At 73.6% G+C, this 922,746-nt stretch carries 617 protein-coding genes, 6 tRNA genes, 13 pseudogenes and 2 riboswitches (1 of these 638 only partly in view); of the genes and pseudogenes, 372 read left to right on the top strand and 264 right to left on the bottom strand.

What is annotated here, in order from left to right; genetic code table 11:
• From OG559_RS04280 to OG559_RS04265, 4 genes are all read right to left on the bottom strand, one after another.
• Window positions 1–167 carry the 5' end (the start) of a hypothetical protein gene (locus OG559_RS04280; protein WP_405112686.1) on the bottom strand. The gene continues 724 nt to the left of window position 1, outside the view, so only the first 167 of its 891 coding nucleotides appear in the window; its start codon is at window positions 165–167; its stop codon lies off the left edge, out of view.
• 391 nt (window positions 168–558) lie between these two features.
• On the bottom strand, window positions 559–762 hold the full coding sequence (locus tag OG559_RS04275) for a hypothetical protein (RefSeq protein ID WP_405112684.1): 204 nt from the start codon (window positions 760–762) through the stop codon (window positions 559–561).
• A gap of 461 nt (window positions 763–1,223) precedes the next feature.
• Entirely contained in the window at window positions 1,224–1,427 is a 204-nt protein-coding gene (locus OG559_RS04270; protein ID WP_405112682.1) for a hypothetical protein, read from the bottom strand.
• A gap of 978 nt (window positions 1,428–2,405) precedes the next feature.
• Window positions 2,406–2,615, bottom strand: coding sequence for a helix-turn-helix transcriptional regulator (locus OG559_RS04265; RefSeq protein ID WP_405112679.1), 210 nt, complete (start codon window positions 2,613–2,615; stop codon window positions 2,406–2,408).
• 532 nt (window positions 2,616–3,147) lie between these two features.
• Between OG559_RS04265 and OG559_RS04260 the strand changes: the two genes are divergently transcribed.
• Window positions 3,148–3,426, top strand: coding sequence for a hypothetical protein (locus OG559_RS04260; protein ID WP_405112677.1), 279 nt, complete (start codon window positions 3,148–3,150; stop codon window positions 3,424–3,426).
• Window positions 3,427–3,443: 17 nt separating this feature from the next.
• Here OG559_RS04260 and OG559_RS04255 read toward each other — a convergent pair.
• A pseudogene (locus tag OG559_RS04255) lies at window positions 3,444–3,653 on the bottom strand (ATP-binding protein); the annotation flags it as partial.
• A 464-nt stretch (window positions 3,654–4,117) separates the two neighbouring features.
• Here OG559_RS04255 and OG559_RS04250 point away from each other — a divergent pair.
• Together OG559_RS04250 and OG559_RS04245 are read left to right on the top strand one after the other, a co-directional pair.
• Entirely contained in the window at window positions 4,118–4,309 is a 192-nt protein-coding gene (locus tag OG559_RS04250; RefSeq protein ID WP_405112675.1) for a hypothetical protein, read from the top strand.
• A gap of 312 nt (window positions 4,310–4,621) precedes the next feature.
• The gene (locus OG559_RS04245; RefSeq protein WP_405116375.1) at window positions 4,622–5,428 is read left to right on the top strand and encodes a hypothetical protein; all 807 of its coding nucleotides are present in this window, start codon (window positions 4,622–4,624) and stop codon (window positions 5,426–5,428) included.
• A gap of 228 nt (window positions 5,429–5,656) precedes the next feature.
• Here OG559_RS04245 and OG559_RS04240 read toward each other — a convergent pair whose 3' ends face one another.
• The 4 genes and pseudogenes from OG559_RS04240 to OG559_RS04225 form a co-directional block, all read right to left on the bottom strand.
• Window positions 5,657–6,172, bottom strand: a complete 516-nt coding sequence (locus OG559_RS04240; RefSeq protein ID WP_405112673.1) for a DUF4145 domain-containing protein — start codon at window positions 6,170–6,172, stop codon at window positions 5,657–5,659.
• 373 nt (window positions 6,173–6,545) lie between these two features.
• Window positions 6,546–7,175: pseudogene (locus OG559_RS04235) on the bottom strand (magnesium chelatase domain-containing protein); the annotation flags it as partial.
• A 15-nt stretch (window positions 7,176–7,190) separates the two neighbouring features.
• Window positions 7,191–7,550, bottom strand: a complete 360-nt coding sequence (locus tag OG559_RS04230) for a YraN family protein (protein WP_405112670.1) — start codon at window positions 7,548–7,550, stop codon at window positions 7,191–7,193.
• Window positions 7,551–7,702: 152 nt separating this feature from the next.
• Window positions 7,703–9,421, bottom strand: coding sequence for a sialidase family protein (locus tag OG559_RS04225; RefSeq protein ID WP_405112667.1), 1,719 nt, complete (start codon window positions 9,419–9,421; stop codon window positions 7,703–7,705).
• Window positions 9,422–9,821: 400 nt separating this feature from the next.
• On the opposite strand from OG559_RS04225, the gene OG559_RS04220 reads away from it, so the two are divergent.
• From OG559_RS04220 to OG559_RS04185, 8 genes are all read left to right on the top strand, one after another.
• Entirely contained in the window at window positions 9,822–11,009 is a 1,188-nt protein-coding gene (locus OG559_RS04220) for a hypothetical protein (protein ID WP_405112665.1), read from the top strand.
• Window positions 11,010–11,213: 204 nt separating this feature from the next.
• Window positions 11,214–12,149: a 30S ribosomal protein S2 gene (rpsB, locus tag OG559_RS04215; protein ID WP_405112663.1), complete on the top strand. Its 936-nt coding sequence runs from the start codon at window positions 11,214–11,216 to the stop codon at window positions 12,147–12,149.
• A 134-nt stretch (window positions 12,150–12,283) separates the two neighbouring features.
• Entirely contained in the window at window positions 12,284–13,111 is an 828-nt protein-coding gene (tsf, locus tag OG559_RS04210) for a translation elongation factor Ts (protein WP_405112660.1), read from the top strand.
• Between the two features lie 160 nt (window positions 13,112–13,271).
• Window positions 13,272–14,039 (top strand): UMP kinase, encoded by a 768-nt coding sequence (gene pyrH / locus OG559_RS04205; protein ID WP_161687936.1) that lies wholly within the window; start codon window positions 13,272–13,274, stop codon window positions 14,037–14,039.
• Between the two features lie 82 nt (window positions 14,040–14,121).
• On the top strand, window positions 14,122–14,679 hold the full coding sequence (gene frr, locus OG559_RS04200) for a ribosome recycling factor (RefSeq protein ID WP_405112657.1): 558 nt from the start codon (window positions 14,122–14,124) through the stop codon (window positions 14,677–14,679).
• Between the two features lie 370 nt (window positions 14,680–15,049).
• A complete protein-coding gene (locus OG559_RS04195; protein WP_405116373.1) occupies window positions 15,050–16,426 on the top strand; it encodes a phosphatidate cytidylyltransferase in 1,377 nt (458 codons plus the stop codon).
• A gap of 104 nt (window positions 16,427–16,530) precedes the next feature.
• Window positions 16,531–17,682 (top strand): 23S rRNA (adenine(2503)-C(2))-methyltransferase RlmN, encoded by a 1,152-nt coding sequence (gene rlmN / locus OG559_RS04190; protein ID WP_405112655.1) that lies wholly within the window; start codon window positions 16,531–16,533, stop codon window positions 17,680–17,682.
• Window positions 17,683–17,713: 31 nt separating this feature from the next.
• Entirely contained in the window at window positions 17,714–18,976 is a 1,263-nt protein-coding gene (locus OG559_RS04185) for a DivIVA domain-containing protein (protein ID WP_405112652.1), read from the top strand.
• A gap of 108 nt (window positions 18,977–19,084) precedes the next feature.
• Here the strand turns inward: OG559_RS04185 and OG559_RS04180 are convergent, their stop codons facing one another.
• Window positions 19,085–19,306: a DUF2631 domain-containing protein gene (locus tag OG559_RS04180; protein WP_161687946.1), complete on the bottom strand. Its 222-nt coding sequence runs from the start codon at window positions 19,304–19,306 to the stop codon at window positions 19,085–19,087.
• A 236-nt stretch (window positions 19,307–19,542) separates the two neighbouring features.
• On the opposite strand from OG559_RS04180, the gene OG559_RS04175 reads away from it, so the two are divergent.
• Complete coding sequence (locus OG559_RS04175; RefSeq protein WP_405112648.1) at window positions 19,543–21,105, top strand: Rieske 2Fe-2S domain-containing protein; 1,563 nt, start codon at window positions 19,543–19,545, stop codon at window positions 21,103–21,105.
• Window positions 21,106–21,172: 67 nt separating this feature from the next.
• Here the strand turns inward: OG559_RS04175 and OG559_RS04170 are convergent, their stop codons facing one another.
• Window positions 21,173–22,774, bottom strand: coding sequence for a phytoene desaturase family protein (locus OG559_RS04170; protein ID WP_405112646.1), 1,602 nt, complete (start codon window positions 22,772–22,774; stop codon window positions 21,173–21,175).
• A 176-nt stretch (window positions 22,775–22,950) separates the two neighbouring features.
• Window positions 22,951–23,781 carry a YhjD/YihY/BrkB family envelope integrity protein gene (locus tag OG559_RS04165; RefSeq protein WP_405112644.1) on the bottom strand — a complete coding sequence of 277 codons (831 nt, stop codon included), beginning with the start codon at window positions 23,779–23,781 and terminating at the stop codon, window positions 22,951–22,953.
• A gap of 104 nt (window positions 23,782–23,885) precedes the next feature.
• Here OG559_RS04165 and OG559_RS04160 point away from each other — a divergent pair, with 104 nt between their 5' ends.
• Window positions 23,886–24,431 carry a GNAT family N-acetyltransferase gene (locus tag OG559_RS04160; protein ID WP_405112642.1) on the top strand — a complete coding sequence of 182 codons (546 nt, stop codon included), beginning with the start codon at window positions 23,886–23,888 and terminating at the stop codon, window positions 24,429–24,431.
• Window positions 24,432–24,673: 242 nt separating this feature from the next.
• Here the strand turns inward: OG559_RS04160 and OG559_RS04155 are convergent, their stop codons facing one another.
• The 4 genes from OG559_RS04155 to OG559_RS04140 all read right to left on the bottom strand — a co-directional run bounded on the left by OG559_RS04155 (window position 24,674) and on the right by OG559_RS04140 (window position 29,189).
• Window positions 24,674–25,990 carry a family 43 glycosylhydrolase gene (locus tag OG559_RS04155; RefSeq protein WP_405112640.1) on the bottom strand — a complete coding sequence of 439 codons (1,317 nt, stop codon included), beginning with the start codon at window positions 25,988–25,990 and terminating at the stop codon, window positions 24,674–24,676.
• A gap of 140 nt (window positions 25,991–26,130) precedes the next feature.
• A complete protein-coding gene (locus OG559_RS04150; protein WP_405112638.1) occupies window positions 26,131–26,490 on the bottom strand; it encodes a hypothetical protein in 360 nt (119 codons plus the stop codon).
• A 9-nt stretch (window positions 26,491–26,499) separates the two neighbouring features.
• Window positions 26,500–28,272: a hypothetical protein gene (locus tag OG559_RS04145; protein WP_405112636.1), complete on the bottom strand. Its 1,773-nt coding sequence runs from the start codon at window positions 28,270–28,272 to the stop codon at window positions 26,500–26,502.
• Window positions 28,272–29,189 (bottom strand): hypothetical protein, encoded by a 918-nt coding sequence (locus OG559_RS04140; protein ID WP_405112634.1) that lies wholly within the window; start codon window positions 29,187–29,189, stop codon window positions 28,272–28,274. Before OG559_RS04140 ends, OG559_RS04145 begins: the two co-directional genes overlap by 1 nt.
• Before the next feature lie 422 nt (window positions 29,190–29,611).
• Here OG559_RS04140 and dxr point away from each other — a divergent pair, with 422 nt between their 5' ends.
• Genes dxr through ispG form a run of 3 tightly spaced genes read left to right on the top strand, consistent with a single transcriptional unit; the run spans window position 29,612 to window position 33,255 of the window.
• Window positions 29,612–30,823, top strand: coding sequence for a 1-deoxy-D-xylulose-5-phosphate reductoisomerase (gene dxr, locus OG559_RS04135; RefSeq protein WP_405112632.1), 1,212 nt, complete (start codon window positions 29,612–29,614; stop codon window positions 30,821–30,823).
• Window positions 30,823–32,073 (top strand): M50 family metallopeptidase, encoded by a 1,251-nt coding sequence (locus tag OG559_RS04130; RefSeq protein ID WP_405112630.1) that lies wholly within the window; start codon window positions 30,823–30,825, stop codon window positions 32,071–32,073. Before dxr ends, OG559_RS04130 begins: the two co-directional genes overlap by 1 nt.
• Before the next feature lie 9 nt (window positions 32,074–32,082).
• Entirely contained in the window at window positions 32,083–33,255 is a 1,173-nt protein-coding gene (gene ispG, locus OG559_RS04125; RefSeq protein ID WP_405112628.1) for a flavodoxin-dependent (E)-4-hydroxy-3-methylbut-2-enyl-diphosphate synthase, read from the top strand.
• Between the two features lie 189 nt (window positions 33,256–33,444).
• Here ispG and OG559_RS04120 read toward each other — a convergent pair whose 3' ends face one another.
• Entirely contained in the window at window positions 33,445–34,047 is a 603-nt protein-coding gene (locus OG559_RS04120) for a PadR family transcriptional regulator (protein WP_405112626.1), read from the bottom strand.
• A 185-nt stretch (window positions 34,048–34,232) separates the two neighbouring features.
• On the opposite strand from OG559_RS04120, the gene OG559_RS04115 reads away from it, so the two are divergent.
• Complete coding sequence (locus OG559_RS04115; RefSeq protein ID WP_405112624.1) at window positions 34,233–35,072, top strand: GNAT family N-acetyltransferase; 840 nt, start codon at window positions 34,233–34,235, stop codon at window positions 35,070–35,072.
• Between the two features lie 182 nt (window positions 35,073–35,254).
• The gene (locus tag OG559_RS04110; protein ID WP_405112622.1) at window positions 35,255–38,824 is read left to right on the top strand and encodes an ATP-binding cassette domain-containing protein; all 3,570 of its coding nucleotides are present in this window, start codon (window positions 35,255–35,257) and stop codon (window positions 38,822–38,824) included.
• Window positions 38,825–38,905: 81 nt separating this feature from the next.
• Here the strand turns inward: OG559_RS04110 and OG559_RS04105 are convergent, their stop codons facing one another.
• The 5 genes from OG559_RS04105 to OG559_RS04085 all read right to left on the bottom strand — a co-directional run bounded on the left by OG559_RS04105 (window position 38,906) and on the right by OG559_RS04085 (window position 47,843).
• Window positions 38,906–39,973 (bottom strand): NADH:flavin oxidoreductase/NADH oxidase, encoded by a 1,068-nt coding sequence (locus OG559_RS04105; protein WP_405112619.1) that lies wholly within the window; start codon window positions 39,971–39,973, stop codon window positions 38,906–38,908.
• Between the two features lie 113 nt (window positions 39,974–40,086).
• Window positions 40,087–41,376 (bottom strand): dicarboxylate/amino acid:cation symporter, encoded by a 1,290-nt coding sequence (locus OG559_RS04100; RefSeq protein WP_405116371.1) that lies wholly within the window; start codon window positions 41,374–41,376, stop codon window positions 40,087–40,089.
• A 288-nt stretch (window positions 41,377–41,664) separates the two neighbouring features.
• Entirely contained in the window at window positions 41,665–45,987 is a 4,323-nt protein-coding gene (locus OG559_RS04095) for a LamG-like jellyroll fold domain-containing protein (protein WP_405112616.1), read from the bottom strand.
• 169 nt (window positions 45,988–46,156) lie between these two features.
• On the bottom strand, window positions 46,157–46,885 hold the full coding sequence (locus OG559_RS04090; protein ID WP_405112614.1) for a DUF998 domain-containing protein: 729 nt from the start codon (window positions 46,883–46,885) through the stop codon (window positions 46,157–46,159).
• Complete coding sequence (locus OG559_RS04085; protein WP_405112611.1) at window positions 46,878–47,843, bottom strand: glutathione S-transferase family protein; 966 nt, start codon at window positions 47,841–47,843, stop codon at window positions 46,878–46,880. The genes OG559_RS04090 and OG559_RS04085 overlap by 8 nt, the downstream gene beginning before the upstream one ends.
• A gap of 114 nt (window positions 47,844–47,957) precedes the next feature.
• Between OG559_RS04085 and pcaF the strand changes: the two genes are divergently transcribed.
• The 5 genes from pcaF to OG559_RS04060 all read left to right on the top strand — a co-directional run bounded on the left by pcaF (window position 47,958) and on the right by OG559_RS04060 (window position 60,795).
• A complete protein-coding gene (pcaF, locus tag OG559_RS04080) occupies window positions 47,958–49,163 on the top strand; it encodes a 3-oxoadipyl-CoA thiolase (RefSeq protein ID WP_405112608.1) in 1,206 nt (401 codons plus the stop codon).
• A gap of 159 nt (window positions 49,164–49,322) precedes the next feature.
• On the top strand, window positions 49,323–50,135 hold the full coding sequence (locus tag OG559_RS04075; protein ID WP_405112605.1) for an SAM-dependent methyltransferase: 813 nt from the start codon (window positions 49,323–49,325) through the stop codon (window positions 50,133–50,135).
• 6 nt (window positions 50,136–50,141) lie between these two features.
• The gene (locus OG559_RS04070) at window positions 50,142–52,319 is read left to right on the top strand and encodes a putative bifunctional diguanylate cyclase/phosphodiesterase (protein WP_405112602.1); all 2,178 of its coding nucleotides are present in this window, start codon (window positions 50,142–50,144) and stop codon (window positions 52,317–52,319) included.
• Window positions 52,316–52,816 carry a DUF456 domain-containing protein gene (locus OG559_RS04065; protein ID WP_405112599.1) on the top strand — a complete coding sequence of 167 codons (501 nt, stop codon included), beginning with the start codon at window positions 52,316–52,318 and terminating at the stop codon, window positions 52,814–52,816. Before OG559_RS04070 ends, OG559_RS04065 begins: the two co-directional genes overlap by 4 nt.
• 1,040 nt (window positions 52,817–53,856) lie before the next feature.
• On the top strand, window positions 53,857–60,795 hold the full coding sequence (locus OG559_RS04060; protein WP_405112596.1) for a LamG-like jellyroll fold domain-containing protein: 6,939 nt from the start codon (window positions 53,857–53,859) through the stop codon (window positions 60,793–60,795).
• Between the two features lie 144 nt (window positions 60,796–60,939).
• On the opposite strand, the gene OG559_RS04055 is transcribed toward OG559_RS04060, so the two are convergent.
• The 3 genes from OG559_RS04055 to OG559_RS04045 all read right to left on the bottom strand — a co-directional run bounded on the left by OG559_RS04055 (window position 60,940) and on the right by OG559_RS04045 (window position 62,208).
• Window positions 60,940–61,140: a DUF397 domain-containing protein gene (locus OG559_RS04055; protein ID WP_405112594.1), complete on the bottom strand. Its 201-nt coding sequence runs from the start codon at window positions 61,138–61,140 to the stop codon at window positions 60,940–60,942.
• 91 nt (window positions 61,141–61,231) lie between these two features.
• The gene (locus OG559_RS04050) at window positions 61,232–61,414 is read right to left on the bottom strand and encodes a DUF397 domain-containing protein (protein ID WP_405112591.1); all 183 of its coding nucleotides are present in this window, start codon (window positions 61,412–61,414) and stop codon (window positions 61,232–61,234) included.
• Window positions 61,405–62,208 carry a helix-turn-helix transcriptional regulator gene (locus OG559_RS04045; protein ID WP_405112588.1) on the bottom strand — a complete coding sequence of 268 codons (804 nt, stop codon included), beginning with the start codon at window positions 62,206–62,208 and terminating at the stop codon, window positions 61,405–61,407. The genes OG559_RS04050 and OG559_RS04045 overlap by 10 nt, the downstream gene beginning before the upstream one ends.
• A 488-nt stretch (window positions 62,209–62,696) precedes the next feature.
• Between OG559_RS04045 and OG559_RS04040 the strand changes: the two genes are divergently transcribed.
• Genes OG559_RS04040 through OG559_RS04030 form a run of 3 tightly spaced genes read left to right on the top strand, consistent with a single transcriptional unit; the run spans window position 62,697 to window position 63,530 of the window.
• Window positions 62,697–62,942, top strand: coding sequence for a hypothetical protein (locus tag OG559_RS04040; protein ID WP_405112585.1), 246 nt, complete (start codon window positions 62,697–62,699; stop codon window positions 62,940–62,942).
• Window positions 62,939–63,211 (top strand): hypothetical protein, encoded by a 273-nt coding sequence (locus OG559_RS04035; protein WP_405112582.1) that lies wholly within the window; start codon window positions 62,939–62,941, stop codon window positions 63,209–63,211. The genes OG559_RS04040 and OG559_RS04035 overlap by 4 nt, the downstream gene beginning before the upstream one ends.
• Window positions 63,204–63,530, top strand: coding sequence for a hypothetical protein (locus OG559_RS04030; RefSeq protein WP_405112580.1), 327 nt, complete (start codon window positions 63,204–63,206; stop codon window positions 63,528–63,530). Before OG559_RS04035 ends, OG559_RS04030 begins: the two co-directional genes overlap by 8 nt.
• Window positions 63,531–63,562: 32 nt before the next feature.
• Here OG559_RS04030 and OG559_RS04025 read toward each other — a convergent pair whose 3' ends face one another.
• Entirely contained in the window at window positions 63,563–64,426 is an 864-nt protein-coding gene (locus OG559_RS04025; protein WP_405112577.1) for a haloalkane dehalogenase, read from the bottom strand.
• A gap of 97 nt (window positions 64,427–64,523) precedes the next feature.
• Here OG559_RS04025 and OG559_RS04020 point away from each other — a divergent pair, with 97 nt between their 5' ends.
• The 6 genes from OG559_RS04020 to OG559_RS03995 all read left to right on the top strand — a co-directional run bounded on the left by OG559_RS04020 (window position 64,524) and on the right by OG559_RS03995 (window position 73,206).
• Complete coding sequence (locus OG559_RS04020) at window positions 64,524–65,006, top strand: MarR family winged helix-turn-helix transcriptional regulator (RefSeq protein WP_405112574.1); 483 nt, start codon at window positions 64,524–64,526, stop codon at window positions 65,004–65,006.
• An 86-nt stretch (window positions 65,007–65,092) separates the two neighbouring features.
• Entirely contained in the window at window positions 65,093–66,457 is a 1,365-nt protein-coding gene (locus OG559_RS04015; RefSeq protein ID WP_405112571.1) for a glutamine synthetase family protein, read from the top strand.
• 48 nt (window positions 66,458–66,505) lie between these two features.
• Window positions 66,506–67,861 carry an aldehyde dehydrogenase family protein gene (locus OG559_RS04010; protein ID WP_405112568.1) on the top strand — a complete coding sequence of 452 codons (1,356 nt, stop codon included), beginning with the start codon at window positions 66,506–66,508 and terminating at the stop codon, window positions 67,859–67,861.
• A 4-nt stretch (window positions 67,862–67,865) separates the two neighbouring features.
• Window positions 67,866–68,633: a 3-oxoacyl-ACP reductase gene (locus tag OG559_RS04005; RefSeq protein ID WP_405112566.1), complete on the top strand. Its 768-nt coding sequence runs from the start codon at window positions 67,866–67,868 to the stop codon at window positions 68,631–68,633.
• A gap of 106 nt (window positions 68,634–68,739) precedes the next feature.
• Window positions 68,740–69,291 carry a pyridoxamine 5'-phosphate oxidase family protein gene (locus tag OG559_RS04000; RefSeq protein ID WP_405112563.1) on the top strand — a complete coding sequence of 184 codons (552 nt, stop codon included), beginning with the start codon at window positions 68,740–68,742 and terminating at the stop codon, window positions 69,289–69,291.
• A gap of 231 nt (window positions 69,292–69,522) precedes the next feature.
• Window positions 69,523–73,206: a SpoIIE family protein phosphatase gene (locus OG559_RS03995; RefSeq protein WP_405112560.1), complete on the top strand. Its 3,684-nt coding sequence runs from the start codon at window positions 69,523–69,525 to the stop codon at window positions 73,204–73,206.
• A 36-nt stretch (window positions 73,207–73,242) separates the two neighbouring features.
• On the opposite strand, the gene OG559_RS03990 is transcribed toward OG559_RS03995, so the two are convergent.
• Window positions 73,243–73,557 (bottom strand): STAS domain-containing protein, encoded by a 315-nt coding sequence (locus OG559_RS03990; RefSeq protein WP_405112557.1) that lies wholly within the window; start codon window positions 73,555–73,557, stop codon window positions 73,243–73,245.
• A gap of 128 nt (window positions 73,558–73,685) precedes the next feature.
• Between OG559_RS03990 and map the strand changes: the two genes are divergently transcribed.
• Window positions 73,686–74,543 carry a type I methionyl aminopeptidase gene (gene map / locus OG559_RS03985; RefSeq protein WP_405112554.1) on the top strand — a complete coding sequence of 286 codons (858 nt, stop codon included), beginning with the start codon at window positions 73,686–73,688 and terminating at the stop codon, window positions 74,541–74,543.
• The gene (locus OG559_RS03980) at window positions 74,540–75,253 is read left to right on the top strand and encodes a VIT1/CCC1 transporter family protein (RefSeq protein ID WP_405112551.1); all 714 of its coding nucleotides are present in this window, start codon (window positions 74,540–74,542) and stop codon (window positions 75,251–75,253) included. The genes map and OG559_RS03980 overlap by 4 nt, the downstream gene beginning before the upstream one ends.
• A gap of 37 nt (window positions 75,254–75,290) precedes the next feature.
• On the opposite strand, the gene OG559_RS03975 is transcribed toward OG559_RS03980, so the two are convergent.
• The 7 genes from OG559_RS03975 to OG559_RS03945 form a co-directional block, all read right to left on the bottom strand.
• The gene (locus tag OG559_RS03975; RefSeq protein WP_405112548.1) at window positions 75,291–76,001 is read right to left on the bottom strand and encodes a nucleotidyltransferase domain-containing protein; all 711 of its coding nucleotides are present in this window, start codon (window positions 75,999–76,001) and stop codon (window positions 75,291–75,293) included.
• A gap of 64 nt (window positions 76,002–76,065) precedes the next feature.
• Entirely contained in the window at window positions 76,066–76,563 is a 498-nt protein-coding gene (locus tag OG559_RS03970) for a nitroreductase family deazaflavin-dependent oxidoreductase (RefSeq protein WP_405112545.1), read from the bottom strand.
• Window positions 76,564–76,660: 97 nt separating this feature from the next.
• Window positions 76,661–79,486 carry an FtsX-like permease family protein gene (locus OG559_RS03965; protein WP_405112543.1) on the bottom strand — a complete coding sequence of 942 codons (2,826 nt, stop codon included), beginning with the start codon at window positions 79,484–79,486 and terminating at the stop codon, window positions 76,661–76,663.
• Window positions 79,483–80,250: an ABC transporter ATP-binding protein gene (locus OG559_RS03960; protein WP_396674726.1), complete on the bottom strand. Its 768-nt coding sequence runs from the start codon at window positions 80,248–80,250 to the stop codon at window positions 79,483–79,485. Before OG559_RS03960 ends, OG559_RS03965 begins: the two co-directional genes overlap by 4 nt.
• Window positions 80,247–80,846 (bottom strand): PadR family transcriptional regulator, encoded by a 600-nt coding sequence (locus OG559_RS03955; RefSeq protein ID WP_405112540.1) that lies wholly within the window; start codon window positions 80,844–80,846, stop codon window positions 80,247–80,249. Before OG559_RS03955 ends, OG559_RS03960 begins: the two co-directional genes overlap by 4 nt.
• Before the next feature lie 90 nt (window positions 80,847–80,936).
• On the bottom strand, window positions 80,937–81,386 hold the full coding sequence (locus OG559_RS03950) for a ferritin-like domain-containing protein (RefSeq protein WP_396674729.1): 450 nt from the start codon (window positions 81,384–81,386) through the stop codon (window positions 80,937–80,939).
• On the bottom strand, window positions 81,383–81,835 hold the full coding sequence (locus OG559_RS03945; RefSeq protein WP_405116369.1) for a hypothetical protein: 453 nt from the start codon (window positions 81,833–81,835) through the stop codon (window positions 81,383–81,385). The genes OG559_RS03950 and OG559_RS03945 overlap by 4 nt, the downstream gene beginning before the upstream one ends.
• A 229-nt stretch (window positions 81,836–82,064) precedes the next feature.
• Here OG559_RS03945 and rimP point away from each other — a divergent pair, with 229 nt between their 5' ends.
• From rimP to OG559_RS03895, 10 genes are all read left to right on the top strand, one after another.
• On the top strand, window positions 82,065–82,748 hold the full coding sequence (gene rimP, locus OG559_RS03940) for a ribosome maturation factor RimP (RefSeq protein WP_405112537.1): 684 nt from the start codon (window positions 82,065–82,067) through the stop codon (window positions 82,746–82,748).
• The gene (gene nusA, locus OG559_RS03935; RefSeq protein WP_405112534.1) at window positions 82,745–83,788 is read left to right on the top strand and encodes a transcription termination factor NusA; all 1,044 of its coding nucleotides are present in this window, start codon (window positions 82,745–82,747) and stop codon (window positions 83,786–83,788) included. Before rimP ends, nusA begins: the two co-directional genes overlap by 4 nt.
• A gap of 16 nt (window positions 83,789–83,804) precedes the next feature.
• Complete coding sequence (locus tag OG559_RS03930) at window positions 83,805–84,137, top strand: YlxR family protein (protein WP_350887882.1); 333 nt, start codon at window positions 83,805–83,807, stop codon at window positions 84,135–84,137.
• Window positions 84,138–84,230: 93 nt separating this feature from the next.
• Window positions 84,231–87,272, top strand: a complete 3,042-nt coding sequence (gene infB / locus OG559_RS03925; protein WP_405112530.1) for a translation initiation factor IF-2 — start codon at window positions 84,231–84,233, stop codon at window positions 87,270–87,272.
• 90 nt (window positions 87,273–87,362) lie between these two features.
• On the top strand, window positions 87,363–87,659 hold the full coding sequence (locus OG559_RS03920; RefSeq protein WP_117666457.1) for a DUF503 domain-containing protein: 297 nt from the start codon (window positions 87,363–87,365) through the stop codon (window positions 87,657–87,659).
• A gap of 137 nt (window positions 87,660–87,796) precedes the next feature.
• Entirely contained in the window at window positions 87,797–88,288 is a 492-nt protein-coding gene (gene rbfA / locus OG559_RS03915; RefSeq protein WP_405116367.1) for a 30S ribosome-binding factor RbfA, read from the top strand.
• Window positions 88,289–88,314: 26 nt separating this feature from the next.
• Entirely contained in the window at window positions 88,315–89,346 is a 1,032-nt protein-coding gene (locus OG559_RS03910) for a bifunctional oligoribonuclease/PAP phosphatase NrnA (RefSeq protein ID WP_405116365.1), read from the top strand.
• Between the two features lie 64 nt (window positions 89,347–89,410).
• Window positions 89,411–89,818 carry a hypothetical protein gene (locus OG559_RS03905; protein ID WP_405112525.1) on the top strand — a complete coding sequence of 136 codons (408 nt, stop codon included), beginning with the start codon at window positions 89,411–89,413 and terminating at the stop codon, window positions 89,816–89,818.
• Window positions 89,818–90,027 (top strand): DUF6186 family protein, encoded by a 210-nt coding sequence (locus tag OG559_RS03900; protein WP_396674774.1) that lies wholly within the window; start codon window positions 89,818–89,820, stop codon window positions 90,025–90,027. Before OG559_RS03905 ends, OG559_RS03900 begins: the two co-directional genes overlap by 1 nt.
• Window positions 90,028–90,718: 691 nt before the next feature.
• A complete protein-coding gene (locus OG559_RS03895) occupies window positions 90,719–92,041 on the top strand; it encodes an MATE family efflux transporter (protein ID WP_405112522.1) in 1,323 nt (440 codons plus the stop codon).
• 122 nt (window positions 92,042–92,163) lie between these two features.
• Here OG559_RS03895 and OG559_RS03890 read toward each other — a convergent pair whose 3' ends face one another.
• Both OG559_RS03890 and OG559_RS03885 read right to left on the bottom strand, forming a co-directional pair.
• Window positions 92,164–93,234 carry a hypothetical protein gene (locus OG559_RS03890; protein WP_405112519.1) on the bottom strand — a complete coding sequence of 357 codons (1,071 nt, stop codon included), beginning with the start codon at window positions 93,232–93,234 and terminating at the stop codon, window positions 92,164–92,166.
• A 97-nt stretch (window positions 93,235–93,331) separates the two neighbouring features.
• Window positions 93,332–93,631 (bottom strand): hypothetical protein, encoded by a 300-nt coding sequence (locus OG559_RS03885; protein WP_405112516.1) that lies wholly within the window; start codon window positions 93,629–93,631, stop codon window positions 93,332–93,334.
• Between the two features lie 90 nt (window positions 93,632–93,721).
• On the opposite strand from OG559_RS03885, the gene truB reads away from it, so the two are divergent.
• From truB to OG559_RS03850, 7 genes are all read left to right on the top strand, one after another.
• Window positions 93,722–94,606, top strand: coding sequence for a tRNA pseudouridine(55) synthase TruB (truB, locus tag OG559_RS03880; protein WP_405112513.1), 885 nt, complete (start codon window positions 93,722–93,724; stop codon window positions 94,604–94,606).
• 59 nt (window positions 94,607–94,665) lie between these two features.
• Complete coding sequence (locus OG559_RS03875) at window positions 94,666–95,595, top strand: bifunctional riboflavin kinase/FAD synthetase (RefSeq protein WP_405112510.1); 930 nt, start codon at window positions 94,666–94,668, stop codon at window positions 95,593–95,595.
• Between the two features lie 227 nt (window positions 95,596–95,822).
• Window positions 95,823–96,092 (top strand): 30S ribosomal protein S15, encoded by a 270-nt coding sequence (gene rpsO / locus OG559_RS03870; protein ID WP_007075299.1) that lies wholly within the window; start codon window positions 95,823–95,825, stop codon window positions 96,090–96,092.
• Window positions 96,093–96,324: 232 nt separating this feature from the next.
• On the top strand, window positions 96,325–98,730 hold the full coding sequence (locus OG559_RS03865; RefSeq protein ID WP_405112507.1) for a polyribonucleotide nucleotidyltransferase: 2,406 nt from the start codon (window positions 96,325–96,327) through the stop codon (window positions 98,728–98,730).
• Between the two features lie 137 nt (window positions 98,731–98,867).
• On the top strand, window positions 98,868–100,238 hold the full coding sequence (locus OG559_RS03860; RefSeq protein WP_405112505.1) for a M16 family metallopeptidase: 1,371 nt from the start codon (window positions 98,868–98,870) through the stop codon (window positions 100,236–100,238).
• A gap of 87 nt (window positions 100,239–100,325) precedes the next feature.
• The gene (dapB, locus tag OG559_RS03855; protein ID WP_405112502.1) at window positions 100,326–101,093 is read left to right on the top strand and encodes a 4-hydroxy-tetrahydrodipicolinate reductase; all 768 of its coding nucleotides are present in this window, start codon (window positions 100,326–100,328) and stop codon (window positions 101,091–101,093) included.
• Window positions 101,094–101,229: 136 nt separating this feature from the next.
• Window positions 101,230–101,712, top strand: a complete 483-nt coding sequence (locus OG559_RS03850; protein WP_405112500.1) for a GNAT family N-acetyltransferase — start codon at window positions 101,230–101,232, stop codon at window positions 101,710–101,712.
• Window positions 101,713–101,803: 91 nt separating this feature from the next.
• Here the strand turns inward: OG559_RS03850 and OG559_RS03845 are convergent, their stop codons facing one another.
• On the bottom strand, window positions 101,804–102,388 hold the full coding sequence (locus OG559_RS03845) for a GNAT family N-acetyltransferase (protein ID WP_350885384.1): 585 nt from the start codon (window positions 102,386–102,388) through the stop codon (window positions 101,804–101,806).
• 35 nt (window positions 102,389–102,423) lie between these two features.
• Between OG559_RS03845 and OG559_RS03840 the strand changes: the two genes are divergently transcribed.
• Window positions 102,424–103,734, top strand: a complete 1,311-nt coding sequence (locus OG559_RS03840) for a glycosyltransferase 87 family protein (protein ID WP_405116362.1) — start codon at window positions 102,424–102,426, stop codon at window positions 103,732–103,734.
• On the opposite strand, the gene OG559_RS03835 is transcribed toward OG559_RS03840, so the two are convergent.
• Window positions 103,633–104,184 carry a GNAT family N-acetyltransferase gene (locus OG559_RS03835; protein ID WP_405112497.1) on the bottom strand — a complete coding sequence of 184 codons (552 nt, stop codon included), beginning with the start codon at window positions 104,182–104,184 and terminating at the stop codon, window positions 103,633–103,635. The two genes, OG559_RS03840 and OG559_RS03835, sit on opposite strands and share 102 nt — an antisense overlap.
• 78 nt (window positions 104,185–104,262) lie before the next feature.
• Here OG559_RS03835 and OG559_RS03830 point away from each other — a divergent pair, with 78 nt between their 5' ends.
• The 5 genes from OG559_RS03830 (at window position 104,263) to OG559_RS03810 (ending at window position 109,984) form a co-directional block, all read left to right on the top strand.
• Complete coding sequence (locus OG559_RS03830) at window positions 104,263–105,492, top strand: winged helix-turn-helix domain-containing protein (protein ID WP_405112494.1); 1,230 nt, start codon at window positions 104,263–104,265, stop codon at window positions 105,490–105,492.
• The gene (locus OG559_RS03825; RefSeq protein ID WP_405112491.1) at window positions 105,489–106,130 is read left to right on the top strand and encodes a DUF2752 domain-containing protein; all 642 of its coding nucleotides are present in this window, start codon (window positions 105,489–105,491) and stop codon (window positions 106,128–106,130) included. The genes OG559_RS03830 and OG559_RS03825 overlap by 4 nt, the downstream gene beginning before the upstream one ends.
• Window positions 106,131–106,525: 395 nt before the next feature.
• On the top strand, window positions 106,526–107,263 hold the full coding sequence (gene thyX / locus OG559_RS03820; protein ID WP_405116359.1) for an FAD-dependent thymidylate synthase: 738 nt from the start codon (window positions 106,526–106,528) through the stop codon (window positions 107,261–107,263).
• A 53-nt stretch (window positions 107,264–107,316) separates the two neighbouring features.
• Window positions 107,317–108,243: a 4-hydroxy-tetrahydrodipicolinate synthase gene (gene dapA, locus OG559_RS03815; RefSeq protein ID WP_405112488.1), complete on the top strand. Its 927-nt coding sequence runs from the start codon at window positions 107,317–107,319 to the stop codon at window positions 108,241–108,243.
• 52 nt (window positions 108,244–108,295) lie between these two features.
• Entirely contained in the window at window positions 108,296–109,984 is a 1,689-nt protein-coding gene (locus OG559_RS03810) for a ribonuclease J (protein ID WP_405112485.1), read from the top strand.
• A gap of 76 nt (window positions 109,985–110,060) precedes the next feature.
• Here the strand turns inward: OG559_RS03810 and OG559_RS03805 are convergent, their stop codons facing one another.
• On the bottom strand, window positions 110,061–111,755 hold the full coding sequence (locus OG559_RS03805; protein WP_405112482.1) for a YbjN domain-containing protein: 1,695 nt from the start codon (window positions 111,753–111,755) through the stop codon (window positions 110,061–110,063).
• Window positions 111,752–112,231 carry a YbjN domain-containing protein gene (locus OG559_RS03800; RefSeq protein ID WP_405112480.1) on the bottom strand — a complete coding sequence of 160 codons (480 nt, stop codon included), beginning with the start codon at window positions 112,229–112,231 and terminating at the stop codon, window positions 111,752–111,754. The genes OG559_RS03805 and OG559_RS03800 overlap by 4 nt, the downstream gene beginning before the upstream one ends.
• A 112-nt stretch (window positions 112,232–112,343) precedes the next feature.
• Here OG559_RS03800 and OG559_RS03795 point away from each other — a divergent pair, with 112 nt between their 5' ends.
• Entirely contained in the window at window positions 112,344–114,821 is a 2,478-nt protein-coding gene (locus tag OG559_RS03795) for a DNA translocase FtsK 4TM domain-containing protein (protein ID WP_405112477.1), read from the top strand.
• A 54-nt stretch (window positions 114,822–114,875) separates the two neighbouring features.
• Here OG559_RS03795 and OG559_RS03790 read toward each other — a convergent pair whose 3' ends face one another.
• Window positions 114,876–115,190: a DMT family transporter gene (locus tag OG559_RS03790; protein WP_405112474.1), complete on the bottom strand. Its 315-nt coding sequence runs from the start codon at window positions 115,188–115,190 to the stop codon at window positions 114,876–114,878.
• Window positions 115,191–115,247: 57 nt separating this feature from the next.
• Window positions 115,248–115,320, bottom strand: a riboswitch (guanidine-III (ykkC-III) riboswitch).
• A 75-nt stretch (window positions 115,321–115,395) separates the two neighbouring features.
• Between OG559_RS03790 and OG559_RS03785 the strand changes: the two genes are divergently transcribed.
• From OG559_RS03785 to pspM, 7 genes are all read left to right on the top strand, one after another.
• Window positions 115,396–116,319, top strand: a complete 924-nt coding sequence (locus OG559_RS03785) for an ornithine cyclodeaminase family protein (protein ID WP_405112471.1) — start codon at window positions 115,396–115,398, stop codon at window positions 116,317–116,319.
• Window positions 116,320–116,424: 105 nt separating this feature from the next.
• Window positions 116,425–118,029 (top strand): 30S ribosomal protein S12 methylthiotransferase RimO, encoded by a 1,605-nt coding sequence (gene rimO, locus OG559_RS03780; RefSeq protein WP_405112468.1) that lies wholly within the window; start codon window positions 116,425–116,427, stop codon window positions 118,027–118,029.
• Window positions 118,030–118,106: 77 nt separating this feature from the next.
• Window positions 118,107–118,700, top strand: a complete 594-nt coding sequence (pgsA, locus tag OG559_RS03775) for a CDP-diacylglycerol--glycerol-3-phosphate 3-phosphatidyltransferase (RefSeq protein WP_405112465.1) — start codon at window positions 118,107–118,109, stop codon at window positions 118,698–118,700.
• Window positions 118,701–118,850: 150 nt separating this feature from the next.
• Window positions 118,851–119,432, top strand: a complete 582-nt coding sequence (locus tag OG559_RS03770; RefSeq protein ID WP_405112462.1) for a CinA family protein — start codon at window positions 118,851–118,853, stop codon at window positions 119,430–119,432.
• 158 nt (window positions 119,433–119,590) lie between these two features.
• Entirely contained in the window at window positions 119,591–120,046 is a 456-nt protein-coding gene (locus OG559_RS03765) for a helix-turn-helix domain-containing protein (protein ID WP_396674761.1), read from the top strand.
• A gap of 317 nt (window positions 120,047–120,363) precedes the next feature.
• Complete coding sequence (locus tag OG559_RS03760) at window positions 120,364–121,230, top strand: PspA/IM30 family protein (protein WP_405112459.1); 867 nt, start codon at window positions 120,364–120,366, stop codon at window positions 121,228–121,230.
• 94 nt (window positions 121,231–121,324) lie between these two features.
• Window positions 121,325–122,110 (top strand): phage shock envelope stress response protein PspM, encoded by a 786-nt coding sequence (gene pspM / locus OG559_RS03755; protein WP_405112456.1) that lies wholly within the window; start codon window positions 121,325–121,327, stop codon window positions 122,108–122,110.
• A gap of 4 nt (window positions 122,111–122,114) precedes the next feature.
• On the opposite strand, the gene OG559_RS03750 is transcribed toward pspM, so the two are convergent.
• Together OG559_RS03750 and OG559_RS03745 are read right to left on the bottom strand one after the other, a co-directional pair.
• Entirely contained in the window at window positions 122,115–125,759 is a 3,645-nt protein-coding gene (locus tag OG559_RS03750) for a multicopper oxidase domain-containing protein (protein ID WP_405116356.1), read from the bottom strand.
• Between the two features lie 224 nt (window positions 125,760–125,983).
• Window positions 125,984–126,838 carry a DNA-formamidopyrimidine glycosylase family protein gene (locus OG559_RS03745; RefSeq protein WP_405112453.1) on the bottom strand — a complete coding sequence of 285 codons (855 nt, stop codon included), beginning with the start codon at window positions 126,836–126,838 and terminating at the stop codon, window positions 125,984–125,986.
• Between the two features lie 108 nt (window positions 126,839–126,946).
• On the opposite strand from OG559_RS03745, the gene OG559_RS03740 reads away from it, so the two are divergent.
• Window positions 126,947–128,230 (top strand): hypothetical protein, encoded by a 1,284-nt coding sequence (locus tag OG559_RS03740; protein WP_405112450.1) that lies wholly within the window; start codon window positions 126,947–126,949, stop codon window positions 128,228–128,230.
• A 121-nt stretch (window positions 128,231–128,351) separates the two neighbouring features.
• Here the strand turns inward: OG559_RS03740 and OG559_RS03735 are convergent, their stop codons facing one another.
• Entirely contained in the window at window positions 128,352–128,594 is a 243-nt protein-coding gene (locus OG559_RS03735) for a CPCC family cysteine-rich protein (RefSeq protein ID WP_350885352.1), read from the bottom strand.
• 117 nt (window positions 128,595–128,711) lie between these two features.
• On the bottom strand, window positions 128,712–129,497 hold the full coding sequence (locus tag OG559_RS03730) for an S-adenosyl-l-methionine hydroxide adenosyltransferase family protein (RefSeq protein ID WP_405112447.1): 786 nt from the start codon (window positions 129,495–129,497) through the stop codon (window positions 128,712–128,714).
• An 80-nt stretch (window positions 129,498–129,577) separates the two neighbouring features.
• Between OG559_RS03730 and OG559_RS03725 the strand changes: the two genes are divergently transcribed.
• From OG559_RS03725 to OG559_RS03685, 9 genes and pseudogenes are all read left to right on the top strand, one after another.
• Window positions 129,578–130,105: an RBBP9/YdeN family alpha/beta hydrolase gene (locus OG559_RS03725; protein WP_405112445.1), complete on the top strand. Its 528-nt coding sequence runs from the start codon at window positions 129,578–129,580 to the stop codon at window positions 130,103–130,105.
• Between the two features lie 302 nt (window positions 130,106–130,407).
• Window positions 130,408–130,629 (top strand): hypothetical protein, encoded by a 222-nt coding sequence (locus tag OG559_RS03720; protein ID WP_405112442.1) that lies wholly within the window; start codon window positions 130,408–130,410, stop codon window positions 130,627–130,629.
• Window positions 130,630–130,945: 316 nt separating this feature from the next.
• On the top strand, window positions 130,946–132,157 hold the full coding sequence (locus OG559_RS03715; RefSeq protein WP_405112439.1) for a helix-turn-helix domain-containing protein: 1,212 nt from the start codon (window positions 130,946–130,948) through the stop codon (window positions 132,155–132,157).
• Between the two features lie 395 nt (window positions 132,158–132,552).
• Entirely contained in the window at window positions 132,553–132,723 is a 171-nt protein-coding gene (locus tag OG559_RS03710) for a hypothetical protein (protein ID WP_405112436.1), read from the top strand.
• On the top strand, window positions 132,713–133,918 hold the full coding sequence (locus OG559_RS03705; RefSeq protein ID WP_405112434.1) for a helix-turn-helix domain-containing protein: 1,206 nt from the start codon (window positions 132,713–132,715) through the stop codon (window positions 133,916–133,918). Before OG559_RS03710 ends, OG559_RS03705 begins: the two co-directional genes overlap by 11 nt.
• Window positions 133,919–134,240: 322 nt before the next feature.
• Window positions 134,241–134,858 (top strand): hypothetical protein, encoded by a 618-nt coding sequence (locus OG559_RS03700; RefSeq protein ID WP_405112431.1) that lies wholly within the window; start codon window positions 134,241–134,243, stop codon window positions 134,856–134,858.
• 39 nt (window positions 134,859–134,897) lie between these two features.
• Window positions 134,898–135,584: an RNA polymerase sigma factor gene (locus OG559_RS03695; protein ID WP_405112428.1), complete on the top strand. Its 687-nt coding sequence runs from the start codon at window positions 134,898–134,900 to the stop codon at window positions 135,582–135,584.
• Window positions 135,585–135,586: 2 nt separating this feature from the next.
• Window positions 135,587–136,624, top strand: a complete 1,038-nt coding sequence (locus OG559_RS03690; protein ID WP_405112425.1) for a CU044_5270 family protein — start codon at window positions 135,587–135,589, stop codon at window positions 136,622–136,624.
• Window positions 136,625–136,663: 39 nt separating this feature from the next.
• Window positions 136,664–136,858: pseudogene (locus OG559_RS03685) on the top strand (hypothetical protein); the annotation flags it as partial.
• 299 nt (window positions 136,859–137,157) lie between these two features.
• Here the strand turns inward: OG559_RS03685 and OG559_RS03680 are convergent.
• The 3 genes from OG559_RS03680 to OG559_RS03670 form a co-directional block, all read right to left on the bottom strand.
• Complete coding sequence (locus tag OG559_RS03680) at window positions 137,158–138,219, bottom strand: DUF3068 domain-containing protein (protein ID WP_405112422.1); 1,062 nt, start codon at window positions 138,217–138,219, stop codon at window positions 137,158–137,160.
• Between the two features lie 107 nt (window positions 138,220–138,326).
• A complete protein-coding gene (locus tag OG559_RS03675; RefSeq protein WP_405112420.1) occupies window positions 138,327–143,255 on the bottom strand; it encodes an alpha-(1->3)-arabinofuranosyltransferase family protein in 4,929 nt (1,642 codons plus the stop codon).
• Window positions 143,252–144,973, bottom strand: coding sequence for a substrate-binding domain-containing protein (locus tag OG559_RS03670; protein WP_405112417.1), 1,722 nt, complete (start codon window positions 144,971–144,973; stop codon window positions 143,252–143,254). The genes OG559_RS03675 and OG559_RS03670 overlap by 4 nt, the downstream gene beginning before the upstream one ends.
• A gap of 101 nt (window positions 144,974–145,074) precedes the next feature.
• Between OG559_RS03670 and OG559_RS03665 the strand changes: the two genes are divergently transcribed.
• Window positions 145,075–146,256, top strand: a complete 1,182-nt coding sequence (locus OG559_RS03665; RefSeq protein WP_405112414.1) for a glycosyltransferase family 4 protein — start codon at window positions 145,075–145,077, stop codon at window positions 146,254–146,256.
• Window positions 146,257–146,311: 55 nt separating this feature from the next.
• Here OG559_RS03665 and OG559_RS03660 read toward each other — a convergent pair whose 3' ends face one another.
• Genes OG559_RS03660 through OG559_RS03650 form a run of 3 tightly spaced genes read right to left on the bottom strand, consistent with a single transcriptional unit; the run spans window position 146,312 to window position 150,756 of the window.
• The gene (locus tag OG559_RS03660; protein ID WP_405112411.1) at window positions 146,312–148,117 is read right to left on the bottom strand and encodes a hypothetical protein; all 1,806 of its coding nucleotides are present in this window, start codon (window positions 148,115–148,117) and stop codon (window positions 146,312–146,314) included.
• 3 nt (window positions 148,118–148,120) lie between these two features.
• Complete coding sequence (locus tag OG559_RS03655) at window positions 148,121–149,998, bottom strand: hypothetical protein (protein WP_405112408.1); 1,878 nt, start codon at window positions 149,996–149,998, stop codon at window positions 148,121–148,123.
• On the bottom strand, window positions 149,995–150,756 hold the full coding sequence (locus tag OG559_RS03650) for an FkbM family methyltransferase (RefSeq protein ID WP_405112405.1): 762 nt from the start codon (window positions 150,754–150,756) through the stop codon (window positions 149,995–149,997). Before OG559_RS03650 ends, OG559_RS03655 begins: the two co-directional genes overlap by 4 nt.
• Before the next feature lie 113 nt (window positions 150,757–150,869).
• On the opposite strand from OG559_RS03650, the gene OG559_RS03645 reads away from it, so the two are divergent.
• The 5 genes from OG559_RS03645 to OG559_RS03625 all read left to right on the top strand — a co-directional run bounded on the left by OG559_RS03645 (window position 150,870) and on the right by OG559_RS03625 (window position 156,552).
• Window positions 150,870–152,075: a nucleotide sugar dehydrogenase gene (locus tag OG559_RS03645; protein ID WP_405112402.1), complete on the top strand. Its 1,206-nt coding sequence runs from the start codon at window positions 150,870–150,872 to the stop codon at window positions 152,073–152,075.
• Window positions 152,072–152,866 (top strand): glycosyltransferase family 2 protein, encoded by a 795-nt coding sequence (locus OG559_RS03640; RefSeq protein WP_405112399.1) that lies wholly within the window; start codon window positions 152,072–152,074, stop codon window positions 152,864–152,866. Before OG559_RS03645 ends, OG559_RS03640 begins: the two co-directional genes overlap by 4 nt.
• A gap of 11 nt (window positions 152,867–152,877) precedes the next feature.
• Window positions 152,878–153,903, top strand: a complete 1,026-nt coding sequence (locus OG559_RS03635; protein WP_405112396.1) for an NAD-dependent epimerase/dehydratase family protein — start codon at window positions 152,878–152,880, stop codon at window positions 153,901–153,903.
• Window positions 153,904–153,976: 73 nt separating this feature from the next.
• The gene (locus tag OG559_RS03630; protein ID WP_405116353.1) at window positions 153,977–155,131 is read left to right on the top strand and encodes a polysaccharide biosynthesis protein; all 1,155 of its coding nucleotides are present in this window, start codon (window positions 153,977–153,979) and stop codon (window positions 155,129–155,131) included.
• Window positions 155,132–155,295: 164 nt separating this feature from the next.
• Window positions 155,296–156,552 carry a PP2C family protein-serine/threonine phosphatase gene (locus tag OG559_RS03625; RefSeq protein ID WP_405112394.1) on the top strand — a complete coding sequence of 419 codons (1,257 nt, stop codon included), beginning with the start codon at window positions 155,296–155,298 and terminating at the stop codon, window positions 156,550–156,552.
• Here the strand turns inward: OG559_RS03625 and OG559_RS03620 are convergent, their stop codons facing one another.
• Window positions 156,553–156,918: an STAS domain-containing protein gene (locus OG559_RS03620; RefSeq protein ID WP_405112391.1), complete on the bottom strand. Its 366-nt coding sequence runs from the start codon at window positions 156,916–156,918 to the stop codon at window positions 156,553–156,555.
• Between the two features lie 201 nt (window positions 156,919–157,119).
• On the opposite strand from OG559_RS03620, the gene OG559_RS03615 reads away from it, so the two are divergent.
• Window positions 157,120–157,518, top strand: coding sequence for an ATP-binding protein (locus tag OG559_RS03615; RefSeq protein ID WP_405112388.1), 399 nt, complete (start codon window positions 157,120–157,122; stop codon window positions 157,516–157,518).
• A gap of 91 nt (window positions 157,519–157,609) precedes the next feature.
• Here OG559_RS03615 and OG559_RS03610 read toward each other — a convergent pair whose 3' ends face one another.
• Window positions 157,610–158,440, bottom strand: coding sequence for an arginase family protein (locus OG559_RS03610; protein ID WP_405112385.1), 831 nt, complete (start codon window positions 158,438–158,440; stop codon window positions 157,610–157,612).
• A 94-nt stretch (window positions 158,441–158,534) separates the two neighbouring features.
• On the opposite strand from OG559_RS03610, the gene OG559_RS03605 reads away from it, so the two are divergent.
• On the top strand, window positions 158,535–159,101 hold the full coding sequence (locus tag OG559_RS03605; protein WP_405112382.1) for an Lrp/AsnC family transcriptional regulator: 567 nt from the start codon (window positions 158,535–158,537) through the stop codon (window positions 159,099–159,101).
• Here OG559_RS03605 and OG559_RS03600 read toward each other — a convergent pair.
• Complete coding sequence (locus tag OG559_RS03600; protein ID WP_405112379.1) at window positions 159,049–163,695, bottom strand: ATP-dependent helicase; 4,647 nt, start codon at window positions 163,693–163,695, stop codon at window positions 159,049–159,051. The two genes, OG559_RS03605 and OG559_RS03600, sit on opposite strands and share 53 nt — an antisense overlap.
• A 168-nt stretch (window positions 163,696–163,863) precedes the next feature.
• Between OG559_RS03600 and OG559_RS03595 the strand changes: the two genes are divergently transcribed.
• On the top strand, window positions 163,864–164,277 hold the full coding sequence (locus tag OG559_RS03595; RefSeq protein ID WP_405112376.1) for a hypothetical protein: 414 nt from the start codon (window positions 163,864–163,866) through the stop codon (window positions 164,275–164,277).
• 15 nt (window positions 164,278–164,292) lie between these two features.
• Here the strand turns inward: OG559_RS03595 and OG559_RS03590 are convergent, their stop codons facing one another.
• From OG559_RS03590 to OG559_RS03580, 3 genes are all read right to left on the bottom strand, one after another.
• The gene (locus OG559_RS03590) at window positions 164,293–165,201 is read right to left on the bottom strand and encodes an aminoglycoside phosphotransferase family protein (RefSeq protein ID WP_405112373.1); all 909 of its coding nucleotides are present in this window, start codon (window positions 165,199–165,201) and stop codon (window positions 164,293–164,295) included.
• Window positions 165,202–166,021: 820 nt separating this feature from the next.
• Entirely contained in the window at window positions 166,022–166,207 is a 186-nt protein-coding gene (locus tag OG559_RS03585; protein WP_405116351.1) for a DUF397 domain-containing protein, read from the bottom strand.
• Complete coding sequence (locus OG559_RS03580; protein ID WP_405112370.1) at window positions 166,204–166,968, bottom strand: Scr1 family TA system antitoxin-like transcriptional regulator; 765 nt, start codon at window positions 166,966–166,968, stop codon at window positions 166,204–166,206. Before OG559_RS03580 ends, OG559_RS03585 begins: the two co-directional genes overlap by 4 nt.
• Before the next feature lie 254 nt (window positions 166,969–167,222).
• On the opposite strand from OG559_RS03580, the gene OG559_RS03575 reads away from it, so the two are divergent.
• The 11 genes from OG559_RS03575 (at window position 167,223) to OG559_RS03525 (ending at window position 177,765) form a co-directional block, all read left to right on the top strand.
• On the top strand, window positions 167,223–167,501 hold the full coding sequence (locus OG559_RS03575; protein ID WP_405112367.1) for a hypothetical protein: 279 nt from the start codon (window positions 167,223–167,225) through the stop codon (window positions 167,499–167,501).
• A complete protein-coding gene (locus OG559_RS03570; RefSeq protein WP_405112365.1) occupies window positions 167,501–167,764 on the top strand; it encodes a hypothetical protein in 264 nt (87 codons plus the stop codon). The genes OG559_RS03575 and OG559_RS03570 overlap by 1 nt, the downstream gene beginning before the upstream one ends.
• Before the next feature lie 139 nt (window positions 167,765–167,903).
• Window positions 167,904–170,747 carry a Na+/H+ antiporter subunit A gene (locus OG559_RS03565; RefSeq protein WP_405112362.1) on the top strand — a complete coding sequence of 948 codons (2,844 nt, stop codon included), beginning with the start codon at window positions 167,904–167,906 and terminating at the stop codon, window positions 170,745–170,747.
• A gap of 17 nt (window positions 170,748–170,764) precedes the next feature.
• The gene (locus OG559_RS03560; RefSeq protein WP_405116348.1) at window positions 170,765–171,217 is read left to right on the top strand and encodes a Na(+)/H(+) antiporter subunit C; all 453 of its coding nucleotides are present in this window, start codon (window positions 170,765–170,767) and stop codon (window positions 171,215–171,217) included.
• Window positions 171,214–172,728 (top strand): Na+/H+ antiporter subunit D, encoded by a 1,515-nt coding sequence (locus OG559_RS03555; protein ID WP_405112359.1) that lies wholly within the window; start codon window positions 171,214–171,216, stop codon window positions 172,726–172,728. Before OG559_RS03560 ends, OG559_RS03555 begins: the two co-directional genes overlap by 4 nt.
• Window positions 172,725–173,474 carry a Na+/H+ antiporter subunit E gene (locus OG559_RS03550; RefSeq protein ID WP_405112357.1) on the top strand — a complete coding sequence of 250 codons (750 nt, stop codon included), beginning with the start codon at window positions 172,725–172,727 and terminating at the stop codon, window positions 173,472–173,474. Before OG559_RS03555 ends, OG559_RS03550 begins: the two co-directional genes overlap by 4 nt.
• Window positions 173,471–173,734, top strand: coding sequence for a monovalent cation/H+ antiporter complex subunit F (locus OG559_RS03545; protein ID WP_350885291.1), 264 nt, complete (start codon window positions 173,471–173,473; stop codon window positions 173,732–173,734). The genes OG559_RS03550 and OG559_RS03545 overlap by 4 nt, the downstream gene beginning before the upstream one ends.
• Window positions 173,731–174,069, top strand: a complete 339-nt coding sequence (gene mnhG / locus OG559_RS03540) for a monovalent cation/H(+) antiporter subunit G (RefSeq protein ID WP_396673395.1) — start codon at window positions 173,731–173,733, stop codon at window positions 174,067–174,069. Before OG559_RS03545 ends, mnhG begins: the two co-directional genes overlap by 4 nt.
• 142 nt (window positions 174,070–174,211) lie before the next feature.
• Window positions 174,212–175,567 (top strand): hemolysin family protein, encoded by a 1,356-nt coding sequence (locus OG559_RS03535; protein ID WP_405112353.1) that lies wholly within the window; start codon window positions 174,212–174,214, stop codon window positions 175,565–175,567.
• Window positions 175,564–176,631 (top strand): hemolysin family protein, encoded by a 1,068-nt coding sequence (locus OG559_RS03530; RefSeq protein ID WP_405112350.1) that lies wholly within the window; start codon window positions 175,564–175,566, stop codon window positions 176,629–176,631. Before OG559_RS03535 ends, OG559_RS03530 begins: the two co-directional genes overlap by 4 nt.
• 204 nt (window positions 176,632–176,835) lie before the next feature.
• Window positions 176,836–177,765: a sporulation protein gene (locus tag OG559_RS03525; RefSeq protein WP_405112347.1), complete on the top strand. Its 930-nt coding sequence runs from the start codon at window positions 176,836–176,838 to the stop codon at window positions 177,763–177,765.
• Between the two features lie 35 nt (window positions 177,766–177,800).
• Here the strand turns inward: OG559_RS03525 and leuE are convergent, their stop codons facing one another.
• Window positions 177,801–178,469, bottom strand: coding sequence for a leucine efflux protein LeuE (gene leuE, locus OG559_RS03520; protein ID WP_405116346.1), 669 nt, complete (start codon window positions 178,467–178,469; stop codon window positions 177,801–177,803).
• Window positions 178,466–179,710 (bottom strand): bifunctional pyridoxamine 5'-phosphate oxidase family protein/GNAT family N-acetyltransferase, encoded by a 1,245-nt coding sequence (locus OG559_RS03515; protein ID WP_405112344.1) that lies wholly within the window; start codon window positions 179,708–179,710, stop codon window positions 178,466–178,468. The genes leuE and OG559_RS03515 overlap by 4 nt, the downstream gene beginning before the upstream one ends.
• Before the next feature lie 38 nt (window positions 179,711–179,748).
• Between OG559_RS03515 and OG559_RS03510 the strand changes: the two genes are divergently transcribed.
• From OG559_RS03510 to rny, 8 genes are all read left to right on the top strand, one after another.
• Window positions 179,749–181,200 carry an aminotransferase class I/II-fold pyridoxal phosphate-dependent enzyme gene (locus tag OG559_RS03510; RefSeq protein ID WP_405112341.1) on the top strand — a complete coding sequence of 484 codons (1,452 nt, stop codon included), beginning with the start codon at window positions 179,749–179,751 and terminating at the stop codon, window positions 181,198–181,200.
• A 200-nt stretch (window positions 181,201–181,400) separates the two neighbouring features.
• Complete coding sequence (locus OG559_RS03505) at window positions 181,401–182,105, top strand: UdgX family uracil-DNA binding protein (RefSeq protein ID WP_405112338.1); 705 nt, start codon at window positions 181,401–181,403, stop codon at window positions 182,103–182,105.
• Between the two features lie 447 nt (window positions 182,106–182,552).
• Window positions 182,553–183,869 (top strand): MFS transporter, encoded by a 1,317-nt coding sequence (locus OG559_RS03500; protein ID WP_405112335.1) that lies wholly within the window; start codon window positions 182,553–182,555, stop codon window positions 183,867–183,869.
• Window positions 183,860–184,060, top strand: coding sequence for a DUF3046 domain-containing protein (locus OG559_RS03495; protein ID WP_350885271.1), 201 nt, complete (start codon window positions 183,860–183,862; stop codon window positions 184,058–184,060). The genes OG559_RS03500 and OG559_RS03495 overlap by 10 nt, the downstream gene beginning before the upstream one ends.
• Before the next feature lie 187 nt (window positions 184,061–184,247).
• The gene (gene recA, locus OG559_RS03490) at window positions 184,248–185,294 is read left to right on the top strand and encodes a recombinase RecA (protein ID WP_350885269.1); all 1,047 of its coding nucleotides are present in this window, start codon (window positions 184,248–184,250) and stop codon (window positions 185,292–185,294) included.
• 14 nt (window positions 185,295–185,308) lie between these two features.
• On the top strand, window positions 185,309–186,004 hold the full coding sequence (locus OG559_RS03485) for a regulatory protein RecX (protein ID WP_405112331.1): 696 nt from the start codon (window positions 185,309–185,311) through the stop codon (window positions 186,002–186,004).
• A gap of 101 nt (window positions 186,005–186,105) precedes the next feature.
• Window positions 186,106–186,810: a 3-keto-5-aminohexanoate cleavage protein gene (locus OG559_RS03480; protein WP_405112328.1), complete on the top strand. Its 705-nt coding sequence runs from the start codon at window positions 186,106–186,108 to the stop codon at window positions 186,808–186,810.
• A 784-nt stretch (window positions 186,811–187,594) separates the two neighbouring features.
• The gene (gene rny, locus OG559_RS03475) at window positions 187,595–189,361 is read left to right on the top strand and encodes a ribonuclease Y (RefSeq protein WP_405112326.1); all 1,767 of its coding nucleotides are present in this window, start codon (window positions 187,595–187,597) and stop codon (window positions 189,359–189,361) included.
• An 89-nt stretch (window positions 189,362–189,450) separates the two neighbouring features.
• On the opposite strand, the gene OG559_RS03470 is transcribed toward rny, so the two are convergent.
• The 4 genes from OG559_RS03470 to OG559_RS03455 form a co-directional block, all read right to left on the bottom strand.
• On the bottom strand, window positions 189,451–190,323 hold the full coding sequence (locus OG559_RS03470; protein ID WP_405112323.1) for an amino acid ABC transporter permease: 873 nt from the start codon (window positions 190,321–190,323) through the stop codon (window positions 189,451–189,453).
• A gap of 97 nt (window positions 190,324–190,420) precedes the next feature.
• Window positions 190,421–191,077: an amino acid ABC transporter permease gene (locus tag OG559_RS03465; RefSeq protein ID WP_405112320.1), complete on the bottom strand. Its 657-nt coding sequence runs from the start codon at window positions 191,075–191,077 to the stop codon at window positions 190,421–190,423.
• 77 nt (window positions 191,078–191,154) lie between these two features.
• Entirely contained in the window at window positions 191,155–192,090 is a 936-nt protein-coding gene (locus OG559_RS03460; RefSeq protein ID WP_405112317.1) for a glutamate ABC transporter substrate-binding protein, read from the bottom strand.
• Window positions 192,091–192,149: 59 nt separating this feature from the next.
• Window positions 192,150–192,905, bottom strand: a complete 756-nt coding sequence (locus OG559_RS03455; protein ID WP_405112315.1) for an amino acid ABC transporter ATP-binding protein — start codon at window positions 192,903–192,905, stop codon at window positions 192,150–192,152.
• A 203-nt stretch (window positions 192,906–193,108) separates the two neighbouring features.
• Here OG559_RS03455 and selD point away from each other — a divergent pair, with 203 nt between their 5' ends.
• Together selD and OG559_RS03445 are read left to right on the top strand one after the other, a co-directional pair.
• Window positions 193,109–194,098 (top strand): selenide, water dikinase SelD, encoded by a 990-nt coding sequence (gene selD, locus OG559_RS03450; RefSeq protein ID WP_405112312.1) that lies wholly within the window; start codon window positions 193,109–193,111, stop codon window positions 194,096–194,098.
• A 324-nt stretch (window positions 194,099–194,422) separates the two neighbouring features.
• Window positions 194,423–194,902 (top strand): hypothetical protein, encoded by a 480-nt coding sequence (locus tag OG559_RS03445; RefSeq protein ID WP_350885252.1) that lies wholly within the window; start codon window positions 194,423–194,425, stop codon window positions 194,900–194,902.
• A gap of 129 nt (window positions 194,903–195,031) precedes the next feature.
• On the opposite strand, the gene OG559_RS03440 is transcribed toward OG559_RS03445, so the two are convergent.
• A complete protein-coding gene (locus tag OG559_RS03440; RefSeq protein ID WP_387016254.1) occupies window positions 195,032–195,265 on the bottom strand; it encodes a DUF2277 family protein in 234 nt (77 codons plus the stop codon).
• Window positions 195,266–195,316: 51 nt separating this feature from the next.
• On the opposite strand from OG559_RS03440, the gene miaB reads away from it, so the two are divergent.
• Window positions 195,317–196,822 (top strand): tRNA (N6-isopentenyl adenosine(37)-C2)-methylthiotransferase MiaB, encoded by a 1,506-nt coding sequence (gene miaB / locus OG559_RS03435; protein ID WP_405112308.1) that lies wholly within the window; start codon window positions 195,317–195,319, stop codon window positions 196,820–196,822.
• Between the two features lie 49 nt (window positions 196,823–196,871).
• Here the strand turns inward: miaB and OG559_RS03430 are convergent, their stop codons facing one another.
• Window positions 196,872–197,837, bottom strand: coding sequence for a polysaccharide lyase family 1 protein (locus tag OG559_RS03430; protein WP_396673378.1), 966 nt, complete (start codon window positions 197,835–197,837; stop codon window positions 196,872–196,874).
• Window positions 197,838–198,261: 424 nt separating this feature from the next.
• Entirely contained in the window at window positions 198,262–199,470 is a 1,209-nt protein-coding gene (locus tag OG559_RS03425; RefSeq protein WP_405112305.1) for a DUF349 domain-containing protein, read from the bottom strand.
• Window positions 199,471–199,619: 149 nt separating this feature from the next.
• Between OG559_RS03425 and OG559_RS03420 the strand changes: the two genes are divergently transcribed.
• The 3 genes from OG559_RS03420 to dapF are packed head-to-tail and all read left to right on the top strand — an operon-like array spanning window position 199,620 to window position 202,163.
• The gene (locus OG559_RS03420; protein ID WP_405112302.1) at window positions 199,620–200,393 is read left to right on the top strand and encodes a class III extradiol dioxygenase subunit B-like domain-containing protein; all 774 of its coding nucleotides are present in this window, start codon (window positions 199,620–199,622) and stop codon (window positions 200,391–200,393) included.
• Window positions 200,318–201,319 (top strand): tRNA (adenosine(37)-N6)-dimethylallyltransferase MiaA, encoded by a 1,002-nt coding sequence (gene miaA, locus OG559_RS03415; protein WP_405116343.1) that lies wholly within the window; start codon window positions 200,318–200,320, stop codon window positions 201,317–201,319. The genes OG559_RS03420 and miaA overlap by 76 nt, the downstream gene beginning before the upstream one ends.
• Before the next feature lie 7 nt (window positions 201,320–201,326).
• On the top strand, window positions 201,327–202,163 hold the full coding sequence (gene dapF / locus OG559_RS03410) for a diaminopimelate epimerase (protein ID WP_405112299.1): 837 nt from the start codon (window positions 201,327–201,329) through the stop codon (window positions 202,161–202,163).
• Window positions 202,164–202,248: 85 nt separating this feature from the next.
• Here the strand turns inward: dapF and OG559_RS03405 are convergent, their stop codons facing one another.
• Window positions 202,249–203,715 (bottom strand): NAD-dependent malic enzyme, encoded by a 1,467-nt coding sequence (locus OG559_RS03405; protein ID WP_405112296.1) that lies wholly within the window; start codon window positions 203,713–203,715, stop codon window positions 202,249–202,251.
• A gap of 206 nt (window positions 203,716–203,921) precedes the next feature.
• On the opposite strand from OG559_RS03405, the gene hflX reads away from it, so the two are divergent.
• Together hflX and OG559_RS03395 are read left to right on the top strand one after the other, a co-directional pair.
• Entirely contained in the window at window positions 203,922–205,376 is a 1,455-nt protein-coding gene (gene hflX / locus OG559_RS03400; RefSeq protein ID WP_405112293.1) for a GTPase HflX, read from the top strand.
• Between the two features lie 197 nt (window positions 205,377–205,573).
• Window positions 205,574–207,289, top strand: coding sequence for a hypothetical protein (locus tag OG559_RS03395; RefSeq protein WP_405112290.1), 1,716 nt, complete (start codon window positions 205,574–205,576; stop codon window positions 207,287–207,289).
• Window positions 207,290–207,421: 132 nt separating this feature from the next.
• Here OG559_RS03395 and lexA read toward each other — a convergent pair whose 3' ends face one another.
• Window positions 207,422–208,207 carry a transcriptional repressor LexA gene (lexA, locus tag OG559_RS03390; protein WP_161688192.1) on the bottom strand — a complete coding sequence of 262 codons (786 nt, stop codon included), beginning with the start codon at window positions 208,205–208,207 and terminating at the stop codon, window positions 207,422–207,424.
• 576 nt (window positions 208,208–208,783) lie between these two features.
• Between lexA and nrdR the strand changes: the two genes are divergently transcribed.
• From nrdR to OG559_RS03355, 7 genes and pseudogenes are all read left to right on the top strand, one after another.
• Window positions 208,784–209,299, top strand: coding sequence for a transcriptional regulator NrdR (gene nrdR, locus OG559_RS03385; RefSeq protein WP_405112287.1), 516 nt, complete (start codon window positions 208,784–208,786; stop codon window positions 209,297–209,299).
• Between the two features lie 66 nt (window positions 209,300–209,365).
• The gene (locus OG559_RS03380; protein ID WP_405112284.1) at window positions 209,366–212,251 is read left to right on the top strand and encodes a vitamin B12-dependent ribonucleotide reductase; all 2,886 of its coding nucleotides are present in this window, start codon (window positions 209,366–209,368) and stop codon (window positions 212,249–212,251) included.
• A 114-nt stretch (window positions 212,252–212,365) separates the two neighbouring features.
• Window positions 212,366–213,307, top strand: a pseudogene (locus OG559_RS03375) (DUF2332 domain-containing protein); the annotation flags it as partial.
• A 70-nt stretch (window positions 213,308–213,377) separates the two neighbouring features.
• The gene (locus tag OG559_RS03370; RefSeq protein WP_405112282.1) at window positions 213,378–213,872 is read left to right on the top strand and encodes a DinB family protein; all 495 of its coding nucleotides are present in this window, start codon (window positions 213,378–213,380) and stop codon (window positions 213,870–213,872) included.
• Window positions 213,873–213,923: 51 nt separating this feature from the next.
• Window positions 213,924–214,580: a class I SAM-dependent DNA methyltransferase gene (locus OG559_RS03365; protein ID WP_405112280.1), complete on the top strand. Its 657-nt coding sequence runs from the start codon at window positions 213,924–213,926 to the stop codon at window positions 214,578–214,580.
• Complete coding sequence (locus tag OG559_RS03360; RefSeq protein ID WP_405112278.1) at window positions 214,577–215,560, top strand: asparaginase domain-containing protein; 984 nt, start codon at window positions 214,577–214,579, stop codon at window positions 215,558–215,560. The genes OG559_RS03365 and OG559_RS03360 overlap by 4 nt, the downstream gene beginning before the upstream one ends.
• Window positions 215,561–215,687: 127 nt before the next feature.
• Window positions 215,688–216,239, top strand: a complete 552-nt coding sequence (locus OG559_RS03355) for a hypothetical protein (protein WP_405112275.1) — start codon at window positions 215,688–215,690, stop codon at window positions 216,237–216,239.
• Between the two features lie 57 nt (window positions 216,240–216,296).
• On the opposite strand, the gene OG559_RS03350 is transcribed toward OG559_RS03355, so the two are convergent.
• Window positions 216,297–216,977 (bottom strand): metal-dependent transcriptional regulator, encoded by a 681-nt coding sequence (locus OG559_RS03350; protein ID WP_405112272.1) that lies wholly within the window; start codon window positions 216,975–216,977, stop codon window positions 216,297–216,299.
• A 97-nt stretch (window positions 216,978–217,074) separates the two neighbouring features.
• Here OG559_RS03350 and OG559_RS03345 point away from each other — a divergent pair, with 97 nt between their 5' ends.
• From OG559_RS03345 to OG559_RS03335, 3 genes are all read left to right on the top strand, one after another.
• Window positions 217,075–217,923: a sulfurtransferase gene (locus tag OG559_RS03345; protein ID WP_405112270.1), complete on the top strand. Its 849-nt coding sequence runs from the start codon at window positions 217,075–217,077 to the stop codon at window positions 217,921–217,923.
• Between the two features lie 80 nt (window positions 217,924–218,003).
• Window positions 218,004–219,185 carry an acetoin utilization protein AcuC gene (locus tag OG559_RS03340; RefSeq protein ID WP_405112267.1) on the top strand — a complete coding sequence of 394 codons (1,182 nt, stop codon included), beginning with the start codon at window positions 218,004–218,006 and terminating at the stop codon, window positions 219,183–219,185.
• A 30-nt stretch (window positions 219,186–219,215) separates the two neighbouring features.
• A complete protein-coding gene (locus tag OG559_RS03335; RefSeq protein ID WP_405112264.1) occupies window positions 219,216–221,774 on the top strand; it encodes a GNAT family N-acetyltransferase in 2,559 nt (852 codons plus the stop codon).
• Window positions 221,775–221,841: 67 nt separating this feature from the next.
• Here the strand turns inward: OG559_RS03335 and sigB are convergent, their stop codons facing one another.
• Entirely contained in the window at window positions 221,842–222,846 is a 1,005-nt protein-coding gene (sigB, locus tag OG559_RS03330) for an RNA polymerase sigma factor SigB (protein WP_405112261.1), read from the bottom strand.
• A gap of 255 nt (window positions 222,847–223,101) precedes the next feature.
• Between sigB and OG559_RS03325 the strand changes: the two genes are divergently transcribed.
• On the top strand, window positions 223,102–223,890 hold the full coding sequence (locus OG559_RS03325; RefSeq protein ID WP_350885214.1) for a sporulation protein: 789 nt from the start codon (window positions 223,102–223,104) through the stop codon (window positions 223,888–223,890).
• 119 nt (window positions 223,891–224,009) lie between these two features.
• Here OG559_RS03325 and dtd read toward each other — a convergent pair whose 3' ends face one another.
• Window positions 224,010–224,432, bottom strand: coding sequence for a D-aminoacyl-tRNA deacylase (gene dtd / locus OG559_RS03320; RefSeq protein WP_396673351.1), 423 nt, complete (start codon window positions 224,430–224,432; stop codon window positions 224,010–224,012).
• Window positions 224,432–225,916 carry a methyltransferase gene (locus OG559_RS03315; RefSeq protein ID WP_405112258.1) on the bottom strand — a complete coding sequence of 495 codons (1,485 nt, stop codon included), beginning with the start codon at window positions 225,914–225,916 and terminating at the stop codon, window positions 224,432–224,434. The genes dtd and OG559_RS03315 overlap by 1 nt, the downstream gene beginning before the upstream one ends.
• Window positions 225,917–226,056: 140 nt before the next feature.
• Between OG559_RS03315 and OG559_RS03310 the strand changes: the two genes are divergently transcribed.
• The 3 genes from OG559_RS03310 to OG559_RS03300 all read left to right on the top strand — a co-directional run bounded on the left by OG559_RS03310 (window position 226,057) and on the right by OG559_RS03300 (window position 228,117).
• A complete protein-coding gene (locus OG559_RS03310) occupies window positions 226,057–226,641 on the top strand; it encodes an HhH-GPD-type base excision DNA repair protein (RefSeq protein ID WP_405112256.1) in 585 nt (194 codons plus the stop codon).
• A 286-nt stretch (window positions 226,642–226,927) separates the two neighbouring features.
• On the top strand, window positions 226,928–227,197 hold the full coding sequence (locus OG559_RS03305; protein ID WP_405112254.1) for a hypothetical protein: 270 nt from the start codon (window positions 226,928–226,930) through the stop codon (window positions 227,195–227,197).
• Window positions 227,197–228,117: a hypothetical protein gene (locus OG559_RS03300; RefSeq protein ID WP_405112251.1), complete on the top strand. Its 921-nt coding sequence runs from the start codon at window positions 227,197–227,199 to the stop codon at window positions 228,115–228,117. Before OG559_RS03305 ends, OG559_RS03300 begins: the two co-directional genes overlap by 1 nt.
• Before the next feature lie 18 nt (window positions 228,118–228,135).
• Here the strand turns inward: OG559_RS03300 and OG559_RS03295 are convergent, their stop codons facing one another.
• Together OG559_RS03295 and OG559_RS03290 are read right to left on the bottom strand one after the other, a co-directional pair.
• On the bottom strand, window positions 228,136–228,447 hold the full coding sequence (locus OG559_RS03295) for a hypothetical protein (RefSeq protein ID WP_387016213.1): 312 nt from the start codon (window positions 228,445–228,447) through the stop codon (window positions 228,136–228,138).
• 12 nt (window positions 228,448–228,459) lie between these two features.
• Window positions 228,460–228,747, bottom strand: a complete 288-nt coding sequence (locus OG559_RS03290) for a hypothetical protein (RefSeq protein ID WP_405112248.1) — start codon at window positions 228,745–228,747, stop codon at window positions 228,460–228,462.
• Between the two features lie 106 nt (window positions 228,748–228,853).
• Here OG559_RS03290 and OG559_RS03285 point away from each other — a divergent pair, with 106 nt between their 5' ends.
• On the top strand, window positions 228,854–229,210 hold the full coding sequence (locus OG559_RS03285; RefSeq protein ID WP_350885392.1) for a DUF3099 domain-containing protein: 357 nt from the start codon (window positions 228,854–228,856) through the stop codon (window positions 229,208–229,210).
• Window positions 229,211–229,235: 25 nt separating this feature from the next.
• On the opposite strand, the gene OG559_RS03280 is transcribed toward OG559_RS03285, so the two are convergent.
• Together OG559_RS03280 and OG559_RS03275 are read right to left on the bottom strand one after the other, a co-directional pair.
• Complete coding sequence (locus OG559_RS03280; protein WP_405112245.1) at window positions 229,236–230,135, bottom strand: carbohydrate kinase family protein; 900 nt, start codon at window positions 230,133–230,135, stop codon at window positions 229,236–229,238.
• Entirely contained in the window at window positions 230,132–231,064 is a 933-nt protein-coding gene (locus tag OG559_RS03275; RefSeq protein ID WP_405112242.1) for a pseudouridine-5'-phosphate glycosidase, read from the bottom strand. Before OG559_RS03275 ends, OG559_RS03280 begins: the two co-directional genes overlap by 4 nt.
• 88 nt (window positions 231,065–231,152) lie before the next feature.
• Here OG559_RS03275 and OG559_RS03270 point away from each other — a divergent pair, with 88 nt between their 5' ends.
• The 3 genes from OG559_RS03270 (at window position 231,153) to OG559_RS03260 (ending at window position 234,004) form a co-directional block, all read left to right on the top strand.
• A complete protein-coding gene (locus OG559_RS03270; RefSeq protein ID WP_161688218.1) occupies window positions 231,153–231,371 on the top strand; it encodes a DUF3039 domain-containing protein in 219 nt (72 codons plus the stop codon).
• 40 nt (window positions 231,372–231,411) lie between these two features.
• The gene (locus OG559_RS03265) at window positions 231,412–232,062 is read left to right on the top strand and encodes a trimeric intracellular cation channel family protein (RefSeq protein WP_405112240.1); all 651 of its coding nucleotides are present in this window, start codon (window positions 231,412–231,414) and stop codon (window positions 232,060–232,062) included.
• A 208-nt stretch (window positions 232,063–232,270) separates the two neighbouring features.
• Window positions 232,271–234,004: a DEAD/DEAH box helicase gene (locus OG559_RS03260; RefSeq protein ID WP_405112237.1), complete on the top strand. Its 1,734-nt coding sequence runs from the start codon at window positions 232,271–232,273 to the stop codon at window positions 234,002–234,004.
• A gap of 164 nt (window positions 234,005–234,168) precedes the next feature.
• On the opposite strand, the gene OG559_RS03255 is transcribed toward OG559_RS03260, so the two are convergent.
• Both OG559_RS03255 and OG559_RS03250 read right to left on the bottom strand, forming a co-directional pair.
• Window positions 234,169–234,402 (bottom strand): hypothetical protein, encoded by a 234-nt coding sequence (locus tag OG559_RS03255; protein WP_405112233.1) that lies wholly within the window; start codon window positions 234,400–234,402, stop codon window positions 234,169–234,171.
• A gap of 245 nt (window positions 234,403–234,647) precedes the next feature.
• Entirely contained in the window at window positions 234,648–236,216 is a 1,569-nt protein-coding gene (locus OG559_RS03250; RefSeq protein WP_405112230.1) for an RNA polymerase sigma factor, read from the bottom strand.
• Between the two features lie 848 nt (window positions 236,217–237,064).
• Between OG559_RS03250 and OG559_RS03245 the strand changes: the two genes are divergently transcribed.
• Entirely contained in the window at window positions 237,065–237,883 is an 819-nt protein-coding gene (locus tag OG559_RS03245) for an inositol monophosphatase family protein (RefSeq protein ID WP_405112227.1), read from the top strand.
• A gap of 7 nt (window positions 237,884–237,890) precedes the next feature.
• Here the strand turns inward: OG559_RS03245 and OG559_RS03240 are convergent, their stop codons facing one another.
• A complete protein-coding gene (locus OG559_RS03240) occupies window positions 237,891–238,406 on the bottom strand; it encodes a LytR C-terminal domain-containing protein (RefSeq protein WP_396673438.1) in 516 nt (171 codons plus the stop codon).
• Window positions 238,407–238,840: 434 nt separating this feature from the next.
• Here OG559_RS03240 and OG559_RS03235 point away from each other — a divergent pair, with 434 nt between their 5' ends.
• Together OG559_RS03235 and OG559_RS03230 are read left to right on the top strand one after the other, a co-directional pair.
• Window positions 238,841–239,137 carry a DUF4193 domain-containing protein gene (locus tag OG559_RS03235; protein ID WP_007075406.1) on the top strand — a complete coding sequence of 99 codons (297 nt, stop codon included), beginning with the start codon at window positions 238,841–238,843 and terminating at the stop codon, window positions 239,135–239,137.
• A 264-nt stretch (window positions 239,138–239,401) separates the two neighbouring features.
• A complete protein-coding gene (locus tag OG559_RS03230) occupies window positions 239,402–240,253 on the top strand; it encodes a hypothetical protein (protein WP_405116341.1) in 852 nt (283 codons plus the stop codon).
• Between the two features lie 16 nt (window positions 240,254–240,269).
• On the opposite strand, the gene OG559_RS03225 is transcribed toward OG559_RS03230, so the two are convergent.
• Window positions 240,270–240,764 carry a DUF3093 domain-containing protein gene (locus OG559_RS03225; RefSeq protein ID WP_405112225.1) on the bottom strand — a complete coding sequence of 165 codons (495 nt, stop codon included), beginning with the start codon at window positions 240,762–240,764 and terminating at the stop codon, window positions 240,270–240,272.
• An 84-nt stretch (window positions 240,765–240,848) separates the two neighbouring features.
• Here OG559_RS03225 and dut point away from each other — a divergent pair, with 84 nt between their 5' ends.
• The 4 genes from dut (at window position 240,849) to OG559_RS03205 (ending at window position 243,316) form a co-directional block, all read left to right on the top strand.
• The gene (gene dut, locus OG559_RS03220) at window positions 240,849–241,355 is read left to right on the top strand and encodes a dUTP diphosphatase (RefSeq protein WP_405112222.1); all 507 of its coding nucleotides are present in this window, start codon (window positions 240,849–240,851) and stop codon (window positions 241,353–241,355) included.
• A gap of 25 nt (window positions 241,356–241,380) precedes the next feature.
• Window positions 241,381–242,055 (top strand): DUF3710 domain-containing protein, encoded by a 675-nt coding sequence (locus OG559_RS03215; protein WP_405112219.1) that lies wholly within the window; start codon window positions 241,381–241,383, stop codon window positions 242,053–242,055.
• Between the two features lie 159 nt (window positions 242,056–242,214).
• Entirely contained in the window at window positions 242,215–242,598 is a 384-nt protein-coding gene (locus OG559_RS03210; protein ID WP_350885180.1) for an OB-fold nucleic acid binding domain-containing protein, read from the top strand.
• Window positions 242,599–242,629: 31 nt separating this feature from the next.
• Window positions 242,630–243,316 (top strand): DUF3159 domain-containing protein, encoded by a 687-nt coding sequence (locus OG559_RS03205; protein WP_396673334.1) that lies wholly within the window; start codon window positions 242,630–242,632, stop codon window positions 243,314–243,316.
• Between the two features lie 25 nt (window positions 243,317–243,341).
• Here the strand turns inward: OG559_RS03205 and OG559_RS03200 are convergent, their stop codons facing one another.
• Together OG559_RS03200 and OG559_RS03195 are read right to left on the bottom strand one after the other, a co-directional pair.
• Entirely contained in the window at window positions 243,342–244,031 is a 690-nt protein-coding gene (locus OG559_RS03200; protein ID WP_405112216.1) for a potassium channel family protein, read from the bottom strand.
• Window positions 244,032–244,033: 2 nt separating this feature from the next.
• The gene (locus tag OG559_RS03195) at window positions 244,034–244,699 is read right to left on the bottom strand and encodes a TrkA family potassium uptake protein (protein WP_350885174.1); all 666 of its coding nucleotides are present in this window, start codon (window positions 244,697–244,699) and stop codon (window positions 244,034–244,036) included.
• 173 nt (window positions 244,700–244,872) lie between these two features.
• Here OG559_RS03195 and OG559_RS03190 point away from each other — a divergent pair, with 173 nt between their 5' ends.
• The 4 genes from OG559_RS03190 (at window position 244,873) to dxs (ending at window position 251,471) form a co-directional block, all read left to right on the top strand.
• On the top strand, window positions 244,873–246,945 hold the full coding sequence (locus OG559_RS03190; protein ID WP_405112213.1) for an APC family permease: 2,073 nt from the start codon (window positions 244,873–244,875) through the stop codon (window positions 246,943–246,945).
• Entirely contained in the window at window positions 246,942–248,273 is a 1,332-nt protein-coding gene (locus tag OG559_RS03185; RefSeq protein ID WP_405112210.1) for a class I SAM-dependent RNA methyltransferase, read from the top strand. Before OG559_RS03190 ends, OG559_RS03185 begins: the two co-directional genes overlap by 4 nt.
• A 6-nt stretch (window positions 248,274–248,279) precedes the next feature.
• Window positions 248,280–249,443 carry an anhydro-N-acetylmuramic acid kinase gene (locus OG559_RS03180; protein WP_405112206.1) on the top strand — a complete coding sequence of 388 codons (1,164 nt, stop codon included), beginning with the start codon at window positions 248,280–248,282 and terminating at the stop codon, window positions 249,441–249,443.
• 72 nt (window positions 249,444–249,515) lie between these two features.
• The gene (gene dxs, locus OG559_RS03175) at window positions 249,516–251,471 is read left to right on the top strand and encodes a 1-deoxy-D-xylulose-5-phosphate synthase (RefSeq protein ID WP_405112204.1); all 1,956 of its coding nucleotides are present in this window, start codon (window positions 249,516–249,518) and stop codon (window positions 251,469–251,471) included.
• Window positions 251,472–251,594: 123 nt separating this feature from the next.
• Here dxs and OG559_RS03170 read toward each other — a convergent pair whose 3' ends face one another.
• Window positions 251,595–252,788 carry a hypothetical protein gene (locus tag OG559_RS03170; protein ID WP_405112201.1) on the bottom strand — a complete coding sequence of 398 codons (1,194 nt, stop codon included), beginning with the start codon at window positions 252,786–252,788 and terminating at the stop codon, window positions 251,595–251,597.
• A 343-nt stretch (window positions 252,789–253,131) separates the two neighbouring features.
• On the opposite strand from OG559_RS03170, the gene OG559_RS03165 reads away from it, so the two are divergent.
• From OG559_RS03165 to OG559_RS03150, 4 genes are all read left to right on the top strand, one after another.
• Window positions 253,132–254,931: a hypothetical protein gene (locus OG559_RS03165; RefSeq protein ID WP_405116338.1), complete on the top strand. Its 1,800-nt coding sequence runs from the start codon at window positions 253,132–253,134 to the stop codon at window positions 254,929–254,931.
• Window positions 254,889–256,829: a hypothetical protein gene (locus tag OG559_RS03160; protein ID WP_405112198.1), complete on the top strand. Its 1,941-nt coding sequence runs from the start codon at window positions 254,889–254,891 to the stop codon at window positions 256,827–256,829. Before OG559_RS03165 ends, OG559_RS03160 begins: the two co-directional genes overlap by 43 nt.
• A 140-nt stretch (window positions 256,830–256,969) precedes the next feature.
• The gene (locus OG559_RS03155; RefSeq protein WP_405112195.1) at window positions 256,970–257,398 is read left to right on the top strand and encodes a hypothetical protein; all 429 of its coding nucleotides are present in this window, start codon (window positions 256,970–256,972) and stop codon (window positions 257,396–257,398) included.
• A gap of 70 nt (window positions 257,399–257,468) precedes the next feature.
• On the top strand, window positions 257,469–257,876 hold the full coding sequence (locus OG559_RS03150; protein WP_405112193.1) for a spore-associated protein A: 408 nt from the start codon (window positions 257,469–257,471) through the stop codon (window positions 257,874–257,876).
• Window positions 257,877–257,946: 70 nt separating this feature from the next.
• On the opposite strand, the gene OG559_RS03145 is transcribed toward OG559_RS03150, so the two are convergent.
• Entirely contained in the window at window positions 257,947–259,908 is a 1,962-nt protein-coding gene (locus OG559_RS03145; RefSeq protein WP_405112190.1) for a hypothetical protein, read from the bottom strand.
• Between the two features lie 97 nt (window positions 259,909–260,005).
• On the opposite strand from OG559_RS03145, the gene OG559_RS03140 reads away from it, so the two are divergent.
• On the top strand, window positions 260,006–261,301 hold the full coding sequence (locus OG559_RS03140) for a PQQ-binding-like beta-propeller repeat protein (protein WP_405112187.1): 1,296 nt from the start codon (window positions 260,006–260,008) through the stop codon (window positions 261,299–261,301).
• Between the two features lie 9 nt (window positions 261,302–261,310).
• Here the strand turns inward: OG559_RS03140 and OG559_RS03135 are convergent, their stop codons facing one another.
• Window positions 261,311–262,507: a C39 family peptidase gene (locus OG559_RS03135; RefSeq protein WP_405112184.1), complete on the bottom strand. Its 1,197-nt coding sequence runs from the start codon at window positions 262,505–262,507 to the stop codon at window positions 261,311–261,313.
• 159 nt (window positions 262,508–262,666) lie between these two features.
• On the opposite strand from OG559_RS03135, the gene OG559_RS03130 reads away from it, so the two are divergent.
• The 4 genes from OG559_RS03130 to OG559_RS03115 all read left to right on the top strand — a co-directional run bounded on the left by OG559_RS03130 (window position 262,667) and on the right by OG559_RS03115 (window position 268,147).
• Window positions 262,667–263,335 carry a response regulator transcription factor gene (locus OG559_RS03130; protein WP_405112181.1) on the top strand — a complete coding sequence of 223 codons (669 nt, stop codon included), beginning with the start codon at window positions 262,667–262,669 and terminating at the stop codon, window positions 263,333–263,335.
• Window positions 263,336–263,406: 71 nt separating this feature from the next.
• Window positions 263,407–264,591, top strand: a complete 1,185-nt coding sequence (locus OG559_RS03125) for a sensor histidine kinase (RefSeq protein ID WP_405116336.1) — start codon at window positions 263,407–263,409, stop codon at window positions 264,589–264,591.
• Between the two features lie 382 nt (window positions 264,592–264,973).
• On the top strand, window positions 264,974–267,514 hold the full coding sequence (locus OG559_RS03120) for a malectin domain-containing carbohydrate-binding protein (protein ID WP_405112178.1): 2,541 nt from the start codon (window positions 264,974–264,976) through the stop codon (window positions 267,512–267,514).
• A gap of 249 nt (window positions 267,515–267,763) precedes the next feature.
• On the top strand, window positions 267,764–268,147 hold the full coding sequence (locus tag OG559_RS03115; protein ID WP_405112176.1) for a VOC family protein: 384 nt from the start codon (window positions 267,764–267,766) through the stop codon (window positions 268,145–268,147).
• A 103-nt stretch (window positions 268,148–268,250) separates the two neighbouring features.
• Here OG559_RS03115 and OG559_RS03110 read toward each other — a convergent pair whose 3' ends face one another.
• The 4 genes from OG559_RS03110 to OG559_RS03095 all read right to left on the bottom strand — a co-directional run bounded on the left by OG559_RS03110 (window position 268,251) and on the right by OG559_RS03095 (window position 273,962).
• Complete coding sequence (locus tag OG559_RS03110; protein WP_405112173.1) at window positions 268,251–268,964, bottom strand: hypothetical protein; 714 nt, start codon at window positions 268,962–268,964, stop codon at window positions 268,251–268,253.
• 153 nt (window positions 268,965–269,117) lie between these two features.
• A complete protein-coding gene (locus tag OG559_RS03105) occupies window positions 269,118–271,187 on the bottom strand; it encodes a 3-hydroxyacyl-CoA dehydrogenase NAD-binding domain-containing protein (protein WP_405112170.1) in 2,070 nt (689 codons plus the stop codon).
• Window positions 271,184–272,404: a thiolase family protein gene (locus OG559_RS03100; protein WP_405112167.1), complete on the bottom strand. Its 1,221-nt coding sequence runs from the start codon at window positions 272,402–272,404 to the stop codon at window positions 271,184–271,186. The genes OG559_RS03105 and OG559_RS03100 overlap by 4 nt, the downstream gene beginning before the upstream one ends.
• Before the next feature lie 235 nt (window positions 272,405–272,639).
• Complete coding sequence (locus OG559_RS03095) at window positions 272,640–273,962, bottom strand: HRDC domain-containing protein (protein WP_405112164.1); 1,323 nt, start codon at window positions 273,960–273,962, stop codon at window positions 272,640–272,642.
• 202 nt (window positions 273,963–274,164) lie between these two features.
• On the opposite strand from OG559_RS03095, the gene OG559_RS03090 reads away from it, so the two are divergent.
• Window positions 274,165–275,406: a trypsin-like peptidase domain-containing protein gene (locus OG559_RS03090; protein ID WP_405112161.1), complete on the top strand. Its 1,242-nt coding sequence runs from the start codon at window positions 274,165–274,167 to the stop codon at window positions 275,404–275,406.
• Between the two features lie 77 nt (window positions 275,407–275,483).
• On the top strand, window positions 275,484–276,461 hold the full coding sequence (locus OG559_RS03085; RefSeq protein WP_405112159.1) for a hypothetical protein: 978 nt from the start codon (window positions 275,484–275,486) through the stop codon (window positions 276,459–276,461).
• 114 nt (window positions 276,462–276,575) lie between these two features.
• Here OG559_RS03085 and OG559_RS03080 read toward each other — a convergent pair whose 3' ends face one another.
• Window positions 276,576–277,151, bottom strand: coding sequence for a DUF3000 domain-containing protein (locus OG559_RS03080; protein WP_405112156.1), 576 nt, complete (start codon window positions 277,149–277,151; stop codon window positions 276,576–276,578).
• Window positions 277,152–277,283: 132 nt separating this feature from the next.
• Here OG559_RS03080 and hemE point away from each other — a divergent pair, with 132 nt between their 5' ends.
• The 3 genes from hemE to hemQ are packed head-to-tail and all read left to right on the top strand — an operon-like array spanning window position 277,284 to window position 280,493.
• Window positions 277,284–278,375, top strand: a complete 1,092-nt coding sequence (gene hemE / locus OG559_RS03075; RefSeq protein WP_405112153.1) for a uroporphyrinogen decarboxylase — start codon at window positions 277,284–277,286, stop codon at window positions 278,373–278,375.
• A 10-nt stretch (window positions 278,376–278,385) separates the two neighbouring features.
• Window positions 278,386–279,795: a protoporphyrinogen oxidase gene (gene hemG / locus OG559_RS03070; protein ID WP_405112150.1), complete on the top strand. Its 1,410-nt coding sequence runs from the start codon at window positions 278,386–278,388 to the stop codon at window positions 279,793–279,795.
• Window positions 279,792–280,493 (top strand): hydrogen peroxide-dependent heme synthase, encoded by a 702-nt coding sequence (gene hemQ, locus OG559_RS03065; RefSeq protein ID WP_405112148.1) that lies wholly within the window; start codon window positions 279,792–279,794, stop codon window positions 280,491–280,493. Before hemG ends, hemQ begins: the two co-directional genes overlap by 4 nt.
• A 246-nt stretch (window positions 280,494–280,739) precedes the next feature.
• Here the strand turns inward: hemQ and OG559_RS03060 are convergent, their stop codons facing one another.
• From OG559_RS03060 to msrB, 4 genes are all read right to left on the bottom strand, one after another.
• Window positions 280,740–281,840: a lytic polysaccharide monooxygenase gene (locus OG559_RS03060; protein WP_405112145.1), complete on the bottom strand. Its 1,101-nt coding sequence runs from the start codon at window positions 281,838–281,840 to the stop codon at window positions 280,740–280,742.
• A gap of 128 nt (window positions 281,841–281,968) precedes the next feature.
• Complete coding sequence (locus OG559_RS03055) at window positions 281,969–282,424, bottom strand: GNAT family N-acetyltransferase (RefSeq protein WP_405112142.1); 456 nt, start codon at window positions 282,422–282,424, stop codon at window positions 281,969–281,971.
• Between the two features lie 101 nt (window positions 282,425–282,525).
• Complete coding sequence (locus OG559_RS03050) at window positions 282,526–282,786, bottom strand: Prokaryotic metallothionein (RefSeq protein ID WP_161692252.1); 261 nt, start codon at window positions 282,784–282,786, stop codon at window positions 282,526–282,528.
• Between the two features lie 210 nt (window positions 282,787–282,996).
• Window positions 282,997–283,404 (bottom strand): peptide-methionine (R)-S-oxide reductase MsrB, encoded by a 408-nt coding sequence (msrB, locus tag OG559_RS03045; protein WP_405112139.1) that lies wholly within the window; start codon window positions 283,402–283,404, stop codon window positions 282,997–282,999.
• 47 nt (window positions 283,405–283,451) lie between these two features.
• Between msrB and ligD the strand changes: the two genes are divergently transcribed.
• Window positions 283,452–284,480 (top strand): non-homologous end-joining DNA ligase, encoded by a 1,029-nt coding sequence (gene ligD, locus OG559_RS03040; protein WP_405112136.1) that lies wholly within the window; start codon window positions 283,452–283,454, stop codon window positions 284,478–284,480.
• 80 nt (window positions 284,481–284,560) lie between these two features.
• Here ligD and OG559_RS03035 read toward each other — a convergent pair whose 3' ends face one another.
• Complete coding sequence (locus tag OG559_RS03035; protein ID WP_405112133.1) at window positions 284,561–284,857, bottom strand: hypothetical protein; 297 nt, start codon at window positions 284,855–284,857, stop codon at window positions 284,561–284,563.
• A 167-nt stretch (window positions 284,858–285,024) separates the two neighbouring features.
• Here OG559_RS03035 and OG559_RS03030 point away from each other — a divergent pair, with 167 nt between their 5' ends.
• The 4 genes from OG559_RS03030 to OG559_RS03015 all read left to right on the top strand — a co-directional run bounded on the left by OG559_RS03030 (window position 285,025) and on the right by OG559_RS03015 (window position 292,807).
• Complete coding sequence (locus OG559_RS03030) at window positions 285,025–288,213, top strand: FtsX-like permease family protein (protein WP_405112131.1); 3,189 nt, start codon at window positions 285,025–285,027, stop codon at window positions 288,211–288,213.
• A gap of 190 nt (window positions 288,214–288,403) precedes the next feature.
• Window positions 288,404–291,094, top strand: a complete 2,691-nt coding sequence (locus tag OG559_RS03025; protein WP_405112128.1) for an FtsX-like permease family protein — start codon at window positions 288,404–288,406, stop codon at window positions 291,092–291,094.
• A gap of 1 nt (window position 291,095) precedes the next feature.
• Window positions 291,096–292,088 carry an ABC transporter ATP-binding protein gene (locus OG559_RS03020; protein ID WP_396673298.1) on the top strand — a complete coding sequence of 331 codons (993 nt, stop codon included), beginning with the start codon at window positions 291,096–291,098 and terminating at the stop codon, window positions 292,086–292,088.
• Window positions 292,085–292,807: an ABC transporter ATP-binding protein gene (locus tag OG559_RS03015; RefSeq protein ID WP_405112125.1), complete on the top strand. Its 723-nt coding sequence runs from the start codon at window positions 292,085–292,087 to the stop codon at window positions 292,805–292,807. The genes OG559_RS03020 and OG559_RS03015 overlap by 4 nt, the downstream gene beginning before the upstream one ends.
• A 156-nt stretch (window positions 292,808–292,963) precedes the next feature.
• Here OG559_RS03015 and OG559_RS03010 read toward each other — a convergent pair whose 3' ends face one another.
• Window positions 292,964–293,416: a GNAT family N-acetyltransferase gene (locus tag OG559_RS03010; RefSeq protein ID WP_405112122.1), complete on the bottom strand. Its 453-nt coding sequence runs from the start codon at window positions 293,414–293,416 to the stop codon at window positions 292,964–292,966.
• A gap of 75 nt (window positions 293,417–293,491) precedes the next feature.
• Between OG559_RS03010 and OG559_RS03005 the strand changes: the two genes are divergently transcribed.
• Window positions 293,492–293,980 carry a potassium channel family protein gene (locus OG559_RS03005; RefSeq protein ID WP_405112119.1) on the top strand — a complete coding sequence of 163 codons (489 nt, stop codon included), beginning with the start codon at window positions 293,492–293,494 and terminating at the stop codon, window positions 293,978–293,980.
• Between the two features lie 4 nt (window positions 293,981–293,984).
• On the opposite strand, the gene OG559_RS03000 is transcribed toward OG559_RS03005, so the two are convergent.
• Complete coding sequence (locus tag OG559_RS03000; protein WP_405116333.1) at window positions 293,985–295,547, bottom strand: alpha/beta hydrolase; 1,563 nt, start codon at window positions 295,545–295,547, stop codon at window positions 293,985–293,987.
• A 56-nt stretch (window positions 295,548–295,603) separates the two neighbouring features.
• Window positions 295,604–296,716 carry an ATP-dependent DNA ligase gene (locus tag OG559_RS02995; RefSeq protein ID WP_405112116.1) on the bottom strand — a complete coding sequence of 371 codons (1,113 nt, stop codon included), beginning with the start codon at window positions 296,714–296,716 and terminating at the stop codon, window positions 295,604–295,606.
• A 135-nt stretch (window positions 296,717–296,851) separates the two neighbouring features.
• On the opposite strand from OG559_RS02995, the gene OG559_RS02990 reads away from it, so the two are divergent.
• On the top strand, window positions 296,852–297,070 hold the full coding sequence (locus OG559_RS02990; protein WP_405112113.1) for a hypothetical protein: 219 nt from the start codon (window positions 296,852–296,854) through the stop codon (window positions 297,068–297,070).
• 192 nt (window positions 297,071–297,262) lie between these two features.
• Complete coding sequence (locus OG559_RS02985; RefSeq protein WP_405112110.1) at window positions 297,263–298,024, top strand: SRPBCC family protein; 762 nt, start codon at window positions 297,263–297,265, stop codon at window positions 298,022–298,024.
• Here the strand turns inward: OG559_RS02985 and OG559_RS02980 are convergent.
• Window positions 297,999–298,493 carry a GNAT family N-acetyltransferase gene (locus tag OG559_RS02980; protein WP_405112107.1) on the bottom strand — a complete coding sequence of 165 codons (495 nt, stop codon included), beginning with the start codon at window positions 298,491–298,493 and terminating at the stop codon, window positions 297,999–298,001. The two genes, OG559_RS02985 and OG559_RS02980, sit on opposite strands and share 26 nt — an antisense overlap.
• Before the next feature lie 80 nt (window positions 298,494–298,573).
• On the opposite strand from OG559_RS02980, the gene OG559_RS02975 reads away from it, so the two are divergent.
• A complete protein-coding gene (locus tag OG559_RS02975; RefSeq protein ID WP_405112104.1) occupies window positions 298,574–299,080 on the top strand; it encodes a DUF1990 family protein in 507 nt (168 codons plus the stop codon).
• Between the two features lie 150 nt (window positions 299,081–299,230).
• On the opposite strand, the gene OG559_RS02970 is transcribed toward OG559_RS02975, so the two are convergent.
• The 8 genes from OG559_RS02970 to OG559_RS02935 all read right to left on the bottom strand — a co-directional run bounded on the left by OG559_RS02970 (window position 299,231) and on the right by OG559_RS02935 (window position 309,987).
• Window positions 299,231–300,157, bottom strand: coding sequence for a DNA-3-methyladenine glycosylase family protein (locus tag OG559_RS02970; RefSeq protein WP_405112101.1), 927 nt, complete (start codon window positions 300,155–300,157; stop codon window positions 299,231–299,233).
• A 118-nt stretch (window positions 300,158–300,275) separates the two neighbouring features.
• A complete protein-coding gene (locus OG559_RS02965) occupies window positions 300,276–301,133 on the bottom strand; it encodes a spermidine synthase (RefSeq protein ID WP_405112099.1) in 858 nt (285 codons plus the stop codon).
• A 64-nt stretch (window positions 301,134–301,197) separates the two neighbouring features.
• On the bottom strand, window positions 301,198–302,151 hold the full coding sequence (locus OG559_RS02960; protein WP_405116332.1) for a hypothetical protein: 954 nt from the start codon (window positions 302,149–302,151) through the stop codon (window positions 301,198–301,200).
• A 71-nt stretch (window positions 302,152–302,222) separates the two neighbouring features.
• Window positions 302,223–304,697 (bottom strand): AAA family ATPase, encoded by a 2,475-nt coding sequence (locus tag OG559_RS02955; RefSeq protein WP_405112096.1) that lies wholly within the window; start codon window positions 304,695–304,697, stop codon window positions 302,223–302,225.
• The gene (locus tag OG559_RS02950; protein ID WP_405112093.1) at window positions 304,697–305,845 is read right to left on the bottom strand and encodes an exonuclease SbcCD subunit D; all 1,149 of its coding nucleotides are present in this window, start codon (window positions 305,843–305,845) and stop codon (window positions 304,697–304,699) included. Before OG559_RS02950 ends, OG559_RS02955 begins: the two co-directional genes overlap by 1 nt.
• A 12-nt stretch (window positions 305,846–305,857) precedes the next feature.
• On the bottom strand, window positions 305,858–307,609 hold the full coding sequence (locus tag OG559_RS02945) for an ATP-binding protein (RefSeq protein ID WP_405112090.1): 1,752 nt from the start codon (window positions 307,607–307,609) through the stop codon (window positions 305,858–305,860).
• Window positions 307,610–308,610: 1,001 nt separating this feature from the next.
• Window positions 308,611–309,210: a hypothetical protein gene (locus tag OG559_RS02940; protein WP_405112088.1), complete on the bottom strand. Its 600-nt coding sequence runs from the start codon at window positions 309,208–309,210 to the stop codon at window positions 308,611–308,613.
• A gap of 9 nt (window positions 309,211–309,219) precedes the next feature.
• Window positions 309,220–309,987 (bottom strand): pyrimidine reductase family protein, encoded by a 768-nt coding sequence (locus OG559_RS02935; protein WP_405112085.1) that lies wholly within the window; start codon window positions 309,985–309,987, stop codon window positions 309,220–309,222.
• 409 nt (window positions 309,988–310,396) lie between these two features.
• On the opposite strand from OG559_RS02935, the gene OG559_RS02930 reads away from it, so the two are divergent.
• From OG559_RS02930 to OG559_RS02910, 5 genes are all read left to right on the top strand, one after another.
• The gene (locus OG559_RS02930; RefSeq protein WP_405112083.1) at window positions 310,397–311,710 is read left to right on the top strand and encodes an ABC transporter substrate-binding protein; all 1,314 of its coding nucleotides are present in this window, start codon (window positions 310,397–310,399) and stop codon (window positions 311,708–311,710) included.
• A gap of 152 nt (window positions 311,711–311,862) precedes the next feature.
• A complete protein-coding gene (locus OG559_RS02925) occupies window positions 311,863–312,849 on the top strand; it encodes a carbohydrate ABC transporter permease (protein WP_405112080.1) in 987 nt (328 codons plus the stop codon).
• A 12-nt stretch (window positions 312,850–312,861) separates the two neighbouring features.
• Window positions 312,862–313,761 carry a carbohydrate ABC transporter permease gene (locus OG559_RS02920; protein ID WP_405112077.1) on the top strand — a complete coding sequence of 300 codons (900 nt, stop codon included), beginning with the start codon at window positions 312,862–312,864 and terminating at the stop codon, window positions 313,759–313,761.
• Entirely contained in the window at window positions 313,758–315,191 is a 1,434-nt protein-coding gene (locus tag OG559_RS02915) for a GH1 family beta-glucosidase (protein ID WP_405112075.1), read from the top strand. Before OG559_RS02920 ends, OG559_RS02915 begins: the two co-directional genes overlap by 4 nt.
• A gap of 83 nt (window positions 315,192–315,274) precedes the next feature.
• Entirely contained in the window at window positions 315,275–316,321 is a 1,047-nt protein-coding gene (locus OG559_RS02910; protein WP_405112072.1) for a LacI family DNA-binding transcriptional regulator, read from the top strand.
• Between the two features lie 46 nt (window positions 316,322–316,367).
• Here OG559_RS02910 and OG559_RS02905 read toward each other — a convergent pair whose 3' ends face one another.
• Together OG559_RS02905 and OG559_RS02900 are read right to left on the bottom strand one after the other, a co-directional pair.
• A complete protein-coding gene (locus OG559_RS02905) occupies window positions 316,368–317,579 on the bottom strand; it encodes an acyl-CoA dehydrogenase family protein (RefSeq protein ID WP_405112069.1) in 1,212 nt (403 codons plus the stop codon).
• Window positions 317,579–318,673: a phosphotransferase family protein gene (locus tag OG559_RS02900; protein ID WP_405112066.1), complete on the bottom strand. Its 1,095-nt coding sequence runs from the start codon at window positions 318,671–318,673 to the stop codon at window positions 317,579–317,581. Before OG559_RS02900 ends, OG559_RS02905 begins: the two co-directional genes overlap by 1 nt.
• A gap of 149 nt (window positions 318,674–318,822) precedes the next feature.
• Between OG559_RS02900 and OG559_RS02895 the strand changes: the two genes are divergently transcribed.
• A complete protein-coding gene (locus OG559_RS02895; protein ID WP_405112063.1) occupies window positions 318,823–319,530 on the top strand; it encodes an amino acid-binding protein in 708 nt (235 codons plus the stop codon).
• Between the two features lie 32 nt (window positions 319,531–319,562).
• A complete protein-coding gene (locus OG559_RS02890; protein WP_405112060.1) occupies window positions 319,563–320,624 on the top strand; it encodes a GNAT family N-acetyltransferase in 1,062 nt (353 codons plus the stop codon).
• Window positions 320,625–320,665: 41 nt separating this feature from the next.
• On the opposite strand, the gene OG559_RS02885 is transcribed toward OG559_RS02890, so the two are convergent.
• Together OG559_RS02885 and OG559_RS02880 are read right to left on the bottom strand one after the other, a co-directional pair.
• Window positions 320,666–321,085: a VOC family protein gene (locus OG559_RS02885; protein ID WP_405112057.1), complete on the bottom strand. Its 420-nt coding sequence runs from the start codon at window positions 321,083–321,085 to the stop codon at window positions 320,666–320,668.
• A gap of 74 nt (window positions 321,086–321,159) precedes the next feature.
• Window positions 321,160–322,725: an aldehyde dehydrogenase family protein gene (locus OG559_RS02880; protein ID WP_405112054.1), complete on the bottom strand. Its 1,566-nt coding sequence runs from the start codon at window positions 322,723–322,725 to the stop codon at window positions 321,160–321,162.
• A gap of 341 nt (window positions 322,726–323,066) precedes the next feature.
• On the opposite strand from OG559_RS02880, the gene OG559_RS02875 reads away from it, so the two are divergent.
• Window positions 323,067–325,991: a glycoside hydrolase family 9 protein gene (locus tag OG559_RS02875; RefSeq protein ID WP_405112051.1), complete on the top strand. Its 2,925-nt coding sequence runs from the start codon at window positions 323,067–323,069 to the stop codon at window positions 325,989–325,991.
• Between the two features lie 66 nt (window positions 325,992–326,057).
• Here OG559_RS02875 and OG559_RS02870 read toward each other — a convergent pair whose 3' ends face one another.
• Genes OG559_RS02870 through bioB form a run of 4 tightly spaced genes read right to left on the bottom strand, consistent with a single transcriptional unit; the run spans window position 326,058 to window position 328,536 of the window.
• The gene (locus OG559_RS02870; protein WP_405112049.1) at window positions 326,058–326,780 is read right to left on the bottom strand and encodes a hypothetical protein; all 723 of its coding nucleotides are present in this window, start codon (window positions 326,778–326,780) and stop codon (window positions 326,058–326,060) included.
• Window positions 326,781–326,819: 39 nt separating this feature from the next.
• The gene (locus tag OG559_RS02865; protein WP_405112046.1) at window positions 326,820–327,332 is read right to left on the bottom strand and encodes a GNAT family N-acetyltransferase; all 513 of its coding nucleotides are present in this window, start codon (window positions 327,330–327,332) and stop codon (window positions 326,820–326,822) included.
• A 5-nt stretch (window positions 327,333–327,337) separates the two neighbouring features.
• Window positions 327,338–327,529, bottom strand: a complete 192-nt coding sequence (locus tag OG559_RS02860; RefSeq protein WP_350885700.1) for a hypothetical protein — start codon at window positions 327,527–327,529, stop codon at window positions 327,338–327,340.
• An 11-nt stretch (window positions 327,530–327,540) separates the two neighbouring features.
• A complete protein-coding gene (bioB, locus tag OG559_RS02855; protein ID WP_405112043.1) occupies window positions 327,541–328,536 on the bottom strand; it encodes a biotin synthase BioB in 996 nt (331 codons plus the stop codon).
• 226 nt (window positions 328,537–328,762) lie between these two features.
• On the opposite strand from bioB, the gene OG559_RS02850 reads away from it, so the two are divergent.
• The 4 genes from OG559_RS02850 (at window position 328,763) to OG559_RS02835 (ending at window position 333,086) form a co-directional block, all read left to right on the top strand.
• Complete coding sequence (locus OG559_RS02850) at window positions 328,763–329,899, top strand: 8-amino-7-oxononanoate synthase (RefSeq protein ID WP_405112040.1); 1,137 nt, start codon at window positions 328,763–328,765, stop codon at window positions 329,897–329,899.
• Between the two features lie 41 nt (window positions 329,900–329,940).
• Window positions 329,941–330,645 (top strand): dethiobiotin synthase, encoded by a 705-nt coding sequence (gene bioD, locus OG559_RS02845; RefSeq protein WP_405116330.1) that lies wholly within the window; start codon window positions 329,941–329,943, stop codon window positions 330,643–330,645.
• A 102-nt stretch (window positions 330,646–330,747) separates the two neighbouring features.
• Window positions 330,748–332,400, top strand: coding sequence for a sensor histidine kinase (locus tag OG559_RS02840; protein WP_405112037.1), 1,653 nt, complete (start codon window positions 330,748–330,750; stop codon window positions 332,398–332,400).
• Window positions 332,397–333,086 (top strand): response regulator, encoded by a 690-nt coding sequence (locus OG559_RS02835; protein WP_405112034.1) that lies wholly within the window; start codon window positions 332,397–332,399, stop codon window positions 333,084–333,086. The genes OG559_RS02840 and OG559_RS02835 overlap by 4 nt, the downstream gene beginning before the upstream one ends.
• A gap of 31 nt (window positions 333,087–333,117) precedes the next feature.
• On the opposite strand, the gene OG559_RS02830 is transcribed toward OG559_RS02835, so the two are convergent.
• From OG559_RS02830 to OG559_RS02815, 4 genes are all read right to left on the bottom strand, one after another.
• A complete protein-coding gene (locus OG559_RS02830; protein ID WP_405112031.1) occupies window positions 333,118–333,918 on the bottom strand; it encodes an ABC transporter permease in 801 nt (266 codons plus the stop codon).
• Window positions 333,915–334,877, bottom strand: a complete 963-nt coding sequence (locus OG559_RS02825) for an ABC transporter ATP-binding protein (RefSeq protein WP_405112029.1) — start codon at window positions 334,875–334,877, stop codon at window positions 333,915–333,917. The genes OG559_RS02830 and OG559_RS02825 overlap by 4 nt, the downstream gene beginning before the upstream one ends.
• Window positions 334,878–334,961: 84 nt before the next feature.
• On the bottom strand, window positions 334,962–336,125 hold the full coding sequence (locus tag OG559_RS02820) for a cytochrome P450 (RefSeq protein ID WP_405112026.1): 1,164 nt from the start codon (window positions 336,123–336,125) through the stop codon (window positions 334,962–334,964).
• 9 nt (window positions 336,126–336,134) lie between these two features.
• Window positions 336,135–336,803, bottom strand: a complete 669-nt coding sequence (locus OG559_RS02815) for a class I SAM-dependent methyltransferase (RefSeq protein ID WP_405112023.1) — start codon at window positions 336,801–336,803, stop codon at window positions 336,135–336,137.
• Window positions 336,804–336,959: 156 nt separating this feature from the next.
• On the opposite strand from OG559_RS02815, the gene OG559_RS02810 reads away from it, so the two are divergent.
• A complete protein-coding gene (locus OG559_RS02810; protein WP_405112020.1) occupies window positions 336,960–338,198 on the top strand; it encodes an alkane 1-monooxygenase in 1,239 nt (412 codons plus the stop codon).
• Between the two features lie 194 nt (window positions 338,199–338,392).
• Here the strand turns inward: OG559_RS02810 and OG559_RS02805 are convergent, their stop codons facing one another.
• Entirely contained in the window at window positions 338,393–339,064 is a 672-nt protein-coding gene (locus OG559_RS02805) for a TetR/AcrR family transcriptional regulator (RefSeq protein WP_405112017.1), read from the bottom strand.
• Window positions 339,065–339,488: 424 nt separating this feature from the next.
• On the opposite strand from OG559_RS02805, the gene OG559_RS02800 reads away from it, so the two are divergent.
• The 6 genes from OG559_RS02800 to OG559_RS02775 all read left to right on the top strand — a co-directional run bounded on the left by OG559_RS02800 (window position 339,489) and on the right by OG559_RS02775 (window position 354,781).
• Window positions 339,489–339,561: transfer RNA gene (locus tag OG559_RS02800), tRNA-Gly, on the top strand.
• Window positions 339,562–339,598: 37 nt separating this feature from the next.
• Window positions 339,599–339,669 (top strand) — tRNA-Cys (locus OG559_RS02795).
• 14 nt (window positions 339,670–339,683) lie between these two features.
• Window positions 339,684–339,758, top strand: a tRNA-Val gene (locus OG559_RS02790).
• A gap of 508 nt (window positions 339,759–340,266) precedes the next feature.
• A complete protein-coding gene (locus OG559_RS02785; protein WP_405112014.1) occupies window positions 340,267–350,007 on the top strand; it encodes an RHS repeat-associated core domain-containing protein in 9,741 nt (3,246 codons plus the stop codon).
• A 68-nt stretch (window positions 350,008–350,075) separates the two neighbouring features.
• Window positions 350,076–352,421 (top strand): hypothetical protein, encoded by a 2,346-nt coding sequence (locus OG559_RS02780; RefSeq protein ID WP_405112011.1) that lies wholly within the window; start codon window positions 350,076–350,078, stop codon window positions 352,419–352,421.
• A gap of 362 nt (window positions 352,422–352,783) precedes the next feature.
• Window positions 352,784–354,781 (top strand): tachylectin-related carbohydrate-binding protein, encoded by a 1,998-nt coding sequence (locus OG559_RS02775; protein ID WP_405112008.1) that lies wholly within the window; start codon window positions 352,784–352,786, stop codon window positions 354,779–354,781.
• A gap of 47 nt (window positions 354,782–354,828) precedes the next feature.
• Here OG559_RS02775 and OG559_RS02770 read toward each other — a convergent pair whose 3' ends face one another.
• A complete protein-coding gene (locus tag OG559_RS02770; RefSeq protein WP_405112005.1) occupies window positions 354,829–357,723 on the bottom strand; it encodes a BTAD domain-containing putative transcriptional regulator in 2,895 nt (964 codons plus the stop codon).
• Between the two features lie 302 nt (window positions 357,724–358,025).
• Between OG559_RS02770 and OG559_RS02765 the strand changes: the two genes are divergently transcribed.
• A complete protein-coding gene (locus OG559_RS02765) occupies window positions 358,026–361,400 on the top strand; it encodes a BTAD domain-containing putative transcriptional regulator (RefSeq protein ID WP_405116328.1) in 3,375 nt (1,124 codons plus the stop codon).
• A gap of 203 nt (window positions 361,401–361,603) precedes the next feature.
• Entirely contained in the window at window positions 361,604–362,623 is a 1,020-nt protein-coding gene (locus OG559_RS02760) for a ParB/RepB/Spo0J family partition protein (RefSeq protein WP_405112002.1), read from the top strand.
• Window positions 362,624–362,674: 51 nt separating this feature from the next.
• On the opposite strand, the gene OG559_RS02755 is transcribed toward OG559_RS02760, so the two are convergent.
• Window positions 362,675–362,914: a DUF6458 family protein gene (locus OG559_RS02755; RefSeq protein WP_161692301.1), complete on the bottom strand. Its 240-nt coding sequence runs from the start codon at window positions 362,912–362,914 to the stop codon at window positions 362,675–362,677.
• Between the two features lie 202 nt (window positions 362,915–363,116).
• Here OG559_RS02755 and OG559_RS02750 point away from each other — a divergent pair.
• The 4 genes from OG559_RS02750 to OG559_RS02735 all read left to right on the top strand — a co-directional run bounded on the left by OG559_RS02750 (window position 363,117) and on the right by OG559_RS02735 (window position 366,375).
• Window positions 363,117–363,189: transfer RNA gene (locus OG559_RS02750), tRNA-Gly, on the top strand.
• A gap of 62 nt (window positions 363,190–363,251) precedes the next feature.
• Window positions 363,252–363,326: transfer RNA gene (locus OG559_RS02745), tRNA-Val, on the top strand.
• A gap of 116 nt (window positions 363,327–363,442) precedes the next feature.
• Entirely contained in the window at window positions 363,443–365,278 is a 1,836-nt protein-coding gene (recQ, locus tag OG559_RS02740) for a DNA helicase RecQ (protein WP_405112000.1), read from the top strand.
• Window positions 365,279–365,376: 98 nt separating this feature from the next.
• Entirely contained in the window at window positions 365,377–366,375 is a 999-nt protein-coding gene (locus tag OG559_RS02735) for an NAD-dependent epimerase/dehydratase family protein (protein WP_405111997.1), read from the top strand.
• Between the two features lie 71 nt (window positions 366,376–366,446).
• Here OG559_RS02735 and OG559_RS02730 read toward each other — a convergent pair whose 3' ends face one another.
• A complete protein-coding gene (locus tag OG559_RS02730; protein WP_405111994.1) occupies window positions 366,447–367,421 on the bottom strand; it encodes an Acg family FMN-binding oxidoreductase in 975 nt (324 codons plus the stop codon).
• Between the two features lie 188 nt (window positions 367,422–367,609).
• Here OG559_RS02730 and OG559_RS02725 point away from each other — a divergent pair, with 188 nt between their 5' ends.
• Both OG559_RS02725 and OG559_RS02720 read left to right on the top strand, forming a co-directional pair.
• Window positions 367,610–368,248, top strand: a complete 639-nt coding sequence (locus OG559_RS02725) for a response regulator (protein WP_387024908.1) — start codon at window positions 367,610–367,612, stop codon at window positions 368,246–368,248.
• A 239-nt stretch (window positions 368,249–368,487) separates the two neighbouring features.
• On the top strand, window positions 368,488–369,903 hold the full coding sequence (locus OG559_RS02720) for a sulfatase (protein ID WP_405111991.1): 1,416 nt from the start codon (window positions 368,488–368,490) through the stop codon (window positions 369,901–369,903).
• A 39-nt stretch (window positions 369,904–369,942) separates the two neighbouring features.
• Here the strand turns inward: OG559_RS02720 and OG559_RS02715 are convergent, their stop codons facing one another.
• Both OG559_RS02715 and OG559_RS02710 read right to left on the bottom strand, forming a co-directional pair.
• The gene (locus OG559_RS02715) at window positions 369,943–371,643 is read right to left on the bottom strand and encodes a GAF domain-containing protein (RefSeq protein ID WP_405116326.1); all 1,701 of its coding nucleotides are present in this window, start codon (window positions 371,641–371,643) and stop codon (window positions 369,943–369,945) included.
• A gap of 88 nt (window positions 371,644–371,731) precedes the next feature.
• Window positions 371,732–372,736: an Acg family FMN-binding oxidoreductase gene (locus tag OG559_RS02710; RefSeq protein ID WP_405111988.1), complete on the bottom strand. Its 1,005-nt coding sequence runs from the start codon at window positions 372,734–372,736 to the stop codon at window positions 371,732–371,734.
• Window positions 372,737–372,947: 211 nt separating this feature from the next.
• Here OG559_RS02710 and OG559_RS02705 point away from each other — a divergent pair, with 211 nt between their 5' ends.
• Window positions 372,948–375,269, top strand: coding sequence for a heavy metal translocating P-type ATPase (locus tag OG559_RS02705; protein WP_405111985.1), 2,322 nt, complete (start codon window positions 372,948–372,950; stop codon window positions 375,267–375,269).
• Here the strand turns inward: OG559_RS02705 and OG559_RS02700 are convergent.
• The 4 genes from OG559_RS02700 to OG559_RS02685 form a co-directional block, all read right to left on the bottom strand.
• Window positions 375,248–376,123, bottom strand: coding sequence for a universal stress protein (locus OG559_RS02700; RefSeq protein WP_405111982.1), 876 nt, complete (start codon window positions 376,121–376,123; stop codon window positions 375,248–375,250). The two genes, OG559_RS02705 and OG559_RS02700, sit on opposite strands and share 22 nt — an antisense overlap.
• A 39-nt stretch (window positions 376,124–376,162) precedes the next feature.
• On the bottom strand, window positions 376,163–378,565 hold the full coding sequence (locus OG559_RS02695) for a phosphoketolase (RefSeq protein ID WP_405111980.1): 2,403 nt from the start codon (window positions 378,563–378,565) through the stop codon (window positions 376,163–376,165).
• A gap of 147 nt (window positions 378,566–378,712) precedes the next feature.
• On the bottom strand, window positions 378,713–379,576 hold the full coding sequence (locus tag OG559_RS02690; RefSeq protein ID WP_405111977.1) for a universal stress protein: 864 nt from the start codon (window positions 379,574–379,576) through the stop codon (window positions 378,713–378,715).
• 163 nt (window positions 379,577–379,739) lie between these two features.
• Window positions 379,740–379,958 (bottom strand): helix-turn-helix transcriptional regulator, encoded by a 219-nt coding sequence (locus OG559_RS02685; RefSeq protein WP_405111975.1) that lies wholly within the window; start codon window positions 379,956–379,958, stop codon window positions 379,740–379,742.
• A 512-nt stretch (window positions 379,959–380,470) separates the two neighbouring features.
• On the opposite strand from OG559_RS02685, the gene OG559_RS02680 reads away from it, so the two are divergent.
• The 8 genes from OG559_RS02680 to OG559_RS02645 all read left to right on the top strand — a co-directional run bounded on the left by OG559_RS02680 (window position 380,471) and on the right by OG559_RS02645 (window position 387,015).
• The gene (locus OG559_RS02680; protein WP_405111973.1) at window positions 380,471–380,788 is read left to right on the top strand and encodes a hypothetical protein; all 318 of its coding nucleotides are present in this window, start codon (window positions 380,471–380,473) and stop codon (window positions 380,786–380,788) included.
• A gap of 92 nt (window positions 380,789–380,880) precedes the next feature.
• A complete protein-coding gene (locus tag OG559_RS02675) occupies window positions 380,881–381,117 on the top strand; it encodes an HTH domain-containing protein (RefSeq protein ID WP_007075500.1) in 237 nt (78 codons plus the stop codon).
• The gene (locus OG559_RS02670) at window positions 381,117–381,695 is read left to right on the top strand and encodes a Clp protease N-terminal domain-containing protein (RefSeq protein ID WP_405111968.1); all 579 of its coding nucleotides are present in this window, start codon (window positions 381,117–381,119) and stop codon (window positions 381,693–381,695) included. Before OG559_RS02675 ends, OG559_RS02670 begins: the two co-directional genes overlap by 1 nt.
• A gap of 135 nt (window positions 381,696–381,830) precedes the next feature.
• Complete coding sequence (locus OG559_RS02665; RefSeq protein ID WP_405111965.1) at window positions 381,831–382,835, top strand: diacylglycerol/lipid kinase family protein; 1,005 nt, start codon at window positions 381,831–381,833, stop codon at window positions 382,833–382,835.
• On the top strand, window positions 382,828–383,829 hold the full coding sequence (locus OG559_RS02660; protein WP_405111962.1) for a YihY/virulence factor BrkB family protein: 1,002 nt from the start codon (window positions 382,828–382,830) through the stop codon (window positions 383,827–383,829). Before OG559_RS02665 ends, OG559_RS02660 begins: the two co-directional genes overlap by 8 nt.
• A 79-nt stretch (window positions 383,830–383,908) precedes the next feature.
• Complete coding sequence (locus OG559_RS02655; RefSeq protein ID WP_405111959.1) at window positions 383,909–385,399, top strand: phosphatase PAP2 family protein; 1,491 nt, start codon at window positions 383,909–383,911, stop codon at window positions 385,397–385,399.
• A gap of 7 nt (window positions 385,400–385,406) precedes the next feature.
• A complete protein-coding gene (locus OG559_RS02650) occupies window positions 385,407–386,210 on the top strand; it encodes an endonuclease/exonuclease/phosphatase family protein (protein WP_405111956.1) in 804 nt (267 codons plus the stop codon).
• A 76-nt stretch (window positions 386,211–386,286) separates the two neighbouring features.
• Window positions 386,287–387,015: a hypothetical protein gene (locus tag OG559_RS02645; protein WP_405111954.1), complete on the top strand. Its 729-nt coding sequence runs from the start codon at window positions 386,287–386,289 to the stop codon at window positions 387,013–387,015.
• Window positions 387,016–387,334: 319 nt separating this feature from the next.
• Here OG559_RS02645 and OG559_RS02640 read toward each other — a convergent pair whose 3' ends face one another.
• Both OG559_RS02640 and OG559_RS02635 read right to left on the bottom strand, forming a co-directional pair.
• Window positions 387,335–388,138, bottom strand: coding sequence for an alpha/beta fold hydrolase (locus tag OG559_RS02640; RefSeq protein WP_405111951.1), 804 nt, complete (start codon window positions 388,136–388,138; stop codon window positions 387,335–387,337).
• A gap of 44 nt (window positions 388,139–388,182) precedes the next feature.
• Window positions 388,183–389,145 carry a TIGR03557 family F420-dependent LLM class oxidoreductase gene (locus tag OG559_RS02635; RefSeq protein ID WP_396673234.1) on the bottom strand — a complete coding sequence of 321 codons (963 nt, stop codon included), beginning with the start codon at window positions 389,143–389,145 and terminating at the stop codon, window positions 388,183–388,185.
• A 517-nt stretch (window positions 389,146–389,662) separates the two neighbouring features.
• Between OG559_RS02635 and OG559_RS02630 the strand changes: the two genes are divergently transcribed.
• Window positions 389,663–391,036, top strand: a complete 1,374-nt coding sequence (locus OG559_RS02630) for a cellulase family glycosylhydrolase (protein ID WP_405111948.1) — start codon at window positions 389,663–389,665, stop codon at window positions 391,034–391,036.
• A 511-nt stretch (window positions 391,037–391,547) separates the two neighbouring features.
• Here OG559_RS02630 and OG559_RS02625 read toward each other — a convergent pair.
• On the bottom strand, window positions 391,548–392,618 hold the full coding sequence (locus OG559_RS02625; RefSeq protein ID WP_405111945.1) for a MerR family transcriptional regulator: 1,071 nt from the start codon (window positions 392,616–392,618) through the stop codon (window positions 391,548–391,550).
• A gap of 295 nt (window positions 392,619–392,913) precedes the next feature.
• On the opposite strand from OG559_RS02625, the gene OG559_RS02620 reads away from it, so the two are divergent.
• On the top strand, window positions 392,914–393,672 hold the full coding sequence (locus OG559_RS02620) for an SDR family NAD(P)-dependent oxidoreductase (protein WP_396673231.1): 759 nt from the start codon (window positions 392,914–392,916) through the stop codon (window positions 393,670–393,672).
• 310 nt (window positions 393,673–393,982) lie between these two features.
• Window positions 393,983–394,999 carry a sporulation protein gene (locus OG559_RS02615; RefSeq protein WP_405111942.1) on the top strand — a complete coding sequence of 339 codons (1,017 nt, stop codon included), beginning with the start codon at window positions 393,983–393,985 and terminating at the stop codon, window positions 394,997–394,999.
• A gap of 72 nt (window positions 395,000–395,071) precedes the next feature.
• On the opposite strand, the gene OG559_RS02610 is transcribed toward OG559_RS02615, so the two are convergent.
• Complete coding sequence (locus OG559_RS02610; protein ID WP_405111939.1) at window positions 395,072–395,467, bottom strand: hypothetical protein; 396 nt, start codon at window positions 395,465–395,467, stop codon at window positions 395,072–395,074.
• A gap of 235 nt (window positions 395,468–395,702) precedes the next feature.
• Between OG559_RS02610 and OG559_RS02605 the strand changes: the two genes are divergently transcribed.
• Complete coding sequence (locus OG559_RS02605) at window positions 395,703–396,110, top strand: hypothetical protein (protein WP_387024857.1); 408 nt, start codon at window positions 395,703–395,705, stop codon at window positions 396,108–396,110.
• A gap of 99 nt (window positions 396,111–396,209) precedes the next feature.
• Here OG559_RS02605 and OG559_RS02600 read toward each other — a convergent pair whose 3' ends face one another.
• On the bottom strand, window positions 396,210–398,426 hold the full coding sequence (locus OG559_RS02600; RefSeq protein ID WP_405116324.1) for a HelD family protein: 2,217 nt from the start codon (window positions 398,424–398,426) through the stop codon (window positions 396,210–396,212).
• A gap of 224 nt (window positions 398,427–398,650) precedes the next feature.
• Here OG559_RS02600 and OG559_RS02595 point away from each other — a divergent pair, with 224 nt between their 5' ends.
• Window positions 398,651–399,277 carry an SGNH/GDSL hydrolase family protein gene (locus OG559_RS02595; protein ID WP_405111936.1) on the top strand — a complete coding sequence of 209 codons (627 nt, stop codon included), beginning with the start codon at window positions 398,651–398,653 and terminating at the stop codon, window positions 399,275–399,277.
• A 111-nt stretch (window positions 399,278–399,388) separates the two neighbouring features.
• Here OG559_RS02595 and OG559_RS02590 read toward each other — a convergent pair whose 3' ends face one another.
• A complete protein-coding gene (locus tag OG559_RS02590; RefSeq protein ID WP_405111933.1) occupies window positions 399,389–401,041 on the bottom strand; it encodes a tetratricopeptide repeat protein in 1,653 nt (550 codons plus the stop codon).
• Window positions 401,042–401,101: 60 nt separating this feature from the next.
• Complete coding sequence (locus tag OG559_RS02585) at window positions 401,102–401,563, bottom strand: MarR family winged helix-turn-helix transcriptional regulator (RefSeq protein ID WP_396673221.1); 462 nt, start codon at window positions 401,561–401,563, stop codon at window positions 401,102–401,104.
• A 47-nt stretch (window positions 401,564–401,610) separates the two neighbouring features.
• On the opposite strand from OG559_RS02585, the gene OG559_RS02580 reads away from it, so the two are divergent.
• Window positions 401,611–402,132, top strand: coding sequence for a VOC family protein (locus tag OG559_RS02580; RefSeq protein ID WP_405111930.1), 522 nt, complete (start codon window positions 401,611–401,613; stop codon window positions 402,130–402,132).
• 49 nt (window positions 402,133–402,181) lie between these two features.
• Window positions 402,182–403,102: a hypothetical protein gene (locus OG559_RS02575; protein ID WP_405111927.1), complete on the top strand. Its 921-nt coding sequence runs from the start codon at window positions 402,182–402,184 to the stop codon at window positions 403,100–403,102.
• 92 nt (window positions 403,103–403,194) lie between these two features.
• Here the strand turns inward: OG559_RS02575 and OG559_RS02570 are convergent, their stop codons facing one another.
• On the bottom strand, window positions 403,195–403,377 hold the full coding sequence (locus tag OG559_RS02570) for a DUF4236 domain-containing protein (protein WP_405111924.1): 183 nt from the start codon (window positions 403,375–403,377) through the stop codon (window positions 403,195–403,197).
• A gap of 249 nt (window positions 403,378–403,626) precedes the next feature.
• On the opposite strand from OG559_RS02570, the gene OG559_RS02565 reads away from it, so the two are divergent.
• Entirely contained in the window at window positions 403,627–403,704 is a 78-nt protein-coding gene (locus tag OG559_RS02565; protein WP_405103913.1) for a putative leader peptide, read from the top strand.
• Between the two features lie 211 nt (window positions 403,705–403,915).
• Window positions 403,916–404,470 carry a flavin reductase family protein gene (locus tag OG559_RS02560; protein ID WP_405116322.1) on the top strand — a complete coding sequence of 185 codons (555 nt, stop codon included), beginning with the start codon at window positions 403,916–403,918 and terminating at the stop codon, window positions 404,468–404,470.
• An 85-nt stretch (window positions 404,471–404,555) separates the two neighbouring features.
• On the opposite strand, the gene OG559_RS02555 is transcribed toward OG559_RS02560, so the two are convergent.
• Together OG559_RS02555 and OG559_RS02550 are read right to left on the bottom strand one after the other, a co-directional pair.
• A complete protein-coding gene (locus OG559_RS02555) occupies window positions 404,556–405,011 on the bottom strand; it encodes an RrF2 family transcriptional regulator (RefSeq protein WP_405111921.1) in 456 nt (151 codons plus the stop codon).
• A gap of 184 nt (window positions 405,012–405,195) precedes the next feature.
• Window positions 405,196–406,245 (bottom strand): annotated as a pseudogene (locus tag OG559_RS02550) (helix-turn-helix transcriptional regulator); the annotation flags it as partial.
• A 260-nt stretch (window positions 406,246–406,505) separates the two neighbouring features.
• Here OG559_RS02550 and OG559_RS02545 point away from each other — a divergent pair.
• On the top strand, window positions 406,506–407,282 hold the full coding sequence (locus tag OG559_RS02545; RefSeq protein ID WP_405111918.1) for an SDR family oxidoreductase: 777 nt from the start codon (window positions 406,506–406,508) through the stop codon (window positions 407,280–407,282).
• An 89-nt stretch (window positions 407,283–407,371) separates the two neighbouring features.
• Here OG559_RS02545 and OG559_RS02540 read toward each other — a convergent pair whose 3' ends face one another.
• A complete protein-coding gene (locus tag OG559_RS02540) occupies window positions 407,372–407,803 on the bottom strand; it encodes an SsgA family sporulation/cell division regulator (RefSeq protein ID WP_007457244.1) in 432 nt (143 codons plus the stop codon).
• A gap of 273 nt (window positions 407,804–408,076) precedes the next feature.
• Between OG559_RS02540 and OG559_RS02535 the strand changes: the two genes are divergently transcribed.
• From OG559_RS02535 to OG559_RS02525, 3 genes are all read left to right on the top strand, one after another.
• Window positions 408,077–408,643 carry a TIGR02611 family protein gene (locus OG559_RS02535; protein ID WP_405111916.1) on the top strand — a complete coding sequence of 189 codons (567 nt, stop codon included), beginning with the start codon at window positions 408,077–408,079 and terminating at the stop codon, window positions 408,641–408,643.
• A 50-nt stretch (window positions 408,644–408,693) separates the two neighbouring features.
• A tRNA-Val gene (locus tag OG559_RS02530) sits at window positions 408,694–408,765 on the top strand.
• A gap of 1,111 nt (window positions 408,766–409,876) precedes the next feature.
• Window positions 409,877–410,008, top strand: coding sequence for a hypothetical protein (locus OG559_RS02525; RefSeq protein WP_405111913.1), 132 nt, complete (start codon window positions 409,877–409,879; stop codon window positions 410,006–410,008).
• A gap of 72 nt (window positions 410,009–410,080) precedes the next feature.
• On the opposite strand, the gene OG559_RS02520 is transcribed toward OG559_RS02525, so the two are convergent.
• Together OG559_RS02520 and OG559_RS02515 are read right to left on the bottom strand one after the other, a co-directional pair.
• Window positions 410,081–410,332 (bottom strand): hypothetical protein, encoded by a 252-nt coding sequence (locus tag OG559_RS02520; protein WP_405111910.1) that lies wholly within the window; start codon window positions 410,330–410,332, stop codon window positions 410,081–410,083.
• Between the two features lie 74 nt (window positions 410,333–410,406).
• Entirely contained in the window at window positions 410,407–410,631 is a 225-nt protein-coding gene (locus OG559_RS02515) for a hypothetical protein (RefSeq protein WP_405111907.1), read from the bottom strand.
• A gap of 152 nt (window positions 410,632–410,783) precedes the next feature.
• Between OG559_RS02515 and OG559_RS02510 the strand changes: the two genes are divergently transcribed.
• The 6 genes from OG559_RS02510 to OG559_RS02485 all read left to right on the top strand — a co-directional run bounded on the left by OG559_RS02510 (window position 410,784) and on the right by OG559_RS02485 (window position 416,152).
• Window positions 410,784–411,260 (top strand): hypothetical protein, encoded by a 477-nt coding sequence (locus tag OG559_RS02510; RefSeq protein ID WP_405111904.1) that lies wholly within the window; start codon window positions 410,784–410,786, stop codon window positions 411,258–411,260.
• Between the two features lie 88 nt (window positions 411,261–411,348).
• The gene (locus OG559_RS02505; RefSeq protein WP_405111902.1) at window positions 411,349–412,179 is read left to right on the top strand and encodes an IS5 family transposase; all 831 of its coding nucleotides are present in this window, start codon (window positions 411,349–411,351) and stop codon (window positions 412,177–412,179) included.
• The gene (locus tag OG559_RS02500; protein WP_405111900.1) at window positions 412,176–412,583 is read left to right on the top strand and encodes a hypothetical protein; all 408 of its coding nucleotides are present in this window, start codon (window positions 412,176–412,178) and stop codon (window positions 412,581–412,583) included. The genes OG559_RS02505 and OG559_RS02500 overlap by 4 nt, the downstream gene beginning before the upstream one ends.
• Window positions 412,584–412,627: 44 nt before the next feature.
• Window positions 412,628–413,557: a trypsin-like serine protease gene (locus OG559_RS02495; RefSeq protein WP_405111898.1), complete on the top strand. Its 930-nt coding sequence runs from the start codon at window positions 412,628–412,630 to the stop codon at window positions 413,555–413,557.
• A 1,498-nt stretch (window positions 413,558–415,055) separates the two neighbouring features.
• Complete coding sequence (locus OG559_RS02490) at window positions 415,056–415,454, top strand: hypothetical protein (protein ID WP_405111896.1); 399 nt, start codon at window positions 415,056–415,058, stop codon at window positions 415,452–415,454.
• 131 nt (window positions 415,455–415,585) lie between these two features.
• Complete coding sequence (locus OG559_RS02485) at window positions 415,586–416,152, top strand: NUDIX hydrolase (RefSeq protein ID WP_405111894.1); 567 nt, start codon at window positions 415,586–415,588, stop codon at window positions 416,150–416,152.
• A 3-nt stretch (window positions 416,153–416,155) separates the two neighbouring features.
• Here the strand turns inward: OG559_RS02485 and OG559_RS02480 are convergent.
• Window positions 416,156–416,767 (bottom strand): annotated as a pseudogene (locus OG559_RS02480) (XRE family transcriptional regulator); the annotation flags it as partial.
• 130 nt (window positions 416,768–416,897) lie between these two features.
• Window positions 416,898–417,245 carry a pentapeptide repeat-containing protein gene (locus tag OG559_RS02475; protein ID WP_405111892.1) on the bottom strand — a complete coding sequence of 116 codons (348 nt, stop codon included), beginning with the start codon at window positions 417,243–417,245 and terminating at the stop codon, window positions 416,898–416,900.
• 352 nt (window positions 417,246–417,597) lie between these two features.
• On the opposite strand from OG559_RS02475, the gene OG559_RS02470 reads away from it, so the two are divergent.
• The 3 genes from OG559_RS02470 to OG559_RS02460 all read left to right on the top strand — a co-directional run bounded on the left by OG559_RS02470 (window position 417,598) and on the right by OG559_RS02460 (window position 421,819).
• On the top strand, window positions 417,598–417,720 hold the full coding sequence (locus tag OG559_RS02470) for a hypothetical protein (protein ID WP_405111890.1): 123 nt from the start codon (window positions 417,598–417,600) through the stop codon (window positions 417,718–417,720).
• A 2-nt stretch (window positions 417,721–417,722) separates the two neighbouring features.
• The gene (locus tag OG559_RS02465; RefSeq protein ID WP_405111887.1) at window positions 417,723–417,962 is read left to right on the top strand and encodes a hypothetical protein; all 240 of its coding nucleotides are present in this window, start codon (window positions 417,723–417,725) and stop codon (window positions 417,960–417,962) included.
• Window positions 417,963–418,504: 542 nt separating this feature from the next.
• The gene (locus OG559_RS02460) at window positions 418,505–421,819 is read left to right on the top strand and encodes a beta-N-acetylglucosaminidase domain-containing protein (protein ID WP_405111885.1); all 3,315 of its coding nucleotides are present in this window, start codon (window positions 418,505–418,507) and stop codon (window positions 421,817–421,819) included.
• A 20-nt stretch (window positions 421,820–421,839) separates the two neighbouring features.
• Here the strand turns inward: OG559_RS02460 and OG559_RS02455 are convergent, their stop codons facing one another.
• Window positions 421,840–422,613, bottom strand: coding sequence for a GntR family transcriptional regulator (locus OG559_RS02455; protein WP_405111882.1), 774 nt, complete (start codon window positions 422,611–422,613; stop codon window positions 421,840–421,842).
• 159 nt (window positions 422,614–422,772) lie between these two features.
• Here OG559_RS02455 and OG559_RS02450 point away from each other — a divergent pair, with 159 nt between their 5' ends.
• The 8 genes from OG559_RS02450 to OG559_RS02415 all read left to right on the top strand — a co-directional run bounded on the left by OG559_RS02450 (window position 422,773) and on the right by OG559_RS02415 (window position 431,237).
• Window positions 422,773–424,053 carry an ABC transporter substrate-binding protein gene (locus tag OG559_RS02450; RefSeq protein WP_405111879.1) on the top strand — a complete coding sequence of 427 codons (1,281 nt, stop codon included), beginning with the start codon at window positions 422,773–422,775 and terminating at the stop codon, window positions 424,051–424,053.
• 104 nt (window positions 424,054–424,157) lie between these two features.
• The gene (locus OG559_RS02445; protein ID WP_405111876.1) at window positions 424,158–424,982 is read left to right on the top strand and encodes a carbohydrate ABC transporter permease; all 825 of its coding nucleotides are present in this window, start codon (window positions 424,158–424,160) and stop codon (window positions 424,980–424,982) included.
• Entirely contained in the window at window positions 424,983–425,879 is an 897-nt protein-coding gene (locus OG559_RS02440) for a carbohydrate ABC transporter permease (RefSeq protein WP_405111873.1), read from the top strand. It abuts the gene before it with no gap.
• Window positions 425,876–426,811, top strand: a complete 936-nt coding sequence (locus OG559_RS02435; RefSeq protein ID WP_405111870.1) for an N-acetylglucosamine kinase — start codon at window positions 425,876–425,878, stop codon at window positions 426,809–426,811. The genes OG559_RS02440 and OG559_RS02435 overlap by 4 nt, the downstream gene beginning before the upstream one ends.
• A 47-nt stretch (window positions 426,812–426,858) precedes the next feature.
• Complete coding sequence (locus OG559_RS02430; RefSeq protein ID WP_405111867.1) at window positions 426,859–428,043, top strand: hypothetical protein; 1,185 nt, start codon at window positions 426,859–426,861, stop codon at window positions 428,041–428,043.
• Window positions 428,036–428,785: a sugar isomerase domain-containing protein gene (locus OG559_RS02425; RefSeq protein ID WP_405111864.1), complete on the top strand. Its 750-nt coding sequence runs from the start codon at window positions 428,036–428,038 to the stop codon at window positions 428,783–428,785. The genes OG559_RS02430 and OG559_RS02425 overlap by 8 nt, the downstream gene beginning before the upstream one ends.
• Window positions 428,786–428,977: 192 nt before the next feature.
• Window positions 428,978–429,511 (top strand): GNAT family N-acetyltransferase, encoded by a 534-nt coding sequence (locus OG559_RS02420; protein WP_405111861.1) that lies wholly within the window; start codon window positions 428,978–428,980, stop codon window positions 429,509–429,511.
• Between the two features lie 139 nt (window positions 429,512–429,650).
• Window positions 429,651–431,237, top strand: a complete 1,587-nt coding sequence (locus OG559_RS02415; protein WP_405116320.1) for a mucoidy inhibitor MuiA family protein — start codon at window positions 429,651–429,653, stop codon at window positions 431,235–431,237.
• A gap of 56 nt (window positions 431,238–431,293) precedes the next feature.
• Here OG559_RS02415 and OG559_RS02410 read toward each other — a convergent pair whose 3' ends face one another.
• Window positions 431,294–433,558: an ATP-binding cassette domain-containing protein gene (locus tag OG559_RS02410; RefSeq protein WP_405111858.1), complete on the bottom strand. Its 2,265-nt coding sequence runs from the start codon at window positions 433,556–433,558 to the stop codon at window positions 431,294–431,296.
• 62 nt (window positions 433,559–433,620) lie between these two features.
• Between OG559_RS02410 and OG559_RS02405 the strand changes: the two genes are divergently transcribed.
• Window positions 433,621–434,595 (top strand): helix-turn-helix transcriptional regulator, encoded by a 975-nt coding sequence (locus OG559_RS02405; protein WP_405111855.1) that lies wholly within the window; start codon window positions 433,621–433,623, stop codon window positions 434,593–434,595.
• A 277-nt stretch (window positions 434,596–434,872) separates the two neighbouring features.
• Here OG559_RS02405 and OG559_RS02400 read toward each other — a convergent pair whose 3' ends face one another.
• Complete coding sequence (locus OG559_RS02400; protein ID WP_405111852.1) at window positions 434,873–435,358, bottom strand: peptidase inhibitor family I36 protein; 486 nt, start codon at window positions 435,356–435,358, stop codon at window positions 434,873–434,875.
• Between the two features lie 221 nt (window positions 435,359–435,579).
• Between OG559_RS02400 and OG559_RS02395 the strand changes: the two genes are divergently transcribed.
• The 7 genes from OG559_RS02395 to OG559_RS02365 all read left to right on the top strand — a co-directional run bounded on the left by OG559_RS02395 (window position 435,580) and on the right by OG559_RS02365 (window position 443,903).
• Complete coding sequence (locus tag OG559_RS02395) at window positions 435,580–436,803, top strand: helix-turn-helix domain-containing protein (protein ID WP_405111849.1); 1,224 nt, start codon at window positions 435,580–435,582, stop codon at window positions 436,801–436,803.
• Between the two features lie 164 nt (window positions 436,804–436,967).
• Window positions 436,968–437,288 (top strand): putative quinol monooxygenase, encoded by a 321-nt coding sequence (locus OG559_RS02390; RefSeq protein ID WP_396673119.1) that lies wholly within the window; start codon window positions 436,968–436,970, stop codon window positions 437,286–437,288.
• Entirely contained in the window at window positions 437,285–438,511 is a 1,227-nt protein-coding gene (locus OG559_RS02385) for a cytochrome P450 (protein ID WP_405111845.1), read from the top strand. The genes OG559_RS02390 and OG559_RS02385 overlap by 4 nt, the downstream gene beginning before the upstream one ends.
• A gap of 202 nt (window positions 438,512–438,713) precedes the next feature.
• Window positions 438,714–439,397 carry a TcmI family type II polyketide cyclase gene (locus OG559_RS02380; protein ID WP_405111842.1) on the top strand — a complete coding sequence of 228 codons (684 nt, stop codon included), beginning with the start codon at window positions 438,714–438,716 and terminating at the stop codon, window positions 439,395–439,397.
• A 97-nt stretch (window positions 439,398–439,494) separates the two neighbouring features.
• On the top strand, window positions 439,495–442,380 hold the full coding sequence (locus OG559_RS02375; protein WP_405111839.1) for a M48 family metalloprotease: 2,886 nt from the start codon (window positions 439,495–439,497) through the stop codon (window positions 442,378–442,380).
• Between the two features lie 144 nt (window positions 442,381–442,524).
• Entirely contained in the window at window positions 442,525–443,010 is a 486-nt protein-coding gene (locus tag OG559_RS02370; RefSeq protein WP_405111837.1) for a hypothetical protein, read from the top strand.
• Window positions 443,007–443,903, top strand: coding sequence for a hypothetical protein (locus OG559_RS02365; RefSeq protein WP_405111835.1), 897 nt, complete (start codon window positions 443,007–443,009; stop codon window positions 443,901–443,903). The genes OG559_RS02370 and OG559_RS02365 overlap by 4 nt, the downstream gene beginning before the upstream one ends.
• A gap of 122 nt (window positions 443,904–444,025) precedes the next feature.
• Here OG559_RS02365 and OG559_RS02360 read toward each other — a convergent pair whose 3' ends face one another.
• Window positions 444,026–444,649 carry a TetR/AcrR family transcriptional regulator gene (locus OG559_RS02360; protein WP_405111832.1) on the bottom strand — a complete coding sequence of 208 codons (624 nt, stop codon included), beginning with the start codon at window positions 444,647–444,649 and terminating at the stop codon, window positions 444,026–444,028.
• Window positions 444,650–444,869: 220 nt separating this feature from the next.
• On the opposite strand from OG559_RS02360, the gene OG559_RS02355 reads away from it, so the two are divergent.
• The gene (locus tag OG559_RS02355) at window positions 444,870–447,767 is read left to right on the top strand and encodes a BTAD domain-containing putative transcriptional regulator (protein WP_405111830.1); all 2,898 of its coding nucleotides are present in this window, start codon (window positions 444,870–444,872) and stop codon (window positions 447,765–447,767) included.
• On the opposite strand, the gene OG559_RS02350 is transcribed toward OG559_RS02355, so the two are convergent.
• The 15 genes from OG559_RS02350 to OG559_RS02280 form a co-directional block, all read right to left on the bottom strand.
• The gene (locus tag OG559_RS02350) at window positions 447,682–448,860 is read right to left on the bottom strand and encodes an NADase-type glycan-binding domain-containing protein (protein ID WP_405111827.1); all 1,179 of its coding nucleotides are present in this window, start codon (window positions 448,858–448,860) and stop codon (window positions 447,682–447,684) included. The genes OG559_RS02355 and OG559_RS02350 overlap by 86 nt on opposite strands.
• Window positions 448,857–449,381, bottom strand: a complete 525-nt coding sequence (locus tag OG559_RS02345) for a phage tail protein (protein WP_396673110.1) — start codon at window positions 449,379–449,381, stop codon at window positions 448,857–448,859. Before OG559_RS02345 ends, OG559_RS02350 begins: the two co-directional genes overlap by 4 nt.
• Window positions 449,382–449,412: 31 nt before the next feature.
• The gene (locus OG559_RS02340) at window positions 449,413–451,368 is read right to left on the bottom strand and encodes a putative baseplate assembly protein (protein ID WP_405111823.1); all 1,956 of its coding nucleotides are present in this window, start codon (window positions 451,366–451,368) and stop codon (window positions 449,413–449,415) included.
• On the bottom strand, window positions 451,368–451,778 hold the full coding sequence (locus OG559_RS02335) for a GPW/gp25 family protein (RefSeq protein ID WP_405111820.1): 411 nt from the start codon (window positions 451,776–451,778) through the stop codon (window positions 451,368–451,370). The genes OG559_RS02340 and OG559_RS02335 overlap by 1 nt, the downstream gene beginning before the upstream one ends.
• Before the next feature lie 5 nt (window positions 451,779–451,783).
• Entirely contained in the window at window positions 451,784–452,065 is a 282-nt protein-coding gene (locus OG559_RS02330) for a PAAR domain-containing protein (RefSeq protein ID WP_405111817.1), read from the bottom strand.
• A 26-nt stretch (window positions 452,066–452,091) separates the two neighbouring features.
• Complete coding sequence (locus OG559_RS02325) at window positions 452,092–453,933, bottom strand: VgrG-related protein (RefSeq protein ID WP_405111815.1); 1,842 nt, start codon at window positions 453,931–453,933, stop codon at window positions 452,092–452,094.
• Window positions 453,917–454,687, bottom strand: coding sequence for a LysM peptidoglycan-binding domain-containing protein (locus OG559_RS02320; RefSeq protein ID WP_396673106.1), 771 nt, complete (start codon window positions 454,685–454,687; stop codon window positions 453,917–453,919). Before OG559_RS02320 ends, OG559_RS02325 begins: the two co-directional genes overlap by 17 nt.
• Before the next feature lie 3 nt (window positions 454,688–454,690).
• Entirely contained in the window at window positions 454,691–455,128 is a 438-nt protein-coding gene (locus tag OG559_RS02315; RefSeq protein WP_350888479.1) for a phage tail protein, read from the bottom strand.
• Between the two features lie 59 nt (window positions 455,129–455,187).
• A complete protein-coding gene (locus OG559_RS02310) occupies window positions 455,188–457,797 on the bottom strand; it encodes a hypothetical protein (RefSeq protein ID WP_405111811.1) in 2,610 nt (869 codons plus the stop codon).
• Window positions 457,798–457,834: 37 nt separating this feature from the next.
• Window positions 457,835–457,993 (bottom strand): DUF6760 family protein, encoded by a 159-nt coding sequence (locus OG559_RS02305; RefSeq protein ID WP_405111809.1) that lies wholly within the window; start codon window positions 457,991–457,993, stop codon window positions 457,835–457,837.
• Window positions 457,990–458,439 (bottom strand): hypothetical protein, encoded by a 450-nt coding sequence (locus tag OG559_RS02300; protein ID WP_405111806.1) that lies wholly within the window; start codon window positions 458,437–458,439, stop codon window positions 457,990–457,992. The genes OG559_RS02305 and OG559_RS02300 overlap by 4 nt, the downstream gene beginning before the upstream one ends.
• 4 nt (window positions 458,440–458,443) lie before the next feature.
• Window positions 458,444–458,887: a phage tail protein gene (locus OG559_RS02295; protein WP_405111804.1), complete on the bottom strand. Its 444-nt coding sequence runs from the start codon at window positions 458,885–458,887 to the stop codon at window positions 458,444–458,446.
• A 24-nt stretch (window positions 458,888–458,911) separates the two neighbouring features.
• Window positions 458,912–460,441 (bottom strand): phage tail sheath family protein, encoded by a 1,530-nt coding sequence (locus tag OG559_RS02290; RefSeq protein ID WP_405111801.1) that lies wholly within the window; start codon window positions 460,439–460,441, stop codon window positions 458,912–458,914.
• 307 nt (window positions 460,442–460,748) lie between these two features.
• The gene (locus tag OG559_RS02285) at window positions 460,749–461,414 is read right to left on the bottom strand and encodes a hypothetical protein (RefSeq protein WP_405111799.1); all 666 of its coding nucleotides are present in this window, start codon (window positions 461,412–461,414) and stop codon (window positions 460,749–460,751) included.
• 24 nt (window positions 461,415–461,438) lie between these two features.
• A complete protein-coding gene (locus tag OG559_RS02280) occupies window positions 461,439–465,293 on the bottom strand; it encodes a hypothetical protein (RefSeq protein WP_405111796.1) in 3,855 nt (1,284 codons plus the stop codon).
• Between the two features lie 707 nt (window positions 465,294–466,000).
• Here OG559_RS02280 and OG559_RS02275 point away from each other — a divergent pair.
• The gene (locus OG559_RS02275) at window positions 466,001–467,866 is read left to right on the top strand and encodes a hypothetical protein (RefSeq protein WP_405111793.1); all 1,866 of its coding nucleotides are present in this window, start codon (window positions 466,001–466,003) and stop codon (window positions 467,864–467,866) included.
• Between the two features lie 50 nt (window positions 467,867–467,916).
• Here OG559_RS02275 and OG559_RS02270 read toward each other — a convergent pair whose 3' ends face one another.
• Together OG559_RS02270 and OG559_RS02265 are read right to left on the bottom strand one after the other, a co-directional pair.
• Complete coding sequence (locus OG559_RS02270) at window positions 467,917–468,678, bottom strand: DUF4157 domain-containing protein (RefSeq protein ID WP_405111790.1); 762 nt, start codon at window positions 468,676–468,678, stop codon at window positions 467,917–467,919.
• A gap of 613 nt (window positions 468,679–469,291) precedes the next feature.
• Window positions 469,292–469,441: a hypothetical protein gene (locus OG559_RS02265; protein ID WP_405111787.1), complete on the bottom strand. Its 150-nt coding sequence runs from the start codon at window positions 469,439–469,441 to the stop codon at window positions 469,292–469,294.
• On the opposite strand from OG559_RS02265, the gene OG559_RS02260 reads away from it, so the two are divergent.
• Window positions 469,440–469,799, top strand: a complete 360-nt coding sequence (locus OG559_RS02260; RefSeq protein WP_405111784.1) for a hypothetical protein — start codon at window positions 469,440–469,442, stop codon at window positions 469,797–469,799. The two genes, OG559_RS02265 and OG559_RS02260, sit on opposite strands and share 2 nt — an antisense overlap.
• A gap of 44 nt (window positions 469,800–469,843) precedes the next feature.
• Here OG559_RS02260 and OG559_RS02255 read toward each other — a convergent pair whose 3' ends face one another.
• The 4 genes from OG559_RS02255 to OG559_RS02240 all read right to left on the bottom strand — a co-directional run bounded on the left by OG559_RS02255 (window position 469,844) and on the right by OG559_RS02240 (window position 477,010).
• Window positions 469,844–471,940, bottom strand: coding sequence for an ATP-binding protein (locus OG559_RS02255; protein ID WP_405111782.1), 2,097 nt, complete (start codon window positions 471,938–471,940; stop codon window positions 469,844–469,846).
• Between the two features lie 3 nt (window positions 471,941–471,943).
• Entirely contained in the window at window positions 471,944–472,570 is a 627-nt protein-coding gene (locus tag OG559_RS02250; RefSeq protein WP_405111779.1) for a DUF4255 domain-containing protein, read from the bottom strand.
• A gap of 4 nt (window positions 472,571–472,574) precedes the next feature.
• Entirely contained in the window at window positions 472,575–476,273 is a 3,699-nt protein-coding gene (locus OG559_RS02245; RefSeq protein WP_405111776.1) for a VWA domain-containing protein, read from the bottom strand.
• A 113-nt stretch (window positions 476,274–476,386) separates the two neighbouring features.
• Complete coding sequence (locus tag OG559_RS02240; RefSeq protein ID WP_387024591.1) at window positions 476,387–477,010, bottom strand: LuxR C-terminal-related transcriptional regulator; 624 nt, start codon at window positions 477,008–477,010, stop codon at window positions 476,387–476,389.
• Window positions 477,011–477,164: 154 nt separating this feature from the next.
• Here OG559_RS02240 and OG559_RS02235 point away from each other — a divergent pair, with 154 nt between their 5' ends.
• The 10 genes from OG559_RS02235 (at window position 477,165) to OG559_RS02190 (ending at window position 490,806) form a co-directional block, all read left to right on the top strand.
• Window positions 477,165–478,496 carry a hypothetical protein gene (locus tag OG559_RS02235; RefSeq protein WP_405111774.1) on the top strand — a complete coding sequence of 444 codons (1,332 nt, stop codon included), beginning with the start codon at window positions 477,165–477,167 and terminating at the stop codon, window positions 478,494–478,496.
• Between the two features lie 122 nt (window positions 478,497–478,618).
• Window positions 478,619–479,617 carry a dTDP-glucose 4,6-dehydratase gene (rfbB, locus tag OG559_RS02230; protein ID WP_405111771.1) on the top strand — a complete coding sequence of 333 codons (999 nt, stop codon included), beginning with the start codon at window positions 478,619–478,621 and terminating at the stop codon, window positions 479,615–479,617.
• 60 nt (window positions 479,618–479,677) lie between these two features.
• Complete coding sequence (locus tag OG559_RS02225) at window positions 479,678–480,481, top strand: TetR/AcrR family transcriptional regulator (RefSeq protein WP_405111768.1); 804 nt, start codon at window positions 479,678–479,680, stop codon at window positions 480,479–480,481.
• Between the two features lie 170 nt (window positions 480,482–480,651).
• Complete coding sequence (locus OG559_RS02220) at window positions 480,652–481,965, top strand: hypothetical protein (RefSeq protein ID WP_405111765.1); 1,314 nt, start codon at window positions 480,652–480,654, stop codon at window positions 481,963–481,965.
• A 16-nt stretch (window positions 481,966–481,981) separates the two neighbouring features.
• The gene (locus tag OG559_RS02215; RefSeq protein WP_405111763.1) at window positions 481,982–483,085 is read left to right on the top strand and encodes a transporter substrate-binding domain-containing protein; all 1,104 of its coding nucleotides are present in this window, start codon (window positions 481,982–481,984) and stop codon (window positions 483,083–483,085) included.
• A 13-nt stretch (window positions 483,086–483,098) separates the two neighbouring features.
• On the top strand, window positions 483,099–484,178 hold the full coding sequence (locus tag OG559_RS02210) for a hypothetical protein (RefSeq protein ID WP_405111760.1): 1,080 nt from the start codon (window positions 483,099–483,101) through the stop codon (window positions 484,176–484,178).
• A complete protein-coding gene (locus OG559_RS02205) occupies window positions 484,175–486,412 on the top strand; it encodes a tetratricopeptide repeat protein (protein WP_405111757.1) in 2,238 nt (745 codons plus the stop codon). The genes OG559_RS02210 and OG559_RS02205 overlap by 4 nt, the downstream gene beginning before the upstream one ends.
• A 70-nt stretch (window positions 486,413–486,482) precedes the next feature.
• Window positions 486,483–487,955: a VWA domain-containing protein gene (locus tag OG559_RS02200; RefSeq protein WP_405111755.1), complete on the top strand. Its 1,473-nt coding sequence runs from the start codon at window positions 486,483–486,485 to the stop codon at window positions 487,953–487,955.
• On the top strand, window positions 487,952–489,757 hold the full coding sequence (locus OG559_RS02195) for an NACHT domain-containing protein (protein ID WP_405111752.1): 1,806 nt from the start codon (window positions 487,952–487,954) through the stop codon (window positions 489,755–489,757). Before OG559_RS02200 ends, OG559_RS02195 begins: the two co-directional genes overlap by 4 nt.
• Before the next feature lie 188 nt (window positions 489,758–489,945).
• Complete coding sequence (locus tag OG559_RS02190) at window positions 489,946–490,806, top strand: S1 family peptidase (protein ID WP_405111749.1); 861 nt, start codon at window positions 489,946–489,948, stop codon at window positions 490,804–490,806.
• Between the two features lie 115 nt (window positions 490,807–490,921).
• Here the strand turns inward: OG559_RS02190 and OG559_RS02185 are convergent, their stop codons facing one another.
• From OG559_RS02185 to OG559_RS02150, 8 genes are all read right to left on the bottom strand, one after another.
• Complete coding sequence (locus tag OG559_RS02185; protein ID WP_405111746.1) at window positions 490,922–492,016, bottom strand: TAXI family TRAP transporter solute-binding subunit; 1,095 nt, start codon at window positions 492,014–492,016, stop codon at window positions 490,922–490,924.
• Complete coding sequence (locus OG559_RS02180) at window positions 492,013–492,405, bottom strand: roadblock/LC7 domain-containing protein (RefSeq protein ID WP_396673080.1); 393 nt, start codon at window positions 492,403–492,405, stop codon at window positions 492,013–492,015. Before OG559_RS02180 ends, OG559_RS02185 begins: the two co-directional genes overlap by 4 nt.
• Window positions 492,402–494,840, bottom strand: a complete 2,439-nt coding sequence (locus tag OG559_RS02175; RefSeq protein WP_405111744.1) for a nitrate- and nitrite sensing domain-containing protein — start codon at window positions 494,838–494,840, stop codon at window positions 492,402–492,404. Before OG559_RS02175 ends, OG559_RS02180 begins: the two co-directional genes overlap by 4 nt.
• 169 nt (window positions 494,841–495,009) lie before the next feature.
• Window positions 495,010–496,029 (bottom strand): TAXI family TRAP transporter solute-binding subunit, encoded by a 1,020-nt coding sequence (locus tag OG559_RS02170; RefSeq protein ID WP_405111741.1) that lies wholly within the window; start codon window positions 496,027–496,029, stop codon window positions 495,010–495,012.
• On the bottom strand, window positions 496,026–498,278 hold the full coding sequence (locus tag OG559_RS02165; RefSeq protein WP_405111738.1) for a TRAP transporter fused permease subunit: 2,253 nt from the start codon (window positions 498,276–498,278) through the stop codon (window positions 496,026–496,028). Before OG559_RS02165 ends, OG559_RS02170 begins: the two co-directional genes overlap by 4 nt.
• A gap of 587 nt (window positions 498,279–498,865) precedes the next feature.
• Complete coding sequence (locus OG559_RS02160; RefSeq protein ID WP_405111736.1) at window positions 498,866–499,843, bottom strand: ROK family protein; 978 nt, start codon at window positions 499,841–499,843, stop codon at window positions 498,866–498,868.
• A gap of 6 nt (window positions 499,844–499,849) precedes the next feature.
• On the bottom strand, window positions 499,850–500,203 hold the full coding sequence (locus OG559_RS02155; protein WP_350888582.1) for a DoxX family protein: 354 nt from the start codon (window positions 500,201–500,203) through the stop codon (window positions 499,850–499,852).
• Between the two features lie 100 nt (window positions 500,204–500,303).
• Window positions 500,304–500,735 carry a type II 3-dehydroquinate dehydratase gene (locus OG559_RS02150; protein WP_387024624.1) on the bottom strand — a complete coding sequence of 144 codons (432 nt, stop codon included), beginning with the start codon at window positions 500,733–500,735 and terminating at the stop codon, window positions 500,304–500,306.
• Between the two features lie 359 nt (window positions 500,736–501,094).
• Between OG559_RS02150 and OG559_RS02145 the strand changes: the two genes are divergently transcribed.
• The 3 genes from OG559_RS02145 to OG559_RS02135 are packed head-to-tail and all read left to right on the top strand — an operon-like array spanning window position 501,095 to window position 504,145.
• Window positions 501,095–502,258 (top strand): DegT/DnrJ/EryC1/StrS family aminotransferase, encoded by a 1,164-nt coding sequence (locus OG559_RS02145; RefSeq protein WP_405111732.1) that lies wholly within the window; start codon window positions 501,095–501,097, stop codon window positions 502,256–502,258.
• The gene (locus OG559_RS02140; protein WP_405111729.1) at window positions 502,255–503,391 is read left to right on the top strand and encodes a Gfo/Idh/MocA family protein; all 1,137 of its coding nucleotides are present in this window, start codon (window positions 502,255–502,257) and stop codon (window positions 503,389–503,391) included. The genes OG559_RS02145 and OG559_RS02140 overlap by 4 nt, the downstream gene beginning before the upstream one ends.
• Before the next feature lie 37 nt (window positions 503,392–503,428).
• The gene (locus OG559_RS02135; protein ID WP_405111726.1) at window positions 503,429–504,145 is read left to right on the top strand and encodes an HAD-IA family hydrolase; all 717 of its coding nucleotides are present in this window, start codon (window positions 503,429–503,431) and stop codon (window positions 504,143–504,145) included.
• A 252-nt stretch (window positions 504,146–504,397) separates the two neighbouring features.
• Here the strand turns inward: OG559_RS02135 and OG559_RS02130 are convergent, their stop codons facing one another.
• From OG559_RS02130 to OG559_RS02120, 3 genes are all read right to left on the bottom strand, one after another.
• Window positions 504,398–505,111 (bottom strand): VOC family protein, encoded by a 714-nt coding sequence (locus OG559_RS02130; RefSeq protein WP_405111723.1) that lies wholly within the window; start codon window positions 505,109–505,111, stop codon window positions 504,398–504,400.
• Between the two features lie 280 nt (window positions 505,112–505,391).
• Window positions 505,392–509,114 (bottom strand): non-ribosomal peptide synthetase, encoded by a 3,723-nt coding sequence (locus OG559_RS02125; RefSeq protein WP_405111719.1) that lies wholly within the window; start codon window positions 509,112–509,114, stop codon window positions 505,392–505,394.
• Window positions 509,115–509,222: 108 nt separating this feature from the next.
• Window positions 509,223–513,020: a non-ribosomal peptide synthetase gene (locus OG559_RS02120; protein WP_405111716.1), complete on the bottom strand. Its 3,798-nt coding sequence runs from the start codon at window positions 513,018–513,020 to the stop codon at window positions 509,223–509,225.
• A 690-nt stretch (window positions 513,021–513,710) separates the two neighbouring features.
• Here OG559_RS02120 and OG559_RS02115 point away from each other — a divergent pair.
• On the top strand, window positions 513,711–514,901 hold the full coding sequence (locus tag OG559_RS02115) for an ATP-grasp domain-containing protein (RefSeq protein ID WP_405111713.1): 1,191 nt from the start codon (window positions 513,711–513,713) through the stop codon (window positions 514,899–514,901).
• A gap of 129 nt (window positions 514,902–515,030) precedes the next feature.
• On the opposite strand, the gene OG559_RS02110 is transcribed toward OG559_RS02115, so the two are convergent.
• Window positions 515,031–516,080 carry a 3-dehydroquinate synthase family protein gene (locus OG559_RS02110; RefSeq protein ID WP_405116317.1) on the bottom strand — a complete coding sequence of 350 codons (1,050 nt, stop codon included), beginning with the start codon at window positions 516,078–516,080 and terminating at the stop codon, window positions 515,031–515,033.
• A gap of 1,118 nt (window positions 516,081–517,198) precedes the next feature.
• Between OG559_RS02110 and OG559_RS02105 the strand changes: the two genes are divergently transcribed.
• From OG559_RS02105 to OG559_RS02085, 5 genes are all read left to right on the top strand, one after another.
• The gene (locus tag OG559_RS02105) at window positions 517,199–532,096 is read left to right on the top strand and encodes an SDR family NAD(P)-dependent oxidoreductase (protein WP_405111710.1); all 14,898 of its coding nucleotides are present in this window, start codon (window positions 517,199–517,201) and stop codon (window positions 532,094–532,096) included.
• An 84-nt stretch (window positions 532,097–532,180) separates the two neighbouring features.
• Window positions 532,181–533,755, top strand: coding sequence for a bifunctional 3-(3-hydroxy-phenyl)propionate/3-hydroxycinnamic acid hydroxylase (locus OG559_RS02100; protein WP_405111708.1), 1,575 nt, complete (start codon window positions 532,181–532,183; stop codon window positions 533,753–533,755).
• A gap of 30 nt (window positions 533,756–533,785) precedes the next feature.
• Entirely contained in the window at window positions 533,786–534,673 is an 888-nt protein-coding gene (locus tag OG559_RS02095; protein ID WP_350889260.1) for a methyltransferase domain-containing protein, read from the top strand.
• A 171-nt stretch (window positions 534,674–534,844) separates the two neighbouring features.
• Window positions 534,845–535,084: a hypothetical protein gene (locus OG559_RS02090; RefSeq protein ID WP_405111703.1), complete on the top strand. Its 240-nt coding sequence runs from the start codon at window positions 534,845–534,847 to the stop codon at window positions 535,082–535,084.
• Window positions 535,051–535,575 carry a class I SAM-dependent methyltransferase gene (locus OG559_RS02085; RefSeq protein WP_405111700.1) on the top strand — a complete coding sequence of 175 codons (525 nt, stop codon included), beginning with the start codon at window positions 535,051–535,053 and terminating at the stop codon, window positions 535,573–535,575. Before OG559_RS02090 ends, OG559_RS02085 begins: the two co-directional genes overlap by 34 nt.
• Window positions 535,576–535,683: 108 nt before the next feature.
• Here the strand turns inward: OG559_RS02085 and OG559_RS02080 are convergent, their stop codons facing one another.
• The gene (locus OG559_RS02080) at window positions 535,684–536,637 is read right to left on the bottom strand and encodes a VOC family protein (RefSeq protein WP_405111698.1); all 954 of its coding nucleotides are present in this window, start codon (window positions 536,635–536,637) and stop codon (window positions 535,684–535,686) included.
• A 67-nt stretch (window positions 536,638–536,704) separates the two neighbouring features.
• On the opposite strand from OG559_RS02080, the gene OG559_RS02075 reads away from it, so the two are divergent.
• Window positions 536,705–537,316 (top strand): TetR/AcrR family transcriptional regulator, encoded by a 612-nt coding sequence (locus OG559_RS02075; RefSeq protein WP_405111695.1) that lies wholly within the window; start codon window positions 536,705–536,707, stop codon window positions 537,314–537,316.
• A gap of 463 nt (window positions 537,317–537,779) precedes the next feature.
• Here OG559_RS02075 and OG559_RS02070 read toward each other — a convergent pair whose 3' ends face one another.
• Together OG559_RS02070 and OG559_RS02065 are read right to left on the bottom strand one after the other, a co-directional pair.
• Window positions 537,780–538,610, bottom strand: a complete 831-nt coding sequence (locus tag OG559_RS02070; RefSeq protein ID WP_405111692.1) for an RNA methyltransferase — start codon at window positions 538,608–538,610, stop codon at window positions 537,780–537,782.
• Between the two features lie 98 nt (window positions 538,611–538,708).
• Complete coding sequence (locus tag OG559_RS02065; protein ID WP_405111689.1) at window positions 538,709–539,542, bottom strand: phytanoyl-CoA dioxygenase family protein; 834 nt, start codon at window positions 539,540–539,542, stop codon at window positions 538,709–538,711.
• Window positions 539,543–539,695: 153 nt separating this feature from the next.
• On the opposite strand from OG559_RS02065, the gene OG559_RS02060 reads away from it, so the two are divergent.
• Window positions 539,696–540,190, top strand: a complete 495-nt coding sequence (locus OG559_RS02060) for a GyrI-like domain-containing protein (protein WP_405111686.1) — start codon at window positions 539,696–539,698, stop codon at window positions 540,188–540,190.
• Between the two features lie 138 nt (window positions 540,191–540,328).
• Here the strand turns inward: OG559_RS02060 and OG559_RS02055 are convergent, their stop codons facing one another.
• Complete coding sequence (locus OG559_RS02055) at window positions 540,329–541,090, bottom strand: thioesterase II family protein (protein WP_405111684.1); 762 nt, start codon at window positions 541,088–541,090, stop codon at window positions 540,329–540,331.
• Between the two features lie 285 nt (window positions 541,091–541,375).
• Between OG559_RS02055 and OG559_RS02050 the strand changes: the two genes are divergently transcribed.
• The 5 genes from OG559_RS02050 to OG559_RS02030 all read left to right on the top strand — a co-directional run bounded on the left by OG559_RS02050 (window position 541,376) and on the right by OG559_RS02030 (window position 620,620).
• Window positions 541,376–547,015: a type I polyketide synthase gene (locus OG559_RS02050; RefSeq protein WP_405111681.1), complete on the top strand. Its 5,640-nt coding sequence runs from the start codon at window positions 541,376–541,378 to the stop codon at window positions 547,013–547,015.
• 43 nt (window positions 547,016–547,058) lie between these two features.
• Window positions 547,059–566,462 carry a type I polyketide synthase gene (locus OG559_RS02045; protein WP_405111678.1) on the top strand — a complete coding sequence of 6,468 codons (19,404 nt, stop codon included), beginning with the start codon at window positions 547,059–547,061 and terminating at the stop codon, window positions 566,460–566,462.
• A 238-nt stretch (window positions 566,463–566,700) separates the two neighbouring features.
• Window positions 566,701–567,558: a metallophosphoesterase family protein gene (locus OG559_RS02040; RefSeq protein WP_405111675.1), complete on the top strand. Its 858-nt coding sequence runs from the start codon at window positions 566,701–566,703 to the stop codon at window positions 567,556–567,558.
• 335 nt (window positions 567,559–567,893) lie between these two features.
• On the top strand, window positions 567,894–590,483 hold the full coding sequence (locus OG559_RS02035) for a type I polyketide synthase (protein ID WP_405111672.1): 22,590 nt from the start codon (window positions 567,894–567,896) through the stop codon (window positions 590,481–590,483).
• A 26-nt stretch (window positions 590,484–590,509) separates the two neighbouring features.
• Window positions 590,510–620,620 carry a type I polyketide synthase gene (locus OG559_RS02030; RefSeq protein WP_405111669.1) on the top strand — a complete coding sequence of 10,037 codons (30,111 nt, stop codon included), beginning with the start codon at window positions 590,510–590,512 and terminating at the stop codon, window positions 620,618–620,620.
• A 454-nt stretch (window positions 620,621–621,074) separates the two neighbouring features.
• Here OG559_RS02030 and OG559_RS02025 read toward each other — a convergent pair whose 3' ends face one another.
• Window positions 621,075–621,374 carry a hypothetical protein gene (locus OG559_RS02025; RefSeq protein WP_405111666.1) on the bottom strand — a complete coding sequence of 100 codons (300 nt, stop codon included), beginning with the start codon at window positions 621,372–621,374 and terminating at the stop codon, window positions 621,075–621,077.
• A 377-nt stretch (window positions 621,375–621,751) separates the two neighbouring features.
• On the opposite strand from OG559_RS02025, the gene OG559_RS02020 reads away from it, so the two are divergent.
• Window positions 621,752–623,068 carry a PP2C family protein-serine/threonine phosphatase gene (locus tag OG559_RS02020; RefSeq protein ID WP_405116314.1) on the top strand — a complete coding sequence of 439 codons (1,317 nt, stop codon included), beginning with the start codon at window positions 621,752–621,754 and terminating at the stop codon, window positions 623,066–623,068.
• Window positions 623,069–623,454: 386 nt separating this feature from the next.
• Here the strand turns inward: OG559_RS02020 and OG559_RS02015 are convergent, their stop codons facing one another.
• Complete coding sequence (locus OG559_RS02015; RefSeq protein ID WP_405111663.1) at window positions 623,455–623,820, bottom strand: hypothetical protein; 366 nt, start codon at window positions 623,818–623,820, stop codon at window positions 623,455–623,457.
• Window positions 623,821–624,157: 337 nt separating this feature from the next.
• On the opposite strand from OG559_RS02015, the gene OG559_RS02010 reads away from it, so the two are divergent.
• Window positions 624,158–624,760 carry an SMI1/KNR4 family protein gene (locus OG559_RS02010; protein ID WP_405111660.1) on the top strand — a complete coding sequence of 201 codons (603 nt, stop codon included), beginning with the start codon at window positions 624,158–624,160 and terminating at the stop codon, window positions 624,758–624,760.
• Between the two features lie 220 nt (window positions 624,761–624,980).
• Here the strand turns inward: OG559_RS02010 and OG559_RS02005 are convergent, their stop codons facing one another.
• The 3 genes from OG559_RS02005 to OG559_RS01995 all read right to left on the bottom strand — a co-directional run bounded on the left by OG559_RS02005 (window position 624,981) and on the right by OG559_RS01995 (window position 626,945).
• On the bottom strand, window positions 624,981–625,493 hold the full coding sequence (locus tag OG559_RS02005) for a VanZ family protein (RefSeq protein ID WP_405111657.1): 513 nt from the start codon (window positions 625,491–625,493) through the stop codon (window positions 624,981–624,983).
• A gap of 63 nt (window positions 625,494–625,556) precedes the next feature.
• The gene (locus OG559_RS02000) at window positions 625,557–625,940 is read right to left on the bottom strand and encodes a hypothetical protein (protein WP_405111654.1); all 384 of its coding nucleotides are present in this window, start codon (window positions 625,938–625,940) and stop codon (window positions 625,557–625,559) included.
• Window positions 625,941–626,015: 75 nt separating this feature from the next.
• Window positions 626,016–626,945, bottom strand: coding sequence for a LysR family transcriptional regulator (locus OG559_RS01995; protein ID WP_405111652.1), 930 nt, complete (start codon window positions 626,943–626,945; stop codon window positions 626,016–626,018).
• A gap of 88 nt (window positions 626,946–627,033) precedes the next feature.
• Between OG559_RS01995 and OG559_RS01990 the strand changes: the two genes are divergently transcribed.
• The 4 genes from OG559_RS01990 to OG559_RS01975 all read left to right on the top strand — a co-directional run bounded on the left by OG559_RS01990 (window position 627,034) and on the right by OG559_RS01975 (window position 631,932).
• The gene (locus tag OG559_RS01990) at window positions 627,034–627,585 is read left to right on the top strand and encodes a sugar O-acetyltransferase (RefSeq protein WP_405111649.1); all 552 of its coding nucleotides are present in this window, start codon (window positions 627,034–627,036) and stop codon (window positions 627,583–627,585) included.
• Window positions 627,586–627,887: 302 nt separating this feature from the next.
• Window positions 627,888–628,787, top strand: coding sequence for an ABC transporter ATP-binding protein (locus OG559_RS01985; protein ID WP_405111647.1), 900 nt, complete (start codon window positions 627,888–627,890; stop codon window positions 628,785–628,787).
• 50 nt (window positions 628,788–628,837) lie between these two features.
• Entirely contained in the window at window positions 628,838–629,845 is a 1,008-nt protein-coding gene (locus tag OG559_RS01980; protein WP_405111644.1) for an iron-siderophore ABC transporter substrate-binding protein, read from the top strand.
• Entirely contained in the window at window positions 629,842–631,932 is a 2,091-nt protein-coding gene (locus tag OG559_RS01975) for an iron ABC transporter permease (protein ID WP_405111641.1), read from the top strand. Before OG559_RS01980 ends, OG559_RS01975 begins: the two co-directional genes overlap by 4 nt.
• Here the strand turns inward: OG559_RS01975 and OG559_RS01970 are convergent.
• A complete protein-coding gene (locus tag OG559_RS01970) occupies window positions 631,896–632,672 on the bottom strand; it encodes an alpha/beta fold hydrolase (protein WP_405111638.1) in 777 nt (258 codons plus the stop codon). The genes OG559_RS01975 and OG559_RS01970 overlap by 37 nt on opposite strands.
• Before the next feature lie 607 nt (window positions 632,673–633,279).
• Here OG559_RS01970 and OG559_RS01965 point away from each other — a divergent pair.
• From OG559_RS01965 to OG559_RS01955, 3 genes are all read left to right on the top strand, one after another.
• Window positions 633,280–635,025: an N-6 DNA methylase gene (locus tag OG559_RS01965; protein ID WP_405111635.1), complete on the top strand. Its 1,746-nt coding sequence runs from the start codon at window positions 633,280–633,282 to the stop codon at window positions 635,023–635,025.
• An 80-nt stretch (window positions 635,026–635,105) separates the two neighbouring features.
• Entirely contained in the window at window positions 635,106–636,272 is a 1,167-nt protein-coding gene (locus tag OG559_RS01960; protein WP_405111632.1) for a restriction endonuclease subunit S, read from the top strand.
• Window positions 636,272–639,409, top strand: coding sequence for a type I restriction endonuclease subunit R (locus tag OG559_RS01955; protein ID WP_405111629.1), 3,138 nt, complete (start codon window positions 636,272–636,274; stop codon window positions 639,407–639,409). The genes OG559_RS01960 and OG559_RS01955 overlap by 1 nt, the downstream gene beginning before the upstream one ends.
• A gap of 274 nt (window positions 639,410–639,683) precedes the next feature.
• On the opposite strand, the gene OG559_RS01950 is transcribed toward OG559_RS01955, so the two are convergent.
• From OG559_RS01950 to OG559_RS01940, 3 genes are read right to left on the bottom strand one after another with little or no spacing between them, the layout of a single operon-like run.
• Complete coding sequence (locus OG559_RS01950; RefSeq protein ID WP_405111627.1) at window positions 639,684–639,839, bottom strand: DUF397 domain-containing protein; 156 nt, start codon at window positions 639,837–639,839, stop codon at window positions 639,684–639,686.
• 31 nt (window positions 639,840–639,870) lie between these two features.
• A complete protein-coding gene (locus tag OG559_RS01945) occupies window positions 639,871–640,077 on the bottom strand; it encodes a DUF397 domain-containing protein (RefSeq protein ID WP_405111624.1) in 207 nt (68 codons plus the stop codon).
• A gap of 20 nt (window positions 640,078–640,097) precedes the next feature.
• Window positions 640,098–640,958, bottom strand: coding sequence for a helix-turn-helix domain-containing protein (locus OG559_RS01940; RefSeq protein ID WP_405111622.1), 861 nt, complete (start codon window positions 640,956–640,958; stop codon window positions 640,098–640,100).
• A gap of 219 nt (window positions 640,959–641,177) precedes the next feature.
• Here OG559_RS01940 and OG559_RS01935 point away from each other — a divergent pair, with 219 nt between their 5' ends.
• The 16 genes from OG559_RS01935 (at window position 641,178) to OG559_RS01860 (ending at window position 727,308) form a co-directional block, all read left to right on the top strand.
• Entirely contained in the window at window positions 641,178–641,609 is a 432-nt protein-coding gene (locus tag OG559_RS01935) for a DivIVA domain-containing protein (RefSeq protein ID WP_405111619.1), read from the top strand.
• Entirely contained in the window at window positions 641,602–641,943 is a 342-nt protein-coding gene (locus OG559_RS01930) for a hypothetical protein (RefSeq protein ID WP_405111616.1), read from the top strand. The genes OG559_RS01935 and OG559_RS01930 overlap by 8 nt, the downstream gene beginning before the upstream one ends.
• Entirely contained in the window at window positions 641,927–642,097 is a 171-nt protein-coding gene (locus OG559_RS01925) for a hypothetical protein (RefSeq protein WP_405111613.1), read from the top strand. Before OG559_RS01930 ends, OG559_RS01925 begins: the two co-directional genes overlap by 17 nt.
• Complete coding sequence (locus tag OG559_RS01920) at window positions 642,084–642,440, top strand: helix-turn-helix domain-containing protein (RefSeq protein WP_405111610.1); 357 nt, start codon at window positions 642,084–642,086, stop codon at window positions 642,438–642,440. The genes OG559_RS01925 and OG559_RS01920 overlap by 14 nt, the downstream gene beginning before the upstream one ends.
• A gap of 35 nt (window positions 642,441–642,475) precedes the next feature.
• On the top strand, window positions 642,476–642,610 hold the full coding sequence (locus OG559_RS01915) for a hypothetical protein (protein ID WP_405111607.1): 135 nt from the start codon (window positions 642,476–642,478) through the stop codon (window positions 642,608–642,610).
• Window positions 642,601–643,299 carry a hypothetical protein gene (locus OG559_RS01910; protein ID WP_405111605.1) on the top strand — a complete coding sequence of 233 codons (699 nt, stop codon included), beginning with the start codon at window positions 642,601–642,603 and terminating at the stop codon, window positions 643,297–643,299. The genes OG559_RS01915 and OG559_RS01910 overlap by 10 nt, the downstream gene beginning before the upstream one ends.
• A gap of 535 nt (window positions 643,300–643,834) precedes the next feature.
• Window positions 643,835–653,914 carry a type I polyketide synthase gene (locus tag OG559_RS01905; RefSeq protein WP_405116312.1) on the top strand — a complete coding sequence of 3,360 codons (10,080 nt, stop codon included), beginning with the start codon at window positions 643,835–643,837 and terminating at the stop codon, window positions 653,912–653,914.
• 43 nt (window positions 653,915–653,957) lie between these two features.
• The gene (locus tag OG559_RS01900; protein WP_405111602.1) at window positions 653,958–668,711 is read left to right on the top strand and encodes a type I polyketide synthase; all 14,754 of its coding nucleotides are present in this window, start codon (window positions 653,958–653,960) and stop codon (window positions 668,709–668,711) included.
• A 45-nt stretch (window positions 668,712–668,756) separates the two neighbouring features.
• Window positions 668,757–679,928 carry a type I polyketide synthase gene (locus OG559_RS01895; protein ID WP_405111599.1) on the top strand — a complete coding sequence of 3,724 codons (11,172 nt, stop codon included), beginning with the start codon at window positions 668,757–668,759 and terminating at the stop codon, window positions 679,926–679,928.
• A gap of 43 nt (window positions 679,929–679,971) precedes the next feature.
• Window positions 679,972–694,296, top strand: coding sequence for a type I polyketide synthase (locus tag OG559_RS01890; protein WP_405111596.1), 14,325 nt, complete (start codon window positions 679,972–679,974; stop codon window positions 694,294–694,296).
• A 50-nt stretch (window positions 694,297–694,346) separates the two neighbouring features.
• Window positions 694,347–705,296 (top strand): SDR family NAD(P)-dependent oxidoreductase, encoded by a 10,950-nt coding sequence (locus tag OG559_RS01885; protein ID WP_405111594.1) that lies wholly within the window; start codon window positions 694,347–694,349, stop codon window positions 705,294–705,296.
• Between the two features lie 36 nt (window positions 705,297–705,332).
• Complete coding sequence (locus OG559_RS01880; RefSeq protein ID WP_405111591.1) at window positions 705,333–710,327, top strand: type I polyketide synthase; 4,995 nt, start codon at window positions 705,333–705,335, stop codon at window positions 710,325–710,327.
• Between the two features lie 46 nt (window positions 710,328–710,373).
• Window positions 710,374–719,826, top strand: a complete 9,453-nt coding sequence (locus OG559_RS01875; RefSeq protein ID WP_405111588.1) for a type I polyketide synthase — start codon at window positions 710,374–710,376, stop codon at window positions 719,824–719,826.
• Window positions 719,827–719,851: 25 nt separating this feature from the next.
• The gene (locus tag OG559_RS01870; protein WP_405111586.1) at window positions 719,852–725,335 is read left to right on the top strand and encodes a type I polyketide synthase; all 5,484 of its coding nucleotides are present in this window, start codon (window positions 719,852–719,854) and stop codon (window positions 725,333–725,335) included.
• Window positions 725,336–725,422: 87 nt separating this feature from the next.
• The gene (locus OG559_RS01865) at window positions 725,423–726,469 is read left to right on the top strand and encodes an ABC transporter ATP-binding protein (RefSeq protein WP_405111583.1); all 1,047 of its coding nucleotides are present in this window, start codon (window positions 725,423–725,425) and stop codon (window positions 726,467–726,469) included.
• The gene (locus tag OG559_RS01860) at window positions 726,466–727,308 is read left to right on the top strand and encodes an ABC transporter permease (RefSeq protein WP_405111580.1); all 843 of its coding nucleotides are present in this window, start codon (window positions 726,466–726,468) and stop codon (window positions 727,306–727,308) included. The genes OG559_RS01865 and OG559_RS01860 overlap by 4 nt, the downstream gene beginning before the upstream one ends.
• Before the next feature lie 61 nt (window positions 727,309–727,369).
• Here the strand turns inward: OG559_RS01860 and OG559_RS01855 are convergent, their stop codons facing one another.
• Both OG559_RS01855 and OG559_RS01850 read right to left on the bottom strand, forming a co-directional pair.
• Window positions 727,370–730,216 (bottom strand): ATP-binding protein, encoded by a 2,847-nt coding sequence (locus OG559_RS01855; protein ID WP_405111577.1) that lies wholly within the window; start codon window positions 730,214–730,216, stop codon window positions 727,370–727,372.
• 474 nt (window positions 730,217–730,690) lie between these two features.
• A complete protein-coding gene (locus tag OG559_RS01850) occupies window positions 730,691–733,525 on the bottom strand; it encodes an AAA family ATPase (protein ID WP_405111575.1) in 2,835 nt (944 codons plus the stop codon).
• A gap of 1,589 nt (window positions 733,526–735,114) precedes the next feature.
• On the opposite strand from OG559_RS01850, the gene OG559_RS01845 reads away from it, so the two are divergent.
• Complete coding sequence (locus OG559_RS01845) at window positions 735,115–736,497, top strand: AMP-binding protein (protein WP_405111572.1); 1,383 nt, start codon at window positions 735,115–735,117, stop codon at window positions 736,495–736,497.
• A gap of 33 nt (window positions 736,498–736,530) precedes the next feature.
• On the opposite strand, the gene OG559_RS01840 is transcribed toward OG559_RS01845, so the two are convergent.
• Window positions 736,531–736,965 (bottom strand): cold-shock protein, encoded by a 435-nt coding sequence (locus tag OG559_RS01840; RefSeq protein ID WP_405111569.1) that lies wholly within the window; start codon window positions 736,963–736,965, stop codon window positions 736,531–736,533.
• Between the two features lie 157 nt (window positions 736,966–737,122).
• On the opposite strand from OG559_RS01840, the gene OG559_RS01835 reads away from it, so the two are divergent.
• Complete coding sequence (locus tag OG559_RS01835) at window positions 737,123–737,785, top strand: 4'-phosphopantetheinyl transferase (protein ID WP_405111566.1); 663 nt, start codon at window positions 737,123–737,125, stop codon at window positions 737,783–737,785.
• 21 nt (window positions 737,786–737,806) lie between these two features.
• Here OG559_RS01835 and OG559_RS01830 read toward each other — a convergent pair whose 3' ends face one another.
• The gene (locus OG559_RS01830) at window positions 737,807–739,216 is read right to left on the bottom strand and encodes an acyl-CoA synthetase (protein WP_405111563.1); all 1,410 of its coding nucleotides are present in this window, start codon (window positions 739,214–739,216) and stop codon (window positions 737,807–737,809) included.
• 263 nt (window positions 739,217–739,479) lie between these two features.
• On the opposite strand from OG559_RS01830, the pseudogene OG559_RS01825 reads away from it, so the two are divergent.
• The 4 genes and pseudogenes from OG559_RS01825 to OG559_RS01810 form a co-directional block, all read left to right on the top strand.
• A pseudogene (locus OG559_RS01825) lies at window positions 739,480–740,142 on the top strand (HAD-IA family hydrolase); the annotation flags it as partial.
• A gap of 263 nt (window positions 740,143–740,405) precedes the next feature.
• On the top strand, window positions 740,406–741,353 hold the full coding sequence (locus OG559_RS01820; protein WP_396674121.1) for an ATP-binding cassette domain-containing protein: 948 nt from the start codon (window positions 740,406–740,408) through the stop codon (window positions 741,351–741,353).
• Entirely contained in the window at window positions 741,350–742,087 is a 738-nt protein-coding gene (locus tag OG559_RS01815; RefSeq protein WP_405111560.1) for an ABC transporter permease, read from the top strand. Before OG559_RS01820 ends, OG559_RS01815 begins: the two co-directional genes overlap by 4 nt.
• Window positions 742,088–742,387: 300 nt before the next feature.
• A complete protein-coding gene (locus tag OG559_RS01810; RefSeq protein ID WP_405111558.1) occupies window positions 742,388–742,699 on the top strand; it encodes a DUF5988 family protein in 312 nt (103 codons plus the stop codon).
• Between the two features lie 88 nt (window positions 742,700–742,787).
• Here OG559_RS01810 and OG559_RS01805 read toward each other — a convergent pair whose 3' ends face one another.
• Window positions 742,788–745,043 carry an ATP-dependent RecD-like DNA helicase gene (locus OG559_RS01805; RefSeq protein ID WP_405111555.1) on the bottom strand — a complete coding sequence of 752 codons (2,256 nt, stop codon included), beginning with the start codon at window positions 745,041–745,043 and terminating at the stop codon, window positions 742,788–742,790.
• 34 nt (window positions 745,044–745,077) lie between these two features.
• The gene (locus tag OG559_RS01800; protein ID WP_405111552.1) at window positions 745,078–745,593 is read right to left on the bottom strand and encodes a 2'-5' RNA ligase family protein; all 516 of its coding nucleotides are present in this window, start codon (window positions 745,591–745,593) and stop codon (window positions 745,078–745,080) included.
• Between the two features lie 81 nt (window positions 745,594–745,674).
• Here OG559_RS01800 and OG559_RS01795 point away from each other — a divergent pair, with 81 nt between their 5' ends.
• Window positions 745,675–746,184, top strand: a complete 510-nt coding sequence (locus OG559_RS01795; protein ID WP_405111549.1) for a mycothiol transferase — start codon at window positions 745,675–745,677, stop codon at window positions 746,182–746,184.
• Window positions 746,185–746,224: 40 nt separating this feature from the next.
• On the opposite strand, the gene OG559_RS01790 is transcribed toward OG559_RS01795, so the two are convergent.
• Entirely contained in the window at window positions 746,225–747,274 is a 1,050-nt protein-coding gene (locus OG559_RS01790; RefSeq protein WP_405111547.1) for an NAD(P)-dependent alcohol dehydrogenase, read from the bottom strand.
• A gap of 185 nt (window positions 747,275–747,459) precedes the next feature.
• Between OG559_RS01790 and OG559_RS01785 the strand changes: the two genes are divergently transcribed.
• The 3 genes from OG559_RS01785 (at window position 747,460) to OG559_RS01775 (ending at window position 749,981) form a co-directional block, all read left to right on the top strand.
• Window positions 747,460–747,918 carry a hypothetical protein gene (locus OG559_RS01785; protein WP_405111545.1) on the top strand — a complete coding sequence of 153 codons (459 nt, stop codon included), beginning with the start codon at window positions 747,460–747,462 and terminating at the stop codon, window positions 747,916–747,918.
• A 4-nt stretch (window positions 747,919–747,922) separates the two neighbouring features.
• A complete protein-coding gene (locus OG559_RS01780; RefSeq protein ID WP_405111542.1) occupies window positions 747,923–748,963 on the top strand; it encodes a polyprenyl synthetase family protein in 1,041 nt (346 codons plus the stop codon).
• Window positions 748,964–749,069: 106 nt separating this feature from the next.
• A complete protein-coding gene (locus OG559_RS01775; RefSeq protein ID WP_405111539.1) occupies window positions 749,070–749,981 on the top strand; it encodes a DUF72 domain-containing protein in 912 nt (303 codons plus the stop codon).
• Here the strand turns inward: OG559_RS01775 and OG559_RS01770 are convergent.
• The 5 genes from OG559_RS01770 to OG559_RS01750 all read right to left on the bottom strand — a co-directional run bounded on the left by OG559_RS01770 (window position 749,965) and on the right by OG559_RS01750 (window position 753,949).
• Window positions 749,965–750,360 (bottom strand): hypothetical protein, encoded by a 396-nt coding sequence (locus tag OG559_RS01770; RefSeq protein ID WP_405111536.1) that lies wholly within the window; start codon window positions 750,358–750,360, stop codon window positions 749,965–749,967. The two genes, OG559_RS01775 and OG559_RS01770, sit on opposite strands and share 17 nt — an antisense overlap.
• A gap of 86 nt (window positions 750,361–750,446) precedes the next feature.
• Window positions 750,447–751,076, bottom strand: a complete 630-nt coding sequence (locus tag OG559_RS01765; RefSeq protein WP_405111533.1) for a hypothetical protein — start codon at window positions 751,074–751,076, stop codon at window positions 750,447–750,449.
• A gap of 179 nt (window positions 751,077–751,255) precedes the next feature.
• Window positions 751,256–752,131 (bottom strand): alpha/beta fold hydrolase, encoded by an 876-nt coding sequence (locus OG559_RS01760; RefSeq protein ID WP_405111530.1) that lies wholly within the window; start codon window positions 752,129–752,131, stop codon window positions 751,256–751,258.
• 60 nt (window positions 752,132–752,191) lie between these two features.
• Window positions 752,192–753,403 carry a glycosyltransferase gene (locus tag OG559_RS01755; RefSeq protein WP_405111527.1) on the bottom strand — a complete coding sequence of 404 codons (1,212 nt, stop codon included), beginning with the start codon at window positions 753,401–753,403 and terminating at the stop codon, window positions 752,192–752,194.
• 333 nt (window positions 753,404–753,736) lie between these two features.
• Entirely contained in the window at window positions 753,737–753,949 is a 213-nt protein-coding gene (locus OG559_RS01750; protein WP_161691721.1) for a DNA-binding protein, read from the bottom strand.
• A gap of 631 nt (window positions 753,950–754,580) precedes the next feature.
• Here OG559_RS01750 and OG559_RS01745 point away from each other — a divergent pair.
• Window positions 754,581–754,736, top strand: a complete 156-nt coding sequence (locus OG559_RS01745; RefSeq protein WP_405111524.1) for a hypothetical protein — start codon at window positions 754,581–754,583, stop codon at window positions 754,734–754,736.
• Window positions 754,737–754,787: 51 nt separating this feature from the next.
• Here the strand turns inward: OG559_RS01745 and OG559_RS01740 are convergent, their stop codons facing one another.
• Window positions 754,788–756,011 carry a globin domain-containing protein gene (locus tag OG559_RS01740; RefSeq protein WP_405111521.1) on the bottom strand — a complete coding sequence of 408 codons (1,224 nt, stop codon included), beginning with the start codon at window positions 756,009–756,011 and terminating at the stop codon, window positions 754,788–754,790.
• 175 nt (window positions 756,012–756,186) lie between these two features.
• Here OG559_RS01740 and OG559_RS01735 point away from each other — a divergent pair, with 175 nt between their 5' ends.
• Window positions 756,187–756,612: an RrF2 family transcriptional regulator gene (locus OG559_RS01735; RefSeq protein WP_405111518.1), complete on the top strand. Its 426-nt coding sequence runs from the start codon at window positions 756,187–756,189 to the stop codon at window positions 756,610–756,612.
• A 48-nt stretch (window positions 756,613–756,660) separates the two neighbouring features.
• Here the strand turns inward: OG559_RS01735 and OG559_RS01730 are convergent, their stop codons facing one another.
• Window positions 756,661–757,917 carry a hypothetical protein gene (locus OG559_RS01730; RefSeq protein WP_405111516.1) on the bottom strand — a complete coding sequence of 419 codons (1,257 nt, stop codon included), beginning with the start codon at window positions 757,915–757,917 and terminating at the stop codon, window positions 756,661–756,663.
• Between the two features lie 409 nt (window positions 757,918–758,326).
• Here OG559_RS01730 and OG559_RS01725 point away from each other — a divergent pair, with 409 nt between their 5' ends.
• From OG559_RS01725 to OG559_RS01710, 4 genes and pseudogenes are all read left to right on the top strand, one after another.
• A complete protein-coding gene (locus tag OG559_RS01725) occupies window positions 758,327–760,366 on the top strand; it encodes a type IIA DNA topoisomerase subunit B (protein WP_405116310.1) in 2,040 nt (679 codons plus the stop codon).
• Between the two features lie 77 nt (window positions 760,367–760,443).
• Window positions 760,444–761,070: pseudogene (locus OG559_RS01720) on the top strand (DNA gyrase subunit A); the annotation flags it as partial.
• A gap of 138 nt (window positions 761,071–761,208) precedes the next feature.
• Window positions 761,209–761,745: pseudogene (locus OG559_RS01715) on the top strand (LAGLIDADG family homing endonuclease); the annotation flags it as partial.
• 143 nt (window positions 761,746–761,888) lie between these two features.
• Window positions 761,889–764,220 (top strand): annotated as a pseudogene (locus OG559_RS01710) (DNA gyrase subunit A); the annotation flags it as partial.
• Between the two features lie 106 nt (window positions 764,221–764,326).
• Here OG559_RS01710 and OG559_RS01705 read toward each other — a convergent pair.
• From OG559_RS01705 to OG559_RS01695, 3 genes are all read right to left on the bottom strand, one after another.
• Window positions 764,327–765,673 (bottom strand): uracil-xanthine permease family protein, encoded by a 1,347-nt coding sequence (locus tag OG559_RS01705; RefSeq protein WP_405111513.1) that lies wholly within the window; start codon window positions 765,671–765,673, stop codon window positions 764,327–764,329.
• A 133-nt stretch (window positions 765,674–765,806) separates the two neighbouring features.
• Entirely contained in the window at window positions 765,807–766,442 is a 636-nt protein-coding gene (locus OG559_RS01700) for an alpha-ketoglutarate-dependent dioxygenase AlkB (RefSeq protein WP_405111510.1), read from the bottom strand.
• A gap of 51 nt (window positions 766,443–766,493) precedes the next feature.
• Entirely contained in the window at window positions 766,494–767,816 is a 1,323-nt protein-coding gene (locus OG559_RS01695) for a polysaccharide pyruvyl transferase family protein (protein ID WP_405111507.1), read from the bottom strand.
• A gap of 305 nt (window positions 767,817–768,121) precedes the next feature.
• On the opposite strand from OG559_RS01695, the gene OG559_RS01690 reads away from it, so the two are divergent.
• The gene (locus OG559_RS01690) at window positions 768,122–769,345 is read left to right on the top strand and encodes an acyltransferase family protein (RefSeq protein WP_405111504.1); all 1,224 of its coding nucleotides are present in this window, start codon (window positions 768,122–768,124) and stop codon (window positions 769,343–769,345) included.
• A 350-nt stretch (window positions 769,346–769,695) separates the two neighbouring features.
• A riboswitch (cyclic di-AMP (ydaO/yuaA leader) is annotated at window positions 769,696–769,838 on the top strand.
• Window positions 769,839–770,062: 224 nt separating this feature from the next.
• Window positions 770,063–770,917 (top strand): C39 family peptidase, encoded by an 855-nt coding sequence (locus OG559_RS01685; RefSeq protein WP_405111501.1) that lies wholly within the window; start codon window positions 770,063–770,065, stop codon window positions 770,915–770,917.
• A gap of 147 nt (window positions 770,918–771,064) precedes the next feature.
• Here the strand turns inward: OG559_RS01685 and OG559_RS01680 are convergent, their stop codons facing one another.
• From OG559_RS01680 to OG559_RS01665, 4 genes are all read right to left on the bottom strand, one after another.
• Window positions 771,065–772,765, bottom strand: coding sequence for a CDP-glycerol glycerophosphotransferase family protein (locus OG559_RS01680; RefSeq protein WP_405111498.1), 1,701 nt, complete (start codon window positions 772,763–772,765; stop codon window positions 771,065–771,067).
• A gap of 43 nt (window positions 772,766–772,808) precedes the next feature.
• Window positions 772,809–774,311 carry a D-ribitol-5-phosphate cytidylyltransferase gene (locus OG559_RS01675; protein WP_405111496.1) on the bottom strand — a complete coding sequence of 501 codons (1,503 nt, stop codon included), beginning with the start codon at window positions 774,309–774,311 and terminating at the stop codon, window positions 772,809–772,811.
• Window positions 774,312–774,453: 142 nt separating this feature from the next.
• Window positions 774,454–775,254, bottom strand: coding sequence for an ABC transporter ATP-binding protein (locus OG559_RS01670; RefSeq protein ID WP_405111493.1), 801 nt, complete (start codon window positions 775,252–775,254; stop codon window positions 774,454–774,456).
• Window positions 775,247–776,149, bottom strand: a complete 903-nt coding sequence (locus tag OG559_RS01665; protein ID WP_405111490.1) for an ABC transporter permease — start codon at window positions 776,147–776,149, stop codon at window positions 775,247–775,249. The genes OG559_RS01670 and OG559_RS01665 overlap by 8 nt, the downstream gene beginning before the upstream one ends.
• 164 nt (window positions 776,150–776,313) lie before the next feature.
• Here OG559_RS01665 and OG559_RS01660 point away from each other — a divergent pair, with 164 nt between their 5' ends.
• The 4 genes from OG559_RS01660 to OG559_RS01645 all read left to right on the top strand — a co-directional run bounded on the left by OG559_RS01660 (window position 776,314) and on the right by OG559_RS01645 (window position 780,869).
• Window positions 776,314–777,015: a TetR/AcrR family transcriptional regulator gene (locus OG559_RS01660; protein ID WP_405111487.1), complete on the top strand. Its 702-nt coding sequence runs from the start codon at window positions 776,314–776,316 to the stop codon at window positions 777,013–777,015.
• Window positions 777,016–777,106: 91 nt separating this feature from the next.
• On the top strand, window positions 777,107–778,216 hold the full coding sequence (locus tag OG559_RS01655) for a DegT/DnrJ/EryC1/StrS family aminotransferase (protein ID WP_405111484.1): 1,110 nt from the start codon (window positions 777,107–777,109) through the stop codon (window positions 778,214–778,216).
• Window positions 778,213–779,241: a Gfo/Idh/MocA family protein gene (locus OG559_RS01650; RefSeq protein ID WP_405111481.1), complete on the top strand. Its 1,029-nt coding sequence runs from the start codon at window positions 778,213–778,215 to the stop codon at window positions 779,239–779,241. The genes OG559_RS01655 and OG559_RS01650 overlap by 4 nt, the downstream gene beginning before the upstream one ends.
• 29 nt (window positions 779,242–779,270) lie before the next feature.
• A complete protein-coding gene (locus OG559_RS01645) occupies window positions 779,271–780,869 on the top strand; it encodes a glycosyltransferase family 4 protein (RefSeq protein ID WP_405111478.1) in 1,599 nt (532 codons plus the stop codon).
• 181 nt (window positions 780,870–781,050) lie between these two features.
• Here OG559_RS01645 and OG559_RS01640 read toward each other — a convergent pair whose 3' ends face one another.
• From OG559_RS01640 to OG559_RS01630, 3 genes are all read right to left on the bottom strand, one after another.
• Entirely contained in the window at window positions 781,051–782,115 is a 1,065-nt protein-coding gene (locus tag OG559_RS01640) for an IS110 family transposase (RefSeq protein ID WP_405116308.1), read from the bottom strand.
• 224 nt (window positions 782,116–782,339) lie between these two features.
• Window positions 782,340–784,487 carry a glycosyltransferase family 1 protein gene (locus tag OG559_RS01635; RefSeq protein WP_405111476.1) on the bottom strand — a complete coding sequence of 716 codons (2,148 nt, stop codon included), beginning with the start codon at window positions 784,485–784,487 and terminating at the stop codon, window positions 782,340–782,342.
• On the bottom strand, window positions 784,484–785,851 hold the full coding sequence (locus tag OG559_RS01630) for a glycosyltransferase (RefSeq protein WP_405111473.1): 1,368 nt from the start codon (window positions 785,849–785,851) through the stop codon (window positions 784,484–784,486). Before OG559_RS01630 ends, OG559_RS01635 begins: the two co-directional genes overlap by 4 nt.
• Window positions 785,852–786,292: 441 nt before the next feature.
• Here OG559_RS01630 and OG559_RS01625 point away from each other — a divergent pair, with 441 nt between their 5' ends.
• The gene (locus OG559_RS01625; protein WP_405111470.1) at window positions 786,293–788,239 is read left to right on the top strand and encodes a hypothetical protein; all 1,947 of its coding nucleotides are present in this window, start codon (window positions 786,293–786,295) and stop codon (window positions 788,237–788,239) included.
• Window positions 788,240–788,245: 6 nt separating this feature from the next.
• On the opposite strand, the gene OG559_RS01620 is transcribed toward OG559_RS01625, so the two are convergent.
• Window positions 788,246–789,406: a hypothetical protein gene (locus OG559_RS01620; RefSeq protein ID WP_405111467.1), complete on the bottom strand. Its 1,161-nt coding sequence runs from the start codon at window positions 789,404–789,406 to the stop codon at window positions 788,246–788,248.
• Between the two features lie 342 nt (window positions 789,407–789,748).
• Between OG559_RS01620 and OG559_RS01615 the strand changes: the two genes are divergently transcribed.
• The 4 genes from OG559_RS01615 to OG559_RS01600 all read left to right on the top strand — a co-directional run bounded on the left by OG559_RS01615 (window position 789,749) and on the right by OG559_RS01600 (window position 796,135).
• Window positions 789,749–791,323: a glycosyltransferase family 4 protein gene (locus OG559_RS01615; protein ID WP_405116306.1), complete on the top strand. Its 1,575-nt coding sequence runs from the start codon at window positions 789,749–789,751 to the stop codon at window positions 791,321–791,323.
• Window positions 791,320–792,888 (top strand): glycosyltransferase family 2 protein, encoded by a 1,569-nt coding sequence (locus OG559_RS01610; RefSeq protein ID WP_405111464.1) that lies wholly within the window; start codon window positions 791,320–791,322, stop codon window positions 792,886–792,888. Before OG559_RS01615 ends, OG559_RS01610 begins: the two co-directional genes overlap by 4 nt.
• Before the next feature lie 4 nt (window positions 792,889–792,892).
• Window positions 792,893–794,176, top strand: a complete 1,284-nt coding sequence (locus OG559_RS01605; RefSeq protein ID WP_405111461.1) for a nucleotide sugar dehydrogenase — start codon at window positions 792,893–792,895, stop codon at window positions 794,174–794,176.
• A gap of 210 nt (window positions 794,177–794,386) precedes the next feature.
• The gene (locus OG559_RS01600) at window positions 794,387–796,135 is read left to right on the top strand and encodes a CDP-glycerol glycerophosphotransferase family protein (protein ID WP_405111458.1); all 1,749 of its coding nucleotides are present in this window, start codon (window positions 794,387–794,389) and stop codon (window positions 796,133–796,135) included.
• 74 nt (window positions 796,136–796,209) lie between these two features.
• Here the strand turns inward: OG559_RS01600 and OG559_RS01595 are convergent, their stop codons facing one another.
• Together OG559_RS01595 and OG559_RS01590 are read right to left on the bottom strand one after the other, a co-directional pair.
• The gene (locus tag OG559_RS01595; RefSeq protein ID WP_387018632.1) at window positions 796,210–796,749 is read right to left on the bottom strand and encodes an acyltransferase; all 540 of its coding nucleotides are present in this window, start codon (window positions 796,747–796,749) and stop codon (window positions 796,210–796,212) included.
• 159 nt (window positions 796,750–796,908) lie between these two features.
• Complete coding sequence (locus OG559_RS01590) at window positions 796,909–797,247, bottom strand: DUF952 domain-containing protein (RefSeq protein WP_396674081.1); 339 nt, start codon at window positions 797,245–797,247, stop codon at window positions 796,909–796,911.
• A 153-nt stretch (window positions 797,248–797,400) separates the two neighbouring features.
• Between OG559_RS01590 and OG559_RS01585 the strand changes: the two genes are divergently transcribed.
• Both OG559_RS01585 and OG559_RS01580 read left to right on the top strand, forming a co-directional pair.
• A complete protein-coding gene (locus OG559_RS01585) occupies window positions 797,401–798,057 on the top strand; it encodes a response regulator transcription factor (RefSeq protein ID WP_387018637.1) in 657 nt (218 codons plus the stop codon).
• 6 nt (window positions 798,058–798,063) lie between these two features.
• Window positions 798,064–799,581 (top strand): ATP-binding protein, encoded by a 1,518-nt coding sequence (locus OG559_RS01580; protein WP_405111453.1) that lies wholly within the window; start codon window positions 798,064–798,066, stop codon window positions 799,579–799,581.
• A gap of 4 nt (window positions 799,582–799,585) precedes the next feature.
• Here the strand turns inward: OG559_RS01580 and OG559_RS01575 are convergent, their stop codons facing one another.
• The 4 genes from OG559_RS01575 to OG559_RS01560 all read right to left on the bottom strand — a co-directional run bounded on the left by OG559_RS01575 (window position 799,586) and on the right by OG559_RS01560 (window position 803,912).
• Window positions 799,586–800,539, bottom strand: a complete 954-nt coding sequence (locus OG559_RS01575; RefSeq protein WP_405111450.1) for a TAXI family TRAP transporter solute-binding subunit — start codon at window positions 800,537–800,539, stop codon at window positions 799,586–799,588.
• 79 nt (window positions 800,540–800,618) lie between these two features.
• A complete protein-coding gene (locus OG559_RS01570) occupies window positions 800,619–801,302 on the bottom strand; it encodes a hypothetical protein (RefSeq protein ID WP_405111447.1) in 684 nt (227 codons plus the stop codon).
• Window positions 801,303–801,433: 131 nt separating this feature from the next.
• The gene (gene yaaA, locus OG559_RS01565) at window positions 801,434–802,231 is read right to left on the bottom strand and encodes a peroxide stress protein YaaA (RefSeq protein ID WP_405111444.1); all 798 of its coding nucleotides are present in this window, start codon (window positions 802,229–802,231) and stop codon (window positions 801,434–801,436) included.
• A 67-nt stretch (window positions 802,232–802,298) separates the two neighbouring features.
• The gene (locus OG559_RS01560; protein WP_405111441.1) at window positions 802,299–803,912 is read right to left on the bottom strand and encodes a hypothetical protein; all 1,614 of its coding nucleotides are present in this window, start codon (window positions 803,910–803,912) and stop codon (window positions 802,299–802,301) included.
• 130 nt (window positions 803,913–804,042) lie between these two features.
• Here OG559_RS01560 and OG559_RS01555 point away from each other — a divergent pair, with 130 nt between their 5' ends.
• Window positions 804,043–805,083: an App1 family protein gene (locus OG559_RS01555; protein ID WP_405111438.1), complete on the top strand. Its 1,041-nt coding sequence runs from the start codon at window positions 804,043–804,045 to the stop codon at window positions 805,081–805,083.
• A gap of 67 nt (window positions 805,084–805,150) precedes the next feature.
• Here OG559_RS01555 and OG559_RS01550 read toward each other — a convergent pair whose 3' ends face one another.
• Entirely contained in the window at window positions 805,151–809,530 is a 4,380-nt protein-coding gene (locus OG559_RS01550) for an FG-GAP-like repeat-containing protein (protein WP_405111436.1), read from the bottom strand.
• Window positions 809,531–810,058: 528 nt separating this feature from the next.
• Between OG559_RS01550 and OG559_RS01545 the strand changes: the two genes are divergently transcribed.
• The 6 genes from OG559_RS01545 to OG559_RS01520 all read left to right on the top strand — a co-directional run bounded on the left by OG559_RS01545 (window position 810,059) and on the right by OG559_RS01520 (window position 826,952).
• A complete protein-coding gene (locus OG559_RS01545) occupies window positions 810,059–816,415 on the top strand; it encodes an RHS repeat-associated core domain-containing protein (protein WP_405111433.1) in 6,357 nt (2,118 codons plus the stop codon).
• Window positions 816,416–816,498: 83 nt separating this feature from the next.
• The gene (locus tag OG559_RS01540) at window positions 816,499–817,011 is read left to right on the top strand and encodes a DUF6346 domain-containing protein (RefSeq protein ID WP_405111430.1); all 513 of its coding nucleotides are present in this window, start codon (window positions 816,499–816,501) and stop codon (window positions 817,009–817,011) included.
• Between the two features lie 275 nt (window positions 817,012–817,286).
• Entirely contained in the window at window positions 817,287–817,589 is a 303-nt protein-coding gene (locus tag OG559_RS01535) for a hypothetical protein (RefSeq protein WP_405111427.1), read from the top strand.
• 160 nt (window positions 817,590–817,749) lie between these two features.
• Window positions 817,750–819,777, top strand: a complete 2,028-nt coding sequence (locus OG559_RS01530; protein ID WP_405111424.1) for a family 10 glycosylhydrolase — start codon at window positions 817,750–817,752, stop codon at window positions 819,775–819,777.
• Between the two features lie 194 nt (window positions 819,778–819,971).
• Window positions 819,972–820,205, top strand: coding sequence for a hypothetical protein (locus OG559_RS01525; RefSeq protein WP_405111421.1), 234 nt, complete (start codon window positions 819,972–819,974; stop codon window positions 820,203–820,205).
• Window positions 820,206–820,535: 330 nt separating this feature from the next.
• Window positions 820,536–826,952: an RHS repeat-associated core domain-containing protein gene (locus OG559_RS01520; protein ID WP_405111418.1), complete on the top strand. Its 6,417-nt coding sequence runs from the start codon at window positions 820,536–820,538 to the stop codon at window positions 826,950–826,952.
• Between the two features lie 790 nt (window positions 826,953–827,742).
• On the opposite strand, the gene glgB is transcribed toward OG559_RS01520, so the two are convergent.
• Together glgB and OG559_RS01510 are read right to left on the bottom strand one after the other, a co-directional pair.
• Window positions 827,743–829,845: a 1,4-alpha-glucan branching protein GlgB gene (glgB, locus tag OG559_RS01515; protein WP_405111415.1), complete on the bottom strand. Its 2,103-nt coding sequence runs from the start codon at window positions 829,843–829,845 to the stop codon at window positions 827,743–827,745.
• The gene (locus OG559_RS01510; protein WP_405111412.1) at window positions 829,833–831,926 is read right to left on the bottom strand and encodes a maltotransferase domain-containing protein; all 2,094 of its coding nucleotides are present in this window, start codon (window positions 831,924–831,926) and stop codon (window positions 829,833–829,835) included. Before OG559_RS01510 ends, glgB begins: the two co-directional genes overlap by 13 nt.
• 673 nt (window positions 831,927–832,599) lie before the next feature.
• Here OG559_RS01510 and OG559_RS01505 point away from each other — a divergent pair.
• The 4 genes from OG559_RS01505 to OG559_RS01490 all read left to right on the top strand — a co-directional run bounded on the left by OG559_RS01505 (window position 832,600) and on the right by OG559_RS01490 (window position 836,943).
• A complete protein-coding gene (locus tag OG559_RS01505; RefSeq protein ID WP_405111410.1) occupies window positions 832,600–833,424 on the top strand; it encodes a DUF6531 domain-containing protein in 825 nt (274 codons plus the stop codon).
• Entirely contained in the window at window positions 833,425–835,884 is a 2,460-nt protein-coding gene (locus OG559_RS01500; protein ID WP_405111407.1) for an RHS repeat-associated core domain-containing protein, read from the top strand.
• Between the two features lie 107 nt (window positions 835,885–835,991).
• On the top strand, window positions 835,992–836,300 hold the full coding sequence (locus tag OG559_RS01495) for a hypothetical protein (RefSeq protein ID WP_405111404.1): 309 nt from the start codon (window positions 835,992–835,994) through the stop codon (window positions 836,298–836,300).
• Between the two features lie 97 nt (window positions 836,301–836,397).
• A complete protein-coding gene (locus OG559_RS01490; RefSeq protein WP_405111401.1) occupies window positions 836,398–836,943 on the top strand; it encodes a transposase in 546 nt (181 codons plus the stop codon).
• Here the strand turns inward: OG559_RS01490 and OG559_RS01485 are convergent.
• From OG559_RS01485 to OG559_RS01475, 3 genes and pseudogenes are all read right to left on the bottom strand, one after another.
• Window positions 836,827–837,446: pseudogene (locus OG559_RS01485) on the bottom strand (transposase family protein); the annotation flags it as partial. The gene OG559_RS01490 and the pseudogene OG559_RS01485 sit on opposite strands and share 117 nt — an antisense overlap.
• 54 nt (window positions 837,447–837,500) lie before the next feature.
• Window positions 837,501–837,800 (bottom strand): annotated as a pseudogene (locus OG559_RS01480) (transposase); the annotation flags it as partial.
• Between the two features lie 231 nt (window positions 837,801–838,031).
• On the bottom strand, window positions 838,032–838,880 hold the full coding sequence (locus tag OG559_RS01475; protein ID WP_405111398.1) for an SDR family oxidoreductase: 849 nt from the start codon (window positions 838,878–838,880) through the stop codon (window positions 838,032–838,034).
• Between the two features lie 282 nt (window positions 838,881–839,162).
• On the opposite strand from OG559_RS01475, the gene OG559_RS01470 reads away from it, so the two are divergent.
• Window positions 839,163–839,771, top strand: a complete 609-nt coding sequence (locus OG559_RS01470; RefSeq protein ID WP_405111395.1) for a dihydrofolate reductase family protein — start codon at window positions 839,163–839,165, stop codon at window positions 839,769–839,771.
• A gap of 693 nt (window positions 839,772–840,464) precedes the next feature.
• Here OG559_RS01470 and OG559_RS01465 read toward each other — a convergent pair.
• Complete coding sequence (locus OG559_RS01465; RefSeq protein ID WP_405111392.1) at window positions 840,465–840,692, bottom strand: winged helix-turn-helix domain-containing protein; 228 nt, start codon at window positions 840,690–840,692, stop codon at window positions 840,465–840,467.
• Window positions 840,693–840,891: 199 nt separating this feature from the next.
• Between OG559_RS01465 and OG559_RS01460 the strand changes: the two genes are divergently transcribed.
• Window positions 840,892–841,089: a hypothetical protein gene (locus tag OG559_RS01460; protein WP_405111389.1), complete on the top strand. Its 198-nt coding sequence runs from the start codon at window positions 840,892–840,894 to the stop codon at window positions 841,087–841,089.
• Between the two features lie 16 nt (window positions 841,090–841,105).
• Entirely contained in the window at window positions 841,106–842,257 is a 1,152-nt protein-coding gene (locus OG559_RS01455) for a helix-turn-helix domain-containing protein (RefSeq protein WP_405111386.1), read from the top strand.
• Between the two features lie 94 nt (window positions 842,258–842,351).
• On the opposite strand, the gene glgA is transcribed toward OG559_RS01455, so the two are convergent.
• Window positions 842,352–843,566: a glycogen synthase gene (glgA, locus tag OG559_RS01450; protein ID WP_405111383.1), complete on the bottom strand. Its 1,215-nt coding sequence runs from the start codon at window positions 843,564–843,566 to the stop codon at window positions 842,352–842,354.
• A gap of 62 nt (window positions 843,567–843,628) precedes the next feature.
• Between glgA and glgC the strand changes: the two genes are divergently transcribed.
• Window positions 843,629–844,861, top strand: coding sequence for a glucose-1-phosphate adenylyltransferase (gene glgC, locus OG559_RS01445; RefSeq protein WP_405111380.1), 1,233 nt, complete (start codon window positions 843,629–843,631; stop codon window positions 844,859–844,861).
• Window positions 844,862–844,927: 66 nt separating this feature from the next.
• Window positions 844,928–846,571, top strand: a complete 1,644-nt coding sequence (gene pgm / locus OG559_RS01440; protein WP_405111377.1) for a phosphoglucomutase (alpha-D-glucose-1,6-bisphosphate-dependent) — start codon at window positions 844,928–844,930, stop codon at window positions 846,569–846,571.
• Here pgm and OG559_RS01435 read toward each other — a convergent pair.
• From OG559_RS01435 to OG559_RS01420, 4 genes are all read right to left on the bottom strand, one after another.
• Window positions 846,558–847,331, bottom strand: coding sequence for a GNAT family N-acetyltransferase (locus tag OG559_RS01435; protein ID WP_405111374.1), 774 nt, complete (start codon window positions 847,329–847,331; stop codon window positions 846,558–846,560). The two genes, pgm and OG559_RS01435, sit on opposite strands and share 14 nt — an antisense overlap.
• Window positions 847,316–847,960 carry a sugar transferase gene (locus OG559_RS01430; RefSeq protein ID WP_405111371.1) on the bottom strand — a complete coding sequence of 215 codons (645 nt, stop codon included), beginning with the start codon at window positions 847,958–847,960 and terminating at the stop codon, window positions 847,316–847,318. Before OG559_RS01430 ends, OG559_RS01435 begins: the two co-directional genes overlap by 16 nt.
• A gap of 278 nt (window positions 847,961–848,238) precedes the next feature.
• Window positions 848,239–851,349 (bottom strand): M14 family zinc carboxypeptidase, encoded by a 3,111-nt coding sequence (locus OG559_RS01425; RefSeq protein ID WP_405111368.1) that lies wholly within the window; start codon window positions 851,347–851,349, stop codon window positions 848,239–848,241.
• A 114-nt stretch (window positions 851,350–851,463) separates the two neighbouring features.
• Window positions 851,464–852,486 (bottom strand): RimK family alpha-L-glutamate ligase, encoded by a 1,023-nt coding sequence (locus OG559_RS01420; RefSeq protein WP_405111365.1) that lies wholly within the window; start codon window positions 852,484–852,486, stop codon window positions 851,464–851,466.
• A 272-nt stretch (window positions 852,487–852,758) separates the two neighbouring features.
• Between OG559_RS01420 and OG559_RS01415 the strand changes: the two genes are divergently transcribed.
• Entirely contained in the window at window positions 852,759–853,463 is a 705-nt protein-coding gene (locus tag OG559_RS01415) for an acyltransferase (RefSeq protein ID WP_405111362.1), read from the top strand.
• Here the strand turns inward: OG559_RS01415 and OG559_RS01410 are convergent.
• Complete coding sequence (locus OG559_RS01410; protein WP_405111359.1) at window positions 853,349–854,641, bottom strand: glycosyltransferase; 1,293 nt, start codon at window positions 854,639–854,641, stop codon at window positions 853,349–853,351. The genes OG559_RS01415 and OG559_RS01410 overlap by 115 nt on opposite strands.
• A gap of 108 nt (window positions 854,642–854,749) precedes the next feature.
• On the opposite strand from OG559_RS01410, the gene OG559_RS01405 reads away from it, so the two are divergent.
• The 5 genes from OG559_RS01405 (at window position 854,750) to OG559_RS01385 (ending at window position 861,054) form a co-directional block, all read left to right on the top strand.
• A complete protein-coding gene (locus OG559_RS01405; protein WP_405111356.1) occupies window positions 854,750–855,877 on the top strand; it encodes a glycosyltransferase in 1,128 nt (375 codons plus the stop codon).
• Between the two features lie 3 nt (window positions 855,878–855,880).
• Window positions 855,881–857,215 carry a glycosyltransferase family 4 protein gene (locus OG559_RS01400; protein WP_405111353.1) on the top strand — a complete coding sequence of 445 codons (1,335 nt, stop codon included), beginning with the start codon at window positions 855,881–855,883 and terminating at the stop codon, window positions 857,213–857,215.
• A gap of 143 nt (window positions 857,216–857,358) precedes the next feature.
• Complete coding sequence (locus OG559_RS01395; protein ID WP_405111350.1) at window positions 857,359–858,291, top strand: NAD-dependent epimerase/dehydratase family protein; 933 nt, start codon at window positions 857,359–857,361, stop codon at window positions 858,289–858,291.
• Window positions 858,291–859,700 (top strand): lipopolysaccharide biosynthesis protein, encoded by a 1,410-nt coding sequence (locus tag OG559_RS01390; RefSeq protein WP_405111349.1) that lies wholly within the window; start codon window positions 858,291–858,293, stop codon window positions 859,698–859,700. Before OG559_RS01395 ends, OG559_RS01390 begins: the two co-directional genes overlap by 1 nt.
• Window positions 859,681–861,054 carry a glycosyltransferase gene (locus OG559_RS01385; RefSeq protein WP_405111348.1) on the top strand — a complete coding sequence of 458 codons (1,374 nt, stop codon included), beginning with the start codon at window positions 859,681–859,683 and terminating at the stop codon, window positions 861,052–861,054. Before OG559_RS01390 ends, OG559_RS01385 begins: the two co-directional genes overlap by 20 nt.
• 37 nt (window positions 861,055–861,091) lie before the next feature.
• Here OG559_RS01385 and OG559_RS01380 read toward each other — a convergent pair whose 3' ends face one another.
• A complete protein-coding gene (locus OG559_RS01380; protein WP_405111345.1) occupies window positions 861,092–862,432 on the bottom strand; it encodes an O-antigen ligase family protein in 1,341 nt (446 codons plus the stop codon).
• Window positions 862,433–862,905: 473 nt separating this feature from the next.
• On the opposite strand from OG559_RS01380, the gene OG559_RS01375 reads away from it, so the two are divergent.
• From OG559_RS01375 to wecB, 4 genes are read left to right on the top strand one after another with little or no spacing between them, the layout of a single operon-like run.
• Window positions 862,906–863,946 carry an SDR family NAD(P)-dependent oxidoreductase gene (locus OG559_RS01375; protein WP_405111342.1) on the top strand — a complete coding sequence of 347 codons (1,041 nt, stop codon included), beginning with the start codon at window positions 862,906–862,908 and terminating at the stop codon, window positions 863,944–863,946.
• On the top strand, window positions 863,940–865,067 hold the full coding sequence (locus tag OG559_RS01370) for an NAD-dependent epimerase/dehydratase family protein (RefSeq protein WP_405111339.1): 1,128 nt from the start codon (window positions 863,940–863,942) through the stop codon (window positions 865,065–865,067). The genes OG559_RS01375 and OG559_RS01370 overlap by 7 nt, the downstream gene beginning before the upstream one ends.
• A complete protein-coding gene (locus OG559_RS01365; RefSeq protein ID WP_405111336.1) occupies window positions 865,064–866,302 on the top strand; it encodes a glycosyltransferase family 4 protein in 1,239 nt (412 codons plus the stop codon). Before OG559_RS01370 ends, OG559_RS01365 begins: the two co-directional genes overlap by 4 nt.
• Window positions 866,299–867,423, top strand: coding sequence for a non-hydrolyzing UDP-N-acetylglucosamine 2-epimerase (gene wecB / locus OG559_RS01360; protein ID WP_405111333.1), 1,125 nt, complete (start codon window positions 866,299–866,301; stop codon window positions 867,421–867,423). The genes OG559_RS01365 and wecB overlap by 4 nt, the downstream gene beginning before the upstream one ends.
• Window positions 867,424–867,448: 25 nt before the next feature.
• On the opposite strand, the gene OG559_RS01355 is transcribed toward wecB, so the two are convergent.
• Window positions 867,449–868,504 (bottom strand): GNAT family N-acetyltransferase, encoded by a 1,056-nt coding sequence (locus tag OG559_RS01355; protein WP_405111330.1) that lies wholly within the window; start codon window positions 868,502–868,504, stop codon window positions 867,449–867,451.
• The gene (locus tag OG559_RS01350) at window positions 868,501–869,634 is read right to left on the bottom strand and encodes a DegT/DnrJ/EryC1/StrS family aminotransferase (protein WP_405111327.1); all 1,134 of its coding nucleotides are present in this window, start codon (window positions 869,632–869,634) and stop codon (window positions 868,501–868,503) included. Before OG559_RS01350 ends, OG559_RS01355 begins: the two co-directional genes overlap by 4 nt.
• 301 nt (window positions 869,635–869,935) lie before the next feature.
• Here OG559_RS01350 and OG559_RS01345 point away from each other — a divergent pair, with 301 nt between their 5' ends.
• Entirely contained in the window at window positions 869,936–870,901 is a 966-nt protein-coding gene (locus OG559_RS01345; protein ID WP_405111324.1) for a DUF389 domain-containing protein, read from the top strand.
• 127 nt (window positions 870,902–871,028) lie between these two features.
• Here OG559_RS01345 and OG559_RS01340 read toward each other — a convergent pair whose 3' ends face one another.
• From OG559_RS01340 to yidD, 3 genes are all read right to left on the bottom strand, one after another.
• Window positions 871,029–871,460, bottom strand: coding sequence for a hypothetical protein (locus OG559_RS01340; protein WP_405111321.1), 432 nt, complete (start codon window positions 871,458–871,460; stop codon window positions 871,029–871,031).
• Window positions 871,461–871,501: 41 nt separating this feature from the next.
• Window positions 871,502–873,967, bottom strand: coding sequence for a Tex family protein (locus OG559_RS01335; protein WP_405111318.1), 2,466 nt, complete (start codon window positions 873,965–873,967; stop codon window positions 871,502–871,504).
• Window positions 873,968–874,136: 169 nt separating this feature from the next.
• Window positions 874,137–874,649, bottom strand: coding sequence for a membrane protein insertion efficiency factor YidD (gene yidD, locus OG559_RS01330; protein WP_405111315.1), 513 nt, complete (start codon window positions 874,647–874,649; stop codon window positions 874,137–874,139).
• Window positions 874,650–874,770: 121 nt separating this feature from the next.
• Here yidD and OG559_RS01325 point away from each other — a divergent pair, with 121 nt between their 5' ends.
• Entirely contained in the window at window positions 874,771–876,282 is a 1,512-nt protein-coding gene (locus tag OG559_RS01325; protein WP_405111312.1) for a deoxyguanosinetriphosphate triphosphohydrolase family protein, read from the top strand.
• An 87-nt stretch (window positions 876,283–876,369) separates the two neighbouring features.
• On the opposite strand, the gene OG559_RS01320 is transcribed toward OG559_RS01325, so the two are convergent.
• From OG559_RS01320 to OG559_RS01310, 3 genes are all read right to left on the bottom strand, one after another.
• The gene (locus OG559_RS01320; protein ID WP_405111310.1) at window positions 876,370–877,509 is read right to left on the bottom strand and encodes an MBL fold metallo-hydrolase; all 1,140 of its coding nucleotides are present in this window, start codon (window positions 877,507–877,509) and stop codon (window positions 876,370–876,372) included.
• Between the two features lie 161 nt (window positions 877,510–877,670).
• Entirely contained in the window at window positions 877,671–878,681 is a 1,011-nt protein-coding gene (locus OG559_RS01315) for a serine hydrolase (RefSeq protein ID WP_405111307.1), read from the bottom strand.
• 127 nt (window positions 878,682–878,808) lie between these two features.
• The gene (locus tag OG559_RS01310; protein ID WP_405111304.1) at window positions 878,809–879,993 is read right to left on the bottom strand and encodes a zinc-dependent alcohol dehydrogenase; all 1,185 of its coding nucleotides are present in this window, start codon (window positions 879,991–879,993) and stop codon (window positions 878,809–878,811) included.
• 222 nt (window positions 879,994–880,215) lie between these two features.
• On the opposite strand from OG559_RS01310, the gene OG559_RS01305 reads away from it, so the two are divergent.
• Window positions 880,216–881,184, top strand: coding sequence for a peptidoglycan DD-metalloendopeptidase family protein (locus OG559_RS01305; protein WP_405111302.1), 969 nt, complete (start codon window positions 880,216–880,218; stop codon window positions 881,182–881,184).
• A gap of 240 nt (window positions 881,185–881,424) precedes the next feature.
• On the opposite strand, the gene OG559_RS01300 is transcribed toward OG559_RS01305, so the two are convergent.
• The 3 genes from OG559_RS01300 to OG559_RS01290 are packed head-to-tail and all read right to left on the bottom strand — an operon-like array spanning window position 881,425 to window position 884,854.
• The gene (locus OG559_RS01300) at window positions 881,425–882,186 is read right to left on the bottom strand and encodes a succinate dehydrogenase/fumarate reductase iron-sulfur subunit (protein ID WP_405111299.1); all 762 of its coding nucleotides are present in this window, start codon (window positions 882,184–882,186) and stop codon (window positions 881,425–881,427) included.
• Window positions 882,183–884,120: a fumarate reductase/succinate dehydrogenase flavoprotein subunit gene (locus OG559_RS01295; protein ID WP_405111296.1), complete on the bottom strand. Its 1,938-nt coding sequence runs from the start codon at window positions 884,118–884,120 to the stop codon at window positions 882,183–882,185. Before OG559_RS01295 ends, OG559_RS01300 begins: the two co-directional genes overlap by 4 nt.
• A 2-nt stretch (window positions 884,121–884,122) precedes the next feature.
• Entirely contained in the window at window positions 884,123–884,854 is a 732-nt protein-coding gene (locus OG559_RS01290; protein WP_405111294.1) for a succinate dehydrogenase cytochrome b subunit, read from the bottom strand.
• 29 nt (window positions 884,855–884,883) lie between these two features.
• Here OG559_RS01290 and OG559_RS01285 point away from each other — a divergent pair, with 29 nt between their 5' ends.
• Both OG559_RS01285 and rfbB (OG559_RS01280) read left to right on the top strand, forming a co-directional pair.
• Window positions 884,884–885,819 carry a LysR family transcriptional regulator gene (locus OG559_RS01285; protein ID WP_405111291.1) on the top strand — a complete coding sequence of 312 codons (936 nt, stop codon included), beginning with the start codon at window positions 884,884–884,886 and terminating at the stop codon, window positions 885,817–885,819.
• Window positions 885,820–886,016: 197 nt separating this feature from the next.
• Window positions 886,017–887,057: a dTDP-glucose 4,6-dehydratase gene (gene rfbB, locus OG559_RS01280; protein WP_405111289.1), complete on the top strand. Its 1,041-nt coding sequence runs from the start codon at window positions 886,017–886,019 to the stop codon at window positions 887,055–887,057.
• A gap of 84 nt (window positions 887,058–887,141) precedes the next feature.
• Here the strand turns inward: rfbB (OG559_RS01280) and hrpA are convergent, their stop codons facing one another.
• The gene (gene hrpA, locus OG559_RS01275; RefSeq protein ID WP_405111286.1) at window positions 887,142–891,218 is read right to left on the bottom strand and encodes an ATP-dependent RNA helicase HrpA; all 4,077 of its coding nucleotides are present in this window, start codon (window positions 891,216–891,218) and stop codon (window positions 887,142–887,144) included.
• A 98-nt stretch (window positions 891,219–891,316) separates the two neighbouring features.
• Here hrpA and OG559_RS01270 point away from each other — a divergent pair, with 98 nt between their 5' ends.
• Window positions 891,317–891,760, top strand: coding sequence for a cytidine deaminase family protein (locus OG559_RS01270; protein WP_405111283.1), 444 nt, complete (start codon window positions 891,317–891,319; stop codon window positions 891,758–891,760).
• Between the two features lie 43 nt (window positions 891,761–891,803).
• Here the strand turns inward: OG559_RS01270 and OG559_RS01265 are convergent, their stop codons facing one another.
• Window positions 891,804–892,163: a YciI family protein gene (locus OG559_RS01265; RefSeq protein WP_405111280.1), complete on the bottom strand. Its 360-nt coding sequence runs from the start codon at window positions 892,161–892,163 to the stop codon at window positions 891,804–891,806.
• Between the two features lie 138 nt (window positions 892,164–892,301).
• On the opposite strand from OG559_RS01265, the gene OG559_RS01260 reads away from it, so the two are divergent.
• The 5 genes from OG559_RS01260 (at window position 892,302) to OG559_RS01240 (ending at window position 898,504) form a co-directional block, all read left to right on the top strand.
• A complete protein-coding gene (locus OG559_RS01260) occupies window positions 892,302–894,362 on the top strand; it encodes a multicopper oxidase family protein (RefSeq protein ID WP_405111277.1) in 2,061 nt (686 codons plus the stop codon).
• Window positions 894,363–894,415: 53 nt separating this feature from the next.
• On the top strand, window positions 894,416–895,462 hold the full coding sequence (locus OG559_RS01255; protein ID WP_405111274.1) for a FecCD family ABC transporter permease: 1,047 nt from the start codon (window positions 894,416–894,418) through the stop codon (window positions 895,460–895,462).
• Window positions 895,459–896,523, top strand: coding sequence for a FecCD family ABC transporter permease (locus tag OG559_RS01250; protein WP_405111271.1), 1,065 nt, complete (start codon window positions 895,459–895,461; stop codon window positions 896,521–896,523). The genes OG559_RS01255 and OG559_RS01250 overlap by 4 nt, the downstream gene beginning before the upstream one ends.
• Window positions 896,524–896,699: 176 nt before the next feature.
• A complete protein-coding gene (locus tag OG559_RS01245) occupies window positions 896,700–897,551 on the top strand; it encodes an ABC transporter ATP-binding protein (RefSeq protein WP_405111268.1) in 852 nt (283 codons plus the stop codon).
• Between the two features lie 11 nt (window positions 897,552–897,562).
• A complete protein-coding gene (locus OG559_RS01240) occupies window positions 897,563–898,504 on the top strand; it encodes an ABC transporter substrate-binding protein (RefSeq protein ID WP_405111265.1) in 942 nt (313 codons plus the stop codon).
• Window positions 898,505–898,727: 223 nt separating this feature from the next.
• On the opposite strand, the gene OG559_RS01235 is transcribed toward OG559_RS01240, so the two are convergent.
• Window positions 898,728–899,627: an endonuclease domain-containing protein gene (locus OG559_RS01235; protein ID WP_405111262.1), complete on the bottom strand. Its 900-nt coding sequence runs from the start codon at window positions 899,625–899,627 to the stop codon at window positions 898,728–898,730.
• Window positions 899,628–899,852: 225 nt separating this feature from the next.
• Window positions 899,853–900,500, bottom strand: a complete 648-nt coding sequence (locus OG559_RS01230) for a hypothetical protein (protein WP_405111259.1) — start codon at window positions 900,498–900,500, stop codon at window positions 899,853–899,855.
• A gap of 275 nt (window positions 900,501–900,775) precedes the next feature.
• Between OG559_RS01230 and OG559_RS01225 the strand changes: the two genes are divergently transcribed.
• Window positions 900,776–901,432, top strand: a complete 657-nt coding sequence (locus tag OG559_RS01225; RefSeq protein WP_405111256.1) for an HAD family hydrolase — start codon at window positions 900,776–900,778, stop codon at window positions 901,430–901,432.
• Window positions 901,433–901,481: 49 nt separating this feature from the next.
• Window positions 901,482–902,111 (top strand): DinB family protein, encoded by a 630-nt coding sequence (locus tag OG559_RS01220; protein ID WP_405111253.1) that lies wholly within the window; start codon window positions 901,482–901,484, stop codon window positions 902,109–902,111.
• A 170-nt stretch (window positions 902,112–902,281) separates the two neighbouring features.
• On the opposite strand, the gene OG559_RS01215 is transcribed toward OG559_RS01220, so the two are convergent.
• From OG559_RS01215 to trmB, 5 genes are all read right to left on the bottom strand, one after another.
• The gene (locus OG559_RS01215; RefSeq protein WP_405111250.1) at window positions 902,282–902,902 is read right to left on the bottom strand and encodes a dihydrofolate reductase family protein; all 621 of its coding nucleotides are present in this window, start codon (window positions 902,900–902,902) and stop codon (window positions 902,282–902,284) included.
• Window positions 902,902–903,408: an SRPBCC family protein gene (locus OG559_RS01210; RefSeq protein ID WP_405111248.1), complete on the bottom strand. Its 507-nt coding sequence runs from the start codon at window positions 903,406–903,408 to the stop codon at window positions 902,902–902,904. Before OG559_RS01210 ends, OG559_RS01215 begins: the two co-directional genes overlap by 1 nt.
• A gap of 3 nt (window positions 903,409–903,411) precedes the next feature.
• On the bottom strand, window positions 903,412–903,753 hold the full coding sequence (locus OG559_RS01205; protein ID WP_128376371.1) for a metalloregulator ArsR/SmtB family transcription factor: 342 nt from the start codon (window positions 903,751–903,753) through the stop codon (window positions 903,412–903,414).
• A 154-nt stretch (window positions 903,754–903,907) separates the two neighbouring features.
• A complete protein-coding gene (locus OG559_RS01200) occupies window positions 903,908–906,421 on the bottom strand; it encodes a DEAD/DEAH box helicase (protein WP_405111245.1) in 2,514 nt (837 codons plus the stop codon).
• 148 nt (window positions 906,422–906,569) lie between these two features.
• Entirely contained in the window at window positions 906,570–907,283 is a 714-nt protein-coding gene (gene trmB / locus OG559_RS01195; protein ID WP_405111242.1) for a tRNA (guanosine(46)-N7)-methyltransferase TrmB, read from the bottom strand.
• A gap of 128 nt (window positions 907,284–907,411) precedes the next feature.
• On the opposite strand from trmB, the gene OG559_RS01190 reads away from it, so the two are divergent.
• Genes OG559_RS01190 through OG559_RS01180 form a run of 3 tightly spaced genes read left to right on the top strand, consistent with a single transcriptional unit; the run spans window position 907,412 to window position 909,392 of the window.
• Window positions 907,412–908,092 (top strand): hypothetical protein, encoded by a 681-nt coding sequence (locus OG559_RS01190; RefSeq protein WP_405111240.1) that lies wholly within the window; start codon window positions 907,412–907,414, stop codon window positions 908,090–908,092.
• 8 nt (window positions 908,093–908,100) lie between these two features.
• Window positions 908,101–908,778: a class F sortase gene (locus OG559_RS01185; RefSeq protein ID WP_405111238.1), complete on the top strand. Its 678-nt coding sequence runs from the start codon at window positions 908,101–908,103 to the stop codon at window positions 908,776–908,778.
• 56 nt (window positions 908,779–908,834) lie between these two features.
• Window positions 908,835–909,392 carry a hypothetical protein gene (locus OG559_RS01180; RefSeq protein ID WP_405111236.1) on the top strand — a complete coding sequence of 186 codons (558 nt, stop codon included), beginning with the start codon at window positions 908,835–908,837 and terminating at the stop codon, window positions 909,390–909,392.
• Between the two features lie 72 nt (window positions 909,393–909,464).
• Here the strand turns inward: OG559_RS01180 and OG559_RS01175 are convergent, their stop codons facing one another.
• The 3 genes from OG559_RS01175 to OG559_RS01165 form a co-directional block, all read right to left on the bottom strand.
• Window positions 909,465–909,776: an antibiotic biosynthesis monooxygenase family protein gene (locus tag OG559_RS01175; protein WP_405111234.1), complete on the bottom strand. Its 312-nt coding sequence runs from the start codon at window positions 909,774–909,776 to the stop codon at window positions 909,465–909,467.
• A 110-nt stretch (window positions 909,777–909,886) separates the two neighbouring features.
• A complete protein-coding gene (locus tag OG559_RS01170) occupies window positions 909,887–910,684 on the bottom strand; it encodes an exodeoxyribonuclease III (protein ID WP_405111231.1) in 798 nt (265 codons plus the stop codon).
• A gap of 37 nt (window positions 910,685–910,721) precedes the next feature.
• The gene (locus OG559_RS01165; protein ID WP_396673985.1) at window positions 910,722–911,642 is read right to left on the bottom strand and encodes a proteasome assembly chaperone family protein; all 921 of its coding nucleotides are present in this window, start codon (window positions 911,640–911,642) and stop codon (window positions 910,722–910,724) included.
• A 410-nt stretch (window positions 911,643–912,052) separates the two neighbouring features.
• Between OG559_RS01165 and OG559_RS01160 the strand changes: the two genes are divergently transcribed.
• The 3 genes from OG559_RS01160 to OG559_RS01150 all read left to right on the top strand — a co-directional run bounded on the left by OG559_RS01160 (window position 912,053) and on the right by OG559_RS01150 (window position 914,100).
• A complete protein-coding gene (locus OG559_RS01160; protein ID WP_405111228.1) occupies window positions 912,053–913,039 on the top strand; it encodes a peptidase M23 in 987 nt (328 codons plus the stop codon).
• Between the two features lie 105 nt (window positions 913,040–913,144).
• The gene (locus OG559_RS01155; RefSeq protein ID WP_201754126.1) at window positions 913,145–913,291 is read left to right on the top strand and encodes a hypothetical protein; all 147 of its coding nucleotides are present in this window, start codon (window positions 913,145–913,147) and stop codon (window positions 913,289–913,291) included.
• Window positions 913,292–913,338: 47 nt separating this feature from the next.
• Window positions 913,339–914,100 (top strand): EcsC family protein, encoded by a 762-nt coding sequence (locus OG559_RS01150; RefSeq protein ID WP_405111225.1) that lies wholly within the window; start codon window positions 913,339–913,341, stop codon window positions 914,098–914,100.
• Window positions 914,101–914,206: 106 nt separating this feature from the next.
• Here the strand turns inward: OG559_RS01150 and OG559_RS01145 are convergent, their stop codons facing one another.
• Window positions 914,207–915,055: a GDSL-type esterase/lipase family protein gene (locus OG559_RS01145; protein WP_405116303.1), complete on the bottom strand. Its 849-nt coding sequence runs from the start codon at window positions 915,053–915,055 to the stop codon at window positions 914,207–914,209.
• A gap of 184 nt (window positions 915,056–915,239) precedes the next feature.
• On the opposite strand from OG559_RS01145, the gene OG559_RS01140 reads away from it, so the two are divergent.
• The 5 genes from OG559_RS01140 to OG559_RS01120 are packed head-to-tail and all read left to right on the top strand — an operon-like array spanning window position 915,240 to window position 919,787.
• On the top strand, window positions 915,240–915,503 hold the full coding sequence (locus OG559_RS01140; RefSeq protein ID WP_405111222.1) for a DUF6343 family protein: 264 nt from the start codon (window positions 915,240–915,242) through the stop codon (window positions 915,501–915,503).
• Window positions 915,504–915,516: 13 nt separating this feature from the next.
• The gene (locus OG559_RS01135) at window positions 915,517–916,929 is read left to right on the top strand and encodes an NADP-dependent succinic semialdehyde dehydrogenase (RefSeq protein ID WP_405111219.1); all 1,413 of its coding nucleotides are present in this window, start codon (window positions 915,517–915,519) and stop codon (window positions 916,927–916,929) included.
• A 38-nt stretch (window positions 916,930–916,967) separates the two neighbouring features.
• A complete protein-coding gene (locus OG559_RS01130; protein ID WP_405111216.1) occupies window positions 916,968–917,930 on the top strand; it encodes a TIGR03885 family FMN-dependent LLM class oxidoreductase in 963 nt (320 codons plus the stop codon).
• A 28-nt stretch (window positions 917,931–917,958) separates the two neighbouring features.
• Window positions 917,959–919,530 (top strand): Na+/H+ antiporter, encoded by a 1,572-nt coding sequence (locus OG559_RS01125; protein WP_405111214.1) that lies wholly within the window; start codon window positions 917,959–917,961, stop codon window positions 919,528–919,530.
• Window positions 919,530–919,787, top strand: a complete 258-nt coding sequence (locus OG559_RS01120) for a UBP-type zinc finger domain-containing protein (RefSeq protein ID WP_405111211.1) — start codon at window positions 919,530–919,532, stop codon at window positions 919,785–919,787. The genes OG559_RS01125 and OG559_RS01120 overlap by 1 nt, the downstream gene beginning before the upstream one ends.
• A gap of 76 nt (window positions 919,788–919,863) precedes the next feature.
• On the opposite strand, the gene OG559_RS01115 is transcribed toward OG559_RS01120, so the two are convergent.
• The gene (locus OG559_RS01115) at window positions 919,864–921,138 is read right to left on the bottom strand and encodes an MFS transporter (protein ID WP_405111208.1); all 1,275 of its coding nucleotides are present in this window, start codon (window positions 921,136–921,138) and stop codon (window positions 919,864–919,866) included.
• Between the two features lie 343 nt (window positions 921,139–921,481).
• Between OG559_RS01115 and OG559_RS01110 the strand changes: the two are divergent.
• Together OG559_RS01110 and OG559_RS01105 are read left to right on the top strand one after the other, a co-directional pair.
• A pseudogene (locus OG559_RS01110) lies at window positions 921,482–921,889 on the top strand (snapalysin family zinc-dependent metalloprotease); the annotation flags it as partial.
• Between the two features lie 3 nt (window positions 921,890–921,892).
• Complete coding sequence (locus OG559_RS01105; protein ID WP_405116301.1) at window positions 921,893–922,612, top strand: S1 family peptidase; 720 nt, start codon at window positions 921,893–921,895, stop codon at window positions 922,610–922,612.
• Window positions 922,613–922,746: the final 134 nt, after the last annotated feature.

The following is a 922,746-nucleotide window of genomic DNA, read 5'->3' as shown; positions in this document are numbered from 1 at the left end:
TTGAGTCGGAGCATGACCCTCTTGGTAGTTGGGGCATCGAGACACGTCCGCAGCCAGTCACGCAGCGGCTTATCAAGCCACCCCGGCACCCCATCGTGAAGCGTTGCGTCCAAGGGATTCCCCGCGAGCCGGTCGGCCAGGGACTGGAACGAGCGCACTTCGGTCACGCCGCGAGGGTACCGGTCAGGTGCGACAGGCTCGAACCACTTATACGCCCGCCAGGACGTGAACCGACACGCCGGTCACGGAGGCAGTAGCGGTTACTACTCCTCGGCGTGCTGGTGCGGTCGGTTCGCCCTGATCCACGCCTCGACCGCGTCCCGGTCCCAGATCCGCATGCGGCCGTTGCCGACCACGTCCACCGGCTCAGGGAACCCTGCCCTCCGGACCAGTTCCGCTCGCCCTGCCCTCCGTCGTCCCGGCGGGGTCCGGCCCACCAGCCACCCCGGGGCGGGGCGCGACGCCGCAGGAGGACAGGGGAGGCGACGACCCGTCTATGCTGGCTGCCGGCCCCGGGCGACTCCAGCCCCGGCCAGGGATCGCCCGGGTGGCGGGGCATCAGGCGTCGCTTCGAGTCAAGAAGTTGAACGTCACGAGGAGGAGCGCCAGAGTTCCGCCGAACGCGGTGCCACCGGCGAGCAGGGCCTTACCGATACTCTGCTCGATCTCCGAAGTGACCCAGCCGGCGACGGTCCCGGTCAGGGTGGCCGCCAAGATGGCGATGACCAGCAGCAAAACCCGGTTGGCGATGTTGTTGCCCATCGAGCGAGAACCTCCACCTAGTTACAGTGATCCCTTTTGGACCTCAGGTGGGTTCCAGCCCTTGTGCCTCGCCTTGCTTCGCAAGATGCCAGCCGGACTTGGGGCATGTCAAGGTGCGGACGGTCAGTGGTTCGATCGTGTGGTCCACGCCATATAAGGGAGCCCGGCTGCCGGGCGTGGGGTGGAACTCCCACCCCACCCATCGGTGTCGCTGCCCGCCCGGCAGCCCGGTTTCCTGGGTGGATGGTGGCCCGAGGCGCCCCCACCAGATGCCTGCCCTGTACGTGGGTGGCCGCCCGATGAAGAGGACCAGCCGACCCCGTACCGCCCCGGTTAGCCCGGTTGCCCATGCTGCGCCGGACCCAGGGACGTCAAGCGGCGGATTACCCGAGGTTGGATGTACCGACCCCGGGGGCGCTGGTCCATTCGTTAAAGAACCGCATCGCCCGGGTGCCGAGGTGTCAGGCGTCGCTTCGAGTCAAAAAGTTGAAGATCACGATGGAGAGTGCCAGCGTCCCGCCGAACGCGGTACCCCCGGCGAGCAGGGCCTTACCGATACTCTGCTCGATCTCCGAAGTGATCCACCCAGCGATGGTCCCGGTCAGGGTGGCCGCCAAGACGGCGATGACCAGCAGCAAAACCCGGTTGGCGATGTTGTTGCCCATCGAGCGAGAACCTCCACCTAGTTACAGCGATCCCTTTTGGACCTAAAGTGGGTTCCAGCCCTTGTGCCTCGCCTTGCTTCGCAAGATGCCGGGCCGGGGTCGCTGCGTCAAGGGCCTGGCGCGATTGGCTGTACGGTCAAAATTCGAATGTACGTATAGGCCGAGGCGCTGACCAGCCTGAACGTCAGCAATGGGCCCCGGGCGGCCTCTGGCTAGGGCTGAGGTCGCCCGGATGCCGCAGCGTCAGGGGTCGTGTCTTATCAGGTAATTGAGAGCCCCGTGAATGAGGGGAGCGGAGCCGGCGAACGCGACGGCTCCGGCGATCAAGGTCTTGCTGAAACTAGACTCCGCCGACCATGTGACCCAACTGGCGACGGTCGCGACCTGGCTCGACCCGAGGGTGACAACGGCCAGGCACAGCAGGCGAACGGGGAACGGACTTCCCATCTTTAATCCTCCACTCGACGGGTCCTCCCTTGTGGAGGTGCCGTGTCGAGGAGCCTCACGGTCAGGGGTCGGTGGCCATTTGGCAAGTTTTTGTGATATGGGCCGCATTGTTCGATCTTCAGCCCTCGGGCAAAGATGGGAATCCCACCGGCTAACCCAGTGAGGCTGCGCTCGATCCGCATCACCTGCGAGATAAGCAAGCTGGCTAGACGTCGGCGTTCCTCATGCCATCGGGCGGCCGACTCCAATCGGTGACGCCTGTCTTCGGCCCTTCGAGTTAGAACTTGGTTTAGCCCCGCCCCGAGGAGCACCGAACCGGCCGCGATTCCTGCCGCTGCGAGTTGCGCTGTCGATGCGTCCACGGGCCGACTGTAGGGAGTGGCGGCCCCAGGGGCGGATCAAGGCTTGCCCGTGTGCCGCCGGCCTAGCGGGAGTCGTTCCGCCAATTCACCGGAACGCCGACGAGGTCCGGGGGTAGCGACACCCGCATCCGGGTCTCTCCGTCCGCTGGCGGCCACGGGAGACCGGTCGTCAGTCTTCGTCCGCTGGCGGCCGGGGGCGACGGTGCTCGGCGATCCACGCCTCGACGTCGACAGCCAACCACACCTTGGTGGCCCGCAGCTCCTGATACGGCCTCGGGAACGAGGGACGTAGCGCGATTTGCTGGAACCGCGACCGGGAGACACCGAGTCGCTGGCAGATCTCCCAGGGGCCCATCAGTCGGCCCGGCCCTGCACCCATGGTCTGAACGTAGGCACGCCCGTGCCTCTCCGGGCGGGGATACCCGGTCGTGGACGCCGTCGCGGGGGTCCCCACATTGACAGGGGGTAAGCGCTGGTGTGGGATCGATAACGCGGTACCCCCGCCCTGGTGGAGCTGGGCTCGGCGGGGCGGGGTGCCGCAGTAAAACCGCACCCGGCAGGCCCGTGGGAGGCACCGATGAGGTTGCGAGACGCCCGGCACCTTGAACTCGTGAAGCTGCGCCAGACGTTCCCTTGGGACTCCTGCGCCTCATGGCTCTGGAGGGACCGGCATCGACTCGACTCCGCCCGTGCGGCGGGCACGTCCGGTGCGGCCGGATCGGTGGTACGCCGGAGCCGTGGGAGGACGGAGTGACCGCCCGGCGGCTGCCCCTGTTGATCCTGGATGCCTGGCGCACCCTCGACTGGCATAAGCACCGACGGTGTGCCGTCTGCAGCCCGAGCGGGTGGTGTCCCCTGGTCGAGGCAGCCAAGACCCGGATCAGGGCATGGCGTCGGTACGGCCCCCGCCGATGATCGGACTCAAGGCGGGCGACGTTCTCCATATAACCCGGGCCTGCAGCGTCCAGTTCATCCGGCCGATCATGTTCAGGCTGATCAAGGCGAGGACCGACCTGATTACCTACGACGGCTGGGTCTGGTTAGAGGGGTACGAGTTGGATGCCAAGGGCGATGCGGTCGCCCGGCGGGAGTTGTTCCTTATTAAGGAGGGCCTCCGGAAGATGAACCCGCCGGCCCGTCCCACCCTGGTCCAGCGTGGCCGCCGGCCCGTCAACCAGCGCCCTGGCTGAGACACCACCCACCGACGAAGTGTCGCCACCGTCGCGGTGTGGTGCGGCGCCTGGAACTGCGGCCGGCGCAGCAGCCGGCCGCCCGCCGGCAGCAGCCCGGCGATCGAGTGCAGCGCGGTGACCTCCAGCGCCGCCTCGTCGTCCAGCTCGGGCAGGATGGACGGCAGCCGCTCGGCGAGCATGGTCTTGCCGGCCCCGGGCGGCCCGAATAGCGCCAGGTGGTCCCCGGACTCCGGGGACGGCCTGGCTGCGAGTCCAGGCCCGGACCTTCCTGGCCTGGGCCACCCGCAACCGGCACGCGCAGAAGGTCAAGATTCCCGCCCGGCAGCAACGCCTGTCCGGAGTCGGCATCCACACCGACAAGCGCTGGAACCTGATCCGCCGGCTACTGCATGACGACGCACTCGACCTGCGCGACCGGGTCGCCGGCCTGCTCCTACTGCTATTCGCTCAGCCGCTGACCCGGATCAGCACCCTCACCATCGACCAGATCGACGACGCCGGCGGCGAGCTCACCCTCACGCTGGGCGCGGAGCCGATCCAAATCCCGCCGCCGCTGGACGATCTGCTCCGGGCACTTCGGGACCACCGGCAGGGTAACGTCGCCATCGGCCGCGCCGACTCAAACCCGTGGCTGTTCCCCGGCGGGGTTCCCGGAGGACACCTCAGCAGCCACCAGCTCCTGCGCAACATGAAGGCCCTCGGCGTCCACGCGCGGCCCGCCCGGAACACCACCATGATCGACCTCGCCGGGGACCTGCCCGCGGTCGTCCTGAGCCAGCTGCTCGACCTCCACCTGAGCACGGCGACCCGGTGGACGGCCGCAGCGGGATCTCCGGCCGCGGACTACGCGGCTGACCTTCTCCGCCGCGCTGACCGGTGAGCCGGGGCCGGCGCCGGGCGGAATCCACCCCGGCAATGGGATGAAGGGCGACAAAACCCCCGCGCTCGTGGATCTCGATGAAATGGCTGGCCTTCCGCGCCGAAGTGGCAAGCAGGGCCCGCCCCAACCGCCAGGGCCCGCCGCTGGCTTGGCCCAGCTGCCTACCATTGGGTTATCGCACGGTCCTCGCAGTGGGTGCTTGCATCACGGCTCTTGCACTATAGGTATCACTATTACACCCGCTGGAACGGTCAGATCCAGGGCAGCTATCGCGGTTGGGTTCGGCGGGCTGCATGACCTACCTTGACGGCCATGAACAACACACGCAGCGGTCAGCCGAAAGTCGAGAAGCCGGAAGTCACCGGCGAGGCGACCCGGGCAGCACTTCTCAAGCGCGCCATCCGATCCACCGTCCCACTCCGCCGGGTCTTCGTCCAGCGACCACCCGGAGAGGATCCACGCCACGGGCCTCTCAAGGAGTTCGTCGCCAACGGTGACGCGCGCGGCACCCGCGCCTACTTGATCACCGTCGCCGCGAACAGCCAGGTGAACGAGGACGGCTGGACCACCGAACTGGACAGCCTGGTCTGGGCCCGGCTCTTCGACGCCCACCTCTTCACCGGCACCGAACAGGGCGCCCGGACCACGGCTTGGCGCATCCTGAACCGTCTCGCGGACCGCGACCTCGTCAAGCTCACCCGGGCTCGCGGCAGCCGGAAGATCTCGGTGACCCTGCTCCGTGAGGACGGTTCCGGCGACGACTACACCCGGCCCGGCATCGCCGACAAGGACGCCTACCTCCGCCTTCCCGTCACGTTCTGGACGAAGGGCTACGACGCGAAGGTCGGCCTGCCCGGGCTGGCGATGCTCCTCGCGATCGCCGCGGAGAAGCCCTGGCACGCGTTCCCGGCCGAGCGCATGGACGAGTGGTATGGGTGGTCGGCCGACACCACCCTGCGCGGGCTGAAGAGGCTCCGCGAGCTGGACCTGGTCGAACGGCGCGAGGTCTTCAAGGAAGCGCCGCTCACCCCGACAGGATCAACGAGTTTCTATCAATATCGGCTCGCCCGCTGGATGCGTCCGAAGGCTCAGCCACGACCCGAAGCGAGCGCAGCGTGAACCAGCAGCAACCACCCAGCCCGTCTGACCCGATCTTCCGACTCAAGCTCGACCTCCGCATGTCCCGCCGCCTCGGCTGGATCGCGGTCGGCATCGGGATCGGGAACCTCCACAGCCTCGGAGACTTCCTCCGAGTCATCGGGAACGTGATCAGCGCACTCCCGCAATAACACCGACCCGGCCATGCCTGGCGCCACCTGCTCCGCGGTGCCAGGCCGCCCGGGACGATCACGGACGAGCAGTTCGAGCCCGCTGGACCTTCGCCGGCATCACATACAGGTAATCCAGCAGCGCGTTCACCAACCGCAGCAGCTCCTCGGCCTCCTCCATAGAGACCGGCGCGAGGGTGCTCGGGTGCGCGCCCGCGTTGCCCAGGACGCGAATGTGACTGGCCCAGTCCGACAAGGCCGGAACGAGATCGCCGTCGTCGGTCATCTGCTTGAGCTGGGCGAAGAGCGTGTTCTTGCCCTTCGCCGTCTCCGAGCCACGGTCATGGACGATCTCCGCGAGAGCGCCGCGGAACATCACCACCGCCGCCCTCGGCGCCTGAACCGCCAAGCAGCGACTTCCCTCCGCGACCTCGCCGGCGACGCTGACCGGCACGTCCGGGTTCGGGGCCGTCATGCCCGGCGTCGGCCACCAGTGAATGCCTCGCCACTGGACCCGGCCGCCGTTTGCTCCCGGTCCGTTGCCCGTTCGCGCCACATACATGGAGGCGCCGCCGACGAACTTGTCCTCGACCACGACGACACCTTGACCGCAGCCCTGACACTCCAGCATCGCGACCCGTTGATCGAAGTCACGATTCTGCCCAGGCATGGCCATTCGGCTGGTAAACGAGATCGGCGAGTGGGACCTCACCGTGAAGCTACTGACCCGATCACACCGCGGGCACGGACCATGCGGCTCCTCGGAATCGGGCAGCGCGTCCGCCGACTTCGGCGGCAACTCCTGGGCATTCCTGCTCGCAGACACCATCGGACGCCACATCCCCCTTGCCCCGTCGCAACGCGTCCGATTATCGCCACCCACGGAGAGAAGTCACCGAGGCCATGCCGTCACCGAGGCCGCCGGCATTCACGTGATTCCTCAACCTCTAACAGCACGGCTTACCGATACCGGCGGCGGCTACCTCCAGGGCACGTCGGCCCAGCGCCTGCCCGGCCACGTCGGCCAGGTCCGGCCCGTCGGGGCCGGCGGACGGCGTCGGGGCGGGCGGCTCGATCAGCGGCGTGCCGTCCCGGACGAACTCGACCAACCGGTGGAGCGTGTCCACGGCGCGGACCCGGACGCCCGGGACGACCGCCGCCTCGGCCGCGTTGTCAGCCGGGACGATCACCCGCTCCAAGCCGGCCCGCGCTGCGGCGGCCACCATCGGCAGCACCCCACGCACCGGCCGGACGGTGCCGTCGAGGCCCAGCTCGCCGAGGACCACCACCCGATCCAGCGCCAGCAGCGGCAACTCCCCGGAGCCGCCGAGCAGCGCCACGGCGATCGCCAGGTCGAAGGCCGAGCCGAACTTCGGCATCGTGGCCGGGAGCAGGTTCAGGGTGATCCGCCGGTTCGGCCACCGCTGGCCGGAGTTGACGACCGCGGCGCGGACCCGGTCGCGCGCCTCGTGCAGGGCGGTGTCGGGCAGTCCGGAGATCACCACGGCCGGCAGCCCGGGCGCGAGGTCCGCCTCCACCTCCACCACGTGCCCGGCCACCCCGACCAGGCCGACGCAGAGCACCTTCGCGTAGCTCATGCCTGGCAGCCCATCTCAGAACGCACCCTTGAGGTGCTCGACCAGGGCCGCGCCCGCGTCGGGCAGTTCGACCGACAGCACGTCGAACCGCACCTCGTCAGCGGTGGTGCGGGTCTCCGCGAGCCACCGGGCGGCCAGCCCCCGCAGCCGCCGCGCCTTCGCCGGCACGACCGCCTCGGCCGGCGTGCCGAAGTCGGCGGTGCGTCTCGTCTTCACCTCGCAGAAGGCGAGCACCGCGCCGTCCCAGGCGATGATGTCGATCTCGCCGGCCGCGCAGCGCCAGTTCTGGGCGACCGGGCGTAGCCCCGCCCCGATCAGGTGCCGGACGGCGCATCGCTCCCCGTACGCGCCGACCGCCTGGTTCCGCTTCGTCATGCGTCGCACCATGCCGGGCCCGGCAGTCCGCCGGGGGGAGCCTGTGGACGACGAGGGCCGCTGTGGACAACCGGACGATCATGCCCCCTGCGTGCTATGGACGGCCGTGCCGCCGGTCCCCGTGACGGGGTCCCGGCGGCCCGGTGTCCGGCTCAGAAACCGAGCGGGCCGTACGTGTGGATCGCCTGGTCGAAAGCCTGCCCGGCGGGCGGTGCCTGGCCGACCGGGAAGGTCGCCACGGCGCTGCCGTTCGCCACCGACAGGCCCAGGTACTCGCCGAGCATCCGGCCGAGCCCGCTGTTGGCGAGCTGGTCCGTCCGCATCGTCGCGAGCGTCTGCGGGTAGCGCCGCCAGGTGTGCCCGCCGTCGACGGACGAGGTGAACTGGGTGTTGATCCGGCCGTTGAGGTAGCTGTTCCAGAGGATGCCGATCCGGGCCGGGTCGTTCGGGTCCACCGCGACCGTCGGGGCGAGCCGGTCGGTGGCGGCGCACAGCCCTTGGTCGGGGCAGTCCACCGGCACCTCGGCCGGGTACGTCCAGTTCACCCCGTCGGGCGAGGTGCTGAACAGCACGTCGTTGACCTGGCACGGGTAGCCGGCCCGGCAGCCGTGCCAGGTGGCGACGATCCGGCCGGAGCGGTCGGCCTCGGCCGAGACCACCGAGACGGACCGTACCCCCGGCACGGGGTGGTAGGTGCCCGCGTGGATCGTGCCGCTGTCGTTCCACACCGCGCCCGCGCCATCGACGGTGAACGCCCTGGTAAACCCGTTCAGCCCGTACGCCACGACCAGCCGCCCGTCGGGCCGTACCACGGGGGCGGTGCCGTTGCCGGTCGGCGAGGAGGCCGCCCCGCGCGGGTTCGGCACGGTGGCCCAGGTGAGGCCGCCGTCGGTGGACCTGGCCAGCTCGATCCGGCCGCTGGCGCTGAGGTTCGTGATGGTGAGGTAGCAGGTCCCGTAGTGGGGGCTGGCGGTCCAGTTGTCGCAGACCACCCACTCCTTGTCCCGGTCCTGCCCGTCGTTGCCGATCGCCCAGCCGGGGGCCGACCAGGTCTGACCGTCGGTGGACCGGTTGACCAGCACGCCGTCGTGCAGGTCGTTGATCACCAGGCTGGCCGTCAACCAGACGCCGTGCCGGGCACTGTAGGCGACCACCGGGTCGCTGGCCCGCAGGTGCGGTCCGCCACCGGCCAGGGTGATCCCCGGCAGGGTGCCGCTGGTCCAGGTCAGCCCCGCGTCGTACGAGGTGGCGAAGCCGATGTTGGTGGCGCCGCCGGGCGCGTCGGCGTCCCGCCCGACCTGGTACGCGGACACGATGGTCCGCCCCCAGGCGAAGGAGTCGGGTTCGACGGCGGTGGCGTGCTGGGTGTCGCCGGTCAGGTACGGGTCGCCGCCCACCCGCTGGCGGCCGGCCACGTAGTCGCGGCAGCCCAGCGACTTCTCGGCCGGCTGGCGCGGGAGGCCGCCGTAGACGTTCACCGCGGCCACGCAGACGGTGTGCCGGCCGTCCGGGGCGGCCGGTAGCAGCCGGTCGAAGCCGTGCGGCCCGACGTCGGGACGGGACCTGTCGGCGGTGGCGGTCAGGACCAGCACGCCGTCCCGGCGGATCTTGACGGTGACCGCGCCGGCGGTGTCCCCGTCCGTCGCCCAGCCGACGACCCGGATGCCGCCGTCGCGGTGCTCGATCGCCTCGAACGAGCCGGTCGGGGCCTGGTCGGGCTCTCCCTGTTCGGAGCAGACCGGCGGCGGGTCGGGGACGTCGCAGCCGGGGGCGGCGGTGGCCGGTGTGGCGGCGAGCGCCGAGCCGGCCACCGCGAACAGGGCGGTGACGGTGGCGGCGAGCCGGCGCCGGGCCGGGGATGTGAGTCGCATGGGACCTCCGTGGATCGGTTTCTCCGAAGGCTGCCGGCGCCGCCCGGGCGCGGCTGCCGTCGATCCGACCGACGATCGTGACAACCGGAGGCGGTTGCCGGGGCAACTGCTGGTCGGGCCGCCGGTGGTCGGGCCGCCGCCCGCGGCGGCCCGACCGGAACGGTCCGGGCGGGGGAGCGTGGCCCCGCCCCGCCGTCCGGCGGCCGTGACCGGCCGTCGCGCGCGCCACGCCGGACGGCGTCGCCCGGTCCCGGCCCCAGGACGTCCGACCCGCCGCCCCGGGCCGTCCTGTGTCCCGGCGCCCGGGCCCCGCGTCGTGGGTGGGACGTCCGGTGCCGATCGGGGGGAAGCCGATCATCCGGATGGCGCGGGGGTGCCCCTGTCACATACGGTGCCCGTCGTGAACGCACGACGGAGCTTTCCCGATGATCAGGAGTCGAGCTGGTACCCCGGCGAGCGCGGGTACGGCGAGCCGGACTGGCGCCCGCCGGGCGACGACCGCTATCCAGCGGACGAGTTTCGCGTCTCGGACCAGCGCGGGGACACCGGTGAGCGACGCTATGACGAGCTGACAGACCCGCCCGTCGGCCGGTATGCCGAGTCCGGGCGGCACGGGGCGGACGACGCGTTCGGGCTCACCGACACCGACACCGACAGTTACCGGCCGTCGCGGTCGAGGCGGGCCGACGCCGGGTCGTTCGGGGTGTCGGTGGACGAGCTCGCCGCGGAGCGGGAGGCGCGCCGGGCGGCCCGGGCCGCCGAGACCGGGCTGTCCGCCGGGTCGCGGGGTGCGGACCCCGTCCTGTCGGGTGGCCAGAACCCCGGCACGTTCCCGCCGCCCGCCGTCGAGCGCGCCGTCGAGTTTCCGCTGACCGTCGGCCAGCGGCCCATGCCGGTCTCCGGCGCCCCGTACGACGCCGCCCCCCGGGACATCTCGCCCGAGTCGGACCCGCTCGGCGTCGACCCGGTCGGGCGCAGGTCGGAAGCCGGCCGCCCCGTGCCGCTCGGCAGCTACCCGATCGTCGACCCGAACCGCCCCGCGGAGGCGGACCGCCCGGGTGGGGCGGACCGGGGTGCGGGCCCCGGCCCGGCGGCCGAGGCGGGGCGCTCGGCTGAGCCCGTACGCGGGGCCGAGGCGGGACCGGCGGCCGGGACGCCGCACCCGCTGGAGATGCCGACCGGACCGATGCCCTCCATGGCTGTCCGACCGGATCTGTCCCCGCCGGGCCTGGACCCGGCGTACGCCCCGGACGGGCTGCGCCGCCCCGGCCCGCCGCCGTCCGACGGCGTCTACCGGACCCGCCGCCCGGCGCTGGCGGTGTTGATCGCGTTGCTGGTGGCGGTCTTCGAGGTCCCGGCCCTGCGGGTGCTGCGGCACGGCGTGCTCGGCGATCCGCTCTCCGCCGCCGACGTCGTGGTGGGCATCTTCCTGGTCGCCGGGCTGCCGATCTTCGGCGTCGGGCTCTACGGGCTGCGTACCGGTGGCCTCGCGCTCGCCGACGGCAGCCGGGGCTGGCTGCGCCCGCCGACGGCATACCTCACGGTCGGCCTGGTGCTCTTCGTCGCCGCGGCCCTCGCCACCCGCTGACCGGAGGGCCGCGCAGAGGCGTACACTGGTCGACTGGCGACCGCCGCACGCGGTCGACCTCGCGCGCCCTCCCCACGCCCCGTCGTGGGGCGGCGGCCTCCCTGGTCCCGATCTTGGTCGGGCCCGCCATGGCCGGCGACCGGGCGCCAGGACGCCCGGCCGCCGGCCGGGCGGCACAACCAGGGATCACAAGGAGTACCCACCATGGCCGTCGTGACCATGCGTCAGCTGCTGGAGAGCGGTGTCCACTTCGGGCACCAGACCCGGCGCTGGAACCCGAAGATGAAGCGCTTCATCTTCACCGAGCGCAACGGTATCTACATCATCGACCTGCGCCAGACCCTCGACTACATCGAGAAGGCGTTCGAGTTCATTCGCAACACCGTCGCCGAGGGCGGCAGCATCCTCTTCGTCGGCACCAAGAAGCAGGCCCAGGAGGCCATCGCCGAGCAGGCGACCCGGGTCGGCCAGCCGTACGTGAACCACCGCTGGCTCGGTGGCATGCTGACCAACTTCCAGACGGTGTACAAGCGGCTGCAGCGGATGAAGGAGCTGGAGGCGCTGGGTGACCTGAGCGGCACCACCGCCGGTTACACCAAGAAGGAGACCCTGCAGCTCTCCCGCGAGAAGATCAAGCTGACCCGCACCCTGGGTGGTCTGCGGGACATGCAGAAGCTTCCGGCCGCAGTCTGGATCGTCGACACGAAGAAGGAGCACATCGCCGTCGACGAGGCCCGCAAGCTGGGCATCCCGGTGATCGCGGTGCTCGACACCAACTGCGACCCGGACGAGGTCGACTTCCCGATCCCGGGCAACGACGACGCGATCCGCTCGGCCGAGCTGCTGACCAGGGTCGTGGCCGCCGCCGTCGCCGACGGCCTGATCGCCCGTTCCGGCCGTCGCCGGGGCGGCGACGAGAAGCCGGAGCCGGGCCAGGTCGGCACCGACGAGCCGTTGGCCGAGTGGGAGCGCGAGCTGCTCGAGGAGCCGAAGAAGGCCGACGAGCAGCGCGCGCAGCCCGCCGAGCAGCCGGCGCAGCCCGCCGCGCAGTCGGCCGAGCAGCCCGCCGAGCAGCCGGCGCAGTCGGCCGAGCAGCCCGCGCAGCCTGCCGAGCAGCCGGCGGCCGCCGCCGCGGAGTGACCGCACCGCCGTTCCTCGCCGTCCGGGAAACCGGACGGCGAGGAACGGCAGGTACGCCGGGCACAGCCGGCCCGGATCCGGGTAACCGGGACCCAGAACATCCCACCCGCTGTCTCAAAACCGAAGAGAGAGTCATGTCCAACTTCACCGCCGCGGACGTCAAGAAGCTCCGCGACCTCACCGGCGCCGGCATGATGGACTCCAAGAAGGCGCTGACCGAGGCCGAGGGCGATTTCGACAAGGCCATCGAGATCCTGCGCGTCAAGGGCGCGAAGGATGTCGGCAAGCGGGCCGGCCGGACGGCCGCCAACGGCCTGGTCGCGCACTCGGGCAAGGCGCTGCTGGAGCTCAACTGCGAGACCGACTTCGTCGCCAAGAACGACGCCTTCATCGTGCTGGCCCAGCAGCTCGTCGAGCACGGCGAGGGCAGCGGCGCGAGCACCGCCGAGGAGCTGCTCGCCAGCACGATCGACGGCAAGCCGGTCGCCGACCTGATCCAGGAGCAGTCCGCCAAGATCGGCGAGAAGCTGGTGCTCAACCGCTTCGCCAAGCTGGACGGCACCGTCGCGGTCTACCTGCACCGCAAGAGCCAGGACCTGCCGCCGGCCGTCGGTGTGCTGGTGGAGTACGCCGGCAAGACCGACGAGGCCGGTGACGCCGACGCCCGTGGCGTGGCCATGCAGATCGCGGCGATGCGGCCGAAGTACCTCACCCGCGACGAGGTTCCGGCCGACGTCGTCGAGGCAGAGCGGCGCATCGCCGAGCAGACCGCCCGCGAGGAGAACAAGCCCGAGGCGGCGCTGCCGAAGATCATCGAGGGCCGGGTCAACGCCTTCTTCAAGGACTACGTCCTGGTCGAGCAGGCATCGGTCGCCGACAACAAGAAGGCCGTGAAGCAGCTGCTGGCCGAGGCCGGCATCGAGGTGACCCGCTTCCTGCGGTTCGAGGTCGGCCAGGCCTGAGCCGCCGGTCGGGCGTGACGCGCCCGCGGGCAGGGAACGTCGACGGGGAGGCCGCTGGTGTACGTGACAGGCACCGCGGCCTCCCTGTCGCATAGGGTCAGCGACGGCAGGTACGCGGTAACCGGCGCACGTTTGGTGCGCGTGGGGAGGGACGGGGCGGATGACGCAGGTTGTTGGTGACCGGAGCCTGGAAGCGGATGATCCGACTGCCCCACCGCCCGGCCGGGCTCGTCGGGTGGTGCTGAAGCTTTCCGGCGAGGTCTTCGGCGGCGGGGCGATCGGCGTCGACCCGGACGTCGTGCAGGCCATCGCCCGGCAGATCGCCACCGTGGTCCGCCGCGGTGTGCAGGTCTCGGTGGTGGTCGGCGGCGGCAACTTCTTCCGCGGCGCGGAGCTGCAGAAGCGCGGTATGGACCGGGCCCGCGCCGACTACATGGGCATGCTGGGCACCGTGATGAACTGCCTCGCCCTCCAGGACTTCCTGGAGAAGGAGGGCATCGAGACCCGGGTGCAGAGCGCGATCACGATGGCCCAGGTCGCCGAGCCGTACATCCCGCTGCGCGCCATCCGGCACCTGGAGAAGGGCCGTGTGGTCATCTTCGGCGCCGGCGCGGGCATGCCGTACTTCTCTACCGACACCGTGGCCGCCCAGCGCGCGTTGGAGATCCGCGCCGATGTGGTGCTGATGAGCAAGAACGGCGTGGACGGCGTCTACTCCGCGGACCCCCGGATCGACCCGACCGCCAGCAAGTTCGACTCGATCACCTTCTCCGAGGTGCTGCGCCGTAACCTGCGGGTGGCCGACGCCGCCGCGTTCAGCCTGTGCATGGAGAACGGCCTGCCGATGCTGGTCTTCGGCGCGCAGGGCGAGGACACGATCATCCGTGCGGTGGGTGGCGACAAGATCGGCACCCTGATCACCGCCTGAGCGTCCGGCGGCCGGCGAGCGACGGTCCTCCGGACACGACAGCACAGACCACCACGAACACAAGAAGGAGGCGAGGAGACCGGTGATCGACGACACCCTCCTTGAGGCCGAGGAGAAGATGGAGCGTGCGATCGAGCATGCCAAGGAGGAGTTCGGCGCCATCCGCACCGGTCGCGCCAACGCCGCCATGTTCTCCAAGATCATCATCGACTACTACGGCACCCCGACGCCGCTGCCCCAGATGGCGTCCATCGGGGTCCCCGAGCCACGCATGGTGATCATCAAGCCGTACGACAACTCGCAGATCGGCGCCATGGAGAGGGCGATCCGCGACTCCGACCTCGGCCTCAACCCGAACAACGAGGGCAACCAGCTCCGCATCCTCGTCCCGCAGATGACCGAGGAGCGGCGCCGCGAGATGATCAAGGTCGCCCGGCACAAGGGCGAGGAGGCCAAGGTGGCCATCCGTAACATCCGCCGCAAGGGCAAGGAAGAGCTGGACCGGCTCGTCAAGGACGGCGAGGTCGGCGAGGACGACGGCCGCCGCGCCGAGAAGGACCTCGACGACCTGACCCAGAAGTACGTCGCAAGCGTCGACGATCTGGTCAAGCACAAGGAGACCGAGCTCCTGGAGGTCTGATCCGCGACCGGCCCGGGCCGGTCGCGTGACCTGCCGTGGCACCGGTGTGCCGTCGCCGTCGGGCGGCGGGACGCCGGTGCCTTCGTCGTCGCGGGCCGCTGCCGCCCCTGTGGGCGGCCACCAGGCCACCACCCGGGCCTTCGCCGGGCGGGGGAGTCGGCGCACCGTCGCCGGCCGGCGACGGTGGCCCATCGTCCGCCCGGCCCGGGCGGCCAGTGCAGTAGGCTCGGCACGATTCCGACCACCACGCGGTGAACGGTCGGAATCGGCCGGCCGTCAGGCCGGTCAACCGGACGGAACTGTTGTTGTAGGGGATGGTCTTGGTCGTACGTCATGTGGTGAACCCCGTACCGCTTCCGCTCGGTGCGTGATGTCCCACCTCGACCCCTACCGCAGCGCCGAGCCCCGAAGCTGGGACCGGCCGGACGCCCCTGCCGCGCTTCCCTGGCCCGACCGTGACCTCGAACCAGGGCAGTGGGCCCACAGCGCCGCCACCGACGCGTACCCGCCCTCGGCCCCCGACATGCTCGGCGCCACCACGACCGACCCGATCGCGCCGGCCGCGATCGGTACGTCCGAGCCCGAGGTCCGGGCCGAGTCGCGCCGGCTGGGGCCGCTCGACGCGGACCGCACCGACCCGTACGGCGCCCGCCCGCTGCCCGGCGGCGACGAGCCGGTCTGGCCCGGCCTCCCCGATGTCGGGAACCCTGGTCACCCCGACCAGGACCGCTCGGCCGGCCCCGGTCACCCCGCCTGGCCGGTCGACGAGCCCGTCGCCGGGCGCGAGTCGGCCCCGCCGCCGTACCGGCCGGAGGAGCCCTCCGCGACGGTGGCCGGCGTCGGCGCGGAGCCGGGGCGGCCCCGGGGCAGACGGCAGCCCGGGCGCCGGCGGGCCCGCGCGGACCGTCCGCCCACCCAACAGGCGCCGCCCAGCCGCGGGGGGCGTAACCTGCCCGCCGCGATCGGGGTGGGCGTCGGTCTCGGCGCGGTCGTGCTGGTGCCACTCTTCTTCTACCTGCCCGCCTTCCTGTTCGTGCTCGCCGCCGCCATCGCGATCGGCACCTGGGAGATGGCCCGAGCGGTTCGCCGTGGCGGGGCCCACCCGCCGCTGGTGCCGCTGCTCACCGGCGGCGTGCTCACGGTCGGCCTGGCGTGGTTCGCCGGCCCGGACGCGCTCAGCCTCGGCCTGCTGGTGACCGTGCTGGGCACGATGGTCTGGCGGCTGGGCGACGGCCCGGGCAACTACCAGCGCGACCTGACGGCGGCCACCCTGATCGCGGTCTACGTGCCATTCCTCGGCGGGTTCGCGGCGATGCTCGCCGCGGCGCCCGGCGACGGGCACCTGCGGGTGCTGGTCACCCTGGTCGCGGTGGTGCTCTCCGACACCGGCGGGTACGCCGCCGGGGTCAACCTCGGCAAGCACCCGATGGCCCCCTCGATCAGTCCGAAGAAGTCCTGGGAGGGCTTCGCCGGGTCGATCACCGCCGCCGCCCTCGGCAGCGCCCTGCTGATCTGGCTGCTGTTCGACGTGGCCCCATGGTGGGGCGCGCTGTTCGGGGTGGCCGTCTCCTGCGCGGCGGTCCTCGGCGACCTGGCGGAGTCCATGATCAAGCGGGACCTCGGCGTGAAGGACATGAGCAACCTGCTGCCCGGCCACGGTGGCCTGATGGACCGCCTTGACTCGATTCTGTTCGCGGTCCCCACCGCGTACCTGCTGCTGGCCGTGTTCGTCCCGGTGGTGGGCTGAGGCATGGATCACGCCGGGCACCCCGTGCCGGCCGCCCGGTCGGAGGCGATTCGGCACCTCCGGCCAGGCGCGTCGTCCGTTCGGCGTGGGAGACTGGGAGCGCCATGACGAGCCTTCCGCTGATTCCCGTCGCCCCGGACGCCCCCGCCGCACGCCGCGCGGCCATGCCGCCCCGCCACCTCGCCGACCTCGATCTGGCCGGTCGGCAGGCGCTGGTCACCGAGCTGGGCGAGCCGGCGTTCCGCGCGAAGCAGATCTCCACCCACTACTTCGGCCGGCTGGTTCGCGACCCCGCGGAGATGACCGACCTGCCTGCCGCCACCCGGGATCGGCTGGCCGGCGCGCTGTTGCCCACTCTGCTCACCCCGGTTCGCGAGCTGGCCTGCGACGACGGGGCCACCCGCAAGGCGCTCTGGCGGCTGCACGACGGCTCGCTGGTGGAGAGCGTGCTGATGGGCTACCCGGACCGGGTCACCGTCTGCATCTCCAGCCAGGCCGGCTGCGGGATGGCCTGCCCGTTCTGCGCGACCGGCCAGGCCGGTCTGACCCGTAACCTCTCCACCGCCGAGATCGTCGACCAGGCGGTCTACCTGGCAGGCGTGGCCGCCTCCGGCGCGGTCGCCGGCTCCCCGTCACGGCTGTCCCACGTGGTGTTCATGGGGATGGGCGAGCCGCTGGCCAACTACTCGCGGGTGATCGCGGCGATCCGCCGGCTGGTCGCCCCCGCCCCGGACGGGCTCGGGTTGTCCCAGCGGCACATCACCGTCTCCACGGTCGGCCTGGTCCCGGCCATCCGCCGCCTGGCCAGCGAAGACCTGTCGGTGACCCTTGCGTTGTCCCTGCACGCGCCCGATGATGAGCTGCGCGACGAGCTCGTGCCGGTCAACCAGCGCTGGAAGGTGGCCGAGGTGCTGGACGCAGCGTGGGACTACGCCGCCCAGACGGGACGCCGGGTGTCCATCGAGTACGCGATGATCAAGGACGTGAACGACCAGCCGTGGCGGGCCGACCTCCTCGGCCGGTTGCTGGCCGGCAAGCTGACCCACGTCAACCTCATCCCGCTCAACCCGACCCCGGGCAGCCGGTGGGACGCGAGTCCCAAGCCGGTCGAGCGGGAGTTCGTCCGGCGCCTGCGCGCCGCCGGGGTGTCCACGACGGTGCGGGACACCCGGGGGCGCGAGATCGACGGCGCCTGCGGGCAGCTCGCCGCGGCCGAGGACAACGACACCGACGCGCCGCAGGAGGCGACGGCGTGAGCGGGCGTAGCGAACGAGACCAGGAGACATAGTGGCGAGTCAGGGTCAGCGTTTCCGGCGTAAGGCGCTCCGTCGGGGCTACAAGGTCGACGAGGTGGACGCCTTCCTGGACCGGGTCGAGGCGACGCTCGCCGGACAGCCGGTCGGCGCGCCCGTGGCTTCCCAGGAGGTCCACGACGTCGTCTTCCGGGTCCGCTTCAACGGCTACGACGAGTGGCAGGTCGACCTGCACCTCGACCGGGTCGAGCGGCAGCTGGCCGAGCTGGAGGAGCGCGGCGGCGTGGTCAGCCGTGGCACCGACTCCGGGATGTCCGACCGACTCGGCCCGTCGAACCGGATGGGCCCGCCGATGCGCGATGACCGTGGCCCGGTCCCGATGCGCGATGACCGTGGCCCGGTCCCGATGCGTGACGACCGTGGCCTGCGTGATGACCGTGGCCCGGTGCCGATGCGTGACGACCGTGGCCCGGTCCCGATGCGTGATGACCGTGGGCCCGGGCCCGTGCCGCCCCGACCGATGCCCGCGCAGGCCGGTCCGCCCGCCGACCGGTACGGCCGCTACGACGAGCCGAGCGGCGCCTTCGCTGCCGGTGGCTACGACGAGCCGAGCGGCGCCTTCGCCGCCGGTGGCTACGACGCCCCGCGCGGCGGATACGACACCCCACGCGGTCCGGGTGGCCCGATCGGCCCCGGCCCCGGCCCCGTTCCCGGCCCCGGCCCCGGCGTGGGCCCTGGCCCGGGCGTGGGCCACGGCCACGGCGGCCCCCCGCCGCGAGGACTGCCCGCCGGGACGGGTGGCTACGGCCCAGACGGCCGGTTCGACGGCTTCGAAGCGGGCCGACACGGTCGGGCCGACATGACCGCCGAGATCCGGATGCCCGAGCGGGACCTGCGTGAGCTGCGCGGGCGCGGCCCGGCCGGGCCGCCGCCCCTGCCGCAGCAGCCGCACGGTGGCCCGCCGATGGGCGGGCCGTCCCCGGTCGCCGGGCCGCCGGTGGGTGGCCCGCCGCCGATGGCCGGCCCCCCGATGGCCGGCCCCCCCGGCGGCGATCTCCACCGCGTGGACCAGATTCGCCGCGGCTTCCAGGTGCGCCGCTTCGGCAGCGGGTACGACCCGGAGCAGGTCGACCGGCTCTTCGACGGCATCCTCGGCGGCATGACCGGCCGCAGCCCGATGCCGGTCAACCCGAAGGACCTGGACACCCTGCGATTCGGCCTGGTGCCTGGCGGCTACTTCGAGGCGGAGGTCGACGCGGCGCTGAAGGATGTCCAGGACATCCTCTTCGGTCGCTGACCGGCAGCGGGCGGGTTCCGACGCAGACGTACGACGAGGGCCCGTCCCCTGCTCAGCAGGGTGACGGGCCCTCGGTGCCTGACGTGGTCGGCGGACCGCCGGTCGTGGTCAGGAGCGCAGGCCGTTGCGCCGCAGCACCGCGTCGCCGATGACAACGGCCAGCAGCAGCACGGCCAGGCCGACCAGCCAGATGTCCTCGACCCTGCCCTCGTGGTTGCCGCACAGCATCGCCAGCAACGCCAGGGCGGAGAGCACCGCGCCGATCCGCCCCGCCTTCCGGTGCCCGGGCTTGTGCTGATCTGGCGACGTCACCGGCTCGCTTCCTGCCACTGTCGGTCCTTCCCTCGCGATTCGGATCTCCGGTTAGTCTGGCACGCCCCACGCCTGTCCTCGTCCGGTGGGGGTTTCCCGGTGCGCGTCCGCTGTGGGGTGCGCGTCCGTCGTCGGGTGCCGTCCGGCCCGGCGCTCCGGGCCGGACGGCACTACCGGCGTCGCGGGTTGCCGACGACACTGCCTCCGGTAGCGTTCTGACGTACACCTTGATTGCCTGTTTGAGGGGGACTGCGGTGCGAGTGACCGGTACGGGACATGCCAGCATGCGGATCGACACGGCCGCGGGCAGCATCCTGTGCGACCCGTGGGTCAATCCCGCCTACTTCGCGTCCTGGTTCCCGTTCCCCGACAACTCCCTGCTCGACTGGGAGGCCCTCGGCCAGGTCGACTACCTGTACGTGTCGCACCTGCACCGGGACCACTTCGACGCGGCGCACCTCAAGCGGTACGTGTCGAAGGACACGACCGTCCTGCTGCCCGAGTTCCCCACCTCGGAGATGGAGGACGAGCTGCGGGAGCTGGGCTTCACGAATTTCCTCCGGGCGCCGAACGAGCAGGTCGTCGAGCTCGACGGCGGTCTTAAGATCATGATTCAGGCGTTGACCAGCCCCACCGACGGCCCGATCGGCGACTCGTCCCTCTGGGTCGAGTACGACGGGGTCCGGCTGCTCAACCAGAACGACGCCCGCCCGACGGACCTGAGCGTCTTCACCGAGCTGGGCCACGTGCACGCGCACATGCTCCAGTTCTCGGGCGCGATCTGGTACCCGATGGTCTACGAGCTGCCGCAGTCGGCGAAGACCGCGTTCGGCAAGCAGAAGCGGGAGCGGCAGTTCGACCGCACCTGGCGCTACATCGCCGACCTGAAGGCCGACCACGTCTTCCCGATCGCCGGCCCGCCGTGCTTCCTCGACGACGCGCTGTGGCAGTTCAACGACATCCACGGCGACGAGGGCAACATCTTCCCCGACCAGTCGGTGTTCCTGTCCGAGTACGCCAAGGTCGGCGGCACCAACGGCATCGTGCTGCTGCCGGGCAGCGTCGCCGAGGTCACCACCGAAGGCGCGACGACCACCCACCCGGTGCCGATCGAGGAGTTCTTCGCGAACAAGGTCGCCCACCTGGAGGAGATGCGGGAGCGCAAGCGCGGCGTCATCGAGGCGGAGAAGGCGTCCTGGCGGCACCCCGAGGTCGACGTGCTGGCCGGGATGAAGCGCCGGATCGAGCCGCTGCTGGAGGAGTCGATCTACCTGGCCAAGGGGGTCGGCGGTCCGGTCCGTTTCGACCTGGTCGGCTACGACGGCGAGAGCGTCGAGTCGATCGTGGTGGACTTCCCGGGCAAGGAGGTACGCCCGTACGCCGAGGAGAAGGTCCGCTACCGGTTCCGCACCGACCGGGCGCTGGTCGAGCACCTGCTGCACATCGACGAGGTGGACTGGGTCAACTCGCTCTTCCTGTCCTGCCGGTTCTCCGCCGCCCGGATCGGCCAGTACAACGAGTTCGTGTACGCCTTCTTCAAGTGCCTGTCCACCGAGCGCCTCCAGTACGCCGAGGGCTGGTACGACGAGCACGAGCGGAGCACCGACGCCGAGGACGTCACCCTTGGCGACTGGGTGGTGCAGCGCCGCTGCCCGCACCTGAAGGCGGACCTGACCCGGTTCGGCATCGTCGAGGGCGACCAGCTCACCTGCCAGCTGCACGGCTGGAAGTTCGACCTGCCCAGCGGCCGGTGCCTGACCAGCGTCGGTCACAAGGTCCGCGCCCACCGCGCCACCGCCGAAACCCCCACCCCCTGACCGCCACCGCCCCACCGCCCACCCACCCCCACGATCGACGGGGTGGGTGGGCGGTGGGGCGGACGGGTCAGCGACCCAGGTCGGTGAGGATGCGGCGGGCGGCGTTGTGGCCGGCGGCGCCGATGACGCTGCCGGCCGGGTGGCAGCCGGCGCTGCCCGCGTACACGCCGTCGACGCCGGTGGCGTAGGGCATCCGGTCGGTGAAGGAGACCGTGTTGTCGACGTGGTGGATGTGGCCGCCGGTGATGCCGAAGTGTGCCTCGATGCCGGGCGGGGGGAGCGGGACGGCGTCGGCGATCAGGTCGGCGGTGCCGGGGGCGTACCGCTCGCAGATCTCCACCAGCCGCGACACGTACCCGGGCAGGGCCTCGTCCCAGGTGGTGCCGGCCAGCTCGTAGGGGACCGACTGGACGAACAGCGCCGAGGAGTGGTGGCCGGCGGCGTCGGACAGCGACGGGTCGACGGTGGTGTGCAGGTACCACTCGATGGTCGGCTCGTCGGGCAGCCGTCCGGCCTGGACGTCCGCCCACATCGCCCGCAGCGCCGCCATCGGCGGCTCGCCCCCGCCGCCGACCAGCGACGCCGAGCCGGGCAGCAGGTGGATGGTGGAGCCGAACGGGCTCGGCGCGCCCTCGGGCAGGCAGGTGAAGCGGGGCAGCCCGGTCAGCGCCAGGTTGAGCTTGAGGGTGGTGCCGGGGCGGCGGACCGCCGCCATCCGCTGCGTCAGCGGCGCCGGCAGCGCGCCGTCGGGCAGCAGGTCGATCAGCCGGTACGGGTCGCAGGCCCCGAGCACCACCCGGGCGGGCACGTGCCGGCCGTCGGCCAGGGTCACCCCGCCGGCCGCGCCGCCGTCGAGGGTGATCGCGGCGACCGGCGTCCCGGTGAGGATGCGGGCCCCGGCGGCGCGGGCCGCGTCGGCGAAGGTGCGCGAGACCGTGCCCATCCCGCCCTCGGCGATCATCCAGGTGCCGTCGGAGCCGGGCAGCCGGCACATGTTGTGCGCGAGGAAGTTGTGCCCGGTGCCCGGGTCGTCCGGGCCGGCGTTCAGCCCGGACAGGCCGTCGGTGACCGCGTACATGCTGACCAGCAGCTCGGAGCGGAAGTCGAAGCGGGCCAGGTGGTCGGCGACCGAGCCGCGCACCAGGTCGACGAAGACCTGCCGCAGCGCGGGCCGGACGTGCCGCTCGGCGGTCTCCTCGACCGGCAGCGGCTCGGCCAGCCAGGCCGGTGCCAGGTCGTCGCGCAGGGCCGCCAGTTCGGCTTGCATGGCGTCGTCGGCGGCCACGTCGGCGGGGGAGAAGAACTCCGTGAGCTGCCGCCGGGTCGCCGCGTGGTCGCTGCCCATCAGCAGGTACGGCGATCCGGCGCCGCCCGGGGTGGGCAGGAAGTAGTGCGGGTCGCGGCGCAGCACCGGGATGCGCACGTCGAGCGTGGCGAGCAGCTCCGGCGGCATCAGCCCGAGCAGGTACGACCCGGTGGAGTGGCGCAGCCCCGGCACCTTCGGGAACGGGTTCTCGGTGCGGGTCGCCCCGCCGATCACGTCGGCGGCCTCCAACACCAGCACGTCCAGCCCGGCGCGGGCCAGCAGGATCGCCGAGACCAGCCCGTTGTGCCCGGACCCGACGATCACCACGTCGGCCCGGGTCGGCAGCTCGCCTGCCCCGCTCATGCGGCTGTCACCGTTGCACTCGCCCCGCTCATGCGGACATCATCGCTGCGCTCGCTCATGCTCGGGCAGCCTAGCGCCGCGCCGCCCCCGGCGGGAGACCGTCGCCGGTCCTGTTCGGGCCGGGAGCGCCCCGAGAGCCCGTCACCCGTTCGGGCCGGGAGCGCCCCGGAGAGCCGTCACCTGGGCGGGCGGGTGCGCCAGCGGGACAGGGCGAGGGTGGCGGAGTAGCCGGCCAGCACGATCACGTGGAAGAGGTAGAGCCAGAGCAGGACCGCCACCCCCGCGCCGATCTCGTCGAAGCCGCCGAACGGCACGCCCAGGTCGATCGGGAGCGAGGCGAAGAGGACGAAGCCGTGCAGGAATCCGGAGAGGTTGGCGGCGGTGAACGACCCGATGCCCAGCGCGGAGAGCCAGTCCGGCGAGGCCGGGCCGACCACCCGGAACAGCCAGAGCAGCACCGGGGTGAGCACCAGCCAGACCGCCAGGAACGACAGCACCACCCCCAGCGCGCCGCTCCATCCGCCCTGTCGGACCAGCCTGGTGGTCGTCGGCAGCGCGAGCAGGATCGACAGCAGCAGGGCCGGGGCCGGCGCCAGCAGGGGGAGCAGCAGCAGCCGGCCCCGCCAGCCGACCAACGACTCGTCGCTGCGCGGCATGGCGACCGAGACGAACGCGCGGCGCAGCCCCTCGCCGTAGAGCGACGCAGGCAGCAGCGACGCCAACGCCGGCAGCGGGGTCAACCCCACCCCCGCCTCCACCAGCGCCTGCACCGCGTGGGGCGCGCCGATCGCGTCCGGCAGCGTCTCCACGGCGTACGAGGTGAGCCGGCGCACCCGGTCGGCTCCCGCCAGCAGCGAGGTGAGCCAGATCGCCAGCAGGGCCACCGGCACCACGGCGATCGCCCCGTAGAAGGTGATGGCGGCGGCGTGCAGGGACAGGTCCCGGCCCCGCAGCGGGCGGAACGCTGCACTGGTGATCCGCTTCGCCCGTTGCCTTCCGCTGCCCATCGCGGCTTCTTTCCCCGTACCGCCCCGCGTCACTCACGACAGCGCAGGCCGCGCAGGTCGGCCGTCACCAGCCGGGCCGTCCGCCGCTCACTAGGATCGCCGCCATGGGAATCCTCGCCACGGAACGCCTGGTCCTGCGGGACTGGACCGCCGACCCGGCCGACCTGACCCGGATCTTCGACATCTACTCCCGGCCCGAGGTCACCCGCTGGCTGGGCGCGCCCGGCCAGCCGTTCACCGACCCGGCGCAGGCGGCCGACCGGCTCGCGATGTGGCGGGATCGGCACGCGGAGCACGGCGACCGGTACGGCACCTGGGCGATCGAGGTCCGCGACACCGGCGTGGTGGCCGGCACGGTGCTGCTCAAGCCGCTGCCCGGCCGGGACGAGAGCGTGCTGACCGAGGACATCGAGGTCGGCTGGCACCTGCACCCGGACTCCTGGGGTCACGGGTACGCCACCGAGGCGGCCCGGTCGCTGGTGGCCCGGGAGCTGGCGACCGGCACCCCGCAGGTCTGGGCGGTCGTGTCGCCGGGCAACGCCGCGTCGATGGCGGTGGCCCGCCGGCTCGGCATGACCCACGTGGGCCGACGCACCGACTGGTACGGCGGCGAGGAGGTGGAGGCCTTCGTGCTCCGCCTCGCCGCCTGATCGGTTTGCGGTGCCCGCCTCGTGCGGGCACCGAAAATCAGGCCGTCAGCCGACCGGCAACCCGCGCTGCCGGTCGAACGACCTGCCGTCCGACCCCCGCGACCAGATCTTGGAAGGAAACGGCCCCTCCAGGGGCCGTTTCCTTCCAAGATCTGCCCAACGCCCGTCCAAATAGCAGCATCAAACGGTCAGGAAGCTGTGTTGATCTTGGTGTAGGTCCATGATCCTCGTGGACGAGTGCGTTATGCCACCTCGACGAAGTCAAGTTCCGCCCAGCGGCTCAGGTACGTGAATCGCAGCGTGTTGTAGCCCGCGTTGAGCGTCACGTCGACGCCCACCTGCCGCCAGACGTCCCAGCCCGTGTTGGGATAGCTGACGACCTTCGGGTTCGCGCCGTTGACGGTCAGCGTGTGCTGGGCGTCGCCGTAGCCCGCCGCGTAGGCGACATTGGCGCGGTACCCGCCGGCCCGGGGCGCGAAGACCGTCATCTCGACCCAGCTGTCCGCATAGTCCATGTACGCCACGACCTGGCCCTGCGACGTGTTCGGGGCGGCGCGGGCCGCACAGTGGTTGAGCGTGCCGCGCTCGGTTTCGTACCGCACCCGGCTGCCCCGCACCACGGGGTATCCGCCGGACCAGCCCAGCGCCGCCACGTACATGCCGCGCGCCGAGTAGTTGTTGATCCAGCCGTGGAAGACGATGTGGTCGCCGCCCGCCTCGCGTACCACGTCGGCGCCGCCCGGCCCGCGCACCGCCGAGTCGAGCGACGCGGTGGTCAGCAGCGAACGGTACGCCTTCGTGTACGGCCCGGTCAGCGAGGTCGACGTGGCGTAGCTGGTCTGGTAGCCGTCGCCGCCGTAGCCGCCGAGGGAGTAGAACAGCACGTACTGCGCGCCCACCTTCGTCAGCGCGGGCGCCTCGATGATGCCGGCCTCCTCGGCGCGACCGCTGCGCAGCAGCTCGACCCGGCCGCCCTGGAGGGCGACACCGTCGGCGGCGACCTGTTGCAGCCAGAGGCTCGTCGGCTGGCCGATGGCGTTGCCGTCGTCCTTGTAGAGCAGGTAGCGAAGCCCGGTGCTGTCGGTGAAGCTCGCCGCGTCGATGTCGCCGCCCTCGCCGGCGTTGCAGACCAGCGGCTGGGTGCCGACGGCGCCGAACGGGCCCAGCGGCGACGTGGCCAGCGCCGCGCCGAGGCACTGCCGGCCGGTGGCCCGGCTGCGGGCGGTGTAGTAGAGCAGGTACCGCCCGTCGGCCCGCTGGGACACGTCGGGCGCCCAGGTCAGCCCCCCGTTCGCCCAGGCGCCGAGCGTCGGCATCGCGTCGGGCCGCCGGGTCCACGGGCCGGTCAGCGAGCCGGCCGTGGCGACCGGGGCGTTGCCGTTGCCGTTGTTCGTCGAGTACGCGTAGTAGGTGCCGCCGAACTTGACGACGTCGGGGTCGGGGAAGTCGCTGGCGATGACCAGCGACGGTGTGGCGGTGGCGGCCCGGGCCGCTCCCGGGCTGACCAGCAGCGCACCGAAGACGAATGTGACGGCCAGCCAGACGAGACCTCTTCGCATGACGAAATTCAACCATAGTCATCGATGCATTGAAACATTCCTCCGGCGGGGCGCCATCGGCACTGATCGCCGGCGTCGGAGAGAGTGTGCGGTGCTGCGCGGCGCGGGGACCCGGCGGCCCTGACGGCGCGCGTCGTGGTTCAGAGCGGCCAGTGTTGTGAGACCAGTTCGATCACTGCGCCGACCGCGTTCGCCAGCGTGCCCCCCGCCGTGGTCAGCGCGGCCAACGTCTCCAACGAGTTCAGCACAGGCTGGCGGTCCGGCTGCCGCTGCACCCGGGCCGTCTCGATCGCCGCCACCTCACGGCCGGCCCGATCCGGGTCCTCGAAGTCGGCGACGTGCTCCTTCAGGGTGCGCAGCAGCGCGTCGAACTTCTCCGCGAACTCGCTCGTCCCGTTGTACTGGACGAAGACGGGGTTGTCGCTGGCCATCGCCTGCTGGCCACCGCTGATGGTGGTGTGGAACACGATCGAACGGGACGGTTGATTCGGACCTGCCACGGGGGCCTCCTAGTTGTGCTGTTCGAAGGTGGCGTTGGAGCTGGCGAACGCCTGCTGGCCGCCGAAGATGTTGTTGACGTTGCCGAAGATGTTCTGCACCTCGTACGCCTGTCGCGCCAGTTCGCCGGGGTCGAGGCCGCGTTCGGTCAGGAATGACACGACAGCCTCCAGCACCACCCGCTCCAAGAGCTTGATGTACTTCCACTCGTCCAGCAGTTGCAGGTGCTTGAACGTGGCCGGCTCCGCGACGAGCTGCCGCACGCTGACCCTGGCCCCGTAGTCGTGGGTCCGGAACTGCGTGCTCGCCACGAGCGCGTCGGCCATCCGGCGCTTCATGCTCCAGTGGTACTTCAGTCGCCTGGCCAGCCGCCAGCCGCTGAGCACCGAGGCGGTCAGCATGTGCGACAGCGCGGCGCTGGTGTTCCGGGCAGTCGACTGCTCGGGGCGCAGCCGGTCGACCAGCGCGTATCGGGCCTGGATGGGAGGCATCACGGTGGTGATGAACTCGATGTAGAGCAACCCGCCCTCGACGGCGACGTGGACGAAGGCGGAGATGTCGATGCCGAGGCTCTGCTCCGGCAGCACCAGCCGTCCGTCGGCGGTGTGCAGCGGCTTGCCTGCGCCGCTGACCACGATCCGGTCGTAGTAGCGCAGCCCTCCCTGCGGATGCCGGATGATCGCCTCGATCACCTCCTTGGAGGCTCGACTCCGCGGAATGCCGGTGGCCGGGTCGAGCAGCGGGTCGCCCTGGTACCGCACGCCGTCGGCGACGATATGCGGCACCAGGGACAGACCGGGCACCCGGGCACCAGGCGGCAACGGATCTTCCCGCATCCGCTTGACCGCCGCCCTGACGTGCGCGGTCAACGCCGGACCCAACTCCGCGTGGTCGATCGGTGCGGCGCTCGGTGCGGCCTCCTGACCGGTGGTCCGACCGGGGACGGGCCGCACCGGGATCGCATACGACCAGCCGTGCTCCGCCGGCCCGCAACCCAGAAAGGGGTTCCGTTCCTGGACGTTGATGTTGCCGTACTGGGCGCGGGCCACCATGGCGAGCCGGCGGGCCACCCGCGCGCTCGGCACGGGCGGTAGGAACGGCGTGACGCCGGGTCGCAGCTCGTGGGCCAGGATCTGGTGGGTGGTGCGCTCGAACCGGACCAGCACGGTCAGAGTGGCGATGCCGAGCAAATAGGGCGTCCACGCCAGGAACTGAAACACCCCGACGAAGGCCGAGATCCCCGACGCTCCCATCAGCGAGCCGGAGTAGAGGGCGGGGGCGCCCAGCAGCCCGTAGCCGATGCTCAGGAACCTCCACAGCGGCGCCATGAGCGCCCCACCGCCACAGAAGAGCGCGACGGAGAGGAGCGCTCCGATCAGCGGGATGCGGACGAGCAGCGATGACCGGCGCCACTTCCGGGACCGGACGAACAGCACGGTGACCCCGAGCATCAGCCAGCCGATGGTGGTGCTGGGCGCGATCACCAGGCCGAGGACGAGCAGCCCGAACAGGATGCCATCGCGGGCCAGGTAGCGGCTCCGCGCCCGGAAGCAGTGCCGGACGACCGCGTTGAGGTCGAAGCCGAAGGAGAGGGCGACGGCGCGGCGTTCGTCCTCCACCACCTCCCTGATCACCTTGTCGGCGAGCTCCTCGTCGAGGTAGACCGCCCCGCACAGGCGCCGGGTGGTGTCGGACAGTCTGGGCGGCTCCTGGTAGGGCGGAAAGTCGAAGTGATCAGCTTGTGGCTGGTCGGTCACCGTCGCGTCACCATCTCTCAGGTCCATCAGATGTCCCTCACCGTGCGGGTGGGCAGCTCGCACGACCTGGCGATCGGGTTCCATCGACGGAGGAATTCGGTCTTGGCCGCCTGTGCCTGATTGGAGAGCCGGTTGCCTCGCCGCCAGTTGGCGTCGAGCGAGCAGCCGGAGCTGATGGAGTGTTGTGCCCAGGCGGCGTAGGCGTCGTCGGCGTCTCCCGAGTGCGCGAAAGCGGACACCAGGTGGCCCCGCATCGCCGGCCCGTCGGCGAGCGCGTCGACCGTCAACGCCTCGGCCCGGTCGCGCTGTGCGCGACGCTGCCGCGCGACGCTCTGCAGCAGTGTGAGCGATCGGTTCAAGTCGCGGCACTGCCCCACCGCCGCGAGGGCGGCGGCCAGGTCGTTGCGCGAGGTGACCGACCCCGCGAGCAGGGCGTCCACCCCCTCGGCCTGGGCGCGCAGTGCGCCCGGGTCGTCGCTCGGCATCGGCGTCTCGACCCCGGTCGTCGAGGACGATCCGTGCGTCGACGACGCTTCGACCGGCACCCCGTCGTCGGCGCGCGGTGGCGCGGAGGTGGCCTCGGGCCAGGGGACGGTCGCGGGCAGCGGCACGGTCATGCCTGCGACGAATGCCACCGCGAGAGTCACCACCAGGGTGGGCATGAGGAGTCGGACCATCCGCGCCAGGTCGCCGGCGAGCCCAACGCCCCGGGTGGCGCGAGCCAGCAGGTGCCCGGGTGTCTCGTCTGCGCCCCAGACGGTGGTCGCCAGGTAGACGGCGACGGCGAGCACGGCGAGCAGGTGATGCCACGGCCTCAGCCCACCCGGCACCAGGGACGCGTTCGGAGCACCCCGTGCGAGCGCGAGGAGGAGCACCACCAGCAACCAGCCGACGACCAGGACCGCGCAGAGCAGCAGGTCCCACAGCAGGACCGGTGCCGCCACGGCCGGCGACGGCCCGGCCGCCTCGACCGGTGGCCCCGGCGCGCCGGGAGGTGCCGGTGACCGGGGTGTCACGGTGTGCGCCGGCGGCTGCTGTTCTTGCGGGGCGGCGGTGCCGAGCAGGGCCGAACCGCAGCGTTGGCAGGTGGAGGGCCCCGCATCGGTGTCGGTGCCGCAGGTGCCGCAACGCATCATTCACCGCCTTCCCCGGTCAGCGCTTGTCACGGTGGATCGTATCGACGACAGCGAACTCGGAGGTGCTCCGTCGCGGGCGCCACCAACAGACGCGGATATCCGACAGTCCTCTGTGGAGCAACGGATTGCGCGGAACGAGCCGATGGCGGCGACAGCCCGCACCGGCGGACCAGACGCCGAGGGTTGAGGCTCCCAGCGGGCGCTCAGCGAGGCTGGGGAAGAATGGGCGGGTGACAACTCCCCGCGATCTCGTCCTGCTCGGGTCGACCGGTTCGATCGGCACCCAGGCCATCGACATCGTCCGGCGCAACCCCGACCGGTTCCGGGTGGTGGCGCTCGGTGCCGGCGGCGGCAACGTCGAGCTGCTCGCCGCCCAGGCCCTCGAACTGCGCGTCGACGCGGTCGGGGTGGCCAAGGCGTCCGCCGCGCAGGACCTCCAACTCGCCTTCTACGCCGAGGCGAGCCGGCGCGGCTGGTCCAGCGGCGACTTCAAGCTGCCCAAGATCGTGGCCGGCCCGGACGCGATGACCGAGCTGGCCCAGTGGCCCTGCGACGTCGTGCTCAACGGCGTGGTCGGCTCGCTCGGGCTCGCGCCGACCCTCGCGGCGCTGCGCGCCGGCCGTACCCTCGCCCTGGCCAACAAGGAGTCCCTCGTCGCCGGCGGCCCCCTCGTCAGGGCCGCGGTGACGCGGCCGGGGCAGATCGTGCCTGTCGACTCCGAGCACACGGCGCTGGCCCAGTGCCTGCGCTCCGGGTCGCGCCCCGAGGTGCGGCGGCTGATCGTCACCGCCAGCGGCGGCCCCTTCCGAGGCAAGCGGCGCGACGAGCTGACCGAGGTCACGCCCGAGCAGGCGTTGGCCCACCCGACCTGGAACATGGGGCCGGTCATTACGATCAACTCGGCCACCATGGTCAACAAGGCGCTGGAGGTGATCGAGGCGCACGAGCTGTTCGACGTGCCGTACGCCGACATCACCGTGACGGTGCACCCGACCTCGGTGATCCACTCGATGGTGGAGTTCGTCGACGGTTCGACGATCGCCCAGGCCAGCCCGCCGGACATGCGGCTGCCGATCGCGGTGGCCCTCGGCTGGCCCGACCGGGTGCCCGACGCCGCCGCCGCCGTCGACTGGACGACGGCCCACACCTGGGAGTTCGCCCCGCTGGACGACGAGGCGTTCCCGGCGGTGGCGCTGGCCAAGGCTGCCGGGGAGGCCGGGCGCTGCCGTCCGGCGGTCTACAACGCGGCCAACGAGGAGTGCGTGGCGGCGTTCGTCGCCGGCCGGTTGCCGTTCCTCGGCATCGTGGACACCCTCCGGCGGGTGTTGGAGGACACACCCGATTTCGCCGAACCAGGTACCGTCGAGGACGTGCTCGCCGCCGAGTCGTGGGCACGCGCGCACGCGCAGGAGATCATTGTGGCGTCGGTGGAAGGATCTTGATGGCGTACCTGCTCGGGGTGGTGCTCTTCGCCCTGGCCATCCTCATCTCGGTCAGCCTGCACGAGGCGGGGCACATGCTCACCGCCAAGGCGTTCGGGATGAAGGTCACCCGCTACTTCGTCGGCTTCGGCCCCACCCTCTGGTCGGTCAAGCGGGGCGAGACCGAGTACGGCGTCAAGGGCATCCCGCTCGGCGGCTTCTGCAAGATCGTCGGCATGACGCCGCAGGACGACGACGTCGACCCGGCCGACCAGCCCCGGGCGATGTGGCGCTACCCGGTCTGGAAGCGGACCATCGTGATGTCCGCCGGCTCCATCACCCACTTCGCGCTCGCCCTGGTCGCGACCTGGATCATCGCGATCTCCGCCGGCCTGCCGAACCCCGACTTCCCGACCACCGACGCCGAGGTCCGCCAGGAGCCGGCGGTGATCGCGCTGTCCCCCTGTGTGGTGCCGGAGAACGCCATCCGGGCTTGCACGGCGACCGACCCGGCCAGCCCCGCCGCCCAGGCCAACCTGCGCGACGGGGACCGGATCAGCTCGTTCAACGGCGCCCCGGTCAACAACTACGGCGACCTGCTGACCGGGCTGCGGGCCGCCAAGCCCGGCGACAAGGTCGCCATCTCGTACGTCCGTGACGGCCAGCCGGGCACCACGAGCACCGTGCTCGGCCAGACCCAGCGCCCCCCGCTGGACAACCCGAAGGGCCAGCTCGGCCCGGTGTCCGCGCTCGGCATCGGCCTGCGATACAGCACCCCCACCCGGGTCGAGTACGGGCCGGTGTCCGCGTTCGGCGGTACCGCCCGGTTCACCGGCGACATGGCCGTCGGCACGTACGAGGCGATGAAGCGCATCCCGCAGAAGGTGCCCGCCCTGTGGACGGCGATCACCGGCGGCGAGCGGGACATGGACACCCCGATCAGCGTGGTCGGCGCGAGCCGGCTCGGCGGGGAAGCGGTGGAGAACAACGCCTGGCTGATCTTCTTCATGCTCTTCGTCTCGCTGAACTTCTTCATCGGCGTGTTCAACCTGCTGCCGCTGCTCCCGCTCGACGGCGGGCACATCGCGATCGCCTGGTTCGAGCGGGCCCGGTCGTGGCTGTTCGCCCGCTTCGGCAAGCCGGACCCGGGCCGCGTCGACTACCTCAAACTCATGCCCATCACGTACGCGGTGATCCTGATCGGCGGCGTGTTCACGCTGCTGACCATCACCGCGGACGTCGTCAATCCCATCACGCTCTTCTCAAGGTGAGTGCCTGAAGTGACCGCAGTCAGTCTCGGTATGCCCGCCGCGCCGCCCCCCGCGCTCGCCCCCCGGCGGCTCAGCCGCCAGATCATGGTCGGCTCCGTGCCGGTCGGTGGTGGCGCGCCGGTGTCGGTGCAGTCGATGACCACCACCCTCACCTCCGACGTCAACGCCACCCTCCAGCAGATCGCCGAGCTGACCGCGTCGGGGTGCCAGATCGTCCGGGTGGCCGTGCCGAGCCAGGACGACGTCGAGGCGCTGCCGGCGATCGCCCGCAAGTCGCAGATCCCGGTCATCGCCGACATCCACTTCCAGCCCAAGTACGTCTTCGCCGCGATCGACGCCGGCTGCGCCGCCGTGCGGGTGAACCCGGGCAACATCCGGCAGTTCGACGACAAGGTGAAGGAGATCGCCAAGGCAGCCGGCGCCGCCGGGGTGCCGATCCGGATCGGGGTGAACGCCGGCTCGCTGGACAAGCGGCTGCTCGCCAAGTACGGCAGGGCCACCGCCGAGGCGCTGGTCGAGTCGGCGCTGTGGGAGTGCTCGTTGTTCGAGGAGCACGGCTTCCGGGACATCAAGATCTCGGTGAAGCACAACGACCCGGTGGTGATGATCCGGGCGTACCGGCAGCTCGCCGAGAAGTGCGACTACCCGCTGCACCTCGGCGTGACCGAGGCCGGGCCGGCGTTCCAGGGCACCATCAAGTCGGCGGTCGCCTTCGGCGCGCTGCTGGCCGAGGGGATCGGCGACACGATCCGGGTCTCGCTGTCGGCCCCGCCGGTGGAGGAGATCAAGGTCGGCAACCAGATCCTGGAGTCGTTGGGGCTGCGCGAGCGGGGCCTGGAGATCGTTTCCTGCCCGTCCTGCGGCCGGGCGCAGGTCGACGTCTACAAGCTGGCCGAGGAGGTCACGGCCGGTCTTGAGGGGCTGCCGGTGCCACTGCGGGTGGCCGTGATGGGCTGCGTCGTCAACGGCCCGGGCGAGGCCCGCGAGGCTGACCTCGGCGTCGCCTCCGGTAACGGCAAGGGGCAGATCTTCGTCAAGGGCAAGGTCGTCAAGACCGTCCCGGAGGCGCAGATCGTGGAGACCCTGATCTTCGAGGCGCTCCGAATCGCCGACGAGATGGGCGCGGAACTCCCCGAAGACCTCCGGGGCCTGGTCCCAGGCCCCACGGTCACGGTCCACTGACCCACCCACCCGGGCACGTCGCGCCCCGGGTGGACACGCCCCTGCCCGGGCGGCAAATTCAAGGAAAGAGTGGCCATTCCCCGCGGAATGGCCACTCTTTCCTTGAATTTGCGCGGGAGGTGGGCGCGGGAGGCGGGCGTGGCGTAGGAGGCGGGCGTGGGAGGTGGGAGTAGGCGGGGGTGGGGTGGGTCAGTCGGATTCGGCGAGGATGGCGTAGAGCTTGCGGCGGGTTTCGGCGAGCACCTGGGCGGCCCGTTCCCGCTGGTCGTCGGTGCCGGTCGTCATCACCTGGCGTAGCGCCTGCATCGCCTGGTTGCCGGCGTCGCGGATGTCGTGCCAGCTGTTGACCGTGTCCTCGGCGAACTCGCCCCACGGCGGGGCCTGCGCCGCTTCGTCGGCCTCGGCGCGGCCCGCCTCGGTGACCGTGAACCGCTTCCGGCCGCCGCCGGCCTCCTCGGTCGCGACGGTGACGACGCCCTCGTCCTCCAGGAGTTGGAGCGTCGGGTAGATCGACCCGGGGCTGGGCCGCCAGGCCCCGCCGGTGCGGGAGTCGATCTCCTGGATCATCTCGTACCCGTGCATGGGGCGTTCGGTGAGCAGGGCCAGCACGGCGGCCCGCACGTTGGGCCGGCGTCCCCGGCCGCGTCCCTGGTGACCGCCCCGGCCGCCCCCGTGCCCGTGCGGGCCGGGTGGGAACGGCGGCCCGGGGGGACCGGGCGGGAACGGCGGGAAGCCGAAGCCGCGCATCCGGGCCTCGTGCTCGTGTACGTGCATCCGCTGGTGGAAACCCATCAGGGTTCTCCCTTCAATGTTCTGTCGCTGATGCATCAACGATATATCGCCAACGTGTCGGCGACAAGGTTCCGTGCTGTCGGACGTGCGTCGGGGACGCCCCGGCTCGATGTCCGGCGTGCCCATCCCGGTGGGCTCGGCACTCGGCCGGCGAGGCGGCGGGGTGATCTGGCAGGCTGGTAACCGTGCTGACGGTGCCGGTACGGCAATTGGGGGAATCGGAGCGCCGCGCGGTCGAGCGGCTGCTCGACCTCGACCCGTTCGCGGGAGCGCAGGTCGCCGAGCGAATCGCCGCGCGAGGGCTGGCCTGGTGGCGGGCCGAGGGGCGGATCCTCGGGTACGGCGCACGCCGTAGCCTGGAGTCGATCTGCTGGCTCGGCGGCAACCTCACACCGGTGCTCGCCTCGGAGCCCGCCGTCGCCGCCTACGCCGAACTGCTCGCCGCCGAGGAACGCCTCTGCTCCTCCATCGTCGGCCGGGCGGACGCGGTGCTCGGGCTGTGGGATCGGCTCTGCGGGCACTGGGGGCCGGCCCGGGACGTCCGACCCAACCAGCCGCTGCTGGCCGCCGACGCGCTGCCGGCGGTGGTCGTCGACCCCGAGGTGCGGCTGGTACGCGCCAACGAGATCGACCTGCTCTTCCCGGCGGCCGTGGCCATGTACACCGAGGAGGTGGGCGTCTCGCCGTTGGCCGAGGACGGCGGGCACGGCTACCGGCGGCGGGTCACCGACCTGGTCCGGGCCGGTCGGGCGTACGCCCGGTTCGTCGACGGCCAGGTGGTGTTCAAGGCCGAGCTGGCGGTGGTGACCCGGCGTACCGCACAGGTCCAGGGGGTCTGGGTGTCGCCGCAGTGGCGCGGCCGGGGGCTCGCCACGGCGGCGATGGCGGCGGTGACCAGGGACGCGCTGCTGCGGGTCGCCCCGACGGTCAGCCTGTACGTCAACGACTTCAACCTGCCCGCCCGCCGCGTCTACGAGCGGTGCGGCTTCCGCCCGGTCGGCACCCTCGCCACCGTGCTGTTCTGAGTGTGCGGGGAAGCTCCCCTCGCTGACACCCGCGCCTGACCGGGCTCCCTCCGGCGGCCCCGGCCCTCCGGCGGCCCGGGCATGGCCCCGGCGGCGTACCCCGATGGGGTAAATGCGTTGAACGGCGCGGCCGGATCACGCAGGGTGGAGGCACCGCCGCCCCGGAGTCCGGAGGGACCGACATGCGCCTTTTCCGTGACCTGTGGGCCACCTCGGCCCGCCGGATGACGGTCGTCGCCGTGCTGATCGTGCTCGGCGGCACCGGCCAGGCCGCCGCGGCGGCGCTCGCCGGCCCGGTGCTGGTGCACCGCTCGGGGGTGCTGTTCGCCGTCCTCGCGGTGGCGCTCTGCGCCGCGGTCGTCACCGACCTCGCCATCGGGCTGGTGATGGCCGGGCTGACCGCGGACTGGTCCGCCGACGTCCGGCGGCGGCTGTGCCGGGTGGCGTTCGGGCAGGACCTGCCCACCCTGGAGGGAACCCCGGTCGGGGAGCTGCTGGACCGGATCGACGGGGACGTCTACCAGGTGGCCTCCGAGGTGCGCGGGCACGGCGTACGGATCGCCCAGATGTCCGCCACGGGCCTGCTCTCCACCGTCGTCGCACTGGTGGTCTGGTGGCCGGCCGGCGTGAGCATGCTCACGCTGACGGCGTTGCTCGTGGTCGTGCTGCGCCGGCCGACCCGGCGGATCGCCCCGGCCCGGATGGCCGAGGAGGAGGCCTGGACGGACCTCGCCGCCGTGATGGAGGAGGCCGTCCACGGCCAGGACGACGTGCGCACCAGCCTGGCCCGGCCGTACGTGCTGCGGCTCTACGCCCGGCGGGCGGCCGAGGTGCTGGCCCGGGGGCGGCCGGTGTGGCGGATGTCGGCGGAGGTCACCGCCGTCGGCGCCGGGATCATCCGGGTCGGCATCGTCGGGGTGGTCCTCGGCGGGGCCTGGGCGCTGGCCTCCGGCCGGATCGACGCGGCCCGGCTGACCGCCGTCTGGCTGCTGGTGCTCGCCTTCGGCGCGACCGTCGAGCACATCAGCCGGATGGTGCCCGAGTTGCAGTACGCGCTCGGCGCCTGGGGGCGGGTGCAGCTTCTCCAGGACTCCCGGCAGGAGCCGACCGGCGGCCGGGAGCCCGCCGAGGGCGACCTGGTCGTGCGGAACCTCACCTTCCGCTACCCGGAGGGTGGGGCGGAGGGCGACCGCGCGCCGGCGCTGCGCGACGTCTCGCTGAACTTCGTCCGGGGCCGGTCGTACGCCCTGGTCGGGCGGACCGGGTCCGGTAAGTCCACCCTGGCCAAGGTGCTCACCCGGGCGGTGGACCTGCCGCGCGGCACCGTGCTGCTCGGCGGGGCGGACCTGCTCGACCTGGACGTCGAGCGGCTGCGCCGGTGGGTGGCCGTGGTGCCGCAGCGCACCGAGATCCTGGCCGGCACGCTCGCCGAGAACGTCGCCCTGTTCGACCCGGCCCTGCTCGACGACGCCGCCCGGGCGCTGCGCGAGCTGGGCCTGGCCGGTTGGGTCGCCGAGCTGCCCGACGGCCTGGACACCCGGCTCGGTGAGGGCGGGCACGTGCTGTCCGCCGGGCAGGAGCAGCTCGTCGCGTTCGCCCGGATCCTGGTCCGCGACCCGCACGTGGTGATCCTCGACGAGGCCACCGCCCGGCTGGACCCGGTCACCGAGACGCTGGTGCAGCGGGCCACCGAGCGGCTGCTCACCGACCGGATCGGCATCGTCATCGCCCACCGGCTCTCCTCGGTCCGCGGCTGCGACGAGGTGGTGGTGCTGGCCGACGGGGCGGTGGTCGAGTCCGGCCCGCTGCGCTCGTCGGAACGGTTCGCCGAGCTGCTGGCCGTCAGCCACGCTTCCGCGTATGCCGAGGCGGGAGCGGCCGGGCGGAGCGGCGGCACGGCGCTGCTGACCGATCCGCCGCCGGCCCCGGCCCCGGGTGCCGGTCCCGGTTCCAGTTCCGCCGGGGCGAGCGTGCCGGGTGCCGGTCCTGCCGGGGCGAGCGTGCCGGGCGCCGGTCCCGGCGTGCCGGTCGGCGCGGCCCGGACGAAGGTCGAGCCGCCCCCGCTGCCGCCGACGCCGCCCGCCCGGACGATGCGGGAGATCCTGCGCCTGACCACCAACGACCCCCGGTACGGCCTGACCGCGATCGCGCTGTTCGGGTTCGGGGGGCTGCTCGGCCTGGACGGCTCGGTGCTGCCCTGGCTCTGGGCCGACATGGTGGACGGCTCCGGCGGGCCGTGGTGGCCGGCGGTCGGGATCGTGACCGCGCTGCTGGTGACCACGCCGGTGCCCTACTTCACCAGCTACTGGTTCCCCAACTGGTGGGTCCGCCAGATGCTGCGGATCAGCCTGCGGCTGGTGCACGGGCAGACCGGCCCGCGCCGGATCAGCGGACACACCCCGGCCGAGGTGGTCGCCCAGGGCGGCGACACCGAACGGGTGGTGATCCTCGCCGACAACCTGCTCGACCAGGCCATCGCCCTGCTCATCGTGGTCACCATGACGCTGGTCTCCGGCAGCCTGGTGCCGGCCGCGTTCTTCGCCGGGACGATGGTCGTCTCCGGGCTGGCGGCGACGCTGTTCGGGCCGCGTCTGGAACGGTCCGCCCGGGCCACCGTCGCGGCCCGGGCGGCGTTCGCCACCTCGCTGGTGTCGTCCCTGTCGGCCGCCCGCACGGTGAAGCTCGCCGGCGCCACCCGTCCGGTGCTGGCCCACCTCGCCGACCTCGACGCCACCCGCAGCGAGCAGCAGCGCCGGGAGATCTCCGTGCTGGTCTGGTCCCGTTCCACGCCGGCCCTGGTCAGCGGCCTGCTGCCGATCGGCGCCTGGGCGCTCTACCTCAGCGGCGGGCTGTCCGCCGGGGCCACCCTGGTCGCGGTGTCCACCCTCGGCGCGGCCCGCTGGTTCGCGTGGACCACGGCGTCCCTGGTCTCGCAGCTCCCGTCGGCCCGGGTGTGGACGCGTCGGACGGTGGCGATGGCCGGGGTGGGGACGTACTCGGCGCCGGTGGACGGGGTGGACCTGGCCGCCGGGACCGCGTCCGCGCCCGAGCCCCCGCCCCGGCACCCACTGCGCCGGCTGGACCTGGTCGGCTTCGGCGCGCTGCACACCGACGGGACGCTCGCCGTCCGGGACGTCGACCTGACCGTCGAACGCGGCCAGCTCGTGCTCGTCGTCGGGCCGGTCGGCTCCGGCAAGTCCTCGCTGCTGCGCGCCCTGGCCGGGATCGTGCACCACACCGGCGCGCTGCGCTGGAACTCCGAGCCGGTCACCTCACCGGAGCTGTTCCTGCGCCCCCAGCAGGTCGGCTACGTGGGCCAGCTCCCCCGGGTGCTCTCCGGCACGGTCTGCGACAACGTCGCGCTCGGCCACGACGTGGACGCGGCCGGCGCGGTGTCGACCGCCCAGCTCGACCACGACCTGGCCGCCGCCGGGGGCGGGCTCGGGCTGCTCATCGGGCACAAGGGGACCCGGCTCTCCGGCGGGCAGCTGCAGCGGCTGGCGCTGGCCCGGGCGCTGGCCCCGCGTACGGAGCTGCTGGTCGCAGACGACGTGTCGTCGGCGCTGGACGTCACCACGGAGCTGGAGCTGTGGGCGGCGCTGCGGAAGAACGGGGTGACGGTGGTCGGCTCGACATCGAAGCGGGCGGCGCTGGTCCGGGCCGACCAGGTGGTGGTGCTGATCGGCGGGACGGTGGCGGCCCGGGGCCCGTGGCGGGACCTGGAGGACGACTGGGGTCACCTGGCGGGCTGACCGGCCCTTCCCCGCGCGCCCCCGCCGGACCTTGGACAGTTGCCGTTGCATGCGAACGGCAACTGTCCAAGGTTCCCGACGTCAGAGGGCGCGGGCGTACTGGGCCGGCCAGGACGGTGCGGCGCCGAGCTTGGCCGCCGCCCGGCGGGGCCAGTACGGGTCGCGCAGCAGCTCCCGGCCGAGCAGGACCAGGTCGGCCTCCCCGCCGGCCACGATCTGCTCGGCCTGCTCGGGCTCGACGATCAGGCCGACCGCGCCGGTCGGCACCCCGGCCTCCCGGCGGATCCGCGCGGCCAGCGGCACCTGGTAGCCGGGGCCGACCGGGATGGCGGCCCGGGCGGAGGCGCCGCCGGAGGAGGCATCCACCAGGTCGACGCCGGCCGCCGCCAGCTCACCGGCGAGCACCACGCTGTCCTCGACGGTCCAGCCGTCCTCGGTCCAGTCGGTGGCGGAGATCCGGGCCAGCACCGGCACGTTCTCGCCGACCGCCGCGCGGACCGCGCGGGCCACCGCGAGGGTCAGCCGCATCCGGCCGGCCCGGTCGCCGCCCCAGCCGTCGGCGCGGTGGTTGGTCAGCGGGGACAGGAACTCGTGCAGCAGGTAGCCGTGCGCGGCGTGGATCTCCACGGCGGCGAACCCGGCGTCCACCGCCCGTCCGGCGGCCGTGGCGAACGCCTCGACCACGCCCGCGAGCCCGGCGTCGTCGAGCGCGGTCGGCACCCGGTACTCGGGCACGAACGGCTTCGCGCCGGGGCCGACCGGGGTCCAGCCGCCCTCGGCGTCCGGCACCCCGCCGCGATGCTCCGCCCACGGCCGGTACGTCGACGCCTTGAACCCGGCGTGCGCGAGCTGGACGGCCGGCACCGCGCCCTGCGCGGCGACGAAGGCGGTGACGGGCCGCCACGCGTCGACGTGGGCGGCGGACCAGAGGCCGGTGTCCTGGGGGCTGATCCGGCCCTCGGGCACCACGGCGGTCGCCTCGGTGATCACCAGGCCGACGCCGCCGACCGCGCGGGCCCCCAGGTGCACCCGGTGCCAGTCGGTGGGCAGGCCGTCCGGGCCGGCGCTGTACTGGCACATCGGGGCCAGGGCGACCCGGTTGGGCAGGGTGACGGCCCGTAGGGCCAGCGGGGTGAACAGACTGCTCATGTACGGATCCTCTCCGGCCCAGGCGCAGGCGCGGGCTTCAGGGACGCGTGATCAAGAGGTCTACGTCAGGAACGATCTCCGCGGTGACGCAGACCTCTTGATCAACACGGGTGTCAGGCGGGGACGGGGCTCGGGTCGTCGGTGCGGACGGGAACGTCCGGTTCGGTCAGGTCCCGGCGGCCGGCCGAGTCGTACGCGGCCCGGTCGAGGGTGCCCTCGCGGGCGGCGACGATGGTCGGGACGACGGCCTGACCGGCGACGTTGGTGGCGGTGCGGATCATGTCCAGGATCGGGTCGATGGCCAGCAGCAGGCCGGCACCGGCCAGCGGCAGGCCCAACGTGCTCAGGGTCAGCGTGAGCATCACGATCGCGCCGGTCAGGCCGGCGGTGGCCGCCGAGCCGACCACGGAGACGAACGCGATCAGCAGGTAGTCGCCGACGCCGAGGTCCACCCCGAAGACCTGCGCCACGAAGATCGCCGCGAGGGCCGGGTAGATCGCCGCGCAGCCGTCCATCTTCGTGGTGGCGCCGAACGGCACCGCGAACGAGGCGTACTCGCGGGGGACGCCGAGGCGCTCGACGGAACGCTGGGTCACCGGCATCGTCCCGACCGAGGAGCGGGAGACGAAGGCCAGCTCGATGGCCGGCCAGGCGCCGGCGAAGAAGCGCAGCGGGTTGAGCCGGCCGGCGACGGCCAGCAGCAGTGGGTAGACCACGAACAGCACGATCGCGCAGCCGACGTACACGGCGGTGGTGAACTTCGCCAGCGGGGCCAGCAGGTCCCAGCCGTACGAGGCGACGGCGTGGCCGATCAGGCCGAGGGTGCCGATCGGGGCGAGCCGGATCACCCACCACAGCGCCTTCTGCACGATGGCCAGCAGCGACCGGTTGAGCGCCACGAACGGCTCGGCGGCCTCGCCGACCAGCAGCGCGGCGGCGCCCACCACCAGGGCCAGGAAGACGATCTGGAGCACGTTGCCCTCGACGAACGCGCCGACCGGGTTGGTCGGCACGATGCCGGTCAGGAAGTCCGTCCACGAGCCGGTGGCCTTCGGCGGGGCGGCCCCGCCGACGTCCAGGGTGACGCCCCGGCCCGGGTCGGTGAGCAGGCCGATGCCGATGCCGATGCCCACCGCGATCAGGGCGGTGACGCCGAACCAGAGCAGCGTCTTCAGCGCCAGCCGGGCGGCGTTGGCCACGCCGCGCAGGCTGACCACGCTGACCACGATGGCGGTGAAGACCAGCGGCGGCACGGCCAGCTTGAGCAGCTGGACGAAGAGGCCGCCGACGGTGTCGAGGGTGCTGGCCAGCCAGCTCAGGTCGTTGGCGCGGGCGAGGAAGCCCAGCGCCACGCCGAGGACGAGGCCGAGCAGGATCTGCAGGGAGAAGGGGAACTTGCGCAGGGCGGAAGCCATGAGGATGCGTCCAGGGGTCTGGGGGCGGTCGGTCGGGCGGGCGTCAGGAGACGGGCCGCGCCGGACAGATGCCGCTGGCCTGCCGTCGGAGGTCGACGTACAGGCGCACGGTGAGGTGCCAGACGTTGGTCATCGCCTGCCGACGATACGCCGGTCGGTCCTCTGCTGGAAGGACCGACCGGCGTGAGATGCCTTACCGGCGTGAGTCGTCGCCCGGCCGGGACGCGGGGCGTGGTGGCCGGCGGGGAGGGCGCACCGTCCCTCCCCGCCGGCGGGCTAGCCGAGGGCCCTCGGCTGCGCGGCGAGCAGCACCTCCGTCCAGCCGGACGCGTCCACCGGGTCGGTGGTGAAGGAGGCGATGTCGGTGCCGATGCCGTCGTACGGGTTGGCGTCCAGGTAGCGGTAGAGGGAGGTGTTGGTGTGCTGTCCGTAGATGACCCCGCCACCCGGCGAGGCCAGGTGGGTCATGACCTGCCAGGTGCTGGGGCGCAGCTCGTACCGGAGCCAGTCGCCCGGACCGTTGATCTTGTAGGTGAGCAGGGCGCCCGCACTGGTGGTGCCCATGATCCATCCAGGGCCGGTGGACGTCAGGGTGTGCAGGGCGAAACCGCCGTCGATGAGCGTGTTGTTGATGATCGTCGCGTTGGTCGGCTTCGCGCTGGTGACGTCGTACCGGCGCAGGTAGCCGTCGGCGATGCCGAACAGCTTCCCGGCGCCGTCGTAGGTGAGGCGCTCGTGGGTCCAGCCCCCGCCGATCTGCGTCAGCGGCCCGAAGGTCAGGTCACGGTCGTTGGTCAGCACGTCGAGCCGGTACAGCACGCCGCTCGGGGACGTCACCAGCAGCGTGTTGCCGTTGAGGACCGCCATCGCCTTCGGTACGAAGGTCAGCGGCGATGCCGAGACCAGAGTCTTGGTCCGGTTGCCGGTGCCCGCATCGATCTGTGAGTAGGTCAGCCGTCCGTCGGGACGCACGCCGTACAGGGTGACGTTGCCGATGAAGACCTCGTTCCAGGTCTGCACCATCGCCATCTCGCCGGAGAACCAGCCGCCGTGGGCCGTGGCCGACGTGCGGTGGCTGCCGATGCGCATGTTGCCCGTGGCGTTGAAGACGGTGCCGTGCGTGGCGTGGCCCACGTTGGTGCCGTTGACGTACAGCGTCATGGCATCGGTGTTCGTGTTGAAGGTCGCCGTCACCTGCGTCCACACGCCGGGCCGGAGGCTGCCCGCGCCGGAGGTGACGGTGTCCCAGACCGGGGCCGCGACGTCGGTGCGGGGCATCGCGAAGCGCCAGGACTTGTCACTGCCCTCGGCCCAGAGCCGGTATCCGGCGGTGTTGACGCCGTTCTGGGACATTACGGTCCCACCCGCCGAGGTGGGCTTCACCCAGGCGGAGACGGTGAAGTCGGCGTTGGTGGCGAAGGCCGGACCCGTGGTGGTCAGCGTTCCGCCAGTGCCGTCGAAGACCACGTCGGGGTCGAACATGTCGCCGGTGTTCCAGGTGGCCCCGGCGGTGCCGGTGGCGTGCAGCGTGCCACCGGTGTCCCGGGCCGTGCTCACGGTGCCGCCCGTGCTGTCGTTGAGCTGCCAGGTGTGGTCCGAGGTGACCAGGGTCTGCGCCGGTTGGGCGGCGATCGTCCCGGTGCCGCCGGTCAGGCCGGAGACCAGCCAGGCGGTCCCCGTCGCCGCCGCGCCCGTCGCCCAGAGGTCGGGGGTGCCGTCGCCGTTGATGTCGGCGGCACGCAGGGTGATGGCGGCTCCGGTGTTCCAGGCGGTGGAGAGGGCGTAGGGGGTGTAGGTGAGTTCGCCAGTGTCGGGGTTGACGGTGAGGTCGGTCCACAGGTGTAGGGCACCGGTGGTGCGGTTCCAGAGGAACATGGCGGTGCCGGTGGTGAGTTGGGCGGTGGCGATGGTCCAGTTGTTCCAGTCGGTGCCGCCGGTGGGGGTGGTGGCGGTGGTGTGGAATGCGCCGAGGTAGCCGCCGGGTGCGCCGAGGTTGGGGTGGTAGGTGAGGTGGTAGCCGGTGGTGGGGTTGCCGCTGGTGCCGATGAGGTCGGGGTAGGGGGAGGCGAGGCGGCGGGTGTCGCCGGCGTTGGCGAGTTGGAGAGGGCGGTTGTCGTCGGGGTCGTGGAGTTGGCTGGGGTCGATGGTGTACTGGTTGCCGCTGAGCTGGGCCTGGATGATGGAGCCGTCGCCGTTGGCGCGCAGTACGCCTGCTCCGCCTGGGTTGACGCCGCCGGGGTAGTAGACGAGGACGTCCTGGAGTCCGGTGCCGGTGAAGTGGCCGGTGATGGCCTGGGCGCCGTCGAAGTCGGCGGGGGCGTTGTTCCCGGTGACGCCGTTGCCCCGCGCGCCGATGTCGGTCGCGGCGGCCAGCACCCCGGCGCTGCGGCCGGGCAGCAGCCAGAGCCCCGACGGCATCGAGTTGCTCGCACCCACCTTGAGCAGGTCGGCCGCGCCGTCCCCGGTCAGGTCGGCATCGAAGGCGGCGGTGGCGGCCGGATTGGAGTTGAACGTGACGCTGGCCGACTCGCCGATGTTGCCGCCGGTGGACACGCTGGTGACGGTCAGGGTGTTGGTGAACCGGGTCGGAGTGAGGTCGACGGTCGCCGCGCCGTTGGCGTCGGCTGAGACGTCGACCGGCGGGCCGGCATTGAGCTGGTAGACGTAGCCGCTGGGCGCGGTGCCGGTGGCCGGCGGGGCGACGGTGAAGGTGGCAGCCTGGCCGATGGTGGTGCCGCCCGGCGGGGTGACCTCGGGTGGGCCGGCGCGGGTGGGGTCGAAGGTGAGCTTGCAGGTGGCCGACCAGGTGCTGGGGGTACGGAAGTCGGTCGCCTGGACCTTCCAGGAGAAGCCGGTGACCACGCCGGCGGCGGCGGTGCGCAGGGTCGTCACCGGGACGACGAGCACGGCCGTCGAGCCGGAGGAGTAGGTCAGCAGGTTCGGGTTGGAGGAGGCCAGGGCGGTCTCGGTGGTGTCGGTGGTCTTCCAGAGTTTGAAGGTGACGCCGAGGGTGCCGCCGTTGCGGTCCGAGACCGGGGCGTAGAGGGAGACCGCGCCGTCGCCGACGACGGTGGGGGTGGTGGCGGTGCAGGAGGTCTTGGGGGAGGTGGTCATCCCCGCCGGGGTGTCGGTCTTGTGGTTGTAGCGGATGGTGAGGGTGGGGCTGGTTTCGAGGAATTCTTTCCAGCTTTGGGTGTCGCTGGCGTCGTTGGCGGCGATCATGCGCAGGGTGCGGGTGGGTTTCTTGGCGGTGACGTCGGTTTCGATTTGGTTGGTGATGTCGAAGGAGACGGCGGTGGCGTTGCAGCCGCTGTAGCCGTGGGCGAAGCTTTTGGAGGCGGCGAGGGGGCCGTTGGCGATGCCTTCCCAGTGGTTCCAGGTGGCGTTTGAGGAGGTCAGGGTGGTGGCGGGGGCGTAGACGTTGACGGTTTTGGCGGTGCAGTTCCAGGATCGGGTGTTGGTGATTTTGAAGATGGCGTCGTAGATCTCGGCCCCGGCGAGGGTGCTGTAGGGGATGGGGAAGTTGATCAGGGTTTGGGAGCGTTGGCTGCCGGAGTTGCCGACCTGCATGCGGTTGAGTGGGTCGGGGGTGTTCTTCCAGTAGTTGGTGGACTGGTGTTGGTAGGAGATGGTGGCCCAGCCGGACATTTTCGGCCCGACCGGTGTCCAGGTGAATGTGGGGTCGATGTGGACGGGGTAGATGGTTGCGGGATTGTCGAGGAGTTTCCGGTCCGGGGTCAGGCGTAGTTTCCCGGGGCTGATGGCCACGCCGATGGTGGCGCTGCGGGCGGCGCGGCCCGGCTCGGTGGGGTTTGAGGTGGTCGTGCCGTGTTGTGTCGGGCCTGTCGTGGTGGTGGCGGAGGAGTCCCGCATGGTGGGGGTGGGGGCGGTGAGGACGGTTTGGCCGGTGCGGTCGTGGCCGGTGATGTTTCCTGCCGGGTCGGCGGTGAGGGTGATGCCCTTGGTCGATGTGGTCAGGTCGAGGGTGGTGAGTTTCGGGTTGGTCGCGGCTTGGCGGTTTCTGACGACGAAGACGTGGGAGAAGGCGCCTTCGCCGGTGATGGTGACGGTGAGGTCGATTCCGGGTAGGACGTTGGGGTAGGTGGCGGTGGGGCCGGTGAGGGTGGGTGTGGGTAGGGGCATGGGGGCGGTGAGTGTCAGGGCGCGGTCGCCGCTGGTCAGTTCGGCGAGGGGGCCGGTGCCGCCGGGGGAGAGGCGGACCTGGTTGGTGGTCACGGTCGGGGTGATGCTGCCGTCCGGGTGGCGGACCAGGGTCGGGTCGAGGGTCTTCCAGGCCCCGTCGACGCGGGTGCGGGTGGGCACCGCGGTCTGGGTCAGCTCGATGGTGCCATCGGGGCGGGCGGTGAGGGTGGCGGTGGACGTGCCGGCGGCGGTGGCCTCGACGGGCTTACCGGTGCGCCGGGCCTGGGCCACGGCCTCATCGACGCCCATTGAGGCCGGTGCCGGCTTGGCGGCTGCGGGAGCGGCAGGTGCGGCGGCGACTGGTGCGACGTGCAGGGCGACCCCGGCGGTGCCGAGGAACAGCGTGGCCGCCGCCGTGGACGCGATCAGAGGTCGTGGTGATCGTCTTTTGGGCATGACGAAGTGAACTCCCCCGTGCGGGGACGCGCATGGCGTCCGATGAGCGGCCAGTGAAGCAGCCATGACCGACTTCGGAAAGCGTCTCCGTAACCGTCGGTTGTCCCTTTCGAACTGGCTGCGATGCTTTTGCTCGCCTCGCCGGACATTCATCGTTACTGATTCGTGATCAGTCGAATCGCCTCGGACGCCTCCGGCCAGGGCCACCCCCCGTGTCCGGGCGCCGGGCGAGGGCGAGGGCGGTGGCCAGGCCCCAGGCGGCGCAGACCGCGAGCAGCACCCGCTCCAGCACGCCGACCAGGGTGCCCCGGCCGACGACGAGCATCGCCAGCCCCACCGCCCCGGCCAGCGGCAGCGACACCGCCGCGCCGCAGGCGGCGAGCCGCCGCAGCCGGGGTCCCGCGGCCGGGTTGAACAGCACCGCCAGCATCGCGAACACCACGGACGCCGTCGCCGCGATGCTCGCCCCGCCGTGCACCAGGTCGGCCACGGTGGCCGGCTCGAACGGCGGCAGCGGGCAGCCGGCGCTGCACGTCACCGCGCCGGAGAGCGCCGTGCACGCGCCACCGGCGGCGAGCAGGCCGGCCGCGATCCGCAGCGCCGCCGGCAGCGCCGCGGCGAGCAGCAGGAGCGCGCCGGCAAGGGCGAACACCCCGATCCGGTACGTCGGGGCGTACCCGCTGTCGGTGACGCCGGCCTCGCTGACGTACCCGGTCAGGCCGGGGCCCGGACCGGCGACCACGGCGACCGTCACCGAGACCACGCCGGCCAGGATGCAGCCGGCGGCCGACGCGGCGGCGACCCGGGACGCGGGTGATGCCGGGGCCGTGGCGGGACCGCCCGGCCGGCGTCGGGCACCGGCCTGCTCGGCCGGTGCCGGCCGGCGCCGGTCAGCCACGCCCGTGCGGCGTGGTCCAGCCGGAGGTGTCCGGACCCAGCGGCACGATCCCGGTCGGGTTGATCGCCGGGTGGGTGCCGTAGTAGTGCCGCTTGATGTGGTCGAAGTCGACCGTGTCGCCGAACCCGGGGGTCTGGAACAGGTCCCGGGCGTACGCCCACAGCACCGGCAGCTCGGTCAGCTTGTGCCGGTTGCACTTGAAATGCCCGTGGTACGCCGCGTCGAACCGGACCAGCGTGGTGAACAGCCGCACGTCGGCCTCGGTGATCGCGTCACCCGTCAGGTAGCGCCGGCCCGCCAGCCGCTCCGACAGCGCGTCGAGCCGGCCGAACAGCGCGGTGAACGCCTCGTCGTACGCGGCCTGGGAGGTGGCGAAGCCGCACCGGTAGACGCCGTTGTTGACGTCGCGGTGGATCTCGGCCATCAACGCGTCCAGCTCGTCGCGCAGCCCGGCCGGGTAGAGGTCCGGCGCGCCGGGGCGGTGCAGGCTGCGCCACTGCGTGGACAGGTCCAGGGTGAGCTGCGGGTAGTCGTTGCTGACCACCCGCCCGGTGAGCGTGTCGACCAGGGCCGGCACGGTCACCCGGCCGGTGTATCCCGGGTCGGTCGCCAGGTACGCCTCCGACAGGTACGAGATGCCGAGCGCCGGGTCCCGCCCGCCGGGGTCGAGGGTGAACCGCCAGCCCCGCTCGTCGCGGATCGGGTCGACCGTGGCGAGCGAGATCGCGTCGTCCAGGCCGAGCAGGCCCCAGACGATCCGGGCCCGGTGCGCCCACGGGCAGGCCCGGCACCAGACGAGGCGGTACCGGCCGGCTTCGAGTGGCCACCGGCCCTGGGCGTCCGGCCCGCCGCCGGGCGGGGAGTCGGAGTCGGGGGTGACCCGCCCGGTGAACCGGTTGGGTTGGCGGACGAACTCCCCGCTGCCGGAGGTCTCTGCGCTGAACTGGGCCCGGGCCATGCCGACAACCTATCGGCTCTCCGCGCGGATATCCTGGCCCGCGTCGCCGTGACCCGGCGGCCCCGTGACCCGGCGGCTTCGTGCCGGCCTTCCCACCCCCGAAGGACTACGTCGATGACCGTGGCATATCTCGTGGCCGGTGTCCGCACCCCGATCGGCCGGTACGCCGGCGCGCTGTCCGGGGTACGCCCCGACGACCTCGCCGCGCACGTGATCCGCGAACTGGTCGCCCGGCACCCGTCGGTCGACTGGGCCCGGGTCGACGACGTGGTGCTCGGCTGCGCCAACCAGGCCGGCGAGGACAACCGCAACGTGGCCCGGATGGCCGCGCTGCTGGCCGGGCTGCCCGGCGAGGTGCCCGGCAGCACCGTGAACCGGCTCTGCGGCTCCGGCCTGGACGCGCTGGCCACCGCCGCCCGGCAGATCGTCGCCGGGGAGGCGGAGCTGGTCGTGGCCGGCGGGGTGGAGAGCATGAGCCGCGCGCCGTTCGTCATGCCGAAGGCCACCTCGGCGTTCTCCCGGGCCCCCGAGGTGTTCGACACCACGATCGGCTGGCGGCTGGTCAACCCGCTGATGGAGAAGGAGTGGGGCATCGACTCGATGCCCGAGACCGCCGAGAACGTGGCCGCCGAGTACGGCGTCGACCGCGCCGCGCAGGACGCGTTCGCGTACCGCTCGCAGCAGCGGGCCGCCAGGGCGCAGGCCGGCGGCCGGTTCGCCGAGGAGATCGTGCCGGTGACCGTGCCGGCCGGGCGGCGCGAGACGAGGCTGGTCGAGGTCGACGAGCACCCCCGGGAGACCTCGCTGGCGAAGCTGGCCGCGCTGCCCACCCCGTTCCGGGCCGGCGGCACGGTGACCGCCGGCAACTCCTCCGGCGTCAACGACGGCGCGGTCGCCCTGCTGGTGGCGAGCGGGGCGGCGGTGGCCCGGTACGGGCTGACCCCGCTGGCCCGGGTCACCGGCGCCGCCGCCGCCGGGGTGCCGCCCCGGGTGATGGGGATCGGGCCGGTGCCGGCCACCCGCCGGCTGCTCGACCGGCTCGGCGTCGGCCTCGACCGGGTCGACGTGATCGAGCTGAACGAGGCGTTCGCCGCCCAGTCGGTGGCGGTGCTGCGCGAGCTGGGCCTGCCCGAGGACGCCGAGCACGTCAACCCCAACGGCGGCGCGATCGCCCTGGGGCACCCGCTGGGGGCCAGCGGCGCCCGGCTGGCGCTCACCGCCGCGCTGGAGTTGCGCCGCCGGGGTGGCCGGCGGGCGCTCGCCACCATGTGCGTCGGGGTGGGGCAGGGCATCTCGCTGATGCTGGAGTCAGTCGGCTGACCGGTACCGGGCGGCCGAATCGGATCTCGCCTACCGTGGAGTCCGCGGCTTAGAGTGTGGACCACCACAGACCTGCGGGTCGGCCGGCCACCGTCCGGGTGCGGCGCACCCGGCGGCCGGCGCGGCCCGTGGCGCGGCGACGATTGGCGGGAGCGACACATGCCGGACGGACTTCCCACCGAGATCGACCTGAGCCGGCCGAGCGCGGCCCGGGTCTACGACTACTTCCTCGGCGGCGCGCACAACTTCGAGATCGACCGGAGGCTGGCCGAGCAGATCGCCGGCATGACGCCGAACCTGCCCGCCACGATGCGCGCCGGCCGGGAGTTCCTGCGCCGCGCGGTCCGGGTGCTGCTCGACGCCGGCATCGACCAGTTCCTCGACATCGGCTCGGGGATTCCCACCGTGGGCAATGTCCACGAGGTGGCCCAGGGCGCGAACCCGAAGGCCCGGGTGGTCTACGTCGACATCGACCCGGTGGCCGTGGCGCACAGCCGGGAGCTGCTGGCCGGCAACGACCTGACCGGCGTGATCCATGCCGACCTGCGGGAGCCGGAGCGCATCCTCGCCGAGTGCCGGGCCTCGGGCCTGCTCGACTTCGGCCGCCCGGTCGGCATCCTGCTCGCCGGGGTGGTGCACTTCGTCCCGGACGCCGACCGTCCCGCCGACGTCCTGGCCACCCTGCGGGCCGCCGCCGTCCCCGGCAGCTTCCTGGTCGTCTCCCACTCCACGTTCGAGGACCAGCCGCAGGAGATGCTGGACGCGCAGCGGCTGTCGGCGCGCACCGACACCGAGATCACCCTGCGCTCCCGCGCCGAGGTCACCGGCTTCTTCGGCGACTGGACGGTCCTGGAGCCGGGCGTGGTGCACATGCCGCTGTGGCGACCCGACTCACCGTCCGACGTGGACGACCATCCCGAGCGGTTCGGCGCGTTCGGCGGCGTCGCCCGGTACGACCAGCCAGCCGGCTAGGCGGACATGACAGCCGTGCCGGAGCCCGGGGGCGAGCAGCTCAGCCGGGCCGGCGCCCAGGCGTACGCCGCCGGGTGGACCCGCGTGGCACGCCGTGTCGGGTTCGTGCCGCTGAGCGCCGACGAGACCGAGCGGCTCCTGCTCGTGCACACGGTACGGCTGGCCCAGGCGCTCCTCGCCGAGGCGTTCTCCGCCCAGCCCGCCGAGGACGTCGGCCGGGCGCTGGTCGAGGCGCACCTGACCGAGCCCGGGCTCCTGGACTGGTCGGTCACCGCGCTCGGGGAACGGTTCGCGGCCCAGGTGCTGCCGGGCCACGAGGCCCGGCCCGGCACGGCCGACCGGGTCGCCGCCCTCCAGGGCGCTCTCGCCGGGGGGTTCGCCCGGGCGCTGCGCGCCCGCACCTTCGCCCAGCAGGAACGCATCGCCCGCAGCGCGTGGCAGGCCCGGGACGAAGTCGAACAGGCCCTGCGGGACAGCGAGGCGCGGTTCCGGGCGCTCTTCACCGGAGCGGCGATCGGGATCGGCATCGCCGGCACGGACGGGCAGATCATCGAGGTCAACCAGTCCTTCGCCGACATGCTCGGCTACTCCGCCGAGGAACTGCGGCACACCAACGTGGCGGGGCTGTTCCACGCCGACGACGCCGCCGGGATGTGGGAGCTGTACCAGGAGCTGATCGGGGGCAAGCACGACTCGGCCCGGGTGAAGAAGCGCTACCACCGCAAGGACGGCAGTGTGGTGTGGACGGACCTGGCCGTCTCGCTGATCCGGTACGACGACGGACGGCCGCGCTTCACCGTGGCGATGATCGAGGACATCACCGAGCGGTACGAGCTGGAGCAGCGGCTGCGCTTTCAGGCGCTGCACGACCCGCTCACCGGCCTGCCCAACCGGACGCTGTTCTTCGAGACCCTCGGCGAGGTGCTCGGCGACGCCGGCCCGGACCACCGGATCGGGGTCTGCTTCCTCGACCTGGACGGCTTCAAGGCGGTCAACGACTGCCTCGGGCACGACCTCGGCGACCGGCTGCTGGTCGTGATCGCCCGCCGGCTGGCCGAGTGCGTCGCCGGGCACGGCCACCTGGTCGCCCGGATGGGCGGCGACGAGTTCGTCATCCTCGTCGACGGCGGCGACGGCATCGACGACGCGGTGGGCGTCGCGGAGATGGCCCTCGCGGCGGTCTCCGCCCCGGTGCACGTCGGTGACCAGCAGCTCGCGGTGTCGGCCAGCATCGGCATCGTGGACTGCCTGTGCGCCGAGACCAGCGCGTCGGAGCTGATGAAGGCCGCTGACACCACCCTGTACTGGGCCAAGGCGGAGGGGCGCGGCCGGTGGGCGGTCTACGACCCCGAGCGCAGCGCCCAGGACATCGCCCGTTCGGCGCTCGTCGCCGGCCTGCCCGCGGCGCTGGACCGGGGCGAGTTCGTCGTCCACTACCAGCCGATCGTGTCGCTGCGGAACTCCTCGATGGTGGCCGTCGAGGCGCTGGTCCGCTGGCAGCACCCGGAGCTGGGGCTGGTCGGGCCGGACCGGTTCATCGGGCTGGCCGAGGAGACCGGCCTGATCGTCCGGCTCGGCGAGTGGGTGCTCCGGCAGGCGTGCCGCGACGCCGAGGCGTGGCACCGGGAGTTCCCGGAGGCGAAGCTGGTGGTCAGCGTCAACCTGGCCGCCCGGCAGGCCGACGATCCGGGCATCGTCGACACGGTGGCGAGCGCGCTGAGCCGCACCGGGCTGCCCGCCGGCCTGCTCCAGTTGGAGCTGACCGAGAGCGCCGTGATGGGCACCCCGGGGGAGCCGCTGCGGTCGCTGCGCCAGCTCGCCGACCTCGGCGTACGGCTGGCGATCGACGACTTCGGCACCGGATACTCGAACCTGGCGTACCTGCGGCGGCTGCCCATCCACTGCCTCAAGCTGGCGGGGCCGTTCGTGGAGGGGATCCGGGCGGACGACCCGCTGGACCCGGCCGACCACCGCGACGAGCGGATCGTGGACGCGCTGGTCCGGCTGGCGCACGCCCTGGAGCTGTGGGTCACCGCCGAGGCGGTGGAGACCCAGGAGCAGGCCGAGCGGCTGCGCGGGCTGCACTGCGACACCGGGCAGGGGTGCTGGTTCGGTGCCCCGGCCCCGGCCGACGTGATCACCGCCCGGCTGCGCGGCGACGATCCCCCAGAGGGAGTGGCATGAGCCTGACGGACTCGCAGACGGTCGTCTCCGTGGTGGCCGCGCTGGCCATCGTGGCCGGGCTGGCCGGGGTGGTGGTGCCGGGGCTGCCCGCGCTGCCGCTGTGCTGGGGCGGGGTGCTGGTGTGGGCGCTGTTCGGCGACGCCGGGGCGGGCCGCTGGCTGGTGCTGGCCGCCGCGACCGTGGTCGCCGTCGGCGGTGCCGTGGTCAAGTACCTGTGGCCGGGGCGCAACCTGAAAAGCGCCGGGGTGCCGACGTCGTCCCTGCTGGCCGGCGGCGTGCTGGGGCTGGTCGGGTTCTTCGTGATCCCGGTGGTGGGGCTGGTGGTCGGCTTCGTCGGCGGGGTGTGGGGCGCCGAGCGGCTACGGCTGGGCAGCAACCAGCTCGCCTGGCCGTCGACGGTGCAGGCGCTCAAGGCCGCCGGCCTGTCGATGCTGGTCGAGTTCCTCGCCGGCCTGGTGATCGGCGTGCTCTGGGTCGCGGGCCTGCTGTTCGCGTGAGCAGACGCGGGCCTGCTGTTCGCGTGAGCGTCGGCGGTCGTCGGGTGCGCCGGGTGCGGCCGGGGTGGCGGCGCGGGGCGGATCGCCGTACGTGAGAGAGAGGTGAACGCCCCGCGCCGCCGCGCGGACCGGGCGTTGCCGAGCGCCCGGCCGGTGGCCCGTCCGGATCGGGCCTGGTCACAGGCTCAAGGATGCGCGTCGCCGTCTCCCGGGGGCAAGGCAATTAGGCGGTACGGAAGCGGCGGCGGGCTGGCCCCTCCCTCGGACCGAGGCGAAGCGGCCGGACAGCGCCGGCCCGGCAGCCGGCGGCACCTCGCTCGTCGACCGCTGCACCAGGTATTCCGGGGGTCGGTGAGCGATCGAGGAATGCTCTTCCAGAACGTGTCAGGACCGAGGTTGGTCTCGACCACTGCCAGGTCCGGTCGGTGCGCTCGTTTCGCCCGACTGCCGATATTCCCAGCGGCGGGAATGCCGTGTTATTGCGTTTGATCGGCACGAGAAGCGGCGTGATCGTTGACTGAATCCAAAGGCTGAAGCCTTTGCCGGAGTTTCCACTGCTGCGTCCGCTTTGTTGGAGCCACTATCGGTCGGACATCTCCCGACATGCTCTATTCCTGACATTATGGCTGACGCCGAGTCAGGAATGCGAGCCACCCCTTGACGTATACAACGCGGCATCCGAGAATCATGAATGCCACTGCGGGGAAGGGGTGGAAATCAGGGCCGACCATCGAGGTGGGTGGCGAACGACGCCACAGAAGGCAGCGGACCGATCAGCGCCGCAATTCCCAGCCATGGCAGCGTCGACGACACCGTGCGGGCCGCCTGAATAACCTCACAGGGGCCCCTGTTCGCTCGAAGAATGGGGGCAGGTCCCGGCGTCGATTCCGGCGCCGATTCGTCGTAACTGCACGGGTTCCGGACAGGTGATATGGAATCCGAGGTAGACCATGTTCCGAAAGGAATCGGCCCGGTGTGCGTCCGGGCCGATTCCGCAGTTTCTTGCGCCCAATGTGTGATTCATCGACTTGGGGGAGTGAATGCCGAACAAGAATCTGGTCAGGGTTTACAGCGACAGGAACTACGTGTACACGACGATGGTGCGTCACCAGGGCACGACGGTGGCGTTCGCGATGGACGACTCCCGGCGCATCTACTACAACGTGTTGAACCTGGACCTGGGCAGCCGCGAGCGAGGCGAGATCGACAGTTCGTACTGGAACGACAACCCGCCACTGCTCACCTTCCCGAACGAGATCACCGAGGTCGGCTTCGGTGGCGGCGAGACGGTCGGGGTGCCGGCGGTGCGGCTGGGCGGGCGGGCCGAGGTGGGCACCGGGACGCAGCTCCAGCCCGAGGACCTGGACGCGTTCCTGTCCACGACGGCCCGGCTGGGCGGGCAGGCGCCGTTCCAGGTCGTCTCGGACGGCAGGTACCTGATGCTGTTCCGCCAGTCGGTCGACGAGACGCACCCGGACGCGCTGTTCCGGCTGGCCGGCGGCGGTGCTTCCGGGGACGGGAGCCGGACGGACTACGCCCAGGCGGGCGGGGTCAAGGTGCCGGTGGTGGCCCGCACGGTCCTGTGCGACCGCTTCGTGCAGGTGGGCGCGACGGTCAAGCCGGTGCTGGAGGTGCGCTACCGGCGCAGCCGGACCAAGACCTCGCCGGCCTCCACGGGTGACACCCTGGGCACCCGGGACCTGGACGGCAACCCGTTCTACGAGCCCACCCGGCAGTTGTCGTTCGTCCGTAACGTCACCGACGGCGAGTTCGCGGTGATGCTGCTGCCGACCCAGGTCAACGATGTGTCGCGGTGGCAGTTGTTCGCCGTGAACGCGGTGACCGGCCGCATCGACGGGTTCAACGTCGAGCGGGCCGACGACGGGCTGTTCAACCTGGCGGGAACCCAGTTCTACACCAGCCCGGACCCGAGGTACGCGGCCTCGGTGCTTGAGCGTGAGCCCGGGGCGGACCCGTTCACGAAGAAGCCGCTGGTGCCGGTGCCGCTGCCGACCGACCGGGCGGGGACCGCGCTGCGGCTGGACGGCCAGGACGACCACCTCGACCTGGGGAGCGCGCCGAGTGCGCGGCTGCAGGGGGCGTACACGGTGGAGGCGTGGGTCAATCCGGCCGCCGCCGGTGGGGTCATCGTGGCCGCCGGGGACGGGACGCAGGCGGGGTCGTTCACGCTGCGGCTGACCTCCGCCAAGGCGCTGGTGTTGACCCATCCCGGTACCGGCAACACGGTCACCTCGCCGGATGCGGCGGTGTCGACCAGTCGTTTCGCTCACGTCGCGGCGGTGTTCACCGGCGGCACCGGGGCCAAGGGCCGGTTGTACGTCGACGGCGTCGAGGTGGCCAACGGCTCGATGTCGTTCACTCCCTCTTCCGCCGGGGTGGTGACGTATGTCGGTGCCCGGCGGTCGGGGACCGCCGCCGCCGAGTTCTTCCGTGGTGATGTCGACGAGGTGCGGATCTGGAGCCAGGCGCGGACGGCCGCCGATCTGGCCCGCGACTTCCGTCGCCGTCTCGCCGGCGTCGAGCCCGGCCTCGTCGCCTACTACCGCTTCGACGAGGGCGGTGGGACCAGCGTCGCCGACCACACCGACAACGGGTTCAACGGCACCGTGCGGGGCGGCGCGGCGTGGGTGACCTCGGGCGCGCCGGTGGGCGACAGCCCGGGGCTGTCCCGGGAGACGTTCGGTTTCGCGGGCCGGTCGCTCACCTCCGGGGTGGCCGCAGCGCTGTACTTCCAGCAGGAAGAGACCACCGCCGGCTACGCCGAGCAGCCCAGCCCGGCGAAGCGGCAGGCGCGGGTCCTGCTGGCGTGCCCGACGGTCGACGCCGCCGCCCCGGGCGGCAATCCGCTGCTCGCGACCCTCGACCTCGCCCTCGCCGCCGACGGCCGGCTCGCGCAGGTGCCCCGGTCGGTCACGCTGTCCACCATCGGGCGTCCCGACCCGACCAAGGACATGGACGTGCTCAGCGCGGCCCAGGACGCGGTCACGGCCACGCAGGCGAAGCTGGTTCTCGACCAGCATCTCCTCGACCAGGCAGACCAGGCAGTACGGGACACGAACCCGGGGTACCGGTACTGGAACGACAGGTACTCGGCCTTCGTGAACTCCGGCTACTGCTACGACGAGGGAGGGTTCGTCTGGCCCCACCAACGTTCGGGTCGGGCGAACGACCTGCTGGGGGCGCTGAACTCGGCGTCCTCGACCTACAACGCCGCCGTGCGGTCCCAGGAGGACGCGAAGGCGCAACTGGCCCGGGACCAGACGCTGCTGGCGGACCGGCAGGCCGCGCTGGCCGCGCTGAGCGGCGGGTTGCAGGGCGGCGACGACGTGGTGTTGGCGATGCCGACGGTTGCCGTCGACAACGCCGGGCTGAGCATTTTCGGCGCGGTGCTGGCGTTCGCGTGGAGCCGGGACGCCCCGGTTCTGCTCGACAGCGCGACCGGCGAGGTGGTGCTGTACTTCCGCGGTGTGGACGGGCAGTTCTTCTCCGTCTACTACGACGTCACCGCCTCCCGGGCGGCCAAGCAGATCACGCTCCCGTCCGATCGGCTGGCGCTGACCAGCCGGGACACCGGGGTCGCTCTGCCCGAGCTGGGTATCACCGTGTCGGCGGGTCCGGACGCCGATCGCTGCACGGTGGTGGTCACCCGTACGGCGAACAACACGACCCACACCGAGACGTTCAACGCGGTGCCCCGGCGCGCCGACCAGTTCGCGGCGGTGCTCAACGGCACCCCGGCCGGGGACCTGCTGGGGACGGTCGCCTCGGTCCAGGGCAGCACCGTCACCCTCACCGCACCGCTGGCCGCGTCACTGGCAGCGGGCACCAAGGTCAGCGTGGCCGGGGCGGTCTACCAGCTTCAGGGCTCCGTGCCCGCCGTCTCCAGCTTCACCCTGACCACGGCCCCGGGCACGGTGGTGGCGGGCGCACAGGTGCGGACGGTCGTCTACGACTACGCCTCGGCCACGTCCAGCCGCCCCGGGACGCGACTGGGCGGCGGCTCGCTGCTCGTCGCGGTCGACGCCGGTGCGGCCACCGGCGCGGTGCCCAACGGCACGGCCGCCGATGTCGTAGCGGGGCGGGGCAACCGCTGGCAGGGCCACGCCCCCGGGCGGGCGTTCGGGTTCGACGGCACCAAGCGGCTCGCTCTTCCGGCCGCCCAACAGCCTCGGGCGGCGATGACCGGCGATCTCACCCTGGAAGCCTGGGCCAACCCGGCCGGCACGCAGAGCCGCATCGTGCACGCCAACCTGCCCGGCAGCCCCACCACCCGGTACACCCTCGGCGTGTCCGGCGCGTCCTACCCCTCGGCGCTGGAGTTCAACGGGAGCAACGACTACCTCGACTGCGGCACCGGCATCGACCTGAGTGGCACCTCCTTCACCGTGGAGTTCTGGGCCAAGCGCCTGACGACCGGCCGGGACGACTTCGTCGTCGGCCTAGGCTCCACGGGCGCGACGGACCAGTACCTGCACATCGGTTTCCGCTCCAACAACGTCTTCTCGATGGACTTCTACAACGACACCGTGAACGCCTCGTCGTCCAGTGACCAGAACTGGCACCACTGGGCGTGCGTGTACGACCGGGAGGGCACCAACCGTCTCCAGATCATCTACCGGGACGGCGTGGAGGTCGGCCGCCACACAGCCACCGGGCACTTCGCCGGCACCGGCAAGCTCCTGCTCGGCCGGATCGCCTGCCAACACTGGGACCTCAAGGCGTACGTCCAGTTCGACGAGGTGCGGATCTGGAACCGCGTCCGTACCGCCGAGGAGCTGACGGCGGACAAGGACCGTCGGCTGACCGGGCGGGAGACCGGCCTGCTCGGCTACTGGAACTTCATCGGCCGCCGGACCACGGACCTGACCGGACGGGGCAACGACGCCACCATCGCCGGAAACCCCAGGGTGGTCGGTTCCCAGTTCCCCGGCTACAAGATCCTCGCCGGAGTGGGCGACCAACTCGTGCGCAGCCGGGACGTCTACCCGGCCGGTCAGTGGGGCCACCTGGCGGCGGTCTTCGAGCAGGACTGGGCGCTGCGCTTCGACGGCACAGCGTGGCTCGACACCGGCCGGGCCGACGCCCTCGACGTCACGGGCGACCTGACGATCGAGTTGTCCCTTCGGCTCGACGCGTTGGGCCACACCCACGGACTCGTCTGTAAGGGCGGGCTCGCCGACGGCGTCGGCGGCACGGTGCCGTACGCCTTCTACGTGCAGCCCGACGGGGCGCTGGCCTTCACCTACGAGAACACCGCGAGCATCCAGCCGGGCACCGCCGTCTCCACGACCAAACTTCAGGCAGGCGGGTTCACCCGGGTCGCGGTCGTCCGAAAAGCCATCTCGAACGGCAGTGCGTCGGAGATCCAGTTCTACGTCAACGGCGCGGCGGCAGGCTCCTCTAATCTCCTCGGCCCGGCGCCGACGGGCAACGACGGGCTCCTCGAAATCGGCCGCTACCGCAGCGGCCAGACCGGGTACGGGCTGCGCGGCGTGCTCAGCGAGGTACGGCTGTGGAACATCGCCCGGGAGGCGGCAAAGATCGGCGCGGCGGTCAGCGAGAGCGCGCCGGGACTGGTCGCCCAGTGGACGTTCCCGGAGGATGCCGGGAACACCACCGCCGACGTCACCGGCACCTACAGCGGCAGGCTGCACGGCTCCGCCTGGGTGAAGACACCGGACCCGAACGGCAACCTGTTCCGGCTCTACTGCAACGGCGACGCGACCCCCGCCGACCCGATCCCGGCCACCGACGCCCTCGTCACCGCCGGCTACGGGCCCGAACAGTTCACCATCGGCGGCTACACGACCACCGGCAACGTCCTGCGCGACGCCTACGCCGGCACCCTCGACGAGATCCGGGTGTGGCAGACCGCACGGACCGGCGAACAGATCCTCGACAACGCCTTCACCCGACTGCGCGGCGAGTCCGAGGACCTCGTCTGCTACTACCCGTTCGACGCCGCCTCGACCGCCACCGGCGCACCGGTCCTCGACGCCGGACCGCGCGGGAACAACCTGGTCACCGCCACCGGCAGCGAGCCCACCATCGTGCTCTCCACGGCACCCGTCTCCACCGACACCGCGGAGGTCCGCTCGGCGCTGACCGGCATCCGGACCGCCTTCCACGACTTCATCGGCAACTCTCCCGCCGTCGCCGAATACGCCGACGTCCAACGGATTCCGCACCGTGGCATGCAGGGCGTGATGAAGCGCTCCTACACCTACCAGCAGGCCGGACGCTGGTACCTCATCACCGGTTACAAGGTCGGCAACCTGGTCAGCAAGTGGGTCGGCCAGGCCCAGTTCGACCCGCAACTCGTCGGCTACATCGAGGGTGCGCCGCCGGTGCCGTCGGAGAACCTCGTCAAGCGTCCGGGCACCGACGACTACATCGACGCCGCCACTGTCTCCTTCGTCCAGGCCGAGGAGGTCACCAACACGCTGTCGTCCAGCAAAGAGACCAGCATGGACGTCTCGGCGAAACTCAAGTTCTCCTGGGAGGTCTCGGCCGACATCCTGTCGATCACCGCACCCCTCGGTGTGGGCACGGCTCAACCGCTCGCCAAACTCTCCATGGAGGGCAACCTGGAGTTCGGCCTCGACTACTCCAACGGCTGGACCAGCGAGGCCGAGGTGTCCGAAGGCAGCAACACCACCCGCACCAGCACCGTCGCGCTCAGCGGCGCGTGGGAGGACCCGAACCGCCCGCTCAACCCGGCCGCCGGCCAGCGCTGGGTACCGGCCAACACCGGCTACGCCCTGGTCCAGTCCGAGACCGCGGACGTCTTCGCGCTGCGCCTCGAACACACCGGGGCGCTGGTCGCCTACCGGATGATGCCCAACCCCGACATCCCCCGGGACTGGAACATCATCGAGTTCCAGATCAACCCCCTGTACACCAAGCAGGGCACCCTCGACGGGCTCGTCGGCTACGGGCTGGCTGGCCCCTTCCCCGACCCCGCCCACTACCCGACCGCCGGTGACGGCGCGGAGTACAGCTACTTCAAACCCCGCGAGGCGTACGCCCTCAAGCGCCGCGTCGAGCGCCAGGCCCAACAGTTGCAGAGCTACTACGACTCGGTGTCCACGGAGACCCACGCTCCCGACCGGACCGCGGAGAAGGCCAAGGAGGTCGCCAACAGGTCGTCGGCCCGCCGCAACCTGGCCAACACCTACGTCTGGACCGCCGGCGGCGGCTTCTTCGCCGAATCCACCGAATCCACCGACTCGGTGACCGAAACCACCGGCGGCTCCTACTCGATCAAGGGCACCCTCAGCGGCGGCGGCATGTTCGAACTCGGCGGAGCCGCCGGCGGCACCAAGATGGGTTTCGAGGCCAGCATCGGCGGCGGCACCAGCGTCACCCGCACCAGGTCCAAGTCCTCCAGCAGGACGTTCGGGCTCGACGTCGCCTGCACCGGCGGCCGGGACCTCCAGCGCTACAAGGACGGCGCGACCCCCGTCTACGACCCCGCCACCAACCAGCCCGTCACCAGCCCCGGCAGGGTCGACGCCTACCGGTTCATGACCTTCTACCTCGACGTGACCAAGGACAACTTCGAGGACTTCTACGGCAAGATCGTCGACCCGATCTGGCTCGCCACCTCGCCCCAGGCCGCCGCCCTACGCCAAGCCAATCAGGCCGACCAGAAGCCACCCTGCTGGCGGGTCTTCCACCGGGTCACCTTCGTCAGCCGCCTGCTCGACCCCGCCACCGCCTCTTCCAGCGCCCCGCCGTCGCTGGCCAAGGCCCTCCAGGGCGAAGGCTTCAGCAGCATCTACGACCTGATCCAGACCCTCGAACCCGAGATCAGAAACAACCCGGCCAACCTCGACAACCTCGCCAATCTGACCGCAGCCACCACAGACGTGCTCACCAAGAAGCTGTACCGGCTCACCCCGTACGCCCAGGAGATCACCGTGCACGTCGCCCGCTACTTCGGCATCGACCGGTAACCTCGCGACCTCGGCCGAGGTGATCGGCCCCTAGGTACCTCAAGGCCGGCGGCCCCCGGCGCAGCCAATCGGTGCGCCGGGGGCCTCGAACGAGGAAGTCCCCCAGCTCGACTTCGCGCTGGGGGACTTCTCTTCGTCGGAGGATCAGGCCACAGGGCCGATCTGCTTCGCCAGGTCGACGAAGGACTGCCAGGTGCCGGGGGTGAGGTGGAGGGTGCCGCCGTCGCGGTCCTTGGTGTCGCGCACCAGCACGACACCCGGCATGTTGTCCGCGACCTCGACGCAGGATCCGCCGTTGCCGCCGGACCTGCTGGACTTCCGCCACTTCGGGGTAATCACGTCCATGACTTCGCCACTTCCTTGATCAGCTCGATTGACTGCCAACGGGGGAGAAGGCTCCTAGCATTGTGCTCAGGGCCTTTTCCGGGTTGCGGTGTCAGGACCGCTTGGCGTGCTCGATGAACGCGTGCCATGTCTGCGGGTTGAAGGCGAGGACTGGACCGGACGGGTCCTTGCTGTCGCGGACAGCGACCACCCCGGGCAGGTTGTGGGCCACCTCGACACAGTCGGTGTTACCGCTGCGGCGGGCCTTGCGCCAGTTCGCGCTGTTCAGGTCCATGACGTCACTACTTCCTTCAGGAGGTCGATCGACTGTCGTCGAGGCAGGGCTTCGTTCCGGACCGTCTCCCACCTCGACATGAGCGTAGCCAACTCGCTTTCGCTGTCGATGACTGAGCCGTTGAGCTGCGTCTCCAAGCTGCCGATCCAGCCGCCATCAGCACCTCGCGCCAGGGCGAATGGTCCGGACATGCCGACGTGCAGCCCGACGTGGACCGGGATGACGTGCACGCTGACCTGTGGTCGCTCGGCACTGACGATGAGGCGGTCGATTTGCTGCGCCATCAGTCCGCGGAAGCTCTCGTCGGTGCGGCGCAAGATGCCTTCGTCAATGACCGCGATGAGTTGTGGCGGATCAGGCTGTGCCAAAATCGCCTGGCGATCCATCCGTGCAGCCACGCGCTTTTCTACTTTGTCGTCGCTGAGTAGATCGTCACAACGGATGACTGCTCGGGCATAGTTCTCGGTCTGGAGCAGAGCCGGGATGAGGGTGGGATGAAAGCACCGGAGCTGCCGTGCGCCGCGTTCGGCGTCCAGCCAGGGGCGGAACCACGAGGGCTGGCCTTCACGCTCGGCCATTCGTAGCAGGGACTCGAACAGGCCGCCCGTGTCCAACACCTCATCCATTCGCCTCATGTACGGAATGTCTATCGGCCGGGTGCCGGTCTCTACGGCGGAGATCGTCGAGGCCGAGTAGGCCGCACGCCGGCCGAACTCCTCCTGACTCATGCCTGCGGCCGTCCGCATACGACGAAGCTGTGCGCGAATCAGGTCGGCGGTCTGCTCACTTTCCATGGTTCCTCCAGAGATTCGTCAAGATCACCAAATGTTGTCCAGTTCCACCAAGTGCGGCCAGCTGCGGTGTCCTGTCACCGAATGTGCTCCGGGACCAGGCTCGGTGACTTCTCAGGGTAATTGCGCCATCACCAGACTGTCACTCATGCGGGCCGGCTCCATGTGATGGACGGCCGGGGCTGATCCCGCGTGGGGCCGCCCTGCTTCTTCAGCCCGGCGGCCCTCTCCAATCTTCGAGGCAGGGGGTACCACATGTGTAGCCATCGTGGAGGGTCGCGCCGACCGAGGCCGAAGCCGGACCCGAAATCGAAGCCGAGTCAGCCATCCAGGCCCGCGCCGTACATCTCTGGCCCCATCGGGCCCGTGGTTCCAGCCCCGGTCGTACCGAAGATCGGTGTTGTGGCCGAAACCCCGCTGATCGGTACGGGCGAGCCGGCCACCACCGGCCGCCTCCTGGATGGGGGCGGGTGTCGAGAGTGAATCCGCTGGTGGCTACGGGCGATGTGCTGACTCTTCAGCCGTGTGACTACTGCATCGGGCAGACGGTGCTGTGGTTGAAGGTCACGTACGTCCCCCGGTACGCGAACTTCCTGGCGTCGCGGTGGGTGCGGCTGGAAGGGCTGGAGCTGCGCCCCGACGGCACGCCGTGGCGGGAGCGCGTCGTCATGGTCCGGGTGCAGGCGATCGTCGACGACCCGCCGGTCCGGCTGGAGCCCGGGGTACGGGAGCGGTGACGGGTCGGCATCCGCCGAGGTACGCCGGCGGCCCGTGTCTCACCTGCGGCGAGCCGTGGCCGTGCTTCGAGCGGCAGGTGGCCAGCCTCGTCGAGTTCGCCGGCCGGGGGGACCTGCTCGTGGCGTACCTGGGTGACTGGTACCGCCTGGGGGTTGGTGAGCGGGAGCGGCGCGGCCTGCCGCCCGACCCGGACATGGAGCTGCGGCACCTGGGGTGGGTCGACATGGTCCTGCCGGCGCAGGGCGAGCAGCGCAGCGGCGATGCCTGAGGCCGGGCCCAGGAAGCCGCAGTGCGGGGATCTCCTGCAGGTCACCCGGGCCGCCAGCGTCCAGTTCGTCCGGCCCATCGTCTTCCGCGTCATCCGCGTCCACGACGACTGGCACACCTACCACGGGTGGCTGTGGCTCGACGGATACGAGATCGACGCCAAGGGCGACGCCGTGGCCCGCCGCTCGATCTATGTCCAGCCGCCGGGGCTACGGTGGCTGACCTCCAAACCGAGCCCACCGGCAGCGCCTCGGGGCGCTCCCGGCGTGCCCCGGCGGCCCGGCGTCGCCCGGCGGCCCGGCGTGACCGGCAGGCGTTGAGAGTGCGGGCCCCGCCGGCCGCCGGGGCGTGGTCAGCGCGCCAGGTCGCCCCCCAGGGCGTGCCGTCGTGCCCAGCGGGCGATCGCGGCGGCGATGGCGTCGGGCCGGTCCTCGGGCGCGTGGTGGCCGGCCGGGCCGCAGTGCTCCGTCTCCAGAGCCGCCAGGTGGGCCGCGCACCAGGCGGCCTGCTCCGGGCCGATGAGCAGGGTGGGCGAGGAGTCGAAGGTCAGCAGCAGCTTCGGGACGTCGCTCGTGGCCAGCCAGTTGCCGTACCCGGCCACCCGCTCGGCGACGTCGGCCGGCTCGCCGTCGAGCGGCAGCGAGCGGGCCCACTCCAGCAGCGGGCGGCGGCTCTCCCGGGTCGGGTAGGGCGCCCGGTAGGCGTCCAGCTCCGCCTCGGCCAGCGGGTGCAGCACCCCGCCGGTGTAGGCCGAGTCCAGGAAGAAGTTGCTGTCGAGCACCAGGGCCTCGCCCTGCGGCCCGCGCATGGCCTCGGCGCGCGCCCGGGGCCCCTCGCCCAACTCGGCCCAGGACATCGGCCGCACGATCGTCTCCAGGAAGGCCACGCCGCGCACCCGGTCGGGGTGCCGGGCGGCCCGGTCGAAGGCGAGCGCGCCGCCCCAGTCATGACCGACGAGCACCGCCTCGTCCAGGCCCAGCCGGTCGAACCAGGCGTCGAGGTAGCGGGCGTGGTCGGCGAAGCGGTACGGCAGGTCGGGCTTGCCGGAGCGGCCCATGCCGATCAGGTCGGGGGCGAGCAGCCGGGCGGGCAGGTCGAGTGCGGGCAGCACGTTGCGCCACAGCCGGGACGAGCCGGGGTTGCCGTGCAGGAACACGAAGGCCGGGCCGCTGCCGGCCTCCTCGTGGTACATCGTCGAGTCCAGAACGGTCGTCACCGGCACGGCGGGGCCTCTCAATCGTTCGTCTCACTAACGGTTCTGCCCGCCGAAGCTAATTCGTTAGTGTGACTAACGCAAGGGGTATGCTCGTGGCATGAGCGACAGTGGGTCCGAGCCGACGCGCGCCGCCGACCGGTCGGCCGCCCCCGCGCGGCTGCGCAACCTGCCGACCCGGCTGCTGTCCCTGGCGGCGATCCACTCGGACCGTCGGGTGAACGAGGAACTGGCCCGCGTGGACGCCCGCAAGTGGCACTACGCGGTGCTCGCCGCTCTGGACGAGGCCGGCCCCGCGAGCCAGGCGGAGCTGAGCAGCCGCACCGGCATCTACCGCAGCGACATGGTCGCGGTGCTCAACGAGCTGACCGACCGGGGACTGGTGGACCGCGCGCCCGATCCCGCCGACCGCCGCCGCAACGTCGTCACCCTCACCGGGTCGGGCCGCCGCCAGATCCGCAAGCTGGACGGGCTGCTCGCCGACGTGGAGGACGAGGTGCTCGCACCCCTGACCCCGCCGGAACGCGAGCAACTCACCCGGTTGCTCGCCGCCCTGGTGTACGGCCGGGGCCGAAACGGGTGAACAACCGCGGTGTTTGCCGGCGCGTCGCGGCGGGGCATTGACGGTGATCCGGTCAGGCAGTAGACCTTGGTGATGGAGGCCCGCGCATGAGCAAAGCCCCACTGTCCCTCGAAGAGTTACGGGCCGCCGTCGCCGCAGGCAAGCTCGACACGGTGGTGCTCGCCCTGGTCGACATGCAGGGCCGGTTGCAGGGCAAGCGGTTCCACGCGCCGTTCTTCCTCGACCAGGTGGTCGAGAACGGCAGCGAGGGTTGCGACTACCTGCTCGCCGTGGACGTCGACATGAACACCGTCGACGGGTACGCGATGTCGAGCTGGGAGCGCGGCTACGGCGACCTCGCCATGGTGCCCGACATGGATACGCTGCGCCGGGTGCCGTGGCAACCGGGCACGGCGATGCTCCTGGCCGACCTGGCGTGGCCGGACGGGTCCGGGCCGGTGGTCGCCTCGCCCCGGCAGATCCTGCGCCGCCAGCTCGACCGGCTCGCCGCGCACGGGCTGACCGCGTACGCCGGCACCGAGCTGGAGTTCGTCCTCTACCGCGACTCGTACGAGGACGCCTGGCGGCGCGGCTACCGCGAGCTGACCCCGGCGAACCAGTACAACGTGGACTACTCGCTGCTCGGCACCTCCCGGGTCGAGCCGCTGCTGCGCCGCATCCGCACCGAGATGGCCGGCGCGGGCCTGACCCCGGAGAGCGCCAAGGGCGAGTGCAACCTCGGCCAGCACGAGATCGCCTTCCGCTACGACGAGGCGGTGGCCTGCGCCGACCATCACGTGATCTACAAGAACGGGGCGAAGGAGATCGCCGCCCAGGAGGGCATGTCGATCACCTTCATGGCGAAGCCGAACGAGCGGGAGGGTAACTCCTGCCACATCCACTTCTCGTTGCGCGACGCCGACGGCCGCTCCGCCATGCTCGGCGAGGGCCCGGCGCACCTGAGCGTCACCGGGCAGCGGGTGCTGGCCGGGCTGCTGGACACCATGCGCGAGTTCAGCCTGCTGTTCGCCCCGAACATCAACTCGTACAAGCGGTACCAGCCCGGCTCGTTCGCCCCGACCGCGCTGCGCTGGGGCACCGACAACCGCACCTGCGCGCTGCGGCTCGTCGGCCACGGCGAGGGGATGCGGGTGGAGAACCGGGTGCCCGGCGCGGACGTCAACCCGTACCTGGCGATCGCCGCGCTGGTGGCCGGCGCGGTGCACGGCATCGAACGCGAGCTGGAGTTGGGTGCGGAGTGCACCGGCAACGCGTACGACGACCCGGCCGCCGAGCGGGTGCCGGCCACCCTGCGCGACGCCCTGTCCCTCTGGGAGTCCTCGACGATCGCGAGAGCCGTCTTCGGCGACGAGGTCCACGCCCACTACGCCAACCAGGCGCGCGTGGAGCTGACCGCCTTCGACGCCGCGGTCACGGACTGGGAACTGACCCGTGGCTTCGAACGCCTCTGACCCCCGCGATCTTGCACTTTGGACCCCGACCGAGAGAGAGGGTGGGGCGTGACGGAGGTGGTTAATCCCGCTAGCGGGGTTGTGGTGGGGGAGGTGCCGGCGACCTCACTCGTAGCGGTCGATGCGGCCGTTGGGCGGGCACAGCGGGCGTTCGAGTCGTGGCGGAAGGTGGGGCCGGGGGACCGGGCGCGGGTGCTGCGGCGGTTCGCCGGGCTGGTGGACGCGCACCTGGAGGAGCTGGCCGAGTTGGAGGTGCGCAACTCCGGGCACACCATCGGCAACGCGCGGTGGGAGGCGGGCAACGTCCGGGACGTGCTCGACTACTACGCGGGCGCGCCCGAGCGGCTGACCGGCCGGCAGATCCCCGTGCCCGGCGGGCTGGACGTCACCTTCCACGAGCCGCTGGGCGTGGTCGGGGTGATCGTGCCGTGGAACTTCCCCATGCCGATCGCCGCGTGGGGCTTCGCCCCGGCGCTCGCCGCCGGCAACACGGTGCTGCTCAAGCCGGCCGAGCTGACCCCGCTGACCGCGCTGCGCCTGGCCGAGCTGGGCCGCGAGGCCGGGCTGCCCGACGACGTGTTCACCGTGCTGCCCGGCGAAGGGCCGGTGGTGGGGGAGCGGTTCGTCACCCACCCGGCCGTACGCAAGGTGTGCTTCACCGGCTCCACCGAGGTCGGCACCCGGATCATGGCCGGCTGCGCCGAGCAGGTGAAACGGGTGACCCTGGAGCTGGGCGGCAAGAGCGCGAACGTGGTCTTCGCCGACGCCGACCTGGAAAGGGCTGCGGCCACCGCGCCGTACGCGGTCTTCGACAACGCCGGCCAGGACTGCTGCGCCCGGTCCCGGATCCTGGTCCAGCGCCCGGTGTACGACCGGTTCCTGGAGCTGCTGGAGCCGGCGGTCAAGAGCTTCCGGGTGGAGGACCCGGCGCTGGACACCGCCGAGATGGGCCCGCTGATCTCCGCCGGCCAGCGCGACCGGGTCGCCGGGTACGTCGACGGGGCGAAGGTCGCGTTCACCGGCTCCTGCCCGGAGGGCCCCGGCTTCTGGTACGCCCCGACGGTGCTGCTCGCCGACTCGCCGGCCGACCGGCACTGGCGGGAGGAGGTCTTCGGCCCGGTGGTGTCGGTGCTCCCGTTCGACGACGAGGCGGACGCGGTCCGGCTGGCCAACGACACCGAGTACGGCCTGTCCGGCTCGGTCTGGACCAGGGACGTGGGCCGGGCGATCCGGGTGGCCCGGGCGGTGGAGGCGGGCAACCTGAGCGTCAACTCGCACTCCTCGGTGCGGTACTGGACCCCGTTCGGTGGGATGAAGCGTTCCGGGCTCGGCCGCGAGCTGGGCCCGGACGCGCTGCACGCCTTCACCGACGTCAAGAACGTCTTCATCGCCACGGAGGAGTGACAAGGTGCAGGGTCGGTTGGAGGGGCGCGTCGCGGTGGTCACCGGGGCGGGCAGCGGGATCGGGTTGGCCACGGTGCGGCGGTTCGCCGCCGAGGGGGCGCGGGTGGTCTGCGTCGACATCGACGCGGCGGCGGGCGGAAGGGCCGCCGAGGAGGTCGGCGGGGAGTTCGTCGCCTGCGACGTGGCCGACGAGGCGGCGGTGCGGGAGCTGTTCGACGGGGTGGTCGACCGGCACGGCCGGGTGGACGTGGCGTTCAACAACGCCGGCATCTCCCCGCCCGAGGACGACTCGATCCTGGAGACCGGCCTGGACGCCTGGGAGCGGGTGCTGCGGGTCAACACGACCAGCGTCTACCTGTGCTGCAAGCACGTCATCGGCCACATGCGCCGGCAGGGCAAGGGGTCGATCATCAACACCGCGTCGTTCGTGGCGCTGATGGGGGCGGCCACCTCGCAGATCGCGTACACGGCTAGCAAGGGCGGGGTGCTGGCGATGACCCGGGAGCTGGGCGTGCAGTTCGCCCGGGAGGGCATCCGGGTCAACGCGCTGTGCCCCGGCCCGGTGGCCACCCCGCTGCTGCTGGAGCTGTTCGCCGCCGACCCGGAGCGGGCCGCCCGCCGCCTCGTGCACGTGCCGATGGGGCGGTTCGGCCAACCGGAGGAGATCGCTGCGGCGGTGGCCTTCCTGGCCAGCGACGACTCGTCGTTCATGACCGCCGCGCAGTTCGTCGTCGACGGCGGGATCACCGGCGCGTACGTCACCCCGCTGTGACCGGCCGCTGGCCGGGGTCGACGACCGCCCGGGTCCGGGCCGCCGCGCGTTCCGACTGACGGGAGGGCCATCCCACTTTTCGGTAGGTGGTGCGAGGATGGGCGGCATGGGGAAGGTCTATCCGGCGATCGACGGGCGGCTGCGCGACTTCATCGAGGCGCAGCCCGTCTTCTTCGTGGCCACCGCGCCCTCCGGTGCCGACGGGCACGTCAACCTCTCGCCGAAGGGGATGCGCGGCACCTTCGTCATCCTCGGCCCGCACCGGGTGGCCTGGCTCGACTTCCACGGCAGCGGCGCGGAGACCATCGCCCACCTGCGGCAGAACGGCCGGATCACGCTGATGTTCTGCGCCTTCGCCGGCCCGCCAAACATCGTCCGGCTGCACGGGCGGGGCACGGCGGTGACGGTGCAGGACGCCGGCTTCGCCGACCGGCTCGGCGACTTTCCCGACCCACCGGACCTGCACTCCGCCCGCGCGGTGATCACGGTCGACGTCGACCGGGTCAGCGACTCCTGCGGGTACTCGGTGCCCCTGATGGACTATCAGGGTGACCGGGACCTGTTAGTCAGGTCACACTCTCGGCGCACCACCGATGACCTGGTCACCTACCGGGCCACGAAGAACGCCGCGAGCATCGACGGCCTCCCGGTCTTCTGACGCCGGCCGTCCCCCCTGTTCCGCCGGCCGGCGGTGGCTGCCCCCGCACCGATTTCCGCCGGCGGCCGGCGGTGATGTGTGGTGAGACCCGGGTTACCAGCGTCGCGCCGGGCGGATGCGTTACGTTGCTGGTCCGTCTGGGTAGAAGGCGGGGCACGGCGGCGATCATGTGGTCGGCAGGGGACGACGATCGTGCGGTCGTCGGGGGGAACGGCCGGTGCGGGAGGGTCTATGAGCTCGGCCCAGGGGGGCGAGGACGGGCTGCATCCGTCCGTCCGGAACGTCGACGAGACGATCCCGCCGCTGCTCACGGCCGCGTTCGCCGCCGGCGGCGAGATGGGGGAGCGGCTGGGCGGGTTCGACTGGACGACCAGTCCGCTCGGCTTCCCGGCCGGCTGGCCGGCGGCGCTGTGTCACGCGGTCGCCACGATGCTCTCCTCCCGGGCGCAGATCGTGATGTTCTGGGGGCCGGAGCACCGCACCTTCTACAACGACGCCTACCTGCCGACCATCGGCGCCAAGCACCCGCACGCGATCGGCCAGCCCGCCCGGGAGCACTGGGTGGAGACCTGGGACGTGCTCGGGCCGCTGCTCGCCTCGGTCCGGGAGACCGGCGAGCCCTACCGGGGCGAAGACCACCCCTTCGTGCTCGACCGGCACGGGTTCCTGGAGGACGTCTACTTCGACGTCTCCTACGACCCGATCCGGGACGCGGACGGTGGCATCAGCGGGGTCTTCTGCATCGTGAGCGAAACCACCGGCCGGGTGCTCGGTGAGCGCCGGCTGCGGGCCCTGGCCGAGCTGGGCGCCGGCCTGGCCGAGGCGGAGCAGTCCGGCGAGCTGGCGACGGCCGCCGCCCGGGTGCTGGACCGGTACCGGGCCGACGTCCCGTTCGGCCTGGTCTATCTGCGTGACGACGCCGGCCGGCTCACCCTCGCCGGCCGCAGCGGCACCGCGGCGGTCGCCGCGCCGCCGCTCGGCGGGACCGCCGCGGCCGTGCTGAGCCGGGTCGCCGACGGCGGGGTCGCCGCCACGGTCGACGTCGCCGACCTGCTCGCGGAGGTGCCCGACGGGGTCGCCGGGCAGGCCCTGGTGCTGCCGCTCACCGCCACCAACGAGCCCGCGGGGGCCTTGGTGGTGGGGGTGTCCGCCCGGCTGCCGTTCACCGACGAGTACCGCACGTTCTTCGACCTGATCGCCGCCCAGCTCTCCCGCACGGTGGGCCGGCAGCGGGCGTACGAGCAGGAACAGGCCCGGGCCGCCGAGCTGGCCGCGCTGGACCGGGCCAAGACCAACTTCTTCGCCAACATCAGCCACGAGTTCCGCACCCCGCTGACCCTGGTGCTGGGGCCCCTGGAGGACCTGCTCGCCGACCCGGCGCTGCCGGTGCCCTACACCGACCAGCTCACCATGATGCACCGCAACGCGCTGCGCCTGCTCAAACTGGTCAACACGGTGCTGGACTTCTCCCGGCTGGAGTCCGGCCGGCTGGCCGCCCACTACGAGCCCACCGACCTGGCCGACTACACCGCCCGGCTGGCCAGCACCTTCCGTTCCGCCGCCGAACGCGTCGGCCTGCGCCTGGCGGTCGACTGCCCGCCGCTGCCCGGGCCGGTCTTCGTCGACCGGGACATGTGGGAGAAGATCGTCCTCAACCTGGTCGCCAACGCGGTGAAGTTCACCTTCTACGGTGAGGTCCGGGTCCGGATCCGGGCGGTCGACGGCGCGGCCCGGCTGGAGGTCACCGACACCGGCGTCGGGATTCCCCCCGAGGAGCTGTCGCGTGTCTTCGAGCGGTTCCACCGGGTTCCCGGTGCCCGCTCCCGCACCCACGAGGGCACCGGGATCGGGCTCGCGCTGGTTCGCGAGCTGGTGGAGATGCACGGCGGGCGGGTCGAGGCACACAGCCGGGTCGGCGCGGGCAGCACCTTCACCGTGACGCTCCCGTTCGGCTCCGCCCACCTGCCCGCCGACCGGGTCCCGACCGACGTCCCGGCGGCCCCTTCCGCCCCTGCCGAGCTGGCGCAGGCCCGGCTCTTCGCCGCCGAGAACGCGCTGTGGGCCGATGCGGCCCCGGTCACCTCGTCGGCCGTGCCGGCCGGCCGGATACCGGCCGGCCGCATCCTGTTCGCCGACGACAACGCCGACCTGCGCGAGCACGTCGCCCGGCTGCTCTCCCCGTCCTGGGAGGTGGTGGCCGTGCCGGACGGCGTCGAGGCGCTGCGCCAGGCCGTGCAGTCCCCGTTCGACCTGGTGCTGACCGACGTGATGATGCCCCGGCTGGACGGGTTCGGCCTGGTCACCGCGCTGCGCGCGGAACCGCGTACCCGGCATGTGCCGATCGTGTTGCTCTCCGCCCGGGCCGGCTCGGCCGAGGCGGTCGCCGGCCTGTCGGTCGGCGCGGACGACTACCTGACCAAGCCGTTCTCCAGCGAGGAGCTGATCGCCCGGGTCCGGGCGAACGTCGAGCTGGGCCAGCTTCGCGGGCAGGTCATCCGGCGACTGCGCGCGCTGGCCGACGCCGCCGTCGCGGTCAACACCGCCCGCACCACCGCCGAGGTGCTCCAGGTGTCCGCCCGGCACGCGCTCGGCCTCGCCGAGGCCGCCCGGGTGGTGGTCACCGCGACCGGGGCCCGCTCCGAGGCCGACGGCGGCGGCACGGCCGCCGCCGAACCGTCCATCGTGCTGCCGCTGACCGGCACCACCGGGGAGCAGCTCGGCGAGCTGCTGGTCTGGGGGCGCGGGGAGGACGCCACCGACACCGCCCAGGCCGCGTTGACCCAGCTCGCCCGGCTGATCGGCGTACGGCTGGAGAACGCCCAGCTCTACGAGGCCGAGCACCGCATCGCCAGCACCCTCCAGCACAGCCTGCTGCCCCGCACGCTGCCCCGGCTGCCCGGCGCGGTGATGGCCAGCTGCTACCTGCCCGGCAGCGCCGACGTGGAGGTCGGCGGCGACTGGTACGACGTCGTCGAGCTCGACGATGACGAACTCGTCCTGGTCATCGGCGACGTGGTCGGCAAGGGCGTCCGGGCCGCCGCCGCGATGGGCCAGCTCCGCAACGCGCTGCGGGCGTACGTCCTGGAGGGTTACGACCCGGGCAAGTCGCTGACCCGGCTCAACCGGCTGGTCGGCTCGACCGAGCAGTCCTCCTTCGCGACAGTGGTCTGCCTCCAGTTCTCCCCCCGCACCGGGCGGCTGCGCTACGCCAGCGCCGGGCATCCGTCCCCCCTGCTGATCCAGGGCGACGACGTGGGATTCCTGCACGACCACGCGCTCGGGCCACCGGTCGGCGCCATTCCCGCCGCGTCGTACCGGACGGTCGAGGACGAGTTGGCCCCCGGGGCCCGGCTGCTGCTCTACACCGACGGCCTGATCGAGGACCGCCAGCTCGGCATCGACGCCGCCCTCGGGCAGTTGCGCGACGACGCCACCCGGCACGTCGGACACGTCGCCGACCTGGTCGACGCGGTCGTCGAGCGGGTGGCCTCCCAGCCGCGCCGCGACGACGTCGCGGTCCTCGCGCTGGAGGTGACCGAGCCGAACCGGTTCGCGCTGCGGCTGCCGGCCGACCCGACCCGGCTCAGCGTGCTGCGTCGTCGGCTGGAGGACTTCCTCGTCGCCCACCGGGTCGATGAGATCGACCTGTTCGACCTGACAGTGGCGGTCTCGGAGGCCGCCGCCAACGCCATCGAGCACCCGGTCGAGCCGGCCGAGCCGACCATCGGCGTGGAGGTGACGATCGCCGACCGTACCGTGGTGGCCACCATCCTGGACAGCGGGCAGTGGCGGGAGTCGACCGGCGCGGGCTTCCGTGGCCGAGGGCTGGAGCTGATCAAGGCGCTGGGCGACCTGACGGTGCGCCGGACACCAGAGGGGACCGAGGTGACGCTGCGCCGGCGGCTCAAGGACTGATCGCCCCGGCCCGTCGGGCGGGGCGGCTCGTGGGGCTCAGGCCGGCGCGACCCAGGACTGGTCGGCCAGGCCGGAAATCTCCAGCACCCGCCGGACCTGACGGGACGGCAGCACGGTCAGCGCGTCCGGGTACCGCTGGGAGAGCTGGACCGTGGCGTGGATCGCGGCGGAGTCGAAGAAGGTGACCGCCCGCAGGTCGAGGGTGACCCGCCCGGCCGGCTCGCGCAGGACGGTCTGGAGCATCGTGTCGGCCGTGGCCATGTCCACCTCGCCGGAGACCACCACGCGGACGTGGTCGCCGTCGGTCTCCGCCCGGGCGGCGAAGACGGGCGCCGCTCCCCCTTGATCCACGCAGAACACGATGGCACAGCGGAAGTTGCCCGGCAACAACCACCCGGTCGGCGCCGTGGTGGAGGTCACCGCCGCCGCCGGGCACCGCGCCGACGGGCCGCGAGTCGGGCCGGCGATAGGCTTGCGCCATGACCGTCCGTGCGCCGCTGACCCCCGGCACTCTCTCCCCGATGCGACCGGTGCCGGGTCACATCGTCCGACCGGAGTACGTGGGCAAGAAGCGTCCCCAGGAGTGGCGCGGCTCGCACGTGCAGACCCCGGAGACCATCGAGAAAATGCGGGTCGCCGGCCGGCTCGCCGCCCAGGCCACCCAGCTCGCCGGGGAGCACTGCAAACCCGGCGTCACCACCGACGAGATCGACCGGGTGGTGCACGAGTTCCTCTGCGACCACGGGGCCTACCCGTCGACGCTCGGCTACAAGGGCTTCCCGAAGTCCTGCTGTACCAGCCTCAACGAGGTGATTTGCCACGGCATCCCGGACTCGACGGTCCTGGCCGACGGCGACATCATCAACGTCGACGTCACCGCGTACCTCGACGGGGTGCACGGCGACACCGACGCGACCTTCTGCGTGGGGGAGGTCACCGAGGAGGCCCGGCTGCTGGTCGAGCGGACCCACGAGGCGATGATGCGGGGGATCAAGGCGGTCGTCCCGGGCCGGCAGATCAACGTGATCGGCCGGGTCATCGAGTCGTACGCCAAGCGGTTCGGCTACGGCGTGGTCCGCGACTTCACCGGCCACGGCATCGGCGAGTCCTTCCACAGCGGGCTCTACGTGCCGCACTACGACAGCCCCCGCCCCACGGACGTGATGGAGCCGGGGATGACCTTCACCATCGAGCCGATGATCACCCTCGGCACCTACCAGTACGACATGTGGGACGACGGCTGGACGGTGGTCACCAAGGACCGCAGGTGGACGGCCCAGTTCGAGCACACCATCCTCGTGACGGAGGACGGCCACGAAATCCTGACCCTGCCGTGACCGAGACCCCCGCGGCGCTGCGTGAGGCGCACCACGCGGACGTGTCCGGCGGCTGGCTGCGGCCGGCCGTCTTCGGCGCGATGGACGGCCTGGTCACCAACATCGCCCTGATCGCGGGCGTCGGCGGCGGCGGGGTGTCGCCGCGCAGCATCGTGCTCACCGGCGCGGCCGGCCTGGTCGCCGGGGCCATCTCGATGGGCCTCGGCGAGTACACCAGCGTCCGGTCGGCCAACGAGCAGGTGGCGGCCGAGGTGGCCAAGGAACGCCGGGAGCTGGAACGGCACCCGGAGGCGGAGGCCCGCGAGCTGGCCGACGCGTGGGTTGCCCGGGGCCTGTCCCGCGACCTGGCCACCCAGGTCGCCGAGGCGGTGCGGCGCAACCCGGAGGAGGCGCTGCGGGTGCACGTCCGGGAGGAGTTGGGCGTCGACCCGGACGAACAGCCGAGCCCGTGGACGGCGGCGATCTCGTCGTTCCTGTTCTTCTCGGTCGGGGCGCTGGTCCCGCTGCTGACGTACCTGTTCGGCGCGACCAGCCTGTGGTCGGCGCTGGCCGTCGGCGGGGTCGGGCTGTTCGTGGCCGGGGCGGTCGTGGCCCGGTTCACCAGGCGCCCCTGGTGGTCCAGCGGCCTGCGGCAGCTCCTGCTCGGCGCGGCGGCGGCCGGCGCGACGTACCTGATCGGCACCATGATCGGCGTCCAGGGCGGCCTGTAGGCCGCTCCCACCCGCGCGGGCGGCCCGAGGGCGCGGGTCAGCCGGCGAACAGGTCGTCGATGGTGCCGTCGACGGGCCGGCCCCGGGCGGTCAGCTCCTCGGCCTGCCGGGCCAGCACCGCGCCGACCTCGGTCATGTCCGCCCCGGCCAGGCCGGTACGCCGGACCGCGTCCCCCGGGTCGCGGAAGTAGGTGCGGCTGAGCAGCCCGTTCACCGTGGCTGCGGCCAGCCGGGCCTCGCCGAGCATCAGCAGCGCCTGGTCCGTCTCGTACCACCCGGCGAGCCGGGCGGCCCGGGAGTGCGCGGCGCAGCCCCGGTACCACGCCTGCCGGGCGGGATCGGTGAACTCCGCCGGCCGGGCCCGGGCCAGCCGGGCCAGGTGCTCGTCGCGCAGTGCCGGCAGCCAGCCGGTCGGGTCGTGCACCGGCCGGGTGGTGACGTACCGGTCCGCGGTGAGCGGCCACAGCGCGGTGATCGCCCGAGCCCGGCGGAGGTGCTCGTCGGCGGCGGCGACGCTCAGGTCGACCAGGACGCCGTCCACCCGGCGGGTCGCCGGGGCCGGGCCCACGCCGGCCCGGTACGTGGCGATCAGCAGCCCGACCTCGCCGTCCCCGCCGCCGTCGTCGTCACCGTGGGCCAGCGGGCCGTGCACCGCGACCGCGAGGACGTCGGCCGGGAAGCGCCGCCGCGCCGCGTCCGCGACCCGCTCCGCCACCGACCACCGGGGATCGTCCTGGTACGGGTCCACGAACCACCTCTGCCTCGCCGACTGCCCGCCGGACCGGCCGCCGGGAGGGCCGGCTCCACCCTAGTCACCGGTCGCCGACGCCGCCCGGACCGCCGCGCCCGGCCGGCACCAGCCGGAAGATGCGGATCTCCCGCCCGCCGGCCCGCCCGACGTACGTCCGGTACGCCGGCCACTCGGCGACCAGCAGCGTCCAGAGCCGGTCGCGTTCCGCGCCGGTGGCCGCCTCGGCCCGGACCGCCACCCGCCGGCCCTTGACGTCCACCTCCGCCTCGGGGTGCGTGAGCAGGTTCATCGCCCAGCCGGGCTGGTGCTGCTGCCCCCAGTTGGAGCCGATCACCACGTAGGCGTCGCCGTCCGGGACGTACAGCAGGGGGTTGCTGCGCGGCAGGCCGGAGCGGCGGCCGGTGGTGGTGATCACGAGTGAGGGGATCAGGCCGAGTGCGACCACCCGGCCCCGGGTGAGCCGGCCGACCACCCGGTCGGCGGGGACGAGCAGCCGGGCCGCCGCGCCGAACCAGCGGTGGTGGCCGAAGCGACGGGTGAGGGTTCCGAGAGCGGACACGCGACCAGTCTGCCGCCCCGGCCCCGGGGCGGCACCCCCGAGGCCCGAGGTGGGCGCGGGAACGTCCCGGCCGGCAGTCCGAACGCCGTCCCGGGCGTCAGTCGAGGCGGCGCTCGACGGCCAGCCGGGACCGGGTGAACAGGCCCGCGCCGAGCATCGCCACCAGCGGCACCACCACCAGCACCCCCAGGGTGAGCCAGGGCACCACGACCGGGTACGGCTCCTCCACCGGCCAGGCCTCGGCGTACCGGCGGTTCGTGGCGGCCAGGACGATCACGGCGGTGCCCAGCCCGGCCGCGATGCCCAGGGCCGAGCCGAGCCCGGCGATCACCCCGGCCTGGCAGAGCGACAGCACCCGGCGTACCCGGGGGCTGGCGCCCACGGCCGCCAGGGTGGACAGGTCGGCCCGTCCCTCGGCCGCGGCGAGGCCGGTGGCGACGGCCGCCGCGCCGACGGTGACCAGGCCGGAGACGATGGCCAGCAGCAGCAGGATCGGCCGCTGGTCGGTGTCCGGGCGCCCGCGCTCGACGACCACCCGCAGCGGGGCGAGGCGCCGCAGCTCGGCGTCGAAGCGGTCCTGCTGGTCGGGGGTCGGCACCGCGTCGGTGGCCAGGACATAGCCGACCTGGGACGCGGCGAGCCCGACCCGGGCGGCGGCGGCGTGGGACAGCACGAGCTGGTCCACCCCGGTCTCGCCGCGCAGCACGTACCCGGGCACGGTGGCCCGGACGGTCCCCGTCGACTCCGGTTCGTCGCGTGTCCGCGTCGCCGCCAGGGTGACCCGGCCGTCGAGGAAGTAGCGCGGGTCGGTCACCACCGCGCCGCCGGCCCGCAGCACCCGGCGGGCGGCGGCGATCTCCTGCGGGGCGGCGCCGGTGAGCGCGGCCAACGCGTCGCCGTCGTCCACCACCGACGACAGCGAGTAGCTGCTGTATCCGCCCGACAACCAATCGACGCAGCGTGGGTCGGCCCGGACGCGCAGCCGGACGGCGGCGTCCCGGGCCTGCCGCGCCTCGTACGGGCAGGTCTGTCCGGGTGGCAGCTCCGCCTGGACATCGCACCAGTCTTCGACGGTGGTGGCGGCGGGGGCGGCGGGCGCGGAGCAGACCGGGGCGTCGATCCGGGTCACCGCGCTGGGCGGCAGCTCGGCGGCCGCGACCTCGGCGACCCGGGCCACCGGCGGCAGCGTCCCGGTCGCGGCGTCGGAGCCGACGACCAGAACGTGGCCGTACGGCAGGCCCGGCCGGTAGTTGGCCGTCGTCCGCGCGTCGTCGCTGGCCACGTACACGCCGATTGCGACGCTGCCGGCGACCGCGGCCATCACCGCCGAGATGGCCGGGGCGGCCGAGGCGCGGTTGCGGCTCGCGTCCCGCAGCGCGACCCGGGGGGCCAGCGGCAGCCACCGGCCGGCCCGGGCGAGCAACCCGACCAGCGTCGGGGTGGCGAATACCAGCCCCAGCTCGCCGAGGACCAGGCCGGCGAAGAGCACCGGCGTGACGCTGCGGGCGGCGCCCAGCGCGGCCACCGCCGCGCCGCCGGCGGTCAGCGCCGCCCCGAGCAGCGGCCAGCGCCGCCGGTGCGGCGGCGAGGTGCGCCGGCCCGCCAGCCCGGCCAGCACGTCCTGGCGGGCGGCGGTCCAGGCCGGCGCCAGCGCCGCGAGCACCCCGGCCAGCACCGCGACCGCGGCGATCGCCGCCAGCGCGGCCGGAAAGATGTGGTAGGCCCCGAAGCGCGCCTGGAAGACGTACTCCTCCGTCAGGGGCCGGGCGGCGATCGCGGCGACGACGCCCAGCGCCAGCCCGGCGGCGGCCCCGGCGCAGCCCAGCACCACCCCGTCGGCCAGCACGATGCGGCGCAGGTGGGCGGCGTCCCCGCCGGCCACGGCGACCAGGGCGAGATCCCGGCGTCGGCGGCGCACCCCGACGGCGAACGCCGGCCCCACCAGGAGCACGACCTCCAGCAGGCCGAGGCCGCCGATCAGCACCGCGTTGCTGGCGTCCTCGGCGCTCACCGAAGCGTTGAGCATCCCGGCGTCGACGCCGGGATTAGGTGCCGGGGTGCGGGCGGCCACCGTGATCCCGCGCGCGTTGAGCCGGTCGGTCAGGCCGGGGTCGACGCCGTCCGGCAGGTCGGCGAGCCACCTCATATCGCCCTGCGAATCGACCGGCATGGGTGCCGTCGGTGGCAGGGTCACCATGGGGCCCAGGCTGTCGGGGAACTCCACCACCCCGACCACGGTCCGGTCGCCCGAGCCGTCGGCCGGGGTGACCCGGTCGCCGGGCCGGACGTGCAGCCGGCGCAGCGCCGCCCGGTTCAGCCCGATCTCGTCGGCGGCCGTCGGCGGGCGGCCGGCGAGCTGCCGGGCCTGCCCGCGCAGCAGCGGGTCGGTGAGGTCGAGCTGCCGGCCGTCGAACGGCACGCGCCGGTTGCCGACCCGCGCCTCGAACATCACCCACCACCGCACCTCGCCGACCCGGCTGCCGGCCGGGAGCTGGGCGGTCAGTTCGGCGGCGGTGACCGGCCGATTCCGGTGCCGGACGCCCTCGCGGGGATAGCCGGTGTCGCCCCAGGCGTCCTGCACCAGCGGGCCGTCCGCCCGCCAGAACAGCTCCACGTCGGCGGTGCCGAGCTGACGGTCGATCCGCTCGGCCCGGGTCAGCCGGGACATGTCGTAGCTGACGGCGGCGAAGGCCAGCGCCAGCACGGGCAGGGCGATCATCGCGAGCACCAGCGCGGTGCGACCCCGGGCCCGCCCGGCCTCCCGCCGCGCGATGCGCAGCGCGGTCCGCCAGGAGCGCAGCGCCGCCACGATCCGCCGCTGCCGGGGACCGCCGTCGATCCCGCCCGCCGGGGCCGGCGGCGGCACGTCGGCCGGGCGCCGGTCCCGCCGCGCCGGGACGGTGGCCGCCCGCTTCCGGCTCACCGCCCGCTGCCGGCCAGGAGCTGCTCGACGCCGCCCAGCGGCGCCGTCGAGTCCACCATGACCCCGTCGCGCAGGAACACCACCCGGTCGGCCCAGGCGGCGTGCCGGGCCTCGTGGGTGACCAGCACGGCGGCGGCGCCCGCGTCGACCCGGCGGCGCAGCAGGCGCAGCACCGCCTCGCCGGTCTGCGAGTCGAGCGCGCCGGTCGGCTCGTCGGCGAGGACGAGCCGTCGCTCGCCGACCAGGGCCCGGGCGATGGCCACCCGCTGCTGCTGCCCGCCGGACAACTGGTCCGGGAAGCGTCCGCCCAGCTCGGTCAGCCCCACCTCGTCGAGCGCGACCCGGGCAGCCCGCCGCGCCTGGCGCACGCCGACGCCGTCCAGTTCGAGGGGGAGCGCGACGTTCTCGGCGGCGGTGAGGCTGCCCAGCAGGTTGAGGTTCTGGAAGATGTAGCCGATCCGCCGGCGGCGCACCCGGGCCAGCGCGCGGCGGTCGAGCGCGCCCAGCGGCTGCCCCTCGACGACGACCTCGCCCGCGGTCGGCCCGTCGAGCCCGCCGGCCAGGGCGAGCAGGGTGGACTTGCCGGAGCCGGAGGGCCCCATCACCGCGACCAACTCGCCGGGGCCGACGGTGAGGCTGACCCCGCGCAGGGCGTGCACGGTGGCCTCGCCGCTGCCGTGGGTGCGGTGGACGTCGCGCAGGTCGAGCACCGCCGCTCCGGGCGCGGTGGGGCCGGTCCCCGGCGCGTCGTCCGGTCCGCTCACCGCCGTGCCTCCTCGCCGTCCCGACCAGCCGCGTCCGTCGGCCAACCGACCTCCCCCGCCCGGCCGTCGGGCCGCGGTGCCGGCCGGTACCGCACGAGGCTCGTCTCGCAGTGGTCCAGCCAGCGGACCTCCGCCTCGGCCTGGAACACCATCGCGTCCAGCACCAGCCGCCAGGGCAGGTCCTCGGGGCGGTCGCTGGCGTACTTCAACCGGGTCAACTCCTGCAAGGTCCGCATGGTGGCGGTGCGTTGGGTCTGCACCACCGATCGCACGTCCACGCCCGGGGTGGTCAGCGCGAGGGCCAGCTTGATGGCCAGCTCGTCGCGGGGGCGGTCGGTCCGGCTGAGCGGGGTCGCGAACCACAGCGCCAGGTCCGCCCGCCCGGCGTCGGTGATCTCGTACGGCCGCTGCCCGCCCTCGTGCTCCGGCAGCGGGCGCACCAGCCCGTCCCGTTCCAGCCGGGACAGGGTGGTGTAGACCTGCCCGATGTTCAGCGGCCACGTCGAGCCGGTCGACTCCTCGAACGCGGCCCGGAGCTGGTAGCCGTACATCTGGCCGCGTTCGAGCAGCGCGAGCAGGCCGTGACGGATGGACATGGTCCGGAGTATGCATACCTGGTATGCCACCCGCAACCGGGGGCGGCGGGCGGCGGCTGTCCGGCGGGCGGCAAACCGCTCCGGGGCCGGTCAGTCGGGCCGACCGGGGAACGCGACGGTGACCGGAGTCACCCCCGCGGTGCGCCGCCAGCGGGTGGCCCGCACCGCGCAGTCGGTCAGCGCCGCGAGGGCCCGATTGCGGTCCGCGCCGGTGGTGTGCGGCAGCGCCGCCCGCCAGAACGCGGCGGTGCGCTCCTCCACCTCGACCGCCAGCCGCAGCGCGCTGGCCGCGTCGGTGACCGGGAAGGGCAGCGCGTACCCGGCCTTGTCGGCGGGGACCGGGTCGCCGGCCGCGCTGAGCTGGAGCACCAGCGCGTCGCGCCGGGCCCGGTGCGCCCCTTCGGCCCGGCGGGCGGCCGTGCGGGCGGCGTCGGTGAGCCGGACCCCGATCGGCGCGTACGCGTAGACCGCGGCGTACTCGGCGGCGAGCGCGTCGGCCAGCGCCTGGGCCGGCCCGGACGGTGTCTGTCGACGGATCACTTCAGCGCCTCCACGTGGGTGGCCCGGGCGGCGGCGATCGAGCCGAGCAGCGCCGCCCGCTCGGCCGGCGCCCCGGCGCAGAGCTTCGCGGCCGACTCGCGCCCGCGCTGCTCCGCCTGCCGCAGGTTGGCCAGCGTGGCCGTCCGGTCGCCGCCGGCGCTGGCCCCGGCCGACGGCGTGCCCGGGGACGCGGACGCCGGGCGGCCGAACAGCTTCGCCAGTTCGGCCGCGTGTGCCTCGTGGGCCTCGGCGATCGGGGTGAGCCTCTTGGTCAGGTCGGGGTCGGCGGCCAGCGCGGCGCGGTGCTGGGCGGCCAGCTCGCGCGCCTCGGCGGCGAGGGGTTCGAGCGGGTCGGGGGCCGGGTCCGGCTCGTCGCCGCCGAAAAGATCACAGCCGGTCAGCGGCGCGGTGGCACCACCGAGTGTCAGCAGCGCGCCGACCCGCAGCAGCTTTCGCCGGGAATGTCCCTGTGCCGGGTCGTGCCATGTCGTTCTGCCCTTCGCCACCGGGCAAGTCAACACCATTCGAGCACGGACGTGGGCGACCGGCGTCGGTGCGCCGCCCGGCCCGCCGCGCGGTGGGCGCGTTACGCTCTGCGCACCACCGGAGCGGAGCGCCGGTGGTGCGCCGGCATGGTGCCCGACCGGGGGCGCCGTCGATCACGAGAGGGTGCGCCAGATGACGCAGCGTGGCCGTGCCACCAGGTCGACGGGGTCGACGGGGAGACCCCGGCGCGCCGACGGCCCCCGGAGCGGTGACCGCGTCGGCAGCCCTCCCCGGGGCGACCTCGCGGCTCGGCGAGCCCGGTTGCGCGCGGTGATCGAGCCGGTCCTCAACGAGGCCGGGTGCGACCTGGAGGACCTCTCCGTCTCCCCGGCCGGCCGCCGGCACGTGGTGCGGGTGATCGTGGACGCCGACGGCGGGATCAGCCTGGACGCGGTGGCGGACGTCTCCCGGGCCGTCTCCGCCGCGCTCGACGCGGCCGAGGAGGCCGGCGGCGACATCCTGGCCGGCGAGTACCAGCTGGAGGTCAGCTCCCCCGGGGTGGACCGCCCGCTCACCCTGCCCCGGCACTGGCGGCGTAACGTCGGCCGACTGGTGAAGGTGACCGCCCGGGGCGCGCTGCCCGAGCAGTCCGGCGGCGACCGCCAGGTCACCGGCCGGGTGATCGAGGCCGACGACGAGCGCGTGGTGCTGGAGACCGATTCGGGCCGCGCGGAGTTCCGCCACGCCGAGCTCGGCCCCGGCCGGGTTCAGGTCGAGTTCAACCGCCTCGACGAGGTGGGCGACGACGAGCTCGGCGACAACGAGGACATTGACGACATCGACGACGAAGATGATGTGGAGGACGAGGAGAGGTGAACATCGACCTCGCGGCGCTGCGCGCACTCGAGCGCGAGCGGGAGATCCCGTTCGACACGATCCTCGCGGCGATCGAGACCGCGCTGCTGACCGCCTACCGGCACACCGACGGGGCCGAATCGCACGCCCGGGTGGAGATCGACCGGAAGTCCGGCGGGGCCCTGGTCTACGCCCAGGAGGTGGACGAGGACGGCAGCGTGGTGCGGGAGTGGGACGACACCCCGCACGACTTCGGCCGGATCGCGGCCATGACCGCCAAGCAGGTGATCCTCCAGCGGTTGCGGGAGGCCACCGACGAGGTGCACTTCGGCGAGTACGTCGGCCGCGACGGTGACCTGGTCACCGGCGTGGTGCAGGCGCACGAGGCGCGGTCCGAGAAGGGCATCGTCAGCGTCGACCTCGGCAAGCTGGAGGGCGTGCTGCCGCAGTCCGAGCAGGTCCCCGGCGAGCGGTACACGCACGGCGAGCGGATCCGTTGCGTCGTGGTGCACGTCGCCAAGGGGATGCGCGGCCCGCAGATCACCCTCTCCCGGTCCCACCCGGCGCTGGTGAAGAAGTTGTTCGCGCTGGAGGTACCGGAGATCGCCGACGGCACCGTGGAGATCGGCGCCATCGCCCGCGAGGCCGGCTACCGCACGAAGATCGCGGTGCGTTCCACCACGCCGGGCGTGAACGCCAAGGGCGCCTGCATCGGCCCGATGGGCCAGCGCGTCCGCGCGGTGATGAGCGAGCTGCACGGTGAGAAGATCGACATCATCGACTGGTCGGACGACCCGGCCACCTTCGTCGGCAACGCGCTGTCGCCGGCCAAGGCGCTGCGGGTCGAGGTGGTCGATCTGGCCACCCGCACCGCCCGGGTGACCGTGCCGGACTTCCAGCTCTCGCTGGCGATCGGCCGGGAGGGGCAGAACGCCCGACTGGCTGCCCGGATGACCGGTTGGCGAATCGACATCCGGTCGGATGCGGAGCAGGCCACCACGCCCGCGCGGGGCGGGGCTGATCACGTCAGGGAGCCGGGCGGAGCGATCTCGGGCAGCTAGGGGTAGACTTCTTCCGGTGGTACGACACGCGCTGCCGGAGCGCACCTGTGTGGGTTGCCGGCGACGTGCGCCGGCCAACGAATTGCTGCGAATGGTCGCGGTCGGCAACGAGGCTGGTCACAGCCTCCGTCCCGATCCGGCTCGCAGGCTGCCGGGTCGGGGAGCGAACATGCACCCAGATCCGGCCTGCTTCGCGCTGGCGGTGCGGCGGCGTGCCTTCGGGCGTGCGCTGCGGGTCACCGGGGTCGTCGATCACGGTGAGCTGGCCGAGCATCTCGATGCGCCAACCACTACGTCAGGTCATCCCGACCGGGCGAGGGTCGCTAGCAAGGTAGGACGACCGACATGAGCACACGATGAAGTCCCTGAAATGACCAGGCTTCAAGTGCACGAGTGAGGTTGCTGCGGGTGCTGCCCGCACGACCTCGGAGTGAGGAGTGCAGTGGCAGGTAAGGCCCGCGTACACGAGCTTGCTAAGGAGCTCGGGGTCGAAAGCAAGACCGTTCTCGCCAAGTTGAAGGAAATGGGCGAGTTCGTGAAGTCCGCGTCCAGCACCGTCGAGGCGCCCGTCGCCCGGCGGCTGCGTAACGCATTCGTCGCCTCCGCCGGTTCGCCGGCGCCGTCCGCCCCTCCGGCGGCCGCCCCGAGTGCGACGCCGACCCCGACTCCGTCCCCGTCCCCGTCCCCGGGTGCTCCCCGGGTCGCGGCGAAGCCGATGCCGCCGCGGCGGCCCGGTCCGCCGACCCCCGGCCCGAAGCCCAAGGGGCCAGTTCCCGGCCTGTCGCAGCCGGTGGCCCCGGTCGCCAAGCCGGCGAGTGCCCACGACATCGAGGTGGCGGCCGCCGAGGCGCGTGCCGCCGCGCTGAAGGCCGAGCAGGAGGCCGCGGTCAAGGCCGCCCAGGCCGCCCGGCAGCAGCAGCGAGAGAACGTCCGTCGGGAGCCACCCACCGAGGGTGGTCCCCGTCCCGGCCCGCGCCCGAACACGGGTCCGGGTGCGGGTGCGGGTCCGGGTGCGATGCCGCCCCGGCCGGGCTCCCCGGCCGCCGGTCGCCCCGGTACGCCGGCCCCGGGCCCGGGTGCCCGTCCGGGCGGTCGTCCGCCGGCGCGCAGCGCTGGTAACAACCCGTTCGGTATCCAGGGCGGTCAGCAGCGGCCCCCGGCCGCCGGTGGTGGCGGTCCCCGCCCGAACCCGGCGTCGATGCCGCCCCGGCCGAGTCCGGCCTCCATGCCGCCCCGGCCCAGCCCGGCCTCCATGCCGAGCCAGCGCCCCGGTCGTCCAGGTGGCGGCCCCGGCGCGGGTCGTCCCGGCGGCGGCGGTGGCGCGGGTCGTCCCGGCGGCGGTGCCGGCGGCGGTGGCTTCCGCGGCGGTCCCGGCGGCGGTGGCGGCGGCGGTGGCTTCCGCGGCGGTCCCGGTGGTGCCGGTGCCGGTGCCGGTGGCGGTGGCTACCGTGGCGGTCCCGGTGGCGGCGGCGGTGCTCCCGGCGGCGGTTTCCGCCCGGGTGCACCGGCCGGTGGCGGCGGTCGTCCGGGTGGCGGCGGCCGTGGCCGTGGCGGCGGTGCCGCGGGTGCCTTCGGGCGTCCGGGCGGTAGGCCGACCCGTGGCCGCAAGTCCAAGAAGCAGCGCAGACAGGAGTTCGACAACCTGTCGGCCCCGACCATGAGCTCGGGTGCCCCCCGGGGTCAGGGTCAGGTCGTCAGGCTCTCCCGTGGCGCCTCGCTGTCGGACTTCGCCGACAAGATCAACGCCAACCCGGGTTCGCTGGTCCAGGAGATGTTCAACCTGGGCGAGATGGTCACGGCGACCCAGTCGTGCTCCGACGAGACCCTGCTGCTGCTGGGTGAGCACCTCGGCTTCGACGTGCAGATCGTCAGCCCGGAGGACGAGGACCGCGAGCTGCTCGCGCAGTTCAACATCGACCTCGACGCCGAGGTCGCGGAGGACCGCCTGGTCAGCCGTGCGCCGGTCGTGACCGTCATGGGCCACGTCGACCACGGTAAGACCAAGCTGCTCGACGCGATCCGCAAGGCGAACGTCGTGGCCGGCGAGGCGGGTGGCATCACCCAGCACATCGGCGCCTACCAGGTCCACGTCCCGCACGAGGGGATCGACCGGGCGGTGACCTTCATCGACACCCCGGGCCACGAGGCGTTCACCGCCATGCGTGCCCGTGGTGCGCAGGTCACCGACATCGTGGTGCTGGTGGTCGCGGCCGACGACGGCGTGATGCCGCAGACGATCGAGGCGTTGAACCACGCCAAGGCGGCGGACGTGCCGATCGTGGTCGCGGTCAACAAGATCGACAAGCCGGACGCCAACCCGGACAAGGTCCGCCAGCAGCTGACCGAGTACGGACTGGTCGCCGAGGAGTACGGCGGCGAGACGATGTTCGTCAACGTGGCCGCGAAGCCGGGCATCGGCATCGAGGAGCTCCTCGAGGCCGTCCTGCTCACCGCCGACGCGTCGCTGGAGCTGACCGCTCCGATCGACGGGCCGGCGCAGGGTGTGGCCATCGAGGCGCACCTGGACAAGGGCCGCGGTGCGGTGGCGACGGTGCTGGTGCAGAAGGGCACCCTGCGGGCGGGCGACTCCATCGTCGCCGGCGGGGCGCACGGCCGGGTCCGGGCGATGCTCGACGAGAACGGCAACCAGGTCGCCGAGGCGGGTCCGGCCCGTCCGGTGCTGGTGCTCGGTCTCACCGCGGTCCCCGGGGCGGGCGACACCTTCCTCGCCGCGGCGGACGACCGCACGGTGCGTCAGATCGCCGAGCAGCGGCAGGCGCGGCGGCGGGCGGCGTCCTTCGCCAACTCCCGTGGCCGGGCCACCCTCGAGACGCTCATGGAGCAGCTCAAGGAGGGCGAGAAGACCTCGCTCAACCTGGTGCTCAAGGGCGATGTCTCCGGTTCCGTGGAGGCCCTCGAGGACGCCCTGTTCAACCTGGACATCCCGGAGGAGGTCCAGCTCAGGATCATCCACCGGGGCGTGGGTGCGATCACCGAGAGCGACGTCATGCTCGCGAGCGCCTCGTCCGAGGCGGTCACGATCATCGGCTTCAACGTGCGGGCCGCCAACAAGGTCCGCGAGATCGCCGACCGCGAGGGCGTGGAGATCCGGTACTACACGGTCATCTACCAGGCCATCGAGGAGATCGACGCCGCGCTCAAGGGGCTGCTCAAGCCGGAGTACGAAGAGGTCGAGCTGGGCAGCGCGGAGATCCGCGACGTCTTCCGCTCGTCCAAGGTCGGCAACATCTCCGGCTGTATCGTCCGCTCCGGGATCCTGCGCCGCAACGCCAAGGCGCGGCTGCTCCGGGACGGGCAGGTGGTGGCGGACAGCCTCACCATCAGCTCGCTCAAGCGGTTCAAGGACGACGCGACGGAGGTCCGCGAGGGCTTCGAGTGTGGTCTGACCCTGGCCGGGTACAACAACGTCCAGGTCGGCGACATCATCGAGACCTTCGAGATGCGGGAGAAGCCGCGCGCCTGACCCGTTCGACACAGTGATCAAGGGGTTTACGCCCGCAACGGCGTAAACCCCTTGATCATGTGGGGGCCACTGCGGGTATCGTCCGGGGCGATGTTCACCGGAACCGCAGTCTTCGACCTGCTGCTGCCGGGCGACTCCCGGTCGCTCAAAGCCAAGAGATCATATGTACGGCCGATCGTGGCGGCGCTGCGCCGCTTCGAGGTGTCGGCCGCCGAGGTGGGAGCGCTCGACCTGCACGGTCGGGCGGAGATAGCCGTGGCCGTGGTGGCCGCGGAGGGCGCGCACGTGCGCGAGGTGCTCGACTCGTGCGAGCGCCTGGTCGCGGGCCGTCCCGAGGTGGAGCTGCTGTCGGTGCGTCGCCACCTGCACGGCGACGGCGACGACTGACCGGCGTCGGGCGGTGATGCCCGTGCCCGGCGGTCGACCCGACGGCGAAGGTAGTGTTCGAATTGTTGGCTGGTCGGATCCGGCGGCGTACGCGCCCCCGGACCGACCGGGAGCGGGACGCCGTGGAGGTGGGCAAGATGACGGATCCGGCCAAGGTACGCCGGCACGCGGAGCGGGTTCGCGAACTGGTCGCGTCGGTGGTGCGGAGCCAGATCAAGGACCCCCGGCTCGGTATGATCACTATCACAGACGCCCGGATCACCGCCGACCTGCGCGAAGCGACGGTCTTCTACACCGTCCTCGGCGACACGACGGAACAGTCCAGCACGGCGGCGGCGCTGGAGAGCGCCAAGGGGATGCTGCGCAGCACGGTCGGCAAGGCTCTCGGGCTGCGCCACTCGCCGTCGCTGACCTTCGTCCTCGACAACGTGCAGGACCAGGTCAAGCAGATCGACGACCTGCTGGTCCAGGCCCGCACCGCCGACGCCGAGGTGCAGCGACTCGCCGCTGGCGCCCGGTACGCGGGCGAGGCCCAGCCGTACCGGGTGGACGAGGAGGACGAGGACGGGGATTCCGCCGACGAGGGGGCCGACGACGAGCACACCCCCCGCGGCGCGGACCGGCCGTGACCGGGCCCGCCGACACGGGCCCGGCCGTGACCGGGCCCGCCGCCGGGCCTGGCCCGGCCGAGGCCGACTGGGCCGCCGCCGTCGCGGCGGTGCGTCGCCTGCCGGACGACGCCCGGGTCCTGCTGATCTGCCACGTCAACCCCGACGGGGACGCGCTGGGCAGCATGCTCGGCTTCGGGCTGGGGCTGCGTCAGCTCGGCGTACGCCGGTTGCAGGCGACTTTCCCCGGCCCGCCGGAGGTGCCCGAGCCGTTCCGTGCCCTGCCGGGGCTGGATCTGCTGGTCCCGGAGGTCGACGCGGATCCGGCGCCGGAGCTGGTCGTCTGCTTCGACGCGGCGAGCGAGTCGCGGCTCGGCGGCCTGGTCGACCGGCTGGAGACCGCCGGGGCCGCGCTGGTGCTCGACCACCACGCCTCCAACACCCGGTTCGGCGGGATCAACCTGGTCGACCCCCGGGCGGCGGCCACCTCGGTGGTGGCCGAGGAACTGCTGACCCGGCTCGGGGCGACCCTGGACGCCGCGATCGCCGAATGCCTCTACGTCGCGCTGACCACCGACACCGGGTCGTTCCGGTTCGAGGCGACCACGCCGGCCGTGCACGAGCTGGCGGCCCGGTTGCTGGCCACCGGCATCCGGCCCGGTGACATCTCCCGCCGGGTCTTCGACACCCGGCCCTTCGGCGCGGTGCGGCTGTTCGGCGAGGTGCTCTGCCGGGCCCGCCTGGAGCCGGCGGCGGCCGGTGGCCACGGCCTCGTCTGGACGTACGCCACGCTCGACGACCTGGCCCGGCACGACCAGCGACCGTACGTGCTGGAGGCGCTGATCGACTCGGTGCGGTGCACCGCCGAGGCCGACGTGAGCTGCGTGGTCAAGCAGGTCCGCGCGGCGGAGTGGGCGGTGTCGATGCGCAGCAAGGGCGCGGTGGACGTGAGCCGCGTCGCGGTCGCCCTCGGCGGCGGCGGCCACCGGCTCGCGGCCGGTTTCACCGGTCGCGGCACCGCCGAGGACGTGATGGCCGGCATCCGCACCGAGCTGGACAAGGCGTTGATCGAGGCGTAGATCAGGGACGACTCCGGGGGGTGTTGGTCTTCCCGCACTCCGCCGGGGCGGGGAGAATTGCGGGATGGATCAGCCGCGCGAGCTCATCGTCACGGAGCCCCGGGTCTGGGACCGTCCCGTGGTCTCCGTGCCGGTGCTGATCTGCCTCTCCTTCGTCGGCGGGCAACTGCCCTCGTTCTCCGCCTCGGCGAACCTCTACACGCTCGGCACCGGGGGCGCGTTGATCTGGCTGGGCCTGGGTGCCCGGGTGTCCCGGCGGCCGGCGCCCCGCCGGCTCGGCATGGGCACGGTCTGGTGGCTGCTCCCGGTGGCCGTGTTCGGCGGTTTCGAGGGCGTCACCTTCGTCCTGCACGCCGGTGACGAGTTTCCCACCTTCTCCCGGCTGGCCGACCCGTTGCTGGAGGACGAACTGGTCCGCTCGGCGGCCTGGTTCGCCTGGCTCGCCGCGTTCTGGGGGCTGGTGCGGCGATGATGCGGGCACTCGCCATCGGCGGCTTCGTCACCGCCCTGGTGCTCTTCGCCGCGGTCGAGTGGGCCGCCCGCCGCCCGGGCTCCCGGATCCCGTCGCTGGCCGACGTCTGCGCCTACGTGATGCGCTACGAGGTGGGCCCGGTGCCGGTCGGCCGGATCGGCCTGTTCGGTTTCTGGTGGTGGCTCGGCTGGCACTTCCTGGCCCGCTGAGGGACGCCAACTTCGGTCCGCGACCCCCCTTGGCCGGCCCCGGCGGGATCTCATCCTGTCCAGATGGCGGGAAGAGTGGGCAGCATGTGGACCTGAACGATAACTTGGGAATCGACCGGTGCCGTGTCCCGCGGTGCTGGCCAACGGTGGTGGCGCCGCACCCGGCACCGCCTCCCTCCAGGGTCAGACCGACCCGGGCGCACGCCCAGACCGGCCGTTCCGGTGACCCCGGACCGCCCGTCGGGCGCCAGCACGACCGGCCGCAGGGCCACCACGTCGCCGTGGCCCGCACCCTGGAAGGACCGAATCATGTCGAGCAAGCCCAAGGCCGAGAACACCGACGAGGCGCGCGAGCAGGCCCGCCGCGCTCTCCAGACGTCGATGGACACCCGCCAGTGACCCCTCCCACCCGGCCCTGATGCCCCACCCCCACCCCCACCCACGCACCCTGCGCCCCCCCGCCCCCGCGCCCGCGCACTTTCTGGGAAAGAGTGCCTCAGGCGGCCCATGAGGCCACTCTTTCCCGGAAAGTGCGCGTTCTTGGGGTGCTCGGTGAGGGGTGGCGCGGTCGTCGGCTGTGGGGCTGAGCGGCACCCGTGACGGGTGGGCGGCGGGTGGTGTCGTCGCCGGCGATGGGTAAGGAATAGCGCTTCTTGTGCTCCTTACCCTCGCCGTGTCAGGATCGGCGGCGATGAGTCAGCCCGCCCCCGCCCCGTCCGCCGTCGCCTCGCCGCGACGGATCGCCACCCTGGCCCTGCCGGCGCTCGTGGTGCTCGCCGCCGAGCCGCTCTACGTCCTGGTCGACACGGCCGTGGTCGGTCACCTCGGCCGGCTGCCGCTCGCCGCCCTGGCCGTCGCCGGCACCGTGATGACCCTGATCGCCTGGCTGGGCACCGTGCTGGCGTACGGGATCACCGGGCGGGCCGCCCGCCGGTTCGGCTCCGGCGACCGGGCCGCCGCCGTGGCCGAGGGCGTACAGGCGTCCTGGCTGGCCCTCGGCGTGGGGGTGCTGGTCGCGCTCGGCATGCAACTCGGCGCGGGCCCGCTGGTCGACGCGCTCGCGGGCCCCGGGGAGGTCGCCGACGCGGCCGGGCGGTGGCTGCGGGTCGCCGCGCTCGGCGCGCCCGGCCTGCTGCTCGCCGCCGCCGGCAACGGCTGGCTGCGTGGCGTGCAGAACACCCGCCGGCCGCTGTGGTTCGTGCTCGGCCCCAACCTGCTCTCCGCGCTGCTCTGCCCGCTGCTGGTCTACCCCGTCGGGTGGGGGCTCACCGGCTCGGCGGTGGCCAACGTGGTGGCCCAGACCATCTCCGGCGGGCTGTTCGCCGCCGCGTTGGTGAGCGAGCGGGTGGCGCTGCGCCCCCGCCCGAGGGTGATCCGCCAGCAGCTCGTGCTCAGCCGGGACCTGCTGGTCCGGGGCGTAGCCTTCCAGGCCAGCTTCCTGTCCGCCACCGCCGTCGCCGCCCGGTTCGGGGCGGCGGCGGTCGGCGCGCACCAGATCGCCGTACAACTGTGGTTCTTCACGGTCCTGTTGCTCGACGCCCTCGCGATCGCCGCGCAGGCGCTGATCGGCGCGGCGCTCGGGGCCGGCGACGATGCCGGCGCCCGCGCCCTGGCCCGGCGGGTCGCGCTGCTCGGCGCCGGCTGCGGCGTGGTGTTCGCGGCGCTCATCGCCGTCGGCGCGGGCGTCGTGCCGGGGCTGTTCAGCTCCGATGCGCAGGTACGCGACCAGGCCATGGTCGCCTGGCCCTGGCTGGTGGCGTTGCAGCCGGTCGGCGGCGTGGTGTTCGCCCTCGACGGGGTGCTGATCGGCGCGGGTGACGTCCGCTACCTGCGCAACCTCACCATCGTCGCGGCGTTCGGCGGCTTCCTGCCGGCGATCTGGCTGGCGTACGCGTTCGACCTGGGCCTCGGCGGCATCTGGGCCGGCCTGTTCCTGTTCGTGTTGCTCCGGTTGGCGGCCCTGCTGCTGCGGCTGCGCTCCGGCGGCTGGGTCGTGGTCGGCGCCGTCCGCTGAGCGGAACGGAGGGGTGCCCCGTTACGCCCCCTGGCGCAGAAGGTCCTCGTCTCACCCACGGTGTGCGGCACTCGGGCCACGCGCCGTCGGTGGCACGCCCCGTGGCTGGCGGCGGGCCAGGGTCAGCAGGACCCGGTGACGCGGGCGGCCCGTTCAGGGTCGAAGACCTCGGTCAGGGGCACCCCGCGGGCCGGCCCGACCTGGCGGCCGTCGGACAACCAGGGCTTCACGTCGAGGAAACCCTCCTGCCTCAGCAGGTCGCACTCGGCGTTCCAGATGACGGCCTCGGCGGAGTCCAGCCAGAGGCCACGCTCCGAGGGTGAGGCGTCGTCGGGGTGGGGCAGGTGCCAGACCACGGCGTCCCGGACGACCACCAGGTCGGCCTCGGGCGGGGCCTCCCCGGCCAGCCGCTCGAAGGCGTACACCCAGGAGAACCGGGTGGTCACCGCCAGCACGGGGACCCCGTTGGCGTTCTCGGTGGCCTCGTAGCTGATCTTTCCGGAGACCCTGATCTCCTTCTTCAAGCGGAAGCTCTTGTCCATCCGGGTGGCGAAGTACCAGAAGCGTGCGTCGGTGAAGTATGGCGAGAGTTCCTCGCGGGCGTCCTCCGCCAGCACGGCGAGGAAGGGCTCGTAGTTGCCGTGCAGCATGGTGGCGCCCAGGCGGCTCTCGATCAGCGCCCGCCGGGTCGTGTCGAGCGCCGTGCGCACCTGCGCCGCGCTGAACGGGCCCGTGGGTCGGGCCGGGGGCAGTTGGATTCCCTGCTCCCCGACGGCGAAGCTGGCGGCGGGGGTGCCGGCGAAGTAGTCCCGGGGCTCACCGGCGAAGCTGTCCGTGCCCGGCGACGTCGTCGACGGCGTGGCGCTGCGGACGCCGTCGACGACGGTGCGGACGACGGTCACCGTCGCGCCGAGCAGGGCCACCGCGCCCAGCGCGACCGCGCCGACGAGCAACTTCCCGCGATGCCGCCCCCAGGCCAGCCGCCGCCGCTCCGCCCGGTCCAGCTGTTGTTCCGTGCCCACCTGGCGCATCCAGTCCGGCAGCCGGACCTCCTCCTCGCCGTGGGCGACGGCGTACCGACCCGGTCCGGCCGCTGGGGCCGGTTCGCTGGCCGCAGCCGGTTCGCCGGCCGGGATCCGCTCGCTGGCCGGGTCGGAAGTGGATGCAGGAACGGGTGGCTGCTGCTCGGTCATCGCGCGGGTCCTGATCAACGGCGTGGCAAAGGCGCATGATCCTCGCACCCGGCGCCCCGACCGCGCAGCCCGGTTTCGCGGCGTCCTGCGCCGGGACTCACAGCCGGTCGCCGGCCTGCACTCTCGCGAACAGGTAGGCGGCGCCCGCGACGAGGATCGTTGCCACCGTCGCGACGACCACGAACGACACGATCGCCGAGACGACCGGATGCCGCTCGCTGAACCGGCTCCGTTCCCGCCAGCGCCACAGCGCCCGCCGAGCCTCCCGCAGGCCCGGTGCGGCGTCCACCAGGTCGGACAGGCGTCGGCCGAGGGTCCGCCGGGGCGGCTCGGGGTTGCGCATCCACTCGGGCAGGTCGACCCGGGCGTGGTGCTCCTGTGGGGGCGGGGTGCTCATGGAGGCTCCGGGTCAGGTATGAGAAGGGGGTTGCCGCATTGTGCCGTGCGGTGACGGGCGGCGTGACCCCGTCTGGCAGGCTTGGCGGTCGTGAGCGCAGACGGTCTGATCGTGGTCGACAAGCCCGGCGGCATGACGTCGCACGACGTGGTGGCGCGGATCCGCCGGCTGGCCCGGACCCGCCGGGTCGGGCACGGCGGCACGCTCGACCCGATGGCCACCGGCGTGCTGGTGATCGGGGTCGGCCGGGCCACCCGGCTGCTGACGTACGTCATCGGCGCCGGCAAGAGCTACGCGGCCACCGTCCGGCTCGGGCAGGCCACCGTCACCGACGACGCCGAGGGCGACGTGCTGGCCACCACCCCGGCCGGGACGGTCACCGACGAGGCGATCCGGTCGGCGTTCGCGGCGCTGACCGGCGAGATCGACCAGGTGCCGAGCGCGGTCAGCGCCATCAAGATCGACGGCCAGCGGGCGTACAAGCGGGTACGCGATGGGGAGAGCGTCGAGCTGCCCGCCCGCCGGGTCACCGTGAGCCGCCTCGACGTGCTGGCCATCCGCCGGGACACCCCCGACGTGGTGGACGTGGACGTCGACGTGGCCTGCTCGTCCGGGACGTACATCCGGGCGCTGGCCCGGGACGCGGGCCTGGCGCTCTCGGTCGGCGGCCACCTGACCGCGCTGCGCCGCACCGCGGTCGGCGGCTTCGCCCTGGCCGAGGCGGCGACCCTCGACGAGCTGGAGCAGCGCGCGCCCGAGGTGGTGAATCTGCACCTCGACGCCGCGGCCGACCGGTTCTTCCCGCGCCGGGGGGCCACCGCCGACGAGGCGAAGGTGCTCTCCCACGGCGGCCCGCTCGACCCGGTCGGCCTCGCCGGGCCGTACGCCGTCTTCGGCCCCGACGGCGGCCTGATCGCTATCGTCAGCGAGCGGGACGGCCGGGCCCGCGCGGAGATCGTGCTCGCCCCGGCCTGACGGTGGGCGGGGTACGGCCCGCCGGCGCGGCCGGTCGCGGAAGGCAGGGGAGGAGCGTCATGCAGCGGTGGCGGGGGTACGACGCGGCGCCCGGCGGCTGGGGCCGTTCGGTCGTCACCATCGGCGTCTTCGACGGCGTGCACAAGGGGCACCAGGCGACCATCGGGCACGCCGTGGCCCGGGCGCGGGAGCTGGGCGTGCAGTCGGTGGTGGTGACCTTCGACCCGCACCCGGCCGAGGTGGTGCGCCCCGGTTCCCACCCGGCGGTGCTCACCGAGCCCGCTCGCAAGGCCGAGCTGATCGAGGCGCTCGGTGTCGACGCGCTCTGCGTGGTGCCGTTCACCCCGGAGTTCTCCCGGGTGCCGGCCGAGGCGTTCGTGCACGACATCCTGGTCCAGCACCTGCACGCCGCCCTGGTGGTGGTGGGGGAGAACTTCAGGTTCGGGCACAAGGCGGCCGGCGACGTGGCGCTGCTGGAGCGCCTCGGCCGGGCCTTCGGTTTCTCGGTCGAGGGGGCGCCGCTGGTCGTCGAGGACAGCACCGTGTTCTCCTCGACCTACATCCGGGCCTGCGTCGACGCCGGTGACGTCGCCGCGGCGGCCGCCGCGCTGGGCCGTCCGCACCGGGTCGAGGGGGTGGTGGTCCGGGGCGACCAGCGCGGCCGGGAGCTGGGCTTCCCCACCGCCAACCTGCTCTGCCACCGGTACGTGGCGGTGCCCGCCGACGGCGTCTATGCCGCCCGGCTGGTCCGCCGGGGGCACCGCAAGTGGCTGGCCGCAGCCGTCTCGGTCGGCACCAACCCGACGTTCTCCGGCCTGGAGCGGCGGGTCGAGGCGTACGCGCTGGACTTCTCCGGGGACCTGTACGGCGAGTGGCTGGCCCTGGACTTCGTCACCCACCTGCGCGGTCAGGTGCGCTACGACGCGGTCGAGCCGCTGATCGCCCAGATCGCCGAGGACGTCGAGCGCACCCGCCGTGCACTCGGCTGAGCCGGCCGCCGCGCACTCGGCTGAGCCGGCCGCCACGTCGGGCCGCCGCGTCGGACGCCCTTGACGGGCGGTTCCGCCGAGGGCTGGTAGGCTGGCCGGGACGTCGACTGACCGACGTGGGGCCTCGCGTGCCTGCACGACGCCGCGGGTGCGAGGTGCCGGTCCGTCTCCGGTCCACCGACCGACACGACGGACACCAGTGATCAACCCATCGAAACAGGGAGAACATGGCGCTCGACCAGGAAGCCAAGGCCAAGATCCGCGCGGAGTACGCGACCGCCGAGGGCGACACCGGTTCGCCGGAGGTGCAGGTCGCGGTCCTCACGAAGCGGATCGCTGAGCTCACCGAGCACCTGAAGGTGCACAAGCACGACCACCACAGCCGTCGTGGGCTGCTGCTGCTGGTCGGCCGTCGCCGTCGGCTGCTCAACTACGTCCAGAAGAAGGACATCAGCCGTTACCGCTCGCTCATCGAGCGGCTCGGCCTGCGCCGTTGACGTGACGGGGGAGTGACCCAGCGGGTCGCTCCCCCGATCGGCGTCCACCACCTGACGAAAACAGGGGCCGCGCGACCACCCGACAGGGAGCCGGTCAGCGTACCGGTCTCCGGTAGTGGCCCCCGGGAGCCCCGGCAGCTCGCCGGCACCCCGGGCGCTTCGATCGAAGACCGGCCGTCTGAGCAGCTCCCCGCGTCGTGGGCCTCCCGATGCGAAGGAGCACCACCGAACCATGACCGGGCAAAACCTCGGCACCGAATCCCGCACCGCCGTGATCGACAACGGGTCCTTCGGCACCCGTGAGATCACCTTCTCCACCGGCCGGCTGGCCCGCCAGGCCGCCGGCTCCGTCGTCGCCCAGCTCGGCGAGACGGTCGTCCTGTCCGCCACCACCGCCGGCAAGCAGCCGAAGGAGCAGTTCGACTTCTTCCCGCTGACCGTCGACGTCGAGGAGCGGATGTACGCCGCGGGCCGGATCCCCGGCTCGTTCTTCCGCCGCGAGGGCCGCCCCAGCGAGGACGCGATCCTCACCTGCCGGCTGATCGACCGGCCGCTGCGCCCGTCGTTCGTCAAGGGCCTGCGCAACGAGGTCCAGGTCGTCGAGACCATCCTCGCGCTCGACCCGCAGCACCCGTACGACGTGGTCGCGATCAACGCCGCGTCGATGTCGACCAAGCTCTCCGGCCTGCCGTTCTCCGGCCCGATCGGGGCGACCCGGGTCGCGCACATCGACGGCCAGTGGGTCGCCTTCCCGACCCTGGAGGAGCTGGCCCGGGCCACCTTCGACATGGTCGTGGCCGGCCGCACGCTCGAGGACGGCGACGTCGCGATCATGATGGTCGAGGCCGAGGCCACCCCGAACGCCGTGGCCCTGATCGCGGGCGGCGCCACCGCCCCGACCGAGGAGATCGTCGCCAGCGGCCTGGAGGCCGCGAAGCCGGCCATCCGCGAGCTGTGCCGCGCCCAGAGCGAGCTGGCCGAGGTGGCCGCCAAGCCGGTCGCCGAGTTCCCGGTCTTCCTGGACTACCAGGCCGACGTGTACGACGCGGTGGCCGACCTGGCCCGCGCCGAGGTCGCCGAGGCCTTGAAGATCGCCGGCAAGGCCGACCGCGAGGAGGCCCTGGACCGGGTCAAGGCCAAGGTCGCCGAGGAGCTGGGCGGTCGCTTCGAGGGCCGGGAGAAGGAGCTGTCCGCCGCCTTCCGGTCGCTGACCAAGTCCGAGGTGCGCAACCGGGTGCTCCGCGAGCAGGTCCGCATCGACGGCCGCGGCCCGCGCGACATCCGTTCGCTGACCGCCGAGGTCGGCGTGCTGCCCCGGGTCCACGGCTCGGCGCTGTTCGAGCGGGGCGAGACCCAGATCCTGGGCGTGACCACCCTGAACATGCTGCGCATGGAGCAGATGGTGGACACCCTCTCGCCGGAGAACCGCAAGCGCTACATGCACAACTACAACTTCCCGCCGTACTCGACCGGTGAGACCGGCCGGGTCGGCTCGCCGAAGCGGCGCGAGATCGGGCACGGCGCGCTCGCCGAGCGGGCCCTGATCCCGGTGCTGCCGTCGCGCGAGGAGTTCCCCTACGCCATCCGGCAGGTCTCCGAGGCGCTCAGCTCCAACGGCTCCACCTCGATGGGCTCGGTCTGCGCCTCGACGCTGGGCCTGCTGTCGGCCGGTGTGCCGCTGAAGGCGCCGGTCGCCGGCATCGCCATGGGTCTCATCTCGGACGAGGTGGACGGCAAGACCCGGTACGTGACGCTGACCGACATCCTCGGCGCCGAGGACGCGTTCGGCGACATGGACTTCAAGGTCGCCGGTACGCCGGAGTTCGTCACCGCGCTCCAGCTCGACACCAAGCTCAACGGCATCCCGTCGGACGTGCTGGCCGCCGCGCTCCAGCAGGCGAACGAGGCCCGGCAGACCATCCTCGGCGTGATGCAGCGGGCCATCGAGGGGCCGGCCGAGATGTCGGAGTACGCCCCGCGGGTCACCACGGTGAAGATCCCGGTCGACAAGATCGGCATGGTGATCGGCCCGAAGGGCCAGACCATCAACGCCATCCAGGACGAGACCGGCGCCGAGATCTCCATCGAGGACGACGGCACCATCTACGTCGGCGCGACCAACGGCCCGTCGGCCCAGGCGGCGGTGGACCGGATCAACGGCATCGCCAACCCGACCCTGCCGAAGGCGGGGGAGCGGTTCCTCGGCACGGTGGTCAAGACCGCCGCGTTCGGCGCGTTCGTCTCGCTGCTGCCGGGCCGCGACGGCCTGCTGCACATCTCCAAGGTGGGCGACGGCAAGCGGGTCGAGCGGGTCGAGGACTTCCTCAACGTCGGCGACAGGGTCGAGGTGGAGATCGCGGACATCGACGCCCGCGGCAAGATCTACCTCGACAAGGTCCGCCCGGAGGGCGCCGAGGCGCCGGCCGCCACCGGCGAGGTCGCCGGCGGCGAGCGTCCGGCCAGCCGCGGCGGCGACCGGGGCCCGCGTGACCGCGGTGACCGCGAGCGCGGCGGCGACCGGGGCGGTCGTGGCCCGGGCGGCGGCGAGCGCGCCCCGGGCGGCAGCGAGGGCGGCGAAGGCGGCGGCGAGGGTGGCGAGGGCGGCGAGCGTCCGCGCCGCCGGACCCGGCACAGCTGATCGTGGTCCGGCCGGGTGGCGACGGCGTCGCCACCCGGCCGGTTTTGTCACACCGCACCACCCACCCCTCGTCGAACTGAGAGCAGGTTTCCGTGAGCCGGGCCCAGCGCGCGTCTTTTCCTGCGGGTCGACGGGGGGTGGCACCGTCCGGGGCCGTCCGGCACGCCACCGGGGCACAGCCCGGGCGGGCCGGCGGGTCGACCCGGGCGGTCACCCGCACGCTGAGTGACGACCCGCTGGGCGGCACGGTACGCCGTACCGTGCTGCCCAGCGGGCTTCGCGTGCTCACCGAGGCGATCCCGGCGATGCGCAGCGTCTCGTTCGGCATCTGGGTCTCCGTCGGCTCCCGGGACGAGACCGGCCCGCAGGCCGGTGCCGCGCACTTCCTGGAGCACCTGCTCTTCAAGGGCACCCACAAGCGCACCGCCCTGGACATCTCCTCCGGGATCGAGGCGGTGGGCGGCGAGACGAACGCCTTCACCACGAAGGAATACACCTGCTACTACGCCCGCGTGCTGGACGAGGACCTGCCGCTGGCCATCGACGTGATGTGCGACGCGGTCGCCGACTCGCTGCTGGAGCCGGCCGACGTGGAGATCGAGCGCGGCGTCATCCTCGAAGAGATCGCCATGCACGACGACGAGCCCGGCGACGAGGTGCACGACCTGTTCGCCCGCGCCGTCTACGGCGACCACCCCCTCGGCCGGCTGATCTCCGGCACCGAGGAGACGGTCACCCCGATGACCCGCCGGCAGATCCACGGCTTCTACCGCCGCCACTACACCCCGGCGCAGATCGTCGTCGCCGCCGCCGGCAACCTCGACCACGCCGCCGTGGTCAAGCTGGTCCGCCAGGCGCTGGCCGGGACCCCGCTGGACACCGACCCGGCCACGCCGGCCCCGCACCGTCCGGCCACCCCGGCGGTACGCGTGAAGCCGGCCACCACCCTGGTCGAGCAGAAGGAGACCGAGCAGGCGCACGTCATCCTCGGCTGCCCCGGCATCGACCGCGTCGACGAGCGGCGCTTCGCCCTCGGGGTGCTCAACAACGTACTCGGCGGCGGCATGTCCAGCCGGCTGTTCCAGGAGATCCGGGAGCGGCGCGGCCTGGCCTACTCGGTCTACTCCTACGCCAGCCAGTACGCCGACAGCGGCCTGTTCGCCGTCTACGCCGGCTGCGCGCCCGGGAAGGTGGACGAGGTGCTGAAGCTGACCCGCGCCGAGTTGGCCCGGGTGGCCGCCGACGGGCTGACCGAGGCCGAGGTGGCCCGGGGCAAGGGGATGAGCAAGGGCTCGTTCGTGCTCGGCCTGGAGGACACCGGCTCCCGGATGAGCAGGCTCGCCAAGGGGGAGCTGCTCTACGGCGATCTGATACCGGTCGACGAGCTGCTGGCCCAGGTCGACGCGGTGACCGTGGACGACGTGAACACCCTCGCCGCCGAGCTGCTCGCCCGGCCGATGTCCCTCGCGGTCGTCGGCCCGTTCGGCGATCGGGACTTCACCTCCTGACCGCCGTGCCGCCCCGTCGGCGGCGGCACGTGGGACGGTCGGCGGTCGGCCCGGTGTGGGCGGCCCGGCTGGGATAGGTTGTGCCCCGTGACTGACGAGCTGGGGAAGAGCCCCGAGGAGCTGATCCGGGTCGGCGTGCTGGGTGCCCGGGGCCGGATGGGCATCGAGGTGTGCAAGGCGGTCGACGGGGCGTCCGACCTGGAACTGGTGGCGTCGATCGACCAGGGCGAGGACCTGCGCGCCGCGGCCGGCGCCGAGGTGGTCGTCGACTTCACCACCCCCGATGTCGTCATGGACAATCTGCACTGGTGCATCGACCAGGGCATCAACGCGGTCGTCGGCACCACCGGCTTCACCGGGCAGCGGCTCGATCGGGTGCGCGGCTGGCTGGCCGACAAGCCCGGAGTCGGCGTGGTGATCGCCCCCAACTTCGGCATCGGCGCGGTGCTGATGATGCAGTTCGCGGCGCGGGCGGCCCGGCACTTCGAGTCCGTCGAGATCATCGAGCAGCACCACCCGCGGAAGCTCGACGCACCCAGCGGCACCGCCACGCACACCGCCCGACAGATCGCGCGGGCCCGCGCCGAGGCCGGCCTCGGCCCGGTTCCGGACGCCACGAAGGACGAGGTGGCGGGCGCCCGGGGGGCCGACATCGACGGGGTACGCGTGCACGCCGTGCGCGCCACCGGCCTGGTCGCCCACCAGGAGGTGCTGTTCGGCACCCTGGGTGAGACGCTGACCATCCGGCACGACTCGTACGACCGGGTGTCGTTCATGCCCGGCGTGCTGCTGGCCGTCCGCGCGGTGCGCAACCGCCCCGGCCTCACCATCGGCCTGGACCCGCTGCTCGACTGACCCGGCCCGCGCCGCGCGGCCGGCCCACAGGCAGCCCCGTCGGCGACCGGCGCCCACCGCGGTCTCGGCCGACAGACGGCCCGGAGGGACGCGGAAAACGGTCGCCGGACGGGCGGACCGGCCCTAGGCTCGCCGGATGATCGACTCGAACCTCCGCGACCGCGCCGGGCGGCACGTCACCCTGCGCCCGGTCGACGACGACAACTGGCGCAACGTCGCCGACGTGGTGCCCCGCGACGACCAGCGGGCCTGGGTGTACCCGATGGCGGCCCGCTACCTGCTGATCAGCGCCCGAGGCGACGTCTGGACCTCCCTGGCGGTGTACGCCGACGAGGCCGTCGTCGGGCACGTCATGTGGGGCGTCGACGACGACGGTTCGCGGTGGATCGGAGGCATGGTCGTCGACGCCGCCGAGCAGGGCCGGGGGGTGGGCGCTGCCACCGTGACCACCCTGGCCACCTGGCTGCTCGCCCAGCCGGGCCGCCCGGCCGTCCGCCTGTCGTACCACCCGGAGAACCTGGCCGCCGCCGCCCTCTACCCCCGCCTGGGCTTCACCCCGACGGGCGTGGTGGAGGACGACGAACTGGTCGCCGAACTCACGCCACTCCCGCTTCCCTGACCGTCCCGCCGCCGTCGGATCGCGCGGTACGGCGCGAACGCCCGGCCGCCGTCGGCACCGGCCGGTGTCCTCGCGTTCGGCCCAGGCCCGGTCAGTCGGCGGGGGCCGGATCGTCGGCGGAGACCGCGACGTGCAGCCGGAGCTGGTTGACCAGCATGTCGTCCACGTCGAGGGCCCGCGCCGCCCCGTCGGGCTCCCAACCGGCGGTGGTGAGGAACTTCCGGGTCGCCGGGTCGGCGTCGAACGCCCACGCCACCGCGCGGGCGAAACCGTCGGACCGCCACAGGTCCACGCTCGCCGCGAGCAGCCGGCTGCCGTGCCCGCGTCGGCCCCAGCGCGGCTCGACCAGCAGGTCCGTCACCGCCACCACGTCGGGCCCGAGCGCCTCGGCCGGTTCGTTCGGGGCGAGTGACTCGGCGTCGGCCGGACCCGAGGCGACGAACCCCACCAGATACGATTGCTCGGCCTGTTCGACGGCGACCAGCACCCGGTGCGCGCCCGAGGGCGGCTCCTGCACGGCCGCACTCCACCGCCGGGCGAGGTACGCCTCGTCCAGGTTGTCGAGCACGTGCCGGGGCAGGATCCGGCGGTAGGCGACCCGCCAGGTCGCGAGCTGGATGTGTGCGATCTCGCCGGCGTCTTCGGGACGCGCCGGGCGGACGTACCCGAGAGCCATGGGACGTGAGCCTACGCAGGGCGGGGGAGACGATGGTGGCGCAGGGTGCCGAACGAAGGACCGGGCAGGTCATCGTCGTCTGCTGCCTCGCCGTCGTGGTGGCTCTGTTCCTGTCGATGGCGGCCGTGCGGCACGGCTTCTTCGACCTCAAGGTCTACTACGGCGCGCTGAACTTCTGGGTGCACGACGGCGGGGAGATCTACGACTTCCTGAAGCCCGGCACCCAGTACGGCTTCACCTACCCGCCGTTCGCCGCCCTGGCGATGCTGCCGATGGCGGTGCTGCCCTGGACGGCGGCGATCGTGGTGAGCGTGGCCGCGTCCGTGGTGGTCAGCGCCGTACTGATCTGGTGGCTGGTCGACCCGATCGCCCGTCGCTCCGGCTGGACCCGCTGGTACGCCCTCGCCGTGGCGCTCCTGCTGGCCGCCGCGTTCGAGCCGATGCGCGAGACGGTCAACTTCGGCCAGGTCAACATGCTGCTGCTGTTCCTGGTCGCGGTGGACCTGCTGCGGCTGCTGCCGGCCGGCAACCGGTGGGCCGGGGTGGGCATCGGCGTGGCCACCGCGATCAAGCTGACTCCGGGGATCTTCATCGTCTACCTGCTGGTCACCGGGCGCTGGCGGGCCGCGCTGACCGCCGTCGGCGCCGCCGCCACGGCCAGCCTGGTCGCCGCCGCGCTCTTCCCTGACGCGTCCCGGGAGTTCTGGACCTCGGCGCTGTGGAACACCGGCCGGGTCGGCGAGCTGGCGTTCGTGTCCAACCAGTCGCTGCGCGGCGTGGTGGCGCGGCTGAACCCCGAGCACCCCAGCAGCCTGGCCTGGGCGGTGCTGGTGCTGGCCACCCTCGGGGTCTGGGCGTGGCGGTCCCGGGCCGCCGTGGCGGCCGGCGACGAGGCCACCGGCCTGGCTTTGACCGGCGCGGTGATGTGCCTGGTCAGCCCCGTCACCTGGGTGCACCACCTGGTCTGGCTGCTGCCGGGGCTGATCCTGCTGGTCGACAACGGCATGGCAGCCCCCGCTCGCAGCCGCAGGCGCCGGGTCCTGCTGGCCGCGGCCGCGATCGGGTACGGCTTCCTGATCAGCCGGATCGTCTGGGCCTGGGAGAAGGACTTCACCGGCGTCGACGGCTTTCTCGGCAGCAACACCTACGTCTGGATCAGCCTGGCCCTGCTGCTGTTCCTGCCGGTCCGCAGGTGGGCCGCGCCGGTCGGGCTCGGGTCGGCCGGGGGGCCGCCGCCGGCCGGGTCAGCCGTCGAGGCGCCCGGCGTAGCGCAGCTCGACCAGACCGAGCGGGGGCGTTCCGCCGGCCAGCGGCACGCGGTAGGTCGTCCGCTCGCCGTCCGGTGACAGCCCGGCCCGCTCGTAGAAGCGGCGGGCCCGCCGATTGTCCCGGAGCACCCAGAGCCGGTACGCGCTCCAGCCCTGCCCGGCCAGCCGCTCCTTCGCAGCCGTCAGCAGCCGCCCGCTCGTCCCGTCCCCCCAGTGCGCCTTCTCGACGTACATGGTCAGCACCTCGCCGAGGGTGTGGTCCAGGTCAGCCCGGTCCTGGTTGTTCCGGTACGGCCCGAACGTGGTGAACCCGACGACCGTCCCGTCCCGCTCGGCCAGCAGGGTGGTGAACGGGTGCTCCGGGTCGGCCGTGCCGGTGTCCCGCCGCCGCTGCGCCCAGGCGGTCACGTTGAGCCGGTCCAGCACCTCGTCCGGCATGAACCCGACGTAGCCGTCCTGCCAGCCGTGCACGTGCACCCGGGCGACCGCCTCGGCGTCGTCCGGCTCCTCGGGGCGGATGATCAGCATGAGTCCGTTCTATGCCCCGGCGGGCGCGTCGTCCAGCGAGCCGCACCGGTGTCGTACACCTGGATTAGGGTGCCGACGATGGCCACACCGGAATCGCTCTCGCTCGCCCAGGCCCGGCGGGTGGCGCTGGCCGCCCAGGGCTTCACCGACCCGGCCCCCGCCGGGGCGCTCACCCGACGGCACCTGCGCCGGGTGCTCGACCGGGTCGGGCTGATCCAGATGGACTCGGTCAACGTGCTGCAACGCGCGCACTACCTGCCGCTCTACAGCCGGCTCGGGCCGTATCCGACGGCGCTGCTCGACGCGGCGGCCTACCGCAGCCCCCGGGAGTTGTTCGAGTACTGGGGGCACGAGGCGTCGCTGGTCCCGGTCGAGCTGCACCCGGCGCTGCGCTGGCGGATGGCCCGGGCGCACGACGACGCCTGGGGCGGGATGCGTCGCATCGCCCGGGAGCAGCCGGGCCTGGTCGCCTGGGTGCGCGACGAGGTGGCCGCCCGGGGGCCGCTGACCGCCGCCGAGATCGAGCACGACGCCCCCCGCGAGACCGGCAACTGGGGGTGGAACTGGTCGGCCGTGAAGAAGGCCCTGGAGTTCCTGTTCTGGGCCGGCGAGGTGGCCGCCGCCGACCGCACCACGTCCTTCGCCCGCCGCTACGACCTGCCGGATCGGGTGCTGCCCCCGGCGGTGCTGGCCGCGCCCACCCCGACCGACGCGGAGGCGTACCGGGCGCTGGTCGCGATCGCCGCCCGGTCGCTCGGGGTGGCCGCCGAGCCGGAGCTGCGCGACTATTTCCGCCTCCCGGTGGCCGGTGCCCGGCGGGCGATCGCCGAGCTGGCCGAGGCCGGCGAGTTGACCCCGGTGACAGTGTGCGGCTGGCGACACCCGGCCTGGCTGCACGCCACCGCCCGGCTGCCCCGCTGGGCGCGGGGCAACACGCTGGTCAGCCCGTTCGACCCGCTGGTCTGGGAGCGTGGCCGCACCGAGCGGCTGTTCGGCCTCAGCTACCGCATCGAGATCTACGTGCCGGCCCCGCAGCGGGTGTACGGCTACTACGTGCTGCCGTTCCTCCAGGGGGAGCGGTTCACCGCCCGGGTCGACCTGAAGGCCGATCGGAGGGCGCGCGTGCTGCTGGTCCCGGCCGCCTGGGCGGAGCCGGGCGTCGACCCGGGGGAGACGGCGATCGCCCTGGCCGCCGAGCTGTACCGGCTGGCCGGCTGGCTCGGGCTGGACGCGGTCGCCCCACCGGCAGCCGGCGACCTCGCCGGCCCGCTGGCCGCCGCGCTGAGGAGCGGGCCCGGTGTACCGTGAGCGGCGTGACGAGCGTTGACGGCCCGGCCGCTCGGCCGGACGCCCAGGTCGGGGGCACACCTGCCCCACAGTCCGCGCCGGCCGGCGCCCCGGTCGCGTGGCCAACGGGCCAGCAGCCCGATGCCGCGTGGCCAACGGGCCAGCAGCCCGATGCCGCCTGGCCGCCGCCGGGGGCGTACCCGATGGCCGAGCCGGACCGGTTGACCCGCTTCGTCATGCGGGTCTACGACCGCTCGCCCCGCTGGGCGGTGCCCCTGGCCGCGCTCGGCTGCGTCGGCCTCGGCGTGGCGTACGCGCTGCTCAGCGACCCGACCCGGGCCGCGCCCGACGCCGCCCCGAGCTGCCTGCTGAAGCTCACCACCGGGCTGGACTGCCCGGGCTGCGGCGGCACCCGCGCGCTCTGGTACGTGTTGCACGGCGACGTGCCGGCCGCCGCCCGGCACCACTTCCTCTTCGTCTTCGCGCTGCCCTTCCTGACGTACCTCTTCGTGGTTTGGGCCGGGAAGCAGGCGTTCGGCTGGCGGCTGCCGGAGCCGCAGATCAGCTCGAAGCTGATCGGCGGGTTCCTGGCCCTCTGGCTGGTCTTCTCGGTGGCCCGCAACCTTCCCTGGGCCCCCTTCACCTCCCTCTACGTCTGACGGGCTTCCGGCCCGGTCCCGGCGCGCTCCCGGCCTCGGTCGCAGCCTCGGTCGTGGCGCATCGGATCGCTGCCGTTCGCGGACACCAGAACCTCGACGGCGGTGGGGTGGTTCCCGTGGTGCCTATGGAGCTGCCCCGTTTGTGCGCCCGGCCCGCGTTCGGTCGCGTGCCCCGTCTGTGCGGGCAGCTCCACAGGTGCCGGGCCGGGTGAGGCCGCGCCAGCTGGGGTCCAGTCGATCCGCGCCCGGGCCGGGTAAGGCCGCGCCAGTTGGGGTCCATCCGGGCCCCGGCCCACCCTGCCGCCCGACCGATTTGACCGATCCGCAGGTGGCGGTGGAGGAGCCCGACTTGGGCCGTCGCCGACGTGGCCACTAAAGTCCCAGGAATGCCGGAGATGGTGCAGCCCCAGGTCAAGCTGATCGCGTGGACCCAGTTCCAGGCCCCGGACGACGTGCCGTGGTCGACCGACGCCGACGGCGGCCAGGCGCTCGCCGAGTTCGCCGGCCGGGCCTGCTACCAGAGCTGGAAGAAGCCGAATCCGGCCACCGCCACCAACGCCGGCTACCTGGCGCACATTCTTGAGGTCGGACACCTGTCGGTGTTGGAGCACGGCTCGGTGAGTTTCTACTTCACCGGCGTGTCCCGCTCCTTCACCCACGAGCTGATCCGGCACCGGCACTTCTCGTACTCCCAGCTCTCCCAGCGGTACGTCCCGGAGCGGGACGCCGCCATGGTCGAGCCCCGGGCGATCGCCGAGGACCCGGAGCTGCACAAGCGGTTCGTCGAGGCCGCCGAGGCCAGCGTGCGGGCGTACACGGAACTGCTGGAGGGCCTCGAAGAGCGGTTCGCCGACGAGCCCAACCCGACGCTGCGCCGCAAGCAGGCCCGGCAGGCTGCCCGCGCGGTGCTGCCCAACGCCACCGAGACCCGGATCGTGGTCACCGGCAACTACCGGGCCTGGCGGCACTTCATCGGGATGCGGGCCACCGAGCAGGCCGACGTGGAGATCCGGGAGTTGGCGGTGGAGTGCCTGCGCCAGCTGCAGGGGGTCGCCCCGAGCGTCTTCGCCGACTTCGTCGTCACCACCCTGCCCGACGGCACACAGGTCGCGGTCAGCCCGCACGGCGAGTGAGTCCTGAGCCCTTCCCCGCCGACCCTCCGGTGGTCGTCCGCTAGGTTGTGAACATGACGCACGACCACCCAGTTGCCGCCGAGCGGGCGGTGTCCCGCCCGTTCGGTCGACTGCTTACGGCCATGGTGACCCCGTTCACCGCCGACGGCTCCCTCGACCTCGACGGCGCCGTACGGCTCGCGAACCACCTCGTCGACGAGCAGGGCAACGACACGCTCGTGCTCAACGGCACCACCGGCGAGTCGCCCACCACCACCGACGTGGAGAAGGAACGTCTGATCCGGGCCGTGGCGGAGGCGATCGGCGACCGGGCCAGGGTGGTCGCCGGGGTCGGCACCAACGACACCCGGCACACCATCGAGCTGGCCCAGTCGGCGGAGCAGGCCGGCGCGCACGGCCTGCTCGTGGTGACCCCGTACTACAACAAGCCGCCGCAGAGCGGGCTGGTCCGGCACTTCACCGCGGTCGCGGACGCCACCGGACTGCCGATCATGCTCTACGACATCCCGCACCGCGCCGGGGTGCCGATCGCCACCGAGACCATCGTGCGCCTCGCCGAGCACGGCCGCATCGTCGCGGTCAAGGACGCCAAGAGCGACCTCACCGCCACCTCGTGGGTGACCAGCCGCACCGAACTGGCGTACTACAGTGGCGAGGACTCGCTCACCCTGCCCGCCCTGGCGGTCGGCTGCGTGGGCGTGGTCGGCACCTCGACCCACTTCACCGGCGTGTTGACGAAGCGGATGATCGAGGCGTACGACGCGGGCGACACCGGCACCGCGCTCGCGCTGCACCGGCGGCTGCTGCCCCTGTTCACCGGCATCTTCCGTACCCAGGGCACCATCCTGGTCAAGGCGGGCCTGGCAGCCAAGGGCCTGCCGGCCGGCCCGGTACGACCCCCGCTGGTGGACGCCACCGACGACGAGATCGCCCAGCTGCGCGCGGACTGCGCGGCGGCGGGTCTGGAGCTCCCCGAATGATCGAACGACACGATGGACGCCGGGTTACGGCGTCGCAGAATGAGGTGGACGCGTGACCGAGGCGCACAACGAGGGGGAGCTGCCCCCGCCGCTGCCGGAGGGTGGCCTGCGGATCATCCCGCTCGGCGGGCTCGGTGCTATCGGTCGGAACATGACCGTCTTCGAGTACGACGGCAAGCTGCTGATCGTCGACTGCGGGGTGCTCTTCCCCGACGTCGAGCAGCCGGGCGTGGACCTGATCCTGCCCGACTTCGGGCCGATCCTGGACCGGCTTGCCGACGTGCAGGCGATCGTGCTCACCCATGGCCACGAGGACCACATCGGCGCGGTGCCGTACCTGCTCGCCCACAAGCCTGACATTCCGCTCGTCGGCTCCCAGTTCACCCTCGCCCTGGTCGAGGCGAAGCTGGCCGAGCGGCGGATCCAGCCGTACACGCTGACCGTGCGGGAGGGCGGTCGGGAACGGCTCGGGCCGTTCGAGTGCGAGTTCTTCGCGGTCAACCACTCGATCCCGGACGCCCTCGCGGTGGCCATCCGCACCCCGGCCGGCCTGGTGCTGCACACCGGCGACTTCAAGATGGACCAGCTCCCGCTGGACGGCCGGATCACCGACCTGGCCGGCTTCGCCCGGCTCGGCGCCGAGGGCGTCGACCTGCTGCTGTCGGACTCCACCAACGCGGAGATCCCCGGCTTCGTCACCCCTGAGCGGGAGATCGGGCCGGTGCTCGACTCGATCTTCGCGAAGGCGAAGGGGCGGATCATCGTCGCCTCGTTCGCCTCGCACGTGCACCGGGTGCAGCAGGTCTTCGACTCGGCCGCCGAACACGGCCGCAAGGTCGCGCTGATCGGCCGCTCGATGGTCCGCAACATGGGCATCGCCCGGGACCTCGGCCTGCTCAACATCCCGGCGGGCCTCGTGGTCGGCATCGAGGAGGCGACCACGCTGCCGCCCGAGCAGCTTCTGCTGATGTCCACCGGCTCGCAGGGCGAGCCGATGAGCGCGCTGGGCCGGATGGCGAGCGGCGACCACCGGCACATCACCATCGCCCCCGGCGACACGGTGGTGCTGGCGTCCTCGCTGGTGCCCGGCAACGAGACCTCGGTGTACCGGGTGATCAACCGGCTGGCCCGGGCCGGCGCGGTGGTGGTGCACAAGGACGTGGCGAAGGTGCACGTCTCCGGCCACGCCCCCGCCGGGGAGCTGCTCTACCTGCTCAACGTGGTCCGCCCGAGCAACCTGATGCCGGTGCACGGCGAGTGGCGGCACCTGCGGGCGCACGCCCGGCTGGGCATCGAGTCCGGGGTCGCCCCGGACCGGGTGGTGCTCTGCGAGGACGGCGACGTCGTCGACCTGGTCGAGGGCCGCGCCAGCCTGGTCGGCCACGTGAAGAGCCGGTACGTCTACGTCGACGGCCTGGCCGTCGGCGACGTCAGCGAGTCGCTGCTCACCGAGCGGCGCATCCTCGGCGACGGCGGCTTCATCGCCACCACCGTGGTGGTCGACTCGGTCACCGGCAAGGTGGTGGCCGGCCCGACCCTCTCGGCGAAGGGCTTCTCCGAGGACCCGGAGGCGTTCAACCCGGTTATTCCGCTGGTCACCGAGGCGCTGAACCGGGCTGCGGCGGACGGCATCACCGACCCGCACCAGCTCCAGCAGATCGTCCGGCGCACCGTCGGGCGTTGGGTCAACGACAAGTACCGGCGTCGGCCGATGATCGTCCCGACGGTCGTCGAGGTCTGACGGCCCACACCTCACCGCGCGTCCCGACGCCGGCCCGCCCCTCGGGGTGGGCCGGCGTCGGCCCGTTGGCCCTGGGTCAGGGGAGCGCGGCGACCGCCTCCGCGTACGTCACGCCGGTGGCGACCGCCGCGGTGACCAGCACGTCGAGTTGCGCCGGGGCCACCCCGTGGGCCAGGTCGGTGGTGACGTCGCCGGCCAGCACCAGCTCCCCGCCGTCGTCGTGCGCGTACGCCTTGGGCAGCAGCCGGTCGTGGTTCCAGGCGTTGCAGAACGCGTACGCCTCGGCGCGCCGGTCCGCCGGCAGGCGCCGGGTGGCCAGCACCCGTACGTGCAGGATCTCGCCCCGCTCCCCGGCCTGCCGGAACTCGATCACCGCCGGGTCCCACCGCCCGACCACGGCCCCGCCGGTCCGCATCGTCCAGGCGTCTCCGCGCCGGTCCAGGGCGGCCGTGACCAGGGCGACGGTCAGCGCCCCCGGCTCGTCGTCGGCCAGCCCGTCGGATCCGCCGTCGCCGTCCGTGCCGCCGTCGCCGGCGTCGGTGCCGTCGCCGTCCACCTCGTCGGCGGGCAGCGGGACCGGGTCGGCGACCGGCCGTTCGGCCAGTCGGGCGGCGATCCGGCCGGACTGGTGACCCGTGCCGTTGCGGGCGTCGAAGCTGCCCGCGAGCCCGGTCGCCAGCTCGGCCAGCAGCCCGCCGAGCCGGGCCACGTCGACGTCCCCGCCCGCCCGGTCGGCGGGGCCCGGCTCGGGAATCCGCCGGTCGCCCCGCCCGGCCTCGGTCGCGAGGGCGCACAGCAGCGCCCCGGCGGCGGCGAACTCCATCGTCGCCATGTCGTCGGCCGGGTGGCCCAGCCGGGGCACCTGCTCGGCGAGGATGTCCAGGCCCCGGTCCAGGTGCCCGCCCAGCGCGCAGAACCGCAGGTGCGCGGCGAGGTACGGGAAGGCCGCCCGTTCCCGTCGGTGCCGCCGGTACGCCTCGACGTGCGCCCGGGCGGCCCGCTCCGGCTCACCGGTGCGCAGCAGCGGCAGCAGCGCCCCGGCCAGCGCCCGCTCGGGCTGGTCGGTGCAGTACGCCGAGCCCCGCGCCGGCCCGTCGAACAGCGGGCGCAGCTCGGTCAGGGCCGCCGCCCAGTCGCCCCAGCCGGTGAGCAGCTCCGCTCGGCGGGACGGGGCGCAGCCCGGACAGCCGGCGGCCGGGTCGACGGGGGCGGTGCGCCAGCGGTCGTACCAGCGGCGGGCCGCCGGCTCGTCGCCGAGGTGGTCGGCGAGCCGGCAGCGCAGCTCGGCCACCAGGTCGCCCGGCGTGTCGTCCGCGTCACCCGGCCCGCCGGGGCGGCGGGCGAGGTCGTCCAGCTCGGCCCGGGCCTGGTCCAGCCCGATGCGGGGGGTGGCGAACACCGCCTCCACCGCGAAACGCTGGTAGCGGCGCAGCTCGACGCCCCGCTCGCCGGCCGGCCCGGGTACCCGGTCGAGGAGCTCCCGGCAGCGCCGGACCGGCTCGAACAGCCGCCACCGCTCACCCTGCCGCAGGTACGCGTCGATCAGCGCGAACCGGGCGTCCAGGCCGGTGCGCAGGTCGCCGGCCGCCTCGGCGGCGGCGGCGACCCGTTCCAGCTCGGCGGCGCGCGGCTCGGAGTCGGGCAGGTCCCGTGCGGCGGCCAGCGCCTCGGCCGGGCTCTGGTCGCCGCCCGCCGGCCCCCGGGGCCGGCCCTCCCCCCGGCCCCCGGGCCGGTCGTCCCACGGGCGCGGTTGCCCGGCCGTCCCGGTCACTGCCGTGCCCCGCTCGCCAGCTGCCCGACGGCGGCGGCGAGCTGGCAGCCGGTCGAGATGCCGCAGTCGAGCAGCTGGTCGAGCTGGTGCGGGGTCACCCCGCGTTCCAGGTCGGTGATCACCTCGCCGCAGACCAGGGCGCGCCCGTCGTCGTCGACGTGCACGAACGCCTTGGGCCAGTAGCGGTCGTGGTTCCAGGAGTTGCAGAAGGCGTGCAGGGTCGGCACGTACTCGATGGGGAAGGTCGGCCCGGCGACGGTGCGTACCTGGAGGATCTCACCGGCGGCGCCCATCCGCAGGAACCAGATGAGGCTGTCGTCCCAGCGGCCGAGCAGCCGGCCCTGCGGGTCCACCGAGACCGCGTACCCCCGGGCGTGCAGCACGGCGGCGATCAGCTCGCCGGTCAACGGCCGCAGCGCCCGCGGAGACCCGGCCAGGGGGCTGTCGGGGTCGTCCTCGATCTCCGGCGACGCCATCGGGCAACCCTTCTGAGGCGAATAACACAACGGGGGCGTCGTCCACGCTGCGACACGCGGACACGACCCGGATAAGCGGCGATCCGCCGGGTCCCGCCATTACGGTGACTCTATGGCGGGCCGTACCTCTCAGGCGAGCCGGCGACGCGGCGCGTCGCCGCGTGGCACCACGAACAGTCGTGCCCGTCAGCCGGCGAAGAAGACCACCAAGGCGGCCCCCCGGCGGCGCACCGCCGCAGCGCGCCCCGGCCCGGCGCACCATGTGGGCCGCGCGATCGGCACGGTGTGGATGGGGCTGGCGCACGGCGTCGGCTGGACGGTGCGGGCTGCCGGCCGGCAGGCCGCCTCGGCCCGCGACCTCGACCCGGAGCACCGTCGCGACGGCGGCGGCCTGCTGCTGCTCGGCCTCGCCCTGCTCAGCGCGGTGGCCATCTGGTTCTCCGGGGCCGGCCCGCTGGGCGCCCGGCTCGCGGACACGGTCCGGCTCTTCCTCGGGGCGATCTCGGTCGTCGTGCCCGTGCTGCTGTCGATCGGCGCGTGGCGACTGATGCGCACGCCGGCCGACCCGGAGCACCGCGGCCGGGGCCTGGTCGGCTGGGGGTCCATGCTGGTCGCCACGGCGGCGATGCTGCACATCGGACAGAACCCGGTGGACTCGGTCCAGCGTGACTACGCCGGCGGCCTGATCGGCGCGGGCGTCGGCGACCTGCTGGAGAGCGCCGTGACGGCCTGGGTGGCCGTGCCGCTGCTGCTCCTGCTGCTGGTCTTCGGCCTGCTGGTGGTCACGGCCACCCCGATCAACAAGATCCCGGAGCGGCTCGGGATGCTCGCCGGGGCGGTGGCCGGCACGCCGCCGGCCGTCGACGAGGTCGAGGTCGAGGTGGTGGAGGTGGTCGAGAAGAAGCCGGCCCGCCGCCGCCCGGCCAAGCGCGCCGCGCCGCCGCTGCCCGACCCGGACGACTTCGAGGAGGGGTACGAGGGGGTCGACCTCCAGGAGACGGTGGTGCTGCCCCGCAAGCCCCCGGCGAGGGTGCCCGCCACCCGCAAGCCGGTCGAGCCGCCGGAGCACTCGCCCGCGCCCACCCGGGCCGAGCAGCTCGCGCTCAGCGGCCTGTCCGGCGACTACACGCTGCCGCCGGCCAACATCCTCAGCGGCGGCGCGGCGCCGAAGACCCGGAGCAAGGCCAACGACGAGATCATCGCGGCGCTGACCGGCGTGTTCGACCAGTTCGGGGTGGACGCCGAGGTCACCGGCTTCACCCGGGGCCCGACGGTCACCCGGTACGAGGTCGAGCTGGGGCCGGGCGTCAAGGTCGAGCGGATCACCCAGCTCTCCCGCAACATCGCGTACGCGGTGAAGTCGCCGGACGTGCGGATCCTCAGCCCGATCCCGGGCAAGAGCGCGGTCGGCGTGGAGATCCCGAACACCGACCCGGAGAACGTGGCCCTCGGCGACGTGCTGCGCTCCCGGGTGGCCACCAGCGACCACCACCCGATGGTGGTCGCCCTCGGCAAGGACATCGAGGGCGGCTTCGTGGTGGCCAACCTCGCGAAGATGCCCCATATTCTGATCGCGGGCGCCACCGGGGCCGGGAAATCCTCATGCCTCAACACCCTGCTGGTGTCCATCCTCACCCGGGCGACTCCGGACGAGGTGCGGCTGTTGCTGATCGACCCGAAGCGGGTCGAGATGACCGGCTACGAGGGCATCCCGCATCTGGTCACCCCGATCGTGACCAACGCGAAGAAGGCGGCCGACTCGCTGGACTGGGTCGTCCGCGAGATGGACATGCGCTACGACGACCTCGCCGCGAACGGGGTCCGGCACATCGACGACTTCAACCGCAAGGTGCGCAGTGGGGAGATCACAGCCCCGCCGGGCAGCGAGCGGGAGATGCGGCCGTACCCGTACCTGCTGGTGATCGTCGACGAGCTGGCGGACCTGATGATGGTCGCCCCCCGCGACGTGGAGGACTCGGTCGTCCGGATCACCCAGCTCGCCCGCGCGGCCGGCATCCACCTGGTGCTGGCCACCCAGCGCCCCTCGGTCGACGTGGTGACCGGCCTGATCAAGGCCAACGTGCCGTCCCGGCTGGCGTTCGCCACCTCGTCGCTGGCCGACTCGCGGGTCATCCTGGACCAGCCGGGCGCGGAGAAGCTGCTCGGCCGGGGCGACGGGCTGTTCCTGCCGATGGGCGCGTCGAAGCCGGTCCGGATCCAGGGCGCCTGGGTCACCGAGCGCGAGATCGCCGACGTGGTGAAGTTCTGCAAGGACCAGCGCGAGCCGGAGTTCCGCCCGGACGTGCTGGCCCCGGCGCAGGACACCAGGAAGAAGGTCGACGAGGAGATCGGCGACGACCTCGACCTGCTGGTGCAGGCGGTCGAGCTGGTGGTCACCTCGCAGTTCGGCTCGACCTCGATGCTCCAGCGCAAGCTGCGGGTCGGCTTCGCCAAGGCGGGCCGGCTGATGGACCTGATGGAGACCCGGGGCGTGGTCGGCCCGTCGGAGGGTTCCAAGGCCCGCGACGTGCTGGTCAAGCCGGACGAGCTCGATGAGGTCCTGGCCGGCCTGGGCGGCGCGGGGGACTGACCGCCGGCGGGGCGGGGGGACCGACCGCGCCGGCGGGGCGGGGACCCCACGATGTCAGTGGAAGACCTTCAGGCCGACCACCCCGGCCACCACCAGCAGCAGGCAGAGGATCCGGGGCAGGCTGGTCGACTCGCCCAGCGCCAGCATCCCGACCAGCGCGGTGCCGACCGCGCCGATGCCGACCCAGATGACGTAGCCGGTGCCGACCGGGATCTCGCGCAGCGCGTACGCCAGCCCCAGCATGCTGAGCACCAGCGTGACGGCGAAGACGAGCGAGGGGAGGGGGCGGCTGAAGCCGACGCTGCGGTCCAGTGAGATCGCCCACGCGGTCTCCAGGAGTCCGGAGACCACCAACACGATCCAGGCCATGTGACATCACCTCTGCGGGGGCCCGGACCGCCGGGGACCGGGACGAGTGGGCACAACTCGCGGGCGTCTTGGCCTCACCGGGTACGCCCACCCTCGTCCGGAACGGCCGTTGTCGTGCCTCGGCCACCGCCCCCGACGCTAGCACCATGCCCCGCCCACCCCGCCGATTGACATGAAGTTGAGTTCAAGTACCAGTATTGCCGGTATGACTCTGCTCGTCTCCGACCTGGAGGTCGCCGCCGTCCTCGACGCGTCCACCACCGTGGCCGCGATGCGGGACGCCCTGCTCGCCGCCCACGCCGGCCGGCTGGTCGCGCCGCCCCGGGCGTCCGCCCCGCTGAGCGGCGGCCGGATGGTCCTCACCGCCGGGCAGCTCACCGACGAGTGGTACGGCTACCGCACGTACGACACGTTCGGTCACCCGCAGGGCGAGCAGCTCGTCGTGCTGCACGACAGGCGGACCGGGGCGGTACGGGCGATCGCCGTCGGCGAGGAGCTGGGCTCCCGGCGCACCGGAGGGCTGGGCGGGGTGGCGGTCGACGCGCTGGCCCGGCCGGACGCGGCCACCCTCGGCGTGATCGGCTCGGGCGGGCAGGCGTGGACCCAGGTCTGGGCCACCGCCGCCGTGCGCCCGCTGCGCGAGGTGACCGTGCACAGCCGCTCGGCGGCCCGCCGGGAGGCGTTCGCCGCCCGGGTCCGCGCCGAGCTGGGCGTCCCGGCCCGCGCCGTGGCCACGGCCCGGGCCGCCGTGACCGGCCGGGACGTGGTGGTGATCGCCACCACCAGCCCCACGCCGGTGCTGGACGCCGCCGACCTCGCCCCGTGGGCACACGTCAACGCGGTCGGCTTCAAGCAGCGCGGCCGGGCCGAGTTCGGCACCGATCTGCTGGACGCCGCCGACGTCCTGGTCACGGACTCGCCGGCCCAGGCGATGGCGTACGACCCGCCGATGCTCGCCGCGCTGCCCCCGTACGCGGGGCGGCTGGCCGACCTGGGCGCGGTGCTGGCCGGGGCGGTCCCGGGGCGGACCGGCGCGGACCAGATGTCGGTGTTCTGCTCCACCGGCCTGGCCGGCACGGAGGTCTTCCTGCTCGACCGCCTGGTCCAGGTCGGGGCGGCCCGGCTCTGACGGCGGCCCGGCTCTGACGGCGGCCCGGCACCCGATCCCCGGCTGTCGACGCGGAGGGTGGCGACCGCCGTTGCCAGGCGGCCTCCGCGCGCCCGGTACCCTCGGATGGTGTCTGCCACCTCCCCTTCCGCCAACTCCAGCTCGGCGCGTCCGGCGCCGCGCCGCGACCTGGAGCCGTCGTCCGGCAACTCCAGCTCGGCGCGTCCGGCGCCGGGCCGCGACCTGGAGCCGTCGTCCGACGCCACCGGCCGCCGCGTTGCCCTGCTGACGCTGGGCTGCGCCCGTAACGAGGTCGACTCGGAGGAGTTGGCCGCCCGGCTGCACGCCGACGGCTGGCAGGTGACCACCGACGGCGAGGGTGCCGACGTGGTGGTCGTCAACACCTGCGGCTTCGTGGAGAAGGCCAAGCAGGACTCGATCCAGACGCTGCTGGCCGCCGCCGACACCGGCGCGAAGGTGGTCGCCGCCGGCTGCATGGCCGAGCGGTACGGCCGGGAGTTGGCCAACAGCCTCCCCGAGGCGCAGGCGGTGCTGAGCTTCGACGACTACCCGGACATCGCCGCCCGGCTCGACGCGGTCGTGGCCGGCGAGGCGATCGACGCGCACACCCCGCGCGACCGGCGTGAGCTGCTGCCGCTGACCCCGGTCGCCCGGCGCGACAGCGCGGTCTCGCTGCCCGGCCACGGCACCTCGCGGGCGGCCGTGCAGACCGACGAGCACACCCCGGCTCACCTGCGCCAGGTGCTGCGGCACCGGCTCGACACCGGCCCGGTGGCGTCGTTGAAGCTGGCCAGCGGCTGCGACCGGCGCTGCGCGTTCTGCGCCATCCCGGCCTTCCGGGGGGCCTTCGTCTCGCGTACGCCCGACGAGCTGCTCGCCGAGGCGGAGTGGCTGGCCCGCAGCGGCGTCCGCGAGCTGGTGCTGGTCAGCGAGAACTCGACGTCGTACGGCAAGGACCTGGGCGACCCCCGGGCGCTGGAGAAGTTGCTGCCGCAGCTCGCCGCCGTGTCCGGCATCGTCCGGGTCCGGGTGAGCTACCTCCAGCCCGCCGAGACCCGGCCCGGGCTGGTCGAGGCGATCGCCGGCACGCCGGGCGTCGCGCCCTACTTCGACCTGTCGTTCCAGCACTCCAGCGAGCCGGTGCTGCGCCGGATGCGCCGTTTCGGCTCCACCGACCGGTTTCTGGAGCTGCTGGCCTCCGCCCGCGCCCTGGCCCCACAGGCCGGTGCGCGGAGCAACTTCATCGTCGGCTTCCCCGGCGAGACCCGCGCCGACATCGCCGAGCTGGTCCGCTTCTTCACCGAGGCCCGGCTCGACGCGATCGGCATGTTCGACTACAGCGACGAGGACGGCACCGAGGCCGCCGGCCTGCCCGGCAAGGTCTCCGCCGCCACCATCAAGCGCCGGTACGACAGGCTCAGCGCGCTCGCCGACGAGCTGTGCTCGCAGCGCGCCGAGGAGCGGCTCGGCTCCACGGTCGAGGTGCTGGTCGACTCGGTCGACGACGGCGTGGTCGAGGGCCGGGCGGCGCACCAGGCCCCCGAGGTCGACGGCTCGACCACCCTGGTCGCCCCGGCCGAGGGCGGGGTGGACCTGGCAGCGCTGCGCCCCGGCGACCTGGTGCGGGCGACGGTCACCGCCACGGAAGGGGTGGACCTGGTCGCGGTCCCGGATGAGATGATCTCGGCGGCGCCCGGCGCGGCACGGTGACGGCGGGCCCTGAGAGAGCGGGGGAGCCACGTGGTGCGGCGCCAGGTACGCCACGGCGGCCCGATCGGGGCACGCCGGTGACTCCGGCGGCGGGTTCGACGCCGTCGCCGGTGGTCGCCCGGGTGCCGGTGCTCAACGCGGCCAACGCGCTGACCCTGCTGCGGCTGGTGCTGGTGCCGGTCTTCGGAGCGACAGTCGTGATGTCGGCGATGAGTCACTCCGGGTGGCGGATCGTGGCCTGCCTGATCTTCGTCTTCGCCTCGGCCACCGACCTGGTGGACGGCTGGATCGCCCGCCGCTTCGGCCTGGTCACCTCCGTGGGTCAGGTGGCCGACCCGATCGCCGACAAGGCGCTCACCGGCGCGGCCCTGGTGCTGTTGTCCTGGTACGACCTGCTGCCCTGGTGGGTGACCGCGCTGATCCTGGCCCGCGAGCTGGGCATCACGGCGCTGCGGTTCTGGGTGATCCGGCACGGCGTCATCGCGGCCAGCCGGGGCGGCAAGATCAAGACTGCGCTCCAGATCCTCGCGATCACCTGGTACCTGTGGCCGATGCCGGCCGGCCTCGCCGACGTCGGCCCCTGGATCATGGCCGCCGCGGTGGTCGTCACGGTGGTCACCGGCTTCGACTACATCGCCCAGGCCCTCCGGCTCCGTCGGCCCCGCCCCTGACCGGCCCCCCCAGCCGGCCCCGGCCTCCCCGGTGGTCACGGGGCGGCGGGCGGCCCCGCCCGGCGACCACCACACGGTCGCCGGTGGTGGGCGGGAGGATGCGTGGGCGGGGTGGCGTAGGGCGGCAGCGGCGGGGAAAGGAACGTGGGCATGGAGACGGATGCGGACGGGCGGCGGCCGGTCGGGAGCCCGGCGGCCGGGGTGGTGCACCGCCTCGCGCAGCGGCACGAGACGCTGGCGACCGTGGAGTCGCTCACCGGTGGGCTGCTCTCCGCCTCGCTCGTGGAGATCGCCGGGGTGAGCGGGGTCTACCGGGGCGGGCTGGTCGTGTACGCCACCGAGCTGAAGGCGTGGCTGGCGGGCGTACCGGAGGACCTGCTGGCCGACCGCGGACCGGTCGACCCGGACGTGGCCCTCGCCCTGGCCGAGGGCGGCCGGCGGCGCTGCGGGGCCGACTGGGGGTTGGCCACCACCGGCGTGGCTGGGCCGCAGCCGCAGGACGGCAAGCCGGTCGGGCTGGTCTACGTCGCCGTCGCCGGGCCGGGCGGCACCGAGGTCACCCGGCTCGACCTGGACGGCGGCCGGGACCACATCCGCTCCGCCACGGTGATCGAGGCGTTGCGGCTGCTCGCCCAGCGGATCCACGCGGCGGAGGTGGCGGAGGCGGCGACCGCGCAGGGCACGCCGGCCGCCGACGGGGATCCCGCGACCGCCGCGACGGGCGGGCGCTGAGCGGCCACCGCCAGATGGTGGGGCAGGGTGGGATGTCACCGGGGCCGGCAGCGGGTACGGTTGCGGGAAGGCTCCGACGCGTGTCGTCGGCACCGGGGCGGTACACCGCGCCGGGAACGACCGCCGTCGGAGGGGTGAGACCAGTCAGGGGAGGTGCGATGGTCCTGCTACGCCGGGTGATCGGTGACGCACTGCGGGCGCGCCGGCAGGGGCAGCAGCGCACCCTGCGCGAGGTCTCCTCCGCGGCGAACGTGAGCCTGGGCTACCTGTCCGAGATCGAGCGTGGCCAGAAGGAGCCCTCCAGCGAGCTGCTGGCCGCCATCTGCGACGCCCTCGGTGCCCGCCTCTCCGAGCTGCTCCGCGAGGTCAGCGACACGGTGGCGCTCGCCGAGCAGCTCCCGGGGGTGCTGATGCCGGTGCAGGACGAGCCCGTCGAGCCGGCGCCGGTGGGCCGCGCCTCCGTCCGCAACGCCGCAGGCCGCGGCGTGCGCCAGGTCTCCACGGGCGGCTCGGTGTCGGTGGCGGTGCACCAGGACTCGCCGCTGAAGGCCACCCTGCGCAGCACGCGGGTGCGCCCCGCCGACCGCGACCGCGACGTCGTCTGCGCCGCCTGAACCTGCCCGCCGCCTGAACCAGCCCGTCGGCGGTCCACCCCGGCCGCCGACCCGCCCCGGAGCGCCTCGTCGGCGGAGCCGCGACTCCGCCCGCCGGCCCGACCGCGCGGCAGGTGCGACCCCGGCCACCCGACGACGTGGCCGGGCTTTCCCGCGCCGCGTACTGTTGATCAGACGGCGGCGCGTGCCGCTCGTGGACGTACGGATGCCGGGCTGGCGCCCGGCTGGGACCATGGCTTCACTGCCGCGTGCGACCGCCGGCCGGACCGCCCGGCACGGTCGGGGCGGCGCGACTCTACTGAGGGGATACCGCGGAGATGGCGAACCCGTTCGTCAAGGGCTGGAAATACCTGATGGCGCTCTTCGGTGCCCGGATCGACGAGCACGCCGACCCCAAGGTGCAGATCCAGCAGGCCGTCGAGGAGGCGCAGCGTCAGCACCAGGCGCTGGTCCAGCAGGCGGCGGCGGTGATCGGTAACCAGCGTCAGCTGGAGCTGAAGCTGTCCCGGCAGATGTCCGAGGTCGAGCGGCTCCAGGGCAACGCCCGGCAGGCCCTGGTCCTCGCCGACCAGGCCCGGGCCCGCGGCGACGAGGCGGAGGCCGGCAAGTACGAGCAGTCCGCCCAGATGCTGGCCACCCAGCTCGTCTCGGCCGAACAGGCCACGGAGGACCTGAAGACCCTGCACGACCAGGCGCTCGGCGCCGCCGCGCAGGCCCGCCGGGCGGTGGAGAACAACTCCATGATCCTCCAGCAGAAGCTGGCCGAGCGCACCAAGCTGCTCAGCCAGCTGGAGCAGGCCAAGATGCAGGAGAGCGTGGCCCGCTCGCTGGAGTCGATGTCCTCCCTGACGGCCTCCGGCAGCACCCCCTCGCTGGACGAGGTGCGGGACCGCATCGAGCAGCGCTACGCCACCGCGATGGGCCGAGCCGAGCTGGCCGGCAACTCCGTCGAAGGCCGGATGCTGGAGATCCAGAAGGCGTCCCTTGACTCGGCCGGCTCGTCCCGGCTGGAGCAGATCCGTTCCAGCATGGCGGGCGAGCAGCTCGCCGGCCGGCAGGACCGCGCGGCGGGGCAGGGGCAGGCCGCTCCGAGCGCCGACCCGGCCGCCGCGGCCCGGCTCGACCAGATCCGGGCCAGCATGGGCCAGGAGCGCGGCACCGGGGACACCACCGCCGCCGGCTGAGCGGCACCAGCGCCGCTGGTCGGGCGGCACCAGGGCCGGGCGGGCCGGGCGGCGTCAGCGTCGTCGGCCGGGCGGCCGGAGTGAGGAGGCACGCATGGCAGACGAGCGGGCACGGTACTTCCGCGAGCTGCGCCGGCTGCGGCGGGGCGCCCGCCGGTGGACCGTCCTGGGCGGCGGCCTGACCGGGGCGGCGGCCGTGCTGACCCCGTACGCCGGGCTCGGACTGCCCGACGCGGCCTGGGCCGGCGCCGCGGGCAGCGCGGTGGCCCTGGCCGCCTGGCGCTGGCTCGACCTGCGGGCCCACGCGGCGCGGCCGGCGCCCCCGGCGCTCGACCCGGCCGAGGCCGCCGCCCGGTCCCGGGCCCGGCTGGTCGCCGCCGTGGAACGACTTCCGGCCGGGCAGGGGGTGCTGGCCGAGGTGCGCCGGGCCCGGTCCCGGCTGGCCCTGCGCGGCACCAGCGTGGCCGAGCCGTGGGCCCGGCTGGACCGGGCCGCGCTGACCCTCGGCGGGATGACCGGCCAGCTGACCGGGCTGGCCGAACCGGCCGTGCTGGAGGCCGCCGCCGCCGACCGTTCGCTGCGCGAGCTGGCCGGGCGGGTGGCCAGCGTCGAGCGGGCCCTGCGGCTCGCCCCGGCCGACGCCCGGGCCCCGCTCGCCGGCGCCCACCGGGAGCTGTCCGGGCAACTGGAGAGCGGGGTGTCCGCGTACGAGCGACTGGTGGTGGCCGCCGCCGGCTACCTGGCCGAGGACGCCCGCCCCAGCAGCGAGCACGCCGCCGCGTCCCGGCTCGCCGAGGCGACCGACCTGCTGCACGGGGTGGCCTCGGCGCTGGCCGAGCTGCGCACGGTCGGCGACCCCCTGCGCGCCCCCACCCGCTGACCGCTCAACCGGGGGTGCTCACCGCCACCGGCGGGGTGAACGGCGAGCTGCCGATCACGTTGAACGACCGCACCCGGTAGTGGTACGTCACGCCCCGGGCCAGGCCGGTGTTGGTGAACCCCCGCCCGTGCACCGTGAACGCGACGACCTCCCGCTCGAACGCCGGGTCGAGGGCCCGCTGCACCACGAAGCCGGCCCCCGGCCCGCCCGGTGGCCCGGCCGCCCAGGTCAGCGCCACCGTCGCCGTGTCGGGCGCGGGGGCGCTCCCGGCGCCGGCCAGCGCCGTGGGCGGTGCGGGGCGGGGCGGAGTGGTGACGGTGGCGACGGTCGACCACGGCGACGCCGCCCCCAGGTAGGTGGTCCGCACCCGGTAGTAGTAGGTGGTCTCCGCAGCGACCACGGCGTCCACGTGCTGCCCGCCCACCCCGATCGCGGTGGTAACCGGCCCGCTGGTGAACGTCGGGTTGGTGGCCCGCTGCACGTCCACGCCGGTGGCGAAGGAGCGGTTCGCCCAGCGCAGCGCCACCCGCGGCGGCGCGGCCGGCGGGATCGCCGCGACCAGCCCGGCCGGGGCGGCGAGCCGGACCGCCGCCGGCACCCCGTTGGACCAGGCCGAGCAGCTCACCTCGTTCTCCGCCCGGATCCGGTAGTGGTACGTCACCCCCGGGGTGACCGTCGCGTCGGTGTACCGGTTGGCGGCGGCGGCCACCGTGATCGCGATGACCCCCTCGGTGAACGCGATGTCGGTGGCCCGCTGGAGCAGGTGGCTGCGGGCCTGCGGGTGGCTGCCGTTGCCGGTCCAGGTCAGCACGATCGCCGGCAGCACGGTCGCCGACCCGGCCATCGGCGTGGCCGTCAGCCCGGTCGGGCCCCTCGGGGCGACCCGCAGCACCAGCGGGCGGCTCATGCCCTGGTCCCGGTGGCCGCCGAGCTGGCTGTGCCAGCGGTACTCCCAGCCCATGTTGACCAGCTGGTTCACCACCGCCGCAGGCCGGCCGTCGAGCGGGCTGACCGGGGTCGAGCCGATCCGGGCGCCGGCCGGGCGCGTCGGGTCGAGCAGCCGGACGCTGTCGCCGAGCTTGAACGGCAGGACGGGCGCGACGGGGCGCAGCGCCACGACCACGTCCTCCCGGGGGTTCACCCGGACCGTCTCCTTCCAGCCCAGCTCGTTGGCCTCCGGCAGGCGGATCGTGCCGTCCCGGCCGACGCGGTTGACGAGCTGCACGTCGCAGCCGCCGACGTGCACGGGGTGGGTCTGGCCGGCGTCCCCGGTGATCCGCCACAGCTGGGTGCCGTCGGCGGTCGCGCCGACCGGGACCGTCGGGTCGGCGATCACCAGGGTCTCGGTGGCCGGGTCGACGGGCCCGAGCGGCAGGGTCACCGGGCCGAGCGGGCCGGCGTTCGGGTGGGCGACCCCGAGCCGGCCGGCCACCCGCCCGTACGCCGGCTCGAACACCTGCCCCACCGCCTTCACCGCCAGCGGCAGGGTCACCGGTACGGCGGCCCCGGCCGGCGTGAAGCTGACCGAGGTGGCGTACGCCGTGACCACGGTGTCCCCGGCCGTGCGGGTGCCGAACGCGGCGTCGTACGCCGGCTGGGGCACGATCGGCGGGCGCTGGCTGGCCGCGTACGCGGCGGGCAGCCGGTCGGCGAGCCGGGCCAGGTCGAACGGCTCGGCGGGCTCACCGGCCACCCGGAACTGGAGCAGGGTGCGGGTGTTCGGCCCGTACCCGGGGCGGGTGCCGGCGATCCCGCCCACGGCGGTGCGGTCCGGCGCGCCGGTGTGGTGGTCGTAGCGGGGGTCGAACCGGGGCAGCGGGGCCGGGCAGTCGTTGTACAGGATCACCGTGGCCCCGGGCGGGACGGCGGAGAAGTCGACCACCACGTCGGCCCGCTCCCCGGGGGCGAGCAGCAGGGCGTGCCCGTCGACGTTCAGCACGGTCGGGTCCTGCCGGTCGTACCGGTAGCCCACCGGGCGGTTGGGCAGCACCACCGGGGCGGGCAGCAGCCCGCACTCGTTGCCGACCTGGACGAACTCCGGCCCGGCCGCGGCGGGGTCCGGCACCCCGCCGTCGCGGCCGTCCGTGGGCCAGTGCGCCGGGCGGCCGGGGGAGCGGACCGCCTCCACCATCGGCACCTCGCCCGCGTCGGCGTCGCGCAGCTCGCCGTCCGGGCCCCACATCGGGCCGTCCGAGCGGGCCCGGTAGAGCTGGAGGTTGAGGCCGCGGTCCGCGCAGGCGTTGAGGATCCGGAACCGGTACGCCCCCGGCGTCACCGTCAGGTACGGGTAGGCGACCCCGTTGACCAGCGGGGTGTCGCCGTACGCCGCCGGCACCGCCGACGGGTGCGGCACGCCCGGGGCCAGCGGCGGCTCGTCGGGGGCGGCGACCGGATCGTGGTGCGGGTTCGGCGCCGGCCCGGCCGGGCGGCCGTCGGTCTCCGGGTCCGGCCCCGGTCGGGTGGCCGCCTCCCGGCCCGGCGGGGGGCCGGTCCACGGGCCGTAGTCCCAGCGGCCGGTCGGGTTGCCGCCCGAGGCCCGGTACGGGTTCTGCCGGGGCTGGTAGACGTGCGGGTGCCACAGGCTGCCCCGGGCCCCCCAGCGGTCCCGGTCCCAGGTCGGGTCCTGGGCGGCGAGCTGGGTGTCGTCCGGCACGAAGGTGCGGTCCTGGATCACCAGCGGCAGCTGCTCGGCGGGCAGCACGCCGTCGGCGACGAGGCGCTCCTCGGCCGGGTCGGCGAGCAGGTAGAGCGCGAGCTGACCGGAGTGGACGGTGAGCCGGGACAGGCCGAGCGTGTTGTCGTGCAGCCACATCAGCCGGCCGCTCTGCTCGTTCGGGTAGTACAGGGTCGTCGCCCCGGGGCCGGGCGGCGGCATGTCCGGCACGTGGGTCAGCCCCACCCCCGTCGGGTACGGGGTGATCTCGCCGGCCGGGGTGACCCACTGCCACGGGTTGCCGGCGCTGATCCAGCCGGTCTGCCCGCCGTACAGGTGCGGCACTGCCCGGTTCTGCGGGTACGGCGCCGGCCCGTCCAGCGGCCCGGCCCCGGCGCCGTCGAGGGTCGGGTCGACGGGCAGGAACAGGTCGCCGGCCCGCCCGGTGGGGAGCTGGTTGATGAACTTGATCCGTACCGGCCGGCCCCGCCTGGCCACGATCACCGGCCCGAGCAGGTACGGCCGGTCGGGCGGGGCGACCGTGTTGTGCCCGGCGCCGTCGGTGCCCAGATTGAGCTGCCGGTAGCCGCGTAGTCGGGTGGCGGGCAGGTCGCGGTGCAGGCGCTGGGCGTACTCCTGGAGACCGATCTCGTAGTAGTCGCAGCCCGGCCAGGTGATGGTGTCGGGGACGGCCACCGGCAGGTACCCGCCCAGCTCGGTGCGGCCCGCCTCGCCCGGGCCCGGCAGCGCGTCGACGAACTTGCGCAGGCCGGTGCCGGGAACCGTCCCGCCCCGCCCGTCGGGGACCGGCAGCGGGCTGGTGGCGAAGTTGGGCACCGGCCCGAAGCTGCGCGGGACCGCGGCCGGGTCGAGGCTGGCCGGGACGGGGGCCGCCTCCTCGGCGGCCCGGGCCGCCGGCACGGTCGGCCCGACCTCCCGGCCGGTGCGGGCGGCCCGGTCGGCGAGGTTGGGGCGCAGTCTGCGGAACAGCACGATGGCTCTCCCCGGGATCGAGGCGCGCCGGCCGCCACCCCCTTGGGACGGCCGTCGCGCCTTGTTGACGATCGGTGAGCACTCAACCGCAGCATGCGACGCCGGACCCCTGGTTAGGAACTACCCAATCGTCCGTATCTGCGGGCGTCCCGGACCCTGGGACCGGCGCGTCGGGGCAGGTCAGGGTGTCGGCCGGCCCGCTCGCCGGGGTCAGGAGGGCGTCGGGGTCAGGAGGCCGCCGGTCGGGGCGGCGCGGCACCCGGCGGGCCGGGCTGGCAGCCCGGGCACCAGTAGGTGACCCGTTCGCCCAGCTCCTCCTTGCGGATCGCGGTGCCGCACCGGCGGCAGGGCTGCGCGCGCCGGCCGTACACGTAACTGGTCCGCCCCCGGTGCAGCGAGCCGGTGGTGCTCTGCGTCCACCGTCCCCGGTTGGCCGCCAGCAGCCTCTGCGCGAGCGTCACCGTGCCGGCCAGGTCGGGCACCGCGCCGACCCGGGTCCACGGCGAGATCCCGCGCAGGAACAACACCTCGCACTTGTACAGGTTGCCCACGCCGGCCAGGTTGCGCTGGTCGAGCAGCGCCTCCCCGATCGCCGCCTCCGGGCGCGCGGCGAGCCGGCGGACCGCCTCGGCCGGGTCCCAGTCGGCGCCGAGCAGGTCCGGCCCGAGGTGCCCCACCAGCGCGCCCTCCTCGGCTGTCCGTACCAGCGCCAGCTCGTGCAGGTGGTATCCGACGGCCACCGCGTCGGGGCCGCGCAGCACCGCCCGGATCAGGTGCGCGGGCCGGGCCGTCCAGCGTTCGCCCGGCGCGTACGCCCGCCAGGCCCCGTCCATCCGCAGGTGCGAGTGCAGCGTCCAGCGGGTCGTCCGATCGTCACCGGCGGCCGGGGCGTCGACCGGCTCCGGGGCGGTGAGCCGGAGCAGCAGGTGCTTGCCCCGGCTGGCCGACTCGCGCACCGTCCAGCCGGTCAGGTCGGTGGTGGCCAACTGCGGCACCCGAAAATCGCAGCCGGCGAGCCGGACCCCGCCGAGGGCGCGGTGCAGGACGCGGGCGGTGTTCCAGACGGTGTCACCTTCGGGCACCCCGCCATTCTCCCTCCCCGAACGGGATTCGCGTGTATCGCCATTTGTACGGAGGTTCCCATCGATCGAGCGAAAGGCAACGATCAGGGTGTTCTGAGGAGGAACAACGTGAATTGTCCACGTACTCCCGTCCGTAGCCTCGTCCTCTCCCCGCTGCTCGCCCTCACGCTCCTCTACCTGGCCGCTGTCCCCGTACCGCCCGCCTCCGCCCCGCTGCCGGCGGCCTTCGCCGGACCGGCCGCCGCGTCTCCCCGTGCCGCCGACGCGGTCGCGCCGACCGAGCGGTGGGACGCCGACCTCTCCCGCGCCGACGGCCTCAACGCCCGCTGGGCCGGCGGAGGGCTCCGGCTGTCCGACCGGACGCCGCGCGCCGTCACCTCCGCCGCCCTGGACCGGCACGCGCCGGTCGCCGAGGGCGCGTACCTGAGCCCGGAGCGCGCCCTGACCCGACCCGCCACCCGGGTCCGCGCCGAGGTGGACGCGGACGCCGGCCCGGACGCCGCGGTGGAGGTCCAGGTGCGCGGCCGGCACGACGCCGGCTGGACCGAGTGGCGCACGGCCGGCCCGGCCGCCGTCTTCGACCAGCCGGTCACCCGGGTCCAGGCCCGGGTGCTGCTCACCGCCCGCGCCGCCGGGGCCACCCTGGCGGTACGCGCAGTCCGGCTCACCGCCGACCGGGCGGCCGTCGCCGCCGCGTCCACCCCCGGCCGGGTCTACCGGGTCTACGCCACCCGGATCGGGCTGGTCGGCGGGACCACCGCCAACGGGCACGTCGTCACGTCCCGCGACCACTTCGCGGCGCTGCCGTCCCGGCGCTCGCTATCCCCGCGCGGCACCGGCGACTACACCCTCCGGGTCTGCACCACCAGCGGCAGCCGCTGCGAGTACGCCCCGGTCTGGGACGTCGGGCCGTGGAACACCCGGGACGACTACTGGAACTCCGCCGCCGTCCGGGAGAACTGGAAGGACCTGCCCCAGGGCCGACCCGAGGCGCAAGCCGCGTACCAGTCCGGCTACAACGGCGGCCGGGACCAGTTCGGCCGGACCGTGCTGAACCCGGGCGGCGTCGACCTCGCCGACGGCACCTTCTGGGACGGCCTCCAACTCACCGACAACGCCTGGGTGGACGTCGCGTACCTGTGGACCGGCACCGGCCCGCACGGCGTGATCGGTTCCGGCCCGCTCAACCTCCGCACCGGCCCCGGCACCGGGTACGCCGCCCGTGGCCTCGCCGCCACGTACGCCCACGTGCCGATCCAGTGCTACGTCACCGGCCAGACCGTCAGCGGCACCTACCGGACCACGAACCGGTGGAACCGCCTCGCCAGCGGGCAGTACGTCAGCCACGCGTACATCTCCGCCGTGTACGGCGGCGCAGCCCCGCGCTGCTGACCGCTGCCGGCCAGGGCCGGGGCGCTCGCGTCCTGGCTCCTCGCGTCCTGCTCCTCGCCCGGTCCCGCGTCGGCGCGGCGTCCGGCGTCGCCCCGGCCCGTCCCCACGTTCCGGGGGCGGGTCAGGGGCGTTCCTCCGGGCGGGCCGGGCGCACGATGTCCTGGTAGCGGGGGTGGCTGGCGCCGTAGATCGCGAAGTTGAGCCGCGCGAGGGACAAACTCAGGTCGCCGTTCGGGCCGCCCCGGACCACGTCGGCGTCGGCGTCACCCTGGCCGTCGTCGGTCCAGAAGCAGACCGGGCAGGTGCCGCCCCCGGTTTTCGATGCGCAGCAGGGGCATGCCGACGGAACCCATTGTTCACCCACCGGAAGAGCATTCCACAAGCGGCCACCGGGCATCAGTCCGGCGGTGGTCCGATTTCGTCACCCACCGAACGGCTGTTCCCGACCGTTCCCCCGACCGCCTCCGGCCCCGTGTCGTGCTCAGGCGGTGGCGGTGACGGCCAGCAGGTCACCCGGCCCGGCCGCGAGCACGTCGACGGCCCGGCCGCCGTTCACCGCCACCGCGACCCGGCCGGCGGAGTCCACGTGGACCACCAGCTCGCCGGGCGGGGCATCGCCGAAGGTCCGCCCGTGCGCCGCGGCCCGCCCGGCCACCCACACCCGGGCCGGCAGCCCGGCCAGCAGGTCGCCCGGCGCGGCGAGCTGCACATTGCCGAAGTGGTCCACGGTCAGCACCTCGGCGGTGAAGCCGTCGGGGCCGGGCCGCACCACCGGCTCGGGGAGCCGGACCAGGTCGGCGGGGTCGACCGCCGGGCCGGCGTCGGAAAGCGACGCGCCGAGCGCCAGCCGGGCCGCGACCGGGACGAAGAGGTCCCGGCCATGGAAGGTGCGGGACACCTCGGGGGCCAGCCACTGTGGGTTGGTCAGCTCGACTGCCGCCGTGACGCCACCGAGCGCGGTGGCGGCGTCCAGCAGCAGCCCGTTGTCCGGCCCGACCAGCAGCCCGCCCGGGGTGGCCAGGCCGATCCCGCGCCGGGCGGTGCCCACCCCCGGGTCGACCACCGCGACGTGCACCCCGACCGGCAGGTACGGCACCGTCTGGGCGAGCACGGCCGCGCCCCGGCGCACGTCGGCTGGCGGCACCAGGTGGGTCACGTCGATCACCCTGGCGGCCGGGGCGATCCGCCCGATCACCCCGTGGCAGGCGGCAACGAACCCGTCGGCGAGGCCGTAGTCGGTGGTCAGCGAGATCCAGACCACGGGCATCCTCCTCGTACTCGGGTGTCTCCCCTGCCGCCCTCAGCGCGGGGCGGCGCGACTGTCGGTTCGACGCTAACCTCTCGGCCGTGACCCGTGTGCTGCTGGTGCCCGGCCGGAACGAGCCGCTGCCCGGCCACTGGCAGGAGTGGCTGCGCGGCCGGGGCCCGGAGCGCCGCTGGGTCCGCCACGCCGAGCGCGGCCGGTACGGGGCCGAGGACCGGGTGGCCGCCCTCACCGCCGCGCTGGACGAGACGGCTGAGCCGACCGTGCTGGTGGCGCACAGCGCCGGCTGCCTCACCGTGGCGCTCTGGGCGCGCGGCGGCCCCGGCCCGGTGCGTGGGGCGCTGCTGGTCGCCCCGCCCGACATCGACGAGCCGTGGACGGACGGGGAGTCCTCGATGCCGGCGCTGCCCGACGATCCGCTGCCGTTCCCGTCGATCCTGGCCGCCAGCCGCACCGACCCGATGATGGCGTACGAGCGGGCGGCGCACCACGCCGGGCGGTGGGGGTCCGAGCTGGTCGACCTCGGCGACGCCGGGCACGTCACCACCGCCGACGGCTACGGGCCGTGGCCCCTGGCGGAGGAGTTGCTCGCCCAGTTGATGGGCCGCTGACCCCTTCAAGGAGCCGCGCGAGCGCTGCCGTCCACCGTGAGGTCGAGCGACAGCAACCACGACGTCGATTCCGGCAGGCTGCTCGCGATCAGCCGATCATCGTGCCCGACGGGACACGGGCGGCTTTGCCCGCTACGAGATGCCCCCGGCCGGGCAGAACCGGTGGACGGTGGTTCCGATCGCGAGCTGGGCCGGCGGGTGGAGCACGCGTGGTTGACGTACCAGCACGCGCACTGACCGCAGTTGGTGCGGCTGGTGTCCGACCTGCTGGCGCTGTTGTCCAATGTGCTCGAATAAGGCCCATGATCCGACAGCGTGTTTTGGCCGCCCTATTGCTGCTGATTGCGTTTGTGGCGTTGGCTCTCTCGCACACTTTTCCGTTCCTGGACGATCTCTCCGAGCTGGAGGAGACGGCGATCGTGTTCCTCGGCGCGGGGTGCGGACTGGCAGGTGTGTGGCTCTGGTTGCGCAAAACGCCGGGATCGCCGACGCCGCGTGCGGCCGACGACGGTGGGAGCCACTGATCGCTGGATTCAGCGCTCCCGCTGTCGACGGCCGAACGGTGACGGTGCTGCTGGTGGTACCGACCTGATGAGGGTGGCAGTGTGCTACTCAGCGACGAACACGCCGCCGCCCGGCAGCGTCTCAAGGGAGCCGCGCTGACCGCTCTTGCGACGCTCCCGGCTATTGGCATCGAGGGGAGGGTTGCGCTAGCGCGTTGGCCGATCAAGGTTGGCCTCGGCGAAACGGCATGGAGGGTTACGAGTTTCGACGCTCATGAGTACCGTGAGAGCGGCGGCGGCCTGGGCTGGCCGTGCGTCGCCCCAGTAGGAGGTCGGGATGGACGCCATGCCGGAGCTGACCTTCGGGCAGCGGTTGAAGCTCTACCGTGAACGTTCGGGCAAAACCCGTGCGGTGCTGGGCGGGCTGGTGGGCCGCAGCGCGGAGTGGGTGAAGGCCGTGGAGACCGATCGCATCCTGCCACCGCGGATCCACATGCTGGATCGAATCGCCCGCGCGCTGAAGGTCGACGTTTCGGCCTTGGTGGGGGAGCTGAGTGACCGGTCCGCCATCGTCAACGGGCCGGAGCATCCGGCGCTCGCCTCCGTCCGCGATGTCGTCAACCATTACGTGTTGCCCGGTGATGCGACCGCTCAGCCGTTGGAGCAGATCAAGGGACGCCTTGCCGCAGCCTGGCGGGCACGTCATGAGTCTTCGGACCACCGGACGGTGTTGGGAGCCTTGCTGCCGGATCTGGTCCGGGATACCCAGCGTGCCGCGTTGACGTACGAGGGAGACGACCGTCGTCAGGCACACGCGCTACTGGCCGAGGCCCTTGGGCTGGCCCAGATGTACCTTGCCTATCAGCCTGCAGCCGAGCTGATCTGGCGCGTCGCCGACCGGTCGATGATGGCGGCACAGGAGTCCGGTGACCCGGAGGCGCTGGCTCGCGCGGGCTGGTTCCTGTGTCAGCTCCATCGGGACTGCGGGGACTGGGATACCGCAATAACGGTGACGCTCGACCTCATTTCGGCGCTCGAAGCGCGAATGGCCGACGCGAATGTGAACCTGTTCGCGCTGTGGGGTGCCCTGAACTTCGAGGCCGCCTACATCGCTGCTCGGGTGGGAGAGGAGGGCCGGGCCTGGCGGTACTGGGACCGTGCCGACCAGGTGGCACAGCGACTGCCGCAGGGTTTCTATCAGCTACAGACGTCCTTTTCGCGGATCATCATGACCGCTCATGCGGTCACCCTTGCCGTCGAGTTGCAGAAGCCGGGTGAGGCTGTGCGGCAGGCCGATCGCCTCAATCCCGCTGCCATTCCATCGAGGCCGCGACGTGCCCGGCACCTGATCGAGGTGGCTCGCGGGCACTTCAGCAAGGGCGACAACAAGTCCGTCGTGGCAACTCTTCGGCAGGCGTACGACTCTGCGCCGGAGACGATCCGCTTCAACGGCTACGCCCGGCAAATCACCCTCGACCTGCTCGACGGGCCCCGGTCCGCGCGTAACGGCGTGCGCGACCTCGCACTGAAGGTCGGCCTCATCTCCTGACCCAGGGGTAGGAACCTTACCCATTTTGCACCGCCACGCTGCGTAGGTTTTCCCTCACGAGATGCGGTTGGGTGGTGCGGGTCTCGCCTGCTCGTCGCATCTCTCTCAGTTTCCGGTGATGAGGCGAAGTGCCCTCATGGCCGACAGGGGGAGGGCTCGGTGCGGCCTGTCACGTATGAGGATTCTCTGATCGCCACCGCGCTGGCGCTGGCCGAAAGGCACCGGCCAGTGTGGTCCTGGCGATATTGGCGGTGGATCTGCCGCTGCGGATCCGGCCTGCCCTGCCGCGCCCGGCACCGCATCCCGGTCAACCTCGCCCACGAGCCGGGCGCGGCGGTGTCGGTCCTTCCAAGAGCACGCCGCCGCGCCCCTAACCAGAGGCGGTGATGAGTGGCATGGCGTCCAGCAGCGGCGACGAGTCGCCGTCCAGTCGTGCTGAACAGGCTGAGGCGGCCGAGCGGGAGGCGGCGCGGCGGCGGATCCTGGCGCAGGCCGAGGCGGATCGGATTCCGGTGGAGGAGACCACGCGGGCGGTGCCGGATCGGCGGTGGCGTCGTGGACAGTGACGAGCTGCCGATAGGCCGCAGGGTGGCGCAGTGGCGGGTCCAGCGCAGATGGACGCAGCAGATGTTGGCCGACCGGTTGGGCAAGTCGAAGAGCTGGGTCGACAAGGTCGAACGCGGTGCCCGTTCCCTGGATCGGTTCTCGGTGATCCGGGACGTCGCCGAGGTGCTTCGAGTGGACGCGTCGGTGCTGGTGGGCGGGGACGCCCGGCCGTCGTCGGCCAGCGTTGCCGTGGAGGGCGTGGACGGAGTACGGGCCGCGCTCGCGCGCTACCCCATCCATCGTGGCGGGCCGGGCTCCCGGCCGGTCCTGCCGGTCGGCGAACTCGGCCGGCGGGTGGAGCATGCCTGGTTGGCGTACGAGCATGCGGACTACCCGCAGTTGGTGCGGATGCTGCCGGACCTGCTCGGCGATGCCCAACGTGCCCACGGCGTCGACGCGGGGGACGAGGTGGTGAATTTGTTGGTGCGGGTGTACCGGCTCACCGCGTTGGTGCTGGTGAAGCTGGGGGAGCCGGATCTGGCGTGGCTGGCGGCCGACCGGGCGATGGCGGCGGCCGTCGGCGACCCGCAGCGGGAGGCGGGCGCGGCGATCCCGCTCGGGCAGGCGCTGCGCGCAGCGGGGCGGGGCCGGCTGGCGATGGCCGCGACGATCGCCGCCGCGCACCGGATCGCACCACCCGTGCCCCACGACGGTCCGCCGGAGGAGCTGTCGCTGTGCGGGACGCTGCTGGTGGAGGCCGCCCTTGCCGCCGCCGTGTGCGCTGACCCGCACAGCGTCGGGGAACTGATCGACCAGGCAACCGAGATCGCCGAACGGGTCGGCGAGGGCCGGGACCAGCACCACGGCACCAGCTTCGGGCCCACGGCGGTCGAGTTGGCGCGGGTGGCGGCGGCGGTGGAGTTGGGTGACGGCGGTGAGGCGGTCGCCTGGCACGAGAGAGCCATCGGCCGCAGCGGGTGGGGACAGCTCCCTGTCGAGCATCGGGCCGCGCACCTCATCGACGCCGCGCGGGCGTACCTCCAGGTCGGTGACCTGTTGCGGGCAGGCCGCGCCCTGGTCGACGCCGAACGGGCCGCGCCTGCGGAGATCCGGTGCCGGCCGGTGGCGCGTACGGTGATCGCCGACGTGGTGCGCGGCGGCCCGGCACCGGCCGACGTGGCGCGCCTGGCCATCCTGGTCGGTTTGACCCGGTGACCGCGCCGTTTCTCTCCCTGGCCCAGATCCGCAACCGGCTCACCCTGACGGCCCGGACGGTCCTGCGCCACCACCGACCAGGCAGGGACGGATGCTGCCCGGTGTGCCGGGTCCCGCGCTGCCCGGCGGCGACCACCGCACAGAACCTCCTCGCGGCGATCCGGCGGATCAGCGACGGAGCTGCGGTTCGGCAGCGAGGTACGGCGGCCAGGTCGGTCATCCTCGACCGGAACGAACCGTAGTCGTCGCGGATGAAGGGCCAACCGGCCCCGTGGCCGAACGGTTACTGGCAGGGCCAGAGGCAACAAGCGATCATGCTTCCATGGATCCTGCTCCGGCGTCCGTCGCTGTCGATCCGCTACGGCCCCGCCGGATCTGGTACGTCGTCGCGGCGCTGATCGCCGCAGGCGGCGTGCTGACCGCCGCCGCGCTGCTGTTCCTGATCCCCCTGGAGGGTGACCTCGGGCAGTTCGGGGGTGACCTCGGGCAGCGCGTCACGCCCGGGCAGCCGCTCACCGTGCATATGCCTGAGACCGGGAAGATGGTGTGGGTCAAGGGCGAGCAGTCTCTCCCAGCCTGCCAATACTCGGAGGCGGACACCCAGAAGCTCGAAGAGTCGGTTCTGGTTTCGATGCTCGCCGACGATCTCACCTTGGAGGTGGACGGCGAGCGTTGGCGCGGCCTGCAGATGATGCGCGTTAAACCGGTCGGCACGTACACGCTGACCTGCACGGTCTCGGACGAGCACGCCACCTCGTCCTTCTCGATCGGGGATCCTCCCCGGTTCCACGATCCGCGTTCGAAGGCACTGGCGGCGCCGGTAGCCGAGGCCTTGGCATCCCTGTGCGTACTGGTCGGTGCCGTGTTGACGGTGGTCATCGCCGTCCGGCGCCATCGGCACGGGAAGCGTCTCGCCGAGCGGCACCCAACGATCGGATAGCGCCGGTCCGGCGCGCAGTCGCCCACGATCGCCCCGACCATGCCCACGGGCGCGGTGACACCCTCGTGGGTGGAGAGCCGCTCGCTGTGGCGATTCTGGTTGCGCGCTTGGGTGATTCGTTCGTTGCTGGGTGTGACGCATCGGGTCGTGCCGGACATAAGCACAGTAGGAGGTGCGATGGACGTCGCGGAGAAGCAATTCACCGAGTTGTACGAACGTCATCACGGGGACGTGTGGAGGTACGTGGCTCGGCGGATCGTCGGCTCTGACGTCGGCGATGTTGTCGCCGAGGTGTTCCTGGTGGCGTGGCGGCGTCTGGGCGATGTTCCATCCGGGTCGGCGTTGCCGTGGTTGTACGGGGTGGCTCGGCTGGTGTTGGCGAATGAGGTCAGAGGCCGTCGGCGGTGGAAGGAGCTGACGCTGCGGGTCGCGGCGGAGCCGGACCTGTCGGTGACGGTGGATCACGCGGACGAGGTGGTCAGCCAGCATGACGTCGCGGTCGCGTTCAACCGGCTGTCTGCTGCCGATCAGGAGGTTCTGCGGCTGGTGGCCTGGGAGCGGCTGACCGCTGTCGAGGCGGCGGTCGCCCTCGGGCAGTCGCGGGCGACGTGTGCGATGCGGCTGATGCGGGCGCGGCGGCGACTTCGGGCGCAACTGCGGGCAGTCGGTGAGGGTGCGGAGCTGGCACCGCGGACGGTTCCGTCGATGTCGAATGGGGGTGCGTAGCATTGAACGCCGTCAATGAGGTGCGTCAGCTGTTGGGCGGCCTGGATCCGGCGCAGGGCGTCCAGCCCGCCGATGAGGAGCGGCGCGCGCGGGACCTGGCCCGCGTTCTCGCCTCCGGCAGGTTTTTGGGTACGGCCAGGCGGGCGGTTCCGCGCCGCCGCCTTTGGCTGGCGGCCGCCGGAGCGGCGGTCCTGGCGGTGGCTGCTGGCGGGTTGGCAGTGGAGACGCTTCGAGAGCCGCAGCCCGCGTACGCGGTCACCCCCGCCGTCCTCACCTACGGGTCACCGGCGAGCGCGGAACCGGCCGGCCCCAGGTTGCGGCGTCTGGCCGCCGTGGCGGCGGCGCAGCCGGCGCTCCAGCGGCCAGCGGGGACGGTGGAGCATCTGGAGTCGGCGAACTGGTTCCTGGACTCGTCCATCTCGGGCGGTCGGACGGTGTCGGCTGTCGTGCCGCAGGAGTGGCGGTCCTGGCGGAGCGACGACGACGCCGGCCGCATGATCAAGAAGAATCTTCCCCCCACGTTCCGGTCGGACGCCGACCGGCGGCAGTGGCAGCGGTGGGGCAGCAGGGTCGACTCGTCGGAGGAGACGCTCGACTACCCGGCTGGCGGGTTCTACAGCAGCTTCAAGGGCGCGGTGCCCACGGACGCCGCCGCGCTGCGCGGGTGGCTGACCGCGGGTAGGTCCGCGCACCGGTCACCGGTGCAGTATCTGGAGGATGTCGCCGAGCTCGCCGGCGTGCGGCTGCTGAACCCGGCGCAGCGTGCGGCGCTACTCAGACTGCTGGCCGACCTGCCGGGCATCACGGCGACGGGGACCGTCACCGACCGGGCCGGGCGCGCCGGGGAGGCCTTCTCGATCACGTCGAGCGCTCACGGTCTCCCTGCCCAGTACACGGTGATCGTCGATCCGGGCTCCGGTGCGCTGTGGGGATACGAGGAGGTGCTGACCACGACGGCAGGGAGGTTGAACGTGACGATTCCCGCAGTGATCTCCTATCGGTCGTACCTGGTCGCCGAGTACGCCCGGTTGCCCCGATGATGTGGGTCGGAGCGCGGCCGGTTGCGTACTGTCGGTGACATGGAGGTGCTGCTGAGCGGCGGGCCCGGGGACGGGCAGGTCGTGCCCGGCAGCGGGGAGACCGTCGCATGGCGGGCGTGCCTGTACGAGATCACCACCGAGTTCGCCCAACGACGGGGACGAGACCTGCGGGTGTATCGGCACCGCCCCGACTGCTGCGAAGCCTACGGTCGGGGCGCCGACGACCGCTGCGAATGGCCCTGTCCGCTGGCCAACCACCATCCCGAAAGAGCAGGGCTGGAGTTCGCACGCATATGACGAAGCCCTCTGCCCTCCGTGAGGAGGGTCGAGGGCTTCGCAATCACTCGGTCAGGCTGCTTGCAGCTCACGCACGTGCTGGTTGCTGGGCGCGAATCGCGGCCAGTCTGCTGTGTTGCAGCCGGCCGCGTGCAGGGCCGTCCGCAGGTCCATCAGCTACCAGACCGCGTTCGGGACGACCCGAGGTGCCGGCCGAGCGGGCCGGCACCTCGGGTCACATCCGCCGAACTGGTCGGCTACCTGCCGGCCTTCTGCTGCCGTTCGGGATCGGCCTCCGCCGGACCCGTGTCGGTGTGGCGGCCGGAACCCCGGCGGGGCCCCGGGGCGCTGCCGCCGACCGTCGCCATGCGGGGACGGCGCAGGGTCATGAGGAGACCGACGATCACCAGCGCCAGGCCGATGACCGCGAGCGCCAGCGGACCCCACAGCTTGACCATCTGGAGCAGCTGCCGGTTGGAGCCTGCCTTGTCGGCGCTGCCTGCGATCGTGTCGTCGGTGTAGGTGAAGACCGCGTCGAGGATGACGGTCTCCTGCCCGTTGTCGCCGACGAGCTTCTTGCTCTGCTTCTCCTGCACCTTGATGAACTGGCCGGTGGCCGGCTCCACCCACACGGTGCGGGTGTTGCTGTAGCTGACCCGGCCGGTGGTGGCACCGGGCACCAGTTGGCCCACCAGGAGCTTCAGGCGATCGGCCGGCAAGGGCTGCGTCGCGTCGCGGATCTCCTGGGTGAACTGGTAGGTCTCCAGCCCGTTGATCTGCTCGGTCTTGATGAAGCGTGCCGGCTGGGTGGTGCTGATGTCCCGGTCGAAGATCTCGTAGGTCTTCTTCTCGGTGCCGAACGGGAACTTGTAGATCTGGCCCGAGTAGTTGACGCGCTGCCGGTCGCTGCCGGTGTCGAGCCACTGCTTGTCCCACTGCTGGGCGGCGCCGGTCTTGCGGTCGAGCGCCAGCGACGTGCTGTAGGCGCTGATCAGGGCCTTGGTGTCGGTGCGGACGACCTCCTGCCCGACCAGCCACACGACGGCGTCGCCGTCGAGCGGGCCGTCCAGCTTGGCGGTCTCCGCGGTGTCCGGCGTGACGGTGATGGTCGAGCGCAGGGTGCCCTGGTTCACCTCCGCCTTGCCGTTGGTGATCTGCATGAAGCGGGCGTTGGGTGCCTCGGCGACGGACTGGGTACGCTCCAGGTCGTACGGCAGACGTTCCGCCTGGGGTGCCACGACGAACGCGAGACCGCCGGCGAAGACCAACGCGAGGACACCGACGCCGAACAGCGCGGCGCCGATGACGCGAGACCTCATAGTGCCTCCACGTATTGAGGGACGGTTAGTTCGGCAGGCGGACTGCTTGCCGGCTGCCAGAGGTTACTACCGAGTTACATCCCGAAGCGACCCCTGCGCGGCATCTTCTACGCTCGATCGCCGGGTTCCGCCGTTTTCCGGAGCACCATCGTGAAGTTCCACGTGAGCGTCTCCCGCAGCGCGGGGACCCGGGCGACCCACCGCGCCCACCCCGGGTGGTACCGGGGCAGCACGTCGACGATGTCGATGGCGCCGGCGCGCCGGGCCGCCCTGGCCCACCGCATCGCCCGCCCGGCGCTGACCGGGAACAGGGTGTGCCCGACCCGGTTCTTCGGCTCCCGGCCGTTGCGGCGCAGGTAGCGAAGCCGGGCCCGCTCGCCGCCCAGGAAGTGCCACGGCGAGGTCTCGTGGCCGCCCCACGGGGACAGCCACGGGGTGAACGACACGAACACGGTGCCGCCGGCGCGGGTCACCCGGACCATCTCGTCCAGCATCGCCTCGGGATCGGCGACGTGTTCGAGCACATTGGACGAGTAGCAGACCTCCACCCCACCGGTCCGTACGGGCAGCGCGGTCCCGCTGCCCCGCAGCATGCCCGACACCGCCGCACCGGCCGCGGCGAAGTCACCGACGGCCGGGTCCAGACCGATGTACGCCGCGCCGGCCTCCCGGAACTCGGTGGCGAAGTAGCCGGGGCCGCCACCCACGTCGAGGACCCGCGCGCCGGCGAGGTCCACGTAGGACCGCAGTTGGCGTACGGAGTCCTCGGCGAGCAGCGAGTAGAACCGGTCGGGGTCGGACTGTTCGTGCAGGAAGCCGCGGAACAGCGCGACCGACCGGCCGAGCGTCGCCCGGTACCGATTCTCGTCGGGTGGCGCGGGCGCGGGTTCCGGCGACGGCTCGGTGGCGGCCTCGGGCGGGCGGCCGGCGGCCGGCACCACGGTCGCCGCGACGGCGCACACCGCCGCGAGCATCGCCGCCTGCACGACGGTCCCGTACACCCACTCCTGTCCGTGCCCCAGCAGTCGGCCCAGGACGGCCACCGAGATGCCGCCGGCACCGGCGACGAAGGCGATCCCCGGCAGCGCACCCGGCCGCAGCAGGCGCACCAGCATGGCGGCGAGCAGCAGCACGGCCGCGGCCACGCCGCCGAGGGCGACCGCGAGCGCCATCAGCGGCACCACGACCCACCATTCGCCGCCGGTACGGGACGGCCGGTCCGTCGCCGGGCCCACCACCACCGGTCGGCGGCGTCGAGCCGGCACGAGCGCGGCGAGTCCGACGATGAACACGGCGACAGCGCCCGCCACCAGCCCCGCCCGATAGGGCCGGTCCGGGGTGAAACTGAGCGTCACGGTGCCTCCGCTGCCGGCCGGCACCTCGAACGCCTGCTGCCATCCGTCGACCCGCTCGGCCCGCAGCCGCCGGCCGTCCAGCGTCGCGGTCCAGCCGGCGTTGAAGTTCTCCGTCACGACGAGCAGCGCCGCCTCGCCCGCGCCGACCGTGACCGTCCGGTCGGTGGCGGCCCACCGGCCGACCTGCACGTCGCGCGACCGTGTCGGCGCCGCCCGGTCGGTCCCGTTCGGCACGAGCGCCGCCGAGTCCACGACGAACCCGGCCGAGGGCACCGTGCGCAGGCGGTGCTCGCCTGCGGGGAGCTGCACCCCCTCGCTCGCGAAGTCGTCGCACACGGTCACCGCCAGCGACCGGCCGGCGCGCAGGTCCGCCAGGGTGCCGGAGACCGAGGTCGGGTACCCGACGCCGTCGAGCGACACCGTCGGCCCACGGCCGCACGGCGCCGCCACCGGCGTGTCGGCAGCGGTCGGCCGCAGGAGGCCGGCGAGCGCGGGAACCTCGACCTCGGCGATGCCGACCGGCGCCGGCCACGCGTTGCCGCGCGGGTCGGCCACCGCGCCGTCGAACGCGGTCACCGCGATGTCCAGTCGGTCGGTGGTCAGCGCCGGGAAGCGGATCCAGCCGTCCGCGTCGACCGGCGCGGCGGTCGAACCGGACGGGGTGCGCAGCACGACCTGCCGCGGCCGGGCGGAGACCGGCGCCGTCGGTGCGACCAGTCGCACCCGGTCGATCTTCCGACGCTGGTCCCACCGCAGGCGCAGCGTCGGACGGTCGTCGACCGGTTCCGCGAGCCATGCCGTGGTCGGATCGCCGTCCACCGCCGCGTCGGCGGCCACCGTGACGTCCCCGGCGAGCACCGACGATGCCGACGCGGTCACCGGGCGGTCCACCGGCATCGACCCGCCCGTGCGCGGTCGCGCGGTCAGGCGCAGGTGGTACGTCGCGTCCACCGGCGTCGCGAAGAACCGGTCCACGCCCAGCGGCTCCTCGCCCGTACGGGCCAGGAACTGGTCGCAGCGGAGTCCGTCCGGGCCGGTGAAGCAGGCGGCGCGGTCCTGCGGGGCGCGGCTGAACGCGTACGCCGGCGCCGGCCCCCCGCTCAGGTCCGCCGGCGCGCGCAGCCCACGCTGGGCCGCCAGCCCCGCAACGCCGAGCTCGCGCAGCGCCACCGCGCCGCCGCTGTAGCCCTCGCGGAGGGCGAGCACCGTCACCCGTACGGTCGTGGTCAGGCCGGGGAGCGTCTCGAGCCGGTGCGGCCCGGGGGTGTCGGGCACCGCTCGGTCGACCGCACCCTGGTCGGTACTGACCCGCACCAGCCCGACCGGGAGCGCCACCCGCAAATCGTCGGAGAAGTCCACGGTCACCTCGGTGACCCGGCGCGGCGTGTCGAGGGTGAACTCCAGCCATTGGCCCGAAGCCGGTTGGAACGGGTCGGAGCGCCAGGCGGTGGCCGGGTCGCCGTCGAGCGCGGCGAACGGGAGGTGGGACGGCTCGGTGCCGCCGCCGGAGTCGGCGAAGCTGGCGCTGCTGGACGCGTCCACCGACCGGATGCCCTGGTACACGGCGACGGTCTGGTGCCCATCGGCGGCGAACGGGAGCAGGTCGGTGCGGATCCGTCCCTGCCGGGTCGCCTCGTCGGCGGTCAGGGTGTGGCTGACGTTGTCGCGCATCCGGCCCACGTTCAGCTCGCGCCGACGCAGCCCGTCGGTGACGATCCGCGGACCGGCCGCGTCGGCCGGTTCCGCGTCGCCGGTCAGCAGGACCGGTTGCCGCGGGTCGAGCAGGCCCTGCTCGAGCACCCCGAGCAGGGACTCCGGTCCGCCGCTGACCACGGGCACGTCGGCGCGGGCCGACGCCGACACGGTGGGCACCGCGCGGTCGACCGCGAAGATCTCGATCGCCGGTACGGACTCCGCCGCGTCGACCGGGCTGCGCTGCGGATCGTCGACGCTCACCTCGGGACCGAACGACGCGGCCGGCCGCAGCCCCGGGGAGCCCGCGATCGCCTGCCGGATGACCGCGACCGGCGGGGCGCCGCTGGCCGTCCGGTCGATGTCGTGGCGGACCAGCAGGTAGCGGTAGCCGGAGCGGGCGAGGAAGTCGGCGAGCGCCGGTGAGCCACGGCCCTGCGCCAGGACCGTCTCGACGGTGTCCATCACCCGGATGTTGCCCTCGGAGCCGAGCGGGATCTGGTGCCGGGTCGCCCAGGGGGCGCCGGTCAGCGGCTGAAGCGGCTCGTCCACCGTCCGGCCCCAGGTGTGCTGCGCGAAGCCGGACCCGGGGACGACCAGCGTGCGGGCCTGCGGATCCTGGGCGGCGAGCCAGCCGGCCGCCTGCCGCCAGTGCGTGGGCAGGTCCGTCCAGCCCGGACCCGGCCGCAGCATGAGCAACCACGCGGGTGCGGACGCGACGAGCAGCAGGACCGCCACGATCGGTGCCGCAGGGATTCGCACCCGGCGGCGGGCGACCAGGCGGCTGGCCGCGTGGGCGAGGCCGAGCAGGAGCGGCAGCCGCAGCACCGGCTCGAACTTGTGCACGTTGCGCAGCGGCGCGAGCGGCCCGTCGAGCAGGTCGCGGACGAACGGGGCGAGCGGGCTGTCCAGCGTGCCGAGGTAGCCGGTGGTCAGCAGGGTCAGCCCGGTCAGCACGCCGAGTACGAGAAAGCGGCGCTCGGGCAGGCCGCGCAGCGCGAGCCCCACCAGGCCGACCAGGGCGACCAGCGCGGTCGCGGCCATCAGTGCGGGGTTGTCGATGAGCACCCAGCCGGCCGGCCACCAGGGTTCGCCCTGGACGACGTAGCCGACCCACTGGTTGGTGCCGCGTACGGCCTGGAAGAGCGAGGTCACCGCGGTGGTCGTCGCCGACGACTCGATGTAGTCCAGGAACGGCAGGCTGTACTGCCCGAAGAGCAGCAGTGGCGCGACCCACCAGAGGGTCGCGCCCGCCACGAAGACGCACCACCAGGCGGTGAGCACGGCCAGTTGCCGGTCCCAGCGCCGGGTCGCCAGCCAGAGTGCGGGAAGCACCAGCGCCATCACGGTGGCGGCGGCGTTGATCCCGCCCATGAAGAGCACGGCGAGCCCGGAGAGGGCCGCCGCGCGCCGGGCCGAGCCGATGCGGCGCACCGCCGCCAAGGGCAGCAGCACCCACGGCAGCACGACCACCGGCAGCATCTCCGCGGAGAGCGGGCCGATCTCGGTCAGCATCCGGGGCGCGAGCGCGTAGGCCAGCCCGGCCAGCAGCCGCCCGGGCTCGGCACCGATCCGCAGCGCCCGGGCGAGCAGCACCACGCCGAGGTACCCGGCGCAGAGCAGGAGTGCGCTCCAGGCTCGCTGGGTCACCCACGGGGGCAGGCCGAGCAGGTCACCGACGGCGAAGAACGGGCCCATCGGGAACAGGTAGCCGTACGCCTGCTGCTGCAGTTCCCCCGAGGCCGCCTCCGGGTTCCACAGGTGCAGCGCCCGGGCCATGAACCCGATCGGATCGACGGCCAGGTCCAGCTTGGTGTCGAAGGTGGTCCGGCCGGGGCGCTGCAGCACGGCGACCATCACGAGGAGGAGCGCGCCCGCCCAGGTGGCGAGACGCCGTCGGCGACGGTCCACCGCATCGGGGCCGACGGCTGCGCCCACCGGCCGGGCGGCGGTCGTCCCGGGAACGCGGTCCCGCGTGGTGGCCGTCATCGGCGGCACTTCGGCGGCAGGCAGCTGAACTCGGCCAGCGCGGAGAAGAAGATCTGCTGGATGCCGGACGGTCGCGGGGTCAGCGCGACCCGTCCGCCCGTGGCACGGGCGATCTGTCTGAGCTCGTCCGGATCGATCTCCGGGCCGACGCCGATGAACAGGATCGGCACCGGCCGGCGCTTGTCGCGCAGCCCGGCCAGCTCGTCCAGGAGCTTCGCGCGGCTGATCCCGCTGGCGTTGTCGTCCTTGCCGTCGGTCAGGACCAGCACCATGTTGATCCGCCCAACGGTCCAGTTCCGGGTCGCGTCGCGGTACGCGGCGAGCGTGGTGTCGTAGAGCCCGGTCGCGCCGTTCGGCTTGACCCGTACCCGGTCGAGCGCGTCCACGATCTCCTCACGGCGCGGGCCGACCGGACCCACCGGTACGACCTCGCGGTAGTCACGCTCGCCGTCCAGGTCGGTGGAGAACTCCCAGACGCCGAGCTCGGTGGTGCCCAGGAGGAGCTCCGCCCCGCCCTGCGCGGCCTTGATCGTGGCGGAGAGCCGGGTCTGCGTCGATCCCGGCAACCGCGCGGCCATCGATCCGGAGATGTCCAGGACCGCGAGCATCCGGGCGCTGATGTGCACCCCGCCCCACGCGTTGAGCAGCGTGGTGGCGTCAGCCTCGGCGGGTATGGAAGCCGGCGGGTACTCCCCGGTGCGGATTCCGCTGCCGGCGGGGATGCCGGCGGGTGACCCGCCGCTCGGGGTGCGCAGGCCGTGGCCGGTCAACGCCGCCGCGCCCTCGGTGGCGAGCATCCCGCGCAGGAAGGCGGCGGCACCGTCGCGGCGCGCGTCGGAGGCGAGGATCGCGTACGGGTAGTCCGGGCCGGGTACGGGCGCCGGCGGGTAGACGGCGACCTGGCGCGTACCGCCGCCGGCGGCGGCCAGGAGGATCGCCTGCTCGGTGCTGACGACCGCGGATTCGGCCGCACCGGGGCCGGTGGGTGCGGGGGCCGCGCCGGGGAACGGCACCGTGCGGGCCGCCAGTCGACGCATGATCGCCGCCGCGCCGGCCGCACCCGCCGCCGGTCGGGCGGAGTCGGCGAGCGCCCGGATGCCCACCAGAGCGCCGAAGCCGAGCGGGCTGGCCGTCGGGTCGGGCAGCACGACGGGCAGCGGTGGTCGGTCGGCGGCGACCAGGCTGGTCCAACCGAGGTCGCGGTCGCGCCTCAGCCGCGCGGCCGACCGCTCGTCGAGCGACAGCACGACCGGGGTGCTCGCCACGGAGACGCCCTCCGCCGGCACCTGGAAGGCACCGGCGGCGTGGGCCCGGCGTAGCCACAGCGTCGACTCCGGCAACCAGGCGTCGGGGGGAGCGGTGGGAGCCGAGGTCGTGGCCGTCACCGTGGGCGGCGGACCCGTCGCCGTGCCGGTCCCCGCACCGCCGGCCGCCGGACGGGTGAGGTCGCGCAGCACGTCCGCGGACTCGCGCGCCTGCACCGTCACGTCGAGGCAGCGTTCTCGGGCGGCCAGGTCGCGCGCGACCTGTCGGGCGGGCGCTTCGACGCTCGGCGCCACTGCGATCCGCAGCGCGGTCCGTTGTGTACACGGCGGTTCACGCCGGGTCCGATCGAGGTAGCTGGTCGTACCCCAACCGCCGAGCACCGCGACCAGCGCGACGCTCAGCAGCAGGACCGGCCAGAACTCCGGCCGGTTCCGCAGGCCGCCGTTCGCCACACTTCCTCCTCTGTGACGTCACCGTTGCGGAAACTCTGCAGAGCGCCCTAGTGTGACGCAACCGCGAACCGTACTCGCAAGTAGGGGTGGATGAGTAGGCCATGACCCAAACCTCTGGTCCTCATGTCCTCTTCCTCAGTTGGCGGGACACGCGGCATCCGGAGGGCGGCGGTTCGGAGGTCTTCCTCGAACGGGTCGCAGCCGAGTTGGTCGCGCGCGGTTACCGGGTGACCCTGTTCTGCCAGGCACACGCCGACGGCCCCGCCCTGGAGACGATGCCCGACGGGTTCCGCATCCTGCGCCGCGGCGGCCGTCACACGGTCTACCTGTACGCGGCCCTGGTCTACCTGGCGGGCGCCTTCGGCATCGGTCCGATCGCCCGCCGGCGGCTCGGCCGGCCGGACGTGATCGTCGACGTGTGCAACGGCATGCCGTTCCTCAGCCGGGCCTATGCCCGCCGCCCGGTCATCGCGCTGGTCCACCACGTGCACCGTGAGCAGTGGCCGGTGGTCTTCGGCCCCCGGGTGGCCCGGATCGGCTGGTGGATCGAGTCGCGGCTGGCGGTCCGGGTCTACCGGACCTGCCGGTACGTCACGGTGTCCGAGTCGACGCGCAGCGAGCTCGCCGGGCTCGGCGTCGACCCGGGCCGCGTCGCGGTCATCCACAACGGAACGCCGGCCGTCGTCGGCCCGCCGGTGCCGCGCACCGCCCACCCGAGCCTGGTGGTGCTCGGCCGGCTCGTCCCGCACAAGCGGGTGGAGCTGGCGCTGCGGGCCACCGCGCTGCTCGCCGCGGAGCTGCCGGACCTTGAGCTGGTGGTGGCCGGCCAGGGCTGGTGGGACGAGCCGCTGCGGCGGCTCGCCGCCGACCTCGACATCGCCGACCGCGTCCGGTTCACCGGGTTCGTTTCGGAGGAGCGCAAGCACGAGTTGCTGTGCCGCTCGTGGGTGTCGCTGGTGCCGTCGCTCAAGGAGGGCTGGGGGCTGACCATCGTGGAGGCCGGTGCCCGGGGCACCCCGTCCGTCGCGTTCCGCGCCGCCGGTGGGGTCGCCGAGGCGATGGCCGACGGGCAGACGGGCATGCTGGTCGACGACGAGTTCCAGTTCTTCCAGGCGGTCCGGGCGTTGCTGATGGACGCGGACCGGCGCGCGGAGATGGGCACGGCTGCCGCGGCCTATGCGCGGCGCTTCACCTGGTCGGTGTCGGGGGCGGCATTCGCCGATGTGGTCGCCGGGCAGTTGCCGGCGACCACGCCGCAACTAGCGGATCAGCGGTTGCCGTAGACCTTGGTGACAGGGGTGTCGGTGGTCTCCTCGGCGACGTGGTCGGCGGACGGACTCACCGCTCCGACCGTCGCGACGAGGCCGATGATGCCCAGCGCCGCGCCGAGGACAGCAGCGACGGCGAACGTGGCCAGCTTGGCCATGGTTCTACCTCCCCGGGTTCGTGAGTGCGCGGAATATACCACGATCTTTGTCCGCCGAGCAGTAGGGCCAGGAGAGCGAGAACCACGATCGCTGCGGCGACCAGGTGCGCGGCGGCTGCGGGCCACCGCCGGGGGGCCGATGGCGGCGGGGCGGCGGCCGGGTTCTCCCACAGCTCAAGGTGCGGACCGGCGAAGACCGGTCGCAGCCCGGCGAGGGCCGTCGCGGTCGGCTCGCCACCGGGTTCGCGCCGGACCAGCACCCACCGGACCCCCAGCTCGGCGAGCGGGCCGTCCGCGTCGAGGACGGCACGGACCCGCGCCGCCCGTGGGTTCTCGCCGTCGACCGTCACGTCGCCGACCCGCAGCGCGTCGTTCATCAGCACCGGCGCGTCCAGGTAGCGCGGCGCGGGGTCACGCACCACAGTGTCCTGGGCCCAGCCGTAACGCTGGTAGCCCTCGAACGGCAGTGAGAGCACCTCGCCGGGCGTGGCGGCGACCCGCGCCGCCACCGCGTCCCAGTCGGCCGGGTAGCGCACCGGCCGGAGCTGCCCGGCGGCGCCGAAGGCCAGGTCGGGCAGGATCGCCACCGGCAGCAGCGCGGCCGCGACCAGCGCGACCCGGCCCGCATCGGCGTCGAGGCGGCGAGCCAACCTGCCGGCGAGCACCTCGGCGCCGAGGGCCACCCCCAGCGCCAGCAGGACCGCGTACGGGATCAGGAACTTCTGGCCGTCGCGCAGCAGCCCGGCGCCCGGAACCGTGCCGATGAGCCGTTGCAGGCCCGGCGCACCGGGCCCGGTGCCCGCTGCGGCGAGCAGGAACGCACCGGCCGCGAGCAGCCCCAGCCGCCCGGCCCCGCCCGGCCACCGCCGGCGCAGTTCCCGCACACCCACCACGGCCACCGCGAGCAGCACCAGCGTCGCGGCCGGCACCAGCGGCGAGGACCGGCTGTCGGGAACGGTCTGGGCGTTCCAGATGCCGCCGGTGCCGGCCAGCGCGGTCCACGCGCCGGCCCAGTTCTCGGCCCGCGCGGCGAACGCGGCGACGCCCTCCGGGTCCGACCGGCCGTCGGCGGCACTCGTCGCGGCCGCGACCAGCCAGGGCGCGTTGATCGCGGTGACCGCGCCGACGGCGGCGGCGGTCGCCCGGCGCCAGCCCGCGAAGCCAGCGGGCAGCAGCACGGCCACGGTGCACAGCGCGATCACGCCGCCGGTCGGGGTCACCGCGGCCGGCGCCGCCGCCAGCACCAGGCGGGCCAGCCCGCCGGGCCGGCCGGTGCGCACGTCCCGCACCGCGGCTATCAGCCAGGGCAGGGCCGCGTACGCCAGCAGGAGGCCCCACTGCCCGAGCAGCAGCCGCTCGGCGAGGTACGGCGTCCAGGCATAGGCGAACGCGCCGGCCACCCGGGTCAGTGTCCGCCCGGTCGGCATCAGCCGGGCCATGCCGAGCGCCGCCAGATAGACGATCGCGACCAGCGCGATCCGCTGCACCAACCAGCCCGGCGCGACGAGGTTGGTGACCGAGACCAGCGCGTCCAGCGGCACGGCGCGGGGCAGCGCGTCGGCCGGCGCGACCATCTCCCAGTTCAGCGGCTGACGGGGCACGAAGACCATGTCGTAGCGCAGCACGTAACCGGGCAGGACCAGCGGGGCGAGCACCACGGCGGTGATCGCCGCCGCGACGGCGTGCGGCGCGGCGTGCGGGATCAGCCGGTGGCGCACCGGCTACCCGACCGGCTGTGGCACCAGCGCGCCGATCTCGATCTCGTCGGTGCAGAAGGTGGCCGCCGGGTCGTCGACCGCGAGCTGGACCTCGTCGCCGCCACCGGACACGAGCAGGAACATCGCGTTGAGCCCGCGGTGCACGTCGAACGGCACCAACTCGCCGTCGCCGAGCCGGAACGTGGCGGTGGTGTCCCGGTCGCTGATGTACCCGATCCGCACCGCCTGCCAGTAGTCGACGACCGTGGCCTTCAGCGGGATCCGCGCCGTCCGGCCACCCGTGACCTGGTAGCCGCAGCCCGGCGCGGAACCGGGTGCGGCCTTGACGCCCTTGACCCAGGCCGGGCGGACGTGGCCGGAGGAGTCGAAGACCCACAGCTTGCGGGCCCTGGTCACGAAGACCGGTTCGTCGTCGAGCGGCGCGAAGAACCGCGACTGCATGTTCCACGGGTTGGACAACCCGGGGACCACCGCGTCGGGCACCGGCTGGTCCATGAACACGGTTCCCGGCTCGGCGGTGGCCAGGCCGGCGCGGGCCGTGTTCAGGTAGTCGCGCCCGGCCTTGGACCGCCAGTCGGTGCCGAAGTCGACGCCGCTGTAGACGCTGCTGGCGATCAGCAGGACCAGGCCGGCGGCGAGCGCGGTGGCGAACTGCTGGGGGTGCCGGCGGACCGGCCCCGGCTCTGTGGCGTCGACGGGCTCCGTGGCGTCGACGGGCTCCGCCCGGCGCAGGCCGCAGAGCGCCACGCCGGCGCAGAGGGCCGCGACCAGCAGCACGTCGCCGAAGTAGCGCGGCACCAGGCCGGCCACCCCGCTGAACCCGGACCCGAGCCGGGTGGCGCCGATCAGCCCGGCGCCCAGTCCGGAGTAGAGCGCCAGCAGGATCCACGCCCGGACCGCCACCACGCGGCGCAGCCACACCGTGCAACCGATGAACGCTGCCACGATCGCCCACGAGACCCACTGGGCGGTCCGGGTCAGGGCGACGACGGCGGGGCCGTCCGAGGCGTCGAGCCAGGTCCACGGGCCGCCCACCAGGCCGGCGGGGAGGGACTGCCCGTAGAACTGCTGGAGGAACGCGCCCACCTCACCCGCCGAGATCGGCGCGCGTAGCGTCGACGTCGACACCGACAGGTAGCCGGCCAGGTACACCACGGAGATCCCGCCGAGCACCAGCCAGGCGGGCCACCAGCGGCGGATCGTTGTCACCACCGCCCGCAGCGGCCCGCCCGGTGCGTAGAGGCAGAGCGTCAGCAGGAAGACCGCCGCGACCACCAGCAGCGCCTTCTCGAAGAAGAGCAGGGCGACGACGACCGACGTGCCGAGCGTGACCAGGTGGCGGCGCCGGCGGGTACGGATGTAACGCACCTGGGCCCCGATGGCCACGATCATGGCCAGCTGCATCGGCAGCAGATTGATCGCCACCGCCCACCACGCGCTGTCCTCCAACGTCAGCGGGTTGAACACGAACAGGCACAGCGGCACCAGCAACGCCCAGCCCGCCGGGAGCAGGAGGCGCAGCAGCCGGTAGAAGGCGACGCTGACGGCCACCTGACCGATCACCATGAGCGTGGCGTACGGCCAGTACTCGTACTCGGTCAGCCGGTGGGTGACCCAGGTGAGCAGCCGGGCGGCCGGCATGAAGTGGTTGTTGTAGAGCCCGAACAGGTGCCCCGGATCCAGGCCACCGGCGTCGGCCTGGCCGATGATCGGGAAGTCGTCGCTGGTGAGGTACCCACGCGTGGTGATCGACGCCCGCCAGAGCACGCTCGCGGTGATCAGCACGACGGCGGCGAGGTGGATCGGGTCGACGGGCCTGGCGGCCGTGGTGTTCGGCGAGGCCGTGTTGCCCTGCTCGGCCGTGCTGCCAGGCTTCGTCATCGGGGCGGCTCCTCGCGTCGGAACAGGACCATGTTGACGTAACGCGGCCGCGGGTCGACGACCCGTCGGGCGAAGCTCTGCGCCACCCGGCCGACCGCCGCCCGCTGGTGCGCGACCAGGTCGAAGCCGGCCAGCGGCACCCAGCGGTCCTCTGGCATGACGTGCGGCCGGTAGCCCCACCCGTCGAGCAGCGCGAGCACCGGGTCGATCGGCTGGATCCGCTCCTCCAGCTCGATGAGCAGAAGCGGGCCGTCCCGCCGGATGGTGCGCTCGGCGCCGCGTAGCGCCGGCAGCTCGTGGCCCTCGACGTCGAGCTTGACGAACCGCACGTCGGTGAGCCCGAGACCGTCCACTGTGATCCGGTCGACGGTGACCGACGGGCCGTCGCCATGCTCCACGGACGAGGTGCCGATGCCGGGACCACCGGCGGGAACGAACAGCTCCGCCTTACCCGGCCGGTCGGAGGCCACCGCCTCGACGACCCGCACGTCCGGGTAGGCGGCGGCCACGCACCGCGCCAGCTCGGCGGCCGGTTCCACCGCCACGACCCGGTCGGCCAGCCGCCGCAGGCCGCGGGTCCACGGCCCGTACCAGGCGCCGATGTCCACGGCGGTGCCGCCGCGCGGCGCGTAGGAGGGCAGCCGGGCGAGCTCCGGTTCGACCCGCGGATAGGCGAGCCGAACGGCGGCCCCGACGGCGCGGGCCGGCAGCCTGGCGGCGAACCGCGAGCTCAGTTCCGTGGACAGCGTGCTGGCCATGGTGTGGAACCTTAGTCCCTTACCTACGGATGGGTAGACCCGAGGTTTCCTCGCCAGTAACCTGCACTGGCCGGCGGGCGATTTCCGTGCCGGGCCGGCGGGAGGATGCGGCGATGACACAGGCGGACGGTGCGGCGGCGGTCGATGTGTGCGTCGTGGGCGGCTGCGGCCGGGTCGGCCTGCCGCTGGGCATCGCGCTGGCCTCCCGCGGCCTGAGCGTCGTGCTGTACGACATCGACGCCGCCGCGGTCGACCGGGTCAACTCCGGTTCGCTGCCCTTCGCCGAGGAGGGCGCCGCGGAGCCGCTGACCGAGGCGCTGGCCGCCGGCCGGCTGCGCGCGAGCACCGAGGCGACGAGCGTCGGTCTGGCCGACACCCTGGTCGTGGTCGTCGGCACCCCGGTCGACGAACACCTCAACCCCGACCTCAGCGCGGTGCCCCGGGCGCTGGAACGCTGCGCCGAGCACCTGCACGACGGGCAGTTGGTGGTCCTGCGCAGCACGGTCTACCCGGGCGTGACGGCCCTGACGGAGAAGTTGCTGGCGAGCAGGGGCCTCACGGTCGACGTGGCGTTCTGCCCGGAGCGGATCGCCGAGGGCCGGGCGATGACCGAGCTGTTCACCCTGCCGCAGATCGTCGCGGCTCGGACGCCGCGCGCCATGGAACGGGCGGAGCTGCTCTTCCGCCGGCTCACCGACTCGATCGTCGCGTTGGAGCCGGAGGAGGCCGAGCTCGCGAAGCTGTTCACCAACACCTGGCGGTACGTGAAGTTCGCGACCGCCAACCAGTTCTGGATGATGGCCAACGACTTCGGCCTCGACTTCGCCCGCATCCGGCACGCCGTCGCGTTCGACTACCCGCGCGCGGCCGACCTGCCGATGCCCGGCTTCGCCGCCGGGCCGTGTCTGCTCAAGGACACCATGCAGCTGGCCGCGTTCAACCGGAACAACTTCGTGCTCGGCCACTCGGCGATGTTGATCAATGAGGGCCTGCCGCTGTACCTGGTCTCCCGGCTGGAGGACCGGTTCGACCTCGCCACGATGACCGTCGGCATCCTGGGCATGGCGTTCAAGGGCGGCAGCGACGACTCCCGCAGCAGCCTGGCGTACAAGCTGCGCAAGATCCTCAGGCTCAAGGCGGGGGAGACCCTGTGCACCGACCCGTACGTGGCCGACGACCGGATCCTCCCGCTCGACGAGGTGCTCAGGCGCGCCGACCTGCTGGTGATCGCCGCACCGCACGCCGACTACGCCGACCTCGACACCGACAAGCCGCTGATTGACATGTGGGGCCTGACCGGACGGGGCGTGCGGGTGTGACGCCCCGGGTCACGGTGGTCATCCCGGTCTACAACGAGGGCGCGGACGTCGTCCGCTGTCTCGACCGCATCCTGCGTGAGGTGCTGCTGCCGGCCGAGGTGCTCATCGTGCACGACATGCCGGAGGACACCACCGTCCCGTACGCCCGGGAGGTCGCCCGCCGCGACCCGCGCGTCCGCCCGGTGCTCAACACGTACGGGCGCGGGCCGGCCAACGCGATCCGGTTCGGCATCGACGCGGCGCGAGCGCCGGTCGCCGTGGTGACGATGGCCGACGGCTGTGACGACCCACGGCAGATCGACGACCTGGCCCGGCTCGTCGACCGTGGTGTGGTGGTCGCCGCCGCGTCCCGCTACATGCCCGGTGGGCAGCAGGTCGGCGGGCCGCGATTCAAGCGGATGGCCTCCCGGTGGGCCGGGCGCACCCTGTGGCTGCTGGCGAGGGTCGGCACCCGCGACGCGACCAACAGCTTCAAGGCGTACGACACCGACTTCGTCCGCGAGGTCGGCATCGAGTCCCGGACCGGGTTCGAGATCGGCATCGAGCTGACCGCGAAGGCGACCCGGCTGCGCCGCCCGGTCGCCGAGATTCCGACGATCTGGCTGGATCGGCAGCTCGGCGAGTCGCACTTCGACCTGGGGCGGTTCCTGCCCAGCTATCTGCGCTGGTATTTTTTCGCGTTCGGCCGGCGGCTGACCGCGCAGCAGCTCGCAGCGCGGTGGGAGGCGCGGCGTCCGGCGCCGGCCACGCCCGCGCCGGACGTGGCGACCGACGCCGACGTGGCGCGGTAGAGGAGGTACGGATGGCGACGGTGTTGGTCACCGGCTCGGCGGGGTTCATCGGCGGATACCTGGTGGAGGAGCTGCTCGGCCGCGGGCACGAGGTGGTGGGGCTCGACAACCACTCGAAGTACGGCCCGGTGGCGCACAGCTACGACGACCATCCCCGCTACCGGTTCGTCGAGGGCGACGCACGCGACGCCGCGCTCCTCGCCGACCTGCTCGCCGGCTGCGACCACTTCGTCGCCGGTGCCGCGATGATCGGCGGGATCTCCTACTTCCACGCGTACGCGTACGACCTCCTCGCCACCAACGAGCGGATCATGGCGGCGTCCTGCGACGCGGCGATCGCGGCGCACCGGGCCGGCCGGCTGCGCAAGGTCACCTACATCTCGTCGTCGATGGTGTACGAGTCGACCGACCGCTGGCCGAGCCGGGAGGGCGACGAGCGGCGGGTCCCGCCGCCGCTGTCCTCGTACGGCTTCCAGAAGCTGGCGGTCGAGTACTACGCGCGGGCGGCCTGGGACCAGTACCGGCTGCCGTACACGATCGTGCGGCCGTTCAACTGTGTCGGGGTCGGCGAGGGGCGCGCGCTCGGCGAGGCGGAGGTGCTGTCCGGCAACGTCAAGCTGGCGATGTCGCATGTGGTCCCCGACCTGGTGCAGAAGATCGTCAAGGGGCAGGACCCGCTGCGCATCCTCGGCACCGGCGAGCAGGTGCGCCACTACACCTACGGCGGCGACCTGGCGCGCGGGATCGCGGTGGCCATCGAGCACGAGGCGGCGCGCAACGAGGACTTCAACCTCTCGACCGCCGACTCGACCACGGTGCTGGAGCTGGCCGAGCTGATCTGGCGCAAGATCAAGGGCCCGGACGTGCCGTTCCGCCACGTCAGCGACGAGCCGTTCGAGCACGACGTGACCAAGCGGGTGCCGGACGTCGCCAAGGCCCGCGAGGTGCTCGGCTTCACCGCGACGACCGGCCTCGACGCCATGCTCGACGAGGTGATCCCGTGGGTGACCCGGGCCGTGCACGACGGCCGCCTCTGAACCGCGCCGAGCCACCCTCCCTCCGGCGGCTGGTGCCGTGACCGTGACGACGTCCGCCCGGCGGCGGATCGGCATGTCCGGGGCGGCGGTGGCCGTGGCGGGCGCGCTGACCAACGGCCTCGGCTACCTCGTGCCCGTCCTCGGTGCCCGGCAGTTCGGCCCCGGTGACCTGGGCGCGCTGGCCACCGTCCTGGCGATCGCGGCGATCGCCGGCGTTCCCGGGGTGGGGCTGCAGATCGCGGTCGCGATCCACCGGGCCCGCACGCGCGGCGCGGCGAGCGGCCGGATCGGCTGGCTGACCGCGGCCGTCTGTGCCGGCGCCATGGTCGTCCTGACGCCGGTCCTGAGCGCGCTGTTGGACCTTCCGTCGGCCGTGACGCTGCTGCTCGCGGTCTACACCGGCGCCGTGGTGGTGGCCGGCAGGTGGCTGGGCGAGTTGCAGGGTGACGAGCGCTTCCTGCGCCTGGCACTCGGCATGGCGGTGCTGGCCGTCGGCCGGTACGCCGGCCTGATCGCCGGCCTGCTGCTCGGCGCCGGCCTGACCGGGTCGGTCCTGGCGGGTACGGCCGTCGCGCTGCTGATCCCGCCGGTCCTGGCACACCTGGCCCGTTCGCGGGTCGACGCGTCGGGCGGGCACGGCGTCACCGCCCGTCAGGTCCTCACCGCCTGCTCGGCGACGCTCGCGATGCTCGTCGTCTCGTACGCCGACCTGATCCTGGCCCGCCACCTGCTGCCCGCGGACGCCTCGGGCGGGTACGCGGTCGGGGCCGTGCTCACCAAGGGGGCGCTGTGGGCACCGCAGGTGGTCACGGTGCTGGCGCTCCCGCGCCTGGCGCAGGGCAGCCGGCGGGCGCTCATGATCGCCGCCGGGCTGGTCGCCGGCTGCGGCGCGTCGCTGGTGGCGGCGTCGGCGCTCGCCGGTGGGCTCGCGTTCCGCCTGGCGGGCGGCGCCGGCTACGTCGGCCTCGGCCGCCACGCGCCGCTCTTCGCCGCCACCGGCGCCCTGTACGCGCTGGTGTTCGTGCTGGTCAACGCCCAGGTGGCGGCGGGCGCGCGGTGGCCGTCGGCGCCGTTGTGGGCGGCGACGGTCGGGCTGATCGTGGTTGCCGAGTGGGTGGTGCCGCACACCTTCACGGCGATCCTGTGGTGCGCGGTCGGCACGGCAGCGGTGGCGCTCGCACTCACCGCGCTCGCGACCCGCCGGGGTGGCGCGCAGCCGGTGCCGTGACCGGCGCCCTCCGCACCAGGGCGAGTCATCGACCGAGAGGCGGACCGTATGATGGGGCCGGACCCATCCACAGGCCCTGGATTTGGACCTGGTCGGGGCTGTCGACGCTGCGGTGACGATCCTCGTGCTCGGCGATGACAGGCCGGGTCTCGTAGGCTCCGAGAGTGGAAAGCAGCCGGGGGCGGATCATGGCCCATATGTTGGATGCGGCGGAGAACGCCTCGCCGGTCGAGGCGGTCGAGGCGGTCACCCGGGAACTCGGTGTGGCGCTGCGGGCACGTAGCGTCGCGTTCCTGATCGCGGATCTCAGTGGTCGGGCGCTGGTCCGGTTGGCCCACGTGCCGCTCGACGACGCCGGTGAGGGCCGCCGGGACGGTGCTGAGGTCGCCACGGTGCTGCCGTTCGACGGCGGCCCCGCCGAGCAGGCGCTACGCACCCAGACGGTGCAGGTTGTCGCGCAGCCCGACAGGTGGACGGTGTTGACGCCGGTGACCGATCGCGGTGAGGCGATCGGCCTGCTCGAGATGATCCTGCCGGACGAGCCCGCTCCGCAGGCGCTGGAGGAGATCGGCCGCACGGCGCACGTGCTGGCGTACGTGGTGATTGCCAACCGGCGGTACACCGACCTTTTCGAGTGGGGGCAACGCACGACCCCCTTCACCCTGTCCGGGGAGATCCAGCGCCGCCTGCTGCCCGGCTCGTTCACGTGTGAGGGTAGTGCGTTCACCCTGTCCGGCTGGCTCGAACCCGCCGCCAGCATCGGCGGGGACACCTTCGACTACAGCCTTGCCCGGGACGTGCTGCACTTCAGCGTCACCGACGCGATGGGCCACGGGGTGGCCAGCGCGCTGACGGCCACCCTGGGCGTGGGCAGCCTGCGCAACAGCCGCCGTCGCGGGGTTGGCCTGGTGGAGCAGGCCGAGGCCGCGAATACCGACGTGGCCGAACACGCCGGTGTGCCCGGCAGCTACATGACCGCGGTCCTCGGCCGTATCGACCTGCGCACCGGGGTGTGCGCGCTGCTCAACGCAGGGCACGTGCCGCCGCTGCTGGTACGCGACGGGGACACCCGGGCGCTGTCGCTACCGGCCAACTTCCCCCTGGGTATGTTCGCCGAGGCCGATTACCGCGCCGGCGAGATCACGCTGCGACCCGGCGACCGTCTGGTGGTGGTCACCGATGGCATGCGGGAGCGCAACGCCGCCAACCTGGATCTACCGACCATGTTGCGGTCGATCACCGGTCTGCATCCGCGCGAGGCTGTCCGGGCGTTGGCCGATGCCGTGCTCGAGGTGAGCGGTCTGACCCTGGCCGACGATGCCACCCTGTTCATCCTCGACTGGCACAGCGGGCACAGTGAGGACCGGCGTACCAGCGCCGGCGCCGACCAGGAGCGGGCCAGCACCGCGCTGCCCGGCTGACTACCGGCCTGTCGCGTCGTCCGTGGACGGCACGCAGGCTTCGGCCGCCTGCACACTGTCGTAGACCTGGATAGCTCTGTCCACCGAGGTGACCGTCAGGACGTTGTGCACGGCGGGCTGCACCGCGGCGAGGCTCAACCGACCGTCGAGGTCACGCATTGCCTTGAACATCATCACCAGTGCGCCCAGCCCGCTGGAGTCCATGAACCCCACCCCGGCCAGATCCACCACCACCTGGCGGTCACCGGCGTCAACCAACCGTTGCAGACTCTCGCGCAACTGCGGGGACGTCGCCATGTCCAGCTCGCCGCCCACCTCGAGCACGGTGCAACCCCGGCCCGGCCGGACCGACAACAGCAGACTCACAACGACCTCCCCGCGCCGATGATCCTCGCTTACCCTATCCGTCAGCGGGCGAACCGCCGCCTGGCCGGCGTAGGTCGAACCGACACCCTGACCGTTTCACCTCGGCGACCCCGGGTAGTGGTGATCGCAGCCGGAGCATCCCGCCTTAGGGTGTGACGCAGTGGTCCGGCGGGTCACGCACGGGCCGGGAGGAGCTACGCAATGCGGTTGAGTATGGCGCTGTCACTCCCGCGTCAACCATCCTCGGTGACCCGTGCCCGCCATGTGCTCGCCGCCCTGCTGAGCCTCACCGACGCAGCCGAGGACTCTCGTGGTCACCTCGCCGTGCTGATCACCGAGGCATGTGCCAACGCGGTGATACACGGCGATTCCGACAGCGCCGTCGACCTCACCATCGTCATCGAAGACGACGTGTGCCTGCTCAAGGTCGGCAACAGCGGCAGTACCCCCGATGGCGCCGGGCTCGACGCTGAACTCCCCGCCCCGCTCACCGTCGGCGGCCGTGGACTGCCCTTGATCGCCGCACTCGCCGACACGGCCGCCTTCGTCGCCGGGCCACCGGACCAGGTGCTGCTACGCATCACCAAGAACCTCGATTGATGTACGAAAGCCGCGTCACCACCCTCCGTAGGCTTCCTCCTTCGGAGACGCGGCGGGTGGTTCTGGGCGGATCTCGTGGTGCGTCAGGGCGTCAGCCCAGGTGGAGTAGCGGCTGAAGGGCGTCCAGAAGCGGACCGGGGTGGATCGGGACGCCATTGAGGTCTTTCCCGGCCTCGAACTCGCCGATCTCCAGCCCGACGACGTCGAACTCGCTCATGGCGAGCGCGGCGGATCTGAGGTCGCTGAGTGTGAGGCCGCCGGGCACGAGGTAGTCGGTGGGCACTGTGCCGGGTTCGAGGACGTCGCAATCGATGTGTACGTAGACCGGCCGGCCGGCGATCGCGGCCCTCAACCTCTCCGCCAGGTCTGGGCCGACCCCGACCAGCGTGATCACGCCGTCATCGATCAAGGGCTGTTCGGCCGGGTCGACGTCGCGTACCCCACAGAGGATCGCGTTTTCTGGTTTCAGTCCCTGTCCCAGACCGGAGTCCCACATTCCGAGCGGGCCACTGAGGGCGAGGCCTCCGAGGTAACCAGTGGTGGTGCTCTGGGGTGTGTTGAGGTCTGCGTGCGCGTCGAACCAGACGACCACCGCATCCGGACGGTGCCTGGCGACGACCGGGAGCGTGGCCAGGGCGACCGCGCAGCGGCTCAGCGCCGTGACGGGAAGAGCGCCGTCGCGGAACAGCTCGTCGAAGTGCGCTGACATGGCGTGGAGCGCCGGTCGGGCTGCGGCCAGTTCCTCGTCCCAGTTCGCGCACAGTGCGGGCTGGGGCGACCCGATGACGACCGGCGCTGACCCCAGGCGAGCTGCGAGTTCGGCTGCGATCATGCCCGATCCCTGCATGGCGTGGTCATTGTGGTCGCCGGCGCGGGCCGCGAAGTGGGTGATCGCCGGTCCCGAGGTGTTGGAAGCGGACACGGGTTCTCGCTTTCACAAGAGCTGGCAGTGACGATCTGACCGTAGGAGCAGTCGAAGTGGTGACACAATGAGCAAGTAGCACGCAATCTGCTGCATGTTCCAGCAGATTGCCCAGAGGGAGGGGACGATCTGCGTGCTGGATGATCTCGATCACCGACTGATCTCAGAGTTGCGCCACGACAGCCGCGCTCCGGTCGCCGTCCTGGCCCGGGTCCTCGGTGTGAACCGATCGACGGTGACAACCAGAATCGAGCGGCTCCGCGACTCCGGGGTGATCGAGGCGTTCACGGTTCGATTGAGCAACGACGTCGACCGGGACGCCATCCGGGGCGTCACGATGGTCAGGATCGAACCGAACCGTGGCCAGGACGTGGTGCGGGCGGTGCGGGGCTACCCCGAGGTCGAGACGCTGTTCTCCACGATCGGGGCCTGGGACCTGGTCCTACAGCTGCGCGCCGCCTCACTGTCGGAGTTCGATCTCGCACTGGAGAGAATCCGTGGACTCGCGGGGGTCCTGGACACGCAGACGAGCCTGCTGTTCAACTCGCTGACGGGTGGCCCCTCAGCCGATGGGGCGGACCGCCCGGCGGCGACCACCGCGGGCGTGGTCAGCCGCGTAGGCGCAGGCCGCGGGGAGTCGCCCGGAAGCCGGCGGCGGTGAGCGCCTCGCTCAGCGGGGACGAGCCCACCGCCTCCCCGTCGGCCCGCTCCACCGAGATCGCCCCGAGCGCGCCGGAGCGCACCGCGTCGGCCAGCGCCTTGCCGGCCGCCGAGAGGGCGTCGGGGTCGTCGGCGAAGGAGAGGATCGTCCGGCCGCCGCGCTCGACGTAGAGCAGCAGGTCGCCGCCGACCAGCACGACCAGCGCGCCCGCCTTGCGGCCGGCCCGGTGCCCGGTGGCCGGGGCCGCCCCGTCGCCGGAGTCGACCACGCGCTCGGGCCAGGTCAGCGCCGCGCCGTACGGGTTGGCGGGGTCGGTGGCGGCCAGCACCAGGGCGGGTTCGCTCCGGCCCCGGCCAGGCCCGGCCGGGTCGGCGAGGGCGCGGATCCGCTCCACCGCCCCGGGCACCGCGAACTGGGCCGCGCCCAGCCCCTCCACGAAGTACCCCCGCCGGGCCGCGCCGCGCTCCTCCAACGCCGACAGCACCGGGTACACGGCGGCGAAGCCGCCGGTGACCTGCTCGGCGACGACCGCGCCCCGGGTCACCACGCCGTGCCGCTCCAGCAGCACGTCGGCCAGGGCGGCGGCCCGTCGGGTGGGGTCCAGGTCCCGTTCCGGCAGCCGGGACCAGCGGCCGGCGACGGTGGGCGGGCCGGTGCGGCTGGGCAGCGCGACCCGGCCGGGGCGGCGGTACCGGGTGCGCGGGGCGGTCGGCCGGGACCGGTGCGCCCCGCCGCCGCCGAGCGCCGCCCGCAGCGGGGCGAGGGTGTCGTTGGTGAGGTGCCCGGCCCACACCAGGTCCCAGAGCGCGGCGGTCAGCGCCGCGTCGTCGGTGGACTCCACCCGGTCGGACAGCGACCGGAAGAACAGCGCCTGCCCGTCGGCGAGCGCGTCCAGCACGGCGTCGTGCAGCGGGGTACGGGTCAACGCGTCGTCGGGCGGGGGGAGCAGCAGCGGCGCGGAGTCGGCGTAGGCCAGGGTGACCCAGCCGTCGCCGCCGGAGATCGTCCCGGCCCCGGCCCAGACCACCTCGCCGCTGGCGCACAGCTCGTCGAGCTGGGCGGGGGAGTAGTCGGCGACCCGGGCGGGCAGCACCAGGCGTTCCAGCGCGGACGCCGGCACCGCCGCGCCCTGCAACTGCTCGACGGCGGCGGCCAGCGCCTCCACCCCCCGCGCCGACGCCCCGACCTGCTGCCAGCGGGGCAGGAACGCGGCGAGGGCCCGGGGCGGCACCGGCTCGATCTCCCGGCGCAGCGCGGCCAGGGACCGGCGGCGCAGCAGCCGCAGCACCTCGGCGTCGCACCACTGGGTGCCCACGCTGTCCGGGGCGAACTCGCCGGACACCACCCGCCCGGTCGCGGCGAGCCGGCGCAGCGCCTGCTCCACCACGAACACCCCGAGCCCGAACCGGGCCGCGCAGGTGGCGGCGGCGAACGGGCCGTGGGTGCGGGCGTACCGGGCGACGAGGTCGCCGAGCGGGTCCGTCACCGGGGCGAGGTGCGCCTCGGCCACCCCGACCGGCAGCGCCACGCCCAGCGCGTCGCGCAGCCGGGCGGCGTCCTCGACGATCACCCAACGGTCCTCGCCGGCGATGCGCAACCGCAGCACCCGGCGGGCCGCCGCCAGCCCGGTGAGCCAGTCGACCGGGGCGCCGCGTTCGGCCAGCTCCGCCTCGGACAGGTCGCCGAGGGTGCGTAGCAGCTCGATGGCGTCCTCGGCGTCGCGGGGGCGGCGCTGCTCGGTGCGCCAGCGCAACTGCCGCTCGGTCTCGGCGAGCACCGCCGGGTCGAGCAGTTCGCGCAGGTCGACCCGGCCGAGCAGCTCGCCGAGCAGCGCCGAGTCCAGCGCCAGGGCGGCGGCCCGCCGCTCGGCGAGGGGGGCGTCGCCCTCGTAGAGGAACGCGCCGACGTACCCGAAAAGAAGCGACCGGGCGAACGGCGACGGCTGGGTCGTCTCCACCTCCACCAGGCGGACCTTGCGGGCGGCCAGGTCGCGCATCAGCCCGGCCAGCGCCGGCTGGTCGAAGACGTCCTGGAGGCACTCCCGGGCGGCCTCCAGGGTGACCGGGAAGTCGGCGTACTCGCGGGCCACGTCGAGGAGCTGGGCGGCGCGCTGGCGCTGCTGCCACAGCGGCTGCCGGCGGCGCGGGTCGCGGCGGGGCAGCAGCAGCGACCGGGCCGCGCACTCGCGGAACCGCGACGCGAACAGCGCGGACGTGCCGACCGACTCCTCGACGAGCTGGGTGATCTCGTCGGGCTCGAAGACCACCACGTCGGCCCCGGGCGGCTCCTCGGCGGTGTCCGGCAGCCGCACCACGATCCCGTCGTCGGACGGCATGACCTGGGCGTCGACGCCGTACCGCTCGGCCAGCCGGCGGCCGATCGCCAGCGCCCAGGGGCCGTTGACCCGGGCCCCGAGCACCGAGTGCACGGCGAGCTGCCAGTCGCCCAGCTCGTCGCGGAACCGCTCGACCAGCACCGTCCGGTCGTCCGGCAGGGACCGGGTGGCGGCCTGCTGCTCCCGCAGGTACGCCATCAGGTTGCCGGCGGCCCAGTCGTCCAGCCCTCCGGCGCGCAGCGCGGCCACGGCCGCCTCGTCGCCGTGGCGCAGCAGGGCGCGCACCCGGGCGCCGATGGCCCGGCCCAGCTCCACGGGGCGGCCGAGCTGGTCGCCCTTCCAGAACGGCATCCGCGCGGCCTGGCCGGGGGCGGGCGACACCAGCACCCGGTCGGGGGTGATCTCCTCGATCCGCCACGAGGACGAGCCGAGCAGGAACACGTCGCCGATGCGCGACTCGTAGACCATCTCCTCGTCCAGCTCGCCCACCCGGGCGGCCCGCTCCGCGCCGGCGAGGAAGACCCCGAACAGGCCCCGGTCGGGGATGGTGCCGCCGCTGGTGACGGCGAGCCGCTGCGCGCCGGGCCGGCCGGTGAGCACGTCGGCGGCCCGGTCCCAGACCAGCCTGGGCCGCAGCTCCGCGAACGCGGTCGACGGGTACCGGCCGGAGAGCATGTCCAGCACGGCGTGCAGCGCGGAGTCGGGCAGCTCGGCGAAGGGCGCGGCCCGGCGGACCAGGACGGCCAGGTCGCCGACCCGCCACGGCTCCAGCGCGACCATCGCGACGATCTGCTGGGCCAGCACGTCGAGGGGGTTGCGCGGGTGGTGCAGCTCCTCGATCGCGCCGTCGGCCATCCGCCCGGCGACCACCGCGCAGGACAGGAGGTCGCCCCGGTGCTTCGGGAAGACCACGCCCCGGGAGACCGCGCCGACCTGGTGCCCGGCCCGGCCGACGCGTTGCAGGCCGGCGGCGACGCTGGGCGGGGCCTCGATCTGCACCACCAGGTCGACCGCGCCCATGTCGATGCCCAGCTCCAGGCTGGAGGTGGCCACCACGGCGGGGAGCTGGCCGGACTTGAGCGCCTCCTCGATGTGCTTGCGCTCCTCCCGGGAGACGCTGCCGTGGTGGGCGCGGGCGATCACCGGGGCCGCCCCGGCCGCCGCGCCGGACTGGGCCATCACCTCGGCGGGCGGCCGGCCGGTGGGGGCGGGTCCGGCGGGGGCGGCTGCGGCGGCGGCGGGTCCGGCTGCGGCGGCGGACAGCTCCTCGGCGGCCAGCTCGTTGAGCCGGGCGCAGAGCCGCTCGGCGCTGCGCCGGGAGTTGGTGAAGACGATCGTCGAGCGGTGCGCCCGGACGAGGGAGAAGACCCGCTCCTCCACGGCCGGCCAGATCGAGGCCCGGCGCGGGCCGGGGCCGCCGAGGTCGTCGGGGGGCTGTTCCCGCTCGTCGAGGCGGGTCATGTCCTCCACCGGGACCTGGACGCTCACCTCGATGGTCTTGGCGCTGGGCGGCTGCACCACGTCGACCGGGCGGGCCCCGCCGAGGAACCGGGCGCAGGCGTCGACCGGCCGGACGGTGGCGGACAGGCCGATCCGCTGGGCGGGGGCGGGCAGCAGCTCGTCGAGGCGCTCCAGGGAGAGCGCGAGGTGTGCGCCGCGCTTGGACCCGGCGACCGCGTGCACCTCGTCGACGATGACCGTCTGCACGCCGCGCAGCGAGTCCCGCGCGGCGGAGGTGAGCAGCAGGAACAGCGACTCGGGGGTGGTGATGAGGATGTCCGGTGGGGTGCGGGCGAAGGCCCGCCGCTCGTCGGCGGGGGTGTCTCCGGTGCGCATCCCCACGGTGATCTCCGGCGGGGCCACGCCCAGCCGGGTGGCGGCCTGCCGGATGCCGGCGAGGGGGGCGCGCAGGTTGCGTTCGACGTCGACGGCGAGCGCCTTGAGCGGGCTGACGTAGAGCACCCGGCAGCGCTGCCGGGCCTCGGCCGGTGGCGGTGACCCGGCGAGCCGGTCCAGCGACCAGAGGAACGCCGCGAGGGTCTTGCCGGAGCCGGTGGGCGCGACGACCAGGGCGTTTCGGCCCGCCGCCACGGAACGCCAGGCGCCGACCTGGGCGGCGGTGGGCGCGGCGAAGGCAGCGGCGAACCATTCCCGGGTCGCCGGGCCGAAGCCCGCGAGCACCCGTTGCGCCTCCGCCGCGCCGAAGCCGGCCGTCACCTCCGCCACGCCCCCATCCTGCCCCGGAGGTGGGACATCCATCCCGGCCCGGAGAGCCAGCCCACGCCCGCCCGGTCCGGGTGGGCTGCCCGACTGTGGCGAAATGCCCGCAGAAGGTGCGGTTTCCTCCGTTAAGTCTTACTTAACTGCTTGCTTGTGAGCCGCAACCTAAAGTAACTTCACTCACAACGCTAGGGGTGAGGAGAGCGGATGGCTGTCGAGGAACGAGGTGCCGGGTTCGGCGCCGACGTGCTCATTCGCAAGGTCGACAGCCATCTTGCCGCACTCCGCGCCGGCCTGCACGGCCCCGAGCTGAAGCTGGCCGAGCAGCTCGCGAGCTGCCTGCGGGAGCTGGTCCGGCAGACCGCCCAGTCCAGCGCGGCCGACCGGGGGCAGGTCCGCGTCGCCGTGCACTACTTCGTCCTGCGCCGGGAGAGCCGTGGACGGCTGCTTCCCGTGCGGTCCCTCGCCGCCGCCCAGCGCGTGGTCAACAAGGTCGTGCTCCAGCTCGGCCGCCCCGACCTGCTGGTGGAGACCCGCCGCGACCCGCTGTCGGAGGACGGCCCCCGCCTGCGGTTCGAGACCCGCCCCGAGCACCGACCGCACGACTGTGCGAACCGGTGAACTCTTCGGAAGGGCTCAGTGTGTGGCGGCGTCGGTGAGGATCGTTTCGAGCCTTGTCCGGCATTCGGTGACGAAGGCGGGCCAGGTGTCCCAGTAGTAGGAGATTCCGCTGATGCCAACGGCAATGGCCCATGCCCGAGCACGTGCCCAGGTGAGATCGTCGAGGTTCGCGGCGTTCCAGTAGGCCTGTCGCGCTGGCTGCGGCAGGTCCCAGATGGTGGCGTGCTCGGCAGCGGGGAAGCCGACGGAGAGACCCCCAAAATCGATGACGGCGTGCAGCCGGCCCTTCGCCACCAGGAGGTTGGCGGGCCTGAGGTCCCCGTGGAGCCATACGTGAGGGCCCGACGGCTCAGGCAGCCTGATCGCGGCACGCCAAAGCTCTTCCAACGTTTCGACATCGAGTCCGGTGTCAATGGTGGTCCGGCATTCCTCGAAACCGGTGCTGATCCACTCGTCGCAGGCATTCAGGCTGCCTCCGCGGTACCAGCTCAGTTCACCAGCGCGAGCTGCACCCATGAGGTCGATGTTGTGCAGCTCGTGGACGAACGTCGCCAGCTCGGTTCCGAAAGCGGCCCAGTCCCGGACGGTGTTCGGCTCAACTTCGGCCCCGTCGATCCAGCGGTAGATCGACCAGGGCAACGGGAACTCGGGGGCCGGCGTGCCGGCGGCGACCGGCTCCGGGATCCGATACGTCAGAAGTGGCCCCAGCCGTGGGAGCCACGTCCGTTCCTTGTTCAGGGCCCGAGCCTTGTCGGCTGTTCGCGGAAGCCGGACGAGTAGATCGTTTCCCAGCCGATACATGGTGTTGTCCGTGCCGGCACCTGCCGGCGACAGTGGCAGCGAAGCCCAGTCGGGGTGCTGAATCTGCAGAAGTGACCTGACGACTTCCTCGTCGACCGGGATCTCGTTCTCGTGAAGCTTCACGCCACCGATCCTTCCGTCGGAGGAAACACAAGGCCAGCCAATTCTCGGTGGGGTCGTCTGGTCTCAGCCGGGGTACGCGCCCAGGGCCTCGGCAAAGTCGTGAGGGTCTCCGGCTTGGCAGGTCCCAGGGGATACGTGCGCTACCGACATTGTCGGCCCCTGCCGGGTCGGTCTTCGCCGGATTGGTCTTCGCCGGATCGGCCCTGTCGGCGAGCCGGTCGAGGATGGTGTGCGCGGCCGGGGTGTGCGCCGTCGGGTCGGTCCACCCACCGTCGGGTCGGTCCACCCACCGTCGGCCCGGTCCACCCTCTGTCGGGTCGGTCCAGTCCACCCTCTGTCGGCCCCTTTGGAGCTGCCCCGTTTGTGCTACCGATGGAGCGGGCGCGTAAACGGGGCAGCTCCAAAGGGGCCGACAGGCAGGTCCCCGACTGGATGCCGGGAGGCAATCGGCCGGCCGCCTCCCGGACCGCCCGATGCGCGGCGCGGGGTGGCATGGGGGCGGCAGGGGGCGGCGACCTCCCGGGCATTCGCGGGAGCGGAGACAGAGACAGCGCAGGACCGGCGAGACCGTGGCCCTGGCCCTGGCCCTGGCCCTGGCCCTGGCCAGGATCTCGGATCATCCTCAAGGAGCGGAACAGGAATCCCGGAGGGTGGATGAACTTCGGGCGGGAATCGGCGCCCCGCGACTTTGCCGGGGCCCTGGGTACGCGCCCCCTCCGCGAGGTGATCCGCCCACCGGGTCGGCGAACCCGCCGGCCGTCCCGCGCCGGCCACGGAACAGGCCCCCGACGGATGCCGAGGGCCTGCGGGTCGAGCGGGGTCAGCCGACGCGCTTCGCCAGGTCGACGAGGCCGCGCCACGCGGCCGGCGAGAAGGAGAGGGTTCCGCCGTCGCGGTCCTTCGTGTCACGGACGAGGACGACGCCGGGCAGGTTGTCGGCGACCTCGACGCAGTCGCCGCCGTTGCCGCCGCTCCTGGTGCTCTTGCGCCACTGCGCGCCGGTCATGTCCATGCTGCTGCCGCCTCCCTCAAGAGGTCCAGGGACTGCGACCGAGACAGGGCCTCGCCCCGGATGCGTTCCCACCGTCGTTCGAGCGTAGCAAGCTGGGACGCCTGATCGATGATGTGCGCCTGGGCCTGGCTGTCCACGTGTGCCACCCGCGTCCCGCCGGGAAGCTCGGCGATCGTGAATGGGCCGTCGAGCCCCGGGTAGGTCGGGGCGTCGCGGGGAACGATGTGCAGTTGGACGGTGGGAAGCTCCGCGCAGGTCACCAGGTGGGCGAGCTGGGCCGTCATGGTCGCCCGCCCGCCGGCCGCCGCCCGTCGGATCACCTGCTCGTCGATGACAAAGACGGTCAGCGGCGCGTCGTCGCAGGTGAGGATCGCCTGCCGGTTGATACGGGCCACGACCAGGTCGTCGACCTCGGCCGGCGGAAGCGGCTGCCCGTGGAACGTGGCGCGCGCGTACGCCTCGGTCTGCAACAGGCCGGGAACCCACGCGAGCTGGAAGGCCCGCAGCGCGACCGCCGCGCGCTCGATGTCGACCCACGGCCGGAACCACACCGGTTCGCGGCGCAGGGCATCCGGCCACAGCTCGGCAACGTCCTTTCCGAGTATCTTCGCAATTTCGGCACGGTGCCGGGTCTGCGGAATGCGCCCCGGATTGGCCCAGCGGGCGACGGTCTTCGGGTGAATCCCAATGCGACCCGCCAAGCTTTCGGAGGTCTCGCACGCCTCCGCGAGGGCCGCGACGAACGCATGATTCATACCTGAGTCCCTTCAAGAGCAAACAGAACGTCCGAAAGAAATCATCTAACGCTGTGTGATTGCTCCACAACCCTCGGCAGGCTGTCATCAGGACGGCGTGGGTTGGCAGGCGAGGAGTGCGCCCCGGCCCGCGTTCGTCGAGGGGGTCGCCCGGTCCTTCCGACCCACCCGAGCGGGTGGCCCCCTCTCCAATCTCCACGGACAGGGGAATCACCGTGCCGAACCGAGCAGGGACGTCACCCCGGAAGACCGTGGTGAGCGCCCGACCGATCCAACCGGGCGACGTGCTGCGCCTGACCCGCGCCGCGAGCCCGCAGTTCGTCAAGCCGATCACCGTGCGGGTCATCCGCGAGATGAAGAACCAGCACACGTACCACGGCTGGACGTGGATCGAGGCGTACGAGCTGAATGCCGCAGGCGACGCGGTCGCCAAGCGCGAGCTGTTCGTGCTGCGCGAAGGGCTGCGCCGGCTCGCCGCGCCCCCGCGGCAGGCCACGCCGGTCCGGGGCGCGAGCCCCACCCGGGCGTCCTGATGCCCCGCCCGCACCTGCCGATGCGGCCCGCCTGGCTGTGCCGGGTCTGCGCCGCGCAGTGGCCCTGCCCGGCGGCGCAGCTCGACCTGCCCACCGAGTTCCACGGCCACACCGTCGCGCTCGCCTTCTACCTGGCCGCCATGATGCACGACGCCATGGACGACATGTACCGGCTCGGCGGCCGTCCCGACCCCGCCGCGATGCACACCCGATTCCTCGGCTGGCTGTCCCCGACCCGCCCACGCCGAACCGAACACCACTGACCGCCCGTCGCCGCCACCTTCTGCCCGCCAACGTGCCTTGAATTCCGGCAAAACCGCCCATAGGGCTGCGAACTGGCGTCTGATCGCTCATAGGCGCTTCCCTCGGCGCGCACGGCTGCCACCTCGACCGGGAGCGCGGGTGCTCGTACTGCTGATCCTCCACCTCGTGGCGGCGCTCGTCGCGCCGCTGCTGGTCCGGTGGTGGGGGCCGCGGGCCTGCTATCCGCTGGCGCTCGCGCCGGCCGCCGCGTTCGGCTGGGCGCTGGCCCGCACGCCCGCGGTGCGCGACGGCGGCGCGGTGGTCGAGACGTACCCCTGGGTGCCGCAGCTACGGCTGGAGCTGGCGTTCCGGATGACCACCCTGTCCTGGCTGATGACCCTGCTGGTCGGCGGCGTGGGAGCGCTGGTGCTGGTCTACAGCGCCCGGTACTTCTCCGCCGGGTCGCGGGGACTGGCCCGGTTCGCCGCCGTGCTGGTGGCCTTCGCGGGCGCGATGCTCGCCCTGGTGCTCTCCGACGACCTGCTGCTGCTCTACGTCTGCTGGGAGCTGACCACGATCTTCTCGTACCTGCTGATCGGACACAGCACCGAGCGGCGGTCCAGCCGTTGGGCCGCCGCCCAGGCGCTCATGGTGACCACCCTCGGCGGGCTGGCCATGCTGGTCGGGTTCCTGATGCTCGGCCGGCACGCCGACGGGTACCGCTTGTCCGCCATCGCGGCGGCCGACCTGCCGCACGGTGGCTACCTGGCCACGGCCGTGCTGCTGGTGCTGGCCGGGGCGCTGAGCAAGTCGGCGGTGCTGCCGTTCAGCTCCTGGCTGCCTGCGGCGATGGCCGCGCCCACGCCGGTCAGCGCGTACCTGCACGCGGCGGCGATGGTGAAGGCCGGCGTCTACCTGCTCGGGCTGCTCGCCCCGGTGCTCGCGGCGGCCGGCCCGTGGCGTCCCGTGGTGGTCACCGCCGGGCTGCTCACCATGCTGGCCGGCGGGTGGGCGGCGCTGCGCCAGACCGACCTGAAGCTGCTGCTGGCGTACGGCACGGTCAGCCAGCTCGGCCTGCTCACCGTGGTCCTCGGGGCGGGCACCCCGCAGGCCGCGCTGGCCGGCACGGCCATGCTGCTCGCCCACGCGCTGTTCAAGGCGGCGCTCTTCCTCGTCGTCGGCGCGATCGACCACACCACCGGCACCCGGGACCTGCGGGAGCTGTCCGGGCTGCGCCGGCACGCCCCCCTGCTGGCCACGGTCGGGACGCTCGCCGCGGCCTCGATGGCCGGGGTGCCCCCGCTGGTCGGCTTCGTCGCCAAGGAGGCGGTGCTCGCGGCGTTCACCGACCATCCGCTGGTCCTCGCCGGGCTGGTCGCCGGGACCGTGCTGACCGTCGCCTACAGCGCCCGCTTCGTCTGGGGCGCGTTCGCCGACCGGCCGCCCGTCGCGCCCGTCGAGCCGGATCGGGTCCCCGTCGCCATGCTGGGGCCGCCGGCCCTGCTGGCCGTCGCCGGGCTCGTCGTCGGGCTGCTCGCCGGCCCGCTGGGCCGCCTGCTGCGCCCGTACGCCGAGCTGCTCGGCCCGGTCGACGAGGGCCTCGCGCTGTGGCACGGGCCGACCGCCGCGCTCGGCCTCTCCGCCCTGGCACTCGGCGGCGGCGCGGTGCTGTTCGCGCTGCGCGGCCCGCTCGCCCCCGTGGTGCAGCGGGTCCGCGCGCCGGTGGACGGCGCCCGGGGGTACGAGTGGCTGACCCACCAGTTCGACCGGCTCGCCATCGAGGTCACCAGCGTCACCCAGCGCGGGTCCCTGCCCCAGTACCTCGGCACCATCCTGATCGTCCTGGTGGTCGTGCCCGGCGGGGCGATGTTGGCCGCGCGCCCCTGGCGGCAGGGGATCGTCTTCTGGGAAAACCCGTTGCAACTGATGGTGGGGCTGGTCATCGTGGTGGCCGCGTTGGTGGCCGTCGGCGCCCGCCGCCGGCTCACCGCGATGTTGCTGGTCGGGGTCACCGGCTACGGCATCGCGATGCTGTTCGTCCTGCACGGCGCGCCGGACCTGGCGCTGACCCAGTTCCTGGTGGAGAGCTCCACCATCGCGGTCTTCGTGCTGGTGCTGCGCCGGCTGCCCGAGCGGTTCTCCGCCCGTCCGCTGCGCCGCAGTCGCTGGGTACGCCGCTCGATCGGCGTGGCCGTCGGCGTGGTGCTCGGCGGGTTCTCCCTGGTCGCGGCCGGGGCCCGGACCGCGCCGCCGATCTCGCTGGCCTTCCCGGACCTGGCGGTCGCCGCCGGGTACGGGCGCAACGTCGTCAACGTGACCCTGGTCGACATCCGGGCCTGGGACACCATGGGCGAGATCTCGGTGCTGGTGGTGGCCGCGACCGGGGTGGCCAGCCTGATCTTCGAGCGCTCCCGGACCGGTCCCCGCCCGCGCCGCCCCCGACGCCCCGAGGTGCCCCGCCACCCGGGGCTGCAGCGGCCGGTCTGGCTGCGCGGCGGGCCGACCCTGCGGGAGCACCGCCGATCGATCGTCTTCGAGGTGGTCACCCGGCTGCTCTTCCACACCATCGTGCTGTTCTCCCTGTTCCTGCTCTTCTCCGGCCACAACGCGCCGGGCGGCGGCTTCTCCGGCGGCCTGGTGGCCGGCCTCGCCCTGGTCGTGCGCTACCTGGCCGGCGGCCGGTACGAGCTGGCCGAGGCGGCCCCGGTCTCCGCGGGCACGATTCTCGGCACGGGCCTGGCCGTGTCGGTCGGCACCGGCGTGGCCGCCCTCGTCGCCGGCCGGTCCGTGCTGGAGAGCGTGAAGATCGACCTCGCGCTGCCCGGCGTCGGAGACCTCCACGTCGTCTCGTCGCTCCTCTTCGACGTCGGCGTCTATCTGATCGTGGTCGGCCTGATGCTGGACATCCTGCGCAGCCTCGGCGCGGAGATCGACCGGCACATCGAGGCGGCCGGCCAGCGCGAGCGCGGGCTGGTCGTCGACCCGAAGGGGAAGCTGCGGTGAACGGAACCGGGACGACCATGGTGCTGGTGGTGGTCGTCGGCGTGCTCGCCGGCACCGGCGTCACCCTGCTGCTGGAGCGCAGCCTGACCCGCATCCTGCTCGGCGTCATCCTGCTCGGCAACGGGGTGAACCTGCTGGTCCTGCTCGGTGGCCGGTCCGGTGCGGCCCCGGTGGTCGGCACCGGCCCGGTCGACCGGATGAGCGACCCGTTGACGCAGGCGATGGTGCTCACCGCCATCGTGATCACCTTCGGGCTCACCGCGTTCCTGCTCGCGGTCGCGTACCGCAGCTGGTACCTACAGGGCAACGACGAGGTGCAGGACGACCTGGAGGACCGCCAGGTCGCCGAGTTGGCCGCCCGCAACGAACTGCCCGCGCCCGACCTCGGGGGCGAGGGGCCGGACAGCGACCCGGAGCAGGTCGCCCCGGAGCCGCACCTGCGCCGCCTGCGGCGGACGGAGGAGTCGTGACCGTTCACCAGGCGCTCGTGCCGCTGCCGGTGGTGGTGCCCCTGCTGGGCGCCGCGCTCACCCTGCTGCTGACCAACCGGCCCCGGCTGCAACGTGACGTCAGCGTGATCGGGTTGAGCACCAGCCTGGTGGTCGCCGTGGTGCTGCTGGTCGAGGCGTACCGGCACGGGCCGGTGGTGGTGCGGATCGGCGGATGGCCCCCGCCGGTGGGGATCGTGCTGGTGGCCGACCAGCTCGCCGCGCTGATGGTGGTGGTCTCCTTGGCGGTGACGCTGTGCGTGCTGCTCTACTCGATCGGCCAGGGGCAGGGGGAGACCGGCGAGTCGGCCCCGTTGACCATCTACCACCCCACCTACCTGGTGCTCACCGCCGGCGTGACCAACGCCTTCCTCGCCGGCGACCTGTTCAACCTCTTCGTCGGCTTCGAGATCCTGCTGGCCGCGAGCTTCGTGCTGATCACGCTCGGCGGCACGGAGGTCCGGATCCGGACCGGGTCGATGTACGTGGTGGTCAGCATCCTGTCCTCGATGATCTTCCTGGCCGGGGTGGGCCTGGTGTACGCGGCCACCGGCACCCTCAACATGGCCCAGCTCGCCCAGCGGCTCGACGCGCTGCCGGACAACGTACGGCTATGCCTCCAGCTCATGCTGCTGCTGGCGTTCGGGATCAAGGCGGCGGTGTTCCCGCTGTCGGCCTGGCTGCCGGACAGCTACCCGACCGCGCCCGCGCCGGTCACCGCGGTCTTCGCCGGCCTGCTCACCAAGGTCGGCGTGTACGCGATCATCCGCACCGAGACCCTGCTCTTCCCCGGTGGCCAGGTCTCCGGGCTGCTGATGGTGGTGGCCGGGCTGTCCATGGTGGTCGGCATCCTCGGCGCGGTCGCCCAGTCGGACATCAAGCGGATCTTCTCGTTCACGCTGGTCAGCCACATCGGCTACATGATCTTCGGGGTGGCGCTGAGCACCGTCGCCGGGCTGGCCGGGGCGATCTTCTACGTGGCGCACCACATCACCATCCAGACCACCCTGTTCCTGGTCGCCGGGCTGGTCGAGGAGCGGGCCGGCAGCACCGACCTGCGCCGGCTCGGCGGGCTGGCCCGGGTCGCCCCACTGGTCGCGGTGCTCTTCTTCGTGCCCGCGATGAACCTCGCCGGCATCCCGCCGTTCTCCGGGTTCCTCGGCAAGCTGGGCCTGCTCCAGGCCGGGGTGGCGGTCGGCGGCCCGCTGCCCTGGGTGCTGGTCGCCGCCGGCACCGCCACCAGCCTGGTCACCCTCTACGCCGCGTCCAGGGTGTGGAGCATCGCGTTCTGGCGGGAACCCCAGCTGGCCACCACCGAGCCGACGGTCCGGCTGCCCGCCCTGATGGTCGGCGCCACCGCCGCCCTGGTGGTGCTGGGGCTGGGGTTCACCGTCGCCGCCGGTCCGCTGTTCGGGGTCAGCACCGACGCGGCCACCGACCTGCGGGCCCGCACCCCGTACGTGCGGGCCGTGCTGCCCGGCGGCGTGCCGTGACCGGCGCCCGGCGCCCGGCCGCCTCCGGCGACCCGCGGCCCGCGGGCGGCCCGGACGGCCCGAACGGCCCGAACGGCCCGAACGGCCCGGACGGGCCGGACCGGCGGGGCGGGCGGGACGGGGCGGACGGGCTGGTGGCCCGGGGCCGGCGCCGGGCCGCGCGGTGGCGGGACCGGCTGACGGCCCTCGCCTGGATGGTCGGGGTCTGGAACCTGCTCTGGGGCCGGCCCTCCTGGGGCAACCTGCTGGGCGGGCTGCTGGTCGGCGTGGCCGTGCTGGTGTTCTTCCCGCTGCCGCCGGTCACCTTCGGCGGCCGGCTGCGCCCCTGGGCGCTGCTCGTGCTGGCGGGCCGGTTCGTCACGGAACTGGTCGGCGCCAGCATCCACGTGGCCCTCGTCGCCGTGCGGCCCGGCTACCTGCCCCGGGGCGCCATCATCGCGGTACGCCTACGGGTGCGCACCGACCTGAACCTGGCGCTGACCGCCGAGGCGATCTCGCTGGTCCCCGGCACCCTGATCATCGAGGTCGACCGGGAACGCGGCCTGCTCTACGTGCACGTGCTCGACGTACACGGCCCGGCGGACCTGACCGACAGCCGGGAGCGGGTCCTCGCCACCGAGGCCAGGATCGTCCGCGCGATCGGTTCCGCCGCCGAACTCCGCCTGCTGGACACCCCTGCCCCGGACGTGCCCGCCCCGGCCGTCGCAGATCCCGACCGTCCCACCGACAGGGGGCCAGACCAGTGACCTTGCTGCTCGCCGCCGTGCTCACCGTGCTCTTCTCGGTGACCGCGCTGCTCGCGCTGACCCGGCTGTACCGCGGGCCCTCGCTGCTGGACCGCGTGGTCGCGGCCGACGTGCTGCTCAACACGATGGCCGGCGCGGTCGGGGCGGAGGCGGCGGTCAACCGGCACGCCACCACCCTGCCGGTGCTCGTGGTGCTGTCCCTGCTCGGCTTCGTCGGTGCGGTGGCCGTGGTCCGCTTCGCCGTCCGGGAGGAGTCGTGAGCGCGGGCGTGGTCGCCGACTGGCTGGGCGCGGCCTGCCTGGTCGCCGGCGGACTGCTCAGCCTCGCCGCCGGGATCGGCGTGCTGCGCTTCCCGGACGTGCTCGACCGGATGCACGCGGCCACCAAGCCACAGGTGCTCGGCGTGCTGCTGCTGCTCGTCGGGGTGGCGTTGCGGCTGCGCACGGCGTCCGACATCGGCATGATCGTCCTGGTCGCGGTCTTCCAGTTGGCCACCGCGCCGGTCGCCGCCCAGATGGTCGGCCGGGCCGCGTACCGCTCGGGCCGGGTCGACCGCTCCCTGCTCGACGTCGACGAACTCGCCGAGGAGCGGTGAGGGCGTCCCTCAGCGGGCGCTCAGCCGACGCCGATAAAATGGGCCACATGATCGACTCTTCTGCCCAGGAGGGCAGCAGTAGCCAGCCGGGTCACGCCCGGCATCTTCCCGTCCCGACGGCCCCGGGAGCCCTGAGCAACCCGTGCTGATCGTCGTAGGACTCGCCCTCATCATCGTTCTCACCGCAGCCACGGGTTACTTCGTGGCCCAGGAGTTCGGCTACGTCGCCGTGGACCGGGGGCGGCTCAAGCAGCTCGCCGACGACGGCGACCAGGCCGCCGCCCGGGCCCTCGAGGTGACCGGCCGGCTCTCCTTCATGCTCTCCGGCGCACAGCTCGGCATCACGGTGACCGCCCTGCTGGTCGGTTACGCCGCCGAGCCGTACCTGGGCGCGGGGCTGGCCGAGCTGCTCGACGTGGCCGGGGTGTCCACCACGGTCGCCCTGCCGCTGTCCGTCGCGCTGGCCCTGCTCATCGCGACCGTCGTGCAGATGGTCCTCGGCGAGCTGGCCCCGAAGAACCTGGCCATCGCCCGAGCCGAGCAGCTGGCCCGGGCGTTGAGCCGGTCCACCCTGATGTACCTGAAGGTCGCCGGGCCGGTGATCACGCTCTTCGACAAGGCCGCCGTCCGGCTGCTGCGTCGGATCGGCATCGAGCCGATCGAGGAGCTGCCCAGCGGCGCCACCCCGAAGGACCTGGAACAGATCATCGCCGAGTCCCGGGAGGAGGGGCACCTGAACGCCGAGATGTCCGACCTGCTCGACCGTGGGCTCGACTTCCGGACGCTGACCGCCGGGGAGGCCATGGTGCCCCGGGTCGACGTGCACACCGTCCGGGCACACGAGCCGCTGAGCCGGGTGGTGGAGCTGCTCGACACCGGGCACTCCCGGTTCCCCGTCCGCGGCACCGAGGGCGTCGACGACCTGGTCGGCGTCGTCGGCATCGCCGACGTGCTGGCCGTGCCCCCGGCCGAGCGCGCGACCACCCCGGTCAGCGCGGTGGCCGGGGCCCCGCTGCTGGTGCCGGAGACGCTGCCGCTGCCGACGGTGCTGGACCGGCTCCGGGTCGGGCACCGGCAGCTCGCCTGCGTGGTCGACGAGTACGGCGGCTTCGCCGGCGTGATCACGCTGGAGGACATCGCCGAGGAGCTGGTCGGCCCGATCCGGGACGAGGACGATCCGCCGGATCGGGCCCCCGCCCGGCAGGACGACGGCTCCTGGTTGGTGCCGGCCCGCTGGCGGATCGACGAGGTCGCCGACAGCACCGGCATCGCCCTGCCCGAGGCCCCCGAGTACGACACCCTCTCCGGGCTCGTCATGCGCGAGCTGGGCCGGGTGCCCGAGGTGGGCGACCGGCTGGAGATCGCCCTGGTGGCCGACGGCGACGCCCAGACCGAGCGGCGCGCCCTGGTCGAGGTGCTCGCGGTGGACCGGCACGTCGCCGACTCGGTGCGGCTCCGGCTCACCGGGGCCACCGCGGGCGAGGGGGAGACGGCATGAGCCCGGGAGTGGCGCTCCTCGTCTCCGTGGTGCTGCTGGCGCTGAACGCGTTCTTCGTGGCCGCCGAGTTCGCGCTGGTGGCCAGCAAGCGGTACCGGCTGGAACAGGCCGTCGCCGAGGGCGGCGGCCGGGGGGCCCGCGCGGCCCTGGACGGCGTACGCGAGCTGTCCCTGATGCTGGCCGGCGCGCAGCTCGGCATCACGCTGTGCACGCTGGGCCTGGGCGCGTTGGCCGAGCCGGCGATCGAGGGCCTGCTCAGCCCGCTGCTGCACGCCGTGGGCCTGCCGACGGCGGCCAGTCACATCGTCGCGCTGGTGTTCGCCCTGACCCTGGTCACCTTCCTGCACCTGGTGGTCGGCGAGATGGCCCCGAAGTCCTGGGCGATCACCGACGCGGAGCGCTCGGCGACCCTGCTGGCGCTGCCGTTCCGGGCCTTCGCCCGGGTGGCCCGGCCGGTGCTGTCGGTGCTCAACGCCCTGGCCAACGCGATCCTGCGGCTGGTCCGGGTGAACCCGCAGGACCAGCTCGCCCAGGTGCACGGCCCGGCCGAGCTGCGCATCCTGCTGGAACAGTCCCGCGAGCACGGGCTGCTCGGCGCCGAGCAACACCAGTTGCTCACCAGCATGCTGGAGCTCCAGGGCACCACGGTCGCCCAGGTGATGGAGCCGTTCGACCAGATCGTCACGGTCCGCCGGGACGATCCGGCGGAGCGGATCGAGGAGGTCTCCCGGGACAGCGGCCGGTCCCGGCTGGCGGTGCTGGACGCCGGCGGCGAGGTGTGCGGCCTGGTGCACGTCCGGGAGGCCGTGCGGGCCACCACCACCGGCCGGACGGCCACCGCCGGCGAGCTGATGAGCGCCGCGTTCACGCTGCCGGGGACGGCGTCGGTGACGGAGGCGGTGACCGCGATGCAGGGGCAGCAGGCCCAGCTCGCCCTGGTCCGCAACGGCGGCGGACCGACCCGCCCGATCGGCTTCGTGGCGCTGGAGGACCTGCTGGAGGAGGTCATCGGCGAGTTCGACGACGAGACCGACCCGGTGCCCCGGGGCCGCCGGCTGCGCTGAGGCCGTCGGGGGGGGCGGCCGGCGGCGCTGAAACCGTCGGCTGCGCTGAGGACCCGTCTGAAACCGTCGGCTGCGCTGAGGACCGTCCGGGGCCGGTCCGGCGACCAGCCGGGCCGGCCCCGGCGTCCGCGCCGGTCCGGCAGGACTGTCCGGCCGCCGACCGGGAAAGCCGTGCCACCACCGAGGGGGTACGGAGGGAGCGGCGTGCGGCTGACCGGGGTGTCGCCGGAGTCCGGCCGGACCGGGCTCGCGGTGCACACCACGCTGGCGAACCCGAGCACCCGCCCCGGGTTGCGACTGCCCGGGCGGGTGACGCTGCACGCCGGTCGCGACGATGTCCCCGTCCGGCGGCTCCGGCTCGGCCTGGTCACCCAGGTGGAGCCGGACGACCCGAACGCCCCCCGCAAGCTCGTCCAGTTCCACCAGGTGCCGATCGCGGGGGCGTTCGTGGTGCCGGCCGGGCGGCGGCGGGCGGTCGACTTCGCGCTGCCGCTGCCCTGGGAGACCCCGGTCACGATCTTCGGCGGGGTGCCGCTGATGAGCCTGCGGATGGGCCTGCGCACCGAGGCGTCGGTCGACGTGGACCTGGAGCAGGGCGCGATGGTCCCGATCTTCGTGCACCCCCTGCCGACCCAGCAGCACATCCTCGCCGCCCTGGACGCGCTCGGGTTCAGCCTGCGCCAGGCCGGCCTGGTCGCCGCCCGGCTGCCCGGGGTGGAGCAGGCGCTGCCGCTGCACCAGCGGCTCGGCTGGTGGGTCGCGCCGCTCTACGCCGGCCCGATCACCGAGCTGGAGGTGATCTTCGTGGCCAACTCCGCCGGCCTGGAGGTGATTCTCTGGGCCGACCGTCGGCTCTCCCTGGCCGGGATCACCCACCAGAGCATCAGCCGGTTCCGGGTCTGGCACGCCGGCGCGGACCGGGCCGACTGGGTCGCCGTGGTGGACGGCTGGCTGCGACACGCGATCAACCGGCACGCCGCGGCGGCGGCGCACGGTCATTGGTCGGCCCGGATCAGCGAGTCGGCGCACGTGAGCCGCCGGCCGGACCAGCCGGTCCGGCCGGGCTACGGGCTGGGCGGCACCGCCGGCGGCGCGGGCATCGGCGGGGGCGGGGGCGGGGGCGACGGCACCTGAGCCGGTACGCCGCCGCCCCCGGGGGTCGTGCCCTCCTACACCGAGGCGGTGGCGAGCTTGACGCTGAAGCCGAGGAAGAGCGCGGCCACCCCGGTGGTCGCCCCGGCGGCCAGCCGGCGGCGCTGGCGGAACTGGGCGGCCAGGTACGTCCCCGCGAAGATCAGCATCGTCAGGTACAGCACGCTGGTCGCCTGGGCGATCAGCCAGAGCAGCAGGAACGACAGCGCCGGCCAGGCGTACCCGGGGTCGACGAACTGGATGAAGAACGAGATGAAGAACAGGATCGCCTTCGGGTTGAGCAGGCTGATCACCAGCGCCCGCCGGAACGGGCTGCGCAGCTCCGCCGGCTCGGCGGCGTCGATCAGCCGCGGCGCGGCCGGGTCGTTGCGGTCCCGCCAGCGCCGCAACGCGCCGCGCAGCATCGCCAGCCCGACCCAGCCCAGGTACGCCGCGCCGACGTACTTCACCACCAGGAACAGCGGCGGGTACGCCTGGAGCAGCGACGCCACCCCGGCGGCGGAGAGGACCATCAGCACCGAGTCGCCGAGGAACACCCCGGCGGCGGCCCGGTAGCCGGTCCGTACCCCGCGTTTGGCGGCGGTGGAGAGCACGAAGAGTGAGTTGGGGCCGGGGAGCAGCACGATCGCCACGGTCCCCAGCACGTACGTCCAGATGTCGGTGATGCCCAGCACGCCCGACATCATTGCGCCGGGCCCGGCGCGGCGGAAACCCATTCCCGCAGCATCGCCTGTGCGTTCGGCCACTCGTCGGCGATCATCGAATACTGGACGGTGTCCCGCCAGGAGCCGTCGGGCCGGATGCGGTGCCGGCGCAGCACCCCCTCCCGGGTGGCGCCCAGCCGCTCGATGGCCCGCTGCGAGCGCTCGTTGCGCAGGTCGGTGTGCCACACCACCCGCTCCGCGCCCAACTCCTCGAAGGCGTGGGTGAGCAGCAGCAGCTTCGCCTCGGTGTTGATCCCCGTCCGCCACCAGGGCCGACCCAGGTACGTGTACCCGATGGCCACCGTCCGCAACGCCGGGTCGACCTCGTAGAAGGAGGTGGTGCCGACCGCCGCCCCGGTGACCGCGCACCGCTGGACCCAGGGCACCCGCTCGCCCCGGTGGTGGGCCGCGAGCGCCGCCCGGATCAGCTCGGCCGTCCCGGCCGGATCGGTCGGCTGCGGCCAGCCCAGGTACCGCCACACCTCCGGATCGGCGGTGGCGGCGTGCAGCTCGTCGGCGTGCGCGAGGTCCAGCGGTTCGAGCACGACGTGCGCGCCCCGCAGGGTGGCCGGCTCCAGCCACGGCGACCGCTCGGCCCGCAGGTACGCCGGCAGCGGCGCGGTCACCCCGGCGGCCGGCTCGGCCGGCCCGGCGGTCAGCCGCAGCGGCAGCACCCCGGCCCAGTGCGGCAGGTCCAGGTCGGCCTCGTCGTCGCGTACCCCGCCGGCGCGGGACCGGAAGGACACCTCGCGCAGCGGCAGCGCCAGCACGGCCGTCTCGGCCATCTCCCGGCGGCTCGGCGGGCGGGCGTCCCCGCTGCGCCCGGCGGCGGCCTTCTCCACCAGGGCGGTCATCGCGGCGGCCTTCTCCCCGGCGTCGGTGACCAGGTGCGCGGTGCCGTGCGCGACCACCGACCGGTAGTTGGCGCTGTGGTGGAACTGCGAGCGGGCGTAGACCAGCCCGTCGAGCAGGGTCACCGCGACGCAGACCGGCAGGCCGTCGCCCCGGGCGGCGAGCATCGACGGGCTGCCGGTGGAGCCGTGCAGGTAGAGGGTGTCGCCGATCCGGACGTGCAGGGTGGGCAGCAGCCGGGGCTCGCCGTCCACGGTGAACCCGAACGCGCAGTGGTACGCCTCGTCGAGCACGGCGTGCGCGGCGGCCCGGTCGTAGCTCATCCGTTCGCGGGTGCGGGTGGCGGTGGTCCGGGGCGTGGGTGGGTACATGCGACAGCCCGCCTTTGTTCTAGTACAATACCGAAATTGTGTCAGCACATTATCAGGTGAGCGGCGGGACGGCCGCCGAGATCTCGGCCAGCGTGGAATCGGGCATCCGGTCCGGCGAGCTGCCGGCCGGGGCGGCGCTGCCGCCGGTGCGGGCCCTCGCCGCCGAGCTGGCGGTCAGCCCGGCCACGGTCGCCCGCGCGTACCAGGAGCTGCGCCAGCGCGGCCTGCTCGCCACCGCCGGCCGGCACGGCACCCGGGTGCGCCCCCGGCCGCCGGTGGCCACCCGCCGGGCGTTGCGTCCGAGCCCCGCCCCCGGCGCCCGCGACCTGTCCCGCGGGGAGCCCGACACCCGGCTGCTCCCGCCGCTCGGCCCGCACCTGGCCGCCCTCGCCGCGGAGTTCGCATTCCCCGTCGGGTACGCCTCGGTCGGCGTCCTGCCCGAGCTGGCCGACGCGGCCCGGGAGCGGCTCGCCGCCGACGGGGTGCCCGCCGACGAGATCACCGTGACCGGGGGCGCGCTCGACGGCATCGAACGGCTGCTCGCCGCCCACCTGCGCCCCGGCGACGCGGTCGCCGTGGAGGACCCGGGCTGGGCCGACCTGCTGGACCTGGTCGCCGCGCTCGGGCTGCGCGCGATCGGCGTCCCGGTGGACGACGACGGGCCGGTCGAGGCCGGGGTGCGGGCCGCCCTGGCCGCCGGGGCGCGGGCCCTGGTGGTGACCAGCCGGGCGCAGAACCCGACCGGGGCGGCGGTCTCCGCCGACCGGGCCGCCGCGCTGCGCGCCCTGCTCGCCGGCCGCGACGGCCTGCTGCTGATCGAGGACGACCACGCCGCCGAGCTGGCCCGGGTGCCGCTGCACCCGCTCGCCGGGGCCACCCCGGCGTGGGCCTTCGTCCGGTCGGTCAGCAAGCCGTACGGCCCCGACCTGCGGCTCGCGGTGCTGGCCGGCGACGAGGCGACCGTGGCGCGGGTGGCCGGCCGGGCCCGGGTCGGCGCGGGCTGGGTCTCCACCGTGCTGCAACGCCTCGTACTGGCACTCTGGCGCGACCCGGCCACCGCCGCACTGGTGGACCGGGCCGGCGAGAGCTACGAACGCCGCCGGGGCGAGCTGCTCGCCGCCCTGGCCGCCCGCGGCCTGACCGGCCACGGCCGTACCGGCATCAACGTCTGGCTCCCCGTGCCGGACGAGACCAGCGCCGTCACCGCGCTGCGCGACGCGGGCTGGGTGGTCGCCCCGGGGGCGCTGTTCCGGATCGCCGCCGAGCCCGGACTGCGGATCACGGTCAGCTCCCTCACCCCCACCGACTCACTCACCACCACCGCCTCCCTCACCCCCGACTCGCTCGCCCCCGACTCGCTCGCCCCCGACTCGCTCGCCCCCGACTCGCTCGCCCCCGCCTCGCTCGCCACCGCCGCCGACATCCAGGCGCTGGCCGACGCGCTGGCAGCCGCCGCCCACCCCGCCCCCCCGTCCGGCTTCACCGCCTAACCCACCCCGCCCACCATGCACTTTCACGGAAAGAGTGGCCATTCCGCGTCCCATGACCACTCTTTCCGTGAAAGTGGGGGGCGTCGGGTGGGGGTGGGGGGCGTCGAGCGAGGTCGGGCGGGGCGGCGGGCGGGGCGGCGGGCGGGGGTGTCGAGCGGGGTGCCCGCGTGGGCGCGGGGACGGCGGGTAAAAAGATCGCCATGACCGACAAGACCGACACCGCCCCCGGTGCGCAGCAGTTCATCCCGCCGCAGGCCGACACCATCGACGAGCTGCGCGCCGCCGCGGGCGGCTGCCGGGGCTGCGAGCTGTACCGGGACGCCACCCAGACCGTTTTCGGCCGCGGCGGCGAGGACGCCCGGGTGGTGCTGGTCGGCGAGCAGCCCGGCGACCTGGAGGACCAGAAGGGGCTGCCGTTCGTCGGGCCGGCCGGCCGGCTGCTGCGCCGGGCGGTCGACGACGCAGGGCTCGACCCGCGCCAGCTCTACCTGACGAACGCCGTCAAGCACTTCCGCTTCGAGCTGCGCGGCAGTCGGCGCATCCACCAGACCCCGGACCGGGTGCACGTCACCGCGTGCCGGCCCTGGCTGGTGGCCGAGTTCGCCCGGCTGCGCCCGGACGTCGTGGTGGTGCTCGGCGCGACCGCCGCGAAGGCGCTGCTCGGCCCCACGTTCCGGGTCACCCGGCAGCGGGGCGCGCTGATGCCGTGGCCGGCCTCGGCCCAGCACCCGGAGGACTTCGCGCGGGTGCCGGTCGACTCCGCCGGGAAGGTCGCCGACGCCCCGGCGGCCCGGCTGCTGGCCACCATCCACCCGTCGGCCGTGCTGCGCGCAGACAACCAGGACATCGCGTACGCCGGCCTGGTCGCCGACCTGACCGTCGCCGCCCGCGCCCTCTCCGCCTGACCAACCCGCCCACCCACCCAGGAGGCTCTCCCGGGTCGATCCTGGACAGTTGTCGTCTTCGGGGGCCGGTAACTGTCCAAGATCGGGCCGCTGTCCATCCGGGCCCGCCGGCTGAGGCGGCGGCTGGTGGCCGCCGCCCAGCGTGAGCGGTGCCGGCCCGTGCGCCGCCGAGCCGCCGGGCCGCCGGGCCGCCCAGCGTGAGTGGTGGCTGCCCGTGCGCCGCCGAGCCGACGGCCGCCCAGCGTGAGTGGTGGCTGGCCGGCTTCTGCCCCGGCTACCTGGTGACGGCGATCGGAAGTTCGGCCTGTGGCAGACCAGGGTGCCGGCCTGGGCCGGGCTGCGCAAGGATGGGGCAGCCCACCACCCCTTACCCGGGAGCCCACCGCCCGTACCCGGGAGCCCACCTCCCGTACCCGGGAGCCCACCGCCCCTTCCCGAGGAGTCCCGATGGCCACCGACCTCACCGCTCCGGCCCCGAGCCGGATCGACGTCGCCCCGATCCAGCGCCGGACGGTGCGGCTGCTCTTCGTGACCCAGATCATCGGGGGCGTCGGCGTCACCATCGGCGTCACGGTCGGGGCGCTGCTCGCCGCCCGGATCGCCGGCACGGCGGTCGCCGGCCTGGCGCAGAGCGCCGGGGTGGTGGGCGGCGCGCTGCTCGCCGTCCCGGTCACCCGGATCATGACGGGATACGGCCGCAGACCCGGCCTGGTCACCGCGTACCTGGTCGGGGCCGCCGGGGGCGTGCTGGTGGTGCTTGCCGCGGTGACCCGCCAGGTGCCCCTGCTCTTCCTCGGCATGCTGCTGTTCGGCGGCGGCACGGCCGCCAACCTCCAGGCCCGCTACACGGCCGTCGATCTTGCCGAGCCGGCCCGCCGGGGCCGTCAGCTCTCCCTGGTCGTCTGGGCCACCACGGTCGGGGCGGTGGCCGCGCCGAACTTCGCCGCGTTGGCCGACCGGACCACCCGGGGCTGGGGCCTGCCGCCGCTGGCCGGCCCGTTCGCGTTCAGCGCCGTGGCGTTCACGCTCGCCGCCGGCGTACTGCTGGTGCTGTTGCGGCCGGATCCGCTGCTCACCGCGCGCCGGCTCGCGGCGGCCGAGGCCCCCGAGGCGGCCGGCGGGCCGGCGGCGGCCCGGCGCGGGGCGGGCATGCGGGTGGCCTGGCAGGTGGTCCGCGCGCGGCCGGCGGCCCGGCTGGGCATCGCCGCCGTCGCGGTCGGCCACCTGGTGATGGTCGCGGTGATGTCGATGACCCCGGTACGCCTCGGCGAGTACCACTCCGACGCCGCCGTGCTCGGGGTGGTCGGGGTCGTGCTCAGCCTGCACATCGCCGGCATGTACGCGCTGTCCCCGGTGGTCGGCTGGCTCACCGACCGGCTCGGCCGACGCCCGGTGATCCTCGGCGGCCTGGCGGTGCTGCTGGCGGCCTGTGCGGTGGCGGGCGTCTCCGGGCACCACACGGCGGGGCTCTCGGTCGGCCTGGTCCTGCTCGGGCTGGGCTGGTCCGGGACGATGGTGGCCGGCTCCACCCTGCTGTCGGAGTCGGTGCCCACCGCCGTGCGGCCCAGCGTGCAGGGGCTCTCGGACCTGACGATGGGCCTGGCCGGGGCCGCCGCCGGCGCGCTGAGCGGGTTCGTCATGCAGGTGGCCGGGTACCCGACGCTCACCCTGCTGGCGGCGATCGCGACGGTGCCCCTGCTGGCGCTAGCGTTGCGTCCGGCGTCCGTACCGGCGCCGGACGAGGAGGACCGACAGTGCGGCTGACCGACTTCTGGACCCGGCTGGAGGAGGTGTTCGGGCGGGGCTACGCGGCCAGTATCGCCTCGGACCAGGTGCTGTCCCAGCTCGGTGGGCGGACCATCGAGCAGGCGCTGAGATCGGGTGAGCAGACCCACGTGGTGTGGCGGGCGGTGGTCGCCGCGTACCCCGACCGGGTGCCTGCGCGGCTACGCTGAGCAGCCATTTCTTCCGGTCCGCGTGTCGCTTGTCGAGTCGTACACCTGTTCGGCTATTGTCCACAGCGGGGTGCTCGTCCACAGCTCACGGCCGGTCGGCTGGTGTTCTGTCGGACCCAGCGCCTAGCGTGTCCGCGTGACGAGAAGCTCAGCAGCAAAGACGCCGGCGAAGGCAGGGGTGGCAAACATGGCGGCAGGGCCCGACCGGGAGAAGGCGCTCGACCTTGCTCTCGCCCAGATCGACAAGCAGTTCGGCAAGGGCTCGGTGATGCGGCTGGGGGAGCGGCCGGTTGTCCAGACCTCGGTCATCCCGACCGGTTCCATCGCGCTCGACGTGGCGCTCGGCGTGGGCGGTCTGCCCCGCGGCCGGGTCGTCGAGATCTACGGCCCGGAATCCAGCGGTAAGACGACGGTGGCCCTGCACGCGGTGGCCAACGCCCAGCGGGCCGGCGGCATCGCCGCCTTCGTCGACGCCGAGCACGCGCTCGACCCGGACTACGCGAAGGCCCTCGGCGTCGACACCGATGCCCTGCTGGTCTCCCAGCCGGACACCGGTGAGCAGGCGCTGGAGATCGTGGACATGCTGGTCCGCTCCGGCGCGATCGACATCATCGTGATCGACTCGGTGGCGGCCCTGGTGCCGCGCGCCGAGATCGAGGGCGAGATGGGCGACAGCCACGTGGGCCTCCAGGCCCGGCTGATGAGCCAGGCGCTGCGGAAGATCACCGGCGTGCTCAACAACACCGGCACCACGGCGATCTTCATCAACCAGCTCCGCGAGAAGATCGGCGTGATGTTCGGCAGCCCGGAGACCACCACCGGTGGCCGGGCGCTGAAGTTCTACGCCTCGGTCCGGCTCGACGTGCGCCGTATCGAGAGCCTCAAGGACGGCACCGACGTGGTCGGTAACCGCACCCGGTGCAAGGTCGTGAAGAACAAGGTCGCCGCGCCGTTCAAGCAGGCCGAGTTCGACATCATGTACGGCAAGGGAATCTCCCGCGAGGGCTCGCTCATCGACGTGGGCGTGGAGCAGGCGATCATCCGCAAGTCCGGCGCCTGGTACACGTACGACGGTGACCAGCTCGGCCAGGGCAAGGAGAAGGCCCGGGAGTTCCTCAAGGAAAACCCGGACGTGGCGGCCGAGATCGAGAAGAAGATCCTGGAGAAGCTCGGCGTCGGGGTCGGCGCGGGCGACGCCGCCGGTGGCCCGGAGCTGCCGCCGGTCGACTTCTGACCGGTAGCTGACCAGTGGCAGGACGACGCGCCCGGACGGGGCGGGGCTGGGATGCCAGCCCGTCCCGGTCGGGCGACGCCGAGACTCCGCCCCGTCCCCGGCGTGGCCGCCCCGATCCGGCGACCGACCCGGAGGCCGGCGGGCAGGCCCCGCCCCGGGACGAGGCCGAGGTGGCGCGGGAGATCTGCCTGCGCCAGCTCGCCCTGCGCCCGCGCACCCGGGCCGAGCTGGCCGCTGCGCTCGCCAAGCGGGGGATCTCCGAAGAGGTTTCCGCCGGAGTGCTCGACCGGTACGACGAGGTCGGCATCATCGACGACGCAGCCTTCGCCCGGGCCTGGGTGTCCAGCCGGCACGCCGGCCGGGGGCTGGCCCGCCGGGCGCTCGCCAACGAGCTGCGCCGGCGCGGCGTGGACGGCGAGGTGGCCACCGAGGCGCTCGGCGAGCTGGACGAGGAGACCGAGGCCGAGACGGCCCGGGTGCTGGTCGAACGGAAGCTGCGCACGGCCCGGGGCGAGCCGGACGCGGTGTTCCGCCGGCTCGTCGGCATGCTCGCCCGCAAGGGCTACCCGCCCGGCGTGGCGATCCGGGCGGTGAAGGACGCGCTCGCCGCGCAGAGCGCCGAGGCGGCCGAGTTCGCCGACCGGATCGACGCCGACGCGCTCGCCGACGCGGAGGGCGACGTCGACCGGGACAGCCGCAGCCTCGACTGACAGCGCCCGGCCGGCCGGGTGGGATGTCCGGCGGAGGCGGTGGGTGTCCCGGTGGGTTCGTCAAGCGATGATCGGCGGGGTGTGGCGGGAAGGCGGCATCGATGTTGAAGGCGTGTCTCAACGGCGGCCGGAGCCGGGCCGAACACCCCGCCGTGCCGGTCACCGCGGCCGAGTTGGCCGCCGACGCATATCGCTGCGCCGTCCTCGGGGTCGCGGCGGTACACGTCCACCCACGCGACGCCGCCGGCGCGGAGTCGCTCGCCCCGGCGGCGGTCGACGCGGCGGTCGCCGCGCTGCGCGCCGCCTGCCCCGGGCTGCCGGTCGGCGTGAGTACCGGCGCGTGGATCGAGCCGGATCCGGCCGCCCGGGTGGCCGCCGTGCGGGCCTGGCGGGTGCCGCCCGACTTCGCGTCGGTCAACGTGCACGAGGTCGGTGCCGAGCAGGTGGCGGCGGCGCTGGTCGAGCGGGGCGTGGCCGTCGAGGCCGGCGTCTGGACCCTGGACGCCGTCCGGGCGTACCGGGGCTGGCGGGTGCCGGCCCTGCGGGTCCTCGTCGAGTGCATGGCCCCCGATCCGGCGGACGCGCTGGTCGAGGCGGCCGGCATTCTCGCCGCCCTGCCGCCCGGTGGCCCGCCGGTGCTGCTGCACGCCGAGGGCCCGGCGGTGTGGCCGATGCTCGCCGAGGCCGTCGGTCGTGGGCTCGACACCAGAATCGGGCTGGAGGACACCCTCGTGCTGCCGGGCGGCGCGCCGGCCGCCGACAATGCCGCGCTGGTCGACGCGGCCCTCGCGGGTGGAGCCCACTGAGCCGAGCAGCGCCGATGCCCCGGCGGCGGGCGCGCCACGCCACCTTTGTCCGGCGGTGTCCGGCGTCGGATCGGCGTTCGGTGACCCTCCAACTTCGCTCCGTTCGAGGGGTTTGATCATGAGTCCTTGACCAGACGGCCCCCGGAGACCTAGCCTCGCCATACAGGCTCACATTGCCCGACCAGCGCAGGCTAAGCGCACAACATAGATCGCGTAACAGAACAGCATCACTTTGGCCGGCTCGCCGGCCTGCGGTGCCAGCTCCGACAGGCCGGACCGGAGCTGGTGCGACAACTGCACCCGGCTGCCGACGATGCCCACGGGCACCGCCGGTGGTGAGAGCTACCCATGGCCAGCCGCTCAGGTCGGGCGTCTCAGAGCCGCAGCGCGCGTGCCCAGTGGCACGAGCACTGCGGCGCCGACGTTCAGGGGAGGCGGCCATGGCGGGGTGGCACAGGTACACCGGTGGTCCCGACAGGACGGCCGTCGGTCGCGGCGCACCGACGGGCGACGGGGTCGGCGGCGGCGCGGCGCGCTGTGGCCTCCGACCCGGCGGCGCCCGAGTCGCCCGCCCCGGCTCCTGCCCGGAAGACACCCGGGCGGCACGCCGCAGTTCCGCCACCGCCACCGCCACCGCCACCGCCACCGCCACCGCCAGCGGCAGCGGCAGCGGCAGCGGCGGCCAGGACCGCCCGCTCGTCCCGGCCAGTCGGCTCGTCCCGGCCAGTCGGCTCGTTTCGGCCCGTCGGCTCGTTTCGGCCCGCGTCGATGTGGCGGTGCGGTCGTGAACGCCTTCGATGCCCTCATCCTCGTCGTGGTGCTGGTGCTGGCCGTCGTGGTCGTCGGCGCGGTGCTGGTGGGGCTGCGCACGATGCGTCGGATCAGCACCGCCCCCCGCCCCGAGGATCCGGCCTTCGTCGCCGAGAAGGACCGCCAGGAACAGTCCCTGGCCGCGCTGCGTACCGCCGCCGACGAGGTGAACAGCACCATCGACGTGGCCAAGTCCGCCGCCGCGGCGGCGCGTGCCGAGGCCGCCGCCGCGAAGGCCGAGGCGAAGGCGGCCCGCTCAGAGGCCGGGCGGGTGCTCGACGGCGCCCGCGCGGAGGCGGACACCGTCCTGGAGCGGGCCCACAAGCAGGCCGAGGCGGACGCCGAGCAACTGCGCACGGCGGCCCGGCGCAGCGGCGAACGCGAGGTGGCGGTGCTCGCCTCGACCACCCGGGAACAGGCCGCCGAGGTGGAGCGGCGGGCCGCCCGGATGGACGAGCGGGAGCGGTTGCACACCGAGGAGGTGGAGCGGTTCGCCGGCCGGGAGCGGCAGCTCACCGCTGCCAGCGCCGCCCTGGCCGTCCGGGAGTCCGCGCTGGTCGAGCGGGAACGGGCCCTGACCGAGGCGGAGGAGCAGGTCCGGCGGGAGCTGGAGCGCGTCGCCGGGCTGACCGTCGACGCCGCCCGCACGGAGCTGATCGAGGCGATCGAGACGCAGGCCAAGCGGGAGGCCGCGCTGCTGGTCCGGGACATCGAGTCGGACGCCCGCAGCACGGCCGATCAGCGCGCCCGGCACATCGTGGTGGACGCCATCCAGCGGATCGCCAGCGAGCAGACCTCGGAGAGCGTGGTCAGCGTCCTGCACCTGCCCGGGGACGAGATGAAGGGGCGGATCATCGGCCGGGAGGGGCGCAATATCCGCGCCTTCGAGTCGGTCACCGGGGTCAACCTGATCATCGACGACACCCCCGAGGCGGTGCTGCTCTCCTGCTTCGACCCGGTGCGGCGCGAGGTCGGCCGGGTCACCCTGGAGAAGCTGGTCCTCGACGGCCGGATCCACCCGCACCGGATCGAGGAGGTCTACGACCTGGCCCGGCAGGAGGTGGAGCAGCTCTGCCGCCGCGCCGCCGAGGACGCCCTCGTCGAGGTCGGCATCACCGAGATCCACGACGAGATGGTCACCCTGCTCGGCCGGCTGCGCTACCGCACCTCGTACGGGCAGAACGTGCTCAAGCACCTGGTGGAGACCGCGCACATCGCCGGGATCATGGCCGCCGAGCTGCGGCTGGACGTGCCGACGATCAAGCGGTCGGCGTTCCTGCACGACATCGGCAAGGCGCTCACCCACGAGGTGGAGGGCAGCCACGCCATCATCGGCGCCGACCTGGCCCGCAAGTACGGCGAGAGCGAGGACGTCGTCCACGCCATCGAGGCGCACCACAACGAGGTGCCGCCGCAGACCATCGAGGCCGTCCTCACCCAGGCTTCCGACGCCTGCTCCGGTGGCCGGCCGGGGGCCCGGCGGGAGAGCCTGGAGGCGTACGTCAAGCGGCTGGAGCGGATCGAGGAGATCGCGGCCGCGAAGATCGGCGTGGAGAAGGTCTTCGCCATGCAGGCGGGCCGGGAGATCCGGGTGATGGTCAAGCCCGACGACGTCGACGACATCGGCGCGGCGGTGCTGGCCCGGGACGTGGCCAAGCAAATCGAGGAGGAGCTGACCTACCCGGGGCAGATCCGGGTGACCGTGGTGCGCGAGTCCCGGGTCACCGAGATCGCCCGCTGACCGGCAGGCAGGGGCGGCTCAGAGCGACCGGAAATGCCGACGGGCGGGTGGAGATCTCCACCCGCCCGTCGGCTATCAGGACCGAAAGGTCACACCATCCGGGAGGCGTCCGCGCCGGCATCCTGGGCCGGGAGCACTTTTGCGGCGGTACGTGGCATCCGCCCCATCCGCTTCTGCAGCCACCACGCGAAGATCGACAGCAGGCCGCAGATGGCGATGTAGATCGCCCCGACGATCAGGTACGTCGGCACGTACGGCAGCCCGAACGCCAGCCGGCCGCCGATCTGCTTGCCGACGAAGAGCAGCTCCGGGTAGGTGATGATGAAGCCGAGCGCGGTGTCCTTGAGCAGCACGACGAGCTGGCTCACGATCGCCGGCAGCATCGACCGGAACGCCTGCGGCAGCAGAATCAGCCGCAGCACCTGGTTCTTGCGCAGGCCGATGGCGTACGCGCCCTCGGTCTGGCCGTAGGGGACCGCGTTGATGCCGGCGCGGAAGATCTCCGCCAGCACTGAGCCGTTGTAGAGCATCAGGCCGATGACCAGGGCCCACAGCTTGTCGATCGACCAGCCGTACTGCAGCGGCACGTAGTAGCCGAAGAAGATCAGGATCAGCAGTGGGATGGCCCGGAACAGCTCGACCACGAACGTGGCCGGTGCGCGCAGGACCCACTTGTCGCTGAGCCGGGCGCTGGCGAAGACCGCGCCGAACAGCAGCGCCAGCACCGCGGCGATGCCGGCCGCCTTGAGGGTGGCCCACAGGCCGGCGAGGAGTTCCCGCTGCACCGCCGCGTACTGGAACTGCTCCCACTTGCGGGCCTCGAACTGGCCGGTGTCGTAGAACTTCCAGCCGACCCAGGCGAGCAGCGCGACGATGCCGACGAGCGACGCGACGCCGAGGAGCGCGTTGCGCCGCCGGGCCCTCGGCCCGGGCAGGTCGTAGAGAACCGAAGCCTGACTCACCGGGCCCACCCTCCGTCCGCGACTGCGGCGCTCGCAAAATCGATCACCGTGCCACCCCCGTTCGCGACTGCGGGGCTCGCAAGCTCACTCCTCGCGCTCACCGTGCCACCCTCCACTTGCGCTCCATGAACCGTTGGAGCGCCACCAATGGCAGGATCAGGATGAGGAAGCCGATGGTGATCCAGAGCAGGACGGCGAACTGCGGCTCGCCCCGCTCTGACATGTACGCCGGGATCGCGCCGGCCTCCAGCACCGAGAAGCCGGCGGCGATCGTGGTGTTCTTCAGCATCGCGATGAACACGCTCATCATCGGCGGCACCATCGCCCGAAGCGCCTGCGGCAGCACGATCAGGGTCAGCACCTGGGCGAAGCTCATGCCCAGCGCCCGGGCCGCCTCGGCCTGCCCGGTGGCGACCGTGTTGACCCCGGAGCGGGTCACCTCGCAGACGAACGCGGAGGTGTAGACGGTTAGCGCGATGCAGGCGCTGGGGAAGTAGTCGATGTTCACGTCCAGCTTCGGCACCGCGAAGACGAGGAACGCGAAGACCAGGGTCAGCGGGGTGTTCCGGACGATGTTGACGTAGGTCGCGCCGAACGCCCGCAGCGCCGGGACCGGGGAGACCCGCATGGCGCCGAGGAGGGTGCCGAGGACGAGGCTGCCGACTGCGGCGATCAGGAACAGCTGAACGGTGGTGGTGAACCCTTCACGGTACAGGGTCCAGTTGTCCGTCAGGACGCGGAAGAACTCGCCCATGCCTCGCTCTCAGTCCTCGGGAGGGCGCCGGGCGGGAGGATCCCCGCCCGGCGCCACGTCACGTGGTGAACCGTGGGTCAGTAGCGCTCGAGCGGCGGCGGGGTCGCCGAGGAGCCAGACTTGCCGAGCGTGCCGTCGTAGACCTTCTGCCAGGTCCCGTCCTTGTACGCGGCCTCGAGCTGGGTGTTGACGTAGTCACGCAGCGCCTTGTCGTCCTTCGGCAGGCCGATGCCGTACTTCTCGGTGCTGAACGGCTGGCCGACGACCTTGAGCCCGTCCGGGTTCTGCGCGGCGTAGCCCTTGAGGATCGCGTCGTCGGTGGTGACGGCGTCGACCTTCTTGTCGAGCAGCTGCGAGACACACTCGGAGTAGGTCTTGAACTCGACGATGTTCTCACCCTCGGTGAGGCCCTCATCCCGGATCTTCTGGATCGGGGTGGAGCCGCTGGCCGAGCAGACCTTCTTGCCCTTGAGAGTGTCCTTGCCGGTGATCGCCGTCTCGTCCTTGCGGACCAGCAGGTCCTGGCCGGCGATGAAGTACGGGCCGGCGAACGAGATGTCGGTCTTGCGCTTGTCGGTGATCGAGTACGTGCCGACGTAGTAGTCGACCTCGCCGCCCTTGATCGCGGTCTCCCGGTTGGAAGAGACGATCTCCTTGTACTCGATTTTCGCCGGGTCGACGCCGAGAGTGCTTGCGATGTACTGGGCGATCTCCACATCGAAGCCGCAGCGCTTACCCTGGGCGTCCTTGTAGCCGAGGTTCGGCTGGTCGAACTTGACACCCACGGTGACCTTGCCGGCGCTCTTGATCTTCGTGAACGTCGGGCTGCCGGCGACGTTGGCGTCCGCCTTCGGGGTGAAGGTCGCGCCGGACGACGTGCAGGAGTCACCCTGCGCGCCGCCGGAAGCTTTGCCGTCGCCGCTCGGGGTGGGGCTACCCTCCTTGCCGCAGGCTGCGGCCGAGAGGGCGAGCGAGGCCATCATGGCGACCGCCGCCACGCGCTTGAAACGCATACTTCTCTCCTTCTACGAGCGGAGCTCGCCGGGGGACGACGCGCTCCACGAACGGACGCCTAGTGCGTCAGGATCTTCGACAGGAAGTCCTTGGCGCGATCGGTGCGCGGGTTGGCGAAGAACTCGGCTGGCGGAGCGTCCTCGACGAGCTGACCGTCGGCCATGAAGATGACCCGGTTCGCCGCGTGCCTGGCGAAGCCCATCTCGTGGGTGACCACGACCATGGTCATGCCCTCGCGGGCCAGCGAGGTCATCACGTCCAGCACCTCGCCCACCATCTCCGGGTCCAGCGCGCTGGTCGGCTCGTCGAAGAGCATCGCCTTGGGCTGCATGGCCAGCGCGCGGGCGATCGCCACCCGCTGCTGCTGGCCGCCGGAGAGCTGGGCGGGGAACTTGTCGGCCTGGTTGGCGATGCCCACCCGGTCCAGCAGGGCCAGCCCGCGCTCCCGCGCGCTCGCCGGCTTCTCCTTGCGGACCTTGACCGGCCCGAGGGTGACGTTCTCCAGGATCGTCTTGTGCGCGAAGAGGTTGAACGACTGGAACACCATGCCGACCTCGCTGCGCAGTTTCGCCAGCGCCTTCCCCTCGTCCGGCAGTTGCTGGCCGTCGAAGGTGATGGTGCCGGAGCTGATCGGCTCCAGCCGGTTGATCGCCCGGCACAGCGTCGACTTCCCGGACCCGGACGGGCCGATCACCACGACGACCTCGCCCCGGTCGACCGAGAGCGAGACGTCCTGCAGCACGTGCAGCGGCCCGAAGTACTTGTTGACCCCGTCCAGCACGATGAGCGGTTCGCCCGTCGTCACGTCGTCCACCGTCCCTGTCGTCGTGTACGCCAGGGAGTCGGATGACCCCCGGTCCGGCCACTGTAGGCGGGCCGAGATGGCGGAACGCAACTCATCTGGTCACGGTGCGGTAACACCGGTAACGATCGTCGCCAGGAGTCCGAATTCCCGACCCGGACGGCCGGACGGCCAGCCGGCTGGCGGGGCACACCCCTCTCGGAGACCATGGGGGGATGACCGAACCGGTGCGCCTGACCGAATACGCCCGCGGTGGTGGGTGCGCGTGCAAGATTCCGCCCGGCGAGCTGGAGACGTTGGTCGCCGGCCTCGGCCCCGCCAGCGGCACGGCCGAGCTGCTGGTCGGCCTCGACCACGGCGACGACGCCACGGTGGTCCGCCTCGACGAGCGGACCGGCCTGGTCAGCACCGCCGACTTCTTCACCCCGGTCGTCGACGACGCGTACGACTGGGGACGGATCGCCGCCGCGAACGCGCTCTCCGACGTGTACGCCATGGGCGGCACGCCGCTGGTCGCGCTCAACCTGCTCTGCTGGCCCCGGGAGCGGCTGCCGATCGAGCTGGCCGGGGAGGTGCTGCGCGGCGGCCAGGACGTGGCCCGGGAGGCCGGCTGCCACCTGTCCGGCGGGCACAGCGTCGACGACGACGGCCCGAAGTACGGCCTCGCGGTCACCGGTGTGGTCCGGCCGGAGGAGCTGATCACGCTGGACGCCGGGCGGGCCGGGCTGCCGTTGTCGCTGACCAAGCCGCTCGGCGTGGGGGTGCTCAACACCCGGCACAAGGCCACCGGGGAGTGGTTCGCCGAGGCGGTCGCCTCGATGGCGGCGCTGAACCGGGACGCCGCCCGCGCGGCGGTCGCCGCCGGGGTCCGCTGCGGCACCGACGTGACCGGCTTCGGGCTGCTCGGGCACGCCTCGAAGCTGGCCCGGGCCAGCCGGCTCACGGTGGCGATCGACGCGGCCCGGGTGCCGTACCTGCCGGGCGCGCGGGAGGCCGTCCGCGACGGGTACGTCAGCGGCGGCACCCGCCGCAACCTGGACTGGGTCGCCCCGTGGACCGACTTCGGCGCGGCCGGCGAGGCGGAGCGGCTGCTGCTGGCCGACGCTCAGACCTCGGGCGGGCTGCTGGTCGCCGGCGAACTCCCGGGGGCCACGGTGATCGGCGAGCTGCTGCCGCGCGGCGACCACCTCGTCGTGCTGCGCTGAGCCGGGCCGTGGCACCGGGCCGTGGCACCGGGCCCGAGCCGGGCCGTGGCACCGGGCCCGAGCCGGGCCGTGGCACCGGGCCCGAGCCGTGGCGCTGAGCCCGCCCTGCGGCCGTTGATTCGGAAGCGAGTGTCGGATGCCGGACAGCCACCATACCCGATAAACTGTCACCTTCCCGCCACTCTGCGCAACGGCGGGTCAGGAAATTATGCCCGGAATGGTCACAGACCGGTAACTTGCGCCCGGCTGAGGTCAAATGCCCCCCACCATCGTCATTAAGGCCCGATCCGGAGGCCGGTGGGACGAACGCAGCGAGGAGGCGGCATGACCGAGCTGTGGAACTGGAGAATCGACGGGGTACCCCCGGTGGAGGTCTACCCGGCGTTGGCCGAGGCCCTGGGGCGGGTGGTGATGCCGCTCGCGGTGGCCGACCCCGCCCGGTTGCCCACGTACGCGGTGATCTGCGACGTCTGGCAGGCGCCGGGGGAGTTCGGCACGATCGTGGACTGTTACGGGGTGCCCGAGAGCCTGCCCGAGCTGCCCGGCATCGCCGCGCTGGCCCGGCTGCTCGGCCGTAACTGCCTGCTGCGCGACGACACCCTCGACGCCGGCCGGCACCTGCTGGTCGCGCCCGACGGCACGATCCGCCCGGTGCACTTCGACGTCGCCGAGACCGACGACGGCGAGGTGCTGGGCAACCAGCGCCTCTGCACGCTGGCCAACCCCGGCTGCCGGGGCTGGTCCCGGTGCCACCGCTCCAGGTGGGCCCCGGACTCGGTCGTCCCGGCCCTGGCCGCCGCCTGACCACCCCACCCCACCCCACCCCACCCGCCCCTACGGGCACTTTCACGGAATGTGTGGCCATGGCGTGCGCCGACACCACACATTCCGTGAAAGTGCGCGCACCGGAAGAACCGGGATCACGCGTCCGGGTCAGCCCCCGGCGGCCGGCTGCTGGCTCCCGCCGCGGACCACCAGCTGGTCCAGCAGGGTCGCGGTGGCCTCGGCGACGGCGGCCACCGCCGCGTCGAACGCCGCCGCGTTGTGCGCGGCCGGCGCCCGGAACCCGGAGATCTTCCGGACGTACTGCAACGCCGCCGCCTCTACGTCGGCCCGGGTCACCTCCGGCACGTACGGCTCACGCAAGGTCTTGATGCTTCGGCACACGGCTCCTCCTCGTTCGAGTTGATCGGCTCGCCCGGATACGCTGTCCGGGTCATGACTACCGCAGCCGCGGGCAGCCCGCGCACCTACCAGGTGCGCACGTACGGCTGCCAGATGAACGTGCACGACTCCGAGCGCATCTCCGGCCTGCTGGAACAGGCTGGTTACCTGCGTGCCGCCGAGGCCGACGACAACCCGGACGTGGTGGTGTTCAACACCTGCGCCGTCCGGGAGAACGCCGACAACCGGCTCTACGGCAACCTGGGTCATCTGCGCCCCGTGAAGGACAAGCATCCGGGAATGCAGATCGCCGTCGGCGGCTGTCTCGCCCAGAAGGACCGCGGCGACATCGTCCGCAAGGCCCCCTGGGTGGACGTGGTGTTCGGCACGCACAACATCGGCTCGCTGCCGGCGCTGCTGGAGCGGGCCCGGCACAACGCCGCCGCCGAGGTGGAGATCCTCGAATCCCTCGACGTCTTCCCCTCGACGCTGCCGACGCGGCGCGAGTCGACGTACGCCGGCTGGGTGTCGATCTCGGTGGGCTGCAACAACACGTGCACGTTCTGCATCGTGCCCTCCCTGCGCGGCAAGGAGAAGGACCGCCGCCCCGGCGACATCCTCTCCGAGGTCCGCGCCCTGGTCGACGAGGGCGTGCTGGAGGTGACCCTGCTCGGGCAGAACGTCAACTCCTACGGCGCCGAGTTCGGCGACCGGTACGCGTTCGGCAAGCTGCTGCGGGCCTGCGGGGACATCGACGGGCTGGAGCGGGTCCGGTTCACCAGCCCGCACCCGAAGGACTTCACCGACGACGTGATCGCCGCGATGGCCGAGACCCCGAACGTCTGCCCCTCGCTGCACATGCCGTTGCAGTCCGGCTCGGACGACGTGCTCAAAGCGATGCGTCGGTCGTACCGGTCGGAGAAGTACCTGGGGATCATCTCCAAGGTCCGGGCGGCGATGCCGGACGCGGCGATCACCACCGACATCATCGTCGGCTTCCCCGGCGAGACCGAGGCGGACTTCCAGCGCACCCTGGACGTGGTCCGCGAGTCCCGGTTCTCCTCGGCGTTCACCTTCCAGTACTCCAAGCGCCCCGGCACCCCGGCCGCGACGATGGACGGCCAGATCCCCAAGCAGGTGGTCCAGGAGCGGTACGAGCGGCTGATCGCCACGGTCGAGGAGATCACCTGGGCGGAGAACAAGCGGCTGGTCGGCGAGACCCTCGAGGTGCTGGTCGCCGTCGGCGAGGGCCGCAAGGACGAGCGCACCGGCCGGATGTCCGGCCGGGCCCGCGACGGCCGCCTCGTGCACTTCGCGACGGGCGCGGGGGCCCTCGCCGGGCGGATCCGTCCCGGGGACGTCGTGCACACCACGGTCACGTACGCCGCCCCGCACCACCTCAACGCAGACGGCGAGCCGCTGTCGCACCGCCGCACCCGGGCCGGCGACGCCGCCGAGGCGGGCCGCTCCCCGCGTACCCCCGGGGTGTTGCTCGGCCTGCCCACGATCGGGGCGCCGGCCGCGGCCCCCGCGCCGACGACCGGCTGCGCCGCCCACTGACGCGATCGGGGCCCGCCGCACCGGCGGGCCCCGACCAGCCTTCCGGCGATCAGACCGAGATCTTGCCGGCGCCCGCGCCGCCCGTCACGATCGACTTGACGCTGCTCGCGCTGTCGAGGGTGTACGAGTACGGGATGCTCTTCACGCTGCCGCCGGTCTGGCCGCTGCCGGAGCCCACGAGGTGGTTGTTCCGGGCGACCAGGGTGCCCGGCCCGGAGCTGCCCTCACCCAGGTGGTACGGGTCGCTGACGCCGTCGAAGTAGTTGCCCTCGACGAGCACGCCGGCGCCCTCCGTGGAGGCCACACCGTAGCCGCTGTTCTTGTAGTAGTAGTTGTTGTAGACGTGCACCGGGTTCCCGAAGCGGACCCGGGGGTGGCGCTGGGTGCTCGCGTCGAACCAGTTGTGGTGGTAGGTCACCCGCAGGTGGCCGGTGTCCTGGCCGGCGTTGTCGTCGCTGTGGCCGAGCAGCATCGACTTGTCGTGGTTGTGGACCCGGTTCCACGACACGGTGATGAAGTCCGAGCCCCGCTTGATGTCGACCGCGCCGTCGTAGCCGTTGGTGAAGGTGTTGTGGTCGATCCAGAGGTTGGTCGCCGACTCCTGAACGTTGATCGCGTCGTCGTTCCAGTTCTTGAACGTGATGTTCCGGATGATGACGTTGCGGTCGCCGTTGATGTTGAGCCCGCAGCCGGAGATGGTCGCCCCCGGGTTGCCGAGGATGGTCTTGTTCGACCGGACCCGCAGCATGCCGGAGCAGGTGATGGTGCCGGAGACCCGGATCACCGCCGCGCTGCTGGAGCCGACCGCGGTGGTCAGCGCGGAGGCGCTGGTGACCGTGGTGGTCGCGGCGTTGCCGCCCCCGGTGGTGCCCCCGTTCTGGGTGGCCCAGCCGACCAGGTCGGTCGGCGCGGCCGAGGCCGGCGCGGTGGCGGCGGTGAGGGCCCCGGCGACGAGGACCGAGGCGGTGGCGGCTGCGGCGAGCAGCGTCGTCCGACGTCGTGACGTGATGCGCATGGTGCTTCCCTTCGGTGTTCGGGTGCGCGGGCCGTCGGCCGATCGCCTGGCGCCTACCCGGTGGCGCCGGGGTCGGCCGGGGACGGTGACCCGTGCCCCGCCGGTGTGGACTGCCCCTGGAGTGAGAAGCGGCTCCCGTGCTGGCGCCACCATCGGTAGCAGGTAAGCGCTTTCCTGATGTAAGCACAGATGTCTATCGATGTAAAGTCCCGCCTGTGCGGTCCCCGAGCTGCCCGGCAAAGCCGCCGACCCCCACCCCCACCCCCGGGTGCCACCCGCGCAAATTCAGAGAAAGAGTGGCCTAGCGGGCTGGCGAGGCCACTCTTTCTCTGAATTTGCGGGGAGCTTGGGGGTGGTGGGTGCGTGAGACAGACGGGAGCCCCCGGTCCCGTGGTGGGACCGGGGGCTCCCGGAGTTGCTGGGCTCAGCCGGCCTGCTCGGCGAGCTGGAGGAACTGGCGCTTCGAGGAGAGCGCCTGCTCGGCATCCTTGACCCGCCGGGCGTCGCCGGCGGCCTGGGCCCGGGCCAGCCGCTCCTCGGCCTCGGCGACCTGCACCCGCATCTGGGTCAGCAGCGGGTTGTCCTCCTTGGTGGTCCGCCGCCACGCGGAGTCCATCACCTCGCGGACCTTGTCGTCGATCGCACGCAGCCGGCGCTCCAGCCCGGCAGCCGCCTCCCGAGGAACCCGGCCGGCCTCGTGCCACTGCGCCTGGATGTCCCGCAGCTTGGCCTGGGCACCCTTCGGGTCGCTGTCGATGTTCAGCGCCTCCGCCTCGGCGATCAGCGCCTGCTTGCGCTCCAGGTTGCCCCGCTGCTCGTCGTCCCGGGCCGAGAAAACCTCGCTGCGCCGGGTGAAGAAGGCGTCCTGGGCCGCCCGGAACCGTTCCCAGAGCTTCTGCTCGGCCTCCTTGGAGGCGCGCGGGGCCGCCTTCCACTGGGTCATCAGGTCCTTGAGCTGGTTGGCCGTGGCCGCCCAGTCGGTGGACTCCTTCAGCTTGTCCGCCTCGGCGACCAGCTCCTCCTTGACCTGCTGCGCCTGCTTGCGCTCAGCGTCCAGGGTGGCGAAGTGGGCGCCCCGGCGGCGGGTGAAGGCGTCCCGCGCGGCGGCGAAGCGCTTCCACAGCTCACCGTCGGCCTTCTTGTCGACCCCGCGGACGGTCTTCCACTCGTCGAGGATCTCCTTGAGCCGGTCGCCGGCGGTCTTCCAGCCGGTCGACTCGGCGGCCAGCTTCTCCGCCTCCTCCACCAGGGCGGTCTTGCGGGCCAGCGCCTCGACCCGGGCCGCGTCCTTGGCGGCGCGGGCCTCGCCGGCCTTCTCCTCGGCGACGACGGCGAGCTTGTCCAGCCGCGCGACCAGCGCGTCGATGTCGCCGACGACGTGCGCCTCGGCGAGCGAGGCGCGGATCCGGCGGATGGTGGTCAGCGATCCGCCGGCGTCAGCCGCGCCCGAGTTGAGCCGTGCCTCGGTCAGGTTCACCTCGGTGACCAGGTCCGCGAAGCGGCGGGCGAAATGGGCCAGCCCCTCCTCAGGGGCTCCCGCCTGCCAGGATCCGACCACCCGCTCGCCCTCGGCGGTCTTGACGTACACGGTGCCGTCCGCGTCCACCCGTCCGAAGGCCGTCCAGTCGCTCATGTGCCCATCCTCGATCTCCCGGCGTCGACGGGACAAGCCCGCGATCGCCGCCACGGCGCAGCAAGTTACTCCCGGCATTGTCACAGGTCCGCCCCCGTCCGCGTCGAGCGCCTGTCGTCGACCGTGACCATACGGTGTCCTAGAGCCGGATGACCGGATCGGCGCGGGGACGCACCGGCGGGTCCGGCTACGGTGAACGGGTGCCCCTGGTCGCCGCCGCCGTCTGCCCCCATCCGCCTCTGCTCGTGCCGGAAGTGGCCGGCGCCGCCGCCGGCGAGCTGGACGAACTCCGCGCCGCCTGCGCCGCGTCCGTGGCCAAGCTGCTCGCCGCCGGGCCGGAGGCGATCGTGCTGGTCGGCGCCGGGCCGGCGACCCTGTCGTTCCGGTCCGCCGACCACGGCTCGCTGCGGGCGTACGGGGTGGACCGGCAGGTGCGGCTGTGGCGGGTCAACTGCGCGGGGGGTGAGCGCCTCCCGCTGAGCCTGACGATCGGCGCGTGGCTTCTCGGCCGCTCCGGCACCGGGCTGCCCCGGTTCGCGCACGCGATCGCCGCCGACGCGCCCCCGCAGGAGTGCGCCCGGGTCGGCGCCGAACTGGTCGGGGCGGCGGCGGACCACCGGGTGGCGCTGCTGGTGCTGGGGGACGGGTCGGCGTGCCGCGGGACGAAGGCGCCCGGCTACGACGACCCGCGCGCGCAGGCGTACGACGACGGGGTGGCCCGGGCCCTGGCCGACGCCGACGCCGAGGCCCTGCTCGGCCTCGACCCGGCGCTGTCGGCGCAGCTGAGCGCCGCCGGCCGGGCGCCCTGGCAGGTGCTGGCCGGCGCGGTCCGTGCGGCGGGCGGCGACTGGCGCGGCGAACTGGGCCACCACGAGGCGCCCTACGGCGTCGCCTACCTCGTGGCCAACTGGGAGCCGGCGTGAGCGCGGGCGGCGTCCCGCCCGGCACGGTGGTGGCGGTGGTCGGGCCGACCGCCGCCGGGAAGTCCGCGCTGAGCATCGCCCTCGCGCACGCCCTCGACGGCGAGGTGGTCAACGCCGACTCGATGCAGCTCTACCGGGGGATGGACATCGGCACCGCGAAGCTCACCCCGGCCGAGCGGGAGGGCGTGCCGCACCACCTGCTCGACATCTGGGAGGTGACCGAGCCGGCCAGCGTCGCCGAGTACCAGCGGCTGGCCCGCGCGGCGGTCGACGACGTCCTGGCCCGGGGCCGGGTGCCGCTGCTGGTCGGCGGCTCCGGCCTGTACGTGCGGGCGGTGCTGGAGCGATTCGAGTTCCCCGGCACCGACCCGGTCGTGCGGGAGCGGCTGGAGGCGGAGCTGGCCGAGGCCGGCCCGGCCCCCCTGTACGCGCGGCTGCGCGCGGCGGACCCGGCCGCGGCCGCGGGCATCCTGCCCGGCAACGGCCGGCGGATCGTCCGCGCCCTGGAGGTGATCGAGCTGACCGGGGCGCCGTTCACCGCGTCCCTGCCCGAACCCACCCCGTACTACCCGTCCGTGCAGCTCGGGGTGGACCTGGACACCACGGCGCTGGACGAGCGGATAGCACTGCGGGTGGACCGGATGTGGGCCGACGGTCTGGTCGCCGAGACCCGGGCCCTGGTCGGGTGCGGCCTGCGCGAGGGCCGCACGGCCAGCCGGGCGCTCGGCTACCAGCAGGTGCTGCGCCTGCTCGCCGGGGAGCTGACCGAGAGTGGGGCGCACGACGAGACGGTCCGGGCCACCCGCCGGTTCGTCCGCCGACAGCGCTCCTGGTTCCGCCGCGATCCCCGGATCAACTGGCTGGACTCCGCAGCGCCGGGCCTGGTTGCCGACGCCCTGCGTCTCGTTCCCGCCGCTGCGCGATGATGGGGGCGTGGAGTTCACCAAGGGGCACGGCACCGGCAACGACTTCGTCATCCTTCCCGACCCGGACGGCGCGCTCGACCTGACCCCGGGGATGGTCGCCGCGCTGTGCGACCGGCGGCGGGGCCTCGGCGCGGACGGCGTCCTGCGGGTGGTGCGGGCCGCCAAGCACCCCGAGGGCGCCGCCCTCGCCGGCGACGCCGAGTGGTTCATGGACTACCGCAACGCCGACGGGTCGGTCGCCGAGATGTGCGGCAACGGCGCCCGGGTCTTCATCCGCTACCTGCTGGAGACCGGGCTGGCCGCGCCGTCCGGCGCGGCGCTGCCGGTGGCCACCCGGGCCGGCGTCGTGCGTGCGCTGGTCGAGGGCGACACGGTCTCGGTCGAGATGCGCCGCCCCCGGCTGTACGACGTGGCGACCGCAGCCCTGGGCGGGCTGACCCTGCCGGGCACCGCCGTGGACGTCGGCAACCCGCACCTGGTCTGCGTCCTCCCCGGCGGCCTGGACCTGGCCGGCCTGGACCTGACCCGGGCGCCGGTGTTCGACGCCGGAATCTTCCCCTCCGGGGTGAACGTCGAGTTCACCGCGCCGGGCGACCCCGTCGGCGGCACCGACGTCCACGTGCTCATGCGGGTCTACGAGCGGGGGTCCGCCGAGACGCTGTCCTGCGGCACCGGCGCGTGCGCGGTCGCCGCGGTCGCCCTGCGCGACGCCGGCCGGGACACCGGCACGGCGACGGTCGACGTCCCCGGCGGCCGCCTCACGGTCACGGTGACGGACGACTCCTGCTGGCTCGCCGGCCCAGCCCTCCTGATCGCCACCGGCACAGTCACCCTTCCCGGATAAAAGCCCGGGGCCGATCACGAGGTTTGCGTCAGATCCGGCAACCCGGCTGACGCAAAACCCTTGATCAATGCGCCCCCAGCAGGGGTCAGGGGGTGGCGCTGGCGGTGGCGGCGATTTCCGGGAGGTCGGCGGGGCCCGGATCGGCGGCGGGAGGCGGGGCCGGGGACTGGGCGGCGGCGCGGACGGCGGCGGCGACCGCCGGGGCGACCCGGGAGTCGAAGACGCTGGGAACGATGACCGTCGGGTTGATCTTTTCCTCACCGACCACGTCCGCGATCGCCCGGGCGGCGGCGATCGCCATCTCCTCGGTGAACTCCTCGGCGTGCGCGTCCAGCATGCCCCGGAACACGCCCGGGAAGGCGAGCACGTTGTTGATCTGGTTCGGCTGGTCGGAGCGGCCGGTGGCCACCACGGCGGCGTGCTTGCGCGCCTCCCGGGGGTCGACCTCCGGGTCCGGGTTGGCCAGCGCGAAGACGATCGAGTCCTTGGCCATGGTGGCGATGTCGTCGCCGGTGAGCAGGTTCGGCGCGCTGACGCCGATGAACACGTCCGCGCCGCGTACCGCCCCGGGCAGGTCGCCGGAGTAGTTCTCCTTGTTGGTGTTCTCGGCCAGCCACTGCCAGGCCGGGTTGAGCCCGCTCAGGCCGGGGTGCAGGGCGCCCTGGCGGTCGCACGCGATGATGTCGCCGACGCCCTGCCGCAGCAGCAGCTTCATGATCGCGGTGCCGGCCGCGCCGGCGCCGGAGACGACCACCCGGACGTCCGCGAGTTGCTTGCCCACCACGCGCAGCGCGTTGGTCAGCGCGGCCAGCACGCAGATCGCGGTGCCGTGCTGGTCGTCGTGGAAGACCGGGATGTCGAGCAGCTCGCGCAGCCGGGCCTCGATCTCGAAGCAGCGCGGCGCGGCGATGTCCTCCAGGTTGATCCCGCCGTACGCGGGCGCGATCGCCTTGACGATCGCCACGATCTCGTCGGTGTCCTGGGTGTCCAGCACCACCGGCCAGGCGTCCACCCCGCCGAAGCGCTTGAACAGCGCCGCCTTGCCCTCCATCACGGGCAGCGACGCGGCCGGCCCGAGGTTGCCCAGGCCGAGCACGGCCGAGCCGTCGCTGACCACCGCGACCGTGTTGCGCTTGATGGTCAGCCGGCGGGCGTCCGCCGGGTTCTCGGCGATCGCCATGCAGACCCGGGCCACCCCCGGGGTGTACGCCCGGGACAGCTCGTCACGGTTGCGCAGCGCCACCTTCGAGCTGACCTCGATCTTGCCGCCGAGGTGCAGCAGGAACGTGCGGTCGGAGACCTTGCGGACGTCCACCCCGTCGAGCGCGGTGAGCGCGTCGACCACCTGGTCGGCGTGGCCGGTGTCGGCGGTGTCGCAGGTCAGGTCGACGAGCACGTGGGTCGGGTCGGAGTCGACCACGTCCAGCGCGGTGACGATCGCCCCGGCCTCGCCGACGGAGGTGGTGAGCCGGCCGATCGAGGAGGCGTCCGCGGGCACGGCGATCCGGATGGTGATCGAGAACCCGGCACTAGGAAGTCGGGTGATGGCCACGGGAATGCCTCCGTCAACGCTGATCGGCCGGTCGTGTGTCGCCCCGCATTTCTACTCGCCCGCACCGGTCGCGTCGCATTCGCCCCCACTTTTGGTGGTCCAGGCAACGGGCATATAGCAGGTGCGTTCGACGTTGTCACATGTCAGGATTGCTCGTACGCGACGGAAAGCCGTCGCTTCGCTACAGAACGGACAGGGAGGCGCACTTGCGCGACCAGGAGACCTACGTACCCCTTCCAGACGACGAATTCGACGCCACCACCACCGGGGGGTTCGAGCTGTCGGAGCGGCAGGCGCTGCGGCGGGTCCCTGGCCTCTCCACCGAGCTCACCGACGTCACCGAGGTCGAGTACCGCCAGCTCCGGCTGGAGCGGGTCGTCCTCGTCGGAGTATGGACCGAGGGCAGCCAGACCGACGCCGAGAACTCCCTCACCGAGCTGGCGGCGCTGGCCGAGACGGCCGGCTCGCAGGTGCTGGAGGGGCTGATCCAGCGCCGCAACCGCCCCGACCCGGCGACGTACATCGGCCGGGGCAAGGTCGACGACCTCGGGTCGATGGTGCTCTCCTCCGGCGCCGACACGGTGATCTGCGACGGTGAGCTGTCCCCGTCCCAGCTCCGCAACCTGGAGCAGCGCACCAAGGTCAAGGTGGTCGACCGCACCGCGCTGATCCTGGACATCTTCGCCCAGCACGCCAAGAGCAAGGAGGGCCGGGCACAGGTCGAGCTGGCCCAGCTCGAATACCTGCTGCCCCGGCTGCGCGGTTGGGGCGAGACGCTGTCCCGGCAGACCGGTGGCTCCGGCCGCGGCGGCGGCGCGGGCGGCGGCGTGGGCGTGCGCGGTCCCGGTGAGACCAAGCTGGAGACCGACCGGCGTCGCATCCGGCACCGCATCTCCCGGCTGCGCCGGGAGATCAAGGCCATGAAGACGGTACGCCAGACCAAGCGCTCCCGCCGCGCCCGCAACGCCGTCCCGGCCGTGACGATCGCCGGCTACACCAACGCCGGCAAGTCCAGCCTGCTCAACCGGCTGACGGGGGCCGGAGTGCTGGTGGAGAACGCGCTGTTCGCCACCCTGGACCCGACCACCCGCAAGACCACCGCCCCCGACGGCCGCATCTACACCCTCTCCGACACCGTCGGCTTCGTCCGGCACCTGCCGCACCAGATCGTCGAGGCGTTCCGCTCGACCCTGGAGGAGGTCGCCGGGTCCGACCTGGTGGTACACGTCGTCGACGGCGCCCACCCGGACCCGGAGGAGCAGGTCCGGGCGGTCCGCGAGGTGCTCGCCGAGGTGGGCGCCGACCGGCTGCCCGAGTTGTTGGTGATCAACAAGACCGACGCGGCCGACGAGGAGACCCTGCTGCGGCTCAAGCGGCTCTGGCCGGACGCCGTCTTCGCCTCGGCCCGCTCGGGGCGGGGGATCGACGAGGTTCGGGCGGCCATCGAGGAGCGGCTGCCCAGCCCGGCGGTGGAGGTCCGCGCGGTGCTCCCGTACGACCGGGGTGACCTGGTGGCCCGGGTGCACCGGCAGGGCGAGGTGCTCAGCACCGCCCACCTGCCCGAGGGAACGCTGCTGCACGTGCGGGTCGGTGAGGCGCTCGCCGCCGAGCTCGCCCCGTACGCCGCGGAGGAGTCACTCGTCGCCGTCCCCACCCGCTGAGTGACCCCCGGGGCCGGAATGCCGGCCCCGGGGATCGCGGCACCTCCGCGGGGCGACGTCCCAGCCGGCGCGCCGGATCGGCGTCGGCCGGGTAGTGCCTGCTGGCCCGGGTCCGTGCCGTCCGGTCGTGAGTGGCGACTCAACGTCGGCGTCCCGGCGTGACTCCGGTATTCACGTGGCATGCGACACTGAGCCCCATGCGCCGCGCTGTTTCCTCGGTCACGGTTGCCCTCGGCCTGTTCGGGGCGATCGTGGCGCTCTCCGGATCCGCCCTGGCCGCGCCCGCTCCGGCGGCCGCCGCACCCGAGCCGACTCCCGGCAAGAAGCGCTGCACGATCGTCGACGAGCGGCTGCGGGAGCTCTCCGGCCTGGTGGCCACGAAGAGCGGATACGTGGTGGTCAACGACGGCACCGACGTCGAGAGCCACAAGCGGGTGTTCTTCCTCGACACCAAGTGCAAGCTGGCGAGGGAGCCGGTGCGCTACTCGGGGAAGGGCCCGCTCGACACCGAGGACCTCGCGCTCTCGCCGGACGGCGAGAAGCTGTGGATCGCCGACATCGGCGACAACCTCTCCAGTGCCCAGCGGCGCGAGCGGGTGGCGGTGTGGAGCATGCCGGCCGACGGGTCGGCCAAGCCGGTGCTGCACCGGCTCGCCTACCCCGAGAACAAGCCGCACGACGCCGAGGCGCTGCTGATCGGCGACGACGGCAAGCCGCTGATCATCACCAAGGTGGTCAGCGGCAAGGCCGAGATCTTCACCCCGTCGGGCAAGCTCAGGACCGGCGAAACCGAACCGGTGCCGATGGCCAGGGTCGGCGAGGTGTCGCTGCCGAAGACGAACACCCCGAACGTGCTGAACATATTCGGCCGGGTCGCCGTCACCGGTGCCGCCCGCTCGCCCGACGGCACGAAGGTCGTGCTGCGCACGTACGCGGACGCCTTCGAGTACGACGTGTCGAACGGCGACATCGTCGGGGCGCTGACCGGCGGCAAGCCCCGGGTGACCCCGCTGACGGACCCGTTCGGCGAGGCGATCTCCTACACCCCGGACGGCAAGTCGTTCGTCACGGTCTCCGACGGCGGTGAGCTGGCCCCGGACGACCCGATCGACATCCTGGGCTACGCCCCCTCCACCACCGGCGCCGAGGCGCTGACCGGTGGCGACGCCGGCCCGCCCAAGCCCGCGGCGGAGAAGTCCTGGATGGAAGGGCTGAGCCTCGACCAGATCACGTACCTGATCGCCGCGGTCGGCGTGATCGGCGCGCTGATGGTCGGCGCGGGCATCCTCGGCATCGTGCGGGCGCGGAAGCGCCCCGCGCCGGCCGGCGGTCCGAAGGCCCGCCAGGACGTGCCGGAGCGGGACGAGTTCCCGCTGGACGACGGCCCGGACGAGCCCGGCTACGGCCACCCCGCCGACGGCCCGCCGCCGGGCGGGGACCGTTCGCGCGGCGGGGTCTACGGCGGCGCGCCGGCCGCCGGTGTGTACGGCGAGGGCCCGGCTGCCGGCGGCCCGGCCCAGGGCCCCTCCCGCAGGGTCTACGGCGGCGGTGGCCGGCCCGCAGGCGGTGGCCGCCCCGGCGACGGCGGTGGCCGGCCCCAGGGTGGCGGGGTCTACGGCGGCGGTGGCCGACCGGGCGGTGGTGGCGTCTACGGCGGCGACCAGCCCGCAGGCGGGCAGCCTCCGGGCGGGGGCCAGCCCGGCCGGGACAGCCGGCCGGTGCGTGGCGGGGTGTACGGCGGCGGGCGGGCCGAGCCGCCCCGGCGGGGGCGGGACCCCCGGGACCCGCGCGACTCCCGTGCGGGTCGGCGCGGCGAGGGCGGGCCCGACGACGGGCGGGGCGACGACGGGCGGGGCGGCTACGGCGGCCAGGCGCCCGGTAGCGGTCGCGGGCACCGCGGCGACCGCTACTGACGGATCCGCCTATTGATCGGTCCCGACGCGGGCACCGGTCGCCAACGGCGTGGTCGACGATCCCTCGCTGAGGCTTCGCCGGGGCGATGGACCCGGGCAACGGCCGCCGGGGCGACCGCTGCCCGTCAGCGGTCAGATCCGGCGCAGGACGGCGACGACCCGGCCCATGATGGTGGCGTCGTCGCCGGGGATCGGGTCGAAAGCCGGGTTCTGCGGCATCAGCCAGACGTGGCCGTCCCGGTGGCGGTAGGTCTTCACCGTCGCCTCTCCGTCGAGCATCGCCGCGACGATCTCGCCGGAGTCAGCGGTCGGCTGCTGCCGGACCACCACCCAGTCCCCGTCGCAGATCGCGGCGTCGAGCATCGAGTCGCCCTTGACCTGGAGCATGAAGACCTCGCCCTCGCCGACCAGCTCGCGGGGGAGGGGGAAGATGTCCTCCACCGCCTGCTCGGCGAGGATCGGCCCACCGGCGGCGATCCGGCCCAGCATCGGCACGTACGCCGGGGTGGGCCGCTGCGAGCGGGACGCCTCGTCGTCGATCATGTCGCTGGGGGCCCGGACGTCCACCGCACGCGGCCGGTTCGGGTCGCGGCGCAGGAAGCCCTTCTTCTCCAGCTCCTTGAGCTGGTAGGCGACGCTGGACGGGGAGACGAGCCCGACGGCCTCGCCGATCTCCCGCACGCTCGGCGGGTATCCGTGCCGATCGACCCAGGTGCGGATGAACTCCAGGATGCGGCGCTGCCGGGCGGTGAGGTCGACCGTGGCCGGGTCGGGGAAGCTGCTGACCACCGGGGTGACCGCTCGCACGGCCGGCTGCCCGGTCCGGCTGCGCGCGGCGCGGGGGCGCCGAGTGGCCGGCGGACCCGCCTCGGCGATCTGCTGCGGGTTCTTCGGCCGGCTGGCCCGGTCCTCGGTCACGTCCGTCCTCCCTGGTCGGCGCTGGGTGCCTCGGCGGCTCGTGGTGCGTGCGGGGTGTGGCGACCGGGCGGGGCGGAACCCGCCGCGTCCGGTTGTTCTTGACCGTATAGGTGGGATCGGTCATTTTCAAACATCTGTACGACCTTCGTCGGCGTGTCGGAGCGGGAAACCGGGAAATCCGAACGCCTGTTCTGGTAAACGGTACGCGGCTCTCGAACATCAGTTCGAGTTCCCGCGTACCCTGCCTGCGGTTTCCCGCCCTCGGTGGGTCGGCCGTGACCAGGGGGAGCGGTCCCGCGTTGGGGCTTTCGGCGAGCCGGTGAGGGGGAGTGTGGGACGTGATCCTGATGACGCGCCGGGCGGGTCGGCGAACTTGATTTCGGTCCGCCGGACGCATACGGTCGACCCCTAGATGTAGTAGTCACATGGGCGTAAGTTGCCTACAGGTTGGGTTCAACTACCGACCGCACTCCCTGCTGCCGCACCCGGTGGCGGCCCCACACAGGGCCGGCGCCGCGGTTCCGTGCGTCCGGGGGTGCGCCCGGTGTGCCCGCCGTCGACGAAGGAGGTCAGGCGATGCGGTGCCCGTACTGCAGGCACGCCGACTCCCGGGTCGTCGACTCGCGGGAGGCCGACGACGGCCAGTTGATCCGCCGGCGGCGGTCCTGCCCGGAGTGCGGCAAGCGGTTCACCACCGTCGAGGAGGCGGTGCTCGCGGTGGTCAAGCGCAGCGGGGTGACCGAGCCGTTCAGCCGTACCAAGATCGGCGGTGGGGTGCGCAAGGCGTGCCAGGGGCGGCCGGTCGACGACGACTCCATCGCACTGCTCGCCCAGAAGGTCGAGGAGACCATCCGGGCCAAGGGGGCCGCCGAGATCCCCAGCCACGACGTGGGGCTGGCGATCCTCGGCCCGCTGCGGGACCTGGACGAGGTGGCGTACCTCCGCTTCGCCAGCGTCTACCGCTCGTTCGACTCGCTGACCGACTTCGAGCGCGAGATCGAGACGCTGCGCGCCGCCGCCCGCGCCCGGGAGGGCGCCGGGGCGGACGGCGACGCCGGGTCGGCGGCGGGGGCCGCCGACCGTACCGTTTGAGCTTTTCCTGAATTGCTGACAGTGCGACGCGCGGCGGGTGACCGCGCAGACGAGGGGGCGGATGAGATGGCGGGGGACGGCGTGACAGCCAGCCGGACGCGGACGAAGGCCGGCGCGGGCCTCAAGATCGAGCGGGTGTGGACGACCGACGGGGTCCACCCGTACGACGAGGTGGCGTGGGAGCGTCGCGACGTCGTGATGACGAACTGGCGGGACGGCTCGATCAACTTCGAGCAGCGCGGGGTGGAGTTCCCCGAGTCCTGGAGCGTCAACGCGGCCAACATCGTGACCACGAAGTACTTCCGGGGCGCGGTGGGCACCCCGGATCGGGAGTGGTCGCTGCGGCAGCTCATCGACCGGGTGGTCAGCACCTACCGCAAGGCGGGCGAGGAGCACGGCTACTTCGCGACCCCGGCCGACGCCGAGGCGTTCGCCCACGAGCTGACCTGGATGCTGCTGCACCAGGTGTTCAGCTTCAACTCGCCGGTCTGGTTCAACGTCGGCACGCCGTCGCCCCAGCAGGTTTCGGCGTGTTTCATCCTGTCTGTGGATGATTCGATGGATTCCATCCTCGACTGGTACAAGGAGGAGGGGCTGATCTTCAAGGGCGGCTCCGGCTCCGGGGTCAACCTGTCCCGCATCCGCTCCTCCCGGGAGCTGCTCTCCTCCGGCGGCAACGCCTCCGGCCCGGTCAGCTTCATGCGCGGCGCGGACGCGAGCGCCGGCACCATCAAGTCCGGCGGCGCCACCCGGCGCGCGGCCAAGATGGTCATCCTCGACGTCGACCACCCGGACATCCAGGAGTTCGTGGTCACCAAGGCGCGCGAGGAGGACAAGATCCGCGCGCTGCGGGACGCCGGCTTCGACATGGACCTCGGCGGCTCCGACATCGTCAGCGTGCAGTACCAGAACGCCAACAACTCCGTCCGGGTCTCCGACGAGTTCATGACGGCGGTGGAGAACGACGGCGGCTTCGACCTGCGCGGCCGGCTCGACGGGCAGACCATCGAGACCGTCGACGCCAAGAAGCTGTTCCGCACCATCGCGCAGGCCGCCTGGGAGTGCGCCGACCCCGGCCTGCAGTACGACGACACCATCAACGACTGGCACACCTGCCCGGAAACCGGCCGGATCACCGCGTCGAATCCCTGCTCGGAGTACCTGCACCTGGACAACTCCTCGTGCAACCTGGCCTCGCTCAACCTGATGAAGTTCCTCCGCGCCGACGGTGGCTTCGAGGTGGAGAAGTTCGTCAGGTCCGTCGAGTTCGTCATCACCGCGATGGACATCTCGATCTGCTTCGCCGACTTCCCGACCGAGAAGATCGGCGAGACCACCCGCGCCTACCGGCAGCTCGGCATCGGGTACGCCAACCTCGGCGCGCTGCTGATGGCCTCCGGCCTGCCGTACGACTCGGAGCAGGGCCGCTCGGTGGCCGCCTCGATCACCTCGCTGATGACCGGCACCGCGTACCGCCGCTCGGCCGAGCTGGCCGGCATCGTCGGCCCGTACGACGGCTACGCCCGCAACGCCGAGCCGCACAAGCGGGTCATGCGCAAGCACGCCGCCGCCAACGACGAGATCAAGCCCACCAGCACGGTGGCCACCGCGATCGTCCGCGAGGCGACCAAGCAGTGGACCCAGGGCAACAAGATCGGCGACAAGTTCGGCTGGCGCAACTCGCAGGCCGCGGTGCTCGCACCTACTGGCACCATCGGCCTGATGATGGACTGCGACACGACCGGCGTCGAGCCGGACCTGGCGCTGGTCAAGTTCAAGAAGCTGGTCGGCGGCGGCTCGATGCAGATCGTCAACCAGACCGTCCCGCGCGCCCTGCGCAGCATCGGCTACCCCGAGGAGCAGGTCGAGGCGATCGTCGAGCACATCGCCGACCACGGCCACGTGGTGGACGCCCCCGGCCTCAAGCCGGAGCACTACCCGGTCTTCGACTGCGCCATGGGCGAGCGGTCCATCGCGCCGATGGGGCACGTGCGGATGATGGCGGCCGTCCAGCCGTTCATCTCCGGCGCCATCTCCAAGACGGTCAACATGCCGGAGCAGGCCACCGTCGCCGACGTCGAGAAGATCTACTTCGAGGGCTGGAAGCTCGGCCTCAAGGCGCTGGCCATCTACCGGGACAACTGCAAGGTCGGCCAGCCGCTGTCCGTGGCCAAGCCGAACAAGACGATCGCGCCCGCCGTGGTTCCGGTCGCGGCGGAGAAGACGGTCGAGAAGGTCGTCGAGTACCGCCCGGTGCGCAAGCGGCTGCCGAAGAAGCGCCCGTCGCAGACGGTCAGCTTCTCCGTCGGCGGGGCCGAGGGGTACCTCACCGCGTCGTCGTACCCCGATGACGGCCTCGGCGAGGTCTTCCTCAAGATGTCGAAGCAGGGCTCGACCCTGGCCGGGGTGATGGACGCCTTCTCGGTGGCCATCTCCATCGGTCTCCAGTACGGCGTCCCGCTGGAGACGTACGTCAGCAAGTTCACCAACATGCGCTTCGAGCCGGCCGGCATGACCGACGACCCGGACGTGCGGATGGCCGCCTCGGTGATGGACTACATCTTCCGTCGCCTGGCCCTGGACTTCCTGCCGTACGAGGGCCGCGCCGAGCTGGGCATCTTCACCGCCAAGGAGCGGGCCGCCCAGCTGCGGGCCGAGGCGGAGGCGGAGACCGCGGCGGTCACCGGTGCGGAGCTGACCGCGATGGCCTCCTCCGCCCCGGTCGAGGCACCGGAGACGAAGACCGGCCCGATCGCCCAGCCGGCGCAGGAGATGGCCGACGTCGCCGCCGCCAAGCCGGCCCCGTCGGTCGGCTCCAGCACCGAACTGCTGGAGGCCGTGATCGGCAAGGCCGCCGACGCGCCGCTCTGCTTCACCTGCGGCACGAAGATGCGCCCGGCCGGCAGCTGCTACGTCTGCGAGGGCTGCGGCTCCACCAGCGGTTGCAGCTGACAGAAGGCAACGAGCCCCGGGCGTTGACGCGCCCGGGGCTCGCGAGCCGGGACCAGCCGCAGGCAACGGAAGCGGCAAGTCGATGTCACCGTGCCTCCCTACACTGTCCCGGTGATTGACGAATACCTATCGACCACCGCCGGCTACGTCGAGTTCGCCGCCCGCGAGGCGCACGGCGTGTCGCCCGCGTACGAGCGCCTGGCCCTGGCGGTCTCCCGCGACGCCGGGGTGCTCGCGCTGCTCGGCACGCTCCCGCCGGCCAGGCGGCAGCCCAACCTGCTGTTCGGCGTCGTACGGTTCCTCGGCGGCCCGGTCGAGGACCCGGCCGCCTTTCGCGACTTCGCGGTGGCGCACTGGCCGGCGATCGAGGCGGAGCTGCGCATCCGAGCCACCCAGACCAACGAGGCCGGGCGGTGCGCCGTACTGCTGCCGGTGCTCGCCGCGCTGCCGCAGCCGCTCGCGCTGCTGGAGGTCGGCGCGTCCGCCGGGCTCTGCCTCTACCCCGACCGGTACGCCTACCGCTACGGCGGCCACCTGCTCGGCGCGGGCGAGCCGGTCCTCGACTGCGCGCTCACCGGAACCGCGCCGCCGGCCCGCCGGCCCGAGGTGGTGTGGCGGGCCGGCCTGGACCTGAACCCGCTCGACGTCACCGACCCGGCCGACGTCGCCTGGCTCGACGCGCTCATCTGGCCCGAGCACACCCACCGCCGCGCCCGGTTGCGGGCCGCCGCGGCCGTCGCCGCGACTGATCCGCCGCTGCTGGTCCGCGGCGACCTGGTGGACGACCTGCCGGCCCTGGCCGCGCGGGCGCCGGCCGGCGCGACGCTGGTGGTGTTCCACACCTCCGTGCTCTACCAGGTGCCGCCGCCGCGCAGGGAGGCGTTCGTCGAGGTGGTGCGCGGCCTACCCGGGCACTGGGTTGCCAACGAGACCCCGGACGTGCTGGGGCACGACGCGCTGCCGAAGCCGCCGGACGACGCGCTGTACAACGTGCTCGCGCTGGACGGCGAGCCGCTGGCCTGGACCCGCCCGCACGGGCAGGCGGTCACCTGGTTCGCCCAGGCTGGGCGGTCCCGCCCGTTCGTCGAGCTGACGGCGCGCGTACCCGCGGAAACGGAGGGCCCGGATGTCCCACGATGAGGAGCGCACGGCGCTGCTGGCGGCGCTTCACGGGCAGCGCCAACACGTGCTCGGGATCCTGGACGGGCTGCCCGAGGAGGCCCTGCGCCGGCCGGTGCTGCCGTCCGGCTGGTCCTGTCTGGGGCTGGTCCGCCACCTCGCCCTCGACGTCGAGCGGTTCTGGTTCCGGGCCGTAGTCGCCGGCGAGCGCGTCGACCTGGAGTCCGGGGCCGACGCCTGGCGGGTCGACGCGGAGACGCCGGCCGCGGCGGTGCTCGATCTGTACCGGCGGGAGGCGGAGCTGGCCGACGCGGTGATCGCCGGCACCGACCTGGACGCCGCCCCGGTCTGGTGGCCGGAGGAGGTCTTCCCGGGCCTGCCCCCGCACGCCCTGCGCCGGACGGTCCTGCACGTGATCACCGAGACCGCCTGCCATGCCGGGCACCTCGACGCCGCCCGGGAGCTGATCGACGGCCGGGCGTGGCTGGTGCTGACGGACTGACCCGCGCCGGCGTCCCCACGACGGTTCCGGCGGCGACTAGGGTGGCCGGTCATGGGGGAACCGGACTGGCTGCGGGAGACCCGCGCCGCGTACGACACGGTGGCCGTCGACTACGCCCGACTGGTGCACGGCGAGCTGGCGGGCAAGCCGCTGGAGCGGGCGATGCTGGCCACCTTCGCCGAGCTGGTCGGCAGCGCGGGGCCGGTCGTCGAGGTCGGCTGCGGCACCGGCCGGATCACCGCCCACCTGCGCGACCTGGGGCTGGACGTCGCGGGCCTCGACCTGTCCCCGGGGATGGTGGCGGTGGCCCGGGACGCCTGGCCGGGGCTGCGCTTCGCCGTCGGGTCGATGACCGACCTGCCGCTGCCAGACGCCGGCCTCGCCGGCCTGGTCGCCTGGTACTCGATCATCCACCTGCCGCCGGAGCTGCTCCCCGGGGTCTTCGCCGAGTTCCACCGGGTGCTCGCCCCGGGCGGTGAGCTGGTGCTCGCGTTCAAGGCCGGCGACGAGCGCTTCCGCCTCGAGCAGGCGTACGGCCACACCGTCTCCTACGACGTGCACTGGCTGCCGCCGGACCGGGTCGCCGCGCAGCTCGCCGGGGCCGGGTTCGCCGTGCAGGCCCGCCTGCTCCGCGAGCCCGAGGGGTACGAGCGCGGCCCGCAGGCGTACCTGCTGGCCCGCCGGCCCGGCGGGGAGGCAGGGCGGTGACCGTCGTCCTGTTCACCCTCGGCGGGACCATCGCGATGGCCGGGTCCGCCGAGGGCGGGGTGGTCGCCCGGCTCACCGGGGCCGACCTGGTCGCGGCCGTGCCGGGCCTCGCCGACCTCGACCATCCGATCGACGTACGCGACACGCGGGCGGTGCCCAGCGCGGACCTCACGTACCGGCAGATCCTGGACCTGGTCGACGCGGCGTCGTCGGCGGTGGCCGGCGGCGCGGCCGGCGTGGTGGTGACCCAGGGCACCGACACGCTGGAGGAGACGGTGTTCCTGGCCGACCTGCTCTGGCCACACCCGGAGCCGCTCGTCTTCACCGGCGCGATGCGCAACCCCACCCTCGCAGGTGCGGACGGCCCGGCGAATCTGCTCGCGGCGGCCCGGGTGGCCGCCGCCCCGGCTGCCCGCGACCTGGGGGCACTGGTCGCGTGTCACGACGAGGTGCACGCCGCCCGCTGGGTCCGCAAGACGCACAGCACCAGCACCGGCGCCTTCGTCTCACCGAACGCCGGGCCGCTCGGGCACGTCGTGGAGGGGGAGGTGCGGGTGCTGACCCGACCGCCTCGGCTGCCCCCGGTGCCCGGGGTGGACGCCGACCGGCTCGACGCGGTCCGGGTGGCCCTGCACACGGTCACCCTCGACGAGGACACCGACCTCGTCACCGGCCTGTTCCGGGGCCGGGACGGGGTGGTCGTGGCCGGGTTCGGCGTCGGGCACGTCCCGCCCGCGCTCGCCCCGGTGCTGGGAGAACTGGCGGAGCGGGTGCCGGTGGTACTCACCTCGCGCACCGGGGCCGGGGCGGTGCTGCGGCACACGTACGGGGCGGTGGGGTCGGAGACCGACCTTCAGCGGCGTGGGCTGGTCAACGGTGGGCTGCTCGACCCGTACAAGGCGAAGGTGCTGCTGCGCGTGCTGCTCGCGGCGGGCGCGGACCGGGCGGAAATCGCCGCCGCGTTCGCCCGGCGCGGCTGAGCCCGGACCGGCGGCTGCCGACACTGCCCGTACGTGACCTGACTGAGGGCTTCCGTCCGACGCGGACAGCCCGTACGGTGTCCGACGACAACCGGCGGGAGCCCGCCGGGGACGGCGGAGGTGGGGCGTGCGCGGCCGGATCTGTCTCGCGGGCGTTGCGGTGCTGGCCGTGTCGGGGTGTGTCGCCCAGGACCCCGAGCCGGTGGCGGTGCCCCGGGCCGAACCGGTCGTGCTCGACGTGCCGGCGGCCTCCTCGGGCGGCGCGTGCCGGCTGCTGGACTTCGCGGTGATCGAGGAGCACACCGGGGAACGGTTCGACGTGGCGGCGTCCAGCTCGCGCGGTGACACGCACACCTGCGTGGTCCGCGCGGAGCAGGCGCTGCTGCCTGAACTGGCGCTCACCGTCAGCGCCACCTCGATCGACGTGGCGGGCTTCACCGCCGACGTGCGGCCGGGCGGGGCCCGAGAGGTCAGCAAGCTGGGCCGGGCCGGCTACCGGCGGGCCGCCTCCGCCGCCGACGGCCACGGGCCGGTCGCCGAGGTCGGCTGGCTGGCAGCCGAGGACCGGCTCGCCACGTTGCGCTGGACGCTGCCGAAGGGCACCACCCGCGCCGCCGTGGAGGAGCTGGCGGAACGGCTCGTCGGCCTGGCGCAGACGGTCGACACCCGAGCGCTGTGAGCCCGGCCCGGGTGGGCTGGCGGCACGGGCCGACCCGGGCGCGTCAGGGCAGGGGAGTCAGTGGGCGGCGACGAACACCCGGGAGGCGACCTCGCGGGGCAGCCGGATCCGGTCGCCGGAGCGGTCGATGAAGACGCCGTCGCGCTCCTGGGCCACGGTCACCGTGGCGCCCGGGTCGACCCCGGCGGCGTGCAGCTGGCGCAGCACGTCGGCGTCGGTCTGCACGCTCTCGCAGATGCGCCGCACCACCACCGGGCCGGACAGCCCGGGGAACGCCAGGTTGCGCTCACCCTCGGTGCCGTGGGCCGGCGCCTCCGGGGTGCCCAGCGCCTCCAGGCCCGGGATGGGATTGCCGTACGGCGAGCGGGTCGGGCGGTTGAGCAGGTCGTAGACCCGCTTCTCCACCGCGTCGCTCATCACGTGCTCCCACCGGCAGGCCTCCTCGTGGGCCTCCTCGTAGGGCATTCCGATGACGTTGACCAGCAGCAGCTCGGCGAGCCGGTGCTTGCGCATCACGGACACGGCGGCGCTGCGGCCCAGCGCGGTCAGCATCAGGTGCCGGTCGCCCTCGACGGTGAGCAGCCCGTCGCGCTCCATCCGGGCGACGGTCTGGCTGACGGTGGGGCCGCTCTGGCTCAACCGTTCGGCGATGCGGGCACGCAGCGGCGGCACACCCTCCTCTTCCAGCTCGAGGATGGTGCGCAGGTACATCTCGGTCGTGTCGACCAGGTCATTCACGTCAGCGACCTCCCAGAGGTCGATGCTACCCCGGACGCCGGACAAGGCTCTCCGGCGAAACGCGAGGTCGCTGCCCGGATGGTGTTGACTGGACACCATGTCCGGTACCGAGGAACCGCTGGTCGAGGCCGACCGGCTCGCCGCCGCGCTCGACCACGCCGACCCGCCCACCCTGCTCGACGTCCGCTGGCGGCTCGCCGGCCCGCCCGGCCGCGACGACTACGCCACCGGCCATCTCCCCGGCGCGGTCTTCGTCGACCTCGACACCGAGCTGTGCGGGCCGCCCGGCGCCGCCGGCCGGCACCCGCTGCCCGACCCCGCCGCCCTCCAGGCCGCGCTGCGGGCCGCCGGCGTCCGCGCCGGTCACCCCGTCGTCGTGTACGACGGCGGCGACGGGGTGGCCGGCGCCCGCGCCTGGTGGACGCTGCGCTGGGCCGGGCACCGGCCGGTGCGGCTGCTGCACGGCGGCTTCCCGGCCTGGGTGGCCGCCGGCCTGCCCGTGTCCACCGAGGTCCCCGCCCCGGTGCCCGGCGACGTGTCGGTCCGGCCGGGGGAGCTGCCGGTGCTGGACACCGGTGCCGCCGCCGCGCTCGCCGCCGCCGGCTCCGGCGTGCTGCTCGACGTGCGGGCCGGGGCGCGCTACCGGGGCGAGACCGAGCCGGTCGACCCCGTGGCCGGGCACGTCCCGGGCGCGGTGAGCCTGCCCGCCGGCGGGTACGTCGACCCGGACGGGCGGTTCCCCGCCGCAGCCGTGCTGCGGGACCGGTTCGCCGCCGCCGGGGTCACCGCCGCCGCACCGGTCGGGGCGTACTGCGGCTCCGGGGTGACCGCCGCGCAGGCCGTGCTCGCCCTGCACCTCGCCGGCCGCCCGGACGCCGCGCTCTACGTCGGGTCGTGGAGCAACTGGGTCGCCGACCCGTCCCGCCCCGTCGCCACCGGCGGCTGACCGCAGGTCCCGCGCAGACACCGGCTGCGGAGCCAGCGCGTGTGATGGGCCGCCGTCGGTGCTCGTGCGACGATGGGCCCATGTCCGAGGACACTGTGGTGGTGTGGGACGAGGCCCTGCTCGCCTACGACATGGGTGACCATCCGCTCGACCCGGTCCGGGTGGAGCTGACCGTCGCGCTCGCCCGCGAGCTGGGCGTTCTCGACCGGCCCGGGGTCCGTCTGGTCGCTCCGGCGCCGGCCGACGACGCCCTGCTCACCCGGGTGCACGACCCGCGCTACCTGAACGCGGTGCGGATCGCTCCCCGGGACCCGCTCTTCGCCGGCTACGGGCTGGGCACCTCCGACAACCCGGTCTTCGACGGGATGCACGAGGCCGGTGCGCTGATCGCCGGGGCCACCGTGGCCGCCGCCGAGGCGGTCTGGCGGGGCGAGGCACGGCGCGCGGTCAACGTGGCCGGGGGACTGCACCACGCCATGCCGGACCGGGCCGCCGGCTTCTGCGTCTACAACGATCCCGCAGTCGCCATCGCCCGGCTGCTCGACCTCGGCGCGCAGCGGGTCGCGTACGTGGATGTGGACGTGCACCACGGCGACGGCGTGCAGGAGATCTTCTACCACGACCCCCGGGTGCTCACGGTCAGCCTGCACGAGACCCCGCTGGCCCTGTTCCCCGGCACCGGCTTCCCCGACGAGACCGGCGGCCCCGGCGCGGAGGGCAGCGCCGTCAACGTGCCGCTGCCGCCCGGCGTCGACGACACCGGCTGGCAGCGCGCGTTCCACGCGATCGTGCCGTCGGTGCTGCGCGCGTTCCGACCGCAGATCCTCGTGACCCAGTGCGGCGCCGACGGGCACCGGATCGACCCCCTCGCCGACCTGCACCTCTCCGTCGACGGGCAGCGGGCCACCTACATCGCCCTGCGGGCGCTCGCCGACGAGCTGTGCGAGGGCCGCTGGGTGGCCACCGGCGGCGGCGGGTACGCCCTGGTCGAGGTGGTGCCACGGGCGTGGACCCACCTGCTGGCGGTGGCCACCGGCGACCCGGTCGACCCCGCCACGCCCACCCCGCCGGGTTGGCGGCGGCTGGCCGCCGAGCGCCGCCCCGGCAGGGAGGTGCCCTTGCGGATGACCGACGACGTCGACCCGGCGTACGAGCCGTGGCAGCCGACGGGCGAGCCGAACGCGGTGGACCGGGCCGTCGCGGCCACCCGCAAGGCGGTGTTCCCGCTGCTCGGGCTCGATCCGCACGACCCGCGCGACTGAGTCGACGCACCCGGGGAGGGGACCGAAGGCGTGACCACTGTCGACCAGCCGGTGGACGTGCTGCTCAGCGACGGCACGACCGTCGGGCTGCGGCCGATCCGTCCGGACGACGCGCCGGGCATCGTGGCGATGCACTCGCGGTTCTCCGAGCGCACCCGCTACCTGCGCTACTTCTCGCCGTACCCGCGGATCCCGGAGCGGGACCTGCGGCGGTTCGTGGTGGTCGACCACCGGGACCGGGAGGCGTTCGTGGTGCTGGCCGCCGACCGGATCGTCGCCGTCGGCCGGTACGAGCGGCTCGGCCCGCAGGCCCCCGAGGCCGAGGTCGCGTTCGTGGTGGAGGACGCCTACCAGGGCCGGGGGATCGGTTCGGTGCTGCTGGAGCACCTGGCCGACGCCGCCCGGCGGGCCGGGATCGTGCGCTTCGTCGCCGAGGTGCTCCCGGCCAACGGGGCGATGCTGCGGGTCTTCGCCGACTTCGGCTACCAGGTCCAGCGCCAGTACGCCGACGGCGTGGTGCACCTCAGCTTCCCGATCGCTCCCACCGAACAGACGCTGGAGGTGCAGCGCGGCCGGGAGCACCGCACCGAGGCGCGCTCCATCGCCCGGCTGCTCGCCCCCCGGGGCGTCGCCGTGTACGGGGCCAGCGCCACCGGCCAGGGCGTCGGCGCGGCACTGCTCGGGCACCTGCGCGACGGCGGGTTCACCGGGGCGGTGGTGCCCGTGCACCCGAGCGCGGCGACGGTGGCGGGGCTGCCCGCGTACCCCTCGGCGGTCGACGCCGGCCGGGCGATCGACCTGGCGGTGGTCGCGGTGGCCCCGGAGGCGGTCGGCGCGGTGGTGGCGGATGCGGCGGCGGCCGGCGCGCACGGCCTGGTGGTGATCTCCGCAGGCTTCGCCGAGGCCGGCCCGGCTGGCGCGGCGGCCCAGCGGGCCCTGGTCCGCGCGGCGCACGCCGCCGGCATGCGGGTCGTCGGCCCGAACTGCCTCGGCGTGGCCAACACCGACGAGGCGGTACGCCTCAACGCGACCCTCGCCCCGGCGCTGCCGGCACCCGGCCGGGTGGGCATCTTCAGCCAGTCCGGGGCGTTCGGGGTGGCCCTGCTCGCCGAGGCGCACCGGCGGGGCCTGGGCGTTTCGAGCTTCGTCTCGGCCGGCAACCGGGCCGACGTCTCCGGCAACGACCTGCTCCAGTACTGGCAGGACGACCCCGGCACCGACGCGATCATGTTGTACCTGGAGACGTTCGGCAACCCACGCAAGTTCGCCCGGCTGGCCCGGCGGATCGGCCGGGACAAGCCGGTGGTGGCGTTGGCCTCCCCGGCCCGCCCGCCCGGGCTGAACGCCGACGCCCCCGGCCCGGACGCGGTCGGGGTCAGCGCCCTGTTCGCCCAGTCCGGGGTGATCCGGGTGGACACCGTCGCCGAGTTGCTCGACGTCGGCGTGCTGCTGGCCCACCAGCCGCTGCCGGCCGGCCGGCGGGTCGGCGTGGTGGGCAACTCCTCGGCACTGACCGGGCTGGCCGCCACGGCCTGCGCCGCGCAGGGGCTGACCGTGGCCGCCGGCTACCCGTCCGACGTGGGGCCCCAGGCCGGGGCGGCCGAGTTCGCCGCCGCGCTCGGTGTCGCCGCCGCCGACGACGGCGTGGACGCCCTCGTCGCGGTCTTCGCCCCGCCGCTGCCCGGGCAGCTCACCGACCCCGAGGCCGACTTCGCCGCAGCTCTGCCCGGTGCGTTCGGCGCCGGCCGGCCGGTGGTGGCCACGTTCCTCGCCGGGCGGCCCCCGGCCGGGGTGCCGGCGTACCCGAGCGTGGAGGAGGCGGTGCGCGCCCTGGGCCGGGTCGCCACGTACGCCGACTGGCTGCGTCGCCCACCCGGCGTGCTGCCCGAGCTGCCCCGGATCGACCCCGCCGCCGCCCAGGCCGCGCTGCGGGCCGACGGCGCCGATCCGGCCGGGCTGCTCGGCGCGTACGGGATCGACGTGGCGCCCTCCGTGCCGGCGCGCTCGGTCGACGAGGCGGTGGCCGCCGCCGGGGCGCTCGGCTGGCCGGTGGCGCTGAAGGCCGCCGCGGCCGGGCTGCGGCACCGCCTCGACCTCGGCGCGGTCCGCCTCGACCTGGCCGACGAACAGGCCGTCCGCCGGGCGTACGCGGAAATGGCGGCGGCCTTCGGCGCGGACGTCCTGGTGCAGGCGATGGTCCCGCCCGGGGTGCCCTGCGTGGTGGAGCTGGTGGAGGACCCGGCGTTCGGGCCGGTGGTCGGGTTCGGACTCGGTGGCGTCGCCACCGAACTGCTCGGCGACCGGGCCTGGCGGGCGGTGCCGCTGACCGACTCCGACGCCGCCGAGCTGGTCGACACGCCCCGGGCCGCGCCGCTGCTGCGCGGGCACCGCGGGGCCGCCCCGGTGGACCGGGCTGCCCTGGCGGAGCTGCTGCTGCGGGTCGGTCGGCTCGCCGACGAGCAGCCCCGGGTCCGCTCGCTCACCCTCAACCCGGTGCTGGCCCGCCCGGACGGAGTCTCCGTGCTGCACGCCACCGTCCGCACCGGCGCCGCCGGCGCCCGCCCCGATACCGGCCCCCGCCGGCTGTGAGGGGCGGCGCCACCACGCGCGAGGGGCCCCGGCGAACCGCCGGGGCCCCTCCTTGCGACACGACCGCTCAGCAGGCGAACGCCTCCAGGCGCTGTGCCCGCTCCGGGTCGCGCAGCTTCAGCAGCGTCACCTTCTCGATCTGCCGGATCCGCTCCCGCGACAGGCCGAACTCCCTGCCCACCTCGTCCAGGGTGCGCTGCCGGCCGTCGTCCAGGCCGAACCGGAGCCGGATGACGGCCTGCTCCCGCTGGGACAGGGTGGCCAGCACGATCCGTACCTCGTTGCGCAGCTCGCCGTCGGCGGCGGCCTCGCCCGGCCCGGCGGACGGGTCCACGGCGGCGACGAAGTCGCCGAGGACGCTCTCGCCGTCCTCGCCGACGGCCTGGTCGAGGCTGACCGGCTCCCGGTCGTACGAGATCAGCTCGATGATCTGGAACTCGGGGACGCCCATGGCCCTGGCGACCTCGGCGACGATGGGTTCGCGACCCAGCGTGACGGCCAACTCGCGGCGGGCCCGGACCATCCGGTTGACCTGCTCGACCATGTGCACCGGGATGCGGATGGTGCGGGCCTGGTCGGCCATCGCCCGGGTGATCGCCTGCCGGATCCACCAGGTGGCGTACGTCGAGAACTTGAAGCCCTTGGTGTAGTCGAACTTCTCTACCGCCCGGATCAGGCCCAGGTTGCCCTCCTGGATCAGGTCCAGGAACGCCATCCCCCGGCCGGTGTACCGCTTGGCGATGCTGACGACGAGGCGCAGGTTCGCCTCGAGCAGGTGGTCCTTGGCCGCGCGGCCCTCGGCGACGATCAGCTCCAGGTCGGACCGCAGCTCCGTGGACACCGGGGTGCAGGTCGCCAGCTTCTCCTCGGCGAAGAGCCCGGCCTCGATCCGGCGGGACAGCTCGACCTCCTGCGCGGCGGTGAGCAGCTTGGTGCGCCCGATGCCGTTGAGGTAGGCCCGGACCAGGTCCGTGGAGATGCCGCGCTCGTCGGTGGCGTCCAGGTCGGTCAGGGTGTCGGTGCCGAGCTCGGCGTCGATGGTGACGGCCGGGCCGATCTGGTTCTCGGTCATCTGCAGGACCATCTCTGTTCTCCCCGTGTCCACGTCGGTGCCGTCTCACCGGCCCAGTGGCGCCGGTGACACACACTCTGGCAAGTCGGGCGTGAAACGGGAGTGAGGCGATCGGGGAACCGACACGGATAATTGGGGTGTCCGCGCCTCCGTGGCTTGCCGACCCCGGCTACCGTGCCAGCGGTCGGCCGTCCTGGCCGGTCACCCGGTCGGTCGCCGCGGCGGCGATCGACCACCGAGAGACTGGAGCGTGTCGTGGTCTTCAAGCGGCTCATGCAGGCGATGGGCGTGGGCGGCCCGTCGGTGGAGACGATCCTGGCGAACCCGAACTGCCGCCCCGGCGGGCAGTTGGAGGGCACCGTCCACGTGGCCGGCGGCGAGCACCCGGTGGACGTCGAGTATGTCGCGTTGGGTCTGGTCACCCGGGTGGAGGTGGAGAGCGGTGACAACGACTACGAGACCACCCAGGAGTTCCAGCGCCGCCAACTGACGGGGGCGTTCCGGCTGGAGCCGGGGCAGCGCTACGACGTGCCCTTCCGCTTCGACGTGCCGTGGGAGACGCCGCTGACCGAGCTGTACGGGCAGCACCTGCACGGGATGACGATGGGGCTGCGCACCGAGCTGGAGGTGGCCCGCGCGGTGGACAAGGGCGACCTGGACGCGGTGGCGGTGCATCCGCTGCCGGCCCAGGAGGCGCTGCTGGAGGCGTTGCTGCGGCTGGGCTTCCGGTTCGCCCGCGCCGACAACGAGCGGGGCCACATCTACGGGGTACGGCAGACCCTGCCGTTCTACCAGGAGATCGAGTTCTACCCGGCGCCCCAGTACGCCCGGGCGATCAACCAGCTGGAGGTCACCTTCGTCACCGACCCGCAGCAGGTGCAGGTGGTGCTGGAGATCGACAAGCGGGGCGGCGTCCTCACCGAGGGCCGGGACGCGTTCGGTCGTTTCACCGTCCCCCACGCCACGGCACACAACACGGACTGGGCCGCCCAGCTCGACGGCTGGCTCCGCCAGTCCGTCCAACGCCGTGGCCTGTTCTTCTGACCCCTTTCCTGCGGACGGCCCCGGCCCTGGCCCGGCACGGGCACAGTTGATCAAGAGGTTTGCGTCAGGGGCCGGGCTCCGGACGACGTGAACCTCTTGATCAACGGGCTGGGGCCGGGTTAGAGGTCCAGGAGGAGGGTGCGGGGGCCCACGTTGACGCTCTCCACCAGCATGTGGGTGCGGAAGCGGCCCGTCGCCACCGGGGCGCCGCGCTCGCGCAGCGCCTCGACGACCGTCGTCACCAGGGGTTCCGCCAGCTCTGCCGGGGCGGCGGCGGTCCAGCTCGGCCGGCGGCCCCGGCGGGCGTCGCCGTAGAGGGTGAACTGGCTGACCACCAGGATGCCGGCGCCGGTGTCCGCCGCGCTGCGCTCGTCGTCCAGGATGCGCAGCTCGTGGACCTTCCGGGCCATGGTCCGCGCGGTCTCCGGGGTGTCGGTGTGGGTCACCCCGAGCAGCACCAGCAGCCCGTCGGTGACCTCGCCGACGACCTCGCCGTCGACCGTGACGCTGGCCCGGCCGACCGTCTGCACCACCGCCCGCATCAGGCGGTGACCGGCTCGATGATGCCGCGCTCCACCAGGTGCGCCACGATCGGGCCGGCCGAGTCGGCCAGTTCCTCCGGTGCCACGTCGTGCGCGGCGGCGAGCAGCGCGAGCTGGTCACGCAGCGGCAACCGACCGTCCGCGCCACCGACCAGGGCCAGCACCAGCGGGTCGACCTCCTCGGTCCAGCGCAGCCCGTGCGGCATGGCGAGGACCTGCCGGTCCACGGCCCAGCCCTCGTCGCCCATGGTGGCCTCCTGGCGGAGCTGGAGCCCGTCGGCGGCCCGGTAGCGCTCGGCGAGCAGCCCCTCGGCGTCCCGTGCTCGCAGCCAGTCCTGGCGGTCGAACCAGGCGGCGATCCGGTCGCCCATCGGCGGCTCCACCCGCTGCCGCAGGTCCTCCACCCGAACCGCCGGGTCGGCGTGCCCGGCGCGGCGCAGCGAGACGATGCCGAAGCCGACCGCCTCCACCTTGTGCGCGTCGAACCAGTCCAGCCAGGCAGCCATCCGGTGCGGGTCGGCGGCCTCGCCGACGTCGGTCAGCCACAGGTTCACGTACGCCATCGGGTCGGCGACCTCGCGCTGGATCACCCAGGCGTCCAGGCCGGTGCCGGCGAACCAGCCGGCCACCCGCTCGCCCCAGTCCTCGCCCGTCACGTGCACCCAGTTGGCGAGGTACTGCATGGTGCCGCCCTCGGTGAGCAGGCCCGGGGCGGCGGCGGCCAGTTCGGAACCGATCGCGTCGCCCGCCCGGCCGGAGTCCCGGTAGACGTGGGTGGTGGTGCCGGGGCCCACCACGAACGGCGGGTTGCTGACCACCAGGTCGAACCGGCGTCCGGCCACCGGGGCGACCATGTCGCCGCGTAGCAGCTCCCAGTCCTGGCCGTTGAGCGCGGCGGTGGTGGCGGCGAAGCGCAGCGCCCGCCGCGAGAGGTCGGTGGCGGTGACCCGGCGGGCGTGCTCCGACAGGTGCAGCGCCTGCACCCCGGAGCCGGTGCCCAGGTCCAGCGCGGTCTCCACCGGCCGCCGCACGGCCGCCCCGATCAGCGTCTGGGTCGCCCCGCCGATGCCGAGCACGTGCTCGGAGTGCAGCGGCCGGCCCGGCCGGGAACTGGCCGGCAGGTCGGCGAGGACCCACCAGTCGTCCCCGTACGGCTCCAGGTCCACGCCGGCGCGCAGGCCGTCGCCGTCCCGCTCGACCAGGCCCCCGACCAGCGCCTCATCCACCGTAAGCGGGGCGAGCGCGGCGGCCACCGCGGCCTCCGGCTCGGTCTGGTCGCAGATGAACACCCGGATCAGCGTGCCGAGCGGGTCACGGTCCTCGGTGGCCCGCAGCGCGGCCCGGAAGTCGTTGCGGGCCGCCCCGCCGGTGGCCTGCGGGCCGAGCCGGTCGGCGATCCCGTTCGAGGTGTACGTGGCGCGGGTCAGCGCCGTCCGGAGCGCGTCGACGCCGGCGGGGGAGAGCAGCATGTCGTGTTCGTCCACGTTGCCATCCTGCCCTCCGTGCCCGGGCGACCCGTCACCGCCGCCCGCAAATCCGCCCGCCGGGGAACGGGAGCTCGGCGCGGACCCACGCCGCGGGCCCCGGGGAGTCGCCGGCGGCCCCGGGGCCGGTGGCGGGGAGGATGGACGGCATGACGGTTTCGCTCCCCATCGACCCTGAGGCCAACCTGCTGCTGGAGCGCAGCCCGCTGGCCCTGCTGCTCGGCATGGTGCTCGACCAGCAGATCCCCATGGAGAAGGCGTTCTCCTCGCCGTACGTGCTGGCGCAGCGGCTCGGGCACGAGCCGGATGCCCGCGAGCTGGCCGGGTACGACCCGGACGAGTTGGTGGCGCTCTTCGCCCGGCCGCCGGCCCTGCACCGGTTCCCGAAGGCGATGGCGGCCAGGGTGCAGGAGGTGTGCCGAACCCTGGTGGACCGGTACGACGGGGACGCCGCCCGGCTCTGGGCCGACGCCGCCGACGGGCGGGAGCTGCTGGCCCGGATCGCCGGGCTGCCCGGGTTCGGCCGGCAGAAGGCGCAGATCTTCCTCGCCCTGCTCGGCAAGCGGTTCGGTGTCACCCCGGACGGCTGGCGCGAGGCGGCCGGCGGGTACGGCGACGCCGACGCGTACCGGTCGGTCGCCGACGTCACCGACCCGGAGTCGCTGCGCCGGGTGCGGGAGTACAAGCAGCGGATGAAGGCGGAGGCGAAGGCCGCGAAGGGCTGACGCGACCCGCCCACCGGGCTCGTCGCCCGTACGGCGGTGGACGGGCGGGGTCGGCGTGGGTCTCGTCCCGTCGGTGGCTACCCGCAGCGCCGCTGACGTGGCATTCTGCAACCAGAGCAGCGGGTATCGGGCGACGCCCATCCCGCCGCAACGGCGCAGCGGGTGGTCGTCCGGCGCGCGACGGCACGGGCCTGCCGATCGGGTGCGTCCACCGGGTAATGGTGGGCGGCCCGCGGCTGATCCCGATCGCCTGGGCTCAGGCCCGCAGCCGCCCCCGGAGGGCATCATGGCCAATCCCGTCATCCGGTCGATCACCGCGACCCCCAGCACGCTCCAGCCCGGCCAGACCGCCCAGGTGGTGATCGACGCCTACGACCCGGACGCCCGTACGGTCACCGTGACGGGGAAGGTCACCGACGTGGCCGGGCACGTGGCGACCGCCACCACCACGCTGACCGTCGGCGACCCGCTGAAGTTCGAGTTGACCACGACCGATCCGGCCGTGACGATCGTCGTCGACCCGGCGGCGTCCGGTCGCTTCTCGGTCCGGGTCTGATGTTCACCCGTACGGTCACCCTGACCGCGCGGGTGGCGGACGCGGGGGGCAACACCACCACCGTCAGCACGGCGGTCAGGGTGGCGGCGCCGACGGCCCTGGGCTGGGCACCTCCGGGGAGTTCGGTCGCCGCGATCCAGGCGATGCTCGCCCGGTACCCGCACCCGAGGACGGTGCGGCTCTACTCCGGCCCCGGCGTCGGCCTGGAGCCCTGGTCGGGGCTCCTCGCCCAGGTGCCCGCCGACTGCCCGCTGCACTACAGCTTCAAGGACTGGACCGCCGGCACCTCGGCGGCGGCCGTCCGCGACTGGCTCTCGGCCCGGCCGGCCGGCCGCCGCCGGGTGGTGGACCTGGTGACGCTCGACCACGAGCCGGAGCAGCAGTCCGGGGGCGACCCGGCCCCGGCGGCGTTCCGGCAGCAGTGGCAGGAACTGGTCGGCGCGCTCGCCGGGCACCCCCGCCGTCGCGAGCTCTGGCTGGTGCCGGTGTTCACCGAGTACGCGGCCCGACGGCAGGCGTCCTGGTGGGCCGACTTCGGGGTGGTCGCCAGCTACCCCGGGGTGGACGCGGTGGGGTTCGACATCTACGACACCGGCTACGAGCGGTACCGCACCCCGGTCGAGCGCAACGAGTTCGCGCTCGCCCAGGCGAGGCGGGTCGGCAGGCCGCTGGTGGTCCCGGAGTGGGGGATCAGGCGCAAGCCCACCCTCGACGACGGGACGCCGTACGACCCGGACGGGGCCGTCTGCGCGCAGGCCATGCGGGACAACATGGCCCACCTGCGGGCGCAACCCGACGTGCCGTACGTCGAGTGGTTCCACCGGGGCGACTGCGACCTGCACGCCACGCTGACGTACCCGTCCGGGCGGACGTACGTTCGCGACGCGGAGCGTGCCGCGTTCGGGCAGCTCATGGGCTGAGGCGCGGCGACGGACGACTCAGGCGGCGGTGGGCCGGGAGAGCGCGGCGAGGGCGCGCCGGACGTCGGCCAGCGAGACCGTCGCCGAGTCGTCCAGCTCGGTCAGGCCGGCCTCGATCCACTGCCGCATCAGGGTGGTCACCCCGATGCCGCGGGCGTCGGCGGCGGCCCGCACCCGCTCGTACGTCTCCAGCGGCAGCCGCACCGAGCGGCTGACCATCGGCACGTCGGTGTCGGGGGCCGGCAGCTCCACCGGCTGGCTGGAGTCGATCAGCTCGGCGAGCCGGTCGTCGCCGCTGTGGAACTGCTTGGTCGCGTCGTTACGGTTCATCGCCACGCCTCCTCATCGACGGGATCTGCGAACGGCCTCGTCGTAGCGCTTGGCCTCGACGTCGCTCAGCTCCCGGGCGGACAGGACGTCCCAGTCGTTGTCGGCGCCGTCGGCCTCGGCGAGCAGCACCGCCAGCCGCCGTCCGTGGCGGGCCGCGGCGTAGACCACCATCACGTCGTCGCCGAGATGCCGGATGACCCGGCGCGGGCTGTGCAACGCCTCCCAGACCTCGCCGGGCGTGACGCCGTAGACGCGCAGGTTGGCCAGCGCCTGGTCGGTGAAGCTGAACCGGCTGCCCACGAGGCGGAGCGTACCACGCGCGTAACACGTGCCGGAAAGAGCTGATTTTCGCTGATCATCGGTCGGGAGTGACAGGATGGGGGGCAGTCCCTCTTGGAGGTCCGTGGTGAAGCGTCAGGCGTACGAACCGATCCTGATCACCGACGCGGCCCGCAGTCAGGGCGATCAGCTCAACAGCAGGCAGCGGCGCTACATCGTGATGATGGCCATCCGGGTGGCGTGCGTGATCGTCGGCGCGATCCTGGTCGGCGCGCAGGCCCCCATGCTCTGGCTCTGGTTGCCGCTGTGTGGCCTCGGGATGGTGCTCATCCCGTGGCTGGCGGTGCTGCTGGCCAACGACCGGCCGCCGAAGGAGCAGCACCGGCTGGCCAACCGGTTCCACCCCCGCAACCGGGACGAGACCCCGCCGATGAGCCTGACCGCCGACGAGCGTCCGTACAAGGTCATCGACGCCGAGCCCTGACCGGCCCGGACCCGGCGCGTCCGGGTCAGGAGGCGGGTCGGGCTCCGACCGTGGAGACGGCCAGCGCGCCGAGGTCGCCGGCCCGGTCCAGTGCCTCCCGGGGGTTGGCCCCGGTCAGCCAGGCGGACAGCAGCCCGGCGGCGAAGGCATCCCCGGCCCCGGTGACGTCTGCCACGGCCACCCGCCGCGCCGGGGCGACGCTGACCGTCGCGGTCCGGTCGGCCCAGACCGCCCCGGCCGCGCCCCGCTTGACCACCACCCGCCTCGCCGTCGCCGACAGTGCCCTGGCCTGCGCCGCCGGGTCCAGCCCGCCGGCCAGCACGGCCGCCTCGTCGGCGTTGACCAGGAGTAGATCGACGTCGCGTACCCAGGCCAGGAAGGACGCCGCGCCGACCCGCCGCAGCGGCGCCGCAGATGCCGCGTCGACGCTGATGCTGAGCCCGCGCTCGCGCGCCGCGGCCAGCGCGCGCAACCCGGCCCCGCGCGATCCGTCGTCGAGCAGGGTGTACGCGGACAGGTGCAGGTGCCGCGCGTCCGGCGCCCCGGCCAGGGCCCGCTCCACGTGCCCGGCGGTGAGCCACAGGTTCGCGCCCCGCTCGGTGACCATCGTGCGCTCCCCGTCGCCGGTGAGCACGATGACGGTGCCGGTGGCGCGGCCCGGGTGCCGCTCGACCGCGCAGTCCACGCCCGCGCGCTCCAGCTCGCCCACCCGGTCGCGTCCCGCGTCGTCGTCCCCGACCGCGCCGACCATGGTCACCGGGACGTCCTGGGCGGCGAGCCAGGCGGCGGTGTTGGCCGCCTGCCCGCCGCCGCCGACCCGGATGGCGGCCGGGGTGTCCGAGCCGGTCGCCAGCGGCCCGCCGAGCACCGCGACCACGTCGGTGATCAGGTCCCCGACGACGACGACGCGGGGCGGAGCGGTCATGCGGCGGAGTCCCCGCGGTGCGCCGCGGCGACCGCGATCCGGGCGGCGAGGTCGGCGTTGCGCAGGATGATCCGCACGTTCACCGCGAGGCTGGCGCCGGCGGTCGCGGAGTGGAAGTGGGCCAGCAGGTACGGCGTCACGGCCTTGCCGGTCACCCCGTCGCGCTCCAGCAGGGCCAGGCCCTCGGTGAGCGTCCGGTCGTGCAGGGCCGGGTCGAGCTGCTCGTCGACCGGGAGCGGGTTGGCCACGAGCAGGCCGCCGGAGTGCACGCCGTGCCCGACCCGGGCTGCCAGCACGTCGGCGACCTGCTCCGGTGAGTCGACCGACCAGTCCAGGTCGAACCCGGCGTCGGTGAGGTAGAAACCGGGGAACCGCCGGGTGCGGTAGCCGACGACGGCGACGCCGAGGGTCTCCAGCCGCTCCAGGGTGGCCCCCACGTCGAGGATCGACTTGACCCCGGCGCAGACCACCGCGATCGGGGTCCGGGCCAGGGTGCCCAGGTCGGCGGACTCGTCGAAGGTGTGCGCGGCCTCCCGGTGCACCCCGCCCAGCCCGCCGGTGGCGAAGACCCCGATTCCCGCGGCGGCGGCCACCGCGCTGGTGGCGGCTACCGTGGTGGCTCCGTCCGCCCCGGTCGCGGCGGCCACCGCCAGGTCGCGGACGGAGAGCTTGCTCACCCCGTCGACGGTGGCGAGCCGGGTCAGCTCCTCGTCGTCCAGCCCCACCACCAGCTGGCCGGCGACCATGCCGATGGTCGCGGGGACAGCGCCGGCGTCGCGTACCGTCTGTTCGATCTCGCGGGCTACCCGCAGGTTGTCCGGCCGGGGAAGGCCGTGCGACACAATGGTGCTCTCCAGGGCGACGACCGGGCGATGCTCACGCAGGGCATCTGCTACCTCGGTGCCGAGACGAACGCGGAAGTTATTCACGTCTACTACGTTACGGGCTCTCGCGCGGGTGGCCTGCGGTGGACCCGGTCGGGCAGACCTGTCAAACTGGAAAGTTGGAGGTGCAGTCGTGAGCACAGAGGTTCTTGAGCGTCCGGAACTGAAGGACGCCGACACCGGTCCCGAGATGTTCCACTACGTCCGCAAGGAGAAGATCGCCGAAAGTGCCGTCATGGGCACCTTCGTCGTCGCACTGTGCGGGGAGAAGTTTCCGGTGACCAAGGCGGCCAAGCCGGGCTCGCCGGTCTGCCCGAAGTGCAAGGAGATCTACGAATCCTGGCGCGAGTGACCGTGGGCGGCCGGGCCGGCCGCCCACGTAACCTTCGTCGGTGACCACCTCCACCGCACTGCTCCTCGCCGACCTGACCGGGGTGGCGGTCTTCGCCGCCTCCGGTGCCTCCGCAGCGGTGGTCAAGCGGCTCGACCTGTTCGGCGTCGCCTTCGTCGGCTTCGTCGCCGCGCTCGGCGGCGGGATCTTCCGCGACCTGGTCATCGACGAGGCACCCCCGCTGGCCTTCGCCGACTGGCGGTACGCCGCCACCGCCGCGGTCGCCGCCGCCGCCGTGTTCTGGCTGCACCCCCAGTTCGCCCGGCTGCGCACCACCGTGTTGGTCCTCGACGCCGCCGGCCTCGGGCTGTTCACCGTCACCGGCACCCTCAAGGCGCTCGACGCCCAGGTCCCGCCGGTCGGGGCCTGCCTCATCGGCATGCTCACCGCCATCGGCGGCGGGCTCGCCCGGGACCTGCTCACCGGCGAGATCCCCGTGGTGCTGCGCCGGGAGATCTACGCGGTGGCGGCTCTCGCCGGCTCGATCGCCGTGGCGGCGCTCCACGCGTCCGGGAACGCCGGCGCTGCCGGGCTGACCGCCGCGGCGGTGTTCGTCTTCGCGCTGCGTCTGATGGCGCTGCGGCGGCGCTGGTCCGCCCCGGTGGCCACACTCCGCCCGCCCCGCACCGGCGCCCGCGACCCACACCTGTGACCCACGGTGACGACGGGGACGCCCTCGGTGGGGTGGCGAGCGGTGCGGATGTGACCAGCGTGGCGTCGCCTGGGCCGACCGGCGTGCGCTGGTTATGCTGACTCGGCCTTCGCGGCAACCGATGCGCGAGGGCCTTTTTCATGGGCGGCGGTACTCGTGGCCCTCGGCCGGGGTCCGCCGTCGTGGCGGTCGGAGAGGAGCCTGACGCGTGGCAGCCCGGACGCCGGCGCTCGAGACGTTTCCACCACTGCGGGCCTGGCAGCGCAAGGCGCTGGTGGAGTACCTGCGACGACGTACCGAGGACTTCACGGCGGTCGCCACCCCCGGGGCCGGCAAGACCACCTTCGCCCTGCGGATCGCCGCCGAACTGCTCGCCGACGGCACCGTCGAGGCGGTCACCGTGGTCGCTCCCACCGAGCACCTGAAGACCCAGTGGGCCGAGGCCGCGGCCCGGATCGGCATCCAGCTCGACTCGGCGTTCCGCAACGCCGATCTGCACTCCTCCGCCGACTTCCACGGGGCCGTCGTCACGTATGCGCAGGTCGGCATGGCGCCCCAGGTGCACCGGCGGCGCACCATGACCCGCCGCACCCTGGTCATCCTGGACGAGATCCACCACGCCGGCGACTCCCGGACCTGGGGCGACGGCGTGAAGGCGTCGTTCGAGCCCGCCGTGCGCCGGCTGATGCTGACCGGCACGCCGTTCCGCTCCGACGACAACCCGATCCCCTTCGTCACCTACGAGCGGGGCGGCGACGGCCTGCTCCGCTCCCGCGCCGACGTCGTGTACGGCTACTCCGACGCGCTGCGCGACAACGTGGTCCGGCCGGTGCTCTTCCTGGCGTACTCGGGGGAGACCCGGTGGCGGACCAACGCGGGGGACGAGCTGTCCGCCCGGCTGGGCGAGCCGATGACCCAGGACCTGATCGCGCAGGCCTGGCGCACCGCCCTGGACCCGGCCGGCGACTGGATGCCGCAGGTGCTGCGGGCCGCCGACGCCCGGCTGACCGTGCTGCGCAACGCCGGGATGGCCGACGCCGGCGGGTTGATCATCGCCAGCGACCAGCAGACCGCCCGCTCGTACGCGCGCCTCATCGAGCAGACGACCGGCGAGAAGGCCACGGTGGTGCTCTCCGACGACCAGGGCGCGTCCGCCCGGATCGCGACGTTCGCGGAGTCCGGGCAGCGGTGGATGGTCGCGGTCCGGATGGTCTCCGAGGGCGTCGACATCCCCCGGCTGGCGGTTGGTGTCTATGCCACCAGCGCCAGCACGCCGCTCTACTTCGCGCAGGCCATCGGGCGGTTCGTCCGGGCCCGCCGCCCCGGGGAGACCGCGTCGGTCTTCCTGCCCAGCGTGCCGCACCTGCTCGGGCTGGCCAGCGAGATGGAGGCCGAGCGGGACCACGTGCTCGGCAAGCCGAAGGACCGCGAGGGCTTCGACGACGACCTGCTGGAGCGCGCGCAGCGCGACGACCAGGCCAGCGGGGAACTGGAGAAGCGGTTCGCCGCCCTGTCCGCCACGGCCGAGCTGGACCAGGTGATCTTCGACGGCGCGTCCTTCGGCACCGCCGCCCAGGCCGGCACCCCTGAGGAGGAGGAGTACCTGGGCCTGCCCGGGCTGCTCACCGCCGCCCAGGTCTCCCTGCTGCTCACCAAGCGGCAGGCCGAGCAGTTGGCCGCCCAGCGCCGCCGGGCCGTCGACCGGGCCGCTGAGCAGGCCCCTGTGGCCACGGTGGCGCCCCCGCCGCCCATGAGCGCGGCCCAGCGTCGGGTGGCGCTACGGCGGCAGCTGAACGCCCTGGTGGCCGCCCGGCACCACCGCACAAACCTGCCGCACGGCAAGATCCACGCCGAGCTGCGCCGCCTCTGCGGCGGCCCTCCGAGCGCCCAGGCCACCATCGAGCAGCTGGAGGAACGCATCGCCACGGTCCAGACCCTCTGACCGGCCCCCGGCCCTCGCAGAGGGCTTCGCCGGTGCCCGTGGGGTGCCGGTGGGGGTCGTGGGTGGGTGGGGCGGAAGTGGTGCCCGAAGGTACCGAAAAGCCGGCCGGAGGGCCCCTGTGGGGCGCCTCCGGCCGGCAATGTCGGTGTGGGATCTATGCGGTCTCAGTTCGCCATGAGATCGGCGCCACGCCAGCTGAACTCGGGGTCCGTCGCGTACCGCACGGTGATCTTCACGAGATCCTTCGCGTACTTGTTCGCGTGGTGCCCACAGAACACCAGCTCGCTCCCGCCCGCCAGAGTGATACGGAGCTTGCCGGCAGCGTTGCAGCGGTCGCACCGTTCATCGGCGGCTGGGGGAGCCACCGTCTCGTGCGGCGGCGTGAGGGTCGGGGTCATCGCCTTCCTCCTCTGGTCGTCACCGATGAACAATCTCTTCGGTCGTTGCTCACCTATCGTGCAACACCCAACTCGGGCCTTGCCTTCCCTGTGTGCCCGCGGGGGACCGAGGTCACACATGGCAGCAACAGTGTGCCGTGCACCAAGGGTGCCACGTCAACGATCACAATCGTGCAACCGGCCGATCACCATCGGGTGTTGTACGTCTGGTGATCAAACCGACACGGCTGGTTGACGCGGCGGGCTCAGTCCAGGTAGTCACGGAGTACCTGTGAACGGGACGGGTGACGCAGCTTCGACATCGTCTTGGACTCGATCTGCCGGATCCGCTCCCGGGTCACCCCGTAGACCTGGCCGATCTCGTCCAGCGTGCGCGGCTGGCCGTCGGTCAGGCCGAAGCGGAGCCGGACCACGCCCGCCTCGCGTTCGGAGAGCGTCTGGAGCACCTGCTGGAGCTGGTCCTGCAGCAGCGAGAAGGAGACGGCGTCGACCGCGACGACGGCCTCCGAGTCCTCGATGAAGTCGCCGAGCTGGCTGTCGCCCTCGTCACCGATGGTCTGGTCGAGCGAGATGGGCTCCCGGGCGTACTGCTGGATCTCCAGCACCTTTTCCGGTGTGATGTCCATCTCCTTGGCCAGCTCCTCCGGGGTGGGCTCGCGGCCCAGGTCCTGGAGCAGCTCGCGCTGGATGCGGCCGAGCTTGTTGATGACCTCGACCATGTGCACCGGGATGCGGATGGTGCGGGCCTGGTCGGCCATCGCCCGGGTGATCGCCTGCCGGATCCACCAGGTGGCGTACGTCGAGAACTTGTAGCCCTTGGTGTAGTCGAACTTCTCTACCGCCCGGATCAGGCCCAGGTTGCCCTCCTGGATCAGGTCCAGGAACGCCATCCCGCGGCCCGTGTAGCGCTTGGCCAGCGACACCACCAGCCGGAGGTTGGCCTCCAGCAGGTGGTTCTTCGCCCGCTCGCCGTCCCGGGTGATCCAGCCGAGGTCGCGGACCATGTCGCGGACGAGCTTCTCCTCGCCCTCCTCGGCGGCGCGTAGCCGCTCGGCGGCATAGAGGCCCGCCTCGATCCGCTTGGCGAGCTCCACCTCCTGCTCGGCGTTGAGCAGGGGCACCTTGCCGATCTGCTTGAGGTACGCCCGGACGGAGTCGGCGGAGGCGGTCAGCTCGGCGTCGCGGCGCGCCTGCTTGAGCGCCTCGGACTCCTCGTCGTCCCACTCGAAGTCGTTGTCGGTGGCGGAACTCGCGGCGTCGGACGCGGCGGCCCGGGCCAACTCGGCCGGCTCCTCGACCACCACGTCCTCGATCTCGGCGGCGAGTTGCTCCGGGTCGATCTCGCCCTCACCCTTGGCCTTGCCGGCGGCTGCGGCGACGGTCGCCTTGGTGGCGCGGGTGGACTTCGTGGCCTTCGCCGGGACGGCCGCCTTGGCGACCGTCTCGGTGGTGGCCTTGCGCGCGGCGACCTTGCGGGGCGCCGGGTCGGCATCGTCGGCGGCGGAGGCCTGCTTCTGGGCCGGCGCGGCGGCCTTCTTGGTGGTCTTGGCGGTGGTGGCGCGGGACGCCGGGGTGGCCGACCGGGCGGCGGCGACCCGGCGGCGGGGGCCGACCGAGCCGTCCACGACCACGGTCACCCCCGCTTCCGCGAGCGCCCGCAGGATCTTCTTGGCCTGGGCCGGAGTCACCTCGGCGGACTCGACGGTGCGCGCGAGCTGGGCCGACGTGAGCTGGCCACCGGCGCTCTGCGCGTGGGCGATCAGGGTGTCGGTGAGCGAGCGAACGTCGGCGCCGGTCTGGCGGGGTTCTGTCACGAATGACCTTCCGGAGGCGAAAAGCGAGCACGGCCGGGTTGTCCGGCGCAGCGCGGGACACGGTGCCGGACGATTTGGTTGAGGGACCCCCGTGTCCCGGGCCGGCCGGTCGTCGGCGGTCCGTGGCGCGTGGGCAGGGGTGAATTGTAACGCCGTCTGCGGGGATCATCCTCCGCCGCACTGCGTACCGGCGGTTGGGACCGCTGATTCGGCGTAGATGTGGACTTCATAAGGATGATACCGGCGCGCGAAGCGGGGGATCCCGCCTGCCGACGCCGGCGGCGAGCGGGCTGCGTCCGAACTGCCGGTCGGCGCGACGTCGCGGGTCGACCGCGATGGCGGAGACGGCGGCGGGCGCGGACGCCACGGACGGGGAGTTGGGCACTTAGCGGACAATACCAACTGCAACCGGACGTGCCGGTCAAACTCTGCCCTCAAGGCGCGAGGTGGGCGACGGCGCGGCAACTGGACCCGTTCCCAGGATGGTGACCGCGCCGACGATCAGCGGTGCGCCATGTTGACCGAATCGAGGGTTCGAGCACATTCGTGAGCGTCGGACAATGTAGCCGTTCACCAAGTTGTTGCACCATTCGACGCCACCACTCGCCGGGGCGCGGGCATTCCAATGGACGTGGCCCGGTGGACCTTGATCCGGGCGCCGTCCGCGACCCGGTCCCTGACGGTGGAGGAGTTGCGCTGGCCCTGGTAGCGGTTCGGGTTGCTGGCATCTGAGCCAGCGGGCAGAGTTCCTCCAGGACGTCACACGGTGTCGGCAACCGTTGATCTTCGTGGCCTCTGCCCCACTTCATCCATCCGCCCGGGCCGGCGTGCGGGGAAGGAAGCGAACCATGACCAGTTCGACGCCGACGCCGGGGGAACTTCTCAAGATCGCGATCGACGTGGCTCGGGATGCGGCGGACACCGCGTACCGGATGCGCGCCGAGGGGGTCTTCGTCGCCGCGACCAAGACCACCGTCACCGACGTGGTCACCGCCGCCGACCGGGCGGTCGAGCGGCAGGTCCTCGACGCGCTGGCCACGCTCCGCCCCGACGACTCGGTGCTCGGCGAGGAGTACGGCGGGGGCGCGGCCGGCGAGGCGAGCAGCGGGGTGCGATGGATCGTCGACCCGATCGACGGCACCGTCAACTACCTGTACGGGCTGCCGTACTGCGCGGTCTCGCTGGCCGCCGAGGTCGACGGCGAGGTGGTCGCCGGGGTGGTGCGCAACCTGTTCACGGGCGAGGAGTGGACGGCCACCGTCGGCGGCGGCGCCTGGCGTGCGGGGGAGCGGCTGCGCTGCTCGACCGAGACCGACCTCGGCCAGGCGCTGGTCGCCACCGGGTTCGGCTACGACCCGAGGCGGCGGTCGCACCAGGCCCGGGTGCTCGCCGAGCTGATCCCGCACGTGCGTGACATCCGCCGGCAGGGCGCCGCCGCGCTGGACCTCTGTCTGGCCGCCGAGGGCCGGGTGGACGCGTACTACGAGAAGGGGCTGGCCGCCTGGGACCAGGCGGCCGGGGCGCTGGTCGCTGCCGAGGCCGGGCTGCGGGTCGGCGGGCTGGGCGGCCGGCCGGCCGGGCCCGACCTGGTGATCGCCGCACCGTCGGCGCTGTTCGTGCCGCTGCACGAACGGCTGGCCGACCTGGACGCCTCGGGCGGGCCCTGACCCCGGGTCACTTCTTGACGGGCATCGGGCACGAGCCGAGCGGCGCGACCGGGGCGCCCAGGTCACCGAGGGCCTGGTTCACCTCGGTGGTGGTGGCCAACTGCTGGAAGCCGTTGCCCAGCACCACGTCGACGGTGTCGTCCTTGCGCTTGGCGTCGTACCCGTCCTTGGCGTTGTTGAGGAAGTACGCGCGCAGCAGGTGCGCGGAGCCGACGCCCTTCGGGCCGTACCGCAGCACCGCGACGTCGTCGATCTGCTTCTTCTCGTTGGTGGTCTTCTTGACCTGGAACTGCCGGTTGCTGAACTCGTCGGCGACCTGGGAGGCGAGGCCGGGCCGGTCTGTGCCGTTGAGTACGTTGATCTTCACGTCCTTGCGCTCGCGCAGGTTGACGTCCGCCAGCGGGGCGCCCTCGGGGCAGCCGCCGGCGAGTCCGGCCTCGCCCTGGGTGTCGCGAACCAGGGCGACGACCACGAAGACCAGGGCGACGACCGCCAGCAGACCGACGACAACGAGTGCTCGCACTCGCGCAAAACTCATCTGGGCGCTCCCCGGACGATGGGTGGGTGGCGGCGGCCGTCGGCGGTCAGGCCGCCCCGCCGGCCGTCGAGTACGCCGCTGAGGTTAACGGTTGTCCGGCCGTCGCGTGGAAACAGTCCGACATGCCGGCGCGCCAACCGGGAAGCGGGTACTACTACCCCTATCTTCGTGTCGCCTGAGTCACATTGGGAACAACTTCGACGGCTGGGGCGTACATCTGAGCCACGAGGGCGGTATACATGCCTCGCCAGAGGGGGGTAAGGTACCGCGCTCGCTGGGGTTCTTCTCTGGTGGCCCTGACCTGACCGGCCGTCGGGTCGGGTGACCGACACAAAATGGTGGCCGGCCAACGGAACCGAAACAGCGTCGCCCGGCGTTACAACCGGAAGCGACCATATCGATATGGGAGAGTGAGACCGATGGCCACCGACTACGACGCCCCGCGTCGCGACGAGGTCGACCTCGGCGAGGACAGCCTGGAAGAGCTCAAAGCCCGACGCGTCGACTCACAGTCGGGCGCCGTGGACGTCGACGAGGCCGAGGTCGCCGAGAGCTTCGAGCTGCCCGGCGCTGACCTGGCCGACGAGGAACTCACGGTCAAGGTGCTACCGATGCAGCAGGACGAGTTCCGGTGTGCCCGCTGCTTCCTCGTCCACCACCGTAGCCAGCTGGCGGTCGAGCGCAATGGCGAGCTGATCTGCCGAGAGTGCGTCTGACCCTGACTTCGGGACACCGGCGGCGGCCTCCCAGACGAGGCCGCCGCTTCGGGAGCTGACACTTCCCGCCCGCCTGCCGGCGCTGACCCCGCCGGCGCCTCACCGACCGGTATCGCCGCCGTGCGCCGGTGGCGGGAAGCTGCTTGACTCGTCACAGCAGCTTCCACCCACACCCATCGGGGAGGTCGGCGCATGGGCGAGCGCAGCGACGACGGCACGGGCGGAGGACCGGTCACCGGCGGTCCGGCCATGCCCGGTCCGACCATGCCCGACGCCGCTGAGCACGTCGCGGTCAGGCCGGACGCGGCGGCGCCGGGTGCCGACCGGGGCGACGTGACCGGGCGCGACGTGCCGGACGACGGCCGGACCGAGATCGGCGCCACCGTGGCCGCGCTGACCGCCGACGACATCGAGCCGGCCCGGCGGCGGCAGCTGTTGACCCGGCTCGTCGGGCAGGTGCGCGTCCGAGGGCTCGCCGACCTGTTCAAGCCGACGGCCGCCGTGCGGTGGATGACCGACGCCGTCGCCGAGGTCGCCCCACACGTGCCCGTTCGTGACCTGGCCACCCTGCGTCGGCACTTCCCGGGCCTGGACGACGAGGCGCTGGCCGACCGGCTGATCCGCAACGCCGCCCGGACGACCGCCGGGATCGGCGCGGCCGGCGGTGGGATCGCGGCCGTGGAGTGGACGGTCGCCCCCACACTCCTCTCCGCGCCGGTGCTGCTGGCCGCCGAGACGGTCGCGGTCGTGGCCGTCGAGCTGAAGATGATCGGCGAGCTGCACGAGGTGTACGGTGCCCCGCTGCCCACCGGCGGCAGCCAGCGGACGGTGGCCGTGGTCCAGTCCTGGGCCGGCCAGCGCGGGATCAACCCGATGCTGCCCGGAGTGGGCGTCGGCGCGGTGCTCGGCACGGCGGCGCGCAAGGAACTGCGGGACACCCTGCTCAAGCGCTTCGGCCGAAACCTGACCACCCTCGGCCCGTTCCTGACCGGGGCGGCGGTGGCCAGCTACCTCAACCGGCGGGCCACCCGGTCCCTCGCCGACCAGCTCCGTGCCGACCTGCGCCGGCAGCGCCGGACGTTGCCGGGCGGCGGCAACACACCCGCGCTGCCCTGAGCCGGCCCCGGCAGGATCAGGCGGAGGCGTCGCGGGCGGCGAGGAGCGCCGCGGCGAGGCGTACCGGGTCGCGGGTGCTGACCACCCAGAACGGGGTGGGGTCGGCGGGGTCGTCGAGCACCACCTGCACCGCCCCGGCGATCCACGGGCGCTGGACCACGAAGGCGAGTGGGTCGGCCCCGACGCCGAGCACCTCGCGGCGGCCCGTGGCGTCCAGCGGGACGGCGTCGGCCACGAACCGCACCGGCAGCCGGGCGTCGTCGACCCGTAGCTCCCCGTCGGCCACCGCGACCCGGATCCGTCCCAGCCACCACAGGGCGGCCACCACCGTCGGCAGCAGCACCACGAACGGCAGCCAGCCGCGCGCCCCGTCGGCGCCCATCCACAGCTCCAGGGCGAGGAAGCCGCCGAGCGCCAGACCGGCCAGCCAGGCCCACCAGGGCAGGCTGAGCCGTTCCGCATAGGCGGTGGTCACGGTGGTGGCGGGGGGCGAGGACGGCGATCGGCTCACTCCTGCAAGGGTACGGCGCACGACCGGTGGTCGACCCGGCAGGATGGCAGGGTCACCCCGTGAACCGGACGGAAGAGGAAGACCGTGACCGACGACGTACCCGTGCCCGTACGGCTGCTCGATCCGGGGCTGCCGCTGCCGGCGTACGCCCATCCCGGCGACGCCGGGGCCGACCTGATGGCCGCCGCGGACGTGGAGCTGCCCCCCGGTGGGCGGGCCCTGGTCCCCACCGGCGTGGCGATCGCCCTCCCGGAGGGGTACGTCGCCCTGGTGCACCCCCGGTCGGGTCTGGCGGCCAGGCTCGGCGTGACGGTGCTCAACGCGCCCGGTACGGTCGACGCCGGCTACCGGGGTGAGATCCTCGTCAACCTGATCAACCATGATCGGGCGGAACCGGCGAAGATCTCCCGTGGCGATCGGATCGCGCAGCTCGTTGTCCAGCGGGTGGAGCGGGTCGATTTCCGGCCGGTGGCCGAGCTGCCGCCGTCCCGGCGGGGCGCCGGTGGGCACGGCTCGACCGGTGGACACGCCGGGCTCGTCCCGCCGTCGGTGGACCGGGCCGGCGGCCAGTCGGAAGAGGTGGCAGGGTGAGTGCGAACAGCGGAGGGTGGGCGCAGTGATCTTCTCCCGAAAGCGGGCCGGTGGCGGTCGGCAGGGCCGTGACGAGCGGGCCACCGAGGTCCTGGACGGGCACGACGCCGAGGCGTCGGGGCCGGAGCGCGGCCCGTACGACGTCGCCGAGGCCCCGGACGGGGTGCAGCGGCTCGACCTGGGCAGCCTCCAGATCCCGGCGGTGGCCGACGTCGAGGTGCGCGTGCAGGCCGACCCGGAGGGCGTGATCCAGCAGGTCGTCCTCGTGTACGGCGAGAGCGCGTTGCAGCTCGGCGTCTTCGCTGCGCCCCGCTCCGACGGCATCTGGGACGAGGTGCGCGAGGAGATCCGCCAGTCCCTGTTCAACGACGGCGTTGCCGCCCAGGAGGTGCAGGGCGAGTACGGCCCTGAGCTGCGCGCCCGGGTGCGTACCCCGGACGGCCTGACCGACCTGCGGTTCGTCGGCGTCGACGGCCCCCGTTGGATGGTCCGCGGCGTCTTCCAGGGCGCCGCCGCCACCGACCCGGCCGCCGCCGGCCCCCTGGCCGAGTGCCTGGACGGGCTGGTCGTCGACCGCGGCCAGGAGGCCAAGCCGGTGCGCGAGCCGCTGCCGCTGCGGCTGCCCCGCGAGGTCGCCGAGCAGGCCGGCGAGCAGGCCGGCGAGGGTGCCCCGGGGGCCCCGGGCCCGATCGAGGCCTGACCCGACGTCCGCCCGTGTCCGGGCCGGTCCGTCGGCGCTCCGCCGGCGGACCGTCCCGGGCGGCCGGGTGGTCTGCCCTGCCCGCCGCTCGGCGTACGCTGGCGGGACGGTCCGGCAGGCGCGGGGCCGCCCGGCGGAGGAGAGGGTGGCGCGGAGGTCATGACGACCGACGAGGGCAGCAGGGTCTCGCTGCGGCGGCTCCTGCACCGGCTCACCGCGAGCGAAGCCGAGATCGAGGCGCAGGAGCTGCGCCGGGAGAGCGCGCAGTCCGGCGGCACGCCGGCCCGGCAGTGCATGCGCGGTCAGGTGGTCTCGGTCACCGGCAGGTTGCGCACCGTGGTCTACACTCCTCGGACCAACCTGCCCACCCTGGAGGCCGACCTGTACGACGGCAGCGACGTGGTGACCCTGGTGTGGCTCGGCCGGCGGCACATCGCCGGCATCGAACCGGGGCGCCACCTGACCGCCCGAGGCCGGGTGGCGGTGCGGGACGACCGCAAGGTCATCTACAACCCGTACTACGAGCTGGAGTCGCCGAAGTGACGGCGCGGACACCGGGAACGGGAGAGACACGATGACCACCGGACAGCACCGGACGACCGAACCGGGGACCGGCCCGGAGGACTCCGAGCGGCTGCCGAGCCTCGCCGAGCAGATGGCCGACCAGCTCGGCGGCTGGCGTGGGCTGGTCGAGTCCAGCATCCCGGTGGTCGTCTTCGTGATCGCCAACATCCTCGGCGAGCTGCGACCCGCGGTGATCGCCTCGGTGGCCGTGGGCCTGCTCATCGCCGGGCTGCGGCTGGCCCAGCGCCGGCCGGTGCGGCACGCGGTCAACGGCCTGTTCGGCATCGGCATCGGCGCGGCGATCGCCTGGCGCACCGGCGACGAACGCGACTTCTACCTACCGGGCATCCTCTACGGCATCGGGTACGGGCTGGCCCTGCTCGTGTCGGCGGCGATCCGGCAGCCCCTGGTGGGCTGGATCTGGTCGGTGCTGGTGGCCAAGGGACGCTCGGAGTGGCGGGACGACCCGCGCCTGGTGCGCACCTTCACCCAGCTGACCGTGCTCTGGGGCGTGGTGTGGCTGGCCAAGGTCGGCGTGCAGGCCGGCCTCTACCTCGCCCATCAGGACACCGCCCTCGGCATCGCCCGGCTGGCCCTGGGCTACCCGCCGTACGCGCTGCTGCTGCTGATCACGGTGTGGACGGTGCGCCGGGTGACCCGCGAGGCCGCCGCCCCGGAGCCGCTGCCCGGGGCCTGAGCCGCCCACGCCCGCGACCGGCCGCTCAACGCGCGCCGCGGGTCCGCTCGACGCTGTCCGCGCCGAGGATCACCGTACGGACCTCGTCCTCCACCTCGGCGGTGCAGACGAAGACCAGCTCGTCGCCGGCCTCGATCGGGTCGTCCGGGCTGGGCACCAGCACCCGCTTGCCGCGCAGGATCGCCACCAGGGCGGCGTCCCGGGGGATCGGCACCGCGTGGATCGGCTGCCCCACGTACGGGGCGGTCGGCGGCAGGGTGATCTCCACCAGGTTCGCCTCGCCCTGACGGAACGTCATCAGCCGCACCAGATCGCCGACGGTGACCGCCTCCTCGACCAGCGCCGCCATCACCCGCGGCTTGCTCACCGAGACGTCGACGCCCCACTGCTCGGTGAACAGCCACTCGTTCTCGGCCCGGTTGACCCGGGCCACCACCCGGGGCACCGCGAACTCGGTCTTGGCCAACAGCGACACCACCAGGTTGACCTTGTCGTCCCCGGTCGCCGCGACGACCACGTCGCAGCCGGCGATGTCGGCCTCATCCAGGCTGGCCAGCTCGCACGCGTCGGCGAGCACCCAGTCGGCGGCGGGCACCCGGTCCGGCCGCAGCATCCGGGGCTGACGCTCGATCAGCATCACCTGGTGGCCGTTGTCGATCAGCTCCTGGGCGATCGAGCGGCCCACGTTGCCGGCGCCGGCGATGGCGATCCGCATCTTCAGTGCGCTCCTTCCGGCGGGCTGCCCGCCGCCGACGTGACCGACGTCATGATGTCGTCGGTGACCAGCATGAAGACCTGGTCGCCCTCCTGCACGACGGTGGACCCGGTGGGCAACGTGCCGATGCCGAAGCGGGACAGGTACGCCACCCGGGCGCCGGCCGCCGCCTCGACGGCCCGCAGCGGCCGGCCGATCCAGTCCTTGTGCACCGGCACCTCGATGATCGACACGGTGCTGGTCGGGTCCCGGAAGATCTCCACGTTGCCCTCGGGGACCAGGTGCCGCAGCATCCGGTCGGCCGTCCACCGGACGGTGGCCACGGTGGGGATGCCCAGCCGCTCGTAGACCTGCGCCCGGCGCGGGTCGTAGATCCGGGCGGCCACCCGGGAGACGCCGAAGGTCTCGCGGGCCAGCCGGGCCGAGATGATGTTCGAGTTGTCGCCGCTGGAGACCGCGGCGAAGGCGTCCGCCCGTTCGATGCCGGCCTGCCGCAGGACCTCGCCGTCGAAGCCGGCGCCGGTGACGGTGACGCCGGCGAAGCTCGGGCTGAGCCGGCGGAACGCGTCGGCGTCCTGGTCGATGACCGCCACCGAGTGCCCCCGGGACTCCAGGCTCTGGGCCAGGGTCGACCCGACCCGGCCGCAGCCCATGATCACGACATGCACGGTGTGTCCCTCCCAAGGTGCGCGCACCCGGCCCGGCCTCGCCGGTGACCTGTTCGACTGCGAGCCTGCCACGTCCTGGTCGCAGGCGGGGGACGACGGTACCGCGCCCTCCCACGACGCCGCGCTCCGCCACCCCCGGCGGCCGCGGTCCGGTGGTCGTACCCTTAGCGCTTGTGGCCAGTCCCACCTCGCTGCTGAAGCGGCTGCTCGTCGGTCGACCGTTCCGGTCCGACCGGCTTCAGCACACCCTCCTGCCGAAGCGCATCGCGCTGCCCGTCTTCGCCTCCGACGCGCTGTCCAGCGTCGCGTACGCCCCGGACGAGATCCTGCTGACGCTGTCCATCGCGGGCGCGTCGGCGTTCATCTTCTCGCCGTGGATCGCGCTCGCGGTGGTCGTGGTGATGCTGACGGTGGTGGCCAGCTACCGGCAGAACGTGCACGCCTACCCCTCCGGCGGCGGCGACTACGAGGTGGCCACGGTCAACCTCGGCCCCCGGGCCGGCGTCGCGGTGGCCAGCGCCCTGCTGGTCGACTACGTGCTCACCGTCGCCGTGTCGGTCTCCTCCGGGGTGGCCAACCTGGGCTCGGTGGTGCCGTTCGTGGCCACCCACAAGGTGCTCATCGCGGTCACCGCGGTCGCGTTGCTCACCGCGGTGAACCTGCGCGGCCTGCGCGAGTCCGGCACCGCCTTCGCCATCCCGACGTACGGCTTCGTGATCGTGATGGGCGGGATGATCCTCACCGGCCTGGTCCGGGTGTTCATCCTCGGCCACGACCTGCGCGCCCCGAGCGCCGGCCTGGAGATCCAGGCCGAGCACAGCGTCACCGGGTTCGCCCTGATCTTCCTGCTGCTGCGCACCTTCTCCTCCGGCTGCGCCGCGCTCACCGGCGTGGAGGCGATCTCCAACGGGGTGCCGGCGTTCAAGAAGCCGAAGAGCCGCAACGCCGCCACCACCCTGCTGCTGCTCGGCACCATCTCGGTGGGCATGCTGGTCGGGATCATCTGGCTGGCCCGGCTGACCGGCCTCCAGTTCGTCGAGGACCCGGTGCGGCAGATCATCGCCGGCCCCGACGGGTACGTGCAGAAGACCGTCACCGCCCAACTCGGTGAGACGGTGTTCGGCTCCGGGTCGATCCTGCTGTACGTGGTCGCCGGGGTGACCGCGCTGATCCTCTTCCTGGCCGCCAACACCGCGTTCAACGGCTTCCCGGTGCTCGGCTCGATCCTCGCCCAGGACCGCTACCTGCCCCGGCAGTTGCACACCCGGGGCGACCGGCTGGCGTTCTCCAACGGAATCATCCTGCTGGGCGTCTTCGCGGTGGTGCTGATCGTCGGCTTCCAGGCCGAGGTGACGAGGCTGATCCAGCTCTACATCGTCGGCGTCTTCGTCTCGTTCACGCTCTCCCAGGCCGGCATGATCCGGCACTGGAACCGGCGCCTGCGCACCGAGCGGGACGCCCAGGCCCGTCGCCGGATGATCCGGTCCCGGGCGATCAACACCTTCGGCATGGCGATGACGGGCGCGGTGCTGGTCGTCGTGCTGATCACCAAGTTCCTGCTCGGGGCCTGGATCGCCATCGTCGCGATGGCGCTGCTCTACGTGCTGATGCTGGCCATCCGGCGGCACTACGACCGGGTCGCCGCCGAGTTGGAGCCGACCGAGGCCCGGGGCGTGCTGCCCGCCCGCAACCACGCCATCGTGCTGGTCAGCAAGCTGCACCAGCCGACCCTGCGGGCCGTCGCGTACGCCCGGGCCACCCGGCCGGACACGCTGACGGCGGTGACGGTCAACGTCGACGAGAAGGACACCCGGCACCTCCAGGCCGACTGGGAGCGGAGGGAGGTGCCGGTGCCGCTGACCGTGATCGACTCGCCGTACCGGGAGATCACCCGGCCGATCCTCGACTTCGTGGCCAACACCCGCCGGGAGTCGCCGCGCGACGTGGTCACGGTCTTCATCCCCGAGTACGTCGTCGGGCGCTGGTGGGAGAACCTGTTGCACAACCAGAGCGCGCTGCGGCTGAAGGGGCGGCTGCTGTTCGAGCCGGGCGTGATGGTGACCAGCGTGCCGTGGCAGCTCGCCTCGACCGCCGGCAAGAACCTCGACCGGCTGGACGCGACGCTGAGCCGGGGCCCCGCCCGCGGCCCCCGGGTCGCCCCACGCAGCACCCTGCCGCCGCCGGCGCCGCCGGTGGCCTCCGCCCCGCCCGGCGAGAGCACCCCGACCGAGGGAGACCAACGATGACCGCAGTGGACGTGGGCGACGGCGACCGGCACGGGCCGCTGGACACCGGGCTACTGGACACCGGGTCGGGCGACACCGGGTCGGGCGACGGGGACCGGCGCGGGCTGGAGGAGGCCGAGCGGGTCGAGTTGACCGTCGACGCGGTCGCCCCCGGCGGGCACTGCGTGGCCCGGGTGGACGGCCAGGTGGTCTTCGTCCGGCACGCGCTGCCCGGCGAGCGGGTGGTGGCCGAGGTCACCGAGGTGCACCGCGGGTTCGTCCGGGCCGACGCGGTGACGGTGCTCGACGCCGCCCCGGAGCGGGTCGAGCCGCCCTGCCCGTACGCGGGGCCCGGCCGCTGCGGCGGCTGCGACCTCCAGCACGTCGCGCCCCAGGCCCAGCTCGACTGGAAGACGTCGGTGGTGCGCGAGCAGCTCAGCCGCCTCGCCGGACTCACCGACGCCGAGATCGACCGGCTCGGCGTCCGGGTCGCGGCGCTGCCCGGCGGGCCGCTGGGCTGGCGCTCCCGGGTGCGCTACGCGGTCGACGCCACCGGCCGGGCCGGGCTGCTCAAGCACCGCTCGCACGAGGTGGTGCCGATCGACCGCTGCCTGATCGCCCACCCGGCGATCCAGGAGCTGCCGGTGCTCGCCCCGAGCGGGGCCCGCTGGCCCGAGGCGGACGCGGTGGAGACGGTGGCCTCCACCGGCGGCGACGTCACCGTCACGGCCCTGGCCGACGGGGTGCCCACCCCGGTCGACGGGCCGCCGACGGTCCGCGAGGTGGCCGCCGGCCGGGACTGGACGCTGCCCGCGTCCGGTTTCTGGCAGGTCCACCCGGCCGCAGCGGACACCCTGGTCGACGCCGTGCTCGACCTGCTCGCCCCGAAGCCGGGCGAGTCGGCCTGGGACCTCTACGGCGGGGCGGGGCTGTTCGCCGCCGCGCTCGTCGGGCGGGTCGGCCCGGACACCCGGGTCACCGTCGTAGAGTCCGCCACGCCGAGCGTCGCCGCCGCCCGGGAGAACCTGCGGGACCTGCCCCGGGTCGAGGTGGTGGCGGCCCGGGTGGAGACCGCGCTGGCCCGCCGCCGGATCATCGGGCCGGTGGACCTGGTGGTGCTGGACCCGCCGCGCACCGGGGCGGGCGCGGAGGTGGTGCGGAACGTGCTGGCCGCCTCCCCGCGCGCCGTGGCGTACGTGTCCTGCGACCCGGCCGCCTTCGCCCGGGACGTGCGGACGTTCGCCGAGGCGGGGTGGCGGCTGGCGGAGCTGCGCGGCTTCGACCTGTTCCCGATGACCCAGCACGTCGAGGTGGTCGGGCTGCTGCTGCCGCCGGTCGACGGGAAGTAGCCGGTCGTGCGGATCGTCGGGCTGATGTCGGGGACGTCGTACGACGGGGTGGACGTGGCCGCGGCGGAGTTCACGGTCGACGGGGACACTCTGCGACTGAGTCCGTTGGGGTTCGCCAGCCTGGACCTCGACGACGGGCTGCGGGCGGAGATCGGGGCGCTGCTGCCGCCGAACCCGACCACGATCGAGGCGGTCTGCCGGCTGGACAACCGGCTCGGCGAGGTGTTCGCCGAGGCGGCGGCGCGCGGCGTGGAGCTGGCCGGCGGGCGGGTCGACGCGGTCGTCTCGCCCGGGCAGACCGTGTTCCACTGGGTCGACGGCGGCCGGGCGCGGGGCACCCTCCAGCTCGGCACGCCGGCCCGGGTGGCCGCGCGGGTGGGCGTACCGGTGCTGTCGGACCTGCGGTCGGCGGACGTCGCGGCCGGCGGGCAGGGCGCGCCCCTGGTGCCGGCCTTCGACGCGCTGCTGCTGGGCGACCACGCCGGGCCGCCCCGGGCCGCGCTCAACCTGGGCGGCATCGCCAACCTCACCGTGGTCGCGCCGGGCGCCCCGGTCCTCGGGTACGACGTGGGCCCGGCCAACGCGCTGCTCGACGCGGCGGCCCGGCGGTTCCTCGGCCGCCCCTGCGACCTCGACGGGGCCCGGGCGGCGGCCGGTCGGGTGCACGTCGGGCTGCTGGAGCTGCTGCTCACCGAGCCGTACTACGCCGCGCCGCCGCCGAAGTCCACCGGCAAGGAGCTGTTCCACGCCGGCTACCTGGACGACCGGCTCGCCGCGCTCGGCGGGCCGGTGGCCGCCGACGACGTGCTGGCCACGCTGACCGAGCTGACCGCCCGGACGGTCGCCGCCGAGTGCGACCGGCACGGGGTGACCGAGGTGGTGGCCGCCGGGGGCGGGGTGCGCAATCCCACACTCCGGGGCCGGCTGGCCGCGCTCGGCGGGGGCCGGTGGCGGCTGCGCGCCAGCGACGAGCTGGGGGTGCCGGCCCAGGCCAAGGAGGCGTACGCGTTCGCCCTGCTCGGTTGGCTCTCCTGGCACGGCCTGCCAGGGGCGATCCCGTCGGTCACCGGGGCCCGGGAGGCGGCCGTGCTGGGCTCCTGGACGCCGTCCGGGCCGGCCCGTTCCGCGCCGCCGGTCGCTCCGCCCCAACGGCTGGTGATCACGGCCTGACTGTCCCCGGGGTCAGGCGGCTGGCTGCCGGCCGGGCTGCGGACTACCGGACGGCCGATAGACTCTTCGCTCATGAGCGTTGAAGAGGACACGGCCAACCACGGCCGGCTGCTGGGCACGGTGCGGGGTCCGCAGGACGTCAAGCGGATGTCCGCCGAGCAGCTGGACATCCTCGCCGCCGAGATCCGCGACTTCCTGGTCGCCAAGGTCTCCCGCACCGGCGGGCACATCGGCCCCAACCTGGGTGTGGTCGAGCTGACGCTGGCCATGCACCGGGTCTTCGACTCCCCGCGCGACCGGCTGCTGTTCGATACCGGCCACCAGGCTTACGTACACAAGATCCTCACCGGCCGGCAGGGCGGCTTCGACAAGTTGAAACAGCGCGGCGGCCTCTCCGGCTACCCCAGCCAGGCCGAGAGCGAGCACGACCTCATCGAGAACTCGCACGCCTCCACCGCCCTGTCCTACGCCGACGGCCTGGCCAAGGCGTACGCGCTGCGCGGCGAGCAGCGCAGCGTGGTCGCCGTGGTCGGCGACGGCGCGCTGACCGGCGGCATGTGCTGGGAGGCGCTGAACAACATCGCCACCGCCGGCAACTCCCTGGTGATCGTGGTCAACGACAACGGCCGCTCCTACTCGCCGACCATCGGCGGGCTGGCCGACCACCTCTCCACGCTGCGGCTCAACCCCGGCTACGAGAAGATCCTCGACACCGTCAAGGATGCCCTGGGCTCGACCCCGCTGGTCGGCCGCCCGATGTACGAGGTGCTGCACGCGGTCAAGAAGGGCATCAAGGACGCGGTCGCCCCGCAGGCGATGTTCGAGGACCTCGGCATCAAGTACGTCGGCCCGGTCGACGGGCACGACGTGACGGCGGTCGAGTCCGCGCTGCGGGCCGCGAAGAACTTCGGCGGCCCGGTGATCGTGCACGCCGTCACCCGCAAGGGCTACGGCTACCGCCCGGCCGAGGAGGACGAGGCCGACTGCTTCCACGGCCCCGGCGCCTTCGACGTGAAGACCGGCAAGTCGGTCGCCGCCCCGTCGGTAAAGTGGACCGGCGTCTTCGCCGACGAACTGGTCGCGATCGCCGACGAGCGGCCCGACGTGGTGGGCATCACCGCCGCGATGGCCGAGCCGACCGGCATCGCCACGCTGGCCCGCAAGTACCCCGGCCGGGTCTACGACGTCGGCATCGCCGAGCAGCACGCGGCCACCTCGGCCGCCGGGCTGGCGCTCGGCGGGCTGCACCCGGTGGTGGCGGTCTACGCGACCTTCCTCAACCGGGCGTTCGACCAGGTCCTGCTCGACGTGGCGATGCACAAGCTGCCGGTGACCTTCGTGCTGGACCGGGCCGGGATCACCGGACCGGACGGGCCGAGCCACTACGGCATCTGGGACATGTCCGTCTTCGGGGTGGTGCCGGGCCTGCGGATCGCCGCGCCCCGCGACGCCGCCACGCTGCGCGAGGAGCTGCGCGAGGCGGTCGCCGTCGACGACGGCCCGACCATCGTCCGGTTCCCCACCGGCACCGTCGCCGCCGACCTGCCGGCCGTGCGCCGCGTCGGCCCGGTCGACGTGCTGGCCGAGTCGGCGCGCACCGACGTGCTGCTGGTCGCGATCGGCTCGTTCGGCCACCTCGGCATGGAGGTCGCCACCAGGGTCGCCGAGCAGGGTTACGGGGTGACCGTGGTCGACCCGCGCTGGGTCCGGCCCGTCCCCGCCGAGCTGGTCGAGCTGGCCGACGCCCACCGCCTCGTCGTCACCGTCGAGGACGGGGTGCGTGTCGGCGGGGTCGGCGACGCCCTCGCCCAGGCGATGCGGGACGCCGACGTCCGGGTGCCGCTGCGCGACCTGGGTGTGCCGGCCGACTGGCACCCGCACGGCACCCGCGCGCAGATCCTCGCCGACCTGGGCCTCACCGCCCAGAGCATCGCCCGGGACGTCACCGGGTGGATCTCCCGCCTGGACGCCCAGCAGGACGAGCCGGTCGGCCTGCCGACCGGCCGCGGAACCGCCGCGCAGAACTGAAAGAAAAGGGGCACCTTCTCGACGCCAGACGGCGAGAAGGTGCCCTTTTTCACCGCGCCCGCGTGCCCGAAGCTCGCCGGGCGGGGTCCGGTGCCGGGTCGGCTACCCGGGGCGGGGCCGGCGTCAGCGGCCGCCGACCGAGCGGTAGTAGGTCTTCTCCGCGCCGGCCAGGCTGAAGGTGGCCTTGCTCACCGGCTGTGGCACCACCACCAGCCCGGGGCGGTTGACCAGCCGGGGGGTGCCCGGCGGCACCGACAGCGAGCTGTACCGGCTGGACCGCCAGCTCAGCACCACCAACGGCTGGCCCGGCACGGGCAGCACGTACGCCTGCAGGGTGTTGGCCCGGTCGGCCGGCGAGACCACCGGGTCGCCGCCGTCGGCCGGCCGGTACACCACGGCGGTCATGGTGCCCGCGTCGGTCTCCCAGCTCAGCTGCTCCAGGTCGGCCGGGTCGCCGCCGCCCAGCGCCACCTCGCCCAGGGCGCGGACGCTGACCTTCGCCATCGGCCAGGACTCCGGCACCGAGCGGGGTGCGTCCCGGTCGCCGATCCGGCGGGGGACGCTGCCGAACGGGCCCTGCTCGTCGGCGAGCACGCAGGTGTCCAGACCGTCCAGCGCCCGCCGGCCGGAGCCGGTCTCGTCCCGGACCAGGGGGTACCGCGGGTCCGTGGTGGCCGTACCGAGGTCGAGCAGGCGGTCGGCGGCCCGGCCGCGCGGCAGTGACCGGGTGGCCCGCAGCGTCGCGGTCAGCGCCACGGCCCGGCAGGCCGGCACGTCCACCGGGTCGGTCAGCCCGTCCCGGCTGGAAAGCGCCCGGCCCTTGGGACTGAGCAGTCGCTCCACCCGGCCGGAGAGCAGGTAGCGACGCCCGCTGTCGGTCTGCACGGGCAGCACGTCGGAGTAGACGAGGTAGCCGGGCTCGGTGTACTCGCTGGCCCGGTCGACCACGTACCGGTCGCCGTCGCGGGCCAGTTGGAGCAGCCAGGAGGCGCTCTCGCCGGGGACGTCGGCGGCCACCAGGGCCAGCGGGGCGCCGTCCACCTCACCGGACCACAGGATCCCGGACGAGGGCAGGTGCGCGCGGTCGTCGGCCGGCGTCCGCCAGGCCCGGACCGCCTCGGTGATCGCCGCCGTCGCGGCGCTGTCGCCGGCCAGCCGCCCCCGCGCGGGCCACACCCGCAGCGTCCCGTCCAGGCTGTCGTAGCCGACGGGAAGGCCGTCCGGCTTCCGGTCGGCCACCGGCCCGCAGGCCGTGCCGGCCAGCAGCAGGGTGAGCAGTGCGGTGGCCGTCATGCCGCGCCGGCGGGCTGAAGCCACCTGTACGCCCCCGATCGCGTCGCCCGGTCGTGTTCGCGCCCCACATGGTACGAGACGCCGGGACCGCGCGGACCGGCACCTCGCGCCGTCCCGTGAGCTGCGGCGGAACCGACCACATAGGACGGCCCGGTGATTTCGGGGCCTTCGTCGGCTCCGGTAGACTCCGCCGACTGTGACCCCTGCCGAGCCCCGTGGAGACTTCCCCCCGGTTCCCGACGCTCCCGTGGGGTCCGCCGCCCGGACAACGGTGGGGACCACCGAGCCGCCGGCCGACGCGCGGCCCGTGGCCACCGAGCAGCCGGCCCCTGCCGCCGCTGCGGCCGGGCCGGCCGACGCCGACGCCGTGCCCGAGGAAACGGCCCGGGTCGCGGCGGAGCCGGGCGGGGCCCGCAAGCGGCGCCTGCGGTGGACGACCCGGCGGCGGGACCTCGCCGTGTACGGCCTCTTCCTGCTCGCCGCGCTCTGGGTGACCAGCCGGATCTGGGTCGACCCGGCGGGCCGGGTGGCGTCGCTGTACAGCAGCGACCCGGCGCAGGTGCAGTTCTTCCTCGCGCACAGCGTGCGAGTGGTGCTGCACGGGGAGTTCCCGTTCTACACCGACCAGTTCAACTTCCCCGACGGGGTCAACCTGATGGCCAACACGGCCGTCCTGGCGCTCGGCATCCCGATGGTGCCGGTGACCCTGCTCTTCGGGCCGGCCGTGTCCTTCGTGGTGCTGGTCACCCTCGGCCTCGCCGGCACCGCCGCCGCCTGGTACCGGGTGCTCTCCCGGCACGTGGTGCGCACCCCGCTGGCCGCCGCCGTCGGCGGCTGGTTCTGCGGCTTCTCCCCGGCGATGCTCTCGCACGCCAGTTGGCACCCGAACATCATCAGCCAGTTCCTGCTGCCGTTCATCGTCTGGCGGGTGCTGGTGATCACCCGGTCGCGCCGGCCGGTGCGGGACGGGGCGCTGCTGGCACTGCTCGTGGTCGTGCAGGCGTTCATCAACGAGGAGATCCTGCTCTTCACCGCGATGGCGTGCGGGGTGTTCCTGATCGCCGTGCTGGCCCAGCGGCCCGCGCTGTGGTCGGCGGCCTGGCGGCCGTTGGGTGTCGCGGTGGCGGTGTGCACCGTGCTGGCCGGGGCGCTGCTGGCGTACCCGCTCTACGTGCAGTTCGCCGGGCCGATGGCGTACCACGGGCTCAGCGACGCGGTCCGGGACTACGGCAACGACATCGCCGCCTTCTTCGCCCCGGGCTCGCCCACCCTCGGCGGCAACGAGCGGGCCAACGTCAACCTGGCCCCGAACTACTCCGAGGAGAACGCCTTCTTCGGCTGGAGCCTGGCCCTGCTGTCCGTCGGCATCGTGTTCTGGCTGCGCCGCGAGCCGTTGGTCCGGGCGCTCGCCGCGACCGGGGCGTTCTTCGCGGTGCTCTCGCTCGGCGAGCGGGTCTCCTGGTGGGACCGGGAGCTGTTCACCGGCCCGTGGGAGCTGCTGGTGCGGGTGCCGCTGCTGGACGCGGTGGTGCCGACCCGGTTCGGGATGATCACCACGGCGGTGATCGGCGTGCTGCTGGCGCTCGCCGTCGAGCGGATCTGGTCGCTGCGGCCGGCCGAGGCCCGTACCGTGCGCACCCTCGGCGTCGGCGCGCTGGCGCTGGCGCTGCTGCCGATCATGCCGATGCCGCTGAAGGTCACCTCGCGCCCGGCGGTGCCGAAGTTCATCACCGCCGACCGGTGGCGTCAGTACGTCGGGGCGGACCAGACCCTGGTGCCGATCCCGGTGCCCAGCATGGGCAACACCCACGGGATGCGCTGGGCCGCGTCCACCAACCTCGACTTCAAGATCCCCGGCGGCTACTTCCTCGCCCCGCGCAACGGCAACACGGGCGACCCGGGACGCTTCGGCGGCCGGCCCAGCGGGGTCGGCCGGCTGCTGGAGGAGGTGGCCACCACCGGCCGGACGCCGGAACTGGACGACCGGCAGCGCCGCCGCTCCCTCGACGAGCTGCGGCACTGGCGGGCCGCCGTCCTGGTGCTCCCCGTGGGCCAGCACAACGCGGAGCCGCTGCGGCGTACCGTCGAGGAGCTGGTCGGCCCCGGGCACCGTGAGCTGGACGTGTGGGTCTGGGACGTCCGGACGCTGACCGCCCCGACGGCCTGATGGCAGCCCCGGCCGCGCCCGCCGCCAGCAACCCGGAGGGGACGGGCGGGCCGGCGTCGGCCCGGAACGCGGCGTCGGCCCGGAACGCGGCGTCGGCCCGGAACGCGGCGTCGGCCGGTGGGCCCGCCTCCGGCGGCGCGTCGGCCGGCCGCCGTCCCCGGCGGGTGCGGGGCTTCGACGTCGCGGTGGTCGCCGGCTACCTCGGCCTGGCGGTGCTGCTCACCGGCGGCCAGTGGGGGCGCCCCGATCGGCTGTTCCACCAGGACAACGACCAGATGCTGTTCGAGTGGATGCTGGCCCGGGCGGCCCGCGCCGTCACCGGGCTGGAGAACCCGCTGTACAGCGCGGCCCTGAACGCGCCGGACGGGGTCAACCTGATGGCCAACACCTCGGTGCTCGGGCTGGGCGTGCCGCTGACCCCGGTGACGCTGCTGCTCGGCACCCAGCCGGCGTTCCTGGTGGCGGTGGTCGCCTGCCTCGCCGGCACCGCCACCGCCTGGTACGTCCTGCTGGCCCGCCGGCTCGTCGGCTCCCGGGTCGCCGCCGCCGTCGGTGGCCTGGTCTGCGGCTTCGCCCCCGGCATGGTCGCCCAGGCCGGGGCGCATCCGCACATGGCCGCCCAGTTCCTGGTGCCGCCGATCCTGGGGCTGGTGTTCCGGCCGGACCCCGGCCGGGTCGGCCGGCGCGGGGTGGCGCTCGGGCTGCTGGTGGCGTACCAGGTCTTCCTCGGCGAGGAGGTGCTGGTGTTCCTGGCGCTCGCCGCCGGCGTGCTGGCCGTCGCGTACGGTCTCGCCGACCGGGCGGCGGCCCGCCGGCTGGCGCCCGCGTTCCTCGGCCGGATCGGGGTGGGCGCGCTGGTGGCGGGGGCGCTGCTGGCGTACCCGCTGTGGTTCCAGTTCGCCGGGCCGGGCCACTACCGGGGGATGCCGTTCGACGCGCCGGGGTTCCGGCTCGACGCCGCCTCGTTCACCGCCTCGGCCCGGCAGACGGTGTTCGGCGACGACCACCTGCCCGGCCTGCTGGCCCCGAACCCGACCGAGGAGAACTCGTTCTTCGGGCCGGGCCTGCTGGTGCTCGCCGTGGTGATCGTGATCTGGCTGTGGCGTCGTCCGCTGGTCCGGGCGCTGGCGGTGGTCGGGGCCGGGGCCGCCCTGTTCTCCCTCGGCACGGTCGTCCGGGTGGACGGGGTGTCGACCGGGCTGGCCGGGCCGTACCGGCTCGTCGCCGGGGTGCCGCTGCTCGACCTGGTGGTGCCGGCCCGGTTCGCGCTGGTCTGCGTACCGGTGCTGGGGGTGCTGGTCGCCCTGTCCCTGGACCGGATCCGGTCGGCCGCGGCCTCCGGTGACGGCCCGGCCGGCGGGCCGGCGGCGCCGGTGCGGCTGCTCTGGGGCGGCGCGGTGGCCGCCGCGCTGCTCCCACTCGCGCCCACCCCGATCCGCACCGTGCCGGCGTGGCCGGTGCCGGCCTTCGTAGCCGACGGCGGCTGGCGGGCGTACGTGCCGGCCGGCCGGACGCTGGTGCCCGTGCCGCCGGTGACCGGGGCCGGGGTCAGCCCGGCGACGTTCTGGTCGGCCCGGACCCGGCTGGCGTTCACCGCCCCGGGCGGCTACTTCATCGGCCCCCGCGCTGCCGACGACCCGACTGCCCACTGGGGCGCCCCGGACCGACCGACGGCCCTGCTGCTGCGTCGGGTGGCCGAGACCGGCCAGGTGCCGGTGCTGACCGACGCGGACCGCCGGCAGGCGGCGGTGGACCTGCGGCACTGGCGGGCCGCCGTGCTGGTGCAGGGCGGCCTGGACCGGGGCGACCCGGTCCGCCGCACCGTCGACCAACTCGTCGGCCCGGGCCGCGAGATCGACGGCGCCTGGGTGTGGGACGTGCGCGGCCTGGTGGGCTGACGCCGGGCGGGGCCGCCTCCCGGGGCGCGGGGGGGCGTGGGGGAGGGGAGGAAAAGGTGGCCCTTTCGCCACCTGTCAGCGCGACCCGGCGCCTGGTTACCTGGTGGACGACGATGGTCCACCAGAGAAAGCAGGACGTCATGGCTATCCTCCGCCGAGCCCTCGCCGCCTCCGCCGCGCTCGCCGCCGCGGGCGCCGGGGTTCTGGTCAACGCGTCGCCGGCACTGGCCAGCACCCCGGCCAGCTGCTCCAGCGTCCGCCAGATCGGCACCACCCGGGTGCTGACGGTGGGCGGCATGCAGGCCGCGTCGGTCAAGCAGTACTACGGCTGCGGCTACAACTACGCCTACATCTACGTGTGGGAGCAGTACCGCAACACCCACTCGAACTGGGACCTGTACGTCCACGTGATCGACCACTCGGACAGCGGCTCGGACTACGGCGTGGGCGAGCTCAACAACACCACCCGGGCGGAGCTGTGGGGCAAGCCGGCCAACACCGCCGCGCACTGCACGCACGTCACCGGCTACCTGAACTCCACGGGCGGCTCGACCAGCAAGGTCTGCTGAAGTCGTCCCCGGCCGGGGCGCGCCCGACCGCGCCCCGGCCCGCCCCGCCCTGAATCGACGAGAGGACCCCATGAGCGTCACCCACAAGCTGGCGAGCGTCGGCACGGTCGCCGCGCTGGCCGCCACCGCGGTCGCCGTCACCGGCGCGCCGGCCCAGGCCGCCGCCTACAACGGCGCCTGCGGCAGCGGCTACACCGTGATCGACAAGATGGACGCCGGCAACGGCCGGGGAACCATCTTCCTGACGTACAACAGCGGCTGGAACTGCGTCGTCACCGTCACCAACACCCCCGGCACCAAGAAGTTCATGTCGGCGATGGTGGAGCGCTCCGGCGCGGACTGGGTCAGGGACGAGGGCACCTACAGCCAGTACGCCGGCCCGGTCTACGCGTACGCGCCGAACGACTGCGTCGACTGGGGTGGCATCGTCGGCGACAAGTACATCCGCATGATCCAGTGGGACGACCACTGCGGCTGAGAGCCCACGCGTCACCCGGCCGGCGGCCCGCCCCACCCGGGGCACGGACCGCCGGCCGTCCGTGGGCGGCTCAGCCGACCAGCGGGCGGACGTCCCACAGCCAGACGTCGTCGACCCGTTGCGCCGGGCCGAGCAGGGCGGTCATCAGGTCGCGCAGGACCGCCTCGCGGGGGTGCGCGCCGAGGACGACCACCGACGCCTTCCAGAAGCGCAGGTCCTCGACCGCCTGGCGGCGGTTCTCGTCGGTCAGCGGCGGCAGCGCGCCGGAGTCCATCGTGGAGTAGACCAGGGTGCTGGTCGGCCGGTTCGGGGTGCCGAAGACGCCCTCGCCGTCGGCGTTCGGGCCGATGAAGTAGCCGCCGGGAATCGGGAACGCGTGCCCGGTCAGCGCGCTCCACCGCAGGGTGGGCAGGCCGTGCACGTTGCTGGGGATCGGCACCGGCACCAGGGTCCGGCCCGCCGGCACGTAGGGCCGCCAGCCGCCGGCCGTGATGAAGCGCGGCGGCGGGTCGATCTGCTGGGCCGGCAGCGGCCGGGGCACCAGCGGCAGCACGGCGAGCGCGACGGCGGCGTACCCGACCGGGCGGAGCCAGCGGCGCGCCCGGGCCGGCCCGGCGGTGGGGCTGGCCTTGGGACCGGCCTTGGGGTCGGCGGCCTGCGTCGGGGCCGTCGCGCCGGTGGTGCCAGCGGGCGAACGGGGGGCCGGCACCACCGGCGCGGGGGCCTGCGCGGTGCGGGCCAGGGCGTCCCAGGCCAGGGCGAGCAGCACGCCGAGGGCGGCGGCCACCACCAGGGCCAGCCGGGTGGGCATCATCATCTCCACCAGCGGCAGGTCGTCCGAGATGTACGACCAGGGGCCGTCGATCGTGGTCTCCGCGCCGTCGAAGCGCACCACCGGGCCGATCGAGGCGACGGTGAAGACCACCACCAGCACGGCGACGATCCGGGCCGCCAGCGACCGGCGGACCAGCAGCACCAGGGCGACCAGCGCCACCAGCACCAGCGGCCAGCCGAACCAGGTGTTCTGTTCGGTCAGGCCGATGGTCTTCTCCACCGCCTCGTCCCCGGCGACGGTGTCCCGGGCGAACGTCACGAAGGCCACCAGGTCCTCGCCCCAGTTGTGGAACACCCCGCCCTGCAGGCCCCGGTAGGACTGCGGGCCGTTGAACTGGAACCAGATCGGGTACGCCGTGAGCAGCAGCGTCAGCCCGCCGCCGAGGCCGAGCGCGGCCAGGAAACCGCCGACCCGCTGCCGCGCCGCCCGGGGACGCTGCACCGCGTACGCGGCCACCACCACCAGGCAGCCCAGCGCGGTCAGCAGCAGCATCTCCTCGTTGATGAAGATCTGGTACGCCACCAGCAGGCCGAGCACCACCCCGTCGCGCCGCCAGCTCCGCCCCGGCTCGCCGAGCCGCAGCACCCGGGCCACGATCACCGGCAGCAGGTAGTTCGAGACGAAGTTCGGCTGCCCGTTGGCGTGGTGCACGATGCCGGGCGCGAAGCCGAGGAACGCGCCGCCGACGAACGCCGCCGCCCGCGAGCGCACCAGGTGCCGCGACAGCATCCAGTACGACGTGCCGGCCGTCGCCGCGAGCGCCCCGCCGAGGTAGAGGGCGTACGTCACCTGCGGCCCGAACAGCCACGTCACCGGGGCCAGCGGCAGGGTGGCGCCGAGCAGCGACGTGTTCGCCATCATGTTCACCCCGTCCGGGGCGTTCTGCCGCATGGAGAACAGCGGGTTCTCCAGGTGGCGCAGCGAGTACGCGCCGTGCGAGAAGAGCCACTCGAACCAGCTGTGGTCGGTCGGCAGGTGCGACGACACCCGGTGCTGGACGTCCCCCCAGTAGTTCAGGCACACGAGAACGCCGAGGAGCACATAGGCTCCGATGGCCAGGGCGTCGGCGCGGGTCGGTCGCCGCCGGGGCCGACGCGGTGTGCCTGTGCCCGCCCCGTCGGGTCCGGCCGGGGCGGCCCGCGCCGCGACGGGTGCGGATTCGGAGTTCAGCGAGGGGTCTACCACCGGCACAGCCACGACGGGCCATCGTACAGACGTCCCCGCGTGGTGCCGGCCGACCGGTGCGCCCGGTGCCGACCGGGTGGGGCGGCACCCAGCTCGGGGAGGAACACCAGTGACCGTCATCGACCTCGGCGAGCTGCGCGGCGACGTCGAGCCGGACCCGCCGCCCCGCCCGCCCCGGGCGGTGGGCCGGCCGCTGCGGGCGGCCCTGGCCGGGGCCGTCGCCCTGCTCACCCTGGCCACCTCCACGCCGGTCGCGCGGTCCGCCTCGGCGGTCGTCCCCGGCCGGATCGGCACCGAGGTCCTCGTCGTCGGCGGCCGGCTGTACGTGGGCGACCTGGAGCGGCCGGGCACGGGCGGGACGCGCGAGGTGACCGTCTACGCGCCCCCGGCCGGCGCGGGGGGCGCCCTGCGACCGCTGTGGCGCACCTCGGTGCCCGGCGAGGAGGGCCTGTTCCAGGTACGGGAGCACGGCGGGCTCGTGTTGATCACCGGGGGCGAGGACGGCTGGGCCGCGACGGTCGCCCTGGACGCGGCGACCGGGAGGCAGCGGTGGCGGCTTCCCGGCTTCCCGGTTCCCACCGTCGGCGGCGGGCTGCTTCTTTTCGGGCGCGACGAGGACGAGACGACAGACCCCCTGCGCGTGGTCGACCTGTCGTCGGGACGGCCCCGGTGGTCGGCGCCGGTGGCCCGGGGCCGGACGGTCTACCACCACCGGGGCGCGGAGGTCGATCGGGTCGTGCTGATCCCCGAGTCCGGGCGGATCGAGGTGCGGGACGCCGGGTCCGGGGCGGTCCTCCGCGCTGAGGATCCACGTCCGGGCGGGTCGCCGGGGTACCAGGGCGTCAGCCTCGCCGGGGACCTGTTGCTGGTGAAGGCGAACAGCGGGGCCGGCGGCGGCAGCCGGGTCACCGCGTACGGGCTGGCCGCGCTGGACCGGCGCTGGGAACTCGACCTGTCCGCCAACGAGTACCTGGAGGAGTGCGGCGACCTGATCTGCGTCGGAGGCCGGGAAGCCGGGCTGTCGGCGCTCGACCCGGCGACGCGCCGGCCCAGGTGGGTCAACCCGCGCTGGCAGTGGATCGTCGTGGCCCGGGGCGACCGGCTCCTCGTGGCCGCCCGCAAGGCGACCCTGGAGTTCACCGTCCTGGACGCCGCCACCGGGCGGACGGTCGCCGAGCTGGGGGGTTGGGATCCGGTGTTCAACCAGGGCCCGGACGAGCCGCTGTTCGGCACCCGGCGCACCCGGGAGGGCGGGCTGCTCGTCGCCGAGCTGGACCCGGCGCGGGCGGTGGCCCGGTGGCTCGACGTGCTGCCCGACGCGGTGGGGGAGTGCTACTCCAGCGGCCGGGACCTGCTCTGCCGCCGCCCGAGCGGGGCGCACGGCTGGTGGCGGCTGCCCCGGTGACGCCCCGGGTCACCAGTTGGGCTGGCCGGGCGGCGGGGGCAGCGGCACGTCGGGCGGCCGGATGACGTAGACGATCCCGCCGCTGCTGCCCAGCCAGGCCGCCTCGAACCGGTCCCGGCCCACCGTCCGGCGCACGCCCGCGTCGTCCGGGGCGTACGGGTCGTTGAGGACCGGGTCGCCGTCGGCGGTGAACCCGACCAGCACCACCAGGTGTCCCTTGGTGTCGTAGTCCAGCCCCGGCACGTCGCCCCGGCGGTACGCGGCGGCGAGCACCAGCGGCAGCCCGGCGGCCACGAACGCGCCGGCCTCGGCCAGCGACCGCAGCCGGGTGACGAACGCGTCCACCCCGTGCCCGCCGGCGTACGCCGTGTTGAACGACCAGTTGCCCGCCCCGTCGAAAACCGGGTCGTAGCAGTGCCGGGCGGCGTGCACCACCACCGGCCGGGGGCCGGGCGGCGCGACCCAGGCGTACCGGTCGGGGGCCGGGCCGGCGTCCCAGTGGTCCAGCACCATCGAGACGCTGGTCGGGCTGCACCAGGAGTCCCCGCCGCCGCCCCAGCGTCCCTCCTGCCCGCCGTGCAGCCGCTGCGAGTACCGGGGCACGTCCAGCGTCCGGCCCCAGCCGGCCCGGTCGCCCTCGGTGGCCCGGTGCGTGCCGATCGGGGTGGCCGGCCGGGGGCCGGAGGCGACCGCGCCGAGCGCGCGCAGCACCGGGGTGGCGGTGCCACCGGCAGGCCGCAGCAGCGTCACCCGGGCCTGCCAGCCGGTGACCGTCGCGCCGGTGACGACCAGGGTGTCCGTGTCCACCCGGGCGTCGGCGTTCTGCTGGCCGGGCACGGAGGTGCGGCCGAAGGGCTCGTCGTCGGCCGCCCAGCGGGCCAGCGTGTACCAGCCGGTGGCCGGGGCGTCGGCGTGCCAGCCGCGCAGCTCGACGAGGATGCCGCAGCCGTCGGGGGTGTCGGCGGCCCAGGAGGGGACCACCTCGGCGACGGTGAACCCGGTGGACACCGGCGGAGAGGTCCAGCTCGCCGCGTCGTACCGACGGGTGGGGTCGTCGGGGTGGGCGAGCCGGCGGGTCGGGGCGGCGAGGACCGCGCCGGCGGAGTCCGCGCGGACCCCGTCGCCGGCCCCGGCGGCCAGGTCTGCCGGGAGCCGGAAGCGCCGGTGGACGACGTCCCGCCGGGTGGTCGGGGCCGGTCCGGTCATCGCCGCTCCCTCCGCCGCAGATCAGCGCCGGGAAGCATCCCGTACCTGAAGGTTTTTTGCAACGCCCTGCGCCCGGCGGTCGGCGGTGCGGGCGGTGCGCCGCCGGTTTGGTGGCCGGCACTAGGTTTGTCGGCAGGTCAGCCGGCGAGGAGGTCGGGTATGCGGGTACTGGTGGTCGAGGACGAGCGCAACCTCGCCGACGCGATCGCGCGTGGGCTGCGCAAGCGCGGCATGGCGGTCGACGTCGCCTACGACGGGAACTCGGGCCACGAGATGGCCTTCGTCACCCGGTACGACGTGGTGGTGCTGGACCGGGACCTGCCCGGCATGCACGGCGACCAGATCTGCGCCGAGCTGGCCGCCTCCGGCACCCTGACCCGGGTGCTCATGCTCACCGCCAGCGGCACGGTCGCCGACCGGGTCGAGGGGTTGCAGCTCGGTGCGGACGACTACCTGCCCAAGCCGTTCGCCTTCGACGAGCTGGTGGCCCGGGTGCAGGCGCTCGGCCGGCGGGCCACCCCGGCGGCCCCGCCCGTGCTCGCCGTCGCCGACCTGGTGCTCGACCCGGCCCGCCGGCTGGTGACCCGGGGCGGAGTGCTGCTCGACCTGACGAACAAGGAGTTCGGGGTGCTGGCCGAGCTGCTCAAGGCGCGCGGGGCGGTGGTATCCAGCGAGGAACTGCTGGAACGGGTCTGGGACGCCAACACCGACCCGTTCACCACCATCGTCCGGGTCACGGTGATGACCCTGCGCAGGAAGCTGGGCGAACCGCCGCTGATCGAGACGGTCGTCGGTGCCGGCTACCGCACCGCCGAGGGGTCGGCGTGAGCGCCCCGCCCCGCCCCACCGCCCGTCGTCGCACCCTGCCCTGGCCGGCGCTGCGCCGCCCGGCCGTCCGGCTGCGGCCCACCCTGCGGCTGCGGCTCACCCTGCTCAACGGGGTGCTGCTGGTGGGTGCCGGGGCGATCCTGGTGCTGCTGGCCTGGCTGCTGGTCCGCGACGCGCTGCGCCCCACCGACGAGCTGGTCCCCGGCACCACCGTGCTGCTGGCCGACGGTCGGCTGCTCGACGCCGGGCAGTGGCAGCAGCAGCTCATCGACGCGGCGTCGAATGAGCTGCTGGCCAAGGGCCTGGTGGCGCTGCTGGCCATCAGCGTGGTCGGGGTGGCCGGCGCGTACGCGGTGGCGGGGCGGGCGCTGCGCCCGCTGCACCAGGTCACCGCGACCGCCCAGCGGCTCGGCGAGGCCACCCTCGACCAGCGGATCGGCTGGTCCGGGGCGGACGACGAGGTGGCCGAGCTGGCCAAGACGTTCGACGCCATGTTGGACCGGATCGCCGCCGCGTTCGAGGCGCAGAGGCGCTTCGTGGCCAACGCCTCGCACGAGCTGCGCACCCCGCTGGCGGTGATGCGGACCGAGATCGACGTGACGCTCAGCGACGACGAGGCGGACGCCGCCGAGTACCGCCGGATGGCCACCGTGGTCCGGGACGCCTCCGAGCGGGCCAACGGGCTGGTCGACGCGCTGCTGGTGCTCGCCCGCAGCGAGGCCCAGGCCGGCCGGCGGCTGGGCCGGCGCACCGAGTGCGACCTGGCCACCGGCACCGTCAACGCGCTCTCGGCCATGCGCCGGGAGATGGAGCGGATCGGGCTGCGGGTGCAGACGTCCCTGGAGCCGGCCCCGGTCGTCGGCGACCCCGGGCTGCTGGACCGGCTGGCCGGCAACCTGATCGAGAACGCGGTCCGCTACAACCACCTGCACGGCCTGATCCGGGTGCGCACCGGCACGGACGGCCGCTCGTCCTGGCTGGTCGTCGCCAACACCGGGTTCGAGGTCAGCCAGGCCGACGTGCCGGGGCTGTTCGAGCCGTTCCGCCGGGGCGGGCAGGAACGCACCGGGGCCCGGGGTTCCGGGCTGGGCCTGTCCATCGTCCGGGCGGTCTGCGACGCGCACGGCGGGACCGTGCGGGTCGTCGCCCAGCCGGGCGGCGGCCTTGAGGTCACGGTGACCCTGCCCGCCGCCGACGCCACGCCGGTGCTGACCGGCCCGGCCCACGGCGGTGGGCGGCTCACGACCGACCGGTGACGGCCCCGTCCCGCAGGCGCGGGCGGCACGTCGGCGGGCGGCCGGGGCCGCACCACGCCCCGGCGGCCTGTCGGCCGAGCCCACCCGGTGCTCAGCTTTTCGTGCGCCCGGCCCGGCTGACCAGGCACGGCGGGTGCCGGGTGGGCGGGCCGGGCAGGTCAGGTGGCCGGGCCGCGCCGGGCGCTCGGCCGGCGGGGCCGCGCGGTCGGGCAGAGCCGCCGAGCGGTCGGGCACAATGCGCGGCCCGTGCTGGACGACAGCCGGACGATAGGCCAAGGTGTGGTGGCGCCATGTCCCACGCGGTGCGCCCAGGACCGGCCGCGCCTCAGGCCGTCCGGCGCCCGCGGCCACCCCCCCGTCCGACGTGCTTCGGGAGTTGCCCGTGACCCACCCCCCGGCCCTGGCCCGCCGAACCCTGGCGGCGCTCGCCGCCGCCGCGCTGACCGTCGCCGGCCTCGCCGTCGCCGACCCGGCGAGCGCCGCGCCCGGCCACCCCACCGTGGTCTCCACCGTCCCGTCGGCCGCGTCGCCGAACATCCAGGACGGCACGGTGTTCGCCATCCACGACGCCGGTACGAAGATCATCGCGGCGGGATCGTTCAGCACGGTGCGCAACCGCAACTCCACCGTGGACATCACCCGTGACTACGTGCTCGCCTTCGACAAGGCCACCGGAGCGGTCGACACCGCGTTCGCGCCGACCGTCGACAACGAGGTGAACGCGGTGGCGGCCGGCCCGACCGCAGGCACCGTCTACCTGGCCGGCAAGTTCAACACGGTCAACGGCGTCACCCGGCGCAAGGTGGCCCTGGTCGACCTCGCCACCGGGGCCACGGTCACCAGCTTCGCGGGGCCGGCGTTCAACGGCCTGATCGACGACGTCGCCCTGGCCGGCAACCGGCTGCTCGTCGGCGGCATCTTCACCACCGCCGGGAACGCCAACCCGCGCGGCGGGCTCGCCTCGCTCAACGCCACCACCGGCGCGCTGGACGGCTACCTCACCACCACCCTCACCGAGAACCACAACTACGACGGGGTGAGCGGGGCCAAGGCCGGCATCGGCGTGGAGAAGCTCGCGCTCTCCCCGGACGGCACCCAGCTCGTGGTGATCGGCAACTTCAAGAAGGCCGACGGGGTGCTGCACGACCAGATCGTGAAGCTGGACCTCGGCGCCACCGCCGCCACCGTCGCCGACTGGAACACCAGCCGGTACACCCCGCGTTGCTCGTACGCGGCGTTCGACTCGTACATGCGGGACGTGGCCTTCGCCCCCGACGGCAGCTACTTCGTGGTGGTCACCACCGGTGGGGCGTACGCCGGATCGCTGTGCGACACCGCCGCCCGCTGGGAGGCCGCCGCGACCGGCGACGCCCAGCAGCCCACCTGGGCCAACTACTCCGGCGGCGACACCTTCCTCTCCGTCGGGATCAGCGAGCAGGCCGTCTACGTCGGCGGGCACCTGCGCTGGCTGAACAACAGCCTCGGCGGCGACTCCGCGCAGGCCGGGGCCATCGGCCGGGCCAGCATCGCCGCCCTCGACCCGGTCAACGGCCTGCCGCTGTCCTGGAACCCCGGCCGGCACCCGCGCGGCTACGGCGTGGCCGAGCTGCTGGTCACCCCGCAGGGCATCTGGCTCGGCTCCGACCAGTCCTGGATCGGCAACTTCCAGCACCGCCGGGAGCGGATCGCGTTCTTCCCGCTGACCGGCGGCAACGCCCCGCACCCGACCACCACCGCCGGCCTGCCCGGCAGCGTGTACCAGGCCGGGATTCCGGTGCCCACCAACGTGCTGCACCGGGTGAACGCCGGCGGCCCCGCCGTCGCCTCCACCACCGGCGGGCCGGACTGGAGCGCCGACGACTCCGGCAGCCCGAGCACCTACCACAACGCAGGCAGCAGCACCGCGAGCTACGCCGCCGTCGGCAGCCTGGACGCCACCGTCCCGGCCGGCACCCCGGCCGGGCTGTTCAACACCGAGCGGTACGACGCCGTGGCCGCCCCCGAGATGCAGTGGGACCTTCCGGTCCCGGCCGGCACCGAGGTGGAGGTCCGTCTCTACCTCGCGAACCGGTACGCCAGCACCTCGACCCCCGGCAAGCGGGTCTTCGACGTGACTCTCGACGGCACCCTCGTCCTGGACAACCTCGACCTGTCGGTCACGCCCGGGCACAATGTCGGCACCATGCGGTCGTTCACGATCGTCAGCGACGGCAGCGTCGACATCGACTTCGGGCACGTGGTGGAGAACCCGCTCGTCAACGCCATCGAGATCGTCAAGACCGGCCCGCCGCCCACCGGCACGGGCAACGAGGTGCAGGCCCGCGCGTACGACGGGGCGGCCACGGTCGGAGCGGCGACCCCGGTGGCCAACCCGGACAACACCGCGTGGTCCACGGCCAGGGGCGCGTTCTGGGTGGGCGGCACCCTGTTCTACGCGATGAACGGCGCGCTCCAGCGGCGCACCTTCGACGGGACCACCTTCGGCGCGCCGAGCCTCGTCGACCCGTACCACGACGCGTACTGGGACACGGTGGAGACCGACTCCGGGCCGGAAGGTCAGACCTACGTCGGGGTGAACAGCAACTTCTACCCTGAGATCGCGAACGTCACCGGCATGTTCTACACCGCCGGCCGGCTCTACTACACCCTTGCCGGCCAGGGCGGACTGTACTGGCGCTGGTTCACCCCGGACAGCGGCGCGGTCGGCGCCGACAAGTTCACCGTCGCGGGGGTGACCGGATTCGCCGACGCCGGCTCGGTCTTCCTGGCCGGCGGCACCCTGTACCAGGTCAGCCGCTCGACCGGCGCGCTCGCCTCGACCGCGTGGGCCGGTGGCGTGCCCACCGGCGCGTTCACCACCGTCAGCGGCCCCGCCGTGGACGGGGTCGACTGGCGCGCCAAGGCCGTCTTCGTCGGCCCGTAGACCCCCGTCGCACCACGGGGGCGTCCCGGCCCGGTCCCGCGTCCGCGCGGGGCCGGGCCGGGCCCTTTCCCGGGTACGCCGAAAAGGGTGTTGCCAGGAAACGGCGGAGGCTGGCAAGATCGGCCGCGTCAGCCCGACGGCCGGAGGGAGGTGCGGTTGATGTCCACGACCAGTCCCGCGCCCCGCCTCACCCGCCGCTGACCTTCTGCCGATCACGCGGGGCGCTCCACTCCTTCATGGAGGAACACCGTGAGCGCACGGATCAGGAACATCAGCTTCGACTGCCACGACACCTACGCACTGGCCGGCTTCTGGGCGGAGGTGTTCGGCTCCGGACGGCAGCCCGACGACTTCCCCGGTGACCCGGAGGCGATGGTGCTCACCCCGGACGGATCGACCGTGCTCTTCCTTCAGGTGCCGGAGGACAAGACGGTGAAGAACCGGGTCCACCTGTGCCTGGAGCCCGCCGACCGGCCCCGGGACGCCGAGGTCGAACGGCTGGTCGACCTCGGCGCCACCCAGGTGGACGACCGGCGGCGGCCGGACGGCACCGGCTGGGTGGTGCTCGCCGACCCGGAGGGCAACGAGTTCTGCGTGCTGCGCAGCGCCGCCGAGCGGACCGCGACGGCCTGACGGCATTTTCACGGAAAGAGTGGGTGTATGGGAACCCGTGACCGGGCCGACGGGACGGGCCCCCTTCGCCGTTGCGGCGGAGGGGGCCCGGGTCACGCGTGGCTCAGGAGCGCTGCTCGATCTGGCCGCGCATCGCGATGAACTCGGCCTTCGCCTGGGCGCTGGTCTTGAAGTACATCGCGATCATGCCGACGCTGCCCTTGTCGGCCCAGGCGCAGATGCCCAGCTTGACGCCATCGCTCTCGCTGTCGCCGCAGCGCGCCTCGCCGCCCAGCGGGCCCGGGTCCACCGTGGCGACGTTGCTCATGGTCAGGTCGGGGCCGCTGAACGCGTCGTCCAACTCCTTCTTCGGGTCGGTCAGCAGGCCGGACGCCGCGGCGAACATCACCAGGTTCTTCTTGGCCGGGTCGCCGTAGACCGCCCCGGCGGTGCTGGTCTCGTTCTGCACCGTGGACTTCATCTCGGCGATCATCCCGTCCACCGCCGCCTGGAGCTCGGGCTCGGTGGCCTTCGGTCGGCCGGCGAGGGTGGCCGGGGCGGTCACCCTGGTCTTGGTGGCCTCGACCGCGTCGTTCACGTCGTCCTTGAGGGCGAACCAGGTGATCGCCCCGCCGCCGCAGCAGAGCACCAGCACCACGGCCAGGACGATCAGCACGATCTTGCCGGTCTTGGACTTCTTCGGCGCAGGCGGCAGCGGCGCGGCCTCCGGCGCGCCGTACGGCTGGCCGGCCGGCGGGTAGCCACCCTGCTGCGGGGCGGGCTGCTCGCCGTACGGCTGCTGCGGCTGGTTCGGGTAGGGGTTGCCCGGGTGGGACATGTTGAGTCAGCTCCAGATAGTTGATCAGGAGCGGTGATCGTAGCCAGCCGGTCCGACAGCCGCTGCCCCGCCCGCCGCTGAGACGACGACCGCGGTGGCCGGAGCGCCCCGTGGGACGCCCGTGCCACCGCGGTCGCGGGGGAGCGGGATGGGTCAGGCGGGCAGGCTGGCCGCCCCGAGCGGCAGGAACCGCCGGCCGGTGACCCGCTCGCTGGTGCCGGTCCGGTCCAGGTACGGCGTGACGCCGCCCAGGTGGAACGGCCAGCCGGCGCCGAGGATCATGCACAGGTCGATGTCCTGCGCCTCCGCGACGACGCCCTCGTCGAGCATCAGCCGGATCTCCTGCGCCAACGCGTCGAGTGCGTTCTGCCGCACCTGCTCGGCGGTCAGCGGCGCGTCGCCGACCACCAGCAGCTTGGCCACCTCGTCGTTGATCTGGTCGTCGACCACGATCGGCTGGCCCGCCTCGGCGATCCGCCTCAGGTTCTCGCTGACGGCGAACCGGTCCGGGAACGCCGTGTGCAGCGTGCCGCCCACGTGGTACGCCACGGCCGGGCCGACGAGCTGGAGCAGGGCGAGCGGGCGCATCGGCAGGCCCAGCGGGTCCAGCGCGGCGTTCGCCACGTCCAGCGGGGTGCCCGCGTCCACGGCGGCGAAGACGGTGCCGAGGAAGCGGGTGAGCAGCCGGTTCACCACGAACGCCGGGGCGTCGGAGACCAGCACCGACGACTTCTTCAGCTGCTTGCCGACCGCGAACGCGGTGGCCAGGGTGGCGTCGTCGGTGCGCTCGCCCCGGACGATCTCCAGCAGCGGCAGCACGGCGACCGGGTTGAAGAAGTGGAAGCCGACCACCCGCTCCGGGTGCTCCAGTTCCGCGGCCATCGCGGTGAGCGACAGCGACGAGGTGTTGGTGGCGAGCACCGCCTCCGGGGAGACGATCTTCTCCAGCTCGGCCCAGACCTGCTTCTTGACGTTCAGGTCCTCGAACACGGCCTCGATGACGAAGTCGGCGTCCGCGAACGTGGCCTTGTCGACCGAGCCGCCGACCAGTCCGTACAGCTTGGCGGCCGTGCCCTTGTCCATCCGGCCCTTGCTGACGGCCTTCTCGATCTGGGTGTGCACGTAGGCCACGCCCTTGTCGACCCGGGCCTGGTCCAGGTCGGTCATGACGACCGGGACCTGGAGGCGGCGGGCGAACAGCAGCGCGAGCTGGCTGGCCATCAGGCCGGCGCCGACGATGCCGACCTTGGTGACCGGGCGGGCCAGGCCCTTGTCCGGCGCGCCGGCCGGCCGCTTGGCCCGCCGCTGTACCAGGTCGAACGCGTACAGCCCGCTGCGCAGCTCCTCGGAGAAGACCAGGTCCGCCAGCGCCTCGTCCTCGGCGGCGGTGCCGGTCGCGAAGTCCGCGTCCTTCGCCGTCTCCAGCAGGTCCAGCGCCCGGTACGCGGCCGGGACCGCGCCGTGCAGCCGCTGGTCCAGCGTCTGTCGGGCGAAGTACAGCACGCCGGCCCACATGTCCTTGTCGACCTCGGGCCGGGTCACGGTGACCTCGCCGCGGACCACGCCGGCGGCCCACTCCAGGGACCGCTCCAGGAAGTCCGCCGGCTCCAGCAGCACGTCGGCGATGCCCAGCTCGGCGGCCTGCTTCGGCCTGAGCATCTTGTTCTGCATCAGCGGGTTCTGCAGGATCACCTGGGTCGCGGCCGGGATGCCGATCAGGTTCGGCAGGAGCTGGGTGCCGCCCCAGCCGGGGACCAGCCCGAGGGAGACCTCGGGCAGTGCGAGCGCGGAGGCCCCGCCGGACAGGGTCCGGTAGTGGCAGTGCAGGGCCAGCTCCAGGCCGCCGCCCATCGCCGCGCCGTTGACGAAGGCGAACGTCGGGACCTGGCTGTCCTTCAGCCGGGCGAAGACCCGGTGGCCGAGCCGGCCGATCTCCAGGGCCTGCTCCCGGTCGGCGAGCTGCGGCAGGCTGGTGAGGTCCGCCCCGACGCAGAAGATGTACGGCTTCCCGGTGACCGCGACGAACGCCGGGTCGGCGGCGAGGGCGGCGGTGATCGCCTCGTCCAGGCTGGTCAGCCCGCCCGGACCGAAGCTGTTCGGCTTGGTGTGGTCGAAGCCGTTGTCCAGGGTGATCAGGGCGGCCGGCCGGTCCAGCCCCGGCACGTTCACCTGGCGCAGCAGCGCCCTGGTGACGACCTCGTTCGGTGCGGCGAGCGCGCTCACTTGTTGCCCTCCTGTCCAGCCTCGGTGCCGGAACCGGTCCAGTTCGGGTTCTCCCAGATGACCGTGCCGCCCATGCCGATGCCGATGCACATGGCGGTGAGGCCGTAGCGGACCTCGGGATGCTCGGCGAACTGCCGGGCGAGCTGGGTCATCAGCCGCACGCCCGAGGAGGCGAGCGGGTGACCGACGGCGATCGCGCCGCCCCACGGGTTGACCCGGGAGTCGTCGTCGGCGATGCCGAAGTGGTCGAGGAAGGCGAGCACCTGCACGGCGAACGCCTCGTTCAGCTCGAACAGGCCGATGTCGTCGATGCTCAGGCCGGCGATGCGTAGCGCCTTCTCGGTCGACGGGATCGGGCCGACGCCCATGACCTCGGGCTCGACGCCGACGAAGCCGTACGACACCAGCCGCATGGCGATCGGCAGGCCCAGCTCGCGGGCGGTGTCCTCGGCGGCGATCAGGCTCGCGGTGGCGCCGTCGTTCAGGCCTGCGGCGTTGCCCGCGGTGACCTTGCCGTGCGGGCGGAACGGGGTCTTGAGGGTGGCGAGCTTCTCCAGCGAGGTGTCCCGGGGCGCCTCGTCGACGGTGGCCAGCCCCCAGCCGCCGTCGGCGTCGCGGATCGCCGTCGGCACCAGGTCGCCCTGGAGCTTGTCGTTGGCGTACGCCTTCGCCGTCTTCTGCTGCGAGGCGAGCGCGAACGCGTCGGCGCGGTCCTTGGTGACCTGCGGTACCCGGTCGTGCAGGTTCTCCGCGGTGGCGCCCATGACCAGCGCGGACGGGTCGACCAGCTTCTCCGCGACGATCCGCGGGTTGGGGTCGACGCCCTCGCCCATCGGGTGCCGGCCCATGTGTTCGACGCCGCCGGCGATCGCGATGTCGTACGCGCCCATGGCGATGCCGCCGGCCACGGTGGTGACGGCGGTCATCGCCCCGGCGCACATCCGGTCGATGGCGAAGCCGGGGACGGTCTTGGGCAGGCCGGAAAGCAGGGCCGCGGTGCGGCCGATGGTCAGGCCCTGGTCGCCGATCTGGGTGGTGGCGGCGATGGCGACCTCCTCGACCCGCTCCGGCGGAAGCTGCGGGTTGCGGCGCAGCAGCTCGCGGATGCAGCGGATCACCAGGTCGTCGGCGCGGGTGTTGGCGTACATGCCACCCGCCTTGCCGAACGGGGTGCGGACGCCGTCGACGAAGACGACATCCCGGACTTCACGGGGCACTTGAGCCTCCTTATCGACCAAAATCCGGCCTCCGCGCCGACAGGCGGCACTGCGGACCGGATGAAGGTCGCCGGCACGGGCGTGGTCCCTCGGATGCTACTCGCCAGTAACCACACCCGGCACCCACCCCGCTGTGTCCCACCCCACACCCGCCCCCACCGCGTTGATCAAGAGGCTTGCGTCAGTGGAGTGGCCGCCCCTGACGCGAACCTCTTGATCAACGGGGAGAAGTGGGTCAGGGGGGTGGTGGGGCCAGGGCCGGGGTCAGGTCGCTGGTCAGGAGGGCGATCTGCCATTCGCGGGCGCCGAAGCCGCGCAGCGTCTCGGCCACCGTGTCCTCGGTGACCTCGTCCGGCGGGGTCCAGGCGAGGCGGCGGACGGAGTCCGGGGTGATCAGGTTCTCCGGCGGCAGGGTGTGCGCGCCGGCGATCCGGACCACCACCTCCCGGCACCGGGCCAGCCGGCCGGCGGCCACCGGGTCCCGCTCAGCCCACCGGTGCGGCGGGGGCGGCCCCTCCACCGCCGGGGTGACCGGCAGCGCGTCCTCCGGCAACTGCCGGGCGTCGTCGAGGGCCGCCAGCCAGGTGCGGGCCAGCCGGCGCACCGACCGGCCGCCGAACCCGGGCAGGGTGAGCAGGGTCTTCTCGTCCACAGGGTCCAGCTCGGCGGCGGCCACGATCGCCGAGTCCGGCAGCACCCGGCCAGGCGCGGCGTCCCGGCGGGCGGCGATCTGGTCCCGGGCGTACCAGAGGGAACGGACCCGGGCCTGGGCACGGGCGCCGCGCACCCGGTGGATGCCCGAGGTACGCCGCCACGGCTCCGCGCGGACCCGGGGCGGGCGGGCGCCGTTTCGCACCAGGGCGGCGAACTCCTCCGCCGCCCAGGCCGACTTGCCCTGCCGGGCCAGCTCCGCGTCGAGGGCGTCGCGCAGGTCGGTGAGCATCTCCACGTCCAGGGCGGCGTAGGTGAGCCACGACTCCGGCAGCGGCCGGCTCGACCAGTCCGCGGCCGAGTGGTGCTTCTCCAGGGTGAAGCCGAGTAGCTGCTCGGTCAGCGCGGCCAGGCCGACCCGCTCGAATCCGGCCAGCCGAGCGGCCAGTTCCGTGTCGAACAGCCGCTGCGGGCGCAGCCCCACCTCGGCCAGGCAGGGCAGGTCCTGGCTGGCGGCGTGCAGCACCCACTCGACGTCGGCGATCGCCGCGTCCAGGGTGCTCAGGTCGGGCAGCGGCAGTGGGTCGATCAGCGCCGTGCCCGCACCGGCCCGCCGTAGCTGGACGAGATAGGCGCGCTGGCTGTAGCGATACCCCGAGGCGCGCTCGGCGTCCAGGGCCACCGGGCCGGTGCCGGCCGCGAACCGGGCCACCACCTCGGCGAGCTCGGCCTCGGTGGCCACCGGCAGGGGCGTGCCGTCGCGGGGGGCGGTCAGCGGCACGGGCTCGCTGCCGGTCGGTTCGGGCCCCGCGTCCACCGGCTCCGGCGCGGCCGACGGCGGGTGGCGCGGCGCGTCTCCGGTACGGCTTTCGGCGGCCCGACGGCGCAGGGGTGGTTCGTCGGTCACCTGACAACCCTAGTGCGCCGGGGGATCCGGCGCGCGCAGCCGGGTAGGGCGTGTGTCGGCGCCGGCGCTTGACCTGACATGGCAGGGTCGGACACCGGGGGAGACAAAGCGCGACAGCGCAGGTACGGTCCTTCGGGCCGCCGACCGGTGACGAACCCGCGTCGGCGGGGGCAACGGGGGCGTCTACGGGGAGGTCGTGGCGATGACGACGGCTGGGTACGGTCCGACAGGCGCGGGGCAGGGGCCCGACGACGGTTCCGGAGGCGGTTGGTCGGACCCGGCCCGTACCGCCGAGGCATGGGACGGCCCGGCCCGGCCCGGCCCGCTGCCGCCACGGATCGTTCCGCCCCGAGGCACCGCCGCCCCCTACCCGCAGCCCGCAATCCCCGGTCAGGCCCCCGTTCCCGGTCAGGCCCCTGTCCCCGGTCAGGCCCCCGTTCCTGGTCAGGCCCCCGTTCCCGGGCAGGTCGCTTGGGCTCCGCCGCCGAACGCCGGCCAGTGGGGTGGGCCGGCGCCGACTCCCGGGCAGTACCCACCGGTGCACGGGCAGCAGCCGGCCCCGCCCGCCGGCCCGGTTGCGCCGCCCTCTGCCCCCGGCCCGGCGTACCCGCCGCAGGGCGCGTCGGCCCCCGGCTGGCCCGCCCCGACCCCGCCCGCCCGGCCCGCCAAGGGCCGCGCGCTCACCCTGGTCGCGCTGGGGTTGGCCGTGGTGCTGGCCCTGGTGGCGGGCGTGCAGGCGTACCAGCTCCACCGGCTCTCCGACCGGCTCTCCGGGACCGACCAGCGGCAGGCCGCCGCGCAGCAGGGCGACGGCACCCGACTCGACGACCTCGACCAGCGGACCCAGACCCTGGAGAGGCAGGCCGGGGCCCAGTTCAACCCCGAGGCGGTGGCCAGCGCCGTGCTGCCCAGCGTGTTCCGGGTCCGGGCCGGGCAGTTCACAGGCACCGCGTTCGCGGTCGGCAAGCCGGCCAGCGGCGGCGGGACGAACCTGTTCACCAACTTCCACGTGGTGGAGTCGGTCTGGGCGAGCGGCGGCCGGGAGGTCTTCCTGGAACGCACCGATCAGCGCTACCCGGCCACGATCGTCAAGGTCGACGAGGCCAACGACGTCGCCCAACTACGCACCACGAGCAAGTTCACCGGCCTGGTCACGGCGTCCGCGGCGGTCAAGTCCGGCCAGCAGATCGTCGTGGTCGGCGCCCCGCTCGGTCTCCAGGACAGCGTCACCACCGGCGTGGTCAGCGCCTTCCGCGAGGCCCAGCAGGGCTCGGGTCCGGTCATCCAGTTCGATGCCCCGATCAACCCCGGCAACTCGGGTGGTCCCGTGATCAACGGCCAGAAGCAGGTCGTCGGGATCGCCACCGCCAAGGCCCGCGACGCCGAGGGCATCGGCCTTGCCGTACCCATCAAGGTCGCCTGCGACGGCTTCCGGATCTGCTGAACCGGCCGTCGTTGCCTCGTACCAGCCCGGTCCGTCGCCGTCGTCCGGCCGCGGGCCAGTCATCTGGAGGATGAGATATGTCCCAGCCACCGAGCGGGCCCGGGGGCCAGCCGCCCTACCCGCCGCCGGCCGGCCCCGGCCAGCCCGTGCCCCAGCAGTACGGCCCGACCGGCCAGCCGGCCGAGTCGACCCGGCAGTTCGCCCCCGGCCAGTACGGCAGTCCGCAGCCCCCGGCGGAGCCGACGCAGCAGTTCGGCCAGTACGGCAGCCCCCAGCCCCCGGCGGAGCCGACGCAGCAGTTCGGCCAGTACGGCGCCCCGCAGCCCCCGGCGGAGCAGCCGCAGCAGCCGGGCCAGTACGGCGCCCCGCAGCCGGGCCAGTACGGGGCCCCACAGTCGGCCCCGCCCGCGCCGGCCTACGGTCAGCAGCCGCCGCAGTCCGCCCCGCCCGCGCCGGCCTACGGTCAGCAGGCGCCGCAGTCGGCCCCGCCGTTCGGGCAGCAGGTCTCCACCCCGCCGGTCTCCGCCCCGGGATACGCCCAGCCGATGTCGGTGCCCCCGGCCTCCGGTCCGGGCTTCGGCCACCCGATGTCCGGCCCGCCCGGCATGCCGCCGTACGGCCCGGCGGCGCCCTCCCCGGGCAAGGGCCGGCGCAGCGTGCTGGTGCTGGCCCTGGTGGCCGGGCTGCTCTTCGTCCTCGGCGGCGTGATGACCGGCCTCTACGTGACCAAAGGCAACGAGCTGGACCGCACGGAGCAGCGGCTGACCGCCCAGGTCAGCGAGCGGGACGGGACGATCACGGCGAACAAGACCGAGATCGACAAGCTCAAGAAGGACCTGCAGGGCGTGCGGGACAAGCTCTCGAACACCGAGCAGGACCTCACCGGCACCCGCAACGACCGTGACGAGCAGGCCCGGCAGAAGAAGGTCATCGCCACCTGCCTGGACAAGCTCACCACCGCGCTGACCGCGGCGGCTGCGAACAACAAGGCCGCGTACGACAAGGCCACCCAGGGGATGAACAAGGTCTGCGACGAGGCCGAGGACTACCTCTGACGGGTGCGCCCGTCCGGGCCGCGCCCACCGGACCCCGGTCCGGTGGGGGCGGCCCGCGTCATTTCCGGTCCCGTCCCCGCCGCCCGGCGGGCTCGCCGTCCCGGGTCCGGTGGGTCAGGCGGCGCCGGCCGGGCGGCGCTCCGGGAGGGCGGTCACCCCGGGCGGCGGCAGGCCCGCCGTCGAGGCGAGCAGCGCGCACCAGGCCAGCAGGTGCGGGGTCAGGTCCTCGCCGAGTGGCGTCCAGGAGGCCCGGATCTCGATGTCGGCGACGGTCGGCGGCCCGGCCAGGTCACCGAACCGGGTCGACATCGTCTGGGTGATCGTGCCCCCGATCGCCCGGTGCGGGGCGTCCTGGGCGTCCAGCGCGTCGGTCAGCCAGGTCCAGCCCACCCCGGGCAGCAACGGGTCGGTGGCCAGGTCGGCCTCCAGCTCCGCCGTGACGTAGGTGACCAGCCGCAGGGTGCCCTGCCAGGCCTCGTGCCCGGCCGGATCGTGCAGCAGGATCAACCGCCCGGTGGCGACCTCGTCGTCGTCGTCGCGCAGCACTGTCGCGGAGAGCGCGAACGCGTACGGCGCGAGCCGCTGCGGTGCGCCGACCTCCTCCAGGACGATCTCCGACCGGGGCGCGGCCGACCGCAGCCCGGCGACCGCGCGGGCGAAGGTCTCCGGAAGCGCGATCGGGGGGGCCATGCGGGCAGCCTATGCCGCCTGCTGCCCGGCTGCCGGAAACGGCACGCCGACAGCCCGTCCCGCCGACGGGGGTGGGTCACAAAAGGTGGCGGGGGTGGGGATGGGCATCGGGGGCGTGGCACGATTGCCGCGATGACCACCGACACCACGGGCGCTGCCGCCCGAGACGGAGAACCCCGCCGCGGCGGGCCGGCCGACTCCCCGTTCGTCCGGGCCTGCCGGCGTGAGGGCGGCCCGCGTACCCCGGTCTGGTTCATGCGCCAGGCCGGCCGGTCGCTGCCGGAGTACCGCGAGATCCGCAAGAACGTGGGGATGCTGGAGTCCTGTCGCCGCCCCGAACTGGTCGCCGAGATCACCCTCCAACCGGTGCGCCGACACCGGGTCGACGCGGCGATCCTGTTCAGCGACATCGTGGTCCCGGTCGCCGCCGCCGGGGTGGACCTGGACATCGTCCCGGGCACCGGGCCGGTGGTGGCCGAGCCGGTGCGCACGGCCGCCGACATCGAGCGGATCCGGCCGATCACCCGCGACGACGTCTCCTACGTGGACTCCGCGGTCCGGCTGCTCGTCGCCGAGCTGGGCGACACCCCGCTGATCGGTTTCGCCGGCGCCCCGTTCACCCTGGCCAGCTACCTGGTCGAGGGCGGCCCGTCGCGCAACCACGCGAAGACCAAGGCCCTCATGTACGGCGAGCCGGAGCTGTGGCACGCGCTCTGCGACCGGCTGGCCGACGTGGCATGCGCGTTCCTGCGGGTGCAGGTCGACGCCGGGGTGTCCGCGGTGCAGCTGTTCGACTCCTGGGCCGGCGCGCTGTCCGAGGCCGACTACCGGCGGTACGTGCTGCCGCACTCGACGAAGGTGCTGTCCGGGTTGGCCGACGCCGGGGTGCCCCGGATCCACTTCGGGGTGGGCACCGCCGAGCTGCTCGGCGCGATGGGCGAGGCCGGGGCCGACGTGGTCGGGGTGGACTGGCGTACCCCGCTGGACGTGGCGACCCGCCGGATCGGCGCCGACCGGGCCGTGCAGGGCAACCTGGACCCGGCGGTGCTGCTCGCCCCGTGGCCGGTGGTCGAGGCCGAGGTGCGGCGGATCCTCGCCGAGGGCCGGGCCACCCCCGGCCACGTGTTCAACCTCGGTCACGGCGTGCTGCCGGAGACCGATCCGGACGTGTTGACCAGGGTGGTCGCGCTGGTGCACGAGGTGTCCGCGCGTCCGGCGCAGTGAGGGAGTGACCGTGCGGCAACCGTGGCGGGTGGCGATCGTCGGGGGCGGGATCACCGGGCTGGCCGCCGCCGTCCGGCTGCGGGACCGCGCGCCCGCCGGCACCGAGATCACCGTGTACGAGCAGTCCGGCGCGCTCGGCGGCAAGCTGCGCACCGGCGAGCTGGCCGGGCAGCCGGTCGAGTTCGGCGCCGAGTCGTTCCTGATGCGCGACCCGGCCGGCGGGGAGTCCGCCGCCGTCGCCCTGGCCCGCCGGCTCGGGCTGGCCGACGAGATCGTGCACCCCACCGTCGGGCAGGCGGCCCTCGCGGTCGGCGGCGGGTTGCGCCCGATCCCGGGCGGGACGCTGGTGGGCGTACCCGGGGATCTGGCGAAGGTGACGACGGTCGCGCAGCCGGCCGCGGATGCCGACCGCGACACCGGCCGCCCGCTGCTGGCCCCCGGCGCGGACGTCTCCGTCGGGGCGCTGGTCCGCTCCCGGCTCGGCGACCAGGTGGTGGACCGGCTGGTGGACCCGATGCTCGGCGGCGTCTACGCCGGCCGGGCCGACGACCTGTCCCTGGTCACCACGATGCCTGCGCTGGCCCGCACGGCCCGCACGGAGCACACCCTGGTCGGCGCGGTCCGGGCCGCGCAGGCCGCCGCGCCGCGCGCCCCCGGCGCCCCGGTCTTCGGCACCCTGGCCGGCGGGCTGAGCCGGCTGGTCGAGGCCGCCGCCACGGCCGGCGGGGCGACGATCCGCCGGTACGCGGCGGTACGCGAGCTGACCCCGACGGCGACCGGCTGGCGGCTGACCGTCGGCCCGACCCGCGACCCGGAGTCGGTGGAGGCGGACGCCGTGGTGCTGGCCGTGCCGGCCCGCCCCGCCGCCCGGCTGCTGGCCGGGATCGCGCCGGAGGCCGCCGCGACCGTCGGCGCGCTGGACTACGCCAGCGTCGCGCTGGTCACCCTGGCCCTGCCCGAGCCGGCGCTGCCGGCGCTGTCCGGGTTCCTGGTGCCGGCCACCGAGGGGCTGTTGATCAAGGCGTCGACGTTCTTCACCACCAAGTGGGGGCATCTGGCCCGGCCGGACGGGCTGGCCCTGGTGCGCGCCTCGGTCGGCCGGTACGGCGAGGAGGCGTCCCTCCAGGTCACCGACGCCGACCTGGTGGACACGGTGCACCGGGAGCTGTCGACGGTGCTGGCCGCGCCGCTGCCCGCGCCGGTGGCCAGCCACGTGCAGCGGTGGGGCGGGGCGCTGCCGCAGTACACCCCGGGGCACCTCGACCGGGTGGCCGCCGCCCGGGCGGCGCTGCGCGGCGCGCACCCGACGCTGGCCCTGGCCGGCGCCGGCTACGACGGCGTCGGCATCCCGGTCTGCGTCCGCTCCGGCGCGACGGCGGCCGAAGAGATCATCACAGCACTGGGAGGATCGGCAGCATGACCGAGCAGACCAACGCGAACCGGCTGCGGGAGCTGAACGACAGCATCCGCTACACGATGTGGTCGGTGTACCGGGCCACCAGCCCGCTGCCCTCACTGCGCGAGAACGTCACCGGCGAGGTCGAGGCCCTCTTCGAGGAGTTGGCCGGCAAGGACGTGACGGTCCGCGGCACGTACGACGTGGCCGGGCTGCGCGCCGACGCCGACCTGATGATCTGGTGGCACTCGTCGTCCAGCGATGCGCTCCAGGACGCGTACCTGCGGTTCCGCCGGACCACGCTCGGCCGGGCGATGACCCCGGTGTGGTCGCAGATGGCGCTGCACCGGCCGGCGGAGTTCAACAAGAGCCACATCCCGGCGTTCCTGGCCGGCGAGGAGGCCCGGGCGTACACGTGCGTCTACCCGTTCGTCCGCTCGTACGAGTGGTATCTGCTGCCGGACGCCGAGCGGCGCGAGCTGCTGGCCGAGCACGGCAAGATGGCCCGGGGCTACCCGGACGTGCGGGCCAACACGGTCGCCTCGTTCGCCCTCGGCGACTACGAGTGGATGCTCGCCTTCGAGGCCGACGAGCTGCACCGGATCGTCGACCTGATGCGCGACCTGCGGGGGTCCCGGGCCCGCCGGCACGTCCGGGAGGAGATCCCCTTCTACACCGGCCGCCGCCGCCCGATCGCCGACATCGTCTCCTGCCTGGTGTGACCGCAGCCCCCCGCCGCGACCCCTGACACACCCCCAAGGCCCCCTGCCCGCGCCCTGCCCCGCCCGCAGGCCGTCCACGCCGGCCGTCCGCGCCGTCCCTCCGCGCCGGGCGCCCGCGCCGTCCCTCCCCGCAAATACACGGAATTAGTGGCCTTCCCGGCCGGGAAGGCCACTAATTCCGTGTATTAGGCGCGATCCTGCCGTGCGGGCGTGCGGTGTGTGGGCGTGGTCGGGGGGTGGCGGGGGTCAGGTGGTTGCCGTGCAGGTGGGCGTCGGCGCGGTATTGGTGCCGGTCGAGGAGCCGATGAAGCCGAAGGCGGTCTTCGCCCCGGCGGCCAGCGCCCCGTTGTACGCGACGTTGCGGGCGGTCACCATGGACCCACTGCTGGTCACGGTGGCGTTCCATGACGAGCTGACCTGCTGGCCGTTGGCGTACGTCCAGGTCACCGTCCAGCTCTTGATCGCCGACGCGCCGGCGGTCACCTCGACCTCGCCCTGGAACCCGCCGGTCCAGGAGTTGGTGACCCGGTAGGTCGCGGTGCAGCGACCCGTCGCCGGGGGCGTGGTGGGCGGGGTCGTCGTCGGCGGGGTGGTCGTCGGCGGCGTCGTGGTCGGCGGGGTGGTGGTCGGCGGGGTGGTCGGGCCGCCGCCGCCGAAGTCCACGTCGCTGCACAGGTAGTACGACTGGTCCAGGTGGCTGGCCTGCCAGATGGTGTAGACGATGTGTCGGCCGGTGCGGCCCGGCGCGTTCGCCGGCACCTGGATCGACACGCCCTGCGCCTCCGGCGTCCACTGCGACGCCGGGGTGTTGCCGATCTGGCCGGCCAGTTCCAGGTCGCCCCAGGCCAGTGGCTTGGTGAGCGCGTTGAAGCCCTGCTTCGTCACGTACACCCGGATGTAGTCGGCGCCGTGGCTGGCCTGGTCGTAGAACTTGATGCGGAAGTTGTTCGTCACCGGCGCGGTCTTCCACGCGCCGACGGTGTCGAGCGCGTTGTATCGGCCGCTGGAACTGCGGCCCCCGCTGCACAGTTGGCCGTCCGGGATGGCGGCCTGGTGGTTGCCGGCGACGCCCTCGCGGAACAGGCCGTTCCAGTTCCACATGGCGTTCGGGTCGGCCTGCCAGGCCTGCCAGCACATCGGGTCCAGGGTGGCCATGTTCGGGTTCTGGAAGTCGCTGCCCCAGCGCTGCCAGCAGCCGTAGTTGCGGGACGCGGGGTCGACGACCGAGCCGTGGGCGGACGCGGAGTTCGCCAGGGCGGTGGTGAGCAGCAGCGCGATGACCGCGCCGGCGGCGAGCAGCCAGGCTGCCAGGCGCGGCGTGGAACGCCTGCGGACGGGGGTGGACATGGGAGCCTCCGGGTGAGAGGTCGGACTGCGACGACGCCCGGACGGCGGGAGTTGCCCCTCCCGTGCCGGCTCGTGCTGATCCCGCGGCGGCTCCTGCCTGCGCAGATTTCCACACCAATTCACCTATGTCAATGGATGGCGCTTTCCCGGCGCATCGGGGTGTGCGGGATGCCGTCCTCGACGTACTCGGGCCCGCTGGCGGCGAAGCCGTGCCGGGCGTAGAAACCGGTCAGGTGGGACTGCGCCTCCAGCACGCACGGCCGGTCGCCCACCACGGCCAGGGCCTCGGCCATCAGCCGGCCGGCGTACCCGCCGCGCCGGGCGTCCGGCGCCACCACCACGCGGCCGATCCGCGCGACGCCGTCGGGGTCGGCCAGAATGCGCAGGTACGCCAGGACGGCGCCGTCGCGGGCCAGCCAGAGATGCCGGGTGCCCGGCTCGACGTCGCGGCCGTCCAGTTCCGGGTACGGGCACGCCTGCTCCACCACGAACACGTCGATGCGGAGTCGGAGCAGGTCGTGGAAGGTGCGGGCATCCAGTTCGGCGAAGGAGGCGAGTCGGGCCTCGACGGTCTGCGACGGCATCCGGCGATGGTAGGTGCCCGCGCCAGCAGGGACGCGGTGGCCCCTTCCCGGCGGCCGGGTGGCCTCCGGTGTCGGCGGGCGCGGACGGTTCCTGTCCCCGGTCAGCGGGGGCGGGCGCCGACGGCGTCGCGGATCTCCGCGCCCCGGTCGCCCTCCTCCTGCCGGGCGCAGTGGGCGCAACAGAAGAAGCGGCCCGAGACCTCGACCCCATGGCCGACGATCTTGACCTGGCAGTGTTCGCAGATCGGCGCCAGCCGGTGCGCCGCGCATTCGAAGCAGTCGAAGGTGTGTACGTCGCCGCTGACCGTGCGTACCTCGAACGCCATCCAGTAGTCGTTGCCGCAGACCTCGCACGTCGCCATGGCCGAACCCCCCGAGAAGAGAACATGTGGCCCCCAGCGTGCGGCAGCGGCCCGATCCGGGCGGCCGGAACGGCCGAAGCCGGCCGTTCCGGCGGCGTGTCGGGCCGGCGTGTCGGGCGTTGTGCCTGGTGGAAGCCTCGAACCTCGGAGGACGACGTGATCAGGCGCGCTGCGCTGACCCGTCCCGACCGGACGGCGGGCGTCCGCGGCTCAGCCCTTCGGCTCCAGCCGGACGGAGACCGAGTTCACGCAGTGCCGGGTGTCCTTCGGGGTGAACCCCTCGCCCCGGAAGACGTGGCCGAGGTGACTGTCGCAGCGCGCGCAGCGAATCTCCGTACGCCGCATGCCGTGGCTGTTGTCCTCGATCTCCCGCACCGCGCCCGGGATCGCGTCGTCGAAGCTCGGCCAGCCGCAGTGCGAGTCGAACTTCGTGTCACTGGGGTACAGCTGTGCCCCGCAGGCGCGGCAGTGGTAGACGCCGGGCGTCTTCGTGTCCACGTACTCGCCGGTCCATGCGGGCTCGGTGCCGGCCTCGCGGAGCACCCGGAACTCCTCCGGGCTCAGCCGGACCCGCCACTCGTCCTCGGTCCTGGGCAGTTCGTTCTCATCAAGACTCACCCGACAACGGTACGTCGGGTGTCGGTGCCGTGGCATATGGTCTCGGGATGGGCGGCACCACGAAGGCAACGGCCACGGAGATCGAGGTGGCCGGTCACATGGTTCGGCTGACCAGCCCGGACCGGGTGATCTTCCCGGAGCGGGGCTTCACCAAGGCGCATGTCTTCAGCTACTACGTCGCGGTGGGCGAGAGCATCCTGCGCGCCCTGCGGGACCGACCGACCACGCTGCAACGCTTCCCCGACGGCATCGCCGGTGAGATGTTCTTCCAGAAGCGGGTGCCCAGCCGGGGCGTGCCGCCGTGGGTGCGCACCGCCCGGATCAGCTTCCCCAGCGGCCGGACGGCCGACGAGCTCTGCCCGGCCGACCTCGCCCACGTGGCCTGGGCCGCGCAGATGGGCACCGTCGTGTTCCACCCGTGGCCGGTGCGCGCCGGCCACGTCGACCACCCCGATGAGCTGCGGATCGACCTCGACCCGCAGCCGGGCACCGACTTCGTCGACGCGGCGGCGGCCGCCGCCGAGGTGCGAGCCCTGCTGGACGAGCTGGGCGCGACCGGCTGGCCGAAGACCTCCGGCGGCCGGGGCGTGCACGTCTACCTGCGGATCGCGCCCCGGTGGACGTTCACCGAGGTGCGGCGGGCCACCATCGCGTTGGCCCGGGAGTTGGAGCGCCGCCGCCCCGATCTGGTCACCACCGCCTGGTGGAAGGAGCAGCGGGGCGAGCGGGTCTTCGTCGACTACAACCAGATGGCCCGGGACCGCACGATCGCCTGCGCGTACTCGCTGCGGGCCACCGCCCGGGCCACCGTGTCCACCCCGGTCACCTGGGACGAGCTGCCCGACGTGGACCCGGACGAGTTCCACCTGGGCAGCGTCCCGGCCCGACTGGCCGAGCGGGGCGACCCGCACGCGGGCATCGACGACGCCCCGTGGGACATCAGCCCGTTGCTGGAGTGGGCCGACCGGGACGCCGCCGCGGGCCAGGGTGACATGCCGTACCCGCCGGACCACCCCAAGATGCCGGGCGAGCCGAAGCGGGTCCAACCCTCGAAGGACCGTGACCGCCCGCGCTGACCGCCCGCGCTGACCAGCCGGGCCGCTCGCGTCGCCGGCAGCCCGGCGCTTGCGTCGCCCGGCCGGCTGACGCACCCGACTCAGCGGAGCGGGCCCATCATCGCCTCCACGGCCTCCTTGGCAGTCCGCAGGTCCACGCCCGTCGCTTCCCGGTACGCCTTGATCGCCTGGAGCTTCTCGCCCCGGGCCAGGTGCTCGCGGACCCCGGGCGGCGCCGGCCGCTCGTCCACCACCCCGAGGTGGTCCATCACCAGTTGCAGGCGCCGCTCGATCTCGGCCAGCCGTCGTGGCGTGCTCCGGTCCTGCCGGGTCCCGGCGAACTGGGCGGCAAACAGCAGCACGACAGCGATGATCAGCACGGTGAGGGCGATCTCCATGACAGCCATCCAAGCAGATCGACGCCGGAACCGGCGGCCACGGGTGGGGCGGGACGGGCCACCGCGCCGCGTGTCCGCCATAACGGTCGGATAACGGGCGCGAACCTTTCCGGACCCGCAGCGAGTCATTGTGATCGTCGGCCCGCTGGGCCCAGGAAGGCGGCGCGATGGCGATGGTGTGGAGGCGGGCCCGGGCGGCCCGGGGGCTGCTGCTCGCCGCGGTGGTGGCGGCCCTGGTGGCGATCGCCCTCGTCACCGGGTTGGCCGACTACAACCGGCGGGCCGTCGACGCGGGGCAGCGGGCGGTGTTCGCCGCGTCTCCCGCGCAGGAGCGCAGCCTGCTGGTCAGTGGCTCCGGTGGCGCGGACCGGGCAGCCTACGCCGACCGGGACAGGGCGGTCCGGGCCCGTTTCGCCGACGGGCTCGGCGGGGCGTCCGTGGCGGTTCGTGGGGCCCGCTACGGCACCGGACGCGAGCTGACCGGCGACCTCGGGGCGGCCCGCACCGGCACCGATCCGGTCTTCGCCGAGCTGACCACCCTGGAGGACCTGACCGGCCACGCCGACCTGGTCGCCGGGCGGCAGCCCGAACGTGGGGCCGAGCCGGTGCAGGCGCTGCTGCCGGAACGGGTCGCCGGCCTGCTCGGCCTGACCGTCGGCGAGCGGGTGCCGCTGCGGGACCGGGCCAGCGAACGGACCAGCCAGGTGGAGGTGGTCGGGCTCTTCCGGCCCCGGGACCCGGACGGGTCGTACTGGCGGCTCGCGCCGGGCGCCGTCGCAGCCGGCTCCGCCACGTCGTACGGGCCGTTCCTGCTCGATCCGGCCGACTTCGACCGGACCTTCCCCGCCACAACGTCGGCGTCCTGGCTGGTCGAACCCGATCTGGCCGCCGTCGAGCCGAGCCGGCTGGGGGCCGTGAAGCGGGCCGTCGCCACCGAGGTCGCGGAGCTGCCCGAGGCGACCGGGCTCGGCTCGTCCGCCCGGAGCGTCACCACGATGGACCGGCTGATCGACCGGCTCGGGCGCGCCGACCTGGTGGGCCGTTCCTCGCTGCTCACCCCGCTGCTGCTCATCCTGGTTCTCGGCGGCTACGCGCTGGTGCTGGTGGCCGCCCTGCTCAACGAGGATCGCCGCGCGCAGACGGCGCTGCTGCGCGCCCGGGGCGCGGCCCGGCGACAGATCGCCGGCCTGGCGGCCAGGGAGGCGGCCCTGGTGGTCCTCCCGGCCGCGCTGCTCGGGCCGCCGCTCGCCGCCGAGGCCCTGCGCCACGTCGGCCAGGACCAGACGTGGTCCGACCCGTCGGCCGCGGGCAGCACGCTCACCTGGGCGGTCGCCGCCGCCACTGCCGCCGGCTGCCTGGTGGCCATGGTGCTGCCGGCGATGCGCCGGGCCGGCACGTACGTCGCCGACCTGGCGGCCCGGTCCCGGCCGAGCCGGGCCGCCACGGCCCAGCGGGCCGGCGCCGACCTGGCCCTGGTCGGCCTGGCCGTGCTCGCCTGGGTCCAGCTGCGGCAGTACTCCTCACCGCTGGCCGGCGCGGGCGGCCGGCTCGGCATCGACCCGCTGCTGGTGGCGGCGCCGACGCTGGGCGTGCTGGCCGGCGCCGTGCTCGCGTTGCGCCTGCTGCCGCCGGCCACCCGGTTCGCCGAGCGGTTCGTGGACGCCCGGCCCTGGACCGCCACGATGCTGGGCATGTGGCAGGCCGGCCGGCGCCCGCACGCCGGCCCGGTGCTGCTGCTCGCGCTCGCCGTGGGCGGCAGCACCCTGGCCTGGTCGCTGGTCACCACCGGGGAACGGTCGCACGTCGACCAGGCCGACCACAGCGTCGGCGCAGACCTGCGGCTGGTCGAGCGCTCCGGGGCCGCGCCGGGCGATCGGGCGGGCCGGCTGGCCGGGGCGCCCGGCGTCGACCGGGCGCTGCCCGCCTGGCGCGACGACATCCGGGTGGGACGCGAGGACCTGCCGGTCAGCGTGCTCAGCATGGACGCGGCGGCGGCGTCGGACGTGGCCCGGCTCAACGACCGGATCCTCGACGAGCCGGCCCGGGCCCTGTTCGACCGTCAGGTACGCGGCCGGGTCGCGCCGGCCGGCGTCGAGCTGCCCGCCGGCACCCGACGGCTCACCGGCACCGTCCGCACCCCGGTCACCGGGGTCATGCGCCCGCACCCGGTCGCGGTGTCCGTGCTGCTCACCACCGCCGACGGCGGTTCCTGGCGGCTACCGCTGGCCACCGGGGGCAGCGACGGTCGGCCGGTCCCGGCGGCGGTGGACCTGCCCGACACCGGTGGCCGGTCCTACCGGCTGGCCGGCTTCGAGGCCACCGGCGGCCCGGCGCTGGGCTCCAACTACGGGCTGGAGGTGACCGGGCTGCGCGCGGTGGATGCCGCCGGGACGACGAGCCCGGTGCGGCTCACCGGCGACTGGGTGACCCGGGTGGACGAGCCGAAGCAGGCGGAGCCGGTCCGGCTCGACGACGACGGCGGGCTGCGCACCGGCCGGTGGGTCGGGATCGTCGAGGGCGGCCGGTTCGCGTCGCAGCCGTCCAGCCGCTTCGCCGTCGTGCCGGCCGGGGACAACCCGCCGGTGCCGGCGTTGATCACCCCGCAGGTGGCCCGGGCGCTGAGCGTCGGCCAGGGCGACACGATGCAGGTCAGCCTCTCCGGGGCCACCCTGTCGGTCCAGGTGGTGGGCGAGGTCGAGGCGGTGCCGGCCACCGGATCGGCCGCCGGCATGCTGCTGGACCTGCCCGCCGCGGTCGACTGGCTGATTCGCGCCAAGGGGGCGGTCCGGCCGGTCTCGGAGTGGTGGGTGCGCACCGACCCCGGCGGGTACCCGGAGGCGGTGCGGGCGGTCGCCGACCTGCCCGGGGTCACCGTGCTGGACCGGCGGGCGGCGGCGGAGGAGGCCGACCGCGACCCGTACTGGCTCGGCACCCGCACCGGCCTGCTCGCGGCGGCGCTGGGCTCCCTCCTGCTCGCCCTGGTCGGGCTGGGCGTGGACGTCTGGGCCACCGCGCGCCGACGGATCGGGGAGCTGACCGTCCTGCACACGCTGGGCGCCACGCCACGGCTGCTGGCCCGCGCCCTGCTCGCCGAACAGGCATTCCTGGCCGGGATCGGCGTCGGCGTCGGGCTGCTGGTGGGTGCCGGGGTGGGCGCCACCATGGCCCCGCTCGTGGTGCTCACCCGGGCGGCGGACCGACCGGTGCCGGAGGCGGCCTTCGCGCTGCCCTGGCTGCCGGTCGTCGGTACCGCCCTCGGCCTGCTGCTGGCGGCGCTCGCGTTCAGCACGGTGATCGCCACGGGAATCCGCCAGCGGCTGGCGGCGGCGCAACTGCGGTTCGGCGGTGACCAGTGAGCAGCGTCGGCGTGGTGGCGGTCCGGCCCGGGCCGGTGGAGGGCGTCGGCGTGGTCGCCGGCCGGCGGGGATCAGTCAACGGCGTCGGCGCGGTCGCGGTCCGACGCGGGCCGGTGGGTCGCGGCGGCGCGGCCACGGATCAGGGGAGAGCAGTGAGTGCAGTGACCGTGCGTACCGGGGCGGGCAGCCGATGACCGGGGCCGCCCGCCGAGTGTGGGCCTTCGGCGGGCAGTTCCTGCTGCTGGGGGTGCTGGCCCTGGTGGCCGTGCTGCTGGTCACCGGGATCCCTCGCGTCGCCGACCGGCTCGTGCAGCAGGGCCTTCGGGAGTACGTGGCCGGCACCCCGGTCGCCGAGCGGGACCTGACTCGCAGCGCCGAGGAGGTATCGGTCGAGGGGGGCCAGGGGCCGGTCAGCGCGGCGCGGGGCCGCGAGCTCGACGCGTTCGAGGCAAGCATGCCGCCCCCGGTCCGGGCCGCAGTGGAGAGCCGCTGGTATGTCGCGGAGACCGCGTTCGGCAAGCTGACCGGGCCGGACCTGGCGGCGAGGAACCTCCTCGTCGTATCCCGGCTGCGCGTGATGCCCGGCATCGGGGAGGCGGCCACCCTGGTCGAGGGGCGCTGGCCGACCGAGGCGACCGGGCCGGACCGGCCGGTCGAGGTCGCGCTGGCCGCCGACACGGCGCGGAAGGTGAACCTGCGGGCCGGCAGCCGCCTGCGCTGGGCCGCGGGGAAGGGGGCCGCACCGCTGTGGCTGCTCGTGGTCGGGGTCTTCGAGCCGAACCGGCCGGCGGACGGGATCTGGGACACGCTGCCGCTGGTCCAGCGGGTGACCGAACCGGCCGGCGACGGGCAGCCGTACGAGATGGTGGCGGTGACCGGCGACGCCGGCCTGGACGCGGTGGCCGCCGCCGGCGGCTCGGTCCGGTTCTCCTGGCGGTACCGCCTGGGCGCCGCCGGCATGGACGTGGCCGACGTGCGCGCCGTCATCGACGGCGTGCGGCGGCTGGTTCGCGAGTCCCCGCCGGGGCTGAAAGTCACCCAGGCGGTGGACGTCCCGTTGCAGCAGTTCCTCGACGCTGTCTCCGCCGCGCGGACGCTGCTCGCGGTGATCGCCGCCGGGGTGATCGCCACCCTGGCCGGGTTGATCGGGCTCGCCGCCCGGCTCGCGGCCCGCCGCCGGGAGACCGAGTTCGCCCTGCTGGTCGCCCGGGGTGGCGCACCGGCCAGCGGTGCGCTGCGCAGCCTCGCCGAGTCGCTGCTGGTCGTCCCGCCGGCCGCGGCGCTGGGGTGGTTGCTCGGCCGGCTGCTGCCCGGCTCCGGCGGCGGGGTTGACTGGCTGGCCCTGGCCACGGCGGTCCTGGCCACCCTGGCCCTGCCGCTGGCCACGCTGGCCGTCTCGGCCGCCCCGGGCGGCCGGCGCGACCTGGTGACCGCCCGCCCCGGCGGCCGCCGACTGACCGTGGAACTGCTGGTCGTGGCGCTGGCCGTGCTGGCCGTCGTGCTGCTGCGGCGTCGGGGCCTGACCCCGGGGTCGGTCGATCCGCTGCTGATCTCGGTGCCGGTGCTGCTGGCCGTCGCTGCGGCGGTGCTCGCGCAGCGGCTCTATCCCTGGCCGCTGCGGCTGCTGAGCCGCGTCGCCGCCCGGCTGCGGGGCAGCGTGACGTTCCTCGGTGCCGCCCGGGCGAGCCGGTCGGCCGCCACCGCGCCGGTGATCGTCGTGGTGGTGGCGATCGCGACGGCGGCGTTCTGCGCCGTCGTGGCCACCGGCATCGAGGCCGGTCGGGACCGGACGGCGACGCTGGCCGTGCCGGCGTCCGCGCTGGTCGACGGCGAGCGGCTCGCCCCCGACACCGGTGCCGCCCTCCAGGCGCTGCCCGGCGTCCGGCGGGCCACCCCGGTCGTGCGGGACACCGCGCTGCGGATCTCCCACCCGCGCGGCGCCGACGCGGGGCTGGCCGCCGTCACCGTGCTGCTGGTCGACGGCCCCGGGCTCGCCGAGGCGGCCCGGGATGCCGGGCTGGCGGTGTCGGTGCCCCCGCAACTGAGGGGCGATCCCGCCCAGGGGCCGGCACCCGCGCTGGTCTCCCCGGCGCTCGCCGCCGACCTGGCGCGCAAGGGCCTCGACGGCTCGGCCCTGGTGTCCGTGCAGGGACGCGACTACCTGTTCCGGGTGGCCGGCACGGCGGACGGTTTCCCACTCGTCCCGTTCGCCACCGACCGGTTCGTGGTGCTGCCCTGGCAGGCGTTGCCCGCCCCGGGCCCGACCGGCCCGGTGCCGACGGCCTTCCTGGTCTCCGGCGACGGATTCGACGTGGAGGCGCTGCGGCAGGCCGGCGACGAGGGGCAGCACCGTTACCAGAGCGGCGGCACCATCGTCGCGGGGGAGCGACCGCGCGGCGCCGAGGTGACCACCTGGCGGGGTGCCCGGGACTCCCTCGGCGAGGGCGGCGCGAACGGCCTGCTGGTCTTCGGTTTCGCCGCCGGGGCGGGCGGCGGGGCCGCCCTCGGCCTGCTGGCGATCGCCTTCGCGGTGCTCGCCGGGGCGCGGGCCCGGGGGCAGGTGCTGTCCCGGCTACGCACCCTCGGCCTGTCCCGTCGCCAGTGGCGCGCGCTGCTGCTGGTCGAGCTGACGCCGCTGGTCGCCGTCGCGCTGCTCACCGGCGCGGTGACGGGCGCGCTGCTGCCCCTGCTGCTGACCCCGGTGCTCGGGCTGACCGCGTTCACCGGGGGCACACCGGTCCGGGTCGCGTTCTCGCCCGGGTTGGTCGGCGCCGTGCTCGTGGTCGGCGCGGTGGCGCTGGCCCTCGCGGTGACCGTGGAGACGCTGAACAACCGCCGGCTGCGCCTCGGTGAGGTGCTGCGGCTCGGAGAGGAGAGCTGAGATGACAGCCACCGTGGAGGCGTCCGCAGTACCGGACCTGGCCACCCTGCAGGAGCGGGCCGCGCAACGCGCGGCCGAGCGGGCCGGCGGGCAGGATCGGTTGCGCGGACACATCGTCTGCGACGGCCTGGTGCGGATCTTCAAGTCCGACGGCATCGAGGTGGTCGCGTTGCAGGGCCTTGACCTGGTCATCGACCGGGGCGAGCTGGTCGCGATCGTCGGGGCGTCCGGGTCGGGCAAGTCGACCCTGCTGAACATCCTGTCCGGGCTGGACACCCCGACCGCCGGCATCGCCCGGGTCGCCGAGTACGACCTGCTCACCCTCTCCGCCGGGCGCAGGCTCAGCTACCGGCGGGAGATGGCCGGCTTCGTCTGGCAGCAGACCGGGCGCAACCTGCTGCCGTACCTGACCGCCCTGGAGAACGTCGAGCTGCCGATGAAGCTGGCCGGGCGGCGCGGGCGGCGGGTCCGCCGGGACCGGGCCCGGGAGCTGCTCGAACTGGTCGGCGTGGGCCACCTCGCCGACCGGCGGCCGGGACAGCTCAGCGGCGGGGAGCAGCAGCGCTGCGCGATCGCCGTGGCGGTGGCCAACGACCCGGAGGTGCTCTTCGCCGATGAGCCGACCGGTGAGCTGGACGAGGCCACCGGCGCCGAGGTCTTCGCCGCACTGCGGCAGATCAACGCGGAGCTGGGGGTGACGGTGGTGGTGGTGACCCACGACTCCGCCGTGTCCACCCAGGTTCGCCGGACCGTCGCGATCCGCGACGGCCGGACCTCCTCCGAGGTACGCCGCACCGCCCGGATCGGCGCGGACGGCGCCACCGAGCTGGTCAGCGAGGAGTACGCGGTGCTCGACCGCGCCGGCCGGATGCAGCTTCCGGCGTCCTTCGTGGACACGCTGGCCCTGCGCGACCGGGTCCGACTCAACCTGGAACCCGACCACGTCGAGGTGCGGCCGGGCGACCGGGCCGACGCCGAACGGAGTGACGCATGACCGAGCAGCCGTTCTCACGTCCGGCGGCCACCGCCACCACCACCGAGGAGGTGGTGCGGGTGACCGGGTTGAGCCGTACCTTCGGCCGGGGTGAGCGTGCCGTGCACGCCGTCCGGGACGTCTCGTTCACCGCGGGCAAGGGCGAGTTGGTCGCCCTGCAGGGGCGGTCGGGCGCCGGCAAGACCACCCTGCTGAACCTGGTCGGCGGCCTGGACCGGCCGGACTCCGGCCAGGTCCGGGTGGCCGGGCACGACCTCGGTACGGCCGGCGAGCGGGAACTGCTGCGGTTGCGCCGGGGCACCGTCGGCTTCGTCTTCCAGACCTTCGGGCTGATCCCGATCCTCTCCGCCGCCGAGAACGTCGGGGTGCCGCTGCGGCTGGCGAAGGTGCCCGCCGCCGAGCGGGAGGAGCGGGTGTCGGTGCTGCTGGAGCTGGTCGGGCTGGGCGGGCATACCGCGCAGCGGCCGTACGAGCTCTCCGGCGGGCAGCAGCAGCGGGTGGCGCTGGCCCGGGCCCTGGCCAACGAGCCGGACCTGCTGATCGCCGACGAGCCCACCGGCCAGCTCGACTCGGAGACCGGCCGGTCGATCATGGACCTGCTCCGGGCGGTGGTGCACGCGCGCGGGATGACCGCGCTGGTCGCCACGCACGACCCGGCCCTCATCGAGCTGGCAGACCGCACCCTGACCCTCCGCGACGGCCAACTCCTCCCCACCTGACCCCACCCTCCCCGTCCCCACCCTCCCCGTCCCCACCCTCCCCGTCCCCACCCTCCCCATCCCGCGATCTTGCACTTGCGGCCCTCAGTGCGGGCGTTTCGCCCTGTATGCCCGGGCCGCAACTGCAAGATCGCGGGGGCTGTGGGGTGGGGTGGGTTAGAGGGAGAGCTTCATGCCCTCGTGGGTGGCGACGAAGCCTAGGTCGCGGTAGAAGCGGTGGGCGTCCGCGCGGGTCTTGTCCGTGGTGAGCTGCACCAGCGCGCAGCCGCGCCGCCTGGCCTGGTCGATCGCCCAGCGCATCATCTCCCGCCCCAGCCCCTGACCGCGGCGGTCCGAGCGCACCCGCACCGCCTCGATGAGCGATCGCTCGGCCCCGTGCCGGCCGAGCCCGGGGATGTAGGTGATCTGCATGCAGCCCACCAGCACCCCGTCGTCGTCGGCCACCACGAGGTGGTTGCGGGGGTCGGCGGAGATGTCCGCGAACGCCCTCTCGTACGCCTCGTCGACCTCGGTGAAGTCGCGGGCCTTGCCCAGCATGTCGTCGGCCAGCAGGGCGATGACGGCCGGCAGGTCGGCCCGGACCGCCTCCCGGAAGATCACGGTACGCATGGCGTCAGCCTGGCACAGCGACCCGGGGCGATGCCCCGGCGACCTGGTTGCCGGCAGGGGGCAGCATGATGCGGCATGGACGTCCTGCTGCTGCCGTTCCGCTGGGTCTACCGGGGGCTGGTCTGGTTCGCCAACTCGCCCCGGACGCTGATCGCGTCGTACCTGTTGATGATCATTGTGGCCGGGGCCATCTACAGCCACGTGGAGCACAAGAGCGCCACCGACTCGGTGTGGTGGGCGGTGGTGACCGCCTCCACCGTCGGGTACGGCGACATCTCGCCGACCACCGGCGCGGGGCGCGCCCTCGCGGCCCTGCTCATCTCGACCATGGTGCTGCTGGTCATCCCGCTGATCACCGCGCACTTCGCCAGCCAGTTGATCGTGGACGACGACGCCTTCGAGCACGCCGAGCAGGAGGAGCTGAAGGCCGACGTGCGGCGGATGCGGGCGCTGCTGGAGGAGTTGGCGGCCCGGCACGGGATCGTCCTGCCGGCCGAGCCGGCCCCCTCGCCCGCCCCGCCGCGGGCGGCCGCAAGGCGGGGCCGGGGCCGCCGCCTGGGGTGAGCCGTCAGCGGGCCGGGCAGCGCAGCCCCTCCCGTGGCACCGTCAACGAGACCAGGTAGGCGTCCACCGCGTTCGTCACGCAGCTCGTCTGCGGGTACGCCGTGTGCCCCTCGCCCTCCCAGGTCAGCACCCGGCCCACGCCCAGCATCGAGGCCAGCTTCGGGGTCTGCTCGTACGGGGTCGCCGGGTCGCCGGTCGTGCCCACCACCACGATGGGCGGCGCGCCGACGGCGTTGCCGGTCGGATACGGGTCCCGCCCACCCGGCCACTCGACGCAGCCGAGCATGCCCACGGCCAGCGCCGGGCCGAACAGCGGGTACTTCTCCCGCCACTGCGACTGGAGCTGGCGAACCCGCTGCAGGGTCGGCTTCTCCGACTCGTCGGTGCAGTTGACCGCGAGGTTGGCGTCGAACAGGTTCGAGTACCGTCCGTCGGCCTCCCGGCCCGCGTACGAGTCGGCCAGCCGGAACACCTCAGCCGGATCGCCGCCGTCGAGCCGGTCGATCGCCTGGGCCAGCTCCTGCCAGCCCGACTCCGTGTAGAGCGAGGAGATGACCGCGTAGAAGACCCAGCCCGCGGTGGCCTCCCGGCCGTCCGCCGCCTTCACCGGGGAAACCCTGGCCTTGTCGATCGCCGAGGTCACCGCGGCCCGGGCGTCCGGGGCGAGCGGGCAGCGCCCGGTGTTGGCCGCGCACCACCGGGCGAAGTTGTCGAACGCCCGCTCGAAGCCCTTCGCCTGACTCTCCGAGCCGGCCACCAGGTCCTGCGTCGGGTCCACCGCGCCGTCGAGCACCAGGGCCCGGACCCGAGACGGGTAGAGCTGGGCGTACGTCGCCCCGAGCAGGGTGCCGTAGGAGTAGCCGAGGTAGGTCAGCTTCTCGTCGCCGACCGCCGCGCGCACCGCGTCCATGTCCCGGGCGGCCTGCTCGGTGCCGTAGAGCGAGAGCTGGTCGCCGTACTTGTCGCCGCAGCCGCGCCCGATCCGCTGGTTCAGCGCGACGAACCCGTCGAAGGACGCCTGGGACTCCGGGTCCGGGTCGTAGCCGAAGCTGGCGTCCAGGTCGGCGTAGGGGATGCACTTCACCGGGCTGGACCGGGCCACCCCGCGCGGGTCGAACCCGACGATGTCGAACCGCTCGGTGACCGACGGGGGCAGCCCTCCGAACGCCGGGCCGAAGGAGAGGTAGACGGCCGTGTCCACCCCCGAGCTGCCGGGGCCGCCCGGGTTGATCACGAGCGAGCCGATCCGGTCCCGCTGCTTCGTGGACCGGGCCCGCAGCAGGGCGATCTCGAAGGTCTCCCCGCTGCCCGGGCCAGCCGTGGCGCCGGTGCCGGAGCCCCAGTTGCGCGGCACGGCGATCCGCGTGCACTCGTACCGCATGTCCGGCGCGCCCCGGCCCACCAGCTCGTCGGCCACCTCCGGGCAGGCCCGCCAGGTCGGCGCGGCACCCGTCGGCGCGGCCTCGCCCTCAGTCTCGGTGCGCGGGGCGAACGCGGGCATCGTGCAGCCGGCGGCGACCACCGCCGCCGCGACGAGCCCGGCGAGGGTCAGCCGGACCCGGCGGATCCGGTCGGGAAAGCGGGTCACCGGCACGCCTCTCGTGGTCGGGTCGACGGCTCAGGCTACGCCCGTCCCGGGGCGGCCTCGGCGGTCGCCGCCGGATCGCCGCGCAGGACCTGGTCGACGTCGTACCTGATCGGGCGGTCGAGCTGGTCGTAGCCGCAGGACCGGGGATCGCGGTCGGGCCGCCAGCGGACGAACCGGGCGGTGTGCCGGAGCCGGTCGCCCTCCATCGCGTCGTAGCCCACCTCGGCCACCAACTCCGGGCGCAGCGGCTCCCACTCGAGGTTCTTCGTCCCCGTCCACCGGCTGACCCCGCCGGGGATGCGCTGGCCGCGCTCGTGGTCGCCGTGCGCCCAGGGGTGCTCGTCGCCGACGTCCCGGTATGGGGCCAGCTCGTCCAGCAGCTCCTCACGCCGGGCCGCCGTGAACGAGGAGCTGACCCCGATGTGGTGCAGGACGCCGGCCTCGTCGTAGAGGCCGAGCAGCAGCGAGCCGACCACCGGCCCGGTCTTGTGCCAGCGGAAGCCGGCCACCACCACGTCGGCCGTGCGGGCGTGCTTGACCTTGAACATCAGCCGCTTGCCCGGCTCGTACGGCAGGTCGGCCGGCTTGACGATGAGCCCGTCGAGCCCCGCGCCCTCGAACACGTCGAACCAGCGGCGGGCCGTCTCCGGGTCCGTGGTGACCTGGGTGACGTGCACCGGCGGGCGGACCCCGGCCAGGGCCTGCTCCAGCCGGGCCCGGCGCTGCGGGTACGGCTGGTCGGTCAGCAGCTCGTCGTCGAGGGCGAGCAGGTCGAAGGCGACGAAGTCGGCCGGGGTGGTCTCGGCCAGCAGCTTCACCCGGGACGCGGCGGGATGGATGCGCTGGGCGAGCAGCTCGAAGTCGAGCCGGGGCTGGCCGTCCGGGCCGTCGCGCCGGATCACGATCAGCTCGCCGTCGACAGCGCAGCGCTCGGGGAGCTGCCGCAGCGCCTGCTCGACCACCTCGGGGAAGTAGCGGGTCATCGTCTTGCCGCCCCGGCTGGCCAGCTCCACCTCGTCGCCGTCTCGGAACACGATGCAGCGGAAGCCGTCCCACTTCGGCTCGAATGTCATGCCGGGGTCGGTGGGCAGTCGCGACACGGCCTTGGCCAGCATCGGCTCGACCGGCGGGTTGATCGGCAGGTCCACGGCGACAGTCAACCAGACACCACCGACAGTCGTGAGGCGGATCACCGGGGGTGAGGGGGTGACCTGTCCCGGTCCATCCCGTTCGTTCCCCCGGGGCCGGATGGCGTTTCCGCAGTTCGGAGCTAGTTTCGCCGGATGCGGGAGTGGATCTGCGGGTGCTGCGGGCGCTGGGGGGTCAGCGTCGAGCTGATCCGCGGCCGGTACCGCTACCGCCTGGTGCGCCGCTACCCGGCCCGCTTCGGTGGCGGCAAGGACGTGCTCGGCGAGGTCGGCACGGTCGCCGAACTGGGCGACCTGCTGCGCCGCCGTACCCCGCTTACCCTCGCCGACCTGCACGAGACCGACGCGGCCTGACCCGCCCCACGCCGCTCCCCACGCCGCTCCCCACCGGGCGGTTGCGCTGCCCCGTTGCGCCGCGCGGCCCTGCTGGGTTGCCCCGCGCCGTCCCTGTCCAACCGTCCTGCCGCGCGGCACCGGACCTTGGACAGTTTCCGCTCGTCCGGAGCGAGAACTGTCCAAGGTCCGCATCGAGGCCGGCTGGCCGTCGTGTCCGGTGACGATCGGGCGCACCGGCTCGTCGTCGTGCCGGCGGCGCACCGCTTCGCCGGGGCGCGGGATCATGTGGCGCACCGCTTCGCCGGGGCGCGGGACCATGTGGCGCACCGCTTCGCCGGGGCGCGGGACCATGTGGCGCACCGCTTCGCCGGGGCGCGGGACCATGTGGCGCACCGCTTCGCCGGGGCGCGGTGCCCATGGGCGCGGGACCACGCCGATCCGGTGAAGCTGTGCGGCGCGTCGGTGGCCGAAGGGACGGAGGCCAGTCGTCGTGGTGCGGGCCGCCGGCGAGGATCGTCGAGCGGTAGGTTCGACGACAGGGGAGGGACCATGCGCTTCGAGGCAGTGACGGAGATCGACGCCGACGCCGAGCGGGTCTGGACGGTGCAGTCCGACATCGACCGGTGGCCGGAGTGGACCGCCTCGGTGTCCCGCGCCCAGCGGCTGGAACCGGGTCCGTTGACGGTCGGCTCGACCGCGCGGCTGGAGCAGCCGCGGCTGCGTCCCGCGGTGTGGCGGGTCGTCGCGGTCGAGGCGCCGTACCGCTTCGTCTGGGTGTCGAACGCCCCGGGCGTCCGTAGCCGGGGCGACCACCGGATCGTCCCGCTGCCCGACGGCCGGGTCCGGGTCGAGCTGACGCTGGAGCAGTCGGGCCCGCTCGCCGCCGTCGTGGGCCGGCTCTACGGCGGGCTGACCCACCGGTACCTCCGGCTGGAGGCCGACGGCCTCAGGCGTCGCTGTGGGCGGCCTTGACCAGCCGCTTCTCCAGCACGGCGAGGGAAATGCCGTTGGCGTCCGGCCGGTTGCCGACGATCTTGTAGCCGTGCCGCCCGTACAGCCGCAGGTTCCGTTCGCTGGCGGCCCCGGTGAACAGCACGAAGCGGGACACCCGGTCGGCGCAGGCCGCCTCCACCGCCCGCAGCAGCAGGGCCCCGACCCCCTGACCCTGCTGGTCCGGGGCCACGGCCAGCCGGCCGACGTGGGCGGTGTCGTCGGCGACCCGCGCCCGGACCGAGCCGACCAGCCGGTGCCCGGCCCGGGCGACCAGCACCGTCTCCGGGCCGGCCAGCGCGGACAGGATCTCTTCGAGCGTCTCGGTGAGCGGCGGCAGCAACGGGTCGGCGTAGTGCTGGGCCTCGGTCACGTAGGCGGCCCGCTGCACGGTGAGGATCTCACCGGCGTCGGCGGGGATGGCTGGGGTGATCAGTGGTGGCGTGGTCACGACCCCAGCTCACCATACCGCCGGCGCCCGGCGCTCAGGGCCGTACCCTGGCGGTTCAGCGGACCCGAGGAGAGGCGGCGATGGTGCCCGAGCTGACCTATCCGCACGTCGGAGCCACCGACGCCGGCGAGCTGCCCGCGGGCTGGCGGCACGTCCGGCACCGGGTGCGGCTGCCGGACGGCTGCTTCGCCACGGCCGGCGCGGCGGTGCTCGACTGGCGGCTGCACCGGACCGCCGGGATCCGGATCGACGCCGACGCGCCCCGGGCCGAGCCCGGGATCATCGTCGTCTCCCGGTTGGGCGTCGGCCCGCTGCGGCTGGCCGCGCCGTGCGCGGTGGTCTGGGCCGCCGACGACGCCCGCCGGGCCGGCTTCGGATACGGCACGCTGCCCGGCCATCCGGCCCGGGGCGAGGAGGCGTTCGTGGTGAGCCGGGACGACACCGGCGCCGTCTGGTTCGAGGTGCGCGCGTTCAGCCGAGCGGACCGCTGGTTCATGCGCGCGGCCGGGCCGGCGGGCCGGGCCTTCCAACGCGGGTACGCCTGGTGGCTCGGCCGGACCCTGCGCCGGCTCTGCGCCCGGCCCTGACCCGGACGCGCCGCCCGCCTGACCCTGCGCCCGGTGCCCGGTGCCGGCCTGACCCGGTGCCGGCCTCCGCGTCGGGCGGGGCGTTGCGGGCCCTGACCGGTACGCCGGCCACGCAGTGCGCGCCGACCCGGGCGGCGGGCCGCGGGAGCGTCAGTACCGGGCGAAGGAGCGGATCGGCATTCTCGGCCCGTACCGCGGGGCGTGCACGCCCTCGGCGGCGAGCAGCAGGCAGACCCGGCCGCGGTGGCCCCGGAACGGCTCCAGCAGCGCGAGCATCCGGGCGTCGTCGCCGCGCGGTTCCCCGGCCAGGGCCCAGGCCACCGTGTTCGGCACGTGGTAGTCGCCGACGCTGACCGCGTCCGGGTCCCCGAACGCGATCCGCACCACCTCGGCCGCGGTCCACGGGCCGATCCCCCGGATCGCGGTGAGCCGGCGGGTGGCTTCGGCGGAGTCGGCGCACCGTTCCAGCCGGTCGGCCTCGGCGGCGGCCCGGCGCAGCGTGTCGGCCCGTTTCTGCTCCACCCCGAACGGGTGGAAGACCCAGTACGGCGCGGCGGCCACCGCCGCCGGCTCGGGTGGCAGCAGCAGCGGCTGCAACGGCCCCGGCGCCGGCTCGCCGAAGTGGCGCACGGTCGCCGAGTACGCCCGGTACGCCTCCGTGCCGGTGACCTTCTGCTCCAGGATCGCCCGCAGCACGCGCGGAAAGAGCTGGCCGGTGGCCGGCATCCGCAGCCCGGCGTGCCGCGCGGCCAGCCGGGCCACCAGCGGGTGCGCGCCGGCCAGTTCGGCGAAGCCGGTGAGGTCGTCGCGCAGCCCGGCGACCGCCCCGGCCTGCTGGACCGCCCAGTCGGCGCCGGGGCCGTACCCCTCGGCGAGCAGGTCCCCGCCGCCGGCCGGGCGCAGCGCGAGGGTGGCCGGGCCGGCGGGGGTGCGGGTGGCCCACCAGAACGTGCCGGCGGCGATCCGGGCGCACGGGTCGTACGTGCTGAACGTGAGCGACCGGACCGAGGCGGCCAGCCGGTAGCCGGCCGGTGGGCGCAGCGTCCGGCGGGCGGCGGGTTCGGTCACCCCTGACACTCTGCCACGACCCCCGGCCGGGACGGACGGCCCCGCATGCACGCAGACCCCCGGGCGTCCGACGACGTCAGCCCGGCCCTCAACGGGCCCGGTCGCCCGGTGGTGCGGAGCCACCGGATCACCGGCGGACGGAGAAGATTCCCGGTGGCGGCGGGGTGGAGTCGGTGGCGTCGGCGTCGCGGACCACTGCGGCCCCGCCGGCGAACCGGTCGAGCTCGTCGCCGGCCACCACCCGGCCGGGGAACCAGTCCCCGGCCGCCCGGCGGGTCAGCTCCGGCACCGGCGGCTCGACCCGGCCCGCGACCAGCACCAGGTTGCCGTAGCGCCGGCCGCGCAGCACCGCCGCGTCGCCGATCAGGCAGGCCCGGGGCAGCACCGTGCGGACCGTGGCGACCTGGGCGCGGGCGTGCCGCAGCGGCGGGCCGTCGGCGACGTTGGCCAGGTACCAGCCGCCGGGGTGGAGCACCCGGGCCACCTCCGCCGTGTACTCCACGCTGGTCAAATGGGCCGGGGTGCGGGCGCCGGAGAAGACGTCCGCGACCACCACGTCGTAGCTGCCGTCCCTGGTGGCTCCCAGGGTGGCCCGGGCGTCGGCGACGCGCACCTTCAGCCGGGTGTCGGCCGGCCAGGGCAGCTCCCGGCGGACCAGGTCGACCAGGGCGGCGTCCACCTCGGCCACCCGCTGGGTCGAGCCGGGGCGGGTGGCCTGCACGTACCGGGGCAGGGTCAGCGCGCCGCCGCCCAGGTGCAGCACCCGCAGCGGCGCGCCCGCCGGGGCGACCAGGTCGAGGGCGGCGGCCAGCCGTCGGACGTACTCGAACTCCAGGTGGGTGGGGTCGGCGAGGTCCACGTGCGACTGCGGGGCGCCGTCGAGCAGCAGGGTGAACGAGCGCGGCCGGTCCGCGTCCGGGACCAGTTCGGCCTCGCCGGTGTCCACCCGCACCACGATGTGGTCCGTTCCCCGGCGGCGTCCCATCAGCGGCACCCCGTCCGGACGACGACCCGGCGGCGGCTCTGTGGCCGGGCGGGGAGGCTGCCCATCAGCGGTGCTGCCCGCGGCCCCGGGCCGCGGCGGTCAGCGCCCGGTGCAGCAGGCGGGCGTCGCCGAGCAGCGCCCGCAGGCGGCGCTCCAGGCCGGCGATCGGGATCAGGTTCTGCGGGGCCCGCGGGTCCTTGTACGGGGTGGACGCGAACCGGGGGAGGGTGACCAGCGACAGGTCGGCCAGCGCGATCGCCTCGGACTCGGCCAGCTCGGCCGAGCACTCGACCCGCACGATGCCGGCCCACGGCGCGCCGCCGCCGCCCGGCAGCCGCAGGTACCAGGAGTATCCGCCCCAGGCGGTGACGAGCCGGAACACCGGGGACCGCTGGCCCGCCCGCAGCCCGGTCACCACGGCGGTCAGCCGGGCGTCGAGGTACTGGCTGTGCTGGGTCTTGACGTAGCCGAGGGTGCGGGGCAGCTGCCGGCGGCTGCGCAGCGGGCCGTCGACCACCAGCAGGTCCCCGTCGACCCGGGCCGCCCCGGAGACCTCCACCTCCAGCGCGGTCAACGGACCCTGCACGGCGGCCTGGAGCTTGTTCAGCTCGCCGGTGCCGCTGACCCGGTGCACCGGGTAGCGCACCGTCCCGGCCCGAACCTCCCGGGCCGACGGGCTGGCCGTGAACAGCCCTCGCCGCACCTGCGTCCCGGCGAGCCGGGCCGCGCCCCGCTCCAGGTCGCAGCGGACCACCCCGGCCGCGTACGAGGCGGCCACGCCGGGGAACGACGCGCCGTCGGCCTCGGCCGTCCAGACGCTGGCGTCGATCCGGCGCACCCCGTCGACCAGCAGCACCACGTCCGGCGCCCGCACCCCGGCCCGGACGTCGAACGCCCGCCAGTCCACCGCCGGCAGCTCCACCTCGGCGTCGACCTGCTGCCTGCTCGGCGTGGCCGGCCCGCCGGGGACCGCCTCGAAGGACGCCCCGTAGCCCGGGCCCCAGGCGTCGACGAACAGCTCCGGGGCCGCCACGCCCGGCGTCCCCGTCCCGGCCGTGCCGGTCGGCCCCGCAGTGCCGGTCGGCCCCGTCACAGGCCGGTCCGTTCCACGCGGGCGGAGCGGGCGTCCTTGCGGACCTCGTACCGGACCGGGATGCGCTCGGCGAGGGCCGGCACGTGGGTGACCACCCCGACCATTCGGTCACCCCGGGCGGCCAGGCTCTCCAGGGTGGCCGCCACCGTGTCCAGCGTGGCCGCGTCCAGGGTGCCGAACCCCTCGTCCAGGACGATCGACTCCAGGCTCGCCGCCGTGGTGGACATCCCGGCGAGCTGCTCCGACAGCGCCAGCGCCAGGGCCAGCGACGCCTGGAACGTCTCCCCGCCGGACAGCGTGCGCACCCCGCGCCGCAGCCCCGCGTCGTGGTGGTCGACCACGAAGAACTCGCCCTTGTCGTGCACCAGGTCGTACTGGCCGCCGGACAGCTCGCGCAGGATCCCCGACGCGCCGTCGACCAGCAGGTCCAGCGCCTCGGCCAGCAGCCAGCGCTCGAAGTTGTTGGCCCGCAGGTGCCCCGCGAGGGCCCGGGCCACCCGGGCCTGCTGCTCGTGGCCGGCCCGCTGCCCGTGCAGCTCGGCGGCCTGCTCACGGCGCTCCACCAGCCGCCGGTGGGCTGCCTCGGCGCGCTCCACCGCGACGGTGGCCGCCCGCACCGGATCGTCCCCGGCGGCCAGCCCGGCGGCGGCGAAGACCCCGCCGATCCGCTCCTCCACGGTCGCGGCGGCGGCCTCCGCCGCGGCGACCGCCTCGGCCAGCCCCACCCGGTCCGCCCGCCGCCGCCGTGCCTGCGCGTCGGCCCACCCGGTCAGCGTCGTCCAGGCCGCGGCCACGTCGTCGCGGTCGGTGGCCGGCGGGCCGAACCGGGCCAGCCCGTCCCGGGTCGCGTCGAAGTCCCACCACGCGGCGCGCAGCCGCTCCTCGGCGGCCTCCAGCGCGGCCCGGGCCCGCCGGGCGGCGTCCCGGCCGGCCCGCACCCCGCCCGCGGCCTCGTCCAACTCCCGGCGCAGCCGGGTGTGCTCGGCCAGGTCGTGCCGCAGCGCCTCGGGGGCGGCGGCCCCGCCGAGCTGGTCGTCCAGCTCGGCCAGCCGGCCCCGGAGCTGGTCGTGCTGGGCCCGGGCGCGCAGCAGCACCCGCTCCAGGTCCCGGGCCGCCGCGTCGCGCTCCTGCACCGCCTGCTGCGCCTGCTGGGTCGCGGCCCGGGCCGCCTTCCCGGCGGCGGTGGCCCTGACCACCGCCGATCCGGCCGGCACCGCCGGCACCCGGGGCACCACCTGCTCGCAGACCGGGCAGGCCGCCCCGTCGACCAGGTGCGCCCGCAGCGCCACCGCCTGGTCGGTGGCCTTCGCCTCCTCGTGCGCCCGGAACGCGGCGTCCAGCTCGACCTCGGCCCGCCCGGCCGCCGCCCGCGCCGCAGCCAGCGCGGCCACCGCCGCGTCGTGCTCGCGCTGCGCCGCGGTCACCGCCGTGGCCACCGACCCGATCTCGCCGGCCAGCCGGTCCCGGTCGGCGTGCGCCTTGAGCAGCAGCCGCAGCGTGCTCTCGTCGCCCGCGCCGGCCAGCTCCCCGCGCAGCTTCTCCTCGCGCTCCTCGGCCAGCGCCACCCCGGCCGCCGCCTCGTCGACGCCGGACCGCGCGTCGGCCACCGCCCGGGCCACCTCGGCCACCCCGTCGGGCGCCCGCACCGCGCCGAGCCCGGCCAGCTCGGCGTCGAGGGCGGCCAGCGCCGCGTGCGCGTCCCGCGCCGCCGCCCGGGCCCGCTCCCGCTCCGGTACGGCCGCCGCGACCGCTTCGGCCAACTCGTTCGCCCGGCCGACCTGATTCTGGGCGTCGGCCAGCGCCGCGTCGTCGACGTCGGCGAGCCCGCCGAGCATCCGGTCGACCGCCTCCAGCTTCGCCTCGGCCTGACCGGCCCGCTCGGTGGCCCGCTTCTGCACGGTCTCGTAGACGCCGAGGCCGAGCAGGTTGACCAGGATCTGCTGCCGGGTCGCCGGCCGGGCGTGCAGGAAGTCGGCGAACTGCCCCTGCGGCAGCACCACGCAGCTGGTGAACTGCTCGTACGGCAGCCCGACCGCCTCCAGTACGGCCCGCTCCATCTCGGCCGGGGTGCCGGCCACCACCTCGCCCAGGTCCTCCGGGCTGAGCCCGGTGTCCAGCTTGGTCACGTCGAACCCGGGCGGCATGAGCTGCAACCCGGCGTTGGCCGTCTTGACGTTGCCCCGGCCGTCCCGGCGGACCACCCGGGTCGCCACGTAGCGGTCACCGGCCGACTCGAAGACCAGCCGGACCCGGGCCTCGGTGGCCGACGGGGCGAGCGCGTTGGCCAGCCCTCGCGTCCCGCCCCACCGGGGCACCGTGCCGTAGAGGGCGAAGCAGATCGCGTCCAGCACCGTCGACTTGCCGGAGCCGGTCGGGCCGACCAGGGCGAAGAAGTCGGCGTCGGTGAAGTCCACGGTCGTCTCGTCGCGGAAGACGGTGAAGCCCGCCATGTCCAGCCGCATCGGGCGCATCAGCGATCCGCCTCCTCGAACAGCTCGTCGAACAGCTCCCGGACGTCGGAGTCGGCGTGCCCCTTGCTGTCCAGGTAGTCGGCGAACAGGTCACGGGGTGACCGGCCGGTCCGCTGGGCGGTGCGCGTCCCGCTGCCGGGGGCCGGCACCAGCTCCGGGTCGATCCGGATCTCCAGGGCCCGGGGAAGCAGCTCCTGCACCTGCTCGCGCAGCCCCGCCCGGGGCTGCTCCCGGACGAACACCCGCAGCCAGCCCTCCGGCGGGGCGACCTCGGCGAGCTGGGTCAGGGTGCCGCGCACCGTGCGCAGCGGCACGGCCGCCGGGACCGGCACCTCGCGGATGCGCGCCGCGCTCGTCGCCGTCACCTCGACCATGGTGACCGACGGGATGTTCTCCTGCTCGCCGAAGTCCACGGCGAGAGGGCTGCCGCTGTAGCGAATAGGGCAGGGGCCGGACACCCGCTGCGACCGGTGCAGGTGGCCCAGCGCCACGTAGTGCGCGGTGCCCGGGAACACCGTCGCCGGGACGGCGTACCCGAGGACGGTGTGCGCGTCCCGTTCGCCGCCGCCGGTGGTCGCCCCGACCACGGTGAGGTGGGCGGTGACCAGGTGCACCCGGTCCGGCTCGGCGAAGCCCTCGGTCAGCCGGCCGAGCACCCGGCCGAGGTGGTCGGCGTACGTCTGGGTGGCCTCGGCGGCGGTCAGCTCGTACATCTCCACGGCGCGCACGGCGTACCGCTGGGACAGGAACGGCAGCGCGGCCACCCGCCACCGCTCGCCGCCCGCGGTGACCCCGTCGATCACGTGCTCGTCCGGGTTCTCCCGGACCCCGCCGCGCAGGGTGATGCCGGCCGCCTCGGCCCACGGCCGCAGCGCGTCGAGGGCCTGACCGTTGTCGTGGTTGCCGCCGATGGCCACCACGTCCGCGCCGGTGCGGCGCAGCGCGGTCAGCGCCCGGGTGACCAGCCGGGTCGCCTCCGGGGTGGGGGCGGCCGTGTCGTACAGGTCCCCGGCGACGATCACCAGGTCCGGCTGCTCCTGCCGGGCGACGTCGATCACCCCGGCGAGGACCTGCTTGTGCTCCTCGGCCCGGGACTGCCCCTTGAGCACCTTGCCGACGTGCCAGTCCGAGGTGTGCAGGATCTTCACGGGTTCAGCCCCCTAGAACGGGATGTCGTCGTCGGCGCCGCCGCCCGAGCTGACCACCGCGAACGGGTCGGCCGCCCCGGTGATCGACCGTAGCGTCTCCGAGGGCGCCCGGCCGGCCTCGGAGACGCGGGTGGCCCACGCCGGGAACGGGAACTCCAGGCAGAGCGGGACCGGGATGTCCGGCTGGTTGACGAACATCGTGCCCGGCTTGGCCAGCAGCGCCCGCTGCCGCTGGGCGGGTGGGAGGAAGCCGTACTCCGGGCGGGACGCCTCGGCCGGGTCGAGCCGGCCGACCACCCGGATCGCCGAGTTGGTGACGATCCGCCGCTCCACCTCGCTCGCCGTCTGCTGCGCCCCGATCAGGATCACCCCGAGCGAGCGGCCCCGCTCGGCGATGTCCAGCAGCACCTCCTTGATCGGGGAGGAGCCCTCCCGGGGCGCGTACTTGTTCAGCTCGTCGAGGACGACGAAGAGCAGCGGCTTGGCCGTGCCGGCCTTCTCCTTGCGCTCGAACTCGCTCTTGAGCGTCACGCCGACCACGAAGCGCTGCGCCCGGTCGGGCAGGTTGTGCAGGTCGACGACGGTGACCTGGGCGCTCTCGGCGGTGTTGATCGAGTGCGGGCGGCGGGTGGCCAGGTCGCCCCGGATCAGCCGGCCCAGGTCCTTCTTGCTGCCGATCAGCCGCCGGGCGAACGCGTTGACCGTGCCCAGGCCGACCGCGCTGCCCGCCCAGTCGCCCCGGGTCTCGTCGTCGTTGAGCTGCTCGACGATGTGGTCGACCAGGTCGGTGTACGAGCCGAGCCGGACCCCGTCGACGCTCACCCCGCCGTCGGCGGGCTGGGCGTAGCGGGCCAGGTGGGCGGCGACCGAGTGGACGACCATCGTGTACTGCTGGCGCTCGTCGTCGGCGTCGGCGAAGACGTACGGCAGCATCCGGTCGGTGCAGAACTCGCTCAGCGTCCAGTAGAAGCTGTCCACCCCGGTCAGCCGGCTGCTCACGTCCGGCGTGCCGGAGGAGTCGCCGGCCCGGGGCGGGGCGTAGACCCGCACGTCGGGGAAGGCGCCGGCGTCCAGCCCGAGCTTCGCGTAGCCGGCCCGGGTGGCGTCGTCGAGGCGGGTGTTGGGGTGGTCGAGGAACAGCAGGTCCTCGCCCTTGACGTTGAAGATCAGCGCCTTGGCGTTGACGGCGTCCCCGCCGAGCACGCCGGAGCGGAAGACCGAGTAGAGCAGGAAGGTGGCGAAGCTGGTCTTCGTGGCCACCCCGGAGATGCCGGAGATCGAGACGTGCGCGCCCCGGCTGCCGTCGAGGAAGTCGGCGTTGAGGTAGACCGGGACGCCGTCGCGGCCCATCCCCATCGGGATCCGCCGCTCCATCCGGTCGAAGTGCAGCGCCCGGGCCCGGGCGTCGCCCTCGGCCCGGTGCACCACCGCCCCCGGCGTCGGCGGAACGTAGACCTCGGGGTCGACGCGGGTGGTGGTGATCTCGGCCGCCTCCTGCACCATCGCCGGCAGGGTGCCGTCGGCGATGGCGAAGACGTCCGAGTCGAACTGGGCGCCCTCGTGCCGCGCCCGCACCTGGGTCACCACGCCGGCGATGGTCACCGGCTCCCGGTCGGGCATCTCGCGCCGGGTCACCACCACGTCGTCGAGCTGGAGGTAGCTGCCGGGGGCCACGGCCGTCCAGAACGTCAGCGGGGTGGCGTCGGCGGTGCCGAGCACCCGGCCGACCCCCTCGCCGGGGCCGTCGAACTCGTCGTCGGTCATCCACGCGCTCCGGTCGGCTGGTCGTCTCGGTCAGGGCCCACGGGGTGCATCCTGCCCGAGGGATGCGACAGGTTGCCACGCGACGCGGCGGACGCCACCCGCCGCCCCCGACATCGTGGCGCAATGCGTCCGGCCTGACACGGACGGTGGCGAACGAGCCGTCCGTCGCCGAGGTTGGCCGCGATACCTGCCGCTGCCAGTCGCGCTGTCGACGCGTCCACGGCTCGACTGTAGGGAACAGTCAAGTGGGCCCAGGGCTGTAGGCCCTGGCCGATGCGGGTGGGCGTGTGAGGTGGGACAGGGGGGCCGCCGTCCAGGCGGCCGGGGTGCCGGGCGGGTAATGCCACCTCGCCCCCTTTGCTCTGCTGCCGCCACCGCAACACCAGCATCGAAGTGCGCACCAGTATCGCCGTGCAGCACAGCAGTGCCGTCGCGGAGCCGCTTCGCGTCGGGTGCCGGCACGAGAGGGTCGGCAGAACCGTGACGCTTCGCGAGCGTTGCACAGGGGGCAGCAGAGCAAAGGGGGCGCTGCGGGGTTGCCCGCCGGTCGGCGACGACATCTGCGTCGGCGTTCCCGCCCCACCCCTGGGGGGACTTCACGATCGTCTGCTGATTCTGGAGAACTCGCCCGGCGTGTCGTCTCACCAATCAGCAAACGATCACGCTCGACAGCTGCCCTGCACCCCGACGCCACCGCGCACATCGTCGCCACCAAGGGCGGTTGCGTCGATGACTTCGACACAGGCCCTGGCCTGATCGGTTCACGGAGGGCTGAGAAGGGCCGCCCCCGGGTGGTGGGGGCCTCGTCGTTCGCGGGTAGTCACGGGGGCCGCTCGTCAGCCCTGTTCTTCTTCGTCCGCTGGCGGCCCGGGTGGGCGGTTTATGCCGGGCCCACTCGTCGACCTCGTCCGCATCCCAGACGTTCAAGAGGGCAACCGCCGTCGCGACCCGCTTCGACAAACTCGCCGTCCGCTACGAAGCCACCGTGCACCTCGCCGCTGTCAACGAGTGGCTGTGATCGGACCCGACACGATACGGGGTGGAGGCTCGCACGCTTGCTGCCATGGGCCGCCCTGGAGAGCGATGGGATAACTTGTCTGCCGGACCCGGTGGTCGGTTGTCTGCACGGAGAAGCTGACGGGCAGCGGCTCGGATGTGAATGCGGTTACGCATTCCAACGTGACCTCGACGTCGATCCAGCCCGTTCCACCCGGGCGCAGCACCCGGGACTGGCCTGTGCCGCGTACCAGGACGCCCGGTCTCCGCGCCCCCTCTACCTGCACGGTAATCGAGGCCGGGCCGGTGTTTATCAGGACCAGTTGCGCGTCGAGTCGGGCGGTCCCAACGCCGTTCGAGCCCCAACTGCTGGACGAGCCTGGCAAGGCCACCAGCGCGACGGTGCGGGCCCTGGTCCGTTCCTCGCTGGAGTTCCACACTTTGGCACCGCCGAAGCCACCGAGCGCTATACCGATCACCAAGGCAACGACCACGTAGGCAGCGCCCTTTCGCCCGAGCCCGGCTCCGGCGGAGCAGCCCTCGTCCGAGCCACCAGGCTCAGCGCCGGGCATATCCAGATCGATGACTCCATGGCTCGCCGTCATGGCGACAGGCTAGGCGGCCGGGGCGGGTACCCCGTCACGGGCGTACCGGAGCATCAGCGCGCCGTCCGCGGCGGCCAGCACGTGTCGCAGCGGCAGCTCCCGGTGCGGGCCGGGGTCCCCGGCGGTGATCCGACCCGGACCCGCCCCGGCGAGCAGCGGCGCGACGGTGAGGCAGACCTCGTCGACCAGGTCGGCTGCGGTGAGCGCGCCGAACAGGTGCGGCCCGCCCTCGCAGAGGAGTTGGCCGAGGCCCCGCCGGCGCAGCTCGGCGAGACCGGCGGCCAGGTCCACCCGGTCGGTCCCGCAGCGCACCAGCTCGGCCACCTCGGCCAGGCCGGGGGGCGCCTCGGCGGCGGCATGGGTGAGTACGACCGGTCGCACCGGCGCGTCGGCGAACGCGGCCTGCGCCGGGTCCAGCGCCAGTGAGCCGGAGACCACGACCAGGGTCGGGTACTCGGCCAGCCCCCGCGCGCGACGCCAGGCCCGGCGCGGCCCGCTGAGCCGCACCGCGCCGTAGTCCTCGTGCCGCAGGGTGCCGGCGGCCACCAGCAGGCCGTCGCAGAGCATCCGCAGCAGGCCGAACACCCGCTTGTCCGGCTCGCCGGAGAGCCCGGCGGAGTAGCCGTCCACGGTGACCGCGCCGTCGACGCTGGTCACGAAGTTCACCCGCAGGCGGGGACCGGCGGCCCGGCCGTAGAGGGCGGTCAGCTCCGCGTCGTCGAGCGGCGACGGCGACGGGGTCGGCCACAGCCGGGAGATCGGGCTTGCCACGCTCATTCGCCGGCCGGGCCGGTGACCGGAGGGGTGGGCTCGGGGGCCCGGTGCTGGCAGTCGCACCATTTCCGGCCCGGACAGTCGTCGTGCCGCCGTTCCCGGCAGGCTCGGCAGATCATGCCGGCAGCCTATGCCGGGGAAGGGGCGGGCCGGCGCAGGGCCCGGCAGATCCGCCAACCGACGGCCCGGCGCGGCGGGGATCGAAACACGGCGGTAACGATATGGGAACGCTCCCATAGACTCATTGACACTTCCAGGACTCGCCGGCAATCTCATGGGAGCGCTCCCGCCGTGTGTCGCGGATCTCCTCTCCGAGCACGCCGGTGTCCTCCGCGGGCTCCGTCCTCGGCGGCGCGCGACTGCACAGCACCCCCACCACGACACAGCCTCACCACTGAAAGAGGGGTCTCGGATGAGCGTCCCAATCCGTCGTCGGCGGCTCGCGGCCATCGCGCTCGCGTCCGTCGCGGTGATCGCCACCGCCTCCGCCTGCGGCGACGACTCGTCGGAAACGAGCAGCGGCGGCGGCCCGGTCACCCTGGTCGTCGACGTCTTCGGCGACCAGGGCTTCGGCTACGACGAGCTCTACAAGCAGTACGAAGCGGAGCACCCGAACGTCAAGATCCAGGAGCGGGGCAAGGGCCTCGGCCTCGGTGACTACAACACCCGGCTGACCCAGCAGATCACCGCGGGCTCCGGCGCCGGCGACGTGGTCGCGCTCGAAGAGGGCACGATCGTGCAGTTCTACGCCCAGTCCGACAAGTTCGTGAACCTGGCCGACCACGGCGCGAACGACCTCAAGGGCAACTTCCTGCCGTGGAAGTGGGAGCAGGGGACCACCCCGGACGGCAAGGTCCTCGGCCTCGGCACCGACGTCGGCTCGATGGCGCTGTGCTACCGCAGCGACCTGTTCAAGGCCGCCGGCCTGCCGACCGATCGCGAGCAGGTCGCCGCCCTCTGGCCGACCTGGGACGAGTTCATCGCCACCGGCCAGAAGTTCACCACCGCCGACAAGAAGCACAAGTTCGTCGACTCGGCGACCAACTTCTACAACGTCGTGCTGATGCAGATCGCCGGCTCCGGCTCCGGCTACACCTACTACGACAAGAGCAACAAGCTGGTCATCGGCGAGAACGCGGACGTCAGGACCGCGTACGACCTGACCACCAAGATGATCTCCGCCGGCCTGTCGAACAACCTCCAGTCGTTCTCGAACGAGTGGAACGCCGGCTTCAAGAACGGCACCTTCGCCACCATCGCCTGCCCCGCCTGGATGACCGGTGTCATCAAGGGCCAGGCCGGTGACGCGGCGGCCGGCAAGTGGGACGTCGCCAAGGCCCCGGGCAACGGCGGCAACTGGGGCGGCGCCTTCCTGGCCGTGCCGAAGGCCAGCAAGCACGCCAAGGAGGCCGCCGAGCTGGCGAAGTTCCTGACCAGCGCCAAGGGCCAGACCGCGGCGTTCAAGAAGGTCGGCAACCTGCCCTCGTCGCCGCAGGCCCTGACCGACCCGGCCGTGGCCGACTCGACCAACGAGTACTTCAGCAAGGCCCCGGTCGGCAAGATCTTCGCCGCCGGTGCGACCGACCTGAAGCCCGTCTACCTCGGCCCGAAGAACAACGCGGTCCGCACGGCCGTGGAGAACACCCTGCGCGCCGTCGAGCAGGGCAAGTCCGCCGGCGAGCAGTGGCAGTCGGCGCTGAAGAACGGCGCGGCCGCCGGTAAGTGACCGGCCGAACCGACCGCGGGTGGCGTCGACAGTGCGACTGTCGGCGCCGCCCGCGGTGCCCGGTAAGCCCCGGCGCCGCCCGCGCGGTCGGCCGGTAAGCCCCCGGCGTCGCCCGCGCGACGGGTCGCGCCGACCGACGAGAAGGACCGTCGATGAGCCTGGACCTCCACACCGCAGCGCCCCCCGGCGAGGGTGGTGACCCCGCCCGCCGGGCCCGTGCCGCGCACCGTCGCCTGGCCTCCCTCACCCGGCTGGACCTGAAGTACTCCCCGTACCTGTACGTCCTGCCGTTCTTCGCGATCTTCGCCGTCTTCAGCGCGTACCCGATCGGTTACACCGTCTGGATCGCGCTCACCGACCGGTCGCCGCTGAACGCCACGATCAGCTTCGTCGGCCTGGACAACTTCGTCGAACTGTTGACCGAGGACCCGCAGTTCTGGAACGCGGTGGTCAACACGTTCGGCATGTTCGCGCTCTCCACCGTGCCGCAGCTGCTGCTGGCGCTGGTGCTGGCCAACGCGTTGAACCGGAAGCTGCGCGCGCAGACCTTCTTCCGGATGGCCATCGCGATGCCGATCATCACCTCCACCGCCGTGGTCGCGCTGATCTTCTCGATGCTGTACGCCAAGGAGTTCGGCCTGATCAACTGGCTGCTCGACCTGGTCGGCCTCGGCCCGATCGACTGGCGGGCGAACCGCCTCGCCTCCTGGTTCGCCATCTCGACCATGGTCGACTGGCGCTGGGTCGGCTACAACGCCCTGATCTACCTGGCCGCGATGCAGTCGATCAGCAAGGACATGTACGAGGCCGCGGCGCTGGACGGCGCGTCCCGCCGCCGCCAGTTCTGGTCGATCACCATCCCGCAGCTCCGCCCGACGATCATCTTCACGCTGATCGTCTCCACCATCGGCGGGTTGCAGCTCTTCACCGAGCCGCTGCTGTTCACCAGCGGCTCCGGGGGCATCTCCGGCGGCTCCGAGGGGCAGTTCCAGACCATCACCATGTACCTGCTCGACGTGATGAACACCCGGTTCCGCTGGGGGTACGCCGGCGCCGTGGCACTGGTGTTGTTCCTGCTCATCGCGCTGGTGTCGCTGGTGAACTACCTGCTCGCCCGCCGCATCAGCTCCGACAAGTGAGGGTGCCGACCGATGACGACCACGACTCTGCGCCCACCCGTCCGCCCCGCCGCGAAGCAGCCGCGCGACGGCCACAAGGCCGACCGGCTCTGGAAGGCCACCCCGCTGACCTGGGTCGGGCTGGTCCTCGGCGTGATCCTCTCCCTGTTCCCGTTCTACTGGATGATCGTCATCGCGTCCCGGACGAACGACGCGGCCAATTCCTGGCCGCCGCCGTTCCTGCCCGGCGGCAAGCTCGGCGAGAACATCCAGCGGGTGCTGGAGAACGGTGACGCCAACATCGTCAAGGGGCTGATGAACTCGTTCCTGGTCTCCGGGACGATCACCGTCGCCACGGTCTTCTTCGGCTCCCTGGCCGGCTTCGCGTTCGCCAAGCTGCGCTTTCGCGGCAAGAACGCGATGCTGCTGGTCATCCTCGCCTCGATGATGGTGCCGATCCAGCTCGGCGTGCTGCCGCTGTACATCCTGATGGCCAAGCTCGACTGGCTGAACACCATGCCGTCGGTCACCGTGCCGTTCCTCATCGGCGGCTTCGGCATCTTCATGATGCGCCAGTACGCCGAGCAGGCCGTTCCGAACGAGCTGATCGAGGCGGCCCGGGTGGACGGCTGCTCCACCTGGCGGGTCTACTGGCACGTCGTCGTCCCCGCGCTGCGGCCGGCGGCGGCCGTGCTCGGCCTGCTCACCTTCATGGAGCAGTGGAACCAGTTCTTCTGGCCGTTCGTGGTGCTCGCCGACCCGGCCAACCCGACCGTGCAGATCTCGCTGCGCAGCCTCAACACGGCGTACTTCGCCGACAACTCGCAGATCTTCGCGGGCACGTTGATCGCCACGCTCCCGCTGTTCATCGTGTTCGTCCTGTTCGGCCGCCAGATCATCGGCGGGATCATGGAAGGTGCCGTCAAGTCGTGAGCGATCCGACCCGCCCGCCCGCCGTCGGCGTCCTCGACCACGGCCCGGCACCGTCCTTCCCGCCCGGGTTCCTGTGGGGAGCCGCGACCGCCGCGTACCAGATCGAGGGCGCGGCCACCGAGGGCGGACGCGCCCCGTCGATCTGGGACACCTTCAGCCACACACAGGGGCGGACCGTCGCCGGGCACACCGGCGACGTCGCCTGCGACCACTACCACCGGATGCCCGGGGACGTGCGCCTGATGGCCGACCTCGGCCTGAAGTCGTACCGGTTCTCGGTGTCCTGGCCCCGGGTGCAGCCCGGCGGCTCGGGGGCGGCCAACCCCGAGGGGCTGGACTTCTACCGGCGGCTGGTAGACGAGCTGCTGGGCCGCGGCATCGAGCCCTGGCTGACCCTCTACCACTGGGACCTGCCCCAGCCGCTGGAGGACGCCGGCGGCTGGCCGGCCCGGGACACCGCGGCCCGGTTCGCCGACTACGCGCGGCTCGTCGCGGACGCGCTCGGCGACCGGGTGCGCTACTGGACCACGCTCAACGAGCCGTGGTGCTCGGCGTTCCTCGGGTACGGCTCAGGCGTGCACGCGCCCGGGCGTACCGAAGGGGCGGACGCGGTCCGGGCCGGGCACCACCTGATGCTCGGGCACGGCCTGGCCGTCCAGGCGCTGCGGGCGGCCCGCCCGGACGCCCAGCTCGGCATCACGGTGAACCTCTACCCGGTCGATCCCGCCAGCGCCGCGCCCGCCGACGTGGACGCGGCCCGGCGGATCGACGGGCTGGCCAACCGGTTCTTCCTCGACCCGGTGCTGCGCGGCGCGTACCCCGAAGACCTGCGGGCGGACCTGGCGGCGGTCACCGACTTCGGGCACGTGCGCGACGGCGACCTGGAGACCGTCTCGACCCCGCTCGACATGGTCGGGATCAACTACTACAGCCGCCACGTGGTGGCCGCCCCGGTCGAGGGGGAGCGGTCGCGGGACCACTCGCGGGCGCCGAGCTGCTGGCCGGGCAGCGAGGACGTCCGGTTCGTCACCCGGGGGGTCCCGGTGACCGACATGGACTGGGAGATCGACGCCCCCGGGCTGACGGAGACCCTGGAACGGGTGCACCGCGAGTACACCGGCCTGCCGCTCTACGTGACCGAGAACGGGTCGGCGTTCGTCGACGCGGTGGTCGACGGTCGGGTGGACGACGTCGACCGGTTGGCCTACTTCGACTCCCACCTGCGGGCGGCATACGCCGCGATCGACTCCGGGGTGCCCCTACGGGGCTACTTCGCCTGGTCGCTGTTGGATAATTTCGAGTGGGCCTGGGGGTACACCAAGCGCTTCGGCATGGTGTACGTGGACTACCGCAGCCAGACCCGCATCCCCAAGTCCAGCGCCAGGTGGTACGCCGAGGTGATCCGACGCAACGGTCTGGCCGCACAATAGGCGAGGGCCAGCCAGTGACGGGCGGACCCGGCGCACCCCCGACGGCGGGGCGCGCCGGGCCGCCCGATGTCGGAGGAGTAGAAATGACAACGCAGCGCACGCGGTCGCTCGGGCGTCCGACCCTGGACGCGGTCGCCGCCCGCGCTGGCGTCGGGCGCGGCACGGTCTCCCGGGTGGTGAACGGCTCGCCCCAGGTGAGCCCCGAGGCCCGGGCCGCGGTGCAGCAGGCCATCGCGGAACTGGGGTACGTGCCCAACCGGGCGGCCCGGGCACTGGTCACCCAGCGGACCGACTCGGTGGCGCTGGTCGTCTCCGAGTCCGGTGACCGGGTCTTCACCGAGCCCTTCTTCGCCGGAATCGTCCGGGGGGTCAGCTCCGGCCTGCTGGAGACGCCCCTGCAGCTCTGGCTGGCCATGGTGCAGTCCCCGATCGAGCGGGAGCGGGTCGAGCACCACCTGACCAACCAGCACGTCGACGGCGTGCTGCTGCTCTCCCTGCACGACGCCGACCCGCTGCCCACCCTGCTGGAGGAGCGCGACCTACCGACCGTGCTCGGCGGTCGGCCGGCCCGGATGCTGCAACCGGGCGCGCAGCCGGCGTACTACGTCGACGTGGACAACGTCGGCGGCGCCCGGCACGCCGTGGAGTACCTCTTCGCCCGTGGGCGGCGGCGGATCGCCACCATCGCCGGCACCCAGGACATGGGCGCCGGCGTGGCCCGCCTGACCGGTTACCGGGAGGCGGTCCAGGCCACCGGGGCCGGGCTCAACCCCGACCTGATCTCGTACGGCGACTTCAGCGAGGGCAGCGGGGCGGCCTGTATGCGCCGGCTGCTGGAGGTCTGCCCCGACCTCGACGCGGTCTTCGTCGCCTCCGACCTGATGGCCTTCGGCGCGCTGCGGACGCTGCGCGAGGCCGGCCGGCGGGTGCCGGAGGACGTGGCGGTGATCGGCTTCGACGACGCACCGGTGGCCCGGCAGGCCGACCCGCCGCTGACCACGGTCTTCCAGCCGGTCGAGGAGATGGGCCGGCAGATGGCCCGCCTGCTGGTGGCCCGCATTCGCGGCGACGACCTGCCGGCCAACCACATCCTCCTCGACACCCACATGGTCCGCCGGGCCTCGGCCTGACCCTGCGCCTCGCCGCCCGCCGTCCCGGGCGTCGGGGTGTGCGGGTTCAGAGCCAGCGGCGGAGTTCGCGCTTGGCCAGGGACGAGCGGTGGACCTCGTCGGGGCCGTCGGCCAGGCGCAGGGTGCGGGCCTGGGCCCAGAGGGCGGCGAGCGGGGTGTCCTGGCTGACGCCCGCGCCGCCGTACCCCTGGATGGCCTTGTCGATCACCCACTCCGCCATCGCCGGGGTGGCGATCTTGATGGCCTGGATCTCGGTGTGCGCGCCCTTGTTGCCGACGGTGTCCATCAGCCAGGCGGTCTTGAGCACCAGCAACCGGGCCTGCTCGATGCGGACCCGGGACTCGGCGATCCACTCCCGGACCACGCCCTGCTCGGCCAGCGGCCGGCCGAACGCGATCCGCTGGTTGGCCCGGCGGCACAGCAGCTCCAAAGCCCGCTCGGCCATGCCGATCAGCCGCATGCAGTGGTGGATGCGGCCCGGGCCGAGCCGGGCCTGGGCGATGGCGAAGCCGGTGCCCTCGGCCCCGACCAGGTTCTCCGCCGGCACCCGGACGCCCGTGAAGTCGATCTCCGCGTGCCCGCCGTGCGAGGCGTCGCTGTAGCCGAACACGGTCATCCCGCGCCGCACGGTCACCCCCGGGGTGTCCCGGGGCACCAGGATCATGCTCTGCTGGCGGTGCCGGTCGGCGTCGGGGTCGGTCTTGCCCATCACGATGAAGATCTCGCAGCGCGGATCCATCGCCCCGGACGACCACCACTTGCGGCCGTCGACCACGTACTCCTCGCCGTCGCGGCTGATCCGGGTGGCGATGTTGGTGGCGTCGGAGGAGGCCACCTCCGGCTCGGTCATGCAGAACGCCGAGCGGATCTCGCCGTCGAGCAACGGCTTCAGCCAGCGCTCCCGCTGCGTTTCGGAGCCGAACTCCGCCAGCAGTTCCATGTTGCCGGTGTCCGGGGCGGCGCAGTTGACCGCCTCCGGGGCCAGGTGCGGGCTGCGCCCGGTCAGCTCCGCCAGCGGCGCGTACTGGAGGTTGGTCAGCCCGGCGCCGTAGCGCGGATCGGGGAGGAAGAGGTTCCACAGGTCGCGCCGGCGCGCCTCGGCCTTCAGCTCCTCCAGCACGGGCGACCGCGACCACGGGTCGCCGGCCGCCGCGACCTGCTCGGCGTGCACCGCCTCGGCCGGGTACACGCACTCGTCGAGGAACGCGGTCAGCCGCGCGCGCAGCTTTTCGGTGCGGGCGTCGAACTGGAAGTCCATCACTTCTCCCTGACTGCGCGCAGCCCGTGCTCGACCAGCGGCGCCACCAACTCGCCGATCCGGTCGAAGCCCCCGCCGAGCGTCTGCCCGAGGGTGTGCCGGTAGTGGATGCCCTCGCAGATCACCGCGAGCTTGAAGCAGCCCAGGGCGACGTGCCAGTGCAGCGGGCCGACGTCGACGTCGCTGCGGCCGGCGTACCGGTCGATCAGCTCGGCCCCCGAGGGGAAGCCGGCTCGCGGGCCGAGTCCGTCGGCGACCGGGTTGTCGACGACCGCGTCGCTGTCGCCGAGCACGGTCCAGTACGTCAGCAGGAGCCCGAGGTCGGCCAGCGGATCGCCGAGGGTGGCCATCTCCCAGTCCAGCACGGCCCGCACCGACACCGGGGCGGATGCGCTCGGGCCGGTGCCGACGGTGGCGAGGAGGTTGTCCAGCCGGTAGTCGCCGTGCACGATCCGGCCCGTGTTCGCGCCCTCGGGGACGGAGCCGGCGAGCGCGTCGCGCAGCTCGTCGACGCCCGGCAGCGGACGGCTGCGGGACTGGTCGAGCTGGCCGGCCCAGCGCCGGACCTGCCGGCCCAGGAAGCCCTCGGGGCGGCCGAAGTCGGCCAGCCCGACCGCGGCGGGCTCGACCGCGTGCAGGGCGGCCAGGGTGTCCATCATCGCCGTGGCCAGGTCGCGCCGCTGCCTGTCGGTCAGTGGGTCGGTCTGCGACCGGCCGCGGAACACCTCCCCGTCGACCTTCTCCATCAGGTAGAAGGGCGCGCCGATCACGTCGGTGTCGGGGCAGAACAGCAGCGCCTCGGGGACCGGCACGGCGGTCGGGGCGAGCGCGGAGATGATCCGGTGCTCCCGGGCCATGTCGTGCGCGGTGGCCAGCACGTGCCCGAGCGGGGGCCGGCGCAGCACCACCTCGTGCCCGCCGGAGCGGAGCAGGTAGGTCAGGTTGGACTTGCCACCGGCGATCAGGTGGGCCCGCAGCGGCGCGGCGGCCAGCTCGGGGCGACGCGCGCCCAGGTACGCGGCGAGCCGGTCGAGGTCCAGCCCTCTCGGAGCACCCGCGCCGGCACCGCTGCCCGCGACGGCCGGATCAGTCATCCGAATAGTTGATGGCACCTCAGCCGTCCTGTCAAGGCGGGTTTTTCCCCGGGGACATGCCGCGGCAACAGGGGCGAAATGGTCAACCGGCAGGCTGGTGTCCAGCCTGCCGGCCGTCGGATGCCGGCCCGTCCAGCGGAGGGACGACCATGTTGCTGAGAGTTCGGGTGACCCTGCCGGACCGTCCCGGCACCCTTGGCCAGGTGGCCCGCACACTCGGGGTCTCCGGTGCCGACATCGTCCAGGTCGTCGTCCTGGAACGGCTCGGCGGGCGGGCGGTCGACGACTTCACCGTGGTCTGGCCGGGGGCGGCCCGGGTGGAGCGGCTGCTGGCCGGCCTGGCCGCCATCCCCGGGGTCCGGGTCGACGGCGTCTGGCGGGCGATCGGCGCGCCGACCACCACCGGGCAGGACGCCGAGCTGCTGGCCCAGGTCGCCGGCAACCCGGCCGACGGGCTGGCCACCCTGGTCGACGCCGTGCCCGGGCTGCTCGCCGCGGACTGGGCGGTGGCGGCGGTGGTCCCGCTGGACTGGGCGTCGCGCACGGGCGCGGCCGGCGGCGGCGCCACCGTGGCGCACGCGAGCTGGCGGGCGCCCGTCCCGTCGGCGCTGCCCGAGGTCACCCCGCTGCGGGCCCGCGCGTTGACCAGCGCCGACGGCACCCACTACGCGATCGCGCCGTTCGGCCGGGCCGGCCTGGTGCTCGTGGTGGCCCGGGACCAGACCGGGATGCTGACCCCCGCCGCGTTCCACCGCACCGAGGTGGACCGCCTCACCCAACTGGTCCGGGCCAGCGCGGTGATCCTCGGCGACCGGCTGGACCTGGTGGGTGCCCCGCCGGTGGCGGCCGGCGGCTGAGCGACCGTCGACGACGGGGAAGGGAGACAATCATGGCGCTGTGGCGGATTCGAGCCACCGTGGACGACCGGCCGGGTTACCTGTCGGTGCTCACGGCGAGCCTCGCGTTGCGCGGGGTCAACATCCTCACCGTGCAGGTGCACACCACCGAGGTGGGCGCGGTCGACGACTTCCTCGTCGACGCACCCGACTCGCTCGACGAGGCGGAGCTGGTCGCCGCCGTGGAACGGGGCCGGGGGCGGGACTGCTGGGTGGCGCGTAGCGAGGCGCGCGGCCTGGCCGACCAGCCCACCCGGGTGCTCGGCCTGGCCACCCGGCTGGTCCGGGACCCGGACGCGACGGGGGAGGTGCTGCGCACCCTGCTCGGCGCCGACGAGGTCACCTGGCGATCCACCCCGGTCGGCGGCGGCGTCACCGGCACCACGATGACGCTGCCCGACCCGACCGGTGGGTCGTACGAGCTGAGCCGGGTCGCGCCGACCTTCACCCCGGCCGAGTACGCCCGGGCGCAGGCGCTCGCCGAACTCGCGGCGACCGTGACCCGGCAGCGGACCGACCGGGTCACCCTGGTGCTGCCCGACGGCGGCGAGCTGGTCGTCCGGCAGGCCACCGGCGACGACCTGGCCGGCGCGCTGGAGCTGCACCGGCGCTGCTCGGCGCGTAGCCGCCAGCGCCGCTACCTGAGCGGGGCGGCGGGGCCCGCGCCGGCCCGGCTGCGCCGGCTGCTGGAGCCGGCCCAGGGCCTGACCCTCGTCGCGACCACGGTCGACTCCGGCGGGGCGGCGGAGTCGGTCGTCGCGCTGGCGAACATGCTCGCCGAGGGCGACGAGGCCGAGGCGGCGCTGCTGGTGCGCGACGACTGGCAGCGGCGGGGCGTCGGCACGGCCCTGCTGCGCCGGTTGGTGGGGCACGCCGAGCGGGCCGGCCTGGCGGCCCTGCTGCTGCACGTCCAGGCGGAGAACGCGCCGATGCTGCGGACGGTGGGCAGGCTCGCGCGGCCGACGGCCAGCCAGCGGGACGGCGCGCTGGTCACCGTCACCGTGCCGCTCGCCGCCGCCCCGGTCGCCCCGCCGGTGCCGGCCCGGAAACACTAGGCGGCCAGGCCGCCGCATCCGCTCGGCGGCTGGGCCACCGGTCAGTCGGTGCTGGCCGGGCCCTCCGGGCCCGCCGGGCGGAGCCGGCCCGAGACGCAGAACCGGTTGCCCTCGGTGTCGGCCAGCACGACGTACGGCGAGGCCCCCGGTTCGAGCTGCACCGGGTAGTACGGCCAGTCGACCCGCCGGGCGCCGAGCCCGACGAGGCGTTCCACCTCGCCGTCGAGATCCCGGCCGCCGGCGGTCAGGTCCAGATGGACGCGCGGGAACTCCTCGGCCCGGGTCTCGCTGAGGTCCATCGCGAGCGCCGGGCCGGGAACGCCGGGCGGCGGCGCGAGCACGATCCACTCGTCGCCCGGATAGCGTGGCGGTCGCCGCGCGTAGCCCAGGGCGGCGGCCCAGAACCGGGCCGCCCGATCGCAGTCGGACACTCCCACCGAGACCTGCGAGATCATCGCCATCGGTCGATGGTATCGCCGGCGCGGCGGCGGCAGGGGCCCGTCGACGGGCGGCGGGCCCCTGCGCGCCCCGCCCGTCAGGTGGCGGGGTAGCTGTTGTAGTCGGGGAAGTTGCCGTAGAGGCGGTTCTCGCCGCCGACCGTGACGGCCTGCACCAGCAGGTCGCCGCCGACGAAGGCGCCCTTCCAGGAGGCGCCCCGGCCGCCGAACGGCTCGTCCCGGTCGCCGCGCGAGCGCGGCCTGTTGATGCCGACCTTGAACGCCTGGAGGTCGCCCGCGAGCTTGCCGGCCAGCTCCTCGTCGTCGCAGGCGAGGCTGGCGACCAGCGCGCCGTTGGAGGCGTTCATCGCGGCCAGCAGCTCGTCGGTGGTGTCCACCACCACGATCGTGTCGACCGGCCCGAACGGCTCGGCGTGCATCAGCCGGGACCGGCCGGGCGGGGCGAGCAGCACCGACGGGGCCACGTACGCCGAGGTGTCCTGGCCGTCGAGGAGCGGAGCCCCGGCCAGCTTGCCCCGGTGCAGCGGGACCGCGCCGCCGCGGACCGCCTCGTCGACCTTGCGCCGCAGCTCGTCGGCCTTGGCCCCGCTGATCAGCGGGCCGAAGTCCAGCTCGGGCAGCGGGTCGCCGGCCCGCCAGTTCTCGTCCACGGCGAGGGGATGGCCGAATCGGATCGAGCGAACCACCGGCAGGTACATGTCGAGGAACTCGTCGACCAGGTCGCGCTGGACCACGAACCGGGGGTACGCGGTGCACCGCTGCTTGCCGTACTCGAAGCCCTTCCTCAGGTGCCCGGCGAGCAGGTCCCACTGGGAGAAGCCCCAGATGCCCCAGGCGTTGAGGCCCTCCTGCTCGATGAAGTGCCGCTTGTCGGAGTCGAGCAGCGCGGCGGCGACCTTCCCGCCGTTGGACCGCCCGCCGACGAACGCCACCGCGCCGATCTCCGGGGCGCGCACCAGCACCTCGGACAGCTCCTCGCCGCCGCCGGAGAGCAGGGTGGCGGGGAGCCCGGCGCGGCGCATCAGCGCGTGCGCGACGGTGAGGCAGACGGCACCGCCCTGGGAGGGGGTCTTCGCGATCACCGCGTTGCCGGCGAGCAGCTGCACCAGCTCGGCGTGCACCAGCACGCTCATCGGGTAGTTCCAGCTGGCGATGTTGCTGACCGGACCGGGCAGCGGCTCCCGGCCGTCGGCCAGCATCCGGTCGATCTCAGCGGCGTACCAGCGGACGCCGTCGAGGGCCCGGTCCACGTCGGCGCAGGCCAGCCGCCACGGCTTGCCGATCTCCCAGAGCAGCAGCAGGGCGAGCAGGTCGCGGTGGGCGGTGAGGGCGTCCAGGGCGTCGGTGACCCGGGCCTTCCGTTCGGCGAGCGGGGTCCGCGCCCAGTCGCGGTGCGCGCGGGCGGCGAAGGCGACCGCGGCGTGGGCGGCGTCGGCGTCGAGCCGGGGCAGGTTGACCAGGACCGTGTTGTCGACCGGGGTGCGCACGGGGTGCGGCACGCCGCCCGCCCGCCAGTCGCCCTCGACGAGGTTGCGCAGGGTGGTCACGCCGTCCGCCTCGGGCCCGAAGGCCTCGGGTGTGGCGGCCACCGCGCGGGCGAGGGTCTCGGCCCAGGCGGTGCCGTCGGCGAGTCGTAGAGCCATCGGATCTCCTCAGGGTGAACCGGGGAGCGGCGGCGTCGATGGCACCGCTGGTGGCCGTACTGTCCCGTGTCGATGCGCGGGCGGCAACAGTACGTTCGTATCCCAGGACGCGAGTCGACCACGCGATCGCCCGCTGCACGCCCTCCGGGCCGGGTCGTCGTCGGCGGCGGGTCTTCCCAACGGCGCGATCCGCTGGATACATTGTCGGATATCCATGGGAGCGCTCCCGCGCCTCTTTGGCCCCCACCACACCCGCCGCCGGTGGCGGCGCCGACCCGAGCCCGACGCCCGTCCCGCGTCCGGTCGGCGCCGCCGGGGCGCCGTCCGTCAGGAGCCCGCACATGCGTCACCCGATCCGGCCCGCCCGGCCGCCGTCGCCCGCCGGCCCGCCGCGGCCGGCCCGCCGCAGTCGACCCTGGCTGCGGCGCCTGCTCGCCGCCGGCGTCGCCCTGGCCGGCGGCCTCGCCGTGGGCGTCGCCGCGCCGCAGGCCGCCCCCGTCGCCGCCGCGCCCGCCCTCAACTACGCCGAGGCGTTGCAGAAGTCGCTGTTCTTCTACGAGGCCCAGCAGTCCGGGAGGAAACCGGCCTGGAACCGGGTCTCCTGGCGCGGCGACTCCGCGCTCACCGACGGCTCCGACGTCGGCGTGGACCTCACCGGCGGCTGGTACGACGCCGGCGACCACGTGAAGTTCGGCTTCCCGATGGCGTTCAGCGCCACCATGCTGGCCTGGGGCGCGGTCGAGTACCGCGCCGGGTACACCGCGTCCGGGCAGCTCACCCAGCTGCTGAACAACCTGCGCTTCGTCAACGACTACTTCGTCAAGGCGCACCCCGCACCGAACGTCCTCTACGGGCAGGTCGGCAAGGGCGACGACGACCACAAGTGGTGGGGTCCGGCCGAGGTCATGCCGATGGCGCGGCCCGCGTACAAGATCGATGCGAGCTGCGGCGGCGCGGACCTGGCGGGGGAGACGGCGGCCGCGATGGCCGCGTCGTCGATGGTGTTCCGGCCCACCGACGCCGCCTACGCCGACAAGCTGCTCGGGCACGCGAGGCAGCTCTACACGTTCGCCGACACGGTGCGCAGGAACTACCACGAGTGCATCACCGACGCGACCAGCTTCTACCGCTCGTGGAGCGGGTACCAGGACGAGCTGGTCTGGGGCGCGATCTGGCTGCACCGGGCCACCGGCGAGGCCGGCTACCTCGCCAAGGCCGAGAGCGAGTACGACAAGCTCGGCACCGAGAACCAGACCACCACCCGGTCCTACAAGTGGACGATCGCCTGGGACAACAAGCAGTTCGGGGCGTACGTGCTGTTGGCCAACCTGACCGGCAAGCAGAAGTACGTCGACGACGCCAACCGCTGGCTGGACTGGTGGACCGTCGGGGTGAACGGGTCCAAGGTCAACTACTCGCCCGGCGGGATGGCGGTGCTCGACTCCTGGGGCGCGCTGCGGTACGCCGCGAACACCTCGTTCGCCGCGCTGGTCTACAGCGACAGGACCACCGACGCCACCCGCAGGGCGCGCTACCACGACTTCGCCGTCCGGCAGATCAACTACGCGCTCGGCGACAACCCGCGCAGCTCCAGCTACGTGATCGGGTTCGGGGCCAACCCGCCGCGCAACCCGCACCACCGCACCGCCCACGGCTCCTGGTGGGACAGCCAGACCGTGCCCACCGAGACCCGGCACGTGCTCCACGGCGCGCTGGTCGGCGGCCCGTCGGCGGCGAACGACGCGTACACCGACAGCCGGTCCGACTACGTGATGAACGAGGTCGCCACCGACTACAACGCCGGCTTCACCTCCGCGCTCGCCCGGCTCTCCTCCGAGTACGGCGGCAGCCCGCTCGCCGGCTTCCCGGGCACCGAGACGCCCGACCTCGACGAGCTGACCGTGGAGACCACGGTGATGCAGGCCGAGCCCCGCGCCACCGGGCTGAAGGCGATCATCTACAACAAGTCGGCGTTCCCGGCGCGGGCGCTGACCAACGGCAGGTTCCGCTACTACTTCCGCCCCGACGGCACCGGCCCGGTGCAGGTCACCCCCGGCTACACCCAGGGCTGCCCGTCGCCGGCCACGGCCAAGCAGTACAGCGGCGACATCTGGTACGTCGAGGTGGACTGCACCGGACACACCATCGCCCCGGCCGGCCAGTCGCAACACCGGATGGAGGTCCAGTTCAAGGTCGGCGTGCCGGAGGGCGGCACCTGGGACCCGACCAACGACCCGTCGTACCAGGTGACCGCCGGGCCGAACCGCAAGGTGCCGCTGTACGCCGGGACCGCCCGGGTCTGGGGCGAGGAGCCGACCTCGACGCCCACGGACACCACCCCGCCCAGCGCGCCCGGCGCCCCGGTCGCGTCCGCGCTCACCCCCACCTCGGTCACGCTGACCTGGCCCGCTTCCACCGACACCGGGGGCAGCGGCCTGGCCGGCTACGAGATCACCCAGGAGACGGTCGGCAGCGACGCGCTGGTCCTGCACCGCAGCACCACCAACAGCCTGACCGTCTCGTCGCTCGCCCCGGCCCGGAACTACCGGTTCTGGGTACGCGCCCGCGACGGCGCCGGCAACACCTCGACGACCTCGCCGACGGTCGCGGTGGTCACCCCCGCCGGGGGTGGCCCCGACACCACCCCGCCGACCTCGCCCGGCACCCCGACCGCGTCGGCCGTCGGCCCGACCGGGCTCACCCTCACCTGGGGCCCGTCCACGGACGACGTCGGCGTCACCGGCTACCGGGTCTACCGCAAGACGTGGCCGGTGGACACCGCGATCGCCACGGTCACCGGCACCAGCCACCCGGTCACCGGGCTGACCCCCGCCACCGCGTACGCGTTCTACGTCGTCGCGCTGGACGCCGCCGGCAACCCGTCGATCCCGTCGCCCACCGTCACGGTGACCACCACCGGGACGCCCACCCCGACCACGCCCACCGGGTCCTGCAAAGTCGGGTACGCGACCAGCGACTGGAGCACCGGGTTCACCGCCAACATCACGATCACCAACACCGGCACGACGGTGCTCACCGGCTGGAGCCTGGCGTTCGCCTTCCCCACTGCCGGGCAGCAGGCGGGCCAGGCGTGGTCGGCGAACGTCACCCAGACCGGCACCGCCGTGACCGCCTCGAACCTCTCCTACAACGGGGCGCTCGCGCCGGGGGCGTCCACCAGCTTCGGCTTCAACGGCACCCACCCCGGCACCAACCCGAAGCCCACGACGTTCACCCTCAACGGCTCCCCCTGCACGATCGCCTGACGCCGCTCCCGCCCTGGTGAGACCTTGGACGGTTACCGTTCCCACGGGACGGTAACCGTCCAAGATTCATGTAGCGGGGCGCCAGCCCGCCGCCAGCAGGGCGCGGCGGAGGATGGCCGCGACCTCGTCAGGGCGGGCGCGGACGAGCCAGGCGGGGAAGCGCAGGATCCGGTCGCCCGCCGTCCACACGTCGTTCTGTCGCCGCATGTCGGCGGCCCACTCGCGTACGTCCATGTGATGCGCGCCGTCGATCTCCACGTGCACCCCCCACTCGCGCCAGTACGCGTCCAGCCAGCGGGTTCGCCCACCCGCGTCGGTGCGCCGGTGCTGGAGATCCGGTCGGGGCAGGCCGTGCCGCCGGCACAGCCGCAGGAAGTCGATCTCCGACAGGGCCTCCGCGCCCCCGGCGATGTCGTCGACGGTCCGGCGGACGAGGTGACGCCGGTGGGCCCGGGGGAGCGCGTCGACCACCGCCCGAATCTCCTCCGGCGACACCCGCCGCTGCTGACAGCCGGCGGCCAGCACCGCCTGGGCCTCGTCGACGGTGCGCGCCCAGCCGGCGGCGTCGACCAGGGCGCGGGCCGTCGTCGTCCGGGGTGGCCGGGCGAGCTGGAGATGCGCCCGTGGCAGCACCGACGTGCGGTGCACCACTACCGCCGCCATGTCGACCGGCAGCCGCCGCAGCACCGTCCGGCCGGCCCGACGGGTCGCCGGCACCAGGACGTGCAGCGGCTCCCGTCGCAGCCCCCGGACACCGGCCTCGGCCGCCGCGGTGGCCCCGGCCAGCACCGCGCGGGGACCGGACGAGCCAAACGGGGAAGCGCCGGATCAGTCGGCCAGGTCGCCGGCGAGGAGGTCCATCAGCAGGCCGTCGTGCCAGCGGCCGTCCTCGCCGCGCTCGTAGCGGCGCAGCACCCCGACCGGGCGGAACCCCACCTTCGCGTACGCGCGGATCGCGGGGGTGTTGGCCGCCGCCGGGTCGATGGTGAGCCGGTGGTGGCCATGGTCGTCGATCAGGTGCCGGGCCAGGGTGCGGACGGCGTCCCCGCCCAGCCCGCTGCCGCGTACCTCCGGGTCGAGGAAGAGGTCGAGGCTGGCGTGCCGGTAGTCGGGGTCGCTCTCCGCGTACCACTGGATGGCGCCGACGACCCGGCCGTCGTGCTCGATCGCGTACACGGTCAGCACGTCGTCGGCCAGGTCGGCGCGCACGGCCCCGGTCAGGTCGTCGCCGCCGCGCCACCAGCGCCGCACCTCGGGCGTGGACCGGATCGCCGCGAGGACCGGCACGTCGGCGTCCGTCGCCGGTCGAAGCGTGACCGCACTGCCTCTCAGCGTCGGCACCGCGCTCAGCCCCGCAGCTCGCCGTGCTCGACGCAGACCGCCGCCCAACCCACCGGCAGCACCTGCACCTTCATTCGCCGTCGGCAGTGCGCGCAGAACCGGGGCGGCTCCAGCTCGCGCGCCGCCCGGCACGCCGGGTGACCCCCGGCGTCCGCCGGCTCCCCGCACCGGTCGCACCACACCCGCGTCGTGGTCATCGGCGTCGGCGTCACAGCGTCGCGGAGAGGGCCTTGACCGGCATCTTCAGGTCGTCCAGCAGCGCCAGGTCGTCGGTCGCCGGCCGGCCCAGCGTGGTCAGGTAGTTGCCGACGATGACCGCGTTGATGCCGCCGAGCAGGCCTTCCCGGGTGCCCAGGTCGCCGAGAGTGAGCTCCCGGCCGCCCGCGTACCGCAGGATGGTGCGCGGCATGGCCAGCCGGAACGCGGCGATGGCGCGCAGCGCGTCCTTGCCCTCGACCACCGGACGGTCGCCCAGCGGGGTGCCCGGGCGCGGGTTGAGGAAGTTCAGCGGGACCTCGTGCGGGTCCAGCGCGGCGAGCTGCGCGGCGAACTCGGCGCGCTGCTCCACCGTCTCGCCGAGGCCGAGGATACCGCCGCAGCAGACCTCCATGCCGGACTCGCGGACCATCCTCAGCGTCTCCCACCGCTCCTCCCAGGAGTGGGTGGTGACGACGTTCGGGAAGTAGGAGCGGCAGGTCTCCAGGTTGTGGTTGTAGCGGTGCACGCCCATGTCGACCAGCTCGTCGACCTGCTCCTGGCTCAGCATGCCGAGCGACGCGGCGACCTGGATGTCGACCTCCGCCCTGATCGCGGCGACACCCTCGCGCAGCTGCTTCATCAGCCGGGCGTCGGGACCACGAACGGCGGCCACGATGCAGAACTCGGTCGCCCCGGTCGCCGCGGTCTGCTTCGCCGCCTTCACCAGGGAGGGGATGTCCAGCAGGACCGAGCGGACCGGCGAGGTGAACAGCCCGGACTGCGAGCAGAAGTGGCAGTCCTCCGGGCAGCCGCCGGTCTTCAGCGAGACGATGCCCTCGACCTCGACCTCCGGCCCGCACCAGCGCATCCGTACCTCGTGCGCGAGCTGGAGGGCGGCGGGCAGGTGCTCGTCGGGCAGGTTCAGCACGGCGAGGACACCGGCCTCGTCGAGGCCGACGCCGTTCTCCAGCACCTGCTTCCGGGCCTGGTCGAGGATCTCTGGCATGGCTCGTACCCTACAAGGCCACCCCGACCCGGAGAAGCGCCCGACCACGCCCAGCTGGCCCCCGACCACCCCCTGCCCGTTCCCGTGCGTCCCCCCGCTCGGGACCACTGGCGGTCCCCGCGTGCCGGGGCCGCGCCACGCCGGGCCGCGGGCCACGGATGGTAGCTTCGCCCGGCGTAAGCGGCCGTGGCGGACGGCCGGGATCGGCGGACGTGGGGAGTGTGGCGTGGCGGACTGGCTGGCGGTGCTGCACCGCCGTGCCGAGCTGCGGGCGAAGGCGGGACTGACCCGCCGGCTGCGCCCCCGGGCCGCCGGCGACACCGTGGTCGACCTCGCCGGCAACGACTACCTCGGCCTGACCACCCACCCAGAGGTCACCGCCGCGGCCGGGCGGGCTCTCGCGGCGTACGGGCTGGGCGCGACCGGCTCCCGGCTGGTACGCGGGTCCACCGAGGTCCACCACGGGCTGGAGGCCGCCCTCGCGGACTGGCTCGGCACCGACGGCAGCCTGGTCTTCTCCTCCGGTTACCTGGCCAACCTCGGTGCGGTCCGGGCGCTGGCGCAGCCGCGTACCCTGCTCGTCTCGGACGCCCACAACCACGCCTCGCTGATCGACGGCTGCCGGATCTCCGGCGCGGAGACCGTGGTCACCCCGCACGCCGACCCGGCGGCGGTGGCCGCCGCGCTGGCCGCCGCCCCCGGCCGCCCGGCCGTGGTGGTCACCGAGTCGGTCTTCTCCGTCGACGGCGACCTCGCCCCGCTGGCGGAGCTGCATGCCGTGGCCCGCAGGCACGGCGCCCTGCTGCTGGTCGACGAGGCGCACGCGCTCGGCGTCACGGGCCCGGCCGGCGCGGGCGGGGTGGCCGCCGCCGGGCTGGCCGGCGAGCCGGACGTGGTGGTCACCGCGACCCTGTCCAAGGCGCTGGGCGGCGCGGGGGGCGTGGTCGCCGGGCCGGCCGAGTTCGTCCGGCACCTGGTGGAGACCGGCCGGACCTTCATCTTCGACACCGCCCTGCCGCCGGCCGTGGCCGCCGGGGTCCGCGCCGCGCTGGACCTGGCCCGCGCCGGCGACGACCTGCGCGCCGAGCTGGCCGAGCGGGCCGCGGAGACCGTACGCCGGCTGCGCGCCGCCGGGCTGACCGTCTCCGCGCCGGACGCCGCCGTGGTGTCGGTGACCGCCCCGGGCCCGGAGGCGGCGACCGCCTGGGCCGCAACCTGCGCCGACCGGGGGGTGGCCGTCGGCTGCTTCCGCCCGCCGTCCACCCCGGACAGCCGGTCCCGGCTGCGGCTGACGATCAGCGCCGGGGTGCCCCGGGCGGACTTCGAGCGGGCCCTCGACGTGATCGTGGAGTACGCCCCGTGACCGGTGGAGGTGACGTCGTGAGCGGGGCGTGGACCGGGCCGGTGCTGGTCACCGGCACCGACACCGAGGTCGGCAAGACGGTGGTGACCGCGGCGGTGACGGCCGCCGCGCAGGCCGCCGGCCTGCGGGTCGCCGTGGTCAAGCCCGGTCAGACGGGTACGGCCACCGGCGACCCGGGCGACGTCGACTCGGTGACCCGGCTGGCCGCCCCGCTCACCGGCCGGACCCTGGCCAGCTACCCCGACCCGCTCGCCCCGCTCGCCGCCGCCCGGGTGGCGCGGCTGGAGCCGCTGGAGCTGTACGACGTCGTCGACGCCGTCCGTGAGGAGGCCGACAAGCACGACCTGGTGCTGATCGAGGGGGCCGGCGGGCTGCTCGTACCGATGGGGCTGCGTCCCTCGGGGGAGCCCTGGACGGTGGCCGACCTGGCGGTGGCGCTCGACGCCCCCGCCGTGGTGGTTGCCCGCGCCGGGCTGGGCACCCTCAACCACACCGCGCTGACCCTCGAGGCGCTCCAGCGGCGCGCGGTGCCGGCCGGAGTGGTGATCGGCGCCTGGCCGGCGACGCCGGAGCTGGTGCACTGGGCGAACCTGACCGACCTGGTGCCCAACCTGTTCGGCGCGCTTCCTGCGGGAGCCGGGGCGATGGACCCGGGGGTGTTCCGCCGGTCCGCCCCGGGCTGGCTCACCCCGGCGCTGTACGGGGTGCTCGACGACTGGCGCACCTGGGCCGAGGACAGCGGCTGACCACCGGCCCGGCCGGCGTCCGTCGGGCGGTCACGGGCCGTCGGGCGGTCACCTGACTTTCGTCGGTGCCCGGGCCCGACCACCGTCGGTAGCCTGGCCGCCATGCGGTGGGAGCAGTGGGAGCGGTGGCGTGGCGGCGTCCGGGGCCGGCCGGCACGGTCCCGACGCTCACCGGGCGGGCCGGCACGGTTCCGCTCGCTACGGGACGGACTGTCACGCGGCGGGCTGTCACGCGGCGGGCTCCCGAGGCGCGGGTTCCTGCGGGACGGGCTGCTCTGGGCGGTGGTCGCGGCGCCGATCGGCTTCCCCTGGCTCACGCCGCCGTACGGCAGGCACAGCGTCCTGCTCGGGCTGGGCGCCCTGCTGCTGCTCGCCGTCGCCGTCCGGCTGGGCCACCGCCGGCCGCTGACCGCGCTGGTGCTGGTCGTGCTCGGCTCCCTGCTCGACGGCAACTTCGTCTTCGCCATCCCGGTGTTCAGCTACCTGGCCGGACGGCGCAGCCCTGGGACGGCCCCCGCCGCGGCGGTGTTCGGGGTGATCGCCGCCGGGGGCACCATCCTGAACGTGGGACTGCTCGGCACCGGCGCCGCCACCTGGTTCCTGCTCGCCTCGGTGCTGCTCTTCGCCGGGGTGTTCCCGTGGCTGGTCGGGCGGTACCGGCGGCAGCAGCGGGAGCTGGTGGTGGCGGGGGACCGGCACGCCGAGGCGGTGGCCAGGGAGCGGCGCGGCGCGGCCGAGCGGATCCGGCTGCGGGAGCGGGCCCGGATCGCCCAGGAGATGCACGACTCCCTCGGCCACGAGCTGAGCCTGATCGCGCTGCGCGCCGCCGCCCTCGAACTCGCCGACGACCTACCGGCCCGGCACCGGACGGCGGCCGGGGAGCTGCGTGCCAGCGTCGCCGGGGCCACCGAGCGGCTGCACGAGATCATCGGGGTGCTCCGGGAGGAGAACGGTGGCCCGGCGTCCACCCTGCCGGCCGGGGAGAGCGTCGCGGAGCTGGTCGACCGGGCCCGGGAGGCGGGGATGGCGGCGCGGCTGGACGGCGATCCCCTCGACCTGCCCGCGATGGCCGGGCACGCGGCGCACCGGGTGGTCCGGGAGGCGCTGACCAACGCCGCCCGGTACGCCCCCGGCGCACCGGTCACCGTCACCCTGGCCCGCCTCGGCGGCCGGGTCGAGGTCGGCGTGGCCAACGCCCCGCCGCCGGCCGGCCCGCTGCCCGGCCCGCCGTCCAGCGGCTCGGGCCTGCTCGCCCTCCGGGAGCGGGTACGCCTGGCCGGCGGCACGCTGACCGCAGGCCCGGAGGCGGCGGGCGGCTTCACCGTGCTGGCCCGCCTCCCACTCGCGCCCACCCCGCCGCTCGATCCCCCACCGGCGCACCCGGTCGAGGGTCGGCCGGCGGAGGGCCGGTCGGCGGAGGCGGAGCGGCGGCTGCGCGAGGCCCGTCGCCGGGTCCGGCGCAGTCTGGTCGCGGCGCTCGGCGCCCCGATGGTCCTCGGGCTGGTGCTGACCCTGGTCTACTACCCGTTCGCCACGGCGGGCGCGGTCCTCGACGCCGTGGCTTTCGACCGGCTGCCGCTGGGCGCCGCCCGACAGGAGCTGACCGGCCTGCCGCGCCGCCAGGCGGAGCCGCCGGCCGGGGCGCGCCCCGGCTGTGAGTACTACACCGACGGCAACTTCCCGCTCGCGCAGGCCACCTGGCGGCTCTGCTTCTCGGACGGGCGACTCGTGGGCAAGGAGCGGATCGACCGATGACGGACCGATGGGACGACGTGCCGGGGGAAGCCCGGCCGGTGCGGGTGGTGCTCGCCGACGACGAGGCGATGATCCGGGCCGGGGTCCGGGCGATCCTCGGCGCGGACCCCGGCATCGAGGTGGTCGGCGAGGCCGGTGACGGCGCGGCGGCCGTCGAGCTGGTCCGGGCCCACCGGCCGGACGTGGCGCTGCTGGACATCAGGATGCCCCGCCTGGACGGGCTGGCCGCCGCCGCCGAGATCCGCCGGCTGGCGCCGGGCACGGCCACGGTCATGCTCACCACGTTCGGGGAGGACGACCACGTGGCCCGGGCGCTCGGGCACGGCGCGAGCGGCTTTCTGCTCAAGGCCGGCGACCCGCGGGAGCTGATCGCCGGGGTGCGGGCGGTGGCCGGCGGCGGGGCGTACCTGTCGCCGCGGATCGCCCGTCGGGTGATCGAACTGAACGGGGCCCGGATGGCCCGCCGCCCGGCGGCCCGGGACCGCACCGCCGGGCTGACCGACCGGGAGCGGGAGGTGCTCGCCCTGGTCGGCGCGGGCCTGTCCAACGCCGAGATCGCCCGCCGCCTGCACCTCGTCGAGGGCACCGTGAAGAGCTATCTGACCAGCATCTTCACCCGCCTGGAGGTGCGCAACCGGGTGCAGGCGGCGATCCTCGCCCACGAGGCAGGCCTCGTCGAGACGTGATCCTCAGGGACGCCGGGGCGGGGCGTGATCCTCAGGCGTCGCGGTGGCGCAGGGCGGCCCGGCCGGCGGCCAGCGCGGCGGCGGCCCAGCCGGCGAGCAGCAGCAACCCCACCACCGGCGGGTACGGGTCGGCGTCCCCGGCGAGGAAGTGGCCCCCGGCGACGCCCGGGAAGCCGTCGGCGATCCGGGTCAGCACGGCGATGCTCGGCTCCTGGAGCGACAGCGGCACGATCATCAGCACCGCGATCAGGACGATCACCGTCAGCACCGCGCTGCGCAGCACCGCGCCGAGGCCGAGCGCCAGCACCCCGACCAGCGCCAGGTAGGCCGCCGACGCCAGCACGTCGCGGACCGTGCCGCCGAGCGGGGCGTCGCCCCACTCGCCGAGCACCGCGCCGGCGACCAGCGCGCCGACCCCGCCGAGCAGCAGCCCCGACCCGAAGGTCACCGCCCCGCTCACCGCGGCCTTCGCCAGCAGTACGCGGCCGCGCGACGGCGTGCAGCGCAGGGTGGTCCGCAGCGTGCCGGTGCCGAACTCGGCGGTGACCGCGAGCAGGCCGATGGCCAGCACGGCGTACTGGGTGAGTTCCAGGGACTCGATGACGATGCTGCCGAGGGTGATCATTCCCCGGTCGTCGGCCGGGTCGTCGTTGGTGTTGGCGTTGGCGGCGTAGATGGCGAGCTGGCCGGCGGCGGCGGCGGTCAGCAGCACCGCCGACAGCAGCGTCCACCAGGTGGATCGCACCGACCACAGCTTGGTCCACTCGGCGGCGACCGCCCCGGCGAACGGGCCGACAGTCGGTGCGGTACGGGTGGCGGGCTGCGCGTTCATCGGGCCTCGATCCGGTGGTGGGTGGTGGTGGGGGAGCCGGCCGGGGCGGCGGCGTACTCGACGCTGCCGTCGGTGAGCGCCATGAACGCCTGCTCCAGCGACGCGGCAACCGGGGTCAGCTCGTGCAGGGCCACCCCCAGCTCGTACGCGAGGTCGCCGACCCGGTCAACGGTCAGTCCGGTGACGGTCAGCCCGTGCGGTCCGTCGGCCTCGACGACGCCTCCGTCGCCGGTCAGCCGCCGGGCCAGCGCCGTCAGGCCGGCCGGCTGCGGGCCGCGTACCCGCACCGAGGCGGCGGCGGAGCCGCCCGCGATCACCTCGGCGGTGGGCGCGTCGGCGATGAGCCGGCCCCGGCCGATCACCACGAGGTGGTCGGCGGTCTGCTGCATCTCGCTCATCAGGTGGCTGGAGACCAGCACCGTGCGGCCCTGCGCGGCGAGCGAGCGGGTGAGCTGCCGGATCCAGCGCACCCCGTCCGGGTCGAGGCCGTTGACCGGCTCGTCGAACAGCAGGACCGGCGGGTCGCCGAGCAGCGCCCCGGCGATGCCGAGCCGCTGGCCCATGCCGAGGGAGAGGGTCCGGCCGGGCTTCGCGGCGGCCCGGTCGTCCAGGCCGACCAGGGCCAGCACCTCGTCGACCCGGCGGCGGCCGATGCCGTTGCTGCGCGCGGTGGCCAGCAGGTGGGCATGCCCGGGCCGGGCCGGGTGGATCGCCCCGGCGTCCAGCAGCGCGCCGACGGTGTGCAGCGGGTGCCGCAGCTCCCGGTACGGCCGGCCGTCGATCAGGGCGCGGCCGGCGGTGGGCCGGTCCAGGCCGAGGATCATCCGCATGGTGGTGGACTTGCCCGCGCCGTTCGGGCCGAGGAACCCGGTGACCCGGCCGGGTGCGATGTCGACGGTCAGGTCGTCGACGGCGGTCGTGGGGCCGAACCGCTTCGTCAGGCCACGTAGTGTGATCATGGATCGACGGTAGGGATCCGGGTGGCCCGCCCGCTGCTGTCGATCGGCGACGACCCACCCCCACCTTCGTCAGGTCCGCCCGGGTCAGGGGCGGGCGACCACGAAGGCGTCCGGCATCCGGAAGGTCAGGTTGTCCGGGTACCAGGGCGGGCGGACGACGCGCACCCCGTCGAGCAGCGGCGCGGCCTCGGCGACCACCACGGCGGCCTCCAGCCTGGCCAACTGGGCGCCGACGCAGCGGTGCGCCCCCGCCCCGAACGCCAGGTGCCGGCGGGAGCCGCGCTGCCCCGGGCGGAACTCGTCCGGGGCTGGCACCACGTCCGGGTCCCGGCCGGCGCGGGCCAGCCAGAGCACCACGCCGGTCCCCGCCGGCACCGTCGTCCCGCCCAGCGTGGCGTCCACGGCCGCCACCCGCCGCCAGGTGACGATGGGCGGCTCCAGCCGCAGCCCCTCCTCGACCACGTCGGCGACCGCGACGCTGCCGTCGCGCAGCCCGGCGCGCACCGTCGGCTCGCCGGTCAGTCGGTGCAGCAGCAGGGTGAGGAACTGCGAGGTGGTCTCCTGGCCGGCGACCAGCAGGAAGAACAGCGCCCCGACGACCACGTCGGGCGAGTGCCCGGCGGCCCGTAGCCGGGCGGCGAGGCCGCCACCGGTCGCGGCGAACCCCCGCAGCACGGTGTGGAAGCGGCCCACCTCGGCGGCGAGCGCCCGCTGTCGCGCCTCGTCGAGCGGGGCCCAGAACAGCTCCAGCGCCGCGCGGGCGAACTCCTTCACCGCGCCGACCGGGGCGTCCGGCAGCTCGACCAGCCGGGCCAGCACCAACAGCGGCAGGTCCGCGGCGAGGTCGGCGTACAGGTCGACCGGTACGCCCGCGTCGAGCGCCGCGCGCAGCCGGGCCACCCGTTCGCGGACCAGCCCGGTCAGCCAGGGCCGCTGCGCGGCGACCCGGGTCGGGTGCAGCGCGTCGGCGACGATGCCGCGGATCTCCGGGTGGCTCGCCCCGCCGTTGTTCGCCAGGGTCGGCGGCAGTCTGAACCGGTGCTCGGCGAGCACCCGCAGGGCGGCCACCGGCAGCGGGGTGACCGCGTCCAGGGCGTTGTCGGGCCGGAAGGTCACCGGGTCGGCGAGCACCTGCCGGACCAGCGCGTGCCGGGTCACCACCAGGTGTACGACGCCGACGTGGTCGACGACCGTCGCCACGTCCGGCCACCGCCCGCCGACGGCGTCCCCCCACCCCCGGAACAGCACGGCGTCAACCTAGCGGGCGGCTCCCGGCGGCGCCGGGTCCAGCTCCCACACGGTGGTGCGCTTCACCCGTACGCTCTCCAGCGCCTCCGGCACCGGCACGTCGTAGACGGCCAGCTCGCGGAACCGCTCCCGGGGCAGGAACGCCCGGCCCGGGTCGCCGACCAGCACCAGGGCGCCGGCCCGGGCGGCCCGGAGCAGGAAGCGCAGCACCCGCCGGGCCATCGCCTCGCTGTAGAAGACGTCTCCGGCGAGCACCACCTCGGCGTCGGCGGCGTCGCCGTCGAGGATGTCGCCCAGCTCGGCGTCGACGCGTACCCCGTTGGCCTTGGCGTTGAGGGCGACCGCGGCCACTGCGCGCTCGTCGACCTCGACGGCGCGCACGGCCGCCGCGCCGGCGCGGGCGGCGGCGATGGCGACCAGGCCGGAGCCGGACGCGAGGTCGAGCACCCGGCGGCCGGCGACCAGCTCGGGGTGGTCGGTGACGTACCGGGCGAGTCCCTGCCCGCCGGCCCAGGCGAACGCCCAGAACGGAGGCGGCTGGGAGCTGCGGAACTCGCCCTCGGTGAGCTCCCACAGCCCGATCGGCTCGTCGGCCTGGTGCAGGCGGACCTCGGGGACGAAGGTCACCGGGGCGAGCCGCGCGTGCAGCTTCACGAAGGCTGTGGAGAGTTCGGACACGCGCCGATTCTCCCCGGCCGGCCCGGCCGCCCGTCGACGTGGGGCCACGATCGGACCGATATAGCTACAGCCATCGATTTTACAAAAGCTCCAATCTTGTAAAACATGGCGACCCGTGCCACAGTCAGGGCGTACCCGGGAGATCGGAGGTCGGCGATGGCCGCGCGTGCCGAATCGACAGTCCCGTCCGCAGCGCCGGCCCCCTCCGGCGCCTGGCGCGACCCGCGCAGGCCGCTCTGGCCGCTCGCGCTGGTGGTGCCGGCGCTGCCCTTCCTGGCCTGGCTGACCTGGCGAGGCGGGGCGGGATCGTGGGCCTGGTGGCTCACCCCGGTGGCGGTCTTCGGCGTGATCCCCGTGCTCGACCTGCTGATCGGCGACGACCGGCGCAACCCGCCGGAGGAGGCGGTGCCGGACCTGGCGCGGGACGGCTACTACCGTTGGCTCACCTACCTCTACCTTCCCGTCCAGTACGGCGGCCTGGTTCTCGGCTGCGCGCTCTGGGCCTCGGGCGACCTGCACCCGCTCGGCGCGGCCGGGCTGGTCGCCACCCTTGGCGTGGTCGACGGCATCGCCATCAACACCGCCCACGAGTTGGGTCACAAGCGGGAGCGGCTGGAGCGCTGGCTGTCCAGGGTGGCCCTCGCCCCGACCGGGTACGGGCACTTCTACGTCGAGCACAACCGGGGCCACCACGTCCGGGTCGCCACCCCGCCGGACCCGGCCAGCTCCCGGCTCGGGGAGAGCTTCTACGCGTTCTGGCCGCGTACCGTCTGGGGCGGCCTGCGGTCGGCCTGGCGGCTGGAGACGGTCCGGTTCCGCATCCGGGGCCGCAGCCCGTGGACGTACCGCAACGACATTCTCAACGCCTGGGCGATGACCGTCGTCCTGTTCGCCGTCCTGGTCGCCGCGTTCGGGTCGGGCGTGCTGCCCTTCCTGCTGCTTCAGGGCGTCCTCGGGTTCTCCCTGCTGGAGGTGGTCAACTACCTGGAGCACTACGGCCTGGCCCGGCAGCACACCCGGGCCGGCCGGTACGAGAAGGTCGACCCCCGGCACAGCTGGAACAGCGACCGGACGGTCACCAACGTCTTCCTCTTCCAGCTCCAGCGGCACAGCGACCACCACGCCAACCCGCTGCGCCGCTACCAGACGCTGCGCAGCTTCAGCTCCTCGCCGCAGCTTCCCGCCGGGTACGCCACCATGGTTGTCGCCGCCCTGATGCCGGCCGTGTGGCGGCGGGTGATGGACCGCCGGGTGCTCGCCCACTACGGCGGCGAACTGGACCTGGCCAACGTCCACCCGCCGGCCCGGGCCCGGCTGCGGAAACGCCTGGGCCTGGCGGCACCCGGCACCCCCGGCGCTCCTGACACCGCCGCACCCGCGCCGACCCCCCGCTGACCGCCGCGTCACACCGTCCGGGCGAGCTTGCGCCGGTCGGTCGGTCGGGGAGCTTTGTCGGCAGTCAGTCCACGGCCGCGTCGGGCTGCGGTGTGCCGCCAGTCCATGGCCGTCGGGCTGTGGCGTGCCGCCAGTCCATGGCCGTCGGGCGGTGGCGTGCGGTCAGCCCACGGCCGTCGGGCGGTGGTGTGCGGTCAGCCCACGCCGTCGGGCTGTGGTTGGGGCTGCTCGGCCCGGCGGGAACGCTCCTGTGCCGGGGCGGACCAGTCGAGCTGGGCCGGGTCCAGCCCCAGCTCGCGGGCGGTCACCAGCCGGATCCACTCGGCGAACTGGCGGCGGGAGATCACCCGTTCGTGGACCGCGAACTGAACGGCGAGGCCGTCCATCACCGCGTTGATCCGCCAGGCCGCGCCGGCCGGGTCGGCGCACTCGAAGATGCCCTCGCGCACCCCGTCGCTGATCACCGCCGCGAGATCCTCCCGCCAGCGCAGGTCCAGCCGGCGGGAGAGCTTTTCCAGCTCCGGGGTACGCAGGGACTCCGACCAACCGTCGATCCACATCGGCCAGGAGGTCGACCGGCCGGTCGGGGTGTAGAGCTTGAGCATCCTGCGGAGCTTGACCAGGGGGGAGCCGGACGACCGGACCACGGCGTCGAGCCGGGCGAGGTCCTGTTCCACCGCGTACGCGAAGGCCTGGGCGAGGAGCCGCTCCTTGGTGGCGAAGTGGTAGAAAACCAGTGCCTGGCTGACCCCGGCGGCCTGCGCCACGTCGGCCGTGCGGGTGTTGGCCAGCCCTCGTTCCGTGATCACGTCACAGGCCGTGCGCAACAGGGCATCCAGGCGGATCTCGGCGGCACGTCTCGTCACGCCGCTACCGTAACCTATCCGTTCGTGCACAAACAGTTACCGCTGCGGCTGATTCACACCAACAGAGTCGGAAGACGGACAGTTTTTCCCTCTTGCCAGGCATGCCCCAAGTGCTCCCACCCAGGTTCCTAGGAAGCTCACGCACCAGGCTCACCGCCACACCGCCCGCGCACTGCCCCTTGAGACCGACGGGCGAGCGCAAATTCAGGGAATTAGTGGCCTCGCAGCTCGCCGAGGCCACTAATTCCCTGAATTTGCGTGCTCCTGCCCCGGGGGTGGGGTGTGGGGGTGGCTCGTTGGAGCGGGGGGTGGCTCTGTCGGGGTTGGGTTGGGGCTGGGGGCGCGCCGGGGCGGGCCCCGAGTTGGCAACCGTTCCCGGACTCGGCTAAAGTTCTCATCCGTCACCGGTTAACGCCGGAGACAAGCGGACGTAGCGCAGCTGGTAGCGCATCACCTTGCCAAGGTGAGGGTCGCGGGTTCGAATCCCGTCGTCCGCTCGGAGCTGCCGCCATGCATGTCGGAGGCAACCTCGGTGGTGGAGTGGCCGAGAGGCGAGGCAACGGCCTGCAAAGCCGTGTACACGGGTTCAAATCCCGTCTCCACCTCGGCAAGTTGACGAGGGCGATTGGCGCAGTGGGAGCGCGCTTCCTTGACACGGAAGAGGTCACTGGTTCAAACCCAGTATCGCCCACCAGTAGTTGGCAGGCTGTGCGACCCGTTACCGGAGTTCCGGTAACGGGTCGATTGCTGTCCGGCCCCGTGTGCCGCTGCCAGTGCCGCAAGATCCTCGACGCTTCGCGAAGCCGGTGGGTGCCGCACCCGCCAGCCGCCAGCCATCGTGCCGCCAGCCGCCAGCCGCCAGCCGCCAGCCGCCGTGCCGCCAGCCGTCGTGTCGTCCGCATCGGATCATTTTCGACAGGGTCCGCAGGGAAGGAAGAAGATTCCTGGCCGGGCGCGACGGGGCGGTCGACCGGCCGCGCGGGGAGGACCAGCCGGGGCCGGGTGGCGTGGCTGTTCAGCCGGACACCGGCAGCAGTTGAACGGTCGCTGCGGATAACGGTTCCATATAGCTGGCGATGTGCCGCAGTGCGCCGCGATATTCAACTGGCGGCATCGCAGAGCCGCGATGCGGGGTAGCAACTCGCGCGTCACGGAGGTCTGCGATGCATGACGGCAACATGAGCGCGTCAGGTGGGCGGACCATGGACCTGCTCCGTGCGCGCCCGCCACTACGTCGCACACTGGTCAGCGCGCTGGCCGCGACGATGGCGATCGTCGTCCTGGTGAGCGGGACTGGGGATCTGCCGCAGCCGGTCGAAGCCCCGAATGCGGCGTCCCGCACGGGAGCTGAGTCGGCCGGGGGCGACGGTGGCGCCGCGAAGGATGCCGCCGCGCCGGGGCAGCGGTGGGATGGCCCGGCGAAGGCCGCCGCGGCTGCGCAGCAGCAGGTGAACCGGAAGATCCCCGCCTCCCAACGATCGCGCTATCCGCAGCACTCGCTGCCGCAGCAGCCGACCGCCCCGGCCAACACCGCCTCGCTGGGGCAGCCGTCGAAGACGCCGGTGCGTGGCTACCAGCCGACCAGCAGCCGGGAGCTGGCGCAGCAGCGCGATGCGTACCAGCAGGTCTACGCCAACGCCGACGGCACCCAGACCACCGCGTTCTCCACCGCGCCGATCAACTACCGGACCCCCGGCGGCGGTTGGGCGCCGATCGACCCGAAGTTGACCTCCGACACCGCTTCGGGCTGGCGCAACGCGGCCGACGCGGTGGGGATCCGGCTCGCCGCACGGGCCAACGCTCCGGCCCTGGCCCGCTTCGCCATCGCCGACGGCAAGGCCGTGTCGTACGGGTTGGCCGGTGCCGCGCCGGTGTCCGGGCGGGCCGACGGGGCGCTGGTCACCTACCGTGGCGTGCTGCCCGGGGTGGACCTGGAACTGGAGTCGCGCCCCGGGGCACTGAAGGAGACCCTGGTGCTGCGCTCCGCGGCCGCGCCGAGGGTGTACGACTTCCCGCTGCGCCTCGAGGGGCTCACCGCGGCGGTCCACGACGGCGCGGTGCGGCTCTCCGACGCCGCCGGCACGGTGCGGGCCGTCTTCCCGCCGGGCTACGTCGTCGACGCCGCACCCGTTCCGGCGACCTCGACGGCGGTCAGGTACCAGCTGCTCGGCGTCGGCGGCAGGCCGACGCTGCGGGTCTCCGTGGACGACGGGTGGCTGCGCGATCAGGCCCGGGTCTACCCGGTGCGGCTGGACCCGACGGTGGAGCTGCCGGTCGCGGAGGTCAACGCCGACTCGGCCATGTACGTGCACGGCTCCAGCTCCGCCGCGGGCGGCAGCGAGCTGCGGGTCGGTACGGTGAGCGGCGCCAACGCCGCGTCGTACGTCAGGTTCGGCGGCCTGGTGGACCGGCTGCGTTACCACACCATCTTCGGCGCGCAGCTACAGGTGGTCAACTACGACTCCGACTCCTGCCAGGCGCGGGAGGTGACCGTGCACCCGGTGACGGCCGGGTGGTCGGCCGGCAGCGGCTACTCCTATCCCGGGCCGGCTGTCGGCGCGGCGTTCGCCGGCGAGTCGTTCGCGCACGGCTACGTCGCGTTCGGCCAGGATCACTCGGCCTGCCCGGCCGCGGCCGAGGCGTTCGACCTGGGCGGTGCTGGTGCCGACCTGGTGCAGCGTTGGGTCAACGGGGAACAGGGCAACAACGGCCTGTCGCTGCGGGCCTCGGCCGACCCGCTCAGCGGGAAGCGGTTCACCGGCACCGGCACGGCGAACCCGCCGAAGCTGTTCGTGACGCACAGTCCGTACAACGCCTCGTACCAGATCCCGAAGCCGGTGCCCAACCCGCCGGTGTTGCAGAACCAGGACGGCCGGGTCGGCGTGACGGTGACCAACCTCAGCGCCGAGGCCTGGCCGGTGGGCAGCTACTACCTGGCCTACCGCGCCTACGACGCGGAGACCGGCGCGGCGGTCTCCCAGCAGCGCGCGGCCAACCTGACCGCCCCGGTGGCCCGCGGCGCTCAGGTGACCCTCGACGCGACCATCAAGGCCATGCCGCCGGGCAGGTACTTCCTCGACTTCACCATGGTGCGCACCGGCGGCGTCGTCTTCACGGACCACCAGGTGCCGCCCGCCCGGATGGTGCTCGAGGTCGTCGACATCCCCCCGGTCGTGCAGGAGCTCTACCCGCCGAACGGCTACCCCGCACCGACCCTGTCCCCGCAGCTGTGGGCGCGTGCGGTGGACATCGACGCGCCTCCGGGATTGTCGCTGACCTACAAGTTCGAGGTGTGCGAGCAGACGGCGTCCGGCGGCACCACCGGCTGCTTCGACTCCGGCTTCCAGGACAAGACCGCCTGGACCGTGCCGGCCGGCCGGCTGTACTGGAGCAAGGCCTACCAGTGGAAGGTCATCGTCAAGGACGCCGGTAACGAGGTGTCGTCGCCGGGTTCGACGCTGCTCACCTCCGTGCCGCAGCCGGAGATCACCTCGCGGATCGCGGGCGCGACGACTGCGGCGCGCGACCGCGAGTTCGACGCGCAGACCGGCAACGTCTCCACCACCGCGATGGACGCCACGGTCACCACGGTCGGTCCGGAGCTGAATCTGGTCCGCACCTACAACAGCCTCGACCCGCGGCGCGACGGCGCGTTCGGGGCCGGCTGGTCGACCCGGTACGACATGCGTCTCGTCGCCGACGCGGACGGCTCCGGCAACGTGCTGGTCACCTACCCGGACGGGCAGCAGGTGCGCTTCGGCAAGAACCCGGACGGCACCTTCGCCGCACCGTCCGGCCGGACCGCGTCGCTGACCTGGAACGGCACTGTCTGGACGCTGGTGGACAAGGCGAAGATGGCCTACCAGTTCTCCACCGCCGGTCGGCTGACGAAGATCACCGATGCCGCCCTGCGGTCGATCGTGCTGACCTACAACGCCACCGACGGGAAGCTGGCCCGGGCCCGGGTCTCCAACAGCCAGACCAACACCGCCGGCCGGTCGCTGACCTTCACCTGGTCCGGCGCGCACGTGAGCAGCGTCGCCGCGGACCCGGTCAACGGCACCGCGCCGACCTGGGCCTACACCTACAACGGTGACCTGCTCACCTCGGTCTGCGCCCCGGGCAACGTCTGCACCCAGTACGGCCACGGCACCGGCTCGCACTACCGCACCGGGGTGCTCGACGCGAAGCCGGAGTCGTACTGGCGCCTGGGCGAGGCGCAGGGCACCGCCGCCGGCAGCGAGGTCGCGGTCAACCTCGGCAAGGACGCCGGCACCTACGCGGGCGTCACCCTCGGCACGGCCGGCGCGCTGACCGGCACCGGCAACACCGCGGCCAGCTTCAACGGCACCTCCTCGATGGTCGAGCTGCCCAAGGGCACGGTGAAGAAGCCCCGCGACGGCGCGGTCGAGCTCTGGTTCAAGAACAGCGTCACCGGCAGCGGCGGCCCGTTGCTGGGCTACCAGGACAAGGCGCTCGGCGCCGAGTCCACCACCGGGGTGCCGGTGCTGTACGTGGGCACCGACGGCAGGCTCCGCGGCCAGTTCGGCGGCCCCACGATCGCGCCGCTGGCCTCGACCGCCGTCGTCAACGACGGGCGCTGGCACCACGCCGTGCTGTCGGCCATGGGCGGCGTGCAGACGCTCTACCTCGACGGCGCCAAGGTGGCCGAGCGCACCGGCGCCACGGTCGAGCACTCGCTGCTCACCTTCAACCAGCTCGGCGCGGCGTACGCGACCTCGCCGGCCTCCTGGCCGGCTTGGGGCGCGACGGCGCGCCGGCACTACACCGGCGCGATCGACGAGGTGGCCATCTACTCCCACCCGCTGGGCCAGGCGGCGGTCACCGCGCACTACCGGTACGCCGCAGGCGCCGACCAGTTGACCACGGTGACCCTGCCCAGCGGCAAGATCGCGGCGCGGTTCACGTACGACACCGCGGCCGACCGGGTCAGCAAGCACACCGATCGGCAAGGCGGCACCTGGAGCATCGGCGCGCCGCTGGTGTACGGCGGCGACACCGACCTGCGCCGCAGCGTGCAGGTGCTGGACCCGGCCAACCGGCCGCACCTGTACGAGTACGACGCGCTCACCGGGCAACTGCTGCGCTCGGGCACCCCGCTCGGCCTGGAGACCCGCGAGGAGGACCGGCCCGGCTCGCCCACACCGACACCGTCACCGCCGCCGACGAAGGTGTGCTCCACCCCCGACCCGGGCGACCCGGCGTTCTGCACGATCATCCCGGGTGACGCGGGCGGGCCGGTGTTCGTGCGGCACCCGCTGGACGGGATGGCGATCCGCACGTTCGAGTACGACGATCGCGGCAACCAGAGCGTGGTCACGAACGAGAACGGCGACGCCGTACGGATGACCTACGACGAGCGCGGCAATGTCACGTCCAAGCGGACCTGCCGCACCGCCAGCGTCTGCCAGACCACCTACACGACCTACCCGGCGACCGTGACGGACCCGCTCGACCCGCGTAACGACCGGCCGACGGAGTCGCGGGACGGACGTTCGGCCGGCGCCACCGACAACACCTACCGCACCACCTACACCTACACCTCGGCCGGTGAGCTGGCGACGCAGGTCAACCCGGACGGCAGCACGGTCAGCCACACCTACACCACCGGCGGCGAGGCCGCGTACGGCGGCGGCAACGTGCCGGCCGGTCTGCTGCTGAGCACCACCGACGCGCGTGGCAAGGTCACTCGCTACGCCTACTACCAGAACGGCGACCTGTACCGGGCCACGCAGCCGTCGGGCGCGATCACCAGCTACACCTACGACGCGCTCGGTCGCACGCTCAACACCACGGAGACCTCGAACGCCTACCCGGCCGGGGTGGTCACCAGCTCCGCCTACGACGCGCTGTCGCGGCTGGTCGGCACCACCGGGCCGGCCACGACCGACAGGGTGACCGGCCAGGTGCACCAGAAGCGCTCCACGACCGGCTACGACGTGGACGGCAACGTGACCCGCGTCGACGTCGACGACGTGCGCGGCGACGACGAGACCCGCAGCACCACGTGGGAGTACAACCAGTACAACCAGCCGATCAAGGTCACGGATGCGGAGGGCAACGAGACCGTCAAGAACTTCGACCGGTTCGGCAACGAGACCACGGTCGTGGACGCCAACGGCAACCGATACGACTACGCCTACACCGCGCGCAACGCGTTGGCCGAGGTCCGGCTGCGGGCGTACGCCGGTGACGGGGGCCCCAGCACCGGCGACTACCTGGTGCTGCACGCCTACTCGTACGACTACGCCGGGCGGATGGTCAGCGACACCGACGCGATGGGTCGGCGGTTGGAGTACCAGTACCAGGGCGACGACCAGCTCCACCGCATCGTGCTGAAGAACTTCCGCAACCCCGACGGCACCACGCGTGACTACGTGGTGGAGGAGAACACCTACGACGGCGCCGGCAATCTCACCCGGCAGGCCGCGGCCAACGGCACCTCGGTCACCCAGCAGACGTTCACGCGGACGGGCCAGGTCGCCAGCGTCGTGGTCAACCCCGGTGGTGCCGCGCTGACCACGTCGTACACGTACGACGCGATGGGCAACGCCACCCGGGTGATGCGCACCGGCCGGGCGTCCAACGTGCCGTGGACCATGTCCACCGCCCCGGAGCAGGTCGACTACGCCTACGACGACAGCGGCAACCCGATCCGCCAGACGGTCACGGCCGGCTCGGTCACCCGGGTCACCACCAGCGCCTACGACCAGCGCGGCCTGCTGACCGCCAGCACCGACCCGGCCGGGCGGACCACCAGCTACGACTACGACGAGCTGGGCCGCCAGGTCAGGGCGACCGTTCCGACGGTGGCCGCCGAGGAGAACGGCGGCGCGCCGACCACGGTCACGCCGACCACGGTCACCGGGTACAACACCTTCGACGAGTCGGTGCACCTGGCCGACGCCCGGGGCAACGTCAGCAGCTACACCTACAACCGGGTGGGCCGCCAGGTAGGCCGCGCCGCCCCGACGTACTGGCCGCCCGCGGGGGTGGGCTCGCTGCAACCGACCACGACGACCCGCTACGACGCCGCGGGCAACGTGGTCGAGACCGTCGACGCCCGGGGCAACGCCACCCGATACGCCTACGACCAGCTCGGACGGCTGGTCAGCCAGGACGAGCCGACCGGCGTCACGGATCGGGCCGTGACCCGGTACAGCTACACCCGCACCGGCCAGATGCTGTCGGCGACCGGCCCCACCGGCGACCGGACCGAGGCGACCTACGACGACCTCGACCGGCAGCTCACCACGACGGTGCTGGAGCGGTACCCCACCGCCCGCACCCTCACCACGGGGTACCGCTACGACGACGCCGGCAACATCACGTCGATGGCGTCGCCCGGCGGCGCCACCACCTCCAACGTGTACGACACGCTCGGTCAGCTCACCCGCGTGGTCGACCCGGCCGGGGTGTCCACCAGTTACGGGTACGACTACGCCGGCCGGCAGGTGCGGGTCAGCGACGGGTTGGGCCGCACCGAGCGGGTCGACTACGACCCACTGGGGCTGATCACCGCCGAGTCGGACGTGGCGCCGGACGGATCGATCCTGCGTACCCAGACCTACGGCTACGACGCCACGGGCAACATGATCTCGGCGACCAGCCCGGGCGGCGTGACCACGAGGTACGAGTACGACGCGCTCGACCGCCCGACCCGGCAGGTGGAGCCCGTCACCGCCACCACCTCGATCACCACCAGCTTCGGTTACGACGCGGCCGGCAACCGCACCCGCTACACCGATGGGCGCGGCAACCGCACCATTTCCACCTACAACAGCTGGGGGCTGCTGGAGTCCCAGATCGAGCCGGGCACCACCGCGCACCCCAACGCGACCGACCGCACCTGGACGGTGGCGTACAACATCGCCGGGCAGCCGACCAGGCTGACCTCGCCCGGCGGGGTGGCCCGGCTCCGCAGCTACGACGCGGCGGGCCGGCTGACCGGTGAGACCGGCAGCGGCGCCGGCGCCCCGGAGCGCACCCTCGGCTACGACCTGACCGGCCGGCTGACCCGGGCCTCCGCGCTGGTCGGCACCGACACGTTCAGCTACGACGACCGCGGCAACCTCCTGAAGTCCACCGGCCGGGCCGGCACCGCCAGCTTCGGCTACGACGCCGACGGCCAGCTGACCAGCCGGGCCGATGCCTCCGGGACGTCCGCCTACACCTACAACCGGGGCCAGCTCACCGCGATCCGCGACGGCATCGCCAACGTCACCCAGAGCTACACCTACGACGCCGCCGGGCAGGTGACCGGCATCGACTACGGCTCCGGCCGCGTCCGCGCCTTCGCCTACGACAACCTGGCGCGCGTCACCAGCGACGTCACCCGCAACTCGGCCGGGCAGTCGGTCAGCTCGATCGGCTACACCTACAACCTCGAGGACAAGCTGGTCGGCAAGAAGACGACCGGAACGGTCGGGGCGGGTAACAACACCTACGCCTACGACCTGGCCGGGCGCCTGGTCTCGTGGACCGGCCCGCAGGGCACCGTGGCATACGCCTGGGACGCCTCCGGCAACCGGACCAGGGCCGGCGCGAAGACCGCCACGTACGACGAGCGCAACCGCCTGATGTCCGACTCGGACTACACGTACGCCTACAGCGCGCGTGGCACGCTCGCCGCGCGGACCAGCTCCGGCCTGACCGAGACGTACGCCTTCGACGCGTTCGACCGGCTCACCGCCGCCGGCACGGTGGGCTACACGTACGACGCGCTGGACCGGGTGGCGACCCGCGGCGGGGTCTCGTTCGGCTACGCGGGCACGGCGGACGACGTCGTGACCGACGGCGCCGGCCGCTACTCCCGCGGGCCGGCCGGCGAGGTCGTCGCCGTCGGAACCGGTGCCGAGGAGCTGCTGGCCGTCACCGACGGGCACGGCGACGTGGTGGCCGGCATCGACCCGGCCGACACCGCCCTGACCGACGTCACCGACTCGAAGGCGTACGACCCCTTCGGCGAGGTCGTCGCCACCGAGGGCGACACGGGTGACCTGGGCTTCCAGGGCGACTGGACCGACCCGGCCACCGGCCAGGTCGACATGGGCGCGCGCTGGTACGAGCCGGGCGCCGGGGCGTTCGTCTCCCGCGACACGGTCGGATACCGCAGCGGCGACGCGATCCTGGCCAACCGGTACACCTACGCGGCGGGCGATCCGCTGGCGCACACCGACCCGGACGGGCACTGGCCGTCCTGCGGTTGGTGCAAGTCGGTGGTGAACAAGGTCAAGAAGGTCGCCTCCAGCGCCTGGTCCGGGGTGAAGAAGGTGGCCAGCACGGTCTGGTCCGGGGTGAAGAGGGCGGCCAGCGCCGTCTGGTCCGGGGTGAAGTCCGTTGCCAGTTGGGTCGGGTCGGCGATCAAGAGTGTGGCCAGGGCGGTCTCCAGCGCGGCGAAGGCCCTCTACAACAAGGCCCGCTCGGTCGTCAGATGGGTCAGCGGGAAGGTCAGATCCGCGGCCACCTGGGTGGCCGGCAAGGTGTCCCGCGCGATCAAGACGGTGAGCAAGGCCACCGCCGGGGCGGTGAACTGGGCCAAGCAGAAGGCCGCGCAGGCGCGGCAGGCGATCTACGTGGCAAAGCAGAGGATCACCGAGACCGCGCGACGGGCCATCGAGTACGCGGTCCAGCACAACCCGATCAGGGCCGTCGCCGCCGCGCTCAAGCCGGTGATTTCCGCCATCAAGGCGGTGGTGTCGGTCGCGGCGCACATCCCGGCCGCGGTGGTCGCCACCGTCCGGGACGTCGTTGCCGACACGGTGCAGGCAGCCAAGGTCATCTACGAGACGGCCGTCCAGGCGGCCGGCGTGGTCGTCGAGGCGGTGTCCAAGGCGGCCGAGGCGGTGGTGGACTTCGCCCAGGCGGCGGCGCCGTACGTGCAGAGCGCGCTGAAGATCGCCGCCGACGCCATCGGCGTCACCGACCTGGTCAGCTGCGTGACCAAGGGTGACCTCGAGGCGTGTGCCTGGACCGCGGCGACGATCGCCGGCTACGCCCTCGGTGGCGCCGGTGGCGGCGCGGTGCGCGCGGCGCGGATGGGAAGCCTGGCCGTCAGGCACGCCGACGAGATCGCCGACGTCGCCCGGGGCGGATCGAAGCTGGTCAAGGACGCCAAGCACAGCATGGACAACGTCGCCGACGTGGCCTCCTGCGCCACCGGCAACAGCTTCAGCGGCGAGACCCTGGTCCGGATGGCCGATGGCTCGACCAAGCCGATCAGCAAGGTCAAGGTGGGGGAGAAGGTGCTCGCCGCCGACCCCACCACCGGCCGCACCGGCGCCTTCACGGTCAACGCGGTCATCGTCGGCGAGGGCCAGAAGGAGCTTGTCGAGGTCGAGGTGGACACCGACGGCGCGGCGGGCACGGCGAGCGGCAAGGTCACCGCGACGCAGGGCCACCCGTTCTGGTCGCCGGAGGGCCGGCGCTGGGTCGAGGCCGGTGACCTGGCCCCCGGCGACCAGCTGCGGACGTCCACCGGCGGCACGGCGACCGCGCTGGCCACCAGGGAGTGGACCGAGCGGAAGCGGGTGTACAACCTCTCCGTCGACACGTTGCACACGTTCTTCGTGATCGTCGGCGGCCTGGACATGTTGGTGCACAACACCGACCCCGCCTGCCCGGTCCACGGCCCGACCAACCTGTCCGGCCTGCTCGACAAGTCACCCAGCCCGTGCACCTGCCCGGGGGGCAGGGGCGACATCGTGAACGACGGCACCGACATCATCGGCGGCACCCTGGAGCGTCGGGAGCGGTTCAGCAACGCGGTCGACACGGTGGAGTCGGCTCAGGACGTCGGCGACAACTTCATACCCGGCGACACGGTCCTCGACCCTCTCCTCTCCGTGAGCCTGACCGTCGGCGCACTCGGCCACACCGGGCGCCTGGTCGTCAAGACGCTCGGCAAGAGGAGGCCTCGGTGAGGTCGCGCATCGCCCTTCAACCGACAAGGAGTCAAATGTCCATAAAGTGCAGCCCCAGATCGCTCGGGGTGCGACTGTTGGCGGTGCTGGGGCTGCTGCTGGCGGCGTCCGCCGTGGCGGTCGTCCGGCCGGCGCCGGTGTCCGCGGACGCGGCCGGGCTGGGCGGCAACTACGTTCCGCTGCCCAGCAACGCCGCGCTGCTCGACACCCGTTACGGCATCGGTGGGCACACCGACGTCGTCGGGAGCGGCGGCGTGGTGACGTTCCCGGTCCTGGGTGTCGAGGGCATTCCCGCCTCCGGGGTCAGCGCGGTCCTGGTCCGGCTGCTGGCTCCGGGCGGCACCGGCAACACCTACCTGCAGGCATATCCCGACGGCACCACCCCGAACGGGATCTCGATGGTCAACATCGCCCCGGGGGAGCAGATCTCCAACACCGCGGTCGTCCGTCCGGGCAGCAACGGCCGGATCGCCGTGCGCAACTTCGCCGGTAACACGCACGTCATCGCCACCGCGCAGGGCTACTTCCGCTCCACCGTCGGCGGTGGCGGTGGCGGGTTCGTCCCCGTCGCGCAGGACAAGTTGGTCGACACCCGGGACGGCACGGGAACGGCCCTGGCGAAGATCCCCGCGCAGGGCACCCGCACGGTGACGCTGACCGGCGCCGTGATCCCGAGCACCGCGACCGCCGTGCTGGCCGACGTCATCGCGGTCAACGTGACCGTGTCCGGCTGGCTCGGTGTGACGCCGGCCGGCGGCGCGCCGGGACACTCGGCGCTCAACTTCGAGGCGACCGGAAACCACTCGCACGTCGTCTCGCTGCCGCTCTCCGCAGCCGGTCAGGTCACCTTCACCAACAGGAGCGGCGGCGCCGTCGACCTGATCGTCGCGCCGTACGGCTACATCACCAGCAGCGCCGGCGAGGGGGCCGGCTTCCGTTACCTTCCGGCGACCCGGCTCTACGACAGCGAAACCGCGATCGCGGCCGGCGGCGTGGTCGACGTGCAGGTGGCCGGCAGGCTCGGGCTGCCGACCCGGGGGGTGGCCGGCGTGGTGCTCAGTGTGATCGCCTCCGGCCCGACCGCCGCCGGCGGCGTCAAGGTGTGGCCGACCGGCGGCGCCGAGCCCAACGTCAGCCAGGTGCACGCACGCACCTCCCGCGACACGGCCGCCCTGGTGATCGTCCGACCCGGCAGCAACGGCCACGTCCGGCTCAAGAACAACACGGGCGGAACCGTCCGCCTCGTCGCGGACATCCAGGGGTTCTTCACCGATCCGATTCCGTCGGCGCCGGTGGAGTCGTACGCGGCGTCGGTGGGTGCGCAGGCCGGCCCGGCGGCGGGCGCGTCGTTGGGGATGGTGGAGTACGCGTACACGGACAACATCGGCCGGGTGCTGATCGGCCACCAGACCGATGTGGACAACTTCGGCTCCGTGCAGTGGACCGTGGTGTCGGGTAGCGAGGCGTTCTCGGGTCGACCGTCGCTGGGTGTGTCGGGCGACGGCCGGGTGCAGGTGGCGGCCCGTTACTCGGACTCGGACGTGTGGGCGCGCACGCAGACCGCGGTGGGTTCGGCGACGTGGGCCCCCTGGGCTGACTTCGGCGGTTCGATGGCCGCGGCCCCGGCGCTGGCGCTGCTGCCGTCCGGGACGATGGCGGTCTTCGCCGTGGACGTCGACGGCAAGCTGTGGGTCTACCAGCAGACCGGCACCGTTCCGGGCTGGCAGGCTCTGATCGACCGGGACTTCGTCGGCACCCCGGTCGTCGCGCAGACCCGCACCGGTGTGCGGTTGTTCCTTCGTACCGTGTCCGGCACGGTGGAGACGGCCGAGTACGTCGACGGCACCCTGTCCGGGTGGACGAACCTGGGTGGGACCGGCACCGGCGTGCCGGCGGTGGTGGTGTACCCGGGGTACCGGATGCGGGTGTTCGTGCGGTCCCTGAACGGGACGATCGGGACGAAGTACCAGGACGCGGCGGGGACGTTCCCGGCGGCCTGGACGTCGCTGGGGTCGTACGTGTCGGCGGGTGCGCCGGCGGCGGTGCTGGATCCCGTGCTGGGTCGTACGGCGGTGGTGACGCGTAGCCCGTCGGGCGAGGTGATGCTGTCGTGGGAGACGACGCAGGGTTCGGGGGCGTTCGGCGGTTGGTCGGCGGCGATTCCGGATCTGTTCGAGTCGACGGCGACGGATCCGACGATCGTGCCGGTGAACAACAGTGCGGGACAGACCTGGCTGATCCTGTTCCGCAACGCGAACAACGCGAGCCGGGTCTACGAGCGGCAGCCGGTGGCGGGCCTGGCCGCGGCGACCGGTCGGGACCGGGCGACCTCGGTGGGGATCGCGGGTCTCGGCGGCGCGTCGGTCGCGCGTGGCGTCTTCGCCGCGCGCACCCTTCCGGCCCCGCCGGCGTAGCGCACACACCGGGTGGGCGCGGCGTCGTCGCGCCCACCCGGTCGGCGTGGGCCGGAGTACGGGCCCGAGTACGGGATGTGCGGCGTCGTCGATGTCCCACCGGTACTGGTTAGCGTCACCCCGACGCCGTGACACGGCGGCACGGGAGGGGCGCACATGCGATTCACCGCGGGTTCCGGAGTTCCACGTTCGTCGGTCGGCTGCGGCATCGGTGACAGGAAGTGGGATCTGCTCGCCGTCAGCGAGGCCAGCACCGCCAACTCCTCATATTGAACAGCCGACCGTCCATCGGGTCGTCGCCGGCACCGTCCACGTGTGACGGGCGACGACCCGGCATCGCCGGCATGATCGAAAGGATTGCCATGAATCCGTCACGATGGCGTGCCGGGCTGGCCGCCGCGCAGGTCGCGGCGCTGGCCGCGACCCTGCTGGCGATGGCCCAGCCGGCACCCGCGCGGGCCGCCGACACCGTGAGCTGCGTCGCCCAGACGTCGGTCTTCGGCGCGGACGCCGGCGGCACGATGTGGCGCTACCCCCTCAACGCGCCCGGCAGCGCGAACTCCGCCTGGTCGGCCCCCATCTCCGGTGGTACGGGCTGGCAGACCTTCGGCCGGGTCATCGGCGGCCCGGGTGGCCGGGTCTACGGCATCAACGCCAGTGGCCTGTACCGCTACCGCTGGACCAGCAGCGGCTGGGAGATGACCAACGGCGTCGGCGGTCAGCGGATCAGCACGAGCTTCACCCAATATGCCACCGCCGGGTTCCGGGACAAGATCACCGTCGACGAGCGGGGCGACTTCTACCTCGTCGACGGCGAGGGAAGGCTGCGCGTCCACCGGTACGACGAGGCTGCGGGCAAGTGGCTCTTCTCGAACCGGCTGCTCGACACCGGCTGGGGTCGTTTCGACCTTATCGTCGCCGCCGGACCGGGTGTGCTGTACGCCCGGGACGCCACCGACGGCCGCCTCTTCCGCTACCGCTACGAGCCGGACAGCCAGCGTTGGCTCGAGTACCAGGAGTCCCTCGGCACCGGCTGGGACGCCTTCACCAGGGGCATCTTCTCGGCCGGCGGCGACACCCTGTTCGGCATCGACAACGGCGGGACCCTGAAGCAGTACCGCTTCCGCGAGGACAACCGCACCTGGGCGATCACGCAGCGGATCGTCGGCAGCGGCTGGAACATCTTCAGCAACGTGGCCGCCGTCACCGACGCCTGCAGGCTCACCGCGTCGCACGTGCCGGCCCGGCCGCCGGTGCAGGTGGTCCAGCACGCGCCCGCGGCCGTGACGCAGGCCGCCTCCAACAGCATCGAGCTGGCCCACTCCGACAACATCGGCCGGCTGTTGCACGGGCGGATGAACCCGGACAACTTCAGCTCGTTGCAGCTCACCGCGGTCTCCGGTAGCGAGGGGTTCAGCGGGGTGCCGGCGCTGTCCGAGACCACGCAGAACCTGGTGCGGATCACGGCTCGCAACATCAACAGCAACGTCTGGACCCGCACCCAGTCCGTCGCCGGCAGCCCCGGCTGGGGCGGCTGGACCGACCTGGGTGGCCGGATGGCCTCCGGTCCCGCCGTGGTACGACTGTCCGACGAGCGTGAGGTGGTGTTCGCGGTGGACGCGGGCGGCGCCCTGTGGGCCCGCTGGCAGGACCCGGCGCACCCGGACCTGCTGGCCTGGCGCAAGCTCGGCGGCACCGGCCTGACCGGCACCCCGCTGGCGGTGCCGCTGGACGACGAGAGCGCTCTGGTCGTCGTCGCGGACAGCACCGGCACGCTGCGGGCGGCCCGGTACGCGGGCGGAACGCTGCAGCCGTGGACCAGCCTCGGCGGCAGCGGCTTCACCGGCACCCCGGCCGTGGTGGTGCTGCCCGGCTACCGGATGCGGATCTTCGCCCGGAACGGCGCGGGCCGGATCATGGCCACGGAACGCCGCGTCGACGGCACCTTCACCGGGGTGTGGACGCCGGTCGGCGGCTCCGGCACCGTAGCGGCGGGTGCGCCGAGCGCGGTGCTGAGCCCGGCCACCGGCCGGATCGGGGTCTTCGTGCGCGGCTCCGACGGCTACATCCACTACGCCGCCGAGACGGCGCAGGGCAGCGGCGCCTGGGGCGACTGGATCCCGGCCCAGGACGCGTTCGAGACCTACGCCGCCGATCCGACGGCATTCAGCTTCATCAACGCCAACGGTCCGAACCTGGCCTACCTGACCCGGACCGCCGGCGGCACGCTGCGGCTGTACACCGTCCAGGAGCCGCTCGCCCGGGTGGGCGGGGCCGATCGGGCCCGTGGGGCCACCGGTTCCGCCCCGCGTCCGGTCTTCCTCCGGCACGTACTTCCCGATCCGCCTGCCCCCCGCTGATCGACGGCCGGAGAGGGGGCATGGGCCCCCTCTCCGGCGCGCGGCGGTCATCGACCGAAGAAGCTCTCGTACATCGGCGAGCGGTAACCCGGCAGCCGTCGCGGGTCCGCCGCTGACCCGGTGTCCGGCCGGTGTCCGGCCGGCGATTCCCCCTCGGCCGTGGTGGCCGCCACCATCGCGCGGGCGGCGACGGTGCGCAGATAGCGGTCGCCGATCCGGCTGGCGAGGTCGCGGGCCGAGACGGCGTCGTCGAGCGCCCGCCGAGGCCGCCCACCGGCCAGCCGCGTGGCGCACCGGGCCAGCGCGGCCTCGCACTGGGTGGGCAGGTCGCCGGTGGCGGCGGTGCGGGCGATGGCCTCGGTCAGCGTCCGCTCGGCTGCGGCATGGTCGCCGGCCCGGCACTCGAGCTGGCCCAACATGGCCAGGGCGGCGCCCTCCAGGCCGGTGGCACCGATGCGGCGGGCGATGCGCAGCGCCTGGCGCGCGCCGGTGAGCGCCTGCTCCGGCTGCCCGGCATCGAACTGCGCGTCGGCCATGTTGCTCAGGCTGCCGCCGACGTGAAGCGGTGTCCCGTGCTGCTGCCGCAGCGTCAGGGCCTGTTCGTGGCGGCGCAGCGACCGGACCGGATCGCCGGTGAGGTAGTGCAGGTTGCCCAGCGCGTCGAGGCAGGCCGACAGGAGCAGGTGATCCTGGAGACCCTCGGCCACCTTCGCGCCGGCGAGCAGATCCGCCTCGGCGCCGGCCGGGTCGCCGTCGGCCTGACGCAGCTTCGCCCGGTAGTAGAGGGTCACCCCGTACTCGGTGTGCAGCCCGAGCGTGGCGGTCAGGGCCAGGCCACGATCGATCAACGCGAGCGCCTCGACGGGGTAGCCGCTGCGCCAGAACAGCGCGTAGCTCAGCCAGGCCAGGCGCACCGCCAGGCGGGCCGGCTCGCCGCCGGTCTCGCTGGCCCGGGCCACCGCCGCCGCGATGTTGAGATGCTCGGTGTCCAACCAGCCGCTGACCTGTACCAGAGTCTCCGGCCAGGTCTGCCACGGCCCGACGGGGTCGGGCAGCGGGTCGGTGGGCGTCCAACCGGCGTTGGCCAGGGCGGTGGCGCGTTCGGCCGCCACGATGTAGGTCTCGACCAGCCGCCGCAGCGCGGCGGCGCGATCGGCCCCGCTCTCGTGTGCCCGCGCCTGTTCGTACGCGAGGAGACGCAGCAGGTCGTGCATCTCGTACCGGCCGGGCTGCCGGGGCTCCAACAGCCGTTGGTCGGCGAGGGTCTCCACCACCGCGTGCGCCTCCTCGGGCCCCCGGCCGAGCAGGGCCGCGACCGCGCCGACGCTGATCACGGCCAGCGGCACGGCGCCGATGAGCCGGAACGCGCGGGCGCACAGCCGCTCGTGCGCGTCGCCCTCGGACAGCGCCTCGTACGCCAGGCGCAGGGTGCGCCGGACGCCGAGGTCGTCGTAGGACAACTCGTCGAGGCGTCGGGCGGGGTCGGCGAGCCGGTCGGCGAACGCCGCCAGCGGCCAGCCGGGCCGGCTCGCCAACCGGGCCGCGGCGACCCGCAGCGCCAGCGGCAGGTTGCCGCACAGCAGGGCCAGGCGGTGCGCGGAGGCGGGGTCGGCGGCGATCCGTTCGCCCGCACCGGCTCGGCCCAGCAGGTCGACCGCGTCGGGGACGGGCAGCACGTCGACCGGCAGGTGCCGCCCGCGGGGCAGGGTGGCCAGGTGGCGGCGGCTGGTGATGATGGCGGCACTGGGCGGGCCCGCCGGCAGCAGCGCCGCGACCTGGGCCGCGGTGTGCGCGTTGTCGAGGATCACCAGGATCCGCCGGCCGGCGACGTACCGGCGGTAGGCGGCGGTCGCCTCGGCCTCGTCGACGGGCGCCGCGCCGCTGGGTACGCCGAGCGCGCGCAGCAGGCGGCCGAGGGCGTCGATCGGGGGCGCGGCGGGTTCCGCGCCGCGCAGGTCCAGGTAGAGCACGCCATCGGGGAAGTGCTCGGCGCTCAGGTGGGCCAGGTGCACCGCGAGCGCGGACTTGCCGACCCCGCCCGGACCGTGCAGCGCGATGACAGCCCCGGTGCCGGCCTCCAGCTCCGCCCGGCCGGCCGCGATCTCGGTCGTGCGCCCGACGAAGGGCTCCACCGCCGGCGGCAGGTCGTGGACGGTCGAGCTGGTCGCCCGGGGTGGGCTCACCACCGGGCCGCTCGGGTCGCGGTGGTGCAGGATGTCCTCGTGCAGCCGCCGCAACCGCGGCCCCGGGTCCAGCCCGGTCTGCTCGGCCAGCGTCCGCCGGGCAGCGCGGAACGCGTCCAGGGCGCCGTTGATGTCACCCAGGCGATACAGGCCCAGCATCAGCTGCTCCCAGGCGCGCTGGCGCTGGGGGTGACGATCGAGCAGGGCGCGCAGCCGCCGTACCGTCTCGCCCGGGGTGCCGAGCTGCAACGTCGCCTCCGCCAGGTCCTCCTCGGCCAGCAGGTACCGCTCGGTCAGCGCGGCGACCCGACCCGCCGTCAGCGGCGACAGCGGCACGTCGGCCAGCGGGTCACCGCGCCACATGTCGACCGCCACGGTCAGCTCGGCCTGTGCCATCGCGGCGTCTCCGACGGCCAGGCAGGCCCGTCCCCGGGAGGCGGCGGCGTCGAACCGATCCACGTCGCGCTCCTGCTGGCGCACCCGCAGCAGGTAACCGCCCGCGTCGGCGACGATCCGCGGTGGCGTGTCGGGGGCGTCCAGGAGGCGGCGTAGGCCGAGCACGTAGGTGCGTAGGTTGGCCAGGGCGGAGGCCGGCGGAGCGTCGCCCCACAGCGCCGCGGTCAGCTGCGCCGCCCCGACGACCTCGTTGGGCATCAGCAGCAGGGTGGCCAGCAGTTGTCGCTGTTTTCCGGAGCCGAGCGGCACCGCCCGGTCGGCGGCACTCTCGACGGTCAACGGGCCGAGCAGGTTGAACCGCATGTGACACGATCACCTTTCGCGCCTGTGGCCGTTGCGCAGCGGTCTCGGCGGCGGTGCACGGCGCACCGTCCGCCGCTGGACAACGGTACCGCCATTTCGCTGCCCAGGGGTTGCTGCCAGTGCTACCCGGTCGACGGTCCGGCATGCCAGCGGTGCACCATCGGCGGGAGCGGCGGCCCGTCGTACCACCGGAGGTGCCGTAGCGGCCGGGTATGGGGACAGCCAGATTGAAGTACCGTCTGCACTGTGTTCGATGAAACGCTCCATCCGGCCTGGCACAGACGCTGATTCGGGTGTCCGAGATGGCCGGTCAGGCAGTCGGTGACGCGCCCGAGCCCGTTTCGGCGCAGCTGCGCCGACTGCGCGAGCAACTCGGCCTCACCCAGCGGGACCTGGCGATTTCCGCCAACGTCAGCATCGCGGCGATCCGTGACCTGGAGCAGGGGCGTACCCGGGTGCCCCGCACCGCCACCCTGCACGCGCTCGCCCACCACCTCGGCGCGGCGGGGGCGGACACCACCGCCCTGTTGAGCCAGGTGGTGCCGGCGGCGCGGTCGCGGCGGGCGCAGCCCCCACCACCGGCCGGTGCCGGGCCCCTGACCGTGGCGGTGCTCGGCCCGCTGCTCCTTCGGCACGGCAACACCGAGCTGCGGCTCGGTTCGGCGAAACACCGCTGCCTGCTGGCCCGGCTGGCACTGGCCGGGGGCGAGGTGGTGGGGCGCGAGGAGCTGATGGGCCTGCTCTGGGGTGAGGATCGCCCGCCGTCCGCGCTGAACCTGCTGCACAGCTACGTCGGCCGGCTGCGCCGCCTGTGGGGGCCGGAGGGGACAGGCGTTCTGGTTGCCGCTGGCAGCGGATATCGGCTGGCGCTCGACGCCGACCATCTCGACCTGCTGCGCTTCCGTGAGCTGGTCGCGGCTGGTCACACCGGCGACGACCCCGCACGGGCGCTGGGGCAGCTGCTCGCGGCGGCCCGGTTGTGGCGCGGCGAGACCGACGTGGAGCAGCTGCGCGGCACCCCGCTGGTCGCCGCCCTGTTCGAGCAGTACGCGACGCTGCTGTGCCAGGCCGCCGCGCTCGGCCGCCAACTGGGCGAGCAGGAGCAGGTGTTGCCGCTGCTGCGAGAGCTGGCGGAGCGGCTCGAGCTGCACGAGCCGCTGCACGCCGAACTGATCATGACGGCGGTGGCGTCCGGACGGCAGGCCGAGGCGTTGGCCGCGTACGACCGGGTCCGCCGGGCACTGATCGAACAGCTCGGCGTCGATCCGGGGCCGCAGCTCCGCTACGCCTACGAGGCGGTGCTTCGGCAGCAGTGGCCGGCGGCCGTCGCCCCGTCGCCCCGGACTGCCTCGATCCGGCAGGTGCCGGCGGGGCCGTCCGACTTCGTCGGCCGCGACCGGGAGCTGGATCGGATCGGCGTGGAGCTGGCCCGTTCCGCCCCGACGTCGATGCGGGTGGTGCTGATCAGCGGCTCGGCCGGGGTCGGCAAGACAGCTCTGGCACTGACCCTGGCGCATCGGCTGCGCAACGAGTATCCGGACGGTCAGCTGTACGCCGACCTGGGCAGTGGTCCCAGCGGGCGGGCGACCCCGATGGGGGTGCTGGGACGCTTCCTGCGCGCGCTCGGGGTGCCGGCCGGCCGGATAGGGCCGGACGAGGAGGAGGCGTCGGCGCTGCTGCGCAGCGCCCTGGCCGACCGCCGGATGCTGCTGGTGTTGGACAACGCCCGCGATGCGGCGCAGGTGCGGGCGCTCCTGCCGGGCCCGGGCGGTAGCGACGCGCTGGTGACCAGCCGGCGCAGGCTGCCCGACCTGTCGCCCTGGTTGATCGTCGCCCTGGCGACCCTGTCCACCCCGGACGCCGTCCGGCTGATGGACCTGACCGTGGGCGCGGGCCGGGTGTCGGCCGATCCGGAGTCCGCCCGCGAGCTGGCGGTCGCCTGCGGGCAGTTGCCGCTGGCGCTGCGCATCGCCGCCGGAAGGCTGGCCAGCCGACCGGCCTGGACCACGTCGGAGCTGGCCCACCGGCTGCGCGACGAGAACCACCGGCTGACCCAGCTGAGCGCGGGCGACACCAGCGTGCTGGCCAGCTTCCAGCTCAGCTACCAGGACCTGAGCGAGCCGGTCCGCCGGGCGTTCCGGCTGTGTGCGCTGCATCCCGGGGACGACTTCGGCGTCGAAGCCACCGCGGAGCTGCTCGGCGTGGGTCAGGTGGAGGCTGACCTGGTGCTGGGCGAGCTGCTGGACGCCAACATGCTGCTGCAGTACACCGTCGAGCGATTCCGCTTCCACGACCTGCTCGGGCTGTACGCGGCGCGGCTGGTGGGCGAGGAGGATCCGGCCGACACCGACGCCGCCCGGAACCGGCTGCACTCCTGGTCGCTGCGGACGGCCACGGAGGCGGTCGAACTGCTCAACCCGGGCATGGTGCGGCTGGTCACCAGCTCCGGCGGTGGGCCCTTCGCCGACCAGGAGGCGGCGCTGCGCTGGTTGGATGCGGAGGCCGGGGCGCTGTTGGCGCTGGTCGAGCGGGCGGTGGACAGCGCCCGGCCGCAGCTGAGCTGGCTGCTGGCCGACCAGCTACGCGGGTACTTCCTGATCCGCCGGCATGTCGACCGCTGGCTGCGTACCGCCGAAGCCGGGCTGCGGGCCGCCACCGCGGCGGCCGACGGGGCCGGCCGGGCCGCGATGCTGCTCAGCCGCGGGCAGGCGATGTGGGCGCTGGGCCGGCACGCGCAGGCACTGGCCGACTACCGGGCCGGCGAGCGGCTGTCCCGGGGATCGGACTGGCCGGCGGCGGCCCCGTACCTGTGGCACAACATCGGCGTGGTGCGGGCCGAGCAGGGCCGCTTGGACGAGGCGGAACGGGGGTACCGGGAGGCGCTGCGGCTGTGCGGCGACCGCGCCGAGCTGGCGGCGGTGCGGGGGCTGGCGCTCAACGGGCTCGGTGCCATGTATGCCGATCAGGGCCAGCTGGCGGCGGCGGCGGAGTGCCTGCGCGATGCCCTGCGGATCAACGCGGCAGCCGGTCGGACGGCGTCGGTGCTGTCCACCCGAGGCAACCTGGGCATGGTGTTGCGCCAGCTCGGTCAGGAACGCGCGGCCGAGAAGCACCTGACGGCCGCGCTGGCCGGCTACCGGCACCGGTCCAACATGCACGGAGAGCTGTCCACCCTGGACGAGCTGAGCCAGCTCTACGCGCAGCATGGTGACGCGGCCCGGGCACTGAGCGCCGCCCAGCAGGGGTACGACCTCGCGGTGATCGTCCGGGACCAGCGGGCGCAGGCTGCGTTGTTGTGCACGATGGGGGAGGCGCGTCGGGCCGGCGGCGACCCCGCCGGGGCGCTGCGCTTCCTGCGGCAGGCGCTCGACATGGCACGTCAGAACGGCTATCCCTACTTCGCCGCGCGCGCACAGGTGGGGCTGGCCGTCGTGCACCTGGGCCTGGGAGCGCACGGGCTCGCCCGGGGCTGCGCGGCGGAGGCCCGTGAGCTGGCGACGGCGCACGACTTCCGGATGGTCGAGGCGGATGCGCTGGCGGCGCTCGCCCGCTGCCTGACCGCCACCGACGCCGACGAGGCGCCGGCGACGGTCGCGGCGGCCGTCGCCGCGTACCGCGCGGTCGGCGCGCAGGTGCTGGCCGATCGCCTCCGGGATCTGCTGACGGCAGGCCGCTGACCGTCGTGCCCGGCCCGCCGGAGCGGCGGAACGTCCTCTCGGCGGCGCAGCCGAGGGCGGCACCGGCCGGGTCTGTGAGGGGCCTGTACTGACTCTGTACGGAGCCTGTATCCACCTGCGCCGATGTCGCGATAGCTTCTGCCTGCCCACCTCAGCCTGGGCGGTTGTTCGGGGTAGCTGTCGTCCGATGGGGAGCAGAAGCGATGGATCCTGCACCGGTGGCTACGGCCGACGCCGTGGCGCAGCACGCCGTGCTGGCGCAGAGGCGGATCGAGGACGTGCTCGAGCGTGTCCGCAGCGAGGTCGAATGGGTGGACGTCACCCTGCTGCGGGAAGGGCTGTCTCCCCGGCTCGGAGGGATCGACGGCCTGTACGTCCGGCACCTGGCCGGGCTGACGGAGGAACTGCCGCCGCTGGTGGTGCACCGGGACACGATGCGTGTGATGGACGGGTCGCACCGGCTGGCCGCGGCGCGCGGCCGAGGTCAGCGGCAGGTGCCCGTGGTGTACTTCGAGGGAACCGGCGACGAGGCCTTCGTCGTCGCGGTGCGACTCAATGCGGCCCACGGCAAGACGCTGCGCGCGGGGGACCGCGCGGCGGCGGTGCGGCGCATCCTCGGCACGTATCCCCACTGTTCAGACCGCTGGATCGCCTCGGTGTGCGGGGTCGCGCCGCGCACGGTCGCCGCGTTGCGGCAGGAGTCGGCCGACGGCCGCCAGCGGCTCGACACCCGGATCGGCCGCGACGGCCGGCGTCACCCGCTCTCCGCCCAGGAGGGTCGCCTCGCGGCCGAGCAGATCATGCGCGAGGAGCCGGGGGCGAGCCTGCGGGTGGTGGCCCGCCGCGCCGGCGTGTCCGTCGGCACCGCGCTGGACGTGCAGCGGCACCTGCTGGCCGCGAGCCCCGAGGGGGTCCGGCGCACCGACGGCGCGGCGCGGCAGTGGGCCGCGGCGGACGCCGGGCAGCCCGCCGTGCTCAGGATTCGCGAGCAGTTGGAATGGTTGACCCGGGAGCCGGCACTGCGCTACACGGATCAGGGCCGGGCGCTGCTGCGAATGGTGTCAGCCACGCTGGCCTTCCTCGACGGCTCCGGCCCGACGGCGGACGCGCTGCCGGAGCACTGCCGGCGCTCGCTGGACGCGGTGGCGCGCGCCTGCGCCGGCGGCTGGCTCGACTTCGCCGATCAGCTCGGCGACGAGGAGGCCCCGCCGCGGGCGGCCTGAACGCCGCAACCGCGCCGCGATGATCCGTCGGAGGGCGGGCCCCGTCGCTACCTACAGCGGCGGGGTGACGTCCCGGCGCTCCTCGACCCGGCGGTACTCCACCGGCTCGGTGGTGGTGACCACCTCGCGGCGACGGCCCCAGACCAGCGTGGTCATGACGAGGCCGAGCACGCCGGCGGCCATCAGGATCCAGCCGACGACGTCCAGGTTGACGCCGCCGAGGTTGGCGTCGAGCGCGAACGTGAGGATCGCGCCGACCGCGATCAGGAAGATGCTTGTGCCGATACCCACGACAGCCTCCTTCGGGGATGCAGTGTGCTGTCGATGGAAGGAAGTACCCCGTGGGCGAACCGCGTAATCGGCCGACCCGGGAGGCCCTCGTAGTTCTCCCCCGGCGGTACCTCCCGGTGGCGGTCGGACGCCGGTGGGCCGGTGCCGCCGGCGATCTTGTCGTCGGGTACAGTTCACCCGTCACCGAGAGCATCGGCGACACGCGGACGTAGCGCAGCTGGTAGCGCATCACCTTGCCAAGGTGAGGGTCGCGGGTTCGAATCCCGTCGTCCGCTCGCGATCCGCCCCGTCGGGGCCGACCGCCGCCGGCCCCGACATGTTCGGGCCGGGTGCCCGCGGGCGATTGGCGCAGTGGGAGCGCGCTTCCTTGACACGGAAGAGGTCACTGGTTCAAACCCAGTATCGCCCACCAGAACGCACGGTCCTTCCTCCTCTCTCGGCCTCCGTCGTGAGGGCGGCCACACCCAGTTCGGCGGGCGGGTCGGCGTGGGGCGGGACGGTGTCGGGCAGTCCTCGTAGACTCGCCCGATGACTTCCCCCAGCGACACGCTCACCGAGACTCCGTTGGGCGTGCTCCGCCGGGTCTTCGGCTACGACGCCTTCCGCGGCGAGCAGCAGGAGATCATCGACCACGTGGTCGGCGGCGGCGACGCCCTGGTCCTGATGCCGACGGGCGGCGGCAAGTCGCTGTGCTACCAGATCCCCGCGCTGGTGCGCGACGGCGTCGCGGTGGTCGTCTCCCCGCTGATCGCCCTCATGCAGGACCAGGTCGACGCGCTCACCGCCGTCGGGGTGCGGGCCGGTTTCCTCAACTCCACCCTCGATTTCGACGCCCGGCGGCGGGTCGAGGCGGCGTTCCTCGCCGGGGAACTGGACCTGCTCTACCTCGCCCCGGAGGCGCTGGGCAGCCGCGCCACCGTCGGGCTGCTGGAGCGCGGCCGGATCGGGCTGTTCGCCATCGACGAGGCGCACTGCGTGGCGCAGTGGGGCCACGACTTCCGCCCCGACTACCTTGCGCTGTCGATGCTGCACGAGCGCTGGCCCGCCGTGCCCCGGATCGCGCTGACCGCCACGGCCACCGCCGCGACCGCCACCGAGATCGCCACCCGGCTCGGCCTCACCGGGGCCCGGCACTTCGTGGCCAGCTTCGACCGGCCCAACATCCAGTACCGGATCGCGCCCAAGCGCGAGCCCCGCAAGCAACTGCTCGACCTGATCCGCACCGAACACCCCGGCGACGCCGGCATCGTCTACTGCCTGTCCCGGGCCTCGGTCGACAAGACGGCCGAGCTCCTGGTCGCCAACGGCGTCTCCGCGCTGCCGTACCACGCGGGCCTGGACGCGGCCACCCGCGCCGCGAACCAGAAGCGGTTCCTGCGCGAGGACGGCCTCGTCATGGTCGCCACCATCGCCTTCGGGATGGGCATCGACAAGCCGGACGTGCGGTTCGTCGCCCACCTCGACCTGCCCCGCTCGGTGGAGGGCTACTACCAGGAGACCGGCCGCGCCGGCCGGGACGGCCTGCCGTCGACCGCCTGGCTGGCGTACGGGCTCCAGGACGTCGTGCAGCAGCGCAAGATGATCGAATCCTCGGAGGGCGACCTCGCCCACCGGCGGGTGCTCGCCGCCCACCTCGACGCGATGCTGGCCCTCTGCGAGACCGTGGAGTGCCGCCGGGTGCGGCTGCTGAGCTACTTCGGCCAGGACAGCGGGCCGTGCGGCAACTGCGACACCTGCCTGGAGCCGCCCGAGTCCTGGGACGGCACGGTCGCCGCGCAGAAGCTGCTGTCGACGGTGCTGCGGCTGCACCGGGAACGCAACCAGAAGTTCGGCGCGGGGCAGTGCATCGACATCCTGCTCGGCCGGCGCACCGAGAAGGTGACCCAGCACCGCCACGACGCGCTGACCGTGTTCGGCATCGGCGAGGAGTTGAGCGAGGCCGAGTGGCGGGGTGTGGTCCGGCAACTTCTCGCCCAGGGCCTGCTCGCCGTCGAGGGCGACTACGGCACCCTGGTCCTCACCGACACCAGCGCCGAGGTGCTGGGCCGGCGTCGGCCGGTGCCGATGCGCCGCGAGGCGGCCCGGCCGGCGCGGACCCGGTCGGCGAGGACCCGCCCTGGCGCGACTGCGGCGGTCGAGCTGTCCCCGGCGGCCGAGCCGGTGTTCGAGCGGCTGCGCGCCTGGCGGGCGGCCACCGCCAAGGAGCAGGGGGTGCCCGCGTACGTGGTGTTCCACGACGCGACGCTGCGTCAGATCGCCGTCGACCCGCCGTCGACGCTCGACGACCTGGCCCGCGTCAACGGGGTGGGGGAGGCCAAGCTCGCCCGGTACGGCGAGCAGATCCTCGTCGCCCTCGCCGGCTGACCTCCGCGAGCGGGCCGGTCGGGCGGTTCTGCCGTCGGCAGATCCGCTGCCGGTGAACACCGTTGTCGCCCCGGCCCGGGGGCCGGCACTGTGGGCGGATGAGACTTCTGGTGCTGGGCGGCACGGGCTTCGTGGGCGGGGCGACGGTCGGCGAGGCGGTGCGCCGCAGCTGGTCGGTGACGGTGTTCAACCGGGGGCTGCGCGGCGCGCCCCCGGCGGGCGTACACCTGTTGCGGGGTGACCGGACGGCGCCCGGCGGCCTGGCCGCGCTGGCCGGCGGCGAGTGGGACCTGGTGGTCGACACCTGGGCCGGCGCGCCGCGTGCGGTGCGGGACGCGGCCCGGGCGCTGCACGGCTCGGCGGGCTGGTACGGCTACGTATCCAGCGGCTCCGTCTACGCGCTGCCGTTCCCGCTCGGCGCGGCCGAGGACGCGCCCGTCGTGGCCGCCGAGCCGGACGCCACCGAAGGCGGGTACCCGGAGCTGAAGGCCGGCGGGGAGCGGGCCGCCGTGGAGGTGTTCGGCGACCGGGCGCTGCTGGCCCGGGCCGGGTTGATCCTCGGGCCGGGCGAGGACATCGGGCGGCTGCCCTGGTGGCTGACCCGGATCGCCCGGGGCGGCGACGTGCTCGCCCCCGGCCCCACGGACCTGCCGGTGCAGTACGTCGACGTCCGCGACCTGGCGATCTGGCTGCTGGACCGGGGCGCGGCGGGGTCCGGCGGGGCGTACAACGTGGTGTCGCGGACCGGGCACGCGACGATGGGTGAGCTGCTCGACGCCTGCGTCGCGGCCACCGGGTCGGCGGCCCGGCTGCGCTGGACCGCGCCGGAGACAGTCCTCGCCGCCGGCGTGGAGCCCTGGAACGACCTGCCGATCTGGATCCCCGCCGGGCACGAGTACCGCTGGCTGCACGAGCGGGACGTCGAGCGGGCGTACGCGACGGGGCTGGCCTGCCGGCCGGCGGCCGAGACCGTCGCCGACACCTGGGCCTGGCTGCGCGAGGTGGGGACGGTGCCGCCGAGCGCCGGCCGCCCGCCCCGGCAGGCCGTGGGCCTGGATCCGCAGCGGGAGGCCGCCCTGCTCGCCGCCGCCAGCTGACCCCGCCGCCAGCTGACCCCGCCGCCAGCTGACCCCGCCGCCCGGCGTCGGCCCGTCCGGCGTCGGGCGGCTCAGGCCCGGGCCACCGGCAGGTCGAGCACCTCGTCGACGCTGCGGCGCGGCGTCGGGGAGCCCGGCTGGCCGTACCCGATGCGCATCACCATCTGCGGGGTGCCGAACCGGCCCAGGGACAGCCGCAGGGCCTCCCGTGCCCCCGGCACCTCGATCGGCTGGGAGAGCATCGACACGCCCAGCCCGGCGTCGGTGGCGGTGAGCAGCACCCGTTGCAGTGCCTGGCCGGCGATCACCTGGTCGGTGGTGGTGTTGCCCGTCGCGCCGAGCACGGCGACCAACGGCTCCGGCTCGAAGTCCCGCCCCGGGGCCCGGTCGCGTCCGCCGAAGCCGCGACTGGGCAGCAGGTCCTGTGGTTCGCCCAGCGGGCCGCCGGCGGCGGCCGGGATCCCGTCGGGGGCGGGCGCGGTCCGTACCCAGTGGGCCAGTTCGGCGCGGTAGGCGGGGTCGCGCTCCAGGACCCGGTTGGCGCTGCGGGCGATCTCGGCGAACGCGTTCACGGCGCTCACCCCGATCACCAGCTCCAGCCAGCCCTGCTCGGCCCGGGCCGCCTCGCCGAGCCGCCAGCGGACGTCGGCGGGCACCGGGTCGGGCCAGAACGGGGTGCGGTTGCTGAACCGGTGCGGAATGGCCGCGTACAGGCTCTGCTCGGCCGGGGTGGGGCGGCGTGGCACGTCCGGGGTGAGCCGGGCGAGCACGTCGGTCTCCATCGGGTACGGGCGCAGCCGGACCTTCGCCGGGGTGCCCGCCACTGCCAGCGACAGCCGCAGGTTGAACAGGGCTGCCCCGCAGGCGATCCGGGCACCCCAGCCGCTCGGGTCGGTCGCCGGCAGCCGACGCTCCCGGTCCAGCGTCACCTCGATTCCGCCGTCGCGCAGGCGGAACCGCCACGGTTGGGTGTTGAGCAGCGAGGGCGCCCGAACGGCGTCCGCCGCGGCGGCCCTGAGCTGCTCGACGGTGAAGTCGGTCTCCATGGTGGTGCTCCTTCCCGTGGCAGTTCCTGCCGCCCCGTTCGGTCCACACCCACAGTGCGTGATCGGGGCGGCGTGCGGGCAGGGCCGGATGTCCCCTCTGTCCCGGGACCCCCTGCCCAGGCGGCCCGTGGTCGGCGCCGGGACCTTCGGCCCGTGCGGGTGGCGGCGCGAGGGGGTAGAAATGGGGAATGATCCGGGTGTTCCTTCTCGACGACCACGAGGTCGTCCGTCGTGGCCTTGCCGACCTGCTCACCAGCAGCGGCGACATCGAGGTGGTGGGTGAGTCGGGCTCCGCCCAGGAGGCGGCCCGCCGCATCCCCGCGCTGCGGCCCGACGTGGCGATCCTCGACGCCCGGCTGCCCGACGGCAACGGCATCGACGTGTGCCGGGACGTCCGCGCCGTGGACTCGTCGATCAAGGGCCTGATCCTCACCTCGTACGAGGACGACGAAGCGCTGTTCGCGGCGATCATGGCCGGCGCGTCCGGCTATGTGCTCAAGCAGATCCGGGGCACCGACCTGGTCGACGCGGTGCACCGGGTGGCCGCCGGGCAGTCGCTGCTCGACCCTGCGATCACCACCCGGGTGCTGGAGCGCATCCGCAGCGGCGTGGAGCAGCCCAATGAGCTGAAGGCCCTCACCGAGCAGGAGCGCCGCATCCTGGAGTACGTCGCCGAAGGGCTGACCAACCGGGAGATCGCCGGCAAGATGTTCCTCGCCGAGAAGACGGTGAAGAACTACGTCTCCAGCGTGCTGGCCAAGCTCGGCCTGGAGCGCCGTACCCAGGCCGCCGTCCTGGCCACCCGCCTGCTGGGCCCCCGCAGCTAGGCGATCGGGCCGCTGGCCGGCCCGAGGCCCTGGCCCTGCCGTATCCCGTAGGTCAGTCCGCCCGAGAGGCTTCGCCCCGGGCGGGCAGGGAAGGCGTGCGCCAGCGTGCAGCCGACCGCATCATTTGCCGTTCGGCGGTTCCAGTTCCGGCTGGCCTTCCGACCGCCGGGACGCGCCTTGCCTTTCGACGGCTAACTCCCTACTGTCCCGATAGGAAAGACAGACTTTAGGGAGGGCTCATGGCACCATCGGACGGCCAGACCAGGCGGCAGGTCATCGGCGGCATCGCGGGGGTCGCCGGGGCGGTCGCCGCGTCGGCGCTCACGCCCGAACAGGCGCTCGCGGGCGGGCCCGACGAGCGGCCGTTCCGCGCCGACACCGCCGGCCAGCGCCCCACGGGGCGGCCGAACGTGTTGGTCATCCTCGGCGACGACCTGGGCTGGGCCGACCTGAGCAGCTACGGATCGCCCGACATCCGAACACCCCACCTGGACCGGCTCGCCCGCGACGGGGTCCGCTTCACCAACGGCTACTCCGCCGCCGCGGTCTGCTCCCCGACCCGCTTCGCCCTCTACACCGGCCGCTACCCCGGGCGGCTGCGCGGCGGGTTGTCCGAGCCCATCGCCCGGGCCAGCGAACTGGAGGGCCTGCCCCCGGGGCACCCCACGCTGGCCTCCCTGTTCAAGGGCGCGGGCTACACCACCGCCATGTACGGCAAGTGGCACTGCGGGTTCCTGCCCTGGTTCAGCCCGCTGCGGTCGGGCTGGGACGAGTTCTTCGGCAACTTCTCCGGTGGCCTCGACTACTACTCCAAGGTCAGCCACCTGGGCCAGCACGACCTGTACGAGGGTGAGGTGCCGGTGGAGTCCCTGGACTACTACACCGACACGGTCGCCGACCGCGCCGCCGCGTTCGTCCGGCGCGCGCACCGCCGCCCCTGGCTGTTGAACCTGAACTTCACCAGCCCGCACTGGCCCTGGGAGGCCCCCGGCGACCGGGCGGTCAGCGCGGAGTTGACCGCGCGCCTCCGGGCGGGCGAGAGCGGCGCGCTGTTCCACCGCGACGGCGGCTCCCTCGACACGTACCGCAAGATGGTGGAGAACCTCGACCGCGCCGTCGGGCAGGTGCTGACCGCGCTGCGGCAGACCGGCCAGGAACGGGACACGGTCGTCGTCTTCGCCAGCGACAACGGGGGCGAACGGTTCTCCCACCAGTGGCCGCTGACCGGTGGCAAGGGCGGCCTCGAGGAGGGCGGCATCCGGGTGCCCACCATCCTGCGCTGGCCCGCCCGCGTCCGGCCGGGCCAGGTCAGCCACGAGCCGGTGGTGACCCAGGACTGGACGGCGACCCTGGTCGAGCTCGCCGGGGCGCGGCCGGATCCGGGGCACCCCTTCGACGGCGCGAGCCTCGCCGGCTACCTGCTGCGGGGGGAGCCGGCCCCGGAGCGGGCCCTGTTCTGGCGCACCAAGGGGAACCGCGCGCTGCGCCTGGGGCGCTGGAAGTACTTCCGCGGCGCCGGCGGGTCGGACACCCTGTACGACCTCGTCGCCGACCCGCGCGAGCAGGCCAACCGGGCCCGCCAGCAGCCGGACCTGGTCGGGGCGCTGCGCAGCCGCTGGGAGGCGATCGACGCCACCCTGCTGCGCTACCCCTGAACCGACCGGCCCGACCACTCGTCGGCGGGAGCGGGGGGTTCAGTCGCGGAGCGGGACGGACCAGCGCAGCTCCGTCCCGCGCGGGCTCGCCGGGCGTACCTCGAAGTCGCCGGCGTGGCGCTCGGCGCGCTCGCGGAGGTTGACCAGGCCGCCCCGGGCGGCGGCCGGGTCACAGCCCCGGCCGTCGTCGGTGACGGTGACCGTGACCCAGCCGCCGTCGACCGCCACCGCCACCGCGACGCGGCTGGCCTCGGCGTGGCGGACCGCGTTGGACAGCGCCTCGCGCAGCACGGCGGTCAGGTCGGGCCGGATCGGCTCCGGAACGGCGCTGTCGATCGGTCCGGTCAGCTCCAGCGTCGGCCGGAAGCCCAGCGACCCGGCGGCCACGTCGACCGCCTCGCGGATCTCGGTGCGCAGCGCCGCGCTCATCGGGGTACGCAGCTCGAAGATGGTCCGCCGGATGTCCCGGATGGTGGCGTCCAGGGCGTCGACGGCCGCGTTGATCCGCTTGGCCACCTCGGGGCGGGCGTTCATCGCGCCGCTCTGCAGCTGCAGGCCGGTGGCGAACAGCCGCTGGATCACCACGTCGTGCAGGTCCCGGGCGATGCGCTCGCGGTCCTCCAGGACCACCAGCAGCTCCCGCTCCTCCTGCCCCCGGGCCCGCTCCATGGCCAGCGCGGCCTGCCCGGCGAAGCTGCCCAACAGCGCCACGTCGTCGTCGGTGGCGTTGCCCCGGTCCGGCCCGTACGCAATCACCAGGACGCCGTGCAGGGTGTCGGCGGCGGCCAGCGGGGACACCACCGCCGGCCCGGCGGTCACCGGGGCCGGCCAGGGCGCGGCCTCGGCCAGGTTCTCCACCAGCTCGTGCCCCCGGCCGGTGACCGACCCGGCGAAGGCGGTCTCGGCGGCCGGCAGCACCGCGCCGACCAGCTCCCGGGCCTGGCCGTCGGCACCGTCGACCACCTCCACGGTGAACTCGCCGGCGTCCTCGTCGTAGAGCAGCACCACGGCCAGCTCCGCCTCGGCGACCTCCCGGGCCCGGCGGGCCACCAGCGTCAGCGCGTCGGTGCGCCGCACCTCGCCGAGCAGCACCGAGGTGATCTCGGCGGCGGCTGCCAGCCAGCGCTCCCGGCGGTGGGCCAGCGCGTACAGCCGGGCGTTCTCGATCGCCACGCCGGCCGCGGCGGCCAGCGCCACCACGATCTCCTCGTCGTCCTCGGTGAACTCGGCGGCGCCCTGCTTCTCGGCCAGGTAGAGGTTGCCGAACACCTGGTCGCGGATGCGCACCGGCACGCCCAGGAAGCTGTGCATCGGCGGGTGGTTCGGCGGGAAGCCGTACGACAGCGGGTGCTTGGTGATGTCCGGCATCCGCACCGGGTGCGGGTCGTCGATGAGCAGCCCGAGCACGCCCCGCCCGTGCGGCAGGTCACCGATCCGCGCGTGCAGCTCGTCGTCGACGCCGTGGACGATGAAGTCGTGCAGCATCCGGTCGGGGCCGACCACCCCGAGCGCGCCGTACCGGGCGCCGGCCAGCTCGCAGGCGGACTGCACGATTCGTCGCAGGGTGCTGCGCAGGTCCAGGTCGGTGCCGATGCCGACCACCGCGTCGAGCAGGGCGCGCAGCCGCTCCCGGCTGGTGACCACCTCGCCCACCCGGTCCAGCATCTCCTGGAGCAGCTCGTCGAGCCGGACCCGCGACAGCGGGCTCAGCCCCAGCGACGGGGTGACGTGTTCGTGCATCGGGTTCGGTGTGCTGCTGGCCACCGACCGATGCTATCGCCCGTGGCCTCGCGGCTCACGGCCCCGGTGGCCGGGCGGGGCCTGGCCGTCACACGCCCGTGGAGCGCACCGCCGAGGTGTCCACGACCTGCTCGGTGGGCAGCCGCGGGGTGTGCGGCGGGCCGGCGTGCGCCGGGTCCGCGATCCCCATCCGCAGCACCAGGTACGGGTACCCCATCCCGGCGAGCACCTGGCGCAGGGCCTGCCGGGTGCCCTCCACCTCCACCACGCCGGACAGCGGCACCATCGACACGCCCAGCCGGGTGGCGGTCAGCCACGCCGCGGAGAGCGCCTCACCGGCCCGCAGCCAGCTGTCCCGCTCGTCCTCGTCGCCGAAGAGCAGCCCGTACACCGCCGTCCGGTCGTGGCCCTGGCCGACCGGCAGGATGCCGGGGCGGCCGAAGTCCCGGCCCGGCACGGTGGTCTGCGGTGCCTGCTCGGGCAGCACCTCGGGCGGCAGGCCGGTGCCGGTGCCCGTGCGGCTCGTCCAGTAGGCCAGCTCCTCGCGCAGCTGCGGGTCCTCCGCCTCGACCGACCCGGCGCGCGATGCCGCGGCGGCCAGCTCCATCACCTGGTCGGCGTTGAGGATCTGCAACCGGGTGCCCTCGGCGGCGACCGCCTTCGTGATGCCGTCGACGGCCGGGGTCGGCACGGGCTCGTCGCTGACCGGCCGCCGGTCGGTGTGCCGGACCTGCATGCACTGCACCGTGTGCATGGCGTCCGGGTCCGCCTCGGCGCGCTTGAGGCCGGTGAGCCGGGCCAGCAGCGCCGGATCGCTCGGGTCGGAGATCCGCTCGACCACGAAGGCCCAGCCCTCGGCCGCCAGTGCCACCCGGGCGTGGTGCAGGGCCGCGCCGCAGCTCAGCGCGACCAGTCGGCCCTCCGGGTCGGCGGCGGACAGCTGGCGTTCCCGCACGACGTGCAGCTCCAGGGCGTCGGGCAGGACCCGCCAGCGCCACGGCTGCGTGTTGTGCACCGAGGGGGCGTGACCGGCCATCGCGGCGGCCTCCGCGAGGGCGGTGGTCAACGCACGGTCCGGCGTCTCGTGGCTCATCGTCACGACCTTTCGTCTCTGCCCATCGTGCCCCAGCCCGGCGGTGCTCCGGGCGGGGTTGCCGCTCCATCCTGCGGCACGGCCCGCCCGGACGCAGGGGACGCGGGCCTCGTCCCGTGCGGGCGCTTCGCCTCCGCCGATCATGGCAGGTCGGACGGATGATTCGTCCGTTGGCATCCTCGCCGGTCCCCGTCGTTGAGAGGATCCGCAGGTGGGCACCGAGGCGCGGGAGTGCGTGCCGGAGCAGCCGGTGCGGCGGCGCTGGGCGCGGGGGCGCGAGTGGGGGCCGCTGGCCGCGCTGACCGTGGGCGTGCTGGTCGGGGCGGGGCTGTGGCTCGCCGGCCGACGCGCCGCGGCGGACTGGCTGTGGGCGGCGGCGACGGTGGCCGCGCTGGCCCCGGCCGCCTGGTCGACGCTGCGCCGGCTGTGGCGCCGGCAGTTCGGGGTGGACGTGATCGCCGTCCTCGCGCTGGCCGGCGCGCTGGCCGTCCGCGAGTACCTGGCCGGCGCGGTGATCGCGCTGATGCTGGCGACCGGCCGTTCGCTGGAGGCGTACGCCCAGCGTCGGGCGACCCGCGACCTGCGCGCCCTGCTGGAGCGGGCCCCGCGCTCGGCGCGGCGGCGTCGGCCCGGCGGCGGCATCGAGACGGTCCCGCTGGACCGGGTGGCGGTGGGCGACCGGCTGGTGGTCGGCCCCGGGGACGTGGTGCCCGTCGACGGGACCGTCGAGGAGGCGGCCACCCTCGACGAGTCGGTGGTGACCGGCGAGTCCCAGCTGATCGCGCGGGCGGCGGGGGAGCCGGTGGCCAGTGGCGTGGTCAACGCGGGGGCCGGCTTCGGGTTGCGGGCCACGAAGAGCGCGGCGGCCAGCACGTACGCGGGGATCGTCCGGCTCGCCGAGGAGGCCACCGCGCACAAGGCCCCGATGGTCCGGATGGCCGACCGGTACGCGGCGGCGTTCGTGCCGTTCACCCTGGTCCTGGCCGGCCTGGGCTGGCTGCTGTCCGGTGAGTTCGTGCGGGCCGTGGCCGTGCTGGTGGTGGCCACCCCCTGCCCGCTGCTGCTGGCCACCCCGATCGCGATCGTCTCCGGGCTGTCCCGGGCGGCCCGGCGCGGGGTGCTGGTCCGCGACGGCGGCTCGCTGGAACTGCTGGGCCGGGCCCGGACCCTGCTGGTCGACAAGACCGGCACGCTCACCGCAGGCCGCCCCCGCGCCGCCGAGACGGTGGTCGCGCCCGGCGGCGACCGGGACGAGGTGCTGCGGCTGGCGGCCTCGGTGGAGCAGCTCTCCCCGCACGTGCTGGCCGCCGCCCTGGTGCGGCAGGCCCGGGACCGGGGCCTGCCGCTGGCCGAGCCGACCGGGGTGACCGAGGAGCCGGGGCGCGGCGTCAGCGGCCGGATCGGCGGGCGGCTGGTCCGGGTCGGCCAGCTCGACGGGGAGCTGCCGCAGTGGGCGGCCGGTGCCGCCGAACGTGCCGAGCTGGCCGGGCGGTCCGTGGTCTGGGTCAGCGACGAGCGGGGGCCGCTGGGGGTGATCCTGCTGGAGGACCCGGTGCGCCCCGACGCCCGTCGGACCGTCCGGCGGCTGCGCGAGGCCGGCCTGACCCGGCTGGTCATGGTCACCGGCGACCGCCAGGCGACCGCCGAGCAGGTCGCCCGGGCCGTCGGCGTGGACGACCTGCTGGCCCGGTGCTCCCCGCAGGAGAAGGCCGCCCGGGTCCGCCAGGAGGCGGAGCGGGCCGTCACCGTGATGGTCGGCGACGGGGTGAACGACGCCCCGGCGCTGGCCGAGGCGCACGTCGGGGTGGCGATGGGGGCCACCGGGGCGACCGCATCCGCCGGCGTGGCCGACGCGGTGCTCACCGTCGACCGGCTCGACCGGCTCGCCGACGCCGTGGAGATCGCCCGGCACGCCCGCCGGATCGCCACCCAGAGCGCCGTCGTCGGGATGGGGCTGGCTGTGGCGGCGATGCTGGTGGCGGCGGCCGGGAAGCTGCCACCGGTGGCCGGCGCGTTCCTCCAGGAGGGCATCGACGTGGTGGTGATCCTCAACGCGCTGCGCGCCCTCGGCGGAGGGCTGCGCCGCCGGGACGTCCCGGCGGCCACCGGCGAGCTGCTGGACCGGTACGCGGGCGAGCACGGCGGCGTCCGGGACGTGCTGGCCGACCTGCGGGACACGGCCGACCTGGTCGCGACCCACCCGGACTCGCCCGACTGCGTGCCCGCCCTGCGGGAGGTCCATCGGCGGCTCGTGGGGGAGGTGCTGCCGCACGAGGAGGCCGAGGATCAGCACCTCTATCCGGCGTTGGCCGGGCCGCTCGGCGGCGACGAGGCGACCTCGACGATGAGCCGCGGGCACGTGGAGATCCGCCGCCTGGTCGACGGGATCGGCGGGCACCTGGCGCAGGCCGGCGCCGGGCCGCCGCGTCCCGACCAGGTCACCGACCTGCTCGCCACCCTGTACGGCCTCGACGCCGTCCTGCGCCTGCACCTGGCCCAGGAGGAGGAGGACTACTTCTCGCTGCGCGACTGACGGCGCTCGCGGACCACCGCGACCGGGCAGTGGGCGTGCTGGATGAGCTGTTGGCCGACGGAGCCGAGCAGCATGCCGCGCAGCCCGCCTCGGCCCCGGGTGCCGACCACCACGAGCTGGGCGTCCCGGCTCGCCTCGATCAGCGCGCGGGCCGGGCGGCCGGTCACCACGTCGACGGTCACCTCGACCTCGGGGAACGTCTCCCGCCAACTCGCCAGCGGCTCCACCAGCGCCGCCCGCTCCGCCGCCACCGCGTCGTCGGGGGCGGGGCCGCCGTCCGTCGCCGGCTCCCAGGCCCGCACCACGTGCAGCGGTACGTGCCGCTGGGCCGCCCGCTCGACGGCGAACCCGAGAGCCAGCAGCGATGTCGGCGACCCGTCGACCCCGACCACCACCCGGCCGGCGTGGCCGGCGGCGGCGGCGTCACGGACCACCACCACCGGGCAGTGGGCGTGGGCGCTCACCGACACGGCGGTGGAGCCGACGAGCAGCCCGCCGAACCCGCCGTGACCCCGGCTGCCGAGCACCAGCAGGCCGGCCCCGGCGGAGCGCTCCTCCAGCACCAGCGCCGGCGGCCCGTCGAACACCTCGCCGTGCACGGTCAACCCGGGCCGCGCGGCGGCGGCGTCGGAGGCGGCCGTGCCGACCAGTTCCTCCACCTGCCGCCGGGCGGTCTCGTCCGGCCAGATGCCGGGGGCCACCCCGGGGCCGATCCACCCGGCCACGGTCACCCACTCGAAGACGTACGCGAGGCGGACCGGCCGTCCGGTGCGCTCCGCCTCGTCCAGCGCCCAGTTCAGGGCGACGGTGGCGTCGGCGGAACCGTCGTAGCCGACCAGGATCTCGTCACTCATCGGGTCCTCCTTTCGTTCGCGACTGCGGGGCCCGCAAGCTCATTGCCCGCTGCGGGCCTCGGGGGCCGTCTCCCGGATCCAGCGCCACTCGGCCACCCGCGGGTCGTCCTCGCCGAAGCGGCGGGTGTGGTCGCGGCAGGCCTGCCGGGCGTCCACCATCTCCTGGCGCAGGCGCGCGGCCCGGGAGGCCAGGCCCGGCGTCCGGTCGATCACGTCGATCACCAGGTGGAACCGGTCCAGGTCGTTGAGCATCACCATGTCGAACGGCGTGGTGGTGGTGCCCTCCTCCTTGTACCCGCGCACGTGCAGGTTGTCGTGGTTGGCCCGGCGGTAGGTGAGCCGGTGGATCAGCCACGGGTAGCCGTGGTACGCGAAGATGATCGGCTTGTCGCGGGTGAAGATGGTGTCGAACTCGTTGTCCGGCAGGCCGTGCGGGTGCTCCGACGGCGGCTGGAGGCGCATCAGGTCGACCACGTTGACCACCCGCACCTTCAGCCCGGGCAGGTGCTGGCGGAGCAGTTCGGCGGCGGCCAGGGTCTCCAGCGTCGGCACGTCCCCGGCGCAGCCGAGCACCACGTCCGGCTCGTCGCCGTCGTCGGTGCTGGCCCAGTCCCAGATGCCCAGGCCGCGCCGGCAGTGCTGGACCGCCTCGTCCATGGTCAGCCAGTTCGGCGCGGACTGCTTGCCGGCCACCACCACGTTGATGTAGTGCCGGCTGCGCAGGCAGTGGTCCATCGTGGACAGCAGGGTGTTGCCGTCCGGCGGCAGGTAGACCCGGACCACCTCGGCCTTCTTGTTCATCACGTGGTCGATGAAGCCCGGGTCCTGGTGGGAGAAGCCGTTGTGGTCCTGCCGCCAGACGTGGCTGGAGAGCAGGTAGTTCAGCGAGGCCACCGGCTGCCGCCACGGGATGGCCCGGGTCACCTTCAGCCACTTGGCGTGCTGGTTGACCATCGAGTCGACGATGTGGATGAACGCCTCGTAGCTGGTGAAGATGCCGTGCCGGCCGGTCAGCAGGTACCCCTCCAGCCAGCCCTGGCACAGGTGCTCGGAGAGCACCTCCATCACCCGGCCGTCGGGGGAGAGGTGGTCGTCGCCGGCCCTGGTCTCGGCGACGAACGCCCGGTCGGTGACCTCGAAGGCCGCGCCGAGCCGGTTGGAGGCCACCTCGTCGGGGCCGAACAGGCGGAACGTCTGCGGGTTGGCGGCGATCACGTCGCGGACCCACTTGCCGAGCACGCCGGTGGCCCCGGCCGTCGGCTCGCCGGGCCGCTCGACGTCGACCGCGTACTCCCGGAAGTCCGGCAGGGTCAGGTCGCGCAGCACCGCACCGCCGTTGGTGACCGGGTTGGCGCTCATCCGCAGGTCGCCCTTCGGCGGGAGCGCGGCCAGTTCGGCGACCGGTGCGCCGGTGGCGTCGAACAGCTCCTCCGGCCGGTAGCCGCGCAGCCAGCGCTCCAGCTCGGCCAGGTGCTCCGGGTTGTCGCGCACCTCGGCGATCGGCACCTGGTGGGCGTGGAAGGTCCCCTGCACCTGCTTGCCGTCGACCTTGTCCGGGCCGGTCCAGCCCTTCGGCGTACGCAGAATGATCATCGGCCAGCGGGGGCGCTCGACCGCGCCGCCGGAGCGGGCCCGGCGCTGGATGTCGGCGATCTCGTCGACCGCCCGGTCCAGGGTGGCGGCGAGGAGCTGGTGCACGGTCGCCGGGTCGTCACCGGCGACGACGTACGGCTGGTAGCCGAAGCCGCGCATCATGTTCAGCAGGTCGTCGGTGGGGATCCGGTCCAGCACCGCCGGGTTGGCGATCTTGTAGCCGTTCAGGTGCAGGATGGGCAGCACCGCCCCGTCCCGGGCCGGGTTGAGGAAGACGTTGGACAGCCAGCTCCCCGCGAGCGGGCCGGTCTCCGCCTCGCCGTCGCCGATCACGCAGGCGACCAGCAGGTCCGGGTTGTCGAACGCGGCACCGTACGCGTGGCTCAGCGCGTACCCCAGCTCGCCGCCCTCGTGGATCGAACCCGGCACCTCCGGGGCGACGTGGCTCGGGATGCCGCCGGGGAAGGAGAACTGGCGGAACAGCCGCTGCATGCCCGTCTCGTCGCGGCTTACGGAGTGGTACAGCTCGCTGTAGGTGCCCTCCAGCCAGGTGTTCGCCACCAGGGCGGGGCCGCCGTGCCCGGGGCCGGTGATGAAGATCGTCGGTAGCTTCCGGTCGACGATGATCCGGTTGAGGTGGGCGTAGAGCAGGTTCAAGCCGGGGCTGGTACCCCAGTGGCCGAGCAGCCGCGGCTTGACGTGCTCGGGTCGCAACGGCTCCCGCAGCAGCGGGTTGTCCAGCAGGTAGATCTGCCCGACGGTCAGGTAGTTGGCCGCCCGCCAGTACGCGTCCAGTTGGCGCAGCTCGTCTTCGGTCAAGGGACTGTGCAGGTCTACAGCGGTGTCCATGCTGCGTTACCCTCTCGCGGATCGGGGACTTTCGCATCCCGGTGTCCCGGCCTTCCCCGGCGCGTCCAGCCTCGTCGCCCGCCCGGGGAGCGAGCAGGGCCGTTGGTCCCGGGACGCGAGGGCGTCTGGTCCCGGGACGCGTGGGCGTCATGCCCCGTCCGGCGCGGTGGAGACGAGTCCACGGACGACGATGACCGGGGCGGGGGAGTGGTAGAGCAGTGACTGGCTGACCGCGCCGAGCATCCCGCGCAGCGGCTCGTCCCCCCTGCCGGCGACGATCGCGAGCTGCGCCGAGCGGGACCGGTCGACCAGGACGTCACCGGGGTCGCCGACGACGCTGTGGCACTCGGCCCGCACCGAGGGGTGCCGCCGTCCGTACCGGGCCACCGCCTCGGCCAGTTCGGCGCCGGCGTCCTCGGCGGACCCGGCCGTGCCGCCGCCCTCGACCGATCGCGCCGGCTCGGTGATCCGGACGGCGAGCAGCGGGGCCGACCGGCGGGCGGCGTAGTCGAAGGCGAACCCCAGCGCCGTCCGGGAGCTCACCGACCCGTCGACGCCGACCAGCACCGGGCCCTGCGGCGGCGGCTCGGGGCGCACCACCAGCACCGGGCAGCCGGCCTGGGCGGCGAGCTGCACCGCCAGGGCGTTGGCGGGGATGCAGTCCTCGCAGCGGGACATCCCGCCGTCCCCGACGGCGACCAGGAACGCCGACTCGGAGCGGCGGATCAGCGCGGCCAGCGCGGAGCCCTCGACGATCTCCCCGTACACGGGCAGCGCCGGTTCCACCTCGCCGGCCACGGCGGTGGCCCGCTCGATCAGGTCCTCGGCCTCGGCGCGTGGGCCGGCCTCGGAGGGGGCCTCCAGGGCCGCCGCCCAGTTGAACGCGTGCAGCAGGCTGAGCGGGCGGCCGTGGCTCGCGGCGTCGCGGGCGGCCAGCCGGACGACCTGGAGGGCGTCGTCGTCCGACGAACCGATCGCGGCCACCACCGGCGCGTCGGCGGTTGCGGCCATCCGGCCTCACCTCCCCGCGCCACGATGCCCCTGTGGCCGAGCGTAGTGGCGCGGATGAGCGCGCGGGGCCGGATCGGTGGGGTCACCAGGGGCGCGAGCTGGGCGGGACGGAAGACGCTTCTGCCTGAGGCCGCCGCCTCCCACAGGGGACGTTTGGTCAGCCCTACTCTTCTTCGTCCGCTGACGGCCGGGGCTGGCGGTAGTCCCGGATGTATGCCTCGACTGCGGATCGCAGCCACACCGAACCACCCTGCAAGGTCTGGAACGGGGGCGGAAACTTCGGTTGGGCGATGATCTGGCGCAGTCGAGAGCGCCCCACGCCGAGCATGGCCATCATCTCCGCCGGGCCGACGAGCGGCCCCGGTACCTCCGGCTCACCCATGCAAAACAAGGTAGACATGGGCATGTCTACCCAATTTAGCAGCGGACGATCTGGCCCTGCAAAACTATGTCCTGAAGGATCTAGCCTGCCAAATTTGACAGGGGTGTAGCGGGCGGTGTGTGATCGGTGGCGCGGTACCCCCGCCCTGGTTGAGCTGGGCTCGGCGGGGCGGGGTGCCGCAGAAACCGGACCCCGTGGGAGGGCATCGATGGCGCTGCAGGACGCCCGACACCTCGAACTCGTGAAGCTGCGCCAGGACTTTCGATGGGACTCCTGTGTCTCGTGGATCTGGAGGGGCAGGGACCGGCTTGACCTCACCCGGGCGGCGGGCACGTCCGGTGCGGCCGGATCGGTCGTACGCCGGGCCAGGACGCGGTGACTGCGCGTCGGCTGCCCCTGCTGATCCTGGATGCCTGGCGTGCCCTCGACTGGCATAAGCACCGGCGGTGTGCCGCTTGTCGCCCGAGCGGCGGGTGCCCCCTGGTCGAGGTGGCCAAGGCCCGGATCAGGGCATGGCGACGCTACGGCCCTCGCCGATGATCGAACTCAAGGCCGGCGACGTCCTTCACGTAACCGCCGCGTGCAGCGTGCAGTTCACCGAGCCGATGATGTTCCGCCTGATCAAGGTTCGGCACGACCTGGTCACCTACGACCACTGGATCTGGCTCGACGGCTACCAGCTCGACGCCAAAGGCGAGGCCACGGCCCGCCGGGAGATCTTCGTCCAGCCGGCGGGATTGACGGTCCAACGACGGGCCGCCCCAGCGCCCGTCATCGCCAAACACGACAGTGGTCAACCAGGGCGGTCCAGATCGAACGTGCGGGCCTGAGCCGTATCGGCGGGTATCCCCGCATGGGTCGGGCCGCCGATCGAGCGTCAACTTTCGTTGACACGCGGGCCCTGTCAATGTAGGTTGACGACATGAGTCAGGCGACGGAACTCGCGGCGGCGGCCGGCAGCACCGATCCCCGGGTCGGTCTGCGCGCCGTGCGCGCCCTGCGCCGGCTCCTCGAACGGCTGGAGGTGGTCCAGGTGGACAACGCCCGACGACAGGGCTGGTCCTGGCAGGAGATCGCCGACGCCCTCGAGGTCAGCCGGCAGGCGGTCCACAAGAAGCACGCCGGGCGACCGGCGGTCCCGAGCACCTGGGAGGCGTGATGTTCGAACGGTTCACCGACCGGGCCCGCGAGGTGGTCCGGGCGGCCCGCGACGAGGCGCGGGCCACCGGCCGGCGCCAGATCGACACCGAGCACCTGCTGCTCGCCGTCCTCGCCGACGCCGACAGCCTCGCGGCACGGCTGCTGCGCGACGCCGGCATCCGCGACGACGACCTGCGCGCCGCCGTCGCCCGGCACACCGCCGACGGCGGAGCGGGGCTCGCCGAGGCCGACATCGCCGCGCTGCGCGAGATCGGCATCGACCTCTCCGCCGTCGTCGCCCGCGTCGAGGAGTCCTTCGGCCCCGACGCGCTGCGCGAGGCCACCCCCGGCCCGCGCCGCCGCTGGGGTCGCCGGCAGCCGCCCGGCGGAGTGTTCTCGCCACGGGCGAAGAAGGTGCTGGAACTGGCGCTGCGCGAGGCGCTCGGGCTGAAGCACCGGCACATCGGCACCGAGCACATCCTGCTCGGCCTGCTCCGCGAGGCCGGCGGAACGGCCGCCCTGGTGCTCACCGAGGCCGGGCTCGACCTGGCCGACCTGCGTCCCCGGGTGGAGAACGCCCTGCGGATGGCGGCCTAGAAGGGGAGGGAGGGGCACTTCCCGGCCTCCGATGGGCGGAAGTGGCCCCTCCCTCCCCGCAAACCTGTTTTCGGTGCGCGCAACCTCACCGGTCGCCGGGTCGCCGCCCGGTCGGAGTTGTTGCACACTGGCGCCGTGGATGCTGAGCAGGACACGCGTTCGACCGCCGCCGTCGGCGGGTTGCGCTCCGCGGTGGTGGTCAACCCGGTGAAGGTGACCGATCTCGACGAACTGCGCGAGACCGTCGACGCCGCCCTCACCGCCGCCGGCTGGCCCCAGCCGCTGTGGTTCGAGACCACCCCCGACGACCCGGGCCGAGGTCAGACCGAGGAGGCCGTCAAGGCGGGCGTCGACGTGGTCTTCGCCTGCGGCGGGGACGGCACCGTGATGTCCTGCGTCAGCGGCCTGGTCGGCACCGACGTGGCCCTGGCCGTCCTGCCCCAGGGCACCGGCAACCTGCTCGCCGCCAACCTCGGCCTCTCCACCGACCTGGCCGCCGGGCTGGAGGTGGCCGTCGAGCGGGGGCGCCGACAGCTCGACGTCGGCGCGGTCGAGGACAACTACTTCACCGTCATGGCCGGGATGGGCTTCGACGCGCAGATGCTCGACGCCACCTCGGAGACCACCAAGGCCCGTATCGGCTGGCCCGCGTACGTCATGGGGGCCGCCCGGCACCTGCGGGACCGGCCGATGAAGGTCTCCATCCGCATCGACGACCGGCCGCGGTTGCGCCGCCGGGCCCGCTCGGTGCTGGTCGCCAACGTCGGCCGGCTCCAGGGCGGGGTCACCCTGCTCGCCGACGCCGAACCGGACGACGGCTGGCTCGACGTCGCGGTGCTCACCCCGCGTACGCTGCGGCACTGGCTGGCCATGGGCTGGGCGTTGGTCCGGCGCCGGGGCAGCGTGCCCCAAATGGAGGTCTTCCGCGCCCGCAAGGTGGAGATCACCAGCAACCGACCCCAGCCGCGCGAGCTGGACGGCGACCTCATCTCCCCCGGGCGGCGGCTCGTGGCGGAGATCCGTCCCCGCGCCCTGTGGCTCTGCGTGCCGCAGCCCGAGGAGACGCCCGACCTCGCCGTCGACGCGTCCGCAGCCGGGGAGCGGGGCGAGGCGCTGGTCGAGGAGGCGCGCCGTGAGTAGCACGAAGCTGGTGCCGGAGACCCGGCTGATGTCCGACCAGGAGCTGTCGGCCGACGACGCCTGGCACACGCTGCGCCGGCAGGGCGGCTGGTGCCTGCTGCGGGACGCGTTCGTCCGGTTCCGCTACGGCGACGGATTCAGCCACTCCCGGGCGTTCGCGTTGCAGCTCTGCCTCGCCGTGGTGCCGTTCCTGATCGCCCTCACCGGCCTGATCACCGACCTCGGCGCCGACGCGGGCGGCGAGGTGGTCGCCGACACCGTCCTCGCCCTGACCCCCGGGCAGAGCGATGCGATGGTGCAGGACCTGCTGGTCGACAGCGAGCGCACCGAGGACGCCGGCGAGTTGGCGCTGACCCTCGGCCTGCTCACCGGCCTCTTCGCGCTCACCACCACCATGGCGCAGATCGAGCGGGGCGCGAACCGGATCTACGGCGTCGAGCGGGACCGTCCGGCGCTGTGGAAATACCTGCGCGCCGCCGTGCTCGCGGTCGTCGCGGGCGTCCCGGCGCTGACCGGCTTCCTGATCCTCGTCGGCGGCGGGGCGATGGGCGACTCGGTGCGGCGGCACTACAAGTGGGGCGAGTTCGCCCACGGCGCGTGGGACGTGGTCCGCTGGCCGCTGAGCCTCGGGCTGACCGTGCTCGCCGTGGCCCTGCTGTTCCGGCACGCGCCCCGACGCAACCAGCCCGGCCTGTCCTGGCTGTTCTTCGGCGCCGGCATCGCCACCGCGCTGTGGTGGCTGGCCAGCCTGCTGCTCGCCGTGTACGTGCAGGTCAGCGAAGGGTTCGGCCAGACGTACGGTGCGCTGACCGGGATGATGGCGCTGCTGCTCTGGGCCAACCTCACCGGGATGGCGCTGTTCGGCGGGCTGGCCTTCGCCGCCCAACTCGAGGCGATGCGGATCGGCGTGCAGGAGCCGGCCCAGCCGGACCGGTGGCAGCCCGAGGCCGAGCGCGAGGAGATCCACGACACCGGCGAGATGACCTCGCTCTGACCCGTCGGCGACACCCCCGGTGTACGCGCGGCCCGAACCGGGTAAACCGCCTCGCCAGGACAGACAAGGGAGGTGCGGGATGACCGCGGTCAAAGAGGCGGTGCGGCGACCACTCGGCCATTTCGCTGAGCGGAGCATCGCCGGGCTGGCGGTCGTCGCCGGCGCGGGGGTCGCCTTCGGTCTGCTGCTGATGCTCGTACGCTTCCACTGGAGCCCGCTGAACGACGCCGACCACGAGGTCGCGGAGTGGTTCAACGGGCTCGTCGCGCCGCACGGCGCCCTGGTGACCGTGCTTCAGGCGATCACCGATCTCGGCGGGCGGCCGGTGCTGATCTGGCTGGTCAGCGTCGCCGTGATCGGGCTGCTGATCCGGCGTCAGGCCCGGCTGGCCGTCTACCTGATCATCACCGGGGTCGGCGGGCTGATCCTCGACCCGTCGCTGAAGGCCCTGGTCGGTCGGCTTCGCCCGGTGGTGGACGTGCCGATCGCCAGCGCCCCCGGCAACAGCTTCCCCAGCGGGCACGCCCTCGGCTCGTTCGTCGCGTACGGGGCGCTGCTGCTGGTGTTCCTGCCGGCCATGGCGCCCCGCTGGCGCAAGCCGGCGATCGCCATCGCCGCGGCGCTGGTGGCGCTGATCGGGCTGACCCGCATCGCGCTGGGCGTGCACTACGTCTCGGACGTGATCGGCGGCTGGCTGCTCGGCGCGGCCTGGTTGGGCGTCACCGCGTACGCCTTCCGGCTGTGGCGGCGCGAGCGCGGCCGGCCGGTGCCGCCGCTGACCGAGGGCCTGGAGCCCGAGGTGGGGCACGACATCGCCCCCGCCCCGGCCGAGGAGCACGTGCTGGATCACCCCCGCTCCACCGTCGCCGAGCTGCTGGTCGGCTGGGTGCTGGTGTTCGGCGCCCTGTACGCCTTCGGCACGTTCGTCAGCTACCACGCCAAGGACACCTTCTTCGGCACCCTGGACACCGAGGTGCCGCGCTGGTTCGCCGAGCGGCACACCGACACGCTGACCGACGTGAGCTGGTGGTGGAGCAAGCTCGGCGACACCCACGCGATCCTGATCGTCTCGCTGGTCTTCTGCCCGCTGGTGCTCGCCGTGTGGCGGCGCTGGCGGCCGGTGCTCTTCGTGGCGCTGGCGATGTTCGGCGAGCTGACCCTCTTCCTCGCCTCCGCCCACGTCGTCGACCGGCCCCGCCCGCCGGTGGAGAACCTGGACGGGCAGATGCCCACCTCGTCCTTCCCGTCCGGGCACATCGCCGCCACCATCTGCGTCTGGCTGGCCATCGCGGTCATCGTGTTCCCCCGCACCGACCGCTGGTGGCGGTGGATCTTCGTGGCCCTGGCCGTGATCATGCCGGTCGGCGTGGCCACCTCCCGGATGTACCGGGGCATGCACCACCCCACCGACTTCATGGGCGCGATCCTGCTCAGCGCCCTGTGGATCGGCCTGCTCTACTGGGCGATCCGTCCCAACGCCGACCTGGCCGAGGGCAACCAGCCGGCCATCAACTCCGAGCAGGTCGACGAGCTGGACGACGAGCTGGCCAAGGCCGGCCGGCCGGACTGACCGCGCCATGCTGCGGGTGATGACCTGGAACATCAGGACGGGCGGCCGGGACCGGACAGGTCCCGGCCGGCTGGACCGGGTGGCCCGGGTCGTCACCGCGCAGCGGCCGGACCTGCTGGCCGTCCAGGAACTGCGGGGCTTCGACTCCGGCGACGTGCTGGCCGGGTTCGCCGCCGAGGTGGGCATGCGGCCGTACCTGGCCCGTTCCTGCCTCGGCCAGCCGGTGGCGGTGCTGGTCCGCGCGCCGCTGCGGGTGCTCGCGGCGGGCCCGGTCCGCCGCCCGTTCCACCACGCCGCCGTACGGGTCACCGTGGCCACCGACGCCGGGCCGTTCACCGTGTCCGCCGCCCACCTCGACCCGTACACCGGGCTGCGGCGGCGGATCGAGGCCGGCTGGCTGGCCGCCGCCGTCCGCCGGGCCCCCGGGGAGCTGGCGCTGCTGGCCGGGGACCTGAACACCCTCGACCCTGGCACCGATCACACCGCCCGGGTCGCCCGGCTGCCGCCCGCGTACCGCCGCCGTCACCTGCGCCGGGACGGCCGGACGGTGGAGACCCGGGCGGTGGCCCGACTCGCCGCCGCCGGGCTGGTCGACCTGTACGTGGCGCGCGGGCCCGGCGACGAAGGGCTGACGGCGCCCACCCGGCACGGCGGCGGTGCCGAGTTCTCCGGCATGCGGCTGGACTACCTCTTCGGCACCCGTGCACTGGCCCGGCTGGTCCGGTCCTGCGAGGTGCGGCGCGGCGGCGACACCGAGTACGCCTCCGACCACTATCCGGTGCTCGCCGAGCTCGACCTGAGCCCGGCCTGACCGGCCCGCCCCGCGCCCCGGCCCGGCGTGCCCTCCCGGGGCGACCGCCTTCGCCGGAGCTTTCTACGCTCGGCCCGTGAACACCGCCCCGACCGGGCAACCGGAACCGCATCCGCTGCTCGCCGTGATCGCCCGGGGCGTGGCCCTGGTCGTGGTGCTGCCCGTACGGCTGGTCTGGGAACTGCTGGCCGGCTTCGCCCGGTGGCTGGCCCGGTGGCTGCTCAGCCCGCTCGGTCGGGCCCTGCGGGCCTGGGTGCTGCGCCCGCTCGCCTGGCTCCTGGACCGGCTGGTCCGGATGCCGCTGGTGTGGCTGACGAAGCACCTGCTCTGGCACCCGCTGGTCTGGGTCTTCCGGACGCTGGTCCGGCCCGTGGCGCGCTTGCTCGTGGGGGCGGCCGACTGGCTGATCCGCAACGTGCTGGTGCCCCTGGTGCGGCTGCTGATGCGGGCCTTCGGCCCGGCGCTGGCCGCCGTCGGGCGCGGGCTGTGGTGGCTGCTGCGGCTCGTGGCCGATGCCCTCGGGTACGCCTGGCGGCTCACGGGCCGCATCGTCAACGTCCTCTACCGGCTACTGCTCCGCCCGATCGGCCGGGCCCTGCGCTGGCTGTGGCGGCATACCGCCGTCCCGTTCGGCCGGGCCCTGCGCGGGGTATGGCGGCACACTGCCGTCCCGTTCGGCCGGGCCCTGCGCGCCGTCTGGCGGGCCACGGTCACCCCGACAGTCCGCTGGCTCCGCGACTCGATCCTGACCCCGATCCGCCAAGCCACCCGCGACCTCCTGACCGCCCTCGGCCTCCGCCGCTAACCCATCCCGCCCACCCCGGCCCCTCTCCACCCCGAACCCGGTCGATCTTGCACTTCGGCCCCGGCGAAAGGGGCAAAAGCCTCATCGCGGGGGCCGCAAGTGCAAGATCGCGGGAGCGGGGAGCGGGGAGCGGGGAGCGGGGGCGGGGAGCTGGGGTGGGAGCTGGGGTGGGGAGTGGGGGTGGGGTTAGAGGAGGAGGTTGAGGAGGACGGTCAGGGCGATCGAGGCCAGGACCGAGAAGAGGATCATCAGGAGACAGCCGAGGCCACCGCCGAGCGGGCGGATCTCCGTGTTGCCGATGCGCATGGCGGTCCTTGTCCTAGTGCGGGGCGAGCAGGGCGCGTACGGCTGCGGCGACCTCGGCCGGGGCGGTGGTGGCGACATTGTGGGCGGCGCCCGGGACGACAGCCGTGCGGGCGTTCGGCACCAGGCGGGTGAGCTGGTCCCGCCAGGCGGCCGGTGCCACCGGGTCGCGGGAGCCAGCGATCACCAGGGTGGGCACGGCGACCCGGGCGGCGTCCGCCTCGATCGCGTTGCGCACCGAGTGCGAGAGGGTGGCGTACACCCGCGGAGGGCGGGCGTCCCAGACATCGCGGAGCAGGAGCGGGGTCTGCAATGGCGCCTCGCGCAGGGTGTCGGCCAGCCAGCGGCCGAACAGTCCCCGCCGGGTGCGGGCGGCCGGGTCGCTGGTCGGCCCGGCCAGCACCAGCGCCCGGACCCGCCCGGGGTGGCGGGCGGCCAGCGCGGCGGCCACCTCCGCGCCGAACGAGTGCCCCAGCACACACGCTGGCGGCAGCCCGTACGCGGTCAGCCACGCCGCCAGGTGCTCGGCGTGCCGGGTGACGTCGTACGCGCCGGATGGGTGGGCGCTGAGTCCGAAGCCGGGCAGGTCCGGCACGTACACCGGGTGGGTGGGCGCCAGCGCCAGGGCCAGCGGGGTGAAATAGCGGTGCGACACCGCCAGCCCGTGCACCAGCACCACGGGTGGGGCACCGGTGCGCGGGTCGGCAGTGCGGCGGGTGTGTGTACGCAGGCCGTCGACCAGCCGCCACTCGCTGGTCAGCCCGGCGGCGGGCCGGGGGGCGGCCAGGGCGAGCCGCAGTTGCGCCGGGGAGAACCCCACCGGTGGGGCCGCAGCGGACGGGCCCCTCGGCCGGACCGTCGCCGTCACAGCTCGCGGAGCCGGGGGAGCAGTTCCTCCCGGGCCCAGTCCAGGAACATCGGCTGGGTGTCGCCGCCGACCTGGACGAGCGCGACGTGGGTGAAGCCGGCGTCGACGAACTTCTTGAACGCCTCCACGTGCCGGTCGGTGTCCGGGCCGCAGGAGATCCCCTCGGCGACATCCTCCTCGCGGACGAACTGGCTCGCGGCGGCGAACGAGTCCGGCCCGGGCAGGTCGGCGTTGACCTTCCAGCCCAACCCGAACCAGCGGAACTGGTCGTGCACGATCTTGCGGCACTCCGCCTCGTCCGGGCCGTAGCAGATCGCCACCTGGCCGTACCGGGGCTGGCCCGCGCCGCCCGCCTCGTCGTACATCTGGATGATGTGCGGGTCCGGCTCGGTGGCGACGATCCCGTCCGCGTAGTCGGCGGCCAGCGTCGCCGACTGCCGGCCGGACGCGGCGACGGCCATCGGCACCGGGCGGCCGGGCCGGTCCCAGACGTACGCGTCGGGGACGTCGTAGTGGTTGCCGGAGAAGGTCAGCGTCTCGCCGTTGAGCAGCGGCCGGATGATCTGCAACGCCTCCTCGAACATCTCGTGCCGCTGCTGCACGTGCGGCCAGCCGCCGACGATGTGCTCGTTGAGGTTCTCCCCGGCGCCCAGGCCGAGGGTGAACCGGCCGTCCGAGAGCACCCCGATCGTGCTGGCCTTCTGCGCCACGACGGCGGGGTGGTAGCGGCGGAGCGGGCAGGTCACGAAGGACATCAGCTCGGCCCGGCTGGTGGCGTGGGCGACCGCGCCGAGCACCGACCAGGCGTACGGGGCGTGGCCCTGGGAGTCCAGCCAGGGGTAGTAGTGGTCGGAGATCACGAGCTGGTCGAAGCCGGCAGCCTCGGCACGCACCGCGTGGTCCACCAACTCCTTGGGGCCGGCCTGCTCGCACATCAGGGTGTAACCGACGTTGACCATCGCGACATCTCCTTCGCTCTCCCGATCATCCCCGGATACCCCGACCGCCCGTAGCCAACCCTCGGATCCGCTTCGCCCCAGCCCCAGCCCCGCCCGCGCATGCCCGCGCCGCCCCCGCATGCCCGCCCCGCGCCCGCATTTTCTGGGAAAGAGTGGTCATTCCAGCGGGGATGGCCACTCTTTCCGTGAATGAGTGGGGGGTGGAGACGCGCATTAACCGGTTCAGGGGTGCTGGGTTGTGGGGATGGTCGGCGGAGCGCGATGGGGGTGCGGGTGTTTCGGGAGGCTTCGCCGATCGCCCAGCAGAGCCCGTGGGGGTGCCGCAGGCGCGCGGGCCCGCCACGGGGTCCCGATATCCGGCACCCACTCACTGAACCGGTTGCTCCGGACGGGACATCGGCTTACGCTGATCCCTGCGCCGTCGGGAGCCGGACGGGCGACTGACGGGCCAGTCGCCTTCTACGTCACCACCACCGCACCCCCGCCTGGGCACGGGGACCCCTCCCTGAGGAAGGCCATGAGAAAACGTCTCTCCGTCGCGGGCGTCGCCCTGCTGACGGTTCTCGCCGCCGTGTTCGCCTTCGGGCAGCCGGCGCACGCCGCCGCCGGCTTCTCCGTCGCCAACGGCAAGCTGTACGACGCCAACGGCACCGAATTCGTCATGCGGGGCGTCAACCACGCCCACACCTGGTATGCCCAGCAGACCAGCTCCTTCGCCAACGTCAAGGCGCTCGGCGCGAACACCGTGCGGGTGGTGCTGGCCAGCGGCGACCGCTGGGCCAAGAACGACACCGCCGACGTCGCCAACGTCATCTCGCTGTGCAAGGCCAACAAGCTGATCTGCGTGCTGGAGGTGCACGACACCACCGGCTACGGCGAGCAGAGCGGCGCGATCACCCTGGACCGGGCGGTCGACTACTGGCTGAGCATCTCCAGCGCCCTCGCCGGCCAGGAGAAGTACGTCATCGTCAACATCGGCAACGAGCCGTACGGCAACCAGGGCTACGGCACCTGGGCCACCGACTCGGCCAACGCGATCAAGCGGCTGCGCGCCGCCGGCCTGACGCACACCATCATGGTCGACGCCCCGAACTGGGGCCAGGACTGGTCGTTCACCATGCGCGACAACGCCGCGTCGGTCTTCGCGGCCGACCCGCAGAAGAACACCGTCTTCTCCATCCACATGTACGGCGTCTTCGACACCGCCGCGGAGATCAGCGACTACCTCGGCCGGTTCCGCACCGCGAAGCTGCCGATCGTGGTCGGTGAGTTCGGCTTCGACCACTCCGACGGCAACCCGGATGAGGACACCATCCTGTCCTACAGCCAGGCCAACGGGATCGGCTATCTCGGCTGGTCGTGGAGCGGCAACGGCGGCGGCGTCGAGTACCTCGACATGGCCACCAACTTCAACCCGGCGGCCCTGACCACCTGGGGTCAGCGGATCTTCAACGGGGCCAACGGCATCAGGGCGACGTCGAGGGAGGCGTCGGTGTACGGCGGGCCCACCCCGACGACGCCCCCGCCCACCACGCCCCCGCCGACGACGCCCCCGCCCACCACGCCGCCGCCCACGACTCCGCCGCCCACCGGCGGCTGCACGGCGACGTACACGATCGTCAACCAGTGGCAGGGCGGCTTCCAGGGCGAGGTCAAGGTGACCGCCGGCTCCGCCGCCATCACCGGCTGGACGGCGAGGTGGACGTACGCCAACGGCCAGACCGTCACCCAGTCCTGGAACGCCACGGTGACCAGCAGCGGGTCGGCCGTGACCGCCCGCAACGTGGCCTACAACGGCAGGCTCGGTGCCGGGGCCAGCACCAGCTTCGGCTTCATCGGCAGCTCGGGCGGCACCAACACCGTCCCCGCCGTCACCTGCACCGCATCCTGATACCCCGCGGTGGCCGGGTCCGCACGGACCCGGCCACCCTCCTTTCGGGTACGTGGACCCAGCCGCCAACGTTTCCGGCACGCCGACGTGCGGCGCCGGTCTCGGCGCTGGTGTCGACCGCAGGCGCTGACGTCGGTTGGGGCGCTGGCGCCGACGTCGGCTCAGGCGCTGGAGTCGTCGTCGACCGACGGGTCACACCTGCACGATCGCCTTTGCTCTGCTGCCCCCTGTGCAACGCTCGCGGAGTGTGACGCTTCCGGTCGCCTGATCGGGCCGGCCCGAGATGTGGAGCGGCTGCGCGTTGCTAGGGCTGCGCGGTGAAGCGGCTCTGTGGTGAAGCGGCGCTGCGCGGTGCTGGTGTTGCGGTGACGGCAGCAGAGCAAAGGGGGCGAGTTGGTGACCTGCCTGGCATCCAGGCTCATCCCCTGGACGGCAGGCCGCGGCGCGCGCGATACCACGCCACGGCCTGCCCCGCCGTCGAAGCTCGCACGGCGGACTTCGATACCGGCCCTCACGCCGCCACGACGTCGGCGATGACGCAGGCGATGTTGTCGGGCGCCCCGGCGGCGTGCGCCAGCTCGACCAGCCGCGCCACGACCTGGTCGGGTTCGTCGCCCGCCGCGAGCGCGGAGTGCAGCGCCGCCCGGTCGACAACCGAGGAGAGCCCGTCGGAGCACAGCAGGTAGCGGTCCCCCTCGACGGCGGTGCGCAGTGCCAGGTCCGCCTCGACGTAGGCCCCACCGGTGCCGAGGGCCCGTACCAGCAGGGCCCGCTGTGGGTGTGCGGCGGCCCCGGCCGGGTCCAGCCTGCCCTGGTCGACGAGCGACTGTACGTAGGTGTGGTCCCGGGTCAGCGGGAACAGCTCGCCCCCGCGCAGCAGGTACGCCCGGGTGTCGCCGACGTGCACCAGCGCCAGTTGGGAACCGGAGCGCAGCAGCGCGGTCAGGGTGGTGACCGGCCGGTGCTCCGCCTCGGCAGCCTCGCGCACGGCGCGGTCGGCGTCGGCGACCGCGCCGGCCAGCAGCGTGAGCAGCTCGGCGGCCGGCACGTCGGCCAGTTCCAACGGTCGGAGTGCGGCAATGGCGGCGGCGCTCGCGGCGGCGCCGCCGGGGCCACGCATGCCGTCGGCGACGGCCAACAACCGCTCGCCGGCGTACGCGGCGTCCTCGTTGCTGTCCCGCAAGGCCCCGGTGTCGCAGCGGGCGGCGTGGCGGATGCCGAGGACGGGGGTCGGATCGGACATGGTGGTGCTCCCTCCGGACAGGACGTCGACGAGGAGGGTGGCGAGGCGACCCCGGGCCGCCGTGTCGGCGCTGACCCGCCGCCAGTACGCGTCGACCGCCTCGGCCGCCGCCGCGGGCCGGAGCCCGCAGACGGTGCGGATCTCGGCCAGCGGCATGCCAATGCGGCGGAGCGCGGCGATCAGTCGGGCCTGTTCCACCTGGTCCGGGGCGTAGAGCCGGTACCCCGACTCGGGATCGACTGCGGCCGGGTGCAGCAGCCCCACCTCGTCGTAGAGCCGCAACGCCTTCGGCGTCAGGCGTACCGCCTTGGCGAATGCCCCGATGGTCAGCAGCGCCACGTCGACATCCTCCTCGTGCCGGTCGCGGCGACCGGCACGGACCAGGCTGGGGCCTCCCCGAGGGGCAAGGTCAAGTGTGGGGCCGGGCTGGCGGGTCCGAAGGCGGCGGACAACTCGGCCTTTCGACATCGAAAACGCAGCGGTACCGACCGAGGTTCGCGCCCTTCGCCCCCACCCGCCCGGGGCTTTCGGCCCTGCGGGTCGCAGCCTCTCCTGACAGCATGGAAGGAGAGGTCTCCCGTGCGGGACCTGGACGGATGAGCCCGCCGCGGGGGCCGGGGAATGGAGAATGGTCATGAGCGAGCAGCGTTTCGCCGGACGGGTCGCGGTCGTGACCGGAGCCGGATCGGGTATCGGGCAGGCGGTCGCCCAGCAGCTTGCGGCAGAGGGAGCCACGGTCATCGGCTGTGACGTCGATGCCGAGGGTCTCGCCACGACCACCAAGCTCATGGAGGAGGACGGCCACCCCGGGACGATGATCGTCGCCGACATCACGGCGCAGGCCGACATCGACCGGATCGTCGCCGCGCTGCCAGACCGACGCGTCGACCTGTTGGCCAACGTGGCGGGGGTCATGGACCACTTCATCCCCGTCACGGAACTGGACGACGCCACCTGGGACCGCGTCCTGGCGGTCAACCTCACTGGTCCCATGCGGCTGTGCCGGGCCATGCTGCCGCTGATGACGGCGCGGGGCCGGGGTGCGATCGTCAACGTCGCCTCCATCGGCGGCCTCACCGGAGCGGTCGCCGGCAGCGCGTACGTCTCCTCGAAGCACGGGCTGGTCGGCCTGACCCGCTCGATCGCCAACCTGTACGCCGAGGACGGCGTTCGGGCCAACGCGGTCTGCCCCGGCGGCGTCCAGACCAACATCGGCCGCAGCGCCGCGCCGAAGGTTCCGTGGGCGTACCAGCGTCTGGAGCGGTCGTTCGGACGGGTCACCCGGACGGCCACGCCCGCCGAGGTCTCCACGCTGGTCTGCTGGCTGGGCTCCGACGAGGCGATCAACGTCAACGGGGCCGTCGTCGCCTCCGACGGAGGCTGGACCTCCTGAGTCTTTTCGGGGTGCAGGGCGGGAAGCTGGAGGCCGACCGACCCCAGCACCACGCCGGGCAGGGTGACCCCGCCGGGCAGCCAACCGGGCTCGGCGAGCTGCGACACGGCCGGCTCCGGCACGCCGGCCACCGGCCGCACCGCGTACCGGCGGGCCTGGTCCAGCCCCGGCAGCCGCACCGGGCCCGGAATCGCAGGCGACACGCCGTGTCCCTACTTCCCAGACAATTCACAGCGGTGCTGGCTAGTCTGCCCCGGTCAGCCGCCAGCGTTCCATGGTGGAGCGCGGTGACCGTCACGCGGAGGGTCCGATGGTCTTCAAGAAGATGTTGAGCGCGTTTGGCGTGGGCGGTCCCACCGTGGACACCGTCCTGACCAACCCGAACACTCGGCCGGGGCTCGCCCTCGACGGCCAGGTCAACCTGGTCGGCGGCGATGCGTCGGCGGCCATCGAGCAGATCGTCGTCGGCCTGGTCACCCGGGTCGAGATGGAGAGCGGCGACGGCGAGTACGCCGGCGTGATGGAGTTCCACCGGCTGCCGGTCGCCGGGGCGTTCGAGCTGGCCCCGAAGCAGCAGCTCTCGATCCCCTTCCAGCTTCCGATGCCGTGGGAGACCCCGATCACCGACGTGTACGGCCAGCGCCTGCACGGCATGACGATGGGGCTGCGCACCGAGGTGGCGGTGGCCCGGGCGGTCGACAAGAGCGACCTCGACCAGGTCAACGTCCATCCGCTGCCGGTGCAGGAGCGCATCATGGACGCCTTCGCCCGGCTCGGCTTCCGGTTCAAGGGCGCCGACCTGGAGCGCGGCCACATCCGCGGCACGCAGCAGACGCTGCCGTTCTACCAGGAGATCGAGTTCTTCGCCGCGCCGCAGTACGCGCAGCTCATCAACGAGGTCGAGCTGACCTTCGTGACCGGCCCTCAGGGCATCGACGTGGTGCTGGAGTGCGACAAGCGGGGCGGCTTCCTCAGCGCCGGCCACGACGTCTTCGGCCGGTACACCGTGGCGCACACGGACGCCGACCGGGTCGACTGGGCGCAGGTCGTCGACGGCTGGCTCCAGGAGACCACCTCCCGCTACGGCGGCCTGCGCGCGCAGGGCTTCGGCGCTCCCCCCGGCTACGGGGCACCGCACGGCTACCCGACGCAGCACGGGCACGGCGGCCACGGGCACGGCGGCCACGGCCGGGGCGTCGGGATGGGCGGCGTCGTCGCGGGCGTGGCGCTCGGCGCCGTCGGCGGGATGGTCGCCGGCGAGATGATCGAGGACGCGGTCGAGGGCGACTTCGCCGAGGACTGGGGCTCCGGCGGCGACGAGGAGTGACGTGAAGGACGACGGTGGCCCTCCGGGATTCTCCCGGAGGGCCACCGTGCTGCTCGGAGCTGATCCGTGCGGTCAGTGCCTGCTCTTGCGCTCCGTGCCGCTGCGGAAGCTGCTGCCGGCCTTGGCCAGACCCCGGCTACCGAGGTAACCGATGCTCAGCAGCGTGATGAAGAACCAGGCCTGCGGGGCGCGGAAGATGTCCACCCCGACCGAGTTCTTGCCGACCAGGTACGACGCGGCCAGCACGCCGATCACCGAGGCGACGTAGACCCAGAACTCCGTTGTCATGAAGGCCTGCTTGGTCTCCGTACCCGGTGCCTGCATCGGCTCGCGGTGCCCGTCGTGCATCATCGGCATCTGCCGGGTGGGCGCTTCGTTCATCGCGCGGTTCGGCATGTCGTTCATCGCGCGGTTCGGCGCTTCCTGGGTCCGGTTCGTCGACCTGGTGGATGCAGCCTGCGTGCTCATCTTGTCCTCCTCAGGATGCGATGAGTCCTACCTGCGCTCCCTCGCCCCGCTACCGCGTTTCGGCCACGGCACGGTTGGCGTTCTCGGCGGGGGCAACCCCCGACTACCCGGGGGTCCGTCGAGGTAACACCCGCCGGCCCACCGAATGGCGGCGTCAGCGTGGGCCTGGCGTGGGGTTTGGTCGGCCGGCACCCGGGCACGCAGGACGATCCGACAGATCTGCGAGGTGATGGACGTGCGTGAGGACGACATGGTGCGGGAGTCCGCCCGTAAGGCCGAGCAACGGATCGCCGGCGGGGTGTACGGCCCGGGGGCCCTCGACGAGGTCACCGTGCCGCAGACCGACGAGACGCGGGTCCTCCAGGAGGAGGACCCGGGTGACCCGGCGGACGTCCCGATCGACCCGGAGGTGCTGCGCGACGGCGGCCCGACCCGGGGCCAGGGCGCGCTGACCACGACCGGCGGCACCGCCGGCCCGGCGAGCGTCCGGCGGGTGGCCCGGCAGCCGGAACGGCACCCGGGGAAGGTCGCACCGACCACCACCGGCGACGCCACCACGGGTGGCCTGAGCACCCCGGCGGGTGGCTCGACGAGTGACCAGTCGAGCAGCGCCAGCCAGGTCGGCGACTTCACCGACGAGTGAGACCGGCACTTTCACGGAATGAGTGGCTATTCGGCGCCGCGAGGCCACTGATTCCGTGAAAGTGCGCGGATGTCCCGGGTGGTGGGTGGGGGGTGGGGGTCAGGTGGGGCGGAGGATGCCCAGGCGTTGGGTGGCGCGGGTCAGGGCGACGTACAGGTCGCTGTGCCCGCGCGGGGACTCGGCCACGATCCGTTCCGGGTCGACCACCAGGACGGAGTCGAACTCCAACCCCTTGGCCTGCCCGACGGTCAGCACGACCACCCGGCTCTCCAACTCCGGGTGCTCGCCGACGGCCGCCTCCGGCAGCGCCGCGACCAGGGCGGCGCCCAGCTCGTCGACCCGGCCCGCGGGGACGATCACCCCGAGCCGCCCGTCGGCCAGCCCGGCCGCCTCGGCGACCGCCGCCCCGGTCAGCTCGCGGGGCAGCGCGTCCTCGGCGACCCGACGGTCCCACGGCGGCACCCCGCTCTCCCGTACGGAGCGCGGCGGGAGCAGGTGCGGGTCGATCTTCGTCAGCACCTCGGCGGCCACCGCCATGATCTCGGCGGGCGTGCGGTAGCTGACGGTCAGCTCCTCCAGCCGCCACCGCTGCGCCACGTACGGCTCCAGCGCGTCGGCCCAGGACGGGGTGCCGGCGAGCGCCCCGGTCTGCGCCACGTCCCCGACGATCGTCATCGACCGGCTCGGGCAGCGGCGCATCAGCAGCCGCCAGGCCATCGGCGACAGCTCCTGCGCCTCGTCGACGATCACGTGCCCGAACGCCCAACCCCGGTCGGCGGCGGCGCGCTGGGCGGCGGTCAGCCCGTCGGACTCCTCCTGGCGCTCCAGCAACTGGTCGGCGTCCAGCAGGTCGGTGACGCCGAGGATCTCGCCGCCCTCGGCCTCGTCCTCCACGTCGATGGAGCGGGAGCCCCGGGCGATCTCCAGCACGCCCTCGGCGTACTCGCGTTGGAAAGCCCGGATGCGCTGCCGGCGGGCCGCAGCGGTGCGGTCGTCCTCGCCGAGCAGCTCGGCGGCCTCGTCGAGCAGCGGCACGTCGGCCGGCGTCCAGCCTCCCGGCTCGCGGCGCAGCAGGGCCCGCTCGGCGTCGGTCAGCTCGGGCGCGGCGGCGGCGATCCGGTCGGGGTCGGCGTACAGGTCGGTGAGCAGGCGCTGCGGGGTGAGCACCGGCCAGAGTCGGTCCAGCGCGGCCCGCACCTCGGGCTCCTCGCGCAGCTCGCGGCGGATCTCCGCGACGTCGGCCTCGTCGAGCAGGTTCTCCCCGCCCAGCGGGTCCGCACCGATCCGGTCGGCCACCTGGTCGGCCAGGGCGTGCACGATCTCGACGTCGAAGACCGCGCGGGCCAGGTTGTGCGGCCGGCCGGTGCGGCGGGCGCGGTCCCGGGCCGCCCGGACGGTCTCCGGGTCCAGCCGCAGCACCTCCCGCTCGACCTCGATCTCCAGCGGTTCGTCGGGAACCCACTGCCGGTCCCGCACTGCCTCGGTGAGCACCTGCACCATCTCGGAACGGCCCTTGACCGCCGCGGCCTCCGCCGGTTCCGTCCGGCGGGCGCTGACCCCGGGAAAAAGGTCCCCGGGGGTACGCAGCAGCACGCCCGTCTCGGCCAGCGCCGGGAGCACCTGCGAGATGTAGCGCAGGAACGTCTCGTTCGGGCCGACCAGCAGCACGCCCCGGCTGGAGAGCACATTGCGGTGGGTGTAGAGCAGGTACGCCGCGCGGTGCAGGGCGACGGCGGTCTTGCCGGTGCCCGGGCCGCCCTGGACCACCAGCGTGCCGGGCAGGTCGGCGCGGATGATCCGGTCCTGCTCGGCCTGGATGGTCTCGACGATGTCGCGCATCCGGCCGGTCCGGCCGGCGGTGAGCGCGGCGAGCAGCGACGCCTCCCCGGTCAGCTCCTCGTGCGCGGTGGGGGAGGCGGCGGCCAGGTCGAGCACCTCGTCGTTGAGGGCCGTCACCTTGCGCTGCCGGGTCCGCAGGTGCCGTCGCCGCCGTACACCCTGCGGGTTGGCGGCGGTGGCCAGGTAGAAGGCCCGGGCGGCGGGGGCCCGCCAGTCCATCAGCAGCGGGTCGTAGTCGCCGCTGGTGTCGAAGATGCCGATCCGGCCGATGTAGTGGCGCGCGCCGTTGTCGGCGTCCAACCGGCCGAAGCAGAGCCCGTTCTCGACGGCGGAGAACTGTTCGACCTGTTCGGCGTACATCTGCACGGAGCTGTCCCGCTGCGACCGGGCCTGGAGGGTGCCGCCGGTGGTGTGCAGTTCCTCGGCGAGCCGCCGGGCGGCCTGTTCCCGCATGCCGTCCAGCCGGCCGTAGAGCATGGAGACGTACTCCTGCTCGGGGCCGATCTCATCGTCGTGCCGTAGCTCGTCGGGACCCGCGGAGTGCCTTGACAAGCCGTCTCCCTAGTGATTAGGATTGCATTCGGAACGGCAATTATCGCCGTTCCTTTTTTGTGCCTGAACTGCAAAAGATACCGTGCGACGACCTCTCCCACCAAGCGATCGGTCGGGAACCACCGCCGCCGGGGACGGAGTCGTGCGGGATGTTGCTGGGTGCCGGTCAGCGCGTCGTCTTCATCGGGGACAGCATCACCGACTGCGGCCGACGTGATGCCGCCGCCCCCTACGGTGTCGGGTACCCGAGTCTGGTCCGCGCGTTCGTCGACGCCCGGCACCCGGAGCGCGAGCTGACCTGGGTCAACCGGGGGATCAGCGGCAACACCGTCCGGGACCTGGCGGCCCGCTGGGACGCCGACGCGATCGGCGAGCGCCCCGACTGGCTCTCCGTGATGATCGGGATCAACGACATCTGGCGCGCGTTCGTCCCCGGCCGGGAGGCCGAGGCGGTGCCGATCGACGAGTACGAGCGCACCCTGCGCGCGCTGCTGCGCCGGGCCGTGGACGCCACGGGGTGCCGGCTGCTCCTCGCCGACCCGTTCCTCATCGAGGCCGACGTCGACGAGCCGCAGCGCGTCGAGACCGACCGGTACGCCGCCGTGGTGGCCGCCCTCGCCAAGGACTTCGACGCGGTGCACGTGGCCACCCAGGCCGCCTTCGACCGGGTGCTGCGGCACAGCCCGTCGAGCCGCTGGGCCGACGACCGGGTGCACCCGGGGCTGCCCGGCCACGCGGTCATCGCGGACGCCTTCCTGACCGCCCTGGCCGCCTGACGCCCACCGGCCCTGCCAGGCCGCACCGGCCCCACGCCAGAGCACCGACCGCACCCCGCCGCCCGCGACGTGCCGGCCCCGGTGGCCCGGTCTGCCGGCGGTGCATCCCGGTCAGCCGCGGTTCGTGCAGACCTGGCTGGTCCGGCCGACCGTCTCCACCGACCACACCACCGCCACGGTGAAGCAGTAGTCGTCGGCCCGGTCCAGGCCGTAGACCAGCAGGCTCGTGCTGCCCGGCGGGAGGGTCTCGAACGCGCGGGGCTCCTGCCCGGACTGGCCCTTGGCGAGCACCACCGGCCCGGTCGCGCCGGCCGGGTACGTCCAGCGCAGCGCGATGTTGTCCCGGTTGTCCCGGACGGTGAAGCCGCCCGGCGGGGTGCCGGGTGAGGCGGCGGCCCGTGGACTGGCCGACGCTCCGCCGGACGGTGCGCCGCCGGACGGGCCGCCACCCGGGGTGCTGGTGCCCGACGGGGCGGTGACCGAGGGCACCGGGCCGGGTGCCGGGCGGTCGACCCGGGCGACCCCGGCGATCACCGCCGCCGTGCCGAGCACCACCACGGTCACCCCGCCGAGCACCACGAGCGGGGTGAGCCGGCGCGGCGGGGGCGCGGGCGGGCGGGGGACCAGCACCGGGAGCAGCCGGGACCGGTCCTCCCGGGTCACGGGCGGGTGCACGGCCCGCACCCCGGCCGGCTCGTCGGCGGCACCGGCCAGGCCGGCGACCGTCGGGGGCAGCGAGCTCGCGGCCGGCCATCCCGGCTCGTCCGGCCACCGGTGGTCGTCCTCCGGGTACGGCCGGCCGCCCCGCTCGTCGCCGTCCGGGTACGGCCGGCCGCCCCGCTCGTCGTCGTCCCGGGGCCAGCCGTCGTCTCCGCCGGGGTACGCGGGGGCGTGGTGGGCCACCCCGTCCGGGGGCGTCCGGGGGGCGGGCACGGCCGGCGGGTACGGGTCGTCCTCCGGCGGCCACGCCGTCTGGTACGTCGGTGGTCCCTCGGCGGCCGGCGGGACGCGGGCTGCCGGGACCACGGGTGCCTCCGCCGGCTCCTCCCGGTCGACCGGGGGCGTCCGCGCACAGACGTGGTCGGGGTTGGCGGCGGCCCGGGCCAGGCCCGCCACCTGCACGGCGAGCGGGTCGTCCATGGCGAGGTGCTGCCGGCACAGCTCCCGGGCCAGGGCCAGGTGGTCGTGCGCCTCGGCGAACTCCCCGCAGTCGCGCTGCATCGCCCCGAGCCGGGCCAGCATCTTGATACCGCTGGAATGGCCGTCCCCGTACACCTCCCGGTGCAGCTCCCAGGCGTCCTGCAACCGCTCCCGGGCCACCTCGCACTGGCCGCGGGCGTACTCGACGGTGGCCAGGTCGGCGTGGGCGGCCAGCACCCGCAGCGACTCCGGCCCGTCGGAGGCGGTCAGCTCGATGATGACGTCGGAGTAGAGCCGGGCGGCGCGGGCGTAGCTGCCGACCCGGTGCAGCACCGCGGCGAGGGTCGCCGCCGCCGAGACCGTACGCGGGTCGGAGGGGCTGTACAGCCGGCTCGTGGCCGCGTACGTGAAAGCAGCCCAGCCCCGCGCCGAGTGGGGCTCGCCCAGCGCGACCAGCACACGGGCCTGGAGGCCGGCGGCGTCGGCCAGCTCGGGGGAGGCGTGGTCGGGGCGCGGATCGGCGTCGCTCAGCGCGTCGGAGAGCAGCTGTTGCGCGCCGGCCAGGTCGCCGGCGGACACCAGGTGGTGCGCCTGGACGGTCAAATCACCGAACGCGGAGGACACGCCCCATCGTGGCCGTCCCGCGACAATATGTACAACCCCCCGACTATCGCGATTCGGTCATCATCCGGTCAGGTGGTCGGCGAGCGTCTCGCTGATCCGGCGGAGCTGGTCCACCTGGGCGGGGCTGAGCGCGTCGAAGAGATGCCGGCGCACCCCCTCGACGTGGCCGGGCGCGGCGGCGGCGAGGGCGGCATACCCGGCGTCGGTGAGCGCGGCGACCTGCCCGCGCCGGTCGGTCGGGCAGTCCTCCCGCCGGATCCAGCCGGACGCCTCCAGCCTCGCGGCGGCGTGTGAGAGCCGGCTGCGCGAGGAGCCGGTCGCGTCGGCCAGATCGCCCATCCGCAGCCGCCGGTCGGGCGCCTCGGAGAGCCGGACCAGGATCTCGTAGTACGCGTGCGGCATGCCCGCGTCGCGTTGCAGCTCGCGGTCGAGCGTGTCCATCAGCGCCCGGGAGGCGGCGAGGTACGCCCGCCAGGTGCGTTGCTCGTCAGGGTCCAGCCAGCGGGTCATGGACACCAGCATAACCGAACTTGTTGAACGCTCAACCAAATCGCGCTAGCCTGGACGGCATGGGAATCCACCGCCTCAACCACGCCGTCCTCTACGTCTCCGACCTGGCCCGCAGCGTCGCCTTCTACCGTGACGTGCTGGGCTTCCGGGTCATCCCGATGACCCCCGACGGGTTCCGGGGCGCGGCCTTCCTCCAGGCCGCCGGCTCCACCAACGACCACGACCTCGGCCTGTTCGAGCTCGGCCGGGCCGCCGGCCGCTCCACCGCGGGCCGAGCCACCGTCGGCCTCTACCACCTGGCCTGGGAGGTCGACACCCTCGACGAGCTCGCCGTCACCGCCGAGCGACTGACCGCCGCCGGCGCCCTGGTCGGCAGCTCCGACCACGGCACCACCAAGAGCCTCTACGGACAGGACCCGGACGGGCTCGAGTTCGAGATCGTCTGGCTGATCCCGGCCGACCGGCTCGACGACGACGCCCTGGCCGCCCGCAAGCGGATCGGCCGCCTCGACCTGGACCGCGAGCGGCAGCGCTACGGCGGTCAGACCCGCGGCGGGGTGGGTATCTCCGTCCCGGCCTGACCGCCGGGGTGGGGAGCCGCGTCCCGGGCCGGTGGGGTAGAACGACAGCATGCCGACCGACACCGTCCTGCACGAGCTGCTCGCCCGACAGCTCGAAGCCTGGTTGCCCGCAGCGCTGCACCGCGCCCGGCGGGCCACCCTCGCCCTGGCGTACGCCGGGACCGACGCGGGGGGCGCGGACGCCGCGCTGCGGGCGGTGGCGGACCTCGCCGACCGGCTGCGCGGGTTCCGGCTGACCATCCTGGTGCTGGCCGACGGCGACCAGGCGCTGCCGGCCCGGTTGGGCGCGATCGAGGCGACCCTGCCCGCCGAGGTGACCGTGCACGTCATGCCCGGCGACCCGGGGCGGCTGCCGGTGGCGCTCAAGGCGGCCGGGGCGGTGGGCGCGCCGCTGCTGACCGTGGCCCACGGCGCGGACCCGACGCCGGCCCTGCTGGCCGCCGCGCGGGCCGGCCGCCCGGCCGACCTGCTGCTGGTCGACGGCCCCGGAGCGCCCCTCCGGCCGGCGCTGGACGCGGCCGGCTTCCCGCTGGTCACCGAGGCCCACCTGGTCGCGGCGACCGCCCCGGCGAAGCCGCCGGCCGGCGGGTCCGACGGGTGGCACATGGCGTTCGCGACCTCGTCGGACCGCAGCCTCCAGGCGTTCAAGGACGCGCTCTGGGCGGTCGCCTCCGGGATGCGCCTGCTCGACCCGGCCGACCCGCGGGGGCGGCCCTTCGATGTCGTCGCGGAGCCGGACCCGGGACCGCTGGCCCGGGAACTACTCGCCGAACTCGACCGCCACGGCCCGGGGACGGTCACCGAGCTGCGCCGACACGCCCTCACCGCGACGCCCTACCGGGCTGCCGACGCGACCCGGGCGGTGACCGGTCTGCTCGAATCGGGGGCGGTGACCCGCGACCCGGAGCACGGCCGGCTCGGCGGGGACGTGGTGATCACCGCAGCCCCGGGTGGCGGCCCGGCTGCCTGAGCCCCGGCACGTGGGGGGCGTGGTCAGGCCGTCGCCGGGACGGCGAGCGGGGCGCCGACGTCAGCGTCGGCGCCCCGCTCGAATCCGGGAGGTCAGGAGGCCCGGGACTTGTCCTGCTTCCACGACAGCGGACCGGGCAGGTCGACGCGGTGCGCCTTGGCCCGCGAGTTCCAGGACCATCGGCCGATCTTGATGCTCCACGAGGAGAAGCCGTTCTCGGTGAAGTTCAGGATGATCGGGCCGTACTTCTTGCGCTTACGGAACATGAGGCCCATCGCGGGGCTCCCTTCGTCACCAATCGTCTGCCGTGTCGAGATCGAACATGCCCGAAACGACGATTCGCGAAACCTCTCCAGGTCCCCACTGGACTGTGTCGTCGCACGGCGCGACAATCTCTATCCAACGCATGGGTGTTGCGGGGTGGTCAGTGCTGGTGGAAGCGATGGAGATCGGGTCTGGAGACGCTGATCTCACCTTGTGGAAGGGCGTTGACCGGCCACGCGGGACGACGGCACGATGAGCACATGTCGCAGCGGGACGAGCCTCTCCTCACCGCCCGCGTGCACGTCGACCTGGTCCGGCACGCGAGCGCGCTCTGTTGAGCTGACCGGTCGGCCGGCTCGGCCACCGTCACCGCGTCCCGTCCGCCCGTCCGCTCACGGCGGAGGGCGTTCCACCGCGTCCCGCCTGCCGGGGCGCGCTCCACCGATCGTGGACCCGCCTCCTCCGTGGACAGATCAGGAGACAGCCGTGCCCCCATCCCCATCCCCGCGTCCGCTGCAGCCCACCCCCGTCGCGCCCGTCCCACCCACCGTGGACCGGCCCGGGGCCGGCGCCGTCGAGCTGTGCCCGGTCGACACCAACCTGCTCCGCGCCCTGCTGCGCCGGCAGGCGGCCACGGTCACCGTGGTCACCGCGCCGGGGCCCTCCGCAGGCCGGGGACGCCCGCCGCTGCCGCCGGCCGGGTTCACCGCCACCTCGTTCACCTCGGTGTCGCTGGAGCCGCCGCTGGTGTCGTTCTGCCTTGCCCGGGCGTCGTCGAGCTGGCCGGTCATCGAACGCGCGGAGCACGTGGCCGTGCATCTGCTCGCGGCCGGGCAGCAGCAGGTGGCCCGAACCTTCGCCACCAGCGGCATCGACCGCTTCGCCGCGCACCGGGGCTGGACGGCCGGCCCGTTCGGGGTGCCACTGGTCGACGGGGCGCTCGCGGTGCTGCTCTGCCGGGTGGTGCACCGGGTGACCGCAGGCGACCACACGATCGTCATCGCCGAGCCGCTGGCTCTCGGGTCGGGGGAGGACAGCAACCCGCTGGTGCACCACCGGGCCAACTTCACCACCACCGTCGCCCCGTGGGAGGTCCCCGGCTGAGCGCGCCGGCCCGTACCGAGGGGTCAGGCGCCGGGGTCGACCCGCCGCCGGCCCCGTCCGCGCCGCTGTCGCCCGCGAGCGGCGGTCAGCGGGGTTCCCAGGCCTCGGGCGGGGCGATCAGCCGCCGCACGTGGCCCGGCAGCCGGCCGCTGGTCAGCTCGGACAGGCTCACCTCGTCGACCACCTGCCGGACCGCCGCCCGGACGGCGACCCAGAGCCGGGGCAGGTTCTCCGCCGCCCCCTCGTAGCTGGTCTCCTCGGGACGCATTCCGCGCACCCCGGCCAGTGGGCCGTCGACGGCGCGCAGGATCGCCCCGATGGTGACCTCCTTCGGCGGCCGGGCCAGCGTGTAGCCGCCCTCGGCGCCCCGCTGGGCCCGGACCAGCCCGGCCCGGCGCAGGTCGGCCAGGACCGCCTCCAGGAACTTGCGCGGCATGTCCTGTTCCGCCGCGATGGCCTGGGTGGACAGCAGGGAGGGGTACGCGGTGGCGAGGCTCAGAGCCGCCCGTACCGCATAGTCACCGCGCGCGGAGATCTGCACCCCCTCATCATGCCCGCCCCGCCTTGCCGGTCGGGTCGGTGGGCGGCCGGGGCCGGACGATCCGGCTCGCCGCCGCCCCGTCCCGCCCGCCGCCGTGGCCCGCCGGACCCTCCCGCCCGCCCGTCGCCGCATGCTCCCGGCTGTTGCGCGACAACCCGCCCGCTCCACCCGATCGGCCCGGCGCGTCCGGCCGCCTGCCGTCGCCCGCGCGCGTGGCCGGCGGCTGCTCCCGCCCGTTGTGGTACGACGCCTGCTCGCGGTCTCGGTGGGGCGGCACCGGCTCGCGGCCCTCGAGGTCCCGCTGCGGCGGCCCGGTGGGCGTCGGCCGGCCCCGGGCAGCCCGGAACACGCCGGGGCTCACCCCCGCCTCGCGGGTGAAGAAGCGGCCGAAGTTGGTCGGCTCCGGGAAACCCAGCCGGCGACCGATCCGGGCGATCGGCTCGTCGGTGGCGGCGAGCAGCCGGCTGGCCTGCAGGGCAACCCGCTCGTCGATCACCTGCTTCGCGCTGCGCCCGGTCACCGCCAGGCAGGCTCGGGTGAGGGTACGCACCGAGCAGCCGATCCGGGTCGCGTAGTCCTCCACCCGGCGGGTGTGCTGGTAGCCGCGCTCGATCTCCTGGCGGAGCCGCTGGAATGTGGTGCTCTCGGCGCGCCGCTCGGCCTGCACCGGGTTCGCCGGGTCGGCGTCCAGCAGTGTGAGCCGCAGCAGCAGCACGGCGAGCTGGTGACGGAGCAGGGCGCGGGCGGCGGGCACGTCCGGTTGCCGTCGCAGGTCCACCACGAGCTGGGTGACCTCGTTGAGCACCGCGTCCCCGTCCTCGCCGGCGAGCTGCCGGTGTGCCGGCACACCGTCGCCGTCGAGGCCCGGGTCCCGCAGCAGGGCCGCGGGCGTCCAGCGCAGCACCACGGCGTCGAGCCGCCCCCCGGCGTGGCGCAGCGCCTGACCGGGGCGTACCCGCAGCAGGGTTCCGGGGCGGCAGGGTAGCGGCCGGAAGTCCAGCTCGGCGGTGCCGTGGCCGCCGGTGATCAGGACCACGAGGTCCGCGTCGAGCAGGACGGGGCGTCGCCACTCGGGGTCCGGGGCGAGGTCGCCGAGGGTGAGGGCGGCGATGCCGGTGGACCGGGCGGCGGCCTCGGCGCGGGGCGCGAGGGCGGGGCGGGCCGTCGCGAGGTCGGGGCGGGTCGACGCCTGGTCGGTGGGGGGTGCCGGGGAGGGCTGACCGGAGGGGACCATCGCTGCGACGGTAACCCGCGCCCGAGCGGGCCGCATCCCGACGCGGCCCGGGGCCGCCCCGTCCCGCGCCGGCCCGGCGGCTTGTCGCGGTCCCGGGGTAACCCGTTTCACGCCGGCCCGGCGGCTTGTCGAGGCCCCGAGGTAACCCGTTCCTCGCCGGCCCGGCGGCTTGTCGGGGCACGGCGACCGGGCTAGGTTACCGATCGGTAGCGTCGGGTCCGGCGGACCGCCGGCGGCCCCCGAACGGCGATGGGATGGGCATGACGGATCTGTTCTCGGTCGAAGGCAAGACGGTCCTCGTCACGGGCGGCTCACGGGGCATCGGGCTGATGATCGCCCGCGGCTTCGCGCGGGCCGGCGCGGACGTGATCATTTCTTCCCGCAAGGCGGACGTCTGCGAGGCGGTGGCAGAGGAGCTGTCCGCCGAGGGGCGCTGCGCGGCGATCCCCGCCGACCTGGGCCACGACGCGGGGGCCGAGGGCCTGGCCGCGGCCGTCCGGGAGCGGGTGGACCGGCTCGACGTGCTGGTCAACAACGCCGGGGCGACCTGGGGAGCGCCGCTGGAGTCGTACCCGGAGACCGCGTTCGACAAGCTCTGGGCGGTCAACGTCAAGGCCGTCTTCCGGCTCACCACCGCCCTGTTGCCGGCGCTGCGCGCGGCGGCCACCGACGACGACCCGGCCCGGGTGATCAACATCGGCTCGATCGACGGCATCCGGGTGCCGTCCATGGAGGTGTACGCCTACTCGGCCACCAAGGCGGCCGTGCACATGCTCACCCGTGGCCTCGCCCACCAGCTCGCCGGCGAGCGGATCACCGTGAACGCGATCGCGCCGGGGCCGTTCGAGAGCAAGATGATGGCCTTCGCGCTGGAGGACCCGGCGGCCCGGTCGGCGATCGAGCAGCAGGTCCCGCTCGGCCGGATCGGGCGCCCCGAGGACATGGCCGGCACCGCGATCTACCTGTCGTCGCGGGCGGGGGCGTACCTGACCGGCGCGGTCATCCCCGTCGACGGCGGGATCACGACGCACGGCTGAGCACGTACCCACGGCTGAGTGCGTACCCACGGCAGCGGCCGGGGTCGCGCGGACTCGGCAGATCCGCGTGGCCCCGGCCGGCGTCGTTGTCAGCGACCGGCGAGGAGCCGGTTCACCGCTGTGTCGACGTCCAGGTGCTCGGCCTCCCGGCCGCGCGGGACGACGACGTAGGTCCGCCGCAGGAAGCGCACCAGGACGCTGCGCGGCACCTCGAACAGGGCGTTGCCGTCCGGTGACGACAGGGCCAGCGCGACGAAGTCGCCGCGCGGGGTGGCCCACGGCCAGACCCGCACGTCGCCGATACCGGCCGGCTCGTCCAGGCCGGTGACCAGCAGTTCGCGGGCGAACGACCAGCTCACCGCCTCGCCGCCGGCGGATTCGGCATGGAACAGGACATGGACCGCATACGGATCAGCAGGGTCGTAACGCAGGCTGGCACGCACCGGCAATGCGGTGGCGTCAGGCGCGACGAGCCTTAGCGACGTCTCGACCTCTACGGTCGTCGGTCGGATGACACTCATGGACGTTCTCCCCCCGGCACCGCTGCGGAACGCGCGTGTCCCGCTTTTCCCATACTCAGGTGCTACTCCTGGCTACGCTCCGCCATACGCTGACTTCACCCAGTGGTGGGAAGGGGGTCGGAAACGCCGCTAGAATGTGAAAATTCTTGTACGATATCCGGTTCTGCCCAGTACGTGATCCCGCCCGGCATCGGGTGGTTCAGACGTCGACTTACTCCGGTAACGTCCAGTGGTCCGATGGAGTGACGGGCCGGAGCGACACTGGAGGGCGAAATGGCTACGAACCGATCCTCAGTGGATGCGCCGGCTTGGTCCGGCCCCCCGAAAGGAGGGGCCCGAGCAGCCGAAAGGCGGGGGTACGCAGTGCCGAAGGATCAGCGCGGCCGGGGTGGCCCCGACGGCTCGGGCGCCGGGGGCGGGACGGCGGTCGCCGTGCGGCGCCGCGGGCGTCTCCGGCAGCGGGTGGGCACCACCCTCGACCTGATCCGCGCCAACCCCACCGGCCGCGTCGCCCTCAAGATATTCATCTCCATCGCCGGCGCCCTCGTCGTCACCATCGGTATCGCCCTGATCCCGCTGCCCGGCCCCGGCTGGCTGCTGGTGATCGCCGGGCTGGGCATCTGGGCCGTGGAGTTCCACTGGGCCCGCCGGCTGCTCAACTTCACCCGCCGGCACGTGCACGGCTGGACCCGGTGGGTCACCAGCCGGTCCCTGGCGGTGCGGTTCGTGCTCGGGTCCGTGGGCCTGGTCTTCGTCGCCGTGGTGGTCTGGCTCTCGCTCAAGTACAGCCTCGGCATCGACCTGCTGGCCCGGCTGCTGCACTACCTCGCGACGAACTGACCCCGGATTCGCGGTCCGGTCCCTCGATCGGGTAGAGTCATCGGCGCTGAGGGCGATTAGCTCAGTGGGAGAGCGCTTCGTTCACACCGAAGAGGTCGCTGGTTCGATACCAGCATCGCCCACCTCGAATATATGCAGGTAAGGCCAGGTTCTGGGAAGCCCCAGACCTGGCCTTTCTGCTGTCCCGGTGGAGATCATGAGTCACTGGTGAGTCAGCAGGGGAGCTGCATCCAGCATTTGACGCCGGGTGAATAAGTCGGTGACCTCCCATGATCACCTATCCGTCACCCCTCGCGCACTATGCCAATCCATGAGGGGTGCGACGTGGGATTCCCACGGATACGGTCGATGGCTCACATGTAATACCAGGCCACACGTGGGGAGGTCTGATCATGCACATCGCTGTGCTGGTGCCCGCCGACAAGTCGCCCGACCCCGGAGGAGGGGGTCTGCTGACAGATCTAGGCGACATCATCGGGGACCTACTGGGGGGAGCCAGCCCGAGTCCCAGCCCGTCCACATCGGCCGCAGGTGCGGTCGATCCAACCACCGCGCCATCGGCCAGCACCACACCGCCGGTCACCGGGGCACCGGCACCCACCACCCCCGCCGCAGGCAGGCCGCCGGCGGGCGGACCGGCTGTCGCACCACCAGCCGCCGGCCCGCCGACAGGGCCGGCGGGCAAGAAGCAATCGCCCCGCCCGACGCCGATCGTCGAGCAGGCCCTACCGCAGCAACCGGGACCGTCCATCGCCGGCGGGGGCCCGGACCCGCTGACGCTCGCGTTGCTGCTGGGGTTTGCGGCCATCGGCTGCGTGGTCTGGCTCCGGGTACGGGCCGCCCGGCACCGACGTAAGCAGCCGAGGCTGCACGCCCTCGACGGAGGTGACAGCGGAGGGTGGAGCGACGACCGGGCCCTCGGGTTCGTAGACGGCCTACACGCCCGCTCGAAGCGCCAGCACCTACGCAGCGTGAAGTGAGCCGGCGTCGGGCTATCCGCCAGCGGTCCAACCGGAGGCCGGTCCAGCGTCGGATGACCCGGGACGCCCGACGGTCAGCAGCACGCCGGGGCGCACCGCTGTGGACGGTGTGGACGATCTGGGTTCTGGTCGCCTTGATGGGTATGAGCTTCGTCGCGGCCTTGCTTCACGAGCACGTTCATCTGCCGTGGCCGGACGTTCGATAGTGGCAGCGAGCAGGACCAGCCGGTGATGACTGGTCCTGCTCGCGCGCTTGGACACGGACACGGCGTACGTGGGTGAGGTGCCGGCGGGCGACACGGTCCGGGGTGAAGAGACGACGATCCTGAACGCTGCCCCGCCGACGGGCGGCACGATCAGCTGCCGGATCGTGAAGGTCAGCTGATCCCGGAGACGACGAAGCGGCCCCGCCCTCAAGAGGGGAGCGGGGCCGCTGTCTGTCTGGTCGGCGGTGGGCCTACCGGCGGGGGCCCGCCACCCGGGCCACGGTCGCCGGGGACCACACCCGGCCCCGGGCGACCGCCGCCACCACCAGCGGGGCGGCCACGGCGGCCAGGCCGAGGATCGCCGTCTGCTGCGCGTCGGACACCGGCAGGCCGAACGCGACCAGCAGGCCGATCACGGCCGTCACAGCGGCGGTGATCGCGCCCACGGTGAACAGCGGCTCGGACGGGGCGCTGTCGGGCGAGGGGATCTGGGTCTGAGTCATGATGCCTCCAGGTACGACGAGGCCCGGACCAGGCCGGTCCGGGCTGGGTAGAGCAGGGATCAGGTCGAGAGCGGTCAGGTCGAGTAGTCGTAGGTGCGCCTCAGCGCCGCGAGCGGGGCGGCCATCTCCCGCCCCGCCGGGGTCTGCGGCGGGACCTCCCGGTAGACCCGGTCCAGGGTCACCACCACCCCGCACGAGCGGATCTCGGCCACGTGCAGCGCCCGGACGGCCACCAGCAGGGCCGCGCCGAGGCCCAGCACCGCCGTCAGCAGGATGCCGAATGACACTGGTCGACGCACCGCTCAATCGTGATGCTCGATCAAGGTGATAGACGTCGATCGATGTCTGTGGGGCACCGCGACAGCGTCGCTTGTTCTACCGTATGCCTGCGGTCACGCAGACGTGAACCGTGCTCAGGCCGGGAAAGCCCGCCACATGGGACGGACGGTAGATGAACAGACGAGCCTTCGCGGCGACCGCCGCGACCCTCCTCGCCATCACGATGGCACCAGCCGCTCAGGCCGCGCCATCGACAGACGACACGTCAAAGAACGGCACGCCGCCCATCGTAGGGATCGAAATGCTGTCGCCCGCCGACCGAGCCGACCAGCTGGCGCAAGAACCGATCCTCACGCTCAGTCAGCGTGTCCACGAGCTGACCGCAGACGTGTATGACGCACACATCGCCGGCTCGAAGGTTGACACGCCGAACCGCACCCTGGTGCTCTACTGGGCGGGCCAGGTTCCAAACGAGCTGAGCCACCTGCGCTCACAGGCCGCCATCAGCGGCGTCAAACTGGTGATCAAGCCGGCCCGATACTCCCGTCAGCAGCTCATGCGGGCGGCAGACGAAGTCATGCCGGCCTCAGAGGGCGGTTCGAGGATCTTCGAGTTGATCTATGCCGTGCGTCCGGTTGAGGGCCTTTGATCGGGTACGCCATTGATAGCCGAACCTCGATGCCATGGAATGTGAATCGCGGTCGTGACCTTCGGGGCCGGGCGGCGTTAGCCCGGTCATGGGTGATCGGAAGCCGTACCCCAGTGATGTCACCGACGCGCAGTGGGCGTTGATCGGGCCGTTCCTGTGGGCGTGGAAGGCCAAGCGGGTCTCGGTGTCGGGGAATCAGGGTGACTACGACCTGCGGGAGATCGTGAACGCGATCCTCTACCAGAACCGGACGGGTTGTCAGTGGACGTACCTGCCGCACGACCTGCCGCCGAAGTCGGCGACCTACTACTACTTCGCGCTGTGGCGGGACGACGGCACGGACCAGGCGATCCATGATCTGCTGCGGTGTCAGGTGCGGGAGAAGGCCGGCCGTCGGGAGGATCCGACCGCGGTCGTGTTGGACAGCCAGTCGGTCCGGGCGGCGAACCATGTTCCGGCCGCCACGACCGGCAAGGACGTCGGCAAGAAGGTGTCCGGCCGTAAGCGCGGCCTGGCCGTGGACACCCTCGGTCTGATCATCGCGGTCGTGGTGACCGCCGCGTCGGTCACCGACAACGCCATCGGCATACGGCTGCTCGACAAGGTCGTCGAGCACACCCCGACGGTCACCCGGGCCTGGGTCGACGCCGGCTTCAAGCAGGACTTCGCGCTGCACGGCGCCGTCCTCGGGGTCGACGTCGAGGTCGTCAAGCGATCCGACTCCCGCCCCGGGTTCGTGCCGGTACGCAAGCGGTGGATCGTGGAACAGACCTACGGCACCTTGATGCTGCACCGTCGTCTCGTCCGCGAGTACGAGAGCCGCCCAGAATCGGCGGTGTCCCGGACGTTGTGGGCGTCGATGGCGACCATCGTGCGTCGGCTGACCGGCACCAGCACGCCGTCCTGGCGGCACCGGTGAACCTCACCGCGATCCTCGACCTGATCACCGCACGCGAAACCACCGCCGGTCAGACCGTCGACCGGCTACGCGAGCAGATCGCCGCCCTCACCAGCGAACTCGCCCGCATCGAGGGCGAACTGGCCGCCCTGGCGACCACCCGCACCACCTTGAGCGCCCTCACCGCCGCCGAGTTCACCGCCGACGACTCGACGATCGCCAGCGCCCCCTACCAGCAGATCCTGGACGTCCTCACCACCGCGCCCGCCGGCATGCGCGCCAAAGCCATCTGCATCGCACTCGACGTCGAGCCCTCACCGAACCACGTCGAGAGCACCCGCGCGAAGCTGAAACGAATGGTCAACCGCAACGTCCTGACCGAAGACGAACCCGGCGTATTCACCCTCACCTCGAAACGGACCTAACCCTGCGAACCGCCCTCTCAGAGCTCTACGGCGAGCCGGTCACCGTGAAGCTAGCGACCGACGGATCCGGGCTGACAGTCATCGTCGATGACCTGTCAGCCGTCGCGCGCGGCGCAAAAGCTGCCAAGGCCGGCGAATTGGCTCTCCTGCAGCGCATCTCCGCCACCCGTAGCCGGACCGGCATTCCCATCACGGTGTCCGCTGGACGTGCCAACAATCCGGAATTCCAAACTCGCGCTGCCGACACCAGCCCCTACTGGGGTGGAGCGATGCTATCGATCAACGGCGCCGCCTGCACGAGCGGTTTCAGCATGTACGCCTCCGGGGACCCGTCGAGGCGCTTCACCCTGAGTGCCGCACACTGCTTTGATTTCCTGGACGGCGTCCCGGTCTCTAACGGCGTCGGCTCGGCCATGGGTACCAGTGACTTCGTTCACGAGTTGTACGACAGGACTGCGGCCTACGACCTGGGTGTTGTCCGGCTCGGCACCAGCAAGAGCAACCAGCCGTACATCTACGTCGGCAACAACCCCGCCGACGGTGTGATCACCGTCTCCGGCTACAGAGCCGACGGGGTGCCAGAGGGTGGCAACTACTGCGTGCACGGAATCACAGCAGTCAATTGCAACCTGATCTCCGACGGGCAAAACATGGATTGTTCGGGATGGCCCCCGGAGGGACGGTGTGTTTACACCATCGAGTATCATCCCAAGACCCCTGGTACCGTCACGGCGTGCAAGGGCGACAGCGGCGGTCCAATCTACAACTGGACGAACGGTGGGAGCTCGGTCCTGGCCGCAGGAATCGTCAGCTGGGGTGAAAACAGCCTGGGTAGCTTTTTCGCCCCAGTGATCTCCGAGGCCTGGGGTGCAAACTACTACGTCTCGTGCCAATCCGGCGGCGGCATGTCCGTGGTCGCCACTGCGGTCAACACCATTTCAGGCCTGCGGGTCGCCACACCCTCCACGCCCTAGCACCACGTAAGTCAGCGGCAGCCCGCCGTCACGTGGCCCGCCGCCGGCTTGCTGGTGCGGGCGGTGCTCTTGCACGGCGCGATCGCCATGGAACCGCGTTTCGACGCTGATCGATAGCCACTCAGTTAGACCCCCAGCCGCGACCAGAGGGCGCATCCATCGATTGGATGCGCCCTCTGAGTTGTGTCGGGACGGCCGGATTTGAACCGACGGCCCTGGAGGCCCAGGACGATTCGCCACACGTCCACGAGGGGTCAGCCGTGGGCCGCTGGCGTCTGCTGGAGTCTGGCCAACTGCGCCTTGAGGTCACCGATCTGGGCGGTCAGCGCGGTGATCGTCGCGTCCCGGCCGGCGAGGCTGATGCGGAGTGGGGTGGTGGGCCGGCAGCCGGCCTGGCCGCGCGGCCAGCAGTCCGTGCGGCGTAGGGGAACGCCCGGCGGGTCCGTCGGCGGCCGGCGGGCCGGTGGCGGGGCTGCGGTTACTGCGCCTCCGGCGGGGGCGCTCCGGCTCTAGGATGGCCGGGGCTCCGTCGGCGGCTTGCGGTCCGTGGGTGGTGGCGGTGGGGAGCCATCCCGCCCGCCGTCGACCCGGGCTAGCCGAGCAGACCACCGCCCGACCCGCCGGCGTCCGTACAGCCGTCAAGGCCGTCTTGACGTGGCGGGCCGGGCGGCGGCCCGCTCCACAGGAGTGCGGGTCGACGGCAGACGGGATGGCGAATCACCTGGCAGTGTGAACTTGGGTGACAGGTTCCGTGTCTGTGACAGAGGTGGCAATGGACGAGTTTGAGTTCCGGCGACACGCGAGGTGGTGCTCGAAGGGCCTGCCACCGAGTGGCTACCGCCTGGATGTCTTTCCAGACTTCTCCGCCTTCCCGGTCTGGGAGGCCGCCGGCATGTCGTCGCCGCAACGGCTTGGGATCTCCGCTGAATTGGCTGGGGACCTGTTGGCGTGGCGGGTCTGGTGGGAACAGCACAGCGAGTACGGAGGGGGTGAACACGCGGACGCTGAACAACGTAGGTGTTGGTACGAACATGGAGCGATCTTCACGGACCGTCTTGTACAGGAAACCGGTGCGGACGTTGTTTACTGGTGGTCGAGTAGCCCTGACGGGCATGATTCGAGTTGCCGTAGCTGCCGGCCAGAGGCGGGTGACTAAGTGAGTGACGATCGAGAGACACGGGTCTGGACGCAGGTGAGACAGCAACGGACGATCTCGCCCAGCGTAACCGGCAGCCATCGCAGGTCAGAGCGTCGTAATGGTTGCCTGGGGGCCAAGGAGTCAGGCCGTCGGCAGGCCGTGGAACGTCAACTAAAGATGCCCGCTGGTGACGATCGATGCCTAGCGTTTGTGCAGCTCAGGCGGTCATCGGGCATCCTTTGCCCGGTTCGTCTGGCACCCGGTTACAGTTCAACGCCAAGTGGTGTCCGGCAGGTTGCGAGTCGGGTGCCAGACAGATGGTGGTTACCGTAGGCGTGCGGTCCGCTACGTTCGATCACCATGAAGGGTCTGGGACGGTACTGGGGCTATCTGGCGCTCGTCATCCTCGTTACGGCGTGGTGGACTCGCTCCGTGGGGCCGGTGGTGCTGCTTGTGCTGTCGATACTGGTGACCGGCTTCTTCCTGTTCCAAGCTCCGGTGTGGTGTTGCGCCGTCAACCGGGACGGGACCCTATGCCGGAACAACTCAGCCGGCCTTCTGCTCGGATGCAGCAAGCGACAGCACAAGTGGCAGAAGCTCAAGATGACCATCGTTCCGCACGCCTGGCGTCAGATGAACCGTGGGCTCTGGGCTTCACCCAGGGAAGGACTGACGACCCTGGGCGCGATCGTGGGGATGCTCTCGGCGATCGCGGCCACGGCGATCAGCGTTGCTGGGCAGTTTGCTGGCAAGGCCTGACCAACTACGCGGCGAGAAGGCGCAGGGTGGGCCTCACCTTTCAACACGGATGTGGTCGGCGGCGTACAGCCTGTGCCTGGGACACATCGGGCCTGCGGCGCGTGGTGAGGTTCGGCGCGGATACTGGCGGGGTGGTGGAGAAGCAGGCGACGGAGTTGACCCGGTGGACCGTTCACGGCGAGCGGGTGGTGGACGACACTAGGCGGGCGCGGCTGAGTATCGCCGAGGTGGAGTTGCCGGACGGGGTGCGCTTCGAGCAGTACGTGATCCGGGCTCCCCGGTCGGCCATGGTCGCCGTACTCGACGATCGGGAGCGTCTGTTGTTGTTGCGGCGGCACCGGTTTGTGTTCGACCGGTGGGTGTGGGAGCTGCCTGGTGGCTACGTCGACGGTGAGGAGCAGCCGGCGCAGTGTGCGGTACGGGAGGTCGAGGAGGAGACGGGCTGGCGGCCCCAGGCGGTGGAGCCGTTGTTGTCCTTCCAACCGTGGGTCGGCACTGCCGACGCCGAGAATCTGCTGTTCCTGGCCCGGCAGGCCGAGCACATTGGCGCACCGGTGGACGTGAACGAGGCGGAGCAGGTCGCGTGGATTCCGCTCGACGAGGCGTACGGGCTGGTGTTCCGGGGTGAGATTGTCGGTGCCGGCACGGTGATCGCGGTGCTGGAGCTGGTCGCGCGTAAAGCCCGGGGGGAGCTGTAGGGGTCAGCGTCGTGGGCCGAGGGTGGCGTCGATGCGGCCGGTGAAGTGCCGGACGGCGGGTAGCCGCCGGTGTGGGGCGAGCTGGGTTTGCAGGTCGCGGAGGTAGCGGACGGCTCTGGCCGAACGGAGCTGGGCGGTCAGGGTCAGGGCCTCTGCGCCGATGGCGCAGGCCCGGTTGGGTTCGCCCTGCTGGGCGTGGACGCTGGCGAGCAGGGCGAGGTTGAAGGCTCTGCCGCGTACGTATCGGTTGTCCATGCGCAGGGATCGGGCGGCGAAGCGTTCGGCGTGGGCGTTGCGGCCGAGGGCGTGGAAGCAGTGGCCGAAGTTGGCCGACAGGTACGCCTCGTCGAAGTAGCTGAGCCATTGCGGGTCGGCGCTGCGGTCGGCCCGGTCGAGGGCTTGGTCTGCCTGGTGCAGGGCGGCGGCGCAGGCCCGTTCGTCGTTGGCCTTGGCCAGGGCGTGGGCTTCCATGACGTGGGCTTCGGCGGTCAGGACGGGAACCCCGGCGCGGCGGGCGGTCTGGCCGGCGGCGCGGGCGAGGTCGAGGCCGGTGGCGGTGTGGCCGAGGTAGGTGGCCTGTTGGCTCATCGCCGCGAGGATCTCCGCGCCGAGGAGCTGGCGGGAGATGGCCCGCATCAGCGGCAGGAAGGCCGCTCGGTGTCTCCGGAGTCGAGTCCAGCGATTTGGCAGAAGGGCCACGCTGGCATGCTCAACGAGGGCCAGAGTGGCACTGGGTGCCGACACGTCAACCTGAAGTAGTGCGTGAGTCTGAGAGGCCGTCCGGCCACCCAATGACGCGCTCGGTGGTGACACCTCGAAGGTTGGCCCCATCCCACCGGGCTCCGGTAACGTCCGTGCGTCCGTACTCCGGATCGTGAGTCCTGACGTAGCTGAACTGCGCGTAGGACAGATCCGTGTCGCGCAGGTCGGCATCCCGCAAATCGCAGCCAGCAAAGCGGGCACCCCGGAGAGACGCACCCCGGAGGTCGGCACCACGGAAATCACAGAACTTAAAGGAGTGCCTATCGAGGGTGCGATGCCGAAGATCGCGACCCACGAACGACTGCCTCGTCGCGCCGGGCAGGATGCTCATCCGCGGACCGTAGCCCGATCGCCCGTTGCCGAACCACCGGCTTTCTACGCGCTCACATGCGACGCATCATGCGGCGCAGGACAGCCGGTCGCCGGCCTGTGTGTGGGAGGGCTTTCTGTACGTCTATTGGCGGCTGGCGGCTGGTGGTGGGGTGCGGGTACTGCGCCTCCGGCGGGGCGCTCCGGCTCCAGGATGGTCGGGGGTCCGTCGGCGGCTTGCGGCCCGTGAGTGGTTGGGGTGGGGAGCCATCCCGCCTGCCATCGACCCTTCGGGTAGCCACGCCGGCCGACGGACGCGGTCCGGGGTCGATGTGACCAGATGGCCGCGGCCCCGTTCGCAGGCGGGCGCGGCGGTGTCGGTCCTTCCAAGAGCACGCCGCCGCGCCCCTGCCAGCGACGTACTCGCCCAGGTGGCTCGCAACCCGCACGCCCCGGCGACGATCATCCAGCTCGCCGCCGTCCTCGGGGTGGCCTGACCATGACCACCCCGTTCCTGTCCCTGGCCCAGATCCGCAACCGACTGATCCTCACCGCCCGAGCGATCCTCCGCGACCACAGACCCGGCCCCGACGGCCGCTGCCCGATCTGCCGGATACCGGAGTGCGCCGTGGCGACCGCCGCCCGCAACGTCCTCGCCGCCGCCGAGAAAGTACAGCAGCGAAGCACAGCAACCCCGCTGACCACACCCGACCACGACGACCCACGGCAGGCCGAATGACTTCGGATAGCACGCGCACCATGCGGCGGGCGTCCCAGCCGCAGCCGCCGATGACGATGCTCGCCGCGAGGATCGCGAACCTGCTGCCCACGAGGCCAGACGCCGCCATCTGCACGGCTGGGCGGGGCGTGACGGGCTCGGCCGGTGGCGGTCACGACCCTGGTTTCGCCCTGCCAGACAGATGGCATCAGGGCTAGACCAGTATGAACAACCCGGCGGCTAGCCCTCCATGGTGCCTGTGATCAGCGGATATCGGGCGATGGGCGGGGCGCCTGCCGGGTCCGAAGCTTGGCCTCAACAGCCTCAACTTGGTCGGTGAGGTCTTGACGTAACCAGGAGCAGCAGGGATTCTCGTTACTGGCATAGACCAATCCGAAGACCCGAACCGGGCTCCGGCCCCGACGGCCCGATCGGCTCCCCTGTTGACCCGACGGGCCGGCGGATCCTGTGCCGGTCAGCCCCCTGCATGCCACACCATCGCGCTCCGAGCCGGCGCGCGCCGGCAACAGCTACCGACCCTGAACCAACAAAGTGGAGGTCGCGTGTTCGTTCTACGCACATCTCGCGGTTATCGCCGCGCTGTCGCATTAGCCGCATCGGTCACGCTTTCCGTAGGCGTGCTGACCCCCCTGCCTGCCAGCGCCGAGCGGCGGGCTCCCCACCACGCGGCTCGAATCCTTCCGGTGCCGCAGCAGATCGACTCGCGCCCGGGATCCGTGGCGCTACCCGACAACATCGATGTTGTCGCGGGCGAGGCCGCCGACCCAGCGGCGCGGACATCGCTCGTGGAGTTGCTCTCCACGCACGGCGTCACCGCCCGGATCGTGCGCAACAGCGACCTGACGACCCGCGCACCGATGATCATCCTGGGCGGGCCGCGCGAGACGCCGGCGAGCACCGATGCGCTACGCGCCCTCAAGGTCGCGGGTCCGGAGTCGCTGCCCGCTCAGGGGTACGTGCTGGCGGCTGGCAACGACAACCGTGGCCGGTCGCGGATCGTTCTCTCCGGTGTGGACGGCACCGGCACCTTCTACGCGGTCCAGTCGCTGCGCCAACTGCTCGTGAAGAAGGGCTCCCGGGTAACCGTCGGCGGCGTGCAGGTCCGCGACTGGCCGGGGTACCAGGTCCGTGGCGGGATGGAGTCCTTCTACGGACCGGTCTGGTCGCAGGAGGACCGGCGCTCGCAGATCGAGTTCCTGGCGCGGCACAAGATGAACCAGTACTTCTACGGGCCGGCCGACGACCTGCGCACCGGTTCGAACTGGGACTCGTTGTACGAAGCGGCGGAACTGGCCCGGATGAAGGAGATCGTCGACCTGGCGAAGGCGCGCCATGTCGACTTCGTGTACCGGATCTCGCCGGAGGCGCCGATGGCGCCCGCCAAGGGGATCTGTCACGTGCGCGAGACCGATCGGGCCAAGCTGCTGGCACGCTTCGAGCAGATGTGGGAGATCGGTGTCCGAAGCTACGTCATCGCCTGGGACGACGTGTCGGGCAACTTCGCCTGTCAGGAGGACCGGGACGCCTACCGTGGCGACCGGTCACCGCTCGCGGTGGCCCAGGCTGAGGTCACCAACTTCATGCAGAGGGAGTTCATCGAGAAGCACCCCGGCGCCAGCCGCATGGTGGCCGTGCCGACCGAGTACTGGGGCATGACGAAGACCCCGTACACGGAGCGCTTCGACGAGCTGCTGAGCACCGAGGTCGACCTCTACTGGACGGGGCCGGCAGTGGTCTCGCCGAGCATCACCGAGGCGGACCTCCAGGCCGCCCAGGACGTGTGGTCGCGGCACCGGATCATGCTCTGGGACAACTACCCGGTCAACGACTACGCTACGAACCGGCTGCTGCTGGGCCCGTTGACGAACCGCGACGCCGGCATGGCCAACAAGACGATCGGCATCTCGTTCAACGAGCTCGTCGGTTTCCAGGACGCCTCGCAGATCGCCCTCGGCACGCAGGCCGACTACGCCTGGAACCCGGTGGCCTACGACGCGGAACGCTCATGGACGCACACCCTGCAGATCCTCGGCGGCGACGCGTACGAGGAACTGAGGCTCTTCGCCGAGAACAACCGGGCCAGCGTCCTGGACGCCACCACCCGGCCGGAGTTCGCGGCGCTCATCACCCGTCTCATCGCTGACTACCGGGCCGGCCGACCCGTGAACGCCCAGCTCGCCCGGGTCGACCGTGAGCTGCGCCGCCTCGAGGAACTCCCCGCCGCGCTACGGGCGAAGCTCGACAACCCGGTTCTGCTCAAGCAGATCGCGCCCTGGCTGGACCGGGTCGGCGTGACCGGCCAGGCAGGTCGGGCAGCCCTGCGCATTCTCCGGGCCCAGGACGCGGGCTCCAGCGAAGCCGCCTGGGTGGCCCGACGGGACCAGTCGAGCGCCCGCCTCGTCCTCGACCGCACCTGGCACCAGATCAGCCCCGGTCCGGTCGACGATCTCCTGAGCTTCGCGGCGTCCCAGAGTGACGCCTACATCGGTGACCGCTGGTACGGGGACCTCGGTGCCCCCACCGGTGCGCCGGCTGCCGCATCGGGTTCCCGGCTGGAGAATCTGACCGACCGGCGCGACGACACGCTCTACGTCGCCGCCGGCGCACCGCAGGCCGGTGACGCGATCACGGTCCCGATCACCAAGCCGCACCGGCTGTCGGCGGTGACCGTGGTACAGGACGCTGCCGCTCCCGCGGACGGCATGATCCAGGCGCTGGTCGACGGCGCCTGGGTGGACCTCGGGCAGCTCGCCGACGGATTCACCAAGGTGCAGGCCAAGGACCTCGTGGCCAGCGCGGTACGGATCCAGTGGACCCCCGGAACCGTCGCGCCACGCGTCTACGAGATCGTCCCGCACTACTCCGACGTGCTGCGCGGTCGGGTCTCGGTCGAACCGTCGGGTGCGCTCATCGCACCCGGGGCGACCAAACGGTTCCAGGTGGCCTTCGAGGTGTTCGACGAGGGCAAGGTGAAGGCAAGCGTCACCGCCAGCGGCCCGGACGGCTGGACCGTCACCCCGGCGACGCAGGTTCTCCAGGCGCGACCGGATGGTCGGACCATCGTCGCGAGCGTGCCGGTTGCCGTCACCGTCCCGTCCGGCACCGCCCCGGGCCGGCACCAGGTGACGGTGACGTTCCACAAGGACGGCGTCGCGCCGGTGAACCTGCCGCTGACGATCATCGTGGGGGAGGGCAGCTATCCGGACTTCGTGACCAAGGCCAACCCGTCCGGTTACTGGAGGCTGGGCGACGCGGCCGGTTCCAGGACCGCCGTCGACAGCTCCACCAGCGGGCAGAACGGCACCTACCAGAGCGCTGAGCCAGGTGCCGCGGGCGTGCTTGCCGGCAACGGCGCGGCAGACCTCTCGAACGGCTACATCGACGCGCCGCGCTCCCCGCGTACCGACCTGGCCGGGCCTTTCACGTTGGAGGCGTGGGTCAAGCTCGACACGATCGTTCCGGCGCCAGGGCAGGCGGTCATCGAGAGCTACACCGGGCCGGCTCACAGCGGGTACGCGTTGCGGGCGAGCAACGGTGTCCTGCAGGCGTGGTCGCTCGGCGCTCCCGGTAAGGGACACGGCGTCGTCACCGGCCGCACCCAGCTGACGCCGAACAAGTGGCACCATGTCGCTGCCGTGTTCGACGGATCGCGGCTGACCGTGTACGTCGACGGCGTCGCGGACAACAGTGTCGCGACGACGGTGGCCCCGGGCAGCGGCACGTCCAGCATCAAGCTCGGTGGCCGCGGGGACGACACGTCCCAGCGGCTGCAGGGTGACCTCGACGAGGCGGCGATCTATGACCACGCGCTGACGGCGACCGAGATCCAGGAGCACTACTTCGCCGGAATCGGGTAGCCAGACCCTCCGGATGCGCGTCAGCCGCCCTGCGGCGGTGGGCTGACGCGCATCCGGATGGCGTACCGGTCCCCGCGGTAGAGCGACCGCCCGAACTCCACGACCTTGCCCATGTTGTCGACGGAGATGCGCTCTATCAGGAACGCCGGGTCGTCCTCGGCGACTTCGAGTCGCTTCGCCTCGGTGGCCGTCAGCCGCGCGATGGTCACGGTCTGCCGTGCCGATTCGAGTCGCACGCCGAAGGCGCGTCCCAGGATGTCGTAGAGCGAGTCGTCGCGCCCCAGCACGTCGAGCAGGGTGGGGAACCGCGCCGTGGCGAGGTTGGTCCGTTCCAGTGCCATCGGGATCCCGTCGGCGGTACGGATCCGCTCGATGTAGTGGGTCGGCTCGCCCGGAGCGATGTCGAGGTTGGTGGCGACGGTGCGGGTGGCCGGGCGGGTGCGGGCGCGATAGCTCTTGGCGCCCGGCGTCATACCGCGCATCCGCATGTCCTCGCTGAACGAGCGGAATATCTCCGAGTGGGTCAGGGTCGGATGCTGCACAAAGGTGCCGCGTCCAGGGACCCGCCGGACCATTCCCTTCGTCTCCAGCGCGTCGATGGCGCCCCGGACGGTCATCCGGGCCACTCCGAACCGCTCGGCGAGCACCCGCTCGGAGGGGAGCAGGGAACCATCTCGTGAGTTCAGGACCAATGAGGTGAGCACATCGGTGATGTGTTTGCCCTTGCCACGGTTCTGCTCCGCCAGCAACGACTCAAGCGCTCCGTCGCTCGGCTCATGTCGGGTCCTCGGCACGAGTTTGTCTCCTTCCTGCTCGATCGACGTCATCGTACGTGGCGGGGCCGCGCTCCTCGGTGACGTCGGCTTACCCGTTGACCAGCGGTCTATACCAGTATTACAGTCGGGCTCTCCGCCGGTTGGGTGGGGTGGCGACTACAACGATCGGAGTTCTGGATGCCCAGGAAGTACGGCGTGTTGGGAGCGGCTGCAATGCTCACCGTCACGCTCGCCGCATGCGCGCCAGGCAGCGGTGACGACGGCGGCGGTGGCGGTGACGCCGTCAACCTGAAGGTCTGGGGATGGCGGCAGGAGGATGTCGCGGCATACAACAAGATCTTCGAGATCTATGAGGGCGCCAACCCCGGTGTCACCGTGGAGTACGTCCCCTACAAGAACACCGAATACGACACAATCCTCAAGACAGGGCTCACCGACGCCAACGGCCCGGACGTGGCGCAGCTCCGTTCCTACGGCCTGCTTCAGCCGCTGGTCGCCGCCAGCGGTCTGGTTCCCCTCGATGACCAGATCAAGGAGTTGGCAGGCTTCCCGAAGCCGGTCCTCGACGGTGCCCGGGGCGAAAGCGACGGAAAGGTCTACGGAGTGCCGTTCGCACTCCAGACCCTGCACGTGATCTACAACGAGAAGCTCTTCGCCGATCACGGCATCAAGGCCCCCACCACCTGGGCGGACATGATCGCGGCGTTCGACAAGCTCAAGGCCGCCGACGTCATCCCGCTGGCGAGCACGGTCACCGACACCTGGATGCTGCCGATCCAGCACGAGATCTTCGGGGCCACGACCTACGGCGGCACCGACTACCTGAACAAGATGACCACCGGCGGGGCGAAGTTCACCGACAGCCCCTGGGTGAAGTCGCTCGAGACCTGGAAGGGCACCAACAAGTACTGGGCACCGCAGTCGTCCGGGGTGAGCTACGCCGACGCGCAGGCGCTCTTCACCTCCGGCCGCGCCGCGATGTTCCCGGGCGGGATCTGGGAACTCGGCGTGTTCGAGAAGGCCAACCCCGACCTGAAGATGGGCATCTTCAACGTGCCGCCCGCGCCCGGCGCGGCGGTCGACAAGACGCTCGTTCCCGGCTACGTCGACGGTTCGTTCGGGGTCTCGGCGAAGTCCCCCAAGCAGAAGGCCGCGCTGGACCTGGTGCGGTGGATGGCGTCGGAGGAGTTCGGCCGGGCGTACTCCAACGAGTTGCGTCAGATCTCCGCGGTCCCCAAGGTCCAGCCTCAGGACGAGCTCCTGGCCCAGGCCCTGCGGGCGTACCAGGAGAACCCGAGCCCGTACGTCACCTACGCGTACTTCTCCGGTGGGTCACCCACGGCCTGGGACCTCGCCTCGGCGGCCTTCTCCGACTATCTGCTCGGTCGACGTGACGCCGCTGACGCGGCCGGACACGTCCAGCGAGGGGTCGATCAGTGGTTCAGGCCCAAGAACTGAATGTCCGTCCTGCCCGGCGGCGACGCCGCCAGGCAGGACGGACCTCACCGGGGTGGATCGCGGCATTCTGCCTGCCGGCGTTCGCTCTCTACGGCCTCTTCGTCGTGGTACCTCTGGTCACCGCCTTCTATTACGGGCTGTTCCGCTGGGAGGGCACCCGTCAGGCGGACTTCGTCGGGATCGGCAACTACCGGGAGGTCTTCACCCGCTACCCGTTGAGCGATGAGATCGCCGCCGCGCTGGGGCACAACGTGCTCTTCTTCGTCGGCACCATGGCGATCCAGAACACCATCGGGCTGGGCCTGGCCGTGCTCCTGCATCGAAACCCATGGGGAAAGCGGTTGTTCCAGACCCTCTTCTCGCTTCCCTACCTGATCAGCCCGCTGATCGTGGGCTACATCTGGTCGCTCCTGCTGAGCCCCACCTTCGGCCCGGTCAATCACGTGCTCAGAGGTGTCGGCCTGGACTCGTGGGCACGCCCGTGGCTCGGTGAGCCGGACATCGCGCTGCCGGTACTGATCCTGGTCAACGCCTGGCAGTGGATCGGTGGGCCCATGCTCATCTTCGGCGCCGCCCTGGCCGGTGTCCCACGGGAGCTGGAGGAGGCGGCCGCCATCGACGGCGCGTCAGCCGCCCGGGCCTTCTGGAAGGTCAGGTTCCCCCTCCTGATGCCGGCCGTCGGGGTGATCACCGTTCTGACGTTCATCGGGTGCTTCAACATCTTCGACCTCGTCTACGCGCTGGGCGGATCCGACGGCGGCCCCGGAGGTGCCATGGACGTGCTGGGCCTGCTCTACTACCGGACCGCCTTCCAGGGCGGCAGCAACGCGATCGGAGAGTCCTCGGCGTTGGCCATGCTCATCTTCGTGTTCATCTTCGGGATATCCGTCGTCCTGGAGCGGGTGCTGCGCCGCCGGGAGGTGACCTAGATGAACGCCCTGACGACCACCCCTCGTACGACGTCGGAAACCACCAGCGGGTCAACGCGCCCGGACGGTACCCGCCGGCGTCTGCTCACCCGCGGCATCGGCATCCAGGTCATCCTGTGGGCGTACGCCGGCATCGCCTTCGGCCCGCTGTTGCTGGTGCTGATCGGTTCGTTCCGTTCCAACGCGGAGATCCTTCGCGCACCGGTCGGGTTGCCCAGTTCGTTCGACGTGAGCAACTACGTCCGCGCCTGGGAGACCGCGTCGATCTCGACGTACCTGATCAACTCTCTGGCGGTGACGGGCGCCTCGGTGGTGCTGTGTGTCGGCGTGTCGGCGCTGGCCGCCTACGCCCTGGCCAGGTGGAGATTCCGGGGACGCGCCCTGCTGGCGGCGTTCTTCCTGTCGGGTCTGATGATTCCCGCGAAGCTCGGCCTGCTGCCGGTGTTCTACATGTTCCAGTCGATGGGCCTGATCGACAGCCGGATCGGGCTGGTGCTGCTCTACGCGGCGGGCGGCATTCCGTTCTCCGTTTTCGTGATCATGGGGTTCATGCGGGGGTTGCCCGGGGAACTGGAGGAGGCCGCGAGGATCGACGGAGCACACGAGGGACGCCTGTTCGTCTCGATCGTGCTGCCACTGATGCGCCCGGCACTCGCGGTGGTCACGGTCTTCCAGTTCGCGCCGACCTGGAACGACTTCTTCTATCCGCTGGTCCTGATGCGCAGCGGCGACAAATACACCATCCCCGTCGGGCTGACCCGGTTCTTCGGCGAGTTCGCCGCCGATCGCGGCACCCTGTTCGCCGGGCTCGTGATCGCCCTGGTCCCGCTGGCAGTGGTCTTCGCGCTGGCGACCAAGCAGATCGTCGCCGGCCTGACCGCTGGGATGTCACGATGACAGCTACCATCACCATCGACGGTGGGAAATCACAGCTCAGGATGCTGCTGAGCACTCCAGCCGGTCGCCAGCTCGGGATCGGGCCCGGCTTCGTCTACCAGCCAGGCGAGGACGGCGTCGCCCGGATCCTGGACGCCATCCGCGGCGCTGCGGACACCATCTCGCTGCCCACAACGGTGGCAGGTGTGCTCGCCGGGCTGACCGGCCTGCCGGGTGACCACGCCGAGCGTCGACGCCTCGCCCTCGCCATCACGAGGCTCCTCGGCGGTCCCGCCGCGGTCGTGGAGGACAGCGTCCTCGCCCATGCCGGCGCCCTCGACGGCGCCGGTGTGGTCCTGTGCGTCGGAACCGGGACAACAGTTCTGGCGGTGGCCACAGACGGCAACTATGCCCGCCTCGACGGGTGGGGTCCACATCTCGGCGACCGCGGCAGCGCGTTCGCCATCGGGCTGGCCGGGATGCGCGCCGCGACGGCGTCGTACGACCGGGTCGGCCCGGAGACCACGCTGGCCGACCGCCTCGTCGCGGCGCTCGGGGGCGTCGACCTGGCGGCGCTCCAGCGGTACTACCGGGACCCCGCCATGATCCCCCGAACGGCGGCCTTCGCTCTCGATGTTCTCGACGCGGCCGCCCGGGCCGACCCGGTGGCGGGCCGCATCTGCGCCACGGCCGCAACTGATCTCGCTGACGCGGCGGAGACGGCGGCCAACCGACTCCGCCTCAGCGGAGCGGAACGCCAGGTGTCGTACAGCGGACGGCTACTGGCCCAGGGGAACGTCCTCCACCGGGCACTGTCCGCAGAACTCGACGCCAGAGGGCTGCCGCTGGTCAGCCCCAAGGCCGAGCCGCTTGAGGGCGGCCCCACGCTGCTGCGCGGCAGCGGTCCCTACGCCCGCCTGCTGGCGGACCAGAACCCGGGTGGGGACGCGTGAGGGTCGGACACGGGACGGCCCGCTTCGCGGTCGTGCCCGGAGAACCCATGGGTGGATACGTCGACCGATCCCAGGGCGTGCAGGGCGTGCTCGACCCGATCGAGGTCCACGTGGTGACCTTCGCCGACGACGGCCACCGGTTCGCTCTGGTGGTCGCGGACCTGGTCTGCGTGAATGTCGACGTCGTCGCTCGGATCCGGACCGCCATGCGGGGCATCGGTGTGTCCTCCTGCTGGGTTGCCGCCACGCACACGCACGCGGGCCCCGAGTCGGGCTGCTTCCCCGGCGGTGGGGTCACGCCAGGGCCCGTCGGCGACCGGCTCGTGGCCGCGTCACTCGCGGCCGCGCGCCACGCCATGGCATCCGAGCGGGCAGCCCGGCTCGGCGCCACCCGCACCCTGGTTTCCGGGCTCGCGGGCCGCCGTAACGTCGCGGACCCGCCGGCGATGGACATCCCCGTCGACACCATCGCGGTCACCGCGGGTACCGACGTGGTCGGCCTGATAGTGGTCTCCCCGGTCCACCCGACCGTCCTGCCCGCCGACAACAACCAGGTGAGCGCGGACCTGAGTGGCGGCATTCGCCGAGCATTGTCCGCACCCGACAGATGGGTGGTCGTCGCCACCGGCGCCGCCGGCGACATCAGTACCCGGCACACCCGCCAGGGATCCGGGCGACCCGAAGTGGACCGGCTCGGCGCCCTGGTAGCCGGTTGTGTGGAGCCGCCGCCACCCGTCGGTCACAACCCGGCGGCACCGGTACGGCCACCGGTCTCGCGGAACGTCCGGCTACGGCCCAAACAGCCGGCGGAGCTCGACGCGTCCGCCCGCCCGACCCCGCAGGTCGGAGACGGTCGGATCCGTCTGGTCCTGCAACAGGGGCTGCGGCTCGCGGAGGAGCAGGCGGCCCGCCGGCGCACCGAACCATATGTGGCCGAGGTCGCGGCGGTACACCTCGACGGGGTCACGATCGTCGGCGTGCCCGGCGAGATGTTCCTGGAACTGGGCGAAGCGATCCGCTCCGGGGCGGGGGACCAGGTTGCCGACGTCGTCGTCCTCGGCTACGCGAACGGCTACCTCGGCTACCTGCCCACCCGCGACACACCACCCTGCTACGAAACCTATGCCAGCCCGGTCAGCGCCGGCAGCGGCGAGATCCTCGTCGAGGCTGCCGTCGAGGCTGCCGTCGAGGCCGCCCGCGACCATGACCGTTCCAGGAGGAACAGTGTCTGAACCCGCCTACGCCGACATCGCCCGGAACGCACTCGAACAGATCCTCGCCACCCAACTCGGTGCGATCGAGTCGGCGGCCACGCTCGTTGCCGACGCGATCGCCGCCGGTGGTGTCCTGCAGACCTTCGGGACCGGCCATTCGCGGATCGTCACCCTCGAACTCGCGGCGCGCGCCGGTGGTCTCGTACCCGTCAGCATGCTGGCGGTCAAGGATCTCGTGATGTTCGGCGGCGCCGACCCGGGGCCGATCCTCGACCCGACGTACGAGCGCGAGTCCGGCCTGGCCGAGCGGATCTACGAGCTCGCCGCGCCCGCCACGCAGGACGTCTTCCTGATCGTTTCCAACTCCGGCATCAACGCCGCCGTGACCGAGATGGCGGCGCTGGCCCGTGAGCGGGCGCATCCGATCATCGCCGTCACCTCACTCGCACACACCCGCTCCGCCGGGGCACGTACGACCCAGGGAGCGCATCTCGCCGACCTGGCTGATGTGGTGATCGACAACCAGGCTCCGGCCGGGGACGCGGCACTGGAGATCACCCCGGAGGTCCGGATCGGGGCGATCTCGTCGTTCACCGGGGTGCTCATCGCGCAGCTCCTCACCGAACTGGTCTGCCGCCGCCTGCTGGAGCGCGGCATCAACCCGCCGGTGTACATATCCGCGAATCTCGCCTCGGGCGACGCGCGCAATGCCGACCTTCTGGAGCGGTACCACGGTCGGGTCCGCCCGATCGAACCCTGACTGCGCGTAGGTCAACGAGATCGCGTAGGTGGCCGTGGTGTGGTGCGGAATGTCGTTCGCGACGCCGCACCCATCGCGGCAACCATGGACGCTGCCCGGCGTCCGGCCCGAGCAGGCACCCACCGCCGCCCAGGCCCTGTCCAGCGAACAACCAGGTTGATCACGACAGGTCGCGTCGGGTAGGAACACGGCATGTTACGTGGCGACAAGATCGGGCTGCGGGCCCGACACGAAACCGACGTTCCCGTCCTGCAGTCCGAGCTCTACGACGACGTCGCGACCCGGTCAAAGGCCGACTCCCGTCCATGGCGTCCGATCGCACCCGGCTCCGCCGCGTCGCCGTACACGGTTTCCGGCCCCACCGACGATGCCGCGTGCTTCTCGGTGGTGCAGCTCGCCGATGACGAACTGGCGGGCGAGGCGCTGTTGTGGGGCATCGACCTGCATAACAGAATGGCGCACCTCGGAATCTCGCTGAGGCCGGCCTTCCGCGGCCGTGGGCTGGGCACCGACGTCATCCGGGTGCTGTGCCACTACGGCCTCGTGGTGCGCGGCCTGCACCGGTTGCAGGTCGAGACGCTGGCCGACAACGCCGCGATGATACGAGCAGCCACCCAGGCAGGGTTCGTGCCCGAAGGCACCCTGCGCCGTGCGGCCTGGGTGAATGGGGACTTCGCTGATCAGGTCATTCTCGGGTTGCTCGCCACCGAGTGGGACGCGAACTGACCGCAACCGCCATACGCGACCAACTGTCGGCGCCGAACCGGCTGCCGCACGAGGAGAGCCGGGGTGAAGAACCTCGTGGTTCGCCACGGGGCGTTGGGGTTACGAGCGCGGTCCGACTACCCTCGCCGCCGTGAAGGCAATGGAGATCGAAGCACCCATCGTCGGTGTCACCGTCTATCCGGACCGGGCCCGGGTCACCCGCCGGGGCAGCACCCGGTTGGCCGCCGGTGAGCACCGGGTACGTATCGCACCGTTGCCGCTGGGCCTGCGGCGGGACTCGCTACGGGTCGGCGGCCGGGGCGCGGCCACCGTGCTCGGTGTGGACGTGACGACGTGGCGGCAGGCGCGCAGCGCCGACGGGCAGGTACGCGGCCTGGAGCAGCGGCGCCGGGAGCTGGCCGACGAACTGGCCGAGGTCAACGACACGTACGAGATCGAGGAGCAGCGGGGGCAGTTCCTCGCCCGGCTGGCCGAACGGGCCGGCGGCACGTACGCCCGCGCGCTGGCCTCCGGCGACGCCGGCCCGACCGACGTGGCCACCTTCGCCGACTCGATGGCCGGTCAGCTCGCCGACTCCCAGAGCCGCCGGCGCGGGCTGGCCCGGCAGCGTACCGATCTGACCGAGGAACTGGCGGCCGTCGACCGGCAGCTCGACGCCGCGCACGGCAAGCGGGAGCCGGACCGGCTGGCCGCCGAGGTGACCGTGTCCGTGGACGCCGACGACGCCGAGCTGGACCTGGAGCTGACCTACCTGGTCGACGGGGCCCGCTGGCAGCCCTCCTACGACCTGCGGCTGGTCGACGACACCATGAACGTCACCTGGTTCGGCCTGGTCAGCCAGAACACCGGCGAGGACTGGCCGGAGTGCGTGCTCCAGCTCTCGACCGCCCGCCCGGCGGCGGCGGCCGGCGTACCCGAGCTGTCGCCCTGGTATCTCGACCGGGTCCGGCCGGTGCCGCCGCAGATGCCCATGTCGGTGGCCAGCTTCGACGCGCGGCCGGGACCTCCGCCGCCGCCGGGCGCGGCACCGCCCACCATGGGCGGTGCGGCCCGGTCCGGCGCACCGCGCCCCAGCGTGCGGGAGAGCGTCGCCGCGGTCGAGCAGGGGGTCACCGCGGCCACCTACCGGCCGGCCCGCCCGGTCGCGGTGCCGGCGGACGGCAGCGCGTACCGGGCCACCATCGCCGTACTGGACCTGCCGGCCCGGCTGGACCACGTGACCGTGCCGGTCCGCGCGGCCGAGGCGCACCTGCGCGCGACGGTACGCAACACCTCGGCACACACGCTGCTCCCCGGCGCGGCGGCGGTCTTCCACGGCGCTGACTTCGTCGCGGCCACCCGGTTGCCGATGTGGGCGCCCGGTGAGGAGACCGAACTGGCGCTCGGAGTGGACGACCGGGTGCGGGTGGAACGGAAACTGGGCCGGCGCGCCGACACCCGGGCCACGCTCGGCTCGACCCGGCGACGGGACGTGGAGTACCGGATCAGCGTGGCCAACCACACGCCCCGGCCGGCGAGCGTCGAGGTGCGCGACCAGCTTCCGGTGTCCCGCGACGAGGCAGTGGTCGTACGGGAACCCACCCTCGCCCCGCCGCCGGCCGAGCGCACCGAGCTGGGCGAGCTGACCTGGCGGCTGCGGCTCGCGCCGGGGGAGAGCGGCGAGATCACCATGGGCTTCCGGGTCGAACTCGCCAAGGGGGTCGAGCTGGCCGGCTGGCGCGAGTGACCGGGTAGGGAAGGGCCCCGGTGTCGGCGGTACGGACGCGGGATCGCGGGTGGGGCTCAGCGCGGGCGGGCAGCCGCCGCCGGTCCGCCGTGGGTGAGGGCCTGACACGTCGGGGTGGCCCGGCTCGTGTAGTCGGCTACGTGGCCCTCGAACAGGATGGTTCCGCCGTGCCTGCCGGGCCCGGGGCCGAGGTCGATCAGCCAGTCGGCCTGGCGGATGACGTCGAGGTTGTGCTCGATGACGACGACCGTGTGACCCTGATCGACCAGGCTGTCGAGGACGTGCAGCAGCGTGTCGATGTCGTTCGGGTGCAGCCCGGTGGTGGGCTCGTCGAGCACGTACGTGGTGGGCTGCTCGGCCTGACGGAGCTCCTTGGCGATCTTCACCCGCTGGCATTCCCCACCGGAGAGGGTGCTCAGGGACTGTCCCAGGCGCAGGTAACCCAGGCCGACGGCACCGAGCTGACGTAGGGCGTGGGAGATGCCCGCGTCGGGCAGTTGCGCCATGGCCTGGTCGACGGTGAGGTCGTCGACGTCGGCGATCGACAGTCCGTTCACGGTGTGGGCGAGGACCTCCGGGGTGAAGCGGCGGCCGTGGCAGGTCTCGCAGACGATCTCCTGGCCGTCCATGAACGCGAGGTCGGTGTGGATGACACCGAGCCCGGCGCAGTCGGGGCAGGCGCCGTCGGAGTTGGCGCTGAACAGGCCGGCCGGCACCTGATTGTGCCGGGCGAACAGCCTGCGGATCGCGGGGGCGATGCCGGTGTAGGTGATCGGGGTGGACCGGCGGTTGGTGCTGACCGGTTTCTGATCGATCACCGTCGCCTGGTGCTGGGCCGCCAGCTCGTCGGCGAGACTGGATTTGCCGGAGCCCGCGACGCCGGTGAGGACCGTCATCACGCCGGTCGGGAACCGCACGGTGACGTGCCGCAGGTTGTTGCGGCTGACGTCGGCGACGGTGAGGCTCCCCGTGGCGGGGCGTGGGGTGAGCTTCGCCGGCCGGTGCTGGGCCAGGGCTCGGCCGGTCGGCGTGTCGGCCTCGCGGAGCTGGGCGAAGGTGCCTTGGAACACGAGCTGCCCGCCGGCGGCACCAGCGCCGGGGCCGACCTCGATGATCTGGTCCGCGTGGGCCATCACGGCGGGGTCGTGCTCGACGACGAGGACGTTGTTCCCGCTGTCACGTAACCGCTCCAGAAGCTTGATCACGGATTCCACGTCGGTGGGGTGCAGTCCCACGGTCGGTTCGTCGACGACGTAGGTCATCTCGGTGAGGCTGGAGCCGAGGTGCTTGACCGTCTTGATCCGTTGCGACTCTCCCCCGGAGAGGGTGGTCGTCGCCCGGGAGAGCGTGAGGTAGCCGAGCCCGATCGTGCTCATCGCCTCCAGCCGGGCGGTCAGGGCCGTCACCACGGGCGCGACGCGGACGGAGGTGATCGTCCGGACGAGGCGCACGAGTTCGTTGATCTCCAGGCGGGACATCTCGCCGATGGTGTGGTCGAGCACGGTGGCCGTTCGCGCCGCCTTGTTGAGTCGGTCGCCGGCGCACTCCGGGCAGGTCCGCGCCCGGGTGAACTGGCGGATGACGCCCTGCTTGCGTTCTGACAGGTTGTCGGAGGTGTGCAGGTAGATCCGCTCGAACCGCTCGACGATTCCCTCGTAACCCCTGGGGGGCTTGCGGCCCAGCCCGGCCGCCGCCTGCCCGCCGTACAGCAGCGCTTCCCGTTCCGAGGGGGACCACTGCCGCAGCGGGGTGTCGGCGTCGAAGACGCCGATATCGGCGTACTGGGCGTACCAGTAGTTACCTGTGCCGAACCCGGGTAGCCGGATCGCGCCCTGTGCGAGGGACCTGTCCAGGTCCAGGAAGCGCTCGACCGCGCTGACCACCACCTCGCCGAGCCCGGAGCAGGTCGGACACATGCCGGCCGGATCGTTGAAGGAGAAGCGGTTCGACTCACCCACGTGGGGCTGACCGAGGCGGGAGAACAGGAGCCGCAGGTAGGTCCAGGCGTCAGTGATCGTGCCGACGGTCGAGCGGGTGTTGCCGCCGATCCGGCGCTGGTCGATGACGATCACCGGAGTCAGGCCCTCGATGTGCTCCACGTCCGGACGGGTCCACTTCGGCAGCCGGTTCCTGGCGAAGGGCGGGAAGGTCTCGTTGAGCTGGTACCCCGCCTCCGCCGCGATCGTGTCGAACACCAGCGAGGACTTCCCCGAACCGGATACGCCGACGAGGACGACCAGGCGGTTGCGGGGGATGTCGAGATCCACGTCGCGCAGATTGTTCGTGCGGGCCCCGCGAATGCTGACGTTTCGCTGCTTCATGACCACGACGCTACGAGCAGATGTGGTCACATCCTGACCGCGACCGCAGGGAGAATGGGGTGATGGCGGACGTCACGGAACGCGTACTGGCCCTGTTGGCGACCCTGCAGACCGGCCGGTCGTTCAGCGGCGACGAACTGGCCCGGCGGCTGGGCGTCAGCCCCCGCACCCTGCGCCGCGACGTCGACCGGCTACGGAGGTACGGCTACCCCGTCGAGACCCACCCGGGGCCGGGCGGTTACTACCAGCTCACGGCCGGTCGCACGATGCCCCCGCTCGTCCTCGACGACGACGAGGCGGTCGCGACCCTGCTCGGGCTCGCCTCTCTCGCGGCCACCGGGGCTGCCGGGAACGGGGGACTCGATGACGCCGCGACCCGCGCCTACGGCAAGCTGGACCAGTTCCTCCCCGCCCGACTGCGTCCTCGGGTGGCCTCCGTCCGTGCCAGTCTGGAGACGGGTGCCCGACCGGCTCCGAGCGTGTCCACCCGCCAGCTCAGCCTCATCGCCGAGGCCATCGCGCAGCGCGAGACGATCTCGTTCACCTACGTCGACGCCCGGGGTGAGCGAACGGATCGACGCGTGGAGCCGTACCGGCAGGTCCATCACCTGCTGCGCTGGTACCTGCTGGGCTGGGACGCCGGGCGTGCGGACTGGCGCGTGTTCCGCCTGGACCGCGTCACCGACCCGGTACGAACCGGCACCCATCACGTGCCACGCCCGCTGCCGGCCGAGTCGGCCCTGGCATACCTGCGACAGGGACTCGACCGGGGCGGACAACCGGTCCGGCTCCTGGTGAAGGCCCCGGCCACCCGCGTCGTGGACGCCCTGAGGCACCAGGATGCCGAGATCCGTCCCGTGGACGATCAGCAGACCGAGGTCTTCCTCAACCTGGACTCGTGGCAGTGGCTGGTGCTGAACCTCGCCTTCCTCGACGCGGAATTCCGGATCGACGAGGGAGTGCAGTTCGCCGCCGCCTGCCGCGCCTTCGGTGAGCGCCTCAGGACCGCGACGTCAGCGGTCACCCTCGCTGACTGAACCGTGGAGATCGTTTGGTCCGGCGTCGGCGTGTCGGTGTTCGGTGGACCGCGATTTCTCCGGTAAATGCCTGCTCATCGGGGGGCCGCGAGCCCGCGGAGGCCCGTCAGGTCGAGGACGCGATGGTCGTCGCCGGGCAGGCGGATCGCCAGCAGCACCTGACGGACGGCGGACGTAGGACGGGCTCCCGGACGGAGTCGAATCCGTCCGGGAGCCCTCTCAGCCGACATATCGGTGGTGGTGCGAATTCAGCGGTTGCCGACCGGCCGGCTGCCGGTCAGGAGAACTTGATCGAACCCGCCCGGTTGCCCCACCCGTCGCCGATGTTGCCGAGCACGGGTGCCTGGTCGATCCAGGTCGACGACGCGCCGGTGAAGTTGATCCCGTCGAAGAGCTTCACGTCGCACTGGTGATAGGTGTGCACCGAGCTGATCTTGTTGTTCAGGTCGCCCGCCGCGGTGCTGCGCAGGTCGTCCCACTGCAACTCGGCGTCGTAGGCCGGCGTGCACTCCTGGTTCTGGACCCAGGCCAGCACCGTGCCGGTGTAGTTCGCCCCGGTGTAGGTGCGGGCGATGACCAGACTGGCCTGGGCGCCGACCGCGCGCAGCGCCCGGTCCTCGCTGCTCGCGCAGGTCACCGCCCCGGTGTCGAGGTTGACCGCGCAATTGCGCTGCGGCGCTGCGGCGGCGGGCGCGGCGAACGTGCCGAGCAGGCCCAGGGCGCCGAGGGCCGTACCGGCCATGGTGGCCATTCGTGCCTTCATCGTCTTCTCCTTCGTTTCGGGAACGGGTGCGGAGCGTCGATGACGTCCCGGGTCCATTGCTAGTCGCCGACCCGCTTGATCGGGACGCCCACGGGTTTGGGTCAATCAATTCCGGACAATGTGTGTTCACCAGCGGCAACGCGACAGCCGCCCGGTCCGGCTGGACAGCGTCGGCAACGATGAATCGGATTTGCTCGGAGTTCTGGGTGAAAGGGAACTGAGTGGCTCGTCAGGAGAGACCCGTCGATCCGACCGCCGGCCCGGTGCAGGCCCTCGCCTACGAACTGCGCAAGCTCCGCGCCGAGGCGGGCAACCCCACCTACCGTCAGCTCGCCAGATCCGCCGGCTACGGCGCGACGACCCTGTCGGAGGCGGCCGGCGGAACCCGCCTGCCGACCCTGGAGGTGCTGCTGGCCTACGTGGGCGCGTGCGGGGGCGACCCCGACGAGTGGGGGCGGCGCTGGCACGAGACGGCGGAGCGGGTGCGCCCGGCGGAGCCCGTTCGGCAGGTTGTCGGAGAACGGGACGGCGACCCGGAGGGGGGCGGTGGCGCGGGTACGGAGGGCGGTAGCGCGGGCACGGAGGGCCCGGAACCGTCGGCGGTTGCGCCGTCCGGTGTGCGGCGGCCCGGGAACGGGCCACCCCGTCTGCGGTGGGTCGTACCCGTCGTCGCAGTTACGGCCGCCGCGATCGTCACCGTCGTCGCGGTGGTCGAGCTGCCGGACGACGGTCCGACGGCACCCGGCACGGCGCGCTGCCCCTCCGTGCCGGACGGGGCCGCCTTCACCGGGGTGACCTACGGGAGCGGCGCCCACGTACGCGACGGGGCGGCCCGGGACGACTCCCTGCTGACCACCATCCCGCCGGACTGCACGGTCGGCTTCACCGGCTTCTGTGTCGGCGAGAAGGTCTACGACAACACCGGCGGCATGCCGGACGTGCGCTGGTTCAAGGTGGCCGGCGGCGGGGTCGTCTCCTCCGCGGTCGTGCACGGCAACCCACCGCGTGACCTGCCGGCGTCGGACTGTCGCAACGGCCGTCCGACCTCGACCAGCCTCGAACTGTCCGTCGTCACCGGGGCGGGCCGCTCCGGGATCGTGACGGTGCGGGCCACCGGCAAGGACCTGTACGTCGTGGGCTTCGCCACCTCCACGGGGGACCCGGGATCGTCCGGCGAGCGAACCTGGCGGCAGGTCAGGCTGGCCGACGTGCGGGATCCGACCGTCGGGGCGAGCGTCCGGCTCGACGCGCTGCCGGGCCCCTCGGCCCGTGGGCCGGTCGTCCTGGTCGCTGCCGCCTGCCTCGGCGGGGACAGCCCGACCGGTCTGGTGCGGGCCCGTCAGGTTCGGCCGGAGGATCCGCGCGGGGCGGTGCCGGTGACGCTCGACCAGCGGCAGCAGGCCGAGGCGGCCGGGTCCGCCTGCCGCTATCCCAGCCGGGGGTGAGGGGCGGGCCGGGCGGGGCGGGCGTCACCCGGCTGTCACCGGTGGCCCACATTTTCTGGCGCACCGTGACGCTGGGGTGACGCTCAGCCCCGCAGACTCCATTCGCACAGGGCCGGCGAAGGAGACCTCATGATCGGAATGCGGCGGGTGCCCGGAGGCACGGGATGACGGGCGTGCGCACGGTGCTCGCGATGCGCACCAGGGAGGGCTGTGAGCAGCGGTTCGAGGCCGAGTGGCTCTCGGCCGCCGAACAGATCCGCACCCTCGACGGGTGCCTGCGTCAGGACCTGGTCCGCGACGCCGAGGACCCGCGCAGCTACCTGATCATCAGCGACTGGGCGGACCGGGAGCGGTTGGACGCCTTCGGCCGCAGCGAGCAACGGGACCGGCTGCTGCGCGTGGTCCGTGACCTTCGCGAGTCCGCGCAACGGCACACGTACCAGGTCCTGCACGTCCTGCGGAGCGAGCCCGAGGAGTCGCGATGACCGAGCACCCCGTCCCCGCGTCGGAGCTGTACACCGACGAGTTCGCCGCCGACCCGTACCCCAGCTACGCCCGGCTGCGGGAGGACCGGCCCGTCTGCCCGGTCAGCTCGCCGCGGTTCGACTCGTACCTGATCAGCAGGTTCGACGACGCCCGGACGGCGCTGACCGACCCGAGGCTGTCCAAGGACCTCTACGGGCCGGGCCAGCACTACCTGCGGATCTTCGGGCCGAACTCGGAGGGGTTGAACAAGAACATGCTCAACTCGGATCCGCCGGAGCACACCAGGCTGCGCCGGATCGTGTCGCAGGCGTTCGCGCCGCGCCGGATCGAGGCGCTGCGCCCCCGCGTGGCGGAGATCGTGGACACGCTGCTCGACCGGATCGTCCCGCAGGGCGGGTGCGACCTGATGCGCGACTTCGCCATCCCGCTGCCGATGCTGGTGATCAGCGACCTGCTCGGGCTTCCGGAGTCCGACCACGAGCGGGTCCTCGACTGGACGCAGGTGATCAGGACGTCCGGGTCCGCCAACCGCAGCCCCGAGAAGGACCGGGCCGCCGTGCAGGAGGCCCAGCTACGCCTGCACCACTACCTCATCGACCTGGTGCAGGCCAAGCGCGCGCACCCCGCCGACGACATGATCGGCGCACTGGTCGACGCCTGCGACCGCGACGGGGAGCTGACCGAGCAGGAACTGGTCACCACCACCTTCCTGCTGCTGTTCGCCGGGCACCAGACCACCGCGGACTTCATCGGCAACGCGACGGTGGCCCTGCTCACCCACCCCGACCAGCTCGAACTGCTGCGGGCCAGGCCGGAACTGCTGCCGTCGGCGATCGAGGAGCTGCTGCGGTTCGACGGCCCGTTGCCGGTGGCCAGCCCGAGGATCGCCACCGAGGACGTCGAGTACCAGGGGGTGTGCATCCCGCGCGGATCGGTCGTCGGCGTGGCGATCAACTCGGCGAACCACGACCCGGAGCACTTCGCCGACCCGGACCGGCTGGACGTCCGCCGCGAGCGCGCCCCGCACATCGGTTTCGGCTACGGCGTGCACTACTGCCTGGGCGTCTCGCTGGCCCGGATGGAGGCGCAGATCGGCATGGGGACGCTGCTGCGCCGGCTACCCGGGCTGCGGCTCGGGGTGCCGGTCGCCGAGCTGCGCCGGCTGCCGGCGGCGTCGCCGTTCCGTGGCCTGTTGGAGCTGCCGGTCCGGTTCGCCGCCTGACCCGCCCGGTGGCCCGGCCGCCCCGATCCGGGTCCGCCCGACCCGTGTCCGCCTGATCCATGTCCGCCCGGTTCGCGTCCGCCCGGTTCGCGTCCGCCCGGTTCGCGTCCGCCCGGTTCGCGTCCGCCCGGTTCGCGTCCGCCCGGTCCATGTCCACCGGTCCATGCCGCCCGGTTCACGTCCATCCACCTGAGGAGCAGCCATGATCTACCGGTCCGTGATCGTCTGCCACATCGTCCCCGGCAGCGAGGGCACCGTCGGCGACGTCTTCGGCTACTACGACAAGACGACCCGACCGCAGGATCTCGGCGTGATCGGCCGGACCCTGCTGTCGCTGGACGACCTGTACATCCACGTGATCGAGCGCAACGTGGACCCGAAGGCGTCGCTGGGCAAGGCCCGGGGACTGCCCGCGTTCCAGCAGATCGCCGAGGCCATCGCCCCGTACGTGACGCCATATCCGAAGAATTGGCAGAACCCGTCCGACTCCGTCGCCACGGAGTTCTACAGCTGGGCTCCGGCCGAGGGCTCGGTGCCCGCGTCGGAGTCGGACGACGGGAACATGACCGTCATCGTCGCCCGGATCAAGCCAGGGGCGGAGCCCAACGTCGCGCGGGTGTTCGCCGAGTCCGACGCGGGATCGCTGCCGGTCGAGCTGGGCGTCACCGGGCGCTGGCTGTACTCCATCGACGACGTCTACCTGCACCTGCTGGAGCGCACCGACGCGGCGTTCGCCCAGGCCATGCGGGAAAGCCACGCCAAGCCGGCCTTCGCCAAGATCATGGAGGACCTGAACACGTTCATCACCCCGTACAACCCGGAGACCTGGCGCGGCCCGGAGGACGCGGTGGCCAAGGAGTTCTACCGCTGGCGCGCCGCGGACTGAGGCCCCCGACGCCGGGGATCGCCGACCCGACAGCTTTCGCGCCCTCATCCACCTACGCTCAGCCGACCACCGTCGACAGCGGAGCGGATGGTGAAGCGTGGTGGGACAGCCCTCCTCCGCCGTCACCGGGGCCGAACCCGGTATGCGCTGGCTGCACCTGCTGGTGCTGCTCGCCCTCGTGGCCGTGGGGGTGGGCGCCGGCGACATGGTGTTCGTCGTCCACAACCTCGGGCACTGGGGCGAGGTGCAGGCGTGCGCCGCCCTGCACGACCTGCCGCCCGACGGCGGGCAGGTCGCCCGACTGCTGGGCCGCAGTGCCGAGTACGACCGCTGCGCCGCCGCGTTCGAGGCCACCCGCCAGGCGGCGCAGCTCGCCGGTGGGACGGCGATGCTGGTGCTGGCGGGGCTGGTCGTGTTCCTCGACGGCCTGTCGGTGCGGCTGGGGCTGTCCCGCCGGGGCCGGCGCCGGCCCCCCGACGGGGACGCGTCGACGCGAATCAGGCAACGGTTCGAATTCTGGTGCGACGAGCTGGGGCTGCGCGGCCGGGCCCGCCCCAGGGTGGTCGTCGCGCCGGTCGGGGCAGCCGACGCGCAGGCGTACACGACCGCCGTCCCGTACGGCCGGGCCGTCGTCGTGGTGCCCGTCGTCCACGCGTACGGCCGCCGGGACGTCCTCGACCTGGTGGTGTTGCACGAGCTGGCCCACGTCAGGGCCAGGGAGGTGTCGTGGGCGTCGGCGACGTGGTGGGCCGGGTGGCTCGTCGTGCCGGCGCTCCTCTCGGCCATGGCCCCGGTGCTGGTCGCGCCGGCCGCCGTGACCGGGTCGTACGCCGTCTCGCTGTCGATCGCGGCCGGGGCGGCGACCGCGATGCTGATCCTGCGCGCCGCCGTGCTGCGCCGCCGCGAGCATGCCGCCGACCGGTTCGCCGTCGCCTGGGGGGACCTGCGGGACGCGCTGGTCGCCGCCGCCGACGACGGGGAGGCCACCGACCGTCCGGCGCGGTGGAGGCCGGGCCGGCTGTTCGCCACCCATCCGGACCCGTCCGGCCGGGTCGCGGCGCTGGGGCGCGACGACCGGTGGGAGGGCGGCTTCGCCGTCGCGGCCGTCATCGGGCTGGCGGCGATGTCCGCCCTGCAGAGCGCCCGCCGCGTGCTGCTGCACACCCCCGACACGCCCCTCCCGCTCGGCGTGGACAAGGAGGACCTCGCGGTGGCGGTCGCCGCGCTCGTCTGGGCGGCGGCGACGATCCCGATCTGGATCCACCATCCCGCGCCCACCCGGCGTCGCTGGTGGGCCCGGGTGCTCGGGGCCGCCGTCGGTCTGGCGGCCGGGTGCGCCCTGCCCGGTGTCGGGACGACCGCGTCGATCTACGCCACGTTCGCGGCCGGGTTCGGGCCGGCCGCGCTCGCCTGGCTGGTACCGGCGCTCGCCGGTGTCACCGCGCTCGCGGCCGGGCTGGCCGAGGCGGTGGCGGCCCTGCCCGGCGGCGTCCGCCGCGTCGCGGCGGCGCTCCTGTCGGTGCTCGGCATGGCGGTGCTGCTGACCGCGGTGGCGCTCACCGCCACGCTGCTGCTGTACGGCCACTGGGCGTGGCGCAGCGTGGCCATCGACCGGGTCCTGTGGAGCACGCCGGGTCGCCTCCAGAGCTGGGCCGCCGTGGCGCTGGTGGCGGCCTGCGTCCTGCCGGTCCTCGCGGGGGCGAGCGGCCGAGGGGGCCGGTGGTCGGTGCGCCGGCTCGCCCCGCTGGTGGCGGTCGCCGGCATCGCGGCGGGGCTCGTCGGCGCGGCTGCCGCGCCGCTCGCCGACCGCCTCGTCGGCGACGACGCCCCGTTCTTCCTGCTGTCCACCGGCTGGTGGGCGTGCGCGGCGGCGGGATGGGTGGTGGCGCTGGCGCTCCTGCTGTCGCTGGGGGCGCGCGGCCCCGACGGCGGGGTGGCCGTCGCCTGGCTGGCCGGCGCGGGTGTCACGGCCGTGAGCGGTGCCGTCCGGTACGCCGGGGAGGTGCTCGCCGGCCGAGGCCCCGCCCACCCGCTCACCTTCGTGCAACGGCCGTGGTGGCTGCTGACGGCCCTGGTGCTCTTCTCCACCCCGGCAGCGGTGCTGGTCCGGGACGTCGTGGCGGCGCGGCGGGAGCGGGTGGGACGCCCGCCGGTGCCTCGCCGGGCCTGGCCGGTACCCGTGGCGACCCTCGCCGGAGCCATAGCGGTGGCCTGCGTCGCGGCGCTCGGCTGGACCGTGCCGGTCACCGGCCGACAGGGCGACCTGGCCCGGCTCCGGGCGGCGCGCGTGGACCCCGCCGCGGCGGACGGCGGCCGGGGCCGTCCCGCGGGCACCGCGCCCGGCCGGCCGCTCACCCGGCAGGGAGCCGACGCCGTGCTGGCGCAGGCGCGACGCGGCCTGCCGTCGGACTGGCCGCCGACCCGCACGGCCGCGTGGACCGGCACGGACGACCCGGCGACCGTGCGGCCGAAATCGTGTGCGGACCGGTTCGCCGCCGTCCGGCAGGCCGAGGATCGGCGCGCGGCGGCGACCACCCGCGAGGTCAGGCTGCAGGTGCCGGCCGGCGTCCTGCCACCGCTGGGGGCCACGCTGCACCTGCGGCTGACGTCGTACCCGTCCGCCGACGCGGGGAAGCAGGTCGTCGCCGAGGCCGGGGACACCGTGGCGGCCTGCCCCCGCTGGTCGGTGCCGGCGCCGCTCGCCGACGACGGGGTGTCGCGCCGGTGGGCCATCGCCATGCCGGCGCCGGACCTGCCGTACGACAGTTGCCGGACCAGGCTCACCGATTCCTCGTCCGTCGGCGGTCTTCCCGCGGTGACCGGCGGGGCGCTGGTCGTGGTGGGGATCGGCCACAACGTGGCGGTGGCGGAGATCGCGTACGGGCGGCCCTTCCGGGACCAGTTGGAGCCGAAGGAGCAGGGTCTGCTCGACGACCTCGCGGTCGTGGCGGCCCGGCTGATCGTGAACGCCCTCGACTCCTGAGGGCATCCGGGTGCGTACGGACGGCCACCCGCCCGGACCGCTCGGCCGATCCCGGTCAGCGGGCTGTGACTGTTCTGCTACACAGGTTCCAGGTACCCCGACGGCTTCCCGCTCCACAGCGGACGAACGGATCGGTGATGCGCCATGGTGGATTCGACGGCCAGGTCCGAGTCGGGCCTGCTGCGCCTCAGCGATCTCGCCCGGGAGGTGATCGAGGCCGCCGCGCCGGAGGAGGCCGGCCTGCTGCCCGAGGTGACCGCCGCCTGGCTCGCCGGTGACCTCGCTGCCGGGACCGGCCGGCGGGGGCGTCGGCGGGGTGCCGCGATCGGCCTCGGCCTGGACGCGCCGCTGCTGGTCACGGTCGTCTACCCGGTGCTGGCGGCGGCACTCACCCCGCTCCTCGTCCCGGCCGCCGAGCGGGGCTGGCGGCGGTTGTCCGACCGGTGGCGACGCCGCCGCCGGCGCACCGACGTCGTGATCCCCCGCGAACTCGTCGAGCAGGCCGAGGCGGTCCGCGACGCGATCCTGGCCGGCGCACCGGGCGTGGGGGTGTCCCGCCGCCGGGCTGCCGTGCTCGCCGAGGCCGCGTACGCCGCGTTGATCCGGCGGCAGTTCGGCGGTGACCGGTGACCGGGCGTCCCGCCGGCCGGCCGCTGAGCAGGCGTCACGCCCTCCGGCTGGCCGGTGCCGGTCTGACCGGGATGCTCGTCGGATGCGGCGACGACGCCGCGCGGCCCGCCGGGGACGCGACCCTGCCGACCGCCGGGTCCGGCGCGTCGCCGGGCTCCGCCGGCGTCCTGGCCGACCGGCTCGCCGGCTACCGCAGCGCGTTCCGCTTCATCCGGACCAACACCATGGCGTACGACGACGAGGCGGCGTCGGCCAGGGCCACCGTCGCGATGCGGGTCGAGATGGCCGCGTTCCTCGCCTGGGCCCGGGACAACGGCCACCCCGACATCCGCCCGGCCCTGCCCCGGGTCCCCGCCGGCGAGGAGTACCTGCTGGATCCGCTGCTGGGCAACGACGAGAGCCTCGACATCACGCCGCTGTCCGGCGCCCGACAGCCCTTCGGCCGGCTGATCCCCGACGCCGAGACGGTCAAGAGCTACCCGGCCACCCGGCAGGCCGGGTTCGCGCTCACCATGCTGAAGATGGTCCTGTCCCGGGCCGAGTACGCCCGGCTCGTCACCGATTCCCCGTTGGTGCGGGCGGCCGGCGGCAAGAGCATCATCACCATCTACCCGTTCTCCGCGCCGGAGCCGAAGGGCGGCGACTCCTACCTGGTCCTGCTCCCCGGCGTCCGGGACGCCTTCCGGGCGGACCCGGCGCTGCGCTGGCTGGTTGCCAACCCCGGTCAGGCCATGTCCGGGGAGAACCAGCGCCGGCTGGTCGAGGGCGGCGGGACGCTGTACACGACCGAGGGGTACCGGGTCGTGTACATCGACAGCGCCCGGGCCGAGGACGTGCCCGCCCTGGTCGCCGGCGCGCTGTACGAGGCGCTGTGGACGGTGCGGGACGGCTGACCCGGCCCCCTCGGGGGAGTGCGCGTCGGCCGGCGCGGCGCCTGCCCGGCCCGATGCCGTACCGGGGGTCCGGTCGGCGCAGACGCCGGCCCGATCACGTTGTCTGCCAAGGGAGTGGTTGATTACTCGCTTACTGTCAGGGTGACCGCGCGACGGTCGGGTGGGCCGTCGCGCCGGTCAGTGCCCGCAGGCCCGTCGACAAGCGTCCTGGCCCACGGGGCGTCGACCTGCTCGGCGCCCATGGTCACCACCACGCTGCACATCGCACCCTTGGCGAAGAACTCCCGCACCTGCGCCTCGCTGCCGCCGGAGACGCTGCGGGTGTACTCGACCAGGCGGGCGTAGCCCCGCTGGACGGCCCGGCGGATCTCCGGCACCGAGACCGCCGCGCACTGGGCGTGCAGCTGCACCAACAGCAGGTCCTGGTCCCGGATCAGCAGGGTGTAGGCGCCGGCCATGGCGGACAGGACCGCCTCGGGCGAGCTGCCCGGGGCCGCCGCCGCACCCTCGCTGAGGCTCTCCCGGAACCGCTCGAAGCAGCGCTCGGTGACCGCGGCGAACAGCGACTCCTTGTCCGGGAAAAGCCGGTACAGGTACGCCTGGGAGATGCCGGCGCGCTTGGCGACCTCGACGGTGGTGGTGCCGAAGTAGCCCCGGGCCGCGAACGCCCCGATGGCCGTGGAGAGGACGTCCTCCCGCCGCTCCTCGGCGGTGGAGAGCGTCCTGGTGCGCGTGGTCGGAGACACGTGAGTAGGCAACCACACCCTTCGATTGGTGGCAAGCGGTTGCCGGAGGAACGCGCGGGGTCACGACGTGGCACGTCCCAGGGGGTGGCCGGCCCCCTGCCGAAATCCGACCGAGGTATCCGATCACGGGCAGCTACCAGGGCGTATTGATGACTACCATCAGTGGTGTCGCTCAACCCGGGCCGGCTCGACGGCCGTCTACCTCGGGGAGGTGTGCGCGATGCCGACGGAACCCGCCCGCAGCCCTTCGCTGAGCCTCACGCGGTCGAGGCTGATCACCGCCCTGGACGTCCGGCCCCGATCCCTCGGCCTGGTCGTCGCGCCCGCCGGGTCCGGCAAGACCACCCTGCTCGCCCAGTACGCGGCCACCGGTCGTGGGCCCGTGGGCTGGCTGCGCGTCGTGCCGTCCGACGCGGACCCGGCGCGGGCGCTGGAGCGTGTGGAGGCGACGCTGCCCGACGCCGGTGCCGGCCTGCTCGTCGTCGACGACCTGCACCTGGTCGAGGGAACACCCGGGGAGTCCGTGCTGCTGGACCGGGCCCTCACCCTGGTCCGCACGGGCGTCCGGGTGCTGGTCGGCACCCGCCGCATGCCGCCGCTGATCCTGACCCGGCACGAGTTCTCCGACAGCGTCGTCATCGACGCCGAGCAACTACGTTTCCGTACCTGGGAGGTCGAACGGCTGCTGCGCGACATCTACCGGGAGCCGCTGCCGGCCGACGACGTGGCGGCCCTGGCCCGGCGGCTCGGCGGTTGGGCGGCCGGCCTGAAGCTCTACCACCTCTCCACCCGGGGTCAACCGCTGGCCGACCGGCGGCGGGCGGTCGCCTCGTTGGGCGCACGCTCCGCGCTGTCCCGGGACTACCTCACCCGCACGGTGCTCGCGGAGCTCGCCCCCGACCTGCGTCAGTTCCTCGTCCGCACCTGTGTGTTCGAGGTCCTCACCGCCGAGCGCTGCGACCTGCTGCTGGGCGGCGACGCCCAGGCCGCGCTGGAGGAGCTGGAGCGCCGGCAGGCGTTCACCGTCTCACACGACGGCGGCCGGTCCTTCGGGTACCACGAGGTGTTGCGCGCCCACCTGATCGCGGCGCTCGCCGAGGAGCTGGGGGAGACCGCGGCCCGTGCCTGGCACGCCCGCGCCGGCCGGCTGCTCGCCGCGGAGGGCGCGGCGCTGGAGGCGGCCCGGTGCTTCGCCCGCGCCCAGCAGTGGCCCGACGTGCACCGGTTGCTCGACACCGCCGGTAGCGACGTCGCAGTGCGGGGCCTCGACCCCTGGTCGGACCTGCTGCCCACGTGGTTCATCGCCGAGGACCCGTGGCTCGTGCTCGCCGACGCCCGGCACCGCATCAACGAGGGCCAACTGGCGGCGGCGGTGCCGCTGCTGCGCCGGGCCGAGGAGATGTTCGGCAGCGAGCCGGCCCGGTCGCGGTGCCGCTCCCTGCGTGCCGACGTGACGGCCTGGCTGCCGGACGGCCCGCACTGGCGCGGGCACTGGTCCGGCTGGCTGCGGGCCGCCACCCGCCGGCACCCGATGGTTGTCGTCGGCGAGGCGGAGCGGCTGACCGGGGCGGCCGACGTCCTGGTCCGGGCCGGCGCGTTGCTGCTGGCCGGGCACGCCGCCGAGGCGGCGCGCGTCCTGGACCGGCCGACCCCGTCCGAGGCCGGCCTCGTCGGGCTGGCCTGCCGGCTGCTGCGCGCCGCCGTCGCGTCGGCCGGCGGGGACCCGCAGGCACCCGCCGTGGCCGCCGCCGTCGGGCTGGACGCCGACCGGGCCGGCCTGCCCTGGCTGGCCCGCCTCGCCCGGGCCGTGCCCGCGCTGGCCGGCGCGGAAGCCGACCTCAAGGAGGCCGCCGCCGTCGTCGAGGAGTGCGACCGGTTGGGGGACCGCTGGGGCGCCCTGCTCGCGGCCGGCTGCGCCGCGCTGGCGCGCTCCCTGCACGGTGGCCCGGAGGTGGAGGAGGCTGGCCGACTGCTCGACCGGGCCCGGGACGTGGACAGCGGAGTGCTCGCCGCCTGGGTGCAGTCCCTGCTCGCGCTGGCCGCCGTGCGCGCCCGGCTGCCCGACGCCGAGGTCGAGGTGCGCCGGGCGGAGAGCACCGCCCGCGCCGCCGGTGTGCCGGGGGCACGGGTGCTCGCCCTCGCCGCGGGCGTGCCCGCCGGGCCCGGCCGGGCGGTGGGCCTGTCCGCCGTGCACGCCGCCGCCGAGCAGGCCGGGCTGCCCCGGCCGGCGGTCACCGCCTGGGTCACCCCGGAGCGGGGCCCGGCGCCGGCCGCGCCGGACACGGCGCCGCTGACCGTACGCTGCTTCGGCGGCTTCCGGATCTGCCTGGACGGCGAGCCGCTGAACTGGTCGCCGCTGCGCCCCCGGGCCCGGGCCGTGGCCCGGATCCTCGCCATGCACGCGGGCCGGGCCGTGCACCGCGACCGGCTCCTGGACGCGCTCTGGCCGGACACCGATCCGGCCACCGCCACCCGCACCCTGCACGTCGCCCTGTCCAGCCTGCGCCGGTTCCTCGACACCCACCTGCCCGCCGGCGAGGGGGAGAGCCTGCTGCACCGCGACGGCGACGCGTACCTGCTGGCGCTGCCCCCGGGTAGCTGGTGCGACGTCACCGAGTTCCGGCTCGCGCTGGAACGGGCGTCCCGCGCCGGGGCGAGCCGCGACCCGCGCGCGCTCGACGACCTGCGGGTGGCCGTGGCCGCGTACACCGGCGAGCTGTTGCCGGAGGACGGCCCGGCGGAGTGGGTGGTGGCCGAGCGGGAGACGCTGCGGCGGCAGGCCGCGGACGCGGCGGCGCAGCTCGCCGAGGCAGCCCTGGCCGGCGCCGACGCCGATCCGGCGGTCGTGACGGCCGCCCGCTGCGTCGAGATCGACCCGTGCCACGACGCCGGCTGGCGGCTGCTGATCGCGGCGCACGACCGGGCCGGCAACGCCGCCGCGGCCGAGCACGCCCGACGCCGGTACGCGGACGTGCTCGTCTCCCTCGGCCTCGACCCGGCACCCGCGGAGACCACGCCACCGGGGGCGATGGTCAACGTCGACCGAAGAATTCCGCCTCCCCGATCGCCACGGCCGGATCCAGGCCGGGCCCGTACGTCGAGCGGACCACCAGCCTGATCCGCATCACGTTCGACGCCTCGACGGGGAAGTGCTGCTCCCCGGGTTCGTCGCGCAGCTCGATGTCGGTCTTCTTCTGCTTCCCGCCGGCGTCGACGGTGACCACGGTGAGCCCGCGCGGCCGCCCGGCTTCGAGGAACGCCTGTCGCCGCTCGCCGACGCCCGGGGTGATGATGACGGTGAGCAGCCGCACGGGCTCGGTGAAGCGGCCCTCCACCCAGGCGCCGGCGGCCGTGCCGGTCGGCGCCCAGTAGCGGTTGCTCGCCCCGTCGGTGAGCCGGGCCGCGCCGGCCCCCAGCTTCTCCGACGACGCGCTCATTGCCGCCGGGACGAGCGACGCCGGGTCCTCGGTGCGGTCGCGCACCGCCTCCACGGCCCGCCGTGCCAGGGGCGGCCCGGCCACCGCCAGCACGCCGACGAGGCAGAGCCCGAGCACGAGCAGCAGCAGCCGGCGGGCCGCCCCGGCGGCCCGGCGGTCCTTCGGGGCGGAGCGGCGGGGCCCCCGGCGGCGCACCCGGTCCCACATCCGTCGCCACCGGTCCCGCAGCCGCTCCCACCAGGTGGCGCGCTCCGGCTCCGGTGCGACCGGCGCGGTCAGAGTTTCCCCGCAGAACCGGCAGATCCGGCGGCCAGGCGGGTTGATCCGGCCGCAGTGGGGGCAGGTCGGCTCCGGCGGCCGGTGCGCCGGAACGACCGGGTCGACCGGCCTCGGGGCCTCCCGGGTGGTGCTCGGTGACCCGGGCTGTAGTGCTTGGGGTGTGCCGTCGCCCGCGCGGACCGGCTTGTCTCCGCCCGGCTTGTCTCCGCCCGGCTTGTCCCCGCCCGGCTTGTCCCCGGCCGGGGCAGGCTCGGTCGGGTCGGGAGGCCGCCCGACGGGCGGCCCGCCGGCGGTGGAAGGCCCGGGGCCCGGCGGGGCCGGGACGACCGGATCCGTCGGCGCGTCGGCGGGCCGGTCGGTCTCCGGCCGGCCCCGGGTGACGGCGGGCCCGGAGGCGGGCCGCGCGGTGCCCTCGTCCCACAGGTACTCGCCACAGGCGGCGCAGAACTGCCTGCCGTCGGGGTTGGAGGCGCCGCAGTTCGCACAGGTGATCATGACTCGATCTCCAGCGTCAGCCGGACGTGGGCCGGCACGGCGGACGCGACGACCCGGCGCACCAGCGCCTCGTCGGCCGCCCCGACGACCCGGACCCGGACCTCCGGAACCTCGTCCGGCGGCGGCCCGCCCGTCGGCGTCGCCGAACACGTCACCCCGCCGTTGTCGGTGACCTCCACCCGTGCCCCGGTGGCCACCCGCACCGCCAGCTCGACGCCCCGGGCCGTCCCGCGCCACCGGTGCGCCTCCACCGCGTGTCGGACCACCTCCCGGCGCACGTCCGGCGCCCGGTCCCCGTCGACCGGCGCGGCCACCCAGCCGGCCAGCCAGTCCAGGAAGTCCGGCGGGGCCAGGTCCAGGTCGAAGTACGCGTCCAGGCAGTCGAGCGTCAGCAGGACCGGTGCCAGCACCTCGTCCAGCCCGGCGGTGAACCGCTGCGCGAAGTCGTCCTCCAGGTACACCGCGGGCAGCTCCTGCCCGATCGGGTGAGGGCTCGCCAGCCCTGGCACCGCACCCCGCATCATCCCCTCCTGACCTCGACGACGCGCCCGCTCACCCGGTGACCCGCACCTGGTGGGCGTACGAGAAAGCGATGGCGCTGACGTCCAGCTCGATGCGCTGCACCGCCTCGCCGCGTTCCCCGGTGGTCGGATCGGCCCCGAACAACCGGACCTCCTCCACCAGGTCCACCCCGTCGACCCGCTGCAACACGGCGTGCAGCTCGCCCGACTGGATCGGCCGACCGAACGGCCACCCGTCGCCGTCGGGCCCGCCCCGCACCGGGTCGAGGTAGTCGTACAGGGCCCGCAGCGCCCGGCGGCGCAGCTCGGCGGCGGACGTGCTGACCCGTGGCCGGGCGCGGACCCGGGCGACGACCGTCACACCCTGGTAGAACGGCGGCTCCACCAGCACCCGGGCGCCCACGCAGCGGCGCGCGTCGAGGAACGCCTTGATCCGGTCCAGGACCTCGTCGCGGGGCCGCAGCGCGGCGAACCGGGCCGCGTCGTCCTCGGCGTCGCCGTGCTCACCCAGCGCCGGCACCACCAGCACCCGCACCGCCGCCGAGCCGTCACCGGCCGGCACGCACTTCACCCGCAGCATCTCCGGCGCCGCCTCCCGGGCCAACTGCTCGTAGTCCTCGGCGGTGACCGCCCGTTCCCGGGTACGCAGGCTCAGCGGCCCCCGCACCGACGTCTCGGCCAGCGACTCGCCGTCGACGCCGCCGGTGGCCGCCGCCCGGTTGGTCACCGTGGACACGAACGGCACCGGGTCCCGCAGCACACTGAGCGTGCGGGCGGCCACGTTGCCCTGCCGCCCCCCGCCCGTGCGGTAGGCCGGGATCCGGACCACCGCGCCCTTCGGCGGCACCGCCCCGTACCGGCGTACCGTGCCGTCGGCCTGCCGGACGGCCGGGCCGAAGCCGATCTCCCCGGTGGACCGGTCGACGCACACGTGCCGGTCCTGGGGCCCGGAGCCGGCGAAGCTCGCCACCTCCCGCCAGGTCTGCCAGCCCTCGGCGGCGCCCACCTCGATCCCGATCGCGCCGTCGGCGGCCACGATCGGCGCCCGCTGCACCGTGAACCGCTGCCCCGGCACCCCCTCGGACGCGCCCAGGGTCTCCCCGCCGATCAGCTCGGAGTGGCAGGCGCTCACCGTGCCGCCGATGGTGACCGCCTCCGCCCGGCCCAGCCTGGGCGGGGCGTGGAAGAACGGCTGCCCGGCGACGGGCTCGCGCAGCCGGCAGCGCAGCCAGCCGGCGCGGTGGCGGGCCTCCACCGACGCCGCGTGCCGCGCCGGGACGTGCAGCACCACCTCGCCGGCCCGGTTCAGCGCGCCCGTGGTGTCCCGTTCCACCGGGCACTCCTCCCAGCCGCCCTCGGTCCACGCCTCCCACACCAGCGGCGGATTCGTCGGATCCACCCCGCGCCCGGCGACCACCCAGTCCATGGTGAGCAGCACGGCGCTGCCCGGCACCGCCCCGTCCAGGCCGAACAGCACGGCGTCGCCGGCCACCGGCGGGTCCGCGAACGCCGGGATCCGGTCCGCGCCGCCCAGGTCCCCGGTCCGGTCCGTCGCCCGCCCCCCGGCCGGCACGGTCAGCACCCGGACCAGCCGGCACGGCGGCACGGCCAGCTCGTGCAGCGTCTCGAAGGTCACCGGCTCCGCGCTCTCCGCGCGCACGGTCGCCACGTGGGTGCCGGCCGGGACGACGACCGGGGCGTCCCTGGGCGCGGACAACCAGAACGTCACGTCCGTCGACGCCACCGCCGGCGGGAACGGGACGATGCCAAGCAGGTCCAGGAACTTCACGTAGTGCCGGTCCGGCACCCGGTTGAGCCGGTAGAGCAGCTGGTCCACCATGTACGCGAACGTCTCGATCAGGGTCACCCCCGGGTCGGACACGTTGTGGTCGGTCCACTCCGGGCAGCGCCGCTGCACCAGACGCTTCGCGTCGTCCACCAGGTCCTGGAAGCGGCGGTCGTCGAGGTGGGGGGCGGGCAGGGCCATCACTCGGCTCCCGGGTCGTGCGCGGGGATGACGTAGAACGGGAAGACCAGGTTGCGCGGGTCGTTGTCCTGGCGCAGCCGGTACCGGATGTCGATGTAGAGGGTGCCCCGGGCCGCGTCGGCGAAGTCGACCAGCACGTCGTCCAGCTCGACGCGCGGCTCCCACCGCTCCAGCGCCAGCCGCACCTGGTACGCCACCTGGCCGGCCGTGGACGGGTCGGCCGGGGCGAACGCGAGCTCGTGGATCGCGCAGCCGAACTCGGGGCGGCCCGGCCGCTCGCCCGGAGCCGTGCCGAGGATCAGCCGGATGCTCTCCACCACCTCCCGGTCCCCTCGGACCAGGGCGATCCCGCCGGTGGGATCGGTGCGCAGCGGAAACGCCCAACCGGAGCCGACGAAGTCGGTGGCCATCGGCGTCACCCGCCGATCAGCACGGTCGGGCAGCCGGCGAGGATCGGCGCCCCGCAGCCGGTCAGGTCGCCGAGACGGGCGGCGGGCCGGCCGCCGATGAGCACCGTCGGGCAGCCGGGCGGCAGCAGCGGCGACGGGGGGTGCGGCGGGAGGCCCGGGAAGGAACAGGCGTGCATCGTGCCCACGGTGGCGGCGGGCTGCCCACCGATGAGGACGGTGGGCACCCCAGGACCGCCGACCATGCCCGGATGCGCGGTGGGGTCACCGACACGAGCTGCTGGTGGCACGGCGCTCTCCCTTCACTCACGTACCGTCAGTTGATCCGGACGACGCCGCCGCGGACGGTGACCGCGCCGCCGGCGGTCAGCTCCGCGCCGCCCTGCCCGGCGACCTTCACCGTCGCGCCCTCCACGGACGCGCCGGCCGTGCCCTTCACCCGCACCTGCCCCTGACCCTCGATGCCGACGTCGCCCTTCGAGGTGACGGTGACCCGCTGCCCGGCCAGCTCCAGCGGCCCGGAGCCGGCGTCCAGGCTGATCCCGTCCTTGGCGCGCACGCTGACCTTGCCGTCGCTGACGATCTCGACCTGCCGGCCGGTGCGGTCCAGCCGCAGGGTGAACTTCCGGTCCCCGGTGGCCAGCAGGATCCCGTCCGGGCCGCTGCCGGCCTCCAACAGCTCCAGCCGGTGGCCGGTGCGGGAGACCAGGGCCCGCGCCGCGATCCGGCCGCTGCTGCCGTCCACCGGATCGGTGTCCAGCTTCGGCGGCGCGTCGGTGCCGTTGTGCAGCCCGCCGAGGACGTACGCGGCGTCGAGGTTGCCGCCGGTGAACCCGACCAGCACCTCGTCGCCCACCTCCGGCAGCAGCACCGCCCCCCGGCCGGCGCCCGCGCCGGGCTGCACCACCCGCGCCCAGCCGGTGGTGTACCTCTCGTCCAGCCACGGCAGGGTGAGCCGGACCCGGCCCAGCTTCTTCGGGTCCTTCACGTCGCTGACCACCGCCGGGACCAGTCCGTCGCCGGCCCGGTCGGCCGTGGCCGCGCCGGCGGTCAGCCCGTACAGCGAGCGGTCGGAGCGGCCGGAGACGGTGAACGCGGTGGTGTAGCCGGCCTGCTCGCTGAACACGTGCCGGGTGCTGGTCAGCACGTACTTTCCCTGGAACGGCTCGCCGATGTTCGCCAGCGCCACCGCCGCGCCCGCCCGCAGCCGGGCGTTGCCCTTCGCCACGCCCTCGATCTCCGCGCAGCCGCCACCGAGGTCGCCGGCCAGCGCGCCGGCCACCGCCCGGACCGCCGCGTCCGAGCCCAGGGTCGGGTCGGCGACCAGGTACGGCGGGCTGCCCACCTTCTTTCCCAGCTCGGCCGGGTCGGCACCGATGCCGTCCGCGCCCGGCACCTTCGGGATGGCGGTCGCGCTGACCGCCCGCTTCGTCGCCGGGTCCCAGCCCCGGGCGGCCACCTCGGGCACCTGCGCGGTGGCGGTCACCCCGGCGCGCAGCGCGATCAGGTTCCGGTTGACCTCCAGCACCAGCGGATCCTGGGTGGCCCGCGCGGACGGGTCCGGCGCGCCCGCCGGAGGCTCCGGCATCCGCAGGTGCAGCGCGCCGTCGAGCACCATCACCTGCGCGCCGACCAGTGCCGCGAGCCGGTGCAGGAAGACCCAGTCGCTGACGTTGTCCTGGCTGAGCTGCGCCTCCGGCTCGCCGCCGATGCCGGTCACCGGGTCGATCCGGCCCGCCTTGAGCCCGGCCCGCTGCGCCACTTTCCGCACGATGTCCGGCACGCTCATCCCCGGGTACGCGGCCACCCGCCGGCCGCGCAGCAGCCGGTGGGCCAGGTCCAGGCCGCGGACCTCGGTGAACGTGCCGGTGGCGTCCAGCTCGCACTCCACGGCGGTGACCTCGCCGGCGAGCAGCGGCGCGGGGCCGCCCGGATCGGAGGTCTGCACGGTCAGCTTCACCGGGGCACCGATGGTGAAGCCGCCCTTGGCCAGTACCGTCCGGCCCGGGTCCCGGTACCGCAGCACGAACCGGTCGGGCAGGTTGCGGCTGTCGTCGACCGCCGCGTACGTCAGCAGCGCGGCGATCTCCGCGGGCAGCGGGCTGCCGCCCACCTCGACGAGGAGCGCGTTGGCGAACTGCTCATTGGCCACGGGCACCGTCCGTCAGCTCCTCGAGGGCGGGCACCAGCAGGACGGTGCCGGGCCGCAGCCGCATCGGGTCGTCGATGTCGTTGGCCTCGGCGATCTGCCGCCACAGCCCCGCCCGCCCGTACGCGTGGTGGGCCACCGAATGCAGGGTGTCCCCGGCGACCACCACGTGGACGTCCCGGGCCGCGAGCGCCCCCGACGTCGGGTTCTGGCCGGGCTGCTCCCCGGAGATCTCCTCCAGGGTGACCGTGCACAGCGCCCGCACGGGGGTGCCGCCGGGGGTGAACAGGGTGTACTTCGCGTTGACGCTGGCCACGAACGCCGGGAAGCCCACCATCCCGCCCCAGTGGAACACCACCCACGGCGGGGAGCCCTTCTTCTGTTGCCGGCTCGCGTCGGTCGGCACGCAGCAGGCGAACAGCTCCTCCACCCGCTTCACCACCGAGCTGTCCATGGTGCCGGTGGCGTCGAAGAACATCTCCAGGGTCAGCTTGGCCGGGTCCGAGCCGGTGAACTCCGGCACGCCGCTCTTCTTCGCGTTGCGCTGCGCGTCCCGCTTCCACTTGGCGGTCTTCGTCAGCGCCAGCTCCTTCGGGTTGAACTGGAACGGGATCCGGTTCAGCGTCGGGCCCGGAGCCGCGGTGCCACCGTTGCGGGGCGGCTCGTGCAGTTGCAGGTAGGCGTGGGTCAGCTGCGGCGGCGCGCCGCCACCCCGCCCGGCGGGGCTGCCGGCGGCGGTGAAGGTGACCGGGGAGGCGCTCACGGGTCACCCCCCGGTCCCGGGGCCGAAGAAGCCGTGGTGCGCCAGTTCGAGGGTCTCGACGGCCACCTTCGGGCTGTCCGGGCTGAGCTGCGGCCCCGTCCACCTGACGGGGATGACGTCGAGCAGCCCCCACCGGGCGATCACCGTGCCCTCCAGGGTGCGGGCCTCGATGGTGGCGGTCTTGCGGGTGATCCCGTTCGCCATTCCTGAGAACCAGCGCATCAGCTTCGTGCTGTCGGCGGTGACCGGGCGGGACAGCTTGACGTTGGAGAACTTCATCCGGGTCGGCAGCTGCCACACGTGCCCGTTGTTGCCGCCCTCCTCGCGCTGCTCGACGACGACCTCGCAGCCCAGCCCGTCGCAGGTGTTGAACGCGCCGAGATCCTGGTCGTCGATCCTGACGACGAAGGCGATCGCGACGGCGACCTCATCCTTGGCCATTCGTCCCTCCTGGTCCTGCGCGTGTTTCCCCTGGTCCCTGGCGTTGCTCCCGGTCCCCGTCAACCCGGCCCGCCGAGCGCCCCGTGCCGCTCCCGGTCGAGGCGCAGCTCGGTCTTGAGCCGGCGCAGCAGCGGGTCGTACAGCTTCTTCAGCAGTTCCTCCGGTTCGACCCCGCCGGCCGGCGGGACGCCCGCCGCCGGCCCACCGGCCGCCGCCCCGCCACCATCGGGCGGTGGGGCGGCGGCCGGCGGCGCGGGCGCGTCGACCGGGGGTGGCGGGGCGGCGGCGTCGGCCGGCTCGGCCCGCTGCACGACCGGACCCGACAGCTCACCCATGGAGTACGCGGACAGCGGCGGCCCGGGCGGCGCGGTGTCCCGCCCCTGGGGCCGGCCGACCGTCGGCGTTCCGGGAAGCGCGCCCACCCACCGCTGGACGGGCGGGAGCCCGCCGCCGGCCTCCGCGCCGGTCGAGCCGGCTGCGTCGGTCGATGCCGCCGGGCCCGGCGCGGTGCTCGGGTACGCGGCGGCCGGGGTCGCGTACAGGTCCACGGGGACGGCCCGCTCCGGGTCGGGTGCGTTCGTCCGCCCGCCGCCGGCCGGTGACTCGTCCCGTTGCCAGGTCACCCGCTGCACGGCCGGCCGGTCGGGCGACGACGAGACCGGCCCGGCCCCGGTCAGCAGCGGGGGCGGGCGGTCACCGACGAGCCGGGCGACCACCAGGGGCAGGGGAGGGGGTGCGCTCCCGCCCGCGTCCGCCCCTGCGGGGCCGGCCGGCCCGGCCGCGTCGCCGGTGGGGTCCGCCGTGCCGCCGTCTCCGCCGACGAGGCCAGCGACGCCCGGTCCGCCGTCGGTCTCCCCGCCGGCCGGGGCGCCACCGACCGGGCTCGGTCCGCCGTCGGTGACGGCCTCCCCGCCGGCCGGGACGCCACTGGCCGAGGTCGTTCCGCCGTCGTACGGCGCGACGGTGCCGGTCGGCGTCTTGGTGTGGGGGACCGGTCCGGTGCTGGTCGGTGGCTCCCCGACGTGGGGGCCGGTCGGGGTGGCCGACGTCGCCAGGCGTGCCACCACCGGCAGGTCGGGGCCACCGGAGCCTGCCCGTCCCGCCCCCGGACCGTCGGCCGGATCCACTGCCTGAGCGGCCGCCGCCGGCCCGTCCGCTGAGGAAGAGGTGCCGCCCGAGGGCGTCGACGTGGGCGGCCCGCCCAGCAGCGGGGCCACGCCCGCCCCCGTCGGCCCGTCTCCACCGGCCGTCGTCCCCCCACCGGCCGTCGTCCCCCCACCGGCCGTCGTCCCCCCACCGGGCGGTATGAACGTCTGGACGGGTGCCGGTTCGCCCGTACCCGGGTCCGCCGCGCCGCCGGCCCAACTTGCGGGCGGGGCGTCGCCGCGCGGCGTACCGGCGAGCGGCAGGCCCCCGGCGGGCGGTGGGGGACCGCCGACGGGGTTCTCTCCTCCGTCGGCGGTCCCCGCCTCGGCCTGCGGCCCCACGGGGGAGGGGCCGAGACCGGTGGGGAAGGCTTCCGTGTCGAGCCGGGACACGGTGACGGCACCGGAGCCCACGAGCGTGGTCGAGTCGCCCGCAGGCGTCGCGCCTCCGGCGTCGGCCGATCGACCGGCGGCCCCGGGCTCGGTGACCGGCCCGCTCCCGCCGGCCGGCGACCGCTGGACCAGCGGCGCGGCGGCCATCGACCGTGGGCCGTCCGCCCGGCCCTCTCCGGCGGCGGAGCGTCGTACCTGCTCGGGATCCTGCCCGGGCGTGGAGCGTTGCACCGACGGGGGAGCGGCATCCCCGGTCGGGCGGGGCGGCGGGGGGAGGACGGGGGACACGATCGGCTCGCCCAGCCCGAGCCGGCGGGGTTGCCTCGGGCCGTCCCCGACGAGTCGCTGCACGGGCAGGTCCGGTGCGGACGGCCCGGCACTGCCGGGTGTGCGGGACCCGCCGCTGCCCGGTGTGCGGTGCCCGGCGGCTGCCGCCGCCGACCACGCGTCCGACGCCGGGCCCGGGACGTCACCGCCGAGGGGACCCGTCATATCGGCCGGGGTCGTCGCGTCGGCGTCACCCGTCGCCGGGTCGTCCCGTCCGAGGGTGGGTGCCTCGGGCGAGGCGGCGTCGGGGCGGGGAGCCTCCGGCGTCGGGTCGGCCGGGCGGTCGACGGTCGGCAGGAGCAGCTCCTCCGGCGGCGGGGGCGCGGTCAGCAGCCGGCTGACCGGCGCCGGCTCCACGGGCACCGCCCGGCCCCGGGCCGGCACGGCCAGCGGGTGTTCCGGTGCCGGGGTGGTTCCCGGCGGGCCGGCGGCCTGTCGTTGCAGGGACGGTGCCGGCGGGCGGTTGTCCGCTGACGGCGCCGCGAGCGGCAGCGGCCCGGGGTCGTCGCCGTGCGTCCGGCCGACGGGCTCCGGGACGGACCGGGGCGACTCGCTCACCGGCACGGCCGTCTCGTGCAGCACCCCGGCCGGCTCGGCGGCACCGACGAGGTGACCGAGGGGCGCCAGATACGACGGGTCGCGCCACGCGGCCAGCGATCCGGTGAACGTGTCGGGCAGGTTCAGCCGTGGCTCGTCCGGGATGACCCGCTGGAGCGGCGGGAGGCTCCGCCACGCCGGCGGCCCGCTCCGGGTGGGGGCCGGCGACCCGTCTCCGGGTGGCGCGTCCGCGACGGACCGTTGCACGGTCCCCCGCGATCGCCGACGCCACGGCCACATCGGGTCACCGTCCCTGACTGATGCGGGTGTTGATGCTGGCGATCTCCGCCACGTAGCGCAGCCGCTCGCCGTGTTCGAGGTCGAGGATCTCGTCCAGCGCCCAGTGGAAGTGGTAGGCGACGTACGCGACCTCGGAGTAGATGCGGTCGGCCGCGTACGTCACGATTCCCCCAGGCGCCCACCGGCGAGGTCGACGGCGAAGCGGTGCCGGCACTCCGGGCACACCACACTCGCCCGGGTGTGCCCCTCGCTGTTGATCCGCCGGTACATGTCCTGGAGGAACGCCAGGTCCGAGGCGAACAGGTCCTCCACCACGCCCGGGTGCACGTCCAACACCGTGCCGATCCGGGTGACCACCCGGCTGAGCAGCACCACCGTGAGGTACGGCGGGTTCTCCCGGACCCGGTCGTCGCGCAGCGGCACCAGCTCGTCGCGGGCCGTCGCCAGTCGCATCACCCCGTCCCGGTGCACCGTGCCCGAGCCGTCGACGTAGCCGCGCGGCAGCTCGAACGGGAACTCCGTGCGCAGCGTCTCGCGGCGCGGGGCGACGGCGGGCGGCTCGGCCGGCTCCGGGCCGGGCGGCGGGACCAGGGACGACGTGCGGCGCATGGGGCTACTCGACCTCCATCGACTCGTACGTCACCACGAGCTTCTCGGTGAGCACGCTGGTGTCGCCGGCCTTGAGCGAGCTGATCTCCAGGCTCTTCGCCCACGCGTTGGTGAGCTTGTACCGCTTGATCGGCATGCCCTCGTAGTCGAAGACGATGATCGCGCCGCCCTTGCGGGCGGAGCCCATCTTCCCGAAGCGACAGTCCTTGACCCACCGCTCGAAGCTGTTGTCCGCCGTCAGGCCCCGGGTCAGGGTTACCTCGCCGGCCTTCGGCGCGCCGGGCGCCTTGCGTACGACGAACTTGCCGTCGGCGGTGTTCGACTTGTACTCGATGACGTCCTGCTCCATCTTGAGGCCGCTGACCTCGGTGATCTGGCGGATGATGATGCTGTCCACCTCCAGGCCGAACGAGTGGCCGACGGCGGAGTCGAAATCGGGGAGCGGCACGACTGCCTCCTGACGCTGCGGGGACTACTCGTTGACCAGGCTGGTGCCGCCGGACATCTGCGCCAGCTGGAAGATGACGAACTCGGCGGGCTTGACCGGGGCCACGCCGATCTGGCAGACCACCTGGCCGGCGTCGATGCTCTCGGCGGGGTTGGTCTCCCGGTCGCACTTGACGTAGAACGCCTCGTCGGGGGTGAGCCCGAACAGCGCGCCCCGCCGCCACTCGTTGACCAGGAACGCGCTGATGGTGCGGCGGATGCGGGCCCACAGGGCGTCGTCGTTCGGCTCGAACACCACCCACTGGGTGCCGTTGAGGATCGACTCCTCCAGGTAGTTGAACAGCCGCCGCACGTTGAGGTACCGCCACGCCGGGTCGGACGACAGGGTGCGCGCACCCCACACGAGGATGCCCCGGCCGGGGAACGCGCGGATGCAGTTGACGCCGATCGGGTTGAGCAGCTCCTGCTCCGCGCGGGTCAGCTGGGTCTCCAGGGCGACCGCGCCCCGGATCGTCTCGTTCGCGGGGGCCTTGTGCACCCCCCGCGCGCCGTCGCTGCGCGCCCACACCCCGGCCAGGTGACCCGACGGCGGCATGAACCGGTTGGTGCCGGTCACCGGGTCGAACACCTTGATCCACGGGTAGTAGAGCGTGGCGTACTTCGAGTCGTAGCCGGCCTGGTCGGTGCGCCACTCCTTGACCTGCTGGGGGGACAGCCCCGGCGGCGGGTCCAGGATGGCCATCCGGTCGCCCATCAGCTCACAGTGGGCGATCACCGCGGACTGCACGGTCTTCACCGACTCCAGGTCGATCGCGCCACGCTGGTAGGCACCCATCAGGTCGGGCACCGCGACCATGGTCACCTCGTCGACCGCCTCCAGGCCGCCGAACCCGGTCCGCTCCGCCGCGTCGCCCACGTACTCGTCTGCGGAGACGGTCTCGGGCGCGGCGGTCGGCCCCGGGCCGATCAGCTCCACCTCGCCGCCGGTGGGCCGGGCGAGCTGGCCGGTGGGCGCCGCCTCCTCGATCGTGATCAGCTTGGACTTCTCGCGGACGACGGTCACCACGTTGTCCTTGCTGCGCTTGGTGGTTACCGACTCGAACGTCTCGACCACCTGACCGCCGCGCTTGACGACGAGGTTGAACCGGTCCTCGCCCGCGCCCTCCGGCGGGTCGGCGACCTCGACCGAGAGGTCGTCCGGGACGCCCTCGGGCAGGGCGCGGGCCACCACCCGGTACGTGCCGAGGATCGCGGTCGGCTCGGGCGCCGCAGGCAGGGCCTCGTCGCTGGCCCGGTCGCCGCCGACCCGCACGATGTACGCGGCCCCGCCGCCCTGCATGAAGTACCCGTACACGGCGTGGCCGAGGTAGCAGTCCGGGGCGAACTCGCCGAAGATCTGCGAGTACTGGCTCCAGTTCGTCACCAGGGTCGGGGTGTTGAACGGCCCCTGCGCGGCGAAGCCGACGAACGCGGCGACCGCCGTGCCGACGCCCTCGATCGGGCGGGAGCCGGCCACCTCCTCGACGTACACGCCCGGCGCCAGGTAGTTGGGCATCCCGCCTCCTCGTCCCTCGGTCGGGTCGAGCGTCCCGCGTACGTGCGGGGCTTCACACGTCCGCCGGGCCGCTTGATCGGGAACCGTTCGCTGCCCGTTCAGGCACTGGCCGAAGGAAGGGCACCTTGTGGACGTCTTCTGTCGTAGAAGGGCCCCTTGTCGACCGCCGTGGGAGGCAATCGGCCCGCACGGCCCCGGGCGGCCGTCCGGCAGCCGGCAGCGGTCGGAAGTGGCTGCTGGTGCCACTTGCTGACAGATCCCAAGGCGTAGGCGGCGGCGGGGGTTCAGACGACCTGGGGCCGCTTGTTCACATCTGGTCGCGGCGGGCGAAGAGTTCGTACACGCCGTCGGGGTTCTCCGCCAGGAGTCGTTCGAGCTCGTCCTCGGTGACCACCGGGTGGCCGAACTCGGGCAGCCGCGTGTGCCGTAGCCCCGGGCTGTTGAGACGAAGTTTGCCGGCCTTGCGGTAGCAGCAGAACGGTAGCCCGGCGTCTCGCATCCGCGCGGTGAGTTCCCATTCCCGCCGTTCGGAGCAGGTGACCCGCACGCCCCGTCGCCGGAGCTCGGGAATGATTCGTTCGTACGACTCGACGGAGAGCGGATTGCCGTCGGTGTTCACGTTCTGCGCGTCGGGCAGTTCCAGCAGGGGACTCAGGTCCTCCACGAGGTTCCTCGACACGTCGATCTGCAACAGCGGTAGACGCTCGATGCCAACGAGGGACACCAGGCCGCTGTTGTTGACAACCAGTGCGGCCAGCCCGCTGAGGTCCGCCAGCGGAGCGACCTCCACCGGATCGCAGCCACTAATGATCAACATTTCTAGCGATCGACAGTTGGCAATCATATTCAGGCTTCGGGCGTGAGTGACGTGCAGCTCGGTAATCTGCTCCCATTCGGCGGCCGTCAGCGGGGGGGCGTGCCCGGCGGCCTGCTCCAGCGCCTCGGCAACGGCGGGGTCGAGAGGATGAGCCATGGGGCTGCTTACTCCCTTCCAGCGTCACGTGACCTTCAGGGCGGCGCGGGCGCGGGTGAAGTCCAGGCGTACCCGGTTGAAGTTCACAGACTGCAGAGCCGCGAGTTTGGAGATGGTCAGCCCGGATTCGTGGCTGATCTCGATTGTCTCTTGCGCGGTGCCCTCGCCCTTGATCGTTACCACTTTGTATACCGCGTCGATGGGAAGACCGTGGAGTGACGGGTTCACGTCAGCCAGGTCACCATCCCACATGAGGTCACCACTGTCGAGTTTGTCGAGCAGTCTGTCGAGGAATTCCGCCGGTGCGGCGGTCGGGTTCCCCGCGACGAAATCGTCGAAATAGGCGCGGAGATCCTTGTGCCATTTGCCGTCCTTGCCGTTGAACATCGGATTGCCGGCCCTCGTGAAGCCGCCCACGTGCGCCTGGATGCCCTCCTTGCCGACCTCCGCGGCGTCCGGCGCCAGGCTCACCTGCCAGACCACGTGGCTGGTGAACGAGCGGAGCGCATGCTGCAGGGTGATCCAGTCCTGGGCGATCTGCGCCCCACGCGCGGCCTCGGAGCTCCGGCCCACCGCCACCTCCAACACCCGTGCAATGTAGTTCGTCGGGATCCACTCGTGCTTGCCCGAGTCGGCGAGCCGGAACTGGTTCTTGATCCAGTTCTTCGAGTTGCTGTCCTCGTCCCAGAGCTGCTTGAACTTAACGAAGCCGATGCCGTTGGACTGACCGCCGCCGCCGACGACACGGAGGAAGTCGATGATCCCACCGCAGTCGCCAACCGCCTTGACGAGATCGACGTTCGCGTCCTTGCTGCCGGCCGGCAGCGGATCGAATTCCCCGTACGGGTCCTCGGCGGAATCGAACGCCATGTTCGCGTACTGCGCGGCGTCGGGGTGCGAGTTCGCGTGGGCGATCACGGCCGGTCGAAGCGCGCCCTCGGCGTGCTTTCCGAGGGTCTCGACCAGTTCGCCGCGGGTGCCGCTGCCCTTCTTGAAGACCTCACCGTCCCACGCGTTGGCTGACTGCGGGTCGGTGCGTCGCCCGGCGAAGAACTTGCCGTAGACCTGCTGCTGGAACGGGGACTGGCTGAGCTTTGCCTGCCCGGTGCCGTGTGTGTTCTGGAGAATCGCCGGTCCGTCCCACAGCCGCGTCTTCTCCAGTTGGCGTTTCCACCAGTACGCCAGCACCTTGTCGACGAAGAGGCCGCCGTGGTGCAAGAGCTTGGCGTTGACCAGCTTCTTGCGGTTGTCCTCCCGTTCGTTGCCACCCTGCCCGGTTCCGGGGCCCGCCGGAATGGCGGTGGTCGCCGTGCTCGTCCGCTGTACTGTTCCTTCGGCGTGGGCGTAGGTGAAGTTGTCGTCACGTGACTCGACGACAAGTCGCATGCTCGCCAGCCGGTACCGCTTCTGGATGCCGGGCAGGCCGTCCTCGACCTGGTGCACCGAGTTGCCTCTGCGCAGGAGCCCGTACGCGGCCCGCAGTCCACCTCGGAGGTCGCCCGGCTGCTTGCTGCGGGCCTCCCGCTTCGCTTTGGCGCGGGCCTTGAGCCGCGCCCACAGCTTCTTGCCGATCGCGGCGACCTTGTCGGCGACCCAACCCACGGCCTTCATGACGGGCGCGGCGAGGCCCTTGAAGAACTTCTGGACCCGCTGCGCGATCCCGCCGACGCCGAGCACCGCCGCGAGCACCCCGATGAGCACCGGCACCGACCGCGCGAGGGCCTTCTCGATCAGCGCGGGCACCCCGCCCGTCCCGCCGCCCGCGATCGCGATGATCGCGTCGAGGACGGAGTTGACGAACTCCAGGATCTGCGCGCCCTGGGTCACGATGAACGTGACGAAGTCGATGATCATCTTGACCGCGCGGACGAACGCCGACGCGGGGTTGAGCAGCGAGATGATCCAGGTGATGCCGGCCATCAGCACGGTCGGGATCAGGTACTCGCTGATCTTCGAGAACAGGTTGGCCTTGAGGTCGCCGACCTTGTCCTGGATCTCCTCCCACAGGCCGCCGAGCCCCTGGGCCTGCACCTTCTGGACGATGGGCACGGCCTTCTCGACCGCGCCCATCGCCGGCTCGGGCACCCCGCGCTTGATGATCAGGCCCCGGATGGACGCCCAGGTCAGCCCGAGCAGGGAGCCGACCATGAGGACGATGCCGCGCAGGTCGAACTTCGCCGGCAGCTCCAGCCCCGCGCCGGCCATCGCCCCGGTGAGCCAGCCGACGAGGCCCTTCTTCAGGTGCTCGCCGATGTTGGCCATGAACTGCTTCAGGCCCGCCCCGACCGCGCTGACCAGGTTGCCGAGGAAGCCGATCGGGTCCTTGATGATCGCCATGACCGCCTGCGCGGCCTTGGCGAGGACGCCCATCAGCATGTCCTTGAGCTGCATGATCGTCTTGATGACCCCGGCGACCGCGTCGACGGCCTTGGCGACGAGGCCCTTGTTCTTCTCCTTCTCGGCCGCGATCTCCTCGTCGACCGACTTGAGCGCCTCGTTGTACTTCGACGCCAATGTCTGCACCAGCTCGGTGCCCTTGTTGTTCACCGACTCGGTCAGCTCGTCGAACTTCCCGGCGAACTCGCCGGCGGCCTCCTTGCCGATGGCCTGCAACTCCGGCGCGAGACCCTTCACCGCCGCCTGCAACTCGGTGCGGCCGGTGGCGATGCGCTGCTTGGCCCGGGTCAGCTCCGCGCCGATCACGTCGGCCACGCCGGAGATGACCTGCTGCATCCGGTCGACGTAGCCCTTGCGGGCGGTGACGAAGATCTGGTTGGCCTCGTCGGGCAGCCCGGCGAACTTGTCCTTGATCCACCGGCCCTTGCCGAGCAGCCCCGAGTAACGCTTGTCCTTGTAGGCGTCCATCAGCCGGGTGTGTTCGGCGGTGAACGCGTCCCGGGCCGCCTTCTCGCCCGTGCTGAACTTCTCGTCGACCTTCTTGTCCAGGCCGGACAGGATCTCCTCGACGTCTTTCTTCGTGGCGTCGAAGACCTTCTGCAACGTCGCGGTGACCTGCGCCCGCTTGACCTCGTCGGCGGACTTCGCCTGCTCCTTGCCTGCCCCGACCGCCTGCCCCGCCTGCTTGCGGTCCCCGGCGAGGGCGGTCATCGCCGTCGCCCCGGCGGCTCCCGCAGCCGCCTTCGCGCCGGTCAGGGTCTGCGCCTCGGCGGCGCGCACCTGGCCCGGGGCGGTGGCCGCGTGCTGCTCGACGGCGTCCTTCTCCTTCAGCGCCCCGGTGAACTCCGGCTCGTTGGACTTCGCGAGCTGCTCCTCGGTGACCTGCGCGTCGGCCATCTGCTGGTCGACCTGCTTCGGCCCGCCGGAGAGGTCCGTCGCCGCCGGCGGCGCCTTGTCCGGTACGGCCTTCGCCGGGTCCGGCGTCCCCGGCGTGGCGGGGGGCTTGTCCACCACCAGGGGCGTGACGGGTTTGTCGACCGCCTGGGACGTGTCCGGCGGGGCCTTGGTCGTGGTCTCGATCGTGTTGGCCGAGGCCTTCTTGCCGTCGGTGACCTGGCCCTGGACCTGTCCCTTGACCGCGTCGGCCTTGCCCGAGTCGCCGAACTTGTCGGCCTCGTCGAGGTTCTTCGGCGCCTGCGCCGCGATCGCCTCGTTGACCGCGCGCACGAACGCGGCCTTGTCGAACTCGCGGGGCTTGGCGGCGTTCATCTTCTCCGCGTTCGCCGCCTTGCCCTGGGCCTCCCTGTCGTCCTGCGGCGCCTTCGCCGCGCCCTGCGCCTTCGACGCCTCCGACGCTGCCGGTGGGTGCGCGCCGAGCACCTGCTGCTTGCCCCGCACGTCCGCCTTCAGCGCGGCGAACTTCGGGTCGGCCTGCGGCCCGGGGCGGTGGACGGGACCGGCGTCGGTCGCCAGCCGCTGCACCGGTACGTGGACCGACGGGTCGACAACCTCCGGACCGGCACCACCGGTTGCCGGAGCCGTCGTCGGCTGGACCGTTGCCGAGGAGGAGGACGATGCCGAACCCGTCTTCGATGCCCTGCCGCCGGAAGTCGATCGGGCGGTGGTCGGCGATCGACGCGCGGTCGATCCAGCCGCCCTGCGCTGTGCCACCAGGGCGGACACGGCCCGGTTGCCGGCTGCCCCCTGCAACCGCTGAGCCACGGCCGGGCTCAAGGGGCGGGCCCCAGGGCCTCGGTGTGCTGGGGTCGTGGTGTCCGAGTCGTCAGCCGGCCGGGTCGGTGCAGGCGCTGCCGGGCGTGCCGGAGCGCGTTCCGCACCTCGCTCCTCGGCCGGCGCCTTCACGCTGTACCTCCCGGGCCGGGCACGCCACCGTCAGTTCACCGTGGAAACGAGCGTCCGATACCCGGAGTCACTGGTCACTGACCGTGCGGCCTCTTCGGAGTGCCGCGAAAGTTGCCCGATGGGGCAGCGCCCGCGTGGCCGGACCTTCGGCTGTCCGCTCCACCAGGAGGCCGAGGAGGCAGATTCGCGAAGTGTCGGTCGACGGCTAAAGACGTGGACGACGCAACCAGAGGTGCCTACGATCGTCGATGCGCTGCGTCATTTCGGGGTTCGCAGGCATACGGGGAGAGGTTGTCACTTTGAGATGGTCAGTAACGGGCCGGAGCTTGGCCACTGCCCTGGTGGCGGTGGTCGGTGCCGGCGGGTTCGCCGTCGTGTCGGCACCGGGGGCGGCCTCCGCGGCTCCTTATCACGAGAGTCAGATACCGCTGCACATCGGCTACACCGACTCCGCCGACGCGCAGGTCGCCCATGAGTGGGAGGGCGACACCAACGCCCCGCTGGGCACCTGGCAGGACGGGGCGAGTCAGCTCCACACGTCCCGGGTCTACGCCACCTTCGACCTGACCGGCTTCGCCGCGCGGCAGATCATCGGTGGCAAGGTGTTCATCCGCGAGCAGAGCGCGGCCGAGTGCCCGAAGCGGGCCGTCGAGATCTGGCGTACCGCAGCGGTGACGCAGACGCCGACCTGGGCGGGTGCGCCGGCGGAGATCGAGAAGCTGGACGAGGCGGGCGACTCGACGTACTGCCCGGCCGATCTGGCGTTCGACGTCTCGGCGGCGGCCCTCAATGACGCCCGCGAGGACGACGGGCGGATCACCGTCGAGCTGCGGGTGTCGGCGCAGCACGAGAGCGACCTCAGCTACGGCCGCCAGCTCAACTGGTACAAGCGGTTGCAGTTCAGCGTCACCTACAACTCGTTGCCGGCGGTTGACGGCGACCACCTCTACAACGGCGGCTTCCCGTGCCGGGAGCAGGCCCCCTACCCGGCGCTGCCGGCCCAGCGCGCGACCCTCCAGGCAGTCGGCAACGACGCCGACGGCTGGGACAGTTTGCGGCTCGACGTCGGTGTCTGGCCGGTCGGCGATCCGGCGGCACGGGTCGAACTGAGCCAGGAGCACGGTCAGTCCGGCCGGATCATCACGGTCCAGGTGCCGGACACCGCGCTCGTCGACGGGACGACGTACGCCTGGCAGGCCCGGACCTCCGACGGTCTGGACACCTCCGCCTGGTCCCGGACCTGCTACTTCACGGTCGACCGCACGGCACCGCCGGCCGCCCAGGTCACCTCGGCCAACTATCCGAGGTCGAACGTCGGCCCCACCCCGGTCGGCGAGCCGGGGGTGTTCACCCTCTCCGGCGGCGGCAACCCCGACGTGGTCGGCTTCGCGTACGCCTGGGAGTCGATTCCCGTGTCCGGGTGCGCCTACGGCGACCTCGGGCAACTGGTCTGCCCGGATCCGGTGACCGTGCCGGGCACCGTGCAGACCGACGTTCCGGGCGGTTCGGCGACGCTGACGCTGAGCCCGCCCCGGGACTTCCTGAACACGCTGGTCGTGCGTTCGCTCGACCGGGCGGGCAACCGGTCGGCCGACACCCGCTACGAAATCCAGGTGCCGGACACCGACCCGACCGTGACGGTGGTGGGCGACCAGCCCGACTGGGGTGACGAGGTGACCGTCCGGATCGCGCCGCACGCCGGGGTCGCTCCGGTCACCGAGTACGAGTATCTGCTGACCGGGGGCACGAAGCAGACGGTCCCGGCCGGTCCGGACGGCAGTGCCACGGTCACCTTCACCGCCGACGAACCGACGGGCTACCAGCTCACGGCACGCAGCCGCAGCACGAACGGTTGGGTCTCCTCGGAGGCGTCGTGGTCGTTGCGCTTCAACCACCAGCCGCCGGGCGTCTCCTCCACGGTCTATCCCGGCATCGGGCAGGCCACCGGTGGCATCGGCGTGCCGGGGACGTTCGTCTTCTCGCGGCCGTCCAACTGGGACGAGGTGAGCGAGTACCGGTACAAGTTCACCGGTGACTCGGCGTACCAGACGGTGGCGGCCGGGCCGGACGGCACCGCCTCGGTCACCTGGACCCCGCCGTCACGCGGGTTCAAGACCGTGAGTGTGTACGCCGTCCGCCCCGACGGGAAGCAGAGCTACGTCGCGAAGTCGTACTCCTTCCGGGTCGCCTGACGGGCCTGCGCGCACCGGCACCATCGGCGTGACCGGGACGGCCGGCGAGGTCAGGAGGTCGAGTCTTCCTCAACCTCCTCCTCGCCGGCCTCCTGCCGCTGGACGTACGTCTGCGCCGACTCGTCCTCCTCGGACATCTCCTCGGCGCGCTGCACCTGCGGGTGGTCGTGCCCGTCGTGCTCGACGGCCCGTTGGACGGGGGCGGCGGCAGCCGGGGCGGGAGTGGCCGGGGCGGACATCAGCCGGTCGGCGTTGGCGACGGCCTCGCGCTCGAACCGGTCGGACGGGTCGCTGACCTTCAACCCGCCGCCCTGGTCGGTGCCGTCGACGGGGCCGCTGCGCTGCTGCACCACGTGGGTCAGCTCGTGGGCGAGCATGTGCTGCCCGGCCGACGACGCCGGGTCGTAGCTGTCGCGCTGGAAGACGATGTTCGACCCGACGGTGTACGCCTGCGCGTTGACCGACTTCGCCGACTCGTGCGCGGCCCCGTCGGCGTGCACGCGTACGTCGCCGAAGTCCTGCCCGCCGAACCGGGACTCCATGTCGGCCCGCACGTCGGGGGCCAGCGGCGTCCCGCCGCCGGAGTTCACCACCGAGTGCACCGGGGAACGTTCCGGCTCCAGCAGCTCCCCGACGGCCTGGTTGCCGACCGCCCGTTGCAGGCCGAGCAGCCCGGACGCGCCGAGCACGTCGGGGCGGCCGGCGGTGGCGGCGGCGTACATGAGGTGATCGGTGTCGCGCTCGGGGCCGGACGGCCGGTCACCGGCGGGGCGTGTCGCCGCCTCCGAGTCGAACTCGCGATGTCCGCGCATGCCGGGCCTCCTCACCGGGCCGACCCGACGCGATGACGGCAGGGTCTCCCGCCTCGACGGTCTCGTGTCGGGCCGATCCGGCACAGGGCGAGCCGGGTCAGCCGTAGGAGCAGCCCGGACTGCCCACTCGGGCAGCCCGCCGCGCCCTGGTGGCCCACGTCGACGCACTCACGGACACCGATCGCGGCAGACGGTCCCGATGCGGTCGCGGCGCCGGCCGCGCCTTGCCGGACGGACCTAACATCAGCGGTCCGGGCAACTGTCTATGTTGGACGGGAGGGCTCATGATCCTACGTCGATCGAAGCGTCCCATGTCGCCGCGGCGACCGCGCTCGGGCGCCCGCGAACCGGGCCGCCGGTCCTGGATGCAGGGCTGGGGGCTCAAGGCGGCCGTCATCTCGGCGGTCATCCCGCTCGTCGTCGCCGCCCTGTGGGCGAAGGGCGCCGGACTGGTGGATCACTGGGTCAGTCCCGCCCCGAGCGTCTCCGGGTCCGTGCCGCCCGTGGCGCCGGTGACGCCCGTGGCGGCCGCCGGTGGTCAGGCCCCGGGGCCGTCGGCCAGCCCCTCATCGGTCGGCCCGGCTCCGGACGGCTCGCCGTCGGACGTTCCACCTCAGCCGCCCGAGCCGATCTGGGACCCGACCGGCCCCCCGTCCGACGGGCCCACGTCGAGGCCCGCCCCGACGTCGAAGCCGAAACCGCCCCCGCCGAGCAACGAGGCGGCTGTCTCCGCGCGGGTGCGGCGGAGCGGAACGCTGGTCATGGCCGACTACACGGCGTACGACCTGGACTCGACGGCCGCCGACTGGAACCCGACCAGGGACGACTGGGGCTCCAGCCGCGACGTCGGGTACGCCTCGTGGTGGCCCGACGCCAGCAACGACGCCATCGTCAGCCGTGCGGACCCGAAGTACGCGGCGTCGCTGCCGGGCACCGGTCCTTGGCAGCGCGCCGACTGCGTCCGGGCGGGGTACGGGCAGCCGTCCGCCCGCCCGGTCGGGGATCGGCTGCTGGAACGCCGGGGAATCTGCGTGGTCACCTCGGCCGGGTGCTACGCGCTGCTGGTGGTGACCAGGGCGGTCGAGAAGCAGCTCACCGTCCGGGTCACCGTCTGGGAGTGACGTTCCCGCGTCCGGCAGCGATCTTCCGTCGCCGGGTGGCGGTCTCACACAGCCAGCCCCAGGTAGGGGCCGAACTCGCTCTCCAGGGTCAGCCGGCCGAGCTTGCGGTACTCCCGGCCCACCGCGCCGATCAGCTCGGCCATCCCCACCGGCCGTCCCGCCCCGGCGGCCAGGTACCCGGCGGTCACCGCCGCCGAGCGGATGTGCCCGCCGGCCAGCTCGAACGACTCGGCCAGGAAGCCCAGGTCCACGTCGGGGGCGCGGGGCACCCGGTCGCCGAGGCAGCGGTCCCACAGCGCCTTCCGGGCCGCCTCGTCGGGCACCGGGAAGTCGACCACCACGTCGAGGCGGCGGGTGAACGCCTCGTCCAGGTTGGCCCGCAGGTTCGTCGCGAGGACCGCCAGCCCGTCGAAGGTCTCCATCCGCTGCAGCAGGTACGCGCTCTCGATGTTGGCGTACCGGTCGTGGGCGTCGCGCACCTCGGAGCGCTTGCCGAAGATCGCGTCCGCCTCGTCGAAGAGCAGCACGCCGTTGACCCCGGCGGCCTCGCCGAAGATCCGCTCCAGGTTCTTCTCGGTCTCGCCGACGTACTTGTCCACCACCGTGGCCAGGTTCACCGTGTACAGGTCCAGCCCGAGGCTGCCCGCCACCACCTCGGCGGACATCGTCTTGCCGGTGCCGGAGTCCCCGGCGAACAGCGCGGCCACCCCGTGCCCGCGCCCGCCGCCGGGTCGCATCCGCCACTCGCGCAGCACCAGGTCCCGGTGCCGGGCCCGGCCGGCCAGCTCGTGCAGCAGCGACAGCGTCCCCGGCGGGAGCACCAGGTCGTCCCAGCCGACCTCCGGGACGATCCGCCGGGCCAGCCGCTCCAGGCCGGCCGCGTTCTGGGTACGCGCGCCCGCGCGCAGGTGCGCCGCGCCGACCGACTCGTTTGTGGCGGCGGCGAGCTGGACGGCCACCGAGGCGGCCCGCCGGATCGCCGGGGCGCCGAGGACGAAGTGCGCGGTGGCGGCGGCAGGGTCGAGCCCGTCGGCGACCGGGCCGGGCAGGGCGGCCCGCCACACCTCGGCCCGCTCGGCGGCGCTCAGCGGCACCACGTCGACCTGCACCGGTGCGCCGGCCGTCCACGCCGGGTCCCACGGCTGCGTCCCGTACGCCAGCATCGGAACCTCACCGGCGGTGAGCCGGGACCAGACCGCCCACGGCTCGTCGCCCCGCACCGGCCCGACGACCAGTCCCGCCCCGGTGAGCAGGGCCTCCCGGACCAGCACGGTGGCCAGCTCCGCCGCCTGCGGGTCGGCCGCGAGCCGGGGCAGGTCGACGGCGAGCGCGCCGCGCCCGGCCTGGTCGAGGGCGGCCACCGCGAGGGCCGTCGCGCTGCCGCCCGGCTTCTCCCGCAGGTACGCCAGCCGCGCCCCGGACCGGCCGAGCTGCTCGGCGCCGGGCGGCGGCGACCCGGCCGCGCCGACCGGCTCGGCGAACCCGACGAGCGACGGCTCGGGGGCGTCGGTGCCGAGCAGCCAGCCGCCCACCCGGTCGGGCACCCACAGCCCGCGGCTGAGCACCGGCCGGTCAGGGGAGTCGACGCGCAGCAGCGCCAAGTCGATCAACGGTGCCCCGGCGGCGAGCCGGAGCCGGGCCGGCGCGGCGGCCTCGGGCAGCCCGCACAGCCGCAGCGCCAGCCCGACCGAGGGGCGGCGGCGGGTCACGTCGTCGTTGAGGTACCCGTAGAACAGCTCGAACCGGCTGTCCACGTCCGGGGCGAGGGCCACCAGCAGCAGCGCCTCGTCCAGCGGGGTCAGCCCCGCCGCCCGGGCCAGCGCCGCCAACCGGTCCGGCCCGGGATCCCGCCCGGTTCCCCCGGGCCCGGCCGGCGCCCCGGCCGGCGTCGGCCCGGCCCCGGCTGCCGGCCCCGATCCGGCCGACGCCCTTGCCGAGGCGTCGGCCGGATCGCCCGGCCACGGGTGGAAAGGCTCCCGGCCGGCGTCGAGGGCGGCATCGACCGCCTCGTCGGACAGGTACAGCCCCCGGAAGGGGTCGTCGGGCTGCGGGTCGGACTCCCGGCGGGCCGCCACCGCGGCGCGTACCGCCAGCTCCACCCGCTGGAGACGGCGCAGCAGCGTCGGCGACCCCCGGGCCACGGCTCAGCTCCCGGCCGGGGTCGGCCGGTGCCGGACCCGGTCGGAGGCGGCGTCGCGGGCCCGGTCGGCGACCTCGGCCACCATGCCGTCGCGGGCCGGCGGGCCGGCCTCTACCACCCGGCCGCTGTCCACCGGCGTGCTGATCACGACGTCGAGCGAGGGCTTCAGCTCCCCGCCGAGCGCGGTCCACACGTCGGCGAACGCCCGGTCCTCCGGCGGCGGCAGCGCCACGGTCATCGGCACCGGCATGCCGATCGCGGCCACCGAGCCGGTCAGCACCGCCGGGGGAAGCGCGTCGAGGCGCAGGAAGCACAGCAGCAGCGACGACAGCAGGCGGTGCTCGTCCTCGGGGCGCTGGGTCCACGCGGTGACCAGGTAGGACAGCTTGATGTAGCGGGGCGGGGCGACCCGCCGGGCCACCTGGCCGCGCTCGTCGTACTCGTTGACCAGGCCCCGGGACCGGCGGCGCAGGTCCTCCCGGATGTCGTAGAGGTAGACGTTGACGGTGGGGGCGTTGCGCCGGGCCGCCCACTCCTTCGTCGGCGCCTCCAGCACGATGTCCACGCCGGACCCGGGCAGGGCCTCGTCGCGGACCAACCGGCGCAGCGCGTCGTCGACCTCGTGGATCACCCGCTCACCACCTGCCCCGGAAGGGCGGGTCGAGCCCGCGCGGCACCACCAGGAACGGCTCGGTGGCCCGCACCGGCCCGAAGGCGCGGCCTCCCGAGACCCGCGCGGCGGCGAGGTCGCGCGGGCCCAGCTCGTCCTTGCGCAGCACCAGCACCTGGGTACGGAAGCTGCCGTCCGCGTCGACGGTCACCGTGTCCGGGGTGGCGGTGATGCCGGGCTGCCAGCGCAGCCGCACCGTCGCCCCCGGGGGGAAGCCGGTGCCCACGGCGGCGGTCACGAACCCGGGTGGCCCGATCGCCGGGTCGACGCGCAGCCGCGGCGCGATCACCTGCACCGGCGCCTGCGCCGTGCGGGTCGCCGACACCTCCCGTACGGTCGCGGTGAGCCGCCCGGCGACCGCCGCGACGACCGCCGCCCGCGCGGGCAGCACGACCCTGACCACCTGCTGCCCGCCGGGGCCGAGCGTGCCGAGCAGGCAGAGCCGGCGTCCGGCCCCGCAGCGCGGGTCGGCGCTGACCGGCGGCAGCAGCGGGGTGGGCGGGGTGACGTCCAGCCAGACGTTGTCGGCCGGCAGGCGGCCGGCGTTGCGCACGGTGAAGGTGACGGGGACCGGGTCGCCGCCCAGGTAGGCCGGCTGGTTTCCGACGGAGACGGTGAGGGCGAGGTCCGGCGACGGCAGGCGCTGGAACGCCGGCTCCGACCCGACCCGCCGGATGACCGTCGTCGGCGGGCCGCCCGCGCCGGGCAGGACGACGATGTCCGGCGGCTCCTCGGACCCCTGGAGGGTCACCGCGATCCGCCGGCCGTCCGGGGACCACGCCGGGTCCGCCACCCAACGGCCGTCCCGGTCTCCGGCGGCGAGCGGGTGCCGGGCGGCGGAGCCGTCGGGCGCGACCACGCACAGGTCGGCGGGGCGGCTGCTGTCGGCGAATGCGATCGAGGCCCCGTCCGGGGACCAGGCCGGCGACCGGTCCGTCTCGCGGGCCGGGCAGCCGTCGCCGATCCGGGCGCTGAGGTCGGTCTGGTGGGTGACGGTCAGGGTGCCGGTGCCGTCGAGCCGGGCGAGCCAGATCCGGGCGCCGGTGAGCTGCGGGTCGGACACGATGATCAGCGCAGTGTCGGCGCCGGTGCGGCCGGCCCGGTCGGTGGCCCGGCAGGTCACCACGGTCTGGCCGACCGGGAACCGCGAGCCCGACGGCGGCTCGCAGCGCACGGGCAGCGGCCGGTTCGCCGCGTCCACGGCCGTGGCCTGGTAGGTCACCTGGGCGCCGGTCGGCCCGGTCGGGGCGACCTGCACGTCGTCGACCCGGACCAGCGGCAGGCCGGGCTGGGCGACCCGGACGATCAGCTCCTGCACGGCGTCCGACCCGGCCTCCGGCGGGTCGAGGTCGAAGCGCAGCGTGCAGCGCAGCACGGACCCGGGGACCGCCCCGGGCGCGACGGAGACGGTCTCGGTGAACCTGGCCGGCGTGCCGGCGTCCACCCTCGCCGGGTCCGGATCGAAGGCGACGGAGAGGCCGTCGTCGCAGGTGGCGCTCGGCCTGACGGTGACCTTCAGTTTCCCGATGGCCTCGATGATGGCCGTGATCATCTGCCCCGGGTCGCTGTTGGCCGTGAGCAGGCCGCCGGTGGCCTCGGCCAGTCGGCCGGCCGCGCCGTCGTAGTTCAGCCCCCGCTCGAAGTCCGCGCCGGCGATGGGTACCCCGATCAGGGCGATCCCGGCGGCCTGGAGCGCGCGGGTGAGGTCCCCCTCGTCGATCGCGCCCTCCTCCGGCGGCGGGAGGGTCTTGTCCACGCTGTCGGTGTCGCTGATCAGCACGACGATCCGGCTGCTGTCCGGGCGGAACCCGATCCGGTCGTTGCCGGCGAGCTGCCGCAGCGCGTAGAACCAGTTCTCCGTGCCGTACGGGCTCTGCGCGGTGAGCCGCTGCACGGCGGCGTCCACGGCCGCGTCGTCGGCGGTCAGCGACTGGCGGGGCAGGTACATGTCCGGGTCGTACTCCCCCTCGCCGCCGCGCCCGCTGAACGTGGCCAGGCCGAACCGCGCGTCCGGCTGGCTCGCCCGCACGCTCCCGATCACATCGGGCAGCCGGTCCCTGAGCTGGCTGATCACGCTCTCCCCGCCCTCACCGGGCTGGGACATCGAGGCGGTGTCGTCGACGAGGAAGACGACGTCCGGTCGGGGCGGGATCGGCGGGGTGGGCAGCGACTGCTCCACGGTGAACGAGGTGCCCGGCAGCGCCGGCCGGTCCACCCTCGGCACCGCCAGGTCGCTGCGCCGGGGGGTGGCCAGCCGGGAGAACGCGAGCCGCCGGCCGTCCGGCGACCAGGAAGGCTCGGCGTCGCGGCCGATCAGGTGCGGGGGCATCGGCACCTCGGCGAGGAGCCGCCCGTCGGCGACCGCGACGACCAGGATCCGCGAGGGGGCGTCGTCGTCCGACGGCTGCCGGGTGAACGCGACCGCCTCGCCGGTCGGGGACCAGGTCGGGTCGGTGTCCCGGTCCTGCTCGGCGGTGCCCGGCGGGGCGAGGGCGCGCGGGTCGGCGCCCGAGGCGTCGGCGACGACGACCCGGGCCCCGCCGCCGGGCTGGTCGGCGCTGTAGGCGAGCCGGGTGCCGTCGGGGCTGAACGCCGGCCCGGTCTCCGACAGGCCGGGCCGGGCGGTGTGGTCGCGGCGGTCCCCGCCGGTGGCGTCGGCGGTCCACACGTCGCTGGTGTCGGCCAGCTCGGTGGCGGTCCAGATCAGGTCGCCGCCCCGCCAGGCGGGCTCGTGCTCGGGCAGCGGGCCGGTGGCGACCGGGGTCACCCGGCCGGCCCGGGCGACGTACACGTCCCCGGCGGGGTCGTCGCGGGTGGAGGTGACGGCGATCCGCGCGCCGTCGGGGGACCAGGCCGGCTCCGCGGCGTCCCGGGGGCCCGGCAGCGCGCGGGTCACCGGGCCGCCGCCGGGGGCCACGGTGGCCACCGTACGGAAGGCCGGGTCGCCCGCCGGCGCGAACCGGGTGGTGGTGAAGGCGATCCGCGCGCCGTCCGGGGACCACGCGGGCTGTCCCTCGGCGGCCGGGCCGTCGGTCACCCGGATCGCGGCACCGCCCCCGGCCGGCAGCACCCAGACGTCCCCGGCCGGGTCGCCCCGGGTGCTGCCGAAGGCGATCCGGGCCCCGTCCGGCGACCAGGTCGGCCAGCTGTCCTCGCCCGGGTGGTCGGTGAGCCGGCGCAGCCCGGAGCCGTCGACCCGGACCACCCAGATGTCGGCGTTGCCGGCCCGGTCGCTGGTGAACGCGACCTGCCGGCCGTCGGGGGACAGGGCGGGGTGGGCGACCGTGCCGGGGCCGCCGACCAGCCGCACCGGCGACCCGCCCGGGCGGCGCAGGTAGAGCCCTCCGCCACGGTCGGCGCCGCCGGGGCTGGCCCGCCGCCCCACCCAGACCAGCCGGCCGGCGCGCGCGTCGACGTCCCGCTCGGCGTCGCCGCGCTCGTTCTCGGACAGCAGCGGACGGGGCGCGGCGGTGGCGTCCGCGCTCACCACCGGGGTCGGGCGCTCCTCGCTGCGGTAGCCCAGCCGGTAGCCCACCTCGGCGGCCGGCGGGGCCGGCGTCGGTGCGGGCGGTGCCGGCGGCGCGGGTGGCGCGGGCGCGGCGAGCGCCGACCCGGCCACCAGCCCGAGCACCATGACTCCCCAGCGGCGGTTGCCCCAGCGCACGACACCTCCCCGTGGTCACCCCTGTCCCCACCGTGGCGACCCCCGGCGGGGCGGGTAGCGGCGGTCGGTGCCGGCCTGCGGGCAGTGCGGCCTGCCCGATAAGGCAGCGCGGCTCAGATCAGGCCGTTGCGCAGCGCGTACGCCACCGCGTGGCAGCGGTTGCGCAGGTGCAGCCGGTTCGTCACGTCGTGCAGGATGTTCTTGATGGTCCGCTGCGAGTAGGAGAGCTTCGCGGCGATCTCGGCGGTGTCGAAGCCGTCGGCGACCAGGCGAAGCACCTCCACCTCCCGGTCGGCCAGGCCGGAGAAGGTCAGCCCGCGCGGCCCGAGCACCTCCCGTTGCAGCGCACCGACCTGCTGGAGCAGCCGGCCGAGCAGGTCCGGCGGGACGGCGCCCTCGCCCGCCGCGGCGGCCCGGACCACCGCGACGAGGCGGTCCGCGCTGGCCTCCGACCGGCGGACGATCCCCGCGACGCCGTGTTCCACGGCGGCGACCAGCCCGGCGTCGTCGACCTGGGTCACCACCAGCACCAGCGCGGGCGTGCCCCGGCTGCGCGTCGCACGCAGGGTCCGCAGGGACGACTCGTCGATGCCGTCGGTGATGATCACCGCCACCTCGGCCCGGTCGGCCTCGGCGTCGTCGAGCAGCAGCACCTCCGGCCGGGGCCGAAGCTGGCTGACCACCCCGGCGCGCGAGATGACATCGGTGGAGGACAGGTGAACTGGTACGCGTCGCATGAGCACCCCCGGTGCGCTGGGACGATCGGTGACGCCGAGTATCGCCCGCCGCACCAATCGTGCAGTCAACGTGGGCTTAACGGCCCTCCCGCGCTGCCCCAAGGTCTTCCTCCACGGCGGATTGAACGGCTGGGCATCCACCTAGAGTCGCGCCATGACCACCGACGCGAACCTGGACACCGACCTCGTCGAGGTCAGCCCGGGCAGCGAGGCGAGCTGCCGGCTGGAGGTCCGCAACGCCGGCCCGATCGTCGAGTCGTACGTGCTCGAGGTGCTGGGCGACGCCGCCGGTTGGGCCCACGCCGAGCCGCCCACCGTCTCGGTCTACCCCGGCTCGGCCGAGACGGTCGTGATCCGCTTCCAGCCACCCCGGTCGCCGCAGGTGGTGGCCGGCGAGCGGCCCTTCGCGGTGCGGGTCACCCCGGCCGAGAACCCGGACGGCCAGGTCGTTCCGGAAGCCACGGTGCGGGTGCTGCCGTTCGCCGAGATCGCCCCCGAGATCCTGCCGCGTACCTCGCGGGGGCGCTGGGGCGGCCGGCACGAGCTGTCGGTGTCCAACCTGGGCAACACGCCGCTCGGGCTGACGTTGGCCGGCAGCGACCCGGACAACCGGCTCCGCGTCGCGGTCCGCCCGCCGCAACTCGCGGTGGCCCCCGGCGAGGCGGCCTTCGTCCAGGTGCGGGTCCGCGCGCGCCGGCTACGGTGGCGCGGTCACCCGGCGACGCTGCCCTTCCAGGTCGCGGTCGTCTCGGAGGAGACGCCCCCGGCCACCCTGGACGCGGCGACCGTGCAGGAGCCGTTGCTGCCGCAGGGGATGGGTCGGATCCTCGCCGCGCTGGTGGTCCTCGCGTTGCTCGGCGCCGGCCTGTGGTACGCGCTGCTGCGGCCGACGGTGAAGTCCCTGGCGGAGGAGGTCGCCCAGGAGCAGGTGGCCCCGGTGGCGCAGCAGGCCAGCGCCGCCGACAGCCGGGCCCAGCAGGCCGACGACAAGGCCCAGCGGGCGCTCGGCGGCGCGTCCGCCAGCCCTCGCCCGTCGGGGCCGACCCCGAGCAACCCGCCACTGCCGCCGTCGGCGACGCCCAGCGCCCCCGTGCCGGGTATCCCAGCGGGCGGGCAGTCCTTCAGCCGTCGGCTCGCGGTCACCACCGCGAAGGGCGCCACCCGCACCGACCAGTACACCGTGGCGTCCCGCCGGGTCTTCGTGCTGACCGACATCTTCCTGCAGAACCCGCAGGGCGACGAGGGGCGGCTGGAGCTGGTGGTGGACGGTACGACGGTGCTCACCGTGGCGTTGAACAACTTCCGGGACCTCGACTACCACATGGTGTCGCCGATCGAGGTCCGCGCCGGCCGGCTGATCAGCCTACGAGCCACCTGCCGGAAGGCGGGCACCACGCTCGACGGGGCCGGTGGCGGCGGCGGCCAGTGCCGCGACTACGCCCTGCTCAACGGCTACACCCGCAGCACGAGCACCCCGGCGGCCTGACGACACCGGCCGGGTCGCCGACGTCGCGCAGGCACAGTGTGGGCGTGGCCGCGTCACCGGCCCGCCCGCGGCGGGTGGCAAACTTCGACCCGGCCTCGAGACGCGTCGGCTAGCGTCGCGGCATGGAGCAGATGCTGGTCACCGGGGGTGCGGGATTCATCGGCGCCAATTTCGTCCACCGGGCGCTGGCCGCCCGGCCGGACCTGCGGCTGACCGTCCTCGACGCGCTCACCTACGCCGGGAACCGGGACAGCCTCGCCGAGGTGGGTGACCGGATCACCTTCGTCCACGGCGACGTCCGCGACGGCGACCTGGTCGACGCCCTCGTCCGGGACTGCGACACGGTGGTCCACTTCGCCGCCGAGTCCCACGTGGACAACTCCCTCTCCGACCCCATCCCGTTCCTGCGGACCAACGTCGAGGGCACCTTCGTGCTGCTCGAGGCGGTCCGCCGGCACGACCGGCGGCTGCACCACGTCTCCACCGACGAGGTGTTCGGCAGCCTGCCGCTGCACGGCGGCGGCGCGTTCACCGAGGAGACCCGGTATGACCCGTCGAGCCCGTACTCGGCCACCAAGGCGGCCTCGGACCTGCTGGTCCGGGCCTGGGCCCGGTCGTACGGGGTCCGGGCGACGCTGTCGAACTGCGCGAACAACTACGGGCCGTACCAGAACGTGGAGAAGTTCCTGCCCCGGCAGATCACCAACGTGCTGCTCGGGCGGCGACCGAAGCTCTACGGCACCGGCGAGAACGTGCGGGAGTGGACCCACGTCGACGACCACAACGACGCGGTGCTGCTGATCCTCGACGCCGGCAGGGTCGGCGAGACGTACCTGATCGGCTCCGGCGCCGAGTGGAGCAACCGGGCCCTGCTGGAGCTGACCCTGACGCTGCTCGGCCGGCCCGCCGACGACTTCGACAGCGTCCCGGACCGCCCCGCCCACGACCTGCGCTACGCCTGCGACAGCGGGAAGATCCGCCGGGAGCTGGGCTGGCGGCCCCGCTGGGCGGACCTGCCCGCCGGGCTGACCGCCACCATCGACTGGTACCGGGGCAACGAGTGGTGGTGGGGGCCGCAGAAGGCCGACACCGAGGCCCGCTACGCGGCCCTCGGGCGCTAGCCTGCCGGATGATCCGGGGCCGTACGCCGTACCGTATGCCCTGGATAGGATGGCGGCACCATGTCGAACGAGCGCAAGGGCAAGATCGACCCCGCCCGCAGCCTGGCCATCCTCTGGCGCACCCGGGAGCCGACCAGCCGCAGCGCCGGGCCGGGGCTCAGCGTCGACCGGATCGTCCGGGCGGCGATCGAGATCGCCGACGCCGAGGGGATCGACGCGCTCACCATGCGCCGGGTCAGCGAGGCGCTGGGCGTCGGGACGATGTCGGTCTACACGTACGTGCCGGGCAAGGCGGAGCTGCTCGACGTCATGGTCGACACGCTCTACGGCGAGATCAGGCGCCCGGTGGACGTCCCCGGCGGCTGGCGGGCCCGACTCGAACAGGCCGCCCGGGAGAACCTGGAGCTCTACCGCGTCCACCCGTGGCTGCTGCGCGCCGAGACCAGCCGGCCCGTGCTCGGCCCGAACATGCTCGCCAAGTACGACTACGAGCTGGGCGCCGTGGCCGGCATCGGCCTCGACGACGTGGAGATGGACGCCGTGCTCACCCTGGTCCTCGGGCACGTCAAGAGCGCGGCGCGGGCCGTGCTGGACGTGGCCGACCTGGAGCGCGAGACCGGCATGACGGACGGCCAGTGGTGGCAGTCGCACGCCCCCTGGCTGGAGAGGTTCATGAAGTCGGGCAGCTATCCGATGGCCTCCCGGGTGGGCTCGGCGGCCGGGGAGGCGCACGGCGCGGCGTACGGGCCGGAGTACGCGTTCGAGTTCGGCCTCCAACGGGTGCTCGACGGCGTCGCGGTGATCGTCGCCAAGCGTTCGGCCACGGCCGAACCGGACCGCTCGGACCCGGCCGACGCCGGATAGCGGCGTCGGCTGACGCCCACTTTGTCGGCCCGGTCGGATACCGGACATGGTGCGGCCGACCGCCCGGCTGCTCTGCCATCCTGGATCTTCCCCGCCGGTGTCCATCCGGGCCGGCCAGACCCGGCCGGCGAGCCGGAGGCAGCGCGCGGCGGGGGCGGACGGGGGCGCGGATGACCGTACGTGTGGAAGCCGGCCGCAGGGCCGAGACGTCGACCGCGACGCTGACCCGGGGCGCGGCCCAGCCGGACCGGGGCGCCCCGGCGCGCTGGCGGGACCCGCTCCGCACGACCCCCGCGCGGATCGTGCTCCACGGGCTCCTCCTCGCGGCCCTGCTGTTCGCCACGGCCGTGGTGGCCCTGCGCGCGGGAGGTCCGGCGACCACGCTGGGCGAACGGTCCGCCGCGTCCGCCGTGCGGACCGGCACGAGCGCCCGCCAGATCTACGTCGGCCTGGCAGACGCCGACGTCGCCGCCAGCGCCGTCTTCCTGCTGCCGCCCCGCGAGGAACGGGCGGCCGGGCTGAGGGCCGACTACCAGCGGAAGATCCACGAGGTCGAGCACGCGCTGAACGCCTCGATGGGCGCGGCGGTCGACGACCCGGACCGACTGGCGAAGCTGGCCACGATCGCCGCCCGGTTGCAGGTCTACCAGCGCATCATCTCCGACGCGCTGGCGGTGGCCGAGGGGCCGGGAACGGTCGCCAACCAGGGGGTGCTCGCCTCCGCGTACGCGCGGGAGGCGTCCCACTACCTGTCCACCGAGCTGCTGACCGCCGCCCAGACCCTGTGGGACTACGACACCAGGCTGCTGCGGGAGGCCCGGGTCGACGCCCGGTGGTGGGTGGCCGCCTCTCTGCTGATGCCGCTGCTGACCCTGGCGGCGCTCGGGGCCGTGCAGTGGTGGCTGTGGCGGCGCACCCGCCGCCGGCTCAACGCCGGCCTGCTCGTCGCCTCGGCGGGCGTCGTGGCCGTCCTGGCCCTGGCCGTCGCCTCGTGGTCGCACTGGCCGGCCGCCGACAGCCGATTCCCCGAGCTGGCGCGGGCCGTGGACGAGCAGAGCGCCACCCAGCAGCGGCTCGGCACGTTGCTGGCCGGCCGCGCGGACGTCTACCTGGGGCTCGGCGCCAGCGTCGACCCGGTGGGCCACCACGAGGACTTCGACGGCCGGCGGCTCTGCGACGTCCCGGACGGAATGGACTGCACCACCCTGACCGCCGTGTGGACCGCCCGGCAGAGCCAGGAGCCGGACGCGTTCCGCCGGGCCATGGACGCGGTGCTGGACGGCGGGCCCGCCGGGGAGTCCTTCGACGCGGCGACCGCAGCCCTCACCCACCGGCTCGACGAGGGCGACAAGGTGGTCGCCGGCCACGTGGGCGGCCTGCCGGCGACGCCGCGCCAGTTCGGTGGGCTCGCCGCGTGGGTCGCGTTGTTCGCCGGCGCCGCGGTCGTCGTCGGGTTGCGGCAACGCCTGGCCGAGTACCGGTGAGAGGGGCGGGGAATCGATGACGACACGGGTGACAGGGCGCTCGGCGGCCCGCCCCGGCGGCGGCCCGGTGGCCGCCCGGGCCGCGCTGGCGGGCGTCCTGCTGCTGGCGGTGGCGGCGTGCACGGCGGTCCCGCCGGACTCCGCCGCCGTACCCACCGCGGCGCCCTCGGGCGTGCAGCGGATCGCCAACGGTGGTGATGCGGCCAACGCCTTCTGCACGGTGCGCAGCAGCTTCGCCCCGAGCGGCACCCCGCCACGGGTGATCCGCGACCGGGCGTCGGGGCAGGGCCTGGTCGCGGGCGTCGACCCGTCCGACGCCACGATGAGCCACTGGAACGCCGAGACGCAGCAGTTCGAGGGCTTCAACATCGACCTCCTGCTGGCGGTGGCCCGGGCCATCTGGCCGGGGGAGGAGCCGCGCAAGCGGATCACCTTCAAGGTGGTGCCGCCCGGGCAGGGCGCCTTCGAGATGCTGGCGCCGGACCACCCGGACCGGGTCGACCTCATCGCCACCTCGCTGACGGCGAGCTGCGAGCGGGCGAAGCAGGTCCTCTTCTCCAACGACTACCTCGACTCCGGCCAGACGGCGCTGGTCCGACGCGTCGGCGGCCGGCCGGAGTACGCGGGCATCGAGCAGCTCGGCGGCCGTCGGGTCTGCGCGGCGGCGCGGACCACCTCGCTCGCGGCGATCGCCGGCTACCGCACGGCCGACGGCACACTCCCGGTGCCGGTGCAGGCCGCCCACCCGATCGACTGCCTGGTCATGCTGCGCCAGGGGCAGGTCGACGCGGTCAGCACGGACGAGAACATCCTCCTCGGCTTCACCCGGATGACGCCCGACACCGTGCTGGTCACCGAGCCGCCCCGGGGCAACGCCCAGTTCTGCCGCTACCACGACGGCAGGCGGCCGTGCACCTGGTTCACCGACGAGCCGCACGCCTTCGCGTTCGCCCGGGACAACCCGGACAGCCTGGAGCTGGCCCGGTTCGTCAATCACGTCCTGGAGTCCACCCGCGCCTCCGGGGTGTGGTCGACGGCCCACCGGCAGTGGCTCGCCGACCACCCCGACCGGGGGCAGCCGACACCGGGCCCGCCGGTCACGTCGTGGCCGCCCGGGTGAGGGGCGGGGCGTGATGCCGGACGGCGATCGGCTCGACGCCGTGCGGGCCGCGCACGGCCTGGCCGCCGAGTGGCTGCTGGAGGCGCAGGCGCTGATCACCGGGGAGTTCCGCGCCCCGCTCACCGGCGTCACCGCCGGGACGGAGAACGCGGCCTGGGACGAGCTGCACGTGCTCGGCTGCCTGTCGCTGGCCATCGACCCGATGGACGACGGCCCCGACCCGGCGGTGCGGCGCAACGACCGCCTCGCCCGGCTGCTCACCGACCCGATCGAGGTCACGTTCACCTCCGCCACGGGGGAGGCGCCCCGGATCGAGCGGTTGTCCCTCGACGAGATCGTCGCGGCGGCCCGGGAACGCCGGGCCACGATCCGCCGGCTCGTCGACGCGTACCGCGCGGCCGTGCGATTCGTGGAGGCCGACCTCGACCGGCTGCGCAAGGAGGTCGCGGACCCGCGACACCGGGCCGGCGCGGCCGACCGGGGCGCGACGGCGCCGGACGCGCCCGCCGTCCGGCTCGCCGGGCTGGAGCAGGAGGCCGCGGCGGACCCGGTGGGCTGTGCCCGTCCCGGCCCCTGGCGCGACGCGCTGGACGGCCTCGCGGACGACCTTGCCCCCGTACCCCGGGCGCCCGCCCCGGCCCCCGGCGACCCGGACCGGCGGACGTCCGGGGAGCGGCGACTGTGCTCGTCGGTGAAGCGCCTGCGGGAGCTCGCGGCCGAGGCGGCCCGGGAGGGGCTGGGTGACGGCGGCGACCCGGTGGCCGCCCTCGACGTCGACGGGCTGCTCGCCCGCGCCGCGTCGCCCGGCGCCCCGGCCGGCTCCGCCGCCGAGCTGGAGACCGCCCTCGACCGGGCCGCCGCCCAGGTCGACACCGCCCGGCGGCGGCTGCGCGGCCGCTGCCACCTGGAACTCGGCGGGCGGCTGGAGGCGTACCGGCAGCGCGCCGCCGACGAGGGCCGGGCCGAGCACCCCGACCTGGAGCAGAGCTACCGCGAGGCGCGGGACAGGCTGCGCCCCGATCGCTTCGCCGTGACCGCCGCGAGCCGGGCGGTCCGCGCCTACCAGCAGGCCGTGAACGAGGTGACCCGATGACGCCGACGAGCCGCTCCTGCGTGGAGCGCAACTGCCCCGGGACGGTGGACCAGGACGGCTTCTGCCGGCTGTGGGGCCACCCGTGCGACGGCGGCCCGCCGGGCGCGGACCCGCCGTCGTCGTCGGTGGCCCCGCCGTCGCTGTCGTCGGTGGTGCGGCCGTCGTCGGTGGTCCGGCCGTCGTCCCGCGTCCCACGGCCCGTCCCGGTGCAGTCCCGCGAGCCGTGGCGTCCCCGGGTCCGGCCGTGGGAGAGCCCGGCGCTCATCCCGCCGGCCCGGGCCCGGGACCCGCTGGAGGCGGTGCTGTCCCAGGCCGTCGTGCCCGAGCACTCCCGCTACTGCCCGCAGACGACGTGCCGGCGCAGGGTGCCCCGGGTCAGCGGGTACTGCCCCAACTGCGGCTCCCGCTACTCGTTCACCCCACCGCTGGCCATGGGCGACGTGCGGGCCGGCCGCTACCGGATCGAGGGCTGCCTGGGGCACGGCGGCGTGGGCTGGGTGTTCCTCGCCCGCGACGAGGACATGGACGGCAGTTGGCGGGTGCTGAAGGGGCAGCGCAACCCCGAGGACCGGGAGGCCGCGGCGGCGTTCGTCGGGGAACGGCAGGCGCTGATCGCGCTCAACCACCCCCGCATCGTGACCATCACCCACGCGCTGCGCCCCGAGTCCGACTCCGACGTCGGGTACCTGGTGATGGAGTACGTCAACGGCGGCACCCTGGAGGACGCCCGCCGCACCATCGGCCCGGACGGCGGCCCGTCCGCCGTGGACGTGCCGCAGGCGCTGGGGTACGGGGTGCAGATCCTCGACGCCTTCGAGTACCTGCACGACCAGGGCTGGTTGTACTGCGACCTGAAGCCCGAGAACGTCATGCTGATCGGCGGGTACGGCCCGGACGGCCCGCTCAAGCTCGTCGACTTCGGCGCGGCCCGGCGGATCGACAACACCGTCAGCCCGCCCTGGGGCACGGCCGGCTTCGAGGCCCCCGAGGTGCAGCGCCTCGGCCCGGCGGGGCCGAGCGTCCGCTCCGACATCTACACGGTCGGCCGTACCCTCGCCGCGCTGACCCTGGCGGTCAGCGCGACCGACCTGCGTCCCCTGCCGGTGGGGCAGGACCTGCTGCGGTTGCCGCTGCCGGCCACGCTCGACCCGTTCGCGCGGCTGCTGGCCCGGGCCACCGCCGTCGAACCCGAGGAGCGGTTCGGCTCCGCCGCCGAGATGCGCGAGCAGGTAAGGGGGGTACGCCGGCAGGTGCGCTCGGCCGCCGACGGCATCCCCCGCCCCACCCGGTCCACCCTGTTCAGCCCGGCGGCGTGCGCGTTCGCCCTGCACGCCGACGTCGACGCCCTCGACATGGTGGAGATCGTGCTCGGCCTGCCGATGCCGCTGGTCGACGGCAACGACCCGGCGGCCGGTTTCCTCGCCTCGCTCGGCCAGGCCGAGCCCGCCGAGCTGATCGCCCTGCTCGGCACCGCGCCCGAGCACACCGCCGAGGTCACCTACCGGATGGTGCGGGCGTACCTCGCCGCCGGCCGGGCGGACGAGGCGGGGCCGCTGCTCGCCGGCATCCCCGACGACCGGCGGGGCTGGTCACTGTGGTGGCACCAGGGCCTGGCCGCCCTGGTGGACACCGACGGCGCCGCCGCCCGGGACCGGTTCGGACGGGTGTACGGGTGGCTGCCCGGCGAGGTGTCCGCGCGCCTGGCGTACGCGGTGGCCTGCGAGGTCGCCGGCGACCACCCGACGGCCTCCGCGCACTACCGGGGGGTGTGGGAGACCGATCAGGGTGTGGTCGCCGCCGCCTTCGGGCTGGCCCGCTGCCTGTTCGTCACCGAGGGCCCACGCGCCGCCGCCGCCGTCCTGCTCACCGTGCCGGAGTCGTCCCGCGCCTCGACGGTGGCGGCGACCTGCGCGGTACGGATGCTGCTGGAGGCGCCGGAGGACGGCCACCGGCTCGACGCCGCGCTCGACGCCGCGGCTGTCGTGGAGAAGCTGCCCCCGTTCGCCGAACGCGACCTGGTCGAGGCGCACATCCTGCGGATCGCCCTCGGCAGCGACCTGGCCGACGGGCGGTACGCCGACCGGCGACTGTTCGGTCACCGGCTCGACCCGGACACCCTGCGCCGCGTCTTCGAACGCACCTGCCGGTCCCTGGCCGGGCACACCGGCGACCGCCGGGAGCGGATTGCGCTGGTGGACCTCGCCAACGCGCACCGGCCGGTGACCTGGTGGTGATCTCCGGCAGGCGTGGCGAGCCGGTGGCCGGCCAGCCTCCGGCCGGCGGACCCGACGAAAGGAGCCCCGCGTGACGGCACCGGACGGGCTGCGGCTCGACCTGACCGCCCACCACAGCGAGTACCTGCCGACCGACGGCGGGACCGTCGACGTCGTCGCCGCGGTGCGGGCCGGACCGGCCGGTGGCGACGCGCGACACGACGGGCTCGCCGAGGTGATCCTGCTCGACTGCTCCGGCTCGATGGGTGCGCCGCAGGCCAAGATGCGGGCCGCCCGCGCGGCCACCCTCGCGGCCGTCGACGCGCTGCCCGACGGGGTGGCGTTCGCCGTGGTGGAGGGCACCAGCGGGGCCGAGATGATCTACCCCGGCGAGCGGCGGCTCGCGGTCGCCGACGAGGGCACCCGGGCCGCGGCCCGGCGCGCGGTACGCAGGGCGTCGCCGCACGGCGGCACCGCCATCGGCAAGTGGCTGCTGCTGGCCCGGGACCTGCTCGGAACCCGGCCCGACGCGATCGGGCACGCCATCCTGCTGACCGACGGCCGCAACGAGTCCCAACGGCCCGCCGAGCTGAGGGCGGCCGTGGACGCCTGCGTGGATCGGTTCACCGTGGACTGCCGGGCCATCGGCTCGGCGGACGGGGTGCACGACTGGGACGGCCCGGAGCTGCTCGGCATCGCGGACGCGCTGGGCGCCAACCCCGTCGTGCCGGTGGAGGACCTCGGCGGCCTCGCTGCCGAGTTCGCGGCGGTGCTGGACCGCGCGCTGAGCCGCCGGGCCGCCGACGCCCGGCTGCGGGTGTGCACCAGCGCGCTGGCCCGGATCCGCTTCGTCAAGCAGGTGTACCCGACCATCGTCGACCTCACCGGCCGGGGCGTGGCCGCCGGTGACCTCACCACCGACTTCCCCATCGGGGCGTGGAGCCCGGCCGACCGGCGCGACTACCACGTCGCCCTGGAGGTGGACCCGATGACCCCGCAGGCGCAGCGGCGGATCGGTTGGCTGGGCGTACGGGTCGACGCGGCCCCGGACACCGCCGAGGTGCCCGTGGACGTGGAGTGGACCGACGAGATCGAGCTGTTCTCCCGGGTGCACGAGACCATCGCCCACTACACCCACCAGCAGGGGTACGCCGAACAGGTGGGGCTGGCGCTGGCGGCGGCCGGCGTCGGCCGGCTCACCGACGCGGAGCACCACCTCGGGCAGGCCGTGGCCCTCGCCCACGCCGGCGGCCACGACGACAAGCTGCGGCAGCTCGACCGGATCGTGGACGTGCGGGACGCCGCCGCCGGCGACGTACGCCTCAAGCCCCACGTCGACCTGCGGCGCTGGCAGTACTCCGCGGCGGTCGCGCCGCAGACGTCCTCCTGGGTGTCCGGCGAGCCGGGGGGCGGCCCGGGGCGGTCGGACCCGCCGCCGCATCCGGCCCCCGAGCAGCGGGTGCCGCCGTGGGAGCACTGCAACGAACTGCACACCCGCCCGTACTGCGGCGGGTGCGGCGCCCACCACGACTCGCCGGGCGGGCCGGCCCGGGTGGGCGCGTGACCTGGGACTACTTCGACAAGGTGGCCAGTGTGGTCAGCGGGCTGCTGGCGCTGGCCGCCGCGATCCTGGCGGTCCGCCGCCACCTGCGCGGCCGGCGCGGGCGCGGCTGGTGGGCCGCCCTGAGCCCGCTGTGGAGGGCCCAGTCGGAGGAGGCGATCGTCCACCCGCACCGGATCGCCGGAGGGTACGTCCGCCCCCTGTCGGAGGTGTACGTCGCCCGCCGGGTCGTCTCCCGGCTCGACCCCGCCGTCGGCCCCGTCGCCGCCGAGTCGCTGCTCACCGGCTCCGGGCACGTGCTGCTGATCGGCGAGCCGGGCAGTGGGAAGTCGGCGCTGGTCCGGCAGGCGTGCGCAAGCTCGGCGCGGTGGTGGCTCGCCGGGCGGGGCCGGTTGCGCCGGACCCCTCCCGGGCCGGTGGTGGTGGGCCTGCCGGCGACCGCGCTGGTGCACCAACCGCTGCCCGCCGCGCTCGCCGAGGCGTACCGCGACATGGTGCCCGGCCTGGACTTCGCGCGGGAGCCCGCGCCGGACCGGGCGTGGCTGGTCTGCGTCGACGGGGTCGACGCGGTGGCGGACCCGGACGACCGGGCGGAGGTGCTCAACCGCCTCGCCGCGCTGGCCCGCGCCCCCGCGCCCCCGGCCGGGCCGTGGCGGGTCCTGGTGACGACCCGTCAGCTCGCGGAGAACGAGCTGGCGGTTCTGGGCCCCGGGTACGCCGCGTACCACCTGACGCCGTTCACCGACCCGGACGTCGGGCGGTTCGCGCACCGCTGGTTCCCGAGCGCGGTGGCCGCGCGGCGCTTCCTGAGCTGGGTCGATCACCAGCGGGCCCGCCCCGCGCTGCGCAACCCCCTCACCGCCACCATCGCCGCCGCGGTCTGGCAGGCCGGGCTGGCGGGCCCGGACCCGGTGGCCGACCCGGCGGTGCTGCTGGACCGGTTCGTCGGCGCCCTGCTCGGCGGCGGGCGGGCCAGCTTCGACACGACGTGCGACACGCTGCGCCGGGCGGTGCGGGGCGGGCCGGTCGCCGACTGGCTGACCGAGCGCCACACCGAACTGGTCGAGGTTGCGGCGGCTGCCACGGTGACCGGCGTCGACCCGGTCGCGGCGGTGGTCGACTGGTCGGCGGGGCAGGCGCCGTACCAACCGGACCGGGTGCTGCCGGACTGGGATCGACACGTGCGGCAGGTCCTGCTCGCCACCGGCCTGTTCTCCGACGCCGGGGCCGGCCGCGTGCCCGCCGCCCGGTCTGGTGCGGCGGGCGGGCCGGCCCCGGCTTCCGGCACGCTGGCCGCGACCTGGCCCGGCCTGGTCGAGCACCTGGCGGCGGGCCCGCTCGCCCGGGACTGGAGCGCGCAGCGCTGGATCACGGCGATGACCAGCACCCCCCAGCGGGGCGTCGGGTTGTGGGCGATGAGTCGGGCCACGGTCGCGCCGGGGTTCCTCCAGGACGTGGCGCGGGACCCGGCCGGGGCGGTCGCCGCCGGGCACTACCTGGCCGCGGGCGGCGCCGCAGGCCCGGCGGTCCGCTCGGACGTGCTGGCGGCGCTGCTGACCCACTGGTCGCCCCGCCCGGGCCCGGCGGTCGACGGCGTCGACCCGCTGCCGGTGCGCGACGTGCGGCAGGAGTGCTTCGCGCTGCTCACCACGCTGACCGCCGCCACGGTGAACCGGGACCTGCTCCGCGAGGTCGCCGTCGACCCGCGCCGACCCACCGTCGTCCGGCGGGCCGCCGCGCTCTTCTTCGCCACCCGGCGACGTCAGCAGCCGGCCGGCGCCGCCCGCGCTGATTCCGGGAATTAGTGGCTATCGCGCGACGGGACACCACTCTTTCCCCGAAAGAGCACCATCCCGGGGTTCCCGCCCGGCGGGTGGGCGGGTGGGGGTGGGTGGGGGGCCTCGGCGTATCGACTCGGCTCGGCGTATTGAACCGGGCGGGCGGGGCGCGGATGCTGTAGGGAATCCATTGTTGCCGATGTATGGAGGCTCGAATGCGTCGCTTCCCCCTGCTCGCACTCCTGCTCGTCGTCCCCCTGGCCGCACCACCGGCGGTCGCCCGGGCCGCCGCTCCAGCCGCCGCGCCGGTCGCCGCCGCGTCGATCGCCATGGCCGCCACCGCTCCGGCCGGCACCGCGTGGGCCGTGGACCCGGCCACCGGCCGGACCACCGTCGCCGTGGACGACACGGTGAGCGAGAGCCAACTGGCCGCGCTGCGCACCCGGCTGGCCGGCACCGACGCCGTGGTCCGCCGGGAACCCGGCCGGCTCAGCACCCTGATCGCCGGCGGGCAGGCCATCTACGCCGGAGGCGGGGGCCGCTGCTCGCTGGGCGCCAACGTCCGCAGCGGCAGCACCTACTACTTCGTCACCGCCGGCCACTGCACGTCGATCGCCACCACCTGGTACGCCAACAGCGCCACCACGACGGTCCTCGGCTCCCGCACCGGCAGCAGCTTCCCCGGCAACGACTACGGGATCGTCCGTTACACCTCGTCGACGGTTCCGCACCCGAGCGCCGTCTACACGTACCCCGGGACGGTGACCATCACCGGCACCGCCACGCCGGTCGTCGGCATGGCCGTCTGCCGCAGCGGCTCCACCACCGGCGTGCGGTGCGGCACGATCACCGCCCTCAACGCCACGGTCAACTACGCCGAGGGTTCGGTCTCCGGGCTGATCCGCACCAACATCTGCGCCGAGCCCGGCGACAGCGGCGGCCCGCTCTACGTCGCCGCCACCGGCCGGATCCTCGGCGTCCTCTCGGGCGGCAGCGGCAACTGCACCAGCGGCGGCACCACCTACTACCAGCCGATCAACGAGATCCTGGCCGCGTACGGGGTGACGATCCCCTGAGCCGGCGGGCCGGGCGGTCACCTGCGGAGAAGTGCGGGCTTCCCGCGGTCAGCCGCCCGGCCCCGTGCCGTTCGGCCTGTGCCCACCGACGGGCCGTCCCGGTCCCGGCCCCCGGTCAACCGTTCTGGTAGAACCGGGACGCCCCGGGGTGCAGCGGGACGGGGTCGGTGTCGGCCGCGCTGCTCCGGTCGAAGTTGCGCCCCTCCGGATGCACCGTCCCCAGCTCGGTCTGGTGCGCGAAGAGCAGCGCGGTCAGGTCGTACGCCAGCTTGTCCGGCATGTCGGCGCTCACCAGGATCATGTTCGCCACGGTCACCGTCGGCACCGCCGTCGGCGTCCCGTACGCCTCCTTCGGCAGGTCGGCGGCGGCGTAGACCGGCCCGTACGCGGCGGTCAGCGGCTCGATCAGGTCGGCGATCGGCAGGAACCGGAACTTGCCGGGCGCGGCGGCGAGCAGGTCGGTGATGCCGGGCGTGGGCAGCCCGCCGGAGAAGAACATCGCGTCGAGGGTGCCGGCCCGCATCCGGGCGGCGGTGTCCGGCAGGGAGAGCCGGGCCCGGCGGACGCCCCGCTCCGGGTCGATTCCGGCCGCGGTGAGCAGCCGGCCGGCGATGACGTCGGTGCCCGACCGGGGGGAGCCCGTGGAGACCCGCCCGCCCCGCAGGTCGGACAGGGTGGTGATCTTCGCGTCGGCGCGTACCAGCACGTGGGTGTAGTTGCGGTAGACCCGGGCCAGCGCGCGCACCTGCTGCGGCCGGCCCTGGAACGCGCCCCGCCCGGCGTTCGCGTCGGCCGCGGTGTCCGCCAGGCTGAACGCGATCTCCATGTCGCCGCCGGTGACCCGGGTGATGTTCTCGCCCGAGGCGCCGGTCGGCTCGGCGCGCGCCTCGTAGCCGGGCAGGTACCGGCTGATCAGATCGGCGTACCCGCCGCCGAGCTGGTAGTAGACGCCGGTGGTGTTGCCGGTGGCGAGGAAGATCCGCCCGCCGTGCCAGGGTGCCGGCTGCGGCGCCGCGTCGTTACCGCAGCCGGCCGCCAGCAGGACGGACAGCAGCGCGACCAGGGCGGCGGCCACCCGGCCGGGTCCGCCGGGGCGGCGTGCCGGCACCGCCGGGGCGGGGCCGGGCGGTGCGGTCGCGATGGTCGCGGCACGTCCGGCCGGTGCCGTCGCCGCCCGCCCGCGACTCGGCGGGGTCGGGCGAGCGGTCACGACCGGGCCGCCGGCTCGAGGGCCTCGGCCACCCGCTGCACCAGCATGGCCGTCTCGTAGCCGATCTGGCCCAGGTCGCAGCCGGGGGCGGCCAGCACGCCGATCAGTGCCCGGTCGCCGACCGCCATCACCAGCAGCACCCCGCCGTCCATGTCGACGATCTGCTGGCGTACCCGGCCGGCGTTCATGAACCGGGCGGCGCCCACGGTGAGGCTCGCCAGGCCGCTGATCACGGCGGCCAGGTGGTCGACCTGGTCGGTGGAGAGGCCGGGGGAGGCGGCCAGCTTGAGGCCGTCGCCGGAGACCGCGAGGGCGTGGGCGACGTCCGGCACCTGGGTGGCGAAGCTGGCCAACAGCCAGTCGAGGCCTGTGCTCGGCTGCGGTGTCATGTGGTTCTCCTGGTGGCGTCGTTCTGTTGGCTGTGGCGCATCGCGGTCGCGACGCCCTCGGCCAGCGCGGAGAGCCGGGCCCGGACCAGTTCCGGGTCCAGCAGGTCGTCCGGCTGGCGCCGGGCGGACTGTGGGTTGGGCAGCGGGGGCGCGAGTTGGCCGCCGCGGGCGCGTCGGGGCAGCGCCCCGCCGCCGGGCGTGACCGTCCCGCCGTGGCCCGTCGTCCCGTTGCGGCCCGCTGTGTCGCCGTGGCCTGCTGTGTCGCCGTGGTCCGCCGTCCCGCCCCAGGTCGACCCGGTGCCGGCGACCGCGGGCCAGGCCGGTGCCGCCGGTCCGGGCTGGCGCTGCGTCCCGGACCCCGGCAGCGTGGCGGCCGGGGCCTGCTGGGAGCGCACCGGCGGCGAGACCGCCGTGAGTCGCGCGGCGGCGACCGGGGCGGGTGACCAGGCAGGCGGCACGGCGGGGGCACGGCCGGTGGAGAACCAGGTGGCCGGCGAGGACGGCGTCCCCGACGGCCGGGCGGCCGGCGCCGGACCCGACCGGGCCACCACCTTCTCCACCAGGGTGAGGGCGCTCTCCGGGATCTCGACGGTGGCCGTGGTGCCCGCGCCGGCGCTGCGCAGCGACACCCGGATGTGGTGCCGGGCGGCCAGGTGGGCGACCACGTGCAGCCCCATGCTGCCCGCCGCGGCGCTGGACAGGCTGCCCGGCCTGTCGAGCCGTTCGTTGATCTCGGCGAGCCGGCTGTCGCTGATCCCGATCCCCCGGTCGTGGACCCGCAGGACCAGCCCGTCGATGGTGCGCCGCCCGTCGACCCCCACCATCGCGTGCGGCGGGGAGTAGGCCGTCGCGTTCTCCAGCAGTTCGGCCAGCAGGTGCACCAGGTTGCCGACCACCGAGGCGTCGATGGCCACGGGCGGCAGGTCCGCCTCGACCCGGGTGTACTCCTCGATCTCGGCGGCGGCGGCCGTCACCACGTCGGCGATCAGGTGCGCGCCGTGCTGGCCGCGCCCCGGCTCGCCGCCGGCCAGCACCAGCAGGTTCTCGCCGTTGCGGCGCATCCGGGCCGCCAGGTGGTCGAGGGCGAAGAGCCGGGCCAGCGCGTCAGGGTCGGTCTCCTCCCGCTCGAACTCGTCGAGCAGGCGCAACTGCCGGGTGATCAGGGTCCGGATCCGCCGGGCCAGCGCCTCCGCCATCCGGGTCACGTCGACCCGTAGCTCCGCCTGCTGCCCGGCCAGCCGCAACGCCGACCGGTTCACCGTGTCGAACGCGTCCGCCACCTGGGCGATCTCGTCGCGCCCCCGGGCGATGCCGGCGGTCCGGTCCAGCGCGGAATCCGCCCCGTCGGCCGGCCCGCCGGGGCACCCGTCCGCCGGGCCGCCCGCCGCGATGGCGGTGATCCGGTCGGGCAGCTCCCGGTGGGCCATGGTCAGCGCGGCCACCCGCAGCCGGCGCAGCCGGCGGCTGGTGTGCATCGCGAGCAGCCCGGCAGCGACGAAGGAGAGCACCGCCACGCTCAGGGTGATCCCGGCGCTGACCAGGGCGTCCCGCCGGGCCGCGGCGGCCAGCCCGGCCGCCTGCCGGTCGAGCTGCTCGGACAGGTCCCGGCTGATCAGGTTGTACCGGCGGATCACCCCGCTCTGCGCCACGTACCAGGCGTCGCCGTCGGTCCTCAGTGCCTCCGGCACCGCGTCCGCGCCCAGCGCGCCGTCGCGCATCCGGCGGGCGGTCGCCACGTCCTGGCCGTCCAACAGCCGGTTGTACGTCGCCGACGAGGCGGGGCTGGCGATCCGGGAGAACTCGGCCTGCCGCTGCTCCTGTGCCCCGCGCAACTGGGCCACCCGGGCCAGCTCGCCCGGCTTCAGCGCGCCCCGGGAGAAGATCGCCCGCAGCAGGTCCCGCTCCAGCGCGGCGAAGTGTTCCTGGGCGGCGACGGCGGCCACCTCGCGGGCCGAATTCGCCAGGTCCGTGTCACGTAGCTGGGCGGGGAGCGCGTCGGCGACCCCGAGCAGCGTGTCGACCAGGCTCACGTAGAGCTGGTCGGCGGGGCGGACCCCCAGCGCGAGTGTCCGGGCGTCGTCGAGCTGGGCGAGCTGGCCGTCCGCGCCGTCCAGCGCGCCGGCGAGCGCCGGGGCGGCCCGTCGGGCGTCGTCCCGGGCCGTCCGGTACCGCCCGGCCGCCGAGTCGACGCGCTGGCGCTGGGCGTTGACGAGCTGCCGACCGGAGGCGCCGCCGCGCTGACGCAACGCGACCGTCTCGGCCAGCTCCCGTTCCAGCTCGTGCACCAGCCGCACGGTCGCGGTGGCGGTGCCGGCGAGCACCCGGGCGCGCTCGGCGTCGGCCGTGGCGGCCAGTGCCGTACGGGTCTGCAGGGTGCCGAGCACGAGCAGGCCGACCGTGGCGATCAGGATCGGCGCGACCAGTTGGGTCCGCACCGACCACAACCGACTGGTCCGGTCCGTGGAGCGGTTGTGCCGGCGTACGTCAGCTGTGCCGGGCTGGGGCACGCGGGCCTCCGGGCGGTGATGGGGCAGCGGTGGTAGTCGTGGGTGGTGGGTGTGACCGCGCCGGGCCCGGCGTGGTGGCCGGGCCCGGCTGCGGGGGTCAGCTAGCGCCGAGGGTGGTCAGCGCGCTGGCAGCGCCCCGGTGCAGTGGCACCGGGTCGGTGCGGCGGGCGGTGTCCAGGCTGATCCCGGCGGCGGCGGGGCTGGCCTGGGCGAGGGCGTCCTTCTTCTCGAACAGCACCTTCGTCACTGCGCAGGCGACGTTCGCGTCGAGGTCCTTGCGGACCAGCAGCACGTTCGGCACCACGATGGTCGGGGTGTCGGTCGCCGTCCGATAGGTGTCCTTGCCGATCGCCCCCGCCTGGTATGCCGGATTCAGCCCCGCCAGCTGCGGCAACAGCGGGCTGATGTCGATGAACCGTACCTTGTCTCCCGAGGTCGTGAACAGGTCGGTTAGCCCGCCCGTGGGCAGGCCACCGGACCAGAACAGCCCGTCGATGCTGCCGTCCTTGATCCCGTCCACAGTCTTGGTCAGGTCCAGCCGCTGCGCCTGGACGTCCTTGGCCGGGTCGAGGCCGGCGGCGGTGAGCAGCCGGTTGGCGATGACCTCGGTGCCGGACTTGGGGGAGCCGGTGGAGATCCGCTTGCCCTTCATGTCGGCGACCGACTTGATCCCCGAGTCGGCCCGCACCACGACCTGCGTGTAGTTGTCGTAGATCCGGGCCAGTGCCTCGACCGGCTGCGGGGCGGTGAAGCTGCCCTTGCCCTGCGCCGCGTCGACGGCGGTGTCGAACAACGAGAACGCCACGTCGTACTTGCCGGCGACGAGCTGCTCGACGTTCTGCACCGAAGCGCCGGTCTCGGCGGCGGTGCCGCTCAGCTTGCCCCCGGTGCCCCCGGGGAGCTGGTTGGCCAGGGCGTTGCCGACCACGTAGTACACGCCGGTGGCGTTGCCGGTGGCTATGCCGATCCGGGTGTCCTTGTCGACTGTGCAGGTTATCTCGCTGGCCGCGTCGTCCTTGGCCGCGCCGTCCTGCTTGCCGCCACAGCCGACGGTGCCGGCCGTGACGAGTGCGAGCGTGCTCGCGACGGCCGCGAGTCGTGCGCTGGTGCGCCTCACGTGGGTTCCTCCCTCAGTTCAGCCGGTCTCCCGGCCCGCGGCCCGCCGGCTTTGGCGGTGAGTCCGCGTCGGATCAGACAGCCCGTCACGCTGGCCGCGGCGAGCGCGACGCCGATCGCGACGGGGACAGGTTCGAGCCAGAGCAGCGTCAGCCCGGCCATCGCGCCGAGGACGCGCTCCGGTGGCCCGGCTGGGCCGACCCCTGGCAGCCAGCCGCCGGCGGCGACGGCGAGGACCGCGACGCCGAGCGCGGACGCGGCGGTGGCGAAGGCGATGCGCCCCGGGCCGCCGGTGCCGAGCAGCCCGAGCCCGTTCGGGGTGACCACGAACGCGATCGGCGCCAGGTACGCCGGCAGCGCGTACCGCAGGGTCTGCCACATGGTGGGGACCAGCCGGCCACCGGTGACCGCGGCGGCGGCGACCGCGGCGAGCGCGGTCGGCGGCGACACCTCCGACAGCACGGCGAAGTAGAAGACGAACATCGCGGCGGCGGGCGAGGCCACCCCGAGGTCGAGCAGCGCCGGCCCGATGATCACCCAGCCGATGACGAACGAGGCGGTGACCGGGACGGCCAGGCCGAGCAGGGTCAGCGCGACCGCGGCGAGGACGGCGGTGAGCAGGATGACCACGGTCGGGTCGGTGCTGACCGCCTTCGCGCCGCCGACCAGCAGCGCGGCGGCCTGCGGCCCGAGGCCGGTCTTGGTGGTGGTGGCGGTGATGATGCCGGCCGCCGCGCAGACCGCGGCCACCGCGAGCACGCCGCGCACCCCGGCCACCAGGGCGGCGACCAGCCGGGCCGGGGTGAGCCGGTGCGCGCGGTCCAGGAAGGACAGCGCCGCCGCGAGCAGGGTCGCGTAGACCACGGCGCGGGTGGCCGAGAGCCCCACCGCCAGGCAGCCGACGATGACGAACAGCGAGGCGAAGTGGTACCCGGACCGGGCCAGTAGCCGCCACGGCGAGGTGACCTCGATGGTGACCGGCCGGGCGCCGAACCGCCGGGCGTCGATCTCGACGGAGAGCAGGATGCCCAGGTAGTACAGAACCGTCGGGATGGTGGCCCAGGCCAGCACCCGCAGGTACGACACACCCAGGTACTCGGCGATGATGAATGCGGCGGCCCCGAGCGTCGGCGGGGAGAGGATCGCGCCGACGCCCGCCGCGGCGAGCATCCCGCCGGCCCGCTCGGCCGGGTACCCGGCGCGGCGCAGGATCGGCCAGGTCACCGCGCCGATGCTGACCGTGGTGGCCGCGCCCGAGCCGGAGACGGTCCCGAGCAGGAATCCGGAGGCGACGGCGGTGCGCCCGGCGGCGGTGCGGGAACGGCGGAACGCGGCGGCGGACAGTTCGACGAAGAACCGGCCCGCGCCGGAGATGTCCAGCACCGCGCCGTAGATGGTGAACAGCACGATGTACGAGGCGGCGACGTCCAGCGGGGTGCCGTAGAAGCCGCTGTCGGAGTTGTAGAACGCGTCCACGAGCTGATCGAAGTCCAGCCCGGCGTGGGCCACCGGCCAGGACTGGGGGAGCAGGCCGCCGTAGTAGCCGTAGCCGAGGAAGACCAGGCAGACCGCGGGCAGCACCCAGCCGGTCGCCCGCCGGCACGCCTCCAGCAGCAGCACCAGCAGCACCGCGCCCAGCACCACGTCCAGCGGCGCGAGCAGGCCCTGCCGGTCGAGGAACGCGTCGTACCCGCCGCCCCCGCCGGCCACGGTCGGCGGCAGCACCGGGTAGAGGCAGACCCCCAGGGCGAGCGCCGCGAGGACCCAGTCCAGCCCGCTGGGTCGCCCGGCCGTCGGCACCCGGGGCACGCCGGAGCCCTGAGTCGCCGGGCTGCCGGGATCGGCGGGAGCATGCGTCGGGTCGTCCGGGGCAGGGCCGTCGGGGTGCCCGACGCGGCGGGCCGACGCGCGGCGCAGCACCCGTGGCAGCCGCAACCCGGCGGGGTACGCCAGGAAGACCAGCGGCAGCACCCCGGCGAGGAAGACGATCAGGTAGAACTTGCTGCCCTGCGGCAGGGGCCGGAAGACCTGCCAGAGGCTGAGCAGCGCGACGGCGAGCGCGGCCGTGCCGAGCAGCACCGCGACCGCACCGGTGAGCTGCCGGCCAGGCTTTTCCTCCTCGAACTGGGCGGCCAGATCCTGGGCCTCCCGGGCGGCTCGGGCGACCCCGTCGCCGCTGATCCGGTGGGGCGCAGCCCCGTCGGGGGGCGGTGTGCCGTCCAGTGGCGGGGCGGCTTCCGGTGCCGCCACCGTGGCGACGGCGTGGCGGTCCGGCCGGCCCGGCGGTGCCGGATCGGCTGGCAAGGGCCCTTTGGATGATCGGTCAGGCGATGACACGAAGCGGGACGATACGCCTTATGTCCATCGAGGGGAACATTGTCGTCGGTATTTACGTAAGTGTGATCAACCGGGTCTTGTCGAATCACGTGAAAGTATTCCTGCACGGGTGACCAGGCGCGACCGCGAAATGCGTACGGAAATTGGTGTTCGGAGTGCGTGACATCGCGGCGCGGCCCCGGGGGCGGCGCGGTGCGGCGGCCCCGGCCGGCGGTCGAGAGCTCTCGGCCTCGGGTCGCAGTCGGTCTGCGCGGCGCGGGTGCGGGGCGGGGCCGGGCAGGTGCGTCGGTGCGCGGACCGGCAGCGCGGTAACGGTGGTGCGTGGAGCCGTGGCGTGTGGAGCGGTGGTGACGGATTCGGTGCTGCACTCGCGGGACGGCCGGGCGCGGAGCGCACGAAGCGTAGCGCACGCGGTGTAAGCCCGTCAGCCCCGTCCGCTGACCCAAGATGACGTGAATGAATGATCGGCGGATTATCCGGCGGCCCGTGACCGGGCCGGCTCAGGGATGCGCGGGCGGCGGCACGGTCAGGTTCCGGGCCAGCGCCACGGCGCCGTGCAGCGAGGAGAGCCCGCCCAGGGCGGCGGCCCGCACGGCCGGTGCCGCGCGGCCGGGCCGGGCCAGCCGGGCCACCTCCCGCTCGACCAGCCCGACGAAGCCCGGCAGCCCGGCGGCGAACCCGCCGCCCAGCACCGCCACCGACGGGTCGACCAGCTCGCCGAGGCTGACCACGGCCGCCGCGAGCGCCGTACCACTCGGCCGGACCGCGTCGTGGGCCCACGGCCGGTCCCGCGCCAGCCCGTCGCGCAGCTCGGCGAAGCTCACCGCGGCCCCCCGCCCGGCGGCGGCCCGGCGCAGCGTGGCCGGCCCGGAGGCGATCGCCTGGAGGCAGCCGTGCCGGCCGCAGTCGCAGCGCGGCCCGTCGACGGCGACGACCATGTGCCCGACCTCGGGCGAGCCCCGGCCGGCCCCGGGCAGCGGGCGTCCGCCGAGCACCACGCCCCCGCCCACCCCGGTCCCCACCCCGAGGTAGACGACGTCGTCCGCGCCGACGTGCCGGGCCTCGGCGAGCGCCGCGAGGTCACCGTCGTCGGCCCAGGCGGTCCGGCTGCCGGGGAAGAGCCGGCGCAGCGCCTTGTCGAGCCGCAGCCCGGCCCAGCTCGGCCGGCCCGGCCAGACCGTCACCCGGCCGGTCGGGTCGGTGGTGCCGGGCATCGCCACCCCGACGGCCGCCAGCCGCCAACCGGACTCCGCGCGCAGCGCGTCGACCGCGCCCGCCAGCGCAGCCATGTCCGCCTCGGCGTCGCCGCCGGCGGGCCAGGTCAGCGTCCGCTCGTACGCCCGCGACGCGGCGGCCCCGAGCTGCTCGTACGGCCCCGGGTCGATGCCCGGCGCGGACGCGCGCCGCTCGGCCCGCAACGCGACCTTGGTGCCCCCGATGTCGACCCCGAGCACGGCGGTGTCGGTCCGCTCCGGCACCGGCGGTCAGCCCCGCAGCACGTGCAGCACCGCGACCGCGGCTGCCGCCAGCCCGAACACGGCCGGCATCGCCGCCACCGAGATCGGGTCCCGGGCGCGGAGGTGGAAGATCACCGCGCCGATCATCTGGAGGGTGAGGCCGATCGCCGCCGCGATCCCGGCCGGCGACCAGTACAGGCCGAAGATCAGGCCGACGACCGCGGCCAGCTCCAGGTTGCCGATCACCTTGGTGAGCCCGGGGGAGACGCCGAGGTGGGCCATCCGCTCGCGCATCTGGGCCTGGCCGGTGAGCTTGGGGTAGGCCAGCGCGGCGAAGACGGTGGCCAGGATGACGCTGAGGACGATGATGGGAATCTGCACGTTTTCTTCCTTCTCGGAGGGGGTCGGAGCCGGGCCGACCCTATCGGCCGGACGGCCGGGTGGCCCGCGTACGCGCGGCGGCGGGCCGGTGGCAACGTCCTCAGTCGACGGTGGCGACCAGCGCGCGGGCGGCCAGCCGGTAGCCCAGCGAGCCCAGCCCGACGATGATCCCGCTGGCCAGCGGGGCGAGCACCGAGTCGTGCCGGAAGCTCTCCCGGGCCCACACGTTGGACAGGTGGACCTCCATCCACGGCCGCGGATAGTTGGCCAGCGCGTCGCGCAGGCTCCAGCCAGCGATCATCAGGGCGCCCGGGTTCACGATCGCGCCCACCGTGTCGTAGTGCTCCTGCACGGTGCGGACCAGAGCGCCCTCGCAGTCGTGCTGCACCGCGACCACCCGCCAGCCCCGCGCCGCGACCTCCTCGCCGACGGCTCGCTCGATGTCGGCGAGGGTGTCGGTGCCGTAGATCTCCGGCTCGCGTCGGCCGAGGATGCCGAGGTTCGGACCGTTCAACAGCAGCACGTCGGACACAGCTCACCTCGCGGAAAACAGCCCGGGTACGGCCACCTCGCGTGGCTGGCCCCCGCCGGGCCGGCGACAGATTCCCCGCAGTCTTACTACGCCGCCGGCCCCGCCCGCGCCGACCGTCACCGGCCCGCCGTCGAACTAAGGGGTGGGTAGGGGCCGTTAGGGGAGGTGAGCGTCCTGCCGGGTCGGTTAGCGTCCACCGCGAGCCGATGACGCTGGCCGATCCGACGGCGGCGTCCCCGCTCGACCGGCCGACCGGCGCAGGCCCGCCGCGGTGGGCGAGCCCGGGTCCGCGGGACGCGCGAAGCCGCCGCGGGACGGTCGGGAACCGCTGGTCCTCCTGGATTGGGAAGTGGGAAGTCATGAGTGGTCAGCCGTCGACGGTGCCGGAGTTCCCCGAGTGGCCGCAGTTCGGTGACGAGGAACGAGCCGGCCTGATCCGCGCCCTGGACCAGGGTCAGTGGTGGCGGATGGGCGGGAGCGAGGTCGACACCTTCGAGGCGGAGTTCGGCGCGTACCACGGCACGCCGCACGCGCTCGCCGTCACCAACGGCACCCACGCCCTGGAGGTCGCACTGGAGGTGCTCGGCGTCAAGGCCGGCACCGAGGTGATCGTCCCCGCCTTCACCTTCATCTCGTCGTCGCTCGCCGCGCAGCGCCTCGGCGCGGTCGCCGTGCCGGTCGACGTCGACCTGGACACCTACTGCGTCGACCCCGCCGCCGTCGCCGCCGCGATCACCGACCGCACCAGGGTCATCATGCCGGTGCACATGGCCGGCCAGTTCGCCGACATGGACGCGCTGGACAAGATCGCCGCCGACGCCGGAGTGGCGCTGCTCCAGGACGCCGCGCACGCCCACGGCGCCCAGTGGCAGGGCAAGCGGGCCGGCGCGCTCGGCTCGGTGGCCGCGTTCAGCTTCCAGAACGGCAAGCTGATGACCGCCGGTGAAGGCGGCGCGGTGCTCTTCCCCGACGAGGAGACCCGCGAGCGGGCCTTCCTCGTGCACAGCTGCGGCCGGCCCCGCACCGACCGGGACTACCTGCACCGCACCACCGGCTCCAACTACCGGATGAGCGAGTTCACCGCCGCCGTGCTGCGCGCCCAGCTCGCCCGCCTCGACGGCCAGATCGAGGCGCGCGAGCAGCGCTGGCCGCTGCTGGCCGGCCTGCTCGCCGAGATCCCCGGCGTGGTGCCGCAGGGCATCGACCCGCGCACCGACCGCAACCCGCACTACATGGCCATGTTCCGGATCCCGGGCATCACCCTGGAGCGCCGCCGGGCCGTGGTCGACGCGCTCATCGCCCGGGGCGTCCCGGCGTTCGTGGCGTTCCGGGCCATCTACCGGTGCGAGGGCTTCTGGGAGGCCGGCGCCCCCGACGAGAGCATCGAGGCGATCGCCGCCCGCTGCCCCAACGTCGAGCAGATCCACTCCGACTGCGTCTGGCTGCACCACCGCACCCTGCTCGGCACCGAGCAGCAGATGCACGACATCGCCGCCGTGCTGGCCGACATCCTCGCCGAATGACCGGGCTGCCCCCGGCCGCCGCGCCCGACCGTCCGGTCCGGGTCGCGGTGGCCGGCCTCGGGTGGGCCGGGCGGGAGATCTGGCTGCCCCGGCTCGCCGCGCACCCGGCCTTCGAGGTGACCGCCCTGATCGACCCGCAGCAGGCCGTCCGGGACGCCGCCCGGGACACCCACGCGGTGCCCTTCGCGTACGCCGACGTCGACGACCTGCCCGTCGGCGCGGTCGACCTGGTGGTGGTGGCCGTCCCCAACCACCTGCACGCGACCGTCGCCGCCGGGCTGCTGCGCCGGGGCGTACCGGTGTTCCTGGAGAAGCCCGTCTGCCTCACCTCCGCCGAGGCGGAGCTGCTCGCCGGCGCGGAGCGCGACGGCGGCGCGGTGCTGCTGGCCGGCAGCGCCGCCCGGTGGCGGGCCGACGTCCGGGCGCTGGCGGAGGTGGCCGGCGAGCTGGGCCCCGTCCGGCACGTCGACGTGGCCTGGGTCCGCGCCCGGGGGGTGCCCGACGCGGGCGGCTGGTTCACCCGCCGCGACCTCTCCGGCGGCGGCGCGCTGGTCGACCTCGGCTGGCACCTGCTCGACACCGTCCTGCCGATGCTCGGCCCGGACACCCGGGTCAGCCACGCCATCGGCAGCGTCTCCGACGACTTCGTCAACGACAGCGCCGCGCACGCCGCATGGCGCAGCGAGGCCGGAACCGGCGGCCGGTCCCGCGGCGACGTCGAGGACACCGCCCGGGGGTTCCTGCTCACCGACGGCGATGCCTCGGTCGCCCTGCACGCCTGCTGGGCGTCGCACGAGGCCCTGGACCGCACCACCATCACCGTGCAGGGCGTTGCCGGGTCGGCCACCCTGAGCTGCACGTTCGGCTTCAGCCCGAACCGGGAGCCCGCGCCGGTGCTCACCCGCACCCGCGACGGCGAGACCATCCCACTGCCGGTGCCCGCCGAACCGATCGGCACCGAGTACGACCGCCAGCTCGACGCCCTGCCCGGGCTGCTCGCCGACCCGGCCAGCCGGGGAGTGGCCGCCGCCGAGGCCCGTCGGACCATCGACATCATCGAACGGATCTACTGTTCCGCCCGGCCCACCGAGCCGGAGCGCGAACACGCGCTGGCGGGCCATCGCGACCGGTGAGAACCACCGGCGACCTCACTCGCTCCGGGGAGCAGCCATGAGCCAATCACCGTCCATCGTCGACGCGCCCCTCCCGGCCGTCGACGTGCCCCTCTCGGCGCCCGGCCGGGGTCCGATCCGCGCGGTGGTGTTCGACCTCGACGGTGTCATCGTCGACAGCTCGGCCGTCATGCGCGAGGCGTTCAGCATCGCGTACGCGGAGGTGGTGGGCGACGGACCCGCGCCGTTCGAGGAGTACAACCGGCACATGGGCCGGTACTTCCCGGACATCATGCGGCTGATGGGGCTGCCGCTGGAGATGGAGGAGCCCTTCGTCCGGGAGAGCTACCGGATGGCGCACCTGGTGCCGCTGTTCCCCGGCGTCCGGGAGACCCTGGAGGAGCTGCACGTCCGGGGCATCCGGATGGCCATCGCCACCGGCAAGAGCGGCCCCCGGGCCCGCTCGCTGCTCGACACGCTCGGCGTGCTGGGCCTGTTCGACCAGGTGATCGGCTCCGACGAGGTGGCCCGCCCGAAGCCCGCCCCGGACATCGTGCTCCAGGCGCTCGGCCATCTCGACGTGCCGCCGGCCCAGGCCATGATGGTCGGCGACGCGGTGATCGACCTGCTCAGCGGCCGGGACGCCGGCGCCACCACGGTCGCCACCACCTGGCACGGCGGCGACATCGCCGCCCTGCTCGCCGCCGGGCCGGACGTGGTCGCGCACGCCCCGGGCGACCTGCTGGCCCACTGCCCGGCGGCCCTCGCCCCCTGACCCGCGCGGTTGCGGCTAGCACGTGTGTCGGAGCGCGGAAGACGCACGGCCACGTCTCCGGCGGCAGGCGAGCGCGTGCGCCACCAACCGAAACCGACCGCTGCCCTGACGGTGAGCGGACATCTACCCGCCCGCGCAGGAAACAAGCTGAGCGCCCGGAGCGACTCGGCCCCGGCGAACCCCGGCCCGCTCTCACCCACGCCGAGCCGACAGCGCCGAACCGAGCCGAGGTAGGCCGACTTCGACCAGGCTCTAGGTCAGCGCTACCGCCAGGTCGGCTGCGGTCTCCAGTGCGGCAGCCGCCCGTCGGGCTTCGTCCGGGCTCAGTGCAACAACGTCGACGCGGGCCAGCATCTCGGCCGTCGTGGCCGGGTCGTGCAGCACCATCGCAACCTCGGCGCGGTAGACGAGAACCTCCACCAACGCGACCGGGTCGTCACCTGCCTCGGCGTGGGCCAGCGCACTGTCGAGGATCCGAGCGGCCTGCCGGGCGTCCCCTCTGGAGTCGCCCTGCACGACGGCGTTCGCCAGCGCCTTGGCCAGGCGACCGGTGGGCGCCGACGGGGGGTCGGCAGCCGCGTTCTGGGTGACGCGGATCCAGTTGCCACCCGGGTCGATGACGCTGAACCCGCTCAGCCCGTCGTGGTTCCTCCGCGCCCGGGGCCTGGTCATCCGCGGCGTCCCGGAGACCAGCACCTTGCCGTATGCGGCCCGCATGCCTGCCGCGAAGGCCCGGTAGAGCTCCCCCGTGTCCGAGGTCAACACCAGACACGAGCCGTAGGACTTCTCCGGGTCGAACCCCGCGATCTCGAAGAAGTGCAGCTGCAGGTCCTCGCGTTGCAACGCCACGTACGGGTTGGGTTTGCGCTGCTGGTAGGTGGTGTGGAAACCGAGCACCTGGTAGAAGGTGGCGATCTCCTCGATGGAGGCGCAGGGCAACAGGGGAACGGCTACTTCGTTGGCCATCCCCTCTTGATAGCCGTCGTGAACAGACGCGCGCACATGGGAATAGCCGATCGTCGTACGCAGCCGACCGAACGTCCGAGGTGGCGCAAGCCGGGCTGATGGCCAGCGGCCCCTGGGCCCAAGTCGATCACTGATCCGGTGGAGGTGGCCCTTCCGGTACGGCGTCGGAACGCGGTGCGGATGTGGTGAGCGCGCTCTTCCTCCCCCGGCCCGGAACCGCGACCGGCCCGCCACCGTCGGCGTGACGTTGGCGGGCCGGGGTGGCGTCCGGCGGGACCTCTCAGCGCGCCTGGTCGACGCCCTCGGGGCCGGCTTCGAGGAAGCGCAGCATCTCGGTGGCCAGAATCTCGGCGACGGTGGCCGGGACCAGGTCGGTGCGGACGGTGACGCGCAGGAGGGTGTCCCCGTTACCGGGCAGCACCTCGGCGAGGCACGCGCCCGACCACTCCCGGGCGTACGGCTCGACGATCTCCTCGGTCCGGCAGCCGGGCAGCTCCAGGGGGAGCACGACGTTGTCCTGGTAGGCGAAGGAGGGCAGGCTGTTGGCCACCTCGCGGGACATGTCGAGGGCCGGGTCGGTGGTCATCTCCAGGAAGGACACGTCCTGGGCGGCCATCAGCTCGTCGACGGTCCGCTGGACGGCCCGGATCAGGTTCTTCTCCGGCCCGTCGAACCGGACCCGAAGGCAGTTGGAGCTGATCCGGCTCGTGAAGGTGGAGTCGAGGATCCGGCTGCCGCGCTGGGCGACGATCATCAGCATGGCGATGTCGTCCTGCTGGTGGATGGCGCGCAGCGCGGAGGCGTAGGCGGCGGCGAAGAGGCTGGAGCGGCTGAACCGGTGTTCGCGGGCGGCGCGGTCCCAGCGTTCCATCACGTCGGGGGTGACGGTGACGGTGTGTCCGGCCTTGGGGCCCCAGGCCGGGGTCTCCACCAGCAACTCCTGGGGTCGGCCCTCGCCCTGGCGGGAGAGCCCGCGCAGTTGCTCGCGCCAGTAGGCCCGCTGCGCGTCGAGGTCGGCGGCGTCACGTAGGCGGGTGTGCTCGTCGTAGAACTGGCACAGTGTGGGTGCGGGTCGGTTCCATTCGGGGGTTTTGCCTGCGAGGCGGGCGGTGTAGGCGTGGCTGAGGTCGTGGGTGAGGAGGGTGTGGGACCAGCCGTCGAAGGCGATGTGGTGGATGCCGATGCCGAGGAGGATGCGGTTGGTGGTTTTTTCGCGGATGAGGGCGGCGCGCCAGTTGCGGCCTTGGGTGTAGTCGAGGGGTTGTTGTAGTGCTTCGGTGAGTTGGTTGAGTGCGTTTTGTTCGGTGGTGGCGTCGGTGAGTAGGCGGAGCTGGGGCATGCCGGGGTTCGGGGGGATGATGGCGACCGGTGGGTCGGCGCGTCGGTAGCGGGCGCGGAGGGCTTCGTGTCGTTTGTGGACGTCACTGAGGGCGGTCATCAACGCTCGCGGGTCCAACTCGCCCTCGATCCACCAGGTGGTCGGGCAGACCAGGTCGAACGGGAGCCAGACGAACTTGCCGACGGACAGGGCCAGCGAGACGGGCTTGGCCGGGCCGGGGCGTCCGGTGACGGGCGGCTCCGGTTCGACGCTGGGCCGTCGGGGTGCGGTGGTGAGCCAGTGGGCGAGGGCGTGTGGTGTGGGGGTGCGGTGGATTTGGGAGACGGGGACGATGGCGTTCGCGGTTTCGTCGATGGCGGTGGCGAGTGCGGCGGATTGTAGGGATGTGCCGCCGAGGTGGAAGAAGTTGTCGTGGGTGCCGACTCGGTCGAGGCCGAGGATGGTGGCGAACACGCCTGTGATGAGTCGTTCTTCGTTGGTGGTGGCTTCGGTGTAGGCCACGTCGAGGTCGGGGCGTTGTGTGCCGGGTGCGGGGAGTGCTTTTCGGTTGATTTTTCCGGTGCCGCCGAGGGGGAATCGGTCGAGGATCATGATGACGGCGGGGACCATGTATGAGGGCAGTGTGGTGGCGGCGTGTTGGCGTAGGTCGCTGACGGTGGGGGTGTGGCCGTTGCGGGCGGTGATGTAGCCGATGAGGCGGGCGGTGCCGTGGTCTTCGCGGCGGATGACGACGGCGGTGTTGACGTGGGGGTGTTGTTCGAGGACGGTTTCGATTTCGCCGAGTTCGATGCGGATGCCATTGACTTTTACTTGGTGGTCGATGCGGGCGAGGATTTCGAGTGCGCCGTTGGCGTTCCATCGTCCGAGGTCGCCGGTGCGGTAGGCGGTTTTGCCGGTGTGTGGGTCAGTGATGAATCGTTGTGTGGTGAGTTCGGGGCGGTTGAGGTAGGTGTGGGCGACGCCGTTTCCGGTGATGAGGATTTCGCCGGGGATGCCCATGGGGACGAGGTTGAGTTGGGTGTCGACGATGTGGATTTGTCGGTTGGGCATGGGCCAGCCGATGGGTACGTATGCGCCGTTCCAGCCGGCTTTGGCGTCGTACCAGGTGCAGGCGATGGAGGCTTCGGCGGGGCCGTAGGCGTTGATGAGGCGGGTGCCGGTGGCGAGCCATCGTTGGGCCATGGTTGGTGGGATGGGTTCTCCGGCGAGGGTGACGCAGGACATGGTGGGGCAGTCGGCGGGGTCGATGGCGGCGAGGTTGGTGGGTGGGCAGAACGCGTGGGTGGTTTGTTCTTTGGCGATGAGGTCGGTGAGTCGGCGGGGGTCGAGTAGGTCGTCTCGGGAGCAGACGACGACGCGGGCGCCGGAGGTCAACGCGGTGTAGATCTCGCCGAGTGCGACGTCGAAGACGGGGGCGCAGCAGTGCAGCATTCGGCTGTCCGGGCCGACCGCGCACTCGTCGCGCATCCAGGTGAGAAAGTTTGTCAGGTTGTCGTGTGACAGGGCGACGCCTTTGGGGGTGCCGGTGGAGCCGGACGTGTAGATGACGAACGCTGGTCCGGTGGCGTCCACGGCCGGTAGGTCGGTGGGTTCGGTTGCTTCGATGGCGAGCCAGTCGTTGTCGAGTGCGACGACTCGTACTCCGTCGGGGGCGGGGATGCGGGGGGCGACCTCGCCGATGGTCAACACGACTTGGGCGCCGTGGTCGGTCAGGAGCATCCGCATTCGTTCCGCCGGCCATGACACGTCCATCGGCGTGTATGCAGCTCCGGCCCGCAGCACTCCCAGCGTCGCTATGAGGGTCCACATGCTGCGGTCCAACGCCAACGACACCACGTCGCCGATGCCGACACCGGCTGACCGTAGGTAGTGGGCCAGGAGTTCCGATCGGCGGGCCAGTTCCGCGTATGTCAGCACCTCGCCGTCGGCGATGCCCGCGACCGCGTCCGGCGTGCGGCGTGCCCATTCCAACACCAGTTCGTGGAGCGGCTCATGCGGCACCGGACGCACCGGACCCTGACCCCACGCCAACAACCGCTCCCGCTCCATATCGGTCACCAACGGCAACCGGGACAGCGGAACCTCCGGCTCCCGCACACCTGCCCCGGCCAACAACGCGACCTGGTCCACCAGGCCCCGCACCCAGTCCGCCGAAAACCCTTCCACCGCATAGTCCACCCGCAGCCCGGACCCATCCGAAGCCACACTCACCACCAGATCAACATCCACCACCTCCGGCCCCACCTCAGCGACCGGGCTGTCCACCAGGCCCACCACCACCGGACCCACCACACCCGCACCCGCACCCGCCGCGCCCGCCACCGGCGCGGCCCATGCCACACCCACCCGGCTCACCAGCGCACCGAACGCAAGGTCATCCGCGACACCTACCCGCATCAACCCGCCGCCCGGCAGGCCGACCACCACTTCCTCCTGACCCGTGTACCGGGCCAACACCCCGACAAGACCCGCCAACACCACCACACCAGCCGGCCCCACACCCGCCAGGTCAGGCAGCTCCAGCGTCCGTAGCTCCGACGCCGCCCGAGCCGGCCACACCAGTGGCCGCCGCAGATCCCCCGTCAGGTCGAGGGCGTCGAAGTCGGCACCGGGCCCGGCTACATTCGCGGCCTGGGTCTGACCACCTACGAACCCGACAGACATGAGCCAACCTCCGATCAGGACCGGCGTCACCTGCACGGGTGCGGCCGGGTCAGGAAATCCAGGAACTCCGTGGGCACGCCCACGGCATGAGGGGTACGGGGTGAACGGTCAGCCGGCGATGAGGGCCGGGGCGGGCCCCGCTTCGAGGAAGCGCAGCATGTGGCCGTTCAGCTCCTCGGCGAAGCTGTACGGCAGGTAGTCGGTGCGGATGGTGACGCGCAGCAGGGCGTGGTCGGTGCGGGGCAGCACCTCGACCGTGAGCCCGTTGGGCACCTCCCGGGCGTACGGCTCGACGATCTCCTCGGTCCGGCAGCCGGGCAGCTCCAGGGGGAGCACGACGTTGTCCTGGTAGACGAAGGTGGGCAGGCTGGCGACCACCTCGCTGGAGATTCCGGCCGCGGGGTCGTTGGCGGTCTCCGCGAAGGGGACGTCCTGGGCCCGCATGAGGTCGCTGATCGTCTCGTGGACCCGGAGGACGAGGTTGCCGTCCCCCGGCCCGTCGAACCGGACCCGGACGCAGTTGAGGTTGAGCCTGGTGGTGAAGGCGGAGTCGAGGACACGGCTGCCCCGCTTCGCGACGACCATCAGCAGGCCGATGTCGTCCTGCTGGTTGACGGCACGCAGTGCGGAGGCGAACGCGGCGGCGAAGAGGCTGGAGCGGCTGAACCGGTGTTCGCGGGCGGCGCGGTCCCAGCGTTCCATCACGTCGGGGGTGACGGTGACGGTGTGCCCGGCCTTGGGCCCCCAGGCCAGCGCCTGTTCCAGCGACGCGTCCGCCGGGGGTTCGCCCTGGCGGGGCAGGCCGCGCAACTGTTCACGCCAGTACGCGCGCTGCGTCTCCAGATCGGCCGCGTCGCGCAGGCGGGTGAATTCGTCGTACGCCTCGCGCAGGGTGGGTGCGGGCCGGTCCCATTCCGGGGCCTTGCCGGCGAGTCGGGCGGTGTAGGCGTGGCTGAGGTCGTTGACGAGGAGGGTGTGGGACCAGCCGTCGAAGGCGATGTGGTGGATGCCGATGCCGAGGAGGATGCGGTTGGTGGTTTTTTCGCGGATGAGGGCGGCGCGCCAGTTGCGGCCTTGGGTGTAGTCGAGGGGTTGTTGTAGTGCTTCGGTGAGTTGGTTGAGTGCGTTTTGTTCGGTGGTGGCGTCGGTGAGTAGGCGGAGCTGGGGCATGCCGGGGTTCGGGGGGATGATGGCGACTGGTGGGTCGGCGCGCCGGTAGCGGGCGCGGAGGGCCTCGTGTCGTTTGTGGACGTCACTGAGGGCGGTCATCAGGGCGCGCGGGTCCAACTCGCCCTCGATCCACCAGGTGACCGGGTTGACGACCTCCAGGGGCGACATCAGACACTTCGCCACCTGCTGCGCGAGCGGAACCGGGCCGGGGCGCTGGCGGGCCTGACCGGCGGCCGAGCCGGCCTCGGTACGTCGGGGTGCGGTGGTGAGCCAGTGGGCGAGGGCGTGTGGTGTGGGGGTGCGGTGGATTTGGGAGACGGGTATGGCGACGTTGGTGGCTTCGTCGATTGCTGCGGCGATGGCGGCGGATTGTAGGGAGGTGCTGCCGAGGTGGAAGAGGTTGTCGTGGATGCCGATGGGGTTGATGCCGAGGGTGGTGGCGATTATGTCGGTGATGAGGCGTTCTTCGTGGGTGGTGGCTTCGATGTATTCGACGTTGAGGTTGGGGCGTTGTGTGTCGGGTTCGGGTAGTGCTTTTCGGTTGATTTTGCCGGTGCCGCCGGTGGGGAATCGGTCGAGGGTCATGATGACGGCGGGGATCATGTATGTGGGGAGTGTGGTGGCGGCGTGTTGGCGTAGTTCGCTCACGGCGGGGGTTCGGCCGTCGCGTCCGGTGACGTAGCCGATGAGGCGGGCGACGTTTCGGTCTTCGTGTCGGATGACGACGGCGGTGCCGACGTGGGGGTGTTGTTCGAGGACGGTTTCGATTTCGCCGAGTTCGATGCGGATGCCGTTGATTTTGACCTGGTGGTCGATGCGGGCGAGGATTTCGAGTGCGCCGTTGGTGTTCCATCGTGCGAGGTCGCCGGTGCGGTAGGCGGTTCCGCCGCCGTGTGGGTCGGTGACGAATCGTTGTGTGGTGAGTTCGGGGCGGTTGAGGTAGCTGTGGGCGACGCCGTTGCCGGTGATGAGGATTTCGCCGGGGATGCCCATGGGGACGAGGTTGAGGTGTGCGTCGACGACGCGGATCTGTCGGTTGGGCATGGGCCAGCCGATGGGTACGTAGGGGCTGTTCCAGCCGGTTTTGGTGTCGTACCAGGTGCAGGCGATGGAGGCTTCGGCGGGGCCGTAGGCGTTGATGAGGCGTGTGCCGGTGGCGAGCCAGCGTTGTGCCATGCGGGGTGGGATGGGTTCTCCGGCGAGGGTTACGCAGGACATGCTGGGGCAGTCGGCGGGGTCGATGGCGGCGAGGTTGGTGGGTGGGCAGAACGCGTGGGTGGTCTGTTCCTTGGCGATCAGGTCTGTCAACCGGCGGGGGTCGAGGAGGTCGTCTCGGGAACAGACGACGACGCGTGCGCCGGAGGTCAACGCGGTGTAGATCTCGCCCAGGGCGACGTCGAAGACGGGGGCGCAGCAGTGCAGCATCCGGCTGTCGGGGCCGACGGCGCATTCGTCGCGCATCCAGGTGACGAAGTTCGTCAGCTTGTTGTGCGACAGCACGACGCCTTTCGGGGTGCCGGTGGATCCTGATGTGTAGATGACGAACGCCGCCGCCGTGGCGTCCACGGTCGGTAGGTCGACGGGTTCGGTCGCTTCGACAGCAGGCCAGTCGTCGTCCAACGCCACGATCCGGACGCCGTCGGGGGCGGGGATGCGGGCGGCGACCTCGCCGGTGGTGAGCACGACCTGGGCGCCGTGGTCGGTGAGGAGCATCCGCATCCGTTCGGCCGGCCATGACACGTCCATCGGCGTGTAGGCGGCACCGGCCCGCAACACTCCCAACGTCGCCACCAGGGTCCACATGCTGCGGTCCAATGCCAGTGACACCACATCACCGACACCCACACCCGCTGACCGCAGGTAGCGGGCCAACACCTCTGACCGGCGTGCCAGTTCCCCGTAGGTCAGCACTTCGCCGTCGGCGACGCCCGCCACGGCGTCCGGCGTGCGGCGTGCCCACGCCAGCACCAGTTCGTGGATCGGCTCATCCGGCACCGGACGGACCGGGCCCCGACCCCACGCCAACAACCGTTCCCGCTCGGCCGCACCCAACAACGGCAACCGAGACAGCGGAACTTCGGGTTCCCGCACTCCGGCCGACACCAGCGTCACAACATGGTCCAGCAGGCCCCGCACCCAGTCCGCCGTAAACCCCTCCACCGCATAATCCACCCGCAACCCGGACCCGTCCGCAGCCACAGCCACCACCAGGTCGACGTCCACCACCTCCGGTCCCACCTCAGCCACCGGACCATCCACCAAGCCCACCACCACCGGACCCACCTGGCCCCCACCCACCACACCCGCAGCCACCACCGGCGCGGCCCACGCCACACCCACCCGGGACACCAACTCGGCGAACCCCGGATCACCCGCCACACCCACCCGCACCACCGATCCACCCGACGACAGGCCCAGCGCCACCTCCTCCTGACCCGTGTACCGGGCCAGCACTCCGACGACGCCCGCCACCACCACCACACCAGCCGGCTCCACACCCGCCACACCGGACCACTCCACACCCGCCACACCGGACCACTCCACACCCGCCACACCGGACCACTCCGCGCCCGCCACCCCGGGCCACTCCACCGTCCGCACCACCGACGCCGCCCGAGCCGGCCACACCAACGGCCGCCGAAGATCCCCGACCAGGTCCAGACCTTCGGCTGATCCGGCCGGTCCGATGTCAATCGCAGCGCCCACGGAATGAGCACCAGCGGACCCGACAGACATGATCAACCTCCGATCGAAAGGGGTGACCGGGAGGCGCGTGGCCGGAGCGGCCGGTCAGCCGATGTTCCGTTTGGCGGACGGCACAGTGTGGCGCGATGGATGCCGCGCGGCGTGGAATGCCGCCACCACCCGCCCGGGTGGCCGATCGGGGCCTCGTCGCGGCGGGCCCCGTCGTGTCGGCGGTGCGGCACCTCCCGTTCCACTCGGGCGCCGCGCACCCACGTGCGTCCCACTCCGTTGCGGTGGAGGGGAACGACGACCCGACGGGGCCCGACCCTACGAAGCCCCGTGGAGCGTCGTACACCCCTAGATTCACCCGTCGACCCCCTAGGGAGTCTGCGTCGGGCCGGCGACCCTTCAGCTCAAAAATGTGCAAAGTAAGCTGACTGCGCACCCCAAATCAGCACTCGACGATCACTCGGTCGGTGACTGGCTAATCACACACCGGCTGTTGGTGTGCACCGCGCCAATGCAGCGCTGACCAAAAGCCAGCCGCGACCTGGTCGGTCCAGCCTGGAACCGCGCTGTTTTCGGTGCACGCGGCACGCCCGACTCTCGCGGCCGAGCGGCCTTCATCAGAACCGGGACGTCACCCGTTCGCCCACGTTCTCCGCATGATCGTGGCGGCGGTGCTCCCAGGCTTCGTGCCATCCCCGAGGCCCTCCATGGGCCGGCATGTCAGGAGATTCGATGTATACGCCTATCCAGGTACAGGTGTTCGCTCACGACGGGGTGGTCCTGGCCCGGCCACCAAGTCCGGTGACGACCGCCAGCAGCCGTTATCTGGCCGGCGCGGGCGCCGGCCTGGACAACGGGCTGGACATGATCACTGGCCTTCACCTCACCCTTCCGCACCAGGCGGCGGCCATCGCCAGCACCGGCGCCTGCGCGGACAAGTCGCTACGGCTGCTCAGCCGGAGCGGTCTCAAAACGCCGAGCGACCTGCGTGAATTCCGCAACAGCGAGCAGGCGGTACAACTCGCCCGGGAGGCCGCCGAGCGGGGCGAGCTGCTGGAGTTCCAGTTCCCCCCGCACGACCCACAGCTGCGGGCCGCGTCGGCCCGGGTCTCGCCGGACCTGCTGGCCCGACTCAACAACAAGACCGTCCTGGAGAGCCTGGTCGCACCGGAGTACCTGCCCCGCCGGCAGGTCGCCACCCCCGCAGAGGTGCGACGGATCGTGCAGCAGGACCGCCGGCCGGCGGTCATCAAACCGGCCGGTGCCGAGGTGTACAGCGGGATCGCGATTTTCACCAGACGGTTGCGCGACCGGCTCAACCGGTCACTGTTCAACCAATTGGAGCAGGTGAGCGATCAGTGGATCGTCGAGGAGGAGGTCCCCTTCCGGACAGTCTGGGGACTCCAGTTCGGCGTGACCGAGAGCGGATCGGTGGAATATTTCGGTGCGTCCGTGCACCTGCCGCAGCCCACCTCGACGTGGGTCGGTTGTGTGATGGACGACGACCAACCGCCGACGGAGCTGATCGAAGCGCTGACCACAGGGGTCCGAAAGGCCAGTGCTCTCGGGTACCGGGGGTACTGCTCGTTCGACGCAGGGATCGGCCGGAACGACGAACTGCGGATCATCGACCCGAACTTTCGGGTCAGCGGAGCCACCTCGTCGCTGCTGCACCGCAGCTCGTTGCTGCGCCAGCACCCGTGTGCCATCACGACATTCTTCTCCCTCGCGCCCGGTGTCGACGCCGAGCCGATCCTCGCCCCGTTCATCGATCGTGGGCAGCTCGTCGTGTTCATGCACTACGACCCGGCGGAGACGGACAACGGCCCGCAGCCGGCGACCATCGTCGGCATGGTCGGCGCTTCGGACCGGTACGCCTGCGGCGTGCTGATCGCGCAGGTCCAGCGAGCGCTGAACAGCTGACGGATCGCCCCCACCCCGGGCCGCGCTGGTGGCCCGGCGACGGCGGGGTGTGCGCCTGCGGGTGCGGTTGTTGCTGCCCGGGCGACAACAACCGCACCCGCAGGCGGCGACAGAAAGGGCGGCGGTGCGCTACATCCCGGCGAGGGCGGCGCGGACGGCCGGTTCCGGGACGTCGGCGACCAGGTCGGGGCCGGCCGGGCCGTCCAGGACGAGGGACAGGCCGTCGGTGGTGGCCTTCTTGTCCCGCCGCATCAGCGCGATCAGCTCGTCGTGGTCGACCCCGGCCGGCAGCGCGGTGTCGAGGCCGTAGCCGGCCACCACGTCGTGGTGCTCGGCCACCCGGTCGGCCCCGATCCGGCCGAGGACGCCGGCCAGCCGGCCCGCGAAGACCGTGCCGACGCCGACCGCCTCGCCGTGCCGCAGCGCGAAGTCGGTGGCCCGCTCCAGCGCGTGCCCGAGGGTGTGGCCGTAGTTGAGGATGTGCCGCAGCCCGGCGTCGCGCTCGTCGGCGGCCACCACCCGGGCCTTCAGCGCCACGCAGGCGGCGATCTGCTCGGCCACGGGCCGGTCGCGCAGCTCGCCTGCGCCGATGAAGTGGGCCCGGGCGATCTCACCGTAGCCGTTGCGCAGTTCCCGCTCCGGCAGCGTCGTCAGGTGCTCGGTGTCGCAGAGCACGGCGCGCGGCTGCCAGTACACCCCGACCAGGTTCTTGCCCTCCGGCAGGTTCACCGCCGTCTTCCCGCCGACGCTGGCGTCCACCTGGGCGAGCAGCGAGGTCGGCAGGTGGATCACCGCGATCCCCCGGTGGTAGAGGCCGGCGGCCAGCCCGACCACGTCCGTGGTGGTGCCGCCGCCGCAGGAGACCACCGCGTCGGCGCGGGTCAGCCCGAACTCGGCGAACGCCCGGCAGAGCTGCTCCACCGTGGCCAGGTTCTTGTCGTGCTCGCCGTCGCGGGCCGGCACCACGCGGTGCGGCACGCCCGGGTCGGGCGTCCACTGCGCCGGCCGGGCCGAGACCACCACGACCCGCCGCGCGCCGATCCGCGCCACCTCCGCCGGCAGCCGGTGGCGCACCCCGGGGCCGATCAGCACCGGGTACGCGCGTTCGCCGAGCGGCACGTCGATCCGGGTCGGCGCGGCGGCGTCGGAAGCGGGACGGCCGGTGTGGGTCGGGCGCATGCGGCTGCTGTCTCCTCTGCGGGCCGGCGGGCGGGGCGAACGGGGGGCGGGCGTCGGCGGGGTCGCCGCAACCGTGCCGGCCACCGGGCGGTTGCCACCAGGGCCTCCCGCTCCGCCGCCACCGGCACCACCCCGACCGTGGTCCCGGACCATCGACAGCCGCAGCGCCAGCGCGGCCAGCGCGTCGACGTCCGGCCCGATGCCCCACCGCTCGTGGGTGAGCTGGGCGTGGTGCGCCAGCAGGAAACCGGACGGCGTCACCGGATGGTCCCGGTCGACCACGGCAGTCACCCGGTCCAGGTACTGCCGCCAGGCGGTGGCCACCTCCCCGGTCAGCGGCAGGTCACCGGCCGTCAGGGCGATCTTCTCCGCCCCGGCGTCCGCCTGCGCGGCCAGGTCCCGCCGCTGCGTGCCGGTGAGCAGCCGGCCACGGTCCTGCCAGTGCAGGAACAGGAAGGTCAGCCGGTCGGCCGCCGGCACCAGCCCGGTCAGGTGCCGCAGGTGCGCCACGGCCAGCGGCAACTCGACCCCGGCCAGCCAGGGGACGTCCCCGCCGAGCAGGGCCAGGGCCAGGTCGCTGCCCGCGTGCGCGAGCGGGCCGCCCCGGGCGGCGTCGCGCACCGCGTACGGGTCGGCGCGGCAGGCGTCCCGGTCGGCCGCCGGCAGCCGCCGCCGTACCTCGTCGAGCCCGGCGCCGGTCGTGTGGAAGCCGAGGCTCAGCCGCGGCCCGGCCGGAGCGCCGACCCGGTCGAAGAACCAGTCCGCTCGCGGGTCGGCCCGGCGGGTGGCGGCGACCAGTTCGGCGACCACCGTCCCGAGCAGCTCGGACATCCGCGCGTCCGGGCACCCGCCGGCCGGCACGGCCAGGTGGGTGAACAACCACGAGCGTTCCAACGACGGCACCTCGACTGACGGAGCACGGGCACGACGGTCTGCGGGGGTCGCCCCATCATCGGTCTGCGGCGCGTCCCGCCAGCGGATCGGCCCTGGAACTGGGGACGACTTAGGGGGCGACAGGGGTAGGTCGTCGGCAGGGTGCTCGGAAGACTTGGGCCGTTACGGCGAGCGAGGTCTACGCCGCGGACGAGGAGTCTCGCCGACGGACGGAATGTGGTGACATGCTTCGGAGCGACCTGGTCCAGCCGTTGCCCGATCTGCTGAGGGCCCACGCCGACAGGTTCGGGGACAAGGTCGCCTTCCGCGACGACCGCCGCGCGGTCGGATACGCCGACCTGGAGGCGCGGACCCGTCGGCTCGCCGGGCACCTGGCGGCGGCCGGGGTCGGGCGCGGCGAGCGGGTGGCCTTCTGCCTCGGCAACCGGGTGGAGACGGTGGAGACGTGGCTCGCCGTCACCCGGGCCGCCGCGGTGGGCGTACCGCTGAACCCGCGCAGCACCGACGCGGAGCTGGCCCACCTGCTCGACGACTCCGGCGCGGTGCTGGTGGTCGTCGGCCCGGAGCACCTCGACCAGCTCGTACGGCTGCGCGCGGACCGCCCCGACCTGCGGGTCTGGGTCATCGGGGACGACCCGGCGCCCGACGGCGTCGCCGCCTGGCGGGACCTGGCCGACGCCGAGCCCGCCGTCGACGCCCGGGACGACCTGGGCCTCGACGAGGTCGCCTGGATGCTCTACACCTCCGGCACCACCGGCCGGCCCAAGGGCGTGCTGTCCACCCAGCGCACCTGCCTGTGGTCGGTCGCCTCCTGCTACGTGCCGATCCCCGGCCTGACCCCCGACGACCGGGTGGTGTGGCCGCTGCCGCTGTTCCACAGCCTCTCCCACATCGGCTGCGTGCTGAGCGTGACCGCCGTGGGCGCCACCGCCCGGCTCATCGACGGTTTCTCCGCCGACGACGTGCTGCGCGCCGTCGACTCCGACGCGGCGACCGTGCTGGCCGGGGTGCCGGCCATGTACCACCACCTGGTCGCCGCCGCCCGGGACACCGGTTTCCGGGCCCCGGCCCTGCGGATGTGCCTGGTGGGCGGGGCGATCACCACGGGCGCGCTGCGCCGGGCGTTCGACGAGGTGTTCGACGCGCCGCTGCTCGACGCGTACGGCAGCACCGAGACCTGCGGTTCGATCGCCATCACCCGGCCGGACTCGCCCCGGGTCGAGGGCTCCTGCGGAAAGCCCGTGCCGGGCGTCGAGGTGCGCCTGGTCAGCCCGCAGACCGGAGTGGACGTCCCGGTCGACGCCGAGGGCGAGGTGTGGGTACGCGGGCCGAGCGTGATGCTCGGGTACCACGGCCTGCCCGAGGTGACCGCCGCCGCGCTGCGCGACGGCTGGTACCGCACCGGTGACCTGGCCCGCCGGGACGTCGACGGCAACCTGTTCGTCACCGGCCGGCACCAGGAGCTGATCATCCGGGGTGGGGAGAAGATCCACCCGTCGGAGGTGGAGGAGGCGCTGCGCTCGGTGCCCGGCGTCGCCGACGTGGCCGTCACCGGCCGGCCGCACGAGGTGCTCGGCGAGGTGCCGGTGGCGTTCGTCGTCCCCGGGCCGGAGGGCTTCGACCCCGCCGCCGGGTACGCGGCCTGCCGGGAGCGGCTCTCCTACTACAAGGTGCCCGACGAGCTGTACGAGATCGGCCAGGTGCCGCGCACCGCCTCCGGGAAGGTCACCCGGCGGCGGCTGCTGGACCGGCCGGCCCGGCTGCGCGCCGTCAACGGCAGCCACCACGACCCGCTGAGCACCGTGACCTGGCGACCGCTGGACCTGACCGCCGTGCCGCCGGCCGCTCCCGCCGCGACGGTGGACCCGGCTGCGGACCCGGCCGGCCCCGCGCCGGCTCGCCGCTGGGCGGTCGTCGGCACGGGCGGCGAGGCGCTGGTCGAGCCGCTGCGGGCGGCGTCGGCGGTGGACCGGTTCGACGCGTACCCCGACCTCGCCGCCCTGCGCCGGGACCCGGACGTGCCGGACGTGACGCTGCTGCTCGCCGACGCCGCCCCGGTGGACCTCGCCGACCCCGGCGCCGTGCTGGGCCTCGCCGACCGGCTACGCGACCGGCTCGACGACGACCGGTCCGCCGCCGCCCGGCTGGTGCTGCTGACCACCGGAGCAGTGGACGCGTCCACCCCGGAGCTGGCCGACGACCCGGACCTCGTCCCGGCCGCCGCCGTCGCCTGGGCGGTGGGCCGCTGCCTCCAGGCCGCGTACCCGGGCCGGGTCGTGCTGGTCGACGCCGACGCCCACTCGCTGGCCCTGCTGCCCGCCGCCGTGGACGCCGGCGCCGCGCAGGTGGCGCTGCGCGCCGGCGCGGCCCGGCACCCGGTCCTCGGGCCGGCCCCCGCGCGGACCCCCGCGCGACCGGCGCGGGTCGTCGACCCGGCAGCCCCGGCCCTGGTCGCCGGGGCCGACACCCCGACCGGCGCGGCGCTGGCCCGGCACCTGGTCGGCGCGCACGGCGCCGGCCGGCTGGTGCTGCTGCCCGCCGGCTCCCCGGACGACGCCGCCCTGGTCGAGCTGGTCGCGGAGCTGACCGCGGCCGGCGCGACGGTCACCGTGCAGCGCCGCTCCGGCGCCGGCCGGCACCGGGCCGACGCCGCCGCGCCCCCCGCCGGCGACGAGCCGGTCGGCGCGGTCTTCCTCTGCCCGTCCGGCGCCGACCTCGCGGACCCCGCCGGTGCCGCGCGGCTGGTCGCCCTCGCCGAGGCGCTGGACGCCCACGCCCGGCACGCCGCCGTCACCGCGTTCACCGTTCTCGTCCCGGCGGCCCCGCTGCTCGGCGGGGCCGACCGGGAGCGGGCGGCGGCTGCCGTCGGCGCCCTGCACACCCTGGTCGCCCGCCGCCGCGCGGCCGGCCTGCCCGCCCGGATGGTCGGCACGGCGGCCGACCCGGACCGCACGGCGAGCGCCACTGCCCGGATCGACCTCGCCGCGTTCGACGTCGCGCACGACGGCGACGACCTCGTCCTGCTCGCCCACCCGGCCGCCGCCGCGCACCCCGCCTGGCGGGGCCCCGCCGGGACCGACCCGGCCGAGGAGCGGGACGCCGCCGAGCTGCGCCGCCGGGTGACCGCGCTGGCCACCGTGGAGGGCGACCGGCTCCTGCTCGGCCTCGTCCGCGCCGCCACCGCCGAGGTCGCCGGCCTGCCCGGTCCGGGCGCGGTCCGCCCGGGTCGGGCCTTCAAGGAACTCGGCTTCACCTCCGTCGGCGCGGTCGCGCTGCGCGACCGGCTGGCCCGCGCCACCGGGGTACGGCTCTCCGCCACCGCCGCCTTCGACCACCCGAGCCCGGACGCCCTCGCCCGGCACCTCGCCGCCCGGTTGCGCGGCGCCACCCCGGCAGCCGCCGCCCCGGGCGGACCGGCCGGCGGGGCCCCGTCGGACGACCCGGTGGTCGTCGTCGCCATGGCCTGCCGGCTGCCCGGCGGGGTCGCCTCCCCCGAGGAGCTGTGGGACCTCGTCGCCCAGGGCCGGGAGGGGCTCACCGGGTTCCCCGCCGAGCGGGGCTGGGACCTCGCGCACCTGTTCTCCGACGACCCCGACCAGCCCGGCACCTCGTACGTGCGGGTCGGCGGGTTCCTGCCCGACGCGGCGGACTTCGACGCCGCCCTGTTCGCGATCAGCCCCCGCGAGGCGCTGGCGATGGACCCGCAGCAGCGGCTGCTGCTGGAGACCTCCTGGGAGCTGTTCGAGCGGGCCGGTATCGACCCCACCTCGCTGCGCGGCAGCGCCACCGGCGTCTTCGCCGGCGTCATGCACCACGACTACGCCGCCAACCTGCGCCAGGCCCCACCCGGCACCGAGGGGTACCTCGGCGTCGGCACCGCCGGCAGCGTGGTCACCGGCCGGGTCGCTTACGCGCTCGGGCTGGAGGGCCCCGCCGTCACCGTCGACACGGCCTGCTCGTCGTCGCTGGTGTCGCTGCACCTGGCCGCTCAGGCGCTGCGCGCCGGGGACTGCACTCTCGCGGTGGCCGGCGGCGTGGCGGTGATGGGCACCCCGCAGGCGTTCGTCGAGTTCAGCCGGCAGCGCGGGCTCGCCCCCGACGGCCGGTGCAAGGCGTTCGCCGAGGGCGCCGACGGCACCGGCTGGTCCGAGGGCGTCGCCGTGCTGCTGCTGGAACGCCTCTCCGACGCCCGCCGCAACGGACACCCCGTCCTCGCCGTGCTGCGCGGCAGCGCGATCAACTCCGACGGCGCGTCCAACGGGCTCACCGCCCCCAACGGGCCCGCCCAGGAGCGGGTGATCCGCCGGGCGCTGGCCGCCGCCGGGCTCACCGCCGCCGACGTGGACGCCGTCGAGGCGCACGGCACCGGCACCCGGCTCGGCGACCCGATCGAGGCGCAGGCGCTGCTCGCCACGTACGGTGCGGGCCGGGGCGACGCCGGTCCGCTGCGGCTGGGCTCGCTGAAGTCCAACCTCGGCCACACCCAGGCCGCCGCCGGCGCAGCCGGGGTGATCAAGATGGTGCTGGCCATGCGGCACGGGACACTGCCGGCCACCCTGCACGTGGACGCCCCGACGTCCGAGGTGGACTGGTCCGCCGGCGCGGTCGAGCTGCTCACCGAGGCCCGCCCCTGGCCGGCGGTGGACCGGCCCCGGCGGGCCGGCATCTCCTCGTTCGGCATCAGCGGCACCAACGCCCACGTCATCGTCGAGGCGCCCCCCGCCGACCCGGAGCCCGCGCCCGTCGCGCGCCCGGCCGGGGAGCCCGCGTCCGTCGCCGGGGACCGCCGCGGGCCGGTGCCGTGGCTGCTCTCCGGCGCCACCGGCGAGGCCCTGCGCGACCAGGCGGCCCGGCTGCTGGGCTGGCTCGACGGCCCCGGCGCGGACGCCGACCCGGCCGACGTCGGGCACGCCCTGGCCACCACCCGCGCCGCCCTGGAGCACCGGGCCGTGGTGCTGGCCGGCGACCCGGCCGCCACCCGGTCCGGGCTGACCGCGCTGACCCGGGGCGACGCGGACCCCGACACCGTCGGCGTGCTGACCGGCCGGGTCGTCGACGGCCAGCTCGGCCTGCTCTTCGGCGGGCAGGGCGGCCAGCGCCCCGGCATGGGCCGGGGACTGCGCGCGGCGTACCCGGTCTTCGCCGACGCGTTCGACGCGGCCTGCGCCGAACTCGACCGCGCCCTCGCCGGCCACGCCCCGCACCCCGTCGCGGAGGTCACCCTCGCCGAGGCCGGCGGGGAACTGGCCGGCCTGCTCGACCAGACCCTGTACACCCAGCCGGCCCTGTTCGCGTTCGAGGTGGCGCTGTACCGGCTGCTGGAGTCCTGGGGCGTGCGCCCCGACGCGGTGCTCGGCCACTCCGTCGGCGAGCTGACCGCCGCGCACGTGGCCGGGGTGTTCTCCCTCGCCGACGCGGCGGCGCTGGTCGCCGCCCGGGCCCGGCTGATGCAGCAGCTCCCCGACGGGGGCGCGATGGTCGCCGTCGAGGCCGGGGAGGCCGAGGTGGCCCCCCACCTCACCGACCGGGTCGGGCTGGCCGCCGTCAACGGGCCGACCAGTGTGGTCCTGTCCGGTGACGCCGACGCCGTGCTGGCCGTCGCGGCCACCCTGCGCGCCGCCGGCCGGCGGACCAGCCGGCTCCGGGTGTCGCACGCGTTCCACTCGCCGCGCATGGAGCCGATGCTCGACGCGTTCCGCGCGGTGGCCGCCGGCCTCACCTACCGCACCCCGCACCTGCCGGTGGTGTCCAACCTGACCGGCGGGCCGGTCGACCCGGCCCGGCTCTGCTCGCCCGACTACTGGGTGGCGCACGTGCGCGGCACCGTCCGCTTCCTCGACGGGATGCGCGCCCTGCACCGGCAGGGAATCAGCACGTTCCTGGAGGTCGGGCCCGGCGGCGTGCTCACCGCCATGGCCCAGGACTGCCTCGCCGCCGACGCCGAGGGGCTGGCCTTCGTCCCGGCCGTGCGGACCGTCGACGACGAGCCGGACGCGCTGCTGGCCGCCGTGGCGCGGCTGCACGTGCGCGGCGCCGCCGTGGACCCGGCCGCCCTCGCCGGCCCCGGCCCGCACCGCCGGGTCGAGCTGCCCACGTACGCCTTCCAGCGCCGGCACTACTGGCTGCCCTACTCGGCGGTGGCCGGCGGCCCGGCCGACGTCGGGCTGACCGACGCGGGGCACCCGCTGCTCGGCACGGTGCTGCCGGTCGCCGGCACCGGGCAGGTCGTCTGCACCGGCCGGATCGCCGCGGCCACCCACCCGTGGCTGGCCGCGCCCGCCGACGGCGTACCGCTGCTGCCCGCCACCGCCCTGCTGGACCTGCTCACCCACCTCGGCGAACTCCTCGACCTGCCCACCGTGGCGCGGCTGCGGATCCCCGAGCCGGTGCCGCTGCCCGCCGAGCTGACCGTCGACGTGCAGGTCATCGTCGCCGGGCCGGACGAGCACCTGCGTCGGGTGGCACGCTGCCACGTACGGGCCGCCGACGGCCAGCCGTGGCGGGAGGTCGCCGAGGCGGTGCTCGCCCCGGCAGACCCCGCCGCCGGCCCGGTCACCGCCGTACCGGCGTGGCCGCCCACCGGTGCCCGCCCCGTGGACCTGGACGCCCCGGAGCACCGGGCACTCGCCGGCGAGCTGGCCCGGGGCGCGTGGGTCGCCGTCGACCGGCTCTTCGTCGACGTACGCCTGCCCGAGGACGCCCGGGACTCCGACGCCGACCGGTACGGCGTGCACCCGCTGGTGCTGGACGCGGCCCTGCGGCTGCTCCCGCTCGCCGACTTCGCCACCGCCGGAGTCAAAGCCGACGCGGGCGCGGGGGCCGCCGGTCCCACCGTTCGGCCGATGGCCGTCGACTGGGCCGGGGTGCGCCTGCGCGCCACCGGAGCCCACGCGCTGCGGGTCTGCCTCGCCCCCGCCGGGGCGGACGCGGTCACCCTCAGCGCCGTCGACGACTCCGGGGCGTCGGTGCTCGAGGTCGACCGGGTGGTGCTGCGCGTCGTGACGCCGCCGCCCGCCGACGGCCCGCCCCCGCCGGCCGCCCCCGCCGGCCTGTACGCCGTCGACCGGTTGCCCGCCGCCGCCCCGGCCACTCCGGTGCCCGCCTGGACCCTCGCCGACGGCAGCCCCCCGGACGGGCCGCTGCCGCCGGTGCTGGTGCTGCGGGTCGGCGACGGCGACCCGGGACGGCCGGTGCCCGACCGGGCGTACGCCGTCGGCCTCGACACCCTCGCCGTGCTGCGGCGCTGGCTGGACGACCCGCGCGCCGAGACCACCCGGCTCGCCCTCGCCGTGCGCGACGGCGACCCGGTGCACGCCCCGGTCGCCGGGCTGGTCCGGGTCGCCCAGGCCGAGCATCCCGACCGGTTCCTGCTGCTCAGCCTCGACGCGGGCGACGACGCGGCCGTCCGGGTGGCCCTGTCCGCCGGCCCCGACGAGCCCGAGGTGGCCGTCCTCGACGGTCGGGCCCTGCTGCCCCGGCTCCGCCCCGTCGAGCACCCCGCCGCCGGGCCCCTGCCGGCGCTGGCCGGCGGCACCGTGCTCGTCACCGGCGGCACCGGCGGCGTCGGCCGGCACATCGCCACCCACCTCGCCACCGCGCACGGCGTCACCGAGCTGGTGCTGCTCAGCCGCGCCGGCCGGTACGCCGACTGGATGGCCGCGCTCACCGACGCCGGGGTGACCGTCCGGGTGGTCGCCGCCGACGTCGCCGACCGGGCCGCGCTCGCCGAGGTGGTCGCCCCGCTCGCCGACCGCCTCGTGGCCGTCGTGCACGCCGCCGGGGTCACCGACGATGCCCTGCTCACCGGCCTCGACGCGGCCCGCTGGGAGCGGGTTCTGCGGTCCAAGGCGCACGGCGCGTGGCACCTGCACGAGCTGACCGCCGGCCTCGACCTGGCCGCGTTCGTGCTGTTCTCCTCGGCGTCGGCCACCTTCGGCAGCCCCGGCCAGGGCAACTACGCCGCCGGCAACGCGTTCCTCGACACGCTCGCCGGGCACCGCCGCGCCCGCGGCCTGCCCGCCACCGCCCTGGCCTGGGGCCTGTGGGCCGAGGAGGCCGGGATGGCCGGCCGGCTCACCCCCGCCGACCTGGCCCGCCTCGCCCGGGGCGGCACCCGCCCACTGGACACCGCCGCCGGACTGGCCCTGTTCGACGCCGCCCTGCACTCCGACCGGCCCGCGCTGGTGCCGATCGGGCTGGACCTGGCCGCCGTCCGGGCCTCCGGGGAGGTGCCCGCCCTGCTGCGGGCGCTGCTGCCCCCGCCGCCCCGCCGGGCCGTCAACGCCGACCCCGCCCCCGCGTCCGCCGCCGGGTTCGCCGACCGGCTGGCCGGGCTCGGCGAGCCGGAGCGGGCCGCGCTGCTGCTGGGCCTGGTCCGCGCCCGCAGCGCCACCGTCGTCGGGCACACCGGCCCGGAGCAGGTCGAACCGCGCCGCCCGTTCAAGGAACTCGGCTTCGACTCGCTGATGGCCGTGGAGCTGAGCAACCGGCTCTCCGCCGTCACCGGCGTCCGGCTCGCCCCGCACGCGGTGTTCAACCACCCCACCCCGGAGCTGCTCGCCGCGCACCTGCACGCCCGGCTGCTCGGCACCGCCGCCACCGAGGTCGCCGACGCGAGCACCGTCGCCCTCGACGAACCCGTCGCGATCGTCGCCATGGCCTGCCGGTTCCCCGGCGGCATCGGCTCACCGGCCGAGCTGTGGCGGCTGCTCGACGGCGGCGGCGACGTCATCGGCGACCTGCCCACCGACCGGGGCTGGCCCGACCTGTACGACCCCGTCCACGGCACCCCCGGGCGGACGTACGTGCGCTCCGGCGGATTCCTCACCGGCATCGCCGACTTCGACGCCGCGTTCTTCGGCATCAGCCCCCGCGAGGCCCTGGCCATGGACCCGCAGCACCGGCTGCTGCTGGAGACCTCCTGGGAGGCGCTGGAGGGCGCCGGCATCGACCCGGGGACGCTGCGCGGCAGCCGCACCGGCGTGTTCGCCGGCACCCACGGCCAGGACTACGCCGACCAGATCGCCCCGGGCGCCGTCGCCGACGACGGGGAGACCATCGCCGACGAGGGCCACCTGCTCACCGGCACCGCCGGCAGCGTGCTGTCCGGCCGGGTCGCGTACTCCCTCGGGCTGGAGGGGCCGGCGGTCACCGTCGACACGGCCTGCTCGGCGTCCCTGGTGGCGTTGCACCTGGCCGCCCAGGCACTGCGCCAGGGCGACTGCGACCTGGCCCTGGCCGGTGGCGTGTCGGTGCTGTCCAGCCCTGCCGGGCTGACCGGGTTCAGCCGCCAGCGCGGCCTCGCCGCAGACGGCCGGTGCAAGCCGTTCGCCGAGGACGCCGACGGGTTCGGCATGTCCGAGGGCGTCGGGATGCTGGTGGTGGAGCGCCTGTCCGACGCCCGCCGCCGGGGCCACCCCGTCCTCGCGCTGGTCCGCGGCACGGCCGTCAATCAGGACGGCGCGTCCAACGGGCTGACCGCCCCGAACGGGCCGTCCCAGGAGCGGGTGATCCGGGCCGCGCTGGGCGCCGCCGGGCTCACCCCCGCCGACGTGGACGCCGTCGAGGCGCACGGCACCGGCACCGCGCTCGGCGACCCGATCGAGGCCGAGGCGATCCTCGCCACGTACGGCCAGCGTCCCGCCGACGCCCCGCCGCTGCTGCTCGGCTCCGTCAAGTCCAACCTCGGCCACACCCAGGCCGCGGCCGGCGTCGCCGGGGTGCTCAAGATGGTCCTCGCCATGCGGCACGGGCGGCTGCCCCGCACCCTGCACGCCGAGCGGCGGACCTCCCGCGTCGACTGGGACTCCGGCTCGGTGGAGCTGCTCACCGAGGCCCGCCCGTGGCCCCGCGCCGACCGGCCCGCCCGGGCCGGGGTGTCCTCGTTCGGCATCAGCGGCACCAACGCACACGTCGTCGTCGAGGCCGTGCCCGCGCCGGAGCCGATCGGAGCGTCGGAGTCCACCGCCGACCTGACCGGGGGCCCCGGGGCGCTGCCGTGGCTGCTGTCCGCGCGTACCCCCGAGGCGCTGGCCGGGCAGGCCCGGCGGCTGCGGGACCACCTGGCCGAACGGCCCGACCAGCGCCCGCTCGACGTGGCCTGGTCGCTGGCCACCACCCGGGCCGCGTTCGACTCCCGGGCGGTGCTCGTCGGCGGCGACCCGGACCGGATCGCCGCCGCCCTCGACGCGCTCGCCGACGGCCGGCCCGCCCCCGAACTGGTCCGCGGCGAGGCCGGGACCACCGGCCGGGTCGTCTTCGTCTTCCCCGGCCAGGGCTCCCAGTGGCTCGGCATGGGGCTGGAGCTGCTCGACCAGGCCCCCGTGTTCGCCGAGCGGATGGCCGCCTGCGACGCCGCGCTGCGGCCGTACCTGAACTGGTCGCTGCTGGACGTGCTGCGCCAGGCCCCGGGCGCGCCGAGCCTCGACCAGGTCGACGTGGTGCAGCCGGCCCTGTTCGCGATGATGGTGTCGCTGGCCGAGCTGTGGCGCTCGTACGGTGTGCGACCCGACGCCGTGGTCGGCCACTCGCAGGGCGAGATCGCCGCCGCCTGCGTCGCCGGGGTGCTCTCGCTGCCCGACGCCGCCCGGGTGGTGGCGCTGCGCAGCCGCGCGATCCGGGCCCTGGCCGGGCACGGGGCGATGGCCTCCGTGGCGCTGCCCGCCGACGTGGTCCGCGAGCGGGCCGCCCGGTACGACGACCGGGTGGCGGTGGCCGCCGTCAACGGCCCGGCCGCCGTGGTGGTCTCCGGCGAGGAGGCCGCCGTGGAGGGGCTCCTCGCCGAACTGGCCGCCGAGCAGGCCCGGGTCCGCCGGATCGCGGTGGACTACGCCTCCCACTCCGCCCAGGTGGAGCGGATCCGCGACGAGCTGGCCGAGCTGCTGGCCGGCATCGCCCCCGGCCCGGCCGCCGTGCCGCTGTTCTCCACCACCGACCTGCGCTGGCTCGACGGCGAGGAGATGGGCCCCGACTACTGGTACCGCAACCTGCGCCAGCCGGTCGAGCTGCACCGGGCCGTGCTGGAGCTGGCCGCCCAGGGCCACGACACGTACGTCGAGTGCAGCCCCCACCCGGTGCTCACCGTGGGCATCTCCGAGACCCTCGCCGACGGCGACGGCACCGCCGTGGTGGTCGGCTCGGTGCAGCGCGACCAGGGCGACCGGGGCAGGTTCCTGCTCTCGGTGGCCCAGCTCCACGTGCGCGGCGTCGGCGTGGACTGGCAGCCCGCCCTGGCCGGCGGCCGGCACGTCGACCTGCCCACGTACGCGTTCGCCCACCGCCGCTACTGGCCCCGGCCGAGCGCCGGCCCCGGCGACGTCGGCGCGGCCGGCCTGGACACCGCCGGGCACCCGCTGCTCGGCGCGTCCGTGGCGCTGGCCGAGGCGAAGGGGCACCTGTTCACCGGCCGGCTCTCGGCCGCCGCCCAGCCCTGGCTGGCCGACCACCGGGTGCTGGACGCGGTGCTGGTGCCCGGCACCGGCCTGGTGGAACTCTGCCTGCGGGCCGGCGACGAGGTCGGCTGTCCCGTCCTCGACGAGCTGGTCATCGAGGCCCCGCTGGCCCTGCCGGCCGACGGCGCCACCCAGGTCCAGGTGGCCCTCGGCCCGGCCGACGACGACGGCCGCCGCCCGGCCACCCTGCACTCCCGGCCCGCCGGCGGGCCGGCCGACGCGCCGTGGACCCGGCACGCCAGCGCCACCCTGTCCGCCGACCGGTCCGCCGGGTCGGACGCGGCGGGGGAGCTGGTCGAGTGGCCGCCGCCGCACGCCCGCCCCGTCGACCTGTCCGGCTTCTACGCCGGGCTCGCCGCCGACGGGTACGCGTACGGGCCGGCGTTCCAGGGGCTGCGCGCCGTGTGGACCAGCGGCGACGAGGTGTACGCCGACGTGGAGCTGCCCGCCGCGCAGCGCGCCGACGCCGACCGGTACGGCCTGCACCCGGCCCTGTTCGACGCCGCCCTGCACGCCGCGCACTTCGGCGGGCTCGCCGAGGCCGGTGCGGGGCAGCTGCTGCTGCCGTTCGCCTGGAACGGCGTCACCCTGCACGCCTCCGGCGCCACCGCGCTGCGGGTCCGCCTGACCCAGGTCGCCCCGTACGCCGTCGCGCTGACCGTCGCCGACCCGACGGGCGCTCCGGTCGCCGACGTGGACGCCCTGACGATGCGGCCGATCGCCGCCGGCGAGCTGACCCGCACCGACGACCGGGCCACCCGGGACGCCCTGTTCCGCCTCGACTGGACCCCCCTGCCGCCCGCCGACGACGCCCCGCCGGTCACCGCCGTGGCGCTCACCGCCGACACCGAGGGCTCCGCCAGTTCCCCCGGTACCGCTGGCTTCACCGGGCCGGCCGGCCTCGACGGCTTCGCCGGATATCCCGGGCTGGACGCCCTCGCCGCCGCCGTCGACGCGGGCCTCGACCTGCCCTCGGCGGTCCTCGCGCCGCTGCACACGGCACCCGCCGCGCCCGCGCCCGCGGCGGCCCGGCACGCCACCGTCCGGGCCCTCGAGCTGGTCCGGCGCTGGCTCACCGAGCCGCGCTGGGCGGCGGCCCGGCTGGTCCTGGTCACCCGCGGAGCGGTCGCCGTGCACAGCACCGCCGAACTGGTCGATCCGGCCGCCGCCGCGGCGTGGGGCCTGGTCCGCTCGGCCCAGTCGGAGCACCCCGACCGGCTGGTGATCGTCGATGTCGACCGGGACGGGCTCGGGGCCGACCAGCTCGCCGCCGTGCTCGCGGCCGGCGAGCCGCAGGCGGCGCTGCGCGGCGGCGTCGGGTACGTCCCCCGGCTGGCGCGCGCCGACTCGACGGGCGAACTCACCCCGCCCGCCGCGCCCGCCTGGCGGCTGGACGCGCCGGTGCGCGGCAGCCTGGAGAACCTCACCCTGGTCCCGACGGACGCCGCCGACGCCGTCCTCGGCCCTCTCGACGTGCGGGTCCGCGTCCGCGCCGCCGGCCTGAACTTCCGCGACGTGCTCAACGCGCTCGGGCTCTACCCGGGTGACGCCGGGCCGCTCGGCGGCGAGGGCGCGGGCGAGGTGGTCGAGGTGGGCGCCGAGGTCACCGACCTGCGCCCCGGCGACGCCGTGTTCGGGGTGTTCGTCGGCTGCTTCGGGCCGCTCGCCGTCACCGACCGCCGGCTGCTCGCCCCGATGCCGGCCGGCTGGTCGTACGTGCAGGCCGCCTCCGTGCCGGTGGTGTTCCTGACCGCGTACCACGGGCTGGTGAACCTGGCCGGGCTCCGCCGCGGCGAGTCCGTGCTGGTGCACGCCGCCGCCGGAGGGGTCGGCATGGCCGCCGTGCAGCTCGCCCGCCACCTCGGCGCCGAGGTGTACGCCACCGCCAGCCCCGCCAAGTGGGACGCGCTGCGCGCGCTCGGCCTCGACGACGACCACCTGGCGTCGTCGCGCACCCTCGACTTCGAGGCCCGGTTCCGCGCCGCCACCGGCGGCCGGGGCGTCGACGTGGTGCTGGACTCGCTGGCCCGCGAGTTCGTCGACGCGTCGCTGCGGCTGCTGCCGCGCGGCGGCCGGTTCGTCGAGATGGGCAAGACCGACATCCGCGACCCGCAGACGGTCGCGGCCGACCACCCGGGCGTCGACTACACGGCGTTCGACCTGACCCTGTCCGACCCCGACGAGCTCCAGCGGATGCTCGTCGACCTGCTCGGGCTCTTCGAACAGGGCGCGCTCGCCCCGCTGCCCACCCAGGTCTGGGACGTGCGCCAGGCGCCGGAGGCGTTCCGGTACGTCAGCCAGGCCCGGCACGTCGGCAAGGTGGTGCTCACCACGCCCCGCCCGTGGGACCCCGACGGCACCGTGCTGCTCACCGGCGGCACCGGCACCCTGGGCCGGCTCGTCGCCCGCCGGCTCGTCGAGACCCACGGCGCGCGGCGGCTGCTGCTGGTCAGCCGGCGCGGCGCAGCCGCGCCGGGTGCGGCCGACGCGGCCGACGAACTGCGCGCGCTGGGCGTCGACGTCACCCTCGCCGCCGCCGACGTGGCCGACCGGGACAGCCTGGCCCGGGTGCTGGACGCGGTGCCGCCCCGGCACCCGCTGACCGCCGTCGTGCACCTCGCCGGGGTGCTCGACGACGGGGTGGTCACCGCCCTCACCCCGCAACGCGTCGACACCGTCTTCGCGCCCAAGCTCGACGCCGCCTGGCACCTGCACGAACTCACCCGCCACCTCGACCTGGCCGGGTTCGTGCTGTTCTCCTCCGGGGCCGGGGTGTTCGGCGTGCCCGGCCAGGGCAACTACGCCGCCGCCAACGCGTTCCTCGACGCCCTCGCGCAGGCCCGGCGCGCCGCCGGACTGCCCGGCCGGTCGCTGGCCTGGGGACTGTGGGAAGAGGCCAGCGAGATGACCGCGAAGCTGGACCGCGCCGACCCCCGGATCACCGCCCGCGACGGGCAGCTCGCCATCCCCTCGGACCTGGGGATGGCCCTGTTCGACGCGGCGCTGCGGACGGCCGAGCCGGTGCTGGTGCCGACCCGCATCGACGTCGCCGCCCTCACCGAGCGGGTCGCCCGACCCCCGGCCCTGCTGCGCGGGCTGGTGCGGCGGGAGCGGCGCAGCGCCCGGTCGGCCACCCCGGCGACGGGCGGCCGGACCCTCGCCGACGAGCTGGCGGCGCTGCCCGCCGACGACCGCCCCGGCCTGCTCGTCGACCTGGTGCGCGAGCAGGCGGCGAGCGTGCTGGGGCACGGCAGCCGGGCGGCGGTCGCCCCCGACCGGGCGTTCAGCCAGATCGGCTTCGACTCGCTGACCGCCGTCGAGCTGCGCAACCGGCTCGGCGAGGCGACCGGCCTGCGGCTGCCCGCCACGCTGATCTTCGACTATCCCGACCCGACCGCTCTGGCCGGCTACCTGCTCGCCCAGCTCGTCCCGGACAGCGGCCCGGCGCTGCCGCCGGTCCTCACCGACCTGGAGAACCTGGAACGGTCGCTGGCCGAGGCGACCCTGGAGGCTGAGCTGCACGCCCAGATCGGCTCCCGGCTGGAGGTGCTGATGGCCAAGTGGCGGACCATGCGCACCGGGCCGGGGGGAGACCTCGGCCCCGACCTGGACATCGACGGCGCCAGCGACGACGAGATCTTCGACCTCATCGACTCCGAACTCGGACTCTGACGACCGGCCGGCGGCCCGCCCGTTCCGCCGACCGGCCGGAGTCCCCGCCCCGACACCCGACCCCCACGCGAGGAACCGATACCGATGCTGATGACCGACGTCCTGATCGTGGGCTACGGCCCGGTGGGCGAGATGCTCACGATCCTGCTGGCGCAGCGAGGGCTCACCGTCACGGCGGTCGAACGGTGGGAGACCCCGTACAACTTCCCGCGCGCCGTCTCCTACGACGGCGAGGCGAGCCGGATCCTGGCCGCCGCCGGGGTCGCCGACCGCCTCGGCCCGGTCGTCGAGTCGTCCGGGGAGTACACCTTCAAGAACGGCTTCGGGCGGACCCTGCTGCACGTCAAGGTCGCCGGCGACGGGCCGATGGGCTGGCCCGACTCGGTCTCCTTCTACCAGCCCGGCCTGGAGGCGGTGCTCGCCGAGCGGGGCACGGAGCTGCCCGGGGTCACCGTGCTGCGCCCGTACGTGGTGACGGCGCTGACCGAGCACGACGACCGGGTCGAGGTCACCATCGACGGGCCGGACGGCCCGCAGGTCCGGGCGGCCCGCTGGGTGGTGGGCTGCGACGGCGCCAACAGCTACGTCCGGGAACACCTCGGCAGCACCGTGACCGACCTCGGCTTCACCCACGACTGGCTGGTCTGCGACGTGGTGCCGAACGAGGCCCGCGAGTTCAAGCCCAACAACCTCCAGGTCTGCGACCCGGCCCGGCCCCGCACCGCCGTGTCCGCCGGCCCCGGGCACCGGCGGTGGGAGTTCATGCGGGTGCCCGGCGAGAGCCGGGAGGAGTTCGAGAGCGCCGACAGCGTCTGGCGGCTGCTCGGGCTCTTCGACATCACCCCGGACAACGCCACGCTGGAGCGGTACGGCGTCTACACCACCCAGGCGTGCTCCGCCGACCGGTGGCGCTCCGGCCGGATCATCCTCGCCGGCGACGCGGCGCACGTGATGCCCCCGTTCATGGGGCAGGGGATGAGCTCCGGGTTCCGCGACGCGCTCAACCTCGCCTGGAAGCTGGACCTGGTCCACCGGGGCCTGGCCGACGAGGCGCTGCTCGACACGTACCAGCAGGAACGCTGCGCGCACGTGCAGCACGCCATCAAGATGTCGATGGACTCCGGAACGGTGATCTGCGAGACGGACCGCACCGCCGCGGCCGGCCGGGACTCGATCATGCTGGCCGAGCTGCGCCGCCGTACCACCCGCGCCCGGACCCGGTCCCTGCTGGAGGCCCTGGTCAGCGGCGTGCTGCACCGGCCGGACGGTTCCGTCGGCCCCGGCGCCGGCGAGCCGATGCCGCAGGGACACGTCGAGGTCGACGGCCGCACCGGGCGCTTCGACGACGTCGTCGGCACCGGCTTCGCCCTGATCTGCGCCGAGGATCCCGCGGAACTGCTCGACGCGGACGCCCGGGCGTTCCTGGACTCCCTCGGCGCCCGGCTGGTGCGGGTCGTCCCCGCCGGCGCCCCCGCCCCCGCAGCCGGCGCCGGGACGACGGTCGAGGACCTCGACGACGTCTACCTGTCCCACCTGAAGCGGCACGACGCGGCAGCGGTGCTCGTCCGGCCCGACTTCTACGTCTTCGGCACGGCGGCCGACCCGGCCGCCGTGCCCGCTCTCGTCGACGACCTGCGTCAGCAGGTCGGGCGCGGCTGATCAGCAGCCGACCCACCTGGAAGGAGCACCATGCTCGACAACCTGAAGATCGCGGCGAGGGCCATCCGAACCGTCTTCACCGCCGACCCCGTCACCCGGGTCCGGCGCTTCTACGAGATCCAGGCCCCCGACGTGGAGTTCGCGGCCCGCCGCACCCACTACATGAACGTCGGCTACTGGGAGGACGGCGTCACAGACATCGACGACGCCGCCGAGGCGCTGGCCGGCAAGCTCGCCGACGCCGCCGGCCTGAAGCCGGACGACACCATCCTCGACGTCGGGTTCGGCTACGCCGACCAGGACTTCAGCTGGCTGCGCTCGGGCCGCGTCGGCAAAGTCGTCGGGCTCAACATCACCCCGCACCACATCGAGGCGGCCCAGCGGCGGGCGCAGGAGGAGGGGCTCGCCGACCGGACCGACTTCCAGCTGGGCAGCGCCACCGAGCTGCCGTTCCCCGACGCCACCTTCGACCGGGTCGTCGCCCTGGAATCGGCCTTCCACTTCTACCCGCGCAGCGCGTTCTTCGCCGAGGCGCTGCGGGTGCTCAAGCCGGGCGGCGTCCTCGCCACCGCCGACATCATCCCGGTCAGCGAGAACGTGGTCCGGGCCGCCATCCAGTCGGGCCCGCTGAGCTTCGTCAAGTTCAGCATCCCCAAGGAGAACTGGCACGACCGCGAGACGTACGCCCAGCAGCTCGCCGACGCCGGGTTCGACCGGCCCGAGGTGCAGTCCATCAAGGACCACACCTGGGAGGGCTGGCGGCGCTACATGGCCGACCGGACCAACGACCCGGACTTCCAAGCCGCCGTCAAGCCGGCCGTGCGCAAGAGCATGGCCTCGCACTGGAAGAACCAGGACCTGATGAAGCGCGAGCTGGCCAACCTCGACTACGTGATCGCCGTCGCCCACAAGCGCTGAGCGCGCACCGGGCCGAGGGCCCGCCGACCGGTCGACGGTCGACGGGCCCTCGCCTGACTGAGCAGCATGGGGGCTGACGCCTGTTGTCGGACAGTGCGGGTTGCTTCAGCGCACTCACCTGCCGCTGGTCGGGGGTTCAGTCTGAGGAGCTGTCTCTGGGATGATGTTGCCGTGGCTGACCAGCGCGCCAGTGTCGAACTGCTGGGCAACGACGCCTTGGAGCAGTCGGCGGTGGTGGCCAACTGCGCCATGAACCGCGAGCGGCAGCTGTCCGGGGTGAACAGCTACACCCGGGAGCTGGGGTTCAACCCCCTTGACGTCCTCGCCGCCGGACTTGTCGGTGCCGGCCGGGCCGAACTTCGGCAGCCGCCGGCTGGTTGGATCTGTGCTGCGGCACCGGTCGGGCGCTGATCCAGGCCGCCGGGGAGCTGCGCCTGGCAGGGCTGACCGAGCGGACAGTCCTCGTCGGGGTCGACCTGGTCGACGCCTTCGATCCCGTACCGGCACCACCTTCGCACCTGGAGCTCATCTGCGCCTCCGTCGCCAACTGGGCACCAACGCGGACGTTCGATCTGATCACCTGTCTGCACGGACTGCACTACGTCGGAGACAAGCTCGCCGTCCTGGCCCGGGCGGCCGGCTGGCTGACTCCCACCGGCCGGCTCGTGGCCGACCTGGACCTGGCCAGCATCCGGCTTCCTGACGGGCTACCCGCTGGGCGGCGCCTCACCGCCCGACTCCGCGCCGCCGGGTTCTCCTACGATCCCCGTCGCTGCCGGATCAGCTGCACAGGCCGCCGTGAGGTCCGCCTCCCGTACCGCTACCTCGGCGCCGACGATCGTGCTGGTGCCAACTACACCGGACAACCCGCCGTGCACTCCCACTACGCCGAAGACCACTGACCGCGCCGACGCCGTCCGCACCTGCTGCTGACAGCGCATCGGAGAGACCGGATCTGCCGATTTGAGTGCGTTGGTATGGCGGGCGGCGTAGGAGTTTCCGTCGGTTGTTCAGCGGAACGCGATCACCGTTCCGATAGCGGCGGTGGCTGGTACGAAGAGCTCCCCGGACGCTGCTCGGCGCAGCGGGACCTCATTGGCCTGCAGGAGGTTCTTCGTCGCGGCCAGGTCGCGGACTGCGACCGTGTAGGCAACGAGGGCGGGCAGTGCTGGTGGTTGCTGTCCGGGCAGATCCTCGGCGAGGCCGGATGCCGGCACGAGGGTCAGTGTCGCCTCGCCGAGGTCAAACACATAACCATGCCCGTTGTCTGTGGGTGTGCGGTCAAGGTAAGCCTCGTAGCGGGTCCGGACGGCGTCCAGCTCAAAGTCGGCGATGCAGAGCGTGGCATCCACGAGGCCGACGGCGCCGTTGGGATGCTCGACCGCCCGGGAGCTCTGGATTCCGCGATCAAGATCCGCGACGACACCGATCCTGCCTTCGGCCTCCACGCCTGGCCGCACGCCGTCGATCTCTAGATATCGGACTACTTCGACCTGTGGGCCCACTGGGCGTCGCACGGTGTTGATCCCGCCGTGTTTCACCCCGGAGTTCGTGAGACGAGCGGCGGTCGCCTCGATATCGGGCGACGAGAACATCAGGATGTGCAGGCCTTCGTACCGGTCCAGGCAGGCGGACAGATTCGCGCTGGTGGTGTTGATCCGCTCCATCAGCAACGGCATCGCGGCGGCAGGGGCGTTCAGCGGGACCAGCCGCGCGTCGGCCGGCACTCGACTACCCACGCCCCTGGCGTCGACGACGGTCACCAGTTCGATGAAGTCCTGAGCGAAGTCGGCGTGGGTGTTGGCCGCGCCGAACGGCTCGAGTGCGCCTCCGTCGTGCGGCGCCATCGCGGGATAACTCGGCCCGGGCAGCGCGAACCCCAGCCGTCGATACAGAGCGAGCGCGGCGGGCATGTCGCGGACTACGTGACCGACGTGGTGCAGGCGGGTGATCTCGGGGGCCATGTCGACCAAGGTAGAAGTAGCCTGACCGTTTGGTCAAGCTACTTGAGGCGTACGTATCGTGAGACGCATGAGCGCGGAACACATAGACGGTCGGCGCCTTCGCTACCAGCACCGGCGGCCCGAACTGCTCGACGCCGTGGTCGACTACGTCCTCTCGCACGGGCTGGCGGGACTGGCGATGCGGCCATTGGCCGAGGCGGTGGGGGTCAGCCACGGCACCCTGCTGCACCACTTCGGCACCAAAGAGGCTCTCCTCACCGAGGTGACCGATGCGCTCCGCCAGCGGTTGACGGACGCGGCCGGCGTGGCCGATTCCTTCGGCACCCTGGCCGACCTGGGCCTGTGGTGGCGGCGGTCGACGACCGCGGACAGCCTGCCGGTCTATCGCCTGCTGTTCGAAGTCTTCGCTCAGGCCACGCGAGAGCCGGAGCGCTACGAGCGTTTCCTCCAGCAAGCCATGCGCGACGCGCTCGGGCTCATGCAGCTGCTGGTTATGGCGGAAGGATGCCCCGGCGAGCAGGCGCCCTTGATCGCGTCGATGATCGTGGCGCAGGCACGTGGCCTGCAACTCGATCTCCTGGCCACCAACGACCGCGAACGCGTCGACCACACCTTCTCTGTATTCATCGACCTGATCGGCCACCTGAGGCAAAGCTGGACCCACGAGCAACCGCGCTGACGGGCACTGCGAACGACCCACCCCCACCCATCCTCCGATGGTCGTCTCGCCGCACACTCTCATGCCGCCGAGGGGGCGTCACGGAGCGTGGCCGGGCCATGGTCGCAGGTCAATGAAACAAGTAGCCGCTGACAGGGCATCGGGGGCGACCGGATTTGCCGAGATCCGCGCCGGCCGAGCGCCGTCCGCAGTCCGTAGCGTCTCATGCCTCGGAATCGGTTGGGAGTCGTTGCGTTGCGGCCGGAGGTCCTGGCGGAGCGGCTGCTATCGGCGATCTGCGCGCCCGACGCCAAGACCGGCATTCGGGCGGTCGCCGGATCCGCCCGGCACGATCGCGGCGAGGACGACGTCCGCCCGCGCCCGTGTGGTGTCCGGCTGCGGCGCCTGTCCGCAGACGGGCGCCGCGGCTCAGGTAGCGCGATGGTGGCGGACAGCCGCCGGGCGGCCGCCGGCGATCAGTGCGCTACCGCCGGGCGGCGGCGGCCCGCTGGCGTGCCGATTCGTACAGCACGACAGTCGCGGCGGTCGCCGCGTTCAGGGAGCTGGCGGACCCGAACATGGGGATCCGGACGAGCTGGTCGCATGCCTCGCGCCAGCCGGAGCTGAGGCCGGTGGTCTCGTTGCCGATCAACGTCAGGGTGGGTTGTGTGAAGTCGTACTCGGCGGCGTCCAGGGTGCCGCGCTCATCGGTTCCCATGATGCCGATGCCGATGCCGTTGGCGCGGACGTCAGCGACCCACGATAGAACGGCCTGGTGGGAGGGCACCCGGACCACGGGCAAGGCGAACAGCGAGCCGGTGCTCGCCCGGACCGCCTTCGGGTCGTACACGTCGGCGGCGTGGCCGGTGACGATGACGCCGCTGGCGCCGAAGGCGTCCGCCGACCGAACGAGGGTCCCGATATTGCCGGGGCTGGTGGGCCGATCGAACACGACGGTGAGCATGCTCGGACCGACCGGGATACGGCGCAGGTTGTCCTCCGGCAGCGCGACCACGGCCAGCAGCTCTGGAACCGTGTCTGCCTTACCTCCCAGTTCGTGCATCAGTTCACGCGAGACGGCGAACTTCTCGGCCCGGACTGTGTCCAGGGCCTCGCGTGCCCAGCCGGACAGCTGAGCGCTGGTGTCGTAGAGCAGCTCCCGGATCTGCCAGCCGTGTTCGACGGCCATGGTGATCGGGCGCACGCCCTGCACGAGGAACTCGCCGCGTCGCTGCCGCTTGGTCCGATTGTCGAGGAGAGCTTTCCACTGCTGGAACCGCGCATTGCGGCCACTCACTCGCAGAACCACTGCCAACCCCGCCTCCGTCGCACGTAGCCCGCCCATGCCCTGCCTGCCACACTTCACCGGCCTCTGGCTCCCCGAGGTTTCCGACAAGACCTTAGGCCAGGCGCTCAGGAACGGACGGGGCTTGTCGCCCCGGCGCCGCGGTCGGTGCCGTCTCCGTCCGGACCGAGGGCGTCCTGTCCGAGACCCTGACGGATCGCGATCTCTACGGGTGAGTATGCGCCGTCGGCCCGCTCCAGTTCGTACGGTGCGGCTGGCATCAGCGGCGGTTGGGCCATGAAGCGAGGCCGCGTTCCGTGGTGCGGTTGCGCCGCGTGCACCAGGAATGGGTGGCACAGGAAGACGTCGCCCGGAGATCCGGTGGCGAGGGCGATCGGCCGGTGCTCGGACGCCGCCACCAGGTCGGGCGCAAGGGCCAGTCCGCTCGCTCCGTCCTCCCCGTACTTCTCCAGCACCTTCGGCACGTCGAGGTGTGAGCCGACCCGGATCCGGGTCGGGGCGTCCTTCTCACCGACCTCACTGAACAGGAACAGCATCAGCAGTGCCCGGCCCCGGGAGCGCACATTGGTGAAGTACCAGCTCTCGCCCTCCGGCAGATAGCTGCCCTCGATGTGCCAGCCCGCGTCGTCCGGCTCCTCTTCGTGCGGGAAGCGCAGCGGGAACGTGCCCAGCGAGTAGCGCGGCTCCCAGCGGCCCGCGCCGACGAGCAGGTCGTACGCGTGATGGAGGAACGGGGAGTTGGGAGCGGCGACGAACGGCCCCTGCGCCATGCCGGGCACCCAGTACACGGGCTGCGTCCACGTCGCTGGATCGTCCGGGTCGCAGCCCGTCTCCCGCCACAGCAGCCGCGCGCAGTCCGCTGCCACGCGCGGCGCGACGGCGCCCTCCAGCTTTACGAAGCCGTCGCGAAGAAAGCGGGATACCAAGGTCGTGTCATCCATGCCCCCCATCGTGCGGCGGCGCCGGTCTCGATCACCCGACATTGTCCGCGCCGCTTTTGTCGGGTGCTGCCCGGTGCGCTGCGACCAAGGTTGACGTCGGACGGAGGCTTGATGATCTCGACACTCCGTCTGACCGTCGAAGGGAGCGAACACGTGGACACCCGCATCGTCGACCATCCCGAGTTCCGGCTCGTGGGACACGCGGCCCGCGTTCGGCTGGTCCGTCAGGGCATCAACCCGCACATCCAGCGGCACGTCACCGCACTGCCGACGGAGGAGCACCTGCGCTTGAAGGCTCTCGGCAACACTGAGCCGAGCGGCCTGCTCGCGGTCAGCGACGACCTTGACCCCGACTACGCCGAGGGCAGCGAGCTGACCTACCTTCACGGGGTCGCCGTGTCCCCGGGTACGCCGGTCCCCGGCGGCCTCGACATCATCGAAGTTCCGGCCGGCAGCTGGGTGGTCATCCGGACCACGGGGCCGCATCCGCAGACCCTGCAGAAGGCCTGGGCCACGGCCGCAGCCACGTGGTTCCCGTCCAACCCGTGGCGTCTGCGGCCAGGTCCGGAAATCGTCGCGGTGCTTGAGCCTACGAACGACTTCAGCACCGCGACCTGTGAACTCTGGCTGCCCGTCGAACCGGCGTAACGATCTGGCGGGCATCCAGACAGCCTCAGGCTGGGGGTCACCGCCTGGACGGGCTGGTCCGTCTTGCGTCGGATCCGGGAACTGCAACTGGTCACCAGCACCATTGACGCTCTCGCCGGTCGGCCGGACGTCGCCCGGTCAGCGGGTCGGGGCGGCAGCCAGGGCCGTCGAGATGGCCCGCAGCACCGCGGCCTGCTGGTCGGCGAGGAAGAAGTGGCCGCCGGGGTAGACCTTCAGGTCGAACGGGCCGGTGGTGTGGGTCGACCAGGCGCGGGCCTCGTCGACCGTGGTCTTCGGGTCGTTGTCGCCGGTGAAGGCGGTGATCGGGCAGCTCAGCGGCGGCCCGGGACGGTAGGCGTACGTCTCGGCGGCCCGGTAGTCGCTGCGGATGGCCGGCAGCGCGGCGCGCAGCAGCTCCTGGTCGCCGAGGATGGCGGCGTTGGTGCCGCTCAGCTTGCGTACGTCCGCCAGCAGGCCCTCGTCGTCGAGCAGGTGCACCGTCTCGTCCCGGGGGCAGGACGGCGCGCGGCGGCCGGAGGCGAACAGGTGGGCGGCCGAACCGCCGTCCCGCTCGATCAGCCGGGCCAGCTCGAAGCCGATGCTCGCACCCATGCTGTGACCGAAGATCGCCACCGGCTCGTCGAGCCACGGCCGCAGCACGGAGTGAACCGCCCGAGCCAGCTCGTGGATGTCGCCGATGCACTTCTCCTGGCGCCGGTCCTGCCGCCCCGGGTACTGGATCGCCAGCACCTCCACGGTGGGGGAGAGGCTGCGGGACACGGGGAAGTAGAAACTGGCCGAGCCGCCGGCGTGGGGCAGGCACACCAGCCGCCTGGTGCCGCTCGGCGCCGGATGGAAGCGTCGTACCCACAGGCCGTTGTCGGTTTCTGGCGTGGTCATCCTTCGGCGGTCCTTCCGGCGGTGAAATCGCTGACGGGATCGGCGCGGACCCGGTCGAGGCGACGCTAATGCGGTGGACCGGGGCCGGACACCCCTAGCTGCCGCTACGCACGGTTAGGGGTTGTCCCACCTTACGCGCACCCAATAACTTCTCCCCGCAGATGGGGATCCTCGCGGCTCTCGGCCGAGCGAGCCGAACGACAGATACAGGTGTCGCCTGAGAACGACTGCGCATTCGTACCGTCGCCTACGTCGAGGCTCCGCCGTGCATCGCGATGGGCTGGGTTGATGGACACCGAAGACAAGCTCCGGGAGTACCTGAAGAGAGTCACCGCCGATCTGCGGCGAACCCGGCAACGCCTACGCGACGTCGAGGCCGAGGCGCAGCAGCCGATCGCCATCGTCGGCATCGGCTGCCGGTTCCCCGGCGGGGTGCGCTCGGCCGAACAGCTCTGGGACCTCGTCGCCGCGGGCGGCGACGCGATCACCTCGTTCCCGGCCGACCGGGGCTGGGACCTCGGGACGCTGTACGACCCCGAGCGCTCCCGACAGGGCACCTCCTCCGTCCGGGAGGGAGGCTTCCTCCCCGACGCCGCCGAGTTCGACGCCCGGTTGTTCGGGGTGTCGCCCCGCGAGGCCCTCGCCATGGACCCGCAGCAGCGCCTGCTGCTGGAGACGTCCTGGGAGGCCGTCGAGTCGGCGGGCATCGACCCCACCAGCCTCAAGGGCGGCCGGGTCGGCGTCTTCGCCGGCATGACCCACAGCGGGTACGCCCAGCCGCCCGACGCGCCGCCCGCCGGAGTGGTGGACTACCTCGGCCTCGGGAACGTGGGCAGCATCGCCTCCGGCCGGGTGGCGTACACGTTCGGCTTCGAGGGGCCGGCGGTGACGCTCGACACCGCCTGCTCGTCCTCCCTCGTCGCGCTGCACCTCGCGGTGCGGGCGCTGCGTTCCGGGGAGTGCGACCTGGCGCTCGCCGGCGGCGTGACGGTCATGCCGACCCCGGCGGTGTTCGTCGACTTCTCCCGGCAGGGCAACCTCTCCCCGGTGGCCCGGTGTCGGGCCTTCGCCGAGGCCGCCGACGGCACGGCGCTCGCCGAGGGCGTCGGTGTGCTGCTCGTGCAGCGGTTGTCGGACGCGCGGCGGGATGGTCGTCGGGTGTTGGCGGTGGTGCGGGCCACGGCGGTGAATCAGGACGGCGCGTCGAACGGTCTCACCGCGCCGAATGGTCCGTCGCAGCAGCGGGTGATCCGGCAGGCGCTCGCCAGTGCGGGGCTGTCCCCGGGGGACGTGGATGTGGTGGAGGCGCATGGCACGGGCACGACGTTGGGTGATCCGATCGAGGCGCAGGCGCTGCTGGCGACGTACGGGCAGGGTCGGGATGTGCCGTTGTTGTTGGGGTCGGTGAAGTCGAACATCGGGCACACCCAGGCGGCGGCCGGCGTCGCGGGGATCATCAAGATGGTCCTGGCCATGCGGCACGGGGTGGTGCCGTCGACCCTGCATGTCGACGAGCCGTCGTCGCACGTGGACTGGTCGTCGGGCGCGGTGGAGCTGGCGACGCGGGCGAGGCCGTGGCCGGGGGTGGACCGGCCGCGCCGGGCGGGGGTGTCGTCGTTCGGCATCTCCGGCACCAACGCGCACGTGATCCTGGAACAGCCCGAGGACGAACCCGAGCCCGTGGAGGAGTCGGTCCCGCCGGCGCGGGCGGTTCCCGGGCCGCCGGTGCCGTGGGTGGTGTCCGGGCGCTCCGAGCGGGCGTTGGTGGGTCAGGCGGCGCGGTTGGCGTCGTTCGCGCGGGACCGCTCCGGTCTGGCGGCGGTGGACGTGGCGTGGTCGTTGGTGTCGGGTCGGGCGGCGTTGGAGCACCGTGCGGTGGTGTGGGGTTCGGGCGTGGACGACCTGGTGGCGGGCCTGGACGCGGTGGCGGCCGGCGGTTCGGCGGCGGGTGCGGTGTCTACGGGTGTGGTGTCGTCGGGTCGTCGGGCGGTGCTGTTCACGGGTCAGGGTTCGCAGCGGGCCGGGATGGGCCGGGAGCTGTACGACCGGTTCCCGGTGTTCGCGGAGTCCTTCGATCGGGTGTGCGGGCTGATCGACGCCGAGCTGTCGGGCTCGTTGCGGGCCGTGGTGTGGTCCGGCGGGCCGTCGACCGCGCTCGACCGGACGGTGTTCGCGCAGGCGGGGCTGTTCGCCGTCGAGGTGGCGTTGTGGGACCTGCTGCGGTCCTGGGGGGTACGGGCCGACTTCCTAGCCGGTCACTCGGTCGGTGAGGTGACGGCGGCGTACGCGGCGGGGATGTTGTCGCTGGAGGACGCGTGTGTCCTGGTGGCGGCGCGGGGTCGGCTGATGCAGGCGTTGCCGGCCGGCGGGGGCATGCTCGCGGTGGGCGCGCCCGAGGAACGGGTGCGCGGGCTGATCGACGAGCTGGGCGCGGCCGTCGACGTGGCGGCGGTGAACGGCCCGGCGGCGGTGGTGGTGTCCGGCGCGCTCGACGAGGTCGCGACGGTGGCCGCGGCCTGCCGGGACCGGGAGTGGCGCACCAAGCCCCTCGCCGTGTCGCACGCGTTCCACTCCCGGCTGATGGAGCCGATGCTCGACGAGTTCGCGTCCGTGCTGGCCGGGCTGACCTGGCGGCCACCGGCCGTGCCGATCGTGTCGAACCTGACCGGCGCCGTGGCGGACCCGGCGGAGATCGCCGACCCCGGCTACTGGGTGCGTCACGTCCGGCAGCCGGTGCGGTTCGCCGACGCGGTCCGCTGCCTGCGGGAACAGGACGTCACGCTGTTCCTGGAGGTCGGCCCGGACTCCGTGCTCACCACGATGGCGCGGGACTGCGTCGAGGCGACGGACGACGTCCGGTTCGTCCCCACGATGCGGGCCGGGCGGCCCGAGACCGACACGATGCGGGCCGGGCGGCCCGAGACCGACACGATGCGGGCCGGGCGACCCGAGGCCGACACGATGCGGGCCGGGCGATCCGAGGTCGACACGATGCTCGCCGCGCTGGCCGACCTGCACGTCGCGGGCGCGCCCGTCGACTGGGCCGCGTACCTGACCGGGACGGGGGCCCGCCCCCGGCGGACCGAGCTGCCCACGTACGCCTTCGACCACCAGCGGTACTGGCTCAACACCACCGACCCCGCCGACGTCGGGGCACCCGGTCTCGGCGTACGCGCCGTGGACCACCCGCTGCTCGGCGCCGCCGTCACGGTGGCCGCCGACGACGCCCGGATCTTCGGCACGGAACTGTCCGCCCAGACCCACCCGTGGCTCACCGAACACGTCGTCTGGGACTCCGTGGTGGTCCCCGGCGCCGCCCTGGTCGAGCTGACGATGCACGCCGGCGCCCGGGCCGGCTGCGACGCGCTGGACGAGCTGACCCTCGAAGCGCCGCTGGTCCTGCCCGAGCAGGGCGGCCGGGCCGTGCAGGTGCACCTCGGCCCCGCCGACGACGAGGGTCGCCGGCCGGTCACCGTCCACTCCCGGGCCGCCGGGGACCCCGACGCGCAGTGGACCCGGCACGCCACCGGCTTCGTCGTCCCCGCGCCGCCGGACCGGGCCGACGACCCGTCGCCCTGGCCGCCGGCCGACGCCACGGGCGTCCCCGTCGACTCCGTGTACGCCGAGCTGTCCCGGCTCGGCGTCGAGTACGGCCCGCTGTTCCGGGGCCTCCGGTCGATCCGGCGCGCCGCCGACGAGGTGTACGCCGAGGTGGCGCTGCCCGATGGCACGGAGGTCACCGGATTCGGCGTACACCCGGCGTTGCTGGACGCCGCGCTGCACGTCGTCGGCCTGCTCGACGACGACCCCGACGCGACCGGGGTCCGGCTGCCGTTCGCCTGGACCGGCGTCACCCTCTCGGCGGTCGGTGCGACGGCCCTGCGGGTCCGCGCCCGCCGCAGCGGCGGCGGGGTGACCCTGACCCTCACCGATCCGTCCGGCGCCCGGGTCGCCCGCATCGCCTCGCTGGTGTCCCGCCCGGTCACCGCCGACCAGGTCCGCGCCGCCGGCCCGAGCACCGACGCGCTGTTCGACCTCGCCTGGCGGGACGTGCCGCCGGCCGACGCCGCGCCGCACCGGGCCGTGTTGCTCGGCGACGGCCCGACCGGCCCCGCCGGCCTGCCCCGGTACGGCCTCGGCGAACTGGCCGCGGCGGTGGCCGACGGACGGCTCGACCCGGGCCTGGTGCTGCTGCCCGCGTACCGGGACGACGCGCCCGCCCCGGTCCCGGCCGCCACCCGGGCCCTGCTGGCCGACGTGCTGGCCGCCGTGCAGGGCTGGCTCGCCGACGACCGCCTCGCCGACCGGCGGCTGGTCGTGCTGACCCGCGGCGCCGTCCCCGCCGGCGAACCCGGCCGGGTGACCGACCTCGCCGGCTCGGCGGTGTGGGGCCTGCTCCGCTCGGCGCAGGCCGAACACCCCGACCGCTTCGTCCTCGTCGACGTCGACGTCGACGTCCCGGTCGAGGTGCTGGCCCGCGCCGTGGCCACCGGCGAACCCCAGCTCGCCGCGCGGGGCGACCGGGTGCTGGTGCCCCGGCTCGCGCCCGCCGAGCTCGACCCGGCGCTGGGCGCCGAACTCCACCCCGACGGGACGGTCCTGGTCACCGGCGCGACCGGCGCCCTGGGCGGCCTGCTGGCCCGCCACCTCGTCGCCACCCACAAGGCGCGCCACCTGCTGCTGGTCGGCCGGCGGGGCCCCGCCGCGCCCGGCGCGGCGGAGCTGCTCGCCGACCTGGCCGGGATGGGCGCGCAGGCCCGGCTGGTGGCCGGCGACGTGGCCGACCGGGACGCCCTCGCCGCGCTGCTCGCCGCCGTGCCCGCCGAGCACCCGCTCACCGGGGTGGTGCACGCCGCCGGGGTGCTCGACGACGCGGTGGTGTCCGCGCTGACCGCCGACCGGATCGCGACCGTGCTGTCCGCGAAGGCCGACGCCGCCTGGCACCTGCACGAGCTGACCCGGCACCTGGACCTGCCGGTGTTCGTGCTGTTCTCCTCGGTCGCCGGCACCCTCGGCGGCCCGGGGCAGGGCAACTACGCCGCCGCGAACGCGTTCCTCGACGGCCTCGCCCACCACCGGCGGGCCGAAGGTCTCGCCGCGACCTCCCTGGCCTGGGGGCTCTGGGCCGAGGCCAGCGGGATGACCGGGAACCTCGACGCCGCCCAGCGCCAGCGGCTCAGCCGCAACGGCCTCAACCCCCTCGGCACCGGCCAGGCGCTCGCCCTGTTCGACGCCGGCCTGCGCGGCGGCCGACCCCACCTGGTGCCCGCGCTGCTCGACGTCGCCGCGCTGCGCCGCCAGTCCGACACCGGCAACCTGCCCGCGCCGCTGCGGGGGCTGGTCCGCGCTCCCCGCCGGGCGACCGGCGCCACCGGCTCCGGCGGCACCGGGCCGTCCTTCACCGAGCGGCTCGCCGGCACGCCCGACGCCGACCGCGGGCGGCTCGTCGAAGACCTGGTCAAGGGGCAGGTCATCGAGGTGCTCGGCTACCCGTCGTCGACCGTCATCCCGTCCGGGCAGACGTTCACCGGCCTCGGCTTCGACTCGCTCACCGCCGTCGAGCTGCGCAACCGGCTCACCGCCGCCACCGGCGTCCGGCTGCCCGCCAGCCTGATCTTCGACTGCCCCACCCCGGCGGCCCTGGCGGACTTCCTGCTCGCCGACGTCGCGCCGGCCGGCCCGGCGTCGACGCTGCTGGCCGAACTGGACCGGCTGGAGGCCGCGTTCGCCGCCGCCGGACCCGACGACCTGGAACGGCTCGCCGCCGACGAGGAGACCCGCGCCGCCGTCGCGACCCGGCTCAAGGCCCTGGCCACCCGCTGGAGCGACGCCACCGGGGGACCCGGCGACGTCACCCAGGCCATCGACGACGCCTCGGACGACGAACTGTTCGACCTCATCGACCAGAAGTTCGGGCGCTCCTGACCACGAATCCGCCGCTTGCCCATTAGCGACAGGTGATCTACCGATGGCGAACGAAGCCAAGCTCCGCGAGTACCTCAAGCGCGTCACCGCTGACCTGCACGAGACCAGCGAGCGCCTGAGGGCCGCCGACGAGCAGAACCACGAGCCCATCGCGATCGTGGGAATGGCCTGTCGCTACCCGGGCGGGGTGCACAGCCCCGAGGCGCTGTGGCGGCTGGTCGAGGCCGGCGGGGACGCGGTGACGCCGTTCCCCGCCGACCGGGGCTGGGACGTGGAGAACCTCTACGACCCCGACCCGGAGGCGCACGGCAAGTCGTACACCCGCGAGGGCGGTTTCCTGCTGGACGCGGGCGAGTTCGACGCCGGCTTCTTCGGCATCTCGCCCCGCGAGGCCCTGGCGATGGACCCGCAGCAGCGGCTGCTGCTGGAGGTCGCCTGGGAGGCCGTCGAGCGGGCCGGCATCGCCGCCGAGTCCCTGAAGGGCAGCCGGACCGGCGTCTTCACCGGCGTCATGTACCACGACTACGTCTCCCGCCTCAACGGCGTGCCCGACGAGGTCGAGGCGTTCGTCGGCACCGGCAACCACGGCAGCGTCGTGTCCGGCCGGATCGCCTACACCTTCGGCTTCGAGGGCCCGGCCGTCACCGTCGACACCGCCTGCTCGTCCTCACTGGTCGCACTGCACCTCGCCGCGCAGGCGCTGCGTTCCGGCGAGTGCACCCTCGCCCTGGCCGGCGGCGTCACCGTGATGTCCAGCCCGGACACGTTCGTCGGCTTCAGCCGGCAGCGGGGCCTGTCCCCGGACGGCCGGTGCAAGTCCTTCGCCGCCACCGCCGACGGCACCGGCTGGAGCGAGGGCGCCGGCCTGCTCCTGCTCGAACGGCTCTCCGAGGCCCGGCGCAACGGCCACCCCGTGCTCGCCGTGGTCCGCGGCACCGCCGTCAACCAGGACGGGGCCAGCAACGGACTCACCGCCCCGCACGGCCCCTCCCAGCAGCGGGTGATCCGCCAGGCCCTCGCGAACGCCCGGCTCACCCCCGCCGACGTGGACGCCGTCGAGGCGCACGGCACCGGCACCCGGCTCGGCGACCCGATCGAGGCGCAGGCGGTCATCGCCACGTACGGCCGCGAGCGGCCCGCCGACCGGCCCCTGTGGCTCGGCTCGATCAAGTCCAACCTCGGGCACACCCAGGCCGCCGCCGGGGTCGCCGGCGTGATCAAGATGGTCATGGCGATGCGGCAGGGCGTCCTGCCCCGCAGCCTGCACCTCGACGAGCCGTCCCCGCACGTCGACTGGACGGCCGGCGCGGTCAGCCTGCTCCGCGAGGCCCAACCCTGGCCGACCGCCGCCCGCCCGGCGCGGGCCGGCGTCTCCTCCTTCGGGGTGAGCGGCACCAACGCCCACGTCATCGTCGAGGCCGCCCCCCTGGCGGAGCCACCGACCGACCCCGTGGCGGAGCCGCCGGCCGGCGACGTCACCGGCCCCGACCCGCTGCCCTGGGTCCTGTCGGCCCGCAGCGCCGCCGCGCTGACCGCCCAGGCGCGGCGGCTGCGGTCCTGGCTCGCCGAGCACCCCGACGTCCCGCCGGCCACGCTGGGCCGGGCCCTCGCCACCGGCCGGTCCGCCCTCGAACACCGGGCCGTGCTGCTCGGCGCCGACGCAGGCGACCTCCTCGCCGGGCTGTCCGCGCTGGCCGACACCGTCCCCGCCGCCACCGTGCGGCGCGGCGTCGCCAGCCCCACCCGCCTCGCCGTGCTCTGCACCGGCCAGGGCGCCCAGCGCGTCGGCATGGGCCGCCGGCTGTACGCCGCGTTCCCCGCCTTCGCCGCCGCCTTCGACGCCGCCCACACCGAACTGGACCGGCACCTTGACCGGCCCCTCGACGCCGTCCTCGACGGCCCCGCCGAGCTGCTCGACCGCACCGGGTACGCGCAGGCGGCCCTCTTCGCCGTCGAGGTGGCCGCCTACCGGCTCGTTGAGTCCTGGGGCGTCGTCCCGGACTTCCTCACCGGCCACTCCGTCGGCGAGGTCACCGCCGCGCACCTGGCCGGCGTGCTGTCCCTGCCCGACGCCGCCCGGCTGGTCGCCGCCCGGGGCGCCCTCATGCAGGCGCTGCCCTCCGGCGGCGCCATGGTGTCCGTCCGGGCCGGCGAGGCGGAGCTGCGCGCCCACCTGGCCGCCGCGCCCGACGCGGCCGGGGCGGAGCTGGCCGCCGTGAACGGCCCCGACTCCGTCGTCGTCTCCGGCGCCGAGGACGCGGTGCTCGCCGTCGCCGAACACTTCGCCGCCCTGGGCCGGTCCACCCGTCGGCTGCGGGTCAGCCACGCGTTCCACTCCGCCCGGATGGACCCGATGCGCGACGCGTTCGCGGCCGTGCTCGGGCAGCTCACCTTCGCCGCGCCCCGGATCCCGGTGGTCTCCACCGTCACCGGCGCGGTGCTCACCCCGGAGGAGATCTGCTCCCCGGCGTACTGGCTGCGCAACGTCCGCGACACCGTCCGGTTCGACGCCGCCGTGGCCACCCTGCGCGAGCACGGCGTCGGCGCGTTCGTGGAGGTCGGCCCCGGCGGCGTGCTGTCCGCGCTGGCCCAGGAGATCACCGGCGACGACCAGGCCGCGTACGCGCCGGTGCTGCGCGCCGACCAGGACGAGGCCGCCACCGCCCTCGCCGCCGCCGCGACCCTGTGGACCCGTGGCGTGCCGGTGCGGTGGACCGCCCTGTTCGCCGGCCCGGCCGCGCCGGTGGACCTGCCCACGTACGCGTTCCAGCGCGACCGCTACTGGCTGCTGCCGCTGCCGCAACCCGCCGACGTGACCGCCGCCGGGCTGACCCCCACCGGCCACCCGCTGCTCGGCGCGGTGTTCCGTTCGGCCGACGGCGACGAGGTCACCCTCACCGGCCGGCTGTCCGTCGAGACGAACCCCTGGCTGGCCGAGCACGCGGTGCGCGGCACCGTGCTGTTCCCCGGCACCGGCCTCGTCGAGCTGGCGCTGCGGGCCGGCGCTGAGGTCGGCGCCGACGTGCTCACCGAGCTGACCCTCCAGGCCCCGCTCACGCTGCCCGACACCGGCGGCGTCGACGTGCAGGTCGCCGTCGAGCGCGCCGGCGACTCCGGCGACGCGTGGCAGGTCACCGTGCACGGCCGCCGGTCCGGCACCGACGACCTGTGGGTCCGGCACGCCACGGGCCTGCTCGCCCCGGCCGACGGCGCGGGGGCCGCCGACGGACTGCCCGCCCCGGCCGACGGCGCGCGTGCCGGCCAGGGCCTGGCCGACTGGCCGCCGGCCGGCGCGACACCCCTGGACGTGGCCGAGCCGGCCGCGCGGGCCGCCGAGGCCGGCTTCACCTACGGCCCGGCGTTCCAGGGGCTGCGCGCCGCCTGGCGTGCCGGCGTCGACGTGTACGCCGAGGTGGCGCTCCCCGAGCCGGCCGCCGGCGAGGCCGACGCGTACGGCCTGCACCCCGCCCTGCTCGACGCCGCCGTGCAGGCCGTCGGGCTGGGAATCGTCGAGGCCGGCGAGGCCCGACTGCCGTTCGCCTGGTCCGACGTCACGGTGTACGCCCACGGCGCGGACACCCTGCGGGTCCGGCTCACCCCGACCGCCCCGGACACCGTCACCTTGCTGGTCGCGGACGCCGCCGGCGCACCCGTCGCGCGGGTCGGCTCGCTGGCCCTGCGGCCCCTGCCGGCCGGCGACCTGACCCCCGCCGGGTCGCCGTGGCGCAACTCCCTGTTCCGCCTCGACTGGCCCCGGCACCCGCAGACCGGCGGTACCGCCGACGGCCTCGCCTGGGCGGTGCTCGGCGACCGCCCCGCGCCGCTGCCGGCCGGCACCGCCGCCACCCGCCACCCCGACCTGGGCGCGCTCCTCGACGCCGGGGTGCCGGACGTCGTCCTGCTCCCGGTGACCGGCCCCGCCGACGCCGACGCGGCCGGGACGCACGAGCTGCTCGCCGACACCCTCGACGTCCTGCAGGGCTGGCTGGCCGGGGACCGGCACACCGACGGCTCCCGGCTGGTGGTCCTGACCAGCGGGGCCGTCGCCGTGGACCACGACGGGGACATCGCCGACCCGGCCGCCGCCGCCGTGTGGGGCCTGGTGCGCTCCGCGCAGGCCGAACACCCCGGCCGGTTCCAGCTCGTCGACGTCGACGACGACGAACGGTCCGCGTCCGCCCTCGCCGGCCTGCTCGGCGGCGACGAGCCGCAGGCAGCGGTGCGTGCCGGGGAGGTCCGGGTGCCCCGCCTCGTGGCCGCCGACCCGGAACCGGCGGTACCCGCGCCGGCATTCGACCCGGCCGGCACCGTCCTCGTCACCGGTGGCACCGGCGCGCTGGGCGCGCTGCTCGCCCGCCACCTGGTCACCCGGTACGGCGCCCGGCACCTGCTGCTCACCGGCCGGCGCGGCGCCGACGCCACCGGCGTCGCGGACCTGCTCGCCGACCTGGCCGACCTGGGCGCGACGGCCCGGGTCGAGGCGTGCGACGCGGCCGACCGCCCCGCCCTCGCCGCGCTCCTGGACGGGATCGACCCCGCCCACCCGCTGACCGGGGTCGTGCACACCGCCGGGGTGCTGGCCGACCGCACCCTCACCTCGCTCACCCCCGAGACCCTGGCGCAGGTGCTGCGGCCGAAGGTGGACGCCGTCCGGCACCTGCACGAGCTGACCGCCGGCCGCGACCTCGCCCTGTTCGTCACGTACTCCTCGGCCGCCGGGGTGACCGGCAGCCCGGGGCAGGCCAACTACGCCGCCGCCAACGCCTTCCTCGACGCCCTCGCCCACCGCCGGCGGGCCGCCGGCCTGCCCGCGCTCTCCCTGGCCTGGGGGCCGTGGGCCGAGTCGGGTGGCGGCATGACCGCCGCCCTCGGCCGCGTCGAGACCGACCGGCTGGCCCGCTCCGGCGCCCGCCCCATCGCCCCGGCCGACGGCCTCGCCCTCTTCGACGCCGCCCTGCGCACCGGCCTGCCGGTCGCGGTCCCGGTGGCGTTGAACGGCCCGGCGCTGCGCTCCCAGGCCGAGGCCGGCACCCTGCCCGTGGTGTTCCGCGGCCTGGTCCGCCCGCCCCGGCGGCGGGCCGCCCGGTCCGGCTCCGCCGAGCCCGTCACCCTGGCCGGGCGGCTGGCCGGGCTGGACCGCGCCGAGCGCGCCGCCGCCCTGCTGCGGCTCGTCCTGGACCAGGTCGCGGCGGTCCTCGGGTACGCCGACGCCGCCGCCGTCGAGGCCGGCCGCCCGTTCACCGAGCTGGGGTTCGACTCGCTGACCGCCGTCGAGCTGCGCAACCGGCTCGGCGCGGAGACCGGGCTGCGGCTCCCCGCGACCCTCGTGTTCGACCACCCCACCCCGCTCCGGCTGGCCGACCACCTGGACGCCGAGACCGGGGGCGGCGCCGACCCGCTGCCGGCGCTGCGCGCCGTCGCCGCGCCCGACGACCCGATCGCCATCATCGGCCTGAGCTGCCGGTTCCCCGGCGGCGTGCGCTCGCCGGAACAGCTGTGGGACCTCCTCACCGCCGGCGGGGACGGCATCACCGACTTCCCGACCGACCGTGGCTGGGACCTCGGCGACCTCTACGACCCGTCCGGCGCCCGCAGGGGCAGCAGCTACGCCCGGGAGGGCGGCTTCCTGGTCGACGCCGGTGACTTCGACGCCGGCCTGTTCAAGATCTCCCCGCACGAGGCCCTCGCCATGGACCCGCAGCAGCGGCTGCTGCTGGAGACGTCCTGGGAGGCGATCGAGGACGCCAGGATCGACCCGCTCGCCCTGCGCGGTCGCCCGGTCGGGGTGTTCGCCGGCATGATGTACCACCACCACGCGTCCAGCCTGGTCGACGTACCCGAGGCCCTCGACGGCCACCTCGGCGTCGGTACGGCCAGCAGCGTGCTGTCGGGTCGGGTGGCGTACTCGTTCGGGTTCGAGGGCCCGGCGGTGACGGTCGACACCGCGTGCTCGTCGTCGCTGGTCGCGCTGCACCTGGCGGTGCAGGCGCTGCGCTCCGGCGAGTGCGACCTGGCCCTGGCCGGCGGCGTGACCGTGATGGCCACCCCCGACACCTTCATTGACTTCTCCCGCCAGCGCGGCATGGCACCCGACGGGCGGTGCAAGTCCTTCGCCGAGGCGGCCGACGGGACGGGCTGGTCCGAGGGTGTCGGCGTGCTGCTCGTGCAGCGGTTGTCGGATGCGCGGCGGGATGGTCGGCGGGTTCTGGCGGTGGTGCGGGGTTCGGCGGTGAATCAGGACGGCGCGTCGAACGGTCTCACCGCGCCGAATGGTCCGTCGCAGCAGCGGGTGATCCGGCAGGCCCTTGCCAGCGCGGGGTTGTCCCCGGCTGATGTGGATGTGGTGGAGGCGCACGGCACGGGTACGACGTTGGGTGATCCGATCGAGGCGCAGGCGCTGCTGGCCACGTACGGGCAGGGTCGGGTTGTGCCGTTGTTGTTGGGGTCGGTGAAGTCGAACATCGGTCACACCCAGGCGGCGGCCGGCGTCGCGGGGATCATCAAGATGGTCCTGGCCATGCGGCACGGGGTGGTGCCGTCGACCCTGCATGTCGACGAGCCGTCGTCGCACGTGGACTGGGAGTCGGGCGCGGTCACCCTGGTGACGGAACCGCGCGGGTGGCCGGGCGCGGACCGGCCGCGCCGGGCGGCTGTGTCGTCGTTCGGCATCTCCGGCACGAACGCGCACGTCGTCCTGGAGCAGGGCGACGACGAGCCGGTCCCCGCGACCGCCGGGGACGCGACCGTCGGTGCGCCCGTGCCATGGGTGGTGTCGGGGCGCTCCGAGCGGGCCCTGCTGGGGCAGGCGGCGCGGTTGGCGTCGTTCGTGCGGGGCCGCTCTGATCTGGCGGCGGTGGATGTGGCGTGGTCGTTGGTGTCGTCGCGGGCGGCGTTGGAGCACCGTGCGGTGGTGTGGGGTTCGGGTGTGGGTGAGCTGGCGGCGGGCCTGGACGCGGTAACGGCCGGTGGATCGGCGGCGGGTGTGGTGTCGTCGGGTCGTCGGGCGGTGTTGTTCACGGGTCAGGGTTCGCAGCGGGTGGGGATGGGTCGGGAGTTGCACGACCGGTTCCCGGTGTTCGCGGAGTCCTTCGACCGGGTGTGTGCGCTGATCGACGCCGAGTTCGCAGGTGGCTTCCCGCCGTTGCGGGAGGTGGTGTTGGCACCCTCCGCCGAGGCGGGTCTGTTGGATCGGACGGTGTTCGCGCAGGCGGGGTTGTTCGCCGTGGAGGTGGCGTTGTGGGACCTGCTGCGGTCCTGGGGGGTGCGGGCTGATTTCTTCGCTGGTCATTCGGTCGGTGAGGTGACGGCGGCGTACGCGGCGGGGATGTTGTCGTTGGAGGACGCGTGTGTTCTCGTGGCGGCGCGGGGTCGGTTGATGCAGGCGTTGCCGGCGGGCGGGGGGATGTTGGCGGTGGCCGCGTCCGAGGCCGAGGTGCTGGCCGCCCTGGAGGGGCTGGCCGCCCTGGAGGGGCTGGCCGCCCTGGAGGGGCTGGCCGACCGGGTGGGGCTGGCCGACCGGGTGGGGCTGGCTGACCGGGTGGGGATCGCCGCCGTCAACGGGCCCAGGGCCGTCGTCGTTTCGGGCGCGGTTGAGGCGTTGGACGAGGTGGAGCGAACCTGGCGCGACCGGGGCGTGCGCACTCGTCGGTTGGCGGTGAGCCACGCGTTCCACAGTCCGTTGATGGAGCCGATGCTCGACGAGTTCGCCGCCGTGGTGGCGGGGCTGTCGTGGCGGGCCCCGACCGTGCCGGTGGTGTCGAACGTGACCGGTGCGGTGGCGGACCCCCTGGAGCTGGTCGACCCGGAGTACTGGGTGCGGCATGTGCGGCAGCCGGTGCGGTTCGCCGACGGGGTCACCGCCCTTCGGGCGGCCGGGGTGGACGTGTTCCTGGAGGTGGGGCCGGACGCGGTCCTCACCGCGATGGTGGCCGATGTCGCCGCCGGTGACGGGGTGCGTCGGGTGGCGGCGTTGCGTCGGGATCGTCCGGAGGTGGAGTCGCTGTTGGCGGCGGTGGGTCAGTTGCACGCGGCCGGGGTGTCGGTGGACTGGGCCGCGTACCTCGCGCAGGCGGGTGCCCGGCCGAAGGCCATCGACCTGCCCACCTACGCCTTCGATCACCAGCGCTACTGGCTCAACGCGGCCACCCGGTCCCACCGCCCCGCCGGCACCCGGCGTTCCGCCGAGGACGACGCCTTCTGGCGCGCCATCGACGCGGAGGACGTGGCAGCCCTCGCCGAGAGCCTGGCCGTCGGCGCGGACACCCCGCTCGCAAAGGTGCTCCCGGCGCTGTCCACCTGGCGGCGGCGCCGGGAGACCGAGGCGACCCTCGACTCCTGGCGGTACCGGGTGGCCTGGCAGCCGGTCGTGGACGACCCCACCCGGCCCGAGGCCACGGACTTCCTGCTGGTCGTACCCGCCGATGCCGACCCGTCCGTGGGCGACTGGGTGGCCGCGCTCGACCCCGCCCGGACCCGCACCGTCCAGGTCGAGGCCGGCTGCGACCGCAAGCGCCTCGCCCGGGACCTGACCGACGCACTGCCGGACCGGGACCGCGCCGGCACCGCCGTCCTGTCCCTCCTCGCGCTCGACGACCGGCCGTACGGGGAGACCGGGACTGTGCCCGCCGGCCTCGCCGGCACGGTCGTGCTCGCGCAGGCCCTCGGCGACGCCGGGCTGGCCGCCCGGCTCTGGATCGCCACCCGGGGCGCGGTCTCCGTCGGCTCCCGCGACCGGCACGTCGACCCCGCCCAGGCGATGACGTGGGGCTTCGGCGGCGTGCTGCGCGCCGAGCACCCGCACCGCTGGGGCGGACTGGTGGACCTGCCCGAACGCCCCGACCGGGGTGCCGTCCGGACCCTCCGTACGCTGCTCGCCGGCCCCGGCGCGGAGGATCAGGTCGCCCTGCGCCCCGGCGGCTGCCACGCCCGCCGGCTCGTCCGGGCCACCTACGGCGACGGCGGCCCCCGCGACCCGTGGACGCCGCGCGGCACCGTCCTGATCACCGGCGGCACCGGTGCCCTCGGCGGACACGTCGCCCGCGCCCTGGCCGCCGCCGGGGCCGAACACCTCCTGCTCGTCAGCCGCCGGGGCCCGCAGGCGTCGGGCGTCGGGACGCTCGTCGACGAGCTGACCGCGCTCGGCAGCCGGGTCACCGTGGCGGCCTGCGACGTGGCCGACCGCGCCGCCCTCGCCGACCTGCTGCGGTCGGTCCCCGACGACCTTCCCCTGACCGCCGTCGTGCACACCGCCGCCGCGCTCGACGACAACGTGATCGACGCGGTGACCGTCGACCAGATGGCCGCCGCGCTCCGGGCCAAGGTGACCGCCGCCACCAACCTCGACGAGCTGACCCGCGGCACGGACCTGTCGGCCTTCGTGCTCTTCTCCTCCCTCGCCGGCATCATGGGCGGGGCCGGCCAGGCCACCTACGCGCCGGGCAACGCCTTCCTCGACGCGCTGGCCCAGCGGCGCCGCGCCGAGGGACTCCCCGCGACCTCGCTCGCCTGGGGCCTCTGGGCCGACGGCGGGGTGAGCGCCGGCGAGTTCGAGCAGCGCCTGGCCCGGGACGGGTTCGGGGCCATGGCACCCCGGACCGCCGTCGAGGCCCTTCCCACGGCGCTCGGGCGCGACGAGACGTACCTCGTGGTGGCCGACATCGACTGGGCCCGGGTGGCCGCCGCCGGCACCCGCCCCGACCCGCTCACCCGGGACCTGGTGGCCGAGGCCGCGCCGGCCGCGCTCGCCGCCGCCGGCCCGGCACCCACGTCCGCGCTGCTCGCCCGGCTCGCGGCGATGTCCGGCGCGGAGCAGGCGCACGCGCTGCGTGACCTGGTACGCGGCGAGGTCGCCGCCGTGCTCGGCCACGACTCCGCGGACCGGGTGGCGCCCGACCGGGCGTTCCAGGACCTCGGCTTCACCTCCCTGGCAGCCGTGGAACTGCGCAACCGGCTGGACGCGGCCACCGGCCTCACGTTGTCCAGCACCCTGGCGTTCGACTACCCGAACCCGACCGCCCTCGCCGGTCACATCCACGCCGAACTGCTCGGCGGACGGGCCCTGCCCGTGGCGGCCGTGGTCGGCGGCCCGGTCGTCGCCGACGACCCGATCGTCATCGTCGGCATGGGCTGTCGCTTCCCGGCTGGCGCCGGATCCCCGGCCGAGCTGTGGGACCTGCTGGCCGGCGGTGTCGACGCGATGTCGGAGTTCCCGACCAACCGGCACTGGGACCTGGCGTCCCTGCGTGACTCCGCCGAGTCGTCGTACGTCAGCCGGGGGGCGTTCCTGCACGAGGCGGGCGCGTTCGACGCGGAGTTCTTCGGCATCTCGCCGCGCGAGGCCCTCGCCATGGACCCGCAGCAGCGGCTGCTGCTGGAGACGTCGTGGGAGGCGTTCGAGGACGCCCGGATCGACCCGCTGGCCCTGCGCGGGGCCCGGGTCGGGGTGTTCGCCGGCACCAACGGCCAGGACTACGGGACCGTGGTGCGCCAGGCCGGTGAGGCGCTGACCGGGTACGGGGCCACGGGCGCCTCCGCCAGCGTTCTGTCGGGTCGGGTGTCGTACTCGTTCGGGTTCGAGGGGCCGGCGGTGACGGTGGACACGGCGTGTTCGTCGTCGCTGGTCGCGTTGCACCTGGCGGCCCAGGCGCTGCGGTCCGGCGAGTGCGACCTGGCCCTGGCCGGCGGCGTCACCGTCATGGCCACCCCGGGCGCGTTCATCGAGTTCTCCCGGCAGGGCGGGCTGTCGGCCGACGGGCGGTGCAAGGCGTTCGCCGAGTCTGCCGACGGCACCGCGTGGGGCGAGGGCGTCGGCGTCCTCGTCGTGCAGCGGTTGTCGGATGCGCGGCGGGAGGGCCGTCGGGTTCTGGCGGTGGTGCGGGGCACGGCGGTGAACCAGGACGGTGCGTCGAACGGGTTGACGGCGCCGAATGGTCCGTCGCAGCAGCGGGTGATCCGGCAGGCCCTTGCCAGCGCGGGGTTGTCCCCGGGGGACGTGGATGTGGTGGAGGCGCACGGCACGGGTACGACGCTGGGTGATCCGATCGAGGCGCAGGCGCTGCTGGCCACGTACGGGCAGGGTCGGGTTGTGCCGTTGTTGTTGGGGTCGGTGAAGTCGAACATCGGTCACACCCAGGCGGCGGCTGGGGTTGCGGGCATCATCAAGATGGTCCTCGCCATGCGGGCGGGGGTCGTTCCGGCGACCCTGCACGTCGACGAGCCGTCGTCGCACATCGACTGGTCGGCGGGGACCGTCGAGCTGGCGACGGAGTCGCGGGGGTGGCCCGAGGTGGGCCGGCCGCGTCGGGCGGGAGTGTCGTCGTTCGGCATCTCGGGGACGAACGCGCACGTGATCCTGGAACAGCCGGAATCGGAGCCGGAGCCACGGCCGCAGTCCGGGGTGGAGCCTGTCCCGGTGCCGTGGGTGGTGTCGGGTCGTTCGGAGCGGGCGTTGGTGGGTCAGGCGGCGCGGTTGGCGTCGTTCGTGCGGGGCCGCGCTGATCTGGCGGCGGTGGATGTGGCGTGGTCGTCGGTGTCGTCGCGGGCGGCGTTGGAGCACCGTGCGGTGGTGTGGGGTTCGGGTGTGGACGACCTGGTGGCGGGCCTGGACGCGGTGGCGGCCGGCGGTTCGGCGGCGGGTGTGGTGTCAACGGGTGTGGTGTCGTCGGGTCGTCGGGCGGTGTTGTTCACGGGTCAGGGTTCGCAGCGGGTGGGGATGGGTCGGGAGTTGCACGACCGGTTCCCGGTGTTCGCGGAGTCCTTCGATCGGGTGTGTGCGCTGATCGACGCCGAGTTCGCAGGTGGCTTCCCGCCGTTGCGGGAGGTGGTGTTGGCACCCTCCGCCGAGGCGGGTCTGTTGGATCGGACGGTGTTCGCGCAGGCGGGGTTGTTCGCCGTGGAGGTGGCGTTGTGGGACCTGCTGCGGTCCTGGGGGGTGCGGGTCGATTTCTTCGCCGGTCATTCGGTCGGTGAGGTGACGGCGGCGTACGCGGCGGGGATGTTGTCGTTGGAGGACGCGTGTGTTCTCGTGGCGGCGCGGGGTCGGTTGATGCAGGCGTTGCCGGCGGGCGGGGGGATGTTGGCGGTGGCCGCGTCCGAGGCTGAGGTGTTGGCCGTCCTGGAGGGGCTGGCCGATCGGGTGGGGATCGCCGCCGTCAACGGGCCCAGGGCCGTCGTCGTCTCGGGAGCGGTCGAGGCGTTGGACGAGGTGGAGCGAACCTGGCGCGACCGGGGCGTGCGCACTCGTCGGTTGGCGGTGAGCCACGCGTTCCACAGTCCGTTGATGGAGCCGATGCTCGACGAGTTCGCCGCCGTGGTGGCGGGGCTGTCGTGGCGGGCCCCGACCGTGCCGGTGGTGTCGAACGTGACCGGTGCGGTGGCGGACCCCCTGGAGCTGGTCGACCCGGAGTACTGGGTGCGGCATGTGCGGCAGCCGGTGCGGTTCGCCGACGGGGTCACCGCCCTTCGGGCGGCCGGGGTGGACGTGTTCCTGGAGGTGGGGCCGGACGCGGTCCTCACCGCGATGGTGGCCGATGTCGCCGCCGGTGACGGGGTGCGTCGGGTGGCGGCGTTGCGTCGGGATCGTCCGGAGGTGGAGTCGCTGTTGGCGGCGGTGGGTCAGTTGCACACGGCCGGAGTCCCGGTGGACTGGGCCGCGTACCTCGCGCAGGCGGGGGCGCGGCCGAAGGCGGTGGACCTGCCCACCTACGCCTTCGACCGCGCCTGGTACTGGGCCGAGCCGTCGGCGTCGACCGACCTCGCCACCCGCGACGACGCTCTCGACGGGCGGTTCTGGGCGGCGGTGGAATCGGGCGACCCGGCTCTGCTCGGCGACGAGCTGGGCGCGGGCGCGGACGAGCCGTTCGGCGCGGTGCTGCCGAAGCTCGCCCGGTGGCGTCGGGACGCCCAGCGCCGGTCGACGGTCGACTCGTGGCGGTACCACGTCGTGTGGCGGTCGCACGCGGTCGACGGCCGTACCACCCTGACGGGCACGTGGCTGGTGCCGATGCTGCCCGGCCAGGAGGACCACCCGGCCGTCGCCGCGCTGGCGGCCCGGGGCGCCCGGGTCGTACCCGTGGTGATCGACGATGTGGACCGGGACCGGATCGCGCGGCAGCTCGCCGGCGCGGTGCGGACCGGCGAATCCGTCGCCGGTCTGCTCTGCGTCATGTCCCTCGCCGGTGCCGGGGTGGCCGAGGCGCTGACCGTGGCCCAGGCGCTGACCGATGCCGGCGTCGACGGTCGCCTGTGGTGGCTGACCAGCGGTGCGGTCTCGGTGGACGGCTCCGACGCCACGGCCCTCGACGCCACGGCCGGTGCCATCTGGGGGCTGGGCCGGGTGGTGGCGCTGGAGGAGCCGGGCCGTTGGGGTGGCCTGGTGGATGTGCCGGGTGTGGCGGACGGGCGGGTGTGGGACCGGTTGTGTGGGGTGTTGGCGGGTGGTGGTGAGGACCAGGTGGCGGTGCGGCCGTCGGGTGTGTTCGTGCGGCGGCTGGTGCGCGCCGGTGCCGGTGCCGGTGCCGGGGTGCGGTTGTCGGGAACAGTCCTGGTGACGGGCGGCACCGGTGCGCTGGGGCTGCGGGTGGCGCGGTGGGCGGTCGGCGCCGGCGCCGGGCATGTGGTGCTGGTGTCTCGGCGGGGCGGCGGTGCGCCGGGGATCGCGGGTGCGGTGGAGGAGCTGCGAGGGCTGGGCGCGCGGGTGTCGGTGGTGGGGTGTGACGTGGCCGACCGCGAGGCGGTGGCCGGGTTGCTGGCGGGCCTGGCGGAGGGTGGTGACCCGGTACGGGCGGTGGTGCACGCGGCGGGAATGGCGCAGATGACCCCGTTGGGCGAGGTCGGTGCGGAGGAGCTGGGCGAGGTGCTGCGGGCGAAGGTGGACGGTGCGGTGGTGCTGGACGAGTTGCTGTCCGGCGCGGAGTTGGACGCGTTCGTGGTCTTCTCGTCGATCGCGGGGGTGTGGGGTTCGGCGGGTCAGGTGGCGTACGCCGCGGGGAACGCGTTTGTGGACGGCGTGGTGGCGTCTCGGCGGGCGCGAGGGCTGGTGGGTACGTCGGTGGCGTGGGGTCCGTGGGGCGAGGCCGGCATGGCGGTGGGCGAGGCTGGGGAGCAGCTGAGCCGGCGCGGCCTGGTGGCGATGGCGCCGGAGCTGGCGGTGGTGGGGTTGGAGCGGGCGTTGGCGGTGGGTGACGTGTCGGTGGTCGTGGCGGATGTGCGGTGGGACAGGTTCGCGTCGTCGTTCACCGCGCTGCGGCCGAGCCCGCTGCTCGCCGAGATCCCCGAGGCCCAGGCGGCGCTCGCGGCGGCCACCCCGACCGTTGCCGGCCCCACCGACCAGGCGTCCGCGCTGCGCGAGCGGCTCGTGGCCCTGCCGGCCACCGACGCCGAGGCCTTCCTGCTCGATCTCGTACGCTCCCAGGTCGCCTCGGTGCTCGGTCACGCCGGTGTGGAGTCCGTCCCGGCGGACCGGGCGTTCCAGCGCCTCGGGTTCGACTCGCTCACCGCGGTCGAGCTGCGCAACCGGCTGATCGGCGAGACCGGCCTGGCGCTGCCCAGCACCCTCGTCTTCGACCACCCGACACCGGCGGCCCTGGTCGCACTCCTCCGCGACACCCTGATCGGGGCGTCGGCCGACTCGCCGGCCGCAATCCGCCCCGCCGCGCTGGACGACGACCCCATCGTCATCGTCGGCATGGGTTGCCGCCTTCCCGGTGGCGTCGGCACGCCCGACGAGCTGTGGCAACTGCTCGCCGACGGCCGCGACGGCATCTCCGAGTTCCCGCTCGACCGGGGCTGGGACAACGTCCTGGGCAGCGGCATGTCCGACACGTCGTTCGCCCGCAGGGGTGGCTTCGTCTACGACGCGGGCGAGTTCGACGCCGAGTTCTTCGGCATCTCGCCGCGTGAGGCCCTCGCCATGGACCCGCAGCAGCGGCTGCTGCTGGAGACGTCCTGGGAGGCGATCGAGTCGGCGGGCATCGACCCGACCAGCCTCAAGGGCGGCGCCGTCGGCGTCTTCGCCGGAGCCAGCTTCCAGGGGTACGCGAGCGGCTCCGTCGGCCGCGCCCAGGAGGTCGGCGGTCACCTGCTCACCGGCAACGCGACCAGCGTGCTGTCGGGTCGGGTGTCGTACTCGTTCGGTTTCGAGGGGCCGGCGGTGACGGTGGACACGGCGTGTTCGTCGTCGCTGGTCGCGTTGCACCTCGCGGCCCAGGCGCTGCGCTCCGGCGAGTGCGACCTCGCGCTCGCCGGCGGCGTCTGCGTGATGGCCTCCCCGGCCACCTTCGCCGAGTTCTCGATCCAGGGCGGCCTCTCGGCCGACGGGCGGTGCAGGTCCTTCGCCGAGGCGGCCGACGGGACGGGCTGGTCCGAGGGCGTCGGCGTCATCCTCGTGCAGCGGTTGTCGGACGCGCGGCGGGAGGGCCGTCGGGTTCTTGCGGTGGTGCGGGGTTCGGCGGTGAATCAGGACGGCGCGTCGAACGGTCTCACCGCGCCGAATGGTCCGTCGCAGCAGCGGGTGATCCGGCAGGCGCTTGCCAGCGCGGGGTTGTCCCCGGCTGATGTGGATGTGGTGGAGGCGCACGGCACGGGTACGACGTTGGGTGATCCGATCGAGGCGCAGGCGTTGCTGGCGACGTACGGGCAGGGTCGGGATGTTCCGTTGTTGTTGGGTTCGGTGAAGTCGAACATCGGTCACACGCAGGCGGCGGCCGGTGTCGCGGGGATCATCAAGATGATCATGGCGATGCGGCACGGCGTGGTGCCGGCGTCGTTGCATGTCGACGAGCCGTCGTCGCACGTGGACTGGTCGTCGGGCGCGGTGACCCTGGTGACGGAGTCGCGGGGGTGGCCGGGGGTGGGCCGGCCGCGTCGGGCGGGGGTGTCGTCGTTCGGCATCTCGGGGACGAACGCGCACGTCATCCTGGAGCAGCCGGAGCCGGAGCCGGAGCCGGAGCCGGAGTCGGGGGTGGGGCCTGTTCCGGGGTTGCCGGTGCCGTGGGTGGTGTCGGGTCGTTCGGAGCGGGCGTTGGTGGGTCAGGCGGCGCGGTTGGCGTCGCTCGCGCGGAACCGCTCCGACCTGGCGGCGGTGGGCGTGGCGTGGTCGTTGGTGTCGTCGCGGGCGGCGTTGGAGCACCGTGCGGTGGTGTGGGGCTCGGGTGTGGACGAGCTGGCGGCGGGCCTGGACGCGGTGGCGGCCGGTGGATCGGCGTCGGGTGTGGTGTCGTCGGGTCGCCGGGCGGTGTTGTTCACCGGTCAGGGCTCGCAGCGGGTGGGAATGGGTCGGGAGCTGTACGACCGGTTCCCGGTGTTCGCGGCGGCGCTGGACGAGGTGTGCGGGCACCTGGACGGGTTGTTGCCGCAGCCCCTGATGTCGGTGGTGTTCGCCGAGCCGGGGTCCGCCGAGGCGGGTCTGTTGGATCGGACGGTGTTCGCGCAGGCGGGGTTGTTCGCGGTGGAGGTGGCGTTGTGGGAGTTGTTGCGGTCGTGGGGGGTGCGGGCTGACTTCTTCGGGGGTCACTCGTTGGGTGAGGTGACGGCGGCGTACGGGGCGGGGGTGTTGTCGCTGGAGGACGCGTGTGTGCTGGTGGCGGCGCGGGGTCGGCTGATGCAGGCCCTGCCGGCCGGCGGGGTGATGGCGGCGGTGGGCGCGTCCGAGGCCGACGTGCGTCTGATCATCGAGGTGACCGGCGCGGCCGTGGACATCGCGGCGGTGAACGGCCCGGCGGCGGTGGTGCTCTCCGGTGCGGCCGACGACGTCGAACTCGTGGCGGAGACCTGCCGGGCCCGGGGCTGGCGGACCAAGCCCCTCACCGTGTCGCACGCGTTCCACTCCCGGTTGATGGAGCCGATGCTGGACGGGTTCCGTTCGGTGGTCGCCGGGTTGAACTGGCGGGTGCCGTCAGTGGCGGTGGTGTCGAACGTGTCGGGTGCGGTGGCGGATCCGTTGGAGGTGGCGGATCCGGAGTACTGGGTGCGCCATGTGCGGCGACCGGTGCGGTTCGCCGACGGGGTGACGGCGCTGCGGGCGGCCGGGGTGGACACGTTCCTGGAGGTGGGCCCGGACGCGGTGCTGACGGCGATGGTGGCCGAGGTCGCCGATGGTGAGGTGTGTCGGGTGGCGACGTTGCGGCGGGATCGCCCGGAGGTGGAGTGTCTGCTGGCGGCGGTGGGTCAGCTGCACGTGGCCGGGGTGTCGGTGGACTGGTCGGCCTACCTGGCGCAGGCGGGCGTCCGGCCGCGAGCGGTGGACCTGCCCACCTACGCCTTCGACCGTCGGCGCTACTGGCTGGAGGACCCGGCGCCGGCACCCGCGTCCGCCACCGCGAGCGGGCCGGCGGACGAGCAGTTCTGGGCGGCGGTCGAGTCCGGTGACCTCGGCGTGCTGGGCGAGGAACTGGCGGCCGGCGTGGACGGGTCCTCGGCGGCGCTGCTGCCGAAGCTCGCCCGGTGGCGTCGGGACGCGCAGCGGCGGTCGACGGTCGACTCGTGGCGCTACCGCGTCGAGTGGCGCACGGCTGCCGTGCCGGCCACCGGCACGCTCACCGGAACCTGGCTGGTGCTGACCGCGCCGGGGCAGGAGGACCACCCGGCCCTCGCCGCCCTGGCGGCCCGGGGGGCCCGGGTCGCCCCCGTCCTGGTCGAGGGCACCGACCGGGACGCGGTGGCGGGTCGGCTGAGCGATGCGGCCGGGCCCGACGGCCGGGTCGCCGGCGTGCTGTCCCTGCTGTCGCTGGCAGCCCCGGCCGAGCCGGATGATCTTCCGGCCGTCGCCGCCCTGTCGACGGCGCTGACGGCGGTCCAGGCGCTGACCGACTCCGGGATCGAGGGTCGGCTGTGGTGGCTGACCAGTGGCGCGGTGTCGGTGGGCGGGTCGGACGTGCTCGACGACGTCGAGGGCGCGGCGCTGTGGGGTCTTGGCCGGGCCGCGGGGCTGGAGCTGCCGGGGTCGTGGGGCGGCCTGGTGGATGTGCCGGGTGCGGCGGACGGACGGGTGTGGGATCGGCTGTCCGGGGTCCTGGCGAGCGGCGTGGAGGACCAGGTGGCGGTGCGGTCGTCGGGGGTGTTCGGCCGGCGGTTGGTACGGGCGGCCGTGGGTTCGGCTCCGAGCGGCAGCGTGCGGTTGTCGGGGACGGTGCTGGTGACCGGCGGCACGGGCGCGTTGGGTCTGCGGGTGGCGCAGTGGGCGGTGGGTGTGGGGGCGGAGCACGTGGTGTTGCTGTCGCGCAGCGGCGAGGGCGGGCTGGGTTCGGCGGGCGCGGGCGTGGTCGCGGGGTTGCGGGGGTCGGGCGCGCGGGTGTCGGTGATGCCCTGCGACGTGGCCGACCGGGCGGCGGTGGCCGGGTTGCTGGCGGGTCTGACGGAGTGTGGCGATCGGGTGCGGGCGGTGGTGCACGCGGCGGGGGTGGCGCAGATGGCGCCGTTGGGCGAGGTGGGGTTGGCGGACCTGGGCGAGGTGCTGCGGGCGAAGGTCGGCGGTGCGGTGGTGCTGGACGAGTTGCTGTCCGGCGCGGAGCTGGACGCGTTCGTGGTCTTCTCGTCGATCGCGGGGGTGTGGGGTTCGGCGGGTCAGGTGGGGTACGCGGCGGGGAACGCGTTCGTGGAGGGGCTGATGGAGTCCCGGCGGGCGCGGGGGCTGGTGGGCACGTCGGTGGCGTGGGGTCCATGGGGCGAGGCGGGAATGGCGGTGGGCGCGGTCGGGGACGAGCTGTCCCGGCGCGGCCTGGTGGCGATGGCGCCGGAGCTGGCGGTGGTGGGGTTGGAACAGGCGTTGGAGGTGGGTGACGTGTCGGTGGTCGTGGCGGATGTGCGGTGGGACAGGTTCGCGTCGTCGTTCACCGCGCTGCGGCCGAGCCCGCTGCTCGCCGAGATCCCCGAGGCGCAGCCCGCCCCGCAGGAGACGCCGTCCGCCGACGCCGACGGCGCCCCCTCGGCCCTGCGGGGGCGGCTGGCCGCCGCCTCGGCGTCCGAGCGCGACCGCATCCTGCTCGACCTGGTACGCGGCACCGCCGCGACGGTGCTCGGGCACGCCACGCCCGCCGCGATCAGGCCGGCTCGCGGCTTCCTCGAGCTGGGCTTCGACTCCCTCACCGCGGTCGAGCTGCGTAACCGGCTGACCGCCGAGACCGGCCTCGGCCTGCCCGCGACCCTGATCTTCGACCACCCCACCCCCGGCGCCCTCGCCGAGCACCTGCGTGCCGGGCTGGCGCCGGAGCAGCCGGCGCTGCCGATCGCCGCCGAGGTCGAACGACTCGACCAGCTCCTCGGCGAGGCGCCGGCCGAGCAGGTCGACGAGGCGGTCATCGGCCGCCTGGAGAGCATGCTGGCCAGGTGGCGGGCCCGCCGGCCCGCCTCCGCCGCCGTCCCCGCACCGGCGGCGGAGACCGCGGAGCAACTCGACACGGCCAGCCGGGAGGAGCTGTTCGACATCATCCAGCGGGAGTTCGGCAAGTCCTGAGAGCAGGGCCACGGACCAGAACCGCCCCGGGACGGCGGTGCGGGCGGACCGGCACGCCAGGCCGGCCCGGCGGCGCCCCGTGTCAGCCCTAGGGGTCCGACCTGCCGTCTAGGGGTGTGCCTGGCCGGGTCGGGCTTCGTAGGGTCGGAGCCCGTCAGGCCGTCTCGTCCTGCCTTGCCGGCGGCCGATCGGCACGAGTGGTGGGTGCGCGCGGTACCCGGGATGGACGGAGGTCCGGGTGGCCGGATCGGGCCTGCCTCAGTTGCTCGCCATCAGTGACCTGCACGTGGTCTACAAGGAGAACCGGGCCGTCGTCGAGGGGCTGCGGCCGGAGACCGACGACGACTGGCTGATCGTCGCCGGTGACGTCGGCGAGTTCGTCAGCGACATCGAGTGGGCGCTGGCCCTGCTCAGCCGCCGCTTCACCAAGGTGATCTGGGCACCGGGCAACCACGAGCTGTGGACGCCCCGCGACGACCCGAACCAGCTCCGGGGCGAGGCCCGCTACCGGCACCTGGTGGAGCTGTGCCGGGGCCTCGGCGTCGTCACCCCGGAGGATCCCTACCCGATCTGGGACCCGCAGGGCGATCCGGTGCTCGTCGCCCCGCTCTTCCTGCTGTACGACTACACCTTCCGGCCGCCCGGGACGTACACCAAGGAGCAGGCCCTCGAACGGGCCCACGAGGTCGGCGTGGTCTGCACCGACGAGATCCTGCTGCACCCCGACCCGTACCCGACGCGCGACGCGTGGTGCCGGGCCCGGCTGACCCACACCGAGCGGCGGCTCACCGAGGAGCGGAACGGGCTGCCCACCATTCTGGTCAACCACTTTCCCCTCGTCCGGGAACCCACCCGGATTCTGCGGTATCCGGAGTTCGCGCAATGGTGCGGCACCGAGGCCACGGCCGACTGGCACGTGCGCTTCGACGCCCGCGTGGCGGTGTACGGACACCTGCACATCCCGCGGACCACCTGGTACGACGGGGTCCGCTTCGAGGAGGTCTCGGTCGGCTATCCACGGGAGTGGCGGCGTCGCGCCACGCCGCCCGGACGGCTCCGCCAGATTCTGCCGCAGACCGTCCAACACCGCGTCTGACCGGCCCCGTTCGTATCGATCGTCGCGCTGCGACGACCACCGCGACGGCCCGTCAGGACCGCCCGATCAGGGGTCCGTTAGGGGTTGGGGGCGAGGTCGGCGCTCAGTACCGTCCACTCACGGTGGCGGGCATGGGTCGGCAGGGTGGTCGGCGCGGTGTCGCGGCGGGCGCTTGAACAGGTACCGGAAACAGAAACTGAATTGAAATAGGAATTGCGTCCATGCGCCGAATGGTCATGTCTCCACCGAAATGTGCGCGGAGTCGGGCCGCCGGTGGTGGTGTGGTCAGCGAATCGGCAGATTCTGATCGATAGCAAGCTCTGGGCGGGTGGGTCATGGCGGACGAAGACAAGCTCCTCGAACACCTGAAGTGGGTGACCTCCGAGCTCCGCCTGGCGCGTCGGCGCCTGAGCGAGCTGGAGAACGAGGATTCGGAGCCGATCGCGATCGTCGGCATGGCCTGCCGGTTCCCCGGCGGGGTCGCCTCGCCCGAGGACCTGTGGGACCTGGTCGCCGGGGGCGTGGACGCCACCGGCACGTTCCCCGAGGATCGGGGCTGGGACCTGGACCGGCTGTACGACCCGGACCCGGACCACCAGGGCACCACCTACAGCAACCGGGGCGGCTTCCTGGCCGACGCCGGGCTGTTCGACCCGTCCCTGTTCGGGATCTCGCCGCGCGAGGCGCTGGCCATGGACCCGCAGCAGCGGCTCCTGCTGGAGGTGACCTGGGAGCTCTTCGAGCGGGCCGGCCTCGACACCGCGTCGCTGCGGGGCAGCCGCACCGGCGTCTTCGTCGGCACGGCCGGCCAGGACTACACCAGCGTCCTGCGGCAACTGCCCGAGGGCACCGAGGGGTACGTCCTCACCGGCACCGCGGCGAGCGTCATGTCGGGCCGGCTGGCGTACTCCTTCGGGCTGGAGGGGCCGGCCGTCACGATCGACACCGCCTGCTCGTCCTCGCTCGTCGCCCTGCACCTGGCCGGCCAGGCGCTGCGCGACGGCGAGTGCTCCCTCGCGGTGGCCGGCGGCGTGACCGTGCTGGCCACCCCCGGCGCCTTCGTCGAGTTCTCCCGGCAGCGCGGGCTCGCCTCCGACGGCCGGTGCAAGGCGTTCTCGGCCGACGCCGACGGCACCGGCTGGTCCGAGGGCGTCGCCATGCTGCTCGTCGAGCGGCTCTCCGACGCCCGGCGCAACGGCCACCCCGTCCTCGCGGTGATCCGCGGCAGCGCCGTCAACCAGGACGGCGCCAGCAGTGGGCTGACCGCCCCGAACGGCCCCGCCCAGCAGCGGGTCATCCGGCAGGCGCTGGAGAACGCTCGGCTGACGCCGGCCGACATCGACGTCGTGGAGGCGCACGGCACCGGCACCCGGCTCGGCGACCCGATCGAGGCGCAGGCGCTGCTGGCCACGTACGGCCAGGGCCGGACGGCCGACCGCCCGCTGTGGCTGGGGTCCCTCAAGTCGAACATCGGCCACCCCCAGGCCGCCGCCGGCGCCGGCGGCGTCATCAAGATGGTGATGGCGATGCGGCACGGTGTGCTGCCGCCCACCCTGCACGTGGCGCAGCCGTCCCCGCACATCGACTGGTCGACGGGGGCGGTGTCCCTGCTCGACGCGGCCCGCCCGTGGGCCGGCGGCGAACACGTCCGGCGGGCGGCCGTCTCGTCCTTCGGCATGAGCGGCACCAACGCGCACCTCGTCCTGGAGCAGGCCCCGACCCCCGAGACGCCGGAGGACGCCCCCGCGCCGTCCCGCCGGCTCCCGGCCGCGCCGGTGCTGCTGTCCGCCGCGCACCCCGCCGCGCTCGCCGGCCAGGCCGGCCGCTGGGCCGCCTGGCTGGCCGCCGACGGGGACCTGCGCCCCCTGGATGTCGGCTGGTCGTCGGCCGCGTCCCGGTCGACCCTGGACAGCCGGGCCGTGCTGGCCGCGACCGACCGGGACGGCCTGCTGGCCGGGCTTCGTGCCGTGGCGGCGGGTGAGTCGTCGGGTGTGGCGGTCACCGGCTCCGCCGTGGACCGGGGTCCGCTGGCGGTGTTGTTCTCGGGTCAGGGGGCGCAGCGCGCCGGGATGGGCCGGGAGTTGTACGACGGGTTCCCCGTCTTCGCCGTCGCGTTGGATGAGGTGTGTGGGCTGCTGGACGGGCTGTTGCCGCAGCCGTTGAGGCCGGTGTTGTTCGCGGTGGAGGGTTCCGTCGAGGCGGGCCTGTTGGATCAGACCGTGTTCACGCAGGCGGGTCTGTTCGCGGTCGAGGTGGCGTTGTTCCGGTTGGTGGAGTCGTTCGGTGTGGTGCCGGACTTCGTGGGTGGGCATTCGATCGGTGAGATCACGGCCGCGTATGTGGCGGGGGTGTTGTCGCTGGCGGACGCGTGTGTCCTGGTGGCGGCGCGGGGTCGGTTGATGCAGGCGCTGCCGGCCGGCGGCGGAATGCTGGCGGTGGCCGCGTCCGAGGCGGACGTGCTGCCCAGCCTGGACGGCCTCGCCGACCGGGTCGGTGTCGCGGCGGTGAACGGGCCGGCGTCCGTGGTGGTCTCCGGTGCGGTGGACGCCCTCGACGAGATCGAGCGGGCCTGGCGGGACCGGGGGACCCGGACCCGTCGGTTGACGGTGAGTCACGCGTTCCACAGTCCGCTGATGGAGCCGATGCTGGCCGGGTTCCGGTCGGTGCTGGCCGGGCTCACGTTCGCCGCGCCCCGGCTGCCGGTGGTGTCGAACGTGACCGGCGCGCTGGCCGGTGGCGAGGAGTTGCGTGCTCCGGAGTACTGGGTGCGGCATGTGCGGGAGGCGGTGCGGTTCGCCGACGGGGTCACGGCGTTGCGTGATGCCGGGGTGGACACGTTCCTGGAGGTCGGGCCGCAGAGTGTCCTGACGGCGATGGCGGCCGATGTGCTGCCGGCTGGCGGGGACGTGTTGGCGGTGGCGGTGCAGCGTCGGGACCGGTCGGAGGCGCAGGGGCTGCTGGCGGCTCTGGGTGAGTTGCACGTGCACGGCGTGCCGGTGACGTGGCAGCCGTGGTTCGCCGGGGCCGGTGCGCAGCGGGTCGACCTGCCGACGTACGCGTTCCAGCGGGAGCGGTACTGGCCCGACGCGGTGTCGTGGCAGGTCGGCGACGTGTCCGGCGCCGGGCTGGGTGTCGCGGGCCACCCGCTGCTCGGCGCGGCGGTGCGCCTCGCCGGGGACGACGAGGTGTTGTTGACGGGGCGGTTGTCGGCTGGCACTCATCCGTGGTTGGCGGAGCATGTGGTTGCTGGTTCGGTGGTGGTGCCGGGTACGGCGTTGGTGGAGTTGGCGGTGCGGGCCGGCGACGAGGTGGGCGCGTCCCGGGTGCGGGAGCTGACCGTCCTGACGCCGTTGGCGTTGCCGGCGTCGGCGGGGGTGCGGGTGCAGGTGCGCGTCGGCGCGGCCGACCCGTCCGGCACCCGGTCGGTGACCGTGCACTCGCAGCCGGACGAGGAGGCCGACGGGGCCTGGGTCCGGCACGCCGAGGGTGCGCTGGAGCCGGTGTCGGCCGACGAGCCGGTGCTGGGGGAGTGGCCGCCGGTCGGTGCGGTCGAGGTGGATCTGACCGGGTGGTACGCGGCTCTGGCGGGGCACGGTCTGGCGTACGGGCCGGTGTTCCAGGGCCTGCGTCGGGCGTGGACCGCGGCTGGTGAGGCGTACGCCGAGGTGGTCCTGCCGGAACAGGCGGCGGGCGACGCGGCGGCGTTCGGGGTGCACCCGGCGCTGCTGGACGCGGCGTTGCATCCGGTGGCGTCGCTGCTGGCCGGTGAGGGTGGCGGGGCGCGGGTGCCGTTCGCGTTCGAGGGCGTTCAGGTGCACGCCTCGGGTGCGCGGGCGCTGCGGGTCCGGCTGACCCGCGAGGGATCCGGCGTGCGCGTGGTGGCGGTGGACGAGTCCGGCGCGGCCGTGGTGTCGGTGGACTCGCTGGTGTTGCGGGAGATGACGGCGGTGGCCGCCCCGGGCGCGGCGGCGCGGTCGCTGTTCGAGGTGACGTGGCTGCCGGAGGAGATCACCCCGGCCGACGACCTGTCCGGCTGGGCGCTGCTCGGGCCGTCGATCGCCGGGCTCGACCTGCCGGGCTTCGCCGACGTCGACGCGCTCGCCACGGCGGTCGCCGACGCGCGGGCCGAGTCCCCCTGGGCCCTGCTGTGGACGCCCGGCGCGACCTCCGGCGTCGACGTGCCCGACGCGACCTCCGGCGTCGACGTGCCCGACGCGGTGCGCGCGACCACGAACGACGCCCTGACCGTGGTGCGGTCCTGGCTCGCCGCCGACGCGCTCGCCGACGCGAAGCTCGTCGTGGTCACCCGGGGTGCCGTCGTCGCCCGGGACGAGGACCAGGTGACCGACCTGGCGGGCGCCGCCGTGTGGGGCCTGCTGCGCTCGGCGCAGTCGGAGCACCCCGACCGGATCGTTCTCGCCGACGTCGAGGGTCCGCTCGACCCGGCGACCCTCGCGGTGCTGGCCGGCGTCGTAGCCGACCCGACGGCGACCGGCGGTCAGCTCGCCGTCCGCGCCGACGGTACGTTCGTGCCCCGGCTGGTCCGGCCCACGGCCGACGAGCTGACCCCGCCGTCCGGGGCGTGGCACCTTGCGGCCGTCGCCCCCGGAACCCTCGACGGGGTCGCGCTGGTGCCGGCCGCCACCCCAGCCCCCCTCGAAGCGGGGCAGGTGCGGGTCGCGGTGCGGGCGGCCGGGGTGAACTTCCGGGATGTGTTGATCGCGTTGGGGATGTATCCGGATCCGTCGGCGGTGATGGGCAGTGAGGGTGCGGGTGTGGTGGTGGAGGTCGGTCCGGGGGTGACCGACCTGGCCCCCGGTGACCGGGTGATGGGCATGTTCGAGCTGGGCTTCGGCCCGCTCGCGGTCGCCACCCGGGAGCGCCTCGCCCGGATGCCCGCCGGCTGGTCCTTTGCGCAGGCCGCCTCCGTGCCCCTCGTCTTCCTCACCGCGTGGTACGCGTTGCGGGATCTGGCGGGGTTGCGGGCGGGTGAGTCGGTGTTGGTCCACTCGGGTGCGGGTGGGGTTGGTATGGCGGCGATTCAGTTGGCGCGGCATCTGGGTGCGACGGTGTATGCGACGGCGAGTCCTGGTAAGTGGGGGGTGTTGCGGGGTCTGGGGGTGGATGCGGAGCGGATCGCGTCGTCGCGGACCACGGAGTTCGAGCGGGTGTTCGGGTCGGTGTCGGGTGGTGCCGGGGTGGATGTGGTGCTCGACGCCCTGGCGGGTGAGTTCGTCGACGCGTCGTTGCGGTTGTTGCCGCGTGGTGGCCGGTTCGTCGAGATGGGCAAGGCCGACGTCCGTGACCCGGAGGCGGTGGCGGCCGAATACCCGGGCGTCGCGTACCGGTCGTTCGACCTGAACGAGGCCGGCAGCGCCCGGATCGGCGAGATGCTGACGGAACTGCTGGCGTTGTTCGAGCAGGGCGCGTTGCGTCCGTTGCCGGTGCGGGTGTGGGACGTGCGGCATGCTCGGCGGGCGTTGCGGCACATGAGTCAGGCCCGGCACGTGGGCAAGGTGGTGCTGCGCATCCCCGCCCCGATCGACCCGGACGGCACCACGCTGATCACCGGCGCGGGCGGAACGCTGGCCGGGGTGGTGGCCCGGCACCTCGTGGCCACCGGCCAGTCCCGGAACCTGCTGCTCGCCTCCCGCCGGCACCCCGACGACGACGGTCGGGACGACTACGCCGCCCTGGTCCGCGAGCTGACCGACGCGGGAGCGCGGGTGTCCGCCGTCGCGGTCGACGTCAGCGACCCCGCGCAGGTCAGGGAGCTGATCGGCCGGGTCGACCCGGCGCACCCGCTGACCGCGGTGGTGCACGCCGCCGGGGTGCTCGCCGACGCCACCGTCACCTCGCTCGACGAGCGGGCCATGGCCACGGTGATGGCGCCGAAGGTCGACGCCGGGTGGGCGCTGCACGAGGCCACGGCCGACCTGGACCTTGCCGCGTTCGTGACGTTCTCCTCCCTCGCGGCCACCCTCGGCTCCCCCGGGCAGGGCAACTACGCGGCGGCGAACGCGTTCCTCGACGCCCTGGCCGGGCACCGCCGGCAGCGGGGCCTGGCCGCGACGAGCGTCGCCTGGGGCCTGTGGGCCACCACCAGCGGGATGACCGCGCACCTCGACGGCGACGACCAGCAGCGGCAGCGGCGGGTCGGGATGACCGGACTCTCCGCGACCGAGGGCGCCGAACTGTTCGACGCGGCCCTGCCGGCGGTGTCGCCGGTGGTCGTGGCGGCCCGGTTGCAGGTCACCGGCGACACGTCACAGGTGCCGCCGCTGCTGCGGCAGCTCGTGCGCGCCGGCGGCCGGCGTCGGGCCGGCGGTGCCCCCACGGCGGGGGCCTCCTGGCGGGACCGGCTCGTCGGCCTGCCCGAGGCGGACGCCCGGCGGCTGCTGGTGGAGCTGGTCTGCGGGCAGGCCGCGGCCGTGCTGGGCCACGCCTCCGCACAGGCCGTGCCGGCCGCCCGCGCGTTCAAGGAACTGGGCTTCGACTCGCTCACCTCGGTGGAGCTGCGCAACCGGCTGGGCTCGGCGACCGGGCTGCGGCTGCCCGCCACGCTGGCCTTCGACCACCCCACCCCGGCCCGGCTCGCCGATTACCTGTTCGGGCAGCTCGGCCTCGCCGCGACCGACGCCGCCGTGGCCGTCCGCCCGGTCGGCGTCGGCGCGACCGACGAGCCGGTGGCGATCATCGGGATGGCCTGCCGCTACCCGGGCGGGGTGGCCAGCCCGGAGCAGCTGTGGCAGCTCGTCACCTCCGGCGCCGACGCGATCGGCGGGTTCCCCACCGACCGGGGCTGGGACCTGGACCGCCTGTACGACACCGGCAGCACCGTCACCGACCAGGGCGGCTTCCTCTACGACGCCGCCGACTTCGACGCCGGCTTCTTCAACATCAGCCCCCGTGAGGCCCTCGCCATGGACCCGCAGCAGCGGCTGCTGCTGGAGACCGCCTGGGAGGCCTTCGAGTACGCCGGTGTCGACCCCGACGGCGTGACCGGCACCGCCACCGGCGTCTTCGTCGGCGCGGCCTCCTCCGGCTACGCCACGGGCGGGAACGAGGACCTGGACGGCCTCGAGGGGCACCTGCTGACCGGCACGGCCGGCAGCGTCGCCTCCGGACGGGTCTCCTACACCTTCGGGCTCGAGGGTCCCGCCGTCACCGTCGACACCGCCTGCTCGTCGTCCCTGGTCGCCCTGCACCTCGCCGCCCAGGCGCTGCGTGGCGGTGAGTGCGACCTGGCGCTGGCCGGCGGCGTCGCCCTGATGGCGTTGCCCGGCATGTTCTCGGAGTTCTCCCGCCAGGGCGGTCTGGCCCCCGACGGCCGGTGCAAGGCGTTCGCCGCGTCCGCCGACGGCACCGGCTGGTCCGAGGGCGTGGGCATGCTGCTCGTGGAGCGGCTGTCGGACGCCCGGCGCAACGGGCACCGGGTGCTGGCGGTGGTGCGTGGCAGCGCCGTGAACCAGGACGGCGCGTCCAACGGCCTCACCGCGCCGAACGGGCCGTCGCAGCAGCGGGTGATCCGACAGGCCCTGGCCAACGCCCGGCTCGGCGCCTCCGACGTGGACGCCGTCGAGGCGCACGGGACCGGCACCATGCTGGGCGACCCGATCGAGGCGCAGGCGCTGCTGGCCACGTACGGGCAGGACCGGCCGGTGGACCGGCCGCTGTTCCTCGGGTCGATCAAGTCGAACATCGGGCACTCCCAGGCCGCGGCCGGGGTGGCCGGCGTGATCAAGATGATCATGGCAATCCGGCACGGTCTGCTGCCGTCCACCCTGCACGTGGACCAGCCGTCCCCGCACGTCGACTGGGACTCCGGCGCGGTGGCGCTGCTCACCGAGCCGCGGCCGTGGCCCGCCGTCGACCGGCCCCGCCGCGCCGCCGTGTCCTCGTTCGGGATCAGCGGCACCAACGTGCACACGATCATCGAGCAGGCGCCCGACGACAGCGCCCCCGCCGCCCGGCCGACCCCCGCCCCGGAGCAGCCCGGCCTGGCCGGCCCGGCCGGCGTGCCCCTGACGGTGTCCGGGCGCAGCCCGCAGGCCCTGCGGGAGCAGGCCTCCCGGGTCCGTGGGCAGTTGGCCGAGGACGCCGACCTGACCCTCGCCGACCTGGGGCTCTCCCTCGCCACCCGACGGGCCCACCACCCGTACCGGGCGGTCGTGGTCGCCGGTGACCGGGAATCAGCCCTCGCCGAGCTGGCCGCGCTCGCCGGCTCCGAGGCCGCGCCGACCCCCGTCGACGGCACGCCGAAGGTCGCCTACGTCTTCCCCGGCCAGGGCTCGCAGTGGGTCGGGATGGCGCTGGACCTGCTGGAGTCGTCCCCGGCCTTCCGGGAGCGGATGCGGCAGTGCGCCGAGGAGCTGTCCCGGCTGGTGGACTGGTCGCTGGAGGAGGTGCTGCGGCAGGCGCCCGGCGCGCCGCCGCTGGACCGGGTCGACGTGGTCCAGCCCACCCTGTTCTCCGTCATGGTGTCCCTCGCGCGGCTGTGGCAGGCGTGCGGGATCGCCCCGGACGCCGTCGTCGGCCACTCGCAGGGCGAGATCGCCGCCGCGTGCGCCGCCGGCGCCCTCACCCTCCCGGACGCGATGCGGCTGGTCGTGGCGCGCAGCCGTGGCCTGCTGGCGATCTCGGGCCGGGGCGGCATGCTCTCCGTGCCCCTGTCGGCCGCCGACACCGAGCAGCTCATCGCGCCGTGGGCGGACACCCTGTCGATCGCCGCCATCAACGGCGCCGCCGTGACCGTCGTCTCCGGCGCCGCGGAGTCCGTCGACGCGCTGCTCGCGCACTGCGCCGAGCGCGACCTGCGGGCCCGGCGGATCGCCGTCGACTACGCCTCGCACAGCGCGCACGTCGAGGCGGTCCGCGACGACCTGTCGGCCGCGCTCGGCGCCGTCGACGCCGAGCCGACCGCCGTGTCCTTCTACTCGACGGTGACCGGCGACCTCATCGACACCGCCCAGCTCGACGCCGACTACTGGTACCGCAACCTGCGCGAACCGGTCCGGCTCGCGCCGGTGGTCGACCGGCTGATCGCCGAGGGTTTCCGGGTCTTCGTGGAGGTCAGCCCCCACCCGGTGCTCAAGGTGGTGGTCCAGGACGCGCTCGACCGGGCCGCCGACCCGGCCGGCCCCGGCGTGGTGGTGGGCTCCCTGCGCCGCGACGAGAGCGGCCCCGCGCAGCTGCTGTCCGGCCTGGCGGAGCTGTACGTCGCGGGCGTCGGCGTCGACTGGGCGAGGGTGTACGCCGGGTCCGGCGCCGCCCCGGTCGACCTGCCCACGTACGCGTTCCAGCGGGAGCGGTTCTGGCCGGCGGTGGACCGCTCGTTCGGCGGCGACGTCTCCGGCGCGGGACTCGGCGCGGCCGGCCACGGCCTGCTCGGCGCGGCGGTGCGCCTCGCCGGCGGCGACGAGGTGTTGTTGACGGGGCGGTTGTCGGCTGGCACTCATCCGTGGTTGGCGGAGCATGTGGTTGCTGGTTCGGTGGTGGTGCCGGGTACGGCGTTGGTGGAGTTGGCGGTGCGGGCCGGTGACGAGGTGGGCGTGTCGCGGGTGCGGGAGTTGACCGTCCTGACGCCGTTGGCGTTGCCGGCGTCGGCGGGGGTGCGGGTGCAGGTGCGCGTCGGCGCGGCCGGCCCGTCCGGCGCCCGGCTGGTGACCGTGCACTCGCAGCCGGAGGACGACGACGCGGGCTGGGTCCGGCACGCGGAGGGCGTCCTGGAGGCCGCCTCCCCGGACGAGCCCGGCGTGGGCGACTGGCCGCCGGTCGGTGCGGCCGAGGTGGATCTGACCGGGTGGTACGCGGCTCTGGCGGGGCACGGTCTGGCGTACGGGCCGGTGTTCCAGGGCCTGCGTCGGGCGTGGACCGCGGCTGGTGAGGCGTACGCCGAGGTGGTCCTGCCGGAACAGGCGGCGGGCGACGCGGGGCGGTTCGGGGTGCACCCGGCGCTGCTCGACGCCGCCCTGCACCCGATCGGCCTGCTGCTGACCGAGGGCTCCGGTGGGCCACGGATGCCGTTCGCGTTCGAGGGCGTGCAGGTGCACGCGTCGGGCGCCTCGGTGCTGCGGGTCCGGCTGACCCGAGCGGGCAGCGGTGTGCGGCTGGTCGCGGTCGACGGCACGGGCGCCCCGGTCGTGTCGGTGGACTCGCTCGTGCTGCGGGAGATGACCGGGGTCGCAGCCTCGGGCGCCGTGGCCCGGTCGCTGTTCGAGGTGAGCTGGCAGGCCGAGGACGTCGCCCCCGCCACCGACCCCACCGGCCGGGTGCTGCTGGGCGACGCGGCCGGGACCACCGGGCCGGGAGTGGCCGGGTACCCCACCGTGGCCGACCTGGCGGCGGCCGTGGCCGCCGGAACGGCCGGCCGGCCGCGCGTGCTGCTCCTGCCGGTGACGATCCCGCAGCCGGCGGACGCCGACGTGCCGGCGGCCGTGCGGACGGCCACGGCGCACGTGCTCGGCGTGCTCCAGTCCTGGCTGGACGCCGGGGAACTGGCGGACACCCGGCTCGTCGTGGTGACCCGGGGCGCCGTGGCGGCCGTCCCCGCCGACCAGCTGCGCGACCCGGTGGGCGCGGCGGTGTGGGGCCTGCTGCGCTCGGCGCAGTCGGAGCACCCCGACCGGATCGTCCTCGCCGACGTCGACCGGGACCTCTCACCCGAGCTGTGGGACCTGCTGGCCGGCGTCGCCGAGGACCCGTCGCCCACGGGCGGGCAGGTCGCGGTGCGCGACGGCGAGGTCCGCTCCCCGCGCCTGACCCGCACCGGCGCCTCGGCCGGCGACGACCTGACCCCGCCGGACGGGCTGTGGCACCTCGCCGCGACCGCCCCCGGCACCCTCGACGGGATCAGCCTCACGCCGGCCACCCCCGCCCCCCTCGACGCGGGGCAGGTGCGCATCGCCATGCGGGCGGCCGGGGTGAACTTCCGGGATGTGTTGATCGCGTTGGGGATGTATCCGGATCCGTCGGCGGTGATGGGCAGTGAGGGTGCGGGTGTGGTGGTGGAGGTCGGTCCGGGGGTGACCGACCTGGCCCCCGGCGACCGGGTGATGGGCATGTTCGAACCCGCCTTCGGCCCCCAGGTCACCGCCACGCGGGAACTGGTCGCGAGGATCCCGGCCGGCTGGACCTTCGCCGAGGCAGCCTCCGTGCCGGTGGTGTTCCTGACGGCGTGGTACGCGTTGCGGGATCTGGCGGGGTTGCGGGCGGGTGAGTCGGTGTTGGTCCACTCGGGTGCGGGTGGGGTTGGTATGGCGGCGATTCAGTTGGCGCGGCATCTGGGTGCGACGGTGTATGCGACGGCGAGTCCTGGTAAGTGGGGGGTGTTGCGGGGTCTGGGGGTGGATGCGGAGCGGATCGCGTCGTCGCGGACCACGGAGTTCGAGCGGGTGTTCGGGTCGGTGTCGGGTGGTGCCGGGGTGGATGTGGTGCTCGACGCCCTGGCGGGTGAGTTCGTCGACGCGTCGTTGCGGTTGTTGCCGCGTGGTGGCCGGTTCGTCGAGATGGGCAAGACCGACATCCGCGACCCCCGCCAGGTCGCCGAGCGCCACCCCGGCGTGACCTACCGGGCGTTCGACCTCAACGAGGCCGGGCACGCCCGCATCAGCGAGATGCTGGCCGAGCTGCTGGCGTTGTTCGAGCAGGGCGCGTTGCGTCCGTTGCCGGTGCGGGTGTGGGACGTGCAGCATGCTCGGCGGGCGTTGCGGCACATGAGTCAGGCCCGGCACGTGGGCAAGGTGGTGCTGCGCATCCCCGCCCCGATCGACCCGGACGGCACCACGCTGATCACCGGCGCCGGCGGCGCCCTGGCCGGGGTGTTCGCCCGGCACCTCGTGACCACCGGCCAGTCCCGGAACCTGCTGCTCGCCTCCCGCCGCGGCCCCGAGGCCTACCGCGACCTGGTGGCGGAGCTGACCCGCCACGGCGCCCACGTCACCACCGCCACCGCCGACGTCGCCGACCCCGACCAGGTCGCCGGCCTGCTGGCGCAGGTGGACCCGGCGCACCCGCTGACCGCCGTGGTGCACACCGCCGGCGTGATCGCCGACGCCACCATCGGCTCCCTCGACGAGCAGGCCCTCGACGCGGTGCTGACCCCGAAGGTCGACGCCGGCTGGGCGCTGCACCGGGCGACCCGCGACGCCGACCTGGCCGCCTTCGCGGTGTTCTCCTCGGTGGCGGCCACCCTCGGCTCGCCCGGGCAGGGCAACTACTCGGCGGCGAACGGGTTCCTCGACGCCCTCGCCCGCCTCCGCCAGCAGCAGGGGCTGCCCGCCACGAGCCTCGCCTGGGGACTGTGGGACACCGCCAGCGCGATGACCGCCCACCTCGGCGGCAACGCCCACCGCCGGGCCATCCGGGCCACCAGCGCCCCGCTGACCGAGGTCGAGGGCACCGCCCTGTTCGACCTGGCCCGGCAGTACGGCGGCGTGCACCTCGTACTCATGAACCTGCCGCCGGCCACGGCCCGGCCGGCGGCCGGCGCGGTGCCCAGCATGCTGCGCGAGCTGGTCCGCCCCGCCGGCCCCGTCCGGCGGACCGCCGGGCAGGGACTTGCCGACACCGCCTCGGAACGCGGGCGGCTGGCCACGCTCAGCTCCGCGCAGCGGCGCAGCCACCTGCTCGACCTGGTAGCCGCGAGCGTGGCCGCCGTGCTGGGGCACCGCTCCGCCGACCGCGTCGATGCCCAGCGCGGCTTCAAGGAGCTGGGCTTCGACTCGCTGACCTCGGTGGAACTGCGCAACCGGCTGGCCACCGCCACCGGGCTGCGGCTGCCCGCCACCGTGGCGTTCGACTACCCCACCCCGGTCGTCCTCGCCGACTTCCTCGACCGGGAGCTCGGCGGCGTCGAGGCGCCCGCCGCCGGCAAGGCAGCCGGCGCGGCCACCGCCCTCGACGAGCCCATCGCGATCATCGGCATGGCCTGCCGGTTCCCCGGCGACGTGCAGACCCCCGAGCAGCTCTGGGACCTGGTCACGGCCGGGGCCGACGTCATCGCGCCGTTCCCCACCGACCGCGGCTGGGACCCGGACGACCTGCGGACCGGCGACGACGGCAGCGGCCCCCGCCAGGGCGGCTTCCTGCACGACGCGGCCGAGTTCGACGCCGGCTTCTTCGGGATCTCCCCCCGGGAGGCGCTGGCCATGGACCCGCAGCAGCGGCTGCTGCTGGAGACCTCCTGGGAGGCCTTCGAGCGGGCGGGCATCGACCCCCACACGGCCCGGGGCAGCAGCACCGGCGTCTACGTCGGGCTCATCTACCACGACTACGCGTCCCAGGCCGCCGACACCACCGACGAGCTGGACGGCTACGTCGGCAACGGCAGCGCCGGCAGCGTCGCGTCGGGCCGGATCTCGTACCTGTTCGGCCTGGAGGGCCCCGCCGTCACCGTCGACACCGCCTGCTCCTCCTCGCTGGTCGCCCTGCACCTGGCCACCCAGGCGCTGCGCCAGGACGAGTGCCGGCTCGCGCTCGCCGGCGGCGTCAGCGTGATGTCCACCCCCGGCATGCTCACCGAGTTCTCCCGGCAGCGCGGCCTCTCGCCCGACGGCCGGTGCAAGGCCTTCGGCGCGGGCGCCGACGGCACCGGCTTCGCCGAGGGCATCGGCATGCTGCTGCTGGAACGCCTCTCCGACGCACAGCGCAACGGGCACCGCGTCCTCGCCGTGGTCCGGGGCAGCGCGGTCAACCAGGACGGCGCGAGCAGCGGCCTGACCGCCCCGAACGGCCCCGCCCAGCAGCGGGTGATCAGGCAGGCCCTGGCCAACGCCCGCCTCACGGCGGCGGACGTGGACGCAGTCGAGGCGCACGGCACCGGCACCCCCCTCGGCGACCCGATCGAGGCGCAGGCGCTGCTGGCCACGTACGGCCAGGACCGGCCCGCCGACCGGCCGCTGCTGCTCGGCTCGATCAAGTCCAACATCGGCCACGCCCAGGCCGCCGCCGGTGTCGCCGGTGTGATCAAGATGGTGCTGGCGATGCGGCACGGGCTGCTGCCGTCGACCCTGCACGTCGACGAGCCGTCCCCGCACATCGACTGGGACGCCGGGGCGGTGGAACTGCTCACCGAGACCCGCCGCTGGCCGGCCCTGGACCGGCCCCGCCGCGCCGCCGTGTCCTCCTTCGGGATCAGCGGAACCAACGCGCACACCATCATCGAGCAGGCGCCGGCGGCGGCCCCCGTGGCCGCCCCGGCGGTGGTCGGGGAGGTCCCCGGCGGCCTCGTACCCTGCGTCCTGTCGGCGCGCGGCGACGCCGCCCTGCGCGGGCAGGCCCGACGGCTGCACGGCCTGGCGGCCGACCGGTCGGACCTGACCGTCGCCGGGATCGGTCGCGCGCTGGCCACCGGCCGGTCCGTCTTCGAACACCGCGCCGTCCTGTTGGCCGCCGACCGGGGCGGCCTGCTGTCCGCCCTGGACGCGTTCGCCGACGGGCAGCCCTCGCCCGCCGTCGTCCAGGGCACCGCCCGGGGCGGGCGCACCGCCGTCGTCTTCTCCGGCCAGGGCGCGCAGCGCGCCGGCATGGGCCGGGAGTTGTACGCCGCGTACCCCGTCTTCGCCGCCGCGCTGGACGAGGCGTGCGCCCATCTCGACCCGCACCTGCCCCGCCCGCTGCGGGACGCGCTGTTCGCCGCGGCGGGCTCGGCCGACGCCGAGCTGCTGGACCAGACCGCCTTCACCCAGGCCGGCCTGTTCGCCGTCGAGGTGGCCCTGTTCCGCCTCGTCGAGTCGTACGGGATCGTGCCGGACTTCGTCGCCGGCCACTCGATCGGTGAGGTGACCGCCGCGTACGTGGCCGGGGTGCTCTCCCTCGACGACGCGTGCGCCCTGGTGGGCGCGCGGGGCCGGCTGATGCAGGCCCTGCCGGCCGGCGGCGGGATGCTCGCCGTCGCCGCCGACGAGGCGGCGGTCACCGAGTCGCTGGCCGGCCTGGCCGACCGCGTCGGGATCGCGGCGGTCAACGGGCCGACGGCGGTGGTGGTCTCCGGGGTGCTCGACGCGCTGGACGCCCTGGAGCGGACCTGGTCCGCCCGGGGGACGCGCACGCGCCGGCTGCGGGTCAGCCACGCCTTCCACAGCCCCCTGGTGGAACCGATGCTGGCCGAGTTCCGGGCGGTCCTCGACGGGCTGACCTTCCGCCCGCCGTTGCTGCCGGTGGTCTCCAACCTCACCGGCGGGATCGCCGACGCCGAGGAGATCGGCACCCCCGACTACTGGGTGCGGCACGTCCGGGAGGCCGTCCGCTTCGCCGACGGCGTCGCCTGCCTGCGGCAGCGCAACGTCGGCATGTTCCTCGAAATCGGCCCGGACGCGGTCCTCGCCGGAATGGTCCGCACCTGCCTGCCGGACGACGACTCGGTCGCGGTCGTCGCGGCGCTGCGCCCCGGCCGGCCGGAACCCGTCTCGCTGCTGCACGCGCTGGCGGAACTGCACGTCCACGGCGTGCCCGTGACATGGTCCGCCCTGCTGCCGGGCGCAAACCCCGTCGACCTGCCGACGTACGCGTTCCAGCGGCAGCGGTACTGGCCCAACGTCGGCCGGCTGCGCGCCGGTGACGTGGCCGGCGCGGGCCTCGGCGCGGCCGGGCACGGGCTGCTCGGCGCCGCCGTCGACCTGGCCGGCGACGGCGAGGTCGTGCTGACCGGCCGGCTGGCGCTCGCCACCCGGCCGTGGCTCGCCGACCACGCGGTGTCGGGCGCGGTGCTGCTGCCGGGCACCGCCCTGGTGGAACTCGCGATTCGGGCCGGCGACGAGGTGGGCGCGTCCCGGGTACGGGAGCTGACCATCGCCGTGCCGCTGGTGCTCCCGCCCTCCGGCGGCGTGCGCATCCAGGTCCGGGTGTCGGCGCCGGGATACGCGCCGCAGCGCACCGTCACCATCCACTCCCGACCCGATGACGCCCCTGACGCGGGGTGGACCCGGCACGCCGACGGGGTGCTGGAACCGGCGTCCGCCGCCGAGCCGGGCGTCGGCCCCTGGCCGCCCGTGGGCGCCGACGAGGTCGACCTGACCGGCTGGTACGACGCGTTCGCCGCACGGGGCCTGGCGTACGGGCCGGTGTTCCAGGGGCTGCGCCGGGTCTGGACGGGCGGCGGCGAGGTCTTCGCCGAGGTGGCCCTGCCCGACGACGCGGCCGGCGACGTCGCGCGGTTCGGCGTGCACCCGGCGCTGCTGGACGCCGCCCTGCACCCCGTCGCCCTGCTGTTCGAGGAGTCCGCCGCGCCCCGGGTGCCGTTCGCGTTCTCCGGTGTGCAGGTGCACGCCTCGGGCGCACGGGTGCTGCGGGTGCGGCTGACCCGCGAGGGCACCGGCGTGCGGCTGGTCGCCGGTGACGAGGCCGGCACGCCGGTGGTGTCCGTGGACTCGCTGACCCTGCGGGAGCTGATCGGCCGGGCCGCCCCGGACGCGGCAGCCCGGTCGCTGTTCGAGGTCGCCTGGCGGGCCGCCGAGGTCGTCCCGGCCGACGTACCGGCTTGGGTGACCCTCGGCGAGCCGCGGGACGTCGCCACCGGGCGCGCCCACCGGACCGTCGCCGACCTGCTCGCCGCGCTCGACGGCGGTGCCGAGACGCCCGCCCTGCTGCTGCTCCCGGCCACCGCCCCGCAGGATGGCGCGGTGCCCGACGCGGTCGGGGCCCTCGCCTCGACGGTACTGGCGGAGCTGCGGTCCTGGCTGGCCGCCGACGCCCTGGCGGACTCGAAGCTGGTGGTGGTGACCCGGGGCGCGGTGGCGGCCCGGGACGGCGACGCCGTGGCCGATCTGGCGGGTGCGGCGGTGTGGGGCCTGCTGCGGTCGGCGCAGTCCGAGCACCCCGGCCGGATCGTGCTGGCCGACGTCGACGGCGACGTCGACGCGGGCCTGGTGGCCGTCCTGGCGCGGGTCGCCGAGGACGCCGCGGGCGCTCAGGTGGCCCTCCGCGCGGGCCGGGTGTTCGTGCCACGGCTGGTGCGCGCGTCGGGGCCGTCGTCGCACGCCCCGATCGTGGCGGACGCCGGCGCGGTCCTGGTGACCGGCGGCACCGGCGCGCTGGGCGCCCTCGTCGCGGAGCATCTGGTCCGGGCACACGGGCTCCGGGCGCTGGTGCTGGCGTCCCGGCGGGGCCCGGCGGCCGCCGGCGCCGACGAGCTGGTCGAACGGCTGGCCGGGCTGGGCGCGTCCGCCCGGGTGGTGGCGTGCGACGTCACCGACCGGGCGCAGGTGGCCGGGCTGGTCGCGGACGTCACCTCGACGGGCCGGCTGGCGGGCGTCGTCCACCTGGCCGGTGTGCTCGACGACGGCCTCGTCGAGGGGCTGACGGCCGACCAGCTCGCGGGCGTCCTGGCGCCGAAGGTGTCGGCGGGCTGGCACCTGCACGAGGCGACGGCCGATCTGGACCTGGACCTGTTCGTGCTGTTCTCCTCGATCGCGGGGGTGCTCGGCTCGCCGGGCCAGGCGGCGTACGCGGCGGGCAACGCGTTCCTGGACGCCCTGGCGGCGCACCGCGGGCAGGCCGGTCTGCCGGCGGTCAGCCTCGCGTGGGGGATGTGGGACACGGCCGGGATGGCGGCGTCCCTCGGCGGCGTCGACCGGGCCCGGTCGGAGCGGGCCGGCCTGACCGCGATGAGCGCCGACACCGGCCTGGCGCTGTTCGACGCGGCGCTGGCCGTGGACCGGCCGACCCTGGTGCCGGCGGTGATCGACGTGCCCGCGCTGCGGGCCGCCGCCGCCGGTGGCGTGGTGCCGCCGATGTTGCGGGCGTTGGTCGGCACGACCACGACGCGTCGCCAGGCGGGACAGGGCGGCGACAGCCTGGCCGGCCGGCTCGCCCGGCTCACCGAGGACGAGGGTCGGGCGCAGGTCGCCCTGCTCGTCCGGGGCCTGGCCGCGCAGGTGCTGGGGCACGACGGTGTGGAGGCGGTGCCGGCGGACCGGGCGTTCCGGGACCTCGGATTCGACTCGCTGAGCGCGGTCGAGCTGCGCAACCGGGTCAACGCCGCGACGGGGCTGCGCCTCGGCTCGACCCTGGTCTTCGACTACCCCACCCCGCAGGCGCTGGCTGAGCACGTGCTCGCCGACCTGTTGGGTACCGGGGTCGTCGAGGTCGGGCCGGATCTGCCGGTGACGGTCGGCGGCGACGAGCCGATCGCGATCGTGGGCATGGCGTGCCGGTACCCGGGCGGGGTGGAGACGCCGGAGCAGTTGTGGGCGTTGCTGGCCGGCGGCGGCGAGGGGATCGGGGAGTTCCCCGCGGACCGGGGCTGGGACCTGGAGTCGTTGTTCGACGCGGACCCGGACCGGCCGGGAACCTCGTACACCCGGCACGGCGGCTTCCTGTACGGGGCGGGGGAGTTCGATCCGGCCTTCTTCGGGATCTCGCCGCGTGAGGCGTTGGCGATGGATCCGCAGCAGCGGTTGCTGTTGGAGGCGTCGTGGGAGACGTTGGAGTCCGCCGGGGTGGATCCGCAGTGGTTGCGGGGCAGTCGGACGGGTGTGTTCGCGGGTGTGATGTACCACGACTACGCCTCGGTGCTGATGGATGTGCCGGGCGAGGTCGAGGGGTACATCGGTACCGGTAACTCGGGCAGTGTGTTGTCGGGTCGGGTGGCGTACACGTTCGGCTTGGAGGGGCCGGCGGTGACGGTGGATACCGCGTGTTCGTCGTCGTTGGTGGCGTTGCATCTGGCGGTTCAGGCGTTGCGTAGTGGTGAGTGTGATTTGGCGTTGGCTGGTGGGGTGACGGTGATGGCGACGCCGGGGACGTTCATCGAGTTCTCGCGTCAGCGTGGTCTGTCGCAGGATGGTCGGTGCAAGTCGTTCGCCGCCGCCGCCGATGGCACGGGCTGGTCCGAGGGCGTGGGTGTGCTGCTGGTGCAGCGGCTGTCGGACGCGCAGCGGGAGGGTCGGAACATCCTGGCCGTCGTCAGGGGTACGGCGGTGAACCAGGACGGCGCGTCGAATGGTCTCACCGCGCCGAATGGTCCGTCGCAGCAGCGGGTGATCCGGCAGGCGCTGGCCAACGCCCGGCTCAGCTCGCAGCAGGTCGACGTGGTGGAGGCGCACGGCACCGGCACCACGCTGGGCGATCCGATCGAGGCCCAGGCGCTGCTGGCGACGTACGGGCAGGACCGGTCCGAGGATCGGCCGCTGCTTCTCGGGTCGGTGAAGTCGAACATCGGTCACACGCAGGCAGCCGCCGGGGTGGCCGGCGTGATCAAGATGATCATGGCGATGCGGCATGGTGTGGTGCCGGCGACGTTGCATGTGGATGAGCCGTCCCCGCACATCGACTGGACGGCCGGCGCGGTCACCCTCGCCACCGAGGCGACGCCGTGGCCGGCGGTGAACCGGCCCCGTCGGGCGGCCGTCTCCTCGTTCGGGATCTCCGGCACCAACGCGCACGTGATCATCGAGCAGCCGCCCGCCGAGGTGATCGAGGGCGGGACAGTCGGCGACGCCACGCCTCCGTTGGTGCCGGTGCTGCTGTCTGCGCGCACCGACGTGGCGCTGGCCGCGCAGGCGGACCGGTGGACCCGGTGGCTCTCCGCCGACCAGGGCCTCGGGGCCGTCGAGGTCGCCTGGTCCTCGGTCACCACCCGACCGGCCCTGACCCGCCGGGCCGTCGTCGTCGCGGCGCACCGCGACGACCTGCTGGCGGGGCTGACCGCCCTCGCCGGCGGTGAGCCGTCCGGCGCGGTGGTCACCGGCTCCGCCGTGGAACGCGGACCGCTGGCGGTGCTGTTCTCCGGCCAGGGCGCGCAGCGCGCCGGGATGGGCCGCGAGTTGTACGACGGGTTCCCCGTCTTCGCGTCGGCGCTGGACGAGGTGTGCGCCGAGTTGGACGGGTTGCTGCCAGGCCCGTTGAAGGCGGTGCTGTTCGCCGAGCCGGGCACGTCGGACGCCGATCTCCTCGATCAGACCGTGTTCACGCAGGCGGGTCTGTTCGCGGTCGAGGTGGCGTTGTTCCGGCTGGTGGAGTCGTTCGGTGTGGTGCCGGACTTCGTGGGTGGGCACTCGGTTGGTGAGATCACGGCTGCGCATGTGGCGGGGGTGTTGTCGCTGGCGGACGCCTGTCGGTTGGTGGCGGCGCGTGGTGGGTTGATGCAGGCACTGCCGGCCGGCGGCGGAATGCTGGCGGTCAACGCGTCCGAGGCGGACGTGGCGGAGAGCCTGGGCGGTCTCGCCGACCGGGTCGGTGTCGCGGCGGTGAACGGGCCGGCGTCCGTGGTGGTGTCCGGTGCGGTCGACGCCCTGGACGAGTTGGCCGAGTTCTGGCGGGGCCGGGGGGTGCGGATCCGTCGGTTGACGGTGAGTCACGCGTTCCACAGTCCGTTGATGGAGCCGATGCTGGCCGGGTTCCGGTCGGTGCTGGCCGGGCTCACGTTCGCCGCGCCCCGGCTGCCAGTGGTGTCGAACGTGACCGGTGGGTTGGCCGGTGGCGAGGAGTTGCGTGCTCCGGAGTACTGGGTGCGGCATGTGCGGGAGGCGGTGCGGTTCGCCGACGGGGTCACGGCGTTGCGTGATGCCGGGGTGGACACGTTCCTGGAGGTCGGGCCGCAGAGTGTCCTGACGGCGATGGCGGCCGATGTGCTGCCGGCTGGCGGGGACGTGTTGGCGGTGGCGGTGCAGCGTCGGGACCGGTCGGAGGCGCAGGGGCTGCTGGCTGCTCTGGGTGAGTTGCACGTGCACGGCGTGCCGGTGACGTGGCAGCCGTGGTTCGCCGGGGCCGGTGCGACCCGGGTCGACCTGCCGACGTACGCGTTCCAGCGGGAGCGGTACTGGCCCGAGCCCGCCCGCCCGGCCCGCCGGCCGGTCGGCGACGGCGGCGACGCCGAGTTCTGGACGGCCGTGGAGAGCGGCGACCTCACCGCCCTCGCGACCCAGTTCGGCGACGGCGGTGACCTCGACGCCCTCGCCCCGGCCCTGCCGGTGCTGTCGACGTGGCATCGGGCCCGCCGGCAACGCGTCCTGGTCGACGGCTGGTCGTACCGGGTCATGTGGAAGCGGACCGACCTCGCCGCCATCCCGGCGGGCACCTGGCTGCTGGTGTCGCCGCAGGACGACGACCCGGTCACCGGCGCGCGGACCGAGGAGGCCGCCAAGGCCCTGGCCTTGGCCGGCGCCGACGTGCTCCGGCTGACCGTCGACCCCGCCCGCACCGACCGGGACGACCTCGCCCGGCAGCTCGCCGAGACGCTGGCCGACCGGCCGGCCACCGGCGTGCTCTCCCTGCTCGGCCTCCGCGACCAGCCGCACCCGGACAGCCCGGCCGTGCCCGTCGGCACGGCGGCCACCCTGCTGCTGCTTCAGGGGCTGCACGACACCGGTACGAAGACCCGGCTGTGGTGCCTGACCCAGGGCGCGGTCGGCACCGGGGACGGCGACGCGGTCCGGCGGGTCGCCCAGAGCGGGCTGTGGGGCCTCGGACTGGTCGCCGGACTGGAACACCCGCACCTGTGGGGCGGCCTCATGGACCTGCCCGACGACGTCGACCCCGCCGTCTGGGACCGGCTGGTCCGGGTGGTCGCCGGCGCCGGGGACGAGGACCAGATCGCCGTACGGCCCACCGGCGTTTTCGTCCGGCGGCTCGCGCGGGCGGCAGCCTCCGCCCCGGCCGCCGGGGAACGCTGGCAGCCGTCGGGCACGGTGCTGATCACCGGCGGAACGGGGGCGCTCGGCGCCCACGTGGCCCGCTGGGCGGTCACCAACGGCGCCGCGCACGTGGTGCTGACCAGCCGCCGCGGCGAGCGGGCCGCGGGCGCCGGTGAGCTGCGGGAGGAACTGGCCGCGCACGGCGCCCGGGTCTCGATCGTGGCGTGCGACGTCGCCGAGCGGGACCAGGTCGCGGCCCTGCTGGCGACCCTGGACGAGGACCCGGCGCCGCTGACGGCGGTGGTGCACGCCGCCGGGGCCGGCGACGTCGGCCTGCTCGCCGAGACCGACCTCGCCGGCTTCGCCGCCGTCCTCGCCGGGAAGGTGGCCGGCGCGGTGCACCTGGACGACCTGCTCGGCGACCGGCCGCTGGACGCGTTCGTGCTGTTCTCCTCGATCGCCGGGGTGTGGGGCAGCGGCGGGCAGGGCGCCTACGCGGCGGGCAACGCGTTCCTCGACGCGCTGGCCGACCAGCGGAGGGCCCGGGGCCTCGCAGCGACGTCGGTGGCGTGGGGGCCGTGGGCCGACGGTGGCATGGCCGGCGTCGAGGCCCAGCAGGCCCTGGCCCGGCGCGGCCTCGGCGCGATGGCGCCGGACGACGCCGTGCACGCCATGCGGTACGCCGTCGGCCAGCCCCGCCCCGCCCTGACCGTGGCCGACGTCGACTGGGCGGTGTTCGCCCCCGCGTACGCCTCGGCCCGCCCCCGGCCGTTGCTCGACGACCTCGCCGAGGCCCGGGACGCGCTGCGCGCCCCCGCCGACGAGCAGCCGGGCGGCGCCGCCGACGGGCTCCGGGAGCACCTGCGCGCCCTGCCCCGCGCCGAGCAGCTCCGGCACCTGGTCGACCTGGTCCGCACCCACGCCTCGGCGGTGCTCGGTCACCCGGGCACGGACCGGGTCAAGCCCCGGCTGGCGTTCAAGGAGCTCGGGTTCGACTCGCTGACCGCGGTGGAGCTGCGCAACCGGCTCACCGCCGCGAGCGGGCTGCCGCTGCCGGCGACCCTCGTCTTCGACTACCCGAACCCCACCACCCTCGCGGAACACCTGCTCGACGGGCTGCTCCCCGAGGCACGGCGGTCGGACGGCCCGGACCCGTCGGAGTCGACGGTCCGCCAGGCCCTCGCGACCATCCCGCTGGCCCGGCTCCGGGACGCGGGCCTGCTGGAACTGCTGCTGAACCTCACCGACGCCGAGACCGACGCCGCCGAGTCCACCGACGAGAGCATCGACCTCATCGACGAGATGGACGCCGACACCCTCGTCAAGCTGGCGCTTGACGGATCCGATTCCTGACCGTTGTCCCCAGTACGGAGCTTGTGATGTCTACGTCCGCAGACAAGGTCGTCGAGGCGCTCCGCGCCTCGCTCAAGGAGACGGGCCGCCTCCGTCAGCTCAACCAGCAGCTCACCGCCGCCGCGCGCGAACCGATCGCGATCGTGGCGATGTCCTGCCGCTACCCCGGGGGCGTCTCCACCCCGGAGCAGCTGTGGGACCTGGTCGCGTCGGGCAGCGACGCCGTCGGCGGCTTCCCCACCGACCGGGGCTGGGACCTGGACAACCTGTACGACGCCGACGCCGACCGGGCGGGCCGCTCCACCACCCGCGAGGGCGGCTTCCTCTACGACGCGGCCGAGTTCGACGCCGGCTTCTTCGGCATCTCGCCCCGCGAGGCGGTCGCCATGGACCCCCAGCAGCGGCTGCTGCTGGAGACGTCGTGGGAGGCGTTCGAGTACGCGGGGATCGCGCCCGCGTCCATGCGCGGCCAGAAGGTCGGCGTCTTCGTCGGCACCGCCGCCAACGGGTACGGGATGGGCCCGCAGACCGAGGGGGAGGGCACCGACGAGGGCTACCTGCTGACCGGCACGGCCACGAGTGTCGTCTCCGGCCGGATCGCGTACGCCCTCGGGCTGGAGGGGCCGGCGGTCACCGTCGACACCGCCTGCTCGTCGTCGCTGGTGGCCCTGCACCTCGCCGCCCAGGCCCTGCGCCAGGGCGACTTCGACCTCGCCCTGGCCGGCGGCGTGTGCATCATGGCCACCCCCAGCCCGTTCGTCGGCTTCTCCCGGCAACGCGGCCTGGCCCCGGACGGCCGGTGCAAGTCCTTCGCCGCCGCCGCCGACGGCACCGGCTGGGCGGAGGGCGTCGGCCTCCTGCTGGTGGAGCGGCTGTCGGACGCCCAGCGCAAGGGGCACCGCGTGCTGGCCGTGATCCGGGGCAGCGCGGTCAACCAGGACGGCGCGTCGAACGGGCTCACCGCCCCGAACGGCCCCGCCCAGCAGCGGGTGATCCGGCAGGCCCTGGCCAACGCCCGGCTCACCACCGCCGACGTGGACGCCGTCGAGGCGCACGGCACCGGCACCGTCCTGGGCGACCCGATCGAGGCGCAGGCCGTGCTGGCCACGTACGGGCAGGACCGGCCCGCCGACCGGCCGCTGCTGCTCGGCTCGATCAAGTCGAACTTCGGGCACAGCCAGTCGGCTGCGGGCGTCGCCGGGATCATCAAGATGGTGATGGCGATGCGGCACGGCGTCGTCCCGTCGACCCTGCACGTGGACTCCCCGACGCCGAAGGTCGACTGGTCGGCGGGCGCCGTGTCGCTGGTGACCGAGGCGCGGCCCTGGCCGGCGACCGGACGGCCCCGGCGGGCCGCCGTCTCGTCCTTCGGCATCTCCGGGACCAACGCGCACACCATCATCGAGGAACCCCCCGCCCCGGAAGCCGACGCCGACGCCCCGGAACCGGCCGCCACCCTCCCGGTGGTGCCGGTGCTGCTGTCCGCCCGCTCCGACGCCGCGCTCGCCGGCCAGGCCGGCCGCTGGGCCAGGTGGCTGGCGGCCGACGGGGACCTGCGTCCTCTGGACGTCGGCTGGTCGTCGGCGGTGTCGCGGTCGTCCCTGGACAGCCGGGCCGTGCTGACCGCGACCGACCGGGACGAGCTGCTGGCCGGGCTGCGTGCCCTGGCCTCGGGGCAGTCGTCGGGCGCGGTGGTGGCGGGTCGGGCGGCAGACCGGGGTCCGCTGGCGGTGTTGTTCTCGGGTCAGGGGGCGCAGCGCGCCGGGATGGGCCGCGAGTTGTACGACGGGTTCCCCGTCTTCGCCGTCGCGTTGGATGAGGTGTGTGGGCTGTTCGACGGGCTGTTGCCGCAGCCGTTGAGGCCGGTGTTGTTCGCGGTGGAGGGTTCCGTCGAGGCGGGCCTGTTGGATCAGACCGTGTTCACCCAGGCGGGTCTGTTCGCGGTCGAGGTGGCCCTGTTCCGGTTGGTGGAGTCGTTCGGTGTGGTGCCGGACTTCGTGGGTGGGCATTCGATCGGTGAGATCACGGCTGCGCATGTGGCGGGGGTGTTGTCGCTGGCGGACGCGTGTGTCCTGGTGGCGGCGCGGGGTCGCCTGATGCAGGCGCTGCCGGCCGGCGGCGGAATGCTGGCGGTGGCCGCGTCCGAGGCGGACGTGCTGCCCAGCCTGGACGGCCTCGCCGACCGGGTCGGTGTCGCGGCGGTGAACGGGCCGGCGTCCGTGGTGGTCTCCGGCGCGGTGGACGCCCTCGACGAGATCGAGCGGGCCTGGCGGGACCGGGGGACCCGGACCCGTCGGTTGACGGTGAGTCACGCGTTCCACAGTCCGCTGATGGAGCCGATGCTCGACGAGTTCCGGTCGGTGCTGGCCGGGCTCACGTTCGCCGCGCCCCGGCTACCGGTGGTGTCGAACGTGACCGGCGCGCTGGCCGGCGGCGACGAGTTGCGTACCCCGCAGTACTGGGTGCGGCACGTGCGGGAGGCCGTGCGGTTCGCCGACGGGATCACGACGCTCCGCGCCGCCGGCGTCGACACGTTCCTGGAGATCGGGCCCCGCAGCGTCCTCACCGCGATGACCCAGGACGTCCTCGGCCCGCAGCCGGTCGACCCGGCCGCCGACGACGCGACCCCGGTCGTCGCGGTGCCCGCGCTGCGGGCCGACCGCCCCGAGCCCCGCGCGCTGCTCGCCGCCCTCGCCGAACTGCACGTCAACGGCGCGGCCGTCGACTGGCCCGTGGTGTACACCGACACCGGCGCGACCACGGTCGGCCTGCCCACGTACGCGTTCCAGCGGCAGCGCTACTGGCCGGAACAGCTTCCGGCCTCCGTCACCGGCCCGGTCAGCCCCGACGTCCTCGACGTCGAGTTCTGGTCCGCCGTGGAACGCTCCGACGTGGCGGCGCTGGCCGCGCAGCTCGGCGACGACGGCGCGGACGTCCTCGCCCCGGCGCTGCCGGTCCTGTCGTCCTGGCGCCGGGCGCGGCTGCGCGACGCCGTCGTCGACGGCTGGTCGTACCGGGTGGTGTGGAAGCGCGCGGCGACGCCCGCCGCCGCCGCGCCGATCGGCGACTGGCTGCTGCTCGAACCGGCCGGCGACCCGGCGGTGGCGCAGTGGGCCGACGCGCTGACGGCGGCGCTCGACGCCGTCGGCGGGGCGGTCCACCGCCTGCCGGTGGACCCGCTGACCGGCCGGGACGAGCTGGCGGCCCGGCTGGCCGAGCTGCCGGCGGACCGCCGGTTCGCGGCGGCGGTCTCCCTGCTCGGCCTGCTGGACCGGCCGCACCCCGGCCACCCGGCGGTGTCGACCGGCACCGCCGCGACGGCGACCCTGATGCAGGCCCTGCACGACGCCGACGTCGCGCTGCCGGTGTGGACCCTCACCCAGGGCGCGGTCGGCACCGGCGACGCCGACGGCGTCCGCAGCGTTGCCCAGGGCGGACTGTGGGGCCTGGCCCGGGTCGCCGGGCTGGAACACCCTCAGCTCTGGGGCGGCCTGGCCGACCTGCCGGAGCGCCCCGACGCGGCCGGCTGGGACCGGCTCGTGGGCGTGCTGGCCGGGGCCGGCGACGAGGACCAGATCGCCGTACGTCCCTCCGGCGTCTTCGTGCGCCGGCTGGTCCGCGCCGACCCCGCCGGCGTGGGAACCGTCGAACGCTGGCAGCCCTCCGGGACGGTGCTGATCACCGGCGGCACCGGGGCGCTCGGCGCCCACGTGGCCCGCTGGGTGGCGGCCAACGGCGCCGCGCATGTCGTGCTGACCAGCCGCCGTGGCGAGCGGGCGCCGGGCGCGGCGGAGCTGCGGGACGAACTGGCCGGGCTCGGCGCGCGGGTGTCGCTGGTCGCCTGCGACGCGGCCGACCGGGCGCAGGTCGAGGCGGTGCTGCGCGACATCGACGCGGACGACGCCCCGCTGACGGCGGTCGTGCACGCCGCCGGCGTGGGTCAGCTCGCCAGGCTGGTGGACACCGACCTGGCCGCGCTCGCCGCCGTCCTCGACGGCAAGATCGCCGGCGCGGTCCACCTGGACGAGCTGCTGGGCGACCGGCCGCTGGACGCGTTCGTGCTGTTCTCCTCGATCGCCGGGATCTGGGGCAGCGGCGGCCAGGCCGCCTACGCCGCCGGCAACGCCTTCCTGGACGCGCTCGCGGAGCGGCGACGGGCCCGCGGTCTCGCCGCCACGGCGGTCGCCTGGGGCCCCTGGGCGGACGGCGGCATGGCCAGCGGGGAGGGCCAGGAACTGCTGGCCCGGCGCGGCCTCACCGCGATGTCCCCGGCCCAGGCCGTGTACGCCCTGCGCAGCGCCGTCGGCCGGTCCGCGCCGTCGCTGACCGTGGCGGACGTCGACTGGTCCCTGTTCACCCCGGCGTTCGCGGCCGCGCGGCCCCGGCCGCTGCTCGACGACATCGCGGAGGCCCGGGACGCCCTGCGGACCGTCGACGAGGAGCCGGCCGACGGGGCCGGCGGCGGCCTGCGGCAGCAACTGCTCACCCTGCCCCGCGCCGAGCAGGACCGGCACCTCACCGACCTGGTCCGCACGGTCGCCGCCACCGTCCTCGGGCACACCGGCCCGGAGCTGGTCAAGGCGAACCGGGCGTTCAAGGAGCTGGGCTTCGACTCGCTGACCGCGGTGGAGCTGCGCAACCGGCTCAGCGCCGCCACCGGCCTCTCCCTGCCCACCACCCTCGTCTTCGACTACCCGAACCCGGCCACCCTCGCCGACCACCTGTCGTCCGCGCTGCGCCTGCACGAGGTCGACACCGTGGCCACCTGGGGCCCCGCCGGGCCGGTCGACGACGACCCGATCGTCATCGTGGGCATGAGCTGCCGGTACCCCGGCGGCGTGAGCAGCCCCGGCGAGCTGTGGGACCTCGTCGCCACCGGCCGCGACGGCATCAGCGGCTTCCCCGAGGACCGCAACTGGGACATCGCCCGGCTGCTGGCCGTCGACGCCGAGGGCCGGCCGGTGTCGCACACCCGCGAGGGTGGCTTCGTCGGCGGCGCCACCGGCTTCGACCCGGGCTTCTTCGGCATCTCGCCGCGCGAGGCCCTGGCCATGGACCCGCAGCAGCGGCTGCTGCTGGAGGCGTCCTGGGAGGCCCTGGAGCAGGCGGGCGTCGACCCGGACCGGCTGCGCGGCAGCCGTACCGGCGTCTTCGTCGGCGCTTCCCCGTCGGGCTACGGCACCACCGACACCCCGGAGGAGCTGGCCGGCTACCAGCTCACCGGGGGAGCGCACAGCGTCATCTCCGGCCGGGTCTCCTACACCCTGGGTCTGGAGGGCCCAGCGGTCACCATCGACACCGCCTGCTCGTCGTCGCTCGTGGCGGTGCACCTTGCCGCCCAGGCGCTGCGCGGCGGCGAGTGCGACCTGGCCCTGGCCGGCGGCGTGACCGTCATGGTCACCCCCGGGGCGTTCGTGGAGTTCTCCCGGCAGGGTGGCCTCGCCCCCGACGGGCGGTGCAAGTCCTTCGCCGCGTCCGCCGACGGCACCGGCTGGTCCGAGGGCGTCGGTGTCCTGCTGGTCCAGCGCCTGTCCGACGCGCGGCGGCAGGGCCGGCAGGTGCTCGCCGTGCTCGCCGGCAGCGCCGTGAACCAGGACGGCGCGTCCAACGGCCTCACCGCGCCGAACGGCCCCGCGCAGCAGCGGGTCATCCGGGCCGCGCTGGCCAACGCCCGGCTCACCGTCGCCGACGTGGACGCCGTCGAGGCGCACGGCACCGGCACTACGCTGGGTGACCCGATCGAAGCGCAGGCCGTGCTGGCCACCTACGGCCAGGACCGGCCGGCGGACCGGCCGCTGTTCCTCGGGTCGATCAAGTCGAACATCGGGCACGCGCAGGCCGCCGCCGGGGTCGCCGGCATCATCAAGATGATCATGGCGATGCGGCACGGGCTGCTCCCGTCGACCCTGCACCTCGACGAGCCCACCCCCCACGTGGACTGGTCGGCCGGCGCCGTGTCGCTGCTGACCGAGGCGCGCCCCTGGCCCGAGGTGGACCGCCCCCGCCGGGCCGCCGTGTCCTCGTTCGGCATCAGCGGCACCAACGTCCACCTGATCCTCGAACAGCCCCCCGCCCCGCCGGCCGGGGACGAGGCGGACGCCGAGGAGCCGACCCCCGTCGCCGCGCGGTCGCTGGCCCCGGTGCTCCTGTCCGCCCGCGACAGCGCGGCGCTGGCGGCCCAGGCGGACCGCTGGGCGGCCTGGCTCACGGCCGACGAGGACCTCCGCCCGCTCGACGTGGCCCTCTCCTCGGCGGTGTCCCGCGCGACGCTGGACGAGCGCGCGGTCATCGCCGCGACCGACCGGGACGACCTGATCGCGGCGCTGACGGCTCTCGCCGCCGGGGACCCCTCCGGCGTGGTGGTCACCGGTGCCGCCGGCCAGCGGGGCCAGCTCGCGTTGCTGTTCTCGGGTCAGGGCGCGCAGCGTGCCGGGATGGGTCGGCACCTGTATGCCGAGTTCCCCGTGTTCGCCGCCGCGTTGGACGAGGTGTGTGGGCACCTGGACCCGTTGTTGCCGCGTCCGCTTCGGGGGGTGCTGTTCGCCGCCGAGGGTTCGGCGGAGGTCGATCTCCTCGATCAGACGGTGTTCACGCAGACGGGTCTGTTCGCCGTCGAGGTGGCGCTGTTCCGCCTGGTGGAGTCGTTCGGGGTGGTGCCGGACTTCGTGGCGGGTCACTCGGTCGGCGAGATCACCGCCGCGTACGTGGCCGGGGTGCTGTCCCTGGCGGACGCGTGTGCCCTGGTGGCGGCGCGGGGTCGCCTGATGCAGGCGCTGCCGGCCGGCGGCGGGATGCTGGCGGTGGCCACGGACGAGGCGGCGGTGGTCGAGTCGATCGCTGGTCTGACCGACCGGGTCGGGGTCGCGGCTGTGAACGGTCCGTCGGCCGTGGTGGTGTCCGGGGCGGTCGACGCCCTCGACGAGGTCGAGCGGGTGTGGCGGGACCGGGGCGCGCGGACCAGGCGGTTGACCGTCAGTCATGCGTTCCACAGTCCGTTGATGGAGCCGATGCTCGGCGAGTTCCGTGCGGTGTTGGCGGGGTTGACGTTCGCCGCGCCGCTTCTGCCGGTGGTGTCGAACCTGACCGGTGTGCTGGCTGAGGGCGACGAGCTGCGTACGCCGGAGTATTGGGTGCGGCATGTGCGGGAGGCGGTCCGGTTCGCCGATGGGGTCACGGCGTTGCGGGCGGCCGGGGTGGACACGTTCCTGGAGGTCGGGCCGCAGAGTGTGTTGACGGCGATGGCCGGCGATGTTCTGCCGGCCGGTGACGGTGTGTTGGCCGTCGCCGTCCAGCGCAAGGATCGGCCGGAGGGTCACGCGCTGCTCGCGGCCCTGGCGGAGCTGCACGTGCACGGCGTGCCGGTTACCTGGACCCAGTGGTTCACCGACACCGGGGCCACCCGGATCGACCTGCCGACGTACGCGTTCCAGCACCAGCGGTACTGGCTGTCGCCCGTCGGGCAGGCGGCCGACGTGTCCGGGGCCGGCCTCGGCGTGGCCCGCCACCCGCTGCTCGGCGCGACGGTGTCGGTGGCCGGCGAGGACATGGTGGTGCTGACCGGCCGGCTGTCGCTGTCGTCCCACCCGTGGCTGGGCGACCACGTCGTCTCCGGTGCCGTGGTGGTGCCGGGCACCGCCCTGCTCGACCTCGTCGTCCGGGCCGGCGACGAGGTGGGCGCGTCCCGCGTCCGCGACCTCACCGTGCTCGCCCCGCTGGTGCTGCCCGCCGGCGGCGGCGGAATGCGGGTGCAGGTCCGGGTCGGCCCGGTCGACGCGACGGGCGCCCGGCCGGTAACCGTGCACTCCCAGTCCGAGGAGGACCCGGAGGCCGGCTGGACCCGGCACGCCGACGGCGTCGTCGGCCTCCCCACCGCCGACGAGCCCACCGTGGGCGCCTGGCCACCGGCCGGCGCGGCCGAGGTGGACCTCACCGGCTGGTACCCGGCCGTCGCCGGGCACGGGCTCGCCTACGGGCCGGTCTTCCAGGGCCTGCGCCGCGCGTGGACCGCCGACGGCACGGTGTACGCCGAGGTGGCCCTCCCCGACACGGTGGTCGGGGATCCGGCCGGATTCGGCGTGCACCCGGCGCTGCTGGACGCCGCGCTGCACCCCGTCGGGCTGCTGCCCGCCGAGGCCACCGGCGACGGCCCCCGGGTGCCGTTCTCCTTCGAGGGGGTGCAGGTCCACACGATCGGCGCGCGGGCCCTCCGGGTGCGCCTGACCGCGAGCGGGTCCTCGGTGCGGCTGGTCGCCGTCGACGAGGCCGGCACGCCGGTGGTGTCGGTGGACTCCCTGACGCTGCGGGAGATGACCACGGCGAGCACGCCGAACCAGGCGAACCGCTCGCTGTTCGAGGTGTCGTGGCAGCCCGAGCAGGTCGCCCCGGCCGACGCCGGGTACGGCTGGGCGGTGCTCGGCGACGACGCCACCGACGGCGGGGCGCTGACGTCCGCGTACCCGGACGTGGCGGCCGTGGTCGAGGCGGTGACGGGCGCGACGGCCCCCGCCCCGGCGGCGCTGCTGCTGCCCGTGCCCACGGCGACCGACGCCGACGTGCCCGACGCCGACGTGCCCGACGCCGACGTGCCCGGCGCGGTGCGCGCCGCGACCGGGGCCGTGCTGCGCGAGGCGCAGGGGTGGCTGGCCGCCGACGCCCTCGCGGACTGCCGACTGGTCGTCGTCACCCGTGGGGCGGTCGCCGCCCACCCCGACGACCGGGTCACCGACGTGGCGGGGGCCGCCGTCTGGGGCCTGCTGCGGTCCGCGCAGTCGGAACACCCCGGCCGGATCGTGCTGGCCGACCTCGAACCCGACGCCGACCTCGGCCCGGAGCTGCTGGCCCTGCTGGCCGGATTCGCCGCCGACCCGGGCGCGGGCGGGCAGCTCGCGGTGCGCGCCGGCACGGCGTACGTCCCACGGCTGGCCCGCGCGGCCGGCGGCGCGCAGGCCGCGCCGGTGGTCGGCGCGGGCACCGTCCTGGTGACCGGCGGAACCGGCTCGCTGGGCGCCCTGGTGGCCGAGCACCTCGTCACGGCGTACGGGGTGCGGTCGCTGGTGCTGGCCTCCCGCCAGGGCCCGGCGGCCCCGGGCGCGGCCGACCTGGCGGAGCGGCTGACCGGCCTCGGCGCCGCCGTCCAGATCGCCACGGCCGACGTGACCGACCGGACGCAGGTCGACGCGCTGGTCCGCCGGATCACCGCCGACGGCCGGCTGGCTGGCGTGGTGCACACCGCCGGCGTCCTCGACGACGGCGTCGTCACCGGGATCACCGCCGACCGGCTGGCGGACGTGCTGGCGCCCAAGGTCACCGCGGGCTGGTGGCTGCACGAGGCGACGGCGAAGCTGGATCTCGACCTGTTCGTGCTGTTCTCGTCCATCGCCGGCGTGCTCGGTTCCCCCGGCCAGGCCGCGTACGCCGCAGGCAACGCCTTCCTGGACGCCCTCGCTCAGCTCCGCGCCCAGCGGGGCCTGCCGGCGGTGAGCCTCGCATGGGGCATGTGGGACACCGACGGCATGGCCAGCTCGATCAACGACACCGACCGGGCCCGGGTCAGCCGGGCCGGCCTCACCCCGATGACCGCCCCCGTCGGCCTCGGGCTGTGGGACGCCGCGCTGGCCCACGGCGGCGCCGCGCTGGTGCCGGCCGTGGTCGACCTGCCGGCCATGCGGGCGCAGACCACCGCCGGCCGGGTGCCGCCGATGCTGCGGACCCTGATCGGCTCGACCGCCAGCCGGCGGCGGCCCGCCGCCGGAGGCTGGGCCGACCGGCTCGCCGGCCTCGACCCGCAGGAGGCGCGCACCCAGGTCGCCCTGCTCGTCCGGGGCCTGATCGCGCAGGTCCTCGGGCACAGCGGCGCCGACCAGGTGCCCGCCGACCGGGCGTTCCGGGAGCTGGGCTTCGACTCGCTGACCGCCGTGGAGCTGCGGAACCGGATCAACACCGCGACCGGGCTGCGGCTGACCTCCACCCTCGTCTTCGACTATCCGACCCCCGGTGCGCTGTCGGACCACCTCTACGAGCAGCTGTCCGGGCAGGTCGCCGAGCAGCGCGACGCCGTGGCGAACACGAACATCGACGAGCCGATCGCGATCGTGGGCATGGCCTGCCGGTACCCGGGCGGCGTGACGAGCCCCGAGCAGCTCTGGCAGCTCGTCGCCACCGGCGCCGACGGGATCGGGGAGTTCCCGGCCGACCGGGGCTGGGAGCTCGACCGGATCTTCCACCCCGACCCGGACAACCCCGGGACGTCGTACACCCGGCACGGCGGGTTCCTGTACGGCGCGGCCGAGTTCGACCCCGCCTTCTTCGGCATCAGCCCCCGCGAGGCGATCGCCATGGACCCGCAGCAGCGGCTGCTGCTGGAGGCGTCGTGGGAGACGTTCGAGTCCGCCGGGCTGGACCCCGTGCGGTTGCGGGGCAGCCGGACGGGAGTGTTCGCCGGCCTGATGTACCACGACTACGCCTCGCAGGTGCAGGAGCTGCCCGAGGGGGTGGGCGGCTACATCGGGACCGGCACGTCGGGCAGTGTGCTGTCGGGTCGGGTGGCGTACACGTTCGGCCTGGAGGGGCCGGCCGTCACCGTGGACACGGCGTGTTCGTCGTCGTTGGTGGCGTTGCATCTGGCGGTGCAGGCGTTGCGGTCGGGTGAGTGTGATCTGGCGTTGGCCGGTGGTGTGACGGTGATGGCGACGCCGGGGACGTTCATCGAGTTCTCCCGTCAGCGTGGCCTGTCGCAGGACGGTCGGTGCAAGTCGTTCGCCGCCGCCGCCGATGGCACGGGCTGGTCGGAGGGCGTCGGGGTTCTGCTGGTGCAGCGGCTGTCGGACGCCCGGCGGGACGGCCGGCGGATCCTGGCCGTCGTCAGGGGCACGGCGGTGAATCAGGACGGCGCGTCGAACGGGCTTACCGCGCCGAATGGTCCGTCGCAGCAGCGGGTGATCCGGCAGGCGCTGGCCAACGCCCGCCTGACGACGACCGATGTGGACGCCGTCGAGGCGCACGGCACGGGCACCACTCTGGGTGACCCGATCGAGGCGCAGGCGCTGTTGGCGACGTACGGGCAGGACCGGCCGGCGGACAGTCCGCTCTGGCTGGGGTCGATCAAGTCGAACATCGGTCACACGCAGGCCGCCGCCGGGGTGGCCGGCGTGATCAAGATGATCATGGCGATGCGGCACGGGACGATGCCGCGCACCCTGCACGTCGACGAGCCGTCGCCGCACATCGACTGGTCGGCGGGCGCGGTCGAGCTGCTCACCGAGGCCCGCGAGTGGCCCGCCCCGGGTCGGCCGCGCCGCGCCGCCGTCTCCTCCTTCGGCGTCAGCGGCACGAACGCACACGTGATCATCGAGCAGCCGCCCGCCGAGACCCGGACGGAACCGGCGGACGACGCCGTACCGCCGCTGGTGCCGGTGCTGCTCTCGGCCCGGACCGAGGCCGCCGTGGCGGCCCAGGCCGACCGCTGGGCCCACTGGCTCGCCGCCGACGAGGCCCCGCGCCCGGCGGACGTCGCCTGGTCCTCGCTGGTCAGCCGGTCGACGCTGGAGCACCGCGCGGTGGTCGCGGCCACCGACCGGGACGAGCTGCTGGCCGGGCTGCGCGCCCTCGCCGCCGGCTCGCCGGCCGGTGGGGTCGTCACCGGTACGGGTGCGGCGCGCGGCCCCCTCGCCGTGCTCTTCTCCGGTCAGGGCGCGCAGCGTGCCGGAATGGGTCGGGAGTTGGCGGGGGCGTTCCCTGTGTTCGCCGCCGCGTTGGACGAGGTGTGTGGGCACCTGGACCCGTTGTTGCCGCGTCCGCTTCGGGAGGTGCTGTACGCCGCCGAGGGTTCGGCGGAGGCGGAGCTGCTGGATCAGACGGTGTTCACGCAGGCGGGTCTGTTTGCCGTCGAGGTGGCGTTGTTCCGGCTGGTGGAGTCGTTCGGTGTGGTGCCGGACTTCGTGGCGGGTCATTCGGTTGGTGAGATCACGGCCGCGTATGTGGCTGGGGTGTTGTCGCTGGCGGACGCGTGTGCCCTGGTGGCGGCGCGGGGTCGCCTGATGCAGGCGCTGCCGGCCGGCGGCGGGATGCTGGCCGTCAACGCGTCCGAGGCCGACGTGACGTCCAGCCTGGACGGCCGCACCGACCGGCTCGGGATCGCCGCCGTGAACGGCCCGTCCGCCGTGGTGGTCTCCGGTGCCGTCGACGCCCTCGACGAGCTGGAGCAGGCCTGGACGGGCCGGGGCGTACGCACCCGCCGGCTCGCCGTCAGCCACGCGTTCCACAGCCCACTGATGGAGCCGATGCTCGACGACTTCCGGACCGCCCTGGAGGCGCTGACGTTCCGCGCGCCACTGCTGCCGGTGGTGTCGAACCTGACCGGGACGGTCGTCGACCCGCAGGAGATCACCCGCCCCGACTACTGGGTGCGGCACGTCCGTCAGGCCGTCCGGTACGCCGACGGGATCACCGCCCTGCGCGACGCCGGGGTGGACACGTTCCTGGAGGTCGGCCCGCAGAGCGTGCTGACCGCCATGAACGCCGAGCTGCTCGCCGAGGGAACGCTGACGCTCGCGACGCAGCGGCGGGACCGTCCCGCCCCGCAGGCGCTGCTGCACGCGCTGGCCGAGCTGCACGTCAACGGCGTGCCGGTGACCTGGCAGCAGTGGTACGCCGAGGCCCGCCCGACGCTGGTCGACCTGCCCACGTACGCCTTCGAGCACGAGCGGTACTGGCTCGGCGCCGGCCGCCCGCGCGTCGGGGACGTCTCCGGCGCCGGGCTGGGCGTCGCCGACCATCCGCTGCTCGGCGCCGCCGTCACCGTGGCCGGCGAGGACGTCGTCATGCTGACCGGTCGACTGTCGGTGTCGACGCACGACTGGTTGGCCGATCACGTGGTGGCCGGTTCGGTGGTGGTGCCGGGTACGGCGTTCGTCGAGCTGGCGGTGCGGGCCGGTGACGAGGTGGGTGCGTCGCGGGTACGGGAGTTGACGGTGGCGGCGCCGTTGGTGTTGCCGGCCTCGGGTGGGGTGCGGGTGCAGGTGCGCGTCGGCGCGGCCGACGCGTCCGGCTCCCGGGCCGTGACGGTGCACTCCCAGACCGAGGGCGACCCGGAGGCGGAGTGGATCCGGCACGCCGAGGGCGTGCTCGAAGCGCCCGGCGCGGCGGAGCCGGGCATCGGCGCGTGGCCGCCGGCCGGCGCCGACGAGGTGGACCTGACCGACTGGTACGGCGTGCTCGCCACGCACGGCCTGGTGTACGGGCCGGTGTTCCAGGGCCTGCGGCGGGCCTGGGCTTCCGGCGGTGAGGTGTTCGCCGAGGTGGCGTTGCCGGACGAGGTGGCGGGGGACGCGGCGGCGTTCGGGCTGCACCCGGCGCTGCTGGACGCGGCCCTGCACCCGGTCGGGTTGCTGCTGGCGGGTGAGGCCGGTGGCCCCCGGGTGCCGTTCGCGTTCTCCGGGGTGCAGGTGCACGCCTCGGGGGCGTCGGTGCTGCGGGTGCGGCTGACCCGCGAAGGCTCCGGGGTGCGGTTGGTCGCGGTGGACTCCTCGGGTGTGGCCGTGGTGTCGGTGGACTCGCTGGTGCTGCGGGAGATGACCGGGGTGGTTGCCCCGGGTGCGGCGGCGCGGTCGTTGTTCGAGGTGGCGTGGCAGGCGGAGGAGGTTGTTTCCGCCGGTGATGCGGCCGGGTGGGCGCTGTTGGTAGCGCAGCCGGGGCAGCTCCACAGCGTCGGCGATGGGGGTGTTGCCGGGCTGGCCGGCGAGCTGGTGGCCCGGGGCGGGCTGGTGGCGTACCCGGATGTGGCTGCGGTGGTGGACGCGGTCGCATCGGGTTCGGCCGTCGCATCGGGCTCGGCGGGCCCGTCGGGTGCGGCGGTGCCGCCGGCGCTGGTGCTGCCGGTGCCCGTCGCCCCCGGCTCGGCAGTCCCGGAATCGGTGCGGGCGGTGACGTCCGAGGTGTTGTCGTCCGTGCGGTCGTGGCTGGCGGCGGATGCTCTGGCGGGCTCGCGGCTGGTGGTGGTGACCCGGGGCGCGGTGGCGGCCCGGGACGGTGACGAGGTGACCGACCTGGCGGGTGCGGCGGTGTGGGGTCTGCTGCGGTCGGCGCAGTCGGAGCACCCGGGGCGGATCGTCCTCGCGGATGTCGACGGTGACGTGGACGCGGGCGTGGTGGCCGTCCTGGCCCGGGTCGCCGAGGACACCGCGGGTGCCCAGGTGGCCGTTCGGGCTGGTCGGGTGTTCGTGCCACGTCTGGTGCGGGCGTCGGCGTCGGAGTCCTCGTCGGCGGAGTCCTCGCTCGTGGTGGGTGAGGGCGTGGTGCTGGTGACCGGTGGCACCGGCTCGTTGGGCGCGTTGGTGGCGGAGCACCTGGTGGTGGCGCACGGGGTGCGGTCGTTGGTGCTGGTGTCGCGTCGTGGCCCTGACGCTGCGGGTGCGGGCGAGTTGGTGGAGCGGTTGGCCGGGCTGGGTGCCGCCGCTCGGGTGGTGGCGTGTGATGTGACGGATCGGGAGCAGGTGTTCGGGCTGGTCGCCGAGGTCGCCTCGGCGGGTCGGCTGGCGGGTGTGGTGCACACGGCGGGTGTGTTGGACGACGGTGTGGTGTCGGGGATCAGTGCGGAGCGGTTGGCGGGGGTGTTGGCGCCGAAGGTGTCGGCGGGTTGGTTCCTGCACGAGGCGACGGCGGGTCTGGATCTGGACCTGTTCGTGGTGTTCTCGTCGATTGCTGGGGTGTTGGGTTCGCCGGGTCAGGCGGCGTACGCGGCGGGTAACGGGTTCCTGGACGCGTTGGCGGTGTATCGGCGGCAGGTGGGTCTGCCTGCGGTCAGCCTGGCGTGGGGGATGTGGGACACGGCGGGTATGGCGGCGTCGATCGGTGAGGTGGATCGGGTGCGGTCGGCGCGGTCGGGTCTGCCGCCGATGAGTGCCGAGACCGGTCTTGAGTTGTTTGATGCGGCAGTGGTGGCAGGGCGTTCGGTGTTGGTGCCGGCGATCGTCGACGTGCCGGCGTTGCGGGCTGCGGTGTCGGGTGGTGTGGTGCCGCCGATGCTGCGGGCGCTGGTCGGCACGACCAGCACGCGCCGCCAGGCGGGACAGGGCGGCGACTGGGCCAACCAGTTGGCGGGCCTGACCCCCGAGGAGGCCCGCGCCCAGATCGACGTGCTGATCCGGGGTCTCGTCGCCCAGGTGCTCGGGCATGGTGGGGCGGAGTCGGTGCCGGCGGACCGGGCGTTCCGGGAACTCGGGTTCGACTCGTTGACGGCGGTGGACCTGCGGAACCGGCTGAACGCGGCGACCGGGCTGCGGTTGGCGTCGACGCTGGTGTTCGACTACCCCACCCCGGCCGTGCTCGCCGACCACCTCTACGAACTGGTCTCCGGTCAGATCACCGCCCGGCGGTCGGCGGTGGTGACCGCGGGCACCGACGAGCCGATCGCGATCGTGGGCATGGCATGCCGGTACCCGGGTGGGGTGGAGACGCCGGAGCAGTTGTGGACCCTGCTGTCCGCCGGAGGTGACGGCATCTCCGAGTTCCCGACCGACCGCGGCTGGGACCTCGACGGCCTCTTCGACCCGGACCCGGACCGCAGCGGCACCTCGTACACCCGGCACGGCGGGTTCCTGTACGGCGCGGCGGACTTCGACCCGGCCTTCTTCGGCATCAGCCCCCGCGAGGCGATCGCCATGGACCCGCAGCAGCGGTTGCTGTTGGAGGCGTCGTGGGAGTCGTTCGAGTCGGCGGGGGTGGATCCGCAGTGGTTGCGGGGCAGCCGGACGGGTGTGTTCGCGGGCGTGATGTACCACGACTACGCCTCCCGGCTGGAGGACCTTCCGCCGGACGCCGAGGGATACGTCGGGACCGGCACGTCGGGCAGCGTGCTGTCCGGTCGGGTGGCGTACACGTTCGGCCTGGAGGGGCCGGCCGTGACGGTGGATACCGCCTGCTCGTCCTCGCTGGTGGCGCTGCACCTGGCGGCGCAGGCGTTGCGGTCGGGCGAGTGTGATCTGGCTCTTGCCGGTGGTGTGACGGTGATGGCGACGCCGGGGACGTTCATCGAGTTCTCGCGTCAGCGTGGCCTGTCGCAGGACGGTCGGTGTAAGTCTTTCGCGGCGTCGGCCGATGGCACGGGTTGGTCGGAGGGCGTCGGGGTTCTGCTGGTGCAGCGGCTGTCGGATGCGCAGCGGGAGGGTCGGAACATTTTGGCGGTGGTGCGGGGCACCGCCGTCAACCAGGATGGTGCGTCGAACGGTCTTACCGCGCCGAATGGTCCGTCGCAGCAGCGGGTGATCCGGCAGGCGCTGGCCAATGCGCGCCTGACGACGACCGACGTGGACGCGGTCGAGGCGCACGGCACCGGCACCACCCTGGGTGACCCGATCGAGGCGCAGGCGCTGCTGGCGACCTACGGGCAGGACCGCCAGGCGGATCGGCCGCTGCTTCTCGGGTCGGTGAAGTCGAACATCGGTCACACGCAGGCCGCCGCCGGTGTGGCAGGCATCATCAAGATGATCATGGCGATGCGGCATGGTGTGGTGCCGGCGACGTTGCACGTCGACGAGCCGTCCCCGCACATCGACTGGACGGCGGGTGCGGTCACCCTCGCCACGGAGGCGACGCCGTGGCCGGCGGTGAACCGGCCGCGTCGGGCGGCCGTGTCCTCGTTCGGGATTTCCGGCACGAATGCGCATGTGATCATCGAGCAGCCGTCCGCCCCGGTGGTTGAGGGTGTGGTTGTCAATCGGGTGGTGCCGCCGGTGGTGCCGGTGGTGTTGTCGGGGCGTACGGATGGTGCGTTGGCGGCGCAGGCGGGCCGGTGGGCGCGTTGGTTGTCGGCCGACGCGGCTGTGCGTCCGGTGGATGTGGCGTGGTCGTCGATCACCACCCGACCCGCCCTGGAACAGCGTGCCGTGATCACGGCCGCCGGCAGCGACGACCTGATCGCGGCGCTGACCGCTCTCGCCGTCGGGGACCCCTCCGGCGTGGTGGTCACCGGCCCCGCCGGCCAGCGCGGTCAGCTCGCGTTGCTGTTCTCGGGTCAGGGCGCGCAGCGTGCCGGGATGGGTCGGGAGTTGGCGGGGGCGTTCCCTGTGTTCGCCGCCGTGTTGGACGAGGTGTGTGGGCATCTGGACCCGTTGTTGCCGTGTCCGCTTCGGGGGGTGCTGTTCGCCGTCGAGGGTTCGGTGGAGGCGGAGCTGCTGGATCAGACGGTGTTCACGCAGGCGGGTCTGTTTGCCGTCGAGGTGGCGTTGTTCCGCCTGGTGGAGTCGTTCGGGGTGGTGCCGGACTTCGTGGCGGGTCACTCGGTCGGTGAGATCACGGCCGCGTATGTGGCTGGGGTGTTGTCGCTGGCGGACGCGTGTGTCCTGGTGGCGGCGCGGGGTCGCCTGATGCAGGCGTTGCCGGCCGGCGGCGGGATGCTGGCGGTGGCCGTGGACGAGGCGGCGGTGGTCGAGTCGATCGCTGGTCTGACCGACCGGGTCGGGGTCGCGGCTGTGAACGGTCCGTCGGCCGTGGTGGTGTCCGGGGCGGTCGACGCCCTCGACGAGGTCGAGCGGGTGTGGCGGGACCGGGGCGCGCGGACCAGGCGGTTGACCGTCAGTCATGCGTTCCACAGTCCGTTGATGGAGCCGATGCTCGTCGAGTTCCGTGCCGTGTTGGCCGGGTTGACGTTCGCTGCTCCGCTCCTGCCGGTGGTGTCGAACGTGACCGGTGCGTTGGCTGAGGGCGACGAGCTGCGTACCCCGGAGTACTGGGTGCGGCATGTGCGGGAGGCGGTCCGGTTCGCTGATGGGGTCGCGGCCCTGCGCAGCGCCGGGGTGGACACGTTCCTGGAGGTCGGGCCGCAGAGTGTGTTGACGGCGATGGCCGGCGATGTTCTGCCGGCCGGTGATGGTGTGTTGGCCGTCGCCGCCCAGCGCCGGGACCGGCCCGAGGGTCACGCGCTGCTCGGGGCCCTGGCGGAGCTGCACGTGCACGGCGTGCCGGTGACCTGGACCCAGTGGTTCGCCGACAGCGGGGCGCAGCGCGTCGACCTACCCACGTACGCGTTCCAGCGGGAGCGGTACTGGCCGGCGGCCGGCCGCCCGAGGTCCGGTGACGTCTCCCGGGCCGGCCTGGGCGACGCCGAACACCCGATGCTGGGCGCGGCGGTGGACCTGGCCGGCGACGACGAGATGGTGCTGACCGGCCGGCTGTCGCTGGCCACCCACCCGTGGCTGGCGGACCACGCGGTCTCCGGCGTGACGCTCGTCCCCGGCGCCGCCCTCGTCGAACTGGCGGTACGCGCCGGCGACGAGGTCGGCCTCTCCCGGCTGCGGGAGCTGACCGTGGCCGCCCCGCTGGTGGTCCCCGCCTCCGGCAACGTGCGGATCCAGGTACGGGTCGACGGGTCCGCAGGCTCCCCGGAGCGCGCCGTGGCCATCTACTCCCGCCGCGACGACGACGCCGAGGCCGGCTGGACCCGGCACGCGGACGGCGTGCTCGAAGCGTCCTCCCCGGAGGAGCCGGGCATCGGGGCGTGGCCGCCGGCCGGCGCGTCCGAGGTGGACCTGACCGACTGGTACGCAGCCCTGGCCGGGCACGGCCTGGCGTACGGGCCGATGTTCCAGGGCCTGCGACGCGCCTGGACGGCCGACGGTTCGGCGTACGCCGAGGTGGCCCTGCCGGACGACGCGGCGGGCGACGCGGCGCGGTTCGGCGTCCACCCGGCGCTGCTGGACGCCGCCCTGCACCCGATCGGCCTGCTGCTTTCCGGCGCGGCGTCGGGCGGCCCCCGGGTGCCGTTCGCGTTCTCCGGTGTGCAGGTGCACGCCTCGGGGGCGTCGGTGTTGCGGGTGCGGCTGACCCGTGAGGGCTCGGGGGTGCGGTTGGTCGCGGTGGATTCCTCGGGTGTGGCTGTGGTGTCGGTGGACTCGCTGGTGTTGCGGGAGATGACCGGGGTGGTTGCCCCGGGTGCGGCGGCGCGGTCGTTGTTCGAGGTGGCGTGGCAGGCGGAGGAGGCCGTCTCCGCTGGTGACGCGGCCGGGTGGGCGCTGTTGGTAGCGCAGCCGGGGCAGCTCCACAGTGTCGGCGATGGGGGTGTTGCCGGGCTTGCCGGTGAGCTGGTGGCCGGGGGTGGGTTGGCGGCGTACGCGGATGTGGCTGCGGTGGTGGATGCGGTTGCGGCGGGTGCGGTGGTGCCGCCGGCGTTGGTGTTGCCGGTGTCGGCCGGTGTTCCCGGCGCGGCGGTCCCCGACGTGGTGCGCGAGGTCACGTCCGGTGTGCTGTCGGTCGTGCGGTCGTGGCTGGCCGCCGACGCCCTCGCGGAGTCGAGACTGGTGGTGGTGACCCGGGGTGCGGTGGCGGCTCGGGACGGTGACGAGGTGACCGACCTGGCGGGTGCGGCGGTGTGGGGGCTGCTGCGGTCGGCGCAGTCGGAGCACCCGGGCCGGATCGTCCTCGCGGACCTGGAAGCCGGCGACGCGGGACCCGGGCTGCTCACCGCGCTCGCCGGTGCCACGGGCGCGGGCGGTCAGGTGGCCCTCCGCGCGGGTCGGGTGTTCGTGCCGCGTCTGGTGCGGGCGTCGGCGTCGGAGTCCTCGGCGTCGGAGTCCTCGCTCGTGGTGGGTGAGGGTTCGGTGCTGGTGACCGGCGGCACGGGTGCGCTGGGTGCCCTCGTCGCGGAGCACCTGGTGGTGGCGCACGGGGTGCGGTCGTTGGTGCTGGTGTCGCGGCGTGGCCCTGACGCCGCGGGAGCGGCCGAGTTGGTGGAGCGGTTGGTCGGGCTGGGTGCGTCGGCTCGGGTGGTGGCGTGTGATGTGACGGATCGGGAGCAGGTGTTCGGGCTGGTCGCCGAGGTCGCCTCGGCGGGACGGCTCGCGGGTGTGGTGCACACGGCCGGCGTGCTGGACGACGGGGTCGTCGAGACGCTGACGGCCGAGCGGCTGGCAGGGGTGTTGGCACCGAAGGTGTCGGCGGGTTGGTTCCTGCATGAGGCCACCATCGGGTTGGATCTTGACCTGTTCGTGGTGTTCTCGTCGGTGGCCGGGGTGTTGGGTTCGCCTGGTCAGGCGGCGTACGCGGCGGGTAACGGGTTCCTGGACGCGTTGGCGGTGTATCGGCGGCAGGTGGGTCTGCCTGCGGTCAGCCTGGCGTGGGGGATGTGGGACACGGCGGGTATGGCGGCGTCGATCGGTGAGGTGGATCGGGTGCGTTCGGCCCGGTCGGGGTTGCCGCCGATGAGTGCCGAGACCGGTCTTGAGTTGTTCGACGCGGCGATGGCCGTGGGGCGGCCGGTGTTGGTGCCGGTGGTGGTCGACGTGCCCGCGTTGCGGGCTGCTGCCGCCGCCGGTGGCGGTGTGGTGCCGCCGATGTTGCGGGCGCTGGTCGGCACGGCCACGACGCGCCGCCAGGCGGGACAGGGCGGCGACGGTTGGGCCGGACGGCTCGCCGGGCTCACCGAGGACGAGGGCCGGGCCCAGGTCGCCCTGCTCGTCCGGGGCCTGGTTGCCCAGGTGCTCGGGCATGGTGGGGCGGAGTCGGTGCCAGCGGATCGGGCGTTCCGGGAACTCGGGTTCGACTCGTTGACGGCGGTGGACCTGCGCAACCGGTTGAACGCGGCGACTGGGCTGCGGTTGGCCTCGACGCTGGTGTTCGACTACCCCACCCCGGCCGTGCTCGCCGACCACCTGTGGTCCGAGCTGGCCGGCGTACGCCGGTCAACGGCGCAGCCGACGGCCAGCGCGGTCGCCGGCACCGACGAGCCGATCGCCATCGTGGGCATGGCCTGCCGGTACCCGGGTGGGGTCGACAGCCCCGACCAACTGTGGGAGCTGCTGGCCGGCGGCGGGGACGGGATCTCGGAGTTCCCGGCGGACCGGGGCTGGGACCTGGAGTCGCTGTTCGACCCGGATCCGAACGGCAGCGGCACCTCGTACACCCGGCACGGCGGCTTCCTGTACGGGGCGGCGGACTTCGATCCGGGCTTCTTCGGGATCTCGCCGCGTGAGGCTCTGGCGATGGATCCGCAGCAGCGGTTGCTGTTGGAGGCGTCGTGGGAGTCGTTCGAGTCGGCGGGCGTCGACCCACAGCGGGTGCGGGGCAGCCGGACGGGTGTGTTCGCGGGTGTGATGTACCACGACTACGCGTCGCGGCTGATGGACATCCCCGGCGAGGTCGAGGGCTACGTCGGGACCGGCACGTCGGGCAGTGTGCTGTCGGGTCGGGTGGCGTACACGTTCGGCCTGGAGGGGCCGGCGGTGACTGTGGACACGGCGTGTTCGTCATCGTTGGTGGCGTTGCATCTGGCGGTTCAGGCGTTGCGTAGTGGCGAGTGTGATCTGGCGTTGGCCGGTGGTGTGACGGTGATGGCCACCCCCGGGACGTTCATCGAGTTCTCCCGTCAGCGTGGCTTGTCGCAGGACGGTCGGTGCAAGTCGTTCGCGGCGTCGGCCGACGGTACGGGTTGGTCGGAGGGTGTCGGGGTCCTTCTCGTGCAGCGGCTCTCCGACGCGCAGCGGGAGGGTCGGAACATCCTGGCCGTGGTGCGGGGCACGGCGGTGAATCAGGATGGTGCGTCGAACGGGTTGACGGCGCCGAATGGTCCGTCGCAGCAGCGGGTGATCCGGCAGGCGCTGGCCAACGCGCGGCTGACGACGGCCGATGTGGACGCGGTGGAGGCGCACGGCACGGGCACCACGTTGGGTGATCCGATCGAGGCGCAGGCCCTGCTCGCCACCTACGGGCAGGATCGTCCGGCGGACAGTCCGCTCTGGCTGGGGTCGATCAAGTCGAACATCGGGCACACCCAGGCCGCCGCTGGTGTCGCCGGGATCATCAAGATGATCATGGCGATGCGGCACGGTGTGGTGCCGGCGACGTTGCACGTCGACGAGCCGTCTCCGCACATCGACTGGACGGCCGGCGCGGTCACCCTCGCCACCGAGGCCACCCCATGGCCCACGGTGAACCGGCCGCGTCGGGCGGCCGTGTCCTCGTTCGGGATTTCCGGCACGAATGCGCATGTGATCATCGAGCAGCCGTCCGCCCCGGTGGTTGAGGGTGTGGTTGTCAATCGGATGGTGCCGGTGGTGCCGGTGGTGTTGTCGGGGCGTACGGATGGTGCGTTGGCGGCGCAGGCGGGCCGGTGGGCGCGCTGGTTGTCGGCCGACGCGGCTCTGCGTCCGGTGGATGTGGCCTGGTCGTCGATCACCACCCGACCCGCCCTGGAACAGCGGGCGGTGCTCCTGGCGAACGACCGGGACGACCTGCTGTCCGCCCTTCGGGCCCTCGACGCGGGCGAGCCCTCCGGCGCGGCCGTCACGGGTGCCGCCACCGAGCGGGGCCGGCTGGCGCTGCTGTTCTCGGGTCAGGGCGCGCAGCGTGCCGGGATGGGCCGGGACCTGGCGGAGGCGTTCCCCGTGTTCGCCGCCGCGCTCGACGAGGTGTGCGCCGAACTGGACGGCCGGCTGCCGCGTCCCCTTCGGGAGGTGCTGAGCGCCGCGCCGGGGTCCGAGGCGGCGGGCCTGCTCGATCAGACCGTGTTCACCCAGGCGGGTCTGTTCGCCGTCGAGGTGGCGCTGTTCCGCCTCGTCGAGTCGTTCGGGGTCGTGCCGGACTTCGTGGCCGGGCACTCGATCGGTGAGATCACCGCCGCGCACGTCGCCGGGGTGCTGTCCCTGGCGGACGCGTGCGCCCTGGTCGCGGCGCGCGGTCGGTTGATGCAGGCGCTGCCGACCGGCGGCGGGATGCTTGCCGTCGCCGCAGCCGAGGCGGATGTCCTGTCCAGCCTGGACGGGTACACCGACCGGGTCGGTGTCGCGGCCGTCAACGGTCCGTCGGCCGTCGTCGTGTCCGGCGCGGTCGACGCCCTCGACGAGATCGAGAAGGTGTGGCGGGGCCGGGGCGCGCGGACGCGCCGGTTGACGGTGAGTCACGCGTTCCACAGTCCGTTGATGGAGCCGATGCTCGCCGAGTTCCGTAACGTGCTGGCCGGGTTGACGTTCGCCGCGCCGCTCCTGCCGGTGGTGTCGAACCTGACCGGCGCGCTGGCCGAGGGCGACGAGCTGCGTACCCCGGAGTACTGGGTGCGGCACGTCCGCGAGGCGGTCCGGTTCGCCGACGGGGTCGCGGCCCTGCGCAGCGCCGGGGTGGACACGTTCCTGGAGGTCGGGCCGCAGAGCGTGCTGACCGCGATGGCCGGCGACGTTCTGCCGGCCGGTGACGGTGTGTTGGCCGTCGCCGCCCAGCGGCGGGACCGGCCGGAGGCGCACGCGCTGCTCGCGGCCCTGGCGGAGCTGCACGTGCACGGCGTGCCGGTGACCTGGACCCAGTGGTTCGCCGACACCGGGGCGCAGCGCGTCGACCTACCCACGTACGCGTTCCAGCACCAGCGGTACTGGCCCGAGGCCGCGCCCCGGCCGCTGACCGTCGAGGACGGACGCGACGCCGAATTCTGGGCCGCCGTCGAACGCGGCGACCTCACCGCCCTCGCCAGCCAGCTCGGCGACGACGCCGCCGTGGACGCCCTCACCCCGGCCCTGCCCGTGCTGTCGCAGTGGCGCCGGGCCCGGACCCGGGACACCGCGCTGGACGGGTGGTCGTACCGGGTCGGCTGGGAGCCGGTCCGGCCGGCCCCGGCGACCGGACTGTCCGGGCGGTGGCTGGTCGTCACCGTCGGCAGTGGTGCCGACGCGGGCGTGGCGAAGGCGCTGACCGAGGCCGGCGCCCGCGTCGACACCCTGACCATGCCGCCGGCCCAGACCCGGGCCGAGCTGGCCGGGCGGCTGCGCCGCATCGGCGACGAGGGCTGGGCGGGGGTGCTGTGCGTCCTGCCCCGGCAGGACCGGCCGCTCCCGCACGCGCCCGGGGTCCCCGCCGGCACGGCGGTGCTGCTCACCCTCACCCAGGCGCTGACCGACACGGGCCTGCCCGGCCGGGTGTGGGCGCTCAGCCGGGCCGCACTGCCGGTCTCGGCGGCGGAACGGGCCGGCGACGTCTGGGCGGCGCTCGCCTGGGGCCTCGGCCGGGCCGTCGCCCTGGAACAGCCGGACCGCTGGGGCGGGCTGGTGGACCTGCCTGCCCGCGCCGACCGCGGCACCCGCGCCGCCCTCGTCGCGGTGCTCACCGACGGCACCCTCGACCAGGTGGCGGTGCGCCGCAACGGCGTCTTCGCCCGCCGCCTCGTCCCGGCCGTCCCGCCCGCCGGGCCGGGCTGGCGGCCGTCGGGCACGGTGCTGGTCACCGGCGGCACCGGCGCGCTGGGCCGGCACACCGCCCGGTGGCTGCTCGCCAACGGGGCCGCCGAGGTGGTTCTCGCCTCCCGGCGCGGCCCCGACGCCCCCGGCGCCGCCGAGCTGGTCGGCGACCTCGCCGGCCTCGGCACGGTGCGGGTGGTCGCCTGCGACGTCGCCGACGCCGAGGCCGTCACCGCGCTCGTCGGTGGCCTGCCGGACCTGACCGCCGTCGTGCACACCGCCGGCGCGTCCGGCGGCACCACCCCGGCGTACGGGCTGACCGACGGCGAGCTGTCGGAGACCCTGGCCGGCAAGGTGCTCGGGGCCGTGCACCTGGACACCGCCTGCTGGGGCCGGGACCTCGACGCGTTCGTCGTGTTCTCCTCCGTCGCCGGCGTCTGGGGCGGCGGCGGCCAGGCCGGGTACTCGGCCGGCAACGCCCTGCTCGACGCGCTCGTCGCCGCCCGCCGGGCCGCCGGCCTGCCCGCCACCGCCCTCGCGTACGGGCCGTGGGCGTCCGACGGCATGGCGGCCGGGGAGACCGCCGACGGCCTGCGCCGCCGCGGGTTCGCCCCGCTCGCGCCCGAGGCCGCCGTGGCGGCGCTGGGCCGGTGGGTCAACGCCCCGGAGGCGGCGCCGGTGATCGCGGACGTGGACTGGTCCCGGTTCGTCGCCGCGTTCACCGCGGCGCGACCGAGCGGCCTCTTCGACCGGGTTGCCCCGGCCGGCGTCGAACAGCCGGAGCCGCAGCCCGAGGAGACCGGCGTCACCGCCGCCCTGCGGTCCCGGCTCGCCGGGCTGCCGGCGACCGGCCAGGAGACGCTGCTGGTCGACCTCGTCCGGGCGGAGGCGGCGGCGGTCCTCGGCCACGGCTCCACCGAGCAGGTGCCGGCCGGCCGCGCCTTCCGGGAACTGGGCTTCGACTCCCTCGCGGCCGTGCAGCTACGGGACCGGCTCGGCCGGGTCACCGGGCTGACGCTGCCGTCGACCGTGGTCTTCGACCACCCGTCGGCGCTGGAGCTGGCCCGCTTCCTGCGTACCGGACTGGTGGCCGGCGCGGCCGACGGCCCGGCGGCCGGCGTCACCGTGGTCCGGCCGGCGGCCGACGAGCCGATCGCGATCGTGTCGATGGCCTGCCGCTTCCCCGGCGGGGTGTCCTCGCCGCAGGAGCTGTGGCGGCTGCTGGCCGACGGGACGGACGCGGTGACGCCGATGCCCACCGACCGGGGCTGGGACCTGGATTCCCTGTTCGACAGCGACCCGGATCAGGTCGGCACCAGCTACACCCGCAGCGGCGGCTTCCTGACCGACGTGGCCGGGTTCGACGCCGCGTTCTTCGGCATCAACCCGCGCGAGGCCCTGGCCATGGACCCGCAGCAGCGGCTGCTGCTGCACGCCAGCTGGGAGGTGTTCGAGTCCGCCGGCATCGACCCGCAGCGGGTACGTGGCACCGCCACCGGCGTGTTCATGGGCACCAACGGCCAGGACTACGCCACCCTGCTGCTCGGCGCCCGGTCCCAGGTGGAGGGCTACCAGGCCACCGGCAACGGCGCGTCCGTCGTCTCCGGCCGGCTGGCGTACTCGTTCGGCCTGCACGGGCCGGCGGTCACCGTCGACACGGCCTGCTCGTCGGCGCTGGTCGCCCTGCACCTGGCCGCCCAGGCGCTGCGCTCCGGCGAGTGCGACATGGCCCTGGCCGGCGGCGTGACGGTGATGTCGACGCCGGGGGCGTTCCTGGAGTTCTCCCGGCAGCGCGGCCTCGCCGAGGACGGCCGGGTGAAGGCGTTCGCCGCCGGCGCGGACGGCACCGGCTGGGGCGAGGGCGTCGGCGTCCTGCTGCTTCAACGGCTCTCCGACGCGCAGCGCGACGGCAACCGGATCCTCGCCGTGGTGCGCGGCAGCGCGGTCAACCAGGACGGCGCCAGCAATGGCCTGACCGCCCCGAACGGGCCGGCGCAGCAGCGGGTGATCCGGCAGGCGCTGGACGTCGCCGGACTGACGCCCGGCGACGTCGACGCCGTCGAGGCGCACGGCACCGGCACCACCCTCGGCGACCCGATCGAGGCGCAGGCGCTGCTGGCCACGTACGGGCACCAGCGGCCGGCGGAGCGCCCGCTGTGGCTGGGCTCGGTGAAGTCGAACATCGGGCACACCCAGGCCGCGGCGGGCGCCGCCAGCCTGATCAAGATGGTGCTCGCCCTCCAGCACGAGCTGCTGCCGGCGACGCTGCACGTCGACGCGCCGACCCCGCACGTGGACTGGTCGTCGGGCGCGCTGGCGCTGCTCACCGAGGCCCGGCCGTGGACCGGGACCGACCGGCCCCGCCGGGCCGGCGTCTCCTCGTTCGGGATCAGCGGCACCAACGCCCACGTCATCATCGAGGAGGCCCCCGCGCCGCAACCGGCCACCGGCCCGGACCGGGGGACCGACCCCGCCACGCCGGACGGGCTCCGGGTCGACCCGGAGCCGGCCGTGGACCCGACGCCCCTGTTCTCCGGGCCGGACCCGGCCGGGCTGCGCGACCAGGCTGGCCGGTCGGCGGACCCGACGCCCGTGCCGTGGCTGCTCTCCGGGGCGGACCCGGCCGGGCTGCGCGACCAGGCGGGCCGGCTGGCCGACCTGGTGGCGACCGGTGCGGGCGACCCCGGCCGGATCGCCTGGGGCCTCGCGGCGGGACGGGCCCACCTCGGCCACCGCGCGGTCGTCGTCGCGGCCGACGGGCCGGACCGGTCGGCGGCGCTGCGGGCGCTGGCCGCCGGTGAGCCGCACCCCGCGCTCACCACGGCCCGGCGGCGCTCCGGCGGCCTCGCCGTCCTCTTCTCCGGCCAGGGCGCCCAGCGCGCCGGCATGGGCCGGGAGCTGTACGCCACGTTCGGGGTGTTCGCGGCGGCGCTGGACGAGGTGTGCGGGCTGCTCGACGGCCTGCTGCCGCAGCCGCTGAAGCCGGTGCTGTTCGCCGAGGAGGGCACCGCCGAGGCGGAGCTGCTGGACCAGACCGTGTTCACCCAGGCCGGCCTGTTCGCCGTCGAGGTGGCGCTGTTCCGGCTGGTCGAGTCGTTCGGCGTGGTCCCCGGCCAGGTGGCCGGCCACTCGATCGGCGAGATCACCGCCGCCCACGTGGCCGGCGTGCTGTCCCTGGCCGACGCGTGCGCCCTGGTGGCGGCGCGGGGCCGGCTGATGCAGGCGCTCCCGGCCGGCGGCGGGATGCTGGCGGTGGCCGCGTCGGAGGCCGAGGTGCTGCCGACGCTGGACGGGTTCACCGACCGGGTCGGCATCGCCGCCGTCAACGGCCCGTCGGCCGTCGTCGTCTCCGGCGCGGTCGACGCCCTCGACGAGGTCGAGAAGACGTGGCGGGACCGGGGCGTGCGGACGCGTCGGTTGACGGTGAGTCACGCGTTCCACAGCCCGCTGATGGAGCCGATGCTCGACGAGTTCCGTACCGTGCTGGCGGGGTTGACCTTCGCGGCCCCGTTGCTGCCGGTGGTGTCGAACCTGACCGGCGCGGTCGCCGAGGGCGACGAGCTGTGCACCCCGGACTACTGGGTGCGGCACGTGCGGGAGGCCGTCCGGTTCGCCGACGGGGTCACCGCCCTGCGGGCCGCCGGGGTGGACACGTTCCTGGAACTCGGGCCGCAGGGCGTGCTGACCGCGCTCACCGCCGGCCTGCTGCCCACCGACTCCGACGGGACGGCCGTGGCGGCCCTGCGGGCCGGCGCGGACGAGCCGGCCGCCCTGCTCGCCGCTCTCGCTGCCCTGCACGCCGGCGGGCGGGACGTGGACTGGGCGGCGGTGCTCGCCGCGTTGGCCGGGCCCCGCCCGGCCCCCCGCGACCTGCCCGACCTGCCCACGTACGCGTTCCAGCCGCAGCGCTACTGGCCGACGCTGACCGTGGCGCCGGCCCCGGCCGCCGACCCGGTGGACGACGAGTTCTGGCGGGCGGTCACCGACGGCGACCTTGGCCGGCTGGGCATCGACCCGGACCAGCCGATGCGCCAGGTGCTGCCGGAACTCGACTCGTGGCGGCGACGCCAGCACCGGGACGGCACCCTCGACGGGTGGCGGTACCGGGTCACCTGGCGGCGGCGGCCGATGACCGTCGGCGACCCGGGCACCTGGCTGGTGGTGACCCCACGGCAGCAGGACCCGGGCGGGATCGTGGCCGCGCTCACCGCCGCCGGGGCGACCGTGCACGTGCTGCCGGTCGACCCGGCCACCGTCACCCGCGACGCCCTCGCCGCCGACCTCGACCGGCTCGGCGCGGAGCACCTGCCGACGGGGCTGCTGTCCCTGCTGGCGCTGGACGACGCCCCGCACCCCGAGCAGACCGCCCTGCCGACCGGCCTCGCGGCGAACCTGCTGCTGGTGCAGGCGCACACCCTGCGGACCGGCCCGGACGTGCCGCTGTGGCTGGCCACCACCGGCGCGGTCGCCGTCGACGACGAGCCGGTCGCCCGGCCCACGCAGGCGACCACCTGGGGTCTCGGCCTGGTCGCGGCGCTGGAACACCCGAGGCACCTCGGGGGCGTCGTGGACCTGCCCGGCAGCCCCGACGAGGCGGCGTACGCGGCGCTGGTCACCGCGCTCACCAACGTCGAGGGGGAGGACCAGCTCGCGGTCCGGGGCACCGGGGTGCACACCCGACGCCTCGTGCGGGACACCACCCGGCCGGCGGACAGCGGCCGGGCGTACAGCCCGCACGGGACCGTCGTGCTCACCGGCGGGGCGGGCGAACTGGCCCGGCACACCGGCGCGTGGCTCGCCCGGCAGGGCGCCGAGGTGCTGCCGCTGGAGGAGCCGGCGGCGGGCAAGCTCACCGACCTGATGGAGCAGCTCGCCGCCGAGAGCCGGCCCGTTACCGGGCTGGTGCACGTCCCGGCGGAGACCGGGTCGGTGCCGCTGGCCGAACTCACCGTCGCGGCCCTGGCCGCGGACCTCGTCGCGACCGTGGGCGACATCCCCCGGTACGCCGACGAGCTGGCCCACCGGCGGGTCGACGCCTTCGTGCTGTGCACCTCCACCTCGGGGGTGTGGGGCGCGGGCGGCCGGGCCGGTCAGGCGGCCGGCGACGCGCTGCTGCACGCCCTCGCCGCGAACCGCCGGCACGCCGGGCTGCCGGCCACCGACGTGGCGTGGGGGCCGTGGCAGGACGACCCGGCGTCGCCGGAGCTGGAGCAGCTGCGCCGGCGCGGGCTGCCGGGCCTGCCGCCGGAGCTGGCCGTCGAGGCGCTCGCCCGGGCGGTCCGTGACGAGGCGACCGTCGTCGTGGCGGACGTGCGCTGGGACCGGTTCGTGCCGACGTTCGCCGCCATGCGCCCGTGCCCGCTGCTGACCGAGATCCCGGAGGCGCGCGAGGCGCTGCCCGCCGACGACGTCCGTCAGCCGGCGGACGACGAGGCGGCGGCCGCGCTGCGGGAACGGCTGCGCCCGCTCGGTGCGGGGGAGCGCGAGGTGATCCTCGTCGACCTGGTGTGCGCGCAGGCGTCCAGCGTGCTGGGCCACGCCGATGGCGGAGGGCTGGAACCCGACCGCGCGTTCCGGGAGGTCGGGTTCGACTCGATGACGGCCGTGGAGCTGCGCAACCGGCTCCGCGCCGCCAGCGGGGTGCAACTGCCCCCAAGCGTGGTGTTCGACTACCCGACCCCGGCGGCGCTGGCTCGACACCTGCGCGACCAGCTCGTCGACGACGGCACCGTGACGGCCGCGCCGCTGCTCGCCGAGCTGGAGCGAATGGACGCCGCCTTCGCGGCCGACGCGCCGGACCGGCTGACCCGGCAGAAGCTGCTGGTCCAGCTCCAGGCGTTCGTCGCTCGGTGGGGCGACGAACGGGCGACGACCGAGGAGAAGCCCGTCACGCAGACCCTCGACGACGCGACCGACGCCGAGATCTTCGACTTCATCCGGCGCGAACTGGGTGGCCCCGGCGGTGAGGTGCCGTTCGGCGAGACGCGCTGAGTGCGGAGAGAGCAGTCCGTGGCGGGAACGGACAGCGCGAGTCGCGTGTACTCGGCGTCGCCGGCGTGCGCGCCGGGGCCTCGGGCGATGTGGGCAGGCCCGCGAGGTCGGCCATGGCGATGAGCAGTTCGTGCCGAGCCGGCGGCGAGCGTGCCGGATCGGGCGTCGTCCGAGGCGTTCCGGCCTGTTGGGGCCTGTGTCGAAGTCGGCCCACCTCGGCTCGGCGCGCGGGGTCCGCCGGGGCCCGCCCGCTACGGGCTGTCAGGTCTGCTCCCTGGGCGGAGAACCCCTGACATGGTCCTGGCCCTACAGCGGTCACGACCGAACGGATTGTGCGCGCCCACCCGGCCCGACGCCGGTCCCCGGAAGGCCGACCGACCCCGGAACTGGTAGATCTTGGAAGCAAACGGCCCCTCCAGGGGCCGAAATCTTCCAAGATCTACCCGATCTCCGCTCATCGTCGCAACAGCGATCGGTTTTGCTGGCGGTGATCGCGCTTGGCTGCTGGCAGGACACGCTGCCGGGCTTCGACACACGCTCTGTGGGGGTGCGCTGCGTCGGTCAGCAGTTGCGGCAGCAGGTCGATCGCCTGTGGGTAGCGGGCGCGCTGGAAGGTGGTCCACGCGTGCGTGACCTCGCGGGCGAGCCGCTCGGCCGGCAGGACGGGGCGGCGGGCCGCCTGCCGGCCGAGTGCGATCTCGTACGTCGACAGCGCCGCCCGGATCCGCTCGACGCCCCCGTTCCGCTCGGTCACATCGGCGGGTTGCACGTCCCGGCCAAGCAGTACGGCGGTGTCTATGCGGAGGACGGCGGCGACATCTCGGAGGGTGGAGACCTTGACGCTACCGCCGGTCCCGGCACCGCCCGGGTCGTCTCCTCCACGGGTATCCGATCCGCCTCGGCCTGCGCGAGGATCCGCTGCCTGGCCGCCTCCTGCTCCTCCGCCTCCGCCTGTTCACCCCGGCTCGGCCCTGGATCGCGCTGCGTACCGCCTACCTGTAACCAGGCACTCGCCAGCCTGGTGTTCTGCGTCCTGTCCGTCGCCTGGACGGGGCACTATTCTTCACCTCAGTTCGGAACACGGGAACGGGAGCGGTGCCTGAAAGCGACAGCGGCAGGAGGAACGGCGTGATGGTCAAGAAGGCCATCCCTCCGGCGGGTGAGCTGCCACAGGCCGTGTTTGACCCGGAACGACTGGCAGCGGTCACCGCCTCTGGGCTGCTGGACACCGCCGCCGAGGGCACGTTCGACGACCTCGCGCGGCTGGCTCTGGCCGTCACCGGCACCCGGATGGCGTTCTTCACCGTCGCGGACGGCCGCCGGTCGTACTGGAAGAGCGCGATCGGCATAGACCCGACAGCCGGCCGGGAGAACGACATCCGGGACAGCCCGTGCCACATCCTGATCGGCACCGGCGAGCCACTGATCGCCGAGAATGCCGTCACCGATCCTCGGATCAAGGATCTGGCCGCAGTCGGCGCGCTTGGCATCGGCGCGTGGGCCGGCTACCCGGTGCTATCACCGGATGGACAGGTCCTCGGCGGGTTTTGCGTGGTGGACGACGCATCCCGGCCCTTCACCGAGCCGCAGCGCGAGGCGCTGCGGATCCTGGCCCGTTCGGTGACCTCCGAGATCGCCCTGCGCCAAGCGCTGCACGACGCCCGCACCGCAGGCGACGCCTCCTCGGCGCTCGCCCGGACCCTGCAGGACAGCCTCCTGCCACCACGGATGCCGATCGCGCCCGGCATGGACGTCGCCGCCGTACACCTGCCGGCCGACACCACCGGTGTGGCCGGCGCGGACGTGGTCGGCGACTTCTACGACCTGTTCCGCACCCGCGGCAAGGCATGGTGCGCCGTGATGGGTGACGTGTGCGGCAAGGGCATCGACGCCGCGAAGGTGACCGCTCTGGCCCGGTACACGATCCGCGCCGAGGCCACCCAGCACGCCCGGCCCAGCCTGGTCCTGCACCGCCTGCACGAGGCAATGCTGGAGCAGAGGGTCAGCGACCGGTTCCTCACCGCCGCGCTCGCCACGTTCCGCCCATCCGGCGACGGCATCAGCGGGCACTACGCCAGCGCCGGACACCCGCCGGCCCTCATCCGCCGCGCGAACGGAACCGTGGAACCACTCGACGCGGCAGGGATCCTGCTGAGCCCATTGATGCGACTCGGCAGAGAGCACCTGAAGGAAACCGCGTTCCACCTGAAACCCGGTGACGCGCTGCTGCTCTACACCGACGGCATCACCGAAGCCCGGGACTGCGGCCAGGGGCCCATGTTCGGCGAGGACCGCCTCGCTCAGTCGCTTGCCGCCACCCACGGTGCCGGTGCCACCGACACCCTGGCCCGGCTGTCGAAGGACGCGGCCCGATACGCCGGCGGTCACGCCGTCGACGACACCGCCCTCATGCTGCTACACGTCACCCCCCGGCCTGCTGATCTTTGAGGTGGCCCCCGGCAGGATTCCAACCTGCGACACACGGTTCAGGAAGGCGGCTGCGGCGGCCGGCTCACTTGGCCCTGACCTGGTCGATCGGGCCAATCAACCTGCCCGGCCAGTCAAGATCTTTGCACGTACTCTGCACGGCAGGCATGGATGCCTGAAGGCTGGCGGCGACGTGCAGGCGTCTCGACGTCTCCCAGCTTTCGGCAACACCCTCCGACGCGGCTGTCCGGCGTCGTACGGCTTACCGCCCCCGGCCCCTCGGGCTGGGGTCGGCTTGGCGTGGCGCCGGTCTTCCACGGACTGGTCCCGTACCCGTCGGCAAGCCGCTAAGCGGCGCGGCAGCCGGGCGCTCTGACATTGACGGCGACCGGCCACTTTGGCGCTCGTCATGGCCTGATCTGCTGCTCACGACCATTCCGACGCCTGGCGCGAGAATCAAGGACCCCGCGGGTGACCATGAGGGCAAACGAGGCCAGTAACAGCGCGGCGGCGATCCACCGGGCCGGAGTGCGCCAAGTGCTGGGCGTGACCTCCGTGAGGTTTCCTAGCCCCAAGAGAGCGTAGAAGCCCCCGCACGCTGCCCCTGCGGCCCACAACCGGGGGTAATGCGCGGTCCGCCCGAACAGCCGAACCGTTGACGCGCGCCGGGTGTAGATGACCATCCAGGCAGCGCACCCCACCAGGGCGACAGCGGCGCTGGCGAGCAGGATGTCCACGGCCGTTACGTCCGCCTCGTAGGTCGTCACGGGCATCACGGTAGCGGCAGCACACAGCTACCGGCTCCGGGCACTTGGACAGCCGTCGTCCGGTGCGGCGGGCTGCGGCGCGCGATGCCGGCCGGAGGCCGCCAGCAGCGCACCGCAGCCCGCCGGTGCGCCGCGCGTGCGCGGCGCTCTTGATGTTGATGAGAACGTTTCGGCAATGACGTGCCATGCCATCGTGTCCTCCGTCGACTGATGCGCAAAAGGCGTCCGCCAACTGATCTGCGCCAACCTCAGCTGATCGCGGCAGATTCGGATGCCGTGTCGGCGGCATGTGCGTGCGTTATCGCCAGAGGTCCGGCGGCGATATTGTCGATAGTCTGTGTTCGTGGTCGAGACGCCGGGGATGCGTTGGGGTAGGAAGGCCGCGCGGCGGTTGGCGCGGCTGGGCTCGGTCCGGATCGGCCCAGGCCTGACCGGTGAGGAGTTGGCCCGGGTCGAGGAACAGTTCGGGTTCGAGTTCGCTGATGATCACCGCTCGTTCCTTACGACGGGGCTGCCCGCGGGCGGCGGCTGGCCGGACTGGCGCTACGGCAATCCGGACGGCTTGCGGCAATGGCTCGCGCTGCCGGGGAAGGGCGTGTTGGAGGCGGTCAGGTTCAAGGGCTACTGGGCTTCGAGTTGGGGCGCTCGCCCGGACGGCGTGACCGATGCCGAAGACGCTGCGGCGGACCACCTCGCCGCAGTTCCCTGGTTGGTTCCGATCTTCGGCGGTCGGTACTTGCCCACCGGTCGGGGGACCTACGGGCATCCGGTGTTGTCCGTGTACGGGGCCGACATCATCTGCTGGGCGCCGGACCTGGTCGACTATGTACTGCAGGAGTTTGGCGAGGGTGGTGTCGGCAAAAGGTACTCATACGACGGCTGGGAGATGTCGGCAAGCGCAGAGTTCTGGGCGGAGTACCTGGCGTGGTCGGCTCTCGAACCGTAATTCGCGAGGATTTGGCACGCTCCAGCGCCGTGCCGACGGCATATATATATCGGCATGAGCGCGCTTCGCGGCAGATCCGGGCACCAAGATCATAACCGCCGTTGTGGTCCCCCGCAGACCTCTAGCCGCTGCAGCTACTCCGGCCCGGCTGCGACGCGACCAGCGGTGGAAGCGGTTGGCCACGCGGTGGCGGGTGTCCGGCTCCGCGACCGGGAGGGGCTCATCGCGACGGCAGTAAGGACAGCAGGCGATCGGGAACCGGCATCCGACGCGCCGGGAGGACGGCCAGGCCTGCACCCGTCGCATTCAGCAGCACGTCGTCGATCGACGAGACGCGTCCGAGTGCCAGGGCGTACTGCAGCGCTTCCACGGCGGTCGACATGCCGGCAGCCGCTACGACCACGTATGCGAACCGGACCTGCCACCCCATGCCCAGACCGAACCCAACCGCCGCGAACACCAGCAGATTGCCCACGATCTGGAAGAACGCGGTCAGCGGATGGTCGGCGAGGATCTCCACAAGGTCGCGCAGCGGCACCAGCCGAACCTCTCGGGGCGCGTCGAGTGGGGTGAGGACCACCATCAGCCACGGCAGCGTCCAGGCCGCCATGGCCGTCGTGGCCAATGCCCGCCGGACCGCCAGCCCCGCTGGTACGCCGCGCTGCCGGTAACAGGCCACGAGGTGACGCGTGCCGACCAAGCTGGCCATGACGAGAGCCACCGCAGTCGCCACGACCGGAAGCCAACGCAGGTACCCGCCGGGGATCATCGTGGATCATCATAGTCCGGCCGGGCATCAGCCCACGTCAACGAAGTGTGTGGATCCCGTGCACAAGATCGGGTGACCGCTCATCGGCAAATCCGGTCGTCTCCGAGCGTTGTCAGCGGCAGATGAGGATGTCGAGCCGGCGGGTGGCAGCGGGAAGATCAGCGATGTGCTTGAATACCCGACATCGTCCCAGCGCCGCTCCATCTCCGCATCGCGCGCGACGTACACCTCACCTGCGTTGGCCGGCACCTGCGCACGCGTCTTCCGCCACGGAAGAAACGGCCCGAGCTGCTCCCCGCCCAAGGCGACCAACATGTTCGGCCATCTGCCATGCAGAGCGTCCAGCATCGCTCGGATACCGGCGTCGACCGGCGTGCCGGTGATGAGAACTGTGTCGTATCCCGTGATCATCTACGCTCCACCCGGCTGCGGATCCGTCCGCTCGCCCGTGCTGTCCAGGACGTGCCTGCTAAATCGGGTGGCCGCTCAGTGGGCCACCCAGTCCGGGACCCACACCTCATCGGTGGTCCGGGGTCTTGAGGCTCGCAGGTGGTCCCGCAACGCGGTCAGCACGGGGTGCTGGTCCCCGGTGCGCGTGAGCAGCACGTGCGGGTAGAGCGGGGTCGGTTTGCGCAGCGGGATGCGGCGCAGGTAGTAGCTCTGGGGCCACAGGTAGCGGTCCTCGCTGCCGACCAGGGTTGCCAGCGAGGCCGAGTCCGCCAGGGCGTCCATCAGGGCCTCGTCGCCGAAGTTGGGGCCGAGCGCGTCGATGCTCAGGCCGAAGGCCTGCGACAGCGACCGGTAAAATTGCGCCCACTCGGCGCCCGGCCTGATCCCGGGGATCCAGATGCGGTGTCCGGCCAGGTCGGTGGGCCTGACCCAGGCCGCGCTGGCCAGCGGGTGACTCGGTCCGACTAGGAGCTCCAGGGGCGAGTCCAGGAGCCGTTCGGCGCTGATCCCGGCCGGGACCTGGTCCGCCGGCAGGGCGCGGAACGAGGCGTCGATGGTTCCTTCGAGCACGGCCCGGGCGGCCTGGACGGCGTTCTCCTCGGCCAGCGTGACCGCGTCCAGGCTGGCCTCCGGACGGGATCGGTAGAAGCGGTAGACGGCCTGGGCCGGAGCGATGCGCCGGTTGAGGACGTCCACGCGCAGCGGGCGTACCCCGGGGCGCACGGCCTGCTCGGCCTGCTCGGCGACGGTCAGGACCTTCTTGGCGTGCGGCAGGAAGACCTGCCCGTCCAGGCTCAGCCGGGAGCCGCGGGAGGTGCGTACCAGCAGCGCGACCCCCAGGTACTTCTCCAGGGCCGCGACCCGCTTGGAGACCGCCTGCTGGCTGATCCCGAGCTCGTCTGCCGCGGCCTGAAACTGGCCGGCCCCGGCCACGGCCACGAACGTGCGCAGCGCTTCGACATCCACACCCCACTCTACGGCCACAACCAGTGGTTGTGTCTGGGCGCATTCGGGGTTGTTTGATCGCGCCTCGCCGAGGTGCTGGGATCAGCGCATGCCCACCACCACAGACCAGGCCATGTATGTCCAGACGCCCGAGTTCGCGCGCTATGCGGAGCGGATCGCACAGGTGACCGACGCTACCTCACGGCTGAACGTGCTGCCGTTCAGCGATACCGAGGCGCGTGCGGAACTACTGGCGGTTGTGTTCGGTGGTCCGCTGCCGGAGTCGGTGACGATCTACCCGCCGTTCTTCACCGAGCACGGCATGAACACGCGGTTCGGGAAGAACGTCTTCGTCAACCAGGGCTGCACGTTCATGGACCACGGCGGCATCCGCATCGGCGACAACGTCATGATCGCCCCGAGGGTCAGCCTCATCACCGGAGGGCACCCGCTGCCCCTGGCCGAGCGGCGCGAGTACATCACCAGCGCCCCGATCGTGATCGAGGACGACGTCTGGATCGGCGCGGCCGCCGTGGTCACCCAGGGCGTGACCATCGGTGCGGGCTCGGTGGTCGCTGCCGGCGCTGTCGTCACCCGTGATGTGCCTGCCCGCATGCTGGTCGCGGGAGTGCCCGCGCGGGTGGTCAAGGCGATCGACTGACCCGTCCGGGCGAGCGCCGGCAGGCAGTTCCTGCAGGCGCGCTCGCCTGGACGTGCGTCCTGTTGGCTGCTGCTCCTCCTGGCATGGATGAGCCGCGACGAGTGATCAAGACGACTCCCGGGCTCCTCGCCAATATGCCCTCGTCTCGTGCCTGATGTCCGGAATCCGCATCGCCTGTCCTGAGTGCAGGATTGCCGACACCCTGAACATCACCTAGCCTCCGTTAGGCAAGGCAACCCTTACTTGTCCTGCCTCGACTTGGGCATGCTGCGCCTGCCACCCCCCGTGATTCGGAGCCGTCGATGCCCGTGACGATTGAGCCCCTCGCCGATCGGCGAGGGGCCGCCAGCTCGGCAGCGGCGGCCGTCCTGCGTGGTGAACAGCTGGTGCTGCGCTACGGAAAGACGGCGGTGGTCCACGGCGTCTCGGTGGTGCTGGCACCCGGTCGCGTGACGGCGCTGGTCGGGCCGAACGGCAGCGGGAAGTCGACGCTGCTGCGAGCCCTTGCCCGGTTGCATCGGGTGGATGGCGGCGAGGTGCTGCTCGGCCACCGTGACGGGCAGCCGGAGCGCGCGGTGTCGCTGCTCAGCGTGCGTCAGTTCGCGCGGGAGGTCACGCTGTTCGCACAGTCGCGTCAGGCCCCCCACGGGCTCACGGTGCACGAGGTCGTCTCGTTCGGGCGCCATCCGCACCGGCGCCGCTTCGCCGGCCCGTCCGTGGCGGACCGGAAGGCGGTCGGGCGCGCGATGAAAGTCACCGGCGTGCAGGACATGGCCGAGCGGCCGGTCGGCGAGCTCTCCGGTGGCGAGATGCAGCGCGTGTGGCTGGCCGCCTGCCTGGCTCAGGAGACCGGCGTCGTGCTCCTCGACGAGCCGACGAACCATCTTGACCTGCGCTACCAGATCGAGACGCTCGACCTGGTCCGGGATCTCGTCGACGAGCACGGCGTCGCCGTCGGCGTCGTGCTGCACGATCTCGACCACGCCGCACGCGTCGCGGACACGCTGGTCCTCATGCACGCCGGGCGCATCCACGCCGCAGGCGACCCGCTCGAGGTGCTCACCGCCGAGCACATCGGCGAGGTCTACGACCTGCGCGTGGAGGTCGAGGTCGACCCGCGCACCGGCCGCCTTCGCATCGACCCGGTCGGACGGCATCCCGCACGGAACCGGAACGTCAAATCAGGAGAAGAACTCGCATGATCCCTGTCACCCGCCTCGCGGCCACCGCCGCGGCGCTCACCGCGATCGCCGTGACGGCCACGGCCTGCGGCACCACGAAGGTCGACGAACCCGCCGCCGGCAGCTCGACCGCCCCCTCGTCGCAGACCTGCGCCGACGACAAAACGACAACATCGACCGGCCCGGTATCGATGACCGACGGCGTCGGCCGCAAGGTCGAGCTCGCCAAGCCCGCCCAGCGGGTCGCGGTGCTTGAATGGCAGCAGACCGAGGACCTGCTCACGCTCTGCCTCACTCCGGTCGCGGCCGCCGACACGAAGGGATACGGCACCTATGTGAAGGCGGAGCCGCTTCCGGCAAGTGTCGTCAACACCGGCGAGCGCGGCGAGCCCGACCTCGACGCGCTGTACGCCACGAAGCCCGATCTGATCATCGTGGAGGCGTTCAAGGCCGACGACGAGCAGATCACCAAGCTTGAGAAGCGCGGTGTCCCCGTACTCGCCACGGTCGGGGCCGACGCCAAAGGCCAGATCGCGAACATGAAGAAGGTGTTCTCGATGATCGGTCAGGCCACCGGCCGCACCGAGCGCGCCGATCTGGTGCTGCGGCAGTTCGACGAGCACCTCGCCGCAGCCAGGAAGACGGCCGAGGCCGCGAACATCAAGTCCAAGGAGTTCCTGTTCTTCGACGGCTGGATCGAAGGCGGCAACGTCGTCATCCGCCCGTACGGCAAGGGCGCCCTGTTCACCGAGCTCGGCGAGCAGCTCGGCATGACCACCGCCTGGACTGACAAGATCAACGCGGCTTACGGCAGCGGCGGCGTCGACCCCTCGTACGGTCTCGCGCAGACCGACATCGAGGGACTCACCGCCGTCGGGAGCGCGAGCCTGTTCTACTCCGACGACGACACCCCGGACAGCTACGTCAAGGAGCTGCGCAAGAGCCCGATCTGGACCGCGCTGCCGGCCGTGAAGGAGGGCCGGGCGTACCCCTTCCCCGCGGGCGTCTGGGGAGCCGGCGGCCCGAAGTCGAACGAGCAAGCGATCGACGCCTACGTGAAGATCCTGACCGGGAAGTGAGCGACACCCCCGCGCCGCGGCCGGTGCCCGGAGTCGGGCTCGGCCGCGGCGCGAGCGGGGCGGCCGTCCTGGCCGTCCTGCTCGTCGCAGTCGTCGTGACCGGGCTGTGGCACATGACGCAGGGCACCTCCGGGGTGGGCTTCTGGGACCTGCTGCGCCATCTCCTCGGGGCGCGCGAGGACGTCGGCGGCGTACCGGTCACCGACGTGCTGACCGGGTCCCGCCTGCCTCGCATGCTCGCCGGGATCGCGGTCGGCGTGGCGCTCGGCGCGGCCGGGGCGCTGCTCCAGTCGGTCACCCGCAACGCGCTGGCCGCTCCGGACACGCTCGCCGTCACCGCCGGGTCCTACTTCGCGCTGTGCGCGGTCGGCGCGTTCGGTCTCGCGGTGCCGTTGTGGGCCTCGGGCGCCGTGGCCTTCGGCGGTGGTCTGCTCGCCGCGGGGCTCGTGCTCGGCCTCGTCGGCACCGCTTCGGGCACCGGGTCGACGCGGCTGATCCTGGCCGGCTCGGCGGTCGCGATGGCCCTCGACGCGGCCACCGCCATGCTGCTGATCCTGTTCAAGGAGAGCACCACCGGGCTGTACGCCTGGGGCAGCGGCTCGCTCGCACAGCTGAACATCGACGCCGCCATGCGCGCCGCCCCGGTCATCGTCGTCGTGCTCGCCATCGCCGTGCTGCTGGCCCGGCGACTCGACGTACTCGGCCTCGGCGACGACACCGCCGCCTCGCTCGGCGTGCCGATCCGCTCGACCCGGTTCATCGCGGTGCTCTGCGCCGTCCTGCTGACGAGCATCTCGGTGACGCTGGCCGGTCCCCTCGCCTTCGTCGGGCTCGCCGCGCCGGTCGTGGTGCGCCTCGCGGCCAACCGCATCGGTGTGCTGAGCCGGCACGGTTTCCTGATCCCGGCCTGCGGACTGGTCGGGGCACTTCTGGTGCTCCTCGCGGACGACGTGCTCCGGGCGGTTCTCGGCGCCCAGGCGGCCGCCTCGATTCCCACCGGAATCCCGACCTCGTTGCTCGGTGCCATCGTCATCGTGATCCTCGCGCTCCGGCTCCGCGATGCGGGAGCGGCGCGAGGTGCGCCCCGGGCCCTCGTCGCCATCCGCTCGCGCCGCCGCTTCCTCACCGTGGCGGTCGTCGCGGCCGGTCTGCTCGTCGCGGCGGTGCTGGTCGGCCTGCTGGCCGGCAGCCTGTGGCTACGCACCGGCGATGTCGTGCTCTGGCTCCAGAGCGCCGCGCCGGACCTGATCGGCCGGGCACTCGACGACCGCGCCCCACGGGTCGCGGCAACCGTCGTCGCCGGTGCGGCGCTCGCGCTGGCCGGAACCGTCGTGCAGGGAACGGTACGCAATCCGCTGGCCGAGCCGGGCGTGCTCGGTATCACCGCCGGTGCCGGCCTCGGCGCGGTGATCGTGGTGACCTCGGGCGCGGCCGGCGGACGTCCCGCGCTCATCGTCACGGCCGTCGCGATGGGACTCGGCACCTTCGCGCTCATCGCCCTGCTGGCATGGCGCGGAGGGCTCCTTCCCGACCGTTTCCTGCTCATCGGCATCGGCTGCGGCTACGCGCTCAGCGACATCAGCACCTTCCTGCTCCTGCGTGCCGATCCGTGGGACACGCCGCAGATTCTCACCTGGCTCTCGGGCACGACCTACGGCCGCACCTTCGCCGACGTGCTGCCGGTCGCGCTCGTGCTCCTCCTCGCGACCCCCGCAGTGCTGGGAATGCGCCGCCAACTCGACCTCCTGGCGATCGACGAGGACACCCCGCGGATCTTCGGCGTCCGCCGGGACGGCGCGCGACTGTCACTGCTGACGATCGCGGCGGTCGTGGCGGCGGTGAGCGTGATCGCGGTCGGCGTGGTCGGCTTCGTCGGGCTCGTCGCCCCCCACATCGCCCGCAGCCTCGTCGGCGTTCGGCACGGGCGCATCATCCCGGTCGCCATGCTGCTCGGTGGCCTGCTCGTCTGCGTCGCCGACACCCTCGGCCGTACGCTCATCGCCCCCTCGCAGATCCCCGCCGGGCTCATGATGGCCCTCGTCGGAGCACCCTATTTCGTCTGGCTGCTGCGCCGCTCACGCGCCTGATCGACGGCCTGCTTCACGAAGCTGCGGATGAGCGCGCCGATCAACTCAGCACGCTCGGCGACGAGGCCGTGCGTGGTGCCCGGCACGATGCACAACTGCGCGCCGGGAATCGACGCGGCGATGAGCAGGCTGTGGCCGGGCGGGATCGTGTCACGGTCGCCCGACATGACGAGCACCGGCGCCGCGATCCGGGCGAGTTCGGCCGGGTCGATGTGCGGCTCGCTCCTCCAGAGGCGGAACAGCTTGGCGAGTACGACGTCCGCATGCTCCGGCCCGTCCGGTGACAGGCGTTCGTAGTGCATCTGCTCGACGTCCGGTCCTGGCTCCCTTTCGAGCGCGTCGAGCACGGGGCACGCTGCATCCGTGAACGCCGACGGATCGAGGTTCGCGCTGATGGCGGTCAGCGAGCGCACCCGCGCCGGGTGGTCGAGGGCGAGCAGCAGCCCGATGATCGCGCCGTCGCTGTAGCCCACGACGTGCGCCGATTCGAGGCCGACGGCATCGAGATAGGCCAGGGTGTCGGCGACCCCGCGCGCGTACCCGTACTCCCCGTCGATGTCGGCCGACCGGCCGTGCCCGGGACGCTCGAAGGCGAACACCCGGTGATCCGGCACGAGCGCGTCGGACTGCGCCCGCATCGACTCAAGGGAGCAGAAGCCACCGTGCAGCAGCAGGACGGGATCGCCCTCGCCGGCGACTTCCGAATACAGGTCGACATCGCCGATCCGGAGGTAGCCCATGTGTTCCTGTCACCATTTCCCGAGTGTGTGAATTCGGCACAGCTCTCAGCGCCTGCGCGGCATCGCGCTCGGCGACGTAGGCCAGGTGGAGTGGCGACCAGGCGCGGTGAACGCCTGGTCAGAGTACGCCTCCCGTGCGGCGCTGCCCGGCGGCCGGGCCGGGTGGCGACGCATGGTTCGCGACCTGTTGAGAAAGCCGCCGACGGGCATGCGCAGCGATGTCCGCGACCTGAAGGGGCCGTATTTGAACCTGGGCGGGGGCGGGCGTGAGTCCACCCTAATTCGTCTTGTGGCCACTGTTCGTGTCTGGTCGCTCCCGGGTCGTGACTGCGCCGGAGTCTCTGAAAGGCCGGTCGTCACGTCTTGGGCGACCGGCGCAGCCAGAGCCTAGCCGAAGGGACGATCACGGCGAGGGCGCCGACCGCGACGGATTCGCTAAGCTGATCGCTGCTGCCAACCGCGTGGCACGCGGGGTGTCGTGATGCCCGATGATGTTCGATGACGCATCGGCTGCTGCAGACTGTGCGTCACCGCCTGCTCGACGGCACGCACGGGCTTGTGCTGGGCGTCCAGCAACTGTCGTCGAGTGATTCTCGTAAGGAGCTTTGTGAGCGCCCTCGGTAGTTTCATCTGGTCGATCGCCGACCAGCTTCGGGGCCCCTACCGCCCCAACCAGTACGGCAACGTGATCCTCCCGCTCACAATCCTGCGACGCCTCGACTGCATCCTTGAGCCCGACCGGGCGACGGTGCGCGCGCTGGCGGCGAAGTACGACAACCCCAACCGGCTTAAGGTCGAGGTCGAGAAGGCGACCGGCAGGCCGTTCTACAACACCTCGAACTACTCCTTCGCCAACCTGCTGACTGACGCCGACGGGCTGGCGGACAACCTGGCCGACTACATCGACCGCTTCTCGCCCGATGTCGACGTGTTCCAGTACTTCGACTTCAAGAAGGAAATCCTTGCCCTGGAGAAGGCGGAGCTGCTGCGCGAGGTCATCACGTCCTTCAAGGCTGTCGAACTGCATCCGGACGACGTCTCCAACGCCGCCATGGGCGATGCGTTCGAGTACATCATCCGCAAGTTCAACGAGGCCGCGAACGAGACCTCCGGTGACCACTACACCCCGCGGGACGCGATCCGGCTGCTGGTCGACCTTCTCTTCGCCGAGAAGGACGCCGACCTGACCGAGGCCGGCATCGTCCGCGCGTTGTACGACCCCACCGCGGGTACCGGCGGCATGCTCGCCCTGGCCGAGGAACACCTGCTCGCACAGAACCCCGAGGCGAAGCTGAGGCTGTACGGGCAGGAGTACAACCCGCAGTCGTACGCGATCTGCAAGTCCGACCTGCTGGCCAAGGGCTACGAAGCGACCGACATCGCCTTCGGCAACACCCTCACCGACCCCGCGTTTAAGGAACGCCAGTTCGACTTCTGCATGTCCAACCCGCCCTACGGCGTCGACTGGAAGCAGTACGCCAAGAAGGTCGCCGCCGAACGCAACTCCGCTGGCCCCTACGGCCGGTTCGCTCCCGGCCTCCCGTCGACCTCGGACGGGCAGATGCTCTTCCTGCTCCACCTGGCCTACAAGATGCGGGCGCCGAAGGACGGCGGCGGCCGGGCCGGCATCGTCATGAACGGCTCGCCGCTCTTCAACGGAGCCGCCGAATCCGGGCCCTCCAACATTCGCAAATGGCTGCTGGAGAACGACCTGGTCGACGCCATCGTCGCCTTGCCGACCAACATGTTCTTCAACACCGGCATCGCCACCTACATCTGGATCCTCGACAACACTAAACACCCCGACCGCAAGGGCCTAGTCCAGCTCATCGACGGCACGTCGTTCTGGACCAAGATGCGCAAGAATCTCGGCTCCAAGGGCCGCGAGATCAGCGACGCCGATCGCGCCAGGGTTGTGAAGTTGTACGCCGACTTCACCGACGCCGATCCGGACTATTCCAAGGTGCTGCGCACCGACGAGTTTGGCTACTGGACCATCACCGTCGAACGCCCCCTACTCGACGAGTCCGGCAACCCCGTCGTCGACCGCAAGGGCAAGCCCAAGCCGGACACGAAGAAGCGCGACACCGAGAACGTCCCCTTCACCTACGGCGGCTCGACCGCCGGTGCGGCTGGCAAGGTCGAGGTCATTCAGGCCTACTTCGACGCCGAGGTGAAGCCGCATGTACCGGACTCATGGATCGACTGGGGCAAGACCAAGACCGGCTACGAGATCCCCTTCACCCGCCACTTCTACAAGTACGTCCCGCCCCGCCCTCTCGCCGAAATCGACGCTGACCTAGAGAAGCAGGTCGCCAAGATCCTCGACCTGTTGCGGGAGGTCGAGCAGTGAGCGGGCCTCTCTGGGGGGCCTTGCCGGACAGATGGCTGGCTGGCCAGGTCAAGAACACTGCGACCGTCACGCTCGGCAAGATGCTGCAGAGTAAGGACTCCGGCAGTGACGTGCGTGCCCCGTACATGCGTGCTGCGAACGTGCAGCCCGACGGCGTGCTGGCCCTCGACGACGTGAACGAGATGTGGTTCGGCGACGCCGAGTTGAAACAGTTGAGCATCCGAGCGGGCGACGTTGTCGTCGTCGAGGGCGGCCAAGGAGGTTTCGGCCGCGCCGCATATGTCGACGAGGATCTCCCGGGCTGGGGATTCCAGAACTCGATCAATCGGCTTCGGCCGATTGGCGAATTCGACGGCCGCTTTATCGCGTTCTACCTGATCGCGCTGCGGTTCAGCGGCTTCATCCGTGCCTACTCCAACGTTGTCTCAATGCCGCACCTCACGGCAGAGAAGCTTGCCAGCATTCCGATCCCACTGCCGCCGGTGGAGACGCAGCGCGCCATCAGCGACTGCCTCGACCGCGAGACCGCTCGCATCGACACGCTCGTCGAGGAGCAGGGGCGCCTGATCGAGATGCTCCGCGAGCGCCGGGCTGCTCTCATCGCCCAGGAGACGGGTTGGGGCGCATCGCGGCGTGACGACTGGCCCATGATGCGGTTGTCTTGGCTCTTTCAGGCGACTGGGAGCGGAACGACGCCTGCGAATGAGGACATCACCTACGGGGAGGATGCGGGCATCCCGTGGGTGACCACGGGTGAGCTCAGAGAATCGCTTATTCTTGGCACAGCACGGGGGGTGAATGCCGCCGTTGTGCGGCGATACTCGGCGCTCAAGATCCATCCGGCAGGCTCACTGCTGATCGCGATGTACGGCGCGACAATTGGCCGGATGGCATTGCTTGGCGTCGACGCAGCATCGAATCAAGCCTGCTGCGCCCTAGTTGGGCCCGTAGGTTCAGACCCTGAATTTGTTCAGTACAGCCTTATGGCGGCCAAGAGCTGGTTGCTGTTGGAGGCTGCTGGTGGCGGTCAGCCAAACATCAACCAAGACAAGATCAGGTCATTCAGAATTCCTGCGCCGGCCTTGGACGAGCAGCGTCGCATTGCGGCGTACCTCGACGAGCAGACTGCGAAGATCGACGCACTGATCAAAGAAACCGAGCGGTTCATCGAGCTCGCCCGTGAGCGGCGGGCGGCGTTGACCGCGGCGGCGGTGACGGGGCAGATCGACGTACGGGAGATGGCGTGATGGCCGATCACAACGAAGTCGTGTTCGAGTCCGAGATATGCGCGTATCTGAAAGCCCGCGGGTGGCTCTACTCGGCGGACGACACTGGCTACCACCGGGAACGGGCGCTCTTCCCCGAGGACCTGTTCGCCTGGTTAGAGGAGACCCAGAAGCCGGCGTACGCGAAGGCTTTGAAGGCGGCGGGGTCGCAGGCGAAGTTCCTTGACGTGCTGACCACGGCACTCGATAAGCCTCTCGAACATGGTGGCGGGACGCTGAACATCCTGCGCAACGGGGTGCAGTACATCGGCGGTGGCCGGCTGAAGATGGCGCAGTTCCGCCCCGAGACCAGCCTGAACGCGACCACCAATGAGCAGTACACGGCGATGCGGGTGCGGGTGATGCGGCAGGTGCACTTCTCCACCGCTGACCAGCGCAGTATCGACCTGGTCTTCTTCGTCAACGGGCTCCCGGTCGCCACCGTCGAGCTGAAGACCGACTTCACCCAGTCCCTCGATGAGGCGATCAACCAGTACCGCAAAGGCCGACAGCCGCTGACCAAGAGTCGGCCGGAGCCGCTGTTGTCGTTTGGGCATCGGGCGCTGGTGCACTTCGCGGTCTCCAACGACCTGGCCGCGATGACCACCCGGCTTGAGGGCGAGACGACGCACTTTCTGCCGTTCAACATCGGCCATGAGGATGGCGCGGGGAACCCGCCGGGTGAGGACGGGCGGTCGGCGACGGCATACCTGTGGGAGCGGGTCTGGGAGAAGGACGCCTGGCTCAACATCATCGGCCGGCTGATGATCGTAGAGACCAAGGAGGAGTGGGATGTCACGACCGGGACGTCGGTGCGGCGTACGAGCATGCTCTTCCCACGGTTCCACCAGTGGGAGGCCGTTACGAACGTCGTGGCCGCAGTGCGCGAGGAGGGGGTGGGGCATCGCTACCTGATCGAGCACTCGGCAGGGTCGGGGAAGACGAACACCATCGCCTGGACCGCGCACCGGCTGGCGCGGCTGCACGTGAACGACGAGAAGGTCTTCGACTCGGTGATCGTGGTCGTGGACCGCACCGTACTCGACGGGCAGCTCCAGGAGGCGATCCGGCAGATCGACGGGTCGGGGAAGATCGTGGCCACGATCAGCCCGGGGGACGTCCGCAAGGCGGGGGCGAAGTCGAAATCCGAGCTGCTGGCGACCACCTTGAGGAACGGGGAGCTGATCATCGCGGTGACGGTGCAGACCTTCCCGTTCGCGCTCGACGAAATCCGGGCCGACTCGTCGCTGAAGGGGCGGCGGTTCGCGGTGATCGCCGACGAGGCGCACTCGTCGCAGTCCGGGCAGATCTCCTCCAAGCTCAAGGCTGTGCTGACCGCGGAGGAGGTCAAGGAGATCGAGGAGGGTGGGGAGGTCGACGTCGAGGCGATCTTGGCCTCGGAGATGACCGAGCGGGCCGAATCGGAGAACATCTCCTACTTCGCGTTCACGGCAACGCCGAAGAACAAGACCCTGGAGCTCTTTGGCCGCAAGGGCCCTGACGGGAAGCCGGTCGAGTTCCACCTCTACTCGATGCGGCAGGCGATCGAGGAGGGCTACATCCTTGACGTGCTCAGGGGCTACCAGTCCTACGACACCGCGCTGAAGATCGCCGGCCGGGCCGAGAGCGGCGACGGTGACGAGGTGGTGGAGGAGGCCGCGGCGCGCAAGGGTCTGATGCGGTGGGTGAAGCTGCACCCGACCAACATCAGCCAGAAAGTGCAGATCATCGTCGAGCACTTCCATACCAACGTCGCCCACCTGCTGGAGGGCAAGGCGAAGGCGATGGTCGTGACCGATTCGCGCAAGGCCGCAGTGAAGTACAAGAAGGCGATCGACGCCTTCATCGCCAAGCGGGCCGCCAAGGACGCCTCGTACAACTACCGCACCCTGGTCGCCTTCTCCGGCTCGGTGAAGATGGCCGAGGACGAGGAGTGGGCTTCGGACTGGGGGCCGCAACCGAGCAAGGACGACGAGTTCACCGAGGCCAACCTGAACCCTGGCGCCGGCCCGGACCTCGCCGCCGCCTTCAAGGGCACGACGTACAAGATCATGCTGGTCGCGAACAAGTACCAGACAGGGTTCGACCAGCCGCTGCTCTCGGCGATGTACGTCGACAAGAAGCTCTCTGGGGTCACCGCCGTGCAGACGTTGTCCCGGCTCAACCGCACCCACCGCACTGCCGGCGGGGAGCAGAAGCGCAAGACGTTCGTCATCGACTTCGTGAACAAGCCTGAGGACATCCGGGCTGCGTTCGAGCCGTACTTCACCAACGCCACCCTGGAGACCGAGACCGACCCGTACATCGTCGTCCACCTCGCCAACAAGCTCGCCCAGGCCGGGATCTACACGCCAGAGCAGGTGCGCGAGGTCGCCGAACTGTGGGTCACCCGCAAAGGCAACAACGCGCTCTCGGCCGCGATCAGCCCGGCCAAGAACGACTTCGCCCGCCGCTACGCGGCGGCGATCGAGGCCGACGACAAGGTCACCCTCAACACCCTCGACCTGTTCCGCAAGGACGTCTCCACCTACGTCCGGCTCTACGACTTCATGAGCCAGATCGTTGACTACGGCGACCCGTACATGGAGATGCTGTCGATCTTCCTGCGACTCCTGGAGAAGATCATCGCAGACAGATCCTGGGCTGCGGAGGTCGACCTTTCCGACGTGGTCCTGGTCGGGGTCAAGTACACCAAGGGGACCGCGGTCGACATCTCGCTGACCGGTGACGGCGAGCTTAAGGGCATCGGCGCCGCGGGCACCGGCACCCGGAAGGAGCCGAAGTACGTCGCACTACAGGTCGTCATCGACAAGATGAACGACCTTTTCGGCGCCGAGTCGTTCTCCGCGTCCCAGGTCCGTGAGTTCGTGCAGGGACTGGTGCAGCGGCTGCTCGCCTACCCGGACCTGGTCAACCAGACCAAGGTGAACTCGAAGAAGCAGTTCATGGAATCGCAGGACTTCCAGGCGGCGGTCACTGAGGCGGTCGTCGACAACCAGGAGGCCCACAACACCATGGCCGACTACTTCTTCAGCGACGGCCCTGGCATCAGCGCTGTCATCATGGCGCTCGCGGATGCCTTCTACGAGGCAGCGATCGACCAGCGGACGGACGTGTGAGCAGGGCGGCCCCGGGAGGGGACCGCGCCGTACAGGCTGACAGCTACAACGACTGCACCACCACCACCGGCGAAAGGCGTTCCACCGCCGGGTAAATCGACTGCTCGGGGGCCGGGTCGGCTGGGACGCTACTCCACGACGACCAGGCTGCGGCGGATCAGTAGCGACTGATGGCCTTGTTGCTGGTCAATGGCTTTGGCCCCGAGTAGCCCGGACTACAGAGAAACCCCAGGCCGCCCATTGCCGGGTGGCCTGGGGTTTCTCGTCGTGCTGGTCAGCCGACCAGCCCGATCTGCTTGGCAAGGTTGACGAACGACTGCCAGCTGCCCGGCGTGAAGTTCAGGGTGCCGCCTTCGCGGTCCTTCGTGTCCCGGACCAGGACGATGCCCGGCAAATTGTCGGCGGGCGTCAACGCGAAGGGGGCACCCATCCCAAGATCGGGTGCCCTCCCGGCAGGTTGGTCAGCCTCGATCAAACTCCCTATCCTTGGCCCCCTCGATGAAAGCCGCCCATTCTTGGGGCATGAACACCAACGCTGGCCCCGACGGGTCCTTGCTGTCACGCAGTGCAACAGCGTTGGTGAGCTGGGCAACTTCCACGCAGTTGCCATTTGCGCCGCTACGAGTGCTTGTCCGCCACGTCACGGCACCCAGATCTAAAGCGTTCACCTTTTCATCTCCCCTCACACTCAGTGTGTTTCGATCAAGCGGCCGAGGAGCCTCCGCGAGTCGGCCACGTTCAGGGCAGCCGCTCGAAGCTGGTCGAACATTTCGGCGTACCGCCGGATGTCAGCCTCCTTCTCCAGGTACAGCGCGCCAGCCATGTTCTCGATGTAGACAAGTTCGGGGTCGGCAGCGTCCGGAAAGTCCATCACGGCGAACGCTCCGTGCATACCCGGATGTGCGCCGACCTTGTAGGGCAGCACCTGGAGCGTGATGTGCGGCCGTTCGGTCAGGTCGAGCAGGTGTCGAAGTTGGTCAACCATGACCTCCGCGCCGCCAACTTCACGGTGCAGCACAGCCTCGTCAACGATGGCCCACAGCTTGAGCGGGTCATCCTTGGTGATGGATGCCTGCCGCTGGGTGCGGGTTTCGATGCGCTGTTGGATCTCGTCGTCACTGGCGTAGGGCAAGCTGGCTGTGACCACGGCGTGGGTGTAGCCCTGCGTTTGGAGTAAGCCGGGCACGAACAGCGACTCGTAGTTGCGGACGCTGCGCGCCTCGCTCTCGAAGCTGATGTAGGTCGTGTACTCCTCGGGCAGCTCGGACTCATACGCCTGTAGCCACCCCAGTTGCGTTGCCTGCTTGGACAGCTCAACCAAGGCCGCGCGGCGCGCGGGGTCACTGATCCCGTACTTGTCCAGCAACGTCAGCAGCGTGCGCCGCTGCGGACGAGCCTTGGCCGTCTCAATGCGGTACAGGGTGGCGCTGTTGATGTTCGTCTGCTCAGCCGCGTCCTCGCGGGTCAGACCGGAAGCTTGGCGGAGGCTGCGCAGCTCGCCGGCCAGGCGTCGAAGCCGAACGGTTGGTGGCTGACGACGTGTTGCCAAGTTCCATCTCCTTCGCTCCGGACTCTCTAAAGTCTGCCGGTCTTGCGAACGCACCATCATGACAGGGCAAGTGAACGTTATTCTTGCAAACGCAAGTCTTGCGTTTTCAGCATCAGCAAGCGCAAGATGGACAAAAGCCCGACACGGCGAGGACTCGTTGGTTGGGCCCGTGACAGTGGCCGGGCTGCCAGCCATCTCGACAGCGCAGGACGGAGGCACATGGAGCCCAGCACAGACGAACCCCCCGAGCCGGTTGGGGGCGGGCCTTCTATCGAAGTCGGCGGCACCCGTGAGGGCGGCGCGGTCTACCAGTCCCGGCGGAGCCTGCTGACCCCGGCCGACGTCCGGTGGCAGGACTTCCCGCTGACCAGGTTCGGCCGCCGGGGCCTCGACCCGGAGGCAGTCGGCAGGTTCCTCCGCCGGGTCGAGGCCGACCTGGACACCCTCTACCAGGAGATCGTCACCGCTCGGGACGAGGCCCGCCATCACCGCGACGCCGCGACCGAGCTGCGGGCAGAGCGCCGGCGTCCCCGCGAGCCGGGGGCGCAGCGGCCCCGCAGTGAGTACCGGCGTCCGCCCATGTGGCCGCCCTACTCGCCCCGCCGGCAGGGTTGCCACCGCCCGCCGGCGGACGGAGGCGGCGATGGCTGACTATCCGGCGCTCCACGGCCCGTCCAGGCCGGACTGGAACTGCCTCGTCTGCGGCGACCCCTGGCCCTGCCTGACCCGCAAACGCCAGCTCAAGGAGCTGTGTCAGTGCAACATTCGCACGCTCGTCCGCTACATGACCGCGTACCTGCCGGACGCCCAGGCTGAAATCGCGGGCGTGAGCACCACTGACATCACCGAACGCATCGTCGGATGGTGCGGCAGACCGTTGGAGATGTGGGCGGCCCAGGGGTACGCGGCCGACCCGGGAGATCAGGACCGGCACCAACGCTACCTACCCAATCAGAAGGCAGGGAGATATGGACGCCACGGATAACGGCCCGGCGCAGAGCCGTAGCGAGCAGGCGGAGGCCGCCGAACGGGAGGCCGCGAGGCAACGCCTGCTCAAGCAGGCCGAGGCAGACCGGATACCGGCGGACGACACGACCAGGGCGGTGCCCGACCGGCGGTGGCGTCGTGACCACCCATGACCTGCCGATAGGACGCCGAATTGCCCGGCTACGGGCCCGACGGCGGATGACCCAGCAGATGCTCGCTGACCGGCTCGGCAAGTCGAAGAGTTGGGTCGACAAGGTCGAACGCGGTGTCCGTGCCCTCGACCGGTTCACGGTCATTCAGGACCTCGCCGCTGTGCTCCGCGTCGACCCGGTGGCGCTGCTCGGCCGCGACGCTCTACCGTCGCAGGCCGCCCGCGCCGCCGTGTACGGCGTCGACGGGGTACGCGCCGCCCTCGCCCGCTACGACACCGCACTGGGGAGCGGGCCGCAGGTGCGGGCGGCATCCCCGGCCGGCGGGTACGGCACGCCTGGCTGACGTACCAGCACGCCGACTACCCCCAACTACTGCGGATGCTGCCGGAACTGCTCGGCGACACCCAACACGCCCACGCCGCCCACGCCCACGTCGGCGGCGGGGACGGGGACGGGGCGGCGGAGCTGCTGGTGCAGGCGTACCGGATCGGATCGCGTCGTCGGTGTTGGTGAAGCTCGGCGAGGGCGACCTCGGTTGGCTCGCCGCTGACCGGGCCATGTCCGTGGCCACCGGCGACCCGCTGCTGGTGGCGGAGGCCACCGTGCCGCTGGGGCAGGCGCTGCGCCTCCTCGACCGTCCCCGGCCGGCCCTGTCGGTCACGATCGCCGCCGCGTACCGCACCGCCCCCAGGGTGTGGCGCGACGGCCCGCCACGGGATCTGGCGTTGCGCGGGACGCTGCTGATCCAGGCCGCCCTGGCCGCCGCCGGGTTCGGCGACGAGTGCAGCGCACGGGAGTTGGTTGACCAGGCGGCCGGGATCGCCGACGAGATCGGCGAGGGCAATGGCCGGCACTGGACCAGTTTCGGGCCCACGGCGGTGGAGTTGGCCCGGGTGGCTGTCGCCGTCGAGCTGGGTGCCGGCGGCGAGGCGGTGGTACTGCACGAGAAGGTCGTCGGCGCGGACGACTGGCGACGGTTACCGGCCGAGTATCAGGCGGCGTACCTGCTCGACGCCACCCGCGCGTACCTCCGGGTCGGCGACCCGCTCGCGGCCGGACGCGCGCTGGTCGACGCGGACCGGACCGCACCGGCCGAGGTCCGGTTGCGGCCGGTGGCCCGTACGCTGCTCGTCGACCTGATGCGCCACGGACCGGTCCCGGCGGACGTGGCCCGGCTCGCCACGGCCCTCGGCATCGGGTGATGACCGCCGGCCCCTCCTCCTCCACCGGCCGGGCCGGACAGTGGTCTGTGAGAGGAACACTTCGTCGCTCCGTGCTCAAAACATTGTGCGAATGGCTCACTGTGCGACGTCACGCATCGTTACGCGGAATGGTTCAATGTGCCGCAGTGGAAAAGGCTGGCGGGCGCGTGGTGTCGACGAGATCGGCGAAGCCGGCCGGGGCGGGTGTCGCACCCGCCCGCCCGTCGGCCGACGGGCACCGGCCGGTGCCCGTCCGAGGGGCGCTTCGTCCCAGCCTGCGGCCCTGCTCCTAGGGGCAGTGCTAGGGGCCCGCTAGGGGTTGGCAGCGCTGTCCGGGGCCAAATACCTTCCTCCGGTAAGTAGGACCTGGTGTGCGCTGCAGCGCTGTCTGTCTGGCAATTCGTGGTTGGCTTTATGGGCTCTGGTCTTCGCGGCTTGAGGCGTCTGTGGACGGTATTGGGTCGCCTGGTTGTTCCGGCCCGAAGAGGTGGCGGCAATGGCGAATGAAGATACGCTACGGGAATACCTGAAATGGGTGACGGCGGACCTTCACCAGACCAGGAGGAAGCTCGGCGAGCTTGAGGCTGCCAACCGTGAGCCGATCGCGATCGTCGGCATGTCCTGCCGCTTCCCCGGCGGGGTGCGCTCCCCGGAGGACCTGTGGGAACTCGTCGCCTCGGGCGAGGACGCCATCTCCGGGTTCCCCGCCGACCGGGGCTGGGACCTGACCCGGCTGTTCCACCCCGACCCCGACCACCCCGGCACGTCGTACGCCTCCGAGGGCGGCTTCCTCGACTCGGCCACCGACTTCGACGCCGGCTTCTTCGGCATCTCCCCGCGCGAGGCGCTCGCCATGGACCCCCAGCAGCGGCTGCTGCTGGAGACGTCGTGGGAGGCGTTCGAGCATGCCGGCATCGACCCGTCCGCGCTGCGCGGCCACCAGGTCGGCGTCTTCGCCAGCACCACCGGCCAGGACTACGTGGGTCTGCTCCAGCCGCCGCCGCCCGGCACCGAGGGGTACGTCCTCACCGGCACGGCGGCCAGCGTGGTGTCCGGCCGGATCTCGTACGCCCTCGGCATCGAGGGCCCCGCCGTCACCGTCGACACCGCCTGCTCCTCGTCGCTGGTCGCCCTGCACCTCGCCTGCCAGGCCCTGCGCCAGGGGGAGTGCACCCTGGCGCTGGCCGGCGGCGCCACCATCATGTCCACCCCGTCCGCGTTCATCGGCTTCAGCCGGCAGCGCGGCCTCGCCGCCGACGGGCGGGTCAAGTCGTTCGCCGCCGCCGCCGACGGCACCGGGTGGGGCGAGGGCGTCGGCCTGCTGCTCGTCGAGCGGCTCTCCGACGCCCGGCGCAACGGGCACCCCGTGCTGGCCGTGGTCCGGGGCAGCGCCGTCAACCAGGACGGCGCGTCCAACGGGCTCACCGCCCCCAACGGCCCGTCCCAGCAGCGCGTCGTCCTCCAGGCCCTGGCCAGCGCCCGGCTGGCACCCGAGCAGGTCGACGTGGTGGAGGCGCACGGCACCGGCACCACCCTCGGCGACCCGATCGAGGCGCAGGCGCTGCTCGCCACGTACGGGCAGGGCCGGCCGGCGGACCGGCCGCTGTGGCTCGGCTCGGTGAAGTCGAACATCGGGCACACCCAGGCCGCCGCCGGCGTCGCCGGGGTGATCAAGATGGTGATGGCGCTGCGGCACGACACGGTGCCGGCGACGCTGCACGTCGACGAGCCGACACCCAACGTGGACTGGACGGCCGGCGCGGTGTCGCTGGTGACCCGGGCCCAGCCGTGGGCCCCCGGGGAGCAGCCGCGCCGGGCCGGCGTGTCGTCGTTCGGGATGAGCGGCACCAACGCCCACGTGATCATCGAGGAGGCGCCGGCCGAGGTCGACCCCGGGCCGGCGGAGCCCGGCGCGGACGCCGACGCCGGTCGCGCTGCGGCCACCACCGCTGCGGCCGCTACCGCCGGGGCCACCACGGCTGGGGCCACCACCGGCACGGCCACCACCGCCGGGGCCGGCGTGGCCGCGTCGACGACCGACGGGTTCGCGCCGGTCGTCGGGGCCGGCCTCGTGCCGGTGCTGCTCTCCGCCCGCGACGCGGCGGCGCTCGCCGAGCAGGCCACCCGCTGGGCCGACCTGTTCGTCGCCCGCCCCGAACTACGGCTGACCGACGTGGGCTGGTCGTCGGCCACCACCCGGGCCCGGCTGGAGCACCGGGCCGTGCTGTTCGCCGCAGACCGCGCCGACCTGCTCGCCGGGCTGCGCGCGCTCGCCGCCGGCCACGACGCGCCCGGGCTGGTCACCGGGGGCGGGCCGCGCGGCGGCCAGCTCGCGTTCCTCTTCTCCGGGCAGGGCGCGCAGCGCTGCGGCATGGGCCGCGACCTGGCCGACGCCTTCCCGGTGTTCGCCCGCGCGCTGGCCGAGGTCTGCGCCGAGCTGGACCGCCACCTGCCCCGACCGCTGGCCCCGGTGATCTTCGCGCCGGAGGGCGGCGAGGCCGCCGCGCTGCTCAACCAGACCCTGTTCACCCAGGCCGGGCTCTTCGCCGTCGAGGTGGCGCTGTTCCGGCTCCTGGAGAGCTGGGGGGTCGTCCCGGACGTCCTGCTCGGTCACTCGATCGGCGAGCTGTCGGCGGCCCACGTCGCGGGCGTGCTGACCCTGCCGGACGCCGCCGCCGTCGTCGCCGCCCGGGGCCGGCTGATGCAGGCCCTGCCGGCCGGCGGCGCGATGCTGTCGGTCCAGCTCCCCGCCGAGGCGGTCCGGGCCGCCCTGACCGGCCTCGACGACCGGGTCGCCGTCGCCGCCGTGAACGGCCCCGCCTCGGTGGTGGTCTCCGGCGCCGCCGATGCCGTGGAGGAACTCGAACGCCGCTGGGCCGACCAGGGGGTGCGGACCAAGCCGCTGCGGGTCAGCCACGCCTTCCACAGCCCGCTGATGGAACCGATGCTCGACGAGTTCGCCGTCGTGCTGCGCGGGGTCGAGCTACACCCGCCGACGCTGCCGATCGTGTCGAACCTGACCGGCGAGATCGTCGACGCCGACGCCGTGCGCACCCCCGAATACTGGGTGCGGCACGTGCGGGAGGCCGTCCGGTTCGCCGACGGCGTGGACCGGCTGTGCGCCATGGGCGTGCGCACCTTCCTGGAGGTGGGCCCGAGCGGGGTGCTCACCGCGCTCACCCGCGACATCCTCGCCGCCACCGGCCGGGACGAGGACCGGGCCGCGACCGCCCTGCTGCGCCGCGACCGCGGTGAACCCGGCTCCGCGTTCGCCGCCCTCGCCGAGCTGCACGGCGGTGGGGTCGACGTGGACTGGGCCGCGCTGTTCACGGGCGTCGACGTCGCGCGGGTGCCGCTGCCCGGGTACGCGTTCCGCCGCCAGCGGTTCTGGCCCGAGCCGCCGCCCGCCGCCGTCACGGCCACCGCCTCCGGCGACGACGACGGGTTCTGGGCGGCCCTGGAGGGCGCCGACGCCGAAACCCTGGGCGGCGAGCTGGGCGTCGACCCCGACGACGACTCCGTGCGTACCCTGCTGCCGGCCCTGCCGGTGCTCAGCTCCTGGCGGCGGTCCCGCCGGGAGCGGTCGCTGGCCGACGAGTGGTCGTACCAGGTGGCCTGGAAGCCGGTGCCGGTCGCCGACCGGGACGGGCCCACCGGCCGCTGGCTGGTCGTGCTGCCCGCCGCCGACGCCCCCGGCTGGGCCGACGGGCTGGCCGGCCTGCTGCCCGACGCCGAACCGCTCACCGTCGGCGAAGCCGAGCTGGACCGGGCGGCGCTGGCCGCCCGGCTGCGGGAGGCCGCCGACGAACGGCCCGTCGACGGCGTGCTGCTCGTCGTCGCCGGACAGGACCGGCTGCTGCCGGAACACCCGGGCGTCACGCTCGCCGCCGCCACCGCCCTCGCGCTGGTCCAGGCCCTGACCGACCTCGACCTGGTGGCGCGCCTGTGGTGCGTCACCAGCGGCGCGGTCGCCGCGGCCCCCGCCGACCAGGTCAAGCACCCGCTGCAGAACCAGGTCTGGGGCCTCGGCCGGGCCGCCGCCGTCGAGCAGCCGCACCGGTGGGGCGGCCTGGTCGACCTGCCGTCCACCGTGGACGACGCCGCCGCCCGCCGGCTGGCCGCCGTGCTCGCCGACGGCGGCGAGGACCAGGTGGCCGTCCGCTCGGGCGGCGTCTGGGCCCGCCGGCTCGTGCCGGCCCCCGCCGCCGTGGACGACGTGCCCGCCGTCGACTGGAGCGGCGGCACCGTCCTGGTCACCGGCGGCACCGGTGGGCTCGGCGGCCACGTCACCCGCTGGCTGCTGGAGCGCGGCGTACGGCAGGTGGTGCTGGCCAGCCGCCGTGGCGCCGCCGCCCCCGCCGTGGCCGACCTGCTCGAAAGGCACGGCGCGGACGGGCGGGTCACCGCCGCCACCTGCGACGTCACCGACCGGTCGTCGGTGGCCGCGCTGCTGGACACGCTGCCCGGGCTGACCGCCGTCGTGCACGCCGCCGGCACCGACCAGCTCACCCCGCTGACCGACACCACCCTCGACGAGTTCTCCCACGTCGTCGCCGGCAAGGTGCTCGGTGCCCTGCACCTCGACGACTGCCTCGCCGACCGGCCGCTCGCCGCGTTCGTGCTCTTCTCCTCCATCTCCGGGGTGTGGGGCAGCGCCGGCCAGTGCGCGTACGGGGCCGGAAACTCGCTGCTGGACGCCCTCGCGGTCAACCGACGCGGCCGGGGACTGCCCGCCACCGCCGTGTCCTGGACCGCCTGGGGCGGCGAGGGCGGCATGGCCGCCGAGAACGTGGCCACCGCGCAGCTCAACCGGATGGGCCTGCCCCCGATCGACCCCGACCGGGCGCTCGTCGCGCTGGACCGGGCGACCCGCCGGCCCACCGGATGCGTCACCGTCGCCGACGTCGACTGGGCCCGGTTCCACCCGGCGTTCACCGTGGCCCGGCCCAGCCCGCTGCTCGGCGACCTGCCCCAGGTGCGGGCCCTGCTCGACGCCGAGGAGTCCGCCGCGCCCGCGCCGGGGGCCGTCGCCGAACCGCTGCGCCACCTGGCCGGCCTCTCCGCCGCCGACCAGGAACGCGACCTGCTGCGGCTGGTCAACGAGCAGACCGCCGCCGTCCTCGGCCACGCCACCCCGGACGAGCTGCGCGGACGCCCGTTCAAGGACCTCGGCTTCGACTCGCTGACCGCCGTCGACTTCCGGGGCCGGATGAACACCGCCACCGGCCTGCGCCTGCCCACCACCCTCGTCTTCGACTACCCCACCCCCGCCGAGCTGGCCGCGCACCTGCGCGAGCTGGCCTTCGGGGGCGACGCGGCCGACGCGGGGGAGACGCTCGTCGTGCACGCCGACGAGCCCGTGGCGATCGTCGGCATGGCCTGCCGGTACCCGGGCGGCGTCGGCGGGCCGGAGGAGTTCTGGCGGCTCGTCGCCGACGGCGTCGACGCCGTGTCGGCGTTCCCCACCGACCGGGGCTGGGAGATCCCCGAGGGCCTCGACGGCGCCCAGGCCCCGGCCGGCGGCTTCCTCTACGACGTGCCCGACTTCGACCCCGCGTTCTTCGAGATCTCGCCCCGCGAGGCGCTGGCCATGGACCCGCAGCAGCGGCTCACCCTGGAGGCGTCCTGGGAGGCGCTGGAGGGGGCCGGGGTCGACCCCGCCGCGCTGCGCGGCACCCGCACCGGCGTCTTCGTCGGCGCGTCCACCTCCGGGTACGGCACCGGGCTGACCGAGGTCCCCGAGGGCGTCGAGGGGTACCTGATGACCGGGGCCGCGCACAGCGTGATCTCCGGCCGGGTCGCGTACACCCTCGGGCTGGAGGGGCCGGCGGTCACCGTCGACACCGCCTGCTCGTCGTCGCTGGTGGCGCTGCACCTCGCCGGGGCGGCGCTGCGCCGGGGCGAGTGCGACCTGGCGCTGGCCGGCGGCGTGGCCGTGATGGCCACCCCCACCGCGTTCCAGGAGTTCTCCCGGCAGGGCGGGCTGGCCTCCGACGGCCGGTGCAAGTCGTTCGCCGCGTCCGCCGACGGCACCGGCTGGTCCGAGGGCGTCGGCATGCTGCTGGTGCAGCGCCTCTCCGACGCCCGCCGCGAGGGCCGGCGCATCCTCGCCGTGGTCCGGGGCTCGGCGGTCAACTCCGACGGCGCGTCCAACGGGCTGACCGCCCCGAACGGCCCCTCGCAGCAGCGGGTGATCCGGCAGGCCCTGGCCAGCGCCCGGCTCACCACCGCCGACGTGGACGTCGTCGAGGCGCACGGCACCGGCACCGTCCTCGGCGACCCGATCGAGGCGCAGGCCCTGCTGGCCACGTACGGCCAGGGCCGCGACGGCGGCGAGCCGCTGCTGCTGGGCTCGGTGAAGTCGAACATCGGGCACTCCCAGGCCGCCGCCGGGGTGGCCGGCGTGATCAAGATGGTGCTGGCGATGCGGGAGGGCCTCGTCCCGGCGTCCCTGCACGCCGACGAGCCGTCGCCGCACATCGACTGGTCGTCCGGGGCGGTGGAGCTGGTCACCCGGGCCCGCCCCTGGCCGGCCGTGGACCGGCCGCGCCGGGCCGCCGTGTCCTCGTTCGGGATCTCCGGCACCAACGCCCACGTGCTCGTCGAGCTGCCCGCCGCCGACGCGGCCCCCGCGCCCGCCACCGACCCCGGACTGCTCGCCGCCGACACGGTGGCGTGGCCGCTGTCGGCGCGCTCCACGGCCGCCCTGGCCGCGCAGGCCGCCCGGCTGGCCCGGCACGTGCGGGAGCACCCCGGGCTCGACCCGGCGGCGGTGGCCTGGTCGCTGGCCACCACCCGGTCGGCGTTCGACCGGCGGGCGTCGGTGCTCGGCGCGGGCACCCCGGACCTGCTGGCCGGCCTGGACGCGCTCGCCGCCGGCACCCCGGCCGGCAACCTGCTCACCGGCGCCGTCACCGGCCACGGGGCGGGCCCCGTGTTCGTCCTCCCGGACGCCCGCGCCGCCCTCGACGCGGCGGCCGGGCTGGTCGGCCGGTGCCCCGCCCTCGACGACGCGCTCGCCGAGTGCCGTTCCGCCCTCGCCCCCTGGCTGGACGTCGACCCGGTCGCCCTGCTGACCGGCGCGGACCGGTCCTGGGTGGACCGGCCGGAGCTGGCCCAGCCCGTCGCCTTCGCCGTCGGCGTCGCCCTGGCCGCCGTGTGGCGGCGCGCCGGGGTCACCCCGGCCGCCGTGCTCGGTCACGCCGACGGCGAGGTCACCGCCGCCTGCGTGGCGGGCGTGCTCTCCCTGCCCGACGCGGCCCGTGTGGTCGCCCTACGGGCCCGGGCCGTCGCGGACCGGACCGATGACGCCGCCGACCCGACCGATGCCGCCGCCGACCGCCTCCGCGCCGAACTGACCGGCCTCGCCCCGCAGCCGGGCACCACCCGCCTGCTGTCCACCGTGAACGGGGACTGGGCCGACCCGGCATCCCTGGACGCCGGCCACTGGGCCGACGGGGTCCGCCGGCCGGGGTCCCTCGACGCCGCGCTGCGGGCCGCCGTCGCGGCCGGCCACGTCACCTTCGTGGCGCTGTCGCCCGACCCCGCGTCGGCCGCCGAGTTGACCGGGGCGCTCGCCGCTGCCGGCGTCCCCGGCCAGGTGCTGGACACCCTGCGCGGGGACGGCGACGCGCCGACCCGGCTGCTGGCCGCCCTCGCCGCCGCCCACACCGTCGGGCTGCCGGTCGACCACCGTCGGATCCTCGCCGGGGCCGACCCGGTGGCCCTGCCCACGTACGCGTTCGAGCGGCACCGGTTCTGGCTGGAGCGCACCGGCGCCCACCGGGCCGTCCTGCCCGCCGTCGGCCTCGACGTCGTCGACCACCCGCTGCTCAGCGCCGTCGCCGAACTGCCCGGCGACGAGGGGCTGCTGTTCACCGGCCGGATCTCCCTGAGCGCCCAGCCGTGGCTGGCCGACCACGCCGTGCTGGGCACCGTGCTGCTGCCCGGCACCGCGCTGGTCGAGCTGGCGTCCTGGACGGGCCGGCACGCCGACGCCGCGTCGGTGGCCGAACTGAACCTGGAAGCGCCCCTGGCGATCCCCGCCGAGGGCGGCGTCGACCTGCGGGTCCGGGTCGGCCCGGCCGACGACACCGGGCACCGCCCGGTCTCCGTGCACACCCGGCCCGACGACGCCACCGACGGGTCCCGGCAGTGGCAGCGGCACGCCTCCGGCCTGCTCGCCGCCACCGAGGACCCGGCCGCCGCCCCGGCGGCGGTGTGGCCGCCCGCCGACGCCGAGCCGATCGCCCTCGACGGGCTCTACACCCGCCTCGCCGAGCAGGGCTACCACTACGGGCCGGTGTTCCGGTCCCTGCGCGCCGCGTGGCGCTCCGGCACCGACATCCTCGCCGAGGTGGCCCTGGACGCCGACGCGGCGACCGACACCACCGCCTTCTCGGTGCACCCCGCGCTGCTGGACGCGGCGCTGCACGCCATCGGCGCCAGCGTCGCCGGCGCCGGCCCCGACGACGGCACCGCCCCGCCGCCCGCGACGGGCGGCCCCGACATCCGGCCCGGCCTGCCGTTCGCCTGGACCGGCGTGACGATCCGGCCCACCCGAGCCCGGGAGCTGCGGATCCGGCTCACCGCCACCGGTTCCGGGGCGATCGCGTTGACGGTCACCGACACCGGCGCGACGCCGGTCGCCTCCGTCACCGGCCTCGTCCTGCGGCCCATCTCCGGCGAGCAGCTCAGCGCGGCCCGCCGCGCCGCCACCCGGTCCCTGCACCGCCTCGACTGGGTCACCCCCGACGCGGCCCGCGCCGACAACCCGTACCGGCTGGTCGCCCTGGGCGACGACTGGCCCGCCGCCGACCGGTCCCCGGACCTCGCCGCCCTGGTCGCCGGGGTGCGCGCCGGCGCGGCCGTCCCCGACGCGGTGATCGTCACCTGCGGCGGGCCGGACCCGGGCGAGCCGGACCCGGCCCGGCTGGCCCACCGGGTCAGCCACCGCACCCTCGCGCTCGCCCAGCAGTGGCTCGCCGAGGACACCCTCGCCACCGCCCGGCTGGTGGTGGTCACCCGCAACGCCGTCCGGGTCGACGCGGGCGACCGGATCGCCGACCTGCCCGCCGCCACCGCGTGGGGGCTGCTGCGCAGCGCCCAGTCGGAGAACCCCGACCGGATCGTGCTCGTCGACGCCGACGACGACCGGGCCGCCGCCGACCTGCTGCCGGCGGCGCTCGCCACCGGCGAGCCGCAGCTCGCGGTGCGCGCCGGCCAGCTCCGCGTCCCCCGGCTGACCCGGCTCGGCCCGCCGCCCGCCGACCGGCCCGACCCCGACCTGGCCGCCGGCACCGTCCTGGTGACCGGCGCGACCGGCGCGCTGGGCCGGCTGGTGGCCCGCCGGCTGGCCGACCGACACGGCGTACGCCACCTGCTGCTGGTCAGCCGCACCGGCGGGGACGCCCCCGGCGTGGCGGCGCTCGTCGACGAACTCGCCGAGCTGGGCACGACCGCCCGGGTGGCCGCCTGCGACGTCACCGACCGCGACGCGCTGGCCCTGCTGATCGACCAGATCCCCGCCGACCGGCCGCTCACCGGCGTGGTGCACGCGGCCGGCGTGCTCGACGACGGCATCCTCGGCGCCCTCACCCCGGACCGGTTCGACGCCGTGCTCCGGCCCAAGGTCGACGCCGCCTGGCACCTGCACGAGCTGACCGAGAAGCTGGGCCTGGCCGCGTTCGTGCTGTTCTCCTCCGCCGCCGGCCTGTTCGGCGGCCCCGGGCAGGCCAACCACGCCGCCGCCAACTGCTTCCTCGACGCGCTCGCCCAGCACCGGCACGACCGGGGGCTGCCCGCCACGTCCATGGCCTGGGGGCCGTGGGCCAACGACACCGGCGACGGGCAGCCGGGGCACGTCGACGAGGACCGGATGAACCGGGGCGGCTTCGTCCCGCTCGCCGCCGAGGAGGGCATGGACCTGTTCAGCGAGGCGCTGCGGTTCGCCGACCCCGTCGTCGTACCGGTCAACCTCGACCTCGCCCTGATCGGCCGGCACGGGCCCGCCGCCGTGCCGCCGGTGCTGCGGTCGCTGGTCCGCCCGGCGACCACGGGCGCGGCCCGCGCCGCCGAGCGTGACCCGGCGGCGGCGCTGCGCGACACCCTCGCCGCCACCGCCGAGGCCGACCGCGACCAGGTGCTGTCCGACCTGGTCCGCACGCACGCCGCCGCCGTCCTCGGGTACGCCTCGATCCGGTCCATCGACGCCGAACGCGGCTTCGTCGAACTCGGCTTCGACTCGCTCACGGCCGTCGAGTTCCGCAACCGCCTCAACGCGGCCACCGGCCTGCGCCTGCCGTCCACGCTGATCTACGACCGGCCCACCACGGCGGCCCTCGTCGAGCACCTGCGGGGCGCGCTGCTGGCCGAGCGGAGCACGTCCGCGCTGACGGTGCTCGGCGAGCTGAACAAGCTGGAGCACGTCATGCGGACCGTTGCCGACGGCGACGCCGACCGGGTCGCCGTCGGCGACCGGCTGCGCGAACTGCTCTCCCTGTGGACCTACACCGGCTCCGGCGCCCAGGACGCCACCGGCGACGACGAGAACCTGTCCTCGGCGTCCGCCGAGGAAATCTTCAGCTTCCTGGACGAAGAACTCGGCACGGCCTGATCCGGCATGTTCCGCACCCCGATTCCCGATACGGAGTGGCCCGATGCCCACTGAGGCTGAGTTCCTCGACTACCTCCGGCGCGCGACCGCCGACCTGCGCGACGCCCGTCGGCGGGTGCGTGAGGTGGAGGCCAAGGACCGCGAGCCGATGGCCGTCATCGGGATGGCGTGCCGGTTCCCGGGCGGGGTGTCCAGCCCGGCGGAGCTGTGGGACCTGGTCGACTCCGGCGGCGACGGGGTCGGGGGCTTCCCCACCGACCGGGGCTGGGACCTGGAGCGGCTGTTCCACGTCGACCCGGACAACCCGGGCACCTCGTACACCAGCCAGGGTGGGTTCCTCTACGACGCGGCGCAGTTCGACCCGGGCTTCTTCGGCATCAGCCCCCGCGAGGCGCTGGCCATGGACCCGCACCAGCGGCTGCTGCTGGAGACCTCCTGGGAGGCGATCGAGCACGCCGACCTCGACCCGCAGCGGCTACGCGGCAGCCGCACCGGCGTCTTCGCCGGGGTGATGTACCACGACTACGCCTCCCGGGTGCTGGACCTGCCCGACGGCGTCGAGGGGTACATCGGCACCGGCAACTCCGGCAGCGTCGTCTCCGGTCGGGTGGCGTACACCTTCGGGTGGGAGGGACCGGCGGTCACCGTCGACACCGCGTGCTCGTCGTCGCTGGTGGCGGTGCACCTCGCCGTGCAGGCGCTACGCCAGCGCGACTGCGACTTCGCGCTGGCCGGCGGCGTCACCGTGATGTCCACCCCGGGCACCTTCGCCGACTTCTCCCGGCAGCGCGGCCTCGCCTCGGACGGGCGGTGCAAGTCGTTCGCCGCGTCCGCCGACGGCACCGGCTGGTCCGAGGGCGTCGGCGTGCTGCTGCTCCAGCGGCTCTCCGACGCCCGCCGCGACGGCCGCCGGATCCTCGCCGTCGTACGCGGCAGCGCCGTGAACCAGGACGGCGCCAGCAGCGGCCTCACCGCCCCCAACGGCCCCTCCCAGGAGCGGGTGATCCGGCAGGCCCTGGCCAACGCCCGGCTCTCGCCGGCGGACGTGGACGTGGTCGAGGCGCACGGCACCGGCACCACCCTCGGTGACCCGATCGAGGCGCAGGCGCTGCTGGCCACGTACGGGCAGGACCGGGGCGAGGGCGGGCCGCTCTGGCTCGGCTCGATCAAGTCGAACCTCGGGCACACCCAGGCGGCGGCGGGCGCCGCCGGCCTGATCAAGATGATCGAGGCGATCCGGCACGGCTCGATGCCGCGCACCCTGCACGTCGACGAGCCGTCCCCGCACATCGACTGGACCGCCGGCCAGGTCTCGCTGCTGACCGAGGCCCGCCCGTGGCCGGCGTCCGACCGGCCGCGCCGGGCCGCCGTGTCGTCCTTCGGCATCAGCGGTACGAACGCCCACGTCATCCTGGAGCAGGCCCCGGTCGACGACACCCCGCCCGCCGACGCCGCCCCGGCCGGCGGGCCGGTGGCGCTGCCGCTGGCCCCGGTGCTGCTCTCCGCCCGCACCGCCGAGGCGCTCGCCGGGCAGGCCGCCCGGTGGGCCGACCACCTCGCCGCCGCCGACGGCGTAGCCGACGCCGCCGTGACCCCCGCATCCGGCGTCGCCGTCGCCCCCGCAGCCCGCGGCCGAGGCGTCGCCCCCCGACCGGTGGACGTCGCCGTCTCCTCGATCAGCCGCTCCGGCCTCGAACACCGGGCCGTCGTCCTGGCCGAGGGCCCCGACGACCTGATCGCCGGGCTGCGCGCCCTCGCCGACGGGGAGCCGGACGGCACCGTCACCACCGGGTCGGCGTCCCCGCGCGGCCGGGTGGCGTTCCTCTTCTCCGGCCAGGGCGCCCAGCGTCCCGGCATGGGTCGCGAGCTGTCCGCCGCGTTCCCGGTGTTCGCCGCCGCCCTGGACGAGGCGTGCGGGCACCTGGACCCGCTGCTGCCGCGCCCGCTGCGGGAGGTCATGTTCGCCTCGCCGGGCACGCCCGAGGCGGAGCTGCTGGACCAGACCGTGTTCACCCAGGCCGGCCTGTTCGCCGTCGAGGTGGCCCTGTTCCGCCTCGTCGAGTCGTTCGGCCTCGCCCCGGACTTCGTCGCCGGGCACTCCATCGGGGAGCTCGCCGCCGCGCACGTCGCCGGGGTGTTCTCCCTGGCCGACGCATGCGCCCTGGTGGCGGCGCGGGGTCGGCTCATGCAGGCGCTGCCCGCCGGCGGCGGCATGCTCGCGGTGGGTGCCGACGAGGCCGCGGTCGCCGCGAGCCTGGCCGGGCTGGCCGACCGCCTCGACGTCGCCGCGGTGAACGGCCCCACCGCCGTCGTGGTCGCCGGGGACGTCGACGCCCTCGACGAACTCCAGCGGGTGTGGTCCGACCGGGGAGCCCCGACCCGCCGGCTGCGGGTCAGCCACGCCTTCCACAGCGTCCGGATGGACCCCATGCTGGCGGAGTTCGCGGCCGTCGCGGACACGCTGACCTACCACCCGCCGACGATCCCGGTGGTGTCCAACCTGACCGGCCGGCTCGCCGAGCCGGAGCAGCTCCGCGACCCCCGGTACTGGGTGCGGCACGTCCGGGGCGCCGTGCGTTTCGCCGACGCCGTCAACAGCCTGCACGCCGAGGAGGTCGGCACCTACCTGGAGCTGGGCCCGGGCGGCGTGCTCACCGCCATGGCGCAGGGCTGCCTCGCCGACCGGCCCGGCGACGAGCCCGCGCCGCTGCTGGTCGCGGTGTCCCGGCACGACCGGCCCGAGCCGCAGGCCGCCCTGGAGGCCCTCGCCCAGCTCCACGTCCACGGCCTGGCCGTCGACTGGACCCGCCTCCTCGCCGGCGGCGGCGAGCGGGTCGACCTGCCGACGTACGCCTTCCAGCACAAGCGGTACTGGCTGGAGCCCGCCGGCCGGTGGATGGACGTCTCCGGGGCCGGCCTCGGCGCGGCCGGGCACCCGCTGCTCGGCGCGGCCGTGTCGGTGGCCGGCGAGGACATGGTGGTGCTGACCGGCCGGTTGTCGGTGTCGACGCACGCCTGGCTGGCCGATCATGTGGTCGGTGGTGTGGTGGTCGTCCCCGGGACGGCGTTGGTGGAGTTGGCGGTGCGGGCCGGTGACGAGGTGGGTGCGTCGCGGGTGCGGGAGTTGACGGTGGCGGCGCCGTTGGTGTTGCCGGCCTCGGGTGGGGTGCGGGTGCAGGTGCGCGTCGGCGCGGCCGACGCCTCCGGCCTGCGGTCGGTGACCGTGCACTCCCAGCCTGAGGAGGACGCCGACCCCGAGTGGGTCCGGCACGCCGAGGGCACGCTGGAGCCGGTGTCGGCCGACGAGCCGACGCTGGCCGAATGGCCGCCGGCCGGCGCGTCCGAGGTGGACCTCGCCGGCTGGTACCCGACCGTGGCGGAGCGGGGCCTGGCGTACGGGCCGGTGTTCCAGGGCCTGCGGCGGCTCTGGACGGCCGGTGGCGAGGTGTTCGCCGAGGTGGCATTGCCGGAGCAGGCGGCGGGCGACGCGGCGGCGTTCGGGGTGCACCCGGCGCTGTCGGACGCCGCCCTGCACCCGATCGCGCTGCTGTTCGAGGAGTCGACCGCGCCCCGGGTGCCGTTCGCGTTCTCCGGGGTGCAGGTGCACGCCTCGGGGGCGTCGGTGCTGCGGGTGCGGCTGACCCGTGAGGGCTCCGGGGTGCGCCTGGTCGCGGTGGACTCCTCGGGCGCGGCCGTCGTGTCCGTGGACTCGCTGGTGCTGCGGGAGATGACCGGGGTGGTTGCCCCGAATCCGGCTACCCGGTCGTTGTTCGAGGTGGCGTGGCAGGCGGAGGAGGTCGTCTCCGCCGGAGATGCGGCCGGGTGGGCGCTGTTGGTAGCGCAGCCGGGGCAGCTCCACAGTGTCGGCGGCGAGGGTGCTGCTGGGCTGGCTGGCGGCGAGGGTGTTGCCGGGCTGGCCGGTGGTGAGGGTGTTGCTGGGCTGGCTGGCGGCGAGGGTGTTGCTGGGCTGGTCGGTGAGTTGGTGGTCCGGGGTGGGCTGGTGGCGTACCCGGATGTGGTTGCGGTGGTGGCTGCGGTCGCGGCGGGTGCGACGGTGCCGCCGGCGTTGGTGCTGTCGGTGCCCGCCGGTGCCCCCGGCGTGGCGGTCCCCGACGCGGTGCGGGCGGTCACGTCCGGCGTGCTGTCGTCCGTGCGGTCCTGGCTGGCCGCCGACGCCCTCGCGGAGTCGAGACTGGTCGTGGTGACCCGGGGCGCGGTGGCCGCCCGGGACGGCGACGAGGTGACCGACCTGGCGGGCGCTGCGGTGTGGGGCCTGCTGCGGTCGGCGCAGTCGGAGCACCCCGGCCGGATCGTCCTCGCGGATGTCGACGCCGACGCGGATGCGGCGGTGCTGGGCCTGCTCGCCCGGGTGGCGGACGAACCGCTCGCCACCGGCGGCCAGGTTGCGGTCCGGGCCGGCGAGGTCATCGCTCCGCGCCTGGTACGCGCGTCCGTGCCGGACCCGTCACCCGTGGTGGGTGAGGGCACGGTGCTGGTGACCGGTGGCACCGGCTCGCTGGGAGCCCTCGTCGCGGAGCACCTGGTGGTCACGCACGGGGTGCGGTCGCTGGTGCTGGTGTCGCGGCGTGGCCCTGACGCTGCGGGCGCGGCCGAGTTGGTGGAGCGGTTGGCGGGTCTGGGCGCGTCGGCTCGGGTGGTGGCGTGTGATGTGACGGACCGGCAGCAGGTGTTCGGGCTGGTCGGGGAGATCGCGTCGGCGGGCCGGCTCGCGGGTGTGGTGCACACGGCGGGTGTGCTGGACGACGGTGTGGTGTCGGGGATCAGCGCGGAGCGGTTGGCGGGGGTGTTGGCCCCCAAGGTATCGGCCGGTTGGTTCCTGCACGAGGCCACCACCGGGCTGGACCTGGATCTGTTCGTGTTGTTCTCGTCCATTGCCGGGGTGTTGGGTTCGCCGGGTCAGGCGGCGTACGCGGCCGGCAACGGGTTCCTGGACGCCCTGGCGGCGCACCGGCGGCAGGCGGGCCTGCCGGCGGTGTCGCTGGCGTGGGGCATGTGGGACACCCCCGGGATGGCGGCGTCCCTCGGCGAGGCCGAGCGGACCCGGTCGACGACCAGGGGTGGCCTCGCCGCGATGAGCGCCGAGACCGGCCTGGCGCTGTTCGACGCGGCGGTCGCGGGGGACCGGGCGGCCCTCGTGCCGGCCGTGATCGACGTGGCCGCCCTGCGGGCCTCGGCCGGCACCGGCATGGTGCCGCCGATGCTGCGCACCCTGGTCGGGGCGACCACCACCCGCCGCCAGGCGGGACAGGGGGCCACCTGGGCCACCCGCATCGCCGGCCTGGCCCCCGAGGAGGCCCGCGCCCAGATCGACGTGCTGATCCGGGGTCTCGTCGCCCAGGTGCTCGGGCACGGCGGGGCGGAATCGGTGCCGGCCGACCGGGCGTTCCGGGAACTCGGGTTCGACTCGCTGACGGCGGTGGACCTGCGCAACCGGGTGAACGCGGCCGGCGGCCTGCGGCTGCCCTCGACGCTGGTGTTCGACTACCCGACGCCGCAGGCGCTGGCCGCCCACGTACATGACGAACTGGCCGGGGCCCGCAGCGCCGTCGCCGCGTCGAGCGCGCGGACGACCGGCATCGGCCTCGACGAGCCGATCGCGATCGTCGGCATGGCGTGCCGGTACCCGGGCGGGGTGGAGACGCCGGAGCAACTCTGGGCGTTGCTGGCCGGCGGCGGGGACGGGATCGGGGAGTTCCCGGCCGACCGGGGCTGGGACCTGGAGACCCTGTTCGACGCGGACCCCGACCGGCCGGGTAGCTCCTACACCCGGCACGGCGGCTTCCTGTACAGGGCGGCCGAGTTCGATCCGGGCTTCTTCGGGATCTCGCCGCGTGAGGCGTTGGCGATGGATCCGCAGCAGCGGTTGCTGTTGGAGGCGTCGTGGGAGTCGTTCGAGTCGGCGGGGGTCGACCCACAGCGGGTGCGGGGCAGCCGGACCGGTGTGTTCGCGGGCGTGATGTACCACGACTACGCCTCCGTGCTGATGGATGTGCCGGGTGAGGTCGAGGGGTACATCGGTACCGGTAACTCCGGCAGCGTCCTCTCCGGTCGGGTGGCGTACACGTTCGGCCTGGAGGGGCCGGCGGTGACGGTGGACACCGCCTGCTCGTCGTCGTTGGTTGCCCTGCATCTGGCGGTGCAGGCGTTGCGTAGTGGCGAGTGTGATCTGGCGTTGGCCGGTGGTGTGACGGTGATGGCCACCCCCGGGACGTTCATCGAGTTCTCGCGTCAGCGTGGTCTGTCGCAGGACGGCCGGTGCAAGTCGTTCGCCGCCGCCGCCGATGGCACGGGCTGGTCGGAGGGCGTGGGCGTCCTGCTGGTGCAGCGGTTGTCGGACGCGCAGCGCGAGGGTCGGAACATCCTGGCGGTGGTGCGGGGCACCGCCGTCAACCAGGATGGTGCGTCGAACGGGCTCACCGCGCCGAATGGTCCGTCGCAGCAGCGGGTGATCCGGCAGGCGCTGGCCAATGCGCGCCTGACTCCCACCGACGTGGACGCGGTCGAGGCGCACGGCACCGGCACCACCCTGGGTGACCCGATCGAGGCGCAGGCGCTGCTGGCGACCTACGGGCAGGACCGCCAGGCGGATCGGCCGCTGCTTCTCGGGTCGGTGAAGTCGAACATCGGTCACACGCAGGCCGCCGCTGGTGTGGCGGGCATCATCAAGATGATCATGGCGATGCGGCACGGTGTGGTGCCGGCGACGTTGCACGTCGACGAGCCGTCCCCGCACATCGACTGGACGGCCGGCGCGGTCACCCTCGCCACCGAGGCGACGCCGTGGCCGGCCGTGAACCGGCCGCGTCGGGCGGCCGTCTCCTCGTTCGGGATCTCCGGCACCAACGCGCACGTGATCATCGAGCAGCCGCCCGCCCCCGTCATCGAGGGCAGGACGGTCGCGGCACCGCGTACCGGCGTCGTACCCCTCGTGCTGTCCGCCGCCGACGGCCCGGCGCTGCGGGAACAGGCCGCCCGGCTGCGCGAGCACCTCGCGGCGCACCCCGAGATCGAGCCCGCCGACGTCGCGCACGCCCTGGTCACCACCCGGGCCGCGTTCCCGTACCGCGCCGTGCTGCTCGGCCGGGACACCGCCGGCCTGCTGCGGGCGCTGGACTCGTTCCGGCTCGGCGAGGACACCCCGACGGCGGTCACCGGCGCGGCGCTGCGCGGCGCAGACCCCGTCCTCGTCCTCCCCGGCGACGCGGAGCAGTGGGCCGGCGCGCTGACCGACCTGCTGGACCGGTCGCCCGTCTTCGCCGAATCCGTCGCCGAGTGCGAGGCGGCCCTCGCCCCCTGGGTCGACTGGTCGCTGACCGCCGTGCTGCGCGGCACCGACGACGCCCCGTCGCCGACCCGCCCCGGGGTGGCGGAGCCCACCCGGTGGGCCGTGACGGTTGCGCTGGCCCGGCTGTGGCATTCCCTCGGCGTACGACCCGCCGCCGTGCTCGGACACGGCGCGGGCGAGGTCGCGGCGGCCTGCGTGGCCGGGGCGCTGTCGCTGGCGGACGCCGCGAAGGTGATCGCCCTCGGCAACCGGCCCCCGGCCGCCGACGGGTCCGCCGAGCCGCCCGACCCGACGGCCGAGCTGGCCGGGATCACCCTCCGGGCGGCCGAGGTGCCGCTGCACTCCGCGTCCACCGGGGGACAGGTCGACACCGCCGGCCTCGACGCCGCCGACTGGTACCGGGGCCTGCGCGCCGACGCCGACAACGAGGGCGTCGTGCGGGCCCTGCTCGACGCGGGACATCAGGTCTTCCTGGAGGTGGCCCCGGGCCCGGTGCTCGCCGCCGTCCTCCGGCGCACCGTGGCCGACGCCGGGCACGACGCCGTCGTGGTGGACACCGGTGCCGCCCCCGGCTGGCCGGAACTGGTCACCGCCCTCGCCGAGTTGCACGTGCACGGCGTGCCCGTGGACTGGGCGGCGGTCCTCGGCGCCCGCACCGGCCCGGCCGTGGAGCTGCCCACCTACGCCTTCCAGCGGCAGCGGTACTGGCCGCAGGCCGCGACCCCGACCGGCCCGGCCGGTGGGGACGACACGGACCGGCAGTTCTGGGCGGCCGTGGAACAGGCCGACCCGCGGGCGCTGGCCGCCGCCATGCGGATCGACGAGACGGACGCCCGGTCCCTCGACCCGGCGCTGCCGCTGCTCGCGGACTGGCGGCGCCGCCGCCACGACGAGTCCACCGTGGACTCCTGGCGGTACCGGGTGACCTGGAAGCCGCTGCCCACCCCCGCCGACGCGGCCCTGTCCGGCCGTTGGCTGCTGGTGGTGCCGGCCGGCCGGGCCGACCATCCGCTGGTCGCCGCGGCCGACACGGCCCTCGCCGAGGGCGGCGCGGACGTCGTCCAGGTCCCCGTGACCGACCCGGACCGGGCGGCGCTGGCCGACCAGCTCGGGCGGGCCGCCGGGGACGCCGCACCGGTCGGCGGGGTGCTCTCCCTGCTCGCGCTCGACGACGACCCGCACCCGGAGCAGCCCGTGCTGCCCGCCGGCCTCGCCGGCACGGTCGCCCTCGTCCAGGCCCTCGGCGACGCCGGAATCGCCGCCCCGCTGTGGTGCGCCAGCACCGGAGCCGTCTGCACCGGCCGGGCGGACCCGCTCGACCGCCCGGGCCAGGCGACCGTCTGGGGCCTCGGCCGGGTGGTCGCCCTGGAACACCCCGACCGCTGGGGCGGCCTGGTGGACCTGCCCGCCGAGCCGGACCCGCGGGACCGGGCCCGGCTCGTGGCGGCGCTGGCCGGCGTCGACGGGGAGGACCAGCTCGCGCTGCGCCCGTCCGGGGTGTTCGCCCGCCGGCTCGTCCGGGCCCGCGCCGACCGGGGCCCGGCCGACGGCTGGCGTCCCCGGGGCGGCACCGTCCTGGTCACCGGCGGCCTCGGCTCGATCGGGGCGCAGGTGGCCCGCTGGCTGGCCCGGGAGGGCGCCGCCCGGCTGGTGCTGACCGGCCGCCAGGGCCCGGCCACCCCCGGCGCCGCCGAGCTGGCGGCGGAACTCGGCGCGGTCGGAACCACCGTCACCGTCGCCGCCTGCGACGTCGCCGACGCGGACGCGCTGCGGGCACTCGCCGCCGAACTCGCCGCGCAGGGCGTCCACGTCGACGCCGTGTTCCACACCGCCGGGGTGGCCCACGCCGGACCCGTCGCGACCCTCGGCCCGGCGGAGCTGGCGGACGCCCTACGGGCCAAGGTGTCCGGTGCGGTGCACCTCGACGAGGTGTTCGGCGACGACCTGACGGCGTTCGTGCTGTTCTCCTCCGGCGCGGGCGTCTGGGGCGGCGGGCACCAGGGCGGCTACGCCGCCGGCAACGCGTTCCTCGACGCGTTCGCCGAGGACCGCCGCCGCCGGGGCCGGCCGGGCACCGCCGTCGCCTGGGGCGCCTGGGACGGCGGCGGCATGGTCGACGCCGAGGGCGCCGCGGACCAGATGTTCCGCTCCGGCGTCCGGGCGATGCGCCCCGACCTCGCGGTGTCCGTGCTGGCCGACGCGCTCGCCCACGACGAGACCACGCTCACCGTCGCGGACATCGCCTGGGACCGGTTCCTGCACACCTACACGCTGGCCCGCCCCCGGCCGCTGATCGGGGACGTGCCGGAGGTGGCGCGGCTGCTCGCCGCCGCCCCGGCCGGCGACGCCCCGGCCGCCCACTCGCCGCTGCGCGCCCGCCTCGCCGGGCTCGCCGCGCCGGACCGCCGCCGGGTCCTGCTGGACCTGGTCCGGGTGCACGCCGCGGCGGTGCTCCGGCTGCCGTCGGCGGAGGCCCTCGCCGCGGACCGGTCGTTCCGGGAGATCGGGTTCGACTCGCTCAGCGCCGTCGAGATGCGCAACCGGCTCGCCGAAGCCGTCGGTGAGACCCTGCCGGCGACGCTGGTGTTCGACCGCCCGACGCCCGGCGCGTTGGCCGACCACCTGGCCGACCGGCTCACCGGCGACGACACCCCGGCGGTCGCGCCCGTGCGGGCCGCCACCGCCCTCGACGAGCCGATCGCCGTCGTCTCGATGAGCTGCCGGTTCCCCGGCGGGGTCGCCAGCCCCGAGGACCTGTGGCGGCTGGTCAGCGAGGGCCGCGACGGCATCGCCGAGTTCCCCGCCGACCGGGGCTGGGACCTCGACGCCATCTACCACCCCGACCCGGACCGGCCCGGCACCTCGTACGTCCGGGAGGGCGGCTTCCTCGCCGACGCCACCGGCTTCGACGCCGCCCTGTTCGGCATCTCCCCGCGCGAGGCGCTGGTGATGGACCCACAGCAGCGGCTGCTGCTGGAGAGCGCCTGGGAGCTGTTCGAGCGGTCCGGCACCGCCCCCGCCGACCTGCGGGAGACCGGCACCGGCGTGTTCGTCGGCACCAACGGGCAGGACTACGCGACCCTGCTGCTCGCCGCGCGGGTCGAGACCGAGGGCTACCAGGCCACCGGCAACGCCGCCGCCGTGATCAGCGGCCGGCTGGCGTACCACTTCGGGTTGCAGGGCCCCGCCGTCAGCGTCGACACCGCCTGCTCGTCCTCCCTGGTGGCGCTGCACCTGGCCTGCCAGTCGCTGCGGCAGGGCGAGTGCGACCTCGCCGTCGCCGGCGGCGTCACGGTGATGGCCACCCCCGGCCCGTTCCTGGAGTTCGCCCGCCAGCGGGGGCTGGCCCTCGACGGCCGGTGCAAGTCGTTCGCCGGGGCCGCCGACGGCACCGGCTGGGGCGAGGGCGTCGGCCTGGTGCTGCTCCAGCGCCTCTCCGACGCCCAGCGCGACGGCCGCCGCATCCTCGCCGTGGTCCGCGGCTCCGCGATGAACCAGGACGGCGCCAGCAACGGGCTGACCGCGCCCAACGGCCCCGCCCAGGAGCGGGTCATCCGGCAGGCCCTCGCCAACGCCCGGCTCGCCGGCGGCGACGTGGACGTCGTCGACGGGCACGGCACCGGCACCCGGCTCGGCGACCCGATCGAGGCGCAGGCGCTGCTCGCCACGTACGGGCGGGACCGGCCGGCGGACCGGCCGCTGTGGCTCGGCTCGGTGAAGTCGAACATCGGTCACACCCAGGCCGCCGCCGGGGTCTCCGGCGTGATCAAGATGATCATGGCGATGCGGTACGACCTGCTGCCGCCCACGCTGCACGTGGACGAGCCCTCCCCGCACGTCGACTGGTCCGCCGGCGCGGTCGCCCTGCTCACCGAGCCGCAGCCGTGGCCGGCGGTGGACCGCCCCCGCCGCGCCGGCGTGTCGTCGTTCGGGGTGAGCGGCACCAACGTGCACGTCATCCTCGAACAGGCCCCCGCCGAACCGCCCGCCACCGCCCGGCCCGCCGCCGGGCCGCCGGTGCTGCCCTGGGTCGTCACCGCCGACGGCGCGGAGAGCCTGCGCGACCAGGCCGCCCGGCTCGCCGACTGGCTGCCGGGGCACCCCACCCCCGACGCTGACGTCGCCCGGGGACTGGCCACCGGCCGCTCCCCGCTGCGGCACCGCGCGGTGCTGCTCGCCGCCGACCGGGACGCCGCCCTCGCCGGGCTGCGCGCCCTCGCCGCCGGGCAGGACCACCCCGGCCTCACCCGGGGTGTCGCCGAGACCGGCGGGGCCCTCGCGGTGCTGTTCTCCGGGCAGGGCGCCCAGCACGCCGGGATGGGCCGCCAGCTGTACGACACGTTCGGCGTCTTCGCCCGCGCCGTGGACGAGGCGTGCCAGCACCTCGACGCGTACCTGCCCCGGCCGCTGCGCCCGGTCCTGAACGCCGAGCCCGGCACCGCCGACGCCGACCTGCTCGACCAGACCGTGTTCACCCAGGCCGGGCTGTTCGCCGTCGAGGTGGCGCTGTACCGCCTCCTCGAACACTGGGGGATCCGGCCCGACTTCGTGGCCGGTCACTCCGTCGGCGAGATCGTCGCCGCGCACGTCGCCGGGGTGCTGACCCTGCCGGACGCCTGCGCGCTCGTCGGCAACCGGGGTCGGCTCATGCAGGCGCTGCCCGCAGGCGGCGGCATGCTCGCCGTCGCGGCGGCCGAGGTCGACGTCGCCCAGGCCCTCACCGGGTACGCCGGTCGGGTGGCCGTGGCCGCCGTCAACGGGCCGGCCGCCGTCGTCGTCGCCGGGGAACTGGACGCGCTGACCGAGCTGGCCGACCACTTCACCGCCCTCGGCGTGCGGACCAAGCGGCTGCGGGTCAGCCACGCCTTCCACAGCCCGCTGATGGAGCCGATGCTCGCCGAGTTCGCGGCCGTCGCCGCGACCCTCACGTACGCCCCGCCGGCAGTGCCCGTCGTGTCGAACCTGACCGGCACGGTCGTCGACGCCGACGAGCTGTGCACCCCCGACTACTGGGTCCGGCACGTCCGCGAGGCCGTCCGGTTCGCCGACACCGTCACCCACCTGCACGCCCACGGGGTGACCCGGTTCCTGGAGGTCGGCCCCGACACGGTGCTCACCGCCCTGACCGCCGACGCGCTCCCCGCCGACGCGCCGGTCACCGTCACCGGCGTGCAGCGGCCCGGCCAGGACGAGGTGTCCACCCTGCTCGGCGCCCTCGCCCGGCTGCACTGCCAGGGCACCGCCGTGCGCTGGCCGGCGCTGCTGCCCGGCGCCGGCCCGGTGGACCTGCCCACGTACGCGTTCGCGCACCAACGGTTCTGGCCCACCCTCCACGCCGCCCCGGCCGACGCCACCGGCCCGGCCGGCGACGACACCGACTCCGCGTTCTGGCGGGCCGTGGTGGACGGCGACGGCGACGCGCTCGCCGGCCGGCTCGGCGTGGACCCGGACCGGCCGCTGCGCGACCTGCTGCCGGACCTCGCCGCCTGGCGTCGCCAGCAGCGGGAGGACACCCTGGTCGACGGCTGGCGGTACCGGGTCACCTGGCGGCCCCGGCCGCTCGCCGTCGGGGTCGCCGGCGGCGACTGGACGCTGGTGCACACCGCCGCCGGTCAGGACGTCGCCGACCGGCTCGCCGCTCTCGTCACCGCCCGAGGCGGCACCCCCCGGCTGCTCCCCGTCGACCCGGACACGGCCGACCAAGCCACCCTCGCCGGGCTGCTCGACGGCGTACCGCCGACCCGGGTCGTCTCCCTGCTCGCCCTCGACGAGCGGCCCCACCCCGACCGGCCGGCCGTCCCCGTCGGCCTGACCGCGAACCTCGCCCTGATCCAGGCCGTCACCGACGCCCTGCCCCCGACGCCGCTGTGGCTGCTCACCCGGCAGGCCGTCGGCACCGGAGCCGACGACCCGGTCGCCAACCCCGCCCAGGCCACCACCTGGGGGCTCGGCCTGGTCGCCGCGCTGGAACACCCCCGGCACTGGGGTGGCCTGCTGGACCTGCCGGCCACCCTGGACGCCGCCGCCGCCGAGCACGTCCTCGCCGCGCTGACCGGCGCCGGAGGCGAGGACCAGATCGCCGTCCGCCCCGCCGGGGCGTACCTGCGGCGGCTCGCCCGCGCGCCGCGCCCCGAGCGGACGGGCGGCCCCGGCTGGCAGCCGCCCGGCACCGTCCTGGTCACCGGCGGCACCGGCGCCGTCGGCCGGTACGCCGCCGGGTGGCTGGCCCGGCACGGCGCGCGCCGGCTGCTGCTGGTCAGCCGGCGCGGCCCGGACGCCCCCGGCGCCGACGAGGCGGTGGCGGAGCTGGCCGCGCTCGGCGCGCAGGCCCGCGTCCTGGCCTGCGACCTGGCCGACCGGGACGCGGTCGCGGCCCTCGTGGCCGGCCTGCGCGCCGACGGCGAGACCGTGCAGGCGCTGGTGCACGCCGCCGGGGTGGGCCGGCTCAACCCGATCGCCGCGGTCAGCGGGGCGGAACTCGCCGACGTGGTGTCCGGCAAGATCGCCGGCGCCCGGCACCTCGACGAGCTCCTCGACCCCGGGCCGCTGGAACTGGTCGTGCACTTCTCGTCCATCGCGGCCGTCTGGGGCGTCGGCGACCACGGCGCGTACGCCGCAGGCAACGCCTTCCTGGACGCGTTCGCGCAGTCCCGGCCCGCCTCGGCCGCCCGGGTCCTGTCCGTCAACTGGGGGCCGTGGGCCGGCGGCGGGATGGTGACCGACGCGCACGCCGCCGCGATGAGCCGGCGCGGGGTGTCCCTGCTCGACCGGGAGCCGGCGATGGCCGCCCTGCGCGCCGGCATCGAGGGCGACGACGCCGTCCTCACCGTCGCCGACGTCGACTGGGACCGGTTCGCGCCCGTCTTCGCCTCCGCCCGCCCCCGGCCGCTGATCGGCGACCTCGCCGAGGTGGCCGCCCAGGCCGCCGCCGACCGGGCGGACGCCACCGACGGCGACCAGGTCGCCACCGAACTGCGCAAGCGGCTCGGCGAGCTGACCCAGGCCGAACAGAACCGGGTGCTGGTCGACCTGATCCGCACCGCCGCCGGCGAGGTCATCGGCCACGACAGCCCGTACGCGGTGGAGAGCACCCGGCCCTTCCGGGACCTCGGCTTCGACTCGCTGACCGCCGTGGAGCTGCGCGGGAAGCTGGCCCGGCTGACCGGCCTCAACCCGCCCAGCTCGGTGGTCTTCGACTACCCGACCCCGCTGGCCCTGGCCGAACACCTGCGGTCCGAACTGCTCAGCGAGGCGTCGGTGGAGGCGCTGCCGACCCTGGCCGAACTCGACCAGTTGGAGAGCGCCCTGGCCCGGCGCGACCCGGACGACACCGGCCGGGTCCGGATCACCCTGCGGCTGCACCACCTCCTCGAACGGCTCGGCGCCGCCGAGCCGCCCCGGGAGGAGACCGCCGAGGTCGCGGACCGGCTGCGGGTGGCCAGCAACCAGGAGCTGTTCGACCTCATCGACCAGGACCTCGGGCTGTCCTGACCCGCCCGGCACGGACCTGTGGGTGTCACGAGAAAGCGAGAAGTCATGGCGGACGAAGAGCGGCTGCGCGAATACCTGACGCGGGTCGTCGCCGAGCTGCAGCAGACCCGCCAACGGCTGCGCGAGGTCACCGCCGAGGAGTCCGAGCCGGTGGCGATCGTCGCGATGAGCTGCCGCTACCCGGGCGGCATCGCCTCGCCGGAGGACCTGTGGTCGTTCGTCTCCACCGGTGGGGACGCCATCGGCGGCTTCCCCACCGACCGGGGCTGGGACCTGGACCGCCTCCAGCACCCCGACCCCGACCGGCCCGGCACCTCGACCACCAGCTCCGGCGGGTTCCTGCACGACGCGGGGAAGTTCGACGCCGCCCTGTTCGGCGTCTCCCCCCGCGAGGCGGTCGCCATGGACCCCCAGCAGCGGCTGCTGCTGGAGGTCACCTGGGAGCTGTTCGAACGGGCCGGCATCGCCCCGCTGTCCCTGCGGGGCAGCCGCTCCGGCGTGTTCGTCGGCACCTCCGGCCAGGACTACGCCGCCGTGCTGCACCGTGCCCCCGGCGTCGAGGGATACGTGCTCACCGGCACCGCCGCCAGCGTCGTCTCCGGCCGGCTGGCGTACACGTTCGGGCTCGAGGGCCCCACGGTCACCGTGGACACCGCCTGCTCGTCGGCGTCCGTCGCCATCCACCTCGCCTGCCAGGCGCTGCGCCAGCGCGAGTGCGGCCTCGCCCTGGCCGGCGGCGCGACCGTGCTGGCCACCCCCGGCCCGTTCGTCGAGTTCTCCCGGCAGCGCGGGCTGGCCGCCGACGGCCGGTGCAAGTCGTTCGCCGCGTCCGCCGACGGCACCGGCTGGTCCGAGGGCGTCGGCATGCTGCTGCTGGAACGCCTCAGCGACGCCCGCCGCAACGGCCACCCCGTCCTCGCGGTGATCCGGGGCTCCGCCGTCAACCAGGACGGCGCTTCCAACGGTCTGACCGCCCCCAACGGGCCCTCCCAGCAGCGGGTGATCGGTCAGGCCCTGGCCGGCGCGCGACTGTCCACGGCCGACGTGGACGTGGTCGAGGCGCACGGCACCGGCACCGTCCTCGGCGACCCGATCGAGGCGCAGGCGCTGCTGGCCACGTACGGGCAGGAGCGGGGTGACGCCGCGCCCCTGCTGCTCGGGTCGATCAAGTCGAACATCGGCCACAGCCAGGCCGCCGCCGGCATCGCCGGGGTGATCAAGATGGTGCTGGCCATGCGCCACGGGACCGTGCCCGCCACCCTGCACGTCGACGAGCCCACCCCGCACGTCGACTGGTCCGCAGGCGCGGTCACCCTGGTCACCGAGGCGACCCCGTGGCCGGCCGTGGACCGGCCCCGCCGCGCGGCCGTGTCCTCGTTCGGGATGTCCGGCACCAACACCCACCTCATCCTCGAACAGCCCGAGGAGCCCGCCGCCACCGACGAGCGGCCCGAACCGCCCGGCCCCGCGCCGGTGCTGCTCACCGGCCGTACCCGCACCGGGCTGCGCCGCCAGGCCGAGCGCTGGGCCGCCCACCTCGCCGCCGACGCCGGCCCGCGCCCCGCCGACGTCGCCTGGACCTCGGCGGTGTCCCGGTCCCCCCTCGAACACCGCGCGGTCGTCCTCGCCGACGACCCCGCCGGCCTGCTCACCGCCCTGACCGCCCTCGCCGACGACCGGCCCGCCCCCGGCCTGGTCACCGGCACCGCCGCCGACCGTGGCGCCGTCGCGTTCCTGTACTCCGGCCAGGGCGCCCAGCGCGCCGGCATGGGCCGCGAGCTGGCCGAGGCGTACCCCGTCTTCGCGGCGGCGCTCGACGAGGCCTGCGCCCACCTCGACCCGCACCTGCCCCGGCCGCTGAAGCCCGTCCTGAACGCCTCGCCCGGCACCGACGACGCGGCGCTGCTCGACCAGACCGTGTTCACCCAGGCCGGGCTCTTCGCCGTCGAGGTGGCGCTGCACCGGCTGCTCGGCTCCTGGGGGCTGGCCCCCGACCTGGTCGCCGGGCACTCGATCGGTGAGATCACCGCCGCCCACGTGGCCGGCGTGCTCACCCTCGCCGATGCCGCCGCCCTGGTCGCGGCCCGCGGCCGGCTCATGCAGGCCCTCCCGGCCGGCGGGGCGATGCTCGCCGTCGCCGCCGCCGAGGCCGACGTCGCCGCCTCCCTGGAAGGGCTGACCGACCGGGTCGCCGTCGCCGCCGTCAACGGGCCCGCCTCCGTCGTCGTCTCCGGTGCCGGCCCGGCCGTCGACGAGCTGGCCGAACTCTGGACCGGGCGGGGGGTGAAGGTCCGCCGGCTGCGGGTCAGCCACGCCTTCCACAGCCCCCTGATGGAGCCGATGCTCGCCGAGTTCGCCGCCGTCGCCGCGCGCCTCGACCTGCGCGCCCCCACCCTGCCGATCGTGTCCAACCTGACCGGCGAGCTGGCCGACCCGGCTCAGCTGCGCACCCCCGGGTACTGGGTGCGGCACGTCCGCGAGGCCGTCCGCTTCGCCGACGGCGTCCGCGCCCTGCGGGCCCACGGCGTCGGCACCTTCGTCGAGGTCGGCCCCGACGCCGTCCTCACCGCCGCCGTCGAGGAGACGCTCGCCACCGTCGAGGCGGCCCCCGACGTCGCCCCCGCCGTGGTCGTGCCGGTGCTGCGCCGGGACCGCGCGGAACGCCGCGCCCTGCTCGGCGCGCTCGCCCGGCTGCACGTCGCCGGCACGCCCGTGGCCTGGGCCGACCTGCTCGCCGACCAGCCCGGTCGCCTCGTCGGCCTACCCACCTACCCGTTCGAGCAGCAGCACTACTGGGTGCCGGCCGAGGAACCGGCCGACCCGGTCGCCACCGCGACCGGGCTGCTCGACCGGCGCTTCTGGGACGCCGTCGAACGGGCCGACCTGGACTCCCTGCGCGACACCCTGGCCGTCGACGACGAGGCCGCCGCCGAGTCCCTGCGCACCCTGCTGCCCGTCCTCGCCGACTGGCGGCGGCAGCGGCAGGAACACTCGCTGCTCGACGGCTGGCGCTACCGGGCCGACTGGCAGGTCACCGCCGAACCGGCCGCCGGCCGGCTCACCGGCACCTGGCTGCTCGCCCTGCCCGCCGGCGCGGACGACGACCCGGCCGTCCGGACCGTCCGGGCCGCGCTCACCGCCGCCGGAGCCGAACCGCTGCCGCTGACCGTCGCCCCCGACGCCGACCGGGCCGCCCTCGCCGCCGCCCTCGCCGGCACCGACGTCGCCGGGGTGGTCTCCCTGCTCGCCTGGGAACCGCCGACCGCCGACCGGGCCGCCCTGCCCGGCCTGCCCGACACCCTCACCCTCGTCCAGTCGCTCGGCGACGCCGGCATCGACGCCCCGCTGTGGCTGGTCACCCGGGGGGCCGTCGCCGCCGCCTCGTACGACCGGCTCGCCGACCCCGCGCAGGCCGCGATCTGGGGCCTCGGCCGGGTCGTCGGCGTCGAGGCCCCGCACCGCTGGGGCGGCCTGGTCGACCTGCCGACCCACCCGGACGACCGCGCCGCCGGCCGGCTCGCCGCGATCCTCACCGGCGCGGGCGGCGAGGACCAGCTCGCCGTACGCGGCCCCGGCGTCTTCGCCCGCCGCCTGGTCCGCGCCGCCGTCGGCGACCGCCCCCCGGCACGCCGGTTCACGCCCACCGGCACCGCGCTGATCACCGGCGGCACCGGCGGGCTCGGCGCCCGCGCCGCCCGCTGGCTCGCCGCCACCGGCGCCGAACACGTGGTGCTGGCCAGCCGGCGGGGACCCGCCGCCCCCGGCGCCGCCGAGCTGGAGGCCGAGCTGACCGCCCTCGGCACCCGGGTCACCGTGGCCGCCTGCGACATCGCCGACCGCGCCGCCCTCGCCGACCTGCTCGACCGGATCGAGGCCGACGGCCCGCCCGTCCGCGTCGTCGTGCACACCGCCGGCATCGCCCAGGCCACCCCGCTGGCCGCCATCACCCCGGCCGAACTGGCCGAGGTGACCGCAGGCAAGACCGCCGGGGCCACCCACCTGCACGACCTGCTCGCCGACCGGGAGCTCGACGCCTTCCTCGTCTACTCGTCCATCGCCGCGACCTGGGGCAGCGCCGGGCAGGCCGGCTACGCGGCCGGCAACGCCTACCTCGACGCGCTCGTGCAGCAGCGGCGCGCCGACGGCCGGGCCGGCACCGCCGTCGCCTGGGGCCCGTGGGCCGACGGCGGCATGCACGACGCCGACTCCGACCAGGGGCTGCGCCGCCGTGGCCTGCCCGCGATGGACCCCGCCGTGGCGATGGGCGCCCTGCAACAGGCCCTCGACCACGACGACGTCGCCGTCACCGTCGCCGACGTCGACTGGTCCCGCTTCGCCCCCGCGTACGCGTCGGCGCGGCGACGGCCGCTGCTCGACGGCGTACCGGAGGCGCGGGCCGCCCTCGACGGCGGCGTGCCCGTCGACGACGGCGACGAGGGACCCGCGGCGACCCTGCGCCGCCGGCTGACCGGGCTGACCGCCGCCCGGCGCGAGGAGACCGTCACCGACCTGGTCCGGGAACTGGCTGCCGACGTGCTCGGCCACGACGGCGGGGCCGCCGCCGTCCCGGCCGGCACGGCGTTCCGGGACCTCGGCTTCGACTCGCTGACCGCCGTGGAGCTGCGCAACCGGCTGGTCGCCGCCACCGGGCAGGCGCTGCCCACCACCCTCGTCTTCGACCACCCCACCCCGGCCGTGCTGGCCCGCCACCTGCTCGCCGGCCTCTTCGGCGCCGCCGACGCGCCGGCCCCGACCGCCGCCGCCACCACCGTGGACGACGACGAGCCGATCGCCATCGTCGCCATGTCCTGCCGCTACCCGGGCGGGGCCGACGACCCGGATCGGCTGTGGCGGCTCGTCGCCGACGGCGTCGACGCCATCGGCGACTTCCCCACCAACCGTGGCTGGGACCTCGACCGCCTCTACGACCCCGACCCGGCGCACCCCGGCACCACGTACTCCGACCAGGGCGGCTTCCTGTACGAGGTGGCGGACTTCGATGCGGCCTTCTTCGGCATCTCGCCCCGGGAAGCCTCGGCGATGGATCCGCAGCAGCGGTTGTTGTTGGAGGCGTCGTGGGAGGTGGTGGAGCGGGCAGGGGTTGATCCGGGGGGGTTGCGGGGTTCGCGAACAGGGGTGTTCGTGGGGACGAATGGTCAGGACTATGGGGCCCTGTTGATGGTTTCTGCGGATGAGGTGGAGGGGTTCGCGGGGACGGGGAATGCGGCGAGTGTGGTGTCGGGTCGGGTGGCGTACGCGTTGGGGTTGGAGGGGCCGGCGGTGTCGGTGGACACGGCGTGTTCGTCGTCCCTCGTGGCGTTGCACCTGGCGGTGCAGTCGCTGCGGCGCGGCGAGTGCGACCTCGCCCTGGCCGGCGGCGTCACCGTGATGACCACCCCCGGCACGTTCGCCGAGTTCTCCCGCCAGCGGGCCCTCGCGGCCGACGGCCGCTGCAAGCCGTTCGCGGAGGCGGCCGACGGCACCGGCTGGGGTGAGGGCGTCGGCGTGCTGCTGGTGGAGCGTTTGTCCGACGCCCGCCGCAATGGGCATCACGTGCTGGCGATCGTGCGCGGCAGCGCGGTCAACTCCGACGGCGCGTCCAACGGCCTCACCGCGCCGAACGGCCCGTCGCAGCAGCGGGTGGTCCGGCAGGCCCTCGCCTCGGCGGGGCTGTCCACGGCGGACGTGGACGTGGTGGAGGCGCACGGCACCGGCACGACGCTGGGCGACCCGATCGAGGCGCAGGCGCTGCTGGCCACCTACGGACAGGACCGGGGCGACGCCGCGCCGCTGCTGCTCGGGTCCATCAAGTCGAACATCGGCCACACCCAGGCCGCCGCCGGCGTCGCCGGAATCATCAAGATGGTGCAGGCGATGCGCCACGGGACCGTACCCGCGACCCTGCACGTCGACGCGCCGTCGTCGCACATCGACTGGACGGCCGGGGCGGTCGCCCTCGTCACCGAGGCCACGCCGTGGCCGGAGACGGGCCGGGCGCGGCGGGCGGCGGTGTCGTCGTTCGGCATGTCCGGCACCAACGCGCACATCATCATCGAGCAGGCCGACGAGCCCGCCGATCCGGACGTCGTCGCCGTGGCCCCGGGCCTGGTCGGCGCGGACGTGACGGTGTGGCCGGTGTCGGCCCGGTCCGGGGCGGCCCTCGCCGGTCAGGCCGCCCGCCTCGCCGCCCACCTCCGGGGACGCGGTGACCTCGACGCCGCCGCCGTGGCCTGGTCCCTGGCCACGACCCGGTCCACGTTCGACCGGCGGTCGTCGGTCGTCGGGTCGACCGTCGAGGAGTTGCTGTCCGGCCTGGAAGCGCTCGCGGGCGGCCTGCCTGCCGCCGGCGTGGTGACGGGTGTGGCCGCGTCCCACGGCGCGGGTCCGGTGTTCGTGTTCCCGGGTCAGGGTGCGCAGTCGGCGCGGATGGCGGCGGGTCTGGTCGGCCGGACGCCGGTGTTCGACGGGCGGCTGGCGGAGTGCCAGCGTGCGTTGGCCCCGTACCTGGACGTGGATCTCGTCTCGGTCCTGACCGGTGAGGACGAGTCGTGGTTGGACCGGGTCGAGGTGGTGCAGCCGGTGCTGTGGGCGGTCGGCGTCGCCTTGGCGGCGGTGTGGCGGCAGGTGGGCGTCACCCCGCAGGCGGTGATCGGTCACTCGCAGGGCGAGATCGGTGCGGCCTGCGTGGCGGGCATCCTGTCCCTGGATGACGCCGCGCGGACCGTCGCCCTGCGTTCCCGTGCCCTCGCGGTGTTGCGGGGCACGGGGGCGATGGCGTCGGTGGATCTGTCCGCCGACGCGGTGACCGCTCGCCTCGCGGAGTTCCCCGGGGTGGGTGTCGCGGCCGTCAACGGTCCGGCCACGGTGGTGGTGTCGGGTCCGCCGCAGCCGGTGGCCGACCTCGTTCAGGCGTGCCAGGCCGAAGGCATCCGGGCCCGGCTGATTCCGGTGGACTACGCGTCGCACTCGGCGTCGGTGCAGGACGTCGCCGAGCGGTTGCGGGCGGACCTGGCCGACGTGGCCCCGCAGGCCGGTCACACCCGGCTCGTGTCGACGTTGACCGGGGACTGGGTGGACCCGGCTGCCATGACCGCCGACTACTGGTACGACAACCTGCGCCGGACGGTGCAGTTCGACGCCGCAGTCCGGGTGGCGATCGCGGCGGGGCACTCCACGTTCGTGGAGATCAGCCCGCACCCGGTGTTGACGATGCCGGTGACGGCGATCCTGGATGACACCGGCACCACCGGGCACACCCTGGGCAGCCTGCGTCGGGGTGACGACGACCCGACCCGGTTGCTGACGAACCTGGCGACCGCGCACGCCATCGGCCTGCCCGTCGACCTCACGAAGGTTCTCGCCGCCACGGCGACCGTCGAGCTGCCCACCTACGCGTTCGACCGGGGCCGGTACTGGCTGGACCCGCCCGCCCACCGCGTCCGGGACGTCGGCTCCGCCGGCCTCCAGGACGCCGGCCACCCGCTGCTCAGCGCGGCGATCCCCGTCGCCGAGGACCAGACGGTGGTGCTCACCGGCCGGCTGTCGGTGCGTACCCACCCGTGGCTGGCCGACCACGCCGTCGGCGGCGCGGTGATCGTCCCCGGCACCGGCGTCGTCGACATGGTGGTCCGGGCCGGCGACGAGGTCGACGCCGGACACGTGGGCGACCTGACGCTGATCAGCCCCCTCGTGCTCCCGCCGGGCGGCGCCGTGCAGGTGCAGGTGCGCGTCGGCGCGCCGAGCGACGCCGGCGAGCGGGCCGTCACCGTGCACTCCCGGCCCGAGGACGACGGCTCCGGCGAGTGGACCCGGCACGCCGAGGGCCTGCTGCTCCCGCAGCTTCCCGCCCCGGTGGTCGTCGCGGGGCAGTGGCCGCCGGCCGACGCGGTCGAGGTCGACGCCGACCTCGACGCCTGGTACGCGGGGATGGCCGAGGGAGGTCTCGGCTACGGCCCCGCCTTCCGGGGCCTGCACCGGGTGTGGCGCGGCGCCGACGAGGTCTACGCCGAGGTGGCGCTGCCCGACTCCGCCGCCGCCGAGGCGTCCCGGTTCGGGCTGCACCCGGCCCTGTTCGACGCGGCCCTCCAGGTCAGCGGGCTCACCGCCCTGCTGGGCGAGGACGCCGCCGCCGGCACCGGCTGGATGCCGTTCGCCTTCCGGGCGGTCGGCCTGCACGCCCACGGCGCGACCCGGCTGCGGGTGCGGATGCGGTCGCTGGGCCCGGACACCGTCACGGTCACCCTCGCCGACACCGCCGGCCAGCCGGTCGCCACCGTCGAGTCGCTGACCTTCCGCCCGGTCGCCGCAGGCGCGGCCGACGAGGCCGCCGCGCTGCGCCGCAACGCGCTGTTCCACCTGGACTGGACGCCGCTGCCGGCGGCCGACGCCACGGCGGGGACGACCCGCTGGGCGTTGCTCGGCGACGACACCCCCGGCTTCGGCGACGCGCTTGCCGCCGCCGGCCACCCCGTCGCCGGCCACGCCGACCTGGCGGCGCTGGTCGCCGAGGTCGAGCGCTCCGGGGACGTACCCGACGTGGTGGTCGACCTGGGGGCCGACGCGGACCCGGCGCGGGCGGCCGAGGCCGCGCACGACGCGGCCCGGGACGCCCTCGCCCTCATGCAGGCGTGGCTCGGCGAGCCCCGGTTGGAGCGGGCCCGGCTGGTCCTGCACACCGCCGGCGCGGTCGGCGCGGCCCCCGGCGAGGCCCCCCGCGACCTGGCCGGCGCTGCCGTGTGGGGGCTGGTCCGGTCGGCCCAGTCCGAGCACCCGGGCCGGTTCACGCTGCTCGACACCGACGGCGCCGCCGCCTCCCTCGCGGCCGTCCCGGCGGCCGTCGCCTCCGGCATACCGCAGCTCGCGGTCCGCGACGGCGCGCCGCTGACGCCCCGGCTGGTCCGGGCCCGCGACGCCGTGGCGCTGCCGCTGCCGGCCGACGGCACGCCGTGGCGGCTCGACGTCACCGAGAAGGGGACGCTGGAGAACCTCGCCCTGCTGCCCGCCCCGGCGCAGGGTGACCTGCCGGCCGGCCATGTCCTCGTCGCGATGCGCGCCTCCGGGTTGAACTTCCGCGACGTGGTGCTGGCCCTCGGCATGGTGCCCGACCAGGAGGTGCTGGGCAACGAGGGGGCCGGCGTGGTGCTCGACGTCGGGCCGGGGGTCACCGACCTCGCCCCGGGCGACCGGGTGATGGGCATCTTCTCCGGGTCGTTCTCCTCCGTCGCGGCCACCGACCGCCGCCTGCTCACCCGCATCCCCGACGACTGGTCGTACGCCGACGCCGCCGCCGTGCCCGTGGTGTTCCTGACCGCCTGGTACGGCCTGGTCGAGCTGGCCCGGCTGGCGGCGGGGGAGTCCGTGCTGGTGCACGCCGCGGCCGGCGGCGTCGGGATGGCCGCCGTGCAGATCGCCCGCCACCTCGGCGCGGAGGTCTACGGCACGGCCAGCCCCGGCAAGTGGCCGGCGCTGCGCGCCACCGGCCTCGACGACGGGCACCTCGCCTCCTCCCGCACCCTCGACTTCGTCGAGGAGTTCCGCGACCGCACCGCCGGGCGGGGCGTCGACGTGGTGCTCAACGCGCTCAGCGGCGAGTTCGTCGACGCGTCCCTGCGGCTGCTCGCCCCCGGCGGCCGGTTCGTCGAGATGGGCAAGACCGACAAGCGGGACCCGCAGCGGGTCGCCGAGGCCCACCCCGGCGTCGACTACCAGGTCTTCGACCTCATCGAGGCCGGGCCGGACGCCATCGGCCGGATGCTCGGCGAGCTGATGGCGCTCTTCGCCACCGGCGCGCTGCGCCCGCTGCCCCGGCGCACCTGGGACGTGCGGCGGGCCCCGGAGGCGTTCCGCTTCCTGAGCCAGGCCCGGCAGGTCGGCAAGCTCGCCCTGAGCATCCCGCAGCCGCCCCGGCTCGACGGCACGGTCCTGGTCTCCGGGGCCACCGGCACCCTCGGCGCGCTGCTCTGCCGGCACCTCGTCACCGCGCACGACGCCCGGCAGCTCCTCCTGGTCAGCCGGCGCGGCCCCGACGCCGAGGGCGCCGACGAGCTGCTGGCCGACCTCAAGGCGCTCGGCGCGGACGTGTCGATCGTCGCCGCCGACCTGGCCGACCCGGACGCCGTCGCCGACGTGCTGTCCATGGTGGACGCGCGGCAGCCGCTGCGGGCCGTCGTGCACGCCGCCGGGGTCCTCGACGACGCCACCGTCTCCTCGCTCACCCCCGCCCGGCTCGACGCGGTGCTGCGGCCGAAGGTCGACGCGGCCTGGAACCTGCACCGGGCCACACTCGGCCACGAGCTGACCGCGTTCGTGCTGTTCTCCGCCGCCGCAGGCGTGTTCGGCGGCCCGGGGCAGGGCAACTACGCCGCCGGCAACGCGTTCCTCGACGCCCTCGCCGAGCACCGTCGGGCCCTCGGCCTGCCGGCCGTCGCCCTCGCCTGGGGCCGGTGGGCGCAGGCCAGCGGCATGACCGGGCACCTCGACGCCACCGACATCCGCCGGCTCGACCGGGGCGGCATGGCCGCCCTGTCCAACGACGAGGCCCTCGCCCTGTTCGACGCCGGCTGGCGGTCCGAACGCCCCGTCCTCATGCCGGCGAAGATCAGCACCGGGGCGGCGGCGCCGGGCGCGCCCGTCCATCCGCTGCTGGCCGGCCTGGTCCGCGCCGCCGGCCGCCGGGCCGCCGCCGGTGAGGCCGCCGACGGGCAGGCGTTCGCCGCGACCCTGGCCGGCCTCTCCGACGACAAGCGGGTACGCGCCCTGCGCGACCTGGTGCTGTCGCACGTGGCCGTCGTCCTCGGCCACGGCGACCCGGCCGGCATCGAGCCGACCCGCGCGTTCCGGGAACTCGGCTTCGACTCGCTCACCGCGGTCGAGCTGCGCAACCGGCTCGGCGCGGCCACCGGGCTGCGGCTGCCCGCGACGCTGGTCTTCGACAACCCGACGCCGGCGGCGCTCGCCGCGCACCTCGCCGGGCAGTTCGCCCCGGCCGGCGCGGCGGACACCTCGGCGGGGGCCGGGCGGGAACTCGACCGCCTCGAGGCGGCGCTCGCCGGCCTCGACCCGGCCGACGACGAGTTCCGCCGGATCACCGACCGGCTGCACGGCCTGCTGGACCGGCTGGCCGAGCGGCAGTCGGAGGCGGACGGCGACGACGACCTGGAGTCGGCCACCGCCGAGAACATCTTCGACCTGATCGACCGCGAGCTGGAGACGTCGTGACCAGCCGCAACGACCACGGCATGCCGAGTGAGGTGGGTCCACGGTGAGCAACGAGGACGAGAAGTACGTCGAGTACCTGAAGCGTACGACCTCGGAGCTGCGGCGCACCCGGCGGCGGCTGCGCGAGCTGGAGGACCGGGCGCAGGAGCCCATCGCCATCGTGGCGATGAGCTGCCGGTACCCCGGCGGCGTCTCCTCACCCGAGCAGCTCTGGGACCTCGTCCGCGACGGCGGGGACGGCATCGGCCCGTTCCCCGCCGACCGGGGCTGGGACCTCGACCGGCTGTTCCACCCCGACCCCGACCACCCGGGCACCAGCTACGTGTCCGAGGGCGGCTTCGTCTACGACGCCGCCGACTTCGACGCCGACGTGTTCGGCATCTCGCCCCGCGAGGCCGTCGCCATGGACCCGCAGCAGCGGCTGCTGCTGGAGACGTCCTGGGAGGCGTTCGAGCGGGCCGGGCTGCCGCTGCCGGCGGTGCGGGGCAGCCGTACCGGCGTGTTCGTCGGGGCCGCGTCGCACGGCTACGACGGGATGATGGCCCAGGCCCAGGCCGAGAACGGCGAGGGGCACCTGCTCACCGGCAACGCCACCAGCGTCATCTCCGGTCGGGTCGCGTACACCCTCGGCCTCGAAGGGCCGGCGGTCACCGTCGACACCGCCTGCTCGTCGTCGCTGGTCGCCGTGCACCTCGCGGCGCAGGCGCTGCGCAACGGCGACTGCGAGCTGGCGCTGGCCGGCGGCGTGACGGTCATGCCCACCCCGGCGGTCTTCGTCGGCTTCTCCCGGCAGCGCGGCCTCGCCGCCGACGGCCGGTGCAAGGCGTTCGCCGCCGGGGCGGACGGCACCTCCTGGTCCGAGGGCATCGGCATGCTGCTGCTCGCCCGCCTCTCCGACGCCCAGCGCCACGGGTACCCGGTCCTCGCCGTGGTCCGGGGCAGCGCCGTCAACCAGGACGGCGCGTCCAACGGGCTGAGCGCCCCGCACGGCCCCTCCCAGGTGCGGGTCATCCGGCAGGCCCTGGCCAACGCCCGGCTCACCCCCGAGCAGGTCGACGTGGTCGAGGCGCACGGCACCGGCACCCGGCTCGGCGACCCGATCGAGGCGCAGGCGCTGCTGGCCACGTACGGGCAGGACCGGGGCGACGCCGCGCCGCTGCTGCTCGGCTCGGTCAAGTCGAACATCGGCCACACCCAGGCCGCAGCCGGCGTCGCCGGGCTGATCAAGATGGTGCTGGCCATCCGGCACGGGATCGTCCCGCCGACCCTGCACGTCGACCAGCCGTCCCCGCACATCGACTGGACCGCCGGGGCCGTCAGCCTCGCCACCGAGGCGACCCCGTGGCCGGCCGTGGACCGGCCCCGCCGGGCGGCCGTGTCGTCGTTCGGGGTGTCCGGCACCAACGCGCACACCATCGTCGAGCAGGCCCCCGCCCCGGAGTCGGGCGGGGACGCCCCGGCCCCGACGGCCGGCCGTCCGGTCGTACCGGTGCTGCTGTCCGCCCGGTCGGAGGTCGCGCTCGCCGCGCAGGCCGGCCGCTGGGCGGGGTGGCTGGACGCCGACGCCGACCTTCGTCCCCTCGACGTCGCCCACTCGTCGGTCGCCGCCCGGTCCCCCCTGGACACCCGCGCCGTCGTCGCCGCCACCGGCCGGGACGACCTGCTCGCCGGGCTGCGGGCCCTCGCCGCCGGCTCGCCGGCCGGCACCGTGCTCACCGGCACGGGTTCGACCCGCGGCCAGCTCGCGGTCCTCTTCTCCGGCCAGGGCGCGCAGCGCGCCGGCATGGGCCGGGAGCTGTACGAGACCTTCCCCGTGTTCGCCGCCGCCCTGGACGAGGCGTGCGGGCACCTGGACCGGGCCCTGCCGCGCCCACTGCGGGAGGTGCTGTTCGCCGCCGAGGGCACCGCCGAGGCGGCCCTGCTGGACCAGACCGTGTTCACCCAGGCCGGCCTGTTCGCCGTCGAGCTGGCCCTGTTCCGGCTCGTGGAGTCGTTCGGGATCGCGCCCGACTTCGTCGGCGGCCACTCGATCGGCGAGATCACGGCCGCCCACGTGGCCGGGGTGCTCTCCCTCGAACACGCCTGCGCGCTGGTCGCCGCCCGGGGCCGGCTGATGCAGGCCCTGCCGGCCGGCGGCGGGATGCTCGCCGTCGCCGCGCCGGAGGCCGACGTCGTGGCGACGCTGGACGGGCTGACCGACCGGGTCGGGATCGCCGCCGTCAACGGGCCGACCTCCGTCGTCGTGTCCGGCGACGCCGAGGCCCTCGACGAGGTCGAGCGGACCTGGCGGGACCGGGGTGCCCGCACCCGCCGGCTCGCCGTCAGCCACGCCTTCCACAGCCCGCTCATGGAGCCGATGCTGGCCCGGTTCCGGGCGGTGCTCGACAAGCTGACGTTCGCCGCCCCGCTGCTGCCGGTGGTGTCGAACCTGACCGGCGCGCTCGCCGACCCCGACGAGATCCGCACGGCCGAGCACTGGGTGCGGCACGTCCGGGAGGCAGTCCGGTACGCCGACGGGGTGACCGCGCTGCGGGCCGCCGGGGTCGACACGTTCCTGGAGGTCGGGCCGCGCAGCGTGCTCACCGCGATGACCGCCGACGCGCTGTCCGGCGACACCGGCGTCCTCGCCGTCGCCGCCCAGCGCGCCGACCGGCCCGAGGCCGCCGGCCTGCTCGCCGCCCTCGGCGAGCTGCACGTCCACGGCGTCCCCGTCGCCTGGCAGCCGTGGTTCGCCGACACCGGCGCGACCCGGGTCGACCTGCCCACGTACGCGTTCCAGCACCAGCGCTACTGGCCCGAGTTCGCCCCCACCGCAGGCCAGGAGGGGCCGGCCGACGGCACGGAGGGCGACTTCTGGGCGGCCGTGGAACGCGGCGACCTGCCCGCCGTGGCGTCCCACCTCGCCGTGCAGGACGACCCGTCCGCCGTCGAGGCCCTCGCCCCGGCCGTGCCGGTCCTGTCGTCCTGGCGCAAGGCCCGCCTCCGCGACGCCGCCCTCAACGCCTGGTCGTACCGCACCGACTGGCACCCCGTCCGCCCCACCCCCACCCCGGCCCTGACAACCCGCTGGCTGATCATCACCCCCACCCCCAGCCCCACCCCCACCCCCGCCGATCTTGCAGTTGGGGCCCCCGATACGGGCGTTACGCGGCCTTCGTCGGGGCCCGAAGTGCAAGATCGCGTGGAGCGGGCGGGGATCGCGGGCGTGCTGGGGGGTGCGGGGGCGCGCGTTGATCGGCTCGTCGTGCCCGTTGGGGTTGGTCGTGGGGAGTTGGGCGAGGCGCTGCGGCAGTACGGCGAGTCGGGCTGGGCCGGGGTGGTGTGCGTGCTGCCCGAGGGGGACCCGGGCCTGCCGGACGCCCCCGCCGTGCCGGCCGGCACCGCGCTGCTGCTCGCCCTCGTCCAGGCCCTCGCCGACACCGGCCTGCCCGGCCGGCTCTGGTGCGTCACCCGGGGCGCGGTGTCCGTCGGCGGAGGTGAGCAGGTCACCGACCCGGCGTCGGCCGCGGCCTGGGGACTCGGCCGGGTCGTCGCCCTGGAGCAGCCCGACCGCTGGGGCGGCCTGATCGACCTGCCTGCCCGCCCGGCCCGGCCCGCCGACGGCACCCGGTCCGCCGACGGCACCCGGTCCGCCGATGGCACCCGGCCCGGCGGGGCCGACCCGACCGGCGGGACCGCCGACCGCCTCGACCGGGCCACCGGGGACGCGCTGCTCGCCGTCCTCGCCGACGCCGGCCACGACCAGGTCGCCATCCGCCCGCAGGGCACCTTCGGCCGCCGCCTCGTCCCGGCCGCCCCGCCCGCCGGGCCGGGCTGGCGGCCGTCGGGCACGGTGCTGGTCACCGGCGGCACCGGCGCGCTGGGCCGGCACACCGCCCGGTGGCTGCTCGCCAACGGGGCCGCCGAGGTGGTTCTCGCCTCCCGGCGCGGCCCCGACGCCCCCGGCACCGCCGAGCTGACCGGGGAGCTGGCCGAGCTGGGCGCCGCCCGGATCGTCGCCTGCGACGTCACCGACGCCGACGCCGTCACCGCGCTGGTCGCCGGCCTGCCGGACCTCACCGCCGTCGTGCACACCGCCGGGGTCGTCGACGACGGCGTCCTCGACGGCCTCGACCCGGCCCGGATGCAGACCGTCCTCGACGGCAAGGTCCGCGCCGCCCGGGTGCTGCACGAGGCCACCGCCGGCCGGGACCTCGACGCGTTCGTGCTCTTCTCCTCCCTCGCCGGGGTCATCGGCAGCGCCGGCCAGGGCAACTACGCGGCGGCCAACGCGTACCTCGACGCGTTCGCGGCCTGGCGACGCGGCCAGGGGCTGCCCGCCACCGCGCTCGCCTGGGGCGCCTGGGCCTCCGACGGGATGGCCGCGGCCACCGCCGCGCTGACCGCCCGGCTCACCCGGGGCGGCGTCAACCCGCTGCCCGCCGCCGAGGCGGTCACCGCGCTCGGCCGCCTCGTCAACGCCGCCGAGCCGGCCCTCACCGTCGCCGACGTCGACTGGGGACGCCTCGCCGCCGCCTGGGGCCGGCCCACCCCGCTGATCGCCGCCCTGCCCGGGGTGCCCGCCGCGCCCACCGGCCCCGTCCGCGCCGTGGTCGTCGGCCGGTCCCTGCCGCAGCTCACCGAGCTGGTCCGCACCCAGGCCGCCGTGGTGCTCGGCTACCCGGCCGGCCAGCCCCTGCCCGACCGCACCTTCCGCGACCTCGGCTTCGACTCGCTCACCGCCGTCGAGCTGCGCAACCGGCTCACCGCCGAGACGGGCACGGCCCTGCCCGCCACCCTCGTCTTCGACCACCCGACCGTCGCCGAGCTGGCCGCCCACCTGCACGACCGCACCGCCGGCCACGCGCCCGGCGAGGTGGTCGCCGACGGCACCGACCTGCACCGCGAGCCGATCGCCATCGTCGCGATGAGCTGCCGCTTCCCCGGCGGGGTGTCCTCACCCGAGCAGCTGTGGGACCTGGTCTCCGGCGGCACCGACGCGATGACCCTGATGCCCGGCGAGCGCGGCTGGAACGTCGCCGAGCTGTACCACCCCGACCCCGAACACCTCGGCACCAGCTACGTCCGCGAGGGCGGCTTCGTCGCCGGGGCCGGTGAGTTCGACCCCGCCTTCTTCGGCATCAGCCCCCGCGAGGCCCTGGCCATGGACCCGCAGCAGCGGCTGCTGCTGGAGACCACCTGGGAGGCGTTCGAGCGGGCCCGGATCGACCCGACCGCGCTGCGCGGCAGCCGCACCGGCGTGTACGTCGGCACCAACGGCCAGGACTACGGCTCGCTGCTGATGGCCGCCGGGGGCGTCGACGAGAACTACCTCGCCACGGGCACCTCCGCCAGCGTCATCTCCGGCCGGCTGGCGTACTCCTTCGGGCTGCACGGCCCCGCCGTCACCGTCGACACCGCCTGCTCGTCGTCGCTGGTCGCCATGCACCTCGCCGCGCAGGCCCTTCAGGCGGGGGAGTGCGACCTGGCCCTGGCCGGTGGCGCCACCGTGATGGCCACCCCCGGCATCTTCGTCGGCTTCTCCCGGCAGCGCGGGCTGGCCGCCGACGGCCGGTGCAAGCCGTTCGCCGGGGCCGCCGACGGCACCGGCTGGGGCGAGGGCGTCGGCCTGCTGGTCCTGCAGCGGCTCTCCGACGCCCGCCGCGACGGCAACCCGGTCCTCGCCGTCGTGCGGGGCAGCGCCGTCAACCAGGACGGCGCGTCCAACGGGCTCACCGCCCCCAACGGCCCCGCCCAGCAGCGGGTCATCCGGCAGGCCCTGGCCAACGCCCGGCTCACCGCCGACCAGGTCGACGCCGTCGAGGCGCACGGCACCGGCACCACCCTCGGCGACCCGATCGAGGCGCAGGCGCTGATCGCCACGTACGGCCACGACCGCCCCGCCGACCGCCCGCTCTGGCTCGGCTCGATCAAGTCGAACATCGGCCACACCCAGGCAGCCGCCGGCGTCGCCGGGGTGATCAAGATGGTGCTCGCCATGCGGCACGGGGTGCTGCCCCCCACCCTGCACGTCGACGAGCCCACCCCGCACGTCGACTGGTCCGCCGGCAGCGTCGAGCTGCTCACCGCCGCCCGTCCCTGGGAGCCGGCCGACGGCGTCCGCCGCGCCGGGATCTCCTCGTTCGGCATCAGCGGCACCAACGTGCACACCATCCTCGAACAGGCCCCCGCCGAGGAGCCCGCCCCGACCGCCGACGGGCCGACCGGGGAGCTGCCCTGGGTGCTGTCCGGGCGCACCCCCGCCGCCCTCGCCGCCCGCGCCCGCGACCTGACCGCCCACCTCGACACTGTCGACGACGCCGCGCTCGCCGACGTCGGCTGGTCGCTGGTGGACACCCGGGCGGCCCAGGACCACCGGGCCGTCGTCTTCGCCGCCGACCGGGACGGCCTGACCGCCGCGCTGGGCGCGCTCGCCGACGGGCGGACCGCCCCGGAGACCGTCACCCGGGGAGCCGGTACGCCGGGCGAGGTCGCCTTCGTCTTCCCCGGCCAGGGCTCCCAGTGGGTCGGCATGGCCGCCGAGCTGCTCGACACCGCCGGAGTCTTCGCCGAGAAGTTCGCCGCCTGCGCCGAGGCGCTGCGCCCGTACGTCGACTGGTCGCCGACCGACGTGGTGCGCGGCGTGCCCGGCGCCCCCTCCCTGGACCGGGTCGACGTCGTCCAGCCCACCCTGTTCGCGGTCGGCGTCTCCCTCGCCGCGCTCTGGGGGTCGTACGGGGTCCGCCCCACCGCCGTGGTCGGCCACTCGCAGGGCGAGATCGCCGCCGCGCACGTCGCCGGCGCCCTCACCCTCGACGACGCGGCGGCCGTGGTCGCCCTGCGCAGCCGGATCATCGCCGGCATCGCCGGGGACGGCGGGATGGTCTCCGTCGCCACCACCGCCGACGAGGCCACCGGCGCCATCGCCCGCTGGGACGGCCGGGTCGCCCTCGCCGCCGTCAACGGGCCCACCTCCGTCGTCGTCTCCGGCGACAGCGCCGCCCTCGACGACCTCGTCGCCCACTACGAGGCCCGCGAGGTGCGGGTCCGCCGGATCCCCGTCGACTACGCATCGCACTCCGCCCACGTCGAGCCGCTGCGCGACCAGCTCCGGGAACTGCTCGCCGGGCTGACCCCGCGCACCAGCGAGATCCGGTTCCGGTCCACCGTCACCGGCGACTGGCTCGACACCGCCGGCCTCGACGCCGACTACTGGTACCGCAACCTGCGGCAGACCGTCCGTTTCGACGACGCCGTGCGCAGCCTCGTCGCCGCCGGCTACCAGACCTTCGTCGAGGTCAGCGCCCACCCGGTGCTCACCATGGCCGTGCAGGAGAGCGTCGAGCTGGCCGCCGCCGACCCGGGCGCGGTCACCGTCACCGGCACGCTGCGCCGCAACGAGGGCGGCCTCGGCCGGTTCCTCCGCGCCGCGGCCGAGGTCTACACCGGGGGTACGACCGTCGACTGGCGGCCCGCGTTCGCCGGGCTCGCCGCGCACCGCCGCGACCTGCCCACGTACCCCTTCCAGCGGCAGCTCTACTGGCCGCAGCCGGCCCCGGCGTCCGCCCCGGCCGCCGGCCCGGTCGAGGTCGACGAGGTCGACGCCCGGTTCTGGGCCGCGGTCGAGGCCGAGGACCTGGCCGCCCTCACCGCCGAACTCGCCGCCGACGGGACCGACGCCGTGCCGGAGGCGGCCGTCGCCGACGTGCTGCCCGCCCTCGCCGCCTGGCGTCGCCGGCACCGCGACCAGGCCATGGTGGACTCCTGGCGGTACCGCGACGCCTGGCTGCCCGTCGCCGCCGACGGGCCCGGCGAGCCCACGGCCACCGGCACCTGGTGGCTGGTCACCGGGCCCGACGACGCCGACGCGGCGCGGGCCGCGTTCTGCCGGGACGCCCTCGACCGGAGCGGCGGGACCGTCGTACCCCTGACCCTGGACGCCGAGCGGACGGACCGCGCCGCCCTCGCCGACCGGCTGCGCGACCTCGCCGCGGCGGGACCGGTCGCCGGGATCGTGTCGCTGCTCGCGCTCGACGAGACGCCCGCACCGGCGCACCCGTCCGCGCCGGTCGGCTTCGCCGGCACGGTCACCCTGACCCAGGCCCTCGGCGACGCCGGCGTCCGCGCCCCACTGTGGACGCTCACCTCCGGAGCCGTCTCCACCGACCCCGCCGACCCGCTGCCGCACCCCGTGCAGCAGCTCGCCTGGGGCTTCGGCCGGGTCGCCGCACTGGAACACCCCGACCGCTGGGGCGGCCTTGTCGACCTCCCCGACGAGCTGGACGACGCCGCCGGTCGGCGGCTGGTCCGCGTCCTCACCGGCGTCGACGGCGAGGACCAGGTGGCCCTGCGCCGGGCCGGCGCGTTCGGCCGGCGGCTGCTGCGCGCCCCGCTCGGCGACGCCCCCGCCACCCGGACCTGGCGGCCCTCCGGCACCGCCCTGGTCACCGGCGGCACCGGCGCCCTCGGCGGGCACATGGCCCGCTGGCTCGCCGCCAACGGCGCGTCCCACCTGGTGCTGCTCAGCCGGCGCGGCCGGCAGGCCGAGGGAATCGCCGAGCTGGAGGCTGAGCTGGTCGGCCTGGGCGCCCGGGTCACCGTGGCCGCCTGCGACGCCGCCGACCGCGACGCGCTCGCCGCCGTCATCGCCGACGTGCCCGCCGAGCACCCGCTGACCACCGTCGTGCACACCGCCGCCGTCCTCGACGACTCCGTGATCAACTCGCTCACCCTGGAACAGGTCGACTACGCGCTGAGCGCCAAGGTCAACGCCGCGCTGAACCTGCACGAGCTGACCCGCGACCTCGACCTCGACGCGTTCATCCTTTTCTCCTCGATGGCCGGGACCGTCGGCAGCTCCGGCGTCGGCAACTACGCCCCCGGCAACGCGTTCCTCAACGCCCTCGCCGAGCACCGGCGCGGCCTCGGCCTGCCCGCCACCTCCATCGGCTGGGGCGCGTGGGGCGGCGGCGGCATGGCCGAGGGCGACTTCGGTCGGATGCTGCACCGCCACGGCGCGCCCGAGATGCATCCCCGGCTCGCCGTCGCCGCGCTGCACCAGGCCGTCGAGCACGACGAGACCTTCCTGACCATCTCGAACATCGCCTGGGACCGGTTCTACGTCGCGTTCACCGCCACCCGGCCCGGGCCACTGATCGCCGAGATCCCCGAGGCGCAGCAGCTCCAGGCCACCAAGGGCCTCGTCGAGGCGAAGGAGGCGGAGGAGACCGGCCCGGCCGGGGCGTTCACCCGGATGAGCGCCGCCGAGCGCCAGCAGGCGCTGCTCGAACTGGTCCGCGACCAGGCCGCCACCGTCCTCAAGTACGACGGCGGCCAGGCCGTCGACCCGCACCACGCGTTCCGGGACCTCGGCTTCGACTCGGTGACCGCCGTGGAGCTGCGCAACCGGCTCGCCACCGCCACCGGGCTGCGCCTGCCGGTGACCCTGGTCTTCGACTACCCCACCGCCACCGCGCTCGCCCGGCACCTGCACGAGGAACTGGGTGGCGAGGCCGAGGCTCCGGCGGAGACCGCCACCGTGACGCTCAGCGACGACGAGCCGGTGGCGATCGTCGCCATGTCCTGCCGGTTCCCCGGCGGCGCCACCGACCCGGAACGGTTCTGGCAGATGCTGCACGCCGGCCGGGACGCCGTCTCCGACCTGCCCGGCGACCGGGGCTGGGACGTCGAGCGCCTGTACGACCCCGACCCCTATTCCACCGGCACCTCCTACGTCCGCAGCGGCGGCTTCCTGTACGAGGTGGCGGACTTCGATGCGGCCTTCTTCGGCATCTCGCCCCGTGAGGCGTTGGCGATGGATCCGCAGCAGCGGTTGTTGTTGGAGGCGTCGTGGGAGGTGGTGGAGCGGGCAGGGGTTGATCCGGGGGGGTTGCGGGGTTCGCGAACAGGGGTGTTCGTGGGGACGAATGGTCAGGACTATGGGGCCCTGTTGATGGTTTCTGCGGATGAGGTGGAGGGGTTCGCGGGGACGGGGAATGCGGCGAGTGTGGTGTCGGGTCGGGTGGCGTACGCGTTGGGGTTGGAGGGGCCGGCGGTGTCGGTGGACACGGCGTGTTCGTCGTCCCTCGTGGCGTTGCATCTGGCGGTGCAGTCGCTGCGGCGCGGCGAGTGTGACCTGGCGTTCGCGGGTGGTGTGACGGTGATGGCCACGCCGGGGTTGTTCGTGGAGTTCTCGCGGCAGCGGGGATTGGCCGCCGATGGGCGGTGCAAGGCGTTCGCGGCGGGCGCGGACGGCACGGGCTGGGGTGAGGGCGTCGGTGTGCTGCTGGTGGAGCGGCTTGCCGACGCGCGGCGCAACGGGCATCACGTGCTGGCGATCGTGCGGGGGAGCGCGGTCAACCAGGACGGTGCCAGCAATGGTCTGACGGCGCCGAACGGCCCGTCGCAGCAGCGGGTGATCCGGCAGGCCCTCGCCTCGGCGGGGCTGTCTACGGCGGACGTGGACGTGGTGGAGGCGCACGGCACCGGCACGACGCTGGGCGACCCGATCGAGGCGCAGGCGCTGCTGGCCACCTACGGACAGGGCCGGGACGAGCCGCTGCTGCTGGGCTCGGTGAAGTCGAACATCGGCCACACCCAGGCGGCGGCCGGGGTGGCCGGCGTGATCAAGATGGTGCTGGCCATGCAGGAGGGTGTCGTCCCGGCGACCCTGCACGTCGACGAGCCCTCCCCGCACATCGACTGGACGTCGGGCGCGGTGGAGTTGGCGACCGAGGCCACACCGTGGCCCGAGACGGGCCGGACGCGGCGGGCGGCGGTGTCGTCGTTCGGCATCTCCGGCACCAACGCGCACGTGATCATCGAGCTGCCCGATGACGAGCCGGCGGAGCCGGTCGCCGTTCCCACGAGTGCGCCGGGGTTGGTCGCCTCGGGCGTGACGGTGTGGCCGGTGTCGGCCCGGTCCAGGGCCGCCCTCGCCGGCCAGGCCGCCCGCCTGGCCCGGTACGTCCGGGAGCACGACGGCGTCGAGCCGGCCGGAGTGGCGTGGTCCCTGGCCACGACCCGGTCGACGTTCGACCACCGGGCGTCGGTCGTCGGGTCGAGCGTCGAGGAGTTGCTGTCCGGTCTGGACGCCTTGGGCGCCGGTGCGCCTGCGGGGACGGCCGTCACGGGTGTGGCCGCGTCCCACGGCGCGGGTCCGGTGTTCGTGTTCCCGGGTCAGGGTGCGCAGTCGGCGCGGATGGCGGCGGGTCTGGTCGGTCGGACGCCGGTGTTCGACGGGCGGCTGGCGGAGTGTCAGCGTGCGTTGGCCCCGTTCCTGGACGTGGATCTCGTCGCGGTGTTGACCGGTGAGGACGAGTCGTGGTTGGACCGGGTCGAGGTGGTGCAGCCGGTGCTGTGGGCGGTCGGGATCGCCTTGGCGGCGGTGTGGCGGCAGGTGGGCGTCACCCCGCAGGCGGTGATCGGTCACTCGCAGGGCGAGATCGGTGCCGCGTGTGTGGCGGGGATCCTGTCCCTGGATGACGCCGCGCGGACCGTTGCCCTGCGTTCGCGTGCCCTGGCGGTGTTGCGGGGCACGGGGGCGATGGCGTCGGTGGATCTGTCCGCCGACGCGGTGACCGAACGGCTGGGCGCGTTCCCCGGGGTGGGTGTCGCGGCGGTGAACGGTCCGGCCACGGTGGTGGTGTCGGGTCCGCCGCAGCCGGTGGCCGACCTCGTCGAGGCGTGCCAGGCCGAAGGCATCCGGGCCCGGTTGATTCCGGTGGACTACGCGTCGCACTCGGCGTCGGTGCAGGACGTCGCGGAGCGGTTGCGGGCGGACCTGGCCGACGTGGCCCCGCAGGCCGGTCACACCCGGCTCGTGTCGACGTTGACCGGGGACTGGGTGGATCCGGCTGCCATGACGGCGGACTACTGGTACGACAACCTGCGCCGGACGGTGCAGTTCGACGCCGCAGTCCGGGTGGCGATCGCGGCCGGCCACTCCACGTTCGTGGAGATCAGCCCGCACCCCGTGTTGACGATGCCGGTCACGGCGATCCTCGACGACACCGGCACCGCCGGGCACACGCTGGGCAGCCTGCGTCGGGGTGACGACGACGCGACCCGGCTGTTGACGAACCTGGCGACCGCGCACGCCATCGGCCTGCCCGTCGACCTGACGAACGTGCTCGCGGAGACCGACGTGGTGCCGCTGCCCACGTACGCCTTCGACCGGGACCGGTTCTGGCCGACCGCCATCGCCGGGCAGCCCGGTCAGGACGACGCGCCCACCGGCGTCGACTCCGCGTTCTGGGCCGCCGTCGAGCGGGAGGATCTCCCCGCGCTCGCGGAACTCACCGCGCAGAGCGCCGCCGAATCCCTCGAACGGCTGGGCGCGGCCCTGCCGGTGCTCGCCTCCTGGCGGCGGCAGCAGCGGGACCGGTCCACCCTCGACGACTGGCGCTACCGCAGCGTCTGGCAGCCGTACACCGGGACGCCCGTCAGCTTCATCCCCGGCGCCTGGTGGGTCGTCGCCGACGAGCGGCACGCGGCCGACGGCGAGACGGCGGTCGCCGAGCTGACCCGCCGGGGTGCCGACGCCCGGCTGGTGCTGCTGCCCGAGCGGCTGGCCGACCGGGCCGCCGTAGCCGAGCACCTGACCGCCGCCACCCGCACCGCCGACGGGGACACCGCCCCGGCGGACGGCGTCCTGTCGCTGCTCGCCCTCGCCGACGGCGCGGTCGACGACACCCAGCCGGTGCCGCCGTTCCTCGCCCGCTCGCTGGCCCTGATCCAGGCCCTCGGCGACCTCGAGGTGTCCGCGCCGCTGTGGTGCGTCACCCGGGGCGCCGCCGGCGCCACCCGGGGCGGGACCGTCGACCGGCCGGAGCAGTCGCTGCTCTGGGGCCTCGGCCGGGCCGTCGCCCTGGAACACCCCGAGCGCTGGGGCGGCCTGGTCGACGTGCCGGCCACCCTCGACGACCACGGCTGGGACCTGCTCTGCGCCGCCCTCGCCGGCCTCGACGGGGAGGACCAGCTCGCGCTCGACGGGGCCACCGTCCTCGTCCGCCGGCTGGTCCGGGCCCCTGCCGGAGCCCCCGCCGCCGACGCGCCCGATCACCCGGGCACCACGCTGGTCACCGGCGGCACCGGCGCGCTCGGCGCGGAGGTGGCCCGCTGGCTGGCCGCCCGGGGCGCCGAGCACCTGCTGCTGGTCAGCCGCCGGGGCGCGGACGCGCCGGGCGCCGCCGAGCTGGCCCGGGAGCTGACCGACGCGGGCACCCGGGTCACCGTCGCGGCCTGCGACGTGGCCGACCGGGCGGCACTGGCGAAGCTGCTCGACGACGTGCCCGCCGACGTGCCGCTGACCGGCGTCGTCCACGCGGCGGGCGTCCTCGACGACGGGGTCCTGGACGGCCTCACCGCCGACCGGATCGCCACCGTGCTGCGGCCCAAGGTGCTCGGCGCGCTGCACCTGCACGAGCTGACCGTCGGCCGGGACCTGCGCACGTTCGTGCTGTTCTCCGCGATGGCGGGCCAGCTCGGCGCCGCCGGCCAGGGCAGCTACGCCGCCGCGAACGCGTACCTCGACGCCCTCGCCGAGCAGCGGCACCGGCAGGGGCTGGCGGCCACCTCGATCGCCTGGGGTCCCTGGGCGGCCGGCGGGATGGCCGCCGCCGACCCGGCCGTGGAGGAACGTCGCCGCCGCACGGGCGTGGCCCGCCTCGACACCGCGCCCGCCCTCGCCGCGCTGGAGCGGTGCGTGGCGCGGCGCGAACCGGCCACGCTGGTCGCCGCCATCGACTGGGCCCGGTACGTGCCGGGGTTCGTCGCCGTCCGGCCCAGCCCACTGCTCAGGGGCGTCGCCGAGGCGCAGCGGGCCGTCACCGAGCGGGCCGACGACTCCGTGGCGTCCCCCGAGTCGCTGGCCGCCCTGCTCGCCGGGCAGACCGACGCCGAGCGGCGCAAGACCCTGCTGGAACTGGTACGCGGCCAGGCCGCCGCCGTGCTCGGGCACGCCTCGATGGACGCCGTCGAGCCGGACCGGGCCTTCCGGGAGCTCGGCTTCGACTCGCTGACCGCGGTGGAGCTGCGCAACCGGTTGTCCGCGACGACCGGCGTCCGGCTGCCCGCCACGGTGGTCTTCGACTACCCGACGGCGGCCGGGCTCGCCGAGTACGTCCGGGCGGCGATCGTCGACGGCGGGGTGGCCGGTGTCGCGCCGGTCTTCGGCGAACTGGACAGGTTGGAAGCGGCGCTCACCGGCTCGGCGCCGGACCGTAGCGCCCGGATTCGGATCACCGAGCGGCTGCGGGCGCTACTCGCCTCCCTCAACGAGGACGACGCCCCGGCGGGCGGCGGCGGGGACACCGTCACCGAGAAGCTCCAGGACGCCACGCCGGACGAGGTCTTCGACTTCATCGACCGGGAGCTGGGGGTGTCCTGACGTGATCGCTGCTGCGTCGACGACGGGTCAACACAAGGAGTGCGCGGTCCATGGCTGACGAGGCGAAGCTTCTCGACTACCTCAAGCGGGTCACCGCCGACCTGCACCAGGTGCGGCAACGCCTGCGCGAGGTGGAGGCCGGCGAGCAGGAACCGGTCGCCATCGTCTCCATGAGCTGCCGCTTCCCCGGCGGCGTGCGGACGCCGGAGGACCTGTGGGAGGTCGTCGCGTCCGGCCGGGACGTGATCAGCGACTTCCCGTCCGACCGGGGCTGGGACCTCGGCTCGCTGTACGACGCCGACCCCGGGCGGGTCGGCACCTCGTACACCCGGCAGGGCGGCTTCGTGCCCGAGCTGGCCGACTTCGACCCGGGCTTCTTCGCCATCTCCCCCCGGGAGGCCCTGGCGATGGACCCCCAGCAGCGGTGGCTGCTGGAGGCATCCTGGGAGGTCCTGGAGCGGGCCGGCATCGACCCGCACTCGCTGCGCGGCAGCCGCACCGGGGTCTTCGCCGGCAGCACCGGCCAGGACTACGGCGGCGTGCTGATGGGCGCGGCGCAGGGCCTGGAAGGCCACCTGATGACCGGCAACGCCGGCAGCGTCGTCTCCGGCCGGATCTCCTACACCTTCGGGCTGGAGGGCCCGGCGGTCACCATCGACACCGCCTGCTCGTCGTCCCTGGTCGCGCTGCACCTCGCCGGTCAGGCGCTGCGCCAGCGGGAGTGCACCCTGGCCATCGTCGCCGGGGTCACCGCCATGTGCACGCCGGCGGCTTTCGTCGAGTTCTCCCGGCAGGGCGGCCTCGCCGAGGACGGCCGGTGCAAGGCGTTCGCCGCCGCCGCCGACGGCACCTCCTGGTCCGAGGGCGTCGGCGTGCTGCTGCTGGAGCGGCTGTCGGACGCCCAGCGCAACGGCCATCCGATTCTCGCCGTGGTGCGGGGCAGCGCCGTCAACCAGGACGGCGCGTCCAACGGCCTGAGCGCCCCCAACGGGCCGTCCCAGCAGCGGGTGATCCAGCAGGCCCTGGCCAACGCCGGCCTCGCCGCCGGCGGCGTGGACGTGGTCGAGGCGCACGGCACCGGCACCCGGCTCGGCGACCCCATCGAGGCGCAGGCGCTGCTGGCCACGTACGGGCAGGACCGGGGCGACTCGGGCCCGCTGCTGCTCGGCTCGGTGAAGTCGAACCTCGGGCACACCCAGGCCGCCGCCGGCGTCGCCGGGGTGATCAAGATGGTGCTGGCGATGCGGCACGGCGTCGTCCCGCCCACCCTGCACGTGGACGCCCCGACCCCCGAGGTGGACTGGGACGCCGGCGCCGTCGAGCTGGTCACCGAGGTCACGCCGTGGCCGGCGGTGGACCGGCCGCGCCGCTCCGCGGTGTCGTCGTTCGGGGTGTCCGGCACCAACGCGCACATCATCGTCGAGCAGGCCCCCGCCGTGGAGGCCGCGCCGGCCGACGTCGCGCCGACCGTCGAACGGCCGGTCGTGCCGGTGCCGGTGTCGGCCCGGGACGCCGCCGCGCTCGCCGCGCAGGCCGGCCGGTGGGCCGCCTGGCTGGACGCCGACCCCGACCTGAGCCCGCTCGACGTGGCCTTCTCGTCGGTCACCTCGCGATCCGCCCTGGACAGCCGCGCCGTGGTGCCGGCGACCGGCCGCGACGACCTGATCGCCGGGCTGCGGGCGCTGGCGGCGGGGGATCCGTCGGGCACGGTGGTCGGGGGTCAGGCGGCCGACCGGGGGACGCTCGCGGTGCTGTTCTCCGGCCAGGGCGCGCAACGCGCCGGCATGGGACGGGAGCTGTACGGGTACTTCCCAGGGTTCGCCACCGTGCTGGACGAGGTGTGCGCCGGGCTGGACCCGCTGTTGCCGCAGCCGCTGAAGCCGGTGCTGTTCGCCGAGGAGGGCACCGCCGAGGCGGGCCTGTTGGACCGGACCGTGTTCACCCAGGCCGGCCTGTTCGCCGTCGAGGTGGCCCTGTTCCGGCTGGTCGAGTCGTTCGGGATCGCGCCGGACCTGGTCGGCGGCCACTCGATCGGCGAGATCACCGCCGCCCACGTGGCCGGCGTGCTGTCCCTGGCCGACGCGTGCGCCCTGGTGGCGGCGCGGGGCCGGCTGATGCAGGCGCTGCCGGCCGGCGGCGGGATGCTGGCCGTGGCCGCGCCGGAGGCGGACGTGGCGGCCAGCCTGGACGGGCTGACCGACCGGGTCGGCATCGCGGCCGTGAACGGCCCGTCGGCCGTCGTGGTGTCCGGCGCGGTCGACGCCCTCGACGAGCTGGAGCAGGCGTGGCGGGACCGGGGTGCCCGGACCCGCCGGTTGACCGTCAGCCACGCGTTCCACAGCCCGCTGATGGAGCCGATGCTCGCCGAGTTCCGGGCCGTCCTGGGCACCCTGAGCTTCGCCGCGCCGACGCTGCCGGTGGTGTCGAACCTGACCGGCGCGCTCGCCGACGCCGAGGAGATCCGCACCCCCGAGTACTGGGTGCGGCACGTCCGCGAGGCCGTCCGGTTCGCCGACGGGGTCACGGCCCTGCGGGCGGCCGGCGCGGGCACGTTCCTGGAGGTCGGCCCGCAGAGCGTGCTGACCGCGATGGCCGCCGACGTCCTGCCCGGCGACGACGGCGTGCTTGCCGTCGCCGCCCAGCGCAGGGACCGGCCCGAAACCCACGCCCTGCTCGCCGCGCTGGCCGAGCTGCACGTGCACGGCGTCCCCGTCACCTGGCAGCCGTGGTTCGCCGGGACCGGCGCGCGGCGGGTCGACCTGCCGACGTACGCGTTCCAGCACCAGCGGTACTGGCCCGAGGCCGGGGCCGGGTGGACCGGCGACATCACCGCCGTCGGCCTGCGCCCCGCCCAGCACCCCCTGCTCGGCGCCGCCGTCGGCGTCGCGCACGCCGAGGGCTTCCTGTTCACCGGGCGGCTGGCCCGCCGCACCCACCCGTGGATCTCCGACCACGTCGTCTTCGACACCGTGCTGCTGCCCGGCACCGGCTTCGTCGAGCTGGCCCTCCAGGCCGGCGCGCACGTCGGCGCCGACCACGTCCGCGAGCTGACCCTGGAGTCGCCGCTGATCCTGCCGGAGACCGGCGGCGTCGACATCCAGCTCTGGATCGGCCCGGCCGACGAGACCGGCTGCCGGACCGTCTCCCTGCACTCCGCCGCCGACGGCGAGCCCGCCGAGGGCGCCGGCGAGCGACCCTGGACCCGCAACGCCAGCGGCGTGCTGGCCGGCGGCCCGGCGACCGCGGGCGGCCCGCAGGGCTGGTCCGACCTGACCGCCTGGCCGCCCCCCGGCGCCACCGAGGTCGGCACCGACGACCTGTACCTGAACCTCGCGGCCCAGGGCTACGACTACGGCCCGTCCTTCATCGCGCTGCGCTCCGCCTGGCGGCGCGGCGACGACCTGTTCGCCGAGCTGGCCCTGCCCGAGGCCCCGGCCGCCGAGGCCGGCGGGTACGGCCTGCACCCGGCGCTGCTCGACGCGGCCCTGCACACCCTCGGCCTCACCACCCCCGCCGGCGAGCCGTCCGGCGCGGACATGCCCCCCGGGTACGGCCGGCTGCCGTTCTCCTGGAACGACGTCGCCCTGCACGCGGCCGGCGCGGCGGCGGCCCGGGTCCGCGTCTCGCACACCGGCACCGACAGCGTCTCCCTGCTGCTCGCCGACGTCACCGGCGCCCCGATCATCTCCGTCGGCTCCCTCGTGCTGCGGCCCGTCTCCGCCGACCAGCTCCGGGTCGCCGGGGGCGGCGGCACCGAGTCGCTGTTCCGGATCGAGTGGGCCCCGCTCGCCCTGCCCGCCGGCCCGTCCACCGCCGGCTGGGCGGTCGTCGGCGACGCCGCCGGCCTCGCCGACGCCGTCGCCGCCACCGGTACGGCCGTCGCGGCGTACCCCGACCTGACCGCCCTGGCCGCCGCGCTCGACGAGGGGGCGGACGCGCCCGGCGTGCTGGTCGTGCCGTTCCTCGACCCGCCCGCGTCGACCGACGTGCCCCGGGCCGTCGCCGAGGTCACCCACCGGGCCCTCGCCGTGCTCCAGCGGTTCCTCGCCGACGACCGGTACGCCGATTCCCGGCTGGTCGTGCTCACCCGGGGCGCCGTCGCCACCGCCACCGACGCCGACCTGACCGACCTGGCCGGCCCCGCCGTCATCGGCCTGCTCCGCTCCGCCCAGTCGGAGAACCCCGACCGCTTCGTGCTGGTCGACGTCGACGACGCGACCGGCTCGGCCGCCGCCCTGGTCTCGGCAGTGGGCACCGACGAGCCGCAGGTCGTGATCCGCTCCGGCGTCGCCGCCGGGGCCCGGCTCACCCGCGTCCCGGCCCTCGCGGAGCCGCCCGCCGCCCCGTTCGACGGCGACGGGACCGTGCTGATCACCGGCGCCACCGGCACCCTCGGCCAGCTCATGAGCCGGCACCTGGTGACCGTGCACGGCGTCCGGCACCTGATCCTCACCAGCCGGCGCGGTCTGGCCGCCGAAGGCGTCGCCGAGCTCCGCGCCGAGCTGGAGGCGTTGGGCGCGACCGTCACCGTCGCCGCCTGCGACGTCGCCGACCGGGACGCGGTCGCGGCGCTGCTCGCCGGCATCCCGGCGGAGCACCCGCTCACCGCCGTCATCCACGCCGCCGGGGTACGCGACGACGGCGTCATCTCCTCGCTCACCCCCGAGCGGATGGACGGCGTGCTGCGGCCCAAGGTCGATGCCGCCTGGAACCTGCACGAGCTGACCGCCGGCCTCGACCTGAAGGCGTTCGTCTCGTACTCGTCCCTCGCGGCCACCGCCGGCGGCCCCGGCCAGGGCAACTACGCCGCCGCCAACGCGTTCCTCGACGGGCTGGCCCAGCACCGCAAGGCGCACGGTCTCGCCGCCCTCACCCTCGCCTGGGGCCTGTGGGCCGACCGCAGCGGCATGACCACCGAGCTGGACGACGTCCACCTCAACCGGATCTCCCGCTCCGGCGTCGCCGCCATGGAGGCCGAGGAGGGCCTGGCCCTCTTCGACGCCGCCTGCCGCACCCCCGACGCCGCGCTCGTCCCGGCCCGCCTCGACCTCGCCGCGATGAAGGCGCAGTTCGCGGGCGGCAGCATCCCGCCGCTGTACCGGGCGCTGATCCGCACCCCCGCCCGCGCCGCCGCCGCGAGCACCGGCGCGTCCCTGGTCCAGCAGCTCGCCGCCCTCGGCGACGCCGACCGGGTCGCCGCGCTCGTCGAGATCGTCCGGGGCCAGGCCGCCGCCGTGCTCGGCTACCCCGACCCGGCCGCGATCGAGCCGCGCCGGGCGTTCAGCGAGTTCGGCTTCGACTCGCTCACCGCCGTGGAGATGCGCAACCGGCTCAACAACGCGTTCGGCATGCGACTGCCGGCCACCCTCGTCTTCGACTACCCGAGCCCGCACGACCTGGCCGTCCACCTCGGCACGGAGATCGCCGGCACCCCCGTGCCGGTCCGGCCCACGACCGCCACCGTGGCCGTCGGCGACGACGAGCCCCTCGCCATCGTCGGCATGGCCTGCCGGCTGCCCGGCGGGGTGTGGTCGCCCGACGACCTGTGGCGGCTCGTCGCCGACGGCGTCGACGCGATCACCGACCTGCCCACCGACCGGGGCTGGGACCTCGACACCCTCTACAGCCCCGACCCGGACGCCAGCGGCACCTTCTACGCCCGGGGCGGCGGCTTCCTGGGTGGCGTCGACCGGTTCGACCCCGGCTTCTTCGGCATCAGCCCCCGCGAGGCGCTGGCCATGGACCCGCAGCAGCGGCTGCTGCTGGAGACCACCTGGGAGTCCTTCGAGTCCGCCGGGATCGACCCGACCACCGTGCGGGGCAGCAGCACCGGCGTGTTCGTCGGCACCAGCGGCCAGGACTACGGCTCGCTGCTGGCGTACTCGCCGGAGGCCGCCGAGGGCTACATGTTGACCGGGATGACCAGCAGCGTCATCTCCGGCCGGGTGGCGTACACGTTCGGCCTGGAGGGGCCGGCCGTCTCCCTGGACACCGCCTGCTCGTCGTCTCTGGTGGCGCTGCACTGGGCCGGCCAGGCGCTGCGCCGCGGCGAGTGCGACATGGCCCTCGCCGGTGGCGTGATGGTGATGGCCACCCCGACGGCGTTCGTCGAGTTCTCCCGGCAGCGCGGCCTCGCCACCGACGGCCGGTGCAAGTCGTTCGCCGCGTCGGCGGACGGGACCGGCTGGTCCGAGGGCGTCGGCATGCTCCTCGTGCAGCGGCTCTCCGACGCCCGCCGCCAGGGCCGCCAGGTCCTCGCCGTGGTCCGGTCCTCCGCCGTCAACTCCGACGGCGCGTCCAACGGCCTCACCGCCCCCAACGGCCCCTCGCAGCAGCGGGTGATCCGGCAGGCCCTGGCCACCGCCGGGCTCACCACCGCCGACGTGGACGTGGTGGAGGCGCACGGCACCGGCACGACGCTCGGCGACCCGATCGAGGCGCAGGCGCTGCTGGCCACGTACGGGCAGGACCGGCCCGCCGACCGGCCGCTGCTGCTCGGCTCGATCAAGTCCAACATCGGCCACGCCCAGGCCGCCGCCGGCGTCGCCGGGGTGATCAAGGTCGTGCAGGCCATCCGGCACGGCATGGTGCCCGCCACCCTGCACGTCGACGAGCCGTCCCCGCACATCGACTGGACGGCGGGCGCCGTCTCGCTGGTCACCGAGGCCACCCCGTGGCCGGCCGTGGACCGGCCGCGCCGGGCGGCGGTGTCGTCGTTCGGCATCTCCGGCACCAACGCGCACGTGATCATCGAGCAGGCCGACGACGAGCCGGCCGCCGCCCCCACCATGGCCCCGGGGCTGGTCGCCTCGGGCGTGACGGTGTGGCCGGTGTCGGCCCGGTCCAGGGCTGCCCTCGCCGGCCAGGCCGCCCGCCTGACCGAGTACGTCCGGGAACACGACGGCCTCGACCCGGCGGCGGTGGGCTGGTCCCTGACGGCCACCCGCGCGGGCTTCGACCAGCGGGCCGCCGTGGTCGGTTCGACGGTCGAGGAGTTGCTGTCCGGCCTGGACGCCCTCGCGGCGGGTACGCCGGCCGGCAACGCGGTCACGGGTTCGGCTTCCGGTCATGGTGCGGGTCCGGTGTTCGTGTTCCCGGGTCAGGGTGCGCAGTCGGCGCGGATGGCGGCGGGTCTGGTCGGTCGGACGCCGGTGTTCGACGCGCGGCTGGCGGAGTGCCAGCGTGCGTTGGCCCCGTTCCTCGATGTGGATCTCGTCTCGGTCCTGACCGGTGGGGACGAGTCGTGGTTGGACCGGGTCGAGGTGGTGCAGCCGGTGCTGTGGGCGGTCGGGATCGCCTTGGCGGCGGTGTGGCGGCAGGCGGGCGTCACCCCGCAGGCGGTGATCGGTCACTCGCAGGGCGAGATCGGCGCCGCGTGTGTGGCGGGGATCCTGTCGTTGGATGACGCTGCGCGGACCGTCGCCCTGCGTTCGCGGGCCCTCGCGGTGTTGCGCGGCACCGGGACGATGGCGTCGGTGGATCTGTCCGCCGACGCGGTGACCGAACGACTGGGCGCGTTCCCCGGGGTGGGTGTCGCGGCGGTGAACGGTCCGGCCACGGTGGTCGTCTCGGGTCCGCCGCAGCCGGTGGCCGACCTCGTCCAGGCGTGCACCGATGACGGCATCCGGGCCCGGTTGATTCCGGTGGACTACGCGTCGCACTCGGCGTCGGTGCAGGACGTCGCGGAGCAGCTGCGCGCGGACCTGGCCGACGTGACCCCGCAGGCCGGTCACACCCGCCTCGTGTCGACGTTGACCGGGGACTGGGTGGACCCGGCGAGCATGACCGCCGACTACTGGTACGACAACCTGCGCCGGACGGTGCAGTTCGACGCCGCAGTCCGGGTGGCGATCGCGGCCGGCCACTCCACGTTCGTGGAGATCAGCCCGCACCCCGTGTTGACGATGCCGGTCACGGCGATCCTCGACGACACCGGCACCACCGGGCACACGCTGGGCAGCCTGCGCCGGGGCGACGACGACCCGACCCGGCTGTTGACGAACCTGGCCACCGCGCACGCCATCGGCCTGCCCGTCGACCTGACGAACGTGCTCGCGGAGACCGACGTGGTGCCGCTGCCCACCTACGCCTTCGAGCACCAGCGGTTCTGGGTGGACCCGCCCGTGCACCGGGCGCAGGACGTCGCCTCCGCCGGCCTCCAGGACGCCGGGCACCCGCTGCTCAGCGCCACCCTCACCTTCCCCGACAGCGAGCGGATGGTGTTCACCGGGCGGCTGTCGGTGCGTACCCACCCGTGGCTCGGCGAGCACCGGGTGATGAACAACATCCTGCTGCCCGGCACCGCGTTCGTGGAGCTGGCGACGTACGCCGGCGAGCAGGCCGGCTGCCCGACGGTGGAGGAGCTGACCCTGCTCGCCCCGCTGGTCCTGCCCGAGCTGGGCTCCCTGCAGGTGCAGCTCTCGGTCGGCGAGCGCGACGACGACGGCCGGCGCGGCGTGCAGCTCTACTCCCGGCCCTACCGGGACGGCTCGGACGAGATCCTCGCCGACGTGGCCTGGACCTGCCACGCCACCGGCCTGCTCGCCCCGCAGCCGGCCGACGCGCCCGCCTTCGACCTGGGGGTGTGGCCGCCGCCCGGCGCGACCCGCGTCGAGGCCGACGACTTCTACTCCGGCATCGAGGCGACCGTCTTCGGGTACGGCCCGGCGTTCCGCGGCCTGCGCGCCGCGTGGACCCGCGGCGACGAGGTCTTCGCCGAGGTGGAACTGCCCGCCGACCACCACGCCGAGGCGGGCCGGTTCGGCGTGCACCCGGCGCTGCTCGACGGCGCGTTGCAGGCCATGTCGATCGGCGGCTTCCTCGGCCGGATGGGCGACGGCGCAGACGCCACCGCGCCCCGGCTGCCGTTCGCCTGGACCGGGGTCTCCCTGCTCGCCGCCGGGGCCACCGCCCTGCGGGTCCGGGTCGCCGCGGCCGGCGAGGTCGGGGTGGCCTTCCAGGTGGCCGACGCCACCGGCGCGCCGGTGCTGCACGTCGACTCGCTGATCATGCGGCGGGTCTCCGGCGACTCCCTCGGCGCGGCCCGCTCCGGCCGGCACGAGTCGCTGTTCCAGGTGGACTGGCCGGCGCTGCCGGTGCCCACCGGCCCGGTCCCGGCGGCCACCCGCTGGGTGGTGCTCGGCGGCGACGACCTCGCCCTCAGCGCCGCCTGCGAGTCGGCGGGCGCGCGGGTGCGCGCCGACATCGACCTGGACTCCCTCGGCGACCTGCTCGCCGGGGGCGAGCCCGCGCCGGAGGCGGTCGTCGTCCCGGTCGGCGGCCCCGCCGACGACGACGCGGACCCGGCCCTCGCCGCGCAGGCGCGGGCCACGACGCACCGTACCCTCGCGGCGTTGCGGACCTGGCTCGCCGACGACCGGTTCGCCGGGTCCCGGCTCGTGCTGGTCACCCGCGACGCGGTCGCGGCGGGGGAGCAGCCGGCGGTCAACCTGCGCCAGGCCCCCGTGTGGGGCCTGCTGCGCACCGCCCAGCTCGAACACCCCGACCGGTTGCAGCTCGTCGACCTCGACGACGAGCCGGCCAGCCGGGCCGCCCTGGCCGCCGCGATCGCCTCCGGTGAGCCGCAGCTCGCCGTGCGGGCCGGACAGGTCCGCACCCCGCGCCTCGGGCGGGTCCCGGCCGGGACGGAGCCGCTGCCCGGCGGCATCGACCCCGACGGCACCGTGCTGATCACCGGCGGCACCGGCGTGCTCGGCCGGATCCTGGCCCGGCATCTCGCCACCACCCACGGTGTACGACACCTGCTGCTCGCCGGCCGGCGCGGCGCGGCGGCCGAGGGGATCGCCGACCTGGCCGCCGAACTCGCCGACGCCGGTACGGAGGTGACCGTCGCCGCCTGCGACGCCGCCGACCCGGACGCCCTGGCGGCGCTGCTCGCCGGGGTCCCCGCCGCGCACCCGCTGACCGCCGTGGTGCACGCCGCCGGCGTCCTCGACGACGGGGTGCTGGAGTCGATGACCCCCGACCGCGTCGACGCGGTGGCCGTGCCGAAGATCGACGCGGCCTGGCACCTGCACCGGCTCACCGAAAGGCTGGGCCTCGCGGCGTTCGTGCTGTTCTCCTCGGCGGCGGCCACGCTGGGCAGCGCCGGCCAGTCCAACTACGCGGCGGCCAACGCCTTCCTCGACGCCCTCGCCGCGCACCGCCGGGCCCGAGGGCTCGCCGGCATCTCCCTCGCCTGGGGCCTGTGGGAGCAGGCCAGCGGCATGACCGGCCACCTCGCCGACGCCGACGTGCGGCGCATCACCGAGCAGGGCGCCACCGGCCTGGCCACCGCGCAGGCGCTGGACCTGTTCGACGCCGCCTGGCGGCTGGACGCGGCGGCGGTCGTACCGATGCGGCTGGACGTCGGGACGCTGCGGGGTCAGGCGGAGTCCGGCGCCCTCGCGCCGATGCTCCGCGCCCTGGTCCGGGTGCCGCTGCGCCGCTCCGTCGACGCCACCGGCGCCCGTGCCGGCGGGGTGTCGCTCGGCCAGCGGCTCGCCGGACTGGCCGGCCCGGAGCGGCTGAAGGTGGTGCTCGACGTGGTCCGGGCCAACATCGCCGCCGTCCTCGGCCACGCCGGCGCCGACGCGGTCGACCCCGGCCGGCTCTTCACCGACCTGGGCTTCGACTCGCTCACCGCCGTGGACCTGCGCAACCGGCTCAACGCCCTGTCCGGGCTGCGGCTGCCGGCGACGCTGGTCTTCGACTACCCGACGCCGACCGCGCTGGCCGAGAAGCTGACCAGCGAGATCGCCGCCGACTCCGCGCCCTCCACCCAGCCCATCTTCCAGGGCATCGACACCGTGGAGAGCCTGCTCAACTCCATCCCGCTCGACCCGGTGGCCCGGGACCGGTTCACCGCCCGGATGCAGGACCTGCTCGCCAAGGCGTCCGACCTGGCCGCCGGGCCCGCCGCCGAGGACCGGCCCGACCTCGACTCGGCCAGCGACGACGAGATCTTCGACTTCATCAGCAAAGAGTTTGGAATCTCCTGAGATGACCGACTTCCGGATCGAGGCAGGTGTGACCCGATGAGCGACGACAAGCTGCGGTACTTCCTCAAGCGGGTCACCGCCGACCTGCACGACACCAGGCGCAAGCTGCAGACCGTCGAGGCGCGCGACCAGGAGCCCCTGGCCATCGTCTCGATGAGCTGCCGCTTCCCCGGTGGCGTCCGGTCGCCGGAGGACCTGTGGGACCTCGTCGCCGACGGCCGGGACGCCCTCACCGAGTTCCCGGGCGACCGGGGCTGGGACCTGGAGTCGCTCTACGACCCCGACCCGAACAAGCCGGGCAAGAGCTACACCCGGGTCGGCGGGTTCCTCGACGGCGCCGGTGACTTCGACCCGACCCTGTTCGGCATCTCGCCGCGCGAGGCCCTTGCCATGGACCCGCAGCAGCGGCTGCTGCTGGAGACGTCCTGGGAGGCCGTCGAGCGGGCCGGCATCGACCCGTTGTCGCTGCGCGGCAGTTCCACGGGCGTCTTCGTCGGGCTGAGCACCTCCAACTACGGCATCGGGCTGCCGAACGTGCCCGAGGGCGTCGACATGTACCTCGGCACCGGCAACACCACCAGCGTCGCGTCCGGCCGGATCTCGTTCACCCTCGGCCTCAACGGTCCGGCCGTCACGGTGGACACCGCCTGCTCGTCGTCCCTCGTCGCCCTGCACCTCGCCGTGAACGCGCTGCGCCGCGGCGAGTGTGACCTCGCCATCGCCGGCGGCGTCACCGTGATGGCCACCCCCGGCGTCTTCGTCGTCTTCTCCCGGCAGCGCGGCATGTCCGTCGACGGCCGGTGCAAGGCGTTCGCGGCGGGCGCCGACGGCACCGGCTGGGGCGAGGGCGGCGGGGTGCTCGTCGTGGAGCGGCTCGCCGACGCCGAGCGCAACGGCCACCCGGTGCTCGCCGTGATCCGGGGCAGCGCCCTCAACCAGGACGGCGCGTCCAACGGGCTCACCGCCCCGAACGGCCCCTCCCAGCAGCGGGTCATCCGGCAGGCCCTCGCCAACGCCCGGCTCGGCACCGCCGACGTCGACATGGTGGAGGCGCACGGCACCGGCACCACCCTCGGCGACCCGATCGAGGCGCAGGCGCTCATCGCCACGTACGGGCAGGACCGCCCCGCCGACCGGCCGCTGTGGCTCGGCTCGGTGAAGTCGAACATCGGCCACACGCAGAGCGCCGCCGGCGTCGCCGGGCTGGTCAAGATGGTGATGGCGCTGCGCAACGGCGTCATGCCGGAGACCCTGCACGTCGACGAGCCGTCCCAGCACGTGGACTGGACTGCCGGGGCGGTGTCGCTGCTCACCGAGTCGAAGCCGTGGCCGGAGCTGGACCGCCCCCGTCGCGGCGGCGTCTCCTCGTTCGGGGTGAGCGGCACCAACGCGCACGTGATCCTGGAGGAGTACCGGCCCCGCGTCGCCGGCCCGGACACCGTCGACGGGGAGGAGGCCGTCGAGGCAACCGCCGTCGAACCCGCGTACCGGCCCGGCCTGGTCGGCTCCGACGTGACGGTCTGGCCGGTGTCGGCCCGGTCGAAGGCCGCCCTCGCCGGCCAGGCCGCCCGGCTCGCGCGGCACGTACGCGACCACGGCGACCTCGCCCCGGCGGGGGTCGGCTGGGCCCTGGCCACCACCCGGTCCACGTTCGACCACCGCGCCGCAGTGGTCGGCGCGGACGCCGAGGAGCTGCTGGCCGGGCTGGACGCCCTGGCCGCCGGCCAGCCGGCCGGCAACCTCGTCACCGGCGCGGTCACCGGCTCCGGCGCCGGTCCCGTGTTCGTCTTCCCCGGCCAGGGCGCCCAGTCGGCGCGGATGGCCGCCGGCCTCGTCGGCCGGGCCCCCGTGTTCGACGCGCGGCTGGCGGAGTGCCAGCGGGCCCTGGCCCCGTACCTGGATGTGGATCTCGTCGCGGTGCTCACCGGCGAGGACGAGTCGTGGTTGGACCGGGTCGAGGTCGTGCAGCCGGTGCTGTGGGCCGTCGGCATGGCCCTCGCCGCCGTCTGGCGCGCGGCCGGCGTCGTCCCGGACGCCGTGGTCGGTCACTCGCAGGGTGAGATCGGTGCGGCGTGTGTGGCGGGGATCCTGTCGTTGGAGGATGCGGCGAGGACGGTTGCTCTGCGTTCGCGTGCTCTGGCGGTGTTGCGGGGTACGGGGGCGATGGCGTCGGTGGACCTGTCCGCCGACGCGGTGACCGCCCGCCTCGCGCGGTTCCCGGGGGTCGGGGTGGCGGCGGTGAACGGCCCGGCCACGGTCGTGGTGTCGGGTCCGCCGCAGCCGGTGGCGGATCTGGTCCAGGCGTGCACCGACGAGGGGCTCCGGGCCCGGTTGATTCCGGTGGACTACGCGTCGCACTCGGCGTCGGTGCAGGACGTTGCCGAGCAGCTCCGGGCGGACCTGGCCGACGTGACCCCGCAGGCCGGTCACACCCGCCTCGTGTCCACGCTGACCGGGGACTGGGTGGACCCGGCGAGCATGACCGCCGACTACTGGTACGACAACCTGCGCCGGACGGTGCAGTTCGACGCCGCAGTTCGGGTGGCGATCGCGGCAGGGCATTCCACGTTCGTGGAGATCAGCCCGCACCCCGTGCTGACGATGCCGGTCACGGCGATCCTCGACGACACCGGAACCACCGGGCACACCCTGGGCAGCCTGCGCCGGGGCGACGACGACGCGGTCCGGTTGCTGACGAACCTGGCGACCGCGCACGCCATCGGCCTGCCCGTCGACCTGACCGACGTCCTGCCCGGGACCGACGCGGCACCGCTGCCCACGTACGCCTTCGACTACCAGCGGTTCTGGCTCGACGGCAGCGGCGGCCCCGACCTGGAGAGCCTGCTCCAAGCGGCGGCCGACCCGAGCGACGCCAGTTTCTGGGCCGCCGTGGAACGCGGCGACCTCACCGCCCTCGCCGAGACCATCGCCACCGAGGACACCCCGGTGGACCAGGTCTTCGACGCGCTGCTCCCGGCCCTGCCGCTGCTCACCTCGTGGCGTCGGCAGCGGCGTCGGCAGTCCGACATCGACAGCTGGCGCTACCAGGACACCTGGAAGCCGCTGCCCGGCGTCGCCAACCGGGGCATGACCGGCACCTGGGTCGTCGTCATGCCGACCGGCGACATCGTCGAGCCCTGGCAGGACGCCTGCGTCGAGGCGCTCACCGGGGCCGGCGCGACCCTCGTCCCGGTGCCCGTCTCCACCCCCGACATCGACCGCGACCTGCTCGGCAAGCTGCTGCGGGAGGCGCTCGACGCCGCGCCGGGCGGCGACGGCGAGGCCGTCGAGGTGGCCGGCGTGGTCTCGCTGCTCGCCTTCGACGAACTGGTCCACCCGCTGTACCCGTCCGTGCCGGGCGGCTTCGCCGCCACCGTCGCGCTGTTCCAGGCCCTCGGCGACATCGGCCTGCGTGCCCCGATGTGGAGCATCACCTCCGGCGCCGCGTCCGTCGGCCGAGCCGACCTGCTGCGCTCCCCGGTGCAGTCGCTGGTCTGGGGCTTCGGCCGGGTCGCCGCGCTGGAGCACCCGCAGCGCTGGGGTGGCCTCGTGGACCTTCCCGAGGCCGTCGACGAGCGCTCCGCCGGCCTGCTGGTCGCGGCCCTCACCACCGCCGGGGAGGAGGACCAGATCGCGGTACGCCCCGGCAGCGTCCTCGCCCGCCGGCTCACCCGGGTCCCGCTCGGCGACAGCCAGCCCGCGAACCCGTGGCAGCCGTTCGGCACGGCGCTGGTCACCGGCGGCACCGGCGCGCTCGGCGGGCACGCCGCCCGCTGGCTGGCCCGCAGCGGCGTGGAGAACATCCTCGTCGTCAGCCGGCGGGGCATGGCCGCGCCGGGCGCGCAGCAGCTCGTCGACGACCTGACCGAGCTGGGCGCCCAGGCCGCCGTGGTCGAGTGCGACGCCTCCGACCGGGACGCGCTGGCCGCCCTGATCGACGCGATCCCCGCCGAGTACCCGCTCACCACGGTCGTGCACGCCTCCGCCGTGCTGGACGACGCGATGATCAACGACATCCGGCCGGAGCAGATCGAGCGGGTGCTCCAGGCCAAGGTCGACGTCGCGTACAACCTGCACGAGCTGACCCTCGACCTGGACCTGTCCGCGTTCATCATGTTCTCGTCCTTCGCGGGCAGCGTGGCCAGCTCCGGCGTCGGCAACTACGCCCCGAGCAACGCGTTCCTCGACGCGCTCGCCCAGCACCGGCGCGGCCTCGGCCTGCCCGCCACCTCCATCGCCTGGGGCGCCTGGGCCGGCGGCGGCATGGCCGACGGGCCGCTCGGCGAGCTGCTGCACCGGCACGGCGTACCCGAGATGACCCCCGAGGCGGCCATCGCCGCGCTGCACCAGGCCGTGGACCACAGCGAGGGGTTCCTCACCATCGCCGACATCGCCTGGGAGCGGTTCGCAGTCGCGTTCACCGCCACCCGGCCGGGTCCGCTGATCGGCGACCTGCCGGACGTCCGCCGGCTCGCCACGGCCGAGACGGTCGCCGGCGTGGAGGCCGGTGACGGCCCGGAGACGTTGCAGGACCGGCTCGCCGGGCTGCCCGCCGCCGAGCGGCTCGCCGTGCTGCTCGGCCTGGTGCGCAGCCAGGTCGCCGCCGTGCTCAACTACGCGTCCGCCGAGTCGGTGGACGAGCACCGGGCGTTCCGGGAGCTGGGCTTCGACTCGGTCACCGCCGTCGAGCTGCGCAACCGCCTCGGCTCGGCCACCGGGGTGGCCCTGCCGGTCACCCTGGTCTTCGACTACCCGACCCCGACGACGCTGGCGGAGTACCTCTTCGCCGAGGTCGCCCACGACGACGTGGTCACCCCGACCGCCCTCCTCGACGACCTCGACCGGATCGCCGACAGCCTCGACGTGGTGGCGCGCGACGAGGCGGCGCGGGTGCGGGCCACCGTACGGCTCCAGGCGATGCTCTCCCGGCTCGGCCAGGCCAGCGGCGGCGACAACATCGGCCGGCACCTCGACGACGCCACCGACGACGAACTGTTCGCGATGGTGGACAAGGACCTCGGCATTTCCTGACCTCGCTCCGGCTCTCTCCCGTCCCTCCCGAGGAAGCGGCACCCCGATGGCCAATGAAGACAAGCTCCGCGACTACCTCAAGCGGGTCATGGCTGATCTCCACGACACCCGCCGCCGACTCAGCGAGGTCCAGTCCCAGGAACTGGAGCCGGTGGCGATCGTGGCGATGAGCTGCCGGCTGCCCGGCGGGGTGCGCAACCCCGACGAGCTGTGGGAGCTGCTGCGGGACGGCCGGGACGCTGTCGCCCCCTTCCCCGCCGACCGGGGCTGGGACCTGGAACGGCTCTACCACCCCGACCCCGACAACCCGGGCACCTCGTACGCCCGGGAGGGCGGGTTCATCGACGGGGCCGGGGACTTCGACTCCGCCTTCTTCGGCATCTCGCCCCGCGAGGCGCTCACCATGGACCCGCAGCAGCGGCTGCTGCTGGAGACGTCCTGGGAGGCGGTCGAGGCCGCCGGGATCGACCCGGCCACCCTGCGCGGCAGCCGGACCGGGGTGTTCGTCGGCACCAACGGGCAGGACTACGGCACCCTGCTGATGATGTCGCCCGACGGCGACGAGGGGCACTCGATGACCGGGGGCGCGGCGGCCGTCGCGTCCGGCCGGGTGTCGTACACCCTCGGGCTGGAGGGTCCGGCGGTCTCCATCGACACGGCCTGCTCGTCGTCGCTGGTGGCGCTGCACCTCGCGGTGCAGGCGCTCCGGGCGGGGGAGTGCGACCTGGCCCTGGCCGGCGGGGTGACCGTGATGGCCACCCCCGGCCTCTTCATCGGCTCCAGCCGGCAGCGCGCCCTTTCCCCGGACGGGCGGTGCCGGTCCTTCGCCGCCGCCGCCGACGGCGCCGGGTTCTCCGAGGGCGTCGGCTGGCTGATGGTCGAGCGGCTGTCGGACGCCCGCCGCAACGGCCATTCCGTCCTCGCGGTGGTCCGGGGCTCCGCCGTCAACCAGGACGGCGCGTCCAACGGGCTGACCGCGCCGAACGGGCCGGCGCAGCAGCGGGTGATCAGCCAGGCCCTCGCCTCGGCCCGGCTGTCCACGGCCGACGTGGACGTGGTCGAGGCGCACGGCACGGGCACCAAGCTGGGCGACCCGATCGAGGCGCAGGCGCTGCTGGCCACGTACGGGCAGGACCGGGGCGACACCGGTCCGTTGCTGCTCGGCTCGGTGAAGTCGAACATCGGCCACGCCCAGGCCGCGGCCGGCGTCGCCGGGGTGATCAAGATGGTGCTGGCCATGCGGCACGGGATCGTGCCGGCCACCCTGCACGTCGACGAGCCGTCCTCGCACATCGACTGGACGGCCGGCGCGGTGGAGCTGACCACCGAGGCGCGGCCGTGGCCCGAGACGGGCCGGGCCCGGCGGGCCGCCGTCTCCTCGTTCGGCATCTCCGGCACCAACGCGCACGTGATCATCGAGCAGGCCGACGACGGGCCGGCGGAGCCGGTCGCCGCCCCCGCCACGGCCCCGGGGTTGGTCGCCTCGGGCGTGACGGTGTGGCCGGTGTCGGCCCGGTCCAGGGCTGCCCTCGCCGGCCAGGCCGCCCGCCTGGCGTCGTACGTGCGGGAGCGTGACGGCCTCGACCCGGCGGCGGTGGGCTGGTCCCTGACGGCCACCCGGTCGACGTTCGAGCAGCGGGCCGCCGTGGTCGGTTCTACCGTCGAGGAGCTGCTCGCCGGCCTGGACGCCCTTGCGGCGGGTGCGCCGGCCGGCAACGTGGTCTCCGGCGCGGCGGCGGCCCCGGGCGCGGGTCCGGTGTTCGTGTTCCCGGGGCAGGGTGCGCAGTCGGCGCGGATGGCGGCGGGTCTGGTCGGCCGGACGCCGGTGTTCGACGCGAGGTTGGCGGAGTGTCAGCGTGCCCTGGCCCCGTATCTGGATGTGGATCTCGTCGCGGTGTTGACGGGTGAGGACGAGTCGTGGTTGGACCGGGTCGAGGTGGTGCAGCCGGTGCTGTGGGCTGTCGGCGTCGCCTTGGCGGCGGTATGGCGGCACGCGGGCGTCACCCCGCAGGCGGTGATCGGTCACTCGCAGGGCGAGATCGGTGCGGCCTGTGTGGCGGGGATCCTGTCGTTGGACGATGCGGCGAGGACGGTGGCATTGCGTTCGCGTGCCCTGGCCGCGCTGCGGGGCACCGGGGCGATGGCGTCGGTGGACCTGTCCGCCGACGCGGTCACCGATCGACTCGCGCGGTTCCCCGGCGTCGGCGTCGCGGCGGTGAACGGACCGGGCACGGTGGTGGTGTCAGGTCCGCCGCAGCCGGTGGCGGACCTCGTCCAGGCGTGCACCGACGACGGGCTCCGTGCCCGGTTGATTCCGGTGGACTACGCGTCGCACTCGGCGTCGGTACAGGACGTCGCCGAGCAGCTGCGCGCCGACCTGGCTGACGTGACCCCGCAGGCCGGCGACGTCCGGCTCGTGTCCACGCTGACCGGCGACTGGGTCGACCCGACCTCCATGGGCGCGCAGTACTGGTACGACAACCTGCGCCGGACGGTGCAGTTCGACGCCGCCGTCCGGGTCGCGATCGCCGCCGGCCACCGCACTTTCGTGGAGATCAGCCCGCACCCCGTGCTGACCATGCCGGTCACGGCGATCCTCGACGACACCGGCACCACCGGGCACACCCTGGGCAGCCTGCGCCGGGGCGACGACGACGCGACCCGGCTGCTGACGAACCTGGCCACCGCGCACACGCTCGGCCTGCCCGTCGACCTCACGAACGTGCTCGCCGCCACGGCCACCGTCGACCTGCCCACCTACGCCTTCGACCACCACCGGTACTGGCCCGCGCCGTCCCTCTTCCTCGCCCGCGCCGACGACGAGCCGGACATCGATCAGTGGCGCTACCGGGTCACCTGGGACGCCCTGCCCGACCTGCCGCTGGACCGGCTCGCCGGCACCTGGCTGGTCCCGGTTCCCGGCGGGCTGGGCGAGGACCCGCTGGTCCAGGACGTGCTCTCCGCGCTCGGCAGCGTCGGCGTGGACGCCGTACCCGTCGAGGTGGACACCACCGCCGACGCGGCGGCGCTGGCCGACCTGCTGCGCGACGCGCTGCCCGACGAGGGCCCCGCCTCGGTGCTGTCGCTGCTCGGCCTCGACGAGCGGGCGCACCCCGAACATTCCGCCACCACGCTGGGCGTCACCGGGACGGCCCTGCTCGTGCAGGCGCTCGGATCGCTCGACGTCGAGGCGCCGCTGTGGTGCGCCACCCGGCGGGCCGTCGCCGTCGACGCCGAGGACCCGGCGCCGAGCCCGGCCGCCGCCGCCGTCTGGGGCCTCGGCCGCGCGGTCGCCCTCGAACACCCCGGCCGCTGGGCCGGCCTGGTCGACCTGCCGGACGTCCTCGACCCCTGGACCGGGGTGCGGCTCTGCGCGGCGCTCGGCGACAACGGCGGCGAGGACCAACTCGCCGTCCGCGACTCCGGGGTCTTCGCCCGCCGGCTCACCCGGATCACCGAGCCCGAGCCGACCGCGTCCGGCGAGCCGGCGGACGACGGCTGGCGGATGCGCGACACCGTGCTGATCACCGGTGGCACCGGCGGCCTGGGCGGGCACCTGGCCCGCTGGGCGGCCCGCTCCGGCGCCACGCACGTCCTGCTGGCCAGCCGGCGCGGCCCGGACGCCCCGGGCGCCGCCGAGCTGGAGGCGGAGCTGACCGACCTCGGCGTACGGGTCACCGTCGCGGCCTGCGACGTGACCGACCGGGCGCAGCTCGCCGACCTGCTGGCCACCGTCGACGGGGACGCCCCGGTGAGCGCCGTGCTGCACACCGCCGCCGTCCTCGACGACGGCATCGTGGACACCGCCACCCCACAGCGCCTGCACACCGTCGCCGCCCCCAAGTGCGCCGCCGCCGTCCACCTGGACGAGCTGACCCGCGACCTGGACCTGGACGCCTTCGTGCTGTTCTCCTCGGTCGCCGGCACCACCGGCAACGCCGGGCAGGGCGCGTACGGGGCCGCGAACGCCTTCCTCGACGCCCTCGCCGAGCGGCGCCGGGCCGAGGGCCTTCCCGCCCTCTCGGTGGCCTGGGGGGCGTGGAGCGGCGCCGGCCTGCCCGCCGACAACGAGCGCGCCCAGCAGCGGCTGCGCCGGGGCGGCATGGTCGGCATGGACCCTGCCCTGGCCGTCGAGGCCCTGGCCCGGGCGCTGCGCCGGGGCGAGACCAGCACGCTGATCGCCGACATCGACTGGGGCCGGTTCGCCCCCGCTTTCACCCTGGTCCGGCCCAGCCCGCTGATCGGCGACCTCGCCGAGGTGCGCGAGGCGGCCCGGGAGATCACGTCGCAGGCCACGGAGGAGGAGTCGGCAGACGCGTCCGGGGCGCTGGCCCGCCGGCTCGCCGTGCTCACCCCGGCGGAGCGCGTCGAGGCGCTGCTGGAACTGGTCCGCCAGTGCGCGGCGACCGCGCTGGGCTACGGCGCGGCCGACGACATCCCGGCCACCCGGCCCTTCCGGGACCTGGGCCTGGACTCGCTGACCGCGGTGGACATGCGCAACTTCCTGGCCTCCGCCACCGACCTGCGGCTGCCGGCGACGCTCGCCTTCGACTACCCGAACCCGACGGTGCTCGCCGCGCACCTGGACGAGCTGCTCACCGGGGTCGTCCCGGCCGTGACCGCCCCCGCCGCCCCCGCCGTGGCCGTCGACGACGACCCGATCGCCATCGTGGCGATGAGCTGCCGGCTCCCCGGCGGGGCGGACGACCCGGAGCGGCTGTGGCAGCTCCTCGCCGCCGGCGGCGACGCGATCGGCGAGTTCCCCACCGACCGGGGCTGGGACCTCGACCGGCTGTTCGACTCCGACCCGGAGAACGAGGGCACCAGCTACGCCCGGGAGGGCGGCTTCGTCGCCGGGGTCGCCGACTTCGACGCCGGCTTCTTCGGCATCAGCCCCCGCGAGGCCCTGGCCATGGACCCGCAGCAGCGGCTGCTGCTGGAGGCGTCCTGGGAGGCGATCGAGCGGGCCGGGATCGACCCGCAGGCGCTTCGCGGCAGCCCCACCGGCGTCTTCGTCGGCACCAACTACCAGGACTACCGGAACCTGATGTACAGCGCCGAGGGCGCCGAGGGACACCTGATGACCGGCAACGCCGGCAGCGTGCTCTCCGGCCGGGTGTCGTACACCCTCGGGCTGGAGGGGCCCGCCGTCTCGGTGGACACCGCCTGCTCCTCGTCGCTGGTCGCGCTGCACTGGGCCTGCCAGGCGCTGCGCCAGGCGGAGTGCTCCCTCGCCCTCGTCAGCGGCGTCACCGTGATGTCCACCCCCGGGGTGTTCGTCGGCTTCAGCCGGCAGCGGGGCCTGGCCCCGGACAGCCGGGTCAAGGCGTTCGCCTCCGCCGCCGACGGCACGAGCTGGGGCGAGGGCCTCGGCGTGCTGCTGGTCGAGCGGCTCTCCGACGCCCAGCGCAACGGCCACCCCGTGCTCGCGGTGATCCGGGGCAGCGCCGTCAACCAGGACGGCGCGTCCAACGGCCTCACCGCCCCGAACGGGCCCTCGCAGCAGCGGGTGATCCGGCAGGCCCTGGCCAACGCCGGCCTCACCCCGGCCGAGGTGGACGCCGTCGAGGCGCACGGCACCGGCACCAAGCTCGGCGACCCGATCGAGGCGCAGGCCCTGCTCGCCACGTACGGGCGGGACCGGCCGGCCGACCAGCCGCTCTGGCTCGGCTCGATCAAGTCCAACATCGGGCACACCCAGGCCGCCGCCGGGGTCGCCGGCATCATCAAGATGGTCCTGGCCCTGCGGTACGGCTACCTGCCGCAGACCCTGCACGTCGACGAGCCGACCGACCAGGTGGACTGGAGCGTCGGCGCGGTCGAGCTGCTCGACGAGGGCCGGACCTGGCCGGTCACCGGCCGTCCCCGGCGGGCCGCCGTCTCCTCCTTCGGGATCAGCGGCACCAACGCGCACACCATCCTGGAGCAGGCCCCGGAGCTGCCCGTACCGGCCGAGCCGGCCGGGGACCCGGACCGGCTGCCGGTGGTGCCGGTGCTGCTGTCGGCGCGCACCGCGTCCGCGCTGGCCGCGCAGGCGAGCCCGTGGGCCGACCAGGTCACCGGGCCGGAGGCGCCGCCGATGGTCGACGTCGGCTGGTCGTCCGTGGTGTCCCGGGCCGCCCTGGAGCACCGGGCCGTCGTCCTCGCCACCGACCGGATCGCGCTGCGCACCGGGCTGCGTGCCCTCGGCTCCGGCGAGGAGTCGCCGCTGGTGGTCACCGGCGCGGTCGCGCCCCGGCCGAAGGTGGCGTACCTGTTCTCCGGGCAGGGCGCGCAGCGGGCCGGGATGGGCCGCGAGCTGGCCGCCGCGTTCCCGGCCTTCGCCGCCGCCCTCGACGAGGTCTGCGCCGCCCTCGACCCGCACCTGCCGGGACCGCTGCGGCCGGTGCTGTTCGCCTCGCCCGGCACCGCCGACGCGGAGCTGCTGGACCGCACCGAGTACACCCAGCCGGCGCTGTTCGCCGTCGAGGTGGCGCTGTTCCGGCTGCTGCTGGCGTGGGGCGTGCGCCCCGACGCGGTCGCCGGGCACTCCATCGGCGAGTTCGCCGCCGCCCACGCCGCCGGGATGCTCAGCCTGACCGAGGCCGCCGAGCTGGTCGCCGCCCGGGGCCGGCTCATGCAGGCGCTGCCCGACGGCGGGGCGATGCTCGCGGTCGCCGCCGCCGAGGCCGACGTGCTGGCCTCGCTCGGCGACCGCGCCGACCGGGTCTCCGTCGCCGCCGTCAACGGCCCCGCCGCCGTGGTGCTGTCCGGGGCCGGCGACGCCGTCGAGGAGCTGGCCGCCGAGTGGTCGGCCCGGGGCGTACGCATCCGGCGGCTGACCGTCAGCCACGCCTTCCACAGCCCGCTGATGGACCCGGTGCTCGACGACCTCGCCGCCGTCGCCGCCCGGCTGGAGCAGCGGACCCCGACCGTGCCGATGGTCTCCACGGTCACCGGCGCGGTGGTCGACCCGGCGGAGCTGGCCAGCCCGGCGTACTGGGTGCGACACGCCCGCGACGCCGTGCGCTTCGCCGACGCCGTCACGGCCCTGCGGGCCCAGGGCTGCACCGGGTACGTCGAGATCGGCCCGGACGGGGTGCTCACCGCCCTCACCCCGGCAGTCCTCGCCGAGGGTGCCCCGGCCGGCGGCCGGGCCCCGCTGATCGTGCCGACGCTGCGCCGGGACCGGCCGGAGCCGGCCGCCCTGCTGCGGGCCGTCGCCGCGCTGCACACCCACGGCGTCTCCCCGGACTGGTCCGCCCTGTACGAGGGCACCGGCGCCCAGCCGATGGACCTGCCCACGTACGTGTTCGACCGACAGCGCTACTGGCCGGAGCCACCGGACTGGGCCGCCCTCGTCCCCGCCGAGGACGACAGCACCGAGGTCGAGCGCCGGTTCTGGGCGGCGGTCGAGGCCGAGGACTTCGATTCGCTGACCCGCGAGCTGGACGTGGACCGCGACCAGCCGTTCGGGGCGGTGCTGCCGGCCCTGTCCGCGTGGCGGCGGCGCGGTCGGGAACGCTCGCTCGTGGACGGTGCCCGGTACCGGGCGGTCTGGGAGCCGCTGGCCGGCACGCCGACGGAGCAGGAGGCCGGCCCCTGGCTGGTGCTGCTGCCCGCCGACCGGGCCGACGACCCGGATCTGAACGCCTGCACCTGGACCCTCGGCGGCGACGTCACGACCGTGCCCGTCGACACCGCCGCCGACCCCGACGAGCTGGGCGGCCAGCTCGCCGACGTGCTCGGCGAGGCGCTGGCCGCGGCAGACGGGACGCTGTCGATCCTGTCCTTCCTCGGCCTGGACGACGCCCCGCACGCCGAGCACCCGGTGCTGCCCCGCGGCCTCGCCGCGACCGTGCAGCTCCTCCAGGAGCTCACCGACACCGTCGCCGCGGCCCGGCTGTGGTGCGTCACCCAGGGCGCGGTCGGCGTCGGCGACGGCGACGTGCCGGTCAACCCCCGCCAGGCGATGCTGTGGGGGCTGGGCCGGGTGGCCGCGTTGGAGCAGCCCGCCCGCTGGGCCGGGCTGGTCGACCTGCCCGCCACCCTGGAGAGCTGGACGGCGATGCGGTTCGGCGGCATCCTCACCGGCGGTGTGGGGGAGGACCAGCTCGCCGTCCGCGACTCCGGGGTGCTGGTCCGCCGGCTCGCCCCGGCCGTCACCGCCGGGGAGCCCGCGCCGTGGCAACCCCGGGGCACCGTGCTGATCACCGGCGGTACCGGGGCGCTCGGCGGGTACGTGGCCCGCTGGGCGGCCGGCGCCGGCGCGGAGCGGGTGGTGCTGACCAGCCGACGCGGTGCCGACACCCCCGGCACGGCCGAGCTGCTCGCCGAGCTGGACGCCCTCGGCGTCTCCGCCCGGGTGGCGCGGTGCGACGCCGCCGACCGGGCCGCCATGACCGACCTCGTCGCCGAGCTGCGGCGGGAGGGCACGCCGCTGCGCGCGGTGGTGCACGCCGCCGGGGTCAGTGAGGTGGTGCCGCTGGCCGACACCACCCTGGAGGACCTCGCGTACGTCATCGCCCCGAAGCTGGCTGGTGCCGAGCTGCTCGACGAGTTGCTCGACGGCGTCGAGCTGGACGCGTTCGTGCTCTTCTCGTCGATCGCTGCGGTGTGGGGCAGCGGCGGGCAGGGCGCGTACGCCGCCGGCAACGCGTACCTGGACGCGCTGGCCGAGCAGCGGCGCGGCCGGGGCCTGCCGGCCACCTCGGTGGCGTGGGGGCCGTGGACCGAGTCGGGCATGTTCGCCGACGACGCGCCGGAACAGCTGCGCCGCCGCGGCCTGCGGGTGATGCCGCCGGGCGTGGCGATGGCCGGCCTGCGGCACGCCCTCGCCGCCGGGGACGTCTGCGTCACCGTCGCCGACGTCGACTGGGCCACCTTCCAGCCGTTGTTCACCGCGCTGCGGCCCAGCCCGCTGCTGGCCGACCTGCCAGCTGTGCGTGCCCTGACGGAGACCGTCGCCGACGGCCCCGCCCCGGCCGCGCCGGCCACCCGGGACCTGCTCGCCGGGATGCGCGCGCTGCCCGGCGAGGAACGGCGGGCGGCACTGCTGGAGATGGTGCGGGTGGACGCGGCGAAGGTGCTCGGCCACTCCTCCGCCGACGTGATCGAGACCGACCGGGGCTTCCTCGACCTCGGCTTCGACTCGCTGACCGCCGTGGAACTGCGCAACCTGCTCACCGCGGCGACCGGGCACGAGCTGCCCACCACGGTCGTCTTCGACTACCCGACCCCGGCCGGCCTGGCCGACCACCTCTACGAGGAGCTCTTCCCCGACGCGGGGGCGGCGGCCGGCGACGACGGCGACGAGGAGTCCGTCCGCCGGGTGCTGGCCGCGATCCCGCTGGACCAGCTACGCCAGGCCGGGCTGCTCGACCAGCTGCTCCAGCTGGCCCGCGCGGCCGGGCCGGTCGCGGGCGCGCCGGTGGCCGTCCCGGCCGCGCCGGAGGCCGAAATCCGCGAACTGGACGTCGCCGGTCTGGTCCGGATGGCCCTGGAAGGCTCCGACTCGTGATCCGGCTGGCCGCAAGGAGCCCCCGATGAGCGTCTCACTGGACGAGGTCGTCAGCGCGCTGCGCGCGTCCCTGCTCGACAACCAGAAGCTCAAGCAGCAGAACCAGCAGCTCGCCGCCACGCTCACCGAACCGGTGGCGATCATCGGGATGAGCTGCCGGTTCCCCGGCGGCGTGCGCTCGCCGGAGCAGCTCTGGGACCTGGTCGCCGCCGGGGCCGACGCGATGGCGCCGTTCCCCGACGACCGGGGGTGGAACCTCGACGCCCTGTACAACACCGACCCGGACAGCCGGGGCACCTCGTACGTGCGGGAGGGCGGGTTCCTCTACTCCGCCGGCGACTTCGACCCCGCGTTCTTCGGCATCAGCCCCCGCGAGGCGCTGGCCATGGACCCGCAGCAGCGGCTGCTGCTGGAGGCCGCGTGGGAGGCGTTCGAGCGGGCCGGGATCGACCCGACCACGCTGCGCGGCGCGCCCACCGGCGTGTACGCGGCGACCAGCAGTCAGGGCGACTACGCGGCCCTGCTGTCCGGGGTCGGCGGCGGTGTCGAGGGGTACCTCGGCACCGGCAGCGCCGCCGCCGTGGCCAGCGGCCGGATCTCGTACGCCCTCGGGCTGGAGGGCCCGGCGGTCACCGTGGACACCGCCTGCTCGTCGTCGCTGGTCGCGCTGCACCTGGCCTGCCAGGCGCTGCGGCTGGGCGAGTGCACCCTGGCGCTGGCCGGCGGGGTGTCGGTGATGGCCACCCCGACGGTCTTCGTGGAGTTCTCCCGCCAGCGTGGGCTGTCCACCGACGGGCGGTGCAAGTCGTTCGCCGCCGCCGCCGACGGCACCGGCTGGTCCGAGGGGGTCGGCATGCTGCTCGTCGAGCGGCTCTCCGACGCCCGCCGAAACGGCCATCGGGTCCTCGCCGTGGTGCGCGGCAGCGCGGTCAACCAGGACGGGGCCAGCAGTGGGCTCACCGCCCCCAACGGCCCCTCCCAGCGCCGGGTGATCAAGCAGGCGCTGGCCAACGCCGGGCTGACCGCCGACCAGGTCGACGTGGTGGAGGCGCACGGCACCGGCACCACCCTCGGCGACCCGATCGAGGCGCAGGCGCTGCTCGCCACGTACGGCCGGGACCGGCCGGCGGACCGGCCGCTGCTGCTCGGCTCGGTGAAGTCGAACATCGGCCACACCCAGGCAGCCGCCGGGGTCGCCGGCATCATCAAGATGGTCCACGCCATGCGGCACGGGACGCTGCCGTCCACGCTGCACGTCGACCGCCCCACCCCGCACGTCGACTGGTCCGCCGGGGCGGTGTCCCTGCTCACCGAGGCGATCCCGTGGCCGGAGACCGGGCAGCCGCGCCGCGCCGGGGTGTCCGCGTTCGGGGTCAGCGGCACGAACGCGCACACCATCATCGAGCAGCCCGACCCCGCCGACGTGCCGCCGCCCCGTCCCGCCGGGGCGTCCGCCCCGCCGGCGCCGTGGATCGTCTCCGCCCGCTCCGCGCCGGCCCTCGCGGGGCAGGCCCGCCGGCTGCTGGACCACCTGGCCGCCCACCCCGACCTGACCCCGGCCGACGTGGCGTACTCGCTGGTCACCACCCGGGCGGCGCTGCCGCACCGGGCGGCCGTGACCGGCGCGGACGGCGACGCGCTGCGGGCCGGCCTGCGGGCCGTCGCCGAGGACCGGCCCGCCGCGGGCGTGACCCGTGGGGTGGCCCGCCCGGCCGGTAAGCTCGCCTTCCTCTTCACCGGTCAGGGCGCGCAGCGCCCCGGGATGGGCGCCGAGCTGCACCGCCGGTTCCCGGTGTTCGCCGCAGCCTTCGACGAGGTGGCCGCCGAACTCGACCGGCACCTGACCCGCCCGCTGCGCGAGGTCGTCTTCGCCGACCCGGGGTCGCCCGAGGCGGCCCTGCTGGACCGCACCGAGTTCACCCAGCCGGCGCTGTTCGCGTACGAGGTGGCCGCGTACCGGCTGGTCACCGCGTGGGGGCTGCGCCCGCAGCAGCTGCTCGGGCACTCCGTCGGCGAGCTGGCCGCGGCGCACGTCGCCGGGGTGCTGTCGCTGGCCGACGCGGCGACCCTGGTGGCCGCCCGGGGACGGCTGATGCAGGCCCTGCCCGACGGCGGGGCGATGCTGGCGGTCCGGGCGTCCGAGGCGGAGGTGGCGCCGCAGCTCGGCGACCGGGTCGCCCTGGCCGCCGTGAACGGCCCCGCGTCGGTGGTGCTCTCCGGCGACGCCGACGCCGTGCTCGCGGCCGGCGAGAGCCTCGCCGCGCAGGGCAGGCGGACCCGCCGGCTGCGGGTCAGTCACGCGTTCCACTCCGCCCGGATGGACGCCATGCTCGCCGACTTCCGGGTGGTCGCCGAGAAGGTCACCTGGCATCCGCCGAGGCTGCCGGTCGTCTCCGACCGCACCGGCGACGTGCTCACCGCCGAGCAGGCCACCGACCCCGGCTACTGGGTCGACCACGTGCGGGACACGGTGCGCTTCCACGCCGGTATCGCCACCCTGGCCGCCGCCGGGGTGGGCACCTTCCTGGAGCTGGGCCCGGACGGCGCGCTCACCGCGCTGGGCCGGGAGTGCCTGCCCGACGTCGACCCGGCGGCCTTCGTACCGGTGGCTCGCCGGGACCAGCCGGAGGCGGCCGGGCTGCTCGCCGCCCTCGCCGCCGTGGACCTGCGGGGCGCCGCGGTGGACTGGCCCGCCCTGTTCACCGGCGCCGACGCCGCCCGCGTCGACCTGCCCACCTACGCCTTCCACCATGAGCGGTACTGGCCGGAGCCGCCCGGGTTCCGCCTCGTCCCGCCCCCGGCGGCGGACGCCGTGGACGGGGACTTCTGGGCCGCCGTCGAGGCCGACGAGCCGGCCGCGCTGGCCGCCGTCCTCGGCCTCGGCGGCGACCGGCGGGACGCCTTGGCCGAGCTGCTGCCCGTCCTCGGGGCGTACCGGGGCCGGCAGCGCCGGCGTACGGAGCTGGACGGCCTGCGGTACCGGGCCGGCTGGGCGCGGATCGCCCCGCCGACCGCCGTCGCCCCGCCGGCCGGTCCCTGTCTGGTGGTCGCCCCGACCGGCATGGACGCGGACCCGGTGCTGGCCGCGCTGCGCGCCGAGGGCCTGTCGCCGGTGCTGGTGCCCGTGGGCGACGACCCCGGCGACCTCGTGCTGCCCGCCGGGGACGCCCCGTCGGTCGTGGTGTCGCTGCTGGCGGCGGGCGACCCGGCCGGCACCGCCGCGCTGGCCGGCACCGCCGCGCTGGTCCGGGTTTTGGGCGCGGCCGACGGCGGCGCGCCGGTGTGGTGCGTGACCCGGGGAGCCGTCGCCGTCGACCCGGACGATCCCGCGCCGGGCGTCGCCGGGGCGTACGTCTGGGGCCTGGGCCGGGTGCTCGCGCTGGAGATGCCGCGGCTGTGGGGCGGCCTGGTCGACCTGCCGGCGGAGCCGGACGGCGCCGCCCTCGCGGCGCTGGCCCGGCTCGTCGCGGCCGGGGGCGACGAGGACCAGCTCGCGGTCCGGCCCGCCGGGGTGTACGCGCGGCGACTGGAACCCGCCCCGACGGGCCCGGCCGCAGTCGACGAGGACTGGCATCCCAGGGGAGCGGTGCTGGTCGACGGCGCGGCCGGCGTGCGGGGCCCGCACGTGCTGCGCTGGCTCGCCGACCGGGGCGCGCCGCACCTGGTCCTCACCGGGGCGGCCCTGCCCGCCGAGGCGGCGGCCGAGCTGACCGGGCGGGGCGTCGAGGTCACCCCGGTGGGCGATCCCGCAGCGCTGCCCGACCTGCTGGACCGGCTCGCCGCCGACGGCCACCCGGTCCGCACGGTCGTCCACGTCGCCGACGCCGGCGGGGCGGGCGAGCCGGTCGCCGGCCTGGACCCGGCGGAACTGGCCGTCGCCGTCGCCGCCCGCGTCGCCGCCGTGGAGCAGCTCGACTCCGCCTGCGCCGACCGGCCCGTCGACGAGTTCGTGGTCTTCACCTCCACCGCCGCGACCTGGGGCGGCGGTGGCGCGGCGGTCACGGCCGCCGCCGGCGCGGGCCTGGAGGCGCTGGCCGCCCGCCGCCGGGCCGCCGGCCGGCCGGCCACCGTGCTGGCCTGGGTGCCGTGGGCCGACGAGGTCGCCGAGCCGGAGCAGCTGCGTCGCCGGGGCGTCCGGCCGCTCGACGCCGAGCTGGCCGTCGCCGCGTTGCAGCAGGCCGTGGGCCGGGGCGACGACCAGCTCGCCGTCGCCGACATCGACTGGCCCGCGTTCGTGCCGGCCTTCACCGCGGTACGGCCCAGCCCGCTGCTGCGCGGCGTTCCCGAGGCGACGGCCGCCGCCGCGGCGGACGGGTCGGCCGGGGGCGACGCCGGCGACCCCGCCCGGGCGCTGCTGACCCGACTCACCGGCAGCACCGCCGCGGACCGGGAGCGGATCCTGCTGGACCTGGTCCGGGCGCGGGTGGCCACGGTGCTCGGGCATGCCTCGCCCGGGGCGATCGAGGCCGACCGGGACTTCCTGGAACTCGGCTTCGACTCGCTGACCGCCCTCGAACTGCGCGACGCGCTGCGTCAGGAGACCGGCGCGGAGCTGTCCGCCACCCTGCTGTTCGACCACCCCACCCCGACGGCGCTGGCCCGGCACCTGCTCGGCCAGCTCCTCGGCGCGGGCGCGGCCGGCGACGCGGCGACCGGAGCGGGCGACGGCGGCGGGGTGGGCGGCGGCGGGCTGCTCGGCGGGCTGTTCAACCAGCCCAAGGCTCGCGAGGACTCCGCCGGGTACGCCGAGCTGCTGGTCAAGCTGGCCCAGTTCCGGCCGTCCTTCACCGACCCCGGGCAGCTCTCCCGGCCGGCCGGGATCCTGCGGCTGGCCGAGGGCGGCGCCGGCGCGCCGCTGGTCTTCTGCTGCACCATGTCGCTGCTCTCCGGCGCGCACGAGTACGCCCGGCTCGCGTCCGGCTTCCGCGGCCTGCGCGACGTCTGGGCGCTGCCCAACCCCGGATTCGGGGCGGGCGAGGAGCTGCCCGCCGACCTGGACGCCCTGCTGCGGGTGCACGCCGACACGGTGCTGCGCGCCGTCGGCGACGGCCCGTACGTGCTGGGCGGGCACTCCGGCGGCGCGATGGTCGCCAACGTGCTCGCCCGCGAGCTGGACCGCCAGGGCCGGCCGCCGGCCGCCGTGGTGCTGATGGACACCTACCCGGCCGACAGCGAGGTGCTCGGCGGCTGGGTGCCGGAGCTGCTCGACGGGATGACCGAGCGGGACAGCGCGTACACCCCGATGGACGACTGGCGGACCACCGCGTGGGCCGGGTACCTGCCGTTGTTCCTGGACTGGCAGCCCGCCCCGATGACGTCGGCGACCCTGCTGGTGCGGGCCAGCGAGCCGCTGGGGCAGTGGACGGGGGAGGCCGACGGCTGGCGGTCCCGGTGGCCGTACCCGCACGAGGTGGTGGACGCGGCCGGTGACCACTTCAGCATGGTCGCCGACCGGGGCCCGCAGCTGGCCGCGAGCCTGCAGGGGTGGCTGGCCGGGCATGGCCTGTGAGGGCCCGCGCCCCTGCGGTCCCCCTAGCGCCCCCTATTCAAAGATCCGTATCTGTCCCATAGATGACCTGGACGGGAGCATGACGACGTGGACGAGGCAGTGGTGGTCACGGAGCTGGTCAAGCAGTACCAGCCCAACATGCCACCGGCGGTGGACGGACTGAGTTTCACCGTCGCCGCTGGTGAGGTCTTCGGTCTGCTCGGGCCGAACGGCGCGGGCAAGACGACGACGATCGGGGTGCTGACCACACGGGTGCGTGCCACCTCGGGTCGGGCCACCGTATGCGGCGCGGACGTGATCGGCGCGCCGGCCGTGGCCCGGCAGTTGCTGGCGGTCGTGCCGCAGCGGGTGAACCTGGACCGGGCGTTGACCGTCCGGCAGAACCTGGTGTTCCACGCGGCGTACCACCGCGTGCCGCGGGCCGAGCGCAACCGGCGGGCGGACGAGCTGCTGGAGCAGATGGGCCTCACGGAGATGGCCAAGCTTCGCACCGACTTCCTCTCCGGCGGCCTGGCGCAGCGCACGATGATCGCGCGGGCGCTGATGCACTCGCCCCGGGTGCTCTTCCTCGACGAGCCCTCCAGCGGCCTCGACCCGCAGTCGCGGCTGTTCGTGCACGACCGGATCGCCGAGCTGAAGCAGCAGGGCGTGACCGTGGTGGTCACCACCCACGACATGGACGAGGCGGAGAAGCTCTGCGACCGGGTCGGCATCATCGACCACGGCAAGCTGCTCACCCTGGACACCCCCGCCGCGCTGACCCGCACCCTGCCCGGCAGCAGCACGCTGACCCTGGTGGTCGGCGCCGGCGCGCCGGCCGAGGAGGTGCAGGCCGCGCTCGGCAACATCGCGGACGTGGAGCGGGTGGAGCAGCTGCGCGGCGGCGCGGGCGGCGGCATGCCGGCGTTCCCCGGGATGCCGCCCATGCCCATGCCGATGCCCCTGCCCGCCGTGCCGGCAGACCCGGACGCCACCCTGTCCTTCCGGGTCTACACCGGCACCCAGCCGGCCCACGCCGTGCCGATGGCGCTGAAGATCCTCGGCGACCTGAACTGCGAGGTCCGCGACCTCAGCATCGGCCAGCCCAGCCTGGAAGACGTCTTCATCCACCTGACCGGAAGGGAACTTCGGTGAGCGTCACCGCCCCCGCCAACCCGTCCGCGCCGACGCAGGCGTTCACGGCGCCTCGTTCGGTGCGCTGGCTGGACCAGCTCGCCACGTTCCGCGCGGTGCTCGCGCGTGACCTGTTCGTCACCGGCCGCGAGCTGGGCGCGTTCCTGGCCCAGGTCTTCATCCAGCCGCTGTTCATGTTGCTGATCTTCGGCAAGGTGCTCGGCGAGCTGGGGTACGCCAGCAACGACTTCGCCAACGTCCTGCTGCCCGGCGTCATCGCGCTGAACGCCTTCCTGATCGGCCTGGAGAACACCGCGCTGCCGCTGGTGATGGACTTCTCCTTCACCAGGGAGATCGAGGACCGGCTGCTCTCCCCGCTGTCGATCCCCCTGGTCGCCTTCGAGAAGATCATCTTTGGGGCCATCCGCGGCACGATCGCCGGCCTGGTGCTGATCCCGATCGGCATGCTCATGCTGGGGGTCACCTGGCCCGTGCTGACGGCGCTCAAGGTGATCGTGGTGCTGGCGGCCGGCGCGCTGGTCGGCGCGGCGCTCGGTCTCACGTTCGGCACCCTGGTCCCGCCGCACCGGATCCAGATCATGTTCACCGTGATCATGACGCCGCTGATGTTCACCGGCGCCACCCAGTTCCCGCTGCGGGCCCTGGACTCCCTGCCCTGGTTCCAGGTGATCTGCGCGCTCAACCCGCTGACCTACGTCAGCGAGGCCACCCGGTCGCTGGTCGCCCCGCCCGGTGTCGAGTCGGTGCCGCTCTGGCTGGACCTGATCGTCCTCGCCGGCGTGTTCGTCGTCGCCACCACGATCGGGACCCGCGGCTTCCTGCGCCGGTCCATGGACTGACCGCGTTACGCGAGAAGGGCGCCGTGGTGGGAGACCACCGGGCGCCCTTCTCGCGTTCCGGTCAGGACGCCGCGCCCTGCGCCTCCTCGGCCAGCGGCTCCGCGAACGCGATGAGCCGGGCCGGCAGGTCGGTGCGCCGCTTGACGTCCAGCTTCCGGTAGACCCGGGTCAGGTGCTGCTCGACGGTGCTCACCGTGATGAACAGCTTGCTGGAGATCTGCCGGTTGGTGTGCCCCTGGGCAGCCAGCGCGGCGACCCGCCGCTCGGCCTCGCTCAGGCCGTCGTCCGGTTCCTGCGGCTCGGTGCTCGCCTGGTACGCCGGCAGCCCGCCGCCCGGCTCCCGCCGGATCAGCCGCTGGGCCAGCACCGACGCCCCGCAGTCCTGGGCCAGCTGGTACGCCCGGCGGACCAGCAGCCGGGCCCGGGCGGAGTCGCCGGCCCGTTGCAGCGTCTGCCCGGTGTCGCCGAGGGCCCGGACGAGCTCCAGCCGGTCCCCGCAGGACTGCAGCAGGTTCACCGCCTCGGAGAGCAGCTTGCGCCGGTGGTCCGGGGCGGCGGTGGTGGCGAGCAGCCGCAGCGACCGCCCCCGGGTCCGGTCGTCGACCCCGTGGGCGATCCGCAGCTGCTCCTGCAACAGTTGGGTGGCCTGCGTCTTGTTGCCGACGCTGAGCTGCACCCGGGCCAGCTCCAGCCGCCACGGCGCCAGCCCGGCGACGTCGACGCCCCAGGCGCGTACCAGCTCGCCGCACCGGCGCAGGTCGGTGATCGCCGCGTGCGGCCGGCCCATGGCCAGGTGGTGTCGGCCCCGGGCGGCCAGGTAGTGCACACCCAGCGGGGTGCGGAGCATGCCGGCCGGCATGGGGTGGGCCAGCCACCGGTCGGCCTCGGCGAACCGGCCCGCCTCGGTCGCGCAGCCGATCAGCGTGGCCAGCGGGCCGGCGATCGCCACCCCCCACGCCGGGGCGGGCAGGTCCACCAACGCCGTCCGGGCCTGGTGCTCCGCGCCCGGCAGGTCACCCAGGCGCAGCGCCGCCTCGGCCCGCGCCGCCCGCACGATCGCCCGCCACACCGGGGCGTGCCGGGCCGCCGGCCGGTTGAGCAGCACGTCCCCCCAGACCGCCACCCGGTCGGCCCGGCCCGCCCAGAGCAGCGCCAGCAGCGGGGCGGTGAGCAGGCCCAGCGACCCGTCGTCGGTGTGGTGCCGTTGCAGCAGCTGCTCGGCGGTGGCCACGGTGTCGTTCTCGGCGGTCGGCATCAGCGCCGTGCCGAGCACGGTCACCGCCTGCAACTGCGGGCTGATCGTCGTCGGCGCGGTCGCCGCCCGGCTCCAGGTGCTCGGGGTCTCCCGGACGGTGGCCAGGTGGTCGGGGTAGGAGAGGGAGACCAGCAGCTGCATCGCCCGCAGCCGGCTGGCGGTGCCGGTGGCGGTGCCGTGGTCGTCGTCGGGGGAGAAGCCGCTGACCGCCTCGGTGGCCTCGTCCACCCGGCCCTGCCAGAGCAGGTACGGCACGGTGGACAGGGCCGCGGTGGTGGACCACCCGGCAGCCCGGGCGGCCTGCACCAGCTCGGTCAGGTGCCCGTTGACGGTCAGCGGGTTGACCTGCCAGCGGGCGTTGACCAGCATCGCGGTGTTGGTGCTGCGCTGCTGCTCGTCCACCTCTGCGCGGCCGAGCAGGCGCAGGCAGGCGGCGGCGAGGTCGGGGCGGCCCGAGGCCAGCGCCTGCCCGGCGGCGTCGGAGAGCACCGGCACCGACCAGGCGCCGTCCGCCCAACCGGCGGCGACCAGGTGCTCGGCGATCACCCCCGGCTCGGCGCCGTGCTCGTGCAGCACCTCGGCGGCGCGCTGGTGCAGGACCCGGCGCTCCTCGGGGGACATGTCGGCCAGGATCGAGCGCAGGATACGCGGGTGACGCAGCTGGTCGATCTCCATCAGCCCGGACGTGCGCAGCACCCGCACCGCCGGCACGGCGGACTCGGGCACCACGTCGAGGAGGTGACCGAGCAGCTCCGTCGGGGCCGGGCGGTTCAGCACCGCCAACGCCTGGGCGACCCGCCGCACCCCCGGCTCGTGCCGGTAGAGGCAGCCGAGCACGGCCTGGTCGAACCCGTCGCCGTTGGCCGGGTCGGGGGTGGCGTCGTCGGCCGATTCGGCCCGGCCCCGCTCGTCGAGCAGGGCCCGGGTGAGCAGCGGATTGCCGCCGGTCATGCTGAGCAGGCTCTCGGCCGCCTCCCGGGCCTGCGCGTCCTCGGTGTCGTCGCCGATCATCCGGGCGATGGCGTCGACGGTCAGCGGCGGCAGGCTGATCCGGGAGAAGTACGGCTGGCTGAGCAGCTCCGCGCGGAACAGCGGGTGCGACGGGCGCAGCGTCGACGCCTCGGCGAGCACGATCATGATCCGTGCGTGCCGCAGCCGGCGGGTGACGTAGAGCAGGCAGTGCAGCGAGGCCGGGTCCGCGTGGTGCACGTCGTCGACGGTGAGGACCAGCGGCCCGGACCTGGTCAGGTCGAGCAGCGCGGTGAACAGGCCGTGCAGCAGCGGTGCCCAGACCTGCTCCTCGGAGGCGACCCCCTCGGCCGCCTCACCGCCGGGCTCCGGCAGCGGTACGGCGAAGGCGGCGTCCCGCATGAGCTTCTCCACCCGGTCGGCCGACTCCTGGTCCAGCCGTGCGCTGTGGAACAGCTGCCCCAGCACCCCTAGGCGGAGTCCGCGTTCCGCCCGCGAACCGGCCGCGTTGAGCACCCGCCCCCCGGCGGCCACCACCCACTCGTCGAGCGTCTCCAGCAGACTCGTCTTGCCGCTTCCCACCGCGCCCGTCACCAGCGCCACGTGTCCACGCTGCTGCTCCTCGCAGGCGCGGAACGCCCTCCGGAGCAATGCGATCTGTTCGTCCCGCTGCACCAGAACCACTCGTGTCAGCCTCTCTCATATGTGGTGCCGAACCGGGTTACCGGTGCTGACCGACACCACCCCTCCCGAGCCGAACGGCAGACCTCACCGCTCCCACCCGGCGCGCCGGGTAGGGGTGAGGCACACCGGGTCGCCGTGCCGGGTGGGCCTGTGATCTTCCTGCCGGACCGCGCTCCCCAGCGGGCGGTCCGGAATTCTCAGGCGAGTCTGGCACCGGGTCGGGTGTGCGACAACGGCCTTGAGACCCCATCGTTCCAGTCCGAAACCTACGGATCTCATTCGCCGATAGGGGTTGCGCAAGGGGTAGGAGGGGAGTGCCCGACCGGGGACGAATCGAATGGAACATGATGGACAGTCCGCGACGACACCGTGGCTCGATGTTGGCACAACGCCGTCGCCGACGCCTGTCCAGCACGTCCAGGTGTGAACGGCAGGGGCCGTCGGGGGGATGGAGAAGAGGAGACGGGAGGAGGGCTAGCGCTCCGGGTCGCCCGGGGTCGACGGCGCGTCGCCGTGCCCCGTCGGGGCCGGGCCGGGGCGGCCCAGGCGCAGCCGGACGGCGAGGTCGCTGCGGGAGTTGACGTCGAGCTTGCGGTAGATCCGGGTCAGTCGCTGCTCGATGGTGCTGACCGTGAGGAAGAGCCTCTCGGCGATCTCCCGGTTGGTGTGGCCCCGCGCGGCCAGCGCGGCCACCCGCGACTCCGCGTCGCTGAGGCCGTCGACCACCACCACCGCGTCGGGGGCGACCTCGCCGGACCCGGCGGCCCCGGTGGCGACGCTGGGCCGCAGCAGCGGGATGCCGCACTCCTGGGCCAGGGTGTGGGCCGCGCGGATGGCGTTGCGCGCCTGCCGCAGGTCGCCGACCTCCTGGTAGACGTGGCCGAGGTCGACGAGGCTGTGGGCGAGTTCCGCCCGGTCCCCGCACTGGCGCAGCAGCCGGACGGAGGCGCGCAGGTGCTGGATCCGGTCCGGCCCTTCCCCCGTTGCGGCCAGGACGCGTAACGCGAACCCCCGGTACCGCACGTGGGTGGGACGCAGCCGGGCCAGCTCCTCGCGGACCAGCTTCTCGGCCTGCTCTCGGCGACCCATCCGCAGCAGCGCCCGGGCCGACTCGGTCCGCCAGGGTACGAGGGCGGGCAGGTCCAGCCGCCAGGACGTCATCAGCTGACCGCAGAGCTGGAAGTCGGCGAGGGCGGCCTCCGGGCTCCCCGTGGCCAGGGCGTACAGGCCGCGGGCGTGCAGGTAGTGCAGCCCGAACGGTGTCTCGAACATCGTCTGCGGCACCGGGACCTGGAGGCAGCCGGCCGCGGCGTCGAGTTCCTCCATGAGGGTGAGTGCCCGCAGGCGGACGGCGAGCGGTATCCCGATCACCACTCCCCAGCCCTTGTGGGAGAGCTGGGCCAGCGCGGTGTCGGCGAGGTCCCGGGCCCGGCTCAGGTCGCCGAGGTGCCCGGCGACCACCGCCTTCATGGCGGCGATCACCCCTGCCGGGGTGGGCTGCCGATGCGCCGCCGAAGTGCCGCCCAGCTTCTCGGACCAGTCGCCGGCCAGCTCCAGCCGGTCGGCGTAGATCGTCGCGATGAGGGCGCAGATGGCGGTCCACATGTTGCGCTCGTCGTCGAGCCTGATGGTGGACAGCACCCGTTCGGCGTCCTCGACCACGCCGACGTCGCCCCGTTCGAGCACGGTGCGCAGCATGGTCACACCCTGGAGCCGCCGCTTGACCCTGGCCAGGGTCAACGGGTCCCGGAGGGCCGGCGAGGGCATCGGCCGGTCGCCCGTTGCCCTGGGGTAGAAGGTGGACATCCACCCCTTGATGATCATCAGTGCCGCGGCGGAGCCCGGGTCGGCGCTGTCGGCGCGTTCGCCGAGGTGGTGGACGAGCTCGACGGCCTTGTCGATCTGGCCGTGCCAGAGCAGGTACTGGATGGGGCTGGTGGCCTGCCGGCTGCTCAGGTGCCCCGCCCGAACCGCGGAGGCGACGCCGAGCAGGTGGGGTACCGCGGCCTGCGGGTCCAGCCGCCACTCGGCCCGGGCGAGGGCCGAGCGGATGCGGGCCCGCAGGCAGGCGTCGGTGCAGTCGCGGTTGGCCCGCCGCAGGTAGCGCAGGGCGGTGTCGGGTTCGCCGTCGATCAGCGCCTGCTCGCCGGCGTCCAGCAGGGTCTGGGCCATCCACGGCTCGCCCAGCTCCTCGGTCCTGACCAGATGGCGCGCGATGCGCTCCGGCGCGGTGCCGTCCTCGTGCAGCAGGCAGGCGGCCTCCCGGTGCAGCCGGGCGCGTTCCTCGGCCGTCATCCCGTCGAGCACGGCCTGGACCACCGCCGGATGTCGCAGCCCGTCCGCGGTGACCAGGCCGCCGCTGGTCGGCCCGTCGATCGCCCGCAGCGCCGACTCGGCGCGGACGTCGACGAGGTGGGACAGCAGGCTCCCGTGCAGCGGCTCCCCGGTCACCGCGAGCGCCCGGGCGGCCTTGAGCACCAGGTGCTCGCAGCGGTAGAGGCAGCTCAGCACGGCCTCCCGGAACGCCTCGCCCACGACTGGCCGGTCCGGGCGTTGCCCGGTGGTGGCCAGGTGGTCGTCGCTGAGCGCCCGCACCAGCAGCGGGTTGCCGGCGGTGATCTCGTGGCACTCGTCGGCGATCCGGCGGGCGGCGGGCGCGCCGAGCCTGGCGGCGAGGAGTTGGTACGTCCCGTCGGCGGTGAGCAGGGGCAGCCGGATGCGGTGCAGCCGCGCGGGTTGCAGCAGCTCGGCGTACACCTCGGGATGCCACGGCCGGGTGCGGGGCGACTCGGTGAGCACGATCAGCACGGGGAGGCCGGCGATCCGCCGCGCCGCGTAGTCCAGACAGCGCAGTGAGGGTATGTCGGCGTGGTGGGCGTCGTCGACCGCGATGACCAGGGGCGCCCGGCCGGCCAGCTCCACCAGCGCGCTGCCGAGCGCGGCGGTGGTCAGGGCGGGGCCCTCCAGGTCCCGGTCATCGGTGTCGCCCCAGGCGAGGGCGCCCCGGTCGATCAGCCGGCCGAGGCGGTCGCGGTCGCCGTCGCCCAGCGGCGCGGCCCGGACGAGCTGACGGATGACCTCCAGCGGGACGGTGCGCTCGGCGCGGGACGCGCCGGCGGCGAGGAAGCGGACGCCGGACCCGGCGACCTGCCGGGCGAACGCCTGTAGCAGCGTGGTCTTGCCCCCGCCGACGGGGCCCGTCAGGACGGTCAACGGCCGGTCGTCGGCGAGCCGGCCGGCCGGCCGGAGCCGGTCGGCGAGCCGGCGCTCCAGGAAGGCGAGCTGGCTGCTCCGTTCGGTCAACACCATGGTCGTGGCCTCGGAAGGAGCGCGGGGTGCGCCGACACCGGGTGCGCCATCTTCCCAGGGCTGCCGAGGGGCCTGACGAAATCGGAGACCGGCAATTTTCGACCCATTCCCAGATAGGCGAATATAGACGACCGTCTCATTTAGGAGACATGCCATCGATTAACTTGACTGCATGGCGCCTCTGAATCGTGGCCCCACCAGCTTCATCGGCAATTTCCGCCCCCTCGGGGCTTGTCCCCCGCTATCGACCGCCGTGCATGGTGGAGTATGTCAGCCCCGGAATTGGGCGGCAAGCCGGAAGTTGTAAAGGATAGGCAAACATCGGTTCGGTGCCGACGGGGTGGCGCCTGCCCTGCGGCACCCTCCGCAACGGAAAGTCGTCAGCCGAATTCATAACGTGATGCGGTTCGCGGAGCGGGTCGCTCGCGGGCGCTTTCGGCACTCGCCGGGAATTGGCGGGGGAGGTGTCGCGGCGTTCGGTGCCGGTGCCCGCGCCGCCGTCGCGGGTCCTCGGGCGGTGCGTCCGGCGCCCCGCCCGTCGGGCGTCGTGTCGGGCGCAGGCGGCCCGCGCGAGCGGCGGCTCCGGAATCCGCGTTTCGTGCCCAGGGTGGCCGGTCGCGGCCCGGGCCCGGCTTGGCCCGTCCGGCGCCGGGCCGTCGCCGTGTGTGAAGAAGGCGCAGCTCAGAGCCCCGATCGCGGGGCCCGGCACCGACGGGTCGGGCTGAAGGCTGGTGCACGCCGGGCCAGGGTGTGCCGCCGGCGGACTCCGGCGTCGGGCCCCCGGGTGGGTGGGGTTGGCGGCGGACCGGAAGCACACCCCGGGTCGGGGCTTCCGGTGCGACTCCCGGTCGGTGCCCCGTCGGCAAAAGTTAAAAGAATTCGCCTTTGGCTGCTGTCGCGCCCGCCCTGCGGGTGTGCGCCGGTCGCCGGCCGCCCGCGTTCGAGGACGTCGCTAACGGCGGATGAAACGGGAGGATCCGCATCGGCGACATCGCCGCACTCCTGCCCGATTAGAACCTTTAACAGCGGATAGGCGAGATAGACGTTAATTAAGACATATGTGGCCTCAATGGTTGTCCGCGCGCCGCCCTCGCGCGGTTGCCACAGTGGCGCTCGGTGCATTCAAACGGCGGCTCGACATCAATATCGCGAAGGCCGGCCTGAATTAGATCGCTATTCTACTGCAATGGCCGTCGCCAATTATTCCACACCCCGTCCGGACCGAGCTTCCTCGAATGTGCGTCCCGGCGGAATGTGCCGCCGCGGCGCCCTCGCCCCGGTGCCGCCCCGCCGTCGCCCCACGCCCGTCCTGCCCCTGTCTTACCGTCGCACTCCGAGCCGGCGTGGATCGCGTCCTACCTGGCCCGTCGGCCCGTCACGCCCCGGCAGCCCGCCCGCCAGCAGCGCCGCGGGCCCGCGCGGCTAGGGGTTGTGCCAAGCGAATGGGCAGCCTAATTTCGGAGCACCCGCGCGGACGGCGGGGAAGTCCGGATATGGGCTGCACACACCCATGACGCGAAGGGTTCTGTGGCCGTGATGTCCCAGCCACTGCCGAGACTCCACCACGTCCCCGACAGGGGTTAACGGAGATGACACTGCTGCCGGCACTGTGCGGTCACGGTACCGACCGGGCCGACGCGGTCAGGGTCGCCGGGCGGACCCTCTCCAGCGAAGCGCTGCTCGGCTGCGTGAACGCGGTCGCCGACCGGATCCGGGGTGCCGGCGCGGTCGCCGTCGATGCGACCCCCAGCCTGGAGGCGGTGGTCGGGATGGTCGGCGCCGTACGCGCGGGCGTGCCGCTGGTGCCCGTGCCGCCCGGCGCCGACGAGCGGGAGCGCAGTCGCATCCTGCGCGAGGCCGGGGTGACCGTGGTCCTCGGCCGGGACCGCCCTGGCAGCCTCGGCCTGCCGGCTGTTCCGGTCGACCTGCGGCAGCGATCCTGGACCCGGCAGCCCGAGCCGGATCCGGGCGCCGACGCGGTGATCCTCTACACCGGAGGCACCAGCGGGCCGCCGCGCGGCGTGCGCATCTCCCGCCGGGCCATCGCCGTCGGCCTGGACCTGCTGGCCGACGCGTGGCGCTGGACCGGGGACGACGTCCTGGTCCAGGGCGCCCCGCTGTTCCGGGCGTACGGCCTGGTGGTCGGGCTGCTCGGCGCGCTGAGGGTGGGCAGCCGCTTCGTCCACCTCGACCGGGAGGCCATCGCCGGCCCGGCCGGCACCCTGTACCTGGCGGTGCCCGGGCAGTGGGCGAGGATCGCCCGAAACCGTCCCTGGGCGCACACCCTCGCCGGCGCCCGACTCCTGGTCTCCGGGGACGCCCCGCTCGTACCCGCCGTGACCGAACGCCTCCGGCTGCTCACCTCGCACTCGCTCCTCCAGGGCTACGGCACCACCGAGACCCTCATCGCGCTGGCCGGGCGGGTGGACGCCCCGCCGGCCGTCGGTGCCGTCGGCGCGCCCCTGCCGGGGGTCCAGGTCCGGGTCCTGGGCCGGGACAACCTGCCGGTGCCCACCGACGGCGAGTCGGTCGGCGAGCTGAGCATCCGGGGGCCGACGCTGTTCAGTGGATACGTCGACCGGCGCGGGCAGCGCACCGGCACCGACGGTTGGCACGCCACCGGCGACCTCGCGACCGTGGCGGCGGACGGGTCACACCGGATCATCGGACAGCGCCGCACGGACGTCGTGCACGGTCCCGTCCGCGTGTACGCCGGCCAGGTCGAGGAGGTGCTGCTGAGTCATCCGGGGGTCCACGACGCAGCCGTGGTCGGTATCCCGCACCCGGTCCTGGGCGAGCAGGTCACCGCGTACGTCGTCGCCGCCGAAGGGCTCACCGCCCAGGTGCTCATCGACCACGTCGGGCGGTACCTGTCGGCCTGCCAGCGGCCCCGTCGGGTGCACTTCGTCGACGAGCTGCCGCGCAGCGTGCAGGGTCGGATCAGGAAGTCGCTGCTGATCGCCGCAGGCTGACCGCGCCCGCGCCCCGGCCGGTGCGCCGGAGCGTCAGCCCTCCACCCAGCCGTGCCGTCGGGCCAGCGCCAGCATCCGGGCGCGTACCGCCACGATCTGCGCGCCCGTCAGGTCCGGCACGGCGGTCAGCAGGGCCTCAGTGGTCTCCGCGAAGAAGGCCCGCTCGGAGAGCACGTCGCACAGGCCCTCCTCGTCCTCCGCGCCCGCCGGGACCTCCCGGGCGCGCACGGCACCGGCCGTGGCGCTCCGATCGGCGCCGGGGGCGGGGCCGATCACCCGCACCGTGAGCGCCTTCGGGCCACGGTCGCTCTCCACCGCCTCGTACTCCACCGGCACGCCGGGCACCATCGTCCACTTGTCGCCATCGACGGTGTTCGCGTGGACGAACACGTCGTCACCGCCGTCGTCCGGGGCGATGAACCCGTAACCCCGCACCTCGTCGAACCGCACCACTTTGCCTCTGAGCATCGCTTTCCCGCATCCGTCCGACCACTCCGCACGCTCCGGCCACCCGGACCGGCATGCCACAGACTGGCAGGCGCCCCGGGCGGCGGGCACCCGTACTTTACCCCTATCGACCACCCAGGGGGGCGGCGTGGCGACCCGGCGCACCTACCATCGGCGGGTGATCGAGCAGATCCTGCCCCCCTCCGTGGCCGTGGCCGAGTCCTTCGAGGATCCCGCCGGACTGACCCTGTTCCCCGAGGAGGAGGCGCTCGTCGCGAACTCGGTGCAGAAGCGGCGCCGGGAGTTCACCACCGTGCGGCACTGCGCCCGCCGGGCGCTCGGTGAGCTGGGCGTCGAGCCGGTGCCGATCGTCTCCGGCGCGCGCGGCGCCCCGATCTGGCCGGCCGGGATCGTCGGCAGCATGACCCACTGCGACGGCTACCGGGCGGCCGTCCTCGGCCGGGCGGCGGCGTTCGCCACCCTCGGGGTGGACGCGGAGCCGCACGCGCCGCTGCCCGAGGGGGTGCTCGACGCGATCGCCCTGCCGGCCGAGCGGACCCGCACGGCCGCGCTGGCCGCCGCCCGTCCCACGGTCTGCTGGGACCGCCTGCTGTTCAGCGCCAAGGAGTCGGTGTACAAGGCGTGGTTCCCGCTCACCGGCCGGTGGCTGGACTTCGCCGAGGCGGACATCGTCGTCGACCCGGCCGGGACCTTCGTGGCCGAGCTGCTGGTGCCCGGCCCGGTGCTGGGCGGCGTGCCGGTGACCGCCTTCACCGGCCGGTTCCTGGTGGGCCGGGGCCTGGTGCTCACCGCGATCAGCATCCCGACGCCCACCGCCTGAACGGAGCCGACCGGCGGCCGGTCAGTCGGCCGTCAGCCTCGTCTTCTGCACCTTGCCCAGGGCGTTGCGGGGCAGCGCGTCGACGAACCGCACCTCGCGGGGGCGCTTGTGCGCGGACAGTTGGCGGGCCACGAAGTCGATCAGCTCGGGCCCGTCCACCCCGTCACCCACCACGTACGCCGTGACCTGTTGGCCCAGGTCCGGGTGCGGGGTGCCGACCACGGCGGCCTCCCGGACGCCGGGATGCGCCAGCAGGGCGTCCTCCACCTCGCCCGCGCCGATCCGGTAGCCGCCGCTCTTGATCAGGTCGGTGGCGGCCCGGCCGACGATCCGGTGCCAGCCGTCCGGGTCGACGGTGGCCACGTCCCCGGTGCGGAACCAGCCGTCCGGGGTGCGGGTCGCCGCGTCGGCGTCCGGCCGGTTGAGGTACCCGTCGAAGAGGGTGGGCCCGCACACCTGGAGCTCGCCCATCGCCGCGCCGTCGGCGGGCAGCGCCACGCCGTGCTCGTCGACCACCCGGGTACGCACGCCGGGCAGCGGCACGCCGACCGTTCCCGGCCGGCGGGGCCCGTCGGCGCGGGCGCTGACCGTGATCAGCGTTTCGGTCATCCCGTACCGCTCGACCACCCGATGGCCGGTGAGCGTGGCGAGGTCGGCGAAGACCGCCGCCGGCAGGGCCGCGCTGCCCGAGACGAGCAGCCGCGCCGGGCGCAGCGCCCGCGCCGCGTCGGGGTCGGCGGCGATCCGGGACCACACGGTGGGCACGCCGAAGTAGACGGAGCCGGCCGCTGCCGCGTACCGGTCGGGGCGGGGGCGGCCGACGTGGTGCAGCCGGCTGCCCAGCCTCAGCGGGCCGAGCACGCCGAGCACGAGCCCGTGCACGTGGAACAGCGGCAGGCCGTGCACCAGCAGGTCGTCCGGGGTCCAGGACCAGGCGTCGGCGAGGCCGTCCAGGCAGGCGGCGACCGCCCTCCGGGAGATCACCGCGCCCTTCGGGGCCCCGGTCGTGCCGCTGGTGTAGAGGATCAGCGCGGTGCCGGCCGGGTCCGGCTCCGGGTGGACGGTGTCCGACCCACGGGTCAGGTCGACCGGGACCACCGGCGGGCCGGCGCCGCCGACCGGCTGCGGGCCGTTCGCCGGGACGAGCAGCGTCGCCGCGCCCGAGTCGCGCAGGATGTGCTCGCGCTCCATCGGCCCGGCGTCCGGCGGCACCGGTACGACCGCCGCGCCGGCGGTCAACGCGCCCACCACCGCGACCACCGTCTCCAGGGTGGCGGTGGCCTCGACGGCCACCCGGTCGACGCCGCGCAGCTCGTCGGCGACCGCCGCGGCCCCGCGGCGCAGCTCGACCCAGGACACCGCCCGGTCGTCGACCCGGACCGCGCCCGGGCGCTCGTCGTCGGACTCTGCCAACCAACGCAGCAACGTCATGCCCTGCGCCCCTCTCCAGCGGCTCGGATCCGGCGCCGCCCGGCGCGCCGGGAGTCGACGCCACGCCGGACCGTCGCCGGCCCGCCGGCCCGGCCGGATCGCCGGTAGGGTTCGCGTGGGCGTCGGCGGGGTGCGCGTCGTCGCCGGAGGCCCGGCACGGCGGGTCCCGGGACGACCCGACCGTAGTCGGGGCGCCCCCGGCCCGGCCACCCCTACCGGCCGCCGCCGGCCGTGTCGTCGACGTCCCTCAGGAGGTGCCGCCGGTGACCGGTGAGGCGGGAGGCCGGCGGGACGCGTCCGGCCAGGTCCGGGCGGTCGTGTTCGACCTCGACGGCGTGCTGGTGGACAGCCTGGCCGTGGCCCGGGAGGCGTTCGCCCTCGCGTACGCCGAAGTGGTCGGCGACGGGGTGGCGCCGGTCGAGGAGTACTGCCGGCACCCGGGCCGGTACCTGCCCGAGGTGCTGGAGCTGCTGGGTCTGCCGGCGGCGATGGCCGGCCCGTTCGTCCGGGAGAGCAGCCGGCTGGCGCACCGGGTGACGCCGGTCGACGGGGTGGTCGAGCTGCTGGGCGTCCTGCGTGGGCGGGGGCTGGGCCTGGCCGTGGCCACCGGCCGCAGCGGGAAGCGGGCCCGGGACCTGCTCGGTGGGCTCGGCATGCTGCCGCTGGTCGACCACGTCGTCGGCGCGGACGAGGTGCCCCGGCCGAAGCCGGCCCCGGACATCGTTCGGCGGGCGCTGGAGCTCCTCGGGGTGCGCCCCGGCGAGGCGGTGCTGCTCGGCGACGCGCCCGCCGACCTGGTCAGCGCCCGGGCCGCGGGGGTGGTGGCGGTCGCCGCGTTGTGGGGTGAGTCGGACCGGGAGGTCCTGCTCGCCGCCGGCCCCGACGCCGTGCTGGCCCGCCCGGCGGATCTGCTGCCGCTCTGCCCGCCACCCGGTCCCGGGTCGCCCACCGCCCGGCCCGGCGCGGCGACGGGCACGCGCGGTGACCGGCGGGCACCCCTGTCGGGCCGGTCGGCCCCGGATGACACCCCGGTTCGTCAGCCGATGGGTTGATTCGTGATTCAGATCCCCGGATGATGTCCGGCGTCGGTCGCCGCCGCGCGGACCGATTCCGCGTACCGCAACACGCCGCGATCCCAGAGGGTCCCGCCCTCCCGACGGCAACCCGCACGTGACGGAGGACGACGCCAATGCCGGTCATCGAGGTGGAGCACCTGCACAAGCGGTACGGGGAGAAGGTGGCCGTCGACGACGTGTCCTTCACCGTCGAGCAGGGCGAGATCTTCGGCGTGCTCGGGCCGAACGGGGCGGGCAAGACGACCACCGTCGAGTGTGTGCAGGGGCTGCGCCGCGCCGACGGCGGCTCCGTGCGGGTGCTCGGACTGGATCCGATCCGGGACCGCACCGAGGTGCGCCAGCGCGTCGGCGCCCAGTTGCAGGAGAGTCAGCTCCCCGACAAGCTGCGGGTCCGCGAGGCGCTGGATCTCTACCGCTCCTTCTACCGGCAGAAGGCCGACATCGACGAGCTGCTCGCCGACCTGGGCCTGGCCGAACAGCGCAACACCGCCTTCCACAAGCTCTCCGGTGGGCAGAAGCAGCGGCTCTCGGTGGCCCTGGCGCTGGTCGGGCGCCCCGAGGTGGCCATCCTCGACGAGCTGACCACCGGCCTGGACCCGCAGGGCCGGCGGGACACCTGGGACCTGGTCGAGCGGATCCGCGACCGGGGCGTCACCGTCGTGCTGGTCACCCACTTCATGGAGGAGGCGGAGCGGCTCTGCGACCGGCTGGCCATCATCGACACCGGCCGCATCGTCGCCATCGACACCCCCTCCGGCCTGCTCACCCGCGTCGGCACCGAGCACCGGGTGCACTTCCGCCCGCTCGACGGGCTGGACGACTCGTTGCTCGCCGCCCTGCCCGAGGTGACCGGGGTCAGCCGCAGCGGCGACGAGGTGACCGTGACCGGCCCGGAGGAGGTGCTCCAGTCGGTGCTCGCGGCGCTGACGGAGCACAAGGTCCGGTACGCCGCCCTCCGGGTCGAGCAGCCCACCCTGGACGACGCCTTCGTCTCGCTCACCGGTCGCCGCGCCGGCCGGGCCGCCGCCCCCCAGAAGCCGACCGACAAGAGGCCCTCGTGAACGCCCTGACCAAGCTCATCGCCGTCGAGCTGAAGCTGTTCGTACGCGAACCGGTGTCGCTGTTCTTCGTCTTCGTGCTGCCGATCGGCCTGATGCTCGTCTTCGGGCTGCCCCAGCGGGGATCGTCCACCCAGGGCACCGGGCAGCACGGCGAGCTGACCTTCCTGCCGGCGCTGGCCCTGGCCCTCACCATCGGCATGCTGGCGCTGTTCACCCTGCCGATGGCGCTGGGCGTCTACCGCGAGCGGCGGGTGCTGCGCCGGCTCGCCACCACCCCGGTCCACCCGGGAATGCTGCTGGTCGCGCAGGTCGTGGTGAACCTGGTGATGGGGGTGGCCGGCGCGGTGGTCACCGCGATCGGCGTACGGTTCCTGCTCGACCAGTCGTCCCCGGCGAACATGCCCGGCTTCGTGCTGGCCTTCCTGCTCGGCGTGGCGTGCCTGTTCGCCATCGGCCTGCTCATCGCGGCGCTCGCGCCGTCGGCCCGGGCGGCGCAGTCCATCGGTCCGGCGCTGTTCTTCCCGCTGCTCTTCCTCGCCGGGGCCTGGCTGCCCCGCGACCAGATGCCGACCGTGCTGGCCCGCATCGCCGACTACTCGCCGCTGGGGGCCACGGTGGACACTCTCGCCGCCTCGTGGGCCGGCGACAGCCCGGCGCTGTCGCAGCTCCTCGTCCTGGCGGCCACCGCGGTGCTCGGATCCGTGCTGGCCACCCGCTTCTTCCGCTGGGAGTGACGAGCGTCCGGCAGCGCTGCCGGAAGCGAAGCGAGGGCCCTTCCCGCCCGGGTGGCGGGGAGGGCCCGTCCCGTCTGCGCCGATCCGAATGCCGTTCGCCCTAGGGGTTGTTAAGGGTGTTCGGGTATTGTGACCTGAATTACATTCAACCTGAACGAGGCCGGTCACCGGGGCGCGGGAGGGTGTTCTCCCGCCACCCGTTCCGTGTCCGCGGAACGGGGTGTCGCCCCCGCCGGTGACCTGCGCCGCACCGACGACTCACGCGTCCGGGGCGGAGCGACAAGCGACGGAGGTCGTGCGATGACAGATTCTTCCGATTCCGCCACCGTTGTCCGGACGGCGGACCGGATCGTCAACGATGACGACCGGAGCGCCTGGTCGGCGCGGGTGCCCATCGGCGGGGACGCCGCCACCATCATCGACGTGGTGTTGGAGGGCGGCCCGACCAATCTCCCCGCCGAGCAGCGCAGCCACCGGATCTCCCCAGCGGAGGACAAGATCAAGGTAAGCCACTACGGCGGGTACGAGCACTTCGAGCGGGACACCGTCAGGGTCGCCGACGAGCTGCCCGTGGTCTTCCGCTGGACCGGCCGCACCAGGATCGCCGAGTAGTCGAAGGCAGCGCCGGGGGGTCGTCGGCGCCACGCGCACCGGTGGCGCCGGCGCGGTCCGGCCGCCGCCGCCCCGGCCGGGCCCCGGCTCAGGCCCGGTCGGGGGTGAGCCGGTGGGTGAGCGCGGTGTGCCGCCGGCCGGTGCCCGCGGTACGCACCGCGATGGCGAGCGCCTTGCGCGATCCGGCCAGCACCACCAGCTTCCGGGCCCGGGTGACCGCGGTGTAGAGCAGATTCCGTTGCAGCATCGTGTACGCGCTCATGGTCACCGGCACCACCACGGCGGGATACTCGCTGCCCTGCGACCGGTGCACCGTGATGGCGTACGCGTGTTGCAACTCGTCGAGCTCGTGGAACTCGTAGCCCACGTCCTCGTCCTCGTCGGTGCGTACGGTCAGCGTCTGGTCGTCCAGGTCCAGGGCGGTGACCACCCCCACCGTGCCGTTGAACACCCCGGCGGCGCCCTTGTCGTAGTTGTTGCGGACCTGGATCACCTTGTCGCCGATCCGGAACACCCGGCCGCCGTGCCGCCGCTCCGGGGCGCCGTCGCGGTGCGGGGCGATCGCCTGCTGCAACAGGGTGTTCAGGTTGCCGGCGCCGGCCGGGCCGCGCAGCATCGGGGTGAGCACCTGCACGTCGCGGGGGCGCAGGCCGAACCGGCCCGGGATCCGCCGGGCCACGATGTCGACCACCTGCTCGGCGGTGACCTCCGGTTCGTCGCTGGGGAACAGGAAGAAGTCGGGGTGCTCACCGAACACCGGGGCCTGGCCGGCGTTGATCCGGTGCGCGTTGGCCACCACCCCGGACTCCTGCGCCTGCCGAAAGATGCGGGTGAGGCGGACCCGGGGCACGGTGTCGGCGGCCAGCACGTCGCGCAGCACCTCGCCGGCGCCGACCGAGGGCAACTGGTCGACGTCGCCGACGAGCAGCAGGTGCGCGCCGGGCGGGACCGCCTTGACCAGCTTGTTGGCGAGGATCAGGTCGAGCATGGACGCCTCGTCGACCACCATCAGGTCGGCGTCGATCGGGTTGTCCCGGTCGAAGGTGGCGTCCCCGCCGGGGCGGAGCTGGAGCAGCCGGTGCACGGTGGTGGCCGGGTGGCCGGTCAGCTCGGTGAGCCGCTTCGCCGCCCGGCCGGTGGGCGCGGCCAGCACGATCTTCGCCTTCTTCGCCGCGGCCAGCTCGATGATCGACCGCACGGTGAACGACTTGCCGCAGCCGGGACCGCCGGTCAGCACGGCCACCCGGGAGGTCAGCGCCAGCCGTACCGCCTGCTCCTGTTCCGTCGCCAGCTCAGCCCCCGTGCGGGCCCGCAGCCAGGCCAGTGCCCTGGGCCAGTCCACGTCGGCGAAGGCCGGCATCCGGTCCACCGGCACGCGAAGCAGCCGGACCAGGCTCGCCGCGAGGGCCGACTCGGCACGGTGGAACGGCACCAGGTAGACCGCCGGGATGACGGCGCCCTCGTTGCTGCGGTTCGGCACCGCCTCGCGGACCACGCCGTCGGAGGTGGCCACCAGGTCGGCCAGGCCGGCGGCGACCAGTTCCGCCGGCACCTCCAGGATCGCGGCGGCGTCGGCGACCAGGTTCGGCTCGGGCAGGTAGCAGTGTCCGCCGTCGGCGGCCTCCGAGAGGGTGTAACGGATGCCGGCGCGCACCCGCTGAGGGCTGTCGTGCGGGATGCCCACGGCCTTGGCGATGCTGTCGGCCGTCCGGAACCCGATGCCCCACACGTCGGCGGCCAGCCGGTACGGGTCGTCGCGCACCACCGCGATCGACGAGTCGCCGTACTGCTTGAAGATGCGCACGGCGTGCGAGGTGGAGACGCCGACGCCCTGGAGGAAGATCATCACCTCCTTGATGGCCTTCTGCTCCTGCCACGCCCCGCCGATCGCCGCGGTGCGCTTCCTGCCGAGGCCGTGCACCTCGACCAGCCGGCCGGGTTCCTCCTCGATGATCCGCAGGGTGTCCACGCCGAAGGCGGCCACGATCCGGGCCGCCATCTTCGGGCCGATCCCCTTGATCAGTCCCGAGCCCAGGTAGCGCTCGATGCCCTGCACCGTCGCGGGCAGCACGGTGGTGCAGTGCTGCACCTCGAACTGCCGCCCGTAGCGCGGGTGCGACCCCCACCGGCCGACCAGCCGCAGCCGCTCCCCGGGCTGCGCGCCGGGCAGCGGGCCGACGACGGTGAGCAGGTCGTCGCCGGAGCGGTCGGTGGCGACCCGGGCGATGGTGTACCCGGTCTCCTCGTTGGTGTAGGTGACGCGTTCCAGCACCGCCTCGAGCACGCTGCCCCGCACCGGGGCGCCCGCGGTGTCGGCGGTCGGCGTGGACGGGTCGGCGGACATCGGGACGATGATGGCAGACCTCCTGTCGTTCCGGTCAGGGCAGCGGTCGGCAGATGCCCCGGGCGTGGTCGGTGACCGCCGCGCCGACCACGGTGGCCTCCAGCGGCAGCACCTCCAGGCAGCGCCGCACCGCGGCGGCCAGCAGGGCGTTGGGCACCCGCATGGACAGCGTGCAGTGCGGCACCCAGCGCCCCGGCCGGTAGTGCTCGGCCAGCCCGACGCCGGCGTCGGCGAGCCGGCCGTGCACGAGCGCGTGGTGGGCCAGCAGCTCGGCGGTGGGGGCCGGCCCGAGCCACAGCACCCGCCCGACGAACTGCCCGGCGTGCTGGAACGTCAGCCGCAGCGGCGCCGCCACCACCGTGCCGGCGAGGGCCGCGGCGACCAGCTCCGGGTCCAGCCGCGGGGCCACCGCCAGCGACACGTGCGGCCGGTGCCGCTGCTCCAGCAGGGAACGCATGCTCTGCACCCCCTCGGACTCCAGCGCGTCCCACAGCACCCGGATGCGCCGGGTGGCGTCGGTGTCCAGATACAGCTCCAGTGCCGCGACCACGCCGATCACCCTAGGGCCCGAGGTTTGCCGGCCCGCTGACGCGGTACTGCTTCGGGAAAGTCCAGTGTCGAGGAGGACCGGGTGGACGTGAGTGATGTGCTGTCCGAGGCCTACGGCCGGCTGCCCGGGCTGGTCCGCGGCGCCGTCGACGGCCTGTCGCCGGAGCAGCTGCGCCGGGCACCGGCGCCCGGCGCGAACCCGGTGGGCTGGCTGGTGTGGCACCTGACGAGGGTCCAGGACCACCACGTCGCCGACCTGCTCGACGCGGAGCAGGTGTGGGTCGGCGGGGACTGGTCCGGCCGGTTCGGGCTGCCCGCCGACCCGGACGACATCGGCTTCGGGCACACCCCGGAGCAGGTCGCCGCCGTCCGGCCGGAGAACGCCCAGGCGCTGCTCGACTACTTCGACGCGGTCGCCGAGCGGACCCGGGGGCTCCTCGCCGGGCTGCGGCCGAAGGACCTGGACCGGGTGGTCGACGAGGCGTGGGACCCGCCGGTGACCCTCGGGGTCCGGCTGGTCAGCGTCGTCGACGACGACCTGCAGCACGTCGGTCAGGCCGCGTACGTGCGGGGCATGCTCGGGGCGGACTGACCGGGCGGGGCCGCGCGTCGTGCGCGACCCCCGCCGCCGGTCACGGCACGATGACGGCGCGGCCCTCCAGGGACCCGTCCCGCATCTGCCGGTACGCGTCGACCGCGTCGTCCAGCCCGAAGGTGGTGACCTTCGGCTTGATCAGCCCGCGCGCGCCGAGGTCGAGCACCTCGATCAGCTCGGGCCGGCTGCCCCAGTACGTGCTCTGGATGCTGACCTCGTAGGGCACGGAGAAGAACGAGACCGGCAGCGTGCCGCCGCCGATCCCGACGATGGTGAGGTCCCCGACGGTGCGGGCGGCGGCCGCGCCGAGCGCCAGCGTGGCGTCCGCGCCGACGAAGTCCAGGACCACGTCGGCGCCCCGGCCGCCGGGGGTGGCCTTCCTGATCTCCTCGGCGGTCCGGTCGCCGGATCGCAGCGTCAGGTCGGCCCCGTACTCCTCGGCGAGCTTCAGCGCGTCGGCGCGGGTGTCCACCGCGATCACCCGGGCCGCCGTGGTGGCCTTGAGGATCTGCACGCCGACGTGCCCGAGACCGCCGACGCCGATCACCACGGCGGTGCTGTCCGGCGGCAGCTTGTGCCACGACCGCCGGATGGCGTGGTACGGGGTGAGACCGGCGTCGGTCAGCGGCGCCGCCTCCACCGGGTCGAGGCCATCGGGCAGCGGCACGATGTGCCGGGCGTCCGGGACCAGCTCGTACTCGGCCATGCCGCCGTCCAGGCCGAGCCCGCCGCCCCCGCCCGGCACGGGCGCCCCGGCCGGGTTCTCGCAGTACGGGTCCACGCCGACCCGGCAGCGGGCGCAGGTGCCGCAGCCCCACGGGCCGTAGACGGCCACCGGCTGGCCGACCTCCAGGCCGGTCACCCCGGCGCCGAGGGCGTGCACCCAGCCCGCGTTCTCGTGGCCGAGGGTGAACGGCGGGTTCCAGGGGACCGCTCCGGCCTCGAAATCGTGCATCAGGTGCAGGTCGGAGTGGCAGGCGCCGGCACCGCCGATCTTCACCACCACCTGGCCCGGGCCCGGCGTGGGTTCGGGCACCTCGACCAGTTCGGGTTCGGACTTCCACCTCGGCAACCGCAGCGCGCGCATTTGTGCCTCCCGTTTCTCCGCGTCGGGCATCTCCCCGGTGACCTGCCCTTTCAGCGCCCGAACAAACGGGCGGCGGCCACGAGAGCCGCCGCCCGTCCGGCCGGGTCGGCATCCTTACAGTCCGCCGCCTCGCCTCCCCTTCGGTGCGAGACTCCGCCTCAGGCAACGTCGGTGAAGGAGAAGCCATGTCAGACCCGAACGCGCAGGCCAGAGGCTCCGACGAGCGGTTCGACCGGGTCGGCGAGACCCTCTCGGAGGCGGTGACGCGGGCGGCGTCCGTGCTGGAGGAGGAGCTGGCCGGGGGCGTCGACAGCGCCCGGCGGCTCACCGAGCGGCTCACCGCGGACCGCCGGGTCGACCCGGCGGCGTTCGACGAGGTGGTGGGGCGGGTCCGTAAGGACACCCACGCCCTGATCGACATGGTGGTCGGCCAGCTTCCCACCCCGGCCTCCGGCGACGACCTCACCGGCCGGTACGCGGCGGACGCCCACGACGCGCTGGACAGCCTCCTCGACCTCGCCCGACTCACCCCCGAGTTCGCCAACGGGCTGCTCGACCGGGTTTCCGCCGGCACCCGCCGGGCCGAGGGAGACCCGGTGGCCGCCCCCGGCGTCGAGCCGGGCGCGCCCACCGACGGCCGCTGAGCCGGTGACCGCCACCGTGACCGACGGCCCGGTCGACACGCTGCTCGCGCGCTACCGGGCCCGCACCATGGCCACCCTGCTGGCCGAACTGCCCACCGGCGGCCCCCGGTATCTGTACGACCTGGTGGCCGACTACCCCGGCCGGTCGGGCAAGGGGCTGCGGGCGGCGCTGTGCGTGGCGACCTGCCGCGCGTTCGGCGGCACCGACGACGACACCGTGGTGAACGTCGCCGCCACCGTCGAGCTGTTCCACAACGCCTTCCTCATCCACGACGACATCCAGGACGGCAGTGAGCAGCGTCGGGGCGCCCCCACCCTGTCGGCCCGCTACGGGGTTCCGGTGGCGCTGAACGTCGGCAACATGACGAACCTGCTCGCCCTGGAGCGGCTCCTGGCCAACCGGGACCTCCTCGGCTCCGGCACGACCTGGGAGCTGGTCGAGCAGACCCGGTTGATGCTGCGCCACTCCCTGGAGGGGCAGGCCATCGAGGTCGGCTGGATCCGGGACAACGCCTGCGACCTCACCGCGGACGACTACTACCGGATGTGCCTGAAGAAGACCTCCTGGTACACGTGCGTGTATCCGTGCCGCACCGGCATCCTGGCCATCGGCGACGGCCGGCCCGGGATGGACCGGCTGGACCGGTACGGCTGGTTCCTCGGCGCGGCCTTCCAGATCCAGGACGACGTGCTCAACCTCGTCGGCGACTACGCCCGATACGGCAAGGAGATCTCCGGCGACCTGTGGGAGGGCAAGCGGACGCTGATCCTGATCGACTTCCTCGACCGGTGCACCCCGGCCGAGCGGGAGCGGACGGTGCGCTTCCTCGGTGCCGCCCGCTCCGCCCGGACCGCCGCGGAGGTGCGCTGGCTGCACCGCCGGCTGCTCGCGTACGACAGCGTGGCGGCGGCCCAGGGGCAGGCCCGGGACCTGGCCGACGCCGCGCGCACGGAGGCCGCGGCGGCGCTGGGCGAGCGAGCGGACTCCGAGGACGGCCGGTTCCTGCTCGCCCTCGCCGACTACGTCGTCGACCGGTCCCGGTGAGCCGCAGGCGGGTCGTCGACCGGTCCCGGTGAGCCGCAGGCGGTCAGCCGGCGCGACGGCGCCGCTCCGGTTGCCGATCCGCCCGGGGCGCGGTCCACTGATCGACATGGGCGAGATCAAGGTGGGCACGTCGTCGTGGGCCGACCGGATGCTGCTGGGCTCCGGCTGGTACCCCCGCTCGGTCAACACCCCCGCCGGCCGCCTGCGCCACTACGCCGAGCGGTTCGGGCTGGTCGAGGTGGACACGTCCTACTACGCGGTGCCGGTGCCGGAGACCACCGCGGGCTGGGTGGCCGCCACCCCGCCCGGGTTCACCTTCGACGTCAAGGCGTTCAGCCTCTTCACCGGCCACCCCACCCCGGTCGCGACGCTGCCCCGGGACCTGCGACCGGCCGGCGGCCCGTCCCGGATCCGGTGGCGGGACCTGCCCGCCGGGGCGTACGACGAGCTGTGGAGCCGGTTCCGTGCGGCGCTGGAGCCGATCGTGGCGGCCGACCGGCTCGGCGCGGTGCTGCTCCAGTTCCCGCCATGGCTGGCCCGCAGTGCCGCGGCCGAGCGGCGGATCGTCGCCACGGCCGAGCGGCTGCGGCCGTGGCGGGTGAGCGTGGAGCTGCGGCACGGCTCCTGGTTCACCGAGGACGCCGTCCTGCGCACGCTGGCCCTGCTGCGCGAGCACGACCTCTCCTACGTCTGTGTGGACATGCCGCAGGGGTTCGTCTCGTCGGTGCCGCCGATCCTGGTCGCCACCGCCGCGCCGGCCGTGGTCCGCTTCCACGGCCACAGCGTCGCCTGGGCCGGCGGCGACAAACAGGACAAGTACCGGTACGCCTACGGCGAGCGCGAGCTGCGGAACTGGTCGCGGCTGCTGACCGAGCTGGCCGACACCAGCGACGAGCTGCACGTCCTGTTCAACAACTGCTGCGGCGACCAGGCCCAGCGCGACGCCGCCCGCCTGGTGGAGGTCCTGGCGGAGGCGGGCGTGCCGGCCGGTGGGACGCCGGTCAGCCGCGCCGGTTGATCCCCTCCGGGTGCATCCCGGTCGCCTCCTCGAGCGCGTTGTCCGGCAGGTCCCCGCCGGCGCTGTCGTTCGGGAACGCGCGCCGCGACGGCGCCGGGTCGGGCGGCGCACCCGGACCCGCCTCGGCGACCGGCCTGTCCTCGACGTTGCCGAACCCGTGCCGCCCCGCGGGCCCGGTGGGCTCGGCGGGCGCGCCGGCCCGTCGGTCACCGAGGCTCCCCTGCGGCACGGCGGTCTCCTCGCTGCCCTCGTCCATCGGGGAGTCCTCGCCGGCACCCCACGGCGGACCGGCGTCGAACCCGTCGCTGGTGCCGAAGGGGGCGGCGGACTCCGGTCCGCGTTCGTCCCCGCCGGTCGTCGATCCGTCCCTGCTCGTCATGGCCCACCTCGCTGGTCGGGTCGGTGCTCCGGGCGCTGATTGCCCGCCTGCGCGCCGCCCATGCACGGGCACGGGCGGCGCGGCGGTCAGCGGCCGGACATGACCATGTGCCGCCTGGCCGCGCCCATGGCAGCCACCTTTCCCATCGCCCGGGGCGCGCTGGCCAGCCCACCGGCGCGCGCGAGCAGGCCCCGGAAGACCTGCCCCGGCTTCTGCTGCTCACCCATGTACGCGCTGACCACCACCAGCGCGCCGGTGAGCGCCGGGACGGCCCACTGGAGCAGCTTCAACTGCCGCTGGCAGGAGGCCACGTTGGTCGGCGTCTGCGGGTTCGGCTCGGTCGTCCCCTCGACGGACGGGCCGCCCGCCTTCTCCAGCCGCATGCCGAGCAGCCGGCTGTACCCGGTGACCGCGAGCGCGGTGACCGTGAGGGCCGTCTTCACCGTGCTCATCCGGGCCACCCCCGACTGGGCGAGCAGCCGGGGGCTCTCGGTCGTCAGCTCGCCGACCGCGCCGGCCAGGTGCGCGCCGATCGCCGCCGCGTTGACCGGGGTCCACCGGGCCCACCCGGCCGAGGCCACCGGCAGTCGCTGGGTCGAGTCGTTGATCTGTGCCGCCGCGCCGTTGACGCCGAGCGCTCCCATCAGGGAGCCGCCGAACCAGGCAGCCAGGCCCAGGTCGTGCATCGAGCGCAGTGCGGTGTGCCGTTCGGACATCTGATCCCCTTCCACGGTACTGGCGGTGCGGCATACCCACCGATCGGGGGAGTACGCACCGTGACCGGTCAGAGGCCGTAGCGGCTCTTCAGGTGGCGCCACCAGTCGCGGAACATCCATTTGTCGAACTCGGTGACGGTCGTCGCACTGCCGGCCTTCATCAGGAAGCCACCGACGCCTCAACCCGAGCGGCGGGAGCCTGACAAGCCGGCGGCGAAGGCGGCCACCCGCGCGGCCACCGGCGCGCTGGCGCGTACCCAGACGAAGTGGTCGAGCGGGGCGCCGGCCTGCGCGGTCGTGTAGCGCTCGCGCGCGACGGTGGCCGCGGCGAGCTTGCCGCAGAGCTGGTCCAGGGTGGCGTGCGGGGTGTACTGGTCGTCGTCCACGCTCACCGCGAGGACGGGGACGTCGAGCGTGCGCAGCGCCGCCTCGACGTCCACCCCGTCGAGGGTGGGGAAGCGGCCGGTGCGGGCCGTGTACGCCCAGTCCCGGATCACCCCGCGCGCCTGCCGGCCGCCGAAGCCCCAGCCCGGCCAGACGCCGAGCAGCCGGGCGGTCGCGGCGATCCCCTGGGTGTACGGCAGCACCCCGTACCTCCGTGGGGCCGGGTAGCCGCGCCAGTACGGCACGCCGACGGCGACCAGGGCCAGCCCGTCCACCGCGTCCGTGCCGTGCAGGGCCAGGTGCAGCAGCGCGGCCTGGCCGCCGAGGGAGTGCCCGAGCAGGATCGTCGGCCGGCCGTCCAGCAGCGGCTTCAGCGCCGCCAGCACCGCGCCCACGTCAGCGGCAAGCTCCACGTAGCCGTACCGGCAGGCCCGGCTCGGCGCGGGGGTGCTCGCGCCGGTGCCGCGCAGGTCGGCGACGACCACGGCGAGGCCGGCGGCCCGCAGCGCGGCGGCGAACGGCCGGTAGTAGCGGGCCCGTACCCCCATCGCGGGCCAGATCACCACCACCGGGGCGTCGGCGGCGCCGTCGGGCTCGGGATACACCTGCACCCCGAGCCGGGCGCCCTCGACGTCGACGAACTCCTGCGTGTACTCCCCGGTCGCGCTCATCCGCCCAGCGTACGGCCGTAAGCTACCGGCGGGTAGCAAGGGGGCGTGGGTGGCCGGCCGTCAGGCCGCGGCCGGGGCCGGCACCGGGCGGGCGACGGTGGCCACCGCCTCGTACACGATGTTGAGCTGCTCGGCGCAGCGCCTCCACGAGTACCGGCTACGGATCCGGTCCAGCGCCGCCGTGGCGTACGCGAAGCGCCGCACGTTGTCGCCGAGCAGCCGGCGGATCGCGGTGCCCAGTGCCCGGGGGTCGCGCGGCGGCACCAGGTCGCCGGTGAGCCCGTCGATGACGGTGTCGGCGATGCCGCCCACGTCGGTGCCGATCACCGGGACACCGCAGGCCATGCCCTCCAGGGCGGTCAGGCCGAACGGCGCGTGCCACGGGGCGGCGACCAGCAGGTCGGCGGAGCGGTACCAGCTGGCCAGCTCCTCGCGCGGCACCCCGCCGATCAGCCTGACCCGGCCGGCCACCCCGCAGGACCGGGCGAGCGCGGTCAGCCGCCGGGCGGAGCCGTCGGTGGGCAGTTTCTCGGCCGGCGGGCCGCCGACGATCACGCACTCGGCCTCCGGCGCCGCGGGCATGGCCCGGACGACCTCCTCGAAGCCCATGCTCTCCGTCAGCCGGCCCACGGTCAGCACCCGGGGGTGGGCCGGGTCACGCGGGGCGACCGGGCCGTCCGGGCGGAAGATCCGCTCGTTGACCCCGGCGGGCACCAGGGACATCCGGGACCGGGGCACCCCGAGGCGGACCAGCTCACCGATCTCGTCCTGAGACTGCACGACCACCCGGTCGGCAGCCCGGCCGAGCGCGCGCTCGTAGCCGGTCCGGCCCGGTGGGCCGGTGTCCCGTGCGCCCCGCTGCGCCGTGCCGAGGGCGTGGTAGGTCAGCACCACCGGCACCCCCGTGCGCCGCCCGGCGTGTACGGCGGCGAGCCCGCTCCGCCAGAAGTGGGCATGCGCGACGGCGGGCAGCCAGGCGTCGCGCCAGTGCCCGGCCAGCCACCGGCCGAACTCGCCGGTGTGTGGCAGCAGCTCGTCGGCGGGCAGCAGGCGCGGCGGCCCGGCCGGCACGTGCAGCACCTCGTAGCCGTCCGGGGTGGCCACCGCCTCGGGCAGGGTGGGGGAGTCGCGGCGGGTGTAGACGCGTACCTCGTGGCCCCGGTCGACCAGGGCCGCCGCCAGCTCCGCCACGTGCGTGTCCTGGCCGCCGGTGCTGCTCCCGCGCAGGACGGCGAGCGGGCTGGCGTGCTCCGAGATCATCGCGATCCGCATTCTTCCTCCTCCATCCGCCCGTCCCGGCCGGCGGGGACCCGTCGAGCCGGCGAGGTCCCTGGAACGCGCACGTCAGGTCCCTACCCCCGCCTTCGCCTCCTAACCTCCTCGGCCCGCCCGGCCGTCACGCCCACGACCGGTCGACGAGCAGGTCACCGGAGCCAGGCAGGCCGCGCCGCCGCCGTCCACAGTGGCGACGCCGGAGTGTCAGTGCGGGTGGGGGATGGCCCAGGCCGACGACTGATTCACCGGAAGGCTGACGAGGCCCGGGGGTAGCGGGCGGCACCCGCCCTCGGCCCTCTCCGTTTGCGGGCGGCCACGGGGGACCGGTCGTCAGCCCTGCTCTTCTTCGTCCGCTGGCGGCCGGGGTGGGCGGTTGTGTCGGGCCCACTCGTCGACCTCGTCCGCGTCCCAGACGTTCATCCCGACCAGGCGGGCGAGGGGTTCCGGGAAGCCGGGCCGACGGGTGATCTGTAGGACCCGCTGCCGTGACACGCCGAACAGTGCGACCAGCTCGCCAGGCCCGTACAGACGTGGTCGCTTCACAGCCTGAACGTAGGCACGACGCACCGTTTACGTTTGCCACTTACAGATTGACAAGGGGATAGCAGGCGGTGTCTGATCGAACACGCGGTACCCCCGCCCTGGTGGAGCTGGGCTCGGTGGGGCGGGGTGCCGCAGTGGACCGGACCCGGCAGGCCTGAGGGAGGCGCAAATGAGGTTGCGAGACGCCCGGCACCTCGAACTCGTGAAGCCGCACCAGGACTTTCGGTGGGACTCCTGTGTCGTCTGGCTCTGGAGGGACAAGGGTCGACTCGACTCAGCCCGTGCGGCGGGCGCATCCGGTGCCGCCGGATCGGTCGCGCGCCGGGGCCGGGCGAGGGCAAGGTGAGCGCACGTCGGCTGCCCCTGTCGATCTTGGCCGCCTGGCGCACGCTCGAATGGCACCGACACCGCCGCTGTTCCGCCTGTGGCCCGAGCAGCTGGTGTCCTCTCGTCCAGGCGGCCAGGGCCCGGATCACGGCATGGCGACGGTTCAGTTCCCGTCGATGATCGGACTCAGGGCCGGCGACGTCCTCCAGGTAACTCGCGTCTGCAGCGTTCAGTTCATCCGACGATCTTCTTCCGGCTGATCAAGGTTCGGACCGACCTGATCACCTACGAGGGTTGGGTCTGGTTGGACGGCTACCAGCTGGATGAGAAGGGCGAGGCGCTCGCCCGGCGCGAGCTGTTCGTCATCCGTGAGGGCATCCGGAGGGTGAACCGCCCGACCAGGCCCACCCCCACCCCCGCCCAGCCTTGCCGCCGGCCCGTCAACCAGCGCCCCGGCTGAGGCACCACCCGCCGCCGGCACCGCCGGTGCGCGGGCGGTGCCGGCGGCGGGTCAGGCCCCGTCGCGGAGCATGCCGGGGCCGAAGACCTCGTAGGCGATCCGGTCGCTGGGCACGCCGCGGCGCAGCAGGCTGCTGCGGACCTGGTTCATGAACGGCAGCGGGCCGCACAGGTGAATGTGGGCGTCGGCGGTGAGCGGGATCAGCTCCGGATCGACGCGCCCCGGGCTGACCCGCACCGGCAGTTCGGCGAGCGGCCCGTCGGTGGCGTCGACACTCTCGTACCAGAGCGCGGTGCGCAGGTTGGGCAGGGCGTGGTGCAGCCGGGGCAGCTCGTCGCGGAGCACGTGCGCGGTGCCGGCCCGGTCGGCGTGCACCAGCGTCACCGGCCGCTGCGGCGCGGTGGCCGCGAGGTGCTCCAGCGCGGACATCGCGGGGGTGAGCCCGATGCCGGCGCTGACCAGCACCAGCGGCCCCTCCCCGGCCACGGCGCTCACCTCGCCGAACGGCGGGCTGAGTCGCAGCGTGTCGCCGACGGCCACCCGCTCGTGCAGGAACGTGGAGACCATGCCGTCGGGCGCGCCGGCGGTGCCGCGAACCCGCTTCACGGTGATCCGCCACCGCGCCGCGCCGGGCCGGCCGGAGAGGCTGTACTGCCGGATCTGCTGCCCCCGACCGCCGTCGAGGTCGACCGCGACGGAGACGTACTGGCCGGGGACGAACTCCGGCACCGGGCCGCCGTCGGCCGGCTCCAGGCTGAACGACACGACGTCGGCGGTCTCCCGGACCCGCTCGGCCACCCGCCAGGCCCGCCAGACCGGCTGCCCCTCGGCCACCCCGGCGCCCTGGTAGAGCCGGGCCTCCCGGGCGATCAGTTCACAGGCCAGCAGCCAGTACGTCTCGTCCCAGGCGGCGGCGACCGGCGGGGTGACCGCGTCGCCGAGCACCTCGCCGACGGCGGCGAGCAGGTGCCGGCCCACGACGGTGTACTGCGCCGGGGTGATGCCGAGCGAGACGTGCTTGTGCGCGATCCGGTCCAGGATCGGCCCCCACGGCGCGTCGCTGGCGCCGACCAGGTGCTCCGCGTACGCGACGACGGCGGCGGCCAGCGCGGCCTTCTGCTGCCCGGTGGCCTGGTTGCCCCGGTTGAACAGGTCCAGCAGCTCCGGATGGGCGTCGAACATCCGCCGGTAGAACCGGCCGGTGATCGCCTCGCCGTGCGCCTGGACGGCGGGCAGGGTCGCCCGTACCACCGCCGCTGATGACTCCGTGAGCATGACATGTCCTCCTGCGTCCGTTGTCGTCCGCTTGCGCCGATGACGTGCCCAATAAACAGGATTCTCAGATTCCTCTTCAGGGTCGAAGGTCCCGGTTGAGGAGTCGCCTGGATCACACCGGGGGCGGGTCGCCCGGCCCGGGTCACCGCACGTCCGCGGTGGCTAGGGTCGGTGCGTGAAGCTCAATCGGTCCACGGACATGGCCCTGCGGATCGCCATGCTGACCGCCGCCTCCCAGGCCCGCACGACGGTGGACGAACTGGCCGAACAGCTCGCGCTGCCGCGCAGCCACGTCGCCAAGGTGGTGCAGCGGCTGCAGAGGATCGGGGTGCTGGTGACCATCCGGGGCCGCTCCGGCGGGGTGGCCATCGCCGGGGCGGCCGGCGAGCTCACCGTCGGGGCGGTCGTGCGGGCCTTCGAGGGCGACGACGAGGTGGTCTCCTGCGAACAGCCGGCCTGCCCCCTGGTCGCCGGCTGCCGGCTGCGTGGTCAGCTGCGCCGCGCGCAGGAGGCGTTCCTCGCCGTCCTCGACGAGACGCGGCTCGGCGACCTGGTCGACGGCCCGACCGGCCCCCTCCTGCTCACCCTCGGCCGGAGATGACGAAGGGGCCCCCGGCAACAGGGGCCCCTTCGCACCGGCGGTGGGCGGTCAGCCGACGCTGATCGTCCCGTCCCCGGAGCGGACGCAGGCCACCGCGCGAGCGGTGGTGGAGGAGGCTCCGGCCAGGCAGCGGCCCAGCACCTGGTGCCCGGCCACGTTGGGGTGCCACGACTCCTGGCACGTCTGGAAGTAGCTCACGCAGGTGTTGGCGATCCGCTGGATGGCGATCTTGTCCTTGCCGGCGAGGCTGGTGACGAAGGTGCCGGTCGCGCCGTCCTGGAGCCGGATCGGCGTGGCGAGCGCCCCGGACGGGCTGGTCGGCTGCTCGCAGAGCCGGGCGCCGTCGAACGCCCGCTGCACGTTGAGGTAGACCAGGTCGGCGGCGGGGAACTGGCTGGCCAGGCTGTCGCGCGTCGAGCGGACCAGGGTGCCCAGCCCGGAGGAGAAGTTGTGCCCGGGCCGCAGGCTGGCCCGGTGGATCGGGCAGCCGGCCGCGTACCGCTCGGCGCCGAGGTCCCGGAACTTGTCCCGGTCGTCCTGCCGCCCGTCCTCCTCCCAGTAGTTCGAGGCCAGGTCGAACGGCAGCGGGTTGGTGTAGTCCTGGAACACGATCCGGTGCTGGCCGTCGGCGTCGATCTGGTCGAGGGTGGTGAGGATCTGCCGTACGGCGGCGGTGGTCTCCGCGGTCGCGGCGCTCAGCTGCGCCGCGGTGGCCAGGTCGGCGTCGCTGCACGGCTCCTGCGGCACCGGCCCGCCGAGGTACGCCCAGAACTCCCACCAGCCGGTCCACGCGTCGGCGATGAACCGGTTGGCGCACTTCTCCGCCACGCTGCCGAAGGTGAACGAGCTGTTGTTCGAGCCGAGGCCCACCAGCACCAGGTCGATGTCGTGGGTCTGGCCCACCGCGCGGAGCTGGTCGAGCTGGGAGGCGACCGAGCGACCCTTGGTCCGACTGACCGACGCGTTGCCGATGTCGTACGGCTGCCCGCCCGAGCAGGCCAGGTTGAACCGGTCCTGGATGCCCGGCAGGTTGGCCTGGAACAGCGAGGCGTTGGGGGACCGGTGGCAGAAGTAGGCGTTGCTGTTCGGCGCGGTCCAGCCGGGGAAGCCCTGGCTGATGCCGTTGACGTCGGAGACCGGGGAGTAGGCCCCGGCCCCTTCGCCACTGATGAAGCTGTCGCCGAGTGCCACGGCGGCGGTGGGGAGGCCGGCAACCGCCGGGGCGGGCGGTGCGACGGCGGTCGACAGCGCCGCCGCCGCGACGGTCAGCACCGCCGCGAGCGCGGTACGACGGAACACGGACATACGCGTCCTCCATCAGTCCATGGAAATATGAAAGTTTCTATGAGGCGGTGATCACATCACGGTCGAGTGACGGGCGTCAACGTCCGGTCATCCCCGCACGGGTTCGGGCAGGGGCGTCCCAGGACCGCCGGGGGAGGGCCGGGCCGTGGCGCGGGTATGTCGTCCGGGAGTGGCCGGGCGGGATGAATCCCGGGGCCGGTGGCGTTGCCGGGGAGGTGGACGTCCTCCGGGCCGCCCATTGGCAGGGCCGCCGCCGGCGGCGGGGCGACCCGCACACTGCGGGGTGCCTACGTCCTGTCCCACCTCCCGGTTAGGCTCGCTGCGGCGCGCCGCGCGATGTGATCGAGCCGGTGAGCGGCACCACACCGCCGAGACCTGGGAGTACGACCAGTTGACCGCACAGCCTGAGATGCTCTACGGGGCCGACGACCTTACGCACCTGGAGGGCCTGGACGCTGTTCGCAAACGCCCAGGCATGTACATCGGCTCCACCGACAGCCGTGGCGTGGGTCACCTCGTCAACGAGATCCTCGACAACTCCACCGACGAGGGTGTGGGGGGTCATGCCACCCGAGTCGAGGTGATCCTGCACGCCGACGGCTCGGTGCAGGTCGACGACGACGGCCGGGGCATCCCCACCGACGTGCACGCCAAGTCCGGCATCTCGGGCGTCGAGCTGGTGCTCACCCGGCTGCACGCCGGCGGCAAGTTCGGCGGCTCCGGCTACAAGACCTCCGGCGGCCTGCACGGCGTCGGCGCCTCCGCCGTCAACGCCCTGTCCCGCCGCTTCGACGTCACGGTCCGCCGCAGCGGCAAGGTGCACGGCATGTCGTTCCGGCACGGCGTGCCGGGGGTCTTCGACGGCCCCGGCCCCGACGCCCCGTTCACCGCCGGCCCGGGTCTCCAGGTCGCCGGCGCGATGAAGCGCGGCGCGGGCACCGGCACCTCGATCCGCTACTGGCACGACGCCCGCTACTTCGAGACCGGCGCCGCACTGGACGTCGATGCCGTCCGGCTCAAGCTGCGCAACACCGCGTTCCTCGTTCCCGGCGTGAGCTACCTGCTGCGCGACCTCACCGGCGAGGAGCCGGTCGAGGAGACCTTCCACTTCCCCGCCGGCCTGACCGACATGGTGGAGTTCCTCGCCCCGAGTGGCGACCGGCCGGTCTCCGGCACCCTGCTGGTCGTCGGCGAGGGCACCTACCGGGAGAACGCGGCCGACGCCAACGGCGTCATGCAGTCCAACGTGCAGCGACGTGCCGAGGTCGAGGTGGCGTTCCGCTGGGGGACCGGCTACGAACGCACCGTCGAGTGCTTCACCAACACCATCCGCAACGCCCACGGCGGCACTCACCGCAAGGGCTTCGAGCGCGCCATGGCCCGCACCCTCGCCGACGCGGCCCGCAACGCCCGAGGGCTGCTCAGGCCCAAGGAGGACGCGCCCACCCTGGACGACGTCCTGGAGGGGATGACGGCCGTGGTGCACGTGCGGATCCCCGAGCCGCAGTTCACCTCGCAGACCAAGGACGAGCTGTCCACCGCCGGCATCACCAAGGTGCTCCAGGGGCTGATCGAGGCGCACCTGAAGGCGTGGCTGGAGGACCGCCGCACCAAGGTCGAGGCCCGCACGGTGCTCCAGAAGATCGTGGACGCGGCCCGGGTCCGGCTGACCCAGAAGCAGCAGAAGGACGCCGCCCGCCGCAAGACCGCCCTGGAGGGCGCGTCCATGCCTCCGAAGCTGGTCGACTGCCGCGCCACAGGCATCGACAGAAGTGAATTGTTCATCGTGGAGGGGGACAGCGCCCTCGGAACAGGCCGGCTCGCCCGATCCGCCGAGTACCAGGCGCTTCTCCCGATTCGCGGCAAGATCCTCAACGTGCAGAAGGCCAACCTCCAGCAGGTCCTCGACAACGCCGAGTGCGCCGCCATCGTCCAGGTGCTCGGCGCCGGCTCCGGCCGCACCTTCGACCTGTCGGCGCTGCGGTACGGCCGGGTGCTGATCATGGCCGACGCCGATGTGGACGGCGCGCACATCCGCACCCTGCTGATCACGCTCTTCGCCCGGTACATGCGCCCGCTGATCGAGGCCGGCCGGCTCTACGCCGCGATGCCGCCCCTGCACAAGATCACCACGAAGGGGCGCAACCCGCAGACCACCTACACCTACACCCAGGCGGAGATGGAGGCGTTGGTCCGCAAGCTGGAGAAGTCCGGCAAGCAGATCGTCACCCCGATCCCCCGGTTCAAGGGCCTCGGCGAGATGAACGCCGACGAACTGTGGGACACCACGATGAACCCGGCCACCCGGGCGGTCCGCCGGATCACCCTCGACGACGTCGACGCCGCCGAGCGGATCCTGGAGCTGCTGATGGGGGAGAAGGTCGAACCGCGCCGCAACTGGCTGATCGAGTCCGCCGACCGGGTCGACCGCGACGCGATCGACGCATGAGGACCGCCCGCCGCCAGACCGTGGCCCCCCGGGGACAGCGCCGGCCGACCGTGGCCCGCCGAGGAGAGAGCTGAACCATGGCACGCCGTAAGAACACCGGTCCCCGGGCGGACCTTGCCGCCTTCGATCAGGCCGGCGCGCGGGTCTTCGACAACCCGCTGGTCACCGAGGTCTCCGACTCCTATCTGGAGTACGCCTTCTCGGTGATCCACTCCCGCGCCCTGCCGGACGCCCGGGACGGCCTCAAGCCCGTGCACCGGCGCATCCTCTACTCGATGCACGAGGCGGGCCACCGCCCCGACCGGGCGCACGTGAAGTCGGCCCGGGTGGTCGGTGACGTGATGGGCCGGTACCACCCGCACGGCGACACCGCGATCTACGACGCGATGGTCCGGCTGGCCCAGGACTTCTCGCTCAACGTTCCGCTCATCGACGGGCATGGCAATTTCGGCAGCCCCGACGACGGCCCCGCCGCCGCGCGCTACTGCGTCACGGGCGAGACCCGGATTCGCCTGCCGGACGGATCGAGCCCTCAGATCGCCGATCTCGTCGACCTTGCGCCGGACAGCGAGGCGGACGTCGACTTCAAGGTCCTCGACAAGGACGGGAAAGCCGTCCAGGTGACCAAGGTCTTCAATTCCGGTGTGCACTCCACCATTCGCATCGGTACCGATTCGGGCTTCTCGCTGCGCGGAAGCGAGAATCATCTGGTGCTCTGTCTCGAGGCTCCGCTTGGCGTGCCGCTGTTCCAGTGGCGGCGACTCGAGGAGATCACCCCCGGCGCGGTCGTTTGTATCGCGCGGAACGCCTGGTCGCAGGTGGTTCCCACGGCGAGGGAGTACATGCTCGGTGTGCTCGGTGGCGCCTGGGCGTCAGAGGGGTGGGCGAGCGATTCCAGGGCTGGTTTCAACAACACCGACGAGCACTTCTTCGACGAGGTGCTGCACGCCTACGACCAGATCGTGGGCGGCCAGCGTTACGTGAGTGAACGGCACACCCGCCGCGACCGCAAGCGCATCTGGGAGTTGGATGTCCAGGAGCACGCCGGGGGGATGGATGCGTTCCGGGCGGGTCCACTGGGCGAGTTCATCGGCCACCAGGCACGGGACAAGTTCGTCCCGCAATTCGTCTGGACCGGCGGGTGGGGTGTGAAGCGGACCTTCCTCATGGCTCTCTTCGAGGGCGACGGCGGTGTCCGGGTGGCGAATGAGAGCTTCACCATCCAATACACCAGCTACAGCGAGCGACTCGTGCGGGAAGTGCAGGAACTGCTGGCGGAGTTCGGTGTCATCGCCTGCCGGCGCAAGTACACCCGTTCGAGCGGTTCCATCGAGCACCGACTGGTTGTCTCGGGTCTGCGGAACATCAGGGCGTTCGCGCATCGGGTCGGCTTCCTTCGCACCAAGCAGGCGAAGCTGGAGAAGCTGCTGGTCCACTCGCCGTTGCGTCCGCACCGCCTCAGCAAGGACCACGTCCCGTTCGTCGGCGACTATGTTCGCGGCGCGCTGGACTTCGATCGGCGGGGCAGCGGCCGGAAGTGGCTGACCAAGCACAACTTCGATCGGGTCGAGCGCTGGGAGACCGAACGTCTGCGCATCATCGACCGGATCAAGCAGACAGAGATCCTCACGACGATCCTGCCGATCATGGACTCGGGTTATCGCTTCGAGAGAGTCACCGAGGTGGTGAGCTGCGAGCCGGCCGAAGTCTACTCGGTCCGGGTCGACACGGCCGATCACTCGTTCCTCGCCGGCGGCTTCGTCAACCACAACACCGAGGCCCGGATGTCCCGGGAGGCGATGCTGCTCGTCGGCGAGCTGGGCGAGGACACGGTCGACGTCGAGCCGAACTACGACGGCTCGCTCACCCAGCCGACCGTGCTGCCGGCCGCGTTCCCGAACCTGCTGGTCAACGGCGCGTCCGGGATCGCGGTCGGGATGGCCACCAACATGATCCCGCACAACCTGGGCGAGGTCGTCTCCGCCGCCCGGTGGCTGATCAACCACCCGGACGCCGACCTCGACAGGCTGATGGAGTTCATCCCCGGGCCGGACCTGCCGACCGGCGGCGTGCTGCTCGGCCTGGACGAGGTGCGCCGGGCGTACGAGACCGGGCGCGGCGTGGTCCGGATGCGTGGCCGGGTGGAGATCGGCCACTTGGAGGGCAGCCGGGGCCGGCAGGCGATCACCGTCGTCGAGCTGCCCTACGGCGTGGGCGCGGAGAAGGTCATCGCCGCGATCACCAACGAGGTCAACAAGACCAAGCGGCTGACCGGCATCGCCGACGTCAAGGACCTGACCGACCGGGAGAACGGCACCCGGCTCGTGATCGAGTGCAAGGTCGGGGTGAACCCGCAGGCGCTGCTGGCCGACCTCTACCGGCTCACCCCGCTGGAGCAGTCCTTCGGCGTCAACAACCTGGTGCTCGTGGACGGCCAGCCGCGGACCCTCGGGCTGAAGGCGCTGCTGGAGGTCTTCCTTCGGCACCGCTACGAGGTGGTGACGCGGCGCAGCGCGTACCGCAGGCGCAAGCGCGAGGAGCGGCTGCACCTCGTCGACGGCCTGCTCATCGCGCTGCTGGACATCGACAAGGTGGTCCGGCTGATCCGGGGCAGCGACGACGCCCAGGCCGCCAAGGACGGCCTGATGCGCCAGTTCGAGCTCTCCGAGATCCAGGCCGGCTACATCCTGGACACCCCGCTGCGCCGGCTGACGAAGTTCGACCGGATCGAGCTGGAGGCCGAGCAGGAGCAGCTCCGCAAGGAGATCGCCCAGCTCTCCACCATCCTCGACGACGAGAAGGTGCTGCGGAAGGTCGTCTCCGACGAGTTGGCCGCCGTGGTGAAGCAGTTCGGCACCGAGCGGCGTACCACCCTCGTCGACGGCGACCTCAAGGAGGTGCTGGCCGCGTCCGCGCCGGCGGGTCCTCTTGAGGTGGCCGACGACCCGTGCCAGGTGATCCTCTCCGCCGCCGGGCTGGTCGCCCGGACCGCGGCCGAGTCGGAGGAGGCGTCCGAGGGGCGCCGGCGCAGCGGCCGGGTCAAGCACGACGCGGTACGGGCGGTCGCGCACTCCACGGCCCGGGGCCGGGTGCTGCTGGTGACCAGCGCGGGCCGGGCGTTCAAGGTCGACGTCCTGCCGCTGCCGGTGCTCCCCGAGCAGGCGGGCACGGTGTCGCTGCGCGGCGGCATGTCCGCCGCCGAGCTGGTGCCGCTGGAGCCCGGCGAGACGGTGGTCGGCCTGGCCCCGCTCGGGGCGACGGCCGAGGGGTCGCCGGGGCTGGCGCTGGGCACCCGGCAGGGCGTGGTGAAGGTGTGCGCGCCGGACTGGCCGGTCCGCTCGGACGAGTTCGAGGTGATCGGCCTGCGAGAGGGCGACGAGGTGGTCGGGGCGAGCTGGCTCGCCGACGGCACCGAGACCCTCGCCTTCGTCTCCTCCGAGGCGTCGCTGCTGCGCTTCGCCGCGTCGCTGGTGCGCCCGCAGGGGCCCAAGGGCGGCGGAATGGCCGGTATCAACCTGCCGGCGGAAGCCAGGGTGGTCTTCTTCGGGGCGATCCGCACCGACGACCCGGGGCACGGCGAGCCGATGGTCGTCACCTCCACGGGCGCGACGGTGAAGGTGACGCCGTTCGGGGCGTACCCGGCCAAGGGGCGGGCGACCGGCGGGGTGCGCGCGCAGCGGCTCCTCAGGGGCGAGACGGACCTGGTGGTGGCCTGGATCGGCCCGCGCCCGGTCGGCGCGACGGCGACCGGCGACCCGGTGGAGCTGCCCCCGGCCGACCCCCGCCGCGACGGCAGCGGCTTCGCCGTGATGCTCGGCCCGTCGACAATCGGCCACCAGATCGAACGCAACTGACCCCACCCCACCCTCCGAGTTGATCAAGAGGGTCGCGTCAGCCCGAGTTTTCCGGGCGACGCGAACCTCTTGATCAACTCTGCGGGGCGGGGTGGGGTGGGGTGGGTCAGAGTTCAGGGTCGGGGGCTTGGCGGGGTGCCGGGGTGGTGCCGCGGAGGCGGGCGACCAGGCGCATGCCGTGGTAGATGACCAGGGCGGCGGCGGTGCCGAGGGCGATGCCGTTGAACGAGAGGTCGCCTGTGGTGAGGGTGTAGTTCGCCGCGCCGACGATGAGGGCCACGGCGGCGGTCATCAGGTTGACCGGGTCGTGGAAGTCGACCCGGCTCTCGATCCAGATCCGGGCGCCGAGCACGGCGATCAGGCCGTACAGGGCGGTGGTCGCGCCGCCGAGCACCCCCGCCGGCACGGTGAGGATCAGCGCGCCGAACTTGGGGCTGAGCCCGAGCAGCACCGCCGCCACCCCGGCCACCCAGTACGCGGCGGTCGAGTACACCCGGGTCGCCGCCATCACGCCGATGTTCTCCGCGTACGTGGTGGTGCCGGAGCCGCCGCCGGAGCCGGCGAGCACGGTGGCCAGGCCGTCGCCGAGGAACGCCCGGCCCATGTCCCGGTCCAGGTTGCGGCCGGTCATCGCGGCGACCGCCTTGACGTGCCCGGCGTTCTCCGCGATCAGCACCAGGATCACCGGGATCACCAGCACGACCGCGCGCAGGCTGAACTGCGGCGCGTGGAACTCGGGCAGGCCGACCCAGGCCGCCTCGCGCAGCCCGTCGACGGCCTTCGGGTCCAGGTCGCCGAGTGCGGCGGCGAGCAGCCAGCCGACCGCCACGCCGACCAGGATGGACAGCCGGGCCAGGAAGCCCCGGAACGCCACCGTGGTGAGCAGGATCACCGCCAGGGTGATCACCGCGATCATCGGCTGCGCCTTGAAGCCGGTGCCACTGCCGCCGCCGTCCCAGGCGACCGGGGCGAGGTTCAGCCCGATCAGGGCGACGATCGCGCCGGTGACCACCGGCGGCATCAGCGTGTCGATCCAGCGCGCCCCGGCGAGCTGCACGACAAGACCGACCACGGCCAGCGCGACGCCGGCCACCACGATCCCGCCGAGCGCGGGGCCGATGTCCCCGCCGGCCTTCGCGGCCAGCACCGGGGCGATGAACGCGAACGACGAGCCCAGGTACGACGGCAGTCGGTTGCCGGTGATCAGCAGGAAGAGCAGGGTGCCGATGCCGGAGAAGAAGATCGTGGTGGCCGGCGGGAAGCCGGTGATCAGCGGCACGGTGAAGGTGGCGCCGAACATCGCCACCACGTGCTGCACGCCCACCCCGAGGGTGCGCGGCCAGGAGAGCCGCTCGTCGGGGTGGACCACGTCGCCGGGGCGGACGGACCGGCCGTTGCCGTGCAGGGACCACGGGGACCAGCGGGCGCGCGGCTCGGTGGGGGTCTGGGTCATGGGACGCCCTTCGCGTCGAGGTGCTGACGGGGGCGTGGACGACCCTGGGAGTTGTTTCTAGCAGAGGCCGGCCGACCCGCATATCCGCAGGGTCCGGGTCACCTGGAAGCACAGCGCCGGCACGGGTGACCGCTCAGGCGACGCCGGCGGGACGGAACTGGACGCTGACCCGGGGCCCGACCGGCCGGACGGTCTTCGGGATCGCGTGCTCCCAGGTGCGCTGGCAGGTGCCGCCCATCACCACCAGGTCGCCGTGCCCGAGCGGGAAGCGCAGGCTCGCGGCGCCCCCGCGCGGGCGCAGCAGCAGCGGGCGGGGCGAGCCGAACGAGACGATGGCGACGATGGTGTCGGTGTGCGCGGAGCGGCCCTGGGTGTCGCCGTGCCACGCGACGCTGTCCCGCCCGTCCCGGTAGAGGCACATCCCGGCGGTCACGAGCGGTTCGCCCAACTCGGGCGTGTAGTGCGCGGTCAGGGCCGCCCGCGCCGCGGTGAGCACCGGGTGGGGCAGCGGCCGGCGGGCGGCGTACCAGCAGAGCAGCCGGGGTACGTCGACCTCGGCGTCGTACATCGTGCGGCGTTCGGCCCGCCACGGCACCTCGGCGAGCAGGGTGTCGAGCACCTGGTCCGAACCCAGGACCCAGCCGGGCAGGTGGTCCACCCAGGCGCCCCGGTCGAGCGGGTGCCGGAGCAGCCGGCCGGCGAGCGCGCCCAGCGAGGGCTCGTCGGGGGTGAGGTCGAGCATCGACGGCTGGTAGGCGGCACCGGACATGCGCCCACCCTAACGGCTCGTTCGTACACCCGTACGACTGCCGTCCCCCGGTCAGTGGAGCATCCGGCGCATCCGCCCCTTGACCGCGGCCCGTACCCGGGTCCGCAGCCGTTGCGCGTCCAGCTCCTCGATGCTCTTCTTGAGCTCCTGGTTCCCGTCGCGCAGCCACTGGATCCGGGCGATCAGCTCGCCCGGGTCGGTGGCCGTCTGGGCGCGGACCGCCGGGGGATAGCTCGTCTCGGCGACCTGCCGGTCGAAGCGCGCCGCGGCGTCGCCGTCAGCGAAGGAGTGCCCGAGGTCGTGCCGGGCCAGGAACGACATCATCGTCTCGAACCTGGCCTTGTGCCCGTTGTTCAGCGCGGTGTAGTCCGCCTCGTCGTGGAGCGCGACGGCGTCCACGTCGGCCGACACGTCCTTCATGATCCGGTGCGGGATGTCGAAGTACCGGGCCAGCTCCAACGTGCGCGAGTCGTGCGCGAACAGGTAGCCCGGGGTGCCGGCGATCAGTGCCGTGATGGTGCCGTGGATGCGGGTGCCGAAGTTGAAGTCGAACCCGGACAGGTAGTCCATCCAGGTCCACGGGTCGACGAACATCCGCACCTTGTCCTCGACGAAGAGCGGGTGCGAGGTGTGGATCGGGATGGCGGCCTGCTTGCCCCGCTCCTCCGGCAGGTCGCCGTAGAGCAGGGTGCCGAGGGTCTTCAGGTCCTGCGGGAGGTAGCGCAGGTTCGGGTAGCGCTGGTGGTGCGAGGTGATCACCTTCGCCATCGACTTGACGTACGGGGAGACGGTCAGCGCCACCCGGTCATCGACGGTGAGCGTCGCCTTCCGCTTCTCCACCCGCAGGCTGTCGCCGTGCAGGAACATCGACGGGCAGCCGATCACGTCGACCGCGGAGAAGCCGAGGCTGCGCAGGTACCCCTCGGTGATCTCGCCGCGCACGCCGATGCTGTGCGACCGGTCGAGCACCGCCTTCACGAACGGCTTGACCGCGTCGTCGATCGGTCGCAGGTACTCCCGGTCGCCGTTGACGTCGGTCTGCGCGCCGACGCCCAGCACCACCACCGGGATCTTCAGCCGCTCGATGAGCCGGGTCATGTTGACCAGCCGGTGGGTGTAGCTACGCCGGAACGCGTTCGCCAGCGGCACCACGAAGACGTCGTACCGCTCGTTGATCTCGTCCGCCTCGCGCGGGTTGGCCTGGAACTTCGACGAGGTGATCTGCGCCGTCGAGGTCCGCAGGATCTTGTGCGCCGAGTGGCTGAACACGAGGTTGCCGGTGTTGTCACCGATCCAGTTGCGCTCGAACGTCTCCTCCGGCGAGTAGACGTCGAACGGGCCCTTCTTGGCCCGGAGCAGGATCCGCTGGTGCATCGGTGCCGTCCTTCTCGTCGTGTCCACCCCGTCGGGGTGCGCCGGCGGGCGCCGACCAGGCGTGGCCCGACGGGGTCGGGGCACGCCCGTTGGTTCCGAGACCGCGATATTAGGCCATCGGACACCTGCTCCTGGCATTCACGTCTCCCGGCGAGCGCCGACGCGAGGGGCGGGCGGGAACTGCGGGTAGGGTGCCCGGCGGGCGGCACCCACCGGCCCGCCACGACGCGGCGGCGCCGGCTGCCCGGCGACACGAGGCGAGGAGGCGCGGTGTTGGTGACCCTGCGGACGGACGGACCGCCGGCATGACCAGCACACCGACCGTCGTACGACCCGAGTCGCCGGCCCGCCCGGCGAGCCGGCTGCCCTCGCTGACCGGGCTGCGCTGGATCGCCGCCCTGCTGGTCTTCGGGTACCACGCCGGCACCATGCGGATCGTCGCCGAGCCCGACTACCAGGCCGTCATCGACTGGCTGTTCACCCTGGGCCTGTCCGGGGTGGAGTTCTTCTTCATCCTCAGCGGGTTCGTGCTGGTCTGGTCGGCCCGCGACGGGGACCGCCGACGCGACTTCTGGCGCCGCCGGCTAGCCAAGATCTACCCCAACCACCTGCTGATGTGGGCGGCGGTGCTGCTTACCGGCGTGTGGGTGTTCGCCGACCCGGTCAACCCCCGCGCCGCGGTGGAGAACCTCCTGCTGCTCCAGGCCTGGGACCCGACCCCCGGCTACTTCTACAGCGTCAACTCGGTGAGCTGGTCGCTCTCCTGCGAGCTGTTCTTCTACTTCTGCCTGCCGTTCGCGCTGCCGCTGGTCCGCCGAGCGCGGCCCGGGGTGCTGTGGGCGGTGGTGGTCGCGGTGCCGCTGCTGATCGTGGCGCTCTGGCCCGGTCAGCGCCTGGTGCCGCAGGAGAGCACCTGGTGGTTCACCCAGGTCTTCCCCGTCGTGCGGTCCCTGGAGTTCTGGATGGGCGTCGCCGCGGCCGAGCTGCTGCGTCGGGGGCGCTGGCGGGGCCCCGGCCTCACCGCGGCCAGCGTGATCTTCGTGGCCACCTGGGTCGTCGCCTCGCAGTGGATCCGCGCCGAGCTGTGGGCGGCCCTGCTCGCGGCGGCGTACCTGTTGGTCATCGCAGCCGCCGCCGACGCGGACGTGCGCGGGGCGCGGACGCCGTGGCGGTCCCGGCCGATGGTCTGGCTGGGCGAGGTCTCCTTCGCCTTCTACCTGGTGCACGTCTTCGTCATGGTCACCGTGCTGCGGCTGGCCGACCGGCTCGGCGTGGGGCTGCCCGGCTGGTGGGGACCGCTGGCCGTGGTCGGCTTCCTGCTGGTGAACCTGGGGCTGGCCGCGCTGCTGCACCGGTGGGTCGAGATGCCGCTGACCCGCCGGCTCGGGCCGCCCCGCCGGCCCCGCCCGCCGGCTCCCGGGGGCGGGACGGTCCCCGGCGACCCGGCGGGGCCGCCCGGGTCGGCGACGACGGCCGCCCCCGCACCGGAGCACCCCCGCGAGCAGGTCGCGGTCCCCGAGCGGCGCTGACCGCCGCCCGCTGGCGCCCGGCCCGGGTCGGCTGACCGGCCCGACCCCGGTTGGTCGCGGTGCTGCCCCGAATTTCTTTATGACGCCGGTCACATCGCTCGGGTAAACGGGCAGTCTACCCATCGGGGCGGGTCCACCGACATAACTCGTCGACGATCAAGACTGATCGTCCGGTTGTCGCCCGAGGGCACCCCGAAGGCTCGTAATCCCATTGAGTCACGTCAGTTCCCAATGTGTCGCAAGAAAGCTGATCGGAGAGGGTTTAAGCAGGTGGGAGGGGCTTGGCAGGGCCTCGACCGGCCAGTAATGTCGGCCCGTCCGGTGCGGTACCCGATCGCAAGAGGCGACGCCGCGCCGACCCGCTCAATCGTGACCATCACGAACCGGGGACCCAGTGCACGTGTGGGGTGAATCCGCGGGCCACGGCCCGCGGTAGGGCGATCTTCCCGCCCGAATCCGTCAGCTAACCCGGTAGGCGGTGTCGGAAGGAGTGCCATCACTCGTGCAGCGCGACCCCATCCCTCGGTTGTTCCTCCACCGCGGCGCCGTGGTGCCCGCGTCCGTCGCCCCCGGGCTGACGAACTGACCGGCGCACCCGCCCGTACGCCCGGCTGACCGGGCATCTTCCCAGAGCTGACCTGACCGGCTGTGGACGTCTCGTCCACGCCACCGTGCGACGACGCATGCCCAGGTGCCCCTGCTCTCCGCCCCATCCCCGTGGAGGAACACGTGAACGACCACCTCAAGCGGCAGTTGCGACGTCTCGCCACCGAGCGCCCGTACCAGGTCGTCGCCGGCTCGGCCGCGGCGCTCCTGCTGGCCTCCGGCACCGGTGTGTTGCTGGCCGGCACCGACGACACCCCCGCCCCGCGGCAGACCACCAACGCCGCCGTGGCCGAGATCGCACCCCGCCTCGACAGCGCGGCCAGCCGCGCCCAGGCCCGGGTCGGCGCGACCGAGTCCTCCAGCGCCTCGCCGTCGCCGAGCGCCACCACGGCCGCGCCGAACCCCGACCTGACCACCAGGGCCGCCCCGAAGCAGACCACGGCCGCCCCGAAGTCGCCGTCGTCGAAGGTTCTCGACTACGCCTACCAGGCGCAGACCACCTACTACTACTGCGGCCCCGCGGCGGTGCGCAACGCGCTCTCCGCCACCGGCGTCGGGAGTACCCAGGACGGGCTGGCCAGCCGCCTCGGCACCACCGAGATGGGCACCAACTCGGCCGAGGACACCACCCGGGTGCTCAACGCAATGGTCAAGGGCGACCCGTACCAGACCCGGATGATCCCGGGCGGCGCCGCCACCGGGGCCCAGATCGACCGGCTCAAGGCGGACGTGGTGAAGGCGGTCGGGGCCGGGCGCGGCGTCGTGGTGAACATCGCCGGCGACGCCACCGATGTCGACGGCGGCTGGCACTCCTTCCCCGGCGGCCACTACATCGCCGTCGTGGGCTACCGCAACGAGGGCCGTACCGTGCGGATCGCCGACTCGGCCGACCCGGCCGCCTCGGCGTACTGGATCAGCACCACGGCCCTGGCGCACTGGGCGGCGACCAGGGGCTACTCGGCCTGATCACCCTCCCCCCACCGGGCCCCGGCTCTCCTCGTGAGCCGGGGCCCGGTGCCGTCCGGCATCGCGGCCGTCCAGGCGCCGTCCGGCACCGCAGCCGTGACCGAACCCGTCAGCTCCGGCCGCAACCCTGTGACGCGAACTTCTTGATCACCGCGGGAAGCGGGCGGGGGAGGGCGGGGTTGGGCGGGGGGTGGGTGGGGTCCAGGTGGGGGTCAGCTCGCGGCGGGCCGCTGCCAGGAACGCCTCGGCGTACTGGTGGGTGGGGAAGTCGCCCAGGTAGCGGGAACGGGTGGCCCAGCGGGCCGTTGCCTGCGGGTCGGTGTCGAGCAGGTGACCGAGCACCTCGTCGAGGTTGGCCGCGTCGCGTCGCAGCACGTAGCCCGAGCCGGCCAGGGGGAACCGCTCGACGAACCGGTCACCGTCGCCGCCCATGTCCGTGACCGCGTACGGCTTGCCGGAGTAGAGGTAGTCGGAGATCACCCCGGAGACGTCCGAGAGCAGCGCGTCGGAGCGGTTCACGCAGTCGACCAGGGACATCTCCCGGCTGGCCGCAGCGCCCCAGACGTGCTGCCGGCCGGTGCGGGCCCGGTCCGCGGCAAGCAGCTCCGTGAGCCGGGCGAGCTGCCGCGCCGACCCCGGATTCTGCCCGGTGTACGGGTGGGCGCGCAGGATCACCGTCGCGCCCCGGGCCAGCAGCCCCCGGACGAGGGTTTCGCCCACCGGCAGGGAGCAGTAGTTCGCGTCGGCGTGGTGCCCGGTCCAGGTCGGGGTGTAGAGCACCGTCGGGTTCGGCAGGCCGGTTGCCGGCTCCCGGCGTACCTCGATCGACTCGACCTGCGGGCGACCGACCACGACGAACTTCTCCGCCGGGATGTCCACCCCCGCGCGGGCGTACCGCTCGATCGCGGCCGGGCCGGCCACGAAGATTCGGTCGAAGATCGCCGAGACCGGGTTGGCGCTGGGCGCCTTGTCGCTGTCGCCGTGGTGGATCTGCACGTGGGTGAGCTGGGTGAACCGGATGCAGTGGCTGTTCTTCGCCCCGTGGTTGACGTAGAACGCCACCTTGAGACTCGGCACCAGCGCCTCGTCCATCGCCTTCAGGGTGGGGCAGTACACCACCGGGGCCGTGGTGGCCGCGGCGATCGGGGCGAGGAACTCCGGCTCCCGCACCATCACGAGGAACGGGCGGCCGATCCGCTCCAGGTAGGGCAACCACATGGTGACCTGGTACTCCGACCCCGGCGGGGCGGAGAAGTGCAGCAGGAACTCCGGCTGGTACGCCCGCAGCGCCCGGGTCACCGCGCCGCCCCCGGTCCCCGGCCGGAACCGCCGGCGGGCCAGGTCCAGGGCCACCGCCCCGGCGCCCGCGCCGACGCCCAGCGCCAGCAGCAGGGCGACGAACGCCGGCAGCGCCAGCGCGGCGGCCAGCGCCACCGCGGCGAGCAGCACCAGCAGGGCGTCGGCCAGCCGACCGGCGACCAGCGGGGCCCACGACCGGACCGGGAGGTTGGCGGCCCGGATCTCCAGGTCCCCGGCCTGCCGCAGCGGCCCCACCAGCAGCACCAGCCCCAGCAGCACCAGGGCCGTGGCGGCCAGCGCCGGGTCGAAGCCGGCGTCGAGCCGGCGGGCGTACCCGACCAGGATGCCGGCCGCGAGCAGCACCGACTCGGCAGTGCTGTCGGCGGCCGGCCGGACCCGGCGCTCCCAGCCGGCGGCGGCCAGGGCCGCCACCGCGAGCGCCAGCCCCCAGCCGGTCGCCCCGGTCAGTGCGAGGGCGAGGAACGCCAGCACCGCCAGGCCGGTGGTCGCCACCCGGGCGGTCAGCTTCCTGACCAGGTCACCACGCATGTCGTTTCCGCTTCTCCCGCCGCGCTGCGGTGGCCGTCGTCGCTCAGCCGGCCGTGGCCGGGGTCGCCGTCGGGCCGCCCTGGGCGGGAACGTTCGCGGCGGGCCCCTCGCCCGGCGCCCGCCGGACGTCGATGACCTGCCCGGTCAGGTCGGAGATCAGCACGTCCAGCGAGGACTGGGCGACGGTCTCCGCGGCGAGCAGGGTGTGCTCCGGCTCCTCGCCGAACGCCTTGGTGCGCATCGGGGTGGCGGTGCGCTCCGGGTTGATGCAGTTGACCCGTACGCCGAACTCGGCCCACTCGTCGGACAGCGCCTGGGTCAGGTTGACCAGCGCGGCCTTGGTGGCCGAGTAGAGCGCGTAGCGGGCCCGGCCCCGGGTGTACGAGCTGGACGTGTAGAGCAGGAGCTGGCCCTTGGTCTGCTGCAGGTACGGCAGGGACTGCCGGGCGATCGTGACCGGGCCGACGAAGTTGACGTGCAGGACCCGGTCCATCGTCTCCTGGTCCATCTCCGCCAGCTCGCCCTTCTCCAGGATGCCGGCGGTGACCACCACGTGGTCGATCCGGCCGGTGGCCTCGAAGGCGGTCGTCAGCGCGGCCTCGACGTCCTCGGCGCGCTCGACGTGGGTGCCGGTGGTGGAGCGGCTGAACGGGAAGACCTGCGCGCCGTAGCGGCGGGCCAGTTCGGTCAGTTCGTGACCGATGCCGTAGCTGCCGCCGAACACGACGATCGTTCGGCCGGTCAGCTCCTCGGCGTAGCTGCGGTGGTCGGTCAGCCGGGGGGCCTGCGCGGCGGCGAGCTGGAAGAGCTTGTCCGCGAGGTGCACGTCGACCGGGTGGGTGACCTTGATGTTCTCGTCCGAGCCGTCGATCACCTTGATCGGGGTGCCGGGCAGGTAGCGCAGCACGACGCCGCAGTCGTCGGTGGCGGCGAAGTTCGCGTCGCCACCGGCGATCCGGTACGCCTCCCGGATGGTGCCCGAGCGGAACGCCTGCGGGGTCTGGCCCCGGCGCAGGGTGGAGCGGACCGGGATGTCGGTGATGCACTCGTTCTCGTCGACCTGGATGATCGTGTCGGCCGAGGGGATCGCCACGTCGACCGCCGTGTAGGTCCAGAGCGCGTTCACGCACTCCCGGACGATCCGGCCGCTGAGCAGCGGGCGCACCGCGTCGTGGAACAGGATGTTGACGTCGCCCTCGCCGATGGCGTCCAGGGCGATCCGGGTGGTCGCGTTGCGGGTGTCGCCGCCGGAGATGACCTTGCTGACCTTGCGGAAGCCGGCCTTGTCGACGATCTGCTGGGCGTCGGGGACGTGCCCGGCGGCCATCAGCACGATGATCTCGTCGATCTCGGGGGCCGCCTCGAAGACCGCCAGGGTGTGCTCGATGATCGGCTTGCCGGCGATCTTCAGTAGCTGCTTCGGGATGCCCAGGCCCAGCCGGGTCCCCGTGCCCCCCGCGAGGACCACCGCCACCGTCCGCGAGGGGCGCCAGGGAGCCGGGCTGGCCGGCGTGGCGTCCGGTGCGGCGGTGCGGTCCTGCGTCATTGCCGTTCCTCACTTCTGCGCGGGGTGGGGGATTCGCGCCTCGATGACCGGTTGGTGAATTCTGACCGGCGTCGAGGGAAACCTTAACGCGGGTGACGGAGCGCGCCGTCCGGGGCAACCCCGACCGGCGCGCTCCGCCGTCCTACTTGTGGCTCTCGTACGCCCTGCAGACCTCCTCGGTGGGGCCGTCCATCTTCAGGACGCCACCCTCCAGCCAGATGGTCCGCTCGCAGGTGTCCCGGATCGAGCTGATCGAGTGGCTGACCAGGAACACGGTGCCCGCGCTGGCGCGTAGTTCCCGGACCCGCTGCTCGCTGCGGGCCCGGAACTTGCGGTCACCGGTGGCCAGCGCCTCGTCGATCAGCAGCACGTCGTGCTTCTTCGCGGCGGCGATGGCGAAGCGGAGCCGGGCACCCATGCCGGAGGAGTAGGTCCGCATCGGCAGCGAGGCGAAGTCGCCCCGCTCGTTGATCCCGGAGAACTCGATGATGTCGGGGGCGAGCCGCTTGACCTCGTCGGGGTCCATGCCCATGGCCAGGCAGCCGAGCACCACGTTGCGCTCACCGGAGAGGTCGTTGAGCAGGGCCGCGTTCACGCCGAGAAGCGACGGCTGGCCCATGGTGTAGACCGCGCCCCGGGCCGGCGGGAGCAGCCCGGCGATCGCCCGTAGCAGGGTCGACTTGCCCGAGCCGTTGCTGCCGATCAGTCCGATCGCCTCACCCTGGTACGCGGTGAAGCTCGCCCCTTTGACCGCGTGCACCTCGCGGATGTTCGGCGCGTTGGTCCGGGACACGATGCGCTTCAGGGCGGAAACCGGGCTGCTGCCGCCGGTGGCGCCCTTGTGGATCCGGTAGATCACGTGCACGTCGTCCACGATGACGGTGGGGATCCGCCCGGCGTCCACCACGACGGCGCTGCCCGCCGGCTGGGTCTGGTCAGCCACGGCCGTACTCCTTCTCTCCGCGCCAGAAGTAGACGAATCCGCCGATCCCCATGACGACGGCCCAGGCCAGCGCGAGCGTCCAGAGCCGTAGCGGGGACGTCACCAGCTGCGCCTGGTTGGACTCCAGCAGCGCGTACCGGGCCAGCTCGATGTAGATCAGCGGCGGGTTGCACTCCAGCAGGGACGCCGCCCAGCTCGGCAGGTGCTCTCGGAACAGCACGACCGGGTAGAGCACGCCGGACGCGTACAGCCAGGTCCGCATCACGAACGGCATGACCTGCTTGAGGTCGGTGAGCTTCGCGCCGAGTCGGGCCATCACCATGGTCAACCCGATGTTGAAGACCGTCTGGAGCGCCAGCGTGGGCACGAGCAGCAGCCAGCGGAAGGTCAGCGGCTCACCGGTCACCAGCACGATGCCCGCCAGCACCACCATCGACATGAGCAGCTGTTGGAACTGCACCAGGGTGACGGTGATCGGCAGCGCGGCCCGGGGGAACTGCAGGGCCCGGATCAGACCCAGGTTGCCGGTGATCGCGTTGGTCCCGTTCTGCACCGCCGTCTGAGTGAACATGAAGACGAAGACGCCGGTGCAGAGGTACGCGATGAAGTTCGAGACGTTCCGGTCCTGGGACATGATCACGCCGAAGATCAGGTAGTAGACCGCCGCGTTGGTCAGCGGGGTCAGCACCTGCCACAGTTGGCCGAGCTGTGTGTTGCTGAACGTCGAGGCGACCTTCGCCCGCGAGTACGCGGTCATGAAGTGTCGATACGCCCACAGCTTGCGGGCGTACTCGGCCAGGGAGGGGCGTTCCCCGGCGACCCGCAGACCGTACCGCTTCGCGAGTTGGGCCCGGGTCAGCCCGGATTCGGGGTCGGCCACCGCGGTGTTGGCCATGGTCAGGCGCTCCGATCTTTCGTGCCGATGGGGAGCAGATGATGTGTCGCGGCGAGAAATTCGGCGTCGCCGGTGCGGAGAGGGTGCCTCGCCGCTGCTGCGTGGAAGGTAGTCCAAACCACGTCGGGACGCAACCGTATCGTCGTTGCGCTACATTGTCCCACGTGACGACGGAGAAGAGGCGTGCCCCGGCCGGTGCGGCGGTGCTGCGTGGTGAGATCACCACGGCCATCCGCGCTGCCGTCATGCAGGAGTTGGCCGAAGTCGGCTACGGACGCCTCTCGATCGAGGCGGTCGCCCGGCGGGCCGGTGTCAGCAAGACCGCCATCTATCGCCGCTGGCGCTCCAAGCTCGATCTGGTGCTCGACATGGTCACCGCGGTCGCGGGGCGCAGGCTGCCCCTGCTGGACACCGGCAGCCTGCGCGGCGACGTGGAGGTGCTGCTGCTCGCCGCCTCGACGGCGCTCGGACACCCGCTGGCCTCGCAGATCATCCCGGACCTGCTGGCGGAGGCGGCGCGTAACCCGCAGATCGCCGAGACCCTCCACCGGGCGATGCGCGACTACCAGGTCCGGCTCGGTGAGATCGTGATCGGCCGGGCGGTCGCCCGCGGCGAACTGCCGACCGGCGCCGACCCGTGGGCCGTGGCCGATCTGATCGTCGGCCCGGTCTACTGGCGGTTGACGATTTCCCGGGCCTCCCTCGACGCCGCGCAGTTGAGCACCATGGCGACGGCCGTCGTCGCGGCATTGCGAGTAGCATGTGGTGGTTCGCCGGATCGGGAAAAAGAAGTGTGGGACGACCGCGCACTGCCCGAAGACGACCGCGGACTGCCCGAATCTGAACCCCGCCGGGTCGGCGCGTGAACGTCGCGGTCGCAAGGCTCGGCCACGCCGGTACCGGCTAGTATCGCCATCCGAACCCCCACCGCCACCACCCGACACAGGAGGATCCCCCATGGCTGGGCAGCACCCAGACTTCATCCCACCGGCGCGGCCGATCATTGGCGAAGCCGAGATCGAGGCAGCTGTGCGGGTGCTGCGCAGTGGCAAGGTGGTGCAGGGGCCCGAGGTGGCGGCGTTCGAGGAGGAGTTCGGCGAGTTCGTCGCCGGGCGGCACTGCGTCGCCGTCAACTCCGGCACGTCCGCGCTCCAGCTGACCCTGATGGCGCTCGGCTTCGGCCCGGGCGACGAGATCATCGTGCCGTCGTTCTCCTTCGCGGCCAGCGCCAACGCCGTCCGGTTGGTCGGTGCCGAGCCGGTCTTCGTGGACATCGAGCCCAACAGCTTCTGCGTCGACCCGGAGGCGGTCGCCGCCGCGATCACCCCGCGGACCGTCGGCATCATGCCGGTGCACCTCTACGGGCACCCCGCCGCGATGGACCGGATCATGGCCATCGCCGAGCGGCACGGCCTGGCGGTCGTCGAGGACGCCGCCCAGGCCCACGGCGCCTCCCTGCAAGGCACCCCGGTCGGCGCCTTCGGTGCCGCCGGCTGCTTCAGCTTCTACCCCACCAAGAACATGCACGCCCTGGAGGGCGGCATGATCAGCACCGCCGACGCGGGCCTCGCCCGCACCCTGCGGCTGCTTCGCAACCAGGGCATGGAGCAGCGGTACGCCAACGAGATCGTCGGCGCCAACATGCGGATGACCGACGTGGCCGCCGCCATCGGCCGGGTGCAGCTCGGTCAGCTCGGCGACTGGACCGAGCAGCGCCGGGCGAACGCCAAGTTCCTCGACTCCGCCATCACCGGCATGGTGACCCCGCCGGTGGCCGACGCCGCCAAGCACGTGTACCACCAGTACACCGTGCGGGTCCGCGGCAACCGGGACGCCGCCCAGGCCCGGCTGACCGAGCTGGGGATCGGCAACGCCGTCTACTACCCGACCCCGATCCACCGGCTCAAGCCGTACCTCACCCAGGACGGCACGCCGGGTCCGTGGGAGCTGCCGGAGACCGAGCGGGCCGCAGCCGAGGTGATCTCCCTGCCGGTGCACCCGTCGCTGAGCCAGGCCGACCTGGAGCGGATCGCCGAGGGCGCGAACCTCGCCGGTGGTGCCCGGTGACCGCGGGTCGCAAGCTGCGCGCCGGCCTGATCGGCCTCGGCGCGATGGGGCGCAACCACGCCCGGGTCCTCTCCGGCCTCGACGGCGTCGAGCTGGTCGGCATCGTCGACCCGGCCGGCGACGTCACCGGCACGCTCCGCGCACCGGTCGTGCCGGAGCTGGCTGACCTCCTGGCCATGGGCATCGACTACGCGGTGGTCGCCTGCCCGACAGCGCTGCACGAGCGGATCGGCCTGGAGCTGGCCGGCAACGGGGTCTGCGCGCTGATCGAGAAGCCGCTGGCCCAGTCGGTCGAGGCCGCCACCAAGCTGGTGGAGGCGTTCGAGTCCGCAGGCCTGGTCGCCGGCGTCGGTCACATCGAGCGCTACAACCCGGCCCTGCAGAGCCTGCGTACCCGGCTCGAGGCGGGCGAACTGGGCGAGGTCTTCCAGGTCGTCACCCGGCGGCAGGGGCCGTTCCCGCACCGGATCGCCGACGTCGGCGTGGTGATGGACCTGGCCACCCACGACATCGACCTGACCGCCTGGGTGACCGGCCAGGAGTACAGCTCGGTGGCGGCCCGCACGGTGTCGCGCAGCGGCCGGCTGCACGAGGACATGGTCGCCGTGATCGGCCAGCTCTCCGACGGAACGATGGTCAACCACCTGGTCAACTGGCTGAGCCCGCTCAAGGAGCGGTCCACGGTGATCACCGGCGACCGGGGCTGCTTCGTGGCCGACACGCTCACCGCCGACCTCACCTTCTACGCCAACGGCGCGATCGACACCGAGTGGGAGGCGCTGCGCGCGTTCCGTGGGGTGGCCGAGGGCGACATGGTGCGCTTCGCGATCCCGAAGCGGGAGCCGCTGCTCGTCGAGCACGAGCGGTTCCGTGACGCGGTCGAGGGCAAGCAGAGCGACATCGTCACCCTGCGCCAGGGCCTGCGCACGGTCCAGGTCGCCGCAGGGCTCCTGGAGTCCGCCTCGGACGGCAAGGTCGTCTCCGTTGCGCCCAGCCAGCACGAGGAACCGGCCGCCACCCGCTAGTCGGACCGTTCAGGGGGGAGAACGACACGATGGGTTCCAACGGCGCAACCAGCTACCGGGGCCGGGTCGTCATGCTGGTCGACAACGGCGTGCACGGCGATTCCCGGGTCCAGAAGGCAGCCCGCTCGGCGGCGGACGCGGGCTGGGAGGTCTTCCTCCTCGGCATCCGCAACGCCCGGTCCGACTCGGACACCTGGCGGATCGGTGACGCCGAGGTCCGGCTGCTCCGGGTGCCCAAGCCGCTGCACCGGTCGCTCCGGGACAGCAGCCGCTCGCTCCGGCGGCCGTTGGCGTACGCGTCCACGACCAAGGCCGCGTACCGGGTCCAGGAGATCAAGGCCCGGCAGGCCGACCTCTACGAGAGGCGGGTACGCGGGCAGGTTCTCGGCGGGGGGGTGCCGGCCGTCGTCGGCCGGACGGCCCAGCTGCCGTCCCGCGCCGCCGCGACGCTGCTGGCGAGGTGGGTGCGGTTCCGGTCCGGTGAGACCCGCCGGCTGCGTCAGGCCCAGGCCGACCCGGCGGCGTTCCTCAACCGGCTGCCCATCCGGGCCTGGCAGGGGCTGCTGGGCAGCCGCAGCTGGCGGCAGCTGGACCCGGGCCTGTGGGACTTCGAGCTGGCCTTCCGGAGCGCGATCGACGGGTTGAATCCAGACATCATCCACGCCAACGACTTCCGGATGCTCGGGGTCGGGGCGCGGGCGATGATGCGGGCGCGGGCCGCAGGCCGGAAGACCAAGCTGGTCTGGGATGCCCACGAGTTCGTCGGCGGCATCACCGGCCGGGCGGACAACCCGCGCTGGCTGCCGGCCCAGATCGCCTACACCGATGAGTACGCCGCCTACCCGGACGCGGTGGTGACGGTCTCCGAGACTCTCGCCGAGCTGCTTCAGGAGACGCATGGCCTGCGGGAACGGCCGGGGGTGGTGCTGAACGCGCCGATGGCGCCACCGGCCGACGCCGCGGACGACATGCCCGACCTCCGCGTGCTCTGCGGGGTGGACGAGCGGACGCCGGTGCTGGTCTACGCCGGCGCGGTGAACCCGAGCCGGGGCTGCCAGATCATGGTGGAGGCGCTGCCGGAGCTGCCGGAGGTGCACCTCGCGTTCGTGACGATGAATCCGAACGGCGACAACCAACTCTCGGAGGCGCTGCTGGAGCGGGCCGTCGAGCTGGGTGTCGGGAACCGGGTGCACCTGCTGCCGTACGTCAAGCACTGGCAGGTGGTGCCGTTCCTGTCCGCAGCGGACGCGGGTGTCATCCCCATCCACCACAAGCCCAACCACGAGTTGGCGCTGATCACGAAGTTCCTGGAGTACTCGCACGCCCGGCTGCCCATTGTGGTCAGCGATGTGAAGACGATGGCGCAGACCGCCCGGGCGACGGGCCAGGGCGAGGTGTTCCGGGCCGAGGACGTGACCGACTACGTCCGGGCCGTCCGAGCCGTGCTCGCCGACCCGGCCCGCTACCGGGCGGCCTACGAGAAGCCCGGTCTGCTCGAGGGATGGACGTGGGAGGCCCAGGCGCGGGCGCTCGACGAGGTGTACAGGTCGTTGCTGGGCGTGCTCCCGGCAGACGGAACGCGCCCGCAGGTACCCGGGGACGAGTTGGAGTTGTCGCGTAGCGCCTAGCTGAACCGGGTGTGCCGGCTCCGCCCTCGGCGGAGCCGGCACACCCGGTTTCCGCGGCCGTCCGACCCGACCCGCGTGAATGCCGGCTCCGAGCCGATCGGTCTGGACCTGACACCGGGGCCGTCCCTCGATGAGGGACGGCCCCGGTGGAGTCTCTGTCCTGAGGATGCTCCTATGGATGTCAAGCGGCGAGTTTGAGATCGTTTGAGGTGATGATCTGGTAGAGCTCGCGGGCGATGTAGCGTTTGAGGCAGCGGATGATCTCTTTCTTGGACAGTCCTTCCTTGGTGCGTCGTTCGGCGTAGGCGCGGGGGTCCCAGCGCAGGCGGCAGAGCACGACGCGGTAGAGGACGGCGTTGGCTTGCCGGTCGCCGCCGCGGTTGAGTCGGTGCCGGGTGGTCTTGCCGGATGAGGCGGGGATCGGTGCGACGCCGCAGAGCATGGCAAACGCGGCTTCGGAGGTGAGCCGGTCATGGTTCTCCCCGGCGGTTACCAGCAGTTGGCCGGCGACATCGGCGCCGACGCCGTTGACGGCGACCAGGCCGGGGTTGATGGTGGCGACGAGGGGCTCGAGCAGTTCGTCGAGGTCGGCGATTTCGGTGGACAGCTGCTGGTGGCGGCGGGCCAGGGAACGCAGAGCGACCTTGGCGGCGGTGGCCGGGGTCGCGGCGTCGGTCCGGTCGGGTCGCAGGTTCGCGCAGGTGGCGATCAGCTCTTTGACGGTCAGGCTGCGCAGCCGGGCACGCAGGTCGTCGGGGGCGGTGACGATCAGGGTCTTGATCTGACGCTGGGCGTCGGCGCGCTGGTCGACCGCGCTGCGCCGGGCCACCCGGAGGTTGCGCAGGGCTTCGACGCGGCCGTCGCGCTGCTTGGGGGTGCCGGTCCGGTCGCCGGCCAGGGCGGCCTTGGCCGCTTGGATGGCGTCGATCGGGTCGGACTTGCCCTGGAACCGGCGGGTCTTGCGGTTGGGCCGGTCCACTTCGATCACCGCGACCTGTTCGTGGCGTAGCCGCCGGGCGAGCCCTGCGCCGTAGGCGCCGGTCCCCTCGACACCGACCCGCAGCACCTGGCCGAACTCGCGCATCCAGGTCAGCAGGGCGGTGTATCCGGCCGTCGTGGCGGGGAACTGCTGGGTGCCTAGCACCCGTCCGACCAGGTCGATCACCGCGGCGGTGTGGGTGTCCTGGTGGGTGTCGACGCCACCGGCGACCTCGATCGCAGCGTTGTCGGGTGTAATAGAGGGCATCGTCGTCCTGTCGTTCGTGACCGGGCAGGGCGGCACGCACCAGCCGGGCAACGCGGACAAGACAGAGATGGGGCCTCTGGCCAGGCTCCTATGAAGTCACAACGCCACGTCCGATGAGTGCACGAGCACCTCCCGACCGAGGCCGACAGATCCCGTTGAGGACCCGAAGTCAGTCAGTCGCTGGGTCAAACCTCGGCGGGAGGTGCTCATGAACATCATCTCTGTCAGTCGCCGGTGGCCGGCGGTTCCAACAGCAGCCGGTCGAAGTCCTTCTGGGTGACCGACCAGTCCCAGGTGTTCAGCACGTGCGACGCCGCAGCCTGACCCGTCTCGCGCCAAATCTCCTCGGAGGCGGTGAGGGTGAGGATCCGCTCCGCGGCCTCCTCCGGGGTGCCCACCACCCAACCGCTGGGGAAGAGGTTACGGGCGCTGTGCGGCCGGCCCGCGAAGAAGGGCCAGTCCCGTACCACGGGCACCGCGCTGCTGGCAGCCCCCTCGACCAACCCGCAGTGGAAGCTCTCCCGGACCGAGGTGCTGAGGATGACTCCCACGTCGGTCAGTGCGCCGGGCACGTCCTCCGTTCGGCCGGTCCGCACGACCGCGCCGGCAGACTCGAGTTCGGCCAGTTCGGCGTCGAGCTCCTTCACGTACGACCGGACCGCCGGGCTGAGTGACGGCTTGAGTTCGTCACCGATCAGCTTCAGGCGGTACCGCTCGTCGCGCTGACGCAGCTTCCGCAGCACCGCCAGGGCCCAGCGTGGATCCTTGGCCAGCGAGCTCAGCCCGATCAACCCGAGGGTGAAGCGGGCGTCGGCCGACGGCTTGGGCACCGCGTACCGATGGAGTTCCATCGCGTTGGTGACCACGTGCGTCCGGGGCCCCTGCGGGCCGCGCAGCCGCGGTACCGCAGCCAGCGTCAGGTCGCGCAGGTGCTCGGAGACGAAGACCAGGTCGTCCACCCGGGACCAGTCGGTCAGGTGCGGCCACCAGCTGAACGCCTCGAAGCTGTGCAGCCGGACGATCACCCGGGCGTTGCCTGGGTCGATCATGGTCAGCATGGCGGCGGGCAGGTTGCACCAGTCGACGAAGACGGTGTCCGCCGCAGCGACGTGGTGGCCCCACGCCTCCTGGACCTCCTCGGCCCGCTTGGAGGTGCCGGCGAGCATGTGGTGCACGAGGTTGGTCCGGCCGTTGCTGAGCACCGGGCGGATCGACTCCTCCACGAGGTTCAACCGGCGGGCTTCCACCCCGGGCATGGCCTCGTAGCGCTCGATGATGGGGTGCAGGAAATTGTCGTTGAGCCCGGTGAGGAAGAGCATCCGGTGCGCCCGGTCGGCTGGCGGGAACTGCGCCGGCGACCGTCGACCGCGCGGGGTCGCCATCGCCCTGCCGACCTCGCTGCGGTGCAGTGGCGCGAGGTAGCCCTCCGGGTCCTCGGCCAGCGGCGACGTGAGCCCGTCGAAATGCGCGATCCGGTGGAACATCAGGTCGAAGGCGCGGAGGACGTGCGGCGCGGCCTTGCCCGGGTTCTGCTTCTTGAGGAAGCCGTCCGCCAGTTTCAGCTGCCCCTTGGCCACGGTCATCAGGTGGGCGGGCAGCTTGCCCTCGTTCAGCTCCGCCTCGACGATCGGGCCGAGGAGGTGCCCCTTGGTCGTGACGCTCGTCAGCCGATCCTGGGCCGCCAGCGCCAACCGGTTCGCGCTGGCCTTGTGCCCGGCCTGGCGCATGCTGGTGTTCACCCGTTGAACGACCGTGCCGCGGTACCGCTCCGGCACCCCGGGCGCGGCGGCGGCCTGGTGCCAGAACCAGCGCACCGCGCCGAGCCGCATCGCCCGCTGTCCCGTGCTGGCGTTCAGCACCAGCTTCGCCAGATCGACCGTCCGGCTGCGGGTGGAGCTGACCAGCAGTTGCGGGGACGGGCCGATCGTGGTCAGCCGTGGGCGGCGGTGCTGCGCCGGGTCTGCCGACCGCTTCTCCACGGCCCGCAGCGCCGGCGCGATGCCGTAAACGGCTTCCGCCCGGCGATGGCGCTGAGCCAGCTGCCAGACGGTGTGCAGAGCCTGCGCGTCCAGGGCGACCAGGACGTCGGCCTGCCTGGCATGGCGGCGTACCCACGGGTCGCGTTGGGCCCGCAGCCAGGGCCGGCGGGCGGGGCTGGCGATCTTGATCATGCGGCTGGCGCGCGGGCCCAGCTCCTTCGCCGTGGACAGCAGGTGAAGCTCGGCGAGGTCGGCCGCGGCCGGAATCTTCTCCGGATCGAAGGTGCAGGCGACCCGCACCGTGACCCCCATTGACCGAAACTGCTCGAGCGCGTCGGTCAGGACTGCCTGCCGGCCGGGGACGGCTCCCAGGATCATCAGAACCTCGATCATGACCTACCTTCCTCGGCCGAGGCACGAGCGCCGGTGGAGGCGACGTGCGGGGCGCCGGTCGATCCTCCGCGCCGCACCAGCTCGGTGACCTCTTGGACGGCCGGGATGAGCTGCTCCTCCCGGGCGTACTGCCTCGCCCCGGCCCGGGCCTTCTCCCGGTCCGCCTCGCTGGCGGTGCGGGCCAGCGCCGCGGCCCGGCGGAAGGCGCCGGCCAGCTCGACCGGGTCCAGCCCGACCGCCCCGGTCCAGAGCGGATACGTGGACAGGACGGTGGAGGCGTCGTGGTCCGCCTCGTGGGCGGAGACGACCGGCAGGCCGGTCGCCATGTACTCGTACACCTTGCCGGAGGTCATGTACCGGCCGCCGGTCACCATCAGCACGACCACGTCCCAGCGGGCGTACAGGTCGACCACCTCGGCCTTGGGCACCGAACCGCCGACCACCACGCCGTCGGCGGCGGCCGCCCGGAGAAGTTCGGCGTGCGCGTTGTCGCCGCGCGCCCAGGCCGCGCCGATGTGGCCGCGCACCTCGAAGCGCGCGCCCGCCAGCGCCGGGTCCTCCTGACGCGCCATCCGCCACCCCTGAAGCACGGCGTCGAGCAGCGGCACGGGAAGGTTCAGCGCGCCGAGGTAACCGAAGACCAGCGGACGGTCCGGGGGGGCCGGGCGGACCTGCGCGGGAATGCTGGCCGCGTCGTAGCCGTTGCGCACGACCCGCATCTTGTGCGCGAGTTCCGGATAGCGCTCGCGGTACCAGCGAGAGATCGGCTCGTTGACGTTCCAGATGGCGACCGCGTTGGTCAGCAGCTTGATCTCCCACTGCCCGGAGACCGATTCCTTCGAGAACGCCTCGCCGTTGTTGATTACGTCGACGGACCAGCCGTCCCGGAAGTCCACCACGTACGGAACCCGGTGGCTCTCCCACAACTGCCACGTGGCGGCCAGATTGACGTAGGGGGCGCAGGTGGTGACCAGCAGGTCGGCCGGCCGCTCCCGGTGGATCTCCACCAGGGCCTTCTCCAACGCCGGACGCCAGCCGCCGAAGACCGGCTCGGGGAATATCTTGAGGTTCTGCTTGCGCAGTTCGGCGAGGTAGTCCTTGTGGGCCAGAGCCCGCCGCTCGGTGAAGGACCGGATGTCCGTCTCCAGGTCGTCTCGCACCAACGGCAGCTTGACCATCCGGACCCGGGGGTCCACCCCCTCGGAGAGGGTGTGGTCGAGGCCGTACTCGCGTTCCCACGCCTCATCGATGATGGTGACCACGGTGACGTCCCAGCCGTGGGCGGCGAACTGGTTGGCTGTCTCCCGCATCCGGTAGGCGCAGCTCTTGGCCGCGGGGGGGAAGCCGATCGCGAGATAGATCATGTGCGGTCGGGACCCGGGCCGTCGTGGTCGGGGCGGCCTCAACGATTTCCAAAAAGTTCGCCCGTTATTCATCGATTCCGATCCTGGGGAGCTGGGAGATGTGGCGTCGTGGCCCCGGACCAGTCGTGGCCCCGGACCACAGGACCACGCGGTCCGCCCCGGTGGGGACGACCGTCGGACGTCCACGGAGCGGGACCATGCCGGAAAGACCTTTCCATCAGCGGTACGCCGTACGTCTCGGGTCGGCCGGACGCGGTGCCGGTTCCGTCGACGGTCGCGCGGAGCGACCTTCGGACAGAGCGCGGAGACTACAATAACGCCGTTCCGGGCAGCCCGGCCCGGCACCGCCGTCCGGGCAGCCGACAGCGTCCCCTGGCCACCGCCCGTTGTCGCGGCGGCCGGTCTCCGGCCCCGGCGGCTGCTTCCGTAGACTCCTGCGCCATGACCGACCCCGGTACCCGTGGCCGCGACGCCGCCCCCACGGAGGCTGCGCGCGACCGTGCGCCCGCGACGACCCTCACCCCCGCGACGGCAGGGTCCCGAGCCGGCGGGACGGCACTGGACCAGGCGCCCGCGCCGGCGACGGCCGGGTTGACGGAGGGCGGCGACCCAGGGCCGGGCGGGGCGGACGAAGGCCGGCCGGCCGGTACGGCGCCGTGGTGGCGCCGGTCCCGGGCGGAGCTGGTGACCGCGTTGGTCTACCTCGCCGGAGCCTTCTGGGTAACCGGCCGAGGCTGGTGGGACGTCGACGGAAGGCTGCTGGGCAGCCGCCCCAATGACCAGGGGTTCAACGAGTGGATGCTGGCGCACGCGGCGCACGCGGTCAGCCACCTGGAGAACCCGTTCTTCACCACGCTCCAGAACGCCCCGACCGGCGTGAACCTGATGACCAACGTCGGGCTCCAGCTCCCCGGGATCGTGCTGGCCCCGTTCACGCTGCTCTTCGGCGCGTCCTTCTCCTACCTGCTGTTCATCACGCTGAACCTGGCCGGCACCGGCTACGCCTGGTACCACGTGCTCTCCCGGCACGTGGTCGGGTCACGGGCGGCGGCCTTCGTCGGCGGCCTGTTCTGCGCCTTCGCCCCAGCCCTGGTCTCGCACAGCAACGGCCATCCGCACATCACCGCCCAGTGGCTGGTGCCGTTCATCGTCTGGCGGGTCGTGGCGCTGTCCCGCACCGGGCACGTCCTCCGCGACGGCCTGGTGCTGGGCGCGCTCGTCATCGCGCAGTTCTTCGTCAGCCTGGAGATCCTCTTCCTCACCGCGCTCGGCTGCCTGATGATGGTGGTGACGTACCTGGTCCTTCGGCCCCGGGACGCGCTGCGGCGGCTGCGCCGGCTGGTGACCGGCCTGGCGATCACCGGCGTGCTGGTGTCGGCGGCGACCGCGTATCCGCTCTGGATGCAGTTCGCCGGCCCGCAGCACCGGGTCGGCCACCCCGGCACTCCGGACATCTACGCGCTGAAGCTCGGCTCGTTCGTCCGGTTCGCCACCCAGTCGCTCGCCGGCGGGCCGACCAGCGCCGTGGGCTGGGCGCCGAACACCACCGAGCAGGCGAGCTTCTACGGCTGGTCGGTGCTGGTCGTCGCGGCCGCTGCGCTCTGGTGGCTGCGTCGGGAGCTCGTCGCCCGGGTGCTCGGGGTCGTCGGCCTCGTCTCGGCGCTCCTCTCGATCGGCACCACCTGGACCTCGGGCACCCGGCGGACGGATATCCCGGCCCCGTTCGCGTTGGTGCAGAACCTGCCGGTGTTCGACTCGCTGGTGGTGTCCCGGTTCGCGTTGATCACCACCGCGGTCCTCGGCGTGCTGTTGGCCGTCGCCGGGGATCGGCTCACCGCCGCAGAGCTGCGGGAACAGCCCGCCGGACGGTTGGCCGCGCGGGTGGCGGCCGTGCTGGCGGTGGCCGCGCTGCTGCCGATCCTGCCCGTTCCGCTGCAGGCGCGCGGCCGCAACCCGGTGCCGGACTTCGTCACCAGCGGCGCGTGGCGCGACCACGTCACCCCCGGCCGCACCCTGGTGCCGGTGCCGGTCCAAGGCATGACCTCGCTCTACTGGAGCTCCGCCGCCGTGGCCGGCTTCGCCGTGCCCGAGGGCTACTTCCTCGGGCCGGTCTCCGCCACCGACGGCACCGGCCGTTGGGGAGTGGAGCCGCAGCCGACCGCGAAGCTGCTCACCGCGGTCTCGCTTGGCGAGCGGGGCACCACGGTCAGCCCCGCCGAGATCGACCAGGCGCGCGCCGACGTCCGGTACTGGAAGGCTGACGCGGTGGCGTTGCCCGACCACGGTCGCCGGCGGGACGAGCTCAGAACCGTGCTCGATGCGATGTTCGGACCGGGGCAGCGGGTCGACGACGTGTGGCTCTGGGACGCTCGGCCCTGGAGCCGCTGACCGGGGTCAGGGCGATTTCGTCCAGACCAGCAGCAGGTGTCCGCCGAAGTAGGCGGAGAGGATGGTCAGCGTCACCAGGACCGTGATCGCCCGGGCCCAGCCGGCCCGGGCGAGGCCGACGGCGGCCGGGAGCAGCAGCGGGAACGCGGGCAGCAGGAACCGGGCCTTGGAGTGGTAGTAGCCGGCGGCGCCGAGCGTGGTGACCAGCAGCAGCCCGCTGTAGAGCAGGAGCTGCCACGGTTGGCGGTCGAGCAGACTCAGCACGAAGAACATGATCGACAGCAGCAGCACCAGGGTGACCACGAACAGCGGCAGGGCCGCCACCTGCCCCAGGACCTCCTGGCCCCGCTGCGCCGTGTAGACGCCGAAATCGAACGAGGTGCCCCAGCCGGCGTCCTGGATGTGGAACCAGCCGTCCACCCGTCCGGTCCGTGTGCCGACCCAGGCCAGGTAGCCGAGCCAGCCGGCCGGGGTGAGCAGCAGGGCGGCCCACGGGCGCCAGCCGTCCCGACGTCGCACGATCGCCACCAGCGCGGCGAGCCCCACTACCGCGATCAGCGACGAGGCGGTCGGACGGGTCAGGCCGGCGAGGACGCAGAGCGTCGCGGTGGTGAGCCAGCGGCCGCGCAGCACCGCGTACAGCGCCCAGGCGGCCAGGGCAGTGAACAGGCTTTCGCTGTACGCCATGGATTCGACGACGCCGTGCGGCAGCGCACCCCAGAGCGAGGCGAACAGGATGCCGGTGCGGCGGTCGTGCAGGTGCTCGCCGATCGCGAACAGTGCCCAGGCGGCCGCGAGCCCGGCGACCCACGCCACGACGAGCGCGGCGGCACGGGGGCCGAGCGGTGAGATCCACTCCAGGGCGGCGGTGAGGCCGGGGTAGAGCGGGAAGAAGGCCATGTTGCTCTGCGTCTTCTCGTACCCGTCGTACCCGTGCTGGACGATCGCGAGATACCAGGTCCCGTCCGACTTGGTGAGTAGTTCGGCGGGCGAGCGGTCGGTGTTGCGGGCCCAGAAGTAGACGGTGAGCAGTCCGACCAGGCGGATCATTACGTACGCGCCCAGCGCGGTCCCGGCGTGCCGGGCTGCCAGCCACAGCCGTCGTCCGGCCGCGACCGGACCGGTACCGTCCGGTCGGACGGCCGGTTCGGGCGTTGCTTCCGGCATGGGTCGACTCCGCGTGTTGGGCGTCACCGGGTCCATCTCTGATCCTGTCCATGCGAGCGGGCGAGCGACGGTTGTGCCCGGCAGATCAGGAAGGATGGGTGTCGCCGGGGAGGTGATGGCGTTCCCCGTGCGCACCGGACGCCGAACAGCATGCGCCGAGCAGCATGCAGAGTAGCAACCAGGGACACGGGGGCACGGAACACCGCCGCTGAGAGACGGTGCGCCGGTTGCGTTGTCGTAGACTCGCTCGGGTCCGCGGGTGCGGTGCCTTCGACACGGAGACGGGCAGAAATGGGATCTGACGGCGCGACCCCAGCGGCGACCACCCGAGGACGGGTCGTGATGCTGGTGGACAACGGGGTCATCGGCGACTCCCGGGTGCAGAAGGCGGCACGATCGGCGGCCGAGGCCGGCTGGGAGGTCGTCCTCCTTGGCCGCGCGCCCGTCGGACAGCCGACGAGTTGGCGGCTCGGCGGCGCCGAGGTTCGCCTGGTGCCGATGCCCGAGCCGCTGGCCAAGCGCCGACACGAGTTCCGGCGGGCCTGGCTCCGTCGCCCGCTCGCCTACCCGCCCAGCGGCATCGGGGCGCACCGCAGTCAGGCGATGCGGGCCTGGCGGGCCGACCTGCGGGTGCGACGGGCGGTGTTGACCGCCGCCTCCCGGGAGTCCGGCGTCGGCCGTCCCGGCGGCCTCTCCTGGCAGGTTCTGCGGGCCGAGGAGAAGTTCGCCGGCCTTACCCGCCGCTGGGTCTCGTTGCGCAACCGGCAGTTGACCCAGGCTCGGCGTGGCCGCAAGCTCGACGGCCCCTGGGACCGCGTGTACACGCTGTTCTGGCAGAAGGTGCGAGGCGGCGGCGCGTGGCGACGCCTCGAGCCGGGCCTGTGGGACTACGAGCTGGCCTACGGCCCGGTCGTGGACGAGCTGGAGCCGGACCTGATCCACGCCAACGACTTCCGGATGATCGGCGTCGGCGCCCGCGCCAAGCTCCGGGCGGCCGCCGAGGGCCGACGGATCGCCCTGGTCTGGGACGCCCACGAGTACCTGCCGGGCGTGCAGCCATGGCGGGACAACGCCCGCTGGTTGCCCGGGAACGTCGCCCACGAGCGGGAGTACGTGCCCCACGCGGACGCCACGATGACGGTCTCGGGCGGCCTGGCGGACCTGCTGCGGCGCGAGCACGGGCTCGCGGAGCGCCCGGCGGTGGTCCTCAACGCCCCGGCGGTCGACGAGTTGCCGGCCGACCCGGCCGCGCCGGTGCCGGACATCCGCACGCTCTGCGGGCTGCGGCCGGGAATCCCGCTGCTGGTCTACAGCGGGGTGGCGGCCGCGAAACGCGGGCTCGGGGTGATGGTCGAGGCGCTGCCGCGGTTGCCGGAGGCCCACATCGCGCTTGTGGTCAACAAGCCGGAGTCCGCGTACGTCAAGGGTCTGGTCGGGCGGGCTGAGGAGCTGGGCGCGGCCGACCGGCTGCACGTCCTGCCGTACGTGCCGCACCACCAGGTGGTGCGGTTCCTGTCCGGCGCGCAGGTCGGCGTCATCCCGATCCAGCATTGGCCGAACCACGAGATCGCCCTGATCACCAAGTTCTTCGAGTATTCACACGCCCGCCTGCCGCTGGTCGTCTCCGACGTCCGGACCATGGCGGAGACTGTCCGCGAGACCGGGCAGGGCGAGGTGTTCGCGGCCGAGGACGTGACGGACTTCGTCCGGGCGGTCCGGGCGGTCCTCGGCGACCCGGCACGTTACCGGGGCGCGTACGACCGGCCTGGGCTGCTGGCGGGGTGGACGTGGGAGGCGCAGGCGGAGGCGCTGGACGCGGTCTACACCCGGTTGCTGCCAGGCGCCCCGTCCCGCCCGGCCCCCGACGGCGACCCGGCCCCGGGCGCCGCCCCTGCGTCAGTGGGAGTGGGTTCGTGAGCATGCCCGACGTGACGGTGGTCGTCGCCGTCTACAACACCATGCCGTACCTGACCACTTGCCTGGACTCGCTGGTCGGGCAGACCATCGGGCTGGACCGGCTGGAGGTCGTCGCGGTCGACGACGGCTCCACCGACGGCAGCGCCGCCGAGCTGGATCGGTTCGCCGAGCGGTACCCCGGCACCGTCACCGTGCTGCGCCAGCCCAATTCGGGCGGTCCGGCGGCCCCCAGCAACCGCGCCCTGGACCACGCGCGCGGCCGGTACGTCTTCTTCATCGGCTCGGACGACCACCTGGGGCCGGAGGCGCTGGAGCGGTTGGTCGACGCCGCCGACCGGTGGGACTCCGACGTGGTGCTCGGCCGGATGGTCGGCACCAACAAGCGTTACGTGCACCAGGCCGTCTACGCCAGCACGCAGGAGGAGGTCGACCTCTTCGGCGGCGACCTGGCCTGGTCGCTGTCGAACACCAAGCTGTTCCGCCGGGACCTGATCGAGCGGCACGGCCTGCGGTTCCGCGAGGACATGCGGATGGGCAGCGACCAGCCCTTCACGTTGGAGGCGTGCTTCCGCGCCAGGCGGATCTCCGTCCTGGCCGACTACGAGTACTACTACGCGGTCAAGCGGGACAACGCGCAGAACATCACCTACGCCAGCCGGTTCGAGGAGCGGCTGCGCTGCGCGGAGGAGCTGGTCGGCTTCGTCGTCGACCTGATCGCGCCGGGGCCGCGCCGGGACGCGATCCTGTTGCGCAACTTCAGCTGGGAGGTGGCGAAGCTCCTCCAGCGCGAGTTCCTCGCCCTCGAACCGGACGCCCAGCGGCACGTCCACGACCGGATCCGCAAGCTGGCCGAGGCGTACCTCACCGACGGCATCGTGGCCCGGTTGGCGCCGGACCTGCGGCTGCGGTTGGTCCTCGCCCGGGACGCCGGCCTGGACCGGCTGCGTGACCTGGTCGGCCAGCAGTCCGACAAGACGCCGCCCGAGGCCGTCATCGAGGAAGGTCGCTGGTACGCCCACTACGTCGGCTTCCGCGACCCCTCGCTCGGCTATCCGGACGAGTGGTACGACGTGACCGACAAGGCCGCCAAGGTGATGGCGAAGCTGACCGCGACCGCCCTGGCCTGGGGGCGGGACGCCGCCGGGGCCCGGGTCCTGGTGGTCACCGCCCAGAGCCGCTGGGCGGCGCTGGCGACGCTCGGCGCCGACGCGGTGCGGATCAGCGTCGGCGAGCTGGCGGGTGCCAGTTCGGTCACCGCGGGCGGCCCCGGTACCGTCGTGCGGACGGACTTCGCGCTGGACCAGCTACTCGCGGTCGTCGCGGCGAACGGGGAGCGTCGGGTGGCGCGGGCCGAGGTCACCGCGTCGGGCGGGACCGGCTCGTCGCCACTGCGTACCGACCGCCGGGTCTCCGCACCCCGCCTGCTGGCCCGGCACGGTGTCCGGTTCCACCTCGTCACGCCCACCACCAACCACAAGGGCCAGGTGATCGTCGCGATCACGCCGGTGACCCCCCGACGGTTCCTTGCCCGCCTGCGCCGTATCTGGCCCTCTGGAGGAAAGTAGTTACATGGACATCTGCGTCGTCGCGCTTGGAAAGATCGGCCTGCCACTTGCCGTGCAGTTCGCCTCGAAGGGGCACCGGGTGGTCGGTGCCGACGTCTCCGAGCGGGTCGTCCAGCTGGTCAACGACGGTGCCGTGCCGTTCCCCGGCGAGGCCGACCTCGACGTCAAGCTGAAGGAGGTGGTGGCCGCCGGTCTGCTGTCGGCCACCACCGACACCGCCGCCGCGGTCGCCGGGTCCGAGGCGGTCGTCGTGGTCGTACCGCTCTTCGTGGACGCGGACGGTGTGCCGGACTTCGGCTGGATGGACGACGCCACCCGGGCCATCGCTCGGGGCCTCAAGCCGGGCACCCTGGTCAGCTACGAGACCACCCTGCCGGTCGGCACCACCCGCGCCCGCTGGGCGCCGATGCTGGAGGAGGGCTCCGGTCTCACCGCCGGCAAGGACTTCCACCTGGTCTTCAGCCCGGAGCGGGTGCTCACCGGCCGGGTCTTCGCCGACCTGCGCCGTTACCCCAAGCTGGTCGGCGGCATCGACGAGGCGTCCGCCTCGAACGGCGTCCGCTTCTACGAGGCCGTGCTGGACTTCGACGAGCGGCCCGACCTCGACCGGCCCAACGGCGTCTGGGATCTGGGCTCCGCCGAGGCGTCCGAGCTGGCCAAGCTCGCCGAGACCACCTACCGGGACGTCAACATCGGCCTGGCGAACCAGTTCGCCCGGTTCGCCGACTCGGTGGGGGTGGACGTCACCAAGGTCATCGATGCCTGCAACACCCAGCCGTACAGCCACATCCACTCGCCGGGCATCGCCGTCGGCGGCCACTGCATCCCGATCTACCCCCGGATGTACCTGTGGAACGACCCGGCAGCCACCGTGGTGCGCTCGGCCCGCGAGGCCAACGCCGCCATGCCCGAGTACGCCGTCGACCTGCTCGCCGCCGCGTACGGGGACCTGACCGACGTGGGGGTGCTGGTGCTCGGCGCGTCGTACCGGGGCGGGGTCAAGGAGACCGCCTTCTCGGGCGTCTTCCCGACCGTGGAGGCGCTGCGCGAGCGGGGTGCCAAGCCGTACGTCTCCGACCCGATGTACACCAACGAGGAGCTGGCGGCGCACGGCCTGCCCGGCTACGACGGCGAGCCGGTCGGCGCCGCCGTCATCCAGGCCGACCACGCCGAGTACCGCAGCCTCGCCCCGGCAGACCTGCCGGGCGTCTCCGTATTGGTCGACGGCCGTCGGATCACCGATCCGGCCCGCTGGGCCGGCGTCCGTCGGGTGGTCATCGGCGGCTGACCCGGTCCGCCCGGTCCCCGTGGGCCTCGGCCGCTCACCGGCCGGGGCACACTGCTTCCGTGGCTCGACCGACACGTTCGGTGAGCGGCATCCTCGGCTTGTTCGTCCGCCGGACACCCCAGCAATACTTGTGTTACTTGCCCCGTTTAGGGTCGCAGATGCCTGGTATCGGACCCATCGACGCCGGCGAGTAGACAAGGGAGCGTGTCGTTGTTCAGCAGAGTGCGAAACCAGCAGGGTCTCGCCGTCGTCGGTGTGACCCTGCTGGGCTACGGGGTCATGGTCCTGTCCGGTGTCTTCGGCTGGCTGATCCCGTACGTGGTCGCCGCGTTGGTCGCCGTCGCCGGTGAGTTGGCCCTCGCCACCCGGTTCGCCGCAGCGGGCGAGCTGCTCCAGAAGGCCGGGCTCGGACCGGTCTGGCGGTGGCTCGTCCGTGACCTGTCGGTCGTGCTGCTGATCGTCAGCGCGGTCGGTCCGGCAGCCGGCGGGACCGTCGCGGTCCTGTTGCTGCCGGCCGCGCTCTGGAGCGTTGCCGTCGGCAGCGCCGCCCTCAGCGCGGTCGACGAGCACCGCGCTTCGACCCTGGCCTTCGCCCGCAACATCGACCTCGCCCGCACCGCCGGGGTGCCGGGTCCGCCAGCCTGGGCGCGGCGGATCGCGGGCCTGCGACTGCCGCTGATCAACGTGCTCCTCGTCCCGGCGGCCGTGCTGGCCGCACTGGTCGACCGGGTCGCCCCCGTGGTGGTGACCGGGCTGGTCACCCTGGCGGTGGGACTGGTCACGGTAGCCGTACTCGCGCTGGCCGGGCGGGGTGGGCGTAGCCGGGGGCAGGGGTCGCTGTCAGCCGTGCACGCCTGGCTGGCTCGGGAACAGCCCGAGGTGGCGCTCTACTTCGCCGGCCCCGCCAAGGACGTCTACCAGGCCAACATGTGGCTAGCCCCGGTCGAGGCGGCCGGGCGCCGCGCGGTGGTGCTGCTCCGTAACGACGAGGCGTTCCGCGAGCTGGCCGACACCCGGTTGCCGGTGATCTGCGTACCGGCCGGGGTCGACTTCATGAACCTCGACCTCAGCTCGATCCGGGTCGCCCTGTACGCGGCGAACGTCGGCGCCAACATCCACATGCTGCGTGAGCCGGGAATGAGGCACGTCTTCGTCGGCCACGGTGACAGCGACAAGCAGGCCAGCGTCAACCCGTACAGCAAGGTGTACGACGAGGTCTGGGTGGCCGGGGCGGCCGGTCGGGAGCGGTACGCCCGGGCCGGGGTGGGCGTCCTCGATCGCGACATCGTGGAGGTCGGCCGCCCGCAGCTCGCCGGGGTGCACACCTTCGGCGCGGAGTTCACCGACCGCCCGTTCACCGTGCTCTACGCCCCCACCTGGGAGGGGTGGCTGGACGACGACCCGTATCACACCTCGCTGGTGCTGATGGGGGAGCGGATCATCGCCGGGCTGCTCGCCGCCGGTGGCGTCCGGGTGGTCTACAAGCCGCACCCGCTCACCGGCAACCGGTCGAGGAAGGCCCAGGCGGTGCACGAGCTGATCGTCGCCCGGCTCCGGGCCGCCGGCGGGCAGGTCGACCCGACCTCGCTGGGCGGCACCGCGCACCTGGTGGTCACCGGCCGCACGCCGGCCCTGTTCGACTGCTTCAACGCCACCGATCTGCTGATCAGTGACGTGTCGAGCGTGGTCTCCGACTTCGTGCAGAGCGAGCGGCCGTACGTGGTGGCCAACCCGGCGGGCCTGCCCGAGGACGAGTTCCGCCGGACGTTCCCCACCGCGCGGGCGGCGTACCTGCTCTCGCTCGACTGCGGCGAGCTGGAGAAGGTCCTCGCCCTCGCCCGGGGCGGGAACGACCCGATGGCCGAGGCTCGGCGGGAACTGAAGGAATACCTGCTCGGACCGGCCGGGTCCAACCCGATGGACCGGTTCCGGCAGGAGATCGGCCGCCTCTGCGGCTGACCCGCTCGGGCCGGGGACGAGAGCCGGGCGGCGGTGGACGGCGAGGAGCCGTCCACCGCCGCCCGGTCATGTCGTCAGCCGCGCTGCGGCGGGTTGTCGGCGTCGCGGGAGACGACCTCGCCGCGCTCGTCGACCCAGCCCTTGGGCCGTGCCGGGTTGCCAGCCACCAACTGGTACGGCGCGACGTCCCGGGTGACCACCGACCCGGCGGCGATCATCGCGTACTCGCCGACCTCGATCCCGCAGACCAGCGTGGCGTTCGCACCGATCGAGGCGCCCCGGCGGACCAGGGTCGGGGTGATGGTCCAGTCCGGGTTCTGCGCCCGGGGGCGGAAGTCGTTGGTGAACACGGCACACGGGCCGACGAAGACCTCGTCCTCGATGGTCACGCCCTGGTAGACCGAGACGTTGTTCTGGATCTTCACGAGGTCGCCGACGGTGACGCCGGCATCGACGTACACGTTGCGACCGATCACGCAGCCGGCGCCGACCCGGGCGCTCGACCGGATGTGGGCCAGGTGCCAGACCTTGGTGCCGTCGCCCACCTGGGCGCCCTCCTCCACGTCGGCGCTCGGGTGGACGAAGACGTCGGGGCGGTCGGTGGTGTCAGTCATCGCTGCTCGCATCGCTCGGGGCGCGCCGTCGCGCCGGCGGGTGGGACGCGTCGGGACGGCGACGGGTGCCGGCCGCCCGCGCGGATCGGACTGCCACGCCCGCCGGCGGGCTGCGGTCACCCCGGCCGGCGCGCGGACTCGGGTGAGCATAGCGATCCCTCAGCGGAGCAGTCGCGCCACCGCGTCGGCGGCCGGGACGTCCGCCGGCAGCGGGTGGGCCGCGGCCACGGCGGTCACCGGCAGCGTCCCGTACAGGTGCGGGAACGGCGCTCCGCCCCGGGACGGCTCCCAGCGCAGCGCCGCACCGAGCGCCGCCGGGTCCACCGCCAGCAGGGTGAGCCCGGTGGCGCCGGCGAAGTGCCGCCGGGCCGTCTCGACGAGCTGGTCGGCGGCGGAGAGGTGAATGAACCCGTCCTGGCGGTCCACCGCCGAGCCGGCGAAGTGCCCGGCGTTTCGGGCGGTGTCCCACTCGGTCGTGGCCAGCAGCTTGTAGATCACCCCGGCAGCCTACGGCGACCGCGGCCCCTCGACCCGGGACGCGCCCCGGCCCGGCCCTCGGCCGGCGGGAAGGGTCTGACCGGCCGGCCCTCCCGTCCGGGCGGTGCTTCTGCGACCATTCGACGACCGAGCAACGAGGAACGGAGGTCCGGGGTGCGCATCCTGCTGGTCGAGGACGACCGACGGGTGGCCGCCGCCCTGTCGTCCGCCCTGACCCGCCGCGGCTACGAGGTGGAGCACGCCGCCACCGTCGCCGCGGCGCTGTCCGCCGCGCCCTGCGACCTCGTGCTGCTCGACCTGACCCTGCCCGACGGCGACGGCACCGACCTGTGCCGGGTGCTGCGCCGGCGCAGCGCCCAGCTCGGCATCATCGCGGTCACCGCCCGGGGCGAGGAACGCGACCGAGTCCTCGGCCTGCGACTGGGCGCCGACGACTACGTGGTGAAGCCGTTCTCGATGGTCGAGCTCCAGGCCCGGATCGAGGCGGTGCTGCGCCGGGCCGCGCACGCCGCCCCGGAGCGGGACGTGATCCAGGCCGGCCCGGTTCGCATCGACGTCGCCGGGCGGACGGTCACAGTCGACGGTCGGGAGGTGACCCTCACCCGCAAGGAGTTCGACATCCTGCTCTCGCTGGCCCGGCAGCTCGGGGCGGCGGTGCCCCGGGACCGGATCCTGCTCGACGTGTGGGGCACCACCTGGGCGGACCGGCACACCGTCGAGGTGCATGTCGGATCGCTGCGCGGCAAGCTGGGCGACGCCCGGCTGGTGGAGACGGTCCGCGGGGTCGGCTACCGGCTGCGCGGGGAGTGAGGGCCGGTGCGTCGTCGGCTGGTCATCAGCTACCTGCTGCTGATGGTGCTGGTGCTCATCGCGTTGGAGACGCCACTCGCCACCACCCTGGCCACCCGGGAGACCGACGAGGTGCGCGCCGACCGGCTCGCCGACGCGACCCGGTTCGCCTCGCTGGCCGGGCCGGCGCTGCGCGGCGGCGTCCCCGGCCCGATCGGGGGCGAGCTGAGCAGCTACGACGAGTTGTACGGCATCGGCGCGGCCGTGGTGGACCGGGACCGCCGCACGGTGGTGGCCTCGCGCAGCTGGCAGGTCGGGCCGGGCACCGAGGCGGCGTTGGACAACGCGCTGTCCGGGCAGCAGTTCAGCGTCCCGGAGTCGGTGTGGCCGTGGACCGGCGGGCCGGTCGTGGTGGCGGTGCCGATCAACGACGGCGGTGAGGTGCTCGGGGCGGTGGTGATCGCCGCCCCGGCGGACGGGGTCCGGCGCACCGTCACCGCGTGGTGGCTGCTGCTCGCCGCGATCGGCATCTTCGCCGTGCTGGCCTGCGTGCTGACCGCGTTCGGGCTGGCCGGCTGGGTGCTGCGCCCGGTGACCGAGCTGGACGCGGTCACCCACGAGATCGCGGAGGGGGACCGGGGGGCCCGGGTGCAGCACCGGCTGGGCCCGCCGGAGCTGCGCCGCCTGGCGGTGAGCTTCAACAACATGGCCGACGCGGTGTCGGACGTGATGGACCGGCAGCGGGCCTTCGTCGCGCACGCTAGCCACCAGCTGCGCAACCCGCTGACCGCGCTGCGGCTGCGGGTGGAGGAGCTGGGGCCGAGCCTGGCCGACGAGCCGGGGCGGGCCGAGCACCGGCTGGCGCTGGAGGAGACCGACCGGCTGGCCCTGCTGCTGGACGCCCTGCTCACCCTGGCCCGCGCCGAGCGCGAGGAGAACGAACGGGTCACCGTGGACGCCGCGGCGGTCGCCGCGTCCCGGGTGGCCGCCTGGCAGCCGCTGGCCCGGCACCGGGCGGTCGCCCTGCGACTGGCCCCGGTCGCCGATCCGGTGTACGCCCGAACCGTGCCGACCGCCGTGGACCAGGCGCTGGACGCGCTGATCGACAACGCGGTCAAGTTCAGCGGCGCGGGTGGGGAGGTGACCGTGGACGTTCGGGCGGCCGACGACGGGGTCGCGCTGGAGGTCCGCGACACCGGCCCCGGCATGACCCTCGACCAGCTCGACCAGGCCACCGAGCGGTTCTGGCGGGCCCCCGAGGTGCAGAACGTCGACGGCGCCGGGCTCGGGCTGACCATCGTCGCGGTCCTGGTCGACGCCTCCGACGGCCGGCTCACCATGCGCCTGGCGCAGCCGCGTGGCCTGGTGGCCGGTCTCTGGTTCCCGGCCGCCCCCGACCCCGCGACGGCCTCCGACCCGCTCCCGCCGGGCACCGCCGCGCCGCCGGGTGGGACCGGGCCGACGGGTGGGATCGCGCCGACCGGCGACGCCGCGTCGGCCCGGGACGCCCCGCTGGCCGGCGGAACGGTGGACCCGGCCGGCTGACGGGTCAGGGTTTGTTCGACCGGTACCAGTCGGCCGCGCCGGGATGCAGCGGCAGCGGGGCGGTGGCGATCGCCGAGCGGGGGCTCATCCGGCCCGCCGCGGGGTGCGCCGCGGCCAGCTCGGCCCGGCGTTCCATCAGCAGCCGGGTCACCTCCCGGACCAGCGGATCCGGCAGGTCGGCCCGGACGACCAGGTAGTTCGGGTTCGCCACCGTGGTGACCGGCTCGACCCCGTACACCGAGCGGGGAATGTCCCGGGAGACGTAGACCTCCCGGTAGCTGCGCCGCAGGGGCTCCGTCCAATCGCCCAGGTCGACGATCCGGGTGGCGCCGTCGGCGGTCAGTTCCTCGACGCCGCGCACCGGGAGCCCACCGGAGAAGAAGAAGGCGTCGATCCGCCCGGCGCGCAGCGCGTCGACCGAGGCGTCCAGCCCCAGCCGCTCCCGGCGGACCGTAACCCCGCCCAACTGGGCGACCTCCAGCAGCCGGGTGGCGGTCACCTCGGTGCCGGAGCCGGGCGCCCCCACGGAGACCCGCCGGCCACGCAGGTCGCCCACCGAGTGGACCGGGCCGTCGGCCCTGGTGACCAGGTGCAGCAGGTCGTCGTAGACCCGGGCCACGGCCAGCACGCTCGGGCGGTCCTCCCGGCCGGTGGGAAGCACGTCGGCCTGGGTGAAGCCCAGCTCAGCGTCCCCCGTGTCGAGCAACCGCATGTTCTCCGCCGATGCGGCGGTGACCACCACGCTGGCCAGCACCCCGGGCAGCTCCCGGTTCAGGACGGCGGCCAACGACTGGCCGAACGCGTGGTAGACGGCGGTGGGGCTGCCGGTGGCGATCCGGATCCGGATCGGCTCGCTCGGCGAGTCCCGGCAGCCGGCGAGCCCGGGCGCAGCCACCAGCACCAACAGCAGCACGGCCACGCCGGCGGCGCGCGGTGGCACAGACCAGCTACGGCTCACCCGGTGCACTCTGCGCGTGCGACGCTCCCGGCGCAAGCCCGCCGGCCGGCCGCGTTCAGCTTCCGCCGGCCGGCGGTCCTCAGTCGAGGGCGGTCACCCCCGGCCCGGTCGCCGGGTCCAGGGTCACGCTCTGCAGGATACGGTCCCGGTCCGAGCCGTCGGCCACGCTCACCACGTAGCAGCCCGCGCCGGGCCGCAGCAGTGCCGGCACCTCCAGCAGGGCGGCACCCCGGACCAGCACGGCGGCCAGCTCCCGGTCGGTCAGCCGGATCCCCAGGATGTGCCGCCGGACGTGCCGGCCGCCTGCCAGCAGCGCCGCCCGCCAGGCCGCGGCGGCGAGCCGGGGACGCCACACCCGGCGGGCCGTGGACGCGCCCGCTACGGGCCCGCCGAGCAGCTCCCGGCGGCCCTGCCGCCAGCCGATCTCCACCAGCGTCGCGTACGTCGCCCCGTGCTCGCGGGGCACCTGGAGCCGGTGCAGCTCGAAGCGGCGGCGCAGGCCGCCGGTGGTCACCTCGTGCCCGACCGGGATCTCCAGCCGGGCGAGGAGCTGGCGCATCCGGTGCGCCGCGTCCTCCCGGTTGAACTCGGCGGCTTGGCCGATGCGGGCGGGGGCCGGGGGACGGCGACCTGCCCCGGCCGGCGGGGAGGCGCAGCGCAGCAGGCAGGCGACCTCGAACGCGTCGGCGAGGGTCAGCCAGTCCAGCGGGGGCGGGGTCGTGGGAAGACGAGGCCGGTCGAGCAGCGTGGGTTCGGGGGCCACCACAGTCTCCTTGTCGGCGTCAGGTTCCCCTTACCGTGGCCTCCCGCGCGGCCCCGTGGTAGCCGTGGCCGCGAGCCTTGAGGAAATCTTGCGACAGTCGCTGTCGGTGACGCCCATCTGTGCGCGATCCGTCACAACTGGGTCACCACGACGTCCACCGCCCGGGGCCGTCCGGCGGTCACCGGCTGTTCCAGGACGGTGTACTTCAGGTCCCGAAGCGCGGTCACCAACTCGCCGGCGCGGCGCGGGCGGGCACCCGCGGTGAGCAGGTCGCGCACCAGCCGCCCCTTGGTCGCCTTGTTGAAGTGGCTGACCACCGACCGGACCGGCCCGTCGGGGGTGTTCCGCTCGTGCAGCACCCGCACCGTCACTGTCCGCCCGGCCAACTCGCCGCCCGGCGTCCAGGTCGTCGCGTACGCGCCCGAGCGCAGGTCCAGCACCGCATTGCCGCCGGCCGCCGCCGCCATCGCCGGGGCCAGCTCCCGCCGCCAGTACGCCGACAGCGCCCCCACCCCGGGCAGCCGCGCCCCGATCGGGCAGCGGTACGGCGGGATGCGGTCGGTGAGCCGCACCGCCCCCCACAGCCCGGAGCTGACCAGCACCGACCGGCGGGCCGCCCGCTGCGCCGCGGGGGGCAGCGTCGCCAGGTCGAGGGCCTCGTAGAGCACGCCGGTGTAGATCCGGCCCGCCGGGGCGGTGGCCGCCCGCTCCAGCCGGGCGTTGCGGCGCAGCTCGCCGGCCAGCCCCGGGGTCAGCCCGAGCGCGTCCAGGGCCGCCGCCTCGTCCGGCCCGGCGCAGAGGCCGACCAGTGCCGCCAGCACCCGCGCGCGGGCCGGGGCCAGCTCGGGCAGGGACAGCCGGGCCGGGTCCAGCCGCCGGCCCGTGCCGGCGTCGGCCTTCCCCTCCGAGGGCGGCAGCAGGATGAGCATCTCGGTCGACTCCTCGGTGCGGCGGCACACCGGCGCGCGCCGGTCCGGCCAGCGTACGGCCCGCCGGTCAGCGCCACGGCCGCACGGCGGTCTCCGGGTGGTACACGCGATAGCCGCCGACCTCGGCGATCAGGGCCGGTGAGGCCCCCGCCCCGAGCAGCTCCCGCAGCCGCCGGTCGGCGGGGCCGCCGGCCGTCAGCACGTACCCGGGGCGGTCGGCCCGCCCCACCTGTTGCCAGTACGGCCAGTACCGGTTCTGCCCAGGGGACAGGTCCCCGTCGAGCACCCCGCAGGCCACCGCCTCAGCGGTGTTGAAGACCAACCGGTTACAGGTCCAGTACTCGGCGTACACCGTGCGTAGCCCGGCCCGGCGGACCGTGTCGGCCAGCTCCCGCGCCTGCCGCTCCTCCGCCCGCAGCCCGTCGGCGCCGGCCACGAACAGGCCGGTGGCGACCAGCGCGGTGGCGGCCAGCCCGGCCAGCGCGGCGGTGGCCGACGCGCCGGCCAGCCGCCCGACGACCCCCGCCGTGCCCCGCCAGGCGACCCTCGCCGCCAGCCACAGCGGCCACAACGCCACCGGCAGCGAGAGCTGGAGCACCGACAGGTAGCGGGCGTTGCCCAGCGGATCGGTGCCGGCCAGCGGGCTGCGGACGTACGCCACCAGGGTGAGGCCGGCGCCCGCGACCAGGGCGAGCTGCGTGGCCGGCCCGACCCGGTCGGCGGCCGGCCGGCCGGCGGCCCGCCGGTACGCGACCAGCGCGAGGACCACGGCGCCCGCCAGCAGCACCGGGTAGAGCAGGCCGAACCACTGCTGCCAGCGGGCGCAGCCGTCGACCGGGCACAGGCCGGTGGACAGCGGCACCCCCTCCAGCAGCCCGCCGCGCAGCCGGTCGGCCAGCGGCGGCGCCGGTCCGGCGGCGGTGCTGATCCGGCGCAGCACCGACAGCGAGTCCTGCCCGGGCGGCGCGCGCAGGTTGTCGACGATCAGCGGCGCCGCCCCGACGACGAACCCGGCCACCAGCAGCGCCCCCGCCCAGCCCGCCAGCTCCCGGCGGAGCACCCAGGCCAGCAGCAGGCCGGCCACCGCCAGGTACGGCACGATCAGCCAGTCCGACCAGACGGCCACCCCGGCGAGCAAACCGGCAGCCCCGGCCGCCAGCCGCCGGGCCCCGATCCGCCGGTCGGCCAGCCCCAGCGCGATCAGCAGCATCAGCGCCACGGCCGGTTTCACCTCGGGCCGGCCGCCCACCACGGTCAACTGGTCCCGCACCACCCGCTCCGGGCCGAGCGCGAGCAGCCCCACCACCAGCACGGCGCACCACGGCGAGCAGATCCGTCGGGTCAGCCGGTACATCAGCCACGCGAAGATCGCCCAGAGCGCCAGCATCGGCAGCCGCAGCACCGGCCAGCTCGGCCCGGCGACGGCGACCAGCGGCGCCGCCAGGTACGCCTCCAGCATGCCCATGTAGCGCTGCCCGTACAGGAAGACCGGTTGCTCCCGGCCGGCGGCGATGTGCAGAGCGGCCAGGCCGAAGGTCGCCTCGTCGCTGTTCGACCCGGGCAGGGTGAGCAGCGTCAGCCCCAGCCGGTAGCCGAACCCGGCCAGCCCGAGCAGCAGCGCCACCAGCGCCGGCCGGTCGGACGGGCGCCACCGCCCGGGGTGCTGCACATGTGTCGACACGACCAACGCCCCCGTCGCCGCCCCGACCGGAGTCTGTCACGCCCGTGGCCTGGACCGGGGCCGATCGTGGAGAACCCCCTCGTCCCCGCCTCGCGTGGCCGTCCCCGCCGGGGTGTGGCAGGGTTGCAGCGTGCCACCCACAACCGCGGGCGAACTTGCCCTACCGAACCTGCACCGGGCCGCGCGGATCGAGGACGCCGTGCACAACCTGGTGGAACGCCGGCTGCGTCGCACCGGGTGGCAGACCAACATCGTCGCGTACGCCGGGTACGGCGCCCCGGGCTGGGCGCGGGTGCTGTGCCGGGTGCTGCTCGGCCGCCCCGACAACCGGTCCGGGCAGCGGCTGGACAAGGTGCGCGGCTGGCGCAGCTTCACCACCCTGCCCGCGAAGCACGTGACGGTCACCATCGAGGCCGGCGGGGTGAAGCACGAGGCGAAGGCCGACCGGAGCGGCTTCGTCGACACCGTGGTCGAGGCCGACCTGACGCCCGGCTGGTCGTCGGTGCGGCTGAGCGTCGCCGACGCCGAGCCGGTGGAGGCGCTGATCCGCGTCCTCGACCCGAACGTCCGCTTCGGCATCCTGTCCGACATCGACGACACGGTCATGGTGACGGCGCTGCCCCGGCCGCTGCTCGCCGCGTGGAACACCTTCGTGCTCGACGAGCACGCCCGCAACGCGGTGCCCGGCATGGCGGTGCTCTACGAGCGGCTGGTCACCGCCCACCCCGGGGCCCCGGTGTTCTACCTGTCCACCGGCGCGTGGAACGTCGCGCCGACACTGACCCGGTTCCTGTCCCGGCACCTCTACCCGGCCGGGCCGCTGCTGCTCACCGACTGGGGGCCGACGGCCGACCGGTGGTTCCGCAGCGGCCGGGAGCACAAGCGCGCCACCCTGGCCCGGCTGTCCCGCGAGTTCCCCGACGTGCGCTGGCTGCTGATCGGCGACGACGGCCAGCACGACCCGGAGATCTACCGGGAGTTCGCCGCCGGGCACCCGGACAACGTGGCCGGGGTGGCCATCCGCCGCCTCTCGCCCACCCAGTCGGTGCTGGCCGGCAGCCTGCCCACCCCGTCCGGCAGTTCGTCGTCCGGGCCGGTGGGGCAGAAGTGGCTCTCCGCCCCCGACGGCGCGGGGCTGTGGAAGCTGCTGCGCGACGCCGGCCTGGTCTGAGTTCTCCCAGGACAGCGGACGGGGCCGGCCGCGGCTCGCGCCACGACCGACCCCGTCGCCCCACGGATCAGAAGATCCGGTTGTACATCGTCCAGCTGGTGCCGATGAGCCGCCCGGACTTGTACGGCTTGCCGTCGGTGTTGGTGTTGATGTTGTTCGCGTAGTACCAGAGCGTGCCGTCGGCCTTGGTCGCGACCAGGTCGACGTAGCCGTCACCGCTCACGTCGCCCGGCACGATCCGGTTCAACGTGTTGAAGGCGGTGCCGATCTGGACGGACGTGGTGAACGGCGAGGTCGGGCTGCTCACGTAGTTGTTCGGGTGGTACCAGAGGGTGCCGTCGGACTTGGTGGCGATCATGTCGTCGTACCCGTCGCCGTTGATGTCCCCGGCCATGATCCGGTTGAACACGGTCCAGTTCGTGCCGATCTCGACGCCATTGCCGTAGAACGGGGCGAGCGAGTTGGTGGCCCACCGGTTGTGGTGCCAGATCAACTTGCCGTCCGGCCGCATGCTGATGATGTCGTCGTACCCGTCGCCGTTGATGTCCCCGGTCGTCGTCTTCGGCAGTTGATCCCAGCCGTCGCCGACCTGTCTGCCGGTGCCGTACGGCTTGCCCGGGTTCACGTTGACGTTGTTCCCGTAGTACCAGAGCGTGCCGTCCGGCTTGGTGGCGACGATGTCCGAGTGGGTGTCGCCGCTGATGTCGCCGGTCATCACGCGGTCGAAGGAGTTCCACCCGCTGCCGATCAGGTTGCCGTACCCGTACGGCTGGGAGGTGTTCCCGCTGTTGGGGTAGTACCAGAGCGAGCCGTCCGCCTTGGTGGCCACGACGTTGGCGTACCGGGCCACCGGGGCCGGCGCGACGCTCCACGCCTCGTTCCAGGACTGGACGAAGGCCATCTCGCCCGCGAACCAGCCGCCGTGGGTGGTGGCGGCGGTCCGGTGGCTGCCGATCCGCAACCCGCCGGTGGCGTTCCAGACGGTGCTGTGGCTGGCCCGGCCGGCGTTCACCCCGTTGACGTAGACGGTCATCAGGTTCAGCGACTTCTGGAAGTTGACCATGACGTGCGTCCACACGCCGAGCCGGGCGCTGTTCGCGCCCGCGCTCGCCGTGTCGTACGTCGGCGCGACCACGTCGGTGCGGGGCATGGCGAAGCGCCAGGACCTGTCGGTGGCGTCGGTGTAGAGCCTGAACCCGGCGGTGTTCGTCCCGTTCTGGGACAGGACGGTGCCGCCGAAGGCCGTCGGCTTGACCCAGGCGGAGGCGGTGAAGTCGTTGTTCGTGCTGACCGCCGGGCCGGCCGTGGTGAGGGTGCCGCTGGTGCCGTTGAACAAGACGTCGGGGTCGAACATGTCCCCGGTGCTCCAGCTGACCCCGCCGGTGCCGGTGGCGTGCAAGGTGCCGACGGTGTCGCGGGCAGTGAAGGTGCCCGGTACGACCTCGCCGTCGTTGAGCTGCCAGGCGTGGTCGGCGGTGATCAGGTTCTGGGCGGGCCGGGCGCTGACGGTGCCGTTGCCGGGGGTGCCGGCGGCGAGGTTCGTGACATTCCACCGGGTGGTGCTGCCGCCGGCGCCCGTGGCCCACAGGTCGGCGGTGCCGTCGCCGTCGCCGGCTGCGGCGGCGTGCAGGGTGAGGGGCGTGCCGGTGTTCCAGTTGGTGGACAGGAGGTAGGGGGTGTAGGTGAGCTGCCCGGTGCCGTCGGTGTAGCTCAGGCCGGTCCACAGGTGCAGGGCGCCGGTGGTGCGGTTCCACAGGAACATGGCCGTGCCCCCGGCGAGCTGGGCCGTGGTGATGGTCCAGTTGTTCCAGTCCGTCCCGCCGTTCGGGGTCGCGGCGGTGATGGTCTCGGGGCCGTTGAAGCCGTTGGGCATGCCGATGTTGGGGTAGTACGTGAGGTGGTAGCCGTTGGTGGCGTCCCCGCTGGTGCCGATCAGGTCGGGGTACGGGCTGCCGAGGTGGCGGCTGTCGCCGGCGTTGGCTAGCTGGATCGGCTGGTTGCCCTTCTCGTCGTGGAGCTGACCGGAGTCGACGCTGAACTGGTTGCCGCTGCGCTGGGCCTGGATGATGGAGCCGTCGCCGTTGGCGGCCAGGACGCCGGCGCCGCCGGGGTTGACGCCGCCGGGGTAGTAGACGAGGACGTCCTGGAGGCCGGTGCCGGTGAAGTGGCCGGCGATGGCCTGGGCACCGTCGAAGTCGGCGGGGACGTTGTTGCCGGTGACGCCGTTGCCCCGCGCGCCGATGTCCGTCGCGGCGAGGGCGGTGCCCTCGGTGCTGCCGGAACCCAGCCACAGCCCGGATGGCAGGCCGTTCGCGGCGCCCACGGTGAGCAGGTCGGCCACGCCGTCGCCGGTGAGGTCGCTGTCGGCGGCGGTGGCGGCCGGGTTCGAGTTGAACGTGACGCTGGCCGACTCGCCGACGTTGCCGCCGGTGGACACGCTGGTCACGGTCAGGGTGTTGGTGAACCGGGTGGGCGACACGTTGATCGTGGCGTTGCCGTTGGTGTCGGCCGGGATGTCGCCGGGGGGTCCGGCGTTGAGCTGGTAGACGTAGCCGGTCGGGGTACTGCCGTTGTTGCTCTCGGACTTGGTGATGGTGAAGGTCGCCGGCTCGCCCACCGTGGTGGTCAGATCACCGGGGTGGGAGACGGCCGGCATCCCCGGCCGGGTCGGGTCGAACTCGAACTTGCAGGGGTCCGCCCAGTCGCTGGGGGTGCGGAAGTCGGTCGACTGTGCCTTCCACGAGAACTTCGTCGGTGTGCCGTTGGCCGCTGCCCGGAGCGTGGCCACGGGCACGACGAGTACCGCCGTCGAGCCGGAGGAGTAGGTCAGCAGGTTCGGGTTGGACGTGGCCAGGGCGGTCTCGGTGGTGTCGGTGGTCTTCCAGAGTTTGAAGGTGACGCCGAGGGTGCCGCCGTTGCGGTCGGAGACCGGGGCGTAGAGGGAGACCGAGGCGTCGCCGACGACCGTCGGAATGGCGGCGGCGCAGACGGTCTTCGGGGAGGTTGTCAGGCCGGCCGGCTTGTTGGGTTTGTGGTTGTAGCGGATGGTGAGGGTGGGGCTGGTTTCGAGGAATTCTTTCCAGCTTTGGGTGTCGCTGGCCTCGTTGGCGGCGATCATGCGCAGGGTGCGGGTGGGTTTCTTGGCGGTGACGTCGGTTTCGATCTGGTTGGTGATGTCGAAGGAGACGGCGGTGGCGTCGCAGCCGCTGTAGCCGTGGGCGAAGCTCTTCGAGGCGGCGAGGGGGCCGTTGGCGGTGCCTTCCCAGTGGTTCCAGGTGGCGTTGGAGGAGGTCAGGGTGGTGGCGGGGGCGTAGACGTTGACGGTTTTGGCGGTGCAGTTCCAGGATCGGGTGTTGGTGATTTTGAAGATGGCGTCGTAGATCTCGGCCCCGGCGAGGGTGCTGTAGGGGATGGGGAAGTTGACCAGGGTTTGGGAGCGTTGGCTGCCGGAGTTGCCGACCTGCATCCGGTTGAGTGGGTCGGGGGTGTTCTTCCAGTAGTTGGTGGACTGGTGTTGGTAGGAGATGGTGGCCCAGCCGGACATCTTCGGCCCGACGGGTGTCCAGGTGAATGTCGGGTCGATGAAGACCGGGTAGACGCTGCGTGGATCGTTCAAGAGCTTCCGGTCAGGGGTCAGGCGTAGTTTCCCGGGGGTGATCTTCACGGCGATGGGGGCGCTGCGGGCGGCCTGGCCCGGAGCGGCCGTGCTCGACGTGGCCGCGCCGCGTTGCGCCGTGCCCGCTGTCGTGGTGGCGGTGGAGTCCCACATGGTGGGGGCGGGTGCGGTGAGGACGGTCTGGCCGGCGCGGTCGTGGCCGGTGATGTTTCCCACCGTGTCGGCGGTCAGGGTGACGCCTTTGGTGGTGGTGGTCAGGTCGAGGGCGGTGAGTTTCGGGTTGGTCGCGGCTTGGCGGTTCTTGATCACGAAGACGTGGGAGAAGCCGCCCTCGGCGGTGACGGTGACGGTGAGGTCGACCCCGGGTAGGACCTCGGGGTAGGTGGCTGTCGGGCCGGTGAGGGTGGGCTTGGGCAGGGGCATGGGGGCGGTGAGGGACAGGGCGCGGTCGCCGCTGGTCAGTTCGGCGAGGGGGCCGGTGCCGCCGGGGGAGAGGCGGACCTGGTTGGTGGTCACGGTCGGGGTGATGCTGCCGTCGGGGTGTCGGGTGAGGGTCGGGTCGAGGGTTTTCCACTGTCCGTCGACGCGGGTGCGGGTGGGTAGGGCGGTCTGGGTCAGCTCGATGGTGCCGTCGGGGCGGGCGGTGAGGGTGGCGGTGGATGTGCCGGCGGCGGTGGCCTCGACGGGCTTACCGGTGCGTCGGGCCTGGGCCACGGCCTCATCGACGCCCAGCGAGGCCGGCGTCGGCTTGGCGGCGGCGGGAGCGGCGGGTGCGGCGGCGACCGGCGTGCCGTGCAGGCCGGTGGCCGCGCCGACGACGAGAAGGCTCACGACGGCGCGGGTTGCGACGAATCCTGTCGCTTTTGTCCGTCGTGGAGGGTGATTTTTGGGCACGGTAATGGTTCTCCCCCGTTGCATGTTCCGTCGGGCGCGTGATCGCGTCCGTTGGTCGGCCACAGTGAATCAGTCCCCGCAGGTCTTCCGGAACGCCTGACGCCACCCCCTGTTGTCTCTTTCGGACTCAATGCGGTGGGTTTGATCTATGTGACGTTTGTCTATCGTTATCAACGCGTGACCTTCGGGCAGGCCGGACGTGAAACATTATCGGCACGCCACGGGGGTGCGTGTTCAATTACTCTGCGTGGCTTTCCTTGTCTATCGCAGAGTGGAGTGCGCATGGTCAGGCACGGGGGCTTACGCCTGTTGTCCCGTCCCAGACGTCTGGTCGCGGTGGTCGCGTCGGCGTCGTTGGTGGCGGGGTTGTTGTCGGGTGGGCCGGCGTCGGCGAAACCCAAGGGCGCGGAGGTGGCGAAGCCTCCGGCGACGTCACCGGGGCGGTCGGTCAAGGGTGTGAAGCCGTTGCCGACAAAGTTCGTGACGCCGCCGGACGACGCGAAGTCCACCTACCGTCCGTCGCGGACGGTGTGGCCGAAGGCCGCATCTGCGCAGGTAAAGCTGGCCGCGCCGCAGGCGTTGTCGGCGGAGTCGCCCAAGGCTCGGGTGGCCGGGACGCCGGTGTGGGCGCAGCCGGTGGCGGCGAAGGACGGCCGTGACGCGGGGCCGGGCCGATTGACGGTGACAGTCGCCGACCGTAAGGCCGCCGAGGCGGTCGGGGTCGACGGTGTGCTGCTGTCCGTGGTTCCGGATCGGTCGTCGGGCGCGGTGCGGGTCGGCGTGGACTACGCGGGGTTCGCGGAGGCGTACGGCGGTAACTACGGGTCGCGGTTGAAGCTGGTCCGGTTGCCCGAGTGCGCTTTGACCACCCCGAACGTGGCGGCGTGTCGCACGGGTGAGCCGCTGTCCTCGACCAACGACGTGGCGGCGAAGACGGTATCGGCGCAGGTGCCGTTCGCGATGTCGGCGGTGGGTGCGCGGACGGTGTTGGCGGCGGTGGCCGCGGCGGGTGATGAGGGCGGCAAGGGCGGCACGTACGCCGCGACGGACCTGAAGCCGTCGGGTTCCTGGACCGGTGGCGGGAACACGGGTTCGTTCACGTACTCGTACCCGGTCACGGTGCCGCCTGCGGCGTCGGACCTGGTGCCGACAGTGGCGTTGTCGTATGACTCGGGCAGCGTGGACGGCCAGACCGCCTCGACCAACGCGCAGGCGTCCTGGGCGGGCGACGGCTGGTCGAGCCCGCGCTCCTATGTCGAGCAGACCTTCGCCTCGTGCATGGACGAGCCGGGCGGCAGCGTGTCGCCGGTGAAGACCGCGGACCGCTGCTACGACGGGCCGATCCTGACCCTGTCACTGAACGGCTCGTCCACCGCACTGGTCTGGGATTCGACGACGAGTGTGTGGGAGCCTGAGTCGGACAACGGCGAGGTCGTCACCCGGGTGACGAACTCGAACAACGGCAGCGGCACCTACAACACCGACTACTGGCGGGTGACGCTGCGCGACGGAACTGCCTACGAGTTCGGTCGTAACCGGCTGCCGGGCTGGACGTCGGGCAAGACGGAGACGAAGTCCGTCGACCACAGCCCGGTGTACTCCCCGCACTCCGGGGACCCGTGCTACAACTCGGCCGGCTTCTCCTCGTCGGTGTGCACGATGGCGTACCGGTGGAACCTGGACTACGTCACGGACGTCCACGGCAACGCGATGGCCTACTACTACAACCAGGCCACCAACTACTACGGCCGCAACAAGGGTGCCACCGACGTCGCCTACATCCGGGACAGCAACCTGGCGCGCATCGACTACGGCTTCACCGACGGCAACGCCTACGGCACTGTGCCGAACCAGGTCGTGCTCAACACCGGCGACCGGTGCCTGTCGGGCACGTGTCAGCCGCTGAACTCGGCGAACAAGGCGAACTGGCCCGACGTGCCGTTCGACCTGATCTGCAACTCCGGCACCAACTGTGACGACTGGAGCCCGTCGTTCTTCTCCACCGTCCGGTTGACCTCCATCGAGACCAAGCAGTACAACACCGCCACCTCGGCCTACGAAAACGTCGACTCGTACGCCCTGACCCACACGATGCCGGCCACCGGTGACGGCACCTCCCCGACGCTGTGGCTCTCGTCGATCGCCCGGACCGGGCACGACACCAGCGCCGGCGGCTCCACGACGGCGATCACCCTGCCGTCGGCATCGTTCACCGGCATCAAGCTGGCCAACCGGGTCGACACCACCGGCGGCCTGCCGAACTTCTACCGGCAACGCATCGCCACCGTCACCACCGAGACCGGGTCGGTGATCTCCCCCAGCTACGAACTCCCGGTGCCCTGCACCGCTCCCGTCACCACCGCCCCGGCCAGCAACACCAGGTCCTGCTACCCGGTGTACTGGACGCCGGACGGGTACACCGCGCAGTTCCGGGACTGGTTCCACAAGTACGCCGTCACCCGGGTCACCTCCACCGACCCGACCGGCGGGGCGCCTGCGCTGTCGACCAGCTACAGCTATCTCGACGGGGCGGCCTGGCACTACGACGAGAACGAGGTCGTCAAGAAGAAGTACCGCACCTACGGCCAGTTCCGCGGCTACGGCAAGGTGCGCACCTTCAACGGTGACGGGGTCAACGACCGCCGGACCCAGTCGGAGGTCGCTTACTACCGCGGCATGTCGAAGAACAACACCACCACCGTGGTCAACCTGACCGACTCCGCCGGCGGCACCCACGAGGACATCGACGAACTCGCCGGCAAGGAACTGGAGAGCACCCAGTACCTCGGTGAGGGCGGCCGGGTCGACTCCTCGACCATCAGCTCGTACTGGGTCTCCGGCGCAACGGCGACCCGCACCCGCACCGGGCTGTCGGCGCTGACGGCTCAGTGGGTCGCACCGATCAAGACGTACAAGCGGCAGGCGGTCACCAGCGGCGCGTCGACCACCTGGCGGTACACCGCCACCGACAACAGCTACGACGCGAACACGACCAGTGCCACCCTCGGCATGCTGAAGAACACCTACACGTACACGGTGCCGGTCGACCCGGCCTACAACCAGTGCACCACGTACACCTACGCCCCGGCGAACACCGGTATGAACCTCGTCGGTCTGGCGAGTCAGGTCGAGACGGTTTCCGTGGCGTGTGGTGGCTTCACCCAGGGCACCCCGGCCTCCGAGCCGGGCGGCGTCAACACCCTGACCGCCCCGGCCACGGTCAATCGACCGGCGCAGGTGGTCAAGGCCGAGCGGACCTTCTACGACGACCCGACCTTTGCCACCACCTTCCCCCAGCCGGCCGCCCCGACCAAGGGCGACGTCACCCTGACGCAGGCGGTCAAGGATTACGTCTCCGGTGCGTACACCTGGCAGACCGACGGGAGGTCGACTTACGACTCTGCCGGCCGGATGACGGATTCGTACGACGCCAAGGGCAACAAGACCACGGATGGCTACACCATCAACGCGGTCAACCTGGTCACCGGGACGTCCAACACGAATGCCCTGGGACAGGCCTCCTCGACCACGATGAACCCGCGACGGGGACACACCCTCACCGCCACGGACGTGAACGGCGTGGTGACGCGTCAGCGGTACGACGCGCTCGGACGTGCGACCTCGACCTGGTTGCACTCCCGCCCGACGTCCGGCCCCGCCAACTTCAAGTTCGCCTACACCGTGTCGAAGACGGGGGTCTCCGCGACCGTCACGGACACCCTGAACAACTCCAGCGGCTATCAGAAGTCGGTCGTCATCCACGACGCGCTGCTCCGGGACCGGCAGACCCAGTCGGTCACCCCGCAGGGCGGCCGGATGATCACGGATACGTTCTACGACACCCGCGGTTTCGCCCGGTCCTCCTACAACGGGTGGTGGGACGACGCGTCCACGCCGACGGTCAGCGCCCCGGTCTCGGCCGCGGACCTGGGCAAGCAGGTGCCGAACCAGACCTTCACCATGTACGACGGTCTGGGTCGTGCGGTGGTGGTCACCAGCGCGAAGAACGGCGTGACCGTTTCGCAGACGATGAACGTCTACCACGGTGACCGGATCACGTCCGTGCCGCCGCTTGGTGGGGTCGTCAAGACCACCGTCAGCGACCAGCTCGGCCGGGACAAGGAACTGCGGGAGTACAGCGCCCGGCCGACGGTGACGACGCCGGCCGACACGTTCACCGGCACGTTCACCGTGACCGGTGGGACCGCCACGGTCAGCACCTACGGGTACGACGGGCACGGCAACCAGTCCACACTGACCGACGCCGACAACAACGTGTGGACGTCGACCTACAACCTGCTCGGCCAGATGGTGCAGAAGTCCGATCCGGACGCCGGCAGCAGCAGCACGGCCTATGACGCCAACGGCAGCGTCGTGCAGAGCACCGACGGTCGCGGCAAGACTCTGTCGTTCAGCTACGACGCGCTCGACCGCAAGATCGGCGAGTACGCGTCCACGGTGGCGAACCAGTCCGCGGCGAACCAGCGTGGGGCGTGGGTGTACGACAACAGCAACGCCGTCGCCGGGGTCACCAACGCGATCGGCAAGCTGACCACCAGCATCGCCTACCGGGGTGGGCAGACGTACACCAGTCAGCAGAAGGCGTTCAACGTCTTCGGCAGCTCACTCGGCGTGACGGTCACCATTCCCGCCACCGAAGGAGCCCTCGGTGGGTCGTACGTGTTCGGCCACACCTACACCTCGGTGCTGGGCCTGCCGCTGACCGACACCTACCCGGCCAGGGGCAGCCTGCCCGCCGAGACCGTCCTGCACGGCTACTCCGGAATCCTGGACCTGCCCGCCACCCTCGGCGGCGCCGCCGGCTACGCCAACGGCGTCACCTACGACGCCTGGGGCCGGGTCGCCCAGCAGACCCTCGGCTCGGGCACGAACCTGGCGTACGTCACCAACACCTACGACACCCACACCGCCCGGTTGACCAAGCAACTCGTCACCCGATCCACGGCCGCCCCGTCGACCGTGGACGAGCAGGAGTACCAGTACGACCTGGCGGGCAACATCACCCGCAAGGTCAGCAAGCGGTTGGGGGCCAGCACCCCGGCGGAGACGCAGTGCTACGGCTATGACGGTCTGGCCCGGCTCACCGAGGCCTGGACCGGCACCGACGCCTGCGCCGTCGCGCCGACTGCCACCAACAAGTCCATGGTCGGCAACAACCTCGGCGCCGGCAGTGCCTACTGGACCAGCTGGCAGATCGATCTGATCGGCAACCGCACGCAGCAGGTCGAGCACAACCTGACCGGCGGCACGGACACCACCACCGCCTACGCCTATGACGGCAACGGTCAGAACAAGCCGCACACCCTGAGCTCGACCACGAAGACCGGAGGTGCCACCGGCACGACGTCGTACACCTACGACGCCGCCGGCAACGCCACCGGCCGCAACGCCGCCGAGGGCAACCAGACCCTCAGCTGGGATGACGCAGGCGAGCTGGCCGGTGTCACCGGCGGCACCAGCGGTGACAACTCGTTCGTCCAAGACGCCGACGGCAACCTGCTGCTGCAGAAGGAACCCGGCAAGAACATTCTCTACCTGCCCGGGCAGCAGCTGACTCTGAACACCGCCACCAGCGTCGTCAACGGCAATCGTTACTACGGCCTCCCGGGCGGGGGGAGCTGCATTCGCTCCGGCAGCGGCACGGCGTACACCTTCGCCGTCGCCGACCACCAGGGCACGCCGACGCTCTACCTCGACAACACCGCCCAGACCCCCACCTGGCGGCAGTTCACCCCCTACGGCGGCCCGCGCGGTGCTGCCATCACCGCGCCCGACAATCACGGCTTCCTCAACAAGCCGATGAGCCCGACGGGACTCACCCTGGTCGGGGCGCGCGCCTACGACCCGACGCTCGGCCGCTTCATCTCCGTCGACCCGGTGCAGGACACCGGGCAACCGCAGCAGTGGAACGGCTACTCCTACGCCAACAACACCCCGGTCACCTCCAGTGACCCCACGGGCATGATTCCCGACGACTGCAAGTACTTCGACTGCTACGGCTACGACGTCAAGAAGGGCTGCCCTGGCGGGTGCGGCTCGACCGAGAACGTCAGCTGGGGTCACAAGTACAAGAAGCCCAGCACCAAGCCGAAGCCAGGCAAGTACGTTCCCCCGCCGCGGCCCAAGCCCAAGCCCAAGAGCGCGTGCGGCACCTTCTCCTGGGTCTGCAAGAAGGCGTCCCAGGCCAAGGACTGGGCGGTGGAGCACAAGGCGGACCTGGCGGGAGTAGCCGTCGGCATCGTGGTCGGCGTGGGCTGCACCGCGCTCACCGGAGGCGCAGGTGCCGTCGCCTGCGGAGCGCTCGGCGGGGCTTTGAGCTCAACAGTGACCGGTCTGATGAAGGGCGAGCGGGGCATGGACCTCGCCATCAGTTTCGGCAGCGGTGCCCTGTTGGGTGCCATCGGCGGGGGTGTCGGCAGTCTCTTGGGCGCAGGGTCGGCTGGCTTCAAGGCCGGCCTCGTCACCGGGGCGAAGGAGGAGATAGGACTGGCCTTGAAGAGCTTCGCCCCGGGAGCGAAGGCGTTGGCTCCCAAGAACGTGAAGAGCTTCTGGGCCAATTCCAAGTGGAACATCGACACTGAGGTGCTCAAGGGCGGCGTCTACGGACAGCAGAAGCAGAACCTGGCGGTCGCCACAGACGTCGTGGTGGGGGCGCTATCGCCCCGCAACTCCATCCTTCCCGCAGCCGTCTCCGGTGCGCTGCCCGGCAACTGGAACGATGTGCAGGAGATCGCACAGGAGGGCTGGAAGTTCAAGCCGGAGAACAGCATCGGTCCGATGCTTGGAGGTGGATTCAACTGAGCGACACGGGTCCTGACCGGATGATGAAGGTGCAACACGACCAAATCGCCGCATATGAGCGCAAAGGGCCGTTCTGGGGTCGAATGACCCAACTCGGCACGGCGGTGGCCCTCATCGCGGCCATCGTCCTGTCGGCGCTGGTGTTCGACACGTTGGCGAGCTTCTACCCAGGCACCGGCGCGGTGAAGTCCACGCCGGCCGAGCAGCCGGCGGAAGCCGTGGTGGGGGAGTGTCAGCGGGTCGGCCCGGTGAGCGGCGACGGCCTCGGCTACTGGTGGCACTGCGCCGTGACGGTCCGGACCCGCGATGGGCGTCAGGTGGAGACGGTGGTCGAGCACTCGGTCGTCACCCCGGACGACCGCGACAAGACGATCGAATTCCGGGAAGTCTGCTACGGGAAGGACAACTCCGACTGCCGGTACGGCCGCCCTGCCTCACGCGTCTGGGCGCTGGCCCTGTCGTCGCTGGGCATCGTGCGGATCGGCCTGCTGCTCCTGCTGGCCGTCGGGGTCGGCTTCGCCCTCGTCCGGGGAGTGGTCGGTGTCCCGGCCTACTACGCCTGGCACAACCGTCGTAACAAGACGCGGAATACCTGACCCTGGGCCGCGAGAACGGCCGGTGGAGGAAACGACATCGTTCCTCCGCCGGCCGTTCGCCTCGTCGGGGGCGTTCCTGGTGGACGTGCTTGCGCTACGGTCCTAATCCGGGCGCCGCTCTGACGGGCGCCGAGTTCGTGTCGTCGAGAACGTAGGGGTTTCAAGTGGGTAACGCGGGCCGAGCCGATCGACGGACCACCCTGGATCTGACTCTGCGTCATCCTGCGGCGACCTTTCTCTACAGAGCCACTACGCCTCGGGTGCGGCTGGACGGCATGGACATCGCGATCGGTGGCTGGGGGCGGCACCGCATCGCCGTGGAGCCCGGGCAGCACCGGTTGGAGGTGTGGGTGCCGTATGTCCTGCCGAGGAAGGCGGGGCGAGCCACGCGCGAGATCAGCGTCGACGAGGGGGCTCAGGTTGCCCTTGAGTACATGGCCCCCACGATCACTCTCGCCCGTGGCGCACTCGGAGCTCCTGGTGAGCAGCGGTCCACCGGCTATTCCACAGTGATGATCCTCAACATCGTCGCGGTTGTCGTCGTGCTGGGAATCTGCGCGGCCTTCGCCATCGCCTGACCCTGGGCACCCCAGGCCACCCTGTTCCGGGCCGCGCTGTCGCGTTGTCCCCCGCACCGCGTTCGGGTCGACGCCCTGCCGTCGAGTGCCGGGATGAAGCCGGTCGGTGAATCCGTGAAGGATACTTGCGTAGCGGCCCGGCAGCATTGAAGATTTCTTCGTGCCTAGAGACTATCGTCGATTCCTGTCCGGCGCGGCGCTGACGGTGGCGCTGGCGCTCGGTGTGGCCGCCCCCACGGGCGCCACCGCCTCCCCGCCCAGCACGCCCGAGACCGCGCCGATCGCCGCCCAGGCGGCGGCCTGCGTGACCGATCCGGCCACCCCGAAACGGCAGTTCCGGGGCATGTGGATCGCCAGCGTTGCCAACATCGACTGGCCCAGCCGCACCGGGCTCACCCCGGCCGCCCAACAGGCGGAGTACCGGGGCTGGCTCGACCTGGCCCAGCAGCGGCGGATGAACGCCGTCGTCGTGCAGATCCGCCCCACCGCCGACGCGTTCTGGCCGTCGACCTACGAGCCGTGGTCGCACTGGCTCACCGGCACCCAGGGCGGCAACCCCGGCTACGACCCGCTGGCCTTCATGGTGGCCGAGGCGCACGCCCGCAACCTGGAGTTCCACGCCTGGTTCAACCCGTACCGGGTCGCCAACCACACCGACCTCACCAAGCTGACGGCCAGCCACCCGGCCCGCAAGAACCCGGGCTGGGCCGTCGCCTACAACGGCCAGCTCTACTACAACCCCGGCATCCCCGCCGTCCGCGCCTTCGTGCAGGACGCCATGATGGACGCCGTGCGCCGCTACGACCTCGACGCGGTGCACTGGGACGACTACTTCTACCCGTACCCGGGCAGCGGCGGGGGCTTCCCCGACGCGGCCACCTTCGCCCAGTACGGCACTGGCTTCAGCAACATCGCCGACTGGCGGCGCAACAACGTGAACCTGCTGGTCCAGGAGATGCACAACCGTATCCAGGCGATCAAGCCGTGGGTGAAGCTCGGCGTGAGCCCGTTCGGCATCTGGCGCAACGCCGGTACGGACCCGCTCGGCTCGCGCACCACCGGCCTCCAGTCGTACGACGCGATCTACGCCGACACCCGCCGCTGGGTGAAGCAGGGCTGGATCGACTACATCGCCCCGCAGATCTACTGGCACATCGGCCACCCCTCGGCCGACTACGCGGAGCTGGTCCGCTGGTGGTCGGAGACCGTGACCGGCACCAACGTGCAGCTCCTCGTCGGGCAGGCCACGTACCGCGCCGGCGCGACGGGGCAGGACGCGGCCTGGCAGGACCCGGCCGAGCTGACCGACCACCTCACGCTGAACCGCGCCCACCCCCGGGTCACCGGGGACATCCACTTCAGCGCCAAGGACGTCCGCGCCGACCGGATCGGCGCCGTCTCCCGGGTGGCGGCCGACCACTACCGCCGGCCGGCGCTGGCGCCCGCCGGGGTGGGCGGCGTCGCGCCCGCCGCGCCGAGCCTCACCTCGGCCGTGCGCGGCACCGGCGGCGTGACCCTGAGCTGGCAGCGCGGCGGCACCGGCAGTACGGCCGCGTACGCGGTGTACCGGCTGCCCGGCGACGGCGCGGTCGACCCCTGCGACCTGGCCGACGCCCGCAACCTGCTCGGCACGGTCCGCGCCTCGGGCACCACCGGGACGTTCACCGATGCCACCGCCGCGCCCGGCTCGACCTACCGCTACCTGGTGACCGCCCTGGACCGGCTGCACCACGAGAGCCCGGCCAGCAACGCGCGGGTGGTCACCGGCACCGGCGGCACGTTCAGCGTGATCGTGGACAACGCCACCGCCGGCGGCTTCACCGCCGCCGCCACCTGGGGCACGTCGTCGTACTTCGCCACGCGGTACGGCACCAACTACCGGTTCGCCGAGCCGCAGGCGGTCAGCGACCCGGCCTGGTTCACCGCGACCCTGCCCGCCGCCGGCTCGTACCGGGTCGAGGTCTGGTACCCGGCCGACCCGGGCTACAACAGCGCCACGCCGCACCTGGTGGCGACGGCGAACGGGACCGTGACGACCAAGGTCGACCAGCGCACCGGCGGCGGGCAGTGGCGGGTGCTGGGCACCTACGACTTCGCTGCGGGGACGCGCCAGGTCGTCGGGGTCAGCCGCTGGACCAGCACCCAGGGGTACGTCGTCGCCGACGCCGTCCGGATCACCCGGCTCTGAGCAGCCGACCCGTCCGGGGTGCGCCTCGGCGCTCCGGACGGGTCGCGCGTTCAGTCCCAGAGCAGCCAGAGCGCGCCGAGCTTCGGGTTGGTCGCGGCCTGGCGGTTCTTGACCACGAAGACGTGGGAGAAGCCGCCCTCGGCGGTGATCCGGACGGTGAGGTCGACCCGGGCAGCACCCCGGGATAGGTGGCGGTGGGCCCGGACAGGGTGGGTGTGGGCAGGTTCAGCGCGGTGGGGGTGGAGGTTGCGGTGCCGGCGGCGTTCGCCTTGACCGGTCTGCCCGTGCGGCGGGCCTGCGCCACCGCCCGATCCACCCCCAGCGAGGTCGGTGCCGGCTTTGCGGCTGTGGGCGCGGCGGGTGCGGCGGCAGGCGAGGCGGCCAGGCCGGTGGCCGAGCTGGCCGCGACGAGCTCACCACCGCGCTGATCGCGATGGTTCTCACCGATCTCGTCGGGTGTGGTGAGTGACCCGGGGCATGGCGTGGTTCCTCCCCGTGGGCATGTCCGTTGGACGCATAGCCGCGTCCGCTGAGCGGCCACAGCGAATCAGCTCGCGCTCACTCAAGGACCGACTGAGGTCACACTGTGTTGCCCCTTTCGGACGCACTGCGATGGATTTGATCCATGCAAGTATGCCTATCGTTATCTCCTCGTGACCTCCGGGTAGGCTGGACGTGAAACATTGTCGGGCGCCACGGGGGTGCGCGTTCGATCATTCTGCGTGGCTTTAGTCCCGTCTCGCAGAACTGAGGTTCGCATGGCCGTCCACTGGGGATTACACCTGCTCACACGTTCCAGACGTCTGGTCGCGGTTGTCGCGGCCGCCTCGGTCACAGCCAGCCTGTTGTCAGGGACGCCCGCGCTTGCAAAGCCGAAGGGTGCGGAGGTGGCGAAGCCGCCGGCGACGTCGCCGGGGCAGTCGGTCAAGGGCGTGAAGCCGTTGCCGACGAAGTTCGTGACGCCGTCGGATGATGCGAAGGCGACGTTCCGGCCGACGCGGATGGTGTGGCCGAAGGCCGCTTCGGCGCGCGTGGAGTTGCCGTCGGCGGGTGCGCGGGGGGCGTCGCCGGTGCGGGTGCGCGCGGCCGGAACTCCTGTGTGGGCCGAGTCTGTGGCCAACGGTGCAGGCCTGGCTGGACCTGGGCGACTCGCGGTCACTGTCGCCGACCGCAAGGTGGCAGTAGCGGCCGGGGTCGAAGGCGTTGTGTTGTCTGTGACGCCGAACGTGTCGTCCGGGGCCGTCCGGGTCGGAGTCGACTACGCCGACTTTGCCGAGGCGTATGGCGGTAATTACGGCTCTCGTCTGAAGCTGGTCCAGTTGCCAGCGTGCGCATTGACGACGCCTGCTGTGAAAGGGTGCAGGACAGCTCAACCGTTGGCATCCACGAACGACGCATCGGCGAGGACGGTGTCGGCCGAGGTGCCGATGGTGGCGTCCGAGGCGCGCTCACAGCTTGCCGGCGGCGGCCTCACGGTTCTCGCCGTTACGTCAGCCGCAGGTGACGAGGGCGGTACCGGTGGCACCTATGCGGCGACCGAGCTGAAGCCCTCCGGGACCTGGACGAGTAGCGGAAATGCCGGCTCCTTCAGCTATTCGGTGCCCGTGGGGATGCCGCCAGCCGCTTCTGACCTGGTCCCGACTGTTGCACTGTCTTACGACTCGGGTCGGGTGGACGGGCAGACGGCCTCGACGAACGCACAGGCGTCCTGGGCAGGCGACGGCTGGACGACTCCTCGGTCGTTTATCGAGCAGACGTTCGCCTCCTGCATGGACGAGCCGGGCGGCAGCCCTTCGCCGGTCAAGACCTACGACCGATGCTATGACGGGCCAGTGCTGACGTTGTCGCTGAACGGATCGTCAACCCGACTGGTCTGGGACGACACCAAGCAGGTGTGGAAGGCCGAGGACGACAAGGGTGCGGTCGTCCAGCGGGTCACCAACTCCGGCAACGGAAGCGGCACCTACAACACGGACTACTGGCGGGTCACCGAGCGCAGCGGCATCTCCTACGAATTCGGCCGTAACAGGCTCCCGGGCTGGGTCGCCGGAAAATCCGAGACGAAGTCCGTCGACCACACACCGGTGTATTCCCCGCGTTCCGGGGACCCGTGCTACAACGCGGCCGGGTTCTCGTCCTCGGTGTGCACGATGGCGTACCGGTGGAACCTGGACTACGTCAAGGACGTCCACGGGAACGCGATGGCCTATTACTACAACCAGGCCACCAACTTTTACGGGCGGAACAAGGGTGTCTCGGATGTCTCCTACATCCGGGACAGCTACCTCTCGCGGATCGACTACGGCTTTACCGACGGTAACGCCTTCGGTGTAGTGCCGAATCGGGTGGTGTTCAACACCGGTGACCGATGCCTGTCCGGCACCTGTCAGCCACTGAACTCGACCAACAAGACGAACTGGCCCGATGTGCCATTCGACCTCATCTGCAACTCGGGAGTCGACTGCTCGATCTGGAGTCCATCGTTCTTCTCTACGGTGCGTCTCTCCTCGATCGAGACGCAGCAGTACAACACCGGGACGACTGCCTACGACAAGATTGACTCGTTCGCGTTGGCGCACACCATGCCCGCCACCGGTGACGGCACCTCGCCGACGCTCTGGCTGAGTTCGATTACCCGTACCGGCCATGACACCAGCGCCGGTGGGTCGGCAGCGCCGATTACGTTGCCGTCGTTGTCCTTCACCGGTACCAAGTTGCCCAACCGGGTGGACACTGCGGGTGGACTGCCGTCGTTCTACAGGCAGCGAGTCGCGACGGTCACGACCGAGACCGGATCGGTGATCTCTCCGTCCTACGTGTTGCCCGTGCCCTGCACCGCGCCGGTGACCACCGACCCGGCGGCGAACACGAAGTCGTGTTACCCCGTGTACTGGACGCCGGACGGGTATGTGAACCCGTTCAAGGACTGGTTCAACAAGTACGCGGTCACCCGGGTCACCTCAACCGACCCGACTGGCGGCGCGGCCGCTCTGTCGACCAGTTACAAGTACCTCGGTGGTGCCGCCTGGCACTTTGACGAGAACGAGGTCGTCAAGGCGAAGTACCGCACCCACGGCCAGTTCCGCGGTTACGCCAAGGTGCAGACGCTTACTGGTGATGGTGTCAACGACCGCCGTACCCAGGCCGAGACGGTCTACTACCGGGGCATGTCGAAAAACAACACCTCGACGGTGCTGAACCTGACCGACTCCGCTGGCGGCATCCATGAAGACATCGATGAACTTGCGGGCAAAGAACTGGAGACCACCAAGTACCTCGGTGAGGGTGGCCGAGTCGACTCGTCGACGATCACGTCGTACTGGGTGTCCGGGGCGACGGCGACGCGCTCTCGCACCGGGTTGTCGGCGTTGACGGCACAGTGGGTCGCGCCGGCCAAGACGTATGCACGTCAGGCAGTCACCAGCGGTGGCTCGGTCACGTGGCGCTATACGGCTAAGGAGAACAGCTACGACGCAGCCACTGGCAACTCCACCTTCGGCTTACTGAAGCACAGCTACAGCTACACCGTGCCGTTGGCGGCGGCCCATAGCGAGTGCGTCAGCTACACCTACGCCCCATCGAATGTGGCCAAGAACCTGGTTGGCCTGGTCAGTCAGACGGAGACGGTGTCGGTGGCCTGCGCTGGGTTCACCCAGGGCAATCCGGCATCGGTTCCGGGTAGCGTGAACACTCTGGCCGCCCCGGGGAGCGTGAATCGGCCTGGGCAGGTGGTCAAGGTCGAACGGAGCTTCTACGACGACCCGACATTTGGCGCCGTGTTTCCGCAGACGACCGCCCCAGCCAAGGGCGACGTGACGATGAACCAGGTCGCCAAGGATCATGTCGGGGGTGCGTACACCTGGCAGACCACAAAGAAGTCGACCTACGACTCCTACGGGCGACCGGTGGACGGGTACGACGGCAACGGCAACAAGACGACCACGGCGTACGCGATGAACTCCGCCGGACTGTTGACCGGCACCTCGATCGTTAATCCGTTGGGTCAGACCGCGAGCACGACGGTCAGCCCTCGACGAGGGCTGCCGCTGACCAGCACCGCCCGGAACGGGGTGGTCACGGTCCAGCAGTACGACGCGCTGGGCCGTAACACTGGGGTGTGGCTGCACTCCCGTCCTACCAGCAGTCCGGCGAACCACAAGTTCATCTACACGGTGTCGAAGACCGGTGTCACTGCGGTCACCAGCCAGACCTTGAACAACTCCAATGGATATCAGACGTCGGTCATCATCTATGACGCGTTACTGCGTTCCCGCCAGACCCAGGCGACTACCCCGCAGGGTGGCCGGATGATCACGGACAGCTTCTACGACACGCGCGGTTTGATTCGTGCGTCGTACAACGGTTGGTGGGACGACGCGACGACGCCGACGGTGAGCGCGCCGGTGTCGGCCGCGAATCTGGGCAAGCAGGTACCGAACCAGACCTTCACCACCTATGACGGCCTGAGCCGCGAGGTCATCGCCCTCGCGTCCGAGAACGGGGTTGCGGTATCGACGACGACCACCGTCTACGGCGGGGACCGCACCACTGTCGTCCCGCCCGACGGCGGTGTCGTCAAGACCACGGTGACGGACCCGTTCGGTAGGCAGACCGAACTGCAGGAGTACAGCGCCAAGCCGACGGTGGCGACACCCACGGACACCTTCACCGGCGCCTTCACGATTACCGGCGGCACCGCTGTAGTGAGCAAGTTCGGCTACGACGGCCACGGCCACCAGGCCAGCCTGACTGACGCTCAGAACAACGTCTGGGCCTCGACGTACAACCTGCTCGGCCAGGTCGAGAGCATGACCGACCCCGACGCCGGCGGTAGCAGCATCGTCTACGACGGGAACGACAACCTCGTTCAGACGACCGATGCCTCGGGCAGGACGGTGTCGTACACCTACGACGAGCTGAACCGGAAGACCGGAGAGTACGCCTCGACGGTCGCGAACCAGTCGCCCGCAAACCAGCGTGCCGCCTGGCGTTACGACAACAGCGACGGCGCAGTGGTGGACATGACCTACCCCATCGGGCAGCTCACCTCCACGACTGTCTTCAAGGGTGGTCAGGCGTACACGACCCAGCAGAAGGGGTTCAACGTCTTTGGCCATTCCCTGGGCGAGACCGTGACTATCCCCGCCACCGAGGGTGCACTGGGTGGGTCATACGCCTTTGGTCATACCTACTCCTCGGTGCTGGGTCTGCCGCTGACCGACACGTACCCCGCGAAAGGCAGTTTGTCCTCGGAGACGGTGCTGCACGGCTACTCCGGTGTGCTGGACCTGCCGACTACGCTAGGTGGCGCGGCTAATTACGCCAACGGTGTCGTGTATGACGCATGGGGGCGGGTGAACCAGCAGACCCTCGGCTCTGGCACCAATCGAGCCTTCGTGACCAATACCTATGATCCGCACACTGCCCGGCTGACCAATCAGCTGATCACGCGCTCCACGGCGACTCCGTCGACCGTGGACGAGCAGGAGTACAGGTACGACCCGGCCGGCAACCTGACCCGCAAAATCAGCAAGCGGCTCGGCACTGTCGCACCGGCGGAGACGCAGTGCTACGGCTACGACGGGCTGGCACGACTCACTGAGGCGTGGACTGGCACCGATGCCTGCGTCACTGCCCCGACCCTGACGAACAAGAGCATGGTCGGCAACAACGTCGGTGGGGGCAGTGCCTACTGGACCAGTTGGACGATCGACACGATCGGCAACCGGACCAAGCAGGTCGAGCACAACCTCACCGGTGGTACGGACATCACCACCGACTACACCTACGACGGCAGCGGTCAGAACAAGCCGCACACACTCACCTCGACCAGCACCACCGGCGGTGCCACCGGCACCACGTCCTACACCTACGACAGCGCCGGCAACACCGTCGGCCGCAACGCCGCCCAGGGTAGCCAGGTTCTCACCTGGGACGACGCCGGTAAGCTCACCGGCGTCACCGGAGGCTCCAGCGGCGACAACAATTTCGTCTACGACGCCGACGGCGAGATTCTCGTGCAGAAGGAGCCTGGCAAGACCACGCTCTACCTGCCGGGGCAGCAATTGACGTTGAACACCAGTACCAGTGCGATCGAGGGAAGCCGTAACTATGCGCTTCCCGGCGGTGGCAGCTGCGTCCGCTCCGGCAGCGGCGCGGCGTACACCTTCGTTATCGCGGACCACCAGGGCACTCCGGCGCTCTACCTCGACGGCACCGCTCAGATCCCCACGTGGAGGCAGTACACCCCCTTCGGTGGGCCCCGCGGAGCGGCCGTCACCACCCCGGACAACAGAGGGTTTCTCAACAAGCCCACGAGTCCGACCGGGCTCACGGTCGTGGGTGCTCGCGCCTACGACCCGACCATCGGTCGATTCATCTCCGTTGATCCGATCCAGCACACCGGCCGCCCCCAGCAGTGGAACGGCTACTCGTACGCGGGCAACAGCCCGGTCACTTCGTCCGATCCCACCGGCCTGATCGACCCCGACTGTCGGGGGCAGTGCACCGACTACCACCCCGGTGACGAGAAGGGCAACCAGGAGGCCAAGGAGAAGAACCCTTGCTGGCCGGCGAAGTGCGAGAATCCTAAGGAGAAGCCCACCCGCTACACGTGTGACGCCGAGACAAAATGCACGATCACCCCGGGTGCGGGTGGCAGCGGGAAGAAGAAGGTTATCTACGACTGCAACGCTCCCGGATCGTGCGTGATCCAGAAGTACGGTCGTGGAACTGGCGCCACCTACAATTGCAACGTAGCCGGGGCGTGTGAGGTTGAGGTGAAGAAATGCAATGCCCCTGGCGGCTGTAGCTACCTGGTGGGTAATGCTGCTGTATCTGGAAGTCTCAAGTGCCGGGTGAGCGGTTCATGCATCTTCTACACCTGGGAGAGTGCCGTCCCCGCCGAACGCCCGAAGTGGGAATGGTACAAGGAACTGGACCTGATTGGGATCGGCGCGGCTGCCGGGGCCGGCGTGGGAACAGGCATTGGATGTGCAGCCGGAATTTGGGCGCTCGGCGTGGGATGTGCGGTTGCCATGCCGGTCGGTACTGGGGTCGGAACCATTGTTGGCGTCGAGGTCGGGCTCTACAAGTACTATGAGAGCTATTTCGAGTCTCGGAAGCCGCAGGCGGTATGGGTGACGCCGCAGCGGGTGGAGGTGGCGCGCATCTGACGGTCCGGTTATTCGGAATCGGGAAAGTGGGTAGGAAATGGCAGAGTACGGTTGGCCGCGCCTGGCGGACGGAGAGAAGATGGTTTTTACGCAGAGGGCGTACTTCCCTCTTCGGAGGACCGTCCTGTCCGCTTTTGGTGTCCTTCTCATCCTGACCGACTCCCGGCTGCTCTTCGCCCCTCGCCGACTCCTGGGAATGCCTGGTCTTGGGGAATCGGTAGTGCGGGCCAAGGCGGTCAGCCTTCGGGACATCACTGCAGTGGATCCGGTTGCCAAAGGGGCGATTAACATCACCACGAGGTTTGGGGACGAGGTATTCGTTCGGATACTTCCCTCAACGGGGTCCACTTTCGTTTGGTCGCTACGGCGAGCAGAGCCGTATCGGGACGAAGCTGTGAGACGGATCAGGGAGGCCTGCGCGCAGGCCAGAGCCTGACAGCGCCGCAGGCAAAACGACAGGGCGAGACCCCCTCGGGGTCTCGCCCTGTCAGCGTTGGCGGAGCCAGACGGCACCGAGCGGTGGCACCTGGAGGGCCGCCGGTCTCGCCCCTCGGGAGCCCCGTTTCGCCGCGCTGGCCCTCTATACCGGGTAGTCCGACGGCGGCCTGGGAATGCCCGCCCGCCTGGTTGGAGACATGCCCGGCGGCCCCTACGGAGCTGCCCCGTCTACGCTCCCACCCCGCCGACAGCACAAACGGGGCAGCTCCGTAGGGGCCGAAGGAGACCAGGCCGCCCCAGCGGCCGTACCTCGATGCGTCCTCCGAGGTGCGAATCCCGGCTGCCGCCCCGCTCAGTTCCGGCGCAGCCAGAGCGCGCCCAGCGGCGGCACCCGCAGTGCCACGGATGCCGGCAGGCCGTGCCACGGCACGTCCTCGGCCTGGACCTCGCCCAGATTTCCCACCCCCGACCCGCCGTAGTGGTGGGCGTCGGTGTTGAGCACCTCCGTCCAGGTGCCGGCGGCGGGCAGCCCGATCCGGTAGTCCTCCAGCGGCAGGGCGGAGAAGTTCGCCACGCAGACCAGGGTGGCCCCGTCGGGGGCGATCCGGACGAACGACACCGTGTTGTGGGTGACGTCGTCGCCGGCGATCCAGCGGAACCCGGCCGGTTCGGTGTCCTGCGCCCACAGCGCGGGGGTGTCCCGGTAGACGCGGTTCAGGTCGCCGACGAGGCGCTGCACGCCGGCCCGAACCGGGTCGTGCAGCAGGTACCAGTCGAGGCCGCGCTCCTCGCTCCACTCCCGGTCGTCGCCCAGCTCGCAGCCCATGAACAGCAGCTGCTTGCCCGGGTGCGCCCACATGTACGCCAGCAGCGCCCGCACGTTGGCCAGCCGCTGCCAGGTGTCCCCGGGCATCTTGGCGGCCAGTGAGCCCTTGCCGTGCACCACCTCGTCGTGGCTGATCGGCAGCATGAAGTTCTCGCTCCACGCGTACGCGAGGGAGAAGGTGAGCTGGTGGTGGTGGTGCTGCCGGTGGATCGGGTCCTTCGAGGTGTAGAGCAGGGTGTCGTGCATCCAGCCCATGTTCCACTTGAACCCGAAGCCCAGCCCGCCGTCGGCGGTCGGCCGGGTCACCCCCGGCCAGGACGTGGACTCCTCGGCGATCATCACCACCCCGGCGTGGTTCTTGTAGACGGTGGCGTTGACCTCCTGCATGAGGGCGATCGCCTCCAGGTTCTCCCGGCCGCCGTGCTCGTTGGGCAGCCACTGGCCCTCGGGGCGGGAGTAGTCCAGGTAGAGCATCGAGGCGACGGCGTCGACCCGCAGCCCGTCGACGTGGAACTCGTCGCACCAGTACAGCGCGTTGGCGACCAGGAAGTTGCGTACCTCGCGGCGGCCGAAGTCGAAGACGTACGTGCCCCAGTCGGGGTGCTCGCCGCGGCGCGGATCGGGGTGCTCGTACAGCGGGGTGCCGTCGAACCGGCCCAGGGCCCACTCGTCCTTGGGGAAGTGCGCCGGCACCCAGTCCAGGAGCACCCCGATCCCGGCGGCGTGCAGGGTGTCGACGAGGTGCCGGAAGTCGTCGGGGTCGCCGAACCGGGACGTCGGCGCGTAGTAGCCGGTGACCTGGTACCCCCAGGAGCCGCCGAACGGGTGCTCCATCACCGGCATGAACTCCACGTGGGTGAAGCCCAGCTCGGTGACGTACGCGGTGAGCTGCTCGGCCAGCTCCCGGTAGCCGAGGCCGGGCCGCCACGAGCCGAGGTGCACCTCGTACACGCTCATCGGCTCCTGGTGCGGCTGCCGCCGCGCGCGTCGCGCCAGCCAGTCGGCGTCGTTCCACTCGTACGTCGAGCGGTGCACCACCGACGCGGTGGCCGGCGGCACCTCCGCGTACGCGGCCAGGGGGTCGGCCTTGTCCCGCCAGTGCCCGTCGGCGCCGAGGATCCGGTACTTGTACCGCGCGCCCTCGGGCGCGTCGGGGACGAAGATCTCCCACACCCCGCTGGAGCCGAGCGAGCGCATCGGCCAGCCGTCGTCGGGGCCCCAGCCGGTGAAGTCGCCGACCACCCGCACGCCGCGCGCGTTGGGCGCCCACACGGCGAAGGCCACGCCCCCGTCGAGGACCCGGGCGCCGAGCGCCTCCCACAGCCGCTCGTGCCGCCCCTCGCCGATCAGGTGCAGGTCCAGCTCGCCGAGGGTGGGCGGGTGACGGTACGGATCGTCGCGCACCGCGCCGTCGACCTCGACCCGGTAGTCGAGCACCTCACCCGGCAGGACGGCCTCGAAGACGCCCGCGTCGTGCACCCGGGTCGCCGGGTGCCGCTCGTCGCCGACGAGCACGCTCACCGCCTGAGCGCCCCGGCGCAGGGTGCGGATGGTGGTGCGCCCGTCTGCGGGGTGCGCGCCGAGCACGGCGTGCGGGTCGTGCGCCACGCCGGCGATCAGCTCGTCCATCGTGCGTCGTCCTTGTCAGCCGCAGCGGTGGGGGCGGTGCCCCCGGAGAGTTCGGAGGGCACGTCCTGCACGGTCAGGTCGGGCGCGGCCGGCGCGGCCGGTTCCACCGGGGGCGGGACCGGCCGGCGCACCGTGAACACGTGCGCGGGTTGCAGGTACGGGTCGAGCCGTACCGCGTTGTGCTGCCCCCAGTCGTAGGCGGCGCCGGTCAGCTCGTCGTGCACGGTGAACCGCTCGTGCCAGTCGAGGCCCAGCGCCGGCATGTCGAGGGTGGTGTTGCCCCACTGCACGGCCTGCGAGTCGAACGAGCACACCACGATCACCGCGTTGCCGGTGTCCGGGTCGTGCTTGGACCAGCACAGCAGGGCCGGGTTGTCGATGTCGTGGAAGACCAGGTTGCGCAGCTGGTGCAGGGCGGGGTTGTCGCGCCGGACCCGGTTGAGGGTGGCGACGAACGGGGCCAGCGAGCGCCCCCGCGCCTGCGCGTCCGCCCAGTCCCGGGGGCGCAGCTCGAACTTCTCGTTGTCCAGGTACTCCTCCGCGCCGGGGCGGGCGGTGTGCTCGAACAGCTCGTAGCCGGCGTACATGCCCCAGGAGGGGGAGAGCAGCGCGGCCAGCACCGCCCGGATCTTGAACATCGGCGGGCCGCCGTGCTGCAACGTCTCGTGCAGGATGTCCGGCGTGTTCGGCCAGAAGTTCGGCCGCATGTGGTCGGCCGAGGCGACCAGCTCCTCGCAGTACTCCCGCATCTCGGCCGGCGTCGTGCGCCAGGTGAAATAGGTGTACGACTGGGTGAAGCCGATCTTGCCGAGCCCGTGCATGATCGCCGGCCGGGTGAACGCCTCGGCGAGGAACAGCACGTCCGGTTCGACCTTCTTGACCTCGGCGATCAGCCAGTGCCAGAAATCCAACGGCTTGGTGTGCGGGTTGTCCACCCTGAAGATCCGGATCCCCTCGCCGATCCAGTGCAGCACCACCCGCAGGATCTCCGCCCGGATGCCCTCCGGGTCGTTGTCGAAGTTCACCGGGTAGATGTCCTGGTACTTCTTCGGCGGGTTCTCCGCGTACGCGATGCTGCCGTCGGCCCGGGTGGTGAACCACTCCGGGTGCTCGGTCACCCATGGGTGGTCCGGGGCGCACTGCAACGCCAGGTCCATTGCCACCTCGAGGCCCTGCTCGGCGGCGGCGGCGACGAAGTCGCGGAAGTCCGCCGGCGTACCCAGGTCGGGGTGGATGGCGTCGTGGCCGCCCTCGGCCGCGCCGATCGCCCACGGCGAGCCCACGTCGTCGGGGCCGGCGGTGAGCGTGTTGTTGGGGCCCTTGCGGTTGACCCGGCCGATCGGGTGGATCGGCGGCAGGTAGAGCACGTCGAAGCCCATGGCCGCGACCCCGGGCAGCCGGTCGACGGCGGTGCGGAAGGTGCCGGAGCGGGCCGGGGCGTCGACCGTGGCGGGGATCGCCCCCTCGGAGCGGGGGAAGAACTCGTACCAGGCGGAGAAGAGCGCCCGGGGGCGGTCCACCCAGAGCCGGTGCTCCGCGCCGGTGGTGACCAGCTCGCGCACCGGGTGCTCCCAGAGCAGGTCGGCCAGGCCGAGGGCCGGGGCGACCCGCCGGGGCAGGTCCAGTCGCTCGTCGCGCAGCGCGGTCACCGCCGCCGTCACCCGGTCGGCGTCGCCGGCCGGTACGAGGTCCACGGCCGCGGTCAACACCCGCGCGCCTTCGGCCAGGTCGTTGGCCAGCTCCGCCGGGCCCTGGCCGGCGGCGACCTTCTTGGTCACCGCGTTCTGCCAGGTCAGGTACGGATCCTGGAACGCCTCGACGGCGAAGGTCCACGCGCCGACGGCGTCGGGGCGGATGGTGGCGTGCCAGCGGTCCTGGCCGGGCTCGCCGGGGCGCATCCGGGTGAACGGCCGGGCCTTGCCGTCGGGGCCGAGCCAGACCACGTTGCAGCCCAGCGCGTCGTGCCCCTCCCGGTAGGCGCGCGCCGACACGGGCACCGCCTCGCCGACCACCGCCTTGGCCGGGTAGCGACCGCAGGAGACGACGGGGGAGACGTCTTCGATCGGGAACCGTCCAGTCACTCCGCCAACCTACTGTGCGAGATCGTCTCGCGCGCGGCCAAGCGGCCACCGGCACCCGCCCCGGCTCACCCGGCCTGCGCCGGAAGCATCCGAGGGTCGCCGGCGGATACTCAGAGTTCCGATTTGGGTACCGATCGTGATCACGTAGAGCTACTGGTTGGCGTCAATTTGTGCACCTATGGGGCATTGATCCTTTCTGTTTGTAATCTTTGTTGACCTGTCGCTTGGCCGGCAGGTAACTTGTGCCAAGGCAATGATTGACGGATGGCAATCAGTGGCATGTACGGGGGAAACATGAGTCAGGACGAAAGTCGAAATTTACCCAGCTCGCAGTGTTGACGATGCGCATTGTTGTGCTCTCCTGCGGGCTGGCGGTCGCGGCGTGGCTTGTTCCGCTGTTCGCGGAGGCGGCGTCCCGCGTGAATCGTGATCTGGCATCTCTGGCGGAGGCCGGGCCGACGTGTGAGGCGGCTTCTCACCAGCCGCGCGCCGGCGACTGACCGCGCACCAACCTTCCGGGACAATTCTCCTTCCTTGCTTTCTTGGCACCCGCCTATTCGGGGTGCTGTTTCAGCCTGCGCCGGTTCGGTTTTATGCCGTGCTGAGTGCGGGTGAAATGTGTCCAATTTCCGGTGGAAACAGGTCTGCCGGTCAGCCATTGTCAGGAGTGTTAATGGTCCAACGTCATGCGGCTGTAGGGGTGGCGTCCGCGCTGCTGGCCGCTTCGGTGCTGGCGGTTCCGCCGGCCGTGTCCGCCGCGCCTGCGGCGGCGAAGGAGCCGACATCGACGCCGCAGGTATCACCGCGGTCGTCGTCGAAGGTGTGGTTGTTCGACAGTCCGCGGCGGGCGGCGCTGCCGGTGTCGGCCGCGGGGGCGGCACCGTCGGTGCCCAAGGGCACCGGGCCGGTGCGCAACGGCACGCAGGTCGCGTTCTCGCTGACCGACCGCCTGGAGGCGAAGGTCAACGTCGGGTCGGGCAACCTGATGGTGCTCAGCACGGACCTGACGCTGCCGGGGGTCGCGGGCAACGTCACGCTGGGTGCGGCGTTCAACAGCCTGATGCTGGGCAGCGACCTGGCGGTCGGGGCGCACGGTCCGGGGTGGCGGACCCGCTCCGGGCAGGACGTGAAGCTCTACCCGGCCGACGACGGTTCGGTGACCTACGCGGCCGCCGACGGGGTGGTGGGCAAGTTCACCGCCTCCGGTTCGGCCTACACCTCGCCCGGGGAGTTCAAGGCCACCCTCGCGCACAACGGCACGGGGTGGAAGCTGACCGAGCACGGCAGCGGCAAGGAGTTGTTCTTCACCTCCGACGGTCTGCTGGACAAGACCGAGGACCGCAACGACAACGTCACCGACTACGTCTACAGCGGCGGGCAGCTCACCCAGGTGACGTCGGACCGGGGTGGCGCGTACGCCCGCAAGGCGACCGCCACCTTCGCCAGCGGCCGGCTGACGAAGTACCAGCAGAGCGACGGATACGACGTGCTGCGGTAGGTGACCTACGAGTACGACACCAACAACCGGCTCAAGGCCATCCAGACCCCGGCGTCGGCCCGACGGTGGGCGTTCGAGTACGACACCGCCGGTGACCTGGTGAAGATCTGGACCAAGGACGACACCTACAGCACCGTCACCTACGACGGTCAGCACCGGGTCACCTCGTTCACCCAGGTCACCAACAACGTCACCGGTCAGGGCGCGACCACCCGGTTCGCCTACCCCACCTCGTCGCAGACCAAGGTCGCCGACCCCCGGCAGGACCTGTCGCAGCCGGTGGCGTCGGTGCCGCACACCACCTACGACCTCAACAGCGACAAGCGGGTCACCAAGACCACCGACCCCGCCGGCAACGAGCGCTCCAAGACCTACACCCCGTTCAGCGACGTGGCCACCGAGGTCAGCCCCGAGAGCAGCACCGTCACCAACACCTACGGCGCAAACGCCGGCGAGTCGCTGACGAAGTCCGCCTCCCCCTCGGGCTCGAGCGCCTCGGCGGCGTACGCCAACGCGGCGACCTCGACGAACCCGACGGCGAACTTCCAGCCGTCCTCGTCGATCGACACCCAGAGCAACTCCTCCACGTACACCTACAACGGTGCCGGTAACCGCACCTCCACCGCCGACGCCCTGGCCGCCAAGGCCGACGTCGACTACAACACCAACGGCACCGTCAAGTCCTCCACCGACCCGGCGAACACCGGCAACCCCACCACCTACACCTATGACAGCAACAAGCAGATCACCACGCTGACCCCGCCCACCGGCAACGGCCTGGCGGTCAAGACGTTCACCTACGACGTCCTCGGCCGGATCGCCACCGTCACCCAGGGCGGGTGCACCACCACGAACGAGTGGAGCAAGGACGACCGCGTCCAGAAGACCAGCTACTCCGGCTGCGGCACGCTGTCCGACGTGACCTTCGAGTACGGCCGCGCCGGCAACCTGATCAGCCGCACCGACTCCACCGGCACCACCACCTGGGAGCACGACCAGCTCAACCGCCTGCACAAGCGCACCAACCCCGGCACCGCCGCCTTCGTCTACGAACACGACCTCGCCGGCAACCTCACCGACCTGACCGACGGCCGGGGCACCACGAAGCACTACTACAACACCCGTAACTGGCTGGTGCGCACCGACACCGCCAGCGCCACCCGCTACAACTACTCCTACGACAAGGACGGCAACCGCCTCAACACCTGGTTCGCCAGCAACGAGGGCAACAGCGTCTACGCCCTGCGCGTCAAGACGGTCTACGACAAGTCCGACCGGCCCACCCGCATCACCGCCACCCGCAACTCCGCCGCCCCGGCAACGGTGTTCGACGTGACCTACTGCTACGCCGAGTACACCTCCGGGCAGCCCTGCTCCACCGCCACCGCCGACGACACCGGCCTGCGCCAGTGGCAGAAGGACGAGGTGTCCGGCGCGATCAGCCAGTTCACCTACGACCAGGCCAACCGGCTGACCAAGGCCACCAACTACAACGGCAAGACCTACGAGTACGCCTACAACAGCAACGGCAACCGCACCAGCGTCAAGGTCGACGGCACCACCACCCAGACCCTGACGTTCAACACCGCCAACCAGATCACCACCACCTACAACACCTACGACAACCGCGGCAACCAGACCCGCACCAGCAGCCCGACGGTCAACCCCGTCACCTACAACGGCGCCAACCAGATGACCGCCGCGAACACCGGCACCTATGCCTACGCCGGCACCGACCAGGTCGAACTCACCCGCGCCGGCACCACCACCCTCCAGTACGGCTACGAAGACCAACACGGCATGCCCTCGCTCCAGTCCTGGACCACCAGCGGCACCACCGTCTACGTCGAACGCGACGGCATCGGCACCCCGCTCGGCCTGCGCATCGGCACCACCGACACCGCGTTCGTCCTCGACGGACTCGGCACCCCCGTCGCCGCCGTCAAGGCCAACGGCACCCTCGCCGCCACCTACAAGTACGACCCCTACGGCAACGCCACCACCACCGACGAAACCAACCTCGGCACCACCAACATCGTCCGCTACGCTGGCGGCACCTACGACTCGACCACCGGGTTCACCAAGTTCGGCCAGCGCTGGTACAACCCCCAACAGGGCCGCTTCACCCAACAGGACAACCTCAGCTTCATCGGCAACCCCAAGAACGGCAACCGCTACGCCTATGCTGGTTGCAGCCCGACGAACTACATCGACCCTACCGGGCAGAGTTGGCAATGTGAGCTTTCCGGGATCCTCGTGTTCGGCGCGTCCGCAGCGATTATCGCCGCACCCCTCTCATATTTCGGACCGGGGGCAGCCTTCGCAGGCGTCGCCGCCGGCTCCGCGATTGCTGGAGGATATAAGTCAGTTTGCGAGAATGTTCAGAAGAATGAGCCAACTAATTGGGGTGACGCCGCCGAGCAGGCGGCATGGGGAGTGGCCGGCTTTTTGATTAGCTAGTTTCTAGGTATTTCGACTCTGAGATCGAGGCCCCGGGTGAGTCCCCGTCGGGGCCTCGATCCAATAGATACAATTCTATTGTCTCTGCAGCGGCAGAAAGGCCTGGGATGTCAACCATCGTTCTTTCCAGAGGAATTGATGCGATCGGAGCGGGTAGAAAGTTTCGTATCTACATCAACGATGAGCTAGTCGCCAAGTTGGGGCGCTCCGACCGGATCTCATTGGAGGTGGGGGCTGGAAAGCATGTGTTGCGGGCCCGGCTTGACTGGCTCCGTAGTGCACCCCTGTCGGTGCGTATCGAGGCCGATGAGGTGATCAACGTTGAGGTGTCCGCCGGTGGTAGGGCAGTGAGTTTCGTCGGCACCTTCCTAAAGTCCGAAAGTGCTCTCGACCTGATCGTCAAGCCTCACGTATAGGGGACCGCACGACGTCATCGCGATGCCCTCAAGGTGGGGCTAGTACTCCAGCCGCAGTTGCCTCATCTGAGGTTTCAGCAGCTCATCGGCATGATCGATGTCGGAGTTGAGCCGACCACGCAGCTGCGTATGTCGATGCTATCGGTCGGTGGTTTGCGTTGTCGCACTGTCTGTCTGTTGTGGTCAGTTGCAGTGCGGGCAGGCTCCCGTGCTTGTGTTGATCGATGAGATTGTGGGCTGGCGGGCGGGTCTGGATGATCTGCTGGCGCGGTTCGCGCACCGGTTCGGGCGGGCGGAGCCGCGCCGGCAGGCGCTGACCTACATGGTCGGGTTGTTGTCACCCCTGGCCAGCAAGAACGGCTGGACCCTGGCCGAGGCCGCCGGCGACGCGACGCCGGACCGGATGCAGCGGCTGCTCAACCGGTCCGCGTGGGACCCGGACGCTGTTCGTGACGACCTGTTCGCCTACGTGTCCGAGCACCTCGGTCACGACGACGGGGTCCTATCGATCGCGGTGGTGCGTCGGGGGGCAGCATCGGAGTTTGGCCAGGACTTTCCAGCCTTTGAGGGTGGCGACGGCGCGTTCGCCGAGGGCCCGGATCTTGGCGTGGTGGCGGTTGACGGTCTTCTGCCGGCTGGATAGTCGGGGTCGGTGACGGTGTCGCTTGAACGGCGTGCGGACGCTTCCGCCAGCGCCCTGGTATGCCTTGTCGGCGAACGTCATGACGTTCGCGTTGGTCAGGTCGTGGGTGCGGGCGGCTGTCAGGTCGTGTACAGCGCCAGGGAGGGCGGGCGATGCCCAGGTCAGGCGTCAGGCGCAGTCCGCGATGACCTGCACGTTCATCCCGTGGCGTTTGTGTTTGCCGGAGTAGTACGGGCGCTGGTCTGCGACCCGGTCGATCGGGGTGAGGTGCCGTCGAGAATCGCGTATGCGAGCCGGCGGATGCGGCGCATGGCCGTGTTCAGGTCCTCGGCGTGCGCTGCGAGCAGGTCGATGGCTTCCTGGACGTACCGCCAGGCCGTGGTGACGCTGACCGCGAAACCGTAGGCCAGACGGGTGATGGTGTCGCCGTTGCGGAGATGGGCCAGGGCAAGCAGGGCTTGCCGGCCGGCGTCCAGGCGCCACCACCGCCCGCGGGTGTCGCGGTGCACGGTGTCCGCGGCGCGCACGCTCTGGGAGTCGATGATCCCCGCCGTCGGCTCGGGCTGCCGGTCGTGGGCCAGGCGGACCTCCTCCCGAAGCTCGGTGAGGATCCGCTCGGTCACACCTCGCCGGTTCCACCGTTGGAAGTGGGAGTACACGGTCTGCCAGGGCGGGAAGTCGACCGGCAGGTACCGCCACGCGCACCCGGTACGCACCACGTACAGGATGCCGTCGACGATCGCCCGGCGAGGGTGCTTCTCCGGTCTGCCCATCCACTGCGGCGAGGGCAGCATCGGCTCGATGGTCTCCCACTCGGCATCGGTCAGGTCAGACGGGTACCGCCGCACTCGATCCATACCCGTCTACCGACCGAGCCAGCCCCATCGATCGGACCCACTGTGCGACACACCCGACCAGCACACATCCCAAACGCGCTCTCAGTCGTCTGCACGATGGGGTCGCGTAGTAAGTAACTCCTCCACGCTTGCCACCGAGGCCGGTCACTCCCGCCAACCTACTGACCGAGATCCTTCCGCGTTCGGGTGCGCGCTCCTTCGGCCCCGTTGCCCGCCGGGCGGGTAGCCGGGTCAGTGCCGGGTGGCCCGCCAGGCCTTCGCGCGTCGCAGGTAGCGGATGATCCCGGCCGGGCCGGTGGAGGCGGGCCAGTCGTCGGTGCGGAAGTAGGCGTCGGAGCCGCCGTCCAGGAAGATCACCGAGCCGCAGAGGAAGTCGGCGGCCGGCGACAGCATGAACGCCACCCACTCGCCGACGTCCGCCGGCTTGCCGCGTCCGCCGATCGGCACGGCCAACTGCTCGACCGACTCCTTCTCGCCCCGGGCGATCTGCTCGTCGAGCAGCGGGGTGGCGATGATGCCGGGGGCGAGGACGTTGACCCTGATGCCGGCGCCAGCCCACTGCGGCGAGATCGCGCTGCGCCGCGCCCACCGCGTCACCGCCATCTTCGAGCTGGCGTACGCGAAGGGCGCCGAGCGCTTGCCGAAGCGCCGCAGTACGCGCATGGCCCTGTCGGGGTTCCGAGCGAGCAGGGCCCGCACCACGCTCTCCGGCACCATCGGGGTGAGCGTGGTGGAGTTCGAGCCGAACACCACGACCTTGCTGTTGCCGGCTGCGGCCAGCACGGGCCGCCACGCCTCGAGCAGATCCACGACGCCGAAGAAGTTGACCTGCTGCACGACGCGGTCCCGCCCGGGGACGCCGCCGAGTCCGGCAGCGCAGACCGCGCCGTCGAGCCGGCCGCCGACGCGCTCCAGCACCTCGGCCGCCGCCGCTGCGCGCCCCGTCGGCGTGGACAGGTCGGCGATGACCTCGACGTCCCGCAGGTCCACGCCGACGACGGTGTGCCCGTCACCGCGCAGCCGCTCGGCGGCGGCCCTGCCCATGCCCGAGGCGGCACCCGTCACCGCGTACGTGCCCATGTCGGTTCCCTCCCGTCTGTCAGCAGCCGGTCGGACCCGGCCCGTTCAGTCTCGCCGGATGCTGGCGCTTGGTGGTCGCTTCGGCGTAGAAGCCGGCCTGCGGCGTGACGCCGGCCGGCGAGACCGTCAGACGGGTACGCGAAGATGCGGCCATGTCGTACACGGACGGGTTCCAAGAAGACGTGGGACGGCTGGACCGTCCACCACGATGATCTGCTGGCGGGCGCTTCGACCGTGCCCGGCACACCTATCACTGCTGACCGACCCGAAGGGATCATGGCGATGGCCAAGGTTGTCTCCACGCTGTTCATCTCGGCCGACGGGGTAGCCGAGATCGACCCCGACTGGCACCTCCCGTACTTCGACGAGAACATGGGCCGCGCCGTCGGCGAGGACTACGACACCGCCGACGTGCTGCTCATCGGCCGCGGGACCTACGGCAGCTTCGCCGGAGCCTGGCCCGACCGCGAGGCTGCGGGCGGGGACGACGCGGCGTTCGCCAAGCAGCTCGGAGACATGCGCAAGGTGGTCGTCTCGCGCCAGCGGCTGGAGTTCTCCTGGCGGAACTCCGAGCTGATCCAGGGCGATCTCGTCGAGACCGTCACCGTCCTCAAGGCCGACACCGGCATCAGGGGCATCGTCATCCCCGGGTCGATCTCCGTGGTGCGGCAACTGCTCGCCGCAGGGCTGGTCGACGAGCTGCGCCTGCTGGTGCATCCGGTGGCGGCGCGTAAGGGGCGCAAGCTCTTCGACGACGGCGACGTGCCGTACCACCTGCGGGTGGTGGCGACGGAAGCGTTCCCGACGGGCGTGATCCGCGTGAACTACTCGCCGACCCCCGCACCCGCGAAGGTCGGCTACGACGACGTGAAGGACCAGGTGCCCGCTTGAGGCGTCCCGCCATGATCGTTTGCGGATTAAGGAGACGACATGCCGGCCAAACTCTCCAAAAACAGCAGACGATCATGGCCGGTCAGGTAGCAGCCTGACGGGGGAGTGCGGTGTTGATCCGGTCCAGGCGGGCGGTGCCGCCGCGACGTGGGGGCCGGCGTCCTGCACGCCGACGATGATGCCCTGGGTCTGGAGCAGCATCACCGCCCGCTGGGACGGTGGGGACGCTCGCGGAGTAGAGCTGGGCCAGTTCGGCGTACGTGGGCAGCCTCGCCGCCGGTGGGTACCCGCCCTGTCCGATGCGGGCGTGCAGGTCGGCGGCTCTAGTTTCCGCCAGCCCATCGGGATGGTCATGGTGCTGTCTCCCGGCATTCCCACAACCCGGAAATCCGAGGAGTCACGATGCGTGAGCTTCCTGGTGAGGGCATGCCCTTCGGCCCCTGTGGAGCTGCCCCGTTTACGCTCCCGCTCTGTCGATAGCACAAACGGGGCAGCTCCAAAGGGGCCGCAAGAGGGTAGGTCGACCCGGCGGAGGTCGAGGGCGACTCCGACACGGGTTGATGATCCGGTAAGCGGGCGCGTTCCCCCAGGGCCTGCGACGGCCAGGCGGTGCCCAACTCGGCGACCGGCTTCGGCCCGGCGGGTGGCGGAGCGGCCCAACAGCCAACAGCCAACAGTCAGCCCGGATCGGATCTAAGCGGGCGGCTTCGGGGCCACGAACGATCCCTTGCCCTGGTGGACCTCGATCCAGCCCCGCTCGTCCAGGATCCGCAGGGCCAGCCTGATCGGCGTTGCGCTGGCCCTGTACTGCTCGCACAGTTCCGCGATGGACGGCAACTTTGCTCCGGGGCGCAGTGCCCCGGACTGCACCGACGCGATCACGTCGGTGATGATCTGCTCGTACACGGGTTGTCTGGGCATGGCAATGGGCCGCCTCTCGTCAGCCCATTGAGCATGCCACCCGACACAACATGCTGTGAATGTTGTGTTGACTCTGTACTCACTGCACTCTAAGTTGCGAGTAGGAGGTCCTCTCGTCAGCAGCGGAGCGCCTCTGCCCCGGGCGGGGTGGCTCCTCCCGCCACCCCGCCCTCCGCCCTGCAACCCTGAGGAGGCAGAGATGCGCGAGCGTCCGCATGACGGGCCGCTGCCGGCGGCTTACCCGGTTGCGGGTGCTCCGCCGCCGCAGCCCGACGGAGATCGGGTGCCCTGCCCGCCCCGCCCGGACCGCGCGACCCTCACCCGGCGGCAGTACGCCTACGGCCTCACGGTCGCGCTGGCCGTACTCGTGCTGCTCCTGCTCGGGGTCTTCGGGTGAGCGGGACGGGCCGGCGGTGAACGAGCTGCCGGTGGGCCGGCGGGTCGCCCAGTGGCGGTTGCGGCGGAACATGACGCAGCAGCAGTTCGCCGATCGCCTCGGCAAGTCGAAGAGCTGGGTGGACAAGGTCGAGCGCGGGGTACGCCGGCTGGAGCGGGTCTCCAACCTGCGGGAGATCGCCGAGGCGCTCCGCATCGACCTGGAGGTCCTGTTGGCGGAGCGCCCCGGGCAGCCGGACCCGGCAGCCGCCGGGCTGGAGGGGATGCGGGCCGCCCTGGCCCGGTACCACGTCGAGGCTGCGACCCGGCCGCCCGACGTCGCGGAGTTGCGCGCCCGCCTCGACCATGCGGAGCTGACCTACCGGCACGCCCGGTACCCGGAGTTGCTCGCCCGGCTGCCCGGCCTGCTCGACGCCGCCCGCGCGGCGCGGGCCGCCCGCCCCGGCCGGGCGGCCGACGACGTACTGGTCGACGTGTACGGACTGGTCGCCCTGGTGCTCGTGAAGGTCGACCAGGGGGAACTGGCCTGGCTGGCCGCCGACCGGGGGATGGCCGCCGCCGTGGCCACGCACGACCCGTGGGCGGTCGCCGTCGCCACCGTGCCGCTGGCCCAGGCCCTGCGGTACGGCGGCCGGCGACAGCCCGCGATGCAGGCCGCCGTCGTCGCCGCGTACCGCATCACCCCGCCCCGGAACGGTGACGCTCCCTCGGGCGAGGCGTCCCTGCGCGGGACGCTGCTGCTCCAGGCCGCCCTCGCCGCCGCTGGCCGGGGCAACGGGAGCGTCGCCCGGGAGTTGCTCGACCGGGCCGAGGGAGTTGCGGACGAGGGCTTCGGGCGGGCGGCGGTCGAGGCCGCCCGGGTGGTGGCCGAGGCGGCCCTCGGGGACGTCGCGGCGGCGACGGTACGGCACGAGCGGCTGACGGCCGGCGACGAGTGGCGGTGGCTGCCGCCCGAGCACCGGGCCGCGTACCTCATCGACGCCGCCCGCGCGTACGCGCAGACCGGCGACATGCTCCGGGCGGGCCGGGCGCTGCTCGACGCCGAACGCACCGCCCACGGCGAGGTGCACGACCGGCCAACGGTACGGGACCTCGTGGCCGTAGTGGCACGGTCCGCCGCCGCCCCGTCCGGCCTGGTCCGGCTCGCCGCCACCCTGCACGTCGCCTGATCCCAGCCCGGCTGCGCAGGGGGATTGGTGCGCGCTTCTTCCGCCAACCCATGCCGCCATTCTGCCCACCGTCGGGAAGAGTGGCCTGGCTGCCTCACCCCAACAGCGAGCGGTAGAGGTCGAGGGTGCGGGCGGCGATGGCGTCCCAGGAGAAGTGCGCGACGGCGCGCCGCCGCCCGGCCCGGCCCAGCTCGGCGGTCTTCACCGGATCGGCGAGCAGGGTGTTGATCGCCGCCGCCAGGTCGGCCACGAAACGGTCCTGGTCCAGCGGGGTGCCGGAGCCGTCGGCGGCCTGCTCGATGGGGACCAGCAGCCCGGTCTCGCCGTCGGCGACGACCTCGGGGATGCCGCCGGTGGCGGTGGCCACGACCGCCGTCTCGCAGGCCATCGCCTCCAGGTTGACGATGCCCATCGGCTCGTAGACCGAGGGGCAGGCGAAGACCGTGGCGTGGGTGAGCACCTGGATCACCTCGGGCTTGGGCAGCATCTCGGCCACCCAGACCACTCCGGACCGGTTCGCCCGCAGCTCGGCCACCAGGCCCTCCACCTCGGCGGCGATCTCGGGGGTGTCGGGGGCCCCGGCGAGCAGCACGAGCTGGGTGTCGGCCGGCAACTCGCGGGCCGCCCGCAGCAGGTAGGGCAGGCCCTTCTGCCGGGTGATCCGCCCCACGTACACGACGCTCGGGCGGGTCGGGTCGATGCCGAGCCGGTCCAGCACGTCGGTGCCGGTGTCCGGGGCGTACTGGAGGGTGTCGATGCCGTTGTGGAGCACCCACACCCGGTCCGGGTCCACCGCCGGGTACGCCGCCAGCACGTCCGCGCGCATCCCCGCGCTCACGGCGACGATGGCGTCGGCCGCCTCGTACGCCGTGCGCTCGCACCAGGAGGACAGCGCGTAGCCGCCGCCGAGCTGCTCGGCCTTCCACGGCCGCAGCGGCTCCAGGCTGTGCGCGGTGACCACGTGCGGGACGCCGTGCAGCAGCTTCGCGGTGTGCCCGGCGAGGTTGGCGTACCAGGTGTGGCTGTGCACCACGTCGGCCCCGGCGCACCCGGCGGCCATCTCCAGGTCGACGCCCATGGTGCGCAGCGCGGCGTTCGCGCCGGCCAGGCCGGCCGGCTCGGCGTACGCGGTGACGCCCGGCTCGGTGCGCGCCGCTCCGAAGCAGTGCACCCGCACGTCGGCGAGTCGGCGCAGCTCCCGGGCGAGGTACTCGACGTGCACCCCGGCCCCGCCGTACACCTCCGGCGGGTACTCGCGGGTGAGCAGATCGACGCGGAGTGTTCCCGTGGCCGGGGCGGAGTCGGTCATGCCCGCACCCTAGTGCAGCCGTCCGAGTGGTGAAGTGGCACGCGGGTGGTTAGCGTCTGGTCATGGCTGACAAGGTGCTCGCGATCGTCCTGGCCGGTGGGGAAGGCAAGCGCCTGATGCCGCTCACCACGGACCGGGCCAAACCGGCCGTCCCGTTCGGCGGGATGTACCGCATGGTCGACTTCGTCCTGTCCAACCTCGCCAACGCCGGCTTCCTCAAGATCGTTGTGCTGACCCAGTACAAGTCCCACTCACTGGACCGGCACATCACCAAGACATGGCGGATGTCGACGCTGCTCGGCAACTACGTCACGCCGGTGCCGGCGCAGCAGCGGCGCGGGCCGTGGTGGTTCGCCGGGTCGGCCGACGCCATCTACCAGAGCTTCAACCTCGTCCACGACGAGCAGCCGGACTACGTGATCGTCTTCGGCGCGGACCACATCTACCGGATGGACCCCCGGCAGATGGTGGACGACCACATCGCCTCCGGCGCCGGGGTGACCGTCGCGGGCATCCGTCAGCCGCTCTCGATGGCCGACCAGTTCGGCGTGATCGAGGTCGGCGAGGACGGCCGGCGCATCCGGGCGTTCCGGGAGAAGCCCACCGACGCGGCCGGGCTGCCCGACGCGCCGGACCAGGTCTACGCCTCGATGGGCAACTACGTGTTCACCACGAAGGCCCTCCTGGAGGCCGTCGAGCGGGACGCGGAGGACAAGACCAGCAAGCACGACATGGGCGGCAGCATCATCCCGATGATGGTCGAACGGGGCGAGGCGAACGTCTACGACTTCCGCGACAACGAGGTGCCCGGCAGCACCGACCGCGACCTCGGCTACTGGCGGGACGTGGGGACGCTCGACTCGTTCTACGACGCGCACATGGACCTGATCAACGTGCACCCGGTGTTCAACCTCTACAACTTCGAGTGGCCCATCTACACCGATCAGCCGCCGTACCCGCCGGCGAAGTTCGTCCACCAGTGGGGCGAGCGGGTCGGCCGGGCCGTGGCGTCGATGGTGTCGCCCGGCGCGGTGATCTCCGGCGGCCTGGTGGAGAACTCGATCGTCTCGCCGAAGGTCAAGGTGCACTCCTGGGCGCACGTCGACGGCGCGGTGCTGATGGAGGGGGTCGAGATCGGCCGGCACGCCGTGGTCCGCCGCGCCATCCTGGACAAGAACGTCATCGTCCCCGAGGGGGCCGAGATCGGTGTCGACCTGGAGAAGGACCGGCAGCGCTACACCGTCTCCGACAACGGCATCGTGGTGATCGGCAAGGGCCAGCGGGTCGAGCCCTGAGTCACGTGTGATCCCGGCCGTCTCCGGGAAAGAGTCAGCGTCCGTCCCGTCCCTGGAGGTTGCGCAGTGGCCCACCCCCGTGCCGGTCAGCCCGCCGAGCCCGCCGACCTGGTCGACGTGCCCCGGCTGGTCACCGCCTACTACGCCGAGCACCCCGATCCGGACGACCCGACGCAGCAGGTGTCCTTCGGCACCTCCGGGCACCGGGGGTCGAGCCTGCGCAACGCGTTCAACTCCGACCACATCCTCGCCGTCACCCAGGCGCTCTGCGACTACCGCCGGGAGCAGGGCCTCGACGGTCCGCTCTTCCTCGGCCGGGACACCCACGCGCTGTCCGCCCCGGCGGCCGTCGACGCGTTGGAGGTGCTCGCCGCCAACGGGGTCACCGTGCTGCTGGACAGCCGCGACGGCTACACCCCCACCCCGGCGGTGTCGCACGCCATCCTCACCCACAACCGGGGCCGCACCTCCGGCCTGGCCGACGGCATCGTGATCACCCCGTCGCACAACCCGCCCGACGACGGCGGGTTCAAGTACAACCCGACCAACGGCGGTCCGGCGGACACGGACGTCACGAAGTGGATCCAGGACCGGGCGAACGCGATCCTCGCCGCCGGGCTCAAGGAGGTGCAGCGCATCCCGTACGCGCGGGCCCGCGCCGCCGACACCACCGGTGGGTACGACTTCCTCGCCCGCTACGTCGACGACCTGCCCGCCGTGGTCGACCTCGACGCCGTCCGGGACGCCGGGGTACGCATCGGCGCCGACCCGCTCGGCGGGGCCAGCGTGGCGTACTGGGGGGAGATCGCGCAGCGGCACCGCCTCGACCTCACGGTGATCAACCCGACGGTCGACCCGACGTGGCGGTTCATGACCCTCGACGGCGACGGCAAGATCAGGATGGACTGCTCGTCGCCGAACGCGATGGCGTCGCTGATCGCGGCCCGCGCCGACTACCAGGTCTCCACCGGCAACGACGCCGACGCCGACCGGCACGGCATCGTCACCCCCGACGGTGGCCTGATGAACCCCAACCACTTCCTGGCGGTGGCGATCGGCCACCTGTTCCGCACCCGGTCGCAGTGGGGCCCGGCCGCCGCCGTCGGCAAGACCCTGGTCTCCTCCTCGATGATCGACCGGGTCGCCGCCGACCTGGGTCGGCCGCTGCTGGAGGTGCCGGTCGGGTTCAAGTGGTTCGTGCCGGGCCTGCTCGACGGGTCCGTCGGCTTCGGTGGCGAGGAGAGCGCGGGGGCGTCCTTCCTGCGTCGTGACGGGAGCACCTGGACCACCGACAAGGACGGCATCCTGCTCTGCCTGCTCGCCTCGGAGATCATCGCGACCACGCAGAAGACGCCCAGCCAGCACTGGGCCGAGCTGGCCGAGCGGTTCGGCGCACCCGCGTACGCCCGGATCGACGCCCCGGCGAGCCGGCAGGAGAAGGCGGTGCTCGCCAAGCTCTCCCCGGACCAGGTGACCGCGACCGAGCTGGCCGGCGAGCCGATCACCGCGACGCTGACCACCGCCCCGGGTAACGGCGCGGCGATCGGCGGGCTCAAGGTGACCACCGCGTCCGGCTGGTTCGCCGCCCGCCCCTCCGGCACCGAGGACGTCTACAAGATCTACGCCGAGTCCTTCCAGGGCCCCGACCACCTGGCCCGGATCCAGCAGGAGGCGCGGGAGCTGGTCTCGGCGGTGCTCAGCCGGGCGTGACTGGCCGCAGCATCCTGGTGAACCGGGCGAAGCCCTCGGCGTCCCGCCCGTCCCGGACGGCCCAGGCCCGGGTGGCGCCGAGCGGCCCGGCGAGCGCCGTGGCGAGCCCGCCGGCCTCCGGGCCGGCGGGCACCCGCAGCGTCGGGCCGACCGCCCGGACGGTGACCGGGCCACCGGCGGTGAGCACCCGCAGGTCGCCGAAGCCGTAGGCGGCGCGGTGGGCGGCGAAGGCCGGCCAGTCGGCGAAGCGGAGTCCGGGGCCGGCCCCCGCGGCGATCGGCACCTCCGCCCAGGAGCTGTGCGACCGGCTGGCGAAGCCGAAGCGCCGGTACAGCCGCCGGGCGCCGGCGTTGTCGCGCGACACGTCCAGGGCCAGCGCGGCGCACCGCAGCCGGCGGGCCAGCCGCAGGCCGTCGGCCAGCAGCGCGCCGCCCAGGCCCGACCCGCGTACCCCCTGGGCCACCGCGATCCCGTTGAGCAGCAACTGCCGCCCGAGCCACCGCCAGTCCGCCACGGCCAGCACGTTCGTGCCGTCCCGGACGCAGCGCAGCAGGACGGTGCGGGAGCCGGCCGGAGGGGCCAGCGCGGCGGACAGGAACGCGGCGTACCCGGGCGCGTGGTACGGCACCAGCCCCGCGCAGTCGGCCGGGATCGCCTCGGCCAGCAGCCGAGTGACCGGGCCCAGCGCCGGGTCGGTGGGTCCGTCGAGGGCGGTGACCCCGGCGGTGATCCCGGCGGGGGCGGTCAGGACGGCAGGCACGTGAGCTGCCGCTCCTGGTCGAGGTCCAGCATGTGCGCGGACGGGTCGAGGACGACGCCGGTGCCCCGCAGCACCTTCCCGACCGTGCGGGCCAGGATCCACAGGTCCAGCCGCAGCGACCACTCGTCGACGTAGCGGGTGTCCAGGGCGAGCCGGTCGTCCCAGGCGAGGGTGTTGCGCCCGCTGATCTGTTGCAGGCCGGTCAGCCCGGGCGGCATGAGGAAGCGGCACCGCTCCCGGTCGGTGTACCAGGGGTCGTAGCGGGGCAGCAGGGGCCGCGGGCCGACCAGGCTGAGGTCCCCGCGCAGGACGTTCCAGAGCTGGGGCAGCTCGTCGATGCTGAGTCGACGCAGGACGGGACCGACCCCCCGGCAGCGGACCCCGTCGGGCAGCAGGGCGCCCTCGGCGTCGCGCTCGTCGGTCATCGTCCGCAGCTTGTAGATCCGGAACCGCCGCCCGTGCCGGCCGGTCCGGACCTGGCTGAAGCACACGGGCGGGCCGAACTGGGCCAGCACGAGCAGCGCGGCGACCGCCACGACCGGCGCGGTGAGCACCAGCACGGCCAGCGCCAGCAGTACGTCGACGGCGCGCTTGACCCGCAGTTGGGCGGGCGAGGGACGCCCGCTCACCGGGCGGTTCCCGATCCCCGTGGTGTCGCCAGCTCCCGGCGAACGTTCACGTTCCGACCTCCCAGGACTCGGCGGTGAACAGCCCGAATCGTGTTTCTACCAGCCTTGGGAGGCTTTCATGTGATGTTTCCGATTTCCGGTGTCATGCCGCTTCCCGGCACCGGCCGCGCGGCGGCGTGTCGACCCCCGGCACGCCGGGCGGACGTGCGGGTGCGCCGGCGGCATCCCACCACCGGCGCACCCGACACCCGGTCAGCGGCGCCCGGCGCCGCGCGACGTCACCGGCGGGAGCCGCCGAGCAGGTGGGTCAACGACCGGGCCACCAGATCGTTGCGGGCCGCCGGGGCCAGCCCCTCCAGGCCGAAGCCGAAGTAGACGGTGTCCGGGGTGACCACCGCCGCCCCCTCCTCGAAGGCCTGCTGGCTGCGCGACCAGTCGTTCGCCCCCGGCGCGGAGCCGGGCGGCGGGCCGGCCACCGTCCAGCCGCCCAGGTCGGCGGCCTCGAACGAGGTCTCGCTGACCGTGGCGCCGTCGACGATCACCCGGGCGTCGTCGAGGAAGACGCCGAGCCCCTGGGTGCCCCAGTCGGAGACGTACGAGATGGAGACCTCGACCTTCTTGCCCGCGTACGCCGACAGGTCGACCGCGAACTCCTGCCAGCCGCCGGACGCGCCGGTGGCCGCGTTCCAACTCCCGGTGCTGCCCGTCGGGGAGCAGTCGGTGCCCTGGTAGTGGGCCAGGAACGGGTGCAGCTCGTTCGCCCAGCCGGCCTCGCAGCTCTCGCCGGTGGCGGTGCCGGTGTGCCCGTTGGCGTCCGGCAGGGTGGTCCAGTCGTCGCTGCCCACCTCGTGCGCCTCGACGGTCAGGAAGTCCCAGTTCTCCTCGATGTCGTAGGAGGTGAAGAAGCGGAGCTGGGCACTGCCGGCCGAGGTGAGGTCGACGGTCCGGGTGAGCCGCTTGTACGACTCGTCGGCCCGGCCGCTGTACAGGTACCACGCGCCGGTGCGCGGGTCGAACGGCGCGCTGCCCGGGCGGACCCAGTCCACCGTGGCCGCCCCGCCGAACTGCGGGAACTCGTCCGGCGGCAGGAAGCTCGACGTGGTCAGGAACGACGCGGTGTGGTCCTGGTTGCCGGCCGAGCCCTCGGCGTTGAGCCGGCCGGCGAACCCGGCGAAGGCCCCGGCGGACCCCTGGACCGGGTACGGCGTCCCGTCGGCGTCGCCGCCCCCGCCGCTGACGTACGTGTACGCCCCCAGCCAGTACTGCTGGAAGTCGTTGAGCACCGGCAGGCAGGTGGCGTCGTCCGGGTCGGTGCACTCCGGCGGGGCGTCCGGGCGGTACAGGTAGGAGCCGTTCGCGGCCTGGGCGAACAGCGCGTACTTGCCGCTGACCAGCACCTTGCCGCCCTCGTTGAGGTAGTCGCGCACCGCCAGTTCGGTGGTGAGCGCGGCCTCGGCCGTGGTGCCGCCCACCTGACCGGGGGCGCGCAGGATCACGTCGTCGCCGGTCTCCCAGACCACCGCCCGGTAGTGCGACAGCACGCCCAGCGGGTGCGGCGCGCGGCGGCCCATCGCGTCGAAGTCGTACACGTCGCTGCTGCGCCCGGCGGCGCTCAGCGCGCCGGCGACCTCGTCGGCGTACTTCGCCGTGGTGGCGTCCTGGACGGGGCTCAGCCCGGTCACGTCCTCCATCGCGAGGACCAGCACGTCCCCGCCGACGTCGGTGTGTACCCGGTAGGTGAACCGCTCGCTGGCCACCGGGCCCTTGCGGGGCTTGACCCCGGTGAACCAGACCTCGACCCGGTCGCCGGGTCTCGTGCCGGTCACCGTGCCGCGCTGCTCGGCGTACCAGACGTTGTTGGTGTCCCCGTACCGCTCGCCGCCGCGCCACTCGCGGACCTTGACCGTCTTCGGCCGGCCGCCGTTGACCACGTAGTGCATCCGCACGTCGCGCAGTGCCCGGCGGGCGATCGTGGCCACCTGCTGGGTCCGCCCGTACGAGGTGTCGAAGGCGTCCACCACGAAGTCCGGGGTGCTGCGGCCGCCCACCGACACCGGCTCGTCCGGGTCGGCCGCCGACTTCGCCACGGCGAGGGCGAACGGCAGGTTCTTGGCCACCTCGGCGGAGATCAGCTTCTCGTCGTCGGGGAAGACGAAGCCGCTGACGCAGTCCTCCGGCCGCCACTGGTCGTCCGGGTCGACGGCGGAGGCCGTCTCGCAGGTGGACATCTCCGGGGTGAAGCCGAGCGTGCCGTAGCGGACCTGGGCGTGCGAGTCGGTGTCGCCGTTGGTGGTGTACAGCTCGGCGGAGAGGTCCGGGTCGTAGCCGGGCACCGCCGGGTTAGCGTCGTCGCCGGCCATCGCCTGGTAGATCACGTCATCGGGGGTGGGGGTGCTCACCTGCCAGCCGGCGCCGTAGAGCAGCAGTTGGGCCGCCGAGTGGTAGTTGACGAAGAACTCGAAGCCGACCCGCCGGAACAGCCGGTCCAGCGCCTTCGTCTCCGGCTCAGAGCCGGCGGCGGTGCCCCGGTAGGTGTCGCTGTTCGGCTCCGGCGAGGAGCCCTCGTTGTCGTAGCCCCACCGGTAGCCGAAGTTGCGGTTCAGGTCGACGCCGTCGGCGGTGGTGATCCGCCCGTCGCCGTCGTTGTCCCGCAGGTTCTTGCGCCACAGCCGGTTGCCGGGGGTGAACGTGTGGTCGTAGCCGTCGGGGTTGGCCACCGGCAGGAACCACAGCTCGGTGGTGTTCAGCAGCCGGGTGATCCCGGCGTCCGTGCCGTAGTTGTCGAGCACGTGGTGCAGCAGCCGGCGGGTCATCTCCGGGGTGATCCACTCCCGGGCGTGCTGGCTGCTGGCGTACAGCACCGCCGGGCGCTTGCCGTCCGGCACCGTCCGGGCGTCCCGGGTGACCTTGACCGCGAGGATCGGCTTGCCCTGCACCGTGCGGCCGATGGTCTCCACCTTGGCCAGCTTCGGGAAGCGCGCGGCGGTGGCCGTCAGCTCGTCGCGGATGCCGCCGGCCTCGCTGTACGACCGGAACGCCGACCACCCGGAGGCGGCCTGCTCGCGCAGGGCCTGGGAGGCGTCCCGGCCGTGCACCCGCTTCACGGCCAGCCGGACGCCCTGGCCGGCGAGCCGGTCCGCCTGCCGCCGGCTCAGCACCGTCTCCACGCGGGTGGCCCCGGCTCCGTCGGTGCCGCGCTGGTCGTGGCCGAGGTCGACCCCGGCCGCCCGCAGCTTCTCCCGCTGCTCCGGCGTGACCGTGCCGACGTACACCTCCAGGCCGTCGCGGCCGGCGGGGTCCGACGGTGGCCGTGCGCCCGCCGGTGGGGTGAGCGCCAGCGCGCCGACCAGTGTCAACACGCCGGCCATCGCCAGCCGTGCCTTCTTCATCCGCGCTCCTCAAGTGTGCAGGGACCTGTAGCGCGAGCCTTCTGGGGTGCGCCATCCATGTCAATGCCTCGATGGGTTGGATTCGGTCATTGGCTCCGCCGAAGCCGGTACGGGTCACCGGCCGAGGTGGCGCAGGATCGCCGCGCAGAACACCGCCTCCACGTCACACCGCTCCGCAACGCGCGCCCAGGCCCCGTCCCGCCGGACGTGGTAGTGGGTGGACTCTTCCGCGGTGACGGTGCCGAAGTGCAGGCACTGGAACTCGATAAGGTGGAACTCGGTGCCGTCGAAACCGATGTCGAGGGAGACCAGCGGCGTGTCGATCATCTCGGCCGCCCGCTCGGCGTAGTCGAGCAGGGCGTCCCGATCGACGCCCCCGGTGTCCTGGAAGTCGAAGTCACCGCTGCCGCTCGCCCGGAAGTCCCCGGGCCGGTTGCGGCGATACAGGGTGTAGTACCGGTCGCCCATCCGTAGGACCTTGAAGTCGCCGGACAGCCCCGGGACGAACTCCTGGACGAGGAACTTCCGGCGGTGCAGCGACCGAGGATGGTGTTCCCGCCGCAGCAGGCGCCGGGCGTGTTCGCGGACGGTCTCGCCCGGGCTGCCGGCCCGGCTCATCGCGTGGGCGAGGCGCAGCAGTTCGGCCCGGTCGGCCGCCCGCGCCACGTAGTCTGAGCCGGCTCCGTACGCCGACTTGATCACCTTGGGCCACCGCCCGTCCAGGGTCGACCGCTCCAACTCCTCGTACGTGCCGAAGCTGCGGGTGCCCAGCCGGGCCGCCTCCTTCGGGAAGAGTTGACCGCGCAGCGCCTCCATCAGGACCTTGTTGTGGTGCGCCCGCAGGTACCGGTGCGGCGGGACGGTGTGGGCCCCGGCCGTCTCCAGGGCCAGCACGAGGTCCTCGATCCAGCTCTTGTAGAGCAGGTCGGGATCCTCGGACGAGGTGTAGAGCACGGGCACCCCGTGCAGGTCGGCGGCGAGGTTCAGGTCCGCGAACCCGGTCACCTCCACCCGGCAGCCGGCCCGCTCGAACTGCCGCACCACCCGGCCGACGTCCATGCTGCACAGCCCGTGCCGGGTGCGTGCCGTCGAATAGAAGGCGCCTCGGTAGTCCGTGAGGATCAGGATCTTCGTCATGTCGTTGCTCCGTACGGGGACTGGGGCGGATGGCGGGCGGCCGCCGCGACGGTGGACGGGTTCGGGTTGAACGGTCACTGGGGGTCACCCGGGGCGGCGACCGTCGTTGCACCGGACAGCGGGCCGGACTGGGACGGGAGCGGGTGGTGAGGATGCTTCGTGCGCTGTTGGCATCGGTGCGGGACCGGCGGGTGGCCGACCGGTGTGTGATCCGGGAGGCCTACGGTGTGCCGGCGCGCTGACCGTGCCGCCGCCGGGCGGGGGCGGGCCTGATGCGGCTGTCGGCCAGCCGTCCCGGCCCGGTTCTCGGCGGGCTGGCCCGTGCTCTCGACCGGCTCTGGACCCTCGGCTCCCGGGCCCGGCGGGCGGTGCGCGGCCTGGCGGTGGCCGGCCGGTTCGCCGCCCGGGGGGACGGCTTCGTCTTCGACCCGGACGGCGTCTACACGTACGAGACGATCGAGGTGGGCCGCAACGTCGACCTGGGACACCGGCCGGTCCTCATCGCCGCCCGGTCCCGGATCCGGATCGGCGACAACGTCATGTTCGGGCCGCAGGTCACGATCCGGGGCGGCAACCACCGGGTGGACCGGGTCGGCGTGCCGATGACCGTCGTGGGCAAGCAACCCGGCGACGAGGACCTGGACCGGGGCGTGACCATCGGCGACGACGTCTGGGTCGGCACCCGGGCCGTCATCCTGCACGGCGTGACGGTGGGTCGGGGCGCGGTCGTCGGGGCCGGTGCGGTGGTGACCCGCCCGGTGCCGCCGTACGCGATCGTCGCCGGCAACCCGGCGCGGGTGATCCGGTTGCGGTGGCCGGTGGCGACGATCGCCGCGCACGAGCGCGCGCTCTACCCGCCCGCTCACCGGCTGACCCCGGAGGAACTGGCCGCGCTGGCGGACCTCGCCGGTGCCCCGTCGGGGGCGGCCCCCGGGCCGGCGACGAACGCGCTGACGACCGGGGCCCACAACCGGTAGTCGAAGGAACCGGCCCGTTCCCGGGCGGCCCGGCTCATCGCCCGCCAGGCGGCGTCGTCGAGGGCCAGGGCGCGGGCCAGCCCGTTCCGGACGTCGTCGGCCGTGGGCCCGGCGAGCACCAGCCCCTCCCGGCCGTCCACGACGTACCGTCCCAGGTCGCTGGTGGAGTTCAGCAGCACCGGGCACCCGGCGGCGAGGCTCTCCGGCACCTTCGAGGGGAAGCCCGCCTGCGCGTACCCGGCCAGGGGCCGGACCAGCACGGAGAAGTGCGACCGGCGCAGCTCCGCCAGCACCCGGTCGCGGGGCACCCGGCCGAGGAAGGTGATCCGGTCGGCCAGCTCCGTGAGCAGGCCCTCGTCGAGGTCCGACAGGCTCGCCGCCCGGTCCCGGTCGAAGCCGGCGATCACCAGGTGGACCCGGTCCCGCTCGGCCCGGGGCAGCCCTCGCACGCCCGCCAGCACCACCGACAGCAGGTCCTTCGGCCCTGCCGAGCCGGCGTAGAGCAGCCGGACCCCCTCGGCGAGCGGGGGAGGCGCGGCCGGCGCGCTGTGCTCGGCGAGGTCGACCTGCGGCGGCACGACCAGGGTCGGCCGGTCACACCGGACGAAGTGCCCGGCGATCGTCTCGGACACGGCGATCACCCGGTCGGCGAGCCGGCCGGCCAGGAACAGGCTCCACCGGTGCCGCAGGAAGTAGGGGGTGAGCCGGCCCCGGGGGAACTGCTCCGGGTCGTGGCGTTCGAGCACGTCCACCGTCACCGGGCAGCGCGTCGCGGACCGAAACACCGCCCAGGTGGTGAGATCCCACAGGCTCAGCGGCAGGTAGACGCCGGTCAGGTCGCGGGGCCGTACCCCGGCCCGCCGCAGCGCTGTCAGTACCCGCAGCGGCCGGGCGCGTCGGCGCAGCCAGCGCGCCAGCGGCCCGTGGGCGCCGCCGCCGAGGGAGATCAGCCGTACGCCCGGCGGCAGGGGCGGATCGGCGGGCGGCCGGGTCCCGTCGTCCGGCCAGTCGTTGACCACGAGGGTGGGCGTGCCGGGCGGGGTGGCGGACCGGGCCAACTGGAGCAGCCGGTTCGAGATCGCGTCGCCGTGCGGGAACCGGAAGGCCGCGAGTGCGAGCAGCCGTGGCGGCGTGGCACATGGCGGCGGGGCGGCGTCCTCTGCAGGTGATGTCGGCATATTCCCCATCTTTGCGTGTCTGCGGCTTGTGCCCGATAGATCGGTTTAGTGTAGGCACTCCGGCGGGGCAGGGCCCGTCTCCTGCCTGGCGCGTCGATAGGAGCGGGTGTGGACCTGAGCACTGACCTGGCCGGTGTCGGGCGCGCGGGGCCCGGGATCCGCACCCGCCCCGTGGTGGTGCAGCACTCGGCCGGGACGCCGGGCGCGAACGGGCCGCTCACCGCCGTCGAACGGGTGCTCGCCTCCCGGCTGGCCGACCGGTACGACTTCGTCCGGATGCACCAGAGCAGCGGCAACGGCGCGCTCAACGTCGGCCTGCTGCGGGACTGGGTCGCCCTGCTGCGCCGGGTCCGGCCCGACCTGGTGCACGTGCGCGGCCTGCAGAACGAGGGGTTCCACGGCGTCCTCGCCGCCCGGCTGGCCGGCTGCCGGCGGGTCCTGGTCACCGTGCACGGGACCGTGCGGGACCTGCGGCGGGTCGACCGCCCGGTGCGCCGCGCGCTGCTGGTGCGCGGCGCCGAGCCGCTGACCCTGCGGGCGGCCAGCCACGTCGCGACCGTCTGCGAGTACGCCGCCGGCCGGGACTTCCTGCGCGGCTGCGCCGACCGGTTCCTCGGCGTCATCCCGAACGGGGTGCCCGTGCCGGCGCGGCCGGACGCGGCCCGGGACCGGGTCCGCGCCGACCTCGGGCTGCGCCCCGACGACCTGGCGATGATCGTGGTGGCCCGGCTGACCTGGGAGAAGGGCTTCGGCGTGCTGGCCGAGGCGCTGCGCCGGCTACCGCCGGCCCCGGACCGGCCGGTGCTGCTGGTGGCCGGCGACGGCCCGGCCCGCGCCGACGTCGAGGCCGCCCTGCGGGACGCCGGCACGGCGCGGGTACGGATGCTCGGCAACCGCGCCGACGTGCCGGACCTGCTCTGTGCCGCCGACCTGTTCGTCTTCCCCACCCTGCACGAGAACCTGTCCAACGCCCTGCTGGAGGCGATGGCCCACGGGCTTCCGGTGGTGGCCTCGGCGGTCGGCGGCAACGTGGAGGTGCTGCGCGACGGCGGCGGGCGGTTGGTGCCGGCCGGTGACCCGACGGCGTTGGCCGACGCGCTCGCCGCGCTGCTGGGCGACGCCGGGACCCGGGCGCGGCTCGGCGCGCGGGCCCGCCGCACGGTCGTCGACCGGTACAGCCTGGACGCGATGCTCGGGGCGCTGGACACGGCGTACCAGCGGATCCTGGCGGGCTGAGCGGTGCCGGCCGGCGACACGCGTGACCGGGAGGTGCCGCCCCGGGTCGTCCTGCTCGGCTTCACGCTGCCCGACGAGGCGCTGGACCGGGTGATGGCCGGGGACGCCGTCCACTCCACCCAGACCCACGCCTTCGCCTGGGGGCTGGTGAGGGCGTTGTGCGACGCCGGCTGCCCGGTCCGGCTGCTGTCCGCCGCCCCGGTCTCCACCTACCCCCGCAACCCCCGGATCCGGTACCGGGCCGCCCGGTTCCGCCACGCCGGGGTGGACGGCCAACTCCTCGGCTTCGTCAACCTGCTCGGCCTCAAGCACCTCACCCGGTTCGTCGCGGCCTGCCGGCGGGGCTCGCGGATGCTGCGGGAACAGCCCGCCGACGTGCTGCTGGTCCACGGGGTGCACACGCCGTTCCTCTGGGCCGGCCTGGTGCTGGGCCGGCTGCGCGGGGTCCGGATCGTGCCGGTGCTGACCGACCCGCCGGGGGTGCCGCTGCCGCACGAGGGCCGGCTGGTCCGGCTGCTGCGGTCCGTGGACGTCGCGCTGGTCCGGGCCGCCCTGCGCCGGTGCGCCGGCGTGGTCGCCCTGACCGGGCCGCTCGCCGAGGACTTCGCGCCCGGCCGTCCCCGGCTGGTGCTGGAGGGGATCTGCGCCCCGCCGGTCGCCGTCCGACCCCGGGTCGCCGTCGCCGACACCCGGCAGATCGGGTACGCCGGCGGGCTCAGTCGCGCCTACGGCGTGGACCGCCTGGTCGAGGCGTTCCGCGGGCTGCCGGGGCCGGACCTGCGGCTGTGCGTCTTCGGCCGGGGCGAGCTGGAGGGGTGGCTGCACGAACAGGCCGCGCTCGACCCGCGCGTCGCTCCACCGCGGCTGCTGGACCGCGGCGACCTTGTTGGGTGGCTCGCCGGGGCGGCGGTGCTGGTCAACCCCCGGCCGGTCGACCAGCACTTCGTGCCGTACTCGTTCCCGTCCAAGCTCATCGAGTACCTCTCGGCGGGGGTCCCGGTGGTGACCACCCGGTTGCCCGGCATTCCCGCCGACTACGACCCCCACCTGGTGTACGCCGACGACGACAGCGCCGCCGGGCTCCGGGACTCGATCCGGCGCGCGCTGGAGCTGTCCCCGGCGAGGGCCGCCGCGCTCGGCGCGGCGGGACGGTCCTTCGTCGCCGAGACCAGGGGCCCGGTTGCGCAGGGCCGCCGGCTGCGGGCGTTCCTCGGCGCGCTCGGTCCCGCCGCCGGCCGGATCGACGCCGGCGGGCACCGGGCCGGGGGTGCCCGGCAGCCGGCCGGCGGGCGCGGGACGGAGCGGCAGCCGCTGGCCGCGCCCGAGCCGGGGCCGTGAGCCGCCCCCGGCGGCCGACTCCTCCTCCGTCCCTTTTGCAGTAACTTGCCGGATCGGCGGTCGTTGTTCAGCGGGTGGCCCGGCTACGCGCCGGCCGCCGCCGTGCAGACCGACCAGTGGTGGGGGAGATCGTGAAGGTAGTGGTGACCGGAGGCGCGGGTTTCATCGGCGCCAACCTGGTCCGGGCGCTGTGCGAGGCCCCGCAGGTGACCGACGTGGTGGCGGTCGACGACCTCTCCACCGGTGCGGTGGAGAACCTGCTCGACGTGCCGGTCCGGCTGGCGCGGGGCACCGTCCTCGACCCGGACCTGCTCGACGAGGCCTTCGTCGGCGCGCAGAGCGTGGTGCACCTGGGCGCGCTGGGCTCGGTGCCCCGCTCCATCGACCGGCCGCTGCCCAGCCACCACGCGAACGCCACCGGCACCCTGATGGTGCTGGAGGCCGCCCGGCGGCACGGGGTGCCCCAGGTCGTCCTCGCGTCGTCCTCCTCGGTGTACGGGGCGAACCCCGTCCTGCCCCGGCGGGAGACGCTGCGTCCGATGCCGGTCAGCCCGTACGCCGTGTCCAAGCTGGCCGCCGAGGCGTACGCCCTGTCCTACGCGTCCTGCTACGGGCTGTCCGTGCTGCCGTTCCGCTTCTTCAACGTGTTCGGCCCCCGGCAGGCGGCGCACCACGCGTACGCCGCTGTCGTGCCCCGCTTCGTCGCCGCCGCGCTTGCCGGCCGGCCGCTGCTGGTGCACGGCGACGGCCGGCAGACCCGCGACTTCACCTACGTGGGCAGCGTGACGGCGGTGATCGTGCAGGCGGTGCTGCGCCGGGTGGCGGCACCCGACGCGGTCAACCTGGCGTTCGGGGCCCGGGTGTCGCTGCTCGACCTCGTCTCCGAGCTGGAGGACGTGCTCGGCCGCCGGCTGCCGGTGGTGCACGAGCCGCCCCGCCCCGGCGACGTGCGCGACTCGCAGGCCGACTGCGGCCGGCTGCGGGAGCTGTTCCCCACGGCCTGCCCGGTGCCGCTGCGCGTCGGTCTGGAGGAGACCGTGGCCTGGATGGCCGGCCACGTGCTCGCCGGACACTAGTGCCGAGCGTCCCGGCCGGACTCGTCGAGCGGGAGAGACCCCCGCCCGGGGCCCACCGGCGCGCGCCCGACCGCACCCGCCGGCTCGTCACCGGCGTCTGCACCGCCGTGCTCAGCCGGCTGGCCGGGTTCGTGGTCCCGATCGTGCTGGTCCCGGTGACGCTGCCCTACCTCGGCACCGACCTGTACGGCCTCTGGATGGCTGTGGCCGCGCTCGCCGGGATGGCCGCCTTCGCCGACCTCGGCCTGGGCAGCGGCCTGATGACCAAGCTGGCGCCCTGCCAGGCGGCCGGCGACCACGAGCTGGCCCGCCGCTACGTCTCCAGCGCCTACCTGACGCTGTCCGTGTTGGCGGTCGCCCTCTGCGGCGTGCTCTGGCTGATCGCCGACGCGGTGCCCTGGGCGTCGGTGTTCAACACCACCGGTCAGATCACGCCCGGGCAGGCGCGGACGATCGCCCTGACCTGCCTCACCGCGTTCGTGCTCAACGTGCCGCTGTCGCTGATCGTCCGGGTCCAGTACGCCTGCCAGCAGGTCGGCCGGAGCAACCTCTGGCAGGCCGGGGCGGGCCTGGTCGGGCTGCTGGTGGTGCTCGGCATCGTCCGGGCCGGGCTGCCGCCGGTGGCGATCATCGTGGCCTCGGCCGCCGCGCCGCTGGTGGTCAACCTGCTCAACAGCCTCTGGTTCTTCTGGCGCGACGGCTCCCGGATCCGGCCCCGGCTGCGCTGCGTCGACCCGCGCGCCGCCCGTGAGCTGCTGAGCCTCAGCGGGCTGTTCTTCGTGGTGACCGTGGTGACGTCCGTCGCGACCAGCGTGGACACGCTGATCGTCGCCCACGCCCTCGGCCTGTCCGCCGTCGCCGCCTACGTGGTGCCGGCGAAGCTGCTCGCCCAGCTCGGCCAGCTCGTGGTGCTGGTGAACGTGCCGCTCTGGCCGGCCAACGGGGACGCCCTGGCCCGGGGTCAACTGGCCTGGGTGCGGCGGATCACCCGCCGGATGACCGTCGTCTCGGTGCTGGCCACCCTGCTGCCCACCGTCGTCCTGGCGTTCGCCGGTCAGCGGCTCCTCGACGCCTGGCTGCCCGTGCCGATCGGGGCCGACCCGTGGCTGCTGGCCGGGCTGGGCGGCTGGTGGGTGGTGCAGGCGGCGCTCTCGCCGCGCTTCATGGTGCAGAACGCCGCCGGCGTGGTCACCCCGCAACTGGTCGGCTGGGCGGTGTTCGCCGTCCTGTCGCTGGTCGGCAAGTGGTACGGCGCCTCCTGGTTCGGGCTCTGGGCGGTCCCCTGGGTCGCGGTGGGCGGGTTCGCGCTCACCGTCGTCCCCGCCGCCCTGTACGGCTACCGCAAGGCGCTGCGCCGGCCCGGGCGTCCGGCGTCGGAATGGAGATCCGATGGACAGTTGGTCGGCTGAGGAACATCCCCGGGTGCTGGTCGTCGGCGCGGCGGTGTTCGGCCGCGCCTCGGGCACCGGGATCACCCTGTCCAACCTCTTCGCCGGCTGGCCGCGACAGCGGCTGGCCCAGCTCTACGCCGAGGACCGGGAACCCGACACGGACGTGTGCCAGCGGTTCCTGCGGCTCGACCCGCGCTCCGCGCCCGTGGAGTACCACCTGTTCCGCTGGCGGGCCCGCACCACCCGGGGGACGTCGTCGGGCGCGCGGAACGGCTCGGCCGTCGGCGGGGCGGGCGTCGAGCCGGGGCCGCTGCGCGCCCGGATGCGGGCCGAACTGCGGGCGTTCGTCGACCTCAGCCCGCTGCGGGTGCCCGCCGGGACGCGCCGGTGGCTGCGGGAGCAACGCCCGCAGGTGGTCTACGCGATGCTGGGCAGCATCCGGCAGATGCGGCTGGCGGTGCTGGCGGCCCGGGAGTGCGGGGCGCCGCTGGTGCCGCACTTCATGGACGACTGGCCCACCACCCTGTACACCGACCGGCAGACGTTCGGCGTCGCCCGGCACGTGCTGCTCGCCGGGGTCCGGGAGGTGGTCCGGCACTCGTCGTACGGCCTGGGGATCAGCGAGCCGATGGCGCGGGAGTACCAGCGCCGCTACGGGCTGCCCTTCGCGGCCTTCGGCAACTGCGTCGACCCGGCGGACTTCGTCGACCGGCCGGACCCGGCCCGGCCCGCCGGGGCGGTGCTGGACCTCGTCTACGTCGGCGGGCTGCACCTGGACCGCTGGCGGTCGCTGCGCCGGGTCGGCGAGGCCCTCGGCCGGCTCGCCGCCGACGGCCTGCGGGCGCGGCTGACCGTACACGCGCCCCCACAGGACCTGGCCCGGTACGGCGAGCGGCTCGGGCTGCCCGGCGTCCGGCTGGGCCGGTCGCTGGCCAGCGACGAGGTCGCCACGGTGCTGCGCCGCGCCGACGTGCTGGTGCACGTCGAGTCGTTCGCCGAGGAGCACCGCCACTACACCCGGTACTCGCTGTCCACCAAGATCCCCCAGTATCTCGCCGCCGGCCGCCCGGTGCTTGGCTTCGGCCCGGCGGAACTGGCCTCGATGGCCCACCTGGACGCGGCCGGGGCCGGCACGGTGGTCGGCGTCGACGACCCCGACCGGCTGGCCCGGGAGGTCGCCCGGATCTGCGCGGATCCCGCGCTGCGCGAGCGGCTGGGCCGGCAGGGGCTGGACTTCGCCGTCCGCCACCACCGGGCGGACCAGGTGGCTGCCCGGTTCGCCGAGACCCTGGCGCGGGCCGCCCGGCGGCCGGTCGGTCCCGCGCCGGAGTCCCGGCGCGACCCGGCCGGGGCAAGGGTCGGCCTGGGGTGAGGGCCGGGCGGGGCCGGACCACGTGTTCCGTCCGGGCTCACCCGGTGGCGGGCACCTGGGCTGTCGGCCGAGGCCCCGCGCTCGGGGCCTGCGGTGTCGCCGGGGCGCGCAGCGTGGGCAGCACGGTCAGCATGGCCAGGACCAGCCAGGCGGCCGGCGATGCCTCCCACTGGCCGGTGAGCCAGATCGGCAGCATCAGCGCGGTGAAGCCGCAGGCCAGCAGGCGGCCGACCGGCGCGGCCCGGGCGGTCGCCACCAGGGCGGCGGCGAGCGTGCCGAAGTAGAGCAGCACGCCGATCAGTCCCAGGTCGTTGCCGATGGTCAACAGCAGGTTGTGCGGGCCGACGCCGTACGGGTTGGTCGCCATGAGCACCCCCGGCCCGGAGCCGGTGAGCAGGTGCTCCGACCAGGTGGTGACGGCGTAGGGCCAGAGCCACAGCCGTCCGGAGATGTCGCCGGTCGCCCGGCCGTACATGCCGTCGAGCCAGGTCATCGTCCAGCTCGGGGTTTTGCCCAGTGGTACCAGGAAGAGCAGCGCGGGCCCGAGCACGCCGAGGCCGAGCACCGTCGGACGGGGCCAGAACCGGGCCGCCAGCATGGCGATCACGCCGAGCAGCACCCCGATCGCCGCGCCCCGGGAGCCGGTGAGCAGCACGGCCCAGAGCAACAGCGCCCCGGCGGCCGGCGGCACGAGGCGCCACCGCCGGTGACGTGTCACGGCTGCGGTCAGGATCGCGGCGACCACGATCCCGGCGACCAGCGTGTAGGCGGTGAGGTTCACCTCCCGGCCCTCGACGCCGAACCGGTGGGCGACGTCGAGCACCTGCCCCCGCGAGCGGAGGTCCTCGGCCGCTCCCGTGACCACCTCCTGAGCGACGACCACGCAGCCGGCGAGGAACGTCCCGCCCACCAGCAGCAGGTCCCGCCGGGTGCGCAGCACGTGCCGGCAGGCCACGAAGAGCAGGCAGACCGTCGCGTACCGGTAGGCGCCCATCGCCGTGAGGTCCGGCCGGTCCGACCAGAGGTCGGTGTTGTAGGCCCAGCCCGCGGTCGCCGCCGCCAGGGCGTCCGCCCAGCGCGGCCGGGGAATCCGGCCGCTGAGCAGCAGCGCCACCACGGCCATCGGGGCCAGCCAGTTGAACGACCACCACGGCGGGCGGGCCGCCCAGAACGCGATCCAGCAGAGCAGGACGACGCTGGGCAGGCCGGTCGGCCACGCGCGGAGCAGCCACGCGGCGGGCCCATCCGCCCGACGGCGCCGCCGCCCCGGGCCGGACGGGACCGGGCCCGCCGGACGGTCCGCTGCCCGCGACTGCCGCGCCCCGGCGGGGGTACGCGGGCCGAGTCGAGGTGGCGAGGTGGTCATCGGAGCGCGCACCGCCCGGGGGTGGCCACGGTCGGGCTCGCGCCGGCCGGGCGGCACCGGGCCGGGTGCGGTGGTCGAACTGGCGACATGGTGCTCCTTCGCTGACGGACCGCGCCGCCGCCCGGGTCGACCACTCTGCTGTGGAGCGTGACGGGACCGGTCGGGACCGCATGGTCCGCGCCCTTTGTACCAGTTGGGGCGTGCCGAGGTGGGTGAATCGGCGCGAACCGTTCTCGATGGGCCCGCCCGCGGCAGGCCCGCCAGCGAGGCCCGGGAGGGTAATTTCCCCCTGTCTTATCCGCTTGAGAGGGATTCGAGGATATAACCCGAAACGCGTATCTGTGGGTGCGGGCCGTCGTTGACCCGGGTGCCGCACCGGAGCCAGGTCAGGTCCGTGCGGTCGCCCGCGCGGCCGGCGGATCGGCGCGGCACGGGCGGGCGGAACGGGGAAAGCCGTCCGCCGGCCGTGACGAACGGGAGAGGCTATGGCTTTCACGACCTCGGGCCGCCGGGTGCTCATCACCGGCGGCACCGGTTCCTTCGGACAGACCATGACGCGCCGCCTGCTGTCGCAGGACGTGGGCGAGGTGCGCATCCTCAGCCGCGACGAGGCCAAACAGGACGCGATGCGCCGGACCCTCGGCGACGAGCGGGTCCGCTACCACGTCGGCGACGTCCGGGACCGGGACACGGTCGAACGGGCGACCCGCGAGGTCGACTTCGTCTTCCACGCGGCGGCGCTCAAGCAGGTGCCGTCCTGCGAGTTCTTCCCGCTGGAGGCGGTGCGCACCAACATTCTCGGCAGCGCCAACGTGGTCGAGGCCGCCGCGCGCAACGGGGTCGGCTCGGTGGTGGTGCTCAGCACCGACAAGGCGGTCTACCCGGTCAACGCGATGGGCATGAGCAAGGCCCTGATGGAGAAGGTGGCCCAGGCCCACGCCCGCAACGATCCGCGCAGCGCCACCACGGTCTCGTGCGTGCGGTACGGCAACGTGATGTACTCGCGCGGCTCGGTGATCCCGCTCTTCGTCGAGCAGGTCAAGGCCGGCCGGCCGCTGACCGTCACCGACCCGACGATGACCCGGTTCCTGATGTCGCTGGCCGACTCGGTCGACCTGGTCGAGCACGCCTTCCACCACGCGCAGCCCGGCGACGTCTTCATCCGCAAGGCAGCCGCCGGGACCATCGCGGACCTCGCCGAGGCCGTCTGCCGGCTGTTCGACGTGCCGTGCAAGCTCGACGTCATCGGCGTGCGGCACAGCGAGAAGTTGCACGAGACGCTGGCCAGCCGGGAGGAACTGGCCCAGGCCGACGACTTCGGGGAGTTCTTCCGGGTGCCGATCGACGGACGGGACCTGAACTACGCGCTGTACGTCTCCGAGGGCGAGCTGGGCGAGGTGCCCCGGGAGGACTTCAACTCGGCCAACGCGCCCCGGCTCGGCGTACCGGAGATCATGGAGCTGCTGCGCGGCCTGCCGGAGATCCGCGCGGAGCTGGCCCTGCGGGAGCCGGTGCCGGCGTGCTGAGGCTGGCCGTCACCGGCGCCGGTGGCTTCCTCGGCTGGCACGTCCGGACGCTGCTGCGCGCCCTGGGCCGACCGGAGCCCGTCGTCGTCACCCGGGCGGACCTGACCGACCCGGACGCCGTCGCCGCGAAGCTCTCCGGGGTCGACCGGGTGCTGCACCTGGCCGGCGTGAACCGGGGCGACCCCGCCCAGGTGGCCGCCGGGAACGTCCAGCTCGCCGCGCAGCTCGCGCACGGGCTGCGGCGCTGCCCCGACCCGCCGGCGGTGGTCTTCGCCAACTCGGTCCAGGCCGGCAACGGCACCCCGTACGGCGACGCGAAGGCCGCCGCGGCGGAGATCCTGGCCGGCACTGGGGCCGCCCTCGACGACGTGCTGCTGCCCAACCTGTACGGCGAGCACGGCCGGCCCTTCTACAACTCGGTGGTCGCGACCTTCTGCCGACTGCTCGCCTCCGGCGACACGCCACAGGTGCAGCTCGACCGGGACATGGAGCTGGTGCACGTCACCGACGCCGCCGCCCGGCTCGTCGGCGTGCCGGCCGGCGGGTCCTGGGACCCGGACATGCCGGTGCTGCGGATCGGGGTGGGTGAGCTGGCCCACCGGCTGACCGGCTTCGCCGACGCCTACCGCCGGGCGGAGGTCCCGCCGCTGCGCGACCGGCACGATGTGCGGCTGTTCAACACCTACCGCTCGCACATCTTCCCGTCCGGCGTCCCGATGCCGCTGCCCCGGCGCTCGGACGCCCGGGGCGAGCTGGTGGAGACGGTCAAGGTGCACGACGGCGGCGGCCAGAGCTTCTGCTCGGGCACCCACCCCGGGGTGACCCGGGGGGAGCACTTCCACCTCGCCAAGATCGAGCGCTTCGTCGTGCTGCGCGGCTCGGCCGAGATCGCCCTGCGCCGGGTCGGCCACGCCGACGTCGTCCGGTTCGCGGTCGCCGGGGACGAGCCGGTCGCCGTAGACATGCCGACGATGTGGGCGCACCGGATCACCAACACCGGTCCCGCTGAGCTGGTCACCCTGTTCTGGGCCAACGAGATCTTCGACCCGGCCCGGCCCGACACGTACCCCGAGCCGGTCGACCTGCCGGCCCTGGTGTCGAGCGCGGTGGTCGCCGGATGAGGATCGGCCTGGTCAGCCAGTGGTACCCGCCGGAGGGCGCCTTCATCCAGGACAACCTCGCCGCGGAACTCGTCGCGCGCGGGCACGAGGTGAAGGTGCTCACCTCCTTCCCGAGCTATCCGTACGGCCGCGTCTACCCCGGCTACCGGCAGCGGTGGTACGACTGCGTCCGCACCGGAGGGCTGACCGTGCGCCGGGTGCCGGCGTACCCCAGCCACGACCGGTCGCCGGTGCGCCGGGCGGCCAGCTACCTGTCCTTCGCGGCGACGAGCGCGGTCGCCGGGGCGCGCTACCTCGCCGACGTCGACGTGACGTACGTCTACCACCCGCCGCCGACGTCCGTTGCCGCGGCCGTCGTCGGCCGGCTGCTGCGCGGCACGCCGGCCGTCCTGCACGTGCAGGACCCGTGGCCGGAGTCGGTGCTGCACTCCGGGATGGCGCCGCAGGGGCGCGCGGGCCGGCTGCTCGACGGGGCGATCGCCGGGGCCATGCGGCGGATCTACCGGTCGGTCACGGCCGTCGCGGTGATCTCGCCGACGATGGCCGAACTCGTCATCGAACGGGGCGCGGACCCGGACCAGGTGCGGGTGGTCTGGAACTGGACCGACGACCGGCTGTTCCGGCCGGTGCCGGCCACCGACGCCGCCCGCGCCGCCATCGGCCACACCGGACGCTGCACGATCATGTTCGCCGGGAACCTGGGGCTGCTCCAGGGGATCGAGACGGCGGTCCGGGCCGCCGCCGCGACCCGCGACCTCGTCGACCTGGTGCTGGTCGGATCGGGGGTGCAGGAGGAGAGCGCCCGCCAGCTCGCCGCCGACCTCGGCGCCCACAACGTCCGGTTCCTCGGCCGCCGCCCGCCGGAGCGGATGGCCGAGCTGTACGCCGCGGCCGAGTACCAGCTCATCTGCCTGCGGGACGCCGCCGGCCTGCGGGGGACCGTCCCGTCGAAGCTCCAGGCGGCGCTGGCCTGCGGCCGTCCGGTGATCGTCTCGGCGGGCGGCGACACCGCCCGGCTGGTCCGCTCGGCCCGGGTCGGACTCACCTGCCCGCCGGAGGACTGGCGGGCGCTCGCCGACCGGTTCGCCACCGCGGCGGCCCAGCCCGTCGCCGAGCGGCGGGCGGCGGGTGACCGCGCCCGCCAGGTGTATCTGGACCGCATGTCGCTGCGGGTGGGAGTCGACCAGTTGGAGGACATCATGATCAAGGCCGCGGACCGGGGGAGGCGTCGATGACGCGCGTCATGACGGTGGTCGGGACCCGACCCGAGATCATCCGGCTGTCCCGGGTCATCGCCCGGCTCGACCGGACGGTCGACCACGTGCTGGTGCACACCGGGCAGAACTGGGACCCGACCCTGTCCGACGTCTTCTTCACCGAGCTGCGGCTGCGCCAGCCCGACCGCTACCTCGGGGTGGACACCACCTCGCTGGGCAGCGTGCTCGGCGGCGTGCTGACCGGGGTGGAACGGGCGATCGAGGACCTGCGGCCGGACGCCCTGCTGGTGCTCGGCGACACGAACAGCTGCATCGCCGCGCTGATCGCCCGGCGGATGCGGGTGCCCGTCTACCACATGGAGGCCGGGAACCGCTGCTTCGACCTGAACGTGCCGGAGGAGACGAACCGGCGGGTGGTCGACCACGTGGCCGACTTCAACCTGGTCTACACCGAGCACGCCCGGCGCAACCTGCTGGCCGAGGGGCTGCACCCCCGTCGGATCCTGCACACCGGGTCACCGATGCGGGAGGTGCTGGAGCACTACCGCGCCGAGATCGACAAGTCCGGCGTCCTGGAGCAGCTCGGGCTGACCCCCGGCGGCTACTTCCTGGTCAGCGCCCACCGGGAGGAGAACGTCGACGACGCCCTCCGGCTGGCCCGGCTCCTGGACTGCCTGCGGGCGGTCCGGGAGCACTGGGACCTGCCGGTGCTCGTCTCCACCCACCCCCGTACCCGCAAGCGACTGGCCGAGCTGGCGCCCGACCCGGCCGACCTGGCCGGCATCACGTTCCACGAGCCGTTCGGCCTGTTCGACTACGTACGCCTGCAGGCGCAGGCCCGCTGCACCCTGTCCGACAGCGGCACGATCAGCGAGGAGGCGGCGATCGTCGGCTTCCCCGCGGTGACGCTGCGCAACTCGATCGAACGCCCGGAGGCCCTGGACAGCGCCGGCATCCTGCTGACCGAGCTGGACCCGGACGCGGTCCGCGAGGCGGTGACGGTCGCCATCGCCCAGGTGGCGTCCGCAGGAGTGCCCTGCCCGGCGGACTACCAGGTCACCGACACCTCCCGCCGGGTCGTCAGCTTCGTCCTCTCCACGGTGCGGCTGCACCACGGCTGGGCCGGCATCCGGCGCTGACCGGCCCGACCGGGCCGGGGGCGGGTCAGCGCCCGCCGGCCCGGTAGGCGGGGAAGAACCCGCCGTCGCGCAGGTCGGTGACCGGGCAGCCCAGGCGGTGGGCGCGGGCGGCGGTCAGCGCCGCGTACCGGTCCCGGTCGAGCACCACCGCGCCCGTCCACCAGGGGACGAGGGCGCCGCCGAACGACGTCTTGAAGCGGAGCAGCCCGTCGTCGCCGCGCACCCCGCCGCCGAGGTGCACCCGGGCGCAGCCGGTCTCGGCGGCCCACTCCAGGATGCGCCAGACCAGCAGGTTGTTGGCGCCGTCGCGGGCGGCGGCCGGCTCCGAGCCGGCGAGGTGGTAGTGCGCCCGGTCCCGGTGCCGCAGCACGAGCGCCGCCGCGACGACCTCCCCGTCGGGGTCGCGTACCGAGGCGAGCAGCAGGTCCTTGTCCAGCCCCGACGACAGCAGCCGGTAGTACCCGTCGGGGAACAGGTAGCGCTCGGCGCTGCCGATGCGGCGCATGGTCCGCTCGTACACCCGCCGGAACGGCGCGGCGGCGGTGAGGTCGAGGGCCGTGGCCGGCCGCAGCTCGGCCGTCAGCCCCGCGTTCCCCGCCTTGCGGACGGCGGTGCGGGCCCGGCCCGCCATCGCCTCCCACACCCGGCGGGGGCCCGCGTCCACGGCGACGGCCACGGTCTCGCCGTGCTGCGCCAGCCGTACCGTCCCGAGTGCCCGGACGGCCGCCACCGGCGCGGGATCCAGCGGCGAGAAGCGGAGGAAGAGGCTCACCAGGCCCTGGTCGCGCCAGCAGGCCACGGCCCGGGCCCAGAACCGGGCCAGGTCGTCGGGCGGGCAGCCGGGTTCGACGTGCAGACCGCAGTAGCCGTACGGGCTGACCCCGTCGGTCATCCCATCGGCGACGGCCCGGAGCACGTACGGGAGCTGGATCCGCCGCCCCAGCCGGGCGCTGTGCCAGGCGCCGCCCTGCGCCGCCGCGTCCGCCGTACCGTAGCCGGCGGTGAAGTAGACGTCGGGACAGTCGGCATCGAGCCGGCCGGCCTGCGGGCCCGGTCCGGTCAGGGCGAAGTCGCCCGTCACCGGCGGTCCAGGAACCGTTCGACGGCCCCGCACACGCGGTCGACCTGCCGCTCGTCGAGCGCGGACCCGCTGGGCAGGATGAGGCCGGTGTCGAAGAGGCGCTCGGCGACGCCGGTGACCGACGCGGGCGCGTCGGCGTAGACCGGTTGCAGGTGCATCGGCTTGAACACCGGCCGGGTCTCGATCTCGTCGAGGGCGAGCGCGGCGGCGAGGTCCGCCGCCCGCCAGCCCGCCCGGGCGGGGTCCACGACCACGGTGGACATCCAGCAGTTGCCGCCGCCGTCGTCGTCGCCGAGCAGGCGTACGCCGGGCACGGTGGCGAACAGCTTCGCGTACCGCTCCCGCAGCAGCCGCCGCCGGACCAGCATGCCGTTCAGGCGGTGCAGCTGGCCGCGACCGACCGCGGCGAGCAGGTTGCTGGGACGGTAGTTGTACCCGACCTCGGTGTGTTCGTAGTGCACCACCGGCTGGCGGGCCTGCGCGGCCAGGTACCGGCAGCGCGCGACGAACGCCTCGTCGTCGGAGAGCAGCATCCCACCGCTCGACGTGGTCATGATCTTGTTGTGCTGGAAGGAGAGGACGGCCGCGCGGCCGAACGAGCCGGCGGGGCGGCCCCGGTGGGTCGCGCCCAGGGACTCGGCCGCGTCCTCGATCACGGGCACCCCGGCGGCGGCGCACACCGGCAGCAGCGAGGTGTAGTCCGCGCAGGTGCCGAAGAGGTCCACGGACATGACCGCCCCGACCGGCGTCCCCGCCGCCCGCAGACGGGCCAGCAGCGCGGCCAGCAGCGACACGTCGAGGTTTCCGGTCTCCTCGTCGCAGTCCACGAAGACCGGCCGGGCACCGGTGTACGCGACGGCGTTCGCCGTGGCCGCGAAGGTCAGCGTCGGGACGATCACCACCTGCCCGGGGCCGACGCCGAGGCCGAGCATGGCCAGGTGCAGGGCGGCCGTTCCGGAACTGGTCGCCAGCGCGGCCCGGGTGCCGACCCGCTCGGCGGTCGCGTGTTCGAGGGCGGTGATGTCCGGGCCGAACGGGCCGACCTGCCGCGCCCGGAACGCGGCCAGCAGGTAGGCCTCCTCCACCGGCCCGAGGTCGGGCGGGGAGAGGTAGACCGGGTCGGCGGTCATGACGCCACGAACCCGGCCGTGCTGGGCGGAAGGTCGGTGCCGCTCTGCGGAACACGGGAGGAATCCACGTTTTCTCCGTCTCTCGCCTGGACCACGTCACATCGGTCAGAACCGTTCTACCAAACGGCGGACCGACGACCGTCGCTTTCACGTTTCGGGCGTGCTCGCGCGGGTCGGGCCCGGCGGGCCGGCAGACAGGCAGGCGGGGGCCGCCGTCGGGCGGGCCGGGGGATGGGCCGGCGGGCGGTAGAGTGCTGCCGGCCGCGCCTGGCGGCCCGGGTTGGACGTGAGGGGACGGGCCGTGCTGCACCTCAGGGTGATCGCCCCGCCGGACCAGTCGTCGGCCGTGACCGACCTGCTCGCCGCCGATCCCGGCGTCACCCACCTGGCGGTGCTCCCGGGGGCGGCCAGGCAGCCCGAGGGCGACCTCATTCTCTGCGACGTGGTCCGCGAGCGGGCCGACAACGTGCTGCGCGGGTTGCAGGAGTTGGGCGTCGAGGCGCGCGGCGGGATCGCCGCCGACGACGTGGAGCTGACGGTGTCCAGCGCCGCCGACCGGGCCGCCGCGGAGGCTCCCGGCAGCGGGGCGGACGCGGTGGTCTGGGACGAGGTGGCCGCGAAGACCGGGGAGCAGACCGAGCTGTCCGCCACCTACCTGGTGCTCATCGTGGTGGCCACCATGATCGCCGGGATCGGGGTGCTGCTCGACCAGCCCATCCTGATCGTCGGCGCGATGGTGGTCGGGCCGGAGTTCGGCCCGCTGGCCGCCCTCTGCGTGGCCCTGCTGCGCCGCCGGCCGGCCGTCGTCGGCCGCTCCCTGCAGGCCCTGGTGGTGGGCTTCCTGGCCGCCATGCTCGCCACCGTGCTCAGCACCTGGGCGCTGACCCTGGCCGGCCTGGTCGACCGGGACATGCTGCTCGCCGACCGGCCACTGACCGACTTCATCTGGCGGCCGGACGCGCTGTCCTGGGTCGTCGGCCTGCTCGCCGGGATCGCCGGGATGCTCTCGCTGACCTCGAAGAAGTCCGGCTCCCTGGTGGGCGTCCTGATCTCGGTCACCACCGTGCCGGCCGCCGCCAACGTCTCCGTCGCCGCCGCGTACGGGGTGTGGCACGAGGCGGCCGGCTCGGCGCTGCAACTGGTGATCAACCTGTGTGCGATCGTGCTCGCCGGGCTGGCCACCCTGGGTGTGCAGCAGGCCTGGTGGTGGCACGTGGCCCGGCGGGTCCGCCGCCGCACGGCCCGGTCCCGGCCGGTCGGCGGCTGACGGGATCCCACCCCGGCCGGATCGCCGCCCGGCCGTCCCGCCCGGATGCCGGCTCCCTGGGCGGTCCCGCCCGGCCCGGGGTCCGATCCCGGCCGGCTGCTCCCCGGCCCGGGTCGCCCCGGGTCGTTCACCAGTCGTCGCCGGCGGCCAGCCGCCGGGTGAGCAGGTCACGCAGCGGGACCGACTCGCCGTCCCGGCCACCCTCGCCGACGATCAGGGGCGCGGGGGCGGGCTGCGGGTCGGCGCCGAGGAGCCGGGCCCGCAGGCCCGCCGGGACGGTCAGCAGGTACCACCGGCCGGCGGTGTCCACCGCGCGGGAACGGGCCCGGTCGACGTACCAACCGGTGAGCCGGGTGCGGTACCGACCCTGGCCCGCGTACGGCACGGCGGCCAGCCGGGTCGGCCGCAGCCCGCGCCGGGTCGCCTCGGCCGTGAACCAGGCCACGATCTGTGCCGCCTCGGCGCGTTCGGCCGCCCGCCGCCGCTCGTCCGCCTCGGCGTGCGCGCGCACCGCCCGCCGCTGCCGCTCCCGCCACGGGACGTCGTCGTCGCCACCCATGCCGGCGACGGTACGCGCCGCGCCCGCCCCACCGCGACCGGTCAGGCCAGGCCGGCCCGGCGCAGCGCCTCGGCCATCGGCCCGTCGGCGGGCGGGGGAGTCCCGCCCCGGCCCGGCCGCTGCTGCGAGCCGCCGCGCCCCTGGCCGTCCCCACGGGGACCACCCCGCCCCTGGCCGCCCCCGGACTGCTTCCCCCGGCCGCCCCCGGATGGCTCACCCCGGCCGCCGCCGCCGGACTGATCGCCCCGGCCGCCGCCGGATGGCTCGCCCCGGCCACCGCGCTCGCGTCGCCCGTCGTCCGGACCACGCCGGCCCGCCTCGGTCTCGTCCTCCAGCCGCAGCGTCAGCGAGATCCGCTTGCGCGGCACGTCGATGTCGAGCACCTTGACCCGGACCACGTCGCCCGACTTCACCACGTCGCGCGGGTCCTTGACGAAGGTGCGGGACATCGCCGACACGTGCACCAGGCCGTCCTGGTGCACGCCGACGTCGACGAACGCGCCGAACGCCGCCACGTTGGTGACCACGCCCTCCAGCACCATGCCGGGGGTCAGGTCGCCGATCTTCTCCACGCCCTCGACGAACGTCGCGGTCCGGAACTCCGGCCGCGGGTCCCGCCCGGGCTTCTCCAGCTCGGCCAGGATGTCGGTGACGGTGGGCAGGCCGAACGTGTCGTCGACGAAGTCGGTGGCCCGCAGGCCGCGCAGGATCGCGCTCTGCCCGATCAGCGAGCGCAGGTCCTGCCCGGTGCGGGTGAGGATCCGCCGCACCACCGGGTACGCCTCCGGGTGCACGCTGGAGGAGTCCAGCGGGTCGTCGCCGCCGGGGATGCGCAGGAAGCCGGCGCACTGCTCGAACGCCTTGGGGCCGAGCCGGGCCACCTTCTTCAGCTCCTTGCGGGAGCGGAACGGGCCGTTGGCGTCCCGGTGCAGCACGATGTTCTCCGCCAGCCCGGCGCCGATGCCGGAGACCCGGGTCAGCAGCGGCGCGGAGGCGGTGTTGACGTCCACGCCGACGGCGTTCACGCAGTCCTCGACCACGGCGTCCAGCGACCGGGAGAGCTTCACCTCGGACAGGTCGTGCTGGTACTGCCCGACGCCGATCGAGCGCGGGTCGATCTTGACCAGCTCGGCGAGCGGGTCCTGGAGCCGACGGGCGATGGAGACCGCTCCGCGCAGCGAGACGTCCAGTTCGGGCAGCTCCTGCGAGGCGTACGCGGAGGCGGAGTAGACCGACGCGCCGGCCTCGGAGACCACCACCTTGGTCAGCGTCAGCTCCGGGTGCCGCTTGATCAGGTCACCGGCGAGCTTGTCGGTCTCCCGGCTGGCGGTGCCGTTGCCGATGGCGATCAGCTCGACGCCGTGCGCCCCGGCCAGCCGGGCGAGGGCGTCGACCGAGGCGTCCCACTGCCGGCGCGGCTCGTGCGGATAGATCGTGTCGGTGGCCACCACCTTGCCGGTGGCCTCGACCACCGCGACCTTCACCCCGGTGCGCAGGCCCGGGTCGAGGCCCATGGTCGCCCGGGTGCCGGCGGGGGCGGCGAGCAGCAGGTCGCGCAGGTTGATGGCGAAGACCCGCACGGCCTCCTCCTCGGCCGCCTGCCACAGCCGCATCCGCAGGTCGGCGCCGAGGTGGATGAGGATCCGGGTGCGCCAGGCCCAGCGCACCGTGTCGGCCAGCCACCGGTCGGCGGGGCGGCCGTGGTCGGTGACCCCGAACCGGCCGGCGATCGCCGCCTCGTACCGGCTCGGGCCGGTCGGCGCGGCGTCGGGGTCGTCCTCGGTCTCCGGGGCCATCGTCAGGTCGAGCACGCCCTCCTTCTCGCCCCGGAGCATCGCCAGGATCCGGTGCGAGGGCAGCTTCGGGTACGGCTCGGCGAAGTCGAAGTAGTCGGAGAACTTCGCCCCGGCCGACTCCTGGCCGTCGCGTACCCGGGAGACCAGCCGCCCCCGCGACCACATCTGCTCGCGCAGCGTGCCGATCAGGTCGGCGTCCTCGGCGAAGCGCTCGATGAGGATGGCCCGCGCGCCGTCCAGCGCGGCGGCGGCGTCGGCCACCCCCCGCCCGGCGTCGACGAACCCGGCGGCCCGCTCCCGAGGGTCCTGGCCCGGGTCGGTCAGCAGCGCCTCGGCCAGGGGCTCCAGCCCGGCCTCGCGGGCGATCTGCGCCCGGGTCCGCCGCTTCGGCTTGTACGGCAGGTAGATGTCCTCCAGCCGGGACTTCGAGTCGGCCGCCATGATCTGCGCTTCCAGGGCCTCGTCGAGCTTGCCCTGGCCGCGGATGGACTCCAGCACCGCGGCGCGGCGCTCGTCCAGCTCACGCAGGTAGCGCAGCCGCTCCTCCAGGGTGCGCAGCTGGGCGTCGTCGAGCAGGCCGGTGGCCTCCTTGCGGTAGCGGGCGATGAACGGCACGGTGGAGCCGCCGTCGAGCAGCTCCACGGCCGCCCGTACCTGTCGTTCGGCGACGCCGAGCTCGTCGGCTATCCGCTGGTGCACAGACTGGGTCACGATCTGATCCGCCTTCTCGGGTGGGTTCCGTCCTGCATTGTGCCGCCCGCCCCCGACGCCGCCGCCCTGACCCACCGCCCGCGCACGTCGCCGCCGCCCGAGTAGCGGATGGCTGGTCCTGATCCAACGGCTTCTTCAGCTTGATCTTCGAGGTGAGCGGCGGGGTCGGTCAGGGCAGCGGGTCGGCGGTTCCGCGCGGCACCTGCGGCCGACAACGGCGCAGCCGGGCCGCCGCGAGTCGCCCGCCGACGGCCAGCCCGTACCGGTCGACGGCGGCGAGTCCGTACGCGCTGCAGGTCGGGGCGTACCGGCACTGCCCCGGCCAGCGGTGCGACAGCCGGCGGCGGTAGCCGCGGATCGCGGCGAGACCGGCCCGGTCCAGCGGTCCCGGCCGATTGCCGGCCGTCCGGCCCCGCCGGGCGGGTGCCTGGCCGCCGACGACGCCCGCGACGGCGGCGCCCAGGGTGAGCAGGGTGGAGTAGAGCCCGAAGTCGCAGCAGCCCGGGCTGCTGCAAGGGTCGTCGCCACAGGAGTCCAGGGCCCCCTTGCGGCCCTTGCAGCCGGGTCCCTGACGACGCGCGCCGACCTCGCCGTGGCAGTGGCCCGTGGCATGGCAGTGGGTCGGCTTGCGGCAGGGGCAGGGCCCCCGGTCGCCGGAGTCGCCGGCGCCGGTGATCTTCATGGGCGACATCATGCCCGGTCCGGGCGAGCCGCCCTGGTGGGCCCGGCCGCCCCGGGAGGATCCACAAAACGTGACCGGAAACCCGGTGAACATCTGTGGGCACCGCACTAGCGTGGTGATCATGGAAACTCCCGCTGACCCGCGGGCGCGTCGGCTCTTCGGCGGCAGCGCCCGGGCCCTCGGCGATCTCGCCGGCAGCCCGTTCCGGGCCGACCGGGACCGGATCGTGGCCTCGCCCTTCTTCACCCGGCTGGGCGGGGTCACCCAGGTGATCAGCCCCGGCGGCTCCGGGCTGCTCGTGCACAACCGGCTCACCCACAGCCTCAAGGTGGCCCAGGTGGCCCGGGCGATCGCCGAGCGGCTCACCGCCGACGACCGCTGGCAGGGCCTGCTGGAGAAGCTGGGCGGCTGCGACCCGGACGTGGTGGAGGCCGCCGCGCTCGCCCACGACCTCGGCCACCCGCCGTTCGGGCACCTCGGGGAGCGGGTGCTCGACCGGCTGGCCCGGCACCGGCTCGGCCTGGCCGACGGGTTCGAGGGCAACGCGCAGTCGTACCGGATCGTCACCAGCACCGAGATCCGGGGCGCGGCGACCACCGGCCTCGACCTGACCGCGGCGGTCCGGGCGGCCCTGCTGAAGTACCCGTGGACCCGGCTGGACCACCCGGACCCGCACCCCCGGCACCTCGCCCCGCCGCCCCGGGGCGCCGCCGCCCCGCCCGCCGACCCGGACAGCGGCTCGGCCAAGTTCGGCGCGTACCGCACGGAGCTGGCCGACCTGCGGCAGGCCCGGGAGCCGTTCGTCGGGCGGATCGCCGACTGGCAGCAGACCGTCGAGGCGTCGGTGATGGACACCGCCGACGACATCGCGTACGCCATTCACGACGTGGAGGACTTCTACCGGGTCGGGGTGCTCCAGCAGGGGGCCGTGGCCGCCGAGCTGACGGCCTGGCAGCGGGAGAACGGGCACTTCCGGGCGGTCACCGAGCCGGCCCTGGCCGGGGCGGCCCGGCGGCCCGGGGCGGCGATCGAGCGGCTGCGCCGGCAGTTGCACCGCAAGGACGCCTGGATCACCGACGACGAGGCGTTCGCCGCCGCCGTCGAGCACGTCCGCGAGGAACTGGTCGAGGGGCTGCTGGCCATGCCGTTCGACGGCTCTGTCGAGGCGGAGCAGTACGTGGCCCGGTTCTCCGCCCGGTGGACCACCCGGTTCGTCGACGCGATCACCGTCGCCGAGGCCCCGTCGGTGCGCTCCGGGCATGTGCTGCTCGCCCCGGCGCAGTGGCACGAGGTGCAGGTGCTCAAGTTCGTCCACCACCGGTTCGTGCTGGCCCGGCCGGACCTCGCCCTGCACCAGCGCGGCCAGGCCCGGCTGCTGGGCACCCTCGTCGAGGCGCTGTGGGAGTGGCTGCTCGACCCGGAGGAGGAGTCCCGGCTGCCGCGCCGGCTGCACGACCTGGTCGAGCTGGCCGAGGCGGAGCTGCACCCGCGCACCCCGGACCGGGTCGGCCGGGCCCGGGGGCGGGCGATCATCGACTTCGTCGCGCAGCTCACCGACGGCCAGGCGGTGGCGATGCTGGACGCACTCTCCGGCCGCTCCGGAGCGCTGTGGACGGACGCCTTCGTGCTGTGAGGGCGGCGCGGACGGCGTGGACGGCGTGGACAGGGCAGCGCGGCGTGGACTGGCTGCCGCGCGGTGTGGACGGCGCGGCGCGGGCGCTCAGGCGATCGACTGCCACCAGCCGTCGACCGCGGGCGGGTCGTCGACCACCACCCGCTCGCCGGGGCGGGGCACGGCCAGCCGCACGTCGCGGGCCTTCGCCTCGGCCCAGATCCGGTCCACCGGCTCCGACCAGTCGTGCAGGGCCAGGTTGAACGTCGCCCAGTGCACCGGGACGAGCAGCCCGCCGCGCAGGTCGAGGTGGGCCGCCACGGCCTCCTCCGGGAACATGTGGATGCCCGGCCACGCCCGGTCGTACGCGCCGATCTGCATCAGCGTGACGTCGAACGGGCCGTGCTCCGCGCCGATCTCGGCATAGCCGTCGAAGTAGCCGGAGTCACCGGTGTAGAACAGGCGGCGGTGCGCGCCGGCCACCACCCACGAGCTCCACAGCGTGCCGTCGCGGCGCAGCCCCCGGCCGGAGAAGTGCTGGGCGGCGGTGGCGGTGATCGTCAGCGGCCCCACCCGGTGGCTCTCCGACCAGTCCAGCTCGACGATCCGGTGCTCCGGCACGCCCCAGCGCTCCAGGTGGGCGCCGACGCCCAGCGGCACCAGGAACGGCGCCGACTGCCCGGTCAGCAGCGCCCGCACGGTGGCCATGTCGAGGTGGTCGTAGTGGTCGTGGGAGATCAGGATCGCGTCCACGGCGGGCAGCTCGTCGAGGCCGACCGGGGGCTCGTGCAGCCGCCGCGGCCCGACCAGCGCCGACGGCGAGCACCGGTCGCTCCACACCGGGTCGATCAGCACCCGGCGCCCCTCGATCTCGATCAGCGCCGACGCGTGGCCGTACCAGACGACGTTGAGCTCGCGCTCGGTCGCGGCGGGCGCGTCGGCCGGGTGGCGCAGCGGGACGGCGGCGGCCGGGCGGCGTCGCTGCTTGCCGAAGATCAGCTCGCGGACCAGGTTGCGGTCGGCCGCGCCGGGCATCGTGCGGGTGCTCGGCCGGTTGTGGAAGGTGCCGTCGCGGAACTGCGGCGAGCGGGCCGCCCGCGCGGCGCGAGCCCCGGTCAGCCGCCCGCCCAGCGCCGCCGGAACGTCCCGCGCCACCCAGGCCAGCCCGGCGAGCGCGGCCAGCCCGGCCGCGCCGCGCAGCCGCCGCCCGAGCGCCCGCGTAACGGCCCGTTCCGCTGGTTCCCCCATCGTGGTGCCCCCTCCGCCGGTGTACCGCCAGTACACGGTAGTCCGCCGCCGCACCCGCGCGCCGGGTGCCGGTCGGGTCGGCCGCGCGGGTGCCAGGGGCGGGGTCGTCGAGTTCGAGCGGCGGTATGCCCAGGAGGAGCGGGCGGGGTGGCCGGGCCTGGTCAGCCGCCGTTGCTCGGCCGCCGCACGGCCGGCCGGTGGATGGCACCGACGCCGGTCAGCCCGTCGACGGCGGCCAGGAAGCTGCGCCCCATCCGGGCCCGGGCCCGCACCGCCGGGTGGGTCGCGCCGAAGTTGCCCGCGTCGGCCTGCCCGTCGGCGAACAGGGCGTACGTCAGCACCGCCGCGCCGGCGGAGTCGAAGATCACCCCGGCCTCGTGCCGGGCGCTGCCGAACCAGCCCGCCTTGGTGGCGATCCGGGCCCGCTGCGCGGAGGACATCTCGCGCCGGATGCCGTCGGTGAACGCGACGGGGGAGCGCAGCAGCCCGAGCAGGAACGCCGTCGAGGACGCCGACAGCAGCGTGCCGGCGACCAGCGCCCGCAGCAGGTTGTGCGCCTCCCGGGGGGTGCTGGTGCCGAGGAAGAACCGGTTCGGGTTGGCCACCGGCTGCACCTGCGTGTTCGGGAAGCCCTTCGCCACCAGGATCTGGTTCAGCTCGGCCGCCGGGCAGACCAGGCCGCAGAGCCGAACGGCGGTGTCGTCGGAGACGGTGAGCAGGTTCGCCAGCGCGTGCCCCAGGGTGACGCTGCTCGGGTACGCGCCGTCCAGGCTGAAGATCCCGTCCCCGCCGGGCACCACGATCGACGCCGTCACGTCGACCTGCTGGGCGAGCGTGAGCAGTCCCCGGTCGACCTTGTCCAGCACCGCCGTGGCCACCGCGATCTTGTTCACGCTGTACGCCTCGATCTGGGCGTCCGCCTCGTCGGCGACGGCCACCAGCGGGGCGGCGGACGAGTTGGCGACGGTCACGTACGCCTGCCAGTTGCCGCCGGCCCGGGTGGACTCCTGGGCGTACCTGGCAGCCACCCAGCTCGCGGCCTCGGCCGCGGTGGCCGCCGCCCGGGGGCGCATGGCGGCGGCGGAGGCCGGCGTGCCGGCGCCGAGCACCGTGCCGGCGGTCGCCACCGTGCCGAGCCCCAACGCAGCCCTGCGGTTCACCCTGATCGTCATTCGTCTCCCCCGTCGGTGGTCGCGGATCATCCGTTCCGCCGCCACCCTAGGGGAGAAGATCGATTCCGGTGGACCCGAAACCGGTCGCCAGGGCCGGCGACCGACCCCGTGACCAACGCCGTACGGGTCACGGCGCGAGCACGACCTTGACGCAGCCGTCCTCCTTCTTCTGGAACATCTGGTACGCCTGCGCCGCCTGCGCCAGCGGCACCCGGTGGGTCCGCAGGTCCTCCACCCCCAGCGGGTCGCCGTCGCCGGAGAGCAGCGGCATGATCTCGTCGGTCCACCGGCGCACGTGACACTGCCCCATCCGAACCTGGACGCCCCGGTCGAACATCTCCATCAGCGGCAGCGGGTCGACCTCCCCGCCGTACACCCCGGAGATCGACACGGTGCCGCCCCGGCGGACCGCCTTCAGCGCGGCGTGCAGCACGGTCAGCCGGTCCACGCCCGCCCTGTCCGTCATGGTCCGGGCCAGCTTGTCCGGCAGCATCCCGGCCGCGGCCTGGGCCAGCCTGCCCGAGGTGGAGCCGTGCGCCTCCATGCCGACCGCGTCGATCACCGCGTCCGGTCCGCGTCCGTCGACCAGGTCGATCAGCGCGTTGGGCACGTTGTCGAGCCGGCTGACGTCGAGCGTCTCGATGCCGTGCCGGCGGGCCATCTCCAGCCGCTCCGGCACCAGGTCCAGCCCGATCACCCGGTCGGCACCGAGGTGCCGGCCGATCCGGGCGCAGAGCTGCCCCACCGGGCCCAGCCCGAACACCGCGAGGGTGCCGCCGGGCGGGGTGTCGGCGTACCGCACCGCCTGCCAGGCGGTGGGCAGGATGTCGGACAGGTACAGCCAGCGCTCGTCCGGGCCGCTCTCCGGGACCTTGATCGGCCCGAACTGGGCGTGCGGCACCCGCAGGTACTCGGCCTGCCCGCCGGGCACCGAGCCGTACAGCGAGGTGTAGCCGAACAGGGCGGCGCCCTTGCCCTGCGAGGTCACCTGGGTGGTCTCGCACTGGGCGTAGAGCTGCCGGTCGCACATCCAGCAGGAGCCGCAGGAGATGTTGAACGGGATCACCACGCGGTCGCCCGGCTTGAGTCGGGTCACCCCGGACCCGACCTCCTCGACGATCCCCATCGGCTCGTGGCCCAGCACGTCGCCGGGCTTCAGGTACGGCCCCAGCACCTCGTACAAATGCAGGTCGGAGCCGCAGATCGCGGTGGAGGTGATCCGGACGACGGCGTCGGTCGGCTCCTCGATGCGCGGGTCCGGCACCTCCTCGACCCGGACGTCCCGCTTGCCCTGCCAGGTCAGTGCCTTCATGTCTTCCTCGTCCCCTCGTCGGTGCCGCCCCTACGGGACTGCTACCCGCGTCAGGGCCGTTGAACCGGGGGCGCGGGTGCCGGTGGCTCGCCCGTCGACCCGGCGATGGCCTGCTCCGCCTGCGGCTCCCACGGCGTATTGATCTGTCGATATGGAAGATCTACGATGGCCGTCACCGGATCGTCCACCGGCCACGACACGAGCGAGCATCGGGAGACAACAATGAGCGACGATTCGGAAACGGGCCGCCTACTCGATGCGCCGGCTCGGCGTCGCACCCTCCTCACGGCGCTGGGCGTCGGGATCGGGATCGGGGTCGTCGGCGTGCCCAGCCCGGCGATGGCGGCGGTCGCCGGCTGGAGCAACCCGACGCTCGGCGCGCTGACCTCCGGATACAAGACGCCCGGCCGCCCCACCCACACGGGCTGGGACGTGGCGAACAGCCAGGGCACCCCGGTCTACGCGACGGCCGCCGGAACGGTCCGGGACATCAAGACCAACTCGTACCCGGGTGACACGGCGAGCGGCCCCCTGGGCGGTCGCACCGGCAACAGCGTCCACCTCAACCACGCCGACAGCTACTTCTCCTACTACGGCCACCTCCACCGGGTGCTGGTCAGCGACGGCCAGCAGGTCAGCTGCGGACAGCTGATCGGCCTGATGGGCAACACCGGCAACTCGACCGGCCCGCACCTGCACTTCGAGATCCACCGACCCCGGCTGACCTCGACGGACCCCCGGGTCTTCCTGGCCAATCGGGGCATCACCCTCGGCTCGACGGCCCCCGTCGGCAGCACCGGCTACCCGAGCGTCAGCCAGGGCGCCTCGGGATGGGTGCCCAAGGTGATCCAGTACCTGGTGCGGGCGCGCGGCATCTCCGTCGTCGTGGACGGCGTCTTCGGGCCGGCCTGCGCCTCGGCGGTCAGGTCGTTCCAGAGTGGCCGAGGCCTCTACGCCGACGGCATGGTCGGCCCGATCACCTGGACGGCCCTCGTCCTGCCCCTGCTTGAGGGCAACTCCGGCGACCTGGTCCGCGGCCTGCAGACCGCGCTCAACGGCCGGGGCGCGGGCCTCGTCGTGGACGGCGGTTTCGGTGCGGTCACCACCAGCGCGGTACGCGGCTTCCAGAGCCGCAACGGTCTCGTCGCCGATGGCCTCGTCGGCCCGGTGACCTGGAGCGTGCTGATCTGACGCCCCACCTCCCCTGCGCCCCACCTCCCCTGCGCCCGCACCCTCCCCTGCGCCCCACCTCCCCTGCGCGCACTTTCACGGAATGTGTGGCATCGACGCGCGCCATGGCCCCACTTTCCGTGAAAGTGCGCGCACCGGGACCACGCGGGGAGGGGCGGGGGAGTGGGAGGCCCGTCGGCCGACGGGCCGACCGCCGGCCCTCGGTGGGGCGCGGCGGTCGGTCGTCGGGGTGCGGTCGGGTCAGGAGCCCGGGGTGCCGCCGCCCTTGGCGGTCGCCGTGAGGTAGTCGCGGTTGAGTCGGCCGATGGTGTTCAGCGGGATGCCCTTCGGGCAGACCACCGTGCACTCGCCGGCGTTGGTGCAGCCGCCGAAGCCGGCCTCGTCGTGCGCGTCGACCATCCCGATCACCCGGGTGTACCGCTCGGGCTGGCCCTGCGGCAGCAGCGAGAGCTGGGTGAGCTTGGCGGCGGTGAAGAGCATGCCGGAGCCGTTCGGGCAGGCCGCCACGCAGGCCCCGCAGCCGATGCAGGCGGCCGAGGAGAATGCGGCGTCCGCGTCGGCCTTGGCCACCGGCGTGGCGTGCGCGTCGGGGGCGCTGCCGGTCGGCGCGGTGATGTACCCGCCGGCGGCGATGATCTTGTCGAAGGCGCCCCGGTTGACCACCAGGTCCTTGATGACCGGGAAGGCGCGGGCCCGCCACGGCTCGATGTCGATCGTGTCGCCGTCGGAGAACTGCCGCATGTGCAGCTGGCACGCGGTGGTGCCGCGCTGCGGCCCGTGCGCGTCGCCGTTGATCATCAGGCCGCACATGCCGCAGATGCCCTCGCGGCAGTCGTGGTCGAACGCCACCGGCTCCTCGCCGGAGAGGATCAGCCGCTCGTTGAGCACGTCGAGCATCTCCAGGAACGACATGTCGGGGGAGACGTCGTCGACCTGGTAGGTCACCATCCGACCCTTGTCCTCGGGGCCGGGCTGGCGCCAGATGCGCAGGGTCAGGTTCACTTGTAGCTCCGCTGCGTCGGGTGCACGTATTCGAACTCCAGGTCTTCCTTGTGCAACACGGCCGGCTCACCGGCGGCGGTGTACTCCCAGGCCGCCACGTAGGCGAACCGGTCGTCGTCGCGCTGCGCCTCGCCGTCCGGGGTCTGGTGCTCGGCCCGGAAGTGACCGCCGCAGGACTCCTCGCGGTGCAGGGCGTCGACACACATCAGCTCGGCCAGCTCGAAGAAGTCGGCCACCCGGCCGGCCTTCTCCAGCGACTGGTTGAGCCCCTCGCCGTCGCCCGGCACCCGGACCCGCTGCCAGAACTCCTCGCGCAGCGCGCGGATCTCGTCGATCGCCTTGCGCAGCCCGGCCTCGCTGCGTTCCATCCCGCAGTGCTCCCACATGATCTGGCCCAGCTCGCGGTGGAACGAGTCGACCGTCCGGTCGCCGTCGACCGCCAGCAGCCGCCGGACGCGATCCTCCACGTCGGCGCGGGCCTCGACCGCCGCCGGGTGGCTGGCGTCGACCTTCTCCAGCGGCCCGGAGGCCAGGTAGTTGGCGATGGTGCTGGGCAGCACGAAGTAGCCGTCGGCCAGGCCCTGCATCAGCGCCGAGGCGCCGAGCCGGTTCGCGCCGTGGTCGGAGAAGTTCGCCTCGCCGATCACGAACAGCCCGGGGATGGTCGACTGAAGGTCGTAGTCGACCCAGAGGCCGCCCATCGTGTAGTGCACGGCGGGGTAGATCCGCATCGGGACCTGGTACGGGTCCTCGCCGGTGATTCGCTCGTACATCTCGAAGAGGTTGCCGTACTTGGCCTCGATGGCCTCGCGGCCGAGCCGGTCGATCGCGTCGGCGAAGTCGAGGTAGACGCCGAGCTTGGTCGGCCCGACGCCCCGGCCGGCGTCGCAGACGTTCTTCGCGGCCCGGGAGGCGATGTCCCGGGGGACCAGGTTGCCGAAGGAGGGGTAGATCCGCTCCAGGTAGTAGTCCCGCTCGTCCTCTCCGATGTCCCGGGGCGCGCGGTCGTCGCCGGTGGCCTTCGGCACCCACACGCGGCCGTCGTTGCGCAGCGACTCGCTCATCAGCGTCAGCTTCGACTGGTGGTCGCCGGAGACGGGGATGCAGGTCGGGTGGATCTGGGTGTAGCAGGGGTTGGCGAAGTAGGCGCCCTTGCGGTGCGCCCGCCAGGTCGCGGTGACGTTGCAGCCCTTGGCGTTGGTGGAGAGGTAGAAGACGTTGCCGTACCCGCCGGAGGCGAGCACCACCGCGTCGGCCATCTCGGTGCTGATCTCGCCGGTGACCAGGTCCCGGACCACGATGCCCCGGGCCCGTCCGTCGACGACGACCAGCTCCAGCATCTCGTGCCGGGCGTTCATCTCGACGTTGCCCAGGCCGATCTGCCGCTCCAGCGCCTGGTACGCCCCGAGCAGCAACTGCTGGCCCGTCTGGCCCCGGGCGTAGAAGGTGCGCTGCACCTGCGCGCCGCCGAACGAGCGGGTGTCGAGCAGGCCGCCGTACTCGCGGGCGAACGGCACGCCCTGGGCGACGCACTGGTCGATGATGTTGACCGACACCTCGGCCAGCCGGTGCACGTTCGACTCCCGGGAGCGGAAGTCGCCGCCCTTCACGGTGTCGTAGAACAGCCGGTGCACCGAGTCGCCGTCGTTGCGGTAGTTCTTGGCGGCGTTGATGCCGCCCTGCGCGGCGATCGAGTGGGCCCGGCGCGGGCTGTCCTGATAGCAGTACGACCTGACGTGATAGCCCTGCTCGGCCAGCGTGGCGGCGGCCGACCCGCCGGCCAGGCCGGTGCCCACCACGATCACCGTCATCTTGCGGCGGTTGGCCGGGTTGACCAGCTTGGCCTCGAAGCGGCGGGTGTCCCAGCGGGCCTCGATCGGGCCGCCAGGAGCCAACGTGTCGGCGATCGGGTCGCCCTCGGTGAACAGATCCATGGTCAGGCCACCAATCCGGTGAGTACGGCGAACGGGACCGCCAGGTAGCCGGCGCAGAGCGCGACGGCGAGGACGAGTGCGGCGGCACGCGCCCGGCGTTCGCCCCCGGGGGTCTGCTGGCCGAGGCTGCGGAACGCGCTGAACGCGCCGTGGCGCAGGTGGAAGCCGAGCGCCACGATCGCCAGGGTGTAGAAGAGCGTGACGTACCAGCGCTCCGGCGCGAAGTCGGCGACCACGTTGCCGTACGGGTTGCTGGAATCGCCCTTGGGGTTCAGGTGACCGGTGGTCAGGTCCAGGATGTGGTAGATCACGAAGAGCAGGATGATCACCCCACCCCAGCGCATGGTGCGGGCCGCGTAGCTGCCCCGGACCGGCTTGCGGTGGGCGTACCGCACCGGGCGGGCGGCGCGGGCGCGCAGGGCGAGCACCGTGGCGGCGGCGATGTGGCCCAGCACGGCCACCAGCAGCGCCGTGCGCTGGATCCACAGGAACCAGGTCGACGGGAGCAGCGGCGTGCCGAGGTCTCGCAGCCAGTGCCCGTAGTGGTCGAACGCGGTCTCGCCGGTGAAGATCTTCAGGTTGCCGAGCATGTGGGCGATCAGGAACAGCATGAGGAGGATGCCCGTCACCGCCATGACGGCCTTCAGACCGACGTTGGAGCGGATGGGCGACCGAGTTTTCGTGAGTACCACTCGACCGACGCTAGGAGCACATCGATCAGTCGTCCAATGCATGGACCTCGCAGTCTTGATAGCCATAGGCTATGCAGATGCAGCTCCATCAGCTCCGCTACTTCGTCGCAGTCGCGGAAGTGCGACATTTCACCCAGGCGGCCGATGTCGTCGGCATAACCCAGCCCTCGTTGAGTAAGCAAATTCACGCCCTGGAGGCCGACCTCGGGGCGCCGCTGTTCGAGCGGGTGCGGGGCAACATCGCCCTCACCGCCGCCGGCGAGGTGCTGCTCCCGCTGGCCAGGCGCATCCTCGCCGACGTCGAGACCGCCACCCGCGAGGTCCAGGAACTGGTCGGGCTGCGGCGCGGCCGGGTCCGCCTCGGCGCCACCCCGAGCCTGGCCACCGCGCTCGCCCCGCCGGTGCTGCGCCGGTTCCGCGACGCCCACCCCGCCGTCGACCTGCGGGTGGAGGAGGGCGGCTCGCAGAACCTGGTCCGCGACCTGCTCCGCGGCGACCTCGACCTGGCCTTGATCATCATGCCCGCCCACGGCGCGGATCCGGGGCTGCACACCGAGGAGATCCTCCGGGAGAGCCTGGTGGTGGCCTCACTGGACGAGGTCCCCGGCACCTCGGCGGCCGGCGAGCTGCGCGTCACCGACCTGCGCGGCCAGCCGCTGGTCATGTTCCGCGAGGGCTACGACCTGCGCGACGCCACCCTCCAGGCGTGCCGGGAGGCCGGCTTCGAGCCGACCCTCTCCGTCGACGGCGGCGAGATGGACGCCGTGCTCAGCTTCGTCGAGGCCGGGCTCGGGGTGGCGCTGGTGCCCGGCATCGTGGTGGCCCGCCGACCCGCCATCCGGGTCACCCGGCTGGCCCCGCCGGGGGTGCGCCGGACCATCGCCGTGGCCCGCCGCCGCGACGTCGTGCCCACCCACGCCGGGCGCGAACTGCGCCGCATCCTGATGGACTACGTGCACACCGCGATCGAGGCGGACGACCTCCCGCCCGGGGTGGAGCCGAGGTGAGGGACCCCGGTCGGGGGAATGTTGCGGCCCTGCCGTCCGCTTGTGCCGTGCTTGAGTTAAATAGTCCTTAAGCGCGTTGTATCAGCCGCGTTGCTCCTGTTGGTCCCCTATGGTGAAGCCTTGCACAGGCACGACGCCCCGTCGGCCTGTCGAAGACGAAGTCGACACGCGGGCTCGCGTGGCAGGGAGGCCACCACATGAGGATCCTGGTTACCGGCGGTGCCGGCTTCATCGGTTCACACTTCGCCCGGAGCCTGCTCAACGGGCGGTACACCGGCTTCCAGGACTGCCACGTGACGGTCCTGGACAAGCTGACCTACGCGAGCGACCGGCACAACCTGCCCGCCAGCCACCCCCGCCTGGCCTTCGTCCGCGGCGACATCTGCGACCGGCCGCTGCTCGCCGACCTGGTCCCCGGGCACGACGCGGTGGTGCACTTCGCCGCCGAATCGCATGTGGACCGCTCCATCGACGACCCGGCCCCGTTCTTCGAGACGAACGTGATGGGCTCGCACCGCCTGATGGCCGCCTGCGCCCGCGCCGGCGTGGGCCGGGTCGTGCACGTCTCCACCGACGAGGTGTACGGGTCGATCACCGACGGCGCGTGGACCGAGCGCTGCGTGCTGGAGCCCAACTCGCCGTACGCGGCGTCGAAGGCGGCCAGCGACCACGTCGTGCGCTCGTACTGGCGCACCTTCGACGTCGACGTGTCGATCACCCGGTGCGCCAACAACTACGGGCCCTACCAGCACGTGGAGAAGGTCATCCCGCGCTTCGTCACCAGCCTGCTCACCGGTGGGGACATCACCCTGCACGGTGACGGCGGCGCGGTCCGGGAGTGGCTGCACGTCGACGACCACTGCCGGGCCATCGCACTGGTGCTGGGCAAGGGCCGCGCCGGGGAGGTCTACAACATCGGGGGCGACGTCGAGCTGACCAACAAGGCGCTGGCCGAGGAGATCCTGCTGCTCGCCGGGGCCGGCTGGGAGCGGGTGCGGCACGTCGCCGACCGCAAGGTCCAGGACCAGCGGTACTCGCTCGACTACACCAAGATCTCCGACGAGCTCGGCTTCGAGCCGCAGATCCGGTTCGCCGAGGGGCTGTCCGAGGTCTTCCACTGGTACCGGGAGAACCGGGCCTGGTGGGCGCACGCGTACCCGGAGGCCCGCTCCGGCGGCCTGACCAACTCCGTGCGGGGGCTCCCGGTCGGCCGGGCGGTGCCCGCCCCGGTGCACTGACCCGCCGCCAGCACGCCGTCCGGCCCCCGGGCGGTGGCGGCCGTACCGCCCGGGGACGGGCCGGTCCGACCCGCCCCGGGCGGCTCAGCGGCCCTCTGCGTCGTCCATCGCCCGGTAGATCCGCTGCTCGGAGACCGGGTAGGGGGTGCCGAGCGCCTGGGCGAACACGTTCACCCGCAGCTCCTCGATCATCCAGCGGATCTGCCGCACCGCCGCCGACTGCCGCCGGCTCGGCGGCAGCGCGGCGAGCAGGTCGGCGTACTCCTTCTGCACCACCGCGATCCGGTCCTGCTGCTGGCGGTCCCGCTGCGGGTTGCCCGGCAGCCGGTCCAGCCGCCGTTCGATCGCGGTCAGGTAGCGCAGCAGGTCGGGCAGGCGGGTGTACCCGCTCTCGGTGATGAAGCCGGCGTGCACCAGGCCGGAGAGCTGGGCCCGGATGTCGGCCAGGGCGGCCACCACGGCCAGGTTCTGGGTCTTGCCGAGCCGCTGCTCGACGGCGTACCCGGCGGCGAGCACCTGCCGCACCCGCCCCATCACCTCGACCACGGTGTCCACCAGGTCGGCGCGGACCCGCTCGCGCAGCGCGGCGAAGCCCTCGGCGTCCCACGCGGGGCCGCCGGCCTCGGTGATCAGCCTGTCGATCGCCGCCCCGGCCGCGTCGGAGATGAGCTGCTGCACGCCGCCGTGCGGGTTGCGGCTCAGCGCCAGCTTCGCCTCGTTGGACAGCCGCCCCTGGAGGAACTTCGCCGGGGACGGCACGGTCAGCCGCAGCAGCCGCCGGGTGCCGGCCCAGTGCGCGGCGGCCTGCTCGGCCTCGGAGTCGAAGACCTTCACCCCGACCGTCGACCCCTCGTCGACCAGCGCCGGGTACGCGGTCACCGCGTACCCCGCGCGGACCTGTTCGATGGTGCGCGGCAGGGTGCCGACGCTCCACTGGGTCAGCCCGGTGCGAGCCACCTCCGGCGCGGCGGCGGCCACCACCTGGCGCACCTCCTGGCGGAGCTGGCGTTGCAGGGCCGGCAGGTCCTTGCCCTCGGCGACGGGCTTGTTCTCCTCGTCGAGCACCCGGAAGCTGACCCGCAGGTGGGCGGGGAGTTTCGCCGGCTCCCAGGCGTCCCGGGGCACGGTCACCCCGGTCATCCGGCGCAGCTGCCGGGTCAGCGCGTCCAGCAGCGGCTCCTCGCCCGGGGTGATCGCGGCGAGCGCCGCCCGGGCGTAGTCGGGGACCGGGACGAAGTTGCGCCGGACCGGCTTGGGCAGCGACCGGATCAGCGCGATCACCATCTCCTCGCGCAGGCCGGGGACCTGCCAGTCGAAGCTCTCCACCGGCACCTGGTTGAGCAGCGGCAGCGGGATGTCCACGGTCACCCCGTCGGTCGAGGTGCCCGGATCGAAGGTGTAGGTCAGCGGGAGGGCGACCCCGTCGGTCCGCCACTCGTCCGGGTAGTCGTCCTCGGCGACCCCGCCACGGCCGGCGTTGACCAGCAGCTCCCGGGTGAACGTGAGCAGGTCGGGCCGTTCCCGGCGGGTCTGCTTCCACCAGGCGTCGAAGTGCCGCCCGGACACCACGTCGGCCGGGATCCGCTCGTCGTAGAACTGGAAGATCGTCTCGTCGTCGACCAGGATGTCCCGCCGTCGGGCCCGGTTCTCCAACTCCGCGATATCGGTCAGCAGCCGCTGGTTGTCCTGCCAGAACTGGTGGTGGGTCTGCCAGTCGCCCTCGACCAGGGCGTGCCGGATGAACAGCTCCCGGGACAGCGTCGGGTCGATCCGGCCGAAGTTCACCTTCCGGGCGGTGACCAGCGGTACGCCGTACAGGGTGACCTTCTCGTACGCCAGCACCGCCGCCTGCTTCTTCTCCCAGTGCGGCTCGCTGTAGTTGCGCTTGACCAGGTGCTGGGCCAGCGGCTCGACCCACTCCGGCTCGACCCGGCCGGCCACCCGACCCCAGAGCCGGGAGGTCTCCACCAACTCGGCGGCCATCACCCAGCGCGGCGGCTTCTTGAACAGCGCCGACCCCGGGAACAGGGCGAACTTCGCGCCCCGCGCGCCCAGGTACTCGTGCTTCTGCGGGTCCTTGAGCCCGACGTGGGACAGCAGGCCGGCCAGCAGCGACTGGTGCACCTTCGGGGTGTCGATCTCCTCCGGCAGGTCCGCGGCCGGGCCGCGCCGTCCGCCGTCCGCCCCGGCCTCCTTCGCGCCGCGCCCGTCGCGTCCACCGCCGGCCTGATCGGGGGTACGGAGCACCTGGCGGAGCTGGCTGACGATGTCCTGCCACTCGCGCACCCGCAGGTAGTTGAGGTACTCCGCCTTGCACATCCGACGGAACGCGCTCGACGACAGTTCCCGCTGCTGTTCCCGCAGGTACCGCCACAGGTTCAGCAGCGCGACGAAGTCGGATTCCCGGTCGGCGAACCGGGCGTGCGCCTGGTCAGCCTGGGCCTGCCGCTCCGCCGGCCGCTCGCGCGGGTCCTGGATGGACAGCGCGGCGGCGATCACCATCACCTCGGTGGCGCAGCCGTTGCGCTCGCCCTCGAGGACCATCCGGGCCAGCCGGGGGTCGACCGGGAGCTGGGCCAGCCGCCGGCCCAGCGGGGTGAGCCGCTTGTCCGGGTCGGTCTCGGTCGGGTCGAGCGCGCCCAGCTCGTGCAGCAGGTGCACCCCGTCGGCGACGTTGCGCTTGTCCGGCGGGTCGATGAACGGGAATGCCGCGACGTCGCCCAGCCCGATCGAGGTCATCTGGAGGATGACCGAGGCCAGGTTGGTGCGCAGGATCTCCGGGTCGGTGAACTCCGGGCGGGACAGGAAGTCCGGCTCGTCGTAGAGGCGGATGCAGATGCCGTCCGAGGTGCGCCCGCAGCGGCCCTTGCGCTGGTTGGCCGACGCCTGGGACACCGGCTCGATCGGCAGCCGCTGCACCTTCAGCCGGCTGGAGTACCGGGAGATCCGGGCGGTGCCCGGGTCCACCACGTACTTGATGCCGGGCACGGTCAGCGAGGTCTCGGCGACGTTGGTGGCGAGCACCACCCGGCGCCCGGGGTGCGGGGCGAACACCCGGTGCTGCTCGGCGGACGACAGCCGGGCGTACAGCGGCAGGATCTCGGTGCCGAGCAGCGACCGCTTCTTCTCCACCAGCCTGGCCAGCGCGTCGGCGGTGTCCCGGATCTCCCGCTCGCCGGAGAGGAAGACCAGGATGTCGCCCGGCCCCTCGGCGGCCAACTCCTCCACCGCGTCCCCGATCGCCTGGATCTGGTCGCGGACGTTCTCCTCGTCGTCGTTCTCGTCGGCCTCGGCCTCGGTGACCTCGACCAGCGGCCGGTACCGCAGCTCCACCGGGTACGTCCGTCCGGACACCTCGACCACCGGCGCCGGTCTGCCCTCCGCCGCCCCCTCGACGGGCGGGGCGGCGAAGTGCCGGGCGAACCGCCCGGTCTCGATGGTCGCCGAGGTGATGATCACCTTGAGGTCGGGGCGGCGGGGGAGGAGCTGCCGCAGGTATCCCAGGATGAAGTCGATGTTGAGGGAGCGCTCGTGCGCCTCGTCGATGATCAGCGTGTCGTACTGGCGCAGCATCCGGTCGGTCTGCAACTCGGCCAGCAGGATGCCGTCGGTCATCAGCTTCACCAGGCTGCGGTCGCCGACCTGGTCGTGGAAGCGGACCTTGTAGCCGACCACGTCGCCCAGCTCGGTGCCCAGCTCCTCGGCGATCCGGTCGGCCACCGTCCGGGCGGCCAGCCGGCGCGGCTGGGTGTGCCCGATCAGCCCGTGCACCCCACGCCCCAGCTCCAGGCAGATCTTCGGCAGCTGGGTGGTCTTGCCGGAACCGGTCTCGCCGGCCACGATCACCACCTGGTGGTCGCGGATCGCGGCGGCGATGTCGTCCCTGCGTTCGCTGACCGGCAGCCCGGCCGGGTAGGTGATCACGGGCACGGCCGCCCGACGGTCGGCGAGCCGCTGCTCGGCCCGGGCCACGTCGGCGGTGATCTCGGCCAGGGCAGCCTCGCGCCGCTGCGGGTCGCGCAGCCGCCGGGCGCCGTCGAGGCGCCGCTGGAGCCGGCGCTGGTCGCGGAACATCAGGGTGGGCAGGCGGCGGTGCAGCTCGCGGACGGTGTCGGACGCGGCGGGTGCGGCGGGAGCGGCGGGAGCGGCTGGATTCTGCATGTCGTCGCCAAGGATAGGCAGCCCGAGTGCCGACCGCCCCCCGGTTATCGCCGTCTAGAGTTGACCGCCGACCGACACCGACCGCGGGGACGCCGAGAATGACCATGCGAGACACCGACCGGGCGCTGGTACAGGCCGCCACGGCGGTCGCCAAGCTGCGCTGTCGCAGCGCCAACCACACCGTCGCCGCCGCCGCCCGCACGGCCGACGGCCGGGTCTTCACCGGCGTGAACGTCTACCACTTCACCGGTGGGCCGTGCGCCGAGGTGGTCGCGATCGGCGCCGCCGCCACCCAGGGTGCGGGCGAGCTGGAGACGATCGTGGCGGTGGGCGACCGGGGACGGGGCGTCATCCCGCCGTGCGGCCGGTGCCGACAGGTGCTGCTGGACTATTTCCCGTCGATCCGGGTCATCGTCGGCCCGGCGGACGCGCTGCGCGCCGTGCCGGTCGCCGAGCTGCTGCCCACGGAGTACGTCTGGGCCGACCACCAGATCGACGCCGGTGTCGGGGTGCCGACGCCCCGCGAGGACGCCGCCGGCTGACCACCCCGGCGGCCCCCGGCCCCGGCCCGCCGCCGGCCCCGGCTCAGTCGCCCGCCGCCATCTCCAGCATCGACCGGGGGATCGGCGCGCCGTCGAACCGGACGTTGCCCTGCGGCACCAGCCAGCTCATCACCCGCACGACGAGCCGGCCGGCCCGGACCGCCGGGTCGTTGCCGTACAGCTCGCGGGCCGCCGCCCGATCGACCGCGAGCACCGCGAAGCCGCGCAGCCGGTCGTCGTCGGGGTCGAGGAAGGGACCGGCCGCCAGGACGAGGCCCTGCTCCACCAGCCCCGCCTGGTGGGCCAGGTGGGCGTCGCGCAACCGGTCCGCAGCGTCCCGGGGCAGCTCCGGCGCGTCCTCGGGCCAGGCGAGGAGCACGACGGTGTGCTGGTCGAATTCCATGCGACCAGCGTATGGGGGCGAATGGTGCCGTCATCGCCTGAACGAGGGTTTCCGAGAAGATAGCGGCTTTTGCCCCTTCGAGCGAAATTTATTCCATCTAGCCTCGGTCTCAGGACGACGCGGGGGAGGTGCGGGGGAATGGTCTCCAGGAGAGGTCTGCTCATCGCGGGGGCGGCGGGTGGCGCGGTCGCGCTGACACCGGCCGGGTGGGCCGTCGCCGGGCCGCGTCCGGCCCCGCCGCTGGACCCGCGCGACATCCCGAAGTACGTCACCCCGCTCCCGGTTCCCCGGGCCATGCCCCGGGACCTCGGGGGCCCCGACGCCGACGAGTACGCGGTCGCGGTGCGGCAGTTCCGCCAGCAGGTCCTGCCCCGGTCGCTGCCGCCCACCACCGTCTGGGGCTTCGGCTCGGCGGCCCACCCGGGCAGCTTCCGGTACCCGGGCCCCACCATCGAGGCCCGGGCCGGCCGGCCGGTCCGGGTCACCTGGCTCAACCAGCTCCTCGACCGGCGCGGCCGGCACCTTCCGCACCTGCTCCCGGTGGACCCCACCCTGCACTGGGCCAACCCGGCCGGCGGCGACGAGGGGCGGGACCACGCCGGCCACTTCCGCCGCACGCCCGGGCCCTACCTGGGGCCGGTGCCGCTCGTCGTGCACCTGCACGGCGGGCACAACCGGCAGGAGAGCGACGGCCACCCGGAGGCCTGGTACCTGCCGAACTGCCGCGACCTCCCGTCCGGGTACGCGCGGTACGGCAGCTCGTACCGCGAGTTCGGCGACCGGTACGCCGACTACCGCGGGACCCGGTGGTCGCCCGGCGCGGCGACCGTCGAGTACGCCAACGACCAGCGCGCCACCGCCCTCTGGTACCACGACCACGCCCTCGGCCTGACCCGGTTGACCATGTACGCCGGCCCGATCGGCCTGTACCTGCTGCGCGGCGGCGCCGCTGACCTGCCGCCCGGGGTGCTCCCCGGCGCGGCGACCGGCCCGGCCGGCGGTTCCGCCCGCGGCCACCACGAGATCCCGCTGGTGATCCAGGACCGCAGCTTCACCGCCGACGGCTCGCTGCGCTACCCGGCCAGCCGGGCCGAGTTCGACGGCCGTCCCGGCCGGTACGTGCCGGAGACGGACGTGTCGCCGATCTGGCATCCGGCGTTCTTCGCCGACACCATCGTGGTCAACGGCCGCACCTGGCCGGTGCTGGAGGTGGAACGCCGGCGCTACCGGTTCCGGCTGCTCAACGGCTGCAACTCGCGGTTCCTGCTGCTGTCGGTGGCGGCGCACCCCACGGCCCGGCCGGCCCGGCCGGCGGTGCCGTTCTGGCAGATCGGCAGCGACGGCGGCTTCCTGCCGGCGCCGGTGCGAATGGGCAAGCTGCCGCTGGGCGGCGGTTCCCGGGTCGACGCGGTGGTCGACTTCTCCGACGTGCCGGCGGGAACCGAGCTGTACCTGGTCAACGAGGGCCCGGACGGGCTGGCCGGCCGGCCGGGGGCGGACGTCGAGCCCGCCGACCCGCACACCACCGGCCAGGTGCTGAAGCTCGTCGTCACCGAGGCGACCGGCCCGGACCGCAGCGTCCCGCCGGACCAGCTCGACCTGCCGTCGTCGCGACCGCTCGGCCCGGCTGAACGGGTCCGCCGGCTGTCGCTGAACGAGACGATGTCGACGTCGCCCGGCGCCGGGCCGGTGGCCGCGCTGCTGGGCACCGTCGACCGGGACGGCCGGGCGGTGCCGCTGCGCTGGAACGCGCCGGTCACCGAAACGCCCCGGCTGCACGGCACGGAGGTCTGGGAGTTCCACAACTTCACCCCGTTCGCCCACCCGATCCACCTGCACCAGGTGCAGTTCGAGCTGGTCGGGCGGGGGCCGACCGGCCAGCAGCCGCCGAGCCCGGCCGAGCGCGGGTGGCTGGACACGGTGGCCGTGCTCCCCGGGGAGGTGACCCGGATCAAGGCCCGGTTCGACCTTCCGGGCCGCTTCGCCTGGCACTGCCACCTGCTGGAGCACGAGGACAACGAGATGATGCGGCCGTACGACGTCGTGCCCTCCGGTGGGGCGCAGACCGGCGACGGCGGGATCAGCGCGGAGGGCTCCTCCGGGCTCGGCCTGGCCGGCGTGGCGGCCCTCGGGGCCGCGGCCCTGGGCGCGGGAATGCTGCACGGCGCACGCGATCCCGGATCGACACCCGTTGGTTAGGCGGGTCTGAGCAGCTCAGCTAAGGTAAGGCGAGCCTAAGCTGAGGGAGTTTCGTGACCACCGTCGCCGCGCGGCCGATCCGGGCCGCCAGCCGGCCCGCCCGCGGGTCGGGCCGACGGGTGGCCGTCACCGTGGGGGCGGCGGCGGTGCTGGCGCTCGCCGTGCTCGCCAGCTTCGCCCTCGGCAGCCGGCCGCTCGCGCCCGACGACGTGTGGCACGCGCTGGTCGCCCCCGATGGCGGGGACGCCACCACCATCGTCCGGGAGCTGCGGATGCCGCGCACCACCCTGGGCATCGTCGTCGGTCTCGCCCTCGCCGTCGCCGGGGTGCTGTTCCAGGCGCTGACCCGCAACCCGCTGGCCGAGCCGCGCATTCTCGGCATCAGCGCCGGCGCGTCGTGCGGCGTGGTGCTGGCCATCGCCGTCTTCGGCGTCGGCAGCCTCGCCGGGTACGTCTGGTTCGGCGTCGCCGGGGCGCTCCTGGCCGGCCTGGCCGTGTTCGCGGTCGCCAACCGGACCCGCGAGGGCGCCTCGCCGGTCACCCTCGCGCTGACCGGTGCCGCGCTCGACGCCAGCCTCGGCGCCGTCGTGTACGCGCTGCTCAGCATAGACGCCCGCACCTTCGAGGAGTACCGGTTCTGGGTGGTCGGCGGGCTGACCGGCCGGGACGTCGGCGTCACCGGTCAGGTGCTGCCGCTCGTCCTCGCCGGGCTCGTGCTGGCCGTCCTGGTCGCCCGGGGCCTGGACGCGCTCACCCTCGGCGACGACGTGGCCCGGGGGCTGGGCCACCGCATCGGCCTGGTCCGCCTCGGCGGCGGCGCGGCCGGGGTGCTGCTCACCGGGGCGGCCGTGGCGGCGGCCGGACCGATCGCGTTCGTCGGGCTCGCCGTGCCGCACCTGGCCCGGGCCCTGGTCGGCGCGGACCACCGGTGGACCCTCGCCGTCGCCGCCCTGCTCGGACCCGCCCTGCTGCTCGGCGCCGACGTCGTCGGCCGGCTCGTCGCCCCGCCCGGCGAGGTGCCCGCCGGGGTGGTCACCGCGCTGATCGGCGCCCCGCTGCTGGCCTTCCTCGTCCGCCGCGCCCGGGTGGTCACGGCATGAGCGCCCTCGCCGCCGGGACCCGCCCCCGATCCGCCCCGCCCGGCCGGACCCTGCTGCGCCTCGGCCCGCTACGGGTGCCGGTACGCCGCCGGCCGGTGCTGGTCGCCGCCGCGCTGACCGGGCTGCTCGCCGCCGCCGGGGTACTCAGCCTCTCCCTCGGCACCCCGTACGTCGCCCCGGCCGACGTGCTGCGCGCCCTCTCCGGCGCCGGCACCCCGTACGACCTGGTGGTGCTCGACCTGCGGCTGCCCCGACTCGTCCTCGCGGCGGTGGCCGGCGCGGCGTTCGGCGTCGCCGGCACGCTGATCCAGAGCGTGGCCCGTAACCCGCTGGCCAGCCCGGACGTCATCGGCATCACCCAGGGGGCCGGGCTGGCCGCCACCATCGCCCTGACCGGCGGGGCAGCCGCCGTCCTGGTCGCCCCGGCGGCGTTGCTCGGCGGGCTGGCCGCGGCGGCACTGGTGCTCGCCCTCGGTGCCCGGCACGGGCTGGCCGCCCAGCGGTTCGTCCTCGCCGGGGTCGCGGTGGCCTTCGCGCTGCGGGCGCTGATCGAGGTGGTCCTGATGACCGTCGACCCGATCGACGGGATGCGCGCCCAGATCTGGCTGGTCGGCACCCTCGCCGGAAAGGGCTGGACCGAGGCGGCCTGGATCGCGGTCACCCTGCTGGCGCTGCTGCCCGTGCTGCTCTGGGCCGGATGGGCACTGAACAGCACCGCCCTGGACGACGACACCGCACGCGGGATCGGCGTCCGCCCGGTCGCCCGCCGGATCGGCCTGGCCGGCACCGGGGTGCTCGCCGCCGCGATGGTCACCGCGCAGGTCGGCGCCGTCGACTTCGTCTCCCTGGTCGCGCCCCAGCTCGCCCGCCGGCTGGTCCGGGCCGAGCGTCCCCCGCTGCTCTGCTCCGCCCTGCTCGGCGCGCTGCTGCTGGTCCTCGCCGACCTCGCCGGCCGCCGGCTGCTCGCCCCGACCCAACTCCCGGCGGGCGTGCTGACCGCCGCGATCGGCGGGCCGTACCTGATCTTCCTGCTGCTGCGCGGACGCCGGAGGCCGTCCTGATGCCCACGACCGACCCCGCTCCCGCAGACCTGCCGACACCGCCCACCGGGCCCGGCACCGCCCCCGCCCCCCGACCCGGCGTCCCACCCGCGTACCCGTCCGGCGGGTCCGCCGGCGTTCCCGCGTCCCCCGACGGGGCCGCGTCCCCTTCCGTCGCCCCCTCCCGAGGAGCCGCGATGCTCTCCACCCGCGACCTGGTCGTCGGCTACGACGAGCGGACCGTCCTGGACGGCCTCGACCTCGAGCTGCCCGCCGACGCCTTCACGGTCGTCGTCGGCCCGAACGCCTGCGGCAAGTCGACGCTGCTGCGCACCATGGCCCGGCTGCTCACCCCCAGCCGGGGCGCGGTGCTGCTCGACGGCACCGCGATCCGGGACCTGCCGACCCGGGAGGTCGCCCAACGTCTCGGCGTGCTGCCGCAGAGCCCGCTGGTGCCCGAGGGGGTCACGGTCGCCGACCTGGTCGGCCGGGGCCGGCAGCCGTACCAGCGGTGGTGGCGGCAGTGGTCGGAGCAGGACAGCGCCGCCGTCGACGAGGCGCTGGAGCTCGCCGACGTGGCCGGCCTCGCCGACCGGCCGGTGGACACCCTCTCCGGCGGGCAGCGACAGCGGGTCTGGATCGCGATGACCCTGGCTCAGGACACCCAGGCGTTGCTGCTGGACGAGCCGACCACCTTCCTCGACCTGGCCCACCAGATGGAGGTGCTGGACCTGCTGCACCGGCTGCGCGCCGAGCGGGGCCGGACCGTGGTCGCCGTGCTGCACGACCTCAACCAGGCCGCCCGGTACGCCGACCACCTGATCGCCATGCGCTCCGGCCGGGTGGTGGCCGCCGGCCCGCCCCGGGAGATCCTCACCGTGGAGCTGGTCCGCGACGTCTTCGGGCTCGACTGCGTCGTCGTGCCCTGCCCGGTGACCGGCGCGCCGCTGGTCGTACCGGCCCTCAGCACCCCCTCCCTGGCAGCCCTCGCTCGGGCCGCCTCCTCCGTCACCTCCTCCGCCGGCCCACCGGCTGGCGGAACCCTCTGAAAGGAACATCGATGCGTCGTCTCGCCGCCGTGCTCACCGCGGCCGTCGCCCTCAGCGTCGGACTCACCGCCTGCGGAGAGAGCGACCCCGTCGCCGACACCGCCGTCGGGGACACCCGGGAGATCACCCACGCCATGGGCACCACCAAGGTCCCGGCCGCCCCGAAGCGGGTCGTGGTCCTCGACACAGACAAGATCGACACAACACTGTCGCTGGGCATCACACCGGTCGGTGCGGCCACCGCGGGCGAGGCGAAGGGCTGGCCGACCTACTTCGGCGAGGAGAAGTTGGCCGGGATCAAGTCGGTCGGGGTGCTCACCGAGCCCGACCTGGAGGCGATCAACGCCCTCAAGCCCGACCTGATCCTGGGCAGCAAGTTCCGCCAGGAGAAGTTCTACGACGAGCTGGCCGCCATCGCCCCGACGGTGTTCACCGAGCAGGTGGGCATCACCTGGAAGGAGAACCTCCTCCTCGACGGCAAGGCGCTCGGCAAGGAGGAGCAGGCCCGTGAGCTGCTCACCACGTACGAGAAGCGCGCTGCGGACTTCGGCGCGAAGCTCGGCGACGCCGCCCAGCGGAAGATCTCCATCGTGCGCTTCATGCCCGGCGCGATCCGGGTCTACGGCCCGGCTTCCTTCTCCGGCATCGTGATCGGTGACACCGGGCTGGGCCGCCCCGAGCGGCAGCAGCTCGCCAACAAGGAGGACAAGCGCTTCGACGCGGTCAGCCCTGAGCGGGTCAACGAGGTCGACGCCGACGTCATCTTCGTGACCGCGTACGGCGAGAAGGCCGCCGCCGAGCAGAGCACCGTCTCCGGCGGCACGTTGTGGAAGGGCCTGTCCGCGGTGAAGGCCGGCAAGGCGTACCCGGTCTCCGACGAGGTCTGGATGACCGGCATCGGCGTCGGCGCCGCCAACAAGATCATCGACGACCTCGAGAAGTACCTTTCCTGACCCCCGCCCCGCGCACTGCCCCGCCGCCACCCTCCTCCCGGGGCGCGCGCATATTCCCGGAAAGAGTGGCTGTTCCGCGGAGAACAGCCACTCTTTCTCTGTAAGCGCGGGCTCTCTGTGAGAGCGCGGGCTCTCTGTGAGAGCGCGGGCTCTCTGTGAGAGCGCGGGCTCTCTGTGAGAGCGCGGGCTCTCTGTGAGCGCGGGCCCTCTGTGAGATCGGGGGTCAATGGGAGGAGTGGCGGGAGCGGAGGGCGGAACGGATCTCCGTCAACACGCCGTCGAAGTCTTCTCTCATTCGTTTGCTCGTCACGTGCAGGACCAGCCAGTCGTCGCCGAGCAAGTGGTTCAGACGTTGCCGGTCGCGGTGGAACTGCTCCGGGTCGTGGTGCCAGATGCCGTCGTACTCCACGGCCACCTTAAGGTCCGGCCAGGCGAGGTCGACCCTCGCCACGAATTGACCGTTGCGAGTGACCACGTGTTGGGTCACCGGTCGGGGCAGGCCGGCGCGGACGAGTCGCACCCGCAGCCGCGACTCGGGCAGAGACTCCGCGCCCGCGTCGACCAGGCTCAACGCCTCGGCGAACCTGCGGGCACCCCGCTGGTTGCGACGGCGGGCGAGGTACACGGTGAGGTCGTCGGCGTGGACGGCATGACGGTGCAGCAGTGCGTCGATCAACGCCACCGCCTCGACGGTGTCCAGCCAGCAGGCAAGGTCCCAGCAGGTGCGGATGCCCGTGGTGACCGGCATTCCGTCGACCCGCTGAACGTCGCCGTCGCGCCACCCGGAGACGTGGATGAGCAGCCCGGTGAGCGGGCCGAAGCGGGAGGCCGGCTCGACCAGCACCTCGACCGGCTCGTGTGGCCCCGGCGTCGGCCCGCCGAGCATGGCGACGGCCGACCTGCCCGCCAGGGTGCACCCGGGCGGGAAGAGCCACGACGCCGCGGCCCGACACCGGGTCAGGTGCGTTATCTCGATACGGGAATCGGCATAGACGTTGTGCAGAACCTGCCGCCACGCGCTGCTGCGCAGGTCGTTCTTCGTGAGCAGGCCGCGGCGAACCGCGTCCCGGGCGAAGAACACCTGCCCGACCAGCTCGGCCGGCCGACGAGGAATGCGAGCCACCCTCCCACCCTGCCGCACCCCCGCCCCTCCCGAAACCCCCTGTGGATAACCCTCCCCTCCCCGCCCCTCCCGGTTCCCAAGGGCGCGCACTTACACGGAATGAGTGGCTATTCCACGTGGAATAGCCACTCATTCCGTGAATTTGCGCCGCGCGCCGCGGGCGGCGGGCGGCGGGTGGCGGGCGGCGGGTGGCGGGGGTGGGGTGGGGTGGGGGTGGGGTGGGTGTCAGGCGGCGGTGGACCAGATGGCGCGGAAGGCGGCCGCCTCGCCGGCCAGCCACTGTTCGACCTGTTGGGGCTTGACGGTGTTCGGCATTCGGTATGCCTCGCCTCGGCGGACATCCACCAGTACCGGGGTGGCGTGGGGGAGGACGGCGTCCATGTGTCGGGCCATCAGGTGCAGGGTGGCCAGGGCCGCCTCCTCACTGGGCGGGGCCTCGTCGAAGTGCAGGCGGACGGCCTCGGCGCGGCCGTCCTCGGCGTACCGGATGCCGAAGTGGGGGTTGATCTTGACGGGGAGGTCGCCGAGCATGGCCAGGGCGTCGCGGGTCTGGGCCAGGTCGACGGCGGTCGGCTCGCCGAGGGAGCGCAGCCAGGTCGTCGCGCCCGGCACGAGCGCCTCGTAGAGCGGGCGCCAGCGCGGCTTGACCACGTCGGCGACCTGCGCCAGGTGGGTGCCGCCGGTGTGGAACGCGACGTCGGCCTTGAGCGCCTTGACGAACTGGCCGTGCGGGTTGAAGCCGTGCCGGCTCGCCCGCTGCTTGCGCAGGCCCCCGACGAAGCTTGCCTTGGTGGGCCCGGTGCGGTCGACGTACCGGGTGAAGCCGAGGAGGGTGGCGTAGGGCGGGAGGGTGCTGGAGGTGGACGCGTTCACGGAAGTCCTCCCAGGTCAGGACTTGGTTTAGTACACACATTCTAATCGATGGGTCTGACATCACCCAGTGAAAAGGAAGGGCAGTCCGTGTCGCGTCCGCGTGAACCTTGTGGAGTCCGGACCTCGACACCGCCATCAACCCCGCACCCTGGCCGACCCGTGACTCGCCACCAGAACCACGCGGAGGACGACCGCTGCTCGGATGCGAACGCAGGGTCTTTCTCACCGCACCGGAACGTTGATCTTGGCCACCCACCACCGCATACGATCTCGACATGCAGCGGCTGGCGCTCTTCGATCTGGACAACACCCTCGTCAACCGCAGCGCGGCCTTCCGCGCATGGGCGCAGGAGTTCGTCACCACCCACCGCCTCGACGCCGCCGCCTTGACCTGGCTCCTGGAAACCGACGCCCGAACCTCCGGCACGAAAGGCCCCTTCTTCCACGCCGTCCGCGAGGCCTTCCGCCTTGACCAAGCTGCCGATGAACTCTGGCAGCAATACCGCCAGCGCATGCCGGAACTGGTTGCCTGCCGCTCACAGGACCTCGAAGCGCTACGCCTGCTGCGCGCCGCCGACTGGCGGATCGGGATCGTCACCAACGGCATGACCGACAACCAACACGGCAAGATCCACCGCGCTGGCCTCAACACGCTGGTCGACGGCTGGTGCATCTCCGACGAAGTCGGCATCCGCAAACCCGAGCCGGCGATCTTCAACATCATCGCGCAGCGCTGCGGAACATCGACAGCGCGCGGCGGCTGGATGATCGGCGACGACCCGATCCTCGACGTCGCAGGGGGACGCGGCGCTGGAATGCGCACCATCTGGCTGCAAAGCGAGTCGGCGTCGTGGCCCGAGGACCAACCAGGACCCGACAACACCGTCGTCACCGTCGCCGACGCCGTCGAAGTTCTCCTTCAGGCGGGATGACACGATGCCCGCCATGAGAGGTTGACGGACTACGGCAGGATCGTCATCCATGATCGACGATTTCGCGAAAGAGTGCCTGCACAGCGATCTGCGAGACATTCGCAAGGTGATGCTGTGGAAACTCGACGGGCTTTCCGGGTACGACATCCGCCGTCCCCTGACCTCGACCGGAACCAACCTTCTCGGCCTGGTCAAGCACCTGTCGATGACGGAGGCCAGATACTTCGGCGACATCTTCGACCGGCCGTTCCCCGAACCCATGCCCCGGTGGGACGACGCCGACGCGGGCGACGCGGCCATGTGGGCGACCGAGCACGAGACGCGCGAGGAGATCATCGGCCGGTACCGTCGCGTGTGGGAGCACTCGGACGCGACGATCGCCGCCCTGGCGATCGACTCGCCCGGCCACGTGCCCTGGTGGCCACGCCCCAACGTGAAGCTGTTCAACATCCTGGTCCACGTCCTCACCGAGACCAGCCGGCACGCCGGACACGCCGATATCCTGCGCGAACAGCTCGACGGCTCGACCGGGTTCACGGCCGAATACGCGGACGCGCAGCCCGACCCGGCCTACTGGGAAGCTCGGCGCGCGAAGATCGAACGGGCCGCCAGAGCAGCCGCCACCAACCCCGATCACGCTCCAGGAAGACCGCACGGACCCGCTCCGATCGAACCCTGACCGGGAAACCGCAAAGCAAGTCCGGACGCTTCGGTCCACCAGTGTCCGGACTTGCCTTGTAGGCCCCGTTGGCGAGACAGCCCAGCAGGTGGACTGGTCAATCCCGGCAGGAGAACCGTCTGCGTGCCAACCGCGTGGCTGTTCCTTCGCGTCCGCCGTCCGCCGTGCGCCTACCGCTCCCGGACGGCGTAGGTCAGGTGCGTCACCCTCGGGGAGGGCTCCGCGCGGACCTGCTCCAGGGCCACGCGGCCCGCGTCCACGCCCTCGAACAGGCGGATTCCGGAGCCGAACAGCACGGGCGACAGCGCGATCGAGAACTCGTCGACCAGGCCGGCGTTCACGTACTCCAGGATCGTCGCGCCGCCGCCCGCGATGCGGACGTCGCGGTCGCCAGCGGCCTCGCGGGCCTGGTCGAGCGCGGACTCGATGCCGTCGTTGACGAAGTGGAAGGTGGTCCCACCCGACCGCTCCCAGGGGTCACGCTTCTCGTGCGTCACGACGAAGACCGGCGTGTGGAACGGCGCCTCCTCCGGCCACGCCTGCTCGCCGGCGTCGAACATGCGCTTGCCCAGCACGCTCGCGCCGGTGCGCTCGAACGTCTCCCGCATGATGTCGTTGTCGCGCCCCTCCTCACCGCCCTCGCCGAGCTTCAGGTTCTCCCGGAAGAACCGCTGCGGGAAGACCCACTGCTGCAGTTCCATCCACTGCCGCCCCATCAATTCCTCGACGGACTCGGGCGCGATGAACCCGTCCAGCGACATCGACACGCTGAAGAACACCTTCCCGGCCATCAGCCCTCCGCCCCCATTCGAGCGATCTCGGTGACGTAGGCAGCCAGCTTGCTCAGGGTCTGCTGGCCGCCCTCGATCGCGTGGTACTTCTCGGCCGCCTCGTCGCGCAGCTCCTTGGTGGGGAACACCGTGCGCATCTCGATCCGGGTCGCCACCCCGTCGGGCGCGAACGTGAGGATCGACTCGAAGGCGTTCGGGTCGCCGCGGGACTCACCGTGCAGCAGCGCGATCCCCTCCGGCGGGACGATCTCGGTCCAGGAGATCCACTCCTGGTAGTCCGTCCCGTCCGGCCCGTGCATCACGAAGTCCCACTCCCCGCCGACGCGGAACTCGAAGGCCCTCGTGGTGGTGGTGAACCCCTCCGGCCCCCACCACCGCGACAGGTGCCGCACCTCGGTGAACGCCTCGAACACCAGCTCCCGTGGGGCGTCGACGACCCGGGAGATCACGATCTCGCGGTCAGCCGTCGCGGACTGCGCCGGCGCTCCTCGTTCCATCTTGCTCATCAGCTACTCCTCCTGCCTTGCCTGCTTCAGGTCCTGCACGTACGCGTCCAGCCGGTCGAAGCTCTCGTTCCAGAACCGCTCGAACCCGCCGGCCCACTCGTGGACCGGTCGCAGCCCGCGGGCGTCGAGGCCGTACAGGCGCTGCTTGCCTGCCTTGCGGTCTCGCACCAGCCCGACTTCCCGGAGCACCCGCAGGTGTTTGGACGCCCCCGGCTGGGTCATCCCCAGCTCCTGGGCCAACTCGGTCACCGGCCGCTCACCCGCCCGCAGCAGCACCAGGATCTCCCGGCGCTGCGGCTCGGCGATCGCGTTGAAAACGTCCGACGTCGTCGCTGCTCGTGCCATGGCAGCCATCATATACCCATAACGGCATGCGTCCAGTCGGGAGGGGCCAAGCAGGTCCTGTCAGATGACGATCGTGACCCTTGTCACCCGACTCGGCTCAGGCTGGTTCGCACGAAAAGTCCGGCCGCCCGGACTGCCCCTCCTGTGACATCGGCTAGAGCTGGCCGACGTCCGTGATCCGGACGGCGGCGGCGCCCACCTCGTCGGAGGCGGCCAGGTCGATCTCGGCGCTGATGCCCCAGTCGTGGTCCTCGTCGGGGTCGTCGAGGATCTGCCGGACCGTCCACCGTTCCCGGCCCTGCTCGATCATCAGCAGCGCCGGGCCGCGGGCGTCCGGGCCGACCCCGATCGAGTCGTACGCCTCGAAGTACGGCTCCAGCGCGTCGGCCCACGCGTCGGCGTTCCAGCCGTCCCCGCCGTCCAGCTCCCCGAGGTCGTACCAGCGGCGCAGGGCCGCCAGCTCGACCCGGCGGAACAGCGCGTTGCGCACCAGCACCCGGAACGCCCGGGTGTTGCGGGTGACCGCCGGCGGCCGGTCGTCCAGGTTGGCGTACGCCTCGGCGGCCTCGGCCACATCGGACGGGTTCTTCAGCCGCTCCCACTCGTCGATGAGGCTGGAGTCGACCTGGCGGACCAGCTCGCCCAGCCACTCGATGAGGTCGACCAGTTCCTCGGTCTTGGCGTCCTCGGGCACGGTCTGCCGCAGCGTCTTGTACGCGTCGGCGAGGTAGCGCAGGACGAGGCCCTCGGAGCGGGTCAGGGAGTAGAACTGCACGTAGTCGGTGAAGGTCATCGCCCGCTCGTACATGTCACGGACGACCGACTTGGGGGAGAGCTGGTGGTCGGCGACCCAGGGGTGCCCCTGCCGGTACATCTCGTACGCGGCCTCCAGCAGCTCCGCGAGGGGCTTCGGGTGGGTCACCTCATCGAGCAGTTCGAGGCGGGCCTCGTACTCGATGCCCTCGGCCTTCATCGCGGCGACCGCCTCGCCGCGGGCCTTGAACTGCTGGGCGGAGAGCACCTGGCGGGGGTCGTCGAGGATCGACTCGATCACCGAGAGCACGTCGAGGGCGTACGACGGGGACTCGGCGTCCAGCAGCTCGATGGTGGCCAGGGCGAGCGGCGACAGCGGCTGGTTGAGCGCGAAGTCGAGCTGGAGGTCGACGGTGAGCCGGACCCGGCGGCCGGTCTCGTCCGGCTCGGGCAGTTCCTCCACCACCCCGCCGGCGCGCAGCGCCCGGTAGATGGCGATCGCCCGGCGGATGTGCCGGCGCTGGGCGGCGGGCTCCTCGTGGCTGTCGGTGAGCAGGTGCCGCATCGCGGCGAACGCGTCGCCGGGGCGGCCGATGACGTTGAGCAGCATCGAGTGGCTGACCTGGAAGCTTGAGGTCAGCGGCTCCGGTTCGGCCTCGACGAGGCGGTCGAAGGTGGGCCGACCCCAGCCGATCGAGCCCTCAGGCGGCTTCTTGCGGACCACCTTGCGCCGCTTCTTCGGGTCGTCGCCGGCCTTGGCGAGGGCCTTCTCGTTGTCGATGACGTGCTCGGGGGCCTGCACGACGACCCGGCCGATGGTGTCGAAGCCCGCCCGGCCGGCCCGGCCGGCGATCTGGTGGAACTCGCGGTTCTTGAGCAGCCGGGTGCGGATGCCGTCGTACTTGCTCAGGCCGGTGAACAGCACGGTGCGGATCGGCACGTTGATGCCGACGCCGAGGGTGTCGGTGCCGCAGATGACCTTGAGCAGCCCGGCCTGGGCCAGGGTCTCGACGAGGCGGCGGTACTTCGGCAGCATGCCGGCGTGGTGCACGCCGATGCCGTGCCGGACCAGCCTCGACAGGGTCTTGCCGAACCCGGAGGTGAACCGGAACCGGCCGATCGCCTCGGCGATCATGTCCTTCTCGGCCCGGCTGGCGACGTTGACGCTCATCAGCGCCTGGGCGCGCTCCAGGGCGGCGGCCTGGGTGAAGTGCACGACGTACACGGGGGCCTGCTTGGTCTCCAGCAGCTCCTCGAGGGTCTCGTGCATCGGCGTCATCGCGTACGTGAAGATGAGCGGGACCGGCCGCTCGGCCGAGCGGACGACGGCGGTCGGCCGGCCGGTGCGCCGGGTCAGATCGTCGACGAAGCGGGTGGTGTCGCCGAGGGTGGCCGACATCAGCACGAACTGCGCCTGGGGCAGCTCGATGATCGGCACCTGCCAGGCCCAGCCCCGGTCCGGCTCGGCGTAGAAGTGGAACTCGTCCATGACCACCTGGCCGACGTCGGCCCGCTCGCCCTCGCGCAGCGCGAGGTTGGCCAGGATCTCGGCCGTGCAGCAGATGATCGGGGCGTCGGCGTTGACGCTGGCGTCGCCGGTGAGCATGCCGACGTTGTCGGCGCCGAAGACCTCGCAGAGGGCGAAGAACTTCTCCGACACCAGGGCCTTGATCGGTGCGGTGTAGAAGGTGGTCCGGCTGTCGGCCAGGGCGGCGAAGTGCGCGGCGATCGCCACCAGGCTCTTGCCCGAGCCGGTCGGCGTGTTCATGATCACGTTCGCGCCGGAGACGATCTCGATGACCGCCTCCTCCTGGTGGGAGTAGAGGTCGAGGCCGCGCTCCTTCGCCCAGCCGGCGAACGCGTCGAAGAGGGTGTCGGGGTCGGCGCTTGTCGGCAGCGCGGCGGTGAGCGTCATAGCCCGTCCATCGTGCCTGCCGCAGGCCCTCCCGCGCCAACCGGGCCACTGTTCATCCGTCGGGCGCCGGCCGTCACGACAGGGCCGCGTCCGACGACAGGGGTGTCAGAGAGGGCCGGCGGGAAACCGCGCAGGGGGAGCCTGCCGGTCACGCCCGGCGGTGGATCAGGTCGAGGACCGGGCGGCCGGCGGTCAGCGCGCGGCGCTCGAACTTGGTGACCGGCCGGTGGGCGGGACGCGGGGCGTACCCGCCGTGCATGTCGGCCAGCCCCGGGTCGGCGGTGAGCGTCTCGCGCATCGACTCGGCGTACTCGGCCCAGTCGGTGGCGCAGTGCAGCGTCCCACCGGGGGCCAGCCGGGAGCGCAGCAGAGTCACGTGCGCCGGCTGGATGATCCGCCGCTTGTGGTGTCGCGACTTCGGCCACGGGTCGGGGAAGAACACGTGCACCGCGTCCAGCGAGCCCTCCGGCAGCGCCCGGACCAGGTCCAGCGCGTCGCCCCGCCCGACCCGCACGTTGCCCAGGCCGTGGCGCTCCACCAGGCCCAGCAGGTTGGCGATTCCGGGCGTGTGCACCTCGACGGCCAGATAGTCTCGGTCCGGGTCGCCGATGGCCATCTCGGCCGTGGCGTCCCCCATTCCGGACCCGATCTCCAGCACCACGGGGGCCCGGCGGCCGAACAGCGCCGCCAGGTCCACCGGCGCGGCGAGGTCGTCGGTGATCGTCATGCCGTACGCCGGCCAGAGCCGGTCCAGGTCGTCGACCTGACGGTCGCTCATCCGGCCGCGCCGGGGGTGGAAGGTGCGGATCCGGGGCGCGTGCGGCGGCACGGTCGCGGCGGGGTTCGGGTCGGTGGAGGTCACAGCGACCCGAGCGTACGCGACGGCCATGCCGGACCGGATGTGATGTACGACCGGGACGGGCGGACCCGTCCCGTACGGCAGGCCGGGCGGCCGGTGCCCGGCGTCGCGCTACCGCGCCGGGAGGGGTCATGGGGTCAGCCACGCGCCTCGGCGCCGCGCTGGCGGTCGCGGTCGCCGCGGTCGCCGGACCGCTCGCAATCACCACGGTCAGCGTGGTCGCCGGACCGCTCACGGGGGTCGCGCGGGCCGCCGGTGCCCCCGCGGTCGCCCCGGCGCCCGAGGCGTCGGCCGGTCAGCCCGGCGGCGGTCAGCCCGGCTGGCTCGTCTTCGTCGAGGTCAGCCCCGGCACGGTGCAGCCCGGTTACCTGGTCGGCATCCGGGCGAGCTGCCACGACAACTCGGTGCCGGCCATCGTGGTCTCCGACGCCTTCGGCCGGGTCGCCGCCCGACCGGACCGCGGCCTGCTGACGGCGTCCCCGATGGTCCGGGAGCGCGTCTGGCCGGGCAACTACCGGGTCAAGCTGGAGTGCCGGGGCGGGGAGACCGCGACCACGATGCTCCAGGTGGTCAAGCGGACCCCCTCGCCCTCGCCCACCCACAGGCCGACGCGCGAGCCGGCCCCGCACCCGACGCACCCGGCGGCGCAGCACCCGAGTCGGGGCCCGAACACTGGCTTCGGCGGCACCGCCGGTGCGGCCACCGGTGGGCTGCTGCTGCCCGGGGGCGTGGCGCTGGCCGTGGCCGGGGTGACGATCGGCCTGGCCACCAGGCGCCGGCCCCGCGTCCGCCGCGCCGCCGGCGGGAGCTGAGACCGGCCGTGGCCTCCGCACGCGTACCCCGATCGCCCGCCCCGCCGGTCGATGCCGGGCAGCCGGCGGAGCGCCGGCCGTGGTCGGTGCCGGTCGCCGTGCTTCTGGTGCTGGTCGGCGTCTTCGCCACCGGCGCGGGGCTGGGCCGTGTGTCCGGGCCGCTCGACTGGGTCGCCGGAACCGCCGGCCGGCCCACCGCCGCCGCCGCCGCACCCGGCCTGGCGGACAGCCGACCGGTGTCCCTGGCCGTGCCGGCGATCAGGGTCTCCGCGCCCGTGGCGGCGGTCGGGCAGGCGCCCGACGGGTCGGTCGACGTGCCGCCGCTGGCGAACGCGGACGAGACCGGCTGGTACGACCGTGGCCCGACCCCGGGTGAGCCGGGCCGGGCGGTGATCGTCGGGCACGTGGACACGAAGAACGGCCCGGCGGTCTTCTACGACCTGGGCAAGCTGAAGATCGGCGACCGGATCGAGGTGACCCGCGCCGACGGAGACGTGGCGGTCTTCGCGGTGGACTCGGTCGAGCATTTCGGCAAGGACGCCCTGCCCGCCGACCGGGTGTACGGCGACGACGGGCCGCCGGGACTGCGGCTGATCACCTGCGGTGGTCAGTGGGTCGGCGGGCGGACCGGTTACGCCGACAACGTGGTCGCCTTCGCCTCGCTGGTCGACACCCGCCGTCCCTGACACCCGCCGCCCCTGACAACCGCCACGCGCCCACGCCTGGTGGCGGGGCTGTGCGGATGGACAAGATCAACCGCGGCGGGCACGATACGACGATGGGTTGGAACACCGCCGCGCTCTTCGTGCACAAGCTCCCGGCCGCCGAGGTGCTCGCCGCACTCCCGTCGAGGTACGCGACCGAGCCGACCGGCGACAGCGTCCAGGCGGACGGGGCCACGGCGTCCTTCCCGGGCGACCGCCTGTACACCGCCGAGCGCGACCAGTGGTGCCAGGTGTGGGACCCCAACTCGCTGATCGCGTTCGAGGTCGACGACCTGTCGACCCGGGGCGCTCTCGCGAACACCCGGGTCCTCGCCGTCCTCTTCGCCAGCGTGAGCAGCAGCTACGCCTTCTGGCTCTACGACCACGGGTCGTTGGCGCGGCACGTCTTCTTTGCCGACGGTGCCCCGGTGGCCGAGAGCGGTGCGCCGCTGCCCGTCGAGGGCGAGGTGAGCCTGCCCGTGTGGGGGCCCGACGAGGACTTCCTCTGGGCGGTGATCCGCGAGGTCACCGGCACCGACTACACGCAGGACGCGCGTTACACGGTCCACGCCGACCCGGGGGCAACCGGTTCCTGATCCGGGCGCCGGACCGGCCTCGGGCCGCTCCCGTGGGCCCGAGCCCGGCCGGAATGGTCGCCTCGCCGCCGGTCAGGGTCGGCCCGGGACCTGCTGCACCACCTCGAACTCCAGCAGGCTCGCGCCGGAGGCGACCGGGCGGCGCTGCTCGCCGTCGGCGTGCGCGGCTCGCGACGGCCCGGCGGCCCACGCCTGGTACGCCTCTTCCGTCTCCCAGCGCGTGTACACGAAGTACCGCTTCTCGCCGGCGACCGGGCGCAGCAGTTCGAAGCCCAGGAAGCCGGGGGAGTTCTCCACCGCGCCGGCCCGCGCCGCGAAGCGCCGCTCCAGCTCCTCGCCCGCGCCCTCGGGTACGTCGATCGCGTTGATCTTTACGACAGCCATGGCCCCACCCTAACCACCACCGCGCCCGCCCGCCCGCACCGTGCCGCCCGCCGCCGCACCCGGCACCGCCCGGGCTGGCGAGGGGGCCGGTGACGAGACCCGTCGGAGGGTCAGAACGTCTCGACGGCCGGCACCAGGTCGGCGTCCACCACGATCGGGGCGTGGTCCGAGGGCCCCTTGCCCTTGCGGGCCTCCCGGTCCACGTACGCGGCGCGGACCGCCAGGGCCAACGGCGCGGACGCGTACACCAGGTCGATCCGCATGCCCTTGTTCTGGTGGAACATCCCCGCCCGGTAGTCCCAGTACGTGTAGGGGTGCGGGCCCTTCATCGGGGTGGGCACCACGTCGTGCAACCCCAGGTCGCGCAGCGCCGCGAGGGCGGCCCGCTCGGCCGGGGTGACGTGGGTGGAGGTGGCGAACAGCGCCGGATCCCAGACGTCGGCGTCGGTCGGGGCCACGTTGAAGTCGCCGCACACCGCCACCGCCGGCCCCCCGGCCAGTTCCTCCTCCAGCGCGTCCCGAAGGGCGGCGAACCAGGCCAGCTTGTACGCGTAGTGCGGGTCGTCGACGGCGCGGCCGTTGGGCACGTAGACCGACCAGACCCGCAGCCCGGCGCAGGTGGCCGAGATGGCCCGGGCCTCCGGCTCGGGGAAGCCCGGCTCGCCGGGGAAGCCGACCGTCACGTCGGCCAGGCCGACGCGGGACAGGATCGCCACCCCGTTCCACCGGCCGTCGCTGTGGCTGGCCACGGTGTAGCCCAACTCGCCGACCTCGGCCACCGGGAACGCCCCGTCGGGGCACTTGGTCTCCTGGAGGCAGACGACGTCGGGGCCGGTGGCGGCCAGCCAGTCGAGCAGCCGGGGCAGGCGGGCCTTCACCGAGTTCACGTTCCAGGTCGCCAGGCGCATGCCTTTAGCCTGCCGTATCCCCGCCCCGACCGCCCGGTCAGCTCCCCGGGGTGTCGCCCGGTCGGCCCTGCTCGGCCAGGAACCGTTCCAGCTCGGCGCCCAGCTCGTCGGCGGTGGGCAGTGGACCGGCCTCCGCGGCGAGCAGGTTCTTCTCGCCCCGGCCCCGGGCGAACGCGTCGTACTGCTCCTCCAGGGCCGAGACGAGGGCGGCGGCGTCCTCGGTCTGTGCGACCTGCCGGTCGATCTCGACCCGGACCACCTCGGCCGCCGAGCGCAGCCCGTCGCGGGGCAGCAGCAGCCCGGTGCTGCGGGACACCGAGGCGAGCAGCACCTCGGCGGCGGCCGGGTACTCGGCCTGGGCGACGTAGTGCGGCACGTGGGCGGAGAAGCCGAGCGCGTCGCGGCCCAACTCGCCGAGGCGGAACTCCAGCAGGTGCCCGACACTGCCGGGGACCTGGACGCGTTGCAGCCACGGCTCGTACCCGGAGATCAGCTCGCGTCTCGTGGCGTGTGCGGTAACCCCGGTCGGCCGGGTGTGCGGGACCGCCATCGGGATCGAGTTGAGCCCGACGGTGAGCCGGACGTCGAGCCGGGCCGACAGCCCGCCGACGGCGGCCACGAAACGCTCCCACTGCAGATCAGGCTCGGGGCCGGTGAGCAGCAGGAAGGGGGTCTCGTCGTCGTCGCGCAGCAGGTGCACCTCCAGCGTGGGCGCCTCGTACTCCTCCCAGTGGTCCTCGACGAAGGTCATCGCCGGGCGGCGGGACCGGTAGTCGTAGAGCTGGTCGATGTCGAAGCGGGCGACCTGGCGCGCGTCGAGGGAGGTGAGCAGCTGCTCCCGGGCCAGCCGGGTGGCGCTCCCGGCGTCGACGAAGCCGGTGAGGGCCTGGATGAGGACCGGCTGCCCGAGGTCGGGCAGCTCGTCGGAGAGTTCATAGAGCTCGTGTGGGTCGAGCACCGGTGCGGACCTCCCTGGAATGTGCCAACGGGGCGCCGTGCCGCGCACAGCCCCCGGTTCGGGGAACGTACCCGCCATCCTTGTGCATTCCTGCGTCGACGGTCCGACGGGAAGGTTCATGATCACAATTAGGTGAACGCCCCACTCCGGCGGCGTCGCCCGTCCCGCCGGGGCCGGACGGTCGACCCGGTGTCGGCCGAACGGGGGAGCGGTCGGTCTCCCCGCTCTCCGTGGGTGTTAGCTGCCCGGCTCGGTGCGCCTCCGTCGGCCCCGGAGGTTCGTCCGGTCCGCCCGGCTCGTGCCGGTGCGGCCCGCAGGCTGCCCGGGTGCCCGGCGTGGCGGGCGGGAGTGTGACGATGGACACCCATTGGCCCGGGGTCATCCGGATTTGTCCCGCCTAGTGTCGGCGGATGCGTGACGACGGCACCCTCGACGACCAGCAGAACCCGGGCGTGGCGGCTGGCCGTTCGGACGTTACCACCTCGTCCGAACGGCCAGCTACTACTTCCACCACCACCGACGGCACCCGCCCCGAGCACCACCGGATTCCTTCCCCTGGCGGTACGACTACCCGCTCCGGGCGGTTGCGTAACCTGCTCGCCCCCGGCCGTTCCGCGTCCGGTCCCGCCGCCCCGGGCCGCCCCTCGCGCCGGCCCGGGCGGACCGTGGTCGCCCTGGCCGCCGGCGTGACCTGCTGCCTCGGCCTTGCCGCCCTGGCCCAGGCCCGGCAGGAGACGCGGGATGACACCGCCGCCCGGGCGGCCGTCGCCGGCGCCGACCTGGAGCGGCGTGCCGCCACCGACGCCGCTTCCCGGTCGCTGGACCGGGTGTCCGCGACGACCCCGTCCGCGACCGTCAGCCCCTCCGCCGCGACCCCGTCCGCCTCCGCCACCACCGTCGATCCGGACACCACCCGCGCTCCCGCCCCCCGCAAGCGGCCCGCGCGCCCGGCCGATCCCGCCCCGGTCGCCGGACTGACCAAGGCGCAGATGGCCAACGCGAAGGTGATCGTGCGGACCGGCAAGGCGATGGGGGTGCCCCGCCGAGGACTGGTCATCGCCGTGGCGACCGCGATGCAGGAGAGCAACCTCTACAACGTGGCCAGCGGAGTGCTGCCCGAGTCGCAGAAGTACCCGCACCAGGGGGTCGGCTGGGACCACGACTCGGTCGGGCTGTTCCAGCAGCGGGCCAGCAGCGGCTGGGGCGAGGTGGGCCAGCTCATGGACCCGGCGTTCGCCACCCGGCAGTTCCTCGCCGCGCTCCAACAGATCCCCGGCTGGCGTGACCTGCCGCTGACCGTGGCGGCCCAGGCTGTGCAGATCTCCGCATATCCGGACCTGTACGCCCAGCACGAGTGGCGGGCGACCGAGGTGGTCAACGCGCACCTGGCCGTGTGAAATGATCACCGCGCGGGCCGGGCGCGCACAGTGAGGACCACAGTGGACGCATGGCGGTTGCTCCCACGGGGTACACATGGGGAAGGCAACTTACAGGAGGACGACATGTCAGCACTGGTGCAGCGGATCAGCCGGTTCCTCCGCTCCCCGCAGGGACAGAAGATCGTCGACCGGGGCCGCCGCGAGATGGCGAAGCCGGAGACCCAGCGCAAACTGAAGCAGTTGGCCTCCCGCCTGTCCACCCGGCGCTGAGCGCCGGCGCCGTCGTACCCGCACGTCACCGACCCCCGGGAGCCTCCGTGACCGACCCCGCCCCCGTCGACGGCCAGCCCAGCGCCCCCGCCCCGGAGCCGGCCGCGCCGCGTCCACCGGCGGTGATCCCAACCGCCGCCCCGGACGTCCCGGAGGCGCCGCCGGCCCGGCTCTGGGACCGGATGCGGGAGGACCCGCAGTACGCCCCGGAGCACCTCGCCCTGGAGGCGGTGCGCCGGCTCGGGCCCGAGGCGGCCCAGTGGGCGGCCCGGGCGCGGGCGGAGCGGCCGGGCGTGCCGGCCGAGGAACTGGCCGACCAGGCGGTCCGCAAGTTCGTCACCCTGGCCCGGCTCTCCGGCGCGGTCTCGGGCGCGGCCGGGCTGCCCGGCGCGGTGATCGACGTCGGGGTGCTGGCCTGGACGCAGGCCCGGATGGTGCTGCACGTCGCGGCGGCCCACGGGATCGATCCGACCCACCCCGACCGGGCCACCGACCTGCTGGTGCTGCAGAAGGTGCACAAGGTCGCCGGGACCGCCCGGCTGGCGCTGGGGGTGGCCGCCGGGCGGGAACGGGCCGGGGCGCTGTTCGGCTCCGGGGGGCAGAACGCGCTGGGCAAGGCGATGATCCGGCTGAGCGTGCGGCTGGCCCAGATGGCCGGGGTGCGGGCGGCGAAGCGGGTCTTCGCCAAGGTGATCCCGGGCGCGGCGATCATCCTCGGCACCTGGGCCAACTCGTCGGCCACCAAGGACCTCGCCGAGCGCTCCCGACAGCTCTATCGCAGCACGGGCGCGGCCGGCTCCCCCACCTGACGCCGTCGCCGGCTCGGGCTCGGGCTGATCCGTGATCGTCTGACGGGAACCGGCGCTACAGCCGGGCGAGGTGCTGGTGAAGGTCAGACGACCGGGGGCCCGGGGTTCAGTCGAAGCCGGCGGCCCGCCAGGTCGCGTCGGCCAGCCGGCCCTGCCCGGCGACGTTGGGGTGGAACCAGTCCAGCGCGTTCACCAGGTCGAGGGTGAAGCGCACCCGGTGCACGGCCCCGCCGTCGTACCGGCACCGCGAACCGTGCGCCCGGCAGGCAGCCTTCAACTGCGCGTTGTAGGCGTCGATCCGGTCCCGCACCCTGGCCCGGCGGGCCACGTCGGCGGGCGCGGTCGAGGTCGCGTCGGCCAGCAGCGCCGGGCAGATGCCGTGCCGCCAGGCCCGCACCGCCCGGGAGTCCGTGTGCCCGACCTCCCACAGCCGGTACAGGTCGGGGATGCTGACCACCAGCACCCGCGCCTTCGGGCGACCCTTGCGCAGCACCCGCAGGCCCCGGTCCACCTCGCTGCGGAAGGTGGCCACCGGGGTCATCGCGTCGACGTCGTCGCGGCACACGTCGTTCGCGCCGATCAGCACCGTGACGTAGTCGGCGCGGTCGCGTACCGCCGCCTCGGCCTGCCCGGCCAGCGCCGCGGCCCGTGCGCCCGGCTTGGCGTGGTTGTACGCCTTCCCGCGCAGCTTCGGGTTCCGGTCGACCAGCCGCTGGTAGTGGCTGTCCACCCGCAGCCCGTCCCCGGTCGACCAGGAGTTGCGCTCGCACGAGCTGAGCATCAGGCAGGAGCCGAAGCCGGCGCTGATCGAGTCACCGAGCGCGGCCATCGCGGCAGGCGTGCCAGGCGCGGGCGATCCACCCGGCGGCCGGGGCTGGGCGCTGCCCCCGTCCTCACAGGCGAGCGCGACCAGGGCCGCCAGGCAGGCGACCGCGGCGACCCAGCGTCGAGGCATCATTCCCCAGTCCCGCGGCGGAGTGCGACAGCGCGGTAACCCTATGCGGGACACCGGGTCAGGGGATGGCCTCCTGTCGGCTTTCCGGCAGTCTGTCCCGTCGTCGCCCTGGGCGTGGTAAAGGCGCGGGGCGGCTGGCGCGGCCGGGTCGGTTAACCGCGCCGATCGGGGGTAGCTCGCAGGGATGACGAAATCGCAGCCCCGACGCGCCCGCGGAACGGTGGGCCACGCGTACAGCGCGCTCAACCTCCGCCTCGCGCTCGCCGGCTTCGGGCTGGTGATCATGGCGGTCTTCGCCGTGCTGGCGTTCCGGGCCGACCTGGTGTGGCTGGGCGTGGTCTGCGCGGTCTTCGCCGCCGTCGCCGTGGTCGACCTTTTCGTCATCCAGCGCCGTCGGGCCGCGCGCCGCCGGGAGCAGCCGGGCGCGCGGCACTCGCTGTTCGAGTGACAGGAGTACGAGAATGCCCATCGCCACCACCAACCCCGCCACCGGACAGGTGCTCAAGTCGTACGACCCGATGTCGGCCGAGCAGCTCGACGCGGCGATCGAGCGGGCCGACCTGGCCTTCCGGGACCTGCACCGGACCACCGTCACCCAGCGGGGGCGGTGGCTGGGCGCCGCCGCCGACCTGCTCGACGCCGAGCGCGACGACACCGCCCGGCTGATGACCACCGAGATGGGCAAGACGTACGCCGCCGCGCGGGCCGAGGTGACCAAGTGCGCGTCGGCCTGCCGGTTCTACGCCGCGCACGCCGAGCGGATGCTCGCCGACGAGCCGGCCGACGCCCGCGCCGTCAACGCCACCCGCGCGTTCGTCCGGTACCAGCCGATCGGGCCGGTGCTGGCGGTGATGCCGTGGAACTTTCCGCTCTGGCAGGTCATGCGGTTCGCCGCCCCGGCGCTGATGGCCGGCAACACCGGCCTGCTCAAGCACGCCTCGAACGTGCCGCAGACCGCCCTGTACCTGGAGGGCCTGTTCCGCCGGGCCGGCTTCGCGGAGGGCGCGTTCACCACCCTGCTCGTCGGCTCGGACGCGGTGGACCGGATCCTCAGCGACCCGAGGGTGCGCGCCGCCACCCTCACCGGCAGCGAGCGCGCCGGCCGGTCGATCGCCCAGATCGCCGGCCGGGAGCTGAAGAAGACCGTGCTGGAGCTGGGCGGCAGCGACCCCTTCGTGGTGATGCCCTCGGCCGACCTGGACCGGGCCGCCGAGGTCGCCACCACCGCCCGCTGCCAGAACAACGGCCAGTCCTGCATCGCCGCGAAGCGGTTCATCGTGCACACCGACGTCTTCGACGCGTTCGCCGAGAGGTTCGCCGCGAACATGGCCGCGCTGCGGGTCGGCGACCCGATGGACGCCGGCACCGACGTGGGGCCGCTGGCCAGCTCCGGCGGCCGGGACGAGGTCCACGCCCAGGTGCGGGACGCCGTGGACCACGGCGCCACGGTGCTGTGCGGCGGCGAGAAGCCGACCGGGGACGGCTGGTTCTACCCGCCGACCGTGGTCACCGACCTGACTCCGCAGATGCGGATGTGGACCGAGGAGGTGTTCGGGCCGGTCGCCGGGCTCTACCGGGTCTCCTCGTACGCCGAGGCCATCGAGGTGGCCAACGGCACCGCGTTCGGCCTCGGCTCCAACGCCTGGACCACCGACCCGGACGAGCAGGAGCGCTTCGCCACCGACCTGGACGCGGGCAGCGTCTTCGTCAACGGGATGACCACCTCGTACCCGGAGCTGCCCTTCGGCGGGGTGAAGAACTCCGGGTACGGCCGGGAGCTGTCCGCGCTGGGCATGCGCGAGTTCTGCAACACCAAGACCGTCTGGGTGGGCCGGGGCGAGGCGTCGGCCGGCGCCGGGGCGCACGCCGAGTAGCGATTGGCCGGACCCCGTCATGGGTAGGAGGTGCGCTCATGACGGTGTTCGGCTTCCACGCGTCCCACGAGCAGATCCACCCGGCCAAGCTGCTGGAGGCGGTGATTCACGCCGAGCGGGCGGGCTTCGACGCCGCCATGTCCTCGGACCACTTCTCCCCGTGGAGCGCCCGGCAGGGCGAGTCCGGGTTCGCCTGGTCCTGGCTCGGCGCCGCCCTCCAGGCCACGAGCCTGCCCTTCGGCGTGGTCAACGCGCCCGGCCAGCGGTACCACCCGGCGATCATCGCGCAGGCGATCGGCACCCTCGGGGCGATGTACCCGGGCCGGTTCTGGGCGGCCCTGGGCACCGGCGAGGCCAGCAACGAGCACATCACCGGGGACGCCTGGCCGCGCAAGGACGTCCGCACCGCCCGGCTGCGCGAGTGCGTCGACGTGATCCGGGCGCTGCTGGCCGGCGAGGAGGTCAGCCACGACGGCCTGGTCACGGTCGACCGGGCGAAGCTGTGGACCCGCCCCGAGCAGCCGCCGGCGCTGATCGGCGCGGCGGTCAGCGTGGCCACCGCCCGCTGGTGCGCCGAGTGGGCCGACGGGCTGATCACCGTCAACGCCTCCACCGATCACCTGCGACAGATGATCGACGCCTACCGGGACGCGGGCGGCCGGGGGCCGCTGCACCTACAGGTGCACGTGAGCTGGGCGCCCGACCAGGCCGAGGCCGAGGCCCTCGCGTACGACCAGTGGCGCAGCAACGTGTTCGCCCCGCCGATCTGCTGGGACCTGGAGACGGCCGAGCACTTCGACGCCGTCTCCGCCGACGTGCCGCTGGAGAAGGTGACCTCCACGGTCAACGTCTCGGCCGACCTCGGCCGGCACGTCGGGTGGCTCCAGGAGTACCTGGAACTGGGCTTCGACCAGATCGCCCTGCACCACGTCGGGCAGGAGCAGCGGGCCTTCATCGACACCTTCGGCGCCGAGGTGCTGCCGAAGTTGCGGGCGGTGTGATCCGGGTCGGGCCCTAGGCTCGTACCTCATGGAGTCACTGTTCGAGGTCGTCGTCTTCCTCGCGATCGCGACGCTCGGCGCGGCGCTGGCCCGCAGGCTGGGCCTGCTCGCGCCGATCGTGCTGGTGGTGCTCGGCCTCGTGCTCTCCTTCGTGCCCGGCTTCCCCCACGTCCGGCTCGACCCGGACCTGGTGCTGGTGGGCATCCTGCCGCCGCTGCTGTACGTGGCGGCGCTGGAGACGTCGGTGCCGGCGTTCCGGCTGAACCTGCGGCCGATCCTGCTGCTCGCCGTCGGCCTGGTGATCTTCACGGCGTTCGCCGTCGGCCTCGTCGTGCACCTGCTGCTGCCGGCGGTGCCGTTCGCGGTCTGCCTGGCCCTCGGCGCGGTGGTGGCCCCGCCGGACGCGGTGGCCGCCACCGCGATCGCCCGGCGGATCGGGCTGCCCCGCCGGGTGGTGACCATCCTCGAGGGCGAGAGCCTGATCAACGACGCCACGGCGCTGGTGCTGCTGCGGGTGGCCACGATGGCGACGATCGGCACCTCGGTCGGGGTCGGCGACGTGGCCTGGGAGGTGGTGGCCGCCACCGGCGGCGGCATCCTGGTCGGGCTGGCCGGCGTGGTGGTCTTCGGGTTCCTGCACAAGCGGATCAGCGACGCCGTGCTGGACAACGCGCTGTCGCTGATCGTGCCGTTCGCGGTGGTCTTCGCCGCCGAGGCGATCCACGCCTCCGGCGTGGTCGCGGTGGTGGTGACCGGGCTCGGGATCGGGCACCGGATGCCGATGCTGATGTCGGCGGCCTCCCGCCTTCAGATCGGCGCGTTCTGGCGGCTGACCCGGTTTCTGCTGGAAGGGCTGGTCTTCCTGCTCGTCGGCCTGCAACTACGCGAGGTGGTACGGGACCTCGACGAGCCGCTCGGCTTCCTGACCGCGATCACCGCGGCGGTGCTGGCGACCGTCCTCCTGGCCCGGTTCGTCTGGATCTTCCCGGCCACGTACCTGGCCCGGCTGGTGCCCCGGGTCCGGCAGCGCGAGACGAGACCGTCGGCGAAGTTCCCGATCGTCATCGGCTGGGCCGGGATGCGCGGCGTGGTGACCCTGGCCGCCGCGCTGGCCCTGCCCCTCACCCTCGCGCAGGACCGCCCCTACCCCCGGGAGCTGTTCATCTGGCTGGCCTTCGCGGTGATCGTGGTGACGCTGGTCGCCCAGGGCGCCACCCTGCCGGCGGTGGCCCACCGGCTCAGGCTGCCGCCGGACGACCCGATGCAGGACGCGCTCTCCGCGGCCGGCGTCCAGCAGCAGGCCAGCCGGGCCGCCCGGGAGCGGCTCGACGCGCTGGCGGACAGCGCGCCGAAGGCCGTCGTGGACCGGCTGCGCCGAGGGCTGGAGGAGCGCACCAACCTGGCCTGGGAGCGGCTCGGCGGGACCGTTCGGGAAACCCCGTCCCAGGCGTACGGTCGGCTGCGGCAGGAGATGATCGACGCGGAGCGGGAGGTGTTCCGGGCCGCCCGCGACGCCGGCCGGATTCCCGAGGAGGTGCTGGTGCGGGCCTACCGTGACCTGGATCTGGAGGAGTCGTTGCTGCGACAGGAGACCGAGTGATGAGCTGTCAGCATCTCACCGAGGCGGGTGCCGTCGAGCCGCTGACCACGGCGGAGTGCCCCGACTGCGTTGCCGTCGGCAACGCCGACTGGGTGCACCTGCGGGCCTGCCTGGCCTGCGGGCAGGTCGGCTGCTGCGACTCCTCGCCGTACCAGCACGCGACGAAGCACTTCGAGGCCACCGGGCACCCGGTGATGCGCTCGATCCAGCCGGGGGAGACGTGGCGCTGGTGCTTCGTCGACGAGGAGATCGGCTGACGCCTCAGCCGTGCGGGACGGCTCGGCCGTGCGGCGCGGCTCAGCCGTGCGGCGTGGCTCGGCCGTGCGGCGTGGCTCAGCCGTGCGGCGCGGTTCGGGAGGCGAGGGCGCGGCGGGTCAGCGTCGGGGTGAGCAGGCCGGCCAGAGCCAGCAGCGCGGCCAGGGCGAGCCAGCCGGGCCACCCGCCGTCGAGCAGCAGCAGGGTCAGCAGGGCCGGCCCGACCGCCCGGGCCAGGCCGGCGAGCAGCCCGTCCGCGCCCTGGTACGCGCCGATCGCATCGGGCGGGGCCAGGTCGTAGGCGAGGCTCGCCCCCGCGGTGCCGTGCCACATGTCGCCGACGGTGAAGACGGCGGTGGCGAGCAGCAGCAGCGCGGTCGCCGACAGGGCCGGCAGGCCGGCCGTGGCCGCGTACAGCAGCATGGCGGCGGCCAGCACGAGGCCGGCGCGGCGCATCGTCGCGGCGGCCGGGACGGCGGTCGCCGCGCCCCGGCTCAACGGGACCGCGAGCAGCACGGTGAGCACGGTGTTCACCAGCAGCACCGCCGAGACCACGGCCGGCGGCGCGCCGGTGCGGGCCACCGTCCACAGCGGCACCACCAGGGTGAGCGTCACGTAGTGCAGGGAGAGCACCGCCGAAGCGAGGCTCACCGCGAGGAACGGGCCGTCGCGCAGTGCCCGGCCCCGCAGTGCCCGGCCCCGCAGCGCCCGGCCCCGCAGCGCCCGGCCCCGCTGGGGCCGGGATGCCCTGGTCCGCCCGGACGGGGGGAAGGCAGGCAGCCGCAGCAGCAGCGCCGCCGAGAGCAGGTAGGTCGCCGCGTTCCCGACCACCAGCAACTGGTACGCCAGGTGGGTGTCCGCCGCGAGCGCGAACCCGGCCAGCCCGGCGCCGACGGCGATGCCCAGGTTGGCCACCGCCCGCAGGGTGGCGAAGGCGTGCACCCGCCCCTCGGGCCCGCCCACGGCGGCGACCAGCGCGGCCCGCACCGCCAGGTTGCCGGACGCGAGCAGCGCGTCGACCAGGGCGACCGCCAGGAAGACCGGGAACGAGTCGACCAGCAGGTACGCCGTCGCGGCGGCGGCCTGGAGCACCTGGAGGACGGCCCGCAGCGTACGGGGGTCGCGCCGGTCGGCGAGTCCGCCGAGCGGGACGCTGGCGGTCAGCCCGACGAGGCCGGCCACGGTCAGCCCGACGCCCACGGAGGAGGCGCTCAGCCCCACATCGCGGGTGAGGAAGAGCGCCTGGCCGGTGAGCCAGAGCCCGACGCCGACGGTGTTGGCCAGGGTGGCCCACGCGAGGGTGCGCAGTCGCCCCGGCGGCGGCAATGGCGACACCGCTGTCCACCACGTCACCCCCCAGACCGTAGGGCGGGGCGCCGTGCGGCGACGCCCCGCCGGCCGCGACTCTGATCACAGTGGCCACCCGACTGGTCGGCCGTTCCCATCATGATCGTCTTCTTCGCCAGCGAGGACATCGCCCGGCATCTCGTCTCCGCAATCGGCGGACGATCGTGATCCCCCGACACGGCTCGTATGACGCAACCGCTATGCGGCTGATCGACCGAGGCCGATTTATTGTCGACGCACATCGATGAAGGCGGCAGCGCCGCCGTGATCCCGAGGAGTGCGTGTGATCCGACGACACCTGCTGCGCACGGTGGGAGCCGTGGCCGCGGTGGTCCTGTCCGCGGCCGGCATGCTGGCCGCCACCGGCACCAGCGCGTCCGCCGTCCGCACCGTCTACTACGACGCCAGCCGGGCCGGCGAGTTCCGTACCAACTTCGACCAGGCCGCCCAGATCTGGAACAGCAAGGTCAGCACCGTCCGGCTGCTGCCGGCCACCCCGGGCAACATCACCATCTACGTCGACACCGGCTGGCCCCGGGCCCAGACGACGTCGCTCGGCAACGGCCGGGTGTGGATGGGCTGGCAGGCGGTGAACCAGGGGTACAACCGGACCCGGATCGCCACCCACGAGATCGGCCACATCCTCGGCCTGCCCGACAACCGCACCGGGCTCTGCACCGACCTGATGTCCGGCAGCAGCGCGCCGGTCTCCTGCGCCAACGCCAACCCCAGCGCCGCCGAGGCGTCCCGGGTCAACTCGCTGTTCGCCGGCAGCCTCGCCGCCGGGTCGACCGCCGCGAAGACGTACGTCTGGAACGGCGAGGAGGCCGACGGGGACATCTCGCCGAACGTCGTCGGCGGCGTCCCCGCCTCGGAGAACTACTCCTTCCTGGTGTACAGCTCCGGCTGCACCGCCTCGCTGATCAAGGCCAACTGGGTGGTCACCGCGAAGCACTGCCCGACGCCCGCCTCGGTGCGGGTGGGCAGCACCAACCGCACCAGCGGCGGCACCGTCGTCGGGGTGAGCAGGGCGGTCAACCACCCGTCGATCGACGTCAAGCTGTTCCAGCTCGCCAGCTCGGTCAGCCATGCGCCGGCCACGATCCCGACCACCTCGGGAGCGGTGGGCACCGCCACCCGGATCATCGGCTGGGGCCAGACCTGCCCGACGTCCGGCTGCGGCTCCGCGCCGACCGTGGCCCGGGAACTGGACACCTCGATCGTGGCCGACAGCCGGTGCAGCGGCATCAACGCCACGTACGAGATCTGCACCAACAACACCGGCGGCGTCGCCGGCGCCTGCTACGGCGACTCCGGCGGCCCCCAGGTCCGCAAGGTCAACGGCGTGTGGAACCTGATCGGCGCGACCAGCCGCGCCGGCAACAACAACCCCACCTGCGCCACCGGCCCGTCGATCTACGGCGACCTGCCGTCGATTCGCACCTGGATCAACACCCAGGTCGGCGGCCTCCCCGCCTGATCCTGGCGCGTCACAGCGTCACCGGGTTACCCGGCATCACCGGGGCGCCCGCTCCTCCCGCGAGTCGAGGGGAGCGGGCGCCCCGGCCCCGTGCACGGCAAAACCGGTTGTTGCCCGGGTGGCCACTTGATGGG

Source organism: Micromonospora sp. NBC_01405 (assembly GCF_045040155.1).
GTDB lineage: Bacteria > Actinomycetota > Actinomycetes > Mycobacteriales > Micromonosporaceae > Micromonospora.
The sequence above is the reverse complement of the archived record's forward strand: the minus strand, read 5'-3'. Positions and strand labels throughout refer to the sequence as shown.

Excerpts from the sequence above, each read along its gene's own strand:
- OG559_RS02350 (WP_405111827.1), bottom strand. The coding sequence starts at position 448,860 with ATGATCACCTGTGCGAACTGCGGCGCCTCCAACCCCGACGGCAGGCAG.
- OG559_RS01375 (WP_405111342.1), top strand. The coding sequence starts at position 862,906 with ATGGCTTTCACGACCTCGGGCCGCCGGGTGCTCATCACCGGCGGCACC.
- OG559_RS01180 (WP_405111236.1), top strand. The coding sequence starts at position 908,835 with ATGGACAAGATCAACCGCGGCGGGCACGATACGACGATGGGTTGGAAC.
- hemQ (WP_405112148.1), top strand. The coding sequence starts at position 279,792 with ATGACCGAGCAGACCAACGCGAACCGGCTGCGGGAGCTGAACGACAGC.
- tsf (WP_405112660.1), top strand. The coding sequence starts at position 12,284 with ATGTCCAACTTCACCGCCGCGGACGTCAAGAAGCTCCGCGACCTCACC.
- OG559_RS02130 (WP_405111723.1), bottom strand. The coding sequence starts at position 505,111 with ATGGCCAACGAAGTAGCCGTTCCCCTGTTGCCCTGCGCCTCCATCGAG.
- OG559_RS02035 (WP_405111672.1), top strand. The coding sequence starts at position 567,894 with ATGGCGGACGAAGACAAGCTCCTCGAACACCTGAAGTGGGTGACCTCC.
- OG559_RS03790 (WP_405112474.1), bottom strand. The coding sequence starts at position 115,190 with ATGGCCTGGATCGTGTTGGTGGTCTCCGGACTCCTGGAGACCGCGTGG.
- rpsO (WP_007075299.1), top strand. The coding sequence starts at position 95,823 with ATGGCGCTCGACCAGGAAGCCAAGGCCAAGATCCGCGCGGAGTACGCG.
- OG559_RS03135 (WP_405112184.1), bottom strand. The coding sequence starts at position 262,507 with ATGACCGGACCGGCCCCGACCACCCGGCGGGACGTCGTCCACCGGCGC.
- OG559_RS03185 (WP_405112210.1), top strand. The coding sequence starts at position 246,942 with ATGACCGCAGTGGACGTGGGCGACGGCGACCGGCACGGGCCGCTGGAC.
- OG559_RS01295 (WP_405111296.1), bottom strand. The coding sequence starts at position 884,120 with ATGGATCTGTTCACCGAGGGCGACCCGATCGCCGACACGTTGGCTCCT.
- OG559_RS01205 (WP_128376371.1), bottom strand. The coding sequence starts at position 903,753 with ATGGCACGAGCAGCGACGACGTCGGACGTTTTCAACGCGATCGCCGAG.
- OG559_RS02285 (WP_405111799.1), bottom strand. The coding sequence starts at position 461,414 with ATGGCTCATCCTCTCGACCCCGCCGTTGCCGAGGCGCTGGAGCAGGCC.
- pspM (WP_405112456.1), top strand. The coding sequence starts at position 121,325 with ATGGCAGACGAGCGGGCACGGTACTTCCGCGAGCTGCGCCGGCTGCGG.
- OG559_RS03210 (WP_350885180.1), top strand. The coding sequence starts at position 242,215 with ATGACGACCGACGAGGGCAGCAGGGTCTCGCTGCGGCGGCTCCTGCAC.
- OG559_RS03425 (WP_405112305.1), bottom strand. The coding sequence starts at position 199,470 with ATGAGCGACTGGACGGCCTTCGGACGGGTGGACGCGGACGGCACCGTG.
- OG559_RS03715 (WP_405112439.1), top strand. The coding sequence starts at position 130,946 with ATGGACGCCATGCCGGAGCTGACCTTCGGGCAGCGGTTGAAGCTCTAC.
- OG559_RS03615 (WP_405112388.1), top strand. The coding sequence starts at position 157,120 with ATGCGGTTGAGTATGGCGCTGTCACTCCCGCGTCAACCATCCTCGGTG.
- OG559_RS02065 (WP_405111689.1), bottom strand. The coding sequence starts at position 539,542 with ATGGATGACACGACCTTGGTATCCCGCTTTCTTCGCGACGGCTTCGTA.
- OG559_RS03310 (WP_405112256.1), top strand. The coding sequence starts at position 226,057 with ATGGACGGCATGACGGTTTCGCTCCCCATCGACCCTGAGGCCAACCTG.
- OG559_RS04260 (WP_405112677.1), top strand. The coding sequence starts at position 3,148 with ATGATCGGACTCAAGGCGGGCGACGTTCTCCATATAACCCGGGCCTGC.
- OG559_RS01640 (WP_405116308.1), bottom strand. The coding sequence starts at position 782,115 with ATGCCCTCTATTACACCCGACAACGCTGCGATCGAGGTCGCCGGTGGC.
- OG559_RS03995 (WP_405112560.1), top strand. The coding sequence starts at position 69,523 with ATGAGCTCGGCCCAGGGGGGCGAGGACGGGCTGCATCCGTCCGTCCGG.
- OG559_RS02420 (WP_405111861.1), top strand. The coding sequence starts at position 428,978 with ATGTTACGTGGCGACAAGATCGGGCTGCGGGCCCGACACGAAACCGAC.
- OG559_RS01675 (WP_405111496.1), bottom strand. The coding sequence starts at position 774,311 with ATGACGCAGGACCGCACCGCCGCACCGGACGCCACGCCGGCCAGCCCG.
- OG559_RS02435 (WP_405111870.1), top strand. The coding sequence starts at position 425,876 with ATGACAGCTACCATCACCATCGACGGTGGGAAATCACAGCTCAGGATG.
- OG559_RS03835 (WP_405112497.1), bottom strand. The coding sequence starts at position 104,184 with ATGCTGATCATCCGCCCCGAGGAGCCGGACGACGCCGAGGCGGTCGCC.
- OG559_RS03025 (WP_405112128.1), top strand. The coding sequence starts at position 288,404 with ATGACCGGGGCCGCCCGCCGAGTGTGGGCCTTCGGCGGGCAGTTCCTG.
- OG559_RS01310 (WP_405111304.1), bottom strand. The coding sequence starts at position 879,993 with ATGAAGGCACTGACCTGGCAGGGCAAGCGGGACGTCCGGGTCGAGGAG.
- OG559_RS02965 (WP_405112099.1), bottom strand. The coding sequence starts at position 301,133 with ATGGGACGCCGCCGGGGAACGGACCACATCGTGGTGCGGGTGGACACC.
- OG559_RS02765 (WP_405116328.1), top strand. The coding sequence starts at position 358,026 with ATGGCCGGTCAGGCAGTCGGTGACGCGCCCGAGCCCGTTTCGGCGCAG.
- OG559_RS02180 (WP_396673080.1), bottom strand. The coding sequence starts at position 492,405 with ATGACACCGCAGCCGAGCACAGGCCTCGACTGGCTGTTGGCCAGCTTC.
- OG559_RS01200 (WP_405111245.1), bottom strand. The coding sequence starts at position 906,421 with ATGACGCTCACCGCCGCGCTGCCGACAAGCGCCGACCCCGACACCCTC.
- OG559_RS01700 (WP_405111510.1), bottom strand. The coding sequence starts at position 766,442 with ATGTCCGGTGCCGCCTACCAGCCGTCGATGCTCGACCTCACCCCCGAC.
- OG559_RS02955 (WP_405112096.1), bottom strand. The coding sequence starts at position 304,697 with ATGCGCCCGATGCGGCTGGACATGGCGGGCTTCACCGTCTTCCGCGAC.
- OG559_RS02225 (WP_405111768.1), top strand. The coding sequence starts at position 479,678 with ATGTCGAACGAGCGCAAGGGCAAGATCGACCCCGCCCGCAGCCTGGCC.
- OG559_RS03890 (WP_405112519.1), bottom strand. The coding sequence starts at position 93,234 with ATGACCGAGCAGCAGCCACCCGTTCCTGCATCCACTTCCGACCCGGCC.
- OG559_RS03035 (WP_405112133.1), bottom strand. The coding sequence starts at position 284,857 with ATGGAGATCGCCCTCACCGTGCTGATCATCGCTGTCGTGCTGCTGTTT.
- OG559_RS01790 (WP_405111547.1), bottom strand. The coding sequence starts at position 747,274 with ATGCGCGCGCTGCGGTTGCCGAGGTGGAAGTCCGAACCCGAACTGGTC.
- OG559_RS01655 (WP_405111484.1), top strand. The coding sequence starts at position 777,107 with ATGGCTGGGCAGCACCCAGACTTCATCCCACCGGCGCGGCCGATCATT.
- OG559_RS01220 (WP_405111253.1), top strand. The coding sequence starts at position 901,482 with ATGATCGACGATTTCGCGAAAGAGTGCCTGCACAGCGATCTGCGAGAC.
- OG559_RS01410 (WP_405111359.1), bottom strand. The coding sequence starts at position 854,641 with ATGCCGACATCACCTGCAGAGGACGCCGCCCCGCCGCCATGTGCCACG.
- OG559_RS02335 (WP_405111820.1), bottom strand. The coding sequence starts at position 451,778 with ATGGCCACCGACTTCGTCGGCTCCGGTTGGGCGTTTCCGCTGCGCACC.
- OG559_RS01465 (WP_405111392.1), bottom strand. The coding sequence starts at position 840,692 with ATGCCCAGACAACCCGTGTACGAGCAGATCATCACCGACGTGATCGCG.
- OG559_RS02885 (WP_405112057.1), bottom strand. The coding sequence starts at position 321,085 with ATGGCGATGATCTCGCAGGTCTCGGTGGGAGTGTCCGACTGCGATCGG.
- OG559_RS01460 (WP_405111389.1), top strand. The coding sequence starts at position 840,892 with ATGCGCGAGCGTCCGCATGACGGGCCGCTGCCGGCGGCTTACCCGGTT.
- OG559_RS02205 (WP_405111757.1), top strand. The coding sequence starts at position 484,175 with ATGACGCCGACGAGCCGCTCCTGCGTGGAGCGCAACTGCCCCGGGACG.
- OG559_RS02575 (WP_405111927.1), top strand. The coding sequence starts at position 402,182 with ATGCCGACCGACACCGTCCTGCACGAGCTGCTCGCCCGACAGCTCGAA.
- OG559_RS02000 (WP_405111654.1), bottom strand. The coding sequence starts at position 625,940 with ATGATCACGGGATACGACACAGTTCTCATCACCGGCACGCCGGTCGAC.
- OG559_RS02105 (WP_405111710.1), top strand. The coding sequence starts at position 517,199 with ATGCTTCGGAGCGACCTGGTCCAGCCGTTGCCCGATCTGCTGAGGGCC.
- OG559_RS02135 (WP_405111726.1), top strand. The coding sequence starts at position 503,429 with ATGAGCCAATCACCGTCCATCGTCGACGCGCCCCTCCCGGCCGTCGAC.
- OG559_RS04230 (WP_405112670.1), bottom strand. The coding sequence starts at position 7,550 with ATGACGAAGCGGAACCAGGCGGTCGGCGCGTACGGGGAGCGATGCGCC.
- rlmN (WP_405112655.1), top strand. The coding sequence starts at position 16,531 with ATGACGAGCCTTCCGCTGATTCCCGTCGCCCCGGACGCCCCCGCCGCA.
- OG559_RS03010 (WP_405112122.1), bottom strand. The coding sequence starts at position 293,416 with ATGCGTACCGTGATCTTCCGGGAGGCGGTCCGGGCCGACCTGCCGGCC.
- OG559_RS03430 (WP_396673378.1), bottom strand. The coding sequence starts at position 197,837 with ATGCGCATCACGTCACGACGTCGGACGACGCTGCTCGCCGCAGCCGCC.
- OG559_RS01175 (WP_405111234.1), bottom strand. The coding sequence starts at position 909,776 with ATGGCTGTCGTAAAGATCAACGCGATCGACGTACCCGAGGGCGCGGGC.
- OG559_RS01810 (WP_405111558.1), top strand. The coding sequence starts at position 742,388 with ATGACAGATTCTTCCGATTCCGCCACCGTTGTCCGGACGGCGGACCGG.
- OG559_RS04270 (WP_405112682.1), bottom strand. The coding sequence starts at position 1,427 with ATGGGCAACAACATCGCCAACCGGGTTTTGCTGCTGGTCATCGCCGTC.
- selD (WP_405112312.1), top strand. The coding sequence starts at position 193,109 with ATGACCGAACCGGTGCGCCTGACCGAATACGCCCGCGGTGGTGGGTGC.
- OG559_RS01880 (WP_405111591.1), top strand. The coding sequence starts at position 705,333 with ATGAGCGACGACAAGCTGCGGTACTTCCTCAAGCGGGTCACCGCCGAC.
- OG559_RS01325 (WP_405111312.1), top strand. The coding sequence starts at position 874,771 with ATGGAAACTCCCGCTGACCCGCGGGCGCGTCGGCTCTTCGGCGGCAGC.
- OG559_RS02520 (WP_405111910.1), bottom strand. The coding sequence starts at position 410,332 with ATGACTCAGACCCAGATCCCCTCGCCCGACAGCGCCCCGTCCGAGCCG.
- OG559_RS02080 (WP_405111698.1), bottom strand. The coding sequence starts at position 536,637 with ATGGCCCCCGAGATCACCCGCCTGCACCACGTCGGTCACGTAGTCCGC.
- OG559_RS02075 (WP_405111695.1), top strand. The coding sequence starts at position 536,705 with ATGAGCGCGGAACACATAGACGGTCGGCGCCTTCGCTACCAGCACCGG.
- OG559_RS01350 (WP_405111327.1), bottom strand. The coding sequence starts at position 869,634 with ATGACCGCCGACCCGGTCTACCTCTCCCCGCCCGACCTCGGGCCGGTG.
- OG559_RS02830 (WP_405112031.1), bottom strand. The coding sequence starts at position 333,918 with ATGAACGCGCAGCCCGCCACCCGTACCGCACCGACTGTCGGCCCGTTC.
- OG559_RS04030 (WP_405112580.1), top strand. The coding sequence starts at position 63,204 with ATGCCTGAGGCCGGGCCCAGGAAGCCGCAGTGCGGGGATCTCCTGCAG.
- OG559_RS01490 (WP_405111401.1), top strand. The coding sequence starts at position 836,398 with ATGTCGGAGTTGAGCCGACCACGCAGCTGCGTATGTCGATGCTATCGG.
- OG559_RS04165 (WP_405112644.1), bottom strand. The coding sequence starts at position 23,781 with ATGGGCAGCGGAAGGCAACGGGCGAAGCGGATCACCAGTGCAGCGTTC.
- OG559_RS04225 (WP_405112667.1), bottom strand. The coding sequence starts at position 9,421 with ATGCGACTCACATCCCCGGCCCGGCGCCGGCTCGCCGCCACCGTCACC.
- leuE (WP_405116346.1), bottom strand. The coding sequence starts at position 178,469 with ATGATGTCGGGCGTGCTGGGCATCACCGACATCTGGACGTACGTGCTG.
- OG559_RS02900 (WP_405112066.1), bottom strand. The coding sequence starts at position 318,673 with ATGACTGATCCGGCCGTCGCGGGCAGCGGTGCCGGCGCGGGTGCTCCG.
- OG559_RS01935 (WP_405111619.1), top strand. The coding sequence starts at position 641,178 with ATGGAGCCCAGCACAGACGAACCCCCCGAGCCGGTTGGGGGCGGGCCT.
- OG559_RS01915 (WP_405111607.1), top strand. The coding sequence starts at position 642,476 with ATGCTGCCGGAACTGCTCGGCGACACCCAACACGCCCACGCCGCCCAC.
- glgC (WP_405111380.1), top strand. The coding sequence starts at position 843,629 with ATGGCTGACAAGGTGCTCGCGATCGTCCTGGCCGGTGGGGAAGGCAAG.
- OG559_RS02110 (WP_405116317.1), bottom strand. The coding sequence starts at position 516,080 with ATGCGCCCGACCCACACCGGCCGTCCCGCTTCCGACGCCGCCGCGCCG.
- OG559_RS01785 (WP_405111545.1), top strand. The coding sequence starts at position 747,460 with ATGTCAGACCCGAACGCGCAGGCCAGAGGCTCCGACGAGCGGTTCGAC.
- OG559_RS03155 (WP_405112195.1), top strand. The coding sequence starts at position 256,970 with ATGGCTATCCTCCGCCGAGCCCTCGCCGCCTCCGCCGCGCTCGCCGCC.
- OG559_RS02905 (WP_405112069.1), bottom strand. The coding sequence starts at position 317,579 with ATGGACTTCCAGTTCGACGCCCGCACCGAAAAGCTGCGCGCGCGGCTG.
- OG559_RS03580 (WP_405112370.1), bottom strand. The coding sequence starts at position 166,968 with ATGAATCATGCGTTCGTCGCGGCCCTCGCGGAGGCGTGCGAGACCTCC.
- OG559_RS03770 (WP_405112462.1), top strand. The coding sequence starts at position 118,851 with ATGGAGACGGATGCGGACGGGCGGCGGCCGGTCGGGAGCCCGGCGGCC.
- OG559_RS03635 (WP_405112396.1), top strand. The coding sequence starts at position 152,878 with ATGGCGACGGTGTTGGTCACCGGCTCGGCGGGGTTCATCGGCGGATAC.
- OG559_RS03480 (WP_405112328.1), top strand. The coding sequence starts at position 186,106 with ATGTTGAAGGCGTGTCTCAACGGCGGCCGGAGCCGGGCCGAACACCCC.
- OG559_RS01415 (WP_405111362.1), top strand. The coding sequence starts at position 852,759 with ATGCGGCTGTCGGCCAGCCGTCCCGGCCCGGTTCTCGGCGGGCTGGCC.
- OG559_RS04065 (WP_405112599.1), top strand. The coding sequence starts at position 52,316 with ATGAGCCTGACGGACTCGCAGACGGTCGTCTCCGTGGTGGCCGCGCTG.
- OG559_RS03500 (WP_405112335.1), top strand. The coding sequence starts at position 182,553 with ATGGCCACCGACCTCACCGCTCCGGCCCCGAGCCGGATCGACGTCGCC.
- OG559_RS02825 (WP_405112029.1), bottom strand. The coding sequence starts at position 334,877 with ATGATCACACTACGTGGCCTGACGAAGCGGTTCGGCCCCACGACCGCC.
- OG559_RS02650 (WP_405111956.1), top strand. The coding sequence starts at position 385,407 with ATGCTGCGGGTGATGACCTGGAACATCAGGACGGGCGGCCGGGACCGG.
- OG559_RS01190 (WP_405111240.1), top strand. The coding sequence starts at position 907,412 with ATGGGGTCAGCCACGCGCCTCGGCGCCGCGCTGGCGGTCGCGGTCGCC.
- OG559_RS01900 (WP_405111602.1), top strand. The coding sequence starts at position 653,958 with ATGCCCACTGAGGCTGAGTTCCTCGACTACCTCCGGCGCGCGACCGCC.
- pcaF (WP_405112608.1), top strand. The coding sequence starts at position 47,958 with ATGACCGTGGCATATCTCGTGGCCGGTGTCCGCACCCCGATCGGCCGG.
- OG559_RS04015 (WP_405112571.1), top strand. The coding sequence starts at position 65,093 with ATGAGCAAAGCCCCACTGTCCCTCGAAGAGTTACGGGCCGCCGTCGCC.
- OG559_RS02930 (WP_405112083.1), top strand. The coding sequence starts at position 310,397 with ATGAGCGTCCCAATCCGTCGTCGGCGGCTCGCGGCCATCGCGCTCGCG.
- OG559_RS03505 (WP_405112338.1), top strand. The coding sequence starts at position 181,401 with ATGACCGACAAGACCGACACCGCCCCCGGTGCGCAGCAGTTCATCCCG.
- OG559_RS01365 (WP_405111336.1), top strand. The coding sequence starts at position 865,064 with ATGAGGATCGGCCTGGTCAGCCAGTGGTACCCGCCGGAGGGCGCCTTC.
- OG559_RS02440 (WP_405111873.1), top strand. The coding sequence starts at position 424,983 with ATGAACGCCCTGACGACCACCCCTCGTACGACGTCGGAAACCACCAGC.
- glgA (WP_405111383.1), bottom strand. The coding sequence starts at position 843,566 with ATGACCGACTCCGCCCCGGCCACGGGAACACTCCGCGTCGATCTGCTC.
- OG559_RS03650 (WP_405112405.1), bottom strand. The coding sequence starts at position 150,756 with ATGGCCAGCACGCTGTCCACGGAACTGAGCTCGCGGTTCGCCGCCAGG.
- OG559_RS02940 (WP_405112088.1), bottom strand. The coding sequence starts at position 309,210 with ATGACGGCGAGCCATGGAGTCATCGATCTGGATATGCCCGGCGCTGAG.
- OG559_RS04130 (WP_405112630.1), top strand. The coding sequence starts at position 30,823 with ATGGCGTACCTGCTCGGGGTGGTGCTCTTCGCCCTGGCCATCCTCATC.
- OG559_RS01690 (WP_405111504.1), top strand. The coding sequence starts at position 768,122 with ATGACCAGCACACCGACCGTCGTACGACCCGAGTCGCCGGCCCGCCCG.
- OG559_RS01985 (WP_405111647.1), top strand. The coding sequence starts at position 627,888 with ATGCCCGTGACGATTGAGCCCCTCGCCGATCGGCGAGGGGCCGCCAGC.
- OG559_RS02775 (WP_405112008.1), top strand. The coding sequence starts at position 352,784 with ATGAATCCGTCACGATGGCGTGCCGGGCTGGCCGCCGCGCAGGTCGCG.
- OG559_RS01620 (WP_405111467.1), bottom strand. The coding sequence starts at position 789,406 with ATGCCGGAAGCAACGCCCGAACCGGCCGTCCGACCGGACGGTACCGGT.
- OG559_RS04095 (WP_405112616.1), bottom strand. The coding sequence starts at position 45,987 with ATGCCCAAAAGACGATCACCACGACCTCTGATCGCGTCCACGGCGGCG.
- wecB (WP_405111333.1), top strand. The coding sequence starts at position 866,299 with ATGACGCGCGTCATGACGGTGGTCGGGACCCGACCCGAGATCATCCGG.
- OG559_RS03380 (WP_405112284.1), top strand. The coding sequence starts at position 209,366 with ATGGCGGGGGACGGCGTGACAGCCAGCCGGACGCGGACGAAGGCCGGC.
- sigB (WP_405112261.1), bottom strand. The coding sequence starts at position 222,846 with ATGACCGAGAACCAGATCGGCCCGGCCGTCACCATCGACGCCGAGCTC.
- OG559_RS02785 (WP_405112014.1), top strand. The coding sequence starts at position 340,267 with ATGGACCTGCTCCGTGCGCGCCCGCCACTACGTCGCACACTGGTCAGC.
- yidD (WP_405111315.1), bottom strand. The coding sequence starts at position 874,649 with ATGAAGATCACCGGCGCCGGCGACTCCGGCGACCGGGGGCCCTGCCCC.
- OG559_RS02890 (WP_405112060.1), top strand. The coding sequence starts at position 319,563 with ATGGCGCTGTGGCGGATTCGAGCCACCGTGGACGACCGGCCGGGTTAC.
- OG559_RS03530 (WP_405112350.1), top strand. The coding sequence starts at position 175,564 with ATGAGCCCGGGAGTGGCGCTCCTCGTCTCCGTGGTGCTGCTGGCGCTG.
- OG559_RS04155 (WP_405112640.1), bottom strand. The coding sequence starts at position 25,990 with ATGCGAAGAGGTCTCGTCTGGCTGGCCGTCACATTCGTCTTCGGTGCG.
- OG559_RS01260 (WP_405111277.1), top strand. The coding sequence starts at position 892,302 with ATGGTCTCCAGGAGAGGTCTGCTCATCGCGGGGGCGGCGGGTGGCGCG.
- OG559_RS03675 (WP_405112420.1), bottom strand. The coding sequence starts at position 143,255 with ATGACGGCCACCACGCGGGACCGCGTTCCCGGGACGACCGCCGCCCGG.
- OG559_RS02400 (WP_405111852.1), bottom strand. The coding sequence starts at position 435,358 with ATGAAGGCACGAATGGCCACCATGGCCGGTACGGCCCTCGGCGCCCTG.
- OG559_RS01740 (WP_405111521.1), bottom strand. The coding sequence starts at position 756,011 with ATGCTCACGGAGTCATCAGCGGCGGTGGTACGGGCGACCCTGCCCGCC.
- OG559_RS02925 (WP_405112080.1), top strand. The coding sequence starts at position 311,863 with ATGAGCCTGGACCTCCACACCGCAGCGCCCCCCGGCGAGGGTGGTGAC.
- OG559_RS04250 (WP_405112675.1), top strand. The coding sequence starts at position 4,118 with ATGAAGGCCCTCGGCGTCCACGCGCGGCCCGCCCGGAACACCACCATG.
- OG559_RS01210 (WP_405111248.1), bottom strand. The coding sequence starts at position 903,408 with ATGAGCAAGATGGAACGAGGAGCGCCGGCGCAGTCCGCGACGGCTGAC.
- rbfA (WP_405116367.1), top strand. The coding sequence starts at position 87,797 with ATGACGGATCCGGCCAAGGTACGCCGGCACGCGGAGCGGGTTCGCGAA.
- OG559_RS02715 (WP_405116326.1), bottom strand. The coding sequence starts at position 371,643 with ATGCACGAACACGTCACCCCGTCGCTGGGGCTGAGCCCGCTGTCGCGG.
- OG559_RS02190 (WP_405111749.1), top strand. The coding sequence starts at position 489,946 with ATGCGTCGCTTCCCCCTGCTCGCACTCCTGCTCGTCGTCCCCCTGGCC.
- OG559_RS04050 (WP_405112591.1), bottom strand. The coding sequence starts at position 61,414 with ATGGACCTGAACAGCGCGAACTGGCGCAAGGCCCGCCGCAGCGGTAAC.
- OG559_RS03465 (WP_405112320.1), bottom strand. The coding sequence starts at position 191,077 with ATGGGCGAGTTCTTCCGCGTCCTGACGGACAACTGGACCCTGTACCGT.
- OG559_RS01930 (WP_405111616.1), top strand. The coding sequence starts at position 641,602 with ATGGCTGACTATCCGGCGCTCCACGGCCCGTCCAGGCCGGACTGGAAC.
- OG559_RS01495 (WP_405111404.1), top strand. The coding sequence starts at position 835,992 with ATGTCAACCATCGTTCTTTCCAGAGGAATTGATGCGATCGGAGCGGGT.
- OG559_RS03730 (WP_405112447.1), bottom strand. The coding sequence starts at position 129,497 with ATGCCCGTGGTCTGGATCTCGCTGACCACCGACTACGGCCTCGCCGAC.
- OG559_RS02405 (WP_405111855.1), top strand. The coding sequence starts at position 433,621 with ATGGCGGACGTCACGGAACGCGTACTGGCCCTGTTGGCGACCCTGCAG.
- OG559_RS02265 (WP_405111787.1), bottom strand. The coding sequence starts at position 469,441 with ATGACCAGCGTTCCGCTCCGCCGCACCCGCGCGGAGACAGCCGCCTCG.
- ligD (WP_405112136.1), top strand. The coding sequence starts at position 283,452 with ATGGGCGGCACCACGAAGGCAACGGCCACGGAGATCGAGGTGGCCGGT.
- OG559_RS01130 (WP_405111216.1), top strand. The coding sequence starts at position 916,968 with ATGACGGTGTTCGGCTTCCACGCGTCCCACGAGCAGATCCACCCGGCC.
- OG559_RS04070 (WP_405112602.1), top strand. The coding sequence starts at position 50,142 with ATGACAGCCGTGCCGGAGCCCGGGGGCGAGCAGCTCAGCCGGGCCGGC.
- OG559_RS02910 (WP_405112072.1), top strand. The coding sequence starts at position 315,275 with ATGACAACGCAGCGCACGCGGTCGCTCGGGCGTCCGACCCTGGACGCG.
- OG559_RS02385 (WP_405111845.1), top strand. The coding sequence starts at position 437,285 with ATGACCGAGCACCCCGTCCCCGCGTCGGAGCTGTACACCGACGAGTTC.
- OG559_RS02860 (WP_350885700.1), bottom strand. The coding sequence starts at position 327,529 with ATGACCACGACGCGGGTGTGGTGCGACCGGTGCGGGGAGCCGGCGGAC.
- OG559_RS03235 (WP_007075406.1), top strand. The coding sequence starts at position 238,841 with ATGGCCACCGACTACGACGCCCCGCGTCGCGACGAGGTCGACCTCGGC.
- OG559_RS02695 (WP_405111980.1), bottom strand. The coding sequence starts at position 378,565 with ATGGACACCGCTGTAGACCTGCACAGTCCCTTGACCGAAGACGAGCTG.
- OG559_RS02215 (WP_405111763.1), top strand. The coding sequence starts at position 481,982 with ATGACGACACGGGTGACAGGGCGCTCGGCGGCCCGCCCCGGCGGCGGC.
- OG559_RS01320 (WP_405111310.1), bottom strand. The coding sequence starts at position 877,509 with ATGGGGGAACCAGCGGAACGGGCCGTTACGCGGGCGCTCGGGCGGCGG.
- OG559_RS03570 (WP_405112365.1), top strand. The coding sequence starts at position 167,501 with ATGCCCCGCCCGCACCTGCCGATGCGGCCCGCCTGGCTGTGCCGGGTC.
- OG559_RS02125 (WP_405111719.1), bottom strand. The coding sequence starts at position 509,114 with ATGTCTGTCGGGTTCGTAGGTGGTCAGACCCAGGCCGCGAATGTAGCC.
- OG559_RS02015 (WP_405111663.1), bottom strand. The coding sequence starts at position 623,820 with ATGCCCGTGACGACCTACGAGGCGGACGTAACGGCCGTGGACATCCTG.
- OG559_RS02690 (WP_405111977.1), bottom strand. The coding sequence starts at position 379,576 with ATGGCCGCAACCGCCGACGCGCCGGTGGTGGCCGCGATCGGTTCGTCG.
- OG559_RS01125 (WP_405111214.1), top strand. The coding sequence starts at position 917,959 with ATGGAGTCACTGTTCGAGGTCGTCGTCTTCCTCGCGATCGCGACGCTC.
- OG559_RS03605 (WP_405112382.1), top strand. The coding sequence starts at position 158,535 with ATGTTCCAGCAGATTGCCCAGAGGGAGGGGACGATCTGCGTGCTGGAT.
- OG559_RS03050 (WP_161692252.1), bottom strand. The coding sequence starts at position 282,786 with ATGGCGACGTGCGAGGTCTGCGGCAACGACTACTGGATGGCGTTCGAG.
- OG559_RS03560 (WP_405116348.1), top strand. The coding sequence starts at position 170,765 with ATGGTGCTGGTGGTGGTCGTCGGCGTGCTCGCCGGCACCGGCGTCACC.
- OG559_RS02355 (WP_405111830.1), top strand. The coding sequence starts at position 444,870 with ATGCCGACGGAACCCGCCCGCAGCCCTTCGCTGAGCCTCACGCGGTCG.
- OG559_RS02760 (WP_405112002.1), top strand. The coding sequence starts at position 361,604 with ATGGATCCTGCACCGGTGGCTACGGCCGACGCCGTGGCGCAGCACGCC.
- OG559_RS01425 (WP_405111368.1), bottom strand. The coding sequence starts at position 851,349 with ATGAAGAAGGCACGGCTGGCGATGGCCGGCGTGTTGACACTGGTCGGC.
- OG559_RS03055 (WP_405112142.1), bottom strand. The coding sequence starts at position 282,424 with ATGCCGTCGCAGACCGTCGAGGCCCGACTCGCCTCCTTCGCCGAACTG.
- OG559_RS03865 (WP_405112507.1), top strand. The coding sequence starts at position 96,325 with ATGACCGGGCAAAACCTCGGCACCGAATCCCGCACCGCCGTGATCGAC.
- OG559_RS01270 (WP_405111283.1), top strand. The coding sequence starts at position 891,317 with ATGACCATGCGAGACACCGACCGGGCGCTGGTACAGGCCGCCACGGCG.
- OG559_RS01240 (WP_405111265.1), top strand. The coding sequence starts at position 897,563 with ATGCGTCGTCTCGCCGCCGTGCTCACCGCGGCCGTCGCCCTCAGCGTC.
- OG559_RS03130 (WP_405112181.1), top strand. The coding sequence starts at position 262,667 with ATGCGGGTACTGGTGGTCGAGGACGAGCGCAACCTCGCCGACGCGATC.
- OG559_RS02710 (WP_405111988.1), bottom strand. The coding sequence starts at position 372,736 with ATGAGCCACGAGACGCCGGACCGTGCGTTGACCACCGCCCTCGCGGAG.
- OG559_RS03030 (WP_405112131.1), top strand. The coding sequence starts at position 285,025 with ATGGCGATGGTGTGGAGGCGGGCCCGGGCGGCCCGGGGGCTGCTGCTC.
- OG559_RS01265 (WP_405111280.1), bottom strand. The coding sequence starts at position 892,163 with ATGGAATTCGACCAGCACACCGTCGTGCTCCTCGCCTGGCCCGAGGAC.
- OG559_RS02610 (WP_405111939.1), bottom strand. The coding sequence starts at position 395,467 with ATGAGCACGCAGGCTGCATCCACCAGGTCGACGAACCGGACCCAGGAA.
- bioB (WP_405112043.1), bottom strand. The coding sequence starts at position 328,536 with ATGCCAGAGATCCTCGACCAGGCCCGGAAGCAGGTGCTGGAGAACGGC.
- OG559_RS03955 (WP_405112540.1), bottom strand. The coding sequence starts at position 80,846 with ATGTCCATCCGTCACGGCCTGCTCGCGCTGCTCGAACGCGGCCAGATG.
- OG559_RS04045 (WP_405112588.1), bottom strand. The coding sequence starts at position 62,208 with ATGGAAAGTGAGCAGACCGCCGACCTGATTCGCGCACAGCTTCGTCGT.
- OG559_RS02505 (WP_405111902.1), top strand. The coding sequence starts at position 411,349 with ATGGGTGATCGGAAGCCGTACCCCAGTGATGTCACCGACGCGCAGTGG.
- OG559_RS03830 (WP_405112494.1), top strand. The coding sequence starts at position 104,263 with ATGGCCACACCGGAATCGCTCTCGCTCGCCCAGGCCCGGCGGGTGGCG.
- OG559_RS01725 (WP_405116310.1), top strand. The coding sequence starts at position 758,327 with ATGCTCTACGGGGCCGACGACCTTACGCACCTGGAGGGCCTGGACGCT.
- OG559_RS02210 (WP_405111760.1), top strand. The coding sequence starts at position 483,099 with ATGCCGGACGGCGATCGGCTCGACGCCGTGCGGGCCGCGCACGGCCTG.
- OG559_RS01470 (WP_405111395.1), top strand. The coding sequence starts at position 839,163 with ATGGCCAAGGTTGTCTCCACGCTGTTCATCTCGGCCGACGGGGTAGCC.
- OG559_RS03645 (WP_405112402.1), top strand. The coding sequence starts at position 150,870 with ATGACACAGGCGGACGGTGCGGCGGCGGTCGATGTGTGCGTCGTGGGC.
- OG559_RS03760 (WP_405112459.1), top strand. The coding sequence starts at position 120,364 with ATGGCGAACCCGTTCGTCAAGGGCTGGAAATACCTGATGGCGCTCTTC.
- map (WP_405112554.1), top strand. The coding sequence starts at position 73,686 with ATGACCGTCCGTGCGCCGCTGACCCCCGGCACTCTCTCCCCGATGCGA.
- pyrH (WP_161687936.1), top strand. The coding sequence starts at position 13,272 with ATGACGCAGGTTGTTGGTGACCGGAGCCTGGAAGCGGATGATCCGACT.
- OG559_RS03060 (WP_405112145.1), bottom strand. The coding sequence starts at position 281,840 with ATGTCCACCCCCGTCCGCAGGCGTTCCACGCCGCGCCTGGCAGCCTGG.
- OG559_RS01840 (WP_405111569.1), bottom strand. The coding sequence starts at position 736,965 with ATGCTCAGAGGCAAAGTGGTGCGGTTCGACGAGGTGCGGGGTTACGGG.
- OG559_RS04075 (WP_405112605.1), top strand. The coding sequence starts at position 49,323 with ATGCCGGACGGACTTCCCACCGAGATCGACCTGAGCCGGCCGAGCGCG.
- OG559_RS03020 (WP_396673298.1), top strand. The coding sequence starts at position 291,096 with ATGACAGCCACCGTGGAGGCGTCCGCAGTACCGGACCTGGCCACCCTG.
- OG559_RS02570 (WP_405111924.1), bottom strand. The coding sequence starts at position 403,377 with ATGGGCCTCATGTTCCGTAAGCGCAAGAAGTACGGCCCGATCATCCTG.
- OG559_RS02095 (WP_350889260.1), top strand. The coding sequence starts at position 533,786 with ATGCTCGACAACCTGAAGATCGCGGCGAGGGCCATCCGAACCGTCTTC.
- rfbB (WP_405111771.1), top strand. The coding sequence starts at position 478,619 with ATGGAGCAGATGCTGGTCACCGGGGGTGCGGGATTCATCGGCGCCAAT.
- OG559_RS03305 (WP_405112254.1), top strand. The coding sequence starts at position 226,928 with ATGGCCAATCCCGTCATCCGGTCGATCACCGCGACCCCCAGCACGCTC.
- OG559_RS03515 (WP_405112344.1), bottom strand. The coding sequence starts at position 179,710 with ATGTACCCACCCACGCCCCGGACCACCGCCACCCGCACCCGCGAACGG.
- OG559_RS03700 (WP_405112431.1), top strand. The coding sequence starts at position 134,241 with ATGGATCCTGCTCCGGCGTCCGTCGCTGTCGATCCGCTACGGCCCCGC.
- OG559_RS02545 (WP_405111918.1), top strand. The coding sequence starts at position 406,506 with ATGACGGATCTGTTCTCGGTCGAAGGCAAGACGGTCCTCGTCACGGGC.
- OG559_RS01615 (WP_405116306.1), top strand. The coding sequence starts at position 789,749 with ATGCTGGTGGACAACGGGGTCATCGGCGACTCCCGGGTGCAGAAGGCG.
- OG559_RS01820 (WP_396674121.1), top strand. The coding sequence starts at position 740,406 with ATGCCGGTCATCGAGGTGGAGCACCTGCACAAGCGGTACGGGGAGAAG.
- OG559_RS01680 (WP_405111498.1), bottom strand. The coding sequence starts at position 772,765 with ATGCGTGGTGACCTGGTCAGGAAGCTGACCGCCCGGGTGGCGACCACC.
- OG559_RS03080 (WP_405112156.1), bottom strand. The coding sequence starts at position 277,151 with ATGGCCCCCCCGATCGCGCTTCCGGAGACCTTCGCCCGCGCGGTCGCC.
- OG559_RS03585 (WP_405116351.1), bottom strand. The coding sequence starts at position 166,207 with ATGACCGGCGCGCAGTGGCGCAAGAGCACCAGGAGCGGCGGCAACGGC.
- miaB (WP_405112308.1), top strand. The coding sequence starts at position 195,317 with ATGACTACCGCAGCCGCGGGCAGCCCGCGCACCTACCAGGTGCGCACG.
- OG559_RS04265 (WP_405112679.1), bottom strand. The coding sequence starts at position 2,615 with ATGGGTGCAGGGCCGGGCCGACTGATGGGCCCCTGGGAGATCTGCCAG.
- OG559_RS03665 (WP_405112414.1), top strand. The coding sequence starts at position 145,075 with ATGACCCAAACCTCTGGTCCTCATGTCCTCTTCCTCAGTTGGCGGGAC.
- OG559_RS01665 (WP_405111490.1), bottom strand. The coding sequence starts at position 776,149 with ATGGCCAACACCGCGGTGGCCGACCCCGAATCCGGGCTGACCCGGGCC.
- OG559_RS02345 (WP_396673110.1), bottom strand. The coding sequence starts at position 449,381 with ATGCGGGGTGCGGTGCCAGGGCTGGCGAGCCCTCACCCGATCGGGCAG.
- OG559_RS04145 (WP_405112636.1), bottom strand. The coding sequence starts at position 28,272 with ATGGACCTGAGAGATGGTGACGCGACGGTGACCGACCAGCCACAAGCT.
- OG559_RS03655 (WP_405112408.1), bottom strand. The coding sequence starts at position 149,998 with ATGACGAAGCCTGGCAGCACGGCCGAGCAGGGCAACACGGCCTCGCCG.
- OG559_RS02020 (WP_405116314.1), top strand. The coding sequence starts at position 621,752 with ATGGTCAAGAAGGCCATCCCTCCGGCGGGTGAGCTGCCACAGGCCGTG.
- OG559_RS01755 (WP_405111527.1), bottom strand. The coding sequence starts at position 753,403 with ATGCGGATCGCGATGATCTCGGAGCACGCCAGCCCGCTCGCCGTCCTG.
- OG559_RS03255 (WP_405112233.1), bottom strand. The coding sequence starts at position 234,402 with ATGACCCCGACCCTCACGCCGCCGCACGAGACGGTGGCTCCCCCAGCC.
- OG559_RS02875 (WP_405112051.1), top strand. The coding sequence starts at position 323,067 with ATGCGTCACCCGATCCGGCCCGCCCGGCCGCCGTCGCCCGCCGGCCCG.
- OG559_RS03300 (WP_405112251.1), top strand. The coding sequence starts at position 227,197 with ATGTTCACCCGTACGGTCACCCTGACCGCGCGGGTGGCGGACGCGGGG.
- OG559_RS03795 (WP_405112477.1), top strand. The coding sequence starts at position 112,344 with ATGGCGGGCCGTACCTCTCAGGCGAGCCGGCGACGCGGCGCGTCGCCG.
- OG559_RS01245 (WP_405111268.1), top strand. The coding sequence starts at position 896,700 with ATGCTCTCCACCCGCGACCTGGTCGTCGGCTACGACGAGCGGACCGTC.
- OG559_RS01135 (WP_405111219.1), top strand. The coding sequence starts at position 915,517 with ATGCCCATCGCCACCACCAACCCCGCCACCGGACAGGTGCTCAAGTCG.
- OG559_RS01645 (WP_405111478.1), top strand. The coding sequence starts at position 779,271 with ATGGGTTCCAACGGCGCAACCAGCTACCGGGGCCGGGTCGTCATGCTG.
- rpsB (WP_405112663.1), top strand. The coding sequence starts at position 11,214 with ATGGCCGTCGTGACCATGCGTCAGCTGCTGGAGAGCGGTGTCCACTTC.
- OG559_RS03895 (WP_405112522.1), top strand. The coding sequence starts at position 90,719 with ATGAGTCAGCCCGCCCCCGCCCCGTCCGCCGTCGCCTCGCCGCGACGG.
- OG559_RS01705 (WP_405111513.1), bottom strand. The coding sequence starts at position 765,673 with ATGACCCAGACCCCCACCGAGCCGCGCGCCCGCTGGTCCCCGTGGTCC.
- OG559_RS03015 (WP_405112125.1), top strand. The coding sequence starts at position 292,085 with ATGACCGAGCAGCCGTTCTCACGTCCGGCGGCCACCGCCACCACCACC.
- OG559_RS02270 (WP_405111790.1), bottom strand. The coding sequence starts at position 468,678 with ATGCGCGGACATCGCGAGTTCGACTCGGAGGCGGCGACACGCCCCGCC.
- OG559_RS03595 (WP_405112376.1), top strand. The coding sequence starts at position 163,864 with ATGGCTGTCGAGGAACGAGGTGCCGGGTTCGGCGCCGACGTGCTCATT.
- OG559_RS04060 (WP_405112596.1), top strand. The coding sequence starts at position 53,857 with ATGCCGAACAAGAATCTGGTCAGGGTTTACAGCGACAGGAACTACGTG.
- OG559_RS03420 (WP_405112302.1), top strand. The coding sequence starts at position 199,620 with ATGACCGGATCGGCGCGGGGACGCACCGGCGGGTCCGGCTACGGTGAA.
- OG559_RS03800 (WP_405112480.1), bottom strand. The coding sequence starts at position 112,231 with ATGGCGTCGCCGGAGATCGAGGACGACCCCGACAGCCCCCTGGCCGGG.
- OG559_RS01540 (WP_405111430.1), top strand. The coding sequence starts at position 816,499 with ATGACCCAACTCGGCACGGCGGTGGCCCTCATCGCGGCCATCGTCCTG.
- OG559_RS03630 (WP_405116353.1), top strand. The coding sequence starts at position 153,977 with ATGTCCGGGGCGGCGGTGGCCGTGGCGGGCGCGCTGACCAACGGCCTC.
- OG559_RS03710 (WP_405112436.1), top strand. The coding sequence starts at position 132,553 with ATGGCGTCCAGCAGCGGCGACGAGTCGCCGTCCAGTCGTGCTGAACAG.
- hemE (WP_405112153.1), top strand. The coding sequence starts at position 277,284 with ATGACCACCGACACCACGGGCGCTGCCGCCCGAGACGGAGAACCCCGC.
- dapA (WP_405112488.1), top strand. The coding sequence starts at position 107,317 with ATGACGCACGACCACCCAGTTGCCGCCGAGCGGGCGGTGTCCCGCCCG.
- OG559_RS01885 (WP_405111594.1), top strand. The coding sequence starts at position 694,347 with ATGGCTGACGAGGCGAAGCTTCTCGACTACCTCAAGCGGGTCACCGCC.
- OG559_RS01870 (WP_405111586.1), top strand. The coding sequence starts at position 719,852 with ATGAGCGTCTCACTGGACGAGGTCGTCAGCGCGCTGCGCGCGTCCCTG.
- OG559_RS04055 (WP_405112594.1), bottom strand. The coding sequence starts at position 61,140 with ATGGACGTGATTACCCCGAAGTGGCGGAAGTCCAGCAGGTCCGGCGGC.
- OG559_RS04000 (WP_405112563.1), top strand. The coding sequence starts at position 68,740 with ATGGGGAAGGTCTATCCGGCGATCGACGGGCGGCTGCGCGACTTCATC.
- OG559_RS02595 (WP_405111936.1), top strand. The coding sequence starts at position 398,651 with ATGTTGCTGGGTGCCGGTCAGCGCGTCGTCTTCATCGGGGACAGCATC.
- OG559_RS02990 (WP_405112113.1), top strand. The coding sequence starts at position 296,852 with ATGCGGGAGTGGATCTGCGGGTGCTGCGGGCGCTGGGGGGTCAGCGTC.
- OG559_RS02300 (WP_405111806.1), bottom strand. The coding sequence starts at position 458,439 with ATGCGCCGCACGTCGTCCCTGGTCCCGCCGCCCGGCCCGGAGCCGGCC.
- OG559_RS01850 (WP_405111575.1), bottom strand. The coding sequence starts at position 733,525 with ATGGTGTTGACCGAACGGAGCAGCCAGCTCGCCTTCCTGGAGCGCCGG.
- OG559_RS03460 (WP_405112317.1), bottom strand. The coding sequence starts at position 192,090 with ATGCGTTTCAAGCGCGTGGCGGCGGTCGCCATGATGGCCTCGCTCGCC.
- OG559_RS03785 (WP_405112471.1), top strand. The coding sequence starts at position 115,396 with ATGACTCTGCTCGTCTCCGACCTGGAGGTCGCCGCCGTCCTCGACGCG.
- OG559_RS02030 (WP_405111669.1), top strand. The coding sequence starts at position 590,510 with ATGTCTACGTCCGCAGACAAGGTCGTCGAGGCGCTCCGCGCCTCGCTC.
- OG559_RS03365 (WP_405112280.1), top strand. The coding sequence starts at position 213,924 with ATGGGGGAACCGGACTGGCTGCGGGAGACCCGCGCCGCGTACGACACG.
- OG559_RS04275 (WP_405112684.1), bottom strand. The coding sequence starts at position 762 with ATGGGCAACAACATCGCCAACCGGGTTTTGCTGCTGGTCATCGCCATC.
- OG559_RS02380 (WP_405111842.1), top strand. The coding sequence starts at position 438,714 with ATGATCTACCGGTCCGTGATCGTCTGCCACATCGTCCCCGGCAGCGAG.
- OG559_RS01970 (WP_405111638.1), bottom strand. The coding sequence starts at position 632,672 with ATGGGCTACCTCCGGATCGGCGATGTCGACCTGTATTCGGAAGTCGCC.
- OG559_RS01535 (WP_405111427.1), top strand. The coding sequence starts at position 817,287 with ATGGACATCGCGATCGGTGGCTGGGGGCGGCACCGCATCGCCGTGGAG.
- hrpA (WP_405111286.1), bottom strand. The coding sequence starts at position 891,218 with ATGCAGAATCCAGCCGCTCCCGCCGCTCCCGCCGCACCCGCCGCGTCC.
- OG559_RS01765 (WP_405111533.1), bottom strand. The coding sequence starts at position 751,076 with ATGTCCGAACGGCACACCGCACTGCGCTCGATGCACGACCTGGGCCTG.
- dtd (WP_396673351.1), bottom strand. The coding sequence starts at position 224,432 with ATGCGGGCGGTGGTGCAGACGGTCGGCCGGGCCAGCGTCACGGTCGAC.
- OG559_RS01950 (WP_405111627.1), bottom strand. The coding sequence starts at position 639,839 with ATGGGTGCCCCCTTCGCGTTGACGCCCGCCGACAATTTGCCGGGCATC.
- OG559_RS01385 (WP_405111348.1), top strand. The coding sequence starts at position 859,681 with ATGGACAGTTGGTCGGCTGAGGAACATCCCCGGGTGCTGGTCGTCGGC.
- OG559_RS02725 (WP_387024908.1), top strand. The coding sequence starts at position 367,610 with ATGATCCGGGTGTTCCTTCTCGACGACCACGAGGTCGTCCGTCGTGGC.
- OG559_RS01340 (WP_405111321.1), bottom strand. The coding sequence starts at position 871,460 with ATGGGTGGCGACGACGACGTCCCGTGGCGGGAGCGGCAGCGGCGGGCG.
- recQ (WP_405112000.1), top strand. The coding sequence starts at position 363,443 with ATGACTTCCCCCAGCGACACGCTCACCGAGACTCCGTTGGGCGTGCTC.
- OG559_RS02615 (WP_405111942.1), top strand. The coding sequence starts at position 393,983 with ATGGTCTTCAAGAAGATGTTGAGCGCGTTTGGCGTGGGCGGTCCCACC.
- OG559_RS02675 (WP_007075500.1), top strand. The coding sequence starts at position 380,881 with ATGAGTCAGGCGACGGAACTCGCGGCGGCGGCCGGCAGCACCGATCCC.
- OG559_RS01120 (WP_405111211.1), top strand. The coding sequence starts at position 919,530 with ATGAGCTGTCAGCATCTCACCGAGGCGGGTGCCGTCGAGCCGCTGACC.
- OG559_RS03200 (WP_405112216.1), bottom strand. The coding sequence starts at position 244,031 with ATGCGGATCGCCATCGCCGGCGCCGGCAACGTGGGCCGCTCGATCGCC.
- OG559_RS02235 (WP_405111774.1), top strand. The coding sequence starts at position 477,165 with ATGACCACCGACGCGAACCTGGACACCGACCTCGTCGAGGTCAGCCCG.
- OG559_RS02730 (WP_405111994.1), bottom strand. The coding sequence starts at position 367,421 with ATGGAGACCGACTTCACCGTCGAGCAGCTCAGGGCCGCCGCGGCGGAC.
- OG559_RS01315 (WP_405111307.1), bottom strand. The coding sequence starts at position 878,681 with ATGACGATCAGGGTGAACCGCAGGGCTGCGTTGGGGCTCGGCACGGTG.
- OG559_RS02510 (WP_405111904.1), top strand. The coding sequence starts at position 410,784 with ATGAACAGACGAGCCTTCGCGGCGACCGCCGCGACCCTCCTCGCCATC.
- OG559_RS04160 (WP_405112642.1), top strand. The coding sequence starts at position 23,886 with ATGGGAATCCTCGCCACGGAACGCCTGGTCCTGCGGGACTGGACCGCC.
- OG559_RS03345 (WP_405112270.1), top strand. The coding sequence starts at position 217,075 with ATGTCCGGTACCGAGGAACCGCTGGTCGAGGCCGACCGGCTCGCCGCC.
- OG559_RS02055 (WP_405111684.1), bottom strand. The coding sequence starts at position 541,090 with ATGACCACGCCAGAAACCGACAACGGCCTGTGGGTACGACGCTTCCAT.
- OG559_RS01160 (WP_405111228.1), top strand. The coding sequence starts at position 912,053 with ATGCGTGACGACGGCACCCTCGACGACCAGCAGAACCCGGGCGTGGCG.
- OG559_RS02220 (WP_405111765.1), top strand. The coding sequence starts at position 480,652 with ATGACCGTACGTGTGGAAGCCGGCCGCAGGGCCGAGACGTCGACCGCG.
- OG559_RS01475 (WP_405111398.1), bottom strand. The coding sequence starts at position 838,880 with ATGGGCACGTACGCGGTGACGGGTGCCGCCTCGGGCATGGGCAGGGCC.
- OG559_RS04105 (WP_405112619.1), bottom strand. The coding sequence starts at position 39,973 with ATGAGCAGTCTGTTCACCCCGCTGGCCCTACGGGCCGTCACCCTGCCC.
- OG559_RS01225 (WP_405111256.1), top strand. The coding sequence starts at position 900,776 with ATGCAGCGGCTGGCGCTCTTCGATCTGGACAACACCCTCGTCAACCGC.
- OG559_RS02945 (WP_405112090.1), bottom strand. The coding sequence starts at position 307,609 with ATGACCGACGACGAGTTCGACGGCCCCGGCGAGGGGGTCGGCCGGGTG.
- OG559_RS01595 (WP_387018632.1), bottom strand. The coding sequence starts at position 796,749 with ATGACTGACACCACCGACCGCCCCGACGTCTTCGTCCACCCGAGCGCC.
- OG559_RS01775 (WP_405111539.1), top strand. The coding sequence starts at position 749,070 with ATGGGCGAGATCAAGGTGGGCACGTCGTCGTGGGCCGACCGGATGCTG.
- OG559_RS01695 (WP_405111507.1), bottom strand. The coding sequence starts at position 767,816 with ATGCACCAGCGGATCCTGCTCCGGGCCAAGAAGGGCCCGTTCGACGTC.
- OG559_RS02390 (WP_396673119.1), top strand. The coding sequence starts at position 436,968 with ATGACGGGCGTGCGCACGGTGCTCGCGATGCGCACCAGGGAGGGCTGT.
- OG559_RS02920 (WP_405112077.1), top strand. The coding sequence starts at position 312,862 with ATGACGACCACGACTCTGCGCCCACCCGTCCGCCCCGCCGCGAAGCAG.
- OG559_RS03920 (WP_117666457.1), top strand. The coding sequence starts at position 87,363 with ATGTTCACCGGAACCGCAGTCTTCGACCTGCTGCTGCCGGGCGACTCC.
- OG559_RS02370 (WP_405111837.1), top strand. The coding sequence starts at position 442,525 with ATGGTGGATTCGACGGCCAGGTCCGAGTCGGGCCTGCTGCGCCTCAGC.
- OG559_RS02600 (WP_405116324.1), bottom strand. The coding sequence starts at position 398,426 with ATGCTCTACGGCCGGCTGGACGGCATGCGGGAACAGGCCGCCCGGCGG.
- OG559_RS02585 (WP_396673221.1), bottom strand. The coding sequence starts at position 401,563 with ATGCTGGTGTCCATGACCCGCTGGCTGGACCCTGACGAGCAACGCACC.
- OG559_RS03295 (WP_387016213.1), bottom strand. The coding sequence starts at position 228,447 with ATGAACCGTAACGACGCGACCAAGCAGTTCCACAGCGGCGACGACCGG.
- OG559_RS03680 (WP_405112422.1), bottom strand. The coding sequence starts at position 138,219 with ATGAGGTCTCGCGTCATCGGCGCCGCGCTGTTCGGCGTCGGTGTCCTC.
- OG559_RS01145 (WP_405116303.1), bottom strand. The coding sequence starts at position 915,055 with ATGCCTCGACGCTGGGTCGCCGCGGTCGCCTGCCTGGCGGCCCTGGTC.
- OG559_RS02810 (WP_405112020.1), top strand. The coding sequence starts at position 336,960 with ATGGCCGCGCGTGCCGAATCGACAGTCCCGTCCGCAGCGCCGGCCCCC.
- OG559_RS01960 (WP_405111632.1), top strand. The coding sequence starts at position 635,106 with ATGCTGCAGAGTAAGGACTCCGGCAGTGACGTGCGTGCCCCGTACATG.
- dxs (WP_405112204.1), top strand. The coding sequence starts at position 249,516 with ATGAGCGTTGAAGAGGACACGGCCAACCACGGCCGGCTGCTGGGCACG.
- OG559_RS02540 (WP_007457244.1), bottom strand. The coding sequence starts at position 407,803 with ATGAGTGTCATCCGACCGACGACCGTAGAGGTCGAGACGTCGCTAAGG.
- OG559_RS03205 (WP_396673334.1), top strand. The coding sequence starts at position 242,630 with ATGACCACCGGACAGCACCGGACGACCGAACCGGGGACCGGCCCGGAG.
- OG559_RS03845 (WP_350885384.1), bottom strand. The coding sequence starts at position 102,388 with ATGGCTCTCGGGTACGTCCGCCCGGCGCGTCCCGAAGACGCCGGCGAG.
- OG559_RS03875 (WP_405112510.1), top strand. The coding sequence starts at position 94,666 with ATGCAGCGGTGGCGGGGGTACGACGCGGCGCCCGGCGGCTGGGGCCGT.
- OG559_RS03765 (WP_396674761.1), top strand. The coding sequence starts at position 119,591 with ATGGTCCTGCTACGCCGGGTGATCGGTGACGCACTGCGGGCGCGCCGG.
- rfbB (WP_405111289.1), top strand. The coding sequence starts at position 886,017 with ATGAGGATCCTGGTTACCGGCGGTGCCGGCTTCATCGGTTCACACTTC.
- OG559_RS04110 (WP_405112622.1), top strand. The coding sequence starts at position 35,255 with ATGCGCCTTTTCCGTGACCTGTGGGCCACCTCGGCCCGCCGGATGACG.
- OG559_RS03085 (WP_405112159.1), top strand. The coding sequence starts at position 275,484 with ATGTCCCAGCCACCGAGCGGGCCCGGGGGCCAGCCGCCCTACCCGCCG.
- OG559_RS02655 (WP_405111959.1), top strand. The coding sequence starts at position 383,909 with ATGACCGCGGTCAAAGAGGCGGTGCGGCGACCACTCGGCCATTTCGCT.
- OG559_RS03695 (WP_405112428.1), top strand. The coding sequence starts at position 134,898 with ATGCCCACGGGCGCGGTGACACCCTCGTGGGTGGAGAGCCGCTCGCTG.
- OG559_RS03900 (WP_396674774.1), top strand. The coding sequence starts at position 89,818 with ATGCGGGCACTCGCCATCGGCGGCTTCGTCACCGCCCTGGTGCTCTTC.
- OG559_RS03370 (WP_405112282.1), top strand. The coding sequence starts at position 213,378 with ATGTCCCACGATGAGGAGCGCACGGCGCTGCTGGCGGCGCTTCACGGG.
- OG559_RS03110 (WP_405112173.1), bottom strand. The coding sequence starts at position 268,964 with ATGTCCCACCCGGGCAACCCCTACCCGAACCAGCCGCAGCAGCCGTAC.
- OG559_RS02450 (WP_405111879.1), top strand. The coding sequence starts at position 422,773 with ATGCCCAGGAAGTACGGCGTGTTGGGAGCGGCTGCAATGCTCACCGTC.
- OG559_RS02120 (WP_405111716.1), bottom strand. The coding sequence starts at position 513,020 with ATGTCTGTCGGGTCCGCTGGTGCTCATTCCGTGGGCGCTGCGATTGAC.
- OG559_RS02490 (WP_405111896.1), top strand. The coding sequence starts at position 415,056 with ATGAAGGGTCTGGGACGGTACTGGGGCTATCTGGCGCTCGTCATCCTC.
- OG559_RS03230 (WP_405116341.1), top strand. The coding sequence starts at position 239,402 with ATGCCCGACGCCGCTGAGCACGTCGCGGTCAGGCCGGACGCGGCGGCG.
- OG559_RS02100 (WP_405111708.1), top strand. The coding sequence starts at position 532,181 with ATGCTGATGACCGACGTCCTGATCGTGGGCTACGGCCCGGTGGGCGAG.
- OG559_RS03395 (WP_405112290.1), top strand. The coding sequence starts at position 205,574 with ATGCGCCGCGCTGTTTCCTCGGTCACGGTTGCCCTCGGCCTGTTCGGG.
- OG559_RS01170 (WP_405111231.1), bottom strand. The coding sequence starts at position 910,684 with ATGCGCCTGGCGACCTGGAACGTGAACTCGGTGAAGGCCCGCCTGCCC.
- OG559_RS02840 (WP_405112037.1), top strand. The coding sequence starts at position 330,748 with ATGCGGTGGGAGCAGTGGGAGCGGTGGCGTGGCGGCGTCCGGGGCCGG.
- OG559_RS02880 (WP_405112054.1), bottom strand. The coding sequence starts at position 322,725 with ATGGCTCTACGACTCGCCGACGGCACCGCCTGGGCCGAGACCCTCGCC.
- OG559_RS03005 (WP_405112119.1), top strand. The coding sequence starts at position 293,492 with ATGGACGTCCTGCTGCTGCCGTTCCGCTGGGTCTACCGGGGGCTGGTC.
- OG559_RS02430 (WP_405111867.1), top strand. The coding sequence starts at position 426,859 with ATGGGTGGATACGTCGACCGATCCCAGGGCGTGCAGGGCGTGCTCGAC.
- rimP (WP_405112537.1), top strand. The coding sequence starts at position 82,065 with ATGACGCAGCGTGGCCGTGCCACCAGGTCGACGGGGTCGACGGGGAGA.
- OG559_RS01505 (WP_405111410.1), top strand. The coding sequence starts at position 832,600 with ATGGTCCAACGTCATGCGGCTGTAGGGGTGGCGTCCGCGCTGCTGGCC.
- OG559_RS02145 (WP_405111732.1), top strand. The coding sequence starts at position 501,095 with ATGAGTGGTCAGCCGTCGACGGTGCCGGAGTTCCCCGAGTGGCCGCAG.
- OG559_RS02045 (WP_405111678.1), top strand. The coding sequence starts at position 547,059 with ATGGCGAACGAAGCCAAGCTCCGCGAGTACCTCAAGCGCGTCACCGCT.
- OG559_RS01955 (WP_405111629.1), top strand. The coding sequence starts at position 636,272 with ATGGCCGATCACAACGAAGTCGTGTTCGAGTCCGAGATATGCGCGTAT.
- OG559_RS02620 (WP_396673231.1), top strand. The coding sequence starts at position 392,914 with ATGAGCGAGCAGCGTTTCGCCGGACGGGTCGCGGTCGTGACCGGAGCC.
- OG559_RS03720 (WP_405112442.1), top strand. The coding sequence starts at position 130,408 with ATGATCCGACAGCGTGTTTTGGCCGCCCTATTGCTGCTGATTGCGTTT.
- thyX (WP_405116359.1), top strand. The coding sequence starts at position 106,526 with ATGGTGCAGCCCCAGGTCAAGCTGATCGCGTGGACCCAGTTCCAGGCC.
- OG559_RS01845 (WP_405111572.1), top strand. The coding sequence starts at position 735,115 with ATGACACTGCTGCCGGCACTGTGCGGTCACGGTACCGACCGGGCCGAC.
- OG559_RS02565 (WP_405103913.1), top strand. The coding sequence starts at position 403,627 with ATGTCGCAGCGGGACGAGCCTCTCCTCACCGCCCGCGTGCACGTCGAC.
- OG559_RS02700 (WP_405111982.1), bottom strand. The coding sequence starts at position 376,123 with ATGAGTGACGAGATCCTGGTCGGCTACGACGGTTCCGCCGACGCCACC.
- OG559_RS02670 (WP_405111968.1), top strand. The coding sequence starts at position 381,117 with ATGTTCGAACGGTTCACCGACCGGGCCCGCGAGGTGGTCCGGGCGGCC.
- OG559_RS02535 (WP_405111916.1), top strand. The coding sequence starts at position 408,077 with ATGGCTACGAACCGATCCTCAGTGGATGCGCCGGCTTGGTCCGGCCCC.
- OG559_RS01305 (WP_405111302.1), top strand. The coding sequence starts at position 880,216 with ATGAGCGACGATTCGGAAACGGGCCGCCTACTCGATGCGCCGGCTCGG.
- OG559_RS03600 (WP_405112379.1), bottom strand. The coding sequence starts at position 163,695 with ATGGATGTCCCACCTCCGGGGCAGGATGGGGGCGTGGCGGAGGTGACG.
- OG559_RS02630 (WP_405111948.1), top strand. The coding sequence starts at position 389,663 with ATGAGAAAACGTCTCTCCGTCGCGGGCGTCGCCCTGCTGACGGTTCTC.
- OG559_RS01605 (WP_405111461.1), top strand. The coding sequence starts at position 792,893 with ATGGACATCTGCGTCGTCGCGCTTGGAAAGATCGGCCTGCCACTTGCC.
- OG559_RS02935 (WP_405112085.1), bottom strand. The coding sequence starts at position 309,987 with ATGAGCGTGGCAAGCCCGATCTCCCGGCTGTGGCCGACCCCGTCGCCG.
- OG559_RS03885 (WP_405112516.1), bottom strand. The coding sequence starts at position 93,631 with ATGAGCACCCCGCCCCCACAGGAGCACCACGCCCGGGTCGACCTGCCC.
- OG559_RS03340 (WP_405112267.1), top strand. The coding sequence starts at position 218,004 with ATGTCCGAGGACACTGTGGTGGTGTGGGACGAGGCCCTGCTCGCCTAC.
- OG559_RS02410 (WP_405111858.1), bottom strand. The coding sequence starts at position 433,558 with ATGAAGCAGCGAAACGTCAGCATTCGCGGGGCCCGCACGAACAATCTG.
- OG559_RS04195 (WP_405116373.1), top strand. The coding sequence starts at position 15,050 with ATGTCCCACCTCGACCCCTACCGCAGCGCCGAGCCCCGAAGCTGGGAC.
- OG559_RS01925 (WP_405111613.1), top strand. The coding sequence starts at position 641,927 with ATGGACGCCACGGATAACGGCCCGGCGCAGAGCCGTAGCGAGCAGGCG.
- OG559_RS01630 (WP_405111473.1), bottom strand. The coding sequence starts at position 785,851 with ATGATCTATCTCGCGATCGGCTTCCCCCCCGCGGCCAAGAGCTGCGCC.
- OG559_RS02115 (WP_405111713.1), top strand. The coding sequence starts at position 513,711 with ATGTATACGCCTATCCAGGTACAGGTGTTCGCTCACGACGGGGTGGTC.
- OG559_RS01625 (WP_405111470.1), top strand. The coding sequence starts at position 786,293 with ATGACCGACCCCGGTACCCGTGGCCGCGACGCCGCCCCCACGGAGGCT.
- OG559_RS02975 (WP_405112104.1), top strand. The coding sequence starts at position 298,574 with ATGGTGCCCGAGCTGACCTATCCGCACGTCGGAGCCACCGACGCCGGC.
- OG559_RS01830 (WP_405111563.1), bottom strand. The coding sequence starts at position 739,216 with ATGACGTTGCTGCGTTGGTTGGCAGAGTCCGACGACGAGCGCCCGGGC.
- OG559_RS02340 (WP_405111823.1), bottom strand. The coding sequence starts at position 451,368 with ATGGCCCTGCCCGCCCCCCACCTCGACGACCGCCGCTTCCAGGACCTG.
- OG559_RS02260 (WP_405111784.1), top strand. The coding sequence starts at position 469,440 with ATGGCCGACTACACGGCGTACGACCTGGACTCGACGGCCGCCGACTGG.
- OG559_RS01520 (WP_405111418.1), top strand. The coding sequence starts at position 820,536 with ATGGCCGTCCACTGGGGATTACACCTGCTCACACGTTCCAGACGTCTG.
- OG559_RS02685 (WP_405111975.1), bottom strand. The coding sequence starts at position 379,958 with ATGGGTGAGCCGGAGGTACCGGGGCCGCTCGTCGGCCCGGCGGAGATG.
- OG559_RS01250 (WP_405111271.1), top strand. The coding sequence starts at position 895,459 with ATGAGCGCCCTCGCCGCCGGGACCCGCCCCCGATCCGCCCCGCCCGGC.
- OG559_RS02240 (WP_387024591.1), bottom strand. The coding sequence starts at position 477,010 with ATGCGACGCGTACCAGTTCACCTGTCCTCCACCGATGTCATCTCGCGC.
- OG559_RS01875 (WP_405111588.1), top strand. The coding sequence starts at position 710,374 with ATGGCCAATGAAGACAAGCTCCGCGACTACCTCAAGCGGGTCATGGCT.
- OG559_RS01730 (WP_405111516.1), bottom strand. The coding sequence starts at position 757,917 with ATGTCCGTGTTCCGTCGTACCGCGCTCGCGGCGGTGCTGACCGTCGCG.
- OG559_RS04020 (WP_405112574.1), top strand. The coding sequence starts at position 64,524 with ATGAGCGACAGTGGGTCCGAGCCGACGCGCGCCGCCGACCGGTCGGCC.
- OG559_RS02415 (WP_405116320.1), top strand. The coding sequence starts at position 429,651 with ATGGAGATCGAAGCACCCATCGTCGGTGTCACCGTCTATCCGGACCGG.
- OG559_RS03090 (WP_405112161.1), top strand. The coding sequence starts at position 274,165 with ATGACGACGGCTGGGTACGGTCCGACAGGCGCGGGGCAGGGGCCCGAC.
- OG559_RS01285 (WP_405111291.1), top strand. The coding sequence starts at position 884,884 with ATGCAGATGCAGCTCCATCAGCTCCGCTACTTCGTCGCAGTCGCGGAA.
- recA (WP_350885269.1), top strand. The coding sequence starts at position 184,248 with ATGGCGGCAGGGCCCGACCGGGAGAAGGCGCTCGACCTTGCTCTCGCC.
- OG559_RS04120 (WP_405112626.1), bottom strand. The coding sequence starts at position 34,047 with ATGGGTTTCCACCAGCGGATGCACGTACACGAGCACGAGGCCCGGATG.
- OG559_RS01770 (WP_405111536.1), bottom strand. The coding sequence starts at position 750,360 with ATGACGAGCAGGGACGGATCGACGACCGGCGGGGACGAACGCGGACCG.
- OG559_RS01155 (WP_201754126.1), top strand. The coding sequence starts at position 913,145 with ATGTCAGCACTGGTGCAGCGGATCAGCCGGTTCCTCCGCTCCCCGCAG.
- OG559_RS02720 (WP_405111991.1), top strand. The coding sequence starts at position 368,488 with ATGGCACCATCGGACGGCCAGACCAGGCGGCAGGTCATCGGCGGCATC.
- OG559_RS02465 (WP_405111887.1), top strand. The coding sequence starts at position 417,723 with ATGACCACCCCGTTCCTGTCCCTGGCCCAGATCCGCAACCGACTGATC.
- OG559_RS01140 (WP_405111222.1), top strand. The coding sequence starts at position 915,240 with ATGACGAAATCGCAGCCCCGACGCGCCCGCGGAACGGTGGGCCACGCG.
- OG559_RS03280 (WP_405112245.1), bottom strand. The coding sequence starts at position 230,135 with ATGACCGCTCCGCCCCGCGTCGTCGTCGTCGGGGACCTGATCACCGAC.
- OG559_RS02315 (WP_350888479.1), bottom strand. The coding sequence starts at position 455,128 with ATGGCCAAGGATGAGGTCGCCGTCGCGATCGCCTTCGTCGTCAGGATC.
- OG559_RS02735 (WP_405111997.1), top strand. The coding sequence starts at position 365,377 with ATGAGACTTCTGGTGCTGGGCGGCACGGGCTTCGTGGGCGGGGCGACG.
- OG559_RS04085 (WP_405112611.1), bottom strand. The coding sequence starts at position 47,843 with ATGGCCCGGGCCCAGTTCAGCGCAGAGACCTCCGGCAGCGGGGAGTTC.
- OG559_RS04245 (WP_405116375.1), top strand. The coding sequence starts at position 4,622 with ATGAACAACACACGCAGCGGTCAGCCGAAAGTCGAGAAGCCGGAAGTC.
- OG559_RS02475 (WP_405111892.1), bottom strand. The coding sequence starts at position 417,245 with ATGAGCATCCTGCCCGGCGCGACGAGGCAGTCGTTCGTGGGTCGCGAT.
- OG559_RS03850 (WP_405112500.1), top strand. The coding sequence starts at position 101,230 with ATGATCGACTCGAACCTCCGCGACCGCGCCGGGCGGCACGTCACCCTG.
- OG559_RS02835 (WP_405112034.1), top strand. The coding sequence starts at position 332,397 with ATGACGGACCGATGGGACGACGTGCCGGGGGAAGCCCGGCCGGTGCGG.
- OG559_RS02895 (WP_405112063.1), top strand. The coding sequence starts at position 318,823 with ATGTTGCTGAGAGTTCGGGTGACCCTGCCGGACCGTCCCGGCACCCTT.
- OG559_RS02680 (WP_405111973.1), top strand. The coding sequence starts at position 380,471 with ATGGCGACGCTACGGCCCTCGCCGATGATCGAACTCAAGGCCGGCGAC.
- rimO (WP_405112468.1), top strand. The coding sequence starts at position 116,425 with ATGGTGTCTGCCACCTCCCCTTCCGCCAACTCCAGCTCGGCGCGTCCG.
- glgB (WP_405111415.1), bottom strand. The coding sequence starts at position 829,845 with ATGGACGAGCTGATCGCCGGCGTGGCGCACGACCCGCACGCCGTGCTC.
- OG559_RS02770 (WP_405112005.1), bottom strand. The coding sequence starts at position 357,723 with ATGCGGTTCAACCTGCTCGGCCCGTTGACCGTCGAGAGTGCCGCCGAC.
- OG559_RS01895 (WP_405111599.1), top strand. The coding sequence starts at position 668,757 with ATGGCGGACGAAGAGCGGCTGCGCGAATACCTGACGCGGGTCGTCGCC.
- OG559_RS03150 (WP_405112193.1), top strand. The coding sequence starts at position 257,469 with ATGAGCGTCACCCACAAGCTGGCGAGCGTCGGCACGGTCGCCGCGCTG.
- OG559_RS01290 (WP_405111294.1), bottom strand. The coding sequence starts at position 884,854 with ATGCATTGGACGACTGATCGATGTGCTCCTAGCGTCGGTCGAGTGGTA.
- OG559_RS01760 (WP_405111530.1), bottom strand. The coding sequence starts at position 752,131 with ATGAGCGCGACCGGGGAGTACACGCAGGAGTTCGTCGACGTCGAGGGC.
- OG559_RS04170 (WP_405112646.1), bottom strand. The coding sequence starts at position 22,774 with ATGAGCGGGGCAGGCGAGCTGCCGACCCGGGCCGACGTGGTGATCGTC.
- OG559_RS01990 (WP_405111649.1), top strand. The coding sequence starts at position 627,034 with ATGCCCACCACCACAGACCAGGCCATGTATGTCCAGACGCCCGAGTTC.
- OG559_RS01420 (WP_405111365.1), bottom strand. The coding sequence starts at position 852,486 with ATGACGAAGATCCTGATCCTCACGGACTACCGAGGCGCCTTCTATTCG.
- OG559_RS02580 (WP_405111930.1), top strand. The coding sequence starts at position 401,611 with ATGGGAATCCACCGCCTCAACCACGCCGTCCTCTACGTCTCCGACCTG.
- OG559_RS01215 (WP_405111250.1), bottom strand. The coding sequence starts at position 902,902 with ATGGCCGGGAAGGTGTTCTTCAGCGTGTCGATGTCGCTGGACGGGTTC.
- OG559_RS02635 (WP_396673234.1), bottom strand. The coding sequence starts at position 389,145 with ATGGTCAACGTCGGTTACACCCTGATGTGCGAGCAGGCCGGCCCCAAG.
- OG559_RS03445 (WP_350885252.1), top strand. The coding sequence starts at position 194,423 with ATGACCGAGCTGTGGAACTGGAGAATCGACGGGGTACCCCCGGTGGAG.
- OG559_RS03245 (WP_405112227.1), top strand. The coding sequence starts at position 237,065 with ATGACCAGTTCGACGCCGACGCCGGGGGAACTTCTCAAGATCGCGATC.
- nrdR (WP_405112287.1), top strand. The coding sequence starts at position 208,784 with ATGCGGTGCCCGTACTGCAGGCACGCCGACTCCCGGGTCGTCGACTCG.
- OG559_RS01805 (WP_405111555.1), bottom strand. The coding sequence starts at position 745,043 with ATGTCCGCCGACCCGTCCACGCCGACCGCCGACACCGCGGGCGCCCCG.
- OG559_RS01635 (WP_405111476.1), bottom strand. The coding sequence starts at position 784,487 with ATGATCGAGGTTCTGATGATCCTGGGAGCCGTCCCCGGCCGGCAGGCA.
- OG559_RS02290 (WP_405111801.1), bottom strand. The coding sequence starts at position 460,441 with ATGCCCAACTACCTGGCGCCGGGCGTGTACGTCGAGGAGGTGGCCGGC.
- OG559_RS02140 (WP_405111729.1), top strand. The coding sequence starts at position 502,255 with ATGACCGGGCTGCCCCCGGCCGCCGCGCCCGACCGTCCGGTCCGGGTC.
- OG559_RS03905 (WP_405112525.1), top strand. The coding sequence starts at position 89,411 with ATGGATCAGCCGCGCGAGCTCATCGTCACGGAGCCCCGGGTCTGGGAC.
- yaaA (WP_405111444.1), bottom strand. The coding sequence starts at position 802,231 with ATGCTCATCCTGCTGCCGCCCTCGGAGGGGAAGGCCGACGCCGGCACG.